Source organism: Streptomyces sp. NPDC097129, from assembly GCF_055668065.1.
Genome location: NZ_JBVOQE010000003.1, coordinates 1 through 684,120, shown reverse-complemented (window position 1 = coordinate 684,120; position 684,120 = coordinate 1). Strand labels below are relative to the sequence as shown.

The 684,120-nt window shown below is 72.2% G+C and carries 619 protein-coding genes and 24 pseudogenes; 321 read left to right on the top strand and 322 right to left on the bottom strand.

What is annotated here, in order from left to right; genetic code table 11:
- Together AC0B9F_RS13820 and AC0B9F_RS13815 are read right to left on the bottom strand one after the other, a co-directional pair.
- Nucleotides 1-311: carboxyl transferase domain-containing protein (locus AC0B9F_RS13820; protein ID WP_472002101.1), on the bottom strand; the 311-nt coding region annotated here is incomplete at its 3' end.
- Nucleotides 312-360: 49 nt separating this feature from the next.
- Nucleotides 361-1,947 carry an acyl-CoA mutase large subunit family protein gene (locus AC0B9F_RS13815; protein ID WP_472002099.1) on the bottom strand — a complete coding sequence of 529 codons (1,587 nt, stop codon included), beginning with the start codon at nt 1,945-1,947 and terminating at the stop codon, nt 361-363.
- 102 nt (nt 1,948-2,049) lie between these two features.
- Here AC0B9F_RS13815 and AC0B9F_RS13810 point away from each other — a divergent pair, with 102 nt between their 5' ends.
- Nucleotides 2,050-2,736 (top strand): TetR/AcrR family transcriptional regulator, encoded by a 687-nt coding sequence (locus tag AC0B9F_RS13810; protein ID WP_472002097.1) that lies wholly within the window; start codon nt 2,050-2,052, stop codon nt 2,734-2,736.
- A 207-nt stretch (nt 2,737-2,943) separates the two neighbouring features.
- Here AC0B9F_RS13810 and AC0B9F_RS13805 read toward each other — a convergent pair whose 3' ends face one another.
- Nucleotides 2,944-3,825 (bottom strand): NAD(P)H-binding protein, encoded by an 882-nt coding sequence (locus AC0B9F_RS13805; protein ID WP_472002095.1) that lies wholly within the window; start codon nt 3,823-3,825, stop codon nt 2,944-2,946.
- 84 nt (nt 3,826-3,909) lie between these two features.
- Here AC0B9F_RS13805 and AC0B9F_RS13800 point away from each other — a divergent pair, with 84 nt between their 5' ends.
- Nucleotides 3,910-4,473 carry a TetR/AcrR family transcriptional regulator gene (locus AC0B9F_RS13800; RefSeq protein ID WP_472002093.1) on the top strand — a complete coding sequence of 188 codons (564 nt, stop codon included), beginning with the start codon at nt 3,910-3,912 and terminating at the stop codon, nt 4,471-4,473.
- 108 nt (nt 4,474-4,581) lie between these two features.
- Here AC0B9F_RS13800 and AC0B9F_RS13795 read toward each other — a convergent pair whose 3' ends face one another.
- Nucleotides 4,582-6,204 carry an amidohydrolase gene (locus tag AC0B9F_RS13795; RefSeq protein WP_472002091.1) on the bottom strand — a complete coding sequence of 541 codons (1,623 nt, stop codon included), beginning with the start codon at nt 6,202-6,204 and terminating at the stop codon, nt 4,582-4,584.
- 144 nt (nt 6,205-6,348) lie between these two features.
- On the bottom strand, nt 6,349-6,972 hold the full coding sequence (locus AC0B9F_RS13790; RefSeq protein WP_472002089.1) for a TetR/AcrR family transcriptional regulator: 624 nt from the start codon (nt 6,970-6,972) through the stop codon (nt 6,349-6,351).
- A gap of 149 nt (nt 6,973-7,121) precedes the next feature.
- On the opposite strand from AC0B9F_RS13790, the gene AC0B9F_RS13785 reads away from it, so the two are divergent.
- From AC0B9F_RS13785 to AC0B9F_RS13770, 4 genes are all read left to right on the top strand, one after another.
- Nucleotides 7,122-8,570 (top strand): purine-cytosine permease family protein, encoded by a 1,449-nt coding sequence (locus tag AC0B9F_RS13785; RefSeq protein ID WP_472002087.1) that lies wholly within the window; start codon nt 7,122-7,124, stop codon nt 8,568-8,570.
- Complete coding sequence (locus AC0B9F_RS13780) at nt 8,567-9,652, top strand: C45 family autoproteolytic acyltransferase/hydolase (RefSeq protein WP_472002084.1); 1,086 nt, start codon at nt 8,567-8,569, stop codon at nt 9,650-9,652. Before AC0B9F_RS13785 ends, AC0B9F_RS13780 begins: the two co-directional genes overlap by 4 nt.
- Before the next feature lie 324 nt (nt 9,653-9,976).
- Entirely contained in the window at nt 9,977-11,035 is a 1,059-nt protein-coding gene (locus AC0B9F_RS13775; RefSeq protein ID WP_472002082.1) for a right-handed parallel beta-helix repeat-containing protein, read from the top strand.
- Nucleotides 11,036-11,083: 48 nt separating this feature from the next.
- A complete protein-coding gene (locus AC0B9F_RS13770; protein WP_472002080.1) occupies nt 11,084-12,112 on the top strand; it encodes a methyltransferase in 1,029 nt (342 codons plus the stop codon).
- A 75-nt stretch (nt 12,113-12,187) separates the two neighbouring features.
- Here the strand turns inward: AC0B9F_RS13770 and AC0B9F_RS13765 are convergent, their stop codons facing one another.
- Entirely contained in the window at nt 12,188-13,327 is a 1,140-nt protein-coding gene (locus AC0B9F_RS13765) for a SchA/CurD-like domain-containing protein (RefSeq protein WP_472002078.1), read from the bottom strand.
- A 187-nt stretch (nt 13,328-13,514) separates the two neighbouring features.
- Here AC0B9F_RS13765 and AC0B9F_RS13760 point away from each other — a divergent pair, with 187 nt between their 5' ends.
- Both AC0B9F_RS13760 and AC0B9F_RS13755 read left to right on the top strand, forming a co-directional pair.
- Nucleotides 13,515-15,899, top strand: a complete 2,385-nt coding sequence (locus AC0B9F_RS13760) for a molybdopterin oxidoreductase family protein (protein WP_472002076.1) — start codon at nt 13,515-13,517, stop codon at nt 15,897-15,899.
- A complete protein-coding gene (locus AC0B9F_RS13755; protein ID WP_472002074.1) occupies nt 15,896-16,387 on the top strand; it encodes a hypothetical protein in 492 nt (163 codons plus the stop codon). The genes AC0B9F_RS13760 and AC0B9F_RS13755 overlap by 4 nt, the downstream gene beginning before the upstream one ends.
- Before the next feature lie 44 nt (nt 16,388-16,431).
- Here the strand turns inward: AC0B9F_RS13755 and AC0B9F_RS13750 are convergent, their stop codons facing one another.
- Genes AC0B9F_RS13750 through AC0B9F_RS13730 form a run of 5 tightly spaced genes read right to left on the bottom strand, consistent with a single transcriptional unit; the run spans nt 16,432 to nt 20,298 of the window.
- Nucleotides 16,432-16,944 (bottom strand): hypothetical protein, encoded by a 513-nt coding sequence (locus AC0B9F_RS13750; protein WP_472002072.1) that lies wholly within the window; start codon nt 16,942-16,944, stop codon nt 16,432-16,434.
- The gene (locus AC0B9F_RS13745) at nt 16,941-17,747 is read right to left on the bottom strand and encodes an SDR family NAD(P)-dependent oxidoreductase (RefSeq protein WP_472002070.1); all 807 of its coding nucleotides are present in this window, start codon (nt 17,745-17,747) and stop codon (nt 16,941-16,943) included. Before AC0B9F_RS13745 ends, AC0B9F_RS13750 begins: the two co-directional genes overlap by 4 nt.
- Complete coding sequence (locus tag AC0B9F_RS13740; protein WP_472002069.1) at nt 17,740-18,507, bottom strand: polysaccharide deacetylase family protein; 768 nt, start codon at nt 18,505-18,507, stop codon at nt 17,740-17,742. Before AC0B9F_RS13740 ends, AC0B9F_RS13745 begins: the two co-directional genes overlap by 8 nt.
- Nucleotides 18,504-19,403 carry a DMT family transporter gene (locus tag AC0B9F_RS13735; RefSeq protein WP_472002067.1) on the bottom strand — a complete coding sequence of 300 codons (900 nt, stop codon included), beginning with the start codon at nt 19,401-19,403 and terminating at the stop codon, nt 18,504-18,506. Before AC0B9F_RS13735 ends, AC0B9F_RS13740 begins: the two co-directional genes overlap by 4 nt.
- A gap of 43 nt (nt 19,404-19,446) precedes the next feature.
- A complete protein-coding gene (locus AC0B9F_RS13730; protein ID WP_472002065.1) occupies nt 19,447-20,298 on the bottom strand; it encodes an SDR family NAD(P)-dependent oxidoreductase in 852 nt (283 codons plus the stop codon).
- Nucleotides 20,299-20,575: 277 nt separating this feature from the next.
- Here AC0B9F_RS13730 and AC0B9F_RS13725 point away from each other — a divergent pair, with 277 nt between their 5' ends.
- Together AC0B9F_RS13725 and AC0B9F_RS13720 are read left to right on the top strand one after the other, a co-directional pair.
- A complete protein-coding gene (locus AC0B9F_RS13725; RefSeq protein WP_472002159.1) occupies nt 20,576-21,679 on the top strand; it encodes an MGDG synthase family glycosyltransferase in 1,104 nt (367 codons plus the stop codon).
- A 70-nt stretch (nt 21,680-21,749) separates the two neighbouring features.
- On the top strand, nt 21,750-23,027 hold the full coding sequence (locus AC0B9F_RS13720; protein ID WP_472002063.1) for a cytochrome P450: 1,278 nt from the start codon (nt 21,750-21,752) through the stop codon (nt 23,025-23,027).
- Nucleotides 23,028-23,162: 135 nt separating this feature from the next.
- Here AC0B9F_RS13720 and AC0B9F_RS13715 read toward each other — a convergent pair whose 3' ends face one another.
- Nucleotides 23,163-23,633 (bottom strand): AAA family ATPase, encoded by a 471-nt coding sequence (locus tag AC0B9F_RS13715; RefSeq protein ID WP_472002061.1) that lies wholly within the window; start codon nt 23,631-23,633, stop codon nt 23,163-23,165.
- 5 nt (nt 23,634-23,638) lie between these two features.
- Nucleotides 23,639-24,124: a DUF1360 domain-containing protein gene (locus AC0B9F_RS13710; RefSeq protein ID WP_472002059.1), complete on the bottom strand. Its 486-nt coding sequence runs from the start codon at nt 24,122-24,124 to the stop codon at nt 23,639-23,641.
- A 236-nt stretch (nt 24,125-24,360) separates the two neighbouring features.
- On the opposite strand from AC0B9F_RS13710, the gene AC0B9F_RS13705 reads away from it, so the two are divergent.
- Complete coding sequence (locus AC0B9F_RS13705; protein ID WP_472002057.1) at nt 24,361-25,596, top strand: polysaccharide pyruvyl transferase family protein; 1,236 nt, start codon at nt 24,361-24,363, stop codon at nt 25,594-25,596.
- Nucleotides 25,597-25,656: 60 nt separating this feature from the next.
- Nucleotides 25,657-27,114, top strand: coding sequence for an FAD-dependent oxidoreductase (locus tag AC0B9F_RS13700; protein ID WP_472002055.1), 1,458 nt, complete (start codon nt 25,657-25,659; stop codon nt 27,112-27,114).
- Between the two features lie 65 nt (nt 27,115-27,179).
- Here the strand turns inward: AC0B9F_RS13700 and AC0B9F_RS13695 are convergent, their stop codons facing one another.
- A complete protein-coding gene (locus tag AC0B9F_RS13695; RefSeq protein WP_472002053.1) occupies nt 27,180-28,793 on the bottom strand; it encodes a right-handed parallel beta-helix repeat-containing protein in 1,614 nt (537 codons plus the stop codon).
- A gap of 293 nt (nt 28,794-29,086) precedes the next feature.
- Here AC0B9F_RS13695 and AC0B9F_RS13690 point away from each other — a divergent pair.
- Nucleotides 29,087-29,317: pseudogene (locus AC0B9F_RS13690) on the top strand (RNA polymerase subunit sigma); the annotation flags it as partial.
- A gap of 126 nt (nt 29,318-29,443) precedes the next feature.
- Nucleotides 29,444-31,795 carry an MFS transporter gene (locus AC0B9F_RS13685; RefSeq protein ID WP_472002051.1) on the top strand — a complete coding sequence of 784 codons (2,352 nt, stop codon included), beginning with the start codon at nt 29,444-29,446 and terminating at the stop codon, nt 31,793-31,795.
- An 82-nt stretch (nt 31,796-31,877) separates the two neighbouring features.
- Here the strand turns inward: AC0B9F_RS13685 and AC0B9F_RS13680 are convergent, their stop codons facing one another.
- On the bottom strand, nt 31,878-32,255 hold the full coding sequence (locus AC0B9F_RS13680; RefSeq protein ID WP_472002049.1) for a peptidoglycan-binding domain-containing protein: 378 nt from the start codon (nt 32,253-32,255) through the stop codon (nt 31,878-31,880).
- 360 nt (nt 32,256-32,615) lie between these two features.
- Here AC0B9F_RS13680 and AC0B9F_RS13675 point away from each other — a divergent pair, with 360 nt between their 5' ends.
- The 5 genes from AC0B9F_RS13675 to AC0B9F_RS13655 all read left to right on the top strand — a co-directional run bounded on the left by AC0B9F_RS13675 (nt 32,616) and on the right by AC0B9F_RS13655 (nt 36,618).
- Complete coding sequence (locus tag AC0B9F_RS13675) at nt 32,616-33,392, top strand: peptidoglycan-binding protein (RefSeq protein WP_472002047.1); 777 nt, start codon at nt 32,616-32,618, stop codon at nt 33,390-33,392.
- Nucleotides 33,389-34,336 (top strand): helix-turn-helix domain-containing protein, encoded by a 948-nt coding sequence (locus AC0B9F_RS13670; RefSeq protein ID WP_472002045.1) that lies wholly within the window; start codon nt 33,389-33,391, stop codon nt 34,334-34,336. Before AC0B9F_RS13675 ends, AC0B9F_RS13670 begins: the two co-directional genes overlap by 4 nt.
- A gap of 112 nt (nt 34,337-34,448) precedes the next feature.
- Complete coding sequence (locus AC0B9F_RS13665; RefSeq protein ID WP_472002043.1) at nt 34,449-34,691, top strand: DUF397 domain-containing protein; 243 nt, start codon at nt 34,449-34,451, stop codon at nt 34,689-34,691.
- Nucleotides 34,692-34,854: 163 nt separating this feature from the next.
- Complete coding sequence (locus AC0B9F_RS13660; protein ID WP_472002041.1) at nt 34,855-35,754, top strand: universal stress protein; 900 nt, start codon at nt 34,855-34,857, stop codon at nt 35,752-35,754.
- A gap of 366 nt (nt 35,755-36,120) precedes the next feature.
- Nucleotides 36,121-36,618, top strand: a complete 498-nt coding sequence (locus AC0B9F_RS13655; RefSeq protein ID WP_472002039.1) for a hypothetical protein — start codon at nt 36,121-36,123, stop codon at nt 36,616-36,618.
- A 12-nt stretch (nt 36,619-36,630) separates the two neighbouring features.
- Here AC0B9F_RS13655 and AC0B9F_RS13650 read toward each other — a convergent pair whose 3' ends face one another.
- The gene (locus AC0B9F_RS13650; protein WP_472002037.1) at nt 36,631-38,598 is read right to left on the bottom strand and encodes an N-acetylmuramoyl-L-alanine amidase; all 1,968 of its coding nucleotides are present in this window, start codon (nt 38,596-38,598) and stop codon (nt 36,631-36,633) included.
- Between the two features lie 309 nt (nt 38,599-38,907).
- Nucleotides 38,908-40,053 (bottom strand): aminoglycoside phosphotransferase family protein, encoded by a 1,146-nt coding sequence (locus AC0B9F_RS13645; RefSeq protein ID WP_472002035.1) that lies wholly within the window; start codon nt 40,051-40,053, stop codon nt 38,908-38,910.
- Nucleotides 40,054-40,306: 253 nt separating this feature from the next.
- Here AC0B9F_RS13645 and AC0B9F_RS13640 point away from each other — a divergent pair, with 253 nt between their 5' ends.
- The gene (locus AC0B9F_RS13640) at nt 40,307-41,803 is read left to right on the top strand and encodes a DNA-binding protein NsdB (RefSeq protein ID WP_472002033.1); all 1,497 of its coding nucleotides are present in this window, start codon (nt 40,307-40,309) and stop codon (nt 41,801-41,803) included.
- A 78-nt stretch (nt 41,804-41,881) separates the two neighbouring features.
- On the opposite strand, the gene AC0B9F_RS13635 is transcribed toward AC0B9F_RS13640, so the two are convergent.
- Nucleotides 41,882-43,300: a PP2C family protein-serine/threonine phosphatase gene (locus AC0B9F_RS13635; protein WP_472002031.1), complete on the bottom strand. Its 1,419-nt coding sequence runs from the start codon at nt 43,298-43,300 to the stop codon at nt 41,882-41,884.
- A 385-nt stretch (nt 43,301-43,685) separates the two neighbouring features.
- Between AC0B9F_RS13635 and AC0B9F_RS13630 the strand changes: the two genes are divergently transcribed.
- Nucleotides 43,686-45,710 (top strand): phosphocholine-specific phospholipase C, encoded by a 2,025-nt coding sequence (locus tag AC0B9F_RS13630; RefSeq protein WP_472002029.1) that lies wholly within the window; start codon nt 43,686-43,688, stop codon nt 45,708-45,710.
- Here the strand turns inward: AC0B9F_RS13630 and AC0B9F_RS13625 are convergent.
- The 3 genes from AC0B9F_RS13625 to AC0B9F_RS13615 form a co-directional block, all read right to left on the bottom strand.
- Nucleotides 45,700-46,725: a Gfo/Idh/MocA family protein gene (locus tag AC0B9F_RS13625; protein ID WP_472002027.1), complete on the bottom strand. Its 1,026-nt coding sequence runs from the start codon at nt 46,723-46,725 to the stop codon at nt 45,700-45,702. The two genes, AC0B9F_RS13630 and AC0B9F_RS13625, sit on opposite strands and share 11 nt — an antisense overlap.
- Before the next feature lie 98 nt (nt 46,726-46,823).
- Complete coding sequence (locus AC0B9F_RS13620) at nt 46,824-47,918, bottom strand: baeRF3 domain-containing protein (protein WP_472002025.1); 1,095 nt, start codon at nt 47,916-47,918, stop codon at nt 46,824-46,826.
- Nucleotides 47,919-48,150: 232 nt separating this feature from the next.
- A complete protein-coding gene (locus tag AC0B9F_RS13615; RefSeq protein ID WP_472002023.1) occupies nt 48,151-49,749 on the bottom strand; it encodes an alpha/beta hydrolase in 1,599 nt (532 codons plus the stop codon).
- Between the two features lie 297 nt (nt 49,750-50,046).
- Here AC0B9F_RS13615 and AC0B9F_RS13610 point away from each other — a divergent pair, with 297 nt between their 5' ends.
- Entirely contained in the window at nt 50,047-50,769 is a 723-nt protein-coding gene (locus AC0B9F_RS13610; protein ID WP_472002022.1) for a chaplin, read from the top strand.
- A gap of 456 nt (nt 50,770-51,225) precedes the next feature.
- Nucleotides 51,226-52,686: a hydrolase gene (locus AC0B9F_RS13605; RefSeq protein ID WP_472002020.1), complete on the top strand. Its 1,461-nt coding sequence runs from the start codon at nt 51,226-51,228 to the stop codon at nt 52,684-52,686.
- Nucleotides 52,687-52,733: 47 nt separating this feature from the next.
- On the opposite strand, the gene AC0B9F_RS13600 is transcribed toward AC0B9F_RS13605, so the two are convergent.
- Both AC0B9F_RS13600 and AC0B9F_RS13595 read right to left on the bottom strand, forming a co-directional pair.
- The gene (locus AC0B9F_RS13600; protein WP_472002018.1) at nt 52,734-53,429 is read right to left on the bottom strand and encodes a hypothetical protein; all 696 of its coding nucleotides are present in this window, start codon (nt 53,427-53,429) and stop codon (nt 52,734-52,736) included.
- 273 nt (nt 53,430-53,702) lie between these two features.
- Nucleotides 53,703-54,143 carry an SPW repeat protein gene (locus AC0B9F_RS13595; RefSeq protein WP_472002016.1) on the bottom strand — a complete coding sequence of 147 codons (441 nt, stop codon included), beginning with the start codon at nt 54,141-54,143 and terminating at the stop codon, nt 53,703-53,705.
- Between the two features lie 190 nt (nt 54,144-54,333).
- Here AC0B9F_RS13595 and AC0B9F_RS13590 point away from each other — a divergent pair, with 190 nt between their 5' ends.
- From AC0B9F_RS13590 to AC0B9F_RS13560, 7 genes are all read left to right on the top strand, one after another.
- The gene (locus tag AC0B9F_RS13590; RefSeq protein ID WP_472002157.1) at nt 54,334-54,417 is read left to right on the top strand and encodes a putative leader peptide; all 84 of its coding nucleotides are present in this window, start codon (nt 54,334-54,336) and stop codon (nt 54,415-54,417) included.
- Nucleotides 54,418-54,697: 280 nt separating this feature from the next.
- A complete protein-coding gene (gene ssuE, locus AC0B9F_RS13585; protein WP_472002014.1) occupies nt 54,698-55,252 on the top strand; it encodes an NADPH-dependent FMN reductase in 555 nt (184 codons plus the stop codon).
- A 94-nt stretch (nt 55,253-55,346) separates the two neighbouring features.
- Nucleotides 55,347-56,489 carry an LLM class flavin-dependent oxidoreductase gene (locus AC0B9F_RS13580; protein WP_472002012.1) on the top strand — a complete coding sequence of 381 codons (1,143 nt, stop codon included), beginning with the start codon at nt 55,347-55,349 and terminating at the stop codon, nt 56,487-56,489.
- 122 nt (nt 56,490-56,611) lie between these two features.
- Entirely contained in the window at nt 56,612-56,965 is a 354-nt protein-coding gene (locus AC0B9F_RS13575; RefSeq protein WP_472002155.1) for a YciI family protein, read from the top strand.
- Nucleotides 56,962-58,149 (top strand): RNA polymerase sigma factor, encoded by a 1,188-nt coding sequence (locus AC0B9F_RS13570; RefSeq protein ID WP_472002010.1) that lies wholly within the window; start codon nt 56,962-56,964, stop codon nt 58,147-58,149. The genes AC0B9F_RS13575 and AC0B9F_RS13570 overlap by 4 nt, the downstream gene beginning before the upstream one ends.
- Before the next feature lie 69 nt (nt 58,150-58,218).
- Nucleotides 58,219-59,538, top strand: coding sequence for an aldehyde dehydrogenase family protein (locus AC0B9F_RS13565; protein WP_472002008.1), 1,320 nt, complete (start codon nt 58,219-58,221; stop codon nt 59,536-59,538).
- A gap of 35 nt (nt 59,539-59,573) precedes the next feature.
- Nucleotides 59,574-60,488 (top strand): aldo/keto reductase, encoded by a 915-nt coding sequence (locus AC0B9F_RS13560; RefSeq protein ID WP_472002006.1) that lies wholly within the window; start codon nt 59,574-59,576, stop codon nt 60,486-60,488.
- Here AC0B9F_RS13560 and sph read toward each other — a convergent pair.
- Nucleotides 60,476-61,459, bottom strand: coding sequence for a sphingomyelin phosphodiesterase (sph, locus tag AC0B9F_RS13555; protein ID WP_472002004.1), 984 nt, complete (start codon nt 61,457-61,459; stop codon nt 60,476-60,478). The two genes, AC0B9F_RS13560 and sph, sit on opposite strands and share 13 nt — an antisense overlap.
- 104 nt (nt 61,460-61,563) lie before the next feature.
- Nucleotides 61,564-61,911 carry a pyridoxamine 5'-phosphate oxidase family protein gene (locus tag AC0B9F_RS13550; RefSeq protein WP_472002153.1) on the bottom strand — a complete coding sequence of 116 codons (348 nt, stop codon included), beginning with the start codon at nt 61,909-61,911 and terminating at the stop codon, nt 61,564-61,566.
- A 252-nt stretch (nt 61,912-62,163) separates the two neighbouring features.
- Between AC0B9F_RS13550 and AC0B9F_RS13545 the strand changes: the two genes are divergently transcribed.
- Both AC0B9F_RS13545 and AC0B9F_RS13540 read left to right on the top strand, forming a co-directional pair.
- Nucleotides 62,164-62,556: a VOC family protein gene (locus AC0B9F_RS13545; protein WP_472002002.1), complete on the top strand. Its 393-nt coding sequence runs from the start codon at nt 62,164-62,166 to the stop codon at nt 62,554-62,556.
- Between the two features lie 68 nt (nt 62,557-62,624).
- Nucleotides 62,625-63,689: an adenosine deaminase gene (locus AC0B9F_RS13540; RefSeq protein WP_472002000.1), complete on the top strand. Its 1,065-nt coding sequence runs from the start codon at nt 62,625-62,627 to the stop codon at nt 63,687-63,689.
- 64 nt (nt 63,690-63,753) lie between these two features.
- On the opposite strand, the gene AC0B9F_RS13535 is transcribed toward AC0B9F_RS13540, so the two are convergent.
- The gene (locus tag AC0B9F_RS13535) at nt 63,754-64,254 is read right to left on the bottom strand and encodes a mycothiol transferase (protein WP_472001998.1); all 501 of its coding nucleotides are present in this window, start codon (nt 64,252-64,254) and stop codon (nt 63,754-63,756) included.
- Nucleotides 64,255-64,321: 67 nt separating this feature from the next.
- On the bottom strand, nt 64,322-65,212 hold the full coding sequence (locus AC0B9F_RS13530) for a LysR family transcriptional regulator (protein WP_472001996.1): 891 nt from the start codon (nt 65,210-65,212) through the stop codon (nt 64,322-64,324).
- Nucleotides 65,213-65,336: 124 nt separating this feature from the next.
- Between AC0B9F_RS13530 and mgrA the strand changes: the two genes are divergently transcribed.
- On the top strand, nt 65,337-66,329 hold the full coding sequence (gene mgrA, locus AC0B9F_RS13525) for an L-glyceraldehyde 3-phosphate reductase (RefSeq protein WP_472001994.1): 993 nt from the start codon (nt 65,337-65,339) through the stop codon (nt 66,327-66,329).
- Between the two features lie 47 nt (nt 66,330-66,376).
- Here mgrA and AC0B9F_RS13520 read toward each other — a convergent pair whose 3' ends face one another.
- Nucleotides 66,377-66,664, bottom strand: a complete 288-nt coding sequence (locus AC0B9F_RS13520; RefSeq protein WP_472001992.1) for a DUF1905 domain-containing protein — start codon at nt 66,662-66,664, stop codon at nt 66,377-66,379.
- A 70-nt stretch (nt 66,665-66,734) separates the two neighbouring features.
- Entirely contained in the window at nt 66,735-67,118 is a 384-nt protein-coding gene (locus tag AC0B9F_RS13515; RefSeq protein WP_472001990.1) for a nuclear transport factor 2 family protein, read from the bottom strand.
- Between the two features lie 307 nt (nt 67,119-67,425).
- On the opposite strand from AC0B9F_RS13515, the gene AC0B9F_RS13510 reads away from it, so the two are divergent.
- Nucleotides 67,426-67,836, top strand: coding sequence for a hypothetical protein (locus tag AC0B9F_RS13510; RefSeq protein WP_472001988.1), 411 nt, complete (start codon nt 67,426-67,428; stop codon nt 67,834-67,836).
- 103 nt (nt 67,837-67,939) lie between these two features.
- Nucleotides 67,940-70,282, top strand: a complete 2,343-nt coding sequence (locus tag AC0B9F_RS13505) for an ABC transporter ATP-binding protein/permease (RefSeq protein ID WP_472001986.1) — start codon at nt 67,940-67,942, stop codon at nt 70,280-70,282.
- Nucleotides 70,283-70,723: 441 nt separating this feature from the next.
- Here the strand turns inward: AC0B9F_RS13505 and AC0B9F_RS13500 are convergent, their stop codons facing one another.
- Nucleotides 70,724-71,986, bottom strand: coding sequence for a streptophobe family protein (locus AC0B9F_RS13500; RefSeq protein ID WP_472001984.1), 1,263 nt, complete (start codon nt 71,984-71,986; stop codon nt 70,724-70,726).
- A 286-nt stretch (nt 71,987-72,272) separates the two neighbouring features.
- On the opposite strand from AC0B9F_RS13500, the gene AC0B9F_RS13495 reads away from it, so the two are divergent.
- The gene (locus AC0B9F_RS13495) at nt 72,273-72,728 is read left to right on the top strand and encodes an ATP-binding protein (RefSeq protein ID WP_472001982.1); all 456 of its coding nucleotides are present in this window, start codon (nt 72,273-72,275) and stop codon (nt 72,726-72,728) included.
- A gap of 95 nt (nt 72,729-72,823) precedes the next feature.
- Here the strand turns inward: AC0B9F_RS13495 and AC0B9F_RS13490 are convergent, their stop codons facing one another.
- The gene (locus AC0B9F_RS13490) at nt 72,824-73,711 is read right to left on the bottom strand and encodes an RNA polymerase sigma factor SigF (protein WP_472001981.1); all 888 of its coding nucleotides are present in this window, start codon (nt 73,709-73,711) and stop codon (nt 72,824-72,826) included.
- Nucleotides 73,712-73,901: 190 nt separating this feature from the next.
- On the opposite strand from AC0B9F_RS13490, the gene AC0B9F_RS13485 reads away from it, so the two are divergent.
- The gene (locus AC0B9F_RS13485; protein ID WP_472001978.1) at nt 73,902-74,324 is read left to right on the top strand and encodes a helix-turn-helix domain-containing protein; all 423 of its coding nucleotides are present in this window, start codon (nt 73,902-73,904) and stop codon (nt 74,322-74,324) included.
- 15 nt (nt 74,325-74,339) lie between these two features.
- Here AC0B9F_RS13485 and AC0B9F_RS13480 read toward each other — a convergent pair whose 3' ends face one another.
- The 3 genes from AC0B9F_RS13480 to AC0B9F_RS13470 all read right to left on the bottom strand — a co-directional run bounded on the left by AC0B9F_RS13480 (nt 74,340) and on the right by AC0B9F_RS13470 (nt 76,896).
- Complete coding sequence (locus tag AC0B9F_RS13480) at nt 74,340-74,942, bottom strand: ClpP family protease (protein WP_472001976.1); 603 nt, start codon at nt 74,940-74,942, stop codon at nt 74,340-74,342.
- Nucleotides 74,943-74,944: 2 nt separating this feature from the next.
- Nucleotides 74,945-75,583 carry an ATP-dependent Clp protease proteolytic subunit gene (locus AC0B9F_RS13475; RefSeq protein WP_472001974.1) on the bottom strand — a complete coding sequence of 213 codons (639 nt, stop codon included), beginning with the start codon at nt 75,581-75,583 and terminating at the stop codon, nt 74,945-74,947.
- Between the two features lie 110 nt (nt 75,584-75,693).
- On the bottom strand, nt 75,694-76,896 hold the full coding sequence (locus tag AC0B9F_RS13470; protein ID WP_472001972.1) for an epoxide hydrolase family protein: 1,203 nt from the start codon (nt 76,894-76,896) through the stop codon (nt 75,694-75,696).
- Nucleotides 76,897-77,032: 136 nt separating this feature from the next.
- Here AC0B9F_RS13470 and AC0B9F_RS13465 point away from each other — a divergent pair, with 136 nt between their 5' ends.
- Complete coding sequence (locus tag AC0B9F_RS13465; RefSeq protein WP_472001970.1) at nt 77,033-77,518, top strand: VOC family protein; 486 nt, start codon at nt 77,033-77,035, stop codon at nt 77,516-77,518.
- Nucleotides 77,519-77,585: 67 nt separating this feature from the next.
- Here AC0B9F_RS13465 and AC0B9F_RS13460 read toward each other — a convergent pair whose 3' ends face one another.
- Genes AC0B9F_RS13460 through AC0B9F_RS13450 form a run of 3 tightly spaced genes read right to left on the bottom strand, consistent with a single transcriptional unit; the run spans nt 77,586 to nt 81,020 of the window.
- Complete coding sequence (locus AC0B9F_RS13460; RefSeq protein ID WP_472001968.1) at nt 77,586-78,458, bottom strand: geranyl diphosphate 2-C-methyltransferase; 873 nt, start codon at nt 78,456-78,458, stop codon at nt 77,586-77,588.
- 47 nt (nt 78,459-78,505) lie between these two features.
- Nucleotides 78,506-79,567 (bottom strand): family 2 encapsulin nanocompartment cargo protein terpene cyclase, encoded by a 1,062-nt coding sequence (locus AC0B9F_RS13455; protein ID WP_472001966.1) that lies wholly within the window; start codon nt 79,565-79,567, stop codon nt 78,506-78,508.
- A gap of 16 nt (nt 79,568-79,583) precedes the next feature.
- Entirely contained in the window at nt 79,584-81,020 is a 1,437-nt protein-coding gene (locus AC0B9F_RS13450) for a family 2B encapsulin nanocompartment shell protein (protein WP_472001964.1), read from the bottom strand.
- A gap of 394 nt (nt 81,021-81,414) precedes the next feature.
- Here AC0B9F_RS13450 and AC0B9F_RS13445 point away from each other — a divergent pair, with 394 nt between their 5' ends.
- The 7 genes from AC0B9F_RS13445 (at nt 81,415) to AC0B9F_RS13415 (ending at nt 88,261) form a co-directional block, all read left to right on the top strand.
- On the top strand, nt 81,415-82,215 hold the full coding sequence (locus AC0B9F_RS13445; protein ID WP_472001963.1) for a VOC family protein: 801 nt from the start codon (nt 81,415-81,417) through the stop codon (nt 82,213-82,215).
- A 112-nt stretch (nt 82,216-82,327) separates the two neighbouring features.
- Nucleotides 82,328-83,038 carry a ribonuclease H family protein gene (locus AC0B9F_RS13440; RefSeq protein ID WP_472001961.1) on the top strand — a complete coding sequence of 237 codons (711 nt, stop codon included), beginning with the start codon at nt 82,328-82,330 and terminating at the stop codon, nt 83,036-83,038.
- A gap of 141 nt (nt 83,039-83,179) precedes the next feature.
- Nucleotides 83,180-84,406 (top strand): FAD-dependent monooxygenase, encoded by a 1,227-nt coding sequence (locus AC0B9F_RS13435; RefSeq protein WP_472001959.1) that lies wholly within the window; start codon nt 83,180-83,182, stop codon nt 84,404-84,406.
- Between the two features lie 103 nt (nt 84,407-84,509).
- On the top strand, nt 84,510-85,982 hold the full coding sequence (locus AC0B9F_RS13430; protein WP_472001957.1) for an MFS transporter: 1,473 nt from the start codon (nt 84,510-84,512) through the stop codon (nt 85,980-85,982).
- Nucleotides 85,979-86,608, top strand: coding sequence for a TetR/AcrR family transcriptional regulator (locus AC0B9F_RS13425; RefSeq protein WP_472001955.1), 630 nt, complete (start codon nt 85,979-85,981; stop codon nt 86,606-86,608). Before AC0B9F_RS13430 ends, AC0B9F_RS13425 begins: the two co-directional genes overlap by 4 nt.
- 84 nt (nt 86,609-86,692) lie before the next feature.
- Nucleotides 86,693-87,676, top strand: coding sequence for an aldo/keto reductase (locus tag AC0B9F_RS13420; protein ID WP_472001954.1), 984 nt, complete (start codon nt 86,693-86,695; stop codon nt 87,674-87,676).
- An 84-nt stretch (nt 87,677-87,760) separates the two neighbouring features.
- Nucleotides 87,761-88,261 carry a DUF6328 family protein gene (locus AC0B9F_RS13415; protein ID WP_472001952.1) on the top strand — a complete coding sequence of 167 codons (501 nt, stop codon included), beginning with the start codon at nt 87,761-87,763 and terminating at the stop codon, nt 88,259-88,261.
- A 182-nt stretch (nt 88,262-88,443) separates the two neighbouring features.
- Here the strand turns inward: AC0B9F_RS13415 and AC0B9F_RS13410 are convergent, their stop codons facing one another.
- The 3 genes from AC0B9F_RS13410 to AC0B9F_RS13400 form a co-directional block, all read right to left on the bottom strand.
- A complete protein-coding gene (locus AC0B9F_RS13410; RefSeq protein WP_472001950.1) occupies nt 88,444-88,869 on the bottom strand; it encodes an SsgA family sporulation/cell division regulator in 426 nt (141 codons plus the stop codon).
- A gap of 67 nt (nt 88,870-88,936) precedes the next feature.
- Nucleotides 88,937-89,926 (bottom strand): hypothetical protein, encoded by a 990-nt coding sequence (locus AC0B9F_RS13405; protein WP_472002151.1) that lies wholly within the window; start codon nt 89,924-89,926, stop codon nt 88,937-88,939.
- Between the two features lie 248 nt (nt 89,927-90,174).
- Nucleotides 90,175-91,146 (bottom strand): LLM class F420-dependent oxidoreductase, encoded by a 972-nt coding sequence (locus AC0B9F_RS13400; RefSeq protein ID WP_472001948.1) that lies wholly within the window; start codon nt 91,144-91,146, stop codon nt 90,175-90,177.
- Nucleotides 91,147-91,243: 97 nt separating this feature from the next.
- Here AC0B9F_RS13400 and AC0B9F_RS13395 point away from each other — a divergent pair, with 97 nt between their 5' ends.
- Nucleotides 91,244-92,683: a serine hydrolase domain-containing protein gene (locus tag AC0B9F_RS13395; RefSeq protein WP_472001946.1), complete on the top strand. Its 1,440-nt coding sequence runs from the start codon at nt 91,244-91,246 to the stop codon at nt 92,681-92,683.
- Here AC0B9F_RS13395 and AC0B9F_RS13390 read toward each other — a convergent pair.
- The 7 genes from AC0B9F_RS13390 to AC0B9F_RS13360 all read right to left on the bottom strand — a co-directional run bounded on the left by AC0B9F_RS13390 (nt 92,675) and on the right by AC0B9F_RS13360 (nt 102,959).
- Nucleotides 92,675-94,219 carry a protein kinase domain-containing protein gene (locus AC0B9F_RS13390; protein WP_472001944.1) on the bottom strand — a complete coding sequence of 515 codons (1,545 nt, stop codon included), beginning with the start codon at nt 94,217-94,219 and terminating at the stop codon, nt 92,675-92,677. The genes AC0B9F_RS13395 and AC0B9F_RS13390 overlap by 9 nt on opposite strands.
- Nucleotides 94,220-94,377: 158 nt before the next feature.
- On the bottom strand, nt 94,378-95,604 hold the full coding sequence (locus AC0B9F_RS13385; protein ID WP_472001942.1) for a serine hydrolase domain-containing protein: 1,227 nt from the start codon (nt 95,602-95,604) through the stop codon (nt 94,378-94,380).
- Between the two features lie 220 nt (nt 95,605-95,824).
- The gene (locus tag AC0B9F_RS13380) at nt 95,825-98,782 is read right to left on the bottom strand and encodes a helix-turn-helix transcriptional regulator (RefSeq protein WP_472001940.1); all 2,958 of its coding nucleotides are present in this window, start codon (nt 98,780-98,782) and stop codon (nt 95,825-95,827) included.
- 231 nt (nt 98,783-99,013) lie between these two features.
- Nucleotides 99,014-99,364 carry a UBP-type zinc finger domain-containing protein gene (locus tag AC0B9F_RS13375; RefSeq protein ID WP_472001938.1) on the bottom strand — a complete coding sequence of 117 codons (351 nt, stop codon included), beginning with the start codon at nt 99,362-99,364 and terminating at the stop codon, nt 99,014-99,016.
- Nucleotides 99,361-100,821, bottom strand: a complete 1,461-nt coding sequence (locus AC0B9F_RS13370; protein WP_472001936.1) for an ATP-binding protein — start codon at nt 100,819-100,821, stop codon at nt 99,361-99,363. The genes AC0B9F_RS13375 and AC0B9F_RS13370 overlap by 4 nt, the downstream gene beginning before the upstream one ends.
- Nucleotides 100,818-102,494 carry an NAD(P)/FAD-dependent oxidoreductase gene (locus tag AC0B9F_RS13365; RefSeq protein ID WP_472001934.1) on the bottom strand — a complete coding sequence of 559 codons (1,677 nt, stop codon included), beginning with the start codon at nt 102,492-102,494 and terminating at the stop codon, nt 100,818-100,820. Before AC0B9F_RS13365 ends, AC0B9F_RS13370 begins: the two co-directional genes overlap by 4 nt.
- A 111-nt stretch (nt 102,495-102,605) precedes the next feature.
- Nucleotides 102,606-102,959: a VOC family protein gene (locus tag AC0B9F_RS13360; RefSeq protein WP_472001932.1), complete on the bottom strand. Its 354-nt coding sequence runs from the start codon at nt 102,957-102,959 to the stop codon at nt 102,606-102,608.
- A gap of 65 nt (nt 102,960-103,024) precedes the next feature.
- Here AC0B9F_RS13360 and AC0B9F_RS13355 point away from each other — a divergent pair, with 65 nt between their 5' ends.
- Nucleotides 103,025-103,900 carry a universal stress protein gene (locus AC0B9F_RS13355; RefSeq protein ID WP_472001930.1) on the top strand — a complete coding sequence of 292 codons (876 nt, stop codon included), beginning with the start codon at nt 103,025-103,027 and terminating at the stop codon, nt 103,898-103,900.
- 20 nt (nt 103,901-103,920) lie between these two features.
- Here AC0B9F_RS13355 and AC0B9F_RS13350 read toward each other — a convergent pair whose 3' ends face one another.
- Nucleotides 103,921-105,156 (bottom strand): DUF4032 domain-containing protein, encoded by a 1,236-nt coding sequence (locus AC0B9F_RS13350; RefSeq protein ID WP_472001928.1) that lies wholly within the window; start codon nt 105,154-105,156, stop codon nt 103,921-103,923.
- 211 nt (nt 105,157-105,367) lie between these two features.
- Nucleotides 105,368-106,336 carry an NADP-dependent oxidoreductase gene (locus AC0B9F_RS13345; protein ID WP_472001926.1) on the bottom strand — a complete coding sequence of 323 codons (969 nt, stop codon included), beginning with the start codon at nt 106,334-106,336 and terminating at the stop codon, nt 105,368-105,370.
- Nucleotides 106,337-106,416: 80 nt separating this feature from the next.
- Between AC0B9F_RS13345 and AC0B9F_RS13340 the strand changes: the two genes are divergently transcribed.
- Both AC0B9F_RS13340 and AC0B9F_RS13335 read left to right on the top strand, forming a co-directional pair.
- The gene (locus AC0B9F_RS13340) at nt 106,417-107,004 is read left to right on the top strand and encodes a TetR/AcrR family transcriptional regulator (RefSeq protein WP_472001924.1); all 588 of its coding nucleotides are present in this window, start codon (nt 106,417-106,419) and stop codon (nt 107,002-107,004) included.
- Nucleotides 107,005-107,523: 519 nt separating this feature from the next.
- Nucleotides 107,524-107,898 carry a hypothetical protein gene (locus AC0B9F_RS13335; protein ID WP_472001922.1) on the top strand — a complete coding sequence of 125 codons (375 nt, stop codon included), beginning with the start codon at nt 107,524-107,526 and terminating at the stop codon, nt 107,896-107,898.
- Between the two features lie 232 nt (nt 107,899-108,130).
- Here AC0B9F_RS13335 and AC0B9F_RS13330 read toward each other — a convergent pair whose 3' ends face one another.
- Entirely contained in the window at nt 108,131-109,030 is a 900-nt protein-coding gene (locus tag AC0B9F_RS13330) for a LysR substrate-binding domain-containing protein (RefSeq protein WP_472001921.1), read from the bottom strand.
- 108 nt (nt 109,031-109,138) lie between these two features.
- Between AC0B9F_RS13330 and AC0B9F_RS13325 the strand changes: the two genes are divergently transcribed.
- Complete coding sequence (locus AC0B9F_RS13325) at nt 109,139-109,576, top strand: hypothetical protein (RefSeq protein WP_472001919.1); 438 nt, start codon at nt 109,139-109,141, stop codon at nt 109,574-109,576.
- Nucleotides 109,569-111,179 carry a multicopper oxidase family protein gene (locus AC0B9F_RS13320; protein ID WP_472001917.1) on the top strand — a complete coding sequence of 537 codons (1,611 nt, stop codon included), beginning with the start codon at nt 109,569-109,571 and terminating at the stop codon, nt 111,177-111,179. The genes AC0B9F_RS13325 and AC0B9F_RS13320 overlap by 8 nt, the downstream gene beginning before the upstream one ends.
- Nucleotides 111,180-111,220: 41 nt before the next feature.
- Here AC0B9F_RS13320 and AC0B9F_RS13315 read toward each other — a convergent pair whose 3' ends face one another.
- Together AC0B9F_RS13315 and AC0B9F_RS13310 are read right to left on the bottom strand one after the other, a co-directional pair.
- Nucleotides 111,221-111,967, bottom strand: coding sequence for an MBL fold metallo-hydrolase (locus tag AC0B9F_RS13315; RefSeq protein ID WP_472001915.1), 747 nt, complete (start codon nt 111,965-111,967; stop codon nt 111,221-111,223).
- An 82-nt stretch (nt 111,968-112,049) separates the two neighbouring features.
- Entirely contained in the window at nt 112,050-112,679 is a 630-nt protein-coding gene (locus AC0B9F_RS13310; RefSeq protein WP_472001913.1) for an alpha-ketoglutarate-dependent dioxygenase AlkB family protein, read from the bottom strand.
- A gap of 118 nt (nt 112,680-112,797) precedes the next feature.
- On the opposite strand from AC0B9F_RS13310, the gene AC0B9F_RS13305 reads away from it, so the two are divergent.
- Nucleotides 112,798-113,427, top strand: a complete 630-nt coding sequence (locus AC0B9F_RS13305) for a TetR/AcrR family transcriptional regulator (protein ID WP_472001911.1) — start codon at nt 112,798-112,800, stop codon at nt 113,425-113,427.
- A 13-nt stretch (nt 113,428-113,440) separates the two neighbouring features.
- A complete protein-coding gene (locus AC0B9F_RS13300) occupies nt 113,441-115,114 on the top strand; it encodes an FAD-binding dehydrogenase (protein WP_472001909.1) in 1,674 nt (557 codons plus the stop codon).
- Between the two features lie 48 nt (nt 115,115-115,162).
- On the opposite strand, the gene AC0B9F_RS13295 is transcribed toward AC0B9F_RS13300, so the two are convergent.
- Complete coding sequence (locus AC0B9F_RS13295; protein WP_472001907.1) at nt 115,163-115,519, bottom strand: DUF488 domain-containing protein; 357 nt, start codon at nt 115,517-115,519, stop codon at nt 115,163-115,165.
- Between the two features lie 339 nt (nt 115,520-115,858).
- Between AC0B9F_RS13295 and AC0B9F_RS13290 the strand changes: the two genes are divergently transcribed.
- Together AC0B9F_RS13290 and AC0B9F_RS13285 are read left to right on the top strand one after the other, a co-directional pair.
- Entirely contained in the window at nt 115,859-117,232 is a 1,374-nt protein-coding gene (locus AC0B9F_RS13290) for a M1 family metallopeptidase (protein WP_472002149.1), read from the top strand.
- 59 nt (nt 117,233-117,291) lie between these two features.
- Nucleotides 117,292-117,753: a DUF6098 family protein gene (locus AC0B9F_RS13285; RefSeq protein WP_472001905.1), complete on the top strand. Its 462-nt coding sequence runs from the start codon at nt 117,292-117,294 to the stop codon at nt 117,751-117,753.
- 65 nt (nt 117,754-117,818) lie between these two features.
- Here AC0B9F_RS13285 and AC0B9F_RS13280 read toward each other — a convergent pair whose 3' ends face one another.
- Together AC0B9F_RS13280 and AC0B9F_RS13275 are read right to left on the bottom strand one after the other, a co-directional pair.
- Nucleotides 117,819-118,067: a WhiB family transcriptional regulator gene (locus tag AC0B9F_RS13280; protein WP_472001903.1), complete on the bottom strand. Its 249-nt coding sequence runs from the start codon at nt 118,065-118,067 to the stop codon at nt 117,819-117,821.
- A 139-nt stretch (nt 118,068-118,206) separates the two neighbouring features.
- Nucleotides 118,207-119,110, bottom strand: a pseudogene (locus AC0B9F_RS13275) (LysR family transcriptional regulator ArgP).
- A 77-nt stretch (nt 119,111-119,187) separates the two neighbouring features.
- Here AC0B9F_RS13275 and AC0B9F_RS13270 point away from each other — a divergent pair.
- Together AC0B9F_RS13270 and AC0B9F_RS13265 are read left to right on the top strand one after the other, a co-directional pair.
- A complete protein-coding gene (locus AC0B9F_RS13270) occupies nt 119,188-119,799 on the top strand; it encodes a LysE/ArgO family amino acid transporter (protein ID WP_472001901.1) in 612 nt (203 codons plus the stop codon).
- A gap of 91 nt (nt 119,800-119,890) precedes the next feature.
- Nucleotides 119,891-121,195 (top strand): MFS transporter, encoded by a 1,305-nt coding sequence (locus AC0B9F_RS13265; protein WP_472001899.1) that lies wholly within the window; start codon nt 119,891-119,893, stop codon nt 121,193-121,195.
- 38 nt (nt 121,196-121,233) lie between these two features.
- Here the strand turns inward: AC0B9F_RS13265 and AC0B9F_RS13260 are convergent, their stop codons facing one another.
- The 3 genes and pseudogenes from AC0B9F_RS13260 to AC0B9F_RS13250 form a co-directional block, all read right to left on the bottom strand.
- Entirely contained in the window at nt 121,234-121,683 is a 450-nt protein-coding gene (locus AC0B9F_RS13260; RefSeq protein WP_472001897.1) for a cyclic nucleotide-binding domain-containing protein, read from the bottom strand.
- A 286-nt stretch (nt 121,684-121,969) separates the two neighbouring features.
- Nucleotides 121,970-122,833: pseudogene (locus AC0B9F_RS13255) on the bottom strand (Orn/Lys/Arg family decarboxylase); the annotation flags it as partial.
- Between the two features lie 182 nt (nt 122,834-123,015).
- Complete coding sequence (locus AC0B9F_RS13250; RefSeq protein ID WP_472001895.1) at nt 123,016-123,243, bottom strand: hypothetical protein; 228 nt, start codon at nt 123,241-123,243, stop codon at nt 123,016-123,018.
- A 284-nt stretch (nt 123,244-123,527) separates the two neighbouring features.
- Between AC0B9F_RS13250 and AC0B9F_RS13245 the strand changes: the two genes are divergently transcribed.
- From AC0B9F_RS13245 to AC0B9F_RS13230, 4 genes are all read left to right on the top strand, one after another.
- Nucleotides 123,528-123,962 (top strand): ATP-binding protein, encoded by a 435-nt coding sequence (locus tag AC0B9F_RS13245; RefSeq protein ID WP_472001893.1) that lies wholly within the window; start codon nt 123,528-123,530, stop codon nt 123,960-123,962.
- A 230-nt stretch (nt 123,963-124,192) separates the two neighbouring features.
- Nucleotides 124,193-125,041 (top strand): SigB/SigF/SigG family RNA polymerase sigma factor, encoded by an 849-nt coding sequence (locus tag AC0B9F_RS13240; protein WP_472001891.1) that lies wholly within the window; start codon nt 124,193-124,195, stop codon nt 125,039-125,041.
- Nucleotides 125,042-125,217: 176 nt separating this feature from the next.
- Nucleotides 125,218-126,051: a DUF1206 domain-containing protein gene (locus AC0B9F_RS13235; RefSeq protein ID WP_472001889.1), complete on the top strand. Its 834-nt coding sequence runs from the start codon at nt 125,218-125,220 to the stop codon at nt 126,049-126,051.
- A gap of 28 nt (nt 126,052-126,079) precedes the next feature.
- On the top strand, nt 126,080-126,511 hold the full coding sequence (locus AC0B9F_RS13230) for a hypothetical protein (protein ID WP_472001887.1): 432 nt from the start codon (nt 126,080-126,082) through the stop codon (nt 126,509-126,511).
- A gap of 81 nt (nt 126,512-126,592) precedes the next feature.
- Here the strand turns inward: AC0B9F_RS13230 and AC0B9F_RS13225 are convergent, their stop codons facing one another.
- The 11 genes from AC0B9F_RS13225 to AC0B9F_RS13175 all read right to left on the bottom strand — a co-directional run bounded on the left by AC0B9F_RS13225 (nt 126,593) and on the right by AC0B9F_RS13175 (nt 143,490).
- Nucleotides 126,593-128,821: an FUSC family protein gene (locus AC0B9F_RS13225; RefSeq protein WP_472001885.1), complete on the bottom strand. Its 2,229-nt coding sequence runs from the start codon at nt 128,819-128,821 to the stop codon at nt 126,593-126,595.
- 116 nt (nt 128,822-128,937) lie between these two features.
- Nucleotides 128,938-130,311, bottom strand: a complete 1,374-nt coding sequence (locus AC0B9F_RS13220) for an NAD(P)/FAD-dependent oxidoreductase (protein WP_472001883.1) — start codon at nt 130,309-130,311, stop codon at nt 128,938-128,940.
- Between the two features lie 234 nt (nt 130,312-130,545).
- A complete protein-coding gene (locus tag AC0B9F_RS13215; RefSeq protein ID WP_472001881.1) occupies nt 130,546-132,276 on the bottom strand; it encodes a PP2C family protein-serine/threonine phosphatase in 1,731 nt (576 codons plus the stop codon).
- Nucleotides 132,273-133,331, bottom strand: coding sequence for an anti-sigma regulatory factor (locus AC0B9F_RS13210; protein WP_472001879.1), 1,059 nt, complete (start codon nt 133,329-133,331; stop codon nt 132,273-132,275). The genes AC0B9F_RS13215 and AC0B9F_RS13210 overlap by 4 nt, the downstream gene beginning before the upstream one ends.
- Nucleotides 133,331-133,771 carry an anti-sigma regulatory factor gene (locus tag AC0B9F_RS13205; protein WP_472001877.1) on the bottom strand — a complete coding sequence of 147 codons (441 nt, stop codon included), beginning with the start codon at nt 133,769-133,771 and terminating at the stop codon, nt 133,331-133,333. The genes AC0B9F_RS13210 and AC0B9F_RS13205 overlap by 1 nt, the downstream gene beginning before the upstream one ends.
- Nucleotides 133,771-134,151 carry an STAS domain-containing protein gene (locus AC0B9F_RS13200; RefSeq protein WP_472002147.1) on the bottom strand — a complete coding sequence of 127 codons (381 nt, stop codon included), beginning with the start codon at nt 134,149-134,151 and terminating at the stop codon, nt 133,771-133,773. The genes AC0B9F_RS13205 and AC0B9F_RS13200 overlap by 1 nt, the downstream gene beginning before the upstream one ends.
- A gap of 20 nt (nt 134,152-134,171) precedes the next feature.
- On the bottom strand, nt 134,172-135,071 hold the full coding sequence (locus tag AC0B9F_RS13195; RefSeq protein WP_472001875.1) for an STAS domain-containing protein: 900 nt from the start codon (nt 135,069-135,071) through the stop codon (nt 134,172-134,174).
- A gap of 320 nt (nt 135,072-135,391) precedes the next feature.
- The gene (locus AC0B9F_RS13190) at nt 135,392-135,793 is read right to left on the bottom strand and encodes an STAS domain-containing protein (RefSeq protein ID WP_472001873.1); all 402 of its coding nucleotides are present in this window, start codon (nt 135,791-135,793) and stop codon (nt 135,392-135,394) included.
- Nucleotides 135,794-135,955: 162 nt separating this feature from the next.
- Nucleotides 135,956-138,424 (bottom strand): SpoIIE family protein phosphatase, encoded by a 2,469-nt coding sequence (locus tag AC0B9F_RS13185; RefSeq protein WP_472001871.1) that lies wholly within the window; start codon nt 138,422-138,424, stop codon nt 135,956-135,958.
- 7 nt (nt 138,425-138,431) lie between these two features.
- A complete protein-coding gene (locus AC0B9F_RS13180) occupies nt 138,432-142,709 on the bottom strand; it encodes a HAMP domain-containing protein (RefSeq protein WP_472001869.1) in 4,278 nt (1,425 codons plus the stop codon).
- A gap of 346 nt (nt 142,710-143,055) precedes the next feature.
- The gene (locus AC0B9F_RS13175) at nt 143,056-143,490 is read right to left on the bottom strand and encodes an ATP-binding protein (protein ID WP_472001867.1); all 435 of its coding nucleotides are present in this window, start codon (nt 143,488-143,490) and stop codon (nt 143,056-143,058) included.
- A gap of 262 nt (nt 143,491-143,752) precedes the next feature.
- Here AC0B9F_RS13175 and AC0B9F_RS13170 point away from each other — a divergent pair, with 262 nt between their 5' ends.
- Nucleotides 143,753-144,040 (top strand): DUF4190 domain-containing protein, encoded by a 288-nt coding sequence (locus tag AC0B9F_RS13170; protein ID WP_472001865.1) that lies wholly within the window; start codon nt 143,753-143,755, stop codon nt 144,038-144,040.
- Between the two features lie 71 nt (nt 144,041-144,111).
- On the opposite strand, the gene AC0B9F_RS13165 is transcribed toward AC0B9F_RS13170, so the two are convergent.
- The gene (locus AC0B9F_RS13165; RefSeq protein WP_472001863.1) at nt 144,112-146,007 is read right to left on the bottom strand and encodes an AMP-dependent synthetase/ligase; all 1,896 of its coding nucleotides are present in this window, start codon (nt 146,005-146,007) and stop codon (nt 144,112-144,114) included.
- A gap of 159 nt (nt 146,008-146,166) precedes the next feature.
- On the opposite strand from AC0B9F_RS13165, the gene AC0B9F_RS13160 reads away from it, so the two are divergent.
- Nucleotides 146,167-146,400: a DUF6480 family protein gene (locus AC0B9F_RS13160; RefSeq protein ID WP_472001861.1), complete on the top strand. Its 234-nt coding sequence runs from the start codon at nt 146,167-146,169 to the stop codon at nt 146,398-146,400.
- A 79-nt stretch (nt 146,401-146,479) separates the two neighbouring features.
- Here AC0B9F_RS13160 and AC0B9F_RS13155 read toward each other — a convergent pair whose 3' ends face one another.
- The 6 genes from AC0B9F_RS13155 to AC0B9F_RS13130 all read right to left on the bottom strand — a co-directional run bounded on the left by AC0B9F_RS13155 (nt 146,480) and on the right by AC0B9F_RS13130 (nt 155,336).
- Nucleotides 146,480-147,568: a glutamate--cysteine ligase 2 gene (locus tag AC0B9F_RS13155; RefSeq protein WP_472001858.1), complete on the bottom strand. Its 1,089-nt coding sequence runs from the start codon at nt 147,566-147,568 to the stop codon at nt 146,480-146,482.
- 61 nt (nt 147,569-147,629) lie between these two features.
- Nucleotides 147,630-149,843, bottom strand: coding sequence for a 1,4-alpha-glucan branching enzyme (gene glgB, locus AC0B9F_RS13150; protein ID WP_472001856.1), 2,214 nt, complete (start codon nt 149,841-149,843; stop codon nt 147,630-147,632).
- Nucleotides 149,844-149,846: 3 nt separating this feature from the next.
- On the bottom strand, nt 149,847-151,232 hold the full coding sequence (locus AC0B9F_RS13145) for a maltokinase N-terminal cap-like domain-containing protein (protein WP_472001854.1): 1,386 nt from the start codon (nt 151,230-151,232) through the stop codon (nt 149,847-149,849).
- A 25-nt stretch (nt 151,233-151,257) separates the two neighbouring features.
- The gene (gene treS / locus AC0B9F_RS13140; RefSeq protein WP_472001852.1) at nt 151,258-152,976 is read right to left on the bottom strand and encodes a maltose alpha-D-glucosyltransferase; all 1,719 of its coding nucleotides are present in this window, start codon (nt 152,974-152,976) and stop codon (nt 151,258-151,260) included.
- Nucleotides 152,977-153,008: 32 nt separating this feature from the next.
- Nucleotides 153,009-154,964, bottom strand: a complete 1,956-nt coding sequence (locus AC0B9F_RS13135; RefSeq protein ID WP_472001850.1) for an alpha-1,4-glucan--maltose-1-phosphate maltosyltransferase — start codon at nt 154,962-154,964, stop codon at nt 153,009-153,011.
- Between the two features lie 72 nt (nt 154,965-155,036).
- On the bottom strand, nt 155,037-155,336 hold the full coding sequence (locus AC0B9F_RS13130; RefSeq protein ID WP_472001848.1) for a DUF5133 domain-containing protein: 300 nt from the start codon (nt 155,334-155,336) through the stop codon (nt 155,037-155,039).
- 292 nt (nt 155,337-155,628) lie between these two features.
- On the opposite strand from AC0B9F_RS13130, the gene AC0B9F_RS13125 reads away from it, so the two are divergent.
- The gene (locus AC0B9F_RS13125; protein WP_472001846.1) at nt 155,629-156,135 is read left to right on the top strand and encodes a pep a2; all 507 of its coding nucleotides are present in this window, start codon (nt 155,629-155,631) and stop codon (nt 156,133-156,135) included.
- Nucleotides 156,132-158,309 carry a glycogen debranching protein GlgX gene (gene glgX, locus AC0B9F_RS13120; protein WP_472001844.1) on the top strand — a complete coding sequence of 726 codons (2,178 nt, stop codon included), beginning with the start codon at nt 156,132-156,134 and terminating at the stop codon, nt 158,307-158,309. The genes AC0B9F_RS13125 and glgX overlap by 4 nt, the downstream gene beginning before the upstream one ends.
- A gap of 62 nt (nt 158,310-158,371) precedes the next feature.
- On the opposite strand, the gene AC0B9F_RS13115 is transcribed toward glgX, so the two are convergent.
- Nucleotides 158,372-159,187, bottom strand: a complete 816-nt coding sequence (locus tag AC0B9F_RS13115) for a VOC family protein (RefSeq protein WP_472001842.1) — start codon at nt 159,185-159,187, stop codon at nt 158,372-158,374.
- Between the two features lie 130 nt (nt 159,188-159,317).
- On the opposite strand from AC0B9F_RS13115, the gene AC0B9F_RS13110 reads away from it, so the two are divergent.
- Nucleotides 159,318-159,653, top strand: a complete 336-nt coding sequence (locus tag AC0B9F_RS13110) for an ANTAR domain-containing protein (protein WP_472001840.1) — start codon at nt 159,318-159,320, stop codon at nt 159,651-159,653.
- 51 nt (nt 159,654-159,704) lie between these two features.
- On the opposite strand, the gene AC0B9F_RS13105 is transcribed toward AC0B9F_RS13110, so the two are convergent.
- Nucleotides 159,705-160,496, bottom strand: a complete 792-nt coding sequence (locus AC0B9F_RS13105; protein ID WP_472001838.1) for an RNA polymerase sigma factor SigF — start codon at nt 160,494-160,496, stop codon at nt 159,705-159,707.
- Nucleotides 160,497-160,773: 277 nt separating this feature from the next.
- Here AC0B9F_RS13105 and AC0B9F_RS13100 point away from each other — a divergent pair, with 277 nt between their 5' ends.
- The 4 genes from AC0B9F_RS13100 to AC0B9F_RS13085 all read left to right on the top strand — a co-directional run bounded on the left by AC0B9F_RS13100 (nt 160,774) and on the right by AC0B9F_RS13085 (nt 163,782).
- Nucleotides 160,774-161,229, top strand: coding sequence for a MarR family winged helix-turn-helix transcriptional regulator (locus tag AC0B9F_RS13100; RefSeq protein ID WP_472001836.1), 456 nt, complete (start codon nt 160,774-160,776; stop codon nt 161,227-161,229).
- A gap of 20 nt (nt 161,230-161,249) precedes the next feature.
- Nucleotides 161,250-162,200, top strand: a complete 951-nt coding sequence (locus tag AC0B9F_RS13095) for an ABC transporter ATP-binding protein (RefSeq protein WP_472001834.1) — start codon at nt 161,250-161,252, stop codon at nt 162,198-162,200.
- Nucleotides 162,160-163,008, top strand: a complete 849-nt coding sequence (locus AC0B9F_RS13090; RefSeq protein WP_472001832.1) for an ABC transporter permease — start codon at nt 162,160-162,162, stop codon at nt 163,006-163,008. The genes AC0B9F_RS13095 and AC0B9F_RS13090 overlap by 41 nt, the downstream gene beginning before the upstream one ends.
- Nucleotides 163,009-163,260: 252 nt before the next feature.
- Nucleotides 163,261-163,782 (top strand): hypothetical protein, encoded by a 522-nt coding sequence (locus tag AC0B9F_RS13085; protein WP_472001830.1) that lies wholly within the window; start codon nt 163,261-163,263, stop codon nt 163,780-163,782.
- 105 nt (nt 163,783-163,887) lie between these two features.
- On the opposite strand, the gene hemC is transcribed toward AC0B9F_RS13085, so the two are convergent.
- Nucleotides 163,888-164,823, bottom strand: coding sequence for a hydroxymethylbilane synthase (gene hemC / locus AC0B9F_RS13080; RefSeq protein ID WP_472001828.1), 936 nt, complete (start codon nt 164,821-164,823; stop codon nt 163,888-163,890).
- 98 nt (nt 164,824-164,921) lie between these two features.
- On the bottom strand, nt 164,922-165,938 hold the full coding sequence (locus tag AC0B9F_RS13075) for a questin oxidase family protein (RefSeq protein WP_472001826.1): 1,017 nt from the start codon (nt 165,936-165,938) through the stop codon (nt 164,922-164,924).
- Nucleotides 165,939-166,082: 144 nt separating this feature from the next.
- Between AC0B9F_RS13075 and AC0B9F_RS13070 the strand changes: the two genes are divergently transcribed.
- Complete coding sequence (locus AC0B9F_RS13070; protein WP_472001824.1) at nt 166,083-166,253, top strand: YciI family protein; 171 nt, start codon at nt 166,083-166,085, stop codon at nt 166,251-166,253.
- A 24-nt stretch (nt 166,254-166,277) separates the two neighbouring features.
- Here the strand turns inward: AC0B9F_RS13070 and AC0B9F_RS13065 are convergent, their stop codons facing one another.
- Nucleotides 166,278-167,045 (bottom strand): NPP1 family protein, encoded by a 768-nt coding sequence (locus AC0B9F_RS13065; protein WP_472001822.1) that lies wholly within the window; start codon nt 167,043-167,045, stop codon nt 166,278-166,280.
- A 124-nt stretch (nt 167,046-167,169) separates the two neighbouring features.
- The gene (locus AC0B9F_RS13060) at nt 167,170-168,153 is read right to left on the bottom strand and encodes an ATP-dependent DNA ligase (RefSeq protein ID WP_472001820.1); all 984 of its coding nucleotides are present in this window, start codon (nt 168,151-168,153) and stop codon (nt 167,170-167,172) included.
- A 168-nt stretch (nt 168,154-168,321) separates the two neighbouring features.
- Here AC0B9F_RS13060 and AC0B9F_RS13055 point away from each other — a divergent pair, with 168 nt between their 5' ends.
- The 3 genes from AC0B9F_RS13055 to AC0B9F_RS13045 all read left to right on the top strand — a co-directional run bounded on the left by AC0B9F_RS13055 (nt 168,322) and on the right by AC0B9F_RS13045 (nt 169,859).
- Nucleotides 168,322-168,825, top strand: a complete 504-nt coding sequence (locus tag AC0B9F_RS13055; protein ID WP_472001818.1) for a MarR family winged helix-turn-helix transcriptional regulator — start codon at nt 168,322-168,324, stop codon at nt 168,823-168,825.
- Nucleotides 168,826-169,020: 195 nt separating this feature from the next.
- Nucleotides 169,021-169,395: a DoxX family protein gene (locus AC0B9F_RS13050; protein WP_472001816.1), complete on the top strand. Its 375-nt coding sequence runs from the start codon at nt 169,021-169,023 to the stop codon at nt 169,393-169,395.
- Nucleotides 169,392-169,859, top strand: a complete 468-nt coding sequence (locus AC0B9F_RS13045; protein WP_472001814.1) for a peroxiredoxin — start codon at nt 169,392-169,394, stop codon at nt 169,857-169,859. Before AC0B9F_RS13050 ends, AC0B9F_RS13045 begins: the two co-directional genes overlap by 4 nt.
- Before the next feature lie 4 nt (nt 169,860-169,863).
- Here the strand turns inward: AC0B9F_RS13045 and AC0B9F_RS13040 are convergent, their stop codons facing one another.
- Both AC0B9F_RS13040 and AC0B9F_RS13035 read right to left on the bottom strand, forming a co-directional pair.
- Entirely contained in the window at nt 169,864-170,436 is a 573-nt protein-coding gene (locus AC0B9F_RS13040; RefSeq protein WP_472001812.1) for a DNA polymerase ligase N-terminal domain-containing protein, read from the bottom strand.
- 43 nt (nt 170,437-170,479) lie between these two features.
- Nucleotides 170,480-171,313, bottom strand: a complete 834-nt coding sequence (locus AC0B9F_RS13035; protein ID WP_472001810.1) for an aldo/keto reductase — start codon at nt 171,311-171,313, stop codon at nt 170,480-170,482.
- A gap of 98 nt (nt 171,314-171,411) precedes the next feature.
- Here AC0B9F_RS13035 and AC0B9F_RS13030 point away from each other — a divergent pair, with 98 nt between their 5' ends.
- Nucleotides 171,412-172,473 carry a LacI family DNA-binding transcriptional regulator gene (locus tag AC0B9F_RS13030; protein ID WP_472002145.1) on the top strand — a complete coding sequence of 354 codons (1,062 nt, stop codon included), beginning with the start codon at nt 171,412-171,414 and terminating at the stop codon, nt 172,471-172,473.
- Here AC0B9F_RS13030 and AC0B9F_RS13025 read toward each other — a convergent pair.
- The 4 genes from AC0B9F_RS13025 to AC0B9F_RS13010 are packed head-to-tail and all read right to left on the bottom strand — an operon-like array spanning nt 172,436 to nt 177,046.
- Nucleotides 172,436-173,815, bottom strand: coding sequence for a glycoside hydrolase family 32 protein (locus AC0B9F_RS13025; protein ID WP_472001808.1), 1,380 nt, complete (start codon nt 173,813-173,815; stop codon nt 172,436-172,438). The two genes, AC0B9F_RS13030 and AC0B9F_RS13025, sit on opposite strands and share 38 nt — an antisense overlap.
- Entirely contained in the window at nt 173,812-174,666 is an 855-nt protein-coding gene (locus tag AC0B9F_RS13020; protein ID WP_472001806.1) for a carbohydrate ABC transporter permease, read from the bottom strand. Before AC0B9F_RS13020 ends, AC0B9F_RS13025 begins: the two co-directional genes overlap by 4 nt.
- Before the next feature lie 14 nt (nt 174,667-174,680).
- Nucleotides 174,681-175,640, bottom strand: a complete 960-nt coding sequence (locus AC0B9F_RS13015) for a carbohydrate ABC transporter permease (protein ID WP_472001804.1) — start codon at nt 175,638-175,640, stop codon at nt 174,681-174,683.
- Nucleotides 175,637-177,046, bottom strand: a complete 1,410-nt coding sequence (locus AC0B9F_RS13010; RefSeq protein ID WP_472001802.1) for an extracellular solute-binding protein — start codon at nt 177,044-177,046, stop codon at nt 175,637-175,639. Before AC0B9F_RS13010 ends, AC0B9F_RS13015 begins: the two co-directional genes overlap by 4 nt.
- Nucleotides 177,047-177,203: 157 nt before the next feature.
- Between AC0B9F_RS13010 and AC0B9F_RS13005 the strand changes: the two genes are divergently transcribed.
- Nucleotides 177,204-178,751, top strand: coding sequence for a glycoside hydrolase family 32 protein (locus tag AC0B9F_RS13005; RefSeq protein ID WP_472001800.1), 1,548 nt, complete (start codon nt 177,204-177,206; stop codon nt 178,749-178,751).
- A 90-nt stretch (nt 178,752-178,841) separates the two neighbouring features.
- Nucleotides 178,842-179,816, top strand: a complete 975-nt coding sequence (locus AC0B9F_RS13000; protein WP_472001798.1) for a TauD/TfdA dioxygenase family protein — start codon at nt 178,842-178,844, stop codon at nt 179,814-179,816.
- Between the two features lies 1 nt (nt 179,817).
- Here the strand turns inward: AC0B9F_RS13000 and AC0B9F_RS12995 are convergent, their stop codons facing one another.
- The 7 genes from AC0B9F_RS12995 to AC0B9F_RS12965 form a co-directional block, all read right to left on the bottom strand.
- Nucleotides 179,818-180,876: an LLM class flavin-dependent oxidoreductase gene (locus tag AC0B9F_RS12995; RefSeq protein WP_472002143.1), complete on the bottom strand. Its 1,059-nt coding sequence runs from the start codon at nt 180,874-180,876 to the stop codon at nt 179,818-179,820.
- A 112-nt stretch (nt 180,877-180,988) separates the two neighbouring features.
- The gene (locus AC0B9F_RS12990) at nt 180,989-182,188 is read right to left on the bottom strand and encodes a glycoside hydrolase family 64 protein (protein ID WP_472001796.1); all 1,200 of its coding nucleotides are present in this window, start codon (nt 182,186-182,188) and stop codon (nt 180,989-180,991) included.
- A 146-nt stretch (nt 182,189-182,334) separates the two neighbouring features.
- The gene (locus AC0B9F_RS12985; protein WP_472001794.1) at nt 182,335-183,099 is read right to left on the bottom strand and encodes a dienelactone hydrolase family protein; all 765 of its coding nucleotides are present in this window, start codon (nt 183,097-183,099) and stop codon (nt 182,335-182,337) included.
- Nucleotides 183,100-183,183: 84 nt separating this feature from the next.
- Nucleotides 183,184-183,804 carry an L-threonylcarbamoyladenylate synthase gene (locus tag AC0B9F_RS12980; protein WP_472001792.1) on the bottom strand — a complete coding sequence of 207 codons (621 nt, stop codon included), beginning with the start codon at nt 183,802-183,804 and terminating at the stop codon, nt 183,184-183,186.
- Nucleotides 183,805-184,223: 419 nt separating this feature from the next.
- Nucleotides 184,224-185,264 carry an NAD(P)-dependent alcohol dehydrogenase gene (locus AC0B9F_RS12975; protein ID WP_472001790.1) on the bottom strand — a complete coding sequence of 347 codons (1,041 nt, stop codon included), beginning with the start codon at nt 185,262-185,264 and terminating at the stop codon, nt 184,224-184,226.
- 34 nt (nt 185,265-185,298) lie between these two features.
- Nucleotides 185,299-186,090, bottom strand: coding sequence for an SDR family NAD(P)-dependent oxidoreductase (locus AC0B9F_RS12970; protein ID WP_472001788.1), 792 nt, complete (start codon nt 186,088-186,090; stop codon nt 185,299-185,301).
- A gap of 7 nt (nt 186,091-186,097) precedes the next feature.
- Entirely contained in the window at nt 186,098-186,763 is a 666-nt protein-coding gene (locus tag AC0B9F_RS12965; RefSeq protein WP_472001786.1) for a TetR/AcrR family transcriptional regulator, read from the bottom strand.
- Nucleotides 186,764-186,945: 182 nt separating this feature from the next.
- Here AC0B9F_RS12965 and AC0B9F_RS12960 point away from each other — a divergent pair, with 182 nt between their 5' ends.
- A complete protein-coding gene (locus tag AC0B9F_RS12960; RefSeq protein WP_472001784.1) occupies nt 186,946-187,182 on the top strand; it encodes a hypothetical protein in 237 nt (78 codons plus the stop codon).
- A gap of 410 nt (nt 187,183-187,592) precedes the next feature.
- On the top strand, nt 187,593-188,120 hold the full coding sequence (locus AC0B9F_RS12955; RefSeq protein ID WP_472001782.1) for a hypothetical protein: 528 nt from the start codon (nt 187,593-187,595) through the stop codon (nt 188,118-188,120).
- 511 nt (nt 188,121-188,631) lie between these two features.
- Here the strand turns inward: AC0B9F_RS12955 and AC0B9F_RS12950 are convergent.
- A complete protein-coding gene (locus AC0B9F_RS12950) occupies nt 188,632-190,020 on the bottom strand; it encodes an MFS transporter (RefSeq protein ID WP_472001780.1) in 1,389 nt (462 codons plus the stop codon).
- Between the two features lie 403 nt (nt 190,021-190,423).
- Here AC0B9F_RS12950 and AC0B9F_RS12945 point away from each other — a divergent pair, with 403 nt between their 5' ends.
- Both AC0B9F_RS12945 and AC0B9F_RS12940 read left to right on the top strand, forming a co-directional pair.
- The gene (locus tag AC0B9F_RS12945) at nt 190,424-191,449 is read left to right on the top strand and encodes an NAD-dependent epimerase/dehydratase family protein (RefSeq protein WP_472001778.1); all 1,026 of its coding nucleotides are present in this window, start codon (nt 190,424-190,426) and stop codon (nt 191,447-191,449) included.
- Nucleotides 191,446-192,390 (top strand): glycosyltransferase family 9 protein, encoded by a 945-nt coding sequence (locus tag AC0B9F_RS12940; RefSeq protein ID WP_472001776.1) that lies wholly within the window; start codon nt 191,446-191,448, stop codon nt 192,388-192,390. Before AC0B9F_RS12945 ends, AC0B9F_RS12940 begins: the two co-directional genes overlap by 4 nt.
- 118 nt (nt 192,391-192,508) lie before the next feature.
- Here AC0B9F_RS12940 and AC0B9F_RS12935 read toward each other — a convergent pair whose 3' ends face one another.
- A complete protein-coding gene (locus tag AC0B9F_RS12935) occupies nt 192,509-193,075 on the bottom strand; it encodes a hemerythrin domain-containing protein (RefSeq protein ID WP_472001774.1) in 567 nt (188 codons plus the stop codon).
- 272 nt (nt 193,076-193,347) lie between these two features.
- Between AC0B9F_RS12935 and AC0B9F_RS12930 the strand changes: the two genes are divergently transcribed.
- Complete coding sequence (locus AC0B9F_RS12930) at nt 193,348-194,508, top strand: CaiB/BaiF CoA transferase family protein (protein ID WP_472001772.1); 1,161 nt, start codon at nt 193,348-193,350, stop codon at nt 194,506-194,508.
- Between the two features lie 241 nt (nt 194,509-194,749).
- On the opposite strand, the gene AC0B9F_RS12925 is transcribed toward AC0B9F_RS12930, so the two are convergent.
- Complete coding sequence (locus AC0B9F_RS12925) at nt 194,750-195,643, bottom strand: SCO6745 family protein (RefSeq protein ID WP_472001771.1); 894 nt, start codon at nt 195,641-195,643, stop codon at nt 194,750-194,752.
- 223 nt (nt 195,644-195,866) lie between these two features.
- Between AC0B9F_RS12925 and AC0B9F_RS12920 the strand changes: the two genes are divergently transcribed.
- The 3 genes from AC0B9F_RS12920 (at nt 195,867) to AC0B9F_RS12910 (ending at nt 199,304) form a co-directional block, all read left to right on the top strand.
- Nucleotides 195,867-197,450 (top strand): hypothetical protein, encoded by a 1,584-nt coding sequence (locus AC0B9F_RS12920; protein WP_472001769.1) that lies wholly within the window; start codon nt 195,867-195,869, stop codon nt 197,448-197,450.
- Nucleotides 197,451-197,706: 256 nt separating this feature from the next.
- On the top strand, nt 197,707-199,032 hold the full coding sequence (locus AC0B9F_RS12915; RefSeq protein WP_472001767.1) for a lipase family protein: 1,326 nt from the start codon (nt 197,707-197,709) through the stop codon (nt 199,030-199,032).
- A gap of 50 nt (nt 199,033-199,082) precedes the next feature.
- Nucleotides 199,083-199,304, top strand: a complete 222-nt coding sequence (locus tag AC0B9F_RS12910) for a hypothetical protein (protein ID WP_472001765.1) — start codon at nt 199,083-199,085, stop codon at nt 199,302-199,304.
- 126 nt (nt 199,305-199,430) lie between these two features.
- On the opposite strand, the gene AC0B9F_RS12905 is transcribed toward AC0B9F_RS12910, so the two are convergent.
- On the bottom strand, nt 199,431-199,760 hold the full coding sequence (locus tag AC0B9F_RS12905) for an ANTAR domain-containing protein (RefSeq protein WP_472001763.1): 330 nt from the start codon (nt 199,758-199,760) through the stop codon (nt 199,431-199,433).
- Between the two features lie 460 nt (nt 199,761-200,220).
- On the opposite strand from AC0B9F_RS12905, the gene asnB reads away from it, so the two are divergent.
- The gene (asnB, locus tag AC0B9F_RS12900) at nt 200,221-202,062 is read left to right on the top strand and encodes an asparagine synthase (glutamine-hydrolyzing) (RefSeq protein WP_472001761.1); all 1,842 of its coding nucleotides are present in this window, start codon (nt 200,221-200,223) and stop codon (nt 202,060-202,062) included.
- A 7-nt stretch (nt 202,063-202,069) separates the two neighbouring features.
- Here the strand turns inward: asnB and AC0B9F_RS12895 are convergent, their stop codons facing one another.
- From AC0B9F_RS12895 to AC0B9F_RS12870, 6 genes and pseudogenes are all read right to left on the bottom strand, one after another.
- Nucleotides 202,070-202,852, bottom strand: a complete 783-nt coding sequence (locus AC0B9F_RS12895) for a maleylpyruvate isomerase family mycothiol-dependent enzyme (RefSeq protein WP_472001759.1) — start codon at nt 202,850-202,852, stop codon at nt 202,070-202,072.
- 39 nt (nt 202,853-202,891) lie between these two features.
- Entirely contained in the window at nt 202,892-204,784 is a 1,893-nt protein-coding gene (locus tag AC0B9F_RS12890) for a DUF2264 domain-containing protein (RefSeq protein WP_472001757.1), read from the bottom strand.
- Nucleotides 204,781-205,812: a hydroxyacid dehydrogenase gene (locus AC0B9F_RS12885; RefSeq protein WP_472001755.1), complete on the bottom strand. Its 1,032-nt coding sequence runs from the start codon at nt 205,810-205,812 to the stop codon at nt 204,781-204,783. The genes AC0B9F_RS12890 and AC0B9F_RS12885 overlap by 4 nt, the downstream gene beginning before the upstream one ends.
- Nucleotides 205,813-205,833: 21 nt before the next feature.
- Nucleotides 205,834-206,115, bottom strand: a pseudogene (locus AC0B9F_RS12880) (carbohydrate ABC transporter permease); the annotation flags it as partial.
- Between the two features lie 488 nt (nt 206,116-206,603).
- Nucleotides 206,604-207,710 carry a substrate-binding domain-containing protein gene (locus AC0B9F_RS12875; RefSeq protein WP_472001753.1) on the bottom strand — a complete coding sequence of 369 codons (1,107 nt, stop codon included), beginning with the start codon at nt 207,708-207,710 and terminating at the stop codon, nt 206,604-206,606.
- A gap of 171 nt (nt 207,711-207,881) precedes the next feature.
- Nucleotides 207,882-208,334 (bottom strand): hypothetical protein, encoded by a 453-nt coding sequence (locus AC0B9F_RS12870; RefSeq protein ID WP_472001751.1) that lies wholly within the window; start codon nt 208,332-208,334, stop codon nt 207,882-207,884.
- 226 nt (nt 208,335-208,560) lie between these two features.
- Here AC0B9F_RS12870 and AC0B9F_RS12865 point away from each other — a divergent pair, with 226 nt between their 5' ends.
- The 4 genes from AC0B9F_RS12865 (at nt 208,561) to AC0B9F_RS12850 (ending at nt 213,810) form a co-directional block, all read left to right on the top strand.
- Nucleotides 208,561-209,394 carry a PP2C family protein-serine/threonine phosphatase gene (locus AC0B9F_RS12865; RefSeq protein ID WP_472001749.1) on the top strand — a complete coding sequence of 278 codons (834 nt, stop codon included), beginning with the start codon at nt 208,561-208,563 and terminating at the stop codon, nt 209,392-209,394.
- Nucleotides 209,395-210,224: 830 nt separating this feature from the next.
- A complete protein-coding gene (locus AC0B9F_RS12860; RefSeq protein ID WP_472001747.1) occupies nt 210,225-211,208 on the top strand; it encodes an MASE1 domain-containing protein in 984 nt (327 codons plus the stop codon).
- A gap of 105 nt (nt 211,209-211,313) precedes the next feature.
- Nucleotides 211,314-212,954 carry a phosphoglucomutase (alpha-D-glucose-1,6-bisphosphate-dependent) gene (gene pgm / locus AC0B9F_RS12855; RefSeq protein WP_472001745.1) on the top strand — a complete coding sequence of 547 codons (1,641 nt, stop codon included), beginning with the start codon at nt 211,314-211,316 and terminating at the stop codon, nt 212,952-212,954.
- Nucleotides 212,955-213,132: 178 nt separating this feature from the next.
- A complete protein-coding gene (locus tag AC0B9F_RS12850) occupies nt 213,133-213,810 on the top strand; it encodes a ScbR family autoregulator-binding transcription factor (RefSeq protein WP_472001743.1) in 678 nt (225 codons plus the stop codon).
- Between the two features lie 36 nt (nt 213,811-213,846).
- Here AC0B9F_RS12850 and AC0B9F_RS12845 read toward each other — a convergent pair whose 3' ends face one another.
- From AC0B9F_RS12845 to AC0B9F_RS12835, 3 genes are read right to left on the bottom strand one after another with little or no spacing between them, the layout of a single operon-like run.
- The gene (locus AC0B9F_RS12845; protein WP_472001741.1) at nt 213,847-214,545 is read right to left on the bottom strand and encodes an alpha/beta fold hydrolase; all 699 of its coding nucleotides are present in this window, start codon (nt 214,543-214,545) and stop codon (nt 213,847-213,849) included.
- Between the two features lie 57 nt (nt 214,546-214,602).
- A complete protein-coding gene (locus tag AC0B9F_RS12840; protein ID WP_472001739.1) occupies nt 214,603-215,691 on the bottom strand; it encodes a 5'/3'-nucleotidase SurE in 1,089 nt (362 codons plus the stop codon).
- A gap of 53 nt (nt 215,692-215,744) precedes the next feature.
- Nucleotides 215,745-216,989 (bottom strand): MFS transporter, encoded by a 1,245-nt coding sequence (locus AC0B9F_RS12835; protein WP_472001737.1) that lies wholly within the window; start codon nt 216,987-216,989, stop codon nt 215,745-215,747.
- 273 nt (nt 216,990-217,262) lie between these two features.
- Here AC0B9F_RS12835 and AC0B9F_RS12830 point away from each other — a divergent pair, with 273 nt between their 5' ends.
- The 3 genes from AC0B9F_RS12830 (at nt 217,263) to AC0B9F_RS12820 (ending at nt 220,986) form a co-directional block, all read left to right on the top strand.
- The gene (locus AC0B9F_RS12830; protein WP_472001735.1) at nt 217,263-218,324 is read left to right on the top strand and encodes a YihY/virulence factor BrkB family protein; all 1,062 of its coding nucleotides are present in this window, start codon (nt 217,263-217,265) and stop codon (nt 218,322-218,324) included.
- Between the two features lie 243 nt (nt 218,325-218,567).
- Nucleotides 218,568-220,616 (top strand): ATP-binding protein, encoded by a 2,049-nt coding sequence (locus AC0B9F_RS12825; RefSeq protein WP_472001734.1) that lies wholly within the window; start codon nt 218,568-218,570, stop codon nt 220,614-220,616.
- A 31-nt stretch (nt 220,617-220,647) separates the two neighbouring features.
- Nucleotides 220,648-220,986, top strand: coding sequence for a transglycosylase family protein (locus AC0B9F_RS12820; protein ID WP_472002141.1), 339 nt, complete (start codon nt 220,648-220,650; stop codon nt 220,984-220,986).
- Between the two features lie 4 nt (nt 220,987-220,990).
- Here the strand turns inward: AC0B9F_RS12820 and AC0B9F_RS12815 are convergent, their stop codons facing one another.
- Nucleotides 220,991-221,626: a response regulator gene (locus tag AC0B9F_RS12815; protein WP_472001732.1), complete on the bottom strand. Its 636-nt coding sequence runs from the start codon at nt 221,624-221,626 to the stop codon at nt 220,991-220,993.
- Nucleotides 221,623-222,849, bottom strand: coding sequence for a sensor histidine kinase (locus tag AC0B9F_RS12810; protein WP_472001731.1), 1,227 nt, complete (start codon nt 222,847-222,849; stop codon nt 221,623-221,625). Before AC0B9F_RS12810 ends, AC0B9F_RS12815 begins: the two co-directional genes overlap by 4 nt.
- A gap of 214 nt (nt 222,850-223,063) precedes the next feature.
- Here AC0B9F_RS12810 and AC0B9F_RS12805 point away from each other — a divergent pair, with 214 nt between their 5' ends.
- Nucleotides 223,064-224,149: an ABC transporter permease gene (locus AC0B9F_RS12805; RefSeq protein WP_472001730.1), complete on the top strand. Its 1,086-nt coding sequence runs from the start codon at nt 223,064-223,066 to the stop codon at nt 224,147-224,149.
- Entirely contained in the window at nt 224,146-224,829 is a 684-nt protein-coding gene (locus AC0B9F_RS12800; protein WP_472001729.1) for an ABC transporter ATP-binding protein, read from the top strand. Before AC0B9F_RS12805 ends, AC0B9F_RS12800 begins: the two co-directional genes overlap by 4 nt.
- Nucleotides 224,830-225,360: 531 nt before the next feature.
- On the opposite strand, the gene AC0B9F_RS12795 is transcribed toward AC0B9F_RS12800, so the two are convergent.
- From AC0B9F_RS12795 to AC0B9F_RS12760, 8 genes are all read right to left on the bottom strand, one after another.
- Nucleotides 225,361-225,729 (bottom strand): DUF4190 domain-containing protein, encoded by a 369-nt coding sequence (locus AC0B9F_RS12795; RefSeq protein WP_472001727.1) that lies wholly within the window; start codon nt 225,727-225,729, stop codon nt 225,361-225,363.
- A gap of 153 nt (nt 225,730-225,882) precedes the next feature.
- Nucleotides 225,883-226,338: a tellurite resistance TerB family protein gene (locus AC0B9F_RS12790; RefSeq protein WP_472001725.1), complete on the bottom strand. Its 456-nt coding sequence runs from the start codon at nt 226,336-226,338 to the stop codon at nt 225,883-225,885.
- A 155-nt stretch (nt 226,339-226,493) separates the two neighbouring features.
- Nucleotides 226,494-227,522, bottom strand: coding sequence for a sporulation protein (locus AC0B9F_RS12785; RefSeq protein WP_472001723.1), 1,029 nt, complete (start codon nt 227,520-227,522; stop codon nt 226,494-226,496).
- A 196-nt stretch (nt 227,523-227,718) separates the two neighbouring features.
- Complete coding sequence (locus tag AC0B9F_RS12780; protein ID WP_472001721.1) at nt 227,719-228,378, bottom strand: hypothetical protein; 660 nt, start codon at nt 228,376-228,378, stop codon at nt 227,719-227,721.
- Nucleotides 228,375-228,986, bottom strand: coding sequence for a DUF6114 domain-containing protein (locus AC0B9F_RS12775; protein WP_472001719.1), 612 nt, complete (start codon nt 228,984-228,986; stop codon nt 228,375-228,377). The genes AC0B9F_RS12780 and AC0B9F_RS12775 overlap by 4 nt, the downstream gene beginning before the upstream one ends.
- On the bottom strand, nt 228,977-229,597 hold the full coding sequence (locus AC0B9F_RS12770) for a DUF6230 family protein (RefSeq protein ID WP_472001717.1): 621 nt from the start codon (nt 229,595-229,597) through the stop codon (nt 228,977-228,979). The genes AC0B9F_RS12775 and AC0B9F_RS12770 overlap by 10 nt, the downstream gene beginning before the upstream one ends.
- Nucleotides 229,598-229,912: 315 nt before the next feature.
- Nucleotides 229,913-231,511: a glycerol-3-phosphate dehydrogenase/oxidase gene (locus tag AC0B9F_RS12765; RefSeq protein WP_472001715.1), complete on the bottom strand. Its 1,599-nt coding sequence runs from the start codon at nt 231,509-231,511 to the stop codon at nt 229,913-229,915.
- Nucleotides 231,508-232,107, bottom strand: coding sequence for a TetR/AcrR family transcriptional regulator (locus AC0B9F_RS12760; RefSeq protein WP_472001713.1), 600 nt, complete (start codon nt 232,105-232,107; stop codon nt 231,508-231,510). The genes AC0B9F_RS12765 and AC0B9F_RS12760 overlap by 4 nt, the downstream gene beginning before the upstream one ends.
- A 146-nt stretch (nt 232,108-232,253) precedes the next feature.
- On the opposite strand from AC0B9F_RS12760, the gene AC0B9F_RS12755 reads away from it, so the two are divergent.
- Together AC0B9F_RS12755 and AC0B9F_RS12750 are read left to right on the top strand one after the other, a co-directional pair.
- Nucleotides 232,254-233,852, top strand: a complete 1,599-nt coding sequence (locus tag AC0B9F_RS12755) for an FAD-binding oxidoreductase (protein ID WP_472002139.1) — start codon at nt 232,254-232,256, stop codon at nt 233,850-233,852.
- Nucleotides 233,853-233,921: 69 nt separating this feature from the next.
- Nucleotides 233,922-234,803, top strand: coding sequence for a YegS/Rv2252/BmrU family lipid kinase (locus AC0B9F_RS12750; RefSeq protein WP_472001711.1), 882 nt, complete (start codon nt 233,922-233,924; stop codon nt 234,801-234,803).
- A gap of 49 nt (nt 234,804-234,852) precedes the next feature.
- On the opposite strand, the gene AC0B9F_RS12745 is transcribed toward AC0B9F_RS12750, so the two are convergent.
- The 3 genes from AC0B9F_RS12745 to AC0B9F_RS12735 all read right to left on the bottom strand — a co-directional run bounded on the left by AC0B9F_RS12745 (nt 234,853) and on the right by AC0B9F_RS12735 (nt 237,411).
- The gene (locus tag AC0B9F_RS12745; RefSeq protein WP_472001710.1) at nt 234,853-235,929 is read right to left on the bottom strand and encodes a sensor histidine kinase; all 1,077 of its coding nucleotides are present in this window, start codon (nt 235,927-235,929) and stop codon (nt 234,853-234,855) included.
- Nucleotides 235,922-236,638, bottom strand: coding sequence for a response regulator transcription factor (locus AC0B9F_RS12740; RefSeq protein WP_472001708.1), 717 nt, complete (start codon nt 236,636-236,638; stop codon nt 235,922-235,924). Before AC0B9F_RS12740 ends, AC0B9F_RS12745 begins: the two co-directional genes overlap by 8 nt.
- A 68-nt stretch (nt 236,639-236,706) precedes the next feature.
- Nucleotides 236,707-237,411: a VanZ family protein gene (locus tag AC0B9F_RS12735; protein WP_472001706.1), complete on the bottom strand. Its 705-nt coding sequence runs from the start codon at nt 237,409-237,411 to the stop codon at nt 236,707-236,709.
- Between the two features lie 210 nt (nt 237,412-237,621).
- Between AC0B9F_RS12735 and AC0B9F_RS12730 the strand changes: the two genes are divergently transcribed.
- The gene (locus AC0B9F_RS12730; RefSeq protein WP_472002137.1) at nt 237,622-238,125 is read left to right on the top strand and encodes a hypothetical protein; all 504 of its coding nucleotides are present in this window, start codon (nt 237,622-237,624) and stop codon (nt 238,123-238,125) included.
- Between the two features lie 103 nt (nt 238,126-238,228).
- Here AC0B9F_RS12730 and AC0B9F_RS12725 read toward each other — a convergent pair whose 3' ends face one another.
- Entirely contained in the window at nt 238,229-239,626 is a 1,398-nt protein-coding gene (locus AC0B9F_RS12725) for an MFS transporter (protein WP_472001705.1), read from the bottom strand.
- A gap of 338 nt (nt 239,627-239,964) precedes the next feature.
- Here AC0B9F_RS12725 and AC0B9F_RS12720 point away from each other — a divergent pair, with 338 nt between their 5' ends.
- The 11 genes from AC0B9F_RS12720 to AC0B9F_RS12670 all read left to right on the top strand — a co-directional run bounded on the left by AC0B9F_RS12720 (nt 239,965) and on the right by AC0B9F_RS12670 (nt 250,180).
- Nucleotides 239,965-241,452, top strand: coding sequence for an aldehyde dehydrogenase (locus AC0B9F_RS12720; protein WP_472001703.1), 1,488 nt, complete (start codon nt 239,965-239,967; stop codon nt 241,450-241,452).
- 16 nt (nt 241,453-241,468) lie between these two features.
- Nucleotides 241,469-242,545 carry a VOC family protein gene (locus tag AC0B9F_RS12715; RefSeq protein WP_472001701.1) on the top strand — a complete coding sequence of 359 codons (1,077 nt, stop codon included), beginning with the start codon at nt 241,469-241,471 and terminating at the stop codon, nt 242,543-242,545.
- Nucleotides 242,542-243,342, top strand: coding sequence for an aspartate dehydrogenase domain-containing protein (locus AC0B9F_RS12710; protein ID WP_472001699.1), 801 nt, complete (start codon nt 242,542-242,544; stop codon nt 243,340-243,342). Before AC0B9F_RS12715 ends, AC0B9F_RS12710 begins: the two co-directional genes overlap by 4 nt.
- Entirely contained in the window at nt 243,339-244,130 is a 792-nt protein-coding gene (locus tag AC0B9F_RS12705) for an alpha/beta fold hydrolase (protein WP_472001697.1), read from the top strand. Before AC0B9F_RS12710 ends, AC0B9F_RS12705 begins: the two co-directional genes overlap by 4 nt.
- A gap of 6 nt (nt 244,131-244,136) precedes the next feature.
- Nucleotides 244,137-244,658 (top strand): cupin domain-containing protein, encoded by a 522-nt coding sequence (locus AC0B9F_RS12700; RefSeq protein ID WP_472001695.1) that lies wholly within the window; start codon nt 244,137-244,139, stop codon nt 244,656-244,658.
- Nucleotides 244,651-245,394, top strand: coding sequence for an SDR family oxidoreductase (locus AC0B9F_RS12695; RefSeq protein ID WP_472001694.1), 744 nt, complete (start codon nt 244,651-244,653; stop codon nt 245,392-245,394). Before AC0B9F_RS12700 ends, AC0B9F_RS12695 begins: the two co-directional genes overlap by 8 nt.
- A gap of 26 nt (nt 245,395-245,420) precedes the next feature.
- Complete coding sequence (locus AC0B9F_RS12690; RefSeq protein WP_472001692.1) at nt 245,421-246,206, top strand: SDR family oxidoreductase; 786 nt, start codon at nt 245,421-245,423, stop codon at nt 246,204-246,206.
- Nucleotides 246,207-246,312: 106 nt separating this feature from the next.
- Nucleotides 246,313-247,938 (top strand): thiamine pyrophosphate-binding protein, encoded by a 1,626-nt coding sequence (locus AC0B9F_RS12685; RefSeq protein WP_472001690.1) that lies wholly within the window; start codon nt 246,313-246,315, stop codon nt 247,936-247,938.
- A 12-nt stretch (nt 247,939-247,950) separates the two neighbouring features.
- The gene (locus AC0B9F_RS12680) at nt 247,951-248,898 is read left to right on the top strand and encodes a PDR/VanB family oxidoreductase (protein WP_472001689.1); all 948 of its coding nucleotides are present in this window, start codon (nt 247,951-247,953) and stop codon (nt 248,896-248,898) included.
- Nucleotides 248,899-248,943: 45 nt separating this feature from the next.
- Complete coding sequence (locus AC0B9F_RS12675) at nt 248,944-249,168, top strand: recombinase-like helix-turn-helix domain-containing protein (RefSeq protein ID WP_472001687.1); 225 nt, start codon at nt 248,944-248,946, stop codon at nt 249,166-249,168.
- Between the two features lies 1 nt (nt 249,169).
- Nucleotides 249,170-250,180 carry a Rieske 2Fe-2S domain-containing protein gene (locus tag AC0B9F_RS12670; RefSeq protein WP_472001686.1) on the top strand — a complete coding sequence of 337 codons (1,011 nt, stop codon included), beginning with the start codon at nt 249,170-249,172 and terminating at the stop codon, nt 250,178-250,180.
- A 29-nt stretch (nt 250,181-250,209) separates the two neighbouring features.
- Here the strand turns inward: AC0B9F_RS12670 and AC0B9F_RS12665 are convergent, their stop codons facing one another.
- Nucleotides 250,210-250,755, bottom strand: coding sequence for a MarR family winged helix-turn-helix transcriptional regulator (locus AC0B9F_RS12665; RefSeq protein ID WP_472001685.1), 546 nt, complete (start codon nt 250,753-250,755; stop codon nt 250,210-250,212).
- A gap of 230 nt (nt 250,756-250,985) precedes the next feature.
- Here AC0B9F_RS12665 and AC0B9F_RS12660 point away from each other — a divergent pair, with 230 nt between their 5' ends.
- On the top strand, nt 250,986-251,561 hold the full coding sequence (locus AC0B9F_RS12660) for a PadR family transcriptional regulator (RefSeq protein WP_472002135.1): 576 nt from the start codon (nt 250,986-250,988) through the stop codon (nt 251,559-251,561).
- On the opposite strand, the gene AC0B9F_RS12655 is transcribed toward AC0B9F_RS12660, so the two are convergent.
- The 5 genes from AC0B9F_RS12655 to AC0B9F_RS12635 all read right to left on the bottom strand — a co-directional run bounded on the left by AC0B9F_RS12655 (nt 251,534) and on the right by AC0B9F_RS12635 (nt 256,254).
- The gene (locus AC0B9F_RS12655; protein WP_472001683.1) at nt 251,534-252,055 is read right to left on the bottom strand and encodes a flavin reductase family protein; all 522 of its coding nucleotides are present in this window, start codon (nt 252,053-252,055) and stop codon (nt 251,534-251,536) included. The two genes, AC0B9F_RS12660 and AC0B9F_RS12655, sit on opposite strands and share 28 nt — an antisense overlap.
- A gap of 92 nt (nt 252,056-252,147) precedes the next feature.
- Nucleotides 252,148-253,221, bottom strand: coding sequence for an acyl-CoA dehydrogenase family protein (locus tag AC0B9F_RS12650; RefSeq protein WP_472001682.1), 1,074 nt, complete (start codon nt 253,219-253,221; stop codon nt 252,148-252,150).
- Entirely contained in the window at nt 253,218-254,228 is a 1,011-nt protein-coding gene (locus tag AC0B9F_RS12645) for an acyl-CoA dehydrogenase family protein (RefSeq protein WP_472001680.1), read from the bottom strand. The genes AC0B9F_RS12650 and AC0B9F_RS12645 overlap by 4 nt, the downstream gene beginning before the upstream one ends.
- Nucleotides 254,228-255,397 carry an acyl-CoA dehydrogenase family protein gene (locus tag AC0B9F_RS12640; RefSeq protein ID WP_472001679.1) on the bottom strand — a complete coding sequence of 390 codons (1,170 nt, stop codon included), beginning with the start codon at nt 255,395-255,397 and terminating at the stop codon, nt 254,228-254,230. The genes AC0B9F_RS12645 and AC0B9F_RS12640 overlap by 1 nt, the downstream gene beginning before the upstream one ends.
- Nucleotides 255,397-256,254, bottom strand: coding sequence for an enoyl-CoA hydratase (locus AC0B9F_RS12635; protein ID WP_472001678.1), 858 nt, complete (start codon nt 256,252-256,254; stop codon nt 255,397-255,399). The genes AC0B9F_RS12640 and AC0B9F_RS12635 overlap by 1 nt, the downstream gene beginning before the upstream one ends.
- Nucleotides 256,255-256,332: 78 nt before the next feature.
- Between AC0B9F_RS12635 and AC0B9F_RS12630 the strand changes: the two genes are divergently transcribed.
- Genes AC0B9F_RS12630 through AC0B9F_RS12615 form a run of 4 tightly spaced genes read left to right on the top strand, consistent with a single transcriptional unit; the run spans nt 256,333 to nt 260,095 of the window.
- Nucleotides 256,333-257,499 (top strand): acyl-CoA dehydrogenase family protein, encoded by a 1,167-nt coding sequence (locus AC0B9F_RS12630; RefSeq protein WP_472001676.1) that lies wholly within the window; start codon nt 256,333-256,335, stop codon nt 257,497-257,499.
- Complete coding sequence (locus tag AC0B9F_RS12625; protein WP_472001674.1) at nt 257,496-258,278, top strand: SDR family oxidoreductase; 783 nt, start codon at nt 257,496-257,498, stop codon at nt 258,276-258,278. The genes AC0B9F_RS12630 and AC0B9F_RS12625 overlap by 4 nt, the downstream gene beginning before the upstream one ends.
- Before the next feature lie 39 nt (nt 258,279-258,317).
- A complete protein-coding gene (locus AC0B9F_RS12620; RefSeq protein ID WP_472001672.1) occupies nt 258,318-258,920 on the top strand; it encodes a TetR/AcrR family transcriptional regulator in 603 nt (200 codons plus the stop codon).
- 17 nt (nt 258,921-258,937) lie between these two features.
- Nucleotides 258,938-260,095 (top strand): acetyl-CoA C-acetyltransferase, encoded by a 1,158-nt coding sequence (locus tag AC0B9F_RS12615; protein ID WP_472001670.1) that lies wholly within the window; start codon nt 258,938-258,940, stop codon nt 260,093-260,095.
- A 63-nt stretch (nt 260,096-260,158) separates the two neighbouring features.
- Here the strand turns inward: AC0B9F_RS12615 and AC0B9F_RS12610 are convergent, their stop codons facing one another.
- The 8 genes from AC0B9F_RS12610 to AC0B9F_RS12575 are packed head-to-tail and all read right to left on the bottom strand — an operon-like array spanning nt 260,159 to nt 266,423.
- Nucleotides 260,159-260,755: a Dabb family protein gene (locus AC0B9F_RS12610; protein ID WP_472001668.1), complete on the bottom strand. Its 597-nt coding sequence runs from the start codon at nt 260,753-260,755 to the stop codon at nt 260,159-260,161.
- Entirely contained in the window at nt 260,752-261,084 is a 333-nt protein-coding gene (locus AC0B9F_RS12605; RefSeq protein WP_472001666.1) for an NIPSNAP family protein, read from the bottom strand. The genes AC0B9F_RS12610 and AC0B9F_RS12605 overlap by 4 nt, the downstream gene beginning before the upstream one ends.
- Complete coding sequence (locus tag AC0B9F_RS12600; protein ID WP_472001664.1) at nt 261,081-261,998, bottom strand: LLM class F420-dependent oxidoreductase; 918 nt, start codon at nt 261,996-261,998, stop codon at nt 261,081-261,083. The genes AC0B9F_RS12605 and AC0B9F_RS12600 overlap by 4 nt, the downstream gene beginning before the upstream one ends.
- Before the next feature lie 11 nt (nt 261,999-262,009).
- Entirely contained in the window at nt 262,010-262,927 is a 918-nt protein-coding gene (locus AC0B9F_RS12595) for a tyrosine-protein phosphatase (RefSeq protein WP_472001662.1), read from the bottom strand.
- Between the two features lie 58 nt (nt 262,928-262,985).
- Entirely contained in the window at nt 262,986-264,053 is a 1,068-nt protein-coding gene (locus tag AC0B9F_RS12590) for an NAD(P)H-dependent flavin oxidoreductase (protein ID WP_472001660.1), read from the bottom strand.
- Complete coding sequence (locus AC0B9F_RS12585) at nt 264,050-264,805, bottom strand: CoA-transferase subunit beta (protein WP_472001658.1); 756 nt, start codon at nt 264,803-264,805, stop codon at nt 264,050-264,052. The genes AC0B9F_RS12590 and AC0B9F_RS12585 overlap by 4 nt, the downstream gene beginning before the upstream one ends.
- Nucleotides 264,802-265,653 carry a CoA transferase subunit A gene (locus tag AC0B9F_RS12580; protein ID WP_472002133.1) on the bottom strand — a complete coding sequence of 284 codons (852 nt, stop codon included), beginning with the start codon at nt 265,651-265,653 and terminating at the stop codon, nt 264,802-264,804. The genes AC0B9F_RS12585 and AC0B9F_RS12580 overlap by 4 nt, the downstream gene beginning before the upstream one ends.
- A 14-nt stretch (nt 265,654-265,667) precedes the next feature.
- Entirely contained in the window at nt 265,668-266,423 is a 756-nt protein-coding gene (locus tag AC0B9F_RS12575; protein ID WP_472001656.1) for an enoyl-CoA hydratase family protein, read from the bottom strand.
- A gap of 80 nt (nt 266,424-266,503) precedes the next feature.
- Between AC0B9F_RS12575 and AC0B9F_RS12570 the strand changes: the two genes are divergently transcribed.
- The 9 genes from AC0B9F_RS12570 to AC0B9F_RS12530 all read left to right on the top strand — a co-directional run bounded on the left by AC0B9F_RS12570 (nt 266,504) and on the right by AC0B9F_RS12530 (nt 274,796).
- Complete coding sequence (locus AC0B9F_RS12570) at nt 266,504-267,280, top strand: SDR family oxidoreductase (protein ID WP_472001654.1); 777 nt, start codon at nt 266,504-266,506, stop codon at nt 267,278-267,280.
- 133 nt (nt 267,281-267,413) lie between these two features.
- Complete coding sequence (locus tag AC0B9F_RS12565; RefSeq protein ID WP_472001652.1) at nt 267,414-268,328, top strand: SDR family oxidoreductase; 915 nt, start codon at nt 267,414-267,416, stop codon at nt 268,326-268,328.
- Between the two features lie 426 nt (nt 268,329-268,754).
- The gene (locus AC0B9F_RS12560) at nt 268,755-269,555 is read left to right on the top strand and encodes a 2-keto-4-pentenoate hydratase (RefSeq protein WP_472001650.1); all 801 of its coding nucleotides are present in this window, start codon (nt 268,755-268,757) and stop codon (nt 269,553-269,555) included.
- Entirely contained in the window at nt 269,552-270,457 is a 906-nt protein-coding gene (locus AC0B9F_RS12555; protein WP_472001649.1) for an acetaldehyde dehydrogenase (acetylating), read from the top strand. Before AC0B9F_RS12560 ends, AC0B9F_RS12555 begins: the two co-directional genes overlap by 4 nt.
- A complete protein-coding gene (gene dmpG / locus AC0B9F_RS12550; RefSeq protein WP_472001647.1) occupies nt 270,454-271,479 on the top strand; it encodes a 4-hydroxy-2-oxovalerate aldolase in 1,026 nt (341 codons plus the stop codon). The genes AC0B9F_RS12555 and dmpG overlap by 4 nt, the downstream gene beginning before the upstream one ends.
- A gap of 33 nt (nt 271,480-271,512) precedes the next feature.
- Nucleotides 271,513-272,670: a Rieske 2Fe-2S domain-containing protein gene (locus AC0B9F_RS12545; RefSeq protein ID WP_472001645.1), complete on the top strand. Its 1,158-nt coding sequence runs from the start codon at nt 271,513-271,515 to the stop codon at nt 272,668-272,670.
- A gap of 1 nt (nt 272,671) precedes the next feature.
- Nucleotides 272,672-272,899, top strand: coding sequence for a hypothetical protein (locus AC0B9F_RS12540; protein WP_472001643.1), 228 nt, complete (start codon nt 272,672-272,674; stop codon nt 272,897-272,899).
- Nucleotides 272,892-273,953 (top strand): 2Fe-2S iron-sulfur cluster-binding protein, encoded by a 1,062-nt coding sequence (locus tag AC0B9F_RS12535; RefSeq protein ID WP_472001641.1) that lies wholly within the window; start codon nt 272,892-272,894, stop codon nt 273,951-273,953. The genes AC0B9F_RS12540 and AC0B9F_RS12535 overlap by 8 nt, the downstream gene beginning before the upstream one ends.
- Before the next feature lie 66 nt (nt 273,954-274,019).
- Nucleotides 274,020-274,796 carry an SDR family oxidoreductase gene (locus AC0B9F_RS12530; RefSeq protein ID WP_472001639.1) on the top strand — a complete coding sequence of 259 codons (777 nt, stop codon included), beginning with the start codon at nt 274,020-274,022 and terminating at the stop codon, nt 274,794-274,796.
- A 54-nt stretch (nt 274,797-274,850) separates the two neighbouring features.
- Here the strand turns inward: AC0B9F_RS12530 and AC0B9F_RS12525 are convergent, their stop codons facing one another.
- On the bottom strand, nt 274,851-275,711 hold the full coding sequence (locus tag AC0B9F_RS12525; RefSeq protein ID WP_472001637.1) for an IclR family transcriptional regulator: 861 nt from the start codon (nt 275,709-275,711) through the stop codon (nt 274,851-274,853).
- A gap of 175 nt (nt 275,712-275,886) precedes the next feature.
- Between AC0B9F_RS12525 and hsaA (AC0B9F_RS12520) the strand changes: the two genes are divergently transcribed.
- From hsaA (AC0B9F_RS12520) to AC0B9F_RS12510, 3 genes are all read left to right on the top strand, one after another.
- Nucleotides 275,887-277,053: a 3-hydroxy-9,10-secoandrosta-1,3,5(10)-triene-9,17-dione monooxygenase oxygenase subunit gene (hsaA, locus tag AC0B9F_RS12520; RefSeq protein ID WP_472001635.1), complete on the top strand. Its 1,167-nt coding sequence runs from the start codon at nt 275,887-275,889 to the stop codon at nt 277,051-277,053.
- 147 nt (nt 277,054-277,200) lie between these two features.
- Complete coding sequence (locus AC0B9F_RS12515; RefSeq protein ID WP_472001633.1) at nt 277,201-278,820, top strand: FadD3 family acyl-CoA ligase; 1,620 nt, start codon at nt 277,201-277,203, stop codon at nt 278,818-278,820.
- A gap of 180 nt (nt 278,821-279,000) precedes the next feature.
- On the top strand, nt 279,001-280,560 hold the full coding sequence (locus AC0B9F_RS12510; RefSeq protein WP_472001631.1) for an FAD-dependent oxidoreductase: 1,560 nt from the start codon (nt 279,001-279,003) through the stop codon (nt 280,558-280,560).
- Nucleotides 280,561-280,731: 171 nt separating this feature from the next.
- Here AC0B9F_RS12510 and AC0B9F_RS12505 read toward each other — a convergent pair whose 3' ends face one another.
- On the bottom strand, nt 280,732-282,186 hold the full coding sequence (locus tag AC0B9F_RS12505; protein ID WP_472001629.1) for an FAD-dependent oxidoreductase: 1,455 nt from the start codon (nt 282,184-282,186) through the stop codon (nt 280,732-280,734).
- Nucleotides 282,187-282,413: 227 nt separating this feature from the next.
- On the opposite strand from AC0B9F_RS12505, the gene hsaA (AC0B9F_RS12500) reads away from it, so the two are divergent.
- From hsaA (AC0B9F_RS12500) to AC0B9F_RS12475, 6 genes are read left to right on the top strand one after another with little or no spacing between them, the layout of a single operon-like run.
- Nucleotides 282,414-283,580, top strand: coding sequence for a 3-hydroxy-9,10-secoandrosta-1,3,5(10)-triene-9,17-dione monooxygenase oxygenase subunit (gene hsaA, locus AC0B9F_RS12500; protein WP_472001627.1), 1,167 nt, complete (start codon nt 282,414-282,416; stop codon nt 283,578-283,580).
- Between the two features lie 10 nt (nt 283,581-283,590).
- On the top strand, nt 283,591-284,451 hold the full coding sequence (gene hsaD / locus AC0B9F_RS12495) for a 4,5:9,10-diseco-3-hydroxy-5,9,17-trioxoandrosta-1(10),2-diene-4-oate hydrolase (protein ID WP_472001625.1): 861 nt from the start codon (nt 283,591-283,593) through the stop codon (nt 284,449-284,451).
- A gap of 37 nt (nt 284,452-284,488) precedes the next feature.
- A complete protein-coding gene (locus AC0B9F_RS12490; RefSeq protein WP_472001623.1) occupies nt 284,489-285,397 on the top strand; it encodes a VOC family protein in 909 nt (302 codons plus the stop codon).
- Nucleotides 285,385-285,888, top strand: coding sequence for a flavin reductase family protein (locus AC0B9F_RS12485; RefSeq protein ID WP_472001621.1), 504 nt, complete (start codon nt 285,385-285,387; stop codon nt 285,886-285,888). The genes AC0B9F_RS12490 and AC0B9F_RS12485 overlap by 13 nt, the downstream gene beginning before the upstream one ends.
- 22 nt (nt 285,889-285,910) lie before the next feature.
- Nucleotides 285,911-286,780, top strand: a complete 870-nt coding sequence (locus tag AC0B9F_RS12480) for a MaoC/PaaZ C-terminal domain-containing protein (RefSeq protein WP_472001619.1) — start codon at nt 285,911-285,913, stop codon at nt 286,778-286,780.
- A gap of 25 nt (nt 286,781-286,805) precedes the next feature.
- Nucleotides 286,806-288,482 carry an FAD-dependent oxidoreductase gene (locus AC0B9F_RS12475; protein ID WP_472001617.1) on the top strand — a complete coding sequence of 559 codons (1,677 nt, stop codon included), beginning with the start codon at nt 286,806-286,808 and terminating at the stop codon, nt 288,480-288,482.
- Here the strand turns inward: AC0B9F_RS12475 and AC0B9F_RS12470 are convergent.
- From AC0B9F_RS12470 to AC0B9F_RS12455, 4 genes are all read right to left on the bottom strand, one after another.
- Nucleotides 288,430-289,422 (bottom strand): alpha/beta hydrolase, encoded by a 993-nt coding sequence (locus tag AC0B9F_RS12470; RefSeq protein WP_472001615.1) that lies wholly within the window; start codon nt 289,420-289,422, stop codon nt 288,430-288,432. The two genes, AC0B9F_RS12475 and AC0B9F_RS12470, sit on opposite strands and share 53 nt — an antisense overlap.
- Nucleotides 289,419-290,165 carry a glucose 1-dehydrogenase gene (locus AC0B9F_RS12465; RefSeq protein WP_472001613.1) on the bottom strand — a complete coding sequence of 249 codons (747 nt, stop codon included), beginning with the start codon at nt 290,163-290,165 and terminating at the stop codon, nt 289,419-289,421. The genes AC0B9F_RS12470 and AC0B9F_RS12465 overlap by 4 nt, the downstream gene beginning before the upstream one ends.
- Nucleotides 290,165-291,295, bottom strand: a complete 1,131-nt coding sequence (locus AC0B9F_RS12460) for an LLM class flavin-dependent oxidoreductase (protein WP_472001612.1) — start codon at nt 291,293-291,295, stop codon at nt 290,165-290,167. Before AC0B9F_RS12460 ends, AC0B9F_RS12465 begins: the two co-directional genes overlap by 1 nt.
- Before the next feature lie 242 nt (nt 291,296-291,537).
- Nucleotides 291,538-292,302, bottom strand: a complete 765-nt coding sequence (locus tag AC0B9F_RS12455; protein WP_472001610.1) for a glucose 1-dehydrogenase — start codon at nt 292,300-292,302, stop codon at nt 291,538-291,540.
- 430 nt (nt 292,303-292,732) lie between these two features.
- Here AC0B9F_RS12455 and AC0B9F_RS12450 point away from each other — a divergent pair, with 430 nt between their 5' ends.
- Complete coding sequence (locus AC0B9F_RS12450) at nt 292,733-293,440, top strand: TetR family transcriptional regulator (protein ID WP_472001609.1); 708 nt, start codon at nt 292,733-292,735, stop codon at nt 293,438-293,440.
- A 181-nt stretch (nt 293,441-293,621) separates the two neighbouring features.
- On the opposite strand, the gene AC0B9F_RS12445 is transcribed toward AC0B9F_RS12450, so the two are convergent.
- The 3 genes from AC0B9F_RS12445 to AC0B9F_RS12435 all read right to left on the bottom strand — a co-directional run bounded on the left by AC0B9F_RS12445 (nt 293,622) and on the right by AC0B9F_RS12435 (nt 295,578).
- Nucleotides 293,622-294,266, bottom strand: a complete 645-nt coding sequence (locus AC0B9F_RS12445; protein ID WP_472002131.1) for a dihydrofolate reductase family protein — start codon at nt 294,264-294,266, stop codon at nt 293,622-293,624.
- Between the two features lie 115 nt (nt 294,267-294,381).
- Entirely contained in the window at nt 294,382-294,957 is a 576-nt protein-coding gene (locus AC0B9F_RS12440) for a hypothetical protein (protein WP_472001608.1), read from the bottom strand.
- 249 nt (nt 294,958-295,206) lie between these two features.
- Nucleotides 295,207-295,578, bottom strand: a complete 372-nt coding sequence (locus AC0B9F_RS12435) for a thioesterase family protein (RefSeq protein ID WP_472001606.1) — start codon at nt 295,576-295,578, stop codon at nt 295,207-295,209.
- A gap of 192 nt (nt 295,579-295,770) precedes the next feature.
- On the opposite strand from AC0B9F_RS12435, the gene AC0B9F_RS12430 reads away from it, so the two are divergent.
- Nucleotides 295,771-298,098, top strand: a complete 2,328-nt coding sequence (locus tag AC0B9F_RS12430; RefSeq protein WP_472001605.1) for an FdhF/YdeP family oxidoreductase — start codon at nt 295,771-295,773, stop codon at nt 298,096-298,098.
- Nucleotides 298,086-298,907 carry a formate dehydrogenase accessory sulfurtransferase FdhD gene (fdhD, locus tag AC0B9F_RS12425; RefSeq protein WP_472001603.1) on the top strand — a complete coding sequence of 274 codons (822 nt, stop codon included), beginning with the start codon at nt 298,086-298,088 and terminating at the stop codon, nt 298,905-298,907. The genes AC0B9F_RS12430 and fdhD overlap by 13 nt, the downstream gene beginning before the upstream one ends.
- Nucleotides 298,908-298,982: 75 nt before the next feature.
- Here fdhD and AC0B9F_RS12420 read toward each other — a convergent pair whose 3' ends face one another.
- The gene (locus AC0B9F_RS12420; protein WP_472001601.1) at nt 298,983-299,912 is read right to left on the bottom strand and encodes a LysR family transcriptional regulator; all 930 of its coding nucleotides are present in this window, start codon (nt 299,910-299,912) and stop codon (nt 298,983-298,985) included.
- A gap of 189 nt (nt 299,913-300,101) precedes the next feature.
- On the opposite strand from AC0B9F_RS12420, the gene AC0B9F_RS12415 reads away from it, so the two are divergent.
- Entirely contained in the window at nt 300,102-300,179 is a 78-nt protein-coding gene (locus AC0B9F_RS12415; RefSeq protein WP_472002129.1) for a 50S ribosomal protein bL37, read from the top strand.
- A gap of 7 nt (nt 300,180-300,186) precedes the next feature.
- Here the strand turns inward: AC0B9F_RS12415 and AC0B9F_RS12410 are convergent, their stop codons facing one another.
- On the bottom strand, nt 300,187-300,984 hold the full coding sequence (locus AC0B9F_RS12410) for a hypothetical protein (protein ID WP_472001600.1): 798 nt from the start codon (nt 300,982-300,984) through the stop codon (nt 300,187-300,189).
- A 193-nt stretch (nt 300,985-301,177) separates the two neighbouring features.
- Here AC0B9F_RS12410 and AC0B9F_RS12405 point away from each other — a divergent pair, with 193 nt between their 5' ends.
- Nucleotides 301,178-302,641 (top strand): phytoene desaturase family protein, encoded by a 1,464-nt coding sequence (locus tag AC0B9F_RS12405; protein ID WP_472001598.1) that lies wholly within the window; start codon nt 301,178-301,180, stop codon nt 302,639-302,641.
- Here AC0B9F_RS12405 and AC0B9F_RS12400 read toward each other — a convergent pair.
- From AC0B9F_RS12400 to AC0B9F_RS12390, 3 genes and pseudogenes are all read right to left on the bottom strand, one after another.
- Nucleotides 302,622-302,996 (bottom strand): VOC family protein, encoded by a 375-nt coding sequence (locus tag AC0B9F_RS12400; RefSeq protein ID WP_472001596.1) that lies wholly within the window; start codon nt 302,994-302,996, stop codon nt 302,622-302,624. The genes AC0B9F_RS12405 and AC0B9F_RS12400 overlap by 20 nt on opposite strands.
- A 216-nt stretch (nt 302,997-303,212) precedes the next feature.
- Nucleotides 303,213-303,479, bottom strand: a pseudogene (locus AC0B9F_RS12395) (MFS transporter); the annotation flags it as partial.
- Nucleotides 303,480-303,580: 101 nt separating this feature from the next.
- The gene (locus AC0B9F_RS12390) at nt 303,581-304,984 is read right to left on the bottom strand and encodes a cellulase family glycosylhydrolase (RefSeq protein WP_472001594.1); all 1,404 of its coding nucleotides are present in this window, start codon (nt 304,982-304,984) and stop codon (nt 303,581-303,583) included.
- A 136-nt stretch (nt 304,985-305,120) separates the two neighbouring features.
- Between AC0B9F_RS12390 and AC0B9F_RS12385 the strand changes: the two genes are divergently transcribed.
- The 4 genes from AC0B9F_RS12385 (at nt 305,121) to AC0B9F_RS12370 (ending at nt 309,328) form a co-directional block, all read left to right on the top strand.
- Nucleotides 305,121-306,647 (top strand): ricin-type beta-trefoil lectin domain protein, encoded by a 1,527-nt coding sequence (locus AC0B9F_RS12385; protein ID WP_472001593.1) that lies wholly within the window; start codon nt 305,121-305,123, stop codon nt 306,645-306,647.
- Nucleotides 306,648-307,104: 457 nt separating this feature from the next.
- Complete coding sequence (locus tag AC0B9F_RS12380) at nt 307,105-307,752, top strand: HD domain-containing protein (RefSeq protein ID WP_472001591.1); 648 nt, start codon at nt 307,105-307,107, stop codon at nt 307,750-307,752.
- Nucleotides 307,740-308,726 carry a GlxA family transcriptional regulator gene (locus AC0B9F_RS12375; RefSeq protein ID WP_472001589.1) on the top strand — a complete coding sequence of 329 codons (987 nt, stop codon included), beginning with the start codon at nt 307,740-307,742 and terminating at the stop codon, nt 308,724-308,726. The genes AC0B9F_RS12380 and AC0B9F_RS12375 overlap by 13 nt, the downstream gene beginning before the upstream one ends.
- 188 nt (nt 308,727-308,914) lie before the next feature.
- Complete coding sequence (locus AC0B9F_RS12370) at nt 308,915-309,328, top strand: hypothetical protein (protein WP_472001587.1); 414 nt, start codon at nt 308,915-308,917, stop codon at nt 309,326-309,328.
- A 34-nt stretch (nt 309,329-309,362) separates the two neighbouring features.
- Here the strand turns inward: AC0B9F_RS12370 and AC0B9F_RS12365 are convergent, their stop codons facing one another.
- Nucleotides 309,363-309,695, bottom strand: a complete 333-nt coding sequence (locus tag AC0B9F_RS12365; protein WP_472001585.1) for a hypothetical protein — start codon at nt 309,693-309,695, stop codon at nt 309,363-309,365.
- A gap of 221 nt (nt 309,696-309,916) precedes the next feature.
- Between AC0B9F_RS12365 and AC0B9F_RS12360 the strand changes: the two genes are divergently transcribed.
- A complete protein-coding gene (locus AC0B9F_RS12360) occupies nt 309,917-312,595 on the top strand; it encodes a LuxR C-terminal-related transcriptional regulator (RefSeq protein WP_472001584.1) in 2,679 nt (892 codons plus the stop codon).
- A 13-nt stretch (nt 312,596-312,608) separates the two neighbouring features.
- On the opposite strand, the gene AC0B9F_RS12355 is transcribed toward AC0B9F_RS12360, so the two are convergent.
- Together AC0B9F_RS12355 and AC0B9F_RS12350 are read right to left on the bottom strand one after the other, a co-directional pair.
- Nucleotides 312,609-314,087 (bottom strand): glutamate-cysteine ligase family protein, encoded by a 1,479-nt coding sequence (locus tag AC0B9F_RS12355; RefSeq protein WP_472001583.1) that lies wholly within the window; start codon nt 314,085-314,087, stop codon nt 312,609-312,611.
- A gap of 197 nt (nt 314,088-314,284) precedes the next feature.
- On the bottom strand, nt 314,285-315,304 hold the full coding sequence (locus AC0B9F_RS12350) for a bile acid:sodium symporter family protein (RefSeq protein ID WP_472001581.1): 1,020 nt from the start codon (nt 315,302-315,304) through the stop codon (nt 314,285-314,287).
- Between the two features lie 162 nt (nt 315,305-315,466).
- On the opposite strand from AC0B9F_RS12350, the gene AC0B9F_RS12345 reads away from it, so the two are divergent.
- The gene (locus tag AC0B9F_RS12345) at nt 315,467-315,628 is read left to right on the top strand and encodes a hypothetical protein (protein ID WP_472001579.1); all 162 of its coding nucleotides are present in this window, start codon (nt 315,467-315,469) and stop codon (nt 315,626-315,628) included.
- A 103-nt stretch (nt 315,629-315,731) separates the two neighbouring features.
- Here AC0B9F_RS12345 and AC0B9F_RS12340 read toward each other — a convergent pair whose 3' ends face one another.
- Nucleotides 315,732-316,103, bottom strand: coding sequence for a hypothetical protein (locus tag AC0B9F_RS12340; protein ID WP_472001577.1), 372 nt, complete (start codon nt 316,101-316,103; stop codon nt 315,732-315,734).
- Entirely contained in the window at nt 316,100-317,839 is a 1,740-nt protein-coding gene (ctaD, locus tag AC0B9F_RS12335; protein WP_472001575.1) for an aa3-type cytochrome oxidase subunit I, read from the bottom strand. Before ctaD ends, AC0B9F_RS12340 begins: the two co-directional genes overlap by 4 nt.
- 179 nt (nt 317,840-318,018) lie before the next feature.
- On the opposite strand from ctaD, the gene AC0B9F_RS12330 reads away from it, so the two are divergent.
- Together AC0B9F_RS12330 and AC0B9F_RS12325 are read left to right on the top strand one after the other, a co-directional pair.
- Entirely contained in the window at nt 318,019-318,219 is a 201-nt protein-coding gene (locus tag AC0B9F_RS12330) for a hypothetical protein (protein ID WP_472001573.1), read from the top strand.
- Nucleotides 318,216-318,953, top strand: a complete 738-nt coding sequence (locus tag AC0B9F_RS12325) for a flavodoxin family protein (protein WP_472001571.1) — start codon at nt 318,216-318,218, stop codon at nt 318,951-318,953. Before AC0B9F_RS12330 ends, AC0B9F_RS12325 begins: the two co-directional genes overlap by 4 nt.
- A 24-nt stretch (nt 318,954-318,977) precedes the next feature.
- On the opposite strand, the gene AC0B9F_RS12320 is transcribed toward AC0B9F_RS12325, so the two are convergent.
- On the bottom strand, nt 318,978-320,036 hold the full coding sequence (locus tag AC0B9F_RS12320) for a PucR family transcriptional regulator (protein WP_472001569.1): 1,059 nt from the start codon (nt 320,034-320,036) through the stop codon (nt 318,978-318,980).
- Between the two features lie 445 nt (nt 320,037-320,481).
- Between AC0B9F_RS12320 and AC0B9F_RS12315 the strand changes: the two genes are divergently transcribed.
- The 3 genes from AC0B9F_RS12315 (at nt 320,482) to AC0B9F_RS12305 (ending at nt 328,001) form a co-directional block, all read left to right on the top strand.
- On the top strand, nt 320,482-322,515 hold the full coding sequence (locus tag AC0B9F_RS12315) for a flotillin family protein (protein WP_472001568.1): 2,034 nt from the start codon (nt 320,482-320,484) through the stop codon (nt 322,513-322,515).
- A gap of 77 nt (nt 322,516-322,592) precedes the next feature.
- On the top strand, nt 322,593-327,440 hold the full coding sequence (locus AC0B9F_RS12310) for a DNA repair ATPase (RefSeq protein ID WP_472001566.1): 4,848 nt from the start codon (nt 322,593-322,595) through the stop codon (nt 327,438-327,440).
- Nucleotides 327,441-327,470: 30 nt separating this feature from the next.
- Nucleotides 327,471-328,001 carry a hypothetical protein gene (locus tag AC0B9F_RS12305; protein ID WP_472001565.1) on the top strand — a complete coding sequence of 177 codons (531 nt, stop codon included), beginning with the start codon at nt 327,471-327,473 and terminating at the stop codon, nt 327,999-328,001.
- Between the two features lie 15 nt (nt 328,002-328,016).
- Here the strand turns inward: AC0B9F_RS12305 and AC0B9F_RS12300 are convergent, their stop codons facing one another.
- On the bottom strand, nt 328,017-330,083 hold the full coding sequence (locus tag AC0B9F_RS12300; RefSeq protein WP_472001563.1) for a SpoIIE family protein phosphatase: 2,067 nt from the start codon (nt 330,081-330,083) through the stop codon (nt 328,017-328,019).
- 273 nt (nt 330,084-330,356) lie between these two features.
- Between AC0B9F_RS12300 and AC0B9F_RS12295 the strand changes: the two genes are divergently transcribed.
- Entirely contained in the window at nt 330,357-332,942 is a 2,586-nt protein-coding gene (locus AC0B9F_RS12295) for a SpoIIE family protein phosphatase (protein ID WP_472001561.1), read from the top strand.
- 70 nt (nt 332,943-333,012) lie between these two features.
- Here the strand turns inward: AC0B9F_RS12295 and AC0B9F_RS12290 are convergent, their stop codons facing one another.
- Nucleotides 333,013-333,993: a hypothetical protein gene (locus tag AC0B9F_RS12290; protein ID WP_472001559.1), complete on the bottom strand. Its 981-nt coding sequence runs from the start codon at nt 333,991-333,993 to the stop codon at nt 333,013-333,015.
- A gap of 303 nt (nt 333,994-334,296) precedes the next feature.
- On the opposite strand from AC0B9F_RS12290, the gene AC0B9F_RS12285 reads away from it, so the two are divergent.
- From AC0B9F_RS12285 to AC0B9F_RS12270, 4 genes are all read left to right on the top strand, one after another.
- Nucleotides 334,297-334,737, top strand: a complete 441-nt coding sequence (locus AC0B9F_RS12285; protein WP_472001557.1) for a DUF7144 family membrane protein — start codon at nt 334,297-334,299, stop codon at nt 334,735-334,737.
- Between the two features lie 18 nt (nt 334,738-334,755).
- Nucleotides 334,756-336,582, top strand: a complete 1,827-nt coding sequence (locus AC0B9F_RS12280; protein WP_472001555.1) for a glycoside hydrolase family 15 protein — start codon at nt 334,756-334,758, stop codon at nt 336,580-336,582.
- 336 nt (nt 336,583-336,918) lie between these two features.
- On the top strand, nt 336,919-338,988 hold the full coding sequence (locus tag AC0B9F_RS12275) for a putative Ig domain-containing protein (RefSeq protein ID WP_472001553.1): 2,070 nt from the start codon (nt 336,919-336,921) through the stop codon (nt 338,986-338,988).
- A 517-nt stretch (nt 338,989-339,505) separates the two neighbouring features.
- A complete protein-coding gene (locus AC0B9F_RS12270) occupies nt 339,506-339,982 on the top strand; it encodes an ATP-binding protein (protein ID WP_472002127.1) in 477 nt (158 codons plus the stop codon).
- Nucleotides 339,983-340,068: 86 nt separating this feature from the next.
- Here the strand turns inward: AC0B9F_RS12270 and AC0B9F_RS12265 are convergent, their stop codons facing one another.
- From AC0B9F_RS12265 to AC0B9F_RS12255, 3 genes are all read right to left on the bottom strand, one after another.
- On the bottom strand, nt 340,069-340,329 hold the full coding sequence (locus AC0B9F_RS12265) for a GlsB/YeaQ/YmgE family stress response membrane protein (RefSeq protein WP_472001551.1): 261 nt from the start codon (nt 340,327-340,329) through the stop codon (nt 340,069-340,071).
- Between the two features lie 113 nt (nt 340,330-340,442).
- Nucleotides 340,443-340,802, bottom strand: coding sequence for an STAS domain-containing protein (locus tag AC0B9F_RS12260; RefSeq protein ID WP_472001549.1), 360 nt, complete (start codon nt 340,800-340,802; stop codon nt 340,443-340,445).
- Between the two features lie 250 nt (nt 340,803-341,052).
- A complete protein-coding gene (locus AC0B9F_RS12255; RefSeq protein ID WP_472001546.1) occupies nt 341,053-341,613 on the bottom strand; it encodes a Dps family protein in 561 nt (186 codons plus the stop codon).
- A gap of 517 nt (nt 341,614-342,130) precedes the next feature.
- Here AC0B9F_RS12255 and AC0B9F_RS12250 point away from each other — a divergent pair.
- The 7 genes and pseudogenes from AC0B9F_RS12250 to AC0B9F_RS12220 all read left to right on the top strand — a co-directional run bounded on the left by AC0B9F_RS12250 (nt 342,131) and on the right by AC0B9F_RS12220 (nt 349,366).
- Entirely contained in the window at nt 342,131-342,634 is a 504-nt protein-coding gene (locus AC0B9F_RS12250; RefSeq protein ID WP_472001544.1) for an SRPBCC family protein, read from the top strand.
- A complete protein-coding gene (locus tag AC0B9F_RS12245) occupies nt 342,627-344,246 on the top strand; it encodes a phytoene desaturase family protein (RefSeq protein ID WP_472001542.1) in 1,620 nt (539 codons plus the stop codon). Before AC0B9F_RS12250 ends, AC0B9F_RS12245 begins: the two co-directional genes overlap by 8 nt.
- A gap of 44 nt (nt 344,247-344,290) precedes the next feature.
- The gene (locus tag AC0B9F_RS12240; RefSeq protein WP_472001540.1) at nt 344,291-344,743 is read left to right on the top strand and encodes a hypothetical protein; all 453 of its coding nucleotides are present in this window, start codon (nt 344,291-344,293) and stop codon (nt 344,741-344,743) included.
- 245 nt (nt 344,744-344,988) lie between these two features.
- Nucleotides 344,989-345,894 carry a short-chain dehydrogenase/reductase gene (locus AC0B9F_RS12235; protein ID WP_472001538.1) on the top strand — a complete coding sequence of 302 codons (906 nt, stop codon included), beginning with the start codon at nt 344,989-344,991 and terminating at the stop codon, nt 345,892-345,894.
- 108 nt (nt 345,895-346,002) lie between these two features.
- On the top strand, nt 346,003-346,488 hold the full coding sequence (locus AC0B9F_RS12230; protein ID WP_472001535.1) for an MSMEG_6728 family protein: 486 nt from the start codon (nt 346,003-346,005) through the stop codon (nt 346,486-346,488).
- A 115-nt stretch (nt 346,489-346,603) separates the two neighbouring features.
- Nucleotides 346,604-348,292 (top strand): SDR family oxidoreductase, encoded by a 1,689-nt coding sequence (locus AC0B9F_RS12225; RefSeq protein WP_472001533.1) that lies wholly within the window; start codon nt 346,604-346,606, stop codon nt 348,290-348,292.
- 5 nt (nt 348,293-348,297) lie between these two features.
- A pseudogene (locus tag AC0B9F_RS12220) lies at nt 348,298-349,366 on the top strand (deoxyribodipyrimidine photo-lyase).
- 83 nt (nt 349,367-349,449) lie between these two features.
- Here the strand turns inward: AC0B9F_RS12220 and AC0B9F_RS12215 are convergent.
- On the bottom strand, nt 349,450-350,532 hold the full coding sequence (locus AC0B9F_RS12215) for a MerR family transcriptional regulator (RefSeq protein WP_472001531.1): 1,083 nt from the start codon (nt 350,530-350,532) through the stop codon (nt 349,450-349,452).
- Between the two features lie 264 nt (nt 350,533-350,796).
- Between AC0B9F_RS12215 and AC0B9F_RS12210 the strand changes: the two genes are divergently transcribed.
- From AC0B9F_RS12210 to AC0B9F_RS12200, 3 genes are all read left to right on the top strand, one after another.
- Nucleotides 350,797-351,372 (top strand): sigma-70 family RNA polymerase sigma factor, encoded by a 576-nt coding sequence (locus tag AC0B9F_RS12210; protein ID WP_472001529.1) that lies wholly within the window; start codon nt 350,797-350,799, stop codon nt 351,370-351,372.
- A gap of 264 nt (nt 351,373-351,636) precedes the next feature.
- Nucleotides 351,637-351,900 (top strand): WhiB family transcriptional regulator, encoded by a 264-nt coding sequence (locus AC0B9F_RS12205; protein WP_472001527.1) that lies wholly within the window; start codon nt 351,637-351,639, stop codon nt 351,898-351,900.
- Nucleotides 351,901-352,200: 300 nt separating this feature from the next.
- Nucleotides 352,201-353,964 (top strand): PP2C family protein-serine/threonine phosphatase, encoded by a 1,764-nt coding sequence (locus tag AC0B9F_RS12200; protein ID WP_472001525.1) that lies wholly within the window; start codon nt 352,201-352,203, stop codon nt 353,962-353,964.
- 36 nt (nt 353,965-354,000) lie between these two features.
- On the opposite strand, the gene AC0B9F_RS12195 is transcribed toward AC0B9F_RS12200, so the two are convergent.
- Nucleotides 354,001-354,684 carry a TMEM175 family protein gene (locus AC0B9F_RS12195; RefSeq protein ID WP_472001523.1) on the bottom strand — a complete coding sequence of 228 codons (684 nt, stop codon included), beginning with the start codon at nt 354,682-354,684 and terminating at the stop codon, nt 354,001-354,003.
- A 243-nt stretch (nt 354,685-354,927) separates the two neighbouring features.
- Between AC0B9F_RS12195 and AC0B9F_RS12190 the strand changes: the two genes are divergently transcribed.
- The 3 genes from AC0B9F_RS12190 (at nt 354,928) to AC0B9F_RS12180 (ending at nt 356,807) form a co-directional block, all read left to right on the top strand.
- Entirely contained in the window at nt 354,928-355,122 is a 195-nt protein-coding gene (locus AC0B9F_RS12190; RefSeq protein ID WP_472001521.1) for a hypothetical protein, read from the top strand.
- 169 nt (nt 355,123-355,291) lie between these two features.
- A complete protein-coding gene (locus tag AC0B9F_RS12185; RefSeq protein WP_472001519.1) occupies nt 355,292-355,939 on the top strand; it encodes a LamG domain-containing protein in 648 nt (215 codons plus the stop codon).
- 46 nt (nt 355,940-355,985) lie between these two features.
- Nucleotides 355,986-356,807, top strand: coding sequence for an ATP-grasp domain-containing protein (locus tag AC0B9F_RS12180; protein ID WP_472001517.1), 822 nt, complete (start codon nt 355,986-355,988; stop codon nt 356,805-356,807).
- 19 nt (nt 356,808-356,826) lie between these two features.
- On the opposite strand, the gene AC0B9F_RS12175 is transcribed toward AC0B9F_RS12180, so the two are convergent.
- From AC0B9F_RS12175 to AC0B9F_RS12160, 4 genes are read right to left on the bottom strand one after another with little or no spacing between them, the layout of a single operon-like run.
- Nucleotides 356,827-357,813 carry a DUF5914 domain-containing protein gene (locus AC0B9F_RS12175; RefSeq protein WP_472001515.1) on the bottom strand — a complete coding sequence of 329 codons (987 nt, stop codon included), beginning with the start codon at nt 357,811-357,813 and terminating at the stop codon, nt 356,827-356,829.
- Entirely contained in the window at nt 357,810-358,838 is a 1,029-nt protein-coding gene (locus tag AC0B9F_RS12170; protein ID WP_472001513.1) for a phytoene/squalene synthase family protein, read from the bottom strand. The genes AC0B9F_RS12175 and AC0B9F_RS12170 overlap by 4 nt, the downstream gene beginning before the upstream one ends.
- A complete protein-coding gene (gene crtI, locus AC0B9F_RS12165) occupies nt 358,835-360,370 on the bottom strand; it encodes a phytoene desaturase family protein (RefSeq protein WP_472001511.1) in 1,536 nt (511 codons plus the stop codon). Before crtI ends, AC0B9F_RS12170 begins: the two co-directional genes overlap by 4 nt.
- Nucleotides 360,367-361,653 (bottom strand): polyprenyl synthetase family protein, encoded by a 1,287-nt coding sequence (locus AC0B9F_RS12160; protein WP_472001509.1) that lies wholly within the window; start codon nt 361,651-361,653, stop codon nt 360,367-360,369. The genes crtI and AC0B9F_RS12160 overlap by 4 nt, the downstream gene beginning before the upstream one ends.
- A 235-nt stretch (nt 361,654-361,888) precedes the next feature.
- Here AC0B9F_RS12160 and AC0B9F_RS12155 point away from each other — a divergent pair, with 235 nt between their 5' ends.
- The 4 genes from AC0B9F_RS12155 (at nt 361,889) to AC0B9F_RS12140 (ending at nt 366,324) form a co-directional block, all read left to right on the top strand.
- A complete protein-coding gene (locus tag AC0B9F_RS12155) occupies nt 361,889-363,079 on the top strand; it encodes a lycopene cyclase family protein (RefSeq protein WP_472002125.1) in 1,191 nt (396 codons plus the stop codon).
- Between the two features lie 49 nt (nt 363,080-363,128).
- Nucleotides 363,129-363,848, top strand: a complete 720-nt coding sequence (locus AC0B9F_RS12150; RefSeq protein WP_472001507.1) for a class I SAM-dependent methyltransferase — start codon at nt 363,129-363,131, stop codon at nt 363,846-363,848.
- A 122-nt stretch (nt 363,849-363,970) separates the two neighbouring features.
- Nucleotides 363,971-365,671, top strand: coding sequence for an FAD-dependent oxidoreductase (locus tag AC0B9F_RS12145; protein WP_472001505.1), 1,701 nt, complete (start codon nt 363,971-363,973; stop codon nt 365,669-365,671).
- Between the two features lie 44 nt (nt 365,672-365,715).
- Nucleotides 365,716-366,324, top strand: a complete 609-nt coding sequence (locus AC0B9F_RS12140) for a hypothetical protein (protein ID WP_472001502.1) — start codon at nt 365,716-365,718, stop codon at nt 366,322-366,324.
- Between the two features lie 103 nt (nt 366,325-366,427).
- Here the strand turns inward: AC0B9F_RS12140 and AC0B9F_RS12135 are convergent, their stop codons facing one another.
- Nucleotides 366,428-366,640, bottom strand: coding sequence for a helix-turn-helix domain-containing protein (locus AC0B9F_RS12135; RefSeq protein ID WP_472001500.1), 213 nt, complete (start codon nt 366,638-366,640; stop codon nt 366,428-366,430).
- A gap of 91 nt (nt 366,641-366,731) precedes the next feature.
- Nucleotides 366,732-367,928: a spore photoproduct lyase family protein gene (locus tag AC0B9F_RS12130; protein ID WP_472001497.1), complete on the bottom strand. Its 1,197-nt coding sequence runs from the start codon at nt 367,926-367,928 to the stop codon at nt 366,732-366,734.
- A gap of 278 nt (nt 367,929-368,206) precedes the next feature.
- On the opposite strand from AC0B9F_RS12130, the gene AC0B9F_RS12125 reads away from it, so the two are divergent.
- From AC0B9F_RS12125 to AC0B9F_RS12110, 4 genes are all read left to right on the top strand, one after another.
- Nucleotides 368,207-368,353 (top strand): hypothetical protein, encoded by a 147-nt coding sequence (locus tag AC0B9F_RS12125; protein WP_472001495.1) that lies wholly within the window; start codon nt 368,207-368,209, stop codon nt 368,351-368,353.
- Nucleotides 368,354-368,488: 135 nt separating this feature from the next.
- Complete coding sequence (locus tag AC0B9F_RS12120; protein WP_472001492.1) at nt 368,489-369,334, top strand: SigB/SigF/SigG family RNA polymerase sigma factor; 846 nt, start codon at nt 368,489-368,491, stop codon at nt 369,332-369,334.
- 301 nt (nt 369,335-369,635) lie between these two features.
- Complete coding sequence (locus AC0B9F_RS12115) at nt 369,636-370,466, top strand: SCO4651 family lipoprotein (RefSeq protein WP_472001490.1); 831 nt, start codon at nt 369,636-369,638, stop codon at nt 370,464-370,466.
- A gap of 141 nt (nt 370,467-370,607) precedes the next feature.
- A complete protein-coding gene (locus AC0B9F_RS12110; RefSeq protein ID WP_472001488.1) occupies nt 370,608-370,946 on the top strand; it encodes a hypothetical protein in 339 nt (112 codons plus the stop codon).
- A 35-nt stretch (nt 370,947-370,981) separates the two neighbouring features.
- Here the strand turns inward: AC0B9F_RS12110 and AC0B9F_RS12105 are convergent, their stop codons facing one another.
- Together AC0B9F_RS12105 and AC0B9F_RS12100 are read right to left on the bottom strand one after the other, a co-directional pair.
- Nucleotides 370,982-371,155, bottom strand: coding sequence for a hypothetical protein (locus AC0B9F_RS12105; RefSeq protein ID WP_472001486.1), 174 nt, complete (start codon nt 371,153-371,155; stop codon nt 370,982-370,984).
- A gap of 23 nt (nt 371,156-371,178) precedes the next feature.
- Nucleotides 371,179-371,535 carry a PRC-barrel domain-containing protein gene (locus AC0B9F_RS12100; protein WP_472002123.1) on the bottom strand — a complete coding sequence of 119 codons (357 nt, stop codon included), beginning with the start codon at nt 371,533-371,535 and terminating at the stop codon, nt 371,179-371,181.
- 406 nt (nt 371,536-371,941) lie between these two features.
- Here AC0B9F_RS12100 and AC0B9F_RS12095 point away from each other — a divergent pair.
- Nucleotides 371,942-372,294: pseudogene (locus AC0B9F_RS12095) on the top strand (cytochrome P450); the annotation flags it as partial.
- Nucleotides 372,295-372,378: 84 nt separating this feature from the next.
- On the opposite strand, the gene AC0B9F_RS12090 reads toward AC0B9F_RS12095, so the two are convergent.
- From AC0B9F_RS12090 to AC0B9F_RS12060, 7 genes are all read right to left on the bottom strand, one after another.
- Nucleotides 372,379-373,644 (bottom strand): cytochrome P450, encoded by a 1,266-nt coding sequence (locus AC0B9F_RS12090; RefSeq protein ID WP_472001484.1) that lies wholly within the window; start codon nt 373,642-373,644, stop codon nt 372,379-372,381.
- Nucleotides 373,641-374,258 carry a GTP-binding protein gene (locus AC0B9F_RS12085; RefSeq protein ID WP_472001482.1) on the bottom strand — a complete coding sequence of 206 codons (618 nt, stop codon included), beginning with the start codon at nt 374,256-374,258 and terminating at the stop codon, nt 373,641-373,643. The genes AC0B9F_RS12090 and AC0B9F_RS12085 overlap by 4 nt, the downstream gene beginning before the upstream one ends.
- Nucleotides 374,239-374,595, bottom strand: a complete 357-nt coding sequence (locus AC0B9F_RS12080; protein WP_472001471.1) for a DUF742 domain-containing protein — start codon at nt 374,593-374,595, stop codon at nt 374,239-374,241. The genes AC0B9F_RS12085 and AC0B9F_RS12080 overlap by 20 nt, the downstream gene beginning before the upstream one ends.
- Nucleotides 374,592-375,011, bottom strand: coding sequence for a roadblock/LC7 domain-containing protein (locus AC0B9F_RS12075; protein ID WP_472001466.1), 420 nt, complete (start codon nt 375,009-375,011; stop codon nt 374,592-374,594). The genes AC0B9F_RS12080 and AC0B9F_RS12075 overlap by 4 nt, the downstream gene beginning before the upstream one ends.
- Nucleotides 375,012-375,125: 114 nt before the next feature.
- Nucleotides 375,126-376,832, bottom strand: coding sequence for an ATP-binding protein (locus AC0B9F_RS12070; protein WP_472001464.1), 1,707 nt, complete (start codon nt 376,830-376,832; stop codon nt 375,126-375,128).
- A 382-nt stretch (nt 376,833-377,214) separates the two neighbouring features.
- Nucleotides 377,215-378,336: a hypothetical protein gene (locus tag AC0B9F_RS12065; protein WP_472001462.1), complete on the bottom strand. Its 1,122-nt coding sequence runs from the start codon at nt 378,334-378,336 to the stop codon at nt 377,215-377,217.
- Between the two features lie 140 nt (nt 378,337-378,476).
- Nucleotides 378,477-379,286 carry a restriction endonuclease gene (locus AC0B9F_RS12060; protein WP_472001460.1) on the bottom strand — a complete coding sequence of 270 codons (810 nt, stop codon included), beginning with the start codon at nt 379,284-379,286 and terminating at the stop codon, nt 378,477-378,479.
- A gap of 198 nt (nt 379,287-379,484) precedes the next feature.
- Here AC0B9F_RS12060 and AC0B9F_RS12055 point away from each other — a divergent pair, with 198 nt between their 5' ends.
- The 3 genes from AC0B9F_RS12055 (at nt 379,485) to AC0B9F_RS12045 (ending at nt 382,297) form a co-directional block, all read left to right on the top strand.
- On the top strand, nt 379,485-380,702 hold the full coding sequence (locus AC0B9F_RS12055; RefSeq protein WP_472001458.1) for an amidohydrolase family protein: 1,218 nt from the start codon (nt 379,485-379,487) through the stop codon (nt 380,700-380,702).
- Between the two features lie 162 nt (nt 380,703-380,864).
- Nucleotides 380,865-381,440 (top strand): DUF2243 domain-containing protein, encoded by a 576-nt coding sequence (locus AC0B9F_RS12050; protein WP_472001456.1) that lies wholly within the window; start codon nt 380,865-380,867, stop codon nt 381,438-381,440.
- Nucleotides 381,440-382,297 (top strand): cytochrome c oxidase assembly protein, encoded by an 858-nt coding sequence (locus tag AC0B9F_RS12045; RefSeq protein ID WP_472001454.1) that lies wholly within the window; start codon nt 381,440-381,442, stop codon nt 382,295-382,297. Before AC0B9F_RS12050 ends, AC0B9F_RS12045 begins: the two co-directional genes overlap by 1 nt.
- Before the next feature lie 51 nt (nt 382,298-382,348).
- Here the strand turns inward: AC0B9F_RS12045 and AC0B9F_RS12040 are convergent, their stop codons facing one another.
- On the bottom strand, nt 382,349-382,849 hold the full coding sequence (locus AC0B9F_RS12040; protein ID WP_472001452.1) for a lamin tail domain-containing protein: 501 nt from the start codon (nt 382,847-382,849) through the stop codon (nt 382,349-382,351).
- Nucleotides 382,850-382,973: 124 nt separating this feature from the next.
- Nucleotides 382,974-383,309 carry a winged helix-turn-helix transcriptional regulator gene (locus tag AC0B9F_RS12035; RefSeq protein ID WP_472001450.1) on the bottom strand — a complete coding sequence of 112 codons (336 nt, stop codon included), beginning with the start codon at nt 383,307-383,309 and terminating at the stop codon, nt 382,974-382,976.
- A 96-nt stretch (nt 383,310-383,405) separates the two neighbouring features.
- Between AC0B9F_RS12035 and AC0B9F_RS12030 the strand changes: the two genes are divergently transcribed.
- On the top strand, nt 383,406-384,287 hold the full coding sequence (locus AC0B9F_RS12030; RefSeq protein ID WP_472001448.1) for an NAD(P)-dependent oxidoreductase: 882 nt from the start codon (nt 383,406-383,408) through the stop codon (nt 384,285-384,287).
- Between the two features lie 125 nt (nt 384,288-384,412).
- Nucleotides 384,413-387,613 (top strand): DEAD/DEAH box helicase, encoded by a 3,201-nt coding sequence (locus AC0B9F_RS12025; RefSeq protein ID WP_472001446.1) that lies wholly within the window; start codon nt 384,413-384,415, stop codon nt 387,611-387,613.
- 35 nt (nt 387,614-387,648) lie between these two features.
- Here AC0B9F_RS12025 and AC0B9F_RS12020 read toward each other — a convergent pair whose 3' ends face one another.
- The 3 genes from AC0B9F_RS12020 to AC0B9F_RS12010 form a co-directional block, all read right to left on the bottom strand.
- Nucleotides 387,649-388,134, bottom strand: a complete 486-nt coding sequence (locus AC0B9F_RS12020) for a DUF6083 domain-containing protein (protein WP_472001444.1) — start codon at nt 388,132-388,134, stop codon at nt 387,649-387,651.
- Between the two features lie 156 nt (nt 388,135-388,290).
- Entirely contained in the window at nt 388,291-389,742 is a 1,452-nt protein-coding gene (locus tag AC0B9F_RS12015) for an amidase (RefSeq protein ID WP_472001442.1), read from the bottom strand.
- 166 nt (nt 389,743-389,908) lie between these two features.
- Nucleotides 389,909-390,397, bottom strand: a complete 489-nt coding sequence (locus AC0B9F_RS12010; RefSeq protein ID WP_472001440.1) for a carboxymuconolactone decarboxylase family protein — start codon at nt 390,395-390,397, stop codon at nt 389,909-389,911.
- A gap of 97 nt (nt 390,398-390,494) precedes the next feature.
- Here AC0B9F_RS12010 and AC0B9F_RS12005 point away from each other — a divergent pair, with 97 nt between their 5' ends.
- Nucleotides 390,495-391,466, top strand: coding sequence for a pirin family protein (locus AC0B9F_RS12005; RefSeq protein WP_472001438.1), 972 nt, complete (start codon nt 390,495-390,497; stop codon nt 391,464-391,466).
- Between the two features lie 376 nt (nt 391,467-391,842).
- Here AC0B9F_RS12005 and AC0B9F_RS12000 read toward each other — a convergent pair whose 3' ends face one another.
- Nucleotides 391,843-392,166 carry a hypothetical protein gene (locus AC0B9F_RS12000; RefSeq protein ID WP_472001436.1) on the bottom strand — a complete coding sequence of 108 codons (324 nt, stop codon included), beginning with the start codon at nt 392,164-392,166 and terminating at the stop codon, nt 391,843-391,845.
- A gap of 521 nt (nt 392,167-392,687) precedes the next feature.
- Between AC0B9F_RS12000 and AC0B9F_RS11995 the strand changes: the two genes are divergently transcribed.
- A complete protein-coding gene (locus tag AC0B9F_RS11995; protein WP_472001434.1) occupies nt 392,688-393,551 on the top strand; it encodes a DMT family transporter in 864 nt (287 codons plus the stop codon).
- Between the two features lie 220 nt (nt 393,552-393,771).
- Nucleotides 393,772-394,125, top strand: a complete 354-nt coding sequence (locus tag AC0B9F_RS11990) for a hypothetical protein (protein ID WP_472001431.1) — start codon at nt 393,772-393,774, stop codon at nt 394,123-394,125.
- A gap of 35 nt (nt 394,126-394,160) precedes the next feature.
- Here the strand turns inward: AC0B9F_RS11990 and AC0B9F_RS11985 are convergent, their stop codons facing one another.
- Nucleotides 394,161-395,846 carry a chloride channel protein gene (locus AC0B9F_RS11985; protein ID WP_472002121.1) on the bottom strand — a complete coding sequence of 562 codons (1,686 nt, stop codon included), beginning with the start codon at nt 395,844-395,846 and terminating at the stop codon, nt 394,161-394,163.
- Nucleotides 395,847-396,576: 730 nt separating this feature from the next.
- Between AC0B9F_RS11985 and AC0B9F_RS11980 the strand changes: the two genes are divergently transcribed.
- Together AC0B9F_RS11980 and AC0B9F_RS11975 are read left to right on the top strand one after the other, a co-directional pair.
- Nucleotides 396,577-397,080 (top strand): MarR family winged helix-turn-helix transcriptional regulator, encoded by a 504-nt coding sequence (locus tag AC0B9F_RS11980; RefSeq protein WP_472001429.1) that lies wholly within the window; start codon nt 396,577-396,579, stop codon nt 397,078-397,080.
- A 422-nt stretch (nt 397,081-397,502) separates the two neighbouring features.
- A complete protein-coding gene (locus AC0B9F_RS11975) occupies nt 397,503-397,991 on the top strand; it encodes a GNAT family N-acetyltransferase (RefSeq protein WP_472001427.1) in 489 nt (162 codons plus the stop codon).
- A gap of 76 nt (nt 397,992-398,067) precedes the next feature.
- Here the strand turns inward: AC0B9F_RS11975 and AC0B9F_RS11970 are convergent.
- Nucleotides 398,068-398,358 (bottom strand): annotated as a pseudogene (locus AC0B9F_RS11970) (substrate-binding domain-containing protein); the annotation flags it as partial.
- On the opposite strand from AC0B9F_RS11970, the pseudogene AC0B9F_RS11965 reads away from it, so the two are divergent.
- A pseudogene (locus AC0B9F_RS11965) lies at nt 398,356-398,864 on the top strand (glycoside hydrolase family 32 protein); the annotation flags it as partial. The pseudogenes AC0B9F_RS11970 and AC0B9F_RS11965 sit on opposite strands and share 3 nt — an antisense overlap.
- A 6-nt stretch (nt 398,865-398,870) precedes the next feature.
- A pseudogene (locus tag AC0B9F_RS11960) lies at nt 398,871-399,023 on the top strand (putative quinol monooxygenase); the annotation flags it as partial.
- Between the two features lie 90 nt (nt 399,024-399,113).
- On the opposite strand, the gene AC0B9F_RS11955 reads toward AC0B9F_RS11960, so the two are convergent.
- The 3 genes from AC0B9F_RS11955 to AC0B9F_RS11945 are packed head-to-tail and all read right to left on the bottom strand — an operon-like array spanning nt 399,114 to nt 401,426.
- Nucleotides 399,114-400,076, bottom strand: coding sequence for a PDR/VanB family oxidoreductase (locus AC0B9F_RS11955; RefSeq protein WP_472001425.1), 963 nt, complete (start codon nt 400,074-400,076; stop codon nt 399,114-399,116).
- Nucleotides 400,060-400,341: a hypothetical protein gene (locus AC0B9F_RS11950; RefSeq protein ID WP_472001423.1), complete on the bottom strand. Its 282-nt coding sequence runs from the start codon at nt 400,339-400,341 to the stop codon at nt 400,060-400,062. Before AC0B9F_RS11950 ends, AC0B9F_RS11955 begins: the two co-directional genes overlap by 17 nt.
- 2 nt (nt 400,342-400,343) lie before the next feature.
- Nucleotides 400,344-401,426: an aromatic ring-hydroxylating dioxygenase subunit alpha gene (locus AC0B9F_RS11945; RefSeq protein ID WP_472001421.1), complete on the bottom strand. Its 1,083-nt coding sequence runs from the start codon at nt 401,424-401,426 to the stop codon at nt 400,344-400,346.
- Nucleotides 401,427-401,731: 305 nt separating this feature from the next.
- Between AC0B9F_RS11945 and AC0B9F_RS11940 the strand changes: the two genes are divergently transcribed.
- Both AC0B9F_RS11940 and AC0B9F_RS11935 read left to right on the top strand, forming a co-directional pair.
- The gene (locus AC0B9F_RS11940) at nt 401,732-402,556 is read left to right on the top strand and encodes an IclR family transcriptional regulator (RefSeq protein WP_472001419.1); all 825 of its coding nucleotides are present in this window, start codon (nt 401,732-401,734) and stop codon (nt 402,554-402,556) included.
- A 212-nt stretch (nt 402,557-402,768) separates the two neighbouring features.
- Nucleotides 402,769-402,939, top strand: a complete 171-nt coding sequence (locus AC0B9F_RS11935) for a hydrophobic protein (protein ID WP_361637512.1) — start codon at nt 402,769-402,771, stop codon at nt 402,937-402,939.
- A gap of 823 nt (nt 402,940-403,762) precedes the next feature.
- On the opposite strand, the gene AC0B9F_RS11930 is transcribed toward AC0B9F_RS11935, so the two are convergent.
- The 3 genes from AC0B9F_RS11930 to AC0B9F_RS11920 form a co-directional block, all read right to left on the bottom strand.
- Complete coding sequence (locus tag AC0B9F_RS11930; RefSeq protein WP_472001417.1) at nt 403,763-404,323, bottom strand: DinB family protein; 561 nt, start codon at nt 404,321-404,323, stop codon at nt 403,763-403,765.
- 122 nt (nt 404,324-404,445) lie between these two features.
- Nucleotides 404,446-405,333 (bottom strand): TetR family transcriptional regulator C-terminal domain-containing protein, encoded by an 888-nt coding sequence (locus tag AC0B9F_RS11925; RefSeq protein ID WP_472001414.1) that lies wholly within the window; start codon nt 405,331-405,333, stop codon nt 404,446-404,448.
- A 14-nt stretch (nt 405,334-405,347) separates the two neighbouring features.
- A complete protein-coding gene (locus AC0B9F_RS11920; protein ID WP_472001412.1) occupies nt 405,348-406,718 on the bottom strand; it encodes a flavin monoamine oxidase family protein in 1,371 nt (456 codons plus the stop codon).
- 293 nt (nt 406,719-407,011) lie between these two features.
- Between AC0B9F_RS11920 and AC0B9F_RS11915 the strand changes: the two genes are divergently transcribed.
- The 7 genes from AC0B9F_RS11915 to AC0B9F_RS11885 all read left to right on the top strand — a co-directional run bounded on the left by AC0B9F_RS11915 (nt 407,012) and on the right by AC0B9F_RS11885 (nt 417,640).
- Nucleotides 407,012-408,568, top strand: coding sequence for an APC family permease (locus AC0B9F_RS11915; protein ID WP_472001410.1), 1,557 nt, complete (start codon nt 407,012-407,014; stop codon nt 408,566-408,568).
- A gap of 169 nt (nt 408,569-408,737) precedes the next feature.
- A complete protein-coding gene (locus AC0B9F_RS11910; protein ID WP_472001408.1) occupies nt 408,738-409,895 on the top strand; it encodes an acyl-CoA dehydrogenase family protein in 1,158 nt (385 codons plus the stop codon).
- On the top strand, nt 409,895-411,553 hold the full coding sequence (locus tag AC0B9F_RS11905; protein WP_472001406.1) for a 5-guanidino-2-oxopentanoate decarboxylase: 1,659 nt from the start codon (nt 409,895-409,897) through the stop codon (nt 411,551-411,553). Before AC0B9F_RS11910 ends, AC0B9F_RS11905 begins: the two co-directional genes overlap by 1 nt.
- Nucleotides 411,550-412,803, top strand: coding sequence for a Glu/Leu/Phe/Val dehydrogenase dimerization domain-containing protein (locus AC0B9F_RS11900; protein ID WP_472001404.1), 1,254 nt, complete (start codon nt 411,550-411,552; stop codon nt 412,801-412,803). Before AC0B9F_RS11905 ends, AC0B9F_RS11900 begins: the two co-directional genes overlap by 4 nt.
- Nucleotides 412,800-414,977, top strand: coding sequence for an acetate--CoA ligase family protein (locus tag AC0B9F_RS11895; protein WP_472001402.1), 2,178 nt, complete (start codon nt 412,800-412,802; stop codon nt 414,975-414,977). The genes AC0B9F_RS11900 and AC0B9F_RS11895 overlap by 4 nt, the downstream gene beginning before the upstream one ends.
- Entirely contained in the window at nt 414,974-415,780 is an 807-nt protein-coding gene (locus AC0B9F_RS11890) for an SDR family oxidoreductase (protein ID WP_472001400.1), read from the top strand. Before AC0B9F_RS11895 ends, AC0B9F_RS11890 begins: the two co-directional genes overlap by 4 nt.
- A 243-nt stretch (nt 415,781-416,023) precedes the next feature.
- The gene (locus tag AC0B9F_RS11885) at nt 416,024-417,640 is read left to right on the top strand and encodes an APC family permease (RefSeq protein WP_472001398.1); all 1,617 of its coding nucleotides are present in this window, start codon (nt 416,024-416,026) and stop codon (nt 417,638-417,640) included.
- A gap of 43 nt (nt 417,641-417,683) precedes the next feature.
- Here the strand turns inward: AC0B9F_RS11885 and AC0B9F_RS11880 are convergent, their stop codons facing one another.
- Together AC0B9F_RS11880 and AC0B9F_RS11875 are read right to left on the bottom strand one after the other, a co-directional pair.
- A complete protein-coding gene (locus AC0B9F_RS11880; protein ID WP_472001396.1) occupies nt 417,684-418,211 on the bottom strand; it encodes a DUF488 domain-containing protein in 528 nt (175 codons plus the stop codon).
- A 315-nt stretch (nt 418,212-418,526) separates the two neighbouring features.
- Nucleotides 418,527-418,874, bottom strand: a complete 348-nt coding sequence (locus AC0B9F_RS11875) for a hypothetical protein (protein ID WP_472001394.1) — start codon at nt 418,872-418,874, stop codon at nt 418,527-418,529.
- Nucleotides 418,875-419,219: 345 nt separating this feature from the next.
- Here AC0B9F_RS11875 and AC0B9F_RS11870 point away from each other — a divergent pair, with 345 nt between their 5' ends.
- Together AC0B9F_RS11870 and AC0B9F_RS11865 are read left to right on the top strand one after the other, a co-directional pair.
- The gene (locus AC0B9F_RS11870) at nt 419,220-419,915 is read left to right on the top strand and encodes an MgtC/SapB family protein (RefSeq protein WP_472001392.1); all 696 of its coding nucleotides are present in this window, start codon (nt 419,220-419,222) and stop codon (nt 419,913-419,915) included.
- Between the two features lie 76 nt (nt 419,916-419,991).
- The gene (locus AC0B9F_RS11865) at nt 419,992-420,462 is read left to right on the top strand and encodes a hypothetical protein (RefSeq protein WP_472001390.1); all 471 of its coding nucleotides are present in this window, start codon (nt 419,992-419,994) and stop codon (nt 420,460-420,462) included.
- A gap of 141 nt (nt 420,463-420,603) precedes the next feature.
- Here AC0B9F_RS11865 and AC0B9F_RS11860 read toward each other — a convergent pair whose 3' ends face one another.
- From AC0B9F_RS11860 to AC0B9F_RS11850, 3 genes are all read right to left on the bottom strand, one after another.
- Nucleotides 420,604-421,668: a sodium:calcium antiporter gene (locus AC0B9F_RS11860; protein ID WP_472001388.1), complete on the bottom strand. Its 1,065-nt coding sequence runs from the start codon at nt 421,666-421,668 to the stop codon at nt 420,604-420,606.
- 86 nt (nt 421,669-421,754) lie between these two features.
- Nucleotides 421,755-422,483 (bottom strand): SDR family NAD(P)-dependent oxidoreductase, encoded by a 729-nt coding sequence (locus AC0B9F_RS11855; protein WP_472001386.1) that lies wholly within the window; start codon nt 422,481-422,483, stop codon nt 421,755-421,757.
- Nucleotides 422,480-423,355, bottom strand: coding sequence for a helix-turn-helix transcriptional regulator (locus AC0B9F_RS11850; protein WP_472001383.1), 876 nt, complete (start codon nt 423,353-423,355; stop codon nt 422,480-422,482). Before AC0B9F_RS11850 ends, AC0B9F_RS11855 begins: the two co-directional genes overlap by 4 nt.
- Nucleotides 423,356-423,740: 385 nt before the next feature.
- Between AC0B9F_RS11850 and AC0B9F_RS11845 the strand changes: the two genes are divergently transcribed.
- Nucleotides 423,741-424,286, top strand: coding sequence for an AAA family ATPase (locus tag AC0B9F_RS11845; RefSeq protein ID WP_472001381.1), 546 nt, complete (start codon nt 423,741-423,743; stop codon nt 424,284-424,286).
- Nucleotides 424,287-424,309: 23 nt separating this feature from the next.
- Here the strand turns inward: AC0B9F_RS11845 and AC0B9F_RS11840 are convergent.
- From AC0B9F_RS11840 to AC0B9F_RS11830, 3 genes and pseudogenes are all read right to left on the bottom strand, one after another.
- A pseudogene (locus tag AC0B9F_RS11840) lies at nt 424,310-424,519 on the bottom strand (hypothetical protein); the annotation flags it as partial.
- On the bottom strand, nt 424,519-425,196 hold the full coding sequence (locus AC0B9F_RS11835; protein WP_472001378.1) for an HAD family hydrolase: 678 nt from the start codon (nt 425,194-425,196) through the stop codon (nt 424,519-424,521). The pseudogene AC0B9F_RS11840 and the gene AC0B9F_RS11835, both read right to left, overlap by 1 nt.
- A gap of 173 nt (nt 425,197-425,369) precedes the next feature.
- Entirely contained in the window at nt 425,370-426,572 is a 1,203-nt protein-coding gene (locus AC0B9F_RS11830; protein WP_472001376.1) for an erythromycin esterase family protein, read from the bottom strand.
- A 58-nt stretch (nt 426,573-426,630) separates the two neighbouring features.
- Between AC0B9F_RS11830 and AC0B9F_RS11825 the strand changes: the two genes are divergently transcribed.
- A complete protein-coding gene (locus tag AC0B9F_RS11825; RefSeq protein WP_472001374.1) occupies nt 426,631-427,362 on the top strand; it encodes a TioE family transcriptional regulator in 732 nt (243 codons plus the stop codon).
- A gap of 29 nt (nt 427,363-427,391) precedes the next feature.
- Here AC0B9F_RS11825 and AC0B9F_RS11820 read toward each other — a convergent pair whose 3' ends face one another.
- The 3 genes from AC0B9F_RS11820 to AC0B9F_RS11810 all read right to left on the bottom strand — a co-directional run bounded on the left by AC0B9F_RS11820 (nt 427,392) and on the right by AC0B9F_RS11810 (nt 430,948).
- Nucleotides 427,392-428,006, bottom strand: a complete 615-nt coding sequence (locus AC0B9F_RS11820; protein WP_472001372.1) for a dihydrofolate reductase family protein — start codon at nt 428,004-428,006, stop codon at nt 427,392-427,394.
- Nucleotides 428,007-428,260: 254 nt separating this feature from the next.
- A complete protein-coding gene (locus tag AC0B9F_RS11815) occupies nt 428,261-429,355 on the bottom strand; it encodes a fatty acid desaturase family protein (protein ID WP_472001370.1) in 1,095 nt (364 codons plus the stop codon).
- Nucleotides 429,356-429,643: 288 nt separating this feature from the next.
- Nucleotides 429,644-430,948 carry an LAETG motif-containing sortase-dependent surface protein gene (locus tag AC0B9F_RS11810; RefSeq protein WP_472001368.1) on the bottom strand — a complete coding sequence of 435 codons (1,305 nt, stop codon included), beginning with the start codon at nt 430,946-430,948 and terminating at the stop codon, nt 429,644-429,646.
- Nucleotides 430,949-431,168: 220 nt separating this feature from the next.
- Here AC0B9F_RS11810 and AC0B9F_RS11805 point away from each other — a divergent pair, with 220 nt between their 5' ends.
- Both AC0B9F_RS11805 and AC0B9F_RS11800 read left to right on the top strand, forming a co-directional pair.
- Nucleotides 431,169-431,546, top strand: coding sequence for a VOC family protein (locus tag AC0B9F_RS11805; protein ID WP_472001366.1), 378 nt, complete (start codon nt 431,169-431,171; stop codon nt 431,544-431,546).
- A 25-nt stretch (nt 431,547-431,571) separates the two neighbouring features.
- A complete protein-coding gene (locus AC0B9F_RS11800) occupies nt 431,572-432,684 on the top strand; it encodes an ABC transporter substrate-binding protein (protein ID WP_472001364.1) in 1,113 nt (370 codons plus the stop codon).
- A gap of 77 nt (nt 432,685-432,761) precedes the next feature.
- On the opposite strand, the gene AC0B9F_RS11795 is transcribed toward AC0B9F_RS11800, so the two are convergent.
- A complete protein-coding gene (locus tag AC0B9F_RS11795) occupies nt 432,762-435,467 on the bottom strand; it encodes a type 1 periplasmic-binding domain-containing protein (RefSeq protein WP_472001347.1) in 2,706 nt (901 codons plus the stop codon).
- Between the two features lie 544 nt (nt 435,468-436,011).
- On the opposite strand from AC0B9F_RS11795, the gene AC0B9F_RS11790 reads away from it, so the two are divergent.
- Nucleotides 436,012-436,203, top strand: coding sequence for a hypothetical protein (locus tag AC0B9F_RS11790; protein ID WP_472001345.1), 192 nt, complete (start codon nt 436,012-436,014; stop codon nt 436,201-436,203).
- Nucleotides 436,204-436,269: 66 nt separating this feature from the next.
- Here the strand turns inward: AC0B9F_RS11790 and AC0B9F_RS11785 are convergent, their stop codons facing one another.
- The 5 genes and pseudogenes from AC0B9F_RS11785 to AC0B9F_RS11765 all read right to left on the bottom strand — a co-directional run bounded on the left by AC0B9F_RS11785 (nt 436,270) and on the right by AC0B9F_RS11765 (nt 441,760).
- Nucleotides 436,270-436,833 carry a CGNR zinc finger domain-containing protein gene (locus tag AC0B9F_RS11785; RefSeq protein ID WP_472001343.1) on the bottom strand — a complete coding sequence of 188 codons (564 nt, stop codon included), beginning with the start codon at nt 436,831-436,833 and terminating at the stop codon, nt 436,270-436,272.
- A 78-nt stretch (nt 436,834-436,911) separates the two neighbouring features.
- Nucleotides 436,912-437,468: pseudogene (locus AC0B9F_RS11780) on the bottom strand (ABC transporter ATP-binding protein); the annotation flags it as partial.
- Nucleotides 437,469-437,568: 100 nt separating this feature from the next.
- Nucleotides 437,569-438,165 carry an NADPH-dependent FMN reductase gene (locus AC0B9F_RS11775; RefSeq protein ID WP_472001340.1) on the bottom strand — a complete coding sequence of 199 codons (597 nt, stop codon included), beginning with the start codon at nt 438,163-438,165 and terminating at the stop codon, nt 437,569-437,571.
- Nucleotides 438,166-438,292: 127 nt separating this feature from the next.
- The gene (locus AC0B9F_RS11770; RefSeq protein ID WP_472001337.1) at nt 438,293-439,930 is read right to left on the bottom strand and encodes a M4 family metallopeptidase; all 1,638 of its coding nucleotides are present in this window, start codon (nt 439,928-439,930) and stop codon (nt 438,293-438,295) included.
- A gap of 519 nt (nt 439,931-440,449) precedes the next feature.
- Entirely contained in the window at nt 440,450-441,760 is a 1,311-nt protein-coding gene (locus tag AC0B9F_RS11765) for a PAS domain-containing protein (protein WP_472001335.1), read from the bottom strand.
- A gap of 364 nt (nt 441,761-442,124) precedes the next feature.
- Between AC0B9F_RS11765 and AC0B9F_RS11760 the strand changes: the two genes are divergently transcribed.
- From AC0B9F_RS11760 to AC0B9F_RS11750, 3 genes are read left to right on the top strand one after another with little or no spacing between them, the layout of a single operon-like run.
- Nucleotides 442,125-443,498, top strand: coding sequence for an ATP-grasp domain-containing protein (locus AC0B9F_RS11760; RefSeq protein ID WP_472001333.1), 1,374 nt, complete (start codon nt 442,125-442,127; stop codon nt 443,496-443,498).
- Nucleotides 443,495-445,507 (top strand): PEP/pyruvate-binding domain-containing protein, encoded by a 2,013-nt coding sequence (locus AC0B9F_RS11755; RefSeq protein ID WP_472001331.1) that lies wholly within the window; start codon nt 443,495-443,497, stop codon nt 445,505-445,507. The genes AC0B9F_RS11760 and AC0B9F_RS11755 overlap by 4 nt, the downstream gene beginning before the upstream one ends.
- Before the next feature lie 8 nt (nt 445,508-445,515).
- Entirely contained in the window at nt 445,516-446,940 is a 1,425-nt protein-coding gene (locus AC0B9F_RS11750) for an MFS transporter (protein ID WP_472001329.1), read from the top strand.
- Between the two features lie 144 nt (nt 446,941-447,084).
- On the opposite strand, the gene AC0B9F_RS11745 is transcribed toward AC0B9F_RS11750, so the two are convergent.
- Together AC0B9F_RS11745 and AC0B9F_RS11740 are read right to left on the bottom strand one after the other, a co-directional pair.
- Entirely contained in the window at nt 447,085-448,827 is a 1,743-nt protein-coding gene (locus AC0B9F_RS11745; protein WP_472001325.1) for an FAD-dependent monooxygenase, read from the bottom strand.
- 138 nt (nt 448,828-448,965) lie between these two features.
- On the bottom strand, nt 448,966-449,592 hold the full coding sequence (locus AC0B9F_RS11740; protein ID WP_472001323.1) for a TetR/AcrR family transcriptional regulator: 627 nt from the start codon (nt 449,590-449,592) through the stop codon (nt 448,966-448,968).
- Between the two features lie 36 nt (nt 449,593-449,628).
- On the opposite strand from AC0B9F_RS11740, the gene AC0B9F_RS11735 reads away from it, so the two are divergent.
- Nucleotides 449,629-450,426 (top strand): alpha/beta fold hydrolase, encoded by a 798-nt coding sequence (locus tag AC0B9F_RS11735; protein WP_472001320.1) that lies wholly within the window; start codon nt 449,629-449,631, stop codon nt 450,424-450,426.
- A 113-nt stretch (nt 450,427-450,539) separates the two neighbouring features.
- Nucleotides 450,540-450,851, top strand: a complete 312-nt coding sequence (locus AC0B9F_RS11730; RefSeq protein WP_472001318.1) for a DUF6980 family protein — start codon at nt 450,540-450,542, stop codon at nt 450,849-450,851.
- 168 nt (nt 450,852-451,019) lie between these two features.
- Here the strand turns inward: AC0B9F_RS11730 and AC0B9F_RS11725 are convergent, their stop codons facing one another.
- Nucleotides 451,020-451,661 (bottom strand): TetR/AcrR family transcriptional regulator, encoded by a 642-nt coding sequence (locus AC0B9F_RS11725; protein WP_472001316.1) that lies wholly within the window; start codon nt 451,659-451,661, stop codon nt 451,020-451,022.
- A gap of 99 nt (nt 451,662-451,760) precedes the next feature.
- The gene (locus AC0B9F_RS11720; protein WP_472001313.1) at nt 451,761-452,435 is read right to left on the bottom strand and encodes an SGNH/GDSL hydrolase family protein; all 675 of its coding nucleotides are present in this window, start codon (nt 452,433-452,435) and stop codon (nt 451,761-451,763) included.
- A 563-nt stretch (nt 452,436-452,998) separates the two neighbouring features.
- On the opposite strand from AC0B9F_RS11720, the gene AC0B9F_RS11715 reads away from it, so the two are divergent.
- Nucleotides 452,999-453,346, top strand: coding sequence for a helix-turn-helix domain-containing protein (locus AC0B9F_RS11715; RefSeq protein WP_472001311.1), 348 nt, complete (start codon nt 452,999-453,001; stop codon nt 453,344-453,346).
- 71 nt (nt 453,347-453,417) lie between these two features.
- Nucleotides 453,418-453,609, top strand: a complete 192-nt coding sequence (locus tag AC0B9F_RS11710; protein WP_472001309.1) for an antitoxin — start codon at nt 453,418-453,420, stop codon at nt 453,607-453,609.
- 111 nt (nt 453,610-453,720) lie between these two features.
- On the opposite strand, the gene AC0B9F_RS11705 is transcribed toward AC0B9F_RS11710, so the two are convergent.
- Nucleotides 453,721-454,368, bottom strand: coding sequence for a TetR/AcrR family transcriptional regulator (locus AC0B9F_RS11705; protein WP_472001307.1), 648 nt, complete (start codon nt 454,366-454,368; stop codon nt 453,721-453,723).
- Nucleotides 454,369-454,677: 309 nt separating this feature from the next.
- Between AC0B9F_RS11705 and AC0B9F_RS11700 the strand changes: the two genes are divergently transcribed.
- Both AC0B9F_RS11700 and AC0B9F_RS11695 read left to right on the top strand, forming a co-directional pair.
- Entirely contained in the window at nt 454,678-455,346 is a 669-nt protein-coding gene (locus AC0B9F_RS11700) for a response regulator transcription factor (protein WP_472001305.1), read from the top strand.
- Nucleotides 455,343-456,728, top strand: coding sequence for a sensor histidine kinase (locus AC0B9F_RS11695; RefSeq protein ID WP_472001303.1), 1,386 nt, complete (start codon nt 455,343-455,345; stop codon nt 456,726-456,728). Before AC0B9F_RS11700 ends, AC0B9F_RS11695 begins: the two co-directional genes overlap by 4 nt.
- A gap of 79 nt (nt 456,729-456,807) precedes the next feature.
- Here AC0B9F_RS11695 and AC0B9F_RS11690 read toward each other — a convergent pair whose 3' ends face one another.
- Nucleotides 456,808-457,647 (bottom strand): COG4705 family protein, encoded by an 840-nt coding sequence (locus AC0B9F_RS11690; protein WP_472001301.1) that lies wholly within the window; start codon nt 457,645-457,647, stop codon nt 456,808-456,810.
- A 168-nt stretch (nt 457,648-457,815) separates the two neighbouring features.
- On the opposite strand from AC0B9F_RS11690, the gene AC0B9F_RS11685 reads away from it, so the two are divergent.
- A complete protein-coding gene (locus AC0B9F_RS11685) occupies nt 457,816-458,886 on the top strand; it encodes a bile acid:sodium symporter family protein (protein WP_472001299.1) in 1,071 nt (356 codons plus the stop codon).
- A 32-nt stretch (nt 458,887-458,918) separates the two neighbouring features.
- Here AC0B9F_RS11685 and AC0B9F_RS11680 read toward each other — a convergent pair whose 3' ends face one another.
- The 6 genes from AC0B9F_RS11680 to AC0B9F_RS11655 all read right to left on the bottom strand — a co-directional run bounded on the left by AC0B9F_RS11680 (nt 458,919) and on the right by AC0B9F_RS11655 (nt 465,425).
- Complete coding sequence (locus AC0B9F_RS11680; RefSeq protein ID WP_472001297.1) at nt 458,919-459,593, bottom strand: response regulator; 675 nt, start codon at nt 459,591-459,593, stop codon at nt 458,919-458,921.
- Nucleotides 459,590-460,888 (bottom strand): sensor histidine kinase, encoded by a 1,299-nt coding sequence (locus tag AC0B9F_RS11675; RefSeq protein ID WP_472001295.1) that lies wholly within the window; start codon nt 460,886-460,888, stop codon nt 459,590-459,592. The genes AC0B9F_RS11680 and AC0B9F_RS11675 overlap by 4 nt, the downstream gene beginning before the upstream one ends.
- 35 nt (nt 460,889-460,923) lie before the next feature.
- Nucleotides 460,924-461,775: an ABC transporter permease gene (locus tag AC0B9F_RS11670; RefSeq protein WP_472001293.1), complete on the bottom strand. Its 852-nt coding sequence runs from the start codon at nt 461,773-461,775 to the stop codon at nt 460,924-460,926.
- A complete protein-coding gene (locus AC0B9F_RS11665) occupies nt 461,772-462,710 on the bottom strand; it encodes an ATP-binding cassette domain-containing protein (RefSeq protein ID WP_472001291.1) in 939 nt (312 codons plus the stop codon). The genes AC0B9F_RS11670 and AC0B9F_RS11665 overlap by 4 nt, the downstream gene beginning before the upstream one ends.
- A gap of 257 nt (nt 462,711-462,967) precedes the next feature.
- Nucleotides 462,968-464,344 (bottom strand): pyridoxal phosphate-dependent decarboxylase family protein, encoded by a 1,377-nt coding sequence (locus tag AC0B9F_RS11660; RefSeq protein ID WP_472001290.1) that lies wholly within the window; start codon nt 464,342-464,344, stop codon nt 462,968-462,970.
- Nucleotides 464,345-464,543: 199 nt separating this feature from the next.
- Nucleotides 464,544-465,425, bottom strand: a complete 882-nt coding sequence (locus tag AC0B9F_RS11655; RefSeq protein WP_472001288.1) for a FadR/GntR family transcriptional regulator — start codon at nt 465,423-465,425, stop codon at nt 464,544-464,546.
- Between the two features lie 156 nt (nt 465,426-465,581).
- Here AC0B9F_RS11655 and AC0B9F_RS11650 point away from each other — a divergent pair, with 156 nt between their 5' ends.
- The gene (locus AC0B9F_RS11650) at nt 465,582-467,057 is read left to right on the top strand and encodes an MFS transporter (protein ID WP_472001286.1); all 1,476 of its coding nucleotides are present in this window, start codon (nt 465,582-465,584) and stop codon (nt 467,055-467,057) included.
- 135 nt (nt 467,058-467,192) lie between these two features.
- On the top strand, nt 467,193-468,833 hold the full coding sequence (locus tag AC0B9F_RS11645; RefSeq protein ID WP_472001284.1) for an amidohydrolase: 1,641 nt from the start codon (nt 467,193-467,195) through the stop codon (nt 468,831-468,833).
- A 270-nt stretch (nt 468,834-469,103) separates the two neighbouring features.
- Here AC0B9F_RS11645 and AC0B9F_RS11640 read toward each other — a convergent pair whose 3' ends face one another.
- The gene (locus AC0B9F_RS11640) at nt 469,104-470,102 is read right to left on the bottom strand and encodes a hypothetical protein (protein ID WP_472001283.1); all 999 of its coding nucleotides are present in this window, start codon (nt 470,100-470,102) and stop codon (nt 469,104-469,106) included.
- Nucleotides 470,103-470,622: 520 nt separating this feature from the next.
- On the opposite strand from AC0B9F_RS11640, the gene AC0B9F_RS11635 reads away from it, so the two are divergent.
- The 3 genes from AC0B9F_RS11635 to AC0B9F_RS11625 all read left to right on the top strand — a co-directional run bounded on the left by AC0B9F_RS11635 (nt 470,623) and on the right by AC0B9F_RS11625 (nt 473,592).
- The gene (locus AC0B9F_RS11635) at nt 470,623-471,396 is read left to right on the top strand and encodes a polysaccharide deacetylase family protein (protein ID WP_472001281.1); all 774 of its coding nucleotides are present in this window, start codon (nt 470,623-470,625) and stop codon (nt 471,394-471,396) included.
- A gap of 187 nt (nt 471,397-471,583) precedes the next feature.
- Nucleotides 471,584-472,324, top strand: coding sequence for a class I SAM-dependent methyltransferase (locus tag AC0B9F_RS11630; protein WP_472001279.1), 741 nt, complete (start codon nt 471,584-471,586; stop codon nt 472,322-472,324).
- 296 nt (nt 472,325-472,620) lie between these two features.
- Complete coding sequence (locus AC0B9F_RS11625) at nt 472,621-473,592, top strand: DMT family transporter (RefSeq protein WP_472001277.1); 972 nt, start codon at nt 472,621-472,623, stop codon at nt 473,590-473,592.
- A 90-nt stretch (nt 473,593-473,682) separates the two neighbouring features.
- Here the strand turns inward: AC0B9F_RS11625 and AC0B9F_RS11620 are convergent, their stop codons facing one another.
- Complete coding sequence (locus AC0B9F_RS11620; protein WP_472001275.1) at nt 473,683-474,153, bottom strand: flavodoxin family protein; 471 nt, start codon at nt 474,151-474,153, stop codon at nt 473,683-473,685.
- 179 nt (nt 474,154-474,332) lie between these two features.
- Nucleotides 474,333-476,042, bottom strand: a complete 1,710-nt coding sequence (locus AC0B9F_RS11615) for an FG-GAP-like repeat-containing protein (RefSeq protein ID WP_472001273.1) — start codon at nt 476,040-476,042, stop codon at nt 474,333-474,335.
- 328 nt (nt 476,043-476,370) lie between these two features.
- On the opposite strand from AC0B9F_RS11615, the gene AC0B9F_RS11610 reads away from it, so the two are divergent.
- Nucleotides 476,371-477,360 carry an aldo/keto reductase gene (locus AC0B9F_RS11610; protein ID WP_472001272.1) on the top strand — a complete coding sequence of 330 codons (990 nt, stop codon included), beginning with the start codon at nt 476,371-476,373 and terminating at the stop codon, nt 477,358-477,360.
- A 112-nt stretch (nt 477,361-477,472) separates the two neighbouring features.
- Here the strand turns inward: AC0B9F_RS11610 and AC0B9F_RS11605 are convergent, their stop codons facing one another.
- Nucleotides 477,473-478,366 (bottom strand): NADP-dependent oxidoreductase, encoded by an 894-nt coding sequence (locus AC0B9F_RS11605; protein ID WP_472001269.1) that lies wholly within the window; start codon nt 478,364-478,366, stop codon nt 477,473-477,475.
- A gap of 71 nt (nt 478,367-478,437) precedes the next feature.
- Between AC0B9F_RS11605 and AC0B9F_RS11600 the strand changes: the two genes are divergently transcribed.
- On the top strand, nt 478,438-479,043 hold the full coding sequence (locus AC0B9F_RS11600; RefSeq protein WP_472001267.1) for a TetR/AcrR family transcriptional regulator: 606 nt from the start codon (nt 478,438-478,440) through the stop codon (nt 479,041-479,043).
- Between the two features lie 260 nt (nt 479,044-479,303).
- On the opposite strand, the gene AC0B9F_RS11595 is transcribed toward AC0B9F_RS11600, so the two are convergent.
- Nucleotides 479,304-480,017, bottom strand: a complete 714-nt coding sequence (locus tag AC0B9F_RS11595; RefSeq protein WP_472001266.1) for a hypothetical protein — start codon at nt 480,015-480,017, stop codon at nt 479,304-479,306.
- A 264-nt stretch (nt 480,018-480,281) separates the two neighbouring features.
- Between AC0B9F_RS11595 and AC0B9F_RS11590 the strand changes: the two genes are divergently transcribed.
- On the top strand, nt 480,282-480,875 hold the full coding sequence (locus tag AC0B9F_RS11590) for a dihydrofolate reductase family protein (protein ID WP_472001264.1): 594 nt from the start codon (nt 480,282-480,284) through the stop codon (nt 480,873-480,875).
- 245 nt (nt 480,876-481,120) lie between these two features.
- Complete coding sequence (locus AC0B9F_RS11585; protein ID WP_469808799.1) at nt 481,121-481,324, top strand: cold-shock protein; 204 nt, start codon at nt 481,121-481,123, stop codon at nt 481,322-481,324.
- Between the two features lie 118 nt (nt 481,325-481,442).
- On the opposite strand, the gene AC0B9F_RS11580 is transcribed toward AC0B9F_RS11585, so the two are convergent.
- Nucleotides 481,443-482,000 (bottom strand): GNAT family N-acetyltransferase, encoded by a 558-nt coding sequence (locus tag AC0B9F_RS11580; RefSeq protein ID WP_472001261.1) that lies wholly within the window; start codon nt 481,998-482,000, stop codon nt 481,443-481,445.
- A gap of 50 nt (nt 482,001-482,050) precedes the next feature.
- Entirely contained in the window at nt 482,051-483,442 is a 1,392-nt protein-coding gene (locus AC0B9F_RS11575; RefSeq protein WP_472001260.1) for a helix-turn-helix domain-containing protein, read from the bottom strand.
- Between the two features lie 211 nt (nt 483,443-483,653).
- Here AC0B9F_RS11575 and AC0B9F_RS11570 point away from each other — a divergent pair, with 211 nt between their 5' ends.
- From AC0B9F_RS11570 to AC0B9F_RS11560, 3 genes are all read left to right on the top strand, one after another.
- A complete protein-coding gene (locus AC0B9F_RS11570; RefSeq protein ID WP_472001259.1) occupies nt 483,654-484,268 on the top strand; it encodes a hypothetical protein in 615 nt (204 codons plus the stop codon).
- 154 nt (nt 484,269-484,422) lie between these two features.
- Entirely contained in the window at nt 484,423-484,881 is a 459-nt protein-coding gene (locus AC0B9F_RS11565) for a hypothetical protein (RefSeq protein ID WP_472001258.1), read from the top strand.
- Nucleotides 484,882-485,037: 156 nt separating this feature from the next.
- Nucleotides 485,038-485,634: an HD domain-containing protein gene (locus AC0B9F_RS11560; RefSeq protein ID WP_472001255.1), complete on the top strand. Its 597-nt coding sequence runs from the start codon at nt 485,038-485,040 to the stop codon at nt 485,632-485,634.
- Between the two features lie 79 nt (nt 485,635-485,713).
- Here the strand turns inward: AC0B9F_RS11560 and AC0B9F_RS11555 are convergent, their stop codons facing one another.
- A complete protein-coding gene (locus AC0B9F_RS11555; RefSeq protein WP_472001253.1) occupies nt 485,714-486,142 on the bottom strand; it encodes a YunG family protein in 429 nt (142 codons plus the stop codon).
- A 188-nt stretch (nt 486,143-486,330) separates the two neighbouring features.
- On the opposite strand from AC0B9F_RS11555, the gene AC0B9F_RS11550 reads away from it, so the two are divergent.
- On the top strand, nt 486,331-486,759 hold the full coding sequence (locus tag AC0B9F_RS11550) for a VOC family protein (protein WP_472001251.1): 429 nt from the start codon (nt 486,331-486,333) through the stop codon (nt 486,757-486,759).
- 269 nt (nt 486,760-487,028) lie between these two features.
- Nucleotides 487,029-487,595: a dihydrofolate reductase family protein gene (locus tag AC0B9F_RS11545; RefSeq protein ID WP_472001250.1), complete on the top strand. Its 567-nt coding sequence runs from the start codon at nt 487,029-487,031 to the stop codon at nt 487,593-487,595.
- A gap of 72 nt (nt 487,596-487,667) precedes the next feature.
- On the opposite strand, the gene AC0B9F_RS11540 is transcribed toward AC0B9F_RS11545, so the two are convergent.
- Nucleotides 487,668-489,644, bottom strand: a complete 1,977-nt coding sequence (locus AC0B9F_RS11540) for a heavy metal translocating P-type ATPase (RefSeq protein WP_472001248.1) — start codon at nt 489,642-489,644, stop codon at nt 487,668-487,670.
- Nucleotides 489,645-489,756: 112 nt separating this feature from the next.
- Between AC0B9F_RS11540 and AC0B9F_RS11535 the strand changes: the two genes are divergently transcribed.
- From AC0B9F_RS11535 to AC0B9F_RS11520, 4 genes and pseudogenes are all read left to right on the top strand, one after another.
- The gene (locus AC0B9F_RS11535; protein ID WP_472001246.1) at nt 489,757-490,158 is read left to right on the top strand and encodes an ArsR/SmtB family transcription factor; all 402 of its coding nucleotides are present in this window, start codon (nt 489,757-489,759) and stop codon (nt 490,156-490,158) included.
- Nucleotides 490,159-490,423: 265 nt separating this feature from the next.
- Nucleotides 490,424-491,782: an NADP-specific glutamate dehydrogenase gene (gene gdhA / locus AC0B9F_RS11530; RefSeq protein WP_472001245.1), complete on the top strand. Its 1,359-nt coding sequence runs from the start codon at nt 490,424-490,426 to the stop codon at nt 491,780-491,782.
- A 277-nt stretch (nt 491,783-492,059) separates the two neighbouring features.
- Nucleotides 492,060-492,210 (top strand): annotated as a pseudogene (locus AC0B9F_RS11525) (hypothetical protein); the annotation flags it as partial.
- 399 nt (nt 492,211-492,609) lie between these two features.
- Nucleotides 492,610-493,032 carry a hypothetical protein gene (locus tag AC0B9F_RS11520; protein ID WP_472001242.1) on the top strand — a complete coding sequence of 141 codons (423 nt, stop codon included), beginning with the start codon at nt 492,610-492,612 and terminating at the stop codon, nt 493,030-493,032.
- Between the two features lie 222 nt (nt 493,033-493,254).
- Here the strand turns inward: AC0B9F_RS11520 and AC0B9F_RS11515 are convergent, their stop codons facing one another.
- Entirely contained in the window at nt 493,255-493,539 is a 285-nt protein-coding gene (locus tag AC0B9F_RS11515; protein ID WP_472001241.1) for a cupin domain-containing protein, read from the bottom strand.
- A gap of 300 nt (nt 493,540-493,839) precedes the next feature.
- On the opposite strand from AC0B9F_RS11515, the gene AC0B9F_RS11510 reads away from it, so the two are divergent.
- Nucleotides 493,840-495,123, top strand: a complete 1,284-nt coding sequence (locus AC0B9F_RS11510) for an ATP-binding protein (protein ID WP_472001240.1) — start codon at nt 493,840-493,842, stop codon at nt 495,121-495,123.
- Between the two features lie 76 nt (nt 495,124-495,199).
- Here the strand turns inward: AC0B9F_RS11510 and AC0B9F_RS11505 are convergent, their stop codons facing one another.
- Nucleotides 495,200-495,391 carry a DUF5133 domain-containing protein gene (locus AC0B9F_RS11505; protein ID WP_472001239.1) on the bottom strand — a complete coding sequence of 64 codons (192 nt, stop codon included), beginning with the start codon at nt 495,389-495,391 and terminating at the stop codon, nt 495,200-495,202.
- Nucleotides 495,392-496,053: 662 nt separating this feature from the next.
- Here AC0B9F_RS11505 and AC0B9F_RS11500 point away from each other — a divergent pair.
- Nucleotides 496,054-496,929 carry a PhzF family phenazine biosynthesis protein gene (locus tag AC0B9F_RS11500; RefSeq protein WP_472001238.1) on the top strand — a complete coding sequence of 292 codons (876 nt, stop codon included), beginning with the start codon at nt 496,054-496,056 and terminating at the stop codon, nt 496,927-496,929.
- Nucleotides 496,930-497,225: 296 nt separating this feature from the next.
- On the opposite strand, the gene AC0B9F_RS11495 is transcribed toward AC0B9F_RS11500, so the two are convergent.
- Nucleotides 497,226-498,497, bottom strand: coding sequence for an extracellular solute-binding protein (locus AC0B9F_RS11495; RefSeq protein ID WP_472001236.1), 1,272 nt, complete (start codon nt 498,495-498,497; stop codon nt 497,226-497,228).
- A gap of 221 nt (nt 498,498-498,718) precedes the next feature.
- Between AC0B9F_RS11495 and AC0B9F_RS11490 the strand changes: the two genes are divergently transcribed.
- Nucleotides 498,719-499,903: a phage baseplate protein gene (locus tag AC0B9F_RS11490; RefSeq protein WP_472001234.1), complete on the top strand. Its 1,185-nt coding sequence runs from the start codon at nt 498,719-498,721 to the stop codon at nt 499,901-499,903.
- Here AC0B9F_RS11490 and AC0B9F_RS11485 read toward each other — a convergent pair.
- Nucleotides 499,884-500,765, bottom strand: a complete 882-nt coding sequence (locus AC0B9F_RS11485) for a N,N-dimethylformamidase beta subunit family domain-containing protein (protein WP_472001232.1) — start codon at nt 500,763-500,765, stop codon at nt 499,884-499,886. The genes AC0B9F_RS11490 and AC0B9F_RS11485 overlap by 20 nt on opposite strands.
- A 321-nt stretch (nt 500,766-501,086) precedes the next feature.
- Here AC0B9F_RS11485 and AC0B9F_RS11480 point away from each other — a divergent pair, with 321 nt between their 5' ends.
- From AC0B9F_RS11480 to AC0B9F_RS11460, 5 genes and pseudogenes are all read left to right on the top strand, one after another.
- Nucleotides 501,087-501,812, top strand: coding sequence for a restriction endonuclease (locus AC0B9F_RS11480; protein WP_472001231.1), 726 nt, complete (start codon nt 501,087-501,089; stop codon nt 501,810-501,812).
- 294 nt (nt 501,813-502,106) lie between these two features.
- Complete coding sequence (locus tag AC0B9F_RS11475) at nt 502,107-503,330, top strand: MFS transporter (protein ID WP_472001229.1); 1,224 nt, start codon at nt 502,107-502,109, stop codon at nt 503,328-503,330.
- A gap of 153 nt (nt 503,331-503,483) precedes the next feature.
- Nucleotides 503,484-506,156 carry a glycosyl hydrolase gene (locus AC0B9F_RS11470; RefSeq protein WP_472001226.1) on the top strand — a complete coding sequence of 891 codons (2,673 nt, stop codon included), beginning with the start codon at nt 503,484-503,486 and terminating at the stop codon, nt 506,154-506,156.
- A 311-nt stretch (nt 506,157-506,467) separates the two neighbouring features.
- A complete protein-coding gene (locus AC0B9F_RS11465) occupies nt 506,468-507,259 on the top strand; it encodes a COG4705 family protein (protein ID WP_472001225.1) in 792 nt (263 codons plus the stop codon).
- A 243-nt stretch (nt 507,260-507,502) separates the two neighbouring features.
- Nucleotides 507,503-508,190, top strand: a pseudogene (locus tag AC0B9F_RS11460) (ADP-ribosylglycohydrolase family protein).
- A gap of 150 nt (nt 508,191-508,340) precedes the next feature.
- Here AC0B9F_RS11460 and AC0B9F_RS11455 read toward each other — a convergent pair.
- Both AC0B9F_RS11455 and AC0B9F_RS11450 read right to left on the bottom strand, forming a co-directional pair.
- Nucleotides 508,341-508,736, bottom strand: a complete 396-nt coding sequence (locus AC0B9F_RS11455) for a hypothetical protein (RefSeq protein WP_472001223.1) — start codon at nt 508,734-508,736, stop codon at nt 508,341-508,343.
- A 346-nt stretch (nt 508,737-509,082) separates the two neighbouring features.
- Nucleotides 509,083-509,667, bottom strand: coding sequence for a helix-turn-helix domain-containing protein (locus AC0B9F_RS11450; protein WP_472001220.1), 585 nt, complete (start codon nt 509,665-509,667; stop codon nt 509,083-509,085).
- A gap of 119 nt (nt 509,668-509,786) precedes the next feature.
- Between AC0B9F_RS11450 and AC0B9F_RS11445 the strand changes: the two genes are divergently transcribed.
- From AC0B9F_RS11445 to AC0B9F_RS11435, 3 genes are read left to right on the top strand one after another with little or no spacing between them, the layout of a single operon-like run.
- Nucleotides 509,787-510,623: an EamA family transporter gene (locus AC0B9F_RS11445; protein ID WP_472001218.1), complete on the top strand. Its 837-nt coding sequence runs from the start codon at nt 509,787-509,789 to the stop codon at nt 510,621-510,623.
- A gap of 26 nt (nt 510,624-510,649) precedes the next feature.
- Nucleotides 510,650-511,297 carry an FMN-binding negative transcriptional regulator gene (locus AC0B9F_RS11440; protein ID WP_472001216.1) on the top strand — a complete coding sequence of 216 codons (648 nt, stop codon included), beginning with the start codon at nt 510,650-510,652 and terminating at the stop codon, nt 511,295-511,297.
- Between the two features lie 40 nt (nt 511,298-511,337).
- Nucleotides 511,338-512,045, top strand: a complete 708-nt coding sequence (locus tag AC0B9F_RS11435; RefSeq protein WP_472001215.1) for a B3/B4 domain-containing protein — start codon at nt 511,338-511,340, stop codon at nt 512,043-512,045.
- Nucleotides 512,046-512,226: 181 nt separating this feature from the next.
- Here the strand turns inward: AC0B9F_RS11435 and AC0B9F_RS11430 are convergent, their stop codons facing one another.
- The 3 genes from AC0B9F_RS11430 to AC0B9F_RS11420 all read right to left on the bottom strand — a co-directional run bounded on the left by AC0B9F_RS11430 (nt 512,227) and on the right by AC0B9F_RS11420 (nt 515,925).
- Complete coding sequence (locus tag AC0B9F_RS11430) at nt 512,227-512,907, bottom strand: Sua5/YciO/YrdC/YwlC family protein (RefSeq protein WP_472001213.1); 681 nt, start codon at nt 512,905-512,907, stop codon at nt 512,227-512,229.
- Nucleotides 512,904-514,094: a 2-isopropylmalate synthase gene (locus AC0B9F_RS11425; protein ID WP_472002119.1), complete on the bottom strand. Its 1,191-nt coding sequence runs from the start codon at nt 514,092-514,094 to the stop codon at nt 512,904-512,906. The genes AC0B9F_RS11430 and AC0B9F_RS11425 overlap by 4 nt, the downstream gene beginning before the upstream one ends.
- 307 nt (nt 514,095-514,401) lie before the next feature.
- On the bottom strand, nt 514,402-515,925 hold the full coding sequence (locus AC0B9F_RS11420; protein WP_472001211.1) for a glycosyl hydrolase family 18 protein: 1,524 nt from the start codon (nt 515,923-515,925) through the stop codon (nt 514,402-514,404).
- 234 nt (nt 515,926-516,159) lie between these two features.
- Here AC0B9F_RS11420 and AC0B9F_RS11415 point away from each other — a divergent pair, with 234 nt between their 5' ends.
- Nucleotides 516,160-516,324, top strand: coding sequence for a hypothetical protein (locus AC0B9F_RS11415; RefSeq protein WP_472001210.1), 165 nt, complete (start codon nt 516,160-516,162; stop codon nt 516,322-516,324).
- Between the two features lie 385 nt (nt 516,325-516,709).
- On the opposite strand, the gene AC0B9F_RS11410 is transcribed toward AC0B9F_RS11415, so the two are convergent.
- Entirely contained in the window at nt 516,710-516,934 is a 225-nt protein-coding gene (locus AC0B9F_RS11410) for a hypothetical protein (protein WP_472001209.1), read from the bottom strand.
- Between the two features lie 204 nt (nt 516,935-517,138).
- On the opposite strand from AC0B9F_RS11410, the gene AC0B9F_RS11405 reads away from it, so the two are divergent.
- The 10 genes from AC0B9F_RS11405 to AC0B9F_RS11360 all read left to right on the top strand — a co-directional run bounded on the left by AC0B9F_RS11405 (nt 517,139) and on the right by AC0B9F_RS11360 (nt 526,564).
- Complete coding sequence (locus AC0B9F_RS11405) at nt 517,139-518,095, top strand: GlxA family transcriptional regulator (protein ID WP_472001207.1); 957 nt, start codon at nt 517,139-517,141, stop codon at nt 518,093-518,095.
- A gap of 118 nt (nt 518,096-518,213) precedes the next feature.
- Nucleotides 518,214-519,212, top strand: coding sequence for a type I glyceraldehyde-3-phosphate dehydrogenase (gap, locus tag AC0B9F_RS11400; RefSeq protein WP_472001206.1), 999 nt, complete (start codon nt 518,214-518,216; stop codon nt 519,210-519,212).
- A 797-nt stretch (nt 519,213-520,009) separates the two neighbouring features.
- The gene (locus AC0B9F_RS11395; RefSeq protein ID WP_472001204.1) at nt 520,010-520,453 is read left to right on the top strand and encodes a hypothetical protein; all 444 of its coding nucleotides are present in this window, start codon (nt 520,010-520,012) and stop codon (nt 520,451-520,453) included.
- A gap of 105 nt (nt 520,454-520,558) precedes the next feature.
- A complete protein-coding gene (locus tag AC0B9F_RS11390; protein ID WP_472001202.1) occupies nt 520,559-521,488 on the top strand; it encodes a hypothetical protein in 930 nt (309 codons plus the stop codon).
- Between the two features lie 123 nt (nt 521,489-521,611).
- The gene (locus AC0B9F_RS11385; RefSeq protein ID WP_472001200.1) at nt 521,612-522,820 is read left to right on the top strand and encodes a permease; all 1,209 of its coding nucleotides are present in this window, start codon (nt 521,612-521,614) and stop codon (nt 522,818-522,820) included.
- A 524-nt stretch (nt 522,821-523,344) separates the two neighbouring features.
- Complete coding sequence (locus AC0B9F_RS11380) at nt 523,345-523,563, top strand: hypothetical protein (protein ID WP_472001199.1); 219 nt, start codon at nt 523,345-523,347, stop codon at nt 523,561-523,563.
- A gap of 397 nt (nt 523,564-523,960) precedes the next feature.
- Nucleotides 523,961-524,509, top strand: coding sequence for a GNAT family N-acetyltransferase (locus AC0B9F_RS11375; protein ID WP_472001197.1), 549 nt, complete (start codon nt 523,961-523,963; stop codon nt 524,507-524,509).
- A 777-nt stretch (nt 524,510-525,286) separates the two neighbouring features.
- Nucleotides 525,287-525,553 carry a class I SAM-dependent methyltransferase gene (locus AC0B9F_RS11370; protein ID WP_472001195.1) on the top strand — a complete coding sequence of 89 codons (267 nt, stop codon included), beginning with the start codon at nt 525,287-525,289 and terminating at the stop codon, nt 525,551-525,553.
- Between the two features lie 5 nt (nt 525,554-525,558).
- Complete coding sequence (locus AC0B9F_RS11365) at nt 525,559-525,786, top strand: hypothetical protein (protein WP_472001193.1); 228 nt, start codon at nt 525,559-525,561, stop codon at nt 525,784-525,786.
- 91 nt (nt 525,787-525,877) lie between these two features.
- Complete coding sequence (locus AC0B9F_RS11360) at nt 525,878-526,564, top strand: cytidylate kinase family protein (RefSeq protein ID WP_472001191.1); 687 nt, start codon at nt 525,878-525,880, stop codon at nt 526,562-526,564.
- A 158-nt stretch (nt 526,565-526,722) separates the two neighbouring features.
- Here AC0B9F_RS11360 and AC0B9F_RS11355 read toward each other — a convergent pair whose 3' ends face one another.
- Nucleotides 526,723-527,538, bottom strand: coding sequence for a class I SAM-dependent methyltransferase (locus AC0B9F_RS11355; protein WP_472002117.1), 816 nt, complete (start codon nt 527,536-527,538; stop codon nt 526,723-526,725).
- A 223-nt stretch (nt 527,539-527,761) separates the two neighbouring features.
- Complete coding sequence (locus AC0B9F_RS11350) at nt 527,762-528,406, bottom strand: TetR/AcrR family transcriptional regulator (protein ID WP_472001189.1); 645 nt, start codon at nt 528,404-528,406, stop codon at nt 527,762-527,764.
- A 166-nt stretch (nt 528,407-528,572) separates the two neighbouring features.
- Between AC0B9F_RS11350 and AC0B9F_RS11345 the strand changes: the two genes are divergently transcribed.
- Nucleotides 528,573-529,535: a zinc-binding dehydrogenase gene (locus AC0B9F_RS11345; protein ID WP_472001187.1), complete on the top strand. Its 963-nt coding sequence runs from the start codon at nt 528,573-528,575 to the stop codon at nt 529,533-529,535.
- Between the two features lie 151 nt (nt 529,536-529,686).
- Here AC0B9F_RS11345 and AC0B9F_RS11340 read toward each other — a convergent pair whose 3' ends face one another.
- The gene (locus tag AC0B9F_RS11340) at nt 529,687-530,250 is read right to left on the bottom strand and encodes a rhodanese-like domain-containing protein (RefSeq protein WP_472001185.1); all 564 of its coding nucleotides are present in this window, start codon (nt 530,248-530,250) and stop codon (nt 529,687-529,689) included.
- 77 nt (nt 530,251-530,327) lie between these two features.
- Here AC0B9F_RS11340 and AC0B9F_RS11335 point away from each other — a divergent pair, with 77 nt between their 5' ends.
- The gene (locus AC0B9F_RS11335; protein WP_010358257.1) at nt 530,328-530,609 is read left to right on the top strand and encodes a metal-sensitive transcriptional regulator; all 282 of its coding nucleotides are present in this window, start codon (nt 530,328-530,330) and stop codon (nt 530,607-530,609) included.
- A 37-nt stretch (nt 530,610-530,646) separates the two neighbouring features.
- Here AC0B9F_RS11335 and AC0B9F_RS11330 read toward each other — a convergent pair whose 3' ends face one another.
- Genes AC0B9F_RS11330 through AC0B9F_RS11320 form a run of 3 tightly spaced genes read right to left on the bottom strand, consistent with a single transcriptional unit; the run spans nt 530,647 to nt 533,177 of the window.
- Entirely contained in the window at nt 530,647-531,399 is a 753-nt protein-coding gene (locus AC0B9F_RS11330; RefSeq protein ID WP_472001183.1) for a sulfite exporter TauE/SafE family protein, read from the bottom strand.
- Nucleotides 531,396-531,761 (bottom strand): rhodanese-like domain-containing protein, encoded by a 366-nt coding sequence (locus AC0B9F_RS11325; protein ID WP_472001182.1) that lies wholly within the window; start codon nt 531,759-531,761, stop codon nt 531,396-531,398. Before AC0B9F_RS11325 ends, AC0B9F_RS11330 begins: the two co-directional genes overlap by 4 nt.
- A 39-nt stretch (nt 531,762-531,800) precedes the next feature.
- Complete coding sequence (locus AC0B9F_RS11320; RefSeq protein WP_472001180.1) at nt 531,801-533,177, bottom strand: MBL fold metallo-hydrolase; 1,377 nt, start codon at nt 533,175-533,177, stop codon at nt 531,801-531,803.
- 442 nt (nt 533,178-533,619) lie between these two features.
- On the opposite strand from AC0B9F_RS11320, the gene AC0B9F_RS11315 reads away from it, so the two are divergent.
- Nucleotides 533,620-533,895: a hypothetical protein gene (locus AC0B9F_RS11315; RefSeq protein ID WP_472001179.1), complete on the top strand. Its 276-nt coding sequence runs from the start codon at nt 533,620-533,622 to the stop codon at nt 533,893-533,895.
- Between the two features lie 367 nt (nt 533,896-534,262).
- On the opposite strand, the gene AC0B9F_RS11310 is transcribed toward AC0B9F_RS11315, so the two are convergent.
- The 12 genes from AC0B9F_RS11310 to AC0B9F_RS11255 form a co-directional block, all read right to left on the bottom strand.
- Complete coding sequence (locus AC0B9F_RS11310; protein WP_472001178.1) at nt 534,263-534,907, bottom strand: ATP-binding protein; 645 nt, start codon at nt 534,905-534,907, stop codon at nt 534,263-534,265.
- Nucleotides 534,908-535,299: 392 nt separating this feature from the next.
- Entirely contained in the window at nt 535,300-536,409 is a 1,110-nt protein-coding gene (gene menC, locus AC0B9F_RS11305; protein WP_472001177.1) for an o-succinylbenzoate synthase, read from the bottom strand.
- A gap of 22 nt (nt 536,410-536,431) precedes the next feature.
- Complete coding sequence (locus AC0B9F_RS11300; RefSeq protein WP_472001176.1) at nt 536,432-537,199, bottom strand: GNAT family N-acetyltransferase; 768 nt, start codon at nt 537,197-537,199, stop codon at nt 536,432-536,434.
- The gene (locus tag AC0B9F_RS11295; protein ID WP_472002115.1) at nt 537,196-538,278 is read right to left on the bottom strand and encodes a M20 family metallopeptidase; all 1,083 of its coding nucleotides are present in this window, start codon (nt 538,276-538,278) and stop codon (nt 537,196-537,198) included. Before AC0B9F_RS11295 ends, AC0B9F_RS11300 begins: the two co-directional genes overlap by 4 nt.
- Nucleotides 538,279-538,508: 230 nt before the next feature.
- Nucleotides 538,509-539,531 carry a dipeptidase gene (locus AC0B9F_RS11290; protein ID WP_472001175.1) on the bottom strand — a complete coding sequence of 341 codons (1,023 nt, stop codon included), beginning with the start codon at nt 539,529-539,531 and terminating at the stop codon, nt 538,509-538,511.
- 82 nt (nt 539,532-539,613) lie between these two features.
- Nucleotides 539,614-540,306 carry an ABC transporter ATP-binding protein gene (locus tag AC0B9F_RS11285; RefSeq protein ID WP_472001173.1) on the bottom strand — a complete coding sequence of 231 codons (693 nt, stop codon included), beginning with the start codon at nt 540,304-540,306 and terminating at the stop codon, nt 539,614-539,616.
- The gene (locus AC0B9F_RS11280) at nt 540,306-542,123 is read right to left on the bottom strand and encodes a dipeptide/oligopeptide/nickel ABC transporter permease/ATP-binding protein (RefSeq protein ID WP_472001172.1); all 1,818 of its coding nucleotides are present in this window, start codon (nt 542,121-542,123) and stop codon (nt 540,306-540,308) included. The genes AC0B9F_RS11285 and AC0B9F_RS11280 overlap by 1 nt, the downstream gene beginning before the upstream one ends.
- Complete coding sequence (locus tag AC0B9F_RS11275; RefSeq protein ID WP_472001171.1) at nt 542,123-543,139, bottom strand: ABC transporter permease; 1,017 nt, start codon at nt 543,137-543,139, stop codon at nt 542,123-542,125. Before AC0B9F_RS11275 ends, AC0B9F_RS11280 begins: the two co-directional genes overlap by 1 nt.
- Entirely contained in the window at nt 543,136-544,713 is a 1,578-nt protein-coding gene (locus tag AC0B9F_RS11270) for an ABC transporter substrate-binding protein (protein ID WP_472001169.1), read from the bottom strand. Before AC0B9F_RS11270 ends, AC0B9F_RS11275 begins: the two co-directional genes overlap by 4 nt.
- A gap of 227 nt (nt 544,714-544,940) precedes the next feature.
- Nucleotides 544,941-545,849 (bottom strand): serine hydrolase, encoded by a 909-nt coding sequence (locus AC0B9F_RS11265; RefSeq protein WP_472001167.1) that lies wholly within the window; start codon nt 545,847-545,849, stop codon nt 544,941-544,943.
- A 9-nt stretch (nt 545,850-545,858) separates the two neighbouring features.
- The gene (locus tag AC0B9F_RS11260) at nt 545,859-546,779 is read right to left on the bottom strand and encodes a serine hydrolase (RefSeq protein ID WP_472001166.1); all 921 of its coding nucleotides are present in this window, start codon (nt 546,777-546,779) and stop codon (nt 545,859-545,861) included.
- Nucleotides 546,780-546,801: 22 nt separating this feature from the next.
- Nucleotides 546,802-548,127, bottom strand: coding sequence for a serine hydrolase (locus AC0B9F_RS11255; RefSeq protein ID WP_472001164.1), 1,326 nt, complete (start codon nt 548,125-548,127; stop codon nt 546,802-546,804).
- Between the two features lie 170 nt (nt 548,128-548,297).
- On the opposite strand from AC0B9F_RS11255, the gene AC0B9F_RS11250 reads away from it, so the two are divergent.
- Nucleotides 548,298-548,885 (top strand): isochorismatase family protein, encoded by a 588-nt coding sequence (locus AC0B9F_RS11250; RefSeq protein ID WP_472001163.1) that lies wholly within the window; start codon nt 548,298-548,300, stop codon nt 548,883-548,885.
- A gap of 5 nt (nt 548,886-548,890) precedes the next feature.
- On the opposite strand, the gene AC0B9F_RS11245 is transcribed toward AC0B9F_RS11250, so the two are convergent.
- Both AC0B9F_RS11245 and cuyB read right to left on the bottom strand, forming a co-directional pair.
- Complete coding sequence (locus tag AC0B9F_RS11245; protein ID WP_472002113.1) at nt 548,891-550,564, bottom strand: PucR family transcriptional regulator; 1,674 nt, start codon at nt 550,562-550,564, stop codon at nt 548,891-548,893.
- Between the two features lie 86 nt (nt 550,565-550,650).
- On the bottom strand, nt 550,651-551,493 hold the full coding sequence (gene cuyB / locus AC0B9F_RS11240; protein WP_472001161.1) for a cysteate racemase: 843 nt from the start codon (nt 551,491-551,493) through the stop codon (nt 550,651-550,653).
- A gap of 242 nt (nt 551,494-551,735) precedes the next feature.
- Here cuyB and AC0B9F_RS11235 point away from each other — a divergent pair, with 242 nt between their 5' ends.
- Nucleotides 551,736-553,085 (top strand): pyridoxal phosphate-dependent decarboxylase family protein, encoded by a 1,350-nt coding sequence (locus tag AC0B9F_RS11235; RefSeq protein WP_472001159.1) that lies wholly within the window; start codon nt 551,736-551,738, stop codon nt 553,083-553,085.
- A gap of 34 nt (nt 553,086-553,119) precedes the next feature.
- Here AC0B9F_RS11235 and AC0B9F_RS11230 read toward each other — a convergent pair whose 3' ends face one another.
- Complete coding sequence (locus AC0B9F_RS11230; protein ID WP_472001156.1) at nt 553,120-554,292, bottom strand: ABC transporter substrate-binding protein; 1,173 nt, start codon at nt 554,290-554,292, stop codon at nt 553,120-553,122.
- Between the two features lie 556 nt (nt 554,293-554,848).
- On the opposite strand from AC0B9F_RS11230, the gene AC0B9F_RS11225 reads away from it, so the two are divergent.
- Nucleotides 554,849-555,682: a PIG-L family deacetylase gene (locus tag AC0B9F_RS11225; protein WP_472001154.1), complete on the top strand. Its 834-nt coding sequence runs from the start codon at nt 554,849-554,851 to the stop codon at nt 555,680-555,682.
- Between the two features lie 463 nt (nt 555,683-556,145).
- On the opposite strand, the gene AC0B9F_RS11220 is transcribed toward AC0B9F_RS11225, so the two are convergent.
- The 3 genes and pseudogenes from AC0B9F_RS11220 to AC0B9F_RS11210 form a co-directional block, all read right to left on the bottom strand.
- Nucleotides 556,146-556,718 (bottom strand): antibiotic biosynthesis monooxygenase, encoded by a 573-nt coding sequence (locus AC0B9F_RS11220; protein WP_472001152.1) that lies wholly within the window; start codon nt 556,716-556,718, stop codon nt 556,146-556,148.
- Nucleotides 556,719-556,779: 61 nt separating this feature from the next.
- Nucleotides 556,780-556,977 (bottom strand): hypothetical protein, encoded by a 198-nt coding sequence (locus tag AC0B9F_RS11215; protein WP_472001150.1) that lies wholly within the window; start codon nt 556,975-556,977, stop codon nt 556,780-556,782.
- A gap of 229 nt (nt 556,978-557,206) precedes the next feature.
- Nucleotides 557,207-557,841: pseudogene (locus AC0B9F_RS11210) on the bottom strand (helix-turn-helix transcriptional regulator); the annotation flags it as partial.
- A 402-nt stretch (nt 557,842-558,243) separates the two neighbouring features.
- On the opposite strand from AC0B9F_RS11210, the gene AC0B9F_RS11205 reads away from it, so the two are divergent.
- On the top strand, nt 558,244-558,873 hold the full coding sequence (locus AC0B9F_RS11205; protein WP_472001148.1) for a polysaccharide deacetylase family protein: 630 nt from the start codon (nt 558,244-558,246) through the stop codon (nt 558,871-558,873).
- 62 nt (nt 558,874-558,935) lie between these two features.
- On the opposite strand, the gene AC0B9F_RS11200 is transcribed toward AC0B9F_RS11205, so the two are convergent.
- Complete coding sequence (locus AC0B9F_RS11200) at nt 558,936-560,279, bottom strand: serine hydrolase domain-containing protein (protein WP_472001146.1); 1,344 nt, start codon at nt 560,277-560,279, stop codon at nt 558,936-558,938.
- A 712-nt stretch (nt 560,280-560,991) separates the two neighbouring features.
- A complete protein-coding gene (locus AC0B9F_RS11195) occupies nt 560,992-562,017 on the bottom strand; it encodes a LacI family DNA-binding transcriptional regulator (RefSeq protein WP_472001145.1) in 1,026 nt (341 codons plus the stop codon).
- A gap of 613 nt (nt 562,018-562,630) precedes the next feature.
- Here AC0B9F_RS11195 and AC0B9F_RS11190 point away from each other — a divergent pair.
- The 7 genes from AC0B9F_RS11190 (at nt 562,631) to AC0B9F_RS11160 (ending at nt 574,748) form a co-directional block, all read left to right on the top strand.
- The gene (locus AC0B9F_RS11190) at nt 562,631-563,557 is read left to right on the top strand and encodes a carbohydrate ABC transporter permease (protein WP_472001143.1); all 927 of its coding nucleotides are present in this window, start codon (nt 562,631-562,633) and stop codon (nt 563,555-563,557) included.
- A gap of 7 nt (nt 563,558-563,564) precedes the next feature.
- Nucleotides 563,565-564,515 (top strand): carbohydrate ABC transporter permease, encoded by a 951-nt coding sequence (locus AC0B9F_RS11185; protein ID WP_472001142.1) that lies wholly within the window; start codon nt 563,565-563,567, stop codon nt 564,513-564,515.
- 197 nt (nt 564,516-564,712) lie between these two features.
- A complete protein-coding gene (locus tag AC0B9F_RS11180; protein WP_472001140.1) occupies nt 564,713-566,059 on the top strand; it encodes an ABC transporter substrate-binding protein in 1,347 nt (448 codons plus the stop codon).
- Nucleotides 566,060-566,119: 60 nt separating this feature from the next.
- Nucleotides 566,120-568,162 (top strand): beta-galactosidase, encoded by a 2,043-nt coding sequence (locus AC0B9F_RS11175; protein ID WP_472001139.1) that lies wholly within the window; start codon nt 566,120-566,122, stop codon nt 568,160-568,162.
- A 123-nt stretch (nt 568,163-568,285) separates the two neighbouring features.
- Complete coding sequence (locus AC0B9F_RS11170; protein WP_472001138.1) at nt 568,286-570,328, top strand: glycoside hydrolase; 2,043 nt, start codon at nt 568,286-568,288, stop codon at nt 570,326-570,328.
- Between the two features lie 91 nt (nt 570,329-570,419).
- Nucleotides 570,420-571,475: a glycoside hydrolase family 5 protein gene (locus tag AC0B9F_RS11165; RefSeq protein WP_472001137.1), complete on the top strand. Its 1,056-nt coding sequence runs from the start codon at nt 570,420-570,422 to the stop codon at nt 571,473-571,475.
- 102 nt (nt 571,476-571,577) lie between these two features.
- Nucleotides 571,578-574,748, top strand: a complete 3,171-nt coding sequence (locus AC0B9F_RS11160) for a family 43 glycosylhydrolase (protein WP_472001134.1) — start codon at nt 571,578-571,580, stop codon at nt 574,746-574,748.
- Nucleotides 574,749-574,825: 77 nt separating this feature from the next.
- Here AC0B9F_RS11160 and AC0B9F_RS11155 read toward each other — a convergent pair whose 3' ends face one another.
- The gene (locus AC0B9F_RS11155) at nt 574,826-575,605 is read right to left on the bottom strand and encodes an NAD(P)H-dependent oxidoreductase (RefSeq protein WP_472001132.1); all 780 of its coding nucleotides are present in this window, start codon (nt 575,603-575,605) and stop codon (nt 574,826-574,828) included.
- Between the two features lie 139 nt (nt 575,606-575,744).
- Between AC0B9F_RS11155 and AC0B9F_RS11150 the strand changes: the two genes are divergently transcribed.
- Together AC0B9F_RS11150 and AC0B9F_RS11145 are read left to right on the top strand one after the other, a co-directional pair.
- A complete protein-coding gene (locus tag AC0B9F_RS11150; RefSeq protein ID WP_472001130.1) occupies nt 575,745-576,593 on the top strand; it encodes a helix-turn-helix transcriptional regulator in 849 nt (282 codons plus the stop codon).
- A 290-nt stretch (nt 576,594-576,883) separates the two neighbouring features.
- Nucleotides 576,884-577,444, top strand: a complete 561-nt coding sequence (locus tag AC0B9F_RS11145; protein ID WP_472001127.1) for an alpha/beta fold hydrolase — start codon at nt 576,884-576,886, stop codon at nt 577,442-577,444.
- A gap of 55 nt (nt 577,445-577,499) precedes the next feature.
- Here the strand turns inward: AC0B9F_RS11145 and AC0B9F_RS11140 are convergent, their stop codons facing one another.
- The 11 genes and pseudogenes from AC0B9F_RS11140 to AC0B9F_RS11090 form a co-directional block, all read right to left on the bottom strand.
- Nucleotides 577,500-578,972: a xylulokinase gene (locus AC0B9F_RS11140; protein ID WP_472001126.1), complete on the bottom strand. Its 1,473-nt coding sequence runs from the start codon at nt 578,970-578,972 to the stop codon at nt 577,500-577,502.
- Between the two features lie 6 nt (nt 578,973-578,978).
- Nucleotides 578,979-579,692, bottom strand: coding sequence for a GntR family transcriptional regulator (locus AC0B9F_RS11135; protein WP_472001124.1), 714 nt, complete (start codon nt 579,690-579,692; stop codon nt 578,979-578,981).
- 35 nt (nt 579,693-579,727) lie between these two features.
- The gene (locus AC0B9F_RS11130) at nt 579,728-580,777 is read right to left on the bottom strand and encodes a hypothetical protein (RefSeq protein WP_472001122.1); all 1,050 of its coding nucleotides are present in this window, start codon (nt 580,775-580,777) and stop codon (nt 579,728-579,730) included.
- On the bottom strand, nt 580,774-581,532 hold the full coding sequence (locus tag AC0B9F_RS11125) for a cyclase family protein (protein ID WP_472001120.1): 759 nt from the start codon (nt 581,530-581,532) through the stop codon (nt 580,774-580,776). The genes AC0B9F_RS11130 and AC0B9F_RS11125 overlap by 4 nt, the downstream gene beginning before the upstream one ends.
- A gap of 93 nt (nt 581,533-581,625) precedes the next feature.
- Nucleotides 581,626-582,639: an ABC transporter permease gene (locus AC0B9F_RS11120; protein WP_472001119.1), complete on the bottom strand. Its 1,014-nt coding sequence runs from the start codon at nt 582,637-582,639 to the stop codon at nt 581,626-581,628.
- A complete protein-coding gene (locus AC0B9F_RS11115) occupies nt 582,639-584,207 on the bottom strand; it encodes an ATP-binding cassette domain-containing protein (RefSeq protein WP_472001116.1) in 1,569 nt (522 codons plus the stop codon). The genes AC0B9F_RS11120 and AC0B9F_RS11115 overlap by 1 nt, the downstream gene beginning before the upstream one ends.
- A 6-nt stretch (nt 584,208-584,213) precedes the next feature.
- Entirely contained in the window at nt 584,214-585,410 is a 1,197-nt protein-coding gene (locus AC0B9F_RS11110; protein WP_472001113.1) for a sugar ABC transporter substrate-binding protein, read from the bottom strand.
- A gap of 34 nt (nt 585,411-585,444) precedes the next feature.
- A complete protein-coding gene (locus AC0B9F_RS11105; protein ID WP_472001111.1) occupies nt 585,445-586,362 on the bottom strand; it encodes a cyclase family protein in 918 nt (305 codons plus the stop codon).
- Nucleotides 586,363-587,577 carry a CaiB/BaiF CoA transferase family protein gene (locus AC0B9F_RS11100; protein ID WP_472001108.1) on the bottom strand — a complete coding sequence of 405 codons (1,215 nt, stop codon included), beginning with the start codon at nt 587,575-587,577 and terminating at the stop codon, nt 586,363-586,365. It abuts the gene before it with no gap.
- Nucleotides 587,578-587,579: 2 nt separating this feature from the next.
- The gene (locus AC0B9F_RS11095; protein ID WP_472001105.1) at nt 587,580-589,289 is read right to left on the bottom strand and encodes a thiamine pyrophosphate-binding protein; all 1,710 of its coding nucleotides are present in this window, start codon (nt 589,287-589,289) and stop codon (nt 587,580-587,582) included.
- Between the two features lie 704 nt (nt 589,290-589,993).
- Nucleotides 589,994-590,224, bottom strand: a pseudogene (locus AC0B9F_RS11090) (IS5/IS1182 family transposase); the annotation flags it as partial.
- Nucleotides 590,225-590,359: 135 nt separating this feature from the next.
- Between AC0B9F_RS11090 and AC0B9F_RS11085 the strand changes: the two are divergent.
- Nucleotides 590,360-590,914, top strand: a complete 555-nt coding sequence (locus tag AC0B9F_RS11085; protein ID WP_472001102.1) for a hypothetical protein — start codon at nt 590,360-590,362, stop codon at nt 590,912-590,914.
- A gap of 501 nt (nt 590,915-591,415) precedes the next feature.
- On the opposite strand, the gene AC0B9F_RS11080 is transcribed toward AC0B9F_RS11085, so the two are convergent.
- Both AC0B9F_RS11080 and AC0B9F_RS11075 read right to left on the bottom strand, forming a co-directional pair.
- Nucleotides 591,416-591,853 carry a glutaredoxin domain-containing protein gene (locus AC0B9F_RS11080; protein WP_472002111.1) on the bottom strand — a complete coding sequence of 146 codons (438 nt, stop codon included), beginning with the start codon at nt 591,851-591,853 and terminating at the stop codon, nt 591,416-591,418.
- A 226-nt stretch (nt 591,854-592,079) separates the two neighbouring features.
- Nucleotides 592,080-592,931, bottom strand: coding sequence for an alpha/beta fold hydrolase (locus AC0B9F_RS11075; protein ID WP_472001100.1), 852 nt, complete (start codon nt 592,929-592,931; stop codon nt 592,080-592,082).
- Between the two features lie 103 nt (nt 592,932-593,034).
- Between AC0B9F_RS11075 and AC0B9F_RS11070 the strand changes: the two genes are divergently transcribed.
- From AC0B9F_RS11070 to AC0B9F_RS11050, 5 genes and pseudogenes are all read left to right on the top strand, one after another.
- Entirely contained in the window at nt 593,035-593,451 is a 417-nt protein-coding gene (locus AC0B9F_RS11070) for a winged helix-turn-helix transcriptional regulator (protein WP_472001098.1), read from the top strand.
- 151 nt (nt 593,452-593,602) lie between these two features.
- Complete coding sequence (locus AC0B9F_RS11065) at nt 593,603-594,172, top strand: GNAT family N-acetyltransferase (RefSeq protein ID WP_472002109.1); 570 nt, start codon at nt 593,603-593,605, stop codon at nt 594,170-594,172.
- 124 nt (nt 594,173-594,296) lie between these two features.
- Nucleotides 594,297-594,518: pseudogene (locus AC0B9F_RS11060) on the top strand (transposase); the annotation flags it as partial.
- A 730-nt stretch (nt 594,519-595,248) separates the two neighbouring features.
- Nucleotides 595,249-597,081 carry a cholesterol oxidase substrate-binding domain-containing protein gene (locus tag AC0B9F_RS11055; protein ID WP_472001095.1) on the top strand — a complete coding sequence of 611 codons (1,833 nt, stop codon included), beginning with the start codon at nt 595,249-595,251 and terminating at the stop codon, nt 597,079-597,081.
- Nucleotides 597,082-597,284: 203 nt separating this feature from the next.
- A complete protein-coding gene (locus AC0B9F_RS11050; RefSeq protein ID WP_472001092.1) occupies nt 597,285-597,746 on the top strand; it encodes a pyridoxamine 5'-phosphate oxidase family protein in 462 nt (153 codons plus the stop codon).
- A 105-nt stretch (nt 597,747-597,851) separates the two neighbouring features.
- Here the strand turns inward: AC0B9F_RS11050 and AC0B9F_RS11045 are convergent, their stop codons facing one another.
- Both AC0B9F_RS11045 and AC0B9F_RS11040 read right to left on the bottom strand, forming a co-directional pair.
- The gene (locus tag AC0B9F_RS11045; protein WP_472001091.1) at nt 597,852-598,490 is read right to left on the bottom strand and encodes an NUDIX hydrolase; all 639 of its coding nucleotides are present in this window, start codon (nt 598,488-598,490) and stop codon (nt 597,852-597,854) included.
- Nucleotides 598,483-599,409, bottom strand: coding sequence for a TetR/AcrR family transcriptional regulator (locus tag AC0B9F_RS11040; RefSeq protein WP_472001089.1), 927 nt, complete (start codon nt 599,407-599,409; stop codon nt 598,483-598,485). The genes AC0B9F_RS11045 and AC0B9F_RS11040 overlap by 8 nt, the downstream gene beginning before the upstream one ends.
- 231 nt (nt 599,410-599,640) lie before the next feature.
- On the opposite strand from AC0B9F_RS11040, the gene AC0B9F_RS11035 reads away from it, so the two are divergent.
- From AC0B9F_RS11035 to AC0B9F_RS11000, 8 genes are all read left to right on the top strand, one after another.
- A complete protein-coding gene (locus AC0B9F_RS11035; RefSeq protein ID WP_472001087.1) occupies nt 599,641-600,477 on the top strand; it encodes an SDR family NAD(P)-dependent oxidoreductase in 837 nt (278 codons plus the stop codon).
- Entirely contained in the window at nt 600,474-602,555 is a 2,082-nt protein-coding gene (locus AC0B9F_RS11030; RefSeq protein ID WP_472001085.1) for an acetate--CoA ligase family protein, read from the top strand. The genes AC0B9F_RS11035 and AC0B9F_RS11030 overlap by 4 nt, the downstream gene beginning before the upstream one ends.
- 52 nt (nt 602,556-602,607) lie before the next feature.
- Nucleotides 602,608-603,795, top strand: coding sequence for an acyl-CoA dehydrogenase family protein (locus AC0B9F_RS11025; RefSeq protein WP_472001081.1), 1,188 nt, complete (start codon nt 602,608-602,610; stop codon nt 603,793-603,795).
- Entirely contained in the window at nt 603,792-604,535 is a 744-nt protein-coding gene (locus tag AC0B9F_RS11020) for an enoyl-CoA hydratase/isomerase family protein (RefSeq protein ID WP_472001080.1), read from the top strand. Before AC0B9F_RS11025 ends, AC0B9F_RS11020 begins: the two co-directional genes overlap by 4 nt.
- The gene (locus tag AC0B9F_RS11015) at nt 604,532-606,022 is read left to right on the top strand and encodes a purine-cytosine permease family protein (RefSeq protein WP_472001078.1); all 1,491 of its coding nucleotides are present in this window, start codon (nt 604,532-604,534) and stop codon (nt 606,020-606,022) included. The genes AC0B9F_RS11020 and AC0B9F_RS11015 overlap by 4 nt, the downstream gene beginning before the upstream one ends.
- Nucleotides 606,023-606,029: 7 nt before the next feature.
- Nucleotides 606,030-607,706, top strand: coding sequence for a CocE/NonD family hydrolase (locus AC0B9F_RS11010; protein ID WP_472001076.1), 1,677 nt, complete (start codon nt 606,030-606,032; stop codon nt 607,704-607,706).
- 16 nt (nt 607,707-607,722) lie between these two features.
- Nucleotides 607,723-608,589, top strand: a complete 867-nt coding sequence (locus AC0B9F_RS11005; protein WP_472001075.1) for a 3-hydroxybutyryl-CoA dehydrogenase — start codon at nt 607,723-607,725, stop codon at nt 608,587-608,589.
- Nucleotides 608,590-608,775: 186 nt separating this feature from the next.
- The gene (locus tag AC0B9F_RS11000; RefSeq protein WP_472002107.1) at nt 608,776-609,243 is read left to right on the top strand and encodes a pyridoxamine 5'-phosphate oxidase family protein; all 468 of its coding nucleotides are present in this window, start codon (nt 608,776-608,778) and stop codon (nt 609,241-609,243) included.
- Between the two features lie 14 nt (nt 609,244-609,257).
- Here the strand turns inward: AC0B9F_RS11000 and AC0B9F_RS10995 are convergent, their stop codons facing one another.
- The 3 genes from AC0B9F_RS10995 to AC0B9F_RS10985 all read right to left on the bottom strand — a co-directional run bounded on the left by AC0B9F_RS10995 (nt 609,258) and on the right by AC0B9F_RS10985 (nt 611,431).
- A complete protein-coding gene (locus AC0B9F_RS10995; protein ID WP_472001073.1) occupies nt 609,258-609,434 on the bottom strand; it encodes a hypothetical protein in 177 nt (58 codons plus the stop codon).
- Nucleotides 609,431-610,015, bottom strand: coding sequence for a dihydrofolate reductase family protein (locus tag AC0B9F_RS10990; protein WP_472001071.1), 585 nt, complete (start codon nt 610,013-610,015; stop codon nt 609,431-609,433). The genes AC0B9F_RS10995 and AC0B9F_RS10990 overlap by 4 nt, the downstream gene beginning before the upstream one ends.
- A gap of 813 nt (nt 610,016-610,828) precedes the next feature.
- Nucleotides 610,829-611,431 (bottom strand): TetR/AcrR family transcriptional regulator, encoded by a 603-nt coding sequence (locus AC0B9F_RS10985; RefSeq protein ID WP_472001069.1) that lies wholly within the window; start codon nt 611,429-611,431, stop codon nt 610,829-610,831.
- Nucleotides 611,432-611,531: 100 nt separating this feature from the next.
- Here AC0B9F_RS10985 and AC0B9F_RS10980 point away from each other — a divergent pair, with 100 nt between their 5' ends.
- The 6 genes and pseudogenes from AC0B9F_RS10980 to AC0B9F_RS10955 form a co-directional block, all read left to right on the top strand.
- Nucleotides 611,532-612,473, top strand: a complete 942-nt coding sequence (locus tag AC0B9F_RS10980) for an alpha/beta fold hydrolase (RefSeq protein WP_472001067.1) — start codon at nt 611,532-611,534, stop codon at nt 612,471-612,473.
- Nucleotides 612,474-612,744: 271 nt separating this feature from the next.
- A complete protein-coding gene (locus AC0B9F_RS10975; protein WP_472001065.1) occupies nt 612,745-613,245 on the top strand; it encodes a hypothetical protein in 501 nt (166 codons plus the stop codon).
- A 577-nt stretch (nt 613,246-613,822) separates the two neighbouring features.
- Nucleotides 613,823-614,008, top strand: coding sequence for a CsbD family protein (locus AC0B9F_RS10970; protein ID WP_472001063.1), 186 nt, complete (start codon nt 613,823-613,825; stop codon nt 614,006-614,008).
- 289 nt (nt 614,009-614,297) lie between these two features.
- A complete protein-coding gene (locus tag AC0B9F_RS10965) occupies nt 614,298-614,690 on the top strand; it encodes a DUF2267 domain-containing protein (protein WP_472001061.1) in 393 nt (130 codons plus the stop codon).
- Between the two features lie 90 nt (nt 614,691-614,780).
- A complete protein-coding gene (locus AC0B9F_RS10960) occupies nt 614,781-615,416 on the top strand; it encodes a VanZ family protein (protein ID WP_472001059.1) in 636 nt (211 codons plus the stop codon).
- A gap of 70 nt (nt 615,417-615,486) precedes the next feature.
- Nucleotides 615,487-615,708, top strand: a pseudogene (locus AC0B9F_RS10955) (phosphatase PAP2 family protein); the annotation flags it as partial.
- A gap of 133 nt (nt 615,709-615,841) precedes the next feature.
- Here AC0B9F_RS10955 and AC0B9F_RS10950 read toward each other — a convergent pair.
- The 3 genes from AC0B9F_RS10950 to AC0B9F_RS10940 form a co-directional block, all read right to left on the bottom strand.
- Nucleotides 615,842-616,405 carry a TetR/AcrR family transcriptional regulator gene (locus AC0B9F_RS10950; protein WP_472001057.1) on the bottom strand — a complete coding sequence of 188 codons (564 nt, stop codon included), beginning with the start codon at nt 616,403-616,405 and terminating at the stop codon, nt 615,842-615,844.
- A gap of 103 nt (nt 616,406-616,508) precedes the next feature.
- Nucleotides 616,509-617,900 (bottom strand): amidase, encoded by a 1,392-nt coding sequence (locus tag AC0B9F_RS10945; RefSeq protein ID WP_472001055.1) that lies wholly within the window; start codon nt 617,898-617,900, stop codon nt 616,509-616,511.
- Complete coding sequence (locus tag AC0B9F_RS10940; RefSeq protein WP_472001052.1) at nt 617,887-618,096, bottom strand: hypothetical protein; 210 nt, start codon at nt 618,094-618,096, stop codon at nt 617,887-617,889. The genes AC0B9F_RS10945 and AC0B9F_RS10940 overlap by 14 nt, the downstream gene beginning before the upstream one ends.
- A gap of 219 nt (nt 618,097-618,315) precedes the next feature.
- Here AC0B9F_RS10940 and AC0B9F_RS10935 point away from each other — a divergent pair, with 219 nt between their 5' ends.
- From AC0B9F_RS10935 to AC0B9F_RS10925, 3 genes are all read left to right on the top strand, one after another.
- Nucleotides 618,316-618,969: an MFS transporter gene (locus AC0B9F_RS10935; protein WP_472001050.1), complete on the top strand. Its 654-nt coding sequence runs from the start codon at nt 618,316-618,318 to the stop codon at nt 618,967-618,969.
- 135 nt (nt 618,970-619,104) lie between these two features.
- On the top strand, nt 619,105-619,512 hold the full coding sequence (locus AC0B9F_RS10930) for a hypothetical protein (protein WP_472001048.1): 408 nt from the start codon (nt 619,105-619,107) through the stop codon (nt 619,510-619,512).
- A gap of 24 nt (nt 619,513-619,536) precedes the next feature.
- The gene (locus AC0B9F_RS10925) at nt 619,537-620,451 is read left to right on the top strand and encodes an MBL fold metallo-hydrolase (RefSeq protein WP_472001046.1); all 915 of its coding nucleotides are present in this window, start codon (nt 619,537-619,539) and stop codon (nt 620,449-620,451) included.
- Nucleotides 620,452-620,867: 416 nt separating this feature from the next.
- Here the strand turns inward: AC0B9F_RS10925 and AC0B9F_RS10920 are convergent, their stop codons facing one another.
- Entirely contained in the window at nt 620,868-621,749 is an 882-nt protein-coding gene (locus AC0B9F_RS10920; RefSeq protein WP_472001044.1) for an SDR family oxidoreductase, read from the bottom strand.
- Between the two features lie 87 nt (nt 621,750-621,836).
- Here AC0B9F_RS10920 and AC0B9F_RS10915 point away from each other — a divergent pair, with 87 nt between their 5' ends.
- Complete coding sequence (locus AC0B9F_RS10915; protein WP_472001042.1) at nt 621,837-622,415, top strand: TetR/AcrR family transcriptional regulator; 579 nt, start codon at nt 621,837-621,839, stop codon at nt 622,413-622,415.
- Between the two features lie 343 nt (nt 622,416-622,758).
- Here AC0B9F_RS10915 and AC0B9F_RS10910 read toward each other — a convergent pair whose 3' ends face one another.
- The 4 genes and pseudogenes from AC0B9F_RS10910 to AC0B9F_RS10895 all read right to left on the bottom strand — a co-directional run bounded on the left by AC0B9F_RS10910 (nt 622,759) and on the right by AC0B9F_RS10895 (nt 624,186).
- On the bottom strand, nt 622,759-623,304 hold the full coding sequence (locus AC0B9F_RS10910; RefSeq protein ID WP_472001040.1) for a class III lanthionine synthetase LanKC N-terminal domain-containing protein: 546 nt from the start codon (nt 623,302-623,304) through the stop codon (nt 622,759-622,761).
- Between the two features lie 22 nt (nt 623,305-623,326).
- Nucleotides 623,327-623,380: pseudogene (locus AC0B9F_RS10905) on the bottom strand (hypothetical protein); the annotation flags it as partial.
- Between the two features lie 9 nt (nt 623,381-623,389).
- A complete protein-coding gene (locus AC0B9F_RS10900) occupies nt 623,390-623,566 on the bottom strand; it encodes a hypothetical protein (RefSeq protein WP_472001038.1) in 177 nt (58 codons plus the stop codon).
- A gap of 158 nt (nt 623,567-623,724) precedes the next feature.
- Nucleotides 623,725-624,186, bottom strand: a complete 462-nt coding sequence (locus AC0B9F_RS10895) for a DUF2625 family protein (protein ID WP_472001036.1) — start codon at nt 624,184-624,186, stop codon at nt 623,725-623,727.
- 30 nt (nt 624,187-624,216) lie between these two features.
- Between AC0B9F_RS10895 and AC0B9F_RS10890 the strand changes: the two genes are divergently transcribed.
- The 9 genes from AC0B9F_RS10890 to hypE all read left to right on the top strand — a co-directional run bounded on the left by AC0B9F_RS10890 (nt 624,217) and on the right by hypE (nt 633,859).
- A complete protein-coding gene (locus AC0B9F_RS10890) occupies nt 624,217-624,699 on the top strand; it encodes a hypothetical protein (RefSeq protein WP_472001033.1) in 483 nt (160 codons plus the stop codon).
- A 742-nt stretch (nt 624,700-625,441) separates the two neighbouring features.
- Nucleotides 625,442-625,810, top strand: a complete 369-nt coding sequence (locus AC0B9F_RS10885) for a hypothetical protein (RefSeq protein WP_472001030.1) — start codon at nt 625,442-625,444, stop codon at nt 625,808-625,810.
- A 66-nt stretch (nt 625,811-625,876) separates the two neighbouring features.
- Complete coding sequence (locus AC0B9F_RS10880; RefSeq protein WP_472001028.1) at nt 625,877-627,586, top strand: enoyl-CoA hydratase-related protein; 1,710 nt, start codon at nt 625,877-625,879, stop codon at nt 627,584-627,586.
- Nucleotides 627,583-628,203, top strand: a complete 621-nt coding sequence (locus AC0B9F_RS10875; protein ID WP_472001026.1) for a hydrogenase maturation protease — start codon at nt 627,583-627,585, stop codon at nt 628,201-628,203. The genes AC0B9F_RS10880 and AC0B9F_RS10875 overlap by 4 nt, the downstream gene beginning before the upstream one ends.
- A 59-nt stretch (nt 628,204-628,262) precedes the next feature.
- Nucleotides 628,263-628,988 (top strand): hydrogenase nickel incorporation protein HypB, encoded by a 726-nt coding sequence (gene hypB / locus AC0B9F_RS10870; protein WP_472001024.1) that lies wholly within the window; start codon nt 628,263-628,265, stop codon nt 628,986-628,988.
- Complete coding sequence (hypF, locus tag AC0B9F_RS10865) at nt 628,985-631,339, top strand: carbamoyltransferase HypF (RefSeq protein ID WP_472001022.1); 2,355 nt, start codon at nt 628,985-628,987, stop codon at nt 631,337-631,339. Before hypB ends, hypF begins: the two co-directional genes overlap by 4 nt.
- Before the next feature lie 3 nt (nt 631,340-631,342).
- Nucleotides 631,343-631,633 (top strand): HypC/HybG/HupF family hydrogenase formation chaperone, encoded by a 291-nt coding sequence (locus tag AC0B9F_RS10860; protein WP_366839543.1) that lies wholly within the window; start codon nt 631,343-631,345, stop codon nt 631,631-631,633.
- On the top strand, nt 631,630-632,775 hold the full coding sequence (gene hypD / locus AC0B9F_RS10855) for a hydrogenase formation protein HypD (protein WP_472001021.1): 1,146 nt from the start codon (nt 631,630-631,632) through the stop codon (nt 632,773-632,775). Before AC0B9F_RS10860 ends, hypD begins: the two co-directional genes overlap by 4 nt.
- Nucleotides 632,768-633,859, top strand: a complete 1,092-nt coding sequence (hypE, locus tag AC0B9F_RS10850; protein ID WP_472001019.1) for a hydrogenase expression/formation protein HypE — start codon at nt 632,768-632,770, stop codon at nt 633,857-633,859. The genes hypD and hypE overlap by 8 nt, the downstream gene beginning before the upstream one ends.
- Before the next feature lie 60 nt (nt 633,860-633,919).
- Here the strand turns inward: hypE and hypA are convergent, their stop codons facing one another.
- The 8 genes from hypA to AC0B9F_RS10810 form a co-directional block, all read right to left on the bottom strand.
- The gene (gene hypA / locus AC0B9F_RS10845) at nt 633,920-634,261 is read right to left on the bottom strand and encodes a hydrogenase maturation nickel metallochaperone HypA (RefSeq protein WP_363263035.1); all 342 of its coding nucleotides are present in this window, start codon (nt 634,259-634,261) and stop codon (nt 633,920-633,922) included.
- A gap of 7 nt (nt 634,262-634,268) precedes the next feature.
- Nucleotides 634,269-634,478, bottom strand: a complete 210-nt coding sequence (locus AC0B9F_RS10840; protein WP_472001016.1) for a hypothetical protein — start codon at nt 634,476-634,478, stop codon at nt 634,269-634,271.
- A gap of 18 nt (nt 634,479-634,496) precedes the next feature.
- Nucleotides 634,497-634,703, bottom strand: a complete 207-nt coding sequence (locus AC0B9F_RS10835) for a hypothetical protein (protein ID WP_472001014.1) — start codon at nt 634,701-634,703, stop codon at nt 634,497-634,499.
- 20 nt (nt 634,704-634,723) lie between these two features.
- Nucleotides 634,724-635,320: a DUF5947 family protein gene (locus AC0B9F_RS10830; RefSeq protein WP_472001012.1), complete on the bottom strand. Its 597-nt coding sequence runs from the start codon at nt 635,318-635,320 to the stop codon at nt 634,724-634,726.
- Nucleotides 635,317-635,871 carry a NifU family protein gene (locus tag AC0B9F_RS10825; protein ID WP_472001010.1) on the bottom strand — a complete coding sequence of 185 codons (555 nt, stop codon included), beginning with the start codon at nt 635,869-635,871 and terminating at the stop codon, nt 635,317-635,319. The genes AC0B9F_RS10830 and AC0B9F_RS10825 overlap by 4 nt, the downstream gene beginning before the upstream one ends.
- Nucleotides 635,864-637,657, bottom strand: coding sequence for a nickel-dependent hydrogenase large subunit (locus AC0B9F_RS10820; RefSeq protein WP_472001008.1), 1,794 nt, complete (start codon nt 637,655-637,657; stop codon nt 635,864-635,866). Before AC0B9F_RS10820 ends, AC0B9F_RS10825 begins: the two co-directional genes overlap by 8 nt.
- Before the next feature lie 76 nt (nt 637,658-637,733).
- Nucleotides 637,734-638,822, bottom strand: coding sequence for an NADH-quinone oxidoreductase subunit B family protein (locus AC0B9F_RS10815; RefSeq protein WP_472001006.1), 1,089 nt, complete (start codon nt 638,820-638,822; stop codon nt 637,734-637,736).
- Nucleotides 638,823-638,944: 122 nt separating this feature from the next.
- The gene (locus AC0B9F_RS10810; protein WP_472001004.1) at nt 638,945-640,453 is read right to left on the bottom strand and encodes a hypothetical protein; all 1,509 of its coding nucleotides are present in this window, start codon (nt 640,451-640,453) and stop codon (nt 638,945-638,947) included.
- Nucleotides 640,454-641,000: 547 nt separating this feature from the next.
- On the opposite strand from AC0B9F_RS10810, the gene AC0B9F_RS10805 reads away from it, so the two are divergent.
- The 4 genes and pseudogenes from AC0B9F_RS10805 to AC0B9F_RS10790 form a co-directional block, all read left to right on the top strand.
- Nucleotides 641,001-641,246: a hypothetical protein gene (locus AC0B9F_RS10805; protein WP_472001002.1), complete on the top strand. Its 246-nt coding sequence runs from the start codon at nt 641,001-641,003 to the stop codon at nt 641,244-641,246.
- Between the two features lie 224 nt (nt 641,247-641,470).
- Nucleotides 641,471-642,895, top strand: a complete 1,425-nt coding sequence (locus AC0B9F_RS10800; RefSeq protein ID WP_472001000.1) for an amidohydrolase family protein — start codon at nt 641,471-641,473, stop codon at nt 642,893-642,895.
- Between the two features lie 740 nt (nt 642,896-643,635).
- Entirely contained in the window at nt 643,636-644,412 is a 777-nt protein-coding gene (locus tag AC0B9F_RS10795; protein WP_472000998.1) for a dienelactone hydrolase family protein, read from the top strand.
- A gap of 204 nt (nt 644,413-644,616) precedes the next feature.
- A pseudogene (locus tag AC0B9F_RS10790) lies at nt 644,617-644,769 on the top strand (transposase); the annotation flags it as partial.
- Between the two features lie 661 nt (nt 644,770-645,430).
- On the opposite strand, the gene AC0B9F_RS10785 reads toward AC0B9F_RS10790, so the two are convergent.
- Both AC0B9F_RS10785 and AC0B9F_RS10780 read right to left on the bottom strand, forming a co-directional pair.
- Nucleotides 645,431-645,649 (bottom strand): hypothetical protein, encoded by a 219-nt coding sequence (locus tag AC0B9F_RS10785; protein WP_472000996.1) that lies wholly within the window; start codon nt 645,647-645,649, stop codon nt 645,431-645,433.
- A 341-nt stretch (nt 645,650-645,990) separates the two neighbouring features.
- Nucleotides 645,991-646,326, bottom strand: a complete 336-nt coding sequence (locus AC0B9F_RS10780) for a carboxymuconolactone decarboxylase family protein (RefSeq protein ID WP_472000994.1) — start codon at nt 646,324-646,326, stop codon at nt 645,991-645,993.
- Between the two features lie 152 nt (nt 646,327-646,478).
- On the opposite strand from AC0B9F_RS10780, the gene AC0B9F_RS10775 reads away from it, so the two are divergent.
- The 4 genes from AC0B9F_RS10775 to AC0B9F_RS10760 are packed head-to-tail and all read left to right on the top strand — an operon-like array spanning nt 646,479 to nt 649,712.
- On the top strand, nt 646,479-647,372 hold the full coding sequence (locus AC0B9F_RS10775) for a helix-turn-helix transcriptional regulator (RefSeq protein WP_472000992.1): 894 nt from the start codon (nt 646,479-646,481) through the stop codon (nt 647,370-647,372).
- A gap of 2 nt (nt 647,373-647,374) precedes the next feature.
- A complete protein-coding gene (locus AC0B9F_RS10770) occupies nt 647,375-648,361 on the top strand; it encodes an aldo/keto reductase (RefSeq protein WP_472000990.1) in 987 nt (328 codons plus the stop codon).
- A 56-nt stretch (nt 648,362-648,417) separates the two neighbouring features.
- Nucleotides 648,418-648,858 carry a cupin domain-containing protein gene (locus AC0B9F_RS10765; protein WP_472000988.1) on the top strand — a complete coding sequence of 147 codons (441 nt, stop codon included), beginning with the start codon at nt 648,418-648,420 and terminating at the stop codon, nt 648,856-648,858.
- The gene (locus AC0B9F_RS10760; RefSeq protein WP_472000986.1) at nt 648,855-649,712 is read left to right on the top strand and encodes an aldo/keto reductase; all 858 of its coding nucleotides are present in this window, start codon (nt 648,855-648,857) and stop codon (nt 649,710-649,712) included. The genes AC0B9F_RS10765 and AC0B9F_RS10760 overlap by 4 nt, the downstream gene beginning before the upstream one ends.
- Before the next feature lie 273 nt (nt 649,713-649,985).
- On the opposite strand, the gene AC0B9F_RS10755 is transcribed toward AC0B9F_RS10760, so the two are convergent.
- The gene (locus AC0B9F_RS10755; RefSeq protein WP_472000984.1) at nt 649,986-650,222 is read right to left on the bottom strand and encodes a hypothetical protein; all 237 of its coding nucleotides are present in this window, start codon (nt 650,220-650,222) and stop codon (nt 649,986-649,988) included.
- A gap of 46 nt (nt 650,223-650,268) precedes the next feature.
- Nucleotides 650,269-650,409 (bottom strand): DUF6207 family protein, encoded by a 141-nt coding sequence (locus tag AC0B9F_RS10750; protein WP_472002105.1) that lies wholly within the window; start codon nt 650,407-650,409, stop codon nt 650,269-650,271.
- 514 nt (nt 650,410-650,923) lie between these two features.
- Here AC0B9F_RS10750 and AC0B9F_RS10745 point away from each other — a divergent pair.
- From AC0B9F_RS10745 to AC0B9F_RS10725, 5 genes are all read left to right on the top strand, one after another.
- Nucleotides 650,924-651,607 carry a hypothetical protein gene (locus tag AC0B9F_RS10745; protein ID WP_472000982.1) on the top strand — a complete coding sequence of 228 codons (684 nt, stop codon included), beginning with the start codon at nt 650,924-650,926 and terminating at the stop codon, nt 651,605-651,607.
- A 351-nt stretch (nt 651,608-651,958) separates the two neighbouring features.
- Nucleotides 651,959-652,261, top strand: a complete 303-nt coding sequence (locus tag AC0B9F_RS10740) for a hypothetical protein (RefSeq protein ID WP_472000980.1) — start codon at nt 651,959-651,961, stop codon at nt 652,259-652,261.
- A gap of 337 nt (nt 652,262-652,598) precedes the next feature.
- Nucleotides 652,599-654,053, top strand: coding sequence for a PP2C family protein-serine/threonine phosphatase (locus AC0B9F_RS10735; RefSeq protein ID WP_472000979.1), 1,455 nt, complete (start codon nt 652,599-652,601; stop codon nt 654,051-654,053).
- Nucleotides 654,054-654,058: 5 nt separating this feature from the next.
- Nucleotides 654,059-654,424 (top strand): STAS domain-containing protein, encoded by a 366-nt coding sequence (locus tag AC0B9F_RS10730; RefSeq protein ID WP_472000976.1) that lies wholly within the window; start codon nt 654,059-654,061, stop codon nt 654,422-654,424.
- Between the two features lie 56 nt (nt 654,425-654,480).
- Nucleotides 654,481-655,029 (top strand): hypothetical protein, encoded by a 549-nt coding sequence (locus tag AC0B9F_RS10725; protein ID WP_472000974.1) that lies wholly within the window; start codon nt 654,481-654,483, stop codon nt 655,027-655,029.
- A 96-nt stretch (nt 655,030-655,125) separates the two neighbouring features.
- On the opposite strand, the gene AC0B9F_RS10720 is transcribed toward AC0B9F_RS10725, so the two are convergent.
- Nucleotides 655,126-655,347 (bottom strand): hypothetical protein, encoded by a 222-nt coding sequence (locus tag AC0B9F_RS10720; protein WP_472000971.1) that lies wholly within the window; start codon nt 655,345-655,347, stop codon nt 655,126-655,128.
- Between the two features lie 219 nt (nt 655,348-655,566).
- Here AC0B9F_RS10720 and AC0B9F_RS10715 point away from each other — a divergent pair, with 219 nt between their 5' ends.
- Nucleotides 655,567-656,304 carry a dienelactone hydrolase family protein gene (locus AC0B9F_RS10715; protein ID WP_472000968.1) on the top strand — a complete coding sequence of 246 codons (738 nt, stop codon included), beginning with the start codon at nt 655,567-655,569 and terminating at the stop codon, nt 656,302-656,304.
- Nucleotides 656,305-656,480: 176 nt separating this feature from the next.
- On the opposite strand, the gene AC0B9F_RS10710 is transcribed toward AC0B9F_RS10715, so the two are convergent.
- Nucleotides 656,481-656,825: a transposase gene (locus AC0B9F_RS10710; RefSeq protein WP_472000966.1), complete on the bottom strand. Its 345-nt coding sequence runs from the start codon at nt 656,823-656,825 to the stop codon at nt 656,481-656,483.
- A 337-nt stretch (nt 656,826-657,162) separates the two neighbouring features.
- Between AC0B9F_RS10710 and AC0B9F_RS10705 the strand changes: the two genes are divergently transcribed.
- Nucleotides 657,163-657,609 (top strand): DUF6228 family protein, encoded by a 447-nt coding sequence (locus AC0B9F_RS10705; protein WP_472000964.1) that lies wholly within the window; start codon nt 657,163-657,165, stop codon nt 657,607-657,609.
- A 167-nt stretch (nt 657,610-657,776) separates the two neighbouring features.
- On the opposite strand, the gene AC0B9F_RS10700 is transcribed toward AC0B9F_RS10705, so the two are convergent.
- Nucleotides 657,777-658,178, bottom strand: coding sequence for an immunoglobulin domain-containing family protein (locus AC0B9F_RS10700; RefSeq protein ID WP_472000962.1), 402 nt, complete (start codon nt 658,176-658,178; stop codon nt 657,777-657,779).
- A gap of 76 nt (nt 658,179-658,254) precedes the next feature.
- Nucleotides 658,255-664,656, bottom strand: a complete 6,402-nt coding sequence (locus AC0B9F_RS10695; RefSeq protein WP_472000960.1) for a DNRLRE domain-containing protein — start codon at nt 664,654-664,656, stop codon at nt 658,255-658,257.
- A 506-nt stretch (nt 664,657-665,162) separates the two neighbouring features.
- Between AC0B9F_RS10695 and AC0B9F_RS10690 the strand changes: the two are divergent.
- Nucleotides 665,163-665,314: pseudogene (locus AC0B9F_RS10690) on the top strand (SAM-dependent methyltransferase); the annotation flags it as partial.
- 247 nt (nt 665,315-665,561) lie between these two features.
- Here the strand turns inward: AC0B9F_RS10690 and AC0B9F_RS10685 are convergent.
- The 4 genes from AC0B9F_RS10685 to AC0B9F_RS10670 all read right to left on the bottom strand — a co-directional run bounded on the left by AC0B9F_RS10685 (nt 665,562) and on the right by AC0B9F_RS10670 (nt 670,387).
- Nucleotides 665,562-666,563 carry a GNAT family N-acetyltransferase gene (locus tag AC0B9F_RS10685; protein WP_472000958.1) on the bottom strand — a complete coding sequence of 334 codons (1,002 nt, stop codon included), beginning with the start codon at nt 666,561-666,563 and terminating at the stop codon, nt 665,562-665,564.
- Nucleotides 666,560-667,777: an MFS transporter gene (locus tag AC0B9F_RS10680; protein WP_472000956.1), complete on the bottom strand. Its 1,218-nt coding sequence runs from the start codon at nt 667,775-667,777 to the stop codon at nt 666,560-666,562. Before AC0B9F_RS10680 ends, AC0B9F_RS10685 begins: the two co-directional genes overlap by 4 nt.
- Before the next feature lie 122 nt (nt 667,778-667,899).
- Nucleotides 667,900-669,153: an ATP-grasp domain-containing protein gene (locus AC0B9F_RS10675; RefSeq protein WP_472000954.1), complete on the bottom strand. Its 1,254-nt coding sequence runs from the start codon at nt 669,151-669,153 to the stop codon at nt 667,900-667,902.
- A 1-nt stretch (nt 669,154) separates the two neighbouring features.
- A complete protein-coding gene (locus tag AC0B9F_RS10670) occupies nt 669,155-670,387 on the bottom strand; it encodes an ATP-grasp domain-containing protein (RefSeq protein WP_472000952.1) in 1,233 nt (410 codons plus the stop codon).
- Between the two features lie 295 nt (nt 670,388-670,682).
- Here AC0B9F_RS10670 and AC0B9F_RS10665 point away from each other — a divergent pair, with 295 nt between their 5' ends.
- Nucleotides 670,683-672,116, top strand: a complete 1,434-nt coding sequence (locus AC0B9F_RS10665) for a coproporphyrinogen-III oxidase family protein (RefSeq protein ID WP_472000950.1) — start codon at nt 670,683-670,685, stop codon at nt 672,114-672,116.
- Entirely contained in the window at nt 672,113-673,207 is a 1,095-nt protein-coding gene (locus tag AC0B9F_RS10660; protein ID WP_472000948.1) for a DUF1152 domain-containing protein, read from the top strand. The genes AC0B9F_RS10665 and AC0B9F_RS10660 overlap by 4 nt, the downstream gene beginning before the upstream one ends.
- Here the strand turns inward: AC0B9F_RS10660 and AC0B9F_RS10655 are convergent.
- The 5 genes and pseudogenes from AC0B9F_RS10655 to AC0B9F_RS10635 all read right to left on the bottom strand — a co-directional run bounded on the left by AC0B9F_RS10655 (nt 673,114) and on the right by AC0B9F_RS10635 (nt 676,750).
- Complete coding sequence (locus AC0B9F_RS10655; RefSeq protein ID WP_472000946.1) at nt 673,114-673,620, bottom strand: dihydrofolate reductase family protein; 507 nt, start codon at nt 673,618-673,620, stop codon at nt 673,114-673,116. The two genes, AC0B9F_RS10660 and AC0B9F_RS10655, sit on opposite strands and share 94 nt — an antisense overlap.
- A gap of 292 nt (nt 673,621-673,912) precedes the next feature.
- The gene (locus AC0B9F_RS10650; RefSeq protein ID WP_472002103.1) at nt 673,913-674,182 is read right to left on the bottom strand and encodes an AMP-binding enzyme; all 270 of its coding nucleotides are present in this window, start codon (nt 674,180-674,182) and stop codon (nt 673,913-673,915) included.
- A gap of 224 nt (nt 674,183-674,406) precedes the next feature.
- Nucleotides 674,407-674,979: pseudogene (locus AC0B9F_RS10645) on the bottom strand (hypothetical protein); the annotation flags it as partial.
- An 82-nt stretch (nt 674,980-675,061) separates the two neighbouring features.
- A complete protein-coding gene (locus AC0B9F_RS10640; RefSeq protein WP_472000943.1) occupies nt 675,062-675,631 on the bottom strand; it encodes a GNAT family N-acetyltransferase in 570 nt (189 codons plus the stop codon).
- 27 nt (nt 675,632-675,658) lie between these two features.
- Complete coding sequence (locus AC0B9F_RS10635; RefSeq protein WP_472000940.1) at nt 675,659-676,750, bottom strand: IS630 family transposase; 1,092 nt, start codon at nt 676,748-676,750, stop codon at nt 675,659-675,661.
- A gap of 519 nt (nt 676,751-677,269) precedes the next feature.
- On the opposite strand from AC0B9F_RS10635, the gene AC0B9F_RS10630 reads away from it, so the two are divergent.
- Nucleotides 677,270-677,791 carry a hypothetical protein gene (locus AC0B9F_RS10630; RefSeq protein ID WP_472000938.1) on the top strand — a complete coding sequence of 174 codons (522 nt, stop codon included), beginning with the start codon at nt 677,270-677,272 and terminating at the stop codon, nt 677,789-677,791.
- Between the two features lie 114 nt (nt 677,792-677,905).
- Here the strand turns inward: AC0B9F_RS10630 and tpg are convergent.
- The 4 genes and pseudogenes from tpg to AC0B9F_RS10610 form a co-directional block, all read right to left on the bottom strand.
- Nucleotides 677,906-678,504: pseudogene (tpg, locus tag AC0B9F_RS10625) on the bottom strand (telomere-protecting terminal protein Tpg).
- Nucleotides 678,505-678,507: 3 nt separating this feature from the next.
- Entirely contained in the window at nt 678,508-678,891 is a 384-nt protein-coding gene (locus tag AC0B9F_RS10620) for a hypothetical protein (RefSeq protein WP_472000937.1), read from the bottom strand.
- Between the two features lie 46 nt (nt 678,892-678,937).
- Nucleotides 678,938-681,054: pseudogene (gene tap / locus AC0B9F_RS10615) on the bottom strand (telomere-associated protein Tap).
- A gap of 104 nt (nt 681,055-681,158) precedes the next feature.
- A complete protein-coding gene (locus tag AC0B9F_RS10610) occupies nt 681,159-683,549 on the bottom strand; it encodes a helicase associated domain-containing protein (RefSeq protein WP_472000935.1) in 2,391 nt (796 codons plus the stop codon).
- Nucleotides 683,550-684,120: the final 571 nt, after the last annotated feature.

Below are 684,120 nucleotides of genomic sequence, written 5' to 3'. Positions count from 1 at the left end.
TCCTGGGAGAAGACGGCGACGGGGCGGCCGTCGACGGTTCCGTAGCCGGTGACGACGCCGTCGCCGTAGGGGCGGTTGGTCGCCAGGCCGAAGTTCGTCGAGCGGTGGCGGGCGAATTCGTCCAGCTCGACGAAGGAGTGCTCGTCCAGGAGCAGGTCGATGCGCTCACGGGCCGTCAGTTTGCCTTTGGCGTGCTGCTTTTCGACGGCGCGTTCGGAGCCGGCGTGCGTCGCTTCCTCGATACGGCGCTGCAGATCCGCGAGCTTGCCCGCGGTCGTACGGATGTCGATGTCGTTCACTTCTCGCTCCACCAGGACTTTCTCTCGCTCCACCGGGACTTCGCCGGTCGGAATTCGCCGGTCAGAAGGTGTCGTGCGGGACGTGCACGCCCCACACGTCGCGCAGGGCGTGGGACACCTCGCCGACGGTCGCGCGCTGCCGCAGCGCCTCGCGCATCGGGGGCAGCACGTTGTCCGTGCCCCGCGCCGCGGCCCGCAGATCGTCGAGGGCCCGCTCGACGGCGTCCTTGTCGCGCTCCGCGCGCAGCACGGCGAGGCGTTCGCACTGGTCGGTCTCGATCTGCGGATCGACCCGGAGCGGCTCGTAGGGCTCCTCCTCGTCGAGGACGTACTTGTTGACCCCGACGACGGTGCGCTCCTGGTGGTCGATCTCCAGCGCGATGCGGTACGCGGACTTCTCGATCTCGGACTTCTGGAAGCCCTGCTCGATCGCGGCGACCGCACCGCCGCGGTCCTCCACGGCCTGGATCAGCTCCAGGGCGGCCGCCTCGATGTCGTCGGTCATGGACTCCACGACGTAGGACCCGGCGAAGGGGTCGACGGTCTTGGTCACGTCGGTCTCATAGGCGATGACCTGCTGCGTGCGCAGGGCGAGACGGGCCGCCTTCTGCGTGGGCAGGGCGATGGCCTCGTCGTAGGAGTTGGTGTGCAGGGACTGGGTGCCGCCGAGGACCGCGCCGAGGCCCTGGAGGGCGACCCGGACCAGGTTGACCTCGGGCTGCTGGGCGGTGAGCTGCACCCCGGCGGTCTGGGTGTGGAAGCGCAGCATCTGCGACTTGGGGTTCTTCGCGCCGAACTCGTCCCGCATGATCCGCGCCCAGATGCGGCGGGCGGCGCGGAACTTCGCGATCTCCTCCAGCAGCGTGGTCCGTGCGACGAAGAAGAACGACAGGCGTGGTGCGAAGTCGTCCACGTCCAGGCCGGCCGCGAGGGCGGCGCGCACGTATTCCTTGGCGTTGGCCAGGGTGAAGGCGATCTCCTGCACGGGCGTCGCCCCGGCCTCGGCCATGTGGTAGCCGGAGATGGAGATGGTGTTCCAGCGCGGCAGTTCCTTGTGGCAGTAGCCGAAGATGTCGCTGATCAGCCGCAGGGACTGCTTCGGCGGGAAGATGTAGGTGCCGCGGGCGATGTACTCCTTGAGCACGTCGTTCTGGATCGTCCCCGTCAACTGGTCGCCGGACACGCCCTGTTCGGCCGCGACGAGCTGGTACAGCAGGAGCAGCGTGGAGGCGGGGGCGTTGATCGTCATGGACGTCGAGACCTTGCCCAGCGGCAGGCCCTGGAAGAGCGTGCGCATGTCGTCGATGGAGTCGATCGCCACGCCGACCTTGCCGACCTCGCCGCGGGCGATCGCCTCGTCGGAGTCGTAACCCATCTGGGTCGGCAGGTCGAAGGCCACGCTCAGGCCGCCCGTGCCGGCGGCCACCAGTTCGTGGTAGCGCTCGTTGGACTCCTTCGCGGTGCCGAAGCCGGCGTACTGCCGCATCGTCCACGGGCGGCCCGTGTACATCGTCGGATACACGCCCCGGGTGAACGGGAACCGGCCCGGCGCGCCCAGCCTGGCGTCCGCGTCGGCCTCCGACAGGGCCGGTCCGTCGTAGACGGGCCGGATCGGCAGACCGGACTCGCTGTGTGCAACGGAATCCACGCCGGAACCTCCTCTGGTACTCGATATACATTTAACGGTACTCAGTACCGTTGGCGGGGGCAAGAGCCATCCGGCCATCGGAACGGGAGAGGATGTGGGGTCATGAGCAAGCCACCCGCGCGGATCCGACTCGCGGACGCCGCCTTCGCCCTCTTCGACGAGCGCGGATACGAGCAGACCACTGTCGACGACATCGCCGAACGGGCCGGACTGGGGCGGACGACGTTCTTCCGGCACTACCGGTCGAAGGAAGCGGTGATCTTCCCCGACCACGACCGGCTGCTCGACCTGATCCGGGAGCGGCTGGCCACCTCCAGCCACCGCACGGCGCTCGTCGCCGTGTCGGACGCCGTGCGGCTGGTGCTGCTGCACTACATCGAGGAAGGGGACCTCGCGCGTCGGCGGTACGCCCTGACCAGCAAGGTCTCCGCGCTGCGGGACCGGGAGATCGCCAGTGTGGCGCGCTACCAGCGGCTGTTCCGCGAGTTCATCGCGGACTGGATGGGCGACCCCACGACGGCAGCGTCACTGCGCGCGGAACTGATGGCGGCGGCCGTCGTCGCGGCCCACAACCACGTGCTGCGCCGCTGGCTGCGCGGTGAGTCCGCCGACCCCGTCGCGGAGATCGACGAGGCGATGGGCGAGGTGCTCGCGCTGTTCCCGGCACCCGGGGCGGACGAGGGCGCCCCGGAAGGCGGTACGACGGTCGTCGCCTTCCGCAGCGGGCAGGACCTCGACGCGCTGCTTCCGGCACTGCGCCGGCTGGTCGAGGGCGGGCCGGTGGGCTGAGGGGACCGGCACGGTGGGGGCCGGAGAGGGGCGGGCGCCATGGTGGCAGGGATGTAGGGATGTAGGGATGTCAGGGCAGCGGCTGTTGCCTCATCGCGCACGCCCGGTTCCGGCACCGTTGTCCTGACGTCGAGGGGCGATCGGCGGGCCGGCCGTGCGGACAGGGGCGCACGGCGGCCACGGCGGCGGCCGGCTGGGGCGCTGTGCCTATGACATGCCGTGCAGAGCGGGCTTGAGCACCTGCCGGCACCAGGTCCGGAAACCGGTGGCGGCGATCGTCGCGGTGGCCCAGTCCGCGTCGTAGATTCCGCCGTCCTGGGCGGCGAACATCTCGGTGAGGTCCTGCACCATCCGCTCGCCGGCTCCGCGGGAACGCAGCGTCGCGGCGTACTCGTCCATGCTGATGCGGCGGTAGGCGACGGGCATGTCGAGTTCTTCGCCGATCACCTCGGCCATGCCCTCGGGCGTGAGGCGGTCCGGTCCGAACAGGGGCAGGTCGGCCTGTCCGGCCCAGGACAGGTCGGTCAGCAGTCCGGCGGCGGCCTCGGCGATGTCGCGGGTCGCGATCGTGGCCAGTGGCCGGTCGCCGGCGCAGGTCAGGGAGAACGCGTGATGCCGGCGGATCGCGTCGAGCTGGCCGAGCAGGTTCTCCATGTAGAAGGGCAGGGCCAGTGCGCGGTAGGCCGCACCGGATGCGGCCAGGTGCGCGTCCATGGCGAAGGCCGCGGACAGCACGCCGGCCGGCCTCGTCCAGCCGTGACCGGCACTGCTCACGCCGACGAGGTGACCGACCTGGTGGCGGGTCACGGCCGCCGCGCCGGCCCGGGCGAAGGACAGGTAGTGCTCCATCGTGCTCGGCGCGGCCGGGTTCGGAGGAACCAGCCAGAACAGGGCGTCGGCTCCCGGCAGCGCCTTGTCGAGCACGGCCGGATCGTCGTGGGAGCCCTCGACGACCTCGGCCTGCTCGCGCACGGCCTGGTCCAGGCGCGCGGCGTCGCGGACGATGACCCGGACCTCCTTGCCCTCGTCGAGCAGCCGTCGCACGAGTCGGCTGCCGATCTGTCCGGTCGGCGTGGTGACGACGATCATGATGCCCCCTCGGTAACATGAACCTGAACTCCGGTTCCGAGCCTAGGGCGGGGCTGTTCATGCCGTCAACTACCATCGAGAGCCATGACCACCCGGGAAACCTCGCTGCGTGCCGACGCCCGGCGCAATCGCGAGACCATCCTCGACGCGGCCGGTGAACTGTTCGCCCGGCGGGGCGAGAACGTACAGATGGACGAGATCGCCGAGCGGGCCGGTCTGGGCGTCGGCACCCTCTACCGGCACTTCGCCGACAAGCAGGCCTTGCGGGCCGCGATCATCGGCCGCCGTTTCGAGGCGATGACCAGTCTCGCCCGGAGCGCCGAGCAGATCGCGGACCCGTGGACGGCGTTCGAGACGCTGCTGTACGGCTACCTGGAATCCGCGCAGCCCGACGCGGCGTTCCGCTTCGCCCTGCTCGGCCCGCGGGAGCCGAGCTGGGACGCCATCGCCGCCGAGAAGACCGCGTTCGCGACGATCGTCGGCCGCATCGTGCGGCGCGCCGTCGACGCCGGCCACCTGCGGGCCGACTTCACCGCCTCCGACTTCGTCCTCATCACCCGCGGCGCAATGGCGAACATGACAGGCATCGGAGACTGGCGCCGGTACCTGGCCCTCCAGCTCGAAGGCATCCGAACCGCCGGCCGCTGAGGCGCCGTTCCGTCCTCCCGGGCCGGATGACGTGAGGCGCCGAGGTGAGGGCCTGAGGCGCCGAGGTGATGACGTGCGGCGCCCAGGTGATGTACGTGAAGACCCCGCTCAGAGCCGTGTGCTCCGGTGCGTCGGGCGGCCGTCCAGCACCGTGAGAACGACCGGCAGCTCCGGCAGGTCCGTGGCGGCCGTGGTGAGCGGGTCGTCGGCGAAGACCGTCAGGTCGGCGCGGTGGCCCACGCTGAGCCGGCCCGCGCGGTCCTCCTCGCCGGCCGCGTAGGCGGCGTTGACCGTCATCGCCTGGAGCGCCTCCAGGGCGGTGAGCGCCTGCTCCGGGCCGTGCGGCGGCCGGGTCAGGTCGCGGGTGGGGCGGCGGTGGCGGGCGCCGGACATCACGGTCAGCGGGGGATAGGGGGCGATGGGCCAGTCGGAACCGAGGACGACCCGCGCGCCGGCGTCCCACAGGTCCCGGCAGCGCCAGGCGCGGGCGGCGCGTTCCTCACCCAGCCGGCGCGACCAGTTGTCGGTGTGGTCGGCACGGGTGAAGTCGCAGCAGTGGGTGGGCTGCATGGAGGCGATGACGCCCAGCTCGGCGAAGCGGCGCACGGTGTCGTCCGGGACCGTCTCGATGTGCTCGATCCGGTGCCGTACCGCGGTGTCCGAGGCGGTGCGGGCCTTGGCCACGGCGTCGAGGACGTGCCGGACGGCGGCGTCGCCGATGGCGTGGGTGGCGGTGGGCGCCCCGGCGCGGTGCAGTTCGCCGACGACGCGGGTGTAGACCTCGGGGTCCGGCCAGAACGCGTGCGTGGACTCGCCGTGGCAGTCGGGCTGTTCCAGCCAGGCGGTGCCGTTGTCGATGGTGCCGTCCATGAAGATCTTCACGCCGTCGACCCGCCACAGCCGGCCGCCCGTGCCCTGCTGCTCGATCAGCGCGCGCACTCCGTCGGCGCCGGTGCCCGGCTGGCACCAGGGCGCCACCCGCAGCCGCAGCGGCAGCTCCCCGGCGTCGTCCAGTTCCCGGTACAGGGCGAGGCTGTCGCCGTTCGCGTCCATGGCGTGGCCGCCGGTCAGGCCCGCCGCGGCCATGCCGCGCAGGGCGGCCGCGAGACGGGCGCGGCGCTCCTCGCGGGTGGGCTGCGGGGCGGCGCGCTCCACGAGTTCGCAGGCGGCGTCCTCCAGCAGCAGGCCGGTGGGGCGGCCCGCGGCGTCGCAGACGACCTCCGAGGCCTGGTCGAAGGTGCGCGGCCCGTCGACACCCGCGAGCTCCAGCGCCCGCCGGCTGGCCAGCGCGGAGTGCGCGTCGAAGAGCAGCAGCAGGGCCGGTACGCCGTCGAGGACGGGGTCGAGGGCGGCGGCCTCGAGGGGACGGTCGCCGAAGGCATTGGGGTCCAGGCCCCAGGCGTGCAGCCAGGCGCCGGGCGCGAGGCCGGCTGCCTCGCGGGCGAGGGCCTCGCGGACCTCGGTGAGGTTCGTGCAGCCGGACAGGTCCAGGCCGTGGGTGAGTTCGGCGCCGGAGACCGGGTGCAGATGGCCGTCGGTGAGGCCGGGCGTGACCACGGCGCCCCTGAGGTCGATCACCGTGGTGGCGGAGTCCGCGAGGGCGCGGATCTCCCGGTCGTCGCCCAGAGCGGTGATGCGCCCATCGGCCGCGGCGAGCGCGGTCTGCGGCAGGAAGCCGCCGGTGACCGGGTCGAGCAGGCGACCGGAGAGCAGGACGAGGGACGTGCGCACAGCGGCTCCAGGGAGTACGACGGGCAGGGACCGCCCCCGGGGGGAGGCGGACGGGGGATGGGGTGCGGTCCGGCCGGTTCGGCTCGGCGCGCCGTGGGGCGGACCGGGTGCACGGCGCGTCGAGGCGCCGGCCGGGTCCGGCCGTCAGCTCAACGAGCCGTGGGCCAGGCCCAGTTCGCGCTCCGCGGTGGTGGCGGCCAGGCGCACGATCGCGGCGGGCCGGTCCGAGGTGTCGGTGTTGGCGTGGGCGCCCAGGCCGTCGAGCACGACCAGGATGTGGATGGCGGCGACCACCGGGTCCTCGGTGCGGAACTCCTGCGCTTCCATGCCCTGCCGGATCAGCCCGGCCAGCCGTTCGCGCCAGGCGTCCTCCTGCACGGCGACCCGGTCGCGCAGCGGAGGGCGGTAGCGGCTGAGGTGCCGGGCGTTGATCCACAGGCGGCTGATCGCGTCGTAGGCCTCGCCCCTGGTGCGGGAGAGGAAGAGCGCCAGCCGCTCGGTGGGGGTGCCGCCCTGCGGCCCGTCGGGCAGCAGGGCGTCCAGTTCGCCGGTCGCGGCGCCGGCGAACGCCTCCGCGACCAGGTCCTCGACCGCCGGGAAGTAGTGGCTGATCAGGCCCGGCCGGACGTCGAGTTCCTCGGCGATCCGGCGCAGCGTGATGGCCTCCAGGCCCTCGGTCAGGGCGACCTCGGCGGCCGCCGTGACGATCTCCGCGCGCCGGGCGGCGGGGTCCTTGCGAACTCGTTTGCGCTGAACGCTTGACGGCATACCCCGGATGCTATTGAGTGTGCGACCAATAAGCAAGCGATGGCCGACACGCAGGCCGCCGCACCTTCCCAGCGGATCCCGCATCCTGGAAGCGGGCCCGCTCCCGGCCCGCCTCAGCGGGCCCCGCACCCGGCACGTGGAGTGACCTGATGGCCTCACTGACTCCAAAACCGTCCACGGACACCGCCGACTGTCCCGACGACCCGGCCCCGTCCGCCGGCCGCGTCGAGGCGCACGGCGTCGACCACATCCCCGACAGCGAACGCCACGGCCGCCCGCGCGAGCTGTTTCCGGTGTGGGCCGCGGCCAACGTCAACTACCTGTCCCTGCTGGTCGGCGGCGCCCTGGTCCTGATGGGCCTGACCCTGTGGCAGGCCCTGGCCGTGATCGTCGTGGGCAACCTGTTCTGGACCCTCACCGGCCTGCTCGCGGTGTCCGGACCGGCCGCCGGCGCCCCCAGCGAGGTCATCACCCGCGCCCTGTTCGGCGTCCTCGGCAACCGCGTCAACAACGCCGTCACCGGCTGGATGATCTCGGTCTGCTACTTCGCCCTGAACCTGTCCTCCGCCGCCGTGGCCGCCTTCGCCCTCATCGAGAAGGCCGGCATCACCGCGAGCACCCCGCTGAAGATCGTCACCGTGATCGTCATCGCCGCGCTCACCCTCGCGATCAGCATCTACGGTCACGCCTTCATCCTGCGCGTGTACCTGCCGATCACCCTGGCGCTCAGCGCCGTCTTCGCCGTCGTGGCCGTCGGCGTGCTCCGGCACACCGACTTCTCGTACGCGCCGGCGCAGCCCCTGACCGGCACCGCCCTGTGGGCCACCCTCATCGGCGGTGTCACGATCATCGCCTCGGGCCCGCTGTCGTACACGACCAGCGCCGACTTCTCCCGCTACCTGCCCCGCGCCACCTCGGCCCGCGCCGTCGCCGGCTGGACCGCCCTCGGCGGCTTCCTGCCCAGCGTCCTGGTGTGCTCGCTCGGCGCGTTCGCCGCGACCGCCGTCGACATGACCGACCCGCAGCGCGGCCTGGAGAAGGTCCTGCCCGGCTGGTTCACGCCGGTCTTCCTGTGCGCGCTGGTCCTCGGCACCATCGCCATCAACGCGCTGACCGGCTACAGCGCCGGCCTCGCCCTGCAGGCGGTCGGCCTGCGCATCCGGCGGACCATCAGCGTCCTGTTCGACGGCACCGCCGCCGTCGCCCTCACCCTGTACGCGCTGCTGGTCTCCGACTTCCTCGACACCGTCAGCCAGGTCCTGCAGCTGACCGTCATCCTGCTCGGCCCCAGCATGGCCGTCTACGCCACCGACGTCGTCCTGCGCCGCAACCGCTACGACGGACTCGCCCTCATGGACGAGACCCCCGCCAGCCCCTTCTGGTACCGGGGCGGCGTCAACTGGGCCGGGGCCGGCGCCCTCGCCGCCGGCGTCACCGCCGGGGCCGTGTGCGTCGACACCCTCTACACCGGCCCCGTGGCCGGCGCCCTCGGCGGCATCGACCTGTCCCTGCCGGCCGGCATGCTCGTCGCCGCCGTCGTGTACGGACTCACCATGCGCCGCTCCGCCGGCGTGCGCGCGGCCCGGGAGGCGGCATGAACCACCCCGGCACCCTGACCATCACCGGGGACACCCCGAAGCAGCGCGGATACCGGCGCGGACGTCTGGCGCGCGCCGGGATCGCCCGCTCCTGGGCCGTCTACGACCGGCTCTTCACCACCCTCGCCGCACAGCACCGGCGGCCGATCGACGTCCCCGAACTCGCCGCACGCTCGACCGAGGCGACCCGGGCCTGGGCGCCCGGCCTCGTCGAGGAGATGGAAGGCGTCGCCGAGGGCGCCGAGGTGCCCTTGTGGACCGTCGCCGCGCTCAACGCGCGCACCGAGATCCTCGCCGAGGCCGGCGCCCCGCGCACCGGCGAGTGCTCCACGGTCGTCCGCACCGGCACGCCCACCACCGGCGGCCAGTGCTGGGACTGGCACGAGGAGCTGGCCGACGCCTGGCACGTCCAGACCGTCACCGGCGGCGCGCGCAGCTTCGCCGGCATCACCGAGCACGGCATCCTCGCCAAGATCGGCGTCAACGACGCCGGGGTCGGCGTGCTCTTCAACATCCTCGGCCACCACGGCGACGGCGTGGGCGGGGTGCCCGTCCACCTGGTCGCCCGGCGGGTGCTGGGGGAGGCGGGCTCCTTCGAGCAGGCCCTCGCCCTGCTCGCGGACGCGCCCGTCTCCGCGTCCACCGTCCTCACCGTGGTGACCGCCGGCCGGGCGGCGTCGGTCGAGCTGAGCCCGGCCGGCAGTGCCGTCGTCGGCCCCGACGCGCAGGGATGGCTGGTGCGCACCAACCACTTCCTCGCGCCCGGCCTCGCCGCCGGTGAACTGCGCGGCCGACGGGAGCCGGAGACGTACGACCGCCACCGCGTCCTCAGCCGGCGCGTGCTCGGCCGAGCGGCCCCCGCGGGCCCCGGCGAGCTGGCCGAGCTGCTCACCGTGCACGGCGACGACGACGGCGCCCAGGTGTGCTGCCACGCCCCGGACGGCGGGGAGCTGGGCACCCGCTGGGCGACGCTCGCCACGGTCGCGCTCGACGTCGCCGAACGGCGGCTGAGCGTGCACAAGGGCGGACCGTGCACCGCGGGGCCCGCCACCTGGACGTCGGTCACCGCGACGGCCCGCTGAGCAGGCCGCCCCCGTCGGCACGGGACGGGGGCGGTGCGAGACGGGCACGGGGCGGGGGCGGTGCGAGACGGGCACGGGTGCGAAGGGGTGCGAGACGGGCACGGACGCGGGAGCGGGGCGAGACGGGCACGGAGGTGGGAGCGGGGCGAGACGGGTACGGACGCCCGGTGTCGCGGGACCCGGCGCCGGGAGGGCGGCGCGGTGAGACACGGCACCGGAAGGGCGGCGGTGCGGGCCTGCCACGGCGTGGGCGGCGCGGCGAGACACGCCGCCGGACGGACGAACGACCGGCCGAGCGCCCAAGTCGGTCATACCGTGCCACATATGATGAAACGCCACTTCTCCTACCTGGCATGCACCGCTGTGCTCGCCGGAGCCGGAATCGGCGCGGCCCCGTCCGCGCCCCAGCCCCACACGCACGTGGTGCACCCCGGGCAGTCCATCCAGAAGGCCGTCGACGCCGCGCGTGCCGGTGACACCGTGCTCGTCACCCCCGGCACCTACCACGAGAGCGTCACGGTGCGCACGGCCGACCTCACCCTGCGCGGCATGGGCCGCGACACAGTGATCAAGCCGGCCACCAAGAAGGCCACGACCAGCTGCGCCGCCAACGGCAACGGCATCTGCGTCATCGGCAACAAGAACCACAACCTCAAGGGCGTCACCGTCGCCTCCCTCACCGTCACCGGCTTCCCCAAGAGCGGCGTGTTCGCCATGGCCACCGACGGGCTGACGGTACGCCGGGTGAGCGCGGTGAAGAACGGCGTCTGGGGCATCGCCCAGGAACGCTCGGTGCGCGGCGTGTTCGTGCGCAACACCGCCCGGGACAACGGCGACGCCGGCCTGTTCCTCGCCAACACCATCACCGCCGAGGCGGGCGCGACGAACACCCAGGGCACGGTCGTCGAGTACAACCGGCTCGAGGGCAACCGGATCGGCGTCACCGTGCGCCGGCTGCGCAACCTGACCGTCGCGCACAACGGCATCAGCGGCAACTGCGCGGGTGTCTTCGTCGTCGGCGACGAGAACAAGCCCAAGGCCGGCGACATGACGGTGGCCGACAACCGCATCGCCCAGAACAACAAGTCCTGCGCCAAGACCGCACGGCTGCCCGCACTCCAGGGCTCCGGCATCGTGCTGACCGGCGCCGAGAAGGTGCTGGTGACCGGCAACGAGGTCACGGGCAACTCGGGCGCCTCGCCGCTGTCCGGCGGCATCGTGCTGTTCAAGAGCATGGTGGGCGCCACCAGCGAGCGGAACACGATCCGGGACAACAAGCTGTCGGGCAACGCCCCGGCCGACCTGGTCAACGCCGACACCGCAAAGAACAACACCTTCACGGGCAACACGTGCGCGGCCTCCCGGCCCGCGGGCCTGTGCTGATCCCAGGACGCGACGCCCGGTGAATCCGGACAGGAAGGAAGGCGGCGCATGACGACCGCACAGACCGCCCCACCGCCGCCCATGCGGCTGAGGGAGCTCGTGTTCGGGGCGGCGTGCGCCGCCGCCCTCCGCGCGGCCGCCCGGCTGGGCGTCGCCGACGCGCTGGGGGAGACCCCGACGGCCGTGGAGGACCTCGCGGCCGCCGTGAAGACCGAGCCCAAGCCGCTGCGGCGCCTGCTGCGGGCCCTGTCCTGCTACGGCGTCTTCGCCGAGCAGGCGGACGGCACCTTCGCGCACACCGAGATGTCCCGGCTGCTGCGCGAGGACGACCCGCACAGCCTGCGGGCCATCACCCTGTGGTGCACCGAGCCGTGGACCTGGGACGCCTGGCCCCGCCTCGACGAGGCCGTGCGCACCGGCCGCAACGTCGTCGAGGAGCTGTACGGCAAGGAGTTCTTCACCTATCTCCACGAGGACGCCCCGGAGTCGGCGGCCGTCTTCAACCAGGCCATGACGACCTCCAGCCGCCAGTCGGCGCAGGACGTCACGCGCCTCCTCGATTTGTCGGGGAGCGCGTCGGTGGCCGACATCGGCGGCGGCCAGGGACACGTGGTCGCCGGCTTCCTGGAGAAGTACCCGGCGATGCGGGGCACCCTGCTCGACCTGCCGGGCGTGGTGGAGAACGCAGACCCGCGGCTGCGCGAGGGCGGCGCCCTCGCCGGCCGGGTGGACATCGTCGCCGGCGACTGCCGGGTCGCCATCCCGGTGAAGGCCGACGTCTACATCATCAAGAACATCCTCGAGTGGGACGACGAGAGCACCGCGCGGTGCCTGCGCAACGTCGTCGAGGCGGGCGGCCCGGGCACCCGGGTCGTGGTGATCGAGAACCTCGTCGACGACACCCCGTCGATGCGGTTCAGCACCGCCATGGACCTGCTGCTGCTGATGAACGTCGGCGGCGCCAAGCACACCACCGACAGCATGGTGCGCCGGCTGACGGCCGCAGGGCTCGTCATCGACGACATCAGCCCCGTCAACCCCTATCTGCACGCCTTCGACTGCACCGTGGCCGGCTGACCGGCCGGCCACCCGCAACGACGACGGAGGCGGGACCGCTCGGGTCCCGCCTCCGTCGTCCTGCGCTGGGGCACGTCACTCCTGCGGTGAGCGGCGGTCCGTGATCGGCTCCATCCGGGCCAGCGCCACCACGTGCCCCAGGTCCACGCCGCCGGCCACGGCGCCCTCGCCGTCCAGCAGCGTCGTCAGATCAGCGACCTGCCGGGCGTCGGTGAGGCCGAGGACCCGGGCCGGGTCGGCGTCCAGACCGCCGCGCACGTCGAGCAGCCGTACCACGATCTCGTCGCGCTGGAAGATCGTGCTGCGCAGGACCGGGCTCTTCGGGTCCTCCGCCGCCGATTCGTCCCGCTGCGCGAGCAGCTGCGCCAGCCGCATGCCCTCGCCGGGCCGGGCCGGGTAGTACAGCGCGTGCCGCTCGCCCTCCGCCTCCCGAAGCCCCTGGTCCGTTGTGACGTGGTGGACGGCCGGCAGCCCGGCGCGGGTGAAGAACACCCGCGCGGAGTCCGGGTCGTCGAGGTCACGGTCCTGCTCCAGATGCGGGTTGATGGCCTCCTCAACGGCCCTCACCTGCGGCTGGCGCGCCACGTGACGCAGCGCCGCGAGCAGGTCGCCGCGCACCTCGATGGCCCGCACGACCCGGTTGCCGTGCATGAACAGGGACGTGCGGCACAGCCGGGTGGTGTCGTCGACGCGCGGCTCCGGAGAGGCGTAGTCGGCGAGGATCTTGGCGACGACCTCCTCGGTGCCCGGCTTGACCGTGAAGGTCAGCGCGTGCCGGATGACGCCGTCGCCGATCCGCGGCGAGGCCTGCAACTGAGCCGTGGGGGCGGCCGCGGGGGCGGGTCCGGACCCGGTCTCGCGCACGACGTGGAAGCGCAGCGAGCGGGTGTCCCGGACGCAGCCGTGCAGCGGCCGCACCATGCGCACATGCTCCTCGCTGTTGACCCAGGCGAGGAACGGCGGGGCGCTCTCCCACTCGCTCGTGATGAGCCACTGGGAGGGGTTCTCGATCGACTGGCACAGCTGCTCGCTGACATGCCCCGGCACGGACGCGACATGGCTGCACAGCTGCTCGTAGGCGTCCAGGAACTGCTGCTGGGCGCCGTCGTTGACGTCCACCAGCAGGACGACCCGCAGCCTGGAGCCGTCGAACACGGACTGGGAGACCCTCTGCGACGCCTGCCGCGCCGGCGGTCGTTCTGAGGTGGTGGTCATCCTGCGCACGTCTCCTTCGCGGGACAGCGGAACACGGGGAAGCTGGTCCGATCCTGGGCCGCTCCCGCCACCGCCGCGACTCGTGCGGACCACGCGGGTGAGTGCGGGGAGGGCGCCGGCCCGGGAGGTGAGGAGAAAGGCCCCGAGGGTACTCACCGCCCGTACCGCCCGCACGTGGAGGTGTGCCGTGTCCCGACCCGCAGACCGTGTCCAGGACCTCTGGGGGGCCAGGACCCCGTACGCGCCCGGCAGCCCCTGGCCGCAGCGCACCGACCAGCATCTGGCCGACGGGGTCACCGAGGACCAGGTGGAACGCTGGGTCCCCGCGGCCTCGGTGCTGCACTCCAACGGGGACGCCATGGACATCGCCGTGGCACAGGGCCGGATCGTCGGTGTCCGGGGCCGGCCCGGCGACCGGGTCAACCACGGCCGCCTCGGCCCCAAGGACCTGTACGGCTGGCAGGCCAACAACTCCCCGGACCGCCTCACCCGGCCCCTGGTGCGCCAGGGCGGGCGGCTCGTCGAGACCGGCTGGGACACCGCGATGGAGCGCGTCGTGGGCCGCAGCAAGGAGCTGCTCGACGGCAAGGGGCCCGGTTCGATCGGCTTCTACACCACGGGCCAGCTGTTCCTGGAGGAGTACTACACCCTGGCGGTGCTGGCCCGGGGCGGTATCGGCACCAGCCACCTCGACGGCAACACCCGGCTGTGCACCGCCACCGCCGGGGAGGCGCTGAAGGAGACCTTCGGCTGCGACGGGCAGCCCGGCTCCTACGAGGACATCGACCACTGCGACACCCTCGCGCTGTTCGGGCACAACATGGCCGAGACGCAGACCGTGCTGTGGGCGCGCGTCCTGGACCGCCTGGAGGGCTCCGCGCCGCCCCGGCTGGTGTGCGTCGACCCACGCCACACGCCTGTGGCCCGGCGGGCCGAGATCCACCTCGCCCCGCGCCCCGGCACCAACGTCGCCCTGCTCAACGCACTGCTGCACGAGATCATCCGCACCGGCCGCATCGACCGCGACTACCTCGAGCGCCACACCGTCGGCTTCGAGGAACTGGCCGCCATGGTCGAGCCGTGCACCCCGCGCTGGGCCGCTGGCATCTGCGACGTACGGGAGGCCGCCATCCAGGGCGCGGCGGAGATCCTCGGCGGCGCCGAACGGCTCACCTCCACCGTCCTGCAGGGCATCTACCAGTCCCACCAGGCGACCGCGGCCGCCATCCAGGTGAACAACCTCCACCTGATCCGCGGCATGCTCGGCCGTCCCGGCTGCGGGCTGCTCCAGATGAACGGCCAGCCCAGCGCCGAGAACACCCGCGAGTGCGGCGCCGACGGCGACCTGCCGGGCTTCCGCAACTGGCAGAACGACGAGCACGTCGCCGAGCTGGCCCGGCTGTGGAACGTCACGCCCGAGACGATCCCGCATCACGGCCCGCCCACCCACGCGATGCAGATGTTCCGCTACGCCGAGCAGGGCTCGATCCGCATGCTGTGGATCTCCGGCACCAACCCCGCCGTCTCCCTGCCCGAACTCGCCCGCATCCGCTCGATCCTCGGCCAGGAGCGGCTGTTCGTCGTCGTGCAGGACCTGTTCCTCACCGAGACCGCCCAGCTCGCCGACGTGGTCCTGCCCGCGGCGACCTGGGGCGAGAAGACCGGCACCCTCACCAACGCCGACCGCACCGTGCACCTCGCCGAGAAGGCCGTCGAACCGCCCGGCGAGGCCCGCCCCGACCTGGACATCTTCCTGGAGTACGCGCGGCGGATGGACTTCCGCGACAAGGACGGCGGCCCGCTGATCACCTGGCACGACCCCGAGTCGGCGTTCCAGGCGTGGCAGCGGTGCAGCGCCGGACGGCTGTGCGACTACACCGGCCTCAGCTACGAACGGCTGCGCGCCGGAGGCGTCCAGTGGCCCTGCACCCCCGACGCGCCCGACGGCACCGCCCGCCTGTACACGGACGGCTTCCCCTTCGCGCACCCCGAGGCCTGCGAGAGCTTCGGCAAGGACCTGGTCACCGGCGCCACCATGGAGCCCGTCGAGTACCGCTCCCTCAACCCGGACGGCAAGGCGCTGCTCAAGGCCGCCGAGTATGTCCCGCCGCACGAGGGCACCTCGCCGGAGCACCCGCTGATGCTGATCACCGGGCGCACCGTGTACCACTTCCACACCCGCACCAAGACCGGGCGCGCCCCCGAACTGAACGCCGCCGCGCCCGACGTATGGGCCGAGATGAGCCCCGAGGAGGCCTCGCGGCAGGGCCTGACCGACGGCGACCTCGTCCAGGTCACCACCCCGCGCGGCGCGATCCGCGCCCGGTTGCGCACCACCGCCATGCGCGACGGCACCGTCTTCGTGCCGTTCCACTACGGCTACTGGGACACCCCGCAGGGCCACCGCCCGCCCGACGACGGGCCCGGCCGCGCCGCCAACGAGACGACGATCACCGACTGGGACCCCGTCTCCAAGCAACCGCTGTTCAAGACCGGCGCGGCCCGCGTCACCCTGGTCGCCCGCCGTGACACCGCGGCCCGCGCCCGCACCGAGGCAGGGAGCAGGACATGACCGGCATCAGCGTCACGCTGCGCGCCCTGCACGACGGGGAGCGCGATCTGGAGGAGGCCCTGCTGGCCGCCGCCGAACGGCACCGCGCGGACCACGAGTTCCACCATGTCGCCCTCGACTGCGCCCGCTGGTCGCGCGAGCACAGCACCCGGCTGGCCGCCCTCGGCCACCACTACGGCCTCGACCTGCCGGGCCCGCACGACCACCCGACGCCCGGCGCCCTGGCCATGCTGCGCGAGAAGGCCGCCGAGGCGCTGGGCCGGCGCCCCGAGACCGGACTGCTGCTCCTGCACGACCTGCGCGATCTGCACCTGGCCGCCGGCCGCAACTCCGTGCACTGGGAGATGCTCGCGCAGGCCGCGCAGGCCGCCCGTGACGAGCGTCTGCTGGACGTGGTCTCCTCCTGCCATCCGCAGACGCTGCGTCAGATGCGCTGGACTAACACGATGATCAAGGTGCTGTCGCCACAACTGCTGCTGAGCACCTGAGGGCAGGTCCCACGCAGGCGGGGGTGCCCAGCCCGGCCGGGGGGTCAGCCCGGCCGGGTGAAGGTCTCTCCGGTCTGCTGGGCGCGCAGGTCCTCCAGGGTGCGCTGCTGGCGGGCGGCGCGCTCCAGCAGTTCGTCCAGCCGGGCCGCGTCCAGGCGCGGCTCCACGGCCGTGAGCCGGCGCAGCGACTGCCAGCCCGACGTCTTGCCCTCCACCGCCAGCCGCAGCAACTCCAGCTCCAGCAGCGTGCTCAGCGGGGAGCGGCGCACCAGGCGGCCGTTGGTCTTGAGCCGGCCCGCCTTCTCGCCGAGCCAGCCCGCGTACGCCTTGTACCGGCGCACCGGGACGTCCACCGCCCGCATGATCTCCACCAGGCTCCGGCGGTCCTGGTCGATCTCGGCGGCGACCGGCCGCAGCGCCGCGCCGAGCGCGGTGCCCCGCTGCGCACGCGTCAGGTACCGCACGCGCTCCACACCGGCGGTCGCGCCCGCGAGGTGGTCGTTGAGGTAGATGCCGAGCAGGCCCCTGTCCACGGCGCCGGGCGATCCGTCGTTCATCGTTCCTCCTCATGGCGGCCGTCCCCGTGTCCCGGCTCGGCCATCCTGCGGTGCACCGCCGCCTTGGCCGCGTCGGGCAGGACCTTGTCGGCCACGCCCTGCGCCTTCGTCCTCAGGGAGCCGGTGACCAGCTTCTTGCGGCCCTTCATCACCGCCTCGAACGCCTGCTCGGCGACCTGTGCGGGATCGTCCTTCTCCGCGCTGCCGACCCGGGTGTCCGCCATGCCGGCGCGGCGGAAGAAGCCGGTCTCAGTCGGTCCGGGCATGAACGAGGTGACGGTGACGCCGGTGTCCTTCAGCTCCTCCTGCAGGGCCTGGGCGAAGGACTGCACGAACGACTTCGAGGCGTTGTACACCGGCTGGAACGAGCCCGGCATCATCGCCGCGATCGACGACGTGAACAGCATCCGGCCCACCCCGCGCGCCACCATCTGCCGCAGCAGCGGCTTGGCCAGCCGGACCGTCGACGTCACGTTCAGGTCGATCACCGCCTGGTCGTCGGCGAGGTCCGTGTCCACGAAGGCGCCGCCCTGCCCCACCCCGGCGTTCAGCGCGGCCACGTCCACCTCCAGACCCGTCGTGGCCGCGACGAGCCGGTCCACGCCCACGGGGTCGCGCAGATCCGCGCGCACGGCCCGCACCGAGACGCCGGTCTCCCGCAGCCGCTGCGCCGCGTGCTCCAGCCGGTCGTCCTCGGCGTTCACCAGCAGATCGAAGCCGGCCAGCGCGAACTGCCGGGCGAGTTCGAATCCGATGCCGCCGGAGGCCCCGGTGACCAGGGCGAGCGGCCGTGAGTCAGTCATGCCGACCAAGTAACCGTGCCCCGCCCCGCCAACCGTCCACCACCCCGTGTTCGTCCAGCGGCCCCACTGTCAGGCCCGCCGTCCGGCAGCCGTCGACGATGCCCGGGAGCGCGGCGAGCGCGGCGCGCCAGCAGCCGGGGGCCGAGGTGACGTCGGAGTCGTGCAGCAGGATCGTGCCCCCGCCGCGCAGCTGCGCCGTCACCGTCGCCCGCACCGACGCGGGAGTCGCGTCGGCCGTCCAGTCCCGGCCCCAGGCGCTCCACAGCACCGGCCGCAGCCCGGCGGCGCGGGCGGCCGCCCAGCGTCCGGAGGTGAGGATGCCGTACGGCGGCCGGTACCAGCGCGGACGGCATCCCGTCAGGTCCCGCACCGCCGTGACCGCGGCCCGCACGTCCCGGGCGTCGCGCACCGGCGCCGGCAGCCAGGGGCGGGTGTGGGCCCAGCCGTGCACGGCGACCTCGTGGCCGCGGCGGACGGTCTCGCGCAGTACACCGGGATGGGCGGCCGCCCGCGCGCCCAGCACGAAGAACGTCGCCCGCACCTCCAGCTCGTCCAGCGCGTCCAGGAAGCGGGGAGTGGACACCGGGTCGGGGCCGTCGTCGAAGGTGAGGGCGATGTGCCCCGCACGCCCCACCCCGGCCAGCCCCGGCAGCCAGCGCCGCCGCGGCCCCGGCAGCCAGGTTCCGGCCGGCCCGATGTGGGTGAGCGCCAGCCCGACGGCGCCGAGGACGGCCGTACGGCTGAGAGCGGCGGTGTTCAACGGCGCTTAGCCTCCTCGTTCGGCTGCCGGGGGGAGTCCCAGGCGCCGGAGACCGACGGCGCCCGTGCCAGCCCCACACTTCCCAGGCCGATCAGCGTCACACCCATCAGTTCCGGCACGATCCGCACGCCGAGCGCGATGTGCTCCTGGAACAGGGCCCAGCCCAACGCCACACTGGTCAGCGCGTCGCCCAGGGTCAGAGCGGGCTGCGACGCCGCCAGCGTGCCCGCCCGCAGCGCGCCCTGCAACAGCAGGAACGCCGTCAGCCCGGCGACCACCGTCGCGTACGGCGGCCACTGCTCCAGGACGGCGCCCACCCCCTGCGGCAGCCGGCCCATGACCTCCTTCAGCAGGGCGGCCGTACAGGCGAACGACACCGCCGACGCGAGGCCCAGCAGGGCGGCGCGCGGCGCACCCGTCACCGTCCGGGCCACCAGCCCCACCCCCGCCACCACGCCGAGGGCCACCGCCCCGGCCAGCAGCCACCGCCCCGGTGACGCGGTGGTGCGCGCCCCCGACGGCGCGGCCGTGCCGAGGAACAGCGCCAGCCCGGCCGCGAGCGCCGAGAACGCCAGCCAGGTGCGCCGGTCGGGCCGGTGCCCGAAGACCACGCTGCCCACCGCCAGCGTGAACAACAGCTCCGCGGTCAGCAGCGGCTGCACCAGCGACAGACTGCCCCCGGCCAGTGCCGCGGCCTGCAGCACCGTGGACGCGACCAGCAGCAGCGAACCGGCCAGCCAGTACGGCCGGCGCAGCAGGTGGGCGAACAGGCGCAGCGCGCCGCGGGCCCCGACGCCGTCCGCGGGCTCCTCGGCCGCGGCACGCCGCTGGAACACCGACGCGGAGGCGTTGGACAGCGCCGCGAGCAGCGCGAGGACGACGGTGAGCGCGGTCACCCGGCGCTCTCCCGTCGGCTCGTGCGGTGACTCATCCCGCGGCTCACCCGAACCGGGCGGCGAGCCGCCGGTACAGGCCCGGCGCCATGCCGTGCACCCGCACGGGCAGCCGCAGCCAGCCGGGGACGTACACCTCGTCCAGGTCCCGGCGCACGGCCCGCCAGACGGCGTCGGCAACCCGCTCCGGCGGAACCGGCTTGGGCCGCGCACGCCGGTAGGGCTCGCCCCGGCGCTCGAAGAACGGTGTGGCCACGACCCCCGGGACCACATGGCTGACCCGCACCCCGGTGCCCTCCAGTTCGTAACGCAGCGCGTCGGCGAAGATGCCGAGCGCGGCCTTCGCGGCCGAGTAGACCGCCTCGCCGCGCACCCCGACGGCGCCCGCGAGAGAGCCCACGAGCACCACCCGTCCGGAGCCCGCCCCGACCATGTGCGGCACCATCTGCCGCACCAGCCCGATGGTCGCGGTGAGGTCCACGTCGATCACGTCCTGGATGGAGCGCGGCGGCATGGTGCGGAAGTCGCCGGCCCAGCCGATGCCCGCGCCCGCCACCAGCAGGTCCACCCGGCCGGTGCGGTCCAGCACGAAGTCGGTCAGCCGCCGGTCGGCGCCGGGCGCGGTCAGATCCGCCGGGAAGACGGCGCCGGACGCCTGCCCGGCGACGCGCTCCAGGCGCAGCATGTCGCGGCCGTTGAGCACCAGGTACCAGCCACCCGCGGCGGCCAGCCGGCGGGCGACGGCCGCGCCGATGCCGGAGGACGCGCCGGTCACCACCGCCACGCCCCGGTGCGCGGGCCGGCCGTCGGCGCCGAGCAGCCCGGGATCGGCGACCCGGCCCGGCACGCCCGCGGGCGTCTGGTGGGCGGATCGGGCACTGAGCGGGGCACGGGGCATGTCAGGTGACCTCGGAGTGCGACGGAGAACGCCGGAGAGGAGTATCCCCTCCGAAGCCTGCCGAAACGCCCACGACCCGGGGCGGACCGGGTGATTCCGTTCCCATGAGGGCCCGGAACGCGGCCGCCCGGAGGGGCGGCGCCGCCCGGCACGCGGGCCTGCCCCGGGCCCGTGACCGTTTGGGCGGTGGCGGTGCGGGGGACAGCCGGAAGACGTGAACGACACCTCCGCCGCCGCCACGGGCGGGCCCCGGCGCATCCTGGTCGTCAGCGCGAGCATGGGCGCGGGCCACGACACCGTGGCCGCCGAACTCGTGCGCCGGGCCAGGGAACGCGGTCACCGGGCCGACGTCCTCGACGTCCTCGGCCTGCTGCCCCACCCCCTGGGCGGACTGGTGCGTCGCGGCTACCGGTCCTCCGTCCTGCACGCCCCCTGGGCCTACGAGGGTGTCTACCGCGCGCTGCTGCGCCGCGGCGAAGGGCCGCGCCCCAGCGGTGTGCCGCTGGCCCGGCTCGCCGCGGGACGGTTCCTCGAGCGGGTGGAGGACGGCGGCGCCGACGTGGTCGTGCCCGTCTTCCACCTCGCCGCGCAGCTCACCGGCCATCTGCGGGAGCGCGGCCTGCTCGGCGTGCCGAGCACCGTGTGCCTCGTCGACTTCGCGGTCCACCGCCAGTGGCTGCACCCCGGCAACGACCGCTACTTCTGCCTCACCGAGCAGGCCGCCCGCGAGGTCCGCGAGGACACCGGCACCCCGGCCGAGGCGACCGGCCCCGTGGTGTCCCCCGACTTCTTCGCACCCGAGAACGACTCCCTGCGTGCCGCCGCCGGAGACAGCGCACCGGCCGGCGCCGCCCACTGGCGCGAGCGTTTCGCCCGCCACGCCCACGGTGACCGGCCCGTCGTATTGTCCGCGGGCGCCTGGGGAGCCGCCTCCCGGCTGCCCGGCACCGCCCGGCTGCTCGCCCGCGCGGGCTTTCTCCCCGTCGTACTGTGCGGCCGCAACGACCGCCTGCGCGCCCGCTGCGCCGAACTGCCGGGCGTACTGACGCCGGGCTGGGTCGAGGACATGCCGGGGCTGCTGCACGCGGCCCGCGCGCTCGTCGACAACGCGGCGGGCCAGACCGCCGTCCAGGCCCTGGCCGCGGGGCTGCCCGTCGTCGCCCACCGGCCCGTGCCCGGCCACGGCGCCGAGGGCGTCGCCCGGATGGCGGCGCTCGGCCTGTCCGACGCGGCCGCCGACGACAAGGCCCTGCTCGCCTCACTCGAACGGCTCACCGCCGACGGCCCCGAGCGCACGGAGCGGATCGCGCGCGGGCGCGCGCTGTTCCGGCAGGACGTGCTGACCCGGGTGACCGAGAGCGCCCGCACGGTGCCGGCGTGAGCCATCGCGGGACACCGGTGTGATCACCGTCGGGCGTGTTCCCGGCCGGCCGCCGGGGCACCCGGCCGGCATGAACGTCACCGACCGCCTCGTGCCCGACCGCACCCTGGCGGCCCTCGCCCAGGGCTACACCTGGCTGCCGGGCCTGCTGCGCCACGCCCCCGGCGGCGCGGCGGCCACCCGCGTCCTGGGCCGCCCCGCGCTCGTCGTACGCGGGCCGGAGGCGGTGCGGTTCTTCTACGACGAGGACCATGTGCACCGCTCCGGCGCGCTCCCGGGCCCCGTGCTGAGCACCCTGTTCGGGCACGGCGCCGTCCACACCCTGGACGGCGACGCCCACCGCGCCCGCAAGCGGCTGTTCCTGCCCCTGCTGCACGGCGACCGGATCGCCGCCCTCGTCGAGCACGTGACCGTGGCCTGGGACGACGCCGTACGGGACTGGGGCGCCGCCCGGCAGGTGGTGCTGTTCGACGCGGCGGCCGAGGTGCTCACCCGGGGCGTGTGCCGCTGGGCGGGCGTCCCGCTCGACGAGGACGGCGGCGAGACCGAGCGGCTCGCGCACGACCTGGTGGCGATGGTCGACGGCTTCGCCACCGCCGGCCCCCGCCACTGGCGGGGCCGCCGCGCCCGCGGCCGGCAGGAGAAACGCTTCGCCCGGCTGGTCGAGGACGTGCGCGCCGGGCGGGCCGAAGCCCCCGAGGGCTCCGTGCTGGCGGCCGTGTGCCGTCACCGGGACACCGGCGGGGAGGAGCTGGACGCACGCACGGCCGCCGTCGAGCTGCTGAACGTCGTCCGCCCCACGGTCGCCGTCTCCTGGTTCGTGGCCTACGCCGCGCACGCCCTGCACCGGTGGCCGCAGCACCGCGAGCGGCTGCGCGGCGGTGACCTCTCCTACGCCGCCGCGTTCGTGCACGAGGTGCGCCGCTTCTACCCCTTCGCGCCCTACCTCGGCGGCCTCGCCGTCCAGGACCTCACCTGGCAGGGCGTGCCGGTGCCGGCCGGCGGGCTCGTCCTGCTCGACGTCTTCGGCCAGAACCACGACGCCGGGCTGTGGGGCGACCCGTACACGTTCCGGCCCGAGCGGTTCCGCCGGCACGTCGTCGACCGCGACGAGCTGATCCCGCAGGGCGGCGGCGACCCGGCCACCGGTCACCGCTGCCCCGGCGAGGGCCTGACCATCGGGCTGCTCGAAGCGCTCGCCCTGCGGCTGGCCGCCCTCGACTACACGGTGCCACCGCAGGACCTCAGGATCTCCCTGCGCCGCCTCCCGGCGCGGGTGGCCGACGGCTTCGTGCTCCAGGACGTCCACCTCCCGGCGACACCCCGCACGGCCCACGCCGCCGCCTGAGTTCACGCCCGGCGTGCTTGAGCCCACGCCGGGCGCGCTCGCCACGTCCCGCGCTTGCCACGTCCGCGCTCGCTACGGCCCGCGCCGCCTGGGCTCACCCCCCGGAGGCGCCCCGCGCGGTCCACCCGCCCGAACTCACGCCCGGCTTGCGTCGGCCACCCCCACCGCGAACCCGCCCCGGCCGTCGAACCGGACGTCGTACACGGCGTCGAAGCCGTCGGCGGGCCCGGGGCTGCGCAGCCTGCGCAGCGTGGCGTGGATGCCGACGTCCGGCACCCGTGCGCGACCCGGGCGCTCGGCGTTGCGGCGCAGCGAGGCCGCCAGGTCCGGAGCGAACCAGTACGCGACGACCCGCGCCCCGTGCGCGCGCGCCGCCGCCACCAGGGGACGCCACTCGTCCGGCGAGGGGTTGGTGTTGTCCACGGCCACCGACCGGCCGGTCGCCAGAGCCTCCTCCACCAGCCGCATCTGCCGGGCCTGCTTGTGCCGGGCCGAGCGCGGGAACCGGTCCTTGCTCACCGCCACATGGCCGTCGCGGAGGAACCGCTCACAGAACGTCGTCTTGCCGGACGCCTGCAGCCCCACCAGCACCGCCAGCTCGGCCACCGCCCTCAGCCCTCGGCGTTCTGCTGCGCCCACGTCCAGGCGTACTGCAGCACGTCCGCCGCCGTGACGGCGGTCAGCCCCGCGCACACCAGCCGGGTGCCACGGGGAGCGACGACGTAGGAGCACACCAGCACGCCCGCCACCCACGCCGAGGTGCAGAACGGGCACGACACCAGGTCGCCCACGGCCCGCTGCACACCACCGCCGCGCGGCTCGTCCATCACCTCACCGGCCTCGCCCTGACGGGCGCGCCGGGTGAACGGCGCCCGCAGAAAACTGGTGATCTTGTCCCGGGTGAGCAGCCGGGAGGTCTTGAACACCGCCGCGCCCATCAGGGCGACGTCCCACGGCGGCACCTGCTCGGGCGGCCGGACGCCCCGGCGGCGGGCCACGGCCGCGAACAGCGCGGCCCCCGCCGTGAAGGTCGTCGCGAGCGCGGCGTACCCCCCGAGGGGAACCTCGCCCTCGTCGTCGTAGCGGGGTGCCGTCATGAAAATCCTCCCTGGTCGGCGCGTCGGGCCGGGCCCGAGTGCCCCGCCGCGCGCACGGCCACACTCGACCGCACACTGAACACATCGCCCATGCGTTTCGAGAACACGTCACCCACGCGTCTGGGTACCGGGCCGCGGGGCGTGTTTCCCCCGGGCGGCGCAGGCAACCCGGTGCCGACGGCACGACGTGCGCGCCCGGCGGCCTGTGCCCGCCGTCGCGTTCCGAGGAGGTCCGGATGACCGTCACCGAGCCCTCGCCGCCCGCCCGGGGCGCCCCCCGTATCGGTGTGCTCGGCTCCTACGGAGGCTTCAACACCGGCGACGAGGCCATCCTCGCTTGTGTCCTGAGCTGTCTGCGCACCCAGCGGCCGCAGGCACGGCTCGTCGTCTTCAGCCGCGACGCCGAGCACACCCGCGCCCACCAGCGCGAGGCCGACGAGGTCGTCGACTGGGAGGGCGTCCCGCAAAGGCCCGTGCTCGACGAGCTGGCCGGCCTGGACCTGCTGGTGCTGGGCGGCGGCGGCATCCTCTACGACGGCGAGGCCCGCCGGTATCTGCGCCTGGTCGGCGCCGCACAGGCCCGGGACGTGCCCACCTTCGCCTACGCGGTCGGCGCCGGTCCGCTGCGCGAGGCCGACGACCGGGCGGCGGTGCGCGCGGTGCTGCCGGCCATGCGGGAGGTCGTGGTGCGCGACGAGGAGTCCCGGCTCGTGCTGGAGGAGGTCGGCATCGACCGCGACCTCACCGTCACGGCCGACCCGGCCCTGCTGCTGCCTCCCGAGCCGTTCACCGAGCAGATGATGCGGCAGGAGGGCGTCCCGGGCGGGGTGCGGCTGGTCGGCATGTCGGTGCGCGAGCCCGGCCGGGCGGCGGAGAAGCTCGACGAGGGCGACTACCACGCACTGCTCGCCGACGTCGCCGACTTCCTGGTCCGCCGGCTCGACGCACACGTCGTCTTCGTGCCGATGGAGCGCCAGGACGTCCGGCACGCCCACGGCGTGCTGTCCCGGATGACCGCGCCGGACCGCGGTCGTATCCTGCACAACGCCTACAGCCCCGGCCAGATCCTCGGCTTCATGAGCCACCTGGACCTGGTCGTCGGGATGCGTCTGCACTTCCTGATCTTCGCGGCGCTGTCCGGGCTGCCGGTGCTGCCGCTGCCGTACTCCGGCAAGGTCTTCGACTTCGCCCGCCGCCTCGGCGCGCCCGCGCTGGTCGGTGTCGCCCGTGAGCAGGCCGGGCTGCTGCTGGCCGAGGTGGACCGGCTGTGGGACGAGTTCCCGCAGCGACGCGGCGACTTCGACGAGCGGGTCCGGCAACTGCGGGAACGCTCCCGCGAGACCTGTGTGCGCTGCGGCGCGCTCCTCGACACCTTGCCGACCCTGCGGGCCGGCCCGGCCGGTCCCACCGGCGACGACCACCTGGACGGTGGCGGGCCGCCCCGGCGGGCCCCCACGGCCTTCCCGGTCTGACCTCCCACCGAGCCGCCGCCCCCTGCCCAGCGCCCCGGAACCAGCCGACGGGAAGACGACATGCCCCTCCTGGAACCGCCCCCAGAACCCCGCACCGTCACCCTGCCCCCGCGCCCGGCACGGCACGGCGGCCGCACGGACGTCCTGGTCGTCGGCGGCGGACCGGCCGGCACCGCCGCCGCCCACTCCGCCGCGGAGGCCGGCGCCGACGTGGTCCTCGTGGAGCGCTACGGCTTCCTCGGCGGCAACGCCACCGCCGCCCTGGTGATGCCGCTGATGTCGTTCCACAACGAGCAGAAGCAGGCCGTGTTCGACGAGGCCGGGGCGGACGGCCGGCTGCTGCCCTCCGACCACGGCGAGGGCGAGGCGGTCGTGGCCGGGTTCCTGTGGCGGCTGCTGGACCGGCTCACCGCGCGCGGCGGCTGCGTTCCGCCCTCCCTGGACACCGGCTACACGGTCCCCTTCGACCCGGAAACCTTCAAACTCGTCCTCCTCGACCTGCTCGACGAGGCCGGCGTACGGCTGCTGCTGCACTCCTTCGCCTCCGCCGCGCTGCCCCTGGACGACGGCTGGCGGGTGGTGTTCGAAACCAAGTCCGGGCCGGTGGTCATCGACGCGGACGTGGTCGTCGACGGCACCGGCGACGGCGACGTGGCGGCCGCCGCGGGGGCGCGGTTCGAGGTCGGGCGGCCCGAGGACGGGCGGGTGCAGCCGATGACGCTGATGTTCCGCGTCGCCGACTTCGACCCCGAGACCTTCGCCGGGTACGTGCACGCGCACCCCGACCAGTGGCGCGGCGTGCACGGGCTGTGGGACCTGGTCGAGGAGGCCACCAAGGCCGGCGAACTGCGCCTCGCCCGCGAGGACATGCTGTTCTTCGGCACCCCGCACCCGCATGAGCTGAGCGTCAACAGCACGCGGGTCACCAGGGCCCTCGGCATCGACGTGTGGGACCTCACCCGCGCCGAGTGCGTCGCCCGCCGCCAGATGGAGCAGATCGACCGCTTCCTGCGCACCCGGGTGCCGGGCTTCGAGCGGGCGTACGCCGTGCAGAGCGGCACCCAGATCGGGGTCCGCGAGACCCGCCGCATCCTCGGCGACTACCACCTCACCGGCCACGACATCCTCGGCGCACGCTCGTTCCCGGACGTCGTCGCGCACGGCGCCTACCCGGTGGACATCCACAACCCGCGCGGCACGGGCACGGTCCTCAAACGCGTCCCGCGCGGCCGCTTCTACGACATCCCGCTGCGCTGCCTGCTGCCGCAGGGCACCGAACGCCTCCTGGTGGCCGGGCGCTGCATCTCCGGCTCCCACGTGGCGCATTCCTCCTACCGCGTCATGCCGATCGCCATGGCGACGGGCCAGGCCGCAGGCGCCTGCGCCGCCCTCGCCGTGCGCCTCGGCCGCCCTCCACGCAGGGTCCCCGCCCACCTGGTCCAGCAGGAACTGCTCCGCCAGGGCGCCCGCCTGCACCGCCCGGACGAGGAACCGGCACAGGCGGCGTGGGGTCAGTAGGGCTTCACCGGCGGGCGCGTCATGCGGACCCCACCCGGCGCCCGGGACGCCCGAGGGTGGTTGGTTCACGCCTCGTTGTCCCTCCAGCGGCCGCCCTGGGGAGCCGTGTCGTAGCGGGTGGAGCGGTCGGCGTTGCCGGTGAAGTCGTTGTCGGTGACGCGGCCGCCCTCCCAGAGGCCGTCGGGCGTGATCCACAGGGCGTGGGTCTGGGTGCGCGGCTCCTGGTCGTCCCAGAAGCGGTTGCCGTGCACATGCGGGCGGCTCAGCGGGGCCGCCACGGTGAGGCCGGCCCGCGGGGCGGGCGAGTCCGGCAGGCGGTAGGCGGCGCCCGGCGGGGGAGTGCCCTCGCTCCAGGCCGTGTCCGCGCCGGGACGGCAGGGCGCCAGGGTGAGTTCCGTCGACGTGTTGCGCAGGACCACCGCGCTCTGCCCGCCCACCGTGACCCGCTTGCCCAGGTGGCCGCCGGCCGGCCAGTCGGCGTGCTCGTCGATCACCGACCGCGCCAGGTACCGGACCCCGTCCCCGCCGCCCGCCCCCGCGGGCGCGGCCCGCCGCCCGTTGTCGCGGAACCGGTTGCCGAGGAAGGCCGGCTCCCGCAGCCCGGCGTCCACCCGCACCCCGTCCAGCGCGTTGCCGCGGATGTCGTTGGACTCCAGCACGACGTCCGTGGCCGGTTCCTGGTCGCCGCCCGCCAGGTTGTGCTCCCAGTACCCGTACCGCCCGTTGTCGCTGATCCGGTTCCCGCGGAAGGCGTACGGCCCCGGCGTGTTCCCGACCCCGATCCCGTCGCGCACGTTGCCGTCGACGACGCAGCCCGTGACGACACCGCCCCGCCCGCCGATCCCGGACGTGCCCTGCGAGGACACGTCGAACCCGGCCTCGTGGTTGCCGAGCATCGTGCAGTTGGCGACGAGCAGCCCGTCCGCGCCCCAGTCGGAGATGCCGAACCGGTTGTCCTCGACGTGGCAGGCGGTGATCCGGATGCCCCGCGGCGGCGTCCACCGCGCCTGCTGCAACTCCAGGAAGATCCCGTTCGTGCCGTTGCCGGTCGCCGTGCACGCCGTCACCGTCAGCCGCTCCACGTCCCCCCAGCCGCCCACCCCGATCCCGATGCCGGCGCCGCCCATCTTCTCCCCGGGATCCTGCGCCCCGCACCGCTCGGCCAGCACCCCCTCCACCACCGTGTCCTGCAGGAAGTCGCAGCCGAAGCCGGTCGCGGCGGCATCGTGGACGTACAGGTCGCTGAAACGGCCGCGCAGCACGTACTGCAAGCCGAGCCCCTTGGCCAGTGGGTGGTAGTCGGTCGTCCGCGCGCCCGACCCGTCGATCTCGAAATGCGCGAAGGTGACGTCGGCCAGATGGTTGTGCGGCCCGGCGTCGTGCTGCTGGGAGGTGAACCAGGCCAGCGGCACCGGCTGGGACGGACGGCCGGGATTGCGCAGCACGAAGCAGGTGGCGCCGCGCCCGGCGCCGAGCAGCGACACCCCGCTGCGCCACATCACCGGCTCGTCGAGGATCACATAGCGGCCCGGCGGGACCAGGATCCGGCGCGCCGTCCCGTCCGCCGCGCAGGCCGCGCCCAACTCGTCGACCAGGGCGGCGAGCGCCGGCCGGTCGTCGGTGGTGCCGTCGCCGGCCAGCCCGTAGACGCGTGCGTCGACCGTCAGGGGAGTGGACATCGGCTCCTCCTCTGCGCGGGGGTGCGCGAGCCGAGTACCGGGGTTCCGCCCCCGGCATGCGTGCCCGGGCCCACGGTTCGCCCGGTGCCGCCGGCCGAAGGCGACGACCCGCAGCCGGGCCGGGGCGTCGGGCCCCTCCAGCGCCGCCGGGTACCCGTGCGCTCGTACAGCGCAGAGCGCGAGGAGCGGACGCTGCCTCCGCAGTCACGCGCGCCCCCTGCCCCGGCCCGCACGTCACGGCGCCGCGACCCGGTCGGCGGCCTCGACGACGAACCGGATCTGCTCGGCCACGGGGGCGGCGGTCCGTCAGCCTGGACACCCCGGTCGACGAGGCGGGCGAGACGGTCGTCGGCGACCTCATCCCGGACACGGACGTTCTCCAGGCTCCCGAGGTCGCCAGGTCGCCCGGCAGGTGGGCCTGACCCGGGAGCCGGTGCGCCGGCTCGAAGATCAGTCGCCGGCAGTCGCCGGCTCTGCTGCGGGAGCACGAAACGGGCGAACGCCTTATGGAGTGGGCGAGTTGACCCTCCGTCCCACCCGCGTTCTCACGAGACGATCACACTTCCGCCATCTCCTTGCCTAAGTCAATCAATTGTCCTACCTTCGTGGGCCGTATCGATGCGCGCTGCCCTCACGGAGGCTCGACAGCCATGTCTCACGCTCACCCCCGGCCCGCCGAGGAGGTGTCCGCTCCCGGGCGGACGAACCTCGTGGTGGCGGTGCTGGCCCTCGGCGGGATCGTCGTCTCGCTGATGCAGACCCTGGTGATCCCGATCGTCCCGGAGCTGCCCAGGCTGCTCGACGCCTCCGCCTCCGACGCGGCCTGGGCGGTCACCGCGACTCTTCTCGCGGCCGCCGTCGCCACGCCGGTGATGGGCCGCCTCGGGGACATGTACGGCAAGCGCCGCCTGCTGCTGGCGAGTGTGGTGCTGCTGGTGGCGGGTTCGGTCACGGCCGCGCTCAGCGACAGCCTGGTGCCGATGATCGTCGGCCGGGCGCTCCAGGGCCTGGCCTCCGGTGTGATCCCGCTCGGCATCAGCATCATGCGCGACGAACTGCCCGCCGAGCGCCTCGGTTCGGCGACCGCGCTGATGAGCGCCTCCCTGGGCGTCGGTGGCGCCCTGGGCCTGCCCGCCGCGGCGCTGATCGCGGACCACTTCGACTGGCACATGCTCTTCTGGACCTCCGCCGCCCTCGGCGCGGTGGCCTTCGCGCTGGTCCTGGCCCTGGTGCCGGAGTCGGCGGTGCGCACCGGCGGCCGCTTCGACGGCATCGGCGCCCTCGGCATGGCGACGGGCCTGGTCTGTCTGCTGCTGGCCGTCTCCAAGGGCGCGGACTGGGGCTGGGGCAGCGCCACCACCCTCGGCCTCTTCGCGGCGGCGGTCGTCGTCCTGCTGCTGTGGGGCCTGTACGAACTGCGCACCACGGAACCGCTGGTCGACCTGCGCACGACCGCCCGCCGTCAGGTCCTGGTCACCAACCTCGCCTCGATCGCGTTCGGTTTCTCGATGTTCGCGATGTCCCTGGTGCTGCCGCAGCTGCTCCAGCTCCCCGAGGCGACCGGCTACGGACTCGGCAGGTCGATGCTGGTCGCCGGTCTCGTCCTGGCGCCGACGGGTCTGGTGATGATGGCGACGGCGCCCGTCTCCGCCGCCGTCTCCCGCGCCAAGGGCCCCAAGGTGACCCTGATGCTCGGCGCGGTGATCGTCGCCGCCGGCTACGGGCTGAACATCTGGCTGATGAGCGCCGTGTGGCAACTCGTCCTCGTCTCCTGTGTGATCGGCGCCGGTGTCGGCTTCGCCTACGGCGCGATGCCCGCGCTGATCATGGGCGCGGTCGAGCCGTCCGAGACCGCCGCCGCGAACAGCCTCAACACCCTCATGCGGTCCATCGGCACCTCCGTGGCGAGCGCCGTCTCCGGGGTCGTCCTGGCCCACCTGACGACGAAGCTCGGACCGGTGGCACTGCCGAGCGAGAACGGGTTCAAGGTGGTGATGGCCACCGGGTGCGGGGCGGCGGTCCTCGCCCTGCTGGTCGCCGCCTTCATCCCGGGCCGCCGCCCGGCCGCGGCGCCCGCCGCCACCGAGGACCCGGCACCCGCTCCGGCGGAGGAACCCGCACCGGCCGTCGCCGGGACCGGCGAGGAAGCCGTCGGCGCGGCGGTCGCCGTACCGCTCGCCCGGGCGGTCGCCGAACTGGTGGCGACGGTCCCGGGCCTGGCCGGCGACGAACCGGCGCCCGGCGGAGTCGACGTACGGGGCCGGGTGCGCGGCGCCGAGTCCGCGCCGCTCCCGGGGGCCGCGCTGACGCTGATCTCCCTCGAGGGACGGCAGTTGGGCCGCGCGGTCGCCGACCCCGACGGCTCCTACGCGCTGCGGGCGCCCGGACCGGGGACGTATGTGCTGATCGCGGCCGCGGACGGCTGCCGGCCGCAGGCCACCACCCTCGTCGTCACCGGCGCCGACGTCTCCCACGACGTGCTGCTCGACGGCTCCGGCGGGCTGAGCGGCGTCGTGCGGTCCGCTGACAGCGGGGCGCCCGTCGCCGGCGCGGTCGTCATCGTCACCGACGTCCGCGGCGACGTCCTGGCCACCGGACGCACCGACGCCCTCGGCGAGTTCACCCTGACCGATCTGGTGCCCGGCCCGGTCACGCTCGCGGTCAACGCTCCCAAGCACCGCCCGCTGGCCCAGCACGCCGAGATATCCGCCACCGGAGTCACCCGCGTCGACGTCGACCTCACCGCGGGCGCGTACGTCCGCGGCACCGTGCGCGGCGCCGGCGCCCCGCTCGCCGACGCCCGGGTCACCCTGATGGACGCCGCGGGCAACGTCGTCGGCACGACCACGACCGGCGCCGACGGGGCGTACGCCTTCTCCGACCTCGACAGCGGCGCCTACACGGTGATCGCGACCGGATACCCGCCCAAGGCGACCGGGATCAGCGTCGCCGGCGGGGGAGACGGGGAGCACGACATCGAACTGGCCCACCCCGCGGCGTAGCGGACGCGCCCGCCCCGTGGCGGGCACGACGGTGTCCTGTCCGCCCCCGTGCGGACAGGGCACCGTGCTTGCGTGCGCCGGGTCAGCGGTGCGTGCTCGGCAGGTGCTGGTAGCAGTCGGCGCGCCAGCCGCCGTCGCCCTGCAGGTTGTCCAGCAGGCTGTTCCCGGTGTTCTTGCCGACGACGCCGTCGGCCGTCAGACGCGACGCCGTCTGGAAGCGCTTGACGGCCTTCTCGGTGCCGGCGCCGAAGTCCCGGTCCTCCTTGATGGTGGCGTGGTGGGTGCGCTTGGCCCAGTCGTTGTAGCCGTGCTGGACGCACAGCACGGGCACGCCGTGGTCGCCGCGGTGGACGTTCGGCACGTCGGGCCGCGCGGAGGCGCTGCCGACCGAGCCGAGCATCAGGCCGGCGCCGAGGGCGGCGGTCACGGTGGTGAGGGCGAGCTTCCTGCGCAGGGTCATGGCTGGTTCCTTTTCCGTGAGATGACGCGTGAGATGTCACGTGAGGTGTCGTGGGAGGGGCGCCGTGCGGTGCGCTGCGACGGTGCGGAGTGCGCCGCGCCCCGGCTCCCCTCCCCGGCAGCACACACGGTGCCCGGCTGGATCCGGCCCCCGCCAGCGCCACCGGGGCAGCCGGTGGGTGACGGCACGGCCCATGCCCTGACCTGCTGGGACGTGCCGCCCCCTGACAAAGCGGTGGGACGCTGGGCGGGGTCGGGATGCGGTCACAGGCGCGCCGGGCCGCAACCGCGCTCCCCGGCAGCCCGCGTCCTCCTCGGCGACCGCACCGACCACCACGTCATACGCGTACGGGGAAGACACATGACGCGCTGGAAAGAACTGCCCTCCGCGCTGGACGACTCCGAGCGTCAGCTCATCGGCCAGTTGCGCAGGTTGAAGGACCGGGGGGAACTGAGCCTCGCCGCGCTCGCGGCCAAGACGTCGTACAGCTCCTCGTCCTGGGAGCGCTACCTCAACGGCAAGAAACCGGTGCCGCGTACGGCGGTGGAGGAACTGGCCCGGGTGTGCGGGGCGCCCGCGGACCGCCTGCTGTTGCTGTACGAGGTCGCCGAGACGGCGCGGGCGGGACGGCAGTCCGGCGAACCGAAGCCGGACCGGACCCCGTCGGCCGGGCCCACGCCCGTGCCCGACCGTCCGCCCACTACGGTGCGGCGGACACCTCGCCTGCTCCTCGCCACCGTCGTCACCCTCGTCGTCCTGGCCGTCTTCGGCGCCGGGTTCCTCGCCGGAGCCCTCTGGCGCGGACCGGAGCACAGCCCGCGGCCGGGCCTCTCCACGCCCACGGCGTCGCCGTTCCCCGGCGGCGCGGCGTACGACTGCGACCGGATCACCGGCGGCCGGGGCGCGGTGACGGCCGGCTACTCGGCGACCCGGGACGCGCTGCTGGACACCGGGAGCGCCGGCTGGGAGGTGGTGGAGGCGCAGTGCCTCCTGCGTCACCAGGGCTTCGACGGCGGGCGGGTCGACGGGGTGTACGGCGAACGGACCCAGCGCGCGGTGCGTGCCTTCCAGCAGCGCCGGGGCCTGGTCCCGGACGGCATCGTCGGGCCGGACACCTGGCGGGAGTTGCGCCGGTGACGCCCGAAGCGGCCCAGCTGAGCCGGGAGTTGCGCGCGCTGCGGGAAGGGGCCGGGCTGAGCCTGGCCCAACTGGCCCGCCGTACGCCGTACAGCAAGTCCTCCTGGGCGCGCTACCTCGGCGGTACGCAACCAGTGCCGCGCGGCGCGGTCGAGGCGCTGTGCGCCACCGCAGGCGTACACCCCGGCCGGCTGCTGGCGCTGTGGGAACTGGCGGACGCCCGGTGGAGCGGCCGGGCCAGGGCGGCCCCGGCCGCCGCGCCCCCGGTCACCGCGCCCCCGGTCACCGCGGCCCCGGTCACCGCGGCCCCGGCCGCCGCGCCCCCGGCCACGAACGGCGACCCGCACCACGCCGATCCGGCGCCGCACCCCGCCGGTCCCGGGCCGCACCACCCGGGATCCGCGGCGCACCGCCCCGCGCCTTCGCCTCACCGGCGCCGGACCCGGTACGCGGTGGCCGCCCTCTCCGCTCTCGCCGCCGCGTCGATCGGCGTCGTACTGGCCGTGCTCGCCGTACCGGGGGCGCGTGGAGGCGCCGAACGGCCCGCCACAGCGGCCTCGTTCGCCCCGCACCCCGGCTGTGCCGGGCGCACCTGCGAGGGGCGGGACCCGGTCGGCATGGGGTGCGGGGGACAGGGCATGGTCGTGACGCTCGCCGAGCGCACCGCCTCCGAGGGACGCAGGGTGGAGCTGCGCGACGGCACGATCTGCCGGGCGCTGTGGGCCCGCGCCACCCGCCTGCACCCCGGCGACCGCGTCGAGCTGACCCTGCCCGGCGCACCGCCCCGGCAGGTCCGTGCCGACGGCCGCAACGGCCCGTCGGCCTACGTCGCCACCCCGATGACCGCCGTCCGCACCCCGGCCGACGCCCACCGCGCCCGCGTCTGCCTGATCCCCGCCCACGGCGACCGCATCTGCTTCACGGCGTCCCCGGCACCCGTGTGACGGGTGGGCTCCGAACCTCCCGGCTCCCGAAAGGTCCCCCTCACGTGGCCTGTTGAGGTCCCCGGCCGATCGCTAGGCTGGCCGCGGACGACGAGTCGGGAGGAGCACGGACGTGGCCGAGAGCACCATCCAGTCCCAGCCGCTCACGGGCTGGGACAAGCCGGAGCTGGACCTCAGCAACGCCCAGTGGCAGTCGGGCAGCCGAGGCCTGGGGGATGTCCAGATCGCTTTTGTCGAGGGGTTCATCGCGATGCGCAACAGCCGCCGCCCCGCGAGCCCGTCCCTGATCTTCACGCCCGCGGAGTGGGGCGCCTTCGTCTCCGGCGCGCGAGAGGGCGAGTTCGACCTGACCTGATCTGACCTGACCTGACCTGTGACGGCGGGCGTCCCGCGACGGCCGCCCGCGTCATTTTCGCCCCCATTTCCGGACACGCGACCCTGGAAGCCGCTCCCGGGGCCCCGCCTGCGCCAGGCTGGCCCCAGGATGAGGAAGGTCTCGCTCCGGAGGTGAGGGACGCATGAGCACGCTGCCGGTCATCGCGGCGGTCGACGGCTCCGAGGACAGCCTGCGCGCCCTGGACTGGGCCGCCGAGGCGGCCCAGGCGCGCACGGCCCCCCTGCAGGTGGTCCATGTGCGGCAGTACGTCGCGTGGGCGCAGCCCGGCGCCCCCGTGGTCCTGCCGCCCCCGCCGGAGGAGGACCCGGTGCTCACCGACGCCCGCGCCCGCCTCCAGGCGCGCGGCCCGGCCCCGGCGGCGGCCTACGTCGGCATCGACGGCGCACCGGCCGCCGCCCTGCCGGAGCTGGCCGCCGACGCCCAGCTGCTCGTGCTCGGCTCCCGCGGCCGCGGCGGCTTCGCCAGCCTGCTGCTCGGGTCCAACGGCATGACCGCCGCGCGGGACGCCCCGTGCCCCGTCGTGATCGTGCCCCGGCCCGATCGCACGGTGGAGGGCGCCCTGCCCGGCGAGCCGGGCCCCCGCGTGGTGGTGGGCCTCAACGCCGACGGCCCCGACGAGGCCACCCTGGAATTCGCGTTCACGGAGGCCGAGTCGCGCGGGGCCCGCCTCCAGGTGGTCGCCGCCTACCCGTGGCCGGCCCAGACCTGGAGCACGCCCGGCGAGATGCTGCCGCCGGCCGTCGACCAGGCGGCCGTCGAGGCCGAGACCCGCGCCCTGACCGACGGCTTCCTCGCCCCCTGCCGCGAACGCCACCCCGAGGTGCGGGCCGAGCCGTCCGTCCTTCCGGGCGACGCGGCGGGCAACCTCGTCACCGCCTCCCAGGGCGCCGACCTGGTCGTCGTCGGACGCCACCGCCGACGCCTCCTCGCCCCGCGCCTGCTGGGCTCCGTCACCCATGCGGTCCTGCTGCACGCGGTGTGCCCGATCGCGGTCGTGCCCCCGCATCCGCCGGAGGAGTGACCCGCGGCCCGCGCGCCGCCGTCCGCGCCCTCTCCGCCCGTGCGGGCGCCCCGCCGCGCCGAGCCCGGCCCCGCCGCTTGCCTGCGGCCGCGGCTGCGGACACTAGGCGCGGCAGCCGCCCGCCCGCCAGCCGTACCGGCGCCGACCTGGGCGGAGGCGCCGAACCCGTATGCGAGCACGGGCTGCGCGCCTGCCGCGCCCCATGACCGAGTGCGCCGCGCCCTCACGGAGATCCACGCCGGCAGTGATGCGACCCGCCCTGCGGCGACCGGGCCCGCGTCGCCCGTCACCACCGACGCCGCCGCAAGATCACCTGGGTGGCGGCCCGCACGACGCCGAGGGGCGCCGGGCACGTACCATGGCCGCATGTCGTTCCTCCGTCGCCGCAGCGCCACCCCCGCCGGCCCCGACTTCGACGTGCTGGCCATGGACCCGGGCGACTGGCCCGGAAACCTGGGCGCCGGCCTGCTGCCCGCCCCCGACGGCACCTGCCAGGGCGTCTACCTGCGCTACGACCTCTTCGGCGGCCGCGGTCCCGCCATGATCATCGGCAACCTCCCCGAGGGCTCCCCGGCCCGCGAGGTCGCCGACGGCGAGGTCCCCTTCGAGGTGGCCCAGCTGCTGCTGGCGCTGGAGAACGACGAGGAGGTGACCGTCGTCGGCACCGAGGACGTGCCCGTCCTGCAGGGCGACAACCTCCTCATCGTGCGCCGGCTGAAGCTGTCGGAGTCGCGCATCTCCTGCGTGCAGTTCGACCGCAGCGACAACGTCCTGGTCACCATCGCCGCCTGGGACCGGCCCATCACGGACGACCTGTACGCCCTGCTGAAGCCGCTCCCGGCGGAGCTGTTCCAGCAGGGCTGAGGCCCGCCGCGGCTACTTGGCCGACTGCGTCACCTGCACGTCGGCCGCCCGCACGAACGCCACGCGGTGGCCGTACTGGATCTCGTAGTACAGGTCCTTGCCGACGACCACCCGGTGCGAGCCCTCGGTGAAGGTCACCGCGTAGTAGTACTCGCCCGGCACCTTGTCGCCGACCACGTAACTCTGGCCCGTGAGCACCTTGTACGGCAGCGGGGACACCGACTGGGCGGGGACGCCCGCCGGGTAGGCGGAGGCCTCCGGGTACGCCCTGCCGTAGACCGGGATGCTCGCCGCGCCGGCCTTCGGCGTCACCACCAGGCCCGCCGCGGGCACGGCCGCCGGCGCACCCTTGGGGTTCTTGAACCAGGCCTTCTGGCCCAGGTACCAGATCGCCGTCCAGTCCCCGTCCTGCCCGGCCACCGCGAACTGCTGGCCGGTGGAGACCCGCGAGGACAGGTCGTTGACGTCGTTCGTCGGAGTCGTCCCCATACCGATGTCCTTGATCAGCGGGGAGTTCTCGTCCGGCTGCGAGTACAGCCGCACCTCGCTGGAGCCGTGCGCCGGGCAGGGCTGGCCGCCCTTCGCGCAGCCCGTGTACACCGGCTGGTTCGCGGCGTAGTCGGGCCGGATCGTCACCAGGCCGCCGCCGCTGCGCGCGGTCCGCTTCACCGGGTGGCCCAGCAGCTCGAAGTAGTGCCGCCAGTCCCAGTACGGGCCCGGGTCGGTGTGCATGCCCGGGATCGTGCCGGTCGTGGGACCGGGCACCGTGTCGTGGCCCAGGATGTGCTGCCGGTCCAGCGGAATGCCGTACCGGTCGGTCAGGTACTTCACCAGACGGGCGGAGGAACGGTACATCGCCTCCGTGTACCAGGCGTCCGGGTTCGCCAGGAAGCCCTCGTGCTCCAGGCCGATCGAGGAGCCGTTGATGTACCAGTTGCCCGCGTGCCAGGCCACGTCCTTGGCCTTCACATGCTGGGCGATGTGCCCGTCGGTCGAGCGCAGCGTGTAGTTCCACGACACATACGTCGGGTCCTTGATCAGGTTGAGGACGCCCTCCCAGCCGCCCTCGGTGTCATGGACGACGATGTAGCGGATGCGCTGCGAGGCGGGCCGGTCGCCCAGGTCGTGGTTGCCATAGTCGTGGTCGCCGAACTCCGCGTACGGCGCCGGCACCCACTCGCACGACACCGACGCCGGGCACTCGGTGTTCGCCGCCGACGACCGGCGCAGGCCCGTGCGCGTCAGCTGCCCGGTGTCGGGGGTCACGCCGGGCTGCGCCGCGAGCGCCACCCGCTGGCCCGAGTCCGTGAAACGTTCCTGCCCGGTGTGGATCACGTCGAACACGTCGTTCGCGTACGCCGCGGCCGTCCCCGTGTCGTCGGCGCCGGAGAAGCGGGCGATCGCGCCGTACCACTCGGCCGGGTCGGTGCTGAGCGGCTCGCCCAGGTCCTTCTGCGCGGCGGCCAGCAGCGCGGCGCCGCCCGCGATGTTCGCGGCCGCGTCCGAGCGCAGCTGTCCGTCCGGGATGCCGGTCAGCTCGGCGGCCCGCGTGAGCGTCTTCAGCCGTGCGGGCAGCGCGCCCTCCTCGGGGAGCCTGGGCTCGGGGCGCAGCGGCGGGCGTGCCTCGTCGCTGCGGGCGTCCTCGGTGCCGTCGCTGTGGTGCGGCGAGGTGGCCAGCGCGGTGCGGGCGTCGGTGAGGTGCATGGGGCCGTAGCCTCCGGTCACGCTCGGCGCGCCCGCGTGCGCGTCCCAGCGGGACTGCAGATAGGAGACGCCGAGCAGCACGCTCTGCGGTACGCGGTACTCGGCCGCGGCGGCGGCGAAGGCCCGCTGGAGAGCGCCCGCCGAGTCGTCGGCGTGCGACGGGCCGGCGCCGAGCAGCGGCAGCAGCAGTGCGCCGGAGGCCACGGCGACGGCGCCCCGGCGGGCGAGGCGTCTGTGGCCCAGGGAGTGGTGGGGGTCGGTGACGGAACCGCGCAAAGCTGCCTCCAGAGACGTGCGGTCATGACGGGGCGTGCGGGCCGAACCCGGTCAGTGGTACCGGCTGTCCGACGATCCGTCAATCATGCGGTTATGAAGGCGATATCCCACGTCAAGCGGTGGGTGAGGCGGGTTTCGCGGCGGGTGGTTCACCCGCCTGCGCGGCGTCAGTGGCCCATACCAGTGGTTGCGGTCCTCCACCCGGCGGCCGTTCGTGGTGCGCCGTCGCGCCCGGCGCACCGCCGGCGACGGCCGGCCGGCGGGCGAGGAGGCACGGCAGGAGCGCCGTGTCCTCGCCCGGACGGGCCGTCAGCGGGTGCCGACCGCTGCCCGCACCGCTCGCCGGACCAGCTGGCAGTCGTCGTGCAGGCGGCGCAGCAGCAGGCGCAGTTCCTCGCCGGAGGGCGCGGCGCCCGGGTGGGCCGGCCCCTGCGCCGTCGGGGGCGCGTCGTGCATCGAACGCTGCACGGCCGTCTCGTAGGTGCGGATCTCCCGGGTGAGCACCAGCATCAGGTTCACCAGGAACGCGTCCCGGGCCGCCGGCCCCGCCTGCTGCGCGAGCTGGCTGATCTGCCGCCGGGCCACCGGCGCGTCCCCGAGCACCGACCACAGCGTCGCCAGGTCGTAGCCCGGCAGGTACCACCCCGCGTGCTCCCAGTCCACCAGCACCGGACCGGCCGGGGACAGCAGGAGGTTCGACAGCAGGGCATCACCGTGGCAGAACTGGCCCATGCCGCCCCGGCCCGCCGCGTGCGCGATGCCGTGCAGCAGCTTCTGCAGGTCGCCCAGGTCGCGGTCGGTGAGCAGGCCCAGCTCGTGGTAGCGGTTGATGCGGGCCGCGTAGTCCAGCGGGGCGCCGAACGTCCCGGCCGGCGGCCGCCAGGCGTTCAGCCGGCAGATCGAGGCCAGCGCGGCCCGTACGTCCGCCCGTGGCGGCGCCTCCACGGGGTGGCGCTGGAGTGCCGCCACCCGTCCCGGCATGCGCTCCACGATCAGCGTGCAGTTGTCCGGATCCGCCGCGATCAGCCTCGGCACCCGTACCGGGGGGCGGTGCCGGACGAACGTGCGGTATGCGGCTATCTCCTGCCGGTACCGCTCGGCCCACTCGGGGGAGTGATCCAGTAAACACTTGGCGACGGCCGTGCTGCGACCGGTCGTGCCGACCAGGAGCACGGAGCGTCCGCTGCGGCGCAGCACCTGCACCGGGGCGAACTCCGGGCAGATCCGGTGCACCGACGCGATCGCCGCGCGCAGCTGCGCTCCCTGGGGGCCGGACAAGTCGAGTCTCCCGCTGAGCGGTTGCGTGCCGACCCCCGGGCCGCGCCGGCCGCGGCCCGCGCCGAGGACGGGGGCCGCCCCGCGCGCGGGGGCCAGGTAGGGGCCGCTGCCGCCCACCGCGGGGCGGGGGAGCAGCGGCCGGGGCGGGGCGGACACGGAGGACGATGCTGCGTACATGGGCGAAACAGATCCCTTCGTGTGCCTGCGACGTCAAAGCGCCGTCCGGCCCGGTCGCCGTGGTGCACCCTGGGGAGTGCGCCCGTCGCAATGGCTGCGAGCGGGTGGCGACCGGGTCGGGGTGGCGCATATCTACCTGACACCCTGCGGCCACTGGCACACCATCTGGCGGACCCTGGCGAACCCTGGCGAATAGTCGCTCGGCAACTCTCACCGGGCTAGTGTCAACTCAGCCGAGAACCTGGGGGCTTGAGTGAGCGGACAACCCAACACCCGTCTTTCGGACCTGTTCGGCCTGGTCGGCTGGTCCAAGGGAGAACTCGCGAGGCTGGTCAACAAGCAGGCGGCGGCCATGGGCCACCCCCAGCTGTCGACCGACACCTCACGGGTACGGCGGTGGATCGAGACGGGGGAGATCCCGCGCGATCCGGTGCCGAGGGTGCTGGCGGCGCTGTTCACCGAGCGTCTCGGCCGTGTCGTGACCATCGAGGACCTCGGTCTGGTCCGGCACGGGCGCGCGGGGAAACGGCAGGGCGACGGGAGCGTGGAGCATCCCGACGGTGTGCCGTGGGCGCCCGAGCGGACCGCGGCGGTCCTCACCGAATTCACGGGAATGGACCTCATGCTCAACCGACGCGGCTTGGTGGGCGCGGGTGCCGCGCTCGCCGCGGGCTCCGCACTCAGCGGAGCCATGCACGACTGGCTGCACACCGACCCCACCCTCTCCGCCGACGCCCCCCACATCGACCACGCCCTGCACGCCGACCCCGCTGGGTTCGACCGCTACGAGGCCGCCCCCATCGGGACGCAGGAGGTCGAGGAACTGGAACGCTCCGTCGAGGTCTTCCGCGCCTGGGACGCGGCCCGCGGCGGCGGGCTCCAGCGCAAGGCCGTGGTGGGGCAGCTGAACGAGGTGGGCGGCATCCTCGCCTACCACCACTCGCCGAACATCCAGCGCCGCCTGTGGGGCGTCGCCGCCAACCTCGCCGTCCTGGCCGGCTGGATGTCGCACGACGTGGGCCTGGAGCCCACCGCGCAGAAGTACTTCGTCATCGCCGCCCACGCGGCGCGCGAGGGCGGAGACCGGCCGCGCGCGGGCGAGGCGCTGTCCCGGGCCGCCCGGCAGATGGTGCACCTGGGCCGCCCCGACGACGCCTTGGACCTGATGAAACTCGCCCAGTCGGGCTCCGGCGAGCGGCTGCTGCCCCGTACCAAGGCGATGTTCCACACCATCGAGGCCTGGGCGCAGGCGTCGATGGGCAAGGGCCAGGCCATGCGCCGCACCCTGGGCCAGGCGGAGGACCTCTTCGTCTCCGACAAGGCCGACGGCGCGACCCCGGACTGGATGCAGACCTTCAAGGCCGAGGATCTGTACGGCATGCAGGCGCTCGCCTACCGCACGCTGGCGGAGTTCGACCCGGGTGCCGCCGTGCACGCCCAGTACTACGCGCAGAAGGCGCTGGACCTGCGGATCGACGGGCGGGAGCGCTCGAAGATCTTCGACCATCTGTCCATGGCGTCGGCCTGCTTCATCGCCGACGACCCCGAACAGGCCGACCGCTACGCCCGGCTGGCCCTGATGTCGATGGGCTCGAACTCCTCGCGCCGCACGTGGGACCGGCTGCGCCAGATGTACCGGCTCACCGCCGAGTACGCCGGCTACCCGGGGATCCAGGAGCTGCGCGAGGAGATCGCGCAGGCCCTGCCCAGGGGCAGGAGCGGCAAGGCGGGAGGAAGCGCCCCGGCGTGAGGAGCGGGCGGGCCGGGGTGCCGGAGGCCCTCGGTAGGCTCTCGGTAGGGGAAGGGCGGAGGTTGGTTACGGCGTGGGTTACGACTCCACCCGGGCCACCAGGACGCACGCGGCGTCCTGGCGCGGGGTGTCGCACTCCGCCACGACCGCCTGCACGCAGTCCTGCGCGTCGGTCGCCCGCGCGAGTCGCGGGGCCAGGTCGAGCAGGGCGTCGGAGCCGTCCGTCCCCACGCGTCCCGGTACCAGGCCGGCGGTGTGCAGCAGGAGCACGTCTCCGACCTCAAGGCTCTCCTCGGCCTGCCCGTAGGCGGCGGCCGGGGTGGCGCCGAGGAGGACGCCGTCCGGGGCCGGCAGCCTGCGCCCCGTCCCGGCGCGGTACAGCACGGGGGCGGGGTGTCCGGCCTGCGCCCACGTCAGGGTGCGATCGGCCGGCCGGTAGCGGCAGCAGACCGCGCTGCCCAGGGCCGGCCGGCCGGCGGTGTCGAGTAACTGGTTCAGCAGCGTCATCAGATGCCCGGGCCGGCTGCCCGCCATCGCCATGCCACGCACCGCGCCCAGCAGCATCGCCATGGTCGACGTGACGACCGGTCCGTGGCCGGTGAGGTCGCCGACGCTCAGCAGGCTCTCGCCCGCGGGCAGTTCCAGGGCGTCGTACCAGTCCCCGCCGATCAGCTCGCTCGCCGAGGCGGGCAGGTAGTGGGCGGCGATGTCCAGGGAACCGGTGCCGCGGTGCGGGAGCCGCAGGGAGCCGTGCCACGGGGGGAGCACGGCTTCCTGCAGCTCGACCGCGACCCGGTGCTCGGTCTGCGCCCGCTGCCGGCGGCGCTGGAGCGAGTCACGGGTCTCGCTCACCGTCCGCTCGCTGCGGCGCAGTTCGCTGACGTCGCGCAGCACCGCCCACATCGAGGTGGTGGTGCCGTCGGCGTCGAGCACCGGCTCGCCCATCATGTGCACCGTGCGGACCTCGCGGTCCGGGCGCACGATGCGGAACTCGCCGTCGATGGGTTTGGCGTCGATCAGGCAGTCCGTGACCATCGCCGTCAGTGAAGGCCGGTCCTCCTCCAGCACCAGGGAGGGCAGTTCGTCCAGGGTGAGCGCCGGGCCCGCCGGGTCGCGGCCGAGGATCCGGTACAGCTCGCCGGACCAGGTGGCCTCGTCGGTCAGCAGGTTCCACTCCGCGCTGCCGACCCGGCTGAGCAGGGAACCGCTCGGCGCCCGCTCGGCCTCGGCGGGCGGGTCCTCGGGTGCGGGGCCTGCCGGCAGTGGGCCGTCCCGCAGTTGCGCCAGGTGCTCGTCGAGGTCGTCGAGCTGGTGCAGGGCCAGGTCGTACAGGGCGCGCTGCCAGCGGTCGGCGGCGTCGCTGCCGTCGCCCTGCGTGCCGCGCCGTACCGCGTCCACGTCGCCCTTGAGCCGCCGCGTCTGAGAGATCAGCGCGTCCACCGAGCCGCGCGGGGGCGGCTGGGCGGAAGAGCGGTCCGCGGAGACATGGGACGGCATGACGCACTCCGATGGGGACGGTACGGCCAGGCGGACGGGTGGGGCCGGTTACGACTGTTGCACAGCCCGCGATGCCGTGTAAGGGATTTGGCGCCACACGATACGGTGGTGCTCCTGGCATATGCCACAGTCTTCCCGGAGTGGTGTCGCGGTACGCTCGGCGTAGGTCGCGCCACCGGCAAATCGTAGCGGGCGTACGCGACTTGACGGACCATCGGGCGTTAGGCGCAGACAGTCAGGCGTGTGTTCGACGGGCATGTGTTCGGCCCTCTGGTCGCCTGGTGTTCACGCGCCCCTCATCGCACGGGTATGGACCCCGACGACCGCCCGGTGCACCCTTGCGCGCGGTGTGCCGCAGGGGCACTCCGTGACGAGGGCGGGGCGAATGACACCGATCAGCCGAAGAGGTTTCGTGGGTCTGGGCGCCACCGTGGCGGCGGGCCTGGCGACGGGAGCGGCGGCACGGCCCGCGGCCGCGGCGGGGTCCGCGGCGACCGGCACGATCTCGGACGTACGGCACGTGGTGATCCTGATGCAGGAGAACCGCAGTTTCGACCACTACTTCGGCCGCCTCAAGGGCGTCCGCGGCTTCGACGACCGGGCCACCGTCACGCTCGCCGGCGGCCACTCGGTCTTCGACCAGCCGAACGGCACCGGCCGCCAGTACCCCTGGAAGCTCAGCGCCACCCCCGCCGCGGGCGGCGCCGACAGCGAGACCCTCGCCCAGTGCACCGGCGACCTGCCGCACTCGTGGACGTCGCAGCACGCGGCGTGGAACAAGGGCCGCCTGGACGGCTGGGTCGCCGGCGTCGGCAACGTCCGCTCGCTCGGCCACCTGGACCGCGCCGACCTGCCCTTCCACTACGCGCTCGCGGACAACTACACCATCTGCGACGCCTACTTCTGCTCCGCCCTCAGCGCCACCGGACCCAACCGCACCTACCTGTTCAGCGGCAAGGTCGACTCCACCAGCTACGACGGCGGCGAGGAGTCCGGCCTGACCTGGCAGACCTACGCCGAGTCCCTCCAGGCCGCAGGCGTGAGCTGGAAGGTCTACCAGAACGCCGCCGACAACTACGGCGACAACGGCTGCGCCTACTTCAAGAACTTCACGGCGGCACGGCCCGGCACCCCGCTGTACGACCGGGGCATGTCCTCCGTCCCGAAGGTCACCGGCTCCACGCCCGACGACATCGCCGCCGCCATCAAGGCCGACGTCCTCGCGGGCACCCTGCCGCAGGTGTCCTGGGTGGTCCCCAACCAGGCCTTCTCCGAGCACCCCTACGCCCCGCCCGGCGACGGCGCCCACTTCGTCGACCTCGTCTACCGGGCCCTCGCGGCCGACCCGGACGTCTTCGACTCCACGGTCCTCTTCCTCAACTACGACGAGAACGACGGCTTCTTCGACCATGTCCCGCCCCCGGCGCCGCCCGCCGGCACCGCCGGAGAGTTCCTCAACGGGGTGCCGTTCGGCTTCGGTTTCCGCGTCCCGATGATCGTGATCTCGCCCTGGACACGCGGCGGCTGGGTCTCCTCGGAGGTGTTCGAGCACACCTCGGTGCTGCGCTTCCTGGAGACCTGGACGACCGCCCTCGGCAAGCCCGCCAGGTGCAGCAACATCAGCGACTGGCGGCGCAGGGTGAGCGGCGACCTGACCGGAGTCTTCGACTTCGCCCACCCGGTGTACGGCCCGGTCACGCTGCCCGCGACCAAAGCCATCGGCTACTCCACCTGCGGCCCGCTGCCCAACCCGGTCCCCACCACCAACGCGCTGCCCGCGCAGGAGAGCGGCACCCGCCCGGCCCGCGCCCTGCCCTACCAGCCCAACGCCTACCTGGAACGGCTGGAGTTCGGCGCCGCCGGCAAGATCCTCGCCTGGTTCAGCCTGGCCAACCAGGGCACGCCCGCCACCCGGGCCGCCCACTTCTCCGTCCACCCGGGCGCCTACCGGGACACCACGCCCTGGCAGTACACGGTCGACCCGGGCGGCACCGCCACCGACTCCTTCAACATCGGCACGGGGTACGGCGACGGGAAGTACGACTTCACGGTCGTCGGCCCCAACCGCTTCCTGCGCCGCGTCACCGGCGACGCCACGAAGGCCGGCAGGACGGCGGAGGCCGGCTGCCGGTACGCGGTGGAGGCGGGCACCGGCAAGCTCGCCGTCTACCTGAAGATGACCAATGCGGGCACGGCGGCGGTGAAGTTCACCGTCACCGCGAACCACTACCGCGGCGACGGCCCCTGGACCTACACCGTCGCCGCGGGCTCCTCGACGGAGGACTTCTTCAACGCCGTGGCCTACGGCGACGGCTGGTACGACCTGACGGTGACCGTCGACTCCGACACGACCTTCTCGCGCCGCTTCACCGGGCACCTGGAGACCGGCGCGCCCAGCGTCAGCGGCTGAACCCGGCGTACAGCGGCGGGCGCGGGGCCGGCTCGACGGCCACCCGCCCGCCGTCCTCCAGCGAGCGCACCCCGGCCTCGGCGACCAAGGACGCGGCGTAGCCATCCCAGGCGCCGGGGCCGGTGACCCGGCCCTGCCGGGTGGCGTCGACCCAGGCCTGCACCTCGCGGTCGTAGGCGTCCGCGAACCGCACCAGGTAGTCCTGCGCCACCTCGACGCCCGCGCCGCCGCGCGCGGTGACCGCCATGCCGTGCTCCTCGCCGATCCGCGCGCTGCCCGCCTCGCAGACGGCCTCGCAGCGCACCTGGTAGCCGAAGCCGCAGTTGACGAACACCTCCACGTCCACCAGGGCGCCGCGCTCGGTCTCGAACAGCACGAACTGCGGGTCGGCCAGCCCCTTCGGGGCACCGGCGGAGGAGCGCGGGCGCAGCACGGTCACCGCGGTCAGCTCCTGGCCGAGCAGCCAGCGCGCGGCGTCGATCTCGTGCGAGACGGAGCTGTTGACCAGCATCGCGCTGGTGAAGCCGGGCGGGGAGGAGACGTTGCGGTGCACACAGTGCAGCATCAGCGGCCGGCCGAGCGTGCCGCCGTCCAGCAGGGCCTTCAGCCGCAGGTACTCGGCGTCGTAGCGGCGCATGAAGCCGATCTGCGCCAGGCGCCGGCCCAGGCGCACCTCGGCCTCCACCACCCGCAGGGCGCCCGCCGAGTCCGGCACCATCGGCTTCTCGCACAGCACCGGCAGCCCGCGCGCGAACGCGGCCAGCAGGGCGTCCTCGTGCGCCGGGCCGGGGGAGGCGACCAGCACCGCCGCCACGCCCGGCGCGTCCAGCGCCGCCTCGATGTCCGCGTGCACGCTCACCTGGTCGATCCCGGCGGCCGCCTCCTTCGCCCGCCCGGTGTCCGGGTCGGCCACGGCGACCACGCGCGCGCCGCTCACCACCCGGTCCAGACGGCGTATGTGGTCGGCACCCATGTGCCCGGCGCCCAGTACGGCCACACCCAGCGGCTCTGCCACGTCACGGCTCCTTCCCTGGTCGCGTGCGCACGTCCGTGTGCGCGCGCGACCCAGGGTGTCACGGCCGTCGAAGCCGTGCGGGACACGGCCCCGGCGGCTCAGAACCGCAGGATGCCCGCGATGCCGTCGGTGTCGCCCAGCGAGCCGTCGGGGACGAACCGCACGTCCGCGCCGGTCTCCAGGCACTGCTCGACGATCTCGTCGACGATGTCCTCACGAGCGTCGAACTCGTCGCCCGCGGCGGGCTCCAGATGGTCGCCGACGTCACGGACCGTCACCCGGTAGTTCTCCTCGACGGCGAGCAGCCGCACCCGCGCCTCGCGGGCGCTGCGCCAGATCTCGTCGAGACCGGCCGCGAACGCCCGCCGTCCCCGGGCCGCTTCGAGCTCCGCAGCGACCGTCCGGGCCGTCTTGCGCTGCTGCTCGGCCACGACCGGCCGCATGGCCTGCCACACCGCCTCGGGCGAGGCGTGGGCGAGGCCGCCGTGCGGGACGTGCACCGCGCACTTGGCGACCGTGCCGACGTCGTCGAGCAGGGACAGCGCGGCCTGCTCGCCGGTGACGTACACCGGCCGGGGGTTCTGGCGCAGCACCTCGGTCATCGCCGTGTCGGCCTCGCGCAGGAACTGGCGGGTGCCCTCGTCGCGGAACGTGCTCGGCAGGTCGCCGACGCGCTCCATGCGTTCGGCGTCGAAGTTGTCCCGGCTGCGGAGCCGGGGGAAGCCGCCGGTGTGCTCCTCGGCCACCCGGTCGTGGCCGCCGCTCCACAGCGTGACGCGGTCGGCGGAGACCGACAGCACCCAGAAGGGCCGGTCGGCGGCCTGCGCGGAGACCAGGTTGCGGGTCAGGAAGGTGTCCGACAGCACCACCCGCTCGGGCACGGAGCGGGCCAGCGACCACACCTGGTGCTCGCCGGGAGCGGCGAAGATCACCAGCCCGTCCTCGGCGTGGGTCAGGTCCACCTCGGTCAGGGCCCGGTCGAGCTCGCGCGCGACCTCGGCGCGCCGCTCCCGGCTGACGGCCGGATCGGCCTCCAGCCGGCGCTTGGCCTCGGCCACGACATTGCGCAGCCGGACCCGGTCCTGGGAGTTGTCGGGTTCGCGGCGGTGCGTCGGTGTCAGCACGGACACCGCCGGATACGGGCGCGGGCGGCGCAGTTCGGCGAGAGTCGCAGGGCTCAGTGCATGCTCCATGACAGCACCATAGGGCTGATTCGCGTATCGGGCATTTGGGGTAAGCATGGCCATGGTGGCGGGGATCTCCAGGGCCCCGCGGCCATGGCGCGCGCCCCGCGCACGGTGGCGCTACCGGCCGGTAACCGACGCGCTCCCAGCAGCCCGCCCCCAGGGGACGCCCATGCCGCAGTTCGAGGCCGCGGCGCGACACCGACGTGCGGCGACGCGGGCCCCGTGACGGCGCTGCGCCTCAGTCCTCCTCGTCCGGCCCGCACGAGCTGCCGCTCGTCGGCAGCGACCCGTACAGCAGGAAGTCGTCGACCTTGCGGTGCACGCACTTGGACGACCCGTACCCCGTGTGACCGTCACCCCGGTTGTCCAGCACCACCGCCGAGGAGCCGAGGCGCTCGGCGGTCTCCTGCGTCCAGCGGTACGGCGTCGCCGGGTCGCCCCGCGTGCCGACGAGCAGCATCCTCGCCGAGTGCAGGTCCTTGACCTTCTCGCGGACGAAGTCGGTGCCCGGGGGCCGGCCGTAGCACATCAGCACCTGCGTGAGCCGGAACCGGCCGAAGACGGGCGAGGCCTGCTCGTAGGCGGCGCGCAGCCGGCCCAGGTCCGCGGTGAGCCGGCCGGCGGAGGGCCGGTCGGGATCGTCGGCGCAATTGACCGCCATCAGCGCCGCCGGAGGGTTGTCCAGCGGCACGTCGTCGGCGTCCGTCAGCCCGGCGGCCCCACGACCGCCCGGGTCGCGGCGGACCGGGTCGCGGCGGACCGGTGCGAAGCCGCCGGAGGCGAAGCCCATCACCCCGCCGGTGTCGCCGTCCTGGACCAGCTCGGCCAGCGCCCGCTCCAGCGAGGGCCACAGCTCCTTGCTGTACAGCCCCTGACCGATCGCGCCCACCAGGTCCTGGCCGGAGAACGGCTTGCCGAGGCCGCCCGGCACCGGGTTCTCGTCCATCGAGCGGATCAGCTTCACGACCTGTTCGCGGGCCGAGCGGGCGTCCTGCCCGAGCGGGCACGCGACGTCCCGCACACACCAGTCGACGAAGTCGTCCAGAGCCACCTGCTGCCCCTGCGCCCCCGCGATGCCCTGCTCGGTCAGCGGCTCGGTGAGCGTGTCCACGCCGTCCAGCACCATCCGGCCCACCTTGTGCGGGAACTCGGCCGCGTAGACCGCGCCGAGCCGGGTGCCGTAGGAGAAGCCGAGGTAGTTGAGCTTGCCGTCCCCGAGCGCCGCGCGCATCACGTCCAGGTCGCGGGCCGCGTCGACCGTGCCGATGTGCCGCAGCACCGGCCCCGAGTGCCGGGCGCACGCCACGGCCGCCTGGCGCAGCTGCTCCAGCGCGGCCCGCGGATCGGCCAGTTCGTCCTGGCCGGCGGCCGCGGCGAACGCGTCGTCCTCGCCGTCGCCGCAGCTGACCGGGGAGGAGCGGCCGACGCCGCGCGGGTCGAACGTCACCACGTCGTAGCCGTTGGTGAGTCCCATGAAGTCCTTGCCGCCGTCGGCGAGCTGGGGAACGCCAGCACCGCCGGGCCCGCCGAAGTTGAGCAGCACCGAGCCGCGACGGTGGCCCGTCGCACGGTAGCGGGCCAGGGCCAGCTCCAGCGTGCCGCCCTGGGGGCGTGCGTAGTCGAGCGGGACGGTGATCTTCCCGCACTGCAGGTCCCTGGGCATCCCGTCGCCCTGGCACCTGCCCCAGGTGATCTTCTGGTCGTAGAACCGGCTCAGGTCGGGTCCGGAGCCGCTGTGCGCCGCAGGCACTCCGGCACCCAGCAGGGCGAACCCGAGGGCTCCGGAGAGCGCGCAGCGGCGTATCGCCGCGGACCGCGTCGACCGCTCGGACAGCATCCTTGCCTCCCAGGGCGCCCCGTCGCGGACCGGAACCGGCGCCCTCGCTCACCTTAAGCGGGCCGCGCGCGCCCCGCCCGTCCGCACGGGGACCGGCGGGAGGACCCGGGCACCGGCCGGTCCGGCCGTGCCCGGGATGTCATGGGCCGTGCGTCTTTACCGCTTGTTCGACAAACATGCCGCTCGATGGGGTGAAGAAACCATCAGCGTCCGATACGCCCATAACCCGGACCGCCGGGCGGCGTTCCAGTCGGTGCGGGCGAGCGCCCGCGACCATGTCTGGAAGGCAGGGAACCTATGAAACGGGTTACCCGAAACGGTCTGATCGCCGTCGCCGCCGCCTCGGGCGCGATGGCCCTGACGGGGGCGGCGTACGCCGACTCCGCCGCGGACGGTACGGCCGCCGGCTCACCCGGGCTGATCTCCGGCAACACCCTCCAGCTCCCGGTGCACGTGCCCGTGAACGTGTGCGGGAACACGGTGAGCGTGGCCGGCGTGCTGAACCCGGCGGCGGGCAACCGCTGCGCGAACACCTCCGACGGCGGCGCCCCCGCCCCGGGCGGCGGCGGCTCGGCCCACACCCGCTCGGGCGTCTCCGGCCCGGGCGTCTCCGGCTCGGGGAGCTCCGGCTCCGGGACCTCGGGCGGGGCGCGGGCCGAGGGCGCCACGACCGACTCGCCGGGCGTGCTGTCCGGCAACGGCATCCAGCTCCCGGTGGACCTGCCGGTGAACGTCAGCGGCAACAGCGTGAACGTCGTCGGCATCGGCAACCCGGCCACCGGCAACACGTCCGTGAACCACTCCGGCGGCCGTCCGGCTCCCGGCGCCGGCCGGCCCACCCCGCGTCCGGCCACGCCCGAGAAGCGGCACCCCGCCCCGCATGTCCCGCACCGGCAGGCCGTCTCCTCCCTCGCGCACACCGGCGCGGACCTGGACCTGCCCGCCGCCGTCGGCAGCGCGGCCCTCGTCCTCGGCGGCGCCGCCCTCTACCGGCGCTTCCGCCCGGGGACGCAGCGCTGATCCGGCCGTCGCCCCGCGAAAACCCGGTGCCGCCCCCGGCCGCGTCCGCCGCGACGGACGCGGCCGGTCCGGCTCGCCTGTGGGGCAAGCCAGCCCGGGTGGAACCGGACGTGCAGCGCCCGTACCTGCCCCGTCAGCTCCGGTACGGGGGCGGCCTCGACCGTGACGCCGGTGGCGACCCTTGACGCCGGCAGCGTCCGCACCGGTGGCACCGGTACGCCCACGAGCCTGGCGCCCAAGTGCGCGGAGGGGCGGGCCGGCCCAGGAAGCCTCCGTGCGGGCGGAGGGCCGCCCCTCCGATGACGCGGGATCGCGCGCTCTGTTCACCGCACCGTCATGCCATGTACCTTTCAACTGTCTCCACGCGTGTAGAACACTCCCGCTCGGCTCTTCTCTACGCGCGGAGAATCGGCGCCCGCACCGCCTTCTCTCCCCCCTCACCCGGAGGTTCGCCGGATGCCCGGATCGACCAGACCCCACCGCACGGTCACCACCGTCCTCGCCGCCCTCGGCCTGTGCCTCACCGGAGCCGCGCTGCAGACCGGTGCCACGGCCACCCCGGCCCACGCGGCCACCCCCCACCGCGTCCTGTTCGACAACGCCCACGCCGAGACGGCCGGCAACGCCGACTGGATCATCTCCACCAGCCAGCCCGACCCGCTGGGCCAGGACGCCACCCCGTCCGCCGAGACGGACTGGACGGGCGCGCTGTCCTCCTGGGGCGTGGCGCTGCAGAAGACCGGCGGCTACAGCCTGAAGACGCTGCCCTCCGGTTCGAGCCTGAGCTACGGCGGCGCCTCGGCGACGGACCTGTCCCAGTTCGACACGCTGGTCCTGCCCGAGCCCAACACGCTGTTCACGAGCGCCGAGAAGACGGCGATCATGAACTTCGTGAAGAACGGCGGCGGTCTCTTCATGATCTCGGACCACACCGGGGCCGACCGCAACAACGACGGCCAGGACGCCGTCGAGATCTTCAACGACCTGATGACGAACAACAGCGTCGACTCCACCGACCCGTTCGGCTTCTCCATCGACGCGCTGAACATCAGCTCCGACCACCCGGCCGCGATCAGCGACGCCACCGACCCGGTGCTGCACGGCTCCTTCGGCACCGTCACCAAGAGCCTCATCGCCAACGGCACCACCGCCACGCTCAAGCCCGCCGACAACCCCAACGTCAAGGGACTGCTCTACCGCACCGGTTACTCCGGCAACACTGGAGCGTTCTTCGCCACCAGCACCTTCGGCAGCGGCCGCGTCGCGTTCTGGGGCGACAGCTCGCCCATCGACGACGGCACCGGACAGTCCGGCAACACGCTGTACGACGGCTGGAACGACACCAGCGCGACGAACGCCCCGCTCGCCCTGAACGCCACCGCCTGGCTCTCCGGCACGGGCACCACCGGCGGGGGCGGCACCGGCGGAGGCGGGACCGGCACGTGCACGGCGGCCCAGCTGCTCGCCAACCCCGGCTTCGAGTCCGGCGCCACCGCATGGAGCGCCTCCAGCGGCGTCATCACCAACGACACCGGCGAGGCCGCCCGCACCGGCTCCTACAAGGCCTGGCTGAACGGCTACGGCGCGGCCCACACCGACACCGTCGCGCAGACGGTGGCCATCCCCGCCGGGTGCACGAACGCCACCTTGAGTTTCTTCCTCCACGTCGACACCGCCGAGACGACCACGACGACGGCGTACGACACGCTGAAGGCGCAGGTCGTGAACAGCGGCGGCACCGTGCTGTCGACCCTCGCGACCTACTCGAACCTGAACGCGGCGAGCGGCTACAGCCAGCGCAGCTTCAGCCTCGCGGGTTACGCCGGGCAGACGGTCACGATCAAGTTCACCGGCACCGAGGGTTCCACCCTCCAGACCTCGTTCGTCCTCGACGACACCGCGCTCAACGTGAGCTGACGCCGTGGAGGGCGGTCCGGTCGGACCGCCCTCCAGGTGGACGTCCTCTACTGCACCGCGGGCTGGGCGTCCGGCGTGGCGCTCTCGTCCGGCCGGTCGCCGCCGTCCGGCTGCGGGGCGGGCGCCGGAGCCTGGTCGACCCACGACCTCAGCTGCCCGTCCGGCTGCAGCACCACGTGCAGGCCGTTGTTCTGGCCGTATGCGGCGTGGCCGTCGGCGACCAGGGTGCTGAGGCGGACGCCGTGGGCGTAGACGTCGGCCTCGTAGTGGTGGACGGTCACCTTGTAGATCCGGGCGGTGGACGCGCCGTCGGCGAGGGGTGCGGAGGCCACCAGCACCCGCTTGGCGACCGGCTGCGGCCGGGGCTTCGGCTTGGCGCGCTCGACCCAGGAGGTGACCGTGCCGTTCGGCCGCAGGGTCACGTGGAGTCCGTTGTTCTCGCCGTGCCCGGGCTTGCCGTGCGCGACGACGGTGCCGTACTTGACGCCCTTGGCCCAGATCTCCGCCTCGTAGCGGTGCTTGCCGGTCGTGAAGACCTTGGCGGTGGAGACCCTGTCCGCGAGCCTCACCGTCTTGACGTACACACGCTTGGCCTGGTGGAGGCTGTGCGCGGGGGCGACCGATGAGACGTCCTCGGCGGCGGGGGTCGGCTGGGCCGCGAAGGCGCCGGCGGTGGACGCGCCCAGGGCGGCGGTCAGGCCGGCGGTGACGAGGGCGGTACGCAGGGTACGGGGTGCACGCATCGGAAACTGTCCTTCGGTAGGGGTAGTTCCTTGCTTTCGTAGCCGATCCAGCGGAGTCGGCCACGTCTTCGAAGGTACGGGCCTACCATTAAGGCCCCCCGTACGTCATGTAACAGTCATCCGGCGCAAATAGTGCAAATCGGTCACCTCGTGCGGAGTGCCCGGTCGTCGCGCGCGAACGGCCGGCCCGCGTCGAGCGGACCGGCCGGTGTCTCCTTCACCTTCTTCCGGTGTGGGTGCCTCACGTGATGGCCCGGGCTCGGGGCCGGGGCGTCACGGCCTGGGGGCGCTCCTCGCCGCCGTACCGGCACACAGCATTCCCAGCAACAGCGCCAGGGCTCCGATGACGATGTTGTTCACCACCACGCCCGTGTCCGGGCTGCTGCCGACGACCCACGGGGCGACGATCATCCAGATGCCCACTGCGCACATGGCCCAGCTCAGGCCGTACATGCGCTCGGGTGCGCGGGTGAATCCGAGAGCCAGCAGGCCGATCGCGATGCCGATGATGAGGTTGTGCGTCACGAGCGGGGGCTGGCTGGTCGTGTAGTGGACGATCCACGGGGACGCGGCGCAGTACAGGCCGAGCAGGAACACCGGTCCGTCCACGAGCGCCACATCGCGACCGCCGAGCATGCGGGCGTAGCGCGCCTGCATCTCGGAGACGTCCGGGTGGGTGGTGATGTCACCCCTGCCGTGCGAGAGGTTGGCCATGACTCGTCTCCTTCGACTGACCGGCCGACCGCGTCCGGTGTGGCGAGCGGTCGGTGCCGTTTCGTCCATTCTGCTCTTATTCAACCCTTATGTGTAGAGGTCACGGGGGCGGCGGGCCACGTGGTCCGCGATGCGAGAACGGCCGGGTTTTCCTTGACGGTCCTCGGCGGCTGCTGCCACGATCCATGGCATGACCATGCGACTGGACCTCACGCGGCGACGCCACGTCGACCTCGCGCGCGTCTCCAGCGCCTGCTGTCGCCTCGCGGCCTGACTCCGCGCCGCGTCTCTTCTCCTCACCGGCCGCCCGAGTCCGGCTCCCCGCCGCCTGCCCTGAATCCGGCGCGCGCACCTTTCCTTTCCCCGCACCACGTTTCCGGCACCGCCGCGCACCCGTGCTCGTGCATCCCGCGTGCTGGTGCACCCGCATGCTCCTGCCCCCGCGTATCCGCGCATGCGCGCATACGGGCCGCCGGCACTCGTCCGCGCGCGCCGACGCCTGCCCGCGCGCCCCCACGCAGCTCCGCAGCGGAGTTCCGTAAGAAAGAGGACCCATGGCCACCGTCCTGTCCGTCTCCGGCAGCCCCTCCGCCTCCTCCCGCACCGCCCGGCTGCTGCGCCACCTCGACCAGCGGCTGACCGCGCAGGGCCACGACGTCATCCCGCTCGACGTGCGCACCGTCCCCGCGGAGGCCCTCCTCGGCGCCGACTTCCGGCACCCGGCGATCGTCGAGGCCACCGAGCTGTTCGCCCGCGCCGACGGGGTCGTCGTCGGCACACCCGTCTACAAGGCGGCGTACTCCGGCGTACTGAAGGCGCTGCTGGACCTGCTCCCGCAGTACGCGCTCACCGGCAAGACCGTGCTGCCGCTGGCCACCGGCGGCTCCACCGCGCACGTCCTGGCGCTCGACTACGCGCTGCGGCCGGTGCTGAACTCCATGGGCGCCGCGCACATCGTCCCGGGCTGGTTCACCCTCGACAAGGACATCGCCGTCCGCGAGGACGGCACGGTGACCGTCGCCCCGGCCGCCGCCGAGGCCCTCGGGCAGGTCGTCGACCAGTTCGGAGCGGCCCTGCACCGCAGCCCGGCCCTGGCCGCGGCGAGCTGAACGCCACCCGGCCGCCCTCCGCACCGGCCCGCCCGGACGGATGCCGCCCGCGCCCCGACCTCCCCGGGGCCGCCCTCGCGAACGGAGAAACCCCGTGTCCCTCACCTTCCACTGGTTCCTGCCCACCAACGGCGACAGCCGCGACGTCGTCGGCGGCGGCCACGGCACACCGGCCACCGCATCCGGCCGGGACCGCCCGCCCACGGTCGGCTACCTGAGCCAGATCGCCCGCGCCGCCGAGGACCTCGGCTTCGCCGGCGCGCTCACCCCGACCGGCGCCTGGTGCGAGGACGCGTGGCTGACCACCGCCATGGTCAGCCGGCACACCGAGCGGCTGAAGTTCCTCGTCGCCCTCCGCCCCGGCTTCGTCTCCCCGACGCTCGCCGCGCAGATGGCGTCCACCTTCCAACGGCACAGCGGGGGACGGCTGTTGCTGAACGTCGTCACCGGCGGCGAGAGCCAGGAGCAGCGCGCCTACGGCGACTTCCTCGACAAGGACGCCCGCTACCGGCGCACCGGGGAGTTCCTGGAGATCGTGCGGGACCTGTGGGAGGGCAAGAACGTCGATCTGCCCGGCGAGCACCTGCGCGTCGAGAACGCCTCGCTCGCCCGGCTGCCCGATCCCGTCCCCGAGGTGTACTTCGGCGGCTCCTCACCCATCGCCGGAAAGATCGCCGCCCGGCACGCGGACGTCTACCTGACCTGGGGCGAGCCGCCCGCCCAGGTCGCCGGGAAGATCGCCTGGATCAGGAACCTCGCCGCCGGAAACGGCCGCACCCTGCGCTTCGGCATCCGGCTGCACGTCATCACCCGCGACACCGCCGCACAGGCGTGGGCGGAGGCGGACCGGCTGCTGTCCGGCTTCGACCCCGACACCGTGCGGGCGGTGCAGTCCGGGCTGGCCCGCAGCGAGTCGGAGGGGCAGCGGCGGATGCTCGCGCTGCACGGTGGCGGACGCGACGGCCTGGAGATCCACCCCAACCTGTGGGCCGGCATCGGCCTGGTGCGCGGCGGCGCCGGCACCGCGCTGGTCGGCAGCCACGACGAGGTCGCCGAGCGCATCAAGGAGTACGCGGCCCTCGGCATCGAGGAGTTCGTGCTGTCCGGCTACCCGCACCTGGAGGAGGCGTACTGGTTCGGGGAGGGCGTCCTGCCACGGCTTGCCGCACAGGGCCTGTGGCGCCACCCGTCCGCGCCGGCGCCCTCACCCGCGGCGCAGGTGCCGTTCACCGGCTAGGGAGCGCGGCACGGCGCCGGCAGCACCGAGAAATTTTCCGTTCCCGTCGGCCCGGGTGTCGATCCCGGCCCCGGTCGTTCGTGTAGGAGGTGACACAACCCCACGAGGCCGAGGAGGCCGTCATGACGTACTACCTGCTCAGCGTGATGCAGCCGGCCGGCGAGCGGCCCGCGCCCGAGGTGCTCGCCGAGATCGGCGCCCACCTCGAGGTCTTCCACCAGGAGCTGCGCCAGGCCGGTGCCTGGGTCTTCGCCGGCGGACTGCACGGACCGGAGTCCTCCACCGTGCTGCGCCCGAAGGACGGCGATGTGCTGATCACCGACGGCCCGTACGCCGAGGGCAAGGAGCACCTGGGCGGCATCTGCCTGATCAAGGCACCGGACCTGGACGCCGCCCTGGAATGGGGCCGCAAGGCCGCCCTCGCGACGACCCTGCCGATCGAGGTGCGGCCCTTCATGGGCGAAACGGACCGATGACCGCCGACGTCGAATCCGTCTTCCGCGCGGAGTACGGCCGCGCGGTCGCCGTCCTGGTCCGCTTCCTCGGCGACATCGACCTCGCCGAGGAAGCGGTGCAGGACGCCTTCACGGTGGCCCTGCGGACCTGGCCGGACCGGGGCGTGCCACCGAGCCCCGCCGGGTGGATCATCACCACCGCCCGCAACCGTGCCGTCGACCGGCTGCGCCGCGAGTCCACGCGGGACGCCCGGCACGCCGAAGCGGCCCGGCTCTACGCCGCCGACCCGCCCACCGAGGAGGGGCCCGTGCGCGACGACCGCCTCCGCCTGATCTTCACCTGCTGCCACCCCGCCCTCGCCACTCCCGCCCAGGTCGCGCTCACCCTGCGGCTGCTCGGCGGACTCGGCACCGCGCAGATCGCCCGTGCGTTCCTGGTCCCCGAGGCGACGATGGCCCAGCGCCTCGTGCGCGCCAAGGCGAAGATCCGCAACGCCCGCATCCCCTACCGCGTGCCCCGCGACGCCGACCTGCCCGACCGGCTGCGCGGCGTGCTCGCGGTGGTCTACCTCATCTACAACGAGGGATATGGAGGCGACCCCGGCCTGTGCGCCGAGGCGGTACGGCTCGGCCGGCTGCTGACCGCGCTGATGCCGGACGAACCCGAGGTCACCGGCCTGCTCGCGCTGATGCTGCTCACCGAATCCCGCCGCCCCGCCCGCACCGACGCCTCCGGCGCCCTGGTCCCGCTGCCCGAGCAGGACCGCTCCCGCTGGGACCGCGCGCTGATCGCCGAGGGACAGGACCTCGTCCGCCGCTGCCTGCGCCGCGACCGGCCCGGCCCGTACCAGATCCAGGCCGCGATCAACGCCGTGCACAGCGACGCGCCGCGGGCCGAGGCCACCGACTGGGCGCAGATCCGCCAGTTGTACGACCACCTCATGACCCTCGAACCGAGCCCGGTCGTCGCCCTCAACCGCGCGGTCGCCGTCGCCGAGACCGAGGGCGCCGGACCCGCCCTGGCCCTGGTGGACGCCCTGGACCTGGACGGCTACCACGTCTTCCACGCGGTACGCGCCGACCTGCTGCGCCGGCTGGGGCGCACCGCGGACGCCGTGCGGGCCTACGACCGGGCGCTCGCACTCGCGACGGACCCCGCCGAACGCGGCTACCTGGAGCGCCGCCGACGCGAGCCGGCCCCGTGATGTCGATCACCTGCGGGAATTCATTTCGCTACCTGAAAGGTTGGCAAATGCATCCACCTAGGAGGCATCGTGAACCAGACCCCCGAGCAGATCGGCGCCACCGTCGCCCGGCTGCGCACCACCTTCCGCACCGGCCGCACCCGGCCCGTCGCCTGGCGCACCGCCCAGCTGCGCGCCCTGCGCGCGATGCTCACCGAGCAGGGCGCCGAGATCGCCGCCGCACTGCGCGCCGACCTCGGCAAGAGCGAGGCGGAGGCGAACCGCACGGAGATCGACTTCACGGTCCGCGAGATCGACCACACCCTCGAGCGCCTCGACGACTGGCTGCGCCCCGAACCGGCGCCCGTCCCGGCCCACCTCGGCGCCGACGCCACCGCCTGGACGCAGTACGACCCCCTCGGCGTGGTCCTCGTCATCGCCCCCTGGAACTACCCCGCCCAGCTCCTGCTCGCCCCGCTCGTCGGCGCCCTCGCGGCGGGCAACGCCGTGATCGTCAAGCCCAGCGAACTGGCACCCGCGACCTCCGCCGCGCTGGCCCGGCTGCTGCCCGCCCGCCTCGACACCGACGCGGTCGCCGTCGTCGAGGGCGGCGTCCCGGAGACCACCGCCCTGCTCGCCGAGCGGTTCGACCACATCTTCTACACCGGCAACGGCACCGTCGGCCGTATCGTCATGCGCGCCGCCGCCGAGCACCTCACCCCGGTCACCCTCGAACTCGGCGGCAAGTCACCGGCGTTCGTCGACGCGGGCACCGACCTCGACGTCGTCGCCGACCGGCTGGTGCGCGGCAAGTTCCTCAACGCCGGCCAGACCTGCGTCGCCCCCGACTACGTCCTGACCGACCCCACCACCGCCGCGGCCCTCGAACCGGCCCTCGCCGCCGCCGTCGAGAAGGTCTACGGCAGCGACCCGCGAAACGCCCCGCACTACAGCCGCATCGTCAACGCACGCCACTTCGACCGGCTCACCGCCCTGCTCGGCTCCGGCCGCGTGGTCGTCGGCGGCGACAGCGACCGGGACGCCCGGTACATCGCGCCGACCGTCCTCGCCGACGTCGACCCCGAGGCGCCGGTGATGCGGGAGGAGATCTTCGGACCGATCCTGCCGATCGTGACCGTGCCCGGCCTGGACGAGGCCATCGGCTTCATCGGCGACCGGGACAAGCCGCTCGCCCTGTACGTCTTCTCCGACGCCGAGGACACCCGCCGCCGCATCGCCGCCGAGACCTCCTCCGGCGGACTCGGGTACGGCCTGCCGCTCGCCCATCTCACCGTCTCCGACCTGCCGTTCGGCGGCGTCGGCGAGAGCGGCATGGGCAGCTACCACGGCCGCTACTCCCTGGAGACCTTCAGCCACCGCAAGGCCGTCCTCGACAAGCCGCTCGGCTGAGACGGCGGCCCGCGCCGCACGGATAGGATCCGCCGATGACCAAGGAAACGATCACCGCGGACCGTGCGGGCACCTGGAAACTCGGCGACCTCACCGTCAGCCGCGTCGGCTTCGGCGCGATGCGGCTGACGGGCAGCGGCGCCTTCCACCACGGCGTCCCGAGCGACCGCAACCGCTCCATAGCCGTCCTGCGCAAGGCGATCGAGCTCGGCGTCGACCACATCGACACGGCCGCCTTCTACTTCTCCTCCCTGCGCTCCGCGAACGAGATCATCAACAGCGCGCTGTCGCCGTACCCGGAGAACCTGGTGATCGCCACCAAGGTCGGCCCGTTCCGGACGTACACGGGGGAGTGGGGCACCTCCGCCCGGCCCGGGGAACTGCGCGGGCACGTCGAGGAGAACCTGCGCCAGCTCGGCGGCGACCACCTCGACCTCGTCTACCTGCGCCGCATGCGGCAGGAGTCGATCAGCGACCACTTCGGCGCCCTGGCCGAACTGCGCCAGGCCGGACTGATCCGCCACCTGGGGATCTCCAACATCGAGCCGCGGCACCTCGCCGAGGCACGCGCCATAGCGCCCGTGGTCAGCGTGCAGAACCGCTACGGACTCGACCACCGCACCCCGGAGAGCGAGGAGATCCTGCGCCTGTGCGGAGAGGCGGGCATCGCCTTCGTGCCGTTCTACGCCGTCGCCGGTGAGGCCGGCGAGCGGGGAGCGACCACCGCGCACGACGACGCGGTCCTCGACGTCGCCCGCGCCCACGGGGCGAGCCCGGCGCAGGTCCGCCTCGCCTGGACACTGCACCAGGGCCCGCACGTGCTCGCCATCCCCGGCACCGGCAACCCCGGCCACCTCGCCGAGAACGTGGCGGCGGGCGCGCTGCGCCTCACCGACGACGAACTCTCCCGCCTCAACGGCCTCTGCCCACCCGCCTCTCAACCGGCGTAACCGGTCACCGGGTAGTGGTCGGAGAGGTTCGTGTAGGTGTACGCCGTGCCCCAGCTCGACACCGTCCAGGGCGCCGACTGCTCCTTGACCACCTCGTTCTTCCACACCGCCGGCCGGACATGACCCGCGCGGTACAGGATGTGGTCCAGGTCCTCGCGCGGGTCGCCCGGGTAGCGGTAGCGGGCGATGGAGTTCTCCTGCGTGTCGAAGGAGTACGGGTGCCCGGTGCGCGCGTCGGCCCCGACGAGCCCCGCGTCGGTGAGCATCGAGCCGTACTCGGCGCTGCGCGAGTCGACGTTCATGTCGCCGACGACCAGCACCTCCTCGTCCGCCGGGATGTTCTTGGCGTCGAGGAAGGCGTCGATCGCCTTGAACTGCCGGGCGCGCATCGCCGCGGCCTCACCCGCGGCGCAGCCCGGGTCCGTGGACTGCGTGTGGGTGCCGACGACGTGCACCCTGGTGCCGTTCACGTTCAGCACCACGTACGCGAAGCCCTTGTCGGACCACCGGTCCGACCCGCAGGCGTCCTGGTAGACGTACTGCTCCTTGCGCAGGACGGGCCACTTGCTCAGCACCGTCACGCCCCCGTCCTCCGGCACCGTCGCCGAGTACGCCCCGCCGGTCGCGTCCCAGCCGTCCTTGCCGCGCCCCACCACCGGGGTCTGGTACGGGTACTCGGCCGCCGCGGCGCTCTTCAGCGCGTCGGAGGCGGAGTTGTCGAACGCCTCCTGCAGCACCACGACGTCGTTGCCGTGGAAGAAGGACGCCCGCGGAATCTCGGCGGCCCGGTGGTCCTGACCCCAGTTGGGGTAGAGGTTCCGGCTCATGAGGAAGGTGTTGTACGTCAGCACCCTCAGCGACGGGGCGGGACCGGCCGCGGCCGCGGGCGCCGCGCCGGCCAGTGCGGCGGCGGGCAGGGCGAGGGCGAGCACGGCTGCGCCCAGGGTGCGGCGCGGTGCGGGAAGCGTCACTGGATCTCCCTGTGGATGAAGGGCGTTGAGTGGCGCCGCACATCAAACCACCGGGAATTACCCCCGGGTAACCCCCAGGCGGGCAGCAGGTGACGCCGGCGCGGCTAGACCGTCCACGCCCCGTCCCGCATCAAGTGCCGCCCCCGCAGCTCGTGTTCGCCCCGCCAGGCCTGGATCGCGAGCGGCCGCACCCGGAAGAAGGCGTACGACGCGCTGTCGCGCCGGGGGTCCCAGCCCACCTCCCCGTCGATGAGCACCACGTCCTGCGTGTCGCCGAACGCCAGCCGGGCACGCCGGCCGTCCCGCAGGTTGCGGCCGGTCGGGTTGGTGAGCTGGGTCGACAGCCACACCGACTCGCCGTCCCACACGAACCACAGCGCGACCAGACAGGGCAGGCCCGAAGGGTCCGCCGTCGCCACCCACACGTCCCGCTCCCGGCCCAGCCGTGCCAGGACGTCCCGCTTGCGGCGCGCCGCGTCACGGGGTCCCCGCCGCGGAGCCCCTCCGCGTCTTGGGGCTCTTCGGCGCCGTCGAGCTCTTCGGTGATCTTCATGCCGGGGACGGTAGCGGCCGGAGGGGGGTGGCGCCCGGGGCCGCGGTCGGGAGTCGGGTACGGCTGTCGTCCTAGGCCCGCCGTGAGCGACTGGCGCCCTGGACGTTTTACGTATAACCTCTCCCGCTAACCACCCGCACGGAAGGTCCCGATGAGACGTATCGCCCTGGTCACCCTCGTCGTCGACGACTACGACGAGGCGATCCGCTTCTACACCGAGGCGCTCGGCTTCCGGCTCGCCGAGGACGCCCCGCGCCCCGACGGCTCCCGCTGGGTCGTCGTCGAGCCCGGCGCCGGTACGCACGGGACCGGTCTGCTGCTGGCCCGGGCCAAGGGTGAGGCGCAGGCGGCCCGCGTCGGCGACCAGACCGGCGGGCGCGTCGGCTTCTTCCTGCACACCGACGACTTCGCCCGCGACCACGCCCGCATGGCCGCCGCCGGTGTGAGCTTCCTGGAGGAGCCGCGGCACGAGCCGTACGGCACCGTCGCCGTCTTCCAGGACCTGTACGGCAACCGCTGGGACCTGCTCCAGCCCGCCGGCTGACGCCACCGGATTCCCTGCCGGCAACACCCCCGCAATTCTGAACCGTCCCGCCCGAGGAAAGACCCACCATGACCGCTACGCGCGTAGACGCCGATGTGATCCGCCGCCTCCCCAAGGCCGTCCTGCACGACCACCTCGACGGCGGCCTGCGCCCCGCCACCGTCGTGGAGTTGGCTGCCGAGGTCGGCCACACGCTGCCCACCACCGACCCCGCCGAGCTGGCCGCCTGGTACTACGAGGCCGCGAACTCCGGCGACCTGGTCCGCTACATCGCCACCTTCGAGCACACCCTCGCCGTGATGCAGAGCCGTGAGGGCCTGCTGCGCACCGCCGAGGAGTACGTCCTCGACCTCGCCGCCGACGGCGTCGTCTACGCCGAGGTGCGTTACGCACCCGAGCTGAACACGCGCGGCGGGCTGGCCATGAGCGAGGTCGTGGAGACCGTCCAGGAGGGTCTCGCCGCCGGCATGGCCAAGGCGGCCGCCGCCGGCACGCCCGTGCGCGTCGGCACCCTGCTGTGCGGGATGCGCATGTTCGACCGGGTCGGCGAGGCCGCCGACCTGGCCGTCGCCTTCCGTGACGCCGGCGTCGTCGGCTTCGACATCGCCGGCGCCGAGGACGGCTTCCCGCCCGCCGACCACCTCGCCGCCTTCGAGCACCTGCGCCGCGAGAGCGTGCCGTTCACCATCCACGCCGGGGAGGCGCACGGCCTGCCCAGCATCCACCAGGCCCTGCAGGTGTGCGGCGCGCAGCGCATCGGGCACGGTGTGCGGATCACCGAGGACATCGTGGAGGGCAAGCTCGGCCGCCTCGCCTCCTGGATCCGCGACCGCCGGATCGCGCTGGAGATGTGCCCGACGTCCAACCTGCAGACCGGCTGCGCCACCTCCATAGCCGAGCACCCGATCACCGCGCTGAAGGACCTCGGCTTCCGGGTCACCCTCAACACGGACAACCGTCTGGTGTCCGGCACGACGATGACCCGGGAGATGTCCCTGCTGGTGGAGCAGGCCGGCTGGACCCTCGAGGATCTGCGCACGGTCACGGTGAACGCGGTCAAGAGCGCGTTCATCCCGTTCGACGAGCGCAAGGCCCTCATCGAGGACGTGATCCTGCCGGGGTACGCGCTCTAGGGACGGGGCCTGGAGCAGGTCCGAAGCAGGTCCGAAGCAGGCTCGGAGCGGGCCTGGAGCGGGCCTAGAGCAGTCCGCGGACGTAGGCGGCCTGTCCGACGTGCTGGAGATCGTCGGACAGGACGCTGACCAGGCGCACCCCGAGGGTGACCGGTGGGTCCCAGCGCTCGTCCACGACGCGTTCCAGGTCCTTGGCGGCGAGGCCGCGCAGGGCCGTCTGGGTCTGCTCGTGCACGGCGTCGTAGTAACCGGTGAGCAGGTCGGGGGAGTCGACCCGGACCTTGGCGACCTTGGCGGAGGTGTGCCCGTAGCCGGTGTCCCCGCGCGGCAGGCCGAGGCCGAAGCGCTTCTCCCAGTCCTGGCTCAGCCACACCTGGTCGAGGCCGAAGGCGTCGGCGATGTGGTCGTCCTGGACGCGGGTGAGATGCCAGATCAGCCAGGCGATGGAGTTGGCGTCGGCCGAGGGGCGGGCGGTGAGCTGATCCGGTCCCAGCCCCTCGACGGCGGCATGGACTTCTTCCTGGATGCGGCCGTAGCCGTCGATGAGGATGTCCTTCGCATGCATACGTCCACCATCGCGCACGCGGGGCCGGGGCGCTCCCCGTTCCCGGATCAGGCCGCCGCCGGGCGCTTCAGGCGCAGTCGCCGTCGCTCTCCCGCAGCGTCATCAGCGCCCGGGCCGCGGGGCTGGTGGACTGCGGGGGCGGCAGCAGGGCCACCGTCTCGTACGCCGGGTGGTCCGCGCCCTGGACCGGCAGGGCGGTCAGCGACGGCCGCTTGTGGCGGAAGTGGCGCGGCACCACGGCGATGCCGAGGTTCTCGTCGACCAGGTCCAGCAGGCTGTGGACGTCGTTCACCTCCAGCGCGACCGTGCGCCGGACGCCCGCCGCGGCGAAGGCGGCGTCGGTGGCGCCGCGCGGGCCCCAGTCGGGGTGGAAGTCGACGAAGACCTCTCCGCCGAGGTCGTCGAGGGCGACCGCGGCGCCGGCCCCGGCCAGCCGGTGCGTGGGATGGCACAGCACCGTCATGGGCTCCCCGGCCAGCGCGACCGAGCGCAGCTGCTCGGTGTCGGCCTGCGTGCGGTAGACGAAGGCGCAGTCCAGGCGCCCGGCGGCGACCTCCTCGGCGAGCGCGCCGGAGCCGGTCTGGCGCAGCCGGATCTCCACGTCCGGATGGCGCCGCCGGAAGGCGGCGAGCAGCCCGGCCACGTTCACCCCGGCGATGCACTGCTCGGTGCCCAGCGACAGGGTGCCGCGCAGCACGCCCTGCACCGCGGCGACCGCCTCGTGCGCGGCCCGCACCCCGGCCAGGATCCGCTCCGCCTCCCGCAGCAGCGCCCGCCCCGCCTCGGTGAGCGTGACCCGGCGGGTGGTGCGCACGAACAGCGGCGTCTGCAACTCCCGCTCCAGCGCGCGGATCGAGGCGGACAGGCCGGACTGGGAGACCATCAGCCGCTCGGCCGCCCGGGTGAAGTGCTGGTCCTCGGCGACGGCCACGAAGTGCTGGAGATGGCGCAGTTCCATGATTGTGCAGCCTAGTCGCACAATCCCATCGGATTCTCCTGTTGGACCACTGCGCCCAGGTCAGGCCAGAGTGGGTACCGGTTCCCCGCACCGGATCACCTGCCTTACCCCTCATGGAGTCGCGTTGTACACCGCACACCCCGACCGCTACGCGGACATGCCCTACCGGAGCACCGGACGCAGCGGCCTGAAGCTGCCGGCGCTGTCCCTCGGACTGTGGCACAACTTCGGCCCGGACCGCCCCGTCGAGACCCAGCGGGCCATCCTGCGCACCGCCTTCGACCTGGGCGTCACCCACTTCGACCTGGCCAACAACTACGGCCCGCCGCCCGGCGCCGCCGAGCTGGCCCTCGGCGAGGCCCTGAAGGACGACTTCGCGGCCTACCGCGACGAGCTGGTCATCTCCACCAAGGCCGGCTATCTGATGTGGCCCGGCCCGTACGGCGAATGGGGCTCGCGCAAGTACCTGATGTCCTCCCTGGACCAGAGCCTGAAGCGGATGGGCCTGGACTACGTCGACATCTTCTACTCGCACCGCCCCGACCCGGACACTCCGCTGCGGGAGACGATGGGCGCGCTGCACTCGGCGGTCCAGCAGGGCAAGGCCCTGTACGTCGGCGTCTCCAACTACTCGCCGGAGCAGACCCGGGAGGCGGCCCGCATCCTCGGAGACCTCGGGACCCCGCTGCTGATCCACCAGCCGCGCTACTCGATGCTGGACCGCCGGCCCGAGGAGAGCGGCCTGCTGGACACGCTCGACGAGCTGCACGTCGGCTCCATCGCCTACTCGCCGCTGGACCAGGGCCTGCTCACCGCGCGCTACCTGGACGGCATCCCGGAGGGCTCCCGCGCGGCGAGCGACAGCCCCTTCCTGCAGCGCGACGCGGTGACCGCGGACCTGGTCGCGACGCTGCGGGAGCTGGACGGCATCGCGAAGTCCCGCGGCCAGTCGCTCGCCCAGATGGCCCTGGCCTGGGTGCTGCGCGGCGGCCGGGTCACCTCCGCGCTGGTCGGCGCGAGCAGCCCGGAGCAGCTGCGCGACAGCGTCGCGGCCATCGGCAACCTCGACTTCGACGCCGAGGAGCTGGCCCGTATCGACGCGGCGATCAAAGGCTGAGCCCGAGCCGTCGGCGAGAAGGCTGCTCGGGCGGCTGAGACGGCTGCTCAGCGGCCGAGCCGTTCGGTGAGCCGGACGGTCACCGTGTCGCCCTCCTCCTTGCCGATGGCCCGGCGGAGGGCGGCCTTGACGGGGAGCTTGTGGGTGCCGTCGCCGAGCGCCATGAAGGAGCTCTCGAAGGGCTGGCCGTCGACGGTGCCGCGGACCTTGACCAGTCCGCGGGTGCCGAAGAAGCCGACGGATTCGGGCCAGACCACATAGGTCCAGCCGCCTGCGCTCGGGCTCTTGCGCAGCACGGCGGTGAACTCCGCGTCCACGGCGCTGTGGGTCGTCATGACATCCTCCGGCGGTCGGTGGTCCCGATGGGCAGACCGCCGGCCGCCGGAGAACTCATCGGCGTCCCGCTCAGGTCCCGGCCGGCACCCGGTCCAGGAAGCCGAGTACGGCGCGGATGCGTCCCTCGCCGTCCAGTGTCACCACGTCGGAGCCGGCCACGGGAGCCGAGCCGTCACCCTCAGCGACCAGCTCCCAGGAGAAGCGGGCGGTGTCGTGATGCCCGTCGACCGCGCCGGTGAGCCGGAAGGAGAACCCCGGGAACTGCTCGCGGGCACCGGCGATGAGCGCGGCGATCGCGTCGTGGCCGCGGACGTCGGCGAGGGGGTCGGTGTAGCTGCCGTCGGGCGTCCACGCGACGGCGACCGCCTTGGCGCGCGTCTCGGCGTCGGGGGCGTTCCAGGCCTCGAAGTAGCGGGCGACGGCGGAGTCGTAACGGTCGGTGGATGCGGACATGGTGAATCACCCTTCACGAGGTCGTACGGCGAAGTCGCCGGTCCCGGACCGGGGATCGGTGCGATCCGGTGACACCACCGTGCCCTGGCGCGCCGGCCTGGTCGATTACCCGGGAGGTAAGGCCCCGCGCGACGGGCCGCCGGATTTCGGCCAAGAAGGGCCGTGAATATGCCAAGAGAGTGGCCGGAAAGTCATGGTGACAGTGATTCAGCCGTGAACATACTCGAACACGGGCGGTAGTGCACCGCCTACGAGCCGCACCGAAAGCGAGGCCCGGCGCGCGAGCGACCGACGGGGGAGTGGGACGGTGCACGACGAATTCCTGTGCCATGTCACGGCGTACGGCGTCTGCGACGGCCGGCGCATCGGGGTACCGCTCGGCACCTACCGGGCGCCCACGCTGGCGCTCGCCCTGTGGTGGCTGCGCGACCGGGCCTCCTGGATCGCCGAGCGGCTGGACCCGAGCCCGCAGAGCGCGGCGTTTCCGCCCAGCGCGCTGGTGCCGGTCGCGGAGACCGTGCCGGACGTCCCGGCCGCGCTGCGCGCCTGGTGCGCGGACGTGAACCGGCAGGAGCAGGCGGCCGACGCGCTGGCCACCGGACGGCTGGTGCGCATCGCGGCACGCGACGAGACCACCGAGTACGAACTGCTCGCCGAGTCGGTCGACGCGCTGCGCATGCAGCGGGCCGCCCCGGCCCTCGTGGCCCCGGTCACCTGACCCGCCCGCGGCGCCGACGCCCCCACCCGCGCGCCCGTTCGCCCTCCTGCTCCCGGGATTCACTCGCACGGCGCACAACGGGACTGATCGGTAGAATCCTGGCATGGCGGAGCGCCCTGTCGCGTCGACCGCGCCCGAGCTGGTCCTGGAGTCCGACTCGGGTACCACGGTGATGGTCCCCGGCCGTGACTACCACCTCGGCCGCGACCCCGCGTGCGACATCGTCCTCGACGACACCCGCGTCTCCTGGCACCACGCCGTGCTGCATCCGGACGGCGGCCACTGGAGGCTCCAGGACGACCACAGCACCAACGGCACCTGGGCCGACGGGCGGCGCGTCCTCGAGCGTGACGTCGGCCCGGGCAGCGTCATCCGGTTCGGCAACCCCGCCGACGGCCCGTGCGTCGTCCTGGTCGGCCCGTCCCCACCCGCCGCCCCCGCGCGGCCCTCCGCCGTGTCCATGCCCGCCCTCACCGGCACCTTCCGCCGGCCCACCACGGTGCGGCCGCTGCCGACCCGCACCCTCCGCATCGGCCGCGGCGCCGGCAACGACCTCGTCCTCGACGACCTGGCCGTCTCCCGCCGCCACGCCGAACTGCGCCCTCTGCCGGACGGGACGTACGAGATCGCCGACCTCGGCAGCCACAACGGCACGTTCCTCAACGGCCGCCCGGTCGGCGTCGCCCCGATCGGGCAGGGCGACATCGTCGGCATCGGCCACTTCGCGTTCAGCCCGGTCGGCGACCAGTTGCAGGAGTACGTCGACACCGGCGAGGTCTCCCTCGACGTGCAGGACCTCACGGTCGCCGTCGACCGGGGCAGCAGGACGCTGCTGGACCACGTCTCCTTCCCGGTCGGCCAGAAGTGCCTGCTCGCCGTCGTCGGCCCGGGCGGCGCGGGCACGTCCACCCTGCTGGGCGCCCTGACCGGACAGCGCCCCGCCGACCACGGCACCGTCCTGTACGACGGCCGCGACCTCTACCGGGACTACGCCGAGCTGCGCCGGCGCATCGGCCTCGTGCCCCAGGACGACATCCTGCATCCCCGGCTCACCGTCCGCGCCGCCCTGTCCTACACCGCCGAACTGCGCCTCCCGCAGGACACCGCCAAGGCCGAGCGGCGCGCCCGGGTCGAGGACGTGATCCGCGAACTGGGCCTCGAACAACACGCCGGACAGCCCGTGCACAGCCTCTCCGGCGGCCTGCGCAAACGGGTCAGCGTGGCGCTGGAACTGCTGACCAAGCCGTCGCTGCTCTTCCTCGACGAGCCGACCTCCGGACTCGACCCCGGCATGGACCGCTCGGTGATGCACATGCTGCGCGGCCTCGCCGACGGCGGCCGCACCGTCATCGTCGTCACCCACAGCGTGCTCGGCCTCGACGTCTGCGACCGGCTGCTCGTCCTCGCGCCCGGCGGCCGGGTCGCCTACTACGGGCCGCCCGAGGAGGCCCTGCCCTACTTCGGCCACGACCAGTGGCCGGAGGCGTTCGAGGCCTTGGAACGCGAACAGGACCGTGACTGGGCGGGCGGCTACCGCACGTCGCCCCAGCACCGCCGCTATGTCGCCGGCGCCGGAGCGCAGCCGCGCGTGCCGCGCCAGGGCCCGGTGATCATGGAGCGGCCGTCCGCGCCGCGCAGCTGGGGCGCACAGCTCGGCACCCTGATCCGCCGCTGCACGACCGCGCTCGGCGCAGACCGCACCTTCCTCGTCATCATGATCGCGCTGCCGTTCGTGACCGGAGCGATGGCCCGCGCCCTCGCCGGCAGCCACCTCACCCGCGACACCGTGATGAACGCGCTGCTCATCCTGTGCGTCGGCGGTGTCCTGACCGGCGCGGCCAACGGCGTGCGCGAACTGGTCGAGGAACGGGTGATCTACCGGCGGGAGAGAGCCGTCGGCCTGTCCCGATCGGCGTATCTGATGTCCAAGGTCGTCGTCCTCGGCACGGTGACGATCCTTCAGGCGGTCGTGCTGACCCTCGTCGCGCTGCTCGGCGTCAGCCTGAACGCGCCCGGCGGCAGGGGCGTGCTGCTGCCGCCGCTCGTGGAGATCACCGTGGCCGTCGCGCTGCTGGCGTTCACGGCGATGATGCTCGGACTGCTGGTGTCGGCACTGGTGCGCAAGGAAGAGGGCACCATGCCGCTGCTGGTGCTGCTCGCCATCGTCCAGGTGGTCTTCTGCGGCGCCCTGCTCAAGCTGCACGGCGTGCCCGGTCTGGAGCAGCTGTCCTGGCTGGTGCCCTCGAGGTGGGCGCTCGGCGCGATGGCGGCCACGGTGGGGCTCGCCCGGATCGTGCCCGGCGAGCTGACCTCCGACCCGCTGTTCCGGCACGCGGCGGGCGTGTGGCTGCTCGACATCGCCATGCTGCTCGTGCTGTCGGCGCTGTTCGGCTGGGCCGTGGCCCGGCTGCTGCGCCGCCACGAACCCGTCGTGACGCGGAAGTAGGCGCCGGACGTGATGCGCGGGCAGGCAGCCGAACGGCTCCGCGGAAGCAGCCGCCCATGACGGCGCCCCGGCCAAGGGCCCCGACGAGCGCCACCCCACCTGCCTCGCCTTCGCCGCCGACCTGCGCGCCGCGGCGGCGGGAGGCGCGGCCGCTGCCGTCACCGCCGTGATGGGTGCCGGGGCCGCGGCCGTGGTCGCCGGCCGACTGGCCGGCGACGCCGCGCTCAAGGTGCCCCCGGGCCGGCCGCTGCCGACCGAGCCCCGGCTCACCGTCCACGCCACGGCCGCCGACCGGATGGCGCTCGCCCGCGACGGTCGGCGGTCACCCGCCGACGGAGGGGGACCTCGGCGTCGTACCGCCCGGCCGGGGTGGCCCGAAGGCGCGCCGCGCTGGGCACGGCCCGTCTTCGGAACCCGGGAGGAGGACGGAGCCGGACGGGATCAGGGGCGGGGCCCGCGGCGGCGCACCCGCAGGGCCGCCAGGGCGCCGAGGAAGCCGGCCACCAGGCCCCACAACAGGGCCCAGCCCACCGCCTGCCACACCTCGGGCCTCAGGAACAGCTCGCCGGACAGCCCTCCGCCCAGGTCGCCGATGCCCATCAGCGACAGCCCGTAGTGGGCGGAGACCCGGCCGACCAGGCAGATCATCAGGACGGTCAGGGCGAGCGCGATCGCCAGGTGGACCGCGTGCTGCCACAGCCGGACCCGGGCGGGGGAGCGCACCGCCATCACGAACGCCGCCCCGAGCAGCAGCACGGCGGCCACGACCAGCAGCCACCAGGCCTTGCCGTCGCGCTCGGTGAGGGTGTGCAGGTTCAGCGTGGAGACGTCCGGCGTGCGCAGCACTTCGTCCAGGAGGTGCGGCATCGGCAGCCCGAACGGCCCGTCGACCCGGCCGTGCCAGGTGGCGCCCAGGCCCAGGGTGAACGCCAGCCAGACGACGTTCGGCAGGCCGAGCAGGATCACCGCGAACGTCTGTGCCGCATGGCTGCGGCTCGCCGCGACGACCAGTCCCACGACCACGCCCACCGCGACGCAGGCCAGCAGCAGCACGACCATCGCGTACGCCGCCGGGCGCACCGAGTCCGCGAACCGCACGACGCGCGGCGGCAGCGGCGCGCCGCGGGCCACCAGCAGCGCCAGCGCCAGCACCCCGGCCAGCCACAGCAGACCGAACAGCACGGTCAGCGGCACGTCCGTGGTGAAGCCGACCTCGGGCCTGATGCCGAAGATCTCGCCGAGGTCGCTGAGCGTGTCGTCGCCGAGCGGGATCGCGAACGTGTGCCGGGCGGCGAAGCCCAGTCCGATCACCCCGAGCAGCCACAGCAGCGCGATCCGTCCCGCCCAGCCCGCCAGCTCGGCGCCGCTCGCCACCGCACGGTGCCGCAGCGGACGCAGGAAGCCACCGGCCATCACGAGCGCGCCGGCCAGGGTCACCGACAGGGGCATCACGGTCACCCCCGCGCCGGTGTCGGCGAGCGCGCCGGCGCTGCCGGTCACCTCGACCGAGCCGCCGACGGCCGTGACGAGGGTCGCCGCCACCACCCGCCAGAACCCGCCGTCCGGCAGGTCGGCGGCGCCGGCCGCCCACAGCCCGAGCACCGCCGTCACCGCCATGACGACGAGCGCGGACAACACCGTGGCCAGGGCCTGGATCCAGCCGTGCCGTGCGACTGCCGGGGCGGACGTGGTTCGCGGGCTCACACCGTCACGCTATGCAGGGCGCGCTTCGGGCGCGCGCCGGGAGAGCCGTCCGCGTCCGCTCGCGAGCCGCCGCGCCTCCCACCTTCGCGCCGCCCACCTCGCAGCCGCCCGTGTCCGAGCCGCCCGCCCCCCGGTCACCGGCCGGCGAACCGCCGACGCCGGGGTGAATCCTGTGTGACCGAAACCGCTCGGTGCGGCGGCCCGGACGGGGAGTGGGCGGCGAGACTCGGGGTACGAGCACAGGGGCAGAAGCGTCCGGCCGTACCGGCTTCCTAGAGAGACACGCATGACCGAGCACTTGGGCGGGGAAGTGATACCGACGGGTTTCGACGTACCCGTGGAGCCCCTGAGACGGGCCACCCACTACACCGGCGAGCCCGGAAGCATCGCCGAGGCGCGCGCTTTCACCGCGCAGTTCGTCGAGCAGTTGCGCTCCGAGTGGTGCGCGCAGATCGGCGGCCGCGCCGAGGAAGCCCTGCTGCTCGTCGTCAGCGAGCTGGTCACCAACGCGGAACGGCACAGCAACGGCCCCTACATCCTGGAGCTGGAGGGCACGGACGCCATCGTCACGGTGTCCGTCTACGACAGCAGTGCCGCTCTGCCGATGCGGTTCCCGCGTGACCCCGAGCGGGTCGGCCGGCACGGTCTGGAGATAGTCCACGCTCTGGCGGCGCATGTCTCCGCCGAGCGGGTCCCCGTCGGCAAGCGGGTGAGCGCCCTCGTGCGCCTGCGTCAACAGTGAGCGGGCCGGACAACCTTCCCCGAAGGCTGACCGGCCCGCTCACTCACTGTCACGCACGCATTGCCACTGCCGCTGCCACGCGCGCACTGCCACGCTCAGGCGCAGCCCAGCTCGCCCAGCATGCCCTCGCGCAGTCGCAGGATGATCCGCTTGATCAGCCGTGAGACGTGCATCTGCGAGCAGCCGAGCCGTTCGCCGATCTCCGCCTGCGTGGCCTCCTCGACGAAGCGCATGTGCAGGATCTGCCGGTCGCGCTCGCCCAGTTCGGCCATCAGCGGGGCCAGCGACTGGAAGTCCTCCACGAGCCGCAGCCCGTCCTCCTCCACGCCGATGAAGTCGGCGAGCACGGCCTCGCCGTACTCCGGGCCGTCGCCGGTGAGCGCGGCGTCCAGCGAGGAGGAGTTGTAGCCGTTCGCGGCGATCTGCGCCTCGACGACCTCCTTCTCGGAGATGTTCATCAGCGTCGCCAGCTCGGCGACCGTCGGCTCCCGGTCGAGCCGGCTCGCCAGCTCGTCGCGGGCCTTGGCCAGTTCGACGCGCAGCTCCTGCAGCCGCCGGGGAACGTGCACCGCCCACGTCGTGTCGCGGAAGAACCGCTTGATCTCACCGACGATGTACGGCAGCGCGAACGAGGTGAACTCCACCTCCCGCGCCAGCTCGAACCGGTCGATCGCCTTGATCAGGCCGATCATGCCGGTCTGGACGATGTCCTCCATGTCGTCCCCGCGGCCGCGGAACCGGCCGGCCGCGAAGCGGACGAGGGACATGTTCATCTCGATGAGGGTGTTGCGGGCGTACTGGTACTCGTGCGTGCCCTCCTCGAGTTCCGCCAGGCGCCGGAAGAACTGGCGGGACAACTGCCGCGCGTCCCGCGGGGCGATCGTCCGCGGGTCCTCGACTCCCGGCAGCGGGCTCTCACCCGTGCTGGTCCCGGCAGCCTTGGCGGCGACCTGTGCCTCCGACCGGATCACGGCGGTGGACATCAGTTTTCCCTCCCACGGAAGTACGGTGCGACGTGTTGCGCTGCCCCTCCGCCTACCCGGAGTCGTCCCGGGCATGCCACCCAAAAGGAGAGAGGATCCGAAAATCGCTCCCGGCGCAGCGCGAGGCGACTTCACCCAGGGCGGAACGCCGAACCCTTCCCCTCCTCAACACGGCTCCTAGGCTGGGGGGATGAGCACTCAGACGCCGAACCAGGCCCGTGTGGACGAAGCCCGTGCGAAGGAAGCCCGTGTCATCCCGCTGCGGCCCCCGGCCGCCCGCCCGGCAGGCCCCCCGGCCGCGAAGGAGCCGCTCTGGCGCGACCTGGTCGGCGACGTGCTGCGGCGCGAACGCCAGGCCCAGGAACGCACCCTCAAGGACGTCGCCGAGGCCGCCCGCATCTCCATGCCGTACCTCTCGGAGGTGGAACGGGGCCGCAAGGAAGCCTCCTCGGAGGTCCTCGCGGCCGCCGCCCACGCCCTCGGCCTGAACCTCGGCGACCTGCTGGCACGCGCCCAGACGGACCTCGTGCGCCGCACGGCCCCGACCACGCGCCCCCACCGCAGGACGACCACGGGCACCGCACGCCGCAACGGTCTGTGCCTGGCCGCCTGAGCGCGGTGCGGAATCTCACAGTCCGGCTTGGCGCCTGCTCAGTACCTGGTCGGCCAGCCCGTACGCCACCGCCTCCCGCGCGGTGAACACCTTGTCCCGGTCCATGTCCGCGCGCAGCGTGGCGGTGTCGTGGTGCGTGTGCCGGGACAGCACCTCCTCCACCTGGGAGCGGATGCGCACCATCTCCTGGGCCTGCAGGGCCAGGTCGGACACGGTGCCCTTCCGGCCCCCGGACGCGGGCTGGCCGAGCAGCACGCGCGCGTGCTCCAGCACGAACCGCCGCCCCGGGTCCCCGCCCGCCAGCAGTACGGCCGCCGTGGACGCCGCCTGGCCGACGCAGAACGTGGAGATCGGCGCCTGAACGAACGTCATCGTGTCGTAGATCGCCATCAGTGAAGTGAACGAGCCACCTGGGGAGTTGAGGTAGATCGCGATCTCCTGCCCGGGCGCCGCCGACTCCAGGTGGAGCAGCTGTGCGATGACGACGTTGGCCACGCCGTCGTCGATCTGGGTGCCGAGGAAGATGATCCGCTCGTTCAGCAGCCGGCTGAAGACGTCGAAGGACCGCTCGCCCTGCGGGGTGCGCTCGATGACGTTCGGAATCGTGTAGGTGCCCATGCTCACAGCCCCATCCGTCGCCTGGAGGCGGCCGGGCGCACGTCCGCGAAGGACTCAACGACCCGGTCGACCATGCCGTACTCCCTGGCCTCCTCGGCCGTGAACCAGCGGTCACGGTCACCGTCCCGGGAGATGCTCTCCTGGCTCTGGCCGGTGTGCTCGGCGGTGATCCGCTCGATGGTCCGCTTGGTGAACTCCAGGTTCTCGGCCTGGATCTCGATGTCCGCGGTGGTGCCGCCGATGCCCGCGGACGGCTGGTGCATCATGATCCGCGCGTGGGGCAGGGCGTAGCGCTTGCCGGGCGCGCCGACGCTGAGCAGGAACTGCCCCATGCTGGCGGCGAATCCCATCGCCAGCGTCGAGACGTCGTTCGGGACCAGCTGCATGGTGTCGTAGATCGCGAGGCCCGCGTGCACCGAGCCGCCGGGGGAGTTGATGAACAGGCTGATGTCGGTGTGCGGGTCCTCCGCCGACAGGATCAGCAGCTGGGCGCAGACCCGGTTGGCGGAGACCTCGTCGACCTGTGTGCCCAGCAGCACGATCCGCTGCCCGAGCAGCTGGGCGGCCAGGTGGTCGTCGAAGCGGGTCGGCGGCGTGTCGCCCTCCTCGGCGCGGGGCGCGAGGGCGGTGAGCGGAGTCATGGGTTCTCCCGTCGGGTCAGGGATGGGCTTCGGCTCCACTGTCGGCCCGGGCCCGCGCCCCGAGGAGGTTTCTCTGCCCGCGGCAGATTCGCCCCGGGCAGATCCCGCCGTCAGCCCTTCTCGCGCAGCTGCCGGAAGAACGCCCGTACGTCCCCGACCAGCAGGTCCGGCTCCTCCATCGCGGCGAAGTGGCCGCCGCGGCCGAACTGCGTCCAGCGCACCAGGTTGTCGGTGCGCTCCGCCCTGTGCCGCAGCGGGACCTGGATCTCCTTCGGGAACAGCGCGAGCGCGGTCGGTGCGGTGGACGGCTCCTGCGGGGCGGCGGCCCGGCCCGTGGTGTGGGCGCGCTCGTAGTAGATCCGCGCGGACGAACCCGCCGTCCCCGTCAGCCAGTACAGCATCACGTTCGTCAGCAGCAGGTCCCGGTCCACGGCCTCCTCCGGCAGCTCCTCGCAGTCCGTCCACTCCCGGAACTTCTCGACGATCCAGGCGAGTTGGCCGACCGGCGAGTCGGTCAGCGCGTAGGCCAGGGTCTGCGGCCTGGTGGCCTGCACCGCGGCGTAGCCGCTGCCGTCCCGGGACCACTGCTCCCAGGAGCGCCAGGACCGCAGCGTCTCCTGCCGCTCGCCGGGGCTCAGCGCCGCGAGCTCCTGTTCGGTCGGCTCGGTGAGCTGCTGTGCACCGGGCAGCAGATTGAGGTGGACGCCGATGACCCGGCCGGGGTGGGCGCGGCCCAGCTCCCGGGAGATCACCGCGCCCCAGTCGCCGCCCTGCACACCGAACCGCTCGTAGCCGAGCCGGGCCATCAGCTCCGCCCATGCGTCGGCGACCCGGCCCGCCTCCCAGCCCGGCTCGGTGGTCGGCCCGGACAGCCCGAACCCGGGGGTGCCCGGAACCACGACGTGGAAGGCGTCGGCCGGGTCGCCGCCGTGCGCGGCCGGGTCCGTCAGCGGGCCCACGACGTCCCAGAACTCCACGATCGAGCCCGGCCAGCCGTGCGTGAGGATCAGCGGGGTGGCGTCCGGCTCGGGGGAGCGGACGTGCGCGAAGTGCACGTGCTGCCCGTCGAGGACGGTGGTGAACTGCGGCCACCGGTTCAGCCGCGCCTCCGCGGCCCGCCAGTCGTAGACGTGCCGCCAGTGGTGGACGAGGTCGCGCAGATAGTCGACGGGCACCCCGTACGCCCAGCCGGTGCCGGGCGGCTGGTCCGGCCAGCGGGTGCGGTCGAGGCGGTCGTGGAGGTCGTCGAGGTCGCTCTGCGGGATGTCGAGACGAAAGGGACGGATGCCGGACTCCGCGGCGGATGACGTCATGGCCCGGATGCTAGGGGACCTCGGCGAGGAGGCCGTACGGATTAATGGCAGCGCGTGGCCGATGAGTTTCGCCGCCCCGGCCGGTCGACACTGGTGACCGCGTTCCGCGCCGCTCGGCGCCTTGAGGAGGTGTCGCATGACCACCGACGGATTCACCACGTGTCTCTGGTTCGACGGCCAGGCCGAGGAGGCCGCGCACTACTACGTGTCGGTCTTCAAGAACTCCAGCATCGGCCGGGTCGGCCGCTACACCGAGGCCGGACCGGGCCCCGCCGGCTCGGTGATCGCCGTCGACTTCACGGCCAACGGCCAGAAGTTCGTCGCCCTCAACGGCGGACCGCAGTTCACGTTCAGTGAGGCGATCTCCTTCCAGATCTACTGCGACAGCCAGGAGGAGGTCGACCACTACTGGACCAAGCTCACCGAGAACGGCGGCGAGCCGGGGCCCTGCGGCTGGCTGAAGGACAAGTACGGGGTGTCCTGGCAGGTCATCCCGAACGGGCTGATCGAGATGATCAGCGACGCGGACCAGGAGAAGGCGGCCCGCACGATGCGGGCCATGATGGCCATGGGCAAGCTCGACAAGGCCGCGCTGGAGAAGGCGTACGCCGGCGAGGAGTGAGGCGGCGGGGGCGCCGCCCGCCGGGGCGACACCCCGTCCCCGGCGGTCCGGCGCCCCCGCCCCCGGCTCACACCCGGTCGGCGGCGATCAGCAGATACTGGAAGCTGCCGTTGCGGTAGGCATCCAGGAAGGTCTCCTCGATGCCCGTCACCAGGTGCTCCGCCTGCCGGCGCAGCTCCCAGTACGGGATCGTCGCCTGCGTCAGATCCTCCACGTGCACCGGCACCAGCCGGTTGCGGGCCATCGCCCGGAAGTACTGCGACCTCGGATGGATGTCGCAGATGTAGTGCGCGTTGATCAGGGACACCTCACGGGACGCCTGCCCGTAGGTGTCGTTGTAGCACCCCGTGATGACCACGTACCGTCCGCCGCGGCGCAGCAGCCGCGCGTGCTCGGCGAACAGCAGGTCCAGCTCGACGTACATCGTGGACTCGTTGTTCCACGAAGCCGCGTACGCCCCGGTCGGCAGGCCGGTGTCGAGCATGTTGCGGTGGTGGTAGCGCACCTTGCCGTCGATACCCCGCTTGCGGGCCTGCGCGTTCGCGAACTCGGCCTGTTTGGCGGAGATCGTAACCCCGTCGGCGTGGCAGCCGTGGCGCAGATGCGCCGTGACGCTGCCGCCGCCGCGCCCGCAGCCGGCGTCGAAGACCCGGTCGGCGGGGGTGAGCGGGCCGAGGTGGGCGGCGAGGAGTTCGGCCTGGGCGTGTTCCAGCCGGTGCAGTTCCGCGGTGATGCGCTCCCGGCGGCGGTCCGGGTCGGTCTCCTCCAGCACGGAGAAGTCGGCAGAGCCGATGCCGTAGTGGTGGTGGTAGAGGTCGTCGATCCGTCCGAGTTCGAGGTTGACCGGATTCTCCTCGGCGTTCCAGTAGTCCGCCACGCGGTTCTGGTACGTCGACTGGGTCGGCACCAGGGCCGTGCCGGGGTCGGATGCGATGGCCAACGAGGACTCCTAGCGGTGCGTCTGACGCGAGGTCAGCGAGGCGGGCGTTACCAGTAGTGGGGCAGGGAGTAGCGGTGGGTGTTGGTGGCGTGCCACTCGTGGTTGCCGGCGACCCAGTCGGCCAGGCCCTGGGCGTAGCGCTCCACGAGCGGTTGGGCGGCCGCCAGCAGGGCGGACTCCTCCTCGAACGCCGTCATGATCTCGTTGTGGATCTCCACGGCCCTCAGATAGGCGGTCTTCAGTCCGCACCGCTCGTTCGCGGCGATCACCTGCGGCAGATTGAGATGCGTGGGGTCGGCGGCCAGTTCCTTGGTGAAGGAGTACAGGTCGTTGACGATGGTGGTGGCGTTGCAGGCCAGCGCCGTGATCCGCTGCACCTCGGGGCGGGCGTACACCTGCTCGGGCAGTTCGTAGCCGTCCACGGCGTCGACGATCGACAGACACGGCCGGAAGTTGTTGAACTGCCGCATGACCAGGTACTCCCACACCCGCGGGCGGTGCCGGGTGCCGGCCCAGGAGGCCTCGGCCAGGTAGCCCAGGTGCAGCCGGGCGATGTCGTGCACGAACCGGTCGGTCTGGCTGGGCGTGGCGAGGGCGGCGAGGTCCTTCAGCGCGCCGTGGTAGGAGCGCAGCGGCCCGTCGGCCTCCAGGCCGCGCCGCCATTGCTCCTCGGTCGCCGGGGTGCCGTGGTACGGGTCGAGGGCCGACTGCGCCAGGATGAGCCGGCCGCCGAGCCGGCTGCGGGAGGCGCCCCGCCCCTCGTCCTCCTCGCAGTAGCAGGAGTCCACCAGGTTCTCCGCCAGCAGCAGTTTCCCGGCGACGGTCAGGCGCTCCAGGTCGGCGGCGCGCGGATGCTGCAGTACGACCGCGCGGCCGAACTGGAACCCGGCGAAGTCCCCGTTCCAGGCCGGCGGGAACAGCTCCAGGTGACGCGCCCAGGCCTCCAGCCGGCGGTCCACCTCCCGCACCTTCTCCGGGTCGGCGGGTTCGACGGGCCGGTGCTTCAGCCCGGGAATCGGCCCGCCGCGCCGGGCGCGCAGGGAGCGGGCGAGGTTCGGCGGCCCGGGCGGGACGAAAGAGGTGTCCGCGGCCTCCGGGGCAGTGCTCATCGAGTCCTCCGCGCGATCAGTCGGCCGTCCGGCCGACCTGGACGTTCTCCAGGATTCCGGCCGCGTCGGGGACGAGGATGGCCATCGAGTAGTAGGCGGTCACGAGGTAGTTGACGATCGCGGCGGTGTCGATGCCCATGAACCGCACGTTCAGACCCGGCTGGTACTCCTCCGGGATGCCCGTCTGGTAGAGGCCGACCACGCCCTGGTCCTTCTCTCCGGTGCGCAGCGCGATGATGCTGCTGGTGTGCTGCTCGGTGACCGGGATCTTGTTGCACGGGAAGATCGGCACCCCGCGCCAGGCGGGGATCTCGTGCCCCTCGACGTTCGCGGTGCCCGGCACCAGACCCCGCCGGTTGCACTGCCGGAAGAACGCGGAGATCGCCTTCGGATGGGCGAGGAACAGCTTCGTCTTGCGCCGCATCGACAGCAGCTCGTCCATGTCGTCCGGGGTCGGCGGGCCGGTGAAGGTGCTCAGGCGCTGGCTGTAGTCGGCGTTGTGCAGCAGGCCGAACTCCCGGTTGTTGACCAGCTCCCACTCCTGGCGTTCGCGGATCTCCTCGACGGTCAGCCGCAGCTGCTGCTCGGTCTGGTCCATCGGGTCGTTGAAGAGGTCGGCGACCCGGGTGTGCACCCGCAGGACGGTCTGGGTGAGCGACAACTCGTATTCGCGCGGCGAGAGTTCGTAGTCGACGAAGCCGCCCGGCAGGGTGGGTTCGCCGGTGTGGCCGGCCTGCACCGGCACGTCGGCCTCGCCCTTGCGGTTCATCGGCCGGCTCTGCCGCTCGGCGTAGGCCGACAGATGGGCGGCGAGCGAGGGGGCGCGGTCCATGAACTCGGTCAGGGCGTCCCAGGGCAGCACGAGCACGGTCCCGGAGGTCTCCGCCCGCACCGACGTCAGCCACAGCGGGTCCGCCCGTCCGACGGCCTCGTCGCCGAGTCCGTCACCGTCGGCGGCGACCCCGACCACCTCCTCCTCGCCGTACTTGCCGGTGACGACGCGGGTGAAGCGGCCGTGCGCGATCAGATAGGCCTCCGTGACCGGCTGCCCGGCCTCGAACAGCACCTGCCCGGCGCGCACATGACGGACCTGGAAACGGGACGCGATCCCCCTCAGGACCTCGGTATCGCCGTAGCCGCGCAGCGCCGGCAGTTCGGTGAGCGTCTCGGGGATGACCCGGATGTCGTCGGCGCCGTTCTGCTCGAACTGCACCCGGCCCCGGCCGGCCCGCAGCTGGAGCCGGCGGTTCACCCGGTAGGCGCCGCCCTTGACGTCGACCCAGGGCAGCGTCCGCAGCAGCCACCGGGAGCTGATGGCCTGCATCTGCGGTGCGGACTTGGTCGTCGTGGTGAGCTGGCGCGCGGCCTGCGTACCGAGACTGGTGAGGTGACCGTCGGCGGTGGGGGTGGCTTCGTCGGTGGCGGGACCGGTGGTGCTTTCCGGTACGGACAATTTCCCTCCCGGGAGATGGACTGCGTGGTGCTGTGCGGTCGTCGGCGGCCGGCGCGCCGTGCGCAGCTTCCAGCCAACAGGTGGGGCGCGCGCACCGGTACGGAGTGAAAGGGGCGGTTTCGTCCTGGTGAGGCGTAAACATCACTCCGAGGCGTACGGCGCACAACGCGATCTCCCGCACGCCGGAGGGCGCCGCTCTGAACAGGTCGTTCACCAGTACGGCGGCCCGCTCTCACGGGTGACCCGGCACCCGGTCCCGCACGGTGCTCCCGTCCTCGTGTGCCCCCCCGACCGGTGCGAGCCGGAGCCGGCCGCTCGGCGCGCGTCGGGCGCGGGGGATGGCTAGCGTGAGAAACCGTGACAATCCCCACCGAACCGGAAGAGGGCCGCGATCATGGCCGTACCACCTGAGGGAACCCCCTGCTGGGCCGACGCTATGTTCTCCGACGTGGAGGCAGCCAAGAGCTTCTACGGCGACGTCCTCGGCTGGACCTTCGGCGAGGCGTCGTCGGAGTACGGCAACTACACCCAGGCCTACGCCGACGGCAAGGCCGTCGCCGCCGTCGTCCCGCCGATGCCGGGGCAGGAGGGCCAGTCCGCGTGGTGCCTGTACCTCGCGTCGCCGGACGCCGCCGCGACCGCCGCGAAGGTCCGCGAGCACGGCGGCGAGGTGCTGATGGAGCCGATGCAGGTCGGCGACTTCGGCACGATGGTCCTCGCGCGCGACCCCGCGGGCGCCGTGTTCGGCGTGTGGCAGGGCGGCACGCACGAGGGCTTCGAGGCGGCGCCGCAGCAGCCCGGCGCCTACTGCTGGGCGGAGGTCTTCACCCGGGACCCGGAGAAGACCGACGCGTTCCTGTCGGCAGTCTTCCCCTACAAGGCCAAGCAGCTGCAGGACGACGCGGTCGACTTCCGCATGTTCGACATCGGGGAGGACACCGTCCTCGGCCGCATGAAGATGGGCGAGGAGTTCCCGCCCGAGATCCCGTCCTACGTCAACGTCTACTTCACGGTGTCCGACTGCGACACGGCCGTCGAGAAGGCGACCAAGCGGGGCGCGGTACTGCGCTTCGGCCCCATGGACAGCCCCTTCGGGCGCTTCGCCGCGCTGAGCGACCCGCAGGGCGCGGCCTTCTCGGTCATCGACATCACCACCACGGCGGGCGAGATGCCCCGCACGGCGGACGTTTCCTAGCCGAGGGGGCTCCCCGCCGGGCCGGGCCGGCTGTGACCCGGCGCGTTTCGGCCGGCCCGGGCGGGGCGCCGGCGGGACCCGGCCGCGCGGAGACCGCCGGCCGGCCCATGGCATGATCGGGCGTATGCGTGAACGAGTGGTGGCGGCCTGCGACGGGGCCTCCAAGGGGAATCCCGGACCGGCGGCCTGGGCCTGGGTGGTGGCCGACGACGCGGAGGTCCCGGCCCGCTGGGAAGCGGGACCGCTCGGGCGGGCCACCAACAACGTGGCCGAACTGACCGCGCTGGAGCAGCTGCTCGCCGCCACCGACCCCGCAGTGCCGCTGGAGGTCCGCATGGACTCCCAGTACGCCATGAAGGCCGTCACCACCTGGCTGCCGGGCTGGAAGCGCAACGGCTGGAAGACCGCGGCCGGCAAGCCCGTCGCCAACCGGGAACTCGTCGTGCGCATCGACGAGCTGCTGGCCGGCCGCGAGGTCGAGTTCCGCTACGTGCCCGCCCACCAGGTGGACGGCGACCCGCTCAACGACTTCGCCGACCGGGCCGCCAGCCACGCGGCGAGCGCCCAGGAGGCCGCGGGCAGCGCCCTCGGCTCGCCGGAGCCCCCGGCCGCGCCGGACGCGCCCTCCGCCGGCGGCCCCCGCCGTCGCACCGGCGGAGCCAAGCCCGCCCGGGCCGGCAAGGGCTCGTCGTCGTCCCGCACGATCAAGGCGAAGTTCCCCGGTCGCTGCGTGTGCGGCCGCGCCTACGCGGCCGGTGAGCAGATCGCGAAGAACGCCCAGGGCTGGGGTCACCCCGACTGCCGGGACGCGGCAGCGGGCTGACGGGCGGCCATCGGCCGTCGGCACACAGGCGGCCCATCGGCCGTCGGCGCCCGCGCGCCGCAGCGGTGCGACGGCATGGAACGGACCGCCTCGGCTGCTACCCTGCGCTGTCAAACGACCGCGTCGGGTAATTGTCAAGAGGTGCGCGTGAAGGTCGCCTGCGTCGGCGGCGGGCCCGCCGGGCTGTATCTGTCGATCCTGCTCAAGCTGCAGAACCCCGCCCACGACATCACCGTCCACGAGCGCAACCCGGAGGGCTCCACCTACGGCTGGGGCGTGACGTACTGGCGGGGACTGCTCGACCAGCTCCACGCGCACGACCCCGAGTCCGCGCGCGCCGTCGAGGCGAGCTCCGTGCGCTGGAACGAGGGCGTCGCCCATGTGGGCGACCGGCTGACCCGGCAGCCCGGCGACGAGGGCCACGGCATCGGCCGCCAGCGGCTGCTGCGGATCCTCGCCGACCGCGCCCGCGACCTCGGCGTACGGCTGGAGTTCGAGTCCGAGGTCCGCGCCGACGACCTCCCCGACGCCGATCTCGTGGTGGCGGCCGACGGCGTCCACAGCGCCCTGCGCACCCGCCACGCGGGCCACTTCGGCTCCCACCTCACGCCCGGCCGCAACCGCTACGTCTGGCTCGGCACCACCCGCGTCTTCGACTCCTTCACCTTCGCCTTCGTCGAGACCGCGCACGGCTGGGTCTGGTGCTACGGCTATCCCTACGGCCCCGGCCACAGCACCTGCGTCATCGAGTGCGCCCCGGAGACCTTCACCGGCCTCGGCCTCGACCGGTGCGGCGAATCCGGCCGGCTCGCCCTGCTGGGCGACCTCTTTGCGCACATCCTGGACGGCCACCCCCTCATCGGCCGCCCCGCGGGCGACGGCGGCAGCCCCTGGACGACGTTCCGCACGCTCACCAACCGCACCTGGCACCGCGGCAACCTCGTCCTGGTCGGCGACGCCGCGCACACCACCCACTACTCCATCGGCGCCGGCACCACGCTCGCCCTCGAAGACGCCATCGCCCTCGCCGGCGCCGTGCGCGAACACGCGGCCCTGCCGCAGGCGCTCGCCGCATACGAACGCGGGCGCATGACCGCCCTGCTGCCCGCGCAGAGCGCGGCCCGCTACAGCGCCCGCTGGTACGAGAACCTGCCCCGCTATCTCCAGCTGCCGCCGGAGCAGATGTTCGCCCTGCTCGGCCAGCGCCACTCGCCGCTGCTGCCGTACGTGCCGCCCCAGCTGTACTACCGCCTCGACCGGGCGGCCGGACAGCTCGACGCGCTGCGCCGCCTCAAGCGCTGGCTCGGGCCGCGACTGGCACGGAGCGTGCACGCACGGGAGCTGGCCGCCCGCCGGCCCGCGGACTGAGGAAAGCCTCGGGAAAGAAAGGGGGTGAATTCCCATTCACCGGCTATGGTGAATGGGAATTCACCCTCATCGTTTGCTGGCCGTCCCGGCCGCTGGAGTGCTCATGGCGTCGCCCGTACCGATATCCCGGCCGAACGGTCTGCGGGACCGGCTCACCATCCCCGTGCTCGCCTTCGGCGGCATCCTCATGGCCGTCATGCAGACCGTGGTCGTGCCCCTGCTGCCCGACCTGCCCCGGCTGACCGGCTCCTCGGCCGGCGCGGTGTCCTGGATGGTCACGGCGACCCTGCTGTCCGGCGCCGTCCTCACCCCGGTGCTCGGGCGGGCCGGCGACATGTACGGCAAGCGGCGCGTGCTGACGGCGGCGCTCGCCCTGATGACCGTCGGCTCCGTGATGTGCGCGCTGTCCTCCGACATCACCGTGCTGATCACCGCACGCGCCCTGCAGGGCGCCGCCGCCTCCGTCGTACCGCTGTCCATCAGCATCCTGCGCGACGAACTGCCGCCCGAGCGCCGCGGCTCCGCGGTCGCGCTGATGAGCTCCACCGTCGGCATCGGGGCCGCGCTCGGCCTCCCGCTGGCCGCGCTCGTCATTCAGTACGCCGACTGGCACACCATGTTCTGGATGACCAGCGTCCTCGGCGCGGCCGGCGTCACGGCGGTGTGGTGGGCGGTGAAGGAGTCGCCGGTGCGCGAACCGGGCCGCTTCGACGCCCTCGGCGCGCTCGGGCTGGCCGCCGGCCTGGTCTGCCTTCTGCTGGGGGTGTCCGAGGGCGGCCAGTGGGGCTGGGGCAGCGCGCGGATCACCGCACTGTTCGCCGGGGCCGCCGTCGTCCTCGCGCTGTGGTGGTGGCACCAGCTGCGCAGCCCGCGGCCGCTGGTCGACCTGCGGCTCGCCGTGCGCCCGCGCGTGGGCCTCTCGCACGTGGCCGCCCTGCTGACGGGCTTCGCCTTCTACGCCAACTCCCTGGTCACCGCCCAGCTCGTGCAGGCGCCCAAGGCCACCGGGTACGGGCTGCAGCTGTCGATCGTCGCCACCGGTCTGTGCCTGCTGCCCGGAGGCGTGACCATGCTGCTGCTGTCCCCCGTCTCGGCGCGTATCTCCGCCGCGCGCGGCCCCCGCATCACGCTCGCTCTCGGCGCCGCCGTGATCGCCTGCGGCTACGCGGTGCGCATCGCCGACAGCCGGGACCTGTGGATGATCATCCTCGGGGCGACGGTCGTGGCGACCGGCACCACGCTCGCCTACTCGGCGCTGCCGACGCTGATCCTGCACGCCGTACCGGCCGGGCAGACCGCCTCCGCCAACGGCGTCAACGTCCTGATGCGCACGATCGGCCAGGCCGTCTCCAGCGCCGCCGTGGCCGCCGTCCTCGTCCACCACAGCGGCCTCGTCGCCGGCATCCCGGTGCCGTCGCTGCACGGCTACCTGCTCGCGTTCGCGATGGCCGGCGCCGTCGCCCTGGCCGCCTGCGCGGCGGCCCTGTCCATCCCCGGCGAGGCGGCGACCGGCGCCGGCCGACGCGCCCGGGCCGGGGCCCGGGCGGGCCGGAAGCAGACACCGGCGGGAACATGAGGGATGTGAGCACCTCCTCCCGCACGGCGGCGGCGGACCCCGCCGCCGGTCCGCCCGCCCCGCCGCACCCCGGGGCCGCCGCCCGTCGCGACGCCGAGGCGACCAGAGCGGTCATCCTGAAGGCCGCCCGGTACCTGCTGGCCCGGCACGCGCACGGCGACATCACGCTGAAGGCGGTCGCGGAGCGCGCCGGGGTGAGCGCCCCGCTGATCCTGAAGTATTTCGGCAACAAGGACGCCCTCTTCGCCCGGGTGATGTCCTTCGCCGACGACGCCGAGGCGCTCCTGGACGCCCCGCTCGACGACCTCGGCGGGCACATGGTGCGGCACGTCGTCGTCAGCCAGCGCGAGCAGGGCGCCGACCCGATCCTGCGCATCGTCTTCGCCCCGCTGCACGGCGAGCACGGCGAGGTGCTGCGGGCGAACTTCCGCAGCCAGGTCACCGCGCGGCTCGCCGCCCGGCTGAGCGGCCCCGACGCCGCCCTGCGCGCCGAACTCGCCGTGGCCGGCCTGCTCGGCCTGGGCGTGATGGCCGGCATCGCCCGCGGCGAGAAGGTGCGCGCCCTGCCGGTCGACGACCTCGTCGCACGGTACGGCCCGACGATCCAGGCCCACCTCACGCCGTAGCACCCGAGCAGTTCCGGCGCCGCCGCGGCGGCGCCCGGAGCGGCCTGTTCCGCCGTCGTGCGCCGCCGGTGCCACACTGACGCCATGGAAGAGCGCGAATTCCCCAGGTCCGGTCAGCACGCGTCCGTCATCGGTCTCGGCACCTGGCAACTGGGCGCCGACTGGGGCGAGGTCGACGACAAGGACGCCCTGAAGGTGCTGGAGGCGGCCGCCGAGTCCGGTGTGACTTTCTTCGACACCGCCGACGTCTACGGCGACGGACGCAGCGAGTCCACCATCGCCACGTTCCTCAGCAGCCGCCCCGACCTGCACGTGGAGGTGGCCACCAAGATGGGCCGCCGCGTCGAGCAGATCCCGCAGAACTACGTCCTGGACAACTTCCGCGCCTGGAACGACCGTTCCCGCCGCAACCTCGGCGTCGACCGCGTCGACCTGGTGCAGCTGCACTGCCCGCCCACCCCCGTCTACTCCTCCGACGAGGTCTTCGACGCCCTCGACACCCTCGTCGAGGAGGAGCGCGTCGCCGCGTACGGCGTCAGCGTGGAGACCTGCGCCGAGGCGCTGACGGCGATCGCCCGGCCGAACGTGGCCAGCGTGCAGATCATCCTGAACCCGTTCCGCATGAAACCCCTGCGCGAGGTGCTCCCGGCGGCCCGGGAGGCAGGCGTGGGCATCATCGCCCGCGTGCCCCTCGCGTCCGGGCTGCTGTCGGGCAAGTACACCAAGGACACCGTCTTCCCGGCCGACGACCACCGCACGTTCAACCGGCACGGCGAGTCCTTCGACCAGGGTGAGACCTTCTCCGGCGTCGACTACACGACCGGCGTGGAGGCAGCCGCCGAGTTCGCCGCCCTCGCCCCCGAGGGGTTCACCCCGGCCCAGCTCGCCCTGCGCTGGATCGTCCGGCAGCCGGGCGTCACCACGGTGATCCCGGGCGCCCGTTCGGCCGAGCAGGCCCGCGCCAACGCGGCCGCCGCCCGGCTGCCGGAGCTGTCCGAGGAGACGCTGGTGGCGATCCGCGACCTGTACGACCGGCGCATCCGGGAGCAGGTCGAGCACCGCTGGTAGACCCCGCCCGGGCCGGACCGGGCAGGACCGCCGCTTTTCGGGGTACCCGCCGAGAGACGACGTCAGGGGTTCTCACCGGGAGGAATGGTGGCGGTCGCCGAAGAGGGGCCGGTCCGGCGCCGGGGGCGCAACGAGACCGAGGAGGAGCGGGCCGACCGGATGTGGGTCGAGCTCATCCAGGAGGTGCGTGTCGCGCAGACCGGCGTGCAGATCCTCTTCGGCTTCCTGCTGACCGTGGTGTTCACGCCCAAGTACGCGCAGCTGGAGAGCGCCGACCAGGCCATCTACATCGTGACCGTGGTCCTGGGCGCGTGTGCGACCGGCGCGCTGATAGGGCCGGTCTCCCTGCACCGCCTGGTCGCCGGACGCCGGGTGAAGCCGCAGGCCGTGCGCTGGGCGTCCCGGCTGACGTTCGTCGGCCTGCTCCTGCTGCTGGCCGCCATGACGTCGTCGCTGCTGCTGATCCTGCGGGTGGCGACCCACGACAGCTACGTCCCGTACCTGGTCTCGGCCGTGGTCGCCTGGTACGTGCTGTGCTGGTTCGTGCTGCCGCTGTGGACCCGCCGCCGCTACACCTCACGCTGAACAGGCGGGGGGCCTGGGACTCCTCCGGTCCGCGCCGACCTGCCCAGGACCTCACGCCGAGTCGGCGGGGACCGCCCTCACGGCTGGCCGGCGCGCGTGGCAGGCCGGCCGGGTCCGCTGACCGCCACGGCCGCGTGGGGCCCGGCGCCGGACATGAGTCCGCGTAACTCGGCTCCGGCCCGTCACGGGCCCACCGAGAGCTGGGCCAGGAAGTCGTCGACGCGGACCTCCTCCCCGCCGGGGGGCACCAGCTGCCACGTTCTGCGCAGGAACGCGGACACGGCCGGCGCCCAGGCGAACACGACCGCGTGATGGCGGCCCCCGTCCGGGTGGGCGTCGCCGAGGAACTCCATGCGCAGCTCGTCGAAGAGCCCGCCGCCCGTCGGACGCAGCCGCACGTCCCCGATGCCGACGGACCGCCGCAGGCCCTCACCGAGCATCTCCCGGTCCAGCTGCCAGCGGGCCAGGACCCGGCCCCGGTGGCTGAACACGGCCGTGACGACGAACGGGTCGCCGGCGTCGTAGCTCAGATGGGCGAGCACGGCGAAACGTTCCGTGTCGCCCGCCTGCAACTCCACCACCAGGGTCGTGTGAGCGAAGGGGTTCACCAGGACAGGCCTTCCGAGAGGAACGGACGAGAGCGAACCCCTGGTACCCCCGTGGCGCGAAAGATGCTCAGCTACTCGGGTGATTCCCGCGACCCGCGCGCAGTGCCGCCAGGCACGAGCCGATCGCCTGCTGCAGTTCCTCCAGCCGCAGCAGCATGTCGTCCTCGTAGAAGTCCTCGGCGTCGTCGAAGGTCAGCTCCTCGAACACCCGGGTGGCCTTCTGCAGGCTGCTGTAGAACTTCTGCCGCCGTTCCGTCACCCGCAGGTCCGGGTCGGCCTCCACCGTCTCGGCGACCAGGCCCTTCATGGTGTCGTACGCCTCGGACGCCCACTCCGCGCTGTCCTCGCCGTCGTCGAGTTCGTCGATCAGGGACAGATGCCGCTCGGCCTCCCGGCGCACCTCGACGGGCGCCTCGAGGGTCTGGCCCGCCGGCGTCCTGATCTGCCCGGACTCGGCGATCTGCCGCACGTAGCCGATGCGGTCGGCGGAGCGGCTCTCGGACGCCACGGCCTTCTTCAGGTCGTCGGTGCGCACCACGTCACGGGCCAGCGCGGCCTGCAGTTCCGGGTCCTCGCGCACCCGGTCCAGCAGGGCCTGCTGCGCCGCGCGGGCGGTGGAGGGGTCGGCCAGGATCGCGGCGCGCAGGGCGGTGGGGTTCTCCGCCACCTCCAGCGCCTTCGTCGGCCGGATGCCCTCCGCCGCCGCCACCTCGGCGATGGCCGTGCCCCGCTCGGAGGTCGCGCTGCTGCGCGAGACGTAATAGGTCAGCCACACGTCGGCGTCGGGCAGTTCCACCTCCTGCCCGGGCCGCAGCGCCTCGAAGTGCGGCACGAGACCGTCGTCGGCGGCCCGGTCCCAGGCCTTGTAGTAGCGCAGCACCCGTTCCGCCGAGCACCCCGCCAGCTCGGCGAACTCCTTCGCGCTCACCTTCGGCGTCTGCTCGGCCGGCTGTCCGCCCGGGCGCACGCTGCGCGCCACCATCAGCGCGAACGCCCACCCGCCGGTGCGCGCGTACCCGCCGAACTCGCGCGCGTCACGGGCGACGAGGTCGTCCACGGCCTCCGCCGCGGACGGGGGGGCGGGCGCGGACGCGGGCTCGGACGCCGGCGTGAGCGCGTCCTCGGGCGCGGACGCGGGCGCCGGGACCGACGCGGGCTCGGGCGCGGCGGACGGCTCGGACGGGGCGATCGCTTGGGTCACCGGGACACTCCAGAGGGGGCAGGGCCGACGGATGTGCAGACCGGCAGCCTATATCCACCGATTGGCCGTGCTTGTGCGCTGCTGCGCCCGAGGCGGCACCCGCGTCAGCCGAACGCGCCCCGCAGCGCGGGCAGCAGTGTCTTCTCCGACCAGTCCAGGAACGGCACCTGCGTGTCCCCGCCGATCTGCACGAGCGCGACCTCGGTGAACCCGGCCTCGGCGTAGGGCCGTACGGCCTCCACGAACGCCTCCGGATCGTCGCCGCACGGGATCGACCCGGCCACGTCGTCCGGCGTGACGAACTGCGTCGCCGCCTCGAAGGAGTCCGGGTGCGGCAGCTCGGAGTTCACCTTCCAGCCGCTGCCGAACCAGCGGAACTGCGCGTGCGCCCGCTTGATCGCGGTGTCCCGGTCGGTGTCGTAGCACACCGGCAGCTGCCCGACCCGCGGCTTGCCCTGCCCGCCGTGCCGGTCGAAGGCCTCCAGCAGGCCCGCCTTGGGTTCCGTCGCGATGACCAGGTCGCCCAGCCGGCCGGCGAGCCGGCAGGAGCGCTCCCCGGACACCGCGATCCCGATCGCCGGCGGCTCCTCCGGGACGTCCCACAGCCGCGCCGACTCCACGTCGAAGTGCGTGCCGCGGTGATTGACGTGGCCGCCCTCGAACAGCGCGCGGATGATCTCCACGGCCTCCTCGAGCATCTCGTGCCGGACGTCCACGGAGGGCCAGCCGCCGCCGACGACGTGCTCGTTGAGGTTCTCCCCGGAGCCCAGCCCCAGCCGGAACCGGCCCTCGGAGAGCAGTTGCAGGGTGGCGGCCTTCTGCGCCACGACCGCCGGGTGATAGCGGAAGGTCGGGCAGGTCACGTACGTCATGAGCGGGATGCGCTCGGTCGCCTGCGCGGCGGCGCCCAGCACACTCCACGCGTACGGCGCGTGGCCCTGCGAGCGCAGCCACGGAAAGTAGTGGTCGGACGTCACGGAGAAGTCGAAGCCCGCCTCCTCGGCGCGCACCACGTGGTCGACCAGCTCACGGGGGCCGGCCTGCTCGGTCATCATCGTGTATCCGATTTGCACCATGGGTCACGAGTCCCCGTGGGGCAGCGGGTGAAAACGAGGCCCCCCGGACGCGAAGGCCCTCTCGACCGTTCGGCGTAACCCGGGGCAGGATGACTTCATGATCGCGCGTCCGCTGCCTTCGTCAGCCCCCGCCTCCCAGGGCGTCGACGCCGCCGGCGTCGAGGCCTTCCTCGACGCCCTCGACGCCGCGCCCGGCATCAGGCCGCACGGCCTGCTGATCCTGCGCCACGGCCGCCTCGTCGCCGCCGGCTCGTGGGCGCCGTACACCCTGGACCGCCGGCACCTGCTGTACTCGCTCAGCAAGAGCTTCACCGGTACGGCCGCCGGGCTCGCCGCCGGGGAGGGGCTGCTGCGGCTGGACGACCCGGTGCTCTCCTACTTCCCGGAGTTCGCGGACGAGGTCACCGATCCGCGCGTGCGGGCCATGCTGGTGCGGCACGTGGCGTCGATGGCCAGCGGGCATGTCGCCGAGACCATGGACCGGGCGCGCGCCCTGGACCCGGCCGACCTGCTGCGCGGCTTCCTGCGGCTGCCGCCGGAGCGCGACCCGGGCACCGTCTTCGCCTACAACCAGCCGGCCACCTACACGCTCGCCGCCATCGTGCAGCGGGTGACCGGACAGTCGCTCACCGACTATCTGCGCCCGCGGCTGTTCGACCCGCTCGGCATCGGGGCCGTGGCCTGGCAGCGCGACCGCCGCGGCCGCGAGCTGGGCTTCAGCGGACTGCACGCCACCTGCGACGCCGTCGCCCGGCTGGGCCAGCTGTATCTGGACCGCGGCCGGTGGGAGGGCAGGCAGCTGCTGCCCGAGCGGTGGGTCGCCGAGGCCACGCGCCCGCACATCGCGACCGTCGGCGCGCTGTCCGGCGGTGACTGGGACCTCGGCTACGGCCTGCAGTTCTGGATGTCACGGCACGGCTTTCGCGGAGACGGGGCCTACGGCCAGTTCTGCCTGGTGCTGCCGGAGCAGGACGCCGTCGTCGCCCTCACGTCGGAGACGGCGGGCATGCAGACGGTTCTCGACCTGGTCTGGGAGCATCTGCTGCCCGCCTTCCGTCCCGGGCCCCTGGAGGGCCGGGAGGCAGCCGACGCGGCCCTGCGCGAGCGGCTCGCGCTCCTGGCGCTGCCCGCGGCGGCCGGCAAACCCGCGCCGCCGGAGCGGGCCGAGGCCTGGTCGGGCGCGGTGTTCGACGCGCAGGGCGGCAGCTGCGCCGACCAGCCGGGCCTCACGTCCGTGTCGGTGGCCGCCGAGCGGGACGGCTGGACGCTCACGCTCACCGAGGCCGGCCACGCACTGCCGCTGCGCCTCGGCGACGGCGGCTGGACGGTCACGGAGGAGCCGCTGCCGACCGCTGTCAGCGGCGGCTGGACGGACGCCGGCACCCTCTCCGTGGACGTGGCCTTCCTGGAGACCCCGCACTCGCTGAGGGTGACCTGCTCGCTCCCGGACCGCACGTTCACCGCCCGCTGGCACACGGTGCCGCTCGTACCCGGCGTGCCGCTGCGCAAGCTGCGCGCGCCCGGCTCGTCATCCTGAGGCAGGCCGGAACGTGCGCAGGGCGACCTCCTGTGCCTGACGGCGGCCGGCGCCGTCCCAGTCGGCCGCGGGGGCGGTCAGGCGCAGCGAGAAACCCCGGCCGCCGCCCAGCAGGACGCCGCGGCCGAAGGTGCGCACCCGCGCCCCGCCGGCCGTCGTCACCAGCCACTCCATGTCGGCGGCCCGGCGCCCCTGGTACGTCGTCGCCCGGATCGGCCCGATCCGCCGGTAACCGCCCGCCGCCCGCAGCCCGGGCTCCACGTCGTCCCGCCAGACGGCGATGGGATCAGCGCCGACGCGCTCGCTGAACGTCACGGCGAGCGTGCGCGGATCGCCGCTCGCGCCGAACACCACCCGGTACGCCCGGTCCTGCCCCGGCGAGGTGCGCAGCCGCCCCCAGCCGTCCGGCAGCGCCACCGAGAACCCCTCCGGCGCCCGGTACAGCCGGTAGCCGGACGGCGGTCCCGGTGCGGGCGTGCCCGACGGCGGGGGGCCCGCCGCCGTCCCGGTCACCACGGGGGAGGGGAGCGGCGGCCGCGCGGAGTCCGCGGAGCCCGGCCCGTGCCGCACGGCGAGCGCGACGGCGGCCGCGGAGACGAGTGCGACCGCCGCCCCCACCACCATGTGCCGCCGCCGGGCCGGGCCGGTGCGCCAGGCGGCGTGGACGCGGCGCAGCCGGGACGCGGGCGCGGTCGGCGCGTCCGGGTCCTCGTGCAGCACGCGGGTGAGCGCCTCGCGGACGACGGCACGCGCCGGCCGCTCCCGGGAGTTCTTGCGCAGCAGCCCCTGCACCACCCGGGTCAGCGGCCCGCAGCGCACGGGGGTGCGCAAGGGAAGCCGGTCCACGGCCTTCAGCGTGGCCTGCGGCCGCTCGCGCTCCCGGAACGGCGGCCTGCCTTCCACCATCGTGTACAGCAGCGCACCGAGCGCCCACAGATCGGCGGCCGGGCCGATCCGCTCGTCGCGCGCCTGTTCCGGCGAGGCGTAGGACGGTGCCGCGACGCGCGGGGCCAGGGTCGCGCCGGCCAGCCCGAAACCGGTGACCGCGACGGGCCCATGCTCGCGCACGAGGATCTGGCCGGGGCTCAGCTCGCCGTGGGTGATGCCCTCCTCGTGCGCGGCCTGCAGCACGTCCAGCAGTTCCAGGCCGATGTGCGCGGCCCGCACGGGGGGCAAGGGACCCTCCTGGGCGAGGAGTTCGCCGAGGGGTGTGCCCTCGGTCCACTCCGTCACCGTCCACAGGTCGCCCGCCTCGTACACCGCGTCGACGACGGCCGGGACCCGGCCCGGGCACAGCCGCCTCATCGTCTCGGTCATGCGCAGGACACGCCCCGTGGTGCGGCGCGCCTGTTCCCGCTCGCCCGCGTCGGTCCCGGTGGCGGGCAGCGCGGTCCGGATGAGCAGACGGGGCTGTCCGGCGGCCAGGTCCTCGCCGTACCAGCAGACGCGGTTGGTCTCCTCATGGACGACGTCGAGGAGCCGGTACCGCCCGGCGACCAACGCGTGCGTCGAGCCGTCCGCTGTGCCCATGGCCATCCCTCGCTGCACCCCGGTTCACCCGTTTCCCTCAGGTACGGCGGCCGGGGCGAGCTCCGTTCAACGCGGCCCGGATTCCTGACCTTGCGTCAAAAAGGGCCGGGCTGTGCGGGATACGCGGGTGTTGCCCAGCACGGCGAAGAGAGCCGGCCTGCTGGTCACCGGCGGACGGCCGGTCCCGCGGCGTCCTCCGGCCGTTCCGTCACCGCGCCGCCCCGCCGGCTCTTCGCCGGGGCGCCGCAGAAGGCGGACTCCAGGGTGCGCAGCATCGTCGTGTGCACGGCCGCGTTGTTGGAGGTGTCGGCCAGCGCGGCGAGACTGCGCCGCCCGTCCGCGGAGGTGAACGCGTAGCTGTAGTAGCCCTGGACGGCCCCCGTGTGCCCGTACACCGACACCCCGCAGGACAGGTCGCGGCGGCGCAGCCCGAGACCGTACGCCTGGCCCGTGCCGGCCGGCACCCAGCTGCGCATCTGCCGCAGTTGCGCGGCGGAGGTCAGCTTGCCGCGCAGCAGCGCCGAGTAGAAGGTGTTGAGGTCCCGCGTGCTGGAGATGATCGCGCCCGCGCTCTGCGCCCAGGACACGGTCTGCCGGGTGGCGTCGACCAGCGCGGCGCCCTTGGCGTCGGGGGTGAGGTAGCCGCGGGCGTACCGGCCGGGCAGCGCGGTGTCGGGGTGCACGTAGAAGGTGTCGCGCAGCTTCAGCGGCGTGAAGATGCGGTCCTGGTAGGCGGCGGCCACCGGGCGGCCGGTGAGTTTCTCCACGAGCATGCCGGCCACCACGAAGTTGGTGTTGGAGTACGCGTAGGCGCCGCCGGGCTTGCCGGTCGGGGCGTGCCGCAGCGAGCGGTCCACCAGCTGGCGGTAGGTGAACACCTTGGTGCGCACGGCCTCGAAGCCGGGCACCGTCTGCGCGAACATGTCGTTGGTGTAGTCGTACAGCCCGCTGCGGTGGCTGAGCACGTGCCGGACGGTGATCCGGCGGTCGGGCAGCAGCCCCGGCAGGTACCGGTCCACGGACGCGTCGAGGTCCAGCTTGCCCTCGTCGGCCAGTTGCAGCAGGACCACGGCCGTGAACGTCTTGGTGATGCTGCCGACGCGGAAGCGGTCGGTGTCCTCGAGGGCCCGCCCGGTCGCCCGGTCGGCCACGCCCACGGACGCCGTCAGGACCGAGCCGCCGTCGTCGATCCGTGCCATCGCGCCCGGAGCGCCCTGTCGCGTGGCGGTGCGCAGGACGTCGCGCAGCCCGGTGAGGTCGGGACGCGGCAGGGCGGCCGCCGGTGCGGCGGGGCGCGCGGGGTGTGCGGTGGCGGCGTGTGCCGGGACCGTCAGCAGGGACAGCACGACCGCCCCCAGTGCCGTACCTCTGCGCAGTGCTGCTGGGATCATCCGAGGCCTCTCGATTTCCGTCAGATCGCTGTACCGGGGCCACATCTGACCGTCCGTCGGGTCGGAACGGCGTGGCCGCGCACAGTATCGCGGCGAAAATCAAGAAAAGCGACAATCCGGGCGCACGGCGTCGGGTCACGCCGGACCGGGAGCTTCTGGACGGGGAGCCGGAGGGGCGCGCGACGCCGACGGCCGCGTCACCGTGAGGGGCTCCCGGGGGTCAGGATGTGCTCGGCGCGGACGCCAGCAGCCCGTCACGGTAGGCGATCGCCACCGCCTCCGTACGGCTCGCCGCGCCCAGCTTGGCCAGGATGTTGGAGACGTGCACGCTGGCCGTCTTGCCGGTGATGAACAGCTCCTCACCGATCTGGCGGTTGCTGCGGCCGAGCGCGAGCAGCCGCAGCACCTCCTGCTCACGGGCCGTCAGCGGTGAGAGCGCCGACGCTCCCTGGGGCCCGGAAGCGTCGCCGAGCCTGCCGCGCCGGATCAGCGTCTCGGCCTGCTCCAGCAGCGGCCGCGCGGCCAGCCGGGCAGCCGTCTCCCGCACGGCGGCGGCCTGCTCCGCGGCCTCGTCGCGCCGGTCCTCGGCGAGCAGTGCCTGAGCCCACCGCAGCCGGCACCGCGCCTGCTCGTACACCTCGCCGTAGCCGAACGCGGCCACCGCCTTCTCCCAGGCCGCCGCGTCCGGGCCGGAGACCGCCCGGGTCCATTCGGCCTCCGCCCGGGCCAGCCACGCCTGACCCTCCGGCCCCTGCGGCGGCCCCGTCTCGCTGTGCGCGGCCGCCCGCCGGGCCGGCTCCACCAGCTCGGTCGCCACATCGGCCCAGCGCCGCGCCCCCGCCGTGTCACCGGACGACCGCAGCGCCGTGGCCGTGTCGGCGACGGCGGACAGGGCCAGCGCGAGCAGCCGCACCGCGACGTCGGGCAGGGTGCCCGCGTCGTCGGAGAGCGCCGCCACCGTGGCCCGCGCCTGCTCCACCGCCGCCTCGGCATCGCCCCGCCACGCGGCCGCGTCGGTCAGCGCGATCCCCGCGACCAGCGTGGCCATCCAGTCGAACGGGCCCCGCAGCAGCGCCCGCGCCCGCCCGGGGGCCGCCGCGTCACCGCGCGCCAGCGCCACATACAGCCCCGGGCCCGCCGTGTAGCCGCCCGCCGCAGGGACCGTCTCGGCCTCCGCGGCCGCCCGCAGGCACTCCTCCCAGCGGCCCAGCGTGTACAGCAGCAGCTGCTGCAGATACCGCAGCTCCAGCGGATACGGCGACGACAGCAGCCCGGCGTCGCGGGCGCGCTCCAGCCCCTCCGCCACCCACGGCAGGCTCTCCTCGAAGGCGCCCGCCTCGAAGCAGCCGACCGCGAGATGGAACAACGCCCGCAACTCCACGGGAGCGTTGCCCGCGCGCCGGGCCAGCTCCCGCGCCCGCACCAGCCGCTCACGCCCCTCGGCCGTACGCCGCGCACCGCCCTCGAGACCCACCAGCGAGATCAGCAGATCGGCCTGCGCGTCCGCCACCCCGAGCTGCTCGGCCGCGGACAGCGCCCGCCGCGCCACCCGCACCGCGGCCTGCGACTCCCCGACCTCCCGGGCCGCCATCACATGGGTGGCCGCCGCCCACACCCACGTACGCGTCGGCGGCTCCTCGGGGATCAGCGCGAGCGCCTCGCTGCTGTAGGCGAAGGCGGCGGTGAGGTTGTCGACGGTCAGCAGGTTCCCGGCGAGCGTGTAGCGCACCCGCGCGGCCAGCTCCGAGTCCGCGTCCTGCCCGATACCGGCGAGCGCCGCCCGGGTCAGCGCGACCGCGCGATGCGCCTCGCCCGCGTGCACGGCGGCCGCCGAAGCGCGCAGCGTCAGCGTGATCCGGTCGCTGCCCTCACCGGCCGGCCGGGCCGAGGCGTCCACCACGGACCACAGGTCGAGCGCCGTCTCCAGATGCCGCAGCTCCTCGGCCGGCGCGCCCACCCGCCGGGCGTGGTCGGCGGCCTCCAGCGACGCGGCGAGGGCCTCCGGCAGATGATGGCTCTCGCGCCAGTGGTGGGCGCGCTCCGCGGCGCTCTCGCCCGTGCCGCCGCGCCCGGCGAGCAGCCGCGCGAACGTGCCGTGCAGCCGCGCCCGCTCACCGGGCAGCAGGTCGGCGTAGACGGCCTCACGGGTCAGCGCGTGCCGGAAGGCGTACGTCTCCCCGTCGCCCGGCACCAGCAACTGGCGGCCGACCGCCTCGCGCAGCGCCGCCTCCAGCGCGTCCTCGGACAGCCCGACCGCTTCCCGCAGCAGGTCGTGCTCCACTCGCCGCCCCGCGACGGCGGCGGTGCGCAGCACCTGCTGGGCGGTCTCCGACAACTGCTCCACCCGGATCAGCAGCACGTCGGCGAGGGCGCTCGGCACGCCCTGCGCCTGCGTGCCGGTGGCGGCGAGCAGTTCCTGCGCGTAGAAGGCGTTGCCCTCGGCCCGCTCGACGATCGTGCGCACCGTGCCGTCCGGCAGCGGTTCGCCGCGCAGTGTCCGCAGCAGACGGGTCATCTCGGCGTCCGGCATGGGCCGCAGCTCCAGCCGCTCCACCGCGGGCAGCCGCACCAGCTCGGCCAGCAGGGGCCGCAGCGGATGACGCCGGTGCAGGTCGTCGGAGCGGTAGGAGGCGAGCACCGCCAGCCGGGGACCAGACGAGCCCAGCGCGCCGCGGGTGAGCAGGAAGCGCAGCAGGTCCCGGGAGGACTGGTCCGCCCAGTGCAGATCCTCCAGCACCACCAGCAGCGGCGCGTCCTCGGCGAGCCGGGCCAGCAGGGCCGCCATGCCCTCGAAGAGCCGCAGCCGGGCGTCCGCGTCCCGCGCCGGGTCGCCGCCGCGCACCTCGCCGCCGCCGCGCAGCCGCTCCACCGCGCCGTGCGCGGCCAGATGCGGAGCCAGCCGCTCGTCCTCGGCGATCCGGCCGAGGATCTCCGTGAACGGCAGATACGGCAGGCCCACGTCGCCGAGGTCCACGCAGTGCCCCGTGAGGACCCGCATGCCCTGCCCGGCGGCGTGCCCGGCGACCTCGTCCAGCAGCCGGGTCTTGCCCACCCCGGCGTCCCCGGCCACCACCATCGCCCGCGCCTCACCGGCGCGGGCGCGCTCCAGTGCGCCGAGGAGCCGGGTCAGTTCCCGGTCCCGGCCGACGAGCGGGGAGGTGAAATCGGTCTGCGGCACGGATCAATCCTGGCACGCACCACTGACACCGCGGGCGACACCGGACGGGAGAGGCACTCGGGGCAGGAACCGGCCCCCGCCGCACGGGCACCCGGTGCAAGCCCCGCCCTCCACCGCACGGGCACCCGGTGCAAGGTCCGCCCTCCACCGCACGGGCACCCGGTGCAGGGTCCGCCCTCCGCCGGACGGGTCCTTGGCGCAGCATCCGTGCCGCGCCCCACCGGAGCGGCCTCAGCGCAGCGTCCGCGCCCAGTCCGCCGGCACCCGGCCCGCCGGCCCCGGCGTGGGCTGGTCCGCGGGGTGGCTGTGCGGGGGAGCGAGGGCGGGCCCGGCGTCGTACAGCTCGTCGGTGGCGTAGTTCCAGAACCACTCCTCGCCCGGCTCGTAGCTCTGCACCACCGGATGCCCCGTCGCACGGAAGTGCGCGGTGGCGTGCTGGGCGGGGGAGGAGTCGCAGCAGCCGATGTGCCCGCACTGCGCGCACCGGCGCAGATGAAACCACCACCCGCCGGCCGCCTCGCACTCCACGCAGCCGGCGCCGCTCGGCACCGCGCTCTGGTCGATGCCGTCGCCCTGGGTCATGCCGTCTCCTCGGGTGGGGTGTCGGGTTCCGCCGCGGTGAGCGGCAGCAGCACACGGAAGCGGGTGTCGCCGGGCTCGGAGTCGACCTCGATGCCGCCGTGGTGTTTGTTGACCACGATCCGCCAGGAGATGTCCAGGCCCAGCCCGGTGCCCTCGCCGACCGGCTTGGTGGTGAAGAACGGGTCGAAGATGCGGTCCCGGATCTCCGCCGGCACGCCCGGGCCGGTGTCCCGGAACTCCACCAGAAGCCGCTCGTTCTCCTTCGCCGTCCGCACGGTCAGCGTGCCCTCGGCGCCGGTGTCGCGGATCGCGGCGACGGCGTTGTCGATGAGGTTCGTCCACACCTGGTTCAGCTCCGCCGGGTAGGCGGGGATCCTCGGCAGCGTACGGTCGTAGTCCTTGACGACCTTGATCCCGTCGCCGATCTTGCCGGACAGCATCAGCAGCGTGCTGTCCAGCAGTTCGTGCACGTCGGCGACCTGGTAGGGCGCGCGGTCGAGCTGGGAGTACTGCTTGGCCGCGTCGACGAGGTGCGAGATGCGGGTGGTCGAGTCGTCGATCTCGTCCATCAGCAGCTCGGTCTCGACGGTGTAGTTCAGCCAGCCGATCGCACCGGGCAGGATGTCCGGCTCCACGGCCGCCGCGACCTGCTCCAGCCAGTCGACGTCGAGCCCGGCCTGTACGAAGGCCGGCGCGATGCGCCAGCCGTCGGGGATGTCGTGGTCGTCCAGCCAGTCGCTGAGCGCGTCCTCCCGGTCGGCGGCCTCCAGCGGGCTGAGCGAGGGAGCCTTGCCGACGCGTTCGGCGGTGCGTTCCTGGATCTCGATCAGCCCTGCGAGGACTTCCCGCGGATAGGGCCCCGAGGAGATCACGGCGAGCTTGTGCCGCATCTTCGCGACCCGCTCGCGCAGTGTCGCGGTGGCCCGCACCGCGGCGGCGGCCGGGTTGTTCAGTTCATGGGTGAGCCCGGCGGACAGCGAGCCGAGCGCCAGCAGCCGCTCGCGCTGCCCGATGGTGCGCTGGGTGGCCTTCGACCCGAAGAACAGGCCCTCCAGGAGGTGGACCGCCATCGGGAACCACTCCCGCATGACGCTCGCGAACGTGTCGGCCGGCAGCACGAAGAACCGCGTCGGCTCGGTCACCCGCATGGAGTTGTTGTAGACCTGCCGCACCCGGTCCCCGAGGTAGGCCTGCATGGCGCCCGCGTACACGCCGGGCTGCGAGGTCCGCGTCACCTCCACGTCCTCGGCGCCGACCCGCCGGGAGAGCACCACCGTGCCCTCGACCATCACGAAGAAGCAGGTCGCCGGGTCACCCTCGGCGTACACCGGGCCCGGGTCGAACAGCTCCACCCGGCCCTCGCTGCACAGCCGCCCGAGCTGGTCGTCGGAGAGCTTCTCGAACAGGAACAGCGAGCCGATCTCCGCCGGGCTGCACGGCACCGGCCGCCCGCTCACGACTGCTCCAGATAGCGGTGCACGAGCATCACGGCCATGGCTCCCTCTCCGACGGCGGACGCGACCCGCTTGGCGGACTCCGCGCGCGCGTCGCCCGCGACGAACACGCCGGGCACGTTGGTCTCCAGGTGGTACGGCGGCCGGTCCAGCTCCCAGCCCGCCGGCGGCCGCCCGTCGGGGGTGAGATCGGGCCCGGCCAGGATGAACCCGCGCTCGTCGCGCAGCACCGTGCCGTCCAGCCAGTCGGTCAGCGGGGCGGCGCCGATGAACACGAACAGCCAGCCCGCGTCGACGTCTTCCCGCTCGCCGGTGTCGACGTCCCGCAGGGTGAGCCGCTCCAGGCTGCCGTCCCCGTGCGCGGCCTCGACGACGGTGCGGGGGCGCACCGCGATGTTGGGCGCCTCCTCGATCTGCTGGATCAGGTAGTGCGACATCGACGCCGACAGCGACGGGCCGCGCACCAGCAGCGTCACCGACTTCGCGCCCCGCGCCAGGTACATCGCGGCCTGCCCGGCGGAGTTGGCGCCGCCGACGATGTACACGTCGTGGCCCTGGCAGGAGGACGCCTCGGTGAGCGCCGAGCCGTAGAACACGCCGCAGCCGGTCAGGTCGTCGGCGCCGGGCGCCGGCAGCTGCCGGTACTGCACGCCGGTCGCGAGGATCACGCTGTGCGCGGCCACCGCCGAGCCGTCCGCGAACCGCACGATCCGCGCGGCGCCGCTCACCTCCAGACCCGTCACCTCCCGCGCGGTGAGGATCTCCGCGCCGAACCTGGCCGCCTGCCGCCGGGCCCGGTCGGTGAGCTGGGCGCCGGAGACGCCGTCCGGGAAACCGAGGTAGTTCTCGATCCGGGAGCTCTGCCCGGCCTGCCCACCGGTCGCGGACCGCTCCACGAGGACCGTGCGCAGCCCCTCCGACGCCCCGTACACGGCGGCGCCGAGCCCGGCCGGGCCGCCGCCGATGACGACGAGGTCGTAGAAGTCGGCCGTGGGCGTCGTCGCGAGGCCCACGCGGGCGGCCAGCTGCGGCGGGTCCGGCTCGATGAGCGGCTCCCCGTCGGGCGTGACGACCAGCGGCAGCCGCTGCCCGTCCGCGCCGGCCGCCGCGAGCAGCCGCTGCCCCTCGGGCTCGTCGGCGGAGTACCAGCGGTAGGGCACCTGGTTGCGGGCCAGGAACTCGCGCACCTCCGAGGAGCGCGCCGAGAAGCGGTGCCCGACGACCTTGGTGCTGGGCACCGGCTTGAAGTCGCTGCCCTTCCACGCCTGGAGCAGATCGTCCAGGACCGGGTAGAGCTTCTCCTCCGGCGGGTCCCACGGCTTGAGCAGATAGTGGTCGAGGTCGACGACGTTGATCGCGTCGATGGCCGCGCTGGTGTCCGCGTACGCGGTCAGCAGCACCCGCCGGGCGCCCGGGTAGACGTCCATGGCCCGCTCGAGGAAGTCGATGCCGTTCATCTGCGGCATGCGGTAGTCGGCCAGGATCACCGCGACCAGGTCGCCGCGCAGCTTCAGCTCGCGCAGCGCGTCCAGCGCGGACTCGCCGGACTCCGCCCGCACGATCCGGTACGACTCGCCGTAGCGCCGCCGCAGATCGCGGGCGACGGCGCGGGAGACTCCCGGGTCGTCGTCCACGGTCAGGATGACGGTCCGCGCTGTGTCGGCGGCCTGTGCCATACGACTCCCACCCCGAGGTCGGTCAGCGGCCCGGCGCGCCCTCGTGACGTGCCGGTCCGTGGCCCATCGTATGTTCGATCCGCCTGGCCTGCTCGGGTATGAGCCGAGGCCTCAGGAGCGCCGCTCGCCCAGCACGCAGAACTCGTTGCCCTCCGGATCGGCCAGGACCACCCACGCCTGCTCGCCCTGTCCCACCTCGGCGTGGCGCGCGCCGAGCGCGAGCAGGCGTTCCACCTCCGCGCGCTGGTCGTCGGGGCGGAAGTCGAGATGGAGGCGGTTCTTGGCGGTCTTGGCGTCCGGGACGGGCACGAAGAGCAGCCCCGGCAGGCGGTCGGGTGCCGGCCGGATCTCGAACTCGTCGGGGTCGTCGTTGACGACCGTCCACCCGAGGGCCTCGGCCCACCAGCGGCCCAGGGCCGCGGCATCGGCCGCGTCCACGATCACCTGTTCCCACTCCAAGGTCATGTGGGCAGGGTAGGGGTGAAGACTGGGGGTGACGCAAGCGACATACGACACGAGGAGGCGGCCGGATGACGGGTCCGATCACGGCAGGGGTCGACGGGACGGACGAGAGCCGTGCCGCGCTGGACTGGGCGGCCCGGGAGGCCGTACGCCGTTCACTGCCGCTGCGTGTGGTGCACGCCTGGGAGTTCCAGCCGGCGGTGCCGTCCGAGGTGGCGAGCCATGAGGCGCAGCAGGGCTGGGCGGTGCAGGCGCTCGAGGGCGCGGTCCGCGCGGTCACCGAGCGGCACCCGGACCTCGCGGTGACCGATGAGGTGGTGGAGGGCCCCGCGGTGCCGGCGCTGCTGGAGGCGGCGGCCGGGTCCGAGCTGCTGGTGCTCGGCTCGCGCGGGCACGGCCGGCTGATGGGTTTCCTGGTCGGTTCGGTCGGCCAGCAGGTGATCGCCGAGGCCACACGGCCGGTGGTGCTGGTGCGCGCCGGCGACGGGGCGAGCGCCGAGGCGGCGGGGCGGGACATCGTCGTCGGTCAGCACGGCGAGCCGGAGGACAGCGCCGACGTGCTGCGGTTCGCCTTCGAGACGGCCGCCGCCCGCGGCGCCACCGTGCGCGCCGTACGGGCGTGGACGCTGCCGCCGGTGTTCGCCTACAGCCCCGGCTCGCTCAAGCTGCTGGACGACGCGGGCGGTCTGGAGCCGCTCGAGCGCAAGGCCCTCACGGACGCGCTCCAGCCGTGGCGCGAGCGCTTCCCCGGCGTGCCGGTGATCGAGCACGTGGAGATCGGCAGCGCGGGCCAGGTGCTGCTGTCGGTGGCGGCCGACCACGCGCAGCTGCTGGTGGTCGGGCGGCGCGCCCACCGCACGGCGGTCGGCGCCCGCATCGGCTCCGTCGCCCACGGTGTGCTGCACCACGCCGGCTGCCCGGTGGCCGTGGTCCCGCACACCTGACCGGCGGCCCGCCCGGGTGGTCACTGCGGGAGTGTGGGCTCCAGGGTCTCGCGCGCCTTGGGCAGGATGTTGTCGATGTAGTCCTTGACGGCGGTGTCCAGCCCGATGTCGTGCTGGGCCCGCTCGGACAGGTACCAGCGGTGCTCCAGCAGCTCGTGGTAGATCTCCGCCGGGTCCATGGTGCCGCGCAGTTCGAGCGGTACGGCCCGCACGGTGGGCCGGAACACGTCCCGCACCCAGCGGTGCGCGAGCACCTCCGGGCGGGTGGAGAGGGGGTCGCCCGGGGCGTGGTCGTCCTGGGTGGCCATCCAGCTCTCCAGGTCGTTCAGCAGCCGCCGCGCCTGGTTCTCCTCGGCGTCCAGGCCGGTGAGCCGCAGCAACTGCCGCTGATGGTGGCCCGCGTCGACGACCTTGGGCACGAACGTGACCGAGTCGCCATGGGCGTTGTGCTCGATCTGCATCTCGGCCACGTCGAAACCGAGGTCGTTGAGCCGACGTATCCGGCGCTCCATGTAGTGGTGCTTGCCCGCCGGATAGACCGAGGTGCGGGTCAGCTCCTGCCACAGCCCCCGGTAACGGGCGCAGATCTCGGTGCCGAACGCGACCGGGTCCACGGACGGGTGCAGCGCCCCGGACGCCTCCAGGTCCAGCAGCTCGCCGCTGATGTTGACCCGGGCCAGGTCGAGGTCGTAGTCGCGCTGGCCGTTGCTCAGCCGCGGGTGCAGCTCGCCGGTCTCGGCGTCCACCAGATAGGCGGCGTACGCGCCCGCGTCCCGCCGGAAGAGCGTGTTGGACAGCGAGCAGTCGCCCCAGGCGAACCCGGCCAGGTGCAGCCGCACCAGCAGCACCGCGAGCGCGTCCATCAGCCGGTGCATGGTCGCCGGGCGCATGGTCGTCTCGAACATCGACCGGTACGGCAGCGAGCCGCGCAGATGGCGCGTGATCAGCACCGGCTCCAGCGGAGCACCGGAGGCGTCGGTGCGCCCGGTGACCACGCCGAGGGCGTCCACGGCGGGGATGGAGAGCCGGTCCAGGTCGCGCAGCAGCTCGTACTCACGCAACGCGGGCCGCTCGGCCAGTTCCTTCACGGCGATGACCTCGTCGCCGGCGCGGGCGTAGCGCACGACGTGCCGGGAGATGCCGCGGGGGAGCGGCACGAGGTACTCCTCCGGCCACTCCTCCAGGGGCAGCTGCCACGGCAGTTCGAGCAGAAGCGCGGGGTGCTCGGGGGTGGTGGCGCTGATCTGCAAAGCCATGGGCAGAGCCTAAGCGGATGAGCGGCGCCCTGCGGAAGGCCCCAGGCGGTCCGCGCCGACGCCTGCTGCGCGGCTGGGCGCCCTGGGGTCGGCGGAAACCACGGGATCGGCCGCGAGGCGCCGGGCTTCGGCCGTGACCTCGGCATCGACCTGGCCCAGGCTTGTGCCGCCCTGTTCGAGGATGAGCCGATCCGTAGTCCGGCACGTGCAGTCAGGGCTGAGGACGAAGGTCGATCACGACCTTGCCGCGAACGTGCCGGGCCCTCTGGAGCTCGACGGCCGCGCGGATGTCCTCGACGGGGAAGGCCGCCGCGATGGGTACACGCAGACGGCCGGCCGCGACAAGGCGCGCGATGTTCTCGAGAGCATCGGGTGCGGCGTTGGCGCCGTTGGCGGCAGGGACCCCGTCGACTTGGCCGGCGATGGTGCAGATGCGACCGTCCGGCACTCCCAACTCGCGAGCGACGTGCACCGTGTCCGTCCCGTGGAGGTCCAGTGCGGCGGTGACGGGGCCCGCCCCGAGGTCGCGGACCCTGCCGGTCAGGCCCTCGCCGTACGCGACCGGTTCGGCGCCGAGGCTTCGCAGATGCTCCGCTGACGACGGCGAGCCGGTCCCGATGACTCGCGCACCCGCGATCCGCGCCAGCTGGACTGCGAACACGCCGACCCCGCCGCCCGCGGCGCCGACCAGCACCGTGTCGTCCGGACCGAGATCGAGGACATCGAGAGCGGCGGCCGCGGTGCTGCCCGCGATCGCGAGCGTGGCGGCGGTGCGGTCATCGACGTCGTCCGGGGTGTGATGAGCGATGCCGCTCGCGATGTTCCCGTGCGCGTCGAGGACGACGTAGTCGGCGACTGCTCGGGACAAGGCCGCCCCGAACACGCGGTCACCGACCGCGTAGCCGCTCGCGCCCGCACCGACCTGGTCGACGACTCCGGCGTAGTCGGTCCCGAACCCGGCGGGCAGGCTCAGGCCGAACCGTGCCGCGGTCTCGGCGTCCGCGGTCATGAACCAGTCCATCGGATTCAGCCCGGCCGCTGTCACCCGCACGCGGATCTGCCCATCACCGGCCTGAGGCTCGGGCACGTCCTGAAGGGCCAGTACCTCTGGGCCGCCGAACGACTCGAGCCGGACCGCCCTGCTCGCGCCGTCTCGAAGCCCGTTGTGGTGCTGCTGCATGTCTTGCTCGTTTCCTGGTGTTGGCAGAGCCGCCCCGAAACGGACTACGCTCCGGTTACGGAACCCAACATAACCGGAGCGTGATCCGTTTGACCAGTCCCAAGCCGCGGGCGCCCCGGGCCGATGCCACCCGTAACCGCGAACAGCTGCTCGAGGCCGCGACGCGCGTGCTCGCGTCGCCCGGCACGGAGACGTCGATGCGTGCTATCGCCCGCGAGGCCGGTGTCGGCATCGCGACGCTCTATCGCCACTTCCCGACCCGTGAATCCCTGGTGGAGGCCGTCTACCGTGACCAGGTCGTCCGCCTCACGAACGGCGCCCGGGACCTGCTCGCCGCCGTGGCCCCGGCCGTTGCGATGCGGCGCTGGATGGACTTGTTCGGCGACTGGATCGCGACGAAGAACGGCATGCTCGACACACTGCTGACGATGATCGAGTCCGACGTCGTCGGCCACGCCCGGACCAGGGACGAGCTCCTGAACGCGATAGCGTCGATCCTCGACGCAGGTCGCGCCGCAGGAGACCTCCGGCCCGACGTCACTGCCGAGGAGATCGCGGCCGGCCTGATCGGGATCTTCACCGTCGCGCACCAGCCCGGCCACGCGGTCACAGCCGATCGGCTTCTCGACATCCTCCTCGACGGCCTTCGCCCTCAAAAACATCCTTGAGGAACAGCCGAACAGCCGAACGGCCGCGCGGGGGCAGCAGGGGCCCCGGCGGGCGGCGTGCGTGGCGATGTTCTGGGCGACGCTGTACGCCGGGTTCGGCCTTGTCTGTGCGCTGACGGGGACTCCTCTGTTCGGCTCCTGCGGCAACAGGGGGGTTTCCGCGTCAGGTTGGGCAGTCATGGCGATGGGGGTATTGGCGGGGCTGACCTGTGCGGCGGTGTCGCGACACGGGCTGCGGCCTGCGCTGCGAGCGTCGCTGTGGACGATGTGCGGCCTGGCCGGGCTCGCCGCGTTCGGCCTGCTCATGGATGTGATCACGCTGATGTTCGACCAAGGCGTGGACAGTTGGGCCGCGGCTGCGAACCATATGCTGGCGGCAGCCGGCGGGCTCTTGCTCGCGGTCACCGGCCGCTCCGGTCCCCGCCTGTCGCGGCCGCCGCCCCGTTGCCCTCGGCCGCACCCCGGCCGGCTCAGCTCGCCGCATGGGCCGGCAGGGTGGCCTTCCTCCCGTACGCGGCGATGAAACAGGTCTGGGCCTTCGGCGGCACCTTCGCCGGCACGACCGGCGCGGAGATGCGTGCGATCTCCGAGCACAATGGCACCTCGGGGATCTGGCTCACCTTGGAGTCCTGGGGCCTGGACGGCACCATGCTGCTGGCCGTACTCGGCGTCTTCCTGCTGTGGGGCCTCGTCCGCCCCTGGGGTCAAGTCTTCCCGCGCTGGACGCCGGTCCTGCGCGGTCGACGTGTCCCGCGCTGGCTCCCTCTGATCCCGGCCCTGATCGGTGCCGCCACTCTCGCCCCGTACGGCGTGCTCGGCCTCGGCTGGCGACGATACGGAGCGGCGATTTCCACTCTTCCGACGACGCACTCCTGGTCGGCTGGATCGGCCTGACCGCATTCGCCGTGTACGGATGCGCGTTGGTCGCGGCAGCCCGCTCGTACTGGTTGCGGACCCGCCGTTCGCCTCAAAGCAATGGCGCTGAGTGACTGTCCGCGGCCAGGTGACTCCCCACTGACCGGCCGCGGGCGGGGAGACGGAACCGGCCACTGACACTGACACGCTGTACTGGGTGGTGGAGACCTCGTAGTCAGCGCGGGGAGCGGTGCGCCGGGAAGTGGGTTCGTCAGCGTTGCTCTCGGGGTTCGCCGGTGGTCCAGTCCCAGCTGGTGAGTGTGGTGCGCATCAGGCGGACGGCGGTCGACGGGTGGGAGTCGGCGGCCCAGTGCAAGGTGACCGTGCGACGGCAGTCGGGGCTGTCGACGGCGACCCAGGCGATGGGGGCACGCTGCGTGCCGCGCTGGGCGAAGGCGGGGACGAGACCGATGCCCAGTCCCGTGCCGATGAGGTCCGCGTGGGCGCTGAGTTCGTCGCTCTCGCAGACGATCTTCGGTGTGAGACCTCTCGCGGCGAAGAGCCGGTCGAGCAGCCCCCGTACCCAGTGACCCTTGCGGGCCGTGATGAAGGGCTGGTCGGCGAGTTCGTCGAGGGTGACGGACGAGCGGCCCGCCAGCGGATGATCGAGTGGTGTTCCTATCCCCACGGCCTCGTCGAACAGCTGCAGCGACCGCAGGCCGTCGGCGTGGAGGGGCTGCGAGGCGACACACAGATCGACGTCCTGGGCCCGCAGACGGCGGGCCATGTCCTCGCCCGCGGACCAGTGCAGCTTGATCTCGACCGAGGGATGGGCTCGCTTGTAGGCGGTCAACGGGCCGGTGAGGGTGAGGAAGGTCTCCGACGCGAGGCGTAGGGAGCCGAGGCCCTCTGTGGTGGCCTCGGCGACGGCCCGTCGTCCTGCCTCGAGTTCACCGAGGGAGCGCTCCACGTGAGCGCGGAAGAGCTTGCCCGCTGCGTTCAGCCGGAGCCGGCCGCTGCGGTCGAACAGCGGTGTGCCCAGTTCGCGCTCCAGCCGGGCAATGGTGCGGCTCAGTGACGGCTGGGCGACGTGCAGCTCGTCGGCTGCCCGGCTCAGGTGCTCCAGCCGCGCCACCACCAAGAACTGTCTGAGCGAGTTGAGCTCCATCATGTCTCCAGCAACATAACCCCATGACAATATCGGTCTTGGTCAAGATAACGCCAGCGTCATAGTCTCGCGGTGTCCCCCAGGAAGAGCAGATCGAAGGAGGGGTCCCGCATGGTCACCAGCAGCCCAGGATTGGCTGCCGTGCCCCGGACAAGACCGGCCGGGTGGGTCTTCCGGGCCGTTGTCAGCGCGCACGTCGTGGCGGTCGTCGGCCAGCCGGTGTTCGCCGGGGCGTATCTGACCGGCGACTTCGACGGCCTGCGCCGGCACGCGGTCGGCGCCGATGTGGTCACCTCGCTCGGTTACCTGCAGGTGCTCGCAGCGATCATGCTGTGGGTACGGCTGCGCCAGGCCTCGCAGTTCTCGGCCACCTTGGCGGTGGTCGCGGCCGAGACGGTGCAGTACTTCGCCGGCCTGCAAGGCGCGCTATGGCTGCACATCCCGCTGGGCGTGATGATTGTCGCCGCGCTCGTCGTGCAGTTCATCGCCGTCTGGCGCCACCCCGTCCTCGGGCGCTCGCGCGCGTGGAGGCACGGTCGCGATGCCTGAGCACGACGAGGGCCGCGGCATGACGAGGCGGCGCATGATGGGCATCACGGGAGCGCTGGGGCTGGTGGCCGCCACCGGGTTGTCCGCCTCGGCCGCGCTGGCCCGCCGGCCGTCGGCCACCGGCGCCCAGCTGCGCAGTGCCGTGCCGCTACCGCCGCCCTTCCGGATCCCACTGCCGACACCGCCTGTGCTGAAGCCGGTCAGCACCGCGAGGGGCACCGATCGTTACGAGATCACCCAGCGGGAAGCAAGTGCGGAGATCCTGCCCGGTGTCAGGACACCACTGTGGACCTATGGAGGCACCTTCCCCGGGCCGACGATCGAGTCCCGCCGCGGCCGGCCGGTCACCGTGACGCACCGCAACGAGCTGCCCGTGCCGAGCGTGGTGCACCTGCACGGCGGACGGACCCCGGCCGCCTCCGACGGATATCCGACCGATCTCGTCCTGCCAGCAGGCTGGCAACACGCCATCCCGCACGCCGGGCACGGTTCCGGTTCCGAGCACGGCATGCACGATCCCCGCGCCGTGAAGACCGAGCTGACGCGGGACTACCACTTTCCGCTGGACCAGCGGTCGACGCTGCTGTGGTACCACGACCACCGGATGGACTTCACCGGCCCCGCCATCTGGCGCGGCCTGGCCGGGCTGCACATCGTCCGCGACGACGCCGAGGACAGTCTCGGCCTGCCCGCCGGACCGCGCGAGCTCCCCCTCATGATCGCCGACCGTGCCTTCGCCGCCGACGGCAGCCTCGCCTACCCGGCCCTCGACCCCACACTGCGGGAGCGGCCGGGCGTCCGCGAACCCTATGTCGCCGGCGTCCTCGGCGACGTGATCCTGGTCAACGGTGCCCCATGGCCCGTACACGAAGTCGACGCGGCCCGTTACCGGCTGCGCATCCTCAACGCCTCCAACGCCCGCCACTACGCGTTCGAAGCGGTGAGCGACGACGGACGTCGGCTCGATCTCGTCCAGATCGGCAGCGATCAGGGACTGCTCGCCGCGCCGGTCACCCACCGGCTGCTGCCGATCGCGCCCGCCGAACGCTACGACGTGATCATCGACTTCTCCGGAGTCCCGATCGGCAGCCGCGTCAGACTCGTCAACCGGCTCGGCTCCGGCCGCACCCGCGACGTGATGGCCTTCCGCGTCGCCCGCAAAGCCGCCGACGACAGCCGCGTCCCGCGCACGCTGTCCACCGATCTGCCGGTCTGGCGGCGGACGGATGCCGTCACCGTGCGGGACCTCTCCTTCCGCGCCGGGCACATGCGCGGTGACCATGGCTGGCTCATCGGTGGGCTCCCCTTCGCTCCCGGCCGCCGCGATGTCACCGTCGGGCTCGGCGACATCGAGGTGTGGCGGCTGGTCGCCGACGTGCACCATCCCGTCCACCTGCACCTGGTCGGCTTCCGAGTGCTCTCGCGCAGCGGCCGTCCGCCACTGCCGCACGACGCAGGACTCAAGGACACGGTCTCCCTGCGCCCGGGCGAAGCAGTGGAGATCATCACCCGGTTCGACGGTTACCGCGGCCGGTACCTCTTCCACTGCCACAACGCCGAACATGAGGACATGGGCATGATGGCCAACCTCGAAATCATCTAGGTGTATTGACCCGCAGCGTTGCTGACACTGGCGGACAAGTCCTAGGCGGCCCGCTCCCACGCCTGCTGTGCGGCCGCCGCCATTCCGCCCCGGTGCACCGGCCCGTGGCCCGGCAGCAGGACGTCGGCCTCCAGACCCTTGATGATCTCCAGGGAGGCCACGGCGCGGGCCCGCTCGTGGTGGAACATGTCCGGCAGCAGCTGCGGTCCCCTCGCCCGTGACGTGGGATGGCCGCTGACCAGCGCGTCCCCGGAGATCAGGACACCGGCCTCGGGCAGGTGGAAGACGCAGTGCCCGTCGGTGTGGCCCGGCGTGTGCAGGGGCTCGGGGCGGCCGGGCAGGTCGAGCGGGCCGGTGCCGGGGAAGGCCGTGGGAGCGGTGACCGGGTGCTGCTCGGTGCCGCCGGAACGCAGCGCGCGCACCATCCACGGCAGCACGCCGGGCCGCCAGGCGTTGCGCAGCACCTCGCCGACGGTGACCTGCTGGAGGAACTCCCGGCGGGCGTGCGGCACTTCCGCCTCGTGCAGATGGACCGGCGTGCCGTGCGCGGCCCGCAGGTACTCGGCCGAGCCCAGGTGGTCGTTGTGCGCGTGCGTGATGAGCACGGCCGCCACCGCCTCCGGCGAACTGCCCACCTGGGCCAGCGAGTCCAGCACCAGCTGCCGGTCCCCGGGGTACCCCGTGTCGATCAGGGTCACGGCGTCCCCGTCGGTGAGGATCACCCAGTTGGTGTGGGAGCCGTGCACCAGGTAGGTGCCGTCGGTGACTTGGCGTACGTCCGCTCGCATGTGTGGTCCCCCCGTGGTGAGATCGCCGGCCTTCGGCGGACAGCAAAGCAGATCATGGGGCCGGTGGGGAGAGCGGCCCGCCTCAGCGCACGCCGTGCGGGCGGAACTGGATGCTGATGCGCGGTCCCGTGGCCCGGGTGCTCTTGGGGATGCAGTGTTCCCAGGTCCGCTGGCAGGAGCCGCCCATCACGATCAGGTCGCCGTGGCCCAGTGGCCGGCGCACGGTCGGGCCTCCGCCGTGCGCCGGGCGCAGCAGCAGGTCACGGGGGGCGCCCACGGACAGGATGGCGACCATCGTGTCCTCCCGTGAGCCCCGGCCGATCCGGTCCCCGTGCCAGGCGACGCTGTCGCGGCCGTCGCGGTAGAAGCACAGCCCGGCGGTCGTGAACGGCTCGCCCAGTTCGTCGGCGTAGTGGGCGGACAGCGCGTCGCGGGCCTCGGCGAGTACGGGGTGGGGCAGCGGGTCGTCCGCGCCGTAGAACGCGAGCAGCCGGGGGACGTCGACGACGTGGTCGTACATCGTGCGGCGCTCCGCGCGCCAGGGCACCTCGGCCGCCAGCTGTTCGAACAGGGCGTCCGCCCCGGTCAGCCAGCCCGGCAGCACGTCGATCCAGGCGCCGGCACCCAGCTCGCTCCGGCGGATCCCGTCGAGGGAGCCGAGCCGCAGCTCGTCGGTCTGGTCGAACAGGGAGCCCTGGAGGTGCGTGGACATGACTCCAGCGTAAACCCTGAATCGAAAATATGTTCCATGTGGATGTACGTCGGAGGTCGTCTGGCCCTTTCGATACACAGACGTATTCGATACATTCGCGTATCGAACGGAGGTGGTGATGGCGACGCAGCACACGGCCCCGCGTGTCACCCGGCGGCGGGTGCGCACGCGAGCGAACCTGCTGGACGCCGCCTTCGCCGTGTTCGCGGCCAAGGGTTTCGGGCGGGTCTCCATCGAGGAGGTCTGCGAGGCCGCCGGCTACAGCCGCGGCGCCTTCTACTCCAACTTCTCCAGCCTCGACGAGCTGTTCTTCGCGCTGTACGAGCAGCGCGCCGACCTGCTCGCCGAGCAGGTCGCCGGCGCCCTCGTCCAGGACGGCCCCGACCTCCATGTCGCCGCCTCGGTCGACCGGGTCACCGAGGTGCTCCTGCTCGATGTGGACTGGCTGCTGGTCAAGACCGACTTCCTGGTGCACGCCGCCCGCGACCCGCAGGTCGCCCACGCCCTGCTCGAACACCGCACGCGGCTGCGGCAGGCCATCGCCGACCGGCTGGCCCGCGCCACCGCGCGCACCCCGCTGCCCGCCGTCCTCGGCGACGCGGACGGCGCCGCTCACGCCGTGGTCGCCGCCTACGACGGCGTCACCACCCAACTGCTGCTGGACAAGGACGTCGAGCACGCCCGCGCCTGGCTCAAGCAACTCCTCACCGCGCTGCTCACGGACGGCAGCGCGGTCCCCGGACAGTGAAGGGAACGCGCGCATGGACGCGGACGTCATCGTGGTCGGAGCCGGACTCGCCGGCCTGGTCGCGGCACACGAACTGACCAGCAGGGGCAGGCGCGTCGCCCTCGTCGACCAGGAGAACGCGGCGAACCTCGGCGGGCAGGCGTTCTGGTCCTTCGGCGGACTGTTCCTCGTCGACTCCCCGCAGCAGCGGCGCCTCGGCATCAAGGACTCCTTCGAGCTCGCCTGGAGCGACTGGCGGGGCAGCGCGCAGTTCGACCGGCTCGCCGACGAGGACTCCTGGGCGGTGCGCTGGGCACGCGCCTACGTCGAGTGGGCCGCGGGGGAGAAGCGGTCCTGGCTCACCGGGCACGGCATCGACCTGCTGCCCACCGTCGGCTGGGCCGAGCGCGGCGATCTGCGCGCCGACGGCCACGGCAACTCCGTACCCCGCTTCCACATCGCCTGGGGCACCGGCACCGGCGTCGTCGAGCCGTTCGCCGACCGCGCCCGGCAGGCCGCGCGCGACGGGCTGCTCACCTTCCACCACCGCCACCGCGTCGACGAACTCGTCATCGAGGGCGGCGCCGCCCGCGGGGTGCGCGGCAAGCTGCTCGCCGACGACGACGCCCCGCGCGGCGTCGCCTCGAACCGCGAGGAGACCGGCGACTTCTCCCTCACCGCCCAGGCCGTGATCGTCACCACCGGCGGCATCGGCGCCAACCACGACATCGTCCGCCGCTACTGGCCCGAACGGCTCGGCACCCCGCCCGCCGAGATGGTCACCGGCGTACCCGCCTACGTCGACGGCCGCATGCTCGACATCAGCGCCGAGGCCGGGGTGCGGCTCGTCAACCGCGATCGCATGTGGCACTACACCGAGGGCCTGCAGAACTGGAGCCCGATCTGGCCCGGTCACGGCATCCGCATCCTGCCCGGCCCGTCCTCCCTGTGGTTCGACGCACTCGGCCGCCGCCTGCCCGACCCCTGCCTGCCCGGATACGACACTCTCAGCACCCTGAAGCACCTGCGCACCACCGAGGACATCGCCGGATACGACCACTCCTGGTTCATCCTCACCCAAAAGATCGTCGAGAAGGAGTTCGCGCTGTCGGGCTCCGAGCAGAACCCCGACATCACCGCCAAGGACAAGGGCGCCGTGCTGCGCGACCGCCTGCTCGGCAAGGGCGCGCCCGGCCCGGTCGCCGACTTCCTGCGGCGCGGCGCGGACTTCGTCGTCGCCGGCACGCTGGAGCGGCTGGTGGAGAAGATGAACGCCCTCACCGACAAGCCGCTGCTCGACGCCGACGGCATCCGCCGCCAGATCGAGGCCCGCGACCTTCAGATCGCCAACCCCTACAGCAAGGACTCCCAGGTCCAGGGCATCCGCAACGCCCGCCGCTACATCGGCGACCGCCTCGGCCGCGTCGCCACCCCGCACCGCCTCCTCGACCCGGCCGCCGGACCCCTCATCGGCGTGAAGCTGCACATCCTGACCCGCAAGACCCTCGGCGGCATCCAGACCGACCTGGACTCGCGCGCCCTGGGTCTGGACGGCACGCCGATCGACGGGCTGTACGCGGCCGGTGAGGTCGCCGGATTCGGCGGGGGAGGGGTCCACGGCTACAACGCGCTGGAGGGCACGTTCCTCGGCGGCTGCCTTTTCTCCGGGCGCGCGGCGGGACGGGCGGCCGCGGCGCAGACCGCGTGACGGCGGGGCGGCCCGCGCTCGCGGGCCGCCCCGGGCGTCGCCCGATCCCTACCGCTTCCCCTTCAGCAGCCCGAGCAGCACCGCCGCGTGGGACTCGCCGGGCGCCTTGGAGGCGGTCAGCAGCGTGACCCGCCCCCGGCGGGTCAACGTCCGGAGGTGGTCCAGGAGTTCGGCCGCCTCCGGCTCCGCCAGCTCCGCCTCGTAACGCTGCCGGAACTCCTCGTAGGAGCCCTCGCCCGCGTGGTACCAGCGGCGCAGTTCCGTCGACGGGGTCAGTCCCTTGGGCCACTCGTCGACGTGCGCGGCGTCCTTGGCCAGGCCGCGCGGCCAGAGCCGGTCGACCAGGACACGGACGCCGTCGTCCGGATCCGGGGGCTCGTACACGCGACGCACACGGACGCTCATCTGCGGCCCTTTCTGCGGGGGCGGTCGCTGCGAGCGTAATGCGGGCCGCCCGGGCGACGCCGTACGACGTGGCCTGAACGAGGGGCGACCGGGCGGCCCGCGGCTCCTACGCTGAGGCCCGGTTGATCACCCGGCACCCCACAAGGAGCGCACGTGAGCCGTTCCCGCCAGCCCGCCAGACGCATCGCCCCCCTCAGCAGGTCCCGCCGGCCCTCCGCCCTCACCGTCTCCCTCAGACGATCCCGGCAGCAGCCCGCCGGACACGCCGCCTCCCGGAGCCGCGCCGCCTCCCGGAGCCGCGCCGCCGTCCTCGCCACCGTCCCCGTCGCCCTCGCGGCCCTGCTGGCCACCGCCACGCCCGCCGCGGCCGGCACGACGGGAGCCGCGGACGTCGGCGACCCCTACTTCCCGCTCGCCGGAAACGGCGGCTACCACGTGAGCCACTACGACCTGACGCTGCGTTACGACATCCGCGGCCGCCACCTCGACGGCCGTGCGGTCCTGTCCGCACGAGCCACGCAGCCCCTGACCCGGTTCGACCTCGACCTGAGCGGCCTGAACGTCACCGGCGTCACCGTCGACCACGCCGGGGCCGCCCACCGGCGCGACGGCCAGGAACTTCTCGTCACCCCCCGCCACCCGCTGCGCCCCGGCCAGAGGTTCCGCGTCACCGTCACCTACAACGGCACGCCGAAGCCGGTCACCGACCCCGACGGCTCGCCCGACGGCTGGATCCCCACCGACGACGGGGCGTTCGTCGCCGGGGAACCGCAGGGCGCCATGACATGGTTTCCGGCCAACAACCACCCCCTGGACAAGGCGTCGTACGACTTCACCCTCACCGTCCCCGAGGGGCGCACCGCCGTCGCCAACGGCGTGCTGCTCGGCACCCGCACAGCCCGCGGCGCCACCACCTTCCGCTGGCACCAGGCCGAGCCCATGGCCGCCTACCTGGCCACCGCGACCATCGGCGCGTTCACGGTGCGGCAGTACACCACCCGCGACGGCATCCGCGTCTATGACGCCGTCGATCCGAGGGAGGCCGGCGCGGCAGCGCCCGTGCTGAAGCAACTGCCCGCGGTGCTCTCCTGGGAGAGCGGCGTCTTCGGGCCGTACCCCTTCCGGGCCGCAGGCTCGATCGTCGACCACGCCCCGGACGTCGGCTACGCGCTGGAGACACAGACCCGGCCCCTGTACGACTCCGCGCCGGACGTGGACACCCTCGTCCACGAGACGGCCCACCAGTGGTTCGGCGACTCCGTCTCGCTCACCAGCTGGAAGGACATCTGGCTCAACGAGGGCTTCGCCACCTATGCCTCCTGGCTGTACGACGAACAGCACGGCGGCCCCAGCGCCCAGCAGACCTTCGACACGCTCTACGGCAGCCCGGCGAGCGACCCTGTGTGGGCGTACCCGCCCGCCGACCCAGGCGGCGGCGCCCGCATCTTCGGCACCCCCGTCTACGCCCGCGGCGCCATGGCCCTGCACGCCCTGCGCCGCGCCGTCGGTGACCGCGCCTTCCCGCGCGTCCTGCGCGCCTGGGCGGCCGAGCACCGGGCCGGCCACGGGACGACCGCCGGCTTCATCGCCCTCGCCGAGCGCCTGACCGGCAAGAACGTGGGCCCTTTGCTCCACACCTGGCTGTACGCCCCGGGCAAACCGGCCCGGCCCCAGCGGGACGGGACCGGCCCTGGCGGCGCGGGACCTTCCTGATTTCCCGCGGGCCTCACGGGTACTCCGTCGGCCTGGACGGCGAAGAGGGAGGTCCGGCCATGCACGAACGGGACGACCTGCCGGTCCTGCGTACGCTCGCCGAGCTCACCGGCCTGGTGGACGACAACCGGCGGCTGTACGTCCGCTGGTCCAGGGGGCCGCGGACCGACCTGGGAAAGACCTCCAGCACCGACGAGCTCACCGGCGTCCCCATGCCGGGGCTGTCCGCCAACCCGCTCGACGTCGAGCGGTGGTGGGAAGGCCGCCCGCTCACCCTCTGGGTCGCGCGTCGGCTGTACGACTACGCGCATCTGCCCCATGAGAAAGGGCCGGGCATCCGGCCCTGGGTGCTGCAGGGGCACGAGACGGGGCGAGGGCCCGACAACGAGCCCCTGGTCGTCGACGTCCGCCCGATGTGCTGGATCGACGCCGCCGTGATCGACGAGGCCCGCACCGAAGTGGAGAGACAGCACCACGACTGGGGGCCGCTGGACCGCACCGGCCGCCGTCGCGGTTCCTGACCGGAGCCGGGCGGCCGCGGCCGCCGGTCAACGGCCGGAGCCGGGGCGGCCGCCCGTGCGCTCTCCTATCCGGACTTGCGGCTGCCCGCCCGGCGCCGCAGCCTGCGGCGTTCCGTCTCGCTGGTCCCGCCCCAGACGCCCAGCGTCTGGTCGGTGTCCAGCGCGAACCGCAGGCACGGCTCCTGGACCGGGCAGCCCCGGCACACCGCCTTCGCCTGCTCGGCCTGGACCAGCGACGGCCCGGTGGTGCCGATCGGGAAAAAGAGGTCGGGGTCCTCGTGGCGGCACGCGGCGTGCTCTCGCCAGTTGTCCATCAAAGTCACCTTCGATTGCATCGACGGCTTGCGTGGTCTTGCGGATGATTCACTCGCCTTCGGGTGACCGGTCGATGCTCGGGTGAAACACCCCATTGTTCACCGCTCGTTGAGGGCGGCCACCCGCAGGGGGCGCCGGTCAGCCGCGGAGCGTCGCCGCGGCCCTCGCCGCGACCGCGCCGGCGACGGCGGCCAGCGCGGGGGAGTCCAGCCGCCACTGCTGCCAGTACAGCGGCACGTCCACCGCCTGCCGCGGCGCCAGCTCGACCGCACGCCCCGCCCGCAGCAGCGGTCCGGCCTGCGCCTCGGGCACCATGCCCCAGCCGAGCCCCGCGGCGACCGACTCGGCGAACCCCTCCGACGTGGGCACGTGGTGCCGCAGCGCGCTCGCACCGCCCCGGCCGCCGCGCAACTGTCGCACGAAGCCGTCCTGGAAGTCGTCGCGCCGGTCGAAGACGATCACCGGCGCCTCGGGCAGGACGTCGTGCAGCGGACCGCCGGCCAGATGCCGTGCGACGAACTCCGGGGAGGCCAGCGGCAGATACCGCATCCGGCCCAGGAAGCGCACCGAGCATCCCGGCACGGCGTCGGGGGAGGACGTCACCGCCGCCATCACCAGGCCCTCGCGCAGCAGCGCCGCCGTGTGGTCCTCGTCCTCGCGGCGCAGCTCGAAACAGAGCCGCAGCTCCTCGGGCACCCGGGTCAGCGCGCCCAGGAACCAGGTCGCCAGCGAGTCCGCGTTCACCGCCACCGGCACCCGCACCGGCTCCCCGGCCCCGCTCAGCCCCAGCTCCGCGTGGGCGTCCCGCTCCAGCCGGGCCACCTGGCGGGCGAGCCGCACCAGCACCGCGCCCGACTCGGGTGGGCCGCACCGGCTTGGTGCGCAGCAGCAGCACGCGCCCGGTGCGCTGTTCGAGGGCCTTGACCCGCTGGCTGACCGCCGAGGGCGTCACCCGCAGGGCGGCCGCCGCCGCGTCGAAGGTGCCCTCGTCGACCACCGCGAGCAGGGTGCGCACCTGATCGAGGGGAAGCTCCGCGGTCATCGTGGCATCACGAGCGCTAATGATACGTAAGAATCTTTAGCTGTACGCCCGGTGATCGCTTCCGTAGCGTCGGGGTCATGCCCAGCTCTCTCAGCGCCGCCGCCGCGGGTTTCGGCACCGGCCTGTCGCTCATCGTCGCCATCGGCGCCCAGAACGCCTTCGTCCTGCGCCAGGGGATCCGCCGGGACGCGGTCCTCGCCGTCGTCGGCATCTGCGCCCTGTCCGACGCGCTCCTCATCGCCCTCGGTGTGGGCGGCGTGGGCGCCCTGGTCGTGGCCCTGCCGGGCGCGCTCACGGCGGTCGCCTGGGTCGGCGGCGCGTTCCTGCTGTGCTACGGCGTCCTCGCCGCCCGGCGGGTACTGAAGCCGGGGTCGCTCCAGGCGGAGGGGGACGCGGCGGGGTCACGCCGCCGCGCGGTGCTCACCTGCCTGGCGATGACCTGGCTCAACCCGCACGTCTACCTCGACACCGTCTTCCTGCTGGGTTCGATCGCCGCCGACCGCGGACCGCTGCGCTGGACCTTCGGCCTCGGAGCCGCCCTCGCCAGCCTGTGCTGGTTCACCGTCCTCGGCTTCGGCGCCCGCCTCCTCAGCCGTCACCTCGCCCGCCCGTCGGCCTGGCGCGTCCTGGACGCCCTGGTCGCCGCGACGATGCTCACGCTGGGTGCGTCGCTGATCGTCGGCAGCTGACCCGGGAGCCGGTCGCCCGGCGGTGCGCACAGCGGGTGCTGCGATAGTGAACCCCGGCAACAAAAAGATGTAGCGACCATCCAGGGAACCCGTGGACACCAGCGACAGCAGCACCGAAGAGAAGGAAGAGCCCCGCACGGCGGCCCCCGCGCCGGGGATGCGCACGGGCTGGCGCCGATGGGCGATGGACACCCGTCCGCTGCGCCGCCCGGCCTACCGGCGGCTGTGGTCCTCGACCATCGTCACGGCCGTCGGCAGCCAGCTCACCGCCGTCGCCGTGCCGAAGCAGATCTACGACATCACCGGCTCCTCGGCATGGGTCGGCTACGCGAGCCTCGCCGGACTGGTGCCGATGGTGCTGTTCGCGCTGTGGGGCGGCGCGGTCGCCGACACGGTGGACCGGCGCCGGCTGCTGCTGGTCACCAACACCGGTATCGCCGTCACGTCGGTGCTGTTCTGGGTGCAGGCCGCGATCGGCGTGGACTCCGTGGGCGTGCTGATGGTGCTGCTCGCCGCCCAGCAGGCGTTCTTCGGACTGAACTCGCCCGCCCGCAACGCCTCCATCGCCCGCCTGGTCCCGGCCGGGGAGTTGCCCGCCGCCAACGCGCTCGGCTCCACCGTGATGCAGACCGGCCTGGTCGCCGGGCCGCTCCTCGCGGGCGCGCTGATCCCCGTGATCGGCCTGCCCGAGCTGTACCTCGTCGACGCCCTCGCCCTGTGCGTCACGCTGTGGGCGGTGTTCCGGCTGCCGGCGCTGCCGCCGCTCGGTCAGGCCGCGGCCCGGCGTGCGGGTGTGCGGCAGATAGCGGAGGGCTTCCGCTACATCTCCGGGCACAAGGTGCTCCTGCTGTCCTTCCTCGCCGACATCGTCGCGATGGTCCTCGGCATGCCCCGCGCGCTCTTCCCGCAGCTCGCGGCCCAGAGTTACGCCTCCTACGGCGAGGGCCTGGCCCTCGGCCTGCTGTTCGCGGCGATCCCGGTGGGCGCGGTGCTCGGCGGGCTGTTCTCCGGCACGTTCTCCCGCGCGCGCCGGCACGGGTGGATGGTGATCGGCGCGGTCGTCGCCTGGGGCGTGGCGATCACCGGCTTCGGGCTCAGCGGCAACCTGTGGGTCGCGGTGCTGTTCCTGGCGGCGGCGGGGCTCGCCGACATGATCTCGATGGTCTTCCGCGGGGCGATCCTGCTCTCGGCCGCCACGGACGAGATGCGCGGCCGTATGCAGGGCGTGTTCACGGTCGTCGTCGCGGGCGGCCCACGCCTGGCCGACGTCCTGCACGGCACGGCGGGCTCGGCCTTCGGCCCGCGCACCGCTGTGGCGGGCGGCGGCCTGCTCGTGGTCACGGTCATGCTCGGGCTCGCGCTGGCGATGCCGGCGCTGCGGCGGTACCGGATCTGACCGGCCGGGGCAGGCGGCCCCCACGGGGTCCGGTCCCGCTAGCGCGTCCGGCGCATCGCGTACTGCTCCATCAGTTTGTTGCGGGTGGTCTCCAGCCGGTGGGCCAGGATCTCGGCGACGATGCGCATGAGCGACAGGCCGAGGGCCGGTTCCTCCTCGCACAGCCGCAGGACCGGCTGCGCGTGGAACTCGTAGGCCCGTACCGGGCTGAATGCCTCCGCGCCGAAGTCCCACTGGTACGGCGGGAACAGCCAGGACCAGCCGAGCAGGTCGCCCGCGCCCAGGGAGGCGACGGTGACCCGCTGGATGGACGTCACCTGCTGGGTCAGGGAGACCGAGCCGGAGCGGACGACCCAGAAGCGGTCGGCCCGCCCGCCCGCCTCGAAGATGCGGCTGTCCTCCGGGAAGGACACCTCATGGGCGAGTTCCATGAGGTGCCGACGCTGGGGCGGGGGCAGGGCGGTCAGCAGTTTCGTCGCTTTGGTCATGGCGCGGGGCTCCTCGCCGGCGAAGGGTTCCGGTGCTTTCCCTACGCCCATTTCAGCCGCTGCCGGGCTCGAAGGCACCTCGGCGGACGGCGTAATTCGATGGCAACGCCGCTGCGAGCGCGGTGTGCGGGCATGAAGAAGCCCTGGCTGGACGGGGGAAGCCAGCCAGGGCCGCAAAGGGTGGCGTACGGAGGACTGCGAGGGTCGACCCCGTCACCACGTATGGATGAACCGTAAACCATCTCGCGAGGAGATGCCCAGCCGAAACCCGGTCACGTGACCTGTTTCACTTCACCACCCGCACGGTCTCCAGCTCGGGGTCACCGGGATCGGGCAGGTACATGCCCGCCTCCAGCCCGGTCCGCAGATAGCGCAGCACCGGTTCCGTGAGCCGCTCAGCGGGCAGCACCGCCGGGATGCCCGGCGGATACGGCGTGATCATCTCGGCCGCGATCCGCCCCGCCGCCCCGGCCACCGGCACGTCCTCGGCGCTCCCGAAGAACGCGTCGCGCGGCAGCGCCACCTGCTCCAGCCGCAGCTCGCCCGGCGACGGCACATCCACCTCGGGCGCGTCCCGCAGCCCGGGCGCGACCCGCGCGAGTTCCTTGAGCGCGCCCAGCAGTTCCCCCGTCGTCTCCCGGTCGTCCCCATGGGTGATCTGGGCGCCGATGCGCCGGTGGTCGACCAGGTGCATCTCCACCTCACGCTGCTCGCGCAGCCAGTCCGCCGCCCGGTACCCGGTGACGCCGAGGCCCGAGATGTCGATGATCGTCGGCAGTGGGTCGAAGTCGTCGGCCGGACCGGCGCCGCAGAAGTCGTCCCGGTCGTTGACGTGCAGCCCCTCGATCTCCTCGATGGCGCCGCGCACCTCGGCGGCCAGCGCCAGCGCACCGCCCATGATCTCCGGGCCGCGCAGCGCCATCTGCCACCGCCAGCCGTCCAGGCCCGCGTAGATCAGCACCGACGGACTCGTCGTGCCCAGCAGGTCCGAGCGGTTCTTCAGCAGCTGCGGCGGCACCAGATCGCCCTGCACATGGAAGACCGACCCCTGCTCGAGACCGCTGCCCATCTTGTGGATGCTCGTCACGCAGATGTCGACGCCCGCGTCCATCGCCGAGGACGGCAGATCCGGGTGGAAGGGGAGACGGGAGCACCTCCCGTACGGCCGGGTCGGCGCCGCGGGCCTGCTTGTGGCCGGGAGGGGTGAACGACAGGCGGCCCCGGCGACGGTGGTCGACCAGGGCCTCAAGGACCGGTGCACGAGTGTGATCAGCTGACATGGGCGGCCGGGTTTCCCCGCACCGGCGGCGGGCAACCCGACCGCCCGGGTGATCAGCCCGGTTCCGTATGCGTGCCGGGTGCGACGACCTCGTCCAGCACCCGCAGCACCACCTCGTACGCCACGGCGCGCACAGCGGCCTCCGGGGCCCCGTTCTCCGTGCTCCCCGGGCCTTGTGCGTCCGCGCTGCGGGCCCGCCAGCTGCGCGCCTCCTCGGCGGCGCAGGCGCGGGCGCGCTGGATCCTGCGCAACAGTTCGTCTGAGTCCACGACATCGGTCATGCCGTCCGACTACCCCCGCCACACGGGTCAATGACCCGAGCATGCCCGGAACGCCAGGTTTGCCGCGGCCCGGAGAGGTCAGCCGGACTACAGGGGTTCACGCACCACGCGGATGCCGGGGAGCCCTGGGCGGTGCCACGGACCCCGCCGACCCGACCGACCGCAGCCGGCCGCTACGGGCGGCGCCGAGCCCGCGGGCCCTGACCCGCCCGATCCGGCGAAGGCGCCCAGCACTTTCCCGAAGGCGCCGGGGACCACTGCACGGACCACTGTGAGGAGCGAGGATGAGCGCGGAGTACGCCATCGACCCCCTGGAAACGGGGGCCTGTGAGCGGTGCGGCCCCTGCTGCCCGGCCGACGTCCGCGCGGCCGTGCGCCGCGCCGTCGACCGGCGCTGCCGGGCCACCGGAGCACACTGCGACGAGGAGTCGCTCTCGGACGCCCTGCTCGTCGCCTCGGAGCTGACGTCCAACGCCATCCTGCACGGCGGCGGGATCACCGACTACGCCGTGGACCTCGTGGCCGAGGGAGTACGGGTCTCCGTCTGCGACCGCAGCCGGCGGCTGCCGGTGACGGCGGGACCGCTCGACACCGACGGGCGGCGCCGGGTCGGCGGCCGCGGCTGGCCGATCGTGTGCCGGCTCTCCCGCGACGTGCACGTCACCGACCTGCCCGCGGGCGGGAAGCGGATCACCGCGGAAGTGCCCGTCTTCCGATGACCTTTCTTGCGACTCTCGCGACGACCTTTCTTGCGACGACTTCTCCCGCCTCACTCGACGGCCGTGTTTGCTGCCGGAGAGGAGGGGCACACGCATTTTCGTGCTTCGGACCGGAGGCGCGTCAGCGGGAGCGGTATGGCTTCCCAGGTGCCTGACGGCGAACCGGACGACACCGCCACCCCTCCCGCGGTAAGTCCCTGAGATCACCTGTTCAGGAGCGAATCCGCATCATGCTGAGCGACATGTCGACAAGCCGACCTGGCGCGGACGTCCGACCCGCCACGTCCCCCGGGCGGTCCCACGACGACGCCCCCGACACCGTGGAGGCGTTCGCCCGCCTCGCCGCGCTGGACGACGGGCCCGAACGCGAGGCCCTGCGCGACCAGCTCGTCACCGCCTGGCTGCCCATGGCCCACCGCATCGCCGGACGCTTCCGCGACCGCGGCGAGTCGCTGGAGGACCTGCGCCAGGTAGCCGCGCTGGGCCTGGTGAAGGCCATCGACCGCTACGACCCGAGCCGCGGCGCCTTCGAGAGCTACGCCGTGCCGACCATCACCGGTGAGGTCAAGCGGCACTTCCGCGACCGGATGTGGGCGCTGCGCGTGCCCCGCCGGGTGCAGGAGCTGCGCAACAAGGTGCGGCTCGCCCGCCGCCACCTCACCCAGAGCCCCGGATCGCCCGAACCCTCCGTCGCCGACATCGCCGCCCACACCGGACTGACCGAGGAGGAGGTCAACGCCGGCCTCGAGGCCCTGGACAGCTTCAGCACGCTGTCCCTGGACGCCGAGGTGTCGGCCGACGACGACGGCTACAGCCTCGCGGACACCCTCGGCGCACCGGACGGCTCCTACGACATCGTCATCGACCGCGAGTCCGCCAAGGAGGGCCTGCGCCATCTGCCGGAACGCGAACGCGCCATCCTCTACATGCGCTTCTTCGAGGACATGACCCAGAGCCGTATCGCCGACTGCCTCGGCATCTCCCAGATGCACGTCTCCCGTCTGATCAGCCGCAGCTGCGCCCGGGTCCGCGAGGAGGCCATGGGCCGCCGTACGGGCCGCCCGGGCCACCGCGACTGAGACACCGCCGCACACGCGCCGACGCCGTACGCCTTCCAGATCCCGCAGGGCAACCCGTGGGACCTGGGAGGCGTACGGCGTTTCAGGTGTTCTGCGCCGGTCCCGGCCGCGCCGGCGGCCGGGACCGCGCGGTGTGTTCCTGGCGGGTCGGGGCATCCGCAGTCCGGGAGGCGAGGATGAACACATATGCCATGGGGCGAGGCGGCCGCGTCGAGGCCGAACGGATGGCCCGGGGGACGCTCACCGAGAGCGCGGCCCGCGCGGGACTGGCCGCGCGGGGCGTCATCTACCTGCTGGTGGGGGCGCTGGCGCTGCAGATCCCCCTCGGTGACGGCAGCCATCAGGCCGACCGCGGGGGAGCCCTCGCCGAGCTGTCGCAGCAGCCGCTCGGCTCGGTGCTGCTGTGGGCGCTCGGCGTCGGCCTCGCCGGGATGGCGCTGTGGCGGCTGTCCGAGGCCGTCTTCGGGTCGGCCGGCAAGGACGGCCGCAGCGCGAAGAAGCGGCTCCTCGCGGTGGCCCGCTGCGGGTTCTACTGCAGCGTCGCCTTCTCCGTGCTGTCCTTCGCGGCCGGCACCCGCGGCGGCGGCTCCAGCGACCGGCAGTCCCGGGACGTCACCGCGCGGGTGCTCGGCCTGCCCGCCGGGCAGTGGCTCGTCGGCGCCGTGGGAGCCGGGATCGTGGTGGCCGGCGTATGGATCGCCGTCGCGGCCGCCCGGCGCACGTACCGAGACGAACTGCGGCTGGCCAGGATGTCGCGCTGGGCCGTGCGGCTCACCGACATCACCGGCGTGACGGGCGGAGTCGCGCGCGGTCTGGTCTTCACGGCCGCCGGCGCGTTCGCCGTCCGCGCGGCCGTCGCCTACGACCCCGCGCGCGCCAAGGGACTCGACGACACGCTCCGCTCGTTCGCCGGCACCCCGCTCGGGCCCTGGCTGCTGGCGCTGGTCGCGGCCGGACTCGTGCTGTTCGGTGTGTTCTCCTTCGCGCTGGCGCGCTGGCGGCGCGTCTGAGCCGCGCCGGCCGGGGAACACGGGGGACATGGACGACTCAGACCTCCCGCCGGACGAACGCCCCGTGGACGTCTACCTCGACCTGCTGCGGTTCCGCTTGGACAGCGAGGACTTCCAGCTGCTGCTCAGCGTCGTGGAACCGGTGCTGCGGGCCATCGACGAGCAGCGCCTCGGAGGCATGGAGCTGGTGGTGGACTGCGAACGCGCCGAGGGCCTGCCCCAGATGATCCGCGACGAGGCGGCCCTCGTCATCGCCACCGCCGTCACCGGCCGCCTGGACAACCAGGTCGTCGAGATCGACGTGGAGGGCTCCGGCCCGGTCCGTGTGGTCACCGACGCGGCCACCGCCGCCGACCCGGCGAGCCTCGGCCGCATCGCCGGTTACCTCCACGAACGCCGCCACACCGACGAGGAACTGCGCGGCATCGCCGAGGCCAGCGGCCTGCCCAGCGACTTCTGACTCCCGGCTCCCGGCCGGGCCCGGCACGCACGGCGGACAGGCGCCGGGCCGGGAGCCCCCTTCGCACGCCCCCAGGCCCGGCTACTTGTGCTTCGGGGGCTCCGGTTCCGCGCGCGGCGCCCCGAGCGGACGGGCCAGGCCCACCACCGCCTCGTCCAGGCGTTGCAGATGCCGCAGCACGCGGTCGGTGATACGGCCGTAGCGGGGCGTACCGGGGTCGCCCGGCTGGAGCAGGGCGGCGAGGCTCGGTCCCGTCGCCACCTTCCCGGCCGCCGGATCGTCCAGGACGTGCGCGGCGATCGTGCGGATGTTGTCCAGGATGCGCTGCCCGGCCCCGCGCAGCCGCGGATCGGCCGCGATCGCGGGATGCGTCGGCAGCAGCTCCGCCATCGCCGCCAGCGACCGCGCGTGATAGGCGCACGTCTCCAGCAGCGCCACCACATAGCGCGCGGTGTCGCGCCGCGAGCGCAGCGGCGTCACCGGATGCGTCAGCGGCTGCGTCGCCGCGCTCAGATCCGCCAGCGCCTGGTCCAGCTCGCGCGCCAGGTCCAGCAACTCCACCTCGGGGCCGCCGCTGAGCTGGTCCACGGCCCGCTCGGTGACCTCCGCCAGCCGCTCCAGCACCGTACCGAGCAGTTCGTCCGTACGCCGCCCGGTGTGCACCGGCAGCACCAGCGCCGCCGCGATCACCCCGCAGGCCGCGCCCAGCGCCGTCTCCTCCACCCGCAGCACCAGCACCGACGCGCTGTAGGTGTGCAGCAGCGTGTAGAGCAGCCCCAGCGCGGCCGTCACGAAGAACGACATCAGCGTGTACGACAGGGGAGCGGTGTAGAACATCGCGAACACGAACAGCAGCACCAGCCCGAACGCCGTCCACGTGTGGTGCCCGACCAGCCCCGCCAGCGCGATGCCCGCCACCACGCCGAGCACGGTGCCCAGCAGCCGGCGGTAGCCCTTGACCAGGATCTCCCCGGTGGAGGAGGTGTTGATGAAGACGATCCAGCAGGTCAGCACCGCCCAGTACCAGCGCTGGGCCGACAGGAACTCCCCGCCGACGATGGCCAGCGACGACCCGACCGCCACCTGCACCGCCGCCCGCGTGGTGGGCCGCTTCAACCCGGAGAGCTGCTCCTCCTCCTCGCGCTCGCTCTCCTCCGCGCCGCCGATGGCGGCGTCCTCGGCGTCCAGCTCCTCGCGGGAACGCGTCGTCGCGGGGGAGTCGTCGGACTCGTCCTGCGGCCCGTCCAGGGCGACCCGCAGTCCCATCACGGCGCGCGCCGTCTCGCCGATGCCGCGGAAGACGTCCTGCACGGCAGCCGCGGCGGGCGGCAGGTTCTCCTCCTCGCGGTAGCCGAGCAGCCGGTTGCGCACCTGCGCGAGCCCGGTGCCGCGGGCCGCGGCACCCGGCTGGAGCACCAGCATCCGCAGCGCCTGCAGATCGCGCCGCAGCGCCCCGGTCGCCTCGTCACGCACGGGCAGCTGCCCGCCGCTGGGCAGCGTCGCACCCGGCAGGTGCAGGGTGAGGGTGTCGGCGCGTTCGGCGCTGCGCGCGGTGAGCAGCAGCAGCCCGAGCCGCTCGGCGGCGATCTCGGCGTCCGCGATGCGCCGCTGCACCAGCCGGGCCACCGCCTCGTCTGAGGTGCCCTCCTCCAGCCGCCCCTGGATCATCAGCGCCGTCTCGTGCAGCCGTGCGGTGCCCTCACGCACGTCCTGAAGCGCCTTGTCGACGTCGTCGGGCCCGGCGTCCAGCAACTGCCACTGCGCGGCCAGCAGCTGCGCCAGCCGGGCACGGAACGCCTGCCGGAGCCGTTCGAGGATCCAGGTGGGCCCGGTGGGCACCACGGCGAACCGCAGCACCGCGCTCGCGGCGAACGCGACGGCGACGACCCCGCACAGTTCGGGCAGGGTCTTCGAGGTGGCGCCCACGAACAGCGACAGGAAGTACACCTGGAAGGCGATCAGACCGAGCGCGGTGCCCCGGTCCCCGAACCGCCGCGCGTAGACCGCGCAGAAGATGAGGACGACGAAGAAGAGGTCACCGGCCACTCTGAGCGTGGTCAGCACGGAACCCAGCGACAGCGACACCAGCGCCATGGGCAGCCCCAGCGCCAGCGTCACCGCCTGCTGGGTGCGCTGCTTCTCCCGGATGGCGAACGTCGCCACCATCGCGGCGATGGCCCCGGCGACCAGATGCTTCACCGGGGCGCCCAGCACGCCGAGCACGGCGAGCGTCAGGGCGATCGCGCCCGCCGTCCGCAGGCCCGCGACGAGCCGCAGCAGCCCCGGGTCGGACGCCGCCAGTGCGTCCATCAGTCGTGTCCGGCCCGATCGTCCAGCTGCCCTCACGCCGCCGTGTCACTCCGCTCAGAAGGTCGTGGGTTACGGCCCTCAGCATGCCATGACGTGCGCGAACGCCGTGCACCGCCTCACTGGCCGGACACCTCGGCCCCTTCCACCAGCTTGCGCACCTGCTCCGGCGTCAGATACGTGTCCGTGTACTCGAAGTCCTTCAGCTTGGCCGGGCGGCGCGCCTGGAACCCCGTGCGGACGAAGTCGTCGCCGGCCAGGGCGTTGAGCGTCCAGTTGGTCAGCACCCGCGTCTTGGCGACACCGGTGCGCAGCGCCGACCAGTGGTAGCCGCGGGCCACGACCTGGGCGGGCAGGCCCCGCAGTTCGATGCCGAGCGGCTTGGACACCGCGTCCTTGCCGCCGAGGTCGACGACGAGCCCGAGGTCCTTGTGCTCGTACGGACGCATCGCCTGCCCGCGCAGCGTGGCGATGACGTTGTCGGCGACGGCCTTGCCCTGCCGCATCGCGTGCTGCGCGGTCGGCGGGCAGACCGCGTCGGCGCCCTTGACGAGGTCGGGCACGGCCGCGGAGTCGCCGAGCGCGAACACCCCGTCGTGGCCGGGCAGGTTCATCTCCGGGTTCACCGCCAGGCGCCCGCGTACGGTCTCCGCGCCGAGCGTGGCGATGAGCGGGCTCGCGACCACACCGGCCGTCCAGATCAGGGTGTGCGTGGGCACCACCCGGCCGTCGGTGAAGGTGACCTCGGTCGGGCCGGCCTTGTCGATGGAGACGCCGAGCGAGACCTCGATGCCCCGCTTGCGCAGCACCTCCTGCGCGCTGCGGCCGAGCTTGTCGCCCAGCTCCGGCATCAGCTTCGGCGCGATGTCGATGAGGTGCCAGCGGATCAGTTTCGGGTCCAGGCGCGGATAGCGCTTGACCGCGTTGCAGGTCAGCAGTTGCAGGCAGGCCGCGGTCTCGGTACCGGCGTAGCCGCCGCCGACCACCACGAACTGCAGCCGCGCGGCCCGCTCGGCCGGGTCGTTGCTGGCGTCGGCGAGATCGAGCTGGGAGATGACGTGGTCGCGGATGTACGCGGCCTCCGCGAGCGTCTTCATGCCGAACGCGTTGTCCGTCAGGCCCGGGATGTCGAACGTGCGCGTCACGCTGCCCGGGGCCAGCACGATGTAGTCGTAGCGCTCGTTGACGATCTCGTCGGTGATCGTGCGGATGACGCACACCTTGGACTTCAGGTCCACGCCGATCGCGCCGCCCGGGATGATCCGGGTGCGGTACTTGCGGCTGCGGCGCAGCGACAGGGCGATCGACTGCGGCGTCAGCACACCGGAGGCGACCTGGGGAAGCAGCGGCAGATAGAGCTGGTAGGAGAACGGTGTCACCAGGGTGAGATCGGCCTCGCCGGGGGAGAGCATGCGCTCCAGGCGCCGTACGCACTCCACTCCCGCGAAGCCCGCGCCCACCACCAGGATCCTGGGTCGTGTCACGTTGGTCATCCCTTCTGCGGCTCCGGGCGGTTGGATCGACGCCTGTGCGTGTGCCCGCCGAGCACTGCTTCGCACCTCATCGATCCCACCGTGTTCGCGGCCACCGCGCCAGTCGGGTGCGGCAGGCAGACGAACGTACGCCGGTCAGTCTGCCCCTTCGGGCCGTCGCGGGCGCCCCGTGTGCGGGATTGACCGCAGGTCAGGACGGTGGCCGGGGAGTGCCGGCAAGGAGCGGGCGGCGGCTCACGACGACCCGGCGAGGTGGCACAGCAGCAGGCACACGTCGTCGTCCCGTTCCGAGTCGCTGAGCAGCGGCGGCAGGATGCGGTCGGCCGCGGTGTCCAGATCCCGGGCCAGCTCGGCGCCGGGGAACACCCCGAGCGCGTCGGCCAGGCGGCCGATGCCCGGGTCTATGCCGTGGGCGCGCCGCTCCACCAGGCCGTCGGTGTACAGCGCCAGCGTCGAGCCGGGCGCCACCGGCACCGTGTGGTCCGCGATCTCCTGGCTCAGCGGGATGCCGAGCATCGCGCCGGGCTTGTCGTCCAGGATGCGCACCTGCCCGTCCGGGCCGCGCAGCACGGGCGGCGGATGGCCCGCGGCCGCCCACTTCAGCGTCGCCTCGTCCGGGTGGAAGCGGGCGATGACGGCGGTCGCGTACAGATCGGGCTGCAGATGGTGCAGGAACTCGTGCAACCGGGTCAGCAGCCGGCCGGGGCTGCTGCCGTCCACGGCGTAGGCGCGCAGCGCGGTGCGCAGCTGGCTCATCATCACCGCCGCGTGCAGCCCGTGCCCGGTGACGTCCCCGACGACGGTGATCAGGCTGCCGTCGGGCTGCAGGAACGCGTCGTACCAGTCACCGCCGATGTTCAGCCCGTACGTCGCCGGCAGGTAGCGCGCGGCCAGCCGCAGCCCCGGCGTGCTGGGCAGGTCGGTGAGCAGGGCCCGCTGCAGCGTCTCGGCGATGTCCCTGTTGTGCTCGAACCGGCGGGCGTTGTCGATGGCCGTGCTGGCCCGCCGGAACAGCTCGATGAGCATCACCGCGTCGTCGGGGTCCCAGCGCTCGCCGGGCGGCGACAGCGTCACCACGCCCAGCGGCGCCCGGCGCGCCGACAGCGGCACGCACAGCAGCGGCCGCAGCGGGTCCAGCGCCGACGGCGGCTGGTCGTCGACCCCGGGCAGAGCGCCGGGATGGTCGGCGGCGTACTGCGGACGCCCGGTGCGGGCCGCGATCACCGCGGCCGCCGGGTGCGGCACCGCGGGCACCGCGTCCGCGCGCTCGCCGCGTTCGCCGTCGCCGTCGAACAGCCACACGTCGACGCTGCGGGCGTACTCCGGGACCAGCAGTCGCGGCAGCCGCCGCACGATCTCGTCGTGGTTGAGGGAGGCCGTCAGCTCCGCGCTGGCGTCGGCGAGGAAGGTGAGCCGGCGCCGCGCCCGCTCCGCCTCCTGGCGGGCCGCGCGCTCCGCGGCGAACGCCTCGCGCTGGGCCCGCCCGGCGGCGTCCAGCTCCGCGTGCAGCGCCAGCACGCCCTGGTTGGTCTGATGCAGCTCCTCCCGGTGGAAGGCGACCAGGTCCTCCTGCTCGGCGAGCTTGCCCAGCAGCAGCGCGGTGTCCTCGTCGGCGCCCAGCAGGGCCTCGGCGAGGAGTTCCCCGTCGTCCGGCGGGTCGCCCACCGCGACCGCGCCGACGGGCTCCGGGCAGGGCACCGCGGTGCGCCACGGCCCCGCTTCGGCCACGTCCGTGCCCGGCGCGGGCTCGACGACCGCGTGCAGCAGACCCTCGGCCGGATCCGGTTCCAGGGTGAGCCGCCAGGCGCCGCCCTTGGTCAGGCACTGCCGCAGCCGTCCGCTGAGCGCCGCGGCCAGCCGGGTGCGGTCCAGCGCGGACACACCGTGCGCGGCGGCCAGTTCGGTGGTCGCGATCCGGGCGCGGGCCGCGTCGGTGGCGGTGGCGATCTGCCAGGTACGGATCATGGTCGCTCCGGCGGGTTCGGCCCCAGCACCGCCACGGTGGTGTCGTCGCGCACCGGGCTGGCGCTGCTGCTCGCGTCGCGGACCGTCACGGCGGCGACGACCGCCGGATCGGCTGCCAGCACAAGCGGGTCGGACGGCGGCACCCAGCGGCTGGGCAGGCCGTCGCTGTGCAGGATCAGCAGCCGGTCCGCCGACCACGGCAGCAGGGTCTCCGTCAGCGTGGCCGGCCGGTGCACGCCCACGATGCCGGGCCGCGACAGCAGCGACCGCCAGTGGTCGCCCTCGCGCAGCCGCGCTCCTATGTTGCCGACGCCCGCGAACCGCAGCCGGTTCGCGTCCGTCTCCAGCTGGGCCAGCGCCACGGCCGCGCCCCGGGTGCGGGCCAGCTCCGTGTGCAGCCGGCGCAGCAGCTCGGCCGGCGGCAGGTGGGCGGAGCGGTGCAGCTCGCGCACGGCGGCGGTGGACGCCCGGGACGCCTCCGGGCCGTGCCCGAGCCCGTCGGCCAGCATCAGGGTGAGCCGGTCCCCGGACCGGGCCCAGGCCCAGCCGTCCCCGGAGAAGTCCGCCCCGGCGAACGGCACGACGACCCCGCCGGCCCGCGCCGCGGCGTCCGGCTGCCGTGTGTGCCCGGGGATCACCGGACCGATGCGGGCCAGCGCGACCGTGCCGCGGCCCAGCACGCTGTGCAGGCCGAAGTCGTCGGCGATGCGCCGGCAGGTGCCGAGGCCCGCCCCGAGCGAGCGGGTGGAGGAGAACCCGTCGCGCAGCGCCTCGGTCACGTCCGCGATGCCCGGACCGTGGTCGATCGCGGCTATCTGGACGACGTCCGTCTCCTCGGCGCCGCCCGGCCGGGCCGGCGGCGCGACGACGTCGACCAGGAGCTGACCACCGCCGGCGTGCTTGAGCAGGTTGGTGGCCAGCTCGGTCGCCACCAGCGCCACGGCGGCGGTACGCGGCTCGTCCAGCCCGGCGAGCGCCGCCGCGCCCTCCGCGGCGACCCGGGCGTCGCGGACCCGCGTCGAGTCCTGCACCGGAACATGCCACACCCGGGCCATCAGATCTCCTCACGCGGCAGCGGCGGACGGGCCGCCCACGACGCCACCGTGACCGTGGTGCCGGCGCCCGGAGTGGAATCGACGGCGAACTCGTGGACGAGGCGGCGTGCCCCGCCCAGCCCCATCCCGAGGCCGCCCCCGGAGGTGTAGCCGTCGGTGAGCGCCCGCTCCACGTCCGGGATGCCAGGCCCCTGGTCGGAGAAGGCCAGCCGCAGTCCCCGTGCCCGCCCGCTGACCAGCGGGACGGTGTGCACCTCGCCGCCCCCGCCGTGCACCAGCGTGTTGCGCGCCAGTTCACTTGCGGCGGTGACCAGCTTGGTCTGCTCCACCAGGCTGAAGCCGAGCTGGGCGGCCGCCTGGCGGATGTGCTGGCGCACCCACACCAGGTCCATGTCCGACCGGATCGGCAGACGGGCCTCGATGCCCGCAGCCGTCTCCATCAATCGCTCCCCGGCCGGGGGCCGTGCGGCCCGGTGAGCTGGTCCAGAGCGGCCTGGGTGGTCAGCGCGGTCCGCAGCCCGGGCAGGGTCAGCCCGAGCTCCACCAGGGTGATGGCGACGGCGGGCCGCATCCCCGCGACGACCGTCTGCGCCGCCAGCAGCCGGGCGTTCGCGGCGATCTCCGCCAGCACCCGCCCGAGGAAGGAGTCGACGATCTCCACGCCGGACAGGTCGATGACGACGCCGGCGACCCGGCTGCTCGAGATCGCCTCCGTGATGTCCTGGAGCAGCCGCTGGGCCATGCTGTCGTACAGGTCCCCCTGCAGCGTCACGAGGAGGACGTCACCGAGCCGGAGCACCGGTACGTGTCCGGCGCCCATCGGGTGCGAAAAGCTGTCGGTCACCGTGGACCTGCACCGCCGGGCCTGGGACCGGTGATGCCGACGCCCAGCTCGTGCAGGGCGTAGGCGAGCGCGTCGGCGAGGGAGGCACGCGTCTTGACCGACCCGAGATCCAGACCGAGGTGGACGATGGTCTGCGCGATGGCCGGGCGGATGCCGGAGACGACGCACTCGGCGCCCATCAGGGCGGCCGCCTGCACCGTCTTCATCAGGTGCTGCGCGACCAGCGAGTCCACGGTCGGCACGCCCGTGATGTCCAGGATGGCGAAGCGCGCCTTCTGCTCGACGATCGCGTCCAGCAGGGTCTCCATCACGACCTGGCTGCGGGCGCTGTCCAGGGTGCCGATCAGCGGGACGGCGACCACGCCCTCCCACAGCCGGATGACGGGCGTCGCCACCTCCAGCAGCTGCAGCCGCTGCCGGTCGATCAGCGCCTGCCCCTCCATCACGGCCGTCTCCATGACGACCAGGCGGAGCGTGCCGAGCAGCACGGCCAGCGCTTCCGAGCACTCCCGCACCCGGTCGGCCGGGGCCGCGGCGAGGTCGGCGAGGAGCAACTCGATGGCGGGCCGGCGCAGCGCGTCCAGCTCGCCGGAGATCTGCCCCGGGGTGAGCCCGGCGCGGGCCCGGGCGGCGCCCATCCGGCCGAGCTGCTCGCGTACGGCGGCGAAGCCGGGCGCGTCCAGCGACGCGACCCGCTCGGACGCGGCCACGTCGGCCAGCGCCTCCGCGACCGCCTTGCCCGCCTCCACCGCCTCGTCGCGCGAGACGGTGAACACGGTGCGGAACAGCGGTTCGTCGGCCCACCGCTGGGCGATCTGCTCACGGCGACGGCCCAGGAACGCCGCGACGTCCCGTGCGGGCGAGCCGTGGTCGGCTGACGCTTCGTGCTCCGGCACGTGTTCACTCCTCAATCTGCGGTGCATCGCTGCGCCTGCGGAAGGCGACGAGAGGCGATGTGATCTCTGCCGGTCGCCCACTGTAACCATGCTCGGACGGCGGCCGACACCGGGTCGTGACCATTGAACCCGAGGGCGGCGCACCCCGGGGAGCGCCCGTACGACACCCGACGCACACGGGAACCGGTGTTCGAGGCGGCCCCGTGCCGTGCGCGTGGACCGCGACCACCCCGGTGACGGTGGGACCCGTCCCGGGGTGAGAACGATCACAAGATGATCATGTGCGGGCCAGGCCGGGGACCGGCCGGATCCGCGGCGTGTCAGGCCTGGGGCGCCTCCGCCTCCTCGCCGCCCTGCGGGGCCCCGTCGATCAGCGCCAGCGCCTCCTGCACCGAGTCCGAGATCGGGACGGTGATGCTCACGCCCGTGAGATCGAGGACACGCCGCACGGCGGGGGCCGGCGCGATGACATGCACGGTCCCGGGCAGATCGCGGGCCTCCTGGTACACGCGCAGGATGATGTTCATCCCGGACGAGTCCATGAACGGCACCGCCGACAGATCCAGCAGGAAGTGCTTGCGGCCGTGGTGCAGCTGGTTGGCCAGATGGGCCTGGAACTCCGTCGCCGTGTCGAGGTCCAGATGCCCCTCGACCACGACCAGGGCGACATCCTCGCGGGGCAGGGTGACCTCGACGGACAGCGGGTTCTGGGCAAGGGGCACGGGTACCTCCAACAAGAGCGGGCGGCCGGGTCGGGTGGATGAGACGGGTGCCGGTGCACCCGCCCGTCAGGGCTGCCGCCCATGGTCGTTTCATCGCCCACCGGCGGTTACCCCCGAACGGCACAACCATGCGTCCTCTGATCGTGGGGTTTCTCCGTGCGCTCAGGTGACGTGGATGCCCACGATGCATGTGTCGTCGTCCGTGTCCGACCGGCTGTACGTCAGCAGCCGGTCCAGCTGGTGGTCCAGCGGGGCCGGCGCGCTGCGCGCCGTGGTGAGCAGATGGGCCAGGGAGTCCTCCATCGAACGGTCGCGCCGCTCGATCAGACCGTCCGTGAACATCAGCAGCGTGTCCCCCGGGGACAGCGCGACCTCGTCCTCCTCGTACGGCGCTTCCGCGACGGCGCCCAGCAGTATGCCCTTCACCAGCGGCAGGGGAGTGGCCTGCGCCGAGCGCACCAGGACGGGCGGCAGATGCCCGGCCCTGGCCCAGCGCAGGGTGCGCCGGCCGGGGTCGTACAGGGCGCACACGGCCGTCGCGGTGACGGCGCCGGTCAGATGGTGCGCGACGATGTTCAGCCAGGACAGCAGCTGGCCGGGGCCGGCGCCGGTGACCGCCAGGCCGCGCAGCGCGTTGCGCAGCACCACCATGCTGGTCGCCGCCTCGATGCCGTGCCCGGCCACGTCGCCGACGCACAGCAGCACCAGCCCGGAGGGCAGCACCACGGCGTCGTACCAGTCGCCGCCCACCAGGTGCTCGGTCTCGGCCGGCCGGTAGCGCACGGCGACCTGCATCCCCTCCACCGCCAGCGGGTCGCGCGTGGGCGGCATGATGGCCTGCTGCAACTGCAGCGCCAGCCGGCTGCGTTCGCTGGCCTGCTGCTCGGTGTGGGCGAGCTGGTCCCGGGTGGCGGCCAGCGCCACCTCCGTCCAGTGCTGCGAGGAGATGTCCTGGTACGCCCCGCGTACGGCGACCAGCCGGCCGTCGGTGTCCAGCACCGGCTCGGCCACGATCCGCATATGGCGGGTCACCCCGTCCCGCCGCTGCAACCGGAACGCCGTGGAGGACGGCCGCCGGTGGTGCAGCACGGTCCGCAGGAACCGGCCCAGGGCGACCGAGTCGTCCGGGTGCGCGTGCGCGGGGACCTCCTCCAGCGGGACCGGGGTGGCCGACGGGGAGCGCCCGTACAGGTCGAACAGCTGCCCGTTCCAGGTGATCTCGCCGGTGAGCGCGTTCTCCTCGAAGCCGCCGATCCGGCCGAGGCGCTGGGCGTGCTGCAGGAGGCTGGCCAGCCGCGCGGCCTCGTCCTCGATGCGCCAGATGAGCAGGACGCACGAGCCGTGCCGGCTGATGCTGATGTCCGCGACCGCCGACAGCGGCACCTGGTCGACGAGGGCGGTGAGGCTCATCCGCTGCGCCCGGAACGGCTCCCCGGTGGCGTAGACGCGTTCGATCTGCTGGAACAGGTCGCTCTCGCCGGCGGCCATCGGATACGCCTCCAGCAGCAGCGCCCCGCCGACTACCGCCCGCGGCCGGCCCGCCGGATCCAGGAACCGGCCGTTGACGTGCTGGATGCGGAAGTCCGCGAGCTGCCCCGAGCCGTCCAGATGCGGCACCAGGACCAGCGCCGGGTCGTGCAGCCCGTCGGCCAGGTCGATCAGCTCCGCCGCGTCCGGCAGCAGCCGCGGCTCGCTCCCGGCCACGGCCTCGGGCGCGTAACTGTGCAGGGTGTGCGCGCACAGCTCGGCCAGGGCCTCCACCTGCCGGACCACCTGCGGCGGCACCGGGGCGAGCGGCTCGGGCCAGGCGATCTCCAGAACGCCGAGCACCCGCCCCGCGGTACCGGCCGGCAGCGCCACCCGGCCGCCCTCCGGGTACAGCCGGTGGCCGATGGTGGGCAGCCCGGTCGTCGCAAGCGACGTCATCCACTGGCCCTCGGGCTCGGTCAGGCCGCGCCTGGCCACGGTCGCCACCTCGGGCGGGATGTAACGCCAGCGCGCGGCCTCCGCGGCGGCGAACCCGGCGCTCCCGGCCAGGGTGAGGGACCCGTCCGGACCGGCCGACCAGATGGCGACGGCCACCGCGCCGAGCGGCTGCAGGGCGTGCTGGAGCAGCGACTGGGCGACGGACTGGGTGTCGTCGGCGGCCAGCGCGCCGCTCTCCGCCGCCCGCAGCCGCACGGCCGCCGAGCCGTCGCCACGGCCCGCGTCACCGGGCGTGGCGACGGTGGCGAGGAAGGAGGTCGCCACCTCCGACATCCGGTCCCGCGCGGCCTGGTTGATGACGTCGACGGCGAACTCCAGCGGCGCCAGGCGGGCCTGCTCGGCCAGCTCGGTCAGCTGCCGGGCCGCCTCGGCCGGACCGCACCCGAGACGCTCCACGAGGATGCCCTTGGCCAGCTCGATGAGGGCGCGGCCCTCCGCCTCCGCCTGCGCGGCCCGCACCTCACGGCGCAACCGGTCCACGGTCGCCGCGAGCCGCCCCACCGGGGACGTCGAGGGCACCCCGGCCCACGAGCCGGGCGCGACGTCCGGGGCCGGGCCGAGCGCGGGCGTATCGCCCGCCGCCGGCCCGGTCGTCTGCGGCTCCACTGCGCCGGCCGGATCGGCCGAATCCTGGGAAGAACTCATGCCGCCCTCATCCCGTCAGCCAGCGCCGGACGCAGGACATGAGGTCGTGCGTGTCGACGGGCTTGGTGACGTAGTCGCTGGCCCCGGACGCGATGCTCTTCTCCCGGTCGCCGGGCATCGCCTTGGCGGTGACCGCGATGATCGGCAGGTCCGCGAACTGCGGCATGCTGCGGATCTCGGCCGTCGCGGCGTAGCCGTCCATCTCCGGCATCATCACGTCCATCAGCACCAGCGCGATGTCCGGATGGGCGAGCAGCGTCTCGATGCCCTCGCGGCCGTTCTCGGCGTGCAGCACCCGCAGGCCGTGCAGTTCCAGGATGCCGCTGAGCGCGAAGAGGTTGCGGGCGTCGTCGTCGACGACCAGGACCGTGTGACTTTCGGCGGCCCCCTCGGACTCCGCGGAGAGCGCGGAGGGCGCCTCCTCCACCCGTACCAGGGGCACCGCCTCTCCCGGCTCCTCGGCCGACAGGTGCAGGGTGATGCGTTCGCGCAGCTCGTCCAGCCCGGCCAGGAACTCCAGCGGGCGTCCCTCGGCGTGCGCCGCGAGCGCCTTCTCCTGGGCGGAGCCGGTGCGCCGGCTGCCGTGGTGCACCAGCACGGGCACGTTGGCGAGAGCCGGGTCGCCGTGCAGCGCGTCCAGGAACCGGATGGCCTCCTCCTCCGGCAAGCCCATGTCGAGGACGACGCAGTGGCACGGCTCGGCAGCCAGCGCGCCGGCCGCCTCCTGCGCCCCCACCGCCGTGATCACCTCGATGAACGGCGTCTCCGTACCGTCGTCCCGGGTGCGTCCCATGTCGGCGATCACGCTTTCCGCGACGAGCGTGAGCAGGCCCCGCGGGCGCTCCTCCAGCACGAGCAGGCGCCGCGGCCGGGGCGTTGCCGTGAGCGGCGAGCCGATCAGGACCGGCTGGCCGGCCGTGTCCGCCGACACCACGTGCCCGGTGAGCTCCGTGCGGCGCGCGGCCCCGAGCGCCTCCTCGAAGTCGGCCCGGGCCACGGGCAGGAACAGGGTGAACGTGCTGCCCCGGCCCGGGGCGCTGTCCACCGTGACGGCGCCGCCCAGCAGATGGGCGATCTCCCGGGTGATGGACAGTCCGAGCCCGGTCCCGCCGTACTTGCGGCTCGTGGTGCCGTCGGCCTGCTGGAACGCCCCGAAGATCGACTCCAGCTGCTGCTCCGGGATACCGATGCCGGTGTCCTTCACCCGGAACGCGACGATCGTGCCGCCCCGGACCACCGGCGCCGGCACCTCGTCGTCCGCGGCCGGTTCGATGCTCAGCTCCACGCCGCCCTGCTCGGTGAACTTCACCGCGTTGGACAGCAGGTTGCGCAGGATCTGCCGCAGCCTGGAGTCGTCGGTGAGCAGGTCGGCGGGCGCGCCGGCCGCCGTCGTCACACGGAAGTCGAGGCCCTTCTGGGTGGTCAGCGGGCGGAAGGTGGCCTCGACGTAGTCGAGCAGCCGCTGCAGCGCGACGCGCTCGGGCGCCACGTCCATCTTTCCGGCCTCCACCTTCGACAGGTCGAGGATGTCGTTGATGAGCTGGAGCAGGTCGGAGCCGGCGGAGTGGATGATCTGCGCGTACTCCACCTGCTTCGCCGTGAGGTTGCGCGAGGGGTTCTGCGCGAGCAACTGGGCGAGGATCAGCAGGCTGTTGAGCGGGGTGCGCAGCTCGTGGCTCATGTTGGCCAGGAACTCCGACTTGTACTTGGAGGCGAGCGACAGCTGCTGCGCGCGCGTCTCCAGCTCCTGCCGGGCCTGCTCGATCTGCAGGTTCTTCGCCTCGATGTCGCGGTTGCGCTCGGCCAGCAGCGAGGCCTTGTCCTCCAGTTCGGCGTTGGAGCGCTGCAACTCCTCCTGCTGCACTTGCAGTTCGGCGGAGCGGGCCTGCAGCTCGGCGGTCAGCCGCTGGGACTCGCCGAGGAGCTCGTCGGTGCGGGCGTTGGCCACGATGGTGTTGACGTTGACGCCGATGGTCTCCATCAGCTGGGTCAGGAAGTCCTGGTGGGTCTGGGTGAACGGGGTCACGGAGGCCAGCTCGATCACTCCGAGGACCTGGCCCTCCACCACGATCGGCAGGACCACCAGCGCGGTCGGCGGGACCTGCCCGAGCGCGGAGGAGATGCTCACGTAGCCCGGCGGCAGTTCGTCCACGGTGATGGCGCGCCGGCTGCGGGCGGCCTGGCCGACCAGGGTGCGCCCGAAGCGGATACGGGTGGGACGCTCGTCGTCGTCGGGCCGGCCGTAGGCGCCGACCAGCCTCAGCTCCGGCCCGTCGGCGCCCTCCTCGGCCAGGTAGAACGCGCCGTACTGGGCGGACACCAGCGGCACGAGTTCGTCCATGATCAGCTCGGCGACCACCGGCAGGTCCCGGTGGCCCTGCATCAGACCGGAGATCCGCGCCAGGTTGGTCTTGAGCCAGTCCTGCTCCTGGTTGGCCCGGGTGGTCTCGCGCAGGGACTCCACCATGGAGTTGATGTTGTCCTTGAGCTCGGCGACCTCGCCCGAGGCCTCGACGTTGATGGACCGCGTCAGGTCCCCCTCGGCGACGGCGCTGGCGACCTCGGCGATCGCCCGCACCTGCCGGGTGAGGTTGCCGGCCAGCTCGTTGACGTTCTCCGTCAGCCGCTTCCAGGTGCCGGAGACCCCCTCGACCTCGGCCTGCCCGCCGAGGCGGCCCTCGGTGCCGACCTCGCGGGCGACGCGGGTGACCTCGTCGGCGAAGGCGGAGAGCTGGTCGACCATCGTGTTGATGGTCGTCTTCAGCTCCAGGATCTCGCCGCGGGCGTCGACGTCGATCTTCTTCGACAGATCACCGCGGGCCACCGCCGTCGTCACCAGCGCGATGTTGCGCACCTGGCCGGTGAGGTTGTTCGCCATCGAGTTGACGTTGTCGGTGAGGTCCTTCCAGGTGCCTGCCACGTTCGGCACCTGTGCCTGGCCGCCGAGGCGGCCCTCGGTGCCGACCTCGCGGGCGACGCGGGTGACCTCGTCGGCGAACGCCGACAGCGTGTCGACCATCGTGTTGATGACGTCGGCCAGCGCGGCGACCTCGCCCTTGGCCTCCACGGTGATCTTCTGGGACAGGTCGCCCTTGGCGACGGCGGTGGCGACCTGGGCGATGGAGCGCACCTGGCTGGTCAGGTTGGACGCCATCACGTTGACGTTGTCGGTGAGGTCCTTCCACGTGCCGGAGACCCCGCGCACATGGGCCTGCCCGCCGAGGCGGCCTTCGGTGCCGACCTCGCGGGCGACGCGGGTGACCTCGTCGGCGAAGGCGGAGAGCTGGTCGACCATCGTGTTGATGGTCTCCTTGAGGTCCAGGATCTCGCCGCGCGCGTCCACGGTGATCTTCTGCGACAGATCGCCCTGCGCGACGGCGGTGGCGACCTGGGCGACGTTGCGCACCTGGGCCGTCAGGTTGCCCCCCATGAAGTTCACCGAGTCGGTGAGATCCCGCCAGGTGCCCTTGACGCCCTTGACGTCCGCCTGCCCGCCGAGGCGGCCCTCGGTGCCGACCTCGCGGGCGACGCGGGTGACCTCGTCGGCGAAGGCGGAGAGCTGGTCGACCATCGTGTTGATGGTGTTCTTCAGCTCCAGGATCTCGCCGCGCGCGTCCACGGTGATCTTCTGCGACAGATCGCCCTGCGCGACGGCGGTCGTCACCTGGGCGACGTTGCGCACCTGCGCCGTCAGATTGCCGGCCATCAGGTTGACGGAGTCGGTGAGATCCCGCCAGACCCCGGCGACCCCGGGCACCTGCGCCTGGCCGCCGAGCCGGCCCTCGCTGCCGACCTCGCGGGCCACGCGGGTGACCTCGTCGGCGAAGGCGGAGAGCTGGTCCACCATCGTGTTGACGGTGTTCTTCAGCTGAAGGATCTCGCCCCGGGCCGGGACGTCGATCTTCTGCGACAGATCGCCCTTGGCCACGGCCGTGGCGACCTGCGCGATGTCGCGCACCTGCGTGGTCAGGTTGCCCGCCATCGCGTTGACGGAGTCGGTCAGATCGGCCCAGGTCCCGGAGACCCCCGGCACCTCGGCCTGGCCGCCGAGCGTGCCCTCGGTGCCCACCTCCCGCGCCACCCGGGTCACTTCCGAGGTGAAGACGGACAACTGGTCGACCATGCCGTTGAAGACCTTGGCGATGTCGCCCATCAGCCCGTCGACGTCGTCGGGCAGCCGCATGCCGAAGTCGCCGTCCCGGACCGCCGTCAGGCCGACCAGGAGCCTCTTCAGCTCCTGGTCGGCCGGGACCGGGTCCACGGCCTCGGTCGTGTTGCTGGTCATCCGTCCCCTCGTTCCAGGTCACAGCCGTCCGCCCGGTCGTCTCCGCGCTTCACGAAGACGCAGGCGGTGTGAGAAATACGCCGCAGATTAACCCACTCCGGGAAGCCGTGACACAGCATCCCGCCAAGGAACGGTCACACGGAAAACGCAGGTCACGCATGATGTGTGCAGCCCGTGAAACCGGGTACACGGGTGGGTTTCCGGTGGCCCGGCGAGGGGGCCGCGCGCCAGGCGGGTGGACTCTCACCGACCGCGCGAGCGGCCGAAAACCGTCGCCCGCGGGCCCGTGATGCACGAGCCCCCGCCGAGGGGTGCGGGGGCTCGTGCATGGGCCGAGTGGCCATGGTCACCAGGGCAGGAAGACGTGCACGTCCTTGCCGTCGTCGTTCGTCACCACACTGACCTGCGTGCACAGCGTCTGCACCAGGTACCAGCCGATGCCCCCGCCGCCGCGGCTCGGGTGGAAGGGGCGCGGACTCGGCGGCGTGGTGCTCGTGTCGTGCAGGACGACATGCACCCCGTCGAAGGTGCGCCGCAGTTGCAGCTCGAAGGGGCCCGGGGCGTACTGCACCGCGTTCGCGGCCAGTTCTGTGACGATGAGCACGATGTCGTGCCAGCACTCCTCGGCGGAGGGCGGCTGGATTCTGGCCAGCGCCCGGAGGAAGTCCTCCGCGGCCAGCCGCGCCCCTGTCACGTCCCGTGGCTCGCCCTCGAAACGTGTCGTGCGGTTCGGCATATCTCGGGTGGTCAGCGCATTGTCCCAACGCGGCTCGGTTGCCATGTCCCATCCACTACCCCGGCGACAGCAGGGCGGTCGTCCCTTCTTGTGAGCGTTCCTTTGCCATCTGGAGGGTTCCCTGGGGTCAGGAAGGTACGCGTCCCGATCCCATCGGCACCAGCGGGCCCCGAGGTGACGCCACTGGCGGACCCCGTCCCACGCGCCTCATCGAAAACGTATTCGTTTCGCGGCGGCATGCGGCCCCGCCGACCGGGGCACCCGGACGGCCGTAGCAGACCAACACCCCCTACTCCGGGAGAAACTGATGTCGAGTTACGGCAGTTCCCCCGCCGCGTCCTCCGGTTCGCGCACCAACGGCCTGGCGATCGCCGGCCTCGTCTGCGGCATCCTCGGCGTGTTCCTCGCCAGCGTGATCCTGGGCCCGCTCGCGATCGTGTTGGGAGCCGTGGGCCTGCGCCAGGCACCCGTCAAGGGGGGTGGCGGCATGGCCAAGGCCGGTGTGGTGCTCGGCATCATCGATCTCATCATCTTCGTGGTGCTGATCTCGGTGGCCGCCTCCCACGGCGGCTTCAGCTGGTACGTCGGCAGCTGACCGGGCCGCGCCCCGGCACACGATCCGTGCTTTACGCCCGGCCTCGGCCGGCGTGCGGTGGCCGTCCCGTGTCACCGGAACACATCGTCGGAGTCGTCCCAGGCGGGCGGCTCCGACGCATGCTGACGGGCCGGGCGTGAGCGGGCCGCGTACATCGCCTCGATCTCGGCGGCGTACGCCCGCACGATCGCGTCCCGGCGCAGCTTCAGTGACGGGGTCAGCAGCCCGCTCGCCTGGTCGAACGGCTCCGGCAGCACCCGGAAGACACGCACCGACTCCGAACGCGACACCGCGCTGTTGGCCGCGGCCACGGCCCGCCCGATCTCCTCGCGCAGCGCGTTCTCCTCACGCGTCTCCCGCAGCGGATGGCTGCCCGGCAGCGTCAGCGAGCGCCGCCAGTGCGCCAGGAACTCCGGGTCCAGAGTGATCAGCGCACCCACGCACGGCCGGTTGTCGCCCACGACGACCGCCTGGTGGACGAGGGGATGCATCCGCAGCCGCTGTTCCAGGAAGGCCGGCGCCACGCTCTTGCCGCCGCTGGTGATGATCACCTCCTTCTTCCGCCCGGTGATCGTCAGATACCCCTCCTCGTCCAGGCACCCGAGGTCACCGGTGGCCAGCCAGCCACCGCGCAGCACCGACCGGCTGGCGTCCCGGTTCCCGACGTAGCCCTGGAACAACGACGGCCCGCGCACGAGGATCTCGCCGTCCCCGGCGATCCGGATCTCCATGCCGGGCAGGGCCTGCCCGACCGTCCCCGCCTTCTCCCGGCCCAGCGGCTGCATGGTGATGCCGCCGCCGGTCTCGGTCAGCCCGTACCCGTCGTGCACATAGATGCCGATGCCCTCGTAGAACAGGGACAGCTCCCGGTGCAGCGGCGACCCGCCCGACGTCGCCCGCGTCACCCTGCCGCCCAGCGCCCCCCGCAGCCGCCGGTACACGGTCCGCTCGTACAGCGCGTGCTGCAGCCGCAGGTCGAACCCGGGCCCCGGGCCGCGGCCCGTGCGCTGCCGCTCGCAGGCCGCCGCGAAATCCCGCGCCGTCCGCGCCGCCCGCTCGAAGAGGGCACCGCGGCCGGCCCGCTGCGCGGTGCGCAGGAACATCTTGTACACCTTCTCGAACACCGACGGCACCGCGTAGAAGTACGTCGGGCGCAGCGTGCGCAGCGCCGACGACAGCGCCTCCTCGCTCATCTCCGGCTCGTGCCCCATCAGCACCCCGCCGCGCAGGCACAGGCCCTGGATCATCAGGCCGTACACATGCGAGAACGGCAGGAAGGCGAGCACGGACGGCTGCTGCCCCGGCGGCGCCGCCGTGTGCCCCCAGCCCGCCAGCAGCGTGTCACAGGGGTGCGCCAGCGCCCGGTGGCTCAGCGCGCACCCCATCGGCCGGCCCGAACTGCCGGAGGTGTACGCGACGACCGCGGTCGAGTCCGGCAGCACGAGCCGGCGCAGCGAGTCCACCGTGGTCGCAGCGATCGGCGCGCCGCGCTCCGCCAGCTGCTCGAGCGCCCCCGCGTCCAGCTGCCACACGTGCCCCAGCCGCGGCAGCGCGGCGCACACCGATCCGACGGTCATCACGCTCGGCTCGTCCTCGACGACGACGCCCACACACCCCGCGTCGCGCAGGATGAACGCCACCTGGTCCCGGGACGCCGTCGGATACACCGGCACCACCTCGGCCCCCACCGCCCACAGCGCGTGGCACAGCACCGTCCACTCGTAGCGGGTGCGCGCCATGATCGCGACGCGGTCGCCCGGCCGGATCCCGGACGCCACCAGTCCCCGGGCCACGCCGAGCACCTGGTCGCGCGCCTCCACGGCGGTGACCTGGTCCCAGCCGCCGTCGGCGCGGCGGCGCGCCAGCACGGGGAGCACCGGGTCGCGGTCGGCGGCGGCGAAGACACTGTCGGCCAGCCCGCCGGTCAGCCGGGCGACGGGCGGGGGAGCGAGGGCGGGCTCGGGCATGCGCTGCTCCAGGGATGGCGGGCGGCTCCGCCGCTGACCTGCGGGACCACCCAGGTCGGCGGTGGAGGGACTCTAGCCCCGCCCGGCCGCGCGCGGTGCCCGGTTCGCGGAAGTGATGCGGCTTCGTTGATCTCGCCCGGTATGGGGGACTCGGAGGGCATGAGTTTCACGAACCCCGACCCGGAACCGGAACGCACCACCGGCCTGGAACCGGGCGGCGGCGTCCCCCCGGGCGAGACCCCGCCCGCGGAGAGCAGCCTGCCCGAAGCCGGCCCGCGCGAGGTGCACAACCCGGCCAAGGGCTGGGCGAAGGCCCCGCTGGTGCTGATCATTGTCCTTGTGGTGCTGGTCGCGGCCTTCTTCCTGGCCTACGCCCTCTCCCTGGCCCTGTGACCTCCCGTGGGCCCCGCCCGACGCCGCGCCGGGCGGGGGCCTCAGGCCTGCGTGTGCCGTACGCACTCCGCGGGGGGCCTCAGGCCTGTGTGTGACGTACGCACTCCGCGACCACGTCCCGCAGGCTGCCGGTGCGCTCCAGCATCGCGCGCTGGATCCGGGCGCCGTTGCCGTCGCGCAGCAGCCGCTCGCACGACTCGCGGGCGCACTCCAGGTCCCCGCTGTCGGCGAGGGCCTCCTCGACATGGTCCAGCAGCGCCTGTACGACCTCCTCGGCGGGCGCCGGCCGCATGGTCGCCGGATGCACCAGCTCGCCGTCGAGCCCGGAACGCGCCGCCCGCCAGGCGGCCAGCCGCAGCATGCTGACGCTGTACCCGGCCGGCTCCACCCCCGCCCGCCACTGGCGTGCGGCCGTCTCGGCCAGCCCCCGCACCAGCGTGGCGACGAGCACCGCCGTGTCCGCGTGCAGACACACGTCCGAGACCCGGACCTCCACCGTCGGGTACCGCTCCGAGAGCCGGGCGTCGAAGTAGACCATCGCCTTGTCGAGGATCACCCCGGTCGCGACCATGTCGTCCACCCGCTGCCGGTATCCCGCCACCGACCCGAACAGCTCGGTCGGTCCCGCCGAGGGCCAGCGCCCCCACACCCGGCTGCGATAACTGCGGTAACCGGAGTCCCGGCCCTGCCAGAAGGGCGAGTTGGCGCTCAGCGCGGACAGCACCGGCAGCCAGGGCCGGATCCGGTCGACGACGGCCACGCCCTCCTCGTCGGAGTCCACCGACACATGGACGTGGCAGCCGCACACGAGCTGCTCCCGGGTGGCGATGCCGTACTGCTCGGCCATCCACTGGTAGCGCTCGTTCATCCCGATCGCCGGGCTGACCGGCAGCGGGGACGTGGCCAGCGCCGCGACCGTGCAGCCGATGCTCTCGGCGTGCCGGGCCGCCTCCTTGCGGCACCGCACGATCTCCTCGCGCAGCTCCGCCATTCCGGACTGGGGCCGGGTGGCGAACTCCAGCATCTGGTCGTACAGCTCCTTCTCGAAGACCTCCTGACCGGCGTCCTCCTGCTCGGCCCGGGCCAGCGCGGCCGCGGACAGAGCCTTGGGATCACCGGTCTCCGGGTCGACGAGGAGCAGTTCCTCCTCCACACCGACTGTGCGCACCTTCAGGCCGCCCTTCCTGGCCGAGCCGCTACGGGACGCACAGTCGGGTTCCCCGTGATCGTCAGATGGAACGCGGAGGATACGCCGACATCCACACCGTCGCCAGCGGAGGCAGCGTGACCCGGATCGTCCCGTCCTCCGGCTTGACCGGCTCACGGAGCGTGACGTCGCCGCCGCCGTACTTCGCGGCGTCGGTGTTCAGCACCTCCTGCCAGGCCGTGACGTCGTCACCGACGTGCAGGACGTAGTCATGGCGGACGACGGGCGAGAAGTTCGACACCGCCAGCAGCGGGCCGCCCTCGGCGTCGTAGCGCACGAAGGCGAACACGTTGTCCTCGGCGGCGTCACAGGCCACCCAGCGAAAGCCCGCCGGGTCGGTGTCCCGCTGCCACAGCGCGGGCGTGCCGAGATACCGGGTGTTCAGATCGCGCACCAGCTCCTGCACGCCGCGGTGGTCGCCCGCCGCCATGTGGCCCGGGTCCATCAGCCACCACTCCGGTCCGTGCTCCGCGTTCCACTCGCCGCCCTGGGCGAACTCCTGCCCCATGAACAGCAGTTGCTTGCCCGGGTGGGCCCACATGAAGCCCAGGTAGGCGCGGTGGTTGGCGCGGCGCTGCCACCAGTCGCCCGGCATCTTCGACACCAGCGCCTGCTTGCCGTGCACCACCTCGTCGTGGCTGATCGGCAGGACGTAGTTCTCGCTGTAGGCGTACACCATCGAGAACGTCATCTCGTGGTGGTGGTACTTGCGGTGGACCGGCTCCTTGCTCATGTACTGCAGGGAGTCGTGCATCCAGCCCATGTTCCACTTCAGCCCGAAGCCGAGGCCGCCGCTGTCGGTGGGCCGGGTCACGCCGTCCCAGGCCGTGGACTCCTCGGCGATCGTCACGATTCCCGGGCAGCGCCGGTAGAGGGTGGCGTTCATCTCCTGCAGGAACGCCTTGGCGGCCAGGTCCTCGTTGCCGCCGAAGACGTTCGGCGTCCACTGGCCGTCCTCGCGCGAGTAGTCGAGGTAGAGCATGGAGGCGACGGCGTCCACCCGCAGACCGTCGATGTGGAACTCCTCGCACCAGTACACCGCGTTGGCGACGAGGAAGTTGCGCACCTCGGTACGGCCGTAGTCGAACTCGTACGTCCCCCAGTCCGGGTGCTCCGCCCGCTGGTCGTCCCCGGGTTCGTACAGCGGATCCCCGTCGAAGCGGGCCAGCGCCCAGTCGTCCTTCGGGAAGTGCGCCGGCACCCAGTCCATGATCACGCCGATGCCGGCCCGGTGGCAGGCGTCGACGAAGTGGCGGAAGTCGTCCGCGGTGCCGAGCCGCGGCATCGGCGCGTAGTAGGACGTGACCTGGTACCCCCAGGACCCGCTGAACGGATGCCCGGCGACCGGCATCAGCTCCACGTGCGTGAAGCCCAGGTCCTTGACGTACGCCGGCAGCTCCTCCGCGAGTTCGCGGTAGGTCAGCCCGGGCCGCCAGGACGGCAGGTGGACCTCGTAGACCGAGAACGGAGCCTGGTGCACCGGCACGTCACCGCGGTGCGCCATCCAGTCCGCGTCGCCCCACTCGTAGCGCGACGCCGTCACGATCGACGCCGTGTCCGGCGGCACCTCCGTGCACCGCGCCATCGGGTCGGCCTTCAGGAACCGGTGCCCGTAGCGTGAGGTGATCTCGAACTTGTACCGGGTGCCCTCGCCGACGCCGGGCAGGAACAGCTCCCACACCCCGGACGAGCCGAGCGAGCGCATCGGGAACTGGGTGCCGTCCCAGTAGGTGAAGTCCGCGGCGACCCGCACGCCCTGCGCGTTCGGCGCCCACACCGTGAACCGGGTGCCGGCCACGCCCTGGTGCGTCATCGGCTCCGCGCCGAGCGCCTTCCACAGCTGCTCGTGCCGGCCCTCCCGGATCAGATGCAGATCCAGCTCGCCGAGCGCGGGCAGGAACCGGTACGGGTCCTCCACCACGTACTCGGCGTCCTCGTACGCCACCGCCAGCTTGTAGTCCGGCATCTTCTTCAGCGGCAGGACCGCCGAGAAGATCCCGTCGCCGTCCGAGGCCAGCGGGTGCCGCTTGCGCCCGATCACCACGCTGACGGCGCGGGCGAACGGGCGCAGCGCCCGGAAGAGCACCCCGCCCGGCACCGGGTGGGCGCCCAGCAGGGCGTGCGGATCGTGATGGGCACCCGCCAGCAGCCGCCCCCGGTCGGCCGGGTCCAGGTCGGTGCCCGCTGTGCGGGCCGGGCCCGACGGCTCGGGGAGTGAGGTGTCGCGCAGCGCCACGGGTCAGTCTCCTCTCACGGCGAGTCGTTCGATCGCCGCCATGGGTACGGGAAGCCAGGCAGGACGGTGCTTGGCCTCGTAGAGCACTTCGTACACAGCCCTGTCCGTCTCGTAGGCGCGCAGCAGGGCGTGTTTCTTGCGCGGATCCCAGCCCGCCCGCGCGGCATAGCCCGCGCAGTAGGCCTCCCGGCAGCGGCGCGCCCACTCGGGGCGCCACGGCCGGCGCTGGCGGGCCGCGTAGTCGAAGGAGCGCAGCATGCCGGCGATGTCCCGCACCGGCGAGTGCGTGCTGCGCCGCTCGGCCAGCGGCCGTGACGGTTCGCCCTCGAAGTCGATGACGAACCACTCCCGTCCGGCGCGCAGCACCTGGCCCAGGTGCAGGTCGCCGTGGATGCGCTGGGCCGGCGGCCCCGGGTCGCAGGCGACGAGCGCGCCGAACGCCGCCCGCAGCCCCGGCACGTGCGGACGCAGCGCCTTGACCTGGTGGGCGGCCGCGTCCAGCCGCTCGGTCATCGCCGCCGCCAGCCGGGCGTTCTCCGCGTGACCGCCGGCCGGGAAGGCAGCGGCGAGCGCGAGGTGCACCTCGGCGGTGGCGGCGCCGAGCGCGCTCGCCTCCGCGGTGAAGTCCTCACCGCGGGAGAGGGCCTGCAGGGCCAGCGTCCAGCCGTCGGCGGCGTTCGGCAGGAACGGCTGCAGCACCCCCAGCGTCGCCTCCTGGGGCTGGTTGGTGCGCACCCACGCCACCGGGGCCGGCACTCGTGCGCAGCCCTCCCGGGCGAGCGCCAGCGGCACTTCCAGGTCCGGGTTGATGCCGGGCTGGATGCGCCGGAACAGCTTCAGGATGAACGCGTCGCCGTACACCAGCGACGTGTTGGACTGCTCGGCGTCCAGCAGCCGGGGTGCGAGACCGGACGGGATCGGCACCGACGGGTCGGAGTCGAACAGCAGCGGTCCGAGCGTCCCGGTGCGCCGCATCCGCTCCAGCAGCAGATGCGCCGAGCGCGGGTCCAGCAGCGCGTCGTAGACCGTGAGACCGGCCATCGGGCCGCTCTCCGCCCGCCCGATCAGTGCCTTGCCGAGCCGTGGCGAGAGATGCTCCTGGAAGCCGAGCAGCAACTGGTAGCAGTCGCCGCCGGCCGGGGGCGTCCCGCCGGGCGCCGGCACACCGGCGTGCGGCGCGGGCGACCCGGCGTGCGCGGCATGGATGAGCACATGCAGGCAGCCCGGGAACAGCTCGGTCATCGACAGCAGACGCAGATCCGTGACCGGCCGGTCCTTCCCGGCGAACCAGCGTTGCCGGGGCAGCCACTCGCGCAGCAGACCCGCGAGCGAGTCCAGATGCAGAGCGACGCCGGTACTGCTCGGCTGGAGGGATGCGGTCTTCGGCATGGTGACGCGTCCTTTCCTCGGCGCGCTACTGTCGGCGGCCGATGCGGGATGCGACTCGGGCGAGCCGGAACCAGTAGAAGCCGTGTCCTGCGATGGTGAGCAGGTAGGGCAGCTCTCCGATGGCGGGGAAACGCACACCGCCGAAGAGTTCGACCGGATGGCGGCCGTTGTAGGCCCGCAGGTCCAGCTCGGTGGGCTGGGCGAAGCGGGAGAAGTTGTGCACGCACAGCACGAGGTCGTCCTCGTACTCGCGCAGGAACGCCAGGACGGCGGGGTTGGAGGAGGTCAGCTCCGTGTACGTCCCCAGTCCGAAGGCCAGGTTCTGCTTGCGGATCTCGATCATCCGGCGGGTCCAGTGCAGCAGTGACGACGGCGACGCCATGGACGCCTCGACGTTGGTGACCTGGTAGCCGTAGACCGGGTCCATGATCGTGGGCAGACAGAGCCGTCCGGGGTCGGCCGTGGAGAAGCCGGCGTTGCGGTCCGGTGTCCACTGCATGGGGGTGCGCACGGCGTCGCGGTCGCCGAGCCAGATGTTGTCGCCCATGCCGATCTCGTCGCCGTAGTAGATGATCGGCGAGCCGGGCAGGGACAGCAGCAGGGCGGTGAACAGCTCGATGGTGTTGCGGTCGTTGTCCAGCAGCGGCGCGAGCCGGCGGCGGATGCCGATGTTGGCGCGCATCCGCGGGTCCTTGGCGTACTCGGCCCACATGTAGTCGCGCTCTTCGTCGGTGACCATCTCGAGGGTCAGCTCGTCGTGGTTGCGCAGGAAGATGCCCCACTGGCAGCCGTCCGGGATCGGCGGGGTCTTCGCCAGGATTTCCGACACGGGATAGCGGGATTCCCGCCGCACGGCCATGAAGATGCGCGGCATGACCGGGAAGTGGAAGGCCATGTGGCACTCGTCGCCGCCGGCGCTGTAGTCGCCGAAGTAGTCGACCACGTCCTCCGGCCACTGGTTGGCCTCCGCCAGCAGCACCGTGTCCGGGTACATCAGGTCGATCTCGCGGCGCACCCGCTTCAGGAACTCATGGGTTGCCGGAAGGTTTTCGCAGTTGCTGCCTTCCTCCGCGTACAGATACGGCACCGCGTCCAGCCGGAAGCCGTCGATGCCGAGGTCCAGCCAGAACCGCAGCGCGGCCAGGATCTCCTCCTGCACGGCCGGGTTCTCGTAGTTCAGGTCGGGCTGGTGGGAGAAGAAGCGGTGGAAGAAGTACTGCCCCCGCACCGGGTCGTACGTCCAGTTGGAGGCCTCGGTGTCGACGAAGATGATCCGGGCGTCCGGGTAGCCCTTGTCGTCGTCGGCCCACATGTAGTAGTCGCCGTAGGGGCCGTCGGGGTTCTTGCGCGATTCCTGGAACCACGGGTGCTGGTCGCTTGTGTGGTTCATGACGAAGTCGATGACCACGCGCATGCCGCGCTGGTGGGCGGCGTCGGTGAACTCGACGAAGTCCGCGAGGTCGCCGAACTCGGGCAGCACCGAGGTGTAGTCGGAGACGTCGTAGCCGCCGTCCCGCAGGGGCGACTTGAAGAAGGGCGGCAGCCACAGGCAGTCCACGCCCAGCCACTGGAGGTAGTCGAGTTTGGCGGTCAGTCCCTTGAGGTCGCCGACGCCGTCGCCGTTGCTGTCCTGGAAGGAGCGGACGAGGACCTCGTAGAAGACGGCACGCTTGAACCAGTCGGGATCCCGGTCCTTGGCCGGGGTGTCCTCGAAGGTGTCCGGGACGGGCGAGTTGACGGACATGGGGCTGATCGACCTCCGTTTCGTGGGGTGGCTCACCGGACGTGGAACACGTGGGCCGGCGTCCGACCGGGGTCGAGACGCACGTAGTTGGCGCGTCCCCAGCGGTAGGTCGCACCGGTCAGTTCGTCGTGCGCGGACAGCTCGGCGTGCCAGTCGAGGCCGAGGTGCGGCATGTCCAACGAGACCGTGGTCTCCTGGGTGTGGTGCGGGTCGAGATTCACCACGACTAGCACCGTGTCGTCGCCCTCGCGTTTGCTGTAGGCGATGACCGCGTCGTTGTCGGTGGTGTGGAAACGGAGGTTGCGCAGCCGGCGCAGCGCCGGGTGGCCGCGCCGGATGTCGTTGAGGCGGGTGATCAGCGGGACGATGGTGCGGCCCTCGCGCTCGGCGGCCTCCCAGTCCCGCGACACGAGCTGGTACTTCTCGGAGTTCAGGTACTCCTCGCCGCCCTCCTTCAGCGGGGTGTTCTCGCACAGCTCGTAGCCGGAGTAGATGCCCCAGGTGGGGGAGAGGGTCGCGGCGAGCACGGCACGTACCTCGAAGGCGGGACGGCCGCCGTGCTGGAGGTAGCCCGGCAGGATGTCCGGCGTGTTGGCGAAGAAGTTCGGCCGCATATAGGTGGCGGCGTCGCCGGACAGCTCGGTGAGGTACTCCGTCAGCTCCTGCTTGGTGTCGCGCCAGGTGAAGTACGTGTACGACTGCTGGAAGCCGATCTGGGCCAGGGTGTGCATCATCGCCGGGCGGGTGAACGCCTCGGCCAGGAAGATCACGTCCGGGTCGGAGGCGTTGACGTCCGCGATGACCCGCTCCCAGAACACCACCGGCTTGGTGTGCGGGTTGTCCACGCGGAAGATCCGCACCCCGTGGTCCATCCAGTGCCGCAGGACGCGGACCGTCTCGGCGACCAGGCCGTCCATGTCGGCGTCGAAGGCGATCGGGTAGATGTCCTGGTACTTCTTCGGCGGGTTCTCCGCGTAGGCGATCGACCCGTCGGGGCGGTGGTGGAACCACTCCGGGTACTTGTGCACCCAGGGGTGGTCGGGGGAGCACTGGAGCGCGAAGTCGAGGGCGATCTCGAGCCCGTGGGAGCGGGCCTGGTCCACGAACCAGTCGAAGTCCTCGATCGTGCCCAGGTGCGGATGCACGGCGTCGTGCCCGCCCTCGGAGGAGCCGATCGCCCACGGCACGCCCACGTCGTCCGGCCCGGCGGTGAGGGTGTTGTTCTTCCCCTTGCGGAAGGTGGTGCCGATCGGATGGATCGGCGGCAGATAGACGACGTCGAAGCCCATCGCGGCGATCTTCGGCAGCCTTCGGGCGGCCGTGCGGAACGTGCCGTGCGGCTGCTCGGGGGTGCCCTCCGAGCGCGGGAAGAACTCGTACCAGGACCCGAACAGCGCCCGCTCCCGCTCCACCAGCAGCGGCATGGCCTTGGACGCGGTGACCAGTTCACGCAGCGGATGGCGGGCCAGGACCTCGTCGACCTCCGGCGCCAGCGCGGCGGCGTAACGCTCCTGCACCGGCAGCGAGTCGTTCAGCAGCGTCTTCGCGGTCTCCCGCAGCAGGGTGCGCGCCGGGCCGCGCGGCGCCCGGGCCGCCGCCCGCTCGAACAGCTGGCCGCCCTCCTCCAGCACCAGACCCGTGTCGATGTCCGCCGGGATCTTGATCGCCGCATGGCGGCGCCACGTGGTGAGCGGGTCGCTCCACGCCTCCACGGTGTACGTCCAGCGGCCCTCGGCGTCCGGGGTCACCTCCGCGCCCCAGCGGTCGCTGCCCTCGGCCAGTTCACGCAGCAAGGTCCACGGCCCCTTGCGGCCGTCCGGGCCGCGCAGGACGACGTTCGCGGCGACCGCGTCGTGCCCCTCGCGGAACACGGTCGCGGTGACCAGGAACGTCTCGCCCACGACCGCCTTCGCCGGTCGCCTGCCGCACTCCACGCGCGGATGGACGTCCCGCACGGGGATACGGCCGATGGGTCTGGTGGACTTCATCGTGAACCTCCTGCGTGCTCGAAGCCTGGCCTGGGCCCGGCTGGTGGATGTCCAAGCTGCACCGGAGGAGGGCTAGTGCTCCGCCGGGAAACGCCGGGCGGAGTGCGATCCACTCCTGCGCGCCACGTTTTTCGCCCGCCGTCGCGGGCTGCCCTTCCACAGGGAGGTGGCCGCGTCCGACCGCAGATAGCGTTCGGCGGCGTCGGCGGCCTCCCGTGCGCAACGCTTGCCCATCAGCACGCACAGGGTGTATCCGGTGTCCTCGAAGGTGGCCCGCACCGCGCTGTCGGCCGGCGAGGCGAGCATGGCCCGCTCCCACGCGCGGTAACGCTGCAAATGCCTGGCGACTTCGGCTTTCGCGGGTAGCAGCATGGCGCTGTTCACCTTCCGGGAGTGCGAGAGGTACGACGCCCGACGGACGGGCCGGCCGCGCACGCAGAGGGGCATCAGCCGAAAAACCTCTCGTGGCCTTCACTTATGGTGCACGTGGGATGACCCACCGTCCTGTTGGATCTTGGCCGTGGTGTGCTCGTGTTGCACGAATGGCGTATCACCCTCAGTGTTGGGGGTGACTCAGAAGCGAACATCGCTCACGCTTCGTGTTCGGGGTTCCGCCCGCCAGGGCGTTAGGAGCTTGGGCGTCGCCGGTGAGGAGCCAACGACGATGAAGACCGCAGTGCCCTGCTACTACCACCTCGACGTGGAAGTCAGCCCGGAACGGGTCGGACAGGTCAGGCGCATTCTGGCCGCGCACCTGAAGTACTGGGATCTGGAGAACCTGGTCGAGCCCGTGTGCCGCAGCACCGAGATGCTGCTGCAGGCCATCGACGAACACGCCACCGACAAGAACACCTCCATCGAGATGTGGTGGAACGGTCACCACCTGATCACCGCGATCGGCGAGAACGACTGCGACCTGCGCCCGGACCAGGACCTGCGCAGCTGCCTGGAGCGCATCGCGGCGAGCAGCGACGGGTGGGGGTGCTGCGCCACCGACACCGGCAGCAAGGTCATCTGGTTCTCTCAGCGCGCCCGTGTCAGCGACCGCGAACCGCTCATCCCGACGACCCCGGCCCCGGCCCTGCGCGAGATGCTCCAGGTGCCGCGCGCGCTGCGGACCGTCGCCCTGGCCGGCGAGACGGTGGGCGACGTACTGGAGGCCAGCCGGTGACGACCACCGACCCGAAGAAGAAGGCAGGGGTGCCCGTGTGGAGCGGGCACCCCTACCCGCTAGGTGCCGTCCACGACGGCCAGGGCACCAACTTCGCGCTGTTCAGCGAGGTCGCCGAACGCGTCGAACTGATCCTCGTCGACGACCGCGGCGCCCACCGCAGCGTCCCGCTGAGCGAGGTGGACGGCTTCGTCTGGCACGCCTACCTGCCCGGCGTCGGCCCCGGCCAGCGCTACGGCTACCGGGTGCACGGGCCGTGGGCGCCCACCATGGGGCACCGCTGCAACCCGGCGAAGCTGCTGCTGGACCCGTACGCACGGGCCGTCGACGGCCAGATCGACAACCACTTCTCGCTGTACGAGCGCAACCCCCACGGCCCCGACCCGGCCGACAGCGCCGGGCACACCATGCTCGGCGTGGTCACCGACCCGTACTTCGACTGGGGCGACGACCGGCCGCCGCGCACTCCTTACGCCGACAGCGTGATCTACGAGGCGCACGTGCGGGGCCTGACCCGCACCCACCCCGACGTGCCGCCCGAACTGCGCGGCACCTACGCCGGCCTCGCGCACCCCGCGGCCCTCGAACACCTGACCTCACTGGGGGTGACCGCCGTCGAGCTGATGCCGGTCCACCAGTTCGTGCAGGACGGTGTGCTGCAGGACAAGGGCCTGGCGAACTACTGGGGCTACAACACCATCGGCTTCTTCGCGCCGCACAACGCCTACGCCGCCCACGGCAGCCGGGGCCAGCAGGTCGCGGAGTTCAAGTCGATGGTCAAGGCGATGCACGCGGCCGGCCTCGAAGTGATCCTCGACGTCGTCTACAACCACACCGCCGAGGGCAACGAGAAGGGCCCCACGCTGTCCTTCCGCGGCATCGACAACGCCTCCTACTACCGCCTCGTGGACGGCGACTTCGCGCACTACTACGACACCACAGGCACCGGCAACAGCCTGCTGATGCGCCACCCCTACGTGCTGCAGCTGATCATGGACTCGCTGCGGTACTGGGTGACGGAGATGCACGTCGACGGGTTCCGCTTCGACCTCGCTGCCACACTGGCCCGGCAGTTCCACGAGGTGGACCGGCTGTCGGCGTTCTTCGACCTGATCCAGCAGGACCCGGTGATCAGCCGGGTCAAGCTGATCGCCGAGCCGTGGGACGTCGGCGAGGGCGGCTACCAGGTGGGCAACTTCCCGCCGCTGTGGTCGGAGTGGAACGGCAAGTACCGCGACACGGTACGTGACTTCTGGCGCACCGAGCCCGGCTCGCTCGGCGAGTTCGCCTCCCGCCTGACCGGCTCCTCCGACCTCTACCAGCACAGCCGGCGCCGGCCGCGCGCCAGCGTCAACTTCGTCACCGCGCACGACGGTTTCACCCTGCGTGACCTGGTCTCCTACAACGACAAGCACAACGAGCCCAACGGCGAGGGCAACCGCGACGGCGAGAGCCACAACCGGTCCTGGAACTGCGGCACCGAGGGCGAGACCGCGAACCCCGCCGTCCTGGAACTGCGCGCGCGCCAGCAGCGCAACCTGCTGGCCACGCTGCTGCTGTCGCAGGGCATCCCGATGCTCTCCCACGGTGACGAACTCGGGCGCACCCAGCGCGGCAACAACAACGCCTACTGCCAGGACAACGACACCTCCTGGATCGACTGGCGGCTCACCGACGAGCAGCGCGACCTGGCCGACTTCACCCGCCGCCTCATCCGCCTGCGCGCCGAGCACCCCGTGCTGCGCCGCCGCCGTTTCTTCCGCGGCGAAACGGCCACCAACGCCGACCAGCCGCTGCCCGACCTCGTCTGGCTGCTGCCGGACGCGCAGGAGATGACCGACGAGGAGTGGCAGCGCTCCGACGCCCACTGCATCGGCGTGTTCCTGAACGGCGACGCCATCGCCGAACCGGACCGCTACGGCCGCCCGGTCGTCGACGACTCCTTCCTCCTGCTGCTCAACAGCTACTGGGAACCGGTCGTCTTCACCCTCCCCGACACCCTGTACGGCGCCCGCTGGACGGCCCGCATCGACACCGCCGAACCGGACGGCGTCCCCGAGGAAACCGAGTACAAGGCGGCGACGGACGTCACGGTCGCCCCCCGCAGCCTGGTCGTCCTCTCCCGCCCGGCCCGAGGCCGGAGAAACCCGAGCCCGCCCCCGGAACGCAGCTGACGCTCGAAAAGGCGCCGCCGCCCCCAGGGGCGGCGGCGCCTTTTCGACGGCCAAGGACCCCCTCAGCCCCTTCTCAGCGGAGCGTCACGCGAGGTGATCGTGAACTGCGCCCCGTCCGGATCCCGCAGCACCGCCTCATCCGCCCCCTTGCCCAGCACGCTCCCGCCGTGCTGTTCCGCCGCCAGCGCGCACGCCGTCACGTCGGCGACGGCGAAGTGGACCTGCCAGTGCGGACGGATCGTCGGATCGGGTGCGGCCTCCAGCGCGCCCGACTCGATCCGGGCCACGATCTCCCCCTCGCTGCGCAGCACCACCTCGTTGCCCTCGTAACCCACCTCGCAGCAGCCGGGCAGCCGCGAGGCCCAGTCGAGGATCTCGCCGTAGAAGATCGCCGCGTCGAACGCGTCGCGGGTGTGCAGCCGGATGAAGGCCGGCGCGGCCTGCCGCCAGCTCTCCCAGTTCGTGAAGAGCTCGCCCTCCCAGATGCCGAACGTCGCCCCGTCCCGGTCCGCGATCAGCGCGGCCCGTCCCGGCGGCAGCGAGATCGGCCCGACCGCCACCGTCCCGCCGCGCTCGCGTGCCCGCGAGACGGCCTCGTCGGCGCTCGGCACCGCGAAGTACGGCGTCCACGCCACCGCCATCTGCCACATCGTGGCGACCGCGGCGATCCCGGCGACCGGCACGTCGTCGGCCAGCGCGATCCGGAACCGGTCACCCAGCTTCCCCTTGCGCCACTTCCATCCCAGCACCGCCGAGTAGAAGTCCTGGGTGGTGTCCAGGTCGCGGCTGGTCAGGCTGACCCAGCAGGGCGCGCCGAAGACGTGGTGGGACGAGACGACCTCTGTCGCTCGTGGGGAGGGGGGCGTGTCGTGGTTCATGGCGCTCGCGTCCTGATCTCTTCGTCCGGTCGGCTGCCGGTCCACCTCCAGTGTCCGACCGGATCCCCGCGGGCCGCCTGTCGAAAACCCCCGGTGGCGCCGGGCGACCCCCGGGGGCAACGTGGGAGAGGTGGCACGAGTACCGCGGGACCCGGACGACGAAACCGGTCGGCTCTTCGAGCTCCAGGAAGAAGTGGATCAGCTCAAGGAAGCGGTCACCTCGCACGCCGTGGTCGACCAGGCGATCGGAATGATCGTGGCCCTCGGCCGGATGTCACCCGATCAGGGCTGGCAGGTCCTGAAGGACGTCTCCCAGCACACCAACATCAAGCTGCGCAACGTCGCGGAGCTGATCCTGATCTGGGCGCGCAACGGGGAGATGCCGCAGCAGATCCGCGCGGAGCTGGAGGACGCACTGGACCGCCACGGCCCCACCCAGATCCCAGGGACGCCACCGATCGGGTGACGCCCCTGTGCATCTCCTTTGCCCGGGCCCGGGCCCGGGCCCGGCCCCGCGTCACTGGCGCTCGGCGAGGATCTCCTCGCGCAGCTGGGCGAAGCAGCCGCTGAGCAGCCGGGAGACGTGCATCTGGGAGATGCCCAGCTGCTCGGCGATCCGGCTCTGCGTCATGCCCTGGAAGAACCGCAGGTAGAGGATGGTCCGCTCGCGCTCCGGGAGCGCCTGCAGACACGGCTTGACGGCCTCGCGGTCCACGACGGTGTCGAAGCCCGGGTCCGGTCCGCCGAGCGCGTCCCCGAGGGCGTAGCCGTCGGTCCCCGGCATCTCCGCCTCCAGCGACAACGCGGAGAAGCATTCCAGCGCCTCCATGCCGGTGCGCACCTCCTGCTCGGTGAGCTGGGCGTACGCGGCGATCTCGGCGACGGTGGGCGGCCGTCCCGGGATGGTCTGGCCGAGTTCCTTGACCGCGCGGCGGACGCGGTTGCGCAGGTCCTGTACCCGGCGCGGCACATGCAGCGTCCACATGTGGTCGCGGAAGTGCCGCTTGATCTCGCCGGTGATCGTCGGTACGGCGTACGCCTCGAAGGCGCCGCCGCGGTCCGGGTCGAAGTGGTCGACGGCCTTCACGAGTCCCAGGGCCGCGACCTGGTACAGGTCCTCGAGGGACTCCCCGCGGCCGCGGAACCGGACGGCGATCCGCTCGGCCATGGGCAGCCACAGGCGGACCAGCTCGTCGCGCAGAGCCCTGCGCTCGGTGCCGTCGGGCAGCGTCGCCATCCTGGCGAAGTCCGCGGCGGTGTCGGGGGCGTCGTCGTGCGGATGCTGCTGCGTCCTGATGGCGGTACGCATCGATGCGCGCCTCCCTCAGCGGATGCTGGGTGGACAGACACCGTGGGACGGGCGCGCGGACCGGACATGGAGGGCGTCGGGTCCGAGTACACCGGGCCCACGGAGGTGCCTCCTGTCCGAAGCACTGAGAAGCAGATTCCCTGCTTCCATACGAGTGAAACCCGTTTCGTGAAGAACGTGATGATTTGCGACCGGGCGGCAGTTGCTGCGGGAGCCTCCGCGTCTCTTGACCCGCCTTTGGTCGGATTACCTCTGACACAGAGCTAATCTCGGAGTTGTGGACCACGACTCCCTCCCGGAAGACCTCGCCGGCGCCCTGGTCGGCGTGCACCGGCTGACCCGGCGCCGGCTGCGCGCGGGGCTGACCGCCCCACGGCTGCGCGGCGCCGAGGTCGAGCTGCTGCGGCTGGTCCAGGCGCGGCCCGGCATCGGGATCTCCGAGGCGGCCAAGGAGCTGTACCTCGCGGGCAATTCCGTCTCCACGCTGGTCAATCATTTGGCCCGGGACGGCTACCTGGTCCGCGAGACCGATCCCGCCGACCGGCGCGCCGCCCGCCTGCTGCCGACCGACGCCGCCCACAAGCGGCTGCGCGACTGGCAGGAGCGCCGCGCCGCACTGCTGGACCGCCACCTCGCCGGGCTGCCCGAGGCCGACCGTGAGGCGCTGCGCGCCGCGGTGCCGGCGTTGCGGCGGCTGGCCGAAAGCCTGAGTCAGGAGGGGGAGACCCCATGACCGACCCCAGGACGGGCCCCATGACCGAGCCCACGACCGGCCCCGTGGCCGAGGCCGCGACCGACGCGGTGACAGGGCCCGCGACCGACGCCGCGACAGGACCCGTGGCCGACGCCGCGACAGGATCCACGACCGACGCCGCGACCGGTCCCGTCGGCGACGCCGTCACCTGTGCCGGCCTGGTGTACGCCTTCGGTACCACGAAGGCGGTCGACGGGCTCGACCTGACCGTCCGGCAGGGCGAGGTCTTCGGGCTGCTCGGCCCGAACGGCGCCGGCAAGACCACCGCGATCCGCTGCCTGACCACCCTGCTCCCGGTCCCGCCCGGGACGATCCGCGTCTTCGGCCACGACGCGGCCCGCGAGCGGATGGCCGTACGGCGGCTGCTCGGCTACGTCCCGCAGCAGCTGTCCGCCGACGCGAGCCTGACCGGCCGGGAGAACGTGGCCCTGTTCGCCCGGGTCTTCGACGTGCCGCGCCGCGAACGCGCCGCCCGGGTCGCGCAGGCGCTGGCGGCCGTCGACCTCGCCGGTGCGGCCGACCGGCTCGCCGGCACCTACTCCGGCGGTATGGTCCGCCGCCTCGAACTCGCCCAGGCCCTGGTCAGCGCACCCCGTCTGCTGATCCTCGACGAGCCGACCATCGGCCTGGACCCCATCGCCCGCACCGGCGTGTGGGAGCACATCAACGCCGTGCGCGCCGCCACCGGCATGACGGTCCTGGTGACCACGCACTACATGGACGAGGCCGACCAGTACTGCGACCGGGTCGGCCTGATGCACCACGGCCGTATCCGGGCCCTCGGCACCCCCGCCGCGCTGCGCGAGGGGCTCGCCGAGCGGCGCGGCACGGCGACGCCGGCCACGCTGGAGGACGTCTTCCGCGACGTCGCCGGCAGCGGCCTCGACGACACCTCAGGAGACTTCCGCGATGTCCGATCCACCCGCCGCACCGCCCGCCGCGTCGGCTGACCCCGTCTTCGGCCTCCTGCTGCGGCCGCCCGAGCCGAGGGCGCCCTGGCGGCTGCTGCCCGCCCGGGTGTTCGCGATGTGCGCGGTCGAACTGCAGAAGCTGCGCCACGACCGCACCGAGCTGTACACGCGGGCCGTGCAGCCCGCCCTCTGGCTGCTGATCTTCGGTCAGACCTTCACCCACATCCGGGCGATCCCGACCGGTGGCATCCCGTACGTCGACTACCTGGCGCCCGGCATCATCGCCCAGTCCGCGATGTTCATCGCCATCTTCTACGGCATCCAGATCATCTGGGAGCGCGACGCCGGAGTTCTCAACAAGCTGCTGGTCACGCCCACTCCACGCGCCGCGCTCATCACCGGCAAGGCATTCGCCGCCGGGGTCAAGGCACTTGTGCAGGCGGTCGTCGTCCTCGTCATCGCCGCGGTGCTCGGCGTCGCACTGACCTGGAACCCGCTGAAGCTGCTCGCCGTGGCCGCGGCCGTGGTCCTCGGATCGGCCTTCTTCTCCTGCCTGTCGATGACCATCGCCGGCATCGTGCTCAGCCGCGACCGGCTGATGGGCTTCGGGCAGGCGATCACCATGCCGCTGTTCTTCGCCTCCAACGCGCTCTACCCGGTCTCCGTCATGCCCGGCTGGCTCCAGGCCGTCAGCAAGGTCAACCCGCTCAGCTACCAGGTCGACGCCCTGCGCGGCCTGCTGCTGGGCACTCCGGCCCACCTGGGCACGGACTTCGCGGTGCTCCTGGTGGCCGCCGCGCTCGGGATCACGGCCGCCTCCTCGCTGCTGGGCCGGCTGGCCCGTTGATCGAACGGGCTGGGCGGTCCGCGATCAACACGGCGTCCGCGGCTGTCGATCAAGCAAGATGATCATGGCCGCCGACGTGATGTGCGGCACGCCCCCGAAAACCGGTCGAACGACCGGAAACCGATTGTCCCTGCGCACGGCTTGATCACCGGTCACCGCGGCGGAATCCCCTGGCCACAGCCCATGACGCGCATTTGACAGTGCCCTGACCGCCTGGATAGGAAGCAGCTCTCAGAAGTCGAGAGGTGGACTGTGTACGAGCCGAACGTGGTCGGGGACTGGCACGAGTACGAAGAGCATGCCGGTCTGCGCGTCCGCGTCCACCGTCTGGAGCAGGCCGAGCCGCCGCGCGGACGGGACGACGCGGCCGAGGGGCTGACGTACTTCGCGCTGCGGGTCACGGTCGAGAACCGCGGACCCGAGCGGTTCGGCGTCCACCTCGAGGACGGCCAGATCGACGTGCGCGTCGGGCCCGACGGCGAGGGCGCCTTCATCGACTGGCGCAACTCGCAGTTCATCGAGGGCTTCGACGTCTACCCGCTGCGCCGGGTCACCGCCGTGCTGTACGCCGCCGCACCCGAGGACGCCCTGCGCCAGGTGGACGTCCAGGTCCAGCTGCGCGTCGACGAGGAGTGGGCCGAGCGCCGGATGTGGAGCGGCGGCCTGGGCGTCCAGGCGCAGCCCTCCCACGTCCCGGCCGGCGCGGGCCGGGACTGCCTGGCCCACCAGGTCAGCACCTTCCTGCGCGACCAGGCCGAAGAGGGCACCGCCTGACACCCGGGCCGACGGCCCGCACGTGCGACGGCGCCCACTCGGTGCACCCTGCTGTTCAGCAGCACGGTGCTGTTCAGTACACCGTGCTTCAGTACACCGTGCTGTTCAGTGCGCGATGCCGTCGATGATCTCGCGGGCGCCCTGCCGCAGCAGCGCCACCGCCACCGATGTGCCCAGCGTGGCCGGGTCCAGCCGCCCGGCCCACTCGTGGGCGTTCAGGCGGGTCTTGCCGTCCGGGGTGAAGACGCAGGCACGCAGGGAGAGTTCGCCGCCGCGGTCCACGCGGGCGAAGCCGGCGATCGGGCTGTTGCAGTGGCCCTGCAGCACATGCAGGAACATCCGCTCCGCCGTCGCCTCCCGGTGCGTGGCGGGATCGCCGAGCGCGCTGACGGCGTCGATGACGTCGCCGTCGTCCTGCCGGCACTGCAGGGCGAGGATGCCCGCGCCGATCGGCGGCATCATCACGTCGGGGGAGAGCACCTCGCTGATGACGTCCGGGCGCCCGATGCGCTCCAGGCCCGACACGGCCAGCAGCAGCGCGTCGGCGTCCCCGGCCGCCAGCTTCTCCAGCCGCCGGTTGGCGTTGCCGCGGAACGGAACGCACGTCAGATGCGGGTGGGTGGCCGCCAGTTGGGCGATCCGGCGGACCGACGACGTCCCGACGCGGGTGCCCGCCCGGAGTTCGTCGAGGGTGAGCCCGCCCGGGTGCACGAGGGCGTCGCGGATGTCGTCGCGCTTCAGGAACGCGGCGAAGACGGTCCCGGCCGGCAGCGGCCGGTCCGCGGGCACGTCCTTCACGCAGTGCACCGCGAGGTCGGCCTCCCCGGCCAGCAGCGCCGCGTCGACCTCCTTGGTGAAGGCGCCCTTGCCCTCGACCTGGGACAGATCGCCGAGCCATTTGTCGCCGGTGGTCTTCACGGGTACGACCTCGGTGCGCACTCCGGGGTGCAGGGCTGCCAACTCGGCGCGGACGCGCTCCACTTGGGCCAGAGCCATCGGTGAGTCGCGGGAGACGATGCGGATCAGTTCCGGAACGGACATGCGGTCACGATAGACCCTCCCCGCCGATCGGCGCGCCACCTGCGGGGCGCTCGCCGGCGCGGGCGAGGACCGCGTCCCGTGGAAGCGAAGGACTCTCGTCAGGACAGCGGCTCGCTGAGCTCGACGGCGCGCAGCGCGGCGGCCAGGGCCTGCTCGTCGCCGACGTCCAGGGCGGTGTCGGTCAGCTTGATCACGTGCTCGTCGCCGTGCGCGAGCGCCCGCTCCACCACGTCCTCGGCCGTGAGGGCGCCCGGCGCGTCCCAGGGGACCGGCTCGGCCGGCGCGTACATGGCGGTGACCGCCGCGGACGCCGTCCACGCGGCGTGCAGGCTGGGCGCCCACAGCTCCCGCGGCAGCGCCTGAAGCGTGCGCAGTACGGCGTTGGGCGCGGTCGCCGCGTGCACCAGCATGGTCTCCTCGCCGTGCCCGTGGGTGGCGTACCGGTGCGTGGCGGCGCCGACGAGTTCCGTGAGCCGGGCGCGGGCCGTGTCGGGATCGGTCACGTCCTGCGCCCAGCCGGGCAGCCGCCGTACGGCCGCCAGCCGGGCCGGGAAGCCGCCCTCGGCCCCCTCGGCCGGCGGCACCGCGTCGAGCGTGAGCGCCGCGCTGCCGGCGCCGGGCACCGTGACGATGCCGTCCACGGCGCGGTGGCGGGCCGCCCAGTAGCCGAGGGCGTGGGCGAGTTCGGTGCGCCGGGGCGCGTTCTCCTCCCGGCCGAGGGCGCGGACGGCGTGGCCGACCCGGATCACCGGGTGCGTCGAGGCGCCGTACAGGCCGGGCAGCAGGCGCGGCCACCACTCGGCGAGGACGGCGCGCCACGGCCGCTCGGCGAGCGTGCGGGAGAAATGGCCGATCCAGTCGGCCGCCCGCCGCTGATCGCCCAGCGCCTCGCGCCAGTTGTCGTCCGTGACGCGGGCGAACGGGGCGGGGAAGTCCTCCAGTTTGTGGCGGTAGAGGTCCAGCCAGCGGTGGACGGCCCCGGCCCGGCCGCGCGCGGTCAGCGCCTCGACCACCATGGGGGCGTGGTTGGTGAGCCGCCCCAGCCGCTCCGGACCGGTGCCGTGCAGCCGTTCGAGCGCCTCGTCGAGTTCTCCGGTGCTGTCGTTCGCGGTCATGACGCGGACGCTACGCCGCGCCCCCCGCCCGCGGATCGGCCTGCGGTCCGAAGCCGGCCCCGGCGGGGGTCTTAGGCCCCCGCCCACGGCGACTGGCTGAACGACCTCGTCGCGCGGGGACTGCTTCTCGCGGCCGAGCGGCAAGTGCCGTTGACGGGTGGCGTCTACCTCGCCGCCTCCATGCCCGCCGAGGAGCTCGACCGGATCCTGGCCACCGATCCCTATCTGCTCGGCGGCGTCGCCGCGCACCATGTCGTGGAGTTCGTTCCCCTGCTGGTCGCACCCGGTCTGGAGGGCCTCAAGGCCGGGGCATGAGCGGAACGCGGCGGCTCTCGGCCGTCAGGCGTTCGGGTCGAAGGGGAGGCCGGCGGGCTCGGCCGAGGCCAGGTGGGAGGCGAAACTTCCGTCCTTCAGGCCGAAGTGGGCGCTGCCGAAGTCGTAGGCGCTCAGCTTCTCCCGGATGCCCGGCGGGTAGCCGTTCCAGCCGACGAGCGGCGGGTACTGCCAGGTGTGCTGGTGGTTCTCCGGCGGCTCGTCGTTGGCGTTGGCCAGGCGGAAGCAGTGCGTGCCGATGCCGTCCTTGTGATAGACGACCTTCGGGTGGGTGCCCTCGAAGCGGACCTCGGACGCCGCGTGCACGGTGAACGAGCCGTGGTTGGACGTCGAGACGTACTTGACCTGGTTGTCCTGCACCCACACGGCCACGTGTTCCCAGTCGTGGCGGTGTCCGCCGAGGCTGCTGCCGGGCAGCGCCTGGTCCTTCTCGAAGTACAGCCCGTAGAGGATGACGCACCAGCCGTTGTTGCACCGGGAGCGGGAGTAGCCGTTGGTGTTGTCCAGGTCGGCGGCGTCGTGGCAGTTGCCGTTGAGGGCGCCGGCCGGATTGAGCCCGCCGTTGACGGTGCCGTCCGGGCCGATGGCCGGCGTGGGGTAGCAGCCGTCGGTGTCGTAGTCGAAAGCGGGCTGATAGGTGCGCTCCAGGCTGTCGGCGTCGGCCGGAAGGGCCTGCGGCGGGGCGGCGAAGGCGGTGGTGGGGACGGCGACGACGAGCGCGAGCGCGGCGCCGAGTCCCGTGAGCCATCTCCTGCGGTGGGCCTTGAACGTCACGGTGTCCTCCTCCTGGCGCGGGTGTGGCCGGGCGGCTGTGGGGGCGTTCAGCGTCCCGCGTTTTACATGTCCGCGCCAAGGGGGCCCAGGTGTGTCACCGGTGAAGTCCAGCCGAACACAAGGATCATGAGGAGGCGTCGGGCAGATCGGCGGACGACTCCTCGGGCGTGAGGTCCTGCCGCAGCCGCAGCCACGACGGCTGGCGCAGCATCCCCGCCCGGGTCCGGGTGCTGTAGCGCACCTCCCCGACCAGCCGGGGCAGCACCCACTGCGCGCCCGCCACCCGCGGGTCGGGTGTGAACGGGCAGGCGCCGCTCGCCGACTCGGCCAGCAGACCGGCCAGATGGGTCCGCTCCTGCTCGCTCCAGCCGGTGCCCACCCCGCCCACGTACCGCAGCGCGCCGGCCGCGTCGCGCTGGCCGACCAGCACCGCACCCGGCAGTCCCGACAGCCGTCCCTTGCCCGGCAGCCAGCCACCGACGATCACGTCGACGCCGTGCATGTTGCGGATCTTGATCCAGGCGCGGGAGCGCACTCCCGGCTCGTACACCGAGTCCAGGCGCTTGCACACCAGGCCCTCCAGGCCGTGCTCCCGGGTCGCCGCCAGCGCCTCGGCGCCGTGGCCGACGAGCGCCGCCGGAGTCGACCAGTACGGCCCCCGCAGAGCGAGCCCCTCCAGCCGCGCGCGCCGCTCCCGGTACGGCAGGGCGAGCAGCGAGCGGCCGGCGAGGTGCAATACGTCGAACACGACGAGGTGGACGGGCTGCTCGGCCGCCCGGCGCGCCGCGCGGGCCGGGGCGTGGGCGAGCCCCATCCGGGACTGCAGCAGCTGGAAGTCCGCCCGGCCCCGCGCGTCCAGGGCCAGCACCTCCCCGTCGAGGACGGCCGGGGTGCCGCCGAGGGCGTCGCCCAGCGCGCGCAGCTCCGGGTAGGCGCCGGTGATGACCTCCCCGGAGCGGGCCCGCAGCACCACCGTGCCGTCACCGGCCAGGTAGACCACGACCCGCTGCCCGTCCTGCTTCGTCTCGTACGCCCAGCGGGCGTCCTGTGAGGCGGGCGGGAGGGTGCCCGGTGTGGCGAGCATGGGAACGATCAGCGGCAGAGTCACGTCCTGAAAGGTGGACGCGGGGGCGGTGGGTCACGCGCGGTGGTTCCGGGGTTCGCCTGAACGGACCGGTTTCCGGGTGAGTGCGGAGGGCTGCGCCGGCACGGTGGGAATTACTGCCGGCACGGTAGGAATTACTTGAGTTACGCAACGATATGGTAACGTGGGTCCATGGCAACATCACCGCTTCCCGCCGCCCCCGCTGCCTCACCGGAAGTCGCCGAGATCGAGCGCGCGCTGAACCGGATCACCTATCTCAGCACCCGGGCGCGGCAGCACGAGCGGCTGATGGCCCTGGCGGGCGTGCCGCTGGACCGGGCCGCGGTGGCGTTGCTGCGGCAGGTCGCCGACTCCGAGCCGCTGCGCTCGGGGGAGCTGGCCAATCGGCTCGGTGTGGAGGCCTCGCACGTCACGCGTACCGTGCAGCAGCTGCAGAAGTCCGGGTACGTCACGCGGGTGCCCGACCCCGACGACGGGCGCGCCCAGCGGATTCAGCTCACGGAGGCGGGGCGCCGTGCGGTGGACGCCGTCCGGGAGGCGGGGGCACGCGGGATGCAGCTCGCGCTGGCCGAGTGGTCCACGGAGGATCTGCGGCAGCTCGCCACGCTGTTCCATCGCATGGTCGACGACTTCTTGGCTCGGGCCGCGGTGGTGGAGGCGGAGGGGGACGTCTGATCGTCCGCGCCCGCACCCGAAAGACGTCCCGGCACCGCAGCCGCAACACGCCGGCACCTTTCGGCACCGCAGCCGACAGCACCGGCACCGGCACCTGAAACACGACTCTGCGCCGCAGGCACACCGTTCCCCCGAGCTGTCGCGCTCGCCTACTCTCCAGTAATATCGCGCGCCTGGTCATCCTCAGGAGGAACCGTGTCCGAACGCTCACCCCTGCTGCTCGCCGGTCTGCTGGCGACGGCGGGTGTCGCCCACTTCGCCGCGCCCCAGTCGTTCGACGCGACCATCCCGCGGGCCCTCCCCGGGTCGCCGCGTACCTGGACGTACGCCAGTGGCGCCGCCGAACTGGCCCTCGCGGCGGGTCTGGCCGTTCCGCGCACCCGGCGGACCGCCGCGCTGGCGGCGGCCGCGTTCTTCGTCGGGGTGTTTCCGGCGAACGTGAAGATGGCCGTCGACTGGCGCCGGCGTCCGGCCCCGCAGAGGACGGCGGCCCTCGCGCGGCTGCCGCTGCAAGTGCCCCTCGTGTGGTGGGCGCGTGGCGTCGCGCGCGCTGCGGAGGCGCGGTCGTGAGCAGCGGCCTGATCGTCGGCGACCGGGTCGAGGACTTCGCGCTGCCCGACGAGACGGGCACCCTTCGGCGGCTGAGCGAACTGCTGGCGGACGGGCCGGTCGTGCTCTTCTTCTACCCGGCCGCGCTCACCCCCGGCTGTACCGCCGAGGCCTGCCACTTCCGGGACCTGGCCGCCGAGTTCGCGGCCGTCGGGGCCCGTGCGGTGGGGATCAGCGGTGACGCCGTGGACCGTCAGCAGGAGTTCGCCGCGCGTCATGCGCTGGGTGTGCCGCTGCTGTCGGATGCCGACGGCGCGGTGCGTGAGCGGTTCGGTGTCAAGCGTGGGTTCTCCCTCGCACCCACCAAACGGGTCACGTTCGTCATCGCCGAGGACCGTACCGTCCTGGAGGTCGTGCGCAGCGAACTGCGCATGAACACGCACGCGGACCGGGCGCTGGCCGCGCTGCGCAAGCACCGGGAGTGACGGCTCACCCGTCCGCGGCGACCTGGGCCAGGGTCCGGCCGGTGCGTACCGAACGGGCGCGGCGCGGGTCGGGCGTGCCCCGGCCGGGTGTTCTGTGCCCGGCCTTCACCAGCAGCCAGTCGCCGTCCCGGAACCGGGTGAGCGCGTACTCGCCGTGCAGCTTGCTGCCCTTCAGCCGGAACGTGGCGTGCCCGCGCTCCAGCGATTCGGCGAAATCGACGGGGCGGCCGCGGCGGTCGTGGCTCAGCGGTTCGTAGGTGCCGGCGTCCCAGACGATCACCGTGCCGCCGCCGTACTCGCCCTTCGGGATCACGCCCTCGAAGTCCTCGTACTCCAGCGGGTGGTCCTCGGTGGGCACGGCCAGCCGCTTGTCGTGCGGGTCGCCGGACGGCCCCTTCGGCACCGACCAGGACTTCAGCACATCGCCGACCTGCAGCCGGAAGTCGAAATGCATCCGGCGCGCGTCGTGGATCTGCACGACGAACCGTGGCTCGGCGCCCCCGGCCGCCGTGCGGCCCTCGGGCTCCGAGGTGCGGGCGAAGTCGCGCTTGGCGTGGTAGTCCCGCAAGCGCTCCATCGTTCCTCCTTCCGACGGGAGCGACGGGTACCCGCGCGGAGGCTCAGAACTCCTCGTGGGTCTCCGGGTCGCCGCCGAGCCGGCGCGGGCTGTGGTGGTGCCCGACGGCCTTCATCTCCTCGGCGTCCAGTTCGAAGCCGAAGACGTCCAGATTGTCCCGCTGGCGTGCGTGGTCGGCGGACTTCGGGATCGGCACCGCGCCGAGCTGGACGTGCCAGCGCAGGACGACCTGGCCGGGTGATACGCCGTACTTGCGGGCGATGGCGGCGGTCCTCGGGTCGTCCAGCAGATGACTGCCCCGGCCGAGCGGGCTCCAGCTCTCGGTGACGACACCCTTGTCCGCGTGGAAGACGCGCAGCTCCGGCTGCGGGAAGAGGGGATGCAGCTCGATCTGGTTCACGCTCGGCAGGACCCCGGTCTCCTTCTCCAGGCGCGTGATGTGCTCCGCGGTGAAGTTGGAGACGCCGATCGAGCGGACCAGGCCGTCCTCCCGCAGTTTGATCATCGCCCGCCAGGAGTCGACGTACTTGTCGAGTCGGGGGAGCGGCCAGTGGATCAGGTAGAGGTCCACATGGTCGAGGCCGAGGCGCCGGCGGGACTCCTCGAAGGAGGCGAGGGTCTCCTCGTAGCCATGATGGCGGCCGGGCAGCTTCGTCGTCACCACCACTTCCTCGCGGGGCACGCCGCTGCCCGCGATGCCGCGGCCCACGCCGGTCTCGTTGCCGTAGTTCGCGGCGGTGTCCACCAGCCGGTAGCCGAGGCCCAGCGCGCCGCGCACGGCCTGCTCGGCGAGGGCGTCGTCCATGGGCCAGGTGCCGAGCCCCAGGGCGGGGATCACCAGGCCGTCGTTGAGGGTGTACGTCGGGATGTCGCTCATGGGTCGCACCTTCCCCTCGGCTGTGTCGTCCCACCAGCGTCGCGGATAGGGTGAGCAGTGATCAACCGGACCGGGTGGGGATGAGGACAGCGGACGGCATGGGCGGCACCGAGGAACAGCGCCCCGCGGGCACACGTCCCACGTCACGGGACGTGGCGCGGCTCGCCGGGGTGTCGCACACCGCGGTGTCCTTCGTCTTCAACGGCCGCGCCGAGGGCAACCTCTCACCCGCCACCCAGGAACGCATCCGGCAGGCCGCGGCCCAGCTCGGCTACCGGCCCGACCCCGTGGCGCGCGGCCTGCGCCGCCGCCGTACCGCTGTGATCGGGCTGGTCACCGACGAGATCGCCTCCTCGCCGTTCGCCGGGCGGCTGCTGCGCGGCGCCATGGAGACCGCGTGGGACCGGGAGCACCTGGTCCTCACCGTCGACTCCGGCGGCGACCCGGCCAAGGAGGACGCGGCCGTCGCCGAGCTGCTCGACCGGCGCGTGGACGGCATCATCTACGCGGCGATGTCCCTGCGCCGGGTCCGGATCCCCGAGGGTCTGCACCGCACCCACTCCGTGCTGGCCAACTGCCTGCCCGAGGACGACTCGCTGCCCGCCGTCATCCCCGCCGAACGCGCGGGCGGCCGTACGGCGGCCCGGCTGCTGCTGGACCAGGGGCACCGGCGCCTCGCCCACGTCGGCGGCCTCGACGACATCGCCTCCGTGGAGCGGCTGCGGGGCTTTCGCGACACCCTGCGCGCCGAGGGCATCACGGTCCCCAAGGAGTGGGTGGTGCGCACCGGAGGGGAGATCGCCGGCGGTCACGAGGGCGCCCTGCGGCTGCTTCAGGGTGTCGCGGCCGACCGCCGCCCCACCGGGATCTTCGCGTACAACGACCGGGTCGCGGCGGGCATCCTGCACGCCGCGACCCGGCTGGGGATCGATGTCCCCGGTCAGCTGTCGGTGGTCGGCTACGACGACCAGGAGCACATGGCCGCCTTTCTGACCCCCGCCCTGACGAGTGTCGCCCTCCCGCACCGGGAGATGGGCGAGGCCGCCGCCGAGTTGCTGCTGGACGCCATCGAGACGGGCCGTACACCGGCGGCGACGGTGCGGCGGATCGCGTGCCCGGTGGTCAGCCGTGCGTCGGTGGGACCTGCTCCCACCCGGTGACGACCGCGTCCTCCCCGGTGACGACCAGCTCGGGCACGTCGCCCGGACGCCGGTAGACGCGCTCGGTGGCCATGGCGCGGTCGTCGGCGAACAGCTCCAGCAGGGAGCCGTCGACCAGCACCCGGAACGTGCGGGCCGGGGTCCGCAGCACGACCGGCGCCGAGCCCTCCCGGCCCGCACGAGGCCAGGCCGAGCGGTCCAGGGTGAGCGTGCCGGCGGGCGGGTCCAGGTGGACCGTCAGCTCCTCGCCGGACGCCGAGCGCAGCAGCGACACGGTGACCGGGGCGCTCGCGGTGACCTCCAGGTCGTACGCCTCCGGCAGCGGCGCCCGGCCCGGGGCCGTCACGAACGGCTCGGGGGCGCGCAGCAGGGCCAGCTCCGGGGCGGGGGACAGGCGCACGGAGCCGTCCTCGGCCACGTCGAGGACCCGGGGCGCGGTGAGCACGCCGGCCCAGCCCGCGCGTTCCACCTCCGCCGCCTCCCGCGCCTCCCAGGACCAGCCCCACATCAGGGCACGGTCCGGCTCCTGCAGCACGGCGGGGGCGTAGAAGTCACGGCCCTGGTCGAGGCGGCCGCCCGTGCGGGCCTCGAAGCGCAGGCCGCCTTCGGCGTCGTCGAGCAGACGCCCCGTCAGGTATCCGGTGCTGCACGGGTCGCCGTCCCACAGGGACAGCACCAGCACCCACGCGCCGCCCGGGGTGAGGGCGAGCTGCGGACACTCCCAGCCCACGGCCCCGTCGCCGAACGCGTCCGCCGCGACCGGGTCGTCGCCGTCCAGCAGCACCCCGGCGAACCGCCACGCCGTCAGGTCGTCGCAGTCGTACAGCAGGACCGACGGCGTACCGTCGGCGTGGCCCGCGCCGACCAGTGCCCAGCGGTGGCCGGCGTGACGGAAGACGAACGGGTCGCGGAACATGACCACGTCCAGGCCCTCGGGCGGACCGGACAGCACGGGCTCCGGCAGTGCCTTCCACTCGGTGAGCGTGGCGTCGCCCGGGTCGGTGGCGCGGGCCAGGCAGACGGCGCCGAGGCCGGTGTGGTGGTTGTCGATCCCGGTGTACACGGCGGTCGGCACGCCGTCGTCGTCGACCACGCACCCCGACCAGCAGCCGGCCTCGTCGGGGCCGCCGGGGGCGGGGGCCAGCGCGATCGGGTGGTGGGTCCAGTGGGCCAGGTCAGGGCTGGAGGCGTGCCCCCAGTGGATGGAGCCGTGCACCGCAGCTTCGGGGTTGTGCTGGTAGAAGAGGTGGTAGCGGCCGCGCCAGTGGAAGGGCCCGTTGGGGTCGTTGACCCAGTGGGCGGGCGGACGGACCCGGAAGCGCGGGGCGTGGGCGAGGCTCAACGGTTGACTCCTGCGGAGGTGATGCCCTCACGGAGAGGGCGCTGGCCGACGAGGAACACGGCGACGGCCGGGATCATGGACAGCACGACTCCGGCGAGGACGACGGAGATCGAACCGGTGCCGAGGTTGCCCTGGAGGGAGACCAGGCCCAGCGGCAGCGTGTAGTTCTGGCTGGAGGTCTCCAGGATCAGCGGCCGGAAGAACTCGTTCCAGTGGTAGTTGAAGGCGAGGACGCCGACGATGGCGAGGCCGGGCGCGGCCAGCGGCGCGTACACGGACCGGAAGATCCGCCACGGGCCCGCGCCGTCCAGCATGGCCGCCTCGCCGAGGTCCTTCGGCATGCCGAGGAAGTACTGGCGCATCAGGAAGGTGCCGAACGCGGTCGGAAAGGCGGGGACGATCAGCCCGAGCAGCGTGTCGGTCAGGCCCATCGTCTTCAGGACCAGGAAGACCGGCACGATGGTCACCTGCAGCGGCACCATCATCGTCGCCAGGACCAGTCCGAACAGCGGCTTCTTAAAGCGGAATTCCAGACGCGCGAAGGCGTAGCCCGCCAGGCCCGCGGTGATCATCTGGCCGGCCGCGACCAGCGCCGTCACCAGCGTGGAGTTCAGCGCCAGCAGCCACACGTCGATCTGGTCGAACACCCCTCGGTACGCCTCGGCCGTGGGGTGCGCCGGGATGATCCGCGGCGGCAGGTCGAAGGACTCGGCAGGGGTGCGCAGCGAGGTGGAGACGGTCCAGATCACCGGGCCGAGCGTCAGCAGCGCGCACAGCGTCAGGGCGGCGATGCGCGCCCACGGCGCGAGAAAGGTGCGGGTACGGCTCAGGGGCGGGGTCGCTTGGCTCATGTCGCTCACCGGGCTCACTGGTAGTGGACGAAACGCCGGCTGAGCCGGAACTGGAGGGCGGTGACCGCCATGATCAGCACGAACAGCAGCACGCCCACCGCGGACGCCTCACCGAAGCGCAGCTGCTCGAACGCGGTCTCGTAGATGACCATCACGACCGTGCGGGTGGAGTCGCCGGGGCCGCCGTTCGTCAGCACGTACGGCTGCTCGAAGACCTGGAGGGCGTTGATGATGCCCACCACGGACGCCACCAGCAGCGTCGGCGACAGCAGCGGCAGCGTGATGGCGAGGTGCTTGCGCAGGCCGGTAGCCCCGTCGAGGGCGGCCGCTTCGTGGACCTCCTTCGGGATGTTGTTCAGACCGCCCACGAACAGCAGGAACGAGAACCCGAACTGCTGCCACACATAGACGAGGATCACCGCCGCCATCGCCGCGTGCTCCGACGTCAGCCACGGCACCGGGGCGATCCCGATCAGCCCGAGCGCCCAGTTCACGACACCGAAGTCCTGGTTGAACAGGTACTTCATCACCACCGAGATCGACGCCGCCGACAGCACCAGCGGGAAGAAGAACGCCGAGCGGAACACCGAGCGCAGCCATGCGGGCATCCGTCCGTTCACCACGATCGCCAGCACCAGCGCGATCAGCAGTTGCAGGGCGACGGCCAGCACCATGAACACCAGCGTGTTGCGGAAGGACACCAGCACCGTCGAGTCACCGAACACCTCCCGGTAGTTGGCCGCTCCGGCGAAGCCCGGCGAGTCGATGACGTTCCAGCGGAACAGGCTCAGCACCACCGAGCCGGCGATCGGCACGACGGTGAAGACGACGATGCCGACGATCGTGGGCGCGAGGAACAGTGTGGCCAGCAGCCGTGTGCCGCGTTCGCGCCCGGCGGGCCGGCCCGACGCCGCGACGGGCGCCCCGGCCGTACGGCGCACCGGCCGCGTGGGCGGGAGCTGAGTGTTCGTCATATCGCACGCTCCATGGCCTTCTCCAGGTCGCCCTGCATCCGGCGCAGCGCGGGGCGCACCGCGCGCGGGGCGGACAGGGCCGTGCCGGTGTGCTTCAGCAGCACCTGCTCCACCTCGGCGACCTGCGGTGGCGCCGGGATCGGCCCGGTGCCGGGGAACCGGTCGAGGGTGTCGTAGAAGACCCGCCAGTTGGCCGGTCCCGTCTCGCGGTAGCGGTCGGCCGTCAGCATCGAGCGGCGGGCCGGGGTCGTCTGGTTGGTGCTGAACAGCCGGGTCAGGGTGTCGCGGCGGGCGGAGTACTTGATGAACTCCCATGCCTCGTCCTGCCGCCTGGACGTGCGCAGCATGGCGTAACCGGCCGCGCCGTACTGCATGCGGTGGGTACGCCAGCGCGGGAAGTACTGCGTGTCGAAGCCGTCCGGCCGCACCCCGGCCAGATGCAGGCCGCCCGCCCAGAAGCCGCCCGCGGGCGTGACGCCGACCCGGCCGGTGGAGAACACGCCGATCAGGTTCTGACCGTTGCCGCCCTCGGGGCGGCTGCACAGCCCGTCGCGCACCAGCGAGGCGAGGTAGTCGTACGTCTCCTCGACCCGGTCGGAGGTGGCCTGCGGGGTCCTCCAGCGGAAGCCGCCGCCGCGCCCGTGCCGCTGACCGGCCGGGTAGAAGGCGTTCCACAGCCAGTCGCCGCCCGGCGCCTTGGACTCGGTCAGCAGGTTGGTGCCGTTGGCGAACAGCCAGGGCACCACGCCGCCCCACAGCCGGTTGGTCCAGAAGTACGGCGTGAAGTGGGAGTCGCTCGCCCGCTTCATCCGGCGCAGCAGCGCGGTGAAGTCGTCCCGGGTCCACTCGGCGTCCGGGAGGTCGGCGCCGGCCCGCCGCAGCACCTGCGTGCTGAGATACATGTCGGCGGCGTTGAACTCGATCGGCAGCTGGTAGAGGCTCCCCTCGTACATCATCGACTCGACCAGCGAGGGGTGGACGTCGGCGAAGTACTCGCGCAGCTCGGCCGCGTCACGCTTCACCCAGCGGTCCAGCGCGACGCCGAGCCGCTGCGCGAACAGCTGCACGCCCTCGGTGGCGACATAGACCAGGTCGGGCGCGGTGCCCGCGGCGATCTGGGTGAGGATCTTGGCGAAGAAGTCCGACCAGTCCACGGCCTGTACGGCGTTGACGCGGACCTTGATGCCGGGATGCAGCCTGCGGAAGCCGTCCAGCAGGGTGCGCACGCCGTCCGGGGAGAACGCGGAGCCGAGGGTCGCGACGACGAGGGAGCCGTCGTCGCGGCCGGGGATGTCGGCTCCGGTGAGCCGGTCCCAGCTCGCGGCGGTACCGGCGACGGCAGCGGCGGCCGTGCCGTAGGCGCCGTACCGCAGCAGCGTGCGGCGGGGGAGGTGCGGGTCGGTCATCGAAGGGCCTAACTCGTGTTAGTCGAGCAGTGATGCCCAGATGATGAGAACCCGGTCAGGCCGCTGTCAAGACGGTTGCACGCCTTGACCTTTAACGAGTTAGGTCTACAGTCCTGGTCCCGTGAGCCGCCGTTTGCGACGAGAGGAACGAAATCTGATGCGTGGCATGTCCAGAAGAGCCCTGTTCGCCGGCTCGGCCGCGGGCGCCACGGCGGCGCTGCTGCCGGCGGTACCGGCAGCGGCGAAGCCGAAGGCCACGGCGGCGGGCTGCGCGAGCTACCGTGCCCGCTATCACCTCACCGTCCCCGGCCAGTGGAAGAACGATCCGCAGCGCCCGGTCTGGATCGACGGCGAGTACCGGTACTACTACCTGTACAACGCGGACTACACGACCGGCGCCGTCGGCACCGCCTGGCGCCTGGCCACCAGCTCCGACCTGGTCTCCTTCACCGACCGCGGCATCGCCGTCCCGAAGGACACCACCCCCAACGGCGACGTCTGGTCGGGTTCGGCGGTGGTGGACACCGACGGCACGGCCGGCTTCGGCAAGGGCGCGGTCGTCGTCCTGGTGACCATGTCGCCCGACGACGGCCCGACCTCCCAGGCGCAGTTCCTGTACGTCTCCACCGACGGCGGCCTCACCTTCCGGCCGTACGGGAACGCGCCCGTCCTGCCGAACCCGGGGGTGCGCGACTTCCGCGACCCGAAGGTGATCCGCGACGACGAGCGCGGCCGCTGGGTGATGGCCCTCGCCGAGGGCGACAAGCTCGGCTTCCACCACTCGCCCGACCTGCGCACCTGGACCCCCGCCGGCTCCTTCACGCACGACGGCATCGGTGTGCTGGAGTGCCCCGACCTGTTCCGCATCACCGCCGACGACGGCACACCGAAGTGGGTCCTGGGGGCGAGCGCCAACGGCAAGGGCGCCGGCCTGCCGAACACGTACGCCTACTGGACGGGCGCCTTCGACGGCTCGCACTTCACCCCCGACGCCTCCGAACCGCAGTGGCTCGACCACGGCTGGGACTGGTACGCCGCGGTCACCTTCGACAAGCGGGACGCACGCGGCGCCCTCGACGAGCGGGCACGCTACGCGCTGGGCTGGCTGAACAACTGGGACTACGCCCACACCACCCCCACCCTCGACTGCGACGGCTTCAACGGCACCGACTCGATCGTCCGCGAGATCCGCCTCGTGCGCGCCGCGTCGGGCGGCTACTACCTGGCCTCACGCCCGGTGGCCGCGCTGGACCAGTACGTCACGCGGACCGTGCGGGTGGGCGACGTGACGGTCGACGGCACCCGGCTCCTGGACTACCGGGGCACGTCCTACGAGGTGAGCTGCGAGATCACCTGGGACCGGCTCACCGGCGCCGGCCTGCAACTGCGCCGCTCACCCGACGGCGTCCGGCACATCGACGCCGGCGTCTACGGCGACTACGCCTTCCTCAACCGCCGCCCCACCGTGAACCCCGACGCCTCGTCCCGCTGGCAGGAGAGCCACAGCCCCTTCGACCCGGCGGCGCGCTCGGTGCGGCTGCGCATCCTGGTGGACCGCACGAGCGTGGAGATGTTCGTCGACGACGGCCGCCATGTGCACTCCTCGGAGGTCTTCCCCTACCTCCTCGACACGGGCCTGGCCCTGTTCACGATCGACGGCGAGGCGGTCTTCCGGAACGTGGTCATCCGGGAGTTCACGGTGTGAGCCGGTGTCCGGCCCGGCGGTCTCGCCCCGGCGGGAGTTCCCTGTCACGCTCTTCGAGGCAGGTGAACGCCCACGACCACCGGAGTGCGCATGACGACGGACAGCCCTGGGACGGACGGGACGACGCCGGTGGCCGGGGTGGAGGTGCGGCCGGCCGCCGGGTACATCGGCGCCGAGATCAGCGGCGTCGACCTGGCCGGGGAGCTGAGTGACGCGGTGGTCGCCGCGATGCGCGCGGCCGTGCTGCGCTGGAAGGTGGTGTTCTTCCGCGGACAGCACCTCGACCACGCCGCGCATGTCGCGTTCGCGCGCCGGTTCGGCGAGCCGGTGGTGCTGCCCCGGCGGGGCAGCGCCTCCCCGGCCGGCGTACCCGAGGTCGAGACCACCGCCGACCGGCTGGAACTGGGCGGCCGGTTCGGCATGGAGCACGACGAGTGGCTGCAGCGCCGCCGCCACACCCTGCTGCGCGGCTGGCACTGCGACCACGGCGCCCGCGTCGACCCGCCCGCGGCGACGATCCTGCGCGCCGAGGCCGTACCGCCGTACGGCGGCGACACCACCTGGTCGAACCTGGCCGCGGCGTACGACGGACTGTCCGCTCCCGTGCGGGACTTCGTGGACGGGCTGCGGGCCGAGCACCGGCTCGGCGTCGGCTACCAGCCGCGGCCCGGCGACGACGCCTACGTCCGCCACCTGCTCGACCACCAGACCGCGACCGTGCATCCGCTGGTGCGGGTCCACCCGGAGACGGGGGAGCGGATCCTCTTCGTCAACGGCTACTACGTCGAGCAGATCACCGGGCTGTCCCGCGCCGAGAGCCGAGCCGTCCTCGACATGCTCCTGGAGCAGGCCGTGCGCCCCGAGTACACCGTGCGCCTGCGCTGGGAGCCGGGCACCGTCGCCTTCTGGGACAACCGGGCCACCATCCACCTCGCGCCGAGCGACAACGCGCACCTCGGCTTCCCGCGGATCATGCACCGGGTGATGCTCGCCGGGGACGTGCCCACCGGGGTGGACGGCCGGCCGTCGCAGGCGATCACCGGGAGCGCGCCCGGCCGCTGGTAGGTCAGCCGGCGGCGGGCCGCCACCCCAGCGCCGGTCCCAGCCCGGTCGCCATGTCGGTGAGGATCTGTACGTAGTCCTCGTGCCCGAAGGTGAACGGCAGCGCGAACGCCACCTCGTCCACCTCGCGGAACGCGGGGTCGGCGTGCAGGCGTGCGGCGATCTCTTCGGACGTGCCGACCAGGTCCGGGGCGAACAGCAGCCGCCCGGGGCCCTGCGGGGACGCCGTACGCGGCAGCCGGGCGGCCGCGTACGCCTCGTACCGGGCGCGCTGCTCGGGCGTGGCGGAGTCCGTCGGCACGACGACCAGCCCCTGCGACACCCGGGCGGCCTCGCCGTCCGGATGGGCGTCCCGGAAGGCGCGGATCAGATCCCGCTGGATCCGCGCGAAGTCCCACGGACCGTCCCCCTCCCCGGCCTTGACGACGCTGCTGGTGAGCAGGTTCATGCCGTGCTCACCGGCCCACCGGGCGGAGCGCGGGCTGCCGCCGCCGTACCAGAGCCGGCCGCCGAGGCCGGGGGAGTGCGGCTGGACCCGGTCCGAGCTGTATGCGACATGCGGCTGCCGCAGCGTGGTCTCGAACCCCTCCCTCCCGCCGAACTCCGTGACCGGCTTGCCCCGCACCGCGTCCAGCAGCCGTTCCAGCCGCCCGTAGCCGAAGTCCTCGACCTCGGCGCTGTCCGGGTACAGGGCGCCCTTGACCTGGTCGTAGTGCGTCGGCGGGCCCACGCTCACGCCCGGGTTGAGGCGCCCGCCGGACAGGACGTCCACCGTCGCCAGGTCCTCCGCCAGCCGCAGCGGGTTCTCCCAGCCCAGCGGGATCACCGCGGTGCCCAGCTCGATCCGCCGGGTGCGCTGCGAGGCCGCCGCCAGCACCGCCACCGGGGACGAGACGCCGTACTGGAGGTGCCGGTGCCGCACCCAGGCACTGTCGAACCCGAGCCGTTCACCGAGCTCGATCAGTTCCAGCGTCGAGGCGTGACCCGGGCCGGGATCGGCCTCGTCGAACAGGCCGATGGTCAGGAAGCCGAGCTTGCGCAGGGGGCGTGCGGCGGGCGGCACGGGCACCTCCGTCATCCGGGCACCTGCGTGCCGTCCACGATCTCGCGACGATCCTACGATCCGGACATTGCGACGATATGAACGGTTTCGCGGGGCCGGACACCAGCCCGGGTCAGTCCAGCGGATCCAGTGTCAGATACGCCTGCTGCGGGGCGCCGTCGTGCACCAGGGACTCGTGGTGCCCCACGTCGTCGAAGGCGAACGCGTACGCCGTTCCGTCGGCCATGCGGTCGTGGATGATCCTGGCGTAGTGGTTGGTCACCGCGTCCTGGTAGAAACCGGCGGCGGAGGTGTCCGGCTGACTGGGGTTGGTCAGCAGCGTGGTGCGGTTGAAACCGGCGCACAGCGTGCGCGAGATCGGGCCGCGCACCGCGTCGTTGGGGGCGTCGAGCAGTTTGTGGCAGCCGAAGACGCTGTCCGCGTCCGGCTTGCTGAACGACGTGACGACCGCGCCCGTGCCGTCGGTGAAGTTCATGACGCCGCCGGCGACCCGTCCGTAGAACTTCCTGGCCGGCTGGTCGGCGAACGGGGACACGGTCAGCGTGGAGCCGGCGTACTTCTGCCACACCCGGTTGATGTAGTCGTCCATGACGGACGCCGGCAGCGCCCCGCTCTCCAGCCCGTGCCCCGGGGACAGCGCCCGCAGCACCGTGCCGTCGGACCGGGTCTGGATCAGTCGGCCCCAGCCGCCCGCCTGGCCCCGCAGCGCGTCGAACACCGCGCGGTACCCTCCCGCCTTGAGGTGCCCGGTGCTCACCGTGCTGCCGTCCGGCCGCTGCACCCCGACGGTGTACGGCGCGGAGAACATGTCCACCTGGGTGCTGTTGAGCCACAGACCGCCGTCGTCGAGCGTGTACTCGGACCAGTTGAAGAGGATGTCCCGGTTGGGGTCGCTCGGGTTCTGCACGGCCGGCTGCACCAGCCCGCCGGTCGCCAGCCGGAAGTCCAGCTTGCGGCCGTAGGAGAAGTAGATCCGGCCGGACAGCTTCGGGATGCGGATCGTCTTCGACTGCCCGGCGGCCGGCCCGGGGATCGACGCGTCCGGCGCGGGCACGGGCGGATTGCCGCCGCCCGGCCAGGGGTGGAAGGAGCCGTTCGCGTCGGCCCACCCCTGCTGACCGGTCGTCAGCAGGGTGCCCAGCGTGTAGACGTACACCGGCTCGGAACGGCCGGAGTTGTTCGTCAGCTTCAGCGGGATGGTGTCCGGTACCGCGGCGTGCGCCGTCGACGGCGCCTGTACGGCGACGACGCCACCGATCAGGGCTGCCGTCGCCGCCGCGGCGAGGACCCGGTGCTTCAGGCGTGCGAGCACGCTGCACCTCCGTGCGGTGTGGGGGGAGGCCGGACCGGGATTGGTCCGGACCGTTCTGAGAGCGCTCTCAGATTTCCCCTGAGACGCGCTCATGTCAATAATCCGCACAGTAGAAGGACGCCCGCGCCGAGGCCGTCCCGCCCGCCTCAGCCCTCGCCGAAGGTGCGCCCCAGAAGGTCCAGCAGCGCGACCCAGTGCCGCTCCGCGGCCTCCTCCTGATACGAGGCGGTGTCGGCCTGCGTGTACCCGTGCGGCGCGCCCGGGTAGACCTCGCAGCGGTGCCGGACGCCCGCCGCGGTGAGCGCGTCCTCCAGCCGCCGCATCTGCTCGGGGTCCATGGACGGGTCCTGGTCGGCGTGGCCGAAGTACAGCTCCGCCCTCACCCGGTCCGCCACCAGGTGGGGGCTGTCCGGGGCGTCCGTGGCGAGCTGCCCGCCGTGGAAGCCGGCCGCCGCGGCGACCCGGCCCGGACAGGCGCCGGCCGTGCGCAGCGCCAGCCGGGCGCCCATGCAGTAACCGGTGACCGCCACCGGCCCGTCCGCCACGTACGGGGAGCCGGCCAGCCACTCCAGATAGGCGCCGGCGTCCCGCACCGCGCGGTCGGGCGTCAGCGACCGCATGATCGGACGCAGCTTCTGCCACATCTCCGGACGTGCGGCCGGGTCGATGAACTCGGGCAGCTCCACGACCGGCGCCCGCCCGTGCCGGTAGAAGACGTTGGGCACCAGCACGGCGTACCCGGCGCCCGCGAGCCGGTCGGCCATGGACCGCAGATGCGGCCGCAGCCCGAAGGCGTCCTGGTAGAGCAGGACACCCGGCCGGGGCCGCCCGTCGGCGGGGCGGGCCAGGTAGGCGTCGGCGCTGCCGTCGGGGGTCGGGATCTCGACGTCTGTTCCCTGAACGGAGGTCATGGTGCGGCACCTCATCACGCTCGGCGGTCCGGATCACCACATCGTTGCACAGACCACGGATCGCCCTTCCGGGCCCCGCCCCCCTCACTCGAAGCGGGTCACGTCCCCGGCGCCGCGCCGCACGATCTCGGCCTCGCCGCCCAAGAAGTCGACGACCGTCGTCGGCTCGGTCCCGCAGTCGCCGGAGTCGAGCACGGCGTCGAGGACATGGTCGAGGCGGTCCTTGATCTCCCACCCCTGCGTCATCGGCTCGTCCTCGCCGGGCAACAGCAGTGTGCTGGACACCAGCGGCTCTCCCAGCTCGGCGACCAGGGCCTGGGTGACCGTGTGGTCGGGAATGCGCACGCCGACGGTCTTCTTCTTGGGGTGCTGCAGCATGCGCGGCACCTCCCTGGTCGCCGGGAGGATGAACGTGTAACTGCCGGGCGTCGAGGCCTTGATCGCCCGGAACACGTCATTGTCCACCCGCACGAACTGGCCGAGCTGCGCGAAGTCCTGGCACACCAGGGTGAAGTGGTGCCGGTCGTCCAGCTGCCGGATGGAACGGATCCGCTCCATGCCGTCACGGCTGCCGAGCCGGCAGCCCAGGGCGTAACACGAGTCCGTCGGATACGCGATGAGCGCGTCGTCCCGGATACTCGCGGCGACCTGCGCGATGGTGCGCGGCTGGGGATTGTCGGGGTGCACGTCGAAGTACTTCGCCATCCACCGAGCTTATGCCCCCACCGCCCCGCACGCGGCCGCCCCCCACCGCGGCGGGGCACGTGGCCCGGCGTGCGGCTGGCCGGCGAGCACGACTGCCCGCAGCCCTGCCGGTTGAAGACACGCGCCACGGCGTTGCTGCACCCGCGCGCGGCGGGAAGGGGACGGGGTGGGGGGTGTCCGCCCGCAGCGTCCGGCACCGGCACAGGGCGCCGTCGTCGGGAACGGGCGGCCGGACCGAGGACGGACACCCCCCACCCCGGCCCCGACTCATAACCGCCGGTAGGCGCGACGCACGCCACGACGCGACAGCAACGGGCCGCCGCAGGCATTTCAGGGGCGCGGGGAACGGCGCGACCAGCCCCCACCCACCCGCACCCGAAACACGACCCAGCACCGCAGGCACCAGGCACCAGGCACCCTCACCCGTGAGGCAAAATCACCGCCCGCCCCCGCACCCGCCCCTCATGCAACCGCTCATAGGCCACCGGCGCGTCATCCAGCGAGAACGTCTCCGTACGCACCGACACCACCCCGTCCCGAGCCAGCGCCAGCACCTCGATCAGCTCACTCCTCGTCCCCCAGTACGGCGCACACACCGACACCTCGAATGGCAGGCTGCCGAACCCCACCGGCAGCGCCCCGCCCCCGATCCCGACGATCGTGACGTCGCCCTCGACGGCCGCGACCGCCCCCGCCGTCCGCACCGTCGGCTCCGCGCCCACGAAGTCGAACACGGCCTCCGCCCCCACCCCGCCGGTGAGTTCCCGCACGGCGTCCGCGGCCCGCGCATCCGACAGCACCGCCTCGTGCGCGCCGACCTGCCGGGCGAGCCACAGCTTGTCCTCGCTCACGTCGAGCGCGACGACCCGAGCGGGCGACAGCGCCCGCAGCAGCTGGATCGCCACATGCCCCAGCCCGCCCGCACCGATCACGACCGCTGTCGACCCGGCCACCAGCTTCGGCAGCGACCGCTTGATCGCGTGATACGGCGTCAGCCCCGCGTCGGTCAGCGGCACCGCCGCAACCGGGTCCAGCCCGTCCAGCGGTACCAGGTGCCGCGGATCGTCGACCAGCAGATACTCCGCCATCGCGCCCGGCGCGCCCAGCCCCGGCGGATGGATGCCGAGCTCCGCGGCGCGCAGGCAGTAGTTCTCCTTGCCCTCGGCGCACTTGGCGCACGTCCCGCACCCCCAGGGCCCGTAGACGGCGACCGCGTCGCCCTCCTGCACCCCGGTCACGCCCGCCCCGAGCGCGGCGACGGTGCCGACGCCCTCATGGCCGAGGGTGAGGGGCAGCCGGTACGGGAAGCCCTCGGCGGCCCAGCTCATCACCGCGATGTCGGAATGGCAGACACCCGCGGCGGTGACCTTCAACAGCACCTGCCCGGGCCCGGGTTCGGGATCGGGGACGGTGACGACCTCCGGCGGCCGGCCGATCGTGCGGTACTGCAGTGCCTTCATGATGCGGCTCCTCTCAAGCCTGAAACAGCTCGGCTCAGACGGCGGTGTAGGCCCCGTCGACCAGGTGATAGCCGCCGTGCACGAAGGACGCGCGGTCCGACAGCAGGAAGACGATCAGCTCGGCCACCTCCTCCGCCCGCCCGAGGCGACCGGCCGGATGCAGACCCACCAGCCCGTCGTAGGCGGCGCGGTCCATGTCCGCGAGCAGCGGGGTCTCGATGAAGCCGGGGCCGACGGCGTTGACGCGGACTCCCTTGGCCGCGTACTCGGCGGCCACCGTCCTGGTCAGCCCCACCACCCCGTGCTTCGCGGCGACGTAAGCGGGCGAACCCGCGAAGCCGACCGAGCCGAGGATGGAGGCGACGTTCACGATCGCACCGCCCGTGCCGCCCGCCTCGATCGCGGGCAGCTCGTAGCGCAGCGAGTAGAAGACGCCGTCCAGGTTGGTGCGCACGACCCGGTCGTAGGCGGCGATGTCGTACGACCCGGTCGGCGGGCTCGGGCCGCCGATGCCGGCGTTGTTCACCGCGAGGTCCAGGCCGCCGAAGGTGTCGACGGTGAACCGCACCGCCGCCTCCACGGACTGCGGACGGGTGACGTCCAGCTCGACGGCGACGGCCTTGACGCCCTCCGCCGACAGTTCCGCGGCGGCCCGCCCGGCGCCGTCGGCGTTGTGGTCGGCGATGACGACGTTCGCTCCGCCGGCGCCCAGACGCCGCGCGGTGGCCAGTCCGATACCGGAGGCCGCGCCGGTGATCAGAGCGCTCTTTCCGGCGAACTCGGTGCCGTAGTCGGGGACGGTGGAGCCGGCAGGGGTGGTGCTCATGGTGTTCTCACTCTTCGGTAGTGCCGGACGGGACCGCGACCGCGGCCTCGTCGATGAGGGCGTCGTAGGCCCGCTCCACCAGGGCGGCGAGGTCTGCGGCTCCCGGGTCGCGACCGGCCGTGCCGCGCGCCCACAGGCGCAGCGCGGCCGTGAGGACGCCGGCGGCGGCGTCGACCACGACGGCCGGGCGCACGTCCCGGACGTCGTCGGTCCCGAGCCGCTCGGCGACGATGCGGGTCGACTCCTCCTGGGCGTCGACCCGGATGCGCTGATAGGCGGCGAACAGTGCCGGCTCGTGGTCCAGCAGCGCCAGCAGGCGCCGCATCTGCGGGCGCAGGTGCCACGCCGGGTTGTCGCGGTCGGCCAGCCAGTCGCGCACCGCACGCCGGTAGGCGAGCAGCGCGGGCTCGTCGGCGGGCCGCGCGCTGAGCAGGGCGTTGATCCGGGCGCCGTCACCGCGGACGAAGTCGAGGGCGGCGTCCTCCTTGCCGACGAAGTGGCGGCTGAAGGTGCGCCGGGTCACGTCGGCGCGCTCGGCGATCGCCTCGACCGTGGTGGCGGCCAGACCGCGCTCCAGGATCAGCTCCAGCGCGGCCGCGGCGAGCGCCTCACGGGTCTGCCGCGCCTTGCGCCGGCGTCGGTCCTCGGGGAGCGGGGGCTGCGTTGCCGTCATGCGTCCACCGTAGGCCCTGTCGTGTCCCATTGCGACATCTGTCCCGGCGAGACATAGGTCTCGTGGGGACATCGAGGCGGCGAGTGCGGCGTGTGGCGGCGACGCGTACGGGTACCCGCCCCCCGTCGTACTGACGGCAGCCGCATTGACGGCAATCGCCGAATCGGACGGAGGGTGCCCGCATGACCAGCAACACGGAGACCGGCGGCGTCACCGGCACGCAGGACAAGGACTACAACCTGATCTGGTACGTCGAGGCGTGCCTGAGCAACGCGCTCCGGCTGGAGAGCTACATCCAGGACGCCGAGCGTGAGAAGGACTCCGAGGCCGCCGACCTGTTCCGCAAGGCCCAGGCGGACAGCCGCAAGGGCGCCGAGCTGGGCAAGGAACTGCTGCGCGCGCGGCTGAGCGGCAGCTGACCTCCGCAGACGAGGCTGGGCCCGTATCCGGAGAAGGGTGCGGGCCTCTTCTGAACCCCTCACGGGAGCGCTCCCACCGACGGCGCCGCGGAGGTCTGCGCGCGCACGACGCTGGCGACGCTGTTCGCCGCCTGCTGCCCACCTTCCTCGGCGCGCTGCACGAGCGGGGCGTACCGGCTGGCATGGTCAGCGCCAACACCGCCGCGGGAGGCTACGACCGCCTCGGCTTTCCCCCGATCCCGGTGCCGGATGCCGGGCCGCAGACCTGTCTGGGCCGCAGCACTCTCGTCGAGTGACGGTTCCGGCGGATGTGGTCGAAAGCACGCCGTCGGCGGGGACCGGAGCACCGGGGGCAGGGGCTACCGTTTTGTGCGGTTCCCCTTCCCCCAGCGGCTTCGGACGGCTCCGCAGTGCACGCAGACCTCTCCCCGCTCATCGCGGCGACCTCCCACTGGCTGACCAGCGCCTACCCGGCGTGCGGCGGCGCGCTCTCCTCCGCCCTGTGCGAGGTCCAGGCCCGGCAGGCCGTGACGGTCGCCGCCTGGCTGCGCTACCCGACGGTGATGGACGCCGCCCTGGTCGGCATGGCCGGACCGGGTGGGTCCGGCCGGCTCGACTGGATCACCGGCGCGGACGGTGCCGCGGCGGTGGACGGCGACGAGGACGCCTGGCGGAGCTGGGTCGACGAGGTCGTGGCCAGCTGGGCGGCCTGCCTGCTCGTGGACGGGGAGCTGGCCGCGCTGGCGGTCGCCGCGCTCCTGGAGGGCGACCACGCGACCGGCCTGCCGGTGGAGTTCCGCCGCCTGGTCACCCCCGACGACGGCGACCGCCGTGCGGCGGCCCTGCTGCGCCACCCGGACCTCCTCGCCCCCGTGGCCGGACTGCACCACGCCCCCCTCCTGGACCTGCTCCGCCCGGGACAGGCCCTCATCGCCTGAGCCGACGACAAGGCGGCCCTCCGGCGACGACGACCTGTAGTCGCCGACGGCGGGAAGGGGACGGGGTGGGGGGTGTCCGCCCGCAGCGTCCGGCACCGGGCAACAGCGAGCGCGTCGGAAACGGGCGGCCGGACCGAGGACGGACACCCCCCACCCCGGCCCCGACCCATCACGAACCGTTGGCGCGACAGGCACCCCCACCGGACAGCAACGGGCCGCCGCAGGCACAAAAGGGGCGCGAGGAACTGCGCGACCAGCCACAACGCACCCGCAGCCGACACACGACCCGGCGCCGCAGGCACCCGCACCCGCAGCCGACACACGACCCGGCGCCGCAGGCACCCGCACCCGCAGCCGACACACGACCCGGCGCCGCAGGCATCCGCACCCGCAGACGACACACGACCCGGCGCCGCAGGCATCCGCACCCGCAGACGACACACGACCCGGCGCCGCAGGCATCCGCACCCGCAGACGAAACACGACCCAGCGCCGCAGGCACCCGGCACCGTCACGCCGCCGTGCTCAGGGACTCCCGGCCCGTCAGGTCACCCTCCTGGGGGCGCAATCGCACCGGCGTGGTGGCGCGGCGGTCGCGCAGGAGCAGGCCCGTGCCGATCGTGCCGGCGATGACGAGACCGCCGGTGACCAGGGCGCCGCGCGCCCCCGCCCACTCCATCAGCAGGCCGAGCGCCGGCGGGCCGCCGAGGCCCCACACCGTGCCGATGCTGCCCCACACGCCCAGCACCCTCCCGCGCAGATGGGCCGGAGGATCCGTCTGGAGGACGGCCGTGCCCGCGGTGTCGGAGACGGACTCCACGACGGCCATCGGCAGCACCATCACCAGCAGCACCGCCAGGGACGGCGACAGTCCGGCGACCACCTGCAGCAGCCCGCCCGCGGCGGCCAGCATGCCCACCAGCCGCACCGAAGGCCGGCGCAGCCGCGCGCCGAGGACCGCGCCGAGCATGCCGCCGACGGCGAGCACGGTGGAGACGGTGCCGAAGGAGCCCGCGCCGCCCGCGAGGGGGCCGGTGACGAGGACGGCGAGCGTCAGCTGGTAGTTGCGGCCGAAGACCGCGCTGATGCCGGTGATCCCCGCCAGCGCCAGCAGCCGGGGCCGGCGGGCGAAGAAGGCGAGCCCCTGGCGCACGGTCATGTCCGGGCCGCGCTCGCGCCGGGGCGCCGTGGCCAGGCGCGCGCCACCCTCGCCGCGACCGGGCGCTCCGGGCGCGGGCCGCAGGAAGGGGATCACGGCGGCGACGAAGAGGAACGACAGCCCGTTCCCGGCGTACGCGGCGGCCGTGCCGAGGAAGCCGACGGTGACGCCCGCCAGTGCCGCGCCGGTGAGCCGGCCGGCGTTGTGCACGAGGGCGCCCACGCCGATGGCGGAGGGGAGGTCCTCCACGGGCACGAGGTCGTTGCCGAGCAGGGCGCACGCCGGTCCGTCGACCGTGGCGACGATGCCCGTGACCGCCGCGAGGATCATCAGCGAGGTGAGGTCCAGCCGGTCCAGCGCCACGAGCAGTGCCGTGACGAAGGCGACGGCGCCGAGCAGCGCCTGGCTGACGGTCGCCGTCAGCTTCCGGGGCCAGCGGTCCACGGCGGCGCCGCCGAGCAGGCTCATGAACAGCGCGGGCGCGGCCTGCACGGACATCGACAGGCCGGTGGCGGCGGCGGACCCGGTGATCTGCAGGACCAGCAGGTTCTGCACGGTGAGCTGCATCCACGTACCGGCGTTGGAGACGAAGTTCGCCAGCGACCACCAGCGCATGCCGCGGTGGCGCAGGGCCCGCCAGGGCGAGCGGGAGGCGCGGGACGCGCGGGCACGAGGCGCGGCCGCGGTGGGGGTGGGAGTGGGGGCAGGACCGGGCAGGGGGGAATCAGGAGAGGAAGACACAGTGCGGCACTCGAAGACGAGTCGGGGCGCCGGTGGGGCGCGTCGGCGGTCACAGGGAACGCCGGCTGCGCTGCACGGTCGTTCGAATGCCGGATAACGGCGCGGACCATCGTGACAGAAGGGGGTGGCGAGCGCTGGCCACCACCCGCCCGGAGACCGTCCCGGAGTCCTCAAAGGGCTTGACATCCAAGGGACTTGAGGCGTGAGTGTGCTTGCTCACAGAGATCGACGGGCCGGTCCGGGGGCCGTCACCCGCGTGGCGGCCGTCACCCGGTGAAGCATTCCGAGACCCCAGCAGCCCCCTGCGCACCAGACGTCAGAGCATGAAAGCGACTCGGAGGGGCACCCGGGAGCGGCCCCTGAGCACGGGAGCACGCACCACCGGGGAAGGAGTGGCCTTCTCATGACGTCGGCACCCACGCTCGGCACCCCGCCCCCGTGGCGCCGGGTCCTGGTCACAGGCGGGGCCGGGTTCCTCGGCTCGCACCTGGTGACGCGCCTGCTGGATTCAGGGGTCGAAGTCGACTGCCTCGACGATCTGTCCACGGGACGGCCCGAGAACGTCGCCCCCGTGGCCGACCGCCCCGGTTTCCGCTTCCTCGAGCTGGACGTGGCCGACCCCGGTTGCCCCGACGTACTGACCGGCCCCTACGACCTCGTCCTGCACCTCGCCGGGCCCGCCTCGCCCGCCGACTGCCGCCGCCGCCCGCTGCAGACGCTGGACACGGGCAGCCTCGGCACCCGCCAGGCGCTCGCCGTGGCCGACCGGGACGCGGCCCGCTTCCTGCTCGCCTCCGCCTGCGAGGCCTGTGATCTCACCGGCGGCGCCCCCGGGGCCCCGTCCACCGGCGACGGTCACGCCTACGCCGACCCCGTCGACCCGTGCAGCGCCTACGCCGAGACCATGCGCTTCTCCGAGGCCCTGGTGGCCGCCCACGCCGGTGCCCGCGGCAGCAACGCCGGCATCGTGCGGGTCTTCGACACCTACGGCCCCCGCATGCGTCCCGACGACGACCGACCGGTCTCCCGGCTGCTCGCCCGGGCCGAGCGCGGCGAGCCCGTCACCGTGCCCGACGGCAGCCGGACCGTGTCGCTGTGCTACGTCGACGACACCGTGGACGGTCTGCTGCGCGTGGCCGCCGGCCGTTCGGTACGGCCCGTCGACATCGGCGGCGAGGAGCGGGTGCCGCTCGCGGAGCTGGCCCGCCGGGTGATCGAGCTGACCGGATCCCGCGCGCCGCTGGAGTTCACGGCCGACGCGGACGCGGCACCCGAGCCGCACCGGCCCGACACCGGCTTCGCCCGCGAACTCTTCGGCTGGCTGCCCAGGGTCTCCTGGCAGGACGGCCTGGAGCGCACGCTGGCCGCCGCCCGGCCCGAGCGCACCCCCGTGATCGTGGGCACCGCGGGCGGCGGGTGGCTGTCGTGACGGCGCTCGTCGTACGGCTGGACGGATTCGACGGCGTCCTGCTCGCCGGGCCGGCCGTCCGCGCGGTGGCCGCCCGCAGCGGTGACGTCACGATGCTGTGCACCCGCGCCGGCGCACCGGCGGCCCGGCTGCTGCCGCGCGTGGCCGACGTCGTCGTGTGGGAACCGGCCGGCCCGGAGGGCGCGGAAAGCCGCGGTGAGGAGCTGCTGCGGCGGCTGCGGGCGACGGCGTACGACACCGCGGTGGTGCTCACCCCGTGCGGGCACAGTCCGCTGCCCGTCGCCCGGCTGCTGCGTTCGGTGCGCCGGGCGGCCCGGATCGGCGCCGACGGTTTTGAGCCCGCCGGCGTCCTCGACGTGTGCCACCGGCGTGAGCCCGGCCGGCACGAGACCGAGGCGGCCCTCGACACGGCCGCCGCCATGGGCTTTCGGCCCCGGCCGGGCGACGACGGCCGGCTGCGGGTGCTGCCCGCGCCGGACACCGCTCAGCTCACCGGCGGCAACGGGCCGTACGTCGTACTGCACCCCGGGGCGGCGGCGCAGTCAGCGGAGTGGGGCGCCGAACGCTGTGCGCGAACCGCCGCGCTGCTCGCGGACGCCGGGCACCGGGTCGCCGTGACCGGCAGGGCGCAGGAAGCCGCCGTCATCCGGCGGGTCGCCGGCGGTACCGCCGTCGACCTGGGCGGACGGACCTCGCCGCGCACGCTGGTCGGGGTGCTGCGCCACGCCGACTGCGTCCTCGCCGGGGACGCGGACAGCGCGCACCTGGCGTCGGCGGTCGGTACGCCCGTCGTCTCGCTGCCCTCGAAGGCGGCCCCGGTGGGGGACCGGGCGCCGTACAAGGTGCCCGCGGTCGTCTTCGGCGACGACGCCTGCGCCGGGGCGGACCGGGAGGCGACGCCGGGGCACATGGTCGAGGCCGTGGGACGGCTGCTGACCTGAGGGCCGCGCGCGAGCCGCTCTCATCAGGGCACGCGCGGGCCGTCACACCGGTGCGCCCCCCACGCGGAAGGGCCCGCCGTCCCCGAAGCGGCGGGCCCTTTCCTGTCGGACTTCGACGTCAGGCGTGCTTGCCGCGGCCGGACAGGGCGTCGCGGATGCGGTCCACCAGGCCCGCGCCGGGCGCCAGCATTTTGTTGGCCGGCGGCTTGTCCGGCGCCATGGGGTGCGGACGGGTCGGAGCCGTCTTCTTCGCCTGGCGCACCTTGTCGCCGAGCTGGTCCAGCGCCTCCGGGGGACACGCGGCGCGCAGCTGGGGGAAGAGGTTGCCCTCCTCGTCGGCCACGTGCGAGCGGATCTCGGTCATGAGCATGCCGATGAGCCGGTCGAACTCGGGGTCGGTCGCGTCGCAGCCCTCCAGGTCCTTCATGATCTGCTCGGCCTTGGCGTGGTCCTCGAGTTCCTTGTCGGCGATGGCGCCACCACCGGGCACGTGCTCGCGCACGGCCGGGTAGAGGTAGGCCTCCTCCGCCACCGAGTGCCGCACCAGTTCCATCGTCACCTGGTCGGCATGGAGCTTGCGGTCCTTGCTGCCGGGCGGCAGCGCCTCGATCCGGCCGAACAGCTCCTCGACTTCACGGTGATCCGTCATCAGCTCGTCGATGACGTTTCCTCCATGGCCAGCCATGTTCTTTCACCTCCGGGCAGGGGGCAGCGGTCCGGGGCCGGATCCGCCGTGCGCCACGAGTGCCCCGGCAGCCCCGGCGGCTAACGCCCCGCAAGGCGCCGTTGATCCATCCGGGCAGTGGCGCCGTCCATTTGGACACAGCGGCGTGCGGGCAGGGGGCGGTGCGGGACATTCCGTCGAGTGCGCCGGCGCCTCCCCACCCGGAGAATGACCGCCGCACGCCCCACGTCCCGCCCTGGGCGCGATGAGCGCCCGCTCGGAAAGGTAGGCCGATGCCGCACAGCGCAGCAGCCCGCAGCCCCCTCGCCGGAGTTCTCGTGGCCGACTTCGGACGCGTCCTGGCCGCCCCGTACGCCACGATGCTGCTGGCCGACCTCGGCGCCGACGTGATCAAGGTGGAGCATCCGGACACCGGTGACGACACCCGTGCCTGGGGGCCGCCGCACGCCCAGGGCGAAGCCACGTACTACCTGTCCGTCAACCGCAACAAGCGCTCCGTCGGCCTCGACCTGCGCGACGAGCGCGACCGGGCACGCGCACGGGAGCTGGTGCGCCGCGCCGACGTCCTGTTCGAGAACTTCCGCCCCGGCACGATGTACAAGTACGGTCTCGGGCCCGGACCGGCGCTGGAGCTCAATCCGGGCCTGGTGTACTGCTCGGTGACCGGTTTCGGCGACGGACCGGGTGCGGCCCTGCCGGGGTACGACCTGCTCGTGCAGGCGGTCGGCGGGCTGATGAGCGTCACCGGAGCGGAGCCCGGGCAGCCGGTGAAGACGGGCGTGGCCGTCGTCGACGTCCTGACCGGGCTGCACGCGGCCGTCGGGGTGCTGTCCGCCCTGCGTCACCGGGACGCGACCGGCGAAGGGCAGCACGTCCAGGTCAACCTGTTGTCCTGTCTGCTGTCGAGCCTGGTCAACCAGGCGGGCGGCTACACCCTCGCGGGCAGCGTGCCGGGCATCCTCGGCAACCGCCATCCCTCGATCGCGCCGTACGAGGTGTTCCGGGCGAAGGACCGGCCGCTGGTCGTCGCGGTCGGCAACGACCGTCAGTTCGCGGCCCTGTGCCGGGGCCTGGACGCGCAGCACCTGGCCGACGATCCGCGTTTCGCGACCAACGCCGACCGGGTGGCCCATGTCGGCGAACTCGCCGAGCTGGTGGGGGCGCCGCTGGCCGAGCGCACCGCGGCCGAGTGGTTCGAGCGGCTGACACCGCTCGGCGTGCCGTGCGGGCCGGTCAACGACGTGGCCCAGGCGTTCGACCTGGCCGACACGCTGGGCCTGCGTCCCCGCGCCACGGTCGGCGGACCCGACGGAACCCCGATGGACCTGGTCGCCAACCCGATCGGCCTCTCCCGCACCCCGCCCCGCTACGACCGCCGCCCGCCGCGGCTCGGCGAACACACGGACGACATCCGCGCGTGGCTGGACACCTGACAGCCGGCCCGCGGCCGCGGATCACGCGGACCCGACCCGGCCGGAGCGTCAGGGCCCGGCCCGTCCCGTCCCGCTCCGAGCGTTGCGGCGCGGGCCTGCCCCGGCTGGAGCGTTGCGGCGCGGGTTCGTCCCCGCCGGAGCGTCAGGGCCCGGCCCGGCCCGGCCCGTCCCGCTCCGAGCGTTGCGGCACGGCCCCGTCCCGGCCCGAGCGTCACGCCACGGCTCCATCCCTGCCCGAGCGTCAAGGCGCGGCCCCGTCTCCGTCCGGCCGCCAGAGCTGCCCGGTCAGCCCCACCGGGTTGCCGGCCGGGATCAGACGGCTGTCGATGACCCGCCGGGCCAGTGGCTCCAGCAGCTCCGCGAGGCGCAGGGCCGCGTCCTCGCCGAGGGCCCGCCACGGCTGCTGCGCGGCCGCGTCGGTGCGCGCCTCCACCGCCTCGCGCAGCGCCGCGCCCTCGGCGGTGAGGGCGCCCGCGGAATCCAGCAGGCCGCGGGCGCGCAGTTCCTCCTCCGTGGCCTGCCAGGCGGCGAGGTCCCACTTGCGGCCCTCCCTCAGCAGGGCCGCGTCCGACTCGCCGGCCGCGGCCTTCAGGACCATCGCCGCCACCGGGCCGAGCCCGCTGCCGACCAGCGCGGCGACATGACCGTCGCCGCGGTGCTCGCGCAGTGTGGTCAGCGCCTGCCACAGACGTACGTGCGGCAGCCGGGGCGCGGGCAGGGCCTGGTTGGCGGCGCCGAGCACCCGGCCGGCCGTGTCCGCGGCGGCCGCCGCGCTCCAGGCCAGCTCCGCCGCCTCGGCGGTCTGCGGTGAGGACACCGTGTCCGCGCCGAGCACCCGGGTCATCGCCGCGTCCATGGCCGCCTCCCGCGCCGCGAGCACCGCCTCGGGCGTGGTGTACCGCCACGCGTCCGGCAGCGCCCGTGCCACCCGGTCGGGGTGGAAGACGTAGAAACTGCTGGTCACGACGGGTGCCGTCACCATGCCGAGCGGGGCGGCGCGCAGCGCGAAGTAGCCCATCCAGAAGCCGCGCAGACCGAGGCGGCCGGCGGCCTGCCGGGCCTCGGGGGCGAAGTAGACAAGGTCGTGCACCGGTTCGTACCGCTCCCACAGCACCCGCGCCAGTCCGTCGCTCATGCCGTCCTCCCGCTCTCGGCTCTCCTCCGCCGGCGCCGCCGGTGCCGGACGCCGTCACCGACAGCAGCATCCGTCATGACGGCTGACATAGCATGCGTCATGACGGCCGTCATAACAAGCACCCGCGTCGCGGGGTCGTCGTCGGCACTCTGTCGAGCGGGCCGTACGATCCGTACACTCCCAAAGCGCCGACATGCGGGCGTAGTTGACGGGGGGAGCCGCCATGTCCGGGTATCCGTACGGTCCGAGCGGGCCGCAGGCCGTGCCGCCGCTGCCGCCCAGACCCCCCAGCCCGCCCGCCCCTCCGCCCGAGCCTGCGGACGGTCTGCGGGCCGCCGCCGTGGCCCTGCTCAACCTCAGCGGCCTCGGGCTCGGTTACGCGCTGCTGCGCCGATGGCTCGCCATGGCCGCCTGCTGGGTGGCCACCGCCGTGCTGCTCCTGGTGGCGCTGCCCGCCGACGCGGACGGCGTGCCGGGCGCCGCCGTCGGCCTCTACGCCGCGTTCGTGGTGGCAGCCGCCGTCCACGGCGCCCTCGCCGGGCTGCGCACCCCGCTCGCCCGGCCGCCGCGCGCCCCCGTCGCCCTGCTGCTCGGGGTGGTGCTGCTCGCCGTACCGGCCGGGGGAGCGGTGCTGTACGACCGCGCCCGTGACGAGGCCGTGGAGCGGATGCTGCTGGACCGGCTGGCGGAGGCCGACCGGCTGGTGCGGGCCGGGGGCGCCCAGTCCTTCACCGCCGCCGAGCCGGGCTACCGCCAGGCCCTGACCGCCTACCGCGCCCTCGGAGCCGACCACCCCGGCTCGCGCGCCGCCCGCCAGGTGCCCGAGCGGCTGCGCGCCTATTACGCGACGATCGGCGCACCGTACGACCGCCAGGACTACTGCGGGGCGATCGCGCCGCTGACGTACCTGCGCACGGTGCCGCGGACGGTGCCCGCGCGGAGCCTGGGCACGCTGGTCACCTGGCCCGACGGCCGGCTGGCCACGTCGCTGTACGAGTGCGGGGCGACCGCCCTCGCGGGCGGCGACGCCACCTGGGCGGACCGGTTCGGCGATCTGCTGAGCGCCTTCACCGGCTCCCCGCAGGCCGCCCGTGTCGAACCCGCGGTGCGGGCCGCCGTGGGCCGGGCCGAGCAGGACGTGCGCGGCACCGACCCGTGCGCCGCCGTCGAGCGGCTGCGCGGCCTCGGCGCCCGGATCACCGACCTGTCCGGCCGGAGCGCGGGCGCGCGCGAGGCGCTGGCGCGGGACGCCGGGCGCGCCTCGGGCAGCGCGGAGGCGGGCGCGTACCCCTGCGGCGTCGACCAGTACAAGGACGGTGACTTCGCGGCGGCGCAGAAGACCATGGAGGACTTCGCCGACCGGCGCCGCGCCGACCGCAACCGCGCCCTCGCCCAGAAGATCGCGATCGCCGCGGAAGTCGCCCAGACGCTGCCCGCGGCCGGCAAGCGCCTGCCCACCACCGCCGACGGCGGCAGCATCACGGTGACCGTCAAGAACGACAGCCGCGACGACGTCCGGGTGCTGTACACCGGCCCGGTGACCGGCTCCTTCACCCTGAAGGGCTGCGGCAGTTGCACCGCGTACTCCTGGGGTGCCACCCTCAACCCGGCCTTCAAGCCCTGCGCCGACAGCGGCAAGGGCTATCCGCAGCGCACCCTCCGACTGCCGCCCGGCACCACCTGGTTCGTGCACAAGCCGGTCGGCGGGACCACCACCGCGGGCTCGGACACGGCCCAGCTGTCCCCCGGCTACGTCTACACGGAGTGCGCCTACACGGCGCAGGGCCCCGGAAGCACCACCTTCTGAGCCGTGGTGGGCGGTCCCCAACTAGCTCTGCGCAGCCGTAATTAGACGCTGAGTCAAATTACTGAACCGTAACCTACCTGCCAGTACCGGCGGTAACCCCCGGCCGGATAGCGTCCGGGCAACCCACCACCAGCGGCGGCGCGGGGGCGGTTCGTGGGGCGACGGACGCCCGTGCGCCGTCGCCTCCGGATGCCCGGGACGCGCGGTGCCCGGCACGCCGGAGGCTTCCTGCCGGCCGCTTCACAGGAGGTTCCCCATGCCCGTGTCCAGACGGCTCCTGGCCGTGGCGGTCACCACCGCCGCCTGCCTCGGCGCCCAGGCCCTCGCCGCCACGGCCGCCCGGGCGGCCGACCCGGTCGTCTCCCGGGGTGTCACCATCCCCGCCTTCTACACCCCGCCCGCCACCCTGCCCCACGCCGACGGCGCCCTGGTGCGCAGCGAACCGCTCCCGCTGGCGCTGAGCCTGCCGAGCCTGCACGGGCCGCTGCCCGGGAAGGCGACGCGGCTGATGTACAAGTCGACCGACGCGAACGGGCAGCCCATGGCCGTCACCGGCGCCTACATCGAGCCGACGGCCGCCTGGAAGGGCGACGGCCCCCGCCCGCTCGTCGTGGTCGCGCCCGGCACGATGGGCCAGGGCGACCAGTGCGCCGCCTCCCTCGGCCTGGAGCACCCTCTGCGGTTCAACGGCCGCACGGTCTCCGTCGGCTACGAGGACGTCTCCGTCTACCGCCTGCTCGCCTCCGGCACCGCCGTCGTCGTCACCGACTACGCCGGTCTCGGCGCCACCGACCGCCTGCACACCTACGTCAACCGGGTGGACGAGGCCCACGCCGTGCTGGACGCCGCGCGCGCCGCCCGCTCGGTGGCCGGCGCGTCGGTCACCGCGGGCTCCCGCGTCGGCCTGTTCGGCTACAGCCAGGGCGGCGGGGCCACCGCCGCGGCCGCCGAACTGCAGCCCGCCTACGCCCCCGACGTGCACCTCGCCGGAACCTACGCCGGTGCCCCGCCCGCCGACCTGACGGAGGTCACCAAGGGCATCGACGGCACCGAGCTGACCGGCGCGCTCGGCTGGTCCCTCAACGGGTTCCTGCAGTCCGACCCGTCCCTGAAGCCCCTCGCCGAGGCGCACCTGAACGCCGCGGGCCGGGCGGCGCTCGCCGACCTGTCCACCATGTGCGTCGGCGACACCATCTTCCGCTACGGCTACCAGCGCAGCACCCGCTGGACCACCGACGGCTCCTCGCTCGGCGACATCATCGCCGCCACGCCGAGGCTCCAGGCGTTCCTGGACACCCAGCGGATCGGCAAGCTGAAGCCGGCCGGTCCGGTGCGGGTGGCGACCGGCGTCAACGACAACCTGGTGCCGCACGCCCAGGCCCGCCGGCTCGCCGTCGACTGGTGCGCCCTGGGCGCCGACGTGACGTACCGGCCGGTGCGCCTGCCGAACCTGGTCAGCCCGCTGATCAACCACTTCGGACCACTGCTGGCCGACCAGGGAGACGCGGTGTCGTGGCTGACGGACCGGCTCGCGGGCCGGCCGGCCCCGAGCACCTGCTCCAGCCTTCCGGACCAGCGCTGAAAAGTGCCGGAGGGGATGCGCGGCGGCCTCGGGCGGGTGATCCTTGACCCATGTCCGCGCAGCGTCCCGTGATCGTGCACCCGCCGTCCCCGACGGGCGGACGGCGGGTGCGGGTCGACGGCGAGATCCTCGGACTCGCGCACAGCCGGGCGGACGTCGTGGAGTTCCTGCGCCGGGCGGGCCTGGAGATCGAGGCGGAGGATCTGGCCGACTCCCCGCTGATCGACTGGCGCGGCGTGGGCCCCGACGACTGGGGCACCGACCACCCGTGAGCCCGGCCCGGCAGGCATGCCGGGCCGGGCTCTTTCCTCGGACGCGGACCGGAAGGCAGGCCCCGGACCTCCTTCCGGTCCGCGTACCTCTTTCCGCGGGCGCGCGGTCGGGCGCCCCGCGTGCGCTCACGCCGGCCTGCGCCGGCCCAGCCGTGCCGTCAGATGCGCTCGCACGTCCGCCGGGAGGACGCCCGTCCGGCCCCAGGCGACGACCAGTTCGGCCACCCGGCGCAGCTTGATGTTCGTGCACATCGACGTCTCGCGCAGCGCGTCCCACGCCTCGGCCGGCGCCACGCGGCCGACCGCCACGACGACACCGATCGCCTGGTCGATCACGGCATGGGAGGTCACGGCCTGCCGCAGCTGGGCGACCGTCTCCTGCAGCTCACGGATGTGCTCGGCTGTGTTCTCCGGCTCCCGGAGCGCACCGGGGAGCCGCTCGGCGTGGACGTCCACGTGACCTCCGCGGCAAGTCGGGAAGGGTGTCTGCGGCCCAGTGTCAAGCGCCTGCCCCGGAAGGACGCAGGGTAAGCGCGGCGGTGGGACGGGATCGAGCGCCGCACCCCCGGGCGGTGGGCCCGCCTCCTCCACCGTCACATCACCGGCCGCACTCGGCAACAGCGGCGCACCGCGCTGGCGGAAGCCGGGATGTTTTCACAACTCTTTGCCGATGGCCGATTCCTGACGACCGAGCGCCGACGCTGAGCCGCCGGCGGCTTTCGCGAACGTAAAGCGCGGCTGAAAACCCCAGGTCGACCGAACTCTGCGCGGGGCGGCCGCGTTGACCGGACCCCGGGCGATGACGCACGGTCGTCAGGTAGATGGCTCATACAACTGGTTCGCCGGGGCAACCTCGCCGATCGCGCACCGCGGGTCGGCGTCGTGCTCACGGCGCACCGGAAGCAGGAGGCGGGACATGTGCGGCATCACCGGCTGGGTCTCTTTCGACCGTGACCTCGGCGCCGAGCGCACCTCACTGGAGGCAATGACCGAGACGATGGCCTGCCGCGGCCCGGACGACGCCGGCATCTGGGCCCAGGGCCCGGCCGCGCTGGGCCACCGCAGGCTCGCGATCATCGACCTGCCCGGCGGCCGCCAGCCGATGACCGCCGACACCCCCGAGGGCACCGTCGCCCTGGTCTACTCCGGCGAGACCTACAACTTCACCGAGCTGCGCCGCGAACTCACCGGCCGCGGCCACCGGTTCACCACCGGCTCCGACACCGAGGTCGTCCTGCGCGGCTACCTGGAATGGGGCGAGGCCCTCGCCGAACGCCTCAACGGCATGTACGCCTTCGCCGTCTGGGACGCCCGGAACGACAAGCTCGTGATGGTCCGCGACCGCATGGGCATCAAGCCCTTCTACTACCACCCGACCCCCGACGGCGTCCTGTTCGGCTCCGAGCCCAAGGCGATCCTCGCCAACCCCCTCGCCCCGGCCCGGGTGCGCCTGGACGGACTGCGCGAGCTCTTCACCATGATCAAGACGCCCGGGCACGCCGTCTGGGACGGCATGCGCGAGGTCGAGCCGGGCACCGTCGTCACCCTCGACCGCACCGGACTGCGCACCCGCGCCTACTGGCGCCTCGACACGCGGCCGCACACCGACGACCGCGACACCACCATCGCCACCGTGCGCACCCTCCTGGACGACATCGTGCGCCGCCAGCTGGTCGCCGACGTCCCCCGCTGCACCCTGCTCTCCGGCGGCCTCGACTCCTCCGCCATGACCGCGCTCGCCGCCCGGCAGCTCGCGGAGCACGGCGAGCAGGTGCGCAGCTTCGCCGTCGACTTCGTCGGCCAGAGCGACCACTTCATCGCCGACGAACTGCGCGGCACCCCCGACACCCCCTTCGTGCACGACGTGGCCCGCACCGCGCACACCGAGCACCAGGACATCGTGCTCGACGCGCAGGCGCTCGCCGACCCCGAGGTGCGGGCCAAGGTGATCCGCGCCCGCGACCTGCCCGCGGGCTTCGGCGACATGGACGCCTCCCTGTACCTGCTGTTCCGGGCCATCCGCGAGCGCTCCACCGTCGCCCTGTCCGGCGAGTCCGCCGACGAGGTCTTCGGCGGCTATCTGCAGTTCTTCGACGAGGAGGCGCGCCGCGCCGACAACTTCCCCTGGCTGGTGAGCATGGGCCGCCACTTCGGCGAGGACACCGAGGTGCTGCGCCCCGACCTGCTGGACTCCCTCGACCTGTCCGGATACGTCGCCGACGGCTACCGCACGGCCGTCGCCGGCATCGAACGCCTCACCGGCGAGAGCGACTTCGAGTACCGGATGCGGCAGATCTGCCACCTGCACCTGACCCGGTTCGTCCGCATCCTGCTCGACCGCAAGGACCGCGCCAGCATGGCCGTCGGCCTGGAGGTCCGCGTGCCCTTCTGCGACCACCGGCTCGTCGAGTACGTCTACAACACGCCGTGGGCGCTGAAGTCCTTCGACGGCCGCGAGAAGAGCCTGCTGCGGGAGGCCACCGCCGACGTGCTGCCGAAGTCCGTCTACGACCGGGTCAAGAGCCCGTACCCCTCCACGCAGGACCCGAAGTACGCGGCCGCCCTCCAGGAGCACGTCAAGGATCTGCTCAGCCGTCCCTCCCACCGGGTGTTCGACCTCGTCGACCGCGACCGCGTGCGCCGGATGGCCGAGCGCGACGAACCGGTGAGCACGCAGGCCGGGCGGCGCGGCCTGGAACGCACCCTCGACCTGGCGATGTGGATCGACCTGTACGCGCCCGAGATCGTGCTGAGCTGACAGCCGGTCAGTTCAGCCAGAACCCGGTCCGCCGCAGCCACAGGTCGAGCAGGGGACGATCGCCCTGGACGGCGAGGCGGTCGTGGACGGGCCGGCCGTGGACGAGCAGCAGCAAGTCGGTGAGCGGGCCGCGCACGGTCACCGCCGCCGGCCTGCCGCCGTGCTCCCAGCGGGGCCCGCCCAGGCCGAGGGAGACGAACCAGCCCGGCCCGGGGTCGTCGCTCGGCGTGAAGCACAGGCTGCGCCCCTCGCCGAGCAGCGGTTCGGCGCCGTCGCCGCCCTCGTACGCCTCGGGCAGCAGACCGAAGCCCATCCACACGTCGAGCCCGTGCCGGGCGACGGCCGGGTCCAGGGCGTAGCCCGCGCCGACGGTCCAGGCGGCGTCGGCGCGGTGCACGACGGTCTCGAACAGCGCGTGCCGCGCCCAGAACGTCACCGGCTGATCCGGCATCGCGGTCCACACGCGTACCTCCTCACCGGCGTCCGTGAACGCCTCCACCAGCTTCCGCGCCCCGTCGGCCAGCCGGCCGCCGAGGACCTCGGGGCCGGAGCCGTCGTCGTGGAAGACGTCGTCGACCAGGTCGTGCGGCACCTCCTCAGTGGCCCGGGTCCGCACGACCGTCTCCACCCACCGGTGCACCCCGCCCACGTGCCGCACCAGCCGACCGAGGTTCCAGGCGGGGCAGGTCGGGACGCGGGCGGCGAGATCGGCGCCCACGAGGAGTGCCCGCAACCGGTCGGTCTGGCCGAGGATCTGCGAGCGGTACCCCTCGAGGTTCCAGTGCGTCATCCGCTCACCCTAGGACGGGGCACGAGGCGACGGGTGCGGTCACGGCACCTCGTGCACCACCGCGACCGGCTCGAAGCCGATCCGGGTGCGCGCCCCGCCCTCGGCCCAGACCACTTCCACCCGACGGTCCGTCACCGTCACCTCCGCCACCACGCCCGCCAGGTCGGCACCGTCCCCCGCGCCGAGCGCGGCCAGGCACACATGCACCGACGTACCGCCGGCCGCACCGGTGAGCCGCGGGACCTCGGCCCAGCGCGTGTACGCCGTGCCCTGCGGGGCGCGGACGGTCTCCACCGCGCCGTCGAAGCCGTACAGCGGGTGCAGCGCGGAGAACAGGCCATCGCGCGGACCGGTGGCCCAGCCCGTCTGGTGGACCCGCGCCCCGGGCGGCGCCCCGACCACGCGGTGCACCCGCAGTTCGTACGGCCCCCTGGCCACGGTCACGCTCTCCACCCGCAGCCCCGGCACCATCGGCGCACCGCCCGCGAACACCGGCCGGTGCCAGGACGCCGCCCACCCCCAGCCGTCGCCGTGCCCCGCGCCGAGCGGACGCAGACGGCGCCGCACGCTGCCGCGGCCGTCGACGCGCACCGACAGATGGTTGTCCGCCACGTTGTCCGGCGCGGTCGGCCCGGTCCGCGTCGAGTACGCCTGGCGTCCGTAGTGCGGATCGTCCTCGGCCGCCGACTCGCCCTCGTGCGGGCGCACATGGTCGCTGCCGTGGTTGTGCAGCCGTACGATCCCGTCGGCGCGCGTCGCCTGCACCAGCAGGCCCGGCGCGGGCAGCGCCAGCACCCGGTCGGCCTCCTCGACCGGAGCGGGCTCCTCCCGCGCGGTCCACAGCGCGTGGTCCGCCGGAGCGAGCAGCGCGACGAACGCCTTGGAGGCCCAGTAGGGCGACGCGGGACCGGAGTACGACTGCAGGCTCGCCTCGTGCGTACCGTGCCAGCCCAGCGTCAGCAGCCCGTCCTCACTCAGAGCCCCGCGCTCGAGGAAGTAGCGCAGGCTGCCGCTCGCCAGCCGCCGCGACGCCCCGGGTGTGAGCGGGGTGTGCCCGGTCAGCGCGCCCAGCGACACGGCCGCGGAGGCCGCGAAACGGTACGTCAGCGAGCGGCCGTAGTGCAGCGGCGCCCCGTCGGCGCCGAACATCAGGGCATGGCCCTCCAAGTGCTCGCGCAAGCGGGCGCCGTAGCGCTCCAGCGGTTCCCGGTCGCCGGACAGGTGGGCGTCCAGCACCGGGTACAGGTGCAGCGCCCAGCCGTTGTAGTGGTCGAACGCCCGCCCGTCGCCGTCGGCGTACCAGCCGTCGCCGCGGTACCAGCCCTCCATCAGCTCCCGCGCCCGCTGCCGCGCCGCGGCGGTCTCCGCGTCGCCGCGGCCCACCGACTCCAGGAACCCGGCCACGGTGTACGGGAAGAGGTACCAGTTGTTCGGCGCGGGCGTGTGCCGCAGCGCCCCGCGCAGCCACTCCTCCGCCCGGTCCTGCACGCCCGCGTCCAGGTGCTTCCACAGCCAGGGCGCGGTCAGCCTGAGGCCGAGGGCGACGGAGGCGGACTCCACCATCGGCTGGCCCTGCACGTCGTGGTCGAGGATCAGCGGCCACGACTCGGTGTCGTCCCGCCCGGCGGTGCGGGTGCCCGCGGTGAGGCCCTCGGCGTACCGCTCCAGCCAGCCGCGCGGGTCGTCGCCGCCCGCGCCCGCGACGCGGAAGGCGGCGGCGAGGAAGGTGCGGGCGTACCCCTCGAGACCGTCGGAGCGCACGCCCGAACGCGAGGGGCGGCCGGGCAGGTCCAGCAGCGCGCCGCCCGGTGTGCGCCACCGCCAGGCAGCGGTGAGGAGCCCGTCCGCGACCGCTTCCCAGTGGGCGCGGGTGTAGCCGGTGTGCGGGCTGGACGCCGGGTCCCGCGGCGGCAGTTCGAAGGGGGTGCTCATGCGAGGAAGGCCAGCCTTTCGCGTCGGACGGGGTGGAGGAAGCCGGCGCCGGAGGCCCAGCGGGCCGTCTCGGCGGCGGCGAGATCGGCCAGGCGGCGCCACTCGTTGCCCTGGGAACCGGCGAGGTGCGGGGTGATCAGCACGTTGTCGCAGTCCCACAACGGGTGTTCGGCCGGCAGCACTTCGGGATCGGTGACGTCCAGGACCGCGCGGATGCGGCCGGCCAGCACGGCGTCCGTGAGCGCGTCCTGGTCGATCACCGCGCCCCGGGCGGTATTGATCAGGACGGCGTCCGGCCGCATCGAGTCGATCAGCGCACGACCGACCAGGCCTCGCGTCTCGGGCAGCAGCGGCGTGTGCACGCTGACGGTGTCGCAGCGCGTGAACAGCTCGGCCGGTCCGACCCGCTCCACACCGAGCGCGGCGGCGTCGGCGTCGGTGACGTACGGGTCGTGGAGCAGCACCTCGACGTCGTGCGGGCGCAGCAGCTCGATCACCCGGCGGCCGATGAGCGACGCCGAGAGGATGCCGACCGTGCGGTGGTGGTTGCCGACCGAGCGGGGGGTGGCCAGCGCGTCGACGCGGCGGCGCAGCGCGCGGTACTCGCGGGCCCGTTCCAGGGCGCGCTTTCCGGTGAGCAGGATCATCGACAGCGTGTACTCGGCCACCGGCAGCGCGTTGGCGGCGGCCGCCGAGGACACCTCGATGCCCCGCTCCCAGCAGGCGTCCGTGACATGGCCGCGCACGCTGCCCGCGGTGTGCACGACGGCCCGCAGCCGGGGCGCCGCCGCGAGGACCGCCTCGTCCAGCGGCGGGCAGCCCCACCCGGTGACCAGCACATCGGCGTCGGCGAGCAGGGCCCGGGCCCGGTCGGTGGTCAGGTCGTCCAGCACCGGTGGCGGCGCGAGGTCGCAGACCCGGCCGAGCGCGGCCAGCGAGTCGGGGTCCAGGACGGCCGCGGCGGCGGCCCGGGACATGGCGAGGACGGCGCGCGGGCGGAAGCCGGGGCCCGGCGATGACACGGTCATGGAACTCCTGTCGTGCGCGGCTTACTTGACGGCGCCGGCGGTCAGCCCGCTGCGCCAGAAACGCTGGAGGAGGACGAAGGCGAGGATGAGGGGAAGGACGGCGAGCAGCGAACCCATGATCACCACCGGGTAGTACTCCGGCGACACCGACGCGGAGCTGTTCCACGTGTACACGGTGACCAGCCCCGGCCCGAGCATCCTGAACGCCACGCGCGCGTACGTCGTCAGCTCGCCCGCCCCGTCGATCCGGGCCGCCTCCAGCACCTCGTCGGGCACATAGCCCTGAGCGAAGATCCGGCCGAGAGATGTCGCGGGCGACGCCGTCGATGGCGAAGCCCGGCACCTGCGGATACTCGATGGTGGCCACGTCCGGGGCGTTGCCCGCGCGGGCGGCGTTGCTGAGCTTGGCGTAGCCGCCCTGACCGCCGGAGGGGATCTGCTGGAAGTCGACCCGGACCGTGCGGTGGGTGCGGTTGAACGCGTCGACGACCTCCTTGCTGCCGCGCAGCGCGGACCAGAAGGTGATGCGGGTGACGGTGCTGCCGCGCGACGCTGCGTCGCCCGGGCCGCCGCACGCGCTCACGCCCGCGGCGAGCGGTGCGGCGGTCATCGCGGCGAGCACGGACCGACGGCCGGCCCGGCGGCTCGGTCGACCTGGCATGGGGCCTCCCGCGGCTCCTGCGTGTCCGGGACATGTCCGGGACACGGCTGTTCGGGGACACCGGCATCCTCGGGCGGCCGACCGTAAACGGTCAATGGATCGCTCAGAAGAAAATAAAACGTTCAAACGCTCACTGGGTCGACCGGCCGTCCGGAGCCCGGGTCGAGCCGCGCACCATCAGGGAGGGCAGCAGCTCGACGTGCTGCACCGCCCCGTTTGCCGGCCCGCCGGTGTGGCCGAGCCGGCGCAGCAGCAGCTCGGCGGCCACCCGGCCGACCTCCGCCTTCGGCGGGGCCACCGCCGTCAGCGGAGTGCTGCCGAGAGCCGCGACCACGTCGTCGTACGCGACCACCGAACAGTCCTCCGGCACCCGCACCCCGTTGTCCGCGAGCTGCTGGACCAGCATCAGCGCGTCCACGTCGCCGTGCAGCACCGCGCCCGTCGCCCCCACCTCGCGCAGGGTCGCCGCCAGGTCCGCGGTCTCCTGGTCGGTGTACGGCCCGTCCTGTCCCGCCTCCGGGGAGCTGAGCAGCCATGCCCACTCCTCGACCAGCGGGTGCGCCCCGGCGATCTCCCGAAAGGCGGCCCGCAGCGAGCGGGCGGTGGGGCTGTCGTCGCGGGTGGCGAACACCAGGCGCCGGTGACCCAGCCCCACCAGGTGCTCGACGGCGAGACGGGCGCCGTGCACGTGGTCGGAGCAGACGGAGTCCATCGCGTGCAGCACGCTGCCCGGCCGCGGCCGCCGCTCCATCAGTACGGCCGGCACCTCCAGCGCGGCCAGCCACGCGTGGTCGGCCTCCTCCACGGCCCGGCTGCGCCAGCGCGGCGCCAGCAGCAGCCCGCGCGCGCCGTCCGCCAGGGCCCGCTCCACCAGCGGCCGCTCGGCCCCGGCCACCTGCGGTGCGATGTGCAGGGCGATTCGCAGTCCGGCCTCCTCCAGCACCGTGCGGGCGCCGTGCAGGGTCTCCGAAAGATACGAATGCCGCTCGGGTACGACGACGGCGACCGCGTCCCCTTCGACGGCGCCCCCGGCGGGCTCCTCCCGCGCCGCCGGCGCCGAGCGCACGACGCCGTGCCCGCGCCGCAGCCTGCCCTCACGGGTCAGCTCCTCGACGTCCCGACGCACCGTGACCACCGACACCTGGAGCTCCGCCGCGAGGTCGCGCACCCGGGCGGAGCCGCGGGCCTGCACCGCGGCGAGGATGCGCTGACGCCTGAGATCGACCGGCTCCCGCACGTGTGCCTCCCCCGAGCCGCGGATGTTCGTTTGAGCGATTGGGCTCATCATAACGATCGCCGACGGGGCGGGGAGGGGTGGAACGGATTCAGGTCGGGGGACTCCGTCAGAGGCGGGGCGCCGCTGCGACCGCCGAGGCCGGCGGGCCGTGACGCGGGGCGGCGGCGGGAGTCAGTCCCACAGTGGGTACGTGACCACCCGGTCGAATCCGCTCGGCCGGCCGTCGGTGTAGGTCAGCGTCATCCGCGTGTAGTGCCGCGTGTGCGGGTGCTTCTTCCACGGCTTCGGCTGGTCGAGTCGTACCGTCACCGCGTAGGAGTGGAAGCGGCCCGCCGCGCAGTAGGGCTTGCAGTCGTTGACCGCGTTGACGCCCTCGCCCACCGCCGCGCCCGCGCCCCACCGCTTCCAGTGCAGGGAGGCGAGGCGGCTGTTGCCGTCGCCGCAGGCCAGGATGAAGTCGGCGGGGCGTACCCGCGGATGCCACAGGCAGTCGACGAGCACCGGAGCGGGCACGCGCCGCGCGGTGTGGGCGGCCGGTGAGGCCGAGGACACCGGCCCCGTCGCCGCCGCCAGTGAAGCGGCGGCACAGAGAATCAAGGCCGCCCTCAGCGTGTGTGTGCGCATGGTCCGCTCCCACTGTCGTCCGCACCGCGCCCGGTCGCCCGGCAGAGCGGAAGAACCGTCTCGTGCCGGGCGACGACGTCTGCTCCGACGCTACGACCGTGGCGCGAAACGCACCACTCATCCGGAGCAACCAACCCCTGATGGTGACATCCCCGTTATCATCGCCTAAGCGCGAAAACAGATGATGTGTCCCTGAAACGGGGCTTTCGTCCCGGCCGGAGTGATCATGTCCCGCAAGCGTCCGTCGGACGACGGCGACGAGCTGCTGGCCAGGCTCGGTACTCTGACCGCCCAGGCACGCGAGCGCGCGGAACTGCAGCGCTCGCGGGTCGAGCTGGCCATCGCCCTGCAGCGCGGCATGCTCCCGGCCCACCTGCCCACCGCGCCCGGCTTCCACCTCGCCGTGCAGTACACACCGGCCAACTCTGGGCTGAGCGTCGGCGGTGACTGGTACGACGCGTTCACCCTGCCCGACGGCCGTATCGGGCTGTCCATCGGCGACGTCCAGGGACACAACATCGACGCCGCCGCCTTCATGGGCCAGGTCCGGGTCGCACTGCGCGCGCTGGCCTCCGTCACCAGCCACCCGGGCGAGCTGCTCACCCGGACGAACGACCTGTTGCTGACCCTCGGCACGGATCTCTTCGCCACCTGCACCTTCATCCGGCTGGACCCGGCGACCGGGCTGCTGGAGAGCGCCCGGGCCGGCCACATACCGTTCGTCTGGGCCACGGCCGACGGGCGTTCCGGCATCGCCGAGGGGGAGGGCGGCCCGCCGCTGGGCGTCCTGGACGGCATCTCCTACCCCGTCGCCCGCCATCACCTCACCACCGGCGGAGTGTTCGTCCTGGTCACCGACGGCGTGGTCGAGGGCCCGGCACTCGGCGTCGACGAAGGCCTCGACCAGGTGGTCCGCCTCGCGGGCATCGCCGCGGTCGCCGGCCTGGAGGCCACGTCGCTGGCCGCGGCGGTGATCAGGGGCGCGGAACGCGTCGGCCACGCCGACGACGCGGCGGTCCTGGTCGTCGGCCACGACGGCCTCCTGCCCCGGGAACAGTGAGGGGCGCCCGACGGCCTGTGGCCCCGGGAACGCTGAGGGGCGCCCGATGGCCTGCTGCCCTGGGAACGCTCAGGGGCGCCCGATGGCCTCCTGCTCCGGGGAACGCTCAGGGGGCGCCCGGCGCCGCCCGCGTTGCGAGAGGGGTCACTGCGGGGACGGCGCGGGCTCGAGCCCGATCACCGGAGCGGCTGCGGGCCGACCACGGTTTTCGTGTCGGCTGATCGTTGGGTCGGCCGCGGGTCGGCCCCGAATCATGCCGGGTGCCGGGTGCCGGGTGCCGGGTGCCGGGTGCCGGGTGCCGGGTGCCGGGTGCCGGGTGAGGGTGACGGGTGACCGCTGACGCGTGACGGGCGACGGGTCCCGGATTCCGGCCGTTGCGTGCCCTGGCGCGGCTCGGCACTGGCTCCCTCACGGAACAGTCGGGCTTTCCCGCGACGGTCCAGCCCGTGCGGAGCGGTCCCGCCCTCGGCATGGCGCCGCCGCGGGCGGCCTTCGGGCCTTGGGTCGGCACCGGGCCGTTGCAGGGCCTGGTGAGCGGTCCGATGCCGAAAGGGGCGGAGCCCCTCGCCGGGCGGCCGGGTCCGCGCTGAGTGGCCCGGCCGAGCCTCTTGCGGGGCGGCGGGGCCTGCGTTGGGTGGCCTGGCCTGGCCTCGCCCCTCGCCGAGCGGCCGGTCCCTCCCCGAGTGGCCTGGCATCCGCCCCCGCCGCGGAGGGGCCTCACTCCCCGCGGAGCGGCCTCGCTCCCCGCGGAGCGGCCCCGCTCGGCCATAGGGCGGGATCCCGGCGCGTCATGGGGCGCTGTCGTGGGGGTGGCGGTGTCTTATGGCGGTGTGGTGGCTTTCCAGGACCTGCGGCGACCGGCCGTGATCGCGCTTCAGGCGCTGGCCGTCGCCGCCTGCTACTACGCGGCCGGCCGGCTCGGGCTGATGCGGCAGCTCGTGGTCGAGGGCTCGGTCGTCACCCCGGTCTTCCCCGCCTCCGGCGTCGCCGTCGCCGCGCTGCTGATCCTCGGTCTGCACGTCTGGCCCGGCATCGCCGTCGGCACGCTGCTGCTCATCGCGTCGATCGCCCCCGTCCAGATCGACGTGCTCGGCACCGTCGCCGGCAACACGCTCGCCCCCGTCTGCGCCTGCCTGCTGCTGGGCCGGGCCGGCTTCCGGCTCAGCCTGAGCCGGTTACGCGACGGGCTGGCGCTGGTCTTCCTCGGCGCCCTGAGCGCCATGCTGATCAGTTCCTTCGCGGGCGCCGGTCTGCTCGTCGTCACCGGCAAACTGCCCGCCGGAGACTTCTGGCCGGTCTGGCTGGCCTGGTGGGTCGGCGACGCCATGGGCGTCCTGATCGTCACCCCGCTGCTGCTGATGCTCTACACCCTGCGCCGGCCCCTGGTGCTGACCCGGTGGAAGGAGGCGGTGGTCCTCACCCTCATCACCTGCGTGCTGGTCCCGCTGTCCACCCACTCCACCCTGAGCATCCTCTTCCTCGTCTACCCGCTGCTGATCTGGGCGGCCCTGCGCTTCCGCCTTGCCGGCAGCATGCTGTGCGCGCTGCTCACCTCGGTCCTGGCCACCGTCGCCGCCACCGACCGTGTCGGCCCGTTCGCCCAGCTCAGCCGCATCGAGGTGATGGTCAAACTCCAGGCGTTCAACGGCTCCATGGCCCTGACCGCCCTGCTGCTGTCGGCCGTGATCACCGAACAGCTCAACACCCGCCGTTCGGTGGAGAAGGCCTGCCAGGAACTCGTCGAGGTCCTCGAGCACCTCACCGCCGGCGAGCCGCCGCCGCCGCGCGCATCCCGCGACCGCACCGACCGCTGACGGGGCCCCCTGCCCACCCTCGCGGAATCCGCGCACGACCTGGAAAGATGAGCGGGGTCAGGAACGATCTACCAGGGACCGAACCAACCGGAGGAGCGGGCACACATGCAGCACGAGCGAGCGGGCAAGCAGGCCGGACCCGAGGACCTCGTCGACGTCGCCCGGCTGGTCACCGCGTACTACACGCTGCACCCCGACCCGGACGAACCGGGCCAGCGCGTGGCGTTCGGCACGTCCGGCCACCGGGGCTCGTCCCTGGCGACGGCCTTCAACGAGGACCACATCGCCGCCACCAGCCAGGCCATCTGCGAGTACCGGCAGGCCCAGGGCATCGACGGGCCCCTCTTCCTCGGCGCCGACACGCACGCGCTGTCCCAGCCCGCCCAGGCCACCGCGCTGGAGGTGTTCGCCGCCAACGACGTCACCGTGCTCATCGACAGCGCGGACGGCTACACCCCCACCCCGGCGCTCTCGCTCGCGATCCTCACCCACAACCGCGGCCGCACCTCCGGCCTCGCCGACGGCGTCGTCGTCACCCCCTCGCACAACCCGCCCGCCGACGGCGGCTTCAAGTACAACCCGCCCAGCGGCGGCCCCGCCGGCTCCGAGGCGACCTCCTGGATCCAGGACCGCGCCAACGACATCATCCGGGCCGGCCTGAAGGACGTCCGCCGCATCCCCTACGCCCGCGCCCTGACCGCCCCCACCACCGGCCGCTACGACTACCTCGGCGCGTACGTCGCCGACCTGCCGAGCGTCCTCGACCTCGACGCGGTCCGCACGGCCGGTGTCCGCATCGGCGCGGACCCGCTCGGCGGGGCGTCCGTGGCGTACTGGGGACGTATCGCCGAGCAGCACCGCCTCGATCTGACCGTGGTCAACCCGCTCACCGACCCCACCTGGCGCTTCATGACGCTGGACTGGGACGGCAAGATCCGCATGGACTGCTCCTCGCCGAACGCCATGGCCTCGCTCATCGCGCAGCGCGACCGCTTCCAGATCGCCACCGGCAACGACGCGGACGCCGACCGGCACGGCATCGTCACCCCGGACGCCGGGCTGATGAACCCCAACCACTACCTCGCCGTCGCCATCGACTACCTCTACCGCCACCGCGAGCAGTGGCCGGCCGACGCCGGTGTCGGCAAGACCCTGGTGTCCTCCGCGATGATCGACCGGGTCGCCGAGAGTCTGGGCCGCCGCCTGGCCGAAGTGCCGGTCGGTTTCAAGTGGTTCGTCGACGGGCTGCTCGACGGCTCCCTCGGCTTCGGCGGCGAGGAGTCGGCCGGCGCGTCGTTCCTGCGCCGGGACGGCTCGGTGTGGACCACCGACAAGGACGGCATCCTGCTCGCCCTGCTGGCCTCGGAGATCACGGCCGTCACCGGGCGGACCCCCTCGCAGCACTACGCCGACCTCACCGCCCGCCACGGCGAGCCCGCCTACGCGCGCACCGACGCCCCCGCCACCCGCGAGGAGAAGGCGCTGCTCGGCAAGTTGTCCCCGGCGCAGGTCGGCGCCAACACCCTGGCCGGGGAGGCCGTCACCGGCGTCCTCACCGAGGCCCCTGGCAACGGCGCGGCCATCGGCGGCATCAAGGTGAGCACCGCGAACGCCTGGTTCGCGGCCCGGCCTTCAGGCACCGAGGACGTGTACAAGATCTACGCCGAGTCCTTCCTCGGCCCCGACCACCTCAGCCGGGTGCAGGAGGAGGCCAAGGGCGTGGTGCTGGCGGCCCTCGGCGGCTGACCCGGCGCGTCCGGCCGCCCCGGCCCGCCCGCCGCGGTCGCCCACCCCGGGCGGCCGCGGCGGCGCGTCCGGTCCGGCCGGCGTGACTTGATCCCCTCGTCGGCCGGTGACAGGATGCGGGCTCGCCGGTTTGTTTACTTCGGGACAGTCGCCCGGAGCGAGCGCGGAGGGGTCGGCCGTGGCGCTGCAGGAACGTGCGGTCAGAACGCGCCGAACCATCCTCCTGGCCGCGGCCACCGTCTTCGCCGAGGTGGGCTACGAGTCCGCGACGATCGCGCAGATACTGCGGCGCGCCGGGGTGACCAAGGGCGCGCTGTACTTTCACTTCCCCTCCAAGCGCGAACTGGCCGAGGCCGTGCTGGCCGACCAGCTCGGCGCGGTACCCGAAGTGCCCGCCCAGGACCTGGTGCTCCAGGAGGCCCTGGACACGACCTTCCTCGTCGCCCACCTCCTCAGCCGCGGCGACCCGCTCGTGCGCGGCAGCATCCGCCTCACCGTCGAACAGGGCGTGCTGTGCGAGGAGTTCGACCGGCAGGCGCCGATGCGCGGCTGGGTCTCCCGCAACGCAGGACTGCTGGCCCGGGCCAAGGCGCGCGGCGAACTGCTCCCGCACATCGACGTGGAGGCGGCGGCGCGGATGTTCGTCGCCGCGTTCACCGGCGTCCAGCTCCTGTCGAAGATCCTGACCGGCCACGCCGACCTGGCCGAGCGGACCGCCGACATGGAACGGCACCTGATGGCGAGCATCGCCGTCCCCGCCGTCCTGCTCCAGCTCGACATGGCCCCGGACCGCGGCGCCCGCGTCCACCAGCAGCTGTGCGGCCGGGCGAACCGGCCGCCGGGCCGGTCGTCCTGACTACCCACCCGGCCGGCCGCCCGGCGTGCGCCGCGGTCAGATCCAGCCGTCGAGCGCCTTGAGGAACCCTTCCAGATCGTCACGGTGGAGGGTGTGGCCGGCCCCCGGCACCGCCCGCACCTCGAAACCGCGGCCGCGCAGCAGCTCCGCGTCACCCTGCCCGACCAGGAAGCTCGGGTCGGCGAGCGCCACCAGCGACGGGACCTCCGCGTGCCGCGGCACGAAGCCCCGCAGTGGCGCGCCGCCCAGGAAGTGCGCCGTCCGCGGGTCCCAGTCGGCGAGCGTGGCCAGTTCCACGTCCACGTCGTCGTCCGCCCAGCGCGGGTTCAGCGCGGTGATCTGCTCGCGGGTGGCGTCCTTGAACCCGGTGAAGAGCGTCGGGTCCACGGCCGCCTGCGGATCGGCGGTGGACCAGGCGGGGTCGGCGTACACCGCGCGGGCGGGCCGCAGCCGGTCCACGGCGAGCAGCAGTGACAGGCCGCCGAGCGAGTGCCCGATGGCCAGGTCGGCGCCCGCCGGGAGCGTGTCGGCCAGGTCGTCGGCGAACAGCTCGGGGGAGTAGGCCGCGGCGCGCGGGGAGGCGCCGTGGCCGCGCAGGTCGACGGCGATCACGCGGTAGCCGCGGCCGGCGAGCAGCGGGCCGACCCGGTGCCAGGTGCGGGCGTCGGACATGATGCCGTGGACCAGCAGCGCGGTCCGCTCGCCGGTACCCCATTCACGGGTGTTGAGCAGCACGGTCGTCCTTCCTTTCGGGTGTGCCCGCTCGCGCGGGCGGCTTGTGGCGGTGGAGGGTCAGCGGTGGCGCCCGGTGAGGTACGCCCGCAGCCGGGCGGTGTCCTCGTCGGCGGGCGCGGTGCGGTCGGGAGTGAGGGCGCTCAGGGAGACGTAACCGGCGGCGACCGCCGCGCTGTCGGCGTCCTCGCGCGTCTCGGTACGGCACCCCGGAGCGGCCGGGCACAAAGCCCCGCCGACCGTGAAGGTGCCGTCGGCGGCCTGCCGGTAGGTGTGCACGGCCACCGTGCCGTCGCCGACCCGGGTCCAGCGCTCGCCCTTCGGCTCGGCCGAAACCGCCGTCGCGTCCGGGTAGTTGACGTTCAGCACGTGGGCGGGGGAGAGCAGGCGGTGGGCGCGCAGCCGTCCCAGCAGCGAGGCGCCGTACCGGGCCGCCGCCTCGTACGTCGCGTCGCTCGGCAGCGTCGAGCCGTCCGCGACCCAGGCGCTGAACGCCACGGCCGGTACCCGCTCCTCGACGGCGGCCAGCGCGGCCCCGGCGGTCCCCGAGTCGTTCACCTGCGAACTCACGTTGGGCCCGGAGTTGACGCCGGTGACCACCACGTCCGGCGCCGACGTCCAGCCGGTCAGCGCCCGCAGCCCGCCGCGCAGCGCGAACCTGACGGTGTCCGCGGGCGTCGCGCTCGGGGCGGCCGCGGTGCAGGACGGCGTACCGGCGCGGCACAGGCCGAACACCGCGCCGGCGGCGGGCGCACCGGAGCAGTCACCGGCGTAGCGGGCGGGCAGCCGCGTCCGGCGCTGGGCCGCGAAGGTTCCGCTGTTGGTGACACTCGTTCCGGCGCCGCTCATGTACTGCCACGGCGCGAGCACCACCACGTCGGCTCCGGCCGCGCACAGGGCCTTGCGTATCTCGTACAGGCCGCGCCCGTCGGCGCCGTCGGCTCGCGCGGCCTGCATGGAGTCGTCGTTGCTCAGCAGCACCCGCAGGCCGGTGAGCGCGGGCCGCTCGGCGTGCCGGGCGGGCGCGGCGGGGGTGGTGGCCGCGCTCAGGAGCAGCGCCGAGCCGACGGCGGCCGTCACGGCTAGGGCGCGCGAGCCGCGGCGGAGGGCGGCCGGCCGGAAGCGGCGGCCGGGGGGATTGGTCTGCATGGGGGAGTGTCCGTTCTTGTTCGGATGTCTTCTTCTCGCCCGCCGGAGGCCGGTCACCGCACGCTGCGGATCGGGCGGACCGACAGCGCCCCGGCGACGGAGAGGACGGCCGCGGCCACGAAGAGGGTGGTGTAGCCGCCGGTGACCGTGACGATGACCGACGCGGCGAAGGGCGCCATGATCTGCGGGCCCGCGTTGGCGATGTTGAGCACGCCCATGTCGCGGGCGGCGTCCTCGGCGCTCGGCAGTACGAGGGTGACCAGCGCGGTGTCCACCGCCATGAAGCAGCCGAAGCCGAGGCCGACGACGCCGGCGAAGACGAGGACGGCCGGCCAGGTGGGGAAGAGGGCCGGGACCAGCAGGCCCAGCGCGGACAGCAGGGCGGAGGCGCCGACGAACAGTTTGCGCCGGTCGAGCCGGTCGGAGAGGTAGCCGCCGAGGACGGTGGAGAGCATCATCGCGACGCTGGTCACCGGCGTCACCACGGCCACCGCCTCGGCGGGTGCCATCCCGGCGGGCAGGTCGATGTGGTCCTGGAGGATGTAGACGAGGTAGGTGTTGACCAGGAAGTAGCCGAGCACGAGCAGGGCCCGGCCGATGAACGCCCAGCGGAAGTCGGCCACCTTCAACGCCCCGGCGAACGCCTTGACCTGGGCCGATACCGGCACGGACGGTCGCGCGGGGAGCCGTTGCTCCCGCGTACAAGTGGTGAACACGACGGCGGTCACGGCCACGAGTGCGCCGAAGAGCAGGTAGCCGGTGCGGTAGCGGTCGGTGAAGGCGGCCGCCACCAGCGCCCCGCCGATGCTGCCCAGCGGCAGGCCGAGGCCCACGGCCGCGGAGGCCCGGCCGCGGCTCTCCAGCGGTATCCGGTCGGGGACGACCGAGGTCAGGGCGGCCTGGTAGACGTTCATCACGGCCTGCACCAGGCACCAGCCGATGGTGATGAGCAGGACCGTGTGCACGCTGCCCAGCAGGAACGCGGCGGGCAGCGCCAGCAGCCCGCCGCCCAGGATCCACGGGTTGCGGCGGCCGGTGCGGTCGGACAGGGCCCCGGCGAGCGGGTTGAAGACGGTCGCGAAGACCGCGGCGATCCCGGTGACCAGCCCCAGGTTGGCCTCTTTGTGCGCCGGGTCGACATGCTCCACCTGGAGGGCGAGCAGGACGCCGGCGACGCCGATGTACAGCGCGTACATGGCGGTGTTGCCGAGCAGTAGCAGCGGCATCAGGCCGCGTGCGGGCCGGGCCGGGCCGCCGGGGCGGCCGGCGGCGGTGGCCGCGGGGGACGAAAGGGCCACGGTGCCCTCCTCGATCGATGTGGGCAGGCGGACCCGGGACCGCGACGGCCGGGCGAGGGCGTGGCGGACCAGGGAACGGCCGATGAGGGGATTGAACGGGTTACACGTGTCAGCGACTCGTGTGGCTTCATTTCTTAACAGTCACTGGATGACCTGAACAGACCCCTTGCACCGAAAAGATCCGAACGGAAAACAACAAAAGGCGAGATCGTGCCGGGTGTGGCGGATCGCCGCGGGCGGCATGGGAACGCCCTTCGGGGTTACCTGACGGGCATGGCGAAGCTGCATCTTCCGGGACGGAAGGAACATCGCAACGGGGAGGCGGAGAACCCGCCCGCACCGGAGCCCGAGGACCTCGGTCCCGGGCCCGAGGTGGAGCGCCGGGCACCGCAGGCCCCGACGAAACTGCCGAAGGGGGCGTGGCGGCGGATCCTCAAAGGGAGCCTGCGGGAGTTCAAGGACGACGAACTGACCGACCGGGCGGCCGCCCTGACGTATTACGGCGTGCTGGCCCTCTTCCCGGCGCTGCTGGTGCTGGTGTCCATCCTCGGTCTCACGGGCCGCTCGACCACGAACAAGGTGCTGGACAACATCCGGCAGCTCGCTCCCGGCTCGGCGCGCGACATCCTCACCCGGGCCGTCGAACAGCTGCAGGGCAGCGCCGGCACCGGATCCCTGATGGCGATCGTGGGAGTGGTGGTCGCGCTGTGGTCCGCGTCCGGCTATGTGGCGGCGTTCATGCGGGCGGCCAACGCCGTGTACGACATCCCGGAGGGCCGGCCGGTCTGGAAGATCCTTCCGGTACGGGTCGGCATCACCGTCGTCCTCATGGTCCTGGCGGCGGCCAGCGCGCTCATCGTGGTCTTCACCGGCGGCCTCGCCCGCAAGGCCGGTGACACCCTCGGTGTCGGCGACACCGCGCTGACCGTGTGGTCGATCGCCAAGTGGCCGGTGCTGGTGCTGCTGGTCACCGTGATGATCGCGCTGCTGTACTGGGCGGCTCCCAACGCCAAGGTCAAGGGGTTCAAGTGGATCACCCCGGGCAGCTTCCTGGCCCTGGTGATCTGGCTGATCGCCTCCGCCGGGTTCGCGATCTACGTCGCCAACTTCGCGTCGTACAACAAGACCTACGGCACGATGGCCGGCGTCATCGTCTTCCTGGTGTGGCTGTGGATCGGCAACCTCGCGGTGCTGCTGGGGCTGGAGTTCGACGCCGAGACCGTGCGGCAGCGGGCCATCGCGGGCGGAATGCCGGCCGACGCCGAGCCGTACACGCAACCCCGGGACACCCGGGCCTGGGACGAGGAGGACGTGCGCCGCCTGGACAACAGCTGACGCCGCCGCGCGCTTGCGCCTCGCATCCGGGGCCGTCGTCCGTGACCGCCGGACGGCGGCCCCGTCGCACACCCGTCCACCCGCTCACCGTCCGGTGTGGTCCGCCGCGCATCCGCGCCACCGGTAGCGGCCACGCCCCGTTGGGTAGCCGTGGCGCCGCTGCAGTGACGGTTCTGCACCCGGACGGCCGACTCCCGGACCGCGGCGCCGACGCCCGCTCATGCCGTACGACGACGGGGAGTCATGCACGTGTGGACAAGTGTCGGCGCGCCGGAGCCGCCGCCCGCCCCCCTGGTCGGCCGCAGCCGCGACGTCACCCGGCTCACGGGCCTGCTGACCCGTCACCGCCTGGTGACCGTCACCGGCACGGCCGGCCTCGGCAAGAGCCGGCTGGCCGCCACCGCGGCCGCCCGGACCGCCGACGGGCCCTTGGGGCCCGCCGTCACCGTGCGCGTCCACGGCGGCGGGCCCGCCGCCGTCGGCACGCTGACGGCCACGGTCGTGGACGCCCTGACCGGAGCAGCGCCCACCCCCGGCACCCCGGCTGCCCTGAGCGGATCGCAGCGCGCGCCGGCCCCCGCGGCGGCGCAAGCCCTGGCCGGACGAGCGCCCACGCCCGGCGACCTCGCCGCCGTCCTCCCCGCTGCCCCGCTCCTGTTGTTCCTTGACGACGTCGACCCGGCCCACACCGAGTGCACCGGCCTCGTCCAGCGGCTGCTGATGGCCGCGCCCGCCCTGCGCGTGCTCGTGACGTCGCGCCGGCCCCTCGGGCTCGGCGACGAACGCGTCCTGCGCCTGGCCCCGCTGCGCACCGAGGCCCGCGACGGCGCCCCGGCCCCGGCGGTGCGGCTCTTCCTCGACCGCGCCCGGCGCGCCGCACCGGAGTTCGCCCCCGCGGACGCCGACCTGCCGGCGATCGGCGCCATCTGCGGCCACCTGGAAGGCAACCCGCTGGCCATCGAACTCGCCGCGGCCCAGCTCGCCCACCACTCGCTGGGCCGGCTCGCCGCCCTGACCGCACGCCGCCAGGGCTGGCTGTCCGACGCGCAGGCCCCCCTGCGGCGGCACCGCTCGCTGCGCGCGGCCGTCGGCGCCGACTACGTGCTGTGCGACCGGGACCTGCGGATGGTGTGGGGCCGGGCCGGCGTCTTCGCCGGCTCCTTCGCCGAGTCGACGGCGGTGTTCCTGTGCGCGGGCGGCGGCGTCACACCCGACCAGGTCCCCTCCTGCCTGGCCCGGCTCGCCGCGGCGGGCATCCTCTCCCCGGTCACCGACCCCGGGGGACTCGTGCCCGTCCGCTACCGGATGACGCGGGCCGCCCGCGAGTTCGGCGCCGAGCGGCTGCGCGAGGCGGGCGAGTACCCGGTCGCCGCCGAACGCCGCGCGATCCACTGCCGTCGCGTCGCCGCCGTCGCGGCCGACCTGTGGCACGGCGGCAGCCAGCGTCAGGCGGTGCAGCTCGCCGGTGACGAGCACGCCGACCTCACCGCCGCCGTCCAGTACGCCCTCACCGAACCCGGGCACGCCGGGACGGCCCTGGAGACGGTGCTCGACCTGTGGTTCTGGTGGGGCGTGTACGACCACGCCGAGGAGGGCGGCGACCACCTCATGCGGCTGCTCCCGCTGTGCGACCCCGACGGCCCCCACGCGGTACGGGCCATGTGGCTGGCGGCCTGGCTGCGGGCCGGCACCCGTCCGCGGGAGGCCGGCGACCTGCTCGCCCGGGCCTGGCCGGCGGCCGTGCGGGCCGGCGACGACGCCACCGCCGGCCGGATCGCCCACGCCCAAGGCGTCCTGGCGCTGCACCGGCACGATCTGCGGGCGGCCGCCGAGCACTTCGGGGACGCCGCGCGGATCATTCCGCCGGGAGCGCCCGGCGGTCCGTCCGCCGCGGTCGCCCTGTCCGCACTGGCCGTCGCCCAGGCGGCCTTCGCGCCGGGCGCCGCGCGCCGCAGCGCCCACCGGGCCCTCACCCGGCCCGACACCCGCGACGACGACTGGGCGTGCGCGGTCGCCCGCTACGCCCGGGCCTTCGTCGACCACCACCAGGGCCGCGCCGCCCGCGCCTGGCGCCGGGCCGGCCGGGCCCTGGCGGACCTGGACGGGCAGCCCGCGCCGCTCGGCGCGGCCGCCCTGCGCCGGCTGCTGGCGGACCTCGAGACGGGCGCCCCCGGCACACCCCGCGCGCCCGTGCCCCGCCCCGCGGACTCAGCGGCTCGGCGTCGCCCGAATGCAGTCGACATGACACGACCGGCCGCGCAGATGCCCGCTCCATATCGTCACATGATGTAACAGTACGGTCATGAAATCGCTGCAGAGAGTGATGACCCGTGCCGCCGCCCGCCCGTCCCGCCGTGCGAAGGGGGCGCTGGTGCTCGTGACGGCCCTGGCCGCGCTGAGCACGGCGGGGACCACGGCCGAGGCCCTGCCGCAGTTCGGCGCCGACTGGGACGCGATCGCCGCCTGCGAGTCCGGGGGCAACTGGCAGGCCAACACCGGCAACGGCTACTACGGCGGGTTGCAGTTCAGCCGGTCCAGTTGGCGCGCGGCCGGCGGGCTCAGATACGCGCCGCGCGCCGACCTCGCCACCCGGCGCCAGCAGATCAGGGTCGCCCGCCGACTGGCCGCCCAGCAGGGCATGTCGGCCTGGGGCTGCGCCTGACCCGTCAGCGGCGGATCAGGCCGAGGTCGGTCGCGACCGCCACCGCGGCGGTGCGCGAGTCCACGCCGAGCTTGGCGTACACCCGCGCCAGGTGCGACTTCACCGTCCCCTCGGTGAGGTGCAGCCGCCCGGCCACGGCCTGGTTCGACAACCCGTCGGCCACCAGGCCCAGCACCTCCGTCTCACGCCGCGTCAGCGACGTACCCGGAGTGCGCAGCCGGTGCAGCAGCCGGTCCGCGACGGCCGGGGCCAGCGCCGTACGGCCGGCCGCGGCCGTGCGCACGGCCGCGGCCAGGTCCTCGGGCCGCGCGTCCTTCAGCAGGTAGCCGGTGGCCCCGGCCTCGATGGCGGGCAGGGTGTCGGCGTCGGAGTCGTAGGTCGTGACGATGACGACGCGCGGCGCCCCCGGTCGCGCCGTGATCGCGGCGGTGGCCTCGGCGCCGTTCATGCCGCCCCGGAACTGCAGATCCATCAGCACCACGTCGATGTCGCCGCCGGCCGCCCGGACGACGGCCTCCTCGGCGGTGGCGGCCTCGGCCACCACGGCCAGGCCGGGCTCCGTCTCCAGGACGGCGCGCAGCCCGGCCCGCACCACGGGGTGGTCGTCGGCCAGCAGCAGGCGGATCGGGGCGTCGGTCACGGGCGGGCCTCGGGCTCGGAGTCGGTGGACGGGGGCAGCGGCAGTCGCACGCACAGGGCGGTGCCCCGCCCCGGCGCGGACGTGAGGGTGAAGGTGCCGCCGAGGTCCTGCACCCGTGCCCGCATGGCGGCGAGACCGAACCCGCCGCCCTCGGGGTCCGGGACGGGCAGCCGCCGCGGATCGAAGCCGGCGCCGTCGTCGACGACGTCCAGGGTCACCTGCTCGCCGAGGTGGGCGAGGGTGACGTCGACGGCGGTGGCGCGGGCGTGGCGCACGGCGTTGGCCACGGCGGACTGGGCGATGCGCAGCAGTGCGACCTCGTGCCCGGTGGGCAGCGGAGCCGGCGTGCCGGTGCGGTGCATGCGGGCGGCGAGCGGATGGCGCGCCGACGTGGTGACGCACAGCCGTTCCAGGGCGTCGGCGAGCGTGCTGCCGTCCAGCGCGGGCGGGGCGAGCGCGGCGACGAAACGCCGCGCCTCGGCGAGGTTGTCCACCGCGGTCTGCCGGGCCTGCTCGACATGGCCGGCCGCGGTGCCGGCAGCGCCGGGCAGCGCCCGCCCGGCCGCGGTCAGCAGCAACTGGATGCTGGAAAGCCCCTGCGCCAGCGTGTCGTGGATCTCGCGGGCCAGCCGCTCCCGCTCGGCCAGCACCCCGGCCCGGTGCTCGGCGGCCGCCAGGTCGGCGCGCGTCGCGGTCAGCTCCTCGATCAGCCTGCGCCGCTGCTCGCTCTCCCGGTACAGGGCCTGGTAGCCCCACACCACGGCCACCGCCACGGCCGCGCCGAGCGCCGGACCGATCGCCATCGCGGGAGAGAACGAGCCCTGGTGCGCGGCGAACCCCGCGATCGCGGCCGCCGCGGTCGCCGCGACGGCGGGCAGAGCGGCGCGCCGCCGCAGCAGGTGGAGCTGGAGGAAGTACAGCGGGAACGCCACCCACACCCCGTCGGCGGTCAGCGCCAGCAACCCCAGCCATACGACCCCCACGGCGCCCAGCCACAGCGCGGCCGCCCGGCGCGACGAGCGCACCCGCGGCAGCAGCGGACCGGCCGCGTAGACGAGCCCGCACAGAGCGGCGACGGCGGTGACCGCCGCGGGGTGGTCTCCGCCCGCGGGGGCGACGGCCCGGACGGCGGCCAGCGCGAGCAGCCCGACGACCAGCAGATGCAGGCACCAGGTCAGGGCCCGGGTCGTCGGGGTGGTCAGGGGAGAGGTGGTGGCGGTCACGGTCCCAGCGGAGGTGTTCACGGTGCTCACGGATCAGCAAGGTCTCCGGGCCACCCTACGGTCCGCCCGCCGGCCGCCGCCTCTGTCGAAAGGTGCAAGCGCCTTGGCACCTTCCGGCCCGCGAAGTGCACTCCCCGGCCAGATGCCCGCGCACCGGGCCCGGCGAGAGGGTGGAGCCGTTCCCCTTCCTCCGTAGAAAGGCCTGGCCGCAGCCGTGTTCGTCGCCTGGCGGGACCTCCGCTTCGCCAAGGGGCGGTTCGCCCTCATGGGCACCGTCATCGTGCTGATCACCCTGCTGGTCGGCCTGCTGTCCGGGCTGACAGCGGGCCTGAGCCGGCAGAGCACCTCGGCGATCACCTCCCTGCCCGCCGACCGCATCGCCTTCGACGCCCCCGCCGCCGGCCGCGACGTGTCGTACACCGACTCCACCGTCACCGAGGGGCAGTGGCGGCGCTGGGCCGCCACGCCCGGCGTCACTCGTGCCCAACCGCTCGGCATCACCCCGGCCAAGGCCACCGCCGGGCCGCGCAGCGCCGGAGTGTCCGTCTTCGGGGTGCTCCCGGGCTCCGCCCTCGCACCGGCCGGCGACCGGATCGACGACCGCTCGGCGGTGCTGTCGACCGGGGCCGCCGACGCCCTCGGCGTCGCGGCCGGCGGCACCCTCACGCTCGCCGGACACCGGCTGACGGTGGCCGCCGTACGAGGAGACGCGTCCTTCAGCCACACCCCGGTGGTGTGGACCAGCCTCACCACCTGGCGTGGCAGCGCACCCCCGAGCGGGAGCGCCGAGGCGACCGCGACGGTGATCGCGCTGACCACGGCGTCCGGCACCGACCTCGCGGCCACCGACACGCGGGCCCACACCGAGACCGTGTCCAAGGACGCCTCGCTGGCCGCGATCGGCTCCTACACCTCCGAGAACGGCTCCCTGCAACTGATGCGCGCCTTCCTGTTCGGGATCTCCGCGCTGGTCGTGGGCGCCTTCTTCACCGTGTGGACCATCCAGCGCAGCGGCGACATCGCCGTCCTCAAGGCCCTCGGCGCCTCCACCGGCACGCTGCTCAAGGACGCGCTGGGGCAGGCCGTCGCCGTGCTGGCCGGCGGCACGCTCGCCGGAACCGCCCTCGCCGTCGCCGTGGGCTCCCTGGTCGCCGGCCGCGCGGTGCCGTTCGTCCTCACCCCCGCGACGGTCCTGGCGCCCGCCGGGGTCCTGGTCCTGCTCGGCGCGCTCGGCGCCGCGCTGGCCGTGCGCCGTATCACCTCCGTCGACCCGCTGACCGCCCTGGGGAACGCCCGATGAGCCTGCACCTCGCCGACATCACGCTCACCTACCCCGACGGCGAGCGCCGCCTCACCGCCCTGGACCACGTCACCCTCACCGTGCCCAAGGGCAGCCTGACCGCCGTGGTCGGGCCCTCCGGCTCCGGCAAGTCCAGCCTGCTGGCCGTCGCGGCCACCCTGCTGACCCCGGATCACGGCACGGCCACCGTCGACGGCACCTCCACCACCGGCCTCTCCCGCGCCGAACTGACCGAGTTGCGCCGGCGGCGGATCGGGCTGGTGTTCCAGCAGCCCAGCCTCCTGCCCTCGCTGACGGCCGTCGAACAGCTCCAGGTCATGGCCCATCTCGCCGGACGCCGTCCCGGCGGCGCGCGCGTGAGGGCCCTGGAACTGCTGGACTCCGTCGGCCTGTCCGGTCAGGCCGCGCGGCGCCCCCACCAGCTCTCCGGCGGTCAGCGGCAACGCGTCGCCATCGCCCGCGCGTTGATGAACGAGCCGACGGTCCTGCTGGTCGACGAGCCCACCAGCGCGCTGGACCGCGCCCGGGGCGCCGCCGTGCTCGACCTGCTCACCCGTCTGACCCACGAGCGGGCCACGGCCACCGTCCTGGTCACCCACGACCCCACCCATCTGGCCTGCGCCGACCAGGTCGTGGAGGTCCGCGACGGGCGGCTGCGCGACGCCACGCGCGCGCGCTGAACCTCTTCGTCCTGCTCGGCGTGATCTTCTTCGGCGTGCTGTCTCTGCAGCGTCCGACGCGATCGTCGGCAACGCCCCGGTGCGGGACGGCGGTGTGGCGGGCGGGTTGCGGGCCACCGCGCCGCAGATCGGCGGGGCGTTCGGCACGTCGGTGCTGGTGTCGCTCATCGGCAGCCGGGTCGGCGCCACCCTCACCGGTGAACTGACCACGGCCGGGGTGCCCGCGCGCGCCGGCGGCGGACGCGCTCGGCCGGGCGAAGGGCGCGGTGGCCATGGGCGTCGCCCCGGTCTCCGCGCGGATGCCGGCCGATCTGAGGGCCGCCTTCGCGGAGGGCAGCCGTCAGGCCTTCATGAACCGTGTGCACACCGGCCGTTCTGGTCGCCGGCGTGCTGTACCTCCTCTGCGCCCTGTTGGCCGCGGCCGGTGTACGCCGTAACCCGGAGACGGCCCGGCACTGAGGGACACCGGGCTCCGGCACCCGCGGCGTGAGCGGCGCCGCGGGGGTCGACGCCGGGCGGGGCGTACCGCCGTCAGGTGTGGTCCACGAGGACCGCGAGGCCGGCGACGAGTCCCAGGAAGGCCGGCCCGGCCAGGACGCACACCACCAGCACCAGCCGGCCCGTCAGGATGCCGGCCAGTGCCGGCCCGCGCCCCTCGCCGCCCCGCCGCCGGCTCCGAAAGCGGCCCATGTGCCCGGTGGGGATGGCGATCAGCGCGCACAGCACCGCCATGCCGACGAAGACGCCCGGGTTGATCCAGGCCGGACCGGTGCCGAAGTTGCCGAGCGAGGCGACCGCGCCCAGGGCGAAGAACCCGCTGACGCTCGCGGCCCGATTGCGCCCCGCCCGCGAGGGCACCGCCCCCTCGCCCGCCGGCCGGGCGCGGCCGGTACTGCTCATGACCGGTTCCCTTGTGGTGTTCGGTGTCCAACCCGGCGCACGACGCCGGACCTCGAACGGGCCGCACTGGGCCGGCCGGCTCGACGCCGGGCCGACCAGCTCGACGTCGGGTCTGCCCGTGCGGTGCCGGGGCGGCGGGTGGCGTCGCGGTGGTCAGAGGTCGAACTCGTGCGGCGGCAGGTCCAGCGCGTAGCACGCCTCGCGGACCACGGCCTGCTCGTCCTTGTCGAAGTCGCCGTCGGCACCGCCGATGACGATGCCGATCTGGATGACGGCGCGCGCCTCGGCGGGCTTCTTCTTCGCCTTGGCGACCTCCTGCAACACGCTGACCTTGCCGAAGGCGAAGTCGGCGGTCAGCTTGTTCAGGTTGTCCTCGAACCGGCGGCGCAGGTCGTCCGCCGGGAAGTTCTGCAGCACCTCGTTGCCGGCGATGAGCTGGGCCACCCGCTGGCGCTCCGAGGGGTCGACGGTGCCGTCGGCGGCCGCGACCAGCGCGCACATCGCCATGCTGGCGTCGCGGAAGGCTCCGCTCTTCAGGTCGTTCTTCTTCGCCACGAGCTGCGTCTGCATCTGCGACGCCGAGTCCTTGATGCGGTCCCACAGGGCCATGCCGACTCCATACGAGTAGTGAGCTGTCCCCGGCCGGGGAGCGGCCGGAGCTGCCGTGAACTTCTACAGCAATGTAGAAACTATCAGGAGGGCAAGAGGCGGGTCGCGCCACTCGCCCTCCTTGATACGAACAGCGGCCCCGTGTCGTTCCGGCGTCAGTCCTCGCCCTCGTCGCCCTCGTCGCCTTCGTCGTCGGTGTCGTCGTCGCCTTCGAAGAAGTCCCCGATCTCGTCGACGACTTCGGCAGCGACCATGCCGCCCACGACCCCGACCGCGAGACCGGCGGCCCCGGCGGCGACGGCCGTGCCGATGCCGGGGCCCGAGCGGTGACCGGTGTGGTGGTGCTCGTCGTACCCGCCCGAGCCATACCCCGCGTGCGCCGCGTGCGCCGCGTGCGCCGCGTGTGCGCCGTACGCCGGCCGCTGCTCGACGAGGTGCCGGATCCAGCCGTCGACCTCCGCGTCCCAATCGCGTACGTCGTCGTGACCGACGGTGAACCGGGTGAGCGCGTCATGGCCCGAGGAGAACAACCCGCCGCGCTTGTCGGCCTCCAGGACGACCTCCACGCCGGCCGGAGAGGCCAGGAACGTCACCTCGATCTCGCTCACCGCGTGGGCGTACCGAGGTGCCGGGGTCAGTTCGATCTCCTGGTAGAAGGGCAGTCGCTGCCCGGTGCCGCCGATGTGACCCCGTTCCAGGTCGGCCGAGCGGAAACCGAAGCCGAGCCGGCCGAACGCCTCCAGGATCGCCTCCTGGACGGGCAGCGGCGCGACGGCGAGCGGGTCGAGGTCGCCCTTGTCCCGTGCCCCGGCCACCGCGAGCTCGGTGCGCACGCCGAGGACGATGCCCAGCCCCTGCCCGTACAGCTCGGTGAGCGGTGTCTCCCACGGCAGCACCATGCTGAAGGGCACGCCGCGCACCTCGTCCTCGCCGAGCCGGAAGCCGCCCCCGACGGTGAGGCGGTCGAAGGCCACCATGCCCTCGCTCTCGCCGTCGGCGTGCTCGGTCTCGACGCGGGCCACCAGCTCCAGGGTGATGTGCTCGACGGTGAACTCGGCATTGCCGCCCCGCAGATGCACCTGCCCGGTCAGGGCGGAGCCGGGCCGGACCGGTCCGGGGTCGAGAACCGTGTCGACCGAGGGGCCGCCCACCCCGAGCGAGCCGAGCAGTCGCTTGAACACCATCGTGGCGTTCACTCCTTCTTGTCCGTCCGTGCGTTCCTGGCCGGCAACTTTCTACAGGCGAGTAGAAGAATACGGTGCGTGGAGCGGGGCATGGACGGCATCTGAGGGTGCGTCATGCGAACGGCTGAAAAGCGACGGGAACGTCACAAGGGTGCGCAGGATCGAGCCTGCGCACCCCGGGACGGGACGGGACGGGTCAGGGGCCGACGGTGATCTGCTGGGCGGGATCGGTCGTGTCGGCCACGGTGTAGGCCAGGTTGACGGTGGACGTCGTGGCGCTGGTCGGACAGCCGAACGTCCCCGTGACGGTCACCGGGACGACGGCGTTGGCGAAGGCCAGGCTGGAGGGCGCGCCGTTGGTCCAGCTGCCGGATAGGGGAGCGGGGCCGCTCGGCGCGGAGGTGATCGTGCAGGTGGCCAGGCCGCTCGTCTTGACGATCAGACCGTTCTGGGGGACGGTCAGCGTCGCCGTGCTCGGCGTGCCGTTCTGGACGGAGATGCCCCACGTGCCGCTGGTGGTGACCGTGGGCGTGACGCCGGGCAGGCTGGACGTGCACGAGACGAACGTGGGAGCGGCGAGGGTGGAGGAGACCGGGCCCGCGTCGTTGTGGTTGGCGGGGGCGGCCGGGACCTGGCCGGTCGTGACGGAGACCGAACAGGTGAGGGTCACGGTGCCGGCCTTGAACGTGGCCTTTCCGGACAGCGTGGCCTTGTAGGCGTGCCCGGCCGGGGTGACCGTGGTCGACGCGGCCGCGGTCTGCGCCTCGGCGGACGAGCCGGCGAGCAGCAGCGCGGCGGTCGCGGCGGCACCGGTGGCGGTGGCGAGCAGCGTCCGGACACTGTGGGGACGTGTCATGGTGTGGATCCCTTTCCGTGCGTATCGGCTGACGGGACGGGAACGGTCGGTGCGGGGTGGCGCACGGTGGCGCCTGTGGGGGGTGGCGTGCCGGGGGCGCCGAGGCGGGGCTCGGCGGGGTGGGCGTACTCGCCTGACTCGGTGGACTTGGTGGACTCGGTGGCGGCCGGTGCCGCCGTGGTGGGCTCGGCTGGATCCGTGCCGGTCGGGCTCGCGTCCGCCCGTCCGGCCACGGCGTCCGCGGGCCGGGCGTCCGCGGGCGGCACCGGCTGCCAGGCGAAGACCATCGAGCCGCCGACGATGCCGAGGACGGTGCCGAACAGGAACCCGCCCAGGTTGGACATCACCAGGGCGGCGACGGCCAGGAGTACGGTCAGAACGCCCGCCAGGCCGCGGTAGTGCGGGGCGGCCCACGCGGACAGGCCCAGCACGATCATGACCAGGCCGAGCAGGACGGACGGCAGTCCGGCGACGCCCTGTTTGAGCATCACCTCGAGCGGGGCGAGCGGCAGGACGCAGATCTCGCCGCCGGCGAGGACCGTGACCAGGCCGCCCCAGAAGGGCCGGCTGCGGCGCCAGGTGCGCCACGCGCGCCGGCTCAGAAACATTCCTTCTTCCCCTTGGCGATCTTCATCTTGAGGCCGGACAGCTTGAAGGTGCCGGCGTTCGCCGCCCACGCCACCTGCTGCAGGTTCTTGATCTCCAGGTCGTCGGCCTGCTGGGAGAAGGCGTCCTGCAGGCCCTGCGCGCTCTCCGGGCCCTTGTCGAGGGTGGAGGCGTCGCGGCCGATCTCGATGGTGTGGAAGGTGGCGTCGCCCTCCAGCTGGGTGGCGTCGAGGAAGAGGTTCTCCGCCTCCACGGGGGTGTCACCGGCCCCGGCGGTCAGGGTGAGCGAGATGGTGCCGAGCACGGGGAGCTTGGTGACCACCGACTGGCAGAGGTTGTTGATCTTCGCGGTGCGGATGCCGACGGTGGCGACCGGCAGGAGGTCGCCCCGGGCGTTGGCGTCGATGTTGCCGTACTGGGCGAACCCCTGGCCGGTGAGGCTGTCGGCGGACACCTTGAACTGCTGGCCCGAGACGGCGAACGAGGCGGCGACGGCGCCCTGCGCGAGTGCGATGCCGAGCGCGGCGGTGGCCGCGCAGCCGGGAACGGCGAGCAGCGCGAACCGCCGCCACCGGATCCGGCCGGCCACCTGTCTGCCTTGCTGGTCTTTCATCCTCTGTGTCCTTTCGGTGCGGGTGCAGAAAAGGGCGCCCGGGGGCGAGAGGGGTGAGGGACCGGCGGCACGAGCGGGGGCACGTGAAGGCTGTGAGGGACGGTCGCGCCGCAGGCAGCGCGGACTTACTGACGAGTCAGGTTAAAGGCGCCAGCGGCCGTTGGCATAGTTGCCGGAGGAATGCGGTTTCGGTCATGTTTCCGCACGGCGAAAACGCGCTGAACGGCCAACCGGGGCCGTTCAACGCGTAGTTGCTCTCTTGCGTGACCATGGCCGGTTCGCCGCCGAAGCGGGCCGGCTCGGTATGCGCTTGCGTCAGCCGAGCGTGGCCAGAGCCTCGCCGACGATCTCCTCCACGGCCGGCAGCGCCGCCGCACGGTCCTCGGGCACCACTCCGATCCGGGTGCGGCGGTCGAGGACGTCGGCGGTGTCGAGCGCGCCCTCGTGGCGTACGGCCCACAGCAGTTCGGCGCCGGTGACCGGGTGGCCGGGCAGCACGGGTTCGCGCAGCCGCGGGTCGTGCGCGCCGAGGGCCTGGACGGCGGCGGCTTCCGTGCCGTACCGCTGGACGAGGCGGCGCGGCGCGGGCAGGGCGCCGAGGCGGACCGGGGCGGCGGCGCCGACCAGCGGCAGCGCTGCGGTGGGGGAGGGCCCGGCGGACAGGCGGTGGGTGGCGACCGCGCGGTCGACGGCGTCCTCGGCCATGCGGCGGTAGGTGGTGAGCTTGCCGCCGACGATGGTGACGACCCCGTCGGAGGAGGTCAGCACGGCGTGCCGGCGGGAGATGTCGGACGTCCTGGCCGACGTGCCGTCACCGGCCGTGTCCAGCAGGGGGCGCAGGCCCGCGAAGGCGCCCACGACGTCGGCGCGGTGCAGCGGGGTGTCCAGTGCGGAGCCGAGGATGTCGAGCAGGAAGCCGATGTCCGTCTCCGGCACCTCCGGCACGTCGGGCACCGGCCCCTCGACGGGTTCGTCGGTGAGGCCGACGTAGACCCGGCCGTCGCCCTGTGGCAGGACGAGGACGAAACGGTTGGTCTCGCCGGGGACGGGGATGTGCAGGCCGGCCGGCAGCGGGCCGAGGCGGTCGGCGCGCAGCACCAGGTGGGTGCCGCGCGAGGGGCGGATACGGATGCCGTCGACCAGGCCGTCCGCCCACACGCCGGTGGCGTTGATCACCGCGCGGGCGCGCAGGAAGCCCTCCTCGCCGGTGAGTTCGTCGCGGACCCGGGCGCCGGTGCCGGACAGTTCCAGGGCCCGCACCCGGGTCAGGACGCGCGCGCCGTGCGCCGCCGCGGTGCGGGCGAGGGCGGTGACCAGCCGGGCGTCGTCGGTCAGTTTCCCGTCCCAGGAGAGCAGGCCGCCGCGCAGCCCTCCGGCGCGCAGGCCGGGGGCGAGCGTGCGGGTCTCCACCGCCGACAGCCGGCGCGGCGCGGGCAGGGTGCCGCGGGCCGTGCGCGCGGCGAGCCGCAGCGCGTCACCGGCCCGGAAGCCGGCCCACGCCAGCGCCGCCTGGCCGCGCGACACCAGCGGCGTCAGCGGCAGCACGAACGGCTGGGCGCGTACCAGGTGGGGCGCGGTGCGCTCCATCAGCACACCGCGCTCCACGGCGCTCTCGTGCGCCACGTCGAACTGCGCGGAGGCGAGGTAGCGCAGGCCGCCGTGGATGAGTTTGGAACTCCAGCGCGAGGTGCCGAAGGCCAGGTCGTGCGCGTCGACGGCGGCGACCGTCAGCCCCCGGGCGGCCGCGTCCAGGGCGACTCCGGCGCCGGTGGCGCCGAGCCCGACGACGAGGACGTCCACCGGTTCGGCGCCGACGGTCGCGGCGAGTTCGCGGGTGCGGCGCGCGGCGGACAGGGACGAACCGGGGTGCGGTGCGTCGGTGCTGATGGCGCTCGTGGCGCTCGTGGCGCTCATGGCGTGAGGGTCCTCTCCAGGATGGTCCGCAACTCCCCGAGCAGAGCGGCGGCGTTGAGCTCCGGGTCGTCCTCGTCGGTCATCGTCCGCAGCGACAGCGTGAAGGACTGGACGACGAGCAGCAGGGCACGGGCCTGGCGTTCGGGGTGGCCGGCGCGGACCGACCCGTCGGCGTGACCGTCGCGTACGCCGTCGGTCAGCAGCTCCAGCAGGGCCTCCTGGCTCGCGCCGCGGCGGTCCAGCACATACGGCAGGAGCAGTTCCGGATCGACGTCCAGGATCTTCTTGAAGAGCGGATGGGCGCGGAAGGACTCGACGCCCTGCGTCAGCCCCTCGACGATGAGTTCCCGCGCGCTGCGGCCCGGCGCGCGCTCGGGCATGGCCGCGGTCGCCACGCCGACCCACTCGCGCGTCATCAGGTCGCCGACCAGGGAGCGCACATCGGGCCAGCGCCGGTACAGCGTCATCCGGGAGACGCCCGCGCGGCGCGCCACGTCGGTCAGGGTCGTGCGGCGGACGCCGACGGCCAGAACGCAGTCGCGCACCGCGTCGAGCACCGGATCGTTGTCCCCATCGTTGTGACGAATAGGCGTCATGTGTCACAGTGTAACGCGCGCCGCGGTGGCCGCCCCACCGGCGTCCCCGCGCCGCGCCGACCGACGCCGACCCGGGCCGACAGATCGATGGATCGACAGATCGATGGATCGAGAGGTCAATCGACCGACAGATGAGGACAAGCGCCGTGGACATGCTGTGGAACGGCTGGGGCGACCCGGCCAAGGCGGCACCGCTGCCCGAGCCGGTGAGCGGCCTGCTGCGCGACCTGCTGGGCGTCAAGCCCCGCGAGGGAGAGCCGCCGGGCCTGGCGGACATCGCCGTCCCCGACTCGCCGCTCGACGCGGCCGTACGACGGGAGCTGGCCGCCGCGCTCGGCGACGAGGACCACGTCCGCACGGACGCCGAGACCCGGCTGCGGCACACCCGCGGCAAGTCCACCCCCGACCTGCTGCGCATCCGCGCCGCCGACGTCAGCGACGTCCCGGCGGCCGTCGTCCTGCCGGCCGGCCACGACGACGTCGTCGCCGTCCTGCGTGTCTGCGCCCGCCACCGGCTCCCCGTCGTGCCGTTCGGCGGCGGCACCTCCGTCGTCGGCGGTCTCGCCCCCGAGCGGCGCGGCCCCTTCGTCGCCCTCGACCTGCGCCGCATGGACCAGCTGCTCGACCTCGACCCCGTCTCCCGCACGGCCACCCTGCAGCCCGGCCTGCGCGCCCCCGACGCCGAAGCCCTGCTGGCCGCGCACGGGTTCACCCTCGGCCACTTCCCGCAGTCCTACGAGTGGGCCACCATCGGCGGCTTCGCCGCGGCGCGCTCCAGCGGCCAGGCGTCGGCCGGTTACGGCCGGTTCGACGACATGGTGCTGGGCCTCACCCTCGCCACCCCCGAGGGCACCCTCGACGTGGGCCGCGCCCCGCGCTCGGCCGCCGGACCCGATCTGCGCCAGCTCGTCCTCGGTTCCGAGGGCGCCTTCGGCGTGATCACCTCCGTCACCGTGCGGCTGCGACCGGTTCCGCAGGTGCGCCGCTACGAAGGCTGGCGCTTCGCCTCCTTCGCCGAGGGCGCCGCCGCCCTGCGCCGCCTCGCCCAGGACGGGCCCCGCCCCACCGTGCTGCGGCTGTCCGACGAGACGGAGACCCTCATCGGCCTCGCCCAGCCCGACGCCATCGGCGCGAACGGCCTGCCCGGTGACGCCGGCTGCCTGGCGATCGCCGGCTTCGAGGGCACCGAGGAGGATACCGCCCACCGCCGCGAGGGCGCCGCCGCCGTCCTCGCCGCACTCGGCGGAACCCCCCTCGGCACGGAACCGGGGGAGCGCTGGGCGCACGGCCGCTACTCCGCCCCCTACCTGCGCGACTCCCTCCTCGACGCGGGCGCGTTCGCCGAGACCCTGGAGACCGCCGCCTTCTGGTCGCGCATCCCCGGCCTGTACGCCGCCGTACGCGACGCGCTCACGGGCACGCTGACCGAGGCGGGCACCCCGCCGCTGGTGATGTGCCACATCTCCCACGTCTACGACAACGGCGCCTCGCTGTACTTCACCGTGGTGTCCGCGCAGGGCGAGGACGATCCCGTGGCGCACTGGACGCGGGCCAAGCACGCTGCCAACGAGGCGATCCTGGCCGCCGGCGGCACCATCAGCCACCACCACGGCGTGGGCACCGACCACCGCGACTGGTACGTGCGGGAGGCCGGCCCGCTCGGGGTGGCGGCCCTGCAGGCGGTCAAACGGCGACTGGACCCCGACGGACTGCTCAACCCCGGCGTCCTGCTGCCGACCGACTGACACCCTTCGGCCCCTTCCCCCGGCCACATCCCCTCGGCCCGCCCGCTCGACCGCCCCGGAGGCTCACCCATGCGACAGTTCACCGCCGTCGTCAATCCCACCGCGGGCGGCTCGACCGCCGCGGCCGCGCTGCTGCGGGTCGCCCACGCGCTGCGGGCGGCCGGGGCCGGACTCGACACCGAGTACAGCCGCAGCCTGGCCCACGCCCAGGACATCGCCCGCCGCGCCGGGGAAGCGGGCCGGGTCGTGCTCGCCGTCGGCGGCGACGGCATCGCCGGCGGGATCGGCGGCGCCCTCAGCGGCACCGGGTCGGTGCTCGGGCTGGTCCCCGCCGGCCGGGGCAACGACTTCGCCCGCGCCCTGGGCCTGCCGGACGAACCCGGCGCCCTGGCACGGCTGCTGCTGGAGGGCGAGCCGCGCCCGGTGGACACCATCGAGGTGGAGTCCGCCGTCCACCCGAGGACGGTCGTGCTCGGCAGCGTGTACGCCGGCGTCGACGCGCTCGCCAACCGCCACGCCAACCACTCACGCCTGCTGCGCGGATCCGCCTCCTACTACGCGGGCGGACTGCGCGCGGTGACCACCTGGCGGGCGGCGAACTACCGCGTCACCGTGGACGGTACGGAGCACACCCACCGCGGTTACACCGTCGTCGCCGCCAACTCCCCGTACTACGGCTCCGGCCGCATGATCGCCCCCGACGCCCGCGTCGACGACGGCCTCCTGGACGTCGTCATGATCGAGCACGCCCCCCGCCGGCTCTTCTTCGCCCTGATGAACGAACTCGCCACCGGCGCCCATGTGACCCGCCCCCAGGTGCGCGTCCTGCGCGGCCGGGAGATCCGCATCGAGGCCGACCGGGCGGTGCCCTACGGCGCCGACGGCGAGGTGGACGCGGTCCTGCCCGTCACGGCGCGGGTGCTGCCGGGAGCGCTGCGCGTCCTGTACTGACGGCGTGGAGAGAACTCACTCGCGGCGTGGAGAGAACGCCATCGCCGAGCTACGGCGCCGGGAGTACGACCGTGACGAGGAGCCCGCCGGCGGGGCGGGCGGCGAGGTCGAGGGTTCCGTCGTGGGCGCGGACGATGCTGTGCACGATGGCCAGGCCGAGACCGACGCCGGGGTGCTCCTCGCTGCGTACGCGTTCCGTTCCGCGCCGGAAGGGTTCGGTGAGGGTCGGCAGCAGTTCCGGGGGGAGCTGACGGCCCGTGTTCTCGACGCGCAGCACGCTCGTGTCGCCGTGCGCCTCGGTGTGGACCGTCACGGTGCCTTGGGCGGGGAGGTTGTGGACGATGGCGTTCTGGACGAGGTTCGTCACCATCCGCAGCAGCAGCTCCGCGGAGCCGCTGGTCCGGGCCGCCCCGCCGGTGACGTCGAGGGTGATCCGGCGCTCTTCGGCGAGGGGAAGCAGCGTTTCGGCGGCTTCCTCCGCGATGAGGGAGAGGTCGACGCTCTCGCGGGTGAAGTGTCCGCGCTCGCCGCGGCTGAGCAGCAGGAGGGCCTCGGTGAGGTCGATCGCCCGGGTATTGGCGGCGTGCAGGCGTTCGATGAGTTCCCCGTGGTTGTGCGTGGGGTCCTGGCGGGCGACATCGAGGAGCGTCCGCGAGATGGCCAGCGGGGTGCGCAGCTCGTGGGAGGCGTTGGCGGCGAACCTCCGCTGCTCGGCGACGTGGGACTCGAGTTGTTCGAGCATCGAGTCGAACGTGTCGGAGAGTTCGCGGAACTCGTCCTGGCGGCCGCGCATACGGATCCGGTGGGACAGCGACCCCTTTCCGGCCTTCCGTGCCGCATCCGTGATCTGGGTGAGCGGTGCGAGCATGCGGCCGGCGAGGATCCATCCCCCGAGGAGGCCGAACACGAGCAGGCAGGCCATCGCCACGGCCGCGGCGGGCGCGAAGGTGTGCACCAGGAGATAGCGATTGGGGGAGATGCCGAGAAGGCCCTGGGAGTTGTCGGGCACGTAGCGCAGCAGGAACCCCCACACCACGGCCAGCAGGAGAGCGCCGGCGACGGCGAGGAACCCGGCATAGCTGAGGGTGAGTTTCAGCCGGACGCTGAGTCCTGGGCGTCTATGCACGCGTACCGCCGGGGCCGGTGGCGTCCCTGCCGGGCGCGAGGGTGTCAGGGCCGGTGTCGATCCGGTAGCCGACGCCGGGCACCGTGGCGATGATCCATGGTTCGCCGAGCCGTTTGCGCAGGGCGGAGACGGTGATGCGCACGGCGTTGGTGAGAGGGTCGGCGTTGGCGTCCCAGGCCCGTTCCAGCAGCTCTTCGGCGCTGACGACCCCGCCCTCGGCGGCGACGAGGACTTCCAGCACGGCGAACTGTTTGCGGGTGAGCGCGACATAGCGTCCGTCGCGGAAGACCTCCCGGCGAAAAGGGTCGAGCCGCAGGCCCGCGATCTCGCGGACCGGGGGCCGGGCGTACGCGCGTCTGCGGTCCAGCGCCCTCAGCCGCAGGACGAGCTCCCGCAGCTCGAACGGTTTCGTCAGGTAGTCGTCGGCGCCCAGCTCGAACCCGGAAGCCTTGTCGTCGATCCGGTCGGCCGCGGTGAGCATGAGGATCGGCATGCCGCTGCCGGAGGCGACGATGCGCCGAGCGACCTCGTCGCCGGAGGGGCCGGGGATGTCGCGGTCGAGGACCGCGAGGTCGTAGGAGTTGACGCCGAGCAGTTCCAGGGCCGAGTCGCCGTCGCCCGCGATGTCGGCGGCGATCGCTTCCAGCCGCAGACCGTCACGGACGGCTTCGGCCAGGTGGGGCTCGTCCTCCACGATCAGTACGCGCATGTCCGAAGCCTAAGCAGTACGACATATCGCCGACGTATGCGACGACGCGGACGCACCGGACACCCGGCTCAGCCCGCCGGTGCCGGCGCGGGGCGCGGCCGGTCCGACGGCGCCGGCGCCGTGGTGCGCCACCAGCGGCGCGACGCCAGCCCGGCCAGCAGGGCGCCGGCGGCGTTGACCAGGACGTCGTCCACGGAGGAGACCCGGTCCAGCCGCAGGACGTACTGCGCTGTTTCGACCAGCGCGGAGCAGCCCGCCCCGAGCGCCAGGATGCGCGGCGCGGACGCCAGCGCCGCGAAGCGCACCGGGGCGAAGAACCCCAGCGCTGCGAGGCCCAGCAGGTTGCCGACGATTCCGAGCGGCCCCATCGTGACCAGGTCCCGCAGCGGTACCAGGCTCACCCGGGCGGGGGCGACGCCCGCCCCGGCGCCCGGCATCATGGTCAGCCACAGGAACGGCACCGTCCCGTGGACCATGCCCACCTCGGCCAGCGAGATGCGCCACGCCGACGGGACGCCGGCGGCGCGCCGGCGGCGTGCCAGAGCCCACACCACCAGCGCGGCCAACGGCATCGCGACCAGGGTCATGAGCACCACACCGTTGAAGGTGTCGTAGCAGCCGTGCCACCGCCCGGCCATGCACATCGGAGCGGACATCATCAGCGGCCGCCGCACGAGGTACGCGGCGCTCGCCACGCCGAGGATCGCCAGGCCGGGGATGAGGATGCGGCGCGTGCGGGGGGGCGGCGCGGACGAAGACGCGTAGTGGTTCATGGCCCCATTGGAGACGGGGGGCCGTTGCGGTGGCGTACGCGCTTTTCGATACACCCGCGATATGCGCGACCCCGCGCACCGGCGGTGGACCGCCCTCTGGCCAACGCGCGTAGACCTCCGGCATCATCTCCCTGCACCGCCTGCACAGTCACCTCACAGGACGCATGACTTCTCGCAGGGAGGTTCCACGTGACATACGTGAAAGCGCTCATGGGTCTGCGGATCAGATCGATCCTGACCGCCCTCGCCCTCGTCGTCGCCCCCGGCGCCGTCGTCCTCGGCACCGCCGGTGACGCGTTCGCCGTCACCAAGATCAGCCACGCCACCGCCACGTCGATGTTCCGCGAGGTCGGCATCACCTGGTCGTCCTCCGGCAACTGCTCCGACCGCAACAACGCGACCTGTACGTCCTTCGACCAGCTCAACCTCGCCACCGCGCAGGGCGCCCAGACGCTGAAGCGGGCCAGCGGGTGCGCGCTGAACATCACCGGCGGCACCGAGACCGGGCACGCGTCCGGGACGTACTCGCACTGGAACGGCTACAAGCTCGACTACAGCAAGTACACCTGCGTCGGGAACTACATCAAGAACACCTTCGCCTACATCGGCCTGCGCGGTGACGGCGCCCCGCAGTGGAAGTCCGGCTCCGGCAACATCTACGCCGACGAGGGCAGCCACTGGGACGTCCTCTACTACAACTGCGGCGGCTGCTGACCCGGACTGCGGCGGCTGGCGACCCGGCCGGTACGCGTGCGGCGGGCGGCGGGGAAGTGCCCGCCGCCCGCCGCAGCTCAGGGTCGCCGGCCGCGCACGACGGTTACGGGGACACCTCCTCCAGCCGCCGTCCCGCCGTCTCCTCCGCTCCGGCGCCGGCGACGACCGCGCCGGCCAGGGAGACGGCGCCCAGCGTCAGGAACACCGCGCCCATGTGGCCGCCCGCGTAGACGGCGCCGACGACGATCGGGCCGAGGATCACGCCGAGCCGGTTCAGGGCGCCGCCCACGCTGCTGCCCAGCGCCCGCATCCGGGTCGGGAACAGCTCCGGCGTGTACAGATACAGGCTGATGTTGGAGCCGAAGAAGAACACCGCGGCGAGCGACGTCCACACCAGCACCTGCACCGGCGTACCGGCGCCGAGGCAGGCGAGCAGGCACAGCACGACGGCCGAGCCGGCGAGGCAGCCGGTGATCACCCGGCGCCGGCCCAGGCGGTCGACGGTGAGCGCGGCGACCAGGCAGCCGGCCAGGCCCGCGACGGAGGTCACCGTCGAGTACAGCAGGGCGTCGGACAGGGACAGGCCGAAGCGGTTCTTGTAGATGGTCGGCAGCCACGAGGTGATGCCGTAGTTCACGAAGTACCCGGCGAACCACAGCACGCCGACGACCAGGGTGCGGCGGCGGTAGCGGCCGGTGAACAGACCCCGCAGACCCGACGACCGCGCGGTCCCGTCGGCCGCGGCGGGGAGCGGGGACCGGTCGGGCACGGCCGGCAGCGGCGCGCCGGTCGCCTTCTCGACGGCGGCCTCGATCCGGGTCATCACCGCCGTGGCCTCCTCGGCGCGGCCGCGGTCGGCGAGCCAGCGCGGCGACTCGGGCACCGTGCGGTGCACGACGAGGGCGAGGACGCCGGGGAGCGCCGCGAGACCGTACATCCACCGCCAGCCCAGCAGCGGCACCACCCACGCGGCGACCAGCGCGCCCACCGTCAGACCCGCCGGGAAGACCAGCTCGTACAGCAGGACGAAACGGCCGCGCCGGTGGCTGCGGGTGATCTCGGCGATGAAGGTGGCGGCCACCGGGACCTCCCCGCCGATGGCCAGGCCCTGCACGAACCGCACTGCCATGAACACGTCGGGGGAGGGGGACAGGGCGAGCGCGAGGTTGGCGACGCTGGAGAGTGCCACGCACAGGGCGATCACCCGCACCCGGCCGATCCGGTCGGCGACCCGCCCGGACACGAGGGCGCCGACCAGCATGCCGATCGAGCCCACCGTGAGGAGCAGCGTGGCGGCCGAGGTCGTCAGGTGCCAGTCGGCGCGCAGCTCGGGCAGGGCGTAGGCGATGAGGAGCTGGTCGAAGGCCTCGAAGAACGTGACCGCGCCGACGACGAGCCGCACGGTGACGTGCCAGCGGGACAGGGGAAGCCGTTCGAAGCGGGCGGCGATGGAGGCTCTGAGCGAACTGAGCGAGCTGTCGGGTACTGCTTCGGTCGTCATGCGGAACTCCGCGGGTCACGGGGGCAGGGGGACGACAAGCGCGGGGTGGGAGCGGGCGGGAGCGGGTGGGGACGGGAGGGGATGTCCGGCCGGTGACGCTGGCCGGTGCCGCAGGGCGCACCGGAGCCGCGCCAGGGCCGACTCGACATCAGATAAGCGCCAAGCTTCTAAGTGCTTAAGTTGTATCGCTCTGCGCCCGGACCGCGTCAAGGGCTGAAGCAGCGAATTAACCGACGAATCCCTCTGCCCCACCCTCTTGCGCCATAGATATTTAAGCCCTTAGATTTCTAGCGCTTACTCAAGCAGCTCCCCCGATCATCCGTTCAGGAGGCCGACGTATGCTCCGAACTCCCCCGGACGAGGCGCTCGTTGCGGGCCGGTGGCGGCGCGGCGGCGGCGCCCCCACCCGGACCCTCGACCCCGCCACCGGCGCCGCGCTCGCCACCGTGCACGCCGTCACCCCCGACGAGGTCGCCGAGACGGCCCGCGCCGCGGCCGAGGCCGCCGCCGACACCGGCTGGCGCGATCTGCTGCCGCACCTGCGGGCCCGCTTCCTGCACCGCGTGGCCACCCTGATCGACAACGACGCCGAGCACCTCGCCGCCCTGCAGACCGCGGACACCGGCAAAGCGCTCACCGAGACCCGCGCCCTCGTGGCCGGCGCCGCCGGCACCTTCCGCTACACCGCCGCCGCGCTGGAAACCGCCGAGGACACCCTCACCCCCTCCCGCGGCGCCTACGTCACGATGAGCGTGCACGAGCCCATCGGCGTCGTCGGCGCGATCAACCCGTGGAACTCACCGATCGCCAGCGACGCCCAGAAACTCGCTCCCGCGCTCGCCGCCGGCAACGCGGTCCTGCTCAAGCCCGCCGAATGGACCCCGCTGGCCTCCCTCGCCCTCGGCCGCCTGATCACCACGGCCCTCGAGGAGCACGGACTGCCCCCGGCCCTGCTGTCGGTGCTGCCCGGACCGGGCCGCGTCGTCGGCGACGCGATCGTGCGCGACCCGCATGTCGGCAAGGTCGTCTTCACCGGCGGCACCACCACCGGCCGCGCACTCGCCCGGGCCGCCGCCGACAAGCTGATGCCGCTGTCGCTGGAACTCGGCGGCAAGTCACCCACGATCGTGCTGCCCGACGCCGACATCGAACAGGCCCTGGCCGGAGTGATGTACGGAGTCTTCTCCTCCAGCGGCCAGTCCTGCATCGCCGGTTCCCGCCTGTTCGTGGCACGCCCGCTCTACGACGACTTCCTCGGCACCCTCGTCGAACGCGTCCGCACACTCCGCGTCGGCCCCGGCACCCGCCCCGACACCCAGGTCGCCCCGCTGGTCCATCCCCGGCACCGGGACAGCGTCGCCGCCTACGTCGACCTCGCCCGCCAGGAGGGCGCCCGCGTGCTGTGCGGCGGCGCCGCCCCCGAGGGCCCCGCGTACGACGGCGGCGCCTACTACCTGCCCACCGTCCTCGACGGCCTGCCCAACGACGCCCGCACCTGCCAGGAGGAGATCTTCGGCCCGGTCCTGGTCGCCCTGCCCTACGACGACGAGGAGGACCTGGTCCGCCAGGCCAACGACTCCGTCTACGGCCTCGCCTGCGGCATCTGGACCCGCGACCACCGCGCCGCCTGGCGTGTCGCCCGCCGGATCGAGGCGGGCACCGTCTGGATCAACACCTACAAGCAGTTCAGCATCTCCACGCCCTTCGGCGGCATGAAGGACAGCGGCCTCGGCCGCGAGAAGGGGCGCGACGGCATCCGCGCCTACCAGCGCCAGAAGTCCCTGTACTGGGGCACCTCCACCACGCCGCTGCCCTGGGCCGGCTGACCCCACCGGAGTACCCATGTCCCACCCCACCGCCCCGCCCGCACCCCCCGTCGCCCACCTGCGCGCCCTGCGCTCCGTCGAACTGCGCACCCCGCGCTTCGGCGAGGCCACCGACTTCTACGAGGAGGTTTGGGGTCTGGAGGTCGTCGAGGCCGGTCACAGCGCCGGCTGGCTGCGCGGCACCGGCGAGGAACACCACGCCCTGCAGCTCACCCGCGCCGACCGCATCGGCCTGGGCAAGCTCAGCTTCGCCGTGGCCACCCCCGCCGAGATCGACGAGGCCGCCCGTCGGCTGGAGCGGCGCGGCATCCGCCCCGTCACCGGACCCGGCCCGCTCGACCAGGTCGGCGGCGGCTACGGGGTGCGCTTCCACGACCACGAGGGCCGCCTGATCGAACTGTCCGCCGACACCTGGGCGGTCCCGCCGCGCGGCCGGGACGCCGCCGTGCCCGTCGGCGTCACCCACGTCGTGCTCAACACCCCCGACATCGACGCCTCCGTCGCCTTCTACCGCGAGGTGCTCGGCCTGCGCGTGTCGGACTGGTCCGAGCACCAGATGGCGTTCCTGCGCTGCAACGCCGACCACCACTGCGTCGCCTTCAACCAGGCGCCCTGGGTCTCCCTCAACCACGTGGCGTACGAGATGAGTTCGCTGGACCACTTCATGCGCGGCATCGGCCGCCTGCGCCACCACGGCATCACCCCCCAGTGGGGCCCCGGCCGGCACGGCCCCGGCAACAACACCTTCTCCTACTTCACCGACCCCACCGGGCTGGTGTGCGAGTACACCTCCGAGGTCGCCCAGATCGTCGAGGACCGCTGGATCTGCAAGGTCTGGCGGCGCGTCCCCGAACTGTCCGACCTGTGGGGAACCGCCGGACCGCCCTCGAAGCTGATCCGCGCCCACATGGCCGGCACCCCGGACGGCAGCCCCGTCCAGCCCCCTGCCGACGCCACCGGTGACGCCGCCGTGCGCGAGCCTTCCGCCGACGCCGTCCCGGAGGGCCGCCGGCCGCCCGTCGACGCCGTTCCTGAGGGCCGCCTACCGCCCGTCGACGCCGAGCCCGCCGCCCCGCGAGGAGCCACCGCATGAACCCCACCCCATACAAGGTCGGCCTGGTCGGCTGGGGCGCCATCGGCCGTGTCGTCGGCACCGCCCTCGCCGCCGGCGACATCCCCGGCGCCCACCTGGAGTGCGTCGTCGACAACCGTCCCCTCGGCGGAGCCGCCCCCGCCGCACAGGTGCCCTTCGAGGAGGCCATCGACCGCTGCGACCTCGTCGTGGAGGCCGCCGGCCAGGGCGTCGTCCGCTCCTGGGGCGAGCGGGTCCTCGCCTCCGGCACCGATCTGCTGATCGCCTCCACCGGCGCCCTCACCGACGAGGACCTCGCCAAGCGGCTCCTCGCCGCCGGACCCGGCCGCGTCTACTTCACCGGCGGCGCCGTCGGCGGCCTCGACCTCCTCCAGGCCGTCCGCGCCTTCGGGCCGCTCGACGAGGTCCGGCTGACCACCACCAAACTCCCCGCCACCCTCGAACAGCCCTGGATGGACGAGGAGTTGCTGCACCGGCTGCGCACCGCGACCGGCCCCGTCGAGGTGCTCACCGGCACCGCGCGGGACATCCCCGTGAGGTTCCCCCGCTCGACGAACGTCGCGGCCTCGGTGGCACTCGCCGTCGGCGACCTGGACGCCGTCCAGGTCCGCGTCGTCGCCGACCCGGCCGCCGTACGCACCCGGCACGTCATCGAGGCGTCCGGCCCGCACGGCGCGTACCGTTTCGAGGCCGCCCACACACCCGACGCGGACAACCCCGCCACCAGCAAGGTCGTTCCGTACGCGGTGCTGCGCTCCCTCGGCGCGATCGCCGGACGTCCGGGACAGATCCTGTGACCGCCGCCAAGGTGCACGTGGAGGAGGCCGGCACCAGCGGACCGCTGCTGCTGTGCCTGCACGGCATCGGGTCCTCCTCCGCGTCCTTCGCGCCCCAACTCCAAGAGCTGAGCGGCGAGTTCCGGGTGGCGGCCTGGGACGCCCCCGGCTACGGCCGCTCACCCGACCCGGACGGACCGCTCGGTCTCGACGGTTTCGCGGACGCGGCGGCCGAGGTGATCCGCGCCCGTGGCGGCGGCGCCCATGTGCTCGGCGTCTCCTGGGGCGGCGTCGTCGCCCTGCGGCTCGCCCTGCGCCACCCGGACCTCGTCGCCTCCCTGATCGTCGCCGACTCCAGCCCCGGCTCCGGCACCCATCCGGACAAGGCCGCCGCCATGCGGGCCCGCGTACCGGAACTGAAGAGCCTCGGTCCGCGTGCGTTCGCCGAACGGCGCGGCCCCCGCCTGGTCTCCGCCGACGCGCCACCGGAGCTGGTCCGGCGGGTCGTCGACATCATGGCCGACGCGATCCGGCTGCCCGGCTACGCCCAGGCCGCCGAGTCCATGGCGAGGGCCGACCTGCGCGCCGACCTGCCGCGCATCACCGCACCCACCCTCGTGCTGTGCGGCGACAAGGACCGGGTCACCGGCCCGGACGCCGCCCAGGCCCTGGCCGGTGGCCTGCACAGGACCGCCGGTGTGGTCGTCAAGGACGCCGGCCACCTGGCCCACCAGGAACAACCCGAGCGCTTCAACGCCTGGGTCCTGGCCCATCTGCACATCGTCACCAACCCTCGCACGAAAGGCTGACCCGTCATGCCCCTGACCACCACCGAGTACGACAACGGCGGCGACCTCGCCAAGTACACCGACGCGCTGATCGCGAGCCGCGACTCCCGCGAGCCCGACTGGGGCACCCTGTCCTTCCAGGAGAAGGCCGGTCCGCAGTACCGCCGTGCCCAGATCCGCTACGTCGGCTCCGGCGCCACCGGCAACCATGAGAACGACAACCGGATCATCCCCTCCGGCGGCTTCACCTTCTCCAACATGCTGCTGCCGCCCGGCGCCGAGGGCCCGGCCCACACCCACCACGACGTGGAAGAGGCGTTCTTCGTCCTGGAGGGCCAGGTCCGCGTTGGCATCCACCGCGGCCCCGACGAGGCCGAGTACCGCACCCTCGGCTACCGCGACATGATCGTTGTCCCGGCCGGCGTCACCCGCTCGCTGAAGAACGAGGGCGACACCGACGCGCTGTTCTGCGTGATCATCGGCACGCGGAAGCCCCAGGTGCCGACCTACCCCGAGTACTCGCCGCTGTACGGCGTCACCCGTGACTGACGCGCCGCGCACGGTCGTCGTGACCGGGGCGGGCCGTGGCCTGGGGGAGGCCATGGCCCGCCGGGCCGGCGCCGACGGCCACCGGGTCGTCGTCGCCGAACGGAACGCCGACTGGGGCGAGCGCACCGCGGACGCGATCCGGGCCGCGGGCGGCGCGGCCCACTACGTGCACTGCGACGTGGCGGACCCCGCCTCCGTCGCACAACTCGCTTCACGGGTAGGTGAGTTCGGGCCGGTCTGGGGGCTGGTCAACAACGCGGCCCTCGCCAACGGCGTCGGCGGCAAGGAGTTCCAGGACATCGACGTCGAGACCTGGGACAGCCTGATGACCGTCAACGTGCGCGGCCCCTGGCTCGTCGCCAAGGCGCTGCACCCGCTGCTCGCCCGCCCCGGACGCATCGTCAACATCGCCTCGGACGCCGCCCTGTACGGCTCGCCGCGCCTCGCGCACTACGTCACCTCCAAGGGCGCCGTCATCTCCCTCACCCGCTCCATGGCCCGGGAACTCGGCGAGCACGGCATCACCGTCAACGCCGTCGCGCCCGGCCTCACCGAGTGCGAGGCCACCGAGACGGTCCCCAGGGAACGCCACGCCCTGTACGCCGGCCACCGCGCGATCTCCCGTCCGCAGCAGCCGGACGACCTCGTCGGACTCGTCTCCTTCCTGCTGAGCGAGGAGTCGCGCTACCTCACCGGACAGGTGATCGCCGTCAACGGCGGCTTCACCATGCACTGATCCCCTTCCAAGAACCGGAGAACCCCATGGATCTGGGTCTCGCCGACCGGACCGTTCTGGTCACCGGCGGCAGCTCGGGCGTCGGCCTGGCCACGGTCCGCGCGCTGCTCGACGAAGGCGCACGCGTCGCCACCTGCGGCCGCGACGCCGACCGTCTCGCCAAGGCCGCCGTCCGCCTCGGCGCCGGCGAGCGGCTGCTGACCGGCGCGTGCGACGTACGCGACGCGGACGCCGTCACCGCCTTCGCCGAGCGGGCCGCCGCGTACTTCGGGCGCCTCGACGGGCTGGTCAACAACGCCGGCCAGTCCCGGATGAAGCGGCTCGACGACGCCACCGCCGAGGACTGGCGCGACGAACTGGAGCTGAAGTTCGCGGGCGTCCTGAACCCGCTGGCAGCCGCCCGCCCGCACCTGAGGGGCTCCGATGCGGCGAGCGTCGTCAACGTCAACGCCGTCCTCGCCAAGCAGCCCGAGCCCCGGCTGATCACCACCAGTGCGGCCCGCGCCGGCATCCTCAACCTCTCCAAGTCCCTCGCCGCCGAACTCGCCCCCGAGGGCATCCGGGTCAACTCCGTGTGCCTGGGCCTGATCGACACCGGCCAGTGGACCCGCCGGCACGCCGCCGCCCGTTCCGGCCTGTCCTACGAGGACTGGCAGGCCGAACTCGCCGCCGACCGGGGTATCGCCCTCGCAAGGCTCGGCCGCGCCGAGGAGGCCGCCTACGCGATCGTGACCCTGCTGTCGCCGCGCGCCTCGTACATCACCGGAACCGCCATCGACGTCTGCGGCGGTGTCGGCCGCGGCGTCTTCTGACAGGCCCTGACCAGAGGCCCTGACCAGACGCCCTGACAACAGGCACCGACCAGACGCCCCGACCAGACCCCCGACCGGACGCCCTGTCAGGCACTGAGAGGCACGTATGACGTACCGCACCGGAGGCGACCTCCTCGTCGCCGTCCTGAAGGAACTCGGCATCGACACGGTCTTCGGCATCGTGTCCGTGCACAACCTCCCGCTCGTCGAGGCCGTCGACCGCGAGCTGCGCTTCGTCCCCGTGCGGCACGAGGCCACCGCCGTCAACGCCGCCGACGGCCACGGCCGAGCCCGCGGCGGCCTCGGCTGCGCCCTCACCTCCACCGGCACCGGCGCCGGCAACGCGGCCGGCTCCCTCATCGAGGCCCTCGCCGCCGGCACCTCCGTCCTGCACGTCACCGGGCAGATCGAGAGCCGGTACCTGGGCAGCGGACGCGGCTTCATCCACGAGACCAAGGACCAGCTCGGCATGCTCCGCGCGGTGTCCAGGTACGCCGCGACCGTCCCGGACACCGCGAGTGCGGGCCGCCTGCTGCGCGAGGCGGCCGCCGCGGCCCTCACCGTGCCCGGGGGACCGGCCAGCCTCGAATGGCCCGTCGACCTCCAGTACGCCGTCCAGCAGGACGACGGCGCCCAGGCGCCCCCCGTCGACGTCCCGGCTCCCGGTTCCGCCGAACTCGCCGCCGCACGCGCCCTGCTGGCCACCGCCCGCCGCCCGCTGATCTGGGCCGGAGGCGGCGCCACCCGCGCCCGGGAGGCCGTGCACGACCTGCTCACCGCGACCGGCGCCGGCCTCCTCACCTCCAACTCCGGCCGGGGCACGGTCCCCGAGGACCATCCGCAGGTCATCGGCAACTTCGCCACCACCCCCGCCGTCCGCGCGCTGCTCGCCGACGCCGACGTCCTCGTCACCGTCGGCACCCACTTCCGCTCCAACGAGACCGCCGACTACACGCTCCGCCTCCCGAAGGCGCACCTCCAGATCGACGTCGACGCCGCCGCCCTCGGCCGCGTCCACCCGGCCACCCACGCCCTGCACGGCGACGCCGCCCGCGTCCTGCCCCAGCTGACCACGGCCGCCGTCCCCGCCGAGGACGGCTGGACCGCGCGCGTCACCGCCGTACGCGACGAGGTGCGTGCCGCACAGCGCGAGGCCGTCGGGCCGCAGGCGGCGATCTGCGACGCGCTCGCCGCCGCCCTGCCGCCCGGCGCGGTCGTCGCCCGCGACGTCACCATCCCGTCCTCCACCTGGGGCAACCGGCTGCTGCCGGTCCACGACCCGCGCGGCAACGTCTTCCCGCGCGGCGGCGGCATCGGCCAGGGCCTCGGCATGGGCATCGGCGCCGCCCTCGCCCGCCCCGACGAGCCCACCGTGGTCATCGCGGGCGACGGCGGCCTCGCCGTCCACCTCGGCGAACTCCTCACCGTCGCACAGGAACGGCCCCGTCTGCTGCTGCTCGTCTTCAACGACGGCGGCTACGGCGTCCTGCGCAACACTCAGGACCGCTACAGCGACCGCCGCAGCGGAGTCGACCTGTTCACCCCCGACTTCGCGCAGCTCGCCGCCGCCTGCGGACTGCCCTACGCCCGCATCGACGCCGAGGCCGACGCCGGGCCGGTGATCGGGGACGCGCTCGCCGCCGACGGGCCGGTCGTCGTCGAGGTGGACCTCGCCGCGCTCGGCCCGATGAAGACCCCGTTCACCCCACCCGTGACGATCCCCACCGCGTAGGGAGGCCGCCCCATGAGCGTCACCGAAGAGCACGAGCTCGAACTCCTCGTGCGCCGTATGACCTGGGAGGCGGACGGCGTCCTGTCCGTCGACCTCGTCGACCCCGCCGGCAAGCCCCTGCCGGGCTGGACCCCGGGCGCGCACCTCGACCTGCACGTGGGCGGCCATGTCCGTCAGTACTCGCTGTGCGGCGACCCGGAAGACCTCGGCGTGTACCGCGTCGCGGTCCTCAACGAACCGTCCTCGCGCGGCGGTTCGCGGCACGTGCACACCCGGCTGCGCCCCGGCGAGCGGGTCCGGGTGACAGGACCCCGCAACCGCTTCACGCTGGAGCCCGCCGCGTCGTACGTCTTCGTCGCGGGCGGCATCGGCATCACCCCGATCCTCGCCATGGCCCGCCGGGCCGACCGCGACGGCATCCCGTACCGGCTGGTGCACGGCGGACGCTCGCGCGCCTCCATGGCCTTCGGCGGGGACCTCGCCGCACTCACCGGCGGCCGGGTCACCGTCGTCCCGCAGGACGAGCAGGGCCACATCGACCTGGACTCCGCCCTCGCCGACCTGCCCGCGGACGCGCTGGTGTACGTGTGCGGGCCGGAGCCGCTGCTGAGCGCCGTGCAGGAGCGGTGCCCGGACGGGCAGGTGCGCCTGGAGAGGTTCGCCGCCCCGGCCGTGGAACGCACCGGGGACGACACCGCCTTCGAGGTCGAGTGCCGCCGCTCCGGACTCACCGTCACGGTCGGCGCGGACACCTCCGTACTGGAGGCCGTGGAGGCGGCGGGCGTGGCCGTGCCCTCCTCCTGCCGCGACGGCATCTGCGGCACCTGCGAGACCCGCGTCCTCGCCGGCGCCCCGGAGCACCGCGACCTCCTGCTGTCGCAGGCGGAGCACTCCGCGAACAACACGATGATGATCTGCGTCTCGCGCTGCGCCTCCGACCGGCTCGTCCTCGACCTGTGAACCCCGACCTGTGAACCCCGACCACCACTGTCCCCGGAGGCATCGATGACCACCGACTGGCCGTACCTCGACCCGCACCAGTCCCGCACGCGCCGGCCCACCCCCTACGAGCTGAAGCTCGCCCGCACCCTCGAGGAGATCTTCACCAAGGACGGCCACGAGCCGGCGGACGTGGTCGCCGGCCTCAACGCCCGCCAGGTGCGCACGCCCGACGGCACGCCCTGGACCGAGGAGATCTTCCGCGCCGAGATGCACCGCCTGGGAGCCTGAGATGACCCTGACCACCGACGTCACCGCCGACCACGTCTACGCCCACGGCCTGCGTAACCAGTGGCACCCGGTCGTCCCCTCGCACTTCGTCGAGCCGGGCGGCATGCGCAAGGTGACCGCGCTCGGCGAGGACTGGCTGCTGTTCCGCCGCTCCGACGGCACCCTGTCCCTGCTCGCCGACCGCTGCCCGCACCGCGGCGCGCCGCTCTCCCTCGGCAAGCACCTCGGCGACCGCGTCGCCTGCTGGTACCACGGGGTGGAGGTGCGGGGCGACGGCACCGTGGCCTCGGTGCCCGGACTGCCCGGCTGCAACCTCGAAGGAAAGAAGCTCGTCACCTCCCTGCCCGTGCGCGAGGCCGGCGGCGCGGTCCTCGCCTACTTCGGCGACGAGGAGCACCCCGAGCCGGTCGGTCTCACCCTGCCGGAGCCGCTGACCGACCCGGAGACCGCCTCGTTCCTGTGCTACGCCGAGTGGAACGTGCCGTGGCGGTTCGCCATGGAGAACCTCCTGGACCCCATGCACGGCGCCTTCCTGCACCACGAGTCGCACACCATGTACGACGGCGACACCCAGGCCCGCTTCCGCATCCGGGAGACGGAACGCGGCTACTTCTTCGAGAAGACCGACCAGCGGGGCGTCAACTTCGACTGGGTGGAGCTGTGCCGCACCGGGGTCGACTGGGTCGACCTGTCCATTCCGTACCCGCCCTCGGCGGGCCCCGGCGGCGCCTTCGGCATCGTCGGCATGGCCTGCCCGGTGGACGCGGGGCGCACCGGTGTCTTCTTCTGGCGCTACCGCAAGGTCTCCGGCTGGCAGCGCGACACCTGGCGCTTCCTGTACCGCACGCTCATCGAGGAGCGGCATTGGCAGGTGCTGGAGCAGGACCGGGTGATGCTGGAGGCCATGCCGGCCGACGCCGACCAGCGGGAGAACCTCTACCAGCACGACCTGGGCGTGGTGCGGCTGCGCCGGCTGTTCCGGCAGCAGGCACAGGCCCAGGCGGCGCGCTGAAGCAGGGGGGAGGGGCGGCCGGACGGCGCTCAGGCCGGCGGTGCGTCGTCCGCGGACTGCGCCGCGTGGACGATGGACCGCTCCAGCTTGGACAGCAGCCGGGCCAGCTGCCGCCGCTCCGCCGGGGACACCTCGGCGAGCATCCGCCGCTCGTTGTCCAGGTGCTCGGCGAACACCTCGTCCACCTTGGCGAGACCGGCGTCGGTGAGCCGGGAGTACACCACGCGGCGGTCGTCGGCGTCACGCTCGCGCACGATCAGGCCGTCCTTCTCCAGGCGGTCGATGCGCAGGGTGACGCCGGCCGAGGAGATCAGCCCCGAGTCGGCGAGCTGCCCGGCCGTGAGCCGGTACGGCTTCCCGGCCCGCCGCAGCGCGGTCAGCACGTCGAAGCCGGCCACGGCGAGCCCGTGCCGTTCGATGGCGGCGGTCAGCCCGGTCTGGTAGCGCAGGAAGGTGCGGTGCAGCCGGGCCAGCACCTCCAGCGGGGAGGTGTCCAGCTCCGGCCGTTCCCTGGCCCAGTCGCCGATGATCGCCGCGACGGCGTCCTGCTGGGCCGCAGCCTTCTTCCCCGCCATGTAGCGCCCCTCCTGACCTCACCGCACACACGCACCCGTACCTACGGACCCGCACAGAAACCTTAGCCCTGAAATATGTGCGGCGGGGCCAGGTGGTACGCGCGGGATCACCGATGCCCTGCCGGGCCGTCCCCACGTGATCGAGCGCTCCGTACACTGTCGCTGTGGCTGCACACAGGAAACCCGCGACGCAGAGCGCCGGCCCGCCGGACGGTGAGGGGCGGCCCGCGCTGCCCGCGCTGCCCGCGACCAGCTGGGCGGTGCTCGGGCTGCTCTCCTTCGGCGAGGAACTGTCCGGCTACGACGTGAAGAAGTGGGCGGACTGGTCGCTGCGCTTCTTCTACTGGAGCCCCTCCTTCAGCCAGGTCTACGGCGAGCTGAAGCGGCTGGAGAAGGCCGGATACGTCACCGCCCGCATGGTGGCCCAGGAGACCGGCAACCGGGACAAGAAGGTGTACCGGATCACCGAGGAGGGCCTCGACGCGGTGCGCACCTGGGCGCGCGAGGCGCCGGTCGAGCCGCCGGTGCTCAAGCACGGTGTGATGCTCCGGCTGTGGCTCGGCCACCTGCTGGACCCCGAGCAGATGCGCGAGGTCCTCGGCCGCCACCGTGCCTACGCCGAGACGATGCGTCGGCGGGCGCAGGCGGACGGCGAGGGCTCACGGGACCGTGCGGAATGGGCGTACCCGGCGCTGACCCTGCGCTGGGCCGAGCGCTACTACGCCGCCGAGCGCGACCTCGCCGACGCCATGCTCGCCGACATCGAGGAACTGGCCGCTCAGCAGCGGGACTCCACCCGCCCGTAGGTCCGCCGGAAGTACACCAGCGCCCCCGTGTCCCGGGGCGCCGGCGTGAGCGCGGTGACCCGGCCGAGGGCCACCGTGTGGTCGCCGCCGGGCAGCGTGGCGTGCAGATCGCACTCGATCCAGGCGAGCGCCCCCTCCAGCAGGGGCGCCCCGTTGCCGCCCGGACGCCAGGCGGCCCCGGCGAACTTGTCGCCGCCGGTCACCGCGAACCGCCGGCACAGCTCCTCCTGGTCGGCCGCGAGGACGTTGACCGCGAACCGGCCGAAGCGGCGGATCAGCGGCCAGCTCGTCGAGGTGTGCGCCGGGCAGAAGCACACCAGCGGCGGTTCCAGCGACACCGAGGAGAACGACTGCACCGCCATGCCCACGGGGCGGTGCCCGTCGAGCGCGGTGACGACCGCGACGCCGGTGCAGAAGCGGCTCAGCACGTCGCGCAGCGCGGCGCCGTCGACCGCCCGCGAGGGGGCGTTCCGTGATGTGTCCGTGTACGGCATCCTCAGGCCCTCCGGTATGCCTAGTCGAAGTATTTCTATTAGGAATACCGACATTGGACCGCGCCCGCAACGCCCCGTCAAGCACCGGGGGATCAGACGGCGGCCGCTTCCAGCTCCGCCATCAGCCGCTCCCGGTGCCGGGCGGGCGGCCCGAACAGCAGACCGGTCGCGTGCGCGCGTTTGAAGTAGCGGTGGGCGCAGTGCTCCCAGGTGATGCCGATACCGCCGTGCAGCTGGATCATCTCGCCGGCGACCGCCGAGAACGCCTCCGAGCAGGCCGACTTGGCGGCCGCCGCCCGGCGCGTCAGCTCCGGCGAACCCTCCGCCGCCGCGAAGGCCGCGCCGAGCGCCGCCGACCGGGCGGACTCCACCAGCACATACGCGTCCGCCAGCCGGTGCTTGACCGCTTGGAAGGACCCGATGGGCCGGCCGAACTGCACGCGCTCCTTGGCGTAGGCCACGGTGAGTTCCAGGCAGCGCTCCGCCGCGCCGACCTGCTCGGCGGCCAGCGCGGTGCAGGCCAGGTCCAGCACCCGGGCGAGGACGCGCCCGCCGTCGCCCTCGGCACCGATGAGCCGCCCCTCGGCGCCGTCCAGCACCACGCGGACCAGGGCCCGGGTCCGGTCCATCGTGGCCGTGGGCTCCCGGCGCACCCCGGGGCCGTCCACGGCCACGTCGAACAGCGACAGACCGCCCGCCGTACGGGCCACGACCAGCAGGACGTCGGCCCGGTCGCCGTCCAGGACGTGCTCCTTGACCCCGCTGATCCGCCGGACGGACGCGGTCCCGGGCGCGGCCTCCGCCCGCACCGCGGCCGGGTCCCAGCTGCCCTGCTCGGCCCACGCCAGGGCGCCCACCGCACGGCCCTGTGCGAGACGCGGCAGCAGCCGGGCGCAGGCCGCCGCGTCACCGGAGGCGAGCAGCGCCTGCACGGTCAGCACGGCGGAACCGAGGTAGGGCACCGGGCTCAGTTCCCGCCCCAGTTCCTCCAGTACCACCTGCGCGTCGACGGGCCCGCAGCCCGCGCCCCCGTACTCCTCGGGGACGGCGAGACCCGCCACGCCGATCTGCTCGGTGAGCGGCCGCCATGCCGCCCCGCCCTCATGGCGGGCGAGCAACGACCGTACGGCCGCGCGCAGTTCCCGCTGCTCCTCGGTCCACCTCATGCGCCGGCTCCTTCCCGGACGGGGGCGGCGAGCACCCGGGCCCGGCAGGCCGCCGGGGTGCCCCAGGCCGAGCGCAGCGCACCGGCCTTGCGGATCCACAGCGACAGGGGCAGCTCGTCGGTGTAGCCGAGCGCACCGTGCAACTGCAGCGCGGTGCGGGCCGCGGTCCGTGCCGCCGCGCACGCGGTCAGCTTCGCGGCGGCGAGGTCGCCGGCCGGGCCGGACCCGTCCGCGAGCCCCAGCGCCGCCGCGTGCACGAGGGGTTCGGCGAACTCCAGCGCGATCAGGGTGTCCGCCAGCCGGTGCTTGACCGCCTGGAAGGACCCGATGGGGACGCCGAACTGGGTCCGCTGCCGGACGTGTTCGACCGTCCCGGCGAGCAGCGCCCGCCCGATGCCCAGCGCCTGGGCGGCCGTGGCCAGCATGGCGATGTCCGCTGCGTGCGCCGCCGCGGCCGTCACACGCGGCCCGCGGGCCAGGACCACCCCGCCCCCGGGCCGCGCCAGCCGCCGCGCCGGGTCGGCGGACGGCTGGACGGGCCCGCACGACTGGGCCAGGCGCAGCACGTCCCCGTCGACGACGAGGACCGCGTCGGCCGTGTCGGCGTCCAGTGCGAACGGTGAGCCGAAGGAGGGCAGGCACAGGGACACCGCGGCCTTGCCGGAGGCGATGCCGGGCAGCCATGCGGCCGCCGCGTCCGCGTCGCCGAGCCGGTCCAGCAGCGCGGCCGCCGCCACCGTCTCCACCACCGGACCCGGCACCACGTGCCGCCCCAACTCGGCGAAAGCAATGGCGAGTTCCACGGGCAGTGGGCCCACCCCGGCGTGGCGCTCGGGTACGGCCAGGGCGAACACCCCGGCCTCGCCGAGCCGGGACCACAGTGCGCGCCCGGCCCCCGGGTCGCCGTCCGCCCAGGCGCGCACCGCGGAGGGCGTGTCGGCCGCCGTGAGCATCGCGTCCAGGGCGCGGGAGAACGCGCGCTGTTCGTCGTCGAGGAGGAAACGCATCAGCGGCGTCCTTTCGGCAGGCCGAGCAGCCGCTCGGCGATGATGTCGCGCTGGATCTCGTTGGTGCCGGCGTAGATCGGCCCGGCCAGCGAGAAGACATGGCCCTCCGCCCACCGGCCGTCGTCGGGCGCCTCCGGGGCGTCGTCCGCGAGTTCGCCGAAGGGGCCGAGCAGGTCCAGGGCGGTGTCGTGCAGGGCGATGTCCAGCTCGGACCAGAACACCTTGTTCAGGCTCGACTCCGCGCCGAGCGAGCCGCCGGCCGCCAGCCGGGAGGCGCTCGCGTAGGTGAAGAGCTGGTAGGCGCGGGCACCGGCCACGGCGTCGGCGACCCGGTCGCGCAGGGCCGTGTCACAGGGATCGGCGGACGTCCGCCACAGCGCGGTGAGCCGGTCGGCGGCGGCCAGGAAACGGCCGGGGCTGCGCAGGGTCAGGCCTCGCTCGTTGCCGGCGGTGCTCATCGCCACCTGCCAGCCCCGGCCGGGTTCGCCGATCACGTCCGCGTCGGGGACGAAGACGTCGTCGAGGAACAGTTCCGCGAACGCCGGCTTGCCGTCCAGCCGCCCGATGGGCCGGACGGTCACACCGTCGGCGCCGAGCGGGAACATCAGGTACGTCAGGCCCCGGTGCGGGCGATCGGCGCCGGGATCGCTGCGGAACAGACCGAACGCGCGGTCGGCGAAGGCGGCCCGGGACGACCACGTCTTCTGCCCGTTGAGCAGCCAGCCGCCCTCGGTCCGCACGGCGGTGGAGCGCAGGGACGCCAGGTCGGAACCGGCCTCCGGCTCCGACCACGCCTGCGCCCAGACGACCTCCCCGCGCGCCATGGCCGGCAGGATGCGGGCGCGCTGTTCGGCCGTGCCGTGCGCGAAGAGCGTCGGCGCCAGCAGACTGATGCCGTTCTGGGCGACCCGGCCGGGGGCTCCGGCGGCGTAGTACTCCTCCTCGAAGATCAGCCACTCGACGAGGGACGCGTCCCGGCCGCCGTACTCCCTCGGCCAGGTCACCGCCGACCAGCCGCCCGCGGACAGCGCGCGCTCCCACTCCCGGTGCGCGGCGAAGCCCTCGGCGGTCTCCAGCGACGGCAGGGGCCCGGTGGGGACGTGGGCGGCGAGCCAGGCGCGGGCCTCGGCCCGCCAGGCGTGTTCGGCCGCGTTGAAGACGAGGTCCATCAGGAGGACGCCTCCTTCATCGCCTTGACGTCCATGCCGCCGAGGGAGTCCTGCGCGGTCTCCGCGTTGTGGGCGTGGGCCAGGTGGTGCAGTGCGAACACCGAGTCCAGCCCCGCGTGCAGGCCCTGGAGGTCCTCCGCCTGATTGACGGCCCGCTTGGCCAGGGCCAGGCCCATGCGCGGCATCTCGGCCACGCGAAGCGCCAACTCCCGGGTCTCCTCCGCGAGTTCGTCGCGCGGTACGACCCGGTTCACCATGCCGACCTCGTGCGCGCGCCGGGCGGTCATGCGGTCGCCCGTGTACAGGAACTCCTTCGCGATGCGCGGCGGCATCACCCAGGGGTGTGCGAAGTACTCCACGCCGGGGACGCCCATGCGGACCACCGGGTCGGCGAAGAAGGCGTCGTCGGAGGCGACGATGAGGTCGCACACCCAGGCGAGCATCAGACCGCCCGCGACGCAGGCGCCCTGCACGGAGGCGATCAGCGGTTTGGGCAGTTCCCGCCAGCGGCGGCACATGCCCAGATAGACCTCCGACTCGCGGGCGAACCGGCTCTCCGCGCCGCCCTTGCCGGAGTGGTCCCACCACAGTCCGGCCCGGCGCTCGAACGGCAGATGGGCATCGCGCCCCGGGCTGCCGATGTCGTGTCCGGCGGAGAAGTGCTTCCCCGCCCCGGCGAGGACGACGACCTTGACCTCGTCGTCGTCCGCCGCGCGGTAGAAGGCGGCGTCCAGGGCGTACGTCATCGCGGAGTTCTGGGCGTTGCGGTACTCCGGGCGGTTCATCGTGACCACGGCGACGGGGCCGTGGCGCTCATAGGTCACCGGCTCGTCGGGCGACGTGCGGGCAGTCGACATGCGCCCCTCCTTTTCTAACAAGTGTTTGGTAGGTTAACGTCCTGGCCGTCAGCCGTCGAGAGCCGTCCGGAGCCGCCCATGAACAGCGTCGAGGAGTTCCGCACCGAGGTCCGCGCCTGGCTGCGGGCGAACCTCACCGGAGAATTCGCCGCCCTGCGCGGGCGCGGCGGACCGGGCCGTGAGCACGAGGCGTTCGCCGAACGACTCGCCTGGGAACGCCACCTGGCCGCCGCGGGCTGGACCTGCGTCGGCTGGCCGAAGGAGTACGGCGGCCGGGGCGCGAGCCTGGAGCAACAGGTCGCCTTCCACGAGGAGTACGCCCTCGCCGACGCCCCCGCCCGCGTGAACCACATCGGGGAGCAGCTGCTCGGCCCCACCCTCATCGCCTTCGGAACGCCTCAGCAGCGCGAGCGGTTCCTGCCGCCGATCGTGGCCGTCGAGGAGCTGTGGTGCCAGGGATACAGCGAACCCGACGCCGGCTCGGACCTGGCGGCCGTACGCACCCGGGCCGTACGCGAGGGCGAGGAGTGGGTGGTCACCGGGCAGAAGGTGTGGACGTCCCTGGCACACGAGTCGCAGTGGTGCTTCGTCCTCGCCCGCACCGAGCCGGGCTCCACCCGTCACCACGGGCTGTCCTATCTGCTCGTGCCGCTCGACCGGCCCGGCGTGCAGATCCGGCCCATCACCCAGCTGACCGGCACGTCCGAGTTCAACGAGGTCTTCTTCGACGGGGCGCGCACCCCGGCCGGGCACATCGTCGGGACGCCGGGCGACGGCTGGCGCATCGCCATGGCCACGCTCGGCTTCGAACGCGGCGTGTCCACCCTCGGGCAACAGGTCGGTTTCCGGCGCGAGCTGGAGGGCGTCATCGCGCTCGCCCGGCGCACCGGAGCCAACCGGGACCCGCTGATCCGCGACCGGATCGCCCGCGCGTGGACCGGCCTGGAGATCATCCGGTGCAACGCCCTGCGCATGCTCGACGGCGTCGCCGCCGGCGCCCCCGGGCCCGAGGCGTCCATCGGCAAGCTGTACTGGGCCACCTGGCACCGCGAACTGGGCGAGCTGGCCATGGACGTGTGCGGCGCCGACGGCATGCTCACGGCCGGCGGTCCCGACGAACTCACCGACTTCCAGCGGCTGTTCCTCTTCTCCCGCGCCGACACCCTCTACGCCGGGTCCAACGAGATCCAGCGCACCATCATCGCCGAGCGCGTCCTCGGCCTGCCCAGGGAGGCACGCCCGTGACCCCACCGCCGTACGAAGCAGGACACGCACTCCTCGACGGACGCGGCGCCGTCGTCACCGCCGCCGCGGGCGCCGGGATCGGCGGGGCGACCGCGCGGCGGCTGCTGGAGGAGGGCGCCCGGGTCGTCGTCTCCGACACCCACGCCCGCCGCCTGACGGAGTACGCCGACCGGCTCGCGGGCGAGTTCGGCGCCGACCGCGTCGCCGCCCTGCCCTGCGACGTCACCGATGAGAGGCAGGTCGCCGCCCTGTTCGACCTCGCCGAGGAACGGCACGGCAGGCTCGACATCGTCGTCAACAACGCCGGGCTCGGCGGCACCGCCGACCTCGTCGACATGAGCGACGAGCAGTGGGGGAGAGTCCTCGACGTCACCCTGAACGGCACCTTCCGCTGCACCCGCGCCGCCCTGCGCCGGATGAAGGCCGCCGCAGCGGGCGGGGTGCTCGTCAACAACGCCTCCGTGATCGGCTGGCGGGCCCAGGCGGGCCAGGCGCACTACGCCGCGGCCAAGGCCGGCGTCATGGCGCTGACCCGCTGCGCCGCCCTGGAGGCCGCCCGGTTCGGCGTCCGCGTCAACGCGGTCGCGCCGAGCCTCGCCATGCACCCGCACCTGGTGAAGGTCACCAGTCCCGAGCTGCTGGACGAACTCACCGCCCGCGAGGCGTTCGGGCGGTTCGCCGAACCCTGGGAGGTGGCCAACGTGATCGTCTTCCTGGCCTCCGGCTACTCGTCGTACATGACCGGCGAGGTCGTCTCGGTCAGCAGCCGGCACCCGTGAGGCCACGATGAACCGGCGCCGCACGGCCGACGGCCGGCGATGACCGACGCGTCCCGACGACGCGCGGCGCTCCTGGCCACCGCCGCCGAGGTGTTCGCCGCCCAGGGCTACCGCGCCACCACCGTCCGCAGGATCGCGGACGAGGCCGGGATGCTCGCCGGCAGCCTCTACTACCACTTCGATTCCAAGGAGTCGATGCTCGACGAGATCCTCTCCGGCTTCCTCGACGATCTGTGGGCCCGCTACGACGCCGTCCTCGCCGCCGGCCTCGAACCCGGGCCGACCATCGAGGCCCTCGTCACCGAGTCCTTCCGGCAGATCGGCCGGCACCGCGCGGCCGTCGCCATCTACCAGAAGGAAGCACGGCAGTTGCAGACCCGGCCACGCTTCGCCTACCTCGCCGACGCACAGGCCGGGTTCGAGAAGGCATGGCTGAGCACGCTTCGGCGCGGAGTGACCGACCGGTCCTTCCGCGACGACCTCGACGTCCGGCTCACCTACCGCTTCCTGCGCGACACCGTGTGGGTCGCCGCCTCCTGGTACCGGCCGGACGGACAGCACAGCCCCGAGGAGATCGCCCGCCAGTACCTGTCGATGGTGCTGACGGGCATCACCCGGCGCGCGGAACATCCCCGACAGTGAACAAGGAGTGGTTGATCGTGGCCGAGGCCTACATCGTCGAAGCGGTGCGCACCCCGGTCGGCCGGCGCGGCGGCGGACTGTCCGCCGTCCACCCCGCCGACCTCGGCGCCCATGTGCTCACGGCGCTCATGGAACGCTCCGGCGCCGACCCGGCGGCCGTCGAGGACGTCGTCTTCGGCTGCCTGGACACCGTCGGACCGCAGGCCGGCGACATCGCCCGCACCTGCTGGCTGGCGGCCGGGCTGCCCGAGGAGGTGCCCGGCGTGACCGTGGACCGCCAGTGCGGCTCCTCCCAGCAGGCGGTGCACTTCGCGGCCCAGGCCGTGCTGTCCGGCACCCAGGACCTGGTCGTCGCCGGCGGCGTGCAGAACATGTCGATGATCCCCATCGCCTTCGCCACCCGTCAGGCCGCCGAACCGCTCGGCCTGACCCAGGGGCCGTACGCGGGCTCCCAGGGCTGGCGCGCCCGCTACGGCGACCGGCCGGTCAACCAGTTCGCCGGCGCGGAGATGATCGCCGAGAAGTGGGGCATCTCCCGCCGGGACATGGAGGAGTTCGCGCTGCGCTCCCACCGGCGCGCGAGCCGCGCCATCGACGAGGGCCGCTTCGCCCGCGAAGTCGTCCCCTACGGCGAGGTGACGACCGACGAGGGCCCGCGCCGCGACACCACCCTGGAGAAGATGGCCGGCCTGAAGCCGGTGCTCGACGGCGGCACCATCACCGCCGCCTGTTCCTCCCAGGTCTCCGACGGCGCCTCGGCCATGCTGCTCGCGAGCGAACGCGCGGTCCGGGAGCACGGACTGACCCCACGCGCCCGCGTCCACCATCTGTCGGTGCGCGGCGAGGACCCCATCCGCATGCTGTCCGCGCCGATCCCCGCCACCGCGTACGCCCTGAAGAAGGCCGGGATGTCCCTCGACGACATCGACCTGGTCGAGATCAACGAGGCGTTCGCACCGGTCGTGCTGGCCTGGCTCAAGGAGACCGGCGCCGACCCGGACAAGGTCAACGTCAACGGCGGCGCCATCGCCCTCGGTCATCCGCTCGGCGCCACCGGCACCAAGCTGATGACCACGCTCCTGCACGAACTGGAACGCACCGGCGGCCGTTACGGGCTGCAGACCATGTGCGAGGGCGGCGGCCAGGCCAACGTCACGATCATCGAACGGCTCTGAGCGCACCGCACGAGAAGCGACGCCCGTCCCCACCGCGGGGACGGGCGCCGCACGTGCGTGGCGTCAGCGCCGCGGCAGTACCGGGCCCTCGCTCCAGCGGAGAACGTGGGCCAGTTCCGGCGCCACGATGCCGCCGCCGGGGACCTCGCCGTCGAACCAGCGGTCCACGCAGGTCCAGTGGTAGGGGTGGGCCAGATAGTCCCGGGTGAGGCCGTCGACGTCCGCGTACTCCTGCTCCCACACATGCGTCCACCGCGAGGGCGTGAGTGCCTGGTCCACACGGCTCAGGGCCCAGGAGCGGATCGCGGCGATGTGGGCCGGCATCGCGAGCAGGTCCCGCTCCAGGCGGGCGACTTGGGCGTCGGGCGTGGCGGGACGCACGGTCAGCAGGAGGGTCCGTTTCACGCGCGGGCCGCACAGCGGCACACCCCTGCCCCGTACGGGCGCGAGCGCGACCGCGTCGAGCGGCTGCGGCAGACCGGCGCAGGCGGCGATCCGCGCCGGCGGCCGGTTCGCCGTCAGGTCCCAGGTGGCGCCGGTTCCGCCGAAGCAGCCGGGCAGGTCGGGCCCCGCCGAGGACGCCGACACCCTGGGGAGCGTCGCCGTCGCGCCGTACTCAGCGGCCCGGCCGGCCGGGAGCAGCGCCACCCAGCGGGTCATGCCGCGCCGCCTTCCCCGTCGGCGTCGACGGGTTCGAGCACCTGCCGGTCGCGCTCCCGGGCGATCTCGTCCGTCCGCGCCCAGAACGCCGCGACCCGCGGATCGCGTTTGGCCGCCGACCGCGCGGCGAAGAACGCCCCGCTGTCCGGCAGCGACCACAGCACGCGCACGGCCACCGTCTCCGGGCCGGTCCAGGTGCGCCACACGCGTTCGGCGACCATGCCGCGGTCGCGGGCGCCCGGCAGGTACTCCGCGCGCCAGCGCCGCAGCCACCCCGCGACCTGATGGCCCGGCAGGACGACGGTGTCGAGCACGTGGACGCCGCTCACGCCAGTTTCTCCAGCACCTCGCCGCGGTAGCGCTCGACCTGCTCGCGCAGCGCGGCCAGCCCGCGCGCGCCGGCCAGCCCGGCCGCGCCCCGGATGCGCGGTGCGACGACCAGACGCGTCGCGCCCGCGTCGGTGAAGCCGCGCACCCAGGACGCGTCGCCCTCGCGTTCCCGGTCGCGGGAGCCCGGCCACACCGTGATCTCCACCGCGTCCTCCGCCCGGCCCGCGGCGCGGGCGGCCCCGCGCAGCAGTTCGGCCTGGCGGGCGAAGTCCCGCGGGCCGATCGTGTACGGGAACCAGCCGTCGCCGACGCGGCCCGCCCGGCGCACGGCCGGGTCGCTGTTCCCGCCGAGCACGACCGGCACCGCCCCGCCGCCCGGCCGGGGCAGGGAGTGCAGACCGGCGAAGGACACATGCCGCCCGCTGTACGCGGCCGGGCCCCCGGCCCACAGCGCGCGCATCGCGCCCACGCACTCCTCCAGCCTGCGCCCGCGGTCCTGGTAGGGCACTCCGACGGCGGCGTACTCCTCCTTCTGCCAGCCGATGCCGAGCCCGAGCATCAGCCGGCCGCCGGAGTGCCGGTCGATGGTCGCGGCGCGCTTGGCGAGGACCACGGGGCTGTGCAGCGGGGCGACCATCATGGCGGTGCCGAAGCGCAGGCTCCGGGAGGCGCCGGCGAGGAACGCGATGGTCTCCAGCGGGTCGGGCATCGGCACGGAGCCGGAACTGCCCGGGATGCGGCCGTCGTCGGAGTAGGGGTAGAGCGGTTCGTAGCCGTCGGCGACCACGACGTGCTTGACCGTCCACAGCGACTCGACGCCGCACTCCTCCAGGGTGCCCGCGAGGTCGCGCAGGAAGCCGCCGGAGGTGATCAGTCCGTCCGTGAACGGCGCCATCATTCCCAGTCGGAGCATGGGCAGTCCCCTCACTTCAGCAGTGCGGCGCGCAGTCTCGCCAGGGTCGGGGTGTCCAGGCCGAGCCCCGACACGAGGTAGCCGTGGAGGCTGCCGTAGTCCTGCTCGGCCCGGTCCAGGGCCGCCCGCAGATAGTCCTCGCGGACCTCCTGGAGGGGGATGAGCAGGTCCGGGTTCTGCATCAGACCGGCCTTCCTCAGCCCCTCGCGGACCGCGCGGTCGGCGCCCGCGCGCACCTGGTTCGACAGCAGGTAGTCCCGCTCGGCGGTCCCGGGCGCCACGCCGACGGCGCGCAGCAGCAGGTAGCTCATCCAGCCGGTGCGGTCCTTGCCGGAGGTGCAGTGGTACAGCAGCGGAGAGCGCCGGTGGTCGGCGATGTCCCGTACAGTGTCCGCGAACTGCCGCCGGTCGGTGGGGTCGGTGACGAAGGCGCGGTAGACGGACCGCATGAACTCCTCGGCCCTGCCGTCGCCGAGCATCTCCTGCTGCGCCACCGGGTCCGCGGAGCCGATGACCTGCTGGAGCCGGGCGGACAGGCCGAGGTCGGTCACCGGCCGGTGGGTCACGGTGAGGCCGTCCGGCAGCCGGTCGGCGCCGTCGTGCCGTATCTCGTCCGGCACTCTGAAGTCCACGACGGTGCGCAGACCCAGCGCGGACAGTTTCGCGAGGTCCGCGTCGGTCAGCCGGGAGAGCGCGTCGGCGCGCAGCACCCGGCCGCGGCGCACCTGGCGGCCCGTGACGGTCGTGTAGCCGCCGAGGTCACGGACGTTGACCGCGCCGTCGAGCGGGACGACGTTCCCCGGACGGGTGGGCGCGGTGGCCGCGGGCGGCGCCGGGGCCCGGGCCGCCGCCGCGGCGGGCAGCGAACCGAGAACGACGGCGGCGGCCACCACGGCGATCGTCAGACGAGGGATGAGCGGAGCACGCATGAGAGCAACTCCCGAGAGGATGAGGGGTTTCCCCGGTGGTGGGGCGGTGACGCGGCCGTCAGGCGCCGGCGGCAGGCAGCGTGCGGAGGGTGGCCCGCGCCTCGGCCATGATCCGGTCGACGAGTTCGGCGCAGGACGGCAGATCGTCGATCAGTCCCGCGACCTGACCGGCGGCCATCACACCGAGGTCGGTCCGGCCGTCGACCATGGAGGCCTTGAGGAGCATCGGGGTGTTGGCGGCCAGCAGAACCTGACTCCACGTCAGTTCCTTGCCGTGCTTCATGGCGAGGCCGTCACGGACCATCTGCGCCCAGCTCATGCCGGACTCGCGCCGGAAAGCGGCGGCGTGGCGGACGGCGCGCAGCAGCGACGAGGCCCGGCCGGAGCGCTCCAGCGCGTCGACCAGTTCGGTGCGCAGCATCCGGTGCGGCAGACCGTCCACCTCGGTGGTGACGGTGACGTCCTGGACCGTGGCGGCCAGGTAGCGGGCCTTGACCGTGTCCGGGACGGTGCTGTCGGAGGTGAGCAGGAAACGGGTGCCCATGGCGACGCCCGCCGCCCCGTACGCCAGCGCCGCGACCAGCCCCCGGCCGTCGCGGAAGCCGCCGGCCGCGATCACCGGGATGCCGACGGAGTCCACGACCTGGGGCAGCAGGACGCTCGTGGCGACGTTCCCAGTGTGGCCGCCGCCTTCACCGCCCTGCACGACCACGGCGTCCGCGCCCCACGCGGCGACCTTCTCGGCGTGCCGCCTGGCGCCGACGGACGGGATGACGACCACCCCGGCGTCCTTCAGCCGCGCGATCAGCTCCCGGGAGGGCGCCAGCGCGAAGGAGGCGACCTTGACGCCCTCCTCGATGATGATCCCCACCCGCTCGGCCGAGTCGGAGGCGTCCGCCCGCAGATTGACGCCGAAGGGCGCGTCCGTACGGGACCGGACCTCGCGGACGGCCGAGCGGAGCCGGCCCGTGGACATGGTGGCGGAGGCGAGGACGCCGAGCGCCCCGGCGTTCGCGGCGGCCGAGACCAGCCGGGGGCCGGCCACCCAGCCCATGCCGGTCTGGACGAGGGGATGCCGCACCCCGACGAGTTCGGTGAGCACGGTGGGGATCGTCACGTCGCTCATGCCGCGGGCACCTCGCGCTCCCGCAGCCCCTTGGGGTCGACGGCTTCCCGGATCAGCCGCAGTTCCGCGGCGGTGGGTTCACGGGTGTACGGCACCTCGCCGGGGACGGCGAGGGGGAAACCGGTGGCCTGCGCGACCTGCTCCTCGGTGACACCCGGGTGCAGCGAGCGCAGCCGCATGGTCCGGTCCGGGGTGTCGAAGTCGAAGACACCCAGGTCGCTGACGACCCGCGGGATGCGGTGATACCGGCTCGCCGACGGGCCGGCCGCGGCGGCACGGTCGTATCCGACGCCCGAGACCATGTCGACCCGGTCGACGAACACCCGCCGCGAATGCCGGGGAACCCAGTAACTCGTCGGATTGTTCAGCGTGTTGACGGGCGCCCCGCGCACGCCGAGCAGTTGCCGTTCCGGCCGGTCCCAGTCGCCGATGCAGGAGATGTTCTGGTTGCCGTACCGGTCGAGCTGGCTCGCGCCCATCATGACGTGCCGCCGGCCGGTGGCGACCAGGGCCAGATGCTGCCGGTAGGGCAGCCAGCCCTCGATCACCTCGGCCCCGGCGCCGAGTGCCGCCACATCGGCGACGAGCAGCGCCTCGCCGTCGGTCAGCAGCAGCTCGGGGGAGAAGGTGAGCTTCGCCAGCCGGGCGCCGATCGCCGGGACGGTGCCCATCGGCGCCGCCAGCACCTCACCCGCGTCCCGCCACGCCTCCGCACAGGCCACGACGCAGTACTCGGCCCGGGTGACCGTCATCGGCTCTCCTCCTCGTGGAAGGCCGCCACCGCGGCCTGGTACGCGTCCTCGTCGCCGGCCAGGAACCGCTCGGTGAAGGCCCACCACGCCCCCGGGTCACGGGCGGCCTGCGCGTAGGCGCGCTGGAAGGCCTCGTCGCGGTCGTGGTCGGGAACGCAGGAGGTGAAGTGGGCGCCGCGCGGCGTCTCCACGACGCCGTTCACGAACGCCCGCTTGACCAGGAGCGACTGCGGCCCGGCCTCCTTCAGCAGGTCGGCGGTGTCCACGATCCGCTCGCAGGAGACGTAGGCGGCGTCGGCGGCCTCGCAGAACAGGTCGTCGAAGTACGGGTCCGGGCCCAGGTACTGGCCGTTGCCGTGCACATCGGCGCGGTTGAGGTGGACGAGCGCCGCGTCCAGCCGCAGGGCGGGCACGGCGACGAGCTCCTCGCCGTCGTCGTAGGGGGAGGTGACCGTGCGCAGCTGCGGGTTCACACGCATCACGTCGGAGGCGAGACCGGCCCGCACCGGCATGAACGGCAGCCGGTGCGCGGCCGCCGTCAGACCCCACATGAACATGGCCTCGTCCAGCTCCACCATCTCGAACGCGGCGCGCTGCCGGGCCGCGGTGAAGTGGGGCTCCAGCGGGATGGAGTCGAGGGTGGCGAACGCCGCGACCAGCTTGCGGATCCTCCCGGCGGCGGCGAGCAGACCGACGTCCGGGCCGCCGTAGGAGACCACGGTCAGGTCGGTGACGTCCGAGCGCAGCAGCGCCCGCACCAGCGCCATCGGCTTGCGGCGCGATCCCCAGCCGCCGATGCCGAGGGTCATGCCGCTCTCCAGGCGGCCGACCACCTCCTCGGCGGTCATCGTCTTGTCCCCGCTCACGATGCGACCTCCTGTTCCGCGCCGAAGGTGTCGCGGACGCGGCCGGCGACCCCGCTGAGATTCGCCTCGAAAGTGAAGCCCTGCTCGAAGCGGTAGCTGCGGTGGACGTCCACCGGGTCGATGCCGTTGATGGCCGCCTTGGCCAGTCGGATCAGTGAGCCGTCCTTCGCGGCGATCTGGCCGGCCAGCTCCAGCGCGGCGTCGTGCAATTGCCCGCGCGGGACCACCCGCCACACCGAGCCGTGCCGGTGCAGTTCCTCGGCGGTGACGGTGCGGGAGGTGTAGTAAAGCGCGCGCATCAGATGCTGCGGGACCAGCCGGGCCAGGTGCGTGGCCGCGCCGAGCGCGCCCCGGTCCAGCTCGGGCAGGCCGAACGTGGCGTCGTCGGCGGCGACGATCGCGTCGGCGTTGCCGACCAGGCCGATGCCGCCGCCCAGGCAGAAGCCGTGCACGGCGGCCACCACCGGGACCTCGCAGTCGTACACCGCGGCGAACGCCTCGTAACAGCCGCGGTTGGCGCCGACGAGGGCGTCGTGGCCGGGCGTGCGCTGGATCTCCTTGATGTCGACGCCGGCGTTGAAGCCGCGGCCCGCGGCGGTGAGCACCACACAGCGGACGGAGGGGTCGGCCCCGGCGGCGCGCACGGCCGCGGCCAGCTCGTACCAGCCCTTGACGGGCAGGGCGTTGACCGGAGGGAAGTCCACGGTGACGACGGCCACGCCGTCTTCCCGGGCGGAGGTGGAGACACCCATGAGCAGATCAGCTACCTTTCCACCAAACGTTTGTTAGGTGTGCAAGGTAGCAGCGGTCCGCGCGCTGCGGGAGGTGCTCATTGGCGACGATCATTGATCTGACCGGTTGTGTGACGGTGGTCACAGGTGGCACGCGGGGGGTCGGAGCGGGGACAGCCCGCGCGTTCCTCGAGGCCGGGGCGCAGGTCGTGACCTGTGCGCGCAAGCCGCCGGAGCGGCCCGTCGAGGCCGCCGGGCGCACCGCCCGCTTCCTTCCCGTCGACCTGCGCGACCCACGGGCGGTCGACGCCTTCTTCACGCGGGTCCGCGACGAGTACGGGCGGCTGGACACCCTCGTCAACAACGCCGGCGGCACCCCGTTCCGGCTGCTCGGCGACGGCGGTGCCGAACGGCACGCCCGCACCGTCGAGTTGAACCTCCTCGCGCCGCTGACCGCCTCGCTCGCCGCGTACGAGGTGATGCGGGAGCAGGAGACGGGCGGGTCGATCGTGATGATCGGCAGCGTCAGCGGCACCCGCCCCTCGCCGGGGACCGCCGCCTACGGCGCCGCCAAGGCGGGCCTGGACCAGCTCGCCCGGACCATGGCCGTGGAGTGGGCGCCGAAGGTGCGGGTCAACACGCTCGTCCTCGGCATGGTCCGCACCGAACTGTCCCACCTGCACTACGGGGACGAGGACGGCATCGCCGCCGTCGGCCGTACCGTCCCGCTCGGCCGGCTCGCCGAACCCGCCGACATCGGCGACGCCTGCGTCTTCCTCGCCTCCGACCGGGCCTCGTACGTCACGGGCGCCAGCCTGCACGTCCACGGCGGCGGCGAGCGCCCGGCCTTCCTCGACGCGGCCACCGTCAACCGCTGACCGCTGACCGCTGACCGCTGACCGCTGGCCGCCGCCGGCGCGGTGGCGGGACCGTGCGTGCCGCCGCTCTCTCGCCGGCGACGCCACCCGCGCCATCCCACTCCACTCACCACCCAGCGAAGGGAATCCACTCATGACCGACGGACTCTGCACCGGACGCGTCGCCGTCGTCACCGGGGCGGGCCGCGGACTCGGCCGCGCGCACGCCCTCGCCCTCGCCGCGGAGGGCGCCATGGTCGTCGTCAACGACCTCGGCGTCGGCCTCGACGGCAGCGGCGGGGCCACCGGCCCCGCCCAGCAGGTCGTCGACGAGATCCGCGCGCGCGGCGGGGAGGCCGTCGCCCACGCCGGCGACATCGCCACCTCCGACGGCGCCGCCTCCCTCGTCGCCACCGCCCTGGAGACCTACGGCCGCCTCGACACCCTCGTCAACAACGCCGGCTTCCTGCGCGACCGGATGCTCGTCAACCTCGACGAGGACGACTGGGACGCCGTCCTGCGCGTCCACCTCAAGGGCCACTTCCTGCCGCTCAAGTACGCCGCCGCCCACTGGCGTGCCGAGGCGAAGGCCGGCCGCGTGCCCGAGGCCCGGGTGATCAACACCAGCTCCGGCGCGGGGCTGCTCGGCAGCGTCGGCCAGGGCAACTACTCCGCCGCCAAGGCCGGCATCGTCGGCCTCACCCTCGTCGCCGCCGCCGAATTGGCCCGCTACGGCGTCCAGGTCAACGCCATCGCCCCCGCCGCCCGGACCCGCATGACCGAACAGACCTTCGCCGGCACCATGACCGCTCCGCGCGACGGGGGCTTCGACGCGATGGCCCCGGAGAACGTCTCCCCGCTCGTCGTCTGGCTCGGCTCCGCCGCCTGCACCGGGGTGACCGGCCGCGTCTTCGAGACGGAGGGCGGCCGGATCACCGTCATGGAGGGCTGGCGCCCGGGCCCCACCGCGGACAAGGGCGCCCGCTGGACACCGGAGGAGGCGGGGCAGACGGCACGGAAACTCCTCGCGGAAGCGGAGCCCGCACAGCCGGTCTACGGAACACGCTGACCCCGACGCCCTGCCCCGCTGGGCGGCGACGGGGTGCGGTGACCTGCGTGCCCAGCCCCCCACAACCCGCACCAGGGCGCGCACCCCCGGCTCCAACGGCGCCTTTTCAGCGGCGGGCGACGGCGACGCCCTGAAGGGGCGCGGGGAACTGCGCGCCCAGCCCCCCACAACCCGCACCCGGCGACGCACCCCCGACCTCAACGGCGCTCCCCGGCGGCAGCCACCCGCACCCGGCGACATACCTGAGCCCCAACGCCGCTCCCCGCGGAGCACCAGGCTCCCCGCGGAGCGCCCCGCACTCGGCGAAGTCCCCCGAGCCCGCGGCAGCGCCCCCCCTTTCCCGGTCAGCGGGAATTCCCGCTCCCCGCCCGGAGGGCACCCCGCTTAGCCTCCCCGAACAGCCCGACGCCCCCGCGAAGGACCCCCATGCTCACGGACTCCCAACGGCAGCGCGCGGCGCAGATCCTGCGCTCCGCCGAGCACCGCCGCACCCCGGTCGCCCCGCTGACCGAGACCTTCCCGGACATCTCGGCCGAGGACGCGTACGAGATCCAGCTCGTCAACATCCGGCACCGCGTCGCCGCCGGAGCACGGGTGCGCGGTCACAAGGTCGGCCTGTCGTCGCCGGTCATGCAGCAGATGATGGGCGTGGACGAGCCGGACTACGGCCACCTGCTCGACGACATGGAGCTGAGCGCCGACGCCCCCGTGCCCGTCGCCCGTTACTGCTTCCCGCGTATCGAGGTCGAGGTCGGCTTCGTCCTCGGCGCCGACCTGCCGGGGGAGGACTGCACCCCGGCGGACGTGCTGCGCGCCACCGAACGCGTCGTACCGGCCCTGGAGTTGATCGACAGCAGGATCCGCGACTGGCGCATCTCCATCGCCGACACCATCGCGGACAACGCCTCCTCCGCCGGTTACGTCATCGGCGAGGGCCGCGACCCCAGCGAGCTGGATCTCACGGCGATCGACGCGCGACTCACCCGCGGCGGCGAACTGCTGGCCGAGGGCCGCAGCGACGCCGTGCTCGGCGACCCGGCCGTCTCCGTGGCCTGGCTCGCCCGCACGGTCGCCCGCTTCGGCGTGCCCCTGAAGAAGGGCCACGTGGTGCTGCCCGGCTCCTGCACCCGGGCCGTCGACGTGACGGCGGGGCAGACGTTCACCGCCGACTTCGCCGGGCTGGGCCAGGTCTCCCTCACGTTCACCGAAGGTGATGCACTGACATGACGACCACCACAACCAAGGCGAGTGCCGCGATCGTCGGATCCGGCAACATCGGCACCGACCTGCTGTACAAGCTGCTCCGCTCCGACCTCGTCGAACCGCGCTGGATGATCGGCGTCGACCCGGACAGCGAGGGCCTCGCCCGCGCCCGCGAGGCCGGCCTGGAGGCGAGTCCCGACGGCGTCGAGTGGCTGCTCGGCCAGGACGAGCTGCCCGACATCGTCTTCGAGGCCACCTCCGCCTACGTCCACCGCGCGAACGCCCCCCGTTACGCCGAACTCGGCATCAAGGCCGTCGACCTGACCCCGGCCGCCGTCGGGCCTGCCGTCGTGCCGCCCGCCAATCTGGGCGCGCACCTCGACAAGCCCAACGTCAACATGATCACCTGCGGCGGGCAGGCCACCATTCCCATGGTGTACGCCGTCTCGCGCGTCGTGCCCGTGCCGTACGCGGAGATCGTCGCCTCGGTGGCCTCCGTCTCCGCCGGGCCCGGCACCCGCGCGAACATCGACGAGTTCACCCGCACCACCTCGCGCGGCATCGAGACCATCGGCGGCGCCGGGCGCGGCAAGGCGATCATCATCCTCAACCCGGCCGAGCCGCCCGTCATCATGCGCGACACCGTCTTCTGCGCGATCCCCGACGACGCCGACCACGCCGCGATCGCCGCCTCCGTGAAGGAGGTCGCCGAGCAGGTCGCCGCCTACGTGCCCGGCTACCGGCTGCGCAGCGAGCCGCAGTTCGACGCGGCCGGCCCCGAGAACGGGGGGATGGCGCGGGTCGCGATCTTCCTGGAGGTGGAGGGCGCGGGCGACTACCTGCCGCCGTACGCCGGGAACCTCGACATCATGACCGCCGCCGCCACCAAGGTCGGCGAGGAGTTCGCGAAGGGAATCATCGCGTGAGGACCTACTCCGACACCCTCCACATCCGTGTCACCGACTCCTCGCTGCGCGACGGCTCGCACGCCAAGCGCCACCAGTTCACCGCCGAGGACGTCCGCTCGGTCGTCGCCGCCCTCGACGACGCCGGCGTCCCGGTGATCGAGGTGACCCATGGCGACGGACTCGGCGGCTCCTCCTTCACCTACGGCTTCTCCAGGACCCCCGAGCAGGAGCTGATCAAGGTCGCGGTGGACACCGCGCGGCGGGCGAAGATCGCCTTCCTGATGCTTCCCGGGCTCGGCGTGAAGGACGACATCCGGGCCGCCCACGGCAACGGGGCGCGGGTGTGCCGGATCGCCACCCACTGCACCGAGGCCGACATCGCCGTCCAGCACTTCGGCCTCGCCCGCGAGATGGGCCTGGAGACCGTCGGCTTCCTGATGATGGCCCACTCCACGACCCCCGAGGAACTCGCCCGGCAGGGCCGCGTCATGGCCGACGCGGGCTGCCAGTGCGTGTACGTCGTCGACTCGGCCGGAGCGATGGTCATGGACGACGTCACCGCCCGCGTCGAGGCCCTGGTCGCCGAACTCGGCGACGACGCGCAGGCCGGCTTCCACGGCCACGAGAACCTGGCCCTGGGCACCGGCAACTCCATCGCCGCCATCAAGGCCGGAGCCGTCCAGATCGACGGCTCCACCCGCCGCCTGGGCGCCGGCGCCGGCAACACGGCCGTCGAGGCGCTCGCCGCGGTGTGCGCCAAGATGGGCATCCGCACCGGCATCGACGTACTGAAGATCATCGACGCGGCCGAGGACGTGGTCCGCCCGGTGATGGACGACGAGTGCCGGCTGGACCGGCTCGCCCTGCTGATGGGCCACGCCGGGGTCTACTCCAGCTTCCTCAAGCACGCCTACCGGCAGGCGGAGCGCTACGGCGTGTCCGGTGCCGAGATCCTCCTGCGCGCGGGCGAGCGCCGCCTCGTCGGCGGCCAGGAGGACCAGCTCATCGACATCGCCGTGGAACTCGCCGCACAGAACTGACCCGCAGGACCGACACACACATGGGAGGACCGGATGACGGCCATCGACGAAGAGGTCAGGGTCATCGACGCGGGCACGCCGCCGGCGCGGTTCGCGCGGGGCTGGCACTGCCTCGGACTCGCCGAGACCTTCAGGGACGGACAACCGCACGAGATCGAGGCGTTCGGCACCAAGCTGGTCGTGTTCCAGGGCGCCGACGACGGACAACTGCACGTCCTGAACGCCTACTGCCCGCACATGGGCGGCAACCTCGCCCACGGCAGCGTCAAGGGCGACACCGTCGCCTGCCCGTTCCACGACTGGCGCTGGTCGGGCAACGGCCGCTGCGCGGACATCCCGTACGCCCGCCGGGTCCCGCCGCGCGCGAAGACCCGCTCCTGGCTCACCCTGGAGCGCAACAAGCAGCTGTTCGTCTGGCACGACCCCCAGGGCAACCCCCCGCCGCCCGAGGTCACCGTCCCCGAGATCGCCGGCGTCCACGGCCCCGAGGCCGGCCAGTGGAGCGAGTGGACCTGGAAGACGCTGCGCGTCGAGGGCTCCAACTGCCGTGAGATCGTCGACAACGTCGTGGACATGGCCCACTTCTACTACGTCCACTTCTCCTTCCCGACGTACTTCAAGAACGTCTTCGAGGGCCACATCGCCACCCAGTACATGGAGAGCAGCCCCCGCCAGGACATCGACCTCGGCACCCTCAGCGCCCCGCTGCGCTCCGACGCCTCGTACTACGGACCGTCGTACATGATCGACTACCTCTGGTCGCCCGTGGCGGAGGGCGTCGAGATGGAGATGGTGCTGATCAACTGCCATTACCCGATCGACGAGAACAGCTTCGTGCTCCAGTACGGCGCGATCGTCAAGAAGCTGCCCGGGATGAGCGACGAGCAGGCCGCGCAGGCCGCCGAGGTCACCTCCGAGAGCCTCGCCCAGGGCTTCGAGCAGGACGTGGAGATCTGGAGGAACAAGACCCGCATCGACAACCCGCTGCTGACGGAGGAGGACGGCCCGGTCTACCAACTGCGCCGCTGGTACGAGCAGTTCTACGTCGACACGGCCGACGTCAAGGACGAGATGACCCGGCGGTTCGAGTTCGAACTGGACACCGGCCGGGCCAACGAGACATGGCGTGCGGAGGTCGAGGCGAACATGGCCCGCCGCACGGCCGCGGCACAGCGGGAGACCGGAGTCTGACATGCAGCCGGTGGAGTGCGCGACCTGCGGCAACCAGGTCCTGTGCGAGAAGTTCAGCATGGCCCACACCTCCGTGCAGTGGACCGCCGACGCGGCCGTCTCCTGCACGGAGTTCCGCGGCCGGGTGACCGAGGGCGGCAGCACCGCCCGGATCCGGACCTGCCGGGCACTGCGCGAGAGCATCGACCGCGCGGTCGAGGACGGCACCCTGGAGGTCGCCGATGTCTGAGCCGACGCCGGAACCGGCGCCGGCCGGGCCGCGCACCCACCGGCTGCGCGTCACCGAGGTGATCGCCGAAACGGCCGACGCGCGCTCCCTGGTGCTCCAGGCGCCGCCGGAGAGCGCCGGCCGTTTCGCCTACCGTCCGGGCCAGTTCCTCACCCTCAAGCTCCCCGGCCCAGACGGCACATGGGCCGCCCGCTGCTACTCGCTGGCCAGCTCACCGCACACCGGGGAGCCGATGAAGGTCACCGTCAAGCGGGTGGCCGGCGGGCACGGCTCCAACTGGGTGTGCGACCACGTCACGGCGGGCGACGCACTGGAGGCGCTGCCGCCGGCCGGCACGTTCACCCCGGACTCCTTCGACCGCGACCTCCTGCTCGTCGCCGGGGGCAGCGGCATCACCCCGGTGCTGTCCATCGCCAAGTCCGCCCTGGCACAGGGCGAGCACCGCGTCACCCTGCTCTACGCCAACCGCGACGACTCCTGCGTCATCTTCCGCGACGAACTGCGCGCCCTGAGCGAGGCCCACCCGGACCGCCTGCTCGTCCTGCACTGGCTGGAGTCCCTGCAGGGCCTGCCGGTCGCCGGCCGGCTGGCCGCCGTGCTCGCGCCGTACGCCGACCGCGCGGCGTACCTGTGCGGCCCGCAGCCGATGACGGACGCGGCCGACCAGGCGCTCAGGGCCCTCGGCACGCCGGGGGACCGCATCCACCGCGAACGGTTCTTCTCCCTCGGCGCGGACGTCTTCGACGCACCGGCCGCGGCACAGGAAATACCGGCGGAGGGCGCCGGCACGGTGCGGGTGGACCTCGACGGGCGGACCCGGACGCTGCCCTGGCCCCCGGGCACGGTCCTGCTGGACGTCCTCCTGGCCGCCGGCGTGGACGCGCCGTACTCCTGCCGGGAGGGCGCCTGCAGCGCCTGCACCTGCCGCCTGGAGAGCGGCGAGGTGAAGATGCTCCGCAACGACGTCCTGGACGACCAGGACATCGCCGAGGGCTACACCCTGGCCTGCCAGGCGCTGCCCCTGACGGACCGGGTGGAGATCACCTACTCCTGATCCCGGCGCCCCTCGTTCCACGGCAGCCCGACGCCTTCCCACCCGACCCACCCGAGGGAGCCGACCATGCCCCGCACCTGTCTCGTCACCGGAGCGGCCTCCGGTCTCGGCAAGGCCACCGCCGACCTCCTGCGCTCGCGGGGGCACACCGTCGTCGCGGCCGATCTCAACGACGGCGACATCCGCGCCGACCTGTCCACGGCCGAGGGCCGCGCCGAACTGGCCGACCGCGCACATGAAGTGACCCACGGCAGGCTCGACGCCGTCATCGCCTGCGCCGGCATCGCGGACTTCGACCCGGTCACCGTCCAGGTCAACCACTTCGGAGCGGTCGCCACCCTCGAGGGCCTGCGCCCGCTGCTGGCCGCCGGAACGGATCCCCGGGGCCTCGTCGTCGGCTCCGTCGACTGCGTCCACCCGACCGACCCGGCGATCGTCGACGCCGCGCTCGCCGGGGACGAGGAAGCGGCCGTGGCCGCCGCCCGCGCGGCCGTCGGGCGCGGCGAGGGACACCTCGTCTACTCCTCCTCCAAGGCCGCCGTGTCCCGCTGGGTGCGCCGCCGCGCGGTCACCGGCGACTGGGCCGGCGCGGGCATCGCGCTCAACGCCGTCGCCCCCGGAGTGGTCCTCACCCCGCTGACGCGTCCCCTGCTCGACGACCCCGGGATGCGGGGCCTCGTCGAGCAGAGCGTGCCGATGCCGCTGCACGGCCACGCCCGCCCCGAGCAGATCGCCCCGCTCCTGGCCTGGCTGACCTCGCCCGAGAACACGCACGTCACCGGGCAGGTCGTCTTCGCCGACGGCGGCGCCGACGCCGTACTGCGCGGCCAGGGCACCTGGTGACCGGCGGCGGGCAGGGACACAACCCCTGCCCGCGTCACGCCCGCTGAGGCCGGCTCACATCCACTCGCTGAAGCGCAGCCACTCCATCATCGTGTCCATCGCGGGCTGCGGCACACACGGCTCGGGCTGCGCCCCGGCCGTCCGCGTGTGCCGCCCGGGACCGAACATCGACTGCCACACCGCCCGGGCGCAGGCCCGCACGGCGGGGGCGATCCGCTCCAGCTCACGGTGGGCGCCGTTGCCGCACACCGAGATCGCGGCGATGGCCCGGCCCGCGCCGCGCAGCGGCGCCGCCACGCACGACACCCCCCGGAACCCCTCCTCGTGGTCGAACGCCACCCCGCGCTCCCGCGCCAGCGCCAGCTCCCCGCGCAGGGACTCGGGACGGGTGAGGGTGCGCGGCGTCCTCGGCCGCAGCCCCTGCCCGATCACCTGCTCCACCAGGGCGGCGTCGGAGAAGGCCAGGATCGCCTTGCCGGACGCCGTGCAGTACGCCGGCTGCCGCCCGCCCACCCGCGACGGCACACCTGAGTCGTCGGAGCCCCCGATCCGCTCCAGGTAGACCACCTCGGCGCCGTCCAGCACGGTGAGGTGCACCAGGTGGCCGGTGGACTCGTGCAGCGCGTGCAGATGGGGCAGGGCCGCGCGCCGCAGCCGGTTGTGATGCGTGGCCAGGGCGCCCAGCTCCAGCATGCCCAGGCCCAGCCGGTAGTCCCGGCCCTCGCGCTCCAGCCAGCGCAGCTGCACCAGCTGGTCGAGGATGCGGTGCGCCGACGACCGGGGCAGGCCGGAACGGCGTACGACCTCGGTGAGCGTCAGGCGCGGCTGGGCGGTCTGGAACGCGCTGAGCACCTTCGCCGCCTTCTCCAGCAGGGAGAGCGGCGGGTGACCGGCCTCGACAGCGTGCAACGTCATCGGCACCTCCCACACGGACGGCCGACAGCCCCGGGGCGGGACCGTCACGGGCGATCTGCCGGGAGACTGCCAGCGGATCCCATCTGCTGGGAAGAGGGTATTTCGTTTCGGAACAGTAACGCGTAGGTTCCCCCCATCGCCCCAGGACGACCTGAGGACCCTGAGAGGGATGCGCATGCGCGACGACGACGTGTCCGCGGCGGTTCGCGACCTGGCCCCCGCCCTGCGCGAGCGCGCCGCCGAGGCCGAGGAGAGCCGCCGCCTGCCCGACGCCTCCGTCAAGGAGCTGGAACAGGCCGGCTTCTTCCGGCTCCTGCAGCCCCCGGCGCACGGCGGACTCGCCGCCGGTCCCGCCCTCTTCTACGACGCCGTGCGCGAACTCGCCAAGGCGTGCGGCTCGACCGGATGGACCGCCGCCGTCCTGGGCGTGCACCCCTGGCATCTGGCCCTGTTCGACCCGCGGGCCCAGCAGGAGGTGTGGGGCGAGGACGGCGCCGCCCGGATCTGCTCCTCGTACACCCCGGCCGGAACCGTCACCGCCGTACGCGGCGGATTCCTCCTGCGCGGCCGCTGGCCCTTCTCCTCCGGCTGCGACCACGCCCGGTGGGCGCTGCTCGGCGGACTCGTCACGGACGGTCAGGGCAGGCCGGTCGACCTGCGGACCTTCCTGCTGCCCCGCGACGCCTACCAGGTCGAGGACGTGTGGGACACCGTCGGCCTGCGCGGCACCGGCAGCAACGACATCGTCGTGGACGACGCCTTCGTCCCCGAACACCGCACGCTCGGCTACGGGCCCATGAGCGCGCTGCACTGCCCCGGACAGGAGGTCAACACCGAGCCGCTGTACCGGCTGCCGTACGCCGCCGTCTTCACCACCGCCATCTCGACCGCGATCGTCGGCATCGCCGAGGGCGCGTACGACGACCATGTCGCCACCGCCCGCGCCCGGGTCCGCGACTCCCACGGGCAGCGGGAAGCCGAGGACCCCTTCGTACAGGTCCGCATCGCCCGCGCCGCCGGAGACATCGACGCGGCCCGGCTCCAGCTCACCCGCAACATCGCCGACCTGTACGCCTGTGCCCGCAGCGGCACGCAACCGCCGACGTCCCTGCGCGCCCGGACCCGCCGGGACCAGGTGCTCGCCACCGAACGCGCCGTCGGCGCCCTCGACCTGCTGCTCGGCGACGCCGGCGCACGCGCGCTGCGCGCCGACGGCGTCCTCGCACGCGCCTGGCGCGACGTGCACACCGGCCGCGGCCAGGCCGCCAACGACGTGGAGCGCGCCCTCGTCCTGTACGGCAAGGACGCGCTCGGCATCGCCGTCCAGGACCCCATGCTCTGAATCCGCCCCAGGCCCCACACCCCCCGCCCCACGCCACACGCCCGGCACCGCACGCGCGGTCGCGTCCCGTGATCCGGGCGTGGATCCACCGTGCCCGCTTTCCCCCCCGCACTCACCCCTTCCTTCCTTTCTCGAACGGAAAGAGTCATGACGAGCGTGTTCAACGACCGGCCGGGGACACCTCCCCACGGCCCCGCCACCCTCGCGCAGCTCGCCGACCACGCCGCCCACGTCCACGGCGGGCGGGAGGCCCTCGTCGACGGTGAGGTCCGCTGGAGCTTCACCCGGCTGCGGGACGAGGTGCACGCGGCCGCCCGGGCCGCCCTCGCCCACGGCATCGCCCCCGGCGACCGGGTGGCCGTCTGGGCGCCCAACACCCGGCAGTGGATCGCGGCGGCCCTCGGAGCGGTGTCCGTGGGCGGCGTCCTCGTGCCCCTCAACACCCGCTACAAGGCCGCCGAGGCCGCCGACGTCATCCGCCGCAGCGGCGCCCGGCTGCTGTTCACCGAGCGCGACTTCCTCGGCAACGACTACGTGGCCATGCTGCGCGACTCGGGCGAGGACCTCGGCCGGCTGAGCCGCACGGTGGTGCTGCGCGGCGAGCCCGGCGAGGACGCCCTGGGCTGGGCCGACTACCTGGCGGCGGGCGAACGGGTACCAGACGCCGAACGCGCCGCGCGCGCCGCAGCGGTCCGCCCCGACGACCTCGCCGACATCCTCTTCACCTCCGGCACCACCGGACGCTCGAAAGGCGTGATGACCACCCACCGCCACACGCTCCGCGTCTTCGAGGAGTGGTCCCGCGTCGTCACCCTGCGCGCGGGCGACCGCTATCTGCTGGTGAACCCGTTCTTCCATGTCTTCGGCTACAAGGCGGGTGTCGTCGCCTGCCTGCTGAACGGCGCCACCATGCTGCCCGAGCAGGTCTTCGACCTCGACCGGATCCTGCCGCTGCTGGCCAGCGAACGCGTCAGCGTGCTCATGGCCACGCCCACCGTCTTCACCAGCCTGCTGAACCACCCCCGCCGTACCGCACACGACCTGACGGCGCTGCGCCTGGCCGGCGCCGGCGGAACCGGCGTCCACCCCGGGCTGATCGAGGACATCCGCGGCCAACTGGGCATCCGGGCCGTGTTCAGCGCCTACGGCCTCACCGAGTCCACCGGCGTCGTCTCCATCTGCCCGCCGGACGCCGACGCCACCACCGTGGCGACCACGGCGGGCCCGCCGCTGCCGGGCACCGAGATCCGGATCGTGGACGCCGACGGCGCCCCACGCGAACCAGGGCAGCCCGGCGAGGTGGTGGTGCGCGGCTACCACGTCATGCGCGGCTACCTCGACGACCCCGAGGCGACCGCGGCCACCATCGACGCCGACGGCTGGCTGCACACCGGTGACATCGGCGTGCTCGACGAGCGCGGCTACCTGTCGATCACCGACCGGCTGAAGGACATGTACATCGTCGGTGGCTTCAACGCCTACCCGGCGGAAGTGGAGCACGTGCTGCGCGGCCACGCCCAGATCGCCGACGTCGCCGTCGTCGGCGCCCCCGACGAACGCCTCGGCGAGGTCGGCGTCGCCTTCTACGTCCCCGCGCCGGGCGCCGAACCCGACGCCGCCCAGCTGACCGTCTGGGCCCGCGAACGACTGGCCAACTTCAAGGTCCCGCGCCGCTTCCACGCCCTGCCGGAGCTGCCCCGCAACGCCGGCGGGAAGGTCCTCAAGGAGGAACTGCGGCGCGCCGCACGCCAGTCGGCACGCACCTGACGCCGGGCCGCGGCTCTTCGGCGACACGGGGTCTTGGCGGAGGCCTCCGCGTCGGCCCCCAATGGGCATTCCCGCTCACCGGGACACGACGATGGCAGCCTCCGCGCCGCCCGCGAATACTCGACGTGCGCCGCCCGGGCGTGATCCACCCCACCGACACCCACCGACGCGAGGGATGCGATGGCCGACACAGACAAGACGTGGGACCAGGAGTGCGACGTGCTGGTCGTGGGCTCCGGCGGCGGCGCCCTCACCGGCGCCTACGGGGCGGCCGCCCGCGGGCTGGACACCCTGGTCGTGGAGAAGACGGAGTACTTCGGCGGGACCACCGCCTACGCCGGAGCGGGTCTGTGGCTGCCCGGCAACCAGGCCCAGGAACGGGCCGGTCTGACGGACTCCGCCGACCTGGCCCGCGCCTACTTCCGGGCGGTCGTCGGCGACACCACCGAGCACGCGGTGCAGGACGCCTACCTGGACCGCGCCGGCGAGACCGTCGCCTTCCTCGAGGACAACCCGCACGTGCGCTTCGAGTACCGGCCCTTCCCGGACTACTTCGCCGCACCCGGCCGCTTCGACGCCGGCCGTGCCGTCTTCCCCGTCGACCTGCCCCGGCCGGACGAGCCGCACCCGCTGCTGACGGCGGTGCGCCCGCCGGCGTGGGCCGAGCGGCTCGGTCTGCCGGTGCCCGACGGGCCGCTCACCGACGGCCGCGCCCTGATCGGCCGGCTGCTGCTGGCGCTGGAGTCCACCGGCCACGGCCGCACGCTGCTGCGCACCGCGGTGACCCGGCTGCTGACCGGGGACGGCCGGGTGACCGGCGCCGAGGCCGAGACCGACGGCCGCACGCTGCGTATCCGCGCCCGCCGCGGCGTCCTGCTCGCGGCCGGCGGTTTCGAGGCCAACGCCCGCCTGCGCCAGGAGTGGCAGGGACTGCCGGGCGCCGACTGGACGATGGGCGCGCCCGGCGGCAACACCGGCCAGGCACTGCTCGCCGCCGTGGAGGCAGGCGCCGCCACCGCACTGCTCGACCAGGCCTGGTGGTGCCCGTCCCTGCGCTTCCCCGACGGCTCCGCCGCCTTCACCCTCGGATTGCACGGCGGCATCTTCGTCGACGGCTCCGGCCGCAGGTTCGCCAACGAGTCACTGCCGTACGACCGGATGGGCCGTCAGATGCTCGCCGCCGGGGCGGGCACCGGTCCGGACAACCCGGTCTGGTGGGTCTTCGACGGCCGGTTCGGCGACACGCTGCCGGGCATCACCGTCGTCCCCGCCGACCGCGACGCCTTCACCGCGGCCGGGCTGTGGCACACCGCCGACTCCGTCGACGCCCTCGCCGGACGCATCGGCGTCGACCCCGGCGCGCTGAGCGAGACGGTGGCGACCTTCAACGGCCATACGGCGAACGGCGTCGACGCCGACTTCCACCGCGGCGAGGACCCCTACGACCGGTTCTTCGCCCAGGGCGAGGGCGTCAACCCCTGTCTGGTGCCGATCGAGAAGGGGCCGTTCCACGCCGTGCAGATCGTCCTCGGCGACCTCGGCACCAAGGGCGGTCTGCGCACCGATGCCCGGGCCCGGGTGCTGCGCGAGGACGGCGCCCCGATCCCGGGCCTGTACGCGGCGGGCAACACCGCCGCCTCGGTGTCCGGCTCCCGCTATCCGGGTCCCGGTGTGCCGATCGGCTCCGCCATGGTCTTCGGCCACATCGCCGCCGCCGACCTGGCGCAGCAGGCGCGGTGACCGGGGCGTGAGGTGCGGGGCCGGCCTGCCCACGGGCCGCCCTGCGCCCGGCCGGGCGCACCGGACACGAGCCGTGCGGGGCCGGCCTGCCCACGGCCCGCCCTGCGCGCCGGCCGGGCGCACCGGACACGGGGGCGGGCCGCGATCCCACGCGGCCCGCCCCCACCGGCGCTACCGGGCGAGCGCCGCGCTGCGGCCCGCCCTGCGGCCGAAGAAGCTTCCGTCGCCGAGGGAGGCACCGCTCGCGTATCCCCACGCGGCGATGCCGGCCGTCGTCCGCCCCGCCGCGTACAGCCCGGGGATCGGCTCCCCGCTCACGTGCAGCACCTCGGCGTCCGTGCCGGTGGTCAGGCCGCCCAGCGCGAACCCGGACGTCATGCCGCGCAGGTCCACCGCGCCCAGCGGCCCGCGCAGTGGCCGCACCCAGCGCGCCGCCTTGTGCAGCAGCGGGTCCCGGCCCTGTTCGGCATACCGGTTGTAGACGTCCAGGGTCGCCTCCAGCGCACCGGGCGGCAGCCCCATCTCGGCGCCCAGTTCCGCCGCGGACGCGCACACCCACGCCGGGCGCAGCTGCAACACCTCGGGCGCCGCGGAGACCCGCCGGGCCTCTTCGAACCCCTCCTCGTCGAGCACCAGGAACGTCTCGTTCCCCTGATGGAAGAGCGCCGCCTGTCCGATCCGCCCCGGGTAGGTGTCCTCGTTGACGAACCGCTGCCCCCGCCCGTTCACCACGATCCCGCGGATCAGGTACTGCGGATCCATGTGGACGGCGACCTCGCAGGCGTCCATGTGCGCGACCCCCGCGCCCAGCCCCTGCGCCAGCCGGACCGCGACGCCGTCGTGCTCCTCGACGGCGGAGCCCGGACGGCCCACCAGCAGCGGCGCGTGCGCTGCCAGCATCTCCTCGTTGTAGGTGAAGCTGCCGGTGGCGAGCACCACACCGCGCCGGGCCCGTACGGTGACCCGCTCGCCGTAGCCGCGCGCCACCACCCCGCACACCCTGCCGTCCCGCTCCACCACCAACCTTTCGATGCGCGTGCCGTAATGGGCCTTCACACCGAGCCGCTCGGCGGTCTCCACCAGCGGCTTCATCAGCATGTAGCCGCCGCCGCGCTCCCCGGTGCGCTTGTTCTCCATGCGCGGCAGGTGACCGCGCGGCACCGGCCGCACCAGCTCGCTGAACGGGTGCGCGTTCTCGCCGCCCGAATACATCAGGCCCTCGTCCCCGGCCGGCTCCCAGGCGGGTTCGCCGTAGAAGACCGGCCGGAACGGCACACCGCACTCCACCAGCCAGTCGAAGTGCGCGACGCTGCCCTCGCTGTACGCGGAGATCTTCGCCGCGTCCGCACCGGGGCCCATCGCCGCCATCAGGAACGCGGCCATCTCCTGCGGCGAGTCGTCGAACCCGCAGGCCCGCTGCAGGGCCGTGCCCCCGCCCAGGTAGATGAACCCGCCGGCCAGGGCGGCGGCCCCGCCCCAGCCGCCGGCGCGCTCCAGCACCAGCACCTCGGCGCCGGCCCGCGCCGCCTCCACGGCGGCCGCCGCCCCGGCCACCCCGTACCCGGCGACCACCACGTCAGCGGTGAGATCCCAGGTGCCGACATCCGCTGCTGCGTACGGTCTCATGCCGTCGTCTCCTCTCCTCGCGGAATGCGGCCAGGAGCGTAGAGCGGCCGCGGCGCCGCCCACATGCCCCGGCTCCCGGTGACCGGGAAAACGCCCCGCCCGCGACGGCGATCCCGCGCGGCCGCGAGCCCTTCCCGCTCAGTGGGAGCCGCCTGTGTCGCCCCGGCGACAACACGCCGTACGGTCCTGCCACTTCCGCCGCCACGCCCACCCGAGAGGGGATGTCCATGGCCGAAGACGTACTGGCCGCGATCCGCGCCCTCGCCCCGACACTGCGCGAACGCGCGGCCGAGGCCGAGACGCAGCGCCGAGTGCCCGACACCTCCGTCAAGGAACTGGAGGACACCGGCTTCTTCCAGCTGCTGCAGCCCAAGGCCTTCGGCGGCCGGGCCGCCGACCCCGTGGTCTTCTACACCGCCGTCAAGGAGATCGCCAAGGCGTGCGGCTCCACCGGCTGGGTCGCCTCCGTGGTCGGCGTGCACCCCTGGCACGTCGCCCTCTTCGACCCGCTGGCCCAGCAGGAGGTGTGGGGCCAGGACCCCAAGACCCGCATCGCCTCCTCCTACGCCCCCACCGGCAAGGCCACCGCGGTCGACGGCGGCTTCCGGCTCACCGGCCGCTGGCACTTCTCCTCCGGCTGCGACCACACCCAGTGGGCGCTGCTCGGCTGCCTCGTCCCGGACGCCGAGGGCAACGTCGTGGACATGCGCACCTTCCTGATCCCGCGCTCCGAGTACCGCGTCGACGACGTGTGGGACACCGTCGGCCTGCGCGGCACCGGAAGCAACGACGTCGTCGTCGAGGACGTCTTCGTGCCCGAGCACCGCGCCCTGAGCTTCGGCCCGGTCACCGCGCTGCAGGTCCCGGGGCACGCCCTCAACGACGAGCCGCTGTACCGGCTGCCGTACGCAGGCGTGTTCACCACCACCATCTCCACCCCCATCGTCGGCATCGCCGAAGGCGCCTACGAGGCCTACCTGGACGCCACCCGGCAGCGCTTCCGCGTCTCCTACGGCCAGAAGGTCGCCGAGGACCCCTTCGCGCAGGTGCGCATCGCGCGCGCCGGCAGCGACATCGACGCCTCCTGGCTCCAGCTGAGCCGCAACATCGCCGACATGTACGCCCTCGCGCAACGCGGCGAGGAGATCCCGATGACCCTGCGCACCCGCACCCGCCGCGACCAGGTCCTCGCCACCGAGCGGTCGGTGGCCGCACTCGACCTGCTGATGGAGAACGCCGGCGGCAACGCCATGCGCACCGGCCCCCACCCCGTCCAGCGCGCCTGGCGCGACGCCCACACCGGCCGCGGTCACGCCGCCAACGACCCCGAGCGGGCCCTGGTGATGTTCGGGCAGAGCGCGCTCGGCCTGGACATCCACGACTCGATGGCCTGAGAGGTCCCCCATGGCAGAACTCACGTACGCGTCGACCTCCCGCACCGGCAAGGCCGGCCGGCTCACCCTGCACTACCACGAGGCCGGGCCGCGGGACGCGCAGGTGGTGATCATGCTGCACGGCGGCGGTCCCGGCGCCTCCGGCTGGAGCAACTTCGGCCGCAACCTGCCCGTGTTCGCCGCGCACCTGCGCACCCTGCTGGTCGACCAGCCCTGCTTCGGCCGCTCGGACAAGCCCGAACCCGACAAGGACTACTTCAGCTACAGCGCCGACGCGATCGCCGCCCTGATGGACGAACTGGGCATCGCCCGGGCGCACTTCGTCGGCAACTCGCTCGGCGGCGGCACCGCCGTCCGGATGGCCCTGAACCACCCCGGCAAGGTCGGCAAGCTGATCCTGATGGGCCCCGGCGGCGTCTCCGTCAACCTCTTCGCCCCCGACCCGACCGAGGGCATCAAGCGGCTCTTCGAGTTCAACGCCGCACCGGAGCCGACCAAGGACCAGCTGCGTGCCTTCCTCGGCGTCATGGCGTACGACCAGTCGGTCGTCACCGACGAGTTCGTCGAGGAACGCTGGGCCTCGGCCACCGACCCCGGCAACCGGCTGGGCAGCGCCCGGATGGGCGCCGCCTTCGCCAACCCCGCCTGGGCCGAGGACTGGATGCTGTGGCGCGAGGCCCACCGCATCACCCAGCCCGTGCTGCTGACCTGGGGCCGAGAGGACCGCGTCAACCCGCTCGACGGCGCGCTGGTCGCCCTCAAGACGATCCCCGACGCCCGCCTGCACGTCTTCCCGCACTGCGGCCACTGGGCCCAGACCGAACAGGCCGACGAGTTCAACCGCCTCGCGATCGACTTCCTCTCCCACTGACCCGCCCGAGCACCGACCGACCGACGAAAGGCCGACCATGGACATCCGAGCTCTCGGCTACCTGCGCCTGGAGACCACCAAGCTCGCCGAGTGGCGCACCTACACGCTCGACGTCCTCGGCATGGTGGAGGCCTCCGGCACCACCGCCTCCGCCACCACCGGGGACACCCTGTACCTGCGCATGGACGACCGGGCCCACCGCATCGCCATCCAGGCCGGCGAGAGCGACCGGCTGCTCGCGGCCGGCTGGGAGGTGCCGAACGCCGCCGCCCTCGCCCGGCTCACCGAGAAGCTGGAGGCGGCGGGCCATGCCGTCAAGCCGGCCGACTCCGCCGAACTCGCCGAGCGCCGCGTCAGGGGCATGGTCCACGTCAGCGACCCCTGCGGCAACCCGCTGGAGTTCTACTGGGGCCAGGCCCAGGACCACACCCCGCTCGGCACCCCCTACGGCAACCGCTTCGTCACCGGCGACCTCGGCCTCGGCCACGTCGTGCTGCCGGTGCCCGACATCGAGGCCGCGCTGGACTTCTACGAGAACCTCCTCGGCTTCCAGCTGCGCGACTCCATGAAACTGCCGCCGCAGGCCGTCCCCACCGCCGCCGAGCAGCGGGACTTCCACTGGATGCACTTCCTCAGCCCCAACCGCCGCCACCACAGCCTGGGCCTGTACCCGGCCGCGCTGCCGCCCGGCATCGTCCACTTCATGGTGGAGCTGGAGACCCTGGACGACGTCGGCCGCGGCCTGGACCGGATGAACGCCGCCGGCATCCCGATCGCCTCCAGCCTGGGCCGCCACACCAACGACCACATGGTGTCCTTCTACGCCCAGGCCCCCGGCGGCTTCCAGGTCGAGTACGGCTGGGACGGACTGATCGTCGACCCCGCCGCCTGGGTCGCCAAGGAGATCACCGCCGACAGCTTCTGGGGCCACCAGTGGAACGGCTGAGCCACCACCCGATCGACCCGGCCGCCTTCCGGGACGTCCTCGGCCGCTTCGCCAGCGGCATCACCGTGGTGGCCGGCCTCGACGACCAGGGGGAGCCCGTCGGGTTCGCGTGCCAGTCCTTCGCCTCGCTCTCCCTCGACCCCCCGCTCGTCATGCTGGCCGTCGCCAAGACCTCCACGAGCTGGCCGAGGATCGAGCGGGCCGGCCGCTTCTGCGTCAACATCCTCGCCGAGGACCAGCAGGACACCTGCGCCGCGCTCGGCCGCAGCGGCCCCGGCAAGTTCGCGGGCATCCCCTGGCACGCCGGCGAACACGGCACCGTGCGCATCGACGGCGCCCTGGCCACCGTCGACTGCCGGCTCGCGGACGTCCACGACGCCGGCGACCACCACCTCGTCACCGGCGAGGTGATCGACCTCGCCGCCCAGGAGGACGGACGGCCGCTGCTGTACTTCCGCAGCCGCTACGCCACCGGCACCTTCGCGAACTGAGCCGTAGAGGAAGCCACCCGCCATGCCGATCGACGTCGAGAAGGCCACCTCCGCCCCGCCCGTGACCGCAGCGGCCGTCTGGGACGACCGCGACGTGCGGCTCTACCATCTCGCGCTGGGCGCCGGCGTCCCCGAGACCGACCCGGCCCAACTGCGCTACGTCTACGAGGGACACGCGCAGGGCCTGCACGTGCTGCCCACCTTCGGCGTGGTGGCCGGCGGCACCGGCGGAGTGGGGTTCCAGGTGTTCGAGACGCCGGGCATCGACATCGACCTGGCCGCCGTGCTGCACGGCGGCCAGGAGATCACCGTGCACCGCCCCCTGCCCGCCGCGGCCCGGGCGAGCACCCTCACCCGGATCCCGGCCGTGTACGACAAGGCCACCGCCGCCGTCATCGTCCAGGAGTCCACCCTCCTCGACGAGGACGGCACCCCCCTGATCACCCAGCGCAACCAGATCTTCGTACGCGGCGAGGGCGGCTTCGGCGGCGACCGCGGCCCCTCCGCCCGCCTCCCCGCTCCCGACGGTGAACCCGGCCTGGTGCTGGACATCCCGACCCTTCCCCAGCAGGCGCTGCTGTACCGGCTCGCCGGGGACTGGAACCCCCTGCACGCCGACCCCGCCACCGCCCGCCGCGCCGGATACGACCGGCCCGTCCTGCACGGGCTGTGCACCTTCGGCATGGCCGTCAAGGCGGTCACCGACCGTCTGCTGGGCGGCGACACGGCCCGCGTCACCGGTTGCGGGACGCGTTTCGCCGGGGTGTTCTTCCCCGGCGAGACCCTGCGTCTGCGCGTCTGGCACACCGGCGACGGCTACCGGCTGACGGCCACCGCCGCCGACCGCGACGACGCACCGGTCCTCACCGACGCCCACGTCACCGCCCGCTGAACCCCGCTCCCCGAGAGAGGCCCGTATGAGCACCGAGTGGGACCACACCTACGACGTCGTGGTGGCCGGCTCCGGCGCGGCCGGCCTGGCCGCGGCCATCACCGCCCGGCTGCGCGGACTGACCGTCCTGGTGCTGGAGAAGACCGACCGCTACGGCGGCACGACAGCCCTGTCCGGCGGCGCGATCTGGGTGCCGAACAACTTCCACCTGGACGCCGCCGGCCTCGGCGACACCCCCGAGAAGGCCCGCGCCTACCTCGACGCGACCGTCGGCGACCGGGTGCCCGCCGCCCGCAAGGACGCCTACATCGAGCACGGGCCGCGCATGGTGCGCGAGTTCCACGACCGCACCGCGGTGAGGTTCGTCCACACCCCCGGATACTCCGACTACTACCCGGAGCGCCTCGGCGGCCACCCGCAGGGCCGCTCCGTCGAACCGGAGATCTTCGACCTCAACCGGCTCCCGGCCGAACAGCGCGCCACCCTGCGCCGGGCCGGGCTGCCCACCTACGGGCTCACCATCACCTCCCGCGACTTCCGGCACCTCAACATGGTCACCCGCACCTGGGAAGGGCGACGCACCTCGGTGAAGGTGGGCGTGCGCGCGGTGGCGGCCCTGCTCAGCGGCCGCAAGCCGCTCTCCCTCGGCGAGGCCCTCGTCGCCCGGATGCGGCACTCCCTGAACGCCCTCGGCGGCGACCTGTGGCTGTCGGCGCCGCTGGCCGGGCTCGTCGAGGACAACGGCCGGATCACCGGTGTCCGGATCACCCGCGGCGGCCGGGACGTCACCGTGCGGGCCACCGGCGGTGTGGTCCTCGCCTCCGGCGGCTTCTCGCAGAACCAGCAACTCCGTGAGAAACACCTGCCGTCGCCGACCTCCACCGAGTGGAGCTCGGCCCCCGAGGGCCAGACCGGAGACGCCCTGGAGATGGGCATGGCCGCCGGCGCCGCCGTCGACCTCATGGACAAGGTGTGGGGCGCGCCGTCCGCGGTGCCGCCCGGCGGCCGGCCGTTCTTCCTGGTCGCCGACCGCGGCATCCCCGGCATGGTGATCGTCGACTCGTCGGGCGAGCGCTACGCCAACGAGGCCGCGCCGTACCACGAGTTCGTCGACGCCATGTACGCGGCCGACCGGCCCGGCGCGACCACCGTGCCGTCCTGGATGATCCTCGACGCCACCGCCAAGGCCCGCTACCTGTTCCTCGGCCTCTTCCCGGGCCAGCCGTTCCCCAAGGCGTGGCTGGCGAACGGCTTCGTCAGGAAGGCGGCCACCGTCGAGGAACTGGCCGCACGGATCGGAGCGGACGCGGGGCGGCTGCGCGCCACGGTGGACCGCTTCAACGGCTTCGCCCACGCCGGCCGGGACGAGGACTTCCACCGGGGCGACAGCGTCTACGACCGCTACTACGGCGACCCGACGCTGCCCAACCCCAACCTCGCGCCGCTGGAGAAGGGCCCGTTCTACGCCGTGCCCGTGCACCCCGGCGACATCGGCACCAAGGGCGGTCTGGTCACCGACGCCACCGCCCGGGTGCTGCGGGAGGACGGCACGGCCATCGAGGGCCTGTACGCCTCCGGCAACGTCTCGGCCGCGGTCATGGGCGAGACCTACCCGGGCCCGGGCGCGACCATCGGCCCCGCCATGACGTTCAGCTGGCTGGCGGTCGGCGACATCGCCCGACGGGCGGTCCAGGGGGCGTGAGCGCGTCCCGCAGGGCGCCCGCCGCCTCGGCGAGCGCCCGGTCGGCCTCCGGGAGCAGCCCGCCGAGGCCGAGGAAACCGTGGAACACACCGGGCCACACCCGCACCCGCACCGTGACGCCCGCCGCGACGAGCCGGTGGGCGTAGGCGAGGCCGTCGTCTCGCAGCGGATCGCACGCGGGCAGGACGACGACCGCCGGCGGCAGCCCGGCCGGATCGGCAGCCAGGCCGGGGGAGGCGTACGGGTGCGCGCCGTCACCGCCGGCGCCCAGATACTGCTCCCAGTACCAGCGCATGTGCGCGGTCGTGTGGAAGAAGCCCGTCGCGTACGTGCGGTACGAGGCGGCCGCCATCCGGTGGTCGAGCACCGGATACGCCAGGAGCTGGGCCGCGATGCCGGGTCCGCCGCGATCGCGGGCCATCAGCGTCACGGCCGCCGCGAGATTGCCTCCGCTGCTGTCGCCCGCGACGGCCAGCCGGCCCGGGTCCCAGCCCAGCCGTGCCGCGTGCGCGGACACCCACACCGTGACCGCGTAGGCGTCCTCGGCGGCGGCCGGGAAGCGGTGCTCGGGGGCGCGGCGGTAGTCGACCGAGACCACCACCGCGCCCACCAGCACCGTGAGTTCGCGGCAGAGGCCGTCGTGGGTGTCGAGATCGCACAGCACCCAGCCGCCGCCGTGGAAGAACACCACGACCGGCGGCGGCACCGCACCGGTGGCCGGCGGCTCGTAGATCCGCACCGGCACGTCCGGCGCGGCCGCCGGGCCGGGTACGGACCGGTCGGTGACCCGGGGGAGCGGCCGCACCGGACGCGACCGGGCACCGGCCGACGAGGCCCGCCGGAGCGCGGCGGGCTCGACGGGGCCGAGGCCCGGATCCGGGAAACCCGCCGACATGGCGTCGGCGAGCTTCCGGGCACGAGGAGTGAGCGGATCGGTCACTTCGCCGTCAGCCCGCCGTCGATGGCGAACTCCGCACCGGTGACGTACGCCGACGCGTCCGAGACCAGGTACAGCACCAGCTCCGCGACCTCCTCGGGGCGGCCCATCCGGCGCAGCGGCACGTTCGGCCACTCCTGCTGCCCGGCGTCCGTGCCGAGGGCGCCCGCGACCATCGGGGTGTCGACCATGCCGGGGTGTACGGAGTTCACCCGGATGCGGTGCCGGGCCAGGTCCAGCGCGGCGGACTTGGTCAGCCCGCGCAGCCCGAACTTCGTCGCGCCGTACGAGGCGTGGCCCTCGATGCCAACCAGTCCGGCGGTGGAGGAGATGTTGACGATGGACCCGCCGTCGCCGCCCGCCCGCATCGCCGGGACGACGGCCTGTACGCCGAGGAACGGCCCGACGAGGTTGACCTGAAGCAGCTGCCGCAGATTCTCCTCCGTGTCCTCCTCGACGGGCGCGGTGCGCCACAGCGCCGCGTTGTTGACCAGGGCGTCGATCCGGCCGTACGCGTCGAGCCCGCGTTCGACGACCCGCTGCCAGCCGGCCATGTCCGTGACGTCGTGCGGGACGAACGTCCCGTGGTCGCCGAGGCCGTCGGCGACCGCGAGTGCCTCCTCCTCGCGGACGTCGGTGAGCACCACGCGCGCCCCCTGCTCGACGAACAGCCGCGCCTCCGCGGCGCCCTGGCCGCGGCCCGCCCCGGTGACGACGACGACCTTGCCGTCGAGCCGCCTCGCCATCACGCGGCCCCGGCCTCAAGAGCACGGAAGTGCGGGATGACCCTCTCGCCCCACTGCCGGATGGTCTCCATGCACACCTCCTGCGGCACCGTGCCCATCTGGATCAGGCACATGACCTCGTCGACGCCGATCTCGCGCAGCTGCTCCACGTAGGCGATGGCGGACTCCGCCGTGCCGTAGGCGTGCTGGGCGTTGAACTGGCCGGTGTCGACCGGCCGGACGGGGATCCTCGCCTCGTGCAGCTTGGCGACGAGAACCTCGCGGTCCTTCGCCATCGCGGCGACGTGGTCCTCGTCGTCGGCGTACCCGGTCGGCGCGGGCCCGTTGCCGTACCAGTGCGCGATGGACTCGGCGAAGAACCGCTGCCCCCGGGTGCCGATGCGGTGCGCCTTCTCGGCGTCGTCCAGCACGACGGTCGGACACAGCGCCGAGAAGTGGTTGTTGACCTCGGTCGACACGAACCGTTCGCCGCTGCGGGTCGCGATCGCCTCGTCGTACACCTTGCGCATGGCCCGTACGTCGTCCGCTCCGGCGAAGCCCATCACCAGGGCGCCGATGCCGAGTTCTGCGGCGAGCTTGAGCGTGTCGTGCTTGCTGCACGCCATGAACAGCGGCGGATGCGGATTCTGCACCGGCCGGGGCAGGACGGCGCCGGGTCCGATGTCGAGCGAGCCGTGCCACTCGAACGTCTCCTCCCGCCAGGCCCCGCTGAAGATCCGCAGCGCCTCCTCCATCTGCGGGTAGGTGTCCTCGGCGCGCACCCCGTACATGGACATCTCCTGCCGGGTGGCGCCGCGCCCGGCGCCGATGTCGACCCGCCCGCCGGAGAGCACGTCGAGCATGGCGGTGCGCTCGGCGACCCGGACCGGGTGCTGGTAGCCGAACGGCATCGTCACCACGCCGTGGCCGATACGGATGCGGGAGGTGCGGGCGGCGACCCAGGTGAGGAACACCTCGGACGCGCTCATGTGCGCGTACTGGGTCAGGGAGTGGTGCTCGACGGCCCAGACCCGGTCGAAGCCCATCTCCTCGGCGTAGACGGCCTGTTCGACGCAGTCGTGGATGACCTGACGCTCTGCCGCCGGGGACGGGTCGGCGGTCTGCGCCTCGAAGATCATGGAGAACTTCACGGCGGGCTCCTCTTCTGTGTGACTCTGTATTACTGGTCGAAGTATTTCTAATAGTCATACCGAGTCATACAGGAGGAGGGGAGTGAGCGCGAGGAATGCTCCCGCTGAGCGGGAAAGGCGGGAGGGGGAGGGGGGCGGGGAAGGGGGGGAGGGGGGGGAGGGGGTGAAGGCATGGCAAAGCGCCGGACCGTGACGGTCCGGCGCTTACTGGGCGGGCGGTTTTCCGGCGCTCCGGCGTCCCCCTACTGCCCCATCACGTAGGCGACCGTGGGGCCGGCCGTCCAGCCGCCGTCGACGGCCAGCTCGGCGCCGGTGACGTAGGACGCGGCATCGGACAGCAGGAAGACGACGGCCCCGGCAATCTCGGCGGGCTCACCGACCCGGCCCATCGGCGTGTTCGGGTAGTTGCCCTCACCGGACTGGATCCCCGTCTGCGCGGTCATCGGCGTGTACGTCATGCCCGGGTGCACGGAGTTGACGCGGATACGCTCGGTGCCCAGCTCCACGGCCGCGACCTTGCTCAGACCGCGCACACCCCACTTCGAGGCGCCGTACCCCGCGGTGAGTGCCAGCCCCATCAGGCCGGCCGCGGAGGAGATGTTGACGATGGACCCCGCGCCGCGCGCCCGCAGCGCCGGCACGACCGTCTTCATGCCGATGAACACGCCCGTGAGGTTGACGTCGAGCACCTTGCGGAAACGCTCGACCGATTCGTCGGCCAAGAGGGACCCCGTCGCTATGCCGGCGTTGTTCACCAGGCCGTCCAGGCCGCCGAACTCGGCGACCGCGAAGTCGACGGCGGCCTGCCAGTCCTGCTCGGAGGTCACGTCGTGGTGCAGGTACCGGGCCCGTCCACCCAGTTCCTTCGCGGTGCGGGCGCCGTCGTCCTCGAGCACGTCGGTGACCACGACATTGGCCCCCGCGGCGACGGCCTGCCGCGCGGCCTCGGCACCCAGACCACGGGCTGCGCCGGTGATCAGCACGGTCTTTCCGTCGAGCGTGTGCATGGTGGGTCCTTCCCTCGGGGGTGGTGGGGTCATCTGCACCCTATGCCTGCGTGGCACGTCATGCCATACAGCGCGTCATGCCATGCAGCACGTCATGCCATACGGCGCGGCGTGCGGATCGGCGCGAGCGTGCGGATCGGCGTGGCATGCCGGTCGGCGCGGTGCGCCGAGTGGCATGGTGTGAAGGTTGGCGCGACATGCCGCACGGCCTGGTGCGCTGTGTGGCGTGACATGCCGTTTGGCGCAGCGTGTCGCTTGCCTCAGCGTGCCGCTCGGCTCATCGTGCCGCGTGGCTCAGTGTGCCGCGTGGCGCTGGCGTGCCGCGTGGCGCAGCTCGCCGGGTGACGCTTCTCGCCGCATGGCGCAGTCCGCCGTCGCGGCATTCGACGTAATCTGAAGGCGTGACGGTCAAGATCAGGAGGGCGGACAGGTGACCCCGTTGCCCGTGCACGACGGGGCAGCCTCGCGCTCGCCCCTGACCCAGCGCCGTATGGCGGGCACCCGGCGGGAGATCGCCCGGGTGGCCTGCCGCCTCTTCGCCGAGCGGGGTGCCGACGGTACGACGGCCGAGGAGATCGCCGCCGAGGCGGGGGTGGGGCTGCGCACCTTCTACCGCTACTTCCGCAGCAAGGAGGACGCCGTCGAGCCGATGCTCGCCGACGGCGCCCGGCGGTGGCTGGCCATGATCCCGGACACCCCGGGGACGCTCCCGGACGCGGCCACGCTCCGTGAGGTGGCCGTGGCCGCCCTCACTCCGGAGGACGAGCAGGCCGTGGAGGCGATGCGGCTGACCGGCGGCCTGTTGCGGGCCGCCGAGCAGGATCCCGCGCTGTGGGCGGTGTGGGCGCGCATCAATCTGGAGGCGGAGCAGACCCTGGTCGCTCTGCTGGCGGAGCGCGCGGGCAAGGCGGCCGACCCGTTCACGGTGCGGCTGCTGGCCGCCGCGGCGGCCGGTGCCATCCGCGTGGCGGTGGAGCAGTGGGCGACCGAGCCGGACGCCCCCACGACCGGCCGCGGCTCACCGTCGGCCCTGGTGACCCGCTCCCTGCTCGCCCTGACGGCCGGCTTCGCGGGCCGACGGCCCTCAAGCGACCCCGCCCCCGCCGCAACGACACGGAGGCGAGCCCGCGCGCGCTGACCCGCCTGGCCGGTCCCGAGCGGTCGTTCTGGGGCGACGCCCACTCAGCGGTCCCAAGCGGTCGTTCCCGGTCGACGCCCCTCGGCGGTCCGAAGCGGTCGTTCCGGGCCGACGCCCCCTGGTGGTCGCGAAGCGGTCGTTCCGGGTCGTGGTGCGGTGGGCAGCCGGTTCCCCCCGTACGTCAGCCGTCGTTCTCGACTCCGCGATCGGGTGCGGCCATGTCTCCCGTGCCGGGAGTGCCCTCGGCCAGGCCGTAGCGCAGGTACACGGTGCCCTTCGGGGTGGCTGCCGGGGGCGCGAGGAGCGTGACGTTGGTGGGCACCGCGCCGTCGTCGAACACCTTTTTGCCGACGCCGAGCACGATCGGGTGCAGCCAGAGGTCGAGACGGTCGAAAAGCTTCTCCCGCAGGAGCGTCTGCACCAGGTTCAGGCTGCCGACGACCTTCACGTGCTGGTGGCGGTCACGGATCTCGCGCACCGCGCGGGCCAGGTCCGGGGCGAGTTGCGTCGACCCGGCCCACGAGAGGTCGGGCCTGCCGCGGGAGGCCACGTACTTCGGGACGCTGTTGAAGAGCGCGGCGATCTCGTTGTCCTGGCCGCCCTCCTGGTGAGGCCAGTAGGAGGCGAAGAGGTCGTACGTCCGCCGACCGAGCAGGAGGGCGTCGGTGCCGTCGTACGCGGCACCGATCTGCGTCCCGGCGACCTCGTCCATCAAGGGCGCCTGCCAGCCGCCGAACGGGAACCCCGCGGGGTCCTCGTCGGGACCGCCGGGCGCCTGCCCGACGAGGTCGAGGGTCGCGAACATCTCGATGTGGATCAGGCCCATGGCGTACTCCTGAAGAGCGGTCGTCTCCGTCAAGAGATGGACCTGCTCGCGCCCGCATACTCATCGCCGCGCCAACCCGGCTCGCCCTGCGTGGAGACGGCCGGGCGTCTGCTGCCTACCTGGCGTCCGGTGCGGTCACCGCGATCGGGCTGGTGAAATCGGTGAGCGTGAACGTGTTCCTGATGTCCGGGTCGGATGCGAAGTGGATGGCCTGCCGCACGCTTACGATTCGGCCCTCCTTGTCGATCCACGCGTCGGTGTCGATGGCGGTGGCGGTGGCGGAGCGCAGATTGCGGCCTGCGGTCCCGTCGACCGACTCGATGTCCCTGGGTGTGAGGCGGGCTGACACACGGAGGGGTTCGCTGCCCCGCTGTACCGAGCCGCCGTGGCCGAGCATGAGGCGGACGTATTGCGGAAGCCGGTCCGTGGGAATGCCGCCCTTGGCCGCCGACGCGGGGAACTGCTGCCACCTGCCGTGGGCGCCGACGGCACGCCGGTACACCGTCCGCCGGGTGATCACGACGTCTTCGGTGTACTGCTCGGTCGTGTCCCTCGTGCGGCCCGTCAGCGGGGCGTTGAGGTTGATCCGTCCGACCATGAGCTGCAGTCGTCTGGACCCGGACTGCGTGACGGCTTCCATGGCGGCCGAGTAGGGGGCGTCGTCGGCTGCGGCGAGCCGGTCGAGGACCACCTGCCGGCCGGTTTCCGGTCGTGTGGGTGAGTTCGAGGCGCATGCCGAGAGCGTCAGCCCTGAGAGTGTCACTATCAGGGCTGCCGTCCGGTGGGGGATCACGGGTGAATCCTCTGAGGTACGAGGCCCGGAGGGAGCGCCCGGTTCAGGCGGTGCCGGTCCGGGGCGCGACGGCCGCGGTGGCGAGGGCGGCGGCCACGGCGAGCTTCCGCGTGGGTGGTTCTCCACGGGTCGCCCGGGGAGTCCGCGTCAGAGCTTCGGGCCCGGCGCGGACACGGCTGCCAGGAAGCGCTCCCGGTCGACGACCGCCAGGTCGATCTCGCCGGTTGCGACCAGGTTCCCCGAGCCGTCGACCGCCTGCACCCGGAACGTCAGGCGCCGGCCGTCCGCGGTGGACGGCGCCTCAGCGGTGACCTCCACCGGTTCGCCCACCCGGGACGCCCTCAGGTGCTGGACGCGTACCGCCGTGCCCACGGTGGTCCGGCCCGCCCCGGTGAAGGGCGCGGCGGCCTCCATCGTCGCCGCCTCCATCCACGCGATCAGTCGCGGCGTGGCGAGGACGGGCACGTCACCACTGCCCACCGTCGTCGCGGTGTCGGAGTCGGTCACCTCATGGCGCATGCCGCCACGCTATCGCGCGCGCCCGGCCGAGCCGTACCCCGGGCCGCGCACCCGTCCGCGTCACCCCTGCTCAGCGGCCCGATAAGCCGCGCCTATCAGGCGATCGAAAACGCCTCTTTGACACCTCCCCGGCGACAGGAAGAAGCTGCCGGTCGGTCAGCGCGCAGCCGGCGGAAAGAGACGGACGACACCATGAGCGGTATCGAGGACCCGAGCGACGATCTGTCGGTCACCCCGCCGAAGCGCTGGGCGACGGGCATGCCCGCGGTGACCCACGCACTGGAGTACTCCCTGGAGCAGACCTCCGTGCGCCGCACCGCGCTGACGCTGCTGAACATCAATCAGGCCAAGGGCTTCGACTGCCCAGGATGCGCGTGGCCCGAGCCCGCGCCGGGCAAGCGGCACCGCAACGAGTACTGCGAGAACGGCGCCAAGCACATCGCCGACGAGGCCACCACGCGCCGGGTCACCGCCGACTTCTTCCGCCGCCATTCGATCGCCGAACTGGGCACCAGGTCCGACTACTGGCTCAACCAGCAGGGCCGGCTGACCGAACCCATGGTCAAGCGGCCCGGCGCGCAGCACTACGAGCCGATCGGCTGGGACGAGGCGCTCGACCTGATCGCGCGGGAACTGCGCAGCCTGGACTCCCCGGACGAGGCCCTCTTCTACACCTCGGGACGGCTGAACAACGAAGCCGCCTTCCTGCTGCAGCTGTTCGCCCGCGCCCTCGGCACCAACAATCTGCCCGACTGCTCCAACATGTGTCACGAATCCAGCGGCTCGGCACTGCAGGAAACCCTCGGCATCGGCAAGGGAAGCGTCTCGCTGGACGACATCCACCAGGCCGACCTGGTCTTCGTCGTGGGGCAGAACCCGGGCACCAACCACCCGCGGATGCTCACCGCGCTGGAGGAGACCAAGCGCAACGGCGGCCGGGTCGTGGCGGTCAACCCGCTGCCCGAGGCCGGGCTGATCCGCTTCAAGCACCCGCAGAAGGCCCGCGGGATCATCGGCCGGGGCACCGCGATAGCCGACCGGTTCCTGCAGATCCGCCCCGGCGGCGACCTCGCCCTCTTCCAGGCGCTCAACCGGATGCTGCTGGAGGCGGAGGACGCCGCGCCGGGCACCGTACTCGACCACACCTTCATCGACACCCACACCACCGGCTTCGCCGACTTCGCCCAGCACGCGCGCAAGACCGACTGGGACGACGTCCTCAGCGCGACCGGCCTCACCCGCGAGGAGATCGAGGACGTCCACGACCTCGTCCTGCGGAGCGAGAAGGTGATCGTGTGCTGGGCGATGGGCCTGACCCAGCACAAGCACGGCGTCCCCACGATCCGCGAAGTCGTCAACTTCCTTCTGCTGCGCGGCAACATCGGCCGGCCGGGTGCGGGCGTGTGCCCGGTGCGCGGGCACAGCAACGTGCAGGGCGACCGCACGATGGGCATCTGGGAGCGGATGCCGCAGTCCTTCCTCGACGCCCTGGGCCGCGAGTTCGGTTTCACCCCGCCGAGCCGGCACGGACTGGACTCGGTGGACGCGATCAGGGCCATGCGCGACGGCCGGGCGAAGCTCTTCCTCGGCGTGGCCGGCAACTTCGTACGCGCCACCCCCGACAGCCGGGTCACCGAGGAGGCGATGCGCGGCTGCCGCCTCACCGCGCACATCTCGACCAAGCTCAATCGGTCGCACACGGTCTGCGGGGACACCGCGCTGATCCTGCCGACCCTCGGCCGCAGCGACCGCGACATCCAGGCGACCGGCGAGCAGTTCGTCACCGTCGAGGACTCCATGAGCGAGGTGCACGCCTCGCGCGGGCGCCTGGAACCGGCCTCCCCGTACCTGCTCAGCGAGGTCGCCATCATCAGCCGGCTGGCCCGCCGCACCCTCGGTGACAGCCCGGACATCCCGTGGGAGGAGTTCGAGGCGGACTACGGCGCCGTCCGTGACCGGATCGCGCGCGTCGTCCCCGGCTTCGAGGACTTCAACGCCCGCGTGGCCAGGCCCGGCGGGTTCCGCCTGCCCAACCCGGTGAACGAGGGCGTCTTCCGCACGCCGAGCGGCAAGGCCGTCTTCACCTGCAACGAGTTCACGATGCCGCATGTGCCGGAGGGGCACCTGCTGCTGCAGACGCTGCGTTCCCACGACCAGTGGAACACCGTCCCGTACGCGATGAACGACCGCTACCGAGGCATCCACAACGCCCGCCGCGTCGTCCTCGTCAACCCCGGCGACCTGAGCGCTCTCGGGCTTGCCGACCGCGACCTGGTGGACCTGGTGACGGTCTGGCACGACGGGGTGGAACGCCGGGCCGAGGGCTTCCGCGTCGTCGCCTATCCCACCCCCCGCGGCTCCGCCGCCTCCTACTACCCCGAGACCAACGTCCTGGTCCCGCTGGACAGCGTCGCCGACATCAGCAACACCCCCACCTCCAAGGCCGTCCTGGTCCGCCTGGAACCCGCCGGGCGGCATGCCGGCACCGCGGACGGAACGGAGCCCGCATGGGACGCGTGACCGCCCGGCGCAAGGTGCTGCGCATCCGGGACGGCGTGGCCTCCCACCGCCCGGACACCCTCGCCGCCGAGGAGCCGATGGAGATCCGGGTGGGCGGGCGCGCCCTCGCCGTCACCATGCGCACACCGGGCGACGACTTCGACCTCGCCGCCGGATTCCTGGTGAGCGAAGGCGTACTGCATGCCGCCGCGGACGTCGCCGCGATCCGCTACTGCGCCGGTGCCACGTCGGACGGCGGCAACACCTACAACGTGGTGGACGTGTCCCTGGCGCCGGACGTGCCCGCCCCCGACGCGTCACTGGAGCGCAACTTCTACACCACCTCGTCCTGCGGACTGTGCGGCAAGGCCGGGCTGGACGCGGTCCGCACCGCGGCCGCCTGGTCCGTGGCCGGCGACCCGCTGCACATCGGCCCCGACCTGCTCGCGTCGCTGCCCGGGAAACTGCGCGCTGCCCAGAAGGTGTTCGACAGCACCGGCGGACTGCACGCCGCCGGACTGTTCGGCGCCGACGGCGAACTGCTGTGCCTGCGCGAGGACGTGGGCCGGCACAACGCCGTGGACAAGGTCGTCGGACACGCACTGCGCGCGGGACGGCTGCCCCTGCGCGGACATGTGCTGATGGTCAGCGGCCGGGCCTCGTTCGAACTGGTGCAGAAAGCGGTGATGGCCGGCATCCCGATGCTCGCGGCCGTCTCCGCGCCCTCCTCGCTCGCCGTGGACCTGGCCGAGGAGAGCGGACTGACCCTGGTCGGTTTCCTGCGTGGCGAGTCCATGAACGTCTACGCCGGAGCCCACCGCCTGGCCTGACTCTGCTCATGACACACCCCGACCGGCGTCCGCTCATGACGCTCCGGGACCGGCGTCCACTCAGGTCAGGTCAGGTCAGGTCAGGCCGGGCTCGGCGGGCAGGCGGTCCAGCGCGGAGGCGACATCCGTGCGCCGCGCGATGTCGACGAGGGCCCGCGCCATGACCGAGCCCGGCTCCCGCGCCATGACGACCAGCCCGACCGGCACGGTCCGCGCCGGCTCGACCAGCGGCACCGCCCGCATGCCGTGCGGCACTCCGAAGACGTGCAGCCAGGCATGCGCCACGATGCTCGCCCAGCGGCCCGTCCTGACGTGGGCGAACAACGCGGCCACCGAGTCGGTCTCGACCCGGGGCGAGGGCCGCGTCCCGGCCTCCGCGAACTGCTCGTCGAGCACCCGGCGGCCCTGCATCGACGGGTTCAGCAGACACAGCGGCAGCCGGGACGCCTCCGCCCAGGTCGCGGTCGCGCGCTGGGCCAGGGTGTCGGCCGCCGTGAGCAGCAGGACGTAGCGCTCCTCGTAGAGCGGCACGGACTGGAACTGCTCCGGCAGTTCGTCGCGCACGTAGGTGAGACCGGCGTCGATCTCGAAGTTCTGCAGTTGCCGCAGGATGTCCACCGACTGCAGGTCCGCCAGCACCTCCACGGTGGTCAGCGGATGCGCCGCACAGAACGGGTCGGTCAGCAGCGAGGCGGCCCCCGACGCGGTCGGCACCGAACCGATCCGCATCCGCCCGCTCAGCCCGCTGCGCAGGGCACCGGCCTCGTCCTTCAGCGCGTCGCGGTCGGCCAGGATGCGCTGCGCCCAGACGACGATGCGTTCACCCTCCGGGGTCAGGCCCTCGAACTTGCGACCGCGCCGCACCAGCGGCACATCGAGTTCCTCCTCCAGCTTGCGGACGGCCTCCGACAGCGCCGGCTGGGAGACGTAGCAGGCCTGGGCGGCACGGGCGAAATGACGTTCCCGGGAGAGCGCCACCAGGTATTCGAGTTGGCGAAACAGCATGTCCTCGGTCTACCCGACGCCTCCCCGGAAAGCCAATCAGCCCCCGGCCGGCACCGCGCTCACTCCCCGCGCCGACGGCATGGCCCGGGGGCCGGCGTGAGCGGTGGAGGGGTGAGATGCCCCGGAGTATGGTGATTACGGGTACGCCAGTGACCTGTGTGTTCTCCGTTCATGCCGTGGGAGGTCACCATGTCGTCCAAGCGACGCCGGAAGAAGAGGTCCCGCCGCAGCCACGCCGCCAACCACGGGAAGCGCCCGCAGTGCTGACGGATGGTCAGCTCTCCGGCTGTGTCTCCTGATCGGCGGCCGTCGTCTCCGCCCCGCTGCCCGCCGGCGCCGCCTCGGAGGCGGTGTAGAACACCGACGTGCCCTGCTTTGAACGCTGGGCATGGTTGCGGGCGACGAGGCTCTCCAGCGTGGTGCGCACGACCGTCGTCTTGACGCTGCGCTCGGGATGCGCCTTGCCGAGCGCGTCGGCGATCTCGGCCGCGGAGCGCGGCTCCTTCTGCTCCGTGAGGTGCTGACGGACCAGGTCGACCAGCTTGGGCGCGCCACCCGTGGCGGCCGAAGACCTGCCCGCGGACTTCTTGGCGGCCTGCTTCTTCGCGGTGCCGCGCGACGAAGCCGGAGCCTTGGCCGTCCCGCCCGCGTCGACCGTCTCGGCGGCCTTCACCGTCCCGTCCGCCTTGACCGCCTTCGCCGTCTTGGCTGTCCTGGAGGTCTTGGCCGGCCGGGTCGTCTTCGCGGCGGTCGCCCGGGTCCGCTTGCCGGCGGCGGGCTTGCGGCCGGCCGCCTTGCGCGGAGCGGGCACGACGACCGCCTCGGCCGCGCTGTCGGACGTCACCGGTCCCGTGGCCGCCCGCGCCTCCTCGACGGCCGAAGCACCCTGGAGCGCCTGGTGCATGTTCTGCAGGACCGCGAAGTCGTGCTGCAGCGCGGCGAGCTGCTCCTGCAGCGCGGCGATCTCCGCGCTGATGCGCTCGCGTTCCTTGGTGTTGTGCTCCAGGTCGCTCGTCACCTGGGCGAGGTACTGGGAGGTGAGTTCGGTGGCGGACACACTGCTGTCGGACATGGTGTCGGTTCTCCCTAGGTTTCCTGCGGTGTCACAGCAGGTCTCCCGCCGTGTCACAGCGCGATCAGTTGGGACTCAGCATGGGGGGACGGCTCCCCAACCTGCAAGGCCCTCGCCCAAGTCATGGTTGCCGTGGTAGCGAGCACCGACATGTCAGGGGGCGACTCACCATGACGACCACACCCGTCCCGCGATGACATCGGCCGTCGTGGTCGGCAGTGGCCCCAACGGGCTCACCGCCGCCGCCCTGCTCGCTGTCGCGGGGCTCGAAGTGACCCTGCTGGAGGCCGCGGACGAGACCGGCGGCGGTACCCGCAGCTCCGAGGCCCTGGTGCCCGGACTGCTGCACGACCACCACTCGGCCATCCATCCCATGGCCGTCACCTCACCGGCCCACCGCGCCCTGCGCCTCGACCGCCACGGCTTGCGCTGGCGCTGGGCCGGCGTCGACTGCGTACACCCGCTCGACGACGGCACCGCCGGGGTGCTGCTGCGGTCCGTCACCCGGACGGGTGACCTGCTCGGAGCCGACGGCGTCCGTTACCGCGCACTGGTCGAGCCGTCCGTGCGCCACTGGGACGCACTCGCGTCCGACATCATGGGCCCCCTGCTGCGCGTCCCCGCCCACCCCTTGCTCCTGGCCCGCTTCGGGCTTCCCGGCGCCCTGCCCGCCACCACCCTGGCCCACCTCTTCACGACGCCACAGGCCAAGGCACTGTGGGCCGGCGTCGCGGCCCATGGCTACCGGCCCCTGACCCGGCCCTTCAGCTCGGCCGTCGGCCTCGGCGTCCTCGTCGCCGGGCACGCCACCGGATGGGCCGTCGCCGAAGGCGGCTCGCGGTCCATCGCCCGCGCCATGGAACATGTGCTGCGCGAGCACGGCGGTACGGTCCACACCGGCGTCCGTGTCACCCATCACCGGCAGATCCCGCCCGCCGACGTGACGCTGCTCGACCTCGACCCCGGCCAGGCCGCCGCCCTCTACGGCGACCGGCTCCCGGCCCGCACCCGCGCCGCCTACCGGCGTTACCGTCGCGGTCCCGGCGCCTTCAAACTCGACCTCGCGGTCCGCGGCGGCGTCCCCTGGCGCAGCGCACATGCCCGCCGCGCCGTCACCGTGCACCTCGGCGGCACCTTCGCCGAGGTCGCCCGGGCCGAGCGGGAGGTGGCCGCCGGACGCATGCCCGAGCGCCCGTTCGTCCTGGTCGGCCAGCAGTACCTGGCGGACCCCTCCCGCTCGGCCGGTGACGTCCACCCGGTCTGGTCCTACGCGCATGTGCCGTACGGCTACGACCTGGACGCCACACAGGCGGTCCTCGGACAACTGGAACGCTTCGCACCCGGGGTGCGCGAACGGATCGTGGCCCTGCGCGCCACTCCGCCCGCGGCCCTCGCCGCCGGCAACCCCAACTTCGCCGGCGGGGACATCCTCACCGGCGCGGAGACGGTCGGCCGCCTGCTGTTCGGCGCTCGCCCGGTACGCGACCCCTACGCGACGGGCCTGCCGGGTGTGTTCCTGTGTTCCGCGGCGACCCCGCCGGGCCCGGGCGCCCACGGTATGTGCGGTGCCGGGGCGGCGCAGTCCGCGCTGCGCCACCTCGGCATGCGGCCCTTGGCGCTGCCGCCCGCGGAGTGCCCTACAGATACGGCCGGGTGATCAGCTCGATCGCATGACCGGCGGGGTCCTTGAAGTAGACGCCCCGCCCGCCGTGCTCATGGTTGATCTCGCCCGCGCGGCGCATCTGCGGATCGGCCCAGTGCTCGACGCCGCGTTCGCGCAGCCGCCGGTGGGCCCGGTCGAACAGGGCGTCGTCGATGAGGAAGGCGTAGTGCTGCATCTGGATCTCCACCGGCGGCTCGGCGAACTGCAGCAGGACACCGTCCGGGAGCTGGATGTTGGTGAACGGGCCCCAGGACGGCGCGGGCTCCACCTCCAGCAGCTCGCGGAAGAAGCGAGCGGACTCCTCGCGGTCCTTGGCGGCGATGATGGTGTGGTTGAAGCTGACGGACATGTTTCGGCAGACCTCGTGTTTTCGTGCGGAGGGAAGGCGGGCTCGTGGTTCACGAGCACCGGGAGGTCCGCGTGCCGAGATGTGGGGGTGCCTGTCGTGCACCCGCGGTGGGATCAGCTCACCACCGGGTCGCCGATCCGTGCATGGCGTAGAGCCGGTCCGGTGTTCACGCCCCGGACCCTACGCGATCACGACGCACCCCCACAACGCGGTTTCTCAGACGACGGGTTCGGCCGCCGGCTCCGCGCCCGCCCGGGGAGTAGGGCCCGGCAGTGTCAGCACCGCCACCACGGCGAGTACGGCCACCGCGGCGAAGGCGTAGAAACCCCACGGATGCCCGATGCCGGCGGCCACCAGCGCCCCGCTGACCGACGGGCCGACGATCGAACCGAGGCGGCCGATGCCGGACGCCGAGCCGAGCGCGGTGCCACGCACGGAGGCCGGGCAGAACGACGTCACATACGCGTACACCAGCACGCCGCCGAGCACCACGCGAACGTCTACGGATCCAGCGGTCACGTGGTACCCCACGAGGTGCTCGGCGAACGCGTCAGCGCAGCCCAGCTCCCGCCGTCCACGGGCGGCTAGCGCGGGACCCGCCGCACGGTGACGGTCACCTCGTGGTCCGGCGTGGCCAGCACCCACGCCCGGCCGGGCCGGCTGTGCAGCACCGTCGCGTCGGCGGTGATCCGCCAGGCGCCCCGGGGCAGGGACAGCTCGGTCAGCCGCGAGCCGTGACGGGCGGCGCGGTAGGCCAGCCGGTACACGCCCGCCGCTGGGTCGTACGACGCGGAGCGCACCGTGCCGGCGACGCTCGCCGCGTACGGCTCGGCGGTCAGTTCCTTGTTGGCCCGGAAGGCGCCGGAGCCGTCGACCGCGCAGTACCCGCCGCCGTAGCACCACACATACCCCGCCCAGCCGGAGGTGTAGCGGGCCAGGGACGCCATCGCGTCGCCGTAGAAGCGCCGCATGTTCGGCAGGGAGCTGTTCGGCGGGCCCCACTCGCCCACCACGACCGGCACCTTGTACTGCTTCGGGTACGCGACGACGGCCCGCTCGTACGCCTCGATCCACCCGGCGCCCGGATCGTAGTCGGCGCCGGCCTCCATCGCGGTGTTGTAGAAGTGCGGGGCGTACACCACCTTCGGGTCGTCGACGCGCCCGAGACCCGTCGGCACGCCCTCGCCGACGATCGGCGTGGGCTCGACGAAGACCCAGCCGTCCCGGTCGGCCGAACGCACCGCGTCGGCGAGGCGGTTGTACATCGGGGTGAGCTGCTCCCGCTCGATGCGGCGGGCGGCCGTCGGCAGGTCCTCGCCCTCCCTCAGCTCGCCCATCGGCTCGTTGATCAGGTCGTACCCGATCACCGCCGGGTGGTGGGCGAAGCGGCGGGCGAGCACCCGCCACGCGTCGGCCTGGGCGCGGCGCAGGTCGGGGTCGTCGTAGAGATGGGTGAAGGCGCGCTGGACGGCGGGCTCGAAGTACTCGGCGAACCAGTCGTCGGGGTGCGGCGTGAACGGCAGGCCGTCGGTTCTGGTCGCCCATTCGGGTACGCCGCGATGGCCGAACGCGGGCCCGAAGACGTCCTGGTGGGCGTCGAGCACCACCTTGATGTCATAGCGCCCGGCCCAGTCCAGGACGCGCTCGATCTTCCTCAGGTACGCCTCGCTGTACTGGCCCGGCCGCGGCTCCAGGTCGTCCCAGAACACCAGCAGCCGGGCGAAGTCGAAGCCCTGGGCGCGCAGGTCGCGGAAGTGCCGCTCGGTGATGGCGGACAGCGCCTTCTCGCCCCGGTTCGTCTTGTCCTCGACGTTCCAGCCGCGCAGGGTGAGCAACCGCCCCTGCCGGTCGGTGAGATGCGGGATGCCGGGCTCCTCCCGCCGGTCCTGGGCGGGGGCCTGGGCGGGGGCCTGGGCGTGTGCCTGGACGGTGGCGGGGACGAGCAGCGCGGCCGCGGCCACGCTCGCCGTCAGGGTCGTTCGCAGCACGGACACCTCCGGGGTCGGGGACGCGCGGAGCCACGAAGCGGAACCTGAGACTCCCTCAACTTTACTCGGCAGAGGTATTCCCAACGCGGCTACCGACCAGTAAATACCGTGGGTAACCCCACGTCCAGGAGGTGTCATGAGACGCTCCGGGTACCGCATCCGGTGGACCGTCACCACCCTCGTCGCCCTGCTCGGCCTGGCGACGACCGCTCTTCCCGCCACCGCGACCGCCGCCGACGGCGCCCCGCGGCAGGTGTCCGCCACCCCGCTCCCGCCCGACCTGGAGGCCATCCGCGCCGCCGAGGCCACCCAGCTCTACGGCGACCCCGCACAGCGGCCCCTCGCCGACCGCAAGACCGCCCTGATCTCCCTCGGTGACAGCGAGATCTCCGGCGAGGGCACCGGCACCTACGAGACGCCCACCAACGGCCCCGACAACTGGTGTCACCGCTCACCCGACGCGGCCATCCACCGCACCGGCATCCCCGCCGACCTCACCTACAACGTCGCCTGCTCCGGCGCCTACACCGGCAACATCAGGATCGGCGGCGCCAAGCAGTACGCCGACGAACTCGTCCAGAGCGACAGCCTCGCCGTCAAGGCGCGCAACACCCGCATCAAGATGGTCCTGCTGGTCGCGGGCGCCAACGACGACCTGCAGTTCGGCCCCGTCATGACCGACTGCGTCGAGCGCTACCTGCTTTCCCAGGGGCCCTGCGAGCCCAAGTACGCGCCGGGCTGGCAGGCCCGCGTCGACGCCCTCGTGCCCAAGGTCGAGCAGACCGTCCGCGATTTGAAGTCCGTGATGCGCGGCGCCGGTTACGCCGACGGCGACTACAAGCTCGTCCTGATGAGCTACCCGAGCCCTATCGGCCCCGACTTCCGTGACAACCCCGGCTTCAGCACCAAGCTCGCCTGCGGCGGCCTCGGTTACGACTCCGACACCGTCTGGGGCCGCAACACCGCCGTCCCCGCCTTCGAACGCGGCATGCGCAAGGCGGCGGCCGAGACCGGCGCCTTCTACCTGGACAACTCGCGTCTGTTCCACGGCCACGAGGTCTGCACGGAGAACACCTGGGCCCGGGGCCTGTTCATCGACGTGTCCAAGCCCGGCCTGCCCGACGAGAACTCCGTGCGCCAGTCCTTCCACCCCAACGTCCGCGGCCACGCCGCCTTCGCCACCTGCCTGACCCGCTTCTACGCCGCCGGCCTGCGCGAGGCGTCGTGCGCCGACGTCGACTCCTCCGGCACACCGACCCTCTTCCCCTTCGCCTGGGACGACGTCTACACCGCGCTGCGCAACGAGGCCACCGGCACCTGCGTGGACGTCACCGCCTCCGCGAGCGCCGACAACACCGGCGTGCTCGGGTGGGACTGCACCGGCAACCGCAACCAGCACTGGTGGTACGACGCCGCCCGGCAGACCTACCACACCGAGCTCACCCAGGACCGCTGCCTGGACGTCCCCGGCGCCCAGTACCGCGCGGGCGCCGCGCTGATCGTGTGGAACTGCTCCGGCGCCGCGAACCAGAAGTTCGTGCGCGACGGCGCCACCATCCACCCGGCCGCGGCGACGGCGCTCTGCCTGACCCAGTCGGCCCCGCGCGAGCCCCTGCGCCTGCAGAACTGCGACGGCTCGGCGAGCCAGCGCTTCACCTCGTAAGCCCGCAGGGGACCACGGCCGGCCGGGTCACTGCCCCGGCCGGCCGCTGCCGCATGGCGCCGTGCCCGGTGGGCGCTCATCCACCATGGCGAAGTCACGCTCACGCCGGTACGCGGTGGCGGCGAGCAGCCGCTGGTGGAGCGAGGAGGACGGGCGCTGGTTCCCCGCCGGTGAGGTGCACGCGGCGCCGCCGACGCCGTCCGCCGCGTGTGCCCCCGCTGCGCCTCCGCGGCAGGACGGCGCGACCCCGACACCCGCCGCGCCTGGCGACGCACCAACGCCCGCCCCTGGCGCGCGGGGGACCGCCGCACAGGCACGACTCCGGCCCGCCGGTGTCCGTATCTGTGGGATAGATGTCCGCACGGACATGGCGGGCGCCCTTCCTCGCGAAGAACACTGGTGGGGCGCCGCAGAACCCGGCGCCGCAGCGGAACGAGGAAGAGGTGGCGCGCACGCCATGACCATGGACACGACTCTCGCGGCCGGCATTCAGGTCCCCGACAGCAAGGTGGCCCGGGAAGCCACGGAACTGGTCCGGGACACCACCAGCGAGCTGATCTACCACCACTCGCGCCGGGTGTACTTCTTCGGCGGCCTCCAGGGCCGCCACCGCGGCCTGGCATTCGACCCGGAACTGCTGTACGTCGGCGCCATGTTCCACGACCTCGGCCTGGGCGAGCGGTTCCGTTCCAGCGGACGCCGCTTCGAGGTCGACAGCGCCGACGAGGCGCGGCGGTTCCTGCGGGCGCACGGCGTGCCGGAGGACGGTGTGCGGCGCGTGTGGACGGCCATCGCCCTGCACACCACGCCCGGCATCCCCGCGTTCATGGAGCCGGAGGTCGCGCTCGTCACCGCGGGCGTCGAGTACGACGTCCTGGGGATCGGCTATGCCGACGTCTCCGACGCCGACCGCCGGGACGTCGTCGCCCTGCACCCCCGCCCCGACTTCAAGCGGCGCATCCTCACCGCCTTCACCGACGGCGTCCGCTCCAGGCCGGAGACCACGTTCGGCAACGTCAAGGCCGACGTACTGGAACACTGCGTGCCCGGCTTCCGGCGCGGGAACTTCGTGCGCACCGTCCTGGACTCGCCGTGGGCGGAGTAGCACCTGCGGCAACCGGTGACGTCGTCGTGATCGTGGCCTTCGACCAGGTGCAACTCCTGGACGTGGCCGGGCCGATCGAGGTGTTCACGACGGCCAACCGCTACGGTGCCCGCTACGACGTACGGGTCGTCTCCCCGGACGGCCGCGACGTGGTCACGTCCAGCGGACTGCGGATCGGCGTCGACGCCTGCGCGCAGCGGGCGCCCGCAGCCCCGCACACGCTGGTCGTCCCGGGGCGCAGGGACTGGCGGCGCGCCACGTCCGAGCCCGGGCTCGTCGCGCTCGTGGCCGGCCTCGCCGCCCGGACGCGCAGGGTGACCTCGGTGTGCGCGGGTGCGTTCGTGCTGGCGCACACCGGGGCGCTGGACGGACGGCGCGCCACCACGCACTGGGAACTGGCCCCGCAGTTGGCCTCCGCCTATCCCGAGGTGCGGGTGGAACCGGACCTGGTGTTCGTGCGCGACGAGCACCTCGTCACGTCGGCGGGAGTCACCGCGGGGATCGATCTGGCGCTCGCCCTGGTCGAGGAGGACCACGGCGCCGACGTCGCCCGGGACGTGGCACGACAACTGGTCGTCTTCATGGCGCGTCCCGGGGGTCAGTCCCAGTTCAGCGTCCGCACGACCGCACCGAGCCGCCATCCGGTGGTACGCCGCGTGATGGACGGGATCACCGCGGACCTGTCGGTCCCGGCGGGCATCGACGCGCTCGCCGCGGATGCCGGCGTCAGCGTCCGGCACCTGACACGCCTGTTCCGTCAGGAGACGGGCATGGCGCCCGGGCAGTACGTCGACGCCGTCCGCTTGGAGGCCGCCAAAGCCCTGCTGTCGTCGGGCACCGCTTCGGTCGAGGAGGTCGCCCGGCAAGCCGGTTTCGGCTCCTCGGAGTCCATGCGGCGCCTGTTCCAGAACACCCTGGGCGTGTCTCCCACGGTGTACCGGGCCCGCTTCCGCACCACGGCCGCGAGCGTCTGACTCCGCGGGCGCTGACGTACCTCTCGCGGCCCGCTGTACCAGCTACCGTGCCATGACTCCCCGCCCATCACTCCAACGAGTGAATTACAGGAAGGATTTCCGGACGTCTCCTCGCCTGTCCGATGTGCTGAGCCGCGGGGGGTCCGCACCGGACGGGGCCGCCCGACAAGGCAGGGGGAGTGGGGCGTATGCGTCTCATCGTGTGGTGTGCCTGGGTGCTGACGGCCCTTCTGGGCGGCTATCTCGCCACGGTGTGGATCCGCCACGGCGGTCTGCGCCAGCGCACGCCGGGCGTGACCCGGCTGCCGCTGTGGCTGGTGCTCGGGCACGTCGCGCTCGCGGTGGCGGGACTCGCCGCGTGGACCGCGTATCTGCTGGGCGGGATGCGCGGTTCGGCGTGGGCGGCCTGCGCGGTCGTCCTCATCGTCGCCGCCTTCGGGTTCATGATGCTGCTGCGCTGGCTGCCCAGCTCCGGCCGGCACTCGAACGCCGGCGGCGCCACCGCCGAGCGGCACTTCCCGCTGACCGCCGTCGTCGCCCACGGCGCCAGCGCCGGCGCCACCGTGCTGCTCGTGATCCTCGTCGTCGTGCAGAAGGCGTGACCCGGGGCACCCGGCGCGCCGCGCGCGCCGCGGGTCACACGCCCGGCGTGCGCTGCGCCGGCGCGCCCGCCCGCGGCCGGGAGCGGGTGAACCAGCCGTGGACGGCGTCCCACGCGTGCGCTCGGGCGGCCTCCCAGTCCGGCTCCCACCCGGGGCGCACCGCGCGCGCCCCCCAACCGTCCGGCCGGCGGCGTGGCACGTCGAGCCCGGCCGCGTGGGCGGCGAGCGCGGCGTCGCACACCTCGCGGGCGATCCGCACGGCTTCCCGGCCGCTGTCCGCGTGGCCGGTGAAGACATAGCTGCCCCGCCGGTCGGGCTGGGCCGGGTGCGTGATCGGGACGTCGACCTGGAAGAACGGCTTGGCCACCACGTCCACCTTCCTGTGTCGGTCGGTCGGTGTGACGAACGTATGGGCGATCCGCCGTGCCTGCCATCCGGGGGCCGGGCCCTACGTATACGCAATTAACCCGCTGTGTGCGCCGCGGCCCCGGTCGATCCCCGCAGACGTCTTTTGTTCCGGCCCGCCCCGGACGCAGAATCGTCGTTCGAAGGCTGGCAGATCCGGGGGCCGACGGCTGGAGCAATGTGGTGGCGCTTGGTGACGCTCCGTGGACACGCAGACTGCGGGGGACGCTGGACGGCGAGGCCGGCCGGCCGGTGCTCGTACTGGTGGAGGGCCCCGCGGGCTTCGGCAAGAGCCGTCTCGTCCAGTGCCTGACCACCGCCCCCTGGGCGGCCCGAACGCCCCGTGAGGTGTGGGTGTGCGGAACGGGCGAGCCCCCCGCGCCGCCCGCCGGGGACGGACCGCTGCTGCTCGTCGCCGAAGACCTGCACCGGGCGGGGGAGCGGGACGTGGCATGGCTGCGCGCCGTACTGGAGGAGGCACGCCCGGGACTGGCGGCCGTGGTCACCTACCGGCCCGAGGAACTGCCCGAGCCGGGACTGCCGCTGGGCCCGCCGCCCCCGCACTACCCGTCCGAGCTGTCCGTGCGCAGACACCGCCTGCGGGCGTGGACCGCCGAGGAGGTGCGCCGGTTCGCCGCCGAGGCCCTCGGCAGACGGTGCACGCCCGAGGCGGCCGGGCGGCTGCACGAGCGGTCCGCGGGCGTGCCGCAGGTCGTCGCCGACCTGGTGGAGGCGGTGCGGGACTGCCCCGACCCCCCGTGGTACACCCCCGCCGACGTGGACGCTGCCGGAGTCCCGGTCCGGCTGGCCGACCTCGTATTGGGCCGCACCGCCGCCCTCCCGGAACACCACCGGCCCGTCGTGTGGGCGGCCGCCGTACTGGAGCGGCCCGCCACCGACGCCGAGCTGACCGCCGTGGCGGCCCTCGGTGAGCAGGAGGGCCGCACGGCCCTCGGCGCCGCGCTGGCGTCCGGGCTGCTGGTGGAGGCCGCCGACGGCCGTTACCGGCTGATCTGCCCGCTCGCCGCCCAGGCCCTGCACCAGGTGCTGCCCGGCCCGCTCCGCACGCACCTGCACGGGCGGGCCGCGGACGCGCTCGGCGCCCGTCAGCCGGCCTGCTGGCCGGAACTGGCCCGCCACCGCCGTGCCGCCGGCCGTGTCCGCAGCTGGCTCCGGGCCGTGGAACGGGCCGCGGACGAGGCCCACGCCCTCGGGGAGAGCGCCCGCTACCAGGAGGCCATCGGGCTGCTGGAGCAGGCGATGGCCTCCCCGCTCGTCTCCCCGCACATCCGGGCCAGGCTGGCGCCCGTGCTGGCCCGCAGCGCCGTCGACGGACTGCGCTCCGACCAGACCGTCGAGGCCCTCCAGCGGGTGGTCCGCGACGACACCCTGCCGGCCGCGGTGCGCGGCGAGATCCGCCTGGACCTCGGGCTGCTCATGGTCAACCAGGTCGGCGGGGAGGACGGCCGCGCCGTGCTGGAACAGGCCGCGGCGGAACTGCGCGAGGAACGTCCCGCCCTCGCCGCGCGGGCCATGTGCGCGCTCGCCTCACCGCGCTGGCCCGGCACCGGCGCCGAGGTGCACGAGAAGTGGCTGCGGGCGGCCGGCCGGGCCGCGGCCGACAGCGGCGACGAGGCCGCCCGGGCGGCCGTGGCCACGGCCCGGGTCACCCTCGCCACCATGCGGGGCGACCCGCGGGGCTGGGCGCTGCTCGAGGACCTGCCCACCACGAGCACGGACGCCCAGGCGCGCCGGCACGCCGCCCGCGGGCTGTGCAACGCCGCCGACGCGGCCGTCTGGCTCGGCCAGTACGAGCGGGCCGAGAAACTCCTCGCCGAAGGCGTCGAACTCTCCGTGACCAGCGGCTCGCCGTTCACCGAGCACACGGCGCTCGGGGCCCGCCTCACGCTCGACTGGATGCGGGGGCGCTGGCAGGGGCTCGCGGAGCGGTGCGAGACGTTCGTGGCCGCCACCTTCGACATGCCGCTCATCTCCAGCGACGGACGGCTCGTCCTGGGCCTCCTGGCGCTGGCCCAGGGGGAGTGGGGGCGGGCGGTGTCCTGGCTGTCGGGCGAGCGCGGCACGCCGCCGGAGTACGTCTCGCCGAGCCAGGCCGCCACCATGTCCGGTGCGCTGATCCGCCGCGAACTGGCCCGCGCCGAGGTGGCGAACGCGGCCGCCGAGGCGCGCACGGCCTGGGAGAAGGTCGCCCGCAAGGGCATCTGGGCCTGGGCCGCCGAACTGGCCCCCTGGGCGGTCGAGGCGACGGCCCGCGCGGGCCGCGTGCCCGAGGCCCGGTCCATGGTCGGCGCCTTCGCCGAGGGGCTCGACGGCGTCGACGCGCCCGGCGCCCGCGCCGCGCTGACCTGGACGCGGGCCGTGCTCGCCGAGACCACCGGCGAGGCTGCCGAGGCGGCAGCGCTCTACCGCCAGGCCTCGGCGGCCTACGCCGCGCTGGGCCGGCCGTATGCGCGGGCGCTGACCACCGAAGGCGCCGGACGCTGCGCGCTGAACGCCCGCGACGGCGAGCGCCCCGACGTAACCGGCGCCGAACTGGCCTCCTGCGTCGAGCAGTTCACGCGTCTCGGGGCCTCCTGGGACGCCGCCCGCACCCGCGCCCTGCTGCGCGTCCACGGCCCCGCACCCGAACGCCGCCCGAACGGCCGCCCCGCCTACGGCGACCAGCTCTCCCCGAGGGAGCGGGAGGTGGCGCAGCTGGCCGGCTCCGGACTGACCAACCGGGAGATCGCCGCCACCCTGCACCTGTCGCCCCGCACGGTGGAACAGCACGTCGCCCGCGCCATGCGGAAACTGAACCTCACCTCACGGCAGCAACTGGCCGAACCGGGCGACGGCATGTGACGGCCGCGAGGCGTCAGTCGACCGGCCAGGTGTGGACGGGGGCGTTGAGATGCATGTAGTCGATGTACTGCTGCGTCATGCGCCGCAGGATCTCGTGGCGGCCCGTGTGGGACAGGGCGTCGAGGTGGTGGAACATCTCCGTCTGCCACACCGCTCCGTTGCGCGCGGTCACACACCGCTGCTCGATGATGCCGAGCAGCGGCTCCCGCCACGCGTCGTCCATCCCGGAACGCTCCAGCCCCCGGTGCGCCATCGGCAGCAGCCGCCGCAGCACCAGTTCGGGCACGGGCACCTCGCCCATGCCCGGCCAGTACAGGCGCGCCTCGATGCCGTCCCGGGCCGCGGTGTGCAGGTTGTCCTTCGCGGCGGAGAACGACATCCGCGACCACAGCGGGCGTTCCTCCTCGACGAGCGCGCGGGTCAGGCCGTAGTAGAAGGCGCCGTTGGCCAGGGTGTCGGCGACGGTCGGGCCGGCCGGCAGGACGCGGTTCTCCACCCGCAGGTGCGGCTTGTCGTGGGCGATGGCGTAGACGGGCCGGTTCCAGCGGTAGATCGTGCCGTTGTGCAGGGTCAGCTCGGCCAGGTGCGGGATGTCCCCGCGTTCGAGCGTCTCGGCCGGGTCCTGCTCGTCGCACAGGGGCAGCAGCGCGGGGAAGTAGCGCAGGTTCTCCTCGAACAGGTCGAAGACGCTGGTGATCCAGCGTTCCCCGAACCACACCCGGGGCCGCACCCCCTGCACCTTGATCTCCTGCGGGCGGGTGTCGGTGGCCTGCTCGAACAGCGGGACGCGCGTCTCGTGCCACAGTTCCCGGTCGAACAGGAACGGCGCGTTGGCGGCCAGCGCGATCTGGACGCCGGCGATGGCCTGGGCGGCGTTCCAGTAGCCGGGGAAGTCCTGCGGGGAGACCTGCAGGTGGAACTGGGTGCTGGTGCAGGCGGCCTCGGGAGTGATCGTGTCCGCGTAGGTGCGCAGCCGGTCGACGCCGCCGATCTCGATGTGCAGGTCCTCGCCGCGGGCGGCGAAGATCTGGTCGTTGAGCAGGCGGTAGCGCGGGTTCTCCGACAGCGCGGCCGCGCCGACGTCCCGCTGCCGCAGCGTGGGCAGGATGCCGATCATGATCAGGTGGGCGCCGACCGACCGGGCCCGGTGCTCGGCGTGGTTGAGCGCGGCCCGGATCTCCGTCTCCCAGGCGTCGGGACCGCCCTCGGTGAGCCTGCGCGGCGGAATGTTGATCTCCAGATTGAACCGGCCCAGCTCCGTCGACCAGGCCGGATCGGCGATGGCCTCCAGCACGTCGCTGTTGCGCATGGCCGGCTCGGCCCGCTCGTCCACCAGGTTCAGTTCGATCTCCAGACCGACCTGGGGCCGTTCGGCGTCGAACCGCGCCTCCCGCAGCATCTGCGCGAGGACGTCGAGGCACTGCTGCATCTTGCTCCGGTACCGGCGCCGGTCCTCACGCGTGAAGACCAGCGCCGGGACGTCGCGTCCCATGGGACCTCCCGGTCGCGCCCGACTGCGCTGCCGTTCACCCCAGAATCGCACCGCGGGCCGAGGGCGACCAAACGGGACGACGGCGTGCGCACCGCAGCGGGCCGAGTACCCCCTGGGGCCGTGCCGCCCCCACCGCCCGCCGGCCGGGCGGGCCGGCGCACGGGCCGGCGGCCCGCGTCACGCGTCGGCGGCCCGCCTCACACGTCGGCTGCGCCCGGCCGGCCCGGCGCGCGCCGCGCCATCCAGGCGGCCACGAGCGAGCCGGAGACGTTGTGCCACACGGAGAACACGGCGGCCGGCAGCGCGGCGAGCGGCGTGAAGTGCGCGGTGGCCAGGGAGGCGGCGAGGCCGGAGTTCTGCATGCCGACCTCGAAGGCCATCGCGCGGGAGGCTGGCCGGCCCAGGCGGGCGAGCTGGCCGCACCCGTAGCCGAGGGCCAGCCCGCAGCCGTTGTGCAGCACGACCGCCGCCAGCACGGTCAGCGCGGCGGACCTCAGCGCGTCGGCGCTGCCCGCGACCACCACCGCGACGATCACCGCGATCGCCAGGGACGACAGCCACGGCATCGCGCCCAGGACGCGCTCGATCCGCCGCCCGGCGACCAGCCGCACCACGAGCCCGGCGAGGACGGGCAGCAGCACCGTCTTGAGGATGTCGGTCACCATCGATCCCGCGTCGACGGGCAGGTACCGGCCCGCGAGCAGCAGCGTCAGCGGCGGGGTGAGCAGCGGCGCCAGGACGGTCGAGACGGTGGCCACGGACACGGACAGCGCGACGTCGCCCCGGGCCAGGTAGGTGACGACGTTGGAGGCGGTGCCGCTGGGCGCGCAGCCGACCAGGATCACCCCGGCCGCGAGCGAGGGCGGCAGGTGCAGCAGATGCGCGATGAGCCAGCCGAGCCCCGGCATGATCACGTAGTGGGCCACGAGACCGAGGAGCACCACCCACGGCCGCCGGGACACGCCCTTGAAGTCCTCCAGGGACAGGGTGAGCCCCATGCAGAACATGACCACGCCGAGCAGATACGGCACCCAGGGGCCGTAGCCGGTGAACGTGCCGGGGGAGGCGAGGCCGAAGGCGCCCGCCGCGACGACGAGGAGGGGGAAGACGGTGACGGCTCGCCGGGCGGCGCGGTCCGCGGGGCCGGAGCCGGAGCCGGGGCCGGTCGTCTGCGCCGCCGGGCCGGCGGTCGTGGTCGGGGTGTCGGGGCTCTGCATGGGAAATATGTATAGGCCACGCATCCCGGTCGGCAACGCCGTCTCGCGATCCGGGCCCGCGCGGCCGCCCGCGCGCGGTCATCAACGATGCTCGCGGCGACCGGGAGGGGACGGCAGGACGATGTACGGGGCCGATGTTCGGGGTGTGCTCACCGCGCGAGGGTGGGTGATTTCTACGAGCGGATCGTGGACGTCGAGGTGAGCGCCGAGGATGCTGGCCCGCTCGCCGGGCGGACCTGCTGGCCCCCGCTCGCCGCCCGCTTCCTGGAGGAGTTCAGCCGACAGCTCGGGCACCGTGTCGCCCACCACATGGGCAAGTTCTGAACCGTCCGTCAGAACCGCATACGCCGCGGGCGCGGCCCGGACGAGGGCCGGCCCGTGTGACGCGGGCGCCGCCCGGCCGGCCATGCCCCCGTGCGGTGGTCCGTCAGCGCGCCACCGTGGACACCACGGCGCCGACGCCCGTCGCGCAGGCCAGGACGGCCGACCCCAGGACGGCGTGCCAGGTCAGCAGGCGCTGCCGCAGATGGGCGTAGCGGGCCTCGTACTCGCGGCGCAGTTCGCCGGCCCGGCGCAGCGTGAGACGCAGTCGCTCGCGGGTGAGCTCGATGTGCTGTTCGGCATAGAGCCGAGCCACCTCCTCGGCCTGCGCGGTGGTCAGCCACGGCAGGCCGGTGCAGAAGGCCTCCGCCGCCCGCCACGCCTGTTCCCGGTCGGCCTCGGCGAGGAGGTAGCCCTCGACCTCGGCGGCCAGCGCCGCTCCCTGCTGTTCGGCGAGGGAGCGGGCCGGGTCCGTCATCGCCGCTCGCCTTCGTGCCCGGCGGCGTCGATGGCGTCGCGCCGGCCGGTGAGCTCCTTCTGGTCCAGCTCGGAGATCTCCGGGTGGTGCAGGTCGAACGCCGGCGACTCGCTGCGGATCCGCGGCAGGGTGAGGAAGTTGTGGCGCGGCGGCGGGCAGGAGGTGGCCCACTCCAGGGAACGGCCGTAGCCCCACGGGTCGTCGACACCGACGTGCTCGCCGTGCTTCGACGTCTTCCACACGTTGTACAGGAACGGCAGCATGGACAGGCCGAGCACGAAGGACGCGATCGTGGAGACCGTGTTCAGGGCGGTGAAGCCGTCCGCGGCCAGATAGTCGGCGTACCGGCGCGGCATGCCCTCCGCGCCCAGCCAGTGCTGGACCAGGAACGTGCCGTGGAAGCCGACGAACAGCAGCCAGAACGTCATCTTGCCGAGACGCTCGTCGAGCATCTTGCCGGTGAACTTCGGCCACCAGAAGTGGAAGCCGGCGAACATCGCGAAGACGACCGTGCCGAAGACGACGTAATGGAAGTGCGCCACCACGAAGTAGGAGTCCGAGACGTGGAAGTCCAACGGCGGCGCGGCCAGGATGATGCCGGTCAGACCGCCGAAGAGGAAGGTGACGAGGAAGCCGGTGGCCCACAGCATCGGTGTCTCGAAGGACAGCGCGCCCTTCCACATCGTGCCGATCCAGTTGAAGAACTTCACCCCGGTCGGGACCGCGATCAGGAAGGTCATGAAGGAGAAGAACGGCAGCAGCACGCCCTGGGTGACGTACATGTGGTGCGCCCACACCGTCGCGGACAGACCCGCGATGGAGATGGTCGCGGCCACCAGACCCATGTAACCGAAGACCGGCTTGCGGGAGAACACCGGGATGATCTCGGTGATGATGCCGAAGAACGGCAGCGCGATGATGTACACCTCTGGATGGCCGAAGAACCAGAAGAGGTGTTGCCACAGCAGTGCGCCGCCGTTGGCCGGATCGTAGACATGGGCGCCGAACTTGCGGTCCGCCTCCAGGGCGAACAGCGCGGCCGCGAGGACCGGGAAGGCCAGCAGGACCAGGACACCGGTCAGCAGCACGTTCCACACGAAGATCGGCATGCGGAACATCGTCATGCCCGGAGCGCGCATGCAGATGATCGTGGTGATGAAGTTGACCGAGCCGAGGATGGTGCCGAAGCCGGAGAAGGCCAGACCCATGATCCACATGTCGGCGCCGATGCCCGGCGTACGGATCGCGTCCGACAGCGGCGTGTACGCGAACCAGCCGAAGTCGGCCGCGCCCTGCGGGGTGAGGAAGCCGCCCACCGCGATCAGCGAGCCGAACAGGTACAGCCAGTACGCGAACATGTTGAGCCGGGGGAAGGCGACATCCGGCGCACCGATCTGCAGCGGCATGATCCAGTTGGTGAAGCCGGCGAACAGCGGCGTCGCGAACATCAGCAGCATGATCGTGCCGTGCATCGTGAACGCCTGGTTGAACTGCTCGTTCGACACGATCTGCAGACCCGGGCGGGCCAGCTCGGCGCGCATGATCAGCGCCATGACGCCGCCGATCAGGAAGAAGGCGAACGACGTCGACAGGTACAGCGTGCCGATCGTCTTGTGGTCCGTGGTCGTCAGCCACTTCACCACCACATTGCCGGGACGCTTGCGCCGAAGGGGCAGTTCGTCCTGGTAATACGCCTCTTCGGCTGGGGAACCTGGGGGTTCGTTGAGGATGCTCACAAGCTGTGTCTCTCTCGAAAGACCGGCTTCGCCACGTCAGTCCGGCCATCCTTGCCGGACGCCGACCGGGGCGTCGCCCGGAAGCAGCGACACGCGGCTGTTCACGTGACGATCGCACACGAATGGAGCAGCGGACGGCGCGGCGGCGGCGAGCAATCCGCACAGCACCGACGAGGGCCATGACATGGGCCGCGCGGGTGACATCCCGGCCCGGCTGCACCGCCACCGCCGGCTGCACCGCCACCGCCGCCTGCGCGGGCACCGGCCATCCGGACGACGTGCGGTGGCAGTCCACCCGGCCGGCCCGCAAGCTGGAGCCCTTCCCGCACGCACTCGCCGCGCCCCTCGCGTCGCGGAACCGCTCCTGGAGGACCGTGTGACCGCTGCGCCGCCCGCCGGCGACCCACCCCCGGCCCGGTACGACGACCTGCGCGCGTTGGTGATCAACTGCACCCTCAAGCGCTCCCCGGAGACCAGCAACACCCAAGGGCTCATCGACCGCAGCCGCGCCGTCATGGACGCCCAGGGAGTGCGGGTCGACGTCGTCCGCGCGGTGGACCACGACATCGCCACCGGAGTGTGGCCGGACATGAGGGAACACGGCTGGCAGACGGACGCCTGGCCGGAGCTGTACGAACAGGTCATGGCGTCCGACATCCTCGTCCTCGCCGGTCCCATCTGGCTGGGCGACAACAGCTCGGTGATGAAGCGGGTGATCGAACGCCTCTACGCCTGCTCCAGCCTGCTCAACGACTCCGGACAGTACGCCTACTACGGCCGCGTCGGCGGCTGCCTCATCACCGGCAACGAGGACGGCGTGAAGCACTGCGCCATGAACGTCCTCTACAGCCTCCAGCACCTGGGCTACACCATCCCGCCCCAGGCCGACGCCGGATGGATCGGCGAAGCGGGCCCCGGGCCCTCCTACCTCGACCCCGGGTCGGGCGGTCCGGAGAACGACTTCACCAACCGCAACACCACGTTCATGACGTGGAACCTGCTGCACCTGGCGCGGGCGCTGAAGGACCTCGGAGGCATTCCCGCATACGGCAACCAGCGCACCGCCTGGGACGCCGGCTGCCGCCGGGACTACGACAACCCCGAGCACCGTTAGGGCGGACCGCTCGGCGAAGGGACGTCACAGCTCCCGCGCCGGCCAGTCCAGCAGGCGGGCGCCGATGACGGCGGTCTGCAGCTTGTAACGGTGGGCCGGGTCGGCGGGATCGGCGCCGGTGAGTTTGTGGATGCGCTCCAGGCGGTACGTCATGGCGCGCACGCTGAGGGAGAGCCGGCGGGCGGCCTCGGCGGCGACACACCCCGCGTCGAAGTAGACCGTCAGCGTCTGCAGCAACGGCTCCGCCCCGCCGCGCGCCGTGGTGAGCGGCCCCAGGGCGCTGAGGACCAGGTCGGCCATGGCCTGCCGGTCGCGGGTCAGGACGGGATAGACGAGCAGGTCGGTGGCGTACAGGACCGGGTCGTCCAGTTCCAGCCGCTCGGCCATCTCCAGGCAGTTGAGGGCCTCTTCGTAGGAGTGGACGACCCCGCCCGGCCCCGGCTGGGCGCGGCCGACGGCCACCCTTCCGCCGTCGGTCGCGGCGTGCGCCTGCTTGGCGAAGTGGGCGAGGACCTCCTCCTGCTGGCCGGGGGCGATGCACAGCAGCCGGCCGTCCTTGGTGGTGATCAGGATGCTCCGGTCGCCGAAGCGGGAGATGAGCGCCCGCTCCACCCGGCGCGGCACGGGATCGCCCTCCTCGTACGCGGTCGGCGACTGCGCGACGGCGACCGCGTAGGTGTGGGACAGCAGCAGACCGAAGCGTTCGGCGCGCTCGGCGAGACGCCCCAGGTCGCTGCGGCCGTAGAGCAGGTCGTCGATGAACTCCCTGCGCGATGCAGCTTCCTGACGCACCGCCAGGCGCTGCGCGCGCTCGTAGCCCTCGGCGAAGGCGTCGACGATCTGCTGCACGGCGGCCAGCGCGTCCACCGCCGAGCCGGCGGCGCGCGGCCAGGCGGCCCGGGCCGCGCAGAAGTGGGCATGGACCAGGGCGCGCAGGCCGTGTCCGGCCTCCGCGGCCTGCTCGCCGAGCGAGCGGCGGGAGGCGACCTCCTCGCGGGTGAGCCGCCGGCCGGTGGCCGCGACGTCGGCCAGTATCCGCGCACAGCCGTCGAGGTACTGCTCGGGTATGTCGTCCCGGTCCATCAAGGCGCCTCCCCCCGCTTTTGATGTGCCGGTGACGGATTCTCAGCGGTTCTCCGGCACGCAGACCCTAGTGAACACTGCCGGACACCGGCAATGCGGGGGCGCGGTCCGGGCGGGCACCATGTCGCCCAGGGGAGCACTGCGGTGGTCGCGGTGCCGGACACCGGCAGGTGTCCGGCACCGCACCGCTGACACGCCACGGGCATGTCACCGGCGGTGCGTTGTCCGGATGGGCGTGAACGGGGGAGGGGCCGACGGATGCGGACGGACTTGCACGCGGCGGTCCCGGACGAACCGGGCCACGCCCACCCGGCGACGGTCGCCCGCCCGGCCTCACGCGCGCCCTCGCCGTCGCCCGCTCCGCCCTGCCGGGCCTGCGTCGCCCCGGGCCCGGCTCCCGCCCCGCTCGCCACCTTCTGACCTCTCACGCCCAAGGACGTATGCCATGTCTGCCATCGGCGTGCTCGCCGCCGTCCTCGTCCTCGTCGTCGCCGCCCTGCTGTTCGCCTTCTCCCGGCTGTTCCGCAAGGTCGAGCAGGGCAAGGCGCTGATCGTGTCCAAGACCCGCAGGGTCGACGTGTCCTTCACCGGGCAGGTCGTGCTGCCGGTGCTGCACAAGGCCGAGGTGATGGACATCTCGGTGAAGGCCATCGAGATCACCCGGGCCGGCAAGGACGGGCTGATCTGCAAGGACAACATCCGCGCCGACATCCGTATCTCGTTCTTCGTCAAGGTCAACAAGACCGTGGACGACGTCATCAAGGTCGCCCAGGCCGTCGGCACCGCCCGCGCGAGCGACCAGCGCACGCTGCAGGAGCTGTTCCACGCGAAGTTCTCCGAGGCGCTGAAGACCGTCGGCAAGCAACTGGACTTCACCGACCTGTACACCAAGCGCGAGGAGCTGCGGTACCGGATCATCGAGGTGATCGGCGTCGACCTCAACGGCTACCACCTCGAGGACGCGGCGATCGACTACCTGGAGCAGACGCCGGTCGGCCAGCTCGACCCGGCCAACGTCCTGGACGCCCAGGGCATCCGCAAGATCACCGAGCTGACGGCCGTCGAGCACGTGCGCACCAACGAGGCCCGGCGCGGCGAGGAGATGGAGATCACCCGGCAGAACGTCGACGCGCGCGAGGCGGTGCTGGAAATGGAACGCCGCCAGGCCGATGCCGAGATCCGGCAGCGGCGGGAGATCGAGACGTCCCGGGCCCGTGAGGAGGCCGAGACCGCGCGGGTGATGGAGGAGGAGCGGCTGCGGGCCCAGTCCGCCTTCCTGCGCACGGAGGAACAGCTCGGCGTCCAGCGGGAGAACCAGGCGCGCGAGGTCGCCGTCGCCGCGAAGAACCGCGAGCGGGTCATCGCCGTCGAGAACGAGCGCATCGAGAAGGACCGGATGCTCGAGGTCATCGCGCGGGAGCGGGAGACGCAGCTGACGAAGATCTCCGCAGAGAAGGAGGTCGAGGCGGAGAAGCGGGACATCGCCGAGGTCGTCCGCGAGCGGGTCGCCGTCGACCGCACGGTCGCCGAGCAGGAGGAGTCCATCAAGAAGCTGCGCGCGGTGGAGCAGGCCGAGCGCGAGCGCCAGGCCGTGATCATCGCCGCCGAGGCGCAGGCCCAGGAGAAGCTGGTCAAGGACATCAAGGCGGCCGAGGCCGCCGAGCAGGCCGCGGTCCACCGGGCCGCGCAGGAACTCACGCTCGCCGAGGCCCGGTTGAAGACGGCCGACCTGGACGCGCAGGCCAAGGTGCGGCTGGCGCAGGGCGTCCAGGCCGAAGCCGCGGCCGAGGGGCTGGCCGCCGTCCAGGTCCGCGACAAGGAGGCCGAGGTCATCGAGAAGGCCGGCCGGGCCGAGGCGGAGGCGACTCAGGCGCGGATGCGGGCCGAGGCGGAGGGCGCCCGGGCCAAGGCGCTCGCGGAGGCGGAGGCCATCGGCGCGAAGCTCAAGGAAGAGGCGGCCGGCCTCACCGACAAGGCGGCGGCGATGGCGGCGCTCGACGAGGCCTCCCGCGGCCACGAGGAGTACCGGCTGCGGCTGCAGGCCGAGAAGGAGATCCGGCTCGCCGGTCTCGACGTGCAGCGGCAGGTCGCCGAGGCGCAGGCCACCATCCTGGCGACCGGGCTGGAGAACGCCGACATCGACATCGTCGGCGGCGAGTCGGTCTTCTTCGACCGCCTGCTGTCCTCGATCTCGCTCGGCAAGAGCATCGACGGGTTCGTCCAGCACTCCGGCACCGCGCAGGCGCTGGCGAAGCCGTGGCTGGACGGGTCGTCGCCCTTCACCGACGACCTCACCCGGATCCTCGGTTCCGTCTCGGCCGCCGATGTGCAGCACCTGACGGTCTCGGCCCTGCTGATGCGGCTCATCAACGCCGGCGGACCGAACGCCGACCAGGTGCGCCGGCTCCTGGACCGGGCCGGGGAACTGGGCCTCGCCGACACCCCCGTGACCGCCCTGAACGGCGCCGGCCGGGCCTGACGACCAGCGGTGCGGGAGCTGCCGCGCAGGGGACGGCAGCTCCCGCACCGCCACCTTCTCGAAAGGGACCGTGATCCGTGGCAACCGGCCTGGACACCCAGACGTACGACGCCCCCGACGCCGGCACCTACGAGGTGCTGCGGGACCGGCTCGCCGTACAGGCCGCCGAACTGGCGCGCCGGGCCGAGGCGTTGAACGCGCTCCGCAGCGAACAGTTCGGCTCGGTGCGGCTGGAGCTGACCCGCACGCGGCACCTGCGCACCGAGCGTGCCGTCGTGCCCCGCGACCTCGTGTCCGTCGGCGACCGCCTGCTCGTCGGCCACGACGGCGGCGCCACTCAGGAGCCGGGCGCGGGGGACGTGTTCGCGCTGTACGACCGCGACCTGAACCGGCTGCCCGCCGACCAGGTGCCCGGCCTGCTCGACGACCCCGGCGCCGTTCGGGAACTCACCGCCCTGTTCCGCTACTACCGGCAGGCCAGGCTGCTGACGCTGCGCCGGCGCGACGGCAGGCTCCTGGCCGTCTTCCAGACCGGTGAGAAGACCGGCGACATCCGGGTGCTGCGGTGGGCGGCCGGCGACGACGGGTGGGTGTCCTTCCTCGACGCACGCGGCGAGCGCGACGACGTCCTGCCGCCCGCCCACGACATCACCTGGACCGAGACCACCCGTGAGGACCACGTCCTCGGCGCCCGTCCGCACGTCCGGGTGCCCGGTGACCTCCTCGTCACCACGGTCGGCGGCTTCCTCACCGTCACCGCCGAGAGCGGGGAGGAACTGTTCCGCGAGCCGGTCGACGAGCCGCTCCAGTCGCTCGCCGACGCCACCGTCGCGCACGCGCGCGTGGGCGCGCTGCTCCTGCTGCGCGTCCGCCCCTACAAGGAGGACGGCCACCGCCATCTCGTCGTCAACACCCTCACCCGTGACGTCGTCCGCCTCGACGGCATCGGGCAGTCCTGCCGGCGCCTTCCCGAGGACCAGGGAATCGTCTTCCCCGGCGGCTACTGCGTGGCCACCGGCGCGCACAAGAGGTTCGAACTCGACACGAGCGGCCTGGAGTTCGAACGCGAGGTGCGCTCCCCGTACGGGGAGGACGTGCTGTACGCGTTCCACGCGCGTGCCGAGGGACGCAGCCTGCTGCTGTCGTACAACACCATCCGCAAGGAGATGGCCGCCCCGCTCACCTGCCGCGGCTGGACCCTGTTCGGCGACGGCACGCTGACCGTGCTGCGCGCGGAGGGCGACGAACCGGCGCACGTGCACCCCCTCCAGATGTGGGCCTCGCCGTACGTGTCCGACACGTACGCCGCCGAGCGCCCGGTGGGGGAGGGGCCGCTGGCCCGGGTGGGCAACGCCGACCTCGTGCGCGGTGTGTCCGGCTGTCTGTCGCTGACCCGGGCGGTCGCCGAGACGACCCCGACGAGCGCGGTGTACGAGGCGCTGGTCGCCGACTGCGTCCGGCTCGCCGACGCGCACCACTGGCTGGACGAGGAGGACCTCGGCGATCTGCGCACCCCGCTGGAGGCGGTCCGCGCCACGGCCGAACAGATGCTGGCCGAGTTCGTCACCGTGCGGACGCTGACCCGGCAGGCCGCCGACGCGCTGGAGGAGGGCGCCGGCCGGCTCGCGGCGGTGGTGCGCAGACTGCGCGGCGAGCAGCCCCGCGACGCCGTCGCCTGGGTGGACGGGCTGACGGAACTGCGGCAGGCGCACGGACACCTGCTGACGCTCAAGGACCTGCGGTACGCGGACGCGGCCCGCATCGACGAGCTGGCCGCCGAGGCGGAGAGCGACCTCGGCTCCTTCGCGCACCGCGCCGTCGCCCACCTGGCCCGCGCGGACGCCTTCGCCGCCCACCGCGCCGAGGTGGAGCAGCTCGCCGCCGACGCCGAGTCGATCGACGGCCTGGCGCAGGCGGCTCCCGTCCGCGACCGTCTCGACATCCTCACCGGCCGGCTCCGCACGGTCACCGAGGTGGTCTCGGGCCTGGACACGGGTGACGCCGCGGTACGCACCGCCGTGCTGCGGCACATCGGGGAGGTCCTCGGCGGCGTCAACCGCGCCCGCGCCCTTCTCGACGCCCGCTGCCGCACGCTGCGCGACAGCGAGGGGCGCGCGGAGTTCGCCGCTGAGCTGACCCTGCTCGGCCAGACCGTGGCCGGCGCCCTCGCGGCGGGGCAGAGCCCCGAGGAGTGCGACGCGCGGCTGGCCTTCGTCCTCACCCAGCTGGAGAACCTGGAGTCCCGTTTCACGGACTTCGACGACCTTCTCGACGACCTCGCCGGCCGGCGCGCCGAGATCCACGAGGCGTTCACCGCCCGTAAACAGTCCCTTCTGGACGCCCGCGCACGCCGCACCGAGCAGCTGGCGGTCTCCGCAGGCCGCGTCCTCGCGACCGTCGCCCGGCGCGCGGCCGCGCTCGCCGACGCCGACGCGGTCAGCACCTTCTTCGCCTCCGACCCGATGGCCGGCAAGGTCCGCCGCACCATCGAGGAGCTGCGCGAACTCGGCGACGCGGTACGGGCGGAGGAACTTCAGGGCCGGCTGAAGGCCGCCCGCCAGGAAGCGGCCCGCGCGGTGCGCGACCGCAGCGACCTGTACGCCGACGAGGGCCGCACCCTGCGCCTGGGAGCACACCGGTTCGCCGTCACCACCCAGCCCCTCGACCTGACCCTGGTCCCGCACTGCGACGGCCTGGCCTTCGCGCTCACCGGCACCGACTACCGCGCCCCCGTCACCGACCCGGACTTCGCCGCCACCCGCCCCCACTGGGACCGGCACCTGCCCTCCGAGTCGCCCGGCGTCTACCGCGCCGAACACCTCGCCGCCCGCCTGCTGCGCGACCACGGCCCGGCCGCCCTCGCCACCGCCGACCTGGCCGCCCTCGTGCGCACGGCCGCCGAGGAGGCGTACGACGAGGGGCATGAGCGCGGCATCCACGACCATGACGCGACGGTGATCCTGACCGCCCTGCTGCCGCTGTACGAGCAGGCGGGCGTGGAGCGGTACGAGAGCTCCGCACGTGCCGGGGCCCAGCTGTTCTGGGCGCACGGCACGACGGCCGGGCAGCGGACGGCCTGGACCCGGCGGGCGGTCTCCCTGGCCCGAGCCCGCACCACCTTCGGACCCCCTGCGGCGATCGAGGAGCTGCGCGCGGAACTGGCGACGGCGATCACCGTCTGGTCCGGCGCGAGCGACTGCGCGGCGGCCGCCGCGTACCTCTTCGAGGAACTGACGACCGGACCCGACGGCTTCGTCCTCAGCGCCGCGACCCGGACCCTGTTGGACAAGTTCCGTGAAGCGGTGGGTGACGCGGCCTACGACGACGACCTCGCCGCCCTCGACGACCTGGCCGCCCGCCGTCAGCTCGCCCACGCCTGGCTGTCGGCGTACGTCTCCGCCACCGGCGCCGACGCCGGCCCCGGGGACCTGGCGGAGGCGGTGGCGGCGGAGCTGTGCCCGCAGCTGCCGCGCCACACGTCGGACGCGGTACTGGAGACGTCCGTCGGGGGGCTGCTCGGCACGCACCCGCGCATCCGGGGCGGCCGGCTCCTGCTGCGGCTCGACGAGTTCCTGGCCCGTACGCGCCGGTTCGCCGACGAGGACGCCCCGGCGTACCGCGCCTACCAGCGCAGGCGCACCGCCCTGGTGGCGGCCGAGCGGACCCGGCTGCGGCTCGACGAGCACCGGCCGCGCTCCCTGTCCGCGTTCGTGCGCAACCGCCTCATCGACGAGGTGTACCTGCCGCTCGTCGGCGACAGCCTGGCCCGGCAACTCTCCACCGTCGGCGAGACGCGGCGCACCGACACCGGCGGGCTCCTGCTGCTGCTCTCCCCGCCCGGCTACGGCAAGACGACGTTGATGGAGTACGTCGCCGACCGGCTCGGGCTGATGACGGTGAAGGTCAGCGGCCCGGCGCTCGGCCGCACCGTCACCTCGCTCGATCCCGCCGAGGCACCGGACGCCGGTGCGCGACAGGAGGTCGAGAAGATCAACTTCGCGCTGGCGGCGGGCAACAACACGCTCCTGTATCTCGACGACATCCAGCACACGTCGCCGGAACTGCTGCAGAAGTTCATCCCCTTGTGCGACACCACCCGCCGCATGGACGGCGTGCGGGACGGCCGGCCGCACACGTTCGACCTGCGCGGCAAGCGCTTCGCCGTCTGCATGGCGGGAAACCCCTGCACGGAGTCCGGCGCCCGCTTCCAGGTCCCCGACATGCTCGCCAACCGCGCCGACGTGTGGAACCTCGGAGAGGTCCTCACCGGCAAGCAGGACGTCTTCGCGCTCAGCTTCCTGGAGAACTCCCTCACCGCCAACCCCGTGCTCGCCCCGCTCGCCGGGCGCGAGCGCGGCGACCTCGAACTGCTCATCCGGCTGGCGGAGAACGACCCCGCGGCGCGGGCCGACCGGCTCCTCCACCCGTACGCGCCGGCCGAGACGGACGAGATCGTCGCCGTGCTGCGGCACCTGTTGCGCGTGCGCGAGACGGTGCTGGCCGTCAACGCCGCGTACATCGCCTCCGCGGCGCAGTCGGACGCGACGCGCACCGAACCGCCGTTCCGCCTCCAGGGCTCGTACCGCACGATGAACAAGATCGCCCAGCGGGTCCGGCCGGTGATGAACGCCGCGGAGGTCGACGCCCTTCTCGACGACCACTTCACCGCCGAGGCCCAGACCCTGACCTCGGCGGCGGAGGCCAACCTGCTCAAACTGGCCGAACTGCGCGGCACGCAGACGCCGGAGCAGGCCGCGCGCTGGGCGGAAGTCAAGCGCGCCTACGTCCGGACGCAGACCCTCGGCGGACCGGGGGAGGACCCGCTGGTCCGCGCGATCGCCGCGCTGGGCCTGCTCGCGGACCGGGTGGCGGCGGTGGAGACGGCCATCAACCGCGCGGCCGATCCCCGCGGCAGCCACTTTTGAACATGTTCAATTCAGGGCTATGCTGCCGCCATGAGCGATGCGAGCGGCAGAGCCGCCCTGCTGAAAGGCGTCCGCGCCTGGCTGGTCCTCTTCGTCGTCTGCCTGGTGCTCAGCGGCGCCACGGCCTTCCCCCTGGTGCACGAACTGCACGGGACGGAGTCGGCGCTGCGAGCGCTGTCCGTGCCGGAACATCTGCCGGGTCTCATGCGGTGGATCGAGCGGGTCCGCGACGGCCTGGACGCCACCGACGCCCGCTACCCCTTCCTGCTGTACGGAACGGACTGGCTGGCCTTCGCCCACCTGGTCATCGCGGTGGCCTTCTACGGCCCCTATCGCGACCCCGTCCGCAACATCTGGGTCGTCGAGTTCGGGATGATCGCCTGCGCCGGCGTCATCCCGCTGGCCCTCATCTGCGGCCCGCTGCGCGGGATCCCCTTCTGGTGGTCGGTGATCGACATGTCCTTCGGCGTCTTCGGGGTGATCCCGCTGTACGTAGTCCGCCGCAAGATCAAGCAGTTGGCGGCGATGACCGCGAACGGGCAGCCGGCGACGGCCACTTGACGGGCCGGGGCCCGGCTACAGCGCCCGGGCCACCAGGAGGGCGACGTCGTCGTGGTCGTCGGCGTGGCGCAGGCCGTAGAGGAGGAGGTCGCAGGTTTCCTCCAGGGGGCGTTCGGGCGCGTCGAGGAAACCGAGCAGGGCGTTGAGCCGGTCGTCGATCGGGTGCTGGCGGGTCTCGACGAGGCCGTCGGTGTAGAGCACCAGCAGATCACCGGGAAGCAGTTCGGCCGTGGTGGTCTCGAACCGGACGCCCCCGATGCCGAGCGGCGCACCGGAGGGCACCTCCAGCAGCGCCGGGGGTTCGCCGACGCGGGCCAGCGCGGGCGGCATGTGGCCGGCGTTCGCTATGCAGCACTGCCTGGTGTGCGGGTCGTACACGATGAACAGGCAGGTGACGATGTAGTGCTCCAGATCGCAGGTGATCTTGTCCAGGTGCCGCAGGACCTCCCGCGGGTGCAGGTCCAGGTCCGCGTACGCGCAGGTCGCGGTCCGCAACCGGCCCATCGTGGCGGCGGCGTCGATGCCGTTGCCCATCACGTCACCGACGACCAGGGCGGTCTTGTCGCCGCTCAGCTCGATGACGTCGTACCAGTCGCCGCCCACCTCGCTGGTCGCCTGCGCCGGCTGGTACCGGGAGGCGAGCTCCAGACCCGTGTGGTGCGGCGAATGCTCGGGCAGCAGGCTGCGCTGGAGAGTCAGAGAGGTGTTGCGCACGCTCTGGAACCAGCGGGCGTTGTCGATGGCGATCGCCGCCCGGCCGGCCAGTTCCCCGGCCAGGACGACGTCGTCCTCGTCGAAGGGGAGAGGGTTGCGGGTGCGCTTGAGGTCGAGGGCGCCGAGCACCTCGCCGTGCGCGATCAGCGGCACGGCGAGATACGAGTGGACCCCGGCACGCGAGAGGAGCGCGGCGGCCTCGGCGTCGCGGGCGATCCGCGGCAGATCCTCCTCGCCGACGTGCCGCACCAGCACCGGCCGGGCCGTGTGCACGCACAGCGTGACCAGGCGGTCCCCCTCGTAGGCCGCGAGGTCCCCAGGGGTGTCCGCGGCTCGCAGCGCCGCGGACGGGTGGTCCGCCTTGAGGGCGAGGGCACGGAACAGCTCCGGGCCGTTGTCCGGCTCGCGTGTCCGGCGGCAGGCCAGCGCGGAGTCCAGTACGTCGACGGCGACCACGTCGGCCAGCGTGCCGCTGGCGATCTCGGCCAGCTCGGCGGCGGTCTGCTCGACCTCCAGCGTGGTGCCGACGCGGGTGGAGGCGTCCGCGATCAGGGCCAGCCGGCGCCGGGCCCGGTCGGCCTCGGCCGCCGCGCGGTGCCGTTCGGTGACGTCGACGACCGACAGGGCCGCGCCGAGCACCCGCCCGGCGGGGTCCTCCAGACGGTAGAAGGACAGCGACCAGGCGCGCTCGTGCTCAGGTTCGGAGCGGGGCCGGCCCACGTGGTACTGGTCGAGCAGCGGTGTGCCCGTGGTGAGCACCTGCCGCAGCGCGGACTCGATGGTGTCGACGTCGGTGAAGGGCAGCGTCTCGCGCAGATGACGGCCGATGTGGTCCCCGGACGGGATGCCGTCGATCCGCTGCAGCGCCGGGTTGACCAGGAGATACCGCAGATCGGGGTCCAGCAGGGCGAGACCGATCGGTGACTGGTTGATCAGCCGTTCGCACAGCGCCAGATCCGTCTCGACCCGCTGCAGCAGGGTGTGGTCGGCGGCGAGACCCAGGGCGTAGACGTCCCCGAGATCGTCGAGCAGCCGCATGTTGCGGAACTCCATCAGCCGCGTGCTGCCGTCCTTGTGCCGGACCGGGAACGCGCCGGCCCAGCTGCGGCCCGTCTCCAGGACCTCCGCGAACAGCTTGAGGACCCCGTGCAGATGCTCGGGATGGAGGATCAGCCGGGCCGCGGGCCTGCCCAGCGCCTCGTCCGCGGAGTAGCCGAACAACTCCTCCGCCTGCGGCGTCCAGAACACGATGCGTCCCTCGACGTCGAGCACCAGCGCCGCCACGCTCAGCACGTCCAGCAGGCTGGTCTGCCGGGGAGGCTCGGTGCCGTACGGATCGCCGTCGGGCGGGAAGGTCTCGGCTGTCATCCCTGCGCCTCCTGTACCGGTCGGCAGCACCCGCCGGCCTTCGCCGTCCGCGCCGTACGGCGGGGAACCCGGCCTCTCCATGCTCCCTCGGGTCCCTGGCGAGGGCGACACAGCCCCGTGCGGCCCCGCCGCGGCACCCGGAGCAGGCGGACCCGCCGCCGGGCCATGCACATCGGGCGGACAAGCAGCACCATGGTGCTGTAAGCGGACAAGCAGGATCACACATCTCCCCACGGAGGAGAAGGCCCCTGATCCTGTCGAAGGACGCACGCCATGGACTCTGCGCGAAACGGCTCCGGCCCGCCCCCGGCCGCGGGTGCGGCCGGCCTCTTCGACGCCTCCACCGACGCGGCCGCGGTGCTGTCCCACCACGGCGTGGTGCTCGGCTGGACCCGCGGCGCCGAGCACCTGCTCGGCTACGCCGCGTCGGAGGTGGTGGGCCGGCCCGCCGCGCGGCTGGCCGCCCTGCCCGGCGACCCCGTCCGCGTCGCGGGAGTCGCCGAACGCTGCCGGGCCGGCATGGGGTGGAACGGCGTCATCCCGGTCAGGCATCGCGACGGCCGCCGCGTCCAGGTCGACCTGAGGGTGTCCGCCGCCTTCCGGCTCGCGGGCGACGAGTGCTTCCTGCTCTCGGCACGCGAGCGCAGACAGCGGTGGGGAGTGGGGGAGTCGGTCCTCGACGGACTCCTGACCCGCTCACCGGTCGGCATGGCGGTGCTGGACCGCGGACTGCGCTACGTATGGCTGAACGACACCCTGGAAGACATCGGCGGCATCCCCCGCGAACAGCGGCTGGGACGCCGGCTCGGCGAGCTGCTGCCCGGGCTGCAGACGGACACCCTCGAAGGGCTGATGCGCAAGGTCCTGGACACCGGCGTCCCCGTCACCGACTACGAGTACGTGGGCTGGAGCTGGTCCGATCCCCACCGCCGGCACGCCTACTCCACGTCCTTCTTCCCCCTGGTGGACGCCGACGACGCGGTCAGCGGCGTGTGCTACATGGTTTTGGACGTCACCGAGCGGTGGAACGCCCGCCAGCTGCTGTCGCTCGTCAACGAGGCCGGCGCGAGCATCGGCAGGACGCTCGACGTGATGCGCACGGCGCAGGAGCTCGCCGACTTCGCCGTGCCCCGCTTCGCGGACTTCGTCGTCGTCGACCTTCTGGAACCCGTCCTCAGCACGGTGGGACATGGCACGTGGCTGACCGACGCGGGGCCGGCGCCCGCGCGGACGCTGATGCGGCGCGCCGGGATGAGCTCGGTGCGCGAGGGCTGTCCGGAGGCCGTGGTGCGGATCGGGGACCGGGTGGACTTCCACCCCCCGACCCGGGACATGGACATGCTCTTCACCGGTGAGCCGACCTTCGTGCCCGCGCTGGACCCCGCCGACGAGCACTGGTCCACCCGGCAGCCCGGCAGAGCCCGGCGCATCCGCGAGTACGGGCTGCACTCCCTGATCTCGGTGCCGATGCGGGCCCGCAACACCGCCCTGGGCCTCACCACGTTCCTGCGCTCGCGCAACCCCGTCCCGTTCCAGCCCGACGACGTCCTGGTGGCGCAGGAACTGGTGGCGCGGGCCGCGCTGTGCGTCGACAACGCGCGCCGCTACACCCGGGAGCACACGGCGGCCGTCACCCTCCAGCGCAGTCTGCTGCCGCACGCCCTGAGCGGGGGCACCGCGCTGGACGTGGCCTCGTACTATCTGCCGGCGGACCCGACGGGCGGCGTCGGCGGCGACTGGTTCGACGTGATCCCGCTGTCCGGCGCCCGCGTCGGCCTGGTCGTCGGCGACGTGGTCGGCCACGGCATCACCGCGGCCGCGGCGATGGGCCGGCTGCGCACCGCCGTACAGACCCTCGCCGACATGGAGATGCCGCCCGACGAACTGCTGGCCCACCTCGACGACCTGGTGCTCCGGCTGAGCGAGGAGGAGAGCGCAGGCCCGCACGACGGGACGGCTCCCGCTCCGGGCGGCGCGGCGGACCCCGGCCCGGGTGCGGCGCGCACCGGGAAGGCCGCCGGCCGATACGACCCCGCCGACCGCGACGAGGCCACCCACCGCGACGAGCCCGCCGACGACGGCGCGACCGCCTTCCTCGGCGCGACCTGCCTGTACGCCGTCTACGATCCCGTCGCCCGGCGGTGCGCGATGGCCCGCGCCGGGCATCCGCCGCCCGTCGTCGTCGCCCCGGACGGCGAGGTGCACTTCCCCGCACCGCCCGCCGGACCGCCGCTCGGCCTCGGCGGAATCGGCTTCGAGACCGGCGAGATCGAGCTGGCCCCGGGCAGCCTCCTCGGGCTCTACACCGACGGCCTGATCGTGGGCGCCGACCGGGACATGGAACGCGGCATGCACCGGCTCGGCGAGGCCCTCGCCCGGCCCGGCGCCGACCTCACCACCCTGTGCCGCGGCGCCGTCCAGAACCTCGTGTCGGCGCCCCAGTCCGACGACGTGGCCCTGCTTCTGGCCCGCACCCACGCGGTGGGCCCCGACCAGGTCGTCTCCTGGGACGTGCCCGTCGACCCGGCCGCCGTCGCCGACGTGCGGGCCCGCGCCACCCGCCAGGTGGAAGCGTGGGGCTTCGAGGAACTCGCCATGGCGACGGAACTCGTCGTCAGCGAACTCGTCACCAACGCGATCCGCTACGCCGCCCCACCCATCCGGCTGCGCCTCCTCCGCGACACCCGCCTGACCTGCGAGGTCGCCGACGGCAGCAGTACCGCTCCCCGGCTGCGCCATGCCCGCAGCACCGACGAGGGCGGCCGGGGGCTGTTCCTGGTGGCCCAGCTCGCCCACCGCTGGGGTGTCCGCTACACACCCGAGGGCAAGATCATCTGGGCCGAGCAGGAGATCCCGTGAGCCCGGCCCGGCGCATGTCCGCGCGCCGGGGCCGGGTCAGTGCGGCCCATGTCCGCCCGCCGGGGCCGGGTCAGTGGCCGGGGCCGCGGTCCTCGCCCCCGCGGAACCGGTGGACGAGCCACACCGCACCCGTCGCGACGGACACGGCGGCCACCGCGATCCCGGCGGCGGCCCACCTGCTGCCGGCGACCCGCAGGTCGGCGAAGAGCAAGCCGGCGGTGACCGCGATGGGGAGCAGCAGCGACAGCACCGCCCGTCCCGCGGCGAGCAGCAGGGCGGGGTCGAGCCGTGAGCGCGGCGGCACGGCACCGTCGGCCGGCCCGAAGTAGAAGGCGTCCGCGCGCCCCAGCAGCCGACGTGTCGCGGACCGGTACGACACCACCATGTAGGGCACCCACACCAAGGGAGCCACCACGCTGACGACGAACACCAGCCCGAGCAGGGCCAGCCGGGCGGCCTGGACGCACCGGAGGCGCCGGCTCGGGCCGGCCGCGCCGGGTGTGGACAGGCCCAGCAGACGGGCCATGCGCAGGGTGAGGTGCCACAGGCCGGCGCGGCGGGTGCCCCGGGCGGCCGGGCGGCCGCCGCTGAGGAGCGCGCGCCGGGTGGCCGCGAGTGCCTCGGCGGCCCGCCGGGGATCGGCGTACACGCCCTGCAGGACGAGGAGGTCGGCCGCCCGGTCCTGCGAGGCGGGGTCCCGGCCGCTCAGCGCGGCCAGCTCCAGCACGGTACGGGCCTGCCCGAGCAGCGCGGCGCAGAACGCGAACGGCACCAGCAGCAGGACGGGCCCGCCGACGAAGGCCCCCTCGGCCAGGACGGTGTGCTCGCCACGCGTGGCCACCCTGCGGCGCAGCTCGGAGAGCGGCGCGTGCGGCCGCTGATCGCGCAGGCGTGCCGTACGGCGGCCGGCGGCGTGCCCGAGGTGCCGTACCGCGAACAGCGCGAGGAGTTCGGGAAGATCCCCCGGGTCGGCGCGCAGCTGACGCAGCAGCGAACGCGGCAGCGACCCCACGGCTTCGTCGGTCCGGGGCGCCGGCTGCGGCACCGTCATCCGCCCAGCCGGGAGGTGAGGGCCGGCGGCGTCGTCGGGACGGCGGCCGCCGCGGTGAGGATCAGCGTTCCCGGGTGCGCCATGCGTCGCATTCAAGCGGCCCGGCAGCCGGCCGACGGCCGGCGACGGCCGTGCGCTCGCCCGCGTCACCCGCTCGGCCCACCCCACATGGCCGTACGGCGCCGGCGGCCGGACGCTCGTAGCGCCGGCCCGTCTCCCGGTCGGCGTGGCCCGGCGGCCGACCGGCCGGCGGTGTCACGGGAGCCATGTCGAGGGAGTCGCCCGGCAGCAGGAAGGAACCCCATGAGCCAGGCCGCACAGCCGAACCGGTCCGACCGCCCCTGGCCGCCGCAACCGGCCGGCACGAGCGGCGGATGGGCCGCGGGCGGGGTCGTCTTCGCCGGCGTCATGCTGCTGTGCAGCGGTGTCCTCGCCGTGCTCCAGGGCATCGCGGCGGTCGCCAAGGACGACGTGTACGCACGCGTCGGCACCTACGTCTACGAGATCAACCTGACCGGCTGGGGCGCCATCCACATCGTCATCGGAGCCCTCGCCGCCCTCACCGGAGCGGGCCTGCTGAGAGGCATGGCCTGGGCGCGCCTCGCGGGCATCTTCCTGGCCTCGCTCAGCCTGATCGCGCAGTTCCTGTTCCTGCCCTATCAGCCCGTCTGGTCCCTGGTCATGATGGCGATCGACGTCTTCGTCGTCTGGGCGCTGGCCAGCCACCGGGAAGCGACGAGCTGACATCCGGGGCGCCCACCCGTGCGACGCTACCCGCCCATCGCCGACCACGGCCTCGTCGGGGACCTCCAGACCGTGGCGCTGGTGTCCTCCGAGGGCGTGGTCGACTGGCTGTGCGCCCCCCGCTTCGACTCGCCCAGCGTCTTCGGCGCCCTCCTCGACCACGACCGCGGCGGCCACTTCACGATCACCGTGGAGGGCCCGGACGTCACCACCCGCCAGCTGTACTTCCCCGACACCGCGATCCTCGTGACCCGGTTCCTCACCCCGGACGGCGTCGGCGAGGTCGTCGACCACATGCCCCTGGACCACCCGCACACGCCGAGCTCCCGGCACCGGCTGATCCGGGCGATGCGGGTTCCGCGCGGACGCATCCGGTTCCGCCTGGCCTGCCGTCCGCGCTTCGACTACGGCCGCGCGCGGCACCGCCTGGAACTCCACGAGGGCGTCGCCCGTTTCGCGGGCCCCGGCACGGACGCCGTCCTCCAGCCGCTGGGCGCCGTCCGGCTGGAGCGGGACGGCGACGACGTACGCGCCGAGGCGGAGCTGACGCAGGGGCAGACGGCGGCGGTCGTCCTCACGCTGGACTCCGCGGGAGCCGCGCCCGGGCCCGCGCTCACCCTGCGAAAGGTGGAGGAGGCCTTCGAGGCGACCCGGGACTTCTGGCACGGCTGGGTCCGCCGCAGCCGCTACCGGGGCCGCTGGCAGGACGCGGTGAACCGCTCGGCGATCACCCTCAAGCTGCTCACCTACGCCCCCACCGGCGCCCCCGTCGCGGCGGCCACCACGGGCCTGCCCGAACAGCTCGGCGGCGAACGCAACTGGGACTACCGCTACACCTGGGTCCGCGACGCCTCCCTGTCCGTCCACGCTCTGCTGGACCTCGGGCACGAGGAGGAGGCGCACGCCTTCCGCCAGTGGCTGGGCCTGCGCCTGCGCGAGCAGCGGACGGTCACCGGCGAACCCCTGCAGATCATGTACCGGGTGGACGGCGACCCCCACCTGGCCGAGGAGATCCTCACCCACTGGGAGGGCTACCGCGGCTCGGCGCCCGTCCGTATCGGCAACGACGCCGCCGGCCAGCTCCAGCTCGACGTCTACGGCGAGGCGGCCTGGGCCCTCACGCGCGTCCACGACGCCCAGTGGTCCGGTTACGGCTACGACGGCTGGCTCGGTCTGTCCGACACCCTGGACTGGCTCACCACCCACTGGGACCGCCCCGACGAGGGCATCTGGGAGACGCGCGGCGGGCAGCAGGACTTCACCTACAGCCGGGTGATGTGCTGGGCCGCCTTCGACCGCGGCATCACCCTCGCCACCGCCTTCGCCCGCCCCGCCGATCTGGCCGCGTGGACGGCGGCGCGCGACGCGATCTTCCGGCAGATCATGGACCGCGGCTGGAATCCGGGGCGTGGGGCCTTCGTCCAGCACTACGGCAGCGAGGTCCTCGACGCCTCCCTGCTGCTGATGCCCGCGGTGCGTTTCATCGCGCCCCGCGACCCCCGCTGGCTGGCCACCCTCGACGCGATGGACGCCGAACTGGTCTCCGACGGCCTGGTGTACCGCTACAACCCCACCGCGTCCCCCGACGGCCTGCGGGGCAGCGAGGGCACCTTCTCGCTGTGCAGCTTCCTGTACGTGAACGCCCTGGCCCGCGCCGGCCGCCTGGACCAGGCCCGCTTCGCCTTCGACAAGATGCTCACCTACGCCAACCACGTCGGCCTCTTCGCCGAGGAGATCGGCCCCCTGGGCGAGCAACTGGGCAACTTCCCGCAGGCGTTCACCCACCTCGCGCTGATCACGGCGGCGACGGCCCTGGACGAGGCGCTGGACCGAGCCGAGAGCTGACCGCGGACCCGGCGGGGCCGGCCGGGCGATCCGGCCCGGCCGCGCGGCCGTTCGGGGCCGGCCCGCTTCCCGGCCGGCTGGGCGGTGCATCAAGCCCGTCCCAGTGACCTCCAATGACGGTGCCAATCGCATCCTATGGAGGAGCAAAGAATTCCCTGCGGTACTGCCGGTCCGCGCGTGGCGGATTTATGTTCCTCCCGCACCCTGTCATGCCATGCTCAACCGGCATGCGGGGTGGAGTGTCATGCTCATGACTGCGTCGTTCTGCCGCCGCTGCGCGCGTCACGGGCCTGCCCACCCAGTGCGATCCCCACCTCACAACGGAGGCAGCACCCCATGCGTGAGTCACGCCCAAGCGGGCGTCGGCGGAGTCTGCGAAGACTCGTCACCGTCGCTTTCCCCGCGCTCGCCCTCACCGTCACCGGACTCGTCGCGGCCCCCACGGCCGGGGCGGCCCAAGTCGCGGCGCCCGCGCCGCACGCCACCAAGGTCGCGCAGAACCACCAGGCGCTGACCGCACCCGAGCGGCAGACCTACCACGCCACCGGCCAGGCCGGACAGAAGGTCCCCACGACCCACCTCTGCGCCACGGCCGAGCCCGGCCACGCGTCGTGCTTCGCCCAGCGCCGCACCGACATCAAGCAGCGGCTCGCGTCCGCGCTCGCCGCCGCCACCCCGTCGGGCCTGTCCCCGGCGAACCTGCACAGCGCCTACAACCTGCCCACCACGGGCGGTTCCGGCATGACGGTCGCCATCGTCGACGCCTACAACGACCCCAACGCCGAAGCGGACCTGGCCACTTACCGCTCCACCTACGGCCTGTCCTCCTGCACCAAGGCCAACGGCTGCTTCAAGCAGGTCAGCCAGACCGGCTCCACCACCTCGCTGCCGACCAACGACAGCGGCTGGGCCGGTGAAGAGGCCCTCGACCTCGACATGGTCAGCGCCGTCTGCCCGAACTGCAGCATCGCCCTGGTCGAGGCCAACTCCGCGAACGACACCGACCTCGGCATAGCCGAGAACGAGGCCGTATCGCTCGGCGCCAAGGTCGTCTCCAACAGCTGGGGCGGCTCCGAGGCGTCCTCCCAGACCACCGAGGACACCCAGTACTTCAAGCACCCCGGCGTCGCCATCACCGTCTCCTCCGGTGACTCCGCCTACGGCGCCGAGTACCCGGCGACCTCCCAGTACGTGACCGCCGTCGGCGGCACCGCGCTCACCACCGCCTCCAACTCCCGCGGCTGGAGCGAGTCGGTGTGGCACACCAACTCCACCGAGGGCACCGGCTCCGGCTGCTCGGCGTACGACCCCAAGCCGACCTGGCAGACGGACACCGGCTGCGCCAAGCGCATGGAGGCCGACGTCTCCGCGGTCGCCGACCCGGCCACCGGCGTCGCCGTCTACGACACCTACGGCGGCTCCGGCTGGGCGGTCTACGGCGGCACCAGCGCCTCCGCCCCGATCGTCGCCGGCGTTTACGCCCTCGCGGGCACCCCGGGCACGAGCGACTACCCGGCGAAGTACCCCTACCAGCACACCGGCAACCTGTACGACGTGACCAGCGGCTCCAACGGCTCCTGCTCCCCCTCGTACTTCTGCACCGCGGGCACCGGCTACGACGGCCCGACCGGCTGGGGCACCCCGAACGGCACCGCCGCCTTCACCACCGGCACCAGCACCGGCAACACGGTGACCGTCACCAACCCCGGCAGCCAGTCCACCACCACCGGCGGCTCGGCGAGCCTGCAGATCCACGCCACCGACAGCGCGGGCGCGGCCCTCACCTACAGCGCCTCCGGCCTGCCGACGGGACTGTCCATCAACAGCTCCACCGGCCTGATCTCCGGTACGGCGACCACCGCCGGCACCTACCAGGTCACGGTCACCGCGAAGGACTCCACCGGCGCCTCCGGCTCGACGTCCTTCACCTGGACCGTGGGCTCCTCCGGCGGCACCTGCTCCTCCTCCCAGCTGCTGGCCAACCCGGGCTTCGAGTCCGGCAGCACCGGCTGGAGCTCGACCACCGGCGTCATCACCAACGACACCGGTGAGGCCGCCCACGGCGGCTCCTACAAGGCCTGGCTCGACGGCTACGGGTCCTCGCACACCGACACCGTGTCCCAGTCGGTGACGATCCCGGCCGGCTGCAAGGCCACGCTCACCTTCTACCTGCACATCGACACCGCCGAGTCCGGCAGCACCGCGTACGACAAGCTGACGGTCACCGCCGGTTCGACCACCCTGGCGACGTACTCGAACGTCAACGCCGCCTCGGGCTACGCGCAGAAGACCTTCGACCTGTCCTCGCTGGCGGGCCAGACGGTCACCCTGAAGTTCAACGGCGTGGAGGACTCCTCCCTCCAGACCAGCTTCGTCGTGGACGACACCGCCCTGACCACCGGCTGACCGCCCCACGGCACAACACCCGTCCCGCACGCGGAAGCCGTCCGCGTGCGGGACGCGGCGTTCCCCCGACAGGACAGACGATCGAACTTCCCTCCGCGAACGGGCCTCTACCGTGCTCGGCGGAACCCCCCATCGCTCTCACCGCCCACGTCCACCACCCCGCCACCAGCCTGTGGCTCGCCCCGCTCCTGCTGGGCATCGTCCTCGCGGCGCCGCTTCCCCCGGCTGAGCGGCGAAGCAACGGCTGCTCCGTCCAGGTCGAGATGGACTGCCGCACCGTCGGACAGGGGCTGCCCATCCTCCTTGTTTGCCGGGGTGGCGCGGGGATGACGGACAGCCGGAGGCAGAATCGTCCTGGGGCCCGGAGAGAATGCCGTCGGATCAGCGGGCGCTCGAACGGCGTTCCGCCGCATCCAGGACGCGCCGTTGCCGGTGCGGCGGACGAGCCGCGGCGGGGCCGCGGGGCATGTCCGGGCCTTCGGCGGGAAGATGAGGGCTCATGAACGGGGGAACGCGAATGGACCCGGTGGATTCAGCGCCTGGTGGTGAAGGTGTGGCCGGCCGTGAGCCGATGCAGGAGATCGTCGCGCTCGACGGAGCCGGCCCGTGCATCGCCGAGGCACGTCGTCACGCCGCAGACTTCCTGGCCCGGGTGCAACGGGAGTACGGGCTGCCGGTGTCGTCCCGGGCGATGGATGTGACCCGGCTCGTGGTGAGCGAGTTGGTCACCAACGCCCGCAAGTACGCGCCGGGGCCGGTGCTGATGGAGCTGCGTGTCGTCGGCGGCCTCGTGGAGGTCGTCGTATGGGACAGCGATCCGTCGCTGCCGATGGCACGGGCCGCCGATCCCGGGCGCGTGGGACAGCACGGGCTGGAGATCGTCATGGCGGTCGTGCAGGGGTTCGAGGTGCAGCGGGAGCCGCTCGGCAAGCGCGTCACCGCCCGTATCGCGCTGGCCGACCCTTCGGAGGAGGGCTTCAGCGGCCGTCGCTAGCGTGAGAATCCCCGGGAACCGCTCTTGAGGAGGCGGACCCGCGCCTGCCCCGGCGGCCGTTGGCCGGCGGGGCAGGCCGCCCGGGTTCATGCATGGCGTCGCGCCCACATCGGGCTGACGAGGGCGATCAGGACCGCCGCCACGCCGATCTGGAGGATGTGGCGGATCCAGTCGATGCCGCCCGTGTCCCGCACGCCGAGGCCGCTCGCGAGCGCGTTGCCGGCGACTCCGCCGACGATGCCGAGGAGGACCGTCAGCCACAGCGGGATCGGCTGGCGGCCGGGGATGACAAGCTTGGCCAGCAGACCGATGATGAGGCCCGCGATGATGGCCCACAGAAAGGACACGTGTTTTCTCCCTCCGTTGTCGGCCTGTGCGTTCCACAGGCCGGTTGTGCTTCTCGGTGCATCTCCCGAATGCCCGCACTCGCGGTCCGTACGCCTGCGCGGTTCGTGCCGCCTCAGGTGCCGTCCGCGCGCAGTGCCCGGGCACGGGAGTCGGTGACGGTGAAGTGGTCCCGGGTGCCCGTCAGGGCGAACAGCCGCTCGACGGACGGGTGGAAGGGGCCGAGCAGGATCAGCTCACGGCCGTCGGCCCGGTGCTGGTGCCACGCCTCGAGCAGGGCGTTGAGCAACCCGCTGTCGGCGAAGGTGACCTGGGACAGGTCCACCAGGGTCACCCGGCGCGCCGACTCCTCGGCCTCGGCCCAGGCGGCCTGCAGGAGGTCGTTCTCGTCGTAGTCGACCTCGCCGCGCACGCTGATCTCGAAGACTCGGTCATGGCAGGTCACCTTCACGGTCGCCCTGTTGTTCCACTGCATCCGTCGTCCTCGTGCCCCTGGTCCGCTCGTGCGACGGCGCTGATGCCGTCTGCTCCTGTGATCCTCTTCTACCCCGTTCGGCCGATGAGTTGCCTGAGGAAGGAAGTCCGTCGGCGGCGCGTGCACACCGAGGCCGTCGGCGTGCCCCGCCGCCTCTTTCGTGACAGGGCGCAGACTGACAGGGCGCAGACGCCCTGAGGCGACGGTCTCCGCACGCAGGCGACCCGAAGCGACGCGCCGCGCGGCCGGCTCAGAGGTCGCGCCCGCGTTCCGCGGCCTGCTCCTCCGTCCTCGCCCCGTCGGTCGCGAGCGAGCCGCCCGCGCTCTCCAGGTGGGCGCGCACGAACCACTGGAACTGCTCCAGGTCACGCAGCTGCTCGATCAGCAGGTCCTCCGTCGCGGGGTCGATCTCGCCGGCCTCCTTGATCGCGGCGCGCACGCCCTCGATCACGCCGGTGTAGACGACGTCGAGCGCGGCGAGGTGGGCGAGCGCGTCGGCGCGGCCGATCGAGTAGTCGTCCCACTCCCGCTCGGCGACGAGCGCGCCGGGCGTGCCCTGGGCGACGCCGCCGAGCGCCGCGATGCGCTCGGCCACGTCGTCGGCCATGTCGCGCACGCGGTCGACCTGCGGGTCGACCATCTCGTGCACGGCGATGAAGTGCGGGCCGACCACGTTCCAGTGGATGTGCTTGAGGGTGAGGTGCAGGTCGTTCAGCGCGTGCAGGCGCAGGCGCAGAAGACCGATGAGCCGTCCGGCGGCCTCGCGCTCGATGCCGGGAACCGTGTAGCGGGGGGTCAGGTCCTGGGCCACGTGAAGCTCCTTCGTCGTGCGGTGTCGTACAACGGACCGGGACCGGTACGGCCGCGTACGGCCGCTCCCGACCGGTCCATGATCGTGTTGCATTCCTCTGCCCCGTTCTTCGTCATCCATGACCGCCTCGGATGCACGGCGACGAGGGGATCACCGCCGCAAGCGGCAAGGCCGAGGGAGCGGCGGCGTACTGCGAACGGCCGAAGGGAACGTCACTCGCACGAGCTACGTATGCGATCCGTGTACGGAGGCACACGGAGAGTGCGCGCGTGCTGCCGTCTGCTTTTCTCCTCCGAGCAGCCGGTGTTCCGTCCGCGCCGCGGTCCGGCGCCGACCGATCCTGCCCACGACCGGGTCGGCGCCGGACCACCCCTCCCGCCGCCGCGGCACGCCTTCTCGACCCCCTCCCGCCCCTGCCCGCCGCTGTGACCAGGGAGGCCTGGTTGGGCCGGTGAGGCGGGGGCACTCGGCAGCGGCCGGTCGCACGACCGGCCTTACGCACCCCGTGGAGGCGTTCGTGGCCGTTCGTCACCGTCTGATCAATGCCCGCCCCGGCGCCGTGTGGGAGGTGCTGGCCGACGGCGGAGCCTATCCGCAGTGGGTGGTCGGGCCGTCGGCCGCCGAGCCCGTGCGCGGGCAGTGGCCGCACACGGACGCGGCGATCCGCTACGAGGTCCCGCTCGGACCGCTGCGGCTGTCCAACGAGACGATCGTGCGCCGCTGCGAGGAGGGCGCCGTGCTGGAGCTGGAGGCCCACGCGGGCCCGCTGGGCACCGCGCGCATCGCCATCGAGCTGCGGCCATGGGGCGAGAAGTGCCTGGTCATCGTCGACGAGCATCCCCTGCAAGGGGCGGGCGGCCTGCTGCACAACGGGGGCTTCGAGATCCTGATCCAGCTGCGGCACCGCGCCATGCTCGCCCGCCTCGCCAAGCTCTGCGAGAGCCGGGCACGAGACGAGGAACGCGGCGGTAGGGACGACCTGGCCGCCGCCTGCGCACCGCACGGGTCGGGTCATGCCTGACGCCGTGGTCATCGGGGCCGGGCCCAACGGGCTGGTGGCCGCCAACGTCCTGGCGGACGCCGGGTGGAGCGTGCACGTCCTGGAGGAGCAGCCGGAACCGGGCGGCGCCGTGCGCCACGACCGGGGCGTGGACCCCGAGTTCGTGAACGACCTCTTCAGCTCCTTCTACCCGCTCGCCGCCGCGTCCCCGGTCCTGGCCGCGCTGCGGCTGCACGAACACGGGCTGCGGTGGAGCCACGCCCCCAGCGTCGTCGCCCACCCGCTCACCGACGGCACCTGCGCCGTCCTCGACCGGCAGCTCGACGCCACCGCGGAGTCCCTCGACGCCTTCGCACCGGGCGACGGCGCCGCCTGGCGCCGGCTGCACGGCCTGTGGCAGCGGCTCCAGCCCGACCTGCTGGACGCCCTGTTCACCCCGTTCCCGCCGGTGCGCGCCACGGCACGGCTCGCCCTCCGGCTCCGGGCGGCCGGCGGCCTGCGGACGGCGCGCTCCCTGCTGCTGCCGGTGCGCCGGATGGGGGAGGAGGAGTTCCGCGGCGAGGGCGGCCGGCTGCTGCTGGCCGGCAACGCGCTGCACGCCGACCTCGCCCCCGAAGCCGCAGGCAGCGGAGGCTTCGGCTGGCTGATGGCGATGCTGGGCCAGAGTCACGGCTTCCCCGTCCCCGTCGGCGGCTCCGGCGCGCTGACCGGGGCCCTCGTCCGGCGGCTGCGCTCGCGCGGCGGACAGGTGCGCTGCGGCCGGCGCGTCGAGCGGATCGTCGTACGCGGCGGACGGGCCGTCGGCGTGCGCACCGCGGACGGAGAGACGGTCTCCGCGCGCCGGGCGGTCCTGGCGGACGTGTCGGTGCCCGCCCTGTACGGCGAGCTGGTCCCCGCCGAGCATCTGCCCGCGCAGCTGACGGCCGACCTGAAGCGCTTCCAGTGGGACTTCGCCACCTTCAAGGTGGACTGGGCCCTGGACGGGCCGGTGCCGTGGCAGGCGGAGCAGGCCTGGCGGGCCGGGACGGTGCACCTGGCGGACGGGGTGGACGAACTGACCCGGTTCGCCGCCCAGATCGCGATGCGGCAGGTACCGGACCGCCCGTTCCTGCTGTTCGGCCAGATGACGACGTCCGACGCCAGCCGCTCCCCGCGCGGCACCGAGTCCGCGTGGGCGTACACCCACATCCCCCACGACATCCGCGCGGACGCCGGCGACGAGGGCATCACCGGGCAGTGGAACGCCAAAGAGCAGGAGCTCATGGCCGACCGCATGGAACGCCAGGTGGAACGGTTCGCGCCGGGCTTCCGCTCGCTGATCCGCGCCCGGCGCGTCCTGGCGCCCCCGACCCTGCAGTCACTCGACGGCAACCTGGCCGACGGCGCCATCAACGGCGGCACCACCGCCCTCCACCAGCAGCTCCTCTTCCGGCCCGTGCCCGGCACCGGACGCCCCGAGACCCCCGTCCCGGGCCTGTACCTGGCCTCCGCCGGAGCCCACCCCGGCGGTGGAGTGCACGGCGCCCCCGGCGCCAACGCCGCACGCGCCGCACTGCGCCGCCACCTGCCACCGGGACGCGCCGGACTGCAGCGGCTGCTCGCCCGCCGGGACCGTACCGGCGCACACCGCTGACCACCCGGCGCCCGAAGCCCACGGCCTGCCCCCTGGAGGACCACGTGAACGAGCACCTGGACGGCCCCGACGGCCACCACCGGCGTCCCGACGGCCTGAGCGACAAGACCGTGGAGGCCCTCGGCGCGCTCTCCAAGGCCCTGGAGACCACCGAGCGTGCCAGGGGCCGCCTGTACGACTTCCACCAGCTGACCGGCACCGCGGACTTCCAGCTGGACCGCGCGGTGGAACTCCTGCACGAGGCGGGCCACCCCGAATGGGCGGAGAAGGTCCGCGCGGAGATCCTGGGCCGCAACGTCATCCCCGGGCACTGGACGTTCCAGATCGTCGAGGCCTACAACGCCACCTACTACCGGCCCTTCCAGCAGCTGGAGGCGAGCGCCGTGGAGGAACTCGCGCACGGGCGCGACCACCTGCTGGAGGCGGAGCTGAAGGAGGACCGCCGAACGCCTGGCCACCCGCATCACACCGCGCGGCCGCCCGAGCCGGAGACGTGACCGGTCCGGCCGGACGAGGTCCTGGCCGTATCTCTCCGGCGCCGTCGGGATGATGCCCTGGCCCGTATGTCTCCGGCCCTGACCGCTGACCGCTGACCGCTGACCCCTCACTCCTGGCCGCTGGCGCGCCGGAGCCGCCGGAGAAAGTCCAGCCCCCGGTTCCTCCGGCCGGGCCGCATCCGGCCGGGGCCGTGGCCCCGAAGCAGTGACGGGACCCCGTGACCAGCCGGGAAGGAAGGCCTTCGATGCACAGCAGCCCGCTCACCGACCGGACCGTGGTGGTGACGGGAGCCGCCCGGGGGCTCGGCGCGGCCCTGGCACGCGAGGCCGCCCGGCGGGGCGCCCGGGTCGCCGCGCTCGGCCATGAGCGGGACGCCCTGGAGGCGCTCGCGCGGACCCTGCCCGGCCCGGCGCTCGCCGTGGAGGCCGACGTCACCGACCCGGCGGCGCTCGCGGCGGCCGCCCGCACCGTACGGGTCCGCCTCGGGCCGGCCTCGGTCGTCATCGCGAACGCCGGTATCGCCGAGGGCGGCCCGTTCCTCGCGTCGGACCCGGTGACCTGGCGGCGCGTCGTCGAGGTGAACCTCGTCGGCAGCGCGAACACCGCCCGCGCCTTCCTGCCCGACCTCCTGGCCACGGCGGGGCACTACCTCCAGGTGGCGTCCCTGGCCTCGCTCGGCGCGGCCCCCCTGATGAGCGCCTACTGCGCCGCCAAGGCCGGCGCGGAGGCCTTCGCGCACAGCCTGCGCGCCGAGGTGGCCCACCACGGCATCAGCGTGGGCGTCGCCTACCTCAACTGGCTCGACACCGACATGGTGCGTGACGCCGACCGGTACGCCGTCCTGCGTGAACTGCGCGCCCACATGCCGCCGCCGGTCCGCCGCGTGTGCAGCGCCGAGGCGGCCGCCGTCCGCTTGACCCGGGCCGTGGAGCGCCGCCGTACCGCCGTCTACCTGCCGGGCTGGTTGCGTCTGGTGCAGCCGGTGCGCGCCGCCCTGCCACCCGTCGTGGTGCGCGTCGCCCGCCGCCAACTGCCCCGGCTGGCGGCCGAGGCCCCCTTCCAGGACACCGGCCCGCTCGGCGCGGGCGGCCTGGCCGACCGCGCGGCACGCCGGCACGGCGCTGAGCCCCGGACATTCCGAAGACCATGAACGTCCTGGTCATCTCGGCGAAAGGCTCGGCGAAAGGCTCGGCGAAAGGCTCGGCGAAAGGAAGGCCATGGCACGCGAGAAGAAGTCCGACGACCGCGGACGCCGGACATGCAGACGTTCCTGACCCGCCCCGACTTCCGCCGGTCGGCACACGACCTCGACCGCCGCCGGCTCGGCAAACAGCGCGTCGAGGCCCTCCAGGTGCTGCGCGGCCTGACCGTGCCCGGTTACGGCTGGCGCCGGCACCCCGCCGTACGGATGTGGAGCGGGTACGAGGAAGCGCTCGTGCGGTACGGCCTGGAGGTCTGCCGGGTCTGGCGGGAGCTGGGGCACCAGGACAGCTGCGCCGCCTCCCTGGTCGCCGGTTTCGCTGCGCAGCACCCCGGCGTCCCGGTGCGCGGCCAGGAGGACCTGGCCCGTGCCGGGGAGCTGCCGCCGTGGCTGGGGGACACCGCCTTCCACCGCAGCCACCAGTCGGCCCTCGTGCGCAAGGCCCCCGAGTTCTACGCGGCCCGCTTCCCCGGCGTACCCGACGATCTGCCCTACGTCTGGCCGGCCTCGGACCGCGAGTCCCAGCGGACGCCCGCCGGCTGAGGTTCACGCTCGCGGCGTCACCCGACCGCCCCGGGCCGCGGGCGCATCCACCCGGAGGTCTTGCAGCGTAGAGATCGCACAGGCACCTGCGACGGCGACCGGCAGAGGCGGGCTCATGCGCGACGACCACCCCACCCCGGCGGCGAACGGGCCCCAGGGCGACGGCCTCCCGGCACCCTCGCCGGACGCGCCACACGGCGGTGAGGCGCTCACCTGCCTGGTGACCGGCGCCAGCGGCTACATCGGCGGCCGGCTCGTGCCGGAACTGCTGAACGCCGGCCACCGGGTGCGCTGCCTGGCCCGCACGCCCCGCAAGCTGCGCGACCACCCCTGGGCGGAGCGGGTGGAGATCGTCCGGGGCGACGTCACCGACGCCGAGTCCGTGGCGGGGGCCATGGCGGGCGTGGACGTCGCCTACTACCTGGTGCACGCGCTCGGCAGTGGCCACGACTTCGAACGGACCGACCGGGCAGCGGCCGCGGTCTTCGGCGAGCAGGCCCGCCGGGCCGGCCTGCGCCGCCTCATCTACCTGGGCGGACTGACCCCGCACGGCGTATCCGAGGCACGCCTCTCCCCGCATCTGCGCTCCCGTGCCGAGGTCGGCCGCATCCTCGCGGACTCGGGTGTGCCGACCGCCGTCCTGCGCGCCGCCGTCATCATCGGGTCCGGCTCGGCCAGTTTCGAGATGCTGCGGTATCTGACCGAGCGGCTGCCGGTGATGGTCACGCCGCGCTGGGTGCACACCCGCATCCAGCCCGTCGCCGTACGGGACGTGCTACGCGCCCTCGTGGGCTGCGCGGGACTGCCGGCCGACGTCAGCCGTGCCTTCGACATCGGTGGCCCCGACGTGCTCACCTACCTCCAGATGATGCAGCGCTACGCCGCCGTCGCCGGCCTGCCGCGGCGGCTCATCGTGCCCGTCCCCGTGCTCACTCCCGGCCTGTCCAGCCAGTGGGTCGGCCTGGTGACGCCGGTGCCCGCATCCATCGCCCGCCCGCTGACCGAGTCCCTGCGCCACGAGGTGGTCTGCCGGGAGCGCGACATCGAGCGGTACGTGCCCAGTCCGCCCGGCCATCCCATCGGCTTCGACCGGGCCGTCGCCCTGGCCCTGGAACGCGTACGCGACGCGCAGGTCTCCACCCGCTGGTCGTCCGCCTCCGTGCCGGGCGCGCCCAGCGACCCGCTGCCCACCGACCCGGACTGGGCCGGCGGCAGCCTCTACACCGACGTACGCGAACGCGACGCGGATGCGGCGCCCGACGCGCTGTGGCAGGTCATCGAGGGGATCGGCGGGGAGAACGGCTGGTACTCCTTCCCGCCGGCCTGGGCGGTACGCGGATGGCTCGACCGGCTCGTCGGCGGCGTCGGGCTGCGCCGCGGGCGGCGGGACGCGCGGCGGCTGCGGGTGGGCGACTCGCTGGACTTCTGGCGGGTCGAGGAGATCGAGCGCGGCCGGCTGCTGCGACTGCGCGCGGAGATGCGGCTGCCCGGCCTGGCCTGGCTGGAGATGTACGTCGACGGCGAGGCCGGCGGGCCCGTGCGGTACCGGCAGCGGGCGCTGTTCCACCCACGCGGGCTGCTCGGCCACCTGTACTGGTGGAGCGTGTCGCCCTTCCACGCGGTCGTCTTCGGCGGCATGGCCCGCAACATCGTCCGCGCCGCGGGCCGCACCGGCCAGGCACAGGCGCACTCCTCGCGCACGCTGTCACCCGCCACGTCCCGTCCCGGGCCCGATGCCGCATCCGCGCCCGCCGCCCGACCGGAAGACAGTCACGACCGCCGACGCCCACCGCTGGGGAGTTGACACCCATGCACGTCTCGGTCGTCCTGTTCACCTCCGACCTGCGTCTGCACGACCACCCGCCGCTGCGCGCGGCGCTGGAGCGCAGCCGACGCGGTCGTCCCGCTCTTCGTGCGCGACCGGGCGGTGGCGGCCGCCGGATTCGCCACGCCCAACCGCAGCGCCTTCCTCGCCGACTGCCTGGCCGACCTGGACGCCTCCCTGCGCGAGCGCGGCGGGTGGCTCGTGCTGCGTTCCGGCGACCTGGCGGAGGAGGTGTGCCGCACGGTGACCGAGGCGGACGCCGACGAGGTGCACATGGCGGCGGCGCACAGCGCCTTCGCCACCCGTCGCGAGGACCGGCTGCGCCACGCGCTGGAGGCTTGCGGCCGCCGCCTGTTCCTACACGACGCGGTCACCGTGGCGGTACCGCCCGGCGACGTCCCCCCCTCCTCGTCGGACCACTTCGCCGTCTTCACGCCGTACCACCGGCAGTGGGCGCAGCCGCGGCTGCGGGCCGTCGCGGCCGCCCCGCGCCCGGTGCTCGTCCCTGGCCAGGTGCACCGTGAGCCGCTGCCCGCACGCGGTGAGGTCACCGGTGTCTCGCCCGCGCTGGCACGCGGCGGCGAGAGCGAGGGCCGCAAGCGGGTGGCCGGCCTGCTGGCGACGCGGCCTGGACGCCTACGACGACACCCGCGACGACCTCGCCGCCGACACCCGCGACGAGACCACGTCCCGGCTCTCCGCCCGTCTGCACTTCGGCACACTGTCCGCGGTGGAACTGGTACACCGGGCCCGCCGCTGCGGCGGCGGCGCCGAGGCGCTGGTACGGCAGCTCGCCTGGCGCGACTTCCACCGCCAGGTGCTCGCCGCCCGCCCCGCCGCCGCCCGCGCCGACTACCGCACCCAGCACGACCGCTGGCGCGCACCTACGTGCGTCGCTGGGCGCCCGAGCTGCGCGGCCTGGACGCCCCGGCGCTGCACGGACCCTGGAAACTGCCGGCCACCCAGCGGGCGGCCCTCGACTACCCCGACCGCGTGGTGCTGTTGTCCGAGGGCCTGGAACGGTTCCGGCGGGCCTGCGGCAAGGAGGTGTGAGGGCCTGGGGCCGGCCATCAGCTCGCGTCGGTGCTGCCCTCGCGTGGGCATCCGGACCGCCTCGGGAATGCGGCGGAGGTAGGTCAGTGAGCCCGAGAACCGTGTACGCCGCTGTCGTCGGCGTAGAGACGGCTCAGGGCCTCGACGGCGTCCCGCAGTCCGGAACAGCGGGGGAAGCCGGCGGACGCCCGCCGGTCCCAGCCAGGCCCGGCCGGCAGCACGGCGGGTCGCCTGCGCGCGCCGGCCGCGCCCCATTCGAGGCCGGCGACATGCCGGGCCAGCGGCATCGACGCGGTGGAGCGGGTCTGCGCCCACAGGACGATCGCGGCCGCGCCGGTGCGCCGCACGCACGCCAGCAGCGCCTCCGAGGGCACCGCGGCGCCCAGCATCCGGGTCGGCACTCCGCGTTCACCCAGCGCGGCGGTCAGCGCCTCCAGAGCCAGCGAGTGCTGTTCGCCCGGGGTGCAGGCGAGGACCACGGGCGGGGCCCCGGGCTGGGGCTCGGCGCGCGGCAGCAGCAGCGGAGCGCTGCGCAGGGTGCTGGAGATGTGCCACGACAGCAGGTGTTCGACCTCCACGTAGCGGTCACCGGACGACTCCCATTTGCGGCCCACGGCACGCAGCGTGGGCACCATCACCTCCTCCCACGCCACCACCAGGCCGTGCTCTGCGACGCTCTCCATCAGCCGGCGTTCCAGTTCCGGCGCGTCCAGCCGCACCGCGGCACGGGCCAGGCCGCGGCACTCCTGGCGCACGTCGCCGAGCGGCAGCCCGCTCCCGGCGCCGCCCGGGCGCCCGAGAGTAGACGGGGGCGGTGGCGTGGTCTCCGGCGTGGGCACCGGACGCGGAGGCGTCCCGGCGGGTGGCAGTGCGGTGGGGGTCCCTGCGCTGGACGCCGGTGTGGTGGGCGTCACTGCGCTGGAGGCTGGTGCGGTGCCGTTGCCGGTGTAACGCAGCCGGGCCACCCGTGCCGCCTCCGCGGGCGGGGCGCCCGCCGCCGTCAGCCGGCACATCTCCTCCACCATCGCGATGTCCCGGGGGACCCAGCGGCGGTGCCGTCCGTGGGCACGCACGGCCGGGCCGAGCCCGTAGCGCCGGTCCCAGGAGCGCAGGGTGGTCGGGGACACGCCGAGCCGACGGGCGAGCGCGCCGGTCGTGACGCCCACGGCTGTGGGGGTTGGGTCCTCGGACCCGGCCCTGGCAGGCCCGGCGGGTACCGGTCCGTCGACGTTGCTGGGCACAACGGCCCCCTTCCTCCCAGCGAGACCCGCTCGCCGGTGAAGGCTCCTGCTGCGGTTTCGATGCGCCGTCGAAGTACCGAGCGGTACCGATGCGGAATCGATGCGAGTTGTCCCCATTGTCCCCGCGTGCGCAGTCTGAGGGAAGACCAGGGCGGGCTCCCACCCGCGGCTTCGCACAGGAGGCTCGACATGAACCGGTTCCCCTCCGCCCCCGCCTCGACCGCGCCGCTCGACCCCGGTGACCGGGAGGCCGGAGATGCCTGGACGCTGCTGCACCGGCAGTGGTCGGGGCTCGTCCACGGTCTGGCGCGCCAGGCGCTCGGAGATCCGCGGGAGGCGGAGGACGTGACCCAGCAGGTGTTCACAGCGGCCTGGCGCGGGCGCAACGGCTACGCACCGGAACGCGGATCGTTCCCCGCCTGGCTGGTCGGCATCACGCGGCGCAAGGTGGCGGACGCCCTCGCGGCCCGTACCCGGCGGGCCGAACTGATCGCGGCGGCGGCGTCCGGCCTGGGGCCGGTGCCGGAGAACCGGGACGGCGGCGACCCCGAGGCCGCGCTGGACCGTCTGGTCGTCGGACGGGCCCTGGAACGCCTCAGCGAGCCGCAGCGGCGGGTGCTGCGGCTCGCCTTCTACCAGGACCTGACCCAGACGCAGATCGCCGGCGTGACGGGATGGCCGCTGGGCACGGTCAAGAGCCACACCCGGCGCGGCCTGGACCGCTTGCGCCGCAGCCTGCTGGAGGAGGGAGTGCCGGCCGGCTGACGGGACGAAGGGATTTCGCTGCGCGATCGATGCGCCCAGCGTTGACCAAGGTCGCTGCACCACGCGCGCGCCGCCGGAATACTCCGACCGGCTGTCCACTGAAGCCCAGGAAAGAACAAACAGTTTATATCTGGACAAAACTGTCATCGCCCCCCTAGCTTGAGTGCCACCTTTGCCGGGTGAACGACGTACGACACTCCGGACGGCTCGGCCGGCCGCACGGCTGCCGGCTGCCGCCGGTCGACCCGCCGTGGGGAGGAAGCCGTGAACTGGCTCGACCTGGCCGCCTGTCGATTCGAGGACCCTGAACTCTTCTTTCCGCTCACCGAGGACGGGGCGTCCCTGCCCCAGATAGAGCGGGCCCGGCAGATCTGCCACCGCTGCCCCGTCATCCGCGAGTGCCGCACCTCGGCGGTCCGGCACGGCGAGAGCGACGGCGTGTGGGGAGGACTGACGGCCCGTCAACGCAAGGCGCTCTCCGTGAAGTCGGCGGATCGGCGGGCCCGCGCTCCGGGCGACCCCGGCTGACGTGACGCGGGGCGAGGAGCAGCGCGAGGCGCACGGTACCTTCCGCCCGCGTGGCCGCCCGACGCCGTCCGCACTGGATCGGCCCGACGCCGTCCGCGCTGGAGGAGTGGCCGGTGGAGCACCCCGACATCACGGCTCGTCCCTCCCGTCCCGTGCCGTCGACTCCGGCTCCGGCCCCTGCTCCGGTTGCGGCCGAACGGCCTCGCACGCTCACCCCGCAAGGACGTACGGTTGGCGGTCAGCGAGCCGACGAGGCGCCATGGACCCGGGGGCCGCGCGGAACAGTCGAGGAGCCGTCACATGGCAGGGCCCAAGGACACCCGGCGCACGGGTGCGTCGCCGAGACCCACCGTCCCGGACGAGCTGGTCGCACGGCTCGAGGCCATCGGGACCGGCGCCTACGTCGTGGACGCGCAGGGCTGCATCCTCGCCGTCAACACGCGCGCGGCGGCGCTGCTCGCCCGGCCCGAGGAAGATCTCCTGGGGCACGACGCGCACGACCTGCTCCACCGCGACCTGCACGGGCAGCCGATCGCGAGGACGCAGTGCTCCATGCGGCACGCCTTCCTCGAAGGGCGCCCCGCGGCGGCGGAGCGCGACTACTTCGCCCGCGGAGACGGCGTCCTGCTGCCGATCGGCTGGCACATCGCGCCGTACTACGTCGGCCAGGAGCTGACCGGCACCCTGGTCCTGTTCCACGCGGCGGGCCGCACGGCCGGCGGGCCCCGGTCCGAAGGCGCCGTCGAGCCGCTCACGGAGCTGGAACGGCTGGCGCTGCTGGCCGAGACCACCACGCGGCTCACCTCCACCCTCGACGTCGACGAGGCGCTGGACCGGCTGGTGCGGCTGGTCGTGCCCCGGCTGGCGGACTGGGCCGTCATCGACCTGATCACGGAACGCGACGAGGTCTGGCGCAGCACGGTGGTGCACGGCGACCGTGACGGCCTCACCCATCTGGAGGACCTCCAGGGCCCGATGCCGCCGATCCCGCAGGAGTCGCCCATGCCGCTGTCCCGGGCCCTGCGCGGCGTCTCCTCCACCATCGCCGGACCGCACACGTACCAGGGGGAGCCGGACTCCGGCATCGCCGTCGAGCAGCGCCGCCTGTTCGATGCCACCGGGATACATTCAGCCGCCATCGCACCCATCCGCAGCACCCGCGAGGTCCTGGGCGCCCTGACCCTCGGGCGGGCGGCCAACCCGCTGCCCTTCACCACCGCCGACCTGCCGCTGCTGGAGGACATCGCGCGCCGCGCCGGGCTCGCCCTGGACAACGCGCGCCTGTACCAGCGCCAGCGCAAGGTCGCCGAGACGATGCAGAAGCACCTGCTGCCCCAGATGCCTCAGGTGCCCCACCTGCGGATGACGGTCCGCTACCTGCCCGCACCGCACGCCTCACAGGTCGGCGGCGACTGGTACGACGCCTTCCCGCTGTCGGACGGTGCCACCGCCCTGGCCATCGGGGACGTCGTCGGACACGACCTGGAGGCCGCGGCCGGCATGGCGCAGGTGCGCAACATGCTCCGCGCCTACGCCTGGTCCCAGCAGGAACCCCCCAGCCGGGTCGTGGCACGCCTTGACCGCGCGGTGCAGCACATCACCGAGGTCACCATGGCCACCCTGCTCTTCGCCCGCCTCGAACGCGCGGACACCGGTCACTGGACGCTGACCTGGACCAACGCCGGTCACCCGCCGCCCCTGCTGCTGAGCCGGGACGGCCTGGCCGAGTACCTCACCGGCGCGCACGGCATCCTGCTGGGCACCGGCGGCGGCGTCGCCCCGCGGGTCGACGCCACGGTCACCCTTCCGCCGGGCTGCACCCTGGTGATGTACACCGACGGCCTGATCGAGGAACGGGGCCACTCCCTGGACGAGGGGCTCCAGCGCCTGCGCCGGCACGCCGCCGCCCTCGTCCACCGCCCGCTCGACTCGTTCACCGACCAGCTGCTGAGCCGCGTCCGCCCCGCCGACAACGACGACGACGTCGCTCTGCTGGCGCTGCGCACCCCCCTGGACGGCGAGGGCGATCCGGGGTGGACGGTGCAGCGCCGCACGGGTGAGTGAGCGGCCGGCGCCCTCCCCGGCACGATCGTGCCGCGCTCACCCCCGGCCCGGTCCGCCGGCCGAGGGGGAACGGCGTACCGGTGCGAGCTGGTCGAAGCAGTAGTAGACGGCGATCAGCGCGTGTGTGGCGAGCATGGCGACGGGACTGACGTAGGCGAGGGCGACGGTGGCCAGGTAGCACAGCCCCCCGATGCCGAAGCGGCGCAGCGCGGCGCGCAGATCCGCCGGTGCGACGGGCGTGCGCAGAGCCCGCGCGTCGCGGGTGAAGGACAGCATGAGCAGGGAGAAGGCGATGCCCATGACCACCATCGTCGCGGCGTAGATCGCGGCCGCCGTCTGCGCGTCGGCGTGCCGCGCGGTCAGATAGGTGGCCAGCAGGCGGGTGGGGAACGGGATGACGGAGACGGCGAGCAGCAGGAAGAGGTTGGCGAACAGCGTCCGGCGGTCCACCCGGTGCGCGAGGCCGCACAGGGCGTGGTGGTTGATCCAGATGATGCCGATGACCAGGAAGCTGACCAGGTACGCGAAATAGGCGGGCCACTGGTGGGCGAGCGCGTGCGCGAGCGACTCGCCGTGCAGCGTGTCGGGCTCCGGCACCCGCAGGTCCAGTACGAGCAGCGTGATGGCGATGGCGAACACGCCGTCGCTGAAGGCCTCCAGACGCGCGGTGCTGAAGTCGGTGGCGCTGCGGCGCTCGGAAGCGCCGGGCTCGGCGGTCATGTGGGCTCCGATGGGGGAGAGGACGGGGTGGATCCGGTCCGTCCCGTCCCACCCGGGAGGGGCGAGACCGCCGCGCCGGCACCTCGCACGCCGCATCCGACGGAGCGGAACGCGGTGAAGTCGCACTGCGAGGGTACCGGCAGAAGACGTGTACATGTCTGCCCGGGAGGGGCCGATGGAAGTGGTGAAGCAGTTGCGGCAGCTCAGGACCGTGTACGCCTGGGGTGCGGCCGCCTGGACCGGGTGCCTGCTGCTCACCCTCGTGGGGAGGGCGGGACGGCACGGCAGACGGTGCTGCTGCTGGTGCTCCTCGCCGCCTTTCTGACGCTGCTGCTGTGGTCGACCTGGTGCCTGTGGGAGACCGGGACGATCCGTGCGGCGAAGCGCCCCGAGTCCCTGACCGGCGTCGCGCCGCCGGGCGGGGCAGGCGAGAGGTGACCGAGGGGGATCACCGCGATGACGTACGTCCTCTGACGGAGGGTCAGGCAGCTCGTCACACGATCGGGTGAAGGAGGGCCTTGTGCGTCCGCTCGCCGCATGACCGTCGCCGCTCGGGGCATGACCCCGTCAACGCCGCGGAGAGCGGCGGGCGAAGGGAGCGTGCGGTGTGAGCGACCCCGTCTTCGTCGCGGACTTCTCCTCCGACCGCCAGTGGGTCGCGGGGCGCTCCTGGGCCTACCCGGACGGCGGCCCCACCAACCCGGGCGACGACAAACTCGACCATCTCACCGCCGATCCCGCCTACTCCCGCACCGGCACGTTCCGCGCCACACGCCGGTCCGACGGCCTGTGGGACACCGGCCTGCTGACCACGGAGGACAGCGCCGAGGGGTTCATGGTGCGCACCGGCGACCGCCTGGAGACCCGCGTTCGGCTGCCCGTCGGACAGGGCGCCTGGCCGGCGATCTGGACCTGGCGCGACGGCGGCAACGAGGTGGACGCGTTCGAGTACCACCCCGACCACCCCGACCTCCTGGAGCTGACCAACCACGTGCGTCCGGGCGGCAGTTACGTCCACGACGACGCCGTCCGGCCCGGCGCGGTCGTCGACCTCGCCGTGACGTTCGGCAGACGCGACGTCGTCTGGCAGCTGAACGGACGCCAGGTCTTCGCCGACGGCCGCGGGGTGGGCTCCCGCTGGCACGCCCACCTGATCGTCAACCTGTCCGTCTGCGCGGGCCGCTACCACCCGCCACCCGAGCCCACGGCCGACGAGCTGTCCTACGCGGTGGAGAGCCTGGTCGTGCGCCGGTGACGGGGCGTCCCGGTAGGGTGGTGGGCCGCCGACCCAGGAGCAGCCCGTGCCCGCCCGCCCCCGACTGCTGTTCGTGACCGACCTCGCCTACCAGGCCCGTGGGCGCCGCTACTGCGACGAGGACATCTTCCTGTCGGCGCGGCTGCGCGAGGACTTCGGCATCGCGCTGTGCCACCCGCTGGACGCCGCCGCCCTCATGGACGCCTTCGACGCGGTCGTCGTCCGCAACAGCGGCCCCGTGCTGCACTACCAGAAGCAGTACGACGCCTTCCGCGCCCAGGCCCTCGCCCGCGGCACCCGGGTGTACAACCCGCTGACCGGCCGCGGCGACATGGCCGGCAAGCAGTACCTGCTGGAGCTCACGGCCGCCGGATTCCCCGTCATCCCCACCGTCGACCGGCCCGAGGACCTCCCTCACCTGCCGGACACCGACCGGTACGTGGTCAAGCCGAAGACCGGCGCGGACTCCGTGGGCCTCACCGTCGTGCCCCGGGACGGGCTCGACGGGATCACCTACGGCGACGTCCTGGTCCAGCCCCGCGTCGACTTCCGCCACGAGGTGTCCTTCTACTACGTCGACGACGCCTTCCAGTACGCCCTGTACGCCCCCGACCCCGACCGGCGCTGGATCCTCGAGCCCTACGAGGCGAGCGCGGCCGACCTCGGCTTCGCCCGCCGCTTCATCGACTGGAACACCCTCGCCCACGGCATCCAGCGGGTGGACGCCTGCCGTACCCAGGAGGGCGACCTGCTGCTGGTGGAGCTGGAAGACCTCAACCCCTACCTGTCCCTGGACCGCGTCGACGAGCCGGTCCGTGACGCCTTCGTCAGCAGCATGACGTCCTCCCTGCGGCGCTTCCTGGACTGACGGGACGCGCGGGGCCGTTTCAGCCGGGGAAGCGGCCGGTGGAGCGCAGCTCCCAGCGGCGTTCGGCATAGGCGAGGTCGTCGCGCCACAGGCGCCCCGACGCGGCGCGCATCAGCGGACGCAGCAACGGGGCCGCCCGGCGGGCGACGGCGAAGCCGCGGCGGCCGGAGGCGGCCAGCACCGCCTCCACGACCGCCGTGCGCGGCCGGCCGTGCCCGTCCACGCCGAGCGGCGTGGCGTGCGTCTCGACGACCGACCCTTCCCCCTCGCCCCGCGTGATGTGCATGACGACGGTGCGCGGACCGGGGGCGGTGAACACCGCCCGCACCGGCACCACCAGCCGCCCCGCGACCTTGAACGACACGTCCACGGTGAAGGCGCCGTCGCCGTCCTCGGGGGAGCCGGCCACGGTGAGGTCGACGAACGAGTACGGATGGAACCAGGCACCGTGCCACGGGTCCAGGCGGTTGGCCACCACGTCCTCGGGCTCGCAGACGCCCGTGGCGGTGTAGACGGCCGTCAGCGCGCGTCCGCGCTCGGGACGCCGGGGCACGACCGGGGCGTCCGTCGGCGGCTCCCCGCCGGCCGCGTCGAGGCGCACCCACACCAGCACGCCGTCGTCGTGCACCGGCAGCGGCGTCCAGCCCGCGTACAGGCGCCCGTCGAGGGCCAGGCCGTGCCAGTGACACACCAGGGTGCCGCAGCGCACCGGGCTGTCGCGCAGCGGCGCCCCCAGATGCGGGCACATCCCGGGCCCGCCCACGAGCCGGCCGTCGGCGCCGCGCCAGACGACCACCTCCTCACCCGCGACCGTGCGCGCCAGGGGGCGCTCGCCGCGCACCGCTGCGGACGCGCCGACGACGTACCAGTTGCCCGAGGGACGTGCCCCGGCGCGTTTCAGGGCGTCGGCGATCACCGCCGGTCTGGCGTCGCGCCAGGTGGGCCGCTGACGCTCCCACGGCACAGGGCTGCGGCGCAGCGACAGGGGGATACGGCGGGGGCTCACGCGACCTCCTCCGGCACGGGCCGGCCGGCCCGCACGCGCGTGACGGCGGACAGGCGCTTCGGCGCCGGGGGCACCGGGCCGTGGGACCGGCCCCGGGCGCGCAGCCGTGCGAGGGCCACCCGGGTCAGGCCGTCGGCGGCGACCACGGCACGGCGGCGGCGCGGCACCACCGCACGGCGGTGCAGCACGGCGTAGCCGTCCTCGGCGACGGCGTCGAGGATGCCGCCGTACAGGACGAACGCGGTACGGATGCAGGGGCGTGAGACCGGGTCGAGCAGGGCGATCCCCGGCGCGGCCTCCCGGTACACGCCTCGGGTCAGCGCCGCGAACTCCTCCAGCGCGGCGGTGATCCGGCGGTCGCGGCGCCCGAAGTCACGGCTCCACCGCAGCAGTTCACCGTCGACGCCATGACCGGCGAGGAGATCCGCGGGCAGGTAGACGCGGCCGCGGTCCAGGTCCTCGCCCACGTCCCGCAGGAAGTTGCTCAACTGGAAGGCGACGCCCAGCGCGGCGGCGTGCGGCGCGGCCACCTCGCGCGGCGCCACCGTCCCCAGGACCGGCAGCATCTGCAACCCGATCACGGCGGCGGAGCCGTGCATGTAGCGGCGCAGGTCGGCGTAGGTGGCGTACTGCGTGACCGTGAGGTCGCAGCGCATCGCGGTCATGAAGTCGCGGAAATGCGCGTGATCGATGCCGTAGCGGCGGGCCGTGTCGGCGACGGCCAGCACCACCGGCTCCTCGCTGCGCCCGTCCCGCAACCCCCTCGCCAGGGCGCTGTCCAGCTCTGCCAGCGCCTCGACGCGGGCCGCGGTGTCCGTGGCCGGGTCGAGCGCGTCGATGATGTCGTCGGCCCAGCGCGCGAAGCCGTACAGGGCGTGCACGGCGGGCCTGCGTTCGACGGGCAGCAGCCGGGTGGCGAGGAAGTACGTCTTGCCGTGCCGCGCGTTGAGGGCGCGGCAGCGACGGTAGGCCGCACGCAGCGCCGGGTCCACGATGCCCGCCGCGTCCAGTTCCCGGTCGGTCATACGGTGCTCTCCTTCGACGGGGCCGGGCGGGCACCGGCCGCGATACGGGACGCCGGGCCGGTGACGCGGGCGGCGGCGAGCTTGCCGGACACCAGGACGGTGGGCACGCCGACTCCCGGGGTGGTGCCGCAGCCGGCGAGGACGGCGTTCTCGGTGCCGCGCACCAGGTTGCGGGGCCGGAACGGGCCGGTCTGGGCGAAGGTGTGGGCCGCGGAGAAGGGCGTACCGGCGGCGTGTCCCTGCGCCTGCCAGGCCGCCGGAGTGACCAGGCACTCCTCCTCGATCGCGTCCTCGATGCCGTCCAGCCCGCGCCGCTCCAGCTCCCGCAGCAGCGTCGCCCGGTAGCGGGGTGCCAGGTCGCCCCACGCGGCGGCCCCCGGGCCGATGTCGGTGTTCGGGCAGGGCGCGAGGATGTAGTGCAGATGACGGCCCGGCGGAGCGAGCCCGGGATCGGTCGCGGTGGGACGGGTGACGAGTAGGGACGGATCGCTCATCAGCCGCCCCGTGCGCGTCAGTTCGTCGAACGTGCCCCGCCAGGCCGCCCCGAACGACAGGGTGTGGTGCGCCAGCTGCGGCCAGGTGCGGTCCGTGCCGGCGTGCAGCACGACCGCGGACGGGGAGTGGCGCAGCCGCACCGGACGCCGGGGCCGGCGGCCGAGCAGCCGGTAGGCGACGGGCAGGTCGGGGGTGAGGACGACCGCGTCGCAGGGGATGCGGTCCTGGCCGGTGACGACCGCGGTGACCCGCGAGCCGGACCGCTCCAGCCGGGTCACCTCCTGACCGAACCGCAGCTCGGCGCCCGCGTCGGCGGCGGCGTCCGCCATCGCCCGCGGCAGGGCGTGCATGCCGCCCCGCGGGAAGTACACGCCGGCGACGGTGTCCATGTAGGCGATGACGGCGTACGCGGCCAGCGCCCGCGCCGGAGGCACTCCCGCGTACAGCGCCTGGAAGGAGAAGACCCGCCGCAGCCGCTCGTCATCCAGGAAACTGCCGATCCGCGCGTCGAGCCGGCCGAAACCGCCGAGCGCCGCCAGGCGGGCCAGGTCGGCGTTGAGCAGGCCGAGGGGCGAGTCGAAGTTGGCGTCGATGAAACGGCGCATCTGCACCCGGTACAGCCGCTCCAGCCAGGTCCGCAGCCGCCGGTACCCGGCCGCCTCACGGGCCCCGGCGAAGCGTTCCACCTCCGCCGCCATGGCGTCCCCGTCGGTGTGCACGTCCAGGGCGCTGCCGTCGGCGAAGCAGGCCCGGTACGCCGGATGCAGGGCGATCAGCTCCACCCGCCGGTACAGGCTGTCGCCGACGGCGGCGAACGCCTCGTCGGCCAGCTCCGGCATGGTCAGCACGGTGGGCCCGGTGTCGATGCCGTACCCGCCGAGTTCGAGACGTCCGGCCCGTCCTCCGGGCAGCGCGTCCCGTTCGACGACGGTGACCCGGCGCCCGGCGCCCAGCAGATGCAGGGCGGCCGCGAGTCCGGCGAGGCCCGCTCCCACGACCACCACATGGTCGGTACGGCCGGGCAGTCGACGTGTCATCGCCCCGGCTCCCGCGCGTCGAGGTCCGGCTCCGGAGCGGCCCCCGGGCCGCCCTCGGCGGTCCGGCGGAGCAGTTCCCGCAACCGGTTCCCGGCCGCCGGATCGAGCGACGCGCCGTCGAAGTGCCGCAGCCCCTGCGCCACCAGCCGGCCGATCTTCGTCTCGGCCACGGCCCGGGCGCCTGTCGCCTCCAGCACCTCCCGCACCTCGGCAAGGCCCGCGTCCGTCAACCCGGTGTCCCCGAGCGACCTCTCCAGCACCTCCAGGGCGCGGTCGTCGCCGGCTGCCGCGGCCCGCGCCCGGGCGAGGACCGTCAGATACGTCGGCTTGCCCTCACGAATGTCGGCGCCGCCGCTCTTCCCTGTCCGGCGGGGATCGCCGAAGACGTCGTCCAGGTCGTCCCGCAGCTGGAACGCCATGCCGGTACACCGCCCCGCGGCGTCCAGCGCCCGGACGGTGGCGTCGTCGGCGCCCGCCAGCGCGGCGCCCAGCGCCAGCGGGCGTGCCACGGAGTACAGGGCGCTCTTGAGGCACGCGGTGTGCAGGGCGCGCGGCAGAGCCTGCGCTGAGGTGACCTGACCGTGCACGTCCAGGTACTGGCCCGCCACCATCTCCGTGCGCAGGTCGCTCCACAGCCGCCGCACCGGCCGTACCGTCGACGCGGGGAGTTGCGTCTCGGCGACCAGGTCGTCCGCCCACGCGAGCGCCAGATCACCGGCCAGGATGCCGGCCGCCTCCCCGAACCGCCCGGCCCGCGCCGCCGGCGCCGAGGCGGCGTACCGGGCGCGCAGGTCTGCGTGGAGCGCGGGCCGGCCCCGCCGCAGCAGCGCCCCGTCCATGACGTCGTCGTGCACCAGGGCGCACGTCTGCAGCAGTTCCAGCGCCGCGCCCAGGCGCAGGGCCGCGGCGGCACTCGCGCGGTCGCCGCCGCCGCAGGCGCGCAGCGACCACCACAGCAGCTGGGAGCGGGTGCGTTTGCCGCCGGCCCGGGTGAAGTCGGCGACGCGCGCCGCGATGTCCGTGGCGAACAGATCGTCCACGGCGTGCGCGCGGGCGACGCGCTCGGTGAGGACGCCGTCGAGGACCCGCCCGACGGCGGCGGGCACATCGGCGTCGACCTCACGTACGTCGCAGAGCTCCGCCGGACCCGTGCTGCCGGCCTCGTCCGCCGGGCCACTCACGTCGTCCGGGCGCGTCCGTCCGGGCGATCCCGGCACCGCGAGCAGGCGCGGGACGGGCGGCGGCGCGCCGCCGTGGTGTTCCTTCGCCTGTGTGGGGCTCATCCCGCTTCCTCTCGTCGTGAACGCGATGCACTCCGTCGCCACATGCTTCGGCGGGTCCGCCGGACCCGGATGCGGCAACGTCCGACCATGTGTGCGCCGACCGCCGCGCGATGTCCTTTCCCCGGCCCGCTGCCGGGGCAACGGCGGATCACCGCAGACGAGTGACCCGCATCCGTTCGGGCACACGGGCGGGAACACCGGCAGGCGGGGCGGACAGGTGGCGGCAGAAGGAGGCCTGGTGCTGGAGTCGGAGGTGGCGGTGGTCGGGGCCGGAGCCGCGGGACTGTCCCTGGCCCACCGGCTGAACGGACACGCGCCGGGGCTGCGGACGCCGTCCGTGGTCCTGGTCGACGCTCCGCCCGGTCCGCTGCGCCCGCCGCGCCGCACCTGGTGCTTCTGGGAGCGCGGGCGGGGCCGGTTCGACGCCGCGGTGACGGCCCACTGGGAGCGGCTGCGGGTGCGTCCGCCCGCGGGCACCCCGATCGAGGACGACCTCGCGCCGCTGCGGTACAAGATGATCCGCTCCGACGACTTCGAGGACCTCGTCGGCCGGGAACTGGCGGACAGCCCCAACGTCCGCCGCCTGCAGGCCACCGTGGAGACGGTGGAGGACGTCACCGGCGGCGCCCGTGTGCACCTGCGGGAGGCGGACGGCACGCACCGCGTCCTGCACGCCCGCTGGGTCCTCGACTCCCGCCCCCTGGGCAGCCTGCCGGCCGCGCGCACCACTCTGCTCCAGCACTTCCACGGCTGGTTCGTCCGCACGTCCCGGCCCGTCTTCGACCCCGGCGTCGCGGAGCTGATGGACTTCCGCACCCCCCAGCCCGCCGACGGCCTGTCCTTCGGTTACGTCCTGCCCCTCGGACCGCACGAGGCACTCGTCGAGTACACCGAGTTCTCACCGCGGGCCCTGACCGCGAGCGGCTACGAGGCGGCGGTACGGCACTACGCCGACGACGTCCTGCGCCTCGGCGAGCGGGAGGTCCTCGCCACCGAGACCGGCGTCATCCCGATGACGGACGCCCCGATCGCCCGGCAGACCGGGGCGTCCGTCTTCCGCATCGGGGCCGCCGGGGGCGCCACCCGCCCCGCGACCGGATACACCTTCGCCGGCCTGCAACGTCAGACGCGGGCCGTCGCCGCGGCACTGCGCGCAGGGCGCCGCCCGCTGCCGCCGCCCGCCCACTCCGTGCGCTCCCGCGCCATGGACGCCGTACTGCTGCGCGCCCTCGCCACCGGCCGGGTCGACGGGCCCGCCCTGTTCTGCCGGCTCTTCGCCCAGATCCCCATGGGCCGCCTGCTGCGATTCCTCGACGGCGACACCCGCCTGCACGAGGACCTCGCCATCGGCCTGCGCACACCGATCCGCCCGATGCTCCACTCGGCGCTGGAACTGCCGTCCCTGCCCCGCCGCCCCTTCGACTGACGCCCCGCCCCCCAGTGCCCTTCCCCCACCTTCCGCCCTTGGAGACCGCATGACCCTGCTGCGCGACGAGGACCTCGCCGCCGCCTTCGACCACGCCTCCCGCAGCTACGACGCGCTGGTGGCCGCCAACCCCGGCTACCACGCCCACCTGCGGCGCTCGGTACGCAGGCTCGGTCTGCCCGGGCACGGCGAGGGACTGCGCCTGCTCGACCTCGGCTGCGGCACCGGCGCCTCGACCGCCGCGCTGCGCTCCGCCCTGCCGGCCGCGGACATCACAGCCGTCGACGCCTCCGCCGGCATGCTGGAACGGGCCGCCGCCAAGCCGTGGGCGGACGGCGTGACCTTCGTCCACGCACCGGCGGAACGCCTGGCCGAGGCGGGCGTCACAGGACCGTTCGACGCCGTCTTCGCGGCCTACCTGCTGCGCAACGTCGACGACCCCGACGCCGTACTGGCCGCCGTGCGCGAGCTGCTCGCGCCCGGCGGCCGGTTCGGCGTGCACGAGTACACCCTCAGCGGGCGTGCCGTGGACCGGGCGGTGTGGACCCTCGTGTGCCGCGGTGTCGTCCAGCCCGCGGGGGCGGTGCTCGGAGACGGCGCCCTCTACCGTCATCTGTGGCGCAGCGTCGTCGACTTCGACACCGCCGGCCGCTTCGCGGACCGTCTGCGCGGGGCCGGCTTCGACCACGTACGGGCTCTGCCCCTGCCGGGCTGGCAGACAGGCATCACCCACACGTTCGTCGCACGCCGCCCGGAGGGCACGCGGTGACCGGCGACCGCCGGACGAGTCGGGACCACTGGACGAGCCGGGACCGCTGGACGACCGGGGACCATCCGATGGCTGCGGACCGTCCGATGGCCGCGGGCCACCAGACGACCGAGAATCGCCCGATGACTGGGGACCGCCCCATGACGGGGGCCCAGCCGACGGCCGGGGACCACCCGACGGTCCGGGATCCGGCAGCGGCCGGGGCTCGCCCGATGCCCGACGCCCGCCCGGAGGCCCGGTCGGCCCGGTCGTCTCGGTCGGCCAGGTCGGCTCGACAGGCCCGGTCGGCCGCCGCGCGTCGTGGGCGGGACCGGCGGGCCCGCGTCCTGCCCGGCCCCGGGGGCGGCCGGCGCGTCGACGGCGCCCGGCCCACCGCCGCGGTCGTCGGCGGCGGCATCGCCGGGCTGGCCGCGGCGACGGCACTGGCCGAGCGCGGCGTGGCCGTCACCCTCTACGAGCGGCAGCCCTACCTCGGCGGACGTGTCGGGGGCTGGCCCACCCGGCTGCGGGACGGGACCCCGGTGACGATGAGCCGCGGCTTCCACGCCTTCTTCCGCCAGTACTACAACCTGCGCGGCCTGCTGCGCCGTACCGATCCCGCGCTGGAACGGCTCACCGGCCTGCCGGACTATCCGCTGCTGCACGCCGGCGGGACGCGGGACGGCTTCCGTCACGTCCCGCGCACCCCGCCGTTCAGCGCGCTCGGCTTCGCCCTGCTCAGCCCTTCCTTCGGGCTGCGTGACCTGCGGGCCCTGAACCCGGTCGCGGCGCTGCCCCTGTTCGACGTCCGCGTGCCCGACGTGTACGCCCGTCTCGACGACATCAGCGCCCACGATTTCCTGGACGCCGTCCGCTTCCCGGAAAAGGCCCGGCACCTGGCCTTCGAGGTGTTCTCCCGTAGCTTCTTCGCCGACCCGCGGCACCTGTCGGCGGCCGAGCTGGCGCTGATGTTCCACATCTACTTCCTCGGTTCCGCCGAGGGCCTGCTGTTCGACGTGCCCCGCGCACCCTTCCCGGCCGCCCTGTGGGACCCGCTCGCCGCCTACCTGGAGGGGCACGGTGCCGCGGTGCGCACTGCCACCTCCGTCGAGCACGTCGCGCCGGCACGGGACGGCGGTCACCGGATCACCACCGACGGGGACGAGACCCATCACGACGGCGTCGTCCTCGCTCTGGACACCGGCGGACTGCGTTCCCTCGTCGCCCGCTCGGACCGGCTGGGCGACGCCGCCTGGCGTGAGCGGATCGCACGACTGCGCACCGCACCACCGTTCCTGGTCACCCGCCTGTGGCTGGACCGGCCCGTCGCCGCCGACCGGCCGGGCTTCCTGGGCACCAGCGGATTCGGCACCCTCGACAACGTCAGCGTCCTGGAACGCTGGGAGGACGAGGCCACCCGCTGGGCCGCGCGCACCGGAGGTTCCGTGATGGAGCTGCACGCGTACGCGGTACGGCCGCAGTCGCCCCGCGACGTGGAGGAGAAGCGCCTCGTCGAGCAACTGCACCGCGTCTACCCCGAGACCCGCGCGGCCACGGTCGTCGACAGCCGCCACGAGTGGCGCGAGGACTGCCCGCTGTTCCCGGTGGGCGGCTACCAGGACCGGCCCACCGTGCGCACCCCCGACCCGAGTCTGGCGGTGGCCGGCGACCTGGTCCGCACCGACCTGCCCGTGGCGCTGATGGAACGAGCGGCGACGACCGGCTTCCAGGCCGCCAACGCCCTGCTGCGGCAATGGGGCCTGCGGGGCCAGACCCTGTGGACGGTCCCGGACCGCGGCCGCAACGCCGTACTGCGGGGCCTGGCGCGGCGGGTGAGCGGGTGAGGGGAGTCGCTTGAGGGGCCGGGGCTCCTTATAAGGTCCGCTTCGTGGGAACGGACATCGACGGAGCGATCGAGTGCCGAGAGAACAATCATGGCTGGCAGGTCGAGGCCGATGTGCTCGACTTCCGCCTGGGACGGGACGGCGACGCATGGGGGTGTCTGTTCGACGTCCGCGGGAGGGAGAACATCGACCGCCCGCTCTTCGCGCACCGCGGACTGCCCGACGATGTCTCCGACGTGGTACGGGAGAGCGCCGAGGGCGACTACCAGCACGGGCACACCCATGCCACCTGGGCCGACGTGAGGGCGGCCGACTGGGACGCCCCGATCACCGACGGGCCCGCCTGGTACTGGGCCGGCGAGTGGCGGGACGGCGAGCACGGACTCGTGTTCCACGACGTCGTCCCGGCCACGCCCGACCTGTGTGACGCGGCGGCCGACGCCTTCGGCGGGCACCTCTCGCTCGCCCCGTCCGAGTGGCCGCCGGGCGGCGAGGTGCGGCTGGACGGCGCCGTGTACCGCCCTGTCGTCCTCACGGCCCGGATGCTCGCGCCGCCGGACGAGGAGCCCTGGGCCCCGCTCTGGGCGGCGATGCGCGACCTCGCGGGCGTGTACGGGGACGACAACGTGCGGCTGGTCGTGTGGTTCGGCTGACCGGGCGGGCCGTCGGGGGGCGGACCGAGCCGTCCGGGTGGCGGTCCGGGCCTCGGGTGGTCGGCCTGTCGGCCACGGCCCCGCCGGCGGGGCCGGCCGGCTCTCAGCCCGCCGACCGGGCCGCGCGGGCGCGCACGTCGCCGCCCCGGGCCCTGAGCGGTACGCCCGACTCGCACAGCACCCGGTGCACGAAGCCGTACGAGCGGCCGTGGGCCTCCGCTATCGCGCGGATCGAGCGCCCCTCCTCGTACTCCCTCTTCAGCACCTCGGCCAGCTCCCTGCGCGCCACACCCGTGACCCACTTCCGCTTGTCCACGAAGATCTCCTCTCGCGACGACGAACGTGATCACCGGTTGCCCTCGTCGTCGCGATCCATGTCGCCGATCCCGTGTCAGGAACCGGCCCCGCTAGAACGCGTACCGGATCCGCAGCCAGGGGGCGTGGGCGGCGACGAGGCCGCGGAGAGTGTCCACCGCCTCGGCCTTGACACCGTTGCGGTAGCGGACGTTCAGCGCGCCGTTCTGCGAGCGTTTGACCTGCTGGAGGCCGGGCTGCCAGAGCAGTTCCTCCCCCTGGGGGTGCCAGCCGAGGTTGACCTCGTGCAGGCCCTCGTTGTGGGTGAGCATGATCACCTCGGCCGCCGCCTGCCGTTTGACCGCGTCCGGCAGCACGTCGTCGAGGTGTCCGAACAGCTCGCCCCACGCCGCCTGCCAGCCGGGCCGCAGCACCACGGGGGAGAGGTTGAAGTGCACCTCGTAGCCCGCCTCGAGGAAGTCCCCGGCGGCGGCGATGCGGTCGGCGATCGGCGAGGTGCGCAGATCCAGCAGGCGGGAGTCGTCCGCCGGCATCAGGGAGAACCGGATGCGGGTACGGCCGCGCGGGTCGTAGGCCAGCAGGTCCGTATTGACGAACTTCGTCGCGAACGACGCTTTGGCCGTGGGCCAGTGCCGGAAGGCGTGCACCAGGTCGGCCGTGTTGTCGCAGATCAGCGCGTCCACCGAGCAGTCGCCGTTCTCCCCGATGTCGTAGACCCAGGCCGTGTCGTCGCACTGGTTCGGCTCGGGCTTGCTGCCCTGGCGCGCGATGTGCCGGCCGAGGTGGGCGATGATCCGGTCGATGTTGGTGAAGACGGTGACCGGATTGGCGTACCCCTTGCGGCGCGGCACATAGCAGTACGCGCAGGCCATCGCGCAGCCGTTCGAGGGGCCCGGGGCGATCCAGTCGGCCGACCGGCCGTTGGGACGGGTGGTGAGCGTCTTCTTCTCGCCCAGGACCAGGGTCTCGCCCTTGACGCGGACCCAGCGCTCGACGTTGCCCTCGTTGCCGTGCAGGCCGGGGATGCTCCAGTGGGACGCCACCTCGGTCACCCGGGCCCGCGGGAACCGGTCCAGGATCTGCCGGCCGCGGGGTGACGCGGCGGCCGCCGGCTCGGCGTAGATGTGCCGTACGGGCAGCAGCCGGCGGGCCGTGGTACTGGCGCGGAAGGCGTCCTCCCGTGGCCTTGGCCGGTCGGGGCCGGCGGCTCCGGCCGCGGCGCCCGGTGCGCCCAGGGCCTCCAGGCCGAACAGTGCGTCGGAGCCGTCGTCCGGTGCGGCGTGGGTCATGGAGGCTCCGGGGTGGCTCGCCCGCTGCGGCGCGTGGCTGTCGGTGCTGGTCGGTCCACTGTAGGACCGTCACGCACGCGATGCGGCGGCGCGCGAACACGCGCGCGTGGCCGCCCCCCCCCACGGGACGCGGCCGGGCCCACCCACCGGCCGCCCGCCGCGCGCTCGGGCAAGCCCCCGGCGATGCCCGGCTGAACGAGCGGCGGCCGGGTAGACGAGCGCTACGAACCCGGGGACCGAACCGCGGTCCCGCGACCCGGCGGAGGACAAGGAGCGTCATGGCCGGTGTGATGGAACGGATCAAGCAGTTCGCCCGCAGCCCGCAGGGCCGCCGCACGATGGAGCAGATCCGGCGCGAGGCCGCCGACCCGCGCCGGCGCGCCCAGGCCCAGCGCCTCTTCGAACGGCTCCGCTCCCGCCGGTGACGCGGACGCCTCCGGCAGTGACGCCGCTCACCATTGCCGTAGGCTGGGGGCATGACTCGCGCAGCGCCGGGTAACGGCCCGACAAGGACGGCCCGGGGACACGGAGCGGGCCGGTACGCTCAGGGAGGGTTCGAGATGGCGACGCGCGTCGGCACGACCACGGACATCGGCACGCCACTGCCGCAGATCACCGACCCGCAGAAGATCGCCCCTCAGGACGCCCGCACCCTCACCCAGCTGTTCCTCGAACGGCTCGCGGTGCTCGAGGAGGGCACCGCCGAGTACCAGTACGCCCGCAACACGCTCATCGAGATGAACATGTCGCTGGTGCGCTACGCGGCCGGCCGGTTCCGCAGCGGGAACGGCCAGACGATGGAGGACGTCGTCCAGGTCGGCGTCATCGGGCTGATCAAGGCCATCGACCGGTTCGAGATCTCCCGCGAGGTGCAGTTCACCAGCTTCGCCGTGCCGTACATCGTCGGCGAGATCAAGCGGTTCTTCCGTGACACCTCCTGGGCCGTGCACGTCCCGCGCCGTCTGCAGGAGGCGCGGGCCGAACTGACCAAGGCCACCGAGGAACTCCACACCCGCCTCGGCCGCGCCCCCGGAGTCGCCGAGCTGGCGGCGCTGATGAACCTCAGCGAGGACGAGGTCGTCGAAGCGCAGATCGCGGCGAACGGATTCACCTCCGCCTCCCTCGACGCGAGCATCAGCCAGGACCCCGACGACCACGAGACGGCGCTGTCCGCGGTCATCGGCATGGAGGACCCGGCCTTTGAACTGGTGGAGAACTTCCACACCCTGGCCCCGCTCATCGCCGAACTCGGCGACCGCGACCGGCTGATCCTGCATCTGCGGTTCGTCGAGGAGCTGACGCAGGCGCAGATCGGGGAGCAGCTGAACATCTCCCAGATGCACGTCTCCCGGCTGATCTCCCGCATCGTCGCCGGACTGCGGACGCAGATGCTCGCCACCCGCTGAAGCCGCCTGAACCCCCGGGCGGGAGTGCCGGCGTCCGCCGCCGGCACTCCCGCCCGCATGCTTGCCCCGCCCGCCCGCAGGTCTGTCCGTGTGCCTGTCCGGAAGTCGGCCCCTGGGTGCCCTTCTGGGGCCGGCGGCCTCGCCGTCCCGGGCGTAACAGCTCAACTCCCCTCCCACTCCGGTGTGTTCGGATGAATCCGGGGCAACCGGGACCGCATGACGGCGGCTGTCCGGCAGCCGCCACCGGTCGAGAGGGGGCAGGGGACTCATGGGGAACGCGTGGACGAGGTCCGGAGCGTTCATGGTGGCCACGGCCGTGGTGGGCGGCGTCCTGGCCGGCTGCGGAAGCGACGACGCATCCGACGCGCCAGGAAAGGCCGGCCGGTCCGGCGCCGTGCAGGAGCCGGGCGCCGCGGCCGTGCGCGCCGCCTACGACAGGACGGCTCAGGCCGACACGGCGAAGCTGAGCATGCGGGTCAAGGCGACGGCGGACGGACAGACGGTGGTCTCCGACGGACGGGGCGTCGTCGACCTGGAGGACGGCGACAGCGCCCTGACGGTGACCGCGCAGGGCCGCCCGGTGGAGCAGCGTGTGGTGGACCGCGTCCTCTACCAGAAGGTGCCGGGCGCCCGCACGCCGGCCGGCAAGCCCTGGGTGCGGATCGACCTGAAGCGGGAGGCCTCGCAGCAGGGCCTCGGCGACCAGGAGATCGGCGACCCGGCCCGGTCCGCCGCGTTCGCCAGGGCGATCACCGACCGGGGGGTGAGCAAGGCCGGCCGGGAGACCGTCGGCGGCGTGGCCACCACCCGCTACCGGGTCACCGTGGACGTGGCCGCCCTGCCCGACGGCGCGAACCTGCGCCGGCGGCTGGGTCCGACGGTACCGATGCAGCTGTGGCTCGACGACGACGGCAGGATCCGGCGCCAGCAGATCGTCACGGCCGTCAAGACGCCCATCCCGGCGTCCGCCGCGGGCTCCGCGCGCAGCGCCGCACCGCAGCAGCTGACGATCGACACGGTCCTGGAGTACTCGGACTTCGGCACGGACGTCGACGTGAAGGCGCCGCCCGCCGGGCAGGTGGCCGACCTGACCGACCGCGCGCCGCAGGACGGCGGCACCCCGCGCGCCTGACGCGCGGCAGGCGCAGGAGCGGCGGGCCGTCGGAACGCGGCGCCTGATCGCCCGTCAACCGATCCCCGTGGCGATCGCTTGATCCGGCCGATCGCGGGCATCCGCGACACTGCCGACTCACGCAGCCAGGGGAGGACCTTCATGAGCCGAGGACGCCGCATACTCACCGCTCTGCACGCCGCTGTCGGCCTGTGGCTGGTCTACTGCACCGTCCGGACCTGGGGCGCCGCGACCATGGGGACCAGTGTCGTCATGGCCGCCGCGGCCCTCACGGTCCTGGCGGGCGTCGCCGGCCCCGCCGTCGCCGACAGACGCCGCACCCTGCGTGAGCGCGACGACCGTGCGCGGCACGACGCGGTCGCCGAGATGCACGCCAAGCGGGAACTCGCGGCCGCCTGCTGCGAGCGCTGGTGGACCTCGCTCGGCGCCGACCACGACACCGGCTGCGCACGCCGCTCTCCCCGCAGCAGCGCCGCGTGACGTCCGCGGGCCCACAGGGGCCCGCCGCGACGGCGTCAGCGCGTACGGCGGTGCCGGCGTCCCCCGCGACGGAACCGCAGGGCTCCGTACACGATGTCGGCCAGCAGGACGATGATGCCGATGATCAGCAGGTAGAAGAGGCCGTGGACGACCGCCCCGATGAGGCCCAGGATCAGGGCCACGATGATCAGCAGCAGGAACAGGGTCATCCTGTCCTCCCGGTTCGGGTCGATCAGCGGCGGGCCAGACGCCGTTCGCCACCGGCTCCAGGGGTGTACTCGATTTCGTAGTGGGCGAAGACGGAGGGCTCGTCCTCGGCCGGGAGCACTCCGTCGACATCGATGGACGGAGCCTTCTTGATCACGTTCTTGGAGTGGGCGACCCTCAGGTAGCCCGGACCGACGGTGGCGCCGGTGAGCGGAACGAACACCAGGCGGCGGCGGGTGGGCAGGCCGACGGTGACGGTGGCGAAGAACGGCAGGTCGGTCGAGGTGTCCACGTAGACGGACTCGAGTGCTCCGATCTTGTGGTCGTCGGTGTCGACGACGTCGTGACCACGCCAGTTGCGGATGTCGTCCGCCTCGAACATGTAGGCCTCCCGTTCCGGCCCCTTCTTCATCTTGCCCCGGCGCCCGTCCACGGCGAGGCGTGGTCGAGGCACTCGGGTGAAGCGACTGTCATGCCGGTACCACCGAGCGGTGCGTCTCACACCCGTCATGGAAAGAAACCCATCAGGTTGACCGTTCAACTGGTGCGGGTGTGGAGGGGACGGTGTCCCCGGGCCTCATCTGTCGCCCGTGGGGACGATCGTCCGGCTGAAGCCCCACGGAGCCACTCGCCGCGAGGCGACCACCCTCCGCCCCCGCCCCAGAGCGCCCCGGTCGGCCTCCCCCGAGCCGACCGGGGCTTTCTCGCGCCGTGACACCGCAGACCGTCGCATCCCGGCGACGGCGATCAGGCGCTCAACTTCGGCCCGGACCGGTCTGTTTGAGCCAGTCGAGGTCAGCGGCGGCACCATCCCCGCCGGCGCCACGGTACCTGCCTGATCGGCGCGGCCAACCGGGACGAGCGACGCTTCCGCAACCCCGACCGCTTCGACCTCTTCCGCGACGACCTCTCGACGGACTCCGCGTTCTCGGCCGCCGCGGACCATCTCACCTTCGCGCTCGGCCGGCACTTCTGCGTCGGCGCGCTGCCGGCCAAGGCGGAGGTGGAGACGGGCATCGACCACCTGCTGGACGCCATGCCCGACGTCCGGCTCGCCGACGGCTTCGAGCCCGTCGAACAGGGCGCGTTCACGCGCGGCCCGCAGTCGCTGCGGGTGCGCTTCACACCGGCCACCGCCTGAGAGGCGCGCACCCCGTGGTCCGCGGACGGACGGGACGCGCTCGTCCCTCCGCCCGCGACGCCGGGACGATCCCCACGACAGGCCCTAGCGGATCGCCGGAGTGAACCGGACCGGCAGGGACGTCAGCCCGCGCATCCAGATCGACGGACGCCAGGTCAGCTCCTTGGCGTCGACCGCCAGCACCAGGTCCGGCAGATGCTCCAGCAGCGTCTCCACCGCCGTACGCGCCATGACGTCCGCCAGCAGCGGGGCCGGATAGGGGCAGCGGTGCTCGCCGCTGCTGAAGGACAGGTGCGCGGAGTTCTCCTGGCCGACGTGTGCCTCGGGCCAGATCTGCGGATCGGTGTTGGCCGCGGCGAGGCCCAGGACGAGGCAGTCGCCCTCGCGGATGAGGCGCCCGCCGAGCTGTGTGTCACGCACGGCCCACCGGCCGATGAACGCCTGCGTCGGCGTGTCCAGCCACAGCACCTCGTTCAGCGCGTCCCCGACGCTGACCCGGCCGCCGGAGACGTTCACCGCGAAGCGCTCGTCCGTCAGCAGCAGCCGCAGGGTGTTGCAGATCCAGTGGGCGGTCGGCTGCTGGGCCGCGGCGATCACGGAGATCAGGTCGTGCGCGATCTCCTCGTCACCGAGCCCGGCCGGATGCAGCAGCATCCGGGAGACGACATCGGGCCCGGGCCGCTCCCGCTTCTCCTTCACCAGCCGGGCCAGTCGCTCACCCACCCGCACGAACGCCGCGACCGCGTCGTCGCCCTCACCGGCGTCCAGCGAGATCCGCAGATCGTCGACGAGCTGCTCGGTGTCGGCACCGCCCGGCTCCACTCCGCACATCCACAGCACACCGCGGGCCGGCAGGGCGTGGGCGTACATGCTCATCAGCTCGGCCTGGCCACTGCCCGCGAAGGCGCCGATCAACTGCTCGGCGATCACCTGGCACTCGCGGGCCAGCTCGAACTGGTCCACGCCCTCCAGCGCCTGAGTGATCACCCCCGCGCGCCGCTGGTGCTCGGGGCCCTCGGTGAACAGCACCGACGGCTGGTAGCCGACGAACGGCAACAGGGGCCAGTCCGGCGCGATGTTCGGCCACTGGTTCCAGCGCCGCGAGTCCCGCGCGAACAACTCGTCGTGGCTGGTCACATAGCAGACCTCGGGATAACCGAGCACGAACCAGGCCGGGATGCCCCCTTCGAGCAGGACGGGCGCCACCGCTCCGTGCTCCTGGCGCAGGGTGCGGTACAGCTGCGCGGGTGTCTGCTGGTACTCCAGGCCGCCCAGCCGCACGGCGGAGGCGTGCACGGGGCAGCCGGGTGCGGGCCCGCCGGCGGGCGGGGAGCCGGTGGTGTCGCTCACGGTGTTCTCTCCTGGGACAGGGCCAATGCGTACAGGTGGTCCACCAAGGTGATGAGAACCTCCTTGCCGGAGGACCTGACCCGCGCGTCGCAGTCGATCATCGGCACGTCCTCGTTCAGGGCGAGGGCCTGCCGGATCTCCTCCAGCGAGAAGCGGTTCTCGTCACCGTCGAAGCGGTTGACGGCCACCACGAAAGGGGTGTTGTGGTGTTCCAGCCGGTCTATCGCATACCAGGAGTCCTCCATACGACGGGTGTCGACGAGGACGACCGCGCCCAGCGTGCCGGAGAACAGCCGCTCCCACAGGAACCAGAACCGTTCCTGCCCGGGCGCGCCGAACACATACAGCACCATGCGCCGGTTGAGCGTGATGCGCCCGAAGTCGAACGCGACCGTCGTGGTGGCCTTCCGCTCCACCCCGGCCGTCACGTCGACGCCCTGCCCCGCCCGCGTCATCAACTCCTCGGTGTTCAGCGGCCGGATCTCGCTGACGGACCGCACCAGGGTGGTCTTTCCGACCCCGAACCCGCCCACGACCACGATCTTCAGGCCGGTGTCGGCGGCATCGGCCAGCGGCGTGCGCTGGGAGGGCAGCTCAGAGGTTGCGGAGCCCATGGAGCACCTCCTGGAGCAGTGCGGTTTCGGGGAGGGACGCGACGGACGGGGCCGCGCGCGGGTGCCGGACACTGATCCGGCCGGTCGTGTGGAGATCGCCGAGCAGGATCCGTACGACGGTGATCGGCAGCTTCAGCTCCGCCGCGATCTCGACCAGCGCCGTGGGGTGCCGGCACAGGTCGAGGATCCGCGCATGCTCGGACTGCATCCCGGCACCTGGCTCGCACTCGCTGACGATCAGCGTCACCAGGTCGAAACTCTCGTCGGCTTCGCTCCGGCCGCCCGTGACCGTGTAGAGCCGGTCCGGATCGCCGACGTCCACGGGGTGGTGCATCACGCGGTGGTGCCCCGGGCGACCGCCGCGCGGGGCTCCGCCCGCAGGTGCTCGCCGATCTGCTCCACCATCTCCGTCATCTGGTGCCCCACGATGCCCGGGTCGGCGCTCTCCTGGGCGACGACCGCCAGATGCGCGCCCTGACCCGCCTGCACGATGAACAGCAGACCCCCGTGGAACTCGGTCATGGAGTGCCGGACGCCGCCCGACCCGTCGCCGAACTCCATGGACGCGCCCTGGGCGAGGGCCTGGATGCCGGAGCAGATCGCGGCCAGCTGGTCGGCCTGGTCCAGCGTCAGATGCTCCGTCCAGCACAGCTTCAGACCGTCCCGGGACAGGACGAGCGCGTGGCGCGTGCCCGGCGTGCGCTCCAGGAGGTTTTTCAGGAGCCAGGTGAGGCTGTTGTCAGTGGTCTCCATGGTGGGTGGGCGGGGCGACCGGCTGACGGTCGTCCGGCCCGTTCCTCCAATCCAACGAGGTGCTGTGAATCGGTGCGGGGTCAGGCAGTTGCACGGAAAGAGCGTGGCCCGACCCTAGTCGTCGGCCGTGGCGTCGGGCTTGTGGCCGGCGCTGGGCGTGGCGGAGCCGCCGGCGGCCCGCCGGCCGCGATGGAAGGCACCGAACCGGCTCCCCGCATCGCGTCCCACCCGCGCCTCGCCCTCCTCGGCCGCGGGCTCCTCCGGCACCGGCTGCTGCCGCGTCTGCTCCGCCTGCGCCATCGTGCGCCCCGGCGACCTCACCGGCAGCCCGTTGGTCGTGGCGGCGCGATGGCGCGGGATGTCCGCGCGCGGGCCGGGCGGGGCCTCGTGCGACGCGATGTGCGTCTCCCGTACCGGCAGGGGCGCCTCGGCCGCCGGAGCCGGCACCGCCACGGCCCCCGTCGCGACCGGCTCACGCTGCTGGGCCACCAGCTGGGGCGGCACGAGGACGACGACGCCGGTCCCTCCCCGCGACGACGGGCGGTAGTTGACGCCGATGCCGTACTTCACGGCGATACGGCCCACGACGGCCAGCCCCAGCCGCGTGCCCTGCAGCGAGGCCAGGTCGGTGACCTTGCCCGACACCGCGTCCTCCGCGCGGCGCAGGGCGGCGTCGGACATCTTCAGCCCGCTGTCCTCGATGGTGATGACGACTCCGGCGCTGCGCTCCTCGACGTACACGTGGACCTCGTCGATGGGCGGGGAGAAGTTGGCGGCGTTGTCCATGAGTTCGGCCAGCAGGTGCATCACGGCCTCGGCCGCGAAACCGGCGATGGCCGCCTTGCTGGAGGAGTGCAGACGCACCCTGCGGTAGGCGGCGATCCTGCCGACGGCCCCGCGCAGGATGCTCTCCATGACGATCGGCTTGTTCCACACCCGGCTGGGACGGCCGCCCATCAGCAGTGCCAGCCGGTCGGTCATGAGTCCGAGCTGCGAGGTGCTGTGGTCCAGGCGCAGCAGGTCGCCGAAGACCTCACCGGTGTGCCGGTCCTGCATGTCCCGCAGCGCCGCGAGCATGCTGACCGTCTTCGCCTGGACCCGGCTGAGCGCCTTGGCGGAGGCGGCCTGGGCGGCGGCCGAACGGCGCTCGCTGTAGGCGAGTTGCCGCACGAACCACTCGGCGGGGCCGCGCAGCAGGGGACTGTGCGGCCAGTCGAACCGGGCGAGGACGGTGTCGGCGGAGCTTCCCTCCCGCAGCAGCGCCATCGCGGTGGGCAGGGTCTCACCGGTCAGCCGCTCGAGTTCCGCCGTTCCGTGGGCCAGTTCGCGGCGCGCGGTCCGCGTCGCGGCGTCCGCGTCGGCGGCCCGCCGGACCGATTCCGCGAGCTCGGAGACGACCATGTGCAGCAGCCGGCTCTGGAGCGGGTCGGACGGCATGGCCACGCGGGCGAGGACCTCGTCCGCGGTCGCGCCGCCGTGCAGCTGCTTCGCGACGGCCGGGAGGGTCGCGTTGACCAACTGCGCGGTCCCCGCGCTGTGCTGCGTCCAGTTCTTCCTGGCCAGTTCGAGCTCGTCGGCGCGGGCCGCGGCCTGCCGGCGAGCGCGCAGCAGCAGCCGGGAAGCGCAGCCGGCGACAGCCGCCACGCAGCAGAATCCGGCGATCGCCGTCCCCAGCGCCCAGGTGCGCGCCGCAGCGGGTGCCAGAGCGGCTACGACGGCGACCCCCAGGGCCGCCACCGACAGTGCCACCGCGGCCAGAACCGGGGAGGAACGTGCCCCTTCGGCGGGTCGACGCTGGCGGGGGCTGGGAGGCACTGGCATTCCGCGGTTCCTCGGTCGGTGCGAGCAGGACGTGCGTGCACGTCGGGGACGGTCGCCGGAATCCGGTGGCCGGGCCGGCCGCCGCTCCGGGCGGTCGGCGCCCTTCCGGCCTTTTGCGGCCCGACCGGGCCATTTCCGGACCCTTGCGGATCAAGCACGCGCTCATGCTAGTCAGCCTGCGGTGCGCCGGGCCGCGTGTAACGCGGCCGACCCACGCACGAGTTCACTTCGTCGAAAAACAGCCACCGCACCGCACGTGTGTGGTATGCCGCCGGTCTCACACCCGGCCCTTCACGGGCGTCCGGCGGCCCGTTCACCGGGCCGATGCGCGACCTTCCGCAGGGTGACGTTGCCCGCAGTACGGGGATGAGAAGGAGCAGTTTCAGCCAACCGGGTGCCCGTCGGCAGGGGCCTCGACGGGCTCGTGCGCCCGCCCCGCAGCCACGCGCAGTGTCACCGCGGCCAGGGCTCCCGCCACCGCACCGCAGGTGACGGCGGCCGGGACGCCCACACCGATGCCGGCCACCAGCGAGGCCGGATCCCCGCCGTCGGCCACGGCGTGCAGGACCTCGCCGAGAGACAGGCCGACGGTCGTCGCACAGACCGTGCACAGGGCCATCGCCGGGACCGTGACCCGAGTCAGGAGCACCGGCAGTCCGCGCAGCGCCCACCACACCACACCGAGCAGGAGCACGTCACCGGCGCGGTACAGCAGCCAGTCGCCGAGCGGTGCGCCGCCCGGAGCGTCCCAGGCACTGAGCAACAGCCACTGGCGCAACAGGTCGCCCGGCTCGGAGAGCAGACCGATGCGCGGCGAGACGGACTGGATCCGGGCCGCGACCGGAACGTAGGACAGGACGAGCACCGAGAAGGCGACCACGGCCGTCCCCGCGGTGGCGGCGACCCGCGCGGCGCGCACCGGTACCGCGTGCTGCGGCCGCTGAGCCGCGTCCTTGGCGGTGACGCGCGCGATCAGCACCGTCGTCGCCGCGGCGACGAGCGCGCTCACCCCGACGATCTCACGCCCGGTGGAGATGACACTCGCGAGCTGCGGCAGGAAACGGTAACTGCCATGTCCCTGCGCGGCGATGAGCCACGGAGCCGAGACCGCCACGGCCAAGGTCCCGGACACCAGCCCCCACGCCCACACCGCGATCAGCGAGACCGCCGTCCGGCCGGGCGTCGGCGGCAACCGGCGGATCACCAGCAGCGCCCCGGCCAGGTAGAAGGCGAACACGGCGGCGAACCGGATCTGCAGCGCGGTGTGGTACAGCCGCTCATAGGGGCCGCCGCCCATGCCGGCGCCGTAGGCCTGCCCCGTGCCCGGCGGATCGTAGGACCAGGGGCTGAGCCAGTGCTGGAGTTCGGCGACGGACCGGCCCCCGAACACCGTGCTCGCGCCCTGGAGATCAAGCGCCTGGGTGCCGGACCCGGCCCACCACAGCAAAGCGGTGAGCAGGATCGCTCCCGCCGCCGCCGGTATCGCCGCCTGCCGGTACGTCATGAACATCCCCCGTTCGACCAGCCGACCCGAACGGCGCGCACTGCTCCGTGGAGCTGGTCCCGGGCGTATTCAACCAAGTGCTCGACGGGGAGTACGCGGCGGCTTCTCCCGACCGGTCAGCACCCCAGCACCTCAGCGCGTCAGCAGGTCAGACCGTCGTCCACGGCGGCGTCCTCCGCCGCCGTCCAGGGAGCTGCCGCGCTGCCGTCGCTCCACGCGCGCAGTGCCGCCCCGTCGACGCACACGATGCCGCACTGTGCGGCGTACTCGGCGGCCGGTGCCGTGAAGTCGCTCGTGGTCACCAGGACGGCGACGTCGGCCTCGTGCACGGTGTAGCAGGTGCCGCCGAAGCGCTGCAGGTCCTGGGAGCCGACGCGGTGCTCGTCGCTGTAGCGCTTGCACTGGACGACCACCCGCCGCCCGTCCGGCGCCACGGCCACGACGTCCGCGCCCAGATCGCCGGCGCCGCCGACGACTTCGACGCCGGTGCACCCGTCCCGTTCGCACAACGCGGCCACGGCCTGCTCGAACTCGTAGGCGTCCAAGGCGTCGTAGTCGACGACCCGCTGTTCCTCCGGTTCGAGGGGAAGGGGTTCGGCGGCCTGGCGCGGCACGAACGGCGTCTCGACGGCCGGTGTCTCCATGGCAGATGTCTCCAGCGCCTCCAGTGCCGTGTCCGTCGCCGCCTCCATGGCCGCGGCGGCCCGCCGAGCGGTACGGGCGGCGGTGACCCGGCGCCGGCGGCGGCGCAGCGCGAGGGCCGCCGCGACGACCACGAGGCACAGGGCGGCCTCCCATACCGGACGCCGCTGAGCGGCGGCGATCATGGTGCGGACAGCGAACCCGAGGGTGCACACGACGAGGGCGAGAAGGCCGAAGTACACGGCGGTGGCGCGCAGGTCGAACCTCCGCCGGCCGGTGCGGCGTATGCGGTGTGCGGGTGTGGTCACGGTGGTGCGGGCCCCCTCCTGGCAGGAACATGCTCGACTCCGGCCGTGTGCCCCCGATCAGCGAGTTCACCGGACCGGCAGGCCAGGGCACTTCCTCCCCGGGCGGCGCCGGTGTGCGCCGCGTCCGCGGCGCGGCTTGACGGACGGGTGTGCGCCTCGTGGCTACGCTCACCGGTAAGAGCGCCGCAGGAGGTTGCCATGCAGGTGTCACCCCGAGTGATCCGCGCCGCCCGTGCTTTCGACGGTGAACGCTTTCGGCCCGACGGCGTCGCCGTGTTCGTCCGGGACGGGCGGATCGTCGGCGTGGAAGCCGCGCAGGCACCCGTCCCGGAGGGCTGGGAGCTGGCGGATTTCCCGGACGCGACGCTGCTGCCGGGGCTCATCGACCTGCACTGCCATCTCGGCGCCGACAGCCACGACGGGGCACTGGATCGGATGGCCACCGACTCGCCGGACCGGCTGGAGGAGGTCATCGACGACTCCCTGCGGCGACAGCTCGCGGCGGGCGTCACCACGGTGCGCGACCTGGGCGACCGTGACTGGTCCGTGGTCCGCCGTCGCGACCTGGCCCGCGCGCCCGGTGCCGTGGGCGTGCCGGCTCCCGCGATCGTCGCCGCCGGGCCGCCGATCACCACTCCCGGCGGCCACTGCGCGTTCATGGGCGGCGGCGTCGAAGGCCCGGAGCAGCTGCGCGCGGCGGTGCGTGAACGCGTCGAGCGGGGCGTCGACGTCGTCAAGGTGATGGGCAGCGGCGGGGTGAACACACCGGGCACCGATGTGGCGCGCTGCCAGTACACCCTGGACGAGCTGCGGCTCGTCGTGGACGCCGCGCACGCCGCGGGACTCCGGGTGACCGTCCACGCGCACGCCCTGGCCGCCGTGGAACAGGCCCTGGACGCCGGGGTGGACGGCATCGAGCACTGCACGTGCCTGACCGCCGACGGCGTCCTGCTCCCCGACGAACTGCTGGAGCGGCTCGCCCGGCAGAACACGGCGGTGTGCCTGGCGCTCGGCATGGCGGCCGACGCGGTCCCGCCGCCGAACGTCCAGGCGATCATGGACCGCTTCGGTCTCGGCTTCGAACAGCGGCAGCAGGCGGCGGCTCGGATGCACCGCGCGGGCGTCCGGCTGGTCTCGGGCTCCGACAGCGGTATCAACGCCGCCAAGGCCCACGGCGTCCTCCCCGCCGCCGTCGCCGAACTGACCGCCGGGGGCATCCCGGCGGACGTCGCGCTCGCCACGGCCACCTCGCGCGCGGCGGACGCGTGCGGCGTCGGCGACCGCGCGGGCAGGCTCCGGCCAGGACTGGACGCCGATCTGCTCGTCGTCCGCGGTGACCCGGGCGCGGACATGGCGGCCCTCGCCGACCCGCTCGCGGTGGCGGTCCGCGGAACCTGGGTCTCTGCGCAGCGGTGACCAGCGGCTGAACGGCCCCCGCCGCCGCATGGCCGAAACAGCAGCCGCTCTTCCGCTTGGCCGAAACGAGGGAAGCGCAGTGTGCGGGAGTGGTGGAGTCTGGGCGCGGGAGAAACCGTGCCGGAAGGAACCGTGCCCGGACGACGGAACGGAGAGCGGGCGATGGCCACCACAGCGGGTGCACAGCGGGCGGTTGCGGCACCGGGCAGCCTCCGGCTGCCGGGCATCATCCTCGGCGTGGGTCTCGGCGGCTTCGTCGACGGCATCCTGCTGCACCAGCTCCTGCAGTGGCACCACATGCTCACGAGCACCAACCACGACCGCATCGGAGTGAAGTACTACGACCCCCACACCGTCTCCGGACTGGAGATGAACACCGTGTGGGACGGGATCTTCCACACCGTGTGCTGGCTCGCCGTACTGCTGGGCCTGGCCGTGCTCTACTCCCGCGTCACCCATCAGCGGCGGGCCGTGTGGGCGTCGAGGGTGCTGTGGGGCTGGATCCTGGCCGGCTGGGGCGTGTTCAACCTCGTCGAGGGACTCCTGGACCATCAGATCCTCGGCATCCACCACGTCCACGGCGGCCCCCACCAGGCCTGGTGGGACGCGGGCTTCCTCCTGCTGGGCGCCGTGCTCATCGGCGGCGGCTACCTCCTCCAGCGCAGCGGCCGCCCTTTCACACCCGACGCCGCACTCGGTGCCGCGGCCGGTGACGGGCGGGCCGGAGGCCACGCCTGATGCACCCCATGCACCCCGAGAGCAGCCAGAGCGGCGCCGTCGGCCTGTCGACCGCCCTGACCGTCCTCGCCCTGCTGGCCGCTGCGGCCGGCTATCTGCTCGCGGTCCGGCGGGCCCGGCGCCGCAATCCCGCCCAGGGATGGAGCCGCCTGCGGACGCTCTCCTGCCTCACCGGGCTGGCCCTGCTCGCTGTGGCTCTGCTCCTGCCGCTGGCTCCCGTCGCGCACACCGACTTCCGCGGCCATATGACCCAGCACCTGCTCATCGGCATGTACGCGCCGACGGCCCTGGTCCTGGCCGCCCCGCTCACCCTCCTGCTGCGCGCGCTGCCGCCGACCCGGGCCCGGCGCGTGACGGCCGTCCTGCACAGCCCGCCCGCGCGGCTGCTCGCCCATCCGGCGGTCGCGCTGACGCTGAGCACCGGCACCCTCGCCCTGCTGTACTTCACGCCGCTGTACAACACGGCCATGGCGCACCCGGCGGGACACGTGCTGACGCACGCGCACTTCCTCGTCTCCGGGTTCCTGTTCGCCTACGTCGTCGCGGGCCCCGACCCCGCGCCCGCGCGGCCCGGCGTGCGCGCCCGGCTGGTCTGCCTCGGCATCGCGATCGCCGCGCACGCACTGATCGCCCAGGCCATGTACGGCGGCTTCTTCGTCGACATCCACGCCCCCGTCGACCAGGTGCAGCAGGGCGCGGAGATCATGTACTACGGCGGTGACATCGCCGAACTCCTCCTGGCGGCCGCGCTGGTGGCCACCTGGCGACCCGAACGCCGCATCCCGCGTGCGACGCGGCGGGCGCACGTCGGCACCCTCGGCCCGGCTGAAGCGGCCGGGCCGAGTCCCGCGCGGTGAAGCCGGCGCGGGCAGCCCGCGACCGGTCACCGGCCCCGGGTCAGGCGTGGCTCAGCCGTGGTACGTGATGTAGCCGTTGCCGTCCCGGTCGTTGGCGCTCTTGGTGTACGAGTGCACGTCCGCGCGGGCGCCGCCCGGCTTGTACAGGTAGATGGTGTCCTTGTCGTTGTTCCATATGAAGTTGCAGTTCTGGCGGTAGACGACGTTGTCACGGTCGGAGTCGGTGCCGCGGCCGCCACGCAGCTGGACGTAGTCGCCCGGCTCGAGGGTGTGGTTGGAGGTGAAGGCGAACCTGTTCCCGGTGGCGTCCTTGACGACGTAGCCCTTGAGGTTGACGTTCGTGCGCGAGTAGTTCTTGATCGTCAGGTACTCGTTCCTGGTGTTGCCGCCGTTGCAGCGGTTGTCGTCGCGGCCCGGCGCGTCGTACTGGACGCCCTTGATCTTCAGGGCCGAGGAGTACTCGGCGGCCTGGGCGGGCGCGGCGGTCACGACGGCGAGCGTCCCGGCCGTGGCGGCCGCGAACGCGATGGCGTGGCGCATGCGGATGCTCATGAGGTGATCCCCCCTCAGTTGTGCTGGCGGTGCGGGCTGGAGCCTACCGGTCGTATGAGATGCGTGGCGGCCGTGTGACGAAAATGTGAAGACAGGTGGTGGTGCTCCTCCGGTTCGACGTGGGTCACCTGCGCCTGAGTCGCCCCCAGGCGGCCAGGGGCTGGAGTGCGCCGTTGAGGCGCATGCCGTCCTCGGTGAGCGAGTACTCGACGCGGGGCGGCACCTCGTCGTAGGAGACGCGGTGGACGACGCCGTCCGCTTCCAGCTCACGCAGGTGAGAGGCCAGCACCTTCTCGGTGATCCCCGGAAGCAGTCGACGCAGCTCGCCGAAGCGCCGGCAGGGATGCTCGTGGAGCGCCCAGAGAATCAGCACCTTCCACTTGCCGCCGATCACCTCCATCGCGGCATCGATCCCGCAGACGTGTCCGTCCGGTGCGCCCGGCCGGTTCAGCGTCGTCATGCCCCACCCCTCTGACGTGCTCGCTCACCCCGGGGTAAGCACCCACCGCGAAGTGCGTACTTGATCTCCTCCGGGCCTGTGGCCAGCCTAATCGGCATGACACAGAACACTGTTGAGAAGACGCCCGTCACGATGCTCGGCCTGGGCGCGATGGGTACCGCGCTGGCCCGCACCTGGCTGGCCGCCGGCCACCCGCTCACCGTATGGAACCGCACCCCGGCCCGAGCCGCCGTACTCGCCGCCGAGGGCGCCGGAATCGCGGGCACCGCGGCTGAGGCGGTCGCGGCGAGCACCCTGATCGTCGTCTGTCTGCTGGACGACACCTCCGTCGACGAGGTGCTGGAAGAAACCGACCTGGCCGGCAAGGACCTCGTCAACCTGACCACCAGCACCCCCGCCCAGGCCCGCGCCCGCGCCGAATGGGCCCGGGAGCGCGGCGCCCGCTACCTGGACGGCGGAATCATGGCCGTCCCGCCGATGATCGGCGTACCGGAAGCCGGCGGATACGTCTTCTACAGCGGCTCGCGCGAGCTCTTCGAGGAGCACCAGGAGACCTTGAGCGTGCCGGCCGGCACCACGTACGTCGGCACGGACGCGGGCTTCGCGGCCCTGCACGACGTGGCCCTGCTCAGCGCCATGTACGGGATGTTCGCCGGTGCCGCGCACGCCTTCGCCCTGATCCGCAAGGAGGACATCGACCCCACGGCGCTCGCCCCGCTGCTCGCCGACTGGCTCATCGCGATGGCCCCGGCCGTGCACCATACCGCCGACCAGCTGCGCAGCGGCGACTACTCCAAGAGTGTCGTCTCCAGCCTTGCCATGCAGGTGGCCGGCACACCGACCTTCCTGAGCACCGCCGAACAGCAGGGTGTCAGCCCGGAACTGCTCAGCCCCTACTTCGAGCTGATGCGCCGCCGACTGGCCGAGGGCAGCGGCGAGGAGGACCTCACGGGCGTGATCGACCTGCTGGTGCGCTGACCGGCCACGTACGACGTTGCCCGCCCCGCGCCGCTGATGGGGCGCGGGGCGGTCGTCTGGCCGGTGTTGCGAAAAGCGCGCGGTGGGCTTTGCCGAATTCGCGCCGCCTGCACCAGAGTATGCGCGTGCGGGAAAAGGACACGGTGGAAGCCGAATTGACGGTGGCTCAGCTGGTCGAGCGGCGCTGGGGAGGTGCGTTGCCGGAGCAGGGGCTGCTGCAACGCTTCACGGAACCCGGCTGGAGCTACCAGGAAGCCGTCCCTCATCCCTGCCCCGAGTGCACAGGCGAACTGCACTCCCTGCGCCGGCCGTACGAGTCCGGCGGACGCCAGTACCGGTACGTCGTCCTGGTCTGCCCGCGCTGCCCACGGGCGTTCACGCTGGCGGACCTCGGGGTGAAGACGTACGACAAGCTGCTGCGCCCCTCCCGCCCCGCGACGGTGCCGGGGGCGAGACCGGCACCGTCGATGACGGCGCGTACCGCCGCGCGCGTGATCGCCGGGCTGGAGAGGGGACCGCGCCCGCCCGGCCCGGGTGTCACGGTGACCGTCGTCGGCGCACCCCGTTCACCGGCCGCCCCGTCCGGGCCGGAGCCCGACTGGCCCGAGGACCTGCCGCTGCCCGCGCAGAAGGAGACGCGGGCCCTGTGGTGGGGGAAGATCACCGACCCCGGCCGGCGGCCGCCCGAGGCGGCACTGCGCGCGGCCGAGGACGTACGGGTCATCGTGCCGGCCGGCGAGCGGTACGCCGCACTGCGTCAGTGGCTGACCGCGCGGGGGGCGGCCGTACGCAGCGCCGAGCACTGGAGCGAGTGCGAGTACGTCACCACGCTCTCCGACGGCGGCAGTCCCACCGAACTCACGGCGTGGCCGGGGGAGGGCGAGACACCCGTGGCCGGTCCGGCCGCCCACGCGGCCCGCGACGCGTTCGCCGCCCAGTGGGACGCGCTGGACGACCTGCCCGACACCGGCGACGACGACTTCGTGCCCGTCGGTGACCTGGTCTCCGAGCAGTGTGCGAACCTGTTGCCGCATCCGGCGTTCAACCCGGTGCAGGCCGCGGTGGTTCCCGCCGTCGTGGACGGTGACGAGCACATCATGGCCGTTGCCCCGACCGGTGCCGGCAAGACCGTGATCGGCATGGTGGCGTCTCTCACCGCACACGAACGCGGCCGCAAGGCCGCATGGCTGGTGCCGCAGCGTTCCCTGACCGACGAGCTGGAACGCGACCTGGCTCCCTGGCGGCGCGCCGGACTGCGCGTGGTCCGGCTGACCGGCGAGGCCGCCGTGGACGCGGACCTGATCCGGGACGCGGACGTGTGGGTGGCCACGACGGAGAAGTTCGAGGCGATCTGCCGTGCCGGCTCCCTGCGCGCGGCCCTGGCCGAGGTCGGCTGCCTCGTCGTGGACGAGATCCATCTCCTGGGCGACCCCACCCGGGGCCCCGTCCTGGAGGCGCTGCTCGCCCGGGTGCGCGAGGACGCCGCCCGGGTACGGATCGTCGGGCTGTCCGCCACCGTCGCCAACGCGGACCAGGTGGCCGACTGGCTCGGCGCGCGTCTGATCCGCTCGCCCTGGCGGCCCACCCGGCTGACCTGGCAACTGCCGCTGATGTCCGACGAGGCCGACGCCGCGGACTGGGGCACGCGCAACAAGGCCCGCACCCGCCACACGGTCACGCTGGTCCGCCGCCACACCGCCGGCCGAGGCAGCGTCCTGGTCTTCTGCGGCAGCAAGCGCTCCGTCCGCACCACCGCGCTCGCGCTGGCGCACGACCGCGGCGTCGACACCACCGGAGCCGACCCGGACGACACGGACGTGGTGGAACGCCTGTGCACCAAAGCCGGTGTGCGCCTCCATTACCGCGACTGGCCGCACAAACGGGAATCCGAACACGCCTTCCGCACCCGGGAGGCCGACGTCCTCGTCGCCACCTCGACCGTCGCCGCCGGGGTCAATCTGCCCGCCCGGGCCGTCGTCGTCCGGGACACCCAGATCGGCCTGGACCGGATCGAAGTGTCCATGGTGCAGCAGATGTTCGGCCGGGCCGGACGCATCGGCGCCGGTGAGCGCGAGGGCCACGCCCACCTCCTCGCCTCGCCGGCCGAACGGCACCACTGGCAGGCCCGGCTCGCCGCCGGCTACACCGTCACCTCACGGATCCGCGACCGGCTGCCCGACCACCTCCTCGCCGAGGCCGTGCAGGCCCGGCTGTCCACCCTGACCCACGCCGAGCAGTGGTGGACCCGCACCTTCGCCTTCCACCAGGGCCAGCACCCCTTCGACCCGCTCCACGACGCCACCGATTTCCTCGCCGACAGCGGCTACCTGACCCGCACCGCCCAACCCGACGGCGAGATCAGCCTGCAGGCGACCGAACTGGGGCGCCTCACCAGCCGCTTCATGGTGGAGGCGGACCTCGCCACCGAACTGGCCGCTGCCACGGAGGAGTTGCCCATCCCGGACGACCCCGGCCAGGCGGAGCAGGCGCTCATCGCCACCCTCGCCACGCGGCTCCCGGCCCTGGAGCAGGCCCCCTTCACCGAGAAGGCCAAGCAGGAACTCTTCCGTGTCCTGCGCGAACTCGGCCGAACCGACGACGAGGACGGCGAACCACCGCAGGACGAGGACGACCCCGAGCCGGTCGCCGGTGACCTCGCCCGTGCCGTGCTCCTCCTCGTCGCCCGCGTCCCGCGCGCCTTCCGCGGCAGGCCCTCGTACGTCCGCGGCATCCCCGCCGACTCCATGACCCCCGTCCTGGACGAAGCCCAGCGCTACCTCGCCTGGCTCGGCGCCCAGGGGCCCATGGGCACCCTCCACCCCTGGATCGCGGTGGTGGCGGCCGACCTCGCCCTGCGCATCCGCTGGCGGACGCTGGGGCCGACGCGGGGCGCGGGCCGCCTGCTGTGGATGTGCGAGCAGATGGCGACCCCGGCCCACGCCGCCGCCTCGGTCCCCCAGATGTGGAAGGCGGCCCGCGCCCGCGGCATCGACGCCCCCGACTGGCCCGGCACCACCCCGCCGGGCGGCTGCCGCCTGTCCGGCGCCGACTACCGCGTGCTGCTCGCCGCACGCACCACCGGAACGACCGTCTCCGCCCCGCCCGGGCTCGACCATGCCGAGGTCCAGGCGCCGCGGAACACCACCGTCACGCTCTGGAACGGACACAGCGTCGAACGGCACTCCGGCACCGGCGGCACACTCACGCTGCCCTACCCGAAGCCGGAGGCCGACGATCCCTCCGCCGGGAGGAAGGGTGTGACCGTCTTCAGCAGGGCGGACCGCACTTCCGGGGGCTGGGCCGCCACCTACAACGCGACGACCTGAGAGACCCGTACCCGTTCATCCACCGAGGCCCGGTCTCAGCCCGCGTCGGTCAGCCGTTCCTGGAACCCTTCCGCATCGGCCGTCTGCTGCGCCAGGGCCGCGTTGTGGTCGCGCACCGCGGCCAGCCACCGCCACGGCCTGATCTCGTCCAGCGTCAGCCCGGGACAGGCCAGTTGGTGCGGTATCCGGCAGGTCTCACCGGGGCGCGGCTCGTCCAGGCCGCCGTTCCAGGCGACCCCGTTGCCGTCGACGTGCCAGCGGTGACCCCCGGGAACGAGGTGGGCGGGCACCCTGAGCCGGGGTTCGAGGAGAACGTGCTGCCCGGTGTAGGTGCCGCGACGCTCACCCGCCAGACCGCACTGGGGACACACGGGAGGGGCGGGCGGCTCGGGGCCGGTCGCGCCGTCGCGGGCGGCCTGGGCGCGGTCCGCCCGCTCCCAGGCCGCCGGCGTCCCCGGCGGCCGCTGCCGCTCTCCGTCCGGGCCGGATAAAGCGATGATGCGGTCGGTGTCGTCCCCCATGGCTCCGAGCGTGCGGGCGGCCGCCCGGCTGCGGGAAGGGCGCGATCCGGGCGCAAGGGGAGCATGCGGGTGGATGAACGAGCGGCGCCGGCAGCGCATCAACGTGCTCGAGTGACGCTGGTTGCTGCTCGTGTGGCGACAAGGGGGTGGCACGCCCTACTTCGGCGCCTGGAAACCGCCGATCTCCTGCTCAAGGAATTCGGCCAGCCGCAGCGGGGTGCGGTCCTCGAACATCGGACCGATGAGCTGCACTCCCACCGGCAGACCCTCGGGTGACCGGCCCGCCGGTACAGCGGTGGCCGGTAGGCCGGGCAGGGTGGCCAGACCGGCCCAGACGAGCTGGTCGAAGTACGGATACTCGACACCGTCGATGTCGAGCCGACGCTTCATCAGGTCGGGACTGTGGTCGTGCGGGAACGCGGGAGTGGGCGTGATGGGACACACCACGGCGTCGAACTCGGCGAAGAACTGCCGCCAGCCATGACGGTGGAGCTCGCGAAGGTTGTTCGCCTCGATCCAGTCGCGGTGGCTGAACACCATGCCGCGCAGCCGCGCCGCATCGAGACTCTGATCGTCTGCGCTCAGTCCGGCGGCGCGGGCCTGCAGCTGCTCGTACGCTTCGACGGGAAAACGTGCAACGGAGCCGGAGAACAGGAACTTCGTGTAGAGCACCGCGGCTTCGGTCAGACCGGGCAGCAGCGGACTGTCCCGCTCGACGCGAGCACCGCCGTCGACAAGCGCGTCGGCCACCCGGCCCACGGCCGCCCGCACGGCGGACCCGGTCGGAATGAGCGGATGCTCGTCGAGGACCAGGACCCTGAAGTCGCGGAGCCGTTCGTGGCGCGCCGGCGGCAGCGTCAGGTGGTACGCCCCACCGAGCGTCAGCGGGTCCGGTCCGGCCATGACGTCGAGCAGGAGCGTGAGGTCGCGAGCGGTGCGCGCCATCGGACCGACGACGGCGAGGTCGTGCTCGACCGGCAGGGCCGGCCCGGGCGGCGGGACCATGCCGCGGCTCGCCGCCAGCCCGAGTGTCGGCTTGTGCGCGTAAACGCCGCAGAAATGCGCGGGGGTGCGCAACGAACCGGCGAGGTCGGAGCCGATGGACAGCGCGCCGAATCCGGACGCCAGGGCCGCCGCCGAACCACCGGAGGATCCGCCCGACGTACGACGGTGGTTCCACGGGTTGTTGGTGGTGCCGTAGATCTCGTTGAAGGTCTGCACGTCCTGCAGCCCCACGGGCACATTGGTCTTGCCGAGCACCACCGCGCCCGCGGCCTTGAGCCGCGACACCTGCACCGCGTCCTCGGCCGGCACGAAGTTCCGGTGCGGCGACATACCCCAGGTCGTGGGCAGCCCCGCAATGTCGTACGACTCCTTGACCGTCACCGGAATGCCCAGCAGCGGCCGGTCCTCACCGCGGGCACGCGCCCGGTCGGCACCGCGCGCGGCGGCGCGTGCACGGTCGAAGTCCGGCACACAGATCGCGTTGATCGCCTCGTCGTCCCGTTCAATACGGGCGATCGCTTCGTCGGTCAGTTCCGCCGAGGTCACTTCACCGGCACGCAAGGCAGCCACGAGTTGTTCGGCCGTCGAAAGATTCCACTCCATGAATCCGACCGTACGGGCCTGTGGAAGAGGGCACGAAATGCCGCTTCACACAACGGGGTTCGTCATCACGCCCTCCCCGCGACCGACATCCCGTCAGCCGCTCTCCAGGGCCGAGAAACGCTTGACGCGCGATCCTTCAGTGGGCCGGCGCCGGTGGACACGTGATTCAGTGGGGCGGTGCCGGCCGTACCGGGTGCTTGCTCATGACGGAGACCCGGTTGAAGGCGTTGATGGTGATCGCCACCCAGATGGCGGCCGAGATCTCGTCGTCGGACAGGACGGAACGGGCGAGGGCGTAGGCGGTGCTCTGCGCGTCGGCGTCCGCCGGGTGGGTGGTGGCTTCGGCGAGTGCCAGCGCCGCGCGTTCGCGCGGTGAGAACAGTTCGGTGTCGCGCCAGGCGGGCAGTACGCCCAGCCGCTGGGTGGTCTCCCCGGCCCGCAGGGCGGCCCGGGTGTGCAGGTCGAGGCAGAAGGCGCAGGCGTTGAGCTGAGACACCCGGATGTTGACCAGTTCGACGAGGACGCGGTCCAGTCCCGCGTCGGCAGCGGCCTTGCGGACCGCTTCGGCGGTGGCGCTCATCGCGCGGTAGGCGTCAGGGCTCTGCTTGTCGACGAACACCCGCCCCCGGGTCGTCGCCGTCACCGTCTCCGCCACGTGATCTCCCTCATCGCGCGATCTTACGATGTACGTCCTATCGTCACCGCATGAATGTTGAAAGTCGAACTTTCCTTTTCGGGGCAGGAGCAGACCGGTGAGCAACACAGAAGCTCTGCACGCTGCCCTCCGGTGCGGCGGCGAGGCCGACGGACCGGCGCCCGCGGACATCGAGATCCTCACCCCGCGCGACGTACCCCTGGGCGGCCCCCGGGCCATGCGAGTGCGACGCACACTGCCGCAGCGCGCCCGGACACTGATCGGCGCCTGGTGCTTCGCCGACCACTACGGGCCCGACGACGTCGCCTCGAGCGGAGGCATGGACGTCGCCACGCACCCCCACATCGGCCTGCAGACCGTCAGCTGGCTCTTCAGCGGAGAGATCGAACACCGCGACAGCCTCGGCGTCCACGCCTTCGTCCGGCCCGGCGAGCTGAACCTCATGACGAGCGGCCACGGCATCTGCCACTCCGAGGTCTCCACCCCCGCGACCACGACCCTGCACGGCGTGCAGCTCTGGGTCGCCCTGCCCGAGGAACACCGCGACACGGCACGGGACTTCCAGCACTACGCCCCCGCGCCGGTTCCGCTGGACGGCGGCGAGGCCCGCGTCTTCCTCGGCACCCTCGCCGGGGACACCTCCCCGGCGCGCACCTTCACCCCGCTGCTCGGTGCCGAGCTGCACGTGGTCCCCGGCGCCACGCTCACGCTCGACGTCGCCCCCGACTTCGAACACGGCGTCCTCGTCGACACCGGACAGATCGTCCTCGACGGGACCCCCCTGAAGCCGGCGGAACTCGGTTACGCGGCGCCCGACCGCACGACCCTCACCCTGACCAACCCCGCGGACGAACCGGCCCGCCTCATCCTCCTGGGCGGCCCGCCGTTCCAGGAGGAGATCGTCATGTGGTGGAACTTCATCGGGCGGTCGACGGAGGACATCGAACAGGCGCGCCGGGACTGGATGGAAGGCCGGCGCTTCGGCGAGGTGGCGGGCTACGACGGTGATCCGCTGCCGGCCCCGGTGCTGCCGACGGTGCCGCTGAAGCCTCGGGGAAACCGGCGCTGACTGCGGGGATGTCCAGTCTGCTGACTTTACTGACGTAGCGTCGGATCGTGCCGCGTCCGGGAACCTTCGTAGCGGTACCCATGCACTCTTCCCGCATGCGGAGCAGCATGGTCAGCACGGGCACGCCGTCCGAGCCGCCATTCCGGTGAGGCGGTGCCCGCGGCCGACGACGGATCCATGGTTGTGCCCGGCACCAGTGCCCATATGGCGCGCATCCAGTTCCTGCATGATTCACAGCCCGACAGCCGCGACCGGGGCGGCGCGGACAGGTCGTGCGCCATGTCTCCGGCCCAAATGGCGAGCGCCCTGTGGCCCCCGGATGCATCGCCGGCATGAGGGCGGCCGATATCGGCGGGGGTGTTCTGGTGTCTGCGGGTCAGCACCATTCGTCAGCCAGGTGGGGGACGACCTTCCGGCAGTAGTGGCAAGTGGACCCGGCCTCCAGGTCTTCGGTCGAGCCGGCGCAGGTGGGGCACGATCCGCGTTCGAGGACAGGGCCGCGTTCGGCCGCGCAGGCGGGGCAGAGGTGCGCGACGACGTCGGGCGCGGCGGGGTAGCCCGGCAGGACCACGGCCGCCGGCCGGAGGACCCACCCGGCTTCCAAGATCATGTCCTCGAACTGAGCGTTCCCCGGCTCCCCGGGGTCCAGGTACAGGGCGAGGCAGCTCTCACGGTCGCAGGTCACGGCGTTGCGGATCATCGGATCTCCTGGTTCTCGGCGTGGCTGACCTGGCGAGGCGGGTGCCCGGGGCGTCCGTGCTCCATGCGTCCGGGATGCCATGAGTGATGGTCGCGGATTTTTCCCGATCGGCGAGGAGAGCGTTCAGGCTCGTGGTGCTCTGTTCCGGGAGGGGTGCGGAGGGTGTCGTTCTCCTGGTGCAGGTTCGTGTCGTTTGGGCGGGTAGAGCCCCTCATCGTCGACCAGGGCGGGCGACGAAAGGACACAGGCATGCTGTCTCACACGCTCCAGCGGGGCGTTCTCGTCATCACCGTGCAGAGTGACCCTGCGATGGGAAGAGCGCGCCGTGCTCGCCGGCCGGATCCACGATCTGATCCGCGCCCACGCGCCGGCGCCGGTCGCTTTCTCTGTCCATGACAGCTCCCGCCTTCATCTCTTTGAAGGAGTGGCTTATGGGAGCGACCGGGTATCTGTTACCCACCGCGCCTTGATCAGAAGCTGCGGGGTTTGTCGGCGAACGGGCGGGCACAACGGTAGCTCTCATGGTCTATGTCTTCGGGTTGACCGCCGCATGCTTGCTCGGCATCGGCTTCGTGCTTCAGCAGCACGCCGCCGAACGCGCACCTGCGGGTGATGTGCTGCGCTTCCGGCTCCTGTGGGATCTGGCCCACAGCGGTCTCTGGCTCGCCGGCATCGGCTGCATGGTGGCCGGGCAGCTGCTGAGCGTCGTCGCACTGGCCAAGGGCGAGCTGTCGCAGGTGGAACCACTGCTGGTGACCAACCTGCTGTTCGCGTTCGCGCTGGCACGCCGACTGAGCGGCCAGCGGCTCGGCCGGTCGGGCTGGGCGGGAGTACTGCTGCTCGGCGGGGGCGTGGTCGCCTTCACCGTGGCCGGCCGGCCCAGCGCCGGACCGGCCGACGCGGGGCCGCTCCGGCAGTGGCTGGTGATCGGTCTGGTGGTCGGCCTGGCGCTCGTGCTGATCGCCTTCGCGCGGCATCTTCCTCTCTTCGAGGAGCCCCCGCTCCTGGCCACGGCCGCCGGCCTGCTGTACGGCCTGCAGGACGCCCTGACACGGGTGTCGACCGAGGTCTACGGCACCGGCGGCCTCACCGCGCTGCTTGCTCGCTGGGAGCCGTACGCGTTGGTCGCCCTCGCCTTGACCGGGCTCATGCTGGTGCAGAGCGCCTTCGAGGCCGGGCCGCTGCGCATGTCCTTGCCCGCGCTCACAGCCGCAGAGCCCCTCTCGGGCATCGCTTGCGGTGTCGGCTTCCTCGGCGATCGCCTGCAGACCCATCCCGGCGCACTCGCCGCACAGGCGGCGGGGCTGGCAGCCGTCGTCGCGGGTGTCTTCGTCCTCGCCCTGCACCCGGCCATGCCGGGACATCCCGACCAGGACGAACCCTGACGGTCGTGTGTCGGACGGCGGCGCGGCGCCGGGCGTGCCCCGGCGCAGGTGTCCTCTGTTCCCCTGCCGTCCCGCGTCCCGATCGGCCGCCCGAATGCCCTGCTCAGCCCGGTTTACGTGCTGCGAGCCGAGGCAGCCCCCGGGCGTGCCCAAACGCGCTCTCGGCTATGGAGAACACCATGACCCAAGTCGCCGACTATGTCCTGCGGCGCCTGACCGAGTGGGGCGTTCAGCGGGTGTACGGCACTCCAGCGTCGGCTGGAGCCGGTCCCGGGTGCTGCCCGACCCGGACGAGCTGCGCAAGGCCGCGGACATCATCGACGACGGCACCAAGCTCGCGATCCTCATCGGCCAGGGCGCCGGCAAGGCCCAGGCTTTGTCCTGGACGGGACCACTGGCCGACCTGGCCGACCTGGTCGGCGCCCTGGTCAGCCGGTCGCCAGCCGGGCGTCGGAGCGGGTGGCGGTCAGCTGGTCCGCACGGTCGGTTCCGGGCGCGGGCCGAGGGCGACCATGGGGTGGGGCCGGTTGCCGCGGGGGAGCGTCGAGCTGGTCCGTGGGCACAGTGCGCTTGACGGCGTCCGGCGCTTGCCGTCCGCTGCCCAAGTGATCACGTGGGTGACGGGGTGTGCAAGGCGCGCAGGGCGCCTTGGTGGCTGAGCCAACCGACCGGGCAACCTTCGGCGGTGTCGAGGACCGGTACGCCGGTCCCGGACGCGGAGACCAGGTGGTGCAGCGCGCGGGCGAGCGGTTCCTCGGCGGTGACGGGGTGGGGAGCTTCGGCGAGCCGGCCGACGTCCAGTGGGACTCCGTCCGGCTCCTCGGCGAGGCTCTCCGCCACGCTCTGTGCGGTGACGACGCCGATGTAACGGCCGGACGCGTCAACGACCGGGAGAGCGCCATGGCCGGAGAGGGTGAGCAGGTCTGCGGCGTCGGCCACTGGCGTGGACGCGGGCAGCGGAGCCGGCAGTGGCTCCATGACCGCGGCGACCCGCTGGCCGCCGATCCGGGCGCCGGGCGCGGGGCCCTCCAGGTCGATGCCGCGGCGTCGCAGCTTGAGCGTGTAGATCGTGTCCCGGGACAGCAGGCGGCTGGTGGCCGTCGCGAGCACGATGGCGAGCATCAGCGGCAGGATGATCGAGTACTCGCCGGTCAGCTCGAAGAGGATCACCACGGCCGTGATGGGAGCACGGGCCGCGCCGGCGAACACGGCTCCCATGCCGACCAGTGCATAGGCTCCCGTGGGGCCGGCGGAAGTGGGAAGCAGCGCGTGGACACCCGCGCCGTACGCGGCGCCCAGCATCGCCCCGATGAACAGGCTCGGTGCGAAGACACCCCCTGAGCCGCCGATGCCGATGGTCAGGCTGGTTGCCACCATCTTGCCCACGAGAAGCAGGAGCAGGAAGGTGACGGCGTAGTGGCCCTCCGTCGCCTTCTCCAGCACGGGATAACCGACGCCGTACATTTCCGGCAGGAGGAGCAGCACCACTCCCAGGGCCAGGCCGCCGACTCCCGGGCGCAGCCACTCCGGACCGCGCCAGGCCCAGTCGCAGGCATCCTCGATCAGGTACAGCACACGGGTGAAGCCGACGCCGACCGCGGCGGCGACAACACCCAGCAGGGCGAACAGTCCGTACTGGGCGAGGTGGTCGACCCGGAAGCCCGGCAGGTTCAGGAAGGCCACGTCGCCGAAGGCGGCGCGACCGATGACGCTCGCGGTCACGCTGGCCAGGACCGTCGCGCCGAAGGCTTCGGCGGAGAAGGTGCCGAGGATGAGTTCCATGGCGAAGAAGACGCCGGCCAGCGGGGCGTTGAAGGTCGCGGCGATGCCACCTGCCGCGCCGCAGGCCACGAGCAGCTTCATTCGGCCTTCGGTCGCCTTCGTCACCCGGCCGAGCGTGGAGCCGAGAGCGGAGCCTATCTGGACGATGGGCCCCTCGCGGCCCACCGAGCCGCCGGAGCCGATGGTCAGAGCGGAGGCCAGTGTCTTCACCACGGCGACCTTGGGGCTGATCCGGCCGCCGCGCTGAGCGACCGCGACCATGACCTCCGGCACGCCGTGGCCGCGCGCCTCCTTGGCGAAGCGGTTCACCAGCGGGCCGTACAGCAGGCCGCCGACCACCGGAGCGAAGAGCACGAAACAGGGACCCAACCAGGGCAGCTGAGGGTGACCGGCGCCGGGCGCGGCAGCGTAGTCCGCGTGTCCCGACAGCAGGAGCGTGAACGTCCGGATGCACCAGCGGAAGACGATCGATCCCGCGCCCGCTCCGGCGCCGATCACCACCGCGAGGACCATGAGGCCCCATGGGGCGCTGCGCAGCTTCGCCAGTCCTGGGCCCGCTGGGCCCGCTGCCGATCCTCGTCCGGGGGTTGTATGCATGCTCCTGCGGTCTCCTCGATGTCAGGTGTGGTGGTCTTCGACGCTCTCCCTATTTTGCATTATGCAAAAGACGTCAAGGGAAGCCCCCCATGGCGCGGTGCGGCACAGGTGCGAGGCCGCCCTCCGGTGACGGGCTGGCCGACGCTGTGAGCAGCGCAGATGCGGTATCCCGGACCCCAGGACCTCCCGTCGGCGGTAGGTCGCGCTCGCGGACTGACCCCGTGAGCGCGACGGACACGGCGATCAGGACGGGACCGACGGTCGCACCGGCTGCGGCGAAGTGAAGCCGGTCGACCAGGTCCCGCATCCACCGGACGCCCACGCAGCAGGTGGCTGAAGAACTCTGCGATCCGACAGCCACGCACACCGGGCCAAAGTGACCACGGCACCGCCGATCTCCAAGGCGACCAGTCCGTTGATGGCCCGCTCCCGCGGGGCGGAGCAGCCGGCCCGGGACCGTCCGCGCCGGCTGCTTTGCCTGGGCTCAAGCACGGCTGTGTGGGGTGACCGCCATGGAGCTGGCCGCTGAAGCGGACAGTGCTTTGCCCGCATGATGCGAGTGGGCGCTTTGCTCACCGCGGGACCAGGCGGGATGTCGGCACGGTAGAAATGATGTATGGCGCACAGGGAGACCTCAGCAGGGGAAATGGACGATGTCGATGCGGTCACTCGTGCGGTGCTGACCGCCTCTCGGCTGCTGGTGGCCGTGTCGGCGCGCTCGCTTGCCGGGGTGGAGGAACGGGTCACATTGCCGCAGTTCCGGATGTTGGTGGTGCTCTTCAGTCGTGGTGCCACGAAGCTGGTCGATCTGGCGGCCCTGCTGGAAGTGGCCCCTTCCACGGCGATGCGCATGGTGGACCGGCTGATCGCGATCGGTCTCGCGGACCGGCAGCCCAACCCCGCGAACCGCCGGGAGACCATGCTGCAGCTCACCGACGAAGGACGGCGAACCGTCGAGACGGCCACAGCCCGACGCCGGGCGGAAATCGCCGGGATCGTACGCCGACTGCGACCTACCGAGCGACTGGCGCTGGTAGAGGCGTTGAACGCCTTCAATGAGGCAGGTGGGGAGCCACCCGCAATGGAGGCAGGCGGCGGAACCTACCCACTCGGCTGGATGATGGACACTTCTACGGGCTGGGAGTCCTGAGGCCGGGCACACCGCGGCGAACGAGCGGCTCAAGCACCGCAAGCCCGCAGAACGACGGCCCCGTCATCCCCCAGCTGTCCGGCTCGGTCGACGCCTGGCACCAGCAGACCGAGTGCCTGTTGCCGGCCGGCACCGCCGCCGTGCTGCGGGCGCGCGTGCGCTCCCTGCAGGTGCAGCGCCAGCAGGTGCAGCAGCGGATGCTCGACGGCAGCCACCGTCCGGTGGAATCTGTGGACACCGGGGACGACGTCCACCTGTCCTTCGACGAGGCGGTGCCTCGCGAGACCATCCCGGCCCGGATCACCCCACCGTCACCTCCGTGGCAAGGGCGGCCCGCGAAGTGCGCCGAGCGGTGCAGGAACGCCTGCCCCAGCAGCGGACCCGCTGCACGAAGGCACTCCCCGGTGCGAAATACTCTCCCGATGAGTTCACGCACTTCCCCGGCCAGCCGGCCGATCACCATTCGGAGGGCCGTCGCGCGGGATGCCAAACGGCTCACGCGGCTCGTGCGTGGCTCAAGCGCCTACGAGGGTAAGTACGCGGCCGCGGTCGCGGGCTACCGGGTCGGCCCTGATTACATCGAGGCCCACCGCGCCTTCGTAGCCGTCGGCGACGACGAGCAGGGAGGCCGGGTTCTCGGTTTCTACTCGCTCGTCCTCGCTCCACCGGAGCTCGACCTGCTGTTCGTGGCCGATGAAGCGCAAGGACGGGGTATTGGACGACTGCTCGTCGCGCACATGCAGTCCGAAGCGCGTGCCGCCGGGCTGGACCGGGTCAAAGTCGTGTCGCATCTTCCCGCCGAGGACTTCTACCACCGCGTCGGCGCAGTGCGGACCGGGACCGCGCTCGCGAACCCGCCCGCCGTGCCGTGGGACCGTCCCGAATTCGAGTTTCACATTCCTTCGGAATGACGCCCAAGCCCCGACTCACCGGACGTCGCCTCCACGACTGCTTTGTGCCGCACCTGGCCCGTCGCCTGGCTGGACCTCATATCGCCCGCTGCATGCCTCCTGCGGTCACCGCGGGGTGCTCGCCCGAGCCTCGGGTGATCAGCCGGGTGGGGACGGTGATGGTGCGGGCGCGTGAGCGGTCGCCGTCCAGGCGCGCGAGGGCGGTCCTCGCTGCGCTTCTGCCGATCTCTTCGGGGTCCTGGGCGACGACGGTCAGGGCCGGTTCGAGGGCCTCGGCGAGCGCCACGTCGTCGAAGGCGACGACCGCGACGTCCTTCCGTTTGCTGCGGGCGAGTTCGATGACGATGCCCAGCGCGACGATGTTGTTTATCTGAACTTCAAGGTCGGCGGCGGACAGCACCCGCACCAGGCCGGCACCGTCCTGGAACGGGGGCCGTTGCCCGAGGGCACGGTCCTCGCCGACTTCGAAGGCGGCACCTACGGCGGCTGGACGACGACCGGAGACGCCTTCGGCACCGCACCGGCCACCGGCAGCCTGCCCGGCCAGCAGCAGGTCACCGGCTATCTCGGCCACGGCCTGGCAAACACCTTCCTGAACGGCGACTCGACGACCGGCAGCCTCACCTCTCCCGAATTCACCATCGACAAGGACTACGTCGACTTCCTCATCGGCGGCGGCAACCACCCCGCCGACCAGGCCGACCCCACCACCGTCGAACTCCTCGTCGACGGCAGGTGGTACGCGACGCCACCGGAAACGACGACGAGGCACTCAACTGGGACTCCTGGGACGTCCGTGACCTCGCCGGCAAGAAGGCACAGATCCAGATCGCCGACATGAACTCCGGCGGCTGGGGCCACATCATGGCCGACCAGTTCCCCCGGGCCTACTGGATCTTCGAGGTATACCGGGACGAGGACGCCTTCCAGGCACATCTGAAGGCCCCGTACGGCGGCCCGTTCAACACAGCCCTCGCCCCGCTGATCGAGGAGGACGCCTCCGTACTGACGTTCCTCGGTCCCGTGGCCTGACCGCCTGACCGGGTCTGACTGCCTGACCGGGTCTGACTGCCTGACCGCGCCGGGCCCGCTGCTAAGGCCCGGCCCGCGGTCTTCGCGGGGTCAGAGGTCGAGGACGAGGCGCGGGCAGGCGGCGCGCGAGACGCAGATCATCATGGTGTCCATGGCCGCCTGCTCCTCGGCGGTCAGGAGAGAGTCCCGATGGTCGACGTCCCCGGCCAGGACGGGAGTCTCGCAGGTGCCGCACGTGCCCTCCTGGCAGGAGGACAGGACGTGTACGCCGGCCTCCTCGACAGCTTGCAGGATCGTCTTCTGCGCAGGCACCGTCACCGTGACACCGCTCTGGGCGAGTTCCACCTCGAAGGGGCCGTCCAGCACCGGCGCCTGGTGTTCCTTGGGGGCGAAGCGCTCGACATGCAGTGCCCCGGCCGGCCACGCCGCACAGCGCTGTTCGACGGCCTTCAGCAACGGTTCGGGGCCGCAGCAGTAGACCAAGGTGTCCTCGTCCGGGGCATCGAGCAGAGTTCCGAGATCAAGGAGGCCGTACTCGTCCTCAGGGCGCAGCGCCACGCGCTTCCCGTAGGTCGCCGTCAGGTGGTCGCTGAAGGCCATGGTGGCTCGGCTGCGGCCACCATAGGTGAGCGTCCACTCCGCACCGGCCGCCTCCGCTGCGGCGACCATGGGCATGATCGGCGTGATGCCGATACCTCCGGCGATGAAGAGGTAGCGCTCGGCCTCGGCCAGCGGGAAGTGGTTGCGCGGTCCGCGGACCCGTACGGTGCTCTCTTCCCGCACCTCGTCGTGGATCCGCCGGGATCCGCCGCGGCTGTCCGGCTCGCGCAGGACGGCGATCCGCCAGACGGAGCGGTCCGCGGGATCGGAGCACAGAGAGTACTGACGCACCAGATCCGGGGCGAGAAGCAGGTCGAGGTGGGCGCCGGGAGTCCAAGCGGGGAGGTCCGCGCCTGCGGGATCACGGAGCTCCAGTGCGATGACGCCGTCCGCCTCGGACGTTCTGCGGGTGACCACCAGGTCGAGTTCGGCCTCCTCATGCTTGCTGGTCATGGCTCGGCTCGTGTCCTCTCAGATCTCGGGGCCGGTCCGGGCGAGCGGCGGCAGGGAGGGGGTGGGAGGACGCTCCCTGCCCCGGATCCGCCGTCGACATGGTGGTCGGGTGGGCGAGCAACCACTCCCACAGCTCGACCGGGCCCTCGGCCTCGTGGCACGCTCCGCACCAGCACCAGCCGCGCAGACGGTCCGTGCCGGGGACCCAGACGACGCGGTAGACGGTGTCACCGGTCAGCATGACGGCAGGGGTGCAGGGGGGCATGCTCATGGTGCGGCCACGGCTTGCCGCTCGGTCGTGCCCGTCGCTTCCGGACCGGCCTCGGCCAGGCGCTTGAGGATGCGACGGGCCGCCAGACCGCCGGTGTCGATGTTGATGCTGAGCTCCTGCACTCCGGCCGGCTCGGAGGCGATCACCTGCTCGAGCCTGTCCAGGGCCGCGACGTCCTGGAGAACCACGGCGCGGTTGTTCTCCCGGAGGAAGTCGGAGACCTCCTCGTCCTCCAGCGCGAAGTCGCGGGCCACGGCCCAGAAGTCGTGCGTGGTGTGCTCGGTCTCGGGGGTGATGGCGTACACGACCTCGACATGGAAGGCGTGCGGGTCGCTGCCGTTCGCGTCGGGGCCGGGTGCGCCGACGGGGGCGATGCGGGAGTGCAGGAGGTAGAGGCCCGGGGCGTGATACTCGATGTCCTGCCAGCGGGTGATGCGCCCGGTGATCCCGGTGGACCGGGCATAGAAGGGCGGGCACTCCGCGTCGTCCATGTGGCGGCTGACGTAGACGACGCCGGCTGCCTCGTCGACCTCGGTGGTGATGGGCGTCTGGGCCACCTCGGGGGTGCCGATGTAGCCGCCGTGCAGATACGTCTCGTGGGAGAGGTCCATGAGGTTGTCGACCAGCAGCCCGTAGCGCGCCGCCAGAGGCTCCATGCCGCATACGGTCGTGTACCGCGGCGAGTCCAGCCACGGACTCCGGGGGATCAGGGTCTCGTCGGCCTTGTCTCGGTCGCCGATCCACACCCATACGAAGGAGTCCTGCTCCTTGACGGGGTAGGTGTTCAACCGGGCCGTGCGCGGCACGCGGGTCTGGCCCGGGACCGCCGTGCACACGCCGTCCGCGCCGTAGGTGAAGCCGTGGTAGCCGCAGACGACGCTGTCACCCACCAGACGGCTCGGGGCCTCGGACAACGGGAAACGACGGTGAACACAGCGGTCGGCCATCGCGGTGACCTGGCCGGCTTCCGTACGCCACAGCAGAACCGACTCCCCGCACACCGTGCGGGAGAACAGCTCGCGGCCCACCTCATGGGCGTACGCGGCGACGTACCACTGATTGCGGGGGAGTGATGACATGACTCTCCAACGAGGCGACATGAACGGCTTGAGGCGTGGTCAGAGCCAGAGTGCCGCCCGTCACCACATCTAAGAAGCGCCGCTTCCGGATAACGGAAGCAGAAGGGACGTTGAAGGGCGCGAACACCCCGTAGCACGGGCCTTCGTGGACGCCCGGGTGCAGACGATCCACGGCGGAAGTTATACGAACTATTGACGGGCGTGCATCAAATGCCTAACTTCAGGAGTGCACCAGGGAGCGGCATCAGCGGCGACGCCGGCGGCGAGCCGCCGGACCCGGCTTCCGGTTGGACGAGGAGAGCCGCATGCAGGACGGACAGCGGACGACCGCCACGGTCACGGGAAGGGCCATGCGGGTACTTGAGGCCTTCTCGAGCGTCCGCCCAGTGCTCCGCCTCACGGACATCTCCCGGTACAGCGGCCTGCCTCTGACCACTACGTACCGCCTCGTCAAGGAGCTCACATGCTGGGGCGCGCTGGAGCGGGAGGACAGCGGCGGCTACCGCATCGGCCTCAGACTCTGGGAGATAGCGGCTCTGGCACCGCGTGGCCTGGGGCTGCGCGAGCTGGCTCTGCCCTACCTGGCGGACCTGAATCAGTTCACACGGGAGAACGTGCAACTGGCCGTGCGCGAGGACCTGTCGGTCGTGTACGTGGAGCGGCTTGCCGGACGAGGAGCCGTGCCGGTACTGACCCGGGTAGGCGGCCGATTCTCCCTTCCGCCCACCGGGGTCGGCCTGGTGCTCCTCGCGCACGCTCCCGCTGCGATGCAGGAGCAGGTCCTCAGCCTGCCCCTGACCCGCTACACGGAAAGGACTCTCTGCTCTCCCGCGCAGGTACGGCGTGCTCTCGCTGAGGTGAGGCAAACCGGAGTCGCCATCAGCGACCGGCAGGTGACGATGGACAGCATGTCGGTCGCGGCACCGGTGTACGGACCAGGGGGCGGTGTGGTCGCGGCCGTGTCGATCGTCGCGCACGCCGACACCGCCCACGCCCACGTCCTGATCCCTCCCGTCCTGGCTGCCGCTCGTGGAATTTCCCGAGCCCTGGGAGCACCTGTCCCCAACAGCGGCGCCCACACCCCAAGCGGAGCCGACCCGTCCCCGCCCACCCTGGTCCCAGGTGCCTGAACCGCCAAAAGGGAAACCGGAGTTCAGTAAGGGCGGTGGCCACGATGCCGTCGGCTCCTCGGCGCACCGCCGGGCTTCAACCGGTCAGGTCCGCGTCCGTTGAACCCCGCGCACGCCGTGCCCGTATGCCCTCCACCCTGTGAAAGTAACTCGGCGATCGGGTGTTTGCCGGGGCGCGATGAGAGCACACGACGGCCAGGAGGTTGATGACAATGGTTCCCCTGCTTCTGGTTCTTCTACTGGCTCTGGTTCTGTTCGGTGCGGGCTTCGCGCTCAAGGCCCTGTGGTGGGTCGCGGTGATCGTGCTCGCGGTGTGGCTGCTCGGTTTCGTCGTCCGGCCGGCGGCCGGTGGCGGCCGCCGGGGCCGCTGGTACCGGTGGTGACCGGTAGCGCGCCCTGAGCGGTAAGCAGTCGGCGTCATGAGCGATGGCGCCCGTGGGGTGGGTCGACCCGAAAAGGGTCGGCCCACCCTCTTTTTGCGGCCCGCCGGACAGCCATGAGCGCTGACGGACCGGAAGAACAAACAGGACGTACAACCTGGTTGGGGTATACCGGGTGGAACGGCGGGTACTGAGTGGCGAGTCGGCCCTCGCGGACCCCGCAGTGGGAACCCTGCGCCTCCTGGTTCGCGGGGGCCGATGCCGCGGTGCCGGCATGCCGGCCCGGTTCAGCCGCGCACCGCGTCACCGGTCAGGGTGGCGCTCACGTATTCCTGGGCCGGCTTCACACGGCTCACGCTCCTCGTTGCCGCGGGACCTGGGGGAACTCATCGGTCGTGATGCCGTGCTCCCCGTCGGCCGGGTAGCCCAGGGTCGAAGAGGCGCCGCACGGGACGGGCCATGCCGGGCGCGGCGGGGCATCGTGACTTCCCCCGTATGTGGCTCGCCGCCCTCCGGCGGCGGCCGTACGCAGTGATGCGGCGTCTGCCGCCCCCGGACTCGTGAGCGGATCAGACCGACGGTGCCTCCCGCGGTGCGGGCAGCCGCGTGGAGGGCGGTGCGGAACGCACGCAGGTCGGTGTCCGGGAGCGGGCCGTCCTCCCGGCGGAAGAAACCCGTTGCACCGCGCGGGATGGTGAACCGTACGCCGCTGTCGTCGACCACGGCACCGAGACTATGCCTGGTCGCTGTCGGCGCGTTGAGGCGTGGCGCCGCTCACGTACCCGGGCAGCCGCAGTCCCGCAATCTGATCAGCGGAGCGACCCGCTCACTGCCCCACCCGTCCGTCCACGCACTCGCGCAGGAGGTCCGCGTGGCCGCAGTGGCGGGCGTACTCCTCGATTCTGTGGACCAGCAGTTCCCGTACGGCGATCCGCTCCTTGCCCACGTGCTCGCCCAGGTCCGGGTACGCGGCCAGCGCGGCGTCGGTCGCCGCCTGTTCCCGCTCCAGGTCGGCGAACGCGGCGTCGGCCACGGCCTGTTCGCCGACGGCCTCGTCGAAGTCCGCGTCGCGCTTGCCGTACAGCTTGGGCAGGGGGTCGCTCTCGGAGATCCAGTTGCGCCAGTCGCGTTCCACCTCGGCGAGGTGCCGGACCAGGCCGAGCAGGGACATCGTCGACGGCGGGACCGAGCGGCGGGCCAGTTGTTCCGGGCTGAGGCCGTCGCACTTCATGCGCAGGGTCAGGCGGTAGTTCGTGAGGAAGTCCTGCAGCGTCGGCAGCTCACCGTCCGGGCTGGGACCTTCGCTGTTGCGGGGATCGTCGTCCGGGTTCGCCCACATGTCTGGGTAGACGGTCGCCTGGGTCCATCGCGCGGGTCGCTCAGTCATGTGGGGCATACTCCTGCACAACTGCCCGCCCCGGCCATCGAGTTATCGTCCACGAGGTGGCAGCGCAGGTGTCGTCCGGGGGCGGCGGGGCGGTCCCTGGCCTCGTGCCGTGCCCGCGCCGGTCAGCGCAGCGTGATGTGCGGCTCGAACGCGTCCAGCAGCAGGTCCCGCATCCGGGCCGTCGACATGTCGCCCGTGCCGGCCAGGACCTGGATCGCCAGCCCGTCGACCATGCCGGTGAAGCGCCCGGTCAGGGCCTCCGCGTCGGCGCCCGCCGCCATCCCCTCCCGCTGACAGGCCCGCACCAGGTCGAGCACGATCTGCCGCCAGCGGGCGTAGACCGTGCTCTGTCCGGGCCGCAGGGTCGGGTCGAGGATCGCCTCGTTCCACGACTGCACCCACACCGACCACTCCTCCACGTCCTCCTCGCCGGCCGGCAACTGCACCTCGATCAGCCGGCGCAGCTTCTCCACCGTGCTGCCGGCCGTGCGGAACTCGGCCTTCAGACGTGTGTGGAAGCGCTCGGCGTAGTACAGCAGCGCGGCCCGCAGCGCGTCGTCCTTGGCCGGGAAGTGGTAGTGCACGGTGCCCGTGCTGGTGCCGCAGGCGTGGGCGATGTCGGCGACCCGCACCTTGTGGAAGCCGCGCCGGGCGATGAGGCGGGCGGTCGCCTCGAGGATCTGGGCCCGGCGTGCTTCGGCGTCCAGCGCGTCGGCCCGCCGGCGCGGGCTCACGCCGGCGGTGGTGTCGCGCGGGACGGGAGGCCGTCCCGCACCGGTGCGCAGATAGCGCAGCGACACCTTGCCGACCTGCGCGATGGCCGCGAGCTCGTGATCCTTCAGACGGCGGCTGCCGCGCAGCGCCTTGGACAGTGCCGTGGGGTCCATGCCGATACGGTCGGCGAACTCGCGCTGGCTGATCGGAGCCGACGCCACGACCAGCCGCGCCCGGTCCGCCAGGGTCGGGTCCCTGGTCTCGGCGTCCCCTGCCGGGCCGTGAGTCGCGGTCATGCTGCGTGGTCCCTTCAGCCGTCCGCCGTGAGGGAGCCGATGACGTCGTCGGCGGCGCGGTAGCCCGAGGATATCGCGCCGTCGATGTACCCGTTCCAGGCCGTGGCGGTCTCGGTGCCCGCCCAGTGCACGGGCCCGGTGGGCTCCCGCCAGCCGTGCCGGCCGTAGCCGGTCCAGCCGCCGGGGGTGACGTAGGCCTCGTATCCGCCGCGGGCGAAGGCGTCCTGCGACCAGACCTTCTCGGTGTAGCCGAGAGGCCGTGCCGCCGCCTCTCCGACCACGCGGGTGAAGCTCGCCAGCACGGCGTCGCGGCGTTCCTCCGGTGCGAGCCCGGCCCACCGGGTGAGCCGGTCGCCGTACACGAATCCGGCGAGCGCGCCGGGTGCGCCCGCGTGCGGGGAGTTGTCGTAGACCACGCCGACCGGCCCGTCGTCGTAGAGCGTGGCCGTGCCGGACAGGCCGACGGCGCGCCAGAAGGGGGTGTCGTAGACGGCGTGGACCTTGGCGACGCGGCCCATCGGGCTGTGCGACAGCCAGCCGTCCCGGCTAAGCGGAAGTCCGGGCTCGAAACGGACGGCGCGGACCGCCTGCGGGGGAAGCGCCACGATCGCCCGGCGTGCCTCGACCACCGTCGCCGCCGTGTGCACGCGGACGGTGCCGGCGTCGTACTCGATCGCGGTCACCGGCTCGCCCAGCCGCACCCGCTCGCCGAGCAGGTCCGCGACCGCGCGGGCGGGACCGGCGGCCCCGCCCGTGAAGCGGCTGTCCTGGGCGCAGCCCCGCGTCTCCATCAGCTGCTCATAGCCGCCGGCGGCGGCGATGTAGAACAGCACGTGGAACAGTGAGATCTCGTACGGCTCCGCGCACCACACCCCTTGGACGGCGAGCGCCAGGCGGCGTCGGGCGTCCCGGTCCGTGGTCTGCGCCCGGAAGAAGGTGTCCGCCGTGCAGGCGTCGAACTCCTCGAAGCGCGGCGTCCGCCAGGGGGCGCCGGTGTCCACGGTCCGCGCGAGGTCGTCCAGGAGAGCGGTGACGCGGTCGTACTCCGTGATGCCCGGTCCGTCGTCCGGCGCCGCCCCGACATAGGGGACCGCGGCGCCGTCGTGCCACACCTCGATGTGCTTGCCCGCGTCCCAGGTGGGGAACGTGCCGCAGCCGAAGCGTGCGGCGAGGGCGAGCAGATGCTTCTGCGTCGGGCCGACCCACTGGCCGCCGTGATCCAGCGTCAGGCCCCCGGGCCCCGACGCACTGAGCACGCGGCCCCCCACCCGGTCGGCGGCCTCGATCACGGCGCAGTCGACGCCCGCGTCCTTCAGCCGCAGCGCCGCGGCGAGCCCGGCATAACCGGCTCCCACCACCACGACCTCGGATTCGATCAGGTCCATCCCTGTCTCTTCCCACATGGCGGCCGAGCATGGCGCAAGACTGACGCAATAGTCAATGCTTGCGATCCATGTCGTCGGCGGGATTGACACCACGGCCTGCTTCCGCAACATTGACCCAGCATTCAGCGTTGCGATTCTGACCACTGCGGGCGCACTCCGACCGAGGCCGGTAAGGCGTCCCCCCAAGGGCCCACGCTCCGGCGCGTCCGCGTGCGGAACGGGCCCACTGTCGCGAAAGGCGCGGCCCAGCCGTCGGCCTTTCACCGCTCGAGACCCTGGATAGGGGGTCGATGATGGCAACCACCGCACGCACCACATCGGACCAGGACGCCGACGGCGGCCTGCGGACCGGCGCACTGTCGATGGCGACCAGCCTGATCCTGTCGGTGGCGTCGGCCGCACCCGCCTACAGCCTCGCCGCCACACTGGCCTTCATCGTGGCCTTCGTCGGTTTCCAGGCGCCGGTGATCGTCCTGCTCGCCTTCGTTCCGATCCTGTTCGTCTCCTTCGGTTACGCCGCCCTCAACCGCCGGGAGCCGGACTGCGGCACGATCTTCACCTGGGCCGGCCGCTTCCTCGGCCCGCGCGTCGGCTTCATGGGCGGCTGGGCCGTCATCGCCTCCTTCGTCCTGGTGATGGCGAGCCTGGCCCAGGTCGCGGGGCAGTACGTCTTCATCCTCTGCGGCGCGGACGGTATCGGCTCCGATCCCTCCAGCCCGTGGGTCCTCGCCGTGGGGCTGGGCTGGATGGCCCTCATGACCGCCGTCTGCTACCGCGGCATCGAGGTGGCCGCCGCCGTCCAACGTGCCCTGCTGTTCTTGGAGTTCGCCATGCTCGTGGTGTTCTCCGTGGTCGCCCTCGTCCGCGTGTACGCCGGGGACGCCGCCCCCGGTGCGCGGCGGCCGAGCCTGTCGTGGCTCAACCCGTTCGAGATCCCCTCGCCCAGCGCGTTCGTCAGCGGCCTGGTGCTGATGCTCTTCATCTACTGGGGCTGGGAGACGGCCGTCACCGTCAACGAGGAGACCACCGACCGGCACCGCACCCCCGGCCGGGCGGCGGTGTGGTCCACGATCGTGCTGCTGGCGCTGTACCTGGTCGCCACCGTCGCGACCCTGGCCTTCGCCGGCGTCGGCACGAGCGGGGTCGGGCTGGGCAACCCCGACAACTTCGGCGACGTCTTCTCCGGGATCGGGCAGGCCGTCTTCGGCACCGGCGCGGTCGGGACCTTCCTGTGGCACCTGCTCGTCCTCATGGTGCTGTCCTCCGCCGCCGCGTCCACCGAGACCACCGTGCTCACCCTCGGACGCACCCTTCTCGCGATGGGCCGGCGCGGTGCCGTGCCGCGCGTCTTCGCGAAAACCCACCCGCGGTACGCCAGTCCGCACGTCGGCACCGTCGCGATCGGGCTCGCCGGAGCCGTCTGCTATGTCGTGATGAACCTCCTCGCCGACGGCCAGGTCATCGGCGACGCCGTGTCCTCGTGCGGCCTGATGATCGCCTTCTACTACGGCCTCACCGGCCTGACGTCGGCCTGGGCGCACCGCGACGACAGGCGGCGCGGCGCCGGCGGCCTCTGGCTGCGCGTCATCCTGCCCGCGCTGGGCGGAGCGACGCTGCTCGCGGCCGGCGTGTGGAGCCTCGTGAACGACTGGGACCCGGCCAACAGCTCCACGTCCTGGACCCTGCCGTTCGGGCCGCGCTGGCACATCGGCGGCGTCTTCCTCATCGGAGTGGGCGCGCTCGCGGCCGGCGGGCTGCTGATGGTGGCCGGCGCGCTCCTGGCGCCGCAGTACTTCCGCAGGCAACCTCGGCGCCCTCGGGCCGCTGTCCCCACCGCACCGCACAACTGATTCCCCAACTGAATCGCCATTCAGTACGCACGGCCATTGACAGCGGTGGGCCGCCCTCCGAATACTGACTGCCGATTCAGTAAAAGTTTCCCCCTCGACGCGTTGAGACGTTGAGAACTCGAGACGTTGAGACGCTGAGACGTCCCCCTTCCTCGTGTCTGGAGAGGTCATGTCAGAGCTGCCCACCGAGCTGGTCCCGCTGACCCGGGAACAGCGGGACATCGTCGATCTCACCCGCTCCTTCGCGCAGGAGGAGATCCGGCCGCGGGCCCGCGCCGTCGACGAGGCCGACACCGAGACCCCCTGGGACCTGTGGCGCAAGGCCGCCAAGGTCGGCATCACCGGCTTCATGCTGCCGGCCGAGTACGGCGGGGGCGGCTTCACCGACGTCTTCACCCAGGTCCTCGTCCAGGAGGAGCTGTGCGTCGGCGACCTGGGCATCGGCAACCTGCTGTGCTCCAACGGCTTCTTCGCCGACCCGCTGATGGAACTCGGCACCGAGGAACAGAAGCGCACCTGGCTCACTCCGCTCGCCGGCCCCGACACCCCCATGACGTCGCTGGCCACCACCGAGCCCGGGTCGGGCTCCGACGCCGCCTCCATCACCACCACGGCCACCCGCACCGCGGGCGGCTACCGGCTGAACGGACAGAAGGCCTGGATCTCCAACGCGGGCGAGGCCGAGTGCTACGTCGTCTTCGCGAAGACCGACCCGGCGCAGCGCTCCCGGGGCGTGACCGCGTTCCTGCTGCGCAAGGGCGCGGACGGGATGGAGTTCGGCGAGCCGATGCGGAAGATGGGCCAGCGCGCCATCGTGTGCCGGGAGATCTTCCTCAACGACGTCTTCGTACCCGAGGAGGACCGGCTGGGGGAGGAGGGCCGCGGCTTCCAGGGCCTGATGCGCACCTTCGACATCTCCCGCACCGTGCTCGGCGCGGCCGCCACCGGCGTCGCCCGCGCCGCCTACGAGTACGCCCGTGACTACGCCAAGAGCCGCGTGCAGTTCGGCAAGCCGATCATCGAGCACCAGGCGGTCGCGTTCCGGCTCGCGGACATGCGCACCCGGATCGAGCAGGCCCGCCTGATGACCTGGCGCGCCGCCAAGCGGCTGGACGCCGGTCTGGACGCCACCGCCGAGGCGGCGATGGCCAAACTCACCGCCTCCGAGACGGCGGCCTACTGCACCTGGGCGGCCGTGCAGACGCTGGGCGGCTGGGGCTACTCGCGCGAGTACCCGGTGGAACAGTGGATGCGCGACGCCAAACTGGAGGAGATCGAGGAGGGCACCTCCGACATCATGCGCCTGGTCATCTCGCGGAGCATGTGATGACGCCCGCCACCACCGCACCGGAGGCCGCGCGCACGAGCGCCCCCGTGTCCGCGCTCACCGGCGGCGAGGCCCTCGTGCGGGCGCTCGCCGCACACGGGGTGACCCGGGCGTTCGGCATCCCCGGCACCCACAACCTGGAGATCTACCGGCACCTGTCCGGCTACGGCATCGACCACGTCAACCCGCGCCACGAACAGGGCGCGGGCTACGCCGCCGACGCCTACGCACGCGTCAGCGCCCACCCCGGCGTGGCCCTCACCACCACCGGACCCGCGCTGCTGAACATCGCGGCGGCCGTCGGCCAGGCCTACTCCGACAGTGTGCCGCTGCTCGTCGTCTCGCCCGGCATGCCGTTGCGCCATCCCCGGCAGCCGACCGGGCTGCTGCACGAGATGCGCAGCCAGAGCGAGGCGCTGCGCGGCGTCGCCGCCTTCAGCCACCGTGTGTCCTCGGTGGACGAGATCGGCGCCGCGGTGGCCCGCGCCTTCACCCTCTTCCTTACGCAGCGGCCCCGGCCGGTGCACATCGAGGTGCCGCTGGACCTGCTCACCGCAGCCGAGCCGGCAGGGCCGGTCAGGACCGCCCCGCCGGCCGAGCCCGTGCGGCCCGCCGCCGGCGCCCTCGCGGCAGCAGCCGAAGCACTGCGCACAGCGCGACGCCCGGCGATCGTCCTGGGCGGCGGCGCCCGCGCGGCGGCCTCCGAATGCCTGCGCCTCGCCGTGGCGTTGAGCGCCCCGGTGGTGACGACGGCCAACGGCAAGGGCGTCGTCGCGGAGACCCATCCGCTGTCGCTCGGCGTGTCCCTGCACAGCAGCGCCGTGCGGCGGTGGCTGGAGGAGCGGGACGTGGTCCTCGCCGTCGGCACCGAACTCGCCGAGTCCGACCTGTGGGACGCCCCGCCCACGCTCAGCGGCACCCTCGTCCGCGCGGACATCGACCCCGCCCAGATGTACACGGCCCTGCCCGCGGACATCCCGCTGGTCGCAGACGCCCGCACCGCTCTGCGCGCACTGCTCGCCGCGCTCGGGCAGGGCGAGGTCACCACGAGGGCGGACACCGACGCCGCCCACCGCGCGGTTGCCGCACTGCGCGCCGAACGGGATGCGGAGACACACAGCCGGGACGCACACCTGCTGCCGTATCTGGCGGCGATCCGGTCGGTGCTCCCCGACGACGCGGTACTGACCTCCGACAGTGCCCAGTGCTGCTACTACGGCGCCCTCCCGCACCTGCCCGTCGGCCCGCGGGGCCGCTATCTGCACCCGACCGGCTTCGGCACCCTCGGCTACGCCCTGCCCGCCGCCATCGGCGCCAAGACCGCCGACCCCGGCCGGGCGGTCGTCGCGCTCAGCGGCGACGGCGGCCTGCAGTTCTCCGTTCAGGAACTCGCCACCGCCGTACAGCTCGGACTGCCGCTGCCCGTCGTCGTCTTCGACAACGGCGGATACGGCGAGATCCGCGACGAGATGCTCGCCCGCGGCGACCGCGCCGTAGCGGTCGATCTGCCGCCCGTCGACCTGCCCGCCCTGGCCCGCGCCTACGGCGGCCACGGCGTACGCGCCGACTCGCCCTCCGCGCTGGCCGAGGCGCTGCGACAAGCCCTGACCATCCCCGGCCCCACCCTCATCACCGTCCCCGAGGAGCCCCCGCGATGACCACGCCCGCCACCACCTCGCCGGCCGCCTCCCAAGACGCGGCGAGCGGACCGCGGCGGCCGGGGACGCAGACGCCCGCCCCGTTCGTCTCCCTCACCTGGACCGACCACGTCACCGGCCGTCAGGGATTCCTCGTCATCGACTGTCTGGTGCGCGGCGTCTCCAGCGGCGGCCTGCGCATGCGTCCCGGCTGCACGCTCGACGAGGTCACGGGCCTGGCCCGCGGCATGACGAGGAAGGAGGCGCTGCACTACAACCCGCAGGGCCGTTACATCCCGCTCGGCGGCGCCAAGGGCGGCATCGACTGCGACCCGCGCGACCCCGCCGCGTACGGCGTCCTCGTCCGCTACCTGCGCGCCGTGCGCCCCTACATCGAGCACTTCTGGACCACCGGCGAGGACCTCGGCCTGACCCAGGACCTCGTCGACCGGGCCGCCGCCGAAGCCGGACTGGTCTCCTCCATCCAGGCGGTCTACCCCCTCCTCGACGACGAGGAGGCCGCCCGCAAGCGGCTCGCCGACGCCTTCGCCATCGACGTCGACGGGATCGGCCTGGACGAACTGGTGGGCGGCTGCGGGGTCGCCGAATCCGTGCTCACCGCGCTGGACCGCGCCGGCGTTCCGCACCGGGGAACCCGGGTCGCGGTGCAGGGCCTGGGCACCATGGGCGGCGCCACCGCGCGTTTCCTGGCCCGCGCGGGGCTGCGCGTCGTCGCGGTCGCCGACATCAAGGGCACCATCGCCAACCCGGACGGCCTCGACGTCGAGGCGCTGCTCGCCGCCCGCGACGGCCACGGCAGCGTGGACCGCGCCGCACTGCGCGCCGAGGACCGGGAACTGCCGGCCGACGCCTGGCTGACGACCGACGCCGAGGTGCTCGTGCCGGCCGCCGTCTCCTACGCCGTGGACACCACCAACCAGGCCGCCATCACCGCCCGCTGGATCGTCGAGGCCGCCAACATGCCCGTGGTGCCGGACGCGGAGGCGCTGCTCGCCGCCCGCGGCATCACCGTGCTGCCGGACGTCGCCGTCAACTCCGGCACCAACGCCTGGTGGTGGTGGACGCTGTTCGGGGACATCGGCGCCGACGCCGACGAGGCGTTCGCCCACACCCGGCGCTCGATGCGCGCCCTGGTCGACCAGCTCCTGGCCCGCGCCGAGACCGAGGGCTGCACACCCCGCGCCGCAGCGCACGCCCTTGCCGCCGAGCGGCTGCCGGTCATCGCCGAGCGCTTCGGAGTCTTCCGTTGACGGCCGCGGACATCGAGCGGGCCACCCGCTCCAGCCAGCTCGCCCCGCTCTTCGACCCCCGGTCGGTGGCCGTCGTCGGCGCCTCCGACAACCCCGCGAAGTGGGGGTACTGGCTCGCCTCGGGCGCACTGACCGGGCGCCACCGCCGCACCGTCCACCTGGTCAACCGGCGGGGCGGCGCCCTGGACGGCACACCGTTCCTGCCGGATCTGTCCGTGCTGCCGGACGCGGTGGAGCACGTCGTGATCGCGGTCCCCGCCCCGCAGGTGCGCAGCGTCGTCAGCGACGGACTCGCCGCCGGCGCGCGCTGTTTCACCGTCATCACCTCGGGAGGCGCCGGCGCCGACGACGAGCGCGCGCTGGCGCGGCTGGTGACCGCACGCGGCGCGCGCCTGCTCGGACCCAACTGCATGGGCGTCGTCGACACCACAGCCGAACTGCGCCTGAGCTGGGGCGACTTCCCGGCCGGACAGGTCGGGCTGGTCTCGCAGAGCGGCAACCTCGCCCTGGAGATCGGGCGCCTGCTGGCCCGGGCCGGACAGGGCTTCTCCCGCTTCGTCTCCCTCGGCAACCAGCGCGACATCGACGCCACCGACGCCCTGGACGCCCTCATCGACCACGAACCGACCAAGGTCATCGCCGCCTATGTGGAGGACTTCCGCGACGGCCGCCGCCTGGCACGTACGCTGACCGCCGCGCACGCGGCGGGCAAGCCGGTGCTGCTGCTCACCGTGGGCCGCAGCGAGGCCTCCGGGCGGGCCGCGGCGTCCCACACCGGCGCCCTGGTCACCGCCCGCGCGACGGTCGAAGCGGTGTGCCGGGACGCCGGCGCGCTGCTGCTGGAGTCGGCCGGCGAGGTCGTGGACACGGCCGTCTGCCTGCTGGCGAGGGCGGGGGCGAGGGCGACGGCGGGGGCGGCGGCGAGTGCGCGTCAGCGCGCGGGACGCACACCCCGAGCGCCGGGCGCACGTCCCTCACCCAGCATCCGCCCCTCCCGCGTGGCCGTCGTCGGCGACAGCGGCGGCCAGGGCGCCCTCGCCGCGGACGCGTTCGCCACCCGTGGCCTGGACGTACCGGCGCTGTCCGAGCCCACCCGCGCCGCGCTCGCCGCGCACCTGCCGCCCGGCGCGGGCTGCGGCAACCCCGTCGACCTGGCCGGCGCGGGCGAGGCCGATCTGACGGCCTACGCCCGGATCGCCCGGACCCTGCTGTCGTCCGGCGAAGCCGAAGCGGTCGTCCTGACCGGCTACTTCGGCGACTACGCCACCGCCAACCCGGCGCAGGAACAGCACGAGTGCGCGGTGGCCCACCAACTCGCCGACGCGGCGGAGCGGTCCGGCCGCACCCTCCTGGTCCACACCATGGCCCGGGACACGGCCGCCCTCACCGTCCTGCGCGGACGCGGCATCCCCGTCTACGAACGCATCGAGCACGCGGCGGCCGCCCTCGCGGGCATAGAACACCTGCGGACGACACACCCGGCGCCCCCGGCACCCACACAGCCGCCGTCGAGCGCGCACCCCGTGACCGACGGCGGCTACCGCACCATCCGTGAGCTGCTGCGCGGCTACGGACTGTCCTTTCCCGAAGCGGAGTTCGTGCGCAGCGCCGACGAAGCGGTGCGCGCCGCCCGCCGCATCGGGCACCCGGTCGTCCTCAAGGCCATGGGTCTGGCCCACAAGACCGAGGCGGGCGGTGTGGCGCTCTCGCTCACCGACGAGCACGCCGTGCGCGACGCCTTCACCGCCATGCACGCCGCGACCGGCGCCGACCAGTACGCCGTCGAGGCGATGGCCACCGAAGCCCACGCGATCGAACTCATCGCCGGGGTGCGGCGCGACCCCGCGTTCGGCCCCGTCCTCATGGCCGGCATCGGCGGCGTACGCGCCGAACTCCTCGGCGACGTCGTCCTCGCCCTCGCCCCGCTCTCCCCGGAGCACGCCCGCGACCTGCTGCGCTCGCTGCGCCACGCGCCGCTGCTCGCGGGCTGGCGCGGCGCTCCGGCCGTCGACCTGGACGCGGCGGCGCACGCGCTGTGCGCGCTCGCCCGGGCCGCGGCCGACCATCCCGAACTCGCCGAGCTGGAAGTCAACCCGCTGCTCGTCCACCCGGGCGGCGCACTCGCCCTGGACGCGCACGCGGTCCTCGCCCCGACCGAAAGGCCCCGCACATGACGACCCGCGAGAGCGCGGAGTTCACCGGCCGCACGTACATCGTCACCGGCGGCGGCAGCGGCATCGGCCGCGCGATCGCCCTGGCACTCGCCGCGGTGGGAGCCCGGCCCGTCGTCGCCGGCCGCACCCGCGAACGCCTCGACGAGACCGTCGCCCTGGTCGAGAAGGCCGGCGGCAGCGCGCTCGCCGTCCCCACCGACGTCCGCGACCCCCAGGCGGTCGACGCACTCGTGGCGGCCGCGGCCGATCACTACGGCCGCCTGGACGGGCTGGTCAACAACGCCGCGGGCAACTTCGTCACCCCCGGCATCGACCTCAGCCCCAACGGCTGGCGCGCGGTCGTCGACATCGTCCTGAACGGCTCCTACTACTGCACCCGCGCCGTCGCCCGCCACCTGCGCGAGGCGGGCAGCGCGGGCGCGATCCTCTCCGTGATCGCCACGTACGCCTGGCACGGGCACCCCGGCACCGTCCACTCCGCCGCCGCCAAGGCCGGCGTCCTGGCCATGAGCCGCACCCTCGCCGTCGAACTTGCCCCGCTCGGCATCCGGCTGAACTGCATCGCGCCCGGCCCGACCGAGACGGACGGGGCCGGCGCCGCGCTCTGGGCGACGCCCGAGGCACGCGCCGACGTCCTGTCCTCCGTCCCCGCGGGCCGCTTCGCGACCGTCGAAGAGGTCGCGGACGCGGCGCTCTTCCTGCTCGGCGACCGCGCGTCCTACCTGACCGGCGAGTGCCTGACCCTCGACGGCGGACAGTGGCTGGGCAAGCAGATCTACGGCCGCACCACGACGACCGCGTAGACCTCCGCCGACCGGCCGGCGGCGCGGCCCTCGCCGTGCCGCCGCTCAGCCATGCCCGCCTCGCGCCCAGGACGCCACGGCCGCGCGTAGAGGCGGAGAAAACCTCCTCCCGCTCTCTTGACGGACCGGTGCGACGCACGCCACAGTCGCCCACTACTAACTGTTCATTCAGTCAGTTGGCCCAGGTCGTTCACCCCCCAAACGGTCCACCCACACCAGCCACGTCCCCCAGGAGCCGTGCACGTGACCCAAGCGACCCCGAACCCCGGCCCGAACGCCCCCGACCTGTCCGAGGGGTGGAGCGAGCAGCGCTCCCACCTCCGCAAGGACCTGCGCCGCCTGGATGTGCTCTTCTTCCTGATCTGCACCCTCGTCGGCCTCGACACCATCGGCTCGGTCGCGGCCCAGGGCCCGCAGGGACTGACCTGGATGGCTGTCCTCGCGCTCGCCTTCTTCCTGCCCTACGGCCTGCTGGTGGCGGAACTCGGCTCCGCCTTCCCCGTCCAGGGCGGCCCCTACGTCTGGACCCGGCTCGCCTTCGGACGGCTGGTCGCGGGCCTCAACCAGGTCCTCTACTGGCTCTCCAACCCGGTGTGGCTGGGCGGCAGCCTGTGCATCATCGCCCTGACCACCTGGGAGGAGTTCTTCACCCCGCTGCCGGGGCTGTGGAAGTACGCCGCCGGTCTCGCCTTCATCTGGCTCGGCGCCCTCGCCGTCATCCAGTCCGTACGCGTCGGCAAGTGGGTGCCCACCGCCGGAGCCGTGGCCCGTATCGTCCTGCTCGGCTTCTTCCTCGTCTCCGTCGTCGTCTACGCCGCCGAGCACGGCGTACACGCCCTCCCGGCGGGCGAGTTCAGCCCCACCTACGCGGGTTTCGTCGCCCTGGTGCCTGTCCTCATCTTCAACTACGTCGGCTTCGAACTCCCCAGCTCCGCCGCCGAGGAGATGACCAACCCCAAGCGTGACATCCCCCTGTCCATCCTCCGCTCCGGCTTCGCCTCGCTGGTCCTGTACGGCGGCCCCATCCTCGGCATCCTCTTCGTCCTGCCCGCCCAGGAGATCGGCAGCCTCTCCGGCTTCATCGACGCCTGCAAGGCCGTCTTCACGGTCTACGGCGGCCATGTCGCCGCCGACGGCACCGTGGTCCTCACCGGCGCCGGCTCGGTGCTCGGCGGCACCGCGGCGGCCGGGCTCATCATCGGCCTGCTCACCAGCGGCGTCACCTGGGCGATGGGAGCCCACCGGGCGCAAGCGGTGGCCTGCGCGGACGGGGCGGGACCCGCCTGGCTCGGCAAGGTCTCCGAACGCCACGGCACCCCCGTCCGCGTCAACGTGCTCTCCTCCGTCCTCGCCTCCGTGCTGCTGATCGTCGCCCTCAACCTCACCAGCGGCGACGGCGAGAAGTACTTCGCCGCCGGACTCGGCCTCGCCATCAGCACCACCTTCATCTCCTACGTCATCACCTTCCCGAGCCTGATCGTGCTGCGCCGCAAGTACCCGGACACGCCCCGGCCGTACAGCGTGCCCGGTGGCCGCTTCGGCCTGTGGACGGTCACCGTGCTCGCCACCGGCCTGGTCGCCTTCACCGTCGTGGTCCTGATCTGGCCGGGATTCGGCGTCGGCTGGTTCGGCACCGCTGGCTCCGCCGCCGACTCCCTGCCCCCGAGCTTCGCCGGCGAGCGGCTGCAGTACACCCTCAGCCAGGTGGTGCCGCTGGTGCTCTTCCTCGGCGTCGGCGCCCTCTTCTACGCCTGGGGCGCCCCGGCACGCCGCCGCGCACTCGCCGCCGAACGGGCCCCCGCACCCGGCGGAACCGACGTGTCCCGCCCCACGCGGAGCGCCGCTACGGCCGAGCAGTGAGCGGAGAGCGATCGGATCCGCCGGCGCCGCCGCGAGTACTGCGTCACTCGGGCGGCGGGTAGACCAGGTGCCCGTCGCGGACCCGCGCGTGCTCGTTCAGGACGGCCGGCTTCGACGTCGTGGGGGACATGATGTGCACCACCTCCGCGCCGGCCACGATCAGCGCATCGGTGATGAGCCGCCGGTGGCAGCGCCAAGGCACCGCCTCACTGCACATGATCGCCGGCCGCTCGTCCTCGGCCAGCCGCAGGAGTTCGTCGAGGCCTGCCGCGAACTCCTCGCCGGCCATGTAGTCGGCGTAGTCGCGGAAGGCCTTGACCCGCCATGCGCCGTTCTCGCTGGGCACCCCCTTGGGGGTGTGCCGGCGGCCGCCGAGCCGGCGGATCCAGCGGTATCCGATACCGGGCGGCAGGGACGCCTCGACCGCGGACCGGTTCCACTGCGGGTACTTCCGGGACGACGGGAACGAGCGCACGTCGACCAGGCAGGTCACGTCGTGCGCCCGCAGCATCTCCAGCACCTCGTCGAAGTCGCGCGTCGAGTGCCCGACAGTACAGATACGGTTGGTCATCCGGCCCGCACCTTCGTCAGCGATCCCCTGCTCCGGACACACCTACCCCGTCCACCGGCACGGCGCCCATCAGCGCGGGCAGCGCCCGGGCCACCTGGCGGGCGTTACACAGCGGGATTTCCTTCACCGGACGGGGACGCTTTCCAGGCCCGGTCCCGGAACGCGCCACCCATGTCAGCGAACATCGGTGCGGGCGCACCACGAGCCACACCGTCGAGCCGGGATCGCGAGCCCAATGGAGTAGCGCGCGCCCGTGCCGGGCCACCCGGTCGGCCGGTGGGCTGCGTACGCGCTGCGCGGCGGTCCCCGGCTGGTTCAGCGCACGCTCCACGCCCGTACCGCGGACACGGGCACCCGGAAGTACTCGCCGAGCGCGGCGGGAAGACTGCTGGCGCCGGAGATCAGCTGGCAGCCGTGCAGGTGGACGAAGGCCGGGGGATAGCCCAGGGGCTCCGCCGCCTCCCGGGTGAAGGCCTCGGCGAAGCGCGCGTCCGGGCCGCCGTCGTCGCCGAGCCGGCCGGCGACGTCCAGCGCCCAGTGCCGGTGCGGCGCGAGGCGGCCGGTGATCACCGCGCCCTCCGTCACGATCGTGATGCGCGGACCGGCGCCTTCCATTTCCGTCTGGTTGATCAGGTCGATCAGGAGTTCGTCGTGCAGATCCATGGCGAGACTGTACTGATCATCACGACGGCCCTTTCCCGCGTCGTACCCGGTGACCATCGCCGTCCGCGTCTCCGTCCCCTCCCCGTCGCCGTGGCGCGCGCCGCCGCCGACCTGCGCCAGGGGCCGCTTGGCCGCGACCGGCCCGGGTACCGCACTCCGTGGAGACCTACGCCGTACCCGCACAGGAGGGCGGCGCTGCGGTGACGTGCACCGGTGACTGCGGGCCGTGACCGTGTGCGCCGCACCCGGAAGAGGAGACATGACACGCACGGGACGTCCGCCGGCCGCGACCCGCCCCGCCCGCCCCTCGGCGGGCCGGCCCGCCCCCGGGCAGGCGGTGGGGCGATGACGCACAACGCGATGTCGCTGGCCTACCTGTCGGCGGCCTTCGGACTGTGCGCGGTCATAGGTCTCGAACGCGAGTACCGGCGCAAGTCGGCCGGCCTGCGCACGCACGTGCTCGTCGGACTGGGCGCGGCGCTGTTCATGCTGGTGTCGAAGTACGGCTTCGCGGACATGCTCGGCCGGCCCGGCGTGGCACTGGACCCCTCGCGGGTGGCCGCCCAGATCGTGTCCGGCATCGGCTTCATCGGCGGCGGACTGATCTTCGTCCGGCGGGACGCGGTGCGGGGCCTGACGACGGCGGCCAGCGTATGGCTCTCGGCCTCGATCGGCGCGGCCGCGGGCGCGGGACTGCTCGTGCTGGCCTGCGGGGTGACCGTGGCCTATCTCGTGGTGGCGTTCGTCTTCCCCGTCCTCGCCAGGTGGCTGCCCAGGTCGCCGACGGAGACGGTGCTGCTGCGCATCAGCTACCTGGACGGACGCGGACTGCTGCGGGACATCGTCAGCGAGTGCACCGGTGCCGGCTTCCACGTGGCGGGCCTGCGCACGGCGGGCCCCCTGCCGACCCGGACGGCACCCACCCAGGTGGGCGTCCTGCTGGAACTGTCCGGCAACGGCACCCGCGAAGACCTGGTCCCCCGCCTGTCGAACCGCGAGGGCATCACCGAGGTGACGTTCCTGGAGGACGAGGCGGACTGAATCGAGGCAGCCGACGCCGACGGGGCCGAGCCGACCGACTGAGGCAGGATGAGCCCACCGGACAGGAGGAGGTCGGATGGCCTACGAGTTGCAGGCAGTGATCGCTGGGGAAGAATTGCTGCGCGTCGTGTCCAGGGACGTCCCTGAGGCCCGACTGGCGCGTCTGCGTCAGGGCCTGTCGCTGATGCCGATGACGGACGAGTTCGTCCACGCCGTGACGGGCCGCGGCAGCGAGGCCGCTCTCGGCTTCTGGCGGCTCCCGGGAAGCTTCGAGCAGCGGGTCGCCCGGTGGTCGGTCGCAGGGCCCGTCGCGTACGTCGAAGCCGAGTTCTTCGGTGGTGGGGGTGAGCAACGAGCCGCCGTGTGGCTGGACGGGGCACTGGCATGGGGACCGATCGACGAGTCGGGTTCCCCGAAGGTCAGCCCGATCTCGCAGGCTCTCCGGCAGCTCGGCGTGACGCCGAGCCCCGGCGAGGACGAATTCCAGGCCGCAGGCCTGGACCGTCATCGGTACACCGACGACTGGATCTCGTCCGGCACCCGATGAGCTTCGCCGCAGAGCGCCTTACGCCAAGGACCGTCCTGCCAACCCCGCGCGCTCGAGGAAGACAGGCGGCGCGGCGGTGGGCCGGAAGGCCGCCCGCAGACCGGTCACCGGCATGTCTGGGTCGGGTGACTCGTACTTGCCTCACCCCGCGATCGTCGTGAGGCCGGCGACGCCGAGGGCGTACAGCACCAGGACCGCGAGACTGTCGACGCCCATCCGCAGGTACTGCCGTCGCGGCCGGAAGATCAGCCCGGCGATGTAGACGGTGGTCAACAGGATGCCGAGGGCGGTCAGGTAGATGTCGGTGTCGTGCGCGCCGGGCAGGACCGGCTTGCCCGAGATGACGGTGGCCAGCAGGAACAGCACCGGCAGGAAGGCGTTGCCGCCGAAGATGTCGCTGATGGCCAGCTGGTAGTCGCCCAGCTTGGTCGACGTCAGACCGGTGCTGATCTCGGGCAGCGAGGTCGCGACAGCGAGCACGGTGGCGCCGAACAGGATCCCGCCGAGGCCCTGACGGGCGAAGAACTCCTCCCCGCTGCGTTCGATCACGACACCGGCGACCAGCGTCGCCACCGCCGCGGCGGTGAAGACCACAGCGGCGCGCGCCGTACCGACGCCCCGGTCGGTGGCCGCCTTCTCCTTCTTGCCCTTGGAATGGCCGCGCGGCTCCGGCTGGGTCCCGGGCGCGTCCCCGCCCTCGCGCCACGGCAGTCCCTTGCCCGCGTGGTCCAGCAACACCAGGCCGATCACCCACAGCGCCGCGATCATCAGCGGCGCGGGACTCAGCCGGGCGAAGGACAGGTCTGCCGACAGCTGGGTGCCCATGACCACGACGGCGAGTACGGCGACGACGAGCGCGCCCTCCAGGACGAGAACCAGACTGGCGGCCAGGCGGGTGAGCGGCGCGCGAGGCCGGACCCCGGCGGCGTCCAGGACCACCAGCACGACCGTCTGCACCGCGATGCCGCCGAGGATGTTGCCCACCGCCACATCGAGCTGTCCGGCCATGGCGGCGCTGGCGGTGATGGCTATCTCCGGCAGGTTCGTGGCGATGGCCAGCAGGATCAACCCGCCCAGGGCACTGCCCAGATGCAGCCGCTCGGACAGCACGTCGGTGGTGTCGGACAGTTTGACGCCCGCGAACCAGATCACCGCCGCGCTCACGAGGAACAGCACCAACAGCACAGGTGAACTCAAAGATCCCATGGCGCTGTGCGTACCCCGCAACGCCGCACGCAGGCGCGCGGCAGCCGTACACGCGTCTCGCCGGGGGCGTCCGGGCCCCACCGGGATCAGCCGAGTTGTGTGCCCGTCTCCTCGGCCAGGGCCCGCAGCAGACGGTCCTGGAACCCCACGTCGTGCACCGCGCGATGCGGCTGCCGACGTTGCTGGTGGTACCAGTACCCACCGCTGGTCAGGGCCTCCGGATCGTCGCTGACGGCGAGCCACTCCTGGGTCCGGTGGCCGAGCTCGAGATCGTCCGGGGCGCTCGGCCCGCCCATCTTCGTCGGCACCCAGCCCGGGTCCACGGCGTTGCTCAGCACCCCGGGACGCAGCCGGGCCACCGCGGCCATGAGCGTCGTCACGTACAGCTTGCTGTCGGCGTAGGACCCCGCGCCGCGGCCCCGCCAGTCGACTCGGGTGAGTGAGTCGCGCCCGCCGAAGTGCGAGCCGCTGCTGAGGTACACCAGGCGGCGCGGCTCCCGCAGCAGGGCCGTGAGCAGGTACGGCGCGATGATGTTGACCGGCATGACGGCGGGGCCGCTCCACACACCGGCGTTGTGGATGACCGCGTCGAAGGGGCGGGCGTCGTTCAGCTCGGCGGCCGTCCGCCGTACGGCGTCGGGTTCGGTGAAGTCGCACACGACCAGGGCCGCCCCGCGATCGACCAGCTCCTGGAGGGCGGCCGCCCGGGCCGGGTTCCGGGCGTGCACCACGACGTCGTGCCCGGCGGACAGCAGCCGGTCCGCGGCGGCACGGCCGAGACCGTCCGCGGAACCGGTGACCAGGACCCGGCTCATGACCGCACCGCCTCGGGTGTGGCGGCCAGGGAGGGCAGCAGGCGCAGGCCCTCCTCGGAGGCCGATCCCCGCTCGGCGGTGTGGATCGTGAGAGTCAGCCCGGGCTCGGCGGCCATGTCCAGGCCCTCGAAGACGAGCGTGAGTTCGCCGACGGCAGGGCGGCGGAACCGTTTGGTGCCGGTGCCGTGATGGCGCACGTCGTGGGCGCCCCCGCGGACACGGAACTCCTCGCTGCGGGTGCACAGCTCGCCGACGAGCTCGTGCAGCTCCTTGTCGTGCGGGTCACGACCGGCTTCGGTGCGCAGGATCGCCACGGCCATGTCGGCGAACAGCTCCCCGTCCGGGGAAAAGCGCCGGGACGTGCGGTCCAGGCAATGGAAAGAACGGGCAAGGTTCGCCTGGTTGTGCGGATCGGCGTGAACGTCGCTGTAGAAGGCGCGGGCGAGCCGGTTGACCGCGAGCAGGTCCGAACGGCCGTCGCGGACGAAGGCGGGACCCGCGGTGACGGCGTCCAGCGTCCACTGCGGGCTCCGGTGCGCGGTCCACTGCCGTCCGGTACGGCGGCGCCGGGGCAGGGTCAGGACGTCCGAGCTGTCGGCGGCCTCGGCCAGGAGGACCAGGTGGGCGCGCTCGGCGTCGTTGAGCCGCAGGTCGCGTGCGACGGCCTCGAGGACGGCGGGGGAGACGCCGGCGAGATTGCCGCGCTCGAGTTTCGCGTAGCACTCGACGTTCATGTCCGCCAGGGCCGCCACCTCGCTGCGGCGCAGGCCGGGGACGCGCCGCCTGCTCCCGGACGGCAGCCCGGCCTGCTCCGGAGTGATCTTCGCTCGCCGCGAGGTGAGGAACTCGCGGGCCTCGTCACGGTTGTCCACACCTCGACGGTACGTCCTGCACACTGCCGGAGGGATGCACCACCAGTACACCCTTCACCGGTGACTGCCTGCCGGCACGGAAAGCGGGTTACCTGGAGGCCGCCCACATCGGGTGCCGGCCCGCGCACGGCACGCGGACCGGTCCGCGACGCCCACGCCTCGGCGCGCCGAGCCCTCGCACCTCCGGTGCACCGGACGCCTTCGAACTCAGAGCCGGGGGCCGCGCCTACTACGCTCGGAGGGGCAATCTGGCCCTGTTCTACCGTGACTTCGGGCGCTCCCCGGGTCTGGTCGTCCCTTGCCGTCTCACCCCCGGGCAACCACATTGACCGGGCTCGCCACGGCAGAACGCGTCCGCATCGAAGCCGCCGGAGAAACCGGTAGCGTGGCAGCCGTGAAGGTGGGCAGCGAAGAGTCCCGGTTGGTCGTGCTGCGCGGCAACAGCGCGTCCGGGAAGTCGTCCGTCGCGTCCGGCCTGCGCGAGCGGTTCGGCCGCGGGCTGGCCGTGGTGGGTCAGGACAACCTGCGCCGGGTGGTGCTGCGCGAACGCGACCGGCCCGGAGCGGCGAACATCGGCCTGATCGACCTGACCGCCCGTTACGCGCTGGACGCCGGGTTCCACGTGGTGGTGGAGGGCATTCTCTACGCGGACCACTACGGCGACATGCTCGCCGCCCTGTGCGCGGATCACCGTGGCCGTACTCACGCCTACTACTTGGACGTCCCGTTCGCCGAAACGGTGGCCCGGCATGCGACGAAGCCGCTGGCGGGCGAGTTCGGCGAGGCCGTGCTGCGTAGCTGGTACCGGGAGAGGGACCTGCTGCCCGGCGGTATGGAGACCGTCATCGGCGCCGACAGCACGCTCACCGCGACGGTCGGGCACATCATGCGCGACACGGGTCTGGACCGTCTTCCGCCCGTGGACCGCTGACCAGGTTGCGCAGCCGGCGGCCGTGCCGGTCCGTGATCCGGGTTGAGCCAGACCCGTAGTGGCCTGATCGCCTTCTCGGGAAGACCCCAGTGGGCGATCCGGCGCCGCTCAGCCGCCTTCCAGCGCGGCGTCGACAGCCGGTGCGTCACGTAACCCTCGGGCCGCCTGTGCGGCTTCGCCGCATACGGGTTGAGTGGTCCGTCGACATCCACCAGCAGCAGCGGCCGCATCATCAGCCCACCGGCGCGGATTTCATCGTTCCCATCTCGCGCAGCAGCCCGGGCAGTTCGCGCATGTCGTGGAAGACCACGGTGTCGCTGCCTTCGAGGTGCTCGGCCGGGGTGAGGCCGCCCGCGTAGCCGAGGGCGCGCATGCCGGCGGCTCGGGCGGCCTGGACGCCGGGTCGGCTGTCCTCCACCACCACGCACGCGGCCGGTGCGACGCCCATCCGCTCGGCGGCGTACAGGAAGAGGTCGGGGGCGGGCTTGCCGCGGGGGACCTCCGTGGCGCTGTGAATGCGTCCCTCGAACCGCTCGTAGAGGCCGGTGCGGCCCAACGTGTGCCGCATCTTCTCGTGGGAGCCGCTGGAGGCCACGCACGTTGGCAGGGTGATCCCGTCCAGCGCTTCGATCAGCCCCTCGACCGGCGCCAGTTCGGCGTCCACGGCGTCACGGTGCAGCTGCTCGAACCGCTCGTGCCAGACCGTGGCCGTCGCCTGGCCGAGCCGCTCGGCGACCTCTTCGCGGATGGCGGCGTGTGTGCGCCCGATGAACCGGGCCACCGCCTCGTGCCGGGTGAGCGGCCAGCCCAACTCTGCGCCGAGTGCCACCTGGAGCCGGACCGCGATGCGCTCACTGTCGACCAGGACTCCGTCGCAGTCGAATATCACGAGTTCGATCGGCTTGATCATTCGAGCAGCATAGAGTGCCCGAACCCTCGCGATCACCGTGAACGGCGGTTCCTGCGCAGCTTCTTCGCGTCCACCTCCGCGCTCGAGCGGCGCCGCATCCCGGCGGTGCTCCCTGGGCTTGAACCGACCGGGTCAGTTGTCCACGCCCTCCGCTCAACTCCCGTCCTTCCGACCTAGCCTTGCGGTAGGTCCTTGACGAAGAGGAGGCCGTCGATGTCGGCCAAGTGGTCCGGATCGAGCGGGGCGTAGCCGAACCAGGGGGAGGTGCGGGGCGCGGGCGCGGCGTCCCGGAGAGCGCCTGCCAGCCGCCCGGCGTCGATGACGCAGCGGTCCTCGGGCAGCGCGTACAGGAGTCCTTCGACGGTATCCGGCGGCGGCGTGTCGACTCCCTGGTGCCTGATCGTGCCGAGCGCCGTGGCCACGAAGGCGTAGTCCTCGCCGAGCCGGGCGCTCACCAGTGCCCCCGCGCTCCACCACTCCACGGCCCCCTCCCACAGCTGCATCGTGCTCTTCCGCCGCTGCAGATGGCTGTTGTGGGCGTGGACGAATACCGGACCGCGCGCGGCGAGGGCGAGGAGGTTGCGGGCCATCATCTGGTCGCGCACGCTCACCAGCCTGGTCATGCGGGCCGGTGAGGTGTCGGCCATCCAGTGGTGGTAACGCAGCAGGCCGGCCGCGGTACGCCCGTACAGGCGGGCCCGGTGCCAGTCGTCCGGCGAGGTCGCCGCCGTCAGGTGCGGCGTGTGCTCGTCGAGCAGCGCCACCAGGTCCTCCGTGATCAGCCGCAGCCGGCCGGCCTCGGCCGACCGGCCCACCGACTCGGCCGGGTCCAGCATCGCGGCGGGATTCGTCCACCGGTCGTCGGCGCCGAGCAGACGGTCCAGCGTGTCCGCGGTGCAGGGCAGGAGCTCCGGGTCCACGTGGGCCGAGAGGTAGCCGTGAAGCGCGGTGAGAGCCTGGCGGGGGCTCGCGGCGGCGGTGATCTCCAGGGGGCCGTCGAAACCCGCGAAGCGGATGCGGTCGGACGCGGGGCGGCTGTCGTTGTAGGCGCGCATCCAGCGCACGAGCTCACGGTTGGCCGCATGGGCGCCCCAGCCGTGGCTGAACCCGCGCTCCATGACGTCGTCGAGCGTGCCCGTCCCCGAGGTGACGTAGGCGTTCACGGTCAGACCCATGACGCAGTCGCTCTCCAGCGCGATCGTGCGGTAGCCCGCCTGTTCGACGAGCTGCTGGAAGACCTCGTTGCGCAGGCCGAGGAGAGCGTCCTCCCCGTGGGTGGGCTCGCCCAGCGCGAGCAGCCGGGGACGAGCGGGAAGGAGCCGCATGAGGGCGGCAGCGCCGACGGGATGGGTGATGTCGCTGATGTCAGTGGCCATGCCCTCAACGCTATCGTTGAACCTTCGGTTGAAACTTGGCCGCGATACTCTCGGAGTCATGGGGAGAAACCTTCAAAACGGTGAGAGGCTGAGGCCGGTCGATCTGGCGCGCGGGCACGGTCTGTCCACCCAGGCGATCAGGAACTACGAGGAGGCCGGCATCCTTCCGGCCGCCGCTCGCACACCCCACGGCTACCGCACCTACACCCGGCTGCACGCGGCGGCGCTGCGCGCCTTCCTCGCCCTGGTGCCCGGCCACAGCCACCAGACGGCGACGGCGATCATGCGGGCCGTGAATCAGGGCGCGGAGGAGGAGGCCTTCCGGCTCATCGATGAGAGCCATGCCCAGCTCCTCACCGACAGGCAGACCCTCAACGCCGTGGAGAGCGCACTGCACGACCTCGATCCGCGGCCCGGAGCGGTACCCGAGACGGTGTCCCCGACCGACGGGACGTTCATCGGGCCGTTGGCCGGACAGCTCGGGGTCCGGCCCGCGACACTGCGCAAATGGGAGCAGGCGGGACTGGTACGTCCGCGCCGCGACCCCCTCACCGGGTACCGCGTCTACGACCGGGCCGACGTACGGGATGCCCGGCTGGCTCATCAACTCCGGCGCGGGGGCTACCTGCTGGAGCAGATCGCCCCGCTGATCGCGCAGGTGCGGTCGGCCGGCGGGCTGGAGCCGCTGCAGACGGCCCTGCGTGACTGGCACGACCGCCTCTCCGCCCGGGGGCGGGCGATGCTGGCCGGGGCGGCGGAGCTGGAGGCGTATCTGCGCGAGCGCGGGTGAGGCGTCGCTCGCGAGCTGTGACGCCGCCGTCAGAGGACGTCGTAGAGCAGGTGCGTGGCCGTCGAGGTGGAGATCACGCTCCGCTGCACCAGTGTGCGCGGCGTCGTGCCGGTGAACAGGGGCGTCCCGGAGCCGAGCACGACGGGCGCGAGGTGCACGCTCAGCACGTCGACCAGACCGGCCTCGAACGCCGTGCCGATCGTGGTACCGCCGCCCATGAGGACCACGTCGAGGTCCTTGCCGCTGTCGGACGACGCTGCCTCGGCGCGCTCCCGGGCGGCGGCGACCGCGTCGGACAGCCCCGTGGTGACGAACGTCCAGTCGAGGTCGGTGAGCCGGATCGATGCGGGCGGCGAGCTCGTCACCACCACGAAGGCGGGCTTGGCGACCTCGCCGGCGCCGTAACCGGTCGTGTCGTCCCAGCCCTCGGGCCCGTCGACCTGGTCGAAGAGACGGCGGCCGAGGACGACGGCGCCCGAGCGGGCGGTCGCCTCGCGCAGGAGACGACGGTCGTCGGGGTCGTCGGAGAAGGCCCAGTGGTGCAGGGCCTCGCCCCCGGTGCCCAGACCGTTGCCGGGGCCGGGGTCGGGCCCCGTGACGAAGCCGTCGAGGGAGATCGAGATGTCAGCGATGATGCGAGTCATACCGAGGCAGACCCGTTGCGCCGCCCGAACTCATCGCTCCACCGGAAGCCAGGCGGACTGACGGATACCCGTGTGCATATATCTGCGAAGCCGGGGCAGCAGCAGAATCAGACGTGCTCGGGGGAGTGGTCCCCCCCTCCAGCCCCCGAGCGCCGAGCGGTCCCGCCACCGATTCCCCCCGACGGTGGCGGGACCGCCCCATTCGCGAGGTGAGATCCTTCGCGGGGTGCCGGCCCGAAGAGAGGGGCCGCTTTTCAGCCCCCGCTCCGCGTCGCCTCACGCTGCCGCCGGATGGGCTCGCCCACCCGGTGCAGATGGGTCAGGGCCTCGCGGTACGACTGGATCAGACCGGTCTCGTGGTACGGCACGCCGATCTCCGCGCAGTAGGCCCGGACGACGGTCTGCGCACGCCGCAGATGGGGGGTGGGCATGCTCGGGAACAGGTGGTGCTCGATCTGGTAGTTCAGCCCGCCGAGCAGGACGTCGATCACCCGGCCGCCGCGTACGTTGCGTGAGGTGAGCACCTGGCGGCGCAGGAAGTCGGGCCGTTCGTCACCGCGGAAGGTGGGCATGCCCTTGTGGTTCGGTGCGAAGGTGCAGCCGAGGTAGACACCGAAGAGACACTGGTGCACGGCGAGGAACGCCACCGCCTTGCCCGGGGAGAGCACCAGGAACAGCGCGGACAGATACGCCGCGAGGTGGAGCAGCAGCAGTGCCGCCTCCGCCGTCCGGCCCTTCATGGCCGGCGAACGCAGCGCCCGCAGGCTCGCCACATGCAGGTTGAAGCCCTCCAGCGTCAGCAGTGGGAAGAACAGCCCAGCCTGATGACCGCCGATGAGACGGGCCAGACCCTTGCTGTCGCGGGCCTGTTCGGTGGACCACACCAGGATGTCCGGGGCGACGTCCGGATCGAGTTCCTCGTGGTTGGGGTTGGCGTGGTGGCGGGTGTGCTTGTTCATCCACCAGCCGTAACTCATGCCGATGCCCAGGTTGCCGAAGAGCCGGCCCCACATCTCGCTCGGCCCACGGCGCCGGAAGACCTGACGGTGCGCCAGATCATGTGCCACCAGGGCGATCTGCCCGAACATGAACGCGAGGAAGGCGGCCGTCGCCATTTGCCACCAGGTGTCTCCGAGGGTGAGAAACGCTCCCCAGCCGGCCGCCGTCAGCGCGATCACCAGACCGAGCCGCACCGCGTAGTAACCCGGGCGGCGTCTCATCAGTCCCGCCTCGGTGATACGACGGGACAACCGCGCGAAGTCGCTGCCGGGTCCGGAGCCGGAGGTACGGGGGCGGGGTCGGGCGGAGGGCACGGCGGCCGCGACGGCGACCTGCGGGGAAATCGTCATGCGGTCGAGTCTCCACGCGTCCGACCAGCCGAAACAGCCTGCCAGTCACCGTCTCGGGCAGGGGGTTTACCCCAGGACACCGTGGGTGCTGCCACCCCTCGGGAAGGCTTGGGAAAACACCCTGGACGCCACGGTGGCCACGGAGACCAGGGAGGCCGGCCAGGGAGGCCACGGGCCGTCACGGACGGCCAGCGGCACTGCGAAAACCACGCGGTGAGGCGTCCGGCATGCCGGACGGGTGCAGAGCAGAGAGCCCCGGGAATGACTCCCAGGGCCCTCCGGCTGCGGTCAGACGTTGCGCGTGGCCTTGCGGCGGCGCGCGGCGACGACCGCGCCGGCGCCGAGTGCGACGGCGGCCGCGCTGGTCAGGGCGATCGGCGCCATCGCCGAGGACGAACCCGTCTCGGCGAGGTTGCCTCCGGCGTCGGCCGCCGTGGCCGTCGTCCCGGTCACCTGCCGGGACGTGCCGCCCTGCGCCGAGGGGCCGGAATCCTTGCCGGGCTTCGCCGCACCGGGCCGCTTGTCGTCGTTGTCGTCGGGCTGTCCGGGCTTGGCGTCGTCGGCCGGGACCGTCTTGCTGCCCGCGGGCAGGAGCTTGAAGTCGTAGCGCTTCATCGGGCCCAGGACGCAGGGGTTGTACGCGTCGGAGGCGTCACCGGCGAGGAGAGCGAAGGCGTCGGCGTTCGCGGCCGCGGAGTCCACCTTCATCCGCAGCTTCACGTCGCTGTGCTCGCCCGGCTTCATCGCGTCGATGTGCGCGATGTGCTGCGGGTCCTCACCGTTCAGTGCCTGCCAGGTCGAACCGTTGGACCACTCGACCTTCAGGACGCTCTTCGCGCCGCGGCTTTCAGCGGTCACGTGGAAGAACACCAGCGGGTCCACGGTCAGCGTGCGCTGGGTGCCGTTGGACACGCGCAAGGTGAAGTCGACGGTGCTCCCGGCGGTCACCTTGGCGGGCAGCCCCACCGCGAGCGAGGTCAGCCCGGTCTCACGGACGCACTCCTTGGCCGTGGCGAGCGCCTTGTCGGCGGCCTCCTTCGCCGCCCGCGCCTTGTCGAGGGCCTGCTTGATCCGGTCGTACTTGCGGGCGGCTGCCACCCGGGCGTCACCGAGTGCGGTGGCGGCCTGCTCGGCCGCCGCGTCGGCCTCCTGCCCGGCCGTGACCGCCTTCGCCAGATCGCCTTCTGCGGCATCGAGAACGCGCTGCGCCTCGGCCTTGTCGGCCTCGCTCTGCGCCGCTTCGAGCTTGGCCTTGGCGTCCGCGACAGCCTTCTCGGCCGCGTCCTTCGTGGCGGCCGCCTCCTTGGCCGCCTTGTCCGCTGCGATCGAGGCCGCCTTGAGCGGGTGCGTGTCCGAGTCCAGGGCCTTCAGGGTGGCTTCGACCTCCTTGCGCCCTTCCGTCGCGGCGGCGGCGGCCTCGTCGTAGGCCTTCTGCGCGTCCGTGGCGGCCTTCACCAGCTCCGCGTACGTCGGCTGGTTCTGCGTCGGCGCCGCGGGCGGCCCGGCGGCGAAGGCCGGAGCGGCGGTGAGTAGCGCGACGGGCGTGGCCACCGTGACGGCGGCGGCCACGGCGAGGGAACGGCGGAGCTTCACTGGTGTCCTTTCGCGACCAGGACAGCGGTCATCGGGCGACACGCATCGGCGACCTGGAACTCGTCGATCTTATAGTCCAGGTAAAGCGAATGATGATCCCTTTTTTCGGACAGAGCACCTGAGCCGGCTGCCTGAGCGGGCTGCCCGAGCCGGATGCGCCCCCGCGGGTCACGCCCAAATCGTCGGAGACCGGCCGGTGATCCTGCTCTACGCTGCCCGCATGATCGCCAAACTGCAGTGCGTGGTCCTGGACTGTGCCGACGTCCTTGAGCTGTGCGGCTTCTACCAGTCGCTGCTCGGCGGTGCGGTGAACCGGCCCGACCCTCGGTGGTCGCTCGACGCCGGCTGGGCCACGCTCCATTGCGACAGCGGGTTCGTGCTCGCGTTCCAGCGGGTGGACGACTACCGGCCGCCACGGTGGCCGGATCCCGCCCGGCCGCAGCAGTTCCACCTCGACCTGGGGGCCGACGACCTGGACCGGGCCCAGGAGGAGGTTCTCTCCAAGGGGGCGACACTGCTCGACGCGGGTGACGGCAAGCGGAGTTGGCGCATCTTCGCCGACCCCGCCGGACACCCCTTCTGTCTCGTCCGGGACTGACCGCATAAAGAGGAGACACTCACACATGCACACGCCATCCTCGTCGCCTGGAGCGGACCGGACCGACGAGTCATCCGTCCGGATCGGCGCTCTCGCCCCGCTGACCCGTCCGGGCTGGGCCCAGGCAGGTCAACACCTGCTCACCGGCACGGAGTTGGCCGTCCGCGATGTCAATGCCGCCGGCGGGGTCGACGGCCGGCCACTGGAGCTGGTGGTCCGGGACACCGCCGCTGATCCACAGAAGGCCGCGGCCGCCGTGGACGAACTGGCGCGCCTGGGCGTGGCTGCCGTGGCGGGGGAGTACCACAGCGTGGTCGCGCGCACCGCGGCCGCCACGTCCGACGCCCTCGGCCTGCCGTTCCTCTGCTCGTCCGCAGTGCTGGATGAGCTCACCGACCAGCCGACGCAATGGGTCACGCGCCTCGCCCCGGCCCAGTCCCGCGGCTGGCGGCTCTACGCGGACCACCTCCTCGCCGCGGGGCACCGCCGTATCGCCGTGGCAACCCAGCCGAGCGTCTACTGGGCGTCCGGGGCACGCATCCTGAGGGAGCGTCTCGCTCCACACGGCGGCACCGTCATCGAACTCGACATGCGCGAACTCACCCCCACGGCTCTGTGCGACGAGCTCGTGGACAAGGGCGCGACAGCCCTTCTCCTGCTGGTCGGCCACCCGGAACCGGCCGTGCCGATCGTCCGGTCCGTCCGCGGCGACCAGCGCCTCGCCGGGACCCTGATCGGCGCCCCGGCCGGGCAGCCGGAGTTCGCCGAATGGGCGACGTCGCTGGGCGCCGACGGCGCCGGCATCCCGTTCCTACGCTACCTGCCCGAGCGCCTCAGCCCACTCGGCGTACGCGTCGAGACGGCCCTGCGCGAGCGACTGGCCGGCGCACCCTCCTTCGTCGCCTTCGAGGGCTACGACGCCATCACCGTCCTCGCCGAAGCGATGCGTTCCCACGGCGTGAACCGGGAGGACATCGCGGCGTCCTGGCCGGCCGTCGCTGTGGAAGGCACCCGCGGTCAGATCCGGTTCTCCCGCGCCCCGGGCATCAGCGTGTGGCAGTGGGCATGTACGTCCATCCAGGTCGTGGACCGGGACCCGGCCCGGCCCGACCGCGTCAGGGTCCTCCACACCGGCTGAGCGGACGGGGAGTTCGCATCCCCAAGGAGGTCGTGCGGGCCGGCTCTGACCGAGCCGATGGGGTCGCCGGTCAGCGGTCAGGGGCTGCACGGTGGGCCCTGGGTGCGGCTTGACCTGCCCTCGGCGTAGGCGCCGCAGACCAGGACCGCCTTCGGCTCGTCCCCGAGCTGACGCAGGATCACCAGTGTCTTGTCGACGGGCGGTGCGTTACCGCCCTGGCCGTAGGAGATCTCCCCGGTCGCGCCGTTGAAGTGGATGCCGCCGCTCAGCGCGACCAGCACCGAGCTGCGGTCGACGTCCTTGTCCCGCAGCCACGCCTGGGCCACCGCCTGCGACAGGACATGGAAGGCGTCGTAGGACACAGCGGAGTGGCCGTCCTGCCGCCACGGGTCGGTGCCGCGCGTGGTGGCCCGTACGAAGTCGTCGTACGCCGACACGAACAGTCGTGTCCTGTCGCCGGCGTACTCGCTGCTGACCGGCAGCCGGTGCGCCGAGTAGTACAGGCGCAGCCAGTTCTTGTTGGCGAAGGCGCCGGTCTGCGCCACGTTGGTCAACTCGTTCCCGCCGAGCACGGTGACGGGGCGGTCGATGCAGGTGCCGCGGGTGTCCATGGCGGTGATGAACGCGGTGAAGTCCTTGGCCCGTGCCGACCAGTACACGATGGACTCCGGATCCTCGGCGAGCGCCTGGCACAGCTGCTCGGCGAGCCCGTCGGCACTGGAGATATTGGGTGCGCCGCCGGGCGGCTGCGGGTCGAAGTCGCCGTCCTGGTTGAAGTTGAAGATACGCGTGGGTCCGGCGAAGGCCGCCTCGAACCGGCCGGCGAGACTGCGGCTGTACAGGTCCGCGGAGGACTCGATGACGATGGCCTGCCGGGCGGGGGAGCAGCTGCTGCCGTCGTCGCGCCGGGCGACGATGTCGGCGCTGCGCGCGAAGTCCGCCTCGATACGGGCCTCACGGCCGTTGTCCGGCGTCAGGGGCCAGTAGGTGAGGCTGGCCGCTCCGGCCAGCATCTCGTTCGCGGTGGCGGTGGTGCCGACCGTGGGGACCTGGCCCTCGCCGAGCACCTGGAGCGCGGCCCGCGTCTCGTCGCGGCTCTGCGCGTACGCGAGAACGCCGACGACCTTCCTGAAGTCCTCGGCCCCGCCCTCGGCACGGATCTCGGCGACCAGCTTCCGCGCCTCCGGCACGGCGTCGCGGTAGCCCTCCCCGGTGGGGCGCACGTCGACGCGCAGCGGCACGAGGTTCTGGTCCGAGGACGCGTCGTAGTTCAGCTTCTGCTGCCACATGGCGATACCGCGCAGCTCCGGGATCGTCCCGTCGAACCGTGTCTCGTCCTCGGTGCGCGGCCGGCTGGAGACGAAGGCGACGACGGTGCGCACCGTGCGGCCCTGACGGGCATACGCCTCGGCGCGCCTGTTCTGCTCGGTGATCGCCCGGAGCGCGGCGTCGTACCAGCCCTCCGGGTCCAGAGGGACGGGGCTGGTCCGGGCGGACGTCGCCACGGACTCGCTGCCGCCGAGGCAGGTGTGGTCACCGCCGTCGCGGACGTGCGCCACGGTGATGCCGCCGGCGGTGAGGGCGAGGGCGGCCGTGGCGGCGAGGACCGAGGCCGTGGTGCGCCAGCTGGTGCGGAAGCGGCGGTGCGGTTCGACCTGGGCGACGGGCAGGCCCGGCCGGGTCAGCGACGCCTCGGCGAAGGTGACCATGACGGGGCCGCCGTCCTGCGTCCCGAGCGCGGTCGCGGCCTGCGGGAGCGTGCACTCGCGCGGGTCCAGCTCGGCGAGCAGCGCGTCGGACGGCCTGCCTACGGCGACCACGAGCGGCCCCGGACGCGGGGCCGTGTCGCGCAGCTCGTGCAGGACCCGCAGGAAACGCTCGGCGCGGCGGGCGCCCGGAGTACCCGGCGGCGGCACCTCGACGAGCAGCACGGGCCGTGCGGTGCGGCGGCGCCGCTTGGGCAGATACCGGCCGATCTTCGGGGTGGCCAGGTCCTCCAGCAGGGCCCGCAGCAGTATCTTCTCCAGCGTCTGCAGCGCCTCCTCGTGGCGCCGCTCGCCCGGTGCCCCGCGCAGCCGGGGTGCCTGCGTGGTGGCGACATGGGCCATCGCCCGGAACAGGTCCGTGCGGCCCCCGGCCTCCCGCATCCCGCCGAGCCAGCGCCGCATCACCTTCCGTGAGATCCAGCGGGACCAGGCCCAGCGCGGGAGATAGCAGGTGAAGGACAACCAGAAGACCTTGACCAGCCAGCCCTTGAGGTCGCTGCCGTCGGGCGAGACATCGGTCGAGGCGGTGCGCGGCAGGTGCCCCAGCAGGCCGCGCCGCTCGGCCTGCTGCCGGTCGCAGGCGTACCGGCGCAGCTCCTCGGCGTGTCCGCCACCCGGCCGGGCGGGGTTGGCCTGGATGTGGGCGATGAGCGACCGGACGACGCCGAAGTGCGGGTACCGGTCGGGCGTCATATGCCGCGGCGTGCCCTCCGCCAGCGTCAGCCCGGCCTCCTCGGACAGCAGCACGGGCTCGTCGCCGGCATGCACCAGCGCGTACGGGACGAGCTTGCCGCGGTCGTCGAGGGGCCGGCGTAACGCCTCCAGGATGCGTGCGGTGCCGTCCTCGTACACGCTGCCGCCGGCATCGACGCGGAAGACGACCAGTGGCGGGCGCGTGGCCAGCCGGGCCGGGTCGGAGGGCGCGACGGTGGTCGGGTACTCACTGACGAAGGCGTCCGCCCTCGCGTTGTCCGGGTCGGGAAAGAGTTCGTCGGAGTCACTCCGCAATGGCGTCATGCGCACGGCCCCCGTTGCCAACTGCTGTCGCCGTAAAGAGCAGGGGGGACAGGTTACGCGCCCAACGGGCCCGGTAACAACGGGTGTTCACAGGATGCTCGAACTGTAACAGTGGCCCCCTTGAATGGTTGAAGAAGGTGACTGGCCCGGACCGGCCACGCCCTTGCGCACACCCGTGCGGAGGCGGGTGTCCATGAGCCGGCGCGCCTTGATGCCGGAGAAGACCGCGCCGTCGCCGTCGGCGTAGTAGCCGACGACGACGAAACACCGGTGAAATCCCCTCCCTTGGCGCGGGAGGAGACCTCGCCCGGGGCGCACCGTTACACGCGCCGGACTCCCCTGGTGACCCCCCGGAGCGGGTGCGGGTACGGCGCGGTGGGGCCCGGCGCCTACACCGAGCACAAGACCGTCACCTTCTGACCCATCTCTCGTGCATCACCATCTTGACCGGTGACGCGCGGGGGTGCAGGCTGGTGAGTGTCACCGGCGACGGCCCGGCGCGATCCACTCGGCGCCGGAGAATCGATGAAGTGGGGTGGGCGTCATGAACCAGCCAGTCGGAACGGAAGCCGCCGCGGCGGCGCGGCGAGCGCGCTACGGGAGGCTGCCGGAGCGTGTTCGCTTCGAGGACATGACCGAAGAGGTGGCGAGCACGCCGGGCAGGGCCGATGCCGCCTACGACCCCGCGGGCTCCTGGAAGTACTACTCCTGCCTCGCCCTCGACCTGGGGCTCTAGCCGGACCGTGACCGACTCAACCGACCCTGTGCGCCCGTCCGACGGGCGCACAGGGTCGTTGTCGGGTCAGTTGCCGGCGACCGTGGGCGCCGTCTTCTTGCGGGCGCGGTAGGCCGCCGACTTGATCTTGTTGCCGCAGGACTCCATGCCGCACCATTGCCTGCGCATGCCCCGGGAGCGGTCGATGTAGACGCGCGTGCACTCCGGATTGCCGCACTCCTTGAGCAGCGGGACGTCCGGGCCGCTGAGCAGTTCGACGGCCTGCCGGGCCACGGTGGCCAGGGCCTGCCCGGGCGTCGCGTCGGTGTGCCGGCCCCGCAGGGTGAGCTGCGGCGTCGCCGGGTCCCGGCGCGCGGCGGCGTTGAGGACCGCGAGCGCCTCCCGGTCGAAGTCCTCGTCGAGGCGGCGATCGGTGACGAGCCGGTAGATCGCCTCGCGCACCGCGATCGCCTCGCGGACGTCGTCCTCCTCGCCGGGCGTGACCGTGTCCACGAGCCCGGACTCCACGTACCAGGCGGTGAGCCGCTGCGGCGTCACGAACATCTCGAACCGGGTCGAGCGCCGGGCGCGCAGCGTGGCCGCGAAGTCGAGCGCCGGGTGGCCGCACACGAAGACATGATCAAGATGCACATCACCATTTTGACAGGTGACTCGAGTGCTGTGCAAGGCGCGTCCCGCACGGCTCACTCGCCCCGGCGACCGGTCCCCCCCCGTCCCGCCGCCCAGTGTCGCCTCCAGCTCGTCGCACAGGCGTGGCGAGAGATGGTTCGTGGGCTCGTCGAGGAGGAGACAGCTGCCCGACGGGCTTGTCCAAGTCCGCCTCGGCGAGCAGACCGAGACAGGCCAGTGGCACCCGCTCGGCCCGCTCGAGTCCCAGCGCCGGGGCGTACGTGTCCCGCACCGTGCGATCGGGCCGTTCGAACACGCTGTCCTGCGTGAGCAGCCCCACCGTCAGACCGCGCCGTCTGCGCACCTCGGCTCGGCGACCCGGGCGCGTTCCAGTTGTTCCTCCAGCCGCCGGCTCGCGGTGCGCACGCGGCGGGAGATCTGGCTCTGAACGCGGTCCGCCCGATGGCCGTAGCCCATCCACTCGTCGTCGCCTGGCCCCCGGTCCGGTGCGAGGCGGTGCGCGCTCACGCCTGCCGCGTGCCGCAACTGCTCCATTTCCTCCCGCTCTTCGACGTACCGGCGCTCCCAGCGCTCACGCCCGGCGCGCTTCTCGCTGAGATAGGCGCTGCAGTTGCCGCGTAACGCACCGGCCCGTCCGCCGTTCTCCCCGATCAGGCGGGGAACCGTCCAACGGGATCGGCGGTCGGCCCGCCGGGCACAGGGCCTCGGACGCGGGCCTTGGCACACGCCCGGGGCTCACACCTCGGGTGCTCCGGTCTCCCAGGCCGCGCCGTCCGCCCCCTCACGAAGCTCCGCGCCGGTCGCCGCCAGCAGGCGCAGCACGCCGGCGAGTGCCTCGCGGGCCTCCGGGTCGCTGATGACGCCGTTGTCGCCGACCATGCTCCGGTCCACCGGGATCCTCACGCAGGCGTCCTCCACGACCTGAGCGCCGGTGTATCCCAGGACCGTCCGCAGGGTGGCCTGCGCGCCGTCGCCCCGGCCCGGGGCGGCGGCGTTGACCCAGGCGACCGGCTTGTCGCTGATCTCCGTCCCGCCGACCGTCCAGTCGAGCAGGTTCTTGAACGAGCCCGGCAGCGTGCCCGCGTACTCCGGTGTGCAGACGAGGATTCCGGCGGCCGTGTCGATCGCCGCACGCAGTTCGGCCACCGGGCCGGGCAGCGGGTCGGTGTCGTCGTCGGGGTTGAAGTGCGGCAGCCTCACCAGGCCGTCGTACAGGAGCGCGCGCACCCCCGCGGACGGCGCCACTTCCTGCGCGGTGCGCAACACGGTCTCGTTCGTGGAACCGTTGCGCAGGCTCCCCGACAACAACAGAATCACCGGTGGTGCGGACATTCGCCCAAGCTACCGTGCCACTGCGGAGATCGGCCAAGGCGCGGCCCCCGCAGCCGGACGCCGCGCAGGACGGCGCGAGGGCGGCACCCGGGAGGAGTCCCGGATGCCGCCCGTCACGTGTGCGCTGTCAGCCGACGCCGACGGCGGTCCAGGCGGAGGCGACCGCCTTGGACTCGGCGCTGTCGGCGCCGTAGAGGTCGGCGGCCGCCGACAGGGTGCCCTTGCGGGCGCCGGCGTAGTCGGTGGTCGACGTGAAGTACGTCGTCAGCGCCTTGTACCAGATCTGCAGCGCCTTGTCCCGGCCTATGCCGGTGACCGTGGAGCCGTCCTTGGTGGGGGAGTCGTAGTCGACCCCGTTGATCGTCTTCTTGCCGCTGCCCTCGGCCAGCAGGTAGAAGAAGTGGTTGGCCACGCCGGACGAGTAGTGCACGTCCTTGTCGCCGACGGTGGAGGACCAGTAGTCGGCCGAACCGCCGTCCTTACTGGGCTGGTCCATGTAGCGCAGCGGCTTCCCGTCGCCGTTGATGTCGATCTTCTCGCCGATGAGGTAGTCGCCGACGTCGCTGGAGTTGTTCGCGGCGAACTCCACACCGGTGCCGAAGATGTCGGACGTGGCCTCGTTGAGGCCGCCGGACTCCCCGGAGTATTCGAGTCCGGCGGTGTTGGCGGTGACGCCGTGGCTCATTTCGTGGCCGGCGACGTCCAGCGAGGTCAGCGGGTCGTTGTTGCCCGAGCCGTCGCCGTAGGTCATGCAGAAGCAGCTGTCGTCCCAGAACGCGTTCACGTAGGCGTTGCCGTAGTGGACGCGGGAGTAGGCGCCGACGCCGTCGTTCTTGATGCCGTTGCGGCCGAAGGTCTTCTGGTAGAAGTCCCAGGTCTCCTGCGCGCCGTAGGCGGCGTCCGCGGCGGCGGTCGCCGCGTTCGAGACGGTGCCGTCGCCCCAGGTGTCGTTGTTCTGGGAGAACAGCGTGCCCGTGCCCGACTGACCGTGGTCCAGGTTGTACGTCCGGTGACCGCCGCGCGTCGCGTCGGTGAGCGTGTACGACGAGCCGGACTGGCTGCTCGCCAGGTCGACCTTGCCGCTGTACTTGGTGTTTCCGACGCCGGTCTCGATGCCCTGGTACTGGAAGAGCTTCTTTCCGGTGGCGGCGTCGGTGATGACGTGCAACTCGTTCGGGGTGCCGTCGTCCTGGAGGCCGCCGACGACGGTCTCGTAGGCGAGGACGGGCGTGCCGGAACCGGCCCAGACCACCTTGCGCGGCGCCCTGTCCGCACGGGACTTGGCCGAACCGGCGGCCTTCGCCAGCCCCAGCGCCTGCTGTTCGGCCTTGGCGGGAGCCATGCGCGGCGCGAGCGAGGCGAGCTTCAGCGTGCCCTTCGATGCTCTGGTCACACCCTCGGTCCGGCCGGACTTCGCGGTGTGCACGATCAGGTCGCCGCCGAGCACGGGCAGGCCGGCGTAGGTGCGCTCGTAACGCGTGTGCACGGTGCCGTTCGCGTCCTGGACGACGTCCTTGACGACCAGCTTCTCCTGGTCGCCGAGTCCTATCGCTTTCGCGGCCCCGGCGGCCCCGCTCCGGGCCTGCTGGATGAGTGTGGTGCGGGCCGTCGCGGACAGGGCGACCGGTGCCGCGCCGGACCGGCTCGCGCCGGTGGGCTGCGCCGTTGCGGCGCCGCTGAGCGTGGTGCTCAGCAGCGCTCCGGCGGCGACGGCGGTGGCAACGGCCGGCATGGTGCGCTGGTGACGCTTCGAACGGGAGGTCACGCGGACTCCTTGTGTCTGTGGGGGGTGGTCCGGCCGGTGTGGGGCCGGCCGGCTGGCTGTGGGGGGTGGTCCACGTCGTGCCGCGGTCAGACGGAAGACCGGGGCACCGGTGTCGTACGCATCCCGAGTGTCATGCGCATGACATAGAGCGCGGAAACGAGGACGCCCGGCAGATGCGGGGCGGCGCGGCTACGGTCTGCGGGCTGGGGCGAACCTCCCCGCGAGCCGGGCAGGCACACGGGTGGCGGGCAGCCTGAAGGCGGCGCGGCGCATTAAGTCTCCAAGAAATGTGGGGGGTTGGAGAGGTGAACCCGACAAAACCGCAGTGGTGACGCGGTGCGCTATGCCCCACTCCAAGATCCGACAACTCTCCCACGCCTCCTTCACCGGCGGGACACAGAACGGCGGCCTGGACCGTACCTTTCGCCCTGCGGCGGACATGACCGGTCAGGCGGCCATGACCGGTCAGGCGGGCATGACCGGTCAGGCGGGGCTGAGCGGTCAGGCGGGCATGACCGGTCAGGCGGGGCTGAGCGGATGTGCCGCAGTGCTGGAGCGCGGCGGCCAGGAATGCGGGGCGAGGATGCCGAGCACGTAAGCGCGGGCCACGAGCGCCGGACGGGTGGCGGCTCCCAGGAGGCGCCGCAGGCGGGCCAGATGGTAGTCGACCGTCTGCCGCGACAGACGCAGCTCCTCGGCGATGCCGGCGTTGCTGTACCCGGCGGCCAGCAGGGCGAGTATCCGCACCTGGGCGGCGGTCGGCGCGACGTGCGGCTCGTGGCTCAGGCCGGCCCGGTTGACGACCGCCCACACGCCCAGGCCCCGGTCCTGCGTGCGGTTCACGACGCTGAAGTGGACCCACACGCGGCGCCGGCGGCGGTCCCCGTCGACGAGCACGGCACTGCACCGCGCGCTTCTGCGCCGGCCGCCGGTGAGGTCGTCCCAGATCGCGTGCAGCGCGGTGCGTTCCGGCGTCTCGGCCAGCAGTGCGCAGGCCGGCGAGCCCACCAGGTCGCGGAGCCGGACGCGCAGCAGCTCGGCGGCGGCGGTGCTGGCCTCCCCGACCACTCCGTCAGCGGACAGCCGCAGGCAGGGCAGACCGCTGTGGTCCCGCAGGGCCCGCAGGTCCTCCTCGGCCCGGCGCCGCTGGTCCAGCGCGTGGATGTACTCGCTGACGTCGACGTAGATGCCCGCCACGCAGCGCAGCGCTCCCCAGAACACGGGGAAGCGGTATCCGGCCGCGTGACCGGGTGAACCGTCCGGGCGCCGGTAGACGAGCGTGTGCCGCACGGAGTGGCCGCCGGTGAGGACCTCCTCGTCGAGGGCGAGGAACCGGGCCGCGTCGTCGGGTCCGTCGAACTCGGACAGGTGACGGCCGATCAGCAGGTCGCGCGTGATCCCGTACAGGTGGGCGTAGGCATGGTTGGCCCAGACGTAACGCCCGGCGCCGTCCCGCACGAACACCGCGGCCGGGCTCAGGTCGGCGAACGACGCGTACGCTCCGGTGCCCGCCGGCGCACCGCCCACCTCGACCGCGACTCCGTTGCTGCGACGCCGCCGCTTGCCGTCCCTTCGGGCCGACCAGGTGACGTCGAAGGTGCGGCCCTCGAAGCGCGCCTGGTAGGGGCCGTCGCCGACGGGGGACGACGGATCGCCGAGCGGGGACGACGGATCGCCGAGATCGGCCCGCAGGGTTTCCAGAAAGCGACGGGCGGTGCGCTCGTCGGTGAAGGCGCCGCCCCCGCTCTCGACCAGCCCCGAGCTGCCGTCGGCCTCCCACCAGGACACCGGGAGGGTCGAGAGCAGCGTCTTGAAATCGGCCTCGTCCACAGCCCAACTCCTTCAATCTTCGACGAATGTCACTGTGTGTGACACCTCATGCGTGTCCCGTAGGTGCCACGACATGCAGGGCCGACCGGACCGGATCGAACCGCGACGCGGCTCAACCCCGGGACTCCGCGCCTTGATGCACGACCGGGCTTCACGGGACGACAACTCCCCTTCCGACTCAGGCATTTGCCTGAGACGTCGGTGCTCAGCGTGGCGAGAGGCGGGCAACCGGACTGCTTCGCTGGAAAGAGACCGCGAGACGGCGGCGCGGCCGGCGGACCCGGACGCCGCCGCCTCGCGCGCGCCGGGTGAACCCGGGCGCGGCACAGTCAAGGTCCCCGAGAGCAGAAGGAGTTGGCGTTCCGTGGCGAAGGTGCTGTACGTGCATGCCAAGGGCGGGCCCCCGATCGGTTACGCCCTGCCCAGGGTGGCCGCCAGGTCCGAGGTGCACCTGCTGGCACTCAGCGACCTGCCCTCCGACGGCGCGGCCCGGGCAAGGCGGCTGTGTGCCTCGGCCGTCGAGCGGGGGGCCGCGGGGGAGGGCGATCTGGTCGAACTCATCGCCTCCCGCGCCCGCGAGGTCGACGCGGACGCGGTGGTCACCTTCTCGGAGTACGCGGTGGTCGCGGTCGCCGAGGCCTCGCGCCGGCTCGGGCTGCGGGGCGCCGGACCTGCCGCGGCCCTCGCCCGGGACAAGCGCCTCATGCGCACCGCCTGGGAACGCCGGGGCATACCCCAGCCCCGCTTCCGTCCCGTGGCGACTGCGGAACAACTGGCCAACGCGACGCAGGAGCTGAGTTTCCCGCTGCTGCTGAAGGCGGCCTGGAGCGCCGGGTCGACCGCGCACCAGATCATCGAGACACCCGCGGACGCCCCCGCCGCCTGGGCCCGCTCCTACGCGGTGATGACGCGGTCGGCACGTCTCGGATACGCCGAGCTGCATGTCGCGGGCGCCGGTGAGGACTTCATCGTGGAGGAGATCGTCAGCGGCCGCGCCGAGGAGTGGTTCGAAGGACCGGGCTGGGGCGACTACGTCAGCGTGGAGGGCGTGGTCGTGGACGGTGTCTTCCGGCCCGTCTGCCTGAGTGGCCGGATGCCGACCGTGGCGCCGTTCACCGAGCGCGCCGGCATCACCCCGGCCGCGGTCGCCGGCGAGGCCCAGGCCAGGATCGTTGAACTGGCCCGGCGGGCGGTGGAGGCGCTCGGGCTGGAGAACTGCGGCACCCACACCGAGATCAAGCTGGGCGCGCAGGGCCGGATGTGGGTGATCGAGACGGCGGCGCGGTTCGGCGGGGCGATGACCGTGCCGCAGATCGAGGAGGTCTTCGGGCTCGACCTGATCGCCCTGTTCACCGACCAGTTGCTCGGCGGCTCGCCCGACTGGCCGTCCGAGGCGCTGACGCCCGCGGACGCCGAGGGCGCGGCCGGGTCCCTGGTCGTCCTCGCGGTGGACGGTGCCGGCGACCCGTGGCGGCACCGGCACGTGTGGGACTCCGCCTCGGTGGTGCGGTCCGCTCCGGTCGGCGCCGGCAGCACACTGTCCGTCGTGGGGGAGAGCTCGCTCCCGGACGGCACACCCGTCCCGGTCTACGATCCGGCCGCGGGCGCCAACACCATGGCCGGACTGTGCCTGCTGTCCGCCGACCGGCCGCAGACCGTCGTACGCGACTTCACCGCGCTCGTCGACGCCCTGCCCGGCATCCTGCCCGTGCACGCCGAGCAGGGGGTGCGGGCATGACCTCCACCCTGGACCGGGCCGATGTGCCCGAGGCCGGCGGGGACCGCACCGTCGTCGGGGCCAACCTGTCGCTGCCGCTGTTCCGCACGCTGTCCGGGGTGCTCGCCGGGCACCCCTACCTGAAAGTGGTCGTCGACCGGCGCGAGGGAACCTGGCACCTGCTCGACACCCAGGCGCACCCCTTCCACGTCAACTACATCGCCACCCGCGTCCTCGGCATGACCCTGGACGAACTCGACGCCGGCCTCGACGCGTTCAACGCCTCTGTGTACACGGACCCGGAACGCCGGTTCCTGCTGGGCGTGCTGTCCCTGCACACCGACCGGGCGGCGGACGGCTCCGAAAGCCCCTTCCTGGTGCTGGAGACCACCGAGGCGGACACCATGCACGGCACTCTGCTGGAGGAGTTCTACCTGTATGTGCGCGGCCGCGTGGACGGACGGCTGCCGCTGCTGCTGAAACCCGCCAACCACGGACAGGAGGTGGAACTGGCCTCGATCAGCGAGGCGCACGTCCCGCGCATCCTCAGCCACACGCTGTTCGGCGACCGGACCCGCACCTGCCTGAACCCCGGCGAGGCCGAGGGCCGCCTGCGCCACTTCCGCACCCCGGCCGAGTACGAGGCCGCCGCCGCGGAACTCGGCTGGCCGGACATCGTCGCCATGCCCCGCCTGCCCGACGACGTGCCCCGGGTCGCCGGCTTCGTCAACACCACCCCCACCACGCCGCTCTCCCACACCAACGTGCTGGCCTCGGGCTGGGGGATACCCAACGCGATCGTCCGCGACCTCGACGCCCTCGTACGGCGCGACGGCCTGGACGGCGCCTGGGTGCGCTACCGGGTGAGCGAGGACTCCGTCACGCTGGAGCCGCTCGCCGCCCCACCGGACCTGAAGAAGCCCGCCTGGCACCAGCAGCGCATCCGCATCGAGACGCCGCTGCTGGAGGAGGCCCCCGTCCTGGCCCTGCACCGGCTGCGCCGCACCGACCGCGACAGTTACGGCACCAAGGCGGCCAACCTCGGAGAACTCCACCACGTCCTGGACAGCCGCACCGCCGACCTGACGGAGTTCTACGCCCGCCCGCGCCCGCCGCGCCGCGACCTCCTCGGCCATCTGGGCGCCCGGCTCGGCGAGCCGGAGGCCTCCCGCGAGCAGTTGCGGGACGCCGCGGCCCGGTGCGTGGCCGACACCGTCCGCGCCCCCGAAGGCGTGGCACTGCCGTTCCGCCTCCACCACCTGTTCCTCACCTCCTCGCCCGCCCTCCAGCAGGGCATCGGCAAGCTGAAGATGGCCCTGGAACTCGAGGCGTTCGACCTCGTCGACCCGCTGTGCCTGAACCTCCAGCACCTCATGCGCGCCACGCCGATGCCCGAGGACGTGGCCCGGACGATCACGTCGTCGATGCCGGAACCGCTGACCGGCGGCCACCGCATGGTGGTGCGCTCCTCCTCCAACGCCGAGGACCTGCCCGGCTTCTCCGCCGCGGGGATCTACGACTCGGTGACCACCGTGCGCGGAACAGACCAACTCATGGACGCCGTACGGCAGGTGTGGGCGTCGCTGCTGTCGCCGCGCAGCGTGCGCCTGCGCCACCAGGTCGGCATTTCCCTGGACGACACCTACATGGGCGTGATCGTCCAGGAGTACGTGCCCGCGCGCCTCGGCGGCGTGCTGGTGACCTGCAACCCGACGCGCCGCGAGGACTTCCGCAACGTGTACGTCAACTGCGCGCCCGGCTCGCCGGAACGGGTCGTGGACGGCACGGTGCTGCCGCAGCAGTACCTGTACAACACCGTCGAGGGCGGCGGACGCACGCTCGACGTCGGCACCGCGGGCCAGGACCTCCCCGCGCAGACCCGCGAGTCGCTCGCCCGGCTGGCCCTCACGGGACGCCTGCTGCAGTCCCACTTCAGCGCGGACGACCCCGACGACGCCCTGGACATCGAGTGGCTGATGACCGACGAAGGGGCGTTCCGGCTGGTCCAGATCCGCCCCTACGCCCGGTGAGCGGCCGCATGCGCCGCCGCCCCGCCCGCCCGCCCCGCCGCGCCGAGCGGGTCGCCTCCCCGGTGGCCCGCCGCATCATCCGCCTGAACAACGGCTTCCAGCTGCTGTTCAACCTGCTGTGGTGGATGCCCGTCTTCTACGCCTACCAGCGCGACGCCGGTCTGTCCGACGGCCAGATCTTCGGCATCCAGAGCATCTACTACATCGCGTTCTGCCTGTTCGAGATACCGACCGGTGTCGTCGCCGACCGTATCGGCGCCCGGAACTGCCTGCGCGCGGGCGCGGTCGTCATGACGGCCGCGAATCTGGCACCGGTCCTGGCCGCGTCGTACACCGGCTTCCTCCTGCACTTCCTCGCCATCGCGGCCGGCCGCTCGCTCGCCTCGGGCGCGGCGAGCGCGTTCCTCTACGACGGTCTGCGCGCCGAAGGCGCGCAGGCGCACTACCTGAGGGCCGAGGGCACCGCGCGGTCCCTCGGGCTGGCCGCCAAAGTGGTGTGCTGGCCCCTCGTCGGCCCGCTGATGGCGCTGTCCACACCGGCCCCGTACGTGCTCAGCGCGGTCAGCGCCGCCGGATCACTGGCGTGCGCCCTGGCCCTGCCCCGGCTCGCGGCGCGCCCCGGGGACCCCGGGACGGGCACACACGGACGCCGCGGCGGAACCCTGCTGCGCGACACTGGCGCCGCTCTGCGGGCCCTGCGCGTCTCCCCGTGGCTGCCGCTGCTCATGGTGCAGGGCGTGGCGGTGTTCACGCTGTCGCGCATCTGCCAGGTCAACCTCTTCCAGCCGGTGCTCCTGAACCACGGGATCGGGGAGGGCGCCCACGGCAGCGTGCTCGCCGCGATGACGGTGGCCGAAGCGGTGGCCTCCGCCCGGCCGCAGTGGCTGAGCCGCAGGCTGTCGGCGGCCCAGTGGGTGTCCCTGCTGAGTGTGGCGCTCGCCCTGGTCCTCGCGGTCACCACACTCGGCGGGCCCTGGCTCGTGGTGGCGTCGCTGTGCGCGTTCGCCGCGATCACCGGCTTCGTCTATCCCGTGCAGCGCAAGCTCGTCAACGACGCCATCCCGGCCGACGCGCCGCGCGCCACGCTGCTGTCCGTGGAGAGCATCGTGGACCGCGCGGTGTGCGCCCTGGCCGCGGTCGCCGCGGGCGCCTACCTCGCGGCCGGCCGGCTCGACGCGCTGCTGTGGCAGAGCGCCGCGTTCACGTGCGTCCTGATGCCGGTCCTGCACGTGGCGCTGCGCCGCGCACGCCGGGCGGCACCGCGCACACGACGCGGCCCCGACGCGGGGGCAGGTGCGGCAGCGCGCCGCACGGAAGGCTCCGCGCCGCACCCCGCCCGCGAGGCGGAGGAGCCCGTTCCCCTGCCGGTCGACGAGTGCGCCGCGCAACCGCCATCGGGACTCTCACCGGGCAACGCGACGGGGGCCCGCTGACAACTGCGTCCCCAGGGAGGCGACGGTGCTCGGCAGGGGCACGTGTCTGCTCGCGGGCGCCGCGATCGTGGCCTGCTCGGTGCTCGTCGGTCCCAGCACAACGCCGTGCCGGACGCCCCGGACCACCATCTGTTCCTCGCCGACCTACGGCGCGGTGCTGCTCTGCCGTGATCGAGCGTTCGGCGCCCGGTGCCCGGCTGTTCCGGACTCGCCGGTGCCGAACACCGCTGCGAGGTGACGGGCGAGCCGTGCGGCGTCGGGCCGCTCCAGCCGGGCGCCGAGGTATCCGTCCGGGCGCACCACCAGGGCCGTCGGCTCCTTGGCGCTGATCAGATGGAGCGAGGCGAACTCACCGAGCCCGTCCCGGTAGACGGGAACGGGGACCGACGCGCCGTCGTACGGTGTGCCGGCCGGGCACAGCGCGCACACCTCAACCCGCCCGCCGGACCTCAGCCGCGCCGTCTCCGCCAGCTCCCCGTACGAGGCGACCCCACCGGTGCCGTACGACGACGGCGGCCCGTACAGCAGCAGTACGGTGCCGCGGTCGCGCAGAACGTCGTAGAGGCGCATCGGGAAGGCGGCGATCGAGCCGGTGAGTCCGCCGCAGTCCGGGACCCGGTCGCCGGGCCGTGGACCGGGGCCGTCGCCGGGCGCGTCGACGACGGGGCTGCCCCGGTAGCCGACGAGCAACTGGGCCTCGCGGAGCATCACCGTGTCGGGATCTTCCTGATCGGCCTGCACACCGCCCGCGGTGGCATGGCGTACGGTCCGGCCCACGACCTCCTCGCCCACCGGGCGGCGTTCGGCGTCGTAACTCGCCAGCAGGCCGGAGGAATCGCGGCCGGCGAGAGCGAGGGCGAGCTTCCAGGCGAGGTTGCAGGCGTCCTGGATGCCGGTGTTCATGCCCTGTGCGCCCGTCGGCGGGTGGATGTGGGCCGCGTCGCCCGCGACGAACACCCGCCCCTCGCCGTACCGGTCCACGATCCGATGGCTGATCCGGAACACCGACGACCAGCGCAGGGCCGAGACCGTGGTGCGCTGGGGGGAGAGCCGGTCCACCACGGCCTGGATGTCCGGCAGTTCCGGCGCCCGCCGGCTCTCCAGACCGTGCGCGACTTCATCGCCGTCAAGGGCCGCGGACGAGCCCGCCTCTCCCTGTCGTGCCGTCGACAGCTCCGGCGGCACCCGCATCGACATGCGGTACCGCTTCACGCCCGGCAGCGGGATGCACACCAGGATGTCGTCCACCGTGCCGGCTGCGTCCAGGTGCATGGCGCGCAGGCCGTATCCCTCGGGCAGATCCCAGTCGACCTCCACGTCACCCAGCATGTACTCCTCCGGGAACGCGCCGCCCTCGAAGGCGAGCCCGAGGCCCTTGCGGACGGTGCTGTGCGCGCCGTCGCAGCCCACCAGGAAAGCCACCCGCAGCTCCTCCCCGGCGCCTGACGCATGTGTCAGGCGGGCGGTCACTCCCTCCGCGTCCTGCTCGAACGACGCCAGTTCCGTGCCGCGCTCGATGTGCGTGCCGTGCCGGGCGAGGGCCTCCTCGATCAGCCGCTCGGTCTCGTACTGCGGGAGCGCGGCGAACCCGTACGGCACCTCAGGCGGCAGCGCCATGTCGTAGCGGCCCTGCTCGGCGCCGTTGGCGTACACGATCTGGCCGCGCAGCGGGACGGCCGCCTCGAGCGCGGCCCGCGCCAGACCCATCCGGTCCCAGATCTCCAGGGTGCGGGGCTGGACCCCGACCGCCTTGGCGTACGGGAGACGCCCGGGCAGCCGGTCGACGATCCGGCAGGCCACCCCTTGCCTGCGCAGTTCCAGGGCCGCGGTCAGCCCGACCGGCCCGGCCCCGACGACGAGCACGTCCGTGTTGTTGCCATGTGCCACTGACGCCTCCCAGGCGTGCGGCCCCCGAACGAGTCGTTTCCCCCATGGTCGCCCGGCTCGGGAAGCGGTCGCCACTCGGGGCGGCCGTCCCCGGGCCTCAGCCGGGAGCCGACTGCGATCGGGAAGCACTTACCGTGGTCACGGGCCGGAAGTCGTTGACGTGAGGTGGCGGCAGATCAGCCGGTGGGCGAGGTGCGCTGCGTCGAGCAGGTCCTCGCGGGCCGTGCCGAGGTTGGCCCGTACGGACAGCCCGTGCCAGAGAGCCTGGATGAACTCGGTGAGCGTCACGGCGTCGGTCCCGGCGGCCAGGTCACCTTCCTGGACTGCTTGTTCGATGCGCCGCAGGAGCGCCTGCTCGTTCGAGCGGTGGAGCTCGGCGGTGTAGGCGCTGGTGTCGAGCGTGCTCGTGCTGTCGGTCATCACCGCGCTGCTGACGAGGCACCCGGGATGCGAGTCGCTGGGCTGCGTGAACTCGTCGACCGAGCCGACGAGGACACGCTCGATGACGGTCCGGATGTCCTTCTCGGCCACGGCCTGCTGGTAGATCTCGCGGTACCGCTCGGCGTAGGTCCGCACCGTTTCCTCGAACAGCCCCGCCTTACTGCCGAAGGCGGCGTAGAGGCTGGAGGTGGAGAGCCCGAGGGCCGAGGTCAGGGCACGCGTCGAGGTGCCGGAGTATCCCCGGCGCCAGAAGAGGCGGGCGGCTTCGAGGATCGCGCGGTCGCGGTCGAAGGCTCGTGGTCGTCCACGGGTGCGTTCGGTCACGCTTGCATGGTAGAGCGTTTGCTCCATAATGAGTTTATGGAGCGAACGATCCAGAAGAAGTTGGCGGTCGGCGGGGGCAGTTGGATCACGGTCGACGTGTACGGGGACCCGGATGCTCCGGGTCTCGTCGTCGTCCCGGGTGCGATGAGCGATGCGCATACGTGGCGACATGTCGCGGGCGCCATCGACGCCTGGCCCTCGGTGGTGGTGGTCAACCGCCGCGGCAGGACTCCCTCGGGTCCGTTGACCAGCACGTACTCATTGTCGGCAGAGGTCGAGGACCTTGGCGCGGTCCTGGACGAGTTCGACTGCGCGAGGGCGCTTTTCGGGTGGAGTTACGGCGGCTTGATCGCGTTGCTGGCCGCCGACGAACGTCCGATACGTCAGGTGATCGCCTACGAGCCGGTGATGCGTCCCTTCGGCCGGCACGCCCTGCCGGACCTGAAGGCCGCACAGGAGACGGCGGACTGGGACCGCAGCATCGAGATCGTCAATCGGCAGATCTCCGGCTTCTCGGCGGCGCATGTCGAGGAACTCCGGGCCGACCGGCAAGGCTGGGCGGACTTGCGCACCTTGAGCACACCGCTGTTTGCCGAGCTCCACGCGTTGAATGCGGCGCCATCTTCGGGTGTGATGGCGCGACAGGCGGATCGAGTCGACCTGATCATCGGCCGGCGCAATCGCGGAATGGCCCCCTACGGAACGTCGTTCGACGACGTCCGGCAGCGTGTCACCCACGCCGAGGTCCATGAGCTTGCCGGCCAAGGCCATCTGGCCCACATCGAGGCGCCGGCAGAACTCGGCCGGCTCCTCAACGGCCTCGCCGCTCACTGATGTGTGTGCGGCACCCGGGTCGGGGTGGGCGCTGGGGCGCCAGGGGGCGCGGACCGGGCGTGATGTACTTCTGGCCACGCCGCCGATCGGGCGGTCAACGAGAAGCCGAGGACATGACCCGCCACTGCTGCGAGACGATGGACAGCCGCGTGAGCGCGCGGTGCGAGCAGCACAGCGACCCGTTCGCCTGCCCGGACGCGCTGATCGACTTCAGCGCCAAGTTCCAGGAGTACGGACTGATCGTCCATGACGGCGGCACGTCGAGCATTGCCATCGACTTCTGCCCCTGGTGCGGGCGACGCCTCCCCGAGTCGCAGCGGGACCGGTGGTTCGACGAGCTGGAGCGCCGCGGGATCGATCCGGGGGAGGGCGAGGTCCCTGCCGAGTTCCAGGACGACCGCTGGCTCGCCTCCGTCTCCGACTGATTCCCCGCTGGAAGGCGCCCGGTGCCGCCGCCCGTCGACAGGTGACGGCATCACCTGGTGCGGTCGGCCGGCGGCACCGGCGCGGCAGGCGCCGCCGGCGAAGGGGTGAGGGTGACGCGCAGCAGACCGGCGTCTGCGGGGAGCAAGTCCCGGGAGGCGCCGGTCTCTTCAGCCGGCTTGCAGAAGACTGTCCACGGTACGGCGCACCTTGGCGATGACGTCCTCGTCTCCCAGACGCAGAGCCGTGTTCGCCGAGCAGAGCACCGCATCGATCTGGAAGACCGCGAGGTCGATGTCGAGATCGGCGATCTCGTGCGCGTCGACGGCGATCCGCAGTTCCTGCGCGAGGGTGTCGAGCCATTCCCGTTGATTGCTCAAGAGGGCGTCGCGGACCGCGCCCGGCTTGCTGTCGAAACGGGCGATGTTGGCGACGCGGAAGCAGCCGCCTTCGAACAGCGGCGCGGTGGCGTACTCGATCCAGTGCTCGACCAGAGCGCGCAGCCGCCGGGCTCCGGGGGCCGCTTTCATCGCGGGACGGACGACCGCGTCGATGAACATGTCGCGCGCGTACTCGATGGTCGCGAGCTGGAGCACTTCCTTGGACCGGAAAAGGGTCTGGATACCTGCCTTGCTCATGCCCGTGTCGGTCGCCAGACGTCCGAAGCTGACGTCGTCCAGCCCGTCGAGGGAGGCGATGTCGACGGCGCGCCGCAGTGCGGTCTCCCGCGTTCGCGCGCCCTTGAGCAGGCGCTTGTCAGTGATCGACACGGCGTCTGCCCGCCTGGCGAACGGCCGCACCCCAGTGTCCATACGGCCGATCGTACTCCTTCGGTGCGGCGACGCCGGCCGTGGTCCTTCTCCTGCCGCAACGGTTCTCCTGCCGCACCGGTTCTTTCGCCGCACCGGCGTTCAGGGCGTGGCGCGGGCCAGGCCGGCGGCCAGCGCCCTGACCATCTCGCTCGCCATGACGGCCTGGCCGGAGGTCGAGAAGTGGATGCGGTCCGCGCTGAGCAGGTCCTCCCGGGAGTTGACGGGGTGATCCCACATGTCGACGACGACGGCGCCGTACTCGCCGGCCAGGGTGCGTGTGAGGTCGTTGAGGGTGAGCACGCGCTCCGTCCAGTCGGGGAAGACCGGCACCACGTAGGAACGCCCCAGGGTGAACACGGTGAGCTGCGCGCCCGTCTCGGCCGCCAGGTCGTACATCCTGCGCATGTCCCGCTCGATCTGCCCGAAATCCGGTGAGCGGCGCAAGAGGTCGTTGGCCCCGCACGGGATGTGCAGCAGGTCCGGGGCGAAGTCCCGCATCTCCTTCATCTGAAAGTCGAGGGTGCCGGCCGTCGTGGCGCCGATCACTGCCGTGTTGAGGTAGGCCAGGTCAGGCCTTACCTGCCGCAGGATGTGCGCGAACCGGTCCGACCAGCCCAGCTTTCCATAGCCGTCGCTGGGGTCTCCCGTCCCCGCGGAGAGGCTGTCCCCGATCACGGCATAGCGCCGCCAGGGCGCATCGAACAGCATCGCCGCAGCGTCGAGGGTGGAGAGGCAGAAGGGGTCGGTGTCCTCGGTGAGGGGTATCGACGTCATGATTAAAGAGTGCGGTCGACCGTATGTATTGTCAACCTCGAACGCCCCGACGGCGGGAGGGGGGTGGATTGGCGCTGATGCCGAGCTGACTCTTCCGGACACGTGTGCGACAGAAGGCCGCGGGTCACCCTCGAAGAAAATCTGTCGTGGCGACGGTAGACATCGGCTCATCGCCGGGGTTATTGTTCTGGTGTACTCAACGAAGTCGACGAGGACGCGGCAGACACGGAACTGCCGTCCAAGCAGGTCAAGCAGGAAACGGCCCAGCTGGGCCGCGAGCATTACCCGCAGTATCTGCAGTACGACCGAGTAACCGAAGGTGAGGAGCAGAACGCCATCAGGATCGCCCGGGTGAGGAAACATCCGCCCGGGTACCGCAGGCCCCGGATTGGAAGGTGGTCCCCGGTCACGCATCCGCGATCCCCGCAGCCCCGCCCTCTCAGGCGGAACCTGCGGACACACAAGGCCGGCGAAGTTTGCCGGTAGATGGTGTTGAAAGCTCGGGGCCCGGGTGCCGGTAAGGCGCCCGGGCCCCCCGACGCGTCCCTTGAAAGAAGAGGTCTATGCCCCCTCGCAGTACCCCTGCCGTCAGTCCTCTCGACGACGACGACTATCCCGCCTACACCATGGGCCGGGCCGCCGAGATGCTCGGCACCACCCCCGCCTTCCTGCGGGCCCTCGGCGAACACCGCCTGATCACCCCCCTGCGCTCCGAAGGCGGCCACCGCCGCTACTCCCGCTACCAGCTGCGCGTCGCCGCCCGCGCCCGCGAACTCGTCGATCAGGGCACCCCCATCGAGGCCGCCTGCCGCATCGTCATCCTCGAAGACCAGCTCGAAGAAGCCCAGCGCATCAACGAGCAACTGCGCGTCGGCCGGGGCGGCGTGCCCCAGCCGAAGACCACGATCTGATCGGAGTGAGGGGCAGGCACCGGGGTACCTGCTGCTGGGTACGACGCACGGCATCATCGCGGGAGGTATCCATGGGCAAGCTGGGAGACCTGGCGAACAAGGCCAAGCAGATGGCGAAGGGCCACCCGGACCAGGCCGACAAGGGCGTGGAGAGCGCCGAGCGGGTGATCGATGAGCGTACCGGCAACAAGTACGACACCCAGACGGACAAGGCCGCCGACGCGGTGCGCCGTTCCTACGGAAGCGACGGCAGCGAGCACTGACGCGCACGTCCGCCCCTGGTCCCCTGGCCCCCGATCTGTCATACACGGGGGCCGGGGGCCCTTTCATTCGGCCCCGCAGGACAGGGCCGCTCCAGCCGTCGCCTCACCTCATCAGGACGACGCTCTGTGGATCACGCGGTCCAGGAGCTGAGCGTCCAGCGGCGGGCGGCTGAAGGTGATGCGCGGGTTTCTGAAGCCGGCCAGGACGACATCGAGGTGCCGCTCCCACGCATCGGGCGCGAGGGTGTCGGTCGTGGTGATGACGCCTCGCAGCCCCCAGACCGCAGCGGCGATGTCGGACAGAGCGACGTCAGCGGCGACGGCACCGGCTTGTTTGCCCTGCTCCAGCAGGTCGGCGGTCAAGGCGTAGATGCGTTCACGTTGTGCGGGGGACGCCATCTCGCCGAACGCGTCCGGCAGGATGCTGTGGCTCAGCGCCAGGTGGAGGCCGACCGTGCGCAGGAAGCGCTCCAGTTGCTGGTCGACCGGCAGGCTGCGGATCTGTTCGGCGTGGGTCAGCAGCCGGTCGTAGAAGGCCTCGGCCAGCTTGCCGCGCAGGACGTCAGGTGTGGGGAAGCGCTGGTAGAGCGCGGCCGGTGTGAGCCCGGCCTCGCGGGCGATCTGGGCCATGCTCGCCAGCGGACCGAGGGTGCGCATCGCTGTTGCGATGTCCCACAGGGTCTTGTCTTCACCGGCTTGCGCGAGCCCCTCGCCCGGGGTGTCCGCCGTCATGCCGTCGCCATCCGATTGCTCACGCACACCGACTCCGCTCGCTACACGTCCCGTCTCCCAGGGACCTCGGGACCCTGGGAGAAATCATCACAGATGTGGCATAAATCGGGTTCCGCCGATTGGTGGCCATCCAGGGCGTGGTCCTGAACGGCGGTGGCGCGTCCCGGCGCGTCCGGCACCTCGCGGCATTCGACTAGAGTGCATGAGCGTCTACGTGCTTGTAGTCAACTCTAGGAGGCCCGGTGCCCACGACGTGTCCCGCATCCGCTGACTGGTCGCCTCCCGGCGAACCCACGGCGATGGCGACGGCGCGGATCACCGGCGCGTCACCCCGCCATGCGTCATAAGATCCTGGTCGTCGAGGACGATCACGTGCTGCGCGACGTGTTGCGGCGCGGCCTCGACGAGGAAGGCTTCGACCCCGTCCTCGCCCCCGACGGCGCCTCCGCCCTGCGGCTGACGTCCGGCGACATCGCGGCGGCCGTCCTCGACGTCGGGCTGCCCGACGCCGACGGTCGCGACGTCTGCCAGGCGATGCGCGCCAACGGCTTCGTTGCCCCTGTGATCTTCCTGACCGCCCGGCACGGGCTGACCGACCGGCTGTCCGGCTTCGCGGCCGGCGGCGACGACTACCTGCCCAAGCCCTTCCACCTCGCGGAACTCACCGCACGGCTCAGAGCCACCCTCAGACGAACGGCGGCCGCACCTCCAACCGCCGCAACGGCCGGTGACCTCATCCTGGACCCGGTCGGACACCGCGCCACGGTGCACGGCACCCGCCTCGCCCTCACCCCGACCGAGTTCCGCCTCCTCGCCACGCTCGTCGCCGCGGCCGGATCCCATGTGCCCCGTCGAGAGCTGGTCAGGGCGGGCTGGCCCGAAGGCGCTTACGTCAGCGACAACACCCTCGACCAGTACCTGACCCGGCTGCGCCGCAAGCTGCGCGAGGCCGGCAGCACGCTCAGGATCGGCACGGCGCGCGGAATCGGACACCACCTGTCATGATCGTCGTCCGCGTCGTACGCCGTCTGACGCCCCGAACCCTGCGCGGCCGGCTCTCCCTCGTCGCCCTGACCTCCGCCGCCCTGCTGATGACCGTTCTGACGGTGGCGTTCAACGCGGCCATGGACCGTCATCTGCGGCACCAGGCGGACGACGAACTACGCAACCGGGCCGCCGCCGTAGCCACGACCGTCGACGCCCGAGGTCCCCGGGTCCGCGTCCAGGAAAGCGTCAACGACGGTCTCCTCGACGCCAACGCCTGGATCTACGCCGGCACAAGACTGCTCGAGAAGCCTCCGTCGACGACGGCCGACAGCCCGCTCACCCAGGCCGCCGACCGACTGGCCGCACACGGCACGACGACGTGCACGACCGTCCCGGCCCAGGAGGACCAGCCGATCCGTCTGTGCGCCCGGCCGCTGCCCGGCCGCCACGCCACGGCGACCGTCGTCACCGCGCTGGACCTCGGTCCGTACCGTAGTTCGGCCGGCACCCTGCTGCTGGGATCACTCGTCCTGGACGCCGTGATGCTTGCCTGCACCTACGTCCTCACGCGCCTGGCTGTCGGCCGGGCACTGCGTCCGGTGCGCACGATGACCGACCAAGCCACCCAGTGGAGTGCCGTGGGCTCCGACCAGCGCTTCGGCACCGACACGCACCCGGCTGAGCTGGCCCGCCTGGGCGCCTCGCTGGACGGGCTCCTGGACCGCATCCGTACCGTCCTGCGCCACGAACAGCAACTGACCGGCGAGCTGTCCCACGAACTGCGTACCCCGCTCACCCGGATCGTCATGGAACTCGACTGGTGGCGTTCCCGTCCTCGTTCCGAAGCCGAGACCCTCGCCTCCCACGACGTGCTGGCCGAGGCAGCCCAGTCGATGCGCACGATCTGCGACACACTTCTCAACGACGCCCGTGAAAACGCGCTGAACCCGCCTTCCACGGCACCCGGGACCGCACACCTGGCAACCGTCCTCCACGGGATGATCCAGCATCTCGACACCGGCGGCCGGGTGAAGGTCGCGGTCGAATGCGAGGACGAAACGCTCGAGGCGGGGGTCGCCCACGCGCTCCTGGAGCGCATCGTCAGCCCCCTGCTCGCCAACGCCGTGCGCTACGCACGCTCCGGCGTGACCGTCACCGCACGCCCCACGCCCGGCGCCGTGCGGATCGAGGTGGCCGACGACGGTCCGGGCGTGCCGGAAGCGTTCGCCGGGGAGCTGTTCCAGCCCGGCCGACGCGCCGACGACAGCGACGGCCACGACGGTGCGGGCCTCGGGCTGCCGCTCGCGCGCCGCCTCGCCCGGGCCGTCGGCGGCGAGGTGCGCCACGACCCGGCGTATGCCCCGGGTGCCAGGTTCGTGGTCACCCTGCCTGGTGCCTGAGCATACGAACATGGGCGAGACGGTCCCCTGACAGATGTCCTGCGAGACGGACGCCTGTGAGACGAACGCTTCCCGCGGCTCAGACGGCCGGTTCCGTCACCTGCTTCGGCTCGGTGGCGTCCCTGCGGGTGACGGACAGGTAGACGACCAGCCCGAAGATGACCGCCAGGAACAGAGCGCTGGTCATGACCGTGCCGAGGCCGACACCGCCGTCGCCGGTGGGCTGGGAGAGGTAGTCACCGATGGAGGCGCCGAGCGGGCGGGTGAGAATGTAGGCGATCCAGAAGCTCCACACCGCGTCCAGACCCAGCGCGAAGTGCGCGATGGCCACCGCGCCGATGGCAGCGGCGAAGAGGACGGCGGAGAGCCAGTACCCGAGGTCCATCTTCTCGGACACGAGGTCACCGGCCGCGGTGCCCAGCGCGAATGTGAACAGGACGGCCAGCCAGTAGAAGGACTCACGGCTGGTGGTGTCGATGTGGTGAATGGACAGCGTCCGCTCGCGCCGGTACCAGACGACGAAGACGACGGCGAGGACGACCGCGAAGACCGTCGTACTCACCTCCAGCGGCACGCCCATGTTGTCGGTGAGGTTGTCACTGATCAGTGTGCCGACGACGCTGATCAGCGCCACGGCGAGCCAGTACACGCCCGGCCGGTAGGCCCGCGTGCGGAACTGGACCACCAGCACGACGGCCAACAGGGCACTCATCAGCAGTGACACACCGGTCAGTCCCAGACCGGCCTTCTCGTTCAGCAGATCGGCCGCGGTCTCGCCGACCGTCGTGCACAGCACCTTGATGATCCAGAAGTAGACGGTGACTTCGGGCACCTTGTTCCAGCGCGGGCGGCGACCGGCGTGACCCGCCTCGCCGTCGGCCGCGGGAACCACCGGACTCTCAGATGTTTCGTAGGTCATGCTGCCCGACCGTGCCATCCCGTACCTGAACACATCCTGACTGCCGCCGCGTTTCCCCCCACCCGTCCGCACCGCAGGCGCACCATGGCGCCATGCACCCGCACACGTGTCGTTTCCGCATAGCGGCCTTCCGTTTCGCCTCTGCCCCCGCGACGGAAGAAGACCGCCTTGCACGCTCCGGCCGCAGTCCCGGCACGGACTGACCGCGTCACCGCCTGGCTGCGCCGCCGGCTGGGCCGAGCCGCCGCCGCGTCCTACGCCGGTGCGCTGCTCCTGCCCGGCCCCGGTCTGTGGCTGCGCCACACCCACTCCGTACCGCTCGGGTCGCTGTTCCGCGTGCCCTTGTCGACCGCTCCCTGCCTGCTGTCGCTGGTGCTGCTCTCGGCTGGGCTCCAGGTCCCCGTCCGCGAACTCGGCCGCGTGCTGCGGCGGCCGGGTGCGCTGGTCGCGGGCCTCGCGCTGCATCTGGCGATCCCGCTGCTGGTCATCCCGGTCGTCGCCTTCCTGCTGCACCGGTCGCCCGACACCGACGGCGGCAGCGGCCTGGTCACCGCGATGATCCTCATCGTGGCCATGCCCGTCGCCGCGGGCGCCACCGTGTGGACCGGCAAGGGCGAGGGCGACCAGCCCACCATGGTGGGTCTCGTCCTCGCCTCCACGCTCCTGAGCCCCCTGTCCACCCCACTGGTGATCCGGCTCCTGTCACCGCTGCTCAGCGGCGGCTATGCCCACTCGCTCGCCGTGGGCGTCCATGCCGCGGGCGGCGGCTTCACGCTCGTCAGCGTGGTGCTGCCCTGCGGTGCGGGCATCCTGGCCCGGCTGGCGCTGCCCGCGTTCCTGCTCCGCCCGACGCTGGGTGTCGTCGTGCCCGCGGCGCTCGTCGGCTCCCTCGTCCTGACGTACGTCAACGCCAGCGGCGCCCTCGGCTCGTTCGTCGCCCGGCCGCGCCCACTGCTGCTGGGCGCCGCGTTGGCCGTGGCGGCCTCGGTCTGCCTGCTGTCGTTCCTGCTGGGCCGGTGCGCGGCCCGGATGCTGCGGCTCGACCCACCGGCCGCCTCCTCCCTCACCCTTGCCTGCGGGATGAACAACAGCAGCGCCGGCGCGGTGCTGATCACCGCCGTCCTCCCGGACAAGCCGCACCTGCTGCTCCCCGTCCTCGCCTACGGCCTGCTGCAGAAGACGGCCGCCAACCGGGTCGTACGTACCCGGCCTCAGCGATCGGTCCGCCCCGCTGGCTAGGGGAGCGTCTCGATCAGGCCGGGCGCGCGACGCTAGACGGCGCCTCCCTGCGGCCGGGCCAGGCCATGGTCGTACGCGAAGATCACCGCCTGGATGCGGTCGCGGGCGCCGATCTTGGACAGGACGCGGCCGACGTGGGTCTTCACCGTGGACTCGGCGAGGACGAAATGACCGGCGATCTCGCTGTTGCTCCAGCCCTTGCCGATGGCGACGAGGATCTCGCGCTCGCGGTCGGTGAGGGAGGCCAGGCGCGGGTCCTCGGCGGAGCCCTCGCCGGCGGGCGGGACGAGGCGGGCGAACTCCTGCAGGAGGCGCCGGGTGAGGGTGGGGGCGATCACGGCGTCTCCCGAGGCGACCGCGCGGATGCCCGCTAGGAGTTCCTCGGGGCGGGCGTCCTTGAGGAGGAAGCCGCTGGCCCCGGCGCGCAGCGCCGCGTACACGTACTCGTCGATGTCGAAGGTGGTCAGGACGAGGACGCGCGAGCGGTCGCCGGCGGCGACGATCCGGCGGGTGGCCTCGATGCCGTCCATGCCGGGCATGCGGACGTCCATGAGGACGACGTCGGGGCGCAGTTCGGCGGCCTTGCGCACCGCTTCCGCCCCGTGCGCGGCCTCGCCGATCACCTCCGTCTCGGGCACCGAGTCCAGGAGCATGCGGAAGCCGTACCGCTGCAGCGGCTGGTCGTCCACGACGAGCACGGTGGTCACCGGGCACCGTCCCGCGGCGTGAGGTCGAGGTCGGCCCGTACCGTCCAGCCGGCGCCCGCGGGGCTAGCGCTGACCTGCCCTCCGTAGAGCGCCGCTCGTTCTCGCATGCCCACCAGGCCGTGTCCTTCCTCGTTCGCGGTGCGGGGACGGCCGGCCGGGGCGGGCGGGCCGGAGTCCTGGACGGTGATGGTCAGCCGTGTGTCCTCCACGACGATCGCCAGGTTCGCCCGCGCGCCGGCCCCGGCGTGTTTCAGGGTGTTCGTCAGGGCCTCCTGCACGATGCGGTAGACCGTCAGCTGCACCCCGCTGTCCAGGGCGTCGATGTCCCCGGCCGTACGGTAGACGACCTCCAGGCCGGCGGCGCGCACTGCCTCGCACAGCGCGTCGATGTCGCTGAGAGCGGGCTGCGGGCTCAGCTCGGGCTCGGCCGCCGAACCGTCCGCCTCGCGCAGTACGCCGAGCACCCGGCGCAGTTCGCTCAGGGCCTGACGGCCGGTGTCCCCGATGAGGTGCAGCGCCTCCTTGCCCCGTTCCGGAGCGGCGCCGGCGGCATAGGCTCCCGCGTCGGCGAGGGTGATGATGACGGACAGGTTGTGGCCGACGATGTCGTGCATCTCCCGGGCCACTCGGGCCCGCTCGGAGGCGACGGCGAGTCTGTCGCGCTGGTCGCGTTCGATCTCCAGCCGCGTCGCGCGGTCGCGCAGCCCGGCCAGCTGGGCCCGCCGGATACGGATCATCAGGGCGAGCGCGACTGCCGCGGTGGCCGTGCTGAGCAGGAAGAACAGTGCGTCCCAGACCGACATCGCCACCGACACCCGGGCCGCGACCAGGCTCAGCGCACCCGCTGCGACGGCGCATCCCCACGGCAGCTGCCGCAGCCGCCCGTGCAGGGCGAGGCTGTACAGGGCGATGAAGAGGGCGACGTCCGCACGGAGCAGGGCGCCGAGGGACCACTGGAGGACGAACACGGCCGTGACGGCGCCGAAGGCGGCGGCGGGCGCGCGGCGTCGCCACAACAGCGGCACCACCAGTCCGGCCTGCAGGGCCAGCATGCCCGCCACGGGCAACCGGGTGAACGCCAGGCGGAAGCGGCGCGGGCCGCCGCCGTCACCGTCCCCGCCGATCACGCCGACCGCGTGCAGCAGGTCGGGCAGGCAGAACACCAGGAAGACGAGGACCACCACCGCGGTGTCCAGCACCCACGGACGGGTCCGGTCTGCATGCCGGAGCCGCTGGCCGGCCCGGCCGAGCCGGGCGACCAGCGGTCCCATCCCGCTGAGATCTTCGGTGGTCATCGAGGTCACCGGACCATGATGCGGGTCGCTGCCGCTCAGACGTCGCTGCGCAGCAGCCGGTACGCCGCTCCGGCCAGCGCGAGCGCCGTCCAGCCGAGGAAGACCAGCAGCCCGGCGCCCGGCGACAGGGTGGTCGAGTCGTGGGTCAGGGCGAAGATCGACTCGCCCGCGTTGCTGGGGAGGTAGGGGGAGATGTCGCCCTGCCAGGAGCTGGGCAGCAGCGAGACCAGCCCGGGGACGAGCATGAGGGCGGCGACCAGCACCGAGATGCCGCCGGCCACCGACCGCAGCAGGGCGCCCAGTGCGGTGCCGATCACGCCGACCAGGCCCAGGTAGAGCCCGGCGCCGAACAGGCTGCGGACGACGCCGGCGTGGCTGAGGTCCATGGCGGCGGGCGTGCCGGAGACGATCCGGCTGCCGATGAGGAAGGCGATGAACGCGCCGACGGTCGCGATCACCAGGGCGACCAGGCCGTACACCGCGGCCTTGGACCAGAGCACGGGCAGCCGGCGCGGCACCGCGGCCAGCGTCGAGCGGATCATGCCGGTGGAGTACTCGCCGGCCGTGACCAGGACGCCGAGCACACCGAGGGCGAGCTGGGCGAAGTTCGTGCCGAACAGGGACAGGCTCGCGGCCGTCGCGGTGGCGAAGTCGCGGTCCATGTGCCGGCCGGAGCCGAGGCTGGACTTGTAGTGGCTCGCGGCGATGACGCCGAAGGCCACGAGGAACAGCAGGCCCAGGCCGAGGGTGATCCAGGTGGAACGCAGGGACCAGAGCTTGGCCCACTCGGAGGACAGCACACGCCGTCCATTCACCCGGTACACGGGCCGGGCGGGAGCCGTCGGGGCGGTCTCGGGGGTTTCGGGGGTTGCCGTGAGGGTGCTCATGCCGCGCTCCCGGAGGTCTCGGTGCCGGTGGTGGTGCCGTGGTACTCGACGGCGTCACGGGTCAGTTCCATGAACGCCTCCTCCAGCGACACCGCCTTCGTGGCCAGCTCGAACAGGGGGATGGCGTGCTCGGCGGCCTTCAGCCCGATCTCGCGGGCGGACATGCCGGTCACCTGCAGTTCCTCGGAGCCGATGCGACCGGTGATCTCCACGCCCGGGCCGGCCAGCACGTCCCGCAGCCGCGCGGGGTCGTCGGTCGCCACGCGCACGGTGTCGCCGCCGGCCTCGCGGACCAGGTCCTGCACGGTCGTGTCGGCCAGCAGCCGTCCTCGACCGACGATGATCAGGTGATCGGCCACGAGTGCCACCTCGCTCATCAGATGCGAGGAGACGAAGACCGTGCGGCCCTCGGCCGCGAGGGCGGTGAGCAGGTTCCGGATCCAGAGGACGCCCTCGGGGTCCAGGCCGTTGACGGGCTCGTCCAGCATCACCGTCTGCGGGTCGCCGAGCAGGGCGGCGGCGATGCCGAGCCGCTGGCCCATGCCGAGGGAGAAGGCTCCGGCCCGCTTGTTCGCGACGCTGCCGAGACCGGCGAGTTCGACGACCTCGTCGACCCGGCGGCGCGGAATGCCGTGGGTGAGCGCGAGCGCCCGGAGGTGGTTGTGGGCCGAACGGCCCGGGTGGATCGACTTCGCCTCCAGCAGCGCCCCGACCTCCTGGAGCGGCGCCTCGTGGCGGGCGTAGCGCTGTCCGTTCACGGTGACGGAGCCGCTGGTCGGCGCGTCCAGTCCGACGATCATGCGCATCGTCGTGGACTTGCCCGCACCGTTGGGTCCCAGGAAGCCGGTGACCGTGCCCGGCTTCACGGTGAAGTCCAGACCGTCGACGGCTGTCTTCTCCCCGTACCTCTTGGTGAGCTGCTGTGCCTCGATCATTCGCGTTCTCTCTCTCGGACTGCGGCGCCCGACAACGCCCGACGCCTCTCCCTCACGCTAGGTCCAAGATCTGCCGGATCCGGTGATACCGCGGGCGGAACCATGGCGGGCGCCTGGTACCGCGGTACTACGGCACCGCCGCCCCGGCCCCTGCGGATGGCTTCGCCGTGCGTGCCGCGAAGGGGAGGCGCCGCGAGGCGGGGTGGGTCCGGGGGAGGCGCCGGTCCGGGGGGCCCGCCGGTCCGGGGGGCCAGCCCTCAGGCCTCCTCGGCGAGCGATTCGATGATCGACCGGACTGTGTCCTCGGTGATGTCCGGGTGGAGGAACGCCAGGCGGGCGACGGTCTCGCCCTCCCAGACGCTGGGAGTGACGAAGGCGAGCCCGGAGGCCAGAAGGCGCTTGGACCAGGCGTAGTAGTCCTCCGGGCGCCAGCCGGTACGGCGGATCAGCACGACCGTCAGCTCGGGCTCGCGCAGCAGTTCGAGGCCCTCGGTCGCCTCGACGAGGCGGGCGGTGTGGCGGGCGATCTCGGCGCCGCGCGCCACGGCGTCCCGGTAGGCGTCGGTGCCGTGGACGGCGAGCGAGAACCACAAGGGCAGGCCGCGCGGACGCCGGGTCAGGTGGTAGGCGTAGTCGCTGGGGTTCCAGTCCGCGTCGTGGTCCTCTCCGTCCGCGCCGTGGATCGCGTCGAGGTAGGACGCGTCCTGGGTGTGCACGGCACGGGCGAGGCGCGGTTCCCGGTACAGCAGGGCCCCGCAGTCGAACGGCGCGAACATCCACTTGTGCGGGTCGACGACGAGCGAGTCCGCGTGCTCGATGCCGCGCAGCCGGGTGCGCAGCTCCGGCACGAACAGCGCCGCGCCGCCGTAAGCCGCATCGACGTGCAGCCACAGATCGCGGGCCCGGGTCTGCTCCGCGACGCCGCAGAGGTCGTCGATGATGCCGGCGTTGGTGGTGCCGGCGGTGGCGACGACGGCGACGACCGGCGCGCCGCCGTCGGCCGACGCCGAGTCGAGTGCCGCGGCGAGGGCCGTGCCGGTGAGCCGGTGGTCCGTGGTCGGAACGACGAGCGGTTCGACGCCGATGATCCGCAGGGTGTTGCCGACGGAGGAATGGACCTGGTCGCTCACGGCGATCCTGACCGGGGCCGTCGCCGTCAGACCGAGCCGGTGCCTGCCGGTGTCCCGGGCGACGACCAGTGCGGAGAGGTTGCCGGCCGAACCGCCGCTGACGAAGCATCCCCCCGCGCCCTGCGGCATTCCGGCCAGGTCGGCGAAGAGACGCAAGACCTGGTTCTCCGCGGCGACGGCGCCCGAGGCCTCCAGCCAGGACACGCCGTGGAGCGAGGAGGCCGAGAGGACCATGTCGAACAGCGCGGCGGCCTTGGTCGGAGCCCCGGGTATGAACGCGAGGAAGGCGGGGTGGTCGCAGGACACGACCGTCGGCTCCAGTGCCTCCGTGTAGGTCCGCAGCACGTCGGCCGGGCGGCGCGGGTCCGCGCCGATCGCGTCCTTGAGCGCCAGTGCGAGCTCCTCGTGCTCGCCGAGCCGGCCCAGCGGCGGAGGGTCGAGGCGGAGCCGGTCAAGGAGATGGCCCATGACCTGCTGGGTGAGATCCTCGTCGTAAGCGTGCACGGAGGGCTCCTGTCGGAACGAGCGATTAATGGATCTGTAGTGGATCCATTTCGGACCTTAGGTGTCGGCCCGAGCGCTCGTCAACCTCAAGACGCGAGCCTGCGAGCCGCTGATCGCGCCCCGCCGACCGCGATCCGCCGGACCGGGAGCCGCATCGCCCGGCTGGAACAGCGACCCCGTGGCGGGGTCCGCCGGCCGGTCAGCCGGAGGCCGAGGCGAACTGGTCCAGCAGGACCAGGAACTGCCGGTGCGACTCCTGGAGGTGCTCGCGCATCCGGCGCTCGGCGGTGTCCCCGTCACCCGACAGGACCGCCAGGGCGATCGCCTCGTGCTCCTCGCGGAACGCGCGCCCGAAGTCCCGGCCGGTCGGATAGACCGGCGTCCAGTCGGAACCCAGCCAGAGCGCGTTGCCCGCCACGAACATCTCGGTGCGCGCCCTCGTGACCGCTTCCGCGAGCACCTCGTTGCCGCCCGCTTCGGCGATGCCGAGATGGAAGCGGGTGTCCACGCGGTGGTACTCGCCGAGGTCGGCGACCTTCGCCTCCAGCATCTCCACGAGCCCCCGTCTGCTCGCCGCTCCGCCCCGCTCGGCGGCGAGACGGGCCGCGAACGGCTCGATGGCCTGGCGGTACTCCATGTAGTCGCGCAAGGAGGCGCGGATGCCGGCGGCGATCGCCGCCCGGCTGTCGCGGCCGTCCCGGGGTGCGGCGGCGACCCGGGTGCCGCCGGAGCGCCCCAGGGTCGTGACGACGAGCCCCTCGTCGGCGAGTTCGCGTACGGCTTGGCGGACCGTGTTGCGGCCGACCCCGAAAACCGTGGCGAGGTCCCGCTCGGTCGGCAGCCGGTCGCCGGGACCGAACCCGCCGAGCGCGATCCGCTGGCGCAGCGCCTCGGCCACGACGGCGTGCGACGGCGCCTGCCGGGCGGCGGCGCCGTTCGCCGCATTGGCGCTCACCTTGCCCGCCTCGACGCCCCGCTTGCCGGGTTTCTCGTTCCCTCTGCCCGGGTCGCTGTTCGGCTTGGCCAGGTCGTCGTTCCGCTTGCCCGCGTCGTCGTTCCGCCCCGCGCCCGTCGCGCCCATGGCCTGCCCCTCGCCTCTGGATTCCGTTCGGCTCCGTCCGGCCAGTCTATTGGGAGCACGCCGAACCCTATTGACAGCCCACCGGGGTGCCCCTAGCGTCGCCCCATCGATTTTGGGTCCACACCGAGCCCAATCGATGTCCCCAAGGAGCCACGCATGAGCCAGTCCACGGGCACCGCAGCCCCCGCCGCCGGGGCGCCACACCGCTCCAGGCCCTGGAAGATAGCCACCGCCGCCATGATCGGCACGAGCGTCGAGTGGTACGACTTCGGCATCTACGCCACCGCCGCCGCACTCGTGTTCCCCGAGCTCTTCTTCCCCGAGATGAACCGGGCCCTCGGCACTGTCATGTCCTTCGCGACGCTGTTCGTCGGGGCCCTCGGCCGCCCGCTGGGAGCCATCCTCTTCGGCCACATCGGCGACCGGCACGGCCGCAAGAAGGCGCTCATCTGGTCGATGACGCTGATGGGCGCCGCCACCGTGTGCATCGGCCTGCTGCCCACGTACGGCGAGGTCGGCGTCCTCGCGCCGCTGTTCCTCGTGCTGATCCGCATGATCCAGTCACTGGCCGTGGGAGGCGAGTGGGGCGGGGCCGTCCTGTTCGCGGTCGAACACGCGCCACCGCGCCGCAAGGCGTTCTTCGGCTCCTTCCCACAGGTCGGCGACGGCGTCGGCTACTTCCTGTCGACCGGTGTCTTCGCCCTGATCGCGCTGCTCGGGCACGACGCGCTGGCGAGCTGGGCGTGGCGTGTCCCGTTCCTGCTGTCCGCGGTGCTCGTCGCCGTCGGTCTGGTCATCCGCCGCTCGATGGACGAGTCGCCCGAGTTCGAGGCCGCCCGCAGAGCCGAGGAGGCCGCGGCCCCGGCCGGCCGGGACAAGGAGACCGCACCCGTGATCGGCGTACTGCGCGACGCCTGGAAGACGTGGCTGCTCGCGACGGGCGCGTTCCTGATCACCGTCGGCGGCTACTACATCGTCGTCACGTTCATGTCGACCTACGCCGTAACTGACCTGGGCTTCACCGACGCCCAGGCCGCGGGCGCCGGAACCGCCGCCTCCGTCGTCGTCATCGTGGGCACACCGCTCAGCGCGCTGTTCGCCGACCGCTACGGTCTGCGCCGGGTCACGCTCATCGGTGTCCTGCTGCACCTGGTCGCGGCCTTCCCGATGTTCTGGCTCGCCGACACCCGCTCGGTCACCGGCCTCTGGCTCGCCATGTGCCTGCCCATGCTCGCCAGCACGATCGCGTACGCCTCCCTCGGGACCCTCGCCTCCGGATGGTTCGCGCCGCGCGTCCGCTACACGGGCCTGTCCATGAGCTTCCAGACCGCCGGCCTGCTCGGCACCCTGGCCCCCGCGGCGACGACCTGGCTGTACTCGTCCTTCGGCAAGTCCTGGGTCCCCGTCGCGATCGCCTTCGCGGCCATGGCGGCGGTGAGCGCCGTCTGTCTGATGGCGTGCCGCCCTGCGCCGGACGCCGGAGCATCCCCCGACGCGCCCGACGCCGGCCCCGACACCGGCGTGTCGCAGGCCCGGCGGCCCTCCGATACGCCCGCCATGAGCACGACGACCGAAGGCGACGCGCTCCCCGACGGCTCGGGCGGCACCGCGGACGTCACCCGGACCGGCTGACCAGCACAAGGACCGCGTGAGCTATGGCGCCACCCGGACCGGCTGACCAGCACAAGGACCCGCGTGCGCTACGGCACCACCCCGGCCGCCACCGCCCGCCGCCGACCCTCACCCCATGATCCGAAGGAGCTCCCCGTGCGCCCCGCACCCGACCTCATCCTGACCCGGGCCCGCGTCCACACCGTCGACCCGGAACGCCCCCGCGCCGAAGCCGTGGCGGTGACCGACGGCCGGATCAGCGCCGTCGGCACGCACGACGAGGTCAGCGCACTCGCCGGACCGGCGACCGACGTACGCGACCTCGGCGGACGCATGCTGCTCCCGGGCTTCGTCGACGCCCACAACCACGTCCGTCTCGGTTCCGACGCCGACAGTGTGCAACTCGCCGGGGCCCGCACCCTTCAGGAGGTGCACGCCCGCATCCGGGCCTGGGCGGCCGCGCACCCCGACGCCGAATGGATCGAGGCGGAGGCGTTCGACTACGGGGCGATCCCCGGGGGCCGTATGCCCACCGCCGCCGACCTGGACCCCGTCACCGGCGACCGGCCCGCGCTCGTGTTCACCTACGACGTCCACAGCGTCTGGCTCAACACGGCCGCCCTCCGGCGCCTCGGCATCACCCGGGACACCGACCGGCTGCCGTGGGGAGTCGTCCAGAAGGATCCGGCCACCGGCGAACCGACCGGGTTCGTCACCGGGTTCGCCGTCCTCGGCCTCGCCCGCCGGGGCCAGCGCGCGCTGGCCGAGTTCCTGCCCTGGGCGAGCGAGGAGCGCCGCTACAAGCGCCTGTGCGCCTCGCTCGACATGGCCGCCGAGAACGGCCTGACCACCGTCGTCGAACCGCAGAACTCTCCCGACGACCTCTTCCTCTTCGAACGGGCGAGAAGCGAGGGCCGGCTGCGTTCGCGGATCATCGCCGCGCTGTTCCACCCGCACGGGACGAGCGCCGAGGGCCTCGACGAGTTCGAGCGGTGCGCCAAGCGGTTCGACGACGACCGGTTCCGCGTCGGTCCGCTCAAGCTGTACATCGACGACGTCATCGAGCCGCACACGGCCGCGCTGTTCGAGCCGTACGCCAACGAGCCCGGCAACCGGGGCCGTACGTTCTACGAGCCCGCGGAGTTCGCGGACGTGCTGACCGAGCTGGACCGGCGCGGGTTCCAGACGTTCACGCACGCCACCGGCGACCGCGGCATCCGTACCGCCCTCGACGCGCACGAGGCCGCGCGCGCCGCCAACGGGCCCCGCGATGCCCGCCACCAGCTCGTGCACGTCGAATGCCTGCACCCGCAGGACGTCAGCCGGTTCGCCGAGCTCGACGTCGTGGCCTGCATGCAGCCGCGGCACTGCGCGCCGGACGTCGCCGGCCCGGGCAAGGACTGGGCCGAAGGCGTCGGCGAACATCGCTGGTCGCACGCCTGGGCGTTCCGCAGCCTGCGCGAGGCGGGCGCGAGGCTCGCCTTCTCCAGCGACTGGAACGTCGCCGAGATGAACCCGCTCGCCCACCTCTACACCGCCGTCACCCGCCGCGCCCCGGACGGCGGCGACTCGTGGGTGCCGGGCCAGACCATCGACCTGGCCGCCGCGATCGAGGCGTACACGATGGGCAGCGCTTACGCCAACTTCGTGGACGGGGACCGCGGTTCGGTGACCGTCGGAAAGTACGCGGACCTGGTGGTTATCGACCGGGACCTGCTGGCGGTCCCGGTGGAGGAGATCAAGGAGGCGTCGATCGACGAGACGATCGTCGAAGGCGTGACGGTCTTCCGCCGCTGAGCCGAGGGGGGCCCGGCGGGGAGGCGCTGCCCATGCAGCCCCTCTTCCGAGGGGAGCCGGGTTCGGAGGTGTAGACCGTCATGGTGAGCCCGGATTCGGCGGCGCCGGCACGGCCGTCCCGCTCGGGCTGGTCACCCTCGCGTGCGCCGCACTCGCCGTCATCGCCTACACCCTCGCCGTTCGCCCCCACTCCCGGGACGGCGCAGCACACTGTCGCCGCCGGTCGCCCCGTCGACCGGGTGACGACAGAGGTGACTCGGCCCGTCGCCGTCAGGTGCGGAAGCCGACGTGCACGTGGTCGTGGTGGGTGGCGTCGCTGAAGAACTGACCGGGAGCGCCGCCCGACAGCAGCACCGGGCCGCCCACGTTGTAGGCCCCGACGGCCGCAGCATCCCGCATGAACCGCTCGATCAGGCTCCGCGACGTCGCTGGGTCGACGACCGCGTGACCGTCGATCCGCCACACGTCGAACGCACGGCCGTGCGGATGGTCGCTGGGCCTGCTGGTGCCGAACACGTACAGCGGGTGTCCGGAGCGGACGACGCTCACCTCCACCCGGTACGTCCGCGCCAGCCCGAGCAATGCCTTCGCCACACTGGTGTGCACCTGACCACTGCGCAGGTCAGCCGCCGCGGCCGGCGGCAAAATGATCCGGCGGTCGGACAGCACGGCCTGGAAGTCGTGGGCGAGCGGGTGGACGGCCGGGCCGGGATGCGCCGGATGCAGAGCGTCGACCGTCCAACCGGGCCCCGACCGGAACAGGCGCACATCGACCGTCGTCCCGCCGGCGCTCACCGTGCCGCCGCGCCGGGTCCACTGCCGGCACACCACCAGCACGCTGGCCGACTGGGACAGGATGCCGCCGTACTGCGCGTCCACGACCTGCAGCGCGGCCTCATCGGCGGTCGGCAGCAGCGGCCCCGCCTGGTCGACGAGGGCCGTCGGCAACCCGAGCCGGGCCACTCTGGCCCGTGCCGCGGCCGCCCCGCGCTGCCCTTCGCCCCAGGCGCCGATCGCCTCCACCACCTGCACGGCCCGCAGCTTCGCCGCCGGCTGCACCTCGGCGGACGTGGGCCGCCAGGGCGTGGTGTGCGGCAGAGCGGGGGAGGGCGTGGGCGACCCAGTGCCGGTCGCGGGCCCCCGGGATGAGAGGTCGGCCGGAGCCGCACGGGCGGAACAGCCCGCCGCGCCGAGCATGACACCGGCGAGGGCCGCCAGCACGGTGCGGCGGCCGGGCGGGGGAGCGGCGAGCGCACGAGTGTCGGTCATACGCCCAGTGTCCGCCGTGCGGCGCGGGCCCGCCGATCGACGGCACCACGGATGGCCGACCGCATCCCCCGGGGTGGGCCGCCGCGCCCATCAGCTGCGGTCCCGGGCGGCGATCCGGCTCATCGCTCTCGCTGCTGCGGAGGCGGACGACCTCGCTGCTGCGGAGGCGGACGACAACCAGACCGACTGGTTGCAGACCGGGGTCCATGACGCCCCCGTCGAACCGGAGGACCTGCCGGGCGTCGCAGCGGCCGGCGAGCAGCTTGTACGGGACCCGGGCTCCCTTACGCGCCCAACTGCAGTCCTGCGGAACGCCGAAGTCCAGAGGCATTGTGTCAGAGCCCAGTTGGCCCCCGTACCCGTACCGGTGGCTGCCGGCGGACGAGTTGTCGGCGTCCCTTCCCGGAATTGTCCGTGATCGGTAACAGACGCATCCGCCGGTCACGGTTCCTCGTCCTGTCAGGTGGTCGCACAGCGGCCAAGGGCCGGGTGAGGAACCAAGGGTGAGCAGGGGGCGGACATGGCACGTCACGGTGGCGGGCGGGGTTGGTACGGCAGGACGGTCGGGGCGGCGCTCGGGGTGACGCTGCTGGCCGCCGGTGCCGCGGTATGGACGGCGCAGGCCGATGCCGTCGACGGCGCTCCGTCCCGGGCGGCCGCGTCGGCCAAGTCGGAGCGTGCGTCGCAGCCGGTGGCGGTGACCATCGCGCACGCCTCGGACAAGGGAGCACGCGGCGTGAACATCACCATCGACGACGGCCCCGACCCCGTGTGGACCCCTCAGGTCCTCGACCTCCTCGCCGAACACGGGGTGAAGGCCACGTTCTGCATGGTGGGGACCCAAGCGCAGGCTCACCCCGACCTGGTGAAGAAGGTGGTCGCGGCCGGGCACCGCCTGTGCGACCACTCGGTGTCGCACGACACCACCATGGACAAGAAGTCCCAGGCCTTCCAGTCGCAGGAGATCCTGGACGCCGAGCGCATGATCACCGAGGCGTCCGGCGGAGTGGAACCGATGTACTACCGCGCACCCGGCGGGGCGTTCACGCCGTACAGCCGCACACTGGCCGCCTCCCGAGGCATGCGTCCGCTGGGCTGGAACGTCGACTCCAAGGACTTCGAACGGCCGGGCACGGACGCGATTGTCACCACCGTCGAGCGGGAGCTGCCCAACGGCCCGACGATCCTTTTCCACGACGCGGGCGGCGACCGCTCCCAAACCGTCGAAGCCCTGCGCCGGATCCTGCCCTGGCTCAAGGCGCAGGGCTATTCCTTCGGTTTCCCGGTCCGCTGAGCAAGTTGAACGGCTCGTTCGACTGCGACGGCGGACTGCGTGCCGCGACCAGTCCAGCTCTCGCCACCGGCCGGCACCAGGGCTCGTCCGGCGGGTCATGGGCCGAGCCAGGGCCGGACCGAGGCCAGGGCGGGCCCGTGCCCTAATCGAGTTGACCGGCCCCGGCAGGCAGTGCTGGAGTCGGCACGTGGACAGCATCCCCGCCAACCGGCGGCTCTGGAACCAGATCAGCAGCGCCTACCAGCACAAGCACGACCCGCACATCGGCGCCACACCCCGGCTGTGGGGCATGTACTCCATCCCCGACGCGCACCTGCACGCCCTGGGCGACGTCACCGGCAAGCGCGTCCTCGAACTCGGCTGCGGCGCCGGCCAGTGGTCCAGGGCGCTCGCCGCCGAGGGCGCCACCGTGGTCGGGATCGACCTGTCCGAAGCCCAACTCGCCGCAGCGGCCCGCGCGATGGGAGCGGCCCGCTACCCGCTGGTGCAAGGCGCCGCCGAACAACTCCCCTTCGCCGCCGACAGCTTCGACCTGGTGTTCTGCGACTTCGGTGGGCTCAGCTGGGCGCCCCCGCACCTGGCCGTCCCGCAGGTTGCACGCGTCTTGCGCCGAGGCGGGCGCCTGGTGTTCAACGTCGCCAGCCCATGGTTCGAAGCTTGCTACGACGAAGCCGCCGGCCGCGTGACCACGACGCTGCAGCAGGACTACTTCGGGCTGAACACCATCGCCGAAGACGACGGCGCGACCAGCTATCAGCTCACCTACGGCGACTGGGTCAAGGTCCTGCGCGGCGCGGGTCTCATCATCGACGACCTCATCGAGCCGCGGCCCGAACGCGGAACACCCAACGGCTACAACGAGACCGACCCACCCGACTGGGCACACCGCTGGCCGGCGGAACTGCTCTGGGTAACCCACAAACCGTAAGCTCCGCCGTACCGAGACGTGAAGGCATCCCCTCGCCGGACACGACCTGGCTCCTCAAGAACCGCTCCTGGCCATCCGGGCACGCCGCAACCCGCCCAACCCCCGGTGCTCGGATGCGGGCGTCGCCCGTGGCCGCTGCGTGAGGAACTCCAACTGCTGCGCGCCCACTTGGTGGTTTCTCCCAATGGGGGCGAGCGCCAGGATCTGGCTAGCGTCGGGGTCAGGAATCGCCGGGTTCGACGCCTGGGTGCGCTGCGCCACGGGACCCTGCCCGGCCAGGCGGATTGAGAGTGAGCGTGACAAGCGCAGCGGGCAAGCTCGCGCACGCCGTGCGAGAGGGTGGGGTGACGCCCGTCCTGACGGCAGCGTTCCTGTGGGGCACGGTCGGACCGGCTCAGATCCTGGCCGACAGCAGCGCGGCGCCGGCGACGATCGGCGCGTGCCGGATGCTCCTCGGGGGCCTGGTCCTGGGTGTGATCACGGCGCGGCCGGCCGGCATCCGTACCTTGTGGCTGCCGGGCAACCGCACGTGGATGGTGATGAGCGTCCTGGTCACCGCCCTCTTCCAGGTGTGTTTCCTGGAGGCCGTGGACCGCGAAGGTGCCGCCCTGGCCACCGCCGTCACCTTCGGCACCGTCCCGGCCGTCTCGGGGCTGTGCGGGCGGGTGCTGTCGCGGGAACGGCTCGGCGGGGTGTGGGCTGCCGGCACGGTGTGCGCCGTCGCCGGCATCGCCCTGCTCCTGTTGCCGGCCGAAGGGGGGCCGGCCGACAGCACGGGCGTCCTGCTCGGGGCGGTGGCCGGAGCCAGTTTCAGCGTGTACATAGCGGCGACCAAGAAGCTCGGAGAACGGGGGGCGGACACCGCTGCCGCCGCCCCGGTGAGTGTCTTCGGTGCGGGAATCCTGGTACTGCCGTGGGTGCTGGCCCGTCCGGACGGGCTCGCCGAGCCGCGGGCGCTGGTCCTGATCGGCTGGCTGGCCCTGGCCACGACGACGCTGGGCTATCTGTTGTTCACCTGGGGCGTGACCCGGATCAGCGGCGCGACCGTCGGCACGCTCAGCCTGGCCGAACCGCTGGTCGCCACCGTGCTGGGTGTGCTGTTGCTGGGAGAACGGCCGGGTGTGCCGGCGGTGGCGGGCTCACTGCTCCTGCTCGGCGGGCTGGTCCTGGTCTCGCTGCCCGCCCGACGGCCCGCCGTCCGGCGCACTCCTGTCGGCGATGACGGTGGCCGACCAGCGGCGGTCACTGCGGGCGATCCCCGGGGGTGACCGCGGGCGCCCTTCAGCGGTGACCGCGGCAACCCCTCAGCGGTAACCGCGGCCGGGCCGCCGTCGGGCTGTCGCCGGGCGGAGCCAGTCTTACGATGCCGGCCCCCGCCCATCCCTCAGCCCCTCGGCGAACGCCCGGGCCGCGGCCAGATCCCCGGCGTTCGGCCGCTGCTTGCGGATGCCGCCGACGAGTTTGAAGGGCGTCCAGGTGTCGAGGGCCCGGCACGAGAAGCTCCCCTCCACCGCGAAGCCTTTCCGCTCGAGACGCTGGATCAGCGGGCGTGTGAACGGCGCCAGTGGAATCTCGGGGAGCCCGCTGGTGGCGAAGACGAACGCCCGGCCTCGCCCGCCGGGAAGGCCTTCGACGAAGTCGGTCAGACGGGGGTGGAGCTTGCTGTAGAAGACGCCCGAGCCGAACCCCACGAGTTCGGCGTCGGCCAGCTTCGCGGGCTCGGCCTCCTCGGGAGAGACGACTTCGGCGCCCAGCCCCTGGGCCATGACGTCGGCGATCCGGCGCGTATTGCCGTGCGACACGGAGGCGCACACGATGACGGGGTTCATCCTGACCTTCCCTTCCTCGGCTTCTGTAGATAAAGACAGGGCAGCGACGACGGATGTGACACCACGCCAGTGAGGTGAGGGCCGTACCCCGGCGACTTCTGGGTGCGGCCCTCACAGCTGATCGTGCGTGCGCACGGCACGCGCATCACGGCACGCGCATCACGGCTCTGGCTGGGCAGTCACCCCAGCGTCTTGATCCACTGCCAGCCGCCGGTGCCGATCAGGGAAGGTGCGGCCAGGCCGGTGGGGGTGCCGGGGAGGAACTCCAGGTTCTCGGCTGCGTCCGCTGTCCGGGTCGTCCACAGATCGGGCATGCCGTCCCCGTTCACGTCCCCCGCCGAGACCGCCTGGCGACGGCCGGAAACGGTCCACGGGCCGCCGTCGAGCACGCGGGGCGCGCCGAGGGCCAGGGCGCCGTTGGAGTGGTACTGCCTGATCTCCCCGGTGGAGCGGTCGCGGGCCCAGACGTCGGCTCGGCCGTCGTGGTCGGTGTCGCCGGGCAGCAGTACGTCGTAGCCGGCCCACTCGGGCCCGCCGATCTTGACGGCCGCGCGGGCCGCGAAGGTGGGCGCGCCGCCGACCGGTGCGCCTCCCCGGTGCAGCCAGAGGCCGGTGGCGCTGCGGGCGACTACATCGGGCAGCCCGTCGCCGTTGACGTCTCCGGCACTGAGGGGTGTGGCGCCGCTCCAGCCGGTGGACCGGCCGCCCATGGCGATACGGGTGCCGAGCGCGCCGCTGCCGGTGTTGGGGTACACCCACAACTCGTCGCCGATCCGGGCGAGTAGGTCCTCACGGCCGTCACCGGTCCAGTCGCCCCGGTGGCTGACCACCGCGTCGGCCCAGCCGCCGGTGCCGATCTGGCGCTGGACGCCGACGCTGCCGCCGCCGGTGCCCGAGTAGAGCCGCAGGTCACCGTCGTCCGTGACCGCCACGAAGTCGGGTCGGCCGTCGCCGGTCAGGTCCCCGCCGACACCGGAGCCCGGCCCGGGCTCGGGGTACGCGGCCGCCCGCAGCAGCAGGTGGTCGGAGAGCGGCGGCGCATCGGCCGGCTCGGGTTCGAGTGCGTCGGCACGTACGGTGTGGAAGTGGCCGGCCGACAGGAAGACATGGTCGAACTTCTTGCCGGAGGCGATGGTGGGTTCGCCCGACCGGCACTCGGTGACGCCGTCCGCCAGGCACTGTGCGGTGAAGTAGTCCCGGTCGTTCTCGTCCGCCTCGGCGAACGGGCCCGTGCCGGGCAGCCCGGCCCGTATCGGATCGAGTGCCGTGTACGCGGGGCCGGCATTGAAGTCGCCGCCGAGGATCACCGGGAGTCCGGCCGCCCAGGTGTCGATCCGGGCGAGTATCTGCGGAGTGCCGTTGTCCTCGATGTACTGGGCGAGGTGGGTGGTGCAGGCCAGGGTGGTACGGCCGTCGACCGCGCCCCGGGCGCACAGCACCGCCCGGGGTTCCTGGCCGGCCGGGACCGTCAGGTTGGCCGCGTACCGCTCGACCGTCGGTGCCTTGACGAAGATGCCCATGCCGAACCGGGTGTCGGAGGACCACTTGGCGCAGCCCGATGCGGTGGTCGTGCTCGTCCATACGGCGCTGTAACCGGGCAGGGCGTCGCGCAGCGCGGCCCACTGGCCGAAACACAGCTCCTGGAGCATGAGCGCGTCGGTGTCCCACCCGACCGTCTGGTCACGCACCTCGGCCGTCCAGGTCGCGAGGTCCAGCCCGCTCTGGCAGGTGGACGCACCGCAGACGTTGTACGTGATCGTCCGCACCGGCGGTGCGGTGGCGGGGTCCACGGTGTCGGCCTCGGCGGCGGTCGTGGACCCGGCGAGCAGCGCGAGGACGGCGGCGAGCCGCATGCCCCAGCGCAGGGCGGTTCTTCGGAGTCGTGCCATTGCGTCCCTCCAGCTCAAGAAGATCGGGACAGCGTAACGATCTTCCTGAAGAGAGAGCCCGTGCTGGTCAGCCTGGCCAGCACGGTCGCCGGGGCACGAGGGCACGAGGGCACGAGGGCTCGAGGCCGCTGCCCGTCCGTCCGTCCGAACGGTTGGCTTGCGCTGGAGTGCGCTCCAGGTCGTAGCGTCGCAGACACCACAGCGCGCGAGGCCCATGCCGCCCGGCGCCTCCACGGGATGCCGGGCGGTGGAATCCGTTGCTAGATGGATGAGGGGCTTCGCGTCGTCCGAACGATGAACGAGTGTGCAGGAAAGGCTGGGACACGGCATGCGGAAGCGCAGTCTGCGGGACCTCCAGGTATCGGCCATCGGCCTGGGGTGCATGGGTATGTCCGCCTTCTACGGAACCGCCGATGAGGGGGAGGCGATCGCGACCATCCGGCGCGCCCTCGACCTCGGAGTGAACTTTCTCGACACCGCCCAGATGTACGGACCGCTCACCAATGAGTCCCTCGTCGGCGAGGCGATCCGGGGCCGCCGCGACGAGTACGTGATCGCGACGAAGTTCAACTACCGGATGGACGATGCCGTACCCGGCGACATCAGCACGGTCGGCCCGCAGGACGGCTCGGCCGAGCACGTCCGCACTTCGGTCCACGGCTCCCTGAAACGGCTGGGAACCGATCACATCGACCTCTACTACCAGCACCGGGTCGACCCGAACGTCCCCATCGAGGAGACGGTCGGTGCGCTGGGCGAACTGGTCGCCGAGGGCAAGGTCAGGTACATCGGCCTGAGTGAGGCGAGCGCGCAGACCATCCGGCGCGCCCACGCCGTGCACCCGGTCACCGCGGTGCAGAGCGAGTACTCGCTGTGGTCCCGGGACGTGGAGGCCGAGGTGCTGCCCACCTGCCGCGAGCTGGGGATCGGCTTCGTGCCGTACTCGCCGCTCGGCCGCGGTTTCCTCGCCGGGCGGTTCACCTCGCCGGACGACCTGGACGCGAACGACTGGCGCCGCCAGAACCCGCGCTTCCAGGACGACAACCTGGAGGCCAACCAACGGCTCGCGGAGAAGGTGAAGGAGATCGCGGCGGAGAAGGACGTGACTCCGGGCCAGCTGGCCATCGCCTGGGTGCTGGCCCGGGGCGAGGACCTGGTCCCGATCCCGGGCACGAAGCGCCGCACCTACCTGGAACAGAACGCCGCCGCCGTCGACATCACGCTGACCGACGACGACCTGGCCCGCATCGACGCGGAGCTGCCCAAAGCGGCGGGGGAGCGGTACGACGAGGCGGGGATGCGGTCCGTGAACCGCTAGGCCGTATCCGCAAAGGGGCGGCGGGAGTTGGGCCCGCTGTCTTCCGGTGAAGTGACGAGATCCTGGCTGGCGGCGCCCTCGCTTTCTGCTTGAGGGCGCCGCACAGCCGGCTTCAGACGACCAGAACCCGGCGCCCGCGCGTGTGACCGGCCTGGCTGTCGATGTGCGCCGCCGCGGCCTCGGCGAGTGTGTACGACTTCTCGACCGGGATGTGGAGCCTTCCCCGCGAGATGAGGCCGACGGCCTCGGCGAGCGCTTCCGGCACGCTCCCGGCCACGCCGGAGAATCGGACACCGAACTCCGGTGCATCGAGATCGGCGATGGAGATCACCTTCCGCGCATCCCCGGTCAGCTCGACGAGTTCGCGGATCACGCCCGAGCCGGCCAGGTCGAGAGCCGCGTCGACAGGGCCGAGCTCCCGCACCCGCTCGACCCAGCCCTCGCCGTACGTCGTGGCGACGGCACCCAAGCTCCGCAGGTAGTCCTGGTTCGCGGCCCCAGCCGTGCCGATCACCGTGATGCCGCGGTCACGGGCGATCTGCAGCACCGCCGATCCGACTCCGCCGGACGCCCCGCTGACCAGCAGCGTCTGCCCGGGCTGCACACCGACCTCGCGGATGACGCGCAGCGCGGTCTCCACCACGGAGGGATACCCGGCCGCCTCTTCGAACGTCAGCCCCTCGGGTATGCGGGCCCAGGCCGACAGCACGGCGAACTCGGCATAGGTGCTCGAACCTTCGCCGAACACGCGGTCGCCGACCTCGACCCCTTCGACGCCCTCACCGACCTCGTCCACCACCCCGGAGGCGTCCAGCCCGACTCCGGAGGGCAACTCGATCGGATGCGCCCCCAGGACCTGGCCTTCACGGACCCTCCAGTCGACGGGGTTCACGCCCGCTGCTCGCACGGCGATGCGTATCCGGCCGGGGCCCGCGTGGGGCTCCTCGGCATCTACGAGTTGCAGGACGTCCGGACCGCCGAACTCGGCGAAGCTCACCTTCTTCATGTTGGCGACCGTAACACTAACGGATAGTGTTTTGAACTTGTTATGGATTTGCACCTGATAGCGTGACGGCCATGACCGTGCCACCCGGACGCCGTGAGCGCAAAAAGGCCGCGACCCGCCACAAGATCGCTGACGCCGCCCTGCGGCTCTTCCTGGAACGCGGGTACGACGCGGTAGGCATCCGTGACGTGGCTGCCGAGGCCGACGTGGCCGTCACCACGCTCTTCTCCCACTTCGCCTCGAAAGAGGCCCTGGTGTTCGAGCAGGACGAAGACTTCGAGCAACGCCTCACGCGGGCGGTCACCGACCGGGCGCCGCACGAGCCGCTCATCCCCGCGCTGCGCCGCGAGATCCAGGCCCTGGTGCGCCACTGCACGGCGGACAGCGCCGCCCCGATCTGGCGCATGATCGAGGCATCACCCGCCCTGCGGAAGTACGAGGAGTCGATGAGACTGCGCCACGCGGAGTCGCTGGCGACGGCCATCGCCGCCGATCCCGGCCTGTCCCGGACCACAACGGGCTGCCGGGCGATCGCGAGGTTCGTGATCGACGCCTATTCGCTGGCCCGTGAGGCGGCCGACCCGGAAGCCGCGGTGGACGAGATCTTCCGGATGATCGAGGCGGCCTGGGAGGTCACCTGCCCCTCCGCCAACTACACCGCCACGGCCGGACCGTAGTTCGGTGAAGACACCGCTCGGTGGTTCCTTCTGCGGGTCCCTGCTTGAGAGCCCCGGCCGCATGCTGATGAACGCGGCACACGGTTGAGTCGATGCTCGGCCAGGACGCGGACCGAGGTCATCTCATCCGTCTGGGGACAGGGACGCTGACACGAGCAGGGCCAGCCGGCGCATGCGCTGGTGGTACGGGACCCCTGTCGGCGGTGCTCCTGCCAGAGGCGCGCTGCGTCCTGCGCCTGCTCAGCTGACCTGCTCACGTGTCACATTCCGTGCAGCCACACCCGCAGGGGGCCGACCGCCTCGAAGCCATGGCGGACAGCGGCATCCAGGGACGCCCCGTGCTCATAGCCCACTACAGGCAGGGTGGGAAACAGCCGGTGCACTGCCTCCAGCACCACCGGCCAGGCTCGGTCAGCGCCGCCTTCCACCGCGAAGACGTTGGAGATGCCGACGACATGGTCGTTGCGACTCGCCACCGCCCCGGCGGCCACCTGACCGTCGGCGGAGAGTCCGACGAGCACGGACGTGGCCGGGTCATCGAGCAGTTCGGGCCGGAAGAGGTCCGCGTTGCCGTCCCCGTCGTCCCAGGCAAGGGCCCACGCCCGCAGCGTGTCCCGGTCGCCGACCACGTCCCAGGCGAGACCCGGTGAGGTGGCCGGCGCGCCCGGCGGCCGGTGGATCCACTGCGCGTCGAACAGCACCTTGAAGCCGGCCCCCGCCAGGTCGAGGTCGGCGAAACTGTCCTTGACGCAGGCGCCGGCAGCGGCGGTATCGATCCGGTCCACCAACGCGGCGGCATCGGCCCCCGGCACCAGCGTCACCGCGTCGGGGTAGTACAGCGGCGGACGGGCCGGGACGGCCCAGGCCTGCACTCCGAACTCGCCCACCAAGCCGTGCGACCGGCTCATCGACGCGCACCACTCCGCGTTGTTGCGGGCAGCGGCCGGGATCACGAACTGCTTCATCGCCGTCACAAGTGCCGATCATGGTCTGTCCATGCCCAGCCCGTCGAACGGTTTCCTCCTGCCACAGGGCAGACGCCCGGAAACCTTGCCCCAGCGCCCGGAACCACGCGACCGCCGCCTTCGGGATGCACGTAACGCTTGACGGCTCCGCCACCCGCGTGGAGGACCGAAAGGCCGATATCTCAGCCGGTATCCCGGAAGAGCCGCGAGCCGGGACGAGTCCTGCGGTGTGCGACGGTCATACTGTCGAACCCGCTACCGGGAGGACATCTGATGCGCAGCGTGACCTATTCGATGGGCGTCTCACTCGACGGCTACATCGTCGGGCCGGACGGCGACTTCGACTGGACGGCGCCAGACGAGGACGTCTTCCGCTTCTGGATCGACGACATCCGGCAGGTCGACGTCCACCTGTTGGGACGACGGCTGTACGAGACGATGCTGTACTGGGAGACCGCCGATCAGGATCCCACGCTCGACGACTCCATGCTCGAGTGGGCGGCGCTCTGGAAGCCGCTGCCAAAGGTGGTCTTCTCCACCACGCTGCCGGCGGTGCAGGGCCATGCCCGCCTGGCCCGCGGCGGCCTGGCGGAGGAGATCGAGCGGTTGCGAGCCGAGCCGGGGGACGGCGACATCGCCATCGGCGGCGCGACTCTCGCCGCCGAGGCGGCCGCACTGGGTCTGATCGACGAATACCGGGCCATCGTCTACCCGGTGCTGGTCGGCGGCGGCATCCCGTTCTTTCCCCGGAACGAGCGCCGGGTGGATCTCGAACTCGTCGAGACCCGCACCTTCAGCTCACGATTCGTCTACTTTCGCTACCGCGTGGCCCGCCGGGCCGAGTCCGCAGCCGCCTCACCTCGTTGACCTGGATGACACCGGTCTCGCGAGGGTGCCTGCCCGCAGGAGCAGTGGCCTGTGCGCTCAAGTGGAGGCTTGAAGTCGTTGCTCTATGGTGATGCGCCGTTTCGCCGTGTAGTTTCATTCCCAGCTGTCGTGGTTCGCAGTCCCTGCCCGCGCTTTGGCGTGGGCACTTTGCTGTGCAGTACCGGACCAGGACGATCACCTTGGGGCCGCGCGGTGCGGCCCGACATCGACTGAGAGGTATGAGCATGGCCAGCGGGACCGTGAAGTGGTTCAACTCCGAAAAGGGCTTCGGTTTCATCGCGCAGGACGGCGGCGGTCCGGACGTCTTCGCGCACTACTCCAACATCAACTCCTCCGGCTTCCGTGAGCTGCTCGAGGGTCAGGCCGTGACGTTCGACATCACGCAGGGCCAGAAGGGCCCGCAGGCGGAGAACATCACCGCCGTCTGATCGCGCAGCACGCATCGCCTGCCCCGGAGCACGCGCTCCGGGGCAGGCCGCGTTTCCTTCCGAGCGAACCGGTGTTGCTCCCCCGGGGTGATTCGGATGATCCGCGGGATGGGTGTGATCAGCCCGGGTGACGACGGACCTCGACCGGGGGCCGCACGCCGAACCACTGCTCGGCGCCGTACTCCTCGAACCGCTCGACCTCGGCGAAACCCAGCTTCGCGGCGAGGCGCATCGCGCGGTGGTTGGCGGTCTGTGTGCTGAGGACCACCGGCTCGCTGGGGCGTACATCGGTGAACCAGTCCAACGCCGCCGTGCACGCCTCGGCGGCGTACCCACACCCCCAGGCTTGCGGCAGGAACATGTAGCCGAGTTCGGCTGGCCCGGCTTCCGCACGGCCGGCACCCGGACGCCCTGCACCGCGCTCATCGAGCGTGACCATGCCGATCATCGCTCCGTCGAGATCGACCACGAAGAGGCCGGGACGCCGCCCGGGCACCTCGGGCACCGCGCGCTCGAGCTCATCGCGCGGCCGGGTGCCGCCGATGTACGTGCCCACCTCCGGCGACGCGAACAGGTCGATGAACGCCGCACGATCCCGGGCCTCGGACTCGCGGAGCACGAGCCGTTGGGTCCGTATCGGGGCAGGCGGCCAGGCCGCAGGTCCCAGTCCAGTCATGGCGGGCAACCTATCGGGCGCCTGCGAGTGCGACGAGCCGTCCGAGAGGCTCAACTGCCGTACGGCACCCAGGCACGCGCGCCCGTGTCGTTGGTGCCGTACCAGTAGTGGGGCATTCCTTTGATGCCGGTGGTGTGGAAAGGGCGCCCGTTGTCGTCGATGCGGAGCGTGCCGGTGCGACCCTGGCAGGACCAGTCGAGTTCGAGGTACCAGCGGGCGTCGTAGGTCTGTGTCGCCGCGTCGACCAGCAGCACTTCCGGGTCTTGGGCGGTGACGCGGTAGGGGAAGTGCACGGCCGGGATGGTGTTGTCGCTGTCGGCGCCGTCCTTGGGGCGGGCGATGGGGCGATCGGCGTCGAGCTCGACGGTGAAGCGGCGGGGGGTGAGTTCGCCGCCGCAGCCCTGGTCCATGGCGTACGCGTTCCCGGTGGCCGGGTCGGCACGGCTGACGACGCGGACGCGCAGGGCCTGAAGGACCACGGCCGTGGACGACCGTCCCTGCACGGAGATCTGCACCATGGTCTGCCGCCCGTGTACCGCGTCCTGCGTGGCTGCCCATGTCCCGGCGTCCTGCTGCACGGGCGGCGGTGGCACCTGCGCCGGCGGCTTGCTGATGACGTAGTCGTGGCCGCAGCCCATCGCCCAGATCTGGGAGTCGGCGCTCCAAGTGAGGGGCGGGCCGGTGTCCGGTTTCGTGGCCGAGGTGGGGTTGCCGTGGCGGGTGGCGGAGGGGGCGGGGGTCTTGTGCCGGCTGCTGGGCGAGGGGGAGCTGCCCGGAGAGGTGGGGGAGGGGGAGCTGGTGACCGAGGGGCTCGCCGGGCGGCGCGGGGCGCCGAGGGCGGTGGCGTGCGGAAGCGCGGGGTGGGAGGCGTCCGTCCGGGTGGGGCGGTCGTCGGACAAGGCGGACATGGTGCCCACAGCGGCGAGCAGGGCGCAGGTGACGACGGTGGATGCGAGGACTCGACGGTTCCGGTACCAGCGCCGGGGGCCGGGAGAGGCGGCGGGCTCGTCCGCACCGGGGAGGTCCCGGTCGGCATGGTCGTCGTTCCGGTGCGGGGGACTGCCGGTCCCGTTCAGTGCCGGGTCTGCGTCCGAAGCCGGTGCCGAAGCCGCCTCCGCCGGAACGGAACCGGCACCGCGCCCCCGCTGCCGAGCCTCCACTGCCGACAGCCACAGCCGGTGCAGTTCGAGCCGCTCCTCGGGTGACGCCTCGCAGAAGGCCGCGAGCCGCTCCAGGGGAGCGAAGTCCTGCGGTACGGCCTCGCCGGCGCAGTAGCGGTGCAGCGTGGAGGTGTTCATGTTGAGGCGGCGGGCCAGGGAGCCGTAGCTGCGGCCGGTGCGGTCCTTCAGCCGGCGCAGCAGGGCCGTGAACTCCTCGACATCGTCCCGAGCTGACACTGTTCCCCCGTCGTAGGCCCGCGATCCCGCATCCCAGGCACTCATATACCGGCACGTCAGACGGGCTGGGATGGTTCCACCGTCGCCAAAGGGCCGTCAGCCGTTGCGCAGCGCCGAGGTGAGCGCCGATGCTCGTGGTGTCGCACCGGCCAGCACCGGAGAGACCGGCCGGCCGCCGGGCGACGTTCGAAGGCGTGCACCGCAACTCACGCAGTGCACTCGTGCATTCACCGCACCCGTTCACGGGGGGACACCCATGCCCAAACGCATCCGAGCAGGCACGCTCCTCGCCCTCGCCGTCACAGGCCTGGCCGTGGCGCTCGCCGGACCGGCCACCGCGGCTCCCGCCGTGCCCGGATTCCTCGCGGCCGCGGACCTGCCGCCGCATCCCACCTCGTCCTGGACGGCCGGCAAGGTCACCGCCGGCACAGGGGAGGAGACGGATGGAGACATCTGTCTGCGGGCGCTGCCGGGCCACGCGGCCGCCTGGCACCGCGACTTCCGTACCGGCCTCGACACGAACGCCCGGCAGGTCACCGTCGTCCTGCCCGACACCCGTGCGGCCAAGCAGCTGACCGCCCGGCTGAACGAGGACATCACGTCCTGCGCGGCCCGTATCGAACAGCAGGACGCGGACACCGACGCCACGGGCAGGGACTACGGGACGCTGCCCGTGGGGGACGGCGCCCACATCCACGGCGTCCACACCGAGACCGCTTGGGGCGCGAGCGACGTCCGCCTGGTGTCGGTGGGCCGGGACGGCCGCACCGTCACGGTCGTGAACTGGGCGCAGCTCGGCGGCTTCGAGGGCGCCCCGGTCAAGGCCTTCAGCAAGACGACCATCAAGGCCGTGAACAAGCTCCACCGATGAACGCCGCCCAGGACGGACCCTCCCGCCAAGGGGGTCGGGAGGGCCACCCGGGCAGCGACAGCCAGCCGGCCACAGCACGATCCGACCACCCGATCTCGACCACTCGGTCACCAGATCACCTTGATCACCCGATCCCAGAAAACGGGGAACAGACATGAACAGCAGGACCCGTACCGTCCTCACCGCCGGCGTCCTCGCCGCAGCCCTCGGCCTCGGTGCCACCGTCCAGGCCACCGCCGGCACCCCGCGCAGCGTCAGCGGCAAGCCGTCCGACAACATCACCCGCATCGCCGACTTCTACGGTGCCTACATCGACGCGGTGACCGACGAGAACAGCGGCGGCCTCGGCCAGGCCCTGCGCAGCCACTACCTCAGCGCCGGCTTCCAGAAGGAACTGAACGCCTGGGAGGCCAAGAACCACGCCGACGGCGTCCTGCGCGCCCAGAACGTGCCGCTCGCCTGGAAGGTCACCGACAACGGCACCGCCGACTACACGGAGGCCGTGATCACCCTCACCTGGAGCAAGAACAGCACGTCCAAGCTGGTCGTCGACATGACCCGCTCCGACCGCAAGATCTTCCACATCGGGGACAAGGGCATCGGCGGGAAGTGACGGCCGGACAGGTCCGTTGAGTCGGCCTGTCGTCGGTCCGGGGGTGCGATCAACCGCGGTCAACCGCTGTGCAGCAGCCGCGTGTTGATCCGTCGCTCCCGGACCGGCCCGGTGGCAGGATTTCAACGCCGGAACGGCGGTTGCTACGCTCCGAAGGTGTCCCTTCCCAGCGTCGAAGAAATCCGCGCCCTGCACGAGAAGTACGCGCCGACACCAGAAGCGCTCGACCTCGTCCACACCCATTGCGCGATCGTGTGGAGCATCGCCGAACACCTCATCGCGCGTTCGTCCTTGCAGGTGGACCGCGAGCTGGTGAGGGCCGGCTGCCTCCTCCATGACATCGGGGTGTACCCCCTCTGCACCGTTGACGGACACATCGACAAGGCAAACTACGTCCGGCACGGCATCCTCGGTCACGAAATCCTCAGCGCCGAGGGATATCCCGAACACCTTTGCCGGATCTGTTCATGCCACACCGGCGTAGGCATCACAAAGCATGACGTCATCTCGCAAGGCCTCCCACTGCCTCCGTGCGATTATCTCGCCGAATCCGCAGAGGAAAGGCTCGTCATGTATGCCGACAAGTTCCACACCAAGAGCACGCCTCCGAGGTTTCTGTCTGCGTCCACCTATGCGCAGTACATTCGCCGGTTCGGCGACGACAAGGTCGACGCATTCAATGCTCTGCGCGCAGAATTCGGTGAACCGGACCTGACGGCCCTGGCCGCACATCACGGTCACGCGCTGGAGTAGCAGTCCCAAGGTGCAGCGCGGAGAGACGGGCCGGCGACTCGTATCGCCTGACTGCCACCCGGGCACGAGCCCCTGTAGTTCAGGTCGTTTGGTGAGATGCGGCCGGGGAGGCGGGTGGCTGCTGCTGAGTGAGCCTCTCCAGGACGCGGTCGCGGAGCAGCTCGTACTCCTGGCGGAGCCGGCGCCACTCGGTCACGGGCGGGCGGGGAATCATGATGCCTCCCGTGACGGTCTCCTCCGGCCGGAACTGCTCGCGGGTGAGGTCGATCTCGATGCCCATGCCCAGGCGGTTCCACCAGTGGTAGTCCACACGCCTTCCGTCGACGTGAACCTCTCCTCGGATCAACTCGCCTCCCAGCAGGTCATTGAGCACCATGGCGGTCACTCCGCACTGATCACGGGCGGGATTGTCCCTGGTCCAGCGCGACCGGAACTCCGGTGTGCACGTCTCGGCACTCCAGCTGCTGCGAACGGCTCGTTCGATGTCGGCGAGAAGCAACGGTGTCATGCCGGTGATCCTGCCAGGAGGCACTGACAGCGGCCGGACGCCGAGGCGCGGATCCGGTCCTCGCTCGGGGAGAGTCCTCGGGGCTCTCCCTTGCGGTCACACGCACAGCAGTGGCACGCACGGGGCCCCTCAAAAGCCCGGTCCGTACTGGGAGATGACCCCCAGAGCTCCTCTGCTACGGTGCGCGGATGTCATCGATCAAGCAGTTCCAAGTCACCTTCGACTGCGCGGAACCCGAGCTCGTCGCTCGCTTTTGGTGTGAGGTCCTGGGGTACGTCGTACCGCCTCCACCGGAGGGATTCGCTACGTGGGACGATTTCGATCGCTCGCTGCCCCCCGAGGAGCAGTGCTCGTCCTTCGCCTGCATTGATCCGTCAGGTGTCGGCCCGCGGTTGTATTTCCAGCGCGTTCCCGAAGGCAAGGTCGTCAAGAATCGGGTGCACCTTGACGTGCGGGTCGGCACCGGACTCGTGGGCGAGGAGCGCCTGGCCAAGCTCGAGGCCGAGTGCACGCGACTGGTCGCGCTGGGCGCGGTACGCGAACGCCTCCTGTACGACGGCCACGATTCGTGCATCGGGATGCGCGACATCGAGGGCAACGAGTTCTGTCTCGACTGAGCACCCTCCGAACCCGCAGGGGGAGCCGCCCTGGTCGGCATGGGATTGAGGAACCGCAGCTGGGGCCGGCGATCTCGCCGCGGGTGCACATTTCGTCGGCAGCGTGTCGATCGGTGGGTCTTCCGTTCGACGCTTGGGTAGAGGCGCGACTGGCTGACGGAGAAACCGGCAGATCGCGGCTCTGCGATCCACAATTGGTGCCCGGACGTCAACCAGCGGTTCCAGTCGCCGGGCTGCGAAGCCGGCAGCGGCCGCCCCAAGGAGACATCATGCAGATCCGCGCCCGTATGAGCATGAGTGCCGATGGCTACGTGACTACACCGAACGGCTGGCCCGCCCTGACCGCCGACCCCGCGTTCGTCTCGGGCGAAAGCCACGGCATCCGGGAATTCCTCGAAGGCTGCGAGGCGGCGCTGATGGGGCGCACCACCTTCGAGCCGGCGCTGACCAACAACCGCTGGCCGTGGCCGGACCTCGACGTGTTCGTGCTCGGCTCACACCGTCCGGAGGGCACGCCCGATCATGTCACCACCGACAGCGACCCGGTGCGCTTGCTGGAGCAGATCCGCGCGGCCAACCGGGGCGGCGATGTCCACCTCGTCGGGGGCCCGCAGACGATCGGTACCTTTCACGCCCTCGGCGCACTCGACACTCTCGAACTGGTCGTTCTGCCTCTGCTGTTCGGTGGCGGAACGCAACTGACACCCGCGCTCAGTTCCGACACCGGGCTCGTCCTCCAGCGCGAACGGGCTCTCCCCGGTGGGTCCGTGGAGATCGTCTACTCCTGCCGGGGGAGTCGGAGCGAGCTTCCCGGCAAGCCCGCCAGTCAAAGCTGATCTCGGCCACGACACCGAGTCGCACAGCGCAGGTCGAAGGGGTCGAGGGCGCTCTCACGGGCGGCGCCGTTGTCACTGCTCGACGTCCTGGTGAGCGCGGCGCCAGGCGCCGTCGGCGAGCAGACGCAGCCCGTTGAGGCCGACGATGACCGTAGAACCCTCGTGCCCCGCGACACCGAGCGGCAGGGGCAGCGTGCCGGCCAGGTCCCAGATGGCCAGGCCGGTGATGAACACCGCGGCGATGACCAGGTTCTGCACCACCAGGCGGCGCGCTCGGCGGGACAACCGTACGACGGCGGGGATGGTGGCCAGCTCGTCGCGCACCACGACCGCGTCGGCGGTCTCCAGAGCGAGGTCGGACCCTGCGCGGCCCATGGCGATGCCGGCGTGGGCGGCCGCAAGGGCGGGGGCGTCGTTGACGCCGTCGCCGACGACGAGCACCTTCCGCCCGGCCTGCTCCATGTCCCGCACGGCGGTGACCTTGTCCTGCGGCAGCAGACCGGCGCGGACGTCGGTGATGCCGGCCTCGGCGGCAAGCCGGCCCGCGGCGCGGGGGTTGTCGCCGGTGACGAGTACCGGAGCGGCACCGGTGAGCGCGGCCAGGGCGGCGACGGTGGCGGCGGCTTCCTCGCGCAGCCGGTCGGCGATGCCCAGCAGGCCCACCGGCGTGCCGTCGCGGGTGACCAGCACCGCGGTGCGTCCCTCCTCCTCCAGATCGGCGGCAGCGGTGACGGCCGGGTGACCGGTGGGGTGGTCGAGGAGGCGGGCGGGGCTGCCGACCGCGACGGTGCGGCCCCGCACCTGTGCGCTCACCCCGGCGCCGGGGGTGGACGCGAAATCCTTCACCAGCGGGATGTCCAGGTCGCGGGTGCGGGCGGCGTCCACGATCGCCCGGGCCAGCGGGTGCTCACTGGGATGCTCGGCCGCCGCCGCGAGCCGCAGCAGTCCGTCCTCGTTCAGGCCCGAGCCGGCCAGCGGACGGATGTCGGTCACGCGTGGCGTGCCCTCGGTGAGTGTGCCGGTCTTGTCCATGGCGACCGCGTCCACTTGGCCGAGGCGTTCCATGACCACGGCGGACTTCACCAGAACACCGTGGCGTCCGGCATTGGCGATGGCGGACAGCAGCGGCGGCATGGTGGCCAGCACCACGGCGCACGGCGAGGCGACGATCATGAAGGTCATGGCGCGCAGCAGAGTGGCCTGAAGATCGGCGCCGAAGACCAGCGGCAGGACGAACAGGGCGAGGGTGGCGGTGACCATGGCGAGGCTGTAGCGCTGCTCGACCTTCTCGATGAACAGCTGGGTCGGCGCCTTGGTCCCGGAGGCTTCCTCGACCATGGCCACGATCCTCGCGATCACCGAGTCGGACGGGTCGCGCTCGACCTTCACCCGCAGGGCGCCGGTGCCGTTCAGGGTGCCGGCGAACACTTCGTCGCCCTCCCTCTTGGCCACGGGCAACGGTTCGCCGGTGATGGTGGCCTGGTCGACCTCGCCGGCTCCGTCCAGGACGCGGCCGTCGGCGCCGATCCGTTCACCGGGCCGCACGAGAATGACCTGGCCCACCGCGAGCTGCCCGGTCGGTACGGTCTCCTCGGTGCCGTCGTCGGCGAGCCGTGCGGCCGTGGCCGGGGCGAGGTCGAGCAGGCCGCGCACGGAGTCGGCAGTGCGGGCGGTGGCGATCGCCTCCAAGGCGCCGGAGGTGGCGAAGATGACGATCAGCAGCGCCCCGTCCAGCACCTGCCCGATGGCCGCCGCCCCGACCGCGGCGACCACCATCAGCAGGTCCACATCCAGGGTCTTCTCGCGCAAGGCCTGCAGTCCGGCCCAGCCCGGCTCCCACCCCCCCGTGACGTAGGTGAGTGCGAACAACGGGCCCCACGCCCAGTTCGGCGCCTGCGACAGATACAGCGGCAGCGCGACCAGGAACAGCACCAGCGCAGCCGCTGCCCACCGCGCCTCGGGCAGGGCGAAGATCCGGGTGCGGCGCGGGTGCGCCACCGCCTCGCGGGCGGTGCCGGCCGGGACCGGACGGGTCAGCGTGGATGACATCGAGACGGTTTCCCTTGAGATGGCGCGACAGCGGACAGCCTCCGACCCCACCACCGTAACAGGAACGAATGAACATCGATTCATATGTTCATGGCGTGCGTACCATGGGCCCATGGGTCATGGAGCCGCACCACCGGAGAACAGCGTCCCGCGCACACGCCTGGACGCGGCAACCGCTGCCAGGGTCGCCACCACTCTCCAGGCCCTGGCCACCCCGTCCCGGCTGCTCATCCTCGCCCGCCTGCGCGAGGGCCCCCTGCCGGCGACCGAACTGGCCGGCGAGGTCGGTATGGAGCAGTCGGCCTGCTCCCACCAGTTGCGCCTGCTGCGCAACCTCGGCCTGGTCGTCGGCACGCGCAAGGGTCGCTACGTGGTGTACTCGCTCTACGACAACCACGTCGCCGAACTCCTCGATCAGGCCCTCTACCACGTCGAACACCTCCGCCTCGGCCTGAGCGACACCGACACCGCCGCCGGCGCGGAGCCGGAACACGCCGCCATACCCGGCGTTTGATTTCGTTGTGCGGCAGTTGGCGCCCCACACCAGGTCCGGCCACGGCGAAAAGCTGCCGCATGTGGTCTCAGAGTCCGGACAGTTGGCGCAGCCATGCTGGCCTCGGGCTTCATACAGGGGTGACACTGGGGGGCCGGCCGTTCCCGGGAGGTCAGTGCGACGCGCTGACAAGTGACTGGGAGCGGCCCCGTCTTGCGTTCGGCAACGCCGCCGAGCGCCCCTCACCGGTCTCGTACCGGTGGCGGCCGTGCCAGAAAGGGACCGTGTGACGACCCGAGACGACAGCAAGACCCGGCTCGATGCCCTGCGCGTCGAGATCGAGCGGCGCAACCCCGCCCAGCCCGAGTTCCACCAGGCCGTGCACGAGGTGCTGGACACGCTGGCACCAGTGCTGGCGGCGCGGCCGGAGTACGCCGAGCCGGGGCTCATCGAGCGACTGTGTGAGCCGGAGCGGCAGGTCATCTTCCGTGTTCCGTGGCAGGACGACCAGGGCCGCGTGCACGTCAACCGAGGCTTCCGGGTGGAGTTCAACAGCGCGCTCGGCCCGTACAAGGGCGGCCTGCGGTTCCACCCGTCCGTCAACCTCGGGATCATCAAGTTCCTCGGCTTCGAGCAGATCTTCAAGAACGCGCTGACCGGTCTCGGCATCGGCGGCGGCAAGGGCGGCAGCGACTTCGACCCGCACGGCCGCAGCGACGCGGAAATCATGCGATTCTGCCAGTCGTTCATGACGGAGCTGTACCGGCACATCGGCGAGCACACCGACGTGCCGGCCGGTGACATCGGGGTCGGCGGACGTGAGATCGGCTACCTCTTCGGCCAGTACCGGCGGATCACCAACCGCTGGGAGGCAGGTGTCCTCACCGGCAAGGGAACCGGCTGGGGCGGCTCGGCGATCCGGCCCGAGGCCACCGGATACGGCAGTGTGCTGTTCGCGGCGGCGATGCTGCGCGAGCGCGGCGAGGACCTCGCGGGGCAGACGGCGGTCGTCTCCGGCTCCGGCAACGTCGCCATCTACACCGTCGAGAAGCTGCTGGCCCTCGGTGCCAACCCGCTGACGTGCTCGGACTCCAGCGGGTACGTCGTCGACGACAAGGGCATCGACGTCGATCTGCTCAAGCAGATCAAGGAGGTCGAGCGCGGACGGATCAGCGAGTACGCCAAGCGGCGCGGAACCTCGGCCCGGTTCGTGCCCGGCGGACGGGTCTGGGAGGTGCCGGCCGACGTCGCGCTGCCGTCCGCCACCCAGAACGAGCTGGACGAAAAGGACGCGGCCGCGCTCGTGCGCAACGGCGTGAAGGCGGTTGCCGAGGGGGCGAACATGCCCACCACACCCGAGGCCGTGCACCTCTTCCAGCGGGCGGGGGTCGCCTTCGGGCCCGGCAAGGCAGCCAACGCGGGCGGGGTCGCGGTGAGCGCGCTGGAGATGGCGCAGAACCACGCGCGTACGGCTTGGTCGCCCGCCCGGGTGGAGGAGGAGCTGGCGCACATCATGAACGACATCCACACCACCTGCCACGAGACCGCCGAGCGCTACGGCGCCCCGGGCGACTACGTCACCGGCGCGAACATCGCCGGCTTCGAAAGGGTCGCCGACGCGATGCTCGCCCAAGGCGTCATCTGACACCCGTCGCACCGACGAGGCACACCTGTGAGCAGCAACCGGCCGCGATGGCGCCGACCATGCGCCGACAGTGCTCGGGCGCGCTCGTGGCCGCAGGCGCGTGGGGCCGGCATCGTCCGGCCCCACGCAGCCGGAGGCGACTCACAGCCCGCCGACCGCCCCCGGCGGCCACCCCGCTCCAGCCCTTTCCGGTCGAACGTGTCCTGCTGGCCCGGCATTTCACTGAGAGTTCCTCTTCGAACTCTCCTTCTGGCTGGCCGCGCCCGTCTGGCTCCTCATGATCTTCGCGCCCGCTTGGCGCCCGACCTTCCGCATCGCCGATTCGCCGGTGACCGTCGTGCCCGTACTGCTTGTCCATCTCGCGCTCGCGTCTGCTGCTCGGGCAGTGGATGTACCGGGAGGCCAGGCGACTCGGCATCTCCGCTCTGCTGATGGGGCCCCTGCTGGTCTTCACGATCCTGCTGTCACCGCTCGGACTGCTGGTGTTCCTTGGGATGCGCGCGGTGAAGTTGCGGCGTTCGCTCCGCCACGACCTCAGCACTGCCGTGCCCGGGGACGCCGCGTAGGTCGAACTGGCCTGGATATCACCGGTCCGTCGGTCCTTCCACCGAGACTGCTGACGCCGCGGGTGGTGATCTCCATGGGTGGCCGGTGAGGGGGATGCAGGCCCGGGCGGTGTGTTTTGTCGTGGTTCCGTAACGGCGCCGTGCGGACGCAACGGGCTGCAGGGACCGCTCATCTGAATGGGCAGCGGGGGCGCAACCGGGCGCCGCTGTGAACAGGGGAGCGGTTCTCACCGGGTGGGGAGATCCGCGGGAGGGAAGTCCATGACCAGGACGAAGAAGACCGGGCTGAGGGCGCGGAGCGGCCGGGCGGCCGTGATCGGTGCGCTGGGTCTGGCCTCGGTGACGCTGGCCGCCGTGCCGGCGTTCGCCAAGGGCACCGTGGACATCACGGCGCCCCGTACGGCGCACGTCGGCAAGACGATCACGGTCACGGCGCACGGCGGCGACGACAGCGCCGGCTACCTGCATCAGCTGTGCCTGGAGGAGAACGGCTTCGGCGAGGGCTGGCACCAGGAGAACTGCAGCGCCGTGGTCGAGGGCGACGCGCGGGTGACTGCTCGGGGCACGTCCGCGCGCCGCGGGGACCTGGAGTTCCGTGCGGTGCTGTACGGCCTGACCAGCAGGAACGACCGGCATCCCGTGCGCCTGCACGCCTCTGGCGTGGTGACGGTCCACGTCCGCTGATCGAACAGTCCGGCCGCGGGCATCGGCACGACCACTGCCCGCGGCCGTACGACCTTCGAGCAGTGCCCGTCGCTCGCCGGGAAGTTGACCGGGTGGCAGGTACGGACTTCTGCACCGCCCGCACCGGCACCGCCAGATGATCGAACGCGCCATGGCCTGGCTCGTGGGGCGCAAGTCGTCCGGCGGTGCCGCCCGCTCGACGGATTTCGCAGAGTACGGGCCTTACTTCAGCTCGATCTCGACGAAGGCCAGCGGGGAGGTGCCGGCGTTGACGACTTCGTGTGCGCCGCCGGCCGGGCGTGCGTAGGACTCGCCCGCCCTCAGCTGCGACGAGGTGACCGTGCCGTCCGCGGTGATCACGTCGGTCCGCCCGTCGGTGACAGGGACGACGACGTAGTCGTACTCGTGCACGTGGTGGCCGGTGCTCTGTCCCGGGTCGAAGTCCCAGCGGGTGACCCGTACCCGCTCGTCCTCGTGCTGCACGCTGGCGCGGGCCGTGGTGGTCATGGTCGCTCTCCTTGCTGTCGTTGCTCATGGGTCTGTGAACAGTGGGGCGGCAGTCCGGACCGGTTCGTACCCGCCACTTCGTTCTCAGCCATGTCGGTGATCCTGGCACAGCACGACGTCGACAGCAGGCGGGGCCGGCTGACGTCGGGACCGCCGCCCCTGCGGAGATCCATGCCGCCACGGAGCAGTCAACGACTTCTTGGTCGGCTCACCGGCTTCGTCTTGTCCACAGTGGAGCAAGCTCGTGCTGCTGCGCGCTGCCTAGTGTCGGGGCTTCACCGGAGACGAAGGGTGGCACCCATGGACTGGCTTGTCCGCGACTACCGCGAGGACGACTTGGCGGCGGTTGTGCACCTGATCGACACCACGGCCGAACTGGGCCAGGAATCCGTCTTCTCCTTCGCCGAGTGCATCGCCGCGCTGACGGCCCGGGAGCCGTCCGTCGTCGCCGTCCACGGAGGCGCGGTGATCGGCTCGGCGCTCGCCTGTCTGGCGGGGGAGCGCGCCTGGGTGATGCGTATCGCGATCGAACCCGTCTGGCGGGGGAGGGGGCTGGCCAGCGCGTTGCTGCGGGAGCTGGAGCGGCGACTGGTCGCGGCCAGGGTGCAGCGCATCGCCTACGTCCTGCCCTCGGAGGAGCTGCTCGGCGAAGGGCTGGCCAACGCGGGCTACACGAGGAGGCCCGCTGTCGCGTACTACGAGCGCGTCGAGCCGCCGTCCGGTCCGATGGCCCACTCCCTCGAGGAGCTCGGCGGCCGCATGCTGCCGGGTCGGCTGTGGGAGCAGGTCGCCGGGATGAAGGCGGAGAAGGAGCTCATCGAACGCCGGGTGGTGATGCCGCTCGCCCAGCCCGAGCGCGCTGCCCGGCACGGGGTGCGCCCGCCCCGGGCGATCACGTTGTTCGGGCCCCCCGGGACGGGCAAGACCACCTTCGCCCGGGCCGTCGCCTCCCGTCTTGGCTGGCCGTTCGTCGAGCTGCTCCCTTCCCGCCTGGCAGACGGCGGCAACCTCGCCGCCGCACTGCGCACCGCGTTCACCAGGATCGCCGAACTGGAACGGGTGCTCGTCTTCATCGACGAGGTCGAGGAAATCGCTCCGGTGCGCGGTGGGGGCACCCCCGCCGGCATGCACGCGGTCACCAACGAACTGCTCAAGCTCATCCCCGGCTTCCGGGAACGCGACGAGCGCCTGCTGGTGTGCGCCACCAACTCGGTCCGTTCGCTCGACCCCGCGTTCCTGCGCCCGGGCCGCTTCGACTACGTGATCCCGATCGGTACCCCGGACCCCGACGCCCGCCGGGCGATCTGGTCCCGGCACACCGAGGACCGCACCGACGTCGACCTCGACACGCTGGTGAAGGCGAGTGATCTGTTCACCCCCGCCGACATCGAGCAGGCGGCGCGGGCCGCCGCCCAGGCCGCGTTCGAACGCGACCTCTGTGCGGGCGGTGCGGCGGTCGCCGACGACCGGGCCGGAGCGACCACGGAGGACTGTCTCACCGCCATCGGCCAGTGCCGGCCCACGGTCACCCGATCCATGATCGAGGAGTTCACCGCCGACATCACCGCGCACGCCCGGTTGTGAGCGGGACACCCGTCCGGCGGGCGGCACTGCCCTGGGCGCGCAGTCACCCGCGGACGGGGAATCATCCCGATCCGGCCTACGCCCCGCTGAGCAGGCCGCGCGCGTGGGACACCGCCTGCTGGGGATCGCGCAGGCCCGTGTACACGCACACGGTGTACAGCACGTCCTCCAGGCGTCTGCGGGTGTCCGGCCCCGGGTTGAGTTGCGGGGCGAGCGCGTCGAACTCGTTGAGCAGTTCGCGCAGTACGGAAAGGTTGATCAGAGGCATCTCGGCTCCCGGTCCCCGCACCCCAGCGGTGCGTGATCTTGCCTACAGGTCGTCTCGACTGCGCTGCTGCCAGGGGGCCCGAGGCGCAGGCGGCCGAACCCTGGTGAGCGGCGGCGCGGCTCTCCGTTCGCGGTCATGGGGATCGATGACTGCCACGCCGGCGAGGCGGCGTCGTCCAGCGCAGGGTCTTCGGCGCCGGGAAACGTTGACGGTGCGGTGTGCGCAGGACGACGGCGTACCGCGTCCGTGGAACAAGGGCTGCTCCCCTTCCCGGGGCCGTCAGGCCGGTCCGGAAACCGTGACAGTGGCGACCGGGCCGCTGAACGCCCCGACAGCTGCCGGAAGGCGGCGCAGAGGCAGGGGTGGCTGAGCACCTCGTAAGCCACGCGGGGGTGCGTCGGCCGGGTCTCGACCAGCACCTTCGCTGCGTGACGGCGCTCACATTAGTTCAGGTGAGGGCGGTGCAAAAGACCTCGGGACGTCCTCTCCTCACTGATTGCAGCGGATTTCATACCCTGCGCCACATCGCCCGTTACGTTCGGCGTGGGCCGGCCTCGCGTCGATCTGCCGATCGGGGCGGCGCCGTCCCGCAGATGCTGCGGCTCGTGCGGTTCGGCTGGACCCTGTGAAATACCCGCAGGCCGGCCCTTGTTGCTGTGGACATGACGACACATGCGCCGCGGCCCGAGGTGCTGCGATACACCGCCTTCTCCAGCGCCCCTGAGGGCGGAAACCCCGCCGGCGTCGTTCTGGACGCCGCCGCCCTGGACGACGACGACATGCTGGCCATCGCCGCCGACCTCGGATACTCGGAGTCCGCGTTCCTGACCGCGCCCCCGGAAGGACTCGGCGGCGAGGAGGGGCGGGCGTACGGCATCCGCTACTTCAGCCCCAAGGCCGAGGTGCCGTTCTGCGGGCACGCCACGGTCGCGACCGCCGTCGCGCTCGCCGAGCGGACAGGCCCTGGGAAGTACGTGTTCGCGACGCGCGCGGGCACCGTGCCGGTGGAGGTGGCCGAGGAGGGCGGGACGCTCAGGGCCACCCTCACCAGCGTCGAGCCGCACATCGAGGAGATCGCCGGCGCCGACCTCACGGAGGCGCTCGCCGCGCTCGGCTGGCCGGCCGCCGATCTGGACCCGGCCTTCCCGCCCCGTGTGGCGTTCGCCGGCGCCCGCCATCTCGTTCTGGCGGCGGCGACGCGCGAGCGCCTCGCAGACCTCGCCTACGACTTCGCGCGCCTCGAAACCCTGATGCACCGCTTGGACCTGACCACGGTCCAGATGGTGTGGCGGGAGTCGGCCACGGTCTTCCATGTCCGCAACCCGTTTCCGGTCGGCGGCGTCGTCGAGGACCCGGCGACCGGCGCCGCAGCCGCCGCGTTCGGTGCGTACGCCCGTGAATTCGGTCTGGTTCCCGAGGACGCCGTCCTCACCCTGTACCAGGGTGAAGACCTCGGCCGCCCCGGCGAGCTCACGGTGACGCTGCGCGGGGGTGACCCGCGCGTCCGGGTCAGCGGCGCAGGAACGCGCATCAGCTGACAGCCCGCGCAGTACGGCTGTGTCATCCGGGTCTGCTTCGGCCCGCCGCAGGCCGGTCAGTGGCAAGCGGTCCGGGCGGGGGTCTCTGCACGCGGGCCCCCGGCACCTCAGGGCCGGGACCACGTGCCGGGGTGAGGGACGGTCGTCGCTCTGCGTGCCTTGTGGGCACTTTCGCGAGCGACGAGGCAGGCGTCCGGTCGACGCCGTACGGTCCCGTTGCCGCGTCCGGAGAGGACGCCGGCGGAAGAGAAAGAGGGGAGAACTGAGAAAGGGGCACCCGCAGAGCCAGGTGGCCGCTAGCTGCGCTGCGCCACGTCCCGGGCCGCCTGCTGGGCGATGTCCTCCAGCACGGTCTGCGGGTCGGCCGAGGGTGCGACCGCCTTGCCGATGTTCCGCTTGATGGTGTTGCTGACCTGCAGCCAGGACGGTTCGTTGACCGGGTAGAGCTGGGCCGTGCGCAGTGCGGTCAGGAACTGCTCGGTGGTGGGGTCCGCCGCCGCGCCCTGGGCGGCGGACACCGTCGAGGGCAACAGGTCGTAGCGCCCGGCGAACTCGCTGAGGTTCTTGTCCTCGTAGACGAAGTTCAGGAAGGAGCCGACCAGTTCGCGATTGCCGTCGTGCTTGAAGGCCATCATCCAGTCGGCGACGCCGACCGACGGCGGGGTGTCCCCGTCGCTCAGCGTGTCCGACACGGGCATGGTCAGCGTGCCGACCTTCATGCCCTTCTCCCGCGCCTCGTGCAGCAGTGAGGGGTAGCCGTTGACCATGCCGACGTCGCCGCGCAGGAAGGCGGCGAAGGCGTCCTTCCGGTTGAGCTGGGCCGGGGGGACCGGGCCGGTCAGGTGCGGTGCGACCAGGTTGTCCTTGATCCAGCGGAACGTCTGCGTGTTCTGCGGGGACGCGATGCTGTACCCGCCGCTGCTGTCGGTGTACCCCCCGCCGTTGCTCAGTTCCCAGATCAGGGCTTCGGCGTGCGCCTCCTCGGGGCCGAGCGGCAGGGCGTACGGGTAGAGCACGCCTTCCCTCTTCAGCGCCTTGGCCGCGTCCTTCAGCTCCGACCAGGTCTTCGGTGGCTTGGCTCCGGCCTTGTCGAACAGCTCCTTGTTGTAGAAGAGCAGCCGGCTGCTGGCCACGAAGGGCAAGCCGTAGAGGGTGTCGTCGACCGAGCCCGCCTCCGCGAGCGGCGGCAGGAAGTTCGCCTCCGCCCTGATCGGCAGCAGCTCACTGGCGGCGTAGAGGCGGCCCTGCGCGGCGAAGTCGGAGTAGGCGCCCATGAGAGCCACGTCCGGGGCATGGTCCTCCTGGACCATGCGGGTGACCTCGCGGTCGATGTCGGCCCACGGGTAGAGCGTCACCTCGACCTTCTTGCCGGGGTGGGCGGCGGAGAAGGAGGCGGTCAGCTTGTCCCAGTACGCCTTGGAGCTCGTCGCCGGGCTGTCGCCGTACTCGGGGGCTATCAGGCGCAGCGTCGTGCCGCCGCTTGCGGACGAGCCGCAGGCGGTGAGGAGGGAGCCCAGTAGTCCGAGTGCGGCCACGGAGGCGGTCATGCCGAAGAGTCTTGGTCGCACGGATCTTTCCTTGTGATCTTTTTTCAACAGTGCATCCGGAATCTTCTCTCGCCCCGGCGCGAAAAGCGCCCCCTACCGGACAGTCATGGGCATAGCTCCAACTGTGCCGATCTCGATTGGTGTCTTCCGATATGCCGAGGTTGGTTCCGGCGGACGTAGAAACAGTGCGTAAACCCAGGGCCTAAGCTCAGGTTTCCGTACCGCTTCTGAGGAGTCGTCACTTGATCAAGCTCACCACGGTCACCCCGCCGCTGCTGTCCGGGGCCACCCTCGGTTCCGCCGCCAGCGTGGCGCAAGCGGTCTTCTGGGAGTGCGTGGACCAGTACTGGTACGTCTGCCAGCCCGACGACACTCCCGAGGACATGGACCGCCTCACCATCACGCGGCTCACGGCCGACGGCGCCCTCGTGGACAAGATGACCATCGGCCGGGCCGGGCACGGGGCGAACCTGGGGGTCGAGCGCGACGCCGCCGGCGTCTATCTGTGGGTCGACGCCGTGCCCAGCGGAGGCTGGGCCACGGCACTGGCCCGCATCCCGTACGTCCCCAACGGCACCGCCGACGCCTCCGACCCGTCGGTGGTCCGCACCCCGCGCAAGGGCGTGTACCGCGTGTCGGCCACGGTCGACCCGACCCGGCGGCAACTCGTCTTCCGCTGGCAGTCGAACGACGCAGCCTCCCCCCAGGCGACCGGGGGCATCGACCGCTACGACCTGGCCGCCGCCGCTGCCGGAACGTTCACCCCGCTGCAGACACTGCCCTACGGCGCGTCCGGCAAGACGCTCCAGGGCTCCACGAGCCTCGGCGACCACGTGTATCACCTCTACGGCGACCAGGGTCAGGACAACGTGACGGTGACCTGCACGGAATGGAGCTCGGGCACCGTGCTCCAGTCGCAGCGCATCACCGCCTTCCCCGGACTGCCCTACCGGGAGCCCGAGGGCATCTGCGTCTTCGAGAACAGCCCCGGCGACCCGGCAGCGACCCTCGCCTTCGGCATCGGCGCGCGGTCGGATGCGGGGTTGCGCCAGCTCAACGTCGCGCGCTTCCCGCACCCCGGTACCGACCCGTGGGTGCCGGTGCCCTACAACTCCGCGCTGTACAAGCCGAACAGCGACAGCTATGTCCCCCAGTACCGGCTCGCCGGCGACCAGGTGTTCCTGCACTTCTCCCTGTCCAAGCAGGACGGCACGGCCTGGGGACAGGGAGAGACGCTCTTCCAGCTCCCGCTGCGGGCCCGGCCGGACCGCACCCAGCGGCTGCTCGGCGTGGTGAGCGGATCCGCTGTCACCGGGGACACGATGGCCGTACGGTTCGAGGTCACCACCGACGGCAAGGTCAGCGTCTGGGACGAGCGCGCTCTCATCGGCTGGATCGGCGGCGACGTCAGTTTCTGGGTCTCCTGACCGAAGCCGCCAGGACGCGGTCCAGCCGCTGTGCCGCGCCGCGCCGGGCCGCGTCGACGACGTGGCCGGGCTCGCTCAGCTCGTACGGCCGGGACAGCACCGCGAGTGCGGGCGCGCGGTCGACGACGGCCCGGGTCCCTCTGGACCACCGGGTGGCCCCGGCCGTCCCGGCCAGTACGACGGCGCCGTACCGGGCGGGGTCCACGCGGCGGGCGTGCAGGTCCTCCTCGGTGGCGTAGGTGACGTCGTAGCCGTCGCTCTCCAGCCACCGGGCGGCGCTCGTGTCGGTGCCGAAGTCCTCGGGCAGCCCGAGGCCGGGACACGGGCCGCCGCCCAGCGGGACGACGAGGAGGACGGCGGAGGCGCGGCCGGGTTCACGGACGACGAAGGGGGCGTAGGCCCGGTGGCCGTCGGTGGTGGTCAGCACGGCGAGGAAGATGCCGGAGACCCAGGTGCCGGGCACCGTCGTCCGCCACATGCGGTCCACGGGGACGTCGGCGGCGGTGAGCAGGTGACGGGCGCGCACGCCGCGGTAGTGGCCGAGGCGGTAGATCTCCACGGTGCAGGCGCGGGCCGTGCGGGAGGACAGGCGCAGCCCGAGGGTTTCGCCGGGAGCGACGGAAGCCGTCGTCGCGTATCCCTGGATCTCGGGCCGCCGGGCATCCACCCCGCGGGTCTCCCCGCGGCCCACGCACCAGTCGTCGCAGCCGGCGGCCCGATTCTCCCGTACCACGGGATGGTCACCGCTCTCGGGCGCGGGCAGCGCCTGGGCGGCGCCGGCCGCCGCCCACTGCGCCCCTGACGCGGTGAGGATCGTGACCGACGTCGTACGCAGCACGGTACGACGGGAAAGCTCCGACATGGGTCGACCTCCGGGCCGGTTGTCATGGAGCGATCATGGTAGAGCCCAGGCGCAATCACTGGCCGAAAGGTGCCATACCGCCTGCCGCCCGGAGGAGTTGAAGTCGGCCATCGCTGATCCGTTGTCAGTGTTGCCTGCCACCATGGTCGTTCGGATGGGCGGGCAGGCTGAGCTGATGAGGGGGAGGCCGCACGTGCCTTGGGTGAGGGACCATGTGCGTTCCGACGGGATACGCGTGCGCGGTTACTCGCGGTGGGCGCCGGGCTCGCGCAGGCCCGACGTGCCGCACCCGATCGACTCCTCCACCATGGGCTCCGGCCGGTGACCCGCCGCAGGCCCGCCCGCCGCTCTCCTGCCCGGCGCCCGCGCCGCGCCTCGGCCTCGGTGTCGGCGCGTCGGCGCCGGCAGCGGGAGTCGCGGATCCTTGTCCTCGGCGCAGCCGGGCTCGCCACGCTCGCCCTGGCCGTCGCCGTCGTGCAGTGGCTGCTCGCCCACTGGTGGCTCCTGGCCCTGGCCGCCGTGGCGGCAGTCCTCGCCGGCGTCTTCTGGTGGCAGCGCAGGGCACAGCGGGCCCAGTGGGAGCGGGTGCGCACCCAGGCGCTGCGGTACGGCCTGGCGCAGCTGGACGCGCTGACCCACCGGGACTTCGAGTACGCGGTACGCGACCTGATGCGCCGGGACGGATGCCCGGACGCCGTCCAGGTCGGCGGGCAGGGCGACCTGGGCGCCGACGTGAAGGCGACCGACCCGTACGGCCGGCTGTGGGTGATCCAGTGCAAACACCGCCGCAGCGGCGACCGGGGCGCCGCCGTCGGCACACCCGAGCTGCAGGTCCTCAACGGCACCGCCCGGCCCGTCCACCGAGCAGATGTGGTCGTGCTCGTCACCAACGGCCGCATCACCCAGCCGGGCAGGGAGTTCGCCCGGCATCAGCGCTTGCACCTGGTGGACCGCCGCGTGCTGGCGGAGTGGTCCGCGGGTTCACGGCCGCTGTGGGAGTTGCTGCCCGCGGTTCCCCCGCCGCGGCGCCCGTCGTCCTTGTCCTGAGTGGCTGCTGCTGCTTGCGATGGCGGTATCAGGGTGATGCCGGCGGTGGGTCACGGCGGAGGCCGGGCGCGGTGGCTGTCGAGAATGCCCGTCGGGCGGCTGACGGGCTGCCGCGCTCCTGCCCGCGCCGCGGGTGGCGTGCGGGGCATGGCGCCCGTCCGGCCACGACCGCATCGGCGCGTACGGTCTCGTGTACCCGGCAGGTGGCGGGACGGCGTCACTGGTCACGGTGACGGTTCTCGCCCTGTCCGACGTCGCCTTGGCACCCGGCCGTTTCCCGGAGATCCTGCACCCGTGACCGGACCCACCACGGCGACACCCCCACCGGCCGGACGGCCGTCATGGCTGACCCGCAACGTCAAGGTGCTGTGCGGGGTGTCCTTCCTGCAGGACGCCGCCAGCGAGCTCCTCTATCCCATCCTGCCGATCTTCCTGACCGTGGTCCTCGGGGCGCCGCCCGCCGTGGTCGGCGCCATCGAGGGCCTGGCCGAGGGCGCCGCCTCCGTCACCAAGGTCGCCGCCGGGCGCCTCGCCGACCGGTTCCCGCGCCGGCCCCTGATCGGCGCGGGGTACGGGCTGGCCGCGCTCGGCAAGGTGCTCGTCGCGCTCGCCACCGTGTGGCCGATGGTGCTGGTGGCGCGGGTGGTCGACCGGCTCGGCAAGGGCATGCGGGGTGCACCGCGCGACGCCCTGCTCGTCGACGGGGTCCCTGCCGGGCAGCGGGGCAGGGTGTTCGGGCTGCACCGGGCCGCCGACACCGCGGGCGCCGTCGTCGGCCCACTGGTGGGCCTCGCGCTGTACGAGGCGCTCGACCACCGTCTGCGGCCGCTGTTCTGGGTGGCGGTGATCCCTGCCGTTGCCTCGGTCGCCCTGGTCGCCGCCGTCCACGACCCGGGCCGCAGGGCGGCCGACCCGTCGGTGAAGGCCGTACGGACTCCCTGGCGCTCGCTGCCCCGCCCGTACTGGCGTGTCCTGGCCGCGCTGGTCGCCTTCAACCTGGTCAACTTCCCCGACGCGCTGCTCCTGCTGCGCGCCCACGAGCTGGGCCTGTCCACGGCCGGGGTCGTCGGCGCGTACGTGGTCTACAACGTGGCCTACGCGGCACTGTCCTATCCCGCCGGGGCCCTGTCCGACCGGTTGCCCCGCCCTCTCGTGTTCGCGGCCGGCCTGCTCTTCTTCGCCGCCGGCTATCTCGGCCTCGCCCTCATCCACACGCCCTGGCTCGTCTTCGTCGTCCTGCCGCTGTACGGCGGATTCGCCGCCTGCACCGACGGGGTCGGCAAAGCCTGGATCTCCACCCTCGTCCCCGACCGCCAACAGGGCACCGCCCAGGGCCTCTACCAGGGCGCGACCGGAGCCGCGATCCTGCTGGCGGGGCTGTGGGCGGGACTCGCCTGGGGCTCCGACGGCCAGGGCCCCCTCCTGGTCTCCGGCGTCGCCGCGCTCGTCCTCGCCTGCGCCCTGCCCGCCCTGCGGCACGCGCAGACGACCGACGTCACGGACGATGACCCGAAATAGCTGAGATTTAAAGGAAGTTCGGTGGATGTGGGCCGGAAGGTAAACACCACGCCATTTTTCAGGTGAGTCCTATGTGTGACTGTTGTGCTCACGCCAAGATCCCCTCTGCGCCCGGGGACACCCCCATGCATCCCGGCGCAGGGAGGAGTGGGCATGCTGCCCCCAAGACATCAGCGACGGTTCATGACCTGCACCGTCGTGGCCGCCGCGTTCGGACTGGTAAGCACCCAGGCGTCCGCGGCCCCGGCCGACAGCGGACCCCGGCCCTGGCAGGCGCGCCACCAGGCCGCCATCGGCCGGCAGCACATCAAGGCGGTGCACGCGGGCAACGCCATGTCCGCCTTCACCGCCGAAGGCGATGACGACGGCGCCGACGAGGCGGAGAACTCCGCCGAGTCCACGGCCCAGTTCACCGAGGCCCGCACCGCACCCGGCGTGGTCGCACCGGGCGCCTACGGCGCTGCCTGGCAGCAGCTGCAGTCCATGCGGCACACCTTTGGCAGCTGGGACCACGTCACGAAGAAGCCGTACGACTCGGACGACCCCCGCTACCGGGATGTGAACTCCAACTCCAGTGGCGGCGCCGGGCAGGTGACCGGCCGCATCACCGGGATCGCCGCCGACAGCCAGGGCGATGTGTACGCCGGCGGTGCCAACGGCGGCGTCTTCCGGTCCACGACCGGCGGCGGCCACTGGAAGCCGATCGCCGACAAGCTGCCCTCCCTGTCGACCGGCACGCTCGCCCTGGACGGCAGGAACCGGCTCTGGTACGCCACCGGCGAGTCCAACACCGGGGCCACGTCCTTCGTCGGCACGGGCGTGTACGTCCTGAAGGACCCGCGCCACGGCCAGTTCCAGCCCGGCGACCGCGTGGGCGGCGCGGAACTGGAGTCCACCGTCATCCACGCGCTGCGCTTCGCCGGCACCAAGGTGTGGGCCGCCACGAGCACCGGCGTCTGGTCGCACTCGACCACGACCCTCTCCGGGCCGTGGAAGCAGGAGTTCGCACCCAACCCCGACTACCTGCCCGGCGGTTCGAAGGCGGACGACCCGAGCGCGCCGTACAAGAACATCGCCAACGACATCGCCGTCGACCCCAAGGACCCGGACAAGGTCCTGCTCGCGGTCGGCTGGCGCGGTGGCGACACCTACAACGGCCTGTACGCCCGCCAGGCCGACGGCACCTGGAAGCCGGCCGGCGGACTCGGCGACCTGCCCACCAGCAGCGACGACGTCGGCAACATGACCTTCGCAGCCGCGGCCGACGGGTCGCGCCTGTACGCCATCGACCAGTCCCCGGCGATGACCAACTCCAACCCGGACAGCGGCCTCAAGGGCGTGTACGTGTCCAAGAACGGCTCGCCGTTCGGGCCGTGGACACTGATCGCGGACTACACCAAGCTGAAGGCGTCCGGATCCGCCCTCCAGGGCGACGGCTACCAGCCGGGCATCCAGTCCTGGTACAACCAGTTCCTCCAGGTCGACCCCGCCAACGCCGACCACGTCTACCTCGGTCTGGAGGAGGTCTTCGAGACCAAGAACGGCGGCTCGACCTGGACGACCCCGGGCCCGTACTGGAACTTCCCCTTCCCCTGCTGGAGCATCGACCCGGCCAAGCAGACCGGTGACTGCTCGCCGACCACGCACTCCGACCAGCACGCGGTCGCGATCGGCACCTACAAGGGCAAGAGCTGGGCGTACGTCGGCAACGACGGCGGAATCTACCGCCGCCCGCTCAACGGCGCCGTCGACTCCGGCGGCCACGCCAAGGACTGGCAGTCCCTCAACGACGGCACCCTCGACACCCTCCAGTACTACTCCGTCGGCGTCGGCAAGGACCTCGCGGGCGGCGGCGTCTCGGTCACCGGCGGCCTGCAGGACAACGGCCAGTCCATCCTGCGCGGCCGCGACAAGGTCATGGGCTCCGACTTCGGCGGCGACGGCGGCGACACCATCACAAACCCCGCCAACGGCTGCGACATCGCCGAGGAATACGTCTACCTCGACATGTGGGTCACCCAGAACTGCGGTGTGAACGACGGCTCGTGGACCACCGACCCGACCAAGGCCACCGAGTACGAAGTCGCCCCGCCGGACAAGGACCAGGGCGGCGCGGGCGCCCGCTTCATCGCGCCGATCGCCGCCGACGCCAAGAACACCAGCACCTGGATCGCCGGCGGCCGGCACGTGTGGGTGAACACCAAGGGCTTCGCCATCCGCTCCGGCAAGGAGTGGGCAGACGCCTACGACCTCGGCGAGGGCCACACGGCCACCGCCGTGGCGTCCTCCGGCGGCACCGTCTACGTCGGCTGGTGCGGCCCCTGCAACAACCAGGGCTTCACCCGAGGCATCGCGGTCGGCAACGCCGACGGCACCGGCTGGCACCAGCTCAACCTGCCGGTCGACGGCACCATCCCGAACCGCTACATCTCCGGCTTCGACATCGACCCGGCCGACGCCCAGCACGTGTTCGTGGCGATCAACGGCTTCTCCCGCAAGTGGACCGAGGGCCCCGGCGCCGGCGTCGGCCACGTCTTCGAGTCGAAGAACGGCGGCGCCGACTGGACGGACGTCTCGGCCAACCTGCCCGACGTACCGGCCAACACCGTGAAGGTCCTCCCGAACGGCGGCCTCGCCCTGGGCACCGACCTGGCCACCTTCTACCGGCCGGCCGGGGCCACGCAGTGGGAGGTCCTGGGCCACGCCCTGCCGAGCACGGCCGTGATGCAGCTGCGCCTCGGCCCCGACGGCAAGCTGTACGCCGCCACGCACGGACGCGGCATCTGGTCCTTCGACGTACGGCGCCTCAAGAGCCGTAAGAACTGATCACAACGGCTTCGTCATCACGGGCGGCCGGTGCACCTCCTCGGCAGGAGACGCACCGGCCGCTCCACGTCCGGGATCACCGATGCACCGTCGGCCTCAGCCGGAGCCTGAAGAACGGCTCGGACTCGGGGCCTAGCGCCACCCGGCCCATGGGATAGCACTGGTTGCACGCCGCTGACCAGCCCATCGGCCGCCGCGTTCAGGTTGTGTTCAGGCCCGGCGCGGTGTGGGGCAATTCAAGGTCCACAAGCGTCAAAACTCTGGCAAAGGGGTCTAGGGAAACGGCTGGACCGCATGTCATCGTGCCTGTCATGTCGACCGATCACCTCACGCACAACCGGCCCGCAGGCCACATCCGTCACGCGGCGAGCAAGGTGCCGGAGGTGACTGTCTACTTCTGGATCATCAAGGTGCTGACGACCGGGATGGGGGAGACGGCCTCCGACTATCTGGCCCACGTACTCGGACCGATCCCTGCCGTCGGTCTGGGCGGGATCGCCCTGGCGGCCGCCTTGGTGCTGCAGTTCGCTGTCCGGCGGTACGTGGCGTGGATCTACTGGACGGCGATCGTCATGGTCAGCGTGTTCGGGACGATGGCCGCCGACGTCCTGCACGTCGGTGCCGGGGTGCCGTACACGCTCTCCACTCCGTTCTTCCTGGCCGCGCTGGCCGCCGTCTTCGTCCTGTGGTTCCGCAGCGAAGGCACCCTGTCCATCCACAGCATCCACACCCGGCGCCGCGAGACGTTCTACTGGGCCGCTGTGCTGGCCACGTTCGCTCTGGGCACCGCCGCTGGGGATCTCACCGCCACGATCGGCCTGGGTTACCTGGGCTCGGCGGTCCTGTATGCGGCCGCGATCGCTGTTCCGGCCGTCGCGCATCGCTGGCGCGGCCTCGACGCGGTGACCGCGTTCTGGGCCGCGTACGTCATCACCCGCCCGCTCGGCGCCTCCGTCGCCGACTGGATGGCCCTCGGCCACGACCGGGGCGGGCTCGGGCTCGGTCTGGGACCGGTCACACTGTCCTGGACAGTGGCCATCCTCGGTTTCGTGGGCTACCTGGCCGCCTCGCGCAAGGACATCCAGCACGAGGTCACGCCGTGACCCGGAGACGACACCGAGCGGCGTCGGCTGCTTGACCCCACGGTCGTCCGCGCCCCACCACGCTCCGGTGACACTGGGTCAGCGCGACGACGCGATCCCCGAAACACCGATCAGTAACGACGGCCTCGATACCGAAGGGGAGGGGAGCCAGAAGCCGGGGCCCGGTCGGCTGGTCCTGGGCGGTGTCCGAGTAGGGCCGCGCGGCCCTCGGCGTGGCGTAGGTAGCCTGCGCGAATGAAGCGGATACAGCGGGTGCAGCGGGCCGCTGGCGCGGTCGTCGGCTCAGCGGTGGGTGACGCCCTGGGCGGCCCGTTCGAGTTCGGTCCCCAGGGAGCGTTCTCCGCGCGATTTCCCGCCCCTGGCGGTGGTGGCGAGATGTGCGGGGGCGGCGGCTGGGATCCCGGCGAGGCCACTGATGACACGCAGATGGCCATCCTGGTCGCGGAATCGCTGCTGGAGCGGGGCGAACTGGATCCGCCGGACATCTTCGCCCGCTTCCAGCGGTGGGCGGCAGCAGAACCGAAGGACATCGGCTTGCAGACCGAAGACGTCCTGACCAACGGCATGCCCTGGGACCTCGCCGCCGCCATCCATTTTCAGGTCAACCAGCGAGCAGCGGGAAACGGCTCGTTGATGCGGGCGTCGACCTCCGCGGTCCACTTCGCGGCCGCCGGCCAAGAAGCCACCCTGGACGCGGCCCGCCGCATTGCATTGCTGCCCTCACCCACGGTTCAACGGTGCCGTCTGGCCCTGCCTGGGCTCTGCCGTCTGGGCCCTGCGCACCACCACCAGCTTCGAAGACGCGATACGCGCGGCGATCGACCTCGGCGGTGACACGGACACCGTCGCCGCGGTGACCGGAGGCGTCGCGGGGGCGTACTACTTGCTCCGCCTTGCACATTGCCTCGGAGAGACAAGCCCAGGGTGTTGAAGTGAAGTAGCCGGCCGGGTATCGCCGTGGGGCGCTGGGCAGGGCGGTGGAGCGGCCGAACGCGTCGTAGGTGTCAGCGCCCTTCACCATTCGGTCGTCGGCGCTGTCCTGCTGACGCTGATCGCGACAGCATGACCGTGTCAGGGCTCATCAGGGGATCATCACGCAGTGGTTCTCGATGACCCGCCCGCCGCGGTCGAGACCGCCGCACACGGCCAGCCGCGGGTAGGCCCTGATCTCCCGGTTGACGACGAACCGCCACCGCGAGACGTTCGCCTTGCTCCCCCGGTAGTCGCCGACGAAGGCGCGCAGTGTCCCCGACAGGCCATCCCTGGTGGTGACGGTGATGTCCTGGACGTAGTCGCGGCCCTGATAGGCGGTGGCGACGCAGATGTAGCTGCCGCAGGTGGACTTCACCTCGGCGCTTGCCGGTGTCGCGGTCGCCAGGAGCAGTGTGCCGGCGGCAGTCAGCGCGGTGCCAACAGCTGTGAGCCCGCGCCAAGTGAGCGGTGCGGGCCGGGCTGCCGGGCTGAGGTTGTGGGGCATGAACCCTCCTCATCGTTTTCCTGAGCGCCTGATTCCGAACTCTGGCGAGGTGATGTCGAGCGCGCAAGGGGGCATCGGCTCGACCAGGAGCGCGAGGGGGGCGCGCAGGGGGCAGCTTTCGGCGACGATCCGGCGCCGGATGCGTGCCCCGGCAGCTGTCCGCAGCTGAGCGGGAGTTCGCCCGGAACAAGGCCCGGATCGCGAGCGGTGAAACCTACCGGGGCCAAGCCGTCGGACTGGCGGCGTGGGGCCTCGCCGTGCATGCCGGCCAACAGGCCGGAGGAGCGGGCGGCTCGAAAGCCGCAATCGGCCACCGAGGTTGTCCTCGACCTGTAGCCGAACCAGGTCAGTTCGTGGAAGCGGGACCGGGCGGAATGTGAACGGTCATGATCAGGTGGCAGGTTGAGGTGCCCGAGCCGCGATAGGTGTGCGGGGCGTCCCCGTCGAAGGTGGCAGTCTGCCCGGCCTCGACAGGATGCTCGGTGCCGTCGACGACGAGCACCATCTGCCCGGCGGTGACGCTGACGGTCTCCACGACACCGCTCTGATGCGGGTGGCTGGGGTACTCCTCGCCCGGTTCCAGTGTCCAGCGCCAGACCTCGACCGGGGCCGGTCCGGAGGTGGTCAGCATGAGCCGCGCCTCGCCACCCCTCTCCCCGGCCCACAAGGGCATGACGGCGTCGGCGGAAACGACCCGGACACGGCCTTCGGCCGGCCCCTCCATCAGCGCGGACACCGAGACGCCCAGAGTGTCCGCGAGGCGGACCAGGGTGGCGAAGTTCGGGTTGCCCTGTGCCTTCTCCAGTCCGACCAGGGCGCCCTTGCTGACCTTGGCGCGCCGGCCGAGTTCATCCAGGGACAGCCCGGCGCGGGTGCGGGCCGCCCTGACATTGTGCGCGAGCGTCCGCAGTGCCGCCTCGGTCTCGGCCATCGCTGTCACCCCTCCCGACAGATGGATCACTCCACTGCACCGTGCGGTCGTTTGGTTGGCGACTCTCGGTCGGTGCGCTGTACGGTGTAGTCGTTCCATTGATAGTAAGGGATGTACCCGTGATCGCTCTGCTGCTGGCCCTGGGCAGCTCCCTGGCCTACGGATGCGCCGACTTCCTCGGCGGCCTCGGCGCCCGCAAGGCACATGTTCTGCGCACCGTGATGATCGCCGCCCCGGCCTCGCTCACCGTCGAGCTGCTGCTGTGGCCCTTCCTCGGCGCCTCCTTCGACCCGGCGACCCTCGGCTGGGGCGCGGCGTCCGGCGTCGCGTCGGCCGCGGCGTTCGCCCTGCTCTACCGCACGCTCGCGATCGGCCCGATGAACGTCCTGTCACCCATCACCGCGCTGGTCTCGGCCATGCTGCCGGTCGGCGTCGGGCTGTTCCAGGGCGAGCGCCTGGGCCCGGCCGGGCTGGTCGGTCTGCCGCTGGCGCTGGCTGCGGTGGTGCTGGTCAGCGCCGGACACGGCGCCGGTGCCGTCCGCCCGTCGCGCACCGCGCTGCTGCTGGCCTTCGGGGCCGGTGCCGCCATCGCGCTGCAGCTGGTCTTCCTGCACCAGGCGCCGACGGAGAGCGGAGTCGGCCCGCTGATCATCGGCCGCGCCGTCTCCTCGGCGGTCACACTGGCCGCGGCCGGCCTGATGTACCGCAGGCTGGGGACGGAGAAGCCCGCATACGCCATGTCGGCGACGGCCGGCGTACTGGACTCGGTGGCCAACCTGCTGTTCCTGCTCGCCGCCCGCAGCGGCGACCTGGCCGTCGTCGCCGTGATCACCGCCCTGTATCCGGCCGGCACCGTCCTGCTCGCCCGCAGTGTCCTCGCGGAACGGATCCACCGCGGGCAACTGATCGGCCTCGGCACCGCCGCCGTTGCCGTCAGCCTCCTCGCCCTCACCTGACCCCGCCCCGCCCCGAAGGACCGCGCATGTTCATCCAGCCCTGGGACGCCGCACTGGACGACGCCGAGTGGCAGACCTGGATCGCCGACGGTCACGATTTCGGCGTCCTCAGCGTCAACGGCCTGCCCGGCCGGGCGCCGATCGTCGTACCCACCCACTTCACCGTCGACGGCGCCGCTCTGCTGATCCACCTCGCCCGGGCGAACCCCGTCTGGGAGACGATCGAAGCCGACCCGCACGTCACCTTCACCGTCACCGGCGACTACGCCTTCATCCCCGGGCCCTGGCGCGCCAAGCCCGACATCCCGCCCACCGACGGCGTCCCCACCAGCTACTACGCGGCCGTCCAGTTCACCTGCCAAGCCACGGTCATCGACGACCCCGAGGCCAAGGCCGAGCTGCTGCGCCGCCAGATGGCCCACTTCCAACCCGACGGCGACCACGCCCCCATCGTGGCCGACCAGCCGCCCTACGGACGGATGCTGCCCGGCATCCGCGGCCTGCGCCTGGACATCACCGAGGTCTGCGCCAAGTTCAAGTACGACGACCACAAACCCGTCGAGCAGCGCACCGACACCGCCCGCCGGCTCACCGACCGCGGCACCGGCCTGGACGCGCCCACCGCAGCCCAGCAGTTGCGCCGCCTCGATCGCGTGGGCCCCTGGAAAGCCTGACCCTGGCCGCCCCACCCTCCCGGAACGGATCCGTCCACCGATGACCACCTTCCGCCTCAGCCCCGCCGTCGCCGACGCCTTCCCCGACACTCTCATCGCCGTCGTCACCGCCACCGGCCTGCGGGGCCGCGAACCATGGCCTGCCACCACCACCGCCCTTCAGGACCTGGAGCAGCAGCTCGCCGACGGCACTTGGCAGCCCGCCGACGAGAGTGACCCGCGCATCGAGGCCTGGCACACCGCCTACCGCTCCTTCGGCACCAACCCCCGCCGCATCCGCCCCAGCGTCGACGCCCTCGGCCGCCGCCTCGCGAAGAGGGGCACCCTGCCCCGGATCAACCCAGCTGTTGACTCCTACAACGCCGTTTCCGTCCGCCATGGCCTGCCCGCCGGAGCGTTCGACCTCGCCCACGTCACCGGCGACATCCAGATCCGCTACGCCGACGGCAGCGAATCCTTCACCCCGCTCGGCGAACCCGACACCGTCGAGAGCCCCAAGCCCGGCGAGATCATCTACGCCGACACCACCGATGTACTGACCCGGCACTGGAACCACCGCGACGCCCACCGCACCCGCGTCACCGAAGACTCCACCCACGTCGCCTTCATCCTGGAAACCCTCCACGCCACCCGCGACGGACACCTCCTCAAGATGGCCGCCAACGAGCTGCAGCAACTGCTGACTCCGCACGCCGGGCACACCACAGTGCACTACCTCAGCCGGGAACACGCTCAGTGCACCGCCTGAATTCGCGCCTTCCGTTCGACGGTGATCCGTTGAGGTCTCCCCGAAAGGCGGCACACTGCGGATACAGCACCAGCACCGGCCCCAGAACGAGACCGAAGCCGCGGAGGCGCGTGCGTCAGCGGTGTGGCCTCACCTGAGCATGGCTGGCGTGCCGGCGCGCCAGGCGCTACCTGAGCCGTACCTATTCACGCGTGCGGAGGTGGTGCAGGTAGTCCTCGGCGCAGGCATAGGTCCGGTCCTGGGCCCCGTGCCGGTGCAGTTGCAGCCGGCCGTCCGGACACACGCGCACGGTCGTCGTGGCCTGTCTCGCCACTCCACCGTGCGGGGCAGCAGGCTCCGGCGGTCCGAGGACGGGCACGGTGGCGGGGAACATGGCCAACGCGTCGTCGGTGGTGGCGGCGGGTGGGTGGCCGGTGCGGTTGGCGCTGCTGACATACAGCACCGGCAGTTCGTCCAGGAGCGGGCGCAGCGGCTGCCAGCGGGCGCCGAACAGCAAGGCCCACCCGTCCTTCGCCGCCGGCGCCAACCAGGCCGGCTGCTCAGCCTCCGGCCGCAAGGGCAGGAGTACCGTGAGGTGCTCCTCGGCCAGCAGGCGCCGCGCCAGCGTCCGGACTTCGGGCGCCAGGGCCCACAGGGGTTCGACCGTGCGCAGGGTGTCGGGGTGATGGGCCCACAGAGCGACGGGCTGTCCCGCCGGGCGGCCCTTGGCCGTGTTGACGGCGGCGGCACTCGTGGCGGTGACGACGTGGGTCAAGGGCTGCGGATTCGGCAGCACCACCGCGCTGCCCGCGGCCAGGGCCCGTCGCGCCTGTACCAGGGTCGCCGCAGGGCGGGGCGGGACCCCGGCGGCGGCCGGGCTCACGAAGTGCTCCTGGCGGTGTTGCCGGTGAGCCCATCCAGGTAAGCGGCGAAGGCCGTGTCGTCGACGACGGCCCGGCCGGTGCGGAAGGCACGCGATTTCACCCACGTCATCGCCGCCCGCGTCTGTTCGCGGTCGAGCGTGTGGCCCAGCCGTGCGGCGACGGCGGTGACGACGCGGGCGCTGGCCAGGTGGGTGAGGACCACATCCGGTGTGATGCCGAGGACCTGGTGCGGGTCGTAGGGCTGGAAGAGCCGTGGGTGGACGAAGGGCGTGCCGGTGGAGATGGTCCCCACCCCGGTACCGACGATCGGCGTGGTGACGCTCAACGGCACTCCGGTCTCCTCGGCCACCAGACGCGCGATGGCAGGGAGCCGGGTCAGGTCCGGCGCTGTCCACCACGGCTCCGCATCCGCTCCCAGCACTTCCGCACTGTGGCGGGCGAGGAGAAAGAGCAGTTGCTCGGTGGTCACCATGCCGGCCCGTTCGGCGATGCCCAGCCAGGACGCCGACACCACCCGCACTCCGGCGGCCAGCGCCTGCAAGGTGTTGGCCAGGCCGAGGCCGAGATCGTTGTGGAGGTGGGAGGCGAGCACCACCTCGTCACCGGCGGCCGCCCTCACCTGCGAGAACATCTCCCGGCAGGCTCGGGGGAGTTGAGCACCCACGGTATCCGCCAACACGACCAGCCCCGCACCGGCGTCCGTCAGCACCTGCGCACTGTGCGCCATCAATGCATGGTCGGCGCGGGAGGCGTCCGCCAGACACACGTCCACCGCGACCGCGTCATCCAGATCCCGCGCCCGCTTGACCAGATCGGTCGCGGCCTGGAGCGCCTCCGCCGCCGAGCGGTGGACCATCACCTGTGCCATCGCCTCCGAAGCAGGGACGACCACCATCACCCGGGAATGCCGGCTCCCCCTCACCGACGCGACGGCCTGCTCCACATCCGCGCCGGCTCCGCGACACACCGCCGCCACGCTCACCGCGCCCTCGGCTTCCACCGCGACCCGGCGCACGGCCTCGAACTCCTCACCGCACACGGCCGGGAAACCGGCCGCGAACACGACATGCCTCGGCCCGTCCATGCCGAAGACACGGCCCGTCTTCCGGGCCAGCCGGACTCTGGCCTCAGGCATCATCAGAGTCTTGGCCTGAGCACCGTCCCGAGCCGACTCCTCGCACAGCACCACACGGCCCGCCGCCGCAGACTGCCGCACCACATCCACAGACCCCACCCCACCACTCTCGAACCCACCGCGGTCGTCTTCGCCGCGCCATCAACCAAAACGATCAACGGCACGAGCGTCAGGCGCTGGGACTCCTGGAAGGGACCACTCAATCGTGGGAACCGTGGAGCAGCAGCGCCTGCTGAGGACGAAGGCCTGCTGATTGCAGTGCGGCCCCGCAGGCGGTCCTGGCGGACGAGGCTGGTTTGCGACGCCTGTCCGAGACTTCCTGCGGGGCCGTACATCCGGCCGGGTGACGGGCGGCGGTTCAGCAGGCGCCGAGGTCCTGCCAGACGCCCCACTCGCCGGTGGTGCCGGGCTCCTCGCCCGTCGTCCACCACTTGGCCTTCCAGGAGTGGCCCTTGTACGAGACCCGCTGGCCGCCGGTGTACACCTTGTCCTTGGCCCACGGGGCGTCCGTGCACTGGTTGCCGGAGCCGCCGGTGATGGTCAGGGAGTAGGCCGCCGAGTGGCTGCCCGAGGCGCCCGCGCCGGTCACGGTGACCGTGTAGGTGCCGGAGACCGCGGCGGAGGAGGTGGCCAGGGTGAGCGTGGAGGTGCCGCCCGCGGTGACCGATGCCGGGCTGAGGGAGGCGGTGACGCCCGCCGGGGCCCCGTTGACGCTGAGTTTCACGCTCTGGGCGTCCCCCTTCGTCACGGCCGTCTTCACGGTGGCCGTGACGGACTGGCCGGCGGTCACGGAGCCGGAGGCCGGGCTGAGCGCGACGGAGAAGTCGTTGGACGGGGTGGTGGTGCCGCCGGTGAACGGCGCGAAGACGTGCGTGAAGTCCCACGTGTTCTGCTGTATGCCCGAGCAGTTGTCCGCGGCGGCACCTCCCGCGCAGCTGCCGTTGTCCCGCTGCAGTGCCCAGAACGACAGGGTGTTGATGCCCTTGGAGACCGCCCAGTCGTACACGGTCCGGGCGTTGGCCAGGCTGAAGGTCTCCGCCTTGCCGAAGTCGTCGACGCCCGGCATCTCGGTGACGCCGACCATGTTCCACAACTGGGCCGGGCTCTTGCTCGGGTACAGCTGCGCGAGCAGGTCGTACAGGCCCTGGGCGGCGGTCTGGGTGTCCTTCGCCATGTCGTGAGCCTGGTTGTCGTAGTAGTCGAACGTCATGAGGTTCACGACGTCGACCCGGGTGCCGTTGCTGACCGCGTTGCGCAGCAGCGCCGCGCCGTTGTCCGCGAGGCCGTGCGTGGTGGTCGGAAGGGTGTAGGAGATCTCGACCTTGCGCCCGCCTGCCGCGGCCCAGTCCTCGACCACCTTGATCGCCTTGTTGCGGCGGTCGATGGCGGCGGTGTTGTCCAGCGAGTCGACCTCGATGTCCATGTCGAGGCGCGAGATGTCGTAGGTGGTGATGACCTTCTCGTACGCGGCGGCGATCTGCTGGACGTCGGTGCAGCTGTCGGCGATCTCGGTGCCGGTGGTGTCGGCCGTGTAACCCCCGAACGAGGGGATCACGTCGCCGCCGTTACTCTGGATCGTCTTGATGTCGGCGCCGAAGGTCGAGGCGGCGATCGGCATGCTCGTGTCGCCGTTCCAGTACGGCGTGCAGGAGCCCTTGGCGGCGGTCTGCAGGAACGCCATCGTCAGGTGCTTGGCGCCCGACTGCGCGGACAGGGCGGCGGGGCTCTCGCCGGTCCAGGCCTCGAAGTAGGGGGCGAAGACGTGGTTCGGCAGTGGCGTCGCGGCCTGTGCGGTGCCGGTTCCCGCTAGGGCGAGGCCTGTCGCGGCCGCCGCGGTGGCGACAGCGGTGAGGGCTGCGCGGAAGGAACGCACGAGTCTCATGTCAGTCCCGGTGTGTGGAGGGGGTGGCCAATGTCCCTGTGGAGCTGGGGAGTTGCCGACTACTGGAATAGCGCCCGCCAAGGCGTGGGTCAATGGTCTGGACCAAGAAGGGACTAGACCAATTTGTGGCCGTCCGGTGTTCCCTCCCTGCACACGGCACCCGACGGCGGACTGGACCAGCAGCAAATCGCACGCCGGGTCAGCGCGAGTTCTGCCCTGCGGTATCGGCGCGCGATGACACTGCTGGGCTCGGCCGGCAGGAACCGGGTGCCGGTGACCGCCCAACTGGCCCCAGCCGGCGGGGGAGCGCGTGCCTGGTGGCAGACGCAGATGGCGAGCACCCTGGAACGCCACGCCGAACTGCGCACCGGCGGCTGCCTGACGTGCGGCACATTCTGATCCATGTGCTGCGCTCACTGAAGTCGCTTGCCCCAGTGGGCACTTGGACGCCGCGCGCGAACTGACCGACGGCATGTCCTGGCTCGGTGGCAGCCCCTACGCAGGCCAGGGGCTTTCGTTAAGGATCACCGCGGCCTCCCGGTACAGGTTCTGCGCTGGTCTCGAGCGCACACTGGCTGCCGGGGGAGCGCCCCGATCCCAGGCCTCGACCGCGAGGGGCGCGCTGACATCTGCCCAGCCGTTCGTGGCACCAGCGCACCACGGGCCCCGGTCTGCGCACCAGCTCAAGCGGGGCGGGCGTAACGAGAGGTGTCCGTGCCGTGGGCTCGCACTACCAACACCAACGCACGATCGCCTGTTCAGCCCCGGTCGACCGGCGCCGCTCTCACCGAGCCCCTGACGTCCCCCAGCCCCACACCTCCGGGCCGCCGCCGCGCCACTCGATGTCGTCGGACCGGATGACGTCGAGGTCGTCGATCCCTTCCATGCCGGCCTCCTGCAGGAAGGCGACGACGTCCCGGAGCCGGTAGGCGCGCCCGAGGATCGTGCCATCCGCCCGCACGCGCCGGCCGCCCTGGTTGTCTGGTGGATACACGATCACCTGGTCCATGAGTCCAGCCTCCTGCCATGCCCCGAGGGACGCACGGTGGGGTGCGCCAGCAGCATGGCGTTCGTGCGCTGGTTGACCCGTCCTCGCCCGCCGATACAGAGGGCCGGAGCCAATGCCAGTGGCCTCGGCCCAAGCCGCGTGCCTCTGGCGGGCTGGTCAATGCAGAGGGCGTATCCAAGCCATGCCTCACGTAGCCTCTCTTCCGTGCCAGCCTCCCGACTGCATCGCGTCGCTGTCCTTGTCCTCGAGGGCGCGAAGCCGCTTGATGTCGGCATCCCCGCGCAGGTGTTCACGACCCGCGCGAGCATGCCGTACGAGGTGCGGGTGTGCGGGGCGGCACCTGGTCTCGTGACCGGCGGCGATGGCTTGTCGTACGCCGTCGCCCACGGCCTGGACGCGCTTGCGTGGGCCGACATCGTCTTCGTTCCCGGCTACCGGTTCCCGGACCGCGACGACCCGCCGCAGGCCGTCGTCGACGCACTGATCGCCGCCCACGAGCGGGGCGCACGGCTCGCCGCCATCTCCACGGGCGCCTTCGCGCTCGCCGCCACGGGCCTGCTCGACGGCAGGCGCGCCACGACGCACTGGCACTACACGCGGGCACTCATGGCCAGGTATCCGCGCGTCCGGGTCGACGAGAACGTCCTGTTCGTCGACGAGGGCAGCGTGCTCACCTCGGCCGGCGCCGCCTCGGGCATCGACCTGTGCCTGCACATCCTGCGCGGCGATCTCGGGGTGGCCGCCTCGAATCATGCCGCCCGCCGCCTGGTCGCGGCCCCCTACCGCAGCGGCGGCCAGGCCCAGTACGTGCCGCGCAGCGTTCCCGAGCCGTTCGGCGAGCGCTTCGGCACCACCCGCGAGTGGGCGCTGCACCGGCTCGGCGAGCCCCTCACCCTCGACCAGCTGGCGCGGCAGGCGGGCGTCTCGCCGCGCACGTTCTCCCGGCGCTTCGTCGAGGAGACCGGCTACACGCCGATGCAGTGGGTGATGCGCGCCCGCATCGACCTGGCCCGCGAACTGCTGGAGCGTTCGCAGCGCAGCGTCGAACAGATCGCCGCAGACGTCGGGCTCGGCACCGGCGCGAACCTGCGTCTGCACTTCCAGCGCATCCTGGGCACCACACCGAGCGAGTACCGGCGCACCTTCACCCGCGGCGAGTAACCCGCCCGGCCCCGCGCAGCGGGATCGTGGCGGGATCCTTTCGAACCGTGGCGATCCCGCCACTGTCAGCGGCGCCCTCCGCAGGCGAGCCTGGTGTGGAAGGGAAGGGACATCACTCATGACTCGCATCGCCATCAACGGATTCGGCCGCATCGGACGCAATGTGCTGCGCGCACTGCTGGAGCGCGACAGCGCCCTCGAGATCGTCGCCGTCAACGACCTCACCGAGCCCGCCACTCTCGCCCGACTGCTCGCCTACGACAGCACGGCCGGCCGGCTGGGACGACCGGTGTCCGCCGACGGGGATGCCCTCGTGGTCGACGGCCGCCGGATCGCGGTGCTGGCCGAGCGCGAACCGGCGCAGCTGCCGTGGGCCGAACTCGGAGTCGACATCGTCCTGGAGGCCACCGGCCGCTTCACCTCGGCCAAGGCCGCCCGCGCCCACCTCGACGCGGGCGCACGCAAGGTGCTCGTCAGCGCGCCGTCGGACGGCGCCGACGTCACCCTCGCCTTCGGGGTCAACACCGACGCCTACGACCCGGACCTGCACACGATCGTCTCCAACGCGTCCTGCACCACCAACGCGCTCGCCCCGCTGGCCAAGGTGCTCGACGAACTGGCCGGGATCGAGCACGGGTTCATGACCACGGTGCACGCCTACACGCAGGAGCAGAACCTGCAGGACGGTCCGCACCGCGACCCCCGCCGCGCCCGGGCGGCCGGCGTCAACATCGTGCCGACCACGACCGGTGCCGCCAAGGCGATCGGCCTGGTCCTGCCGAACCTGGACGGCAAGCTGTCCGGCGACTCGATCCGGGTACCGGTGCCGGTGGGCTCGATCGTCGAACTCAATACGACGGTCGCCCGCGACGTGACACGCGCGGACGTGCTGACGGCCTACCGCACGGCGGCGGAGGGGTCGCTCGCCGGCATCCTGGAGTACTCCGACGACCCGCTCGTGTCGTCCGACATCACGGGCAATCCCGCATCGTCGATCTTCGACTCGGCTCTCACCCGAGTGGACGGCCGTCACGTGAAGGTGGTCGCCTGGTACGACAACGAGTGGGGTTTCTCGAACCGCGTGATCGACACGCTGGAGCTCCTCGCCAGCCGCTGACCGGACACGGGTCGGTACCCCGCCACCGGCGACGGCACCGGCCGGCACTTTCTTCGGGCGCTCTGGTTGACCACGCGGGTCAACCGGAGCGCTCAGTCACACACAACCCGTCCGCTCAGCCTTCGGCGGGTGATGGAAGGCCCCGGCCGGTCAAGGCACTCGTCGAGCGTCCCCCCGCGACGCCGTACGGCCCCCTGGCAGTCCCCGACGCCCCCGTGTCTCTGGCACCGCCAGACGGCCCCAAGGTTCTCAGCGCCGAGCCGCTGCAAGGCGTTGGCGCGGCCGCGGGCCTCCAGCGGCATGACCGCTGTTGAGATCGCGGCGACGTTCACGGCCTGGCAAAGGTCCAAGGCTCAGTTGGCGCGCGTATAGGTGCCTGAGGACCCGACCCATTCTTGGCAAGGTCGGCGAGGTGAGCCTGCTGTGGAGGATGGCCGCGGGGGAGGGGGTCAGTCCGTCGGGCAGCTCCCGAATCCTCCACGACCGCTGCACCCAGGTGCGCGGCGCCCCAGGTGCGCGGCGCCTCACAACCGCAGGAAGGTCCTCACGCGCCGCTCTGCCCATGCGAACCGAAGCCTGTCGGCTCGCCCGCAGACCGATCGGTGCCCTCAGAGCCAGTAGCTCAGCAGCCCCGTCCCACGCGAAGGCGTTAGCGCCGTTGCTCACCGCCGCACGGCGACGATCACGGGTGCGCTGCGGTCGATGCCCATCAGGCGGCGCGTCCAGTCAGCGTGGTGGATACCCTGGCGGGGTATGGTTGCACGGCAAGGCCGGAACGGGACGGAAGGGGTACGGCCGTGGACAGCGCACAGGCGTGCAGGCGGGGCGTTGCCCGGCTGCTGGCGGTGTGCGCGGTGCTGTTCGGGCTGTTCCTCATGCACGGCGCCCCGGCCACGGCGGCGGAAGGCTGCCACGGCGTCATGGCCGCAGTCTCACCGAAGGCGAATGGCCACGACGCCACCGCGCCACTCATGACCCATGCGTCGACCGGGCACGGCTCCGACCTCACCGTCCGGACCGCCGGTGTCTCCTCCGGTACCCCCGGAACGATGTGCGTCAGCACCCCTCCTCATGAGCGCACCCACCTGCCCGCCCCCGGACTGCTCGCCGTGACAGGTGCCGCCGTACTCGCCCCGTGGACACAGGCCCGACTGCGGGCGGCAGCCGACGGGACGGGGCGGCGCGGGCCCCCAGGCGGCGGACGAGATCTCCTGCTTCACATGTGCGTCGCGCGGACGTGACAGGCGCGCGCCGGATCCAGGCCCAGGTTGGGTCGGAATCGGCCCCGTGCCCTGCTCGTTTCCGCGCACCCGGCGTGGTGCGCCCACCCGGAAAGACGAACCTCGATGTTTCTTTTCTCCCGTTTCGCCACGGATCGCCGTGGCCTGGCCACAGCCGGCGCCACAGCCGCTCTCGCGCTGACGCTGGCCGCCTGCGGCTCCTCCGATCCTTCCTCGTCGTCCATGCCGGGCATGGACCACGGCAGCAAGTCCTCCGCGCCGTCCTCACCCAGCGCGTCGCAAGCGATGGAGGACATGCCCGGCATGGATCACATGGCCGCCGGCAGCGGCCTGTCCGACACCCAGGGCGGCTACCGCCTCACCTCCAAGGACGCGACCCTGCCGTCCGGCAGGCAGACCGCCTACGGGTTCATCGTCGCGGGCCCTGACGGCCGGCCGGTCACCGGCTTCGCTGTCGACCAGACCAAGCGGATGCACTTCTACGCCATCCGCTCCGACCTGACCGGCTTCCAGCACATCCATCCCACCATGGCCGCCGACGGCACCTGGACCGCTGCTCTGGCCTCTCTCGCACCGGGCTCCTGGCGCCTGTTCGCCTCCTTCACCCCCGATGCCGGGCCCGGCAAGGGCAAGGACTTCGTGCTCTCACGCACTCTCACCGTGCCCGGAAACGCCACCAAGACCCCGCTGCCCGCCCCCGCCACCAGCACGCAAGCCGACGGGTACACCGTCACCGTCGAGGGCGAACCCATGGCCGGCATGCCGCACCCGCTGACCGTCTCCATCACCAGGCACGGCAAGCCGGTCACCGACCTGCAGCCCTATCTGGACACCTACGCCCACCTGACCGCCTTCCACGAAGGCGACGCCGCGTTCGCCCACCTCCACCCCACGACCAAGGTGACCGGCGACCACGGCGGGCCGGACCTGAACTTCCACGCCGAACTGCCCACCTCCGGCAACTGGCGACTGTTCCTGCAGTTCCAGACCGCCGGCACGCTCCACACCGCCGCCCTGACCCTGCACGTCAGCTGACCCCGAGCGGGGCGCCGCCCGTGCGGCGGCGCCCCGCGCCCCGGCCTGGCAGACCCGCTCCCCGACGAGCCTGAGGGTGTGTCCGTCAGCCGTGTACCGCGCCTCGGAGGGAACGCTTCACATATGCACGCCCTACTGCACGCACTGTCGATCACCGGGTCCATGACCTGGGAGATCACCTGGGCCCTGATCCTCGGCTTCACCCTGTCCGCAGTGGTCCAGGCCGTCGTCCGCAAGTCCACCATCGTCTCCGTGCTCGGCGACGACCGGCCCCGCACCCTCGCCGTTGCCGCGGCCCTGGGCGCGGCGTCCTCGTCCTGTTCCTACGCTGCCGTGGCGCTGGCCCGCTCGCTGTTCCGCAAGGGCGCGCACTTCACCGCGGCGATGGCCTTCCAGATTGCCTCCACCAACCTCGTCGTCGAACTCGGCGTCATCCTCGCGCTGTTGATGGGCTGGCAGTTCACTGCGGCAGAGTTCGTCGGCGGCCCCATCATGATCGCTCTGCTGGCCGTTCTCTTCCGCCTGTTCCTGCGCGAACGGCTTCTGCGCCAGGCCCGTCAACAGGCGGAGAGGCGCCTGGCCGGGTCGATGGAGGGCCACGCGGCGATGGACATGTCTGTCTCGCGCGAAGGCTCTTTCACCAGCCGCCTGTTCAGCCGGGAGGGCTTCACCGCCACCAGCCACGTCTTCGTCATGGAATGGGCGGCGATCCTGCGCGACCTGGTCGTGGGACTGTTCATCGCCGGCGCGATGGCCGCCTGGGTCCCGGACTCGTTCTGGCGTGCCTTCTTCTTCGACGGCCACCCGCTCGCCGCCAAGCTGTGGGGGCCCGTCATCGGACCGCTGGTGGCGATCGCCTCGTTCGTGTGCTCCATCGGCAACGTTCCTCTGGCGGTGGTGCTGTGGAAGGGAGGCATCAGCTTCGGCGGCGTGGTGGCGTTCATCTTCGCCGACCTGCTGATCCTGCCGATCCTCAACATCTACCGGAAGTACTACGGCGCCAAGACGGCCGCCTTCCTCCTCGGCACGTTCTACCTTGCGATCGTCATCGCCGGGTACATCGTGGAATTCGCTTTCAGCGGTCTGGGCCTGATCCCCGACCAGGCCGACGCGAAGGTCCCCATGGAAGGCCTCAGCTGGAACTACACCACGTGGCTCAACATCGCCTTCCTCATCCTTGCCGCCGTACTTCTGGTGTGCTTCTGGAGGACCGGCGGACTGTCCATGCTCCGCATGATGGGCGGCTCACCCGACACCGGCCACGACCACCACAACGCCGACCACGCGCGACACGGGCTTCAGGCAGAAGACACCCAGGGCAGTCCGTACTGACGGACGACCTCCACCCGCAGGTCGAGGCCCGATTCCACCCCCCCCATCCGCCCCGCCCAACACCGCCGACATGCCGAATTGCTGCGCCACCTTCAGGACCAGCAGCTGCACCGCCGGCAGCAACTCGCCTCGCACCGCGGCAGGAAACCGGCCGCTGAGTGCATCCTCGTCCCTGCGGACGCGGAGCCGGTGGACTGAGCCGTATGCGGTACCGCTGTGGGTGTATGCGCGGGGTCCCTCCACCGTGCGGGGTAGATGGACACCAACCCTGCGGTGAATGCCCTCCCTCAGTTGCAGCCGTAACTTCGTGCTTGACCACTTATCGGGGAGGGAACATGGATCTGCGGAAAGCATGGGTGACAGGGAGCACTCTGGCGCTGCTGACGGCTACGGCTGCCATGGCACCGTCAGCGAGCGCGGACGCCTCGAGCGCCCAGGCAGTCCGGAACGCCAAGGTGTCCACCAGTGGTGCCTTTGGCAGCATGGACATCTCATGGACAGGCCGCGGGCCTTACAACGGCCAGGTGTCGGGGTACGTCGAGGACACCAAGGCCGACGGGTACTGCGCGAAAGCCCAAGTCTGGGTGGACGGCACCGTGTACAGCGTCGGCTCGAACGCCTGCCCCAAGGGAACCGCGAAGCCGGTGCGCTTCACGTACCGCAAGAAGAACCGAGTGCTGGTGCGGGTCTGCCTCGGGAAGGCAGACTGGTACGACCCGCAGAAGTGCAGCCGCTGGGGATAACGGCTGCTGTTGCCAGGCAGGACGGTTCCGACCTGCCGCCGCAGTGCCCGGCCCGGGCACTGCAGCCCAGAAGGTGCCGTGAAGTGCCCAGGACTGCCGGCGTCCTGGGCATTGCGGGCTCGGGTGAACAACGGCGACCCTTTCCTTGACGGCGCTACTGTCGAAGTCGTGCCGCGGTCGGCGTACGGCGCTGCGGCTTGAACTTCCGCCGACCGGTTCGTTTCGCCGACCTGCGCTTAACGGGCCTGGCCGACCGCGGAGCCTTTGTTCCGCGGTCATGTGACGCGCCGTTCGGACGCTGTGTGTGGTGTGCAACTCTGTGACACCGATCCATCCGCGCATCGTTGGGCTCCAAAACCCTCGGCGAGCGACTGGGACGGGTCCGTACTCTCCGGTCATGAATCTTCGCGAAGAACTTCCGAGCGACAGAGAGTCTGTGCGGGACATCCACCTGCGGGCGTTCGGTGACCATGGTCTTGTCGTGGCCGACCTGGTCGACACCCTGCGGGGCACGATCACGCCCACCGGCGGTCTCTCACTGATCGCCGAGCTCGACGGGGAGATCGCCGGACACGTCATGTTCACCCGCAGTCTGCTCGATGCCCAACGGCGACTGGTTGAAGTGCACGTACTCAGCCCCTTGGCCGTCATGCCCGAGCATCACAAGCGTGGTATCGGCTCGGCCCTGGTCCGACACGGACTGAAGACCCTCACTGAGCGGGCTGTCCCCCTGGTGTTCCTGGAGGGCGATCCGGGCTACTACTCCCGTTTCGGCTTCACGCCCGGTGGCGACCAGGGCTTTCGCAAGCCCTCCCTGCGCATTCCGGATGGCGCCTTCCAGGCCCTCAGACTCCCGGCGTACGAGCCATGGATGACAGGGACGCTGGTCTATGCAGACCCGTTCTGGCGGCACGACGCCGTAGGCCTCCGTGACCCCAGCGCATAGCGCCACGAGAACCTATTTCCTCTGTGGTAACGCGCCGTAGGATGCCGGTGCGGACGACGCGGTATCGCCAGGCTGTCCCGGTGGCAGAACGAGTACCCGTATGCCAGAACGAGGACGACGAGGGACAAGGCCCGCTGCGGGTCACATTGGGTCGATTCTCCAGGCAACCACTCCCGACGCCCCTGAGCTCCCTCAACGTCGATGCGCAGCGGTTTCTGTCCAGTGATCCGCTGCTGCACCACTGATTGGTCACACGGCACTATGGTCGTGGTGCCTGCGTTCGCTGGCTTGAACGTCAGCCGCGCGCTGCCGCTGCCGTAGCAGACCAGGCTGAGCTTTGTAGGTCTTTCCCGTGCTCAGGTCGGGCTCGGTGTGGATTCTGTCGGCCACCCGCTCCGCTCCGGCTTCGACCAGTCGGCCGCCGTGAACAGCGGCCAGGAGTCGCGGGTCTTCGAAAGCCCCGGGCCTTCCGCCGGACACCTCATCGGAATCTCGCCGCTCGTCGGGCAGCCTGGGCCTGGGCAGTGAGCTTCTTCTCGTCCGTCTTTGCCGCCGTCGCGGAGTGGCTCGGCACGATCGAGGGGGAGTGGTCGGCAGCTTTGTCCTCGCTGGCACCTGAAGTACAGGACACGAGGAGCAGCGCAGAGGCCACTGCGGCCCATCCGGTTAGGGCTCGTCCGGCGGGTCATGGGCCGAGCCAGGGCCGGACCGAGGCGAGGGCCGGTCAGTGCCCTAATCGTGTTGACCGCCCCCGGCAGGCAGCGTTGGAGTCGGCACGTGGACAGCATCCCCGCCAACCGGCGGCTCTGGAACCAGATCAGCAGCGCCTACCAGCACGAGCAGGACCCACACATCGGCGCCACACCCCGGCTGTGGGGCATGTACTCCATCCCCGACGCGCACCTGCACGCCCTGGTCCGGCAAGAGTGCGTCCTCGAACTCGGCTGCGGCGCCGGCCAGTGGTCCAGGGTGCTCGCCGCCGAGGGCGCCAGCGTGGTCGGGCTCGACCTGTCCGAAGCCCAACTCGCCGCACAGCCCGCGTGATGGGAGTGGCGCGCTACCCGCTGGTGCAAGGCGCCGCCGAACACCTCCCCTTCGCCGCCGACAGCTTCGACTTGGTGTTCTGCGACTTCGGAACGATCGGCAAGCCGGGGCGCGGCCATCATTCCGCAGGCCGGATCTCACTCGGCTGGTCACACATCCGCACGTCGCGTGCGGTCGTACGCGGCATCAGCCGGGCAAGGCCGATCTCGCGGAAGTGGTCGGAGTCGCGGTGAGCCGCGAACGCCGCCGCGTCGACGCAGCCTGACACGCAGTGACCGGCCATAGAGTGTGCTCGTATCACCGAGACAAGGACGGTGGCAGACCATGGACAACGGCACCCGCGGCGAACTCCTGAGCCGCCTGGCCGAGACGATTGAGTCCGTCACGGTCGGGCACCCAGTGCGCGTCGCCATCGACGGGCCGCCTGCCGCTGGCAAGACGACCCTGGCCGACGAACTCGCCGTTGTCCTGCGCGCACAGGGCCGCGAAGTCATCCGCGCGACGATCGAGGGCTTCCTGTTCCCCAAGGCGCAGCGCTATCAGCGCGGCGAGTACTCGCCCGAGGGTTGCTACTTCGACAGCCACGATCACGACACGATGTGCCAGGTCCTACTCGACCCGCTGGGCCCAACCGGTGACCGAAAGTTCCAGCAGGCGGTCTACGACCGAGGCACCGACACCGCACTGTGTCTCCCCATCACCGAAGCACCCGCGGACGCCGTGCTGCTCTTCGACGGCGTCTTCCTCTTGCGCCCGGAGCTGGCCGACCGTTGGGACCTCAGCATCTTCGTGTCTGTCACGTTCGAACGGACGCTAGATCGCGCCCAGACCCGAGGGGAGGCGCTGGCCGGATCCGCGGCCAGCACAACCGAGATCGAGCGGGCCTGGCACAACCGTTACATCCCCTCCCAGAAGCTTTACTTCGCCACGGCCCGCCCAACAGATCACGCCGACATCATCGTCCACAACGACGAGCTCCAGCGGCCGGCCTGGGAAATCCGACCAGGCTGATCAGATCCACAGAATTTGACCATTACTCCGGGCAGTTTGCGGGCGGACTTCAGTGGTCGTAGGGGGTCAGTGCGCGCATGACCGGCTGGCCGCGCATGAACCTCGCTCCACCCGTCGGGCCCTTTGGAATCGCTCATCCAGGGGAAGGGGGAGGCGCTCTACCGGCGGACCGCCGAGACCAGTCCGCCCGGCCGCTCCTCGCGCTGCGGCGGGGTGCTGATCGGGCGGCCGTAGGCGGCAGCGCGTTCGCGCAGGGTGTGGCAGCTCGCCTCCCAGCCGTGTCCGGCCAGCCAGCCCACCGGGTCGTCGGGCATCTCCGAGACCCACATGGACGCCGCCGACCCCGGCACGGCGTCCGCGCCGAAGCGCTCGATCACGCCGCGCGAGCCCAACGTCAGCCCCATCCGACTGCCTGCCGCGGACCGTGCGCTGATCCGGGCCAGCAGCAGCTCCACCGCGTCCTCGGGCAGGTAGATCAGCAGTCCTTCGGCGATCCACACGGTCGGCACCGCCGGGTCGTGCCCTGCGGCGGCCAGCGCGCCTGGCCAGTCCTCACGCAGATCCACCGCGACGGTGATCCGCTCGCAGCGCGCGACGGCCCGCTCCTGGCGCAGCACCGAAGCCTTGAAGTCCAGTGGAGGGGCGGTGTCGACCTCGAACAGCCGGGTGCCCTCGGGCCAGTCCATCCGGAAGGCCCGGCTGTCCATGCCAGCGCCGAGCAGCACGACCTGCCGGACACCGGACGCGGAGGCCTGCTGCAACAGGTCGTCGAGAAACCTCGTCCTGATCACGATGGAGAATGACACGGCCAGCCGGCGGCGTCGCGCGGCCTCGTCATCGGGCAGCGGCGGCGAGGAGGGCCACAGGCCGCCGGCGCTGGCGAAGGCCTGTGCCAGTGGGTCGCGGAACAGCGCGTTCTCCCGCTCGGTCTCCAACGCCCGCACCCTGGCCACCCCCACCGCCGTGGCCCACACTCCCGACGGCTGCACCCGCTCCTGCTCATCAGTCACCGCGCCAGCCTAGGTGATCGATTCCAAGGAGCCTGATGAGAGGAGCCGGCTTCCTACGCGGCCGGCCAGTCATGCGTGCACTGACCGCCTACGACCGCCAAGAGCAGCAGTCGTCGCCGCGTTCGGAGCGACGTTCCTGCTCCGCAGACGGTTCCGCAGCCCGCCAGGTCGGATCCGGGTGACGGATTCATGGCGTGATGGGCGAGTGCGTGAGCTGCAGGCGTGGTGCTGGGGGCAGCGGCGCAGGCGCTCCCGTCTCTGGTACGGCGCGGAACGCCTCGATCACGTAGGCGGCGAAGCGGCGGGAGGCCGTGACACGGGCGGCACGCGGCGTGTCTTGGAGGCCCCGGTGGGCCATGAGCATGAGGATCAGGTCGTCGACGACGAAGCCGGGGCGCAGCTGGCCGGTCTCCTGGGCGCGGCGGGCCAGTTCGCCGACCGCGTGCAGAATCCGCTCCCGGTCGGCGGCGAAGTCCATGGCCTCGGGGAAGGCTGCCATGAAGGCGTCGGCGAATCCCCGGCTGTGTGCGTGGAGCTCGCAGATCCGCTCGATCAGGTGCTGGAATCCGTGCCACGGGTCCGCGTCCGCGACGGCGTCGAGGACAGCGGCGTGGCAGGCTCGCCGCTGCTCGGCGAAGGTCTCCGCGATCAGTTCCTGCTTGGTCGGGAAGTGCCGGTACAGCGTGGCGGGGCCGACACCGGCATGCCGGGCGACCGCGCGCATGGGCGCACTCAGGCCCTCTTCGCCGAACACCGCACGGGCGGCGTCCAGGATGCGGGCCCGGTTGTCGCGGGCGTCGGAGCGCACGGTCCGAGGCAAATGCTGGGTCATCGTTTCTCACTTTAGCCAAGGGGACGGGGGCGTCCGTTACGGTCCGATGGCGGGTGCTGCCGCCCCGTCCCGGCGCGTCGCCGGTGATGTCCCGGCTGTGGGGGCGGCTCGACGCCCACGGCCGGGGCAACTGCGATCCATCCCTCCACCGACCCGAGGAGTACAGATGAAAGCCGTCGTGATCAGGACGTTCGGAGACCCTGACGGCCTGGAGGTCGTCGATGTGCCTGTGCCCGTTCCCGCCCCGGGGCAGGTGCAGATCGCCACGGAGGCGATCGGGGTAGGCGGCGTGGACGCCGTGATCCGCCGGGGAACCATTGCCGCCTATGGCTTCCGGGAGGGCCATGTCCTCGGCAGCGAGGTCGCGGGAAGGGTCACAGCGGTGGGGGAAGGGGTGGACGCCTCGTGGATCGGGCGGCGGGTGTGGGCGTACACGGGCCTGTCCGGTGGGTATGCCGAGCAGGCCGTCGCGGCGGTCGAGGACGTCCTTGCGCTGCCCGTCGGCCTGACCGGTGCCGACGCGGTGACCCTCGGCGGGTCCGGCGTGGTCGCTCACTTCGCCCTGGACCGGGCCCGCTTCACGCCCGGTGAGACGGTGCTCGTGCGCGGTGCGGCGGGCAGCATCGGGATTACGGCGGTCCAGCTCGCAGCCGGTGACGGCGCGAGCGCGGTGGCGGTCACCACCTCGTCGGCGGAGCGTGGCGCCCGCCTGCGGGACCTGGGCGCGACCCATGTCCTTGACCGCTCCGGCGAGGGCGGCCCGGACGCGCCGTCGGGCTTCGACGTGGTGATCGATGTCGTAGGTGGCCCCCAACTGCCCTCTTTTCTGGACAAGTTGAAGTCCAATGGGCGGTATGTGGCTGTCGGTGTGGTCGCTGGGCAGCCGCCGGCGGACTTCGGCATGCGGTTGATGGACGCCTTCCGCCGGTCATGGTCGTTCGCCACGTTCAGCTCTGACAGCGTGCCCAGCCCCGACCGGCAGGCCGTGCGGTCGTCCCAGTTCGCCGACGCTGCGCAGGGGGACCTGCGCACGGTCGTGCACGAAGTGTTGCCACTGGAGCAGGCGGTGCTGGCCCACCGCGCGATGGACGCGGGGGAGGTTTTCGGCAGGGTTGTGCTGGAGCCCTGAGCCGGGCACGGTCTCAAGACCGTGACAGCCCCCCGCGACTTCAGCGACCACAGCGCCGTATCGCCCTGCGGCGAGCACACCGCGACGGCCAGCTCCATGTGTGCCCGCCTCGCCGAACAGATGCCGCCAGCGCCCCGTGGGCTTGGTGGCGTCAGCCGGTCAGGGTGGCGAGGGTGTCGTCCAGGTCGGTGGCCTTGGGCTGGTTGTGGGGGAGTTTGGCGAGGACCTTGGCCATGCCGCAGGTGTTGGTGAGGGCGGAGAAGACCAGGCCGCCGGCGACGCCCGCGGAGAGCCAGCGGGCCGCATTCCAGCGGTGTCCGGCGATGAGGCCGGTCAGGACCAGCGATCCGGCGGCGAGGCGGACTTGGCGGTCCATGGGCCAGGCGGTGTGGGTGCCGGCGCGGCGGTGGGTGTCGTGGCCGAGCTGGGTCCAGGCGGTGGTGCCGCCGGTGAGGGTGGCTGCGGTGATGCCGTGGTCGGCCAGGTGCCGGCAGGCTTGGGCGGAGCGGGCGCCGGAGGCGCACACGATGAGGAGGTCGCCGCGCTGGGCGGCGGTCTTCAGGGCGGGGAGGGCGGTATCGAGGTGGTCGAGGGGGATGTTGAGGGAGCCGGGCAGGTGGCCGGAGGCGTATTCGCCGGGGGTGCGCACGTCGATGACGGTCAGCTCGTGCAGGCGGGTGTTGGCCTGGTCGGCGGTGAGGGTGGTGGGTGCCACGGGGGATTTTCCTTTGCTCGGTCGGGGTTCCCCCTTCGGTAGGATACCCAAGGGGGTATCTCGAAGGAGTGTGGGTCGTGGAACTGGCTATGGCGGCTGAGGAACTGAAGACGGTGGTCAACCGGCTGCGCCGGGCGCAGGGCCAGATCGCCGGAGTGATCAAGATGATCGAGGAGGGGCGGGACTGCGAGGACGTGGTCACGCAGCTCGCGGCGGCGTCCCGGGCTTTGGACAAGGCGGGTTTTGCGATCATCGCCACCGGTCTGCAGCACTGCCTGACCGATGCGGACATGGCGGCTTCCGGTGACCGGGAGCAGATGCGTACCCGGCTGGAGAAGCTGTTTCTTTCCCTGGCCTGAGCCTGGTGCCACGGCACCCGATGGCCCGCCTGGCTTGTCAGCTGAGGGCGTCGAGGAGCATGAAGGCTGCCACGCCCAGCAGTACGACGGCGAAGGTACGTTGCAGCAGGTTGCCGGTGACCTTGGCGGCCAGGCGTTTGCCGTCCCAGGCGCCGAGGATCGCCGCCCCGGTGAAGGGGGCGATGACCGCCCAGTTGACGCCGACGGTGGTGGCGCCGCGGCTGGCCAGCGAGGCCAGCGAGTTCGCCGAGATGACCAGCAGGCTGGTGCCGACGGCGGCCCGCATCTCGAAGGACAGCACGGTGACCAGGGCCGGGACGGCGAGGAAGCCTCCACCGACCCCGAGCAGTCCGGTCAGCGCGCCCAGCCCAGCGCCGGTGCCGGCGGCTTTGGCGGCCCTTGCTCCGCCGGCTTCCGAGCCGTTGGCGGCGGAGCCGGGCCGGAGCATTTTGACGGCGGCGAGTGCGGCGACGCCGGCGAACGCGGCGGTCAGCACGGGCTGGGCCAGGCGGGATGCGGCGGCTCCGGCCGCCGCGGCGGGCAGGAGTCCGGCCGCGGCGAAGAGGGCGCCGGCTTTCCAGCGGACGTTGCCGGTGCGGGCGTGGGCGTACAGGGCGGTGAGCGAGGTTGCGGTCACGATGATCAGGCTGGCGGTGGTGGCGGCGGCCGGGGTGAAGCCCAGCAGGTAGATCAGCGCCGGGACGGCCAGGACGCTGCCGCCCCCTCCGAGCGCGCCGAGCGCGACCCCGACCACGGCCCCCGCGACCAGGGCCAGTATCAGAGCACTCACGCCATGACACCGCCGCTGCCGCCCCGGCCACCGGTGACCGGCAGGCCCGCACGCCCCCACGCGGTCATACCGCCGGTCACGTCCGTGGCCTGAACGCCGCGTCCGGCCAGCAGCTTGGCGGCCTGCTGCGAACGGTGACCGGAGCGGCAGATCGTGATCACTGGCTTGCCCTGCGCGGCTGCCGGGAGTGACGCCCCGGCCAGCAGACGGGAAAGCGGCAGGTGCAGCGCGCCGGGCGCGTGCCCGGCGTTCCACTCCCGGGTTTCACGTACGTCCAACAGGACGGCGGTGCCGTCGCTGGTCTGCTGATGGGCCGGCTGGGGAGTGAGGCGGCCGGGGCCGCGGCGAAGAAGCGAGAACATCGGTTGATCACTTTCGTGCAGGTGGTGCGGTAGGGCGTGTCAGTCGGTGCCCTCGGGGCGGGTGAGGGGCAGTCCCGCCGCGGTGGCGGCGTCGAAGCCGTCGTCGACGGCGACCACGTCGCGGCCGGCGGCGTCGAGCAGGGAGGCAGCGATCGCCGCACGCATCCCGCCGGCGCAGTGCACCCACACCGCCCCGGGCGGCACGTCGCCCATGCGGCTGCGCAGCTCGTGGATCGGGATGTGGACCGAGTCGTCGATGTAGCCGCCCGCACGCTCCGCGTTCCGGCGCACGTCCAGGACGACCACGTCGTCGCCGCGCTGACGGACATCGGCGAGATCGGCGAAGCGGGCGCGGGGGAAGGAAGCGAGCTGCTCGCCCTCACGGACCCAGCCGGCCGGGGCGCCGGTAGCGGCGGCGGCCGGGCGGTCGATGCCCACCCGCACGAGTTCCCGCTGCGCGCCGGCGATCTGCTGCGGGGTCTCGGCGAGCAGAGTGATGGGCTTGCCCCACGGGATGAGCCAGGCCAGGTACGTGGCGAGCTTGCCCTCGCCCTCGAAGTTCAACGAGCCGGCCACGTGCCCCTCGGCGAAGGCCATACGGCTGCGCAGGTCCACCACCCACTCACCCGCGGCCAGCCGTGAGGCGATCTCTCCGGCGTCCGCACGCCTCGGCGGGGTGAGGTCGACCGGCGCGGGGCCCTCGGTGTTGGCCGGGCCCATGTGTGCGTAGTAGGCGGGCACGTCGTCCAGCCCGGCGAGAATCCGAGCGACGAAGGTATCCACGTCAAGGGTCAGCGCGTCGTTGGTCTTGCGCTCCTTGCCGATCGTGGTCGCGTCGCCCTCGGTCTGAGACGAGGAGCAGAAGCTGCCGAACCCGTGGGTGGGCAGCACCGGCACCTCGTCGTCCAGCTCGCCGGCCAGCCGGTGGGCGGATGCGTGCTGGGCGCGGGCCAGCTGCTCGGTCAGTCGCGGCTCGACCAGATCGGGGCGGCCCACGCTGCCGATGAGCAGCGACCCGCCGGTGAACGCCGCCACACCGCGCCCGTCCTCGGTCAGGGCGTAGGCGGTGTGGTGCGGCGTATGCCCGGGAGTGGCGATCGCGCGCAGGACCAGGCCCTCATCGACCGTCACGGTGTCGCCGTCGGTAACCGGTGTGCGGGTGAACGACACGTGCGCTCCGGCCGGCACCAGGTACTGGGCGCCGGTGACGCGGGCCAGCTCCAGGCCGCCGGTGACGTAGTCGTTGTGCACATGCGTCTCGGCCACGAAAGCGATGCGCACCCCGCGGCGGGCCGCTGCGGCCATGACCTGGTCGATGTCCCGCGGCGGGTCCATGACCACCGCGGCGTCGGGTCCGCCGGCCAGGTAGCTGCGATTGCCCAGGACCTCGAACTCCAGGGTGTCGACGAAGAACACGGCTCACGACTCCTCTCGAACGGTGTACCCCCGGGGGTATCGGACACTCAGCCTAACAGCTATACCCTGGGGGGTATTCTACGGGTGGGGGCCTGCTGGGTGAGCCGATGCAGAGGCGGGAGAGTGTGGCGGGAGAGTGCCTGTTCCCAGGGGGTGGCCTTTGCCCGCCCTATGACGCTGACGGGCCCCGATGCGCTGTCCGAGCCGGACCTGCCGACGGGAGCGGTGGGCTGAGCGTTGACCCTCGCGATTGACGAGGCCGTGACCGCCGTCGGCGATGCCCGTTGAGCGAGGCGGCATGCGTGCACCGTGCGGTTGCAGACCCTGTTTTGCCCGGCGATGAGCAGAGCGAGGCAGTCGGCACCGCAGGTCTCCGCCTGTCATGGCGAGTGTGCCCCTGGTCTTCCAGGACCAGGGGCTGTCGAGGGGAGGACGGGGAAAGATGGCATCGCAGCTGCGCTGTGAGGATGCCCTGCTCCTCCTCGGCGATCGGCAGATCACGGTGGACGTCGACCTGGCGGTGTTCCTGCCGGACACCGGCATGTGGGGCGGCATCCTGCGTCATGTTCCCGACGACCTGTCGGTCGCCGTGAAGAGCGCTGATGAGGTGCGTCTGCGCCTGTCCACCGGTCAGGAATGCCGGATCCGTCTGCTTGCCGCCTTCGACGACACGACTTCCTTGCCATTCCTCGGCGAAGGAGAGGCCCCGTTCCTCTGATGCGGCGGGTCGCCCGGCCTGATCCCCCGGAAGCTCTGCTCGATGCCGCGGGTGCGGAGCGCGGCTCGCGCCCCGCTCACGCCGGCCGCGCGGGAGGAACGGTCACGTGGCAGGGGCGCCGCGGCGGCTTCCAGGGCCGCGCCGGCCTGCCGGTGAAGCTTTGATAGCCGGCCTGCGGGTGAAGCTCTGATCAGGGAAGGCCGAATCGGCGATCTTGGACGGTTTGCCGGTTCCAGACGGACTGTCTCGGTGGTGGGGGAGTCCGTCGCATTCCCACGATCAGCAGACCGGACATCCGGATACGGTCCAGCAGACCGAACAGAAGCGCTTCATCGATGACGTCACCGAAGAGCCCCCGCTCTCGAAGCTACCGGCTGCGCCGCTCCGCCTTCGCGGGCTCGGCCGCCACGGCCGGGCGGGCGTCCGGGCAGTCGCGTGTCGGCAGTATGAACCAGACGGTCTTGCCCCGGTTGTGGCGGCGGACGCCCCACGTGCTGGCGAGCGCGTCCAGCAGCGGCAGCCCCCGGCCGGACTCGGCCGGTTCCTCGACGGAAGTTTCCGGCGTCCGGCCGCCCCGCGGGGACGCGGCCCCACTCCCGACCGGCTCGGGACCTGCCGGAACCCCGCCCTCTCCCGCACCGCAGCCGGCGCGCCCGGGTCCCCAGCCCGGGTCCTGGTCCTCGACCTCGCACACCACCAGGCCCCACCGCAGCCGGGCGGTGACCAGCAACCGGCAGGTTTCCCGGGCGTGCAGAACGGCATTGCCGACCAGCTCGCTCAGCAGCAGGACCGCAGACTCCGCGCTGTCCTCGGACACCGCCCACCCCGCCATGACGGCCCGCAGCCAGCAGCGGGTGTCACGGACGTTCTCCGGGCGGCAGGCCAGCAGCATGCGCGCCTGCCGCGCGCTCCAGGAGCGGGGGCCGTCACCGGGGCTGCCGCCCGATGCCGCGCCGGCCGCGGCGGGGAGGGACGGGGCTGTGATGGGCGAGGCGGTGCTGGAAGTGAACATCAGATGGAACCTTCTACGGAGCCGCAGTCGTGGAGGACAGGGCAAGGGCGCCTGCCCGCCGCTGGGATGGGTGGTCCGGGTGAGTGCAGGCAGGCAGTGCATGGTCGACCTGCACTCACCCGGACCTGCCCTTGTCGACGTGAGCTTCACGCGTGGCGGCCGGTGCAGTGCAGGAACGGGACCAACGCGCCGGGACGGTGCTGCACCTGTACCGGGCCGCCTGGTCGGGGTGGTTCCAGTGTGGAGAGCCGATGGCCGTTGTTCTTCGTGGCCCGGTCCGAATGCGAGGAAGTGGATTCGTCACCCGCGATGAGATGAGCAGGACGCACGTCTTCACCCTCCCGGGCCGCCCCGGGCCGATCGGGCCCGGGGCATCCCGGCCGCCGGTCCGCTTACAGCGCTATCCATTCGCTTGAGGTGGTGACCTCGTCCAGTACGTCCGGCAGCGGCTCCGTGCCCAGGCCGGGGCCGGTGGGGACGTCGAGGTGGCCGTCGGAGAGGACGAACGGTTCGGTGATGTCGGTGGCGAAGTAGCGGTGTGAGCCGGAGGTGTCGCCGGGGAGGGTGAAGCCGGGCAGTGCGGCGAGGGCGACGTTGGCGGCGCGGCCGATGCCGGTCTCCAGCATGCCGCCGCACCAGACGGGAATGCCGTGGGCGCGGGCGATGTCGTGGATGCGGCGGGCTTCGAGGTAGCCGCCGACCCGGGCCGGCTTGATGTTGATGACGGAGCAGGCGCCCAGGGAGATGGCCGCGGCGGCGTGGGCGGCGGATTCGATGGATTCGTCCAGGCAGATCGGGGTGCGCAGCAGCTTGGCGAGCTGGGCGTGCTGGACCATGTCGTCGTTGGCCAGGGGCTGTTCGATCAGCAGAAGGCCGAAGTCGTCGAGTTTGGCGAGGTGCTGGGCGTCGACGAGGGTGTAGGCGGCGTTGGCGTCGACCTGGAGCAGCAGGTCGTCCCCGAAGCGTTCGCGTACGGCGCGTACCGGCTCGACGTCCCAGCCGGGCTCGATCTTCAGCTTGATCCGGACATAGCCCTCAGCGATGTATCCCTCGACAGCATTGAGGAGCTCGGGGATCGAGTCCATGATGCCGACCGAGACGCCGCAGGGCACCCGGTCCCGGTCGGCCCCCAGGTAGGAGCCGAAGGATTCGCCGGTACTGCGGAGCTGGGCGTCGAGCACCGCTGTCTCCAGCGCGGACTTCGCCATGTGGTGGCCGGTAAAGGGCTCCAGGAGCCGTCCCACCTGATGTGCGTCCACCCCGTCCTTCGGCAGGGCGGGGATGAGGAACTTGCGCAGGACGTCCTGGGCGCCGTCGACGTACTCGGAGCAGTAGCGGGGTTCGGACATCGCCGCGCACTCGGCCCAGCCTTCACCGTCGGAGGTGACCACGTGGACCAGCAGTACATCGCGGCTGGTCTCCACGCCGAAGGACGTGCGGAACGGGGTGACGAGCGGCATCGCGATGCGGCGCAGCTCGACGTCGGAGATCTTCGTCTTCATGAGGTGGCTCCTTCGCAGAGTGTCAGGAAAGGGCTGTGGTGCGCTGGACCACGTAACGGCGGCGGTCGTGGAAGCCGATGACGCGGGCGCCTTCGGTGAGCAGGCCGCCCAGGGTCTGTCGCAGCGCCAGCCGCCAGGCCCGCGCGGCACCGGGGTCGGTGCGGCGCAGGGCCTCGATGTCGTCGGGGAGGTCGATGAGGACGGTCTCGGCGTCGGTCGCCGCCGTCACCGGGCGGCCGTCGTGGTCGCGCAGACCATGTGCGGCGCCGCCGGGCAGGTCGAACAGCTCGGGCGGGGGAGGCGCGGTGAGGTCCCAGGCGGTCAGGACCCGGTCGGAGTCGTCACCGCCGTTGATGGCGTCGTCCATCGCGCCGTAGAAGGAGACCAGGTACTCCTCGGGGCGGGCGCCGAGTTTGACCAGGTTGAAGTAGGCGTTGCGGCGGATGAGCGGGTCGTAGGTCCAGGTGATGCGCTTCAGCCCGCGATCGAGCGCCCACTGCCGCTGGTGCAGCTTGAGGGCGAGGCCCACGCCCCGTCCCATGACGGCGCCGGTGATGTGGGAGTGGAGGCTGGCGCCCAGGGGGTCGCCGAAGAACGCGACGGACGCACCTACGAGCCGGCTGTCCTCGTATGCTCCGGCGACGTAATTGCCCGCGTGGGCGAGCGCTCGCATGATCTCGGCGGAGATGGGTCCGTTGCCGGGTTCGGTCCCCCAGATGTCGGCGTAGAGGAGGGCGACGGTGTCGAAGTCCTCCATGGTGTGCAGTTCACGGATGGCGGGTCCGTTCATCGCAGTGCTCCGACGAGGTGGGCCAGGAGCCGGGCGCGGGCCGGCATGGTGGCGGTGAGGACGTGTTCGTGGTCGGCGTGCGCGCCGTCACCGACCGCACCGAGGCCGTCGAGCGTGGGACAGCCTGCCCCGGCGGTGTAGTTGCCGTCGGAGGCTCCGCCCACGGCTGCCTGCCGCAGCGGGCCGAGGCCGAGCCGCTCAGCCTGCTCGGTGGCCAGGGCGAAGAGCTTCTCGGAGGCGGCGGCGTCCAGGGGCGGCCGGTTGGGGCCGCCGTCGATCTGCAGGCGGGCGCCGGGCGTTTGCGGCTGCAGGGCCCTGATGAGCTGGTCGACCGCTTCTTGCGCTGCGGCGTTGGGCACGCGGACGTCCACGTTCAAGTCGGCCCGTGCGGGCACCGTGTTGCTCGAGGTGCCGGCCGACATCAGCGTGGGAGTGATAGTCGTCCCGGGGCCGGTGGACACGGTGACGGTGTCGGCAACGGCCTGCAGCGCGAGGACCTGGTGGGCGATGTCGACGGCCGCGTTGACGCCCTTCTCCGGTTCCAGCCCGGAGTGGGCGGCGCGGCCGTGGACGGTGATGTCGTACAGGGACACGCCCTTGCGGCTGGTCTTCAGGGCTCCGCCGGGCGCCGAGGGCTCCAGGACGAACGTGGCCGAGCACTGGCGTGCGATGTCCTCGATGAGCGTGCGCGAGGTGGCCGAGCCGGTCTCCTCGTCACCGGTGACGAGGACGCACAGGCCGTCGAGGGAGGGCAGCGAGGCCAGGGCGTGGAACATCTGCACCAGGCCGGCCTTCATGTCGAAGACGCCGGGGCCGCGGGCGATGCCCTGCTCCACCGACCAGGGGTGGGGGGTGAGGGAGCCGATCGGCCAGACGGTGTCGTGATGGCCCAGCAGCAGGAGGCGCGGGGTGCCGAAGGTCCACTGGACGTGGGTGACGCCCTCGATGTCCAGGATGCGGGGCGGGGTACCGAGCAGGCGGTGGCCCTGCGCGGCGACCACGTGGGCGCTGCGGGCGACGGCCGCGTAGTCGGCGGAGAAGGACTCGCATGTCACGAGTTCTTCGAGGTCTGTGAGCATGGCGTCGAGGGTCGCCTGGTCCGCTGGTGCGGAGAGGGGTTCGTGGTCGTGCGGCACGAGTGTGGCCTCCAGGGTGGGATGACCGCCACGCTAGGCACGCACGTAGCGGCCGAGTTGGTGGCACAGTGACAACATGAGCGGCTGATTCGTGCCGCGGACCCAATGCCGGAGTACGACGGTGCCCGGCAGGTCGTTCGACCTGCCGGGCACCGTCTCGGCTGGGTGGGCGGTCAGCCCATGTGCTGGGTCATGAGCCGTCGGGTGTTGCCGCCGAGGATCTTCAGGATGTCGTCCTCGGGCAGGCCACGACGGATCAGTGCCTCGGTGACCAGGGGCATGCCGGCCGGGCCTTCGAGGCCGGGGAACTCGAAGAGCGGGTCCTCGTCGTCGAGGTTCTCGCAGCAGGGCGGGGTGACGTCCTGCATGACCTCGCGGACGAAGTCCGACCCGAGGCCGATGTGGTCGATCCCGGCGACCGAGATGACGTGTTCGATGTGGTCGACGATCCGCTCGACGCTCACCTTCGCCTGGTCGTCGGTGAGGAAGTCCGGTACGAAGTTCACGCAGACCACGCCGCCGGTGTCGGCCACACCGCGGATCTGGTCGTCGGTGAGGTTGCGGTGGTGATCGCGCAGGGCGCGGGCGCAGGAGTGGGTGGCGATCAGCGGCCGGGTGGCGAGTTCGAGGACGTGGGCGACACCGCTTGCCCCCAGATGGGAGATGTCGAAGAGGATGCCCAGCCGTTCCATCTCCCGCAGAGCCTGGATGCCGGGTGCGGTCAGCCGGCTGCCGGTGGCGTCCTCCCGGCTGCCGTCGGCGAGCGGAGTGCGGCCCCAGTGGGCGATGGAGGCGATCCGCACGCCCAGCCGGAACAGGGTGGAGAACAGTTCGACGGAGGCGTCGACGCCGGGGGCGCTCTCCAGCGCGAGAACGAGGGCGATCCTGTCCTCGGCGAGCGCGGCGTCGATGTCGCCGCCGTTGACGCACAGGGTGACCTGGTCGGCGTTGGCCTCGGCCAGGACATGGGCGCATTCGATCATGCGGAGGGTCTGCCGCAGCGCCCCCTCGGGGCGGTACTGGTCGTCGATGAACACCGGCAGGACCTGGATGCCGATGCCGCCCTCGCGCAGTTGGGGCAGCCAGCGTTCCCGGAAGAAGCTGCCCCAGCGCTGCGGGGGCCGGGAGGCGACGGCCATGAGGAGGTCGTTGTGGGCGTCGGCGACGACGGCTCGGCGATGCAGGTCCAAGGACACGGCAGGGCCCTTTCACAGGGGAGGGGGCAGTGGTGGCCCGGCGGCCGTCCACGTGACGGGCCGCCGGGCCGGGCAGGGAAGGTCAGGCGTGGGTCAGGCGCGGAACAGCCTCCAGCAGGGCGCGGGTGTACTCGTGCCGGGGGGTGGCGATCACGTACTCGACGGGGCCGTTCTCCACCAGTTGCCCGTGGCGCATGACGGCTACGGTGTCGCACACGTAGCGCACGACGGCGAGGTTGTGCGAGATGAACAGCATGGTCAGGCCGAGCTCGGCGCGCAGGTCGCGGATGAGGTTGAGCACGGCGCCCTGGACCGAGACGTCGAGCGCGGAGGTGATCTCGTCGGCGACGAGTACCTCCGGCCGGGCGGCGAGCGCGCGGGCGATGGCGACGCGTTGACGCTGCCCGCCGGAGAGCTCGCGTGGGTACTTGGACGTGTATGTGCCCGGCAGCGACACCATGTCCAGGAGCCGTTCGACCTCGGCCGGCTGCTGGGTCCGCGGTACGCGGGTGCCCTCCCCGATGGCGTCGCCGATGCTCATACGCGGGTTGAGTGAGGAGTACGGGTCCTGGAACACCATCTGCACCCGGCCGCGTTCGACGCCGGAGATCGTGCCCTGGTAGCGCGTCAGGCCGGCCACGGCACGAGCGAGGGTGGACTTGCCCGAGCCGGATTCCCCGACGAGCCCGCACACGGACCCCTGGGGCACCTGAAGGCTGACACTTTGCACGGCGGTGAAGGAGCCGAAGCGGACGGTGAGGTCGTCGATGTTCATCATGCCTCCCAGCACGCCACCGCGTGCCCGTTGACGGTGGTGGCGAGTTCGGGGCGGTTCGTCCGGCAGCGGGCGGTGGCCAGCGGGCAGCGGTCGGTGAACGCGCAGCCGGCGCCGACATCGGCCGGTGAGGGCTGCCGCCCGGGGATGGTGGTGAGCGGGCGGGAGCGGTCGGTGTCCATGTCCGGCAACGAGCCGATCAGTGCCCGGGTGTAGGGGTGCCGGGCGGTGTGCAGGGCGTCGGCTGCCAGTTCCTCGACGATGCGGCCGGCGTACATCACGGCGATGCGGTCGCACAGTTCGCTGACGACGGCGATGTCGTGGGAGATGAACAGGGCGCCGGCCTGGCTGTCGTCGACGACCTCCCGCAGCACCTTGATCACTTCTCGCTGAACGGTGACGTCCAGAGCGGTGGTCGGCTCGTCGGCGATGATCAGCCGGGGCGTGCCCATCAGGCCCATCGCGATGACGGCGCGCTGGCGCATACCGCCGGACAGTTCGTGCGGGAACTGGCGAACGACCTGCGCCGGCTCCTTGATGTGCACCCGGCGCAGCCGTTCCACCGCACGGGCCCGCGCCTCGGTGCGGGTGGCGCCGTCGTGCAGGGTGGCGACCTCGGCGAGCTGGCCACCCACCCGCAGAGCGGGGTTGAGGGAGGAGGTGGGGTCCTGGAAGACCATCGCGAGCGACGAGCCGAGCAACTTGCGTCGCTCTGCGCCGGTCAAGCCGTCCAGGTCCACGCCGCACAGCCGGGTGCGTGCGCTGCCGGCCAGGCCCGGGTAGGGCACGATCTGTCCGATGGCGGCGGCCGTCATGCTCTTGCCGCTGCCCGATTCGCCGACCAGGCCGACGATCTCGCCCGGGTGCACGGTCAGCGAGACCTGGCGTACGGGGGTGATGCCGCCGGGGAAGGAGACGGTCAGGTCGCGGACTTCGAGCACGGCGTCCCGCACGGGGATGCCCTGGGCCCTGGTGACGGCGGGGTCGACGGGCTCGCCGACCGGGTCGCTGGTGGTCGCGGCGGCCTTGGCGAAGGTGTCGCCCAGCAGCATGAACCCGAGCCCGGCGAGGGCGACCGCGGTGGCGGGAGCCACCACGACCGAGGGGGTGACGTAGACGTGCCCGAAGGCTTCGTTCAGCAGCCGTCCCCAGTCGTAGGACGGTGCCTGTACGCCCATGCCCAGGAAGGACATCGCGGACAGGCCCAGCAGTGCGGCGCCCATGGACTGCGCGGTGTTGAGGATGAGCGGTTCGGCGATGTTGGGCAGCAGGTGCCGGGTGAGGATCCGCCGACGCGGGACCTGCAGCATGCGGGCGGCCGCGATGTAGTCGGAGCCCGCGATGGACGCGGTCAGGGTGTGGGTGAGCCGGGCGAAGGTCGGGGCGAGCGCCACTCCGATGCCCAGGACGGCACCTTGCGCGCCGAGCCCGGAGACGACCGCGGTGAACATCGCCAGCAGGAGGGCGGGGAAGGCGACGAGGATGTCGACAGCGGCGACGACCGCCTGGCCGGCTCTGCGGGGCAGCAGGGAGGGCAGGGCCCCGAGCAGGACTCCGCACACGGTGCCGATCAGGGTGGCGAGGAAGGCGAGGCCCAGGGTGAGCCGGGCGGCGACCAGGGTGCGGGCGAGCAGATCCCGGCCGAGGGCGTCCGTGCCGAGCAGGTGCGCTCCGGAAGCCCCCTGGTTGATCTGCTGGGGCGCGATCCGTGCGGCGGCGTCGCCCCAGATCGGCGGGCCGATGACGGCGAGCAGGATCATGACGGCGACCAGGCCGGCGCCGAGCAGGCCGGTGGGGTTTCTCAGCAGGCGGCGCATCAGCCCTCCTGGCGGGTCGAGGCGGACAGGGAGGACTTGGGGTCGAGGAGTCCGAGGAGGACGTCGACGAGGAAGTTGATGACGAGGACCAGCGCGCCGTAGACGAGGATCATGGCCTGGGCCACGGGATAGTCCTTCTGCGTGATGGCCTCGACCGTGCGCTGTCCCAGTCCCGGCCAGGCGAAGACGTTCTCCACCAGCACGCTGCCGGTGATCAGCCCGCCGAGCAGCAGGCCGCCCATGGTCAGGGTCGCGGTGAGGGTGTTGGGCAGCAGATGCACCGCGTACAGACGCCGGGCCGGCAGCCGTTTGGCCTGGGCCAGGCGCATGTAGTCGGTGTCGAGTTCACGCAGGGTCTCCACGCGTGCCAGGCGGGCGATCATCGCGGCCGGGGCGATCGCCAGGGCGGTGACGGGCAGGACGTAGGAGGCGGGGCCGGTCAGTCCGGCCGGCGGGAGCAGGCCCAGGCCCAGCGCGAACACAAGGAGCAGCGCGAGACCGTAGAGGTATTCGGGGATGGCGACAGCGGCCCCGGTGAGGGTGGTGAAGGCCGTCTCCGTGCCGCGGCGGCGTCCCTTGTGCGTGCGGACGGCGGACCACATGCCCAGCGGGATCGCCACGGCGAGCGCGACGAGCGTGGCGAGCACCGCGAGCGCCAGGGTGTTGGGCAGGCCCTGGGCGATGATGTCGCTCACCGGCTGGGAGGAGAAGAACGACGTCCCCAGATCGCCGCTGAGGACATGCTGGACGTAGTGCCCGAACTGGGTCGGCAGCGAGTCGTCGAGACCGAGTTCCATGCGGCGGGCGTCGACCAGTTCCTTCGGAGCCGTCGGGCCGAGCATCTGCCGCAGCGGATCACCGGGAATCAAATGGATCATCGCGAACGACGCCACGACCAGCACGGCGAGTGAGACGGCCAGCCGCAGCACATGGCGGGCGAAGAACATGGGGGTCAGCCGACGGGTCCGCCGTCGCCGCTCGGAAGCCTGCGCGGCCGGTTCGTGCAAGGTGGTCATGACTCGGCTCCCGTCATCCGGATCGACGTCGGGTCGAAGAGCCCGGCCGTGATGCGGAAGGTGGCGTCATACGCTGCGGTGGTGAGGGTCTTGTCGACGACCGGGATGAGATCTCCGCTGTCGAACAGGGCGCTCTCCGACCGCGCCCACTCGGCGCAGCCCGAGGTGCCCGGGAGCTTGCTCGCCGCGGCGGTGAGGTCCTCGTACTTCTTGTTGGTGAGGTGGGCGAAGTTGCCGCCGTCGGGGGTGAAGGGGCCGGAGAGCGCGCCGAGCAGCTGGGTGGGCAGGGTGACGCCGAGCGGCGCCCAGTCCACGTCCCAGTCCTGGGTGACCGCTTCCACCTCGCCGTAGGCGGCGTCCGACAGGGCGCGCAGCCGGACGTCGACGCCGGCCTTCTTCCAGGCGTCGGCCAGGTACTCGGCCGCGGCCGCCATGGTCTCCCCGGCGGACGTGCCGTAGATCATCCGGATGGTGAGCTTCTTGCCGTCCTTGCTGCGGATGCCGTTGCCGGAGCGGTGCCAGCCGGCCGCGTCGAGGGCTGCTTCGGCCGCGTGCGGGTCGAATGCGGGCAGGTGTCCGGTGACGGTGTCGCCGGGGCAGGGACGCGGCTGCATGACCAGCCCGGTGGGTCGTTGTCCGGTTCCGGCGGTGGCGATCGCCCCGAGGTCGTGCAGATTGACCGCCTGCAGCAGGGCCTTGCGGACGGCCGGGTCGTGGCCGGGGTGCCCGTTGCCTTGGTGGAAGAAGAACTCCTGTGTGCCGTTGGGCTCGGCCGTGGTCGTGATACCGGGGACGTCGGTCACCCGGGCCCGGTCCGGGCCGGAGAACTGGGCGGCGTTCAGCTGGTGGGAGAGCAGCAGGTTGGCCGCGGTCGACTCGCTGCCGACGACCTTCAGCACGACCGAGCCGGGCATGGCCGGGTCGGATGCCGTGGCCCCGCCCGGCCCCCAGGCGTAGTCCTTGCGGCGGGTGAAGGTGTAACTCTGGTTCGGCCGGGCGGAGGTGAGCTGGAAGGGGCCCGAGCCGGAGGTGCCGTTCTTCAGCAGGGAGCGGTCCTTCAGCCCGGCGCCGCAGACCGTGAAGAGGTAGCGGGTGCTCTGCAGGATGAACGCGAACGGCTTGGGCGTCGACAACGTCACGGTGCCGGCGGCGTCGTCCGCTTTCGCGGTCAGCCCCTCGGGAACCACGACGCCGTACGCGGGGGACTTGGTGGCCGGGTCGGTGAGGTGGGCGACGTTGGCGGCGATCGTGTCGGCGGTGACCGGGCTGCCGTCCGCGCAGGTGACTCCGCGGCGCAGGGTGAAGGTGACCGAGGAGGGCTTGACCGCCCACTTCTCTGCCAGGCCCGAGACGATGCGGCCGTCGGGGCCGACGTTCACCAGCGTGTCGTAGGCCAGCGACAGCGCGGTGTAGGTGGTGGTGTTCTGCACCAGGGCCGGATCGAGCACTCCGGGATCGCTCTTGATCGCGAAGCTGAAGGCGTCACCACCGGCCGACCCGGCCTGGCCGCTGCCGCAGCCGGCGGCCAGCAGCGACGCCGCGAGACAGGCGGCAACCGCTCGGGCTTTCTTCATAGGGAGCTCCTTGGGGCGGAAAGGTGGCCCCACATTCGCGACTGCTGGCCGGAAATGATTCAGACGGGACGACAAAGTGCAGGGTGCGGTTTCGGAGCGCCGCCCCAAGAGAGGGTCTCGGTGGGGTGCCGCCGATGCGGTCGAAGCAGTGCCCGGGCATGCCGACGCCCCGGACCGCGCTCGCGGTCCGGGGCAGGCAGGGGTACGGCTCATGACGTGCTCGACGGTCAGGATCGCAGGTGGTCGATGACGGCGCGGGCGGCCTGGCCGATGGCTCGGTCCGCGCGTGGCTGCCGGTCGAGGGGGGTCGAGGTCCGCAGGAACACGCCCACCGCGTACCGCTTGCCGTCGGGATACTCGATGACGCCTGCCTCATTGCGGACGGTGAAATCCGTGCCCGTCTTGCCCGCGAGGCGCACGCCGCTGTCGGGAAATCCGGAGACGAGGCGGTGCTGCCACACCTGCTGGCTCATGATGCTCCGGACCTCGGCACAGGCGTGCGCCGGGCCCGCTTCGTCCCGCCAGATGGCGGCCAGCAGCGCGGTCACCTCCCGCGGTGTGCTGGACGGACTGCGCTCCGGGTCGCCGGCACCGAGGGCCATCAGCCGCTCATCGGGAACGCCGCCGAGCTGGTCGTCGATCGAGCGGTCGGGGTCGAGCCCGAGTTCACGGCGGATGTCCTCGTCCAGGGCGCGGCAGGAGGACACACCGAATCCTTCGCATCCGAGGCCGTCCAGCATCGTGCGCACCCGGTCGAGTCCGACGATGTCCAAGAGCAGGTCGGTCGCGGCGTTGTCGCTGATCGTCATCATCATGAATGCCAGGTCGCGGGCGCTCATCTCGACGTCGTGGGCGCATCCGTCGGTGCCGCTGCCGCCCGCTCGATAGGCCGCCGTCACCGTGTGCCGTGCGGCCCGGTCCAGGTGACCCTCGGCCGCCTGGCGGGCGTACTCCAGGCAGATGGGGATCTTGAACACCGAGGCGAGGACGACCCGGGAATCGGCGCCGTAACCGAATTCGGCGCCCGTGTCGATGTCACGGGCGTGGACGAAGCCCTCGGCCTCCGCTTGCGTGAAGATGTACGAGAGCTTGGTGCGTACCTGCTCGTCGCCGGTCGCCGGGGCGGCTGTGGACATGTGGTCTCCTCACAGGGTGGTGTGGGGCCGGAAGCGGCGCAAGTGGTCGACCGCGGCGCGTGCCGCGCGTCCGATGGCGGCGTCGGCGGCGGGGTCGCGGCCGACGAGTGCACGGGTGCGCAGGAAGACCGCCACGGCGTAGCGGCCACCGTCGGGGTACTCGGCCACGCCGGCTTCATTGAGGACACCCCACAGGGCGCCGTTCTTCGCCGCGACCCTGACGTCGGCGTCGAAGCCGGCGATGAGGCGGTGGGTGGACAGTTGCCGGCTCATCAGCTCACGCACTTCCGCGCAGGCCGCAGCGGGCCCGGCCCGGTCGCGCCAGATGGCGGTGAGAAGGGAGGTGATCTCGCGCGGGGTGCTGGAGGCGGAACGGGTCGGGTCGAGCATCGTCAGATCGCGGATGCGTTCCTCGCCGACCTTCGCCAGCTGGGCGTCGATGTCGCCGTCCGGGTCCAGGCCCAGTTCTTCCCAGACGGGATCCCACAGGTCGCGGTAGCGGCCCACGGGCAGGCGGGGGCAGCCGAGTTCGGCGGCGAGGGCACGGACATGGCCGGTGCCGAGGATCTCCATGAGTTTGTCGGTGGCCGCGTTGTCGCTCATGGACAGCATGAAGAACGCGAGGTCACGGGTGCTCATCGTGACGTCGTGCAGACAGCTGTCGGTGCCTATGCCGCCCCCCTCACGGTTGGCGGCGGTGATCGTGTGCCGTGCCGCCCGGTCGAGCCGTCCGGCGGCTGCCTGACGGGCGTAGGCGAGCGCGATCGGGATCTTGCGGATCGACGCCACGATGACTGGGGCGTCGGCGCGGAAGGCGACCTCGCGATCGGTGTCGACGTCGCGGGCGTGGAGGAAGCCGTCGACGCCCGCCTCGTCGAAGATCGCCTGGAGGGCGGCTGCCGGGTCTTCGTCGGCGGAGAGTGGTTCCATGGGGCTCCGATCGGGGTCCGCTTCAGCGGACCTTGGGGGTGGCACGGCCGCTGTAGTGCAGGTAGCAACGGCCGTCGGGGCGGTACTCGAACACCACGGCGTCCCACATCGCCTCACTGTCGGTGCGGCCGACGAAGGTGGTGGCGTCCACAGCGGTGAGCTCCAGGGTCCGCGGCTGGGCGAGGCCCACGAGCATGCCTGTCGGTTCCGTACGCAGCCGGAGCCGGTCGTCGTGGGACGTCACCTCGATCCTGCTGCCCGCACGTTCGTAGACGCCGGTGAAAGCGTCGACGTCCGCCTCGACGGGCTCGGCCGGCGGTGCGAGCGGCTCCGGCACGCTCAGGCCGTGCAGTTCACGCAGAAGCTCGCCGACCAGGCGGTGCTGGAACTCGGCGCTGTGGCCTCCGTTGATCAGCACGGTGATGACCGTCCCCAGCTCGGGCAGGACCCACAGGGCAGCGTGCTGGCCGATGGTGTCCCCGGTGTGGGAGACCACCTGGTGCCCGTCCCACTCGTCCAGGCTCCAGCCGATGCCCCACTGCCGCCCGCCGGCATGGGGGTTGGGCAGGTCGACCTGGGCCTGCCGCATCACCGCCGGGTCGGCGAGGAGGACACCGGGCATGAGGTGGGCGCGGCCGAAGGCGACCACGTCCGCGGCCCGGGCACAGATCAGACCCGCGGGTCCGATCGAGCGGGGCAGCCCCCACGTCGACACCACGGCGCCGTGCTCGTCGTGGCCGACGGCGGCACTGAACCGGAGAACGTCCTCCGGCAGCGTCCAGGTGTGCGTCAGTCCCAGACGTGCGCAGATCTGCTCGCGCACCGCCTGGTCCCAGGTCCGGCCGGTGAGCTTTTCGATCACGCGGCCCGCGATGACGAAGCCGGAGTTGCAGTACGAGTGCGAGTCTCCGGCCGGGAACGTCTGCTCGAGGCCGGCGCATGCCTCCACATACCGCTGGAGGCAGTCGTCGCCGCGGCCGGTGTCCAGGAACAGGTCGCCGTCGATGCCCGAGGTGTGGGTGAGGAGACGGCGCGGTGTGATGGCGGCGGTGGCCCGCGGGTCACCCACCTGGAACTCGGGTAGTACCTCACTCACCGGCGTGTCCAGCGTGGCGTGTCCTTGCTCGATCAGGAGCATGAGCTGGGTCGCGGTCCAGACCTTGGTGATCGACCCGATCTGGAACAGCGAGTCGGTGAGCACCGGGGCACCGGTCGCCGTGTTCAGGACGCCGGTGGCGCACGCGTGCGTCTCCCCGTCGTGCCAGAACGCCAGGCTCGCACCTGGCACCTTCGACTCGGCGGCCAGCTCTGCGAGGCGGTTCGCCCAGTGCTCCATGTCGGCCTTCACACGCGTCTCCGGGTGGCTCGATTGACTTGGTCACAGCGTAGGCACGGCCGGCCCCCGCTTTCTTGGTCCCAGGGGACGAACCGGCAGGTCACGGCTTGGATGTGCGGACGACTCGAAGAGGCGGCGGGTTTTCTAGGGTGGCTTGACCCTGCAGCCAAGAGGAGACCGAAATGCCGCTGATCGACCGTGACGACTCCGCGCTGGTGATCATCGATGTGCAGAGCAACTTCTACCCGCCGCGCCGGCTCGACATCGACCGGCAGCGGTTCCACGAGATGGTGCAGCGCATCGTCTGGATCACGTCGGTGGCCGACCGCCTGAGCATTCCGGTCGTGGTGACCGAGGAGGCCCCCGAGGACAGCGGCCACACCGTGCCGGAGATCCGCGACGCGCTCCCGGCCAAGGCGGTCACTCTGCCCAAGAACGCCTTCTCCGTGTGGGACAACCCCGATATCGCCGCCGCCATCGAGGCCACCGGCCGCACCACCATGGTCCTGGTCGGTATCGAGACCGACATCTGCGTCGCCCACTCGGCGATCCAGCTGCACCACGCGGGCAAGCGAGTCGTGGTCGTGGACGACGCCGCCTACTCGCCGGGCCAGGCACACGATCGGGGACTGCAGCGCCTGGCCGGCCGAGGCATCGAGACGCTGTCCGCCAAGGAGCTCTTCTACGACTGGGTGCGCACCATCGAGGCCGCGAACGCCTTCCACGACACGCACCGCGACCTGCCGCTCCCGCCGGGGGTGCGCCTGTGAACCGCTCAGCCGGCTGAACCCATGGGGTCCGTTCCTTCGGTGCGGGCCCCACCGCCGTCGGCCGTGCCCATCAGGCGCAGCTGTACCATCGCGGCGAACCTCGCCGACGGATCCTGCAAGTCGATCTGCCCCACCTCGGCGACCCGGCGGATCCGGTAGCGGAAGGTGTTGGGGTGGACGAACACGCTCGCCGAGGCGGCGATCACGTCACCGAAGGCGTCCAGCCACGCCCGGAGCGTTTCGACGAGGTGCGCGTTGTGCTTGGCGTCGTAGGCCGCCAGCCGGGCCAGCGGTCCGGACAGCTCGTCGCGGTTGGCGATCGCCAGATCCCGCATCTCGAGCAGGAGAGCGTCGACGTACACGTCGGAGATGGAAGCCACACGCTGAGAAGTCTGGCCGCTGGAGAGTACGCGCAGGGCGCGGCCCGCATTGGTGCGTGAGCGCGGCAGAGCGGCCGGTTCCTGGGCCACCGATCCGATGCCGATGACGGCGCTCGTCCGCTCACCGGTGCGCTGGAGGAAGTTCGACGCCACCTGAACGGCGCGTTCTCGAGCATGTGCTGTATCGCCCGCAACGGGGAACAGCGCGTAGGCCACGTCTCCCAGCAGGGCCACAGCGGAACGCGGCTGCACCGCGCTGAGATGCACGGCCAGAGCACCGGCCAGACGCTGCCGCTCCGCGGTGACGTGCGCGTGGTCCTCGCCCTGGTCCGGTGCCAGGCCCATGGCCATGACCAGCGTGGGTTCGTCGACCAGTCCCAGACGGCCGAGTGCCTCGACAGCGCCCGCGCCGCCCTCCAACGCCGTCGTCACGAGTTCGGCACGCAGCCGGTTCTCCGCGTCGGTGCCCGCCCGGAAGCGCAGCATGTGCAGGGCGACGAGCTTGGCCGCCTCGAGGAACGCCGCCTCCCGCTCCGGGGTGAGGGGCCTGCGCAGCGCCGCCCACACCGATCCGAGGAACTCGTCACCGGCACGCACGGCGACTGCGACCCTCGGCAGCGCCACAGCGTCACCGACCGTCGGCGCGGGGACGTGCACGAGACCGTCACTGCGGTACAGCTCTCGGAAGACGCCGTGTTCCTCATGGATGCGCAGGTAACGCTCCGGCACCTGCCGGGCCAGGATGCTCTCGACGCGCGCGGCATCGGCTTCGTCCTGCCGGCCGGAGAAGGCGAGGACCTTGGAGCGACGGTCCTCGATGGTGACGGGGGCGTCGAGCAGGGTGGCGATCGCGTTCGCCAGCGCGAACAGGTCACCGGACGGCACTCCGCCGAGCGTGTGGGCTTCGGCTTCGCCGATGTCCCCTTCGGACAGCAGGGTGCGCAGCATCGCCGCCAGCTGGGCCCAGGAAGCGCCGCGGGTCAGGGCCAGCAGAGCCACGCCGGTCTCGGCCACCACTTCTCCGAGCCCGTCCGCGTCCTCGACCGGCCCCCTCACCACCAGTGCAGCGGCCTGAAGTCCCTGGAGACTGCGCAGCAGCTCGGCGATGTCCTTGGCGCCGTGAAGGCCGACGCCGAGCACGATCGCGTGCGGCGGATAGAACTGCTCGTCATGCGGATCATGGATGCCGACGCCGCCGATCTCCCCTGCCCTTTCCACATCACCGTGGAGCAGGTCCAGAAGGGTGGAGCCGAAGTCGTCCAGCACCCGGCTGAGGCTCCTGGCGGGGTGCATCGACATGTGCCTGATCATCTCCGCAGGATAGGAACGTCGAGGCCCCTGCGGCTTCGTGTCGTACTACGAGGATATGCCCACGGCTCCGTGCCTCATAACGAACGCCGCTCGGTGGATTTCCAGAGCCGGGCAAGAACGGCGTCCACCAAGGCGTCGGTCGAATCGACCAACGGCAAGACCTGACCGGCGGCGCCGCTGATCAGCGGGATCTCCGTGCATGCGGCGATCGCCACCTGCGCGCCCTGTCCCTTGAGGTGCTCGGTGGCGGTGGCGATCCAGCACTCGGCTTCTTCCAGGGCGGTACCCGCCTTCACCGCGCGGATGGCCCTGTCGACCTGTTCGTGCTGAACGATGGACGGGACGCGTATCACCTCGATACCCAGTGCGGCCCCGGCGCGCTCGTAGAGCCCTGCCGCACGTGTGCCGCGCGTCGACAGGACGCCCACCCTCTCCACGCCGGGGGTCTTGTCCGCCGCGGCCTGCAGCGCCGCCTGGATCATGTCGACCACCTCGACGCCCGTGGCCTTCGAGACGTGCTCGAGATAGGCGTGGGCGGTATTACAGGGAACGGCGATACAGGTGGCCCCGGCTCGCTGAAGCCAGCGGGCGCCCTCCACGAGTGCCGGCACGGGGGAGGGGCCTTCCCCCAGGAGTGCCGCGGTCCGGTCCGGAACGGTCGGGTCGGCCCACATGAGGACAGGCAGATGCCCCTGGTCGGAACCGGCCGGGGTGCGCGCGACGAGCCGGCGATAGAAGTCCGCGGTGGCCATCGGCCCCATGCCGCCGAGGACGCCAAGGGTGGCCTTCCGGGACTTCGACGGGAAGGACGGGTGATCGGTCACGGACAGCCTCTCAAATTCCGGGATGACCCCTTGAGCCTGGTCCTCGGCCACGCACGGCACGTCGTCAGGCAGTCCGAATTCGCCGGCGCGCATTCGTGCCTACGTCCCAGTCGGGCGCCGGCTCCGTATCGGCACAGACCAGGCTGCTGCACCAGGACAGTGACTTGGGCCGCCCGACGAAGCCGGCAGCTCAAAGCTGTGCACGCCACCCAACCGACCGGTCTCCCCTCCGGATTGACTGAACGTGCCACTGGTGTCCGGCACCGCTCCGGGACCGGTGAACGCCTTGCACTCCCGGCGCACGCCCCCGAATTCCCCGAATGCGAAAGTCCCCCATGCACACGCACGACCCTGCCCTGACAGAACTGGTCCTCACGCACGTGCGCGAGCGTCTCTCGACCGAACGCCCCGCCCTCAATCACCCTGGCCAGCACGACAAGATCGAACACGCACTGTCAGGGCTCATCAGCGCCGAGGGAAACGACCCGGAGGACGTCCTGCGCCTGTACGCCGAGCACCTCGCACCGGCGGCCATCGCCTGCGCCAGCCCGCGGTTCCTGTCCTTCATCCCAGCGGCCCCCACCCAAGCAGCGGTCCTGTTCGACATGCTCGTCTCCTGCGCGTCGATCCAGGGCGTGTCCTGGCAGTTGGCCGCCGGCCCGATCGCCGCGGAGAACCAGGTGCTACGACTGATCGCAGATCTGGCCGGAATGCCGGAGCACGCGGGCGGCTGCTTCGTCTCCGGCGGCTCAGCCGGGAACCTGTCCGCACTCGTGACCGCCCGCGACACAGCGCGCCGCAACCGCGGCTTCGGCGCCAACGCACCCGTCAGGATCGCCCTGTCGGACCAGGCCCACTCCTCCGTACACAACACGCTGCGCATCATCGGCGTCGACCCCTTCCTCGTGCCCACAAGGGATCACCGCCTCACAGGGGACGACCTCCAGGCCGCGCTGCGCGCCGATCCCGACCCCGCCGGCGTCATCGGCGTGGTTGCGACCGCCGGCACGACCAATGCCGGCATCATCGACGACCTCGACGGAATCGCCCACGTCGCCCGCGCCTTCGACCTGTGGTTCCACGTCGACGCCGCTTACGGTGGCGCCGGCCTGCTCGCCCCCAGCGTCCGCCACCGCTACCAAGGGATCGAGCACGCCGATTCCCTGGTCATCGACCCGCACAAGTGGCTCTTCGCCCCGTTCGACTGTGCCGCCCTCCTCTACCGAAACCCCGCACTGGCCAAGGCAGCCCATGCGCAGCACGCGTCGTACCTGGACGCTCTCCACAGCGGGGGCGAGGCGGAATGGAACCCGTCGGACTACGCCTACCACCTGTCCCGCCGGGCTCGGGGCCTGCCGCTGTGGTTCTCTCTCGCCGTGCATGGCACACAGGCATACACACGCGCCATCGAAGGCGCGCTCAGCCTCGCCGCCGACGCTGCCGCACTCATCCGCAACGCTCCCCACCTCGAACTGCTCCGCGACCCCGAACTCTCCGTCGTACTTTTCCACCGCACCGGCTGGACACCCGACGCATACAAGGCGTGGTCGGAGCGGCTGCTCGCCGACCAGACCGGATTCGTCGCGCCAACCGGCTGGCAAGGACAGACCGTTTGCCGGTTCGCCTTCCTCCACCCGGCAACGTCGCTCGACATGGTCACGGAGATCCTCGACACCATGGCCTGAGCAGAGAGCGGATTTCTGCGGATGAGTGATGGGGTCACCTGGAGCCACCCGTCATGCGGATCGTGGTCGGGGAGAACATTCCCGAGGAGATCCGGAAGGTGGCGCCGTAGGCGGCCACGGTCTGGGTCTTGTCCACGACCGGGACCAGGTCGGCGTTGTCGAACAGGGCAGTCTCGGCCTTGTTCCACAGCGGGCAGCCGGCCGTACCCGGAAGGGTGGCGGCCTTCGCCGTGAGGCGGTTGTAGGCCGTGTTCCTGAGGTGGGCGAAGTTGTTGCCGTCGGGAGTGAAGGGACCCGAGACCAGACGGGTCAGCTGCGAGGGCAGGGTGACCCCGAGCGGGGCCCAGTTCTGCTCGACGTCCTCGACCTGCAAGTAGGCGGCGTCGGAGACGGCACGCAGCCGTACATCCACACCAACGGGTTTCCAGGCGTCCGCCAGGTACTCGGCTGCGGCAGCCATTGTCTCGCCCCCGGAGGACGAGTAGATGAAGCGGATCGTCAGCTTCCTTCCGTCCTTGACCCGGATCGCACCCGGCGAGGGCTGGGTCCAGCCGGCGGCGTCGAGCTGCTGGGCGGCCGCTTGGGGGTCGTAGGCGGGCAGGTGGCCGGTGACGGTGTCGCCGGGGCAGGGCCTGGGCTGGGTGACCAGCCCGGTGGGCGGCTGTCCGGTACGGCTTGTCACCACCGCGCCCAGGTCGGCCAGGTCAACGGCCGCGAGGAGGGCCTTGCGCACGGCAGGGTCGCTGCCCGGGTGGCCGGGGCCCTCGTGGAAGAAGAACTCGTGGGTGCCGTTCTGCTGATCGCCGGCGGTCAGGCCCGTCGCGTTCGTTACCCGCGCCCGGTCCGGGCCCGCCAGCACGGCGCCGTTGAGCTGGTGGGAGAGCAACGCGTTGACCATGGTGCCCTCGTTGGGCAGGACCTGAAGCACGACCTTGCCGGGTCGGTCCGCGGCGGGAACCCCTGCTGGGCCCCACGTGTAGTTCCTGCGTCGGGTGTAGGTGTAGCCCTGGTTCGGCTTGGCCGAGGTGAGCTGGAACGGTCCGGAGCGGCCAGGGATACGGCGGTGTAGCTGGTGCTGGTCTGCGCCTGTGCGGGGTCGAGCAGGCCGGAGTCGGCCTTGATCGCGAAAAGGAAGGAGTCTGCGCCCTCGGTGCCGGCTGAGGTGGTGGCGCAGCCGGAGGCCAGGAGTGATGACACGGCTATGCACGCCGCGGCCACTCTGGTTCTACGCATCACAGGCTCCAGAGATCGGGAAAGTGCCCCACAGTGGCCCCTGGGCGGGCAGGAACATTCAGCGAGAACGACGAAACGGCGTCCGCTGATTGGTGGTTCAGCCCCAACTCAGGGGAGAGGTGGCACGTTTGACGCACGGCCCTCCCGCCTCCGGCGGGCTTTTTCGTAGCCTGAGATGATCTGCAAGCCTGATGAGACGCTGTTCGCGGCCGTCGTCTACATGCTGGCCGTGGGCACCGCGTCTCCGCTCCCCGGGCCGGGGCAGCGAGCCGGCGCTTTCACGAAGACCGAGGCTCAGGGGTGTTTTCGGTGTGCGGCGGGAACAGCTGGTCCGGCCGATGCTGTTGCACTGGCCAAGAGACCGGTGCCATGGAGGAGGAGAACGCAGAGACCAACACGCCGTCTCGACGTGCTCCCGAGCCCTCGGGTCTGTGCTATGCCCGGTCGTCTGACAACTGATATCGACGCGTGACCGCTCATACGTCCGCCGCGGACTCTGGCCGCGGCGTTTTCAACAGGAGGACTGCCGCATGAATGACCGGCCCTTGACACTCATGGCTGTACACGCCCACCCCGACGACGAGGCCACGGGAACAGGGGGTGTCCTCGCGCGGTACGCGGCGGAGGGCATTCGCACGGTCCTCGTGACATGTACCGACGGCGGTTGCGGAGACGGACCCGGAGGGCTCAAGCCGGGTGATCCCGGGCACGATCCGGCGACCGTCGCGTTGATGCGGCGTCAAGAACTCGAGGCGTCTTGCAACATCCTGAAGGTCAGTCATCTGGAGACGCTGGACTACGCCGACTCCGGAATGATGGGCTGGCCGACCAATGACGCCCCCGGCTCCTTCTGGCAGACACCCGTGGAGGAGGGCGCTGCCCGACTCGCGGAACTCTTGCGGCGCTACCAGCCCGATGTGGTCGTCACCTATGACGAGAACGGCTTCTACGGCCACCCTGACCATATTCAGGCGAACCGCGTCACGATGGCGGCGCTGGAGATGACCGCGCTGACACCGAAGGTGTACTGGACGACGGCGCCCCGCTCGATGATGCAGCGGTTCGGGGAGGTCATGCGCGAGTTCGGTGCGGTCGGGCAGGAACCGGATCCCGCTGAGGCCGCCGCGATGGCGGAGATCGGACTCCCCGACGAGGAGGTCACCACCTGGGTGGACACCACCGCGTTCGGCGGCCAGAAGTTCGACGCGCTGGCCGCGCACGCCAGCCAGGGCGAGAACATCTTCTTCCTCAGGATGGGCCAGGAGAGGTTCACTGAGTTGATGGGCGTCGAGACCTTCGTACGCGTCCGGGACACCACCGGCACGGCGGTCCCCGAGAACGACCTCTTCGCCGGACTGCGCTGATCTGACCGTCGTCCGGGAGAACGGCCCGGTGCGGGTGATTGTCGTGATGGCGCCGGTCAACGGGGGACACCGGGCGGCACAGCCCCGCACATCCGGCCGCGTTCGGATCGGTGAGCTGGTTGTATGGGCCGGGGAGCGCACCATCTGCGCGGCGCCGCTCCCCGTCGCCCGGCCCCTTGGACCGGTCCGGCTGCTGGACCAGCTGCGGATACGACTCCAGCGTCGCCCGAGGCATGCCCGTCCGTCGGCCGTAGGCGGCGATCAGCATGGGCCGCCATGGTCATCGTGTCCGTAGCCCGGACCAGCGTCATCCGCTTCCAGATGTGTGCCTGAGCGGGCCCGGTGTATCCCACCAGCTCATGACAGTGTAGTTCTCGACCGCGTTGCAGACCATCTGGCGGATCGCCCGCCGTCCAGCTGGCAGGCGGGGGGGGGCGTCACGGCCTCGCGCGCGCCGACGATGTTACGAGGCGAGCCAGCCGCGCAGGAGTCTGCTCACGGCCGGCATCGAAACGTACGTCATGAGCACGTTGAAGACGCAGGCCATGATCGCGCTGCTCAGGAGGAGGGGGAGCGCGGTCAGGTGGGGCACGAGGAAAAGGCCGCCGAAGACGGAGATCGGGTAGATGGCCAAGGTTGCGCTGATCGCCATCTTCCACCGGGGCGGCGCGGGCCGGGTGGAGCCCGGCTTGGCGAACCATGTCTCCATGCCGGTCAGTTTCCGCCGGGCGATCTCGGTGTGGTGGTGTCCGTCGCAATCGGCGAACCAGGCCGCGCGCTCGGGCGACTCCTGCCAAGTGCGACAGGCCTCGGCATCCCGGAATCGGTGGACGAGGAACCAGGGAGCGTCGCCGCCGGAGGAGCGGAAGAGACCGTATCCGAGGTGGCCGGGGAATGTCGCCGCGGTGTCGAGGATGCCCCTGGCCCACTGTTCGAATGCGGCTTCGTAGCCGGGGTCCACCCGGCGGGCTATCAGGAGGGTCACCTCGCCGGTGTCGGCGGGGACGGCGGCGTGCTCAAGGCTGATCGCGGTCAAGACAGACTCCTCGTGATCTCGCCGCGCCCGGCCACACTCTACGCGTCGTGCGGGGTGGACGTCAGTACCCGAGCGCGTCGAGCCAATCCAGGGCCTCGGGGGTCACGAGGTGGGTTATTGCCCGAAACCTCCCGGTTTTTCTCGACGGGCTTGGCTTCGTACGGCCGGACCGGCACGATTCCATCCCAAAGGCCCCGACGTCGATGAGCGCCTGCTCGACGACGACCGAGGGGACCTGGCCGACGTGGGCGTCGTCCATCTTGGTGGTGGTCGGGGTGGCTGGAGCGTACGGCCCTCGCCTCGGGGGTTGACGGGCCCGTTCCGACCGCCAGATTTCAGGCATCCCCCGCCGAACTCAGGCGGCCTCAACCAGATCGAGGCCCAGTATCTGGGGCGCGGTGCAGTTGCGGAGGCTCTGCATCAGTACGAGAGCTTCTTCAGAAAACAAGCCGATACCTGAATCTGCCGTGGGATGACTGCCCCTGCTGCGACCCGACGGACGCCCGGGACGCGTCTGTGATGCGATCGAGTCGGAAGGTTCGGTCCTCGCCGGTCCGGGTGTCGTTGCCCGTGACGTACCACCGGCCCGAGTGGCGACGATCCCGATGCGTGCAATATGCGTTCGCTGGCCCGCCCGTCGCGGTCGGTGTAGCGGATGCAGACCGGTCGGTGGTTTCGCACCGCTTCGGCGATGGTGAGCAGAGCTCCAGCGTCCGGGGTGTCGAGCTCACCGGGCTGGTCCGTGAAGGAGGGAGTCTCCACGACTGTGTCGAGTCGGCGGGCGCTGTGCTGGGGCAGCACCCGCCGGATCTTCGCCGCAGCCGTCTCGTTTGCCGTGTGCGGGGCGGTCGGCAGCCCTGCTCGGCGGGCGGCGGGCGGCGGGCGGCGAGCAGGCCGAGCAGCACCGCCAGTGCTTCGTCGTCGCTGACCCTGAGCGGAGGCAAGCGGTATCCGGGGGTGAGCCGGTATCCGCCGTAGCGGCCGCGCACCGATTCCAGGGCACATCCAGGTCGATCAGGCGGTCCACATACCGGCGCAGGGTGCGTCCCTCGACGCCGAGCCGCTCGGCGAGTGCAGATGCTCGAAGACCCGCCGTCGAAGTGCTCACCTCTGTCCCCACCAAAGCCGAGGCGGCTGGCCGCGATCCGGAGTACCAGCAAGTCCTGCACCGTGCGACCGCAACCAACCTCGCCCATTGATCCTCTTTACGTACAGTCGGGTCGCTCTTCCCGACGGGATCAGGTGCGGCACGGCAGCACGGCGTTGTGGGGAGACCGGCAGAGTGAAGCTGTACAACAAGTGGGGCAGGCTCTACGGAGCGTTGGCATGTGCGGTTGTGGTGGCCCTGGCTGCGGGTGGGTGCGATGCGGGCGGTGGCACCGGAGTTGGCTCGGCCCCCGCACCGGCGACGCCCGCCGCCACCGGCGGTACGACCGCCGCCGCGCGTGCCGCCGAGGCTACGCTCTGGCGCAAGTGGGGCCTGACGCCGTTGCCCTTGGCCCCGCAGCCTCCTGCCGACAAGCCCGTGAAGCTCTCCGCCTCCGGTACGGTTCCGGTCCTCACGCACATACCGACGTCACAGAAGGTCGTCTTCATCACCATCGATGACGGGCAGGAGAAGGATCCCAAGTTCGTCGAGATGATGCGGGACCTGAGGGTCCCGTTCACGATGTTCCTGATGAACGACGTCATCAAGTCCGACTACGGGTACTTCAAGCAGTTGCAGGCGCTGGGCAACCACGTTCAGAACCACACCCTGCACCACCCGCCCATGAACACGGTTCCGCCGGCCCGCCAGAAGGAGGAGGTGTGCGGCGACCAGAAGATCCTCACCCGCGAGTACGGCACCGCACCGCTGCTGTTCCGGCCCCCCTACGGCGCGTACAACGCCAACACCAAGAGGGCGGTGGCGGAGTGCGGGCCCAGGGCGATCGTCTGGTGGCGGGAGTCCATGCAGATCCACAACATGGCGTACCAGGACCCGGACAAGAAGCTGCATCCAGGGGACATCATCCTGGCCCACTTCCGCGGTCCCTCGGAGCTCAAGGGCACCACGATGACGCAGATGTTCGCCGACCTGCTCAAGCACATCCAGGAGCAGGGCTTTGCCGTGGCTCGTCTGGAGGACTACATCCAGCCCCCGACGGGACACTGACCGGCTGACAGGACTGCAGGGCTGACGGGCCGCTGCCGACGGGCATACGCTCTCCCTTTCCCTCAGCTCTTCGCCGGGACCAGCGGGCCGAAAGTCGCCGCTGCGATGCGCTGGATCAGGGCCATCTCCGTGCCGTTGAGGTTCGTCGGGTCGACCGAGTAGACGATCTTCCGGGAGAGGTCCTTGGTGGCGAACACGCCGCTGGTCCAGCCGGGGCGGGAGCCCGTCTTGCCCCAGACCACGACGCCGTTGGACGCCGTGACCCGCATCAGGCCCATGGTCATGCAGGCCCGGCCGGCGTCGGCCGCCGTGCGGCACTGGCTGCTGTGACTGCTGGGGACGTCGGGGACCTCGAAGAGCTTGGCCTGCTGGGCCTGCGGGAGCAGACGGCCGCGGAAGAGCGCGGTGACGAAGCGGTCGAGGTCGGCGGGTGTGGAGATCATGCCGCCCTCGGCCCATGGCCAGGGGCTCTGCTCGGTGACGTCCACCTGACGTGTGGTGCCGTCCGGGGACTGGACCGTCAGATAGCCGTGGGAGTGCGGTCCGGGCAGGCGCGGGTCGTCGGCGTCGGGAACGTAGGTGTCGCGCAGGCCGAGCGGGCGCGTGATCCGGGTACGCACCTCGTCGGCGAAGGTATGGCCGGTGACCCTCTCGATCAGCACGCCGGCGACGTAGTAGTTCATGCCGTTGTACTGCTGGGCCGTGCCCGGCGCGAACTGCATCGGCTGACCGGCCAACGTGTCGATCACCTGTCGCGGCGTGAAGCTCTTCAGGCGGTTGGCGGCGAACCACTCGGGGCTGCCGTCGCCGAACTCCGGGTTCGATCCGCCGCGCGGCAGGCCACTGGTGTGGTTGAGCAGCTGGCCCACGGTGACGGGCGGCAGACCGGCGGGCAGGACGCCCGGCAGGTACTGCTGGACGGGCTGGTCCAGGTCGATCCGGTGCTCGGCGGCGAGCTGGAGGACGATCGTGGCGGTGAAGACCTTGGAGATGCTGCCGATCCGGATGAACGCGTTGGGCGGGACGCCCTGTCCGGTCTCCAGGTCGCCGACACCTGATGTGCCCGACCAGTGGCCTGCTCGGCCGGTGATCCGCAGCAGCGCGCCGGTGACGTCCTCGTCGGGCAGGCCGGCGAGGGCTGCCCGCAGTGCGGCCGGGTTCAGACGCGGCAACTGCGCCGTGGCGGCCGCCGGCCCCGAGGCCATCGCCGGCCCCGACGCCATCGCCGGCCGCGATACGGCGAGTGCGGGCGCGGCCACGCCCGCAGCCAGCGTCATGATCAGGGTGCCGCATGCGGCAAGGGTGATCCAACGGGTGCGACGGGCGGAACTGTTCACGTCGGTGGCCTCCGGGTGCGTGGTGGTCGGACGGGTGATCACCCGCCCGGCGATGAGTCTCCGCCGCACAGCCGCTCCGGCTCATCGGGGAACGGCCCTGATCAAACCCTGGTCCGACCCCGAGAGCGCGGCGTCGAAACATCAGGGGGCCGGGCGATGGATGGGTTGGGATCTGGCCGTCCTCGGTCTGGCGGTGGACGACGTCGTTATCGAGGCGCAGCTGCGCAACCTCTTCGGCCAGGGCCGGCATCCGCACGCCGACCGGACCGAGGCGGACCGCCCGACGCCGGCTGCGACTCCCCGACGGGAGGAAGCCCGCGGCCGCTGTAGCCGGATTCGACGAAGTGCGCTGCGATGGCAGGAGGTTCTGCTCGGCGAGGCCTTCATGGATGGCGTCGGACACCTGCACGTCGCGGACCGGGGCGGTCGTGCTGAGCACGCTCGTGATGAGACTGGGCTGGGCTGGGCTGGTCGTCGTCCGACGGAGTGCCTCCACAGTGGGCACTTGGCGAAGCCATCCGGCTGCGGCCGGGTGGAACACGTCGGCCAGCTCGGAGAGGCACTGCGGCGCGGCAAACGGCGGGGGTGGCAAGCGGCGCGGCCGCAGCGAGTTCGGTCAGGGCCGCCCGCAGGGTGCCCACCCGCTCCAGCCGGATCAGGCCTCGCACCGCCCAGACCACTCGCGTGCAGTCGGTGCTCTGACGGTCCGTGCCTTCAGCAGACCTGCTTCGGACGGGGATCTGAGTCGTCCCCGCCTACATCGACGACAAGATCATGACGCCTACTTCCCGGTCCTGGGCATGCCCCCCGACCCGGTCTCCCGCGGCGGCGGCGGTGCCGTGCTGTCGCGCACCACCAGCCGGGTCGGCACCAGGGTGGTCCCGTGGTCCGTGCCCTCGCCGCGCACCTTGCGCAGAGCGGCCTCGACGCAGAGCCGTCCCACCTCTGCGAAGTCCTGGTGGACGGTCGTCAGCGGGGGCAGGAAGTGCGCGGCCTCGGGGAGGTCGTCGAAACCGACGACGCTGACGTCCTCGGGGACACGCCGGCCGTGTTCGTGCAGGGCGCGCCGCAGGCCGAGCGCCATCTGGTCGTTGGCCACGAAGACCGCCGTACAGTCCTCCCGCCGCGCGAGTTCCCGCCCCGCACGGTAGCCGGACTCCGTCGACCAGTCGCCCTGGATCAGTGGCGGCGGGACGCGTCCGGCCCCGGTGAGGACCGCGCGCCAGGCGTCGGTGCGGCGCTGGGCGGCGAAGGAGCCCTCGGGGCCCGCCAGGTGCCAGACGGTTTCGTGTCCGAGGTCGAGGAGGTGCTGCACCGCCGCGCGGGTGCCGCCGGCCTGGTCGGTGTCGACCACGGTGTAGCGGTCACCGGCGTCGGAGTCGACGACCACCACCTGCACGTGCGGGGGCAGGGTGATCGTCGCCGCGTCCAGGAGGTGGACCTCCATGATGACGATCACCGCGTCGACGGCGAGTTCCTCCAGCCGGGAGAACGCCCCGCGCACCTCGTCCTGGGTGGGCACGGCGACCGGCAGCAGTGTGACCGCGTACCCTTCCTGCGCCGCGGAGGTGGCGATCGCCTCGAGCGTGCGCACATTGCCGGTGGTGGCGAGCGTGAAGGTGATGACGCCGATGGTGCGGAACTCGCCCCGCTTGAGCGCGCGGGCCGCGCTGTTGGGGCGATATCCGAGTTCCTTCATCGCGGCGAGCACCGCGCGGCGGGTCTCCTCGTTGACACCGGCATAGCCGTTGGACACCCGGGAGACCGTCTGGGAGGAGACGCCGGCGAGACGGGCGACATCCGCCATGGATGCGGTGCGGGCGCCGCGACGCGCGCGCCTGCGGCCCCCGGCCGCAGGCGTGCCGCCCGTGCTCCCGGCCGCAGGCGTGACGTTCGCGCTGCCAGCCTCAGTCGTGCCGTCCGCGCCACCGGAGGCTGCGGCGGCCTCGGATCCGTCCGTGTTCGCCGAACGTGTCGTAGGCATGTCCACTGGCCGTCAGCCGCCTTCCCGCCGTGGTCCGAGTGACGGTTTACCGTGGCAGACCACTCGACCGCCACTGACGCCGCAGTCCTGCAGGCATCAGGGGTGTTTACGTAAACATAACATTCGAGCGGTCCCTCAGGGCAAGCCCGGCGCGAGGCTCTCCGCCCGTACGCCCCGCCGCAGCCTGGGAGTTGGTGGCGTCGGCGGCCGCCGGATTCCATGGCGGGGGAGCGGCCCCCGCCTCTCGCTCGCGACGGGACTATTGACCCGCATCACCCGGCACGGTAGACATTCCGCCGTCGGATGTTTACGTAAACATAACAGCGCGGGGTCACGCCGCGACGCGGTGTTCACGTACACCACGCGGGCCCCGTGCCCCCGAACCCGGGCCGATTCACCGCCGTTTGTTCCACATCCCGAAAGTGCGAGGAACGACATGACAACGCTGCAACCGCCGGCGGCTGCCGCGCCGCAGCTGGCACCACCCCCGACCGGACGGGACCGCCGCTCCTGGGCGGGCTGGGGCTTCATCGCCCCGTTCGTGGTCGTCTTCTCCCTCGTGTTCCTCGCGCCGATCGCCTACTCGCTCTACCTCAGCCTGTTCCGTGACCAGCTCATCGGCGGTACCACGTTCGTCGGCCTCGACAACTACACCGCGGCGCTGCAGGACAAGAACTTCTGGGCCGCGCTCGGCCGGGTCTCCCTCTTCCTGTGCGTCCAGGTGCCGGTCATGCTCGGCATCGCCCTGCTCGTGGCGCTCGCCCTCGACAGCGGACGCCTCTACGGAAAGAACTTCTTCCGTATCTCGATCTTCCTGCCCTACGCGGTACCGGCCGTGGTCGCCACCCTGATGTGGGGCTTCATGTACGGCACGCGCTTCGGCCTCGTCGGCGACCTCAACGACGCCTTCGGCCTGACGCTGCCCGATCCACTCTCCCCGGACCTGGTCCTCGCCTCCATCGGCAACATCGTGACCTGGGAGTTCGTCGGCTACAACATGCTGATCTTCTACTCGGCGCTGCGCGTCATCCCGCACTCCCTCTACGAGGCGGCCGAGATCGACGGAGCCGGGCAGATCCGTGTCATCGCCGCCATCAAGCTGCCCGCGATCCGCGGAGCCCTCGTCATCGCGACGATCTTCTCCATCATCGGCAGCTTCCAGCTCTTCAACGAGCCGAGTGTGCTGCAGAAGCTCGCCCCCAACGCGATCACCACGGACTACACCCCGAACTTCTACACGTACTCGCTGTCGTTCTCGGGCCAGCAGCAGAACTACTCCGCGACGGTCGCCATCGTCATGGGCCTGATCACCATGGTCATCGCCTATGTCGTGCAGCTGCGCGGCATGCGCAAGGGAGCGTGAGGCAGCGATGACTGTCACGACCACCGCCGCCTCGTCGGGCTCCGCGACCCAGCGCCCGCGCCCGGCCGGCGCCGTGCCCCGCCTTCGCCCGGCCCGGCGCCGTCCTGCCGCCGGCCGGCCCCGGCGCAGCGTCCTGCTGACCGTGCTCACCGCCCTGGTGCTGCTGTACAGCCTGGTTCCGCTGCTCTGGCTGGTCATCAGCGCGACCAAGACCCAGGAAGGGCTGTCCCGTTCGTCCGGCCTGTGGTTCGACAGCGACTTCGCCCTGTGGGACAACATCAGGGAGACGTTCACCTACAACGACGGCGTCTTCACCCGCTGGCTGCTCAACACCGTGCTCTACGTCGTGGTGGGCGCGGGGGGCGCCACCTTCCTCGCGGTGCTCGGCGGGTACGCGCTGGCCAAGTTCGCCTTCCCCGGGCGCCGCGCCGTCTTCGCCGTCGTCATCGGCGCCGTCGCCGTGCCGGGGACGGCGCTGGCGGTGCCGACCTTCCTGATGTTCAGCAACATGGGACTCACCAACACCCCGTGGGCGGTGATCATCCCCTCGCTGATCTCTCCGTTCGGCCTGTACCTGATGTGGGTGTTCGCCGGCGAGGCCATCCCGACGGAGCTGCTGGAGGCGGCCCGTATGGACGGCGCGAGCGAGCTCCGCATCTTCTTCCAGGTGGCCCTGCCGCTGCTGGCGCCGGGCATCGTCACGGTCTCGCTGTTCACCATGGTCGCCACCTGGAACAACTACTTCCTTCCGCTGATCATGATCAAGGATCCGGACTGGTACCCGCTGACCCTCGGCCTGAACAGCTGGAACGCGCAGGCCGCGACCGCCGGCGGCCAGCCCGTGTTCAACCTGGTCGTCACCGGCTCACTCATCACCATCGTCCCGCTGATCGCCGCGTTCCTGATGCTGCAGAAGTACTGGCAGTCGGGGCTCGCCGCGGGAAGCGTCAAGGAATGAGCCGCGCCCGTCCCGGCGCACCGCCCCGCCCCGCCCGCCCCGGCTGACCGCCCCGCCGCTCCAGGCAGCGAGCCGGCGCCCAGTGCACGTCCCGTTCCTTACGGCAGCGAGCCGGCGCCCGGCGCACACCCTTCGCCTCTGCCTCCGTCCTTCAACCCTCACCCGTCGGTGTTTCGCCAAGAAGTGGAAGTACGTCCATGCCCAAGCATTCCCGCCGCCTGCTGCGCGGCATCGGCCTCCTGTGCGCCCTCGCCCTCGGAGCCACCGCGTGCGGTGGCTCCGGCGACGGCGGTTCGGACGCGAAGAAGTCCGTCTCCGAGGCCGATGTCCAGACCGCGCTGAAGAAGGGCGGCACTCTCACGGTCTGGGCGTGGGAGCCCACCCTCAAGCAGGTGGTCACCGACTTCGAGAAGGAGCATCCCGGCGTCAAGGTCAACCTGGTCAACGCGGGCACCGGCAACGACCAGTACAAGGCGTTGCAGAACGCCATGTCCGCCAAGAAGGGCGTCCCCGACGTCGCCCAGATCGAGTACTACGCCATGGGCCAGTACGCGCTGACCAAGCAGCTCACCGACCTCAAGGGCTTCGGCGCCGGCAAGCTCGCCACCTCCTTCTCCCCGGGCCCCTGGAACGGGGTGAAGGCCGGCGGCGAGGGCATCTACGGCCTGCCGATGGACTCCGGCCCGATGGCGCTGTTCTACAACAAGAAGGTCTTCGACAAGTACAAGATCAAGCTGCCCACCACCTGGGACGAGTACGTGGCGGCGGCGCGCGCCCTGCACAAGGCGGACCCGAAGGCGTACATCACGAACGACACCGGCGACGCGGGCTTCACCACCAGCATGCTGTGGCAGGCCGGTTCGCGTCCCTACAAGGTCGACGGCACCAAGGTGAAGATCGACTTCGCGGACGCGGGCGCCAAGAAGTACACCGGCACCTGGCAGAAGCTCCTCGACGACAAGCTCCTCGCTCCCGTCACCAGCTGGTCCGACGAGTGGTACAAGGGCCTCGGCGACGGCACCATCGCGACCCTGGCCATCGGCGCCTGGATGCCCGCCAACCTCGCCTCCGGGGTCAAGAACGCCGCCGGTGACTGGCGCGTCGCCCCGCTGCCGCAGTGGACGGCCGGCGCCCACGCCTCCGCGGAGAACGGCGGCAGCGCCCTCACCCTGCCCGAGCTCGGCAAGAACGAGGCGCTGGCCTACGCGTTCGTCGAGTACGCCAACGCCGGCCACGGCGTCGACACCCGCGTGAAGGGCGGCGCCTTCCCGGCGACCGTCGCGCAGCTCAACTCCCCGGCCTTCCAGAACACCGCCTTCCCGTACTTCGGCGGGCAGCAGGCCAACAAGATCTTCGCCGAGTCCGCCGCGAACGTCGCCGACGACTGGTCGTACCTGCCGTACCAGGTGTACGCCAACTCGATCTTCAACGACACCGTCGGCAAGGCCTATGTGTCGAACACCAAGCTGGCCGACGGTCTGAAGGCCTGGCAGGACGCCTCCGTCAAGTACGGCAGCGAGCAGGGCTTCACCGTCGAGAAGTGACCGCCGGCGCGGCGTGCCCGGCTCTCCGGGCCGCCCGCGGCCCCTCCCGGAAGGACCACCATGATCTCCACCCTCCTGTCCCGAACGCGCGGGACGGACGGTGACCGCACCCCACGCCTCCTCTACGGCGCCGACTACAACCCCGAACAGTGGCCCCGTTCCGTCTGGCGGGACGACGTACGCCTCATGCGCGAGGCCGGCGTCAACCTCGTGTCCCTGGGGATCTTCTCCTGGGCCCGCGTCCAACCCGGCCCGGACACCTGGGACTTCGGCTGGCTCGACGAGGTCATGGACCTCCTGCACGAGGGCGGCGTCGGCGTCGACCTGGCCACGGCCACCGCCTCCCCACCGCCCTGGCTCACCACCGCACACCCCGAAGTCCTCCCGGTGACGGCCACCGGCGAGACCCTGTGGCCGGGAGCGCGCCAGCACTGGCGCCCCACCTCACCCGTCTTCCGCCGGCACGCCCTGGACCTGGTGCGCCGGCTGGCGGCCCGGTACGCCGGCCATCCGGCCCTGGTCGCCTGGCATGTCAACAACGAGCTGGGCTGCCACAACGTCTACGACTACTCCGACGACGCCGCCCGCGCCTTCCGCGACTGGCTGCGTGCCCGCTACGGCACCCTGGACGCCCTCAACCACGCCTGGGGCACCGCGTTCTGGTCGCAGCGCTACACCGACTGGGAGCAGGTCCTCCCGTCGCGCCTGGCCGCCTCGCACCCCAACCCCACCCAGCAGCTGGACTTCAAGCGCTTCTCCTCCGACGCGCTCAAGGACCATCTGCGCGCCGAGCGGGAGATCCTGCGGGAGATCACCCCCGACGTCCCCGTCACCACCAACTTCATGGTGATGGGCGGCACGAAGGGCATGAACTACCCGGACTGGGCAGCGGAGATCGACTTCGTGTCCAACGACCACTACGTCCACCCGGGGCCCCAGGACCGCGACGAGCTGTCCTTCTCCGCCAACCTCACCAGCGGCATCAGCGGCGGCCGGCCCTGGTTCCTGATGGAGCACTCCACCAGCGCCGTCAACTGGCAGCCCGTCAACCTGGCCAAGCAGCCGGGCGACCTGGCCCGCGACTCGCTGCTGCACGTCGCGCACGGGGCCGACGCGGTGTGCTTCTTCCAGTGGCGCCAGTCCGCGGCCGGCGCCGAGAAGTACCACTCCGCGATGGTGCCGCACGCCGGCGAGGACAGCGACCTGTTCCGCGCGGTCCGCGAACTCGGCGCCACCCTGAAGGCGCTCGCACCGATCGCCGGCAGCGAGCGCGAGCCCGCCCCCGTCGGCATCCTCTACGACTGGGAGTCGTGGTGGGCGAGCGAGCAGGACTCCCACCCCACCTCCCTGCTCGACTACCGGCAGGAGGCACTCGACTGGTACTCCGCCCTCCTCGCCCTCGGCGTCCGCGCCGACCTCGTCACCCCGCGCGGCGACCTGCACCGGCACCAGGTGCTGATCGCCCCGGTGCTGCACATGGTCCCGGCCGATCTCGCCAAGACCCTCACCCGCTACACCGAACAGGGCGGCCACCTCGTCACCACCTACTTCTCGGGCATCGTCGACGAGAACGACCACGTGTGGCTCGGCGGCTACCCCGGCGCGCTGCGCGACCTGCTCGGCATCCGCATCGAGGAGTTCGGTCCCCTCCTCGCCGGGGACGAGGTCGCCCTCGACGGTCCGGCGACCGGCACGCTGTGGACCGACCGGATCACCGTCACCGACCCCGACACCGAGGTCCTGGCCCACTACCGCTCCGGCGCGTACGCGGGACGCCCCGCCGTCACCCGGCGCCCGACGGGCAGCGGCTCGGCCACCTACGTCTCCACCCGGCTCGGCGCCGACGGCCTCGCCTCGCTCCTTCCGCGCCTGCTGGAACCGGCCGGCGTGCACAGCGACCTGCCTCCCGCGGCACGCGGACGCGTCGAGACGACCGTGCGCCGCGGCACCGACGCCCGCTTCCGCTTCCTCGTCAACCGCACCGACGCCACGGTCACCGTGCCCGGTCTCGGCGGTGACGCCCTGCTCGGCACCCTGGCCGCCGACGGCACCCTCACGCTCGCTCCCCGGGCCGTCGCCGTACTGCGCCAGCCACTCGCCTGAACCCCCTCGCCCAGCCCCTGGAGGACGGCCGCACACGCCTTCCTCAAGGGCCGTTCCCTCCTGCCCCGATGCGGGCGGGAGGGCCCATGTCAGCGCGATTCTCCTTCCGTTGGGAGCACACCGATGGCACGCCGCACCCGCAGCAGACGGCTGCTCACCGCCGCCGGCCTCACCGCCCTGGCCACCGGGGCCGCCCTGGTCTCGGCGCCGGGCCCCGCACAGGCCGCGGACATCCCCTCCGTCACCGTCCGGCTCGACCCCTCCTACCAGCAGCAGCCCTTCGAGGGCTGGGGCACCAGCCTCGCCTGGTTCGCCAACGTCACCGGCGGCTACCCGCCGGAGATACGGGACAGGCTCGCCGCCCTCCTCTTCGACGACGACGGCCTCGGCCTGAACATCGCCCGCTACAACATCGGCGGCGGCAACGCCCCCGACGTCAAGGACTACCTGCGGGCCGGAGGCGCCGTCCAGGGCTGGTGGAAGGCCCCCGACGGCACCACCCGCGCGGACACCCACTGGTGGAGCGCCGACGACCCGGCCGACTGGAACGCCGACGCCGACGCCACGCAGCGCTGGTGGGTCGACCGCATCAAGAACGACATCACCCACTGGGAGACCTTCAGCAACTCCCCGCCCTGGTTCATGACGGCCTCCGGCTACGTCTCCGGCGGCTTCGACGCCACCGCCGACCAGCTCAGGACCGAGTCGGTCGACGACTACGCCGCCTACCTGGCCGGCGCCACCGAGCGGCTGGAGAAGGCGCACGGCATCAAGGTCACGACCGTCGACCCCTTCAACGAGCCCAACACCCCCTACTGGAGCACCCGCCTCGGCGCGGACGGCCGGCCCGTCGGCGGCCGCCAGGAGGGCGCCCACATGAGCCCCGCGATGCAGCGCACGGTGCTGCAGGCGCTGGCACCGGCCCTGCGCGCGGCGAAGTCCCACGCGCGGATCTCCGCGATGGACGAGACCAACCCCTCGACGTTCGCGCAGAACTGGAGCGCCTACACCGCCCAGGACCGCGACCTCGTCGGCCAGATGAACGTCCACACCTACGGCACCGGGCAGCGCACCACCGTCCGCGACCTCGCCAAGGCGGCGGACAAGAAGCTCTGGATGAGCGAGGTCGAGGGCGACTGGGGCGACGGGCAGAGCTTCACGGACATGCGTCCCGGACTCGGCCTCGCCCAGCACATTGTCGACGACCTGCGCGAACTGGAGCCGAGCGCCTGGGTGTTCTGGCAGCCCGTCGAGGACTACGACAACATGAAGCCCGGCGGCGAGTCCGCCGAGGGCGGCAACTGGGGCGAGATCCAGATCCCGTTCAGCTGCACCTCCGCGGACACCCTCGGTACCTGCCCGATCCGCACCAACACCAAGTTCGACACGGCACGCAACTTCACCCACTTCATCAAGCCCGGTGACCGTCTGATCAGCGTCGACGACACCTCCAGCGCGGCCGCAGTGACCAAGGACGGCAGGGGCGCCTCGCTGGTCCACGTCAACAGCACCACCAGCGCGCGCAGCGTCACCCTCGACCTGACGAGGTTCCGCAGCATCAGCCGCGGTGCCACCGTCACGCCGGTCGTCACCAGCGCCGACGGCAAGCTCGCCGTACGGGACGCGGTCAGGGTCGAGGACGGCCGGGCCACCGTCACCGTGCCCGCCCAGTCCGTGACCTCCTTCGTCGTCAAGGGCGTCTCCGGTGTCGCGCAGGACGCGCCGCTGCTGCGCAAGGGCCACAGCTACACCCTCACCGGCGTGCAGAGCGGCAAGGCGGTCACCGTGGCGGGCAACGGCACCAGCCTCATCATCGGCACGCCCAGCGGCTCCACCGCCCAGCAGTGGCGGCTGAGCCAGGTACACCCCGGCAGCGCGAGCGACGCCCGGTACGTCCTCACCAGCGCCGTGGACGGCAAGCGCCTCGCGGTCCGCGACAACGTCCCGGTCGCCGAACCCGACACCGGCCGGCGTGACGCGGCGACCGAATGGATCGCCTCGACCACCGGCGACGGCTCCTGGACGCTGGTCAACGCCGCCGGCGGACGGCTGCTGGAAGTCGGAGGACAGGCGACCGGCGAGGGCGCCGCGGTCACCACCTGGCCGCCCAACTCCGGTGCCAACCAGCGGTGGAGGGTCACGGACGTGACAGCCGCCGGGAGCTAGCCCATTGCCACGACAGGCCCCGCCGCGCGGCGGCCGGGCCGCCCCCGCGATGTGCGGGGTCCTCGACACCGACCGACTGAAAGGGACTGACATGCGCCTGCCCAAGATCCGTGGCCGTGCCGCCGGGCGATGGGCGCCCCTGGTGACGGCCGCCGCCCTGGCCGCCACCGTCGGCGCGACCGCGACCGGTGCCCCCGCCGCCGCGGCCCCGCAGCAGAACACCGCCGAGTTCCGGGGCGTCAACTGGGCCGACCCCCGGGACAACTTCGCCGACGACCCCGTCGTCCTCTCCGGCCTGTCGACGTCGGACGACTACACCCGCACCTACGCCAAGGCCACCCGTGTGATCACGGCGTTCCGCGCCAACCTGGGTGCCAACACCGTACGGCTGCCGATCAACCCGTACACCGTCAACGGCCCGTACTGGAACGCGTACCGAGGCGTCATCGACGCCGCCACCCGGCAGGGCTTCAAGGTCATCGTCTCCTACTGGGAGGGGACCGGCGCCCGCAAGGACGGGCTGATCGACGACACCCGGGCCTACCGCACCATGTGGGACACCGTCGTCCACGCCTACGGCGACAACGCGCGCGTCTACTTCGAGCCGATGAACGAGCCCCACGGCTACACCGACACGCAATGGGCCGACATCGCCGCGAACTGGCTGGCGACCTACCCCGCCGTCCCCCGCGAGCGGGTCTTCGTCAGCGGAGCGGGCTACAACGACCACGTCACCACCGTGTGCGCCGACCCGCGTCTGCGCGGAACCCACCTGTCCCTGCACCACTACGGGTTCTGGAAGAGTTACGCCACCTACGACCAGTGGGTCGCCGACCTCAAGGAACGCATCGGCGACTGCGCCGGACGGACCGTCGCCGACGAGTTCGGCGCCCCCATGACGACCGGCCTGAACTACGACAAGGCCGACCCTTCCGACAACTTCGTCAACTACCTGCAGGCCGTCACCGACACCTTCCGCGAGCTCGGCATGGGCGCCGTCTACTGGCCCGGCCTGCGCACCGACGACACGTACACGCTGCAAAAGCTCGTCGGGGACCCCGAGCGGCCCTGGCTCGCCACGACCAACCGGTCCGGAGCCGACCGCCTCGCCTGGGCCTGGGGCCGCGGCAAACCCGTCACGCGCTGAGCCGCCGGCCTCACCCGCCACCGCATGGAGCACCCGCCGCACCCGCCGCCGCCGCCACCGCGGCGGGACGCGTGCCACGACCCTCACCGGAAGGAAACGCCCATGCCCCGTCCATACCCCCGCCTCACCTGGACCGCGCGAGCGGTACCGGGGGTGCTGATGTGCCTGCTCGCCGTTCTGCTCATGGCCGCACCGGCAAAGGCCGGGCCCCCCGACGGCACGCCGGCGGCCGCGCAGAACGACGAGAACGCCGGTGACCGCGCGAAGGTCACGCAGGCCGCCGCCGCCCTCACCGTCTCGGACGCCGACGACGTCCGCGGCAACCTCACCCTGCCCACCACCGGGCGCTATGGCGCCCGCATCGCCTGGAAGTCGACCGACCCGAGGACCGTCACCCCCACGGGCGAGGTCCACCGCCCCGCCTACGGGGAGCCCGCCCGCCCCGTGCGGCTGACCGCGATCGTGCGCCTCGGCGAGGCCCAAGCCCAGCGGCGCTTCGACCTGACCGTGCGCCCCCTGCCGAAGAAGGAGCCGTACCAGGGCTATCTCTTCGAGTACTTCACCGGCGAGGGCCGCTCCGACGGTGAACAGATCCACTCCGCGGTCAGCCGCGGAAACGACCCCCTGCACTGGGACGAACTCAACGGCGGCGAGCCCGTGCTCACCTCCACCCTCGGCGACAAAGGGGTGCGCGACCCGTTCGTCATCCGTTCCCCCGAGGGCGACAAGTTCTACCTCATCGCCACCGACCTGAGGATCTACGGCAACGGCAACTGGGACGCGGCCCAGCGCACCGGAAGCAAGTACCTGGAGGTGTGGGAGTCCACCGACCTGATCCACTGGTCCGACCAGCGCCACGTCAAGGTCTCGGACGACACCGCCGGCAACACCTGGGCGCCCGAGGCGTACTGGGACGACAGCCTCGGTTCCTACGTCGTCTTCTGGGCGTCCAAGCTGTACGACCCGGCCGACACCGCCCACACCGGCAGCAGCTACAACCGCATGATGTACGCCACCACACGCGACTTCCGTACCTTCTCCGCGCCCCGCGTGTGGAAGGACCCCGGCTACTCGGTGATCGACTCCACCGTCATCAAGGACGGCGACACCTACTACCGGTTAACCAAGGACGAGCGGAACAACACCTCCTCCACCCCTTGCAGCAAGTTCGTCATCGAGGAGAAATCCACCCGGCTGCTGAACACTGACTGGGACTTCGTCTCCGAGTGCATCGGCAAGGGTGACGCCACCCACCCCGGCATCAACCAGGGCGAGGGACCCACGGTCTTCAAGTCGAACACCGAGAACAAGTGGTACCTGTTCATCGACGAGTTCGGCGGCCGCGGCTACGTCCCCTTCGAGACCACCGACCTGGCCTCCGGGAAGTGGACGATGTCCACCGGGTACCAGCTGCCCGCCAGCCCTCGCCACGGCACGGTCCTGCCCGTCACCCAGGCCGAGATGGACCGGCTGCGCGGCGTCCCGCAGCCCCTCACCGCGGACGAGCACGGACTCGTCGCGTCGTACCGCCTCGGCGGCAGCGGCACGCGCGTGCCGGACGACACCGGCCATGGCTACGACGCCGTCGTGCACGGTGACGTCACCCGCACCGCGGACGCCGCCGACTTCGGCGGTACCAACGGCTATGTCGCCCTGCCGGACAACCTGATGAACGGCCTGGACGCCGTCACGGTCTCCACCGAGGTGAAGATCGACCCCGACCAGGCCACGCCCTACTGGCTGTGGGGGCTGGGCAACTCCGCCGACGGAAGCGGGAACGGCTATCTCTTCACGACCGGCGACGGCTACCGGACCTCCCTGACGACCGGCAACTGGAGCACGGAACAGACCGCGGGCACCCGAAACCTGCCGCGCGGCAGCTGGCACACCCTCACCTACACCCTCAGCGGCACAACGGCACGCCTCTACCTCGACGGCACCGAGGTGGCGCGCAACGACGCCGTCACCCTCCGCCCCGGCGACATCGGCGGCGGCCGGACCACCGCCGACTACCTCGGCCGCTCGCTGTACGCGAGCGACGGGTACTTCAAGGGGGCGATGCGCGGCTTCTCCCTCTGGAACCGGGCCCTGAACGCCGACGAGGTGCGCGAACTGCCCGGCAACCGCACCGAGATCACCTCGGTCGACCTGGCCGCTCTCAAGGTCCCCGCCGTGATCGACTCGGCCGCCTCCACGGTGCTGCTGCCGGTCAGGCCCGGGACCGACATACGCCGCCTCGCGCCGCGGTTCGGCGTGGCGGCCACCAGCCGGGTGGAGCCGGCCAACGGCAGCGTCCACGACTTCACGTCCCCCGTGGCCTACCGGGTCCGCGCGGCCGACCACACCGTGCGCACCTGGACCGTACGCGCCGAGGTGATGGGCAGCCCGTCCCTGCCCGGCTACAACGCCGACCCGAACATCGTGCGGTTCGGTGACACCTACTACATCTACGCGACCAGCGACGGCTACCCGGGCTGGAGCGGCTCCACGTTCAGGACCTGGTCCAGCAAGGACCTCGTCCACTGGAGAGTGCACCCGGTGATCCTCGACCTGGGGCCCGACGTCGCGTGGGCGGACAGCAGGGCCTGGGCCCCCGCCGCGACCATGAAGAACGGCAAGTACTACCTCTACTTCTGCGCCGACGCCAAGATCGGCGTGGCCGTCTCGGACAAGCCGACAGGCCCCTTCACCGACTCCGGCAAGCCTCTCGTCGCCGCGAACCCCGACGGCGGCCAGGCCATCGACCCCGCCGTCTTCACCGACGACGACGGGCAGTCCTACCTCTACTGGGGCAACGGCAACGCCTACCTCGTACCCCTCAACCCCGACATGACCTCCTACGACCCGGCGAAGATCAAGCGCCTGACGGGCCTGGACGGCTTCCGCGAGGGCCTGTTCATGCACAAGCGCGACGGCGTCTACTACCTCAGCTGGTCCATCGACGACACCCGCAGCGAGGACTACCGCGTCGGATACGCCACCGGCACCAGCCCGCTCATGGACGGTCTGCGCAACCACGGCGTGATCCTCTCCAAGGACCCCACGCGCGGCATCCTGGGCACCGGTCACCACTCGGTGATCCAGATCCCCGGCACGGACGACTGGTACATCGCCTACCACCGCTTCGCGATCCCGGGCGGCGACGGCACCCACCGGGAGGTCACCATCGACCGGCTGCGCTACACCCCGGACGGCCTCATCCAGAAGGTCGTCCCCACCCTGACCGGCATCGAGCCGATCACTCCCGGGACGACGACCGCCCCGGTCCGGTAGCCCCTCGCGCGACGGGCGGACCGGCTTCACCGGGTAGGGGAAGCCGGCCCGCCCGTCGCCCAGTTACGGGCAGGCGGTCAGCCGCGCACGTGCAGTGCGAAACCCGTGCGGCCCGCGGGCTCCAGTCCCTCCTTCAGCTGCAACGAGGGGATCTCGTAGTCACCGAAGTTCTGCCGCCGGAACGCGATCGGCTCGGTCGACTCCAGGGTGAGCAGGCGCTGCGTCCAGGCCTTGGCGACGTCCGGGTAGTCCTCGCGGGACATCCGGTCGGCACCGTACAGCACGAAGGGCGGCAGCACCTCGATGCCCGGGTAGTAGAGGATGCCGTGGTGGATCGGGAACAGCAGATCGTCGATGGGACCGTTGATCCCGCGAGCGGCGTAATGCGTCTCCGGTCCGCCGGCCGTCACCGACAGCAGGGCCTTCCTGCCCGCGAGGGTGCCTTCACCGAAGCGCTCGCCGTACTTGGTGTCGCTGTGCTCGCCGACGCCGTACGCGAAGTGGTAGGTGAACACCCGGTCCACCCAGCCCTTGAGGATCGCGGGCATCGTGTACCACCACAGCGGGAACTGGAAGATGATCGTGTCGGCCCACAACAGCTTCTCCTGCTCGGCGAGGACGTCCGGGGTGAGCGTCCCGGCATCGAAGGCCCGGCCCGAGTCCAGTGCGATCTTCAGCGGATCCGATGCGCTGGGGCCGTAGTCCGCGGCGTCCACGACCGCCTTCCAGTTCATCGCGTACAAGTCGCTCACCCGTACCTCGTGCCCGGCGTTCTCCAGGGTGGACACCGCGAGGTTCTTCAGCGAGCTGTTGAGCGACTTCGGCTCCGGGTGGGCGTGGACGATCAGCGTCTTCATGGGGAACTCCTTCGGATCGGGTGCCTTCGATCCTGGAGCGCCGCGGCGCCCGCGTTCAGGGGCGCCGCTTCCATCGGACCGGACTTCCTGGTAACGGCAGGACCACCTTCACGGGCAGCGCGGAGGCCATACTGGCGGCATGGACGATCTCGCTGGTTTCCTGCGGACCCGCCGTTCCCGGGTCGACCCGACGACTGTGGGCATCCCCACCGACAGCCGTCGCCGGGTCGAAGGGCTGCGCCGCGAAGAGGTCGCACACCTGTCCGGCGTCAGTGTCGACTACTACGTACGCCTGGAGCAGGGCCGCGCGACCCAGCCCTCCGAGCAGGTCCTCGACGCACTGGCCCGCGTCCTCGGTCTCGACGAGACCGAACGCGGACACCTCTACCGGCTCGCCCGGCAGCGCCGCCTCCGCGCGAAGGTGCCCGGCGGGCGGGTCCGGCCGGAGCTGTTGCGCATCCTCGACCTGGTCACCGACGCACCCGCGCTGATCATGAACCACCGCCTGGACGCGCTCGCGGGGAACCGCCTCGCCGGGCTCCTCTTCGGCCGGCCGATGCCGGGCCTGAACATCGCCCGGCACATCTTCCTCGAGGAGACCGAGCGCGGCCTCTACGCGGACTGGGAGACATGCACCCTCGACGTGGTCGGGCACCTGCGCCTGGCCGCCGGAAAATACCCCGAGGACCCCCGGCTGGCCTCGCTCATCGGCGAGCTGGCGATGGGCAGCGAGCGCTTCCGCCGCCTCTGGGCCCGCGCGGACGTCCGTGCCCGTACACAGGGACGCAAGGCCTACCGGCACCCGCTGGTGGGACTCCTGGAACTGCACCAGGAGAACTTTGCGCTACCTGACGAATCGGGCATGGAGCTGCTGGTGCTGTCGGCAGCCGCCGGCAGCCCCGCCGAGGACGGGCTGCGCCTCCTCGCGGGCCTGGGTTCGGACAGCGGTGACGGGCATCCCGCAATGCCCGCTCAGGTCCGCGAGTAACTCAACGGCGTCCGCCCGCCGCTCATGGGCACCAGCGGGTCCGCGTTCCAGGTCACCGCGCCGGCGTACTTGCCGTCGGCGTAAAGGGAGACCACCACAGACTGTCCGTCCTGGGCCGGCGGATGCGGACGCGGTGCTGCCGGCGAACGTGGGGTGCCGGTGCTGTTCGTGGAGATCCATATGGGGGCACGTGGCTCACCGTTCGGGTGCCGGGCGGGTCCCTTTCCGCGCTGACATCCGTCCGCAGCGGGTAGCACCAGGTTGTCGGACGGGGCGAGGGACGAATTGCCATGACAGGGACTCAGCAGGTCTTGTTCATCCAGGGGGGCGGCGCGGGCGCGCACGACGCATGGGACGACAAGCTGGTCGACAGCCTGAGGCGAGAGCTCGGGGACGAGTATGAGGTCCGCTACCCGCGTATGCCGGACGAGGACGACCCGAGTTATGCCCGGTGGGGCCCAGCGATCCGGCGCGCTGTGGCGGACCTCGAGGACGGCGCGGTCGTGACGGGTCATTCTGTGGGCGGAACGATCCTCATGCATGCACTCGCCGAGCAGCCGCCGGAGCGCAGGCTTGCAGCGATCGTACTGATTGCTGCCCCGTTCGTCGGCAGCGGCGGATGGCCGGGCACCGAGTTCGAACTGCCCGGCGATCTCGGCGCGAGACTGCCGCGGGGGACGCGGGTGCATGTGTTCCACGGACTTCGGGACGAGCTTGCCCTACCGCTGCACGCCGATCTCTATGCTCGCGCAATTCCGCAGGCACAGGTGCACCGACTGCCCGGACGCGATCACCAGCTGAACAACGACATGAGCGAAGTGGCCAAAGTGATCAGCCGCGGCAAACCGTAGAGCTGTGGTCGCCCGCGTTGAGTACGACAGCGGATCGGCCGGGCTGCTGGGGAGGTCAGGACCAGTCGCAGTTCTCTATCCGTCCGTCCTTGGCCCGTAGCCACTGCCGGTAGAGCTCGTCATAGCGTGCCGCGGTCGGGGCGTGTGGGGTGAGCCGGCGCAGGCCGGGTTTCGTGTGTGCCTGCGCCGCAGCAAGGCCGGGCTCCAGTCCCGCCGCGACCAGCGCCAGCAGCGCGGCACCGTGCAGGCTCGCGTCGGGTTCGGAGCTGGCGTGCACGGGTCGGCCGAGGACGTCCGCCCGCAGCTGCGCCAGATCGGGTGAGCGTGACGGCCCCCCGGCCAGTACGACCGGCGTGTCGGGGGCGTCGTCGCTCAAGAGGGTGTCCACGGCCTGGCGTACGACGTACGCGGCGGCTTCCTGCGCGGCGCGCAGGACGTGGGCGGGGCCATGGTGTTCGGCGAGACCCCACAGCCCGCCCCGTTCCCTCTGGTTCCAGCCGGGGAAACGGCTGCCCGTGAGCAGCGGCGACATGAACAGTCCGTCGCTGCCCGCGGGGATGGCGCGGAGCGCGGGACCCAGCTGCGTCAGAGCGGTGGCCGGGTCGCCGAGTCCCAGCAGGCGGGCCCAGTGGGCCAGCGCTCCGCCGGTCATTCCGGTCGCGCCGCCGCAGGTCCACAGCCCGGGAGTGAGATAGGGGTTGAGTACGGCTGCCGAGGGGCGTTCGTGCGGGGACCCGATCACCCGTGTCAGTACGTCGGTCGTACCGGCGACGTCCACGACGGCGTGGGGGGCCGAGCCTGACACGGCGGCGGCGCCGACCGTGCCGTCGGGGCCTCCGGCAGCCACCGGCAGGCCCTGAGGCAGGCCCGTCATGCGGGCGGCGGTCGCGGTGACGGCACCGACGACGTCCGTCGCGGGGTGCTGCTCAGGGAAGTGCTCCGGCCCCTTTCCCGCGAGGGCGAGCAGGCCGGCGTCCCAGGCCCGGCGGGTGACGTCGCTGCCGAGCGTGTACGCCGCGCTGGTCATGTCGGTGGCGGCCACGCCGGTCAGACGCAGCACCAGGAAGTCCTTGGGTGCGAGCGCCCATCGGACGCGCTGGTGCAGGGGCGGGTCGGTGTCCTTCAGCCAGCGCAGGAGGGGGACCGCCCCGCCCGTCACCGCGGGCCGGCCGGTCAGGCGGAGGGCCGCCGGGTCGGACCACTCGGCGGTGACCTCAGGCACGCCGCGGGAGTCGGCCCACCCGCCGGCCCGGCCCAGTGGACGGCCCCGCTCGTCCACCAGAACCTGACCGACGTGTCCGGCGATGGCGAGACACCGCAGTCGCGGGCGTGCGGCGTGGTCCGTGACCTGACGCAGGACGCTGCACAGGTCGTCCCACAGCCGCTCGGCGTCGAAGGTCTCGCTGCCCTCGTCGGGGCCTCGCTCCCTGCGGGCCTGAAGCAGCCGCCGCCCATCGGATGCCACCAGGGCGGCCCTTACCGCCGATGTGCCCACGTCCACGGCACACACGGCGTCGTCGGTCACCATGGTGCGTCACCTCTCCAGCCTGATGAGCAGCGGGAATTCGGGTCGGCTCCAGCTGTGCGCGAACTCCACCGGCCCGGTCCCCTCACCGTGGGCGAGCCTGGTGATGGCGATGAGCGGGGTGCCCGGTGCTACCTGGAGCATTGCCGCCTGCTCGGCGCTGGCCGCGGTTGCCGACACCTCCTGCTCGGCCCAGGTGAGTCTTATGCCGAAGCGGTCGGCCAGGGTCCGGTACAGGGAGCCGCCGAGCAGCTCGTCGTCGGCGAGGGAGGGCGCCAGCCCATAAGGGACCCAGGAGTCCTGGATGGCCGCCGGCTGTCCGTCGACGACGCGCAGCCGCAGCAGCCGGATGACCTTCTGCCGGGGTTTGAGGCCGAGTCTGTCACTGACGTCCTCGGGTGCGTCGGCGACCTCGCGGAGGTGGACCAGGGTCTCGATGACGGCGTCGCCCCGGCCGATGTCCTCGCTGTACGGACCGAGGCTGTGAACCTTGCGGAAGGTGGCCTGATGGTCGGCCACGAAGGTGCCCGCGCCGCGGCGGCGGACCAGCCGGCGTTCGTCGGTGAGGCGGCCCACCGCCTGCCGCACCGTCATTCTGCTGACGCCGTAGTGTTCCGCCATCTCCCCCTCGGACGGCAGCCGGTCACCGGGCCTGAGGGTGCCGCAGGACAGCTGCCTGTCGAGGTCACGGTAGATCACCTCGTACATGGGCAGTCGTGCCACGCGGTGCCTCCTTCGAGTCGTGTTGCACGCTTTGGTCACATCATGCCCGCGAACGGCAGAATCCCGTGCGTCGGCCGGCGGGTCGGCACCTCGCCGTGCGCCCAGCCGACCGCGGCCAGGCTTCCGTCGCCGCGGCGCACCCACACGTCCAGTCCGATCCGCGTGCGGGAGCCGTCACGCTCCACCTCGCGCACCGCCCCCGCGGCCTCGATGCGGTCGAAGGCGCTCACAGGCCGCAGGAACTTCACCCGCAGCCAGCCGGTCCCGAACCACTCGGCACCGAAGGCGCCGGTGAGCAACTCGGCCACGTAGCAGACGAGTTGCTGCCCCTGGACGATCGGCAGCGGGAGACCGCCGGCACGTGCGGTGGCGAGGTTGTCGTGGATGTTGGTGACGAACTCGCCGATCCGGGAGAAGACGGCCATCTGCTCGAACGTGATCTCCTTGCGCAGCGGCTCCAGTCCCATGCCGGACATCGCATTGCCGCCGAGACGCTCCGCGAGCGGCAGGGTGGTGTCGTACTCGTCGCTGACCCGGCGGCCGGTGGCGTGGCCGGCCGAGCCGCGTCCGGCCACCTCGCCCGGCGTGGTCCGCATGATCTCGACACCGCGGTGGCGGACCAGCGTGCGGCCCTCCTCGTCGCGGGCGTCGGCCTCCATGACGACGTAGCCCTGGCCCCGCCGCTCGTACTTGTCCACATAGCGTCCGGCGAGCCGGACCCGCTGCCCGACCAGGACGGGCCGGTCGAACCAGAGCTCCTCCTCGGCGTGCAGGCCCACCACCTGGCTGGCCGCGAACCTCAGGGTGAACAGCTGCAGCAAGTCGTTGGCGAGCAGTCCGGCGTGCCCTATGCGCGGGCCGTCGGGGCCGGCGCGCAGATACCAGTCGCCGTGATCGTCCTGAGTGAACGCGAAACGCTTGATCTTGAGGTCGTCGACCAGCAGGTCGACCGGGCCGAACTCCTCGGGAATGACGATCTCGTCGAACACCGGCGGTTTCAGACCCGCTTCGAGGTTCTTCTCGTGCGCGGCCCGGGAGGGGTCGGTGAGGTTGCGGCCGAGAACCGCCGTGTGATGCGTGGTCATGGCATGTCCCCGTCCACGACGCCCACCGCGCGCACCGGGGAGCCGGTGCCGTGCGCGATGCGCAGCGGGAACGCGAGGAAGAAGCTGAGCGCCGGCAGCTGGTCGAGGTTGGCCAGGTTCTCGATGATGAGCACGCCGGCGGACAACAGCACGTAGTGCGCAGGCAGTGCGCCGCCTCCGCCGTCGCCGCTGTCGAGGCTGACGCAGTCGGTTCCCACCGCCCGCACGGACCGATCGCGCAGCAGCTCGGCCGTCTCGCGCGCGATGCCGGGCCAGTTCTGCAGGTGGGCGAAGCCTGCCTCGTGCAGGGCCCAGCGGGTGCGGGCCCACTGGAAGTCCAGCAGCACGATGTCCCCGGCCTCGAACGGCCCGTGGCGTTCCTCCCAGTCACGCAGGGGCTGCGGGCCGACCATCTCGTCGGGGCCGGGCGGCGGGTCCAGGGTGACGGTCGCACAGCGTCCGGTGAGCGCGGTGAGCGCAAGCTCCTCGACGCTGACGCGGGCGTGCGGGCCCTCGATCGGGAAGTGGCAGGGACTGTCGACGTGGGTGCCGGTGTGCTCGCCGAGCACGAGCTGGTTCATGCGGGCGACGTCGCCCACCGACAGCCATCGGTTCTGGAAGTACTTGGCGTGGGTGGGATAGGTGGGCATGCCCTCTTCCAGGGTCCGGCTGAGGTCGACCAGTCGGGCCCCGGCGAGTGTCTCGGCCAGTGCCCGGGCGGTCTTCGGGCCGTGCCCCGCCGTCGGTGTCCGCATCCCGTCCTCCTTGGCGAAGTGCGCAGCGCGTCGAGTGATTCGGTGCCCGGGCCGTCGGAGGAGGGTCCGGTGGCCCGGGCGGTCGGGCGTGTGTCATCCGGTCCGCACCTGGCGGGTCTCCTGCCGGGCGACCAGGACGGCGATGATCAGCACGCTTCCGTTGAAGATGGGCTGCACCCAGAACGGCACTCCCAGCAGACTCAGTCCGTTGAACCCGATGGCCAGCAGGATGATCGCGACCAGCGCTCCCAGGACGTTGTAGTAGCCGGGCCGGTAGGTGGCCACCCCGAGGAACGCCGCGGCATAGGCGGGCAGCAGCAGGTCGGGCCCGTAACCGGGGTTGGCCGATCCGGCCTGGGCGAGAGCGAAGTTGGCCGCGATGCCCACGATCAGCCCCGCAGCGGCGAAGGAGGTCATCCGCATCCGGTTGGTCCGCACCCCGGCCAGGTAGGCCACGCGCTCGGAGCCGCCGATGGCGTACCAGTAACGGCCGTACGGGGTGTGCTCCAGGATGTAGAAGAGGATCAGGGCGAGCAGCAGGGTCAGCCACACCGCCAGCGACAGGCCCAGGAAGTCGTCGGAGGCCAGGGACGTCAGGGCGGAGGGGATGTTCTCGAAGATGACCTTGCCGTTGCTGATGCCCTGGGCCCCGCCGCTGAGCAGGATGCCGACGCCGAGGGTGGCGATGAAGGAACTGATCTTGAAATAGACCGTCAGCACGCCGTTGACCAGGCCGACGAGCAGGCCGACGACCGGGCCCGCGCCGATCACGAGCACCGGATTGCTGGTGTGCTGGGCCACGACGGCTTCGAGCATCGCCAGGAATCCGATGAGATACCCCACCGACAGGTCGAACTCCCCGATGATCAGGGGCATCAGGACGGCGAGGGTCATGGTCGCCGTGACGGCCTGCACGAGGGCCACGTTCTGGAGGTTGCTCGCGGTCAGGAACCGGTCGGAGGCGAAGGTGAACACCACCACGAGCAGGGCGAGGAGCACCACTGTCTCGTAGCCGCTCACCCAGGACAACAGCCGGGCAGGGTCGAGGCGTTCGCGCCCGGGGTGGGCGGACGCGGCATCGACGTGCCGGATGGTCTTGTCGGACATCACAGGGCCTTCGTCATGAGGTTCTCGGCGGTCATGGCAGGCCCGGAGATCTCCTCGGCGAGCCGCCCCTGGTGCAGCACCAGGACCCGGTCGCACAGGCCCGCCATCTGCTCGGGTTCGGTAGAGGTCATCAGGACGGCGATACCGCTCACCCCGGCGTCGCGGATGGCGTCGAACATCACCTCGCGAGCGGCGGGGTCGACGCCGTAGGTGGGATCGGCGAGGACCAGGACGCGCGGACGCATGCGCAGCAGCCGACCCAGGATGACCTTCTGCTGGTTGCCACCGGACAGCCGGCCGAAGACGGTTGACGGGTCGGTGGGCCGCACGTCGAGGTAGGAGATGACCTGCCGGACCGCCGCGCGCATCGCGGCCCGCCGGTGCCAGAACTTGCGCGCTTCGGGGAGGACCAGGTTCTCGCTGACCGGGAGGGTGTGGATGCCGCCTTCATGGAGCCGGTCGGCGGGCAGATACACCAGACCCCGGCGGATCGCGACCCTCGGCGGCAGAGTGCCGGGCAGCTCGTGTCCGGCGACCTCGATGGTGCCCCCGCGGCGCTGTTCGGCACCGGTGAGCAGCCGTGGCAGCTCCTCCAGGCCGCTGCCGCGCACCCCGATGACACCGACGATCTCGCCCGGCATGAGGCCCAGGTCGAGTCCGTCGACATCGTGTCCGCTCAGGTCCCGCACCCGGAGCACCGGACTGGTTCTCGGCTGCGGCAGGGGAGCCCGGTCGCGCCTGTCGGCCGCGTGCCCCCACAGGGCGGCGATCCCCGTCGCGCCCCGGGCGGCGTCGGTCCGCGTTCCGGCGTGCGTCTCCTCGGCCGGGCGGGACGCCTGGGCGGTGCCGCGCATCATCCGTACGATCTCGGAGCGTTCCACCTTGGCGGCGGGCCCCTCCAGCACCAGCCGGCCGGCGTCGAGGACGCTGACCCGGTCCGCGTAGGCGAGCTCGGCGAGCCGGTGGGTGACGGCCAGGACCGGCAGGCCGCGGTCGGCGATACTTCGCACGTGCCGCAGGAAGGGCTCGGCCTCGGCCTCCGGCAGAGCCGCCGTGGCCTCGTCGAGCACCAGCAGCCGCAGGTTCTCGCCGGCGGTGCGCACGGCCAGCTCCACGCTGAGCATGGCCCGCTCGGCACCGGTGAGGCGCCCGGCCAGTTCCCGGCTGGGCCGCTCGATCGACAGGTCGTCGAGCAGCCGCTGGGTGTCGGCGCGCAGCGTGCGCCAGGCGATCCGGCCGGGCACCGCGCGCGGGTAGCCGGCGAACAGGGCCACGTTCTCGGCGATCGTCAGCCGGTCCACCAGCGGGGCCTCCTGGTGGACGACGCGCACCCCGGCCGCCGCGGCGGCGGCCGGGCTCCATCCGCTGGTGACGTCCCGGCCGTCGACCAGAATCCGCCCCGCGTCGGGTACGTACACCCCCGTGATCGTGCGGGCCAAGGTCGACTTGCCGCTGCCGTTGGCGCCGAGCAGGGCGTGGATCTCGCCGTCTTCAACGGTCAGGGACACCTCGCTGAGCGCCGCGAAGGTCCCGAACCGCTTGGTGACGCCGTCCAGAGCGGCAGTCATCGGGCATCACTTCCACAGTCCGTCGAATGTCTTGGGGTAGTCGAAGGAGGCGTGCCAGTCGGAGCCGGACGCGGGCGCGTTGTCCTTGTCCAGCACGACGAAGGGCAGGTTCTCGCCATGGGGCTCGGCCAGTGGCTTCTTGGTGAGCAGCCGGGATGTCTGGTCGAGCATCGCGTAGCCCATGTACCGGTTGTCGTAGGCGGCGTCGGCGATCTGGACGTGCGACTTGCGGACGAAGTTCAGGTTCTCCTGGCTGCCGAGCACGCTGATCAGGCGGACCTTGTTGCCCAGGCCGGCCTGGGCGATCGCCGGCACGACCGCTGCCGCCGCCGGGTCGTAGGGGATGAAGACGTAGTCGACGTCAGGGTGCGAACGCAGGTAGCTGACGACCGACTGCGGCAGCACCTGGGCCACCTGGTTCCCGGTGAAGTAGCGCAGCGGCTGCACCGTGCAGTCCTTGCACTTCTTGAATTCGTCCAGCAGCCCCTTCTGCAGGGCCAGCACGGACGGGAACTCCTTGTCGGAGTAGACGACGACGTTGGCCTTGCCCTTGGAGTCAGCCTGCACCCACTGCGCGGCCTTCGTCCCGAGAGCGGCGTAGTCGGGGCCGACGTCGAAGGCGTAACCGAGGTTGCTGCCGGACGGCTTGATGGGCGGGTTGGGCGAGTCCAGACCGTTGGATCCCGCGCCCACCGCGACGCCGGCATGCTTCGCCGCCCTCAGCCCGTCCTGGACCGCGTTCGGGTCGATGGCGATGTTGAGGATGATGTTGGCGCCCCAGGACAGGGCGTTGAGCATCTGGGCGTTCTGCTTGTCCGGCGTACCGCCGCCGTCCAGGACCCTGACCTGCCAGCCGAGCTGCTTCGCCGCCTGTTCGGCGCCCGTGGCGGGCGACACGCAGCCGCTGAGGATGCTCAGGCAGGTGATGACGGCGACCTTGAGGTGCTTGGGGGTGGTGACCGGTGCGGTCGGGCCCTGGTATTTCGAGGGTGATTCGGTGGTCGCCGCTTTGTGCAGGTCGCTCCACTGGTCGGAGTGCCAACCGGCGCCCAGGGCCGCGGCGTTCTGGCCGCCGTGACCGCTACCGGAGGCGGTCTGGGCGTGGGAAGTGGTACCGGCCCAGGCGGTGCCGGCGGCGAGGACGGCTGCCACCGGAAGGGCGAGGGCGGTGTGGCTTATGCGTCGTCCGCGAGTGGTCTTCATGATGGTGCGTCTCCTGTGACGGACGGATGGTGGATCAGGCGATCGCGACGGGCCGCACGGGCGAGCCGGTCGCGCCGGTGATGGCGAGAGGCAGACAGAGCAGCAGGAACTCATGGACCTCCGCCGCGGCGAGTTCTTCGAGATAGACCCATTCCATGAGGGGGATACCGAGGTCCCGGATCAGGAGCCGGTGCACCGGCTGGGGTTCGCCCTGGACACCGGAGGGGGAGACCTCGACGGCCCCCGTGTCGCTTCCGACGGCGGCCGGCCGGTACTGGGCGAGCATCCGGGCACCGTCCAGGTCGAGCCCGGCTCCCTGCACCGCGGTCATCGCCTCGGTGTCCGGCCAGTGCTTCATGGTGCCGGTGCGCAGCAGCACCACGTCGCCCTCCTCGATCCGCACCTGCTGCCGTTCGAGCGCCAGCAGGATCAGGTCCGGGTCGATGTGCTGGTGGGGACGCAGCGTTTCACGCCCCAGCGCGCCGGGCGCGTCCACGAGGACCGCCCTGCACAGCAGGGGCGGCAGCGTCGACGCGTCGTGGGTGAGGGGGCCGTAGTCGCCGAGGTACTCGTGCGCCGAATAGCCGCCGTACCACTCGTCGTTCTCCCCGGACGTGATGTGCGCCAGGGCGTCGATATGGGTTCCGGAGTGGGCGCAGAACGAGAGGATCTCGGAGATGAACCCGAACCGGGAGGTGTTGTCCCGCAGAAACTCCAGCTCGCCGCGGGCGCCTTGGGCACGTTCTCCGGCCGGTGTCCGGAAGGTGAGGACCTGGAACGGCGGGTGACCGGGTGCCAGCGGCATCCCGGGCCACCACCCGGAGGACAGGTCGTACACCCGGCCCCGACCGGCCAGGGCCAGGGCGGAGGGGTCCACGTGCAGATCGGTGGAGCGGTGCGTGGAGGGATCCACGCGCAGATCGGCGGGGCGGCGGTGCGCGGAGGTGTTCACTCAGATCACCCCCAGGGACTTCAGCCGGGCGATCTCCTCCTCGGACCGTCCCAGCAGGTTCCCGTAGACGTGATCGTTGTCCTCGCCCACCAGGGGTGGGGCCTTGCGCACCGACCCGGCGGAGGCGCTCATCTTGATCGGGATGCCCGGCAGGCGCAGCGTGCCCAGGACGGGGTGCTCCACGTCGAGCATCATCTCCCGCGCCTTGATCTGCTCGGAGTCGACGACTTCGGGGATGTCGCTGACCTTCCCGAACGGGATGCCTGCCTCCTGCAGGACATGCGCGATCTCATCGCAGGGGCGGCTCTTGGTCCAGGCGGCGACGGCTTCCTCGAGCTCCTCGATGTGCGCCATACGGCCCGCAACCGAGGCGAACCTGTCGTCGTCCACCAGGTCCTGGCGGCCGATCGCCCGGCACAGCCTGGGAAAGAGGGGGTCGGTCCCGGCGTGGATGTAGACATAACCGTCGGCGGTGGGAAAGACGTTCGCCGGGCCGGTGAGCAGGTCGCGGGAACCGTTGCGCCGCGGATGCTCGCCCAGCATGGCGTAGGCACTGGGCCGCGTGCCCAGGGAGGCGAACAGCGCGTCCAGGGACGCCACGTCGACGTGCTGTCCCTGCCCGGTGCGGTCCCGGTGCAGCAGGGCGAGCATCGCCCCCATCGCCCCGTGGAACCCGGCGATGTAGTCGGCGATGTACGTGCCCGTCAGGGTGGGCTCGCCGTCCGGCGGGCCGGTGAGGCTCATCAGCCCGGACGTGGCCTGCGCGATGGCGTCGAAGAGGGCCCGGCGGGCGAGCGGCCCGGTCTGCCCGAAGCCCGAGATGGACACCAGGATGATGCCGGGGCGCAGTTCCTGCAGCCGCCGGTAGGGCAGGCCCATCGCCTCCATGGTGCCGGGACGGTAGTTCTCCACCACGATGTCGCTGCGCCGGACCAGGTCCTCCAGCAGTGCCCGTGCCTCGGGGCGGCGGGTGTCCAGCGTGGCCCCGTACTTGTTGCGGTTGTAGACCATCGTGTAGACGCTGTGCTGACGGTGGAACGGTGCGTGCTTGCGGGCGTCCTCGCCGCTCGGCCGCTCGATCTTGATGACCTCGGCGCCCATGTCGCCGAGCAGCTGGCAGCACAGCGGTCCGGCGATGAACCGCGACAGGTCCAGCACCCTGATTCCGTTCAGAGCACCGGAGCCACCGGTGTCGCGGGCGGTGCTGTCGGTCATGATCAGCCCTCCTCCGGCTCGTAGGGACGGAAGGCGGGGTAGGTCCAGGCGTTGACGCTCCGGTCGATGGGGACGTCGAAGAGAGCGGGCGTGCGGCCCTCCAGGGTTTCCGCGACGTGCTTGGCGAGCTCTTCCAGGCGGGTGGTCCGCTCGGCCGGCAGGCCGAGACCGCGGGCGACCCGGGCGTAGTCCGACGGCCCGAAGTCCACACCGATGGTCCGGTTGTCGTAGTGGACGATCTGTTCCTGGCGGATGTTGCCGTAACCGGCGTCGTTGAGCACGACGACCGCGACGCGGCCCCCCACCCGCACCAAAGTCTCCAGCTCCGCCAGACTCATGCCGAGCGAACCATCCCCGACCAGGGCCAGGACGGGGCGCTCGGGGGCGGCCACGGCCGCCGCGACGGCGGCGGGGACCGCGAAGCCCATGTTCCCGAAGCCCACCGGCTTGATGTAGCTGCCGGGCTGCCGGATCTGCCACAGGTACGACCACACACCCGGATTCCCCGCGTCCGGGATGAGCAGCGTCTCGTCGGGCGCGGCCGAGCGCAGCCGCAGTACGACGTCCGCGGGGGACAGGCCGTCCGTATGCGCCGGCGCCGCCGCGGCGGCCGGCTCCTGCCACCACTGCTCCTCGGCCTGTTTCAGCTCGGCTGTCCAGGCCGAGCGGCGGGCAGAGAACTCGTCGGCCCGGCCGGCCAGCAGAGCGTGGAGTTCCTCCAGCGTGGCCCTCGCGTCCGCCACGACCCCGATGGTCCGGCGGCCGTAGTAACGGCCCAGCATGGCGGGGTCCACGTCGATCTGGATCACCTGCGGCAGGTCCATCCGCCACCGGCCGGTCGAGACGGCGTTGAGGCTGTTGCCCACCGCGAGCACCAGATCGGCGTCGGCCATGACACGGCTGGACAGCCGGGTGCCCATCCGGCTCAGCGCCCCGAAGACCAGGGGATGCGTGGTCGGCACGGTACCGATGCCGTTGAACGTCGTGATCACCGGTATCCGCAGGGCCTCCGCCAGCGCCAGCGCGGCCTCGCCGGCGCCGGAGCGATTGCAGCCGTTGCCCAGCCACAGCACCGGCCGCTCGGCCCGCGCGAGCCGCCCAGCGACATCGGCCAGTGCGTGGACATCGGCGCGGGGACGCTGCACCACCCAGCGGCGCATCGGATGCTCCCCCTCGGGCACCGCCGCGTCCGCATCGGCCACCGGCCCCTCGATGGTGTCCCGGGCGAAGTCCAGATGAGCCGGCCCCGGATTGCCGGACATCGCGTTCAGATAGGCCTCCTCCACGGCCTGGCACAGCGCGCTCGGATGAGCCACCAGGCGGCTGAACTTGGTCAGGGACCGGAACAGCTCCACGTGATCGGCGTTCTGGGCGTCGTCGCGGTGTATGTTCTCGCCGGCGTTGTTGCAGGTCAGCACCAGCATCGGGCTGGAATCACGGACCGCGCCGCCCACCCCGGTGAGCAGGTTGGTCGCCCCCGGCCCCGTCGTCGCAAGGCAGACCCCCGGCGTCCCCGTCAGCCGGCCGTAGGCGTCCGCCATGACGGCCGCCGCGTTCTCGTGCCGGGCGGTGACGAACTCGATCACCGGCGAGGCCAGGATCGCGTCCGTGATGGAGAGCGTCTGGCCGCCAGGCACCCCGAAGACCGTCCGGACACCCAACGACTCCAGCATCCTCACGACCAGCTCTCCACCAGTGACCGACCCGGACATGACCCCTGCCTTCGTTCCACCCCCCAGCCCAGAATCTATCTAGTTGTCTAGATATATCCATTGACAGCACATATCGGGCATATGTCAAGCAAGGAATTACTGGACGATCCGACGGCGCCCCGGAGGCCGGGCGCGAGTTGGATCACGGCCGTGGATCGGTGAGGGTGGGTTTCGGAGTCGCCGGCCGGGCGGCTGTGGAGCATGGGCCAGCCGAGGGTGGCCTTCGATGACCCAGTGGTGGGGTTATGTCGGCCGGGCCGGACAGCACGGCCTGAAGATGGTGATGGTCGTGGCCCAGGGTTTCGAGGTGCAGCGCGAGCCGGTAAGCGCATCACCGTCCCCGACGCCCTGGCCGACGACCCCGACGGCGCCGCCTCGATCACCGTTGACCACAACAGTGCGCAGGGACTGGTGCTGGCGGACGCACCAGCCATCACTAGATGTCTGCCCGAGCGCCGAGCCTCCTGCGTGGCTTGCCGCTGGCCGTGCTCATGGAATCCGCCGGCGCGGGCTGCGAACTGGGCATCGAGTATCCCGGTGGGGAGATGACCGTCCAGGCATCGGTCCCGCCGCCCGCCGGCTGCTGGAGGGTTCAAGCGGCCCACACCCAAGGTGGACGAGGGGAACTGGGTCGGCCTGTCCAGCTCCTGCCCGCCGAATCCTGAACGGGCAGTGCTTCGGTCGAGTGCGGTCCGGCGCGGCCGCGCAAGGTCGTGCAGATGGGCAATGCCGCTTAGTGCGTGGTGGGCGCCCTCTCCTTTCAGCCGGCAGTCGCGGAGGACCTTCCGGGTCTTCATCCGCGCGAAGGTGCGCTCCATGCGAGCACGGACACGGCGGTGTGAGGCGTTGTGCTGCTGCTTCCATGCCGCAAGCTCCTCGCCTGGAGCACGTCGGTGCGCGGTGACCAGCCCGGTGCCGCGGGAGCCGCGGTCAGCGGGCCGATCTGTCCCGTGTGCGCGCACGCAGGGCGCCAATTTCACAGCTGAGTGATAGTCAGTGGTCAAGGCTGTGCGTAGCGGGGCTTCCTCCGCCCGGCACAGTCCTGTCCAGCCCACAGGTATGGAGCACTCATGCAGGAAACACCCCGCGGGCCCGATGTGGCCTACAGCGCCTCTTTGACGCTTCGTATCGGGGGCGCCGTCTTCGTCGCATGTCCCAACGAATCTCTTCAGGCTGTGTACTACCGCGTGGACGCTGGCGTCCGCGCCGTATGGCGACATCTCCGCGGATCCGAGATCAACCCGGAACTGCTGCGAGCGGCAGAGGAGGCGAACCACAAGTTGGTGGAGCAGGCATCTGCCCTCACCGTGCCTGATGAGTTCGTCGCCGGGTTCCGTGATCTTGCGGCTGCGTCCCTCGGGCAGTTGGCCCGCGGCGAAGCGGTGTCCCGAAATGAGCTGTCTTCCAGGGCTGTCGAGGTTGTCGGCTCTCTCGAGATCGGTCTGAGGAGAGCTGTGGGCGCCGTGGACTTTGAGCGATCCTGTCAGGCGTCCACGGAGTCGATACTCGAAAGCTGGGACGACGATCCGCTGTCGACAATGAGGCGGATACGCCGTGAAACCGACGTGTGGGCTTTGTCGTACCAGCGCTACGTGGCGCCGGGATTTGGCAGCCATCAGGGCTGACTCGCAGCACGAAGCCCGCCAGGGTCGCCCGGCGGGGGTACTGCGCCGGGTGACGGCAGTAGTTGACGGCAACATCAGTGCCCAAGGCAGCCGTACGGCTGCTGATCACCGTTCCGGGGGGAGCCGGCCGGCGGTCAGCCCTGGTTCATCACAGGGGCCTGGTTGGTCGTCGGTGGTGGGCTCACCTGCACTGGCTTTTCGCTTCTTCGCAGCGTGGCTGGCCCAGGAGCGTCCCGGTCTGCCGTGGGCGGGGTTGCGGGGCTGGTGGCCCGCCCCCCGCCAAGGTGGTGTGCTGCTTCAGATGCGTCGCGTGGGCCTCAAGCGGTTCCGGTTAGGGGCCCGGTCACGGTGACCGTTTCCCGGGCTGTTACGCAAAGGCTTCTTCTTGGAGCCGGCAGCTCTAGAACTGCTGATGCAGGGCTCACAACGCCGGTTGTCAGCTGGTCTTTTGACCTCTGTCCATTGGGTCTGTGGTGCCTGTGTCCAGTGCGTAGTTTGTGATCACGCGGAAGGCGGGAGCTGTTCGCGCACCCATTGGGGGTCTGGGTTGGTGTGTGGCCGGCCGGCCACGACGACGGTGGGCACGGTCTCGTTGCCGTCGTTGGCTGCCCTCACTGCTGCGGCTCCTGCCGGGTCACGCCAGGTGTTGACCCAGTGCAACTGGCGGGCGCTCCGGCCCAGCCGGATGCGCAGTCGCATGCAGTACGTGCAGCCCGGACGCCAGAAGACGACTGGCCGGCCGTCGGTCATGCTGCGCTGTTGTGCCTCGCGCGCGCTGATCGACCTCGGGAAGATCAGGGGTGAGTTGACGCCTGCGAGCGTCAGGAACGCCAGCAGGAGTGCTGTGGCTGCGCCGGGGTTCCCGTGGGAGATCAGCGCGGTCGCGATGGCTGAGCCACAGAGCACGAACAGTATCGGCAGGATCCAAGCGCGCATCATGGTGACGCAGGCTACCGGTGAGCCGGGATGCTCCTCCGCCTGGGGCGCCTGCTGAACGTGCTGGTCACAGCCGCTCGTTGATGGCCCGTCACGGGCGGTCGCGTCGTGACGGGCCGCCGACTTGTCGTGCCGGGTGTCCATGGCCCGGTGTGGTGAGGCGATGGGTGCCGTACTCGGCCGCGTCGCTCGCCTTGTAGTCCTCGCAGCCCCGGCCCCGCCCGGCGGGTCACGCCGCTCGGGCGTCCTCACCCGCCAGGAACGGGCGCAGCCGCGTGAGCAGGGCGTGTGGCCGGTGCAGGGGGATGATGTGGCCGCAGTTTTCGATGAGGTGTGCGGTGAGATCGTCGGTGACCGGGCGGAGCTGACGTTCCAGCGCGGTACCGACCGGCCGGGCGCCCAGCGCCATCGTCGGTACCGTGAGGCGGGCGGTGGTGATGGCCTGCTCGATCTGTGCGGCGCTCTGGGGCAGGGCTCGGTAGTACGAGAAGGCGCAGCTCAACGCCTGGCGGCCGGTGTACGCGCGGACGAAGGCGTCTCGGATGGTGGGGCGGACTCCGTCGCCGAGCGTGCCGGTGTGCAGGAACCAGTCGACGTACGCGGCTTCGTGGCCCTCCAGCACGGTTTCGGCGAGGCCGGGCGCGGCGGTATGGAAGCCGAACCACCACGGCGGCCCGTCGGCGAGGAAGTCCTCGGCGCCGGGCAGCCTGCCCAGGAGGGACTCCATGACGACCAGGCGCCGGACGAGTCCGGGGCGGCGCAGGGCGAGGAGGAAGGCCGGCGCGGTGCCTGCGTCGATGCCGACCACCGCGGCCGAGGAAACGCCGAGCGTGGTGAGAAGCGCAGCGGCGTCCTCGGCCAGGGTGCCCGCGTCGTACCCGCATGCGGCCCGGGTGCTCGCGCCGAACCCGCGCAGGTCCGGCGCGATGACGCGGTACTGGCCGGAGAGATCGGCCATGACGTCCGTCCACAGCTCCCAGGTGTGCGGGAAGCCGTGCAGCAGCAGGACGGCCGGTCCCGATCCGGCGAGGGCGACGTTCAGTTCGACACCGTTGACGGCAAGGCGTCGCAGCTCAGGCATGGAGGTACTCCAGGGATGTGGTGAGGAATGGTGACAAGGTCACGCTAGGGAACTACCGTTGTGGGCCCAAGACGGCACTTTCTCTTCAGGTGGTGAGCCCCGGGTGACCACGTCGAGGTCCGGCGGACCTGACCAGCGGCCCGGTGAGCGCGGTGATCTGCTGGATCCACGCTGCCCGACCCGCCAGTTGCTCGACCGCATCGGTACCAAGTGGACGTCGATGGTGGTCAAGCTGCTGGCCGAGGAGGCTCCGGGCGAGCTCCGTTTCGCGCAGCTGCGGCGCCGTATCCCAGGCATCTCACAGAAGATGCTGTCCGTCACCCTGCAGAGCCTGGTCCGCGACGGCCTGGTCGCGCGCCGGGTGGAACCCACCGTGCCACCCGCGGTGAACTACCGGCTCACCGAGCTCGGCCTGTCCCTCGAAAGACCGCTGTCCGCCCTGCGGGTCTGGGCCGAGACGCACATGCCGGAAATCGACCGCAACAACCGACTCGCGGACGAGTCGTCCGCCGCCCACTAGGAGCGTGGGTCACTAAACAACTCCTGGAATGCCGCGCCTCTTGGTGGAGTGGGGCTGTCGGGCGTTGCTGTTGAAAAGGCGTGGCTGCCGGGCAGTCGTGATGCGAAAATCATTCCGCATCTTGATCCACATCCGCGACCCGGAGGCCCGCATGGACGTCGCCTCGCTGCTGCCGTTGACCACGGCCCGGTTGTCGCTGCGTCTGTTCACTCCCGGCGACGCCGACGACCTGTACGCCTACCAGAGCCTGCCGAGCGTGGCGCGCTACTTGTACCGGCCGGCGCACACGCGTGAGCGCAGCGAGCAGGTTGCCGCCGAGCGCGCGGCGCAGACGGCCTGGCGCGCCGACGGGGACAAGCTGGCACTCGCCGTCTGCCGACGCGATGAGTCCGACATCCTTGGCGAGGTGAGCCTCGCCCTGGCTGATGCCCGCGCCGCCCAGGCCGAGATCGGCTGGACTCTCGACCCACGTCACCAGGGGCACGGCTACGCGACCGAGGCGGCAGCGGCGCTGGCCGGGTTTGCCTTCGACACGCTGGGCGTGCACCGGCTCTACGCACGGCTGGATGTGGAGAACACCGGGTCTGTGCGGGTCTGTGAGCGCCTCGGGATGCGCCGGGAGGCGCACCTGGTCGAGAACGACCTCGACGGGGATCGCTGGGGCAGCGAGTACATCTACGCGGCGCTGGCCGCGGACATTGGCGGTCAATCAGGCAGTTGAGCCCGACACCGCCTCCTGTTCGTGATCTTCCATATGGAAGAATCCTGGTATGTCTGGTGGGGATGGCCTGTTCGAGGTGTATCCGGCGGCGGTGGTGGAGCCGCAGACCGCGCAGACGGTGCCGGTGAAGAAGACGTTCCGGGTCTTCGTCCCCGTTCAGATGATGTTGCTGCCGCCGTCGCTGGATGAGCGGTTGCCGCAGGACCATCTGGCGTGGTTCGTCGCCGAGTTGGTCGACGAGGCCCTGGACCTGGCCCCGATCCTGGCGGTCTACACCGAGAAGCGCGGTTTCCCGCCGTATGACCCGCGTCTGATGGTCCGACTGCTGATCTACGACTACACAACCCCGCTCGTCGGCTGGGCCATTACCGACCCACGCTCCTAGCGCGTGCATCGAAAGCGGTGGTCATAGCCACTCGGTGAGGGCCGCACGAGGACGGTCGTCTTGCAGCGGGCCGCCGACTTGTCGTAAGCCTGGCCACGGCCCGGTGCCTCGTGAGGCGATTGATGCCGCGCTCGACCGCGTGCCGCTAGCGGTGGCCGGCCGGGTCAAACTTCGGCGGCCGGCCACCGTTTGAGAGCCGCGCATCGGCCGGCCTCAGAGGAAAGCTCAATGTTGCGAAGCCGATTACCGAGTTGTCTGCTGGTCAGCGGTTCCCCTGGTCGCTGGGCCGGGAAGAGCGCGGGCTCGTTGTGTGGCTGCCGGTCGGCCGGGACGGTTGCGGGGCGGTGTTGTTGCGGGCCGTGTCGGTGAGGACGGGGGGCGCAGGGAGCGGGGCGAGCACCACGGTTGGCCGCCCCGTCGGCGTTTGTGTGAGGAGTTGCCCACGGCATGTCGTCGGTGTCAGCACCGCGCCACGGCACCGTCCTCGATATCCGCGACCTCTCAGGCACCTGGCCTGCAGCGGGCGGGCCGCCTACATGGCAAGAGCCCCGAGGAGGAGCAGGTTCGGGGGCCATTCACTCGTTCATGTGAATCGGCCGAACGTGTGACCGTGAGGCCGTCTGTGCTGGGTAACGTGCGTGCTCGACCGGCCAGGGCGGGCCGGTCCGGAGCGGGTCAGGGGGATACGGGGATGACGGACAGTTCTTCGAACCAGGGCGGCGGGCTGTCACGGCGCAGGCTGCTCGCATCGTCGGCGGCCGCGGGCGGCGCGGTGTGGATGCTGCGCGGGCTGGTCCGCCCGGGCAGTGCCTACGCGGCCTCGGCATCGCCGCCGGGCTTCCCGGCCGGGATCGATGTCTATCAGCGCGCCTACGAGAACTGGGCCGGCGAGATTCGTACGGACCAGTTGTGGACGTGTGCGCCGCGCGACCCGCAGGAGGTACTGGCCGTCGTCAACTGGGCCTACGGAGCCGGCTGGACGGTACGCGCGCAAGGGCAGCGGCACGGCTGGGCTCCCCTCACGGTGGCTGACAGCACCCCCGCCGCGGCCAAGGTCGTCCTGCTGGACACCACCGCACACCTCACCGCGATGTCGCTGGAGCAGCAGGGCGCCGACGGGTCGGCCGCGATCCGGGTGCAGGCCGGTGCCTCACTGGAGACGCTGCTCGCGTTCGCCGGCGCGGCGGGATACGGGGTCGCCTCCGCGCCGGCACCCGGCGATCTCTCGGTCGGTGGCGCGCTCGCCATCGGCGCGCACGGCACGGCCGTCCCCGCCGTCGGCGAGAGCCCGTCGTCCGGCCAGGGCTACGGTTCACTGAGCAACCTGGTCACCGAACTGACCGCGGTCGTCTGGGACGAGGGCGCCGGCCGCTACGCCCTGCGCACCTTCGGCCGGGCCGAGCCCGACTGCGCCGCGCTCCTCACTCACCTCGGCCGCTCGCTCGTCACCGAGGCCGTTCTGCGGGTGGGCACGGACCGCAATCTGCGCTGCCAGTCCTTCCTGGACGTCCCCGCCACCGAACTGTTCGCCGCCCCCGGTGCTCCGGCCGGCACGCGGACACTCGCCGGTTACGTGGACCGCACCGGCCGAGTGGAGGCGATCTGGTTCGCCTTCACCGACTGTCCGTGGCTGAAGGTCTGGAGTGTTGCCCCGAAGCGGCCGTTCACCGCCCGCGGGGTCGACGAGCCGTACAACTACCCGTTCTCCGACTCCCTCCCCGAGCCCGTGGCGCGGCTGGCCGGGGACGTGGTCTCCGGTGCGTGGGCGAGCGCGCCGCTCTTCGGGCAGGTCCAGTACCTGATGGCGAAGGTCGCGTTGACGGGCGACATCACCGACGTCCTGCTCTCGGGGACCCTTGTGCGGGATGTGCTGACCGGCGACGTTCTCACCCACCTACTGGCAGGCGGCCTGCGGTCGGACCTGTGGGGCGCCTCCCGCAACCTGCTGCAGTACGTGAGGCCCACCACGCTGCGCGAGACCGCCAACGGTTACGCCGTCCTCACCCGCCGCGCCGATCTGCAATGGGTGGTCAGCCAGTTCGCCGGCTTCTACCGCACGCTGCTCGCGCAGTACGCGGCGCGCGGCGAGTACCCGGTCAACGGCCAGGTGGAGATCCGGGTGACGGGTCTGGAGGACCCGGCCGTGTGCGGTGTCCCGGGCGCGCGGCCCCCGCTGCTGTCCGCCCTGCGGCCGCGGCACGACCGGCCGGACGTCGACACCGCGGTGTGGATCGACGTCCTCTCCCTGCCGGCCACCCCCGCCCTGCACCGCTTCTACCGCGACATCGAGCAGTTCCTCCTGGCCCTGGACGGTGACCGAGCGACGGTTCGCGTGGAGTGGTCCAAGGGCTGGGCATACACCGACACCGCCGCGTGGTCCGACCCGGACGTCCTCACCCGCGCCATCCCCGCCAGCCAGCGTGCCGGGGGCGGACCGGGCTGGGACGAGGCGGTCGCGACTCTCGACCGGCTGGACCCCCACCGCGTGCTGTCCACCCCGTTCCTCGACGCGTTGCTGCGCTGAGCGGGTAGCAGGCCGGACGCCCGGCGCACCCTTGATGAACGGGGTGGTGACGGCCGGCGCCCCGGCAGAAGGCAGCCGTCGGGGTTCCGGTCAGGGCACTTCTTGGTGAAGCCCGCTGTTGGGCGCCTGGGCGATGGTCCGCCTCGGGACCTAGGACTTGTGCCCCATGCGCACCGCGCACCTGCTGGCTAGGGTCGGCGCCCATGCAAGCTACGGAGATCATTCGCCGCACCACGGCGGAGCGCAGGCGGGACACCCTGGAGCGGCTTGGCTCGGAGCGCGACATTTGGGTGTCGACAGCCCACCCCGAGCACGGTCCGCATCAGGTGCCACTGTGGTTTCTGTGGGACGGGCAGGCAGTGTGGATGTGTACCGGCGCGAACTCCGCGACCGCGCGCAATGCGCGGAGAGAACCACGCGCCCGGCTGGCTCTGCCCGATGCTTTCGACGTGGTGCTGCTGCAAGGCGAGGCGAAGTGCTATCCCGCGACGGAAGCGCCAACGGATGCCGCAGATGCGTTCGCGGACAAGTTCGGCTGGGATCCGCGTAGGGAAAAGACGCCCTTCCTGTACCTGTGCGTGGCGCCCCAGACAGTGCGCGCCTGGCGCGGAGTACCGGAACTTCGTGGCAGGGTCCTGATGCGCGACGGGGCGTGGCTGGAGTAGCACGGGCACAGCTTGAATGTGCTGGTCACAGCCACTCGTGGCCGGGTCGTCGGCCCGCGCCGCAGTGCAGGCGGTGGGCGACCGCCAACCCTCGACAAGGACCCCTCAGATGCGAGTGAAGTCCGGCTGGGCCAGGTCGGCGACCCGGGTAGCCCGTCCCAGCAGGGCCACCTCGCGGAACTGCCACAGCAGCGCGCCGGTCGGGGCGTGGATCACCATGCCCCGCCGCAGCGGCATCTGAAGCAGCGGCCGGCCCTGCGGATCCGTTCGCCAGCGCGGAACGTCGGGTTCAGTGAGTCGGTGCAGGGGGATCGGATGCAGCGAATGGACCTCGTCAGGGTTGCGTTCCAGCCGCACCGGAAGCCGCGGCAGCACTACCACGGGTGTGATGACGAACCCCGAGTCGGTGACGAAGTCGTCCAACTCTCCCGCCACTTCGGCCGGCCCGGCGCAGATGCCCGTTTCCTCGGCGAGCTCGCGCAGCGCCGCCTGCTTCGGGGTCTCGGTGCCGTCGAGCCGGCCGCCGGGCAACGCCCACTGACCCGCGTTGCGGCCGCGGGCGACCCGTTTGATCAGCAGAACATGGGGCTTGCCGCGGTGCGGAAGCAGGGTGAGGCACACACTCGCGCGACGGGCGTCCCGCGGTGCCGCCGCCGTACGGCGCTCGAAGGCGGCGAGATTCGCGCGGACCCGCTCCTCCAGCCGGTCCATCCCGCTTCCCGCCGGCTCGTACGGATCAGGCACCGGCATGTTCCACCTCGCTCAGGGGATCGGTCGTCGGCTCGCCGGCGGGCTCGCTGGCGGGCTCGCTCGTGGGCGCGAGGAGCTCGCGTCGGATGAAGTCCAGCAGGACGCCCCGCATCCGCTCCGGCGTCACCCCGGGCGCCCCGGTCAGCACCTGGATGGCCAGGCCGTCGGTGAGCGCGGTGAGGCCGAGTGCGAGCTGTTCGGCATCGGTGTCGGCCCGGAACTGCTCCTGACGCTGACCCCGGCGCACGATGCGGACCACGGCCTCACGCCAGCGGGCGTAGAAGTCGTTGTGGATGGAGCGCAGTTCCGGGCGCAGGGCGGTCTCGGCCCAGAACTGCAGCCAGACCAGCCACTCGTCCCGGACCCGGCCGCCGGCTGGAAGCTGCATGTCGATCAGCCGCACCAGTCGCTCGTGCGCGCTGTCCACGTTTCTCAGCTCGCCGCTCTGCCGCTCGAAGGCGCTCTCGACGCAGTGCAGTAGAGCGGCGTTGAGGACGTCCTGCTTGGTGGGGAAGTAGTAGTGCACGGCGCCGCTGCTGGTGCCGCAGGCGCGGGCGATGTCGGCGATCCGCACGGCGTGGTAGCCGTGTTCCGAGATCAGCCGCCAGGCGGCTTCCAGGAACTCGGTACGGCGCTCTTCGCCGGTGCGGTCCGGGTCGCCGGGCGTTCCCCCGAGAGAGCCGGTTCCGGCTCCCCGCTCGGTGGGGCCGGGGCCGACCCCGTGCACCAGCCAGTCGACGCTCACCCCTGCGGCCGCGGCGATGGCCGCCAGCTCGCCGGGTGTGAAGCGCCGGTGGCCTTTGAGTGACTTGGACAGTTTTGTCGGTTCGAGGCCGATCCGGGCCGCGAAATCGCGGTGCGTCTGCGTGACCCCGTCGATGATCCGGCGCACGCGCTGCGCTGTCTCGTCCATGCGCCGAACGGTAGCGCCTGCGTTGCCAAAATCGCAATACCGCCGGTCACGGCAGGTATGTCAGAACCTCGTCCTGGATGGGAAAAACTCCAGCTGGTGCAGCCTATTGACACCCCGCTGAGGGCGGGCTCACAGTGATGCCGTCTTACCGACCAACGGATCAGTCACTCGATTGCGATCCGGGTCGCGAACCCGCTGTTGGCCCCGCTGTGGGCACGGAAAGAGAGCGCTGTGGGATCAACACCGTTGCGCCCGGACGTACACGACGGCAAGGTCGTGCTCGTCACGGGCGGAGGCACCGGCATCGGCCGGGCCGTGGCCATCGACTTCGCCTCCTGCGGGGCCCGCGTCGTGGTGTGCGGCCGCAGGCCCGAGCCCCTGGAGAAGGTGGCCGCCGAGATCGAGGCCGCCGGCGGCACCTGCCTGGCCGTGGCCGCCGACATCCGGGCCGAGGGGGAGACCGCACGCGTCGTCGGCACGGCCCTGCAGGCCTTCGGCCGCATCGATGTGCTCGTCAACAACGCGGGCGGCCAGTTCACCGCCCCCGCCGAGGACATCACCCCCAAGGGCTGGCGCGCGGTGCACGACCTGGCCGTGGACGCCGGCTGGGCGATGACCCGCGAGGTCGCCGTCCGCTCCATGATCCCCAACCGCTCCGGTGCCGTCTTCTTCATGGCGTTCTCCCCGCGCCGCGGCATCCCCGGCATGGTGCACGCCACCGCCGCCCGCGCCGCGCTCGAGAACCTCGCCGCCGGACTGTCGCTGGAGTGGAGCCGCTACGGCATCCGCACCGTGTGCGTCGCCCCGGGAACCATCGCCACCGAAGGGCTGGAGGCCGCGTACGAGGAGGCGGATCGCCGTCGTTGGGAGCAGGCCGTGCCGCTCGGCCGGCTCGGCCGCCCCGAGGAAGTGTCCGGCCTGCTGTGCTTCCTCGCCTCGCCCGGCGGCTCGTACATCACCGGAACCACCATCACCGTCGACGGCGGTGCCGACGCCTGGGGCACCGGACACCCGGTCCCGGCACGGGAGACCGAGGACACCCCACACGGCGCGAAGGAGACCCCGTGACGACCCTGACCGATGCGACGGTCCCCGCCGTACGCGACCTGTCAGCACTCTTCGACCCCTCCTCCGTCGCCGTCATCGGCGCCAGCAACGACCAGACCAAGTACGGCAACTGGCTCAGCGTCCAGGCGCTGCGCGGCGAACACCGCCGTCCTGTTCACCTGGTCAACCGCCGCGGCGAACCCGTCCTCGGCCGCGCCGTCCACCGGCAGGCGGTCGACGCCCCCGGCGGCGTCGACCTGGCCGTCATCGCCGTGCCCGCCGCAGGCTTCGCCGACGCCGTCGACGACGCCCTCGCCGCCGGAGCCCGCGCCATCGTCGGCATCACCGCAGGCTTCGCCGAGCTCGGTGAGGAGGGCCGGGCACGCCAGGCGGTCCTCGTCGACCGCATCCGCCAGGCCGGCGCGGTGCTGCTGGGCCCCAACTGCCTCGGCGTCCTCGACGCCACCACCGACCTGCGCCTGGCCTCGAACGACATGCCGGCCGGAGGCATCGGCTTCGTCTCCCAGAGCGGCAACATGGCCCTGGAACTCAGCCGTTTCCTCGACCGCGACGGACTCGGGTTCTCCCGCTTCGCCTCCCTCGGCAACCAGGCCGACCTCACGGCCGCCGACCTCGTGCGCAGCTACACCGAGCACGACGGCACCGAGCTGATCGCCCTGTACTGCGAGGACTTCGGCGACGGCCGCGCCTTCGCCCGGGCCGCCGCCGACGCCGTACGGGCCGGGAAGCCGGTCGCGCTGCTCACCGTCGGTGCCGGTCAGGCCTCCATGCGCGGAGCCCGCTCCCACACCGGCGCGCTCACCAGCGACTCCGCCGTGATCGACGCCGCCTGCCGGGCTGCCGGAGTCGACCGCGTCGCCACCGTCGCCGAACTCGCCCACCTGCTGGGCGCGCTGCACCGCAACAGGCGCGGAGGCGGACGCCGGGTCGCCGTCATCGCCGACGGCGGCGGCCATGCCTCGCTCGCCAGCGATGTCGCCGAGGCCTGCGGCCTGCACGTCCCCGAGTTCGACGACGACCTCGCCGCCGGGCTGAAGGCCGAACTTCCCCCGTCCGCGGGCACCGCCAACCCGGTCGACCTCGCCGGGGCGGGGGAGCAGGACATCACCTCCTTCGGCCGCGTTCTCGACCTCGCCCTCGGCGCCGACTCGGTCGACTCCGTGCTGGTCACCGGCTACTTCGGCGGCTACGGCGGCTATGGCGAGGCCCTCGCCGAGGCCGAGGTCGCCACCGCCCGCGTGATGGCGGAGCGGATCCGCCACCACGGCAAGCCCGTCGCCGTCCACACCATGTACGCCGACGCGCCCGCCGCCGTCGAACTGCGCCGGCAGGGCGTCTGCGTCTTCGGGTCGGTGGAGCACGCCGCCCAGGTCCTCGGCCGGATCGCGGACCGGGCCGAGCGGACCGCCCCGCGCATACCGGCCGTGCCCGCCCCGGCGGCCCCCGTCACCGCCGACGACTACTGGACCGCACGCGAACTGCTGCGTCGGGGCGGGCTGGAGTTCCCCGCCGCGCACCTGGTCCGTACGGAGGACGAGGCCGCCGCGGCCGCCGCCCGCATCGACGGACCAGTCGTCCTCAAGGCCATGGGGCTGCTGCACAAGTCCGACGCGGGAGGCGTCGCCCTCGGCCTCGCCGACGAGGCGTCCGTCCGCGCCGCGCACGCCGACATGGCCCGCCGCCTCGACCCGCCCGGCTACTGCGTCGAGGCCATGGCCGACACCCGCGACGGCGTCGAGCTCATCGTCGGCGTACGGCGCGATCCGCGCTTCGGGCCCGTGGCGCTCGTCGGCCTCGGCGGCATTTTCACCGAGGTGCTGCGCGACGTCCGCCTGGGCCTCGCACCCGTCACGGCCACCGACGCCCGTGCCCTGCTGGAACGCCTCACCGCTGCCCCGTTGCTGCACGGCGTACGCGGCCGCCCCGCGGTCGACCTCGCTGCCGCGGCCCGCGCCATCGAGGCCATCACCAGCGTCGCGGCCGCCCACCCGGAGATCGCCGAGCTGGAGGTCAACCCTGTGCTCGTCACCCCGAGCGGCTGTACGGGCCTGGACGCCCGCATCGTCCTCGACGCCTGACCACACCTCCTCCGTACTCATCCACTCACGTACTCACCAGGGAGAAACGCAGATGGAATTCGCCTACACCCCGCACCTGGCCGAGCTCAAGGAGCGGGCCGCCGCACTCGCCGACAAGATCGTGATCCACGAGGACGCGTGCGAGACCGACAACGGACTGTCCCCCGAAGTCCACCGGTCCATCCGCGAAGCGGTGCTCGCCAGTGGCCTGCAGGCGATCAACATGCCCACCGAGTGGGGCGGCGCCGGACTGAGCGTGCTGGAGCAGGTCGTCGTCCAAGAGGAGCTCGGCAAGCTCACCAACGCCCTGTGGGACACCGTGTGGCGGCCCGCCAACGCGCTGGCCGCCTGTACCCCCGAGCAGCGCGAGCGCTACCTCGTCCCCGACATCCTCGGACAGCGCCGTGACGCCGTCGCCATCACCGAGGCCGACGCCGGCTCCGACCCGCAGGGCATCACCACCACCGCCACCCCCCACGCCGACGGCACCGGCTACCGGATCGACGGCGAGAAGTGGTTCGTCACCGTCGGCGACGCCGCCGACTTCTTCCTCGTCCTCGCCCTCGTCGGCGACGAGAAGGCCCCGACTCTCTTCCTCGTGGACAAGGACCTGCCCGGTGTGCGCGTCAAGCGCGTCCCGCGCTACATGCACACCTTCGTCTACGAGCACCCCGAGTACGTCTTCGAGGGCGTCGAGGTCGGCAGCGACGCCGTCCTGGGGGAGATCGGCGGCGGCTACGACCTCACCCGCAGCTGGTTCACCGAGGAGCGCCTGATGATCGGCGCCCGCACCGTCGGCGCCGCCGAGCGCGCCCTCGCCCTCGCCACCGAGTGGGCCCGCGAGCGCGTCCAGGGCGGGCAGCCGCTGATCGAGCGCCAGCTCATCCAGGCCATGCTCGCCGACTCGGCCGTCGACATCGCCGTCAACCGCGCCTTCGTCCACCAGGTCGCCTGGGAGTTCGACCAGGGCGGCGACCGCAAAACCCTGCACGCCAAGGCGGCCATGGCCAAGCTGTCCGCATCCGAGGCGGCGGGCCGTGTCATCGACCGTGCCGTGCAGATCTTCGGCGGCCGCGGCTACATGCGCGACTACCCGGTCGAGCGCCTCTACCGCGAGCTGCGCGTCGACCGCATCTGGGAGGGCACCTCCGAGATCCAGCGCCTCGTCATCGCCAACGAGATCGGCAAGCGCGGCCTCGGCCTGCTGAACTTCCCCACGGTCAAGGCCTCCCAGGCATGACGGGCGCCGGCATCGTCGACATCCGGCGCAGCGCAGGCATCGCCGTGCTGACACTGCGCCGCGAGGCCAAGCTCAACGCCCTGTCCACCCACCTCGAACGCGAGCTGCTGCGCGCCCTGGACGACAAGGCCGTCACCACCGCACGAGCCGTCGTCCTCACCGGCGGCGACAAGGTCTTCTCCGCCGGAGCCGACACCGGCGAACTGCGCGAGATGACCCCGGAGGCGATCGCCGCCTACTACCGCGACTCCGGCGCCGTCTACGAGAAGGTCGCCGCGCTGCCGCAGCCCACCGTCGCCGCCATCGCCGGATACTGCCTCGGCGGCGGACTGGAACTCGCCCTGGCCGCCGACTTCCGCATCGCGGATTCGACCGCGAAGCTCGGCCTGCCGGAGGTGGGCATCGGCATCCTCCCCAGCTCCGGCGGAACGTACCGCACGACCCGGATCGTCGGCCCGGCCCGCGCCCGCGAACTCGTCCTGCGCGGCCGTCGTCTGACAGCCGGCGAAGCCCTCGGCTGGGGCCTGCTCACCGAAGTCACCGACGAGGGCGCGCACCTGGAGACCGCCCTGCGGCTCGCCGGGGAACTGGCCGCGCTGCCCCCGCTCGCGGTCGCCGTCACCAAGCGGGTCATCGACGTGGCGGCGGACTCCCCGCGCGAGGCCTCCCTGCTCCTGGAGCAGTTGGCCTACGCCTCCCTCAACCAGGCAGCCCACCCACCGAACGAGGTCCCGAGATGACCGTCACCTCGAACTCGACATCCGCCACGCCGGCCACGCCCCCCGGCAGCCGCTCGGTCATCGAAACCCGCTCCATCGATTACGTGCCCCTGGCCGAGCGCCACGGCAAGGTGTGGCACCTGTTCCCCGTGTGGTTCGCCGGTGACGCGCACCTGGCCACCGTCGCCACCGGCGCCATCGGCGTGGCACTCGGCGGCAACCTGATCTGGACGGCCATCGCGGTCGTCCTCGGCTCCGCCTTCGGCACCTTCTTCATGGCCTTCCACTCCACCCAGGGCCCGCAGCTCGGCCTGCCCCAAATGGTGCAGTCCCGCCCGCAGTTCGGGTACGTCGGCGCTCTCCTGGTGTGGATCACCGCCCTGGTGACATACATCGGCTACACCGCGTTCAACCAGATCCTGGTGGGCCGCACCATGGAGCACCTGGCCGGGGTGCCCAACCCTGTCAGCTACATCGGCTACGCCGTGGTGGGCATCGTGCTGGCGGTGGTCGGCTACGACTTCATCCACCGGGCGTCGCGCTGGCTGACGTACCTCATGTTCGTGGCGCTGATCGTGTTCTCCGTCGGCATCCTCGCGGTGAACCCCTTCACCCCCGAACAGCTCGACCTGGGCACCTTCGCCCTCGCACCCTTCCTCGTCCAGTTCTTCACGGCCGCGGTCTACCAGCTGTCCTGGTCGATCTACGTATCGGACTACTCGCGCTATCTGCCGCCGACGGTGGGCGTGCGCTCCTCGTTCCTGTGGACCTACCTCGGCGCGAGCGTCGGCGGCGCCTGGATGATGCTCGTGGGCACCGTCGCCGCCGGCCTGTTCCCCAAGGCGGCCCTCGTCGAATCGGTCATCTCGGTCGGCGACGAGGTCTTCCACGGGTTCGGCATCACCCTGCTGCTGGCGTCCGTGGTGCCGCTGATCACCATCGGCACGCTCAACTTCTACGGCGGCAGCCTCACCCTGCTGTCCAGCATGGACTCGATCCGGCAGATCCGGCCCACCGTGGCCAAACGGGTGGTCACCCTGGTCGTCATCGGCCTGCTGTCCACGGCGATCGCCTTCAGCTCGGACGAGACGTTCCTCGAGCAGTTCGAGCACTTCCTCGTCGTGCTCGGCTACCTCTTCACCCCGTGGACGGCGATCAACCTGGTCGACTTCTACGTGGTGCGCCGAGGCCACTACTCCATCCGCGAGATCTTCAACCCGCGTGGCATCTACGGACGGTGGAGCTGGCGCGGCCTCGTCTCCTACGTCGTCGGATTCGCCTCGATGATGCCGTTCGCCGTCGTGGGCGACAGCATGGGCCCGCTGGCGAAGTGGCTCGGCGGCCTGGACATCACCATGATCGTGGGCCTGGTGATCTCGGCGGGGCTCTACCTGCTGGTCTGCCGGTCACTGGACCTCACGGCCGAGCGGGCCGTGGCCGCCGACGCCGACGAGGGCCTGGACCCGGACGCCCCGGCCGGCGTGACCCCCTCGGCGCACTCCGGGTGAGTGCCCGGTGAGTACAGCCGTCCCCGTGCCGTTCGGTACGCCGGTCCCGCAGGCGGAGCCCCACCGGGTGCGCCTGCGGGACGGCGTGCGGCTGCACACCGAGGTCCACCTGCCCTCGTCGCGCAGACGATGCTCACGGCTCCCGGCGGTGCTGATCCGCACCCCGTACGACAAGACACACGCGGACACCCTGCTGCCGGACATCGCTGCCCGGCTGACCGAGGCCGGCCTCGCCGTGGTGACCCAGGACGTGCGCGGCAAGATCCGTTCCGAGGGGCGGCCGGTCCCGTTCGCCGCGGAAGTCGCCGACGCCTGGGACACCCTGGAGTGGATCACCGCCCAGCGCTGGTCGGACGGCACGGTGGGCTGCTGGGGCAACTCCTACTACGGCTACACCGCCTGGGCCGCGGCCGCGTCCGGTCACCCGGCCGTACGCGTGCTCGTCTCCCGCCTGACCGCCACGGACGTCGGCGCAGAACTCGTCCACCGTCATGGGGTGTTCAGGCTCGGCCCCATGGTGCAGTGGCTGACGTCCACCTGGGCGGGCCGCGCCAATGTCCAGTCCGCCCCCGACTGGTCGCGGCGGCCGTTCGCCGAGCTGCTCGACTGCCTGCCGGACACGGGTGGACCGCTGCCGCCGGCCGAGTGGGCCACCACACCGCCCGGTGACCCGCGCTGGCGACGGCTGGCCTTCGGCGGAACGGGGCCGGGCCACGGGCGGCTGCCCACCCTGCACTGCACGGGCTGGTACGACCTGTTCCAGTGCGGCCAGCTGCGTGACTGGCAGCGGGCCCGGGGCACGGCGAGCGCACCTCAGTACCTGCTCGCCGGTGCAGGCGACCACCAGGACGACATGTTCACACGGAGCGGGCGCAGCCCCGACCACCTCACCGATCCGGCCGCGCGGGAGGCGATGCTGGACCGCTCACTCGGCCCGGTCACCGACTTCCTGCTGCGGCACCTCGCAGGGGCCGCGGCAGGGGCGTCGTCGCCGTCCGTCCGCTGGCAGAGCACGAGCGGCAGGTGGCATGCGACCGGGTGCTGGCCGCCGTCCGGAGCGGTCACCGTCCGGCTCCACCTCGTCCACGCTTCCGCCGCGGCCACCGGCCCCGAGGGCGGAGCGCTGTCGGCACGACCCGACACCACGCCGTGTACGGCGAGTTGGGAGCACGACCCCGCGGACCTGGTGCCGGCCACCGACCTCGACTGGTGGCGCCCCCTGCTCGCCCTGCCGGACGAGCGGACGGTCGAGCGCAGGCCGGACGTCCTGACGTTCACCGGCCCCGCCTGCGGCGACCCGCTGCAACTGGCCGGGCCGGTACGGCTGGTGCTGCCGGTCACCTCCACCGCGGCCGCCGGCCACCTCGTCGTCAAACTCTGCGACGTGGCCCCCGACGGCACCAGCCGACGCATCCTCGAGGCCCCGTACCGGCTGCGCGGCGCCGACGAGTGGCACCGGGCCCCCATCCGTCTCGGCGACACGGGACATCGGGTCGGACCGGGCCATCGGCTCCGCGTCCAACTGGCCGCCAGCTGCTTCCCCCTCTACCTCCCGCACAGCGGGGGCACCGCGCATCCATGGCGGGCGGGCCGCGCCACGGGCAGCACTCAGCGGCTGCTGACCGGCGGCCACGACGGCGCCCACCTGGAGCTCACCGTGCTCCCCACCCGTACGTACTCCTGAAGGGACGAACGACCGTATGGACACCATCCGCCGAATCGGCGTCGTGGGCGCCGGACTGATGGGCTCCGGCATCGCCGAGGTCTGCGCCAGGGCCGGGCTGGACGTTCTCGTCGCCGAGATGGGCCCGGACGCACTGGCCGCCGGGCGACGGCGCGTGGAGCGGTCCCTCGCACGCGGCGTCAGCAGCGGAAAGCTGTCGGACGCGGACCGCCAACGGGCGCTCGCCCGGGTGCGCTTCACCACCGACCTCGGCGAGTTCACCGACCGGGACCTGGTCGTCGAGGCCGTCGCCGAGACCGAACGGCTCAAGGTCGACGTGTTCGCCACCCTCGACAAGGTCGTACGGCGCGAGGACGCCGTCCTCGCCTCCAACACCTCCTCCATCCCGATCATGAAGCTCGGGATGGCCACGGCCCGTCCCGAGCAGGTCGTCGGCATCCACTTCTTCAACCCCGTGCCGGTGCTCTCCCTGGTGGAACTCGTGCCGTCCCTGCTGACCGGCGAGGAGACGCAGCGGCGTGCGGAACACTTCGTCACCGCCGCCCTCGGCAAACAGGTCATCCGCTCCACCGACCGTGCCGGCTTCGTGGTGAACGCGCTGCTCATCCCGTACCTGCTCGCCGCGGTCCGGATGCTGGAGTCCGGCTTCGCCTCCGCCGCGGACATCGACCAGGGCATGGTTCTCGGCTGCGCGCACCCGATGGGCCCGCTGGCGCTCACCGACCTGATCGGACTGGACACGGCGCAAGCGATCGCCGAGTCGATGTACGCCGAGTTCAAGGAGCCGCTGTACTCGCCGCCTCCGCTGCTGCTGCGCATGGTCGAGGCCGGCCTGCTGGGCAAGAAGACCGGCCGAGGCTTCCACGACTACGCGACCGCGTAGGCCTGAGCGGCGGCAGCCCGGACCCGACCGCAGGGCGACCGGTCGGTGCGGTGCCGGACCCAGCAGAAGGACGACTGGACCGAGGGCCGCCTCCAGCAGCAGCGTCCCGGCCATGCGGGCAGCTGAGAAAGCGGCTTTATTGCACATCCATGAAACCTCCGGGCAGCCATGGACGTTGACCACGTCATGACGCAAGGACCAGCACCTCGCCCACTGTCCGACGATGCCCTGTCCAGTCTGCTCGGAAAGCAGCAGGTCGGCACACTCGCCACCGTCAAGCGCAGCGGGCATCCTCACCTGACCACCATGCTGTACACATGGGACCCCGACGGCCGCATCGTGCGGTTCTCGACGACGGCCGACCGGGTCAAGGTGAGACATCTGTGCCGCAACCCGCGTGCGGCGCTTCATGTGCAGGGCGGAGACGTGTGGTCATTTGCCGTCGCCGAAGGCGAGGCCGAGGTCTCCGAGAGCACGGCCGTTCCTGGTGACGCGGTCGGGCGGGAACTGCTCGAGATGATCCCGCAAGCCGCCAGGCCGGAAGACGAAGGCGCGTTCCTGGAACAGCTGGTTGCCGAGCGCCGGGTGGTCATCCGGTTGAAGGTGGACCGCCTGTACGGCACGGCTCTCGACATCGACGGCCAGGACACCTGACAGGTCCGTGCTGGTCACAGCCACTCATAAAGGACGGCGACCAGCACGGTCGCTCCGTAGCGGGCGGCGAGCTTGTCGTCCCTGGCGACCACGGCCCGGTGCCGCAGGGGCAGGGGCGGTCGTGTTGATTCCCCGTTTGCGCACGAGTGGTCCACGTCCGTGACGCGGTAGGCGACGAAGAGTGTCTTCACGCACCCTCCTTGGGCCGGCGTACTCGGTAGCGGAGATGCGTGACGTCTCGGTCCTCGAGCCGTCGGACGAGGTCGAGTTCGATGTGATCGTCACCGAGGTGGTCGAACAGTCGTCGGCCGTTTCCAAGGAGGACCGGAACCAGGTGGATCTCCATCTCGTCCATGTGCCCGGCACGGAGAAGCGCTTGGGCCGCGCCCGCCCCATGGACCATGACCGGCCGGTCCCCGGCGGCCGCGCGAGCCTGACGGGCGCAGTCCTCGACGTCGGTGACGAATCGCGCATGGCCGGGTGGCACGTCCCCGTCGTCCACGTGGTGGGTGAGGACGAAGATCGGCACACCGTCGTGGTGGTCGCCCTGCCAACGCCCGGCTAGTTCGAAGGTCCGACGGCCGGAGATCACCGCGCCGGTCGCCAGCGCCTCGCGATAGACCTGTCCGCTGGGACCATCGGATTCCCGGTGGTCGAGCCAGTTGAAAAGACGTCCACCGTCGCGTCCGAGCTCCTGGCCCGGCCGGTCGTCCGGACCGGCGACGAAGCCGTCGAGCGACATCGACATGTACAGCCGAATCGGATTGCTCATTCTGGCTTCCCTCTCTCGTCCCTGGCATGAGGATGCTCCGCTTCTCGCCCCACCAGGGCGGGAGCGTCGAAGTGGAAGACTTCAGGCAGCAGGCAAACTCATCGCCCTGGAGGCGTAGAACCAGAGCAGTCGATGAGTTCGTCTGTCCGGCCTGCTGCGTCACCGCGCGGGACTACGGTGCGACGCCCCGCTGATCTCACTCGGCGCCGCACCACCAAGCTCGTGGTGGAGTCGGCCCAGGCCCGTTGGCGGGCCGTGAGCGCGCCCCACCTGGTCGCCCTCGTGCGGGCCGGAGCTTGCTTCGAAAGCGGTCGGCTTCACGAACGCCCCGAGCCTCATGCAGCCGGAACCACCGCATGCTGCCCGGTGAGCCCCTGGCGGCGAGGCGCGCGCAATGCCCGACCTGGCAGGGCCTGCATCGAGGAGCAGCGCGGCGGTGGTCCAGTCCTTGGTGGCTGCACCCAACCCCCGCCCGGACACGCCGAACGGCTGAGCAAGGCCGCCGGCATCGCCCGGGTCCCCCTCGTGTGCTCGAAGGATCAGTGGAACGAGACCAAGCCCGACGGCGGGAACAGGGCCGTGAAGGCCACGGTGTCGGAGATCTCCACCGGGCCGCGCGCAGGGCACGGGCTGGTCCGCGTCACGATGACCGGAACCAACCTCGTCGCCTGCCTCAAAGAACTCGACGCGAACGCGCACCCCTCCAAGGGCAACGGCACCAGAGAGCACACCGCCGTGTCCAGCCGTGTGTATGACGCCGTCGCCCCCGCCAACGACCGGATCAGTGCCGCCCGCAGCCCGAACGACCCGGCCTCAGGGCTGGAAGATCCGGTCCAGGTGGTAGTGGATGACGGCTGTGGCGGATTCGGCGTCACGCTGGCCCACCAGGACGCTGGTGCCGAGCCCCGCGGACATGGCCAGCAAGCCGACTGCTTCGGTGTGAGTGTCCGTACCGGCCCGGAGCAGTCCGGCGTCCGCCGCCTGCTGCAGCAGCCCGCTGAGGGTGATCTCGGCGGCGTCCGGATCCTTGATGAAGGGCTGGGCCGCGAGGGCCTCGTCGGTCACCGACAGCACGGCGTACGAGGTGTAGAGGTGATGGAACAGGCGGCTCTCCTCGTCGACCGGCAGGGCTGCCGTCAGCAGCGCCTCGATCACCGCCCGCGGCCCGGGGTTGTCGCCGGCGGCGCGGACCCGGGCGCTCACCCGTTCCCCGAACCTGCCGGCCAGATGCCGCAGTCCGAAGAGGAGCAGCTTCTCCTTGGACTCGAAGTAGTACTGCACCAGCCGCAGTGAGACGCCCGCCTCGGCCGCCACGTCGCGCATCCCCACAGCGTGCAGTCCGAGCCGTCCGGCGGCCCGGACGAGGGCCTGCGCGATCTCGGTGCGCCGCTCTGCGTGATCCACGCGCTTGGGCATGGTTCGACTCTCCGCTCTTCGGATCGCTCCTCCGGCTTTGATGATACAGCCGTACCATTTTCGTGGTACGTTCGTATCACAAAGACCGACTGACCAGGAGATGGCCGTGCCCGAGCCCACAAGAGCCCGTCCCCAGCCCGATGTCGGCCGCTTTGTCAGCGACGCCTGGCGTGAGCGCTACTTCGCGGCCTGCGACGCGGTCTACGCGCTGGGCGTGCCCGCGTCCTGCGAGGAGGACGTGGAGACCTCATTCGGGACCACGCACGTCTACCGCTACGACCCCGAGGACCCGGTCGCCCGCGAGCGCACCCCCGTCGTCCTCGTCCACGGAGCCGGCTCCTGCTCCGCAATGTGGTACCCGAACACTCCCGCACTCAGCGCCGAACGCCCCGTCTACGCCATCGACACCCCCGGCGACCCGGGCCGCAGCGTGCAGCGCGCACCTATCCACGAACCCGAGCGCGCCGCGCAGTGGCTGGACGAGACACTCGCCGGCCTCGGGCTCGACCAAGTGCACCTCCTCGGTTCGTCGTACGGCGGCTGGCTCGTCCTGAACCAGGCGTACCGCGCACCGGAACGGCTCGCCTCGGTCACGCTGCTCGACCCCGGAGGCCTGGAGAAGGTAGGACTGCGCTTCTTCGTGTGGATCTTCGCCAGTCTGTTTGCCACCTTCGCCCCCAAGGCGCTGCGGCCCCGGCTCGCGTCCTGGCTGGAACAACCCGTCCTCGTCGTGCCGGAACTGCGCACCATGATCCGGACAGGGGTCCGCGCCTATCGCATCCGCCGGCCGGTGCCGCAGCCTCTCACTGAGGCCGAACTGAGGGCCATCCGCAAGCCGTTGTACCTGGTGCTCGGCAGGCGCAGCCTCCTGGTCCACCCCGACCGGCAGGTCGAACGCGTGCCCCGGCTGATCCCCGGCGCAAGGGCCGAGATCATCTCCCGGACCGGCCACGGTCCGCAGATCGACCACGCGGAACTGACCAACCGGAAGGTGCTCGACTTCATGAACACCGCCGACCTCGGACTGCCGACAACGCGCTGAGACTGTCCGGCATCCGCCCCGGTGGATGCCCCTCGCTGCGCATGTGGGCATGTTCCTGGTGCTGGGAGGCGAGCACGTCGGTCGGCCACCACACCTCCAGCAGTGTCAGCGTCCACTGACGCTGACGACACGGCCTTGCGGGAAGTTCAAAGAGGGTTTCTCGGCTTGTTCTTCAACTTTCGTCCGGCTCCGGGCGAGGCAGTTGGCGGAGGTGGAAGTGATCGGCAGAATCGGGATGCGCTGGTCTGCGGGACAGTTGCATACTCACCGGATGGCCTTGTTCTCTGGTCGGTTTCGGGATCCGCGCAGCAGCGAGTACGACTTCATCAGCTCGATCATGGTGCGATGCCCCAGTTGTGCGCAGGCTGCTCGTGTCGTTCTGGCACCCGAAGATTCCGATCCCGGCGGTCGGATGCTGTTCAGGCCGCGACGCCTGGTCTGCCGGGGCTGCGGGCTGTCACGGGTGTGGAGCGGTCATCTCGTCACGCTCTCCCGTGGAACAGCTCAACCCGCGACGGATCCGTACTTCGGTATCCCGCTGTGGCTCCAGACTCAAACTCGGCATGGGTGGCTGTGGGCCTACAACCTCGAACATCTCGACCTGATCCGCCGTTTCGCCCAAGCGTCGCTGCGAGAGCGAGCGCCCTGGTACGACACCGGACAGAAGATGACTTTGGTGGCCCGCCTCCCGGCATGGATGAAGCGAGCGAAGAACCGAGACGAGGTCCTGCGTGCCGTCAGTCGGATCCACGCCTCACTGGCTACTGCCTGAGCTGCTCAAAAGGCGTCCGAACGCCGCTCCAACTGATCTCTGGTTGTGCTGTTCAGCTGACGCACGGGCCGCCTTCGTCTGATCATGCGCGTGCCTAAGACGGTGTCCTACGTGGTGAGGCGGGCGAGTCGCTTGTAGCAGCACAGCGCAGCGGCGCGTCCGAGAAATGCCAGGCGGCACCACCCGCCGGAAGTCGACAAGGCTTGCCATGCTCTGACCAACCAGTGGACCAGCCATCAGAAGCGGTGCCTTACCCCCGTCGCAACGCTGTCGGACCGTCAGCGCGGCCATGTACCTGTGGAGGGACCAGTGCCGGCATCGGCGGCATGCGATACGCATGACAGAGGCCGAAGGTAGCCAGGCTGATCCCGGCCGTAGCGGACTCACTCACCACTGAAGACAGACACTGATTGGGGGGCGACCACCGACAGGGGCTCTGCTCGACCGTCTCAGCGTGACGTTGTGGCTACGAGAGACCGTGTGGGTGGTTCGGGCGCATAGCGCACATCAGCAGCCTGAGCACGGGTAGAGGGTGCCGAAGGAACGCGACAAGCGCGTCCTTGGGAGGACGGTTTCGATGAGCACTGCCGATAAGGCCGACAACGCTGCCAACAAGGCCAAGGGCAAGGCGAAGGAAGCGGTCGGGCAGGCGGTCGGTAACGAACGCCTGCAAGCGGAAGGCAAGGCGGACCAGGTCGAAGGCGACATCAAGCAAGCCGGGGAAAAGGCCAAGGACGCGGCGAAGGACGTCTTCAAGCACTGAGCCGATCTGACACAGGCGGGCCACAGCCCAGCGGGCTGTGGCCCGCCTGTGTCCGGCCATCCGTGTCGCACATTCCCCGCACAACTGCCCCTCGGCTCAGTGGCGCCTCAGTCCCCGTAAACAGAAATCGCTTGTCCCGCCAACCATATCTGTGTATTTGTGCAATTCGCGATTTCACGAGAACGAGTGATCAATTGAGTGCTGTCGGTTAACGCGGGCAAGCGGGGAAGAGCCCGGACCGAACCGGGTCCCGGCGGCTGATTCTCAACAGACTTCGACAGGAGCAGCAATGGACAGATCCGAAGAAGCATTGCTTGACAGAGTCCGTGAGCGCGGCCGCTACACCGATCAGGGAGAAGCTGCACGTGCGGCTCGGGGCGTGCTGGCCGTGCTGGGCTCGCATCTGGTCGGTGACGACCGCACCGATCTGGCGGGACTGCTGCCACCGCCGTTCGTGCCCTGGTTGATCGAGGGATCCCCGGCCAGTGAGCCCCTGACACCGGAAGGCTTCGTCGAGGCGGTCGCCGAGAGGGAGACCGTCTCGGTGGCAGAGGCCCGCCGCGGTGTGACGGCAGTCCTCAGCACGCTGGCCGAGACCGCCGACGAGGGCCTGCTCCACCGGATCCTGACGCAGCTCCCGCCTGGACACGCCGGATTTTTCGGCCACACACAGCCAGCCTGAGTTGCCCGAGAAACAAAGGCATTCATCCTCGGCACAGGGCCGGCGGATCACCGAAACCAGTCGACTGGGGTTGGGAAAATGGCACGAACGATGACGCGCTATCAGGGCACCGAGGAAGCAACCGGAAGGTATTCGGATGTGAGAGCCCCGCTGCCTGCGTGGGCTCGGGCGGTGATCATGATGCTCGCTCTGGTGGGGATGGTCCTCTTCGCCGTGGCGCTGGCCCGGTTGACACTGGAACCGAACGCGGCAGCGGTGCCGTTGACGCACACCAACCTGCATCCGGGGGACTCCATTCGCTCCTACCTGGACCGGCCGGGGCTGCGGGACGCAGTCAGGCAGCTGGGCGGCAACGTTGTACTCGGTATGCCGTTCGGCCTGCTCCTCCCCGTGCTGGTCTCCCGCGCTCGCGGCCTCCTTCGCGTTGCGCTGATCACCGGCTTGGTGATGCTCCTGGTGGAACTGGTGCAAGGAACCCTGATCACAGGGCGGGCCTTTGACATCGATGATGTCCTGCTCAATACCACGGGCGCGTTGTTGGCGTACATGCTGCTGGGCCGTCGGCTGGGACGTGCTGTTCACCCCCGGCGGCACCACTGGTGGCACCGCTTCACCCGCATCCCCACCACGGAGACGGTGCCTGGCAGCCGCCGCGGCGAGCGGTCGAACAGCAGCACGGAGCCGTGCGGCCGGCCTGTGGCCGAGGCATCTCCCGCAGACTCCTGAAGACCCCAGGGGCAGGCAGAGGGAATGAACGCACCTGCCGGCTCATCCCAAACGCCATGGCCCAGCGCCGCGTCTGGCGGACTGGGCGGCGGTAACCGCCGTGGCCGGCGGGCTCATCGGCCTGCTGGTCAAGGCGGTGGTGGAACGGGCCAGGCCCGCCGTGCAGGACCCGGTTGCGCATGCACAGGGATACTCCTTTCCGTCCGGCCATGCCATGACAGCCACCACTTCCTTCGGCATCTTCATGCTGGTGCTGTTGCCGTTGATACCGCAGGCCTGGCGGGTTACGTGCGTCAGCTGTCGGGTTCGTCGGTCGTGTGGCTTGCGTTATGTTGCGGCGAGCTGGGCGCGGAGGTCGTTACAGCTGCGCCTGACGGCGCGTCCCTTCCGGGGGCTCCCCGGACCGGGATTGACGCTCTGAGAGGTCATGGAGCGGTGGGGTCGAGGAGTGTGCTGACGAGGTGGTGTGCGTAGGGGGTGCTGAGTTCCTGCGGACGGAAGAGGATGCGGTACATGAGGGGGGCGACGATGCGGTCGATGACGGTCTCGGTGTCGGGTGTTTCCTCTCCGCGTTCGTGGGCGCGGGTGAGGATGAGTTCGATCTGCTGGGCGGCGTAGGCGGAGCACTGGCCGGCGTTGCTGCCGTCGGGGTCTCCGAGGAGGGCGTCGCGGATGTAGGCGCGGCCGGCGGGGGAGGACATCTCGTCAAGGAACTGTTCGGCCCAGGCTGCAAGGTCGGCGGGCAGGGCACCGTGGTCCGCGGGCGCGGTCTCGGGACGCAGGTGCTCGACCGCTACGTCTGAGAGCAGTTCCTGGAGGTCTCCCCAGCGGCGGTAGACGGTCGACGGTGTGACGCCCGCGCGCTGGGCGATCATCGGTACGGTCAGGGCGTCGCGGCCCACTTCCGAGGCGAGTTCGCGTACGGCGGCGTGTACCGACGCCTGGACGCGGGCGCTGCGTCCGCCGGGGCGTACCATCTGCCTGCTCATGGGGGCCATCTTAAAGCGAATCCGTTTGCGTCTGGCGGGTTGTGTGGCTCGGCCCCAGCCCACCTGCCCTGCACAGTCGGCGGGCGGGCCTCCTGCCGTTCGTTTACGCGGCGTGTGCGAGGGCGGAGGCGGGCCGGGTCTGTTCGTAGGCGTGGCCGACCCGCAGGAGCACGTCCTCTGCGAGTGGCCGCCCGAGCAGCTGCATGCCGATCGGCAGTCCTGCGCTGTCGTGGCCCACGGGCAGGGACAGGGACGGTATTCCGGTGATGTTGGCGGGGGACGAGAGGCGTACGTAGGCGTCGGAGACGCTTTCGACGGTGCCGTCGGCCCAGGTGATGGTCTCCCGGCCGGCGCTGACGGCGGTGGTCGGGACGGTGGGCGCGGCGATGAGGTCGACCTCCTTGAGCATGCGGGCCCATTCCTGCCGCATGAGGGTGCGGGAGCGCTGGGCGCGCAGGTAGTCCCCGGCGGTCATCAGTTCGCCGGCTTCGAGGAGGATGCGGACGTCGGCCTGGTAGAGGTCGGGGACCGTGCGCAGGGTGTTCTCGTGGTAGGCGGTGGCCTCGGGCACCATCAGGCCCCACTGGGTGGCCTGGATGTAGCGCGTCATGGGGATCTCCACCTCGACGAGGTGGGCGCCGAGGTCTCGGAGCTGGTCCATGGCGCGGCGGACGGCGTCTTCGGTCTCGGGGTCGACGTGGTCGAAGTAGTAGGTGCGCGGCACGCCGACCCGCAGCCCTGTCAGGTCCGTGCCCGCCCGTGGCCGGTAGTCCGTGGCCGGTGCGGACAGGGAGGCGGGGTCGCGGGGGTCGTGTCCGGCCAGGGCAGTCAGGACCAGGGCCGCGTCCTCGGCGGTGCGTGTGATCGGGCCGACGTGGTCCAGTGACCAGGACAGCGACGTGACGCCGTGGCGGGGGAGGAGGCCGTAGGTCGGCTTGAGGCCGACCACGCCGTTGAGTGCGGAGGGCACCCTGATGGATCCGCCGGTGTCGGTGCCCAGGGCGAAGGTGGCCATGCCCGCGGCGACGGCGACGGCGGATCCGCCGCTGGAGCCGCCGGCGACCCGATCCGTGTCCCAGGCGTTGTGGGTCTGCGGGGTGGTCAGGCCGTAGGCGAACTCGTGCGTGTGGGTCTTGCCCAGCAGGACCGCGCCGGCCTGTGCCAGGCGGGCGGCGACCGTGCTGTCGGTGTGCGCGCGGTGGTCGGCGCGTACACGGGAGCTGGCCGTCGTCGCCCAACCCGCGACGTCGATCAGGTCTTTGAGGCCCATGGGGATGCCGTGCAGCGGACCGCGGTGGCGGCCGGCCGCGATGTCGTGTTCGGCGTCCCGCGCGGCGCTGCGGGCGCGGTCGGCGGCGACGGTGACGTAGGCCTGAAGGTGCGGCTCCCTCTGCGCGATGCGCTCCAGGACGGAATCCGTCAGCTCGACGGGGGACAGCTGCCGGGTGCGGATCGCGTCGGCGGCTGCGGTCAACGTGAGTTCATACGGCTGCATCGTGCCTCTCCTCTCCCGCGCGGTAGGCGGGGGCGGGCGGGGTGTCGCCGAAGTCCAGCTCGCGCAGGACGGCGACGACCAGGTGGATCTGGTCGGCGGTGGCTGCGACCGCTGCGTGGCGGTCGGCCGGCAGCGAGAGTCCGCCACGGGCGGCCCAGCGGGCCGCATCGGGCGGGGTGAGTTCTGCGGCGGACATGGACTTCCTTCTTTGCGGGCTTCGGGAGTTTCGGGGGCTTAGCGGGCTTCCCGGCTTGCTGGGCTTCCCGGGTTCGTTTCGTGGGCTTGTGGGATTCCCGGGCCGAGTAGCGAAGCGCACCACAGCTACAAAAGCTAAACGTTTGCGTTAGCTCACTGTAGGGTCTACGGTGGGTTAACGCAAACGAATAGCTTTTAGCGGTGAGGAGCGGAGGAGTACATGCCCACCGTCACACCACGAGCACCCGCGCCCCGACCCTTCCCAGCCGTCCGCATCCGCACGGCCCGCCCTGCGGCGCCCCTCGACCTGAACGCTTCGGTCCTGGCCTCGCTCCTCGCGGGATCGAGCGCACCCACGCCGCAATCTCCCCACCACCAGGACGCCTGGCACCTGTCCGGGCTCACCGTCACGGTGGTCTTGGGCGCCTACTCCCTAACCCAGCTGCCGGCCCTGCTCCCGACCGGAGCGCTCTCCGACCACCTGGGACGACGCCCCGTTCTGGTCGGCGCCCTGGCGTTGGAGGCCGCCCCCGTGGTGCTGCTGGCCTCGGCGAACGGCGCCGGTGCACTGATCGCCGCCCGCGTCGTGCAGGGAGCGGCCACCGGCGCGGCCACCAAGGCCGCGGGCGCGGCAATCCTCGACCTGGCGGACCCCCGGAGTCCCGGCCGGTCCGCCCTGACCAACAGCATCGCCCCGGTGGCGGGCATGGCCGCCGGCGTCCTGCTCGCGTCCGGCACCGGCGTCGTCGCCGTCTGGTACCTGGGCGGCTTCTACTCCTCCCTCGGGCCGGCGCTCGTGCACCTGGTGGCCCCGGCGACCCGCGGGAGGCCGGCGGCATGGTCTTCTTCACGCTCACCGCCGCGGCCACCGTGACCGTGTGGACACTGCGCCGGACGACGCCGGGCGCCGGTCGCTGCGGGCGGCAGCCTTGGCCGTCCTGCCTGCCGGCGCTCTGCCCTGGCCGGGACCGCCTTCGCCTTCAGGGCCGTCTCCCAGGGCGCACTGCGCATGACACTCGCCTCACTCGACGAGCAGGACCGCGCCGGGACCCTGGCCGCCTACTACGTCCTCAGCTACCTCTCGATGAGCCTGCCCGCCATCGCCGCGGGTGCCGCCACCGGGCACTGCGGGCTGCGTACCACCGCCTGTGCCTACGCCGTCGCCGCCGCCCTGCTCGCCGTTACGGCACTGGCCGCACTCGGCGCGTCGAGAAGCAGCCCAGCCCACCGCCCACCCGACGTCACCCCACCCACGGGCACCCCACCCGACCGCACCCCACCCACGGGCACCCCACCCGACCGCACCCCGCACACCGGCGCCCCGCACACCGGCACCACATGCACCGGCACCGCATGCACCGGCACCACACGCACCGGTACCGCATTCAGCGATGCCCCACGCGACGACGTTCCCTGACGAGACTCGAAGGACAGCACGATCATGAGCACCGCACCCGCTACCCACCCGACGGCTGTCCCCTCCTGGACCGTGGGCGACGTCACCGTCCACCGCATCGACGAGACCCCCCTGCCGCCCGCCACCGGCCCCTGGCTGCTGCCCGACGCCACCCCGGACCTCGTCGCCGCGCAGGACTGGCTCCACCCCCACTTCGCCGACGACAAGGGGACCCTCCGCATCGACAGCCACAGCTTCGCCTTCACGCTCGGCGGCCTGCGGATTCTGGTGGACACCGGCATCGGCAACGGCAAGCAGCGGGCGAACCCGGCCTGGCACGACCTGAACACCGACTACCTCCGCAACCTCACGGCCGCCGGATTCCCCCCGGACTCGATCGACCTGGTGATCCTCACCCATCTGCACGCCGACCACGTCGGCTGGAACACGCGGAAGGCGGACGGCGACTGGCTTCCGACCTTCTCCCGCGCCCGCTACCTGACCACCCGCACCGAGCGGGAGTTCTGGGCCGGATACGACATGGACGAGGCACGCGCGCAGATGTTCCGGGACTCCGTGATCCCGGTGGAGGAGGCGGGGCTGCTCGACCTCGTCGGCGTCCCCGCCCAGGGTGCCGACATCGTCCCCGGCCTGCGCCTGCTCCCCACCCCCGGCCACACCCCCGCACATGTCGCCGTCCAACTGACCAGCCACGGCCGGACGGCTGTGATCACCGGCGACTGCATCCATCACCCCGTCCAGTTCGCCCACCCCGCCATCGGCGCGTGCGTCGACATCGACCCCCTGCAGTCCGAGACCTCGCGCCGTGCTCTGCTCGCCTCCCTCGCCGGCACGGACACGCTCGTCCTGGGCACCCATTTCGCCCCGCCCACAGCCGGCCATGTCGCCCTCCACGGGGGCGGTTACCACCTCTTGCCCGTCCACGCCGACGCGTACTGACCGGCGGTGGGCTGGGCGAGAGCACGGGTGATGGTTTCAGCGCTGAAGACGACCCGATTCCATGGGGTAGTCGATGCCCTCGCCGCTGAGCGGGTTGATCATCCAAACCGGCATCGCCGGTCAGCAGCACGCCCCGTGTGTACTGCGGGTGCCGGTTGAAACAGGCCGGCAGGGGAGCTCCACGGACCGGGCTGGTGGCGTACGCCTCGTCGAAATGCCACGCCGGGGGCAAGCGCTGCGTCCACTCCTCCAGCATGCGCCGGTGGTCCACGTCCGGTTTGTGCCCACCTGAAAGGTGCCGAGACCGACGTTGAAAGTGCTGCCGCCGACGGGGTAGATCCACCCGTGACCGAACGGCATGTACGTCTGCCGGTCCGTGAGGCCGGCAGCCGGCATCTCACGTCTTCCCCCGCCGGTCAGGGCTGGATGTTCTCCAGGTCCTCCAGAAGGCTGGGGTGCTTCGGCTCCCAGCCGAGCGTCTGCCGGGTGTGGGCGCTGGACGCGGGCTGGTCGCTCGCGAAGATCGGGCCGAGGGGGCCGTAAGTCTCCGTCGGCACCGACTTGACCGGCAGGCCCAGCCGTCGGCCGATGACGGCTGCGATGTCACGCACCTGGTCTCCCTCGTCGGCCACGGCGTGCCAAGACGTACCGGCTTCCGCCTGCTCCAGGGCGAGCCGGAAGAGAACCGCCGCGTCGAGCGCGTGCACGGCCGGCCAGCGCTGTGTGCCGTCGCCCGGGAAGCCGGACACACCGGTCCGCCGGGCGATGTCGGTCAGGAGGCCGGCGAACCCGCCCTTGCCCTGGTTGTGCACGGTGCGCGGCAGCCGTACGGTCGCGCTCCGCACCCCGCGCGAAGCCAGGCCCAGGGCCGCCATGATCGCGCGACCGCGACCCCCGACCGGCCCGTCCGTCGGCACCGGGTCGGCCTCGACGGATACACGGCCCGGCGCGGAGGGCGTACCCGAGACAGTGACGAAGGGACGGTCGCTGCCGGTGAGTTCCTCGCCGATGGCCGCGAGGGCGGCCCCCTCCTCCGTGATCCCCTCCGCGAGGGCGTCGGGGCTGCTGAAGTCGTTGGCGAACGCAAGGTGGATCACCCCGTCCGTCCGGGCGACGCCGGCGCGAAGGGTGTCCAGGTCGGCGAGAGCTCCTCGGAGCGGCTCGGCGCCGGCCGCCTCGGCGGCCCGCGCGGATGCGTCGGAGCGGGCGAGGGCGAGGACTGTGTGGCCGTTGTCGAGGAGGTCAGCGACGACCGCGGACCCGATCAGGCCGGTCCCGCCGGTGACGAATACGCGCATGGAAAGCTCCTCACAAGTGATGGGACTCTTGTCCCGTCACTCTACCGCAGTGATGAGACAAGAGTCCCATCACTTATGATGGTGACCATGGGCAGATGGGAACCTGGCGCACGTGAACGCCTCGTCGTAGCGGCAGTCGACCTGTTCACCGAGCAGGGATACGACGCCACGACGGTCACACAGATCGCCGAGCGCGCCGGAGTCACCAAGAGCACCTTCTTCCGGCATTTCCCCGACAAACGCGAGCTGCTGGTGGCCGGACAGGAGACGCTGAGCCGTCTGCTGGCCGAGGGGATCGCCGGTGCGCCCGCTGACGCCAGCCCGCTTGAGGCGGTCGCCGCCGGCCTCGTGCGCGCGGCGGGCATGATGGTCCCTGAGAGTCGCGAGCTCGCCCCTCGTCTGAAGGCGGCCGTCGCCGCCAGCGCCGAGCTTCAGGAGCGTGACGCCCTCAAGAGCGTGAGTCTCGCGGCCGCGATGACAACCGCTCTGGTCGCCCGCGGCATACCCGATCCGACAGCAGCTCTCGCGGGCGAACTCGGAGTCCTCGCTTTCAAGCGGGGATACGCCGAATGGGCCGAGGGCGACCGTGACGGCAAGGACGACTTCGCCGAGTACACCCTGGCGGCCCTGGACGACCTGCGCGCGGCGAGCGCGTCGCTGGGCTGACCGGACGACCTCCCACGACCATCCGCTGACCGGGCATCGCCAGTGCCCGGGCCCGGCGCAGCGGCTTCGGTGCTGCGACTTGGCAGAGGCGATAAGCCGGGAGCCTTCGATCCGGGCCGACTGGTCACTCAGGTCGGGGCAGGGAACGCGCGCCCACTGAGCCCGCGAAGGCGCGGGCCTGCGACTTGCTCGCCTCCGCGATGGCCGCGTCGACGTGCTGCTCAGATAACGCCGCCTGATCTGGAGAATCGGGCTCCGTCGGAGACGAACCGGGCGCGGGCGTCGAACGACGCTGCGTCACACCCACGTGCGGTCATACGTGTGACCCCACCTCGCCGTGCCGTCAAGTTGGGGCCCGTGGTCCAGATGGGCCCGGGAACCCCACAGCGTCACCGAGCAGCTCGCGGAAACGCCACCTTCGTTGCCCAGGTTTGTGCGAGGGCGAGCTGCTCAATCTGACGCTCGTCGTGCGAGCGCAGGCCCCCTGGACGGCGGCTACGAGGGGGAGAAGGCGCTGGCGGCCCTGCCGGTTGGGCCCGCCGGCCTCGCGGGGCAGCCGGATAATGCTGCCCACCCAGGAGGTCAGCGGACCGCCGTCGGTTGTTGCCAGCGGCCCCGGCCACTCCCGTCCGACCCGCTCACCGAGCCGGCGGCAGAACCTTCCGTCGGCGGGCAGCGCCCGCGGCGGCCCGGGCCCGCTGCCAGCGGCGCCGAGGGCATACGGTCCCTCCTCCCCGTCGAGCGCGTCACGCAGGCGTTCCAGCAGCCGGCGCGCGGTCGCCGTGTCCGGCGGGTAGACGGCGCAGAACTTGCCCGTTTGGGCTCGCAGGGCGTGCTTGTGATGGAGAAACAGGAAGAACGGCCGGGCGCTCAGGTGCTTGAAGGGCACGCCTTCGGAAAAAGCAGATCCCGGCGAACGTGTCGAGCATGTGCTGCGCCCTGTCCAACCGCGCCGACACGTGGATCTGCCAGCCCTACTCGGCGAGCAGCCCGGCCCGCTCACCGCCCCACACCGTCCAGATGCCCTGGGCGCGGCTGCGCAGGCCCGGCGGCACCTCGCCAGGAGCGAAGCGCGGCCCGGGGTCGGCCACGCTGGGCAGCGGCAGGTGATACTCCTGATCCGCGAGCGCCTCGCCGAAGCCTTCGAGCACGGGATCTCCTCACAGGGCGGTAGTGGGACGCAACAACGCTCTCGCGCGCCGGTCACCAGGACCGGCAGGTGCACAGGCGGTTCGGGCGGCGGTATGAGGCCCGTGTCAACCCGGTTCACCTCCAGGACAACCCGCAGGACTGCTCTCATGGGCCGGTGTCATAGCCCATGGCCAGGCTGTTCTCGGGTCGCCAGGCGGCATCGGGGCTGGCCGGGAAGCAAATTACCGGCGCCACATCGGAGAACGCTCGAGGATGGGCGGCCGTGGGACCGCCAAGGATGCGCAGCCAACTCGCGCTCCAGGAAGGGGCCCCCGCAGGGCAGTGTCACGGCGCCGAGATATGCCTCTGCTGTGTCCTTCAACTGAAGGCGGGCGGCGCGCCCCCGGTCCGGAACGACAGGCACCACTTCGACCGGCACCGTACTGGTGCCAAGCTCCTCTCGAAACGCAGGCCACGCTGGGTCATCAACCTCGTCCAGCACAGGCAACTCACTCAGCGGGGTGCGGCGATGTGAGCGCGAAGGACGATGTGACGCCCCGGCCTGGTGGTGAGGTGGCGATGTAGAGCCCGGGGTCGGTCGCGGAGTTTGAACGTGTTCAAATAGAGGGTACGGCCGCATGGCCGGACATCCAGCCTTGGGGAGAGGTCTGTGATCATGCGCGGCTGGCGTGCAATTGTTCTCACGGCGACGGGGGTGGTCCTCGCAGCGTCCTGCGGGTCTGCCGCTTCGATCCATTCGGCAGATATCGCGCAGGAGGAACTGGTTGGGACGTGGACCAGTTCCGCCGGGACGTCCCTGACCTTCTCGACGGAGCACAGCTTCGCCGGCACGGGTTTCGACAAGGTGGAGGCGATGGCTGATTGCGCTCGCCCCGAGACACTGTCCACCGGTCGCTGGGCCTTCTACGTCGGTCCCGATGGCAGCGGCCGCATCGTCGCTGATGAGAACGCCACGCGCGGCCATGAGTTGCAGTTGTCCTTCACCGACGATCCGACGTGCACGGTGTGGGTCTACCTCTACGGGTACTTCGGCGACGCAGAGAACCCAAGCATGTGCCCCACGACGGACCCGGACACTGGCTGCCCTCCGGACGACTACCTGAAGCGGGACGGGAGCGCCCCCCATGCCTGACGCCCAACCCCGCCGGCGCCTTCCCCGGCCCCGGCCGCACCGACTGGACCGCCGAAACGGGCAAGCCTCTGAACCCCCGGGACCAGAGATAGACACGACACGCTGCGAATGCAGCCCAGGCGCGGCGCCAGGTGGGCCACCTCGGCGAACTGGTCGTCGGGGCGCGGGCCCACGCCGAGTTCTGACGCGCGTCGCGCGATGCGTCCTGACGTATCTCGCCCTCTACGGCCGGGAAGCCGTGCTGGGCGAGCCGCCACATCGCTTGGACCACGTGCTCGGCCACCGGCCGCTCCTCCGGCAGGCGCCGGGAGCGGCGCTGTTCGTGGGCCTCTGGGTGCTCCGGCAGTCCGAGCTTCACGGCGGCCGTGGCGGTGAAGACGATCAGCGTATGTGACTGACCGTCTTCTCTCGCACTTGGCGCCCGCTCGTTGAGGCGGGGTGGTTCGAAGAAATTGAGCGGCTCGCACACATCAGCTGCTACCGGCTCAGTGCCCAAGTGCACCGGTGAAAAGGTCGTCGTTCCTCTGCGACGCGCAAATTGAGGCTGTTCGTGAAGCCCAGCTCATGTACGTGAGGTCGATGAGGCCTCCGGCCGCGCGCCGGAGCCCCCCGACCCTCCAGGCCGCGCGCCGGAGCCCCCGATCCTCCAGCCCGTGAGTCGGAGCCCCCACCCTCCGGCCGTGCGCCGGGGTGCCACCCTTAAGGCTGTGCGCCGGGCCCCGCCGTGGGGAAAGGCTCGGTCATGACCTTCAAGAACCCCGTGCACCGCGGCGGCTCCCGTCGCGGCCGGTTCGAACAGTTCGCCGAGTACGCCTCGAACTTCACCAGCTCCCCGGCGTTCTTCCTCTTCTGCCTGCTGCTCATCGGCTTCTTCGTCGCCGCCCACGCCGCCCACCTGCCACTCGAACTGCTGCTGCTCGCGGGCGAGACCATGACGGCGGTCACACTCCTGCTGCTGGCCCTGCTGAAGAACGCCGAGGTGCGCGCCGAGCACGCCGTCCAGCGCAAGCTCGACGCGATCGCCGCGGCCCTCCTGGAGGCGCACCGGGAGGAGCGGGGCCAGGCGTTCGAGGACCTGCGCCATGCGATCCGGATGGAGGAAGAGACCTGACCGAGGCCGGCGAAACGCCGACGCGGTTCTTCACTGCACCTGGAAGAGGGGCGAGCATGCCGTGTCATGGACATCTTGCTCGTCGCGAGCGCGTTCAACAGTCTCTCCCAGCGCGTGTACGCCGAACTGTCGGACCACGGGCACCAGGTGGACGTCGTCCTGGCCACGCACGGCCCCGACCCGGTCCGGGCAGCCGTGCGCGAGCTGCGCCCGGACCTGATCGTCGCGCCGATGCTCAAGACCGCGCTGCCCGAGGACGTGTGGCGGGAACACACCTGTCTGATCGTCCACCCCGGCCCGCCGGGCGACCGCGGCCCCTCCTCGCTGGACTGGGCCGTCTCCGGCCGGGCGGAGCGGTGGGGCGTGACCGTGCTCCAGGCCGAGGCGGTCATGGACGCGGGTGCGATCTGGGCGGCCGAGCCGTTCCCCGTCCCGCCCGTCGGCAAGAGCGACCTGTACCGCAACGAGGCGTCCGACGCCGCCGTCAAAGCCGTCCTGACGGCCGTACGGCGCTACGCCGAAGGCGCCCACAAGCCGCTGGCGCAGACAGATGAGTCGGTCACAGTCGTCCGGCGCGACGTCATCCGGCAGGAACGGCGGCGGATCGACTGGGAACGGGACGACACCGAGACGGTCCTGCGCACGCTGCGCGGCGCCGACTCCCAGCCCGGTGTCCTGGACGAACTCCTCGGGCACGAGGTGTTCCTGCACGGTGGCCACCCCGAAGACCGGTTGCGCGGCCGCCCCGGCGCCCTGCTGGCCCAGCGCGCGGGCGCCGTCTGCCGCGCCACCCGCGACGGCGCCGTCTGGATCCCGGAACTGCGCCCCCGCAAGAACTCCGGCGACCCCGCACCCTTCCGCCGGCCGGCCGCCTGCGTACTCGCCTCCTGGCAGCCGGGTCCCGCTCTCCCCGAGGACCCGGCCCCGCTGGAACTGCCGCCCGATCGGCGCACCTGGACCGACATTCGCTACCGGCAGCAGGGTGACGTCGGCTTCCTCGCCTTCTCCTTCCCGGGCGGCGCGATGAGCACCGGCCAGTGCCGCCGACTGCTCGCCGCCTACAGGGAGGCGCTCAGTCGGCCCACCCGCGTCCTCGTCCTCGGCGGGCCGCGGGACTTCTTCTCCAACGGCATCCACCTCAACGTCATCGAGGCGGCCCCCGACCCGGCCCAGGAGTCCTGGACCAACCTCAACGCGATGGACGACCTGGTCGAGGCCGTGCTGCGCACCACCGACCGGCTGGTGGTGGCCGCGCTGGCCGGCAACGCCGCGGCCGGCGGCGCCATGCTCGCCCTCGCCGCCGACCAGGTGTGGTGCCGCACCGGCGTCGTCCTCAATCCGCACTACCGCCGGATGGGCCTGTACGGCTCCGAGTTCTGGACCTACACCCTGCCGCGCCGCGTCGGCACGGAGTGGGCCGGCCGGCTGACGGCCGAGGCGCTGCCGGTCAGCTCGGCGACCGCCCGGCGGATCGGGCTCGTGGACCGGCTGGTGCCCGCCACACCCCAGGACTTCGCGGCCGAGGTCGGCCGGCTGGCCACCGACCTCGCCGCCACCCCCGGCCTGGACCGCCTCCTCGCCGAGAAGGCTGCGGCCCGCACAGCCGACGAACGGCAACGGCCCCTCGCCCGCTACCGGGAGGACGAACTGGCCCGCATGCACGCCCTCTTCTTCGACCCCGAGGCCCCCTACCACGCCCTGCGCTCCGCCTTCGTCCGCAAGACGCCGGGCGGCTCGCACCGGCCCCTCGCCCCGGCCGGCGGAGAGCTCCGGTGACGCCGCGGCTGCTGGTGGCCGGCGTCGGGAACATCTTCCTCGCCGACGACGCCTTCGGTCCCGAGGTGATCCGCGCCCTCGAAGACCGCCCCCTGCCGTCCGGGGTACGGGTCCGCGACTACGGCATCCGCGGCATGGACCTCGCCTACGACCTGCTGTCCGGCTACGCGACCGCCGTCCTGGTCGACGCGGCCCCGCGCGGCCACCGCCCCGGCACCCTCTCCCTGATCGAGGCCGAACCCCCCGACGGCACCGTCCCGCCCGAGGCCCACGGCATGGACCCGGCGAAGGTGCTGGCCCTGGCCACCCACCTGGGCGACGAGCCACTGCCCCGGGTCCTCGTCCTGGCCTGCGAACCCGCCGTCCTGCCGAGCGACGACGACCTCCTGCCGGGACTCAGCGCGACGGTGCGCGAAACAGTCGGCCGGGCCGTGGACGCCCTGCACGCGCTCCTGCCCGCCCTGCTCGACAACCCCGCCGCACCGCTGACTCCGTTGGGCCACCCGATGGAATCCGGCGCCGCACCGCCGCCCCCGTTGGGCCGCCCGATGGAATCCGGGACCCCGCGCACGGCTGCGCTGCCCGGCACCGCGCCCGGCGGCGCCGAAGATCGATGAGACCCCGGGCCGCACGGAAGGCGGCCCGGGCTCCGTCGCCTATCCGAGGAGCAGTGCCCATGTGCGGGTCCGACGTCAGACAGGCCGTCCTGGCGAAGAACGACGACCTGGCCGCGACCCTGCGCGGCGAGCTCGCCCGGCAGGGCGTGACCGTGGTCAACCTGCTGTCCAGTCCCGGCAGCGGCAAGACCGAACTGCTCGGCCGGGTACTGGCCCGAGCGGTGGAGCAGGGCGTCCCGGTGGCCGCCCTCACCGCCGACCTGGCCACCGAGAACGACGCCACCCGGCTGGCCCGCTCCGGCGCCCCCGTCCAGCAACTGCTCACCGACGGCCTGTGCCACCTGGAGGCCCGCCAGGTCCGGGCCAGGCTCGAGGACTGGCTGCCGCCGGAGACCTCCGTCCTCTTCGTGGAGAACGTCGGCAACCTGGTCTGTCCGGCCTCCTACGACCTCGGGGAGACCCTCCGGATCGTGCTGATGGCCGTCACCGAGGGCGAGGACAAGCCGCTGAAGTACCCCACCGCGTTCGGCTCCGCCCATCTGGTCGTCATCACCAAGACCGACCTCGCCGGACCGGCCGGCTTCGACGAGAGCCTCTTCCAGGAGAACGTGCACCGGGTCAACCCGGGCGTGGAGATCGTACGTTCCTGCGCCCGGACCGGCGCCGGCGTCGGCACCCTGCTGGAGCGTTCCCTCGCCGCCCGCGACGGCGCCCCGGCGCACCGGCCGCCCCTCGCCCCGCACCCGCACGGCCACCACCACACCCCGGCCGCACCCGTAGCATGACCGCCCCCGCGACCGGACTGGTCCGCCGTCGGCTCACGGTGCGCGGCACCGTTCAGGGCGTCGGCTTCCGCCCGCACGTGCACCGCCTCGCCGCCGCGATCGGCCTGAGCGGATTCGTCGGCAACACCGGCGACGGCGTCCTCATCGAGATCGAGGGCCCGGCGGACGAGGTGGACCGCTTCTGCGCGCTGCTGGCCGCTCAGCCGCCGCCCCTGGCCACGGTCACCGCGGTCGACGGCGTCCACCTGCCCGCCACCGGCGAGACCGGCCCGTTCACCATCCGCTCCACCGAGCGGGCCCCCGGACGCACCCAGCTCCCGCCCGACACCGCGACCTGCGCCGACTGCCTGCGCGAACTGGCCGCCCCCGGCGACCGCCGCCACCGTCACCCCTTCGTCACCTGCACACACTGCGGCCCCCGCTTCACCATCGCCACCGGCATGCCCTACGACCGGGCGGCCACCACCATGGCCGGCTTCCCGATGTGCCCCGCCTGCGCCCACGAGTACGGCGACCCGGCCGACCGGCGCTTCCACGCCCAGCCCGTCGCCTGCCCCGACTGCGGCCCGCGCCTCGCACTCACCCCGGCCGAGGGCCTCGGGATCCGCCCGGCCCGGGACGCGGAGGCGCTCGCGACGGCACGGGCGCTGCTCGCCGCCGGGCGGATCGTCGCCGTCAAGGGCGTCGGCGGCTACCACCTGGCCTGCGACGCCACCGACCCCCGGGCGGTCAGCGCCCTGCGCGACCGCAAGGAGCGGGGCGGCAAGGCATTCGCGGTGATGTGCGCCGACCTGGCCACAGCCGAGCGGATCGCCCTCCTCTCCGACGCGGAACGCGCCGCCCTCACCGCCGCCCGCCGCCCCATCGTCCTGCTGCGCCGCCGCACACCCCCGGACGGCCTCCGCCTCGCCGACCAGGTCTGTCCAGGCAGCCCGTACATCGGCCTGCTGCTGCCCTATACCCCGGTTCACACCCTGCTGTTCGGACTTCCCGGTGATCCCCCCGGCCCCCGGACGCTGGTCATGACCAGCGGCAACCGCTCCGGTGAGCCCATCGTCACCGACGACGCCGAGGCACTGACCCGGCTGGCCGGACTCGCCGACGCCTGGCTCGGCCACGACCGGCCCATCGCCGCCTTCTGCGACGACTCCCTGCTCCGGGTCCGCCCCGACGGCACCGAACAGGTGCTGCGCCGCTCCCGCGGATACGTCCCCCGCCCACTGCGCCTGCCGCGCCCCGTGCGCCCCACGCTCGCCGTCGGCGGAGACCTCAAGAACGTGCCCTGCCTGGGCGAGGGCGAGCACGCCTGGCTCGGCCCGCACATCGGCGACATGGGCGAGCTGGCCACCCTGGAGGCCGCCGAGCGGGCCGAACGGCACCTGGGCCGCCTCACCGGCGTCACCCCCCGCCGGGTGGCGGCCGACCGGCACCCCGGCTACCACTCGCTGCGGCGCGCCCGCGCCCGGGCCGCCGGACTGGGGCTGCCCGCACCGGTGCTCGTCCAGCACCACCACGCCCACATCGCCTCGGCGATGGCCGAGCACGGCCTCGACGGCACCACACCCGTGATCGGCGTCGCCTTCGACGGCACCGGTCACGGCGACGACGGCACGGTGTGGGGCGGGGAGGTCCTGCTCGCCGACTACAGCCGGTACCGGCGCTTCGCCCACCTGGTCCCCGCCCCGCTGCCGGGCGGGGACGCCGGCGTGGCCAACCCGTGCCGGCTGGCCCTGGCCCGGCTGTGGGCGGCGGGGCTGCCCTGGACGCCGGGGCTGCCGAGCGTGACCGCCTGCTCGGACACCGAACGCGCGGTCCTGCGCCGGCAGCTGGAACGCCAGGTGGCCTGTGTGCCCACCTCCAGCATGGGCCGGCTCTTCGACGCGGTGTCCTCACTCGTCGGCGTGTGCCACCGGGCGGGCTACGAGGCGCAGGCCGCGGCGGAACTGGAGGCGGCCGCGCTCGAGGCCGGCGGCTCGGACACCGAGGCGTACCCCTTCGGCCTCGGCGGCGGGGACAGCATCGGCTGCGACCCCGCGCCGATGCTGACGGCCCTCCTGCACGACCAGGCCCGCGGCACCCCCGTCCCGGTACTCGCGGCCCGCTTCCACCGCGGAGTCGCGCGGGCCGTCACGGAGATCTGCCACCGCGCCCGCACCGCGACCGGCCTGGCCACCGTCGCCCTCACCGGAGGCGTCTTCGCCAACGCCCTGCTGGAGCAGGAGTGCGCCGTCCGGCTCACCCGGGACGGCTTCACAGTCCTGCGGCACCAAGAGGTCCCCCCGAACGACGGGGGACTGGCACTCGGCCAGCTGATGGTCGCCGGAACAGCCCACCACCACGAGACGGAGTGACCCATGTGTCTGGCAGTGCCCGGCAAGGTCGTGTCCATCGACCAGAGCGCCGACCCCCTCACCGGACTGATCGACTTCGGAGGAGTGCAGAAACAGGCGTGCCTGGAGTACCTGCCCGACGTCCAGGTGGGGGAGTACGTCATCGTCCACGTCGGATTCGCGCTGCAGCGCCTCGACGAGGAGTCGGCCCGCGCGTCCCTGGAGCTGTTCGAGCAACTGGGGTTGCTCGAGGAGGAGTTCGGCGATGCCTGGGAACAGGCCGCCCGGCAGGAGAACGGAAGTGACGTCCGATGAAGTACATCGACGAGTTCAACGACCCAGCGCTGGCCCGCCGGCTGCTGGACGAGATCCGGGCCACCGCCACCCGGCCCTGGGCGCTGATGGAGGTCTGCGGCGGCCAGACGCACTCCATCATCCGCCACGGCATCGACCAGCTCCTGCCGGAACAGGTGGAGTTGATCCACGGCCCCGGCTGCCCGGTGTGCGTGACGCCGCTTGAGGTCATCGACAAGGCCCTGGAGATCGCCGCCCGCCCCGACGTGATCTTCTGCTCCTTCGGTGACATGCTGCGCGTGCCGGGCACCGACCGCGACCTGTTCCGGGTCAAGGGCGAGGGCGGCGACGTCCGCGTGGTGTACTCACCGCTCGACGCGCTCGACCTCGCCCGCAAGAACCCCGGCCGCCAGGTCGTGTTCTTCGCCATCGGCTTCGAGACGACCGCGCCCGCCAACGCCATGGCCGTGCACCAGGCCCGCCGCCTCGGCCTGGACAACTTCAGCCTGCTGGTGTCCCACGTCCGCGTCCCCCCGGCGATCGAGGCCATCATGACGGCCCCCCGCTGCCGGGTGCAGGGCTTCCTCGCCGCCGGTCACGTGTGCAGCGTGATGGGCACCGCCGAGTACCCGGACCTGGCGGCGAAGCACCGCGTGCCGATCGTGGTGACGGGTTTCGAGCCGCTCGACATCCTGGAGGGCATCCGCCGCGCCGTCCACCAGCTGGAACGGGGCGAGCACCGGGTGGAGAACGCCTACCCCAGGGCCGTACGCGACCTGGGCAACCCGGCGGCCCTGCGCATGCTGGAGGAGGTGTTCGAGGTCGCCGACCGCAACTGGCGCGGCATCGGACCCATCCCGGCCAGCGGCTGGCGGCTGACCGACGCCTTCCGCGCCTACGACGCCGAACACCGCTTCGACGTCACCGGCATCCGCACCGAGGAGCCCGCCGTGTGCCGGGCCGGCGAGGTCCTGCAGGGGCTGATCAAGCCGACCGAGTGCGAGGCGTTCGGCACCGCCTGCACTCCGCGCACCCCGCTCGGCGCCACCATGGTGTCCAACGAGGGCGCCTGCGCCGCCTACTACCTCTACCGCCGCATGACCGACGGCCCGGCCCGGCAGGGATCCCGTGTCCCCCGTGAGGAGATGAACCCCGTTGGCTGATCTCGCCACCGAAGCGGTGGAGGCGACCGGACCGGTCGTCGACCCCGCGAACTGGAGCTGCCCCGCCCCCCTGCGCGGCCAGCCGGTCGTCGTCATGGGCCACGGCGGCGGCGGCGCCCTGTCCGCCGAACTGATCGAGCAAGTCTTCGCGCCCGCCTACGGCAACCCCACCCTCGCCGCCCTCACCGACTCCGCCGTCCTCGGCCTGGGCGGCACCCGGCTGGCCTTCTCCACCGACTCCTACGTCGTGCGGCCGCTGTTCTTCCCCGGTGGCTGCGTCGGCGACCTGGCCGTCAACGGCACCGTCAACGACCTGGCGATGAGCGGAGCCCGGCCCGCGTACCTCTCCACCGCCTTCATCCTCGAAGAGGGCGTGGAACTGGCCGTCGTGGAACGCGTCGCGCGGGCCGTCGGCGCGGCGGCCGAGGCGGCGGGCGTCATCGTCGCCACCGGCGACACCAAGGTCGTGGAGTCCGGGCACGGCGACGGCGTCTACATCACCACCGCAGGCGTCGGTCTCGTGCCCGACGGCGTCGACATCCGCCCGCAGCGGGCCCGGCCGGGCGACGCCGTCATCGTCAGCGGGCCCATCGGCCTGCACGGAGTGGCGGTCATGAGCGTGCGCGAGGGCCTGGAGTTCGGGGTGGAGATCGCCTCCGACACCGCACCCCTGGCGGACCTCGTGGCCGCCATGCTGGCGGTCACCAAGGACATCCACGTCCTGCGCGACCCCACCCGCGGCGGCCTGGGCGCGTCCCTCAACGAGATCGCCCGCGCCTCCGGTACCGGTGTCCGGCTGCGCGAGCGGGCCCTCCCGGTGCCCGACGAGGTCGCGAACGCCTGCGGCTTCCTCGGCCTGGACCCGCTGTACGTCGCCAACGAGGGCAGGCTCGTCGCCTTCGTACCCGCCGGGCACGCCGACGCCGTGCTGGCGGCGATGCACGCCCACCCGCAGGGCGCCGGAGCCGCCCTGATCGGCGAATGCGTGGCCGACCACCCGGGCATGGTGGTCGTCGCCACCGGACTCGGCGGCACCAGGGTGCTCGACCTCCCGCTGGGCGAGCAGCTGCCGCGCATCTGCTGACCCGCCTCCGGACGGACATCGGCCCCGCCGTGAAGGCGGGGCCGATGTCCGTCGTACTGCTCAGGTCTCGACGCCGGTGATCTCCAGCTCGCGTCCCCTGCGCAGCTCCCGGGACGGCCGGTCGCAGCGCGGGCACCAGAAGAACGGGGGCATGCCGACCGCGAACTCCTCGGCACACTCCCCGCACCAGGCGTGCGCGGGAACCTGCTCCACCACGAGCCGGGCCGCCGCGAGGGCCGTACCGTCGCGGGCCACCTCGAAGGCGAAGTGCAGCGCGTCGGGCACCACACCCGCGAGCTCTCCGACGCGGACGGTCACCGACGCGACACCGTCGGCGCCGTCCGCGCGCGCGATCTCCCCGGCCTGCTCCACGATCGCGGTCGCGATCGACAACTCGTGCACGCCGGCCTCAGGGGTACCGGTGGCGGGCGCGCAGCCCCCCGGTCATCCGGTAGATCCGCAACTCACGGACGATGCCCGGGAGTTCCTTGACGATCAGGACCGCGATCACGCTGCCCGCCAGCGCGCCCTGCGCCGCGAGCAGCTGCCGTCCCGACAGACCACGCCGCGCGGCCCTTCTTCTTCGCCCGGCTGTGTTCATGGCCTTCATGGCCTTCATGGCGTCACTTCCGCTCTCTCATCCCGGTGAGATGTTCGGCATGTCCTTCACCAGGGCGTCATGCCGTTTCCAGTGGATACCGGTGGAGCGGCGCGCGTCGGAAGTGCCGTCCTGGTGATGTCCGGTCTGGTGCTGGTACGGGCCCCTGTTGCCCTGATGCAGTCCGCGCACGTGGGAGGGGGTGTCGGGCCTGGCCTGGGGCCGGCCCACCCGGATGCTTCCCATGTCCGGTCTCCTTTCGGTCCTCACGATCGCTCGGTCAGCTCCCTGAAGAACTGTTCTACGGCCGGCCAGACCCGGCCGCCACCGGAGAGGCCCTGCCACTCGCGGCGGACCAGGGCGGTCATCCGGAAGCAGTCGTCGACCGGCACGATCCAGTGTTCGTCGAGTCCGCGTACGGTGTTCACCAGCAGCGCCTCCACATCCGGTGCCATGGCGGCCAGCTGCGGTACCGCGGCGGCCAGCCGCCGCCAGGCCGCCGCGTCCACCTCCCAGCGCATGGCCCCGGCGGGACTCGGTCCCTGCGCGGTGACCGTGCCGTCGGCGCGCGGCACGAAGAACACCAGCCCCACCGGTACACCCAGCACCCCGGTGTCGACCGGGGGCAGGCGCAGCCGGCGGCGGGGCACGAGCCGGTAGCGGCCCTCGCCCGCCCCGTCGTCGGCGAACAGCACCGAGCAGGGCCGGCACACGCACCGCACCTCGGCGGCACCGATGTCGTACAGGTGGGGGTGCTCCTCGCTCACGTGGGCGGCGCACAGCTCGCAGCGCTCGGTCGCAGCCCGCTCCGCACCGCCGGCGGTGGAGCGGATCACCCGGGCGAGCGCCCCGTCCACGCTCACCGCGCCTCCTCGGGCTGGGCCCGGCGCTTGATCGTGCTCAGCGGTACGAACGCCGGAGCCGCCCTGCGCTCCTCGGTGATCGCCTCGACCGATTCAAGTTCCGGGGCCACGGCGAGGACGGCGGCCCGCACGGCGTCGACGACGCCCGCCGATCCGCCGCCGCATCCCGAACCGCAGCCGCCGCCGCTGTCCAGCCGGACCCGGGCCACCTGCTCCTCGACGCCGGCCCACACCAGGTCGCCGCCGCGTTCACGCACCGCCGGCCGCAGCTTCTGGACCGCGCGTTCGGCCCGGCGCTCCGGCGGCTCGGGGTGGATGTCGTGCAGCACCAGCAGGTGACCGAGCAGCTCGTCCTCCGCCAGGATCTCCCGCAGCTCCTGCGCCGCGTGGTCCAGCACCCGGGCGAGGGCCTCGCCGTAGACCTCGGTCAGCAGCCGCACCGCCTCCATGGCCGGTCCGGGAGCGGACTCCAGTCCGGCGAGCACCTCGTCGAGGCGCGCGAGCCGCGCCTCCACCGCCGGGTCCGCCAGCCGTACGGTGGTGTCAGCCATGGTCGGCTCCGTACGTCGGCGAGTGCACGGTGGTCAGGGTCTTGCCCTTGCCCATGTACATGTGGACGCCGCACGGCAGACAGGGGTCGAAGCTGCGGACCGTGCGCATGATGTCGACGCCCTTGAAGTCGTCGGGCCCGTTCTCCTCGAAGATCGGCTGGCCCTGGACGGCGTCCTCGTACGGGCCCGGGGTGCCGTAGATGTCGCGGGGGCTGGCGTTCCACGGGGTGGGCGGGTATGGGTGATAGTTGGCGATCTTCTTGTCCCGGATCACCAGGTGGTGCGAGAGGACGCCGCGTACGGCCTCGTGGAAGCCGCAGCCGATCGACTCGTCCGGCACCTCGAAGTTCTCGTACACCTTCGTGTCGCCGCTCCTGAGCATGCCCATGGCCTCCTCCAGGAACTGCAGGGCCATGGCGGCGGCGTACGCGATGAAGTACGGCCGGGCGCGGTCCCGCTCCAGGGTGTTGCTCCACTTCGGGATGCGCCACTCCAGGGTGGTCTCCGGCAGCTTCTCCCCCTTGGGCAGGGTGATGCGGATACCGCCGCCGGTCGCCTTGACGTACGGCGTGTCGACCAGGCCGCTCAGGGCCGTCGACCAGAGCCGGGCGAGGGGGCCGCCACCGGTGTCCAGGGCGAGGTGGTCACCGGTCTCCGGGTGGTACCAGCGGGGGCTCATCACCCAGCTGTAGTTGCCCTCGAAGTCCCGCTTCTGCGGCACCGGCACGGTGGTCTGGTTCCACGGGTGGCGCATGTCGATCGGGTTGCCGAGCGGGTCGTGGGTGACGAAAGGATCCTCGTTGACCCAGTCCTCGTAGAACGAGCTGCCCAGCATGATGCGCAGGCCGAGGTTGATGTCGATGAGGTTGTTGGTGACCAGCTTGCCGTCCACGATGATGCCCGGGGTGACGTACATCGCCTTGCCCCACTCGTTCATCGTCGCGTACCGGTAGTCGACGACGTCCGGGTTCTGGAAGGCGCCCCAGCAGCCCAGCAGGATGCGGCGCTTGCCGACCTCCTCGTAGCCCGGCAGGGCCTCGTAGAAGAAGTCGAAGACGTCGTCGTTCATCGCCACCGCCTTCTTGATGAAGTCGATGACCCGCATCAGACGGCTGAGGTAGTCGGTGAAGACGCTCGGCTGCGGCATCGTGCCGACCCCGCCCGGGTACAGCGTGGAGGGGTGCACGTGACGCCCCTCCATCAGGCAGAACATCTCCCGGGTGATCCGGCTGACCTTCAGCGCCTCCTTGTAGACCTCGCCCTCGAAGGGGTTGAAGGCCTTCATGACGTCGGCGATGGTCCGGTAGCCGTGGATGTCGCCGCGGGGCGCGTCGGTGCGCTCGGCGCGGGCCAGGACGCTGGGGTTGGTGGCCTTGACCATCGCTTCGCAGAAGTCCACGAAGACCAGGTTGTCCTGGAAGATGGTGTGGTCGAAGATGTACTCCGCCGCCTCGCCCAGGTTGGTGATGTGCTCGGCCAGCTTCGGCGGCTTGACGCCGTAGGCCATCTGCTGGGCGTAGTTGGAGCAGGTGGTGTGGTTGTCGCCGCAGATGCCACAGATCCGCGAGGTGATGAAGCCGGCGTCCCGCGGGTCCTTGCCCTTCATGAACACCGAGTAGCCGCGGAAGAGCGACGAGGTGCTGTGGCACTCCACGACTTCCCGGTTGGCGAAGTCGATCTTCGTGTAGATCCCCAGGTTGCCGATGATCCGGGTGATCGGATCCCAGGACATGTCCACGAGCTGGGCGGGTTTGCGTCCTGCGGACCGGGACTCGGTGGTGGTCATCTGCGGTACTGCCCCTCGCTGTTCGGGTTCGGCTGATGGGTGGCGGGATGGGGGACGGGCGCGGGCACCGGGGGTGTCACGCGCGCCAGTGCGGGTCGTAACCGCTGGTCAGCTTGTTCTTGTTGTGGCGCCACTTGGGCTCGCGGTTCACCATGTCGTTGGTCAGGCCGCGCAGCCGGCGGATGACCGCCCCGTACGGCCTGATCACCATCGTCGACAGCGTGCCGCCCGGGGGCTCGTCCATGAACGGCATGAAGGCGTCGGGGAAGCCCGGCATCGTGCAGCCGATGCAGATGCCGCCGACGTTCGGGCAGCCGCCGATGCCGGCCATCCAGCCGCGCTTGGGCACGTTGCAGTTGACGACCGGACCCCAGCAGCCGACCTTCACCTGGCACTTGGGGGAGTTGTAGTCCCTCGCGAAGTCACCCTGCTCGTAGTAGGCGCCCCGGTCGCAGCCCTCGTGCACGGTCTTGCCGAACAGCCACTGCGGACGCAGCATGTGGTCCAGCGGCGGCGGGGGAGCGGCGCCGGCCGCGTGCTGCAGCACCCAGACCAGGGTCTCCATGAAGTTCTCCGGCTGGATCGGACAGCCGGGCACGTTGACCACCGGCAGTCCCGAGCGAGCCTTGAACTCCCACCCCAGGTAGTCCGCGAGGCCCATGCAACCCGTCGGGTTGCCCGCCATGGCGTGGATGCCGCCGAACGTCGCACAGGTACCGGCCGCGACCACCGCCCATGCCCTGGGCGCCAGCTGGTCGATCCACTCGTTGAGTGTCTGTGGCTCGCCCGTCTCCGGGTCGTTGCCGAACGACGTCCAGTAACCGTCGCCCTCGATGATGTTCTGGTTCGGGATCGAACCCTCGATGACGAGGATGAACGGCTCCAGCTCACCGCGCGCCGCCGCCCGGTAGGGGGCGAGGAAGTCCTCACCGCCCAGGCTCGGCGAGAGCACCTTGTTGACGAGGTTCACCTTCGGCAGCCCCGGGATGAGGCCGAGCACCACATCCTCGATGGACGGCTGGCCCGCGGCGGTCAGCGACACCGTGTCGCCGTCGCAGCTCATGCCTTCCGAGATCCAGAGGATGGTGATCTCGTCGAACCCCTCCCGGGCCTCGGCCCTGGCGGGCTCGCCGCCCACTTCGGTGGTACCGCTCTGTGTGGTCATCTCTGAGCCTCCGTTGCAGCCGGGTCTCGAAAACCGTTCAGGCCGCGGCCGACGGGGCCGCGAGGGTCGGTGCTGGGGGTTCGCCGGGGGCGGCGGCCGGCCGGTGGCGGTCGGCCGGCCCCTCAGGCGTGGGCATCGGACCGTCCACTCTCGGGGCGGTCGGCCGGGCGTGCGGGCCGCGGGGACCGCGGCCGGGCCGGGGCCCCCTGGTCCGGTGCGTCCGCGACGGCGAGCGGTTCCACCTCGTCGGGGCGGAAGTAGTGGAACCGGCCGTACCAGCCGTGCAGTTCGGCGGCGGGGTCGTCGTCCACCGTGACGGCCAGGTGGACGCTGCCGTCCACGTCGTGGAAGAGCGCGGAGACCCGCGCGGACCGCCCGGCCAGGAACATGTCCTGGGCGTCGGCGCCCCGGACGCGCGGGCGCAGCCGCACCCGGCTGCCGCCGCCGACGAGCACCCCGTCCACCAGCACCGTGTCCGTCGTGGGGAAGAGGCCGTCGTCACCGCCCTCCTGCCACCAGGCCGGCCGGGCCGAAGCGGGCGCCTGAGCCGAAGCCTGAGCCGGGGCCAGGGAGCGGATGGTGCCGTGCAACCGGGCGAAGACCTCCTGAGGCATGGTGTCCACACGGTCGACGATCCGGGCGGCGCGCGGATCGGTGGCCCGCGCCTCGGCCTTCTCCTCGTCGGTCAGCAGCATCGTGCGCAGGGTGAGGATCTCGTCGATCTCCGCCGCGTCGTGCAGATCGCCGGGACTCTCCGGCGCCACCTGCGGATGGTCCGGCAGGATGATCGGTGCGGAGAGCAGGGACGCGCCGGTGGCCCCGTCCTCGCCGGCGGACTGCTGCGGCGCCCCGCCGAGCACCGGGAACGTGAAGGCGTTGCGGCAGCCGCGCACCTGTTCCGCGAGGGCGGCCGGCGGATCGATCAGCGACACGAACTCGACGCCGTCGCCGACGAGAAGAGTGTGGGTGGCGAGTAGTGCCTGCCCCAGGACCGCACCGCGCGGGGCCGCCGGATCCGGCGCCTGGTCGGCGTTCTCGGTGCGCACACGCAACCGGTACAGCTCCGGGGCCAGGGGCTCGGCCACAACCGTCGCCCCGGCCCGTACCTCCCGGCGCCGCCGCGCCGTCCGCCCCGCTCCGGCGGGCAACGGCTCGTACTCCGCACCGGCCGGCGCCCCCACCTCGACGGTCCGGCCGCCGTGCACAAGCTCCTCCAGGGTGAGCACCAGCTCGGTCTCGCGGGGCACCGCTTCCTCGAAGGACAGGTGTGTGACGCCGTCCGCCGTCCGCAACGACTCGACCGGGCGGTGCCCCCCGTCCCCGTCGGCCGCCTCCACCTGCTTGTGCTGGAGCTGCAGGTACCGCACCCGCACCCGTACGGCGGCGTCCTCGCGCCGCGCCCGGACGAGGCACTCGGTCTGCTGGTACCAGGAGTCGGCGGAGCCGGAGAGTCCAGGCGTGACCGGGCCGTCCCGCTCCACCCAGTTCCGGGGCAGCAGTACGCCGAATTGCCAGCGAACCCGGTTCTTCGCCGAGGACCGGCGGTACGGGTAGAGCAGGTACCCCTCGTACAGCACGGCGTCCGCCACGGCACTCAGCGCCGCACAGCCCTCGCCGACTCCGTTCACCACGCTCGCTCCTCGCCACTCCTGGTCCGCGCTTCCCTCCCCACGGTCACACCCGCCACGCCGGCCCGCCCCTCCGGCGCACCGTCATTGGGCCGGACGGGGGAAGCGTCGCAGTTCCAGCGGGACGTGAGGCCGAATCGGACCGGCCGCGACAGCGGGCTGCGGTGAGCGGGTGGACCCTGCGGCGGCGGGGGAGAGGGGCGGGCGGGGGAGAGCAGCGCGGCGCCGGGCTCATCGACCGGCCACGACTCGTGCACTCTCGTAGGCGAGGGCTGATCAACCAGCCCACATACACGCCGCCGTCCGCGTCGGCCCCATCCTCGACTTCCACCTCCGCGCCACTTGCCAGAACACGATCCAGACCGGGCGTGAGCCAGGAAGACCAGCAGCGTCCAGCCCATTGCGCACCCGCGACGCGAGCGCCTCCTGGCGCTAGGACTCTTCAGCGCTCACCCTCTCGAACATCCGCTCCATTTACCTACCCCCCCCGAGGCTGGGCGAAGACGCCCACCCCGGGAGGAGTGGACTCTGCCGACAGGATTGACCAACGGTGTCGGGTGTCTTCTACCAGGTGCACGTCGACCTCCTCGGCGAAAGCAGGGTCAGCCCCCGCATGAACGAGTGGCCGCAGCCGGGACTGCGCGCCGTACGCGACCCGGAACGCCACATCGGACCGGGAACGGGCCAGATACCGCGGCCACCAGGAAGCCGGGACAGGCTGACACCGGCCACGGTCGACGCCGATCCGCGCCCCGGTGAAGTCGCCGGCGCTTCTCTGGTCGATCACGTGGAGTGATATGTGCCTGGCTTGATGCTGCCCAGCTCCGGGCTGGCGGCACACCACCAGGTTGCGTCGGCGTGGCGATGACGGATGTCCGCCATGTGATGAACGGTTGGCGCCGCGATGACGCGGAAATGCCTTTGGTGGCAGCGCAGTTGAAGCGAAGCCAGGCTCCTTGGTCGACGAGTGATCGTCTCTGTGTGTGGATGTCCGCCATTCCTGCCGGAAGGTGATACAGCATGCGCCCGATCCCTGACTACGCCACAACGTCGTCCTCCGCCATCCCCACCCGCCGAGGTGTCCTCGCCGGGCTCGGTCTGGCCGCGGCCGCCCCCTTACTCATCGGAAGCGACCGCCCGGCCAGGCCCCGCACCGACGGGCACGCACCGGTCACGCTGCTGCGCGGTGCGGCCATGGTGCTCACCATGGACAGCGCGCTCGGACGCGGCCCGCTCGGTGTCATCGAGAAAGCCGACGTCCTCATGCGTGACGGTGCCATCGTGTCGGTCGGAACGAGGCTCGCGGCACCGCAGGACGCCTACATCGTGGACGTGTCCGGCAAGCTGGTGATGCCGGGCTTCGTGGACATCCACACCCACCTGTGGCAGTGCTCGATCCGCGGTGGCTGTACCGGCGAGAACCTGTTCGGCTGGCTCGCCGACTGCAGTGCGGTAACGCTCCCCAAGATCCCGCCCGCTGACATCTACCGGTTCGTGCGGCTCGCCGCGCTCGACACTGTGCAGTCCGGCGTGACCACGCTGGTGGACTGGGTGGACACCATTCCTTACGACACGCGGGTGCAGTACGTACGGGCGCTCGACGAGACCGGGGTCCGTTTCCACTACGCGATGTTCGAGGCGGGTTCAGACAAATCGCTGATCGTCAAGTCCAAGAAGGAGCTTCTCGACCCGCTGCCGCTCGCCACCGCGCAGATCGCCACACACGCAACGCGGGCGACCCAGGCCCTCAACAAGGGGGACTGGGAGCTCGCCCAGGAGCTGGGCGTCATGCTCAACAGCCACGTCCTGGAACGTGGGGAGCAGCGCGCGGACGACCCGATCGGCACCCTCGTCGACATCGGGGCGTTCGGTCCTCACCTGTTGATGAACCACGCGATCCACCTCACCGACGACGAAATCGCCGCCGTCGCCGCGCACGATGTGCGCACCGCGCACTGCCCGATGAGCAACATGCGGCTGGCCTCGGGCATCATGCGTCTGCCCGACCTCCACAGGAGCGGCGTGAAGGTCGGCCTCGGGCAGGACGGGGGCACCAACGACACCTCAGACTTCTTCGCCACGATGAAGGCGGCGATGGGTCTCCAGCGGGCGAAGTCTGAGGACGCCTCCGTGTTCCCACAGGTGGCGGAGGTGCTGAGGCTCGCCACGCTCGGCGGCGCCGAGGCGATCGGCATGGCCGACCGGATCGGCTCGCTGACGCCCGGCAAACGGGCCGACGTCATCGTGATCAACCCCGAGACGCTCAACTTCGCTCCGCGCTTCGATTGGGTCGACCAGATCGTCTTCAACGGCCGGCCCGACAACGTCGACGCGGTCTACGTGGACGGGCGGCCGCTCAAGCGAGCCGGACGACTCCTCAACGTGGACGCCGAGTACATCGTCCGGGAGGCCGAGGCCGCGGTCCGCCGGCTGCGCCTCAGCTGACCTCGTCGAGCGCCCGGGAGACCCGGGTCACGACCTCGGCCTGCGCGGTGGCACTTGCCTCAAGCCCGGCGTGTCGGAAGTGGGCGATCCGCCCCGTCCGGCAAGGAGACCGACTTCGACTACGACAACAACGACAAGCGCACCAAGACCGTCTACCCCGGCGGCACCACCCAAGCGGTCAGCATCGACACGGACGGCCGCCCCTCCGCCGTCAAGACGACCTCGGACACTTCCACCCTGATCGACCTGGCCTACTCCTACGCAGCGGGCAAGGACACATCCAAAATCCGCCCCGCACCGACAACCGGGCGCCGTGCGTCTGCCGTGCCAGAAGGCGCCCTCCACTCCTGCGCATCAGGACGACCGGGTTGCCCGTAAGTGAGGATCTCCAGCAGCGCTGCGCATTCCGCGACGGCCTGGGCGGCGAGCGCCGCCCGCCGCACCCGCGCGGCCTGGACGGGAGCTGGCGACCTTCCCCTACCCGGAGCAGGCCTCCCGGCGGATCTGGGAGGGGCACTTCCCGCCCCCGTTCGACACTGCCTGGCGACGGGTGGCGACCGGGGACGGGGCGCCGGTGCTCGGCCTCGGCAGCCTCCCCGGGCAGCCCAAAGGCAGGCCAGAGGTGGGTACTTGTGCAGTCCATCGACATCACCCGTACGCGGACCCCGTGTCCATCGTCCGTAAACGGATGTGGCACAGTCGCCCCGACACGAGGAAATGAAGTACGAGGGGGATTCCACATGACGCACGACGACATCACCGCCGTAGAGGTCGAGATCGAGGTGGGCGGTGACGCTCCGATGACCGCGTACCTGGCGCGCCCCGCCGGTTCGGCCGGCCTTCCGGCCGTGCTGGTCGGCTCGGAACTGTGGGGTGTGACGGAGGACATCCGTACGGTGGTCCGGGAGGTGGCGGCGCTCGGCTACGTCGCGATCGCCCCGAACCTCTACCACCGGTCCGGTCCGCAGACCGCGGCGGGGCTGCCCGAGAGCGCCGCCAACCGGGAGCGCGCCTTCGACCTGCTCGGCCGCCTCACCAGGGACGGAGTGGAGGCGGATCTGCGGGCCGCGCTGGCCTACGTCCGGGAGCAGGCGGGCGCCACCGCGAAGGCCGGTGTGCTCGGCTTCAGCCTGGGCGGCCACATCGCCTACTTCGCCGCGAGCCGTCTCGACCTCGACGTGGCCGCGATCTACTACCCGGGCTGGCTGACCACCGCCGGCACCGGCCTGAGCCGTCCCGAGCCGTTGCTGGAGTCCACCGGCGCCATCGGCGAGCGCGACGTACGGGTACTGATGCTGTTCGCGGAACTCGACCACGTCATCGACGCGGAGCAGCGTGCGCGGATCGACGAGGCGCTCACCGCCGCCGGGGTCCGGCACGAGCAGGTCGTCTACCCGGGCGCGCAGCACGCGTTCTTCATCCCGGGACGCGAACCCTACGACAAGGCCGCCGCCGAGGACTCCTGGGCGCGGGTGCGCGAGCTGTTCGCCGCCGAGCTCGGCCGCCAGGAGGCGTAGCAGGAGGCCTAGTACTCCAGCAGCGGTTCGCTATCTGGACTCGTCAGAGGCTCGTCCGAAGTGTAGTTGGCTGGTGTCGGGCCGGGGCGGTCCTGCCGGATCGCCCCTCCAACGAGTGGATCGAGAACTGTCCGTGCTGCGAGCCGGGCAGCCTTCCAGCGTGATCGACGACCTTGCGGACCTGAGCTGGGGCCGGGAACTCAACGGACGGAGAACTCCCAGATCGGAGTGTTCCTCGCCTATGCGGGCGGTCGTGGCCGCACGTTGATCGACCGCCGCCTCTACCTGCCCACCTCCTGGACGGATGACCGGGACCGCTGCCGGGCCGCGGGCATCGACGACACGGTCGCCTTCGCCGCCGACGTCCTGGCGCTGCTGTGCGACCAGATCGGCGAGCCCCTCGAACACGGCCTCGCCGCCCGCCGCTACGCGATGTCCGCGCCAAAGACACGAGAGTGCATCAACTTCCCCCCACAGGAAACTGTCTGCCATCACGGCCGGCGGCACTACCTACGACCTGGTCCACGCCGGCACCGACAACTCGGAGCGCACCAAGCTGGGTTCGACGTGGTTCCACCACACCGCACTCGGTCTGGCCTCCACGACCACGCACGGCATGGACACTGGATTCATCCGCCCCCACCGCCCGAGGACACCGGCCGGACAGCGGGCCGCACCCGCCTGGGGGGCGGACGGGGCAGCCCGCCGCCTTGCTGCGCGTCGCGAGAGGGAGCCAGTGCGCTGCGGTGCGCGACCCGCAGACCTTCTTGCGGCCACTGATGCGCGCGGGTGCCCGTTGAGCCGGATCCATCCGCATTGACGGGACCGTCTGACCAGTCCTGCCTGGCCCGTACCTCGGCCCGCCGCCAGTGGCCCGCCGACATGACTCACATGGCAGGCGGATCAGACGAAGGACAAGTCCACACGACCGGCTCTCGCCCATCCTCAGGGCGCCACGGCCGGGCCGGCACCGCCTCCGGAACTGCATCGCTCATGAGCTTGATCTAGAAGCGCAGGATCAGGAGGCGGCCGAGACGTCGCGGGCGCGATAACCGGCTGCGTACAGCGCTGATGCGGCCGGCGTGCGCCGGCCATGCCAGTGGGGGTGGAAGAGCACCTCGCCCGACAGCTGGACGAGTCGTCTGCGCAGTACGGTGCGCGGCTGGGCCGCGAGCTGGCGGTAGGTGGCGTGCCACTCGTCAACCGCCCGGGCAAGGTCGTCGGGAATCGGCCGCATGACTCAATTCAATCATGTGTTCGATTTTCTTCGCTTGTGGACACCCGCCCGCGGTGCCCGAGGCGACCATCCTGTGGCTGAGCACTACATACCGGGACCGCCGGCGGCGTCTTCAACGCCAGCCGCCAGATCGGCGGCGCCCTGGCCGTCGCTGTCTTCGGCGCCCTGATCTCCGACACGCCCGGATCCCAGCACGGGCTGCGTATCAGTCTCGCTCTGGCCGCTGCCATCGCACTCCTGGCGGCCCTGGCCACCAGGAGCCTGGGAACCGCCCGAGGCGGTGAGTCGTGATGCCGTCGCCGACCATCCGGCCGACGCGGCAGCCGCGCCGGGGGGCATGCTCAGCCCTGCTCCTCGACGATGCTCTTCAGCACGCTCGTCGCTCCCATGCCGTTGGGCCAGCCGGAGTAGAACGCCAACTGAAGCAGGGCCTCCTGCAGCTCCTCGTCGGTGACGCCGTTCTGGCGGGCGAAGCCGAGGTGGAACTGCAACTGGTCCATCTTCCCGAGCGCGGTCAGCGCGGAAATGGTGACGAGGCTGCGGTCGCGCTTGGACAGGCCCTCGCGCTCCCACACCTCGTCGAAGAGGACCCGATCGGTGTAATGGACCATCCCCGGTGCGAAGTCGCCGAAGGCGTTCTTCCCGCCGGTCCAGCCAGTGTCCCTGGTCTCAGCCATGATCTCTCCCTGTCCGCGCCGACGTCCGTCGAGCGCTCTCTCCACGTGCAATGCCAATGACATCGCCGCACGTGCCGAGCGAGGGAGTCCCCGGTGAGGGGCGTACTGGCAGGGCATCCCTCACAGCGGCTTCGCGCTTTAGCGTGGAAGCCATGGACGCCAGGAACGAAGCACGGGAGTTCCTCATGTCCCGTCGAGCGAACCTCACTCCCGAGCAGGCCGGAGTACCGGTCTCCGGTCACCGGAGAGTGGCGGGCCTGCGCCGCGGCGAGGTCGCGATGCTCGCGGACGTGAGCCCCGAGTACTACGCCAAGATCGAGCGCGGCCACCTGGCCGGTGTCTCCGACGCCGTCCTGGAGTCGCTCGCCCGGGCGCTGCGGCTGGACGACGCCGAGCGCGAGCACCTCTTCGACCTCGCCCGGGCGGCCAATGGAGCGGCCCGCCCCGTGCGCAGGCGGAGGTCGAAGAAGTGGGCGCCCAGGGACAGCCTGACCCGTGCGCTGGACGCCATCGCCTTCGGGCCCGCTTTCGTGCGCAACGGCCGGATGGACATCCTCGCCACCAACGCCCTCGGGCGCGCCTTCTACGACGAGGTGTTCGACGGTCCCGGGCAGGGAAACCTGGCGCGCTACTGCTTCCTCGACGAACGGGCCCGGGCGTTCTACCCCCACTGGGAGGCGGCAGCGGACATCACCGTGTCGATCCTGCGCACCGAAGCCGGCCGCGACCCCCGGGACAAGCAGCTGCACGACCTCATCGGCGAGCTGTCTACGTGCAGCGAGGCGTTCCGCACCCGGTGGGGAGCACACAATGTGCGCCGCCACGGATCGGGCACCAAGGAGTTCCGCCACCACGAGGTCGGCGACCTCACGCTGACCTACGAGGGGATGGAGCTCACCGCCGAGCCCGGCCTGTCCTTCCTCATCTACACGGCCGAGCCCGGCTCGCCCAGCCAGGAGCGCCTGCAGCTGCTCGCGAGCCTCGCCGCGACGTCCACCAAGGAACTGTCCCGCGGCGGCCACCCGACCACGATCCAAGAGGGCTGACCATGCACACCAGAACACTCGGGCACGGCCTGCACGTGTCCGCGATCGGGCTCGGCGCGATGGGCATGTCCCAGGGCTACGGCCCCAACCCCGGCAGCCGCGACGACATGATCGCCGTGCTGCGCTCCGCCGTCGACGAGGGCGTGACCTTCTTCGACACCGCCGAGGTCTACGGGCCCTACGTGAACGAGGACCTGGTCGGCGAGGCGCTCGAGCCGATCCGCGACCAGGTCGTGATCGCCACCAAGTTCGGATGGGACATCCAGGACGGCCGGAGCGTCGGCCTCGACAGCCGCCCGGAGCAGATCCGCCGCGTCGCGGAGGCGTCCCTGAGGCGGCTGCGCACCGACGCGATCGACCTGTTCTACCAGCACCGCGTCGACCCCGGCGTGCCGATCGAGGACGTCGCGGGCACGGTCGGCGAGCTGATCGCCGAGGGGAAGGTCAGGCACTTCGGGCTCTCCGAGGCCTCGGCCGCCACCATCCGCGCCGCACACGCCGTCCACCCCGTCACCGCGGTCCAGAGTGAGTACTCGCTGTGGACACGCGATCCCGAGGCCGAGGTACTGCCCACGCTCGCCGAGCTCGGCATCGGCTTCGTACCGTTCAGCCCCCTCGGCAAGGGCTTCCTCACCGGCACCGTCGACACGTCCACGGCCTTCAGCGACGGCGACATCCGCAACCGGGTCCCGCGCTTCGAGGCGGAGAACCTGGCCGCGAACCAGGCGCTCGTCACCCACGTCCGCCGGCTCGCCGAGGCGAAGGGCGCGACGCCGGGCCAGATCGCCCTGGCCTGGCTGCTCGCGCAGCAGCCGTGGATCGTGCCGATCCCGGGCACCCGCCGCACGGCACGCATCCAGGAGAACAACGCCGCGACGGCCCTCCCGCTGTCCGCGGACGAGGTCGCCGACCTCGACGGCCTCGCCCAACGGGTCGGCGTCAGCGGCGACCGCTACAACGCCGAGCACATGGGCTACGTCAACCGCTAGAGCGGGACGCGCCCCAACAGCTGGGCCAAGCCGCACCAGAAAGAAAGCACGAGGACATGACGGCCAACGGATCAGAATTCGACCAGATCTTCCCGCTCGGTGAGAAGAACGACGCCTACGCCCAGTACTTCACCGGCCAGAGCTACCTGGCTCCGCTCGCCTCGGGAAGCGTTCCCGTCAGCAACGTCTCCTTCGAGCCGGGCTGCCGTAACAACTGGCACATCCATCACGGCACGGACGGCGGCGGTGACCAGATCCTGCTGTGCACGGCGGGCAGCGGCTGGTACCAGGCCGAGGGCGAGGACCCCATCAGCATGGAGCCCGGCACGGTGGTCCGTGTCCCGGCGGGCACGAAGCACTGGCACGGCGCGAAGGCCGACTCGTGGTTCTCCCACGTCGCTTTCATCACTCCTGGCGAAGGCGTCAGCAACGAATGGCTCGAGTCCGTCACCGACGAGGCGTACGGCGAGCTGCCGAGGAACGGAGCGAACGCATGACCATCCTGGACGAGACCTACACGCTGGCAGGCGGCGTCGAGATCCCCAAGCTGGGGCTCGGCACCTGGTTCATCGACGACGACCAGGCGGCCGAGGCGGTCCGCGCGGCCGTGGAGATCGGCTACCGCAACATCGACACCGCCCAGGCCTACGGCAACGAGCGCGGCGTCGGCGAGGGCGTGCGCACCGCCGGCGTGCCCCGCGACGAACTGTTCGTCTCGACGAAACTCGCAGCCGAGATCAAGGACTACGACCAGGCGGTCGCTTCGATCGACGAGTCACTTCAGAAACTCGGTCTCGAATACATCGACCTCATGCTCATCCACAGCCCGCAGCCGTGGGACGACTTCCGTGGCGGCGACTACGCCGAGGGCAACCGCGCAGCATGGCGCGCGCTCGAAGAGGCACATCACGCCGGCAAGATCCGCTCCATCGGAGTGTCCAACTTCCAGCAGCAGGACCTGGAGAACCTCCTCCAAAGCGCGGCCGTCGTGCCGCACGTGAACCAGCTACTCGTCCACGCCGGCAACACCCCATCGGAGCTCTTGGACTACTGCGAGGCCAAGCAGATCCTCGTCGAGGCGTACTCCCCGATCGCACACGGAGCGATCCTGGAGAACGCCGAGGTCAAGGCGATGGCGGAGAAGTACGGCGTGACCGTCCCGCAGCTGTGCATCCGCTACACCCTGCAGCTCGGCACGGTCTCGCTGCCCAAGACGGCGAACCCCGAGCACATGCGCTCCAACGCCGAGGTCGACTTCGAGATCTCCGGTGACGACATGGACGCCCTGCGGAGCCTGCACGACGTGGACTACGGCGAACACAGCGCATTCCCCGTCTACAGCGGCAAGTGACACCGGACGAGCCGCCGCACGACGGTCGACGGCGAGGTGCATGTGCGCGCCGACAACGACTCCCGATCGCGCTGACTCGGGTCGGCCCACGAGCGCCTCGACGCGGACGACCATCCCGCCCCGCCGCACCATAGACACCCACTGTGTGCAGTTGACTTGGCGAGCGATGCCAAGCCAACTGCACAGTCACAGATGACCGTCCGACTTACCGCCCGCTCGAGTGGAGCCACTGCCGCTTCCCGGGCGCGTCGGCTACCGGGGCCGCTACGAAGATCACGACCAATCGGCGATCTTCGAGAGGACCCCCCGCTCGTGCGCTTCACCCGTATCGCCGCCGATGCCGCAGCCCTCACCACCCTGCTGCTCCCCGCCACCGCCCAGGCCGCTCCGGCCGGCGCCGCCGTGCGTGATCCGGGGCAGACGCTCACCGCGCCCGTGCGCGATGTCCTGGCCCCGCTGCCCATCGCCGTGGAGGACCGCACCGGCTACCAGCGCGACGCCTTCAAACACTGGGTGGACGCCGACAAGGACGGCTGCAACACCCGCGCCGAGGTCCTCAATAGGCGCACAAAGCAGCGCAGCCGTACGCCCGGCTCGCCTGGTTTCGCGAGTCCGTACGGTCCGCCGGCGCGATGGCGCAGCACGCGCCGAGCAACGCCTGGACGGCGAAGGCGGTCGTATCATCGGCGGCCGCCACCTCCACTACGGCCAGGCCCGGAACTGCCGCGTGTGCGTCATGGATCTTCCTCACGCACGGCGGGACGCGCCCAGGCTGCAGTAGTTGTGCCAGGGTGCTTCTTCACCCGACTGATCCCGAGGCGGTCGCCGTACGGCGCCGAGGGCGGCCCCCTGTGTCAGAGGGCGTCCTCGGCGTCTGCACACCGTCGATGTGGACATCGTCCTCGCGGAAGGTCACGTCCAGTGGAGAGCTCGGGGCACCGGTCGGAGCATCGCGGCCTGGTGGTTGGGCAGCGCGCGGTGGGCCGCTCCGTCGAACGCTCAGCAGCTGTCCACCGTGGAAGTGCACTGTGACAACGCCGTGCCCGGCGCTCCCAGCCAGGTCGGCTGCGTCAACCTGCAGGCGGTGCCCGTGCTCAGCTACAGCCTCACGGGGCCGTGGCCGGGGGTCGCACAGCACATCAAGGACACCCAGGCCACGGGGCTCCCGGGAAGGTACGGCACGACGAAGCCGAGACGGGAGGAATAGCACCGTGAATGAGCCCATCCGCAGGGGGAGCGCTGTGGTAGGCGCTGAATACCACCTCTTCGCGGTCCGGGATCTGGAAGGGCCCGTGGCCGACGATTTGGACGCAGCCCGCACCGGCCTGGTATCCGCCGCGGGCGGTGCCATCGAGGTGATCACGGGTATCCACTCGGGCGGCGTCCAGGTCACCGTCGAGCCACATGCCGAGCAGCCCGAGTCTGCCTCCGGCTGGGAGGAGATCGCGGAGATCTCCTGTCACTCCCCTTCCGGGCAACTCCTCGTGGCGTCCTTCATGGACGATCCTGCCGATCTGCCCTCCCTGGCTTCCCAGGGGCCGGGCGATTACCGGCTGCGTGTCCACGCGCGCGGCAGGGATAACGCCGTCGACCTGACCATGGTCGACGAGGTCGTCGAGGCCTACCTGATCCAGAGCTGGCCGGCCACACACCAGGACGCCCGGCTGCTGAAGGCAACTGACGCCTACGGCACCCAGGTACGGGCCCAGCAGGGCGACGACACCATCGTCATCGACCACGAGGACAGAAACCCAGACGGGCCGGGAGCGCGACATCCTGCGCCGGGCCGCACGCGGCGATTACTCCTGACCGGCCATACCGAGGCTTCGGTGGGGCGGCCTTATATAGCCGCCTTACCGAAGCCTTTCGCCGTGCTGCTGAACTTGGATAGGTGAGGTCGGGGCCGGCTGCCCTGCGGGAGTTGCCCGCCTCGCGGGCCTGTGGGTATTGCTGGTATCGGGGCCGTCTGGTGTTTCAGCACTCGCTGCCTCCCTCCCCAGCGACACCACCGGCTCCGCCTGGCATCGCCTTCGCGGAGCGGAGTTCGTGCTGCCGTGCTGCAGCTTCCTCTCGCCTCGGTGCGCGGGCGTACGCCGAGATTGAGCAGCACGGCAGGTTGCCATCCGCGGGTGGAGGAGTGCTCGGGGTGGGCCCGGTGTCTCGCGCACGCCCTGGGCAGGTCGTCCGTGCTGCGGCACACTCCGACTCCCGCTCGCTTGGGCGGGGTGAAGGGTTCGGGAGGGGTTATGGACACTCGGAAGAGTTCTCGCCTGCTTGCCGCGCTGGTGGTGGGAGTGGCCGCCGTCGTGACGCCGCTGACGGTCGCCGCGACTCCCGCGGCGGCGGCGGTGAGTGGTTGCACCAAGGGATACAACAATGCCAACACGGCGTGGGGACACTGTTCCTCGGGCTCTGGACACTGGACGTTGACGGTTCAGTGCTACTACTGGGCGGCACACACGTCGGACGGCTACGGGCCCGGATCCATCTACTCCAGCTGCCCGGCACAGTCGCACATCACCAACATCATCCTGTCCATCGACCAGTAGGGGCGGACGGCCCACGCCCGTCTTCGGACGCAGGCATGTATGTCGCAGACCTGACAGTCGGCCGGGGCGCCACGTCAAAGAGGCCCTGGCCGACCGGTGTGCAGGAACTACCGCTACTCCACGGTGATGGGCCTTCCCTTCCGACGCAGGTGTTGGCCCGACAAGGGCCGCCAGTTGAGCCGCTGGGGTCCTGATCACGCGGCGTGGTCCCGTGACGTGCGGTGATGATCCTTTGAGGTGTCCGGCCTTCGATGGCACTCGCCCCACCGTTGCGTTTAGGCTTCCGCTGGTCCGCGCCGCGCCCGGTGGCCGCGGAGCGCAAGGAGGTGGAAGGCCGATGCCCGAGCAGGCTTCGGCATCCGAGGACGGCGTTGTCGGCAAGCGCCTGCATCTGGTGCCCGACGAGGAGGTCGAGGCCGGCCGGATGGAGGCGGTGCGCCGCTACGACATTCTCGACACCCCGCCCGACGGGGCATTCGACCGCGTCGCCGCGCTGGCGGCCCGCCTGTTCGACGTTCCGGTGGCGACGGTGACGATCGTGGACGAGGACCGGATCTGGTTCAAGGCCGCGCACGGCCTGGACGGGGTCAGCGAGATCGGCCGCGATCCGGGCCTGTGCGGTTCGGCCGTGCTGCGCGACGATGCCCTGGTGATCCCCGACACCCTGCTCGACGACATCGCTCGCGGCAACCCGCTGGTCACCGGACCGCTCGGCGTGCGGTTCTATGCCGCCGCGCCGATCACGACCGCGGACGGGCACAAGCTGGGCACCCTCAACATCCTGGACGTCAAGCCCCGCTCCATCACGTCAGCGGACACCGCCACCTTGACCGACCTGGCGGCGATCGTGATGGACGAAATGGAGCTGCGCCTGTCGGCGCTGCGCACGGTGCGTCAGGAGCAGCGGGCCGCCGAAGCTGAGCGGTCCGCCCGCGAGCAGGCGGAGAAGGACAAGGCGGCGATCGCTTCCTTCGCGTCCACCCTGCAGCGCACCCTGCTGCCGCCGGTGCTGCCGGCGGTGCCCGGCCTGGAACTGGCCTGCCACTACCACACCGCGTCCGTGCACGACGTGGGCGGCGACTTCTACGACGTCTTCGCCCTGTCCGAGGGGAAGTGGGCGTTCTTCCTCGGTGACGTGTGCGGCAAGGGCCCGGAAGCCGCCACCATCACCTCCCTGGCCCGCCACACCCTGCGGGCCGCCGCCCAGCACACGGACGATCCCGTCGCGGTGCTGGAAGCGCTCAACACCGCCCTGCTGGCCGACGTGTGGGCGGGCAGCCGGTTCTGCACGGCCGTCTTCGCCACCCTCACCCCCGACCCGTCCGGGGGTTTCACCGTGGAACTGGCCACCGGAGGGCACCCCCCGGCCTACCTCCTGAAGGCCGCCCCGCCCGAAACCGGCGCCGGCACGCAGGTCGAAGCGGTCCGGCCCGCCGGCGGCATGCTCATCGGCGCCTTCCCCGGCGCCCACTTCACCTCCACCGCCCTCCACCTCGCCCCCGGTCAGGCCCTGCTGCTCTACACCGACGGCCTGACCGAGGCACACACCAGCACCGGCGTCATGCTCGGTGAAGAGGGCCTGACGGCCTTCCTCACCGCTCGCCGCGGCGCCTGCGGGGCAGCACAGTTGGTGAAGGACACCGTTGCTCTGCTCGAAGCCCTGCCCGAGGGCGCAAGTGACGACGTTGCCCTGCTGGCCCTGTCCGTTCCCACCCCCGACCAGGCCGCCGCCACGACGGGGGCCGGATCCACCGCACACACCACCGCCGCGCCCGCCGGCGAGGAGCACTGACCGCCGTGACCGACATCGAGCTGACACTGACCGCCACCCCCGGTCCCGCAGCGGTCGCCACCGTCACCGGCGAGATCGACCTGCACACCGCGCCGTCCCTGCGTACCCGCGCGCTGGAGCTGATCGCCCAGGGCCACCGCAACTTGGTCCTGGACCTGTCCGAGGTCGGCTTTTGCGACTCCGCCGGCCTCGGCGCACTGATCGGCATCTGGCACGGCGCCCAGGGCGCCGGCGGCTCTCTGGCCTTGGCCGCTGTCCCGGACCGGCTGATGCGCATGCTGTCCCTCACCGGAGCAGACAGCCTTCTGCCCCACTACCCGACCACCGCCGACGCGCTCACCGCGCACCAGCCCGCCCCCGACGCAGCCTGAACCGCCTCCGCTCAGCGGGCCAACGAGGGCGGGCCGGCGGGGAGGATGATGGGGGTATGGCGGTTCAGTTGCGCTGTGACGATGCGCTGCTCCTCCTCGGCGGCGAGCAGATCGCTGTGGCCGTCGACCTGGGGCTGTTCCTGCCGGAAACCGGAGTGTGGGGCGGCGTCCTACGCGGCCTTTCCCAGGATCTGGCGGCCGCCGTGAAGAGGGCCGATGAGGCGCGCCTGCGCCTGTGCACGGCCAGGAGCGCCGTATCCGTCCGCTGGCGGCCTTCGATGACGCGTCGTCCGTGCCGTTCCTCGGTGAAGGGGCTGCCCCCTTCTGATGAGGGGTCTGCGGTCCGACAGGAGGTGGAGCGGGTGGTTCCTCCCGCCGGCTGCCGCCGTGGGGACCGCCGACGGCGGCGGCCGGGGAACGGTGCGCAGGGCTACTGCCCCCGCTGTGACAAGGCCTTCCACGGCACCCCGTGCCGGAGCTGCGGAGGCTTTCTCATCGAAGGCTCCTACGGTTTTTCCGGCGCCCGCTACGCGAGGCTTCCGGACACGGTGAAGTGCCAAGGCTGCGGTCACTCCAACCCGCTCCGGGACCCCGGCCCGGAATAGCGGGTTGAGGAACATCGGAACGAAAACCGGCGCTAAGGAGCTGTCAGCCCGGCGCGACCACGGGCCCGGCTGCGGAGAGCCGCACCCTCAGCAGGACTACGCGGGTGCCGGCGCCGAATCCGGGCGCAGCGCCGCGAGCGGAGAGCGCCGGCCTTTCTCCACCGCGCGCAGCTGCTCCCGGTCGACCTCGGGGTGGGCGGGGACGACCGCGTCGACGGAGGCCGTGGTGTAGAGCCCGACGTCGACGGCCCCGGCCCGGCTGGTGCCGAGGCGGACCTCGATCGACTGCGGTGAGCGGACCCATTCGAGCCGGACCATGTGGTCGAAGTCGGCACGGTGCCAAGCCGATGGGTTCGCGGATTCTCGGGGTGCAATCGCGGGGAACCGGAGGGGGACGGGGCGCCAGCTGACGGAGTAGCCGACGGTTGCGGTGTGACCTGATGGCTCGGCCCCGCATTTCAGAGGGACACGCGCGCTGTTCTGCCAGCGGCAGAACACCGGCCGGGCCGGGCTCGACGATCACTACAGTCCAGTCCCATGACGACGATTACGACGCGTACGGTCGAGTATCCGGCCGACGGTTTGACGATGATCGGGCATCTCGCGCTCCCGGCCGGTATCGACCGCCGGCCCGCGGTGCTGCTCGGTCCAGAGGGCACGGGGCTCAGCGACGTCGAGCGCCGCCGGGCCGATGCGCTCGCCGAGCTGGGATATGTAGCGCTGGCCTTCGACCTTCACGGCGGGCGCTATTTGGGTGCCCCCGAGGAGATGCTGGCCCGTTGCATGCCGCTGCTCGCTGATCCCGACCGGATGCGGGGCATCGGCCATGCGGCGCTCGACGTGTTGCGCACCGAACCGCGGACCGACCCCGACCGGATCGCGGCCGTCGGCTACGGAACCGGGGGCGCCATCGGGCTGGAACTCGGGCGTGATGGTGTCAGCCTGCGCGCGATCGGGACAGTCAACGCACTGACCACGGGCCGACCGGGCGAGGCGGCGCGCATTCGCTGCCCGGTGTGGGCCGGGGTCGGGTCGGAAGATCCGATCATGCCGCCCGCGCAACGGGACGCGTTCACCGCTGAGATGCAGGCCGCGGGCGTCGACTGGCGCCTCACGGTCTACGGCGGCGCCTTGCACGCCTTCCACCACCCGCCGGTCGACCACACCGTGCGCCCCGGCGTCGGCTACCACCCACAGCACGCGCAACGCGCCTGGCGCGACGTCGTCGACCTGCTCGCCGAGTGCTTGCCCGTGACGGAGGATCTGGGGGCATGACCCAGGTCAGCATGCTGGCGCCAGGCCTGGTCGGCGTCGGGCACTGACAGTCCCCTCCCCTCAAATCCGCACAGCAGAACCACATTCGGGCGGATACTCGATCGCGGAGACGTTCACGACTGCCGCAGTAAGACGTGGTCTCACGTGGTGATCTTGGCAAATCGCACCTTCCAGCGCTAGCGCCCCAGGCGTTCGCTCGATTCGATGCCGCGTCGCGCGATCTTGGGAGTGATGTTCCGATTCCGCAGCCAACGGCGGAGTTCGGGGTAGTCGTACCACTTGTACGCGCGAAGCTTGTTGGGCTTTCGGCGCCGGGGTCCGCGACGCGAGCGCACGGCGGGGATTGCCTTGAGCAGGGGCTTGAGGGCAAGGCTGTCGTGGGTGTTGGCGGCAGAGACCGCAGTGACCAGCGGCAGCCCCTGGGCGTCGGTCAGGACGTGAAGCTTGGCGCCGGGTTTGCCCCGGTCCACCGGGTTCGGCCCGATGAGCTGGCCCCCTTTTTCGCTCGGAGACGCCGCCACAATCCGGATCTTGTCCAGGCGGCGAACCGGCGGTGCGCGGTGGCCGGGCTAACGCCGAAGCAAGGTGGCAACCGGCGCCAACGCACGACGTGGTCAGCGCGTACACGATCGCGGTGAACACCTTCCGGTCCGCCACCGGCGCCGTCCCACCACCCTGTCGACGGGGCCGGAACGCTGGTATCAGCGGCGCGGCCATCTCCCACAGTCCGTCAGGAACCAAGTCGCGCTCAAGATCCAGAGCCACGGTTGACGATCATGTCCCAGAGAAGCTCACTCCGCTGGCCGCCCACCAGAAAACGACGTTGGACCACCCGGCCTGGCCTTCTAACCTGCTCACGTGATCGACTACGACGAATCCGGCAGTCCCACGGTCCGCGTGGGAGACCCCGGACCTCGCCCCGTCCACCTGCACTTCTCCGAGCCAACGCGCCCGTACGACGACGAACCGACGCTCGACTTCCTCGTGAAGGCACGCGGTCAGTGGGTGAGTGTCGAGACCTCGGTACGGACTTGGGACGGCGACGACCTAAACAGCTTCCTCTCCTCACTGGCCGAGGACTTCCGGGGTTGGGAGGGAGCGCGCACCTGGCACTCGTTGGAATACGACCTGACGATCTCGGCGGAGCACCGATCGGGCGGCCACGTCTACCTGACCTGGGGCATTCACGACCGGCCCCCGTTCGAGGAGTGGCACTTCGAGACCACCACGGTGCACGCGGCCGGTGAGGAGATGGCAGACCTTGCCGCCGAGGTACTCACCTTTCTCACGAGCGTGACGACGTAGCCGGAGCCCCCTTCCCGCGCTGGCCACCACCACGTGAGACCACGTCCAAAAGGGCACAAGAAGAGGCGCCCGACCTTGGCTGTTGCCCTGTCAGGCGCCTTGCGCTCCCCCCCCCGCAGCCCTGTGGCGGGCTGCCGGCTCGCGGCCGGCGGCCCGCCACGGTGTGGCTAGCAGGAAGCGTGATCGTTGTCGACGGCGTCGAGTTCCACGGTCATGCTGCCCTGGTGCAGCAGCAAGAGCGAATCACTCGCCCAGGTTCCGAAGGACTTGTGCAGTTCGACGGTGAATGAGCGGTCGGGTTGAGGGTTGATCCTGGTTGTCCAGCCTGCGCCGCGGGCGATCGCCGCGATGCTCTGGACGCTCTCGGTGTCAGCCTTCGCAGGGAAATCCTCCGAGTAGGCCGGTGGGAGTTCCATCGTGCAGTTCCAGCGAGTGACCGGATTGTTTGGCTGTCCCAGTTGTGCTCGGAAGGCCTTCAGGACCGGATCCTTTCTGAGTACGGCGATCCGGGCTTTGACCTGGGCGTCCGGTTGAGAGCGGTACCACTCGGCGATGGCCAGTGCGGCCACCAGGAGCAGGATGCAGATGACTGCCTGCAGGCGACGCGATCGAGGCCAGAGCCGTCTCGGCAGCCGCACTGCGCCATCATCCATAGCACACCCTCGCCTGGTAACCGACATAACGCGGCACATAGGCGTCCCCGTAGCAGGCCTCCAGCCACGACCACCAGACAACGGTCCGGGCGAATGCCCGACCGCCGCGCGAATAGTGGTAGTAGTGCATGACTTCGCCGACTTCGATGCCGATGTTGTTGTTGTGCAGCGCCATATATTTGGAATCGTTGCCGGAGAAGTCCTCATGGCGCTGCCCCGCGGCGCGTGCGGTTCCCGCCCCCACATCGTAGGAGAGCAGTGCCATCCACAGGATGTGCTGGAAGGCATCGCCGTAGCTGCGACCGTTCACACTGCCGAAGAGGTACGAGGCCTCGGAGCGCGCGGCGTAGGCGTCCGCTGCGATGTAGGAGCAGATCCGCCAGTGCCAGGGCCAGTAGCACCAGTGCCGCTCGGCCGAAGTGCTCTGGGCGATGTTGCCGTCGTCGTACCGGCCGCTGAGGTCGGTGCAGTTGATCGGGTCGCCGGAGCAGTAGACATAGTCGTTGGCGCCGCCGCCCGGTACGGGGTCGACCGACATGAAGCGCCCGAGTGCCGGGTTGTAGAGCCGCGCGCCCATCAGCACGTCCTCGGTGGGGGTCTCGCTGGAGACCTCCTTGCTGCCGAGCCAGTCGTAGCGGGTGCTGGGGGTGGTGGCGATCGGGTTGCCGTACTCGTCGGTGGCCGTCACGGTCACCGAAGCGCCCGCGTCGTTGATCGGCAGGGACATGGTGATGTCCCCGTGCAGATCGCTGAGGTGCAGGGTGATGTCACCGTTCGACGAGGAGTAGCTGGCACCCAGATCCCCGGTGATGTCGGCGATCTGGCGGGTGTAGGCGCCTGATGCGGTGTTCTCGACGGTCCAGGAGGGAGCGCTGGAGGAGCCGTCGTAGTGGTTGGTCCTCGACGCGGTCTGCGTCCAGGTGCCGGTGGCGTCGGACTCGGTGGTGTAGGCCCGGATGCGGCCTGTCGGGTCGGTCAGCCAGGTGGACCTGCCGGTGCCCTTGGTCTGCTGGTAGACGAGGTCGTTGACGTAGTAGGCGGTGGTGGTGCCGCCTGGTTCGGCCGTGGTGCGGCCGAAGGCGTCGTAGGTGTATCCGCTGGTGACCAGCCGGTCCGCGCTGTCGTAGCTGTAGGTGGTCGCCGTGCCGCCGCTGGTGGGGCAACTGGGGGTGGAGCCGTCGAGGGTGGTCGTGCCCAGGGCGGTGGTCAGTGAGGTGCGGTTGGAGTCGGCGTCGAAGGCGTAGGTCCGCTGCGTGCAGGTCTTCGCCTGGCCCTGGATCGCCGTCTCGGCCACCGAGGTGAGCCGCCCGGCCGCGTCGTAGCCGTAGCTGTCGTCGACACCGAGCCCGCCCGAGGTGGACAGTGCGTGGCCGGCCTGCTGCCCGCTCGCGGAGAACGTCGCCTGGTCGCTGACCAGCACGTTGCCCGACGAGTCGGTGTAGCTGCGAGCGGTGGTGCGGCCGGTGGTGTCCAGGGTCTGCTGCATGGCGACCGAGCCGGGCATGGCCTCGGTGGTCAGGTTGCCGTCGGCGTCGTAGCCGGCGGTGAAGGTGCCGGCGTTGGAGTCGGTCTGGGAGGTGAGCAGGCCGCGCGGGTCCTGCGCGGTGTCGTAGGTGTAGGTGGTCGTGGACGGGGCGGAGTCGGTCGCCTTGGTGGGCCGGTCCAGTGCGTCGTACTGGGTGGCCGCGGTGTTGCCGTCGGCGTCGGTCGAGCTCATCAGACGGCCGAGCTGGTCGTAGGCCTGGCTGACGCTGCGTCCGTCGGTGCCGTTGGTCGACGACTCCTGGCCGCTGCCCGGGTCGTAGTGAGTGGTGGTGGTCTGCGCCGCTTGGCCGACCCCGCCGGTGATCGTCACCTGGACCGGGCGGTCGGCGCTGTCGTGCGAGGTGGTGGTGGTCCGGGTGACCCCGTTCGCGGTCTCGGTGACGGTGGCGACCGTTCCGTACATGTCGTAGGTGGTCGTGGAGGTCACCCGCTGGGCCGGGTTGGAGCCACCGCCGGTGATGTTCGCGGCCGGCCCGGTCTGGCAGACCAGGTCCGCCCATTCCGGGTGCCCGCCGCAGGGAGCCGGGCCGGTGGCCGTGTAGTAGCTGGTCGTGGTCGTTCCGGCGTCCGAACCGCTGGAGGCGGGCAGGGACGTCGAGGTCGTCGACCCCTGGCTGTTGTACGCCTTGGTCGTGGTGATGGCCAGACCGTTCGGGTCGGTGACCGACCTGACCGGCTTGCCGAGGGCCCAGTCGTAGGAGGTCTTCACGGTGCGGGTGTCGGCGTCCGAGGCGTATCCCGGGATGCTGATGCCGGTGACCGTCGTGGTGATCTCGTCGGCGACGTTGGCGCTGCCGTCGGTGGGCCGGCCCTCGTCGAAGGTGTTGTGGATGTGGGCCCGTGCCGCCACCACGGTGCCCGCGGCGAGCGCGGCGGACGATCCGGAAGCCGCGACCGCGTGCTGCAGGGTGACCTGGTGGGTCGGCCCGTAGGTGTCGGTCTCGTCGAGGCCGCTCGCGTCGTAGACGTACTGGGTGGAGAGGGCTGTCGCGCGCTGGGCGGTGGTCATCGAGGACAGGCCCAGGGTGACCAGCTCGGAGTTGGAGCTTGCCGCGAGGGCCAGTTCGCGGTTGGACGCGGACAGTTCACGGACGGTCTTGCCGTCCGAGTCGTGCTCGGTGGTGATGATGTGGCCGCCCGGCGCGGCGGTGTTGACCTCACGCCCCGAGACGTCGAGGTAGTGCACGGTGGCCCGGCTGTAGTCGCCGGTGGCCAGGTTTCCCGCTCCGGTATGGGACGCCGGGGTCTGGTCGGGCGGGAAGATCGCGGTCGCGTCGGTGGGCACGTCGCTCTGCGCCCATGCCGCCACGTCCGAGGTCCCCATGGCGTCGGGGCTGCCTGCGCCGGTGGTCAGCGGCACGTCGTACACCAGGTTCGTGGTGGCGGTGCCGTTGGTGGTCGACGCGGTGCCGGGGGCGAGGGTCGGCCGGGAGGCGGAGAGCAGCCGGCCGGCGTTGCTGTCGCCGTCGGTGCCCGCGGTTCCATACGCGAACGTCCACGGAAGCCGGCCGGGCGGCGTCAGCGTGGTGACCCGACCGGTGGTGTCGTAGGAGTAGGAGGTGACCAGGTGGGGGCTGATCCGGGGGTCCCAGACCTGGCGCAGCATACCGCTCGAGTCGTATGCGTACTGGGCCACGACCGTGGAGGTCTCGGTGCCGTCGGCCGGGTCGGTGGCCCACAGCACGATATGGTCGACCTGGCCCGAGTAGGCGCCGAAGGTGCCGTCGGTCGTGCCGGTGGCCGTGGTGGCCGACGCGTAGTCGACTTCCAGCACACGGCAGCCGGCAGCGGGGGTGGCCGGGGTGAGGCACGAGGCGTTCAGGTCGGAGGCCGCGGAGGTGGGTGCGGCGATCCGGGCCGGCCGCATCAGGGTGGCGCCGCCCTGGGTCACGGCGTCGAAGCGGTACAGGCTGGCGTTGCCCGAGCCGGTCGGCGTGGTCGTGGCCACCGTCCACACCCCGGCCGTACTGGCTGACTTGGCGAACACCGTCACGGTGCCGTTGTCGTCGGTGAGGGTGTACTTGTCCGCCGAGCTGTTGTAGCTGAGGGCGTACGACTCCCGGCCGGGCTCAGGCGTCCAGGATCCGTCGCTGTTCTTGGTGAAGGCCACCTCGCTGCCGTCCGCCAGCACGAGCTGGACGGCGGTGGAGGTCACCGGGCGGATCTCGGTGTAGGCCGTTGCCGCGTTGGCGGAGACGTCCCCCATGGTCCACTGCGGTCCGAACGGGGCGGCCAGTCCGGTCAGCGATCCGTTGGAAGGGTTCCGGGAGGAGCTGCTTCGGCCGATCGAGATGCCGAACGCCGATGCGTCGGTGGCCGACAGCGAGTAGTCGCCCGTCGACAGGTTCACCGTCCCGGGGCCGACCTGAGAGGTCGCCGACTGCGAGGACAGCCGGTCCAGGGTGAAGGTGACCGCCGAGGAGTCATAGGTGCCGGAACCGGTGGCGAACGCGCCACGGACCTGCACGGACCCGTCGTCGCCCAGGGTGGAGGCGACATCCCACAGCAGGGACGGAGAGGCCCCGCTCACCATGTTGACCGGCCAGGCGGACACGGGGTTTCCGCCGTTGGTCACCTTCGCGACCGGGACCGTGGTCCATGCATCGGTGGCCGAGCGCCGGTACTGGAAGGTCACCGACTGCGCGGTGCTGGGGCCGGCCGCGGCCAGGGTGACCCGCTTGTCGGTACGGGTGCCCTCCTCAGGCGCGGTCACGGCTCCCGCGCCCGCGTTGAACTGGTAGGTCGTCGAGGAGGAGAGGTTGCCCGCCAGGTCCCGGGTGGCGACGGTGAGGGTGTGCGAACCGTCGGTCGGCGGGGTGACCGACACCGTCACCGCGCTGCCGGTGGTCGCGGTGGTCGTCGGCATGTTCGCGTCCAACTGCCAGACCACGCCGGAGGTGTCGGTGCCGGAGGCGGGCGGAGTGATGGTGAAGTTGCCGGCCTGACCGGCCCCGTTCGCCCATGCTCCGGAGGGGTAGTCGGTCGAGGAGACCGTCGGCGCACCCGGCTTGGTGGTGTCGACGGTGAAGACCAGGCCGCTCGGCACGGTCTGCCGGGCCCACAGCGAGCCGTCGTATCCCCACGGCCAGGCCTTGTAGGTGTGGCCGTCGACCAGCTTGCCGGCGGGCACGGTGGCGCTGGAGATGCCGCCCGAGTCCGTCCAGGAGCCGTTGAGGTTCGCGATGACCTGAGTGTTGCCGCCGCCCGTGGTGTCGTAGACGTTCCACTGGGACATGACGTTGCCGCCGTCGGCGTCCGTCACCGTGGCCTGCAGCTGCGGGGTGGTGGTATTGCTGTAGAGGGTGGTGGTGGATCCGGAGACCGCGGAGACACCGGGTGCCGCCGTCGGCGCGGAGGCCATCGGGTACGAGTTGTACGTCACCGACAGATACGGCACGTTGCTGGGCGCGTTGGCCGAGTAGAACCGCTTCCAGCTGTTGGAGTCGGTCTCGTTGGTCGCCCGGACACCCATGTTGGAGTAGCTGTAGCCATGGTCACCCGCGTACTGCAGCAGCGTGGTGGGATCGATCGACACCCAGCCGGCCGGTATGGAACCTCCGCAGGAGGACGGGTATCCCTTGGTCTGGGTGGTGGTGGCGTACTTTGTCGTCCACGCCGGCTGGTTCGACCAGAGTGTGCCGGAATTGGCGGCGCCGGTCTGCCACAACTCCCAGGAGTTCTGCACACAGCTGCCGGACCAGTACTCGTACAGGTTCAGCGACGAGGACAGGATCTTGGTGTTGTCCAGCTGGGAGACCGGGAACTGCAGGAAGGAGCGGGCGACATCGGTTCCCGCGTCGTAGGTGCCCAGCTTCAGGTCGGTCGACAGGTACTCGGCCGTGGCGTCGGTGTTCTCCACGAACGTGTCCAGCACGGTGGACAGGGTCGCGGAGGGGTCGACGGTGACCGGGTACCGGGTCGCGGGGTCGGCCAGGAACTTCGCGTCCGGGGTGAGGGTGAGATCCACCGTGTCGCCGGACTGCTTCATCGACATGGACACCCGCATGCGATGGGTGTGTTCCAGAGACTTGGCGTCGACCTTGGCGTCCCACATCGCCGGTGCGGGGATGTGTCCGGCGATCTTCCCGGCCTCGTTGGTGAAAGTGATCGATCCGTCCCTCGCCTGCTTGGCGGTCAGTCCTTCGGCGGAGACCGGGATGGTGACCGAATAACCGGCCGCCGGACGGGACTTCAGGACGACGTTCTCCTCGAAACCCGTCCGCGTCGCCTGGACGGTCACGTCCGCGCCCGGTGTGACGTCGGAGTACCGGGCGGTGTCGCCGTGCAGGGAGGGCTTGGGCAACGTGCCCTTCCAGCCCACGGCGACCCTGTGCCTGCCCGTGCCCTGTACGGCGAGAACGGCGTCCTTGCCGCCGTCCGCCAGTCGCAGACCGTCCGGCTGCGCCATGGGGGCGATCGTGCCGTCAGCGGCCGCCTGGAGCGTGGTGTTCACGTCGACCCACGCCTTGTTCCGCTTGAACCGGACCGGCGCGGCATAGGAGTTGGTGGTCAGCGAACCGTTGGGGTTGGCCCAGGTCGTCGTCTGGGCGGTCAACTCGTCCAGGATCTCGACTTTGCGCTTGCGCAGTCGCGCGGTGGCGATCGCCGAGGCGACGTCGGAAGCGGTGAGCGGGCCGTTGGCCTTTGCCCCCGTTTTCCCCGGCGGGATGTGCTTCTGCGCTGATTGCTGCCATCTGAGGTTGTCCGCGACTGCCTGTCCTGTCCCGCTCACCGTGGCCGCGGCCTGGGCGGTGAGGGAGAGGACCAGCGTGCCTATGACGCGCAGACTCCAGCGCCGGGACAGCAATCTGGGTGGTCTTCGCCGGGGAACTCCAAGCCGACTGCGCATGGAAGACGTCTCCTTTGGGCCTCGACGACTCCATGTCGCCTGAGTTCGAGGAGAGGTATATCTGGCCATGATCAGTTAGGACTAGCCCAAAATCGACATGATCCGTTCCGGTTCTGATAAAGACTTGGTTCCCTCGGAGGCCATCTCATGTGGGGTGTTCGACAGGCTCCCGGTGTGGGGATCGTTGAGCGGCTGGTGCCGGATGAGCTGTGGGGGGGTTGTTCCAGCGAGTGGGGCCGGAGGCGCCGAGTCGGCCTCAGGGAGGTGGCCGGCGCCGGCACGGTGACCGGGAGGTGCTGGCTGCGACCTGGGTGCCTTGTGCGACCCAGGAAGCCGCCCTCGGCAACTTCCGCCCGCGCCGAGGCCTTCCAGGGGTGCTTGTCGCGCCCGAGCGGGTAGGCGCCGCACGCTGTCCCCGGGGCGGGCGGCACAGCCCGCACGACGACCGCTACGTCGCCGGCACGTGCCGCCTCGCCGCCCACAACCTGCTCTCCCTCGCACTGTGCGAGACGCCCGACGACCCGGTGGGCTGGCTGGCCGGGCACGGCTGGGAGGCCGGCTGCCACACCCTGCGCGGATGCGCTACCGCCTACGGCCGCCCGATCAGCACCCGCCGCAGCGCGAGGAGCGGCCCGGCGGACTGATCTCGGCGGTCCGTCCGCCGCTAGAGCGCCTCCCGGTTCCCCAGGTGATCGACTGCAAGGCGGCCCGATGTGGGGAGCCAGGTGCGTGCGCCAGCCGGTCATGCGCGTACTGACCGTCCACGACCACGGAAGCCCGCCGGGCAACCGCCTGGCTGGACGGTGGCGTGGTCCACCGTCATCCCCCGTGGCCGGATCCTGGCCCGCCGGCTGTCCCGCCTCGGTCGGTAGCGGAGGAGGGAGCGTGTCGGATCGACCGCTCGCTCATGCACCCTCGATCGCCCAGAGCGGAGAAGTGACCGCTCCCCTGAGGGTTTTGGCGCGGAGGGACTCCATGCCGAGGTGGAGGGCGGTGGCGCCGTGGGCGTAGGCGTCCTCGATGGGGAGGTAGTAGACGAGGTTGAAGTACTCGTGGGCGCCTCGCAGTCGCGCGTAGTCGTAGCCGGTGGCGCGGAGCCAGTTGGTGCCGGCATGGCGGTAGAAGAGGCTGAAGGCCACCATGCGCCCTTCCGCATATGCGGCGCAGACCGTCCCGCTGTCGGCCATGCCGTCGGCCTGTTCGCGCAGCAGCCGGGCCATGTCGTCGGGTGCGGCCGGGTGGCCGTGGCGCTCCTGCAGCTGGGCGAGCAGTGCGCCGGCGGCGTCGGCGCACTCGGAGAGACGCAGGGTGCGCAACTCGTAGCCGGCTTCGGCGAATGCCCGGCGCTCGCGGCGGATGGTCACGCGACGCTTGGAAGGCAGGCCGGACAGGTAGTCGTCGAAGGTGCTGCCGGGCAGAGAGATGTGCGCGTCCTGGCCGAGCTGCGTGGGCTTGGTGCCGCAGGCGTCGGCCAGTTCGGAGGCCGCCGCGTCGGTGACGTACAGCCACCAGGGCTGTGCGTCGTGGGCCGTGGCGAGATTTCCCGCGGCCGCGACGAGCAGTTTCAGCGCCTCGCGCCGCCGGTCGGGCGTGAGGCGGGGATGGAGGAGGGGGGCGTTGAGATAGCCGCGGCGGGCTCCCGCGAGCACGGTCCTGGCCGGCGTGCGGTCGGGGAGGAGCTCGTGTACGCGGTACAGGGCATTGGGTTCGGCGTCGACCAGGTACAGCGGTGTGGCGGCGATCAGACAGTCGTCGTCGTGGACCAGTGCGTAGCGGACCTCGGCGGTGGGATCGTGCTGCTGGGCCGCGAGCCACTGGTGGGAGAGGTAGAACTCCGCCTGTGCGGTCAGGGCGTCCCACCGGTCGGCGGGAACGTCCGTGATGTCGTGTACGTGAGTGAGGATCACGGCAGAGGTTCCTCCCGGTCGGGTGGGGCGAGGGCGTGGGCTGCGGGGACGGCGAGCACGCTGAGGGAGGCGAGGAGCAGCCAGGGCAGGGCGGGCTGCCGGCTCAGGAGCGTGGTGAGGACGACGGGTGCCGTGGCGCCGCCGATGGACCAGGACAGCTGGAAGGCGGCCTGGTGACGCCCGTTGGCCTCGGCCGGGGCCAGGGCCACGGAGAGTTCGTTGAGCGCGGGAGAACTGAGGATCTCCGACAGGGTGAACAGCAGCATCGCCGCCATCAGAACTGTGGCCACGGCCCAGCCGGGCGCGCCCGTCAAGGCGAGCGGCGCGGCGAAGAGGGCGAAGGAGGCAGAGGCGACGAGGAACCCGCCCGCGATCGCACGCTGTGGACGGTGACGGGCCGATCGGCTGGTGACGACGGGGGTGAGGACGGCGACGGCGGCGGTGTTGACGACCAGGAGGACGCCGGGAATCCACGTGCCGGCGTGCAGGGTGTCGGTGACGTACACGGCGAGCAGGACCGGCGGCACCATCTGCGCGAGGACGAAGGCCAGGTTGGCCGTGACGAGCAGGAGATAGCGGCCGTCCCGCAGGACGGAGCCCCAGCTTCCCCGTCGGGCCGGCTGGTCACCGTCCTTCTGCGAGCCGGGCGGGTGGTGGCCTCGGACCGGCTTCCAGGTGAGGAACAGCAGCGCCGCGCACACGAACGTGCCGCCGTTCGCGGCGATGAGCACGTACAGGCTGTCCGGTCCGAACACAGCCAGGGCGACTGCGGAAACGGCGGCGCCGGCACCGATGCCGAGATTGCGCAGAGACGAGATGAACCCGAACCACAACCGCTCCTCGCCCGGCACGCAGGCCAGGGGGACCAGGTTGCGGGCGGCCGTCCAGTACAGGTTGATACCGGCCTGGACGACGAGGTAGGCGAGGCTGATCCGCCACGCGGAGCCGACCACGAGGAACACCGCGAACCCGGCGGCGGAGACGAGGTTGGCGACCGAGACGACGGCTTTCGCACCGAAGCGGTCCAGCAGGACGCCGCCGAGTGCGGGAGTGGGCAGCGCGAGAAGGTTGCCCACCGTGAGCGCCGCTCCGATCTCCGCGAGGGAGAGGCGGGTGGCGTGGATGAGGTAGACGACGGTGAAGGCGAACATGAGCCCGGTGCCGAGGCTGTCGACCGCGTGCGCGGCCACGAAGCGGCCCGCTCCGGTGAGCACGGGCAGTCCTGCCCGCGCCCGCAGCCCGCGGCGAGGGCCATCGCCGGGCAGGGCGCCGTGCAGTGCGTCGCGCCGTCGGCCGTCACGTCGACGTCGTGCCGATCGCCTGCCGGTGGGGACGCTCACTGGAACGCGGGGGTCAGGAGGCGGCGGATCTTGTCGAGCATGGGCTCCGCGATGAAGCCAGTCCGCGCGCACAGCTCGCTGAGATTCTTCACCGCGCGCTGCTCGTCGCCGGGTTCCACGGTGAAGGTGAGGATGCCGCCGTGGTCGTGCCCGTCGATGACGAGGTCGTGGCAGGTGACGAGGTCGACACAGGCGCGGAGTTCGGCGAGCAGCGCGGGCGTCGGGTTCGCCGTGAGGCACTCGATCGCGAATCGCTCGGCCGGAGCGTCGGCGCGAGTCGGCCATGCGCCGCGCAGGATGTCGAGGAGAGCGACGAAGGTGTTGAGTCCGCTGCCGGCGATGGACAGCGTGGTGGCGCCGCCGATCCTGGGGTTGATCTCCAGGACGTGGTAGACGCCGTCGGCGTAGATCATGTCGACGTTGACGGACCCCTCGACGCCGAGTGCCGCGCACAGCTCCACCAGGCGCTGCGCGGTGGGCCTGAAGTCGTCGTTCTGGGTGGGTTGGACGTACCGCAGGTCGTCGAAGGTGAATGAGGGAGGGCCTCCCGCGGTGCCGGTCCAGATGAGCGGCATGACGGTGTAGTGGCCTCCGGCGCCGACGATGTCGACGGAGCAGAGCCGCCCGCCGACGCACTTCTCGAGGACTGCGTGCGCCCTCGGCGGGGCGGCCAGGTAGCTGTCGATGGCGGCGGGATCGGGCAGAAACTCTATGCCCATGCTGGTGGAGTCCCACAGCGGCTTCGCCATGAGGGGATAGCCGAGGCTCTCGGCGGCGAGGCGGACGGCGTCCGGATAGGCCGGGACGGGCAGCGCCCGGTTGTTGAGGAGGTCGCTGTCCACCAGGACGGCGGGCGGGGTGCTGAGGCCGTGTGCGTGCAGGACCCGCTTGGTCTCCCACTTGTCGCACAGGACTCGCGTGGCGGCGAGAGGTGTCATGACGGTGCGGACGCCGAGGGCTTCGAGCTTGGTCTTGACGACGGCGTCACGCAGGGCGTTCTCGTCGGGCAGGGAGATCGCCACGGCGGCGTCGGCGCCCCAGGCGCGCACCCGCTCGACGAAGTCGTCCGGGGTCGCGGCAGGGGCGAGCCGCTCGCTCGTGCCCGGGAACAGATCGGGGCCGCAGTCTTGGCGGTTGGTGTGGAAGAGACGTGCCTCGGCGCCGAGTTGGGCCAGGACGGGGGCGACGCCGTGGATGTACGGGTCGGCGCGCCGGATGTCGGCGGACCGGAGGAAGGCGATGCGCAGCATGTCAGCTCACTTCTACGCGGGTGTGGGCGAGTACGCGAGCGGCGTCGGCGTTGACCTGCCCGGGAGTGGGGGCGGTGAACACCAGGTGTCCGATGCGGGCCGAGTTGTCGTGGGCGCTGCCGACGGCGGCGCCGGGAGCGGTGGTCAGGTGCTGGTCGACCAGGCCGTCGTGCCGGCCGGTGATGGTCACCCCGCGGAAGGTGCCCGCGCGTGGGGGAGTGAGGAACCGGATCGCGCACGCCCCCTCACGGGGCGCGGGGACGTCCGGCTTTTCGTCGAGAACGGCCTGCAGATAGGCCCGGGCCTCGTCGATGCCGGAGGCTCGGCGTACGACCTCCACCAGGTGGTCACCGGGGAGGCGGGCGCCCACCTCGATGACGACGGGGCCCGCCTCGGGTGAGATCTTGACCTCGGTGTGGGCGACGCCGTTGCGGATACCGAGTGCTTTCAGGGCTCGTTCGGCCGCTGTCCGCACCGCCACGAGGTCTCCGTGCCGCACAGTGGCGGGGCACGTGTGTCCGGTCTCGGCGCGGTAGGAGCCGCCGGTCGTGTGCTTCTCGACCAGGGGCAGGTGGAAGTACTCGTCGCGCCAGACCACGGTGTCCAGGCTGAACTCGGGCCCGCCGACGTATTCCTGGACGACGACACGCTGATCCATGGGCAGGCCGTGCGGGGCGGCGATCGGCCAGGACTGGGCATGCTGTACGGCGCTGTCGAGTCGTTCGGGACTCTCGACCACGCTGACACCCCAGGAACCGCCCTGCTCGGAGGGTTTGACGACGACCGGGAATCCGATGCCGGCCCGAGCGAGGGCATGTGCAGCCTGCCCGGCCGTATCCACGATGACCGTTCGGGGCGCCGGTACCTGGCCCGCAGTGAACGCCTGGGCCATCTCCGCCTTGTTCCGGCACGCCTGGGCGAGCCCGGGGTCGTTGCCGGGCAGCCCCAGGCGCCGGGCCACGTGGGCGACGAGCGGGGTGAAGAACTCCCAGCAGCCGGCCACCGCGTCGATTCCCGTCGCCTCGGCGAACGCGGTCAGGTCGGCCAGCGCCCGGTCCGGGTCGGTGAGGTCGGTGAACACCGTGCCGTGGATCTTGTCTCGCAGAGCGGCGGGGTAACTCCCGTAGACGTCTTCGTGGGTGGCGACGAAGACGTGCGCGCCGAGTGAACGGACGGCGTCCAGCACATAGGGACCGGAGTTTGCGAGCGCTTCGATCAGCAGGATCCTCTTCACGCCGCGCAGTAGACACGCTGCCGCAGGGCCAGTGCCATGAACGTAACAACCAGAGCAGAAGGGCGATTTCACGACAACGGTTGGAGGAAGCTCCAGTGGTTCGGCCGCGGCCGTGATCCTAAAGACCCGCCGGTGCGGACGGGACCCTTCCGCGGAAGTTCGGACCATCGCACAGCGAAGAGCGCTTTCAGCCGGACGGGGTTTCGTCGGTACCGGGCCTGGGTCCCTGCAGCGATTCGCGGATTGACTCTCGGACGACCCACCCGTCATACCCGCACGAGAGGGGCAACTCCGCGTGACCGGCTACGCCGCACAGATCACCGACTACATCCGTCAGGGCGTCATCCCGCCGTACAACTACTCCTACCCCTCGCGCTCCACCTACCGGCCCCTCGACGGTTCCTGGACCGTCGAGGACGCCTGGAAGCAGGACCTGAGCCTGTATCAGGTGCCCGAGCTCAACCTGTACCTGCACGTGCCGTTCTGTCGTTACAAGTGCGGCTTCTGCAACCTGTACACCATCATCAGCGAGGACACGGACGTCTACACGGCGTACATGGACGCGCTGTGCACCCAACTGCGCGACCACGCCGACATCATCCGCGCCCGCCGGCTGCGCACCGTCTACATCGGCGGCGGAACCCCCAGCCTGCTGTCTCTGCGCCACTTCGAGCAGTTGTTCAGCACGCTGGACGAGGTGTACCCCAACTGGCGCTCCACCGTGGAGGAAGTGGCCATCGAGGCCACACCGGACTCGATCGTCAACGAGCCCGCCACCCTCGAAGGACTGTTGCAACTGGGTCTGACCCGCGCCAACATCGGGATCCAGTCCCTCGTGCCGAAGGAGATCCGTGAGGCCGGCCGCGGCCAGGCGGGCGAGCAGGTCATCCGCAAGGCCATCGAGATCGCCCACGACAAGGGTCTGCCGGACCTGTCGACCGACCTCATCATGGGCTTCGCCGGTCAGACCGACGAGACCTGGCGGACGTCCGTCGACGAACTCGCGAAACTCAACCCGTCCACGATCAGCACGTACTTCCTCACCGTGCGACCCGATGCCTGGTTCTCCAAGACCGGCTCCTACCAGTACGCGCAGTCGCCGAACCTGTACGAGCGCTACGACTACGCCCGTCAGGTCTTCACCGGCCACGGCTACGTCCAGGAAGGCTCCGTCCGCTACAAGAGGCTCGGCCGCGGCGGCTACAAGCAGAAGGTGCTGACCTTCCACGGTGTGCCCCTGCTCGGACTCGGCGTCGGCGCCCGCTCCTACACGGGCGTCCTCGACTACATGGTGGGCTCCGTCAAACCGTCCATGTCCGAAGTCGCCGACTACATCACCAAGGCCAACGCCCACGCGCTGCAGCCCGTCACCGGCTTCGCCCTCGACGACGAGGAGATCATCCGCAAGCGCCTCGTCCTGGACACCTTCGACCTGGACCTCAGCGAACTGGACCGCTTCGGCTACCAGGACAAGGCCCATCTGTTCGAGCCGATCCTGGACGCCGCCGAGGAGACCGGACTCCTCCGCCGCTTCGGCCGCCGCGTCCAGCTCACTCCCGACGGCTTCAAGTACCGCGACATCCTGTCCTGGATGTTCTTCTCCGACACCGTCGTCAAGCTTGACCGCGAGTACTACGAGCGTCTGCACGAACAGAACAAGCGAGCCCGCAAGCACATGGGTACCCCGATAGGCATCTCGGGCATCCGCACCGCGCAGGCCGCTTCGTGACCGAACTGCTCCTCGCGGCCGGTGGTGGCGGTGACCCGGTCGGCGCCGCCCTGATCCACGCCGGTCTGGGCGGTGGGCCCGACGCCGTCGTCCTCACGTACGGCTGGGAGCGCCTCGGCGTGGACCCGGTTCCGGGCCCCGCAGCCCCGCACGACTTCGCCGGCCTCGACCACGACACCCTGCCGGTGCCGCTCATCACCGCCGGCACCGAACCCGTCGCACCGCGCGGATCCACCCTGCCGCGACTCGCGGGTCACCTGCCGACCAGGCTCGCGCTCCTCGACCCCTACGCCGGCGTCGAAGGCCTCGCCGACCAGATCGGGCGAACCGCCCGCGCACTCGGCGTCGACCACATCGTCGTTGTCGACGTGGGCGGCGACATCCTCGCCCACGGCGACGAACCCACCCTCGCCAGCCCCCTGCTCGACGCGCTCGCGCTCGCGGCCTGCCACCTGACGGGGATCGGCACCACCGTCCACGTCGCCGGACCCGGCCTCGACGGAGAGATACCCGAAGCGACCCTGCTCACCCGCCTCACCGGCAACGGCACCGCGCTGAACCCCGACCTCCCTGCCTGGGCGGCGGACGTCTTCCGCTGGCACCCGTCCGAGGCCAGCGCCCTCATCACCGCAGCCGCCACCGGGCTGCGCGGCCCCTGCCTCACACGGCAGGACGCCGGCCCGATCCCGCTCACCGACCACAGCGGCCGCGTCTGGGACCTGCCACTCGTCCAGGCCCTCGCCCACAACCGCCTCGCCCAGGGCCTGCTGGACACCCGCCCCGACACCCTGGCCGACGCGGAAACCGTCAGCATGAAGCTGTGCGGATTCAGCGAGTACGAACGCGAGCGCGGCCGGGCCGTCCGCCGCACCGGCGCACGCGACGTCATCAACGACGAAACCTTCCTGGGCGAACTGGACGCCTGGCTCCGCCTCCAGCGCGTCGGCCACCCCGGCGCCCGGTACGCGAGCGTCCGCTGCGCCGTGGAGTCCCTGGGCTACGACTGGCGTCTGACCGAACACGCCCGCGACCTGCTGACCCGGCACCACCCCGGCCTCGACGCGTTCCCCCTCCTGTCGCTGACGAACTGACCGACGCGAGCACGCGCGGGGGCGGCGTCCGACAACAGGCGTCGCCCTCCGGCAGTTGTCGTGCGCGGGCAAGCGGGCCCGGAGACGGGGGGCCGAGGGGCGAGGGCTTGTCGGGCTCGGTTCAGCGGAGGCGGTCGTAGAACCAGCGCAAGCGTGCCGTCCTTGCCTTCGGTCTGGCTGACGAGTGTCCACTTGCTGGTGGGCAGGCCGTCGACGAAGAGGCGCGGGCCGCCGCCGAGAAGCATGGGAAAGACGGTGAGGGCCAGCCGATCGATCTTGTCGGCTGCGAGCAGGGCTTTGATGACGCTTCCGGCCGGCAATTGGTCTCCTCCACCATCACCCGTGAAGGTGACGGCCTCTTGGTGGATTACTCCGTTCGAGTGACCGCAACGATCCCTGAGACAGCCCGCCACCAGCGATTTCCTGTGTAGGGCGAGTCACTGGCCTGCGCAGCGCGTGGTGTGCCCGAGCCGCCGCTCGGGGTTAGCCAAACAGCCGCCCGCGCTCCCAGTTACGCCCGGAGGCTCACTGTGCAGTTGTCCCCCCCCCCGCCTCCTCTGCTCAGGCGGACCCAGTGCAAGGCCGGCCCGCGTTGGCCCGCCGAGGGCGCCGGGAAGGTTATGAGCGGGGCCGGAAGGGGCCGCGGCAGGGGCTCCGTGACCTGGCACGGTGGCGGTGGCAATGTGCTTGCCGATGGTCGCGTGGCTACGTCCGGGAGTCCGATTCGGTGGCAAGGAGGTTCCGCAGCTGCGCTTTGTCGGGTTTTCCGGCAGAGGTGAGCGGGATCGCGGGCAGGAGGTGCACCGCGTCCGGGGCATAGATGCAGCCGTTGTGGTCGGTGACGAAGGAACGCAGCTCGGACAGGTCGGGGGCCGTGTGGCCGGGGGTGGGGACCACGGCGGCGTGGACGTGTTCGGTGGCGTCCCCATCGCGTACGGCGAAGACTGCGCAGTGGGCGACGGCGGGGTGGGCCAGCAGCAGTTCTCCACTTCGCTGGGGTAGACATGCCCGCCCGGCGTGATGATCATTTCTTTGCGGCGGTCGATCAGGAAGAGGCAGCCGTCGGCGTCGAGGTAGCCGACGTCTCCGGTGTGCACCCAGCCGTCGCGCAGCACCTCGGCGGTGTCCTCGGGCTGCTTCCAGTAGCCGCGCATGACGCCTGGGGTGCGGGCGCAGACCTCGCCGTTGTGGCCCGGTGGCAGCTCGCGACCGCTTTCGTCGCGGATAGTGATCTGGACGCCGGGCATCGGGCGGCCGACCGTGATCTGCCCGTCGCGGCCGGTCACACCGTGTTCCTGCGGGCTGACCTCGGTCAGCGCCAGCGTCTCCATCTGCCCGTACCACCCGTGCAGTACGGGCCCGAAGGCGACGGCCGCCTGCCGCAGTCGCCTGAGGGAGGCCGGGGCAGCCGCGGTAGACGACGCGGCGCAGTGAGGAGAGGTCCGTGGCAGCCAGGGCGGGATGGTCCAGCAGCTGGTAGAACAGCGGGGGCAGCAGCAACAGGTCGGTGATGTGCTCGCGTTCGATCGCGGCCAGGACCTCGCCCGGCTCGAAGGTGCGCTGCAGCACGACCGAGCCGCCCTGCAGCAGCGCCTGGCGTGCAGATGCCCGCCAGGCGTCCAGCGTGGTGCAGGTTGAACGGGAGGAGCTGCCTGCCGCTGCCCTTCGGCCCGGCCGGGGGCACGCTGGGAGACGTGGGCAGCGCGCCGATCGTCGTGCACCGGCCCTCTCTCTCGGGCAGCCGGAGAGTCACTGTGCGCAGGCACGGACATGACGAGATCCTCTGAACCGCCTACCGCGACCACGACCTGGTCGTGTTCCTCGAGGGCGCCGGCGTCGCCGACCCCGAGGGGCTCAACTGCCTGATTGACCGCCAATGTCCGCGGCCAGCGCGGCGTAGATGTACTCGCTGCCCCAGCGATCCCCGTCGAGGTCGTTCTCGACCAGGTGCGCCTCCCGGCGCATCCCGAGGCGCTCACAGACCCGCACAGACCCGGTGTTCTCCACATCCAGCCGTGCGTAGAGCCGGTGCACGCCCAGCGTGTCGAAGGCAAACCCGGCCAACGCCGCGGCCGCCTCGGTCGCGTAGCCGTGCCCCTGGTGACGTGGGTCGAGAGTCCAGCCGATCTCGGCCTGGGCGGCGCGGGCATCAGCCAGGGCGAGGCTCACCTCGCCAAGGATGCCGGGCTCATCGCGTCGGCAGACGGCGAGCGCCAGCTTGTCCCCGTCGGCGCGCCAGGCCATCTGCGCCGCGCGCTCGGCGGCAACCTGCTCGCTGCGCTCACGCGTGTGCGCCGGCCGGTACAAGTAGCGCGCCACGCTCGGCAGGCTCTGGTAGGCGTACAGGTCGTCGGCGTCGCCGGGAGTGAACAGACGCAGCGACAACCGGGCCGTGGTCAACGGCAGCAGCGAGGCGACGTCCATGCGGACCTCCGAGATGCGGATGTGGATCTAGTGACCTGAGTCGGAGATTCGTCGGCAGTAGGCGGCTACTTTGTCGGGGATCTCGTCGGCGGTTTTCGTCCAGATGAACGGCCTGGGGTGTTCGTTCCAGTCGGCGAGCCAGCTGCGGATGTCCCGTTCCAGGGCTTGGACGGAGCGGTGGACGCCTCGCTTGAGCTTCTTGTGCGTGAGCTCGGCGAACCACCGCTCCACCAGGTTCAGCCAGGACGAACTCGTCGGTGTGAAGTGGAGATGGAAGCGCGGGTGCGCCAGCAGCCACTGCTTGATGGCGGGCGTCTTGTGAGTGACGTAGTTGTCCAGGATCAGATGGACATCGAGGTCGGCGGGTACCTCCTTGTCGAGCTTCGTCAGGAACTTCTTGAACTCGACGGCTCGGTGGCGCCGGTGCAGGGAGCCGATCACCTTGCCAGTGGCGACTTCCAGTGCGGCGAACAGGGTGGTGGTGCCGGCGCGGACGTAGTCGTGACTGCGGCGTTCGGGAACGCCGGGCACCATCGGCAGCACGGGCTGGGACCGGTCGAGAGCCTGGATCTGCGACTTCTCGTCCACGCAGAGGACCAGCGCCTTCTCCGGCGGGTCGAGATACAGGCCCACCACGTCGCGGACCTTGTCGATGAACAGCGGATCCGTGGACAGCTTGAACGTCTGCGACCGGTGCGGCGCCAGTGCGAACGCCCGCCAGATCCGCGAGATCGCGGACTGCGACATGCCCGTGGCCGCAGCCATCGACCTCGTCGACCAGTGGGTCGCGTTCTTCGGCTTCTCCTCCAGCGTCTTGACGATGACCCGCTCGACGTCCGCGTCGGTGATCTTCCGCGGGACACCGGGCCGCGGCTCGTCGGACAGGCCGTCCAGGCCCCGTTCGAGGAAACGCCGCCGCCAGGTGCGGACCGTGTCCGGAGTGACCCGCAGCCGGCGCGACACCTCCATGATCGAGTGCCCGTCGGCGCACTCCAGCACGATCCGCGACCGCTGGGCCAGCGCCTGAGCCGTCGTGCGGCGACGCACCCAGCCCTCCAGCACCGCCCGCTGGGCATCGGTCACCGACAACGGCGGAATCTTCGGACCCGGACGACTCATACCGAACCAACGACGAATCTCCGACTCAGGTCACTAGGTGCGGACTGATTTTCGCATCACGACTGCCCGGCAGCCACGCCTTTTCAACAGCAACGCCCGACAGCCCCACTCCACCAAGAGGCGCGGCATTCCAGGAGTTGTTTAGTGACCCACGCTCCTAGAGGTCACCGCCCAACTTCAGCGGCAAAAAGCCCCCGCTGAGTCACTGTGTGCGCATGGGGCCGGGGGTGCGGATGCTGTGTCGATGCGGAGCGAGCCTGCGCGCAAAGCTCGCCACATCGGCCACCATCTGAAGTGCTCAGTCACAAATGAGCCGAAGCAGGGTAGGTGTCACCTCACGCGAGCACAGGTCTGCGGCTTTGTGGCCGTGAGGCACCGCAGTTGTCATCAGATCAGCGCGCTACTTGGCACTGGCAGCGTGGGAAGCAGGGTTGCTGTCGCCTCCGACCGCGCACGCTCCCTGGTTACGGGGGTCAGCCACCTGGCGCTACCGTCCCGGGATGGCCCAGTCTGGCACGCATGGATTGGTTGCCACTGCTCTCCACTCTGACCGGGGCCGCGATCGGCATCGTCGCCACTCTCATCGCCGATCGGAACCGATGGAAGCACGAGGATGTCAAAGAAGCCCTTCGACTGCGGCTCGGCATCTACACGCAGTACACCACCACCGTGAAGGTCCTCGGTGAGACTCTGCGAGCCTTGGCCGAGCGAGAGCACCCCTCCGACGACGAGCGGGCGCTTGCGCTGCGCGAGGCCTTTCGGGATTCAGGCATAGGTATCGCATCAGAACGGATGTGGCTTATCGCGCCCCAACCCGTCGTCAAGGCCTCCAACAGCGTGTTCCGCTGCCTGCGACGCATCTGCGACGGCTACATCGACGGCACTGCCGTCGGCAGTCCAGAGGATCGCGCCCGCTGGGAGGCGCGCGGCAAAGCAGCCGCCAAGATGCGCAAGCTCATGCGTGAAGACCTCGGCGTCGGCCCACTCACCGAACGCCACAGCCCCCTTCTCGACGACTACAGCAACCCCGCCGCGCAGTGATCGTGACACCTCCCACCACCGCACCTGCTGACCTTGATGACAACAAGCCCGCCTATGTGACAACTGTCGCGCTTCGGCTCAACAAGCAGGTGCCGGCCTGCGGCCGGCGTCAGGTTAGTAATCGAGGTCGAGGTAGTCGATGTCGGTGATTTCGACGTCGGTGAGTCCGGTGGCGCGGTTTCCGTTGTCTTGGAAGTAGAGCTGCTCGGCGAGGTGGAGCTCGTCGGCCGCAGTGTCGGAGATGTCTTTGAATCCGTCGGCGATGATTTGGCGTAGTTGTTGGTCGCTGGCTCCAGCCTGGCGGGCGTGGAAGAGGCGCCTGGCGTAGGTGGGGGGAGGTGGATGGTGAGGCGGCGGAAGCGTCCGTCGTCGGTGGTGCCGATGGGTGCGGTGTAGCCGAACCGGGCCCGGGTTTCCACGGTGATCCCGCGCGTGGTCGTGGCTTGCTTCTGTCGGCGTTTGCGGACCTGTGGCTGCCAGCGGGCTCGTACGGCGGAGTCAATCCGGTCCGCGATCGCCTTGGCCGGGTGCTTGCGTTCGCCCTTGCGGTAACGCTCCACCGACCGCTGGCTGACCCCGAGTTCTGCCGCGACAGCCCGGGTCGTCTTGAGCTGCTTGATCAGGTAGTTGATCTGGCCCTTCAGCGTCTTGGGCGGCTGACGGGTGAACGCTTCGCGGTCGGCGCGCTCGATCGCATCGTTGATCTCGTTCACGGCTTAGCTTCCGTCGTAATCGTCGTCGCGGTGGGATGGGTCGTGAACGGGGCGGGCGTCTTTGGCCGCGTCGAGGTTCATGGCCAGGCGCTCGGCGACGCCGTCGCCCTGCGGCTCGAGGTAGTCCAGCGCGCGCAGCTCTGCGACGGCCTTGCGGAACGCCTCTCGTCCTTCGGCGGCCAGCCGCTCGTCGCGGGTCAGCGAAGACAGCTGGTGCATCAGGGGCCGGTCGTCGTCGGTGTATCCGGTGGCGAGTTCGGCCAGGACACCGCGGGCGCGCCAGGTCAGGCGCATGTCGCGCATCGCCCGGGCAAACAGGCTCGGGTCGTGGCCCGGCGGGCGGGTAGGCAGTGCCCATCGAGGGCGGATGCTGCTGGTGGAGGTCATCGGTGCGGTCTTTCGCGTGGAGTGGCGGGACAGACAGGGTGGGGCGTTACTCGCCTTCGTCGTGGACGGCGTCGCCGCCTTTGATGTGGCGGGCGGGGTTGTACCCCTTCTCCATGACGTCGACCGCCCACAACATCGTCTGGACGCCTTCGAGCTTGGCCAGGCCTGGGGTGGGCCCGAGGCGGAAGCCGCCGGGCTGGGGCTTGCCGGAGGCGGCGTAGGGCAGGAAGTCGAGCGGGCTATCACCGGGGCTGGGGTAGACGACGCAGTCGGAGAGCACGGCTAGTGGGTACAGACCCGTCATCGTGGCCATGTTGCGCATCTTGCGGTGCATGTTGACCCGGGCTTTGGAGATGACGGCTGCGCGGATGTCGGGGCGCCAGGTCGGCCGTTGCAGGGCCGGCCACCGTTCGACTTCCTTGTAGTGCTTGCCCTGGGGGCGTTCGCGCAGTTTGCCGATGCCGCCTTTGACGGTGGCCTTGATGGCGGCGAGGACGGCCGCCAGGGCGGGGTCGGCGTCCTTGTGCCGCTCCATCGCCGCAAGGAAGGCCCGGTCGTCCAGGTCCCGGGTGACGCCGAGCTCGGCGAGGGTGTCGACGTAGGCGTTCTTCAACCGGTCGTGCCACGGGTCCAGGTATGCGCCGGTCTCGCGGCGCAGGTACGCCTCCAACGGCTGGACGTTGTGGCCGAGTTCCTGGGCGTGGGCGACGGTGTGGGTCTGGTACCAGGCGGGTCCTGTCGGCCGGGTGCCGTCCGGGGTGAAGGGCGAGGGCAGGCGCGGGTCCACCTCGACGTGGGACAGGTTGACCAGCCAGCTCCCGGGGATCTTCGGGTTGAACGTCGGGGTGTGGAAATGCTCGGGGCTCGGACAGTCCGACGACCAGGCGGGCGGCGGCGGCGAGGAAGGCGGTGTTGAGGTCCAGGCCGACCGCGTACGGCAGCGTGCACTCCTCATCGGTGAGCAGGTCGACGTCCCGCACCCACTGGTAGGCCTCCTCGTTCAGGAACCCTCCGCTCCAGCCGGAGTCCACGACCACAGGATGCTCGGGCGTGGCCTCCGGCGGGGCAGGGTCCATCGGCTCCGTCCCGAGCGATCCGGGATTGTGGCCGGGCACCCAGTTGCCGGTGGTGGGGTCCTGCACCGCGCGTGTGGGCGGCCGCAGCGCCGTCATCAGCTCAAGGCCCGATACGGCTGTCGAGCCGCGCGGTGATGACGCGGGTGGCGTAGACGCCGAGGACGCGGGCGATGTCGGCCGGCTCCATCTCCGCAACCCCCGGCCACGCCCGCTCATCGAGGGCGTCCAAGGACAGGACCGCCAACTGCACGCACTGCCGCCGGGTGCCGGTGGCCTTGCGGTAGATCCTTGCCCAGGGGCCGAACCCGCGCTGGGTGAGCCGCCACTTCGCTTTCACCACCTGCTCGACCACCGGGTGGTCCTCGGCCAGGCGCAGGGAGCGGCGCTGCTCGTGGCCTTCCAGGCGCTCGGGGAGGCCGAGTTTCACGGCGGCCGCGGCGGTGGGGACGATCAGCGGGTCGCTGTCTTTGCCGTGGTGGTTGAGCTTCGGTGCTCCGAGGCCGGACTTGCGCAGTGTCCACTCCACCAGCTCCACCACCGTGGTGGCGGGGCAGTCGAGCACGATCCCGTCCGTGCCGTAGGCGGTGCCGTCGCCGTCCAGGACCGTGAGGGGCTCGTGTGGGAAGCGGGGGTCGGCTGCGGGCTGCGCCGCCTGCTTCGTGGCCGGGCGCCGCGATGTGGCGGGGGGCCGGGGCGCGGGGTGTGCCGGCGCCGCGGCGGGGGCGGTGGGAGCCTGTGGGGCGTGTGCCGTCTTCATTTTGGACGCGGCCGGTTCGGTAGACGCCGCGGGCGCTGTCGAGGCAACCGAGGCAACCGAGGCTGCCGGAGCTGCGGCTGTGCCGGGGGCGGGGTTCTTCGCCGCCTATCCGTTCAGCAGCCGCTGGTATGCGTCCAGGCGCGGTGATTTCGGCTCGCTGCGGCCGTTCTCCCAGTTCTTCACCGACTGGGTGGTGGTCTTCAGCGCGGTGGCGAGGCGGGCCTGGGTGGTGCCGGCGGCCTCCCGCAGCCGGGCACGCTCCGCCGGAGGCGGCAGGTGCGGCTCCTCGTTCAGCAGAGCGTCGACGGACGCGAGCAGCTCCTTCCTCAGGTGCCATGACCCTGCACCCTCACTCCAGGCAATCCTTAGCAATCCTTTAACCACAAACTTACCCCACTCCTTACCCATCCTTAACCATAAACTTATCCCATTTCTTATCCTTTCAGGGCCCATTCCACCCCCAGCGCGGCCAGTGTGGCGAGTTTGTCTGCGGTGAGTTTCCCGCGGCGGCCTTTCTGGTTCATGATCCACACGCCGAGCCGGACTTCGGTTCCGTCCGGCAGCTGCTCTACATGGGCCCTGGGCACCCGCAGGTGCCCCTCGCGGGTCTTGTACTGCGTGAGGGCCGCAACACCCCGCTCGAAGGCCCCCACGGGCGCCGTGGACGGCCCCGGGGGCTCCTGCGGCTGCGGGCCCAGCGCCACCATGCCGAGCTGCTCCAGGCGCTCGCGCTGCCCGTCGGTCAGGGCCTGCCAGACCTTCGGCGTCTGCTGCCGGGCCAGCCACTTCCCGATGTCCATGCCGTGCACGGTGACGCCTGGCGTGACGACCGAGGGGTCACTCTCCTCGCGCACCAGCTCGCGCAGTGCGGCGTAGTGGCGCTGCCAGCCGGCCGGCCAGGCGGGGTTCCAGTCCGGATCGATCGTCTCCAGCGCGCTCTTCCACTCGGGGTGACCGTCCAGCGCACCGGGGCGGCGCAGGTTGCTCAACCACTGTCCTACCGGCCTGTCCAGGGCCACTGCCGACCTCGGAGCACACAGGGACCAGTGCTGGTCGTAGTACGCCTTCGCGGCTTCCAGGTTCTCCTGGAACCGCTCATCCGCCAGGGACCACACCATGCCGAGCTTCTCCAGCCGTGCTGCGCGCCGGCCGGTCATCTGCCCTGCCCCGTACGCCCGTCGCTGTTCTGCCACCCACTGTCCGAGGGGAGTCGCGCCCTCTCGGTGTCCGTAGGGGACTCGGGCGTGCCCGACGCGCTCAGTGAATTTCTTGAGGGCCGCCCACCCGCGTGCCCAGTCCTGGCGTTCGGTGTCGATCACGTTGAAGGACACCCAGTTTGCGACCATGACCGGGTCACGCGGAACGGCAAAACGAAGCAGCAGGCGGCTTTCTTCCTCGCCTTCATCGGGCGCCACGCCAATGCTCACGGACGGCTGCGCCACGTCCTTCTGCGGTTCTTGCGGGATCGCCAGCAGTTCGACGACCTCTTCATCGTGAGCCCGCAGACCCTCAAGAACCTTCACCAAGGGCCGGTACGATCCCGAGGTGAACATGTCCTCCGGCTTTTCTCCGGGCTGGAGGAATACCGGCACGATCAAAGAGGCAAGCTTGCCCTCTCCCGGCTTCTGGCGCAAAGCCCGGCCGATCGCCTGGACGATGTCATGCGGAGCGCCCTTGGGGTCCAACAGGGCGACGCTGTCCACCTCTCTGATGTCGACACCCTCGCCCAGGACCCGGCAGTTCGAAAGCACCGCGCGCCGCGCCGTGGACCCAAAGCCACCCAAGACGTCCCGCCGCCGCTCCGGCGCATGCTCGCCACACAGCCAGTTCGCCCAGATCCTCGCCGGATACCTCTCCGGCTGATCCGCGTGCATCCTGGCCGCCACACGCTCAAGACCCTCCGCGTACGCCTGCGCCTCCATCGTCCGATGGTGGAAGGTGATGCACGTCGACAGACTGTGCTGCGCCATGGTGTGCAGCAACGCGGCCTGCAGGGCTCCTAGGCGCTGCCCGCGGACCTCTTCGGTGTATCGGTCCTCGCCATAGAGCCGCTCGGGGGTCAGGACGGGGTCCTTCAGCTCCAGGACGATGATCTGGTACCGCGCCAGCAACCCGCGCGACACAGCCGACGCCAGCGAGAGCTTGTACAGAACGGGCCCGAAGACCTTCTCGTCGTCCATGCTTGCCGCCATCTCCCGCGGCAGCGGATCGCGCACCCCTTCGGCGACCTCCCGCTTCAGCCGCTCCTCCCAGATCCGCGGCGTGGCTGTCAGGTACAGCCGCCGGTACGCCGGGATGACGCTCTGGTCGTGGACGCCCGCCCACGCCTTACCCATCGACCCCGACGTCCGGTGCGCCTCATCCACCACCGCGAGGTCCACTGGGGCCAGTTGCTGTCCGTAGGCGCCCTCGAACGCCTCCGCCAGCACCCCCAGCGACGCGTACGTCGCATACACGGTCACCGGCCCCGTCCCGTGCCACAACGCCAACTGCACCGGGTTCGTGGTGGAACGCACCCCCAGGCTCCACAGCTCCGGATCGTCCTGCAGCGAACACACCGCAACCGCCGGCCCCCGGTGCCCCACCTCATGCCACGCCTTCACCGTCTGCGCCAGCAGGTCCAGAGTCGGCACCAGCACGAGAATCCGGCCCCTGGACACGAGCCGCTTAGCCGACGCGGCGGCGATAATCGTCTTCCCCGCGCCGCACGCAGCGTGCACCTGCCCACGCAGACCATTCCACGGAATACCACCCGGCGGGACATCCAAGCCGCGCACAATGGCGGCAACGGCCTCGACCTGATGGTCACGCAGTGTCACGGCCATGCCCCGTGCTCTCCTTTTTCGCGGAATGCGGCACGTAATAGAAAGGGAATCCCAGCGCGAGGCGCGCGCAGCGCTGAGGGTGTGGCGCCCAGTTCCAAACTCTACACAGTGACAGTCCATGATGCATCACTCCCACCAACGTCGCTCCCCAGGGTGATACGCGACTCAATCCCATCGCGGACGACCGGTTGGGCCAGTGCTGGCGGGGTATTGGCGAGGATTGCCCGGGCCAGCTTCAAGATGAGGGAGGGGTTCGGGTGGAGCCCAGCGGAGCCCGTCACTGCGTGGGGACTGACACGCCATCAGACCAACAGACCGTCACATCCGGCGGAGAGGTGGTGACTAGGAATCCCAAACCCTACACAGTCCCGCACGCGATGCACTGCCCTTGCAGCCAGCCCAGCGACCGCGCTTGCGCGGTCGCCTCCAATTCGCGCTTGCGCGAATTGCCCCGCCCTTTCAAATTCCGCTTGCGGAATTCCATTCCCGCGCTTGCGCGGGAATTTCGCGGCGCGCTTGCGCGCCGCGTTCTCTATGCCCCGGCAAGCCGGGGCATATCCCGCTCCGCGGG

What these genes read in the sequence shown, in the direction of transcription:
- AC0B9F_RS13810 (WP_472002097.1), top strand. Translation starts at nt 2,050, where the DNA reads ATGAGCAAGCCACCCGCGCGGATCCGACTCGCGGACGCCGCCTTCGCC.
- AC0B9F_RS13805 (WP_472002095.1), bottom strand. Translation starts at nt 3,825, where the DNA reads ATGATCGTCGTCACCACGCCGACCGGACAGATCGGCAGCCGACTCGTG.
- AC0B9F_RS13800 (WP_472002093.1), top strand. Translation starts at nt 3,910, where the DNA reads ATGACCACCCGGGAAACCTCGCTGCGTGCCGACGCCCGGCGCAATCGC.
- AC0B9F_RS13790 (WP_472002089.1), bottom strand. Translation starts at nt 6,972, where the DNA reads ATGCCGTCAAGCGTTCAGCGCAAACGAGTTCGCAAGGACCCCGCCGCC.
- AC0B9F_RS13785 (WP_472002087.1), top strand. Translation starts at nt 7,122, where the DNA reads ATGGCCTCACTGACTCCAAAACCGTCCACGGACACCGCCGACTGTCCC.
- AC0B9F_RS13780 (WP_472002084.1), top strand. Translation starts at nt 8,567, where the DNA reads ATGAACCACCCCGGCACCCTGACCATCACCGGGGACACCCCGAAGCAG.
- AC0B9F_RS13775 (WP_472002082.1), top strand. Translation starts at nt 9,977, where the DNA reads ATGATGAAACGCCACTTCTCCTACCTGGCATGCACCGCTGTGCTCGCC.
- AC0B9F_RS13770 (WP_472002080.1), top strand. Translation starts at nt 11,084, where the DNA reads ATGACGACCGCACAGACCGCCCCACCGCCGCCCATGCGGCTGAGGGAG.
- AC0B9F_RS13765 (WP_472002078.1), bottom strand. Translation starts at nt 13,327, where the DNA reads ATGACCACCACCTCAGAACGACCGCCGGCGCGGCAGGCGTCGCAGAGG.
- AC0B9F_RS13755 (WP_472002074.1), top strand. Translation starts at nt 15,896, where the DNA reads ATGACCGGCATCAGCGTCACGCTGCGCGCCCTGCACGACGGGGAGCGC.
- AC0B9F_RS13750 (WP_472002072.1), bottom strand. Translation starts at nt 16,944, where the DNA reads ATGAACGACGGATCGCCCGGCGCCGTGGACAGGGGCCTGCTCGGCATC.
- AC0B9F_RS13745 (WP_472002070.1), bottom strand. Translation starts at nt 17,747, where the DNA reads ATGACTGACTCACGGCCGCTCGCCCTGGTCACCGGGGCCTCCGGCGGC.
- AC0B9F_RS13730 (WP_472002065.1), bottom strand. Translation starts at nt 20,298, where the DNA reads ATGCCCCGTGCCCCGCTCAGTGCCCGATCCGCCCACCAGACGCCCGCG.
- AC0B9F_RS13725 (WP_472002159.1), top strand. Translation starts at nt 20,576, where the DNA reads ATGGGCGCGGGCCACGACACCGTGGCCGCCGAACTCGTGCGCCGGGCC.
- AC0B9F_RS13720 (WP_472002063.1), top strand. Translation starts at nt 21,750, where the DNA reads ATGAACGTCACCGACCGCCTCGTGCCCGACCGCACCCTGGCGGCCCTC.
- AC0B9F_RS13710 (WP_472002059.1), bottom strand. Translation starts at nt 24,124, where the DNA reads ATGACGGCACCCCGCTACGACGACGAGGGCGAGGTTCCCCTCGGGGGG.
- AC0B9F_RS13705 (WP_472002057.1), top strand. Translation starts at nt 24,361, where the DNA reads ATGACCGTCACCGAGCCCTCGCCGCCCGCCCGGGGCGCCCCCCGTATC.
- AC0B9F_RS13700 (WP_472002055.1), top strand. Translation starts at nt 25,657, where the DNA reads ATGCCCCTCCTGGAACCGCCCCCAGAACCCCGCACCGTCACCCTGCCC.
- AC0B9F_RS13695 (WP_472002053.1), bottom strand. Translation starts at nt 28,793, where the DNA reads ATGTCCACTCCCCTGACGGTCGACGCACGCGTCTACGGGCTGGCCGGC.
- AC0B9F_RS13685 (WP_472002051.1), top strand. Translation starts at nt 29,444, where the DNA reads ATGTCTCACGCTCACCCCCGGCCCGCCGAGGAGGTGTCCGCTCCCGGG.
- AC0B9F_RS13680 (WP_472002049.1), bottom strand. Translation starts at nt 32,255, where the DNA reads ATGACCCTGCGCAGGAAGCTCGCCCTCACCACCGTGACCGCCGCCCTC.
- AC0B9F_RS13675 (WP_472002047.1), top strand. Translation starts at nt 32,616, where the DNA reads ATGACGCGCTGGAAAGAACTGCCCTCCGCGCTGGACGACTCCGAGCGT.
- AC0B9F_RS13660 (WP_472002041.1), top strand. Translation starts at nt 34,855, where the DNA reads ATGAGCACGCTGCCGGTCATCGCGGCGGTCGACGGCTCCGAGGACAGC.
- AC0B9F_RS13655 (WP_472002039.1), top strand. Translation starts at nt 36,121, where the DNA reads ATGTCGTTCCTCCGTCGCCGCAGCGCCACCCCCGCCGGCCCCGACTTC.
- AC0B9F_RS13645 (WP_472002035.1), bottom strand. Translation starts at nt 40,053, where the DNA reads ATGTACGCAGCATCGTCCTCCGTGTCCGCCCCGCCCCGGCCGCTGCTC.
- AC0B9F_RS13635 (WP_472002031.1), bottom strand. Translation starts at nt 43,300, where the DNA reads ATGCCGTCCCATGTCTCCGCGGACCGCTCTTCCGCCCAGCCGCCCCCG.
- AC0B9F_RS13630 (WP_472002029.1), top strand. Translation starts at nt 43,686, where the DNA reads ATGACACCGATCAGCCGAAGAGGTTTCGTGGGTCTGGGCGCCACCGTG.
- AC0B9F_RS13620 (WP_472002025.1), bottom strand. Translation starts at nt 47,918, where the DNA reads ATGGAGCATGCACTGAGCCCTGCGACTCTCGCCGAACTGCGCCGCCCG.
- AC0B9F_RS13615 (WP_472002023.1), bottom strand. Translation starts at nt 49,749, where the DNA reads ATGCTGTCCGAGCGGTCGACGCGGTCCGCGGCGATACGCCGCTGCGCG.
- AC0B9F_RS13610 (WP_472002022.1), top strand. Translation starts at nt 50,047, where the DNA reads ATGAAACGGGTTACCCGAAACGGTCTGATCGCCGTCGCCGCCGCCTCG.
- AC0B9F_RS13605 (WP_472002020.1), top strand. Translation starts at nt 51,226, where the DNA reads ATGCCCGGATCGACCAGACCCCACCGCACGGTCACCACCGTCCTCGCC.
- AC0B9F_RS13600 (WP_472002018.1), bottom strand. Translation starts at nt 53,429, where the DNA reads ATGCGTGCACCCCGTACCCTGCGTACCGCCCTCGTCACCGCCGGCCTG.
- AC0B9F_RS13595 (WP_472002016.1), bottom strand. Translation starts at nt 54,143, where the DNA reads ATGGCCAACCTCTCGCACGGCAGGGGTGACATCACCACCCACCCGGAC.
- AC0B9F_RS13590 (WP_472002157.1), top strand. Translation starts at nt 54,334, where the DNA reads ATGACCATGCGACTGGACCTCACGCGGCGACGCCACGTCGACCTCGCG.
- ssuE (WP_472002014.1), top strand. Translation starts at nt 54,698, where the DNA reads ATGGCCACCGTCCTGTCCGTCTCCGGCAGCCCCTCCGCCTCCTCCCGC.
- AC0B9F_RS13575 (WP_472002155.1), top strand. Translation starts at nt 56,612, where the DNA reads ATGACGTACTACCTGCTCAGCGTGATGCAGCCGGCCGGCGAGCGGCCC.
- AC0B9F_RS13570 (WP_472002010.1), top strand. Translation starts at nt 56,962, where the DNA reads ATGACCGCCGACGTCGAATCCGTCTTCCGCGCGGAGTACGGCCGCGCG.
- AC0B9F_RS13560 (WP_472002006.1), top strand. Translation starts at nt 59,574, where the DNA reads ATGACCAAGGAAACGATCACCGCGGACCGTGCGGGCACCTGGAAACTC.
- AC0B9F_RS13545 (WP_472002002.1), top strand. Translation starts at nt 62,164, where the DNA reads ATGAGACGTATCGCCCTGGTCACCCTCGTCGTCGACGACTACGACGAG.
- AC0B9F_RS13540 (WP_472002000.1), top strand. Translation starts at nt 62,625, where the DNA reads ATGACCGCTACGCGCGTAGACGCCGATGTGATCCGCCGCCTCCCCAAG.
- AC0B9F_RS13535 (WP_472001998.1), bottom strand. Translation starts at nt 64,254, where the DNA reads ATGCATGCGAAGGACATCCTCATCGACGGCTACGGCCGCATCCAGGAA.
- AC0B9F_RS13530 (WP_472001996.1), bottom strand. Translation starts at nt 65,212, where the DNA reads ATGGAACTGCGCCATCTCCAGCACTTCGTGGCCGTCGCCGAGGACCAG.
- AC0B9F_RS13520 (WP_472001992.1), bottom strand. Translation starts at nt 66,664, where the DNA reads ATGACGACCCACAGCGCCGTGGACGCGGAGTTCACCGCCGTGCTGCGC.
- AC0B9F_RS13515 (WP_472001990.1), bottom strand. Translation starts at nt 67,118, where the DNA reads ATGTCCGCATCCACCGACCGTTACGACTCCGCCGTCGCCCGCTACTTC.
- AC0B9F_RS13505 (WP_472001986.1), top strand. Translation starts at nt 67,940, where the DNA reads ATGGCGGAGCGCCCTGTCGCGTCGACCGCGCCCGAGCTGGTCCTGGAG.
- AC0B9F_RS13495 (WP_472001982.1), top strand. Translation starts at nt 72,273, where the DNA reads ATGACCGAGCACTTGGGCGGGGAAGTGATACCGACGGGTTTCGACGTA.
- AC0B9F_RS13490 (WP_472001981.1), bottom strand. Translation starts at nt 73,711, where the DNA reads ATGTCCACCGCCGTGATCCGGTCGGAGGCACAGGTCGCCGCCAAGGCT.
- AC0B9F_RS13485 (WP_472001978.1), top strand. Translation starts at nt 73,902, where the DNA reads ATGAGCACTCAGACGCCGAACCAGGCCCGTGTGGACGAAGCCCGTGCG.
- AC0B9F_RS13480 (WP_472001976.1), bottom strand. Translation starts at nt 74,942, where the DNA reads ATGGGCACCTACACGATTCCGAACGTCATCGAGCGCACCCCGCAGGGC.
- AC0B9F_RS13475 (WP_472001974.1), bottom strand. Translation starts at nt 75,583, where the DNA reads ATGACTCCGCTCACCGCCCTCGCGCCCCGCGCCGAGGAGGGCGACACG.
- AC0B9F_RS13470 (WP_472001972.1), bottom strand. Translation starts at nt 76,896, where the DNA reads ATGACGTCATCCGCCGCGGAGTCCGGCATCCGTCCCTTTCGTCTCGAC.
- AC0B9F_RS13465 (WP_472001970.1), top strand. Translation starts at nt 77,033, where the DNA reads ATGACCACCGACGGATTCACCACGTGTCTCTGGTTCGACGGCCAGGCC.
- AC0B9F_RS13455 (WP_472001966.1), bottom strand. Translation starts at nt 79,567, where the DNA reads ATGAGCACTGCCCCGGAGGCCGCGGACACCTCTTTCGTCCCGCCCGGG.
- AC0B9F_RS13445 (WP_472001963.1), top strand. Translation starts at nt 81,415, where the DNA reads ATGGCCGTACCACCTGAGGGAACCCCCTGCTGGGCCGACGCTATGTTC.
- AC0B9F_RS13440 (WP_472001961.1), top strand. Translation starts at nt 82,328, where the DNA reads ATGATCGGGCGTATGCGTGAACGAGTGGTGGCGGCCTGCGACGGGGCC.
- AC0B9F_RS13430 (WP_472001957.1), top strand. Translation starts at nt 84,510, where the DNA reads ATGGCGTCGCCCGTACCGATATCCCGGCCGAACGGTCTGCGGGACCGG.
- AC0B9F_RS13425 (WP_472001955.1), top strand. Translation starts at nt 85,979, where the DNA reads ATGAGGGATGTGAGCACCTCCTCCCGCACGGCGGCGGCGGACCCCGCC.
- AC0B9F_RS13420 (WP_472001954.1), top strand. Translation starts at nt 86,693, where the DNA reads ATGGAAGAGCGCGAATTCCCCAGGTCCGGTCAGCACGCGTCCGTCATC.
- AC0B9F_RS13415 (WP_472001952.1), top strand. Translation starts at nt 87,761, where the DNA reads ATGGTGGCGGTCGCCGAAGAGGGGCCGGTCCGGCGCCGGGGGCGCAAC.
- AC0B9F_RS13400 (WP_472001948.1), bottom strand. Translation starts at nt 91,146, where the DNA reads ATGGTGCAAATCGGATACACGATGATGACCGAGCAGGCCGGCCCCCGT.
- AC0B9F_RS13395 (WP_472001946.1), top strand. Translation starts at nt 91,244, where the DNA reads ATGATCGCGCGTCCGCTGCCTTCGTCAGCCCCCGCCTCCCAGGGCGTC.
- AC0B9F_RS13390 (WP_472001944.1), bottom strand. Translation starts at nt 94,219, where the DNA reads ATGGCCATGGGCACAGCGGACGGCTCGACGCACGCGTTGGTCGCCGGG.
- AC0B9F_RS13385 (WP_472001942.1), bottom strand. Translation starts at nt 95,604, where the DNA reads ATGATCCCAGCAGCACTGCGCAGAGGTACGGCACTGGGGGCGGTCGTG.
- AC0B9F_RS13375 (WP_472001938.1), bottom strand. Translation starts at nt 99,364, where the DNA reads ATGACCCAGGGCGACGGCATCGACCAGAGCGCGGTGCCGAGCGGCGCC.
- AC0B9F_RS13365 (WP_472001934.1), bottom strand. Translation starts at nt 102,494, where the DNA reads ATGGCACAGGCCGCCGACACAGCGCGGACCGTCATCCTGACCGTGGAC.
- AC0B9F_RS13360 (WP_472001932.1), bottom strand. Translation starts at nt 102,959, where the DNA reads ATGACCTTGGAGTGGGAACAGGTGATCGTGGACGCGGCCGATGCCGCG.
- AC0B9F_RS13355 (WP_472001930.1), top strand. Translation starts at nt 103,025, where the DNA reads ATGACGGGTCCGATCACGGCAGGGGTCGACGGGACGGACGAGAGCCGT.
- AC0B9F_RS13350 (WP_472001928.1), bottom strand. Translation starts at nt 105,156, where the DNA reads ATGGCTTTGCAGATCAGCGCCACCACCCCCGAGCACCCCGCGCTTCTG.
- AC0B9F_RS13345 (WP_472001926.1), bottom strand. Translation starts at nt 106,336, where the DNA reads ATGCAGCAGCACCACAACGGGCTTCGAGACGGCGCGAGCAGGGCGGTC.
- AC0B9F_RS13335 (WP_472001922.1), top strand. Translation starts at nt 107,524, where the DNA reads ATGAAACAGGTCTGGGCCTTCGGCGGCACCTTCGCCGGCACGACCGGC.
- AC0B9F_RS13330 (WP_472001921.1), bottom strand. Translation starts at nt 109,030, where the DNA reads ATGATGGAGCTCAACTCGCTCAGACAGTTCTTGGTGGTGGCGCGGCTG.
- AC0B9F_RS13325 (WP_472001919.1), top strand. Translation starts at nt 109,139, where the DNA reads ATGGTCACCAGCAGCCCAGGATTGGCTGCCGTGCCCCGGACAAGACCG.
- AC0B9F_RS13320 (WP_472001917.1), top strand. Translation starts at nt 109,569, where the DNA reads ATGCCTGAGCACGACGAGGGCCGCGGCATGACGAGGCGGCGCATGATG.
- AC0B9F_RS13315 (WP_472001915.1), bottom strand. Translation starts at nt 111,967, where the DNA reads ATGCGAGCGGACGTACGCCAAGTCACCGACGGCACCTACCTGGTGCAC.
- AC0B9F_RS13310 (WP_472001913.1), bottom strand. Translation starts at nt 112,679, where the DNA reads ATGTCCACGCACCTCCAGGGCTCCCTGTTCGACCAGACCGACGAGCTG.
- AC0B9F_RS13305 (WP_472001911.1), top strand. Translation starts at nt 112,798, where the DNA reads ATGGCGACGCAGCACACGGCCCCGCGTGTCACCCGGCGGCGGGTGCGC.
- AC0B9F_RS13300 (WP_472001909.1), top strand. Translation starts at nt 113,441, where the DNA reads ATGGACGCGGACGTCATCGTGGTCGGAGCCGGACTCGCCGGCCTGGTC.
- AC0B9F_RS13295 (WP_472001907.1), bottom strand. Translation starts at nt 115,519, where the DNA reads ATGAGCGTCCGTGTGCGTCGCGTGTACGAGCCCCCGGATCCGGACGAC.
- AC0B9F_RS13285 (WP_472001905.1), top strand. Translation starts at nt 117,292, where the DNA reads ATGCACGAACGGGACGACCTGCCGGTCCTGCGTACGCTCGCCGAGCTC.
- AC0B9F_RS13280 (WP_472001903.1), bottom strand. Translation starts at nt 118,067, where the DNA reads ATGGACAACTGGCGAGAGCACGCCGCGTGCCGCCACGAGGACCCCGAC.
- AC0B9F_RS13270 (WP_472001901.1), top strand. Translation starts at nt 119,188, where the DNA reads ATGCCCAGCTCTCTCAGCGCCGCCGCCGCGGGTTTCGGCACCGGCCTG.
- AC0B9F_RS13260 (WP_472001897.1), bottom strand. Translation starts at nt 121,683, where the DNA reads ATGACCAAAGCGACGAAACTGCTGACCGCCCTGCCCCCGCCCCAGCGT.
- AC0B9F_RS13250 (WP_472001895.1), bottom strand. Translation starts at nt 123,243, where the DNA reads ATGACCGATGTCGTGGACTCAGACGAACTGTTGCGCAGGATCCAGCGC.
- AC0B9F_RS13245 (WP_472001893.1), top strand. Translation starts at nt 123,528, where the DNA reads ATGAGCGCGGAGTACGCCATCGACCCCCTGGAAACGGGGGCCTGTGAG.
- AC0B9F_RS13240 (WP_472001891.1), top strand. Translation starts at nt 124,193, where the DNA reads ATGCTGAGCGACATGTCGACAAGCCGACCTGGCGCGGACGTCCGACCC.
- AC0B9F_RS13235 (WP_472001889.1), top strand. Translation starts at nt 125,218, where the DNA reads ATGAACACATATGCCATGGGGCGAGGCGGCCGCGTCGAGGCCGAACGG.
- AC0B9F_RS13230 (WP_472001887.1), top strand. Translation starts at nt 126,080, where the DNA reads ATGGACGACTCAGACCTCCCGCCGGACGAACGCCCCGTGGACGTCTAC.
- AC0B9F_RS13225 (WP_472001885.1), bottom strand. Translation starts at nt 128,821, where the DNA reads ATGGACGCACTGGCGGCGTCCGACCCGGGGCTGCTGCGGCTCGTCGCG.
- AC0B9F_RS13220 (WP_472001883.1), bottom strand. Translation starts at nt 130,311, where the DNA reads ATGACCAACGTGACACGACCCAGGATCCTGGTGGTGGGCGCGGGCTTC.
- AC0B9F_RS13215 (WP_472001881.1), bottom strand. Translation starts at nt 132,276, where the DNA reads ATGATCCGTACCTGGCAGATCGCCACCGCCACCGACGCGGCCCGCGCC.
- AC0B9F_RS13210 (WP_472001879.1), bottom strand. Translation starts at nt 133,331, where the DNA reads ATGGCCCGGGTGTGGCATGTTCCGGTGCAGGACTCGACGCGGGTCCGC.
- AC0B9F_RS13205 (WP_472001877.1), bottom strand. Translation starts at nt 133,771, where the DNA reads ATGGAGACGGCTGCGGGCATCGAGGCCCGTCTGCCGATCCGGTCGGAC.
- AC0B9F_RS13200 (WP_472002147.1), bottom strand. Translation starts at nt 134,151, where the DNA reads ATGGGCGCCGGACACGTACCGGTGCTCCGGCTCGGTGACGTCCTCCTC.
- AC0B9F_RS13185 (WP_472001871.1), bottom strand. Translation starts at nt 138,424, where the DNA reads ATGAGTTCTTCCCAGGATTCGGCCGATCCGGCCGGCGCAGTGGAGCCG.
- AC0B9F_RS13180 (WP_472001869.1), bottom strand. Translation starts at nt 142,709, where the DNA reads ATGACCAGCAACACGACCGAGGCCGTGGACCCGGTCCCGGCCGACCAG.
- AC0B9F_RS13175 (WP_472001867.1), bottom strand. Translation starts at nt 143,490, where the DNA reads ATGGCAACCGAGCCGCGTTGGGACAATGCGCTGACCACCCGAGATATG.
- AC0B9F_RS13170 (WP_472001865.1), top strand. Translation starts at nt 143,753, where the DNA reads ATGTCGAGTTACGGCAGTTCCCCCGCCGCGTCCTCCGGTTCGCGCACC.
- AC0B9F_RS13165 (WP_472001863.1), bottom strand. Translation starts at nt 146,007, where the DNA reads ATGCCCGAGCCCGCCCTCGCTCCCCCGCCCGTCGCCCGGCTGACCGGC.
- AC0B9F_RS13160 (WP_472001861.1), top strand. Translation starts at nt 146,167, where the DNA reads ATGAGTTTCACGAACCCCGACCCGGAACCGGAACGCACCACCGGCCTG.
- AC0B9F_RS13145 (WP_472001854.1), bottom strand. Translation starts at nt 151,232, where the DNA reads ATGCCGAAGACCGCATCCCTCCAGCCGAGCAGTACCGGCGTCGCTCTG.
- treS (WP_472001852.1), bottom strand. Translation starts at nt 152,976, where the DNA reads ATGTCCGTCAACTCGCCCGTCCCGGACACCTTCGAGGACACCCCGGCC.
- AC0B9F_RS13135 (WP_472001850.1), bottom strand. Translation starts at nt 154,964, where the DNA reads ATGAAGTCCACCAGACCCATCGGCCGTATCCCCGTGCGGGACGTCCAT.
- AC0B9F_RS13130 (WP_472001848.1), bottom strand. Translation starts at nt 155,336, where the DNA reads ATGCTGCTACCCGCGAAAGCCGAAGTCGCCAGGCATTTGCAGCGTTAC.
- AC0B9F_RS13125 (WP_472001846.1), top strand. Translation starts at nt 155,629, where the DNA reads ATGAAGACCGCAGTGCCCTGCTACTACCACCTCGACGTGGAAGTCAGC.
- AC0B9F_RS13115 (WP_472001842.1), bottom strand. Translation starts at nt 159,187, where the DNA reads ATGAACCACGACACGCCCCCCTCCCCACGAGCGACAGAGGTCGTCTCG.
- AC0B9F_RS13105 (WP_472001838.1), bottom strand. Translation starts at nt 160,496, where the DNA reads ATGCGTACCGCCATCAGGACGCAGCAGCATCCGCACGACGACGCCCCC.
- AC0B9F_RS13095 (WP_472001834.1), top strand. Translation starts at nt 161,250, where the DNA reads ATGACCGAGCCCACGACCGGCCCCGTGGCCGAGGCCGCGACCGACGCG.
- AC0B9F_RS13090 (WP_472001832.1), top strand. Translation starts at nt 162,160, where the DNA reads ATGTCCGATCCACCCGCCGCACCGCCCGCCGCGTCGGCTGACCCCGTC.
- hemC (WP_472001828.1), bottom strand. Translation starts at nt 164,823, where the DNA reads ATGTCCGTTCCGGAACTGATCCGCATCGTCTCCCGCGACTCACCGATG.
- AC0B9F_RS13075 (WP_472001826.1), bottom strand. Translation starts at nt 165,938, where the DNA reads ATGACCGCGAACGACAGCACCGGAGAACTCGACGAGGCGCTCGAACGG.
- AC0B9F_RS13055 (WP_472001818.1), top strand. Translation starts at nt 168,322, where the DNA reads ATGGCAACATCACCGCTTCCCGCCGCCCCCGCTGCCTCACCGGAAGTC.
- AC0B9F_RS13040 (WP_472001812.1), bottom strand. Translation starts at nt 170,436, where the DNA reads ATGGAGCGCTTGCGGGACTACCACGCCAAGCGCGACTTCGCCCGCACC.
- AC0B9F_RS13035 (WP_472001810.1), bottom strand. Translation starts at nt 171,313, where the DNA reads ATGAGCGACATCCCGACGTACACCCTCAACGACGGCCTGGTGATCCCC.
- AC0B9F_RS13030 (WP_472002145.1), top strand. Translation starts at nt 171,412, where the DNA reads ATGGGCGGCACCGAGGAACAGCGCCCCGCGGGCACACGTCCCACGTCA.
- AC0B9F_RS13020 (WP_472001806.1), bottom strand. Translation starts at nt 174,666, where the DNA reads ATGAGCCAAGCGACCCCGCCCCTGAGCCGTACCCGCACCTTTCTCGCG.
- AC0B9F_RS13015 (WP_472001804.1), bottom strand. Translation starts at nt 175,640, where the DNA reads ATGACGAACACTCAGCTCCCGCCCACGCGGCCGGTGCGCCGTACGGCC.
- AC0B9F_RS13010 (WP_472001802.1), bottom strand. Translation starts at nt 177,046, where the DNA reads ATGACCGACCCGCACCTCCCCCGCCGCACGCTGCTGCGGTACGGCGCC.
- AC0B9F_RS13005 (WP_472001800.1), top strand. Translation starts at nt 177,204, where the DNA reads ATGCGTGGCATGTCCAGAAGAGCCCTGTTCGCCGGCTCGGCCGCGGGC.
- AC0B9F_RS13000 (WP_472001798.1), top strand. Translation starts at nt 178,842, where the DNA reads ATGACGACGGACAGCCCTGGGACGGACGGGACGACGCCGGTGGCCGGG.
- AC0B9F_RS12985 (WP_472001794.1), bottom strand. Translation starts at nt 183,099, where the DNA reads ATGACCTCCGTTCAGGGAACAGACGTCGAGATCCCGACCCCCGACGGC.
- AC0B9F_RS12980 (WP_472001792.1), bottom strand. Translation starts at nt 183,804, where the DNA reads ATGGCGAAGTACTTCGACGTGCACCCCGACAATCCCCAGCCGCGCACC.
- AC0B9F_RS12975 (WP_472001790.1), bottom strand. Translation starts at nt 185,264, where the DNA reads ATGAAGGCACTGCAGTACCGCACGATCGGCCGGCCGCCGGAGGTCGTC.
- AC0B9F_RS12970 (WP_472001788.1), bottom strand. Translation starts at nt 186,090, where the DNA reads ATGAGCACCACCCCTGCCGGCTCCACCGTCCCCGACTACGGCACCGAG.
- AC0B9F_RS12965 (WP_472001786.1), bottom strand. Translation starts at nt 186,763, where the DNA reads ATGACGGCAACGCAGCCCCCGCTCCCCGAGGACCGACGCCGGCGCAAG.
- AC0B9F_RS12960 (WP_472001784.1), top strand. Translation starts at nt 186,946, where the DNA reads ATGACCAGCAACACGGAGACCGGCGGCGTCACCGGCACGCAGGACAAG.
- AC0B9F_RS12945 (WP_472001778.1), top strand. Translation starts at nt 190,424, where the DNA reads ATGACGTCGGCACCCACGCTCGGCACCCCGCCCCCGTGGCGCCGGGTC.
- AC0B9F_RS12935 (WP_472001774.1), bottom strand. Translation starts at nt 193,075, where the DNA reads ATGGCTGGCCATGGAGGAAACGTCATCGACGAGCTGATGACGGATCAC.
- AC0B9F_RS12930 (WP_472001772.1), top strand. Translation starts at nt 193,348, where the DNA reads ATGCCGCACAGCGCAGCAGCCCGCAGCCCCCTCGCCGGAGTTCTCGTG.
- AC0B9F_RS12925 (WP_472001771.1), bottom strand. Translation starts at nt 195,643, where the DNA reads ATGAGCGACGGACTGGCGCGGGTGCTGTGGGAGCGGTACGAACCGGTG.
- AC0B9F_RS12920 (WP_472001769.1), top strand. Translation starts at nt 195,867, where the DNA reads ATGTCCGGGTATCCGTACGGTCCGAGCGGGCCGCAGGCCGTGCCGCCG.
- AC0B9F_RS12915 (WP_472001767.1), top strand. Translation starts at nt 197,707, where the DNA reads ATGCCCGTGTCCAGACGGCTCCTGGCCGTGGCGGTCACCACCGCCGCC.
- AC0B9F_RS12910 (WP_472001765.1), top strand. Translation starts at nt 199,083, where the DNA reads ATGTCCGCGCAGCGTCCCGTGATCGTGCACCCGCCGTCCCCGACGGGC.
- asnB (WP_472001761.1), top strand. Translation starts at nt 200,221, where the DNA reads ATGTGCGGCATCACCGGCTGGGTCTCTTTCGACCGTGACCTCGGCGCC.
- AC0B9F_RS12895 (WP_472001759.1), bottom strand. Translation starts at nt 202,852, where the DNA reads ATGACGCACTGGAACCTCGAGGGGTACCGCTCGCAGATCCTCGGCCAG.
- AC0B9F_RS12890 (WP_472001757.1), bottom strand. Translation starts at nt 204,784, where the DNA reads ATGAGCACCCCCTTCGAACTGCCGCCGCGGGACCCGGCGTCCAGCCCG.
- AC0B9F_RS12885 (WP_472001755.1), bottom strand. Translation starts at nt 205,812, where the DNA reads ATGACCGTGTCATCGCCGGGCCCCGGCTTCCGCCCGCGCGCCGTCCTC.
- AC0B9F_RS12870 (WP_472001751.1), bottom strand. Translation starts at nt 208,334, where the DNA reads ATGCGCACACACACGCTGAGGGCGGCCTTGATTCTCTGTGCCGCCGCT.
- AC0B9F_RS12865 (WP_472001749.1), top strand. Translation starts at nt 208,561, where the DNA reads ATGTCCCGCAAGCGTCCGTCGGACGACGGCGACGAGCTGCTGGCCAGG.
- pgm (WP_472001745.1), top strand. Translation starts at nt 211,314, where the DNA reads ATGCAGCACGAGCGAGCGGGCAAGCAGGCCGGACCCGAGGACCTCGTC.
- AC0B9F_RS12840 (WP_472001739.1), bottom strand. Translation starts at nt 215,691, where the DNA reads ATGCAGACCAATCCCCCCGGCCGCCGCTTCCGGCCGGCCGCCCTCCGC.
- AC0B9F_RS12830 (WP_472001735.1), top strand. Translation starts at nt 217,263, where the DNA reads ATGGCGAAGCTGCATCTTCCGGGACGGAAGGAACATCGCAACGGGGAG.
- AC0B9F_RS12825 (WP_472001734.1), top strand. Translation starts at nt 218,568, where the DNA reads ATGCACGTGTGGACAAGTGTCGGCGCGCCGGAGCCGCCGCCCGCCCCC.
- AC0B9F_RS12820 (WP_472002141.1), top strand. Translation starts at nt 220,648, where the DNA reads ATGACCCGTGCCGCCGCCCGCCCGTCCCGCCGTGCGAAGGGGGCGCTG.
- AC0B9F_RS12800 (WP_472001729.1), top strand. Translation starts at nt 224,146, where the DNA reads ATGAGCCTGCACCTCGCCGACATCACGCTCACCTACCCCGACGGCGAG.
- AC0B9F_RS12795 (WP_472001727.1), bottom strand. Translation starts at nt 225,729, where the DNA reads ATGAGCAGTACCGGCCGCGCCCGGCCGGCGGGCGAGGGGGCGGTGCCC.
- AC0B9F_RS12790 (WP_472001725.1), bottom strand. Translation starts at nt 226,338, where the DNA reads ATGGCCCTGTGGGACCGCATCAAGGACTCGGCGTCGCAGATGCAGACG.
- AC0B9F_RS12785 (WP_472001723.1), bottom strand. Translation starts at nt 227,522, where the DNA reads ATGGTGTTCAAGCGACTGCTCGGCTCGCTCGGGGTGGGCGGCCCCTCG.
- AC0B9F_RS12780 (WP_472001721.1), bottom strand. Translation starts at nt 228,378, where the DNA reads ATGACACGTCCCCACAGTGTCCGGACGCTGCTCGCCACCGCCACCGGT.
- AC0B9F_RS12775 (WP_472001719.1), bottom strand. Translation starts at nt 228,986, where the DNA reads ATGTTTCTGAGCCGGCGCGCGTGGCGCACCTGGCGCCGCAGCCGGCCC.
- AC0B9F_RS12770 (WP_472001717.1), bottom strand. Translation starts at nt 229,597, where the DNA reads ATGAAAGACCAGCAAGGCAGACAGGTGGCCGGCCGGATCCGGTGGCGG.
- AC0B9F_RS12765 (WP_472001715.1), bottom strand. Translation starts at nt 231,511, where the DNA reads ATGAGCGCCACGAGCGCCACGAGCGCCATCAGCACCGACGCACCGCAC.
- AC0B9F_RS12760 (WP_472001713.1), bottom strand. Translation starts at nt 232,107, where the DNA reads ATGACGCCTATTCGTCACAACGATGGGGACAACGATCCGGTGCTCGAC.
- AC0B9F_RS12750 (WP_472001711.1), top strand. Translation starts at nt 233,922, where the DNA reads ATGCGACAGTTCACCGCCGTCGTCAATCCCACCGCGGGCGGCTCGACC.
- AC0B9F_RS12740 (WP_472001708.1), bottom strand. Translation starts at nt 236,638, where the DNA reads ATGCGCGTACTGATCGTGGAGGACGAGCCCCACCTGGCCGAAGCCGTC.
- AC0B9F_RS12735 (WP_472001706.1), bottom strand. Translation starts at nt 237,411, where the DNA reads ATGAACCACTACGCGTCTTCGTCCGCGCCGCCCCCCCGCACGCGCCGC.
- AC0B9F_RS12730 (WP_472002137.1), top strand. Translation starts at nt 237,622, where the DNA reads ATGGGTCTGCGGATCAGATCGATCCTGACCGCCCTCGCCCTCGTCGTC.
- AC0B9F_RS12725 (WP_472001705.1), bottom strand. Translation starts at nt 239,626, where the DNA reads ATGACGACCGAAGCAGTACCCGACAGCTCGCTCAGTTCGCTCAGAGCC.
- AC0B9F_RS12720 (WP_472001703.1), top strand. Translation starts at nt 239,965, where the DNA reads ATGCTCCGAACTCCCCCGGACGAGGCGCTCGTTGCGGGCCGGTGGCGG.
- AC0B9F_RS12715 (WP_472001701.1), top strand. Translation starts at nt 241,469, where the DNA reads ATGTCCCACCCCACCGCCCCGCCCGCACCCCCCGTCGCCCACCTGCGC.
- AC0B9F_RS12710 (WP_472001699.1), top strand. Translation starts at nt 242,542, where the DNA reads ATGAACCCCACCCCATACAAGGTCGGCCTGGTCGGCTGGGGCGCCATC.
- AC0B9F_RS12700 (WP_472001695.1), top strand. Translation starts at nt 244,137, where the DNA reads ATGCCCCTGACCACCACCGAGTACGACAACGGCGGCGACCTCGCCAAG.
- AC0B9F_RS12690 (WP_472001692.1), top strand. Translation starts at nt 245,421, where the DNA reads ATGGATCTGGGTCTCGCCGACCGGACCGTTCTGGTCACCGGCGGCAGC.
- AC0B9F_RS12685 (WP_472001690.1), top strand. Translation starts at nt 246,313, where the DNA reads ATGACGTACCGCACCGGAGGCGACCTCCTCGTCGCCGTCCTGAAGGAA.
- AC0B9F_RS12680 (WP_472001689.1), top strand. Translation starts at nt 247,951, where the DNA reads ATGAGCGTCACCGAAGAGCACGAGCTCGAACTCCTCGTGCGCCGTATG.
- AC0B9F_RS12675 (WP_472001687.1), top strand. Translation starts at nt 248,944, where the DNA reads ATGACCACCGACTGGCCGTACCTCGACCCGCACCAGTCCCGCACGCGC.
- AC0B9F_RS12670 (WP_472001686.1), top strand. Translation starts at nt 249,170, where the DNA reads ATGACCCTGACCACCGACGTCACCGCCGACCACGTCTACGCCCACGGC.
- AC0B9F_RS12665 (WP_472001685.1), bottom strand. Translation starts at nt 250,755, where the DNA reads ATGGCGGGGAAGAAGGCTGCGGCCCAGCAGGACGCCGTCGCGGCGATC.
- AC0B9F_RS12655 (WP_472001683.1), bottom strand. Translation starts at nt 252,055, where the DNA reads ATGCCGTACACGGACACATCACGGAACGCCCCCTCGCGGGCGGTCGAC.
- AC0B9F_RS12650 (WP_472001682.1), bottom strand. Translation starts at nt 253,221, where the DNA reads ATGAGGTGGACCGAGGAGCAGCGGGAACTGCGCGCGGCCGTACGGTCG.
- AC0B9F_RS12645 (WP_472001680.1), bottom strand. Translation starts at nt 254,228, where the DNA reads ATGCGTTTCCTCCTCGACGACGAACAGCGCGCGTTCTCCCGCGCCCTG.
- AC0B9F_RS12640 (WP_472001679.1), bottom strand. Translation starts at nt 255,397, where the DNA reads ATGGACCTCGTCTTCAACGCGGCCGAACACGCCTGGCGGGCCGAGGCC.
- AC0B9F_RS12635 (WP_472001678.1), bottom strand. Translation starts at nt 256,254, where the DNA reads ATGTCGACTGCCCGCACGTCGCCCGACGAGCCGGTGACCTATGAGCGC.
- AC0B9F_RS12630 (WP_472001676.1), top strand. Translation starts at nt 256,333, where the DNA reads ATGAACAGCGTCGAGGAGTTCCGCACCGAGGTCCGCGCCTGGCTGCGG.
- AC0B9F_RS12620 (WP_472001672.1), top strand. Translation starts at nt 258,318, where the DNA reads ATGACCGACGCGTCCCGACGACGCGCGGCGCTCCTGGCCACCGCCGCC.
- AC0B9F_RS12610 (WP_472001668.1), bottom strand. Translation starts at nt 260,755, where the DNA reads ATGACCCGCTGGGTGGCGCTGCTCCCGGCCGGCCGGGCCGCTGAGTAC.
- AC0B9F_RS12600 (WP_472001664.1), bottom strand. Translation starts at nt 261,998, where the DNA reads ATGCTCCGACTGGGAATGATGGCGCCGTTCACGGACGGACTGATCACC.
- AC0B9F_RS12595 (WP_472001662.1), bottom strand. Translation starts at nt 262,927, where the DNA reads ATGCGTGCTCCGCTCATCCCTCGTCTGACGATCGCCGTGGTGGCCGCC.
- AC0B9F_RS12590 (WP_472001660.1), bottom strand. Translation starts at nt 264,053, where the DNA reads ATGAGCGACGTGACGATCCCCACCGTGCTCACCGAACTCGTCGGGGTG.
- AC0B9F_RS12585 (WP_472001658.1), bottom strand. Translation starts at nt 264,805, where the DNA reads ATGACGGTCACCCGGGCCGAGTACTGCGTCGTGGCCTGTGCGGAGGCG.
- AC0B9F_RS12580 (WP_472002133.1), bottom strand. Translation starts at nt 265,653, where the DNA reads ATGACCGCCGAGGAGGTGGTCGGCCGCCTGGAGAGCGGCATGACCCTC.
- AC0B9F_RS12575 (WP_472001656.1), bottom strand. Translation starts at nt 266,423, where the DNA reads ATGGGTGTCTCCACCTCCGCCCGGGAAGACGGCGTGGCCGTCGTCACC.
- AC0B9F_RS12565 (WP_472001652.1), top strand. Translation starts at nt 267,414, where the DNA reads ATGACCGACGGACTCTGCACCGGACGCGTCGCCGTCGTCACCGGGGCG.
- AC0B9F_RS12560 (WP_472001650.1), top strand. Translation starts at nt 268,755, where the DNA reads ATGCTCACGGACTCCCAACGGCAGCGCGCGGCGCAGATCCTGCGCTCC.
- AC0B9F_RS12555 (WP_472001649.1), top strand. Translation starts at nt 269,552, where the DNA reads ATGACGACCACCACAACCAAGGCGAGTGCCGCGATCGTCGGATCCGGC.
- AC0B9F_RS12545 (WP_472001645.1), top strand. Translation starts at nt 271,513, where the DNA reads ATGACGGCCATCGACGAAGAGGTCAGGGTCATCGACGCGGGCACGCCG.
- AC0B9F_RS12540 (WP_472001643.1), top strand. Translation starts at nt 272,672, where the DNA reads ATGCAGCCGGTGGAGTGCGCGACCTGCGGCAACCAGGTCCTGTGCGAG.
- AC0B9F_RS12535 (WP_472001641.1), top strand. Translation starts at nt 272,892, where the DNA reads ATGTCTGAGCCGACGCCGGAACCGGCGCCGGCCGGGCCGCGCACCCAC.
- AC0B9F_RS12530 (WP_472001639.1), top strand. Translation starts at nt 274,020, where the DNA reads ATGCCCCGCACCTGTCTCGTCACCGGAGCGGCCTCCGGTCTCGGCAAG.
- AC0B9F_RS12525 (WP_472001637.1), bottom strand. Translation starts at nt 275,711, where the DNA reads ATGACGTTGCACGCTGTCGAGGCCGGTCACCCGCCGCTCTCCCTGCTG.
- hsaA (WP_472001635.1), top strand. Translation starts at nt 275,887, where the DNA reads ATGCGCGACGACGACGTGTCCGCGGCGGTTCGCGACCTGGCCCCCGCC.
- AC0B9F_RS12515 (WP_472001633.1), top strand. Translation starts at nt 277,201, where the DNA reads ATGACGAGCGTGTTCAACGACCGGCCGGGGACACCTCCCCACGGCCCC.
- AC0B9F_RS12510 (WP_472001631.1), top strand. Translation starts at nt 279,001, where the DNA reads ATGGCCGACACAGACAAGACGTGGGACCAGGAGTGCGACGTGCTGGTC.
- AC0B9F_RS12505 (WP_472001629.1), bottom strand. Translation starts at nt 282,186, where the DNA reads ATGAGACCGTACGCAGCAGCGGATGTCGGCACCTGGGATCTCACCGCT.
- hsaA (WP_472001627.1), top strand. Translation starts at nt 282,414, where the DNA reads ATGGCCGAAGACGTACTGGCCGCGATCCGCGCCCTCGCCCCGACACTG.
- hsaD (WP_472001625.1), top strand. Translation starts at nt 283,591, where the DNA reads ATGGCAGAACTCACGTACGCGTCGACCTCCCGCACCGGCAAGGCCGGC.
- AC0B9F_RS12490 (WP_472001623.1), top strand. Translation starts at nt 284,489, where the DNA reads ATGGACATCCGAGCTCTCGGCTACCTGCGCCTGGAGACCACCAAGCTC.
- AC0B9F_RS12480 (WP_472001619.1), top strand. Translation starts at nt 285,911, where the DNA reads ATGCCGATCGACGTCGAGAAGGCCACCTCCGCCCCGCCCGTGACCGCA.
- AC0B9F_RS12475 (WP_472001617.1), top strand. Translation starts at nt 286,806, where the DNA reads ATGAGCACCGAGTGGGACCACACCTACGACGTCGTGGTGGCCGGCTCC.
- AC0B9F_RS12465 (WP_472001613.1), bottom strand. Translation starts at nt 290,165, where the DNA reads ATGGCGAGGCGGCTCGACGGCAAGGTCGTCGTCGTCACCGGGGCGGGC.
- AC0B9F_RS12455 (WP_472001610.1), bottom strand. Translation starts at nt 292,302, where the DNA reads ATGCACACGCTCGACGGAAAGACCGTGCTGATCACCGGCGCAGCCCGT.
- AC0B9F_RS12445 (WP_472002131.1), bottom strand. Translation starts at nt 294,266, where the DNA reads ATGGGCCTGATCCACATCGAGATGTTCGCGACCCTCGACCTCGTCGGG.
- AC0B9F_RS12435 (WP_472001606.1), bottom strand. Translation starts at nt 295,578, where the DNA reads ATGCGCCATGAGGTGACCGACTCCGACACCGCGACGACGGTGGGCAGT.
- AC0B9F_RS12430 (WP_472001605.1), top strand. Translation starts at nt 295,771, where the DNA reads ATGAGCGGTATCGAGGACCCGAGCGACGATCTGTCGGTCACCCCGCCG.
- fdhD (WP_472001603.1), top strand. Translation starts at nt 298,086, where the DNA reads ATGGGACGCGTGACCGCCCGGCGCAAGGTGCTGCGCATCCGGGACGGC.
- AC0B9F_RS12420 (WP_472001601.1), bottom strand. Translation starts at nt 299,912, where the DNA reads ATGCTGTTTCGCCAACTCGAATACCTGGTGGCGCTCTCCCGGGAACGT.
- AC0B9F_RS12415 (WP_472002129.1), top strand. Translation starts at nt 300,102, where the DNA reads ATGTCGTCCAAGCGACGCCGGAAGAAGAGGTCCCGCCGCAGCCACGCC.
- AC0B9F_RS12410 (WP_472001600.1), bottom strand. Translation starts at nt 300,984, where the DNA reads ATGTCCGACAGCAGTGTGTCCGCCACCGAACTCACCTCCCAGTACCTC.
- AC0B9F_RS12405 (WP_472001598.1), top strand. Translation starts at nt 301,178, where the DNA reads ATGACATCGGCCGTCGTGGTCGGCAGTGGCCCCAACGGGCTCACCGCC.
- AC0B9F_RS12400 (WP_472001596.1), bottom strand. Translation starts at nt 302,996, where the DNA reads ATGTCCGTCAGCTTCAACCACACCATCATCGCCGCCAAGGACCGCGAG.
- AC0B9F_RS12385 (WP_472001593.1), top strand. Translation starts at nt 305,121, where the DNA reads ATGAGACGCTCCGGGTACCGCATCCGGTGGACCGTCACCACCCTCGTC.
- AC0B9F_RS12380 (WP_472001591.1), top strand. Translation starts at nt 307,105, where the DNA reads ATGACCATGGACACGACTCTCGCGGCCGGCATTCAGGTCCCCGACAGC.
- AC0B9F_RS12370 (WP_472001587.1), top strand. Translation starts at nt 308,915, where the DNA reads ATGCGTCTCATCGTGTGGTGTGCCTGGGTGCTGACGGCCCTTCTGGGC.
- AC0B9F_RS12355 (WP_472001583.1), bottom strand. Translation starts at nt 314,087, where the DNA reads ATGGGACGCGACGTCCCGGCGCTGGTCTTCACGCGTGAGGACCGGCGC.
- AC0B9F_RS12350 (WP_472001581.1), bottom strand. Translation starts at nt 315,304, where the DNA reads ATGCAGAGCCCCGACACCCCGACCACGACCGCCGGCCCGGCGGCGCAG.
- AC0B9F_RS12340 (WP_472001577.1), bottom strand. Translation starts at nt 316,103, where the DNA reads ATGACGGACCCGGCCCGCTCCCTCGCCGAACAGCAGGGAGCGGCGCTG.
- AC0B9F_RS12330 (WP_472001573.1), top strand. Translation starts at nt 318,019, where the DNA reads ATGACATGGGCCGCGCGGGTGACATCCCGGCCCGGCTGCACCGCCACC.
- AC0B9F_RS12320 (WP_472001569.1), bottom strand. Translation starts at nt 320,036, where the DNA reads ATGGACCGGGACGACATACCCGAGCAGTACCTCGACGGCTGTGCGCGG.
- AC0B9F_RS12315 (WP_472001568.1), top strand. Translation starts at nt 320,482, where the DNA reads ATGTCTGCCATCGGCGTGCTCGCCGCCGTCCTCGTCCTCGTCGTCGCC.
- AC0B9F_RS12305 (WP_472001565.1), top strand. Translation starts at nt 327,471, where the DNA reads ATGAGCGATGCGAGCGGCAGAGCCGCCCTGCTGAAAGGCGTCCGCGCC.
- AC0B9F_RS12300 (WP_472001563.1), bottom strand. Translation starts at nt 330,083, where the DNA reads ATGACAGCCGAGACCTTCCCGCCCGACGGCGATCCGTACGGCACCGAG.
- AC0B9F_RS12295 (WP_472001561.1), top strand. Translation starts at nt 330,357, where the DNA reads ATGGACTCTGCGCGAAACGGCTCCGGCCCGCCCCCGGCCGCGGGTGCG.
- AC0B9F_RS12290 (WP_472001559.1), bottom strand. Translation starts at nt 333,993, where the DNA reads ATGACGGTGCCGCAGCCGGCGCCCCGGACCGACGAAGCCGTGGGGTCG.
- AC0B9F_RS12285 (WP_472001557.1), top strand. Translation starts at nt 334,297, where the DNA reads ATGAGCCAGGCCGCACAGCCGAACCGGTCCGACCGCCCCTGGCCGCCG.
- AC0B9F_RS12275 (WP_472001553.1), top strand. Translation starts at nt 336,919, where the DNA reads ATGCGTGAGTCACGCCCAAGCGGGCGTCGGCGGAGTCTGCGAAGACTC.
- AC0B9F_RS12270 (WP_472002127.1), top strand. Translation starts at nt 339,506, where the DNA reads ATGGACCCGGTGGATTCAGCGCCTGGTGGTGAAGGTGTGGCCGGCCGT.
- AC0B9F_RS12260 (WP_472001549.1), bottom strand. Translation starts at nt 340,802, where the DNA reads ATGCAGTGGAACAACAGGGCGACCGTGAAGGTGACCTGCCATGACCGA.
- AC0B9F_RS12245 (WP_472001542.1), top strand. Translation starts at nt 342,627, where the DNA reads ATGCCTGACGCCGTGGTCATCGGGGCCGGGCCCAACGGGCTGGTGGCC.
- AC0B9F_RS12235 (WP_472001538.1), top strand. Translation starts at nt 344,989, where the DNA reads ATGCACAGCAGCCCGCTCACCGACCGGACCGTGGTGGTGACGGGAGCC.
- AC0B9F_RS12230 (WP_472001535.1), top strand. Translation starts at nt 346,003, where the DNA reads ATGCAGACGTTCCTGACCCGCCCCGACTTCCGCCGGTCGGCACACGAC.
- AC0B9F_RS12225 (WP_472001533.1), top strand. Translation starts at nt 346,604, where the DNA reads ATGCGCGACGACCACCCCACCCCGGCGGCGAACGGGCCCCAGGGCGAC.
- AC0B9F_RS12210 (WP_472001529.1), top strand. Translation starts at nt 350,797, where the DNA reads ATGAACCGGTTCCCCTCCGCCCCCGCCTCGACCGCGCCGCTCGACCCC.
- AC0B9F_RS12200 (WP_472001525.1), top strand. Translation starts at nt 352,201, where the DNA reads ATGGCAGGGCCCAAGGACACCCGGCGCACGGGTGCGTCGCCGAGACCC.
- AC0B9F_RS12195 (WP_472001523.1), bottom strand. Translation starts at nt 354,684, where the DNA reads ATGACCGCCGAGCCCGGCGCTTCCGAGCGCCGCAGCGCCACCGACTTC.
- AC0B9F_RS12170 (WP_472001513.1), bottom strand. Translation starts at nt 358,838, where the DNA reads ATGACCGACCGGGAACTGGACGCGGCGGGCATCGTGGACCCGGCGCTG.
- crtI (WP_472001511.1), bottom strand. Translation starts at nt 360,370, where the DNA reads ATGACACGTCGACTGCCCGGCCGTACCGACCATGTGGTGGTCGTGGGA.
- AC0B9F_RS12160 (WP_472001509.1), bottom strand. Translation starts at nt 361,653, where the DNA reads ATGAGCCCCACACAGGCGAAGGAACACCACGGCGGCGCGCCGCCGCCC.
- AC0B9F_RS12150 (WP_472001507.1), top strand. Translation starts at nt 363,129, where the DNA reads ATGACCCTGCTGCGCGACGAGGACCTCGCCGCCGCCTTCGACCACGCC.
- AC0B9F_RS12145 (WP_472001505.1), top strand. Translation starts at nt 363,971, where the DNA reads ATGACTGGGGACCGCCCCATGACGGGGGCCCAGCCGACGGCCGGGGAC.
- AC0B9F_RS12130 (WP_472001497.1), bottom strand. Translation starts at nt 367,928, where the DNA reads ATGACCCACGCCGCACCGGACGACGGCTCCGACGCACTGTTCGGCCTG.
- AC0B9F_RS12125 (WP_472001495.1), top strand. Translation starts at nt 368,207, where the DNA reads ATGGCCGGTGTGATGGAACGGATCAAGCAGTTCGCCCGCAGCCCGCAG.
- AC0B9F_RS12120 (WP_472001492.1), top strand. Translation starts at nt 368,489, where the DNA reads ATGGCGACGCGCGTCGGCACGACCACGGACATCGGCACGCCACTGCCG.
- AC0B9F_RS12115 (WP_472001490.1), top strand. Translation starts at nt 369,636, where the DNA reads ATGGTGGCCACGGCCGTGGTGGGCGGCGTCCTGGCCGGCTGCGGAAGC.
- AC0B9F_RS12110 (WP_472001488.1), top strand. Translation starts at nt 370,608, where the DNA reads ATGAGCCGAGGACGCCGCATACTCACCGCTCTGCACGCCGCTGTCGGC.
- AC0B9F_RS12105 (WP_472001486.1), bottom strand. Translation starts at nt 371,155, where the DNA reads ATGACCCTGTTCCTGCTGCTGATCATCGTGGCCCTGATCCTGGGCCTC.
- AC0B9F_RS12100 (WP_472002123.1), bottom strand. Translation starts at nt 371,535, where the DNA reads ATGTTCGAGGCGGACGACATCCGCAACTGGCGTGGTCACGACGTCGTC.
- AC0B9F_RS12085 (WP_472001482.1), bottom strand. Translation starts at nt 374,258, where the DNA reads ATGGGCTCCGCAACCTCTGAGCTGCCCTCCCAGCGCACGCCGCTGGCC.
- AC0B9F_RS12075 (WP_472001466.1), bottom strand. Translation starts at nt 375,011, where the DNA reads ATGGAGACCACTGACAACAGCCTCACCTGGCTCCTGAAAAACCTCCTG.
- AC0B9F_RS12070 (WP_472001464.1), bottom strand. Translation starts at nt 376,832, where the DNA reads ATGCCAGTGCCTCCCAGCCCCCGCCAGCGTCGACCCGCCGAAGGGGCA.
- AC0B9F_RS12065 (WP_472001462.1), bottom strand. Translation starts at nt 378,336, where the DNA reads ATGACGTACCGGCAGGCGGCGATACCGGCGGCGGCGGGAGCGATCCTG.
- AC0B9F_RS12055 (WP_472001458.1), top strand. Translation starts at nt 379,485, where the DNA reads ATGCAGGTGTCACCCCGAGTGATCCGCGCCGCCCGTGCTTTCGACGGT.
- AC0B9F_RS12050 (WP_472001456.1), top strand. Translation starts at nt 380,865, where the DNA reads ATGGCCACCACAGCGGGTGCACAGCGGGCGGTTGCGGCACCGGGCAGC.
- AC0B9F_RS12045 (WP_472001454.1), top strand. Translation starts at nt 381,440, where the DNA reads ATGCACCCCATGCACCCCGAGAGCAGCCAGAGCGGCGCCGTCGGCCTG.
- AC0B9F_RS12040 (WP_472001452.1), bottom strand. Translation starts at nt 382,849, where the DNA reads ATGAGCATCCGCATGCGCCACGCCATCGCGTTCGCGGCCGCCACGGCC.
- AC0B9F_RS12035 (WP_472001450.1), bottom strand. Translation starts at nt 383,309, where the DNA reads ATGACGACGCTGAACCGGCCGGGCGCACCGGACGGACACGTCTGCGGG.
- AC0B9F_RS12030 (WP_472001448.1), top strand. Translation starts at nt 383,406, where the DNA reads ATGACACAGAACACTGTTGAGAAGACGCCCGTCACGATGCTCGGCCTG.
- AC0B9F_RS12020 (WP_472001444.1), bottom strand. Translation starts at nt 388,134, where the DNA reads ATGGGGGACGACACCGACCGCATCATCGCTTTATCCGGCCCGGACGGA.
- AC0B9F_RS12015 (WP_472001442.1), bottom strand. Translation starts at nt 389,742, where the DNA reads ATGGAGTGGAATCTTTCGACGGCCGAACAACTCGTGGCTGCCTTGCGT.
- AC0B9F_RS12000 (WP_472001436.1), bottom strand. Translation starts at nt 392,166, where the DNA reads ATGATCCGCAACGCCGTGACCTGCGACCGTGAGAGCTGCCTCGCCCTG.
- AC0B9F_RS11995 (WP_472001434.1), top strand. Translation starts at nt 392,688, where the DNA reads ATGGTCTATGTCTTCGGGTTGACCGCCGCATGCTTGCTCGGCATCGGC.
- AC0B9F_RS11985 (WP_472002121.1), bottom strand. Translation starts at nt 395,846, where the DNA reads ATGGTCCTCGCGGTGGTGATCGGCGCCGGAGCGGGCGCGGGATCGATC.
- AC0B9F_RS11980 (WP_472001429.1), top strand. Translation starts at nt 396,577, where the DNA reads ATGGACGATGTCGATGCGGTCACTCGTGCGGTGCTGACCGCCTCTCGG.
- AC0B9F_RS11975 (WP_472001427.1), top strand. Translation starts at nt 397,503, where the DNA reads ATGAGTTCACGCACTTCCCCGGCCAGCCGGCCGATCACCATTCGGAGG.
- AC0B9F_RS11955 (WP_472001425.1), bottom strand. Translation starts at nt 400,076, where the DNA reads ATGACCAGCAAGCATGAGGAGGCCGAACTCGACCTGGTGGTCACCCGC.
- AC0B9F_RS11950 (WP_472001423.1), bottom strand. Translation starts at nt 400,341, where the DNA reads ATGCCCCCCTGCACCCCTGCCGTCATGCTGACCGGTGACACCGTCTAC.
- AC0B9F_RS11945 (WP_472001421.1), bottom strand. Translation starts at nt 401,426, where the DNA reads ATGTCATCACTCCCCCGCAATCAGTGGTACGTCGCCGCGTACGCCCAT.
- AC0B9F_RS11940 (WP_472001419.1), top strand. Translation starts at nt 401,732, where the DNA reads ATGCAGGACGGACAGCGGACGACCGCCACGGTCACGGGAAGGGCCATG.
- AC0B9F_RS11935 (WP_361637512.1), top strand. Translation starts at nt 402,769, where the DNA reads ATGGTTCCCCTGCTTCTGGTTCTTCTACTGGCTCTGGTTCTGTTCGGT.
- AC0B9F_RS11930 (WP_472001417.1), bottom strand. Translation starts at nt 404,323, where the DNA reads ATGACTGAGCGACCCGCGCGATGGACCCAGGCGACCGTCTACCCAGAC.
- AC0B9F_RS11925 (WP_472001414.1), bottom strand. Translation starts at nt 405,333, where the DNA reads ATGACCGCGACTCACGGCCCGGCAGGGGACGCCGAGACCAGGGACCCG.
- AC0B9F_RS11920 (WP_472001412.1), bottom strand. Translation starts at nt 406,718, where the DNA reads ATGGACCTGATCGAATCCGAGGTCGTGGTGGTGGGAGCCGGTTATGCC.
- AC0B9F_RS11915 (WP_472001410.1), top strand. Translation starts at nt 407,012, where the DNA reads ATGGCAACCACCGCACGCACCACATCGGACCAGGACGCCGACGGCGGC.
- AC0B9F_RS11910 (WP_472001408.1), top strand. Translation starts at nt 408,738, where the DNA reads ATGTCAGAGCTGCCCACCGAGCTGGTCCCGCTGACCCGGGAACAGCGG.
- AC0B9F_RS11905 (WP_472001406.1), top strand. Translation starts at nt 409,895, where the DNA reads ATGACGCCCGCCACCACCGCACCGGAGGCCGCGCGCACGAGCGCCCCC.
- AC0B9F_RS11900 (WP_472001404.1), top strand. Translation starts at nt 411,550, where the DNA reads ATGACCACGCCCGCCACCACCTCGCCGGCCGCCTCCCAAGACGCGGCG.
- AC0B9F_RS11890 (WP_472001400.1), top strand. Translation starts at nt 414,974, where the DNA reads ATGACGACCCGCGAGAGCGCGGAGTTCACCGGCCGCACGTACATCGTC.
- AC0B9F_RS11880 (WP_472001396.1), bottom strand. Translation starts at nt 418,211, where the DNA reads ATGACCAACCGTATCTGTACTGTCGGGCACTCGACGCGCGACTTCGAC.
- AC0B9F_RS11875 (WP_472001394.1), bottom strand. Translation starts at nt 418,874, where the DNA reads ATGGATCTGCACGACGAACTCCTGATCGACCTGATCAACCAGACGGAA.
- AC0B9F_RS11870 (WP_472001392.1), top strand. Translation starts at nt 419,220, where the DNA reads ATGACGCACAACGCGATGTCGCTGGCCTACCTGTCGGCGGCCTTCGGA.
- AC0B9F_RS11865 (WP_472001390.1), top strand. Translation starts at nt 419,992, where the DNA reads ATGGCCTACGAGTTGCAGGCAGTGATCGCTGGGGAAGAATTGCTGCGC.
- AC0B9F_RS11860 (WP_472001388.1), bottom strand. Translation starts at nt 421,668, where the DNA reads ATGGGATCTTTGAGTTCACCTGTGCTGTTGGTGCTGTTCCTCGTGAGC.
- AC0B9F_RS11855 (WP_472001386.1), bottom strand. Translation starts at nt 422,483, where the DNA reads ATGAGCCGGGTCCTGGTCACCGGTTCCGCGGACGGTCTCGGCCGTGCC.
- AC0B9F_RS11835 (WP_472001378.1), bottom strand. Translation starts at nt 425,196, where the DNA reads ATGATCAAGCCGATCGAACTCGTGATATTCGACTGCGACGGAGTCCTG.
- AC0B9F_RS11830 (WP_472001376.1), bottom strand. Translation starts at nt 426,572, where the DNA reads ATGGCCACTGACATCAGCGACATCACCCATCCCGTCGGCGCTGCCGCC.
- AC0B9F_RS11825 (WP_472001374.1), top strand. Translation starts at nt 426,631, where the DNA reads ATGGGGAGAAACCTTCAAAACGGTGAGAGGCTGAGGCCGGTCGATCTG.
- AC0B9F_RS11820 (WP_472001372.1), bottom strand. Translation starts at nt 428,006, where the DNA reads ATGACTCGCATCATCGCTGACATCTCGATCTCCCTCGACGGCTTCGTC.
- AC0B9F_RS11815 (WP_472001370.1), bottom strand. Translation starts at nt 429,355, where the DNA reads ATGACGATTTCCCCGCAGGTCGCCGTCGCGGCCGCCGTGCCCTCCGCC.
- AC0B9F_RS11805 (WP_472001366.1), top strand. Translation starts at nt 431,169, where the DNA reads ATGATCGCCAAACTGCAGTGCGTGGTCCTGGACTGTGCCGACGTCCTT.
- AC0B9F_RS11800 (WP_472001364.1), top strand. Translation starts at nt 431,572, where the DNA reads ATGCACACGCCATCCTCGTCGCCTGGAGCGGACCGGACCGACGAGTCA.
- AC0B9F_RS11795 (WP_472001347.1), bottom strand. Translation starts at nt 435,467, where the DNA reads ATGACGCCATTGCGGAGTGACTCCGACGAACTCTTTCCCGACCCGGAC.
- AC0B9F_RS11790 (WP_472001345.1), top strand. Translation starts at nt 436,012, where the DNA reads ATGAACCAGCCAGTCGGAACGGAAGCCGCCGCGGCGGCGCGGCGAGCG.
- AC0B9F_RS11775 (WP_472001340.1), bottom strand. Translation starts at nt 438,165, where the DNA reads ATGTCCGCACCACCGGTGATTCTGTTGTTGTCGGGGAGCCTGCGCAAC.
- AC0B9F_RS11755 (WP_472001331.1), top strand. Translation starts at nt 443,495, where the DNA reads ATGACCTCCACCCTGGACCGGGCCGATGTGCCCGAGGCCGGCGGGGAC.
- AC0B9F_RS11750 (WP_472001329.1), top strand. Translation starts at nt 445,516, where the DNA reads ATGCGCCGCCGCCCCGCCCGCCCGCCCCGCCGCGCCGAGCGGGTCGCC.
- AC0B9F_RS11735 (WP_472001320.1), top strand. Translation starts at nt 449,629, where the DNA reads ATGGAGCGAACGATCCAGAAGAAGTTGGCGGTCGGCGGGGGCAGTTGG.
- AC0B9F_RS11730 (WP_472001318.1), top strand. Translation starts at nt 450,540, where the DNA reads ATGACCCGCCACTGCTGCGAGACGATGGACAGCCGCGTGAGCGCGCGG.
- AC0B9F_RS11725 (WP_472001316.1), bottom strand. Translation starts at nt 451,661, where the DNA reads ATGGACACTGGGGTGCGGCCGTTCGCCAGGCGGGCAGACGCCGTGTCG.
- AC0B9F_RS11720 (WP_472001313.1), bottom strand. Translation starts at nt 452,435, where the DNA reads ATGACGTCGATACCCCTCACCGAGGACACCGACCCCTTCTGCCTCTCC.
- AC0B9F_RS11715 (WP_472001311.1), top strand. Translation starts at nt 452,999, where the DNA reads ATGCCCCCTCGCAGTACCCCTGCCGTCAGTCCTCTCGACGACGACGAC.
- AC0B9F_RS11710 (WP_472001309.1), top strand. Translation starts at nt 453,418, where the DNA reads ATGGGCAAGCTGGGAGACCTGGCGAACAAGGCCAAGCAGATGGCGAAG.
- AC0B9F_RS11700 (WP_472001305.1), top strand. Translation starts at nt 454,678, where the DNA reads ATGCGTCATAAGATCCTGGTCGTCGAGGACGATCACGTGCTGCGCGAC.
- AC0B9F_RS11695 (WP_472001303.1), top strand. Translation starts at nt 455,343, where the DNA reads ATGATCGTCGTCCGCGTCGTACGCCGTCTGACGCCCCGAACCCTGCGC.
- AC0B9F_RS11690 (WP_472001301.1), bottom strand. Translation starts at nt 457,647, where the DNA reads ATGACCTACGAAACATCTGAGAGTCCGGTGGTTCCCGCGGCCGACGGC.
- AC0B9F_RS11675 (WP_472001295.1), bottom strand. Translation starts at nt 460,888, where the DNA reads ATGACCACCGAAGATCTCAGCGGGATGGGACCGCTGGTCGCCCGGCTC.
- AC0B9F_RS11670 (WP_472001293.1), bottom strand. Translation starts at nt 461,775, where the DNA reads ATGAGCACCCTCACGGCAACCCCCGAAACCCCCGAGACCGCCCCGACG.
- AC0B9F_RS11665 (WP_472001291.1), bottom strand. Translation starts at nt 462,710, where the DNA reads ATGATCGAGGCACAGCAGCTCACCAAGAGGTACGGGGAGAAGACAGCC.
- AC0B9F_RS11655 (WP_472001288.1), bottom strand. Translation starts at nt 465,425, where the DNA reads ATGGGCGCGACGGGCGCGGGGCGGAACGACGACGCGGGCAAGCGGAAC.
- AC0B9F_RS11650 (WP_472001286.1), top strand. Translation starts at nt 465,582, where the DNA reads ATGAGCCAGTCCACGGGCACCGCAGCCCCCGCCGCCGGGGCGCCACAC.
- AC0B9F_RS11640 (WP_472001283.1), bottom strand. Translation starts at nt 470,102, where the DNA reads ATGACCGACACTCGTGCGCTCGCCGCTCCCCCGCCCGGCCGCCGCACC.
- AC0B9F_RS11635 (WP_472001281.1), top strand. Translation starts at nt 470,623, where the DNA reads ATGGCACGTCACGGTGGCGGGCGGGGTTGGTACGGCAGGACGGTCGGG.
- AC0B9F_RS11620 (WP_472001275.1), bottom strand. Translation starts at nt 474,153, where the DNA reads ATGAACCCCGTCATCGTGTGCGCCTCCGTGTCGCACGGCAATACGCGC.
- AC0B9F_RS11615 (WP_472001273.1), bottom strand. Translation starts at nt 476,042, where the DNA reads ATGGCACGACTCCGAAGAACCGCCCTGCGCTGGGGCATGCGGCTCGCC.
- AC0B9F_RS11610 (WP_472001272.1), top strand. Translation starts at nt 476,371, where the DNA reads ATGCGGAAGCGCAGTCTGCGGGACCTCCAGGTATCGGCCATCGGCCTG.
- AC0B9F_RS11605 (WP_472001269.1), bottom strand. Translation starts at nt 478,366, where the DNA reads ATGAAGAAGGTGAGCTTCGCCGAGTTCGGCGGTCCGGACGTCCTGCAA.
- AC0B9F_RS11600 (WP_472001267.1), top strand. Translation starts at nt 478,438, where the DNA reads ATGACCGTGCCACCCGGACGCCGTGAGCGCAAAAAGGCCGCGACCCGC.
- AC0B9F_RS11590 (WP_472001264.1), top strand. Translation starts at nt 480,282, where the DNA reads ATGCGCAGCGTGACCTATTCGATGGGCGTCTCACTCGACGGCTACATC.
- AC0B9F_RS11585 (WP_469808799.1), top strand. Translation starts at nt 481,121, where the DNA reads ATGGCCAGCGGGACCGTGAAGTGGTTCAACTCCGAAAAGGGCTTCGGT.
- AC0B9F_RS11580 (WP_472001261.1), bottom strand. Translation starts at nt 482,000, where the DNA reads ATGACTGGACTGGGACCTGCGGCCTGGCCGCCTGCCCCGATACGGACC.
- AC0B9F_RS11575 (WP_472001260.1), bottom strand. Translation starts at nt 483,442, where the DNA reads ATGAGTGCCTGGGATGCGGGATCGCGGGCCTACGACGGGGGAACAGTG.
- AC0B9F_RS11570 (WP_472001259.1), top strand. Translation starts at nt 483,654, where the DNA reads ATGCCCAAACGCATCCGAGCAGGCACGCTCCTCGCCCTCGCCGTCACA.
- AC0B9F_RS11565 (WP_472001258.1), top strand. Translation starts at nt 484,423, where the DNA reads ATGAACAGCAGGACCCGTACCGTCCTCACCGCCGGCGTCCTCGCCGCA.
- AC0B9F_RS11555 (WP_472001253.1), bottom strand. Translation starts at nt 486,142, where the DNA reads ATGACACCGTTGCTTCTCGCCGACATCGAACGAGCCGTTCGCAGCAGC.
- AC0B9F_RS11550 (WP_472001251.1), top strand. Translation starts at nt 486,331, where the DNA reads ATGTCATCGATCAAGCAGTTCCAAGTCACCTTCGACTGCGCGGAACCC.
- AC0B9F_RS11545 (WP_472001250.1), top strand. Translation starts at nt 487,029, where the DNA reads ATGCAGATCCGCGCCCGTATGAGCATGAGTGCCGATGGCTACGTGACT.
- AC0B9F_RS11540 (WP_472001248.1), bottom strand. Translation starts at nt 489,644, where the DNA reads ATGTCATCCACGCTGACCCGTCCGGTCCCGGCCGGCACCGCCCGCGAG.
- AC0B9F_RS11535 (WP_472001246.1), top strand. Translation starts at nt 489,757, where the DNA reads ATGGGTCATGGAGCCGCACCACCGGAGAACAGCGTCCCGCGCACACGC.
- AC0B9F_RS11520 (WP_472001242.1), top strand. Translation starts at nt 492,610, where the DNA reads ATGACCAGGACGAAGAAGACCGGGCTGAGGGCGCGGAGCGGCCGGGCG.
- AC0B9F_RS11515 (WP_472001241.1), bottom strand. Translation starts at nt 493,539, where the DNA reads ATGACCACCACGGCCCGCGCCAGCGTGCAGCACGAGGACGAGCGGGTA.
- AC0B9F_RS11510 (WP_472001240.1), top strand. Translation starts at nt 493,840, where the DNA reads ATGGACTGGCTTGTCCGCGACTACCGCGAGGACGACTTGGCGGCGGTT.
- AC0B9F_RS11505 (WP_472001239.1), bottom strand. Translation starts at nt 495,391, where the DNA reads ATGCCTCTGATCAACCTTTCCGTACTGCGCGAACTGCTCAACGAGTTC.
- AC0B9F_RS11500 (WP_472001238.1), top strand. Translation starts at nt 496,054, where the DNA reads ATGACGACACATGCGCCGCGGCCCGAGGTGCTGCGATACACCGCCTTC.
- AC0B9F_RS11485 (WP_472001232.1), bottom strand. Translation starts at nt 500,765, where the DNA reads ATGTCGGAGCTTTCCCGTCGTACCGTGCTGCGTACGACGTCGGTCACG.
- AC0B9F_RS11470 (WP_472001226.1), top strand. Translation starts at nt 503,484, where the DNA reads ATGCTGCCCCCAAGACATCAGCGACGGTTCATGACCTGCACCGTCGTG.
- AC0B9F_RS11465 (WP_472001225.1), top strand. Translation starts at nt 506,468, where the DNA reads ATGTCGACCGATCACCTCACGCACAACCGGCCCGCAGGCCACATCCGT.
- AC0B9F_RS11455 (WP_472001223.1), bottom strand. Translation starts at nt 508,736, where the DNA reads ATGCCCCACAACCTCAGCCCGGCAGCCCGGCCCGCACCGCTCACTTGG.
- AC0B9F_RS11450 (WP_472001220.1), bottom strand. Translation starts at nt 509,667, where the DNA reads ATGGCCGAGACCGAGGCGGCACTGCGGACGCTCGCGCACAATGTCAGG.
- AC0B9F_RS11440 (WP_472001216.1), top strand. Translation starts at nt 510,650, where the DNA reads ATGTTCATCCAGCCCTGGGACGCCGCACTGGACGACGCCGAGTGGCAG.
- AC0B9F_RS11435 (WP_472001215.1), top strand. Translation starts at nt 511,338, where the DNA reads ATGACCACCTTCCGCCTCAGCCCCGCCGTCGCCGACGCCTTCCCCGAC.
- AC0B9F_RS11420 (WP_472001211.1), bottom strand. Translation starts at nt 515,925, where the DNA reads ATGAGACTCGTGCGTTCCTTCCGCGCAGCCCTCACCGCTGTCGCCACC.
- AC0B9F_RS11415 (WP_472001210.1), top strand. Translation starts at nt 516,160, where the DNA reads ATGACACTGCTGGGCTCGGCCGGCAGGAACCGGGTGCCGGTGACCGCC.
- AC0B9F_RS11410 (WP_472001209.1), bottom strand. Translation starts at nt 516,934, where the DNA reads ATGGACCAGGTGATCGTGTATCCACCAGACAACCAGGGCGGCCGGCGC.
- gap (WP_472001206.1), top strand. Translation starts at nt 518,214, where the DNA reads ATGACTCGCATCGCCATCAACGGATTCGGCCGCATCGGACGCAATGTG.
- AC0B9F_RS11390 (WP_472001202.1), top strand. Translation starts at nt 520,559, where the DNA reads ATGTTTCTTTTCTCCCGTTTCGCCACGGATCGCCGTGGCCTGGCCACA.
- AC0B9F_RS11385 (WP_472001200.1), top strand. Translation starts at nt 521,612, where the DNA reads ATGCACGCCCTACTGCACGCACTGTCGATCACCGGGTCCATGACCTGG.
- AC0B9F_RS11375 (WP_472001197.1), top strand. Translation starts at nt 523,961, where the DNA reads ATGAATCTTCGCGAAGAACTTCCGAGCGACAGAGAGTCTGTGCGGGAC.
- AC0B9F_RS11360 (WP_472001191.1), top strand. Translation starts at nt 525,878, where the DNA reads ATGGACAACGGCACCCGCGGCGAACTCCTGAGCCGCCTGGCCGAGACG.
- AC0B9F_RS11350 (WP_472001189.1), bottom strand. Translation starts at nt 528,406, where the DNA reads ATGACCCAGCATTTGCCTCGGACCGTGCGCTCCGACGCCCGCGACAAC.
- AC0B9F_RS11345 (WP_472001187.1), top strand. Translation starts at nt 528,573, where the DNA reads ATGAAAGCCGTCGTGATCAGGACGTTCGGAGACCCTGACGGCCTGGAG.
- AC0B9F_RS11325 (WP_472001182.1), bottom strand. Translation starts at nt 531,761, where the DNA reads ATGTTCTCGCTTCTTCGCCGCGGCCCCGGCCGCCTCACTCCCCAGCCG.
- AC0B9F_RS11315 (WP_472001179.1), top strand. Translation starts at nt 533,620, where the DNA reads ATGGCATCGCAGCTGCGCTGTGAGGATGCCCTGCTCCTCCTCGGCGAT.
- AC0B9F_RS11310 (WP_472001178.1), bottom strand. Translation starts at nt 534,907, where the DNA reads ATGTTCACTTCCAGCACCGCCTCGCCCATCACAGCCCCGTCCCTCCCC.
- menC (WP_472001177.1), bottom strand. Translation starts at nt 536,409, where the DNA reads ATGAAGACGAAGATCTCCGACGTCGAGCTGCGCCGCATCGCGATGCCG.
- AC0B9F_RS11300 (WP_472001176.1), bottom strand. Translation starts at nt 537,199, where the DNA reads ATGAACGGACCCGCCATCCGTGAACTGCACACCATGGAGGACTTCGAC.
- AC0B9F_RS11295 (WP_472002115.1), bottom strand. Translation starts at nt 538,278, where the DNA reads ATGCTCACAGACCTCGAAGAACTCGTGACATGCGAGTCCTTCTCCGCC.
- AC0B9F_RS11285 (WP_472001173.1), bottom strand. Translation starts at nt 540,306, where the DNA reads ATGAACATCGACGACCTCACCGTCCGCTTCGGCTCCTTCACCGCCGTG.
- AC0B9F_RS11280 (WP_472001172.1), bottom strand. Translation starts at nt 542,123, where the DNA reads ATGCGCCGCCTGCTGAGAAACCCCACCGGCCTGCTCGGCGCCGGCCTG.
- AC0B9F_RS11275 (WP_472001171.1), bottom strand. Translation starts at nt 543,139, where the DNA reads ATGACCACCTTGCACGAACCGGCCGCGCAGGCTTCCGAGCGGCGACGG.
- AC0B9F_RS11270 (WP_472001169.1), bottom strand. Translation starts at nt 544,713, where the DNA reads ATGAAGAAAGCCCGAGCGGTTGCCGCCTGTCTCGCGGCGTCGCTGCTG.
- AC0B9F_RS11265 (WP_472001167.1), bottom strand. Translation starts at nt 545,849, where the DNA reads ATGTCCACAGCCGCCCCGGCGACCGGCGACGAGCAGGTACGCACCAAG.
- AC0B9F_RS11260 (WP_472001166.1), bottom strand. Translation starts at nt 546,779, where the DNA reads ATGGAACCACTCTCCGCCGACGAAGACCCGGCAGCCGCCCTCCAGGCG.
- AC0B9F_RS11250 (WP_472001163.1), top strand. Translation starts at nt 548,298, where the DNA reads ATGCCGCTGATCGACCGTGACGACTCCGCGCTGGTGATCATCGATGTG.
- AC0B9F_RS11245 (WP_472002113.1), bottom strand. Translation starts at nt 550,564, where the DNA reads ATGTCGATGCACCCCGCCAGGAGCCTCAGCCGGGTGCTGGACGACTTC.
- cuyB (WP_472001161.1), bottom strand. Translation starts at nt 551,493, where the DNA reads ATGCGCGCCGGCGAATTCGGACTGCCTGACGACGTGCCGTGCGTGGCC.
- AC0B9F_RS11235 (WP_472001159.1), top strand. Translation starts at nt 551,736, where the DNA reads ATGCACACGCACGACCCTGCCCTGACAGAACTGGTCCTCACGCACGTG.
- AC0B9F_RS11225 (WP_472001154.1), top strand. Translation starts at nt 554,849, where the DNA reads ATGAATGACCGGCCCTTGACACTCATGGCTGTACACGCCCACCCCGAC.
- AC0B9F_RS11215 (WP_472001150.1), bottom strand. Translation starts at nt 556,977, where the DNA reads ATGGACGACGCCCACGTCGGCCAGGTCCCCTCGGTCGTCGTCGAGCAG.
- AC0B9F_RS11195 (WP_472001145.1), bottom strand. Translation starts at nt 562,017, where the DNA reads ATGGCGGATGTCGCCCGTCTCGCCGGCGTCTCCTCCCAGACGGTCTCC.
- AC0B9F_RS11190 (WP_472001143.1), top strand. Translation starts at nt 562,631, where the DNA reads ATGACAACGCTGCAACCGCCGGCGGCTGCCGCGCCGCAGCTGGCACCA.
- AC0B9F_RS11185 (WP_472001142.1), top strand. Translation starts at nt 563,565, where the DNA reads ATGACTGTCACGACCACCGCCGCCTCGTCGGGCTCCGCGACCCAGCGC.
- AC0B9F_RS11180 (WP_472001140.1), top strand. Translation starts at nt 564,713, where the DNA reads ATGCCCAAGCATTCCCGCCGCCTGCTGCGCGGCATCGGCCTCCTGTGC.
- AC0B9F_RS11175 (WP_472001139.1), top strand. Translation starts at nt 566,120, where the DNA reads ATGATCTCCACCCTCCTGTCCCGAACGCGCGGGACGGACGGTGACCGC.
- AC0B9F_RS11170 (WP_472001138.1), top strand. Translation starts at nt 568,286, where the DNA reads ATGGCACGCCGCACCCGCAGCAGACGGCTGCTCACCGCCGCCGGCCTC.
- AC0B9F_RS11165 (WP_472001137.1), top strand. Translation starts at nt 570,420, where the DNA reads ATGCGCCTGCCCAAGATCCGTGGCCGTGCCGCCGGGCGATGGGCGCCC.
- AC0B9F_RS11160 (WP_472001134.1), top strand. Translation starts at nt 571,578, where the DNA reads ATGCCCCGTCCATACCCCCGCCTCACCTGGACCGCGCGAGCGGTACCG.
- AC0B9F_RS11155 (WP_472001132.1), bottom strand. Translation starts at nt 575,605, where the DNA reads ATGAAGACGCTGATCGTCCACGCCCACCCGGAGCCGAAGTCGCTCAAC.
- AC0B9F_RS11150 (WP_472001130.1), top strand. Translation starts at nt 575,745, where the DNA reads ATGGACGATCTCGCTGGTTTCCTGCGGACCCGCCGTTCCCGGGTCGAC.
- AC0B9F_RS11145 (WP_472001127.1), top strand. Translation starts at nt 576,884, where the DNA reads ATGACAGGGACTCAGCAGGTCTTGTTCATCCAGGGGGGCGGCGCGGGC.
- AC0B9F_RS11140 (WP_472001126.1), bottom strand. Translation starts at nt 578,972, where the DNA reads ATGGTGACCGACGACGCCGTGTGTGCCGTGGACGTGGGCACATCGGCG.
- AC0B9F_RS11130 (WP_472001122.1), bottom strand. Translation starts at nt 580,777, where the DNA reads ATGACCACGCATCACACGGCGGTTCTCGGCCGCAACCTCACCGACCCC.
- AC0B9F_RS11125 (WP_472001120.1), bottom strand. Translation starts at nt 581,532, where the DNA reads ATGCGGACACCGACGGCGGGGCACGGCCCGAAGACCGCCCGGGCACTG.
- AC0B9F_RS11120 (WP_472001119.1), bottom strand. Translation starts at nt 582,639, where the DNA reads ATGTCCGACAAGACCATCCGGCACGTCGATGCCGCGTCCGCCCACCCC.
- AC0B9F_RS11115 (WP_472001116.1), bottom strand. Translation starts at nt 584,207, where the DNA reads ATGACTGCCGCTCTGGACGGCGTCACCAAGCGGTTCGGGACCTTCGCG.
- AC0B9F_RS11110 (WP_472001113.1), bottom strand. Translation starts at nt 585,410, where the DNA reads ATGAAGACCACTCGCGGACGACGCATAAGCCACACCGCCCTCGCCCTT.
- AC0B9F_RS11100 (WP_472001108.1), bottom strand. Translation starts at nt 587,577, where the DNA reads ATGACCGACAGCACCGCCCGCGACACCGGTGGCTCCGGTGCTCTGAAC.
- AC0B9F_RS11095 (WP_472001105.1), bottom strand. Translation starts at nt 589,289, where the DNA reads ATGTCCGGGTCGGTCACTGGTGGAGAGCTGGTCGTGAGGATGCTGGAG.
- AC0B9F_RS11085 (WP_472001102.1), top strand. Translation starts at nt 590,360, where the DNA reads ATGCAGGAAACACCCCGCGGGCCCGATGTGGCCTACAGCGCCTCTTTG.
- AC0B9F_RS11080 (WP_472002111.1), bottom strand. Translation starts at nt 591,853, where the DNA reads ATGATGCGCGCTTGGATCCTGCCGATACTGTTCGTGCTCTGTGGCTCA.
- AC0B9F_RS11075 (WP_472001100.1), bottom strand. Translation starts at nt 592,931, where the DNA reads ATGCCTGAGCTGCGACGCCTTGCCGTCAACGGTGTCGAACTGAACGTC.
- AC0B9F_RS11065 (WP_472002109.1), top strand. Translation starts at nt 593,603, where the DNA reads ATGGACGTCGCCTCGCTGCTGCCGTTGACCACGGCCCGGTTGTCGCTG.
- AC0B9F_RS11055 (WP_472001095.1), top strand. Translation starts at nt 595,249, where the DNA reads ATGACGGACAGTTCTTCGAACCAGGGCGGCGGGCTGTCACGGCGCAGG.
- AC0B9F_RS11050 (WP_472001092.1), top strand. Translation starts at nt 597,285, where the DNA reads ATGCAAGCTACGGAGATCATTCGCCGCACCACGGCGGAGCGCAGGCGG.
- AC0B9F_RS11040 (WP_472001089.1), bottom strand. Translation starts at nt 599,409, where the DNA reads ATGGACGAGACAGCGCAGCGCGTGCGCCGGATCATCGACGGGGTCACG.
- AC0B9F_RS11025 (WP_472001081.1), top strand. Translation starts at nt 602,608, where the DNA reads ATGGAATTCGCCTACACCCCGCACCTGGCCGAGCTCAAGGAGCGGGCC.
- AC0B9F_RS11020 (WP_472001080.1), top strand. Translation starts at nt 603,792, where the DNA reads ATGACGGGCGCCGGCATCGTCGACATCCGGCGCAGCGCAGGCATCGCC.
- AC0B9F_RS11015 (WP_472001078.1), top strand. Translation starts at nt 604,532, where the DNA reads ATGACCGTCACCTCGAACTCGACATCCGCCACGCCGGCCACGCCCCCC.
- AC0B9F_RS11005 (WP_472001075.1), top strand. Translation starts at nt 607,723, where the DNA reads ATGGACACCATCCGCCGAATCGGCGTCGTGGGCGCCGGACTGATGGGC.
- AC0B9F_RS11000 (WP_472002107.1), top strand. Translation starts at nt 608,776, where the DNA reads ATGACGCAAGGACCAGCACCTCGCCCACTGTCCGACGATGCCCTGTCC.
- AC0B9F_RS10990 (WP_472001071.1), bottom strand. Translation starts at nt 610,015, where the DNA reads ATGAGCAATCCGATTCGGCTGTACATGTCGATGTCGCTCGACGGCTTC.
- AC0B9F_RS10985 (WP_472001069.1), bottom strand. Translation starts at nt 611,431, where the DNA reads ATGCCCAAGCGCGTGGATCACGCAGAGCGGCGCACCGAGATCGCGCAG.
- AC0B9F_RS10980 (WP_472001067.1), top strand. Translation starts at nt 611,532, where the DNA reads ATGGCCGTGCCCGAGCCCACAAGAGCCCGTCCCCAGCCCGATGTCGGC.
- AC0B9F_RS10975 (WP_472001065.1), top strand. Translation starts at nt 612,745, where the DNA reads ATGGCCTTGTTCTCTGGTCGGTTTCGGGATCCGCGCAGCAGCGAGTAC.
- AC0B9F_RS10970 (WP_472001063.1), top strand. Translation starts at nt 613,823, where the DNA reads ATGAGCACTGCCGATAAGGCCGACAACGCTGCCAACAAGGCCAAGGGC.
- AC0B9F_RS10965 (WP_472001061.1), top strand. Translation starts at nt 614,298, where the DNA reads ATGGACAGATCCGAAGAAGCATTGCTTGACAGAGTCCGTGAGCGCGGC.
- AC0B9F_RS10960 (WP_472001059.1), top strand. Translation starts at nt 614,781, where the DNA reads ATGACGCGCTATCAGGGCACCGAGGAAGCAACCGGAAGGTATTCGGAT.
- AC0B9F_RS10950 (WP_472001057.1), bottom strand. Translation starts at nt 616,405, where the DNA reads ATGAGCAGGCAGATGGTACGCCCCGGCGGACGCAGCGCCCGCGTCCAG.
- AC0B9F_RS10945 (WP_472001055.1), bottom strand. Translation starts at nt 617,900, where the DNA reads ATGCAGCCGTATGAACTCACGTTGACCGCAGCCGCCGACGCGATCCGC.
- AC0B9F_RS10940 (WP_472001052.1), bottom strand. Translation starts at nt 618,096, where the DNA reads ATGTCCGCCGCAGAACTCACCCCGCCCGATGCGGCCCGCTGGGCCGCC.
- AC0B9F_RS10935 (WP_472001050.1), top strand. Translation starts at nt 618,316, where the DNA reads ATGCCCACCGTCACACCACGAGCACCCGCGCCCCGACCCTTCCCAGCC.
- AC0B9F_RS10930 (WP_472001048.1), top strand. Translation starts at nt 619,105, where the DNA reads ATGACACTCGCCTCACTCGACGAGCAGGACCGCGCCGGGACCCTGGCC.
- AC0B9F_RS10925 (WP_472001046.1), top strand. Translation starts at nt 619,537, where the DNA reads ATGAGCACCGCACCCGCTACCCACCCGACGGCTGTCCCCTCCTGGACC.
- AC0B9F_RS10920 (WP_472001044.1), bottom strand. Translation starts at nt 621,749, where the DNA reads ATGCGCGTATTCGTCACCGGCGGGACCGGCCTGATCGGGTCCGCGGTC.
- AC0B9F_RS10915 (WP_472001042.1), top strand. Translation starts at nt 621,837, where the DNA reads ATGGGCAGATGGGAACCTGGCGCACGTGAACGCCTCGTCGTAGCGGCA.
- AC0B9F_RS10895 (WP_472001036.1), bottom strand. Translation starts at nt 624,186, where the DNA reads ATGCGGCCGTACCCTCTATTTGAACACGTTCAAACTCCGCGACCGACC.
- AC0B9F_RS10885 (WP_472001030.1), top strand. Translation starts at nt 625,442, where the DNA reads ATGACCTTCAAGAACCCCGTGCACCGCGGCGGCTCCCGTCGCGGCCGG.
- AC0B9F_RS10880 (WP_472001028.1), top strand. Translation starts at nt 625,877, where the DNA reads ATGGACATCTTGCTCGTCGCGAGCGCGTTCAACAGTCTCTCCCAGCGC.
- hypB (WP_472001024.1), top strand. Translation starts at nt 628,263, where the DNA reads ATGTGCGGGTCCGACGTCAGACAGGCCGTCCTGGCGAAGAACGACGAC.
- hypF (WP_472001022.1), top strand. Translation starts at nt 628,985, where the DNA reads ATGACCGCCCCCGCGACCGGACTGGTCCGCCGTCGGCTCACGGTGCGC.
- AC0B9F_RS10860 (WP_366839543.1), top strand. Translation starts at nt 631,343, where the DNA reads ATGTGTCTGGCAGTGCCCGGCAAGGTCGTGTCCATCGACCAGAGCGCC.
- hypD (WP_472001021.1), top strand. Translation starts at nt 631,630, where the DNA reads ATGAAGTACATCGACGAGTTCAACGACCCAGCGCTGGCCCGCCGGCTG.
- AC0B9F_RS10840 (WP_472001016.1), bottom strand. Translation starts at nt 634,478, where the DNA reads ATGAAGGCCATGAAGGCCATGAACACAGCCGGGCGAAGAAGAAGGGCC.
- AC0B9F_RS10835 (WP_472001014.1), bottom strand. Translation starts at nt 634,703, where the DNA reads ATGGGAAGCATCCGGGTGGGCCGGCCCCAGGCCAGGCCCGACACCCCC.
- AC0B9F_RS10825 (WP_472001010.1), bottom strand. Translation starts at nt 635,871, where the DNA reads ATGGCTGACACCACCGTACGGCTGGCGGACCCGGCGGTGGAGGCGCGG.
- AC0B9F_RS10820 (WP_472001008.1), bottom strand. Translation starts at nt 637,657, where the DNA reads ATGACCACCACCGAGTCCCGGTCCGCAGGACGCAAACCCGCCCAGCTC.
- AC0B9F_RS10815 (WP_472001006.1), bottom strand. Translation starts at nt 638,822, where the DNA reads ATGACCACACAGAGCGGTACCACCGAAGTGGGCGGCGAGCCCGCCAGG.
- AC0B9F_RS10800 (WP_472001000.1), top strand. Translation starts at nt 641,471, where the DNA reads ATGCGCCCGATCCCTGACTACGCCACAACGTCGTCCTCCGCCATCCCC.
- AC0B9F_RS10795 (WP_472000998.1), top strand. Translation starts at nt 643,636, where the DNA reads ATGACGCACGACGACATCACCGCCGTAGAGGTCGAGATCGAGGTGGGC.
- AC0B9F_RS10785 (WP_472000996.1), bottom strand. Translation starts at nt 645,649, where the DNA reads ATGCGGCCGATTCCCGACGACCTTGCCCGGGCGGTTGACGAGTGGCAC.
- AC0B9F_RS10780 (WP_472000994.1), bottom strand. Translation starts at nt 646,326, where the DNA reads ATGGCTGAGACCAGGGACACTGGCTGGACCGGCGGGAAGAACGCCTTC.
- AC0B9F_RS10775 (WP_472000992.1), top strand. Translation starts at nt 646,479, where the DNA reads ATGGACGCCAGGAACGAAGCACGGGAGTTCCTCATGTCCCGTCGAGCG.
- AC0B9F_RS10770 (WP_472000990.1), top strand. Translation starts at nt 647,375, where the DNA reads ATGCACACCAGAACACTCGGGCACGGCCTGCACGTGTCCGCGATCGGG.
- AC0B9F_RS10765 (WP_472000988.1), top strand. Translation starts at nt 648,418, where the DNA reads ATGACGGCCAACGGATCAGAATTCGACCAGATCTTCCCGCTCGGTGAG.
- AC0B9F_RS10760 (WP_472000986.1), top strand. Translation starts at nt 648,855, where the DNA reads ATGACCATCCTGGACGAGACCTACACGCTGGCAGGCGGCGTCGAGATC.
- AC0B9F_RS10740 (WP_472000980.1), top strand. Translation starts at nt 651,959, where the DNA reads ATGGACACTCGGAAGAGTTCTCGCCTGCTTGCCGCGCTGGTGGTGGGA.
- AC0B9F_RS10735 (WP_472000979.1), top strand. Translation starts at nt 652,599, where the DNA reads ATGCCCGAGCAGGCTTCGGCATCCGAGGACGGCGTTGTCGGCAAGCGC.
- AC0B9F_RS10725 (WP_472000974.1), top strand. Translation starts at nt 654,481, where the DNA reads ATGGCGGTTCAGTTGCGCTGTGACGATGCGCTGCTCCTCCTCGGCGGC.
- AC0B9F_RS10720 (WP_472000971.1), bottom strand. Translation starts at nt 655,347, where the DNA reads ATGGTCCGGCTCGAATGGGTCCGCTCACCGCAGTCGATCGAGGTCCGC.
- AC0B9F_RS10715 (WP_472000968.1), top strand. Translation starts at nt 655,567, where the DNA reads ATGACGACGATTACGACGCGTACGGTCGAGTATCCGGCCGACGGTTTG.
- AC0B9F_RS10695 (WP_472000960.1), bottom strand. Translation starts at nt 664,656, where the DNA reads ATGCGCAGTCGGCTTGGAGTTCCCCGGCGAAGACCACCCAGATTGCTG.
- AC0B9F_RS10675 (WP_472000954.1), bottom strand. Translation starts at nt 669,153, where the DNA reads ATGCTGCGCATCGCCTTCCTCCGGTCCGCCGACATCCGGCGCGCCGAC.
- AC0B9F_RS10640 (WP_472000943.1), bottom strand. Translation starts at nt 675,631, where the DNA reads ATGGACGTCGCCTCGCTGCTGCCGTTGACCACGGCCCGGTTGTCGCTG.
- AC0B9F_RS10635 (WP_472000940.1), bottom strand. Translation starts at nt 676,750, where the DNA reads ATGAGTCGTCCGGGTCCGAAGATTCCGCCGTTGTCGGTGACCGATGCC.
- AC0B9F_RS10630 (WP_472000938.1), top strand. Translation starts at nt 677,270, where the DNA reads ATGGATTGGTTGCCACTGCTCTCCACTCTGACCGGGGCCGCGATCGGC.
- AC0B9F_RS10620 (WP_472000937.1), bottom strand. Translation starts at nt 678,891, where the DNA reads ATGACCTCCACCAGCAGCATCCGCCCTCGATGGGCACTGCCTACCCGC.
- AC0B9F_RS10610 (WP_472000935.1), bottom strand. Translation starts at nt 683,549, where the DNA reads ATGGCCGTGACACTGCGTGACCATCAGGTCGAGGCCGTTGCCGCCATT.